This window comes from Marinifilum fragile (genome assembly GCF_963677365.1).
Classification (GTDB): Bacteria; Bacteroidota; Bacteroidia; order Bacteroidales; family Marinifilaceae; genus Marinifilum; species Marinifilum fragile.
Genome location: NZ_OY781962.1, coordinates 1845487 through 2768232, shown reverse-complemented (window position 1 = coordinate 2768232; position 922746 = coordinate 1845487). Strand labels below are relative to the sequence as shown.

The following is a 922746-nucleotide window of genomic DNA, read 5'->3' as shown; positions in this document are numbered from 1 at the left end:
TTCCAAATGCCTAACCAATTGTATATCGGTATTTCAATTTAATATTTCACAGTTTCGCTTAAGGCTTACTCTGAAATTTAAATGGTATAACAAGCTTGCGCAAGTAGGGAAGAGGTTTAAGAATCGTAAGCTTAAATTATTTTATAGTATCCGTTTCCATAGAGACGTTATCAGAAAAATAGAATTTGATTTTCAGTTTACCATCTTCCTTTACCATATATGCACTCTCGAACCACTCATATTTGTGATGTACTTTAGTAGTATCAAATTGCATAATAAAATTTCCGGTGTTGAATAAACTGATATGGGCAGAATTGATATCCGTTGAAATTTTAAGGTCACTCATTTTCCAGTCACTTTCGATAATGGGGAATGAAGATACAAATTCCAGGAACTCATCTTTATTCATCTCTCTTTGTGCTTCATAGATTATAAAATCCTTGGTGATATAATCATCTAATAATTCAGTGGTGTTGTTTTCTTTTTCAAAAGCTTCAAAAAAGCCTTCAATGGTTTTCATTACTTCCGATTCTGAGATTTTTTCTGGTTGAGGAGCACAACTCACCGCGATAACAATTAGTATAAACATTAGTTTTTTCATGGTGGATTTTCTTTGGTGATATACTAATTTAGTAAATTTTTAGATGATATAAAACTCTTAAAATCTATATGTTAACAAGGTGTAATATATCATAATAATATATGAAGATTGATATGTTCTGAATTATTTGCTCGAGTAGATTCATGCTTTCAAGCTTTTCATTTACACAGGCAAGGGATGGGGTGTTGTAATTCAGCTTATTACTTATTTTGCTCTTCGCTTTGATCCGTTTTCTTGAACCAATTCTTAGGATTGAAGTAGGATTTGTATTTCTTAAAGAGCTCTTTACCCACCAATATTCCACCAGACCAAAACAGCACTTCCCCAATAATCAGTGATACTGTGGAAAGGGTAATCTTGGTTTTGGCTTCCAGCTCCATAAAAGGGAATACAGGTATTATCAGAAAGAATGGGATGCAGAGAATGATCAGAATGATTCCCAATTTGATTTGCCAGTTCTTCTTTTTCATGTGATATGTGTTTGCTAATGACTTGAGTATTGGTATTCAATATTGTATTTATCGAACATTTTGGTCAAGTACAAAGTGCTTCCTATCACTCCTGCATTTCCTTCCTGTCCCGAAACAATTCCCACTAAGTAGCCATTTTTATCAATTACGGGAGATCCGCTTGTTCCATAAGGTTTTGTATTGGTTTGCAAGGATTTGGTATAAAAATAATCTCCCAAATTCTTAATGCATTGTAGTTTTATGAATGTAGGCTTATGATTATCTGTTTGATTCATACTCCAACCAATTGCATATACAATCTCATTGGTTTTTACTTGTGAGTACCTGATCTTTAATGGAAACAGTTTATTATTTTGTTCTTCTAATTCAAATAGAATCCAATCTCGAACTTTTAATGTATTGTACTGATCGATTGCTTCGTTTGAGTCTTTGTTAATTAATTGTTTTAGTTTGACTGTTTTTGTTTTGTCATTCTTTGGGTACATATTCCAATACTTAAACTTATTTCCCAAGTCGATAGTTTTTAACCCAAGCTGTTTCTCAAAAACCATAAACAGATGTTTACATGATACTGCAAGTGTATCAGAACCAGTATTCACTAAAAATGAATTTGCAATATCGTAATAGATAGTATCAGAAAAGCCAATTTCGTTGGTTAAAGCAAAATCTGGCCATGATTCAAGGGGCAGATCTGCCCATGATTCTTTTTCAATTTTGGATGAATTTTGGCAGCTGAATATCAGTAATATAATTGCTGCCAGTAAGCTTGATTTATTCATTATGCTTTAATTAGGGGTACCTTCAACAATAGAATCTTTTTTAAGCAACAAAACTTAGACTTTCTCCAACACTAAAGCAATTCCCTGTCCAACGCCAATACACATGGTGCAAAGGGCATACCTGGCATCGGAATGGATCAATTGGTAATAGGCCGATGTGGTGATACGGGCTCCGCTCATTCCCAGTGGATGACCTAAGGCGATGGCTCCACCCAAAGGATTAATGCGTGGGTCATCATCTGCCAAACCCAGTTCGCGAGTGCAACCAAGCGATTGGGCAGCGAAAGCCTCGTTCAATTCAATAATATCCATATCATCCAAATGCAGTCCGGTAAGTTGAAGCACTTTTCTGGTAGCAGGAACGGGGGCCATGCCCATAATTCTTGGCAGAACACCTGCGGTGGCCATGCCCAATATTTTCACTTTAGGAGTGAGATGGTATTTTTTTACTGCCTGTTCGGAAGCCAGTAGCATGGCTGCAGCTCCATCGTTTACTCCCGAAGCATTGCCTGCAGTAATGCATCCGTTGGGTCCTGAAATGGATTTTAAACTTGCCAGTTTTTCCAATGAGGAAAGTCTTGGATGTTCGTCGGTAGAGAAGAGGATGGGATCTGCTTTTCGCTGTGGGATTTCAACAGGAACGATCTCGTGAGCCAAACTTCCATTTTCCTGTGCATTGCGTGCTTTTTCCTGGCTCCATCGTGCAAACTTGTCCTGATCTTCACGGCTGATTGAAAAATCATCGGCAATGTTTTGTGCCGTTTGAATCATGCCTTCGGTACCATACATCTGGTCTAGTTTTTTATTCACAAATCGCCAGCCGATGGTGGTATCTTCCAGTTTGTGGGTACGACCAAATGCGGTCTCTGCTTTTCCCATTACAAATGGTGCTCTCGACATGCTCTCCACGCCTCCGGCCATCATCAAATTTGCTTCCCCGGCTTTTATGGCCCTGGCTGCACTTCCAATGGCATCCATTCCCGATCCGCACAGGCGGTTGATGGTAGCTGCAGGAACCGTTTCGGGGAAACCAGCCAAAAGAGTAGCCATGCGGGCTACGTTTCGGTTGTCTTCTCCTGCCTGATTGGCACAACCCATAAATACGTCATCAATGGCAGCCCAATCCATTTCCGGATTTCTATTCATTAAGGCTTTTAGGGGAATGGCTGCTAAATCATCGGTTCGAACGGAAGCCAGTGTTCCAGCATATTTTCCTACAGGAGTTCTTATGGCATCGCAGATATAAACATTTGTCATCATTAGGCTGTTTTTGTGGGTTGGTTAGCTATCAGAAAACGATTTTGGTTATTTGGCAAACTGATGAATCTCAGCTTTGTATTTCTTAAATCCATTGTATAATGACTGAGAGAGACGATCTACTTCTACCTGTGTGATTGTGGTGGCAAGCATGCAAGCGAAGGTGTTGATCAGAATCAGGTTTTCGTGAAGGAAAAGATAGTCGAGAAGGTCTACAATTACTTTTCTTTCTTCCGGTGCCTGATAGGTTTCACGGTAATTGCGTGGCTGTTCTTGGCGAAAATGTAAACGGAACATTGATCCCGCTCCCGTGATCGCGACAGGAACATCGGCCAATTGAATGGCTTCATGAATTTGTTTTTTTGCAATCTCTGCCATTTTATTGATATTTTCCACTGCCTGCCTGTCGTATAGCTGCATGGCTGTTTTTCCTGCAATCATGGTAACAGGGTTGGCCGAGAATGTGCCTGAATGAGGCTGTTTAATTACTTTTCTCGTGGGATCGAACACCGACATGATTTTTGCGCTACCAGCAATGGCGCCAACAGGAAATCCACCTCCTATGATTTTTCCGAGGGCAGTCATATCGGGCTTTACAGGATACAAATTCTGAGCTCCACTATAGGTTACTCGATAGGTTACCACTTCGTCGAAGACCAGAAGCACCTTGTTTTTTCTGGTCCAATTGTATATTTCCAGCAAAAATTTTTCCTCAATTGGATACATTCCAACCCGATGAGAAATAGGGTCAATCAATACGCAAGCCAGTTCACTTTTATTGGCTTCCAGTAAATTAATCGTTCGTTCAATATCGTTGTAAGGGAATACAACCACATCTTTTTTTACACTTTCGGGTGTGCCATAGGTTACCGGAACCGAATTGGGCTTGTCGATATCCCCCCAATTGTGAGGTTCTGCAATCTGGCTAATTTCCGCAAAATCGTAAGTGCCGTGGTAGGCTCCTTCAGCCTTGGCGATTTTAGGTCGGCCTGTATAAGCCCGAGCTGCTTTTATCATAGACATTACTGCCTCGGTACCTGAGTTCACAAATCGAATTCTTTCGAACTCTTTGTTTCTTTCCACCAATAACTCACCAAACTCTACTTCCACCTCACTTCCCAACGTATAGGCAGTTCCGTTTTGCATTTGTTCTGTTACGGCATCCACAATCACAGGATGAGAGTGCCCATGAATCAAAGATGCCATATTGTTGGCGAAATCTATCCTGGTATTGCCATCGATATCGGTTACATAGCTGCCTTTGGCCTGAGCAACATAAAAAGGATGAGGACGGCGGAAAATGGTATTTCTGCTTACACCACCGGTTATCACTTTTTTTGCTCTTTTGTAGAGCTTTAGGCTTGATTTATAATTTACATTATCAGCATTTTCCATGATGATTTCAGAGTTTAGTTTATTGAAATAGTTTGGCTTCGGTATGTTTCTGTAAATATTCAAAATCAACATTGGGTCCTAGTTTTCTAACAAAAAGGCCTTCTTTTTTTACATCGATTATGGCCAGATTTGTATAAATGCTTTCCACAACGCCTTTTCCGGTTAATGGATAGCTGCATTGATTCAGGATTTTGGGTTTGCCATCTTTGGTGTTGTGTTGTGTAATTACCAGTATTCTTTTTACTCCAGCCACCAAATCCATTGCTCCCCCAACTGCAGGTATGGCATTGGCAGCACCTGTTGACCAGTTGGCCAAATCCCCATTTTTAGAGATTTGCATGGCGCCCAAAACGCATACATCAATATGGCCGCCTCTAATCATGGTAAAGCTATCGGCATGATGGAAAAAACAAGCACCGGGTATGGTAGTCACAGGTTTTTTTCCAGCATTTATCAATTCAGGGTCTTCTTGTCCGGCCATTGGTACAGCTCCCATTCCCAGCAATCCATTTTCGGTCTGGTAGATCAGTTCACGACCACTGGGAACAAAGTCAGCAACCATTTCGGGCATGCCTATTCCGAGGTTCACATAGGAGCCATCGGGAATGTCCATCGCTACATTTTGAGCCATTTCCGTTTTGCTCCAGCCAATTTTTAATTGTTTTTCTACCATGGGTACGTAAGTTTTTGTGCTACCAAATCAGATTCATGGGCAGGATTGGAAACTTCGATAATATGATTCACAAAAATTCCTGGTGTTACCACGATTTCGGGATCTATGATACCTGCCTCAACTACTTTTTTCGCCTGAACAATGCTTGTAGTGGCGGCAGTACACATGATGGGGCCAAAATTGCGTGCGGTGGCATGATAGGTTAAATTGCCATAACGATCGGCCAGTTCGCATTTTACCAGAGAGAAATCGGCTTTAATGCCTCTTTCCAACACATATTCTATTCCGTCAAATACTCTGCATTCCTTGCCTTCTGCCAAAGGAGTATTTACCGAGGCAGGAGTGTAGAAAGCTGGAATTCCAGCTCCACCGGCTCTAATTCTTTCCGCTAAGGTGCCTTGTGGTACGAGTTCCAATTCTATTTCTCCGGCATTGTAGAGTTCTGGAAATACAGTGGAGTTGGCAGTCCTGGGAAAAGAACAGATCATTTTTTTCACTCTTCGTTGTTCAATTAAGGCAGCCAGTCCCACATTTCCACTTCCGGTATTATTGCTCACCACGGTCAAATCTTTTGCTCCCTGATCGATCAAGGCATGAATCAATTCAATGGGGCTGCCGGCTTCACCAAAGCCACTAATCATAATGGTAGCTCCATCGTGAATGTCTTGTACGGCTTCGGCTAACGATTGTACTGTTTTGTTAATCATAGAACAGAAATGGTATGGTTTGAACGATATTCTATTTTCTCTCTAATTGTTTTTCGATGGCCTCTAACTCATCAGTATAGAAATATTTGTCACCTTCAAATGGTTTCAGTTTTTCAATGGTGTTCTGCTGTTCGTCGTAATCTGCCAAATACACCCTGTCCATCCATTCCATGTTCCTGGCTTCGTTGAATTTAAGTGCAAATGCTGTTTTTCCATTCACCTCTACAGTACCCAACATTGAGGCTTTCCCAGCTGATGAGGTCATCGAGATATATCTGGAAGGTCGGCCAACTGATGGAAGACTTCTGTATATTTGGCTAAATACCTTATTGATATCGGCCAATGGTGCAGTGAAGTAGTGGTGTTCTCCCGTTGGTCGCGCATAGTACATGGAATGGAAACCAATGCCCAGCATCATGAGTACATGTCCAAGGTCTATCCAGTTTTGAGCCGATTTATTGATATCAATTCCTCCATTTTCATCAGGGAACAAGCTGATATGTTTCATGATTGGGCTTTGACTTTTAACTGTTATTCCGGCGGCTCGTAATCGTCGAACAGCCGCAATGGTGGTCAGATTCATTAATTCTTTCGGACCAGAGAAATGTCCCATCCAAATTACTTGAATGCCATGGTTGATCAAATCTTTATAGAGTGTCAGAATATCATCAAAGCTCGGCTGGATTATTATTTGAGGATCGTAGGTTAAGCTCCTGGAAGCCATGCGTATGTTTCTGATGTGTGACAATTCGGGATCGGTGATCAATGGCAATAGATATTCCTTTAACCGGGAATAAGGCATTAAGCCTCCATCACCGCCAGTAAGCAAAATATCGGTTACTTCTTTGTGCTTCCGTAGATAATGATGAACCTGATCAATATCCTCCTGTATGAACATGTCTTCATCGCCTCTTACCTGGGCATGGCGGAAACAATAATTGCAGAAAGCAAAACAGCTTTGTGTACTTTTATCAAAAACAAGAAAACATTGCGGATACTTGTGTTGGCTGCCATCCAGAATTTCAAAATCGCCATTCTCATTTTCGAAACAGGCCTTGTTCAACAATTGTTTGCCATCGTGAGGATTGGTATCGTGTATATAATCCTTACAAATTTGTTGCTTTTCCTCTTCCGATTTGGCATTCCTGTATCTTTCCAGTAGTTCAGCTTTCATCATTCCAGGCTGAGGAAATACCAATTGAAATACCAAATCATTTTCGTAGTTCTTCCAGTTTATGGTGTTGAGAACATGCTTGGTTGCCATAAATCGATACACATTAATGAAAAGCTCTCGCTCTTCGATGTAGCCAATATCAATACCATTAGCATTTAGTATAGATATGATTTCTCTGAAACCATCAATGCTTGTATAGCGATTTTTGTTAGAGGTAAACATCGGTGCACTTTCCTCTTTTAAAATAGAGTATTGCGGAAAGCAATGATGCAATTTGTTGATGAGGCTTGCAGGCAATAGCTTTTCTTTCTCGATGATTTGGGCTGCATTTTCATCAATTCCGTGATGAGCAAATTGTTTGGTAAGGTCAATTTTTTCTGAATGTAACATGTAAAACTATTTTAGGATTAATAGTCTGATTTAACTGTAAGAGTATGAACTCCTATACCTATTTCGACCCATCGTTTATTGGCTTTATCGGTATTTGTAATACAAAACAATTTAGATTACAAAGTTTACTGATTTATATAGCAATATAATGGGTTACATGTAATCAAGTTACAACAAAAACTGATATTATTTAAATGCATTTTTTGCAAATAAAAAACCTTCTCTGTGAAACAGAGAAGGTTCAAATTATATTGATGTCAATAACTTACATGAAAGCGCCAATTCCACCTGCAATTGACATGATCAGAAATGCCAAAACGTAGAAGGATAGAATTATAATGCTTAAAATACCAATAAACTTGTAGTGCTTTTTTAAAAATTTAAATGCCAGGCTTAATTGTTCACTGTCTTCACTGTAAATGGCAGTTTTTGAGTGTTTCGAGAATTTGTATAGGTAAAAAATTGGGAAGAAGTACAATGCACCTAATAGTAAATAGAACACTCCAATTATTATTCCACTTCCCATAAAAGGTAAGTTATCTCCGGCCATAGCACCAAACATAGTTGCCATAAAAATTGCGGCAATTATAAGTATTCCCAGAAAAACAAATCCAAGTATGGAAAAAAACATGGTCCATTTGCGGGTTTCGTTGAGGTAAATTACCGATTGTGCCGTTAGCTCGATTGGCTTGGCTTCTCTTCCTTCGTTATTTTGCATGTTTAAAGGGTTTTGTTAATTTTTTTTATCAGCTTAAAATAATTATTTCTTTTTTATTTTCGATGATAATTGGGGGATGTTTCAGTAAAATTGCTATCATTTTAAAATGCTTTGGATAAAATGACTAAGTAGTGTAAATAAATGCTTACCTTGCAGAACCTTTTTGTCTTGAGCGAAGTAGGCCAAACTATTATCTGAATCGATTCATTAAGGTTTTATTAATCATTAATGTATCACTAAAAATTTTATGGGAAGATCGCAAGAGACGTATAACAAAAAAGAGAAAGAGAAAAGAAAACTGCAGAAAAGAAAAGAGAAAGAAGCTCGAAAAGAGGCTCGTAAAGAAGCAGGTGGAAAAAGTAGCTTGGATGACATGATCGCTTATGTAGATGAGTTTGGAAACATCACATCAACACCACCAGATCCTGCCAAGAAAAAGGAAGAGATTAATGCGGAAGACATTGTACTAGGAGCCAGAAATAGTGGTGACTTTGAAGAAGAGGAAGGAAAGAAACAAGGTGTTGTGAGTTTCTTCAACGAATCAAAAGGTTTCGGTTTTATTAAAGATTCAAATACGGGTGAGAGTATTTTTGTACACGTAAATGGATTGGTAGATACCATTAAGGAGAACGATAAGGTAGAGTTTGATACCGAGCGTGGACCTAAAGGAATGAATGCCGTTAATGTTACTCTAAAAAAGTAACTTTCAAATTATATTTCATATCAGTACACTAGTACCTGATATAAGATTTAGACAATAAAAAAAGCACCTCTAGGGGTGCTTTTTCAATTTCTTATAAAGGTGTAGCGATTATTCAATCACTCTTACATTTACTGCGTTTAAACCTTTTCTTCCATTTTCAACATCGTATTCAACTTTGTCGTTTTCTCTGATTTCATCAACAAGACCTGATACGTGTACGAAAACATCATCACTTTGATCAGCTGGTTTGATAAAACCGAAACCTTTTGATTCGTTAAAGAATTTTACTGTTCCTTCCATTGTAATTAAATTAAAATAATAATTTGAAATAAGTCTTTCTTAATAACTCCCGTATGATCCTGTTAATTTAAATTCCGGGAATGGAATGAATAGTAACAAATAATATTGAAATTAAAAGAGTCGATCATCAACCGACCTATGACTTAATATCCTGCCAAAGGTAGGTAAAAAAATGATACTTGAAAGAAAAAAAAAATAATTTGACGAATTTATAAAGATTAGATAATGAGTAGGTTGAAAAACTAAGTGGCTGTAGTTGCCCATTCTTTGCCTAAAATGGCATAAATTACATCATCCACCCACTGTCCATTTATTAAAATACTTTCCTTAAAATGAGCTTCTTTCCTAAAACCAAGTTTTTCTATTAATAGGATTGAGGGAGTGTTTAGTGGATCAACCGATGCGATAATTCTGTGCTTTTTAAGATTACAAAATAAATGGGTTATTATCGCACTAGCAGCTTCTTTTGCATAACCTTTGCGATGATGTTTTTTGTTAATGGTACATCCAATTTCTACCTGATGCTCGTCGCCATCCAGAAAATGAACCCCAAAATCACCAATCATTTCATTCGAATCTTGCAGTATTATTGCAAATTGGTACCATGTTCCGGGTTCGTTAAATTCTTTGGCAATCCTATTTTTTATAAAGTGCTGGCAATCTTCCAATGCGTACGGAATCCAACCTTGGTATTTGTTGGTTTCCACATCCGATCGGTAGGAGTAGAAAGCTTTGTCATGCTTCATCTCCAATTTTTCAAGCACCAGGCGTTTTGTTTCAAGTTTCATTTCTGATAACTGTTTACTGATCATCGTTCACTTTTATTTGTCTAACTCTCCAAATACTCTTTTTAGAATATTGCTGACACGCTTTAAAGGATCTTTTCGGATTTGCTTTTCTTCTTCTGCCACTTTTAAAAACAAGGCATCCAAAGCTTTTTGAGTAACATAGTCGTCCAGTTTTGTATTTACAGGTTCAAGATTGGCCAGTTTTCCGGCAAAACTGCCTGCTACCTTATTGTAATTGTTGGTAAGCAAATCCCATGATTCGTTGGTAGAGATGTTCGCAACCAGTTTTTTATCAAGCGATGCTTTTACTTTAGGCATAAATAAATCCTTTAGCTTGTCGGATGTTTTGCCTTTTAGATATTGGGTTGCGGCATCATTATTTCCTTTCAGGATGCCAAAAGCATCTGCAATGGTCATTTCTGAAATTGCAGATGCAAAAATAGGAACAGCTTCTTTTACCGCATCTTCAGCAGCTCGGTTCAATCTGATTTCTACCTTTTCGATTAAATCCTTTCCGCCAGGTATCATGCTGATATTCTTGGATATTTTTTGAGCTTCGGGAGGAAGAAGAATTTTTACCAATTCATCTTTGTAAAAGCCATCTTCTACCGATAGAATATTGGCTGCATTAACACTTCCTACTTTCAGGGCTTCTTTCAATCCTGCAGAAACTTCACTATCGGTTAGAGGTTTGTATTGTTCCAAATTGTATTGATCCATTACGGCTTGCATTTCGGCACAAGACCAAAACATTGTAGAGATTATTATGAAATAAAGGTACTTTTTCATTCTGAAATTAAATTTTGGTATGTAGTAATAATTGAAGTTCGAAGGTATCAAAAATTGAAACAATAAAAAATCCCTTGAGTTAGCAAGGGATTTAAATCTACAGGGGATAGATTTATGAACAGGGGATTATTTAGTTAGTGCTTCCATAAAATCTTCTACATCACCAGGAGTACTCATTATTTTCATAAAAGTACCCATGGTAAGTTCTGGCCAGTACAAAGCAAAACGGTATTTTCCATGTAGCATGGTAACTTCTTTGTCCTGAAGGATGATTTCATATGGCATAGCAGCAATGTGGTCTTCACCAATAATCGGTAGGAAATGTTTTTCACCATTTTCCTGATCAAGCAATCCTACACCGAATACAGCAATTTTTTCATTTTTAAATACTTGTTCGTAAATCAACTTGGTATTTTCTTTTCCAGTATTTAGGTTGTTACGTATTTTCTCCACTCCAGCTTCAAAACTTTCAAACTCGCAAAGTTCTACCGGATCTTTAAAATAAGGCATCATTATTTTATAGTGATACTTCTTTAACGAAGCAGCTTTAATTTCTCCACCAAAAGCTGTGAATTCACTTCCGAAATTTCCAAGAGCACTTTTTACATCTGCAGTAATTTTAGTATAGGTATTCTTGTCAGTTTCGTAATTGCTTAAGTAAGCACAAAACATATATTCAGGATTCAGCATGCTTATTGCAGTTTGTTGTCCTTTTTTTACCAAGCCAACTTTTAATACGCTTGCCAATGCACCTCTGTCTGTTGATTGTAAGCATAGATTCTGTAAATCATTTCTTGTAAAGCAAATAACATGCAAGTTGTTGTTTGATTCGGGAGCATATTCACCAACAATTTTAAAATCATTAGCCTGAAGTTGGGTTTTGATTTCTTCAGATAATGCAGATATCGATTCATCGGATGTTCCAATCTTAAAGAATGGAGAAAGTTCAAATTCTTGAGCAATACTAGCCTGATTAATAACAAATAAAGCTAGTAATAATAGTAAGTTCCTCATTTGATTAGTTTTTTGTAATTATAAAGATGTTTAGAGATCACAATATATAAATATGAAAACATATAGAAGGTGTTATGTCGTATTTTTACTATGATTAGCGATTGTATTGAATTTAATTTGTGACAGATGTGCCTTAAATATTAGGATGTAGAGCTATTTGAATTAAAATTAAATTGTGTTGTGAATACTTTGTGGCTTCATCTATTTTTCGGAAATTTAATCTTCCAAACCAAAAGAAATAGGTAAATGAAATGGTTACTACTAATAACTAGCCGAATTAAGGAGGATAAGAAGAGGTTTTTGAACAGCCAGGAATCTCTTCATGAGCTATGGAATTGGATTTCTCATTTGGCAGGAGTTTTCTTTGTAATTCCTGCTGGAACCTGGTTGATGTATCAGGCATGGGAAACTCAAAACTGGAAAGGACTATTGGCTGTTTTTATTTTTCTTCTAGGGTTTCTGTTGCTTTATTTTTCTTCTGCATTGTATCATTATATGGTGGATCATCCCAAAAGGAGCATGTTTAGAAAAATTGATCACATTAGCATATTTGTGATGATTGCCGGAACATATACACCCTTTCTGGTAATTTACCTGGATGATATGGTAGGGAAAATCTACTTGGTAATTTTATGGGTTTTGGTAGGGTTTGGCATCGTGTACAAACTGTTTTTATTGGGGAGATATAAATGGATTTCTCTGCTGATGTATTTGTTTATGGGCTATATCCTTGTTTTTAACTTTGATGCATTTAGTGCGGTTCTGCCTACCTTAAGTTTGCAGTGGATTATCATTGGCGGTGTGTTTTACACCCTTGGCGTAATATTTTACGTTTGGAAAAAATTGCCTTTTAATCATTTTATTTGGCACTTGTTTGTGTTTGGGGGAAGTTTATCGCATTTTGTCGCGGTTTATTATGCAATTCAGTAAGACTTTGGGAGTTGATTTGATGGAAAAATTAAAAAGACCTTCCCGTAGGAAAGTCTTTTCAATTGTTAGTTTTTGGGCAGTTAGCAGATTCTACAATTTTTAACATACCAAGATACTGGGTGTTCTCTCTTTTCAACCAATTCCTGAATAATTTTTCGATTATCCCATACGGCACAGCACGAAGTGGTTTGATTTAAAGCTTTGATCAGTCTCGACCAATTATCCATGATTTCCATAGTCAATAGGCTTTCATACTCTTTGAAAACACTAATGGCAGATGATCCACAGAAATGTAATCTTTCTTCAATAGATTTTAATTTGTCATTTTTTGTGAAGATGTGATCACCAACTTTAAAATAATCCTCTTCGTTTAGTTGTAAAGTTACTTTAAGATCAATTGTAGTCATAGTTCGTTAATTTAGGTTAGAATTTGCTTCTTTTTTTCTGTATTTAAAATAGGGTTTGTGCTCTTATTTTACTGATATAATGATCTTTTCTAAAATTAAGCAATTTTGCAATACTGAAAAAATAAAAATTATTAAAGAACAATTTCATTATTTGAAAGCATAAAAAAAGCCCCCCGAAGGGAGCCTTGATCATATGTAGTTGTGATTTTGTACTACTCTTCAATCTTTTCCAACTGTACAGTAAAATGTCTCATAATTGGAGCTTCATCAACAATTTTGAAACCATGTTTGATTTCGTGTCTGCGATCGTAAACATTTTTAAGAGCTGCTGCAATAACATCCATATGGTTGTTGGTGTAGGTTCTTCTTGGTATAGCTAAACGCAACAATTCCAAATTTGGATAACGATTTTCTCTGGTTTCAGGATCTCTATCTGCTAAGATGGTTCCAATTTCAACACCGCGAATACCAGCTTCCAAATACAATTCACATCCTAAAGTTTGTGCTTGGAATTCTTCTTTCGGAATGTGAGATAAAATTTTCTTAGCATCTACGAAAATAGCGTGACCACCTATTGGTTTCTGGAATGGAATTCCATACTCTTCCAATTTGCCACCAAGGTATTCTACCTGCTTGATACGAGTTTCCAAATAGTCAAACTCGGTACCTTCATCTAAACCTTGAGCCAATGCATTCATGTCACGACCTGACATACCTCCATAAGTAACATATCCTTCGAACATGATATTATAAGTAGATGCTTTTTTCCAAAGTTCTTCGCTCTTCATACCAATGAAACCACCCATGTTCACAATTGCATCTTTTTTAGAACTCATAGTTGCCATATCAGCATAAGAATACATTTCCAGTACAATTTCTTTGATTGTTTTGTCAGCATAACCTTCTTCACGAGTTTTGATGAAGTAAGCATTCTCAGCAAAACGAGCAGAGTCGAAACATACAGGAACTTCATATTTATCTGCTAATTCTTTAACAGCCTTAATGTTTGCCATAGAAACAGGCTGACCTCCAGATGTGTTACATGTAACCGTAACAATGATCATAGGAATTTGTTCTTTTGGATAAGTTGAAAGAACAGACTCTAATTTTACAAGGTCAAGATTTCCTTTAAATGGGTGATCAATTTCAGTATCGAAAGCTTCGTCAATGGTACAATCGATAGCTTTTGCTTTTCTAAACTCGATATGGCCTTTGGTAGTGTCGAAATGAGAGTTTCCTGGTACAACATCGCCATCTTTTACCAAAACAGAGAACAATACATTCTCAGCAGCACGTCCTTGGTGAGTAGGCAAGAAGTGATCAAAACCCAAGATGTTTTTTAATGCTTCTTTCATGTTGTAGTATGAACGAGCACCTGCATAACTTTCGTCACCCAACATCATTGCCGACCATTGTTTGTCACTCATTGCTCCTGTACCTGAGTCGGTCAATAAGTCAATAAAAACGTGGTCGCTTTTAAGGTTAAATAAGTTGTAGTTGGCATCTTTTAACCATTGTTCTCTTTCTTCACGAGTACTTCTTCTGATGGTTTCAACCATCTTAATTTTGTATGATTCTGCAAATGGAATTTCCATGATATTTTTTATTTAATTGCTTAATATTTTGTTCGTTACTGGTATTGGCTTTTGTACGATTTATGATGCCTCAAAATACTTGTAGGTATTACAAATCAATCAATTACATTGTTGTGATATTGAGTTAGCCAAATAATGAAATACAGATATGCAATAAGAACTGACCTGATGTAGTAATCTGATCAAAGAATCGTTATTAAATATTGTATTGAAAAAATGGGACAAGGAATGCCCTGAGACGGATTAGAAGTGAAACTCGTCTCTGTTTTTGATGTTAAGGTAGACTTTGTGTGTCAGTTTAGGAAGTTGATATTTAATTTCCATGCTTTCTGATTTTTCTACTGTTGGCAAAATTATAACTTTTTAACTTGAAACAAAAATTAAGGGCTAAAAATATGCAAACGATTGAATTGTGAAACCTTCAAACAAATCCCATTTCGGTCTGTTTTTTGAGTAGATTGCCAGCATAAATGCTTTTAAGAACAAAATAAAATTGACATTTTTGCACAAACCAAATATCATAGGATTGTATTTGGTTAGTGTATGTTCCAAAAGCCCGTATTATTAATCCGAACAGAGCTACGCCCAATGATTCGATTTTTTCTTGTATTGCTGATTGTTATTCAGCCATTTGTTTTGTTGTCTCAAAATAAGACACAGTTGCAGAAAGACTCTTTGCTTCTGGATACCATTCGATTAGAAGAGTCGGCTTATAAGATAAGACACAATGCAGCCGATTCGATGAAGCACTTTATGCACGATACCGTTTTGCATCCCATAAAAGATCCTTTGAATCACATTGAAAATGTTGGATTCAGGTTTATTGTACGTGAACTTGCAGCTGACTATGCGCCAAAACAGTATCAAACCGATTCTGTTCGAGATGCGGTAAATACACTTCTTCAGTATGTGGGGAATGATAGCATTCGTAATATGGTTTTTTACCTAAAAGATTATATCGAAAAGAGAAAAACAGAGGAAGCTTTAAAGGAAGTTAAAAAGCAAATTGAGCTTGAGAAAGTCTTAAGTTACCAGCCAGATTTGCCTGAGATTAAGGAAGCGGTTAGGTCTGAAACCTGGAAGACTGAAGCTTTGAATGAACTTTATAATTACGTGGAGCATGATCCGGTGCATCAATGGATTAGAGAAATTAGTCGAGATTCTGTGTTTCTTGGGGTTCGTAACTTTATGAATGATTCTATAAAGTTTTGGATTAACAATGGAAAACAAGATTATAAGAGATTTTGGCTGAAAAAGAACAAACGTGATTCTATTGGTATCTGGATACAGAATACATCAGATCGATCGGTGAGAATCTTGGTTGATGATGATGTTTACCAGCAATCGGTGCAACGTTCAAAAGTACGAGGGACAAGGGTATTGTTAGAGAAAAAGGAACGTGCTGATCAATATGCATTGGCTAAACTGGGTAAATACAAACGCTATTCTCAAATTTGGAAAGCAGGGGCGACAATTGGTATGGCTTTTAATCAAGGTCATGTAAGTGATAGTTGGTCTAGAGGAGGAGAGAGTTCCATGGCGACTAGTTCAACACTTGAGGCATTTGCAAATTTCAAAAAGGGAAATCATACATGGGACAACAGTCTGAAAGTAAAATATGGATTGTTAAAATCAGGTGAGGATGGATTTAGAAAGAACGAAGATAGAGTTGAGTTAAATACCAAGTACGGACAAAAAGCGGTGAAGAATTGGTACTATTCTGCTCAGTTCAATTTAAAAACGCAAATGGTAAAAGGCTACTCTTATCCAAATGATAGTCCACGTGTGTTGAAATCAAACTTTTTTGCTCCAGCTTACATTATTGCTTCTGTCGGTATGGATTACAAACCCAATAAGAATTTTTCGGTTCTGCTTTCGCCACTTTCAGCCAAATACACAATCGTTAAGGATACCGCAAATATCGATCAAACAGCTTTTGGTGTTGACAAAGACAAGAAAATTAAAAAAGAGGTGGGTTCGTATGTGAACCTTTCTCATAAATTGAAATTTTGGGAAGATTTAGAATTGATCAATAAGCTTACGCTTTATTCAAATTATAGCGAAAAGCCTAAGAATGTAGATGTAGATTGGGAAGTGAGTCTAACCATGCCAATAAATCAGTATCTGCTATCGAAATTCTCAACCCATTTAATTTCTGACGATGATACGGGATCTAAAGTGCAGTTTAAAGAGAACTTTTCTATTGGGATTAGTTACCGATTTTAAATCAATTTAAAAATGGTAGAAATACCCATTTTTGTATTGAGGAGAGGTAATTTGTTGTGTTTTTAAACCTATGAAAATTGTTTAAAATACACTATTTTGTGGTTGAAATTAAAACATTAATCTATGAGTTTAAATTATGCGGTTCCGGGTGTTGGAACGATTACTATCGATACCTTGGTGGTAGATTCGAATGGAACATTAACCGTTAAAGGAGAAATGGTTCCAGGTGTGGTGGAAAGAATTCATCGTTTACAAATGTTGGGAGTTAACGTGGTAATGATTTCATCAGACCAACGTGGAAATGCAAAAGATTTGGCACTATCGAGTGGGATATCTTATTATGAAGCGAGTAACTCCAGAGAAAAAGAAGATGTTTTACTTTCGCTGGGAAGTAAAAATGTTGCAGCTATTGGTAATGCTCGTATAGATATTGGGTTGTTTGTTCAATCAATAATTTCAGTAGCTACGCTTCAGGCAGAAGGAATTCATAAAGATATTATTGACCATGTTGATGTAATTTTGCCATCAATCAATGATGCACTTGACTTTTTTCTTGATAGCGATACCTTTATTGCTACAATGAAAAGATAACTGTAACCGAAGCATACTTATAAAACAGAATAAAATTAAAATCTCCTTCAAGGAGATTTTTTTGCAAATTAGCTTAGAACAGACTATTTTTCCCGTATTGATTTACTACCTATGAATTGGATTTTACTTGTTGTTTCGGCTATTGCTGTTGGATTTGGTGTGTATTGGTATTTTATACATGTACCAAATTACTATGCATATGTATCTTCCGAAGGGGAGAGTTTGAAAAAATTCCTGAATCCTGATATTCTGCTAAAGCTTACTCAAGAACAGCAAGATGATATTTGGATTTTGGATGTAAGGGAAGAGGAATACTTCCTAATGGGACACATTCCTGATGCCAAGAGTTTCCCGCATCATGATGTTGAAAAATGGTACCACCAAATTCCTAAAGATAAGGCATTGATATTGTATTGTGATTTAACCATTAAAACTCAAAATGTAATTATTTTTTTGGAAGAGAAAGGTTATACCAAAATGCTAAATTGGGGTAAATACAAACGCTGGAATCATAGAGAAACAGTAGAAGAAAGCATTTCCATTTAAAGCAATTTATTGTATAACTTTAAGTTTTCATCATCAAATACGCAAAATACTACCTCTTTTAAGTGCTTGCATTTTTCCAATTGTTTTCGAACAGTTTTAATGGCAATCTTGGCAGCTTTTTCTTTTGGAAAGCGATAAACACCTGTACTGATATTTGGGAAAGCAATGCTTTGTAATTTGTACTTCTCTGCAAGTTTTATGCTCTCTTTATAGCAGCTTTTCAGCAATTGATCTTCGTTATATTTGCCACCACTCCAAACAGGACCAACGGTATGTATTACCTTTTTGCTGGGTAGTTTATAAGCATTTGTAATTTTAGCCTCGCCAGTTGAACATCCATTAAGTGTGCGACACTCTTCCAACAAGTCAGGACCAGCAGCTCTGTGTATTGCTCCATCAACTCCGCCGCCACCAAGCAAACTTCTGTTGGCAGCATTTACTATTGCATCGGTTTTCAGTTTGGTAATATCTCCCTTAAAAATTTCAATTTTCATGACTGCTAGTTTAATTTTACTTTTCTTTCCTTCGGAATTATCCTAAATTGTATGGTGATCTTTCACCTCAGAGCCAAATGATTATTTCATTTTACTCTTTACACAGATATTTAATTTATACTAAATATCAATCTTGTGTTTTTTAAAATTAATAATTCAAATTCATTATAAAAAACAATTCCGAAATCGATTGCAATTCACTGACAGTGAAATTGTTTGTTTCGGTTTGGAAAAATATTTTTATTTTAGCCGCGCTAGCCAAGCAAATTGATTGAAATATTAAATTGACAATTATGAAAAGAGTATTAGTTGCAACCGGAGGTGGTGATTGCCCTGGTTTGAATGCTGTGATTCGCGCCGTTGTGAAACGTGCAGCTCAAGAAAAAGATTGGGAAGTTGTGGGAAGTATTCAGTCGTTCGACGGAATTTTAAAGGAACCGACTGAAATTAAGATATTAGATGATGCTGCGGTTAAAGGTATTCACTATCAAGGTGGTACAATTATCGGAACAACTACAAAAGGTGGTCCTTTTGCTTGGCCAGTAAAAAACAAGGATGGTTCTTGGGGATCTGCTGACCGTTCTGATGAAATGATTCGCAAATTACAATACCTGGGAATCGATGCTGTAATTAGCATTGGTGGTGATGGTTCTCAGAAAATTTCACAAGCTCTTTACGAAAAAGGATTAAACATTATTGGTGTACCTAAAACTATCGATAATGACCTTTCGGCTACCGATTTTACTTTCGGTTACCAAACTGCTGTTCAAATTTGTACCGAAGCTGTTGATAAGTTGAAAACAACTGCTGCTTCTCACAATCGTGTTTTCATTTTGGAAGCTATGGGACGTGATGCAGGTTGGATTGCATTGAGTGCTGCTATTGCAGGTGGTGCTGAAGCTTGTTTGATTCCTGAGATTCCTTATGATATCAAGAAAGTAAAAGAGAAATTGGATACTCGTTTCTTGAAAGGTAAAGGTTTTGGTATTATTGTGGTTGCTGAAGGAGCTATGCCTAAAGGTGGATCTGCTTTAGCTGAGGTAAGTACTGAAGTTGGAAACCCTAACTTGAAGTTAAGTGGTGCTGCTGATCGTTTGGCTGCTGAATTGAAAGAAGCAGGTGTAGAAGCAGATATCCGTACTACTGTTTTAGGTCACCTACAGCGTGGTGGTATTCCAGTAGCTTACGATCGTGTATTGGCAACTCAGTTTGGTGTTAAGGCATTCGAAATGGTATTGGAAGGTAAGTTTGGTCATATGGTTGCTTACCGTCATCCAGAGGTTGTTGCTGTTCCTCTTCCAGAGGCTATTGGTCAGCAAAACTTGGTTGATCCAAAATCAAACCTTGTTGCTACTGCAAAAGGTGTTGGTATTGCATTTGGAGACTAATTTAAGTCAAAAGATATTACAAGCCGGAGTTCGCAAGGATTCCGGCTTTTTTGTGATTTTTACTCTAAGGGTTTATTCATGAAACCTTTCTCTCCATTCAGGTTTGGGAACTATGCATTGATTCTTTTTGCCAAACCAGGAGTACCTGTTTTTTGCGATTAGATCGTATATCCAATTGGTGATGGCTTGAGGAATGAACTTGAAATAGTAAAAAGCTTTCCAGGGATAAATTAAATGCTTGCTAATTTGAAAAGCTGCAGAGCTTTTGGTGTAAGCCTTGTTGTTTTCGATGAAAACAACGGTGTTCATATCATCGAAAGATAGTTTGTGTTGAGCAAGCAACTGTTTGGCAAAATCGGATTGAAGCGGAGAGAAATGAATGTTTTCTGCCCGATTGTAAGCAAGCACAAAACGAACTGTAGTATTGCAAAAATTACAAACCCCATCGAAAAGTACGATAGGGTTTGAATTACTAATATTTTTTGAATGACTGTGCATTGTGTTTTTATCTAATACTTTACCCTAGTAGATAAAGTTAAAAATAAATCCAACGCAAAGAATACCTGCAGCTACAATTCCAACAAAGGCTAGAATCAAAGGCATTTTAAGCACTTTTTTGAGGATGATCACTTCAGGCAATGATAAGCCAATTACCGACATCATAAAGGCCAGTGCCGTTCCCAGCGATGCACCTTTCTCTATCAATACACTCACAATAGGGATAATACCTGCAGCATTTGAGTACATTGGAATACCAATAACAATTGACAAAGGAACCGAATACCAAGCCGATTTACCCATTAGACTGGCCATGAAATCTTCTGGTACATATCCATGAGCGCCAGCTCCAATGGCTACTCCAATTACAATGTACAACCAAATTTTGCCAACAATTTCTTTTACAGAATCGATACCCGATTTAATTCTATCCGAGAATGGAATTTTGGTTGCATCTTGATCGGTTTGACCGGTTTTAACTTCGAAAACCCAATCTTGCACGTATTTCTCCAATTTTAAAACTCCAATTAACCAACCAGAAAATATTGCAATTAATAATCCGGTAAGGGTATAAATGATTGCAGTTTGCCAACCAAACAATCCCACCAGCATGATTAGGGCAATTTCGTTTACCATTGGTGCTGCAATCAGGAAACTGAAAGTTACTCCCAGAGGTACACCTGCTTCAACAAACCCTAAGAACAAAGGAATGGCGGAACATGAACAGAATGGCGTAACAACTCCTAGCAAGGCCGCCATTACGTTTCCTAAAAAAGTTGACTTGCCAGCCAAAGCTTTTCTGGTTTTCTCAGGTGAGAAATAGCTACGAACGATTCCAACTCCAAAAATGATTAGCACAAGCAGTAGCAGAACTTTAGGAACTTCGAAAATAAAGAAACGAATGGTTTCGGTAAGGTGAGTTCCTGCTTTCATTCCAAAAACAGTATCGATAAAAAAATCGGAAATGTTTTGAAGGTTTACATAGAGAATGTACCAAATTGGCAATGATAGCAAAACCAATAAGAGCTGTTTTCTATTGGTGATTTGAATAGATTTGATCATGATATTCTAAAAACTGATATCGATTATTGGATGAAAAAAATGTATGTAAAATACAGTCCTGCCGCAATAAAAATTACAGCTGCTACTTTTCTAAACCAGTATTCGAAACTTTTAATTTTGTTGTAAAAATTACCAACACCCGATAGGGTAAATGCTAGTAAATAGGCAATAATAATAACGGGTAAACCGGTAGCAATGGCGAAAACAATTGGCAAAAGTAAACCATCAGTCTGCGAAACTGTAAGTGGAATTAACATTCCGAAATACAATACGCCACTGTAAGGGCAAAAAGCCAGAGCGAAAATCATTCCCATTAACAAGGCACCCCAATATTTTCCTCTCATTTTCTCCCCATTCAACTTATCGGTAAGGGAGCTAACACCCGGAAAATTAATGGAAATAATATCGAGCATAAAGACTCCGATAATGATTAGCAATGGTCCCAATAGCCTTTCGCCATAGCTGTTAAAGAAGCTCGAAATATCGAATTTACTTGCACCGAAAAACAGAATTACTCCTAAGGCAGTGTAGCTTATTGCTCTTCCAAGTGTGTAAACCAATCCGTTTAAAAAGATTCTCTTTTTATCGCTAAGGTTTTTACTGATATAGGCTGTGGCAGTGATGTTTGTTGCCAGCGGGCAAGGGCTAATCGCTGTCATGATTCCCAGTAAAAATGCCGATAATATTGGAAAGCTACTTTGCGATAATAGTTGATCTAAATATTCCATTATAATCTTATTGTAGCTCGGCTTTGATTACAGTTTCCAGTTTTTCGATGTATGCAGGAGTATCGTTAATGGCATTACGGAACGCAAATGTTGTTAAGTCCTGAATTTCTCCTGTTTTAGCACTTTTAATGTATAAACCAGAACTACTTGCCTGGAAAGTTTTAGCCAAGTCTTTGTTTTCTTCCTGATCGAAATTGATATCGAAGAAGTTTGCATTTAAGCTTGCTGCCACTTCTTTGGCTTTTGCACCTACAACCTTGCAAGTTTTGCATTTTCTGTCGCCATGAAAATAATATACCCCGGCTTCAGCTTTGTTTTCTGCCACTTTGTGCTCTGCTGATTTATCACATTTTGTGCAGTCACCTTTGCATGCTGTTTCTTGTTCTGCTTTTGCAGTTTCTTTTTTCGTGTTCGATTGGCAAGCGCCAAAACTTAATCCTATTGCCAGAATAGCAAGTGTTATGGTTTTCTTCATTTTGTTTGTGTTTTAGTGTTCATGTATTGGGTTAAAAGCTGTCGACAAAATGCCAACAGCTATAGAGTTTTTAGGCTTTTTGGATGAATTCCTTGATTTCTGATACCGAAGGAACTTTACCGCTAACAACAACTTTTTCGTTGATCACCAAAGCAGGGGTTGACATTACACCATACGATAGGATTTTAACCATATCGTCGATTTTCTCAACTTTAGCATCGATAGCTAATTCTTCAACAGCTTTGTTTGCAGCTTCTGCCAATGTTCCACATTTTTTACAACCTGGTCCTAATACTTTAATATCCATGATAGTGTTTTTTATGATTTGAAAAATTCATTAAACAATTTTCGGGCAAGTGCCCAATTCTCTTTATTTAAGCAGTATTTAATTTTAGGAGGATTGATCTCTCCCTGAATTAAACCTGAGTTTTTTAATTCTTTTAAATGTTGCGATAGGGTTGATCGGGCAATGGGAACCTCTTCGGCCAAGTCGCCGCTGTAACAGCAGCTTTGCTTCGAGAGCAAATCGCATATGTATACCCTAACCGGGTGCGACAATGCTTTGGCAAACCTTGCCATTTGCTGTTCCTCTTGTGTATACAATTTTGTTTCTTCCATGTATTCTATCTTAGATGTTTCGCATTTCGTAAAAATACGAAACGAAGTTGTAGACTTTTTTTTATTTCTCCAAATAAATGTTCAGTTTTTAGTTGGTGCTGAAAAATACCCAGTGATGTTTATACGTTTTTTGGATACTTGACTGGTTCATATCTTTGCCTGATTGATAGGTCTCTCTTTTTTCAAGTATATTTATTAGTAGAGGTCAATAAATTAAACGTATAATGAATTATTGTTTTGTATTTTCATTAAATTGGTTCTCGCTAAATGTTTTAATCAGAGAAAAATAAATCAAAACAATAAACTCAATTTGTATGGATGATATCATTACTACCCTTTTTAATGGACTCACCTATGGTGGAGATGTAAAGCTTTCTGTTCTCAATTATTTCTTGTTGGCTGTGGCCATGATGCCTTTTTTTCTTCAAGCTATGAAGTCAATTTCGAAAGGCTGGGCGATTGTTTTTACAATTGTATTTCTAATTCAATCATTGTTCTGGTTTGTATTAAAGGCTCAAGGAATTTCTATTGTTTGGAATGCCCTTGCTGGGGTGTTGGCGGTTGTGTTATTCAGATACAGATTGTCTATGTTGATGAAAACAAAATGGATGATTCTGGCTTCAATAACAGTAGTGATGCTGGCAGATGTTTATTTTGGATTGATGTTTCCGCCTATTACCTCAATAGCCCATGTGGCAGCCTTTCTTTTGGGGGTAATATTGTACTTGCTTGTAGGAATTAAAAAGAATAGAAAATTGTTGTTAAGTTCTTGATGTGACTTGTAATTAAAACTATTTTCAAAGAGAATATTTTCTGTGTTCCAAGCGCTTTGGGTATTTTGTTATTATCAGATAAGCCCATAGAAATAAAAATGGTCCGATGCGCATGTGTTGTCCTTGATAGTTTGAATTTATGTCCTGAATTATTGATGAACACTCAATGTAAATTGCGCATGTTGTAAGCAATATGAATCCACAAAGTAAAGGAAATAGCAGCCTGTCTCCTTTGGTAAATTTAAGCAATAGTATACCTGTAAAAAAGTAAAAGATGTAGCCTACAAATGTTGTTGTAAGGTGAGTTTCGTTTGAGCTGCCTGCATAATCAAAGAAAGGAAGAGGTATTGCTTTTAACCAGAAGTCTACAAATTCAAAATCGGGTGTTGCGTTAAATGTAATTCTTAGCATGCTGCTAAAAACTAATCCTAATATTGATAGGCTTACAAAGAATTTTTGTTGTGTGTTCAATGTTTTAAGATTTTAGAATCGTAAAAAACACCCACACAATCTTTCGATAGTGCAGGTGTTCCAACTAAAATATACGAGAAAAATTGTTTACGACATCTTATTCTATTTCGATGATTTTCCTGTCTACGACTTCTATCACCGTAGTTTGTCCTCCTTTGATTTGGAATAAAATATATCCTTGGTTGGTATTGTCTTTGGATCTAACCTTTAAATAGTAAGTGCCATAGTTTAAATTGTAAATGTTTGTTTCTTTACTTAAAGTACCGTCTTTTAAGGAAGCTGGCCAAAATTCAGCGCTCGAAGAAATGGCTGTTATTCCTGCCAATTCGGTGTAGATGTCATAGGTTCCAGAAAGGTAATTGTCCATATTGACTTTGATTTTCAGATTACCGGTAAGATCCATATCGTCATCGCTACAAGATGTTAGTGTAACTGATGCCAAAAGCATCATCAATAGAATTGTTTTAAATGTTTTCATTGTTAAAGGTTTTTATTAATAATTCCCTATTATTTAATTTATTCTTCGGTTTGTTCTTCTGGGTTTTCGATTTCTTCGATCTTTTTGCGGGTAGCAGGATCAATAATCATTCTGGCTGATTTGTAAGACAGGTAGAATTCCTTGTCATCCACAAAAAGTTCCATCATCGGGTCGATTTGATTACTGATTAAGCTCTGAATCTGATCGATATTATCTTCGATTAATTCGTTGGTAGTTTTGCGCTCGTTAATCAGTTGGCGAGGTTCGGTTAACACCTTTTCGTAGTCGGTAATCTTAGTGCTCAGTTCAGTAATCATCTCTTCATTTAAGCCATAATCGGCAAGTTCGGTTTTAAGAGGTGTAATTCTTTCGAGCAAGTTTTTACAAAAACTTAAAAGTTCCTTTTCTCTCAACTTCGTAAGGAAGGAATTGTTAATGCGATCTACAAAATTGCTCAGGTTTTCTTCTTTACTGATAAAAGAATAGACCTTAAGGATATTGCTTGCTTTTAAAGCTACAGAGCTTAAAGCAGAACGAACCAAGTTTTTGTTACCCGAAGTTTTACTTGGAATGTTTTCAGCTTTGTCGATTAGTTCGTTGGTTTCACCAATTAGGCTAGTAAGGCTAGTGAACATTTTTCCCATTGCCGGGATGTGAGCAAACTTTGCTTGATTGTTGCTTAAGTTGATTTGCACTTGCTGGAAAGCATTGCTTCTTGCTGTAATTGATTTGTCCATTTTTTGGGGTTAAAATTGTTTTTGTTATGATTGGTTAGTTAAGTGGGTGATTCGAAATTAAAAATAATTTTTTAATTAACCGTAAAAATTATTGAAAAATAATCATAAGAGTATTGTGTTCACAATCGTTATTGTTGGTTGAGAATTGTTCATGTTCAAAAGCTAGTAATTTGTATGTGTTTACGTGGTGTGTAAATCTAATTTTCTGTTTGTATAATAATAGTAAGTGGTCAAAATGCAAGGGGTGGATTCCTGTTTTCTGATTAGAATGTTTTGTGAATGAAAGTGTGTTTATTGGAATGTAAATCCTATCGATTAAAACTATATGTTTACAGATTGAATCGTAAGGTGTATTTCTCGAAACAGAGAAGCCACTTCTCTAAGTGGAGAGACCATTTCTTGATGCTTAAGCCCTAATGATTGAGATGGAAAGTACAATTCTCGAAGTCGAAAGTGTAAAGATTAAAGCTGGAATGCTATTTCTTGAAGATGAGCATCAGTTTCTTAAAGGTGGAAGTCTATAGATCAAAACTTGAAGTCAATTTCTTAAGGCCGAAAGTCAACCGCATGAGCCGCGAACCCCATTTCTTAGAGTTGGGAGTCTATTTCTCGGTATGGGAAGCCTACTTCTCGAAGCTGAGAGGCTGTTTCTTGTAAATGCCTGCCGATTTCTTTAAGCTTACTCTTTGTTGCTTGCATTTTTCAGACAACATTATCCTTTGTTTCGTTAATCTATAATGCAGTGTAAAATATTTATTGCTTTGCTTTGTTGAGGGATTATTGTTTTGTATTTTCAGTGGCGAAAAACAAAGTAGTGCATTTTATACCTCTGATATGGTGTTGTAAAGTGCATTGATGCACTTTATTTACAAGTTGTACAGCATTAGAAGGTTCGTTGCCTACAACGATTAAATGGCTTTTATTTTTATGAAATGATTAATAGAATTTGATGAGAAATAACTTTATAATACTAGTGCTCAACTTAATCTGTGTATTGATTGTTTTGCAAATACAGTTTGAATTTATTTTCATTAATCTTTTTGATTTCACTCCAGATACCAATAAAAAGATAAATCAGTTATTATTCATTTTTTCCACTGGTTTTATTTTGAGTTCAATTTTCCACTTAATTGTTAATGTGCTTCCTAACCATCGTCGAAAAAAAACAACTGAGTCAATAATTGATAATAAAATAAGAAGGATAGGTAGTGATATGAATTTTTTGCTAGCCTATATAATGGAAAGCAATCAAATTAAGTTAAAAGATGTTGCATCAGTTACAAATATGTCATTAGACTTTCTTTTTGATCGAACTGTAACTTTTAAACATACTTCTTTCACTAATAATGGTTTACCCCTAAGTATTGATTATACCCCCACTAAGGAGAAAGAATTATTAAAAACATTCAGGTCTCGAATAATTGAAAACTGCGACTATATTTTAAATCTTCCATTTATTGATACAATTGATTTTTCTTTAATAAACCTAATATCTTCAATTAGAGACTCAGGATACTTTTATGATATCGAAGTAATGGCGAGAGAGGAAAATTTTGTAATACCCAGATATGCCGAAGATTTTAAAACTTTTTTTAAATACTATAGAAGATTAGAGAAGAAAAAGAATTTCAGCAAAAATGAGATAAAAAATATAATAGAAAAAGAATAAAAACGCTGTACAACAGTGGGGCATAGCGTATGCCGCAGTTCGGCTCGTCTGGATACAGAATTGAGAATTTAACGATAGAACTTTAAACAAGCTTAATACGGAATTGGCGACACGACACTACGCCTGAGAAACGTTACAAAAGAATTTTAATAACAAAATAAATTGGAGAGATAATTATTCATGAAACAATCAATAATACATATAGCATTAGTTGTAAGAGATTATGATGAAGCAATCGATTTTTACACTAAAAAGTTGAATTTCGAACTAATTGAAGATACCTATCAGCCAGAGCAGGATAAACGTTGGGTTGTGGTTTCACCCCCAGGCTCATCTGGCACCACGATACTTCTAGCTAGAGCATCTAAGCCAATACAAAAAGAATTTATTGGAAATCAGGCGGGCGGAAGAGTGTTTCTGTTTTTGAATTCAGATGATTTTTGGAGAGATTATAATGACATGACTTCGAAAGGGATTGAATTTGTTAGAGAGCCTAAAGAAGCAGATTATGGAACCGTAGCAGTATTTAAGGATTTGTATGGAAACCTTTGGGACTTATTGGAATTGAAAGCAGATCATCCGTTAGCAAAGAGAAATAACTAATCGGGAGTAAGAAATTATACGGAGACAATGAAAATAGTAGATTTATCAAAACCCATACGATACAATAAGTCCGACCCTTGGTTTATGAAGGTTAAGATTAAACACAAGGCACATAAAAAGGCAGGTTTGTTATTGCGTTTTTTGGGCTTACCAAAGCGCTTGTTCCCTAAAGGATTTAAGGGTTGGGCAGATGATACCATCAAGCATATGGGGGTGCATTCGACAACACATATTGATGCCCCCTGGCATTATACACCTACCGTAAATGGAGAGCGTGCAAAGACTGTAGATGAGATACCTTTGGAATGGTGTTATGGCGATGGTATTGTGATTGATATGAGCCATAAGGAAGATTTTGATGCGATAAGTGTGGAGGATATTCAAGATTTTCTTGAAAAAGAAAAGCTATCGATAAGGGAAGGTATGATCGTTTTGATTTATACCGGCAGAGACATTTATAATGGCACAAAAGATTTCCCGGATAAAGGAACGGGTATGAGTGCAGACGCTACCGAATGGTTAATTGATCAGGGAATAAAAGTGATGGGGATTGACTCCTGGGGTTGGGATTTGCCGTTGAAACATTTGATAAAGAAGGCAAAAGAAACCAAGAATTCGGAGTTGTTTTGGGAAGCTCATGTAGTTGGACAAAGGAAAGAGTATTGTCATATGGAACAACTTGTAAATTTGGGAAGCCTTCCATACACGGGTTTTAAAGTTGCCGTTTTCCCACTTAAAATTGAAGGGGCATCAGCTGCACCAGCTAGGGTTGTTGCAATTTTTGAATAAGAGTGAGGAGTTCCTATTGCTTGAGCAAATGAACATGTCTAGTTGCTAAGCAATGTAATTAATGATACAAACACAATTAAATGAATATTTATTCGGAAGAAATAAAGTATAAGAAGAAACTTTCTGAGGTAATGGTCTTTCCTGTTTTGCTTGTATTTGCATGTACTCCACTTTTTTCAGACCATGGATATATAGAAGTTCTTTTTGGGATATTTGGAGGGATATTTGCGAGCATATATTTCTTTCCATGGCTGAACAAGCTAATGGGAAACAAAAGAATCATGATTGATTCTAATCATTTATCTGTGGTTTCGCACCTGTTTATTGATTTCAAATGTGAACAATACGAATTGAGTAAGATAAGCAATCCTAAAAGCATGAAAAATGAAAAGTCCGAAACTTATCGAGCATCTGGAGAGGTGTCAGTTTTGGGTATCAAACATCATCCGGAAAAACTGAGAGAATATGATTTGAATCCTGTAACGGTTCATTTTGATTATGGAAAAAGGCACATTAAAATTGGAGAAGGAATGGAAGCTTTTAATGGTAAAGAAATTATCAGTTCTATAAAATCAGCTAAGAAAAATAGGAGACAGTAGCTCAACGAGATTGCAGCTCTGCAAGCTTATTTTAAATTATATCGCTGGAGTTACAAGTTTTGGTTGATTCTAATTACCTGTATCTAAATATCGATTTGTTATTCAATTCGGTCATTTTCCCATTGGTTTTGTACATCAGGTAAATGAGGAATGGGAAAAACAGGAATAATACCCAGTTGATTTGTACCATGAGAATAAAGTCGTAGATGCCATGCACCAGGAATGGAATTAAGAATGCCATTACAAAGAGAGGAAGTCTGCTGCCTTTTGAAAATTTAGCCAATCCCAGATAATATCCCATCATGATACCAAACATGGCATGGGCGGGAACGGCGGTAAAAGCTCTTGCGATTCCGGTGCTCATTCCGTTCGAAAATACATACATGATGTTTTCTACCAAGGCAAATCCCAGCGATACGAAAACGGCATATACAATTCCATCGAATCGTTCGTTAAAGTTTGGGTTTTTCCATACTAAAATGTAAACCGCCAATAGTTTAAAGGCTTCTTCGCAAAGGGCCGCCACTAAAAAGGCATCGCCAAAGGCATAACCAATTTTTTCGTGGAAAATATGAGGAAGAAAAGATGAGACAGCTTGCTCGGCAAATATAATTGGTATGGTAATGATCATACCGGCCAGTAGTCCTTTTCCCAATAGAGAAATTGGTTCTTTCTCGTATTTGTCGCGATAGTAAATGTAGAACAGAATAATGGCAATGGGAGCTACAGAGATTAGTAGAAGGTTCATGTGTGTATATTGATGTGATATGAAGTCATCAAATTTAGAAAAAGTATTTTGTTAAACCAATAAGAATAATAAAAATGCTTTCCGCACTGGTTAAATGAGATAGCAGGCATACAATTTCCTCGTAGCCTGCTATGCTTGTATGTTTTATGTGAGAATGCTTATTTATTCGGAATCCTCCATGTCTGCAATTCTGCAGTAGCAGGATCGATCTACTTTTACATCAGCACGTGCGCTGGCAATCTCGAACTGTGAGTGATATTTTTTTGCTTCCTCTTCCTTGCCCTGTTTTTCTAAAGATTCGGTAAGCCCGTGCAATGCCCAAAGATTTTTGGGATGACGTTTCAAATCATTGCGATAGACTGATTCTGCTTCTTCAAATCGCTCTTGTTCCATTAGTAAGGCACCAAGCGCATGTCGGGCAGGTTGCATCCATCCCCAAGGCTCGTCGTAGTTTAAGGCATCATCAAGCAGAACTGCCTGTCGCAATTGCTCGAAAGAAAATTCATAATCTCCTTTTCGATAGGAAACCTCACCAGCCATCATTTTATTGGCAACTCCTAAAATATCACGAGAAGTGTTGTTGAATAGTATACTTGTTTTAGGAACCTTGGCCAGGGCTTGTTGGAAAGCTGCCTGTTCCTCTTCGGCTTGTTTTACCATACCTTTTGTGGCGTATGCAAGTGCCCGGGCATAATGCCATATGCTGCGCGACACTGGCAGGTATTCCGCAGGTTCGGGTTCTTCTAAAATCTCATCCCAACGGCCAAATCTTACCAGTACGTGCATTGGTATTGGCATGAAAGCATCTAAAAAATCAGCCCATTCCTTCAAGAAATCCTCCGGAACCTGTTTTGGAATCTCCCTCGCAGTCTTTAGGGCCAATTCGCTTTGTCCGTCGAACATGGCTCCGTAAACCAGGAAGTGATAGTTGTGTATGCGATACAATGTGTAAAAATTATAAGCTCCCTCTTTCTTTAAGTATTCTTTATCGGCTGCTATTGCTCTCAGGTTGGCTTTGTTGGCAGCTTCGTAATCTCCAACCAATACGTCAATATGAGAGGGCATATGTACAAGATGTCCTGCACCAGGCATTGCATCGCGCAGTGCATTGGCTGCAGGTAAAGCCTTTTCTGGGGTAGGTGAGGCTTCCATTACATGAATGTAAAAGTGACATAGTGCAGGATTACTTGGAGACTGTTTGAGACCCTCTTCTAAAACCGCAACGATTTCAGGAGTTTCTGCGGCAGGGGTGCCGTCGGGAGTCCAATGGTTCCAAGGGCGAAGGTTCATAAGCGATTCGGCAAAGAGTGCAGTGACCAATGCATCTTTGGGATATTTTTTGTGAAGTTCTCGCATTGCGTTGGCGTATGCCTTGTTGAGTGGGTACCTGTCATCAGGAACAGGTGTGGCATATCGAAGTGCGAGTGTTGCAATCAAATCCTTTTCTATCGGGCTGGCATTTTTCGCATGCAAATTGGCCAGGTGCAGGCAATGAGCTGCCTGTGCTATCTGATGCGCTTCAATTTCCAGATTGTTAATGTTAGGTCCCCATGCATATGCAATGCCCCAAAGAGCCATTGGCATGGCCGGATCTTCTTGGAATGCACTTTCAAAGCAGCGAACAGCTTCTTCATGGTTGAAGGCATGACATAAAGCTAAGCCTCTGTCGAACCAGATTTGCGCCTGATTTGATTTGGTTGAGACTTTGTAATGAAAATCCCCCAAGTCGTAATAGGAATCTTCATGCTTTGTATCGTGATTGGATAATTCATTACCTTTTTTTGAGTGAAAATCACAGCCTGCACTAAAGGTTAAAAGCAGGATCATAATAATGGTATTTACTTTCTTCATGGCGTCTCCTTTCTCTACATCTCTCATTCCCTTCTGACGACGTATTTTTGTGTAAATCAAATTTGATATGCAATTTACGAAATATAGATCTGGAAGTCAATGGCATAGGTTTGAGGAGCTCAGTAGTAGATACCATATGTTATGGTGTTTAAGGTGTGATGTAATGATGAAAAAAAAGCCGACTCCCAAAGGAATCGGCTTCTCAGTTTTATTTGATAACAATTAACGCAATTCAGCGCCTATTTGTTTTTCGTAGCTCTTAATTAGCTTTTGCATGATCTTGTCAATCTGCTTGTCGTTCAAAGTTTTTTCAGTATCCTGAAGAATGAAACTTACTGCATATGATTTTTTATCCGCACCTAGTTTTTCGCCTTCGTAAACGTCGAACAATGAAACTGATTTCAATAATTTCTTCTCACAGTTGAAAGCAATGGTTTTGATTTCAGCAAAGCTTACCGATTTGTTGATTAACAAGGCAAGGTCACGTTTTACAGCTGGATACTTTGGCAATTCGGTATAAGAAACCTTATTTTTCATGGCTTCTTTAATTAAAGTAGCCCAATCGAAATCAGCGTAGTAAACCTGAGTGTCAATATCCATTGCTTTCAAGATTTTTCCGCTCACCATACCCATTTCAACCAAAACGGTTTTCTTAACGCCATAGCTTAATCCTTCGGTAAACTGATCGTTTTCAGTTTCCTTGATTTTTAGCTTCTCAATATCGAAACCTAAACGCTTCAAAATATTCTCTACATAAGCTTTCATGTGGAAGAAGCTTGTTGGCTCTTCTTTTAAGTTCCAGCTAGCAGCAGTTTTGTTACCACACATGAAAACACCCAAACGTTCTTTTTCAAAATAGTTGTCAACTGGGTTTTCGTTTTCAGGATTTACAAAGTGCTGGTATGATTTACCAAACTCGTAGAATTTCAAATCAGAATTTCTGCGGTTGATATTGTAAGCCACACACTCTAAACCACCAAACAACAATCCTTGACGCATTGCGTTCAAATCAGAACTCAATGGGTTGAAGATACGAACCGTGTTTTCTTGTTTAAAGCTTTCCAATCCTTCGTAGTATGAAGCTTTGGTCAACGAGTTGTTCATGATTTCGTTGAAACCAGCAGCTGTCAACATATCAGCAATGGTATTTCTTAGCTTGTGCTCGTCAATTTTTGGAGCATAGCTTAATGAAGCATTCACTTTTGAAGCTACTTCAATATTGTTGAAACCATAAATACGCAATACTTCCTCAACGATATCAGCTTCACGTTTCACATCCACTCTGTAAGGAGGAACCAATAGATTCAAGGTGTCACCATCTTCTTTTTCAACTTTAATTTCTAATGCTGAAAGAATGTTTTTGATGGTTTCTTTTCCAATCTCTTTTCCGATTAAGCTTTCGATACGCTCAACGCTTACCTCTACTTTGAAATCTTCAACAGGATTTGGATAAATATCGATAACCTCTGATGCAATTTCACCACCTGCAATTTCTTTGATTAAAAGAGCAGCACGTTTCATTGCATAGATGGTGTTGTTAGGATCGGTTCCACGTTCGAAACGGAAAGAAGCATCGGTATTTAAACCGTGACGACGTGCAGTTTTACGAACAAATACTGAATCGAAATAGGCACTTTCCAAGAAAATGTCGGTAGTGGTTTCGCTTACCCCTGATTCAATTCCACCGAATACACCAGCAATACACATTGGGGCTTCGTCGTTGCAGATCATCAAATCTTTCTCGTTCAATTCTCTTTCAACTTCATCCAATGTTTTGAATAAGGTACCATCAGCAAGGGTTTTTACAAGCACTTTGCCATTTGTTTTTGCATAGTCGAAGGCATGCAATGGCTGACCAGTTTCAAACAATACATAGTTGGTAATATCCACTACATTGTTGATTGGGTTTAAGCCAATTGCTTTCAAACGATTTTGCAACCATTCTGGAGATTCAGCAATTTTAACACCGCTGATACAAACCCCTGAATAACGATGGCAAGCCTCGTTATTTTCTACCTTCACATCAATAGGCAAGTTGTTGTTGTCAACCTTGAAATCTTCAACTGAAGGAATTTTGTAATCAATCTCTTTTTGTTGTTTTAGGTATGCCGCCATATCGCGAGCCACACCAATGTGCGATGCACCGTCAATACGGTTAGGAGTCAAATCAATCTCAATGGTCAAGTCATCCTCAATGTTGAAGTATTCTGCAGCAGGAGTTCCCACAACAGCATCTTCAGGTAGAACCATAATTCCATCGTGACCTTGTCCAAGACCAATTTCGTCCTCAGCACAAATCATACCCATTGAAAGCTCACCTCTAATTTTTGATTTTTTAATGGTAAAGCTATCATCGCCATCGTACAAAACAGTTCCAACTGTGGCAACCACTACTTTTTGTCCTGCAGCCACATTAGGTGCACCGCAAACAATAGGTAAAAGTTCGTCGCCGTTAACATCAACGCTTGTAATGCTCAAATGATCTGAGTTGGCATGAGGTTCGCAAGTCTTTACTTCACCAATTACCAATCCTTCTAAACCTCCTTTAATTGATTGGAACTTTTCAATTCCGCCAACTTCCAATCCAATTTGAGTTAGAATCTCATCCATTTCTGCAGGAGAAAGATCAATGTCAATATAATCTTTCAGCCATTTGTACGATACCTTCATTTGTATGTATATTTTATCAGATAATTATCAAATTATACTTGCAAACAGATGCAGTTTGTCTACTGTTTACAAGCTTACAAAAGTAGAAATTTTAGGCTCAAGTACCAAAGAACATCTAAGGATAAAGTGTTTAAGTTTTTGTGATTTTACCACCAAGACATTCGTTTTACTCATTTAAGGCAAAGTACATCACAAAGTAGCACGAAGTTTATGGTATTTTTCTCAAGCTTATTTCAAAAGAAATGTTAGGAATTAATGAGAATCAAATGAAATTGAAGAAATTATTCTTTGTGCTACTTAGAGATTACCTTAGTTGTACTTTGTGGTTAAATTTAATATTGCGTATTGACCTAAATTCGGATATATTTGTACAGTTATCAAAATTGAGATATGAGCGATAAACCAATAATACTTGTTACTAACGATGATGGATTAAATGCCAAAGGAATTAAAGCTTTGGTGGCAATGGTTAAAGGATTTGGCGACATCTACGTGGTTGCCCCAAACCGTTCTAATTCAGGAAAATCAAATTCTATAACTGTAGAGGTTCCTATTCGAATTAAAAAAGTTCGCGATGAGGAAAATCTGCACATTTATTCTTGCAAGGGAACTCCGGTAGATTGTGTAAAATTGGCTTTGAACAAGATTTTACCCCGTACTCCTGATTTTCTGGTTTCAGGTATTAACCACGGCGCAAATACATCGGTTAGTGTTTTGTACTCGGGAACCATGGGGGCTACTATCGAGGGTTGTTTGAATGGAATTCCTTCTATTGGGTATTCGCTTAACGACTTTAGTGCAGATGCTGATTTTTCTCAAAGCATTAAATATGGTCGAAAGATTTTCGCCAATTTAATTGAAAAAGGATTGGAAAGAAGCGTTTGTTTGAATGTAAATTTCCCTAAAGGCGATATAAATGGCATTCGAGTTTGTCGTCAGGCAGATGGACGTTGGAAAGAGGAGTTTGATCACAGACAAGATCCTTTCGGGGGAGATTATTATTGGTTGACAGGCTACTTTAAGAATGCAGAACCAAATGCTGAAGAAACAGATGAATGGGCAATTAATAATGGCTTTGCATCTGTTGTTCCTACAAAAATTGATATGACAGCTCATCAATTGGTAGAAGACCTAAAAAACTGGGATTATGAAGTCGAAGATTAATTCTACCATTTTAGGACTAATTATTGGTTTGCTTGTACCAGTACTATCAATTTTGTTGGCTTATGTAGTGCGTTTTCAGGATGAATTAACCATTAAGGAGTTTATCGACAGTTTGCTAATCTACAGGGTGTATACCAAGGTAATGGCTTTGGGAGTATACTTTGGTAATATAGTTTTCTTTTTTCTGTTTATTAAAACCGATTTGTTGAAAGCGGCAAGGGGCGTGCTTTTGGCTACCATATTGTATTCTTTTGCCATAATGGTTTTCCGATTTGGATTTTAGACGCTGATTAGGAATAAAATAAGATTTGGTGATTGAACCAAATCCACAAATAAGTATTGAATTGTGAGGATTTAATTCTCAACTCATTCCCGATAACTATTGGGATCATATTCAGAATTCCATGAGATATTATATTATAGCAGGAGAGGCATCAGGAGATCTTCATGCTTCGAACTTGATGAAAGAAATTAAAAATGAGGATTCGGCAGCCGAATTTCGATTCTGGGGTGGCGACCTTATGCAGGCACAAGGTGGTGAATTGGTAAAGCATTATCGAGAAACTGCTTTTATGGGATTCTTAACTGTGCTAAAGAATTTGGGAAAGATTCGAGCGAACTTTTCATTGTGCGAGAAGGATCTTCTGGAATACAAGCCTGATGTTTTGATTCTTGTGGATTATCCTGGATTTAATTTGCGAATGGCAAAATTTGCCAAGGAGCATGGAATACGTGTTCATTATTATATTTCACCTAAAATTTGGGCCTGGAAGGAGGGGAGGGTGAAGAAGATTAAAACTTATGTGGATCGCATGTTCACTATTTTTCCTTTCGAAACAGAATTCTACAAAAAGCACAATTATGAAGTGAGTTTTGGAGGAAACCCCTTGTTGGATGCCATTGAAAATCGTCTCAATAAAGATGAATCATTTGAAGATTTTACCACTAAAAATAACCTGCCAAACAAACCAATTGTAGCCTTGTTGGCAGGAAGTAGAAAGCAGGAAATAGAAAGAATACTCCCTGTAATGTTAGATGTTGTTGGTGATTTTCCAGATCATCAGTTTGTGGTGGCTGCAGCTCCTTCTATCACAAAGGAATTTTACGCACAAGTAGTTGGCGATAGAGATGTGAAATTTGTTTACGGACAAACCTACGATTTATTGCAGCAGTCGAAAGCGGCATTGGTAACTTCGGGAACTGCTACTTTGGAAACAGCTCTTTTAAGAATCCCTCAGGTGGTTTGCTATATCACAGGTGGTGGCAAAATTCTTTTTGCAATTGGCAAGCGGTTGCTAAAGGTAAAATACATTTCCTTGGTTAATTTGGTGATGGATAAATTGATTGTGAAAGAATTGATTCAACATTTCTGCAATAAAGAAAATATTGCCAGCGAGTTAAAGAACATTTTGGAGGAAGGAAGCTACCGTTCCAAAATGCTTTCGAATTATCAACTACTAAACGAAAAATTGGGAGGAGCAGGTGCTTCGTCTCGATTTGCCAAAATGATTGTTGAGGATTTGAAAACTATTCATTAATCAAGGGAAGAAATTTATTCTTTTCATAAGGGGTTGATTTGGGAAACAAATTTTTTCAACGAAAATAATTTTGCAAATTTGTGGTAGTATAGTAAAATAATACACATTTTATGCTAGCACTTCTAACAAAGGAGTTCCGAACCTTTTTCAGTTCTCTTACTGGTTACCTGATTTTATCAGTTTATTTAATAGCTACAGGAATATTCGTATGGGTATTTCCAGGATCTACAAATCCATTGGATACAGGATATGCAAATCTTGATGTTTTGTTCGAGATGTCTCCCTGGATCTATCTGTTTTTGATTCCTGCAGTTTGTATGCGATTGTTTGCAGATGAGAAAAAACAAGGTACCATAGAGTTGGTATATACACGTCCTTTAAAGGAGCTGGAAATTGTACTCGCAAAATATTTTGCTGCCCTTTTGGTTATTTCTGTTTCTCTTTTATTCTGTCTAATTTATTATTTCTCCATTTATTATTTGGGAAATCCTGTTGGGAGCATTGATTCAGGAGCTTTCTGGGGATCGTTTATTGGACTGTTTCTACTCGCTGCAGTATATGTTGTCATTGGTGTTTTTTCCAGTTCTGTAACTGATAATCAAATTGTAGCATTCCTACTTGCCTTGGTTCTGTGCTTTTTATTTTATAGCGGTTTCGATTACTTAGCTGACTTGAATATTTTCCGGAATGTGCAATCGGACATTTACAATTTAGGAATTCAAGAGCACTATAAATCAATTTCTCGAGGAGTGGTAGACTCCAGAGATTTGGTATATTTTATGGGTGTAATTGTGGCTTTTTTGTTGATTACAAAAACAGTTTTAAGGAGTAGAAAATGGTAAAAGAAAAAGCTATGATTAAAAACAGAAGGAAGCAAGATATTCTTAATTTGTTGATTTCTTTAATTGCATTAGGAGTTCTGGTTCTTATTCTTCAAGTGTATTTTTTTCGCATTGATTTTACAGCCGAAAAAAGATATACATTATCAGATAATACCAAGCAATTGGTAGGTTCTTTAGATAAGGATCTGTACTTTGAAATTTACCTTGCGGGAGATTTGCCACACGGGTTTAAAAAGCTTCAGAAAGCAAGTATTGAAATGCTTGACGAATTGGAAGCTTATGCAAATGTGAATATCAATTATGCCTTAATTAATATCAGTGATATTCCTAATCCCAAGAAAAGGAACGAAATGTTCGAACAGTTGGCTGCACGAGGATTAAAACCAACCAGTGTGCAAGAAAGAACTACCGATGGAAGTTTAAAACAAAAGATTATTGTTCCGGGAATAATAGTGCATGATACAGAGAAGGAAACCTCGGTTCACTTGTTGAAAAATGTGGCTGGTTTATCCGCCGAAGAAAATCTGAATCACTCTATTGAAACCATAGAGTTTGAGCTAACAAAAGCCATTCGAATGTTGCAAAGTAAGCAACCAAAGAATATCGCTTTCCTAACGGGACAAGGAGAATTAAGCGAATTTGAAGTTGCCGATTTTACAGCTTCTGTACTTCAAAAATATGAGGTGGATAGGATATCTGCCCAAAAATTGAATCAATCTAAAAAGAAATATTCGGCGTTGGTAATTGCACAGCCAAGAAATGAATTTTCCAAAGAGGCCAAATATCAGATTGATCAATACTTGATGAATGGTGGACGAATTCTGTGGCTAGTAGATGAGGTGTCGGCAAGTATGGATAGCTTACAGGTAAAAGAAAGTACAGTGGCTTTTTATAACCCATTAAATATAGAAGATCAGTTATTTACTTATGGGGTTAGGATTAATCCTGATTTGGTGATGGATATTCAAGGGCAGTTGATTCCAGTTCAAACCGCACTTCCTGGGGAGAAGCCAAAGTTTACGCCTGTACCATGGTATTATTCTCCTTTATTGAATGCGCCAGATCATCATCCGATTACGCGAAAATTGAATGTGGTAAAAGCTGAATTTGCCAATTCGATTGATTGGGTGGGAGAGAATGCTAATGTGAAAAAAACGACTCTGCTTACAAGTTCTGATTATACGCGATTGGAAAAGGTGCCAAGTATTGTGAGTCTAGAAATTGTGAATCAAAAGCCTAAACCGGAAGATTTTGTGGCAGGTAGAAAGAAAATTGCTGTTTTGCTGGAAGGCAAATTTCAATCGGCATTTAAGAATAGAGCTTGGAAAGGAATCGATCGCGAATCATTTAAATCGGAAAGTGACCTAAGTAAAATGATTGTGATTTCTGATGGAGATATTATTAAAAACAGAGTTCGTGGAGTCGGAAAAAACAGACAGATTGAAGCTTTGGGATATGATAGATATTCTAGAAAAACATATGGGAATCGAAATTTTCTTCTAAACTGCATTGATTATTTGTGTGATAACGAAGGTTGGATGGAATTAAGGGCACGAGAAGTAAAGCTCAGGATGCTTGATAAAACTAAAATCAGATCGGAAAGATTATTTTGGCAAGTGGTGAATGTGATTTTGCCCTTGTTATTACTTTTGATATTGGGAGTGTTAAGATATTTTATGAGAAAAAGAAAATTTGCAAGATCATAAATATGAGAGAGATATTTATGATCTCAAAGATTGCTGTGGATCTTAATATTATTGGTAATATCCGCTGTTTGAATAAAATTCTGATTTTATTTAGTAAGGTGGCAAATCTTTTTTGTCTTAAGGATATCGTCAATCCTTAATAAATTTGTATATTCACCACTTAATACTGTGCTAAAATAAGATTCGGTTTTGAACTTGTTTAAGCGTTGAAATATAGAATTTTAGGTTAACTTTTAAATATTATGCAAATGAAATTTGTAGTATCAAGTACAGAATTGTTAAGTCATTTACAGGCCATCAGTAGAGTTATCAGTAGTAAAAACACTTTACCAATTTTGGATAACTTCCTTTTTGAGCTTAAAGATGGTGAATTGATAGCAACTGCATCTGATTTGGAATCTACTTTAATTACCACTATTCCTCTTGAAACTTCGGAAGGCGAAGGGGTAATTGCTTTTCCTGCTAAAATTTTGACTGATACTTTAAAAGAATTTCCAGAACAACCTCTAACTTTCGATATCGACAGTACTTCTTTGGCTGTAAGAATTACATCTGAAAATGGTGTGTTTAGTATCGTTGGACAGAATGGTGAAGATTTTCCAAAACTTCCAGAAAAAGAGGAAAGTAATTTGGTGAACATTACCGTTGAGAGCAATGTTCTTTTAACAGGTGTAAACAAAACTTTATTCGCAACTGCTGATGATGAACTTCGTCCGGTTATGAATGGTATTTTCGTTGAGTTGGGTAATAATGATTTAACTTTTGTAGCATCCGATGCTCACAAGTTGGTTCGTTACAAACGTCTAGATGGAAGATCAGATGTGGAGTCATCTTTCATTTTGCCTAAGAAACCAGCTTCTTTATTACGCAATATCTTGCCAAAAGAAGAAAATCCTGTAAAAGTGGAATTCGATGAAAGGAATGCATTCTTCACATTATCAAATTACAAGTTGATTTGTCGTTTGGTTGAAGGAAACTATCCAAGTTATAACTCGGTGATTCCAAAGAATAATCCTAATGTTCTTACCATAGATAGAGTAGAGCTGTACAACACATTAAAACGTGTATCTGTATTCTCAAATCCTGCAAGTAACTTGATTAAGTTTGAATTGAAAGCGAACGAATTGGTAGTTTCTGCTCAGGATATCGACTTCTCAATTTCAGCAAGAGAAAGATTGCTTTGTCAGTACGAAGGACAAGAATTGGAAATTGGATTTAAATCAGTATTCTTATTGGAAATCCTTGCAAATATTTCATCATCGAATGTGATGATTGAATTATCTGATCCAACAAGAGCAGGTATTTTCTTACCATACGATAATGAAAATGCAGATGAAGATGTATTGATGCTGTTAATGCCAATGATGATTAATGCATAAACAGTATTAATTCCAAATAATGATATTAAAAACCTAACAGAGAGCATATTTCTGTTAGGTTTTATATTTTTATACCGTATAAAAAATTACAAGAAAAATAAATGAATCTTAATTTAAAGAATCCAATAGCGTTTATCGATTTAGAAACAACAGGTATTAATGTTGCAAAAGATCGTATTGTTGAAATCTGTATTGTAAAAGTTAGTCCCAATGGCGATGAAGAGGTGAAAACATATCGTGTTAATCCTGAAATGCATATTCCAGCCCATGCGTCAGCAGTTCATGGCATAAAGGATGAGGATGTAAAGGATGAGCCAACGTTTAAAGAGTTAGGAAAAAACATTGCTAAATATTTAGAAGGATGTGATTTGGCAGGTTACAATTCGAATCGATTTGATTTTCCGTTATTAGCTGAGGAATTTTTGCGTGCTGATATTGATTTTGATATGCGCAAAAGAAAGTTTATTGATGTACAGACCATTTTTCACAAAATGGAACAGCGAACATTGAGTGCAGCTTATCGTTTTTATTGTAATAAGGAATTGGAAGGAGCTCATGGTGCTGAAGCAGATACCAAAGCAACTTACGAAGTGCTTAAATCACAATTGGATAAATACGATTCTTTAGAGAATGATATCGAATTTTTGGCAAAATTCTCAACTCAGAATAAAAATGCTGATTTTGCAGGTTTTATTATCATTGATGAAAAAGGTGTAGAGAGATTCAATTTTGGTAAGAACAAAGGAAAAACTGTTGAGGAAGTATTGGAGCAACAGCCAGGCTATTATGGTTGGGTTATGAATAGCGATTTTCCATTGTACACGAAAAAAATCCTTACCGAAATTAAACTTCGAGGATTTAATAAATAGTTCATTGTTTAACCGATCATATTTAATGAAATGAAGATATTAGCCATTGGAAGAAATTACGTAAACCATGCCAAGGAGCTAAATAATCCAGTGCCTAAGGAACCTGTTGTGTTCTCTATGCCTGATTCGGCTTTGCTAAAGAATAATAATGATTTTTATTATCCTGATTTTTCCAAGGATATTCACCATGAGTTGGAAGTAGTGGTGAAAATTAATAGAGTAGGCAAGAATATTCCTATTGAATTTGCTCATCGTTATTATGAAGAGATTGGTTTAGGAATTGATTTTACGGCTCGAGATATTCAGGCTGAGTGCAAGAAAAAGGGACTGCCTTGGGAAAAGGCCAAAGCTTTTGATGGTGCAGCTCCAATTAGTAAGTTTATTCCAAAGAACAGATTTAAATCAGTTGATAATTTAAATTTTAATTTGGATATCAATGGGGAGAGAGTACAGGCTGGAAATACAGCAAATATGATTTTCTCAATTGATTACTTGATTTCTTATTTATCACAGTTTTTTACATTGAAAATTGGTGATATGATTTATACTGGAACGCCAGAGGGAGTTGGTCCTGTAAAGATTGGAGATCATTTGGTTGCAGATTTAGAAGGTGAGAAATTATTGGATTTTCATGTGAGATAAGGCATAATACAGCATAATTTCTGTATTTAAGATATCTACAACGACCATTAACTTATGTTGATGGTCGTTTTTTGTGTAAAATGTTGAAGTGTAGCTTACTTATCGAATTTTAAAAATTGTATTATGATGTGAATTGATAATATTTGACGAGATTATAACTCATTACAATTCAATGAAAATATTTTAAATCGGGTAAACATGATTATATTTGTATCGATTTACAACTAAAATACTTTTATGGAGTATCAACATTGGGGCAAGTTGATTCGTGACAGAATTGAAAAATTCGGCGATCGAATCGCAATGCGCTATAAGGATGAAGAGAGCAATAAGTGGATTGGTGTAAGCTGGAATGAATTTGGTTTGCAAATTCGACAAGTATCAAAGGCTCTTATGAAATTGGGTGTTAAGGAGAAGCAATCTGTTGCAATTTTCTCTCAAAACATGCCTGAATGGATTACCGCAGACTTAGCTATTATGAGTGTTCGCGGCATTTCTGTTCCAATATATCCTACAAACTCAACAAACGAAGCAAAATACATAGTTCAAGATTCTGAAGTTCAGGTTATTTTTGTTGGAGAACAAGAACAGTACGATCGTACCATGGAATTGATTAAAGAGGTTCCACACGTGAAAATGGTTGTTGTTTTTGATAAAAAGACAGAGCTTACGGATCATGATAAATCTATGTATTGGGATGAGTTCATCATTAGTGGACAAAACTCAGGTTTAGGAAAAGAATTTGATGAACGCTTTTACAGCGGTGAGTTCGATGATCTGGCTACCTTGATTTACACATCAGGAACCACTGGTGAACCCAAAGGAGTAATGATTGATCACAAGAACATTTCGAGTGTATTGGTTTCTCATGATAAGGAGTTAAATGTTTCAGAAGATGACATTTCTCTTAGTTTCTTGCCGTTAAGTCATGTTTACGAACGTGGATGGTGTTTCTTCTGTTTCCATCGTGGGATTGAGGTTTACTTTAACCGTGATCCGAAGAAGATAGCGGAAACAATGAAAGAGGTAAAACCAACATTAATGTGTACGGTTCCTCGTTTGTATGAAAAGATATATTCGGGCATTAAGGATAAAACCGAAGAAGCTTCGGCAAGCAAACGTGCTTTGTTAAATTGGTCGGTAAAAGTTGGCGAAAAATATTACAATCAATATCAGATGTTTGAGAAAAAAGTTCCTCTGGGATTAAAGCTTAAACATAGAATTGCCGACAAGTTAGTTTTAAGCAAACTACGCGGAATTATGGGAGGTAGAATCAACTTTACACCTTGTGGTGGAGCTCCTGTTTCTAGAGAAATATTAGAGTTTTTTCATTCTTTAGGGATTAATGTAAAAGTTGGTTATGGTCTTACCGAAACCATGGCTACTGTTAGTTTGTATGGCGATAAGAATATCGATTTTAGAACAGCCGGAAATACCATTGTTGGAACCGAAATTAAAATTGGTGAAAATGATGAGATCATGGTGAAAGGCCCGGGTGTAATGCGTGGTTATTACAAAAAGCCTGAAGCTACAGCAGAAGTGATGAAAGATGGCTGGTTCTGTACCGGTGATGCAGGTAGAATTGACGAAAATGGTTGCCTGATTATAACCGATAGAATTAAAGATCTGATGAAGACTTCTGGAGGAAAATATGTAGCTCCACAGAAAATTGAAACTACCTTGGTTAACGATCAATTTATTGAGCAAATTGCTGTAATAGGGGATTGTAGAAATTATGTGACTGCACTGGCAGTACCAGCATTTGGTCCCTTGCAGGCTTATGCAATTCAGCAAAATATTGTATTCAATTCAATTGAGGAGCTTTTAGCAAATTCACAAATTATTGAGTTTTTTGAAAAGCGATTTGAAGAATTGCAGAAGGAGCTTTCAAGGTTTGAGAAGGTGAAGAAATTTACCCTTCTTCCTAAAGAATTTACAATTGAAGCAGGAGAAATTACCTCTACTCTTAAATTGAAAAGAAAGGTAATTCAGGAAAAATACAAGCATCTTATCGAAAAGATGTATAAGGAATAAAACGACAGTTTAACCGTTAATAGAAACCCGAGAAATTAAATTTTTCGGGTTTTTATTTTGTGATTAGAATCACGCGAACAACTTGGCGACTATGGGCGCGAACTATATGCGCGGTATAGCGCAAGAAACATGCGTGCAAGGTCGCGAACAGTTTGCGGGGATAAGCGCAAACACCTTGCGCCTATGGGCGCAAGTTTATAATAGAGTAAAAGGAATTTTTCCAAGCTATTACAAGAAGCTTTTTAGCTTACTTCTGAACAATCATACCAATCCATGGACTACCCTCTTCATATGGTTTTCCTCTTAAATTAGCCCAGTAATCCTTAACTGTAAATCCATGTTCTTCGGCCATTGCAATGGCTCGCTTTACCGAAAAATAATGTTTCCAAATGTGATGAGTTCTCATCTCACCATCATTAAAAACTAAGGTGTATTTGTCGAGACGAACCTTATCCTTTTTGTATTTGTAATGCGATTGTAAAAGTAAATGTTCTTTCTCGCTCCAGAAACCGTCTTCATTGCTAATGTACCAAGATTGATCTGGCTCCCTTGTTTCAAAATAATATTTGGTAAATACATCAAATATCAGGAATCCGCCAGGTTTAAGGGCTTTATAAACTTTCTTAAGAAGCTTGTCGCGATCTTGATGCGACAGTACACACAAATCCCCGTAGATTAAACTTACAACATCAAATTCATTTTCGTAATCAATCTGAAGATAATCCTTACACAGGTATTGAATTGGATAGCCGAATTCTGCTGCCTGTTCCTTTGCATAGTTAATAGAGTTCTCTGAAAAGTCGATTCCTGTTACATCGAATCCCTGCCCAAAGAAATTTTCGCTGTACAAACCCGGGCCACAACCAAGATCAAGATATTTACTTTCTTCAGGTAATTTCATGTAAGAACTAAGCCAGTGAACTGCCTGAATAATATTTTCGTACTTTCTTGATCCTTGATCTGAATCATCATCAAGGTGAGCATAAAGAAGATGTTCTGATATATATGGATCTTGCCAAAAATTACCATCATCCTTGGCAAATAATTTAGGTTTCTTTGTGATCTTTTCCAGATCATTGAAGTTAAGAAGACCTTTTGCAGTTAGTAAGTTCATAAAACTAGACATTTGAATTGAGCATCGGTGATGCTTAAAGAATTTGTTGCAATTTTACTCTTTTTATTCCTGGAATACTACCCAATTCAGAGGTTAGTTTATTTAGTTTAACTCTTTCCGAAATTTGAACAGTAAGGTAGTAACTAATTCTATTTTCGTCGTAATGCTGTTCCACATCAATGGTTCGAATGGCAATCTGATGTTTTTTCAGGATATGTTTAAAATCATCAGGAGATACTTCTTTACTTTTAACATGGATATGAAGACGTTTGATGAATTTTCCTGGGAATAATTTCTTTTCAATAGCATCCATTGCAATTAAAGAGATCAGTAAAATGGTAGCTCCAATGATAGCTCCCATATACATTCCAGCTCCAATTGTTAAACCAAGTGCAGCGATTACCCAAATCGAAGCAGCGGTAGTTAATCCTTTTACATTAACACCAAATTTCATTATGGCTCCTGCTCCTAAAAAACCTATTCCCGATACTACCTGGGCGGCAATTCTACCTGGATCTCCATTTTGAAAATTTTGAAATGTTTGGGGAATATAAATCGACAACAACATGATTAAGCTGGCTCCCATACATATTAAAATATGAGTACGTAATCCGGCAGGTTGTCTATGAGCTTCACGTTCGAGCCCAATTATGGCTCCAATAAAAAAACTAAACAACAATCGCCAAAAGATGGTTTCAGTTGTTATTTCGGTGGTTGATATGAGTTGATTGATATAATCCATTTATCGATTTTAGTGTTTGCGCTTGATCATTACATCGTATCTGTCAAGATATTGGAAGCCTAAATTTTTGTAAAGTTTAATGGCATGTTTATTTGTTTCATGAACTTCAAGCTTAATTTGCATGTTTAATTTTTTTGCAAACAGAAGAGCTTTTTCACTTAATAATCTTCCGTAGCCTCTCTGCTGATAGTTTGGGTGAACGCCCAAGTGATGCAGGTACAATCTGCGTGAATCATTGGTAAGCCAAATTGTGCCAATGCACTCGCTAGTGGTCAAATCTTCAAGAATCCAGAACTTACCTCCAAATTTTAAGCTCTTTTCTATCGTGAGAGCTGTATCAGCACGTTTTTCGTCAGCTAAACCAGTTAATTCCCATAAACCAAGCACAGCAGCGAAGTCATGAGCCTCATATTCTCTAATCTCTATTTTATTCATCATCCTCTTTCTTTATCACATAAACTTGACCTGTTTCGAATCGAATTACCTCTACTTCGGTCTCTTTATCGATAAAACCATCTTCCGATTTGGCATCGTAGATTTGATTGTCGATAATCACTTTTCCGGATGGGCGAAGTACACTCATTGCAACACCAATTTTACCAACCATGCTTTTTGCCCTCATGTCAACGCCAACGTAACCTTCTTCAGCATTTTCGACGGTACTTAGAGCCAAATGACCAAGGAATGAGTTGGCAGAAAATAGTTTCTTACTCAGGTAAATGGAACCCACAATGGCTACAAGCATTGAAAAAATCACCAAAAGCAATGAAGCTACAATGGTTTTGATATGTCGGGGTTCAAATTCAAAAGCAACATTATCAACTAAACTTAAGGTCAAGCCAGTAATGATGAAAATGATTCCGGAAACTCCTGCAACCCCAAAGCCAGGGATTACAAATATTTCCACGGCGAGCAGTATCACTCCGACACCAAAAAGAATAATCTCCCAATTTTCAGCCATTCCTTCCAGATAAAGAGGAGAGAAGTACAATACTGCTGCAATTGCAGAAGCAAGAATTGGAAATCCGATTCCGGGAGTTTGCAATTCAAAATAAATTCCTCCTATAATGATCATGATTAGAATTCCTTGTAAAACTGGATTTATCATGAAATCAACCACTTTTTCTATTCCAGATGGTTCGTAGGATTTTATGGTATATTCTTTCACTCCTGCTTTTTCTAAAACTTCAGAAACGCTGTTGGCAATTCCTTCGCAGTATCCATTTTTAATGGCTTCATCCGGAGTAAAGGTCAATACTTTTCCTGTATCAATTACATTTTCGATATAGGTTCTTGGATCAACCATTGCTTCAGCAATTAATGGGTCGCGCTTCCACTTGTAAATGGTATCACCAGCTTGAACAATTGTGTCTTTTCCATGTGCTTCAGCAGTAGCACGCATGGTTGATCTCATGTAGGATTGGTATTTATCAGGCATGGCCTGCCCGGTTTGATTTACCACGGTAGCAGCGCCAATATTGGCTCCAGATCTCATGTAAATGCTGTCGCAAGCAATTGAAATTAATGCTCCTGCCGAAGCTGCATTGTTGTCGATAAATACATAAACGGGTTTTTTGTTATTTAATATCGCAGTACGAATCGAATCTGCGTGAATTACCATACCACCGTAAGTATTCATGTGAATTAAAATCAAATCGGCATTTAATTTATCAGCTTCCCGAAAGGCATCTTTGGTTTGACGCCAGGCTGCAGGGCCAATTTCTCTTTTGATATCAAATTTGTATACAAGTTTTTCAGTCGATTCAACTAAGGAATCAGAGGCAAGTTTTGCTTCAGCGGATAAACCGATAAGCATTACTAGCAAAGAGAGAATAATATTTCTGAAAAGATCCATATAAGTACTTTTAGTTGTTTATTGTATATAAGATAACAATTAACTCGCAAATATTCTTTTGAAAAAGCTTAAGATTTAGTGCTTCTCTTTTTCCCAAATTTCATTAACAGCTAATGTGCCGGCTACAACCGATACAATTGCTGCAAAGCTTGAGAAAGAAACACCACAGAAAGGAACAATCAAGCATAGCGAAAACACAAAACCATTTGCAATTACAATTCCCTTGTTTTCTCTCATGAATTGCACACTTTCCTTAATGCTTAGTCTTTTTCTTTCAATGGCATAATCTAAAAATGAAAATCCATAAAAGTAAGCCGAAATGAAAAACAGAATTATGGCTGAAGCCCAACCAATAATTGGGATAAAACTTAGAATAAACATTAATGCGGTTAATAGCAACTCTATGCAAAGGTTTCTAAGGGCAATAAATACTCCGCGAATAATATCTTTAACCAGTTGTCTGAATTCAAAAGGATAATCGTTACCAGTTTTAATTTTCTCGGTTCGCTCTGATAGGTAAGAGAACACTGGAGACATGATAATGATGATGATATAACCCCCGAAGTATGCAAAAATTAGGAAAAAGAGAACTTTGAACACAATCCAGATAAATCCACCAATTGTAGCCTTTAGAAATCCAGAACCCCAAAAATCAGCATTTTCAAGATCTAACCAATTTTGCAGGTAGGTTTGAGTTTGGTCCGATAACGAGCCAATATAATCCCATCCAACCCAGAATAGAAGAATATTCAGCAATAAAGGAAAAATAAAGAACCAAGCCAGTCTTTTTCTAAATATATAATTTAAGGCTTCCGAATAAGTGCGTAAACCAAATCCAAAATCTTTAATCAGTTTCATGTTTTTATAGATGTAAGATGACAATTGTGCTTTAACAAAAATAAGATTAAATGTGTAATACCAAAAGAACCTGAATCCAAAATCTTTAATCGAACTCAGGTTAATATATTGCGTCAGACTTCTTACATTTCATAGCTTTTAATTACCTTTGTGACTCTAAATAACCATTATTGATATTTAATATTTTAGAAATGCAAAGTTTGATAGCAATTTCGCCGGTTGACGGGCGTTACCGTGACAAAGTAGACGTATTGGGTGAGTATTTTTCAGAGTACGCTTTGGTACGGTACAGAGTGTTGGTTGAAGTAGAATATTTTATTGCTCTTTGCGAGGTTCCTCTTCCACAGTTGAAAGATTTTAGCAAAGATTTATATACTGATTTGCGTAGCATTTACCTTGATTTTACCGTTGAGGATGCGCAAAAAGTAAAGGATATTGAGAGTGTAACCAACCACGATGTAAAGGCAGTTGAGTATTTTATTAAAGAAAAGTTCGATGCTTTAAAATTAGAGAAATACAAAGAATTCATCCACTTTGGATTGACATCTCAGGATATTAACAATACTGCAACTCCATATTCTTTGCGTGATGCTGTTTACGATGTATATTACCCATTGTTGGATCAGTTGATTGCGAAATTGGAAAGTCTTTCTGAAGATTGGAAAGAAATTGCAATGTTGGCTCGTACTCATGGTCAGCCAGCTTCTCCAACTCGTTTGGGAAAAGAAATTCAAGTGTACGTTTACCGATTGAAAAGACAATTGGATTTGTTAAAGAGCGTTCCTTGTTCTGCTAAATTTGGTGGTGCAACAGGTAACTTCAATGCTCATCATGTTGCCTATCCTGAAGTGGATTGGAAAGAATTTGGGAATCACTTTGTAAATGATATTTTAAAACTAGAGAGAGAAGAGTTAACAACTCAGATTTCGAACTACGATAATATGGGTGCGATTTTCGATAACTTGAAACGCATCAATACCATTTTGGTTGACTTGAACCGTGACTTCTGGACTTACATTTCCATGAACTATTTCAAGCAGAAAATCAAGGAAGGTGAAGTTGGTTCTTCAGCAATGCCACACAAGGTGAATCCTATCGATTTTGAAAATTCAGAAGGTAACCTAGGATTGGCGAATGCTACTTTCGAACACTTGGCTACTAAGTTGCCAGTTTCTCGTTTGCAGCGTGACCTAACGGATTCAACTGTACTAAGAAACATCGGCGTTCCTTTTGCACATACCATCATTGCTTTTAAATCTTTATTAAAAGGTTTAGACAAACTATTGATTTCAAAAGAAGCTTTTGAAGCTGATTTGGAAGCAAACTGGGCAGTGGTTGCAGAAGCTGTTCAAACCATTTTGCGTCGCGAAGGATATCCAAATCCTTATGAGGCATTAAAAGCTTTGACTAGAACCAATACTCATGTTACTCGAGAAAGTATTGCTGAATTTATCGATACACTAGAGATTGGTGATGATTTGAAAGCTCAATTGAAAACAATTAGTCCTGATAATTATACAGGAATCTAGAAAATATTAATATTTGTTAATACTTTGTTTTTAGGCTGTAAGAGTTGTACTTTTACAGCCTATTTTTATTGGGCAAATTCTTAAGTTCCCAATATTCTTATTTAACTATTTATACTTTTAATGAAAGATTTTATTAAGGTTCTTAAGCGATTCCTCCCTCCCTATCAGATGGACCTAGGGATGATGTTTTTATATAATTTATTGGGTGCTTTATTTGGAGCGGTTTCTTTTGGGGTTATGGTACCAGTACTAAATACCATATTTGGCCTTAACTCTGAAGTGGTAACTGAGAAATTACCATTTGAATTTTCAGCAGAGGTATTAAAAAATAATTTTTACTACTACTCAAATTTATTAACAGAAGAATATGGAGCTGTAGTTGCCCTTATTTATGTTGGAGCGATTCTGTTGGGAGTTGTTTTCTTTAAAGTTTTATTCACTTTCTTAGGATCTTATCATTCGGTTAGTATTCGAAATGGGGTGGTTCGCGATATGCGACAAATTATATATAACAAGATTGTAAGTTTACCCTTGCCTTTCTTTACTGAGGAGAAAAAAGGAGATATTATTTCAAGATCAACAGGCGATGTGCAAGAGGTTGAAAACTCGGTAATGAGTTCGGTAGACATGATCTTTAAGAACCCTATTATAATTGTTGTTTATCTGTTTGGAATGATACTTATGAGTGCCCAACTAACTTTATTTGTTTTCTTACTTTTACCAATTGCAGGTTATATTATTGGTAAAGTTGGGAAGTCTTTAAAGAAAACATCTAGAGCTGGGCAGGATAAGATGGGAGATATTTTGAGTACAATAGAGGAAACCTTGTCTGGACTTCGTATCATTAAAGCATTTAATGCAGAAGAGAAAATGAATGATAGATTTGGTGTTCAGAGTAATGAATATCGAAGAATCATGAATAGTATGATGAGACGTTATGTTTTGGCTCATCCAATGAGTGAATTGATGGGAACCATTGTGATTATTATTATACTGTGTTATGGTGGTAAGTTGATTTTGGAAGGAAGTGGAAATATGAGTGCTTCTGCTTTTATTGCTTATTTAGGAATGTTTTATTCTATTATTAACCCTGCGAAACACTTTTCAAAGGCTATGTATAGTGTTCATAAAGGGTTGGCAGCAATGGATCGTATTGATCAATTACTTGATGTTGAATCTAGTATTGTGGATAAAGATAATGCCAAACCAGTAGAAACTTTTGGAGAGTCAATAGAATATAAGAATGTTGCTTTTTCTTACAATGGAGAAAGGAATGTGTTGAAGAATGTAAATTTGGAGATCCCGAAAGGAAAAACTGTTGCATTAGTTGGTCAATCAGGTTCTGGAAAAACTACTTTTGTTGATTTATTGCCAAGATTTTATGATGTAAATGAAGGTAGTATTAATGTGGATGGGGTAGACATTCGTGACTACAAAATGAAAGACTTGCGCAATCTGATGGGGAATGTGAATCAGGAGTCAATTCTTTTTAATGATACTATTTTTAACAACATAGCTTTTGGGGTTGAGAACGCAACAATGGAAGATGTAATTGCCGCCGCAAAAATTGCCAATGCTCATGACTTTATCAGTGCAACAGAGAATGGTTACGATACCAATATTGGTGATCGTGGTAGTAAACTATCAGGAGGACAGCGTCAGCGATTGAGTATTGCACGTGCAGTTCTTAAAAACCCACCAATTATGATTTTGGATGAGGCTACCTCAGCTTTGGATACGGAGTCAGAAAGATTGGTGCAGGATGCATTGGATAAATTAATGGAGAACAGAACCTCATTGGTGATTGCACACCGACTATCAACAGTGAAGAATGCAGACCTAATTTGTGTTTTCCATGAAGGAGAAATTGTAGAACGAGGCAAACACGATGAATTAATCGAGAAAGATGGAGCCTACAAGAAACTGTATGATATGCAGCTATTGTAGTATTTAAAAGAATAATAGCTAGAGAAAGATGGATCATTTTATTGGTCCATCTTTTTTTTGATCATTATAGAAAATGATAAGGATTGTGAATTAAAAATGTAACGCTACAAAACCTTTTCTCGTACAAATATCTGACAATATGATTTTTGAAGAACTAAAATTTTGATGTTATGTCTAAAACTTTTAGAGCTGAACAGACCAGAGAAAAGAGAAGACGACCTCAATCGAAGAAATCAAAGAGAGGATTTAAAAACATAATAAACCGAGAAAATCATCAGGAAATAGCAGACAATTATTTATTGAAAGAGCGTGTGTGAAATCACCGATAGGTGACTCTTCATACCAGAGTGAAATAATATTAGTATTGGAACAATTAAAAACAGAGAACCGCCTTCGGGCGGTTTTGTTTTATATAGAAACAAAAAAACCTTCCAAAAAATGGAAGGTCTTGCACGGGAGGAGAGACTCGAACTCCCGACACCTGGTTTTGGAGACCAGTGCTCTACCAACTGAGCTACACCCGTGTGTTTTTGTAGACTTTAGGACTATCGTTTCTCAAAAGTCTGCGACAAAAGTAGAACATTTTTTTAGATCTGCAAGAGCTTTTTCATGCTAAAATTAGGAATTTAATCAGCTTAACTTTGCTTGTTATTGCAGGAGATTCAGGATGAGGGAATTGTCATAAGAACTTTTTTTAGGCTTTTAAATAAAAATCTGCAATTTTTTTAAAAATGTGGTAAATTAAAAGGTGACAATCTAACATCAAAATAAGAAATCATGAAGAATACAAAAAAGGAATATTCAAACGGAGAGGTTACTGTGGTTTATGATTCGGCTATTTGTATTCATGCCGGAATCTGTTTTAAAGGTTTGCCAACAGTTTTTCAACCAGGAACACGTCCATGGATCAAAATGCAAGGATCGGATACGGAATCAATTATTAAGCAGGTGCAAAAATGTCCATCTCGTGCTTTATCCTTTTACATGAATTCTCCTGAGGAGGATGAGGCTGATAAGGGGCCAATTAAAGCTTTGGAAACTGGTAAAAAAGTTGAAGTTATGACCAACGGGCCATTGATGGTTGAAGGGCCAATTACACTTGTTAGATCGGATGGAAAGCGGGAATCTATGGAAGATACTTGTTATTTTTGTAGGTGTGGAGCTTCGAAAAATAAACCATTCTGTGATGGTTCGCATCAGGATATTGGTTTTAAGGAATAAAAAAGAGCACTTAATCCAGTGCTCTTTTTACTTATAAAATCATTTAAATATCAAATATCTGTCTGCATTACTTGTCTCGATGAACAATAGTGGTTCGAGTAATAGAGTAGACAGCAAAAAATCCAATGGCCCCATTAGAAATATTTGAAGTAATATTTCCAGGAGGTCCTGAAAACATATTTTGGCCTTCATCCAATTCTTGAAGTTGGCTCACAAAGTCGTAATATTCTTCACTGATTGCATAGGTTTCCAGAGTAATTATATCATTGTCTTTTAGTATTTCATCTGTTTTTTCCTGGTTAAACTCACCAACATCAACACCTTTTGAGGTTTCACCATTAAAGTAGGTGTCCTTTTGAACCAGTATTTCTGTAATTGTATCTTGTATCAGCACATCATTTATTCTGCAGGCAAAACCATAATAATCTTCTGTTTTAATATCATCTTTCATATAAAGAGAAACTAACCAGAATGGTCCTTTATCAACATCTTCGTCATAGGATTCGTAATCAGGATCAAAATGCATTTTTATAGAATCTATGACGTAATTTGATTTCATTATTGAACTGGCCAAATATTCTTCTAATGTTCCGTCCTTATTTACATCTACATTTGTAATTGACAAAGAATATGTGTTACCTGGTTGACCAGCAAATGCCTCTTCGCTTTCGTAGTATCCTGGTTTAGTTTCTTGATAGTTATAGGTGGTTTTGCCGTCAGTAACGGTAATTTTAGCACTGCGAACGGGTATGGCATCCTGGTTGAAAAAGACATCACTTGTTTCTTTCAGGATTACATGGTGTTTTGTTAAATCAGATGTAACAGCAGCTTCAACTGATAAGCGGGTTTCTCCACTATCAACATCAACATTAATCTCTTCGGTACATGATGAAAAAATCATTGTAAACATCAACAAACAAATGCACTTCAACTGTTTGTTTGCAAATGACGAAAATGGAATTAATATTTTAGTTTGCATCATTCTAAAATTTAAAGTTATAAGTGATTGAAGGAACAAAGGTAAATAGGTAGGTTTTTTCAGCTTTCATTACCTTAGGATTGTCATCATCCTGCTTGAAACTAACGTACCATGGATTTTTTCTGCCATAAGCATTGTACAATGAGAAATTCCATTCGCCTTCCCATTTACGGCCAGGTTTCTTTTTGCCTTTTAAAGTTAATGCCAAATCTAAGCGATGATTATCGGGCATTCTATAGGAGTTTCTACCCGAATAGATTTTTATCAATGCGCCTTGGTATTCTGCTCTTCCTACAGGGTAGGTAACCGGAGATCCGGTAGAATAGGTAAAATTGGCCGAAATGCTTGTTCTTTTTGTCAAGTTATAGCTCAATGCAGCTTTGATATTGTGCGGAACATCGTAAGGTGAACGATATGACTTTCCATCGTTAATGCCTTCAATTGTTCGTTTTGTTCTGGAATATGTGTATCCAATCCAACCTTGTAGGCTGTTGAAAGTTAAATTGGTTGTTAATTCAAAACCATAAGCTTCTGCCGATCCTGTTCGCAATTCTCCCTCTAAATGCTTGTTTAGTAGTAATTCTGCAAAGTCTTTAAAATCGATAGAGTTATTCATTTTTTTATAATATCCTTCCAAAGACATTTCAATGGTATTGTCCCTAAAATTTCTGAAATATCCCAAAGCGAATTGGTCAGAAGTTTGAGGTTTTACATTTGGAGAGGCTGGAAACCAAATATCTAAAGGTAAGCCACCTGTAGAGTTTTGAGTCAGCTGCATGTATTGAGTGGTTCTTGAATAACTTGCCTTTACCGAAGAAGTAGGAGTAAGCATGTATTTAAGACCGAACCTAGGCTCCAAATTAGTATATGTATTAAAAATATCACCATTCTTATAAGTTGTTGAATCAACAACATTGTAATTTTCATCAAAATCATAAACGGTTCCTTTACCTATATTATTGAACATGCTAAAGCGCAATCCATATTTTAAGGTCAGGCGATCGCCAATTTTTTGTTCATTGGAAATGTATAATGCTTCTTCTAATCCATTTGACTCATTTACGCGATAGTCTGAAAGAAAAGATTGCTCTCCTAAGCCAAACGCATGACCTGGCTCAAATTTGTGATAAGTAATAATTCCACCAAATTTGATGTTGTTATTGGCATTTAAGAAGTAATTGAAATCAAGTTTTGCCGAATAATCTTCCATATTCGATTTCCACTTAAAAGCATCGGCTCCTAATTTATTTGATAATTCGTAATCGTATTTACTATATAGGAAAGTAGCATTGGAAAACAATTTGTTTGAGAACAGATGGTTCCAACGCAAACTAACCGTACGATTTCCATAGTTCAACTCGTTTTCGTTGCTTTTAAAAACATCCTTACCCAAATAGGTTGATATAAAAAGACGGTTTTTATCATTAAAGCGATGGTTGATTTTTGCATTTACATCGTAAAAGTAAACGACATTGTCTTTCACATCTTCGTCGGAAGATAACTTCAGGAACAAATCGGCGTAACTTCTTCTTCCCGATAGCATGAAAGAGGTCTTTTCGTTTTTGCCTATTGGACCTTCAAGAGTTAACCTTGATGAAACAGTACCAATACCACCATTTCCACTAAACTTTTTGCTGTTTCCGTTTTTCATTCTGATGTCCAGAAAAGAAGAAAGACGTCCACCTACAGCAGCAGGAATATCTCCTTTGTAAAGCTTCATATCGCTTAAAGCATCGTTGTTAAAAATAGAGAAAAAGCCAAGCAAGTGAGAAGCATTATACACAGGAGCTTCATCGAGAAGCAGCAAGTTTTGGTCTGGATTACCTCCTCGAACACTAAAACCACTCGAACCTTCGGCAGCAGGTTTTACACCAGGAAGCATTTGTACCGCCTTAATTAGATCGACCTCACCCATTAAGGCAGGCAGCTTTTTTATGGTTGTTGCCGGCATTTTTACCACACTCATTTCAGCTCGTTCAACATTGCTGGCTGCAGCATCTCCTCTTACGATAACTTCTTTTATTTGGAGGTTATCCGAAGACAAATCGATATTTAAATTCAGGTTATCAGTAACTTCCAAAACTTTTGATTGAGTTTTTGTACCCAAAAAAGAATAGCTAAGCGTGTAAAAACCAGCAGGAACACTTAAGGAGTAAAAACCATATGGATTGGTAATGGTCCCTTTTTTTAGCTCTTTGATATAAAAGGCAGCACCAATTAAGTCTTCACCATTGTTTGCATCTTTTATATATCCACTAATGGTAACTTTTTTAGCTGGGTACTTTTTAAAAGCAATCTGATTTCCAATGATTTTGTATTTTAATTGTAGCTGCAAACAAACCTTATCCAGCAATATTCTTAGTTGGTAAGATTTTTTGCCCAGATAAATTTTCTTCTCCCCAAGTTCTGCACTAGGGTAGGTACAATTCAATTTTGTTTGGTTTTTAATCAAATCCATTAAATCCACAAAGGAATAAGCTTCTTGATTGGTTTTAATGGTTTGGGTGTCTTTCGATTGAGACATTACCGTATTCATCCCCAACAGCATGAATATTGCTGTTAGAAAAAGAAATATATTTCTCATGTACAAATTATTTTAGTAGGATGTACGAATTGTTTTTTTCGATATCAAGATCTAAGGTAAATGAGATGGTTTCCAGGATGTTTTCAAGATTTTGATTTTCAAATACTGCTGTCAACCTGAGTTGTGGAACTGCTTCTCCTTCCAATCTGATATCTACATTAAATAGTTCATTTAAATCACTACATATCGACTTTAAACTTTTGTTCTGATATGCTAAATACTGAATTTTTATTTCTGAATGATGAGAGTCATTTGTGCTTTTAAGAATTACATGTTGCTCGGTAATAAACTTCGCTTTATCACCTCTCACCAGCCGTACCTTATTTGTTGGTTCATTTTTTCCCCTAAACTCAACGATTCCCGATTCTACCTCGATAAAGGTATTGCCAATAGCTTCCGAAATTCGAAATGATGTTCCAACAACCTTTGTTTGGGTTTGACTGGTGGTGATGATAAATGGTCTGTTTTTGTCCTTTGCTACATTAAAAAAAGCTTCCCCTGTAAGCTCAATTGCTCTCACTTTTTCTGAAAAGTGTTTCGAATGCTTAATGCTACTTCCCTGGGCCAACAGAATCGTACTTCCATCAGGCAGATTCAACAACTTTTCATTTGCAATATTATTTACAACCAATGTTTGATCCGAACTGGTATTCATATATAAATATGATGTGATTCCACTTACCATTAGTATTGCAATTGCTGCCGCATACTGCAGGTAACGGCGAATTTTAATACGCTTTTGTAAGTTTTTCTTTTGTAATAATTTACTGTAAGCTTTTTTCGAATCAAATTCAATTTTCTTTGCGGATGAGAATTTGCATTCCCAATAAAACCTTAACTCGTCAAAGTATTTTTGGTTAGCAGGATCTTCCTCCATCCAATTTTCCACTGCCTGTTTTGTTTTATTATCACATAGCTCGTTTAAATAATCAGTTAATATTTCTGTGTTAATTTTCATGGCCCTGAAATCTTAATACATGTATAAATAAATTGCAATTCTATAGGTAAGACAACTAAACCTGATTTACCCCTATAGAATTCTCATTTTTTTTTACAAAAAGGTGAAAGTAGTGTATCATTGGCAGTGTTTTTCATCGATTCAAAGAATTCCTCAATAGATAATAATTAATTGAACCTTACATTTCCATTTCAATTTTTCCCTTTTAGGGAAAATGTCGACAGGCAAAAGGGTGCAATAATGAGAAACTTAATTAAACACACCCCTCTCCCTGTCGGGATCTCCCCTGAAAAGGGAGAATTCCGAAATTAAAGGCTCTTCATCTAATTAAATGTTTTCATTAAATTCAAGTAGACTCTAGAAAGGTCGCGAATGTGATGAGATGATTGTTCGTTGAATGGAAATGTTTGTATGAATTCTAAAACTGTAATCTTTTTGTTCACTGATCACTGTTACTCTTTCACCATCATCAAGAAATAAATCAGCAAGTCATTTTTATCCAATTGAGCTCTTAATTTTTTAATTGCCGTATTCATCTGGTTTTCGATGGTTTTTTTAGAAATGTTGAGGTGTTCAGAGATCTCAAGATAGGACATCTGCATATTTCTGCGCATGATGAATACCTCTTTGCATTTGGGGGGTAAATTCTCAACGGCAAGTTCCACTTTCGATCTTATCCTGGCAAGATTCTCCTCTCGATTGATCTCAAAAGGAGTATCGATAGGATCTTCTACTTCCTCGATAGGAAGAATACTTTGCTGTACATTTTTTTTCATTTGACTGATGCAAGCATTCTTAACCGCCCTATACAAATAAGAGGAGATGGATGTATTGATATTAGGAGGAGAATCCCAAATTTTAAGAAAAATGTCCTGTACCAAATCTTCGCACTGATCTGGATCAGTTAGAAATGAATAGGCATAATTGCACAAAGGAGAATAATACTCTTTGAAACAACTATTAAAATCAATTTTGAGGGTAGAGTGGGACAATTGTATTTCAATTTTCGTTCGCTGCGATCAAAAATAGAAATATTATCCTATTAAATTGTTAAAATAAATGTGAAGAAAAGTTAACGAAAGTGTTGGAGGGATGTAAAATAAAAAAAAACGGAGCTCATTAGCTCCGTTTCTGTTCGAGGATTATCTCTTTTCTTTATATCGTAGAATTTGGCTTCGAAGTGCATCTGCTACCAAATCTGTTGCTTCTTCAAATGTTTTGCTTTGTTTTTTGGCAAATAGTTCCGATCCTGGAACCTGCATTTTCACCTCAACAACCTTATTTTCCTTATTACTCGCTTTGTCAACATTTAATATTACATCATAAGCTGTAATATTGTTTTCCAACTTCTCAAGCTTTTTAAGTTTTTGGTTAATAAAAGCTTCTAATTTGCTATCTGCTTTAAAACCTACGGATTGCATTTTCATGTTCATCACAATTCCTCCTATATTTAATATCCACAAGTGGATAAGTTAATATTCTGATAAGTGTAAACCGGTTTTTTTCTGCGCATATGTTCGGCTTCGTTAAGCCTTTTTGATTAATCTTTCTACCCTGAAATTAAGCAAAAATTTTAAGCTTACGAAACGAAAAATGCGTTTTTATTGAAGTTTAACAAATGTTAATTTTCAAAGTGTTCAAAATAAGCAAACTAAAAAAATAAATTTTTAAATGTTAAAAATAATTTGCTGGAGCCTGATATTTATCTGGAAAAAATGCTATATGGATTTTTGATAAAAATCAATTAGATTGCATCTTCTTTCCAATACCAAATAGATGATGGAGATACAGGAGTTACAAAATGCGAATCGCGATCATTTGTCTTTTCAAATGATGGAAATAGATCACAAACCTGTGTATGATTTTACAAGGATTCACAGGCACGATTATTTTGAGATCTTCTTGTTTGAGAATGGTGGGATAGGATCACAATTGATTGATTTTAAAGAATATCATATTACTGGTAAATCATTGTATGTGGTAATGCCCAAGCAAGTGCATTTACTGAAGCGCAAGAAGGAAGAGAATGGCATCATCATTCAGTTTACCAAAGAATTTTTGCAAGCCAGTTTGTTGCCCGTTCAAAGCGATTTTATGAAGATACTTCGAAAGAATCCTTATACTCAGCTCAATTCGGAGAATTTCGATTTGCTTTATAATGGCTTTACACAATTAAAGGAGCTGTATTTTTCCCAAGGAGAGTACAAAATGCATCAAATCAAGCATCTGTTCGCTTATGTGTTTTTTCAAATTTTGGACATCCTTCCGCAAAAGGCTGAAAGTTCGAAACATGATGCTTTGGTACATCGCTTTATCGATTTGGCAGAGAGCAATTTTAAGCAAATTCGACTGGTTGCCGATTATGCAAAAATGTTAAATGTTTCGCTGAGCAAACTGAATAGCGAGTTGAAAGCAAAAACAGGAAAAACACCTTTGCAAATCATACATGAGTTGCTGGTATTGGAAATCAAAAGTATGCTTTTGGCCGAAGACTTGACTCATAAGGAAATCAGTTACCAATTGAATTTCGACAGTCAGAGTTCCTACAGTCGATTTGTTCAGAAACATTTGGGATGTAAGCCTTCCGATTTAAAAGAACAATTGCTAAACATTCTTCCATAAGTATAGGGCCAAAATGCAAATGGCACAATTTGATGTGAAAATTGCCAAGTCCATTTTGCTCCATTTCCATTTAATTTGCTTGCGATACTAACGAAAGAATTGTGTAGAATGGAATTAGAGATGATACTTTCTTTTTTAACGGCATCGGTGGTGTTATCAATCATGCCTGGTCCCGATAATATTTTTGTGTTGACCGAGAGTGTAAGTAGCGGACAGCGCACAGGCCTGGCCATTTCCCTGGGATTATCGCTTGGCGTTTTGGTGCATACCTCGGCAGCCGCTTTGGGTTTGTCCATTATCATACAGCAATCGGCCCTGGTTTTTTCTGTAATTAAATACCTGGGTGCTGCCTATTTGTTCTATTTGGCCATTTCGGCCTTAAGAAGTAAAGGCGAAGGAGATCAAAATGAATCGATAAAGCAAAAAGTGCCAATGGGGGCATTCAAGCTGGTTCGAAAAGGTTTCTTGATGAATGTGCTAAACCCTAAGGTTTCCTTGTTTTTTATTGCCTTTTTGCCTCAGTTCATCAGCAAATCTGATATAAGCATTAGTGTTCAGATGATTGTTTTGGGGATTATTTTCATGATACAGGCCTGGCTTGTGTTTAGCTTGATTGCGATCTTATCCGGACGATTAAATCGCTATTTGAACAGTCAGAAATTTTGGAAGATCACCCAATGGAGCAAGTTTGGTGTTTTGTCGGTTTTGGCCAGTTTGCTTCTGCTATCTGAAAATTAATCTACTTACATACAATTTCATAATCCTGAAGGATCAAACAAGAAAGGCGCCATTAGCGCCTTTTTCTGAATTATCTAGTACGTGTATCATCATTTGCGTTTGTCTTTTGAGTATAGATAAAACAAATTACAAATGTAAAATTACAGTGAGCTTGAAAAATAGAAGCTGTAATCTTTTAACAATTAGCACAATGAAGGGATTAATTTCAAAATCTATTTTACTGTTTTTTTTAGGTTTAAGTGTTGTATCATGTAGCAAAGATGATGTAGATTACTCGCTACAGTCTAAGTTTGATATTTTTGAGGTGCAAGCTGATAACAAAACTGTTTTGATGAAAGGTGAGATAAAATCGAGCACGCTTAGCGATTTTAAACACATGTTGGAAGGTCACCCAAATGTTAAATTAATAAAGACGGTAGAGGTTCCTGGCTCAAATGACGATGAAACGAATTTTAAAGTTGGTAAACTTTTGAGAGAGAAAGGAATTAATACACATATTGTAGACAAAGGAATGATAGCATCGGGGGGAGTTGATTTCTTTTTGGCTGGTGTAAAACGTACAAAAGAAGGTGTAGCTGCGGTAGGTGTGCACTCTTGGTCTGATAGTGATGGAAAACAAGCAATCGATTTTCCTGAAAGTAGTTCAGAGCATAGACCCAATATTCAATACTACGAAGATTTAGGGTATTCTAAAGAGTGGTCAAGAGATTTTTATTTTTTCACAATTAAAGCTGCTAAAGCCGAAGATGTGCACTGGATGACTAAAGAAGAAATCGAAAAATATAAAATATTTACGGAATAATATTTTAGGATGTATCCGTTTTAGTTTTGCCAGTTAATGCTGTGTAAAGAACCCGTTGATTGAATTCAACGGGTTTTTTAATGCAAGCTTGAAGCTAAGTTTTAAAAAAGCTCATGCTGACAAAAACAGAATCTTAATTCCGCAAACGATATAAGTGCTATCCCTTTAAAAATGGGGCTTCTAAGAGGAGATGTATTGGTAGGAATTCTGTATCTTTAACAATTGAAAAGCACACCTACTCATTAATTACAAGAAGTCTGGCGAATGATAAATGAAGTTGTAAAAGTACACGATAAGTTTTCTGTAGAGATAAAAATGGGCTACGAACCCAGCAAGGAAAGAAAGGTAAACGAGTTTTCGATTAAAACCTGGTTGTTCGTTCCAAGCAGTTTGGATATCAATCCATCCACCTACAAGAAGGAAGACTTTTACAACGATTTTAATTCCAATATCCGTTTGATTACCCCGCCTTACCTGCTAAGGGAAATTGCTGTGGGCGATCAATCTGTGTTCAAGTACCTGGAGGACTCCTTTCAGAAAGTGGCCAATTATCCCACTGCCAAGAATGAAGCGAACTATGAGTATCACATCCGTATGTTTCATACCATTCTTCGTTCGGCTCTTCGCCGAGAGATTCAGCATATCCTTAGAAATGAACAGGCCGAAGATCGCCAATATCTCATTAAGGATTACCTGAGCAATGTTCGAAGAATTGGGGAGCGATACCGGGAGCTGAGAAGAATTGTTAATGTTCCTACGGTTCGGAAGGAGATGTTCGATTACTTTTTGTTTGGGGATGAGTTCATGAGCAATCAATTCGATGAGCACTCCTACTATTTGCACCGAGGTTTGCGCAAAGTGAATGATCCGGAGATTGAAAAACGCAAGCAGGAAATTCTAAACCTGGTGCGCGATGAGGTAGCCTACAAGAAAAGCAAAAACTACCTGGTGATAGAGGAGAAGCCTACCGACAAAAACCGATGGTTTGTGCACCGCAGGGGAGCCTTTAAGAAGTATTTCGAAGGACAGCTATTGCTTTCGGTCCGCAAGAAAAAAGAAGGGGTATTCATGATTCAGATTCTGTACAGCATTGCCGCAGGATTGGCCATGATTATTGGTGCAGCTCTTACCTTTGTGTTTCAGCAGAGCCTGGGAAGTTTTACCATTCCTTTGTTTGTTGCTTTGGTAATTATCTATATGCTCAAGGATCGGATCAAAGACCTTAGCCGCCATTATTTGGTGGGGAAAATCAACAAGCGATTTTTCGATCATAAGAGTATCATCCGCGTAAAGGGAGATGAGAAAATTGGTTGGTGTAAGGAGAGTTTCGACTTTGTTCACGAAGATACGGTTCCACTTCGTGTGATGAAACACAGAAACCGATCGAGAATTGTGGATGTGGAAAGCCGTGGAGTGGGAGAGAAAATCATTTTTTACAGAAAGCTGCTTCGCCTGGATCAAAAGGCTTTGGACAATTCCTATGGCAACTACAACATTACAGGGGTTGTGGATATCATTCGTTTTAATGTATCCCGATTTATCCAGAAAATGGACAATCCTGAAATCCCACTTTACTACCTACAGGATGACCAGTTTGAAAAGACATTGGGCGAAAAAGTCTATTTCATGAACATGGTGATTCGTTTCAAACTGGATGATCAAACCAGTTATCGTCGCTATCGAATCATTTTTAACCGAAGAGGCATTAAGAAGGTAGAGAAGGTGTAAGCTTAATCCCATTTTACAAAATGAGAATTAATATTTGTAATTTATGACAAATATCAGTTTTTGCAGCTTTAAGAATTATTAAATTGATACTGATATTATTAGTATTAATCTAAAACTAAAGTTCATGCAAAAGAATTTGTTTGATTTGGTTTTAACAGCTGAGGAGCAAACTCAGATCGATACTGCTCTGCAAACCTTAAATGATGTTTTGTTGGCTAAATTGAAAGTTCTTCCGAAAGAAGAGAAGAAGGACATTTTAATTATGGGCGACAAATCAGTGGCTTTTGTAGACAAGTCGCACGAAATAGCTAAACAGGAAACTGCGATGCTAGGCGGATTTGTCGATTTTAATGCATTTGATCACGACGTTGAGGCGATTGGAACATTGCGTTCTATTGACTACAAGTTGTCTGAGATTGTTTCGGCTGTTAAGGATTCTTACGCATTGGCAGGTAGCGAAGCTTACCGAACTTCACTTATGGTGTATAGTTTGATGAAGAATGCTGCCAAAATGGGACATCCGGGAGCTCAGGATAAATTGGATGAGTTGTCGAAACGTTTTCCAGGCCGAGGTGTGAAGAAAACCGAAGAACAAACAGACGAGTAAGACTCGCCTGTTTGATGGATTCAAAAGGAAAGGGTACCACGGCACGGTATCCTTTCTCAGTTTACAAGATCTTTATATAAACTAATAAATGCAATAGTAGGTGGAAACTTCCCCTTCATATTTTGATGAAAGGGAAAAATTGCTCGATCTTTCTCTTGCCAGGCTCGCAATTGTCTTCTTGCAGCTCCATTTTGGCTTAAATTTGTTCAAGCATAAGAGATCAACCTACCACTTTTCTATCCAGAGGCTCATCATTGCCCTTTTCAACATCTATTTTCCTATCCGAAGGCTCGACATTGGGGTCGGGAAGTACAAAATTGAGGTACAGGATAGCAAATTGCTACCATTTTTCAGGCGAGTTCTTTTTTTTAGATAGCAATGTTGAGCCTTCCAATAGAAAGGCCGAGCTAAAATAGGGCAATGCCGACCAAATTTAGGGAAAACTTGAGCCTCAGATGAGATTGATTGATGCATGCCTACATCTTTGTCGAGGGATTTTTGCCCTAAGCTGAGCCTTTAAAGGGAAAGCTTGCGGGGTGCAAGACCAAGATTGCTATTGCCGACAGCAATTTTCCTATCCCAGACCCCAAATTTGGGGTCGCCGATAGCAATTTTGAGCTGTATCTGTTTTCTTTTTGTATTCTTATGCCCTTGCTAGCCTTCACTGAGAGCATCAATGTGAGTGATACCCTCAGCCATATGGATTTGATGCTCTCACTGGAGTGAGGGTATCAATAAGAATAAGGCATGGGTAGATCTTCTAGCCTTTAGGCAGGCTTACTTGAGAAACTTTACCTCGCGGGCGATGTCTCTGGTGAGTTTAGCTAGGGGGCGCTTGCCGAGGTCTTCTTCATTTGTATAATTGCATGTAATTAAGCGTGTGGCTACCTCTTCATTTTCTATTAGATCAGGAAAAGATTCAACTAAGCTATCAATGTATTCTTTTGAGTAGATTTCCCCTTTTAGGAGTAGTTCTTTCACTATATCTTCATGATTTTGATATAGATCTTTTAGACCAAATACATCAATGTTAGATTGCATTTGTCCATTTACCTTGGTGTTAGGAGTAGGCGTAATTAAGATATTTCCTTTAGGATAAACAAAAGAAGAATCTTTGGGTTTCCATTCAAATGTTATCACATCGTCAGCACGTTTAATTTCGTATGGGGATAAGCCAATTTCTTGTTCTTTTTTGATGTGGTTACAAGCAGAACAAGATGGGATTAGGTTATAAAAGCATAAAGCCAAATATGGATATCGACTTTTCGGAAAAAAGTGATCCAATTGATCTGTTCGTTTGATTTCCCCATTTTTCTTCTTTGTGGATATAATGAAAGTACGATTGCAATAAGGACAAACTTTAATACCTAAATTATCTGCCAGATCTGATGGTCGATACAAATGGTCTCTGCTAGTAAAAGATTTATACTTGGTTTTAATGAATCCCAAATTAAAATTCTGAGCATCCTTTGTGTTTAAAACGCCTCCAACTTTATTTACAATTTGCCTTAACAAAGATGGAGTTGCAAGTATTAGGTTTTTAATTTGCTTGTTTACTTCACTTCCTAGTAAAGTTTCTAATTCATTTCTTTTAACCCACTTGAGTATACCTTGTTTATTAGCTTTTGAGAATAATGATTCTACACCAGTCCAATGAACATTTAGGGATTTTTGAGTATCTGGAATTATAATTGGAATCATTGTTTATTACTTTTTAGTTCAGCAAGTTTTGCTTCAAGTATTTCAATTTCATCATTTAATTCAAACTCATAATGGTCGAACATTTCCTGAAGTTTATTTTTTAATAATGGTTCTCCAATTTGTTGAATTACAAATAGCATGTCACCAGGACTCATCTTGTCCTCTTCATTTTGAAGTTCATTGTTAAGATTTCGAATGACTTGATCAATCTTGCCCTTCGCAAACTCACCCATTAAGCCATTCTCTAAAAAGAAAGAGTTGCGGTAAAGAGAATGTATGTTAGCACCGAAGGTGTAATCAGGTAGTTCATCTTTTTCACAAACTTTACACATTCCATCATCTTTTTTATTTAAAAAGATGATATTGTCTTTTGGGAGATCGGAAACTAGGAATGGGGAGTGTGAAGTAAAGATAATTTGGTAACTTCTTTGATTATTAATTTTAGGTATGGTTTCTAAAAACAACTTGATATATCCTTTTTGCCATTCAGGATGGAATCCAATTTCACCTTCATCAATAAGTAATAGAATATCTTTTTTAGTACTTGATGATTTAAGAGTGTTGTTTAACCTCATTAATAAAGTGAAAAATGCAAACTCGCCAGCACTTAAATTTCCTTGTTCATTGTTTTTGAATAAATAGGAGAACTCAATTAGAGAACTGAAATGGTACCAGAATAGATTATTATTTGAAAATTTGTCTAAATAACGAAATAGTTTCTTTAAGTCATCCATATCTCTCAGATTATCAAAGGATATTCTGAGAATGAAATAATCCTTATTTCTGTTAACTCTATTTTCAAGAAATCTAGCAAACTGGTATGCTTCTTCTAATAATGATTTTAGATAAGAGTTCGAAATATATTCTTCAAATTTAGATCTAGCAACCTCTATGGTAGGGTTGGAATCTATTAATTGTTGGATTTTAGCAAATGGTATTTTCTTTTGATTTGAGAATTCTATTTCTGTATGAATAATTAATTTTAATAAAGAAATAAAAATATCAGTTGATACTGATTTTACGCTATTTTTCCAATTTCTAATTGAGACACTTAAATCAGCCAAAGTATCAATATGCTCACCCTCATTAACTTCAAAATCCAAATCGAATTCTTTCAAATTAAATACAATTGCTTTCGGAGTTTTTATCTTGGATGATATATTTCTGTGATCATTCCAGAATTTTATTAACTCGTATAAATTTTTTCTTTTATAGGAGTCGAAATATTGATCTATCTGTAAAATAAAGTTGCTTGATATATTCATGTATTCATTTCCTTGATATGCAGTGTTAATTATATTGAAATCAAGAAAGTTAGAATAATATATAAATGTTGTATTCATAAAACCGATGCTGTTCGAATCCAATTCAAAATACAATGGTTCAATCTTAATATCCATCGGTAGTTCAATTGTACCGAATTGAGAACTTGTTCTTATAAAGAATTGATCTTCTTCATTCTTTACATTATTTTTTGAGATGTGTTTTTTCTTAAATACAGCAATAAAATTGTATTTTTTAGAACCTTTTGCTCCTATAGTAATACCAATATTTTGAACAATAGTATCGAGTAAATTAGTCTTTCCACTCCCATTCTTACCCACAATAGCAGTTACATTACTAATGTTCTCACCAAAGAACTTTTTTGGATAGTTTGTATTTCTCTCTTTGTGATGTAGGGTTCCACCAATCACTTTACCATCTTCTTCTTCGTATTCAAAATCGAATCGATGCTTTGGCGAAAAGTTAAAGCCTTGTTTTTTAATGTTTTTATAGTCTTCAATCCAAACGTATAGCAATTCCATAGTATCAGGTGTTTTGTGTTAGACGCTGTCAGCAGCTTCGCAGTCTGACAGGTCGGAAAAACCTGACAGCATCCAGAGGATCTGTCAGCGTTCATTCTCTTTTATAGTTTTTAAATGTAAGAAATTCATCTCATAATCTGCTGTAAAAAAGTATATAATGTTTAATAATGGATGGAATTATTTATTAAATTATAGGGGAACTTATGAAAAGAAGACTTTTGTTATGGCTAAGAAGAGGAAATCAGGAAAAAAGGAAATAAGAAGTAAACCACTAAGGAGAAAGGACGGGATTAGGATTGTAGTTCGAGAGATACAATTGTTTATGAAAGAAATTACCCGGCAAGATACCGAAATGCGATTTAATAAATTGGAAGAGCAACTTCTGTACAGTTATTACTTTAGGTTGTCGAATCCGGTAGCCGAGGAAGGGCAGTTTATTCCAAGAAAAGAATTGAAAAATATGGGCCAGCTTCTGCACAAGCGATTACATGAACCCATAATAAAGCATAACAACAGATGGTTTTCCATAAGAGAATTGGATATGCTGTTTTGTTATCATAGAGTGATGAACAGATGGGAAATTTCTCCTGAAAGAAGGTTTGAGTTGTGGAGATACTTGGGAGATATTGCCAAATTTGAATTAAATTCTGAGGAGTTTGTTGACAATGTTTTTCTTCATTTTTATAAAGCAATTTCGGTTTGCACCGATGTGCGCAATAAAGTGTATACCCTTGCTTTAACCCATACGTTCTTAGAGACAAAAGATCCGATTTTGCATTTTAACTCTCGTATGGGAATATATCATGCGGTTAAAAAAAGTATTAAAATTCATGGGAAAAATCGTTTGGCTTATCGGGTGATTTTACCCAGACTAAATGCCCCACGTTATTTGAATTATAACATTAAAGGTTTTAAAGAATTTCATGATGCAGATAAGGATGAAATTCCTGTGTATATTCAATCGCATGCCCTAAAAAGAATGAAGGAGCGCTTGGATTTGTTGGATGATGAGGCGCTGAATTATAATTTATTCGAAAATTTGGTGCATTTTAAGCATTTCTATGATGTGCGCTCCTATATTTTAATTCCATATCATTTGTACGATGTGAAGGTGGGCTATTTCTTTTGCCAGATTTTTGACAATTGCTTCGTGATTCGCACTTTTTTGTTTATCACCCACTTCTCAACGCCTGAGGGTAGTGATCTGAAAGACATCTGTGGTTTGGGCAAAAACGATGTGCCTTACTGGAAGATTGATCGCCTGAGTACCTTTATGAATGTTGATGCAGAACAGTATCCTAAACTATCGGCCATGTTCGAAGAGGCAGGATGTGGCGATTTGTTTAAACTCCACAACGAAGAGTTCTCGGTTGAAGCCATGCAGACCGCTAATTTAGATGGATTGCGCGAGTATGTGTTAAAAGGACGAATGGAAGTGGAGGAGCCTGTAGAAGAGTTTGAGTAAAGAGTTGTTGTAATTAGGTAAACTTTCAATTCTGAGATAGAAATCAGTACAAACAAAAAAGGGTAGCAAATTGCTACCCTTTCGTGATCCAGCCAGGATTCGAACCTGGGACCCACAGCTTAGAAGGCTGTTGCTCTAATCCAACTGAGCTACTGGACCGGCCTTATAGAAACATTAAATTTTTAAACTTTTAAGAAAGTTTTTGTGATCCAGCCAGGATTCGAACCTGGGACCCACAGCTTAGAAGGCTGTTGCTCTAATCCAACTGAGCTACTGGACCATCCTTAAAAGGCGATGCAAATATAGGGATTAATTGCGCTTTTAAGCAAATGTTTTTATGATTTTTTTTTCAGATATATGGCTAAAAGGCACTAAATACTTAGGTTTCAGAAAGAATAATTTTTGAAAATATTTTCATGCGGCAATGATATTTTAGCTGGTAGGGCGGGAATAGGGCAGATGCTTCGGATAGAGCCTATCATTCATGGGTGAAAATCTTCTTTTTTTCATCCAATTCTGGAATAATTTGTCCTTAATCGAAGCTCTTGTGTCAATATATTTTAAGATTTGACCAGAGAAATTATCTTTGCATTTCAAATTGTAAAAATGTCAAGAACTTACGCAGGAAATATTCCCAAACTGTATGCTATTAAAATAGCCAAGTGGTTCATGTTAACCATGCCGATCATTGTTCTGTTTTACCAAGAAAATGGTTTGAGCATGCAAGATGTACTTACCCTAAAAGGGATTTATTCTGTTGCAGTGGTAGTTCTTGAAATTCCTTCGGGATATCTGGCCGATGTTTGGGGACGCAAGAAATCATTGATTCTTGGTGCAATATTGGGATGCTTAGGATTTGTTGTTTACTCGTTCAGTTATGGATTTACTGGTTTTCTGGCTGCTGAATTAATTCTTGGAATAGGGAGCAGTTTTATTTCGGGTTCCGATTCGGCAATGCTTTACGATAGTCTTTTAAAAATGAATCGCGAAAAAGAATATCTAAAGCAGGAGAGTAGGGTAATGTCTGTTGGAAATTTTGCGGAAGCAATTGCCGGAATCGCGGGGGGTAGTTTGGCTCTAATTAGTTTGCGAACCCCTTTTGTACTGCAATCATTTATCGCCTTTATAGCAATACCAGCAGCATTTTTACTTTTGGACCCCAATCAGGATTCCCAAAAATCGAAAGCTGGTTTCAAACACATCTTAAACATTGTGAAGTTCTCCCTTTGGGATAGTGCAAAGCTTCGTTGGAACATTGTGCTTTCATCGGTGATTGGTTGTGCTACGCTAACTTTGGCCTGGTTCATACAGCCGTATTTAAAGGATTTAGATATGGAAGTGAGCACCATTGGTGTGATTTGGACCCTATTGAATTTAACGGTTGGTTTTGTGGCTTTGTTGGCTCACCGAGTTGAGGGTTACCTGGGGAAAATTGGAACTTCAACTTTTATAGTAATTGGTATTTCAAGCGGCTTTATTTTAAGTGGTTGGTTTCACTCCTTAATTGGGGTTGGCGTTTTCTTCTTTTTCTATTTTGTGCGAGGAATTGCTACGCCGGTACTGAAGGACTATATCAATAGAATTACCGAATCGGATATGCGAGCCACGGTTTTATCGGTGCGTAACTTTATCATCAGGATTTGTTTTGCTGTGATTGGACCATTCCTGGGATGGTACACCGACCATTACAGTATTTCATCAGCCTTGATGCTGGCCGGAAGCATTTTTCTTGTTCTTGGTGGAGTGAGTGTGATTTTTATGAGAAAAGTGGAGAGGTAATTGATTTTTCTCTCAAATACCCCATATATACAATTCTACTTTTCGACGGTTAGACTTCAATCGTAAGTTCATCGTAAGCCAAATAAACATTCTCAGGAAGTTCTGCCTGAACTTCATCATGGAATCCCATTTGGTGACTGATATGAGTAAAGTAGGCCTTTTCTGGGTTCAATTCGTTCACCAAATCAATAGCTTCTGATAGGTTGTAATGCGAAATGTGTTTTTCTTTTCTAAGAGCATTCACCACCAATACCTTGATGCCTTTTAGTTTCTCCATCTCTTCGGGAGAGATATAGTTTGCATCTGTAATGTAAGCCAAATCACCTATTCGATATCCGTAAACCGGTAGTTTTAAGTGCATGGCTCTGATGGGTTGAATTGTAGTTCCATTTATTCGGAAAGGTTCGTTGTTCACCTCAATCAAATTCATTTGAGGAATGCCAGGATATTTAAACTCAGCAAAAACGTAGGCAAATTCTTTTTTAAGAGATTCTTGAACACGCTTTTCTGCATAAATATTTACGGCAGTTTTGTTTACCCAGTTGAATGCTCTTATATCGTCCAAACCTGCAGTGTGATCCTTGTGTTCATGAGTAAATAGAATAGCGGATATATTTTCAACACCGGCACGTAGCATTTGGTATCTGAAATCAGGACCACTATCAATTACAATATTTTGATTGTCAACAGTAATCAATACAGAGGTTCGCAATCGCTTGTCTTTTTTATTATCAGATAAGCAAACAGGGCATTTGCATGCAATAATTGGCACGCCTTGAGAAGTTCCAGTTCCAAGAAAAGTTAGTTTTACCATACTTTGTTCTAATCAGAATTCAACCCTTCGGTTAATTTGATTTTTTTGAATCTTTGAGTTCTTTTCGGATGGATAGAAATAGTAGATAAGCCAATACAAATACTGCTAAAACAGCAGATGGAATTGCAGCTTTTTCACCGAACAATGTTAATGCTGTAACCACAGCAAAACCAGAGCTTTTTACCGTTACCAATAAATTTTGAGTCATAGCAACTGGAGCAGGAACTCCAATTTTTTTGCTTATTTTCTCAAAAGTCCATCCTAAACCGAAAATCCCCAGAAATAAAACCAAAGAAACCAGTAAGAGTATTTCAAAATTAGAAAAAAATACCTGTCGGTTTAACCCTACAGCAGTAAAAATTATGAGTGCAAATCCCCAATCAACAATTCTACCTCTCACTTTTTCGATTGTTGGTTTTATTGGTTTCCACAATAAAAGTCGAGAAATCAGTAAAGGGATTATTACCAGCTGAACCATTGCAATGAACAAGTCTACAGGATTTATGCCTCCGTCAACATTGGAGAATAATCCAACGATTAAAGGAGCAAAAAACAATGAAGATATGAATGCACCCAACGTTCCTACAATGGCATATTTTAAGTCACCATCTAAAATGTGAGAAAATGGAATAACCGCAACGCCTGGTGGTGTTGAGGCTATTACAACAAATCCTAAAAACAATTCGGGGGTAGGCATTAAGAAATAGGAAAGAGAAATCACTACTGCGCCAAAAACCACATAATTTAGAAGGGAGCCCATAATCATTGGTTTGATCATTTTCTTTAATGGAAACATGGCTTTTGTCGATATTCCGGTTGTAGAGAAGGTCATAACCACTGCCAGTACGTAAAAAGTGTAATTCTTAAACAGGGAAGCATGTTGACCAATGACTAAGCCGAGTATTACTGCCAATACCAAGATGAAGTTTCTATTTAATATGATTTTTGTAGCAAACTCTTTCATTCTGTAATGATAAATGATAATTTAGATGTAAAGATGAAACTTTTTTAAATGGTTTCAAAATTATTTAGAATTATTCCAGATAGAAAACAAGGCTGAATCGTGTAAAGGCGGAAAAGCAAAAATAGAGGAGATTTGGAATCTTTTTGGGTATACCGATTTACAAAACGATAAATCAAAATCGATACAAAATCAATAATACAAGTAATTTCGTACATTTGCCGAAAATTAAATCATCATGAAAGGCAAGTTATATTTGATCCCAACAACTTTGGGTGATACATCCATTAATCAAGTAATTCCTCAGGATATTCAAGAGCTGATTCCAACCATTAAGCATTTTATTGTGGAAAATATAAGAACAGCACGCAGGTATCTTAAAAAGGTGAATTCTGCCATTAATATAGATGAACTTCGCTTTTATGAATTAAATAAACACAGTTCGCCTAACGAAATTTCAGGATATTTGAATGCGATTAAAGATTTTGATATTGGGATCATTTCCGAAGCAGGTTGTCCAGGTGTTGCCGATCCGGGAGCTGATGTTGTAAAATTGGCTCACGAAAAGAACATACAAGTAGTGCCATTGGTGGGTCCATCTTCAATTTTAATGTCGCTGATGGCATCAGGTTTTAACGGACAAAACTTTGCCTTTAATGGATATTTGCCAATAAAAGCAAATGAACGAGCAAAAAAAATAAAGGAGTTGGATTCAAGATCATTGAGTGAAAATCAAACGCAAATCTTTATTGAGGCTCCTTATCGTAACAACAAATTGGTTGAAGATTTAATTGCTAATTGTAGCGGAGCCACTAAGTTGTGTATTGCAGTTGATATTACCATGGAAAGCGAATTTATTAAAACTCTTCCTGTAAAAGCATGGAAAGGAATGGATATTGATTTGCACAAGAAACCAGCAATTTTCCTATTGCACAGAGAAAAATAATATCAAAAAAACAGCGCAGATTGTAAAAACCTGCGCTGCGAACATTATAGTTAAAAATTTAGGCATAATCCCGACCGCCTAAAACCGGGATTACTTCTTGACTTCGTCTTTTTATCCCTAAAATTTACAAAACCACTATTTAAGACAAGACTTTAGTCGGCTTATATAGGGCAAATATCATACCATCAAGTCTTTTTTATTGTCTAAATTAGAGGTCAAGACTCTTATAAAATGCAGGTATTACAGCTTTAAATTTGTCAATGGCATCTTTCAGATTATCTGTGGTTCTTCCTCCAGCGGCGTTCATGTGACCTCCACCATTAAAATGTGTTGAAGCCACAGCATTTATAGGTACATTGCCTTTTGATCGGAAAGAGATTTTTACCATATCTTCTTTCTCAATAAATATTACCGATACCAGCATTCCTTGTATGGATAGAGGGTAATTTACAAAACCTTCCGTATCGCCATCTTTGTAATTGAATCGTAGTAAATCGTCTTTAGTTAAAGTGATAATTGCGGTTTGGTATTCGCTTAAAACCTCAAGTCCTTGATCTAAACAGTGGCCCAACAATTTCATTCTGTCGGTAGAGAAATTATCGTATACATTTGAATGGATCTTACTCTTATCGATTCCTCTTGCCAATAAATCTCCAACAATTTGATAGGTTCTTGGGTTGGATGAATTATAGCTTAATCCGCCAGTATCTGTAACGATTCCTGTATACAAGCATTCTGCAATGTGGGTGTCGATTAAGTTTTCATCGCCAAGAGCCTCAATAAACTCATACATGAACTCACAAGTGGCACACATTGCTGTATCCGAAAACATCAAGTCAACAATTTGTTCAGGTTCCGGATGGTGATCAATCATGATCTTCTTTGCAGGTAAATCTTTAAGGATTGTTTCCAAATCTCCCGATCTTTTAAAAGAGTTGTGATCGACAATAAATACCAGGTCTGATGATTTTAAATAATCCTCGGCTTCTTTTTTGCCATTTGTATAGATCATCACCTCCGAATTTTGCGGTAACCAATTCAAAAATACAGGATACGCACTCGGACTGATAATTTTAGGTGTTTTACCTTTTTTCTTTAAATACTGGTACAATGCTAAGGATGAACCTATGGCATCGCCATCGGGACCAGAGTGGGGGATTATTGCTATTTGTTTTGATTCCTCCAACAGAATTTCTGCCTTCTTAATCAAATCACTATCGATTCTATTCTTTATATTATTCATTCTCTTTAGAGTAAAGATGATTCAAAATTAGTGGGTAAAGATAGAAATTGATAGGCAGAATTCATCATTTTAAAATGATTTGCCCGGTGAAACGGGATTCAGTGCAATTAGCTAATTAGAATTATTCCAAATAAATTAGTGGGATTTTATTGCATGCCTAAACAGAAATATTATTTTTGTATACCTAGGTTAAACTTATACACACATATTAATGAGAAGCGATAGAACTTTTACAATGATTAAGCCTGATGCAGTTGCAGCGGGTCATATAGGAGCAATTCTTGCAAAAATTAACGAAGCAGGATTTAGAATTGCAGCCATGAAATACACTCAAATTACCAAGGAACAAGCTAAGAAGTTTTATGAAGTTCATAAGGATCGTCCGTTTTACGATGAATTGACTGATTTTATGAGTTCTGGTCCGATTGTAGCGGCAATTTTGGAAAAAGAAGATGCTGTAGTGGCTTTCAGAAAGTTGATTGGAGCAACCAATCCTGCCGAAGCAGAAGAAGGTACAATTCGTAAAGAGTTCGCAGAATCGATGTCGAAAAATGCAGTACACGGTTCAGATAGCGATGAAAATGCTTGTATCGAAGGAGCATTTTATTTCTCGGCAACAGAAGTGATTTAAATAATATCAAATATTCCGAAAGCACATTGATAACTTATTGATGTGCTTTTTTTATCTCACCACAATATCATCAATAATATTAGCTTGAACTTCACGGTTCAAAGCTTTTACCAATCCATCACGAATAATCATGAGTTCGTTTCGGATTACCGATGAGCGAACCGCAACAAACAATCTTCGATTACGAATGTAGATATCGGTAGTTGCATTGGCTACTGTTTTGCCAATAACTTTTTCCCACGAGTTCACCAACTCATATTCTTTCAGTTTCACATCAAGTTTCGATTCTTTCAGAACTTCCTTGATCAATTCATCTATTTTTTGAGTGTTGCTTCTTCTCATGATTCCGAATTTACAATAGCACCATTATCAATTACAAACAGCTGATACTCCAAAGCTGATCCAGATAAGATTTCATCCAAATGATCACGATTGGTATCAGAAATGAAAATCTGACCAAATCGTTCTTCTGAAACCAAACGAACAATTTGCTCAACACGATTCGAATCTAGCTTGTCGAAAATGTCATCTAGCAAAAGAATAGGCGTAAAACTCGCAATTTGTTTTATGAATTCAAACTGAGCCAGTTTTAGCGCAATTAGATAAGTCTTCTTTTGTCCCTGAGAACCCATTTTTTTAATCGGATATTTTCCCAGGTTTAAAATCAAATCATCCTTGTGAATCCCTACGGTTGTGTATTGCATCACCTGATCTTTCCAGCGTGCATTGTCCAATAAGTCACGCATTCCATGTTCATGCAGTTGCGATTTATACTCCAAACTAACAATTTCGTTTCCCTGAGATATAACAGAATAGTATTCCTGGAAAACAGGCATTAGTTTGTGCAGAAAATCTTTCCTTTTCTTATAAATGTCCGCACTTAAATGTACCAATTGCTCATCCCAAATGCTTAAGGTATCTTCATCGTATTTGGTTCCGGCAGCAAAATCTTTTAGTAATTTATTGCGTTGCAGAATTACCCGATTGTAACGAATTAAATCATCCAGATATTTTCTGTCGTACTGCGATATCACACTATCCATGTACTTTCTGCGTTCCTCGCTGCCATCGGTAATTAGTCGGCCATCGGCAGGAGAGACCATAACTATAGGAAGTAATCCAATATGCTCAGATAATTTTTTGTATTCTTTTTTGTTTCGCTTGAAATTTTTCTTTTGTCCACGTTTTACACCACAATAAACTACTTCCTCCAATTCCTTACGCTGATATTTTCCTTCTAAAACCATGAATTGTGCATCGTGATTGATGTTGTGCTGATCGGTAGATGAAAAGAAACTTTTACAAAAGCTTAAGTAGTAAACTGCATCGAGAAGATTGGTTTTTCCCATTCCATTATTGCCGATAAAACAATTGATTTTTGGAGAAAAATTTAATTCTAACTCAAGTATGTTCTTGTAGTTAATAAGAGATAGCTTTTCAAGATGCATGTGCAAAACTTTAAGGTAATGCTGCAAAATTAAGAAATAAAATCAAATCAAATTAGGGAAAGCTTGGCAATAATTAAGTTCTAATTTATTCTCATTTTTTATATTAATCATGCTTAATATTTGGCAAAAAAAATTACATTTGCGTTAGAAAAAATAAACCTATTAATTATTTGAGTATGTCGAAGAACAAAAACAATCCGGAAACTGCGGATAATTTCGAGAATCTAGAAGATGCGTTAAGTAAGACTGAACAATATATAGAGAAGAACCAAAAGAAATTGACTAGTATTGCTTTTGCTGTTATTGTGGTGGCTGTGGCAATTTTTGCTTATCAAAAGTATTACAAAACTCCTCTTGAAGAAAAGGCTCAGAAGCAATTGTTTCAGGCTCAAAGATATTTCGAACAAGATTCATTTAAATTGGCTTTAAATGGTGACGAAAACTATCCTGGATTTTTGGAAATTGTTGACGAATTTGGTTCAACTGCAGCTGGTAATCTTTCTAAGTACTATGCTGGTATTTCATACTTAAGAATTGGTGAGTATCAAAATGCGATTGATAAGCTTACTTCTTTCAGTTCAGATGATTTTCTTTTAAGTTCTTTAGCTAAGGCTGCTGCCGGTGATGCTTATATGGAATTAGGAGAAAATGCTAAAGCTGCATCGAACTATATGGATGCAAGCGCAATTAACGCAAATGATTTTACAACTCCTATTTACTTACAAAAAGCTGGTTTGGCTTATGAAATGATGGGAGAATACAAAAAAGCATTGACTGCTTACGAAAAAATTGAGAAAGATTTTTCTAAATCAGCAGAGGCTCGTGATATCGAAAAGTATATTACAAGAGCGAAAGCAATGATGAAGTAATCATCTTTATAAGATATTGAAAAACGGAAATCTTTATTGGTTTCCGTTTTTTTGTGTCAACAAATTACGCGCAGAGCCTTCTCTTCAACGGTTACGGTAAATTTTGTTCCTACTGTTGCAGGTTCTCCATCTAAGTGGGCAAAATCATTCTCCTGGGTGATATCAAAAGCTTTGCCTTTTATTCGGTAATACAGCGAGTGACTTTCTACGGTTCCTGTTAGGATTTTATAGGCAAACAAAGGAATTTGTATAAAGGATGGCTTTTTAACCAATACCAGATCTATAATTCCATCTGAAACATCTGCACCCGGGGCAATGTAGGCATTATTGCCAAACTGACTTGCATTGGCAAAACACAGCATAAAGCCATTTAATAGATGCTCCTTTTGTTTGGTTTGTACAATGAAGTTTTGGTTTTTACTTCGATTAAAGCAGCGTAAACAGGCTATAATATATGAGAAAAGTCCTCTGGCTTCCATTTTTTGGAACATTCGGCTGACTTGAGCATCGAAACCTATGCCTACAACACAAAAAGAATACATGTTGTTCATTCTTATAGCATCCATTTGCAGGGTTTGCATTTTATTAATGAGTTCCACAGCTCCTTTAACAGATAAGGGAATTTTAAGATGCCTGGCCAGACCATTTCCTGATCCTGATGGAATGATTCCCATAGGGATGTTAGAATGAACCAAAACCCTTGCCGTTTCATTTACCGTGCCATCTCCACCAACAGCAATAATTGCTTTGTATTTTTCCTTTAATGCTTGTTTTGCCATCTCCGAAATATGTCCTGGATATTCCGAATATTTAAAATAAGGTTTAAAAATATCAGTATCCAGATATCGAATAATCTTCTGATGGATATTTATTCCTGATTTTTTGCCTGCAATTGGATTGATAATAAAAAGAATTTTCTCCATGATATTACTAATATTTCGAAAATGTAATTTAAAATCAATTTCAAGATTGTCTTAAAAAACGATTCCTAAGTACATCATCGAATATAATCAATAAAAGAACGCTAAATGTTCCAAAGCTTAGCATTCAATACTTTAGAATATTACTTGTTTAAAGGAAATGTTAAAAATAGTATTGTAAGTTGCTGATATTGTGTAATTAAGGTGTTGTGAGGAACGTGTAATATTCACATGAAAAAAGTATTGAAAAAAAATGACAAAAATATTCGCTAGGAAATCAAACACTTACATAAAAAACTTAATTTTTTTTCAAAAAAAAGCTTGGTAGCCCTTGTATATTCTACCAAAGCCCCTATATTTGCAACCGCAATCGAGAAACAAACAACAGTTCTTTTACATACCGATTGCTTTTGGGGAGATACCAAAGTGGCCAACTGGGGCGGACTGTAACTCCGCTGACTTTCGTCTTCGTAGGTTCGAATCCTGCTCTCCCCACAAAACAGATTGAAAACGTTCAATTTGTGAAAAACATTCTTGCGGGAATAGCTCAGTTGATAGAGCATCAGCCTTCCAAGCTGAGGGTCGCGGGTTTGAGTCCCGTTTCCCGCTCAAACGTACTGAAAAACATTGGGGAGATACCAAAGTGGCCAACTGGGGCGGACTGTAACTCCGCTGACTTTCGTCTTCGTAGGTTCGAATCCTGCTCTCCCCACAAATAAGATTGAAAACGTTCAATCTTTGAAAAATAATTCTTGCGGGAATAGCTCAGTTGATAGAGCATCAGCCTTCCAAGCTGAGGGTCGCGGGTTTGAGTCCCGTTTCCCGCTCAAAATTTTGGAGAGATGGCAGAGTGGTCGAATGCGGTGGTCTTGAAAACCATTGTACGGCAACGTACCGGGGGTTCGAATCCCTCTCTCTCCGCCTTCGCCCGCCATAGCAATTTTTTGCGATGGCGGGTTTTTTGTTTTTATAAACTTGAGCTATATTATTGGATTTATTAGATTGGCTACGGCGGATGAAATCCGCTTCTTTAAGATAAAGCTCATTGTTTCCCTAAGTTTCCCCGTAGGTTTTTCAATAATTATAGACCTATTATTTTAAAATCCTCACTTTTGATAATTTAAATAGATGCAGTAAATTAATGATCAATTAATTTACGAATATGTATTACGTCTATATTTTGCATTGTTCAAACGATAAACTTTATACAGGCTGCACTTCTAATTTGAAGGAACGTCTGGAAAGACATCAAAATGGTTATGCTCCTGCAACAAAGAATATTCGTCCTGTAAAATTGATAAGCTATATTACGTTTTCAGATAAATACAAGGCTTTTGAATTTGAGAAATATTTAAAATCAGGATCTGGAAGAGCTTTTGTAAAAAGGCACTTGGTATAAATTTTAAAACTTCCGTTCTAAACCGTCAATTCACCAATAATCCCTCTGCTACGTAGTTTTAGTATACTCTATATTAAATATACTTACCTGTTGTACCACTTTGATTATACAGTTATCACTTGGTATAATGCAAATCTTCCATTTGTATTTAAAGGTTCTCATTGAGCTAAACTAAATTTTATAGCTGAAACCGTACATTAATTTGTCCGATATCGAACATGAAAATAAATTCATTGTAATGTTAGTTGTTGAAATAGTGTTGGTTGTAATTTTTGGCACTATCTCTGATAGTATCGTGGAGAATGTCTAAAAAGGGTGTTCGTATTTACTAACTGACTACGCGTTTTAATACAAATATCGAAACAAGATTGGGGTAAATAACGAGTAGATGTGATGATTGATTTGATGTAGTCTAATTTTTAAACCCACTAACAAATTAAAAAGTATTATGAGAGAAAAACTACTAATAGTTGTTTTGTTGTTGTTGAGCTTTACAGTTTTTGCAGAAACTGAAATCACAACTGCAGTAAAAAGCGGTTCATTAACGGGTGTAATATTAGATCAGAAAACTAAAGAACCACTGCCATATGTAAATGTAGTGATACGTGATGCCAATGAAAAAATTCTTACCGGAGGGATTACTGATATTGAGGGAAAGTTCATTATTAAGAAAATCCCTGAAGGGAAAAATGTGGTTGAAATACAATTTATGGGATACAAACCCTATAAAAGGCAATTGGATTTTTCTAAAACAAAGGTGCACAAATTGGGTACTGTTCATTTGGAAGAAGACACAGAGATGTTGGGAGAGGTGACGGTTAGAGCTGAATTGTCTACCATTACTCAGAAAATCGACCGTAAGGTGGTAAATGTAGGGAAAGATCTTACTGCTGCTGGAGCAACTGCTTCTGAGGTGTTGGATAATGTGCAATCGGTAAGTGTGAATAGTCAGACTGGTGCGGTTAGCCTAAGAGGTAACGAAAATGTAAGAATTTTGGTTGATGGTAAACCTACCAATATCAGTCCTGCTCAGTTGTTGCAGCAGATTCCTTCAACATCTATTAAAAGTATCGAGTTAATTACCAATCCTTCGGCAAAGTACAATCCTGAAGGGATGAGTGGAATTATTAATATCGTTCTGAATAAGAATGCCAATATTGGTTTTAATGCCAATGTGAATATGGGTGTAACACGTGGAAAAAACACACGTGCCAATGGTTCGTTCGATATGAATTACAAGCAAGGAAAAATGAACTTTTTCCTAAACTATGGAGCAAATGGAGGTAAAAGAAATAACTATGGAGACGTTTTAAGAAGCTCGTTGGATGAGAATGGACAGACAATCTTAGCAGATGATCTTCTGCAGAAATTTGAATTCGATAGCGAAAACTATTCTCATTTATTAAAGGTAGGTGCCGATATTTATTTGAATGAAAAGAATACACTTTCTTTTTATACGACTCAAAACTTTCGTGATGGTGATTTTGATGGAACAACCAAGATTTTTAGAGGCAATAGTTTGGACTTCCACAATCTGATGAAATCGAAAACAGATAATTCAACTGGAACCTATAACGTTAATTATAAGATCGATTTTGAGAAAGAAGGGCACAACCTGGAGTTTGAAGCTACCTATAGTGAGAGTGATGATCCTGAAGATGCAACTTATAGAGAATTACTAAATCCTGATGATCGTAATTCAAATTACTCCGATAATATTGAAAATGAATACACCAACACGCTTCTGAATTTGGATTACACAAATCCTTTATCAGAAAATACAAAGCTGGAAATGGGATTGGAGTTAAGATTGAATGATACGGAAAATTCACGTGTAACCGACCAATATGATTTTACCAATACTAAAGTTGATAATTCGGCATTTAGCTACGACAGAAGTATCTACTCGGGATATGTGAATTTGAATCACAAGATCGATAAATTTTCGATGCAAGTTGGTGCCAGATTGGAGCAATATGAAGTAGATGGAGATTTTATGAAAGGTGACGAAAAAGCAAAATATACCGATAGTAGATTTACGGTTTATCCTTCGGTATTCTTTACCTATAATTCTAACGAAAAAAATCAATTTCAGTTGAGCTACAGTCGAAGAGTCGATCGACCTTCAATAAGACAGGTAAACCCAATTCGAGAGTGGAGTACGCCTTTGATTAGCTCTTTTGGGAATCCAGAATTGGATCCTCAGTTTACCAACTCGTTTGAGTTCAATTACACAAAGGGATTAAAGAAAGGATCGACTACCATCGGAGTATTCTACCGAAGAGTAAGTGGAAATATCTCTAGGGTATTGAATAAAGATCCGCAAGATATTGAAAAGGTAGAAATGTCGTACTATAACACCAATGACAACGATCGTTATGGAGTGGAGCTATCGGCAAATTACAGATTCTTCAAATGGTGGTCGATGAATGCAAGTTCCGATTTGTATATCCAGAAAGAAACAGGTGTTTCGAATGGTGAGAATTTAGAGATTACCAACAATTCATTCAATGTGCGTGTTGCAAATAGCTTTACTGCAACCAAAAAGTTGAGATTCCAGTTGTTTGCCATGTATCGTGGTGGCGGAAAAGACTTGCAGTTCGAAGTTGATCCGATGTGGATGATTAATACAGGTGCAAGCTACAGCGTAATGAAAGGGAAAGGTACCATTACCTTTAGAGTGAATGACATTTTCGAAGGAATGAAGTTTAAGTTCGATTCGGAGGTTCCATACAGACAGAATGGTGAATTTCATTGGGAAAGCAGAACCGCTTACTTAGGATTCTCTTATCGATTTGGTAGTGGTAAAAACAAAGCCAAACAACGCAAGCGCAGAGACAATCGTGAAACGCAAGGTGGCGGTGGATTCATGTAATAGGAATCTTTCAACAACTACATACAATTAGTTTAATTGCAATCTCCCTGTTCAGTAATGAGTAGGGAGATTTTTTTATTGTACATCTTCTACCTGTAATTTAAATGTATTGTGTTTTAGCTGATTCTGTTAAGTGTTTAATTTAGATGGTCATATGCGTCAAAATGATTATATTTATTATTCTGGAGAGATGAAAATGGAAGAATGCTTGAGGATCAAACATGAGAGATCATTATTAACCTTAAATAATATATCATGAAAAAACTAGTAGCAGAGTTTATTGGAACCCTTTGGTTGGTATTGGGAGGATGTGGTAGTGCCGTATTGGCAGCAGCTTATCCCGAATTGGGAATTGGCTTTGTAGGTGTTGCCATTGCTTTTGGGTTAACAGTACTTACCATGGTTTATGCAATTGGACATATTTCTGGTTGTCATCTAAATCCTGCAGTATCAATTGGTTTATGGGCAGGAGGTCGATTTGATGGAAGGGAATTAATACCTTATATTATTGCACAGGTGTTGGGGGGAATTGCTGGAGCTGGTATTCTGTATATGATTGCAAGTGGAAAACCAGGATTTGATCTGGGTGGATTTGCTGCAAACGGATTTGGAGAACATTCGCCTGGTGGTTATGGAATGCTTTCGGCATTAGTATGCGAGGTGGTGATGACTTTTATGTTCTTGCTTATCATACTTGGGGCAACTCATTCAAAAGCTCCTGCTGGTTTTGCTGGTATCGCAATAGGTTTAGGATTAACATTGATTCATTTGATTAGTATACCAGTTACCAATACATCGGTTAATCCGGCCCGAAGCTCCAGCCAGGCATTATTTGTTGGTGATTGGGCAATGGATCAATTATGGTTGTTTTGGTTGGCACCAATTGTAGGGGCTATTCTAGCAGGTTTGGCCTATAAGTTTATGTCGCCAGAGAAAGGGTAATTCTAAAATATAATATATGTAAGAGAGTGTACCTTTGGTGCACTCTTTTTTGTATTGGTTTGGAATGGTTGTTGTAAAAGCATTAAGATATTATTAATTGGTAAATAATGAGAAGATTATTTTTGACATTCATCTGTAGTGTCTTTTTTATTTTTGGACACGCTCAAAGTTTTTATGATCAGTTAGTGGTTGCTGCAAAAGAACTCACCAAGCAGCATGTGGTTTACGATCCATCTTATTTTGCAATTGATTACCCGAATGGTGATGTTCCCGCAGATCGGGGAGTATGCACTGATGTCGTAATTCGTGCTTATCGCTTGTTGGGAATCGATTTGCAAAAAGAGGTGCATGAGGATATGAAAGCCAATTTTACATTGTACCCCAAAAATTGGGGACTGAAAACTACCGATAAAAACATCGATCACAGAAGAGTGCCCAATTTGATGACTTTTTTCGAACGTAAAGGGATGATCAAAGCCAAAACCAGAAACCCAAAGGATTATTTGCCGGGTGATATCGTTTGTTGGGATCTGGGTGGAGGTATCACTCATATTGGAATTGTAATTGATCAGATGTCTCGCGATGGGAAAAGACCATTATTTGTTCACAATATCGGAGCAGGGCAGGTGGTTGAAGATTTGCTGAATAAGTATACCATCATTGGTCATTATACTTACCAGAAATAAAAGTTTTCTCCTATTAGGATAAAACAAGGCTAAATTCAATTCTAAATTGTTGTCAGATATTGATTTTCGCAATAATCTTCTGTATTTTCAGTAGACTTTAAAATTAGTAAAAACCTTAATGCACAAATTATGACAACACTTAATGTTTATCTTGCTTTTAATGGAAATTGCGAAGAGGCTTTTGATTTTTACAAGTCGGTTTTGGGAGGAGAGTTTAGCCATGTGGCTCGATTTGGAGAAATGCCTCCTTCGGACACTTGTCCGCCAGTTGCAGAAAAAGATAAGAATTTGATTATGCATGTTTCTTTGCCAATCAGTAAGGAAACAGTGCTAATGGGTAGTGATTCTTCAGAGGCATTTGGACCACTTCCAACGCAGGGGAATAACTTTTCCTTATCACTAAATACAGATTCAAAGGAAGAAGCCGATCGCATTTTTGTGGGGCTATCTTCAGGTGGAAAAGTAATCATGCCAATGGATAAAACATTTTGGGGATCGTATTTTGGAATGTTTACCGATAAATTTGGGATTCAGTGGATGGTGAGCTTTGAATTGGAACCGCATTGATCTGAAAATATAAAGTATAAAGTATAAAGTAGAGCTGCAAGGAATTGCGGCTTTTCTATTTATAATGGTTTGATATAGAAATGATTTTGTATAAATGTTATTAATCCAAACTATTAAACTACCTTTGCCGCTCATTTTTATAAGCATATGACATTTGATAAATTAGATATTGTAGAACCCATATTAAAAGCGATAGAGGCGAAAGGTTATACAAATCCCACTCCCATACAGGCGGAGGCAATTCCAGTTTTATTACAAAAAAGAGATCTTTTAGGTTGTGCCCAAACAGGAACCGGGAAAACTGCAGCCTTTGCCATTCCAATACTTCAGAATTTATTGGAAGATGGTCACGGAAAGGTAAAGCGAAAAATTAAGGCTTTGGTAGTTACGCCAACAAGAGAGCTGGCCATACAAATTGGCGATAGTTTTACTGAATACGGTCAGCATACAGGGATTAAAAACACTGTAATTTTTGGTGGAGTAAAGCAAGGAGCGCAAACCGATGCGTTAGCCACGGGAGTTGATGTTTTAGTGGCTACACCTGGTAGATTGTTAGACTTGATCAATCAGGGATTTATCTCTTTACGAGATATCAGGTATTTTGTATTGGATGAGGCAGATCAGATGTTGGATATGGGATTCATTTACGATATCCGAAGAATTATAGATCAATTGCCAAAGCGTCGACAATCACTGTTCTTTTCGGCTACTATGCCCCCTAAAATTGTAAGCCTTTCGAAGCAGATTTTGGGAAATCCTGAGAAGATTACCATTCAGCCACAGCAAACTACAGCTGAAAGGGTTGAACAGTCTATCTATTTTACCAGCAAGAGTAAGAAGTCGAAACTTTTAACACACTTGCTAAAATCAAGAGAGTTAGGATCTACCTTGGTATTCTCGAGAACCAAGTATGGTGCCGATAAAATTGCACGAATTCTAAGAAAAGCCGATATCAATACAGAGGCCATTCATGGTAATAAAACCCAGAATTCTAGACAGAATGCTCTAAATAATTTTAAAGAGGGAACTACTAAAGTATTGGTTGCAACGGATATTGCAGCACGTGGAATTGATGTGGCTGGTTTGGCTTTGGTAGTGAATTATGATTTACCAAATATTCCGGAATCATATGTGCACCGAATTGGTAGAACGGGTAGAGCAAGTGCAAGTGGTGTGGCCATATCTTTTTGTAGTCAGGATGAATTACCATATTTAAAGGATATTCAACGTTTAATTAAGCAGACTATTCCGGTAATTAAGGATCATCCTTTTCAGGCTGAGGAAATGCCAGAATTGCCAAAGGAGGAAAAGAATACAGAAAAGAAAACTGAGAAGAAAAAGCCACGATCGCGTTCGGGTAAATCAAATGGTTCTGGCAATAAGGATTGGAGAAGAAGGTCTAATTCAAAAGGTAGGTCTGGTTCTCAAAACAGATCAGGATCACAGAAAAGGTCGGGTAAGAAAAGATAATTTAATACCGATTAGTATTTAAAGCAATCGATAACTTCACTTTGTTTGTTAGCGATTTTTAAATATCTATCGGCATTATACCTCAATGATCTTTGATAAATAAATGGTATAAAAAGATAAGCTATGGATCAGAAAGATTTCGACAAAATCAGAAAGATTAAAAAGGAACACAAAGAGGCTTGTAATCCTTGGAACCGAGAAGATGATGACGAATTGATCAACCTGTTTTTTGATGGAGTACCCGTTGGCGAAATGGCCATTAAGCTAAAAAGAACAAAAGGAGCTGTTCGTGCTCGCATTCGCAAAATGGAACTTACGAAGATCAAAAAGAAATAATTTAAAGTAAATTTAGCAATTGCTAAGTTGCATATAATAAGGCCGAATAGAGAAATCTGTTCGGCCTATTTTTATAATATGTATTTTAAGAACAATAAGATTGTCTTTTTGTTTGATTAATCATTTTCAATTGCTAATATTATGCTGAATTATCAAATCCAATTATTTATAAAATGAGAAAATTTTTCTGCTTTCTAATTTTGCCGTTAATTCTCTTAATGGCAGTCAATTCTTGTAAAAATAAAAAAGTAACCAAACGAAAAGTCGATCCTGGATTTGGACAATATATTGCTGCATTTACCTCGGGTGTGGTGTCTGCGGAATCGATAATTGAAGTTCGATTGGTGGATGATTATAAGAATCCAATTGAGCCAGGACAAGAATTAGAGGCGGGAATCTTTACGCTTACTCCAAAGTTGAGTGGTAAAGCTTACTGGAAAGATCCAAGAACCATTGAGTTTAGATCCGATTCGAGAATGAAATCGGGTGGTGTTTACAATGTAAATGTAAAAATTGGAAAGTTGATGGAAGTACCTGAAAAGTATAACAATTTGAAGTTTAACTTTCAGGTAATCAAGCAAAGTTTCAGCTTTACCGGAGAGGGTTTACAATCCTATGACAAAAGCGATATGAAATCGCAGAAATACAAAGGCTACCTTACCACTGCAGATATTATTAACGATGATGAAATAGAATCTGTTTTAACGGCAAGTATAGATGGAAAAGAGAAGCCAATTAGCTGGACCCATACAGGTGATGGTAAAATTCATCATTTTGTAGTGGATAGTTTGTTAAGAACCGAAGATAAACGAGAGTTGGTGGTTCGATGGGATGGAAATAGAATTGGCGTTGATGAAAATGGCAAAAAGGAAGTGGAAATTCCTGCTCTGAATGTATTTAAATTGATGAGTGCAACGGTAATTCAACAGCCAGAACAATATGTTTCTCTTCGTTTTTCTGATCCTTTAAAGAAAGATCAAAATCTGAAAGGTTTAATTCGTATTAATGCTCAATCCACTTTCAGATTTATTATTGATGGAAATGAAGTAAGAGCATATCCGCAATACAGATTGGCAGGACGCAGAACCATTGAAATTGAAGAAGGAATCAAGAATGCTTTGGATTACTCTTTAAAAAAGAGCAAGAAGTTAGAGTTGGTTTTTGAAAATATTAAACCTGCAGTTCGCTTGTTGGGCAAAGGTGTTATTTCTCCTTCATCGCAGGGATTGATTTTGCCTTTTGAGGCCGTTAGCTTAAAGGCTGTAGATTTGCGCGTAATCGAAATATTCGAAAACAATGTTCATCAGTTCTTGCAGGATAATAGAATGGGTGGACAAGAAAGGTTGAGAAGAGTTGGGCGTTTGATTTTACAAAAGCGTGTTGATTTAGGGAAAAATGAAGCCATAGACTTAAGAAAATGGAATGCTCATACCATTGATGTTGCAAGTTTTATTGATGTAAATCCAGGAGCAATCTACCGATTGGAACTTCGATTCAGAAAAGAATATTCATTGTACGGCTGCGAGGACGAGAAAGGAAAAGATAGCAATTTGGCATCGGTGGATGAAATGATTGCTGAACAGGAGTTGGAAAATGAAATGAAGGAATGGGACAAACCAGGTTGGTATGATGATTACTATTATCCAAATGGATACAACTGGAACGAAAGAGAGAACCCTTGTCATGTTTCTTATTATCGATCAGGAAGATTTATAAATCGTAATATTTTCGCTTCAGACTTGGGCTTAATTGCTAAAGCAGGAAACGATAAATCAATCACTTTTGCAGTTACAAATCTGTTAACAGCACAACCAGAAAATGGTGTTGAACTGGAGGTCTACAATTACCAAAAGCAATTAATGGCCAGGTTGAAAACAGATAATCAGGGATTCGCGACTGTGCAGTTGGATAGAAAGCCTTTCCTTTTGGTAGCCAAGAAAGGAAGCCAAAGAGGATACCTTCGTCTTGATGATGGTTCGTCATTGTCCTTAAGTAATTTTGATGTTGGTGGAGCACAAATTCAGAAGGGAATTAAAGGGTTTATTTATGGAGAGCGTGGAGTTTGGAGACCTGGAGATAAACTGTTCCTTACTTTTGTTTTGGAAGATGCAGGAAAAACTTTACCAGAGAATCATCCTGTAATCTTTGAATTGTTGAATCCGGAAGGACAAACAGTTGTGCATAAAGTAAGCACAAGTGGTATAAATGGATTTTATTCGTTCAATTGTGAAACAGATTCTGAAGCCCCAACAGGAAACTGGATGGCAAGAGTAAAAGTTGGAGGAGCAAGCTTTACCAAAGTGGTTAAAATTGAGACGGTAAAACCAAATCGTTTGAAAATTAATTTGGATTTCGGAACTGAGGTTTTGAAGTCAAAAGCTTCTGGTCAAAATCTTGATATGGAAGTGAAATGGTTACATGGTGCTACAGCACGCAATTTAAAGTCAAATGTTAGCCTTAAATTTTCGCCAACCAAAACATCATTTCAAAAGTACAAATCATACATTTTCGATGATCCGGCCAAAGAGTTTGAAGCGGATGAACAAGTAGTGTTCGATGGTAAGGTTGACCAGAATGGAAAGGCTGTTGTTCCGCTTAATTTGAAAGGAAACAAATCGGCTCCGGGAATGTTGAATGCGAATTTTGTTACCCGAGTGTTTGAAGAAGGTGGCGATTTTAGTATCGACATGCAGAGAGTGAAATTTGCACCATACAATTCCTTCGTTGGAATGAAAATGCCAGAATCGAAAAGAGGCTGGTATCTGACAGATACAGATCATGAGCTTAAAATTGCTACAGTTGATGCAGAAGGAAATCCTGTGGACAGGAAGAAAATTGTGGTGAAGGTTTACAAGATTGACTGGCGCTGGTGGTGGGATTCGAGCGAAGAAAATTTGGCATCCTATATCAGAAGATCATCAACTCGAATTGTTGATTATAAAACCATTTCGACAAAAAATGGGCAAGCAACTTACAAGTTGAATATTGAATACAATGACTGGACGGATTATGGACGTTATTTGATTCAGGTATTTGATCAGGAGAGTGGTCACTCGGCTGGAACTACGGCTTATTTCTCTGAATATTATGGAAGATCACCGGAAGGAATGCCAGGCAATGCAAATATGCTTTCGTTTGTTTCAGATAAAGACAAATATGAAGTTGGAGAGGAAGCAACAATTACAATTCCTTCATCGAAAACAGGAAAAGCATTGGTAAGTATTGAAACGGGTGCTAAAGTTTTGGATGCTTTTTGGGTTGAAACTGATTCTCGAGAGTCGAAGTTCAGTTTTAATATTACTCCTGATATGGCACCAAATGCCTATGTGCATGTGAGCTTAATTCAACCACATGCCAATGTTGAGAATGATTTACCGATCAGAATGTATGGTGTAATTCCTATCATGGTGGAAGATCCTGCTACACGATTGAATCCGCAAATTGATATGCCAGAGGTACTGGAACCTGAGAAGGAATTTGTGGTGAATGTATCAGAAAAAGATGGCAAACCAATGACTTATACCATTGCTGTTGTTGATGATGGATTGTTGGATTTAACCCGATTCAAAACTCCTAACCCTTGGTATACATTTTATGCTCGTGAGGCGCTTGGAGTTAAGACTTGGGATATGTTCGACTTGGTAATGGGAGCATTCGGAGCTCGTTTGGAGAATGCATTTGCCATTGGTGGAGATGAGGATTTGAAAGGCAAGAAACAGGCAAAGGCCAATAGATTTAAGCCTGTGGTAATGTTTTACGGTCCTTTTACTTTACACTCGGGAGATTCTAAAAAGCACAGAATTGAAATGCCAAACTATGTGGGATCTGTAAGAACCATGGTTGTGGCTGGAAACAAGGGAGCTTATGGGAATGCTCAGAAAACCTCGAAGGTTCGCAAACCATTAATGGTATTGGCAACCTTACCAAGAGTGGTTGGTCCGGATGAAACAGTGAAATTACCGGTAACTGTTTTTGCTATGGATCCAAAGGTGAAAGATGTAAAAGTTAGGATTCAGCCTAATGAATACTTGATTCCTCAGGATGGTAAAGAGAAAGCCATTGTGTTTGAAAAAACAGGCGAGCAAGTGGTTAATTTTGATTTAAAAGTTGCAGCTAAGCTTGGTATTGCTAGAGTAAAGGTGATCGCCGAAAGTGGTAATTTAAAAGCTACATATGACATAGAGTTGGATGTTCGTAATCCGAATCCAAGAGTTGTTAATGTTACTGATACGTTATTGACCAATGGAAAAACATTTGAAATGGCGGTTGATTTGCCGGGAATGGAAGGAACCAACAAGGCCGTTTTAGAACTTTCAAATATTCCTCCTATCGATTTTGGTCGTAGATTAGAATACTTGATTGATTATCCTCATGGATGTATTGAACAAACTACTTCTTCGGTATTCCCTCAAATGTATTTGAATGGTGTTGTTGAATTAACAGCAGACCAAAAAGTAAGAATTGAAGAGAATATTCGTGCTGGTTTAACTCGATTACTGAAATTTCAATTGGCGAATGGCGGTTTTAGTTATTGGCCGGGAGGAAACTATGCAAGTTCTTGGGGAACAAGTTATGCAGGCCACTTTATGCTTATGGCTGAAGAGAAAGGATATACTCTTCCTATTGGATTAAAATCATCATGGTTGAAGTATCAAAAATCCGCTGCAAAATCTTGGAAAAAATCTACTTACGAAGGTTATTCTTACCAAAGAAATGATCTGCTTCAGGCATATAGATTATATACTCTGGCCTTGGCAGATGAGCCGGATTTGGCATCGATGAATAGGTTAAGAGAGCAAAGCAATTTATCAAATGATGCAAGATGGAGGTTGGCTGCAACCTATAGAATTATAGGCAAAAAAGAAGTTGCAGAAGAGTTAATTTCAGGATTGAGTACCGAAGTAAAATCGTACCGAGAGCACTCAGGTAGTTTTGGATCTTCATTGCGTGATAAAGCTATGATTTTGGAAACTTTAAGTCTTTTGGACCAAAGGACAACAGCTTTCCCATTGGTTCAGGAAATATCTAAAAAGTTATCCAGCGATTTATGGATGAGTACCCAAACTACAGCATACTGTTTGGTGGCTATGGCTGAATTTGCAGGTGGTGAAAATCCAGGACAAATGTCATTCTCTTATACCCTAAATGGTAAAACTGAGGAGATAATAAGTAACAGTCCTGTAAAGCAGATTCCAATAGACGTGAAATCTGGCAAACCAAATGTGAAGATTGAGAACTTGTCGGATGCAGTTCTTTATACTAGAGTAATCGCCAGTGGAATTCCTGTTGCAGGCGATAGTACTGCGGTTGAGAAGAATCTAAAATTGAGAATCGTTTACAAGGATATGCAAGGCAATGTTATTGATGTAAGTAAGTTGCAGCAAGGAACAGATTTTAAAGCAGAGGTAACAATCGAAAATCCAAGCGTAAACAAATATGAGCAAATGGCCCTGACACAAATCTTCCCATCGGGTTGGGAAATTCTGAATACTCGATTTGGAGAGGTGGATCAGGTAAGTGAAAACGATATGCCGGATTATCAGGATATCAGAGATGATCGTGTTTACTCTTATTTCGAATTGGACAGATACAAGGATAAAACATTTACCATTGCTTTAACTGCAGCTTATGTAGGTAAATATTATTTGCCAACCATTTCTTGTGAAGCAATGTATGATAATAACATTAATGCCCGCAAACCGGGTCAATGGGTTGAAGTTGTAAAATAAATTACACAAATAATTGATGTTCTGGCTCATAGTGCTAAATCTTTAAATGTGATTAGCTTGATATTTGTAACAGAGTTAGAACACTTCTCAAAAACTTAGTATACTAAGTCTTCAAAAGATAGTATACTAAGTTTTCAAGAGGAAGCATACTTAGTTTCGGAAAGATAGTATACTAAGTTTTGGACATTGAGTCTACTGAAATTTGATGTCGCTTATGGAGCATTTTAAATGCAATTGGTATAATAGCCAAAAAAAGAAGGATTGGTACAGTTTGTAAATTTCCTTTCTGTCAGCTTATCAAGCTGTAGTGATGTCTTTTCGTTTTAGTGTTGAAGAAATGAATTTTTCAGAAATAAAATATTGCCAATCTCGAAAATGCCGCATTTTATTGTTGGCATTTTTTCTGTTATTGATTTTGTTTTGGTTTTCATTGCCAAAGCAGCTTTTTCATGATCCGTACTCAACGATTTTGTATTCGAAGGAAAACAAATTGTTGGGAGCTAGAATTGCAGATGATGGTCAGTGGAGGTTTCCTCAAATAAAAGAAGTGCCAAAGAAATTCGAAAAATCATTATTGGCTTTCGAGGATCAATACTTTTATTCTCATCCTGGAGTGAATCCAGTTTCGATGGGAAGAGCGCTAATTCAGAATCTTAAGGCTGGAAGAGTTGTGAGTGGAGGAAGTACCATCAGTATGCAGTTGATTAGGATTTCCCAAAAAGGCAAATCGAGAACGGTATATCGTAAGATTCTTGAAATGATTCTGGCTTTCCGATTGGAGATTCGATATTCTAAAGAAGAAATTTTGGCTTTATACTCTTCTCATGCTCCTTTTGGAGGAAATGTGGTTGGATTGGAAGCTGCATCCTGGCGATTTTTTGGACGCACTCCCGATGAATTATCTTGGGCAGAAGCTGCAACTTTAGCTGTTTTGCCAAATGCTCCATCTTTAATTTATCCGGGAAAGAATAGCAAGACATTGCTAAGGAAACGAAATGGATTATTGGATAAATTGTACAGGATTGGTGAAATTGATTCAACAACTTGTGAGTTGGCAAAACTAGAGGATGTTCCTCGTCAGATTCATCATTTGCCAAGAGTTGCGCCTCATTTGTTGGATCAAGTGCATAAGAAGAATAAAGGGGAGAGAGTTGTCTCCTCCATCAATTTTGGTTTGCAGAACAAGGTAAACGAAATTGTGAGAAGACATCAGACGAATCTAGAAGCGAATCAAATATACAATATGGCTGTTTTGGTAGTTGATACTAAAAGCAGAAATACTTTGGTTTATGTTGGAAATACGGAGAATAATGGTAAAAACTTACATGGCAATCAGGTTGATATTATTCATTCCCTAAGAAGTACCGGGAGCCTTTTAAAACCATTTTTGTTTGCCAGTATGCTAAATGAAGGTGAAATTTTACCCAATACTTTGGTTGCAGATATCCCTACTCAAATTGCCGGTTATTCACCCAAGAATTTTGATTTAAAATATAATGGAGCAGTTCCTGCACAAAAAGCTTTAGCAAGATCATTAAATGTTCCTGCAGTAAGAATGCTTCGTGACTATGGTGTTGAGCGTTTTCATTTCTTCCTGAAAAAGATGGGGATGTCTAGCTTGAACAGGCCGGCTGGTCATTATGGACTGTCGTTAATACTCGGAGGTGCAGAGGGGAGTCTTTGGGATATGTGTGGTATGTATGCCAGCATGGCTGGAATTTTGAATCATTACAATTCAAATGATGGAGTGTACTATTCAAACGAATTTCAAACTCTAAAATATACCAGGGATTCAATTCAATGGAAAAATCCAGAATCTCAAGCATTTTTAAAAGCTTCATCGGTTTATCAAACATTTGAAGCATTGTTGGAAGTAAATCGCCCTGATGGTGAAAGTGGTTGGAGGTCTTTTTCATCATCGCAAAAAATTGCCTGGAAAACAGGGACTAGTTTTGGATTTAGAGATGCGTGGGCAATTGGTGTAACATCGGATTATGTGGTTGGAGTATGGGCCGGAAATGCTGATGGAGAAGGCAGACCTGGTTTAACTGGAGTTGGTGCTGCTGCGCCAATCATGTTTGATGTGTTTGATTTGTTACCGAAAAGTGAATGGTTCCAACAACCTGTTGAAGAGATGGAATTGGTTCCCATATGTAGAAACAGCGGACACCGAGCAGGAAGGTGGTGCGATCAGGTTGATACCCTTTGGATAGGAAGATCTGGCTTGGAAACAAATGTGTGTCCTTATCACAAACAAGTGCATTTGGATGCAACAAAAAGATATCGGGTAAATTCGCATTGTGAAAATGTGGATAATATGGTACACAAATCCTGGTTTGTTTTGCCTCCTGCCGTGGAATGGTATTACAAAAAAAGAAATCCTTTGTACAGACCCTTACCACCATATAGAGATGATTGTGTTGGAGTTGCAGAATATCAAGCAATGGAGTTGATTTACCCAAAATCGAATGACAGGATATTTGTACCAATTGGTTTGGATGGTAAGCGTGAGAAGGTCGTATTTGAAATTGCCCATCATGATCCCGATGCAAATGTTTACTGGCATTTGGATGGGGAGTTTATTGGAACAACTTGTGGAAATCATCAGTTAGAAATTGCTCCTGGAGTAGGGAAGCATGATGTAACGTTTGTTGATGAAGAAGGAAACGTACTGTCAAAGCGCTTTGAAATTGTTGGGAAACAAGAACATCAACTTAATTATTAAAATTAGGGATTACGCTTATCAAAAATCAGTAAAAAGAAGTATTTTGGGACAAAATAACTTGTAACAAAAAAAATAACATGTTTCTTCTGTTTTTTTACCTCTTTTTGGCTTTGTTTGTTTCTTTTTTGTGTTCAGTAATGGAATCAGTACTTCTGTCTACTCCACTATCTTTTTTGAATGTAAAAAAGGAAAATGGAGTAAAATCTGCCAACACTTTTATCAAGCTAAAAGAAAATATTGAGAGGCCATTATCAGCAATTCTTTCTCTAAATACAATAGCTCATACAATTGGAGCGGCTGGAGTTGGTGCTGAGGCTACAAAACTTTTTGGAGAGGTTTATTTTGGTGTGATATCGGCTGTGCTAACTTTTCTAATTTTGATATTCTCCGAAATTATACCAAAAACCATTGGAGCATTATATTGGAGAAATTTGGCTATGGTTTCGGGTTTAATTATTAATGCAATGGTTTTTCTAACCTATCCATTGGTAATTTTAACTGGCTATATCTCAAAAATATTTTCACGTGGTGAGGATGAGGTTTCTGTGAGTCGTGAAGAGATTTCGGCAATGGCAAAGATTGGAACAGAAGAAGGTGTGTTTGAGGAAAAAGAGAACAGAATCATCCAGAACTTGATTAAATTAAAGAGCTTAAATGTTACTCAGATAATGACCCCAAGAGTTGTGGTTGCTGTGGCAAATGAAAATATGCTTTTAAAGGATTTTTTGACTGACAAAAGATATTTGTACTATTCTAGAATACCTGTTTACAAGGAAAATAAAGATAATATAACAGGCTATGTGTTTAGACAAAGTGCTTTTGAAAAGATGTCAGATTCTGGAGAAAATTTGATCCTAAAGGATGTTATTCGACCGATTGTAGTGGTTTCAGAATTTCAGACTTTACTGAATGCTTGGGATAAATTACTCAAAGAGAAAGAGCATATTGCATTGATAGTTGATGAGTATGGAGGTATGGATGGTATTGTAACCATGGAAGATATAATTGAAACATTGCTTGGTTTGGAAATTATTGATGAGCGTGACAAGATTGTAGATATGCAGCAATACGCTAAGGAAAGATGGAAGGAAAGAAAAGCCAAGTACAATATATTTGAAGATTAAATCAGATCAATAGTGTGTCAAATGAATTATAATGAGGTTTTTTGTGAGGTTAATAAGTTATTAAAATCTCATGTAGACAATGGTACTGTGGCATCCTACATACCAGAATTGCAAAAAGTGTCTCCTGATAAGTTTGGCGTGCATTTATGTACTGTGGATGGAGGAAATTTTGCTTTTGGTGATTCGGAGGAAAAATTTTCTATCCAAAGTATTTCTAAGGTTTTGTCATTAACCATGGCTTTTGAAATAGAGGAGGATAAACTTTGGAAAAGAGTTGGTGTTGAACCTTCAGGAAATCCGTTTAATTCATTGGTTCAGTTGGAATATGATGAGGGAATTCCTCGAAATCCATTTATTAATGCTGGAGCCATTGTAATTGCCGATGTGTTAGTGAGTAAATTGAAAAAACCTAAGGAAGATTTTATCGAATTTGTTCGACAACTGTCAGGAAATGATCAAATAGATTATTGTGATCGTGTTGCACAATCTGAGAAATCGAAAGGACATAGAAATGCTGCATTGTGTAACCTGATGAAATCTTTCGGGAATATTGAGAATGACATTGATGAAGTAATTGATTTTTACTTTGATTTGTGTTCTATAGAGATGACCTGTAGTGAGTTGGCGCGAACGTTCTTATTCTTGGCTAATTATGGTAAAGATCCTGTAAGCGGTGATAAAATAATTAGTTCTAGCAAGTCGAAGCGAATTAATGCCGTAATGCAGCTATGTGGTTTGTACGATGAGGCAGGTGAATTTTCCTTCAAAGTAGGATTGCCTGGAAAAAGTGGTGTTGGTGGTGGAATTGCCGTTGTACACCCTGGCAAATACAGTATGGTAGTTTGGAGTCCTCGTTTAAATAAAAAAGGCAACTCAAATAAAGGCGTGAGGTTTTTAGAAGAGTTCACCAGCTATACTGAATCATCAATATTTTAATTTTTGGGGATATTTGCAAAAGAGATTCAATTGGCTATCTTTAGAATTATTCTAAACATTAACTATTGTCAAAATTACCATGAATCAACTTATCGAAATTAATTCTTCGGAAGATATTCTTTCGGCTTATCAGAATACACCCATTTCTTTATTGATAGAATATCATAATCTAAACAAAACTTTTGACGATTATACAGAAGCTGAACTGCTTGTAGGAATGTGTATGGATCATAGAAAACATTTACATATTCCTGATAATTTTTCCTACATCATTCGTACAGGTGGAGCCAATCTTCGATATAGTGAATTTAAAGTGTCATATGCTATTTCGGTAGGTGGAATTAAGCACATTGCACTTATTGGACACAATAACTGTGGAATGGTTAATTTGGTTTCGAAGAAAGGACAATTTATAGATGGATTGGTAAATAATGGTGGATGGAGCAAAGAAAGAGCAGAAGAACATTTTAACAATTTTGCTCCAATGTTTGAAATTGGAAATGCTGCTGAATTTGTAACCATGGAAGCAAATAGATTGCGCAATAAGTATCCTAACGTTGTTGTAGCGCCACTTTTTTACAATGTTGATAACAACAAATTGTATATGATTGAGGAGTGATGGAAAGAAATATTCCATTACTTTTGTCAACCTTTAAATATTAATAACAGGCGATTTAAGGAATGGAATATACCCGATTAAATAAGGCAATTGCAGAAACAGGATATTGTTCACGTAGAGAAGCGGATAAGCTGATTGAAACGGGCAAGGTGAAAGTGAATGGCAAAGTAGCCGAAATGGGGTTAAAGGTTACAAAGTCTGATGAAATTTCGGTTAAAGGTCAGGTTGTAACTAAAACTGTTCGAAATATTTACCTTGCATTTCACAAGCCTGTAGGAATAACATGTACTACTGACCTTCGAATTAAGGGTAATATTGTTTCGTACATAAATTATCCGGAAAGAATATTTCCAATTGGTAGATTGGATAAACCGAGTGAAGGATTGATTTTTATGACTAACGATGGTGATATCGTGAATAAAATTCTTCGTTCAAGAAATAATCATGAAAAAGAATATATTGTTCGTGTAAATAAAAAAATTACCAATGACTTTATTCGTAGAATGAGTAATGGGATTCCAATTTTGGATACAGTTACCAAAAAGTGTAAAGTTTCGAAGGTTAACAATTCCACATTCAAAATCATACTTACCCAAGGGTTGAATCGCCAGATTCGTAGAATGTGTGAATATTTAGGTTATGAAGTTACCATGTTAAAACGTCTTAGAATCATGAATATTGAGCTGGGAACCTTAAAGCCTGGTAAGTATCGTTCTTTTACTAAAAAAGAACTCCACGATTTGTTGAATTTATGTGAAGATTCTCACAAGACACATGATGAATTATAGCCTCAATTATTTCTTGTTTTAAATATTATCATTCATTGTTAGAATTCCTGTTGTGGTATTCTTCATGAGTTTTATGTGAAAATTATCTTTTTAATAGTTACGGCTTGCCATTTAATGTGATTTCGATGTAAAGTTCGACCAGATTTTGATCTGGTTTTAAATAGGAGTTTTCACAAATTAGGGCAGAAATATCTGGATCTTTTAAATAAATTTTTGGGACCTTAGGACAGAAGAAGACAAATCGATACAGAAGATTCTATTTTAAGAGATCTTCTCATAAAAAATTCCTTAAAATGCCCTTCTTTTATAATGTAAATCTAACTTTCTGGAGATAGAATTTTACGTCAAACTCACCTTATTTAATTTCAATTTGAATAAAATAATATTACTGAGCAAAATGTCTCATTATCAGCGATATGATTTCTTGTTTAAGAAAACTTAGCTTTTAATTGAGGTTTTTACGAACTTTAATCATTAAATTTACGTAGTTAAAGAAGTAAAAATAATCATTCGTCAAAAATGAATTGTTGTGAGAGAATAATGAGCCTAAGTAAAAAGAGGAGGGAAAATGAATAAACTTTTACGACTGTTTTGTTCTACGTACTTTTTAATGTTTGGTTATCATTTAGGGACAGCGCAAATTGTAAGTCCAAAAAATGATACCATTATTTGTGCCGGAGAATCTGTTACGCTTCAAGCGGCACCAGGCTCTTATATGTACAATTGGAATACCGGTGATTTGGAAAAAAATATCACTGTATCACCGATTACATCTACGACTTATTCTCTTAGAGTTTTTATTCCTGATAGGGGAACGGAATTAATTGCGAATGGTGATTTTGATTCTGGGAATACTGGTTTTTATAGTGAGTATGTTTATTGCCCGGATCCTGTGTTGTCTTCATCAAATCATTCTGATTGGCAATCTCTATGGGAAGAGGGTCGATATACTGTTGATGATAATCCTAGCGAGTACCATTCAAACTTTGCAAATTGTACAGGTCATACAGGTAATTCTCCTGATAATTATCTGATTGTGAATGGATCACCTGATGAAAATGTTGTAATCTGGAGTCAAACGATCACTGTAAATCCAAATCAATATTATGCATTTTCAACATGGGCTTGTAATGTTCATCCTACAAATCCTGCTCGTCTGGAGTTCATGATTGATGGAGTGCTCATGGGAGACTATATTGAACCAAGTTCTGGTTCCACTTGTAATTGGGAAGAATTTTATTCATTATGGTATTCTGGTTCGAAAACATCCATTGAAATTTCCATTGTAAATAAGAATTTAATTCGAAGTGGTAACGATTATGCCTTGGATGGAATTTCATTTAATCCGTTAATAGAAGTTCCTGACTCAAGAGTAGTGAATGTTGTGGAACCAGCTGTTGTAAATGCTGGTCCTGATCAAACAATTTGTGCCAATACTCGTGCATCGCTTTCCGCATCTGCTACCAATTACACTGGATTTTCTTGGGCAAGCTCAGGAGATGGAACATTTACAAGACCTAATAGTTTTAATTCTAAATATATACCAGGAGATAGTGATATTGCTACAGGAACAGTGGTTTTGACTGCACTTGCAAATGCAAACTCACCTTGTGGTGTAGTAACCGATAATTTGACATTAACAATAAATCCTGCTCCTAATCCTAATTTAGGAGACCTACAGATTTCTTGTAATGGAAGTCCCGTAATTCTTGATGCTGGTGAAGGTGGTGTTTTTTATCAGTGGAGTACAGGAGAAAGATCATCGAAAATTGATGTTACTACATCAGGAAATTATTCAGTTATTGTCGCTAATAGTTATGGTTGCATAGAAACAGATGACGTTTATGTTGATTTCGTACCAAGTTTAAATATCGATTTGGGGCCTGATATTACTGTATGTGAAGGAGAAGCCGTGGTTTTAGATGCAGGTATATCTAATGCTAATTATTTATGGAGTACTGGAGATACAACGCAGCAAATTGTGGTGTATTCGGCTGGAAACTATTCAGTAACGGTTTCAAATGATTATGGTTGTAACGATACGGATGATATAAATGTTAGTCTTAATCCACTTCCTGTGGTTGACTTAGGTCCAGATCAGGAATTAACGGAAGGTGATGTGATTCGCCTGGATGCCGGAGTACATGCACAGTATATATGGGATAATGGACATACTGGCCGATACCTGGATGTTGATATACCTGGTCTTTATGCAGTTCGAGTTTATGATTCGAATGGGTGTTCGGCTATGGATATGGTAAATATTTCAGGAGGAACAGGTTCGGTGCCTGATATTAACTTAAATGATACCATAATCTGTAGGGGAGAATCAGTGGAACTTTTTGCAGGTGAAGGGTTTCTATTTAATTGGGATGTTGATGGTTTATCTAGCCGAGTTGTGGTTAGTCCCGACTCTACCCAAACATACCATTTAAGAGCATTTTATATTGATGAGACCATTGAAATGATACAAAACGGAAATTTTAATCTGGGAAATGTTGGGTTTACCAGTGATTACTATTTCTGTTCTGATCCTATTGCAAAAGATTGTAAAGATCAAAAAAGTAAGTATACCATTAATAGTAATACTACTATTTTAGGAGGCGGCTTTCATGATTGTGTTGGTGTTACAGGTAATTCACCAGATAATGTAATGGTGGTAAAAGGTGCTGAAGCGAACTATACAGTTTGGGAACAAACCATTGATGTAGATCCAGATAGCTACTATGTGTTTTCGGTGAATATTACAAATTTACATTCAAATAGTTACGATGAGTTTGAAGTTTTGGTAAATGGTGTTAGAGTGGATCATTTTTATACTGATGAGCCTTGTGATTGGGATTTATTTAAGAGTTTAATTTATACCGATGGATTAACACAATTGACAATTTCAATTGATAATGTGAGTACATCTGGTGTTGGAAATGGTTATGCTCTTGATGAGATCAGTATGTTTAAATTAGCAGAATTGCCTTTAGATGTTACAGTAACTGTAGTTCAGAATGTTGATGCAGACGCAGGGAGTGATTTATCAATTTGTGAGTCTGAAACAGTTTCATTAAATGGTACAGTTCAAAATGAATCTTCTTTTGAATGGAGAACATTAGGAGATGGGACTTTTGATGACAACAACAATTTAATCACAAATTATACTCCTGGTTTAAATGATATAGCTAATGGGTACGTAGATCTTGAGTTAAGTGCTCAACCAGTTGCTCCTTGTACAGTTCCTGACTTGGATACGCTTCGTGTGGATATTAATTCAAACTTATCCATTGATTTAGGTTTGGATAGAGATCTTTGTCAGGGAGACTCGATTACACTCACGGCCAATTTTGCAGGTGGAACTTATTTATGGAATACAGGAGAAACAAGTCAGTCGATCGTTGTGAAAACAGCAGGGAATTACTCTGTTGTAGTTGCTGATATTAATGGTTGTACAGGAACTGATGATGTTGAAGTGAGAGTGCATTCCAATCCGGTTATTGACTTGGGGCCAGATCAGGTAACTTGCGATGGTGTTGCAGTTATGCTGGATGCGGGTGATTCTGGCTCATCATATATATGGAGCAATGGAGAAACAAATCAAACCATATCAACTTCAATTGGCGGCAATTATAACGTAGTTGTAACTGATGCCAATGGTTGTGTTGGAATGGATGATGTTAATATCATAGTGAATATGCCACCGACAGTAAATCTTGGTCCAGACCGGGAAACTTGTGCTGGTGGCACGGTTACATTAGATGCCGGTAATGCAGGATCAAGCTACCTATGGTCCAATGGCGCAACCACTCAAACTATTACAGTATCAACTTCAGGAAACTATTCAGTAGTGGTGACAGACGCCAATGGTTGTTCAGCTACAAATGATGTGAATGTAACCGTTCATCCAAATCCGGTTGTAGACCTTGGATTAGATCAGGAAACCTGTTCCGGAGGAACAATCACATTAGATGCCGGTAATCCTGGATCAAGCTACCTGTGGTCCAATGGCGCAACGACTCAAACTATTATCGTTTCAAGTTCAGGAAACTATTCAGTAGTGGTAACGGATGCCAATGGTTGCTCAGCAACGGATGATGTGAATGTAACGATTCATCCAAATCCAATCGTTGATTTGGGTCCGGATCAAGAAACCTGTGCCGGAAGTACATTTATTTTGGATGCCGGTAATCCGGGATCAAGCTACCTATGGTCCAACGGCGCAACGACTCAGACTATAACAGTAAGTGCAAGTGGAAACTATTCAGTAGTGGTGACAGACGCCAATGGTTGTTCAGCAACGGATGATGTGAATGTAACGGTTCATCCAAATCCGTTTGTAGACCTTGGTTTAGATCAGGAAACTTGTGCTGGTGGTACAGTTACCTTGGATGCTGGTAATGCAGGATCAAGCTACCTATGGTCAAATGGTGCAACCACTCAAACTATTACAGTATCAACTTCAGGAAATTATTCAGTAGTGGTAACCGATGCCAATGGTTGTTCGGCAACGGATGATGTGAATGTAACGATTCATCCAAATCCAATCGTTGATTTGGGTCCGGATCAGGAAACCTGTGCCGGAGGTACATTTACTTTGGATGCCGGTAATGTGGGATCAACCTACTTATGGTCCAATGGAGCAACGACTCAGACTATAACAGTAAATGCAAGTGGAAACTATTCAGTAATAGTAACCGATGCAAATGGATGTTCGGCAACTGATAATGTGAATGTAACGATTCATCCAAATCCAATCGTTGATTTGGGTCCGGATCAGGAAACCTGTGCCGGAGGTACATTTACTTTGGATGCCGGTAATGCAGGATCAAGCTATCTATGGTCAAATGGCGCAACCACTCAAACTATTACGGTATCAACTTCAGGAAACTATTCAGTTGTTGTGACAGACGCAAATGGTTGTTCAGCTACGGATGATGTGAATGTTACTGTTCATCCAAATCCAGTTGTAGACCTTGGTTTAGATCAGGAAACCTGTGCTGGAGGCACCATAACCTTGGATGCAGGCAATGCAGGATCAGCCTACCTGTGGTCAAATGGCGCAACCACTCAAACTATTACAGTATCAACTTCAGGAAACTATTCAGCAGTGGTAACCGATGCCAATGGTTGTTCAGCTTCGGATGATGTGAATGTAACTATTCATCCAAATCCAATCGTTGATTTGGGTCCGGATCAGGAAACCTGTGCCGGAAGTACATTTATTTTGGATGCCGGAAATCTTGGATCAAGCTACCTGTGGTCAAATGGCGCAACCACTCAAACTATTACAGTATCAACTTCAGGAAACTATTCAGCAGTGGTAACCGATGCCAATGGTTGTTCAGCTTCGGATGATGTGAATGTAACTATTCATCCAAATCCAATCGTTGATTTGGGTCCGGATCAGGAAACCTGTGCCGGAAGTACATTTATTTTGGATGCCGGAAATCTTGGATCAAGCTACCTGTGGTCAAATGGAGCAACCACACAAAGCATTACAGTTTCAACTTCAGGAAACTATTCAGTAGTGGTAACCGATGCCAATGGTTGCTCAGCAATGGATGATGTGAATGTAACCGTTCATTCAAATCCGGTTGTAGACCTTGGTTTAGATCAGGAAACTTGCGTAGGAGGTACATTTACCTTGGATGCTGGTAATCCTGGATCAAGCTACCTATGGTCAAATGGAGCAACCACTCAAACTATTACAGTATCAACTTCAGGAAACTATTCAGTAGTGGTAACAGACGCCAATGGTTGTTCAGCTACAGATGATGTGAATGTAACCGTTCATCCAAATCCAATCGTTGATTTAGGTCCGGATCAGCAAACCTGTGCTGGAGGCACATTTACTTTGGATGCCGGTAATCCGGGATCAAGCTACCTGTGGTCCAACGGAGCAACGACTCGAACTATCACAGTAAATACAAGTGGAAATTATTCAGTTGTTGTTACAGATATAAATGGTTGTTCATCTACGGATGATGTGAATGTAACCATTCATCCAAATCCAATTGTTGATTTAGGTCCGGATCAGCAAACCTGTGCCGGAGGTACATTTACTTTGGATGCCGGTAATCCTGGATCAAGCTATCTGTGGTCCAATGGCGCAACCACTCAAACTATTACAGTATCAACTTCAGGAAACTATTCAGTAGTGGTGACAGACGCCAATGGTTGTTCAGCTACAGATGATGTGAATGTAACCGTTCATCCAAATCCGGTTGTAGACCTTGGTTTAGATCAGGAAACCTGTTACGGAGGAACAATCACATTAGATGCCGGTAATCCTGGATCAAGCTATCTATGGTCCAATGGCGCAACGACTCAAACTATTATCGTTTCAAGTTCAGGAAACTATTCAGTAGTGGTAACCGATGCCAATGGTTGTTCAGCAACGGATGATGTGAATGTAACCGTTCATTCAAATCCGGTTGTAGACCTTGGTTTAGATCAGGAAACCTGTTCCGGAGGAACAATCACATTAGATGCCGGTAATCCTGGATCAAGCTATCTATGGTCCAATGGCGCAACGACTCAAACTATTATCGTTTCAAGTTCAGGAAACTATTCAGTAGTGGTAACCGATGCCAATGGTTGTTCAGCAACGGATGATGTGAATGTAACCGTTCATTCAAATCCGGTTGTAGACCTTGGTTTAGATCAGGAAACCTGTTCCGGAGGAACAATCACATTAGATGCCGGCAATGCAGGATCAAGCTACCTATGGTCCAATGGCGCAACCACTCAAACTATTATCGTTTCAAGTTCAGGAAACTATTCAGTAGTGGTAACCGATGCCAATGGTTGTTCAGCAACGGATGATGTGAATGTAACCGTTCATTCAAATCCGGTTGTAGACCTTGGTTTAGATCAGGAAACCTGTTACGGAGGAACAATCACATTAGGTATCAACTTCAGGAAACTATTCAGTTGTTGTGACAGACGCAAATGGTTGTTCAGCTACGGATGATGTGAATGTTACTGTTCATCCAAATCCAGTTGTAGACCTTGGTTTAGATCAGGAAACCTGTGCTGGAGGTACATTTACTTTGGATGTCGGTAATCCTGGATCAAGCTACCTGTGGTCAAATGGTGCAACCACACAAAGCATTACAGTTTCAAGTTCAGGAAACTATTCAGTAGTGGTAACCGATGCTAATGGATGTTCGGCTTCGGATGATGTGAATGTAACGATTCATCCAAATCCAATCGTTGATTTGGGTCCGGATCAAGAAACCTGTGCCGGAAGTACATTTATTTTGGATGCCGGTAATCCGGGATCAAGCTACCTATGGTCCAACGGCGCAACGACTCAGACTATAACAGTAAGTGCAAGTGGAAACTATTCAGTAGTGGTGACAGACGCCAATGGTTGTTCAGCAACGGATGATGTGAATGTAACGGTTCATCCAAATCCGTTTGTAGACCTTGGTTTAGATCAGGAAACTTGTGCTGGTGGTACAGTTACCTTGGATGCTGGTAATGCAGGATCAAGCTACCTGTGGTCCAATGGAGCAACGACTCAGACTATAACAGTAAGTGCAAGTGGAAACTATTCAGTAGTGGTAACCGATGCCAATGGTTGTTCGGCAACGGATGATGTGAATGTAACGATTTATCCAAATCCAATCGTTGATTTGGGGCCGGATCAGGAAACCTGTGCCGGAGGTACATTTACTTTGGATGCCGGTAATGTGGGTTCAACCTACCTATGGTCCAATGGAGCAACGACTCAGACTATAACAGTAAATGCAAGTGGAAACTATTCAGTAATAGTAACCGATGCCAATGGTTGCTCAGCAACGGATGATGTGAATGTAACGATTCATCCAAATCCAATCGTTGATTTGGGTCCGGATCAGGAAACCTGTGCCGGAGGTACATTTACTTTGGATGCCGGTAATGTGGGATCAATCTACCTATGGTCAAATGGTGCAACCACTCAAACTATTACAGTATCAGCTTCAGGAAACTATTCAGTAGTGGTGACCGACGCCAATGGTTGTTCAGCAACGGATGATGTGAATGTAAATATTTTGCCAGCTTTTGAGTTTGATTTGACTTACACGACCAATTTAGTTTGTCATGGAGATTCTACCTATATAGAAGGACCAAGTGTTACAGGTTATAGATATCAATGGAGTAAAGATGGAGTTGATATTACTGGCGCAAATGACTATTCAATTACCATTGGAGAATCTGGTAGATACAATCTACAAATAGAAAATCTTGAAGGATGTATTGCCGAAGATGGGGTAGATGTGGAAATCATTCAATTGCCAAATTCACCATTACCAGATCGAGTGGATATGTGTTATGGAGAAACTGTAAAATTAGATATTGGTGAAGGAGTTGACTTTTTATGGAGTGATGGAGTTACAACACAGACTAGAGAAGTTTCTGAAGCAGGAATTTACCATGTGAGGGTGCAGGATATCAACGGTTGTATAGGTAACGATTCAGTTGAAGTTGTAGTACATGATTTACCAATTGTTGACCTTGGACCTGATTTGTATATCTGTGAAGGAGAAGAATTAATTTTAGAAGCTCCAGATGGGTATTATACAGAATGGGTTCCAGGTGGAGAAACAAGAGCAATTTATGTGTATGAGGAAGGCAATTTTATTCTTAAGACAACAGATGAGTTTGGTTGTACAGGAGAGGATGATATCAACATATTTGTTCATAAAAATCCAGAAGTTTACTTGGGACGAGATACTGTGATTGCTGAAGGAACATCTATTATTCTTGATGCAGGAAGCGGATATGTTGAATACGAATGGAGTAATCAGGAAGATTCACAATATCTAAAAGTAGAAAAGGACGGAGAATATGCAGTAAATGTTGTAGATGTTAATGGCTGTAGGGGAAATGGAAAAGTTAAAGTAGCTGTTAATCCAAGACCATCAATTAATTTAGGAGGAAGTGCTGGTATTTGCGAAGGAACTTCATTGATGTTGGATGCAGGAAATTGGGAAAGGTACTTATGGAATACTGGAGATACAACAAGAACAATTACTGTAAACAAAACTGGTGATTATACCGTACAAGTTTGGGATGTTTATGGAATTATGGGAACTGATATTATTCACGTTGAAGTATATCCATTACCAGAGGTTAATGTTGCTTCTGATACATTGAGTATGTACAAAGGTCAGACTTTGACTTTAGATATTGGATCTGGTTATTCTTCTTATTACTGGAATACAGGATCTGATTGGAGAAGTATAGAAGTGGATGATGCAGGCGATTATAGTGTACAGGTTAAGAATGAATTTGGTTGTATCGCTCAAGCTTCAATTGCGGTTAAATTATTGGAACCTAAAATGGTTGTACCAAATGTATTTACCCCAAATGGTAAAGGTCCGAATGAGATATTTTATCCAGTTTTTAAAGGAATTGTAACCGATTTTGAAATGTATATCTATACTCGTTGGGGGGAACAAGTATTTAAACTTGAAAAGGATATGGTTGCCAATAATGAGTTGAAATATGAAGGGTGGAATGGTATCTATAAAGGTAAAGATGCAGAAATTGGAGTATACGTTTGGATCATTTTTTATGGAGGAAAAGAAAGAGGACACGGAACAGTAACGCTGTTTAGATAATGATTGGAAAAGGACTGAAAATATTAGGAGGTGCATTAATCCTCATGATGAGTACTCTCAACATTTATTCACAAGATGTTGAGTTCTCACAGTTCTATGCAAATAAGGTTTATTTAAATCCTGCATTTGCAGGTTCTGATTTTGATGCTCGTATTTCTATGAATTACAGAAATCAATGGCCAGAAATCAGCTCTGCATATGTGACTTACAGTGTTGCTTACGATCAGTATGTAAATCCAATTGGAGGAGGAGTGGGATTGCAGGTGATGCAAGATGAACAAGGTGATGGAACAATTAGTACCACAACAATAAGTGGAATGTATGCCTATACCTTGAGAATTTCAAGAAGTTTGGCAATTAAAGCAGGTTTTCAAACCTCTTTTATTCAAAGGAGATTGAATGATTCAAACTTTACCTTTCCTGATCAAACCGATGAGTTTTATATTAATGGTTTAATAAGTCCATTTACTGGTGAAAGTGCAATTGATCACCTTAGCCGTAATTATATTGATTTTTCATCTGGTTTAATAGCATCTTATAAAAACTGGTTTATCGGTTTTGCCGCTCATCATTTAACGGAACCTGATGAAGCTTATAAGGAGGAGAGTGATTATTCTAAGCTGCCAAGAAAATATACTCTTCATTGTGGAGTAAATGTACCTGTTTTTAGAAGAGGTTTACATCAGACTGATATTGGTTTAGCACCCAATTTTCTTTATCAGCAGCAGGGAACAAATAAGCAATTAAATTATGGATTATACCTGTCAAAAGGATCTTTTATTGTAGGTATGTGGTATCGTGATAATCTGGAATTGGAATATGATGCAGTTATTTTACAATTAGGAGTAATGAGGGATTGGTGGCAAGTGGCTTATAGTTACGATAAGACCATTTCAAAATTAATCCACACAAATACAGGAGCTCACGAGATCTCATTTTTAATGAGGTTTAAAAATAATAGAAGAAACAAAAATAGTTGTAGGGAAATTGCTTTAAGAAGAAAAAGACAGGTTGGAAGAATTAAATGTCCTCATTTTTAAATCATTTCGTTTATTAAACTCAGTAAATTTTTCTTGATAATGGGTTTGGCAATATAGCCATCAAATCCAGAGTTCATTATCTGTTCTTTCTCGTTTGCCAATGCATAGGCAGTTTGCGCCACAATTTTAATTTCTGGATTGTTCTTTTTGATCAATTTTAAAGTATCATATCCATTCAAGTCTGGCATTTGCAGATCCAATAAAACCAAATCAAAATGTGAAGAACCACATTCTTCAATTGCAGTACGTCCATTATCTGTCGATGACATGCTTACTCCGGTAGATTGCAGCATTTGTTTTATCAATGTAATATTAACATTATAATCATCAACAATCAGTATTTTTTTCCCAGTTAAATCTTTGCTTACACCATTTTTGTGTATTTTCTTGATAGGAGCCGTGTTTGAGTTATCATCAATTAAATAAGGTATGCTAACAAAGAAACTACTTCCAATATTTTCTGTTGATTCTACCCACATGTCTCCATTTAGCAGTTCTGCTAATTTTTTAGAAATTGATAGTCCTAATCCAGTTCCTCCATATCTTCTGGCGTGAGAGTCATCTGCTTGACGGAATCTACTAAAAATTATTTTCTGTTTTTCTGGAGAGATTCCAATTCCCGTATCTTCAACTGCAAAAATAAGCTTGTTTTCATTCAATTGATAGGAGACGTGAATACTTCCTTTCTCAGTAAATTTTAAAGCATTCTCAACCAGGTTTGTGATAATTTGCTTCAGTCGTAAAGGGTCGGTGTAAATAACAGATTCCGATTCCTTTAAGCCTTTAGTGAATTTGAGTTCAATATGATCTTTTCCTTTGCTGCTTTTTATCTTTTGAAAAGCGTGATAAAGTTCGTCAAATAGCTGATTAAGACTATAATAGGTTTTGGAAATTTTAAGTTTACCCGATTCAATTTTAGAGAAATCTATAATATCATTAATAAGATTCAAAAGTGAATTTCCGCTGTTTCTAATATGAGTAAAAAACTGTTGTCGAGTTTCAAATGGCAAATCATCTTCCTGCAATAATTCTGAAAATCCAATAATTGCATTCATTGGAGTACGAATTTCGTGAGACATATTAGCCAAAAAGGATGATTTTAATCGATCAGATTCTTCTGCTTTTTCACGTGCTATTTGAAGTTCTTTTTCTTTCTGGGTTCTTATGTCAATCATGCGATTAATAGTTGTTCCCATATCTTGAAATTCAGAAAAATAAAGTTCATCGACATCAACTTGATGCAATTCCGTTGAAATTTTTCTAAAGAAGTTGTTGATGGAAGTGAAATTCTGCTTCATTTTTACAGAAATGGTCTTCGATGTAATGTAAATAATCACAATTGCGATTACAATTAACAACACAATCTGTAGAATGTATTTTTGAACATTACCTCTTAACTCAGCTCTGGCAATTTCAATATTTTTATCCAGCTCATCTGTGTATAGGCCTGCTCCAATAATCCAATCCCATTTCTTAATGAGCTTTATATATGAAATTTTTTCAGCATCTTCCTTACTTGGATCTTTGTAACTTATAAAACCCGATTCTTCAAGTTGGGCTGCATTGATTAATTGTTTTACATTTTCGCGACGTGTCTTATTGCTGTAATCTTTAAAATTTTTTCCTATGCTGGCCGAATCAGCATGAAGTAGGCAAGTACCATCTTTTTTATAAACAAAAAAGTAGTTGTCTTGATTCATGTTAATTTGACTTATACGAATAAGAGCTTCCTTTTGGATTTCTGGCTGAATATCATCCAAATAGGCAAAGCTACCAAAATACCAGTTGTAGGGTGTAAACTTCTTGATATAAGAAATTTTGGTATATGCATTAAATTTATTTTTTACCTTTTTGTTGTTCACATATTTTGTAAAGCCACTGTCCTTATACTTCATCAATTCCACCTCGTTTTTAACAATGTAATTGTCATTGATATCTTTGAAATTGATTAAACTCTTGTTTTCATTTTCTTTTGATGATGGATACAGAATACCTTTACCACTTAAGGTGTTGATAAAAATATAGCCTCTGTCATTGGTAAAGCGCAAAGGTGAAATAGCTTCTTTAATGCGTCTTTTTATTTCAATATCGCTTAGTTTTCCTTTGTTTTGTTCGTAAATGTAAACGGCAATTAAGTGAGCCTGATTTACAAAGTATTGAAGTCTATTTTTTAATCTTGATTCAGCTCTTGTATTCTGGTAATTAATGAAATCTATACATTCATGAGTCTTGCTTACCAAAATATCTTTTTGTTCTTCAATGTAATCTTTCTTAAGATTATTTGATTCAGTATTGAATTCGTTAAACTTGGTATATATCCAAATTCCGCCAAAACTCACTAAAAATGTAATGGTTAGGACTAAGAATAGCATAAAATAGGCTCTACTTATGCTTGTTTTGGTTTTGATAGTTTTGTTAGGGGTTGAATTCATATTGCTTTACGAAATCAAATTTGGAATTGGCTAAGTATCTGATTAAAAATAGGATTAAAAAATTGAAATCCAAGATCAATTTCATTCTTTATATTGTCATCTACAGGTAATCCGTCAAAATCAGTATTGTTCTGTATTTTATTGAGAATTCCCGTATTGTATCTCTTTACTTTTTGGTTGATAATAAAATGAGGAATTGTGTGATATTCTGCTTTTAATTTGAACTGATTTTCCTTTATTATATCATTTGACAATAAGAAATTGTACAAGTCGAGAAAATGAATTGATGATTTTGCAAGAAATACACGCAATTCAAAATTAACTAAAAGAGGAATTTCGTAATAGAATGAAAAATCTTCACTTTTACTTTGTCGATATTCAATGACAACTCTGTTTTTATTGACATTAACATGATCAAATTCAAATTTCCAATCCAATTCAGGAATGTGCTTAAACTCTTTTTTTATGGCATAAAGAGTTTTTAATCTCGGATAGGCTGTGTATGTGAAATTTTGATTTTGTGCAAACAAATTAATGGCTTTTTCGATATTCACTTTTTCTAAGTCCAATAGCATTTTTAATACTGTTTAAGTTATCAGATAGGCAAAGTTAGCTTATTGTTTAAATCTATTATTCTTGTTTTCCTCATTTTTGTAATGTAATAATAAATCTTTTTACGACGCATATGTTAATTTGTTTGTTTATGCGTTGATAGATAGTGTTTTCTGCTAAAATCTTTGAAGGCTGGTTATGTGCCAATGTAACTTGACACATTTGACACCTAAATTTTCTTAGTATAATTAGTATAATTGTATTATGAACCTAATAATCAAAACACAACTAACCATTCTATTTGTTTTTTTAGCCGCTTTAAGTGGAGTTGCGGCTTATAGTCAAACAGATGATTTTACGCAATTGGATGGATTGCCATGCAATAGTGTGAATCATATTTTTGAAGATTCCAGAGGGCTGATTTGGTTAGCAACAGATGCTGGATTATGTGAGTTTAGTGGGTTTAAGGTAAAATATAGAAAGGAATTGAATAGATTACAGGGAGAAAAAGTTACCTGTGTTACAGAGAATTTAAATGGTAATTTAATAATTGCTGCAAGGGGAGTTGGAGTATGTGAATTTGATGGTGAGCATTTAGAGGTCATTGCTAGTACGGAGAATACTGATTTAAATGATGTTTATTCGGTAAAAGTGTTTGCCAATAAATTAATGGTTGGTACTTCAAATGGAATTTACTTGTCCAATAATTTAGATACACTTGATGAATTTTCAATGGTTGAAGGGACGAAAGAAGTGAATGTTCTAGAGGTCATATCAAGTAAGAGTGAAGTGGTAATTTTTCCTAAATTAGAACTGGGTGCTTATAAGTTTATATCTGGTAATTTTTCAAAAATAGATAATACAACATCTGAAGTCCTTGAGTTAGGTAAAGGTTTTTACGGAGAAATTGAAGTAGGGCAACAAATATTGCTAGATGTAGATACTAAAAAAGTTCAATGTGATGTATTATCTGCCTTGTCTCATCAGAGCGAGAGTATTTATTTACTTCGATTCTTTAAGAATGGATTGGAATATAGAAAGTTAATTTCGGTAAGAAATAATATATGTGTAGATCTTCTTCAAGAGAACGATTTGGAGGATGTCTTTGTCCAATGCATGTTTAAGCATAGTCTTATGGGTGATATTTGGTTAGGGACTAAAAATCACGGACTAATTAGTTTGAAACAATCACTATTTACACTTTATACTGTATCATCCTTAGTACCCAACTGTAATGAGATTACAGATTTGCTTTCTGGGGCTGATGGCTCCTTAATTATAGCAGGAAGAAATATTGTTGCGAAAGTTAAGAATGAAAAAATAATAAAATCCATTAGCGAGAAAGAGTTTATTAGATTACTTCCAAAGTCGAAGAAGAAAATAGACCTTGTTGTTAATGATATTGAATTAATGGGTAATTCAATTTGGATTGCTACGAATTACGGGTTTTATACCTTGCACTGCAATTCTTTTCTGCTTAACTACAAAAACATAGCAGTAGCTACAAAGTTCACAATTACCTCAAACGGAGATTTGTTTTGTTATGATGGCAAGCAGTTTTTTACCTGTGGGATAAAGAATAATTCTGTAGATATAAAATGGAACTTACCAAATGAAGAAGAAGTTGAGATTACCAAGATAATTGAGTTTGATTCTTACATTTGGGTAGCCACAGAGACTCATGGAATTTATCGATTTGGAGAGAACGAGGTGAAAAAATTTGGAAGGAATAATATTGGAATTCACAATGTTGTTAATGATATGCTTGTTCTGCCTGATTCAAGTATAATTGCAGGAGGGAATAATGGAATTGTTTACAGGTTAAAAAGCGAAGGAGATGAATTGATCATTATTGATTCTCTTGATCATAGCGATGGTTTGGAGGGCATTTCTGTACATGGTTTTCAATATCATAAAGATGGTTCAATTTGGTGTGGAACCAATTTAGGAGTTCATAGATTTGAATATGAAACATGGCATCCGGATTCGTCAGTGAAGTATAGATTTTGGAATGCAAGTAAAAAAGTGGAGTTTAGAGGGAAAGAGTCTGTTGTTGATAAGTATAATAACATATGGGTTAAGTCAAATTATGCTTTAATGAAAATTCAGGCCAATGATTTTACTGATGACAATACTGTTTATAAGCCAAACTTATTAGAGGTGAAGGTAAAAGATAACAACTGGAGGTTAAAAAAATCGGAATTTGATAAATGGACAAAAACACCAAATAATCCTATCCATTTAAAATATTATGAGAATTATGTGAGACTTCGGTATGGTATGTTGTATTGTGATGATTTGGAAAACATCAGGTATCGATATCGCTTGGTAGGTCTGGATAATCATTGGTCGGATTGGGTAAAGTCGAATGAAGTGGTTTATTCGAATTTAAGTGGAGGAGAATATACTTTTGAGCTTGAAGCCAGAAAATTAAGTTCTGGAAAGATTGGGAAATATTCTATTGATATTATGCTTGCCACAGCTTGGTGGCAAACAGTTTGGTTTTGGTTTATTGTTGTTAGTATTCTTGGAGTACTAACCTATTATGCCATTAATCATTTTAAATCAAGAATTAAATTTGAGGAGAAGCAAAGAACAAAACAATTTAATCGAGTAATTGGATTAAAAATTCGAGCACTTCAACACCAGCTTGATCCTCATTTTGTTTTTAACTCACTCAACTCTATTCAGAGTTATATTTTAGAGGATGACGAAGATAGAGCTTTAGAATACTTATCAGATTTTTCTATGGTTTTAAGAAATAACATTAACAATGCCAATAAAAACCTAATATCGTTAAGTGAAGAAGTAGCTTATTTAAAATTGTACCTGAAACTGGAGCAAATGAGATTTGAGGAGAAATTTACTTTTCAAATTAACTTGGATGACAAAATAAATTCATTAGATATTAAGGTTCCCCCCATGTTAATTCAGCCATTTTTAGAGCATGCCATAAGAAATGGAATCAGTAAGCTTGATAGATTAGGTAAGATAGTAATTCATTTTATTTTGGAAGATGATGGGTATTTAAAGTGTGAAATTGTAGACAATGGATTAGGCAATAGAAAAATCGATCTGACAAATAGTGAATCAGAATTGGTAAAAGGCAACTCTTTGCAGATAACTTGCGATAGAATGAAATTGCTAAACAAGGTTCTAAATAATGGAAGAATATACTCTTATCAGATCAGTGAGTGTGTTGATTCAAAAACAAATTTTTCCGGGGTGAAAACAGTATTGGGATTCCCGAAGTTGAAATTGTAATACTGTCTTAACTATTTTTAATTAAGTTTTCCTGAACCATTTTGCCATAAGCATCAAAAATATCGAAAAGCAGTTGGTGATCTACAGAGAAACTTATAGAATTAATCCTGCTTATTGGTAAAACCATAGGCGAAGTACCTGTTAAAAAGGCAGCTTCGTATTGAGGGATTTCATCATATGAAATCGATCTGTAATGAACTGGAATGCCAAGCTGATCCGCAATTTTTAAAACCTTACTCCTAACAATGCCATTTAGGACTTCATTGTCTGGCGAAGTATACAAGGCATTATCTTTGATAAAAAACAAATTGGAACGACTTCCTTCCGTAATATTCCCAAGTTTGTTTAGAAGAATTACCTCAAAAATACCCGCTTCAGCAATAAGATTATTGGTTTTTGAACGTAATTTATGATTGTAAACTTTAGCTGTTGGTGTTGGCCTTTCTGCCTGATGAATTAGAGTTCTTACTCCATTTTTGTATTGAGATGCAGTTGGGTAGTAGTGTTGAACAAAATAGGCATAGAAATTCTTATCCTTACCATCAAAATTAAAAACCAACTTAATGTTTCCTTCTTTACAGTCGTTTTTTTCTACCAAGGTTTTTATACAGCCGTGCAATTGTTCAAAGTTGTACATGATTTCCAAACCTACCTTTTTTGCTGATTTTGTAAGGCGTGAATAATGTTCGCAAAGAAAAACAGCTTTCCCGGATATTATTCTTATCACTTCATACAAGGAAGTTCCTCTTAACAGGTAAGTATCTTTAAAGCTTTCTGATGCTTTAAGTTTATCGTTGTGTAAGTATAGATATCTAAAACATTCGCTCATAATAGTATCGCCTCTAATCATATCAGTAATATTGCAAAATAAGTGTTATTTGCCAGTTTATCCAATTCCAAACAAATTATTTAAACAAAACGATAGCGTAGTAATTTGTTAGGTTTTATTTGTATTTTAGCATACATCAAATAAAAAATACCACATATGGCAAGTAAAAAGGAGTTCAAAAAAGATGTGAATTTTCTTACTAATGAAATAGTAATGAGAGGAATGATTCATCTTGAATTTTTTGGAAACAAAAATTCTGATCAGATATTTGAAATAATGAATGGCGCGGTAAATTCAAGAAATGATTATATCGCCAGAATTAATGATAGGTTGACAGGAAAAAATGCAAAGGAAATTAAGTCACATTTTAAATCGATTTATGATGATTTGTTGAAATCAACACACGATTTATTGGAAAAAATTGATGGACTTGATATCCAGGTAAAATAAAAACAAAAAGGAGTTTCAATATTGAAACTCCTTTTTGTTTTAACCCATATTTGAATTTAAGGTTTTCTAAAAGTTCCTACACCGGTAAGAATGGCTTTGGCCATTTGTTCCTCTTCTCCTCCATCACTTTGCGATAAATGCCACATGGTATGAATTACAGGTCCCATTTCATCAAGTTCAAATCGTCCGGTCCAACAAGCTAATGATCCATACTTTCCAAAATCTACCATAAAAGCAATTACATTATTATTGATTTTACCGCTAATTTCAAATTTTTCTTCAAAACTAGGTTGGCCAATAGCAGTTTGAAAGGTTCCGCTAACACGATTATCAACCACAGCTAAATCCATTTCAGAATTGTACTGATTTCTCCATTTTCCGTTCAAATTAATTGTCATGTTGTTAAGGTTTAAAGGTGACTTTTCTTTTGTATACTGAAGGTAGTTCGAAATAATTAATCATCAAAATTAAATGAACTACTTGTACATATATTTTTCCTTAACACCAGCAGAATTTACATAGCCTCTGTACATTCCTGAAGTATTCATTTTCATGGCTGGATTACCATATTTATCTAATGCAACAAAACCACCTAAGCCATCAATTTGATTTAACTTGTTCAAGACGATATCTGTTGCATCATTCAAACTTAAGTTTTGATATTCCATTAATGAAGAAATATCTCTGGCAATTCCTAATCTAATAAAGTATTCTCCATGACCAGTACAGGATACAGCGCAAGTTTTATTATTTGCGTATGTACCAGCTCCAATTATCGGAGAATCACCGATTCGTCCAAATCGCTTATTGGTCATTCCTCCGGTTGAAGTTCCAGCTGCTAAATTTCCCTCTTTGTCTAAAGCTACGCAACCAACAGTACCATGTCTGTCGGTTCTTTTCATTTCGCGTTCTTTCTTTAAAATTTGTTGCAAATAATTCCATCTATCTTCCGTAAAAAAATATGAACTATCTACTATTGTAAGTCCTTCTTGTTCGGCAAACATCGAAGCTCCTTTGCCGCTTAACATTACATGTTCAGAGTTTTCCATCACTTTTCGGGCAGCACTAATTGGATTTTTAATATTACCAACTCCGGCAACAGCCCCTGCATTTAAGTCTTTGCCCCACATTATCGAGGCATCAAGTTCATTTTTACCAGAATGGGTAAATACAGAACCTTTACCAGCATTAAAAAGTGGGGAATTTTCAAGCACATGTATGGTAAGCTCTACGGCATCAAGCGCAGATCCTCCATTTTTCAATACAGAATCTCCTACGGTTAAGGCTTCGTCCAATTTGTCAAAATATTCTTTTTCCTTTTCGGGACTCATATTTTTCTTAAGAATAGTGCCAGCACCACCATGAATGCACAATGCATATTCCAATTTCTCAGGTTTTTGATTTGAGTTATTACATGAAACGATTAAGAGTAAAAGCAGTGATGATAACAGCAAGTTTAAGTTTTTCATGATTGGTTTTTTTGTAAAAAAAATAGTGTCAAAAAAGCATTGACACTAAATTAGTTTTTTGAGTGGGATTATCTGTTTATATCTGAAAAAACTTAGTTCTTCTGAGACAGATTCTTTTTGAGAATAGCCAACAACTCTTCCTCAGTATATGGTTTGGAAATAAAGGCATCACAACCCGCTTCGGCCATTTTATCACTTTCATCACGAAAAGCGTATGCAGATTGAGCTACAACAGGAACTGATGGATTTTTCTTTTTGATTTCTCTTGTAGCTTGATATCCATTGATCTTAGGTAATTGGATATCCATAAGGACCAAATCGAAATGCTTATCCTGAAATTTTTCAACGGCTTCTATACCATCTTGCGACCACGTAACATTCGCATTTACTTTTTTAAGAACCTCATTGATGTATAAGAAATTTGATTCAATGTCTTCGGCGACGAGAATATTTTTTCCTGAAAAATCAAGAGGATTATTTTCGTAACTTATGATTTTGTTTTGAATAATGGTTTCGTCATCAATTACAAATTCAACAAAGAATTTACTTCCTTTATCAGGATCCGAAGTAAACCATATTTTGCCTCCAAGCAATTCTGTTAGGCTTTTCGATATGGTTAAACCTAAACCTGTTCCACCATGTTCAACACCATTATTGCTTGCTTGTCTGAATCGATCATATATTAAAGCTTGATCTTTGTAAGGAATTCCAATGCCCGTATCTATTACAAAAAATCTCAAATGATTTTTAATAACTTCTATACCGAAATCAATTCTTCCTATTTCAGTAAATTTTATAGCATTACGAAGCAAGTTAATCAGAATTTGTTTTAATCTTATTTGATCAGAGTGAATCGAAATATTCTCGATTCTTTCAGGAATGTGCAAATTGATTTTTACATCGGTTTTTCCATTTTTTATTTTTTGTTCTTCGAATATTTGTCGCAGTTCTTCAAGAACAGGGTACACATAGAAATTGGACTTCTTAATTTTAAGCTGTTTCGATTCGATCATAGAAATATCAATGATATCATTTACCAGGGTAAGCAGAAGTTGTCCATTCTCATTGATAATATTCGTATAATACTGGTGTTTCTCTTTTGAGTTTGTAAAAGCCATCAATTTCGAGAAACCAATAATTGCATTCATTGGAGTTCGAATTTCGTGCGACATATTAGCCAAAAACGAGGTTTTTAATCTATCAGCTTGCTCAGCCTTTTCTTTAGCTTTTAGCAATTCAAGAGTTCGAATTTTAACTAAACTTTCAAGATTTCTTTGATGATCAGCTAATAGAGATTCTGCTTTTTTACGTTCCTCTATTTCAAGGTTTAAATTTTTGTTCGATTTTTTAGCAATGACATAAAATCGGTAAACAATTCCCGAAAAAAGAATAATCAAGCCAACAATAACAATGAGAAATGTATTGGTGAGTCTTTCTTTTTTTAGTTTTTCTTCCTTTAAAAATTGCTCTTTGGTGTGCAGCTGTATAAGATTTTCTCGCTTTTCCTTTTCATTTTGCATTTGAATCCAACCAATTCTGTTTTCAGCCTGAGCGTTGTACAATTGGTTGTAAACATTCACATATTCTTTATAATATTTGAGCGACAGCTTGTAATCTTTCTTTTCTTCAAAGATGTTAGATAGGTTTCTAAAGTTCTCAGCGATCAATGTTTTACGATTCGCTTTTTTTGCCAGATCCAAGCTGTTCTTTAAATAATGAATGGCTTGATTGATATCTTTTTTTTCTCGGTAAAGAGCGGCTAGGTTATTGTAAACAGAACCTAAACCTCCTAAATTGCCTCTACTTTTATTTATATCAACTGATAAGTTTAAATACTCTTCAGCTTTTTTAAAATTACGTTTCTTGATATAAATGAGTCCAATATTGGTGTAACAGGAAGCTATGCCTTTTATGTTATCAATTGATTTTTGAATCTGAAGTGATCTTTCGTAATTGGAAAGAGCCAGATCAAAATCTTTTAGTTGAAGATGTGCATTTCCAATTAGTCGAAATACGTTAGCCGTTCCCTTGGCAAAACCTATTTGATTATTTATGGCAATGGCCTGATTATAGTTTTCTATGGCAAGTTTGTAATCACGCATAGAATAGGAAATCAAACCTAAATTTTCATAGCATTTGGCGATGTTTTTCTTTGACTCTAATTCTTTAAAAAGTTTTAAAGCTTTGTGTTGATACTCAATTGCCTTGTCATTTTGGTCCATCGATTGGAATACTTCTCCCATTCCCATGTACGAACTTGCCATTCCATTTTTTGATTCAAGTTCAAAACTTAAATTCAACGATTTGGTAAATAATTCAATAGCTGTATTTCTATTGCCCAAAGTATTCTGTAATGCGCCAAGTTGATTTAAACTGTATGCAATATTTTTAATCAAATTGTTTTCTTCGCCAAGTTGCAAAGCCTTATTAAAATATTCTATGGCTAAATCTGTTTTGTTGATTTCCTTGTAGGCAGTTCCAAGCGCATTTAGAGAGTAGCAAATTCCTGAGGTGTTTTTGTATTTTTTATTTAAGTTGAGTGCTTTAAGGTAGAATGTCAAAGCCTCGGTATAATGGCAGGTTTCCAATTGCAGATTTCCCAGGGCATTATAACTGTAAGCATAGGATAGAGTATCGCGATGTTTCTTTTTTAATTCTAAACTTTTATTGTAAAAACTATCAGCTTTAGCATAGTTACATTTTCTAAGATTTAACTCCCCATAATAGCTGTATAGGAAACTGATTCTAGTTGTATCGCTTACACTCTCCCAATAATCAAATGATGCGTCAAAGCAATTTTGTGCTTTTTCCATATCCCCACGGTAAAGATAAATACGCCCCATTAACTCATTTGCAAATGCAAATTTGTCCATTTGTTCTGCTTTCAGAGATTTATCCGCCAATAGTTTTGCTGTTGCTAATGCTTTGGGATTACTTTTGTGATAGTAGGATTCGGCCTCAAAATACAATTTATTTAAATCCGATATTACTGCTTTTTTGCGAAAAGGTTCAGAGTCGGGGGAAGAATAGCTGTGTGTTGCAATAACAACGCATACAAGCAATAATAGTAAGTTCTTCATTCGTCGGGGCATAAGAATGTTTAGATACTTTAAGATTAATTATCAGATATAGTGTTTCAGAGAGTTAGGGCTCAATTTTCTCATGCAAATTAAACGTAATAATCGATTAATTATTGCAACATGTCAAAGGTAAAGAATGCCTGGCAGATTGATGTTAAATAACGTGTTGTTTTTGAGAGATAGAATAATGTTAGGCATGAATGACTTTTTTTACATTACGGATAGCAATTCATTTTATTCCTATTATCTTTGCGGATTCAGATTGAGGGACTTAATTTGATTTTGTTTGATAAAGACCAAATGAATGGCAAGTCCTGTTTTAAGGATGAAATTTAAGTAGAATTCGAAATACAGAATTTCCAAATGAGTATTGAAAATATTATTAAAAGCAAAGTAGTTGAGGCCGTAAATTCATGTTACGGACAAGGTATTGAGGAGAAAATCGTTCAGATTCAGAAAACCCGACGAGAGTTCGAAGGTGATTTAACTGTTGTTGTTTTTCCATTCCTGCGCTTTTCTAAAAAGTCACCGGAGGAAACAGCAAATGATCTTGGACAGTTTTTAACTGAAAATATTGAGGCGGTATCAGCATTTAATGTTGTGAAAGGGTTCTTGAATTTGGTAATTGATAATTCATACTGGATTTCTGTACTGAACGAAGCTGTTAAAACAGAAAACTATGGATTTACTCCATTGGCAGAAGGAGCTAAAAAGGTGATGATTGAATATTCATCCCCAAATACAAATAAGCCACTTCACTTGGGACACATTCGTAACAACCTGTTAGGTTATTCTGTTGCTCAGATTCTAAAAGCTAATGGTTACGAGGTAATCAAGGTTAATTTGGTAAACGACCGTGGTATCCATATTTGTAAGTCGATGTTAGCTTGGTTGCGTTTTGGCGAAGGAGAAACTCCAGAGTCAACAGGTATTAAAGGTGACCACTTGGTTGGTAAGTACTACGTAAAATTCGACCAGGAATACAAGAAAGAAATTGAAGCTCTAGTGGCAGAAGGAATGGAAGCTGATGAAGCTAAAAAGCAAGCTCCATTGTTGTTAGAAGCTCAGGAAATGTTGCGTAAATGGGAAGCGGGAGATGAAGAAACTGTTGCTCTTTGGCGCAAGATGAACGACTGGGTTTTGGATGGTTTCGATATCACATATAAGAAAATGGGTGTTGATTTCGATAAGGTTTATTTCGAATCAGATACTTATAAGAAAGGGAAAGCAATTGTTGAAAAAGGATTGGCAGACGGCGTATTGTATCAAAAAGATACAGGTTCAGTTTGGGCCAACCTTGAAGCAGATGGTTTAGATCATAAATTATTGCTTCGTGATGATGGAACATCAGTATACATGACTCAGGATATTGGAACAGCTTTCGAGCGTTTCAACGAATTCCATATCGACGAGCATGTGTATGTTGTTGGTAACGAGCAAAACTACCACTTCCAGGTATTGTCATTAATTCTTGGGAAACTAGGATATGAGTGGCACGACAAAATTCAGCACTTATCTTACGGTATGGTTGAATTGCCAGAAGGTAAAATGAAATCGCGTGAAGGTACTGTGGTTGATGCCGACGATTTGATGGAAGAAATGGTAAATACTGCACGCGAAACTTCTAAAGAACTTGGTAAGTTGGAAGGATACTCTGAAGAAGAAGCTGAAGATGTATACGAAAAAGTGGCAATGGGTGCATTAAAGTACTTTATCCTTAAAGTTGATCCTAAGAAAAACATGATGTTTAATCCTAAGGAATCTATCGACTTTAATGGTAATACAGGTCCATTCATCCAGTACACTTATGCTCGTATTCAATCGGTGGTGAAAAAAGCAATTGACGCAGGATTTGAAATTCCTGAGGCAGCTTCATCTAATTTGAATATCTCTGAAAAGGAATCATTCCTAATTCAGATGCTTGCAAATTATCCAACAGTTATTAAGGAAGCTGGAAAAGAAACCAGCCCTGCTCAAATCTCGAACTATGTATACGACTTAGTGAAAGAGTACAACCAATTCTATCACGATCATCCAATCGCGAAAGAGGAGAATACAGATCTAAGAGCTTTCCGTTTAGTACTTTCTAAGCAAATCGGAGAGATCATCAAATCAAGTATGAGCCTGTTAGGAATTGGTGTTCCAGAAAGAATGTAATACAATTTTAATAATTAAATGACACATGTATTATGCCGATGGATTTCTAAAGGAGAATTGTAAGTGAAATGTAACAATGCGACATTTTAGAAACAAATCGGTGTAACTTTTAAAATACATGATATTGCAAAGCAGATCTTCAATTTGAGGATCTGCTTTGTTAATTTGTATGTGGTACTTGTTAATATAATTATATGTAGATCCAAGCAATTATTAGAATAGTAAAAGGCATAAAGTGAAATTTCCAATCCAGAAACATCAAATTAGCACATTAAATTACAATCATATAATCAATGCTTTTTACAATTCGAGCGTTTTACTTTTCTACTATTCAACTTTTCTACTTTTTTCTTCCTGATTCACTTTAGCTATACGCATATTTTTTTATTTTTGCAGGGAAATATAAATACGTAGAATAATGTTTGAAAATCTTAACGAAAGACTTGAGCGATCGTTCCAGATATTAAAGGGACAGGGTAAAATTACTGAAATCAATGTGGCCGAAACATTGAAGGATGTAAGACGCGCTTTATTGGATGCCGATGTTAACTTTAAAATTGCCAAGTCGTTTACTAGTACAGTAAAAGAAAAAGCATTAGGACAAAACGTACTTACTGCCTTGAAACCAAACCAGGTGATGGTGAAAATTGTTCACGATGAGCTGGCTGAGTTAATGGGTGGAACTCATGTTGATATCAACACTCAGGGAAAACCTGCCGTAATATTAATTGCCGGATTGCAAGGTTCTGGTAAAACCACATTCTCAGGAAAATTAGCGAATTTGTTAAAAACAAAACGTTCAATGAATCCTTTGTTGGTTGCCTGTGATGTTTATCGTCCTGCTGCGATTGATCAGTTGCATGTATTGGGAGAGCAAATTGGTGTTCCAGTATACTCTGATAAAGAAAATAAGAACCCGGTAAAAATTGCTCAAGCTGCGATTAAAGAAGCTAAAGCAAATGGTAACGATCTTGTAATTGTCGATACTGCTGGTCGTTTGGCTATCGATGAGGATATGATGAATGAGATCGAGGCTGTTAAAAAGTCTATCAATCCAAGCGAAACTCTTTTCGTAGTTGACTCGATGACTGGTCAGGATGCTGTGAACACAGCGAAAGAGTTTAACGACAGATTGGATTTCGATGGTGTTGTTCTTACCAAGTTAGATGGTGATACTCGAGGTGGTGCTGCTTTATCAATTCGCTCGGTAGTTAACAAGCCAATTAAGTTTGTTGGTACAGGTGAAAAAATGGAAGCACTTGATGTTTTCCACCCTGAACGTATGGCCGATCGTATTTTGGGTATGGGTGATATCGTATCACTTGTAGAACGTGCTCAGGAACAATTCGATGCTGAAGAAGCGAAGAAACTTCAGAAGAAGATTGCCAAGAACCAATTCAACTTTAACGATTTCTTGTCTCAGATCTCTCAGATCAAGAAAATGGGTAACCTGAAAGATTTGGCTTCTATGATTCCTGGTGTAGGAAAAGCATTGAAGAATATCGATATCGATGATGATGCCTTTAAAGGTGTTGAAGCGATTATCTTCTCAATGACTCCTGCAGAACGTGAAGATCCAAAATTGATTAATGGTTCGAGAAGAAAAAGGATTGCCGATGGTTCTGGTTCTACCATTCAGGATGTGAACAGGCTGATTAAGCAATTCGACGAGACCAGGAAGTTAATGAAAATGATGTCGAAAGGCGGAAACATGTCCAGAATGATGGGTAACATGGGACGCAGAAAATAATAAAACCATATACGAAATGCTTGACTCTGCGGTCAGGCATTTTTTTTAAATAACAAAGCTAACAAACCATGGAATTAATCGACGGAAAAAAGATTTCTAACGAGGTAAAGCAGGAAATTGCTGCCGAAGTTGAACAAATTAAAAAAGCAGGTGGAAAAACTCCACATCTTGCTGCTATGATTGTTGGACACGATGGTGCCAGCGAAACTTATGTTGCTGCTAAAGTGAAAGCTTGTCATGCTGTAGGTTTTGAGTCTTCAGAATTTCGTTTCGAAGATGACATTACAGAAGAGCAACTTTTGGCAGAAATCCGTAAGGTAAACGAGAACGATGACATCGACGGATTGATTGTTCAGTTGCCACTTCCTAAGCACATTTCTGAGACCAAGGTAATCGAAACCATTCGTCCGGAAAAAGATGTTGATGGATTCCACCCAATGAACGTAGGTAAAATGGTTGCAAGTTTGCCAACTTACCTTCCTGCAACTCCAGCTGGTATTGTTGAGTTGTTAAAGCGTTACAATATCGAAACATCAGGTAAAAACTGTGTGGTAATTGGTCGTTCAAACATCGTTGGTACGCCAATGAGTGTTTTAATGTCGCGTAAGGCTGCTTATGGCGATTGTACCGTTACATTGTGTCACAGTAGAACCAAAAACATTGCAGAAATTACCCGTCAGGCGGATATCGTAATCGTAGCATTGGGAATGCAAGAATTCCTTACTGGCGATATGGTGAAAGAAGGAGCTGTAATTATTGATGTAGGTATTCACCGTGTAAAATCTGACAAAACCAAGTCGGGATGGAAATTACTTGGAGATGTGAAATTCGATGAGGTTGCACCTAAAGCATCATTCATTACTCCGGTTCCAGGTGGTGTTGGGCCAATGACTATCGTTTCATTGCTTCAAAACACACTATTGGCAAGTAAAAAAGAGATCTATAAATAGATTTCTGAATCAAAATATTCAAGCAGGCTTCTAATTTTAGGAGCCTGTTTTTTTATGGAATTTACGAATACTTGTTTGGGTAAAGACAGCATAAATGCATACTCTAGCAAGTCCAAATAATTCTTTGTGGTAAATACAAGGCATTATCAATTTTAAGGTGACACAGTTTATTGAATAGACCCGCCATCAGCATCATTCGGGTTATCATCAGAACCGTTCGACCTCCCGTTGGAGCCGTTCGTTCTACCAATGGACTCGTTCTACCTGCCATCTGCATCGTTCCGATCACTATCTGCACCGTTCGTCCTGCCATTGGAGCCGTTCGACCAGCCAATGTTTCCCTCTTTGTTAATAAATGCACCGTACGTCCTGCCAACCGCACGCTCCTACCTGCCATCTGCACCGTGAGACCTGCCAACTGCACGCTCCCACCTGCCATCTGCATCGTGAGACCTGCCAACTGCAAGCTCCTACCTGCCATCTGCACCCTCAATGTTGATATCTGCACGCTCATTGTTAATAAGTGCAATGCAATTGGTAGGTGTAAGGCTGTATTTATCAGGTCTCTCGATGCAGATGATAGGAAAGAGGCTCACATTGGCAGGTAGGAGCATTCAGATGCCAACTCGCAGTGTACCAATGATAGAATTGACTTTGTCATTGGGGATTAGGAGCTGACCAATATTAACTATGAGTATGACATTGCTAATGACTAAGGGAATATTTTCAATAATACATGCTGTAGAGACGCAGCACTACTCTGTCTTTGCAAATCATATAGTGTAGATTTTGAAAATCATTTCTCTCTGATTAGATTTGCATCATTCAAAACAACAATTATGACACAAGATTTTAAGGACTTAGTCGATTTTTATCACGCAAAGAAGATTGAGGGGATGGATTTCTCTCAAATAAGAAAAGAATTGAAAGACAAAGGTATTGATGAGAATACCGTTAAAAGTGTTGTTAGAGAAATTGACAATAAAATTCTTGCAGGAGATGTAAAGAAGCCTGGAAAACTTGATGCAAGACAGTTAAGAATGATAGGTTGGGCACTAATGATAATTGGAGGTATCGCTACTTTGGGCTTGTATCTAAAGTGGTTCGATCTTAAAGGTTATCAATTCTTAGCATACGGACCGGTTATTGCTGGATATTTAATGATTGTTGCAGCAAGAAGAGCACAGAAAAAAATCTCATAATTCGCATCAGCTAGTTATGAGAATTAGTCTTGAATTGATGATTTTTTGATCATGATTTGAAGCCATTTAATCCACAAAAAACACAGGCAATTTTAGGGCAAATTTACGTTTGTCAATAAAATCATAACATTCCTAAATTTCAGAGGCATTTATAAAACAAATTTGCCTCTTTTTTTGTAACTTATATAGAACGAATCTTAATAAGGAAAGTCTTTCTTATTGTCGTTAATGTTCTTGTTGTTTCTTTTAAAATTGGGGTGTTATGAGGAGATTGTATTTGTGGACGGAAATGTTATTCATGTTTATTGGCTTGCCAATGCTATATTATTATGAGATGATTCCAGTTCATAAAGCCATTCCGCTTGTTTTGGTCTTTTTATACTGCCTTTTCATTGTTATTAAAGACAAGAATTTTGATCGTGAAATATTTAGAATTAAACGGGACTATCCTTGGCAGGATTTTTTACTGAAAGGATCGATTCTTTTAATCCTTACCTCCATTTGGGTATATATATTCAGGGCCGATGTATTTTTTCATTTGCCACGAAATAACTTCTGGATTTGGCTAGCTGTAATTGTGAGTTATCCGGTATGGTCGGCTTACACACAGGAGTTTATTTTTCGAGCTTTCTATTATCATCGATATAAGATATTATTTACCAATCCTGTTGTAATGCTATTGGTAAATGCGATTTGTTTTTCAATGGCTCACATCATATTTCGCAATTGGATGGCATTAATTTTTACTTTTATTGGCAGTATCATATTCTCTTATACATATTTGCGTAATAAATCGCTAAATGCTGTATTTCTTGAGCATTCTCTTTATGGGAATATTTTATTTACCAATGGCTTGGGCATTTATTTTTACTTGCCATCGTAAATTCCAGTAGTGAGGAAATTTTAAAAGTACATGTAGTCGTGAAACTAAGCGTGCTTTGTTTGGATTTGCATTCGGCTATTCAATCGTAAAATTCCCAGACAAGCCATTACTACCAATGAGGATCCAATGATTTCCTGTGTGGTAAATACCTCATTGAAAACCAACACTCCTATTATCACATTTACAATTGGAATGAGCATGTGAAACGGTGAGCCGGTGGCAATGGAAACATGTCGGTAGCCTTCGGTGTTCAACAATTGCGCACATGCAGATGCCAGGCCTATAAATATTAATATATAGCTACTGGTAACCGGACCGGTTAGTTCGGGCAGATTGGCCGGAACCAGAAATATCCAGAACCCAACAATGGATTGGGCAAAAAAGATGGCGTAAGAATTATCAGTGCCATGCAATTTCTTCACAATTAAAATGGATACTGCATTGGTTATGGCGCTGAGCATGGCTAGAAAATCAAACCATCCAAAACTCCATGATTTGCCAGATTCGGTAAACTGAAATGAAACCATAACAATGCCAATTAGTGCCAATAGCATCATCAACCATTTTGCGGTCTGAATTTTTTCTTTCAGGACTATGGCACTTAGCAAGGAAGCAAACAAAGGATAGGAGTAAGAGTAAACCGAGGCTTTTCCCATTCCTATTTTTATGATGGCCAAATAGAACAAGGCAACCGATGCTGTACCGGTAATTCCTCGTAAAAGGAGTAATGGACTGCGAACAAACTTAAGATCTATTTTTCGCATCATGGCTAGTATTCCAATAACGCCTACACCAATGGCAAATCGTACAAAAACTGTTATGTAAGTACTTACATGAGACATGCTTCGCACCAGTGTAGTCATAATGCCAAAGGCAATTACCGACAATATCATCAGGAAAATACCATAAGAACTTCCTTCACGTTTCATTTAATATGTTGTGTTAAATTCGAGACAAAGGTAGATGCTTTTATGGCGGATACTAGCAAAATGTTTAAAAATATTATTTTAATTGATCCTTGATATCTTTTGTGATATCAGATTTAACATCACCTGTGTGAGCCGTAGATTTGTTTTCAATTAACATGATTTTGCATTCAGATGAAGATGAAACTCGATGTTGGAGTCCTTTTTTAACAATAAACAATTCACCTTCATTCATAACAAAAGGTTCTGCTCCTTCTACTTCCATTAGCAGGCTGCCTTCAATAATTAAAAACATTTCATCTTCATTTTTGTGGTCGTGCCATGGCAGTTCGTCACCTTTAATTTTGGCAATTTTTACATATACATCGTTTACTTCGCCAAGCACTTTGGGTGAAAAATAATCCTTAATATTTTCAAAATTCTCTTTTAAATTGATCTTCATGCTATCGGGTTTAAATATTGGAACCTAAGATAATTAAAGATTGGTGATTGCTTTAGCTTTTTTAGGAGATTCGAAAAAGGATTTGTTCCCTAAGTCATCAATATTAAAAGATTAGAGATCTTTTGTAACTTTAGTCTATGCCTAATCTAATTCATATCGTATATGTAAGCTTTTCAAGGAACCAGCTTTCGGAGTTGGAACTGGATGAGTTATTGTCTGAAATTAGACCGAAGAACTTGGCAAAGGGGGTAACCGGTTTACTTCTTTACAATGATGAGATTTTTATTCAGGTGATAGAGGGGGAATCGGATACGATTCATGACCTTTACAATCGCTTGCAGAAAGATAAGCGCCACACCAATATTGTGAAAATATTAGAGGAGAGAATTGATCAAAGATCTTTCCCGAATTGGAGTATGGGATATCAGAAACTGAGCAAGGAAGATTCGAAAGACTTACCAGGTTTTACCGATGTAATGTCTTCCAATGACATTAGAGAAAGATTAAAGCAAAGTTCACAAGCCATTGTTGATTTAATTGTGAAGTTTATGAAGTATACCTGAGGCTTACTTCAAAGCAATCCATTTAATTTTCAACTGAAACTCTTCAGCTTTTTTATTGCCGATTAAAAAAGCTACCTCCGACAATTGGTCGGCATTAAAATTCGGATAACTCAAGCGTCTGCCACGAAAACTGGCATAGAAATCTTTGAACGGAATCTCAATAACTTGCCAATCACCTGTGGTTGTAAAGTAATTAATGTGTGAATGAGCTTGGGAAGCCTGTGATTTTAATCGGATTTGATATCGCTTGCCATCGCCCTTAATCTTCATCACTATTTTGGAATGAGAATCAATTTTAATGGGATCAAAAACATGCTTTACCATGGCAAAACCGCCATTGTTTTCAAGGGAAACATAACCCTTAAACACGGCACAATCGTTACGGTTCAGGAAAATTCCCGAATCCGATCTACCACCCATAACCACATCATTTACAATGTACCAATCCGATAGGTTCGAACCGTTGGTGAAATCGGACAAAACTTTTGTATCTACATTCGTTAACATTTGTAATAAAATGAATAGTGTTTTCATGCACTAAAAACAAGTATGGTGCCGAAATGTTTTGGAGAAGTATAGTTTGTGGGAAAAATTACTCTTCTAATTCATCTTCATATATTATATCCAGAATTTCTTTCGATAATATTGGAGATGGAGGAGGGGAAGGATGAGGAGGTATAGGTAAGGCTAGCCAATCTAAATTTGTAGGGTTTGGATAGAACCATATATTAATAGGGTAAAGCTGTGATATTGATTTTTTTTGTTTAAAGTTTAACTCATTGTAATTTCGATTCCAATATGATACCGCAGCATTATTTTTAACCAGTTTATATGCTGAAAGTATAGATGATATCGATCTTTTCACAATTAGCCAATCAGTTCGTTGCTTTAGAGAATCTGGTTGAGATTGAGAAATTAAAGTAAAATATGCTTTTGAAATTTGAATTGTATCTAATAATTCAACAACTGCAATTCTTTTTTCAGGTAAGTTATCGTCATCATTATCATTTTTAATAAAAAATATCATGTCATCTATTATTGAGTCACAATTACTTATTTTTTCTCTTTTTGCATGAATTACATTTTTTTTATCTATGTGAATTAAAAAAAGATTGCGCATTTTAATTTTATAATCTTCATTATAGTCGTAATCCTCTTCTGCTAGTTTAAACGTGAAAACAACCTCTTGTTTCAAGGAGTCTATTCTTTCGCTAGGATAAAAAAATCTAAAGGGATATTTAACGAGAGAATCATCTAATAGATGTTCTACTTTTTCTAAATCAGAACTATCCTGAGTTGTTAAGAAGTAATTAAAAAGCTGCTCAAAGCTCATTTTGGTATAATGAACTTGTTCTTTCTGTTCTGTGCATCTCAAGAATAAAAAGAAGGCAACAATTACAAGGAGAAAAAGCTGGCGTGATTTCATATTTTATCAGGAGTAGATTAAAAGCAATTGTAAGTTAATGAAAAAGCATTGATATGTAAGGCCGTGTCATGTATTTGTTAAGATCATTTATAGATAACAAGAATTTCACAGAGCTTTGGTATCTTCGATAATAATATTTCGTAAATTTGGTTCAGTCAAAAGATGTTGATATGTACGTGAACCATACTTTAACATACAGTTACCGCAGACTTTTTAGTTGTTTAATGATCTATTCTTAAACAATTGTCCTTCCAATGGCAAGGTGTTATTGCACTTTGCTGTCACAAACTATATTTTATTTTAAGTACTGAAATTCCTATTGTGGAATGCATATGCAGTACCCAAAAACATCGTTTCGAATAGATTAATTGAAAAATAATGACAATAGATAAAACCATTCCGCAAAGAGAAGCAAAGTCGGGAAGTAACTTCGATAAAAACAACGGACAAGGTCCGGGCATGAATGAAAGAATTAAGCAGCTTAGAAAAGTGAGTGTTGAGACTGAACCATCACTTTCCATTGAGCGTGCCTTAATTGAAACTGAATTTTATAAAGAAAATTACGGCAAATACTCAATACCAGTATTGCGTGCTAAAACTTTCTACGAAATATGTAAGCACAAAACCATTTACATTGGCGATGGAGAATTGATTGTAGGGGAACGTGGGCCTTCACCAAAATCGGTTCCAACTTTTCCTGAGTTAACCTGCCATAGTGTTGATGACTTAAATGTTTTAAACACTCGTGAATTGCAGCGATACACCATTTCGCAGGAAGAGATTGATACTTATGCCAGGGAAGTAATTCCTTATTGGGAAGGTCGTACCCAAAGAGAAAGAATTTTTAATCATGTACCAGAGGAGTGGAAGGCCGCTTACGAGGCAGGTTTGTTCACAGAATTTATGGAACAGCGTGCACCAGGCCACACTACTTTAGATGGTAAGATTTACAAGAAAGGTCTGCTGGAATTTAAGAAAGACATTCAGGATCATATCGATCGTTTGGATTACATGAACGATGATGAGGCTACCGATAAATTAGAGGAGCTACAGGCAATGGCCATCTCTTGTGATGCGGCAATTCTGTTATCGGAGCGTCATGCAGATATGGCTGAAGAATTAGCAGCAAAGGAAAAGGATGAAAGCAGAAAAGCGGAATTACTGAAAATTGCAGAGGTTTGTCGTTGGGTTCCTGCCAATGCACCAAGAACATTCTGGGAAGCCATTCAGATGTACTGGTGGATGCACTTGGGAACCATTACGGAATTGAATGGTTGGGATGCCATGAATCCAGGTCACTTTGATCAACACCTTGAACCTTTTTACAATAAAGAATCGGCTGATGGAAAATTAAGCAGAGATGAGGCCAAAGAATTGCTTTCTTGTTTCTGGATTAAGGTGAATAATCAGCCGGCACCTCCAAAGGTTGGAATCACAGCTCGCGAAAGTGGAACTTACAACGACTTTACCAACATTAACATTGGAGGTGTAAGAAAAGATGGATCTGACGGGGTAAGCGAGGTTTCCTATATTATGCTTGACATTATTGAAGACCTGCACATTTTACAGCCTGGAAGTTCCATTCACATTAGTTCGCGAACTCCTGAAAGATTCTTAAAAGCAGGATGTAATGTAATCCGACTGGGACATGGTTATCCTTCGGTATTTAATCCGGATGTTTACATCATGGAGATGTTGGGACATGGAAAAAGCATTGAAGATGCTCGCGAAGGAGGATGCAGTGGATGTATTGAGGTTGGAGCCTTTGGTAAGGAAGCTTACGTGTTGACTGGATATTTGAATGTTCCAAAAATTCTTGAAGTAACCTTAAACAACGGAATCGATCCGGTAACTGGGAAGAAAGCGGGTATCGAAACAGGAGACCCAAGAACATTTGCTTCTTACGATGAGTTGTACGAGGCATTTTTGAAGCAAGTGAACTTTGTTGTCGATCAAAAAATAAGAGTAAGCAATTACATTGATAGAATGTTTGCCAAATATGCACCAGCTCCTTTGTTATCAGTATTAACGGATGATTGTATTGCTCGAGGAAGGGATTATTACAATGCTGGTCCGCGTTACAATACCAACTACATTCAGTGTACTGGATTGGGAACGGTAACTGATAGTTTATCCACTTTAAAGAAACATGTTTTTGAGGATAAGAATTTTAGTATTGATACCATCTTGGATGCTGTAGCAACCAATTTTGAGGGAGAGGAAGTATTGCGTCAAACCATTTTGAACAATACACCATTCTTTGGAAATGATGATGATTATGCTGATGACATAGCGGTAAAAGTGTACAATGATTTATTGGCGGCTATCGATGGAAAACCAAATACCAAAGGAGAGACTTTCCATCTGAATATGCTTTCAACTACTTGTCATGTTTACTTTGGCAAAGTAATGGGAGCCACTCCAAATGGTCGTTTGGCAGGAAAATCCATTTCCGATGGAACTTCGCCATCGCATGGATGCGATACGCACGGACCATCAGCGGTAATCCGATCGCTTACCAAATTGGATCATACCAAATCAGGAGGAACATTGTTGAATCAGCGTTTCTTACCAAGTTTGTTAAAGCGTGATGAAGATATTGCCAAATTATCGAAATTGATCAGATCCTACTTCTCATTGGGAGGACACCACATTCAGTTTAATATTGTGGATACAGCAACTTTGTTGGCTGCACAAAAAACACCTGAAGATTATAAGGATTTATTGGTAAGAATGGCAGGGTATAGCGATTACTTCAATGATATGAATGCAGATTTGCAGCAGGAAGTAATCGATAGAACAGAAAATGAATCGTTTTAATGAGTAAAGCATTAATTTTTGATATCAAAAGATATGCAATCAATGACGGGCCGGGAATTAGAGTGACAATCTTTTATAAAGGTTGTCCTTTGTCCTGCGTCTGGTGTCATAATCCTGAAAGCATATCGCCCTATGCACAAAAAATGTATACCGAATCGAAATGCATTGGCTCGGTAAAGTGTGTTGAAATTTGTCCGGAATCGGCATTGGAATTAACGAAGCAAGGCATTGTAACCGATGTTGAAAAGTGTACTTTGTGCGGTAAATGTGCCATGGTTTGTCCTACCAAGGCCATTGAGATGTCTGGGAAGGTATACTCGAGCGATGAGTTGATGAAGATCATTGAAAGGGAAACCATATTTTTTGATCATTCGGAAGGTGGCGTAACTTTCTCGGGAGGCGAACCTTTAATGCATCACAAGAGCTTGATTGAAATTTTGGACAAATGTGCAGAAAAAGATATTCACCGGGTTGTGGATACCACTTTGTTTGCCAAATCAGAAGTTGTGTTGGAAGTGGCCAAACGAACCAATTTATTCCTTGTCGATTTTAAAGCTTTCGAGTCGGAAGTACACAGGAAATATACAGGAGTAAATAATGAATTGATATTAAAAAATATCCAATTGTTGGCTGAAAACAATTTTGACTTTATTATTCGCGTTCCCTTTATTAAAGGCATTAATGCTGATGAGGAAACAGTTGAAAGAATGGCTGACTTCTTGTCTACAATTCCCTGGAAGCGTAAGGAAGTAAATTTGCTGCCTTATCATGATGTGGGAAAACACAAACATACAAAATTGGGATCGGAGTATTTGGTGGAAAATATGGACGTTCCAAGTGAAGATGAATTGACAAGAGCACAAGAAATATTTGCTGAATATGGAATTTCAGCAAGTGTTGGAGGCTAAGAGGTAATAAAATAATATTGGTTTGGAGAGCAGTGGTACAATTATGGTATTGCTGCTTTTTTTATTTAGAATCATTTAAAATAAATTCTATCTTTAATGAATGTTACACCTTAATGAGAGATATAGGTTCATGGTAGCACTGATCATACTGATTGGCATATTTCCAGTTGAATCTTGCTCTCAGAATAATAAGAAAGCAATGAAAGTTCAATATACAAACCGATTGGCACAGGAGAATAGTCCTTACTTGTTACAACATGCACATAATCCAGTTGATTGGTATCCATGGGGAGAAGAAGCCTTGCAAAAGGCAAAAGATGAGAATAAAGTAATACTGGTTAGTATTGGTTATGCAGCTTGCCATTGGTGTCATGTAATGGAACGCGAGAGTTTCGAAAATGAAGAGATTGCTAAAATTATGAATGAATTTTTCATTTGTATAAAAGTAGATAGAGAGGAACGACCTGATATCGATAAGATTTACATGGATGCTGTACAATTGATGACAGGTAGTGGTGGTTGGCCACTCAATTGCTTTGCCATGCCCGATGGAAGACCATTTTTTGGAGGAACCTATTTTCGACCTAATGATTGGGTAGGAGTTTTGCGGGGAATTCAAAATGCTTGGCTAAGCGAGAAAAATAAAGTTGAAAATGTGGCTGCTCAGATTTCAGAAGGAGTGAGGAGTAATGAGTTAATTGAAGTAAAATCGGACCCAAAACTATTTGATGTTGATGATTTGAAATCGGGTTGTGAAAATTGGCAAAAAGAGTTTGATAAACTGGAAGGTGGCAATAATCATGCACCTAAATTTCCATTGCCAGGCTCTCTTCAGTTTTTACTTCGATATTATCATGCCAGCAAAGATCAATCGGCTTTGGATCATGTGGTACTTACGCTTGATAAAATGGCGGCAGGAGGAATCTACGATCAGATAGGTGGAGGTTTTTCCAGGTATTCGGTGGATAAAATCTGGAAAGTTCCACATTTTGAAAAGATGCTATACGATAATGCTCAATTGGTAAGTTTGTATGCAGAGGCTTATAGTCTGACGAAAATTCCAGATTACAAAAGAGTAATTGAAGAAACTTTGGCTTTTGTTGATCGGGAATTGAGTTTACCCAAAGGAGGGTTTTATTCTTCTTTGGATGCCGATAGCGAAGGTGTTGAAGGTAAATTCTATGTTTGGGAAAAATCAGAAATAGAAAGTGTTTTAAAAGAAGATGCCGAATGGTTTTGCGAGTATTTTGGTGTTAGCGAAAAAGCGAATTGGGAAGAAGGTAACATTTTAATGATTTCGGCCAATAAAAATGAACTTGCTACAAAATTGGGAATTAGCACAGAACAATTTGATGAGGAAATAAAGAAAGCTTCGGATAAATTACTGTTGAAGCGTGAAGAAAGAATCCGCCCTGGTTTGGATGATAAAACTTTAACCAGTTGGAATGCTTTAATGATTAAAGGATTTGTGGATGCCTACAAGGCTCTGGGGAAACAAGAATATCTGGAAAGAGCTGAGAAAGCAATGCATTTTATTGAGACAAATTTAGTGATAGGAGAAAGCCATTTGCATCGAAATTATAAGAATGGAGTTTCGAAAATCAACGCTTTTCTAGACGATTATTCTTTTACCATAGAAGCCTATATTTCCTTGTATCAGGCCAGTTTTAAAGAAGATTATTTAATTAAAGCTGATCGATTGATTAAAGTGGTAATGGAACATTTTTCAGATGAGAAATCGGGGATGTTTTTTTATACATCCGATGAGGATCCTGATTTGATAGCAAGGAAAATGGAATTGCTGGATAATGTAATTCCATCATCAAATTCTTCGATAGCAAAATCTCTTTTTACGTTGGGAACTTACCTGGAGAAGGAAACTTACCTTGAAAGATCGAAACAAATGTTAGCCAATGTTTTTGAACGAATTTTAAAAGTTCCATCCTATCATTTTAATTGGGGACAATTGTTTTTTTGCTTGGCTAATTCTACCTACGAATTGGTAATAATAGGTGATTTAGCCGTAAGTGAGAAACAAAATATAGAATCACTTTTTTTGCCTAATGTACTTATTGCAGGAAGTTTAACGGAGAGTGATTTGCCCTTGTTGAAAAATCGTTATGTTCCAAATCAAACAAGTTTTTATCTTTGTAAAGATAGAAGCTGTAAAATTCCTGTTACAAGTGTAGAGGAATTATTGGATCAGTTAGAAGAAGAAATTTCAGAATAAACCAAAAACCAAATAATAATGACAAGCAAAACAATTCGTAATGTACTATTAGCAGGCTTGGTATTTGTATTGGCAGCCTGTGCTACCGTGCCAATTACTGGACGTAAACAAATGAACCTTTTGCCTGAGAATGAAATGATTGCTACAAGTCTTACGCAATATGATGCCTTTTTGAAGGAAAATAAACTTTCAAAAGATAAAGCAAAGGTAGACATGGTAAAATCATGTGGAAATCGAATAGCAAAGGCCGTTGAAGAATTTATGAATGCCAATGGAATGGGAGAAAGAGTTGCTAATTTTCAATGGGAATTTAATCTGGTAGAAGATGATACGCCAAATGCCTGGTGTATGCCTGGAGGAAAAGTAGTTTTCTATACTGGAATTTTACCATATACTCAAACTGAAACCGGATTGGCAGTTGTTATGGGACATGAAATTGCGCATGCAGTGGCACGTCACGGTAATGAACGTATGAGCCAGCAAATGGGAATTCAAGCTTTAGGACAAGGTTTGGCGATTGCTTTAAATGAAAAACCTGCTGAAACACAAAAGATTTGGATGACAGCATTTGGTGTTGGTGCCAATGTTGGTGTAATGCTGCCTTTCTCTCGTTCACACGAAAATGAGGCTGATAAAATGGGATTGATTTTTATGGCAATGGCAGGTTATAATCCATCGGAAGCAGTTGAATTCTGGAAAAGAATGGGCGAAAGTGGTGGACAAAAGCCACCTGAGTTCCTTTCTACTCACCCGGCAGATGATACTCGAGTAAAGAATCTGCAGGAGTTTCTTCCAGAGGCAATGAAATATTATAAAAAGAGATAATTTTTATGTGTCTCTAAAAGGACATAAAGATGTTTAGTGAATAAACGCAGAGGATTAAATGCCTTTGCGTTTTTTATTTTCTAAACTTTCTTTGAGTGTACTTGGAATCTTTGTTGTAGATCGGAATGATTAATTTAGAATCACTTACGTAATTCTTCCTTGTTTTCCAGGTGTTCGGAATTCCAAATTTCTTCTGGAATACTTTCGTCATCTTCAGGAATAATATTTCGGGGTTTTTGTGGACCTTTATTGCGATAAGCCAAAGCATAAGTTAATCCGGAAATGGCTCCAAATAGATGTCCTTCCCATGATACATCATTCAATATGGGAAATACTCCCCAAAACAGGCCGCCATATAAAAACACGACAACAAAGGAAATGGCTATTAATCTATAGTAATTGCGGAAAATACCACTAAAAAAAAGGAAAGAAGCGAATGAATACACCAATCCACTGGCTCCAATATGATAGGCCTCCCGGGCTCCTATCCAAACCAGAATGTTGGTAGTTAGGTAACAAAGAATAAAAATTTGGTATGACAGAGGTCGATAGAAATAAAAGATTCCCCAACTCAACACAAGAAAAGGTACTGAGTTGGCCATAAGGTGTCGAAAATCTCCATGAATTAAAGGACTTGTTACAATTCCCAATAATCCTTTTACATGTAATGGAAAAACTCCCAGGTGTGTAAAGTTTAAACCCAATCCCCATTCAAAAATTTTAATCGCCCAGATTAGAATCAAAAAAGCGAGTGGAAAAATTAAACTGTGTTTCAGTTTTAATTGTTCAAATTCTTTGTTGTATGGTTCAGATTTTCTCAAATAGATTACTGGTTGATTTCACTTTCATTGTTTGCAATTTCCGGAATAAATTCAGGAGCTGATTTGTCCACCAGTTTGCCATCGATACACTCCACGGTTCTGGCAGGGAATTTTTTTAGCAAATCATGTTGGTGTGTGGCCATGATTACAGTTCGGCCGTTTTTACTAATGTCCATCATTAATTGAGCCAGTTCATCCGAAGTTTCCGGATCTAAATTACCTGTAGGCTCATCTGCAAGAATAATATCAGGAGAATTTAGTAGAGCACGAGCAATTACAACACGCTGTTGTTCACCACCTGATAGTTCGTGTGGCATTTTGTAACCTTTGTTGCCCATGTGCACTTTTTCAAGAACCTCTACAATTCTGTTTTCAATTTCTTTTTTGTTTTTCCAACCAGTCGCCTTTAATACAAACTCCAGATTTTCTTTCACCGATCGGTCGGTTAGCAATTGAAAATCCTGAAAGACAATTCCAATTTTTCTACGTAAGAATGGAACCTGCTTGCGTTTGATAATAGGAAGATAGTATCCAGCTACCGATCCACCACCTTCAGTTAGAGGTAAATCTGCATATAAAGTTTTCAGTAGACTCGATTTTCCACTTCCCACTTTACCAATTAAATAGACAAATTCGTTCTTTTCGATTTTCAGATTTACATCGGTAAGAATAATGTTATCCGCTTGACGGATAGTAGCATTTTTTAATTCTATTATTGCAGATTCTGACATGTGCGTTCGTTTTGCGAGTTGTAATAAATACGTCGAAATACAAATCTAAAAAATTATTTCTCGTAACACTTTTTTCTTCATCATTAATTCTTAACAAAAGAGACAATTTTTCTGAAGAAGCTTCGTTTGAAAGTACTGTAAAGAAGTATATTATTTTTACCTTTAAGGCTGGTTTTAAAAATTACGAAATACTACAAGTTTAGTACTTTCGGAATCATTAATTCACTCAATAATACCTACACACAATAGCATGAGAAGCAGATATTTATTATGGATATTTTTGTCACTACTTTTGATAAGTACCGGCAATCTAACGCAAGCTCAAAAATCTTTAAACCATTATTCCGATTCTCAAATTTGGCAATCGGCGAATGAAAAGTTTCAAAATAAGAATTTTGGAGCTGCTCGTAAAGAATTCCAAGAGTTTGTAAATAGAAATAGCACCGAGTTTTCCGATAAAAAATCTCAGGCAGAGTTTTATATGGCATTTTGCTCGATAGAATTATTTCGTCCTGGTGCCGAAGAGGAGATGAAAGCATTCATCAGGAATTACCCTGAAAGCAATAAAATTCAATCTGCATATTTTCAATTGGGACGCCAACAATATCGAAATAAAAAATATAAAGCAGCTTTGTTGTGGTTCAAGCAGGTTGATCCTTATTTGTTAAATGATGATGATTTAACGGAATATCGATTTAAGATCGCTTACTCATATTTTCAACAAGAGGATTATGAGAATGCAAGAAAGAATTTTTACGAGATTATTGAAGTTGCAGGAGATTACAATGCTCCGGCAAATTACTACTACTCGCACATTGCCTATTTAAATCAGAATTACCAAACCGCTTTAAGCGGATTTGAAAAATTGGAGTCCAATAAAACTTTTGCTCCAATTGTACCTTATTACATTTGCCAGATTTACTTTTTGCAGGAGCGATATCAGGATCTTTTAAACTATGCGCCTAAATATTTGGAAGATGCTAGTGTGAAGCGTCAGGATGAAATTGCCAAGATGATTGGTTTGGCTTATTATCAGGAAAAGGAATATGCCAAAGCCATACCATATCTTGAAAAAGGGAAGAAGAGTTTGGTTCGCGAAGAAAAATTTGCTTATGGATATTGTCTTTACAAGCAGAAGAGATATGAAGAGGCCATTCCACAGTTCGAAAAAGTGGGAGGCGAAGATGATGAAATGCTTCAGGTGACTACTTTTTGTTTGGCAGATTCTTATCTAAAATCTGGAAATAAAAATGGAGCCAAGGCGGCATTTGCTAGTGCTGCAAGAATGGATTTCGATAAGAATATGCAGCAAGATGCCTTGTTCAATTATGCCAAACTAACTTACGAGTTGTCTTATTCTCCTTTTAACGAAACCATTAAGGCCTTCGATGAATATTTGCAAAAATATCCTGATTCGGACCGAAATGATGAGGCTTACGATTATTTGGTGAAGGTGTATATGACCACCAAAAATTATTCGGATGCCATTGCTTCGATGGATAAAATCAGGAATAAAACGCCTGAGATTGAGAAGGCATATCAGCGTGTATCTTTCCTTCGTGGTTTGGAGTTAATGAAGCAATTAAAGTATGAAGAAGCCATTCAAGCTTTCGATTTGTCCTGGAAATATCGCATGTACAATTCAAATATCTCAGCAGAGAGATTATACTGGAAGGCAGAAGCGAATTATCGTTTGGGCAATTTGAAAGAGGCAATTACGCAGTTCAAAACTTTCTTGGTTTCGCCAGGATCGGGAACTTCTGAATATTTTGGACAAGCTTATTACAATATTGCATATGCCAATTTCGATTTGAATCAATATGATGAAGCATCGGATTGGTTTAGAAAGTTTGTAAATCAGGCCAACGAAAAGAACGAGTTTGTTTCGGATGCATACAATCGTATTGGTGATTGTTTCTTTTTGAATAGAGAATACAATAAAGCAGCTGAATTTTATGCAAAAGCAGCTGCTACAACAGGTTGGGATGCAGATTATGCCTTGTATCAACAAGCTTTTTGTATGGGATTATTAAATCAACCGAACGAAAAAGCCAGATTGCTTGAGCAGGTGAAAATGAAATTCCCAAAATCTCAATATTCTGATGATGCTTTGTTTGAATTGGCTAAAGCCAAAGTTAAAATGAATCGCCAGCGCGAAGCAGCTGCTCTGTATAAAGAGTTAGCAGAGAATCATCCGGAAAGTAGTTATGCTTCAAAGTCTTTGGTTCAGTTAGGATTGATGAATTACAACCTGAAAGAATACGATGATGCCATTCGTTACTACAAACAAGTAATTACAAAATATCCGCAAAGTGCAGAGAAGCAAAGTGCGTTTATTGGATTGAAAAATGTGTATGTAGATTTAAATAAAGTGAATGAATATTTTGCATTTGCAGAATCAGTTGGAAACGGTTCGGCTGTAAGAAGTTCAGAAAAAGATTCGTTGACTTACATTTCAGCAGAGAGATTGTACATGTCGGGAAAAACAGAGCAAGGAATAAAAGCCTTGGAGAATTACTTGTCTGATTATCCATCGGGAATGTTCCGTCTGAATGCACAATATTATAAGGCCGATGCTGCATTGAATCAACAAAAGTATGAGGAGGCATTGGAAGGTTTTGAGCAGGTAGTGAATCAGCCAGATAACCTGTTCATAGAAAAAGCTTTGTTGGCGGCTTCTCAATTAAATTTTAGAAATCAGAACTATTCGAAAAGTAAAAATCAGTATCAAAGATTGATTAATATTGCAGAGATTCCAGAAAATGTAAATGTTGCCAAGGTTGGCTATTTGCGATCGGTATATGGTTTGAGTGAATTTGATCAAGTGATTTTGGCTGCTAAAGATGTTCTTGAAATGCCAAAAGTGCAAGAGGAAATGATTCGCGAGGCTACATTTAAAAGAGCAAAAGCCTATTTGAGTTTAGATAAGAAAACCGAAGCTTTAAGGGATTTGAAGATATTATCAAAGGAAGTTCAAAGTGTGGAAGGCGCCGAGGCTAAATTCAGAATTGCTGAAATATATTATGCGCAAAATAAATGGGATGAAGCCGAGAAAGAGATTAACAACTTTATTGAAATGAACTCGCCGCATCATTATTGGTTGGCGGAAAGTTTTTTGTTGCTTTCGGATGTGTTCCTAAAAAAGAATGATGAATTCCAGGCCAAATATACACTGCAAAGTATTGTTGACAATTACGGCTCGAAAGAGGATGGTATTTTTGAACGGGCTGAGAAGAAACTGAATGTTTTATTGGAAGCTGAGCAGCAGAAAGAGAAGGAAGTTGCCAGCAAATCGGTAGAACTTCAGTTTGAAGGAACAGATAGCATTCAGAATAAAAAACTATTCGAAGAAAAGTCTGCAAAAAGAGATTCTTTAGGATTGGATGAAGAGCGATTGATGTTGAAAGAAATGTTAGAAGAAGAAAAAGAAATTGAGTAGCATGATAATTAGAGAAACAATGTTGAAAAAGATTTTATTAGCAATGGTAGTTTTCGGTTTTTCCTACTCAATTGCCTTGTCACAAGAACAAAGAGAATTAGATAAAGAGGTAAAAGTTAGAACTACTTACCAGCCCAAAATAAATAAGGCTTTGAGATTAGGGAAACTTCCTGTAATTAAGGATACAAGCACATTTACACCAAGTTTCGATTATTTTATTCAGGCAAAACCTTTAAATGTAGGCTTTTCGCCTGCCGAGATTCCAGCCGCTAAAATTGTAGGAGAACCACTAAAAAAATTGAATTCCCACACTTTAACTTTGGCAGGAGGAAATTATTCTACTCTTTTGGGAGATTATCGATTTAACAATCAACGATCGAAAACTGCAGACATAGGAGTTCATTTAAGACATTACTCGAGCAATGGAAAATTGAAACTGGAGGATGATGATAAAGTTAAACCTGATTATACTGAACAGTTGGCCGAAGTATATGGAACCGCATACCTTGATGAAGGAAAGCTGTCGGGAAAATTATTTTACAAGCATTCAGGATTCAATTATTTTGGTTTTCCGCAATTGGGAGATATTGAGGGAACCACTACCAATTTATTCCCATACGATAAGCAGAAACTAAACAATTTTGGTTTGAATGCTTTGTATCAATCTAACTTTAAAGATGAAGAGCAATTGAATTTCGGATTGGGATTACAGTATGAACACTTTTCTGATGATATTGATGCAAAAGAAAATGATATTTTAATCTCAGGAAATGCCAGAATTAGAAGAGGAGATGCTTTTTGGAGCTTAAGGTCAGAGTTGGATTATTTTGCCACTGATGGCTTAAACCATTGGGAAGATTCAAACTGGGTTTCCGAAAGAAAGACTTTAAAGTGGAGGTTAAATCCTCAATATCTGTTGCAAACCGGGAACTTTAACCTTCAATTGGGAGTGAATGCAGTTTTAGCAACAGGAGATGATTCAGAAACCAAACTATATCCGGATGTAAAAGTAGATTTTGAAGCAATTGATGGAATAATGAGTTTGTTTGCAGGTCTGAATGGAGATTTAAAAATGAATCGTTACAAAGATATTGTAGAAGAAAATAGATTCATTTATTCAGGATTGAATGTATTGCCGAGCAATGTAAAGTATAAATTATTTGGAGGAATTAGAGGAAGTATGTCTTCCAACTCATCGTTTACCTTAAAAGCAGAGTATTCAGCTATCGAGAATCAATATTTCTTCATTCAAAATAATATCTTAATCCCTCAGGGAATGACCATTTCTGGTGTGCCATATTCAAATAAATTTGGTGTTGTTTATGATGATGTCAATGTATTGCGTTTGGGAGCAGAATTAACGATTGGATGGACTGAGAAATTAGAATTAAACTCATCTGTTTGGTACAATAACTATTCAATGGATGAATTAGGAGAAGCATGGCATATGCCAGAATTTGAAATGCAAGTCAATGCAGTATATTCTTTTACTGATGATTTAACATTTAACGCAGGTGTTAATATGATTGGAGAGCGCTCTACTCTTCTTGTAAGATATGATTTAACCAAAGTAGAAAAATTAGAAGCGGTTTATGATTTAAACATAGGTGCCAACTATAGTGTAAACGAGCATTTTTCTGTCTTTGCTCAAGTTAATAACCTATTTGCCGATAAGTATTACCAGTGGGATGGATATCCTTCACAAGGCCTTAATTTCTTGCTTGGAATAAGAGTTAACTTATAAGAATTAAAAAAAGGAAATATATTGGGGATGTCATACCAGGCATCCCCTTTGTCATTACTTACGATAATATATTGTAGATTGAATAGTTTTTACTAGCTTTATTTTGATAAAACATTCTTAACCACATGAATTTGAACTGTACTTCACGATATTGGAACCCTATTACCGTATTTGTTATATTGTTATTGATATCGGGTTCGGTATTTGCTCAGAAGACTGAACGCTGGAAATTGTCTGTTAACAATGACCGGAAACCTTTAGAGATTTTAATGGATATTGGGGAAGATGATCTTGGAATTACCTACTTGTTTGATATCACAAGGGATACTTTAAACATGTCGTTTGCAGCAGAAGAAGCACTTGTTTGGAAGCATCATGGTGTAAGTGTATATGCTATGCCCAAAGGCAAAGAAGTTTTAAAATTAAAGTTGGATGATGCAGACCTGGAAAATGTTCAGGTAGTGTTTTATAGAATGTGGAAGGCCATGCCTAAAGGATTTAAAAACGTAACAACCCTTTTTGAATTGCGTGAATATGGCGTTACCGAATCAGGTAGAAAAGTTGATAATTTCATTATTAAATTTAAAATGAAACGTCCGAGAAGCGGACAATCAATATCCTTTTAAAGTAGTGATTTTCAAATAAACATAAACTCATTTCGAGTTTTGCGAAATTTTGTGTTTAAATTGCCTTCGTCAAAAACCTCGATTGTGCATTATTTTTAATGATTTTCCTGCCTTTAAATTCATCATTTTTATTATCTTTGTTTAACTTTTGTTTCTTGGCTTTAGATGATTGGTAATGTGTTGATATTTAAGAGTTTTGAGCTTGTGTGTTAACGATTCATTTTCCAATTTTTAAGAATTAAAATCCAAGCCATTAGACTTTCTGAAATTTGCACAAAAAATATTAGAATTTGGCATCGATAATCAGAGCCTGTTTTTGATTGTCATCTAAATTCTATTTCGAAAAACTAAAGATCTGTTAGATGAGTGATTTAGAGAATAAACCAAATGGAAATTCTGAATATTCTGCGGATAGTATTCAGGTATTAGAAGGTTTGGAAGCGGTTCGTAAACGCCCTTCCATGTACATTGGAGATGTTAATGTTAAAGGTTTACACCATTTGGTGTATGAGGTGGTAGATAACTCTATTGATGAGGCTCTTGCAGGTTACTGTAAGAATATTGAAGTTTTTATCAACGAGGACAATTCTATTACAGTTAAGGATGATGGACGTGGTATTCCAACTGAAATTCATCAGAAAGAGAAAAAATCAGCACTTGAGGTAGTAATGACAGTACTGCATGCCGGTGGTAAGTTTAACAAAGATTCATACAAAGTTTCTGGTGGTTTGCATGGTGTTGGTGTTTCTTGTGTAAATGCCTTGTCAACTCATTTGCGTGCTGAAATTCATCGTGAAGGTAAGGTGTTTTTGCAAGAGTATTCGCAAGGTAAACCTTACGATGATATTAAGGTTATTGGAGAAACAGATGTTACAGGAACTACTATATCGTTCAAGCCCGACGATTCAATTTTCTTAACCACAGAATACAAGTATGATATTCTAGCGGCAAGAATGAGAGAATTGGCTTTCTTGAATAAAAATATTTGTTTGAACATAACCGACAAGCGAGAAAAGAATGAAGAAGGAGAATACCGTCATGATACTTTCTATTCTGAAGAAGGTTTGAAAGAATTTGTTGAATATCTTGATACAACTCGTGAGCGTTTAATTGAAGATACAATTCACGTATCAACAGAAAGAAATGATGTTCCTGTTGAGATTGCACTTCAATACAATACTTCTTTCTCTGAAAACATTCACTCGTACGTTAATAATATTAACACCATAGAAGGTGGTACTCACCTAACTGGTTTCCGCAGAGGTTTAACACGTACATTAAAGAACTTTGCGGAAAAGTCAGGAATGTTGGCTAAGCTGAAATTCGATATTAGTGGTGATGACTTCCGTGAAGGTTTAACTGCGGTTGTTTCTGTAAAAGTTGCAGAGCCTCAATTCGAAGGACAAACAAAGACCAAATTAGGAAACTCTGAAGTTTCTGCGGCAGTTGATCAAGCTGTTAGTGCTTCTCTTTCGAACTATTTGGAAGAACATCCTAAAGATGCAAAAACCATTGTTCAGAAGGTGATTATGGCAGCAACGGCTCGTCACGCAGCTCGTAAAGCAAGAGAGTTGGTACAAAGAAAAACAGTTCTTGGAGGCTCAGGTCTTCCTGGTAAATTATCAGACTGTTCTGATAAGGATCCAGCAAATTGTGAGATCTTCCTTGTCGAGGGAGATTCGGCAGGTGGTACTGCAAAACAAGGTCGTGATCGTAAATTCCAGGCAATTCTTCCTTTGAAGGGTAAGATTTTGAATGTTGAAAAAGCGATGCAGCATAAGGTATTCGAAAGTGATGAGATTAAAAATATCTTTACAGCTTTAGGAATTACTTTTGGTACCGAAGATGATAGCAAGGCTGTTAATATGGAAAAGTTACGTTATCACAAGATTGTAATCATGTGTGATGCCGACGTCGACGGTAGCCACATTGCAACTTTGATTATGACATTCTTCTTCCGTTATATGAAGCCGCTTATCGAGAATGGATACTTATACATTGCAACGCCTCCATTGTATTTGGTGAAAAAAGGAAAGAATGCACAGTATTGCTGGAATGAGGATCAAAGACTTCGCTTGATTGAAGAGTGGGGTGGAGGAAAAGAAAGTTCTATGCACATTCAGCGATACAAAGGTCTTGGTGAGATGAGTGCGGAGCAATTGTGGGAAACAACTATGAATCCTGAATACCGAACACTTCGTCAGGTAACCATTGAAAACGCAGCTGAAGCTGATCATGTATTCTCAATGTTGATGGGAGATGAGGTTCCACCACGTAGAGAGTTTATCGAGAAAAATGCAACTTACGCAAATATTGATGCATAAGTTTTAAATACAAAACAGAAGCCCTTGAGAAATTCTCAGGGGCTTTTTTGAATAATATTATTGTCTTACTTAAATTAAGAGTAATGAATATCTGCGTATTTTGTTCTTCAAGCAATTCATTGGATAAAGCGTATTTTAACGAAGCTACTGAACTAGGAAGATTAATAGGTACAAATCACCATGGATTGGTTTATGGAGGAACCAATGTCGGTTTAATGAATGAGGTAGCTCAATCCGTGAAAACATCTGGAGGAAAAGTACTGGGTGTAATTCCAAAGTTGATTAATGATTATGGAATTTCTGCTGACTTTTTGGATGAATTAATTATTACGCCAGATATGGCTGAAAGGAAAAAATTATTACGAGATAAATCGGATGCTTTTATTGCTCTTCCTGGTGGTTTTGGAACATTAGAGGAAATATTAGAGGTAATTACATTAAAGCAACTGGGTTATCACAACAAACCTATTGTATTTATCAATACTAATGACTTTTACGGGAATTTAAAAGTTCAATTCGAACGATCTTATCAAGAAAAGTTTGCCAAACCTGAATACAGCAAATTATTCTATTTTGCCACTAACTACAAAGATGCAATATCCTATATCGAGAACTACAAGCAAGAAGTTAGGGATACAAAATGGGATTAATTAATTGAGAATTGCTTATTGATTGAATCCAATAAAGTCTTTGTTTTAACTGGTTTCACAATGTAATCATCGCAACCGGCAGCAATAGCTTTGGTTTTGTTATCTTTTTCAACAAATGCTGTCTGTCCAATGATTGGAATTCTTGCATTTCGATGTTTTATTCTTTTGGTAGCCTCGTATCCATTCATAACTGGCATTTGAATGTCCATTAAAACGATGTCAACTTTAACCGATTCGCACAATGAAATAGCTTCAATGCCATTTTTAGCCCAAAATATTTGAGCGTGAGTGTGCTCTAGCGCTGTTCTAAAATAAGTGAAGTTATTTCTTTGATCATCCACAATCAGAATTTTTTTTCCGCTCCAATTGTAAAGGTTTTCCTTGTATAATTTATCTTCGTTTTCCAAATTAAAAGGGAATTGAATATAGAAGCAAGTTCCTTCATTTTCCTTTGATTCGACTCTTATTTTACCACCAAGAACCTCTGTTAGTCTGTGGGTAATTGTAAGTCCTAATCCGGTTCCACCATACTGCCTGGTGTCCGATCCATCAATTTGTCTGAACGACATAAAGATATCCTTTAATGCACTTTCAGGAATGCCAATACCAGTATCTTTTACATATATTTCAATTGCTGATTCATTTTCAATGGTCTGATATCCAAATTCTACTGAACCTTCATTTGTAAATTTTATTGCATTATCGAGTACATTGGATAAAAGTTGTTCTAATCGTTTTGCATCGGTAAACAAAAGAGCATCTTTATCGCTTAAAGCTTTTTGCACCTGCAATGTAATATGAGATTTATTGATATTGTTTTTTAGGTCGTAAAACTTTTCGAATAGAACGGTCAGAATACCATTTAAATTGTAATTTGCCCAGTTCAATTTAATTTGTCTCGATTCAATTTTTGACAAATCGATAATGTTATTGATTAGTTGTAGTAGGTTGTTACTACTTTGTTTTATTAGTTCTCCATACTCAAGTCTTTCATTTTCATTGATATTTTGAGATGTCATAATATCGGTAAATCCGATAATATGATTCATTGGAGTTCGAATTTCATGAGACATGTTTGCCAAAAATGCTGACTTTAAAAGGTCTGATTCTTCGGCTTTGTTTTTGGCTTCGGTTAAGTGTTGCTCATATAGTTTTCGTTGTGTGATATCACGGTAAATTCCGAAAATTGCGATAGGTTTATCATCAATTATTATTGGATTTCCTACAATAGATACATCAATCAGTTCTCCAGTTTTACATTTTCGTTTTGTTTCTATTTCAACAAGCTGCCCATTGGCAGTTAAGGTGTTTAATTTATTTGCTTCTCCTTGTCTTTCTTCATCGGCAAGTAAATTGTCAATACCTACTCCTTTTATATCTTCCAAAGTGTAGCCAAAAAGTTCAGTAAATTTTTTATTGATTTTAATTCCCTTGCTTTCATTGTCAGTAATGGCAATTGCTTCTGGTGAATTTTCAAATAGTTGTTCAAAATATGCAGTTTCGATATTTAACTGCCGCTCGATCTTGTCGCGTTTTGAAATCATTTGATTTGCTAGCTCACCCAATTCCTTGTATTCCTTGAATTGTAATGATGAGATGTTTATTCTTAGCGATTCGGATGCTGCTTTTTCAAAAAATCGAGTGAATACATATAGGCCAGTTTTTGTAATTCGAACCACATATCTAGAGAAAATGACAATACAAAAGACAACCAGAATTACAAGAATTACTCCATTAAAAATATAGTTGTTTACATTTGCTTGCAATTCATCATTTCTATTTTTAATGGTTTGGTTCAATTCGTCTAAATGAATGCCAGAACCTATAATCCATTGCCAGTCTTTGTATGATTTTGCATAAGTTAATTTTGGTAAGGGGCGTTCATTTGAGTTTGCAAAAGGATCAAGATATTCTATAAATCCACCTTCAGAATCAGTTCCTCTCGAAATGAATTCTTTTACAATCTTGTTTCCATTTTCATCAGCGATGTTCCATAAATTTCTTCCAACCAATGTTTTATTTGTGTGGGCAAGACATGTTCCATCAAAGCTTATGACTGTAATAGTGAAATTATCATCAAATCGTAAATCGGTAATTTTTTCTAATATTTTCTCTTGAATTTCGAGTTTATAATTGTTTACATATTGGGTGCAGCCAATATACCAATCGAACTCTTTAAATATTTTAACAAAAGAAATCTTTGGATGAATTTTCTGACTGTTTTCTGCCTGCCAGGAATAGTCTGTATAACCTTCTCCTACTGATTTTACAGTTTCAATTTCATTTTGGATAATCGGAACACCATAAACATCTTTTACCTGAAGTTTGTTTCGTCCAATCCATTTAGGATTTTCAGGATCCATAACCACGGTTCCATTCAACTTATTGATGTAGAAATAACCTTTGCCATTATTAAAACGAACAGAATTTAAAGCATTGATTATTAATTCTTGAAGCTCTTTTTTGTTTAGCTTGTCTTTGTAGCTTTTATATAGGTTGGTGGCGATACTATGTGCTTCGTAAACAGTAGTACTTATATCTTTTTTTAAAAGATTTCTAGTTTGAAGTCTTTCATTCTCAATGTAATTGATGAGAGTTTGCGTTTCCTGTTGTAAGGTTTTCTTCTGGTTTTTTAAGAAATCTTGCCTTATTTGAAGCGACTCACGTTGAAACTTTTGTTTTTCTTGATGAATGACAAACAAACCAAACACTAGAATTAATCCTATTGAAATGGAAAGTAATGAAAATAGAAAAACTTTCGAAATGCTTTTGTTGTTAAAGAGTTTAGCGAGAATGAACTTCATACAATCGAAACAGCGATTTTAAATATTTACAGTGCCTGAAAATACTTTTGTTGCAGGCCCAATCAGCCAAACATTACTAATATTTTGTGTGTCTAATTTTTCAAATCGAACTTCCAGCTTTCCGCCTTTAGTTGTTATTTTGAAATGCTCCTTGTTTTTTTCAAATCCAGAACCAATTGCAGATGCAACTACACCAGTGCCACAAGAATAGGTTTCATCTTCTACTCCTCGTTCGTAAGTGCTTACCTGTATTCCTTCATCATTGAAAGAAACAAAATTTACATTTGTTCCTTCTTTTTCAAATCTTTCATTGTATCGAATGGCTTTTCCATTTTTGTAGGTGTCAAAGTTTACATGGGAATCGATGAATTGAACGTAATGCGGTGAGCCAGTATTCATATAGTAATGATTTTCTCCCTTTTCGATACCAGACACATTGATCATTTTTAGACTAACCTGCACGAAATCTTTTTCATCTTTTACCAAGGCCTCATGTTCTCCATCTACGGCAATAAATAATGTCTTATCCTTGATAATCCCCAGATGATATGCAAACGCAACAATGCATCTGCCACCATTTCCGCACATGCTAGCTTCTCCACCATCCGAATTAAAGTATCTCATTCGAAAATCGTAACCTTTAGCATTTTCCAGTAACATTAAACCATCAGCACCAATTCCAAATCTTCTATGGCATAAGTGCTCAATCAACTTTTTGTTATTTGGAGATATAATATTATTGCGGTTATCTATTAAAACAAAATCATTTCCAGTACCCTGATATTTCCAAAATTTAATCTGCATTCTTGTGTAATCCTGTTAATAAGTGTTAAATACGTTAAAATTCAAAACACTTCTAAACTTATATCGTTAAAATTGTAGCATAAAAGTACGAATCTTATTGGTTTTACCCTTATTTCCAAAAGTGAAAAGTGCAAGAATTTGATGAATGTTAATTCAATGATAAATAACTATTGATTATATGAATCTGTTTTCGTAACTTTTTATGTTCGAAACAGGATGTGTAAATTGCCGATGAGATGGATCCTAAGTTTCACTCTTAAAATTTTTATTGCATTATGAAAGCTAAAATATTTTTTGGAAGAGTTTTAACTGCAGTATTTGGTGGGGGTATTGCCATTATTTTATTTGTGTTATTTTTTGATAAAGAACAGAAAATTATCACTGTAAAGGAGCCAAATGCGATACAATTAACAAGTCTTCCGCAAAATGTAACGGGGCAGGTGGATTTAACACTGGCCGCAGAATCATCGGTAAAATCGGTAGTACATGTAAAAACTTTATATACGAACGAAGAGTATCAGTCCAATCCATTCTATGATTTTCTTTTTGGTAATAGTAGAAGAGATTATCAACCGCAACCAAGTTTAGGATCTGGGTCTGGTGTAATTATTTCAGAAGATGGTTACATCGTGACAAACAATCATGTAGTGAAAGGTTCTAATTTAATAAATGTAGTTCTACAAGATAAAAGATCCTATGAGGCGAAGTTGGTTGGTCAAGATCCATACACAGACTTGGCATTGATTAAAATTGAGGAAGAAGATTTACCTGCCATGAGTTTTGGTAATTCTGATGAATTAAAACTAGGAGAGTGGGTATTGGCAGTAGGAAATCCTTTTAATCTAACTTCTACGGTTACGGCTGGTATTATTAGTGCTAAAGCCAGAAATCTGGGAATAATGCGCGATCGTAGTTTGAGTATTGAATCATTTTTGCAAACAGATGCTGCTGTAAATCCTGGAAATAGTGGTGGAGCTTTGGTTGACACAAAGGGAAGGTTAGTAGGTATCAATACAGCAATTGAATCAAGAACAGGCTCATACTCAGGATATTCATTTGCTATACCAGTTACGATTGTGAAGAAGGTAATCGCTGATTTAAAAGAATTTGGTAAGGTACAAAGAGCTATTATTGGAGTTTCCATTCAAACAGTAGATGCTGCATTGGCTGAAGCTTATGGGTTGGAAAAAATTGAAGGTGTTTATGTTGCAGACCTAACAGAAGAGGGTGCTGCAGGTGAAGTAGGGATCAAAAAAGGAGATGTTATACTCGAGATTAATGGTATAACGGTAAATTCAAGTTCAGAGTTGCAAGAGCAGGTGGGCAAGTATCGTCCTGGTGATGAGATAGAAGTTTTAGTAAAAAGAGATGGTAAAAAGAAACAATTTGATGTTGTTTTACGTAACAGGTTAGGAAATACCGAGGTGATAAAATCGAGTGGTTTAGCTTTCCTGGGTGCTGAATTCGAGCCAATTTCTGCTAAAGAGAAGTACCGACTTCAAATCAATAGGGGAGTTAAAGTGAAGAATCTGCGTAGTGGGAAATTAAGAGAGGAGAATATTAAAGAAGGTTTTATCATCTACAAGATTAACAATACACCAATTTATAGAGTAAATGATATTGAAGAGGCGTTACAGAGCGTTAAGGATGGAGGAGTATTTATTTCTGGTATCTATCCTAATGGCAGTGTAAAATATTATGCCTTTTCTCTTAAGAATGATGAATAGAAATCAAACGAGAAAAATATAAATATTCGAATAAAATGGCAATTAATTTTGACTTTTTTTATTAAAAAGTCTAATTTTGCGAAATATTTTCGATGAAAAGGGACTATGAGACAATTAAAGATAACTAAATCAATTACCAATCGTGAGAGTGCATCGTTAGATAAGTACTTGCAAGAGATTGGTAAAGAAGATCTTATTACAGTTGAGGAAGAGGTTGAATTGGCGCAGCGAATCAAAAAAGGCGACCAAAGAGCTTTGGAAAAGTTAACCAGAGCAAATTTGCGTTTCGTTGTTTCTGTAGCTAAGCAATACCAGAATCAAGGGTTAAGTCTACCTGACTTGATCAATGAAGGAAACTTGGGATTGATTAAAGCAGCAGAAAAGTTTGATGAAACACGTGGATTTAAATTCATTTCTTATGCTGTATGGTGGATTCGTCAGTCTATCCTTCAGGCTTTGGCAGAGCAGTCTCGAATCGTTCGATTACCATTGAACCAGGTTGGTTCGTTGAACAAGATCAACAAAGCATTTTCGAAATTCGAGCAAGAACATGAAAGAAAGCCATCTCCTGAAGAATTAGCAGAGTCCTTGGAGTTACCTGCAGATAAAGTTGCAGATACCCTACGTGTTTCAGGTCGTCACATTTCTGTCGATGCTCCGTTTGTTGACGGAGAGGACAACAGTTTGTTGGATGTATTGGTGAATGATGATTCTCCAATCGCAGACAGAAGTCTCTTGAATGAGTCCTTAACCAGAGAAATTGATAGAGCTTTAGCTACTCTAACCGAGAGAGAAAGCGATATTATTAAGTTATTCTTCGGTATTGGAATTCAAGAAATGACCTTGGAAGAAATTGGCGAAAAATTTGGATTGACACGTGAACGTGTTCGTCAGATTAAAGAAAAAGCGATTCGTCGTTTGCGTCATACTTCCCGAAGCAAATTATTGAAATCATATTTGGGATAACAGTTCCCGTGAGATAACTAAAGCAGTTTCGAAAGAAACTGCTTTTTTATTTTCCTTACTTTGAGTTTTTCTCTTTTAATTGTTCGTGCAATTTGTACATCTCATCTCGATATTGAGCAGCTTGTAGGAAATCCATATCTTTTGCAGCTTTTTGCATTAATTTCTTCGTTTTCTCAATACTCTTTTCCAAACTTTCTTTGCTCATGTATTGTACCACAGGATCTGCTGCAATTTCGACCGTTTCAGGCCCTGCATATGCATTTGGTTCGGCTTTTTGAGTTTGTTCGATAATGCTTTTCTTTGATTTCACAATCTGCTGTGGAGTAATGCCATGTTTCTGATTGTAGGCCAATTGTTTCTCACGACGATGATTGGTAGAATCAATTGTCTCTTTCATCGATTTGGTAATCTTATCGGCATACATGATTACCTTACCATTTACATTACGTGCTGCTCTACCTGAAGTCTGAATCAATGATCGGGTAGAGCGCAGGAAACCTTCCTTATCGGCATCAAGAATTGCAACCAACGATACTTCTGGCAAATCCAAACCTTCACGAAGTAAGTTAACACCAATCAAAACATCGAACTCACCATTTCTAAGATCTTCCATTATTTTTATGCGATCCAATGTATCCACATCAGAGTGAATGTAACGACATCGTATGCTTAAATTGGCAAAGTATTCCGATAATTCTTCTGCCATTCGTTTGGTAAGAGTGGTGACTAGTGTTCGTTCATCTTTTTCAGTTCGTTCATTGATTTCTGCAATTAAATCATCAATCTGATTTAAACTTGGGCGAACATCAATTTGAGGATCTAGCAGTCCTGTAGGGCGAATTACCTGTTCAACTACAACTCCTTCACTCTTTTCCAGTTCGTAATCAGCAGGAGTAGCACTAACATATATGGTTTGATTGGTTACTTCCTCGAATTCTTCAAATTTTAAAGGTCTGTTATCTAGTGCAGCAGGCAAACGGAATCCATATTCTACCAAATTAATTTTCCTGGAATGATCGCCACCATACATGGCTCGAATTTGTGGTATGGTAACATGACTTTCATCGATTACCATTAGGAAATCATCCGGGAAATAGTCGATTAAGCAGAAAGGACGTGTTCCTGCAGGTCTTCCATCAAAATATCTTGAATAATTCTCGATACCAGAACAGTGACCAAGTTCTCTGATCATTTCCAAATCGAAACTTACTTTTTCTTCCAATCGTTTTGCTTCCAAATGTTTCCCGATTTCTTTTAAGAAAGCAACATGAGCAACCATATCATCTTGTATTTGATGAATGGCCGATTTAACTCGATCTTTACTGGTAACAAATATATTGGCTGGATAAATGGTAATTCGATCGTAATCTTCAATTTTTAACCCATTGATTGGATCGAAAGAATAGATCTCATCAATTTCATCATCCCAGAAAATAATTCTGTAGGCAAAATCAGCGTAAGCGGGATAGATATCCACAGTGTCACCTTTTACACGGAAATGTCCCCGTTCAAATTCAACTTCATTTCTGGAATATAGAGCATCAACAAATGCAAACAGAAGCTTATTACGTGAAATAACCTGACCTTTTTCCAAAACCGTTACGTTATTGTGGAAATCTTCTGGATTACCAATACCGTACAAGCATGAAACTGATGAAACTACAATGACATCTTTTCTTCCGGAAAGTAGGGCTGAAGTTGCGCTAAGTCTTAACTTTTCAATCTCATCATTAATGGAAAGATCTTTCTCGATATATGTATCGGTTACTGGAAGATAGGCTTCTGGTTGATAATAATCGTAATACGAAACAAAATATTCAACAGCATTATTTGGAAAGAAATTTTTGAACTCGCCATAAAGCTGTGCAGCAAGGGTTTTGTTATGACTTAAAACCAAAGTCGGTCTTTGAACTTCTTGAATTACATTCGCTACAGTAAATGTTTTACCCGAACCAGTAACCCCAAGAAGAGTTTGAAATGGGGAACCATCATTCAATCCATTACAAAGTTCTTCAATCGCCTCAGGCTGATCGCCTGTTGGTTTAAATTTCGATACAATTTTAAAATCCATAACCCTCTTTTTCTATCCTACAAAGCAATGCTAAAATATAGAAACATTGTGAAACGAGCATGATTTAAATAATTATTAAATACAAAATGTTATAATTATTTAAATCTTTCGGCTTCCTCCCGATAATTATCGGGATGGCAAAATCATGTAAAATATTAACAGATGAACTTGAAAATGTTTTTGGCACAAAAAATGCCGACTATTTTAAATAGCCGGCAACGCTTTATGTTGTGTAAACTTACTTGGAAATTTTAAAGTAAACCGGAAAATGATCACTGTATCCTCCGTAGTAATTTGGCCCACCATAGGTTCTGCTAGGAACAAGAACACCTTGCTTGTTTTTGTAACAAATCCACTCTTTCTTAAATATCTTACCTGCATCGTAAGAAGTATGAAGACCGTTTTTCTCATTCAACAATGAGTTTGAAACAATCAAATTATCAAGCATGTTCCAATCGCCTCGATAGTTGTAAGTTCCTTGTCCTTCGGCATCCATATTATAAACAAGGTTGTACAAATATGAAGGATTTGATGAATTTTGATCATTCCCTGCATTTAATGTTTGGCTAACCGATTTGTTGTTTGGTTCATCGTTAAAATCTCCCATTATGATGATGTTTGCAGCAGGATTTTTAGTTTGAATCCCATCAACAGCACTTTTCAATTGTTCCGCAACAAATACTCTGTTCTTTTCTGATTTTTCCAAACCGCCACGTCTCGAAGGCCAATGGTTAACAAAAACATGAACCGTATCTGTGCCAATGATACCTTCTACATATAAAATATCACGAGTTTTGTAATTCGGTTCCCAAGGAAATTGAATGCCAATTGCTTCATGCTTTAGGTATTTAAAATCCTCCTTTTTGTAGATTAGAGCACAATCAATACCTCTTTTATCTGGACTTTCACTATGCGCAATTCCATAATTTCCTTTAATTAAAGTCTCTTGTCTGCAAAGATCTTCAATTACTTTTTGGTTTTCAATCTCACACAAACCGATAATGCTAGGTAAACTTAATGTGTCAATTGAAGAAAGAACTTGAGCTAATTTTTCCAGTTTATTCTCATATCGTTCACTATTGAACTTTAATTTGCCTTCAGGAGTGAAATCATCATCCCATTTTTCTGGGAGATTAATCGTGTCGAATAAATTTTCGACATTATAGAATGCAATAGTATATTCCCTTGTTTGCTTGCTACAAGATGCTATTACGAGTGCAATGGAAATTAGTAAAAGTAATTTTTTTAACATGATATGTTCTTATTGATTTAGTAATATGGAGTAACATCAGTAACCATCATACCTGCTTTTTCTGCTGCTTGTATTCCTAACAGTCCATCTTCAAATACCTGGCAGAATTGAGGTTCTATTCCCATCAACTCGGCACATTTCAAAAAGGTTTCTGGCTCTGGCTTGTGATTCTTTACATCATCAGCACTCACCAAAATTGGAATGTATTTATCCAGGCCAAGAATCTCCATAGTTTCTTGAGCAATATCCCTCTTACCTCCTGTGCCTACTGCCATTGGAATCTGGTTGTGGTATTTATAAACCAAGTCAGTTACAGGTTTAATTTCAGTTATCTTATGCATCTCCTTTGCAAAAAATTCTTCTTTAATAGTGGAGAATTCCTGCGGATCAATAGAATGGTTGTATTCTCTATTTAGTTTTTCAATAATTTTAGATGATGGCATTCCTGCACAAGCAGATAACCACTCAAAAGAGTATTCTACTCCCATTATTTCTGCGGCCTTTTTCCAAGCTTCAAAATGCAATGGCATTGTATCCGCTAAGGTTCCATCTAAATCAAAAATTAAGGCTTTTGTATCGGCATGTATATTTATCGATTTCATATTCATTCTCTTAATAGTTTCAACTTCACAAGTTATTCGATTTATTATATCTTCTGATTTTAATGATTAACAATATTTGTTCAGATCCGATATAAAAGAAAGCGCAAATTATGAATTATTTCTTAATTAATGGTATGCTTAACTTTATAAGTTATAGATGTTCTATAGAATTTCATGTGGCTTGATCAAAAAGCGAATAATATTGATTATCTGTTTGTTGAATTCTTTATTTTTTTATATTTTTCTATCGATTTGTAAAACATTTTTCAAAGGCATACGTTGGAAGTAGTGTGTATATTTTAGAATTAAAAGAGAGGTTTATGAAGTTTGTACAGAGAAGTTTGATTCTATTATTTGTTCTATTTAGCGTTTCAGTAAGCGCAAAAAAAATGTCGGAAGCGGAAAAGCGAGCTGATGTTATTACCAAGTGGATGACCAAAAAACTGGAATTAAGTTCCGATCAGGTATTAAAAATTCAGGTTTTAAATTTGGAATGTGAGAAGGAAATAGATCGTCTTACTAACGAAAAGGATGGTTTTTCCTGTATGCAAGCTGTGCGTGATAGTTTGCTTCAAAAAGAAGTTAATTTCAAAGAGATTTTAACAGTTACCCAACTAGCCAGTTATAAGAAATCGAAGTGCGAGCTAAAAGAGAAGCTCAAAAAAATGTTTAAAAGACTTTAATGTATATATAATATACTCCCAATCCCAATCGAATTTCGGTTGGGTTTTTTTGGCTCAAAACTCATGTAAGAGAAAAAAAGATAAAAAAATCTGAAATATTTTAGTGTTTGTAACATCCGTTACACTTTTTACATACTCAAAGTCGGATATTTGTAATGTCAAAAGGCGATAGGGCATGGCGAAAATAAATTCTATCACTTCCTTTTGATTTTGTAAATTGAATAAACCGAAAATAAATAACACTAAAAAATACTATTATGAGCATGTTTTGTTATCAATGTCAGGAAGCAGCTAAAGGGACTGGTTGTACAATTAAAGGAGTTTGTGGTAAGACCGATGAGGTTGCAAACATTCAGGATCTACTAATGTATGTAATGAAAGGAATTTCATTGTACAGTGTAAAAGCTCGCGAAGCTGGTGTTGAAAATGAGAAAGTAAACAATTTCATTATGACTGGATTGTTTATGACGATCACTAACGCAAACTTCGATAAAGTAAAATTCGTTGAAGCAATTCGCGAAGGATTAAAATTAAGAGAAGAAATTAAAAAGCAAGCTGAAGAAGCTGGTGTTTCTTTCGGCGATCTTCATCACTCTGCAACTTGGTTTGCTGATACAGAAAATGATTTTGATGCAAAAGCTCGTGTAGTTGGTATTCTGGCTACAGAAAACGAAGATGTACGTTCATTGCGTGAGTTGTTAACTTATGGATTGAAAGGTTTGGCAGCTTACACAGAGCACGCTTACAACTTAGGCTTCGAAAAAGCTGAATTGTATGCTTTCATGCAAGAAGCTTTGGTAGCAACGACTGATGATACTCTTTCTGCAGATGATTTGGTAGCTATGGTAATGAAGTGTGGTGCTAATGGTGTAACTGCAATGGCTACTTTGGATGAAGCAAATACATCAGCTTACGGTAATCCAGAAGTAACAGAGGTTAACATTGGGGTTAGCGATAAGCCAGGTATCCTGATTTCAGGTCACGACTTGAAAGATATGGAAGAGTTGTTGAAGCAAACTGAAGGAACAGGTGTTGATGTTTACACTCACTCTGAAATGTTACCAGCAAACTACTACCCAGCATTTAAAAAGTACGAACACTTTGTAGGTAACTACGGTAATGCATGGTGGAAGCAGAACGAAGAGTTCGAAACTTTCAACGGACCAATCTTGTTCACTACCAACTGTATTGTTCCTCCTAAAGCAACTTCAACTTACAAGGATAAAGTATACACTACTGGTGCATCAGGTTTCCCAGGATTTAGGCACATTGCTGCTGACGAAAATGGAAAGAAAGATTTCTCAGAAATTATTGAATTAGCGAAGACTTGTGCTGCTCCAACTGAAATTGAAAAAGGTAAAATTGTTGGTGGATTTGCTCACAACCAGGTAATGCAAGTTGCTGATAAAGTTGTTGACGCTGTAAAATCAGGTGCCATTCGTAAGTTCTTCGTAATGGCTGGTTGCGACGGTAGAATGAAAGGTCGTGATTACTACACAGAGTTTGCTGCTAAGTTGCCACAAGATACTGTAATCTTAACTGCAGGTTGTGCCAAGTATCGTTACAACAAATTGGAGTTAGGTGATATCGGAGGTATTCCACGTGTATTGGATGCTGGTCAGTGTAACGACTCTTACTCATTGGCAGTAATTGCATTAAAATTGAAAGAAGTATTTGAATTGAACGATATCAACGACCTTCCAATTGCTTACAACATTGCATGGTATGAACAAAAAGCGGTTATCGTATTGCTAGCGCTTCTTCACCTAGGTGTTAAAAACATCCACTTGGGACCTACATTGCCAGCATTCCTATCTCCAAACGTAGCAAACGTGTTGGTAGAAACATTCGGAATTGGCGGAATTGGTACTGTAGACGAAGACATGAAAATGTTCTTGAACTAGTATATAGTTTGAATTATTAAAATTGCGCCCTGATTGAAGTATGATGAGAGGGAGTTTGTACAGGGCGCAATTTCACTTAGGTATAAAGGTTTAGTTTAATTTTAGGTTAAAAGAAAAACAACTGTCTGATAGAAACACTTGCCGTTCTTTCAGGCAGTTTTTTTATGATGTTATCTTTACGATATGGCTAAAAGCAAAACAATACAGTTTCTAAAAAAATACCACAAGTGGCCATCATTGCTGCTTACTCTGTTTATTATCCTGTTTTCCATCTCAGGGATTATCATGAACCACCGTGCTTTGTTTTCTTCTTGCGATGTAAACCGCAAGTATTTGGGTTCGGAATATCAGTATAATAACTGGAACAAAGCGGCTGTAAAATCAGCAATGCATTTAAACGATGAGTCATCCTTGATATATGGAAATATTGGTGTTTGGAAAAGTTCTGACAATTTTAAATCCTTCTCTGATTTTAATTCTGGTTTTCCGAAAGGGATTGACAATTGGAAGGTTGAGAAAGTTATCCAAACAAAGTCAGGAGAACTGTTGGCAGGAACGCTTTTTGGCCTTTATCAACACAAGGATAATGAATGGAATAAACTTGAACTTCCGGTGAAGGAGGAGAGAGTGGTTGATTTTATGGAAATTGGAGAAGATCTCTACATTTTAACCAGAAGTAATCTGCTTAGGAAAGTTGATGATACTTTCGAAATTGTAAATATTCCAGCCAGTAAGGATTACGATGGTAAAACAAGCCTGTTCAAAACCCTTTGGGAAATTCATAGTGGCGAGGCTTTTGGCATATTCGGGAAGTTGTTTGTGGATTTTGTTGGCTTGATATTTCTCTTCTTGTGCTTTAGTGGTTTGATTTACTTCTTTTTTCCTGATTGGATCAAAAGAATCAAGAAAAGAGGAGGAATTACCAAAAGGAAAATCGGCTTTCTAAAATTCAACTTAAAGTGGCACAACCATTTTGGGAATTGGTTAATTGTATTTCTCATTTTAACTACCATTACCGGAATGTTTCTTCGACCTCCATTGTTAATTGCCATTGCCCATAGTCGTGTAGATAAGATCCCTTTTACTCACCTCGATAATCCAAACCCCTGGTATGATCAGTTACGAAGAGTTCTTTACGATGAGGACTTGAACAGAGTTGTTCTGGCAACCAACGAGGGCCTTTATTATAGCGATAACCTGTTCGAAACTGCTCCCGAAAGGTTTGAGCATCAACCTCCGGTTTCAGTAATGGGAGTTAATGTACTCGAAAAGGCAGGTGAAGATCAGTATTTGGTAGGTTCGTTTAGTGGTATTTTTTATTGGATGCCCGAAAGAAATTTGATCTTCGATTACATTACCAAACGACCACATGTGCCAGTTCGCAGAATGGGACCCCCCATTGCCGCACATCCTATCGCAGGTTATTTAAAAGATAAAGAAGGAAGAGAGATTCTTTTCGATTACAATTTGGGAGCAGGAAATATAAGTGACGATACGGGATTTACCAGTATGCCAGCGGAAATTCAGGATAGCCCCATGTCCTTGTGGAATCTTTGCTTGGAGGTACATACCGGCCGCATCTATCAATACATTTTTGGGAAAATGTACATCCTTTTTATCCCAATTGCAGGACTTACAATTTTGTGGATTCTAATTGTGGGATACTTGTTGTACAGAAAGCAAAGAAAAGTACAAACTTCCATAAATAAATAGACTTTAAGTGCTTGATAATTTAATTATTAATAATAAAAGTGGTTCGGTATGGTTTATAGTGGGGTAAGCTTTTAATATTACCTCTACTTTGTTCGAGCGGCCATAGTGGGCATTGGAAGATCAAGCTGCTTATACACAGAAAACTTTTTAGTAAGATGGGGAAGCTGAGAACTTGTTCGAAGATCACCTCGCCGCACTTAAAGTTTTCAAGTAGAAGTGGTTTGGGCTTACACGCCCTAGATTTTTTGCATCCTTTTTCATCAATGGAAAAAGGATGAGCCATGCGGCTTGAGCTAATGTAAAGAATTATAGTATTATTCATTTTATTTGTAATTGCCTTAATAACCCACTCTATTATATAAAGAACCATAAAAGTATTGTATAATTCACTTGCCTGTTGTATTGATTTATCGATTATCTCATCTTTTATAAACAACATATAAAGTGTAAAAAATCAATTTCATCGCAATAAAAAGGTCTTTGTCGAATTTTTATGAATCATTAGATAGAAGAAGATTGATCTCGCTTAACATTATATATATTTGTCTTTACTCAAATGATATCATAATACAATTACTTAAATTTTAATGAATGGAATTAATAATTGAGAATTTAACAAAGACTTACAACAATGGTGTTAAGGCATTAAATGATGTTAATATTAAAATAGGGGCTGGAATGTTCGGTCTACTAGGACCAAACGGAGCGGGAAAGTCAACATTGATGCGTACAATTGCAACTCTGCAAGAAGGTGATAGCGGTCGTATTGTGTTTGATGGTACGGATATCATGGAAAACAAAATGGCCTTGCGTAATTCACTGGGATATTTGCCACAAAGTTTTGGCGTTTATCCTAAAATGTCAGCCGAAGATTTATTGATGCACTTTGCTGAATTAAAAGGGATTTCAAACAAGCAGGAGCGCAAAGAAATTGTTGATGCTGTGCTTGAACAAACCAATTTGACAGAAGCAAGAAAGAAAAATGTTGCTGGTTATTCAGGAGGTATGAAACAACGTTTTGGTATTGCTCAACTTTTGCTGAATAACCCAAAACTGATTATTGTAGATGAGCCAACAGCTGGATTGGACCCGGCTGAGCGCAGTCGATTCTTGAATGTATTGCGTGAGATTGGTACCAACCATATTGTTATTTTTTCAACCCATATTGTAGAGGATGTAAAGGAATTATGTACCGACATGGCCATAATGAATGGCGGAAGCATTCTAACCCATAAAACTCCAAAGCAATCGGTAGAGGAGTTGCGAGGTAAAATGTGGACCAAATGTATCGAGCGTTCTGCTTTAAACGAGCACAAGGAGAAATATGATATTCTTTCCAGTCGATTCAACGATGACAATAGTATGAATATAAATGTATATTCAGAAACGCAGCCCGACGAATTGTTTACACCAAAGGAAGCGGATCTTGAAGATGTATATTTTGTTACACTTAAAGCATCGAATTAATCATGGGCAAGTTTAATACATTATTTAAGTTTGAGCTAAAATACTGGCTCAAAAACCCAGCTACATACATCTATTCAGCAGTACTTTTGGTGATATCAACTTTGATTATGGCTGGTAGCTTAGGAGTGTTCGACTCAGGTACAGCTACTGTTGCATCAGTTCGATTGGCCAATTCACCTATTGCTTTATTCAATAGTTTTGGCATCCTGACTTTGGGATATTTTCTATTGCCTTCCATTGTTGGAGGTTCTGTGAATAGGGATTTCAGTTCTGAAATGCACTCTATTTTATATTCCTATCCATTTAAGAAATCGGAATACATTCCTGCCAAGTTTCTAAGTTCTATTGTAGTTACTTTGGCCATATTCTTAATATTTGGCTTGGGTTTTATTATAGCACCTTTACTGCCAGGGGTTAATCCGGAATTACTTGGACCATTCAGACCATTGGCATTTTTACAGATATATGGTATGGTAATCTTGCCTAACATACTTCTGTTTGGAGCCATCGTATTCAGTGTAATTACTTTCACAAGAAACTTAGGGGCAGGTTTCATTACCATGATTGTACTATTTTTTATACAGGGAATTTCAGACAATTACATGAGCCAGTTGGATAGTAAAGCATTGGCTGCACTTCTGGATCCTTTCGGAGCATCGGCCATTCAGAATGCAACTGAATATTGGAATGTAGCAGAGCGTAACACCAACCTGCTACCCATGGATGGTTTGGTTCTGATCAACAGAATCATTTGGATTTCGGTATCATTATTGATTTTCTCGCTTACCTACTACAAGTTTCAGTTTACTCAGAATGCCTTGAGTTTCCGTTGGTTCTCTAAAAAGAGTACGGTAGTTACAAAAGATAATTTCAACAATCTAAGGGATATCAATCTTCCTAAGGTAAACATTGACAATAGTTTCAATTGGAACATCAAGCTGATGTGGAGCATTTCGAAATTGAATTTTAAATTCATCATTAAATCGGTTCCATTTATGGTTATGGTGGCAGTAGGAGTACTGTTTATGGTAATAGGTCACAATACCACCATGAATCTATTCGGTACAACCACCTATTCTACCACCTGGAAAATGTTGATGATTCCAAGCTCAATGTTCAAATTGTTTATTCTATTGATTACCTTTTTGTATTCAGGAATGTTGGTGCAGCGCGAGCGCAGAGCAAAAATGTTTGAACTGGTGGATGTTACGCATACACCAAACTGGGTTCAGTATTTCTCTAAGTTCATTGCCTTAATCAAGATGCAGGTGGTACTACTATTCGTAGTGATGGCAACATGTATTGTAATTCAGCTTTCTGAGGGATACTATGACATCGAGCCGATACATTATCTTACTGAGCTCTTCCTGTTTATGCTTCCATCTTACATTGTTTGGGCAGGATTATCCTTATTTGTTCAGTCTCTGTTTGCAAACTTTTACATTGGCTTTTTTATTCTATTCATCTTTTCGATTATCAGTCCTTTTGCTTCGAAAATTGGAATTGAGCAAAACATATTCAAATTCAATGCAGGACCAGCAATCCAATATTCTGATATGGATGGATATGGCAGGGGAGTAGCGGCCTTTATGTTTTATCGACTTTACTGGCTATTGTTCTCTTCATCTTTATTGATTTTAGGTTTGGCCATTTGGCGAAGAGGTGTTAGAGAAACCGTTAAGATTCGTTTCCGAAGAGCTAAGGAAAACTTAAGTCGTGCGCTGTATGTCTCACTGGCAGTTTGTCTGATCGGATTTATCGCCGTTGGGTCATACATTTACTGGTTCGATAATGTTTTAAACGAATACAAATCGGCCAAACAAAGCGAGTTGGATAGAGTAGAGTTTGAGAAAACTTATTCGAAATACTATAATATTCCTCAGCCTCGTATTGTGGATGCCAAGATTGATGTTGATATCTTTCCTGAAACCAGCGATTTAAAAGTGAAGGGGGATTATATTGTGAAGAATAAGAGCAATGAGCCTATTGACTCTGTTCATATCAATTACCGATACAAGAATACTGCAGTTAACTTTTCAAGAAAGGCAGAATTGGTGAGTAATGATACCGTATTCCAATACAATATCTACAAGTTAGAGAAGCCATTAATGCCAGGAGATTCTATGCAAATGCACTTTACATTGAGCAATCAGAAGAATCATTTCTTACAATACAATTCTCCTGTGATAGCCAATGGAAGCTTCTTTAATAATGGTGGTCTTCCAAGTTTTGGTTATTCACGTTCAGGAGAGTTAATTGATAATACTGTACGAAAGCAATATGGTTTGCCAAAACGTGATAGAATGGCAGCTCCTACCGATACTACCGCATTAGGAAACACTTATATTTCGGAATGTGCCGATTGGGTAAATTTTGAAACCACAGTAAGCACCTCTGCGGATCAGATTGCGATTGCGCCAGGATATTTGCAAGAGAAAAGAGTGGAAGGCGATAGAGCTTATTACCATTACAAAATGGATGCTCCAATTCTGAATTTCTACTCATGGGTATCAGGAAAATATGAGGTTTATACCGATAAGTATGAGGATATCAATATTGAAATCTATTATCACAAAGGCCACGATTACAATATTGCCGATATGGTTGAAGCGGTGAAAGCTTCGCTTAAATATTATGGCGATAACTATTCTCCTTACCAGCACAAACAGGTGCGTATTATCGAATTTCCAAGAACTTACGGAACATTTGCTCAGTCGTTCCCAAATACAATTCCATTCTCTGAAGCCATTGGTTTTATTGCAAAAGAGGATAAGTCGAAAGAGGGAGCCGTGAACTATGCATACCATGTTACCGCTCACGAAATGGCACATCAGTGGTGGGCACACCAGGTTATTGGAGCGAATGTTAAGGGAGCAACTTTAATGTCTGAAAGTTTGTCTGAATACTCGGCAATTAAGGTGTTAGAGAAGAAATATCCTAAGAATAAAATCCGCAAGTTCATGAAAGAGGAACTGAATGGTTATTTAAGAGGAAGAGGTTCTGAGCAGGTGAAAGAGCAGCCTTTAATGTATAACGAAAATCAACAATACATTCACTACAATAAGGGTGCAATTGCCATGTATGCCATTGCCGATTATATGGGAGAGAACAACTTGAATCAAGCCCTTAGCGAGTATGTTAGCGATGTTGCTTTCCAGGAGCCTCCATACACCACATCTTTAGAGTTTGTTGATTTAATGAAGCAACACATGCCTGATAGTATGGACTATGTGATTACCGATATGCTTGAAACAATCACCCTTTTCGATAATAAGGTGGATAGTGCTTACGTATCGAAAACCGAAGATGGCAAGTATAAGGTTGATTTTGTTGTTGAGGCTCAGAAGTACAGGGTGATCAATACCAAGAATGAAGAAAACAAAGAGCTTTCGAGTGACGATTCTTCGGTTACCATCTCGGTAAATCTGAAAGAAAAAGAGGATGATAAGCAATACATCGATATGAATGATTGGATCGATCTTGCCATTTTTGTTGAAGATGAAAACAAGGAAGAACAAGAGATTCTATTCAAGAAAGTTCACATTACAGCGAAAGAAAATAAGTTCTCGTTTATTGTGGATAAAAAGCCACATAGTGTTGGTATTGATCCTTATCACAAATTAATCGACAGAAAAACAGCAGATAATACGGAGAAGCTTAAGGAGAAGAAAGAGAATTCAACTACCAAAGACAAGTCGGTATCATAGGCTGTAAAAAATAAAGCGTTCAAAAGCTATTCCGTAAAGGGATAGCTTTTTTTTTGAAAGTCATTTAAGTGTAACAAAAGTAGGTAACGGTACTCTGTACCTTTACGTTCGTTAGATCAATTGGCCTACAGATATTGTGGTGCTCCGCACCATAAGTAATGGTGAATTTTGATGCATGAATAAGGCAGCAGAGCTGCTTAATATTTATAGTTTTATCATGTAAGTGAATACACAGGTGCAGAGCACCGTAATTCTCATTTTGTTGGCAATTTACGGGGCGTTATAGCTAGAATTGATTCTAGGAATCAATTTCTAAAGGCTCTGCTTTAAGAAAACATTCAATATTTAACGAAAGTGCGTATCTTTGTCAGGTTCTTAAAATAGTACCATATGTTTAATTTTGAAGAGATAAATCTGGACCGCATTGTAGTGCACAATGTTGGAAATAAACACCTTGAGGAGGATCTAAAGCTTTCTAAATCGGAAATCGTAATTGAGGATGATGATGTTAGAGATGTACTGCTAAAGTATTTTCTTACAGCCTTTAACAAGGAGGAATTCTACCATTTCCAAAATGAGGCCGGTATAAACATGAACGAAGTATACTGCTATGCTTCTGAATTTTTTGAGAACAACGAAAGCTTTTACGATCAATCCACCAATATTGCGGTTCATTTGTACGAAAAATCGAACCACCCAAATATTAAAGGAGGTGAGTTTTACCTGGTTGCCTTTTCGGGATGTGTGGTGGATGGTGAGGTCTGCAATGCATTGGGGATTTTCAAATCGGAAAACAAAGACACTTTCCTAAAGGTATATCAGAAACAGGAGAATTTTGAGTTGGGCTGCGAGAGTGGAATCAATATCAAGAAATTGGATAAAGGTTGCCTGATTTTTAATACCGAAAAGGAAAAAGGCTTTAAGGTTTGTATTGTCGATAAGACCAACCCGAACAAAGATGCTTTGTACTGGAAGGAAGATTTTCTGGATTTGAAACTTCGTGAGGATAACTTTTATCATACTCAGAATTACCTTGATATGTGTAAGGGCTTTATTGGCGAAGTGTACAACGATGAGAATGAGGTTGCCAAGGCCGATCAGATTGATTTGATGAACAAGTCGATCAACTTTTTTAAGGACAAGAAAGAGTTTAACGAAGACCTGTTTAAGCAAGAAGTAATCGAAGAACCTGAGGTAGCTTCTGCTTTCGATGAATACAAGGAATATTATCAGAACGAGCGTGGAACTACTGTTGAATCGGAATTTGACATTAGCAACGATGCCGTAAAAGGAGAACAGCGCTACTTTAAACATGTACTAAAGCTGGACAAGAACTTCCATGTTTACATCCACGGACAGCGCAAGTTTATTGAGAAAGGTTACGATGCAGCTCGCGATTTGAGCTACTATAAACTGTTCTTCCGCGAAGAAAACTAAGTAAAGACGCAAATTCCAATTTTCAAACCTCATTTTTTAGAATTCTCCCCTTTAGGGGAGATGCCGACAGGCAGAGGGGTGTTCGGAGTACTTAGAAAATGAAATAACAATTTAATTAGATAAATTAGAAGCTTTCTCCTACGGGGGAAAGCTTTTTTCTTTCCATATGAAATAAAACACCTAATCGGATAGATAAGGGTATGCTGTACCTCTACATTTTTGTCATTATCAAAGAACCTAGAAATATTACGGTACTCCGTACCTTTGTAATGTCTAATTCTATTTATGGGTAAAACAGCAGAGCTGCTTAAGCTTTGTAGGTTGATTGTTTAAAAGACTTGGGAGGTGCTGAGCATCCTAACTTTTGCATTTGTTGTTGGAATTCTAAAGTTCGTCGATCTAAGTTTTTGATCTTATCGAACTCCTTTACCTATTGTAACTGTAGATTTAAGCTATGTTGTTGCTATTTTATAGCATTCCAATGGCGCGCAACCATAAAGGAATGCCGACAAGTCATGGGGAAGCGGCGACAAGCCTTTGGCTAAGGCCGACAAGTCATTGGCTAAAGCCGACAAGTCATTGGCTAAAGCCGGCAAGTTATTGGCTAAGGCCGGCAAGTGATTGGCTAAGGCCGGAATGACATTGGCTAAGGTCGGAATGACATTGGCTAAAGCCGACAAGTTATTGGCTAAGGGCAACAAGAGATAGAAAACGGAATATTCACTTCACATTTACTTGGTATCCAAGTGCTGGCACTTCATTAAAATAGATTATCAACTCATCTCTTCCTTTTACATTCGGAAAAATGGTAAAGCCAAGCATATCTCCTTTAGAATATGACTGTACTTTTTGTCCGAACTTCTCTTTCTTAAAATGATAGGCCACTTCGGTATTGGGCGGTACATTTTGCAAAAGAAATTGAAACCCAGAAGATTTTCCAATGTATACAATACCGTTTTGTGGAGCAATCAGCTTTATATTTTTGCCCAAAAAGGCTTTAAAAGGCATGGGCTGAGCTGCAAAGTCTGCGTTGTCCTTAATTTTACTGGCAAGAAGCCATTTTTTATCGTCAGGCAAATGTTTCATGGCAAACTCGTCGGGATCAGAAGCAAAGTAAGCCGATGAAAATTCCTTGTTAAATTTCATTTTTGAATAATCCACCCATCCTGCAGCCCAGGTTACATCGATCAATTGCCAGGAACCATTTATTTTCACCGCATTCCAGGCGTGATTCGACGGCAAGTTTTCTTGACCTATCTCGGAAATCATTCTACGAGCAGTACCCGAAACGATTTCACATTCGATATTCATTTGGTGGCACAAGTCCTGCAATAGGGTAGAGTAGCCCTCGCACAAAGCCTTGCGTTTGCTTAATGTTTTTAGGGCCAAATTCTTTCGGAACTGTCTCTTTTTGGCTTCCAACTCTGCTTGTGATCGATAGGAAAAGCGCACTCTTTGAGACTTTCCCAAAGCTTTGGTATCATAAGCAACATGTAATGCAATCCAGGTGTAGGCAGCTCTTACTTTCTCCAAATCCGTTGAAAAATCACGAGTGATTTTAAGAGCAAGCTCTTTGGTGGAAGAAAAGTTGGCAGGATATCCTCCAACAAGCTGATCGACTCTGCTTAAGTCTTTCGCATTTGCCGAAGCAAGGGAAAAGAATAGGAATAAGCTTAGTATGTATTTGTATGATCTCATATTTTTCTGCTTTCTGTTTAAAAATATGAAAAAAGTTTACAAGAATCGGGCCTGAAGACATGAAGGTGTTAATCTTTTATTTCAGTACGATATATATCCTAAATCTCAAATGAAATCAAACAGATATTCTTCTTTAAATGGAACATTAAATTTCCTCAATATCTCCAAATACTCCTCCTTAAAGGACTTTTTCATATGATGTTCTTTTTGATTTAACACATATTTGGCAACGGAATCAATTTGAGAATGTGCATAAGAGAATGCACCATATCCTTTTTGCCAATTAAATTTAGAGGGGGTAAATCTTTTTTCTTTAATCCAACCATTGCTTGATGTCTTTACGATTTCCACCAAATCCGGAATTTTCTGATTAAGATTGTATCCTATAAAAATATGAATGTGATCTGGCATTGATCCAATGGCAATAAGTTTGTGGCCATGATTTTGAATGATCCCTGTAATATATTTCTCAAGTTCTTGCTTCCAGTCTTTATGTATGAGTGTCATTCTATTTTGAACAGCAAAAATCAAATGGAAATAAGATTGTGAGTATGTATTGCCCATAATGAATTAATATTGATTGTATTGAAATTATTGATCATTGATTTAAAATCAAAATAATAAGAGACAAAATTATATAACGGTGCGCTGCACCTTAGGAGGAACAAACAATATCATTCTATAAATATTCAGGTACTCCGTACCATATTCATGTAATCATGTAAATCAAGCAACAGAGTTGCGTAATATTTATAGAAAAAAATGTTTATAAGAAATTAGGTGCAGCGCACCGAAATATACCAAAGCTCGTTATCCCAAAACAAATCATAGGTGGAACAAGAAATACCATTCTGATTTTTTTTGAAAAGTTAAAAATATCAATTGCTATTTATGATAATAGATGATGGAATTATTAAATTTAGGATTCTTTTACAAGTAAAAATGATAGCAACATTTAGGATTCTCCAAGATTTTACATGGTTTGTCTCAATATCGTATTTATAAATTAATGTATGGTTAAAAACTATAGAGAAGGTGTAATGCCAAATAGATTTCTAATCCTATTTCAGGTGATTTTTACAATTTTGATAGCATACATTATTGATCACTATTGGATTTTAGCATTTGTTGTGTTGTTTTTTTTCTCACCAAGAAAGATTGATTTAATTAAATTAGAAAACGAGAAAAAAGTGATTGTTCATTACATTTTTAGATGGATGAAAAAAAGAGAAGTTTCTAGATCAAATGTACCAATTGACACTAAAAACATTCTTGTAATATCTTATTATTCAAATATTCGCTATTACCCTGATGCGAGAAATCCTCAACCTTATTATAAAAGCATAGTATCATATTGCAAGATTTACTTTTTTATGAAGGACAAAACAATAGTTGAGACAAACATCGAAAAAATTAAAAAATACGAAGATGCAATCCTGATAGCTCAATATCTATCTGATGAGTTGAAATTGCCATTGTATGAAAAAGAAGAAGAACACATAGATCTGTATAAAATTGATAAGGAGATTTATGAAAAAACAGGAAAAGATGCTTGGAATAGATTGAATTTTTGAAAATTCATGAAACCAAAATTATTTCTCTAGACATGTGTCAACGTATGCCACAACCTCACAAAATAATAGAAATAAAAAGCCCACGCTCACGGAAGCTTGAGTATGGGCCTTTCGAGTAATATACTTAGAAGTATAATCTTTAATATCTTATCTTAAGTGATCTACTACCTTCATAATTGGCTGAAGAACTGATTCTCCTAGTAAAATACTACGGTCTGGTGACCAACCACATTCAGGTTCTGGTAAATCATTATTGTCCTTAAATGGCATTTCGATTGTCAAAGATAAACATTTAAATCGTTCCCCAATGTGTTTTGAGCAGATTGCCAGGTTTCCTTTGCCAGGTTCGTTTTTCGGATAGCCGTGAGTGTCTTGAAAATCAGGACATGTAGCGATCCAGGTATTAATGAAATTTTCTGTTAAATTTTTTAATCTTTCATCGAATGATGGAATTCCTTCAATACCAGAAATAAAGTTGTAAGGCAATGCTTCATCGCCATGGATATCCAGGTTCAAATCACAACCATACTCATCCATCAAGTTGCGAACGTGGAATACTTCAGGACTGTTTTCTTCGCTAGGTTCTGCCCACTCGCGGTTGTAGTTGAATCCTTTGGTGTTTACGCGAAGGTTACCCGCAATACTACCGTCGATATTCATGTTCGGAACAATGTAGAAAACCGCTTTGCTTAGCAATGTTCTGGCAACAGGATCGTCTTCATCCAACAATTTGCCCAATAAGCCTTGCATGAACCATTCTGCCATACTTTCACCAGGATGCTGACGAGCAATGACCCAAATTTTCTTTTTGTTCTCATCTGGCTCACCAACAATTAGCATATCGATGTCTTTGCCTTCAACGGTTTTACCAATTGATACCAATTCACATTCCTGCGACATTTGTGCATTGTGAACCAAATCCAAATGTTGCTCATAAGTGTAAGGAGCGAAGTAAGCATAGTAAACCGAGTTGAATTCTGGTGTATGCTCAATGCTTAATTCTTTGCCATCGAAAAAGGTTGGAACTCTAAACCAGTATTCACGATCGTAAGAAGCCACTGCATAATATTCCTGGTATCCTTCAGGATAAGAAGCTTCGCTTGCATTCTGAATGGTCATTTTTACAGCTTGTTCCTGCATTCCTGTTAAGCGGAAATGGAACCACTGGAAATGTTCTGAGTTTGTATCGTTTGGAATTCGCAATTGAATATTTTGTGGATCAAGAGCTTCAATTACCTCTATTTTACCACTATCGAAATTCGATGAAATGTTCATGTGTGTAAGTTTAAAATTGTGTGATTCAAATATAACAAATATCAGTTAGCAGAGAACAGTTATCGGTTAACAATGAACAGTAATCCCTGAACAATTAACAATGAGCAGTTAACAGTTATCAGTAAAAAGTTGTTGGAATCATACATTCTCCTAATTGGGCATTTTAGGTGTGAAATGCAGATCCAAGGCATTGCGTGGGATCTACCAATTGTATGTAATTGATATAGAGACAGCATTAATGCTGTCTTTACGAAATGGAATATGAGTCTGGTAAAAACAAAAGAGATTTCTGTAGACTGAGAGTATCAATAATACTGAATATTAATTTAGAAATATCAATTTGTTAATTTTACCCCAAACCCCTAAAGGGGCTTGTCATGTGTGCAGGTCCCTTTAGGGAATGGAAGGGTGAGCGAGGGGAAGACTGCTGACTTAAAGCTATTGTCGCATGGAGAGATATCTAGAAATAGTAGAGTGTCCATAATAGAAACTATTACAAATGATTTATTTTTCTTTTATTTTTGCGAACTTAGCATGTATAATCAAACCCTAAGCAATGATAAACTTTTTGCGATTAAAAAACATTCGTTCTAAAACATTAAGAATATTCCTGATTTCTGTGATGTTGATCTTGATTGTAGCAGGAGTCATTCTCTTTAATCTTTACACCAGAATTTTCTCTTCAAATATTGACTTAAAAGGAGAGCCCACTGCATATTTGTATATCCCTAGTTCTGCAAACCAGGAAGAGGTAATTGCATTATTGGAAGGACAGGAATGGTTGAAAAATTCTAAGTCTTTAGAGTGGGTGATGAACAAAAAGAATTTCTCAAATCACATTTATGCAGGTCGCTATTTGATTAAGGATGGCATGAACAATAACGACCTGGTAAATTTGTTAAGATCGGGTGTACAGAGTCCGATTCAACTGACCTTTAACAACACCAGAACCCTTGAGGATTTTGCCGGGAAAATTGCCAAGCAAATAGAAGCGGATTCCATTAGCTTGTTGACTGCTTTGCGCGATGAGAAACTGATTGCAAAATATGGTTTTAAGCCAGAAACCGTGATTGGCATGTTTATACCAAATACCTATCAACTGTATTGGAACACCAATACGAATGAATTTATGGATAGGATGTATAAAGAGTATTCAAGATTTTGGGATGCCGATAGAATGAGGAAGGCTGAGAAGATTGGATTGTCACCTGTTGAAGTTAGCACTTTGGCTTCCATTGTTGATGAGGAAACCATTAAGAACGATGAAAAGGCTCGCGTTGCAGGTGTTTACATGAACCGATTGAATCGTAAAATAAAACTGGATGCTGATCCGACTTTAAAATTTGCTTTGGGCGATTTTAGCATCACAAGAGTACTGAACAAGCACAAAAAAATAGATTCTCCATACAATACCTACAAGTATCGCGGTTTGCCTCCAGGGCCAATCCGTCAAGCTTCCATTTCGGGATTAAATGCTGTGTTGGACTACGAAAAACACAAGTATATTTATTTCTGTGCTAACCCGGATTTTTCGGGATATCACATCTTTGCACGTACACTTCGCGAACACAATCGCAACGCCCGAAAATATCAGAATGAGTTGAATCGAAGAAGGATTATGAAGTAGAAGAAACACCTATTACGTTTCACGCAGAGTACGCAGAGAAAGAATAAATAAAAAACGCAAAGGACTAATGATGTAGTACTTTGCGTTCTTGTTATAAAATATCTTAGCGATCTTTGCGTGAACCCTTTATATCGCATTCACTTCCATTTCCAACTTCACACCAAATTTAAACATCACCGATTTGCGAATGTCATTGGCTAGTTTCAAAATGTCGTTGCCATTGGCGTTGCCATAGTTTACCAATACCAATGCCTGATCTTTATGCACTCCAGCATCGCCAAAGCGTTTGCCTTTCCAATCGCATTGTTCAATTAACCAACCGGCAGCCAGTTTGGTTTCCATATCATTAACGGCATAGGTAGGTAAGTTTTCGTATTGTGCTTTTAGTTTGTCGGCTTTCTCCTTATCCACAATTGGATTTTTGAAGAAACTACCCGCATTCCCCAACTCCTCAGGATCGGGCAATTTGCTTTCGCGGATTTTAATGATTGCCTTGCGAATGTTCTTCAGGTTGATTTCATCATATGCTTCCAGCTCTTTACTGATAGCACCGTATTGAAGTTTAAGCTCAGCCTTCTTTTTCAATCGAAACTGTACATGAGTAATGATGAAAAGGTTCTTGTATTCTTTCTTGAAAACTGAATTTCGGTAAGCGAATTCACAGTGCATGTTGCTAAAAATAACCTCCTCTTTGGTTTCGATTGAAATGGCTTCCACATTCTCGATTACTTCTCTTACCTCAACACCATAAGCTCCGATGTTTTGTACCGGAGAAGCACCAACTGTACCTGGAATCAAGGAGAGATTTTCGATACCATAAAGGTCATTCTCAACTGCCCATTCAACAAATTCATCCCACTCTTCGTTGCAACCAACGCGTAATAGCACAGATTCTTCATCTTCATCAAGAAGCTCAATGCCTTTGATATTGGGATGAAGCACCAGACCATCAAAATCTTCGGTAAAGAGAAGGTTGCTACCACCTCCTAAAATGATGTATTGGGTATCAATGAGGTTATTCTTCTTCAGGAAATCATGTATTTCTTCTTCAGTATCGAACTCAAAGAAATATTTGGCTTTGGCCTCAATGCCGAATGTATTGTGTTTTTTTAGAGAGTAATTTTCTAATAGTTGTGCCATTTAAAAGCAATTAATAATTAGTAAGTAATAATTAACAATGGGCAGAATTGTAAATTATATTATCGCTTGATGTTTTTTTGGTAAGAATGGCTTATGCCAATTCTTTTTTCAAAAGATCCACAAAGCCTAGAATGTCTTCTTTGGTAGTATCGAATGAACATAGCCAACGAACTTCCCCTGCATGTTCATCCCAAATCCAGAAGAAATATTCTTCCTGTAGCTTTTCAATTTTATCCTTAGGAATCAATGCCCAAATTCCATTGGCCTGTACTTCTTGCGTGATGGTAATCTGTGGGATTTTTTCCACTTCATCTTTAAGAAGTTTAGCCATTGCATTGGCATGACGAGCTGTTTTTAACCAAAGCTCATTGGTAAGCATTGCATCAAACTGCGCTCCAATGTATCTCATTTTTGAGCAAAGCTGCATGCTCTGTTTGCGAATGTATTTGGCATTCTTCGATAATTCAGGATTGAAGAAAATCACAGCTTCACCAAGCATCATTCCGTTTTTGGTTCCTCCAAAACTTAAAACATCAATTCCAGCATTGGTTGTAAATTCTTTAACATCAACATCAAGACTAACCACGGCATTTGCCAATCGAGCTCCATCCATATGTACATACATGTCGTGCTCGTGGGCCAAATCGCAAATTGCTTTAACCTCTTCAGGCGTGTACACAGTTCCCAACTCGGTACATTGAGTAATTGAAATTACTTTTGGTTGAGAATGGTGTTCAAAACCAAAACCATGCAATTGAGGTTTGATTAATTCCGGAGTAAGTTTTCCGTTTGGAGTATCGATAGGAATTACTTTACAACCTGTGAATTTATCAGGAGCACCGCATTCATCAACTTGAATATGCGCAGTTGCCGGACAAAGAATAGAGTGGTAGGATTGCGTTAAAACAGATAAGCCAATTACATTGGCTCCGGTACCATTAAATGCAAAATAAACATCAATATTCTCACCAAATAAGTGTTTGAATTTCTCAATGGCCGAAGCAGTATAGTGGTCGCCACCATATGCCATTACATGTCCTTGGTTCGCTTCGTTTATCGCTTCTAAAACTTCAGGTAGAACACCAGAAAAGTTATCGCTTGCAAATCCTCTCTTGTTCATTTTGTTTGTCTTTTGATTGAAAACGTAAAAGTAAGTTTTCTTATCAGAAACATCATTCAAAAAAGATAAAAAGTGGAACTAATTATTCAGTAGTGTTTTAATTTTATCGATGAGCAACATGCTCTTGTGAGATTGACTTTCTCCCTGATCTATAAATTGGATATTGCCTTCCTTGTCTAACAAGAAAACGTAGCATAAACTTTTGTCTTCTACTCCAAAATAGGTGTAATAATCGGAAAGAGAACCGTAGTAAGTCATCACATTTTTATGCATGGATGGAACAATTCCTTTTCTCATGCCATTGTCAATGTAATTGGATATCCAGGAATAAAAGTTGCTAATCATTGGGATTTCAATGAATCGGAATTCATCGTACATGCTGAACTCCTTTAGAACTGGTTTGGTCCAACTGTCAATTTGCGGTTGGGTGCCTCGTTTAAAAGCAACAATTAGTAAAGAAACTTTTCCCCTGCAATGGTCTGGCAAAGAGATTTCTTTATGCGAAAGCAATTCGCCATGTATGGTTGGAAATTGATCCCCAATTTCAAGTTTCTTTACGGTTTGAGCACTCAAGTTTGAGCAAAAAATAGAAATGAAAAATAAAGTTGATAATGTAAATTTCAGCATAAAATCGTGTTAGCTATAATAATCTTGCAATAGTTTCATGGTGTTTTTAAAGCTCTTATCATGATCAATTTTAGGATCATCTTTTAAATAAGCTTTAACGGCTTTAACAAGATCTATTATTAATTCATATTCCTTACTTTTCTTCATAAAGTTCTCAGATTTACCAATGTAATTCCCTGGACTTTCTTCTACAATAGGAGCAATGTTGGCCCATTTTTTAGTAATTGTAAAAGTAACTTTTGCTTTTGGCTCGATATCAGAACTACCAAGAACAACATCTCCATCACGATTTAGTCCCCAAAAGTAATCTTTGGTATTTTTAAGTAATTTTTCAAGCATAAATAAAAGTTTTAAGAGATTCTACATAAAAATAGTTGAGACTTTTTTAAATTATAAAAATTATAGAACTTTTGCCCCTCAATTGATATTTAATTTTTCTATAAATGATTAGAGATATTTCTTCCGGTAAACTTATGATTGTATCTGATTTGCATGGCAATGGCTTCGATTTCAGACAGATTTTGAAGGTATACGGGCAACAAAAGGAGAGGGGGGGAGCTGACTATTTGGTTTTTCTGGGCGATTTAATTCATGCTTACCCCGGGAAGATGAAAGATGAATCCCGCGATATGGTGATGCAGCTGATGGAGATGGGGGCCAACCAGCCCGATTCAGATATCATCTGTTTGCTGGGCAATCATGAGTTCGTGCATATTTATCACATTCCTCTGCAAAAAGGACCATTGGAATTTACTTCCTGGTTTGAAAACAGAATCAGAAAAAATAGGGAGGAAATCATCCGCTTTTTCATGAATATGCCTTTCATGATTCGCACCCAGGGAGGTGTCTTGATCACTCATACAGGAGCTTCTGATCGCTATGGGGAAAACGAGAAGTTTGATTTGCAATGGTTAAAGAATTATCAGCATCAGCCTGAGTTTAGGGATCACATCAAAAACATAGGAAAGTACGATCCTTATGTAGGGGCGGATTTTATGCATACCCATGAGGGAGATTTTTTGTGGGATATTTTAATGAATGGAAACGAGAAACAGTACAAAGAGGAGTATGAGGGGATGGTGTCTCAAATGCTCCATCGACTGAGCGAGGATAGAAAAGAGAATCCATTGAGAACCCTAGTGTCGGGCCATATCGGTGTTGATTATGGGGCTGAAATGGTAGGGGAGAAACAGTTGAGGATTTGTTCCAGTGCCGGTTGCCTGCGCGATTTGGAAAAGAAATTCCTATTGATTTCAGCAGATAAGGAGTATGCCGATTCGGAAGCGCTTTTGAATCGATGCTTCGATTTGTTTTAAAAGAAAATCCCCATCTCAAAAGAGGCGGGGATTTCAGTGGTGAGTTGTCTACCTTTCGATTTGGTATTATTCACCTTTTGCAATAAAGTGGATTGCAAGTCCTCCACCTGCTGCTAGCCAAGCAGTTAATATATCTTCACTTGTAACTTCTTTTTCAGATATTTTTATGGAGTAAGGATTTGTTTTCCAATCGGCATTTTTTCCATCCTGGTAACTCACTGCCAGGTATGTTTTACCTGCTTCCAGAAAGCTTAGCGGAATGGATACCTTTCTTGCGTTTTCATTGCTGATGCTGCCCAAAAACCAATCGCTGCTATGTCTGTCCTTGCGTGCTATGGAAATAAATTCGCCAGGATCTCCCTCCAAAGCAATAGATTTTTCCCAGTCTACAGGAACGTCTTTTATGAATTGAAATGCAGGTTGATTTTTGTAATTCTCTACCAAATCTGCAGCCATTTGCACCGGGCTGTAGATTACCACATACAAGGCCAACTGTTTGGACAGAGTAGTATTTACCCTTTTGTCTCTAATGCCATACTTCTCGTAGGTTAGGCCGAAAATTCCCGGGGTAAAGTCCATGGGACCGGCCAGCAATCGGGTAAAAGGGAGTATGGTAGTGTGTGCCGGACTGTTGTTTACCGCTGACCATGGAGCATTGAACTCTTGTCCCAGGGCGCCCTCTCTCGATAAAAAGTTTGGATAGGTACGGCGCAAACCTGTTGGTTTCACTGGCTCGTGAGCGATGATGCAGATCTCATGTTCGGCAGCTTTTTCCACTACTTTCTGGTAGTGGTTCACCATCCATTGTCCCTGGTGATACTGCCCATTTTTAATTGGGCCTACATAACCGGTTTTGATATTTTTGACATTGTACTTGCTGTAGAAATGCAAAGCAGAATCGAGTTGAGATTCGTAGTTTTCCACATGTCCCGAGGTTTCGTGGTGGCCAATGATCTGTACCTTTTTCGATTTCCCATATTGAGAAAGCTGTGGCAGATCAAAATCGGGATATGTTTGGGTATAGGTCCACTCCCCAAATTTTTTCCAATCAGGATTCCAGCCTTCCACCAATATTCCTTCGAACTGGTTGGCCGCAGCAAAGTCGATAAGTTCTTTGGTGTTTTGGGTGGTGGCTCCATGTTTCGGACCGGTGAACCAGGTTTGCTGGCCCAGGTGCATGCCCCACCAGATGCCCATGTATTTCATGGGTTTGATCCAGCTTGTATTTTCTAATTTGTTGGGTTCATTCAGGTTGACAATGAGGTGTGAATTGATCAGGTCTACTGCCTTTTCTCCAACCTGAATGCTTCGCCAAGGCGATTGTAATGTTTTGTTGGCTTTTACTTTTATGCCGTCGGGCCAGGGAACCAAATTACACTCCAGTGAGAGCGTTTTGTCTTCCCTGCGTTTTAAAGTCATGGATGCATAGTCAATTAAGCCTGCTTCATGGATGCTCAGGTAGTATCCCTTGTCTGTTTTCATGGTGAAAGGGGTCTGTACCGAGTCCACTTCACTAACTTGTGAAGTTTGGTAAGCTTTCTCGTAGCTGTCGTAATCCACCGGAGTCCACCAGGATTGATTGTTACTGGTAAGGTTGAACTCTGTAATTTCATCTACAAGCAAAAGGCTGTCTATTCCCTCCTGAGGAGGAATTTGATAGCGGAATCCCAGGCCATCATCAAACAAACGGAATTGGATTTTCATTTGCAGATGAGGAGGCTGAGTTTGTCGAAAGCTCAGACTCACATTGTTTGATTGCTCCTTAATGAATTGATCTTCTCCCCACACTGTTTCCCAGTGGGTGTCTGTCGTACTGGTTTCAACAGCTTCAAGGGTGTAGTTGTTGGTTTGCTTGAGAATGTTTTGAAAGATCAGTCCCAGGTGGGAGTTGCGAATCAAAGTATCGCCACTGACAATTAGGTTGTAGAAGGGCTGGCCTTCGTGCTGCCCTGCACTTACAATTAGTTTCTGATTAGGTGAAGTGAGGAGTACTTCCTGTTTGGGATGACATCCATATCCTAGAAATGCAAGTAAGATCAGGGAGGTGAGTAGGTGTTGTATCTTCGGGCTTTTCATGAACGATTCTGTTTGAAATAAAACAGGGGGAATTGCTTCCCCCTTTATCGATATTTATTTCTCCGCGATGGGAGCAGTTTGGGTTAATGTGAATTGTGATTCTTGTACCTCTTGAGAGCTGGTCCCAATGAATACTTTAAAATCGCCTTTTTCTACCCCATAGGACATGTCTTTTCTGTAGAAAGCCAGATCTTCAGCAGTAATGGTGAACTCCACTTCTACACTTTCTCCTTTCGGGATAAACACTTTTTTGAATCCTTTCAATTCTTTCACAGGGCGAGTTACACTACCAACCAAATCCTGTATGTATAGCTGAACAACCTCTTCACCGTCATATTTACCAGTGTTGCTTACCTTCACTTTGGCAATAATCTGATCGTTGGCTCCCATTGTTGTTTTGTCAAGCTCCACAGCTGAATAGTCAAATGTGGTATAACTCAATCCGAATCCAAATGGATAAAGAGGAGTGTTCGGACAATCAAGATATTTGGAAGTAAACTTCTGGTTAGGATCCATAGGACGACCAGTGTGCTTCATATTGTAATAGATTGGAATCTGACCCACGTTTCTTGGGAAAGTAACCGTTAATTTTGCTGAAGGATTGTAATCTCCGAACAAAACATCAGCAACAGCAGGACCAGCCTGAACACCAAGATGCCAAGCTTCCACAATTGCCGGAACGTTGGCAGCTTCCCAGTCGATGGTTAAAGGACGACCATTCATCATCACCATCACAACAGGTTTACCAGTTTTCACGATTTCCTTTACCAATTCAGGTTGAACACCAGGTAATTCAAGGTCGGTACGACTGGCAGCTTCACCACTCCAATCATGAGGTTCACCTACCATAAGAACAACAGCATCAGCTTCTTTGGCAGTAGCTACCGCATTGTCAAATCCGCTGTGGTCGTCACCAAATAGCTTACATCCTTCGGCATATAGAATCTCAGTTTTTCTGGAAACCGCTTTTTCAACACCTTCCATTACAGTAACCGCTTTTTCCCATTTTCCTGCACCTGACCAGGTTCCTACCAAATCACGTCTGTTCTTAACGTATGGTCCAATAAGAGCCAGTTTCTTGATGTTCTTGTCAAGTGGAAGAATTTGATCTTCGTTTTTCAACAGAACGATACTTCTCTTTGCCAATTCACGAGATGCCTTAATGAATTCAGGTTTCATTAAGGTTTTTTTCGCTCTTTTTACATCGCTGTACTTGTAAGGATCTTCGAATAATCCCAGGCGATATTTCATTTTCAGGATCTGACGAACCGCCTCGTCGATACGAGAAGTCAGAACTTTACCCTCTTCAACTGAAGTTGGCAGGAAGTCGTTGAAAATACCACTTTGCATATCCATATCAACACCAGCATTAATGGCTACTTCACCAGCTTCTTTTTCATCTTTTACATTACCATGTTCTGTCATTTCCATGATAGATGTGTAATCGGTTACCACGAATCCGTCGAAATGCCACTTCTTTCTTAATACATCATCAAGAAGGTATTCGTTACCCGTACAAGGAGTTCCATCCAACTCATTGAAAGAGGTCATGAAAGTGGCTACACCAGCATTCAAAGCGGCCTTGAACGGAGGCATGTAAGTGCTCCAAAGCTCACGGTTTGAAATGTCCACAGTGTGATAGTCGCGTCCTGCCTGCGCTACACCATAAGCAGCATAATGCTTGGCACAGGCCAGCATGGTGTTGGTTTTGCTCAGGTCATCGCCCTGGAAACCGTGAACACGTGCTTTGGCAATTTCACATCCCAGGAAGATATCTTCCCCTGCACCTTCAGCAATTCGTCCCCAACGAGGGTCGCGTGCGATGTCCACCATTGGAGCAAAAGTCCAGTGTAAACCTTCCGAAGTTGCCTCGATCGCTGCAATACGAGCACTTTTTTCAATCCATTCAAGATCCCATGAACAGGCTTCAGCCAATGGGATAGGAAAGGTTGTCCAGTGACCGTGAATCACGTCGTATCCGAAAAGCAAAGGAATACTCAAGCGGGTATTCTCCATGTTTTCCTTTTGCAAACGGTAGGTAAAGTCTGCGCTATAGGCATTAAAAATGGCACCTACTTTTCCTTTTTTCACATCTTCAACGTAATTGTTGTTGGTGATTGGTCCTGTAATATCCCAGCTACTTGAGAACAGGGTAAGCTGTCCCAGTTTTTCCTCTAGTGTCATCTTTTGTAAAAGAGAATCCACAAAGGCTTCCATTTTAGTCTCTCTCTCCCAGGGAGCCGGTTTTTTGTTGACCTTCGCTGAAAGGGTCAAGGCTCCACTCATCACTAATCCTACTAGAAGTAATAAAGATTTTAGTCGCATTTAATTAATAGTTTTATAAAAATTATTTCATGTTTGAATAAGCGGGGCAAACCGCCCCGTTTACTCTGTTTTAAAGTTGTTTGTCTTGTTGTTATTCCCAACGGATGTTATCCAGGTAATACTTGTCTGTAGCACCTCCGTCATTTTTTCCTGCATTGAAGAAGAGAACCACTTTATTATGGTTTTCATTTGCCTGGGAGCTAAAATCAACGGTATACTCAACCCATTCTCCTGTTTTGGTGATATCCATCCAGATTTCATGGGCAGCAGAGGTTCCACCTTCCAGTTTGGCAAGGAATTGAACTGCCTTGTCGGAGTGAATCATCAGTTTCAATTTGTTCTTGGTAGAAAGGTCAATGGCTTTTCCATAGTCAACCAAAAGGAAATCCCAGGCATTTGTTCCGTCATCGGTAAACTCACCAATTTTCTCGCTTTGGTTGATTCCTGCCTTGTATAGATTGTCTATTCCAGCCTCCAATTTTCCTGTAAACGCGTAGTTGTGCTGACATTCAAAATCAGAAATGATGCTCATGTCTTTTTCTACACCTTCACATGGGTCCACAACTATAGGGAAGTCATTTTCAACAAATCGAATGTCATCAATCAGGTAGATTTCTTCGCTGGCACCATTATCAGCGCCAGCGTTAAAGAAAAGAACCAGTTTGGTGTTGCCCATGTCAATGGCTTCTCTAAAGTTAAAGGAACACTCTACCCACTCATTGATTTTTTCAATTTGAAAGTCTTGTTCTACAGCAGAACTACCGCCTTCCAATTTGGCAATCAGGTTTCCTGCTTTGGGAGCAAAAACTTTTATTTTAAGTTGACTTCGATCTGTAAGGTTGTATGCAGAACCAAAGTCTACCATGAGGTTGTCCCATGCCTGGCTTCCATCATCAATGAATTTACCCACCTTATCAGAATTGTTGATGCCAGATTTGTTGGTGTTGTCAATAGCAGGAGCCTGAGTCTCCTTTGTAGCATCTACACCTATAAAAAAGTTTTGCTGACATTCAAAATCAGAAATTATACTGTTGTCTTTTACTACATCTGCACAAGGGTCAACAGGTTCAATTATTTCCTCTTCATCAGAAGAACTGCATGCTATTGTAAATGTGGAAAATATTGCAATAATTAAGCTTAATTGTCTTGTTTTTAAAATCATAAGTCAAAATTTTAGGTTTTGAATTGGGTTAGGGAATCCCTGGACAAGAGCATTAAGCTCTTGTCCTAAGGAATTACTAACTAATTGAATTGTGTTATTTTGTCAGGCTAAGGCCTGCTTTATCCAAGGCTACACCTATTTCGGGGGTTTTCATAAAAGTATCCCATAAGATACCGGAACGGTAATTTTCTATCATTACAACAATTGGTCCCTGATCAATGGCCAGGTATGATTTGGCCACCCATCCTTTACTGATGTTGAATGCATCTTTGAAACCATACTGACCAAAAAGATTGTATTCATCCATTTTTTCATAGAAGAACCTCATGGCATCCAGAGAATATTCAGGTGTATAAACAATAGATGAGATGGCTGCAGTAGGGGTGATGGTTCCATTATCATTATTTGGAGCATGTGCCATATAACCACCCGGAGTGTCACTTGCGGTTAATCCCCAGCAATTCTCTCCATAATAACTGTAAGTGCTGTGATTGCTGATGCACCACTGACGGTTCAAAAGTGTCTGCTTTTTATTTCTGTCGAAATAAGATGAATAACCAGCAAGTGCCATGTGTTGATCTGTAATGTGAGGAGTTAATCCCAAATACGAATAATGTGTAAAGAATAGAGGTCCTCCATAATCATTACGTTTTGTTGGATCTAATTCTCTAAGGTAGTTGTTTCCAATCCATCCTTTTTCATAAACACTTTTGTCTATTGGATGAGTAGGTGATGCCAAAGCCAGAATATAAGCAATCTGTGTTTCATTAAATGAACGCAGAGGCAGGTTCATTTCAAAATGATAGTTAGGAGACCAATGCCATAGCAGGTATTCTCCCGATTGGGCAAACCAGTCCCACTCAACCCCTTCCCACAGTCGGGTAATGGTTGCTCTAAGCTTTTGTTCCTTTTCGGTTTCTGCATCAAAATACTCTCTGGCAGTCAACATTCCTTGTACCAGGAAGGCTGTTTCTACAAGATCGGCACCATTATCTCTTGCTGAGAATGGGATGGTCTCTCCTGTTGTACCACTTAACCAATGAGACCAAGCTCCATGATAACGAGTCGCTTTATTCTCCAGGAAATCTGTCATTTTGATTAGGCGATCTACAGCTTGCTGACGGGTGATATAGTTGCGTTCTACACCTGCAACGATAGCCATGATCCCGAAACCGCTTCCTCCGCTTGTTACCGTGTCAGGTTTTTCGTTACTACGCTCACGAGCCAATCCGGAAATCGGGTGTCCGAAATCCCAAAAGTAGGCAAAGGTTTTCTCTTGAACGATGTCGATAAGTTCTTCATCGGTAAGCTTAGCTTCTGGCTCAACTTCCTTATCAGGATAAATTTCATCAGAGCTACTGCTCGAACAGCCAATGATCAGGCAAAGAGAGAGTAATAGGTATATTTTGATTAAATGTGACATTGCTTATTTGTTTTAATAGGTAGTTGTCTGCAGGAGCTTTAAGGCTCCCGCAGAATTTGACCATGAAATTTAGTAACCGTTGTTTTGCTTTAGCATTCCTTCACTTAATTCTATCTGACGTTGAGGAATTGGGAACACTTCGTGCTTTCCATCTACAAAGTTTTTACCGTGAGCACGCAGGACTTCACCAGCTCTTCCCTGGCGAACCAAATCGAAGAAACGATCGTGTTCCATCCCTAATTCCACTCTTCGCTCGTGCCAGATTTTATTTTTTAGATCATCACCAGTTGCATTAGGTAATCCTACTCTTGAACGAACCTTGTTCAATGATTCTAAAGCTTGACTTGTTTGCCCCAATTCATTGGCGGCTTCAGCATTAATTAACAGGACTTCTGCGTAACGGAAAATTCTAAGGTTTTTACTGGTTTCCCAGTCATTCCCATTGAATGTTTCCTGAGTTTTACTGAAGTAAGCTTTCTCGTTATAGCGAGGATTTGGAGTTTCTGAGTTGATAACAACTCCGTCCCACATGGTTTCAGCAGGGAAAATGATGGTTGCCTCTTTTCTTGGATCTCCGTCTTCATATGCTTTTTCCAGTGATTCAGAAGGAGTGTTGAATCCCCATCCTAATTGACCACGAACACCCTGGCAAACAGCATAACCTTGAATCCCTTTGTTTGGGGTTACACCAGAAGCCTGCACTTCAAAAATTGACTCTGAACTGTTTTCACCAGACTCTCTCCAGATGGTTGCATAATCGCTTACCAAAGCATATTCTCCTGATTGCATCACTTCATTGGTTAAGCGTAATGCTTCGCTCCAGTTTTTCTGATACATGTATACTTTTGCAAGGAAGGTTTTTGCAGCTCCTTTGGTAGCACGTCCTAAATCGTCCATGCTCATTTGGCTTCTTTCCTGAAGATGTGTTAGCCCAAATTGCAAATCGGAAATAATCAGCTCATAAATTTCTTCTTTGCTTGCTCTGGTTCTTCCGTTAGCAAGATCCTCTGGATTACCAGCATCAGGTAGCTTGTCAATTTTAGGAACACCACCAAAACATCTTACAAGTGTCCAGTAATAGTAAGCTCTTAAAAATTTTGCTTCACCTTCCAGGCGATTTCTTAGGCTTTCATCTATTTCCAGGTTTGGGATTACATTAAGCGCTTGATTTGCAAAAGAAATACCTCTGTAATTAGATCCCCAAATTTCATTAAATGAGATACTGGAAGCTGTGAAATTAAAATTGTCCAATTCATGTTTGTCTGCACCGGTATCGCCAGGATCACTTCCTTTATCGGCATCATCAGAGGTAATACTTGATACTCCAATCCATGAAAATGTGTGTTGGTCCCAATTCTGTAAATTGCTGTATACGGCATTTACAAGTTCGGTAGCTGTATTTTCTGAACTTGAGAAATAATCTTCAGGAGTTTGATTTACCTGTGGATCTATCTCAAGAAATTCATCGCTGCATGCTGCGGTCATTAGTAACAAAATGCTCAGTAGGCATGCAATGGTTATATCTAAAATTTTGTTGTTCATTTTTTTTAGTTTTTCAATGGTTTGACCTTTGTGTCGCATTAAAATGTAACATTAACTCCAAACAGATAAGTAGCTGCAGTTGGATAAGCATTTAACTCGATACCAGCATCAAGTGCTCCTCCTGGCAATTCAGGAGTATAACCACTGTATTTCTGCCAGATTACCGGATTTGTTGCACTCATGTAACATCTTACATTTTTAATTCCTACCGAGTTAAGCCATGATTTAGGTAAGGTGTAGCCTAGTGTGATATTGTTGATTTTGAAATATGAACCAGACTCAACATAGTAAGATGAGGCAATAGGAACTCCATTGGAAGCTCTTGGTGTTGTGTTGGATGGATTATCAATAGTCCATCTGTCAGCTAAGGATGCTTCTATATTTTCGTTCCCCCATCTTTGGGCTTTTTTTCCGTTGTAAACCTTGTTTCCTGAATTTCCATAGAAATCGATTTGGAAATCAAAGTTCTTGTAATTGACCCCGGCATTGAAACCATAATATAGTTTAGGCTGATATGACCCCATGTAAACACGGTCATCATCATTTAAAACACCGTCGTTGTTAGTGTCTTTGTATCTGAAATCACCTGGTTTTGCATCAGGTTGAATTTTACCACCATCTTTGTTTACGTATGAATCAACATCGCTTTGCGAGTGGAAGATTCCATCGGTTTGGTACACCCAGAAACTACCAATTTCTTCACCTTCTTCGGTTCTGGTTGTTACCTGTCCGTTTCCTAAGCCTCCGGCAACAATAGGAAGACCGCTGGCAACATTTTCAATGGTATTTTTGTTGTGTGTTAGGTTTACTCCGAATGTGAAAGTAAGATCTTCATTTACTTTTTCTCTCCAGTTTACTGATAATTCGAAACCTTCGTTACGGATGTCAGCCATATTGGTCAAGTAGCTGTTAGCTCCGAAAATCTGATCCAAAGGAGCATCGATTAAAGCATCCGAAGTTAATTTGTTGTAGTAATCCAACTCACCGGTAATCTTATTGAAGAATGAAAACTCTAATCCAAGGTCGTATTCAGTGGTAAGCTCCCATTTTAATCCAAGGTCTTTGATTCCTTCAATTGTTGTTCCGTTAACTACGGTTTGAGTTTCTCCGAAAACATATTGCTTGGTAGCCATTGTATAAAGAAATGCATTGGATCCAATGTTGTCATTTCCAAGCTTACCCCAGCTGGCTCTTAGCTTTAAATTGTCCAGCCAGGTAATGTCCTGCATAAAATTCTCTTCTGAAATTCTCCAACCTAAACCTACTGAAGGAGAATTTCCCCAACGTTGATTTTTAGAGATTTTTGAAGATCCATCACGACGCATGGTAGCAGTCAACAAATACTTATTGTCATAGGCATAGTTGAAACGACCGATATAGGAGTTTCTGGTATACTTGTCACCTCCGTTTCCGTTGGTTGCAGAGGTAACATCTCCTGCATCCAGATACCAGTATTGAGATTGTTCCGGAATACCTTGTCTTGATCCGCCTAACCAACTTGTTTCTGTTTTCTCAGCAGTGGTTCCTGCCATCAGTTTGAAATCGTGCTTGTCACCCAACTTGAATTGATAGGTTAGAATATTATCCCAAATCCATGTTGAATATTCTCCTCGACCAGCAGAAAGTGATGAATGCTCACTTTTTTGGTTAGGAGATACTTCGTATTTAGGAGTATAGCTTCTATCCTTTGAGTAAGATGCATCAACACTAAATGTAGATTTGAAGCTTAAGTTTTTCATCAATTCCAGCTCGGCGAACAAGGATCCTTGAATACGGGTTCCCCAGTTGCGGCTATTGTTGTAATGCAGGGTGGCTGCAGGATTGGCTACATTGTTTTTGATGGTGTATCCAAAGTCGCCATTTTCATCTTTAACAGGAACTGTTGGTGACTGACGATAAGCATCGGTAAATGTTCCAAAAGGAGCATTGTTTGATTTGTATCGGCTAATGCTAAGGTTGTTTCCCAGTTTGATTTTATCGGTAAGCTGGTAAGTATTGTTCAATCGCATTGATAGCCTGCTGTAATCATTGGTTTTCAGGATTCCCTGATCCTCCATATATCCCAAAGAGAAGAAGTAAGTGTTTTTTTCACCACCTCCGTTAACCGACAGGTTGTGCTCTTGAGTGAATGCCTCGCGAGTGATGGCATCCAACCAGTTTGTGTTGTATTTGATTTTCGATAAATCGTAAGGAGCTTCCTGGTTATCGTAAGCTGCTGCTTCGTTTGAATATTCCGCGAACAGTTTGCTGTCAGCCATTTCAACTTCGTTAATGATTTTGTGTACCCCAACTTTAGAGCTAAAGTTCACTTCCATTTTACCTTTAGAACCAGATTTTGTAGTGATAAGAATTACACCATTTGCGGCCCTAACACCATAAATAGCAGCAGAAGAAGCATCTTTAAGGATATCTACCGAAACAATATCTTCCTGATTAATGTTTCGCACATCACCGGTTACAATTCCGTCGACCACGTATAATGGATCTACACCGGCCTTCATACTACCAATTCCTCGGATACGAACCATTGGAGCTGAACCAGGAGCACTTGAGTTGACAATTTGTACCCCGGCTAATTTTCCCTGAATCGATTGCATTGGAGAAAGAGAGCTAACATTTTTTAGTTCATCTCCTTTTACTCCAACGATAGATCCGGTGATGTCCTTTTTGGTTTGTACCCCGTAACCAACAACCATGACTTCTTCAAGTCCTGTTGTGGAAGCTTCCAATATCACGTCGAGCTTAGTCTGGTTGTTTACAGCGACCTCTTTGCTGATCATACCAACGAAGCTGAAAATTAAGTTTGCATTAGGAGCAACAGTAATGGTGTAGTTTCCATCAATATCGGTTGTTGTTCCTGTGGTAGTTCCTTTTACGACAATACTTACACCAGGTATTCCCATTTCATAATCCTGGGATGTTACTTTTCCTGTTACTGTAAGGTTTTGTGCCCAAATGGCGCTGGAAAACAGCGTCATAAGGATAATGAGAAGATTTTTTTTCATTAGGAAATGTTATTTAGTTTGGTTATACTATAACTGATTCGTTTTTGTTTTAAATGTATAGGGTAATTGGGCTTTCAACTTGAGCGGCCACATCAATCACATTCACATCCAACTTGGTTTTGGTTATATCCATTTTGATTTCGAAAGTGTATTTATGATTGGCTGTCAGTTCAGCGGTTGTAAAAGTTTTATTAATTGTAGGGAGTACTCCTTCTGCATCAACTAAATTTACAACAACCGTGTAAGTGTCAGTTCCATAATCATCTATAGTGGTTGCGGGAGGAGTAGTCATTTTCAGATCAGCAATAAAATGTCCTGTACGGGTTTCTGCTGGAGTATATTTCAAGTGTTTGTCAGCCCATGATGCTGTTACTTCAGCTTCAATTGTTTCATAACCTGCAGGAATTCCGGCATCACCTGATTGAATAAAATCAACGTCAATCAATACAGTTGTCTGAAGAATAGCAAAAGATAGAGTTGTTACACTGTTTTGTGTAACTGAGAAAGGATTGTAAACACCTTTATAGAAGGGAGTATCCCATCCGGCACCTCTGTAGTCCGAGTTTCCTTCTCCATCGATTACACCAATCCAACCAGAGTCAATGGTAAGATTAAAGTTGTCTCCCGCTGGCATTAAAATTCCTTCAGCAGGAAAAGTTCCTAGTTTATACGAGCTGTTGTTGTAGTCAGTACCTGTAATAAAGACTCCAAAATCATTGGTTTCCATTCCATACACAGTACTAGCTTTTGTAGCATTAGATTCTGGAATAACATCTATGGAAATTTGAGGAGTAATTTGTAATGTTCCTGTTTCACTTTCTTCTGTGATGTCATGCTCCGAGCAAGACGAGAATAATAAAATAGAAGCTGTAAAAAGACTTGCTATTAATAAACGGGTTTGCGGTAAGGTTTGCATAAATGAAAAATTTTAGTTGAAATGAATAATGGGTTAATTCGATTCGTTTCTTTGTTTTTACCGCAACAAATATTGGAGGAATAGAAGGTGAAAAAAAAAAAAAGACCCAAACTTGAGCCAAACAACTTTTAAGTGGGGTATGTTGTGGTTGTTAAGTGTTAGTTAATCAGTGTTGTTGAGTGTTGGGACGGATTTTTAAAAAAGCATTTGAAATCATTAGTGTTGTGGTAATGTTGTAGTGTATTTTTGCGATTGAAAACCTTTTCAGAGTATATTTGACAGTGATAAAAAGGAGAAACTGGATATTCAGTTTACGAAGAAAGATATATCAATATTAAAAGTGATAATGAAAAAACACATGAGTTACTCTTAGTTCTCCAACTTAAGCATATGTATATGAAAATTCGCACTCATCAAATTATTATATCATTACTATTTTTTACATGTTTTTTTTGTGTACACAATGGGCAAGCAAGAACCAAGCAATTGCTTATGCCTTTTGTGAAGAATTTCTCCAAATTAGAATATCATGGAGCCAATCAGAATTGGGATGTTTGCCAAGGAGTTAATGGAGTAATGTATTTTGCCAATTCAGATGGATTGTTAGAGTATGATGGTGCAAGCTGGAAGTTATATCCTTTACCCGCAGAGCAAATTGTCAGATCTGTTGCAGTAGACACTGCCGGACGAGTTTATGTTGGAGCGCATGAAGAGTTTGGGTATTGGGAGAAAAACAAAAAAGGACAGCTTGAGTATTTTTCTTTAATTGAGTTAGTGGAGGGGCATCGAATTAAAAATCAGGATATTTGGAAGATATGTGTTTGGAATGGCAAGGTGTATTTTCAATCATTTGCTGAAATATTTGTTTACGATGGTGAAAAAATAACCTCCATTCATACTCCTGCTAATGTCTTTTCGCTTTTTAAAATTAGGGATCGTTTATTGGTTAGTATCCAGCATATGGGCTTATATGAATTTCAGCAAGATTCATTGGTTGCCTTAAATGGAACAAATCAGTTAGCACCTAAAACAATTAATATTGCTATCCCATATGGAGAAAAAGGAATTCTTTTGGGGACTGAGCTTGGCGGTCTGTATAAATACGAAGATGAACACATAACCCCATGGCAAAATGATGCAGATGAATTCTTGAAGAATTTTCAACTCAATAAAGCCGCAACGGTTTCTATAAATAATAAGGAGTATTATCTATTGGGGACCATAACTCAGGGCTTGGTTGTTCTTGATAAGAATGGTAGAATTTATAGTCATATCACTAAAGGGAATGGCTTGCAGAATAATACAATTCTTGGAATTAAGGTAGACCAGTATAATAATTTATGGCTGAGTTTAGATAATGGAATAGATTTTATCAACTTGAATTCTTCTTTTCGTTACTACCAAGATAGAAGCGGAGAGTTAGGTACCGTGTATAGTGCAGCTATATTTAATGGGAAATTGTATTTGGGGACAAATCATGGTTTATATAGTGCCGTATGGGATACAAATTCATTGCAACTAAAGACAGACTTTACTCTTGTTAGGAATACACAAGGACAGGTTTGGAATTTGAAAGTAGTAGATGATGTACTTTTTTGTGGTCACAATAATGGAACATTTCTAATTTCTGCAAAAGGCATCGAACGCATTTCAAATGTTTCGGGAGGTTGGATTCTGAAAGAAGTTCCAGGAAATCCAAAAATGTTAATTCAGGGAACGTATATAGGTTTGGTTATTTATAAGAAGAGTGAAGGGCAATGGAGAATGTCTCATATGGTAAGAAGCTATCATGAGCCAACTGAGTTTCTTGAGTTTGATTATAAGGGAAATCTTTGGACCAGTCACGCTTATAGAGGATTGTATAAACTGAAATTGAATTCAGATTTTAGTTCGGTATTAAAAAGTGAGTTCTATACCAAAGAGAATGGGCTTCCCGATGATTCAAATGTAAATGTTTTTAAAGTTGATCAGCAAGTGGTTTTTACTACAAAGGAGGGATTGTTTTCTTATGACTATAATCAAGAAAGCCTGGCACCATTTAAGAAGTTAAACACCGGACTGAAAGATTTTAAAGATGCTTATAAAATTATCTCTATTGATAGTGGAAATTATTGGTTTTTTAAAAAAGGTAAGTGTGCTCGTGTCTTAATGAATCATGGAGAGATAGAAAGTATAGATGCCTTGTCTTTTCAGTTGCTAAGAGGAAGTACTCTCGATGGGTATGAAAATATTATAGCTTTGGGAAGGGGGAACTACTTGATCTGCCAGGATGCAGGTTTCTCTATTTTCTCATCGCATCAAATCGACAATTCATTATCGCTACATAATCATCAAGTGATTTTACGTGAAATTTCTTGTAATTCGCAAATCTCCAAATTGCATCAAGCATTACATTTGGAAAATTCTGGAGAGATAGCAAATGTAAAAAATAACATGAACTTTGAATTTTCTCTTCCGGTGTACCGTTTTGGGAAATTAAAATACCAATGGAAACTGGAAGGTTATGATGTGTTCTGGTCTGATCCTTCTGATCGAAATCGAGTAAACTACTCAAAATTACCTCATGGTGATTATACATTTAAGGTGAGAGCGACAGATAATTATGGAAGTTTGTCGAAAATTGCCTCCTATTCTTTCACAATATTGCCCCCATGGTATTTATCCAGATTGGCTAAAACAATATATTGGATTTTGTTTTTTGTTCTTATTGGAGTATTTCGTGTGGTTTATCACTATAAACTTGATAGGCAAAAAAGAAAGTACTATTTAAAACTTCAGGAAGAGAATGAAGAGAAAATTATTAAACTGAAGAATGAGCATTTAAGAGAGGAAATTGAGAATAAATCGAAAGAGTTGGCCAATTATACCATGATGGTTACTAAAAAGAATGATCTATTAAACCAACTTAAAGAACAGCTAGAGAAGTTAGAAATACATGTAATTGCTGCAACAGCCAAGAAGAGATTGAAAGAAATAAATAAATTGATTCAATCGGGAATTAGCAATGAAGAAGACTGGAAGCTGTTTAATGAAAATTTTGATAAGGCCAACGAAACATTTCTACAGAATTTAAGAAAGAGATATATCGATTTAACACCGAACGATCTTCGTTTTTGTGCTCTTTTACGCATGAATATGACTTCAAAAGAAATTGCATCATTGCTTAATATTTCACCTCGTAGTGTGGAGGTGAAGCGATACCGTCTTCGAAAAAAATTAAATTTGGAGCATGAGAAGAATCTAGTGGAGTTTTTAATGGAAGTAAATGAGCAAAATTGATTTATGCAATTGATTACCTATTCGTAAATAATTCGAAATTTCTTTTTAATTGGGTATTAGTATGAATTTTCCTTTTTCTGCAAAGGAGTTTTACCTGTATTTGCCTTAAACTGCTTATTAAAATAAGATGGACTGTTAAATCCACATTCATAGGCAATTTGTGCTACTGTAAGCTTGCCTTCAGCAAGAAGCTTTTGTGCATAATTGATACGCATCTCATTCAGAAATTCAGAGAATGTTTTTTGTGTTTTGCTCTTAAAAAACCTGCAAAAGGCTGTTTTACTCATATTCGCAACTTTTGCTGCTTCATCTAGGTCAATCTTTTGTTGAAAGTTCTCACTAACGTATTCGTATATTTTATATAGCTTTTGATTGCTACTTTGTCTAAATGATTCAACAAAACTATCGGATGCCAGGTATTCCAAATCTTCAGATTGGGCAATAAGTTGCAAGATTTGTAATAGTACAATTATCCTTTGCGAGTAATCCGAAGAATGAAGATTCTTTAAATGTTGAATAATTTTGTATTTGGTACTTCCTTCAATTCTAATTCCCTTAAATGAGTTAATCAACATTTCTTTGATTCTTCTCATTTCAGGCAATTGAAAGAATTCTTTGCCAAAGCTATCTTCTTTGAAATGAACCACCCATGCTATTACTCTTTCTTCTGATTCTTTGCTATAAAACAAATCATCATTTTTCATGATATGGGGAGTATTGGGACCAATAAAGATCATATCACCATCTTTGAAATGATCAATACAATCGCCGACCACTAGGGTTCCATGGCTTTTTTCAATAAAGATCAGCTCATATTCTGGATGGTGATGCCATGGTACCTCTATGTGTGGTAGGACATCAATTTTTGACCGGAATGAATGTTCCCTTTTGACCGAAATTTCTTCTAAAACCAATGACATACTTGTATTATTTTATCAGTTGTGGATAAATCTTCTTCTAAAATCTGCTAATATAGTTTCAATTAGACTGTTTAATTCCCAATTGATACTTATTTTCTCAATGATAGTAATGTATTAGCTTATGATGTAGTGTAGTATAGTAGCAATGCAAATATAGTACAATTAAATGATAAAATAGTAAAATGGCTTTACTGGAAAATCAAAGAGATTTGTCTTCCAATAACTCAAACGATTGAAATAATAAGATATGGTATCAATAAGTACAAATATTAGCGCGGAAAGTACCGGAGCTAAAGACGGAATGAATTATAAAGGTGCATTGGCATTATTAACTTCATTATTTTTCATGTGGGGATTTTTAACCTGTATGAACGATATTTTAATTCCTCACCTAAAAGGATTATTTGATTTATCGATTACGCAGGCAATGCTTGTACAATTTACATTTTTTGGTGCCTATTTTTTAATGTCGTTACCAGCAGGTTGGATCATTGGAAAGATTGGCTACAAAATGGGAATTGTAACAGGATTAACAATAGCAGGTATTGGTGCAGCAATGTTTTTCCCTGCGGCCAATTTCTTATCCTACGGATTCTTTTTGTTTGCATTATTTGTTCTAGCATCAGGAATTGTTGTATTGCAGGTAGCTGCAAATCCGTATGTAGCAGAATTGGGTACGCCTGAAACTGCATCAAGTAGATTGAATCTTACTCAGGGATTTAACTCGCTGGGAACAACTGTAGCTCCAATTTTTGGTGCATGGCTAATTCTTGATAACACTGCAACCGACAATGTTGGAAAGGCCGAAGCAGTTCAGATGCCTTATGCAGGCTTGGCATTGGCTTTAGTCTTAATTGCAGTAATTTTTGCATTTGTAAAGCTTCCTAGAATTCAGGATGCGGAAGAAGAAAAAGCTGAAGGATCAGCTTGGAAGTTTCGCCATTTGGTTCTGGGAGCAATAGGAATATTCACATATGTTGGAGCCGAGGTTGCAATCGGTAGTGCTTTGGTGATGTACTTTGGTGATGAGGGCTTACATTTATTTGGTGAAGCCGAAGCAGCAACATATGTTTCCGTATTTTGGGGAGGTGCCATGGTGGGCCGATTTATTGGTTCAGCAGTAATGCAAAAAATATCAGCAGCCAAAGTGTTGGCATTTAATTCAGTTATGGTTGTTGCTTTAATTTTAATTAGTATGATGACAAGTGGATATGTTGCACTATGGAGTATTGTATTGGTTGGATTATTTAACTCAATCATGTTCCCAACCATATTTACCCTAGCAATTGACGGACTAGGAAAACATACCAGTCAGGGATCAGGGATTTTGTGTCTTGCTATAGTAGGTGGAGCAGTTGTTCCAATGATTATGGGTATGTTGGCTGATAGCTTTGGTCTAGCTAATTCTTTTGTAGTAGCAATTTTGTGCTATGCTTATATTTTATATTACGCGTTAAAAGGACACAAACATTAGGATATTTATTAATAGAAGAGGAGTATTGAAATGAAGGAAGTTGCTTTAGGTATAGATATAGGAGGAACCAATACTGTTTTTGGTTGTATTGATAGTGAAGGGAATTGTCTGGTTTCAGGTAGTATACCAACACAAAAGCATGATGATATTCATAAATACCTTGATGATTTATTTGAGCTTGTTCAGATAAAGTTGAAGGAGTACGAGGGAGTTTTAAATATTATTGGGGTTGGAATTGGTGCTCCTAATGCAAGCTATTATACAGGTACGATTGAAAATGCTCCAAATTTAAAGTGGAAGGGAAGTGTTCCTTTGGTTGAATTGGTTAAAGAACGATTGAATGTTCCGGTAATGATTACCAATGATGCCAATGCTGCCGCAATGGGCGAAAAAGTATTTGGTGCAGCAAAAGACATGAACAACTTCATGGTAATAACACTTGGTACCGGATTGGGAAGTGGTATTGTGGTAAATGGAGATTTGCTATACGGACATGATGGTTTCGCAGGAGAAGTTGGTCATATGATTGTTCGCAAGAGTGGACGTGAGTGTGGATGCGGAAGAAAGGGGTGCTTGGAAACCTATGTTTCGGCTACAGGCGTAAAACGAACTGTTTACAAATTATTAGCAAGACATTTAGGGGATAGTGAGCTTAGAGATATTCCTTTTAGTGAATTAACTGCCAAAATGGTTGCTGAATCAGCCGGTAGAGGTGATCTTGTAGCAAACGAAACTTTTGCATATACTGCTCAAATGCTGGGTGAGGTTTTGGCGAATGTGGTAGCGGTTACCAGTCCAAAAGCAATCTTCTTATTTGGTGGTCTTGCCAAAGCTGGAGATATCTTGTTTGAACCAGTAAGAGAAACTCTAGAGAATAATTTAATGCCTATATATAAAGGAAAAATTCAAGTTCTGCCTTCAGGAATTAAGGATAATGCTGCCGTATTGGGAGCTGCTGCCTTAATATGGAATAAGAATTAAAAGATAATCGATTGCCTTCGGAGTTTTTCGAAGGTACACCCTCCAGCCTGCCTTGTGCAGGCTTTTTTTGTAGAATCCATTTCTACAAAGTGTGGAATCTTTACCACAGATTTTTGTGCATACCATCTTCAATATTTTGATGTGCCAAAAAATAAAAAATAGCTAAAGGTTCATATTATCAGTGTTTAAGTGATTTTCAAATTTTTCTTTTGGCATGAAAAATATTTACGGCACAGTATTCTCATATAGTATTTGTGAATTTGAATTGATGTAAACCTGTTTAAAAAATTAAGAATTATGAGAAAGTTAGTATTTGCATTATTAGTGTTACCATTTTTTACAGCTTGTAACCAAAAAGAATTAAAACAACTTCGTGAGCAGAATCAGCAGTTGACTGCAATGGCACAAGAGAAAGATTCTACTATCGATGAGTTTGTTGAGTCGTTTGATGTTATTGCAGCAAACCTGAATATCATTAAGGAAAAAGAACAGATCATTTCTGTTAATGCCAATGAGAATCCTTCAGTTGGACAGAAAGAGCAAATGGTAAATGATTTGAACTTGGTTCGTGAGTTGTTGGAAGAAAACAGAGCCAAAATTGAAAGCTTGGACAAGAAGTTGAAGAACAGCTGGTACCAAAACTCAAAACTAAAGAAATTAGTTGCCGGTTTAAAATCACAAGTTGAAGAGAAAGATGCTTCAATTGCTGCATTATCTGATCAAGTTGCTCAATTGAACGTTGAAGTTGAAAACTTGAATGGACAAGTAACTGAATTGAACGGTACTGTTGTAGCATTGAACACCGAGAACGAAAACAAGGCAAAAATTATTGAAGAGCAAACTACTGACTTGAATACAGCACACTATGTGATTGGCGATATCAAGGAGTTGAAAATGAAACAAGTGGTTACTAGCGAAGGCGGATTATTGGGAATTGGTGCTACAAACAAATTGAACCAAAAAATCAATCCAGAAAACTTTAATGAAATTGATATTACAAAGACTACAACCATTCCAGTATCAGGTAAAAAAGTTAGCCTGGTAACTTCACACCCAAGTGATTCTTACAGACTAGAAGGAACAGATAAAGAGATTGAAGCAATTACAATCTTAAATCCTGAAGAATTCTGGAAAGCTTCAAAATACTTAGTTGTTGCAGTGAAATAATATATACAAACAGAGCTTGTATTCAAAAGCATCCCAATTAGGGATGCTTTTTTGTTATGCATAGTTTTGTGCTATACTCCTCAAGTTATATTGGAAATACTGGTCCAATAGCTTGAGCAGTACTTCCCAAGTTGTTTGAGTAAGCTGCTCAAAGTGTTTGAGTAATGCTGCTCAATGTGTTTGAGTAACACTGCTCAATGTGTTTGAGCAAATGCTTTAGAGAAATACTTTTTCATCTTATATTCTTTGGTTCCTGTGAATTTGTAATTCATAAGTTTGCAGTATAGGATTTATAATCCGATTTACTTGAATTGAAAATCACTTATTAAAATGGTAAAAGAGTAAACTTACCGAGATTTATTTTTGGTAGATATATCCTATTTGATGACAAGCAAGTGAGCTATTTAATAGCGAATCTGTCTGATTTTTCGTAAATTAAAGAGACTCCCTTTATCTATTAAAAATGCAGTAATGCATACTTCTGTTTTGGATTTTGTTACGGTTTAAAGTTGTTGGATATGTCCATTTTAAGAAATGAAATTAAGAATAACCTCACTCAATTAAAGGATGAAATAGATCAGATTTTTGCAGGAGGAAGAGATACTGTACTTTCCGAAGTTACGGTAGGACAAGTGTATGGTGGAATGAGAGGATTAACAGCATTGGTTTGCAATACTTCCTTTGTTGATCCTTACTCAGGTCTTCATATTGGTAAATATACGGTTGAGGAACTTGCCGATAAGTTTCCTGAAGAGATATTCTTTTTGTTGTGTACAGGAAAATTACCTGGACCAGATTTTTTATCGGAATTTCGAAAGGAATTGAATGAAAGATCAGGTGTCCCTCAATATACCTGGGACATGTTAAGAGTACTGCCTAAGGATACTCATCCCATGAGTATGCTAAGTTTGGGGATTTTATCGATGGAACAGGAATCGATTTTCAAAAAGAACTATTTAAAAGGCATTGCTAAGTCAGATTATTGGAAATTTACTTTAGAGGATGCTTTAAATGTAATTGCCAAATTACCCGAATTGGCAGCAGGAATTTATAGAATTAGGTTTTGCGATGGAAAACTGATTGAACGAAATCCAGAATTGGATTGGGCTGCGAATTTGGCATTGATGCTAGGTCTACCGGATTCGGGTAAAGAGTTTGCGAATTTGATGAGACTCTATTTGGTTTTGCATTGCGATCATGAAGGTGGTAATGTGAGTGCTTTTACGTCAAGAGTTGTGAATTCGGCACTCTCTGATTTATACTATGCGATTTCCGCTGGTTTAAATGGCTTGGCAGGACCATTACATGGCTTGGCCAATCAGGAATGCTTAAGATTCATATTAGAAATAAAAGAAAAGTATGGCAATGATGTTGATGAAAATCAGGTAAAACAATTCGTGTTGGATACTTTGGATGGAGGAAAGGTAATTCCTGGTTATGGTCATGCAGTTTTGAGGGTAACCGATCCTAGATTTAAGGAGTTCATGAGTTTTGGAAAGCAGTATTGTGCAGATGATGTTTGTTACCAAATAGCAGAAAAATTGTTCCTTGTAGTTCCTGATATTTTAAAGACCTACAAAGGAGGAAAGGTTGCTAATCCTTGGCCAAATGTGGATGCAGCTTCTGGATCACTACTTTATAAATATGGACTAAACCAGTTTGATTATTACACTGTTTTGTTTGGTGTTTCGAGAGTTTTAGGTTTTTGTGCACAGAATATTCTGGCCCAAGGTCTGGGACAACCCATCATTCGTCCTAAAAGTGTTACCAACAAATGGGTGGCTGAAAAACTAATGGAAAATAAGGTGAATACTTGATTTTGGTTTATTGATTTGAGCAGGAGCATGCTTCTACAGAGAGCAGGGGTGTGCTCTTATCGAGAGCATGAGCATGCTCAAATTGATGATGTTTTGATATGTAAATGGTATAATTATCTTTGCGGGCTAGAAATAGTTTCTATAATTAAACCGAAAAGATGATTACTGTAGATTCAATAGCTGTTGAGTTTGGCGGAACAAGCTTGTTCAAAGATATTTCATTTGTAATTAATGAGAAGGATAGAATTGCTCTTATGGGAAAAAACGGGGCAGGAAAATCTACTCTTCTTAAAATTATTGCAGGAGTTGATACACCAACTCGTGGTCGTATTTCAACACCAAAAGATAAGACCATTGCTTACCTTCCTCAGCACTTAATGACATCGAATACCAGAACTGTTTTTGAAGAAACAGCTCAGGCTTTTGCTCACATTTTCGAAATGGAGAAGCAAATTGAGGCGATGAATACGGAGCTGGCTTCAAGAACCGATTTCGAATCGGAGAGTTATTACAAGCTGATTGAAGATGTATCTACTTTAAGTGAGAAATTCTATTCCATTGAGGAAACCAATTTTGACTCGGAGGTAGAAAAAACACTTATCGGATTAGGTTTTGAAAGAGAGGATTTTACTCGTCCAACCAGTGAGTTTAGTGGCGGTTGGAGAATGAGAATTGAATTGGCAAAGATTCTTTTGCAAAAGCCTGATTTAATTCTTTTGGATGAGCCTACCAACCACCTGGATATTGAATCGATTCAATGGTTGGAAGATTTTCTGATTAATTCGGGAAAAGCGGTTATGGTAATTTCTCACGACCGTGCTTTTGTTGATCGAATTACATCCAGAACCATTGAAATTACAATGGGCCGCATTTATGATTACAAGGCATCTTATTCGGAGTACCTGGAATTGAGAAAGGACAGAAGAGCACATCAACAAAAGGCTTACGATGAGCAACAGAAAATGATTGCTGAGAACAAAGCTTTTATTGAACGATTTAAGGGAACTTATTCTAAAACCCTGCAGGTGCAATCGCGAGTTAAAATGTTGGAAAAGCTTGAGATTGTAGAAGTGGATGAGGAAGATACTTCTGCCTTGAGATTGAAATTTCCACCTTCGCCTCGTTCAGGAAACTATCCGGTAATTATGGAAGAGGTGAGCAAAGCCTACGATGAGCATTTGGTGTTTGAGAATGTGAATTTTACATTGGAAAGAGGTGAGAAGGTTGCTTTTGTAGGTAGAAATGGTGAAGGGAAATCAACTCTGGTTAAAGCCATTATGCAGGAGATTGATCATGGTGGAACTCTAACACTGGGGCACAATGCCATGATCGGTTACTTTGCACAAAATCAGGCTTCTCTTATGGATGAGGAGTTGACCGTATTTCAGACCATCGATCATGTTGCAAAGGGTGATATCAGAACCAAAATCAAAGATATTTTGGGAGCTTTCATGTTTGGAGGCGATAATTCAACCAAAAAGGTAAAAGTACTTTCGGGAGGAGAAAAAACTCGTCTGGCAATGATTAAATTGTTGCTTGAACCAGTGAACCTATTAATTCTAGATGAGCCTACCAACCATTTGGATATGAAGACCAAAGATATTCTAAAATCAGCATTGAAAGATTTTGATGGAACTTTAATTGTAGTGTCTCACGATCGTGATTTCCTTGATGGTTTGGTGGATAAGGTATATGAATTTGGAAACCAAAGAGTGAAAGAACATTTGGGAGATATCAACTCCTATCTATCGGCAAAGAAAATGGAGAATTTAAGAGAGTTGGAGCGTAAGAATTAATTCAATTCCCTTGATAGGGATTATTGACTTCAAGGTAAGGCGTGTTGGTTGATAGTTGCAGATCTTCAGTTTTCGGTGTATCAGCAAACCCATAATTGTCTCCTTCTTCATAAGTGAATACAATAAAATAATTTAAAAGCAAAGGCCTTGATAGATTACTATCAAGGCCTTTGTTCTTTTTAATGATGGGGAAACTTAAAATTTTTCATCATATTTGGTCCAAAGTCCATCACCAATTTCCCAAGCTTTCTCTACCACTTCGTTGCCCAATTGAATAGTTCTCTTGGTTAACAATTCTGTGCGTTTCTTCTGGCTCATTTTAGATGCCTCTTGATCGATGGCAGCTTGTTCGTCGAAATATTGTTTCTGCAAAGGAACAAAAACAGCATCCACATCATGTCGCATATCTCCCCAACGTTGTGCGGTTAAGGTACCTAAGCGATTGAATGCCCACCATGCAGATTTACGAGTGTAACCAGTTCTACGTGCTTTTACTTTGTAGGATTCGGCCAAATCGGTAGTTCCAGCATAAACTGGGATATAAATGGATGTTGCAACATTGTCTTGTGCCAGCCAAACAATTCCACCTACTTCATCAGGTAACCAATCTCTACACTGAATAATAGTAGCATACATGGTGTACCAACGAGCAATAGTTCTTTCTCCAAGTTCGCCCCAACCACCGTTAACTCTGAACAAACGGTTCATATCATAAGGCATAAAAGGATTCGCAAATGGAGAAAGTTCTTCTTTACCATCCTTATCTGCTTGTTTAATGTTTTTAACGAAGTTATATGGAGTTCCCTCATAGTAATCTTTAAAGATTTCAACCAACTTGTCCATTGTGATTTTTTCATCAGGTTGAACCGAGAATGGATAATCTTTATCGTTGGCATCTAGTTTTAAAGAAGGAGCAGCCATTGAAAGAACTCTCCACTCTCTTCTGCGAGAAGCCAATGATAGTCTGCTTTTAGGAGCATAAGCGTAGTTCCACTTAAAAACTTCACCTTCTTTCCACCAGCCATTTTCTTTGGCAACCGAATAAATGTTTTTCGATGCCATAAAGTGCTCTTTATCTTTTAGGTTGATTTCTTTAATGGTACTTGCATTTGCATTAACCGAAATGTGATTGTCTGGAACACGCTGGGCAACCCAAACCGCACCAACTTTTCCTTTTCCAGGACCAACAACTTCAAAATGCCAAACTTCTTTTTTATCAGCAATGGTCAAACATTCTCCAAAATCTCTCCAACCATATTTCATTAAAAGTTCATCAGCCAATTGAATTGCTTCTCTTGCAGTTGTACATCTCTCTAGCATCAATTGTTGTAAGCGTTGACAATCGATTAAACACTCTTTCGAGAACAATTCTTCACGACCTCCAAAGGTAGATTCCCCAATGGCCAGCTGCTTTTCGTTCATACAAGGGTAAGCTGTATTTACGTACTGGAATGTATTAGCAACCTGATCAATTTCTCCAATTTTCACATGCTGATAAGTGGGCATGCTAAGGCTGTCGTAAGCTGATCTTTCATATAAGGAGAACTTGCTGCCTTTATTGTGTTTCTTAGAAGGTGTAACATCCATCCATGCACGTGTTCTGTGACTGTCATCAGTGTGTGAAGTGATAACTGATCCGTCAATTGTAGCCAGTTTTCCTACAGTTATTGTTGTACATCCTTCTGGCACTCCATTTTGCCAATCCGATTTGTCTTGTGCATTTGCACTACCCATTATAAGAACGCAAAGTCCGAATAAGTAATAATTTAAAAATCTGTTCATGTTTAAGTATTTGTGTTGGTTAGTTGAATATTTTGGATAACCCATTACTGAACCAAATAAATTCCAGTATCCTCAATGGTAATTAATTTTTGTTTGTAAAGAAGACCAATTGCTTTCTTAAAGTTTTTCTTACTCATTTTAAGAGTATAATAAATGTCTTCAGGTGAGCTTTTATCATTCAAAGGAAGGAATCCTTCTTCTTCTTTTAATAAATCAAGTATTTGCTGTCCTGATTTTGGAACCTCGTTAACATATCCTTGTTGTTGAAGGCTAACGTCAATTTTTCCATCACGACGTACTTTTTTTATGTATGCTTTTCTTTTATCTCCGATTTTTAGGTGCCCAAAAACTTCGTTCTTGTATATCATACCTAAGGCATCATCATTAATCAATACCTGAAAACCCAATTCACTTCTCTTTCCAACTAAAATGTCTACTTCATCTCCTTCATTGTAGGGGACTTCATTGTCTCGTAGAATTCTTTCGATTTTAGCTGTAGCCACAATTCTTCCTGTAGCATTATCCAAATAGATGTATACCAGGTATGAAAGATCTACTTGCATTTTATCCCTTTGTTCGCTAAACGGAACAAGCAAATCTTTAGCCAAACCCCAATCTAAAAATGCGCCTACATTGGTTACCGATTTTACTTTAAGAACAGCAAACTCCCCAACAATTGCTTTTGGTTTTAGAGTAGTGGCTATAATTCGGTCTTCCGAATCTCTATATATAAATACTTTAATTTTGTCGTCAAGTTGTGTTTTTGGCGGAACATATTGATTCGGTAGCAAGATCAAAGCTTCATCTTCACCCTCTAAAAACACTCCAAAGTCAACCAATTTGGCAACTTTTAATTCTGCATATTGTCCAATAATACTCACGAGGTATATTTTTAATTGATTCCAAGCTATAATAGAATCATGGATTGATAATTAACAGCGTAAAAGTAAGCAACTTTTTATGAATTTACCGTGACAATATTGAAAAGAGAAGATTGACCGAAATTTAAAAATGCCATGCTTGGTTTGAACTGGATGTAATTCTTGTTTTTAATTCAAATTCAAAGATTATTCATGTTGTAGAGCATGTTTGTTAAAACTCATAAAATGAGAGTGGGTGTTTTTCTACCTAATTTAATTAACAGTAAATGTAAGTAGTTAAATGGATATGTCTAGTGCTTGAATTTCCTGTGAAATGCATTTTTATTGAGTTTTATCAAAAGTGAAAAGTCAAGATTGTAATTTTCGTTATCGATTTCGAATTTTCGCTGATATTATTAAGGAAAATTATCCGTATTAAACATGAGTGTTTACACCCATAAAATCTGATATTGTAGAACATACCCTATGCAATAGAGAAAAATTTCCCTATTTAAGATTAGTTTTTATTTTTGATGCAGAGATCAAGAAATCATGGATTTTGAGATTAGTAAATAACTCTCTCTCGAGTTAATTTGATATAAAAATTCAATAAGTCAGGGTATGAACAAGAGGAAATTATTGGTTAGAGATCTAACGTTAAGAGATGGTCAGCAATCTCTTTTTGCGACCAGAATGCCACAGGCAGAGATAGAAAAAGTTTTGCACTTGTATAAGAAGGCAAACTTTTATGCGATGGAAGTATGGGGTGGAGCAGTTCCTGATTCCGTGATGCGTTATTTGAATGAGGATCCTTGGTATCGCTTAGAGTCCATTAAAAAAGAGATTGGAGATGTTTCCAAACTTACAGCCTTATCTCGTGGACGTAATCTTTTCGGATATAGCCCTTATCCTGAATCGGTAATTGAAAAGTTTAATACACAAGCTGTAAAATCAGGTTTAGGTATTATGCGTATTTTCGATTGTTTGAACGATATCGAGAATATGAAGTCGACCATTAAGTATGTGAAAGCCGCTGGTGGTATGGCCGATTGTGCAGTGTGCTATACTGTAGATTCTAAGTTTCCTGAGAAAGAAGAAGACCGCAAGCGACTAAGTGTAAAGAACCTTCCTGATCAGATTTTCGACTTGGATTACTTTGTGAATCTGGCTAAGAAATTGGAAGCTCTGGGAGCTGATATGATTTCCTTGAAGGATATGGCTGGTTTGGCTTCACCTTCTCGTGCAGGTCAAATTATTCGTCGATTTAAAGAAGAGTTAAGTATTCCTGTTGATTTTCACTCACACTCAACACCTGGCTATGGTTTGGCTTCGGCTTTAACTGCCATTATTAATGGTGTGGATATTATCGATACCAATATCATGAACTTTGCGGGTGGATCCGCAGCTCCTGCATATGAGTTGATTTACCTGTTCTGTCAGAAGTTGGGCATTGAATTGGATGGAAATCCTGAGGTAGTGGTTGAAATCAACAAAATTTTGAAAGAGATTCGTGCGAATGCTTTGGCTGAAGTGGATAGCTACAAGCAATTCCCGATTGAATTTGATATTACGAAAGATAAGCTTCCTGCTGAAATCGATAAATTATTTGATGAGGCAATAGAATACGCTAAAGCTGACAAAGAGGCTGAGTTGCTGGATGCTTGTCATGCAATTGAAAAATATTTTAATTTCCCGGCTCCTAACGAAATGGTTAAGAAGGCGGAAATTCCTGGTGGTATGTACACAAACATGCTAAACCAGTTGAAGGCTTTAGGTTTGGAAACCCTGCTTGAGAGAGTGTTGGAAGTGGTGCCAGTGGTTCGTTTGGATGCAGGTTGTCCGCCATTGGTAACCCCTTCTTCACAAATTGTAGGGGTACAGGCGGTAAATTGTGTTATCGATGAAAACTCAGGTCGTCCGTTCTATACAAATGTATCCAACCAGTTTTTTAGCTTGGTAAAAGGAGAGTACGGTACTACTCCAATTGAAATTGCTCCTGAATTCCGTGAGAAAATCACTGGTAAGCCAGAAAGAGAAGATTATGATGTGAGCAATTACCAGGCACCGGAAAATCCAAATCTGCCACAATACGGAAATGTAAAGTTAGCTGTAGACGATAAAGAATACATGCTTTTGGAACTGTTCCCATTGGTAGCAAAAGGATATTTAGAAGGAAAGCGTAAGGCTGAATTCGAAACCAAAAGAGTAGAAAATCGTAAGAAAATTGCTGCGGAAAGAGCTGCAATCAAAAGAACTCGAAAACTGAAGATTCGTGACTTAACTTTACGTGATGGTCAGCAATCGCTGTTCGCAACTCGTGTGCCACAACACGAAATTGAAAAGGTTCTGCCTTTCTATAAAGATGCAAACTTCTACGCATTAGAGGTTTGGGGCGGTGCAATTCCCGATTCGGTAATGCGTTACCTGAACGAAGATCCATGGCATCGATTGGAATCGATTAAAGAAGTGATTGGTGATGTTTCACACCTAACTGCATTATCACGTGGTAGAAACTTGTTTGGTTACTCGCCTTATCCAGAGTCGGTAATCGAAGGTTTCAACAAAAATGCTGTGAAATCAGGATTAGGTATCATGCGTATCTTCGACTGTCTGAATGATGTGAAGAACATGGAAACTACCATCAAGTATATGAAAGAGGCAGGAGGGATTGCCGACTGTGCGGTTTGTTATACGGTAGATCCAAAATTCACCAGAAAACAAAGATGGAATGCGCTTTTATCTGGTAAGAAATTACCTAAAAAGATTTTCGATGTAGATTATTTCGTGAACAAGGCCAAGCAAATGGAATCGCTTGGTGCTGATATGATTACTGTGAAGGATATGGCAGGATTGATTCCTCCATCATTATCGGGTAAGATTGTGAAGCGATTGAAACAAGAACTTAAAGTTCCGATTGATTTCCATACGCACTGTACTCCAGGTTATGGTTTGGGAGCTGTGTTAATGGCCATTGTAAATGGTGTAGATGTGGTGGATACCTGTATGCTGAACTTTGCAGGAGGTCCTGCTGCTCCATCATTCGAAATTATTCAGCTTTTCGCGGATAAATTAGGTTTGGATACGGGAGTGAATTTGGATTCTGTTGTTGCCATTAACAAGGAATTGAAGGGAATCCGTGAAAGAATTGCTGAGTTCGATTCTTATAAAATGTTCCCATTAGAGTTTGATATTACTGCTGATTATCTTCCTAAAGAGATTGATGCATTATTCGATAGAGCAATTGAATTGGCTAAAGCCGATAAAGAAGAAGAGTTGTTGGCAACCTGTCACGCAATCGAGAAGTATTTTAACTTCCCTGAACCAAACGAGAAGGTGAAAGCTGCTGAGATTCCAGGAGGTATGTATACCAACATGCTGGCTCAGTTAAAAGCACTAGGTTTGGAAGATTTATTGCCAACCGTATTGGAGAAAGTTCCAGAGGTTCGTGTGGCAGCAGGTTGTCCTCCGTTGGTAACCCCATCTTCACAAATTGTGGGTGTACAGGCAGTAAACTACGTATTGGATGTGAATAGCGGTAAAGCTCCATATACAAACGTAAATAACCAATTTTTTAATCTGGTAAAAGGAGAGTATGGCGAAACGCCAATTGATATCGATCCTGAATTCAGAATGAAAATCTGTGGACAGATGGAAGCTACTGATTATGATGTAAACAAGTATCAGGCTCCAGAGAATCCGGTATTGGATGAGTTTGGCGGTGTGAAGCTTGCCGAAAATGAGAAAGAAATGTTGCTGTTGGAATTGTTCCCAACTGTAGCGACTCCATTCCTGAAAAACAGAAAAGCGGATGCCTACTACGAAAAAGTAGCTGCAGAAGAGAATGAAAAGCAAAGAATCATTGAGGAGAAGAAAGCTGCTTATGCTGCAATTCCATTAGAAGAGAAATATAAAATGTTACTTCGTGGATTGTACAGCTTGGCAGGTGATTCCGAACAGGCTACTGGTGATATCACTCAGCCAGAAGAGAAAGAATCCAAGCTTGACCTGAAAACAATTAAGATGCTTCAAGAACAAAAGCCGAAGAGAAAGTTAGGATAAAGTTCTTTCTAATATATTTTTAACACACAAACTAAAAGTGCTATTCCGAATGGGGTAGCACTTTTTGAATTTTAGTAGGTGTATAGTCTAAATGATAGCTAAATTGTTATCACCCTTGTTGTTTCGGTATTATGTGGACATTAGCCTAATGCAATTCGAACAATACTTCTAAGGGGTTATACCGTTTCAAGCACTTGATACGATGCGTTTCATAGGCTTGATACGAACCGGATCAAGTACTTCATACGGTGTGTTTCATAGGCTTGATACGATACGGATCAAGTGCTTGAAACGCTAAAGACTCTTATAAGGAAGGTGAAAGATGTAGCCTGCTATGTCTTGAATGATGATTAGGCTGCGCTTATCTCACATCTTATAATGAGTTAGAAAACGAAAAAAGACTGCACCTTGTTTGGATACAGTCTTTTGTAATATAATCAAGTTTGTATTGTTTGGCTATTCATATTTCAATGCATAAACAGGATCTTTCCTGGCGGCATTGTAGGTTTGCCAGCTAACGGTGATGATTGCAATAATGATAGCAATTACACCAGCTAAGGCAAATATCCACCAGCTTAGATCAATTCGATAAGCAAAACTTTTTAACCAATCATCGGCAGCATAAAAAGCAATTGGGGATGCAATAACGAAAGCCAAAGCCACCCATATAACATATTCGGAGATTAGTTGCAGCATAATTTCCAAGGAACTTGCTCCATTGGCTTTTCGAATTCCTATTTCTTTTGTTTTGTGTTGAATACTGTAGGAAGACAAAGCATACATTCCAAGTATTGATAATAGGATGGAAAGAATGGCAAACAAGGTCAATGCTTTCATTTCATTGTACTGGTTTCGGTAAATTTTGAAATAACTATCACTCAGAAATTCATATTTCATGGGTTGATCTGGAAACAATTGACTCCATGTTTCTTGCAAATTCTGAAGCGCCTTAGAGGTGTTGTTTTTGTCAATTTTTACTAGAAAAGTACTGTTGAAAATTCGTTTTAGACCGATAACTTCAGCTTTTTCTTCTGAGAACATGTCTGCATAATGCAAGTCCTTGATTACGGCAACAATCTCACCTTGTTTAAAATAGGTTGGAGATATGAAATTGTACTTGAATTGTTTCCCTATCGCATCTTGAGGATTTTTAAACCCCAGTTTTTTGGAGGCGGATTCATTTAAAATGTATTGTTCCTTAAAATTACGATAGGATGGATCAAGATTATTGATGTTTTTGGTAGCAGATTCTTCATTGGGTGAAATGGCCGCACTTTCCCACATGTAGCTTGATCCGCTTTTTAGATTTAAATCGCCCGCCAATGCTTTAATATCAAACAACTTAAAAAACTCATGATCGATAGAATTAATTGAGATGGTATTGTTTTCACTTTTATCCATTCCTTCCATTTCAAATGGGTAAACAAAATCAGGGGTTGTACCCGGAGGCATCATGGTTGATGAAATTATTTGTATTTCAGGATACTTTAAAGCTTTCTCTTTGAAAAGATCAAATTTACTGATGGCTGCATAAGGGAATTCAGTAATTGTAATAATGGATTCTTTATCTTTTCCAGGGTGAAAATTCTGGATCTTTGAAATTTGTTGATGTAAAACAATGGTCAAAACCAAAGCTACGATGGATAGCGTGAATTGGCAAACCAAAGAGATGATGAATTTTTTAGAACCTTCTTCTTTCTGATTGCTTAAATTTGAAGAAATCTTCTTGGTTTGTAGAGGAAGCAGTGAAATTGCTCCAAACAAAACAATAAAGAACAAAACAAGAAAAATAAACAATACTCCTTCATTTTTAATCATAAAGTTAAACTCTATAAAGCGATCAAAGATAAAAGTGAGTATGGTTCCTATGATAATGGATAGTGAAATCTGGATGGATGATTTCTTCATTTGCGAAAGGGAAAGATCTAACAGGTTTGCACCGTTGATAATTTTAATTTTGAGATTGTTTAAGTCACTATCCAATTGAACTGTGTTCAGATTAAAATAGTTAATCATTGCAATTAAAAGAATTATAATAGCACCTGACATTATTACCCAAATGGTTTTTATGGTACCATTTGATCCTAGCTCATCCTTTTTATGACTTTTTAGATGAATTTCCCGAAGATTCATTAATTTAAAAGTCGGAGATACCTCTGCTTCAGCAACATTTTCTTTCCAATGTTTATTTAAAGAAACCTCCAATTGATCTGGTTTTACATCAGGGTGTAATAACAAGTATGTGAAGGCATGTCCATAGGGATTGCGGAGTGTTTCCAGATTGCTTGAGAGCAATACATCTGGTTTCATGTGCGAATTGGATGGAAATTCATCAAATACACCTTTAACTGTATAAATTGTTCCTCCATTACTATCAAATTCTCCTTTAAGAGTTAATTCTTTTCCTATTACATCAGTGCTGCCAAAATATTTTAATGCAGATTCTTTGCTGATTACGACTTCATATAGTTGTTGAAATAGACCTTCCTTATTGCCTTGTATCAGTTTAAAATCAAACAATGTAAAGAAGGAATGATCGGTGTAGTATGCATTTTCCAATGAATATATCTGATCTTTTATTTTTAGGGTATAATTGAACGGTTTTACCATTAAAACTATCTGCTCTATTCCAGGGAATTTATCGTATAAGTCCTTTATGTAATGGGCATTTAAACTAGCAGTGTTTACATTGTCAGTAGTTTGCATAAAGCCAACTTTACCAGGCTTGTCTATGTTAAGGCGGTAAACCTGATCTGCTTTTGTATGAAACTTATCGAACGACAACTCATGTTTTATATAGGATGAAGCAAAAAATACACTAGCAAAAGCAATTGCAATTCCAATGATATTAATTGCAGCCCATTTGTTTTTTCTTGACAAAATATTCATAGCTTCCTTATTAATATTCAATTTGTGCAAACTCTTTCTTTGTATTTTCTATAGTAACTTCACCATCAAATAATCTGATTACGCGATGTGCGAACTCAGCATCTCGCTCCGAGTGAGTTACCATTACAATGGTGGTGCCTTCTGCGTTCAACTCACTTAATAAATTCATTACTTCAAGGCCGGTTTTTGAATCCAAATTACCTGTTGGCTCATCGGCAAGTAAAAGTTTTGGGTTGGGTGCTATGGCACGTGCAATGGCAACTCTTTGCTGTTGTCCACCCGATAATTGTTGCGGATAATGGTTTTTTCTATGGCCTATCTTCATCCTGTCAAGCATTTCCAGAACACGCTTTTTCTTCTTGCCAAAATCGTATCGTAAATACTTTAATGGCAATTCTACATTTTTGTATACACTTAATTCATCAATCAAGTTGAATGATTGAAAAACAAAATTGATATTCCCTTTGCGAAATTTATTGCGCTGCTTTTCTTTAAGTTTACTAACCTCATTATTGTAGAAATGATACTTGCCACTGGTAGGACTATCTAACATGCCTAGAATATTTAATAGGGTAGATTTTCCACAACCCGAAGGGCCCATAATGGCTACAAATTCTCCTTCTTTTATTTCCAGGTTAACTTTATTTAAGGCAGTGGTTTCAACCTCTTCGGTTCGAAATACTTTGCTTAGGTTTTCTATTTTGATCATTTTGTTTTATTAAAGATTCGTAAGTTATATAATTATTATTGTCATGCATAAAAGAATAGTAGTTCTTCATACTGTAACAGTATTACTATAGTTGTGCCATTGATTCTAATTGCTGTGTTTAGAGGTAGTTGTGTTATAATAGTGGTTTGAGTAGGATATTCTAGTTGTAAAAATTCTTTATTCTTACTGTATAGTTTCTTTACATTCTGTTGAGTTGTTGATTCCATTTCTCTACATTTGGAAGACCTAATCCGAGAAAATATGTCAATGGGAAATATTTTAATTGTAGACGATCATAAACGCGTAAGAATTTCTCTTCAAATGTTATTACAAGATGAGTTCGATACGGTTAATGTACTTTCAAATCCCAAAAGTTTACTTCGCGAGTTGCAGGTGAATTCTTATGACATTGTTCTTTTGGATATGAACTTTTCTGCAGGGGTGAATACAGGAAACGAAGGCTTGTTTTGGATGAATGAAATCCTAAAATATGATCCTGAATTGGCAGTTGTATTACTAACCGCCTACGGAGATGTAGAATTGGCAGTAAAAGCCGTTAAAAAGGGAGCCACTGATTTTGTGTTGAAGCCATGGGACAACAACAAGTTGATCTCTACTTTGAAATCGGCTTTAAGCTTGAGACTATCGAAAAAGAAGATACAAAAGCTGGAAACCGATAAACAAGACTTAACCCGAGAGTTGAATCAGAACAAGTCCGAAATGATTGGTCGATCAACTGCGATGATGAATCTGCGAAAGCTGATGCAAAAAGTAGCGGTTACCGATGCAAATGTTTTGGTTTTGGGTGAGCATGGTACAGGAAAGGAGTTGATTGCACGAGAAATACATCAGCAATCCCAAAGAAGCATGAAACCTATGGTTTCGGTTGATATGGGAGCCATGAGCGAATCGCTTTTCGAAAGTGAATTGTTTGGTCATGCAAAAGGAGCCTTTACCGATGCCAAGGAAGACAGGCAGGGAAGGTTTGAGTTGGCTTCGGGTGGTACCATCTTTCTGGATGAGATTGGAAACCTATCATTGGCCATGCAGGCCAAATTGTTGTCCGTACTACAAAATAGGCAGGTAATTCGCCTTGGCGATCATCAAACCAGGAGCATTGATATTCGTTTGGTATGTGCTACCAATAAAAACCTTCAGGAAATGGTTGCCGAAGGAACATTTCGTGAAGATTTACTTTATCGCATCAACACCATTCAAATAGAGGTACCTTCTTTGCGTGATCGCGTTAGCGATGTTGCACTGTTGGCAGAGTATTTCCTAATGAAATATGCAACGAAATACGATAAAAGAAGGTTGACTTATACTGATGAGGCTATTGATAAGCTGCAGAATTACCCATGGCCGGGAAATGTTCGCGAGTTGCAACACGCTGTCGAAAAGGCGGTAATACTCTCGGAAGGAGATAAAATTACATGTGAAGATTTTCTATTAAAGCAGAATGGAGTCAGAGCAAGCAATTTGCCACCTCAAAGCTTTGTGGATATGGAAAAACAAATGATTCTTACTGCTATGGAACGTCACGAAGGAAATCTAACACATATGGCTCGAGAGCTTGGCGTTACCCGCCCAACTCTTTATCACAAAATCAGGAAGTATGATTTATAAAAGCCTTTTTATTCAGGTTCTAATTCGCCTCAGTAGTATTCTGTTGTTGAGTTTTCTTATGGGATGGATCTTTTGGGCTACGGCTTATCCTTATATGGCTTTATTGGTGTTAATGCTCATTCTTTGGTTAAGTTATCATTTGATTCATTATTTGAATACAACCAATCGTTTGTTATCGCAATTTTTTCTATCGGTTAAGAATGAGGATTCAGCATTAAGTTTTCCTAAAAATATATCTGGTAAATCCTTTGATGAGTTGCGCAAGGGAATGCAGGAGGTGAACCATACCATTAGAGATTTACGCTTAAAAGCACAGAAAACTGAGATGATAAGTGATGCCATTATTGAGCATGCAGCAGTAGGCTTGCTTTCCTTTAATGAGAATGGGGTAGTGGAGTGCATAAACCATAAGGGGCGTGAACTATTGGATGTGCATAATCTTTATAACATTAAGGCTTTGCAAAAAAACGATGCAGACTTGTTTGATCTGTTTGAGAAAATGAAGGCTGGAGATACCCGTGTCTTTCATTTAAATGTAAAGAACTTAAGTAGATATCTGCTAATTTCTTGCACTACTATTAAACAGGAAAACAAGGAATTAAAGCTGTTATCCTTTACGGATATTAAAAATGAGATGGATGCGCAGGAGTTGGAATCCTGGCAGAAGTTGATTAATGTGCTTACCCATGAAATTATGAACTCAGTTTCTCCGCTAACCTGTTTGTCGGAAAAATTAGAGAACAACTATCAGCAAATAGAAGTGGGAACTGTTCTTACCGAATCGGTTCTTACAAAAACACGCAACGGACTTCAGGTGATAAAGGAGCAAGGGCAGGGACTCATGTATTTTGTAGAGGCTTATCGTGAACTCTCGAGAATACCAAAGCCTAATCGGCAAGCCATTGTTGTATCTCAACTGTTTGTCCATCTGCAAGATTTGTTGCACATGTATTCCAACGAGCAAGTACAATATCATTTCAGTATTCGTCCAAAAGACTTACATTTCTATGCCGATGAGGCTCTTGTGAAACAGGTTTTAATTAATCTGGTGAAGAATGCTCGTCAGGCCATTTACGGCAAAGGAGAAATACACTTGAAAGCAGAGGGAAAACATGAGGCTTGTGTCGAAATCAGTATTACTGATAATGGTTGTGGAATTTCTGCCGAGGATATGAAAAATATATTTATCCCATTTTTTACTACCAAGGAGGAAGGATCCGGTATTGGCTTGAGCCTCACACGCCAGATTATGCGTCTACACAACGGGCACGTTTCGATAGAATCGGAGGAAGGGGAAGGTACAAAGGTCAAATTGGTTTTTCCAATAAAGTAGTTGAGATAAAAGGAAAAAAGAAGGAAAACTTACAAGCTATCGGTATGCCCTTTTAGAATTAAGATCCATTAAGGATTTTTAACCAATTTTATACTTTATTTCGTCAAACTATTGGTTTGAAACTAAAACATATACGCTATTTAAACCGTATTTAAATAGACAGCAATTCCTTTTATTCAGCTTTAAACCAAATACCATGTTATACAAAAAAATGAAATGTATTATTGGTAGGTGTTATTTGATACTTGCCATATTGGTTGGCACGGCCACATTTACAAGTGCACAGGAACAATTTATACAAGATTCTATCCCATATGATGATGTACGTGCTGATGAATCAGATCAAATTCAGAATCAAGAAAAACAGAATAAGGACGGCATTCCCATTGGCTTATTTGCCTACAACAAATGGGTGGATTTAAACGAAAATGAAATCGTTGAGAAGAATGAGTTTTTTGGACTCGGGAAACAATCTTATGCCAAGGGGGAGTCTATTAGTGCTTCTTTGTACGATCCGGCAATAAAAGAAGGGACGAACTTGAAGCTTAGAATTTGGGATACGAGTGGTAACCTAATTCGAACAGTACGTAAAAACTATACCTCAAAACCTTTATTTACCTACTCAAACTTCGATGCTTTTTTGCCAGTGGGAGAGTATATCTTGACAATCAATCCGGCAGAATCGGGGAAAACATATCAGATTAACTTTTTAATAAAGGAACCTAATGGCAATGCTTTCGCAAAAATCAGGAAGAAACTGCTTCCCGAGAGTTTTCACCTGTTTAAGGAATGGATTGATGAGGATGGAGATATGAAAATGGATAGTGCAGAGGTAATTGGTTTGAATCAGAGGCAGTTTGCGCTTGGAAAAGTTGATTTTCAAGTTGGACTTAACCTTCCAATGAATAATAAGCAAGTGGTTTATCAGATTTGGAATTCTACCTATGATATGATTGCAATGAATATTTCCAGCTTGGATAGTTTGCAACACTATACCATGAAAGAAGACACGATTCATCCTGGCAATCAATTCTTACGGGTTTTAAAAAATGTACCTGAGGGAGAGTATATGATTACGGCCTCTTTGGATATGAAGGACCCAATACAATATCGAATATTAGTACAAATTGGCGATTCTACTGCCAATATTGTTAAAACCGATGAGGCTGTGACAGCTCAAACTGATGAAACACCAGAATTGGAAGAGGTAACCGAAAAGATTCCAGAAACTCCTGTTATGGCAATGAATATTAGTGAGAATGTTGAGAATTTGGCTCCAGAGTTCACCAAAGGTCAGGAAGGATTCTTCTTTTTTACTGGTTTTATTGATTTGAATGAAAACAATAAGCAGGAGAGAGAAGAGTTTATGGGAGCTGATCAAGAGCATTATTATTCAGAGTCGGAGAATATATTTGTCCAGTTTCATTTAAAGCAATTTGTCAATAGTGAATTGAATCTGAAAATATTTAATGCAGAAGATCAAATGGTTCGTGAACAGATTGGGTATTATACTGATTCTCCTTTTGTGTTTAAAGTGTCTATGCCAGATGAACCATTAATTCCTGGCGAATACAAGTTAATTGTGCAACCAGGTGATTCGGAAATAAAATATCGATTGGAGTTGACGATTAAATAAGGTCACAATCTTATTATATAAAAACTCCCGCTTGGCACTGTAGCAAAGCGGGAGTTTTACTTGATCTATAAACTATAAAGAAAACTTGTTTTATTTTAATTCTGCTATTGCGTTGGTATTAATTATTGTTTCATCACTTTTTTTGTCAGTTTCGATCCATCTTCCATTTCGAAAATGAATAAATACATGCCACTTGCTAGCTTGCTAAGATTTACTTCTTCCGAATTATTTGGACTACCAATTGTTCTTACCATGCGACCACTTAAACCATAAATCTTAATCTGATTAACGCCTTTTAAGTTAGATAGGTGTAGAATATCTTTAACAGGATTAGGATACATTTTAAGCTCTTTTTCCAATATGTCATCTATTCCTGTCGTAAAAGCTATGATATCAGTATAATTGCTATATGCCTTATTTCCTGTAAGTAGTTCTCCTGTTTCGGCAACAGGTGTAACTGAAAATCGGATGTATTTTCCACCATCAGCATTAAGCAAGGTGTAATTTAAGCTTGTTGCACCCGAAATCTCACTTTCATTCGTACCTTGTTTATTATCTGACCTGTACCACTGGAAAATTGAAGAGCCTTCAGCATCATTTTCAGGGTCGCTATATACATAACTTGCAGTTAGAGTTTCACCTTCTGTAAGAGTTCCAGTAATTTCAACATTGCTTGCTACAGGAGCATTTACCAATGATACCACCTGTTCTGTATAAGTAGAATAAACTGTTTTACCCTCAAGTAGTTCACCGGTTTGCGCAACAGGAGTCACTGAGAATCGAATGTATTTGTTGCGATCGTCGCCAGTAAGCTGATAAGTTGTACTTGTGGCACCACTTATACTCATTTCATTCCTACCATTGGTATCTTCAGCTCTGTACCATCTGTAAACAGAAGCTCCTTCTGTATCTCCATTTACATCAGCGTAGGAATAAGATGCAGTAAGAGTTTCGTCTTCTTTAGCTGTTCCTGCAATGCTAACATTACTAGCAACAGGTGCTGCGATAACATTCGGCTGAGTCAATTGTTTTGTGGTGTAGATATGATATTCTCCTGGTTGAAGTGTAATGCTAGCATCGATAGCAGTTACATTAACTTCTTGCCCAGAGAAATAATCGTACCATGTTCCTGTTTTGCTAAAATTAGCAGATATACTACCTTCCTTGATATCAAAATTACCAATGATACGAACATCCATATCAGCATGATTGATTTCGATACGCTTTAAGGCCTGTGAAGTGATTAAATTAAAATTGTCTGATTCAAAAGCAGGCTCTTCCTTTTTAATCTTTGCCAAGGCAGAAAATACCTGATATACTTTTTTACGATAAGGATCATCCTGATATTCCCATTTTACTGGTTTTTTCCCAGTTCTATCATTGTAATTGATAGAGATATCATAGCCTAGTTCGCCAAATTGCCAGATCATTTTTGGTCCGGGAATGGTTAGGAAGAAGGCTGCCGCAGTTTCTATTCTTGAAAGGCCGGTATTCAAACTTCTTACATTGTAACCATCTAAAGATTTACCTTCAGTAAGATTACTATACATCATTCGTTCTTCATCGTGACTTTCCATATAACTTACAAGCTTAGGACCATCCCAATCTCTATTTTTCCATGAAGTCCAATTAAAATCAGAGCTATTACCAATAGTGGCTGCACGATAGTCATAATTAGCATTGCCCCAAAGAAGGATATCGTGAGCAGCAAGTTCTTTTTCTTCTTGATTATCGGATAGATGCTCGAAGATTACTACAGCATCAGATTTTACATTCCAGATTTCTGTTGCCATTCGCTTTAGGTTGGCAATCCTGGCTGCATCGTACTGACTACCCCATGGGTCAGAAGAAGCACTATGAGTTGTGTTCGAGAATCCTTTGGTAAAATCGAAACGGAAACCATCAATGTGGTATTCTTCCATCCAGTATGAGTTGATTCTATCTACCAAATCTTTTGTTGCTTGACTCTCGTGGTTCAAATCATAGCCCCAATGTGCATCGGGGTTCTCGAAATTATGCTCTTGATTGTACCAAGGATTTTCAGCGCTTGGCTTACTGCCATCGAAATACATTCGCAAGAATGGTGATTGTCCGTAGGTGTGATTCAATACCATATCCATTAATACGGCAATTCCTCTTTTGTGGCATTCATTGATAAAAGTTTTGTAATCATCTTTTGTTCCATAAGCTTTGTCGGGCGCAAAATAGAACGATGGATTGTAACCCCATGAATCATTTCCTTCAAATTCGTTGAATGGCATTAACTCAATTGCATTAACACCTAATCTTTCCAAATAATCCAGAGTATCTGTTACTGTTTTGATATTACCAGCAGCAGTGAAATCTCTAACATGAAGTTCATAAACAACCAAATCTTCCTTTTTAGGCATGGTAAATCCATTATCGGTCCAGCTAAATGCAGTTTGTGCTGTTTGGAATACACTGGCTATTTCTGTTGTTTTTCCTTCCGGATAATCAATCAGATTTAGATAGGTTTCATCAGTAATATACTTGTCATTCCAAGGATCTGATATTTTATCGGCATATGGATCTGCAATTTTTATGTCTCCATCAATAAGATATTGGAAAATGTACTCTTTGCCAGCTTGAAGATTGTTAATGGTCACCCAAAAGTTGTCACCATCCTTCTTCATTTGGTACATGTTATCGAGTTTCCAATCCGAAAAATCTCCAATAACATATACATATTCCTTGTTGGGAGCATACAGAACAAGTGTTACTGAAGTAGCATCAATATAATTGATACCAGCAACAACATTGGCTGGCATACTTTCATTCACAACATCTTCGCGAACGAAGAAATTAACTGTATCTCTCACCTCTTCTGAACCATCTGAGGCAACAGCTACCAATTCATGATTACCAGCAATATCAGTATTTATGATTTTACTAATTTCAGCTGCTGTGGTAGTTTCATTTTCAACTCCATCAAGATATAGTGTTAGACTTGTGCTCGCATTTGATTGTATTGTAACCTGTAAATCCTCATTTTTTTGAATGACTTTGTTGTTAATAGGGGCTGAGAAGCTAACATTTAAGCCACCTTCACTTACATCTGCAAAAATGTCTTTGCCACCATCGTCTTTCCCTTCTTTTGAATTGTCAGAAGAACGGAATACGAAAGCCATTTTTAATATTTTTTCTCCATCTACAACACCGTAGTATTCACGAATGCTTGGAGTAATCTTCAATTCCCACTTGTTGTTTCCAAGTGAGGTCAATTTGTACTTGGCACTATTATCACCCCAGGTAGGAGCATATTTCCAGTCGGTATCTGATGTACTTTTATCAGTGATTACACCTGTGTGAGCATAAACATCTCCGGTGTAATCCTTTAATCCTCCAGTTCCCAAAGTAGCGTCAAAAGTAATGGTCACTTCATCACTTTCGGTAGGAAAGGCAGGGGAGGTAGTTATGATTTGTGCCTGACTAATGAATGACATTAGCAGGAATATAAAGGTAAGATATGTGTAAAGTTTCTTCATAATCAGAACTTTCTATTGATTGAATTCCGTTTGGTTTCAGTATAAAAAAATGCAATCAGCAACCAGAATAGTTACCAATTGCATTTAATTATTTGAAGCAGGGTAGCCTCATGACTACCCTACGTGCTTATAGTTTTATTAAGGAGTTGTGATTGAACCAGCTCCAGTTAAGAAGTTAAGAGAGATATTGTCACCTGCAGTAACATTTACTCTTTCCTGGTCACCACCTGTTCCTCTGAATTCAATTTTGTCATTAAGAACGATGAATTCAGCTTGCCACCAATCACAGTTCAATGTTGGTGCATCAACATACATTCTTAATTCTCCATCATTAGGAACCCCATCAAATTTAATTACTTTATTGGTATTGTCAACAGTGAAAAGATCGGCAGGATCTCCACCTTCCCATCCACCAAATACATTACCCATACCGTAAACCTTAGGCTCTGCAATTTCGATAGTGTTATTTGCTAAGTCAACAACAACCATATAATATCCAGCTGTTGCAGGAACAGGAATGTCAGTACCACCTTTGGCGTAAACACCATCGGTTGCATCACCCTCTCTACCAAAGTCTCCACCTGCCCATGCAGCTTGAGGAGCACACTTAAAGTTTCCTGAACCTTTCATCCAAACAATTTTCCAGAACAATTCAGGATGACTGTGAACAGGAACAAATTGAAGTTCGTTTTTCCAATTCCAGTCTTCATCATCCGGACCAACACCATTACCTGTCATGTATAATTCGGTTGGATATACAGGCTTAGCAACAATTGCGAAAGTACCTGCGTTTAGATCTACTGTAATGTCATATTCAGCATCACCACCATCGAAAGTAATGTTACCATTAGCAGTTTTTGGACCTAAGATACCAGTGTTGCCATTTTCTTGAATGTTACCCCAATCAAGGTCACCCCAGCTTTGCTGACCGATAAATTTGAACTGAGCACCATCTTTCAATACTTTCTCAATAGTATAAACACCTTCGCTTACTTTAGTAAATGCAACAGCATTTCCAGCATCCCAGGTAGGATCAGTAGCATTGTAGTCACCAACAAGGTAAAGATTGTCGTAATCAAAACCATAAGTAGCTGAACCTACTACATGAGAAGTAATGTTTAGTGAGCTTGATACAAAGTCAGCTTCAACTTTATACCATCCAGTTTCACCAGTGAATTTGAAGTTTCCAGCATTGTCTCCAGCAGCTTCGATATTATCAGATTTTGTTGCGAATTTACCAAAGTTGTAATCATATCCATCGCTAGCTTGTTTTTCAGCAAATTTGAATAAACCATCTTTAGTAAGCTTCAAGTATTTGGTGTAAATGTCATTAGCACCATAAGCTTTTAAAGCTTTTGTTACATCTGATTCAGAAGTAGCTGTTCCATAGATGTAGAATTCTGATGGAATTGGTACATCAAGGTATGGAGTTACTTTCATAGAAACTGCATTCGAATACAAGCTATTTAGATCTTCATTTGCAAAAGCTCTAATTCTTGCTTCCAACTCTACTTTCTTTGCAGGAGGATATCTTCCTGAAATCAACTCATTAAGAGCTCCTACTTTAATTGCAGTTGTTGTTTCTGCAATTCTATCAAATTCCAAAGGATTGGCAAATTCATTACCTACAGTATCAATCTGAACGTAATATCTCACTCCAATAGGATCTGCGAAAGTAGATTCAGACCAGGTAAGTTCAACAATGGTTTCACCTTCGTTCTTTTTCATAAGAACCAGGTCAATCTCTTCTGCTAGTTCATTAAGTACCGGTGCGGTACCTTGAACTGGTTCTGTTACATTTGGCGTGTCAAAATCATCGTCGCAGGCAACGAATAGAACCGCCAAAAGTGATATAAATAAATATTTTATATTTTTCATGTTTATTTGATTTTACCAGTTTGATTAATAAAGTCAAGCTCTATGGTCTGTTCTCCTCCGTTAACATTAACTCTTTCCTGATCATCACCAGCTTCTCTGTAAACAATCTTACCATCAAAGAATAAGAATTCAGCATGCCACCAGTCTCCAATATATGGGTGGGTAACGTGTAATCTAAGTTCTCCAGCTTGTAAAGATTTTGTCAAGAACATTTTCTTGTTCTCAGCATCTAACTTAAACTTGTTATCATCTACAACAGAACTAGTAGGCCATACATTACCAATGGTAGGACCTGTAATGTATATGTTAGCAGGTTCTATTAGTAATTTGTTTGTTGCTAAATTAACACCAACGGTATAATAGCCAGCAGTTCCCGGAACAGGAATATCTTCACCTCTATTGTCAGTAGTACCTAATGTGTACTCTCCAGTAGCTGGGTCAGCATCTCCAATTTTACCGATTACTCCTTTGTAGTTTTCATCAGAGCAAAGTTTGAATGTACCATTAGCTTCCATCCAAACAATAGTCCAAGAATCATCTGGTTCACTATGAACTTTATTGAATTTAAGCTTGTTGTTTTGTGCAACACGTCCAACACCATCACCAAATAGATAGAATGTTTCAGGAGCAAAAAGAATATCCAAATATGGAGTAGTTGCAAAACTAACTGGTTCAGAATAAAGAGTATCAACTCCTGATAGTGAATAAGTCATAACTCTTGCAGAAACATTTGCTTCTACATCTACTGGTAATAAAAGAGATTCTGTAAGAAGCTCATTTAATGCACCTACTGTGAAAGTAAAAGAATCGTCTGCAGCGTCAATATCAAAAGTAACAGGGTTTGCAAAATCGCTTGATGCAGCAAATTGAAGCTGATGAGTTGTAACAATATCCACACCATATGAGGCAGGAGTATATGTTATTTTAATTGATTCAGCTTTAATAGCCTTAGAAATGTTCAAAGTTGAACCGAAACCTGTAATGTTACTAGCAGGCTCATAATTTGAATCATTTAATTTGGTAATATCATCGTCATCGCAAGAAAAAAAGCTTACTGCGAGAAGTAATATTAGTATGTATTTTATATTCTTCATAACGTATTTTTAAATCTATTAATAACCTGAGATATTTGACAGATTTGGATTCGCGTTGATATCTGACGATGGAATTGGAAATACATTATATTTTGCATCAGTTGATTTTCCTTCTGCAACAGCACCTTTCCATGGCCAATTGTATGTTCCGCCTGTTAGTTTTCCAAATCGAATAAGGTCAGTTCTTCGGTGACACTCCCAATAAAGCTCACGAGCTCTTTCATCAAGAATAAAATCTAATGTAAGATCAGCTTCTGTAATATTTGCTGAGGTATTACCATATGCTCTTACTCTAAGTTCGTTGATATAATCTACTGCAGCAGTTTTAGTACCACCCGTACCTCCAAGAAGTACAGCTTCAGCATATACCAGATAGAAGTCTGCCAGTCGGTACAATGGGAAGTCGGTATCAGGGAATGATAAATTTGAACCTACAGCACCAGTTGATGTAACGTTTTTAAATTTACGTAATGCATACCCATCTCTAAAGTTGAAAATATCAGCAATTTCAAGGTTTTGACCTTCTGTCCAAATTAAACCTCTTTTATCTGTTCCATCAACATCAGGGAAAAGGCTAACGAAAGATGATGTAGTTCGGTTACCACCCCAACCACCATCGATACCAGACTCACTTGCAGGCATATCGCCTCCAACGGTAGAGTGGATGATGAAAGTCATACCTCCCCAAGTTTGAGTGCTATTACCATCTGATGTAATAGGGAAAATGATTTCATTGGTTCTTAGGTGATTATCAGCTAAGAATAAATTCTCATAATCAGCTTCTAATGAATAGCTATCTATAATTTTATTACTATAGGTAATTGCTTCAGTATACTTAGGAGTATTAATGTAAACTTCTGCATTCAAATACATTTTTGCTAGAATTGCCCACGCTAAACCTTTATCCGCTCTACCATACTCATTGGTTCCTGGATCCATTAGGTCATTTTCAATAGTAGTAAGTTCAGTTTCTACATAATCAAAAAGTTGTTTTTGCGTTGCCATTTCCGGGAAGAAAAACGAACCCACTTCATCTTCTTCTGTTACGAACGGCCCACGACCAAACATGTCCAACATGTGATAGTAACTTAGAGCTCTTAATACTCTTGCTTCATTTCTAAAATCAGCATATTCAGGTTTGTCTGTAGTAAGTTTAATTAAGTTGTTACAGTATGCAATTTGTAGGTTAATACGATAGTACATTGCTGTCACAAACTCATTTGAACTGTTCCAATCTTGATCATGAAGGTCTCTTAAATTACCGTCATTCCAAGCACAGATTGCTTCATCAGTTGGAAGCTCCTGGTGATTCCATAGTAATCTTAAATACGATGAAAAACCACCATTGATACTACTGATATCCTGATCGCTATCAACTGCTGTTTGACCTCCCAATATAAGCCCAGCATAGCATTTTGCTAACAGTTGCTTATATGATTCAGCATCAGTTAAAACATTATCACCAGTTTTAATATCCTCATCAAGAGGTGTCGTGTCCAAATCATCCGTACATGATACCAATGCAAATATTAATGCAAATGCTATCAGGATGTAATTTGTTTTATAATATTTCTTATTCATTGTCAATGTTATTTGCTAATTAAAACTTAACATTTAATCCAAACAAGAATGTTCTTGGTCTTGGATATACATCATTATCGATTCCTCCGTTAACTTCAGGATCTAAACCGCTATAATCTGTTATCACGAATGCATTTTGTACAGAAGCATATGCTCTTGCATTAAAATCAAAACCTAATAGAGGTTTTAACAATTTAGTGAAGTTATAGCCAAGAGTGATATTATCAATTCTTAAGAAAGAAGCATCTTCAAGGAAATAGTCAGAATATTGCTGCGCTGTTTCGAATTGAGACTTGTTAATCTCAGAAGGCATATTGGTTAAATACTCATTTACTGTCATCTCTTGGTATCTACCACCTACGATAACATTGTTGTAAATTTGTCCCCCAAGTCCAATTCTACCGTTAAATCCAAAATCAAAATCTTTATATTTCAAATAAGATGAGAATCCCATATTAACATCCTGAGCAGGATCATCTGCATAATATCTATCTGCAGTTGTAATTTGACCATCTTTATTTCGGTCTACATAAAGTCCTTCAATTGGCTTTCCGTTTGCATCATAAACTTGCTCGTATACATAGAAAGTATTTAGGGCATGACCTACAGAGTGAATTTGAATAGTATTACCAACACCAACGCCACTAATACCTCCAACTTCAACTCCTCGGTAATTAGGATCGTCATAGTTAGTCAAACGAGTAACTTCATTCTTATTGTAAGAAAGGTTAAATCCAACTTCCCAGAACAAATCTTCTTTATCTATTGCGATAGCATTAATCGAGAATTCGAAACCATTATTTTCAAGATCACCTACATTCGTAAGAAGTCTATCGGTGAAGTTGGTTCCAGCTGGAACTGGAATTGTATTTAATAGGTCTTCGGTTTTACGCTTGTAAACATCGATTGTACCATTAAGTCTGTTGTTGAAGAATCCAAAATCGATACCTGCGTTGTAAGTTGTAGTCTTTTCCCATTGCAAGCCTTCGTCATAACCGTCAGGTCTGATTAAGGTGTAGTAATTACCACCAAATTGATATCTTGTTCTGGTGTCACTTAATCGATAAGTACCTAAATATGGGTAGTCACCACTATTCAATTCTTGCTGACCTGTCACACCATATCCTAAACGAACTTTAACACTACTAATGGCATCAATACTTTTCATGAATTCTTCTTCACTCATTCTCCAAGCAAATGCAGCAGAAGGGAATGTACCCCAACGGTTGTCTTTGTGAAATCTTGAAGAGCCATCTCTACGAAGAGTAGCAGTTAAGATATACTTATCTTTAAATGTATAGTTGGCACGACCGAAGAAAGAAACTAAATAGTTCTCGGTTTCATTTCTTGAATCTTCAATGGTTGCATTGTTTCTGTCCACTTCGAAAGCTGAAGATTTAGACCAGAAGTGTTGCCACTCGTAACCTCCCATAACGCTAATTTTACTATCCAAAGATGGTAGATCTTTATCGTATGTAAGGAAGAAATCTAATAATTCGTTCTTTTTTTCCTGAGTATAATCTCTTTTTACGCCAGTAGATGAAGCTCTTACCCATGATGCATCCAAATCAGTAATGATATCTCCATCACTATCAGAATAATCATATCCAAGTTTAACACTAGCTTTTAAATCAGGGAAGAAGTGTAATTTATAATCAGCTTGAAAATCAGCAATAACTCTCGACACTTCTGACTTATCTGCTTTTTGTTGTAATTGAGCAACAGGGTTACGTGTTCCGTTTACGTTTCTAGAACCATCGCTCATCAACCAAGTTGTATATCCTCCATAAATACCTGTTTTATTGAAAACAGATTGAGTTGGATCATAACGTAATGCACTTCCGATAGCACCTTTGTCTGCAAACTGATTTTCAATCATCATATACTTAAGACCCATATTAAGTTTTAAATGATCATCGAAGAAGCTTGGGTTTACATTTAAAGTTCCTGTAGTTCTTTGCATTTCTGAAGTCTGCAAAATACCTTTTTGATCAGTGTAACCAATAGATGCACGGTAAGGAATGTTTTTAATAGCTCCTGTAATACCTACATTGTGCTCATGACCAGAAGCATCACGATAAATTTCGTCTTGCCAATCTGTTGAAGCGTTACCAAGTAAATTAGGATTTACAGAAGAATTTGTCTTCGCTCTTTCATTTACTAAAGCTCTAAATTCATCAGCACTTAAAACATCAATTGTTTCTTTAATCTTACCAAAAGAAAATTTCGCATCGTAAGTTACTTGAATATCTTGTCCGGCTTTTCCTTTTTTGGTAGTGATAAGGATTACACCATTGGATGCTCTGGAACCGTAAATTGCTGTAGCAGAAGCATCTTTTAAAACTGTAAATGTTTCAATATCATTTGGGTTTAATGAACTTAAAACATTGCTCATACCATCAATAGCTCTGTTGTCCAAAGGAATACCATCAATTACAATTAACGGATCGTTACTAGCAGACATGGAAGAACCCCCACGAATACGAATTGTAGAAGCAGAACCGGGAGCACCTCCATCACTTACAATTTGCACACCAGCAACTTTACCTACGATTAAGTCTTGTGGAGAACTTGTTGAACCTTGATTAAAATCATCAGAGTTTACTGAAAAAACAGCCCCTGTTGCATCATCTTTTCTAACCTGACCATAACCAATAACAACAACTTCGGAAAGGTTTTCGGTTTCAACACTTAAAATAACATTTATTTGAGTTTGATCACCGACCAAAATCTCTTGTGTTTTGTATCCTACAAATGAAAATACAAGTGTAGAATTAGCATCAACTTTCAGCGTATAATTTCCGTCGATGTCTGTAGTTGTACCAATGGTGGTACCTTTTACTACAACGGAAACACCAGGTATACCCATGCCATCGTTTGCATCGGTAACAGTACCACTAACTGCCTTTTCTTGTGCCTGCAATACGGTAAATGAAAAAACCGTAACAAGCATGAGAAGCAGTTTTCTTAGCATACTAATGTTAAGTTCCATAAATAGAAATTTAAGATAAATTAGAATTTAGTTAATAGATTAGACATGTTTTAAATACTAAAAGAAATATGAACTCAAGTTTCCGACTCTTTAGCTTCCTCTTTTAGCATTCAAAATTATCTAAATCTTAAGTTAGTCTTAATTTTTTCTATTACCAAAGATACGAAATGACAAAATCAAGTTTTTAAACCATTGATATTTAAGTGTGAATAAATCATCGCAATCGTTACCGCAAACGTTTGATATGTAATTATGTCGATATGTGAATTCGGAAGCGGAATTATAAGAAATAAGTCAATTGATTTGTTTAAAATTTCCTATATTTACAGATGCTACAGCAATTTTGATTGGAGTGATTCTAATGCTTTGATAATATTAGGGTTGTGCAATCAATTTGATTTATTAAATCTCTATTAAATATCAATGAGAAGCGGACAAGTAACGATTAAAGATATTGCAAAGGAATTAGGCATTTCAGCCTCTACTGTATCACGAGCCTTAAAAGATCATCCGGATATCAGTGCAAAAACCAAGGAAGCTGTAAATGAATTGGCGAAGAAATGGCATTATAAACCCAATGCAGTTGCTCTTAGTTTAAGACATAGTAAATCGAATGTTATTGGAGTCATTATTCCGGAGATTGTTCATCATTTCTTTTCATCTGTAATTAGTGGGATTGAAAAAATTGCATATGAAGCAGGGTATAATGTTATGATGTTTCAATCGAATGAATCTTACGAGCGAGAACTGGCCAATGTACAAGCCTTGTTATCGAGTAGAGTGGATGGAGTGTTGGTGTCGATGTCTAAGGAAACAAGAGATTTTAGTCATTTTAAGGAGTTAAGGGATAATGGCATACCTGTTGTTTTTTTCGATAGAGTTTGCAATGAGCTTTCTTCTGACAACGTAATCGTTGATGACTTTGCGGGTGCTTTTACAGCTGTTGAACATCTAATAAATTCGGGTTGTAAAAGAATCGCTCATTTATCTGCGCCACAACACATGCTTTTGGGGCAAAATCGCCAGAAAGGATATAGACAAGCCCTGTTGAAACATAAGCTTCCAATTGATGAAGAATTAATTATTAAATGCGACAGCTTTGAGGAGGCATTAGATAAAACTCCGGATTTGTTGAGCCTTCCACAACCACCTGATGCTATATTTGCTGTTAATGAACTTACAGCAGCAGGTGCATTATCGGTTGTTAAAAAAGCGGGGTTTAAAGTTCCTGAAGATATCTCTATTATAGGATTCACAGATGGGGTTGTTTCACGAACTTCAGATCCGGCTTTAACTACTTTAGAACAACACGGGTATGAGGTTGGCTTAAGAGCCAGCGAGTTGCTTGTTGGAAGAATTAAGGAAGGAAATATGGATTATGAGCCTGTAACCAAGGTTGTAAAGACCAATTTGATTGTTAGGGGATCTACTAGAAATTGATAATCGATGTTATAATATTACAAGGAGTTGAGAAAGTTCAACTCTTTTTTTGTTTTTAAAAGTTAGAATATTGACTTAGAAATAAAAAAAATAAAATTTGTTGCAATCGTTTGAAATGGGTTTTCAGGCCTGTTTTTACTGGCTTACAGGCAGGTTGAGGCGCAAAACTTTTTGACAGATTGCTTACTTTTCCTTACTTTTGCCCCAGAGGGAAACCTCTTTTCCGACTTTATAAAATATACTTCCTTATAATATGATCTCATTTCTGGATAATCGAAGGAAATGAATAGGATCAAAATCCATTTTTTCTATTTGTGATGTAAAAGTTAGTTGGTCTTAAGCTGTATTGTGTTTTCAATATCGTGGATCATGATTAATTCCTTTTGTTTCTTTTATCCTAGTGTTGTGATATAAACTGTTACTTTAAAGGCAGTTTAAATTGAAATCAAACTTCTAAAAAGTAAGAAGAATTAATATCGATCAAATGAAGAAACAACCTCGTTTAAGCTTTTGGCAAATCTGGAACCTGAGCTTTGGATTTTTAGGTGTTCAGTTTGGTTTTGCATTACAAAATGCAAATGCCAGTAGAATATTAACAAGTTTAGGAGCAGATCCACATGAATTGTCATTTTTCTGGTTGGTGGCTCCAATTATGGGCTTGATAGTTCAGCCGGTTGTTGGTGCTGCAAGTGATAAAACGTGGAACCGATTGGGAAGAAGATCTCCTTATATTTTGTTCGGTGCAATCGTTTCTATGCTGGCAATGTTCTTAATGCCTAACGCTCCAATGTTTGTAAAAGCGGGTGGAGCTTTGGTTTTTGGCGTTGTAATGCTTGCATTAATGGATGGATCTTTCAATGTTACTTTCCAGCCATTTAGAGCATTGGTAGCTGATATGACTCCAGAAGAGCAACGAAATGTTGGTTATTCAGTGCAAAGCTTTTTAATTAACGTAGGTGCTGTAATTGGTTCTGCATTGCCTTTTATTATGACAGCTGCTGGAATTTCCAATGAGTCAGCAGGAGGTAATGTTGCTCCTTCGGTAATTTGGTCATTTTATATTGGAGGTTCCCTTCTTTTAATTAGTGTGCTGGTTACAGTATTTAAAACAAAGGAATATCCACCAGAAGAATTTGAGGCTTATAATAACATTACAGAAGAAGATAAGGAAACGAAAGAAAGTTTTTGGAATTTGTTGATGAATATGCCAAAAACCATGAAGCAATTATCTATTGTGCAATTGTTTTCATGGTTTCCACTATTTCTTTTATGGGTTTACTCTACAACTGCAATTTCTCAACATTATTTCGGCGTACCTATCGATTTTAATGCAAAAACAGAAACCAATAAGCAAATTTTAGATGCTTTTAACGAAGCTGGTAATTGGGTAGGTATTTGTTTCGCAGTTTACAGTTTGGTAGCGGCATTGTTTTCTATTCTAATGCCTAAGCTAATTAGCTTGACCAGCAGAAAAACAGTTTATGCAGGATCTTTAGTTATGGGAGGTATCGGCTTTATTTCTACCATGATGTTTAGCAACCATTACTTGCTATTGATTTCTATGGTAGGTGTAGGTATTGCATGGGCAGGTATTTTGGCTATGCCTTATACCATTTTATCAGGAGCACTTCCAGCGAAAAGGATGGGAGTTTATATGGGACTGTTCAACCTTACAGTAGTTGTACCTCAAATTTTAAGTGGTGTATTTGGTGGACCAATACTTCGTACTTTTTTTGGCGGCGATGGAATTTACATTCTAGTTCTAGCCGGTATTATCATGATTTTAGGAGCGATATCTGTATTCTTTGTGAAAGAATCAGATAAATAACAAAAACAATTTATAAAAACTGATGGGAAAGATTAGTGCATGCATCTTCGATTTAGATGGTGTGGTTGTTGATACCGCAAAGTATCATTACATCGCATGGAAGAGTTTAGCAAATGAATTGGGATTCGACTTTACCGAGGAGGATAATGAAAGATTAAAGGGCGTGAGCCGTATGAGATCATTAGATATCCTTTTGGAAATTGGAGGAGTTGAATTGGATGAAAAGACAAAACTGGAACTGGCTGATAAGAAAAACAAAAACTACGTGGAGTACATTTTAAAAATGACTCCAGATGAAATACTTCCTGGTGTAAAAGATTTCTTTAACGAACTTAAAGCTAAGGGAATTAAAATTGCTTTAGGCTCAGCCAGTAAAAACGCTATGACCATTTTGAATCAGTTAGAACTTGCTGATTATTTCGATGCTGTTGTTGATGGAACACATGTTAGCAATGCGAAACCAGATCCTGAAGTATTCTTAAAGGGTGCTGAGTTGTTGGGTGTTTCTCCATCAGAATGTATTGTTTTTGAAGATGCTGAAGCTGGTGTTGAGGCAGCTATAAATGGTAATATGAAATGTGTCGGTATCGGATCGCCTGATGTATTGGGAAAAGCAAATATTGTTGTTCCTGGATTTGTGGGTTTTTCAATGACTCAATTTAACTTTTAACGGTAAACAATTAACGTTAGCAGTAATTGTTTAAAAAGTTAACTGCTAATAGCTAATTAAAAGAAAATCAAACATGAATGAGTATTTAAAGCATGATGAGTGGTGTATAATTGAGGAAGGCTTTAATCCTGAAAACCACCGTGCATCAGAAAGTATATTTAGTTTGGGTAATGGTAACATGGGACAAAGAGCCATGTTCGAAGAGCATTATTCAGGCGAAACTTTACAAGGAACTTACGTAGCTGGAGTTTACTATCCGGATAAAACCAGAGTAGGATGGTGGAAAAACGGTTATCCTGAATATTTTGCAAAGGTATTGAATGCGCCAAACTGGATTGGTATTGACGTGAAAATTAATGGCGAAATGCTTGACCTTGCCAAATGTGAAGTGAGTGATTTTGTGCGCACTTTGAACATGAAAGAAGGAGTTTTAGAGCGTAGTTTTGTAGCTACACTTTCTAACGGAAACAAGGTGAAAGTTGAAGCCAAAAGATTTCTAAGTATCGTAACTTCTGAAGTTGGTGCCATTCGTTACTCTGTAACGCCATTAAATTTTGATGGTAAGATTGGATTCACACCTTATGTAGATGCAGATGTTACAAACGAAGATTCAAACTACGACGAACAATTTTGGAATGTTCTACAGACTAAGTCAATGAAAGGTGAGGCATACATTACTGCTGCAACTAAAAAACTTGACTTTCATGTTTGTATGAGCATGAAATATGAGGTGTTAAAGGATGGTCAGAAAGTTGATTTAAATCTTTCTTTAACTGAGAATGCCAAATATGTTGCCAATACAGTAGAAGTTGATGCCGAGCAAGATCAAGAGATTTCAATTTATAAATATGCAGCTGTATTAAGCTCACTAAATCACAGCAAAACTGATATTGCATCAGATGCACTTTCTGTAGTAGAGGCTGCTCAAGCTAAAGGCTATGGTGCTTTATTGGAAGAACATGTTAATGCATGGGCTGATAAATGGGATCATAGTGATATTGTTATTGAAGGTGATATTGCTGCTCAGCAAGCTATTCGATTCAATATTTTCCAAATGAATCAAACTTATACAGGTGAAGATGAAAGACTAAATATCGGTCCTAAAGGTTTCACCGGTGAAAAATATGGTGGATCTACCTACTGGGATACTGAAGCTTACTGTGTTCCTTTCTATTTGAGTACTTCTAAACCTGAAGTAACTCGAAATCTATTGATCTATCGTCATAAGCAATTACAAAAAGCCATTGAAAATGCAAAGAAACTTGGTTTCACAAACGGTGCTGCACTGTACCCAATGGTAACAATGAATGGTGAAGAGTGTCACAATGAGTGGGAGATTACTTTCGAAGAAATCCACCGTAATGGAGCAATTGCTTTTGCCATTTATAACTATATCCGCCACACAGGCGATAAAAAATATTTAGAAGAATATGGATTAGATGTGTTGATCGGAATTTCAAGATTCTGGAGCCAGCGTGTATCCTATTCTCAAGCGAAAAAGAAATACGTAATGTTAGGAGTTACAGGTCCTAACGAATACGAAAATAATATCAACAACAACTGGTATACAAGTACTATTGCAAACTGGTGTATGAAATATACACAAGAGGCAATGGCTCATGTGAAAGAAACCAATTCTGCTCGTTTCGAAGAAATCATGAAGAATTTAAACTTTGATTTTGAGACTGAAACTGCAAAGTGGAATGATATTATTGAAAATATGTACTATCCTGTTGATGAAGAAACTGGTGTTTTCTTACAGCAAGATGGGTATATGGACAAAGAGCAGATTTTAGCTGCAGATCTAGATCCAGCAATTCGTCCGATTAACCAACACTGGTCTTGGGATAGAATTTTACGTTCTTGTTTCATTAAACAAGCAGATGTATTGCAAGGAATCTACTTGTTCGAAGATCAATATGATTTGGAAACAATTCGTAAAAACTACGATTTCTATGAGCCAAGAACAGTTCATGAATCATCATTGTCGCCATGTATTCACTCTATTTTGGCAGCAAAAATTGGTGATGAAGAAAGAGCTTACAATTTGTACTTAAGAACTTCTCGTTTGGATTTGGATGATTACAACAAAGAGGTACACGAAGGACTTCACATTACAAGTATGGCAGGAACATGGATGTCTGTTGTAGAAGGTTTCGGTGGTATGAGAGTTGTAAATGGAAGTTTGGTATTTAACCCAATGCTTCCTAAAGTTTGGAAATCTTACTCATTTAAAGTGCGTTTTAGAGGTAACTTGTTAAATGTAAGAGTTTCGGAAGAGGGAGTAGGAGTTATTAATGAAGAAGGAGAAGCTATCAATATCTTCATTAAAGATGATGAATACAAAGTTGAAAAAGAAAGCAGTCTAGTAGTAGAGAACGCTTAATTAATAGTTATGGCAATTCAGGATAGTAGTTGATCTACTGTCCTGAATTTTAATATTAGTAATTCTTATGATGAGCATTGTAAAAAGAATACTTTTCCCAATTTTATTTTTTTCTTTTTTGAGTCTGACCTCTTTAGCAGCGAAAACAAAAATCGAAAGGCTTGAACCAGAATTCTGGTGGATTGGCATGGAGAATCCCAATCTTCAATTGTTAATTTATGGTCAAGAAATTGGAGATTACAAGGCAACATTGGATTATCCCGGTGTTACTATACAATCGGTGCAAAATGTTGAGAATGTGAATTACCTTTTTGTTAATTTGCAAATTGACAAATCTGCGAAAGCAGGAAAATTTAATATTACATTAACCAATTCCAAAGGAAAGGAACTAAAATATCAATATGAACTGAAGGAGAGAAGAAAGAATTCTTCAAACCGCAAAGGTTTTAATTCTTCGGATGTAATTTATTTATTGATGCCAGATCGTTTTGCCAATGGAAATCCCGAAAACGATTCAGTTGATGGATTGACCGAAAAGGCAGATCGAGCCAATTTTGATGGCCGCCATGGTGGTGATATTCAAGGGATCATTAATAAACTTGACTATTTACAAGATTTGGGAATTACTACATTGTGGAGTACTCCTTTATTGGAAGATAATGAAAAAAGAGGCTCATACCATAGCTATGCAATTTCCGATTACTACAATATTGATGCGAGATACGGAGGTAAAGAGGCTTATCTTAAATTGTCGAAAGAGTGCAAGAAAAGGGGGTTTAAGCTAATCAAAGACATGGTTTTTAATCACTGTGCAAGTGCTCACTGGTGGATGAAAGATCTTCCCCAGAAAGATTGGGTTCATCTTCATGATGAATACACAAACTCCAATCACCGTAAATCAACCTTATTGGATCCACATGCTTCTCAAGTGGATAAAATCAAATTTTCGGATGGCTGGTTCGATAAAAGCATGCCGGATTTAAATCAACAGAATGAACTGTTGATGACCTACTTGATTCAGAATAGTATTTGGTGGGTGGAATATGCCGATTTGGATGGAATTAGAATGGACACGCATCCGTACAACGATCCACAGGAAATGTCCAAATGGGGAAAGGCTCTATTGAAAGAGTATCCTCATTTGAATATAGTCGGTGAGACTTGGTACAAGAATGCGGCGGACATAGCCTATTGGCAAAAAGATGCATTAAATGCGGATGGTTACAATTCTTATTTGCCATGTGTTATGGATTTTCAATTGTTTTTCGCAATGGAAAAGGCATTTTTGGAATCTCAGCAATGGGAAAATGGAGTGGTTCGATTGTATAATAGCCTTGCAGCAGATTATCTATACAAGGATTTGAACAATATTCTGATTTTTTCAGAAAATCATGATACCGACAGAATTATGTCTACATTAGATGGTGATCTTGATAAGTTTAAACTGATGAACACTTTTTTGATGACTACTAGGGGAATTCCTCAAATTTATGCTGGAATTGAAATTTTGATGGAAGGAAAGAAGAGTGATGGAGATGGGAAAATGAGAATCGATTTTCCTGGTGGTTGGGAAGGAGATGGAAGAAATGCTTTTACAACCGATGGAAGAACCAATAAGGAAAATGATGCATTCAATTTTTTACAAAAACTGCTTCAATGGAGAAAAGTTAATCCTGTAGTTCACACTGGCAAACTCAAACATTATATTCCTGAAAATGATGTGTATGTCTATTTTCGATTTAATAATGAGAAAACTGTTATGATAGTGCTAAATAATGGTAGTGAAAAACAGGAATTGAGTTTGGATCGTTTTTCAGAGAATATAAAAGACTTTACAAAAGGATATGATATTTTGAGTGAACAAACCATTCAATTTTCAAATGGAAAATTAAGATTGAACGGCAACACATCAATGGTATTGGAATTAAAATAGAGAAAATAGCTTGAGGGCATTTTGAGAAAGAGTATGAGATTATTACAAGGTTTAAGATTGAGATTATTCGTTTTTATTGCATTAATTGCAATATCAACAACTGTTTTTGCGCAAAATAGTGCGAGAGAATTTCTTTCATCTCAATTAAGGGGAAAGGTTTTAGAAATAAAAACCAATGATGGTAGATATGAAATTCAATTTTACAATGAGAACATTGTAGAAACTGCATTTATACCGAGTGGTGAAAAGAAAGGTATTTCACATGCTGTTGTGATGAATCCTAAAGTGGATGATCTAAGCCTTGTACAGAAAAATGGGATTATTGCATACATGTCAAAAGGACTTGTGGTGGAGGTATCAAAGTCACCATTTTCAATTCAATATTTGTATAAAGGGAAGAATCTGATATCGGAAAAAGAAGGATATACCAAAACTGACAGTACCGAAAATATTGACTTTAATCTAGAAAAAGAGGAAGTTTTGTTTGGAGGTGGAGCTCGTGTTTTGGGTATGAACCGTAGAGGAAATCGTCTTCAGTTATACAACCGAGCGCATTATGGATATGGTACGCATTCAGAATTGATGAATTATACCATGCCAGTGGTTATTTCATCCAAGAAATATGCAATACATTTCGACAATGCTCCAATTGGATTTTTGGATTTGGATAGTCAAAAGAACAATACACTTCGTTACGAAACCATTAGCGGTAGAAAGGTATATCAAGTTGTTGCTACTGATACCTGGGAAGATTTTACTTACCAGTTCACAGAACTTACCTGTCGTCAGCCAATGTTGCCACGTTGGGCATTTGGGAACTTTTCGAGTCGATTTGGATATCACTCACAAAGAGAAACAGTGGAAACCATTGATCATTTCTTGAAAGATTCGATTCCGGTTGATGCCATTATTTTGGATTTGTATTGGTTTGGAAAAACCGTTAAGGATGAGATGGGAAATCTTGCATTTGATAGAGATTCATTTCCAAACCCTGAGAAAATGATTTCTGATTTGAATGACAGAGGTGTTAAAACAATTCTGATTACAGAGCCATTTATTTTGACTTCTTCGGATCGTTGGGACGAGGCAGTTCGTGAAGGAGTTTTAGGTTTGGATTCATTGGGAAATCCATATAGATATGATTTCTTCTTTGGAAATACAGGCTTGGTGGATGTATTTAAACCCAAAGCAATTGATTGGTTCTGGGATATCTACAAAGGATTGGCCAATAAAGGTGTTGCCGGTTGGTGGGGAGATCTTGGGGAACCTGAAGTCCATCCATCAGAATTGTTGCATGTAAATGGTACAGCTGATGAGGTTCACAATATCTATGGACATTATTGGGCCAAATTGGTTTACGAAGGATATAAAAAAGATTTTCCGGAGCAGAGACCATTCATTTTAATGCGTGCCGGTGCGGTAGGTTCTCAGCGATATGGTATGGTACCATGGACTGGTGATGTTAGCAGAAGCTGGGATGGCTTAAAACCACAAACCGAAATTTCGTTACAAATGGGCTTGCAGGGTATTTCATACATGCACTCTGATTTGGGAGGATTTGCAGGAGCTAATCTTGATGATGAATTGTACACCCGTTGGTTGCAATATGGTGTGTTTCAGCCAATATTCCGTCCACATGCTCAGGAGGATGTAGCTTCGGAACCAGTATTTAGAGAGCCAACGACCAAAGCTTTGGCGAAAAAATCGATTGAGTTAAGATATAAATTGATGCCATACATTTATACCATGGCTTTTGAAAACCATCGAACAGGTTTGCCATTAATGCGACCATTGTTCTTCGAGGAAGAAGACAATCAGGATTTGCTACACATTTCGGATACCTATTTGTGGGGTGATGCATTTTTGGTATCAACAGTAACAGATCCTGGACTGAAAAATAAAGAGGTGTATATGCCTAAAAATTCGGTTTGGTTCGATTTTGTTACCGATAAAAAGTACGATGGAGGTAAAGCTTATACCATCAAAACCCAAAAAGAAAGCATTCCTGTTTTTGTTCGTGGAGGATCATTTGTTCCTATGGTTCAAGGCATGAAGAATACCATTGGCTACTCTCTTAAAAATATGGATTTGCACTATTATCACGCTGCATCGGTTAATGAAAGTGAAGGCAAATTATACAACGATGATGGAGAAACTCCAGCTGCTTACGAAAAAGGTGAATATGAAATGTTAAGATTTAATTCAACTTACAAATCGGGCAAACTAAGCATTAATTTGATTAGTGAAACAGGAGATCATTATAAAGCCATTGATAAAAAGATTTCTCATATCATTCACAATATTGAGAAACAACCGAAGAAAGTAAGCATTAATGGCAAAAGAGTTGATTTCACTTGGGATGAGAAATCAAATACACTTGGCTTTTCAGGAGTGCTTAAAGCAGAAAAAAATCAAACCATTACAATAAAATTAGCTAAATAATGAAGATGAAACTATTCAGCATTTTTGCAAGTGTGCTAGTATTGTTATCAGCCTGTGCTAAAGTTGATAAGAAAGTAGAAAAGAAAGATACACCATTTGTATGGGAGGGAGCTAATCTTTATTTCTTGTTGACCGATCGTTTTAACAATGGAACTACAGAGAACGATGTGAATTTTGAAAGAAATTTGCCAACTGGAAAACTACGTGGCTTTGAAGGTGGTGACCTTAAGGGAATCACTCAAAAAATTAAAGAAGGATATTTTACCGATTTAGGAATCAACGCCATTTGGTTTACTCCGGTAACTGAGCAAATTCACGGAGCCGTTGATGAAGGAACAGGAAATACATATGGTTTTCATGGCTATTGGGCCAAAGACTGGACAGCTTTGGATCCAAACTTTGGAAATATGGAAGATCTAAAAGAATTGGTTGAAACGGCTCATGCCAATGGAATTCGCGTGGTTATGGATGCTGTGATCAATCATACAGGTCCAGTTACCGAGAAAGATCCTGTTTGGGAAAGCGATTGGGTAAGAACAAGTCCGCAATGTACTTACGATAGCTACAAAAATACCATTGAGTGTACATTGGTAAAAAATCTTCCTGATGTAAAAACGGAAAGTAATAAAGAAGTAGGCATTCCCGAAACTTTGGCTCAAAAATGGAAAGCTGAAGGAAGATATGAACAAGAAGTAAAGGAGTTGGATGAGTTTTTTGCTCGTACAGGATATCCGCGTACGCCAAAGAACTATATCATCAAATGGTTGTGCGATTACATCGTAGAATTTGGGATTGATGGTTATCGTGTGGATACAGTAAAACATACCGAAGAATCGGTTTGGGCTGATTTTCGCAAAGAGTGTGAATATGCATTCGAACTTTATAAGAAGAACAATCCTGACAAGGTGTTGGATGATAATGAATTCTATACAGTAGGAGAGGTTTACAATTACAACATCAGCAATAAGTTTGCTTTTGATTTTGGTGATAAGAAAGTGAACTATTTTGCCAATGGTTTTACCGATTTGATCAATTTTGAGTTCAAGTATAATGCTCAATCAACCTACGAAGAATTATTCTCCATGTATTCTGATATCCTTAATGGTGATTTAAAAGGATATGGTGTATTGAACTACTTGACATCTCATGATGATGGTTCTCCATTTGATCAGAAAAGAGAAAGAACTTTCGAATCTGCTACCAAGCTTTTGTTGTCACCAGGTACATCCCAGGTTTATTATGGTGATGAATCAGCCAGACCTTTGTTGGTTGAAGGAGCAGTGGGTGATGCCAATTTGAGATCGTTGATGAATTGGGATGAAATCGAAAATAATGCTGAAACGCAAGCGATTTTAAGTCACTGGCAAAAGCTGGGACAGTTCCGTGCGAATCATCCTGCTGTTGGAGCTGGTGTTCATAAAATGATTTCAGAAAACCCATATGTGTTCCGCAGATCATTCGAAAAAGGAGAATATCAAGATCAGGTGTTTGTTGCTTTGGATTTGGATAAGGGATTAAAAGAAATTTCGATTGCTGAATTGGAAGATGGAACAAAGTTAAGAGATGCATACTCTGGTAAGGAAACAGAGGTTAAGAATGGAAAAGTAAGCATTGATACTGAGTTTGATATTTTATTATTAGAGTTGATTTAGAAAAAACATCATACTAACTAATCAAATTATTGAAATGAGAAGAGTATTTCAAACAGTTTTAAGTCTATTGTTGGTTGCAGGAACTTTGGCTTCATGCCAGAATAAACCTGCATCAAATAAAGTAGCAGAGGAAAAGAAGGCGGAAAAGCCTGTAGAGTGGAGTAGAAATGCTAATATTTACGAGGTAAACATTCGTCAGTACACTCCAGAAGGAACCATTAATGCTTTTGCTGAGCACATGCCACGATTAAAAGAAATGGGCGTTGATATTCTTTGGTTAATGCCTGTTTATCCTATTTCAGAAAAGAATCGAAAGGGAAGTATGGGGAGCTATTATGCCGTGAAAGATTATCGTGCTGTTAATCCTGAGTTTGGTACAATGGAAGACCTACAGAACCTTGTGAAAAAAGCTCATGATATGGGAATGAAAGTAATTCTTGACTGGGTGGCAAATCATACTGGTTGGGACAATGTAATCATGGAAGAGCATAAAGATTGGTATACTCAGAATGAGAAAGGCGAAATTGTAATTCCTGAAGGAACAGATTGGAGCGATACTGCTGATTTGAACTACGATAATGAAGAAATGCGTAAGTACATGATCGGATCGTTGAAGTTTTGGATTGAAAAAGCAAATGTAGATGGGTTCCGTTGCGATGTTGCAGGTATGGTTCCAACTGAATTTTGGGAAAAAGCACGTGTTGAATTAGATGCTGTTAAGCCTGTGTTTATGCTGGCAGAAGATGGTGGACATGAGCTTTTAGAGAACGCATTTGATATGGGTTATGGATGGGAATTCCACCATATTATGAATGAAGTTGCCAAAGGTGAAAAGACTGCCAATGATATGGAAGCATACTTCCACAAAATTGATACTGTATTTCCTGCAGACTCTTATATCATGAACTTTACTACCAACCATGATGAAAACTCGTGGAATGGTACTACTGAAGAGAGAATGGGAGAAGGTGCTAAAACTTTTGCAGTTTTGACCTTTACAATGCCAGGTATGCCATTAATTTACAGTGGTCAGGAAGCTGGTTTGAACAAGCGATTGAAATTCTTCGAGAAAGATGAGATCGATTGGTCTAATCTTGAAATGACAGAATTCTACAAAGAATTAATTGCTTTAAAGAAAAACAATAAAGCACTTCAGAATGGAGTGAAAGGTGGCAAATTGGTGCGTATTCCATCGGATCAGAACGAGAAGATTTTTGCTTTCTCACGCGAAGCTGAAGGAAACAAAGTTGTTGTGATTTTGAACCTAAGCAAGGAAGCTACAAAAGCTACTCTTGAAATGGGCGAAAATGCTGGAAACTATGCTTCTAACAAGGATGGTAGCAAGCACGATTTGGCTGCTAAACTTGAGGTTGAATTGAAACCTTGGGAATACAAAGTATATGTGAAGTAAAATAGTTTTCCGAATTTCGGAAACCGATATCCCAATGATAGCCGCTCTTTTTAGGGCGGCTTTCTTTTTATAAAATTGATTTTTGTTCAAGTACACTAATTACCATGCTCTTGTAATTGCGACCAATTGGAATCAGTTTGTTGGCTATTTCGATGTTGCTGGAGGTGTAGCTTTGAATTTTATTTATTGAAGCGATAAATGAGCGGTGTATTCTTAGGAAGGATGATTCCGGAAGCTTTTCCTCGATATTGCTTATGGTATTTAGTGTTACAATTTCTTGTCCATTTTCCATGTAAATGGAAACATAGTTACGCAAACTTTCGATGTATTGTATTTCGTGCAAAAAGACTTTTACCATTCTCTTCTCAGATTTGACAAAAATAAATGGCTGTTCCGACGATATTTCTTCTTTTTTTTCTGGAATTTGAAACTGTGGTTGATTGATCTTAAAATATCGGTTTATGGCTTTAATAAAACGACCAAAAGGGATCGGTTTAATCAAATAATCCAGCGCTTCCAGCTCATAACTTTCCAATGCAAATTCCGAATAGGCAGTTGTGAAAATTACACTTGGAGGATTGGATAGGTTTCTTAACAATTGAATACCTGTTAAACCAGGCATTTGAATGTCTAGAAATAATAAGTCGATTTGTTTTGAATTTAAAATAGATAAAGCTTCTACCGCACTCTTACATTTTCCTTCCAATTGTAAATAATCTATTCTATTGATGTATTCTTCAATCACATCAATAGCCAAGTCTTCATCATCAACAATTAAACACTTTATCTTCATCGCAATTTTAAATTTAAGAGCACCGAATACGAATCTTCATTTGCTGTAATCTTCAAATCGTGATTCTCGGGATAGATTAAAGATAGCCTCCTTTTTACATTTTGCAAGCCAATTCCTCCAATTATAGATTCTTGGTCGGAGCCAGATTGAGGAATGCTATTTTCAATATTTAGTTTCAACTCATTGTTCTTTATTCCTAAATCTATGGTAATCCAAGCATTTCCATCGAAACCTTTTGTGCTGTGCTTAAAACTATTTTCAATAAATGGAAGGATAATCATTGGAGCAATTTGGTTTAAACCAATATCTCCCCAAATGTTAAAACTGAGATCAATTCTATCGCCATATCGTATTTTTTCAAGCTCTAGGTAACTTTTGATGCTGTCAACTTCTTTCTGAAGATCAACGCTTTTTGAGTTGGTCTCATACAGCATATATCGCAGCAGTTCCGATAGTTTTAGGATTACATCCAAAGATTGATCAGACTTCTTTAAAATTAAAGAATATAAGCTATTTAAAGTATTAAAAAGAAAATGGGGTTGAACCTGATTTTTCAGGAACACCAATTCTGCTTCAAGCTTTTCCCGTACAAGAAGCTGTTCGTTTTGCTGAACTTTATTAACATGATCTACCAGTTTTAGAATAAATGGAATGGCCATTACCGTTCCCAGGTTAATCGAGCTACGCATAATCTGTACATAGCTAAATATTGGCTGCACTTCAAACTCTTTCAAATAGTATTTCAGAATGATGTAGTTGTCTGTAAATCGCTGTGTAAACGAAACGATGATAAGGGAAATTCCAAATAGCAAGATGAACTTGCCAATTTTTCTTTTGTACAGAAATTTTGGGAACAGGAAATAAATCACCCAATACACCAATGCAATTTTTGCAGGAAGATTTATTAGTTCAACCATCATTGTTTTCTTGAAATTCATGTCGTAGCTTCCCCAGGTAACCGCGAAGAAGAGCAGGTAGAATATCCAGTAACTAATGTGTTGAACCCATTTGTTATTTAGGATTTTAGCAAAATTATTTTTCTCTGAACTTATGATTTGCATATTGAGTTTTTGCGTATGGATATCAATTCAATGCTATTTTACCGTATTTTTAATTACAAAGCAAGTTTGAATCTGTTTTGCTTGGTTTTTCTGGACTAAATACAATTTAAGAAGATGAAACAGTCGAAATTTCAGGACAAATTACAATCTGTTTCTATTTAGGCATTCCATCCATTTAGAAATGTATTCTGTTAAAATAAGTTGTTAAATTATAGATACTTCCATTACTTAGGGCTTGAGTTGGGAAAATACCAACAACTAAGTAATTCAAAACTTATAATATGAAACGTTTATTATTGGCATTAATTACGGTTTTGTTTTTAGGAAACATCACTGCCTCTGCAAAAAATAAGATTGATCATTTGGAACCTGCATTCTGGTGGGTTGGAATGAAAAATACTCACTTACAATTATTGGTGCATGGCGAGAACATCTCAGACTTAAAACCAGAATTGAATTATGATGGAGTAAGTATTGAAAAAGTAAGTCGAGTATCAAATCCAAATTATTTGTTTGTTGATTTATTAATTGATAAAAAGACAAAGGCTGGTGAATTTGATATTCTTTTTAAGAAAAGAAAGAAGACTGCAATTACATACAAGTATAAACTTTTAAAAAGAGAAGAGGGCTCAGCACAAAGAATTGGATTTACTCCAAAAGATGTGATGTACCTAATTACTCCGGATCGCTTTGTCAATGGTAATCCTGATAATGATAACGTGAAGGGCTTAAGTGAGCAAGCTGATAGAAGTAATTCCAATGGTCGCCATGGTGGTGATATTCAAGGAATGATCAATAGTCTTGATTATATATCAGATATGGGGTTTACTGCCATATGGGTGAATCCTTTGTTAGAAAATGACCAGGATAAATATTCCTACCATGGATATTCAACAACCGATTACTACAAAATTGATGGACGATATGGATCGAATGAGGAATATCAGAAGCTATCTCGTTTGGCCAAGGAAAAAGGCGTTGGCTTAATTATGGATGTGATACTAAACCATTGCGGATCGGAGCATTGGTGGATGAAAGATATGCCATCAGAAGATTGGATAAACAATAAGGGAGAGTTTATGCAGTGTACTCATAAGCGATCAACAATACAGGATACTTATGCATCTAAAGAGGATTTGAAACAATTTTCCGATGGTTGGTTTGTAAAAACAATGCCTGACTTGAATCAAAGAAATGAGTTCATGGCAACTTACCTAATCCAGAACGCAATTTGGTGGATAGAATATGCGGGCCTTTCGGGAATTCGTGTTGATACTTACCCATATTCAGATGCAGCATTTTTAGCAGAATGGACCGGAAGAGTAATGGAAGAATATCCTAATTTCAATATTGTTGGCGAGGAATGGAGTACGAACCCTGCGATTGTATCCTATTGGCAAAAGGGAAAAGTAAATCACGATGGTTATAGATCGAATTTACCAAGTTTAATGGACTTTCCTTTGCAAAATGCAATGGTAGAAGCATTGACCAAAGAAGAAACCTGGGGTACGGGTTGGATCAAGCTATATGAAATGTTGGCCAATGACTTCCTGTATGCTGATCCGGGTAATTTGGTGATTTTTCCGGATAATCATGATATGGCTCGAATTTTTGATCAAGTAGACAGAGATTACGATTTGTATAAAATGGCAATGGTATATACACTTACCATGCGTGGAATTCCTCAAATTTATTATGGAACGGAAATTTTAGCCAAGAGCGATGCAGGAGGTGATCACGGAAAGCTACGAACTGATTTTCCAGGTGGATGGAAAGGCGATAAAGTAAATGCATTTACTGGCGAAGGTTTGAGTGCTCAAGAGAAGGATGCGCAGAACTTCATGAGAAAACTGATGAATTGGAGAAAAACAAGTGATGTAATTCACAAGGGTAAATTAATGCACTATGCTCCAGATCTTGGCATTTACTCTTATTTCAGATTCACTGATGAGGGAAAAGTAATGGTGATTTTGAACAAGAACAAAGAAGCTGTTCAAATAGAAACAGACAGATATCATGAAATGTTGATTGGCAACGAAACAGGAAAAGATGTCATTTCCGGTAAAAGCTATCCTTTGAATGGAAGTATTGAGGTTCCGGCACGATCGGCCTTAATTTTAGAGATAAATTAGAAATAGAAGTTAGAATGGAAGAATCCCCTGGTAATTTTACCAGGGGATTCTCTCTTATGCCTTTATTTCTTATCCTTTTTACTTTTGTTTTTTTCCTCCTTCGAATCAATTTTTAGCTCTTTGGTATTCCTTGGCAATACCTCTTCAGGGAATGGGAACAGAATGGTTGAGTTTTTCTCGGATGCAATATTTGCCAAGGTTTGATACAACCTCAATTTAATGGCAGATGGTGATTTGTCAATCATTTTACCTGCAGATAGTAGGTTTGCTGCAGCTTCTTCTTCAGCCAAAGCAAGAATGACACGGGCACGGCGCGAACGTTCTGCTTCGGCCTGGTTGGCCATCATACGGCGCATGTTCTCCGGCAACTGAATGTCTTTAATTTTTACATCAATAATAACGATTCCCCATTCCTGGGTTTCCTTTTCAACAATGGTTTTGATGTTTTTACCCATCTCTTCCCGTTTCGAAAGAATGGTGTCTAGCTCAACTTTTCCGCAAACATCTCGCAAAGCAGCCTGAGCCAATTGCATAATGGCAAATTTGTATTCCTCCACTTCCAAAACTGCCTTCTCGGGATCATCAATTTTAAAGAAAACCACCCCATCAATGCTACAAGGAACGTTATCTTCTGTCATTACTTCTTGCGAATCGATATTAATGGTGATCACTCGAATGTCAACAATATTCACGGTTTCTACAATGGGAATAATCCAGCGGAATCCTGGATTTAGGATTTTAATGTACTTTCCGAATCGGAATTTTAAGGCTCTTTTGTATTCGAAAATAATTCTGATGCCTGCAAAAAAGAATACTACAACTGCCGAAAATAAAATAAGAAAGATATCCATGAGAAATGTTTTTAAAGTTGAAATGGGTGAGAAGAAGTAAGTTTCAGAAGTACTCTAAAGAATAGTATTATTCAATGATGATCGGCGTTTATTAAATTTACGAAATAATACTGATTAGCATTTAAGACTATTTATGATTTTTAGTGGATAGCTCTAAATTACCTATAGCTTGTAAGGTGAGTTATAAATGAAACCTACTTTGTTCGAGATGGCTTTGTGGGCATTGAAAGGTCAAGCTGCTTAAACACAGAAAACTTTCTAGTAAGACGGGGAAGCTTCGAAGAATTGAGAAGATCGCCTCGCCGCACTTAAAGGTTTCACGTATAAGTGGTTTGAGCTTACACGCCCTAGATTCTTGGCTTACTTTCTCATCGATGGAGAAAGTAAGAGCCATGCGGCTTGAGCAAAGCAAAAAGATAGGATGATTCTTGAAAATTACGTGGTATAACTTATTACGAAAGTTTAAGAGAATCATAAGTTACATTTGGTAAGCAGTTTTTTGTTTCGTAGATTCAACTTAAATTATTGTAATGCAGTACCATGAAAAACCTACAAAAAGTAATAGAAAATTACATTCAGGCCTATAATCAGTTCGATATTGAAGGAATGCTTACAGATTTGCACGAAGATGTAGTTTTTGAGAACATTTCAGAGGGGATTTTGACTTTGCGAACAGAAGGAATCGATGAATTTCACACTCAGGCTGAAGAAGCCATGAATTGTTTTAGCCAGCGAGAGCAAATTATCAGGAATTGGGACATTCAACTGGATAAAGTGGTAATAGATATTGATTATAAGGCCATTTTGGCCACCGATCTCCCCAGCGGAATGAAACAAGGTGATATCCTACAGATCTCAGGGCAATCTGAGTTTGTTTTTGAAGAGGATAAAATAATCCGGATTGTAGATAGAGCATAAAATGGCTCATGCTAATTAATAATCGGTGTTTTTCTTTTGTTATGGGTGTTTGTTTTGTAGATTTGATAGGCAAACAATTGTTATTGTTTTTATCACACCATATTGGAGGGATAAGAACAATATTGATGTTATACACAAGTTAGCTGTAACTGAATGACACATCCGTACAAATGACAAAACTGATTACAGTATATAGTTCAAATATCCCGATAGATTGTCATATCTTGAAAGGAAGGTTGGAAACGGAAGGAATTTCCAGCTATATCTATGATGAAAATTTGATATGGGTGCATCCATTTAAAGCAGTTGCAATTGGAGGAGTCAAACTAAAAGTGCCTTCAGATAAATTTTTACATTGCCAAAAGATTATTGACCTGACATCGCAAGGCAAACTATTTGATGATACTGGGGAATATCACATTGCAGAAATTCTAAACAATGAGATAAACAGACAAAATGAAATACTTTCGATTAAAAGCAAAATAAGGAATGATTCGTCATTGATAGATAAAATAACTTTTAATGACAGCAAATTAATAGAACAAATAGATACTCAGGAATTATTGAAAAATGAAAGAGATTTTCTGGAACTTTCAAATAAGAAATTTGAATTCACATGGAAACAATTCTTTTATGAACTGTTCGATTTCGACAGGAGTGTATTTAAATACTTCAGGACAAAGCCAGTAGAATACTATATTGAGAAAGAGATTGTTGAAAATTATATAAATCAAAAGGAATCTAAACGGATTGCAAATTGTCCAAATTGTGGTTCTGATAATACTTCATTTGGTCATGCTATTGATTTTAAATGGGATATTCTATATTTGATACTTTCTTTATTGATAGCACCATTATTTCCGATTAGGAAAAAAAATCATTGTTTTGATTGTGGTAATGATTTTAAGTGAAATAGAAAAACGGCAACAGCTAACAATGTATAAAATAATAGCCGATATAGTAGTAAAATCAAGAGTTGTAGCCCGCTTCAACTTTCTTGTAACTTGACAGGAAAGTACCTCGCAACCGGCTACTATTTTTATACTTACCGTTACATTTCACCAAAAACCAAACAATCATGAAACCATGCATCAAAATATTCGGAATCCTATTGATACTAGTAGGAATATTATTGCTTTTTACCCCTGAAATCATCTTTGGTTTTTTGGAGAGTAATAAGGGGACGTTTTGGGTTTATTGGCTTGCCATTTTGGTGCGCTTGGTGTTGGGAGCTATTTTAATTCTATCGGCCAAGGAATCAAAACATCCGCTTGCAGTTAAAATAATTGGTGGCATGTTTGTGCTTGCTGCACTCATCTTTTTGTTTATAGGACAGCAAAACTTTCAGGAGTTTATTGCTACTGTGCTTAGCGCATTTACTTCTTACGTTCCTCTTGTAGGATTGGTGAGCATTGCCTTTGGTAGCTTTTTTATTTATGCTTTTACTGGGCGAAGGGCCAAAGAATAATTAAATCCTGAATTTTATATATCAAAAAATACATTGCAGAACATTTCCAGATGTTAAGTGTTTATTTAATGTTACATTAAAATTAGAATCGATGAACACAGTATTGCACAAAGCCAACACAAGAGGACATGCCAACCATGGATGGTTGGATTCCTATCATACTTTTAGTTTTGCGAATTATTATAATCCCGATAGAATACAGTTTGGAGTTTTGCGAGTTATCAACGACGATACCGTTGATGCAGGGCAAGGATTTGGGACGCACCCTCATGAGAATATGGAGATCATTTCGATACCATTGGAGGGAGAGTTAGAGCACAAGGATAGCATGGGGAATGTTGCCAGAATTAAAGCAGGAGATATTCAGGTGATGAGTGCTGGTACTGGAGTTTACCATAGCGAATACAATAAAAATCAGGACAGAGAGGTTCAATTTCTACAGATTTGGGTGATTCCAAATCAACAACAGGTAGAGCCCCGCTACGATCAGATTTCTATAGCCGATATTTCGAAGGAGAATCAGTTCAATCAAATTCTATCTCCAAATGCCGATGACCAAGGGGTTTGGATTCATCAGAATGCTTGGTTCAATTTGGGACAGTTTACCGCAGCCACCGATAATCAATATCAATTGCATTCAAAAGATAATGGTGTATATGCTTTCGTGATTGAAGGAAATGCGATTATCGAAAATCAGGAATTACAGAAACGTGATGGCCTTGGAGTTTGGGGAACAGATTCCATTTCGATAAAAGCTGATAAAGATTCAAAAATTCTTTTGATGGAAGTCCCAATGAATCAATAATCGATTTAGAGCAACAACAGAGAATAGCTCGTAGAATTCACTATTTTTGCAACAAAATAAGAAGCTATGAGATATTTCCTGATGATTTTGATTTTGTTGGTGGGTTGCCTAATGCCAATACAAGCCAGTGTGAATGCCAAATTGGGTACTTTCCTGAAAGCGCCATTAATGGCTGCCCTGATAAATTTTATTGTAGGTGGAACTATTTTGCTTTTTGTAGTTCTTGGTATGCGAACTCCCAATAATTTGTTGCAAGCGGTTAAGGAAGCTCCTTTTCATGCCTGGATAGGTGGAGCAATAGGAGCTGTGTACGTGTCATCAGTAATCTTCTTGGTACCACGTTTGGGAGCAGCCTTAAGTTTTGCACTAATCGTATTGGGACAATTGGCTTTCTCTTTGGTAATCGATCATTTTGGTTTGTTTGGAGTCTCTGTTCAACCTGTGAATTGGGGAAGAACGATTGGTGTGTTGTTGATACTAGCAGGAGTTTTGGTGATACAGAAATTCTAGTCAATTACGATTTAATAATTAGGAATTACGATATCTCTGTTTATGGTTTCTGGTGCGATAAAAGGTTCTGGGATATGGGTAGCAATTTGGTAATCGATTTGAGTTCCTCAGTGACAAACTTCATGTTTCTTGCGCTTATAACAAAAATGACCCTCCCAAATTCGGAAGAGCCACCTTTTATACTTTCTCCTTTATACTTTTTTACTTCTTAAGTACTACATCGGAAGTTTGTAAAATTTTCAATTTTAAATTTTCGGGGTAATCAGGTCTTTCCTCTAAAAATTTGCGCGTGATATCGCCAGCTTCTTTGGATTGGAGACCGCTATAGCTAACACTTAACCAATTGTAAGGGAAGAAAATATCTCCGGTTACCTGAATTTCTTGTAACAACTCCAATGCTTGTGGCAAATAGCTCAATGCTTCTTGCTCTCTTAGTGGATGATTCAAATAACGCAAACCTTCCAAAGCCCAACGCTCAATTTGTCTGTTTTCTTCACTCTTTAAACTTTCAAAGAATTCTTTGCGAACTTCAGGATCTGAAGAAAGGGCAGGAGCAACAAATTGCATTTTCTTTTTGCGATCAGGATTTTGGATTCTTTCTGTTTGAGTTTTGATCAGTTCATCAGCTTTTTCAGGCATTTTAATTGCCAGATTACAAGCCAATGTAGTTGCTTTGGTTTCTGAAAGGCTAAAACCGCCAATGGCAATTTCCTCTTTCCATACTTTAAACAGCTGAGATAATCTTTCAGGAGTTTCAGCAATACTACTTAATGCAGAGTACAGACTCGATTTTTTACTCATGTCTTTTTCACTGCTTAGTCTGATCCAAAGACTTTCTTCCAATGTTTTACCGAGCAGTTTTCTTTCATTTGGACTTAGATCTAGCCAGTATGCTGATTTTAGATAGGAAAGCATACGTTCCAGAATTAAGCTGTTTTGTTCCCTTACAATTTGTTTTTCAATGGCTGAAACGAACTCTTTGCCACTAACAATTCCTTCGCGTAAATTTTCATACAGATTGATTAATGAGATACCTCTTGCCAAATCATCTTGAATGCTATCAAAGTCTTTTAGTAAATACGCTTTGCTACTGTCATCCAGTTTAAAGAATCCGTAAGCATCGCCTTTTGCATTGGGTATAATATAGTCGGGTGCAGCTAATCCATTTGCTTCTTCAACTTCAACTATAGACTTATCCATTGTGAACTGAATCAATTTGCTCGACTCTTTGTATCCTAGTAATAAGTTTAAATCTTGAGTCCAGTCGCCAGGATTTCCTTTAGCATCTGTTTGAGAAATGCTTAGCTTGCTGATTTTTCCATTTTCAGATTCAATATTGCACTCAATTGTAGGTCTTCCTGCTTTATCCACCCAAACCTTGCTCCAATGTTTCAAGTCGAATTCAGTCGTAGCATCAAGAATGGCAATCAAATCTTCCCAACTTGCATTTCCATATGCATAGTCTTTCATGTAAGTCTGCAGACCTTTCTTCAAGGCTTCTGCTCCGGTAATATTTTCAAGCATATTCATCACAATTGGGGATTTGTGATAGATAATTGCACCATAAACCGTTCCTGCATCTTTTAGGTTTGGTAAAACTTGATTTACCGGATTGGCACCAGAAGTTCTGTCTACGCTAAATGAGCTTGGAAAATGAGCCATTTGGAACTTTAGATCATGATTCATATCCGGAAAGCTTGGGTTTGTAATTTTATCTGCAAGGAAATTGGCAAATACTTCTTTTAGCCATACCTGATCGAACCATTTCATAGTTACCAAATCGCCAAACCACATATGAGCCGTTTCGTGTGCAATTAGGTTTGCTCGAGCCAATAAGCTGTTTTTTGTAGCATCCTTATCTAAAAACATTCTTGATGCATTGTATAGAGTAGCTCCAGTGTGCTCCATACCGCCATATTGGAAAGAAGGAATCACAACAATATCGTATTTTGCAAAAGGATAGGGAACATCCGTATATTCTTCAAGCCAGTCCAAGGATTCGAACAGGAGGCGGAAGATTTCATCGGTGTTATTGGCTAATTTTTCAGGATCTGTTTCACGATGGTACATGGTGTGTTCACGACCATTATGCTCTCGGGTAATGGTTTCAAATTTACCGGCTACAAACGAGAACAAATAGGTTGGTAGAGGTTTTGTTTTGGCAAACTCGTAGGTTGTTCTGTGACCGTCTTCCTTTACCTGACTTAACTTTCCATTACCCATGGCTTTCCAATGAGATGGAACGCTCAAGCTAAGTTCAAAATTTGCTTTAAGGTTGGGTTGATCGAAACAAGGAAATGCTGTTCTTGCGCGATCAGGTACGAACAATGTATATAAAAATTCATCATTTCGATTCAATGATGTATTGCCTGTAATAAATTCAAGCTCAATGCTATTTTGTCCTTTCTTTAGCTCTTTCTTTGGGATGATTACATGTTCTGATTCGAATCGGTAAGCGGATACTTTTCCGTTTGCCTTAACCGACTTGATCAAATTGGCACTCTCACGGAAATCGATTTGTAAATCTTGATCTGTACTCGCTAAATTGAAAATGATCTTGTTTTTTCCAGGGATCTCTGCTGATTTTCCTTCTGGGATGTCAAACTGAAGTTGATATTCCAAATTAGAAATGTTCGTTTTTCGATAATCAGCCAGAGTTTTTGCTACACCTGATTCAACAGGAAGAGTTTTTATGCTCTTATTGCAAGCTGATAATAACATGCAAATAAGAACCAAGAGTGTTAGTTGTTTGTTCATTTTTGGTGTGTTAGATTTTCAGCATAAAGATAATACTATCGAAATGCAAATGGAGTAACATTTGTTGGTTTGCACAAAAAAAGCAAAATCCAGTTCATGAATTTTGCTCTTTGAATGATATTTTATCTGATTATGCTTCTCTGTAGTTTGTGCTGTCGAAAATTTTATTGGCATTTGCAGCTATAAAGCCAGAAAATAGATTGCCAGACTCGTCGGGGTAGCGAATAGCAAATTCATAAAAGCAAGCAGGAATGTCGTAAGTACCTTCTTCAAATTTTACTTTAATAATATCCGATAAGGTTGAAGATTGCTGCAGATAAACCTCAGGAGAGCCTTTAATTTCACCTCCGGAGGTATTCATTGGATATCCATTATCTTTTAAAAACTGATTTACCTTCTCAATTGTATCAAACTTTTTTAAAGCATTAATACTAACCGTAAAATGATTTACTCTGAATCCATGGACATATAACCAGGCTGCATATTCTGATTCTTCTCTTAACCTTTGATAGGTTTCATATGAAGGTTTGCTCCAAACACTACCTTTATGGATAAGGTCAGGATCCGAATAATAAGCATTACCTACGGAATTAAGTCTGTTTTTAATAATCTTCTGAAACTCTTCTGAAAATTCAGATAGAATTAATTCAGATATAAAAACTCTTGGAGCTTCTTCGGATGGATGTTCCAAATGAACCGCATTTAAATGCTTATCGTCGAATTTATATTCGCCAGCATATTCGTATCCTGCTTTCAAAAATTTCTTAGCCAAGACATGTATGTTCATTCTTGGATCATCGAAAGTTCGAAATGCTACATGATCGTTGATGACCAATTCTCCTTCGTTTGAGAACAGATCATGAATTGCTTGCGCAGATGGATTTTGTGCAGTGTATCCTTTCCAAAGTTCGTTAAAAAGTTGTTGTTGCATAAGTGTGATTTTTATTTTGACTTAATTAAGATACGAATAAAAATCGATGCCGAACAAGATTTTTTAAGGCAATAAAAAAGCCTCCGACTCAAAAGAATCGAAGGCTTCAATTTTTCAGCGGTCCGGACGAGACTCGAACTCGCGACCCCATGCGTGACAGGCATGTATTCTAACCAACTGAACTACCGGACCAAAATATTATTAAAGAACGTTATCTTTTTTGGCGGTCTGGACGAGACTCGAACTCGCGACCCCATGCGTGACAGGCATGTATTCTAACCAACTGAACTACCAGACCAAAATATTTTAAAGAACTAACTTTGGCGGTCTGGACGAGACTCGAACTCGCGACCCCATGCGTGACAGGCATGTATTCTAACCAACTGAACTACCAGACCAAAATTTTTAAGAACAATCTTTAGCGGTCTGGACGAGACTCGAACTCGCGACCCCATGCGTGACAGGCATGTATTCTAACCAACTGAACTACCAGACCAGAATTTTTTAAGAACTAATGTTTGGCGGTCTGGACGAGACTCGAACTCGCGACCCCATGCGTGACAGGCATGTATTCTAACCAACTGAACTACCAGACCAAAAATGGTATTGTTCTTAAATAATCCTAACTTTTGATTATTCTTGTTTCAATATTTTAAAGAACGTTTTCTTCTTAGCGGTCTGGACGAGACTCGAACTCGCGACCCCATGCGTGACAGGCATGTATTCTAACCAACTGAACTACCAGACCGTTTTTTTTGATAGCGATGCAAAGATAACGCAAGTTTTTTTACTTGCAATATCTCTTTGCATTTTTTTTGTGATAATATCTAAGTAAACTCAGTAATATAGCGGTTTTGAGTATGTTACATTTTAAGAAAAATGTTCGTTTTTTATAGTTTAAGAATTCGATACTATTGCTTGTACTCAAAAAAACTAAAGTTTACACTTCCGTAGGTTCTTTTTTCTGTGAAATTTGGATGCGATGAGAAATCATTTTTAGATCCATGTTCAACAATTAAAGTGCCATTTTCATTCAATAATTCTTTTTCAAATATTAAATCAGGAATGGTATTTAAGGTTTTTAAATCAAATGGAGGATCGGCAAATATCATATCAAATTTTTGGCGACATGATTTTACAAAACGAAATACATCTGATTTTATTGGAAGAATTTGGTCCAATCCCAGTTCTTGAACTGTTTTTTGTATAAAAGCAAAATGACGATGATTTAGCTCAACGCAGATTACTTTCTCAGCTCCTCTTGAGGCAAATTCATAGCTAATACCGCCTGTACCTCCAAAAAGGTCAAGAACGCTTAGAGATTCGAAGTCTACAATGTTATTTAAAACATTAAACAGATTCTCTTTTGCAAAATCGGTTGTTGGGCGAGCTTTAAAGCTTTTATCTGGTGTTATTCTTCTTCCTTTGTGAGTTCCACTAACTATTCGCACTCGGTTAAATTTAAAAGATTAATGAATTGATTGTATTCCTTGTGTGGAATCTCATTTTTAATTCTAAGTTTAGCAGGTAAAAGTTTTACTTCTACATTAGCAAGGTATTTTTTTAGCAACTGAATAGATTTGCTTTCTTCTTGTACTAAACCATCAACTATCAGTTTACTTCTTTCGTTATTGAGTTTTTGCTGCTTGTACACATTTAAAATGTGATAGGCAAGGTCAGCATCCTCTTTGTAAGTGAAGCTATTTATAAAATGTTTGCCATTTCTATCAGGAATTATAATATGAAAATATTCCTTTTGCAAATTCACATAAACGTTGGGATGATTATCGGAAATCTCATCCTTAATGGCAGTTTTATAAAAAGGAGTAGAGTGGTGGAAGAACTCTATTTTCGAAAACTGTTTTACAAGAATCTCTTTAAAGGATAGAGGTACAGCAAAAACATTTTTCGAATTCAAATGTTCCAAATCATTCCAATGCAACTCTTCATCACGACTAAAATTATGACATAGTTGGTAACTTTCAAAAGCAAATTCTTCACTAAAAAATTCGTTCGGAATTATTATAGCTTGATTAGAAACCCAAAGAACAGCTACTGAATTGTATTCTAAATTTAGCAATTCATTATTTCTAATAAGTTCTTTAATAGAATTCAAAGTGTCAGCCTCAGTATTCTGATTAAATGCTTTAAATCGTTCAAGAGCTATACAGTGCTTGTTTGCATTGAGTATAGAAAAAGAAAATCCATCCGAGCTAACTCGGATGGATAATTTATATTCTTTCGATTTGTTTTTATCAAATGTTGAATCAACAAATACAAGGTCGTTCATAAACAGTTTGTTTACTCCCAGTTACCAGCGTTGTTGTTCGCTTCTTCAAGTGAACCAACCATCAAACCAGGATATTTGTTCAAACGAATACGGTTTCCGTTTTCTTCTTTAATTTCTTCACTGTACTCATCGTATACATCTTCGAAGATAACCATGTTAGAAACTTTAGCTTCGAAAACCTGAACTTTAACTTGAGAACCAGTAACGAAAACACCAGCCCCCATTTTAAATTGATGTTTACCTTGTGTAAAAGGAACATATCTTAGGTTCTCAATTGGATACTCTTTTCCAAAGATTGTATCAAGAGCTGAAATCATAATGGTATCACGAATGATGAAACCTTTTTTCACAGCTTCTTTTTCAGTCATACCTGATTCGTATTGCTCATCAGTTAGAGTACCTTCAGACTTTACCAATGGCATTGAGTCTGTCTTGATAAAATTGATCAAAGTATCGAAACTTCCTGTATACTTACCATTAACATCTTTATAAGCAACTTGCGCTTTACGAATATCTTTTAACTGATCGATAATTCTATCATAACGCTGCTTCTTAATTTTACCAAATTCAAGTGGTTTGTTAATGCTTTGGTAGCTTAAATAAGCTAGTGCAACAATTGCTATGGCAAGTAAGATTTGAAAGACTTTTTTCATTTTTATTCTTATTAGTTTGTGTAAGTTTGTCTGCAAATTTAAAAAAAAATTCTATTTGGCTATTTTTATATCCATAAAAATTAACGGAAATGCTAAAAAATCATGTGGCTGAGAAGATTACTGAACACCTTAAATTTGCTCCAACAAGCGATCAAACTAAGGCTATAGTTGGTTTAGCGGATTTTGTGACTCAAGTTCAAAATCAAAGAATATTTTTGTTAAAAGGATATGCCGGAACAGGAAAAACAACTTTGGTAAGTGCTCTAACTTCAACTTTAAGTGATTTTAAAATAAAATCGGTGTTGTTGGCACCTACTGGTCGAGCTGCAAAAGTGTTAAGTCAGTATGCTAAAAATCCAGCTTTCACCATTCATAAAAAAATATACCGACAAAAATCACTTGCAGATGCAGAAGCTGTATTTGTAAAAGATAGAAACTTAAATGTCAACACTGTATTTATTGTTGATGAGGCTTCGATGATTTCAAATTATTCTCCGGAAGCTTCTTACTTTGGCTCTGGTTGTTTGCTTGATGATTTGATTGAGTACGTTTACTCTGGGAAAAACTGCAGGTTGATTTTAATTGGGGATTCGGCGCAGTTGCCTCCTGTAGGTTTGGATATTAGTCCGGCACTCGATCCTGAAGAGTTACGTGCATGTTATCATCTTGAAATAGAGGAGATGATTTTAAGACAAGTGGTTAGGCAAAACGAGGAATCTGGAATTCTGATGAATGCCACCGAATTAAGAAACATGCTGCAAGATGGACGGGAAGGATTTCCTGTTTTAAGTACTCAGAATTATCCAGACATATATAAAATAGGGGGAGGTGAATTGATAGAAGAATTGTCTTCCGCTCATTATAAGTATGGTGTTGAGGATACAATTGTAATAAGTAGATCGAATAAAAGAGCAAATCGTTTTAACCAGGGGATTCGAAATACTGTAATGTATCGTGAAGAAGAAATATCTGCTGGCGATTTGTTAATGGTTGTGAAGAACAACTATTTCTGGGCTCACGATATCGAAAATATGGATTTTATTGCCAATGGTGATATTGTTGAGATTGTAAAGATCCGCAAACGTGTTGAATTGTATGGTTACCGATATGCAGAGGTTACAGTTCGTTTTCCTGATTACAATGATGTGGAGTTGGATACCATGATATTGTTGGATACTTTAGATATCGAAACAGCCTCGTTGGGATATGAGGAGACCAAACAACTTTTTTTTACCATTGCAGAAGATTATTCAGATATCAGAGCCAAGAAAAAACGTTACGAGAAAGTTAGAAACAATAAATTCTTTAATGCTCTGCAAGTTAAGTTTGCATATGCAGTCACTTGTCACAAAGCACAGGGAGGACAGTGGAAAGCTGTATTTGTTGATCAAGGTTACCTTACTGATGAATTGCTGAACAGAGAATATTACAGATGGCTGTATACAGCCTTAACACGTGCTACAGAGAAATTGTATCTTGTAAACTTTAAGAAGGAATTTTTTCCTAACGAACCAGAGTATTAAAGTTCGATTCCTATGACAAGGATATCATCGGTTTGTTCATAGTTACTTTTCCACTTCTCTAGCCAAGTGAATATATCTGATTTTTGAAGATTGATGGATTTGGTTTGGATTTCAAGCAACTTCTCAAAAAACTGTTTTCTTTTCAGTCTTTTTTGCTGATCGCCACCCAACTGATCGGTAATTCCATCGCTATATAAGAAAATTCTATCACCAGGTAAGAACTTTATTTTATTGACTGTAAATTCAACAAATTCAGATTCCTTTCCAATGGAATTTCTATCTCCGGCAATTTCAAATAAAGAGAATTGCTCGTTGCACAATTTGGCCTCTGTGTCTTCATTGTTTACAATTAGCTGAGAATTATTTTCTCTTATTAAAACCAATGATCTTTTGGCACCAACAAATTCAATTAATTGTTCTTGTGGATAGATTGAACAGAAAATACCATCCATTCCATCATATTGAGTGTAAGTATCTGCAGAAGTATTTAATAGTTTACTAAACTTCCTGCTTAATAAAGGGAAAATCTGCTCGGCTTGAATTTCGTTACCATTTTGAGATAAAGTATGCAATTCCATTTGTCCCATTACAGTTAGCATAGCTGCAGGAACACCATGGCCAGTACAATCGAAAACACCAATGCTATTTTTGTTGAAGTTTTGCTGAATCCAATAAAAATCTCCTCCTACTACATGTTTGGGTAAATTAATGATAAATGATTTTGGATATAATCTTCTAAAATGTTCTGCATCGGGAAGAATGGATCTTTGTATGCGTTGTGCATGGATCATTCCCTGATGAATGTCGTAATAGGATTTGTATTTAGAGATTTCCTGTTTTTGCTCATTAATTTGGAATGCAATCAGGACCTTTGTTTGTAATTCGGTAAAATCGATAGGTTTTTTAACGTAGTCTTGAGCACCAAGGTTTAGAGTAGCTTTAATGCTTTCCATCTCAGTTTTCGCCGTAACCATAATTACGGGAATTTCTTTAAGCCTATCGTTTGCCTGAATTCGTTCAAGAACTTCAATTCCATCCATGACGGGCATCATGATGTCCAGTAAAATCACATCAGGTATATTACCCTCTAACCAGGCAAGGGCTTGTTGGCCACTTTCCTTTGAAATTACTTCATAATCACGTCTAAAATATGCCTCAATCAACTTGTTGTTGATTGGTGAGTCGTCAACAGAAAGAATTGTTTTCTTGGTGTTCATAAATAAAATAAGTGTAGGGTAGCAGTAACGCTACCCTAAAAATATTAGTTTAAATTCAAAGAATCTATTATTCCTTCAATTTTTTTATTTGCTTTTTCTTCAGTAGCATAGAAATTTTCTAAAGAAGGCAGTTCTTCACGTACTTCGAAATAGTATTTAATTTTTGGTTCAGTACCAGAAGGACGAACGGAAATTTTAGATCCATCTTCTAAGTAAATTTGAAGAACATCTGCAGTTGTTTCAAAATCAAGATTCTTAGCTTCACCTGTAATTGGGTTTGTGGCTTTTCTTGTTGTATAATCCTTAACCAATACAACAGGCGATCCATTGATTTCTTTTGGAGTGTTGAATCTGTAGTCGTGCATCATCTGTGCGATTTCCTGAGATCCTTGCAAACCTTCACGGACGATGTAAATCATTTTTTCTTTAGAGAATCCATACTCTAAATAAATTTCTTTTAGAATATCAAACAGGTTTTTACCTTGATCTTTTGCCCATGCAGCGATTTCAGCCATAATACTACATGCCGATACCGCATCTTTGTCCCGAGTGAAATCTCCTGGCATGTAACCAAATGATTCCTCACCACCACCAACGTAATTCTTTTCAGGATTTTTACGCATTACATCTGCAATCCATTTAAATCCGGTGTATGCATCGAAACATTCTACATTGTTTTTTTCTGCTACATCCTTGAATAATTCAGTAGTTACAATGGTTTTTACAACGTAATCATTACCGGTAAGTAAACCTAACTCACGTCTTCTTTTAATCAAGTAATAGGTGAAGATTAAAGCGGTTTGATTACCGTTGATAATTTCCCATTCGCCTTTGTCATTTTTAACTGAAATTCCCAATCTGTCTCCATCAGGATCGCAAGCCATTACCAAATCAGCATCAACTTCATCAGCTTTATCAACGGCCATTTTTAATGCTTCTGGTTCTTCTGGATTTGCAGACCAAACGGTAGGGAAGTTTCCATCAACCACGTCTTGTTCCTGAATGTGAATTATATTTTCGAAACCATAATTTGCCAATGAATCAGGAACCAATTTTACAGTTGTTCCATGCAATGGTGTAAATACGATCTTTAAGTCTTTCTGGTTCTGAATGGCTTCAGGTGATAGACTTAGAGTTTTAACTGTATCAAGGTAAAGTTTGTCCATTTCGGCACCTAAAACTTCAATCAAATCAGGATTTCCTTCAAATTTGATGTCTTCAACCTTAACAGCTTTTACTTCGTTAATTACATTTTTATCGTGAGGAGGCACCAATTGAGATCCATCTTCCCAATATGCCTTGTATCCATTGTATTCTTTCGGGTTGTGTGATGCTGTGATGATAACACCCGACTGACATCCCAAATGACGAATGGCAAATGACATTTCTGGAGTAGGACGTAAGTCTTCGAAAATATAAGCTTTGATTCCGTTAGCCGAGAAGATATTTGCTACGGTATCAGAAAATAGTTTACTGTTATTACGACAATCATATCCAATACAAACAGAAATTTGCTCTTTGTCAGGAAATGATTTGTTTAAATAGTTTGCCAATCCTTGAGTTGCAGCTCCAACTGTATAAATATTCATACGGTTGGTTCCAGGTCCCATTTTACCTCTTAATCCACCTGTTCCGAACTCTAAATCCTTATAAAATGAATCTATTAAAGCCGTTTTATCTTCCTGATCAAGTAGTTCTTTTACAGCATCCTTTGTCTCTTGATCGTAATTCCCCTCTAGCCATTTGTTGGCCGTTTCAATTACACTTTCTAAAATTTCCGTTTTGTCCATTTTCGAAAAATTTCTTGGTTAACTTTTTATTCGATTGATACAATGCGATATCCTTCCCCTCCAGTGTGGAATATCAAGCTCAAAAATATGTTTAATTTTTGATTTATTCAAGACGCTATAGTGAGGTCTTTTTGCCAAAGTTTTAAAGCTCTCGCTGTCAGTGCTATTAATTTTACACTTGTTGTTAGCAACAATTTGTATTTCAGTTGCAAAATCGAACCAACTGCAAACGCCTTCGTTTGAGTAATGGTATATGCCAAAATCTTTGAAATGATTGTCTTTCTCTAATCTTTCGATGATATGCATTATGCACAAGGCTAGATCGTGTGCATAGGTTGGGGTGCCAACCTGGTCGACAACAACTTGTAATTCCTCTCTTTCCTTTCCCAGGTTCAACATGGTTTTCAAAAAGTTTTTTCCGAATGGAGAATACAGCCAGGAAGTTCTAATTGTGATATGATTTGGACAAATTTCTTGAAGGTAATTTTCACCTTTTAATTTGGTGTCTCCATAAACACTTTGCGGCTCGGTTTGTTCCTCTTCGTTGTATGGTTTGAATCCCTTGCCAGAAAATACATAGTCGGTTGAGATGTGAATTGGAATAATGTTATTTTGCTTTGAAATGGTAGCAAGATTCTTTACAGCTTCGGCATTTAATAGCTCTGCCATTTCTTTGTTTTCTTCCGCTCCATCTACATTAGTGTATGCCGCGCAATTTATCAGATAACTAAAATTTGCATCCGCAACGAAGTTTTCAATGTCGGCAAAAGAAGTGATATCCAGTTCTTCAATATCGGTAAAAACAAATTGGACATTTGGGTAATTCTTTGATAGTTCTTTGATCTCAGAACCCAATTGTCCATTGCTTCCTGTTATTAAAATATTTGTCATAGTCGACTTTTATTTTCCAAATTTGAAATTCCTTTCAGCTTCTTTAAAGTTTGGCAAGACCTTATCCTTTGGTGAGATGATTGCATTTTTAGGGTCTATTCTCCAATCAATATTTAAACTTGGATCGTTAAAATTAAGACCTCTTTCAGCTTCTGGATTATATAGGTTGTCGCACTTGTAAACAAAGGTCGCTGTTTCGCTTAGTACTGAGAATCCATGAGCAAAGCCTCTTGGTATAAGAAACTGTATTTTGTTTTCCGCTGATAATTCAATTCCTCTCCATTTTCCAAATGTAGGCGACCCTTCTCTTAAGTCAACGGCTACATCGAAAACTTTACCTTCGATTACACGAACCAGTTTTGTTTGAGAATATGGAGCAAGTTGATAGTGTAAACCTCTTATCACACCATATCCTGATTTAGATTCGTTATCTTGAATAAAATTCAAGTTAAGATTGTGTTTAAGGAACTCTTTCTCGTTATAGCTTTCGAAGAAATAACCTCTTTCATCTTCAAATACTCTTGGCTGTATGATTAATAAATCGGGAATTTCTGTTTTTATTATTTCCATGTCAATTTTCTAAACGAGTGATGGTTTCATTTGCAACATTTACCAAATACTCCCCATAAGTATTTTTAAGAAGTGGTTTGGCAAGTTCTAACAGTTGATCTTTCTTAATAAATCCATTTCTATAGGCAATTTCTTCTATACAAGCAACTTTTAAGCCTTGTCGTTGCTCAATGGTAGCAATAAAATTGGAGGCTTGCAACATGCTTTCATGTGTACCTGTATCCAGCCATGCTATGCCTCGACCAAGAACTCTTAGTTTTAATTTGCCTTCTTGTAAATAGATTTGATTAAGATCGGTAATTTCAAGTTCTCCGCGTTTCGAAGGTTTTAATGATTTTGCTTTCTCAACAACCGTGTTGTCGTAAAAATATAAACCTGTTACTGCATAGTTTGATTTTGGGTTTTTAGGTTTTTCTTCTATGCTTTTCACCAATCCGTTCTCGTCAAATTCTGCTACACCATATCTTTCAGGATCATTTACATGATATCCAAATACGTAAGCTCCAGATGTTAATTTTGCCGACTCTACCAGTTGTTTGCTAAATTCATATCCATAGTAAAGATTATCCCCAAGAATCATGCAGACAGGACTATCGCCAATAAACTCTTCACCAATAAGAAAAGCTTGTGCCAAACCATCAGGAGAAGGTTGTTCGGCATAAGAAATATCCAGACCATATTGACTGCCATTATCAAATAAATCCTTATAAAGAGGTAGATCCTTTGGAGTTGAAATGATAAGAATCTCTTTGATACCGGCTAGCATCAAAACCGATAATGGATAATAAATCATCGGTTTGTCGTAAATTGGTATAATTTGTTTTGAAATACTCTTGGTAATTGGATAAAGACGAGTGCCTGATCCCCCGGCTAATATAATTCCTTTCATATTTATTATAGTAAATTTTTGCGTAATTAATTTGACTTAAAATAAATGCTTAGGCATTCCTTATTTTTAGCCGTAATGTTTATGTCATTATGCTATTGATTTTTTAAAAGAGTATCAAAATAAGCAATGGTTTTTTGTAATCCTTCCCTTAATTGAATTTTTGGTTCCCAATTGTTCAGTTCTTTTTTGGCAAGGCTAATGTCCGGTTGTCTTTGCGTAGGATCGTCTTGAGGCAGAGGGAGATTGATGATTTTAGATTTTGAATTGGTTAATTCAATTACATTTTGAGCGAGTTCCAAAATGGTAAATTCATTTGGATTTCCTATGTTAATCGGTCCTGTAAAGTTGTGACGAGTTTGCATCATTCTCGACATGCCTTCTACCAAGTCATCAACATACTGAAAACTTCTGGTTTGAGATCCATCACCAAAAATGGTAATGTCCTCGTTTTGTAAAGCCTGCACAATAAAGTTCGATACAACACGTCCATCATCCGGATTCATGTTTGGGCCATAAGTGTTGAAAATACGTATGATTTTAATATCAACATTATTTTGGTTGTGATAATCCATAAATAGGGTTTCTGCACAACGTTTCCCTTCATCATAGCAAGAACGAACTCCAATTGGGTTTACATTTCCCCAATAATCTTCTGTTTGTGGATGAATTTCAGGATCACCATAAACTTCACTGGTGGAAGCTTGTAAGATTCTTGCTTTAACACGTTTGGCTAATCCTAACATGTTAATGGCACCCATTACCGAAGTTTTAATGGTTTTTATCGGATTGTATTGATAATGAATTGGCGATGCTGGACAAGCCAAGTTGTAAATTTCATCTACTTCGGCAAAATATGGCGTGGTAACATCATGGCGCACCAATTCAAAGAAATGATCATCAAGAAGATGAGCAATGTTTTTTTTCGAGCCAGTAAAATAGTTGTCAAGGCAAATTACATCATTCCCTTCTCTAAGAAGGCGCTCGCATAAGTGTGATCCAATGAACCCTGCACCTCCGGTAACAAGTACTCGTTTCATGTGTGTATGGTTAAATTCCTCCCAATATTGGGAGGAATTGATGTTGTAAGTTAATAATTTATTATTTAGCAATAGCTTTACTTTCTATGCCAATAACTTCTCTACCGATAGAGTAGTAGGTGTACTCATTGTCTCTCATTTCATCAATGTCGTAAATGTTACGTCCATCGAAAATGATTTTGTTTTTCAATAGTTTTTCCATTACTCGGAAGTTTGGAACTTTAAATTCGTTCCATTCGGTAATAATAATAAGAGCATCGGCATCGATTAATGCTTCGTACTGATCTTTTGCATATTGAATCGAATCACCAATTCTTCTTTTACACTCTTCCATTGCAACAGGATCGTAGGCAACCACTTCGGCACCTTCATTAAGCAGCTTGTCGATAACTACCAATGCCGGAGCTTCTCGCATATCATCGGTGTTTGGTTTAAAGGATAATCCCCAAATGCCAAATTTCTTCCCTTTAATATCTCCATCGAAATGAGACATTACCTTTTTGTAAAGCACACTTTTTTGTCGATTGTTTACCAATTCAACCGATTTAAGAATTTCAAGAGGGTGTCCTTTTTGTTCTGATGTTTTTACCAATGCCTGAACATCTTTAGGAAAACAAGACCCGCCGTAACCAGTTCCCGGGTAAATAAATTTATTTCCAATACGAGAATCCGATCCAATACCTTTGCGCACATTGTTCACATCTGCACCAACAATTTCGCATAGATTTGCGATATCGTTCATGAACGAAATTTTTGTAGCAAGCATTGAATTGGCCGCATATTTGGTCATCTCTGCAGATGGAATGTCCATGAAAATTACAGGATGATTGTTCATTAAGAATGGCTTGTACAATCTCTTCATTACCTTTTGCGCTTTCTCCGATTCTGTACCAATCACTACACGATCAGGTTTTAAAAAATCATCGATAGCTGCACCTTCTTTCAAAAATTCAGGGTTTGAAGCAACATCAAATGTCAAGTCCGAATTTCTTTTATCCAACTCATCTTGAATGGCAGCTTTAACTTGTTTAGCTGTTCCAATTGGTACAGTACTTTTTGTGACAACTACCATATAGTGTTGTGCATGTTTACCAATTTCGCGGGCAACACCAAGTACGTATTGTAAATCAGCGCTACCGTCTTCGTCAGGAGGAGTACCTACAGCAATAAATACGGCATCGGCTTCTGTTATACTATCTTTTAAACTGGTTGAGAATGATAAGCGGCCTTTTTCCATATTTCGCTTCACCATAGGAGTTAATCCTGGTTCGTATATGGGAATAATGCCTTTGTTTAGGTTGTCAATTTTTTTTTGATCAACATCAACACAAGTAACGGTAACGCCGGTTTCTGCAAAACAGGTTCCCGAAACAAGACCAACGTAACCTGTACCAACAATAGTAATGTTCATATAGATAGTTTTTTAAGTAATTGTTTACGGATTAAGTTTTCTACCTGTAAAATAAAACAAAATAAATTAAAGTAATAGTCTCTTAAAAGCAGCATTTTTACTTCTTTAGTGGTTCATGCAATTTTACTACGGAAGATCTAAAGAATGGTTGCTTGCAAGCAACTGGAATTTAAACTGTTGATTTTTTTGCTCTTATCGTGTTATTAGTGGTAGGATGGTTATATCTAATAAGTGTTTTTTAAAGAATTGAATTAAGATACAGAGTATGTAGAATAATATAAAAAAACAGGAACCCCAATCAGAGTTCCTGTTTTTTAATTAATCGCCAAAAGTAGATTATTACATTTTCTTCACATACTTGGTAAGAATGTAGATTTGTTGTCCTTCTACACGTCCTTCGATGTGAGTTGGATCATCGGCAACCAATGAGATACGGCGTACTGCAGTACCACGTTTTGCAGTAAATCCTGCACCCGAAACTTTAAGGTCTTTAATCAAAACCACGCTGTCTCCTGCTTGCAACTCAACACCATTGCTATCGATGTGTTTTACTTGATCTTCATCATCTTCACCTTCGCCTGTTGCTTGTGCCCAAGCCATGGTTTCTTCATCAAGATAAAGCATGTCCAATAAGTCTTGAGGCCAGCCTTCTGCTTTTAATCGATTAAGCATTCTCCATGCCATTACCTGTACTGCAGGAACTGTGCTCCACATGCTATCATTCAAACAACGCCAGTGATTGGCATCTATTTTATCCTTGTCTTCCATTTGCTCGTGGCAAGTTCCACAAACCAAAATGTGTTGGTCGGCCGATCCGTTCGATGGAGCAACTTCATAAGGTTTTAAACCTTCGCTGGCACCACACAACTCGCAAACCGAAGAGCGTGATTGTAATTCTTTTTCTAGACTCATTATTATTTAATTATTCTACGAAATTTGTTGCAAAGGTAAGGGAGAAATGAAATTATGCCAGTTTAAATCACAAAAAATGTTTTAATTAGGAATAGAAGGAAAAGATTGTGTTTGTATTAAAATACATAATTCATCATTTACAATTCTTAATTTAAATACGGCATTCTAAATAGTTAAAATCCCTTCTAAGTGTATGTTTTATTGCAAGATTTTGCGAAAAAAATGTCGTAACTTGTATATTCTTCCGGAATAATTTATACTTTTGCACGGAATTTTATATATAATGTCTAATTTATTAGTAAATCAGTAGTTTAACACATGGTTGAAGAAAACAAAAAAATTGACAATTCTGCACCAGACGCAGAATTTGATTGGGATGCATTCACTAATGACGAAGGTTTCGCAGGTGAAAAGAGAACCGAATTAGAAGCAATGTATGATAAAACTTTATCTACAGTTGCTGAAAAAGAAGTAATTGACGGTATCGTTATTTCTTTGAATAAAAGAGAAGTTGTAATCAATATTGGTTACAAATCAGATGGTATTGTAAGCTTAAACGAATTCCGTTACAACCCAGAATTAAAGGTTGGTGATACTGTTGAAGTTTACGTTGAGTCTCAAGAAGACAAAAAAGGACAGTTAGTTCTTTCACACAAAAAAGCTCGCGCTTTACGTTCATGGGATAGAGTTAATTCAGCTCTTGAAAATGACGAAATTATCAAAGGTTACATCAAATGTCGTACTAAAGGTGGTATGATCGTTGACGTATTTGGAATCGAGGCTTTCTTGCCAGGTTCTCAAATTGACGTTAAACCAATCCGTGACTACGATGTATACGTTGGTAAAACTATGGAGTTCAAAGTTGTTAAAATCAACCACGAATTCAAAAACGTTGTTGTTTCTCACAAAGCTCTTATCGAAGCTGAACTTGAACAACAGAAGAAAGAAATTATTGCTAAGCTTGAAAAAGGTCAGGTATTGGAAGGAACTGTTAAAAACATCACTTCATACGGTGTATTCATCGACTTGGGTGGAGTTGACGGTTTGATTCACATTACAGACTTATCTTGGGGTAGAGTAACTCACCCAAGCGAAATTGTTGAGCTTGATCAGAAATTGAACGTTGTAATCCTTGACTTCGATGACGATAAAAAACGTATCGCTCTAGGTCTTAAACAACTTACTCCACACCCATGGGATGCTCTAGATGCTGAGTTGAAAGTAGGTGATACTGTAAAAGGTAAAGTAGTTGTTATGGCTGATTACGGTGCATTCGTTGAAATCGCTACTGGTGTTGAAGGTTTGATTCACGTTTCTGAAATGTCTTGGTCACAGCACCTAAGATCTGCTCAGGATTTCATGAAAGTTGGAGACGAAGTAGAAGCTCAAATCTTAACTTTGGATCGCGAAGAGAGAAAAATGTCTCTTGGTATCAAGCAATTGAAAGCTGATCCATGGGCTGAGATTGACACTAAATATGCTGTTAACTCTAAGCACACAGCTAAAGTTCGTAACTTCACTAACTTCGGTGTATTTGTTGAAATCGAAGAAGGTGTTGACGGATTAATCCACATCTCAGATCTTTCTTGGACTAAGAAAGTGAAGCACCCAGCTGAATTCACTCAAATTGGAGCTGAAATCGAAGTTAAAGTTCTTGAAATCGACAAGGAAAACAGAAGATTAAGCTTAGGTCACAAGCAATTGGAAGAAAATCCATGGGATGTATTCGAAACAATCTTTACAACTGATTCTGTTCACGAAGGTACTATCGTAGAAGTATTCGAAAAAGGAGCTGTTATCGCTCTTCCTTACGGTGTTGAAGGATTCGCTACTCCACGTCACCTTGTGAAAGAAGATGGTTCTCAAGCTAAAGTTGAAGAGAAATTAGAATTCAAAGTAATCGAATTCTCAAAAGCTGCTAAGAGAATTATCCTTTCTCACTCAAGAACTTTCGAAGATGTGAAGAAGGCTGAAGAGACTGCTGCGAAAAAAGAAGCTGCTAAAACAACGAAAAAAGGTGTTAAAAAAGTGAAAGATTCACTAGAAAAGACTACCTTAGGTGATATATCAGAATTAGCTGCTCTTAAATCGCAATTAGAAGGCGACAAAGACGCTGAATAATTTTAAAATAAGGTACTATGGACTTCAAGATTGACAAGAAAGATGGATACACTCTAGTGCAGGTATTGAAAGACAAATTGGATACTCATATCGCTCCTGCTTTAAAATCAGAATTGGTTTTAATTTCTGGAAACGGTGAGAAAAATATTCTTTTGGATTTAACTCCATGTACATATTGTGATTCTTCTGGTCTTAGTGCAATTCTTGTAGCGAATAGGTTGTGTAAAAATGCAAACGGAACATTTGTTCTGTATGGCTTGCAGCCTGCTGTTGAAAGATTGGTTTCCATTTCACAGCTAGATTCAGTTCTAAATATTGCGTTCAATATGGATGAGGCTGTTTCTACTATGAAAGCTCAAATTGAATTAAACAAGTAATTGGTGAAATTTGAAGTAACAATCTTAGGCAGTAACTCTGCTTTACCAACAACCAAAAGATATCCAACCGCTCAAGTGCTCAATGTACTTGAGCGGTTCTTTTTAATTGACTGTGGTGAAGGTACGCAGATTCAAATGAAGCGATTTAGAGTTCCGATGAGTCGCATCAATCATATCTTTATATCGCATACTCATGGCGATCATATATTTGGCCTAATCGGATTGCTTTCTACATACGCACTTCAAGGGCGAAAATCCGATCTGCATATATATGGACATAGCAAATTAGAGAAGTTAATCACTTTTCAGTTGGAACTTCTTGAAACCAGAAAGCAATATGATATTTATTTCCACACTATTTTTGGAAAAGAAACACAAACGCTTTTCGAGGATGACAAAGTAATCGTTCAATCTTTCCCATTAAAACATGGAGCAATGCCTTGTGCTGGTTTTTTATTTAAAGAAAAAGAAAGACCTCGTTCCTTGAATGCCGATTTGTTAGATTTTTACAATGTTCCGATTCGTTGTCGCCACTCCTTAAAAATGGGAGAGGATTTTGTGACCGAAGAAGGAGAGGTTATTCCGAATAAAAAACTAACCCAAGATCCTTTACCAACCCGTTCGTATGCTTTTTGCACTGATACAGCTCCCTACAAGAAGATTCTTCCAATTATAGAAAATGTGGATTTACTGTATCACGAGGCAACTTTCCTAAAAACAGAAGTGAAGTTGGCAAAGGCTACTTATCATTCTACAGCGGAGCAGGCTGCAAAAGTTGCAAGTGAAGCCAATGCAAAAAAGTTGATCATTGGACATTTTTCTTCTCGGTTTAAAACGTTGGATGCTCACTTGAAAGAGGCAAAGCTCGTTTTCGAAAATACACATCTGGCTGAAGATGGTAGCAAGTTCACAATAGAACTTAATCGCTAAAGGAATCAGCAATCAACTTTTTTTATAAATTAGCATCTCGAAAGAATTATGTGGTTTCTAGAAAGAGAAATCCTTAAGTTCGATTGTTCAATTTGACACTAAAACCAACAAACATGAAAAAGATTTTAATCGTGCTTATGGCTGTTGCCTTAAGTTCATCTGTTTTTGCACAACAAAAACAAGACAAATCTAAATTTAAAGAGTACGAACCAGGTTATTATCAAAACTCTATCCTAAAGGATATTAGAATGGTTGATGCTCAATTGGAAAAGAATGCTGTTGATAAAAGATTCTTTATGGATCAAAGTTCGTACGATCTTCCAAATAAAATTGAATTGTACAAGGATAATACAGAATGGGCACGCCCAACAATTTCGCAAGGAAATACTGGAACATGCTGGTGTTTTTCTACTACTTCGTTTTACGAATCGGAAGTTTATCGTTTACACAAGAAGAAAGTGGATATTTCTGAGTTATACACAGTTTATTGTGAATACATTGAAAAAGCTCGTCGTTTTATTCAAGAAAGAGGAAATTCGGTTTTTGAACAAGGAGCAGAAGGTAACTCTGTGGCAAGAATGTGGAAGATTTATGGCGCTTGTCCTCAATCAGCTTATACAGGATTATTGAATGGAAGAAAATTTCATACACACGAAAAAATGTATGATGAAATGATGGCTTTCTTGAATGGTTTGAAAAAAAGCAATGCATGGAACGAAGAAGAGGCATTGGCTACAATCAAATCTATCATGAATCATTATATGGGAACTCCTCCAACAAAATTTACAGTAGAGGGTAAGGAGTATACACCTAAAACTTATTTGAAAGATTATTTAAAACTTAATCCTGATGATTATGTAGAAATTCTTTCTTATAAACAAGAGCCATATTGGAAGCAAGTTGAATACAAAGTACCTGATAATTGGTGGCATTCAGAAGAGTATTATAATGTTCCTCTTGATGAATATATGGAGTCAATTAAGAAAGCAATTCGTAAAGGATACACAATGAGTATTGGTGGAGATGTGTCGGAAGCAGGTTTCTTGAGAACAACAAATTGTGCGATGGTTCCTAGTTTTGATATTCCATCGGCATATATTAATGAAGATGCCCGTCAATTCCGCTTCTCTAATGGATCAACTACTGATGATCATGGTATGCACATGGTTGGTTACTATGTTGACAAGGAAGGAAAAGATTGGTATTTGATTAAGGATTCAAGTTCAGGATCTCGTAATATTGATGAAAACTCAGCTGAGTTTGGATACTACTTCTTCCATGAAGACTACGTGAAGCTGAAAATGATGGGATACACCATTCACAAAGACGCAGTAAAAGATTTGCTTAAAAAATTTAAATAATTAGCAGCCCCTGAGGAATTCCTCGGGGGTTCTTTTTTTATTATAGAGTTGTTTTTTGAATTCTTGATAAAGACGTTTTAAAGTCGCAAATTTGTGTATCTTTGTACGCCAAATAAGATTACTGAACAACCCTCAATTTGTAAGATTTATGCAGGAAAAAATTCTGATTTTAGATTTTGGCTCACAGTACACTCAGTTAATTGCAAGACGTGTTCGTGAATTAAATGTGTATTGTGAAATTCATCCTTATAATAATCCTCCAGCAATCGATGAGTCGATTAAGGGTGTGATTTTATCAGGAAGTCCGTTCTCAGTAAGAGACGAAAAAGCTCCAATTCCAGATTTATCAGAAATAAAAGGCAAATTACCACTTCTTGGAGTTTGTTATGGTGCCCAGCATTTGGCTCACTGCTTTGGTGGTGAAGTAATGGCATCAAACAAAAGAGAATATGGTCGTGCTAACTTAACTTCGGTTGATAATAGCTGTGCTCTTTTAAAAGGAATTAGCTTGAATTCTCAGGTTTGGATGTCTCATGGTGATACCATTGAAAGAATGCCTGCAAATTATAAAGTAACAGCAAGTACCACTGACGTGGAAAATGCTGCTTTTGCAATTGAAGGTGAAACAACTTATGGTATTCAATTCCATCCGGAGGTTTATCACAGTACTGAAGGTATTGTTTTATTGGAAAACTTTATTGTTGGCATCTGTGGATGTTCTCAGGATTGGACTCCAGATGCATTTGTTGAAACAACAGTAGCAGAGTTAAAAGCTCAATTGGGTGAGGAACGTGTAATTCTTGGATTATCAGGTGGTGTTGACTCAACTGTTGCAGCTATGTTATTGCATAAGGCAATTGGCAAAAACCTTTATTGTATTTTCGTTGACAATGGACTTTTGCGTAAGAATGAGTTTACCGATGTATTGAAGAAATACGAATCTCTAGGTTTAAATGTAACTGGTGTTGATGCAGGAGAGAAGTTTATTTCTGCCTTGGCAGGTGTTACTGATCCTGAAAAGAAACGTAAGATTATAGGTAATGCATTTGTCGAGGTATTCGATGAAGAATCTCATAAAGTAGAAAATGCAAAATGGTTAGGTCAAGGAACAATTTATCCTGATGTAATCGAATCAGTTTCAGTTACTGGAGGTCCTTCTCAAACCATTAAGTCACACCATAATGTAGGTGGTTTACCGGATTATATGAAGCTAAAAGTGGTAGAGCCACTAAAATTGCTTTTTAAAGATGAGGTGCGTCGTGTTGGACGAAGCATGGGATTAGAAGATAAATTTATAAGTCGTCATCCATTTCCAGGACCAGGATTAGGTATTCGTATTCTTGGTGATATTACTGCTGAAAAAGTTAGAATTCTTCAAGAAGTTGACGACATCTTCATTTCAGGTTTGAAAGAAGATGGATTGTATGATGATGTTTGGCAAGCTGGTGCTATGTTACTGCCTGTTCAATCGGTTGGAGTAATGGGAGATGAGCGTACTTATGAAAGTGTTGTAGCTCTTCGTGCTGTTGGTTCTACTGATGGTATGACAGCGGATTGGTCACACTTACCATATGAGTTTCTTGCTAAAACTTCTAACAAAATCATCAATAATGTAAAAGGTGTAAATAGAGTTGTTTACGACATAAGCTCTAAGCCACCAGCAACTATTGAGTGGGAATAAATTTGTGAAAAACAAGATATAGCGGTAGTACTTAAAAAGTGCTACCGTTTTTTTTATGTGGTTTCAAACTGATCTTGGTTTGACAGGTAGAATTCTTTTGCAAGATCAATCTTATCATTCAACTCCTTTAATTTGCTTAGCGATTTCACCATATCTTCAGAGAGTATAATTTGTTCCAATTCAATAATAGTTGCTTTTGCCTCAAGCATTGAGAAATTGGCTAAAACTCCTTTTAACTTGTGAGCAGAATCTTTAGCTTTTTTATAATCTCCACTTTCTAAAGGAACCAGAATTTCTGATATTCTAGATTCTTTAATGCTGAAAAATTTTTCAATAACCTCTTTAATAAAGGCTCTATTATTATCAACTCGGATAAAAAGCTCATTGAAATCGATAATGGCAAGATCTTTGTCTGTCTTTTGGGGTTCGCGAGGTAAATCAATTAATTTAAGAATTAACGATTTTAGGTTCATTTCCTCGGGGAAATACAAAAGTTTATTTACCTTACATATGTTATCCTCTTCTTCGGTTGAGGTTAAAACGAGTAATTTTAATGATTTTGAATCAGGGTAGTAAGTTTTTAAAGATTCTAAAGTTTGATTAACATCTAAGGCTGTTTTATCTCCAAATTTAAATTTAGAGATAATTAGATTGTATTCATTTGAGAGAAGCAATTCGGTTAACTCCTTAAAAGAATCGCATTTAGAAAAATTAATTCCAGGTAGAGATTCAATACTTAAAGAATAAGTAAATCCAATCAGTAATATATTGGCTTTATGTTTCATATTTGTTGAATTCAATGCCCGTATTTCTTAAAAAGATTGTATCTTTCGTCAAGTTCTGTAAAGTACAATCAATTTGCGCAAAATTTATTAAAAAGCATAATTTATATGAGTAGTTTGAAAAAATTTTTGAGGAATGGCTTTACACTTTTATTCTTAGGTGTTTTTGCAATTGGTGGAACGCTTAGTGCTCAATCGGTAAAACAACAGGCAATTAAATATCAAAATTTATTGGCTTTGGTGGATGCATTTTATGTTGATACTGTAAATGTTGAGAAGTTGACTGAAGATGCAATTATAAAAGTTCTGGCCGAGCTTGATCCTCACTCAATCTATATCAGCAAGGATGAGATTAAAGAGATGAATGAAGCCTTGCAAGGAAGTTTTAGTGGAATTGGAATTCAATTTAACTTGTTGCGTGATACTTTAATGGTGGTAGCCACAATTCCTGGGGGACCATCTGAAAAAGTTGGACTTCGTGCCGGCGATAGAATTCTGGAGATTGACAACGAAAATGTTGCAGCAATTGGTATGAAAAATACCGATGTGCATAAGCGTTTGCGAGGTGAAAAGGGAACCATTGTAAACTTGAAGGTAAAGAGAAAGAAAGAAAAGGAATTGTTAGAGTTTGTAATTACTCGCGATAAAATTCCAATTCATAGTTTGGATGCTGCATATATGATTAACAAGCAAATTGGTTACATGAAGTTAAATCGATTTGCCCTTACAACTTCCGATGAATTTTTAGAGGCTTTAACCAAGTTAAAAGATCAAAAAATGAAAGATCTGATTCTCGATTTGCGAGGTAATGGAGGAGGATTCATGACTGCTGCCATTGAAATGGTTGATCAATTTATGGATGCAGAAAAACTGATTGTATATACCAAAGGTTTATCAACTCCAAGAAGAGAAAACATTTCTACCGAGAAAGGAATTTTTAAAGATGGAAGGATTGTAATTCTTTTGGATGAAGGATCAGCTTCGGCTTCTGAAATCGTATCGGGAGCAGTTCAAGATTGGGATAGAGGTGTGATTATTGGTCGTAGAACATTTGGAAAAGGATTGGTTCAAAGACAATTCCCACTTTCAGACGGTTCTATGATTCGATTAACTACAGCACATTATTATACTCCTACAGGAAGATGTATTCAAAAATCATACGAAAATGGTTTGGAAGATTATCACTTGGATATTTTGAACCGTTACAAATCTGGAGAAATGATTAATGCCGATAGTATTCATTTTCCTGATTCATTAAAGTACAGTACTTTGGTGAATAAAAGAACTGTATATGGAGGTGGTGGAATTATGCCTGATATTTTTATTCCTATTGATACAACTGCAAACTATAAATATTTCAACTTATTGGTTCGCAAAAATGTGATTTATCCATATGTGGTGAACTATATGGATAAAAATCTGGAATCATTAAGAAAGAAGTATCCAAAATTCGACTCATTCTCGAAGAATTTCGAAGTAAGCGATGAAATGATGGCAGAAATTGTTGCTTTGGGAGAAAAAGAAGGGATTGAAAAGAATGAGGAGGATTATAATGCAGTAGTGGACGATATAAAATTGCATGTAAAAGCATTGCTGGCAAGAGATTTATGGGAAAGTACAGAGTATTATAAAATCGTGAATAGTGAGAACGAATTTGTACAAAAAGCCATAGAGGTGCTCATAAATCCTAAATTATACGATACTGAATTAATTAGTGATTAATTGCTGATTATGAGCCGAAAGCGATGCTTTCGGCTTTTTTTTTGAATATCTGATTAAAAGCCTATGTTTTTAGGTGTTAAAGATTAATTTTGTAGCCGAAATTCGAATCAAAGGCAAGTACTTTAAATTTGTTAAGAAAAGACGTTTTCGTTGATTTGAGAATTGAAATAGTTTAGATGTAGATTAAAAAAGATGGTTGTGAAAACAGACTCGGGTAAATTCAGATTAATTGCAAAAACCTTTCATGGTTTAGAGGAAGTATTGTCTAATGAATTAGAGCAATTAGGCGCAGAGGAGATTAGAATTTTAAAACGTGCAGTGAGCTTTGTGGGTGATAAAACTTTGCTATATAAAGCAAACTTGCATTTAAGAACAGCCACCCGAGTGATAATACCAATTCACAAATTTACAGCTCACGATACTGACGAGTTGTATAAAGGAATTCAGGAAATTGACTGGAGTGAGTACATCGGTAATAAAGATACTATTGCGATTGATAGTACAATTAGTTCGGAAGACTTTAAACACTCAAAATTTGTTACTTACCGTGTAAAAGATGCTATTGTAGATCAATTCTTTTATGCAACAGGCGATCGTCCTTCAGTAAGAATGATGAATCCTACTTTACGTATCAACATTCATATCGATAGAAATACCTGTACAGTTTCGCTAGATAGTTCTGGAGAATCGCTACACAAAAGAGGATATCGCGTTGGGGAAACTGCAGCTCCACTAAATGAAGTGTTGGCAGCAGGTTTAATTTTACTTTCTGGTTGGGATAAGAAATCTAATTTCATTGACCCAATGTGCGGATCAGGAACCATTTTGATAGAGGCTGCATTAATCGCTTATAATATTCCTCCTGGATTGTATCGTAAAGAGTTTGGATTCCAAAAATGGAAGGATTTTGATGAGGATTTGTGGGACGATATCTACAATGAAGAAACTGAGGTTGATTACGAAGGAAAAATTATTGGAGCTGATATCTCTGATAAAGCAATGGAAATTGCAGAAGAGAATATCCGTAATGCAGGCCTAAGAAGAAAAATTAGATTGAATGTAACTCCATTCCAACAGTTTGTTCCTCCGGTAGAAAAAGGACTTTTGATTACCAACCCACCTTATGGAGAACGTTTAAAACCTAAAGATTTAGAAGGATTGTATGCTATGATTGGGGAAAGATTAAAGCACAATTTTTCTGGTTATGATGCATGGATTTTAAGCTATGGTAAAGAGTGTTTTGATAGTGTTGGATTACGACCATCAAGAAAAATAACTCTTTATAATGGTGCATTGGAATGTAAGTTCCAAAAATACACCATGTTCGATGGTAAAAAGAAAGATAATTATAAGAAAGATAAATAAGAGCTGAATAGGAAATTTGATCAGGCTTAACTTTTAACTCTGAGATAATTTGCTAATTTTGTTATTGAGTAACCCTAATCCTAATATATATGAATTTTGACCTTGACCAATGGTATGAAGAAAAAATAGATGAAGATGCTATTTTTGATTACAAAGGCAGAATTGATGATGAGGATGTTACTCGAATTCTTAATTCAATTGAGAGGATTCTTAAGGCAAAGGACGAGTCTCCTAAAATGTTCAAGAAAATTTTTAATGTTTTAATAGAGTTGGTGCAGAATCTTCATCATCATGGAGAAGTACCATCCGATTTAAATGTAGATTACAACAAATTTGGAGTACTTATTTTAAGAGATGAAGGAATGCAGTACCGCATTAGTATTGGTAACTTTATAAAAATTGAAGGGCTAAAACTAATTCGTGATAGAATTGACCAGATTAATACTTTGTCTTTAGAGGAAACCCGAAATTTGTATAGAATTATATTAAATAATGAGCAATTCTCCGAAAAAGGAGGAGGTGGTTTAGGAATGGTAGAAATCGCCCGGAAAAGTGGCAATAATATGGAATATCAATTTATTGATTATAATGCGGACTATTTATTCCTTTCTATTGATGTTGTAATATAAAACTTAAAGTATAACTTCCATGAATTCACTAGTTTTAGAAGGTAGCCCAAAAACTCCAAGTATTAATTTTGATGGAGAAAAAGGAGCTTTTTTAATTGAAGGTCGTTCAATACCAGAAAACTCGCTTGATTTTTACAAGCCTGTTATGGAGTGGCTGGATTCGTATGTGAAAGAGCCAAAGGAAGAAACTAAAGTTTCTATTAGATTAGAGTATTTTAACACCAGTTCGTCGAAATGTATTTTGGACGTATTTAAGAAATTGGAAACCATTTTTAAAAGAGGAAATAAAGTGATCATCAACTGGCATTACGAAATGGATGATGAGGACATGTTGGAAGCTGGTGAAGACTATCAATCTATTGTAAAGATTCCTTTCAATATGATTGAGGATGATGAATAAATCGTAGTTCAATTAGATAATAAAAAAAACTGCAATCTGTTAGGTTGCAGTTTTTTTATTATCCAATTCAAGTAATTATGAATTGTAATTCCTTTTCCTGATTTTTTGTTCGAATATTCCCAAAGCTTTTTTAAGCAGGCCAAAATACAATACAATGTATAGGCAAATGCTCGAGCACCAAATAACCACAATATTCACCCAATAAGTGTCATAGTATTTACCAAACAGGCACTTTTGGGGAGCATAAAAATGTGCTTTTAGGAATTTGCATTCGGGATCTCGATAAATTGGATCAATCTTTTGATACAATCGATCCTTGTACTCTATAATTCGTTCAATATCATTGCTGTTACGTACAAATTCAGTTAACCTTTCATTTGAGTATTCCTTTTTCATGTTAACAAACTCCTGCTTGTTATCGTATTGTTTCTGTATTTCAACCAAATGTTCATCCTTTTTTCGGTTCGAGATATTATACAGATTAATGTAGTAGCGATTCAGTTTATCGAAATAGGTACGTAGATTTTTAATCGTTAAATCATCTAATTTTATAGGAGACAGGTAGTCCATTCTTTCAAAATGAAAGGCCAATTTATTCAAATCTTCCAGCGATAGTTCATTTCTCAATAAAACTAAATTAGATTCTAATTTTTTGAGCTTATCAGGTTGATTTAAATACCTTTCACTTTCGTTTAATTTGTTTTTAAGGATAGGAAGCCAATAATTTTTACGATAATCGGCTTTACTCATTAATTTTTCGTAGACGTAGAAATTTGCATTGAATTTATTATCCTTAAACTGTTTTACAGCTAATGCTTCGTAAGCCCATCGGGCTGTAATTATTTCTCCATACCAAGGAATAGAGTTCGGAGCAGAAATATTAGGATTTAATTTATCAAACTTTACTATTATACCACTAAGTATCAGCTGAGGAATCAGAATAAATGGGATTAAAATATAGATTGTAATAACAGTTTTAAAGCTATCAGATATAATCAATCCAAGCATGTTGGCAAAACACCAGGCGCTGAATAAGGCAAGCCAGTATTCAAAAAACATCCCTTTGATTTCCAGTATGGAATTGCCTATAATGGTGAATAGGAATGCCTGAAAAGCTGAAATTGTAAATAGAATAACAATTTTCGATATCAAATATCCAGATTTACTAAGGTTTAAAAAGCGTTCTCTCTTCAGTATTTTTCTATCCTTTATAATTTCTTCTGCACTTAATGTTAATCCAATAAATAGGGCTACAATAACTGCCATGAACAGATAAACTGGCATATTGCTATTGTTGCTAAATGTGTAACCAAGCTCATTTCCAGCATCTATATTATAATATTTTATAATGTATGATAGAATTAATGCCAATAGGGGCGTTTCGAACAGGTTGATGAACAAATACTGTCGATTAGCGAATTTTGAAATGACATCTCGATTGGTAAACACCCAAAATTGTTTCAGTGTTGAAGGTATTTTAAAGCTAACAGGCGGCAATTCTTTTGTGTCCTCAATGTCCTTGCCATTTTTGTTATGATCTTTAAATCTTTGATACCATTGAATAGGAGAAACTTTCCTTACTTGTGTAGGATTGCCATATTCATCGAGAACTTCCGATTCAACAATATTAAATATCTGATCTGCATCAACATTACCACAAAAATTACATTCACTCTCGGTATGATTTGCTCTTAAAGTTTGTGATTTAAAATAGGTAATAGCATCTAAAGGATTTCCATTAAAAATAAGGTATCCGCCAGTATCTAAAATCAATAAGCGATCGAACATTTTAAAAATATCCGAAGCTGGTTGATGAATTACAACAAAAATTAATTTGCCTTTTAAAGCCAGATTTTTCAGCAAATCCATAATTTTGGCTGAATCTCGTGATGATAATCCGGATGTTGGTTCATCAAGAAATAAAACCGATGGCTCGCGTATCAATTCCAGTGCAATATTCAATCTTTTGCGTTGTCCGCCACTAATTTTTTTATCTAAAGGATTTCCTACTTTCAGATTACGAGCCTCGTATAATCCCAAATCTTTTAAAAGCTTTAAGACCAGTCTGATTAATTGAAAACTACTGTGTTTGTCGAAGCAAAGTTTAGCATTATAATATAGATTTTCAAAAACGGTTAGCGATTCAATAAGCAAATCATCCTGCGATACATGCCCAATTACACCTTCAAGTTTCGATTTATCAAAAGTAATATCATAACCGTTAATTACAACATTTCCTTTGCTAGGCTCAGCAGATCCGTTTAAAACGTTTAATAAAGTGGTTTTACCTGCACCACTGGATCCAATGATTCCAACCATTCTACCAGACTCTTCCTTGAACGAAAGGTCATGTACACCAATGTTATCTTCTTTAAATCGATATTCGATATTTTGAGCTTCAAAAACAACTCTTTTCTGCTTATCATCTCGATAAAATGTACCTACAATATCGCTAAAGTATATGGGATCAATTTTAGGATTACGGATGGATGAACCTTGACTTAAAACATGAACTCGTTCTGGATTTAACGATTGTCCGTTCATGAATAATTCATCGATTCCTTTGAATCGCATCACAAACATATCTACAGTTTGCAATCTAAGAATCTTAATTTTACCAATTAGTCCAGGCGAGTAGTAATATTCACCAATTTCATGATCTGATTCAGAGTTACTTATCGTGAGTAATCTGCTGGATGGTTTAATTTCAGAAAAATCATTAAGAACAAAGTTTCGAAGTCTCTCATAACCTTCTTTAGCCAGATTAAAAGTATCAGCTACAGTTTCGACAAAGGCAAACTCTTGTTCACTAATTTCATCTTCCGAATTTAAAAATTCAAGAAGTTGGATGAGAACAACAACCTTTTGTCTGATAATAAGTTCTTCGTTAATTTCAGTACAAATTCGTAAAACCCGAACCGAGCTTGCCGAAGTATATTTTTTTATTTTTGATTTTCTGGTTGTTCTTCTTTGGTTCTCTTCGTAGTGCTGATCGTAAAGAACTAGGTACTCTTCTGCGGTTTCCTGATCAAGATGTTGCTTCAAATATTTAGATACCATTCTACGCCTCTCAATTGCAGAACTTTGTGGGTGTGCAATGATAGCAAAGAGTTGCATTAAAGCTTTTAGTATTCGTTCACTCATGGAATGGCAGGGTTTGTTGGTGGTCAACCTTATTAAGAGTAGTTGCTTTTACTATTGTTTGAATCCAATTAACATTAATACGAAACCTGAACTTACATTCTTTTGGTTCAATTTGGCTTCGATTGTACAATTCATTGAGTTTTCGAATTTAAAATCCCAGTAAGGAGAATTTTTATGATCTCGATTGGTAAAAATTAGATGATTTTCCTGATCGTAAAGTGAGAAAATTACATTGCCTTCATCTTTGCCTGTAGCACCAACAATTCGGTAATGATTGCCCGCATAAAATGTAGTATGAAATTCGGCAACTTCACCACCTGATAACAAAGCTTTGTATTGTTGACCATCCGAAATAAATTCAGTTCCAAGGTACTTGGTACAATTCTTATGAGTAACATCAGATTGTGCTTTTGCACTTAGTGAAAGAATTGATAATAAAGAAAATAGTATAATGGTATATTTAAGTCTCATAGTTAAAGATATTTTCAGTTTACTTAATAATGTGCTCACGGATTACAGAAACTTTTTCTGTGATTTTAGCGAATTGTTTCTTTTTCATGATCAATTCAGATTTGCTTTTCACAATGGTAAGTTTTTTATGCGAATCGGTAATTGGAGCTACATATTTGTATTGCTCTTCAATTTCATCAAATGTATAGGCAAGGTCAATAAGTTTATCTACCAAGAAATAATAATCCTTCGATTCGTTGGAGTAAGGAACAAGCAATTTAATAAGGTTTTCAAGCGGACGCTTCTGTTCTGAAATACGATCCATTAATTCCTTACTTGGTTTCTCCTTAATTTGCTGAGTTAACAAATAAACAGATTCAATCCATCCGCCTGCTAAGATTAGTGCACCTGTATTTTCGCGCTGATTTACTTTTAAGTAGTCATCTATTTTGCGATAAGTATTACTAACAATTACCAAAAGTGAATCCCTGTTTTCGATATTGTTTTCAATTCTTTCCACAGTTGGTTTATCCATGGCATTGTACAAACCAATATCTTGCGATAAAATTTTAAGAACTGCAAAATAACTTGCAGCATCCTGAGTTTGCTTGTAAATATTGATATAGCCTAAATCGGAACCATAAACACCAAAGTTGATTGCTTTGCTAAAATTATCAACGTAATCGCCTGATTTTTTAGTCGAATTCAGCAAGTCTTTGTTGTATGAAATTCCAGATTTTTCAAGCAATAACGAAATCTGATATGGAGATGGTAAACTAAACAAGATGTTGTTGTACTTAAAAATATTTCCTGTTTTTTCAGCATCAGCCATGATTTCAGCTTCCGTTTCCTGTTCGATAACTGCTTCTTTGTTTGTATTTTCAAAAGGCTGTAGTATTAAAAAAGTTGCAATTGCAGCAATTGCTATTAAAAATAGAAATTTAATACTGTTTGGGATTCTTTTCTTTGGCATTTTTTTTTTCTTTAACTAGTTGAACCAATTAAGAAGAAAAAACACGATTTACATAGCTGTTTTCGAACGGGTTGAAAACGATTAGTAATTTATTCGAGTAGTTTTTTCAACTTGATTTTGACCAATATCAAATCAATTGGTAGTCGTCCTGATTAATTTATTCTAACATTATTACTGTATTTATACTAAAAAGGATACATTTGAATGCAAAAAAAAATAAAAAGATATTTAACAACAAACTAAACAAGATGAAAAGAATATTCCTTTTAGTCTATTTATTAATTAATTGTGGAGTTTTCCTAAGTTTAGAGGCACAGACAAAAAAATTGTCTATGGAAGATGCTATTTTAGGGCAATGGAGACAATTTTATCCAGAAAGCTTGTCACAATTATCTTGGAGAGGAGATTTAAGTGAATACACTTATGTGAAAGAGAATGAAATTCTGTTTGCAAAACCAGGAGATGAACCAAAGGTATTATTAAGTTTGGAAGAACTGAATGCAGGTATAGAAGCTAATGAAATAAAAGCATTAAGAAGAATTCCTTATTTTTCATGGCAATCAAAAAATGTAATGGAATTTAATCAGCAAGGAGCTTTGATTCATTATGATTTCGTTGCAAAAAAAGTATTGCTTAATCTAAAGGTGGACTCAAAAGCAGAAAATCAAGATTTTTGTGATGCATCTAGTGCTGTAGCATATACTATTGAAAACAACTTATACATTGCCGGTAAAGATGGAAAAGAGTTTGCAGTTACTGCTGATACAGATAAGAATATTGTAAATGGTCAGGCTGTTAGCAGAAGCGAATACGGCATTAGCGGAGGAATTTTCTGGTCTCCTAACGGAAAGCAATTGGCATTTTACAGAAAAGATGAAACCAATGTAACTTCTTTCCCATTGGTAGATATCAACACGAGAGTAGGCGATTTAAGAGAGATTAAATATCCTATGGCAGGAATGGGTAGTGAAGTGGTTAGCTTAGGTGTTTACAATTTGGATACCAAGAAGACTTCATGGATTAAGCCAGATGATTTTGGATCAGATCAGTATTTAACCAACATTTCTTGGGGAGCTGATAACAAATACATCTACATTCAGGTATTGAATCGTGCTTCGAATCATGCAAAATTAAACAAATACGAGGCTGAAACTGGTAAGTTCGTAGCAACTTTGTTTGAAGAGAAAGATGATCGTTGGGTTGAGCCATCGCATAAATTGGTATTCCTGAAGAACAAGCCAAATCAGTTCATCTATCAAACCAACAATCGTCATGGCTTTAATCATGCCTATTTGTACAATACCGAAGGAAAGTTGATTAAACAATTGACTTCTGGTGATTGGGAAATTACCGAAATATTAGGTTTTGATAAAGAAGAAAAGTACATGTTCTATGTATCTACCGAAGTAAGTCCGATAGATAGACATGCTTACAAGTTGAATTTGAAAACTGGTAAGAGATATAGATTAACCAAAGATGAAGGATATCACAGTGTACAGGTGAGTGCCGATGGAAAATACATCTTGGATAATTACAGTAGCCTAAATGTACCAAGAATAATAAATGTGGCTGATACCAGAGGGAAATTCGTAAAAGAATTGGTGAAAGCAGGAAACAAATTGAAGGATTACAATTTGGGCGAAATTTCATTGGGAACAATTAAATCGGCTGATGGTGTTACCGATTTGCATTACCGCATGGTTAAACCAGCTGATTTCGATCCGAGCAAAAAATATCCAGTTTTGGTATATGTTTATGGAGGTCCGCATGCACAGTTGGTAACCAACAGATATTTGGGAGGTGCTCGTTTGTGGGAGCAGTATATGGCTCAAAACGGATACTTGCTTTATATATTGGATAACAGAGGTTCTTCAAACAGAGGTAAAGAATTTGAGGCTGTAATTCACCGTCAGTGTGGACAACCTGAAATGGCTGATCAACTTAAAGGCGTTGAGTTTTTAAAATCATTACCATATGTGGATGCCGATAAAATTGGAGTGCATGGATGGAGTTATGGTGGTTTCATGACCATTTCATTGATTACGAATTATCCAGACGTATTTAAAGTTGCTGTTGCTGGAGGACCAGTAATCGACTGGAAATGGTACGAGGTGATGTATGGCGAGCGCTATATGGATACTCCTGAAGAAAATCCGGAAGGATATGCGAAAACATCATTAATCGCGAAAGCAAAAGATTTAAAAGGAAAACTTTTAATTTGCCAGGGAGCTATTGATCCGACCGTCTTATGGCAGCACAGCTTGAATTTCATTCGCGAATGTATCAAGAATAATGTTCAGGTTGATTACTTCCCATATCCAAGAGCAGAGCACAATGTTAGAGGTCGAGATCGAATTCACTTAAAACAGAAAGTCAGCAATTATTTTGATGATTATCTGAAATAAAAGAACTAATTTTCGCCGGCTTCAATTTAAGGAGCCGGCTTTTTATTTTATAGAACTTTAGCGTGAAAATACAAACTGATTATAGAAACATTTGGAAGATTGCCTATCCCATTATTTTGGGTAGTGTGGCGCAGAATATCATTGCCTTAACAGATACCGCTTTTTTGGGACACCTAAGTGAAGTAGCATTAGGAGCTGCAGCCATTGCCACAATCTTTTATTTTGCTGTGGTTATGCTTGGTTGGGGATTCGGATTAGGGACCCAAATTGTAATTGCGCGTCGATTTGGTGAAGGCAACTATGAAAGAGTTGGAAAAACCTTTGATCATGCCTTGTATTTTCTATTGATTCTGGCCGTACTTTTATTAGGTTTTATGCAGATTCAAGCTCCTCCAATTCTAAAGGGGATTGTTCAATCGGATGCCATATTTCAAGCAAGTACTGATTATATTTCTGTACGTGCCTGGGGAATTTTATTCGCCTGCGTGAACCTGTTGTTCAGGGCATTTTATATAGGAATTGCCAAAACCAAAGTAATAAGTTGGAGTACAGCCTTTATGGCAATCGTTAATATCTTTTTAGATTATGCTTTAATATTTGGTGAGTTTGGTTTGCCAGAGATGGGCATTAAAGGTGCTGCCTTGGCATCGGTAATTGCAGAAGCGTGTGTATTGGTATTTTTTCTGGTATATACTTTTAGAAAAACTCCGGTTAAAAAGTACCAGCTGTTTGCTTTTCCAAAGGTGGATAGAGAATTGTATTCGCGATTGCTAAAAGTATCTTTTCCAATGATGATACAAAACTTTCTGGCACTTTCATGCTGGTTTGTATTTTTCTTATTCGTTGAGAAAATGGGAGAGAGGGAATTGGCCATATCCAATATTATCAGAAGTATTTATGTATTGATAATGGTTCCGGTATGGGCATTTGCTTCAGCAGCAAATACTTTGGTTAGTCAAGTGTTAGGTGAAGGAGAACCTAAGGAGGTGATGCCTGTTATCTTTAGGACCGTAAAGCTATCGTTTTTAGCCGTTTTGGCTTTGGTTGGCATTAGTTTAATAAGCCCGGAATTGGTGATATCCATTTACACGGAAGAGCCTAGTTTGATTTTAGAAACCAAGCCTGTACTATATGTGATTTTTGGTGCCGCTTTATTATTTCCTATTGCCATCACATTGTTTCAGGGAGTTTCAGGAACAGGCAATACTTTTCATGCCATGCTCATTGAAATTGTAGTGCTGACATGTTACCTGGGAGGTGTTTATTTACTGATCGAAGTATTCAAACTATCTATTTCAGGCGTTTGGGTATCGGAGTATTTTTATGCTGCCTTTTTAGCTTTTGGATCTTGGTTGTATTTAAGATTTGTCAATTGGAAAGAGAGCAAGATTTAGGTTTGTACAATCTATTCATAAGGGACCACCTCAGGTTGTCCCACTTTAAAATCATTAAATCGAGGACGTTCTTCTCCTGATAAACGGAAGGCTGTAGACTGAAAATCACTTGGAGCTTTTGGATAAAATGCCAAGCGTAACTGTATGGTTTTGAACACAAGGTTTTCGTTGTGTAATCGTGCACCAAAACCTAATCCGTAGTAATAATCACCTTTAAAAATGTGTTTCTGATTACTGCCAATAATTCCAAGATCTCCAAAAGTATAAAAGGCAAATTTAAAGCCACCTATCATGTATGGAGTAAAGACTACGGTTTCGAGATTTAGATTGAGTTTTTGATTTCCCATCACCTCTTCGCTTTTAAATCCACGAATGCCATTTTTGTTATTAATGGTGATAAATTCTTCTGGAAATCTTCGGATACCCAGTGTGTATTTTAAATCTCCAAAATTACGGAATCTTAATGCTCCCAATTTTCGAATTCGACTGAAGAATTTCGATTGGGCAATTAAGCTTCCTTGTTCAAACCTTTTTGAATCGAAAAATCCGCCTATGGCTATGCGATTAAAAAAATAACTTCTTGTTTTTCGAACATAGCTTGCATTCTGAAAATCAAATCCCAAATACAGTCGATGTGAGTATTCCCGATCTTCATAACCAAAATTCATTTGAGCTAAAAATCCATAAGGAATATCCTCAGTTCTACCGAAATTGTAGATCAGGTTACTTTTGTAAAATTGTGTCTGACTAAGGCTGATCCCTCCAAGATACAGGATGTTGTTGTGGAAGAATTGATTTAAATCAGGACCAGTTTCCGGCCTTTCAAAAAATTTTGTACTGGCTATTCTTCCCGTAAAGTACATCTTTCGTCTGGCAAATAAATTTTTAGAGTCTAGCTTTATCGAAGTTCCATACCAAAGGTTCCCATAATTAAAATCCAGAGGGATTTCGTTACGAATTGGATCATCGTCCATGATTTTATTTGAACGCATCGTTTTCGATAAGCTAAGCCCACCAGCTCTCTTGGTGTTGTAGGTTTCAAAATCTCTTTCAAAATCAATTCCAATTACCGATTTTTCATACGTATTTTCATAAATTAAGCTAGCGTCAATAAAACTTCTTCTGATGTTACGAACCGTATATCTACCAGAGTATCCAAATTTTTGATCTTCATCGCTATCGTAATGAAACTTATTGCTGAACTCATGACCAATGCCGTAAAGATTTCGACTGTAAATTCCGAATTCAGTGGATAAGTTTGAACCAAGATCTATGTCAATCCCCCAGGAAAACTGATCTTTCACCCATAGTTGCAAATCAACAAATTTATTAGAACCTCTTACTGGTATAACTCTAAAAAAAGCATCCTTAATATAGTTAAGCTGTCTAATTAATCTTTCATTGTCAGCTAGCGTGTATGCATCTAGTTTATCTCCTTCCTTAAGACGTAGCATTTTTCTTAGGTGCCCTCGTTTACTGGTGTGATGAAGGTCGTTACCTGCTCTTTCAATCCAGCTGTTAGCAACTTTAGTAGTATCATGAAGACTAGAACCAAAGGGTTCAATTACTCTTATTTCAATGTTTCTGATTGTTTTTCCCTGATAAATGACAAAGGCGGTTTCACTACGTTCTGTTTTTATGGTATCGGTAGGTGAAATTTTATCAGGGGCTACAAAAAATAACTTGTATAGTTCTTTGGTAAATTTACGTTTATAAGCTCCACGTTGTATTGCATGGTAGAATTTGCTTCCACTCTTATTTGAATCCTTTTTTCGTTCTCTTACAGTATCCAATAAAAATACGATAGTGTCACGTGAAATGATTATCGTACTATCAGGTAGATCTATATTTTTAGTGGGTTTTAAAAGGCTGTCTTTTTGGGTGTTCTGCTGCGCATTTGCAGAAGAAAAATAGCTCAAAAGTACGGCTATTAATAAACAATATGTTGCTGAGCTTCGAATAGGACCTTATTTTCAATGGTTATACACTATTATCAAAGATAAATAAATTGAGATTCTCTCGAAGGATCTATCAAGAATTATACCTTAAAAGAAATTAATCCTAGTTTAAATTCTGAATTGTTGATAATTTATCGCAGATGACATTCGTTTTATCCTCAGGCCAACTCCATTTTCCATCTTTTCGGAGTTCAGCAGACAGCATTTTACCTTTAAATATTTCTAGGGTTTGAGTTGCAGCACCAAAACCAAATCGTTTCATGCTCAATTTATAATTTAGTTTGGAGTAGGGGATCCTTTCTTTTCCTTTAATAAAGATGAAATAGTAATAGTATATATTGAGTTCTTGTTTTTGATCATCAAAGGATATGGATGTAACAATTCGATTGCGTTTGAGCAGTAACAATAGGGAATACATTACAATTACGGCAGTAAAGTATACAACTTTAAATCCTACAAAAAATAGAAGTATAGCCACAAGTAGAATCAAGAGCGACAATTCTTTTCTGATTCGATCCCAAAGGGTGTATGATTCTTTAGATAATTCAAAAGTTTCCATGCTCAATTTTTTTGCATAGTTAGCAAAATAGCTTGCATTTATCAATACTGCAGTTTAAAAATAAGTTCATCTACTAAATTTTTAGTAAATAAATTTGTCTACTAAAAAATTAGTACTAAATTTGTAGTAGATTAATCTAAAAGTAAATGTTAAGATGAATGAGTTGACCAAAGCTGAAGAGCAAGTGATGCAGATATTATGGGAATTAAAAGAAGCCAATGTAAGAGAGGTGGTTTCACACTTTCCAGATCCAAAACCAGCATATACAACTGTTGCAACAGTGATGAATGCATTAGAGAAGAAGGGATTTGCAGATAAAATTCCAGCTGGGAAATCCCATTTGTTTGCGGTTAAAATTTCGAAAGAAGATTATTCAGGTTTTAAAGCAGGGGCTTTGGTGAAAAATTATTTTAATGGCTCATTTTCTCGAATGGCATCCTTTTTTGCAAAGGATAACAAGCTAAGCATTCAGGAGTTGGAAGAGATGATAAAGATCGCAAAAGAACAAATTGAGAAGGAGAAATAGATATGAATGAATTCTTCCATTATTTAATGCAGTCCTCAGGAATTCTGGCAGTTTTTTATGTCTTGTATTTCCTGTTTTTAAGAAACGAAAGGTTTTTTATCGAAATCAGGTGGTTTCTAATGCTGAGTATAGTTCTTGCAGTTTTTCTTCCTCTTGTAAAAATTCCTTATACAGTGCTTGTTGAAGCATCATCAGTAAATATTTTAAATGACTTATCTGTTGATAAATGGATAACTGGAACAATACCAGAAGGAATATCAGAAAATAGAACGAGTTACGATATTCCTCAGCTTTTAATGAGAATATATTTAAGCATTTCTCTGGTGCTGTTGATAAGAAGCAGCATAAAGGTTTGGCAGATATGGAGTATGATTAAAGGAAAGGAGTTTATTGTGAAAGATAACTGTAAAGTAATACTCCTTGATGAGAAAATACCCGCTTTTAGCTTTTTTGGCTATGTTGTGATCAGCAGAGAAGAGTTCGAAAATGAAGCATTGAGAAACATATTTATACACGAAAAAGTTCATGCACTTCAAAAGCACTGGATCGATCTGCTTTTGGTTGAAATTTTAAGCATTATATTTTGGGTTAACCCATTTGTATGGCTTTTTCAAATCGCAATAAAACAAACGCATGAATTATTGGCTGATGACGGGGTAATAGCGCGCGGTTTCGGCATCGGACAGTATCAGGCAATTTTGATTAACCAATTAATGGGAGTCGAAGTGGTTGGTTTAGCAAACAACTTCAATCACTCCATAAACAAAAAAAGAATGATTATGATGTCAAAAGAAAAAGGTCCAAAAATAAGGCGCTATAAATTGCTACTTATGATTCCAGTTGTAGCTGTTGTATTGTTTTTTAATATGAAAGCTATTAAAGTACAAGCTCAAGATATTGAAATAGTGGAGGTTCAAAATAACGAAACGGTTAAAATATCAGGTTTAATTTTGAAAGAAAACAACAAACCTGCAGCTGGTGTTACTATAATAGTTGAGAATAGTACAATAGGAACCATAAGTGATTCTGAGGGTAAGTTTGAACTTGATGTTGTCAAAGATGCCAATATTATTATATCTTTTGTTGGTTTTCAGGTCAAAAAGATGGCAGTCGAAGATTTTATTTTAAATGGGAATAAGGAGAATAATTACTTTTTAAAAATTAAGATAAAGTCTCAAAAAGGTGAAATATTACCAGCAGAAGGGAATGATTGGAGTTCTAAAGGAGCAACAAAAAATAAAAAGATTGATCCAAACGAAGTTTTTGTGATTGTTGAAAAAATGCCTCAGTTTCCTGGAGGACAAACAGCTTTAAAGAAATTCATAAAGGAATCAACAGTATATCCTAAGGCTGCGAAAGAAAATGGAATTAAAGGCCGTGTTTTTGTCACAACGATTATTACCAAGGAGGGAAAAATTGGCAAGACCAGAGTAGTTCGTGGAGTAGACTCATCATTGGATAAAGAGGCTATAAGGGTAATAAAATCCATGCCAGATTGGACTCCTGGAATGCAAAATGGAATAGCGGTAAATGTTTCTTATACCATTCCTGTCAATTTTGGTGCAGGAAAAGAAAAAACAGAAACCTTGAAAATTAAAAAGAAAGATGGAGAAACCTTTATTAATGGTAAGAAAGCTTTTACATTAGTTGATGATATGCCTAAGTTTCCGGGTGGTACTTCAGAATTGCAAAAATTTATTAGTAGATCTATCATCTATCCTAAAGCGGCTCAAGAAAAAGGAATACAAGGAAGAGTATTTGTTTCCTTTGTTATCGATAAAGAAGGAACTGTGAGCGATTCTAGAGTGGTAAGAGGTGTTGCACCTTCGCTTGATAAAGAAGCAATGCGAGTTGTGAATTTAATGCCTCAGTGGAAACCTGGGAAAAAAGATGGTAAACCTGTTAATGTGGTGTATACAGTTCCAATCATTTTTAATCTAGGTAAAAACTAAAAATCTTTAATCTATGTTAGAGTGAAAAGAGTGAATAGCATATCAAACTCAGGTTTGAATCTTTAATTCAGCATTGAATGCCTTTGTAAAATCAAAGGCATTTTTATTTCACATGGTATCTAAAACAATCGGTTGTATGATCATTAACCATGCCAGTTGCCTGCATAAAAGCATAGCAAATGGTTGGCCCAACAAAATTAAAGCCTCGCTTCTTTAAATCTTTACTCATGGCAGTAGCTTCATTGGTAAGTGCAGGTACTTCTGACAAGTTTTTCCATGCATTTTTAATGGTTTTACCACCTGTAAAGCTCCAAATGTACTTGTTGAAACTGCCGAACTCTGCTTGAACCTTAAGAAAAGCCTTGGCATTTTTAATGGCTGAATTTACTTTCAATTTATTCCTGATGATGCCTTCATTTAGCAGCAGCTCATCCACCTTTTTTTGATCGTATTTGGCTACGATATTCGGATCGAAATTATCAAAAGCCTTTCGGTAGTTTTCACGTTTTCTAAGTACTGTGATCCAACTTAAACCCGCCTGAGCTCCTTCTAAAATCAGGAATTCAAATAGCATTTGATCATCATGGAGTGGCACGCCCCATTCATTATCGTGATAGTCGCAATATAATGGATCGTTGCCTGCCCACTTGCATCTTATTTTTCCCATTTCTGTTAATTTTGAGATTCAGCTAAAGATAGAAAGAGATTTTAAGGATTAAATCAGGCGAAAGGAAAAATTGACAATCTTTAGGGAATATTCAACAATGAACAAAGCATAAAGTTTTGGCATATTTGTAAGCCAGATTAATGGATTTGAAACATTTAACCTAGAATAATGAAAGAAATAGAAAACGCAAAGGAATTAGAGAATCTATTGAAGAAAGAACATGCCATCTTAATAGATTTTTACGCCGAGACTTGTCCACCATGTCAGACATTAATGCCAATTGTAGAAAAACTAGCAGGGGATTATGAAGGGAAAGTAGAGTTCCAAAAAGTGGATGTGCATAAATTCCCCGATTTAAGAACCAAGTACCAGGTGGGAAGTATTCCAACATTGTTTTTTGTAAAGAAATCTGAAATTGTGGACAAATCAGTAGGAGTGGTGCCTGGATCAGTATTGGTAGAGAAGTTAGAGAGTTTGATAAAGGCCTAATAAAGACGAATGTCAAATCGAAAAATATAAAAAGTGCTGTTAACACTAGTTTAGTAGTGTATAACAGCACTTTTTTAGAATAATATCGAAATCGTTTTTGGTTTAGAACTCTAGTTCCATTGCAAAATCAACAGGTACTTTTTTGCCTCGCTGAGAACCTGGTTTCCAAGCCTCCATTTTCGAAGCAATAATTTGTGCAGCTTCGGCTGCTACCTCATTCGATTTTTTAAGGATTTGAATATTGCTTACTTCTCCTTTAGGGTTTACAGTAAAACCAATAGTAGCATTTCCTTTTAACGTTTTACCTTCGAAGAAGAAACTCTCCTTGATTTTGGCAGATTGTTTTTTTACATGTTGTGCCAGTCCATAAAATCCTTGTGGATATTGCGGCATGTCTTCAACTATTACAAAAACAGGTTCATCCGACTTTTCCATTTGTGGAGCTGGTGGTGGTGGCGGAGGAGGAATATCTCCTGCGTTCTTTAAATCCTTTGATGAGATTTTAATTACCTCACGTTTTAACACAAATTCAAACTTAAGATCGGTTTTATCACCTTTAAGTTCAACCTTATTACTAATAGTTCTATAGCCTACAAATGATACTATGAGACCCCAATCTTTATTGGTTGGAATTTCCAATTTAAAAGTTCCATCCCTATCAGCAACTGTTCCTAAAGTTGTTCCCTGTACAATAATAGCAGCTCCAGGCATTGGGTTTCCTGCTTCATCTACAACAGTTCCATATGCTTTAAACACTTTTTGCTTGTATTTTTTATCATCGGAATTAACCGCTTCCATGATAAAATCTAACTTTAAATAATCAGGACTTGTTTCAATGAATAAAGTGTTAGATTTTTGTTCATATCCAGGATGTACGGCAATTAGACCATTATTTTCACTTGCAGACATTTCGAATTCATAATTTCCTTCAGAATCGGTAATGCTTCCCTCTTTACTTCCTTTTAGAATAACTGAGGCACCCTGAATAGGATTTCCCTTTTCATCCTTTACTGTACCTTTAATTCTAGCAGGAACTTTTTTGCTTGTTTTAGGCTTTTCAACATTAGAAAGTGTATTGATATTTCCTTTCTTGTTTTTCACTTTAAAAGGAACCTTAGAATCGCTTACATCAAAGTTTGTTTTATCATCCTTTGTTACCTCTTCTTTGTTCTTTGTAGATTTTACAGGATAAGTAAGAGTGGTTCCTCCGTTAATGGTAACAACTGTACCATCTGCTAAAGTGTGTTCCAACTCCTTGTTTTCAGGAATGGTAACAGTTTTGGTTTCTTTCTTTTCTTGTGCCTGCACCTTATACACAGGCTGAGCAAAAGAGTACATCAATACTGCCAATACAGGCAGCAGCCAAATCATACGATACAATTTTCGTTTTGAACATTTTTCTTTCGTCATCATTTTAAATCGGGTTGGGCCGAGGGCAAAATTCAGATGATTGGCCATGCCAATAACTTTTGTGCCCATTAGCTGGTTAATTAATAAAGCCTGATACCTGACTGGTGATTGGCCCCGGGATAATACACCTTTGTCGGCCAGGTATTCGTGGTTTTGTTTAATAGCACGTTCAAACAGCCAAATAAATGGGTTGAACCAAAAAAACACTGTTAACAGCTCTATAATGAACAAATCGATCCAATGACGCTCTTGAATGTGCACTTTTTCATGAGTTAAAATGTCATTTATCTCGTTTTGTTTAAAATATTCGGGATGAATTAAAATCCTGTTAAAGAATGAGAATGGCATTTTATAAACCGTATTCTCATGCAACAGGTAATCGTCGATTTTTTTCGGATTGGTTCGCAAAATAATTTGTACAGGTTTCCACGATTGAACAATCAGGCGAAGCAAGACCATAACAAAACCGATTAAGTATGCGCCCAATAGAAACTCCCAAATTCCAAATGGGAAGCTTTCCTCTTGTACAATTGTGGTATTGCTGATTTTGCGTTGAAATTGATCTGCAAATTCAGAACTTTGCATTACCTGCAGTGGTGCCGACATTAATACTTCATACCGAACAGGAAATGCGGCACAGATTACTGCCAGAATCACGCTTGCCAGCAGAAAATATCGGTTGGCCTTAAAGTGGGTTAAATTGCGTAACAACAACCAGTACAGAACATACATGATGCCTATGCTGACCGATGCTTTTATCAGAAAGTCAAAATAAACATTCATATTATTCATTTTTATCGTGATTTTGTTTCATTTCCTCTTCGGCTTGCTTCATGATATTTTCCAGGTCGGAGATATCCAAATCGTTTTCGCGGGCAAAAAAACTTGCCATTTTCGGAAACGAACCATTAAAGTAATTTCGTAGGAGCGACGAGAATTGTACTTTGGTATAATCAGTTTTACTTACCATAGGAGTAAACACTTTTGTGTTTCCCACCTTACGATGTTCTACAAATCCTTTCTTTTCCAACACGCTTAAAACGGTTGCTACAGTAGTGTAAGCAGGTTTAGAATCTTTAAAATTTTCGATTACTTCTTTTACAGTTCCATCTTGTAACTGCCATAAAATCTGCATGATTTGCTCTTCTGCTTTGGTAAGTGATTTGATATCCATATACAATTTCGATTATAATTCTACTACAAATATAGTAGAATGATTTATAAATCCTACTATTTTTATAGTAAAAGTTCTATTTTAATAGTAAAAGAATGTCCAACAGTTGAATAGTCGAACAGTCAAACCGTCCAATTAAGCACTTTCTTTTCCTTTGTCACTTGAAAGGTGGAAAAGTAGAATGGTAGAATAGTGCAAAAGTCTAATAGTGGAATATGATATGAATTTTCATGATGGGAGGGGTGCTCTGTAGGAGCAAAATATTAGTTGCAATAATCTTTACCTCAACCCCTAGCCCCTTCTCCTCAAAGAGCTACTCTTTATACACATTTATTTTCCTGAATTTAATTCTACGGAGAATTAGATGGGTAATCGTTTAATTTTAAGTTCTCCCCTTTTAGGGGAGATCCCGACAGGGAGAAGGGTGCATTTTGGGTGAAATTATTTTTTCTCACCCTTTAGTCTGTCGACAGTTTCCCTAAAAGGGAAACACTCAACATGCAAATACTATAAATGATTCATCATTATCTAATCAAAATAGTTATTCCTAATTTGTGTATAAAGAGTAGCTTTTCAAATAGAATAAGTTTGTGCTTACACGCCCTAGATTTTTTGCTTCCTTTCTCATCAATAGAACCGAGCTATGTGAGAATATGAATGCCCGTGAAATTATGAATGAATAAAAAGGAAGAACTATCCGGCTAGAGAATAAAGTCGAATATGAAAAGAATTTTAATTACACATTGCGAATTATTAATTGAAAAAGGGACACCAATCGGCATCCCTTCCATCAACATCTTATATTTTATCGAATTACTTCTTCGTTTCCTTTTCAACCACTTCAACCAGGTTGATATCGAAAATCAAAGTTTCGTTCGGACCAATTTTTTTGTTTCCATTTTCACCGTAAGCCAGGTTAGCAGGTACGAACAATTTCCATTCCGATCCTTCAGGCATTAATTGTAGCGCTTCGGTCCAACCTTTAATTACACGATTTACACCAAAAGCAGTAGTGTCGCCACGTTCTTTCGAGCTATCGAAAACCGTACCATCAATTAAAGTTCCGTGGTAAACACATTTTACTCGATCGTTAAACGTGGCAATTTTACCAGTACCTTCTTTAATAATTTCGTATTGTAAGCCACTTTCGGTTTCGATTACACCTTTGCGAGCTTTATTTTCTTCTAAAAACTTTTTCCCTTTGGCCAGGTTGGCTAATCCTTCCTCTTTTTTAAGAGAATCTTTTTTGGCTTTATTCTGTTCAAAAATCTTTCTTAAATAGATATCGGCACTCATTTTTGTAAAATACGATTTGCCATATGCCAACTCGTTCAGAAATCCTTTGTAAAAAATATCCTCGTTTAAGTCTTCGAACTGATTCTTTCTGAACTCAACATATCTTTCTGATAGTTTTGTTTTGGCAACAGCTTTGGCAAACTCAACCATAGCGGCAGTATCCATTTGGAAAGGCACGCGATCGAAACTTTTCTTGTAGTTATCCGCTTCTATATAACCCAATGCATAGCTTACACTATCAATACTGTTCTTAAACTTTAATTTACCCGATCGAGGTACTTTATTACATGCACTAAAAATTACAATAACAGCTAAAAAAGCAAGAATGATACTACTCCTTTTCATGTGTTTAAATTTTATTTAGGGATTAAAACTTGAATTTTTATTCGCCGTTTTTTTCGAGGGAATCAAGGTGATGCTTCTCTTTTTAACAGCGTAGCGAATTTACAATTTTGAGCGAAAATTTAAAAATTCACATGCAATGCTCTTTGGGTATGAGTTATATTTTAAGATTTTTTAACATTATGGTGTTAATTAAAATGTTTAGCTTTAACTATACTATTGTAAAGTAAGGAGTATCAATAAAATTCTTTATTCGATAGTACCAAGCGCACAAACAATATTGCCTGCGGACAATGTTGTATACAAACCACCCTCTCATTACTTCTTTATACAGAAGTTACTACAACAAACATTTATAAAACTAAAACTTGTTAAAAATGAGTAATACTGATCATTTAACAGCTTTAAAAGAAAAGATTCAGGCTGTGGAAGATGGAAGTATAGTGGCAATTACAATGCCCGTAAATATTTATTTGCAGGAAGCAGAAGATATGGCTCGATGTGCCAGAATCGATATTGCAGAACTTGCCACAATAAATGTTACCGAAGTACAAATTGACGATTTGCAGGCCAGAATTGGTGCATGTCGCGAAGTGCAGTCATTATGGGTAGAGGACCAGCACAAGGCCAATCAGGCCGAGGATTCGTGGGCCGATATTCAGGAGAAAGCCAATGAATTGAAATCGGAACTGATTCATACCTTTCGATATGCATATCGTAAGGATGAGAATTTAATGTCTGCAATTGCCGATATTGCCGAAGGTAGTACAAACTCTGATACCATACAGGATCTGAATGACCTTTCGGTATTAGGAAAAGGCAATACAGATGCCTTAACTGCCATTAATTTCGATTTAACCAAGCTCGATACAGCTGCCGATATTGCTGTAAATGGTGCCGATGCATTGGCTGTAGCCAACGGTAGTCGCCAACGTGGTAGCGATACCAAAGTATTGCGCGACAAAGCCTATACTTACTTAAAAGAATCTGTTGATGATATTCGAGCAGCAGGTAAATTTATATTCCGCAACGAACCCAAAAAGTTAAAAGGATATACGAGTAAGTATTGGAAGAAGAGAAATCAATCGGTTAAAAAAGAGAGTGATGTTGAATCGGAAGTATAATGTTTCGAGAACATTTATTAAAGGAACTCCGCTTAGGCGGAGTTTTTTATGCAATATATAGTTAAGCAATATCATTGCTCAGACCAGTAAATACCGATCGGAGTAGGGATATACCTCTTCGGAGTAAGCCAAAATGGCATTGGAGTAAGGTATAGACCCATCGGAGTAGGCCAGAATGGCATAAGAGTAGCCTAAATACCTATCGGAGTAAGTAAAAATGCAAGCAGAGTTTACCTTGAATGTAAAATCCATTAACTCAGTTTGTGATTTGGCAAAATTTGTTGGCAAATCTGTTTAATTCAATCACTTTAATTTCTATTTGTAATTGGTTTATTTATAATAATTCTAACAAAAGTTTCATAAAATGATGAGGATAGGATAAATGGGATTTGGTAAATTTAGTTCTTGGATATTGAGGTAAAAGAAAAATATGATGAGGCTAACTTCTAACTACCGCAAGTCACAGATTTGCGGTAGTTCAAAGGTATTTAGTACCTAATGTTAACTGTAATAAATTTAGTGAATATGAGAAAATTAGTTGAGAGTATCCAAATAATGACAAAGTTTGCACGAGAGATGGGGAATCGTAATAAACTTCTTGTGGATTTTGGATTTCCTCAAAAAAAATCTTGCTCAATTAAAGGAAAAGAAATGACATTGTTAAATTCACTGTTTTATATGACAGTAATAGATTCAGTCTCTTTTCTAGATGAGTATCAGCAAGTTTTTGGTGTAAAAACAGAAAAGAATTATAAAAATAGGATCATAGTAACTAAATCAATAAACAAGCCGTTAATTTCTAAGGTTTTAGATTGGAAAGATTTACGTGAATTTAGGAATAACTTGCTAGCTCATAATATGAGGAAAGGTAAGAATGGAGATTTTGTTTTCAGTATTTCTAATTTGGATTATAATGCCCCCAGAAACCTCAATGATTTATTTCTATTGTCAAATTTAGTGCAGTTTTCTACAGCTACAATTCACTCAGAATTTAGAGACGAAATTGAAGCATTTGATTCAAAAACAATGAAGGAAATAAAACCTAATGAAAGATTACTATCAAAAGAAGATGTAAGTGATATAACAGTAAAATTGTTGAATGAAGCGAATAAAATTAAAGTACGAAATAATAGGACTTATGACTTTAAACTAGAAGAATCTATAGATTGGAATAAAATATAATGATTACAGGAATTAACATTTCTCTGTCTATCACTAACTTCCGCAAGTCTGTGGCTAGTGGCTGTAAAAGAGGACTCCACTTTTAATTGGAGTTTTTCTGATTATGAATAATCGCAAGAAGAATAAAATAAATAACTACGAATAAATGAGAAACCTATTACTACTAATTGCCCTATTAACCTCATACAATCTCTTTGCTCAGAATAAACAAGCTACACTATATCTTAGAAATGGTGAAGTATTGAAAGGTTTGGCCAGAATGAAGGCAGATCAAACCGTAAAGTTCAGAAAGGATAAGGAAAGCGAACCAGTGATTTATAATTTTCGAACTCTGAAGGGCTTGAAAATAAATACTACTCTGACCAAAAGGGAGGATGTAATTTTACTTGGGAGTTTTACCACTTATAACAAGGATTTTTACACTTTTCAATACAAGATGATTAAAAAGAAAAGATATACGACAAAGCCCAAGTTGTTGCGATTACTTGTTGATGGCAAAATGGCATTGTTTAGCGAAGTTTCCGCGGGTGCGCCACGAATGAACTCATCAGGAACAGCTATGGGTGGAACTGCAGGCGCACCGGTAGAACGATTTTACATCTGCAATGAGGACAAAGACTTTGTTACTTATTTTTTGACTGATGGTGGAGGAATTGAAAAAAGCTTTAAGAAGGCAGCTTTGGTTGTATTTAAAGATTATCCGAAAATAGCTGATCGGATTAAAGACAAAACCTACAAGAGACGCGATATTGTTGAAATGTTTGAGGATTTTAATAGAATTTATGGAAACAGTAAATAAAAGTACTTATAACCTCCTAATTGCTGCCAGTCTGTAACTTATGCTTATAACGAAATGGATAGAACAAAAATTATAGAAAATTTAATTGTTGCCCTTGTATTAATTTTAATGTTAATGAAATTGGGAGTGGGAATTTACGAACAGGTAAATTATGTGCGAGCTTTTTATTCTGTGAAAGAGCTATTTGCAAACCCTATGATCATCTTGAGATCAAACTTACTTTTCGATCCCATTATTTGCATGCTTGCCATAACAGGTGTATTCATACGCAAACCTATTGGTTTTGTATTGATGCTAATACTGCCATCGTTGATATTGTTTTATAGAATAATCCCGATTTTATCTCCCAATTCTCAGTTTAGTTTTTGGGTATTGGTACTGCCTGTAATACTATTTGTGTTGATCAATTTAGGTGTAATGCAAAAAAGATATCATATAGCATCCACAACCAAACAAGTGAAGCTGAATGGAATTGCTTTGACTATTGGTTTCTCCATTGCCTTGTTGATGTTCTATTTTAAGGGGAATTTAATGTGGATGATTGAGAATATTTTAAACTAAAAACAGAACTAATAAATTAAATGCAAAAAACTTTTAACAATTGAAAGCCTTGTTGAAAGATCAGAGTTTTGAATCGGCACAGAAAATTTATCCAAACCTGAAGACCTTATTGGCAGAGTTCGAAGAGTTGCTTGTGAGTAAGGTGTGAAAATTAAAATAACCCGTGAATAAAAACCATAAAAAATGATAAAAAAACAAGTGAAATTATCTAAAGAGTTTAAATCTCAAACAACCAAAGCAATTCTTTCAATTGCCTTTTTTACAATTACCTACTTCATATTATTAATGCTTGCTTTGGGCATTACTGCTTTGTGTGTTTTTGGCGGTGTAATGTTAATTATTACAATACCAAAGTTTATCACACTGGCTTTAGGCGTAGGATTGGCCAGTTTAGGTTTTTTGATTCTGATTTTTCTTTTAAAATTCATGTTTAAGTCACACAAGGTTGACATGACTCATTTGAATGAAATCAAGAAAAGTGATGAACCGGAATTATTTAATTTGATTGAGGAAATAGTTAGAGAGGTAGATACAAAATTTCCCAAGAAAGTGTTTTTATCTGCAGATGTAAATGCATCAGTATTTTATAATTCAAGTTTTTGGAGCATGTTTTTACCAGTCCGAAAGAATTTACAAATTGGGATGGGTTTAATGAATACTGTGACAAGGCAAGAATTAAAGGCAATTCTTTCACATGAGTTTGGCCATTTTTCTCAGAGAACCATGAAGGTTGGGAGCTATGTTTACAATGTGAACCAGGTTATTTTTAATATGTTGTTCGATAATGAATCGTATGATCGATTAATTGAAACCTGGGCCAATGTAAGTGGTTATTTTTCCGTTTTTGTAGTAATAGCTGCCACAATAAATCGAGGGATTCAATGGGTGCTTAGAAAGCTATACAATGTGGTTAATAAAAGTTATATGGGACTTTCGAGGGAAATGGAGTTTCATGCCGATGAAATTGCTGCAAATATTACTGGTTATGAACCGTTAAAAAGTTCTTTGTTGCGCTTTTCTCTTGCCGATCATTCTTTAAATGTAGTAATGAATTTCTATCAGCAAAAATATGATGAGAATTTAAGGAGTCTGAATATTTTTAAGGAACAGTTTTTTGTAATGAATTTTATTGCAAAAGATGATAATATTAAGATTATTGAAGAGTTCCCAGAGATTGAAGTAGAAGATTTAAATAAATTCAATAAATCGAAATTGGTAATAAAGGACCAATGGGCTTCTCATCCTAGTGTGGAAGATAGGGTTGAACGCTTAAGACTTGCTAAGCTTAGTATGAAAGATCCAGATAGAACTCCGGCTGTTGATATTTTACAAGATTACGAAAATACACAAAGAGCCATAACAGAAAAGATATTCTCGGAGATACAATTTAAAGATACTCCTACTGCATTATCGCTTTCCGATTTTAGTGATGCATTCGTAGAAGGTTTTTCTAAAAATATTTTTGCTGAGATGTACAATGGATACTATGACTCTAAAAATCCTGAATGTTTCGATATAGAATCCATTGAAGGGAAAGAGGATGTTTTGTTCGAAGAGCTGTTTAATGCTGAAAAACGAGATTTAATTTATAGGTTTTATGCTCTTGAAAATGATATAGAAGTGATTAAGCAAATCATAAATAAAACCATTCCTAATAAATCATTCGATTATGATGGCATAAAGTATACTCGTAAAAAAGGGAAGGAATTAGTTGAAAAGCTAGAGCTGGAAAAACAAGATTTGCACAAACAAATAAAAGCAAACGATATTGAAATTTATAAATACTTCTTCAATCTGGAGAAATCCTTGGATCTTCCAAGTGCAATTAGAAATCTTTATATCAATTATTTTAAGTTTGATAAAGAACATGATAGGAAGTATGATGTATATGCCAGAATAACAGAAGCAGTCCAATTTATGAATGTTGTAACCCCTTTCGATCAGATAAGGGAGAATTTTAGAAGAATGCACAGGTTAGAGCTTGATTTTAAGGCTGAAATTCAAGATTTACTTAATGATCCATTATACAAGGAAGAAATAAACTCAGAAATGAGGACAAATTTTGAAAGGTATATTTCAAAGGATTGGCAGTATTTTAGAGAAGAGAATTATATAGATGACAATTTGGATATGCTCTTTAATGCAATTCATACTTATGTGTATTTGATTACCAGAGGATATTTTTTAACAAAGAAAGAACTACTTGATCACCAGGCAAATTTATTGCAAGTGAGTGGAGTTGTGCAAAAAGAAATCTATTGAAAAATCGAATCTGTTTTAGAATTAACAAAAGCTCTTTTTTGTAGTGTAGATTTTCCTAAATGAAATAGACATCCCAATAGCGCGATTTTGTAATTCGTGCCTTAACAATGTAAAAGAGCTTTGTGTTACCATACTACAAGACAGAATAAAATGAAAAAACATATACTTATAATAGGATTGTTCTTATTGTCCTCTTGTAGAAATAATGACTGTTACATTGAAGAATCTTTGGTATTTCTAAATCAAATAGAAAGAGAATTTAATGATAAATCTGGTCTGTTTTTAATCCATTCATATGGGGCATATCTTCCACCAATTATCACAAGTCAGGATTTGGAATCAGAGTTAGCCATGTATTTGGGAAAAGATGTTCGGAAAATAATAAAAGAGCAGAAAAAATTGAGTGAGAATTTTGAAAATCAAATGCTAATCGCAGAAAACCAAATTCCAATAAAAGAGTTTCATTTTTTTATAGAGGAGATGAAAAGTAAAAATCTTCCCTTTTGGGAGAATTTGGTTGAAAAGTATAATTGTGTTTCCGGTATTTCTATCCCGATTTTTTCAGAGGATTACAAATATGCCTTTGTGTATGAATATTCGATGTATGGTAGATTAAATGGCGGAGGTTCATGTCGACTATACAGGAGAGAAGGTAATAAATGGTTGTTGGAAAAAACTTTTAATGAATGGATAAGTTAAATTCCTTAACTACTGCAAGCCTCTAACTGCCGCAAGTCTGTGACCCCCAGATGGCGCGAGTTTATGCTAACCGCACAGATGGTAGATGCTTTTAAGTCTCAATTTGTTAATACAAATGTTGAGAAAGCTATGGGGTGGTCTGCAGGAAGTGCTTCAAAATCGATTTTTTACTCAATTTATGAATATATGAGGGGAGATGGAAAGAAATAAAAAACTACATTTTATAGGTATTGGAATTTCTATTGGAATTTCTATAATGGCAATATTATTCCAGTATACAAGAGAGAAAGATGAAGCTCAGAATGGTTACTACGTTGCTGTAGCAAAGGTGTTGGAGTATAGGAAAAATAGACCTAAAGGTACAACAACCAGAAAGCATGTTTTAAAATTTAAGTATTGGAATGGCGAAAAATTTATTATCAAGATAAGAAATATAGAAATTGGAACTTATTATACTGATGATATTGTCCCTGGTGATTTGTTTATACTAAAGGTTTCTAAAACGAATCCCGATCTATATGACATTTTCTTTAATATAAAAGTTGATCCAGAATATGGTGTAAAAATACCTTAATTTAATGACATTGCGCTCGCGCTAGCTTTCGGACATTATAAACCTGGACTATCCGGGAGTAATGCAAAAAAGATATCATCCACAACCCAACAGATGAAAATGAATGGAATTGCTTTAGCTATTGGTTTCTCCATTGCCTTGTTGATGTTCTATTTTAAGGGGAATTTAATGTGGTTTTTAGAGAATGCTTTAAATAAATAAAATTCAAAATGTCAGGTTTAAAAGAACTAGATGGTTTAAATTAGTAGAATCAACAAAATTCATTAGCATGATACCAAAAGCAATTACCCCAAAAAACCAAATTACCTACCTGATAACCTTAATCGGTATCGTATACCTATCCATGGCCTGTACCGATGAAAAATTGGTGTACAATGCCTTGGATGAGGCCTACAAATCGCTGCAGGGAGAGTGGCAGTGGATAAAAACCAATAGTCCACGCACGCGAAGCGAGTTTACGCCCGCATCAGAAGGATACCAGGAAAAGATTGTATTCAAAACCAACGATACGGTGGAGTATTACAGAGATGAGGTGTTGAGTCACAAGTATCCATACCAACTAAAGTACAGAATCGATAACTCGCTTGATGCCAATAGCGATTCTACATTGGTTTTGGTCATAAATAAGGGAACGGAGTCCTACTTTTCTACAGAAAATGATACCTTAATCATCAACCAATCCTATGTAGATGGACCTGTTACTTATTATCGAAAGAGAAACTAGAAAAAAGAGGAATACATGAGAAAAATTGATGCGGTGCTTTGGGATTACGACGGAACTTTAGTGAATTCAGTTCCCAAAAATATTGATACGACCATTCAAATTTTATCGGTTGTTGCTCCTCGATTGACCAATGGAAATTTACCTGATTGTTTAAAAACCGAAGAAGCTTACCATATTGCAAATCATCAGGCAAAAAACTGGCAGGATTTGTATGTGAATTACTACGGCATGACCGAAGAAGAAATGTTGGAAGCAGGCCCACTTTGGACAGAGTTTCAATTGAAAAATACTACTCCGGTTGATTTGTTTTCGGAAATAGTACAAACGATAAAAGCCATTGATTTGCCACAAGGTATTTGCTCGCAAAATTCATCAGAGAATATTATGGGAGTCTTGAATAAGTACCAAATATCATCGAAGATGAATGCTGTAATTGGCTACGATGATGTTCCCAATAATATGCAGAAACCTTTTCCTTATGGCGGAATTAAATGTTTAGAGCAAATATATGATAGATTGGAAAAAAAGACCATTATATATGTTGGCGATCATGAAGGAGATGTGGAGTTTGCCAGAAATATTGAAAGGGAGTTGTGCGAGAATAGCAAGGTGATAGCAGTAACAGCAATGTATAGTGGAGCCAACACAAAGGAGTGGAAATATCAACCCGATTTTGAGATTAAGACACCAAGCGAACTGCTTGAAATAATAAATACATTAAACTCAAACCTATGACGGACATTAGCATTTTCCCCGACAAAGCCATAAAGCCCACATTAAATGATGTAGGAGATCAATTAGGCGATTTGTATCCCTTGTGGGAACGCATTTACAATTTGGTATACGAGAAATATCCCAATGCGACAGAAGAATGGAACTATCCTGGTAAAAACTATGGATGGAGCTTTCGCATAAAAGATAAGAAAAGAGCCATTCTCTACTTTTTACCAAGAGAGAATCGCTTTTTGGTGGCTTTTGTGTTTGGTCAAAAAGCCTATGATGAAATTATGCAGACAGATATTGCTGAAAGCATTAAAACAGACCTTTCGAATGCGAAGAAATATGCCGAAGGCAGAGGTGTAAGAATTGAAATTACCGATGAATCTCAACTAAGGGATATTGAGAAGTTGATCGAGATTAAGTTGAAGTATTGAATAAGCTTTCTTTAGCTATTAAGAATAAAGGAGCAAATAAAAATTTGCATATGACGAATAAGGATAACACTCCAATAATTACAGAACAAAGCTTCACCAAAAGCAAAGAACAAGTTTGGAAGGCCATTACCGATGCCAATGAAATGCGAAAATGGTTCTTCGCTGAGATGCCAGATCACAAGGCAGAAGTTGGTTTTACTACTCAGTTTAATGTTGATGCTGGTGAAAGGGAGTTTATGCACTTGTGGAATATTACCGAAGTGGTTCCAAAAGAGAAATTGGTTTGCCAGTGGGAATATGAAGGATATGATGGGCTTGCCGTGGTAACTTATGAACTATTTGAAGAAAATGAAGGTTGCAAAATTAGAGTAACAGCCACCGGAATAGAAACTTTCCCTAGTGATGTTCCCGAGTTCAGACGTGAGAGTTGCGAAGGTGGTTGGAAGTATTTTATCAACCAGAGATTAAAGGAGTATTTGGAGAAATGATGAAGCTGGTAAAATATTTGAGTCGATTTATAATATTCGTTCTTCTAACCATTCTAACGCAGATAGGCGGATTGATCTACTTAATTAGTGTCGTTATAAACAATAAGATTAGGCTAGCTTTTTGGGGTAAAAGGCTGGTGGTTTTTATAGTTTTATATGTCACAGCAAGCTTTCTGATTGTTCCATTTGTTGCTCCATGGTTTGGAAGAGAAAAGATTAGAAATAATGATAATTTGCAAGCAGCAACTTTTGCAACCGTTTTATTGAATCGAAACTATGTTACCACTGAAACCCATGATTTTTTGCAAAATATTTCCCAAAACCTAGCTGAAAATAATCCAGAAGTAAAAGCCCGGTACTTAGATGCTTGTTTCCCCTTTTTTGATGGTTTTCCTTTGTTGCCTCACTTGAGTCATAATGATGGTTGTAAGGTTGATTTTAGTTTGGTGTATGAAGATATCAATGGACAAATCGTAAACAAAAGTAAGTCTATAAGTGGATATGGCGTGTTTGAAAATCCACTAAGGAATGAGGTGGATCAGTGTAAAGATTGTATGCAAAAAGGATATTTTCAGTATGATTATCCAAAATATATGACCCTTGGAAGGATTAATGATGATATAAAGTTTTCTAAAAGTGGAACCAATGCTTTAATCGATGCTATTTTAAGTCAAAGAAAACTCACAAAGATGTTTATTGAGCCGCATTTGAAGCAGAGGCTAAAATTAGAGGATAAAAGAGTTAGGTTTCAAGGTTGCAGATCGGTGAGGCATGATGATCATATTCATGTTCAGATAAATTAATAAAAAAATCCGGGTCCCCACCCGGATTTTGAATCTAACCACTAAATGTAACCCAAATCACTAATCTATGAAAAAAACTTCGCGTTTTTTACAGTACAAATGTATGCTTGCTTACAGTGAATTGTTTTAAGCTGATGTTAAGTAATTATAATTTTATTGCTTGATACCATTGTATAAAAGAAAAATCCCAGACCAACTAGTCTGGGATTTTCTCTAACCACTAATTACTAACCTAAAATCTAACCTATGAAAAAACTTCTCTGTTTTGTATGATTCAAATGTAATTGATTAAAGCGTTAAGCGAACTGAACAAATGTTAAAGAAATTTAATACCATTTAAATTTCAGTGTGAGCTGTAGGAGAAAACTTGAATTGAAATGTCGTGATTTAATCAGTCAGCCATTGGGAGTCAAAAGGACTGATAACTTTAATGGATTAATAATAGGTTTAAATCTGACTCTTGGAAGGATTTGTTGGTGGATATACAAAAGAAAAATCCCGAACGGGCGTCCGGGATTCTCTCTAACCACTAATTACTAACCTAAATCTTTATTCTATGAAAATACTATCTTTTATAGTACATTACAAAGGTATGGCAAGAATTGGTTAAGACCTGAGAATAAGTGTTAAAAAACCTTAAAGAAGTTTGATCTTCAGAGAGATGGCAACTTAATAGAGAGCTATAGGTCTTTATTTGTGCGGGATTCAATGAATTTAAGGATAAAAAATTTTTTCAGTTGAAACTTAGAGCTTTAAATGATTTCTTTAGATAATGGTAAATATCTCTTTAAAACAGGAGTTTCCATAGCTCATTTTATTTATCTAAATTAGGCCTTGTTAAAACCAAAATCAATTCCAAACCTAGACTATGAATGAATCGTTACTGAAAGCCTTAATGAGACTTTTTGCCATCATTGTTGATGAGCAAAAGCTGGGATTCGAAACAGCAGCACGTGATGTTGTTGAAGGGTGGCTTCAGAAACAATTTAGCAAGGAGTGGACCGAAAAGTATCTACAGGATTTTGAGCGATATTTAAAGGATTCTCATTGCGATGAAACAGGAGAGGTTTGTTTTATAAACAAGCATCCACAAGTGAAAGATGTTTGTGAAAAATTGGTGGAGGAAGTAGAGCAGGAGCAGAAAGTTTGGATCATGCTTCAATTGCTCGAATTTATCGATGAAACGGAATATACTGGTTACGATGAATTAGATTTGGTAAAAACGGTTTCAAAAACCTTTAATATTCCCAAAAAAGAGTTCGAATTAAGTCGACAATTTTTGATTGGAGATGAACTGTCTATTCCTTTTAACGAACATCTGCTTTTAATTGACAATAGCGAGGATTGGTCGCATGAGGTGGTGAAACATATTCGGAGTGAGAAGCTTCGGGGAAGAATTTTTGTGCTGCATTTAGAAAGTACGAATACCTTCTTGATGAAATATTTTGGAGAGTATAACCTTTTCTTGAACGGACACAATATAAAAGTAGATAGAGCTTATCTTTTATCCTATGGTTCGGTTATTCGAAGTCATAGAATTGATCCGATTTATTACTCCCAGATTGCTTCCATTTATATTGAGAAGAAAAATCTCACTGATCTTCGGTTTATTGCAAAAAATATAGAATTCAAGTTCCCGGGTTCCAATAATGGAATTTATCCGGTTAGTTTGGAAATGAACTCTGGACAATTGGTTGGAGTGATGGGCGGTAGTGGTACCGGAAAATCTACTTTGCTAAATGTGTTAAATGGGAATTTATCCCTGCGTCAGGGAAATATCTATATCAATGGCTATGACCTTCATTTGGATAAAGATAAACTTGAAGGGGTTATTGGATATGTCCCGCAAGATGACTTGTTGGTTGAAGAACTAACGGTTTACGAGAACCTGTATTTTAATGCCAAACTTTGTTTTGATGGTACTTCGGATAAGAAAATAGAGGAAATCATAAACAAAACCATTGAGGATTTTGACTTGGTAGAAGCCAGGAATTTAAAGGTTGGTGATCCGATTAATAAAGTGCTGAGTGGAGGACAAAGAAAGCGATTAAATATTGCATTGGAGTTAATGCGCGAACCTTCGGTTCTCCTGGTTGATGAACCCACCTCAGGCTTATCCAGTATGGATTCTGAAAAGGTAATGATTCTTCTAAAACGTCAGGTTTTGAAAGGAAAATTGGTGATTTGTAACATTCATCAACCTTCGTCTGATATTTTTAAGCTTTTGGATAAGCTAATCATGATGGATCAAGGAGGCAAGGTAATCTACTTTGGGAATCCGATTGATGCTGTTGTTTATTTTAAAACCCAATCGCATTACGTAAAGGCCAACGAAAGTGAGTGTTTAACTTGTGGTAACGTTAACTCCGAACAGATTTTGCGAATTGTTGAGGCCAGAATGATGAACGAATATGGTAAGCAAATTCGTAAGCGCAAAAGAAGTTCTGATGATTGGTACGAACTTTATAAAGAGAATATTGAGAAGAAGAACAAGGTACATGGTTCTGGCAGAAAAAAATTGATTCCCAAGAACTTTTTTAGCATCCCAAAGCGTTGGGAGCAATTGAAAATTTATCTTACCAGAGACTTTAAAGCCAAACTGAGTAACAGGCAGTACATGCTGATTACCTTGTTGGAGGCACCACTTTTAGCCATTATTTTGGGATATTTTACCAAATACATTAGTGGTTCTGAATCCGATCATTTGGACTATGTATTTGCGAAGAATGAAAATATTCCCTCTTTTATTTTCATGGCAGTTGTTGTTGCCTTATTTCTGGGTTTGATTATTTCTGCAGAAGAAATTCTTCACGACCGAAGAATGATGAAGCGCGAGAAATTCCTGAATTTGAGTCGATGGAGTTATTTAAACTCCAAAGTCATCATCATGTTGATCATTTCGGCAATACAGAGTTTTTTATTTGTTGTTTTAGCTACCTACATTTTGGAAATTAAAGGCCTAACCTGGGAGTATTGGTTAATCCTGTATACGGCTTCGTCATGTGCCAATTTAATTGGCTTAAACCTGTCTGCTGGATTGAATTCTGTGGTAGCTGTTTATGTATCCATACCATTTATTTTGGTCCCGCAATTGCTGTTCTCAGGAGTCATTGTGAACTTTAACAAATTGCATCCTGCCATTACAACAAAAAAGTATGTTCCAATCGTTGGAGATTTAATGACTTCACGATGGGCTTACGAGGCTTTGGTGGTTGAGCAATTTAAGAACAATCAATTTGAGAAACAGTTTTTTCCATATGAGAAAGCGATGAGTGAATCGTCTTTTCGTTCATCCTTCCTGATTCCGGCCATGCAGCAAAGCTATAAATCATGGTTAAAGGAAAATAACGACAAACACTATAGAGTTTTTAAAAACGAACTGTTAAAGCTTTCCGATATTTATGCCTTTCCAACAGACTTGGAAGTAACTAAACGAGTTTTGCGAGATTCTTCGGCAAGAGTGCAAACCTGGCTCGAGCATGTTAAGCAAGCAGGCTGGAAAGAATATAAAGAACAATCAAATCATAGAGATCAGGTTTACGAAGAGATTATTGATGAACTTGGCGACAGAAAGAAAATTATTGAATACAAAAATACCCATCACAACGAGGCTATTGAGCAAATCGTAACCAACAGAAGAGAAATTAATAAGTTGATAAGGTATAAGGATGAATTTATTCAACTAAAAGATCCTGTTTTTCAGACTCCAACTAGTCAAAATGGGCGAGCTCAGCTATTTGCCTCACAAAAGCGACTTGGCAATTATTTAATTGATACATTTTGGTTCAATGTTACAATTATTTGGTTAACAACAATCATTTTTTATTTCTCCTTGTACTTTGATGTACTGCGCAGATTTCTATTACTAATTGAAATTTTATGGGTGACCATATTGCCTGAAGGTGATATCAGAATTAGACGAAAACGTCAGAAATAATAAAATATACCAGGGATTAATCATGAATTAATCAAAATCTTAACCATTGGGGATTTTATTTGCAGGATATATGCAGAGATGTAGTATCCTAAAGCAATTTATTCATGAAAAAATTAATTACAATATTCCTTTTGTTGTTTATCACATCTAGCCTTTTTGCGGATAAAAAGCAACTAATACAGTATGTCGATCCCATGATCGGAACCGATGGTCATGCCCACACATTTCCAGGGGCAACTTTACCTTTTGGTATGGTGCAGTTGAGTCCCAGTAATGATTTTAAAGCTTGGGATTGGTGTTCGGGTTATCACTATAGCGATTCTATATTAAAAGGGTTTGCACATACACATATTAGTGGAGCTGGTTTGGCTGGATTGGGTGATATTTTGTTGATGCCAACTTTAGGTGAAACAAAGATACAAGCGGGTTCAGAAGAAGATCCGGATAGTGGATTTCGCTCAAGATTTTCTCATGAAAAAGAGAAAGCATCTGCAGGATATTATGCAGTTGTTTTGGATGATTACGATGTAAAAGTTGAATTGACTTGTACGCCCAGAGTTGGGTTTCATAGATATACTTTCAATACTGCCGGGCAAGGAAATGTAATTCTTGATCCTACTCACAATATCATGGAAAATGTTCAGGCAACGGAAATTGAGATCTTATCGGATACGGAAATTAGAGGTTGGAAACACTGCAATGGTGAAGGAGGAGATAGAAAAGTGTATTTCTATGCAAATTTTTCAAAAGCATTCGAACAAAGTGGTGTTGCCATTGATGATCAAATTCAAACAGGTACAAAGAAAGCAACCGCCAAAAGAGTGAAAGGTTTCGTTAGTTTTGATGTGAATTCAGGAGAAAGCGTTGAAGTTAAGGTTGCACTTTCACACGTGAGTTATGAAGGAGCCAAAGCCAATTTCGATATTGAAGCAGAAGATATTTCATTTGATCAGACACTAAGCAAAGCTCAGAAACTTTGGGAAGATAAAATGAACAAGTTTCATATCGAAACGGATAAATTATCAGACAAGAGAAACTTCTACACTGCTCTTTATCATTCCATGATATCACCAAACTTGATTTCGGATGTTACCGGAGAATATATGGTGGAAGGAAAAAAATACCATTCTGATTTCGATCAATACAGCAACTTTTCTACTTGGGATACCTACCGTGCTGTTCATCCTTTAATGGCAATTGTGGAGCAAAAGAAAACCGTTGATTTTGTGAATTCGCTCTCATCAAGATACACCGATTCAAAAGTTGGTTTGCCAGTATGGGAATGCCTTGGGCACGATAATGTTTGTATGATAGGATACAGCACCGTTTCGGTTATGTCTGATGCCATATTGAAAGATATTGAGGGAATCGACAATCAGGCTGCCTATGATGCGATGAAAGCAGCAGCTTTTAATCTGGAAAAGCATAGTAATAGTTACGATGTAAATGGAATGAACTTTTATATCGATATGGATTTTGTTCCGGGTGAAATTGGAAGTTCTGTTTCGAAAACAACTGAATACAATTACTATGATTGGTGTTTGAGTCAGGTGGCTCATAAACTAGGAAAGAGGGATGATGCCTACCTATTCCAGCAAAGATCGAAAGGATATCGTAATTTATTTGATGAAAAATCAGGCTACCTTTTGCCTAAACTGCAGAATGGTAAATTGGTGAATGTGGACAAAAGCAAGTGGGATGGATTGGTGAAGAACTATGTGTCGGGTAACATTTGGGGATACTCTTCTTATGTACCTCACGATATGGCTTACTTAATGCAATTGCACGGAGGCAAGGGGAAGTTTGCATCCTGGCTGGATGAAATCTTTGCTGATGATTCTGAAATTGGAGGCTCACAGCATGTAGATATTTCTGGTTTTATTGGGAAATATGGTCATGGAGATGAACCATCTCATCAGATGCCTTACTTGTATGTTTATGCTGGTCAGCCATGGAAAACTCAGAAGTTGGTAAGAGAAATTCTTCCTCGCTTCTATCATGATCATCCTGCAGGCCTGGATAATAATGATGATTTGGGTCAAATGTCATCCTGGTATATTTTTGGATCTTTGGGATTTTATCCTGTTTGTCCGGGTAGTAACCAGTATCAAATTGGTTCTCCAGCCTATCAAAAGGCAAGCATTAATCTTGAGAATGGTAAGGTATTTACCGTTGTTGCCTATAACAATTCAGAAAAGAATATTTTCATCCAATCGGCAAAACTAAATGGAAAAGAATTTACCAAACCATTTATTACTTACGATCAAATTAAAAATGGAGGTGAGCTGGTTTTCGAAATGGGCAGTAAACCGAATAAATCATGGGGGAATTCAAAAGCTGATTTGAATGAACTAAATGGTATGAAAACCTCAAAGGAGTACAAGTTGCTCGAAGAGAAACAGGTTCTAATGCCTTACGTTAATGATATTGCTTTTAGTTTTGAGAAGAGTAAAATGGTAGAATTGCTTTGTGGTACAAATGGGGCCGAAATCAGATATACAATGGATGGTTCTGAACCTAATACGAATTCAGAAAAATATAAGAATCCAATAGTGATCAATGAGGATGCAACCATTAATGCTAAGGCATTCAAAGCTGGGCTAAAGGAGAGTGGAAGTTTACAGTTGCATTACCTAAAAGGAATTCCATTTAACTCCCAAACAGGCTATCCAAAAGTTAAGGTTGAAGGCAAAGATATTGGTTATGGTGAAAAATCAGGAGCTCAACTCATAGATGGCGGCTTTGGCTCAACAACCTTTAATGATGGATTTTGGACAGGTATAGACTTGAAAGATCTAGATGTTGATATTGATCTGGGGGAATCCAGAACCATTTGTGAAGTAAAACCTGGAATTCTAATTTATCCAGGAGCATGGATCTTTAATCCGGATGAAATCGAAGTATATGTTTCAAATGATCAAAAGAACTACCGACTGGTAAAAAATATAAACTTGGAATCTCCAAAAGATGAGCGCAGATATGTAACAAGACCTGCGATTGAATTTCCATCGATTAATTGCCGTTACTTAAGAATAACATTTAAAAACGGACCAATACCAGATTGGCACATGGCAGGAGGCAGGAAGCACTGGATTTTTGTTGACGAAATTCTAATCAATTAATCTTTTTTACATGGATTAATCAGATTTTTAGTGAATTAATCATGAATTAAATAAGATTTAATCGATTGACTTTACTTTGTGATTTCATTAAGCAAATGAGATTTAAATCCTCAGAACAAAGAAAACCTGTATATCATGAAAAAACGAAGTTGTTTGTTGCTTGGTTTGATTATAGTTCTTGCTGCATGTCAGCCCAAGCAAAGCAAAAAGGCGCCAGTGAAAATTAGTCCTTTGGCCGAGGAAGTGAAAAAAGAATTTGTACGTACCTGGGATGCTTATAAAAAGTATGCATGGGGGCATGATGTGTTGTTGCCATTGTCTAAATCATATCAGGATTGGTATGAAGAATCATTGCATATTTCCCCAATTGATGCCTATAGTACCATGAAGGTAATGGGGCTTGATGAACAAGCAAAAGAGGTTGAAAATTATGTGATTGACGTTATTAATTGGGATAAGGATTTGTTTGTAAAAACCTTTGAGGTGAACATTAGAATCATGGGAGGATTGCTTGCCATGTATGAGTACACTTACGATCCTAAAATTTTGTTGAAAGCAGAGGATTTTGGGAAAAGAATGTTGAAAGCATTTGATTCACCAACCGGTTTGCCTTACTATTGGGTAAATCTGAAAACCGGCGAAACCAAAGGAACTAAAATCAATTTGGCCGAAGCTGCTTCGTATATGTTCGAGTTGGGAATTTTGAGTTATTATACTGGTAATCCTGTTTACTATCAAACTGCAAAGAAGGCTAATATGGCCATCTGGGAAAGAAGATCAAAGCTTAATTTGGTTGCTGATTTAATTGATGTTGAAACAGGAGAATGGTTGAACGATCATTCGCACATTTGTGCAGGAGCTGATTCATACTATGAGTACTTGTATAAAAGTATGTTATTGTTTGGCGACAAGGATTCACAGAAAATGTGGGATGTAAGCATTGAAGCCATTAACAAATATGTTGCAGAAGAAGATGAGAAGAGTTTATGGTATGGTCGTGTGAATATGCATACTGCCGAGCGTGATTGTATCGATCCACATTCAGGTCGTCAGTTTGCTAGTGTAGTAACTCTTTACGATGCATTCTTCCAATCGATTCTTGCATTGGATGGGGATTTAAGAAGAGCTGAAAAAACTCAGGATACATGGAACAACCTATGGAATAAGTATGGATTGGAGCCAATGATTTACGATTATAAAGATAGTGAGCCAACCTATCCTGTATATGATTTGAATCCTGAAATTATCGAATCGGCTTATTACTTGTTCCACATTACCGGGAAGCAAAAATATTACGATATGGCGGAGAAGTATTGGTCAGATATTAAAAAATACTGTAGAACTGAGATTGCATTCTCGTCGGTTGAAGATGTTAGAACCATGAAGAAAAAAGATTACATGCCAACATTCTTTTTTGCAGAAACATTTAAATATCTGTATCTAACATTTACCAAAGAAACAGGAGAGTTTAATTTGGATAACTATGTTTTTAATACTGAAGCGCATCCATTTCCAAAAAAATCATTTGAACCAGAGAAGGTGAAGAAGAACCTGGGATTGGAATAAAACTTTGAAATTAGATTTTAATTTGGGGCTGTATAGATATGCAGCCCCATTCTTTTTACAAATGCTGCAATATATCTTTAGCATTTGATCTTTTTTTGTAATCAGGATCATATTGAACATACTTCACCTTACCATCTTTTCCTATGATATAGGTTGCCGGTACAGGCAATAATTGGTCACTATTACCATTCGAAACGCTTAGATCTACACCATAGTTTTTGTATTTTTTTTGCAAGTCCTCAGGTAACATGAATTCAACACCAAATTTCTTCATGATTTTGCTGTTTTCATCATACAATACTGGATATTCTGCATTTGTTTTTTCAATGGTTTTATCCACATTAATAGGAATTTCAGGCGAAACTGCTACCAACTGAGCACCAGCTTTTTTGAATTTATCAACATTTTCCTGTAAGTGTGAAAGGTGTTTGTTACAGTATGGACACCATTCTCCACGATAAAATACTACGATTAATTGTTCTTTTTTTAGGATATCAGAACTTTTAACGAGATTTCCATTTTGATCTTTGGCTTCAAACATAGGTGCTTTATCGCCAACTTTAATGGTACTTGTTTCTCTTTGTGCATAGCCGTTAAGACTAACCAGTAATATTAATAATCCTAATATTCTTTTCATGATATAAAACTTTAAAAATAAAACACAAAATAGTCTTTTATTTTTACTCTTTTTTAATGTCATTGATCATGAAAGAGTTAAAGATTTGTTAATGGCTTGATTTTAGAAATGAGAATAAGCTTATTTTGTTCCGATAATTAATAATCGGTATTAATTTATGCAATAAAAAAATCCCTTACCAAAGGCAAGGGATACAAATATTGTGGTACAGACTGTGCTTATGCGTTCTGCATTTTTTCAATCTTATAAGTAGTGTTTACACCAGCTTGGTGGAATAGTACTCCTACAGGACACATTTTCAAGGTCTGCTGAAGACATTTTTCAATTTTCTCGTCGCTAGCTTCAGAATCAATTTTTAACTCAACTTCAACATCTGTAAAAGTTGGAGCTCCATCTTTTTGAGATCCGATCGTGTCTACAACCAATGCTTCGAATTCAATGCGCATTTTCTTCGCTACAAGGTTAAAGATTGTGTTCACACAACCAGAATAGCTCATTAAACATACTTCGAATGCTGTTGCACCAAGATCTTCTCCACCTTTTGCTTCTGGTAAATCAATTGTGATTTCATGACCTCTGTTGTCTGTAATTACCGATGACATTCCTTTTGTCCAGGTAGTTGTTGCTTTCATATGATAATATTTTCTAATGTTTTTTGAATTTAGTTGGCAAATATATATAAATATCCATATATATTAGGTTTAGATCATGTTAAATTGAGTTAATCGGAAAATGTTTCAGAAAAAATTTTAACAATATGTCAAATTGACTGAAAGATTGTGTCTTATTCAGACATTATTTCAGATTTTGAGAAATGGCAAATAATTTGAAATCTCTTGGGTGGTTTTGAAACAAAGAAAAAGAATAAATAACACAGAATATGAACTTTAATAATTTCACAATTAAATCGCAGCAGGCAATCGAGAAAGCATTTCAGATTGCTCAAGGAAATCAGCAGCAGGCTATCGAAACAGCTCACTTGTTGAAAGGGATTTTTTCGGAGGGAGAGAATGTTGCTGGTTTCTTGATGAATAAACTTGGAGTGAATGTCCAAAACTTTAATATGGTATTGGATAAGATTCTGGAATCATTGCCTAAGGTTAGTGGTGGAGAGCCATATTTATCGAGAGAAGCAAGTGCTGTTTTACAGGAAGCTGTTGGTGTATCAAGCAAAATGGGCGACCAGTTTGTTAGCATCGAACATATTTTATTGGCACTTGTAAAAGGGAGAGATCAAATTGCACAACTATTTAAGGATAATGGAGTGTCGGAGAAGGAACTTACTGCCGCCATTAAAGATTTGAGAAAAGGAGCTAAGGTTGATTCACAAACGGCTGAAGATACTTTTAATTCCTTGAGTCGATTTGCCGTTGATTTGAATGATAGGGCAAGAAATGGAAAACTCGATCCGGTAATTGGGAGAGATGAGGAGATTAGAAGAATTCTTCAAATTCTTTCGCGAAGAACCAAGAATAATCCAATTCTGATTGGGGAACCAGGAGTTGGTAAGACTGCCATTGCTGAAGGTTTGGCACATAGAATTATAAAGGGTGATGTGCCGGATAATTTGAAAAGTAAAAAGATCTTTTCGCTTGATATGGGGGCTTTGATAGCTGGTGCCAAATACAAAGGTGAATTCGAGGAGCGACTAAAATCAGTAGTGAAAGAGGTGGTAGAATCGGATGGTGAAATTGTACTCTTTATAGATGAAATTCATACTTTGGTGGGAGCAGGAAAAAGCGAAGGAGCAATGGATGCTGCCAACATCTTAAAACCAGCATTGGCTCGTGGCGATTTGCGTGCCATTGGCGCAACTACTTTAAACGAATACCAAAAATATTTCGAGAAAGACAAGGCTTTAGAGCGTAGGTTTCAGAAAGTGATGGTTGATGAGCCTGATACACTTAGCGCGATTTCTATCCTTCGCGGATTGAAGGAACGTTACGAAAATCACCATAAGGTTCAAATTCGCGATGAGGCTATTATTGCGGCTGTTGAGCTATCGCAACGATACATTTCGGATCGTTTCCTTCCGGATAAAGCAATTGACTTGATAGATGAAGCAGCTGCCAAACTTCGTCTGGAAATGAATTCATTACCAGAGGAACTCGATGAGATTGAAAGAAAGATCAAGCAGTTGGAAATTGAAAAGTTAGCTATTCAACGAGAAGGTGATTCGAAAAAGCAGGATGAATTGGCGCGTGAAATTGCTGAGCTAAATGATGAAAGATTGAAGTATCGTGCTAAGTGGGAAGCAGAGCGTGAGGTGATTGATGGTATTCAGAAGAATAAGGAGTTGTTGGAATCTTTGAAGTATGATGCTGAAAAAGCAGAGCGTGAAGGTGATTATGGAAGAGTCGCAGAAATCCGCTACGGAAAGCTTAAAGAGGTTGAAGAAGAAATTGAAGCTCTGAACGAAAAGTTAAAACAAAACCAGAACTCTGATGCCTTAATCAAAGAAGAAGTGATGAATGATGATATTGCTGAGGTGGTATCACGTTGGACTGGTATTCCTGTAAATAGAATGCTGAAAAGTGAACGCCAAAAGTTAATGTCGCTAGAAGAGGAATTGCACAAACGAGTTGTTGGACAAGATGAAGGAATTTCGGCAGTAGCCGATGCAGTAAGGAGAAGTCGTGCAGGTTTGCAGGATGCAAAAAGACCGATTGGTTCGTTTATTTTCTTGGGTACAACTGGTGTTGGTAAAACAGAGTTGGCTAAGGCTTTGGCTGAATTTCTTTTTGATGATGAAAATCAGATGACACGTATTGATATGTCTGAGTATCAGGAAAGGCATTCTGTTTCAAGGTTAATTGGTGCACCTCCAGGATATGTTGGTTACGATGAGGGTGGCCAGCTGACAGAAGCTGTTCGCAGAAAACCATACTCAGTTGTTCTTTTAGATGAAATTGAAAAAGCTCATCCTGATGTTTTCAATATCCTGCTTCAGGTATTGGATGATGGCAGGTTAACTGACAATAAAGGAAGAGTAGTCGATTTTAAGAATACCATTGTAATCATGACCTCTAATGTTGGGTCACATCTGATTCAGGAAAAAATCGAAAAGATGAATGAGAGCAATAAAGGAGAAATGCTATGGCAAGCTAGGAATGAAGTCTTAGAGCTTTTGAAAAAGAGTATTCGACCTGAGTTTTTAAATAGAATTGATGAAACGATAGTATTTACTCCTTTAGATAGAGAGGAAGTAAAGCGAATTGTAGGCTTGCAGTTTAAGTCAGTTCAGCAGATGCTTTCCAAGAATGATATTAGCATTGATTTAAGTGAATCGGCTGTGGAATATCTTGGGAATTTGGGCTTTGATCCACAATTTGGAGCTAGACCAATTAAGCGAGTATTGCAAAAGCAAGTATTAAATGAACTGTCAAAACAGATACTGTCCGAAAACATTACAGCCAACCAAAAAATATTGGTGGATGTACAAGATGGAAGCCTTGTATTTAGGAATGTTTAGCAATTTCATTGAATAAAAAAACTTTAATTAATGGAAAGCTCATCTACAAGGTGAGCTTTTTTGTTTAAGAAATATCATGTAAAAAAACAGGTTTCACGGTGTAGAAATCGCCTTAGTCGAAAACGAACATAAAAATAATAACGCTTTCAATTTTAAATTATACTTTGGTCCTTGAATTAGAAAATCAATTAAACCAAATTAATTTATGATTGTATTAGGAGTTATTATTGTATTAGCAGGATTGGCAATGCTATTATTAAAACCATTGTTGATTAGTAAGTCACAAGCATTTTCGAGACTTACTTCCAGGTTTTCCCTTGGCGTAATTGGGTCGGGAGTTGTTATGATTATTTTACCATTTATGTTTTTCTGGGCGGAGCCAGGGTATCAGTATTTTGTTGTTTATCCTAATGGAGGAAAGGATGCTGTAATGACAGAAGGAATTAAATGGAGAGGTTTTGCAAAAATTATTCCTTGGCAGAAATATATTGATGTTAAGGTTGTGAGCAAGGGAGAGAAGAGTGATGATATCGAAGGAGTGATGAATCCAATTCCAATTCGTTTCATCGATCAGGTAACAGCTTCGGCAAAATTGTCTACTCGTTTCCAATTGCCTACGGATAAAGAATCATTTATAGAAATGGCAATTGAGTTTAGGTCACTTCAAAACTTAGCGCAAAATACTTTGATTCCAACAGTACGTGAGGTTGTATCAAATACAGGTTATATGTTTGCAGCACAAGATTATATTTCAGGATCTGCATCGGACTTTAGGGTAGCTATTGAGGATCAGTTGAAGGATGGAGCTTATAGTGTTGAAAAATTGGAGTATCGCGACACTATAGTTTCTTCGATTGAGGATAGTGATCGTGAAATTAAAGAAATTCAAACACGTTATGAGGTGAAAAAAAGAAAAGACGAAAATGGAAAATTCATTCGTATTCCTCATGATATTAATGAGAATAACATTATTGTAGCTCAGGTTATTGTTGATGATGTTATACTTGAAGCAGTATTTAAAAAACGATTGGAAGCGCAGCGTGATGAATCGGCTAAAAGACAATTAGAGCAACAAAAAATTAAGACTGCGAAAGATGCCCAGGCGCGTATTGTTGCTGAAGGGGAAAGAGATAAAGCCGCAGAACGTGTTGCCCAGGAAAAAGAGCAGGTAAAAGCCTTAATTTCCATTGAAACCAAGTTGAAGCAAGAGGAAACAAACAAACGACTTGCTGCGATTGCACTTGAGACAGAGAAGCTTAAATCAGCTGCTAAAAAAGTAGCTGCAGATGCAGAATCTTATCAAAATGCAAAGTTAGTTTCGGCTGGTTTAACACCTCAGGAGAGAGCTCAAATCGAAAAAGAAATTGCAATTGGTGTTGCTAAAGAGATTGCCAAAATTAAATTCCCAGATGTAATGATTACTGGCAATGATGGCAAAAACGGTAAAACACCACTTGAATCATTAATTGGTGCAGCTATGGCAAATCAGTTAATGGATACGAAATTGAAAAAATAGTCCTTTTAATTTTCGAAATTCAGTTATGGCCTTCGCAAGTAAATTGCGAGGGCTTTTTTTTATGTGTTTACTGCAAACCGTTGCGGTAAAAAATTGAACGAAAATCACTTCGACATTAAATTTTTGATCAATAATTGCATTAATTTGCTAGTTAAACTTGTGATTTTAACTGAATAATAAAATAAAACATCTCAAATGTCAAAAAGTGAATTAAAAGCTGTCTGGCTTAAGAATTATAGTACAGCCCCTGAGCAATTAGAGAAAATGGGAGAGATTAAAGGTTTAATAAGTGCCTTTAATGCAAATGTTGATGCTGTAATTAAGGTAAGTGGAAAAGATGTAGAGAAGTTGGTTGAAAACAATAAGCTTGATACAAATTTAATTATATCTGAAGAAGAGAAAGCAATTAGAAAAAATGAAGATGCAATACGAGGTATTCTTCACTGCTTTAAAGGTGGTATTGCTGAGGAATGGTTAATTGAAGATGTTGAAGTGTTTTATTGGTTGAATAAGAATGTTGGGTATGATAAATTGCAAATGGGAGGCCAGGGAGGAATCGTTGCAAATGCAATGGCTGTGTGCGGTGTGCAAAATGTTTATGTGCATTGTGCATCTGCTCCTAAAGAGCAATCTCAATTGTTTCTGGACTTACCAAACTTATTAACCACTGATGAGAATGGAGAGCTAAAACAAGCCTTTAATGTTGATCGTAAAGATGATAATGCATTAATTCACTGGATTATCGAATTTGACAGGGGAGATACTTTAACCATTGGAGGAGAAACTTACACTTGCCCTAAAGCAAATCGCTTTATTGCTACTTATGATCCTTTGAATTTTAAGCTTCATATTGATGATAACTTTAATAAAAGAATGGCGAAGGATGATGTAAATCCAGAGTATATCATTTTATCTGGTTATCAGATGTTGCATGAAACTTTAGCTGATGGAACTAAAGGTGCTGACAGAATTGAGCTATCAAAAAAGATGATTGCCGAATGGAGAAAATCCTGTCCGGATAATCTTCTTCACCTTGAGGTGGCATCAACTCAGGATAAAGTGGTCAGAAAACATTTAATTGATAGTCTTGTTCAGGATGTTGATAGTCTCGGATTTAATGAGCGAGAATTGATTGATATTCTTGAAGTTATTGGAGAAGAAGAATTGGCACAAGAGTGTGATCAGAATACCGATGCAGCAAATCTATTTAAAGGGATGTTAAAGGTATATGATTATACCAAGTGTCCGAGAATGCAGTTGCATATGTTTGGTTTGTATGTAACTCTTCAGCGAAAAGGATTTAAGGTAACTCCATTACAAAACAGAAATGGAATGCAGTTAGCAGCAACGGTTGCGGCAGCTAAAGCTGGAACTGGTGCAATTAATAGTAAAGATGTTTTAATGTGGGCCAAAGATCATAAAGTATCGGATGTTGGTTTGAACGAACTTGAAGGGCTAAGCAATACGGTTAATGGTATTTTTGGTGAAAATGAAATGTTGGTTTCAGGTATTTATTCCAATGAAGAAATTGAAGTAATTGCTGTTCCAACAATTTTAATTGAAAAACCTGTTACCCTGGTAGGAATGGGTGATACCATTTCATCGGTATCATTGGTTGGCGCTGTTTAAATAAAAATATAATTGTCAATGAAGAGGAGTTTTTGGGATTATACCTAATTGCTCCTTTTTTTGGAAATAAAAATAGCCCATGTTGTGGTACAGGGCTATTTTCGCTTCATTCGAAACTGTTTGTGTGGAACAGTTCATGCTAACTCTAACTTTACTAAACTAATCTATAATAAGTCAATTTATTCTTTAACAATGCGAAATTAGGTTGAGTCCCTTAATTTTTAGCTTAATTGTCGATTAATGATGAGGTAAAAGAATTAATCATCTATTAAATTTTAAGAATTGGATGAGAAATAAGCAGTGCAATTTTTTTTATGAAAATGTTAGAGCTGTAATGTTAACAGAAATATTTCTTTAATAGACACTTAAAAACTGATAGTGAATTTTTAGAGTTAAAGAATAAATAAAAATAAAAAAGACAATGAATAATTTTTCAGAAAACGTTTGCGTAAATAGAAAAAATACACTTATATTGTGGCGTATTTAAAAAGTAAGCACAATTACCATTTGTAACTTTACTAATCACACAATTGATTTTCTTGTTGTTAAACAAGTAAAATCTAACCACTAACTAATCGCTAACAATTGAAGGCTTCGCATTTGCGAGGCCTTTATTGTTTCTTATGTGGTGTATATTTTCTGTTTAAAATGATATCTAATATGCATATGTAAAGGATAAATACTGATTTTTTATATTTAATTGCAAAAATATTTACCAGCTTAATTATGCGAATAGTAAGAAATGTAAATACTTACAAAAATAGTCTGTTAATAACAGGCTGATATGCAATCGTTTCCTAGGGGTGTTTTATAACAGTACGTAATTAACTACAAAAATCTTTAAAAGTGCTTTGATTTCTATAGAAAGACATTAAAATTTGCAAAATCAATTATTAAAATTCTTACGGAATAATTAAACTAATATCATTAACAATGACACCTAAGTTTAAAGCGCAAGCCGGAACTTTCGAATCAAGCGATATCATGGTCTTGATCGAACCTGTATCAGAGGAAACCGGTCGCCAAATTGATATCTCATCTACTGTGATGTTGCAGTTCGAGGAAGATATCAAAAATACAATTAATCAGGTTTTGGATGATTTGGACATCCAGAATGTACACTTGATTGCAAAAGATAAGGGAGCTCTTACGCCAACAATTAAGGCTAGAGTTGAAGCTGCTGTTAAACGTTCTTTAGGTATTCAGGAGGGTACAATGTAATGGCTAGAAAGAAAAGAAGATCAATGTTGTACATTCCGGGAAATAATCCTGCAATGATTCAACAAGCCGGAGTTTACGGTTGTGATGCTGTATTGTTAGATTTGGAAGATGCTGTGGCATTGAACCAAAAAGATGCAGCAAGAATCTTGGTTCGTAACATGTTACAAAGCGTTGAATTTTACGATACAGAAGTTTGTGTACGTGTAAATAATATGCATACTCCATTTGGATTGGCAGACTTGGAAGAAATTGTGCCTTTGCAGCCTGATAATATCAGATTTCCAAAAACGGAGTCTGTTCAGGATGTGAAAGATTTCATGAAAGAGGTTCGTAGAATCGAAAAGGAACATGGAATTAAGAAGCCAACCATGACGATTCATGTAATGATCGAAACAGCTAAAGGTGTTGCAAATGTATACGAAATTGCAGGTGCAGATCCACGAATTGATGCAATTACAATTGGTGGTCAGGATTTAACTGCAGATATGGGTATCGTAAAAACTCCTGATGGAGTAGGTATTGATTATGCTCGTAAGCGCATTGTAATGGCAGGTAAAGCACACGGTTTAGATGTTCTTGATACCGTATTTGCTGACATTAATGATGAGGAAGGTCTTCGTGAAGAAACCGAGTACATTAAAAAGATTGGTTTTGCTGGAAAAGCATTAATCAATCCTCGTCAGGTAGATGGTGTTCACGAAGTGTTCAACCCAACCGAAAATGAGGTAAGAAAAGCTTACCGTGTTTATTCAGAATTTATTCGAAATAAAAATGCTGGTATTGGTGTGTTTGCAATTGACGGCAAAATGGTTGATGCTCCTGTAGTTCAGAGAGCAATTACCGTTCTGGAATATGCCAATATCGATTTAAAAGAAATCGAAGAGTCGGTTGCAAGTTAACAGTTATTCCTGTTTACAAAATTGATACTAATAAAGAAACAAAATGAAGAACGCATTAGGAATTGAAATTCCTGAATATATAGAAGGTCTTGGTGAGTTGAAACCTTTCCAGGGCGTATGGGAAAGCATTATTGGTGATGAGATTCCATCAACTAATATTGTTCGAACATTAAAGGCAAAGAAAGCTCATACTTCAAAATTGTGTGGCAATTTAAAAGAGGCAATTAAAAAATGTAAGCCTTTCGATGGAATGACTGTTACATTTCATCACCACCTGCGTGGGGGAGATGGAGTTTTGATGCAAACCATCGAAATTTTAGATGAAATGGGAATCAAAGATATTACTTTGGCTTCTTCTTCATTAACATCTGCGCATGATGGATTGGTTCCATATGTTGAGAATGGTATGATTACCAGAATTTTCTCTTCAGGTATTCGTGGTCGTTTGGGTGAAATTATCTCGATGGGTAAATTAAAGTATCCTGCAATTATTCACTCTCATGGTGGTCGTGTTAGAGACATTTTGACTGGACGCATTAAACCAGATTTATCTGTTTTGGCTGCTTCAGCCGCTGATGAGGAAGGTAATGCAACTGGAGCTCATGGACCATCTGCTTTTGGTTCTATGGGATATGCTGATATTGATGCGCGTTACTCAAAAAATGTAATTATTGTAACAGATAATCTTGTAGATTATCCATGTGTTCCTGGTTCAATTCGTCAACACTTTGTTGACTACGTTGTAAAGGTTGACAGCATTGGAGATGCTACCAAGATTGCATCTGGTACTACTCGTATCACAAAATCCCCAATGGATTTACGTATTGCTCGTATTGCAGCAACGGTTATCGAGCATTCGGGCTTGTTCAAAGATGGTATGTCGTTCCAGGTAGGAGCTGGAGGTGCTTCTTTAGCTGTAGCTAAATTCCTTCGCGAGGATATGAAACGCAAAGACATTAAAGGTAGCTTCATGATTGGTGGTGTTACGTCTTACGGTGTTGACATGCTAAACGAAGGATTGTTTCAGGCAATTTTTGATGTACAGTCTTTTGATGCAGCAGTAAGTACTTCTGTATTGAATAATCCACAGCATATCGAAATTACATGTGATCAATATGCGAACCCTAACAACTGTGGTGCAATGACTAACAAATTGGATGTAGTTGTGCTAGGTGCTTTGGAAGTGGATGTTGACTTTAATGTAAATGTAATTACTGGTTCATCAGGTGAGATTCGTGGTGCTTCTGGAGGTCACTCTGATACTGCTTCAGGTGCAAATTTAAGTGTGATTGTTTGTCCTTCTTTCCGTGGTCGTTTGCCAATCGTGAAAGATCGTGTTCACACAATTGTTACTCCAGGTGAAAGTGTTGATGTAATTGTTACAGAACGTGGAGTATGTGTAAATCCTTCTAAACCAAATCTTGCAGCAGCATTGAAGAAAGCAGGTGTAAAAGTTGTCGACATTAATGATTTGAAGAAAGAAGTAGATGCAATGACTGGTGTTCCAGCAGAAAAACAATTGGGTGATAAAATTGTTGCCTTGGTTGAATATCGTGATGGAACCATTATTGATGTGATTCGCAATGTTGAAAATCTATCTTAACAGATAGTTGATATAAAGAAAAATACACCCTAATTGTAATTTTACTTTTAGGGTGTAATTTTATAAGTCTTTAAATAGATTTGCAGGAATGAGTGATGTGTTAGGGAAAATATTAAAGGCAAGAGATCAAAGATCTGATTTGCGAAAAGAAATTTCTGAGTTTAGACAAGCATCTTTAAGCTTGAACCTGAATATTCCAGGATTTCCAAAGTCTGATGATAAAATTCATTCTTGTTTTCGGCAGATGTTGGTTGAATTAAAGCGCCATTTGTTATCACATAGAATCTTGATTGATTCACTAAAAGAACATTGTGCTGTTGATGCGGCTGGTGATTTCTACTTGGTTCCTCTTCTTGAGAATACCTATTCAATCAATGAAATAAAGCAAATCACTGAAAAGTTTGAAGAAACACATTCTTTGGGTCGTCTACTGGATGTGGACATAACCAATCCTGAGGGAGGTCCTGTCTCTTCAGGAAAGGCAAAATTGTGTTACTTCTGTAACGAAAAGCCCGCTTTGGTGTGTATGCGGGAACAGAATCATTCTTACCCTGACATTCGTCAAAAGATTGATGAAGATATCGATCAGTATCTAAACCAAATAAGAAAGGATGAGGTTTGCAAAAGTCTAGCATCAAATGCTTTGAAATCTTTATTGCACGAGGTTGCATTGTCACCCAAACCAGGTTTGGTCGATCGGAATTCGAATGGTTCGCATGATGACATGGACTTTTCTACCTTTATTGATTCCGCATCGGTATTATCGGTTTACTTTAAGGAGATTGCTGAATATGGTTTTTCCTATACAAATAAGGATTTAAAAGAAGCTCTTCCTGAATTGCGCCGAATTGGTTTGCTGATGGAGGAAGATATGTTTCGCGAAACAAATGGGATAAATACGCACAAAGGAGCAATCTTTTTGTTGGGATTTTCTTTGTTTGTGAGTGCTTATCTAATAGCAAAAGGAAGTTTTTCCTATCAAGCTTTTGTTGATTTGATCAAAGATTTAAACGGCAATTTGGTAGAGCGAGAATTGGGCAGAAAATTGTACGATGGAAACCTCACGCATGGTGAAGTTTGTTTCGAGAAATATGGAAATAAAGGACAAGGCATTCGTGGTGAAATACAGGCTGGTTTACCAAGTGTATTTCAGCATGCAATTCCGGTTTTGGAATACCATTTGCAAAATAAGCAGCGCACCGATGATAAAATTCTACACAAATCTTTAACTCATGCCTTGTTGGCTCTGATTGCCAACAACGACGACAGTAATATTCTGTATCGAAAAGGAGTTGAGGTTCTGGATGGATTAAAGCAGAAGGCCAACGAAGCCTTTTTGAATTTCGAGAATGATAAACTTGAAGTTTTATACAATGATTTGATTCATTACTGTGAAAAGAATCACATATCTCCGGGAGGTTCGGCTGATTTATTAGCGGTTTCTTATTTTATTTTTACTACAAATAAACAACATGCATAATTTTGATTTATAACAAAACATCAAGATAAAACAAATAACATATATCATGATTTTGGATTCTTCCTATATCTCTGAAACATATCGAAAAGGCATTGATATTTGACAAAATCCAATAATATTGACTGTTGATTTAAAAACTATCACACACCTAACAAAACAAAACTAAACTAACGGAAAAAATGGGAGTTGAAAATACTGATTACAGAGAAGAGTCTTTGGATCTGAGGAACCCCTTCGATATAAAACTGGTTTCTGAATTTTTAGAGCCTTTGGGATTTGATTTCAATCAGAATGACGTTGATTATACCATGATTCTGTATAATCTAAACGATGAGGTTATTGGAACAGGATCGTATAAGGGGAGAGTTTTAAAGTATGTTGCTGTAGCACCAAAATTTAGAGAAGGAGCTGCTTTTGCACAAATTGTAACTCATCTTATCGATATTGTAATTCAAGAACACAAACATATTTTTGTATACACAAAACCTAGAAACCTTGAGGTTTTTAAAGGGCTTGGTTTTACTGAGATTGCAACTGCAGAACCATTGTTTTCTGTTTTGGAATTTGGTTACGAAAACATCAAAACTTATCAGGATTATTTGCGTTCCGTAAAAAAGGATGTGAGCGTTGGGAATATTGCAGCTGTTGTTGTGAACTGTAATCCATTTACCAATGGGCACAAGTATTTAATCGAGAAAGCATGCAAAGAGAATAGGTTGGTTTATCTTTTTGTTGTTGAGGAAGATAGGTCTTCGTTTACTTTCGATATTAGATGGAGGTTAATAAAAGAAGAATTGGGACATATCGATAATCTTGTAATGGTAAAAGGTGGGAATTATGTGGTTTCAGGTACAATTTTCCCTTGTTACTTCCTAAAGCAAGAAAAGGAATGTGATATTGCAGCAAAGCAAGCTGAGTTAGACGTAATCACTTTCTTGCGCTATATCGTTCCGATTTTGAATATCAACAAACGTTATGTAGGAACCGAGATGTATTCTCCAGTAACTGCTGCTTATAACGAAGCAATGATTAAGTATCTTCCATCCAATGGGGTTGATCTATTGGAAATACCAAGAATTACTTGTGGAGGAGAAGATAATTATATCTCAGCATCGAAGGTGAGACAGGCAATACGAGAAGATAGATTGGAGGATGCTTTGGAATTCCTTCCTGATTCTACAAAGAACTTTCTGCTTTCTGATGAGTCATTAGAAATAAGAACAAAAATTAAAAATACAGTTTCAAGGCATTAAGAACGCTATCTTTGAGAGGTGAAAAATATGGAAGAGTTGTAATGATTGAGTTTTAGAATTCAATTAATTACAGCTCTTTTTTTAAGAAAAGCTGGAAAAGTATAACCGTACTGTAATAGCCACCAAAATAGATTTTCACACTAGTTTGGGCAATTATTTTCTAATTTTTTGAAAGAGTGATGCCAAGCCTGTAGGTTTACTGTTGTATGTATATTTGGCATATATCAGATAAAATAACAACACTAGGTTGAATAAATAGTTAAAATAAAGAGGAATGTGGTAGTTTTTACTAGCAATATCATCAACTAAAATATAGGTAAGAGTAAACACCTCACCCCAAAACCAGAGCCATAAAAATATCTCACTTAGATCATCCGTTTTCCTGGTTTTAAAAGTGTGTATTACTTGTGGCAAAGCACATATGGCAAATAATAAGCTTCCAATCCAACCAATTGCTTCGTTCATTTTTATACCATTTTAGATGTTAATTTACTTATCGGTATTATCCCTATTTATATTAGGGCAAATGTGCTAAAAAAAACTTGAATTTAATACAGGAAAACTAATTTCTTTGGACTAATAGAAGAGTGCGGTCATCGTCAAATTTTGAGACATTGTAAGCTTTGGTAAGTTCCTCTTCTATGCTTTGAGGTTGTAGGTCGCTATCCAGTTTAAACTTATTTAATGAATGGAACAAAGCATCATCACCAATCATTTCATTGTTTTTGTCGTTAATTGCTTCGGTATAGCCATCCGTGTAGAATAAAACCTTATCTCCTTTGTTAAAATCATGGACCAGGCTCTGGTATTTAGTTGTTTTAATAACGCCTAGCAAAGTTCCAACAATGTTTAATTGCGATATGGTATCTTCTGATTTATTGTAGTAATATGGCCTTAAGGCACCTGCAGATGCAACACTGATTTTGTTTTGTTTGGTACAGATTGAAATCACACTTAAGGTGGTAAATACCTCTGTGAGCTGCATGTCTTTAAATATGTACTGATTAATGATATCCAAAAATTTTCCTGGCGATTCTACAAAATCAAATTCCTGACGATTCAGGAAAAAGTTGATTGTACTTCTGATATATGCAATATATGCAGGTACGAAGAACCAAGCATCCCATTTTTTTCCCATTACATCGCCCAGTACTAAAATCTTACGATATTCGTCCACATTGATGATCTCATAATAATCACCCCCGGGCAATTTGTCATATGGCTCATGTAATATGCGGATTTGAAAATCATTTAATTGATCTGAAAATTCATTTTCAAACCTGATTGGTGATCTTTTTGCTGCAGTGTTTAACGCATTAAGGTATTTGTTCTTAAGCTCATGTTCTCTTTGAATATTCGAGTTGATTTGATGAACTATTAACTTAGGGTCCAGATTTTTATACAAAAAGGTACTGATATTTAACTTTAAAAACTGGTCCATCTTTTCAGAATTTTCTGGATCAGTAATAAGCAAACTTAAAGGTACGTGAGCCGATGTGATTTCAATAATTTTTTCAAGAATAGACATTGCCCATGTGGCTGCATCGTCAATAATAATACCCCAATTATTGGCTCCTTGTAGAGCCATGAAAAAATCGGAATCGGTATATACAACCTTAATGTTGGTTTTTACAAGTTTGTGAGGAATTGGAAATGGTCTGGTTCTGTTGGCGCAATATATTATTGTGCCTTTTTCGTAGCTAATGTCCGACTTTTCTTTTCCTGCAATAATTTCCTTTCTGAGGAATGCCTTTTTTAGGTGGGAATTGATTTTTGAAATAAATACCTTTTGCTTGATAGGTTTTGTTATAAAATCATCAGCACCATCATTTAAATTTTTAATCCAGGTTTCTTCTTCGTTGTTGCCGGATAGAAATATAAAAGGAGTGTGTTTATATTCGGGAGTGTTCCTAAAATGACGTACCAATTCATTACCATCCATAAGAGGCATGTAAAGGTCTGAAATTATTAGATCAAAATGTTCGGTTTTAGCTTTGTCAATGGCCTCAATGCCATTCTTAGCCAATGTTGTTTTGTAGCTTAAGCCTTTTAATGTAAACTCTATAAACTTAAGCACAACAACATCGTCATCTACAACGAGTATATGCGGTGAGGCCTTCGCCATATTGGCTTATTATTCTGCCGAGAAGCTATTTACACAAGCGGTAGGATCCTGTAAAATTTCAAAAATAGAATCCAATTGCATTAATTCAATCAATTCCATTACATCTTTATTGATATTACAAAGCTTGATTTTGCTTTGATGTTCCTTAGATGTTTTTAGTGCAGAAATAAGTGCTCCAAAACCAGAACTATCAATAAAATTAATGTCTTCAAAATCAACAACAAGCCTTGATTGTGGTTGAGTTAAAACCTCGTTCATCTTATCTTTAGCAATATTTGCATTTAAAGCATACAAACGATTGGTTTCGCAAAGTTTCATTATTGTAACGGAATCAATGTTTTTGGTTTCAATATTCATGGCTAAAAGAATGGTTTAAAGTTTTTTAAGGTTTGATTTAAGTTCGTCAACGGCTAGTGGACATTTTGAAAGAAAACATTCAACCAAATCGGGAATATGCCTCATTTCAACATCATTAGTCGTTTCGTGCATCACGTTATTCCAATTCTTTTCATCTTCAGGACTTAACTCAATACCATTTTCTTTTTTTATCTGTAACTCAAATTTAAGATTTCCTTTTGAAAAATGCTCTAATTGTTCCAAACAATCTCCAATACTATCCATTCCCATGGTTCGAACCGATGATTTTGCTTTGTGAGCAACAGCTCCTAGTCCTTCCCAGTTTTGTATTTCAAAATAATTAGAAACTTCTTCTGTAAATTCTGGAATCTGCTCGATAAATATTTCGATCATTTCTTCGATAATGCTAATGTCGTTTCCAGACATTTCCTTTAAATAGGATAAATCGGTGAGTTGTTCTCCTTGAGTCATTCTGCAGAATAAAATAATAATCACAAATTAGCAGGAGTGTTTTAAAAGCCCTGTAAATCTGTATGGTTTTCACTTCATATAATATTGCAATGATACTAATTTATTTTCAAATTACCTATCTGTTTTAGGTTTCAGTAGTGGCATAAAATTCTGTAGTTTAATGTGTGTTTTGCTAGACTTTTCTCTTTTAAGGAAACATTTTATTTTATTATCAGTATTAGTGTAAAGGAAATTTAAATCGGAACCTGTTATCTATAAAAAACGAATCGTTAACAAACTACTTTTCTATATGAATTGGAAATTTATTATCCTATCTGTTTTTTTATTTACTTTTTATAGCTCTGTTCATGCTCAATATTTCTTAGATGTTAAAAAATCGGAATATCTTGAAGGGGATAAGGAGAGAAAATCTGTCTACAAGAAAATTCTGCAGGCAATTGAACTTGGTCATAAAGGTGAAGGTATGGTTAATCAAGCTATTCCATTGCTGAAAGAGGCGTATCAATTAAATCCTAAAAACGCTGAATTGAATTATAATTTAGGTGTTTGTTATTTGATTTCAGGACCAAGAAATGAGGCTTTGCCATATTTAAAATCTGCACAAAAATTAAATGCCGATATAAGCGAGGATATTCACTTTTTACTGGGGATGGCACATCAGTATCGTAATGATTTTGATGACGCGATTGTACAGTTTAAAATCAATATTGAATTGATTCGACAGAATAATTATAAAGACAAAAAAGAGTTAATAGAATTAAGCGAAAAGCGAATTGGAGAGTGTAAAAATGGGAAACGGCTTTTGAATAGTAAGCCTGATGCGGAAATAGAGTTGATGAAAGATGTGAATTCCGTATATGATGAGTTCAATCCTGTATGGGCTGAGAAGGAATTCTATTTTAGTTCAAGAAGAGGAGGTGAGAAGGACTCTAGATCATTGGAAGACCACAATTTTTATGAGAAAATTTTCGGTAAAGATGCTTCTGGGGATATAAATGGTATTTCAGTGAATAAGTCGGGTAAATCCAATTTTGCTTTAATGTCTTTTAGTGATTATACTCCGATTATTTACTTTGGTGGAGAAGGAAATGGTGATGTATATTTTGCCAAATCATTAAAAGATAAATGGGGGAAAGGCAAAGCTTTAAAGTTTATTAATGAGAGTAACTCTAGAGAAAGTTCGGTTTGTTTATGCAGTAATGGCAATGAAATTTATTTTGTAAGTGATAGAAAAGGTGGATTTGGTAGCTGTGATATTTATTATTGTTTAAAAGATGAGAGTGGGAAATGGTCAAATCCAGTAAATATTGGAGGCGATATTAATACAGAGTTCGATGAAGGTGATGTTTTTGTTACTAAGGATGGGAGAGGCTTGTATTTCAGTTTAAAAGGTCATAATTCTATTGGAGGTTATGACATTTTCAAGTGTGAGAGAAAAGAATCTGGAGAATGGGGACTACCTCGAAACTTAGGATATCCTATAAACAGTACCGATAATGATATTACCTATTTTGAAGATGAAACTGGACGATTCTATTTTGCTTCGGAAAGATCAGGTGGAGTAGGAGGTTTTGATATCTATAGGGAAAAGGAAATCATAGAAAAAATTGAAGAGCCAGATATTCTTGTAAAGCAAGCAAGAATTCAAAAAGTTCCCAATGAGTTAGAGAACGAAAAAATGCTTGTTCCTGTAGTGGCTAAAACTGTAGTTGTTCCAGATATTCCTACAAAGCAACAATCTGGGGTTATTGAGGAGATAAAAATGAAAGAGGAACTGGTGCAAGAAGATTTTGTTTATAGAGTTCAAATTGCTGCCTGTAAAAGAGAAATGGGCCCAACAGATTTATTTGAGAGATATAAAGGTGGAGATGTTATAGAACACCTATATGTTGAAGGTTGGCACAAATATACAATTGGTGGTTTTCCAACTTTCAAAGAAGCTGCTAAATATCGCGATACTTGTGGGGTTCAGGATGCTTTTGTTGTGATTTTTAAAGGAGGTTATCGATTGGGAATTGCAAAGAAAACTGGAGGAGTAAAGTAATTTAAGGATTGGGTCTTTATCTGAGAAAATTTTCTACATTTGCACTAACAATAACGCAAACATAATTCACTAAGTTTTTTCTTAGGCAAATATTTAAGGGATTGATTTTTGTCAATTGCTTGATATTGTCTTAAATACAAAATACAATGAAAAGAACAGCTTTCACTAGTTTTCATGAAGAACTAGGTGCAAGAATGGCACCATTTGCAGGCTATAACATGCCAATTGAATACACTGGAGTTAAAGATGAGCACATTTGTGTTCGCGAGAAACTTGGTGTTTTTGATGTATCTCACATGGGAGAGTTTTGGGTAAAAGGACCAAAAGCTTTCAGTTTTGTTCAAAAGCTTACAACAAATGATGTTGCTGCTTTATCTGATGGAAAAGTACAGTATAGCTGTTTTCCAAATGGAGAAGGTGGTATCGTAGATGATTTGTTGGTATACAGAATTGATGAAGAAACTTATCTATTGGTAGTTAATGCTGCAAATATCGAGAAAGATTGGAACTGGTGTTGTAAGAATGCAGAAGAAATGGGCTTAGAAGTTGGCAAGGAATTGTACAATGCTTCAGATGAAATTTGTCAGCTAGCGATTCAAGGACCATTGGCTCTTAAAGCAATGCAGAAAATTGTAGATGTTCCTGTTGAAGACATGGAATATTACACTTTCAAGAAAGCTACTGTAGCAGGAATTGAAAATGCTATTTTCTCTACAACTGGTTATACAGGTTCTGGAGGATGTGAAATCTACGTAGCAAACGAAGATGGCGAGAAACTTTGGAACGCTGTAATGGAAGCTGGAAAAGAATTCGGTATTCAGCCAATTGGTTTAGCTGCTCGCGATACTTTAAGACTTGAAGTTGGTTTCTGTTTATATGGAAATGATATTGATGACAATCACACTCCAATTGAAGCAGGTTTAGGTTGGATTACCAAATTTGTTGATGGAAACGATTTTATTGATCGTGAATTCTTCGAAAAACAAAAAGAAGAAAAACCTAAGCGTAGATTAAAAGGTTTTGAAATGATTGACAGAGGTATTCCTCGTCATGGATATAAGATTGAAGATGCTGAAGGAAACGAAATTGGAGAAGTTACCTCTGGTACAATGGCTCCAATGGTTAACAAAGCAATTGGTATGGGATATGTAAAAGAAGGATTTTACAAGGCAGATACTGAAATCTTCATCCGTGTTCGTAAAAAAGCACTAAAAGCAAAAATTGTTAAAATCCCTTTCTATAAAGGATAATTTTCAATTTCGAGATACTATGAGGCAGATACTTTTAAAAGTATCTGCCTTTTTTGTGAAAATAGAAAGGGAGTTATAACATAAATTCTTACATTTGTGTGTCTCTTTTGAGCATGTGCAGAGGTAAAAATGACAGTTTATGAACTTTCTATGGATGATAAATCTCATGTTGTCCTTTCAGAAAGCATCCAGAATTCGAAATATTACCATCAACTTGACAAAAAAGAGAATAAAATCAAAATATTTCTTGTGGGTTAAATTGCTGTTTTTTAGACTGTAAATATTAATCTATATGAAGGGGGTGGAAATGATTATTTTTTTGTTGAAAAACATAGAAATTAAGAACTAAAATCATTTCTAAATAAATTTTTATTTGCAAATTTGCCTCAGGATATGGAATAATACAAAAATTTAAAACGTTTGAAAAAATGAAAGTACACAACTTTTCTGCAGGCCCTTCAATCCTTCCAGATTTTACAGTAGAAAAAACTGCTGAAGCTATCAAAAATTTTGCTGGTACAGGTCTTTCTGTTATGGAAGTATCTCACCGTAGCAAAGAATTTGTTGCTGTTATGGACGAGGCTGTTGCTTTGTTTAAAGAATTGTTGAACATCCCAGAGGGATATTCAGTTTTATTTGTAGGTGGTGGTGCATCAACTCAGTTTTGCATGATTCCTTACAACTTGTTAGGCAAAAAAGCTGCTTACCTTAACACAGGTGCATGGGCTAACAAAGCTCAAAAAGAAGCTAAATTGTTTGGTGAAGTAGTTGAAGTTGCTTCTTCTAAAGATGCAGTTTACAACTTCATCCCAAAAAATTACGAAATTCCTGCTGATGCAGATTATTTCCACATTACTACTAACAATACCATTTACGGTACTGAGATTAAAGAGGACATGGATGTAAACGTTCCTTTGGTAGCTGATATGTCATCAGATATCTTTTCTCGTCCGGTTGATGTATCTAAATATGCATTGATTTATGGTGGTGCTCAAAAGAATCTTGCTCCAGCAGGTGTTACTTTTGTAATTGTTAAAGATGAGATCTTAGGAAAAGTAGATCGTGAGATCCCTACTATGCTTGACTACAGAACTCACATCAAAGGTGAGTCAATGTTCAACACTCCTCCAGTAGTTCCAGTATTTGCTGCTCTTCAAACTTTGAAGTGGATCAAGGAAATGGGTGGCGTAGCTGCAATGCAGAAAATGAACGAAGAAAAAGCTGCTGTTCTTTACAACGAGATCGATCGTAACCCAATGTTCAAAGGTACTGTTGTTAACGAAGAAGATCGTTCATTAATGAACATTTGTTTTGTAATGGCTGATGAGTACAAAGAATTGGAGAAAGAATTCTTCACATTCGCTACTGAAAGAGGTATGTCTGGTATTAAAGGACACCGTTCGGTAGGTGGATTCCGTGCTTCTACTTACAATGCATTGCCAAAAGCAAGTGTACAAGCTTTGGTTGATTGCATGAAAGAATTCGAAGCAATTCACGTAAAATAATTTGAAAAAATTGATGAGCAGGGGAGGAAACTCATCCTGCTTTTCGTCATTCAGATGCATGAGGAACGACTAAAGTAGCTCTAAAGAGTTACTTCGATTTGGCTGGCAATGACATTTTATTTTCTAATTTAAAATTTCAAATAAAATGACTAAAGTATTAATTGCAACCGAAAAGCCTTTTGCTCCTGCCGCCGTTAATGGTATCAGAGAAGTTGTGGAAGGCGCAGGTTACGAGTTGGCTTTGTTGGAATCTTATACTGATAAGGCTGATCTATTGGCTGCAGTAGCTGACGTTGATGCAATGATTATCCGAAGTGATAAAGCTACACGTGAAGTTATTGAAGCTGCTAAAAATCTTAAAGTTATCGTTCGTGCTGGTGCAGGGTACGATAATATTGACCTAGAAGCTTGTACTGAAAACGGAGTTGTAGCTATGAATACTCCAGGACAGAATTCAAACGCTGTTGCTGAGTTGGTGTTGGGAATGATGGTATTCTTAGCAAGAAATGGTTACAACGGAAAAGCTGGTGTTGAGCTTAGAGGTAAGAAAATTGGTATCCATGCTTATGGTAACGTTGGTCGTTACGTTGGCGAAATTGCTAAAGGTTTTGGAATGGAAGTATATGCTTTCGATCCTTTTGTAGCTAAAGAAGCAATTGAAGCTGATGATGTTAAGGTGGTTGAATCTGTAGAAGAATTGTATAGCACTTGTAATTATATTTCTTTGCATATTCCTGCTAATGACAAGACTAAAAAATCAATTAACTACGACTTGTTGAACAAGATGCCAGAAGGGGGAATCTTGGTAAATACTGCTCGTAAAGAAGTAATTGATGAAGAAGGATTAATGAAATTGATGGAAGATCGTAAAGATTTTGCATACATTTCTGATATCGCTCCTGATTGTAAAGATGAGATTGCTGCTAAATTTGAAGGTCGCTTCTTCTTTACTCCTAAGAAGATGGGTGCACAAACTGCTGAAGCAAATATCAATGCAGGTATTGCTGGTGCAAATCAGATTGTGAACTGTATCGAAAAAGGAGATACTACTTTTAAAGTAAACTAGATAATATATTGAAGGAAACAAGAGACTAGAAAAGTTTATCTTGTTTCCTTTTTTATGAAATTGTAAGCAAACGATTTCATTAAGATAATTAACAACGCAACAAAAACATATTAACGATGGCTATAGTAAAACCATTCAGAGGCTTGCGCCCTACACAAGATATTGCTAAAGATTTAGCATGTCTTCCATATGACGTAATGAATTCAGAAGAGGCTGCTCAAATGGCTGAAGGTAAAGAATGTTCTTTACTACACATTACAAGAGCAGAGATTGATTGTCCTGCAGGAACTGATGTTCACTCTGAAGAAGTATATGAAAAATCAGTATCTAACTTTAACTTGTGGCAAGAAAAAGGTTGGTTAAAACAAGATGAAGAAGCTAAATTCTATATCTATGCTCAAACAATGGACGGACGTACTCAGTACGGTATCGTTGCTAATGCTGCTTGTGAAGATTATAGAACTGGTGTAATTAAAAAACACGAGTTAACTCGTCCGGATAAAGAGGAAGATCGTATGATTCTTACTCGTTACACTAAGGCGAACTTAGAGCCTGTATTTTTCTCATACAAAGCTGTACCAGAAATCGATGCTATCGTAGAAAATATCGTTAAAAACGAAGAGGCTACGTACGATTTCGTTGCAGAAGATGGCTTCGGTCACCATTTCTGGCCAGTAAACGATCCTTCTACTAACAAGGAGTTGGAAGAGTTGTTCGCAACTAAAGTTCCTGCAACTTACGTGGCAGATGGTCACCACAGAACAGCTGCTGCTGCTCGTATTGGTGAAGAGTTTGCTGCTAAAAACCCAAATCACACAGGTGATGAGGAGTATAACTATTTCATGGCAGTACACTTCCCAGATAACCAATTGAAGATTATTGACTACAACCGCGTAGTTAAGGATCTAAATGGTATGACTGCAGAAGAGTTCTTGACTAAATTGGAAGCTACTTTCGAAGTAGAGTGCATGGGTGAAGAAATCTACAAGCCAGCTAAATTACACGAATTCTCTATGTATTTAGAAGGTAAGTGGTACAAAATGAATGCTAAGGAAGGTACTTATGATGATAAGGATCCTATTGGTGTTCTTGATGTGACTATTTTATCTAACCACGTTCTTGATAATCTTCTTGATATCAAAGATCTTCGTACTACTACACGTGCTGAATTCGTTGGTGGTATTCGTGGATTAGGAGAGTTGAAGAAGCGTGTTGATAGTGGTGATATGAAAGCTGCTTTCGCATTGTATGCAGTATCTATGCAACAATTAATTGATATTGCTGATACTGGTAATATCATGCCTCCTAAAACAACTTGGTTCGAGCCTAAGCTTCGTTCAGGTTTGTTGATTCACAAATTGGACTAATTTGAATCACAATATATTAAAAGAAGGAATGCAATTGTATTCCTTCTTTTTTTGTCCATAATCGAAAATTAAATGTGCGTAGGCGAACACTTTCTAGATTGAGTATTGGTTGATATTGGTCAGTAAATGAATATATTGACTGGAGTGGCATATTGATTGATAAACCAAAGGCATTACCTTAATCTATGTGTGATGATTTTGAATTTTTTTAAGGTTGCATTTCGCAATATGAAAAAGTATAAGGGGTATTCCTTTATAAATGTTGTTGGTTTAGCTATTGGACTGGCTTGTGTGTTTTTAATTTACCTATTTGTTCAGGATGAGTTGAGTTATGATAATTTTTATTCTCAATCGGAGAATATTTATCGTGTTGCAACCAGAGCTAAAATGGGAGAGAGAAAATCAGATTATAACTCCATATGTGCTCCTTTTTCACCTGCGGCACAGGCCGACTTTCCAGAAGTAAAGTATGCGGTTAGAACTCACTTTTGGAGTAATGTTCTTTTCACATATGAAGATAAGCAGTTTGTAGAAAATAAATTGTTGAGGACAGATTCTACCTTTTTTGAAGTGTTTGATCGACCGTTTATTTATGGTGATCCGAAGACAGCATTGCATGGTTCTGGGAATATTGTTATTACAGAAACTACATCGAAAAAATATTTCGGCAATTCCAATCCGCTTGGTAAGGTTATTAGAATGGGTGAAAAGACCCTTTACACGGTAACAGGTGTAGTAGAGGATGTGCCCGAAAATTCTCACTTTCATTACAATTTGGTTTGTAATTTGAAATTAAGTGCTGAAGAAGCGGATAATTGGTTTAGTGATTATATGCAAGCCTATTTTTTACTGGAACCAGGAACAAATTACAAAGAACTTGAAGCAAAATTTAGAGATTTTACTTTGAAATATATGGGCCCAAGACTTAAGAGCGTACTTGGTATTGATGTTTATGAATGGGAAAAATCAGGAAATGAATTTAAATATTACCTGGAACCTCTTGAAAAGATTTACCTCCATTCTACTACAGATGGTCAAATAGAGCCAATTAGTGATATCAAATACATTTATATCTTCTCGGCAATTGCATTTTTTATATTGCTATTGGCATGTGTAAACTTTTTAAATTTAACTACAGCTCGATCATTTACACGGGCCAATGAAGTTGGTGTTCGAAAGGTATTTGGTAGTAGTAGAGAGATGTTGATGTTGCAGTTTTATGCTGAAACATTGATTATGACTGTGTTTGCAGGGATATTATCTTATTTTCTAATTGAATTGATGTTGCCATCTTTTAATATGATTGCCAAAAAAAATATTTCCTCTTCCTTATTGTGGCAATCGGATTACTTGTTGTTTGTGTTAGGGGTAATCATATTTGTTGTTCTGTTTGCTGGAACCTATACGGCGCTTTCCTTATCAGGATTTAGAGTGATGAGTGTGTTGAGAGGAGAAGTCAGAAAAGGAAAGACTGGGAAGAGGATTAGATCTTCATTGGTAGTGTTCCAATTTACAGTTGCCATTGGAATATTAATTTCTGCCTTTGTGATGAAAGAGCAGGTTGATTTCATGCAAAATAAGAAGTTGGGTTTTGAGAAGGAAAGAATCTTAGTGGTTGATCGGGCATATACTTTTGATCCGGAAGAGAAGCAATCCATCAAAGAAATGCTTTTTAAGTATTCTGGAGTTGAAAATGTTTCATTTTCAGGGATGGTTCCTGGTCGTGGAACAAATGGTTGGGGGATGTATAGAGAAGGAGCCAGCAATGAGGATATGATCAATTTCCGTTTGATGCATGTAGATGAAAACTTTGTTGATTTGTTGGATTTAAAAATGAAGGACGGAAGAAAATTTGATAAAGACAGGTTGGCGGACACTTCTGTTTTTATTGCCAATGAGGCAGCAATACATGCTTTGGGTTATACAGATTGCCCTGTAGGAAGAAATGTATATCGTCCTAACTTCTCAGATACTGGCCGTACACCAATCGAAATAATTGGAGTGGTGAAAAATTTCCACTTTGAATCAATGAGAGATAAGATTCTGCCCATGTTTTTGGCTTATACGCCTCAATATCATCAAAGATACATGTTGGTGAAACTAAAGCCGGATAATGTTATGGAAGGTATGAAAATGGTGAAGAAAGTCTGGATGAAAATGACCAAAGGAGAACCATTTGAGTATTTCTTTTTAGATGCTGATTTCAATACGCTGTTCAAAGGAGAGATTAGGGTTGCTAATATTTTAACATCCTTTACCATTTTAGCGTTCATCATTGCCTTACTAGGTTTGTTGGGATTGGTTTCTTTCGAAATGCAGCAACGAGTAAAGGAAATTGGGATTAGGAAAGTGCTCGGTAGTACAGAGATGAATCTAATTGTATTGTTGAGTAAGAATTTATGCGTAAGTGTAATCGTTGCGAATGTGATTGCTTGGCCATTAAGTTTTTATGCAATGCAAAAGTGGTTGTCGAACTTTGTGTATAGAATAGATTTTCCTTGGTACTATTTCCTAATTGCACTGGTTGTTTCCTTGCTATTGGCAATAGTAACTGTAAGTGGACATTCGGTAAAAGTTGCCAATGCAAATCCTATTAAATCGCTTCGATACGAATAATATGGAACCATAATTGAGAAGGGACTCTGATAGATAGAGTCCCTTTTTTTAACCGTTTGGTTAAAAAAAGATGAAAATTGTTTTGAACTGAATTTAAATACTCTATATTTGCATTAACCATTTAGTTAAACTAAGTGGTTAATTTTAGAGTATAGTATTAACCAAATGGTTAAAAAGATATATAGATGAAAGAAAAGTCGGAAGAAACACAAAAGCAGATTTTAGATGCAGCAAAGAAAATATTTGCAGCAAAAGGCTTGACAGGGGCCAGAATGCAGGAAATTGCTGACGAAGCAGGAATCAATAAAGCACTCTTGCATTATTATTATCGAAACAAGGAAAAATTGTTTGAACAGGTTTTTGAAGAAGCAACTATAAAACTATTAGGTCCGGTAGCTTCATTTTTAGCAGATGACTCGGAACTTTTTACAAAAATCAGGAACCTGTGTCACCATTATTATTCAGTATTAATTGAATATCCATTTATTCCCAATTTTGTTTTAAATGAGGCAAGTGTTAATCCTGAGCGCTTCTTTCGTTTAATTCGTTTTGAAGGAGTAATAGAGGCAAAAGAAAAAACAAAACAGCAAGTAGAGCAATGTATAAAAGATGGTATTATCCGGCCGATTGATCCCCGCGAATTAATTTGGAATATTTTGAGCTTATGCATCTTTCCAATCATAAGCCGTCCGGTTGCTGGTAAACTTTTGTATGCGAATGAGAATGTGCAGGAAATATTAGAACAAAGGGCCGATAAGGTTGCCGATTTTGTGATACAGTCAATTAAAAAATAAGATTATGAGTGGAGCGCTGATTAGAAATACCTGTATGCTATTGCTGATTTTTGTTAGTGTGGTGCATACAAGCTTCGGACAGGAAGCGGTGCTGAGTTTAGAGCAAATTCAGATGGAAGTGCAAAAAAACTATCCTTTGATAAAGGGGAAAGAACTTTTGCAGAGGCAAAACGATTTAAGTCTTGAGAATATAAGAGTCAATTATCTGCCACAACTGTATGCAAACGGTAAAATGAGTTACCAATCTGATGTAACAAGCAGTCCATTATCGGGAACAAATTCATTCGGAGCACCGAAAGATCAATATTCCCTAAATCTGGATGTTGAGCAATTAATTTATAATGGAGGAAGAACAAAAAGTCAAATGAAGCTCAATGAAATTTCTACAGAAATTGATATTCAGAATGTTGAGGTTAAGATGTTTGCATTAAGAGAACGAGTGAATGATGCCTTTTTTAGTATTCTATTGTTGCGACAGAGCAAGTCAATTTTAAAAGAGAAGAAAAAAACAGTTTTGGCTAGTTTGCATCAGGTTTCTTCAGCGGTGAAAAGTGGAATGATGGCTGTAGCCAATCAAAAAGTTCTGGAATCTGAGGTTTTGCTAATAAATCAGCAAATGGAAGAGCTTGATGCAGCAGAAAAATCAGCTATTGAAAGCTTAGCTGAATTAATGAATCGTGAGACTAATTTTGATATCCAAAATTTAAGTGGTGAAGTATTTGGTGAGAAGGTGTTATTAAAAAGTGATGATTTGAATGATAGGCCTGAATATAAATTGTATTCGGATCAAAGACTTTTGTTGGATGAAAAAATCGAGCTTGAAAAGAAGAACAGAATGCCAATCATAACTGCATTCGGACAATTTGGGTACGGTCAGCCTGGCTACAACCAGCTTAGCGACGAGTTTGATTCTTATTATATGTTAGGCGCAAGACTTAGCTGGAATATTTTTGATTGGAAAGCAAGTAGACGGAATCAACGTAAATTCAATATTCAAAAAGAAATAATTGATACCCAAGAATCTAGCTTTAAGAAAAATCAACTTGTTGATTTGAAAAAGGAACTCAATAATATTTCAAAATTTGAGATTCTGATTAGTAAGGATGATGCCATTGTGGAATTAAAAGAAGAGGTGGTAAGAAGTTCAGAGTCACAATTGGAAAATGGCATCATCACATCAAGCGATTATTTGGAAGAATTAAATAAAGAAGTGCAGGCGAAATTGAATAGGGAGTATCATCAAATTCAACTAAGCCAGTCCATTGCTGAATACAAAAGAATATTAGGAAAAACAGAAATAAGATAGAAATGAAACAAATGAAATTATATATCGGATTGATGCTTGCCGTGTTGGCGAGTGCTTGTAACAATGGAGATCAGCTATCGGATGCATATGGTAATTTTGAAGCTGTAGATTATACTATTTCTTCAGAGAATTCAGGGAAAATAATGGCTTTGCATCTTAAAGAAGGAGATGTGTTTCAGAAAGCGAGTTTGGTTGGATACATTGATACTACTCAACTGTATCTAAAAAAAGAGCAACTTAAAGCACAGCGTAAGTCGATAGCCGCTGGAATTCAAAATATCATATCTAGAATTGATGTTTATAAGGAACAGTTGGTTTTATTGCAAAAAGACAAGCAACGAATTGATAAAATGTTTGCCGACAAGGCCGTTTCGATTAAAGAAGTAGATGATATCAACGGTAATATTCAGGTTGTTGAAAAGCAAATAAAATCGGTGCAAACTGAGAATGCTAAGGTGTTGGGAAGTATTGAAAGTCTGGATAAACAAGTAGAGTCGATTAATGATTTGATTGAGAAGAGTAAAATAATGGTGCCGAAGGCTGCTACAGTACTTGAGAAATATAAGGAACCATTCGAAATGGTAAATACTGGAACTCCACTGTTCAAGTTGGCAGATTTAAGATCCTTGGATTTGAGAGTTTACATTTCAGGAGATCAGCTTCCCAGCGTAAGGATTGGTCAAAAAGTGAAGGTGATAATTGATAAAAATGCCGAAGAAAATGAAAGTCTGGAGGGGGAAATAACCTGGATATCATCTCAATCAGAATTCACACCAAAAATTATTCAAACTAAAAAAGAGAGGGTAAAATTGGTTTATGCTTTAAAAGTAAGAGTTGTAAACGATGGCCGACTGAAGATTGGTATGCCCGGAGAAATTAGATTCTAATTGATTATGAATGCAGGTATTAGCATAGAAAACCTATCCAAAACATACGGAAATGTTCAAGCGCTTAAGAACATTAATTTGGATATAAATTCGGGGGAACTATTTGGACTAATTGGACCTGATGGCGCCGGGAAAACCACTCTTTTTAGATTGCTTGCAACACTATTGTTGCCAGATGTTGGAAGTGCACAAATGTGCGATATTGATATAGTGGGAGGCTACAAACAAATAAGAAACTTACTGGGATATATGCCTGGAAAATTCTCTTTGTATCAGGATTTAAGTGTAATTGAAAATCTTGAGTTTTTTGCCACGGTTTTTGATACGCGAATCGAAGACAATATGGATATGATTCATGATATCTGGGTGCAAATAGAACCATTCAAAAATCGCTTGGCAGGTAATCTTTCGGGAGGAATGAAACAGAAACTGGCACTGTGTTGTGCACTAATTCATCAACCCAAGGTGCTTTTGCTGGATGAGCCAACCACTGGAGTTGATGCAGTCTCGAGAAGTGAATTTTGGCAGATGCTAAAGAGTTTAAAATCAAAAGGAATTACCATTGTAGTTGCAACGCCTTATATGGATGAAGCAAACTTGTGTGAAAGAGTCGCCTTGATTAAAGATGGTGAAATTTTGCAAGTGAATACACCACAGGAAATTGTTGGACAGTTCGAGAGAAATTTATATGCCATAAAAAGTGATGACAATTACCAAAGTTTACTTGATTTAAGGGAGTTTGAATTTACAAACTCGGTATTTCTATTCGGTCAAAGCTTGCATTACACCGATGTACGAAAAGAATTTTCATTGGAAGAAGTCAATTCTTATCTCAAAGATAAAGGCCGATTACATTTGGAAATAGAGCAAATAAAGCCGGGAATAGAAGATTGTTTTATGGCATTAAGCACAAAAAACGATGGACATGAATAGCGACGTTAAGGTGATAAAGGTTAAAAATCTTTGTAAGAAATTTGGCGATTTTACTGCAAATGACAATTTGTCTTTCGAGGTTTCTAAAGGTGAGATTTTTGGTTTTTTAGGAGCAAATGGTGCGGGTAAAACTACAGCCATTAAAATATTATGCGGATTGTCTTATCCTAGCTCAGGAGAAATTAGCGTTGCTGGTTTTGATGTGTACAAACAACGCGAGCAATTGAAGAGAAACATTGGTTACATGAGCCAAAAGTTTTCGCTTTACGAAGACTTAACCGTTTTCGAAAATATCAGATTTTATGGAGGGATTTATGGTTTATCAAAGGAAGTAATTCATAGCAAAGCTGATGATTTGTTGAAGAAATTGGATTTGCAGCATGCACGAAATAAGCGCATCAGTTCATTGCCTCTTGGATGGAAGCAAAAGTTGGCATTTTCAGTTGCTATTTTTCACGATCCCGAAATTGTATTTCTGGATGAACCAACAGGAGGAGTTGATCCTGTTACAAGAAGGCAGTTTTGGGATCTAATTTATGAGGCTTCGCGACAGGGAATTACAATTTTTGTAACTACCCATTATATGGATGAAGCTGAATATTGCGATAGGGTATCGATAATGGTGGATGGAAAAATAGAAGCATTGGACACGCCAGCCAAATTGAAGGAAGATTTTAATGCTGAGGATATGGATCAAGTGTTTTTGGCTTTGGCTCGAAAGGCTACAAACATAGAGTAGATTAAAAACTAGAGGTGATAAAACCGCAAGAAAATTAGTAACAGATGAATCGATTTTTCGGATTTTTAAAAAAAGAGTTCTATCATATTTTCCGCGATAAGCGGTCTATGCTTATTCTGTTTGGAATGCCTATTGTGCAAATCATGCTTTTCGGATATGTAATTAATACAGACTTAAAGGATGTGAAAATGGCCGTTCTCGATCATTCCAAGGATGAATATACAACTGAAATGATCAACAAAATTACATCTTCGGGCTATTTTCAATTAATAGATAATTTGAAATCTATTGATGAGGCAGACGCTGTTTTCAGAAAGGGAGATGTGAAATTAATTTTAGTATTTGAACCAGATTTTGGGAAGAAATTAATTAAAGACTCGAAAGGGAGCATTCAAATTTTAACTGATGCTTCTGATCCCAATATGGCTAATTTGGAGGTTAGCTATTTGCAAGGAATTCTGCAGAATTACAATATTGAAATTAATAAAGAAAAGCAGATGGGCACTGCCATTCAGGCAAAATCAAGAATGTATTTTAATTCGAACTTGGAAAGTGTTTTTATGTTTGTACCAGGAATTATGGCTACCATATTAATGTTGGTTTCAGCCATGATGACTTCTATTTCCATTGCTCGAGAGAAAGAATTGGGTACCATGGAAATATTGCTGGTCTCGCCCTTAAATCCGTTGCAAATTATACTCGGAAAAGTAGCCCCTTATCTGGCCTTGTCATTTATTAACGCATTGGTAATTGTTGGTATGGGTTACTTTGTGTTTGGGGTACCGGTTTTAGGAAGTTTTGTTCTTTTGATGGCAGAAAGCATCTTGTTTATTTTCTTGGCACTTTCCATAGGGATTTTTATTTCTACGGTAGCCAAAAGTCAGCAGGTTGCAATGATGCTCTCTATGTTTGTACTCATGTTACCAACCATAATTCTTTCTGGTTTTATATTCCCTATTAGAAATATGCCGTTACCATTACAAGTCATCAGCAATATTATACCACCCAAATGGTTTATTGTGATTCTTAAAAATATTATGCTTAAAGGCGTTGGGTTTGAATATGTATGGAAGGAAACACTGATTTTATTAGCAATGACAATGGGATTTATTGGATTAAGTCTTAAGAAATTTAAAATCAGATTACAGTAATGACGAAATAAGAAGTTATGCGAATATTAAAATATCTATTACAGAAAGAGTTTTTGCAGATTTTTCGCAACAAGAGCATGTTGCCAATCATCTTTGCAATGCCAATTTTACAACTTTGTGTTTTGTCTTTTGCTGCAACATACGATATGAAGAACACGAATCTTTATATTGTGGACAAAGATCTTTCAAGTCATTCCCGAGAGTTGATATCCAAGTTTAACGGATCACCTTTTTTTACGGTAAAGGAAATAGGATTTTCGGTGGAAGAAGCCGAGAAGGAGATCTACAAAGATAAGATTGACGCTATTCTTGTATTTAATGATGATTTTGGAAAATCCGTTGATTTGAAAAACGGAGCTTCGATACAGGTGTTGATAAATGCAATTAATGCAAGTTCGGCGGGTTTGTATAATGCCTATATCTCCTCAGTAATTCAGGACTATAATCGTAATGTAAGTGCAAGTATCAAAGAAGTAAACACCGGAACACCTGTTCATATTGTGGAGTCAAGCTATTTACACCAGTTTAATCCTGAAATGAAGTACATACCATATATGTTACCAGGCTTGCTAGTGCTTTTGGTTACGGTTATTGGCTTGTTTCTATCGGCAATGAATGTGGTAAGGGAAAAGGAAATTGGCACCATAGAACAGATCAATGTAACACCAATTAAGAAATATCAGTTTTTACTCGCCAAATTGATACCATTTTTGCTAATTGGTTTTATTGAGCTTGGTATTGGATTGCTAATTGCAGCATTTTTATTTAAGATTCCATTTTTAGGATCGGTATGGCTCATTTATTTGGTGGCTTTTGTTTACCTGATTGGCATCTTGGGGTTTGGACTTTTGATTTCTACTCAAACCAATACACAACAACAGGCTATGTTTATTGCGTGGTTCTTTATGGTTATATTTTTATTGATGAGTGGTTTGTTTACTCCAGTTGAGAGTATGCCTGATTGGGGCCAGAAACTCAATTATTTTAACCCGATTGCATATTTTATTAAAATTATTCGAATGATATTATTGAAAGGATCAGGTTTTATGGATATTGTAAAAGAAGTTTTAATATTGGGAATATTTGCAATTGTATCGGTTAGTATTGCTGTTAACAGGTACAGAAAGGTTGCCTAGTTTCTATTGAAACTAAAAGCAGTTTACCGATAAATATAGAGCTTTTGTCTATTTTTATTGGAGCAATCGATAAGATTCAATTTATTTTGAAGAACTCTAATCCAAATGTCTGTGAACTACTTTAAGTCAATTTATAATTCTGCTTGGAGAATCTTAATCATTGTGGCCGTTCTGCTGCAAGTGAGTTTAATGCCCTTGGACTTCCTCTTTAATTTGAGGGGACTCGAATGGTATAAAACGCTCGATCTAATTATATCCTTGCTCTATTTTCTTGACTTGGTTGTTAGCATTCTGCGATATCGAGGAATTAAAAATCATACCTTTTTAAAAGATGTTTATTGGGATACCTATTCATCAAGTAAATTCTTCATCACTGATTTATTGGCAATATTGCCTTATGCAGTGATGTTTTCGAATCCAGTATTTCAATTATTCAGATTATTCAAATGGGTAAGGGTGATTAGAACGGCTCGCTATTTTCAAATCAGAAACCTTCGATTTTCATCACGTATTTCTTTTGGCTTTCTAATATTAGGATTCTTTCTTTTTACACATTGGTTGTCCTGTATTTGGATATCCATTCACGGATTTGAATCGCATATGTCCTTTGTTGACAATTATGTGCAGTCCTTGTATTGGGTGGTAACAACGCTTACTTCAGTTGGTTATGGTGATATTGTGCCGCATGGGAATGTAGAGATGTTGTTTACCATTTTGTTGCAAATTATGGGTGTTGGTGTTCTGGCCATTTTTGTTGGATCAGTGGTGGGAATCTTCACGAAAAGGAACCCTGCCGAGCAACGTTTTCTTAATAATATTGAAAAACTCCGTGCATTAATTCACTACCATCAGATATCAAAAGAGTTAGAGAATAGAATTAGGGATTACTTTACTTATGAGTGGAGGCAAAAGTTAGGGTACGATGAATCGGATTTAATGGATGCTTTGCCATATGGCTTAAAGAGTGAACTGCAATTTGAGTTTAAAAAGAATATAATTTGTGATATCCCATTATTTGACTGTGTGGATGATCATTTTATAAGAGATATTGCACAGTATCTAACTCCTATGATACTTACTCCTGGTGATTATTTGTTTCGGACGGGAGATTCTGCAAATTCGATGTTCTTTGTACAAAAAGGAAGCTTGAAAGTATTGTCGGCGGATGAATCAAGACAGTTAACACTTTTAAAGAAAGGTGATTTTATGGGAGAAATAGCCTTATTCAAAAAGACAACCAGAACTGCAAGCGTGAAATCGGTAGGATATTCTGATTTGTATGAACTTCAAAAGAAAGAGTTCGATATGGTGTTAAAAAAATACCCTGAAATCGCTGAAAAAATAAGACTGAAATCAAAGTCAAGAGAAGAGAGGTATATGTAAATAGTAAATAAATTATAGAACCATGTTTCATCGTCATGATCATTTTAATGAGTTGTTGCATCCCGAATTTTTAAGGATAGAGCGAAAAAGAGTGGGAATCATTTTAGGGCTTTTTATTATTGGGTCTCTGATTCTTCCAGTTCTTCATTTTTTGGTTCCGAATCTGTTGCGAAACTTCTTAAATCAGGATCAATTCATTGGAAACTTGTTGTTTTGGTGGGTGTTGTTTTGTGTATTCGAACTAAGCGTTTATTTTCGATTGGGGCATGCGATTAAGAATAATATTCAGATACCTAAAAAAATTCTGCTTCTAAATATATTGGTGGAATTTGGGCTGCCTGCCATTGTGCTATATCATACAATAAAATTCGATTACTCTCTATTAATATTGGAATATGATGGACTGATGTTTTATTTTTTGTTGCTTATGCTTTCGGCAATGCACCTGGATTTTAAAATTTCTTTAGGAGCTGGTGTTTTGGCGGGTCTGGGATATTTTTTAGTTGCATTTTGGGGGATTGAATATCTTCAACCCGAACAAGATGTGATTCAATTGCAAGAGATTTACACCATGCGAAGCATTGGACTGGTAATAGGAGGTTTGGTGGCAGGAATCGTGGCATTGGAAATTAAAAAGCGGGTCAATAGTTACCTCAACAGCATAGAAGAACAGAAGGAGATTGAATCATTGCTAGGGCAGCAGTTATCAAAAGGAGTTGCCAATGAATTGATGGTTAAGAGAAATGAAGTTGTCGGACACAAGGTGGTTGGATCAATCATGTTTCTGGATATTCGAAATTTTACCGTTATGGCAGATCATCAAAGTCCGGAAGAAACCATTGAATTTCAGAATGCCATATTCGATCCTTTAATCCGAATTATAGAAAAGCACAATGGCATTATTCACCAGATTCTGGGTGATGGATTTATGGCTTCATTTGGTATCGCAGTTAAAAATGAAAATCACGCCAAAGATTCTTTAAATGCAGGTTTGGAAATTATGGAAGCCATTAATCACCTTAGGACAGACCAGAATGGCAACAACACCAGAGTTGGAATTGGCTTGCATTCTGGTGAAGTAATTACGGGAAATATTGGCAATGAAATCAGAAAACAGTTTTCCATCGCTGGTAAAAATGTAATCTTGGCTTCCCGAATTGAGCAGCTCAACAAAAGATTTAAAACTCAGTTTTTGGTGAGTGAGCAATTTGTTGAAACGCTTAATTGTAAAGGCTGTTTTGATGATTTGGGAGAAGTACAGGTTAAAGGATTTGATGAAAATGTACGAATTTATAAAGTTGGCGAAAACTGTTCCTGTTCTGAAAACTAAAAAATAAGCATTATCTGCAAAATATTCTAGAATTACAGGCGTTATTAAGTCTTTATTGTTTGAATTGAGAACTTGCACTAAAAACAAATAACTGTTGATATTGGATCTAAATTAGATTATTGACCTTGTGTGGAAGTGGTGAGATTTTACATTTTAGTGATAAAGTCAATTCTTTTTGTGATAAATGAATAAATTATTGCTATTTTTAAAATGGTTCTAATTTAGAATTGAATTTCAAAAAAATATAAACATTTTTGTAGCGAATTGAGTAGAAAAGAACATGTTAACTTGTTGTTGGAATGAGTTGTGATGTTGGAAGTGCATGTTTAACGAATATTTATTGAATGGTAATAAGAAGAATATTTTCTTTCCTTATAGTATTGTTTCTGGTCTTTTGCGACCGGAATTTTAGTTTCTCAAAACAAGGAACTAATGTGCTGGCCTTTGATAGTAGCATCGAGGCGGTATCTCACAGAATATCAAATAATCTATCAGAAAGTGTAGAAACAGCTCGAGCTGATCGCTTAATTAAGCGATTCCTAAACAAATGGGAGGTGGCTGGAGCAACGGTAGCAGTGGTTAAAGACCAAAAACTTTTGTTTGCCAAAGGCTATGGATATGCTGATGTGGAAAAAGAAATAGAAGTGGAACCTTCTCACATTTTTAGAATTGCCAGTGTTTCAAAATTGATTACTGCCACGGCAATTATGAAACTGCAAGAAGAGGGAAAGCTTAATTTGGATGATTGTGTTTTTGGAGAATATGGAATTTTAAATGACTCCATCTATTCCAATATTAAAGACAAGAGAACCAAGAAAATTACTGTAGAGCATTTGTTAAGACATTCGGCAGGTTATTCAAGCAAGTATGGCGATCCGATGTTCTTGCCTTTGTCAATTGCTAAAAAAATGAAGGTGAAACCGCCTATCTCGGCAGAAACAACCATTCAATTTGCTTTATCAAGACGATTGCATTTTACTCCAGGAAGTAGAGGCGGTTATTCCAACTTGGGATATGTAATGCTTGAAAAGGTAATCGAAAAAGCCTCTGGAGAAAACTACGAAGACTATGTAAAAGCTCATGTATTGAATCCTGCTGGTGTGTTTGATATGCATTTGGGAAAAAATCTTGAGAAGGATCATTATCCGAATGAGGTGAAATATTACGAACAATCCAATGCCATTAAAATTTCAGCATTCGATGGATCTGGAAAAACAGTTTTCCGATCGAATGGTGGAAACAATATTGAAGAATTGGGTGGAGCAGGCGGTTGGGTTGCTTCGGCGGCAGAACTAATGAAGTTTTTATTGGCTATCGATGGAGATGATACTCATCCAGATATTTTATCGGCCAAAAGCATTGCTTACATGACCAAACCAAGCAAGAAAGGACTCAGTCCGATTGGTTGGAAGGGAACAAGAACCAACACTTGGTGGAGAACGGGTACTTTGGCAGGCTCTTCAGCATTAATGAAACATCAGGTTGGAGGATATAGCTTTGTGATCGTTACCAACTCATCTACTTGGCGTGGATCTGACTTTACCAGGGATTTGAGTGTTCTGATGAGTAGAGTATTAAGATCAGTGAAAGAATGGCCAGATAGAGATTTGTTCAATCACTTTGAGGCACGACCAGAACGCATGGCATTAGATGACTTACCAAAATATCAAGAGTGGAGCTGATTTTTTAATCAGCTTTTTTTGTCCTGTCTTTCTTCAAATGTTCAGTATTTACAGGGAAATGATTTTAAATTGTAACTTAAAATCAATTTTAATTGTAAATTTGCATGTAAATACTGTGTAAAACCTATTAAATTCTAATTTGGTTTAATATTTTTGCACTCAATAATCACAACTTAAACACAAACATACTTTTATAACTAATGGAAACTCGTAGAATCTTAGCAATTAATCCCGGATCAACATCTACTAAAATTGCTGTATTTCAAGGTGATAAATCAGTTTTCTTGAAAAATATCAAGCATACCGCGGAAGAATTGGCAGAATTCAATCAAATAACAGAGCAATTCGAATTTCGTAAGAATATCATCATGAAAGAAATGGTTGATGCAGAAATTCAAATTGACCTAATTGAAGCTGTAGTTGGTCGTGGAGGATTGGTTAAGCCAATCGAATCTGGAATTTATGAAGTGAACGATCGTTTGAAGGAAGACCTAAGAGTGGGTATTCTTGGAGAACACGCTAGTAATTTGGGTGGATTGATTGCAGACAATATTGCAAAATCATTGCCAAATGCAAAAGCTTACATCGCCGATCCAGTAGTGGTTGATGAAATGATTGATGTAGCTAGAGTGTCAGGTCATCCTGAATTCCAAAGAGTATCTATTTTCCATGCTTTGAATCAAAAAGCAATTGGACGTGCATTTGCACAATCTATCGATAAAAAATACGAAGACATCAACGTAATTGTAGCACACTTGGGTGGTGGTATTTCGGTTGGTGCTCACCTTAAAGGTAAAGTAGTTGACGTAAACAACGCATTGGACGGAGAAGGACCTTTTTCACCAGAGCGCTCAGGTTCATTGCCAACAGGAGCTTTGGCCAAGATGTGTTTTAGCGGAAAATACACCCTTGATGAGATCAAGAAGATGATCAAAGGAGAAGGTGGATTGGTAGCTCATTTGGGAACCAACGATGCTTACGAGGTAGAGTTGAAAGCCAAAGATGGTGATGCAAAAGCTAAATTGATTCAGGATGCAATGTCGTACCAGGTAGCTAAAGCAATTGGTGAAATGGCTGCTGTATTGAAAGGTGAAGTAGAAGGAATTCTATTAACAGGTGGTATTGCTCATAACCCTGATTTGGTGAACTACATCAAAGATATGGTTTCATTTATTGCACCAGTGGTGGTTTATCCTGGCGAGGATGAAATGAAAGCTCTTGCAATGAATGGTTACATGGTTCTTAGAAACGAAATTGAGCCTAAAGAATACTTATAATTGTAAAAAAACACCTACATATGGAAAGCCTTCGGTAATTGCCGAGGGCTTTTTTTTGTGTTTCATTAAAAAGGTAAACCAAGGGATTTTACAAAGCTCCTCCTTCGCTAAAGCTATGGCGGACTAAGGAAAAGGAGGAGCCTGTAGGGCTCAAATCATTATAGCCTGGGGCAGCGCCCCAGGTATGGTTGGGTACAACAATTCGTCGCAACTGCAATCTTGATTAGGAATGCTTGGTTGATTTGCGACGGAATCTACTGTTCTGAGGATGGCTTGACAAATAACAAACACAGACTTTATTTCATATGCAGACTACTTCCTCTCCTCAAGGAGAGGATTGAGGTGAGGTTATTTCAAATATCTCATTCAATCAGTCTTCCCGTTAAATCAGGACAAGCTCTTAGAGAGAAAGAATCTTCACAAATTCTAAGAATGTATGGTATACAGGCTAGAAGCGTGGTATAGACTATTCGAATTGACACGGGATATTATTATAAATTCTGGCAAAGAAGAGATAAAGAAGGTAATGCAACACAAGTTATGACACTTTTAGAGGATATTCAAAGAATCTATTTGGATTATGCAAGTGTAAGAGAATATCCTTTAAGCTTTGAAAATGATACAATTAAAAAGCTTTTACAGCTTGACGTGGAATTGCAGCAATACAGCACAATTCCACCAAAAAATTTATGATCAGGTATTTTAACTACTTGACCAATATTGGACTGAATCATTCGCATATAGTTGGATGATTGAACAATATCCGAATCAGCTTGACAAAGATTCGATTAGTAGTATGTTAAAACTTGATTCTATTTCAGAATCAGAATACTGGCACGTACCCAATAAATAAAAGTTATTATGAGTGTGAGTTGATTCGATAGATTCTCTATCTTTAGAAAGAATTGGTTCGGGTAGGGGGCTTTTAATTTGAATTCCTAACGCCTTTTATTCGGGCCGTTAACAACAATAAAATGAAGTTTATAAAATTTACTACAATACTATTCCTTTGTTTCATAACATTTACTTGTTATTCTCAAAATAGAGAGGAAAATTTAAATACTCCTGTAACGATGTTCAAAAATTGGTTGTCTGGGATCAAAAATCAAAGTTTTGAAAAATTTAAAGATGGGTATCTTCAAGATGATTGGGATAAAATGACAAAAGAGAAAAAAAATCAATTATTGAATAGATACTCTAAAATATTTGATTCTGAATTCGGAGATTACAAAATTGAAGATTTTAACGTATCATTTCAAGGAAATGAAAATGAAGGGAAATTGATTATTTTTTTTAAAGAGAAAAGCTTACCTAATTTAATGGTGAAAAAAGTGAATAACGATTGGGTATTAGCTGAAAAATAAAGTTGCTAATCGAGTACCATCCTTGCTTGCAAACACTAGCAGGGAGAGCTCTCATAACACCCTACATGGGGATTTTATATAAGGTGGTTGGCCACTCAGCCTAAAGCACTTTTTACCTTTAGACCTTTGCTATAGTTTAAGATAGGGCTGGAAAACTTGAAGTCTAAACCTTATCGAATTTTGAGCAACGCATCGTTCAGCCCTTCAGCTTATCGGTGAGACCTCCGCCTTTTTGTGAAAATGACAGCGAAATAGAGACCGCTGCTAGAAAAATCATTGCTATGGACTTTTATTCCATTGCCCAAGCATACTCATTTAGTAAGGCTGGCATTGAAGAATTAATTGCAAGAAGAGAGGTGATTAGAAAAAGAAAAACCACAAAGGAAAATAAAGGGATTCTACAAAGCTCCTCCTTCGCTAAAGCTATGGCGGACTAAGGAAAAGGAAGAGCCTGTAGGGCTCAAATCATTATAGCCTGGGGCAGCGCCCCGGGTATGGTTGGGTACAACAATTCGTCGTAACTACAATGCAGATAAGGAATGGTTCGTTGATTTGCGACGAAATCTGTTTCCTTTCCTCAAAAGAGGGCCAAGGTGAAGTGGTCAAGTGTGATATATTTCACACCGACATTCTATTTAATTTTAATTAAACTATTGGTTCATTTGAATAAAGTACATAAATTAGTACTTGTTCAATAGAGAAGGTGAAGATCGAAAGAGGAGCAGAGCATAAGGCTTGAACACTGAACTAAAATTCCTTCTAATGAAAACCAAACAAAAACTACAGAAAACCGCTGACCACGGTGTCTTGAAAATTTCAATCATCCCAATATGCGCACCCCTTCTGGTGCGTAGGTGAGCCAATTCCTATACCGCGGAATTAGACTCACAATCTTCCAAAATATCGTTTCAGGTCCCAAAATCACTCCTTAAAGCAGATTACCAATGTTCGTGTACCATGTGCATTTGGGTTGCAAGCATAAGGAAACGATTCAGAAGCACCCAATTCTCTTCCAGGAACTCCCGAAATCAATCAATACTACAAAACAAATAGGGAGAAGCATTACAGAAGTTGCTGAACAGAGCTGAAAATAGAGTGGGCTTACCACCCACAAAGAAGTTTAACCACCATCACAATTGGCTTAAGAAGGTGTGGAAATCGACTTGAGGGGTAGTGGAAATTGAGTTAAGGGAGTATGTAAATCGACTTGAGGGGTAGTGGAAATTGAGTTAAGGGAGTATGTAAATCGACTTGAGGGGTAGTGGAAATTGAGTTAAGGGAGTATGTAAATCGACTTGAGGGGTAGTGGAAATTGAGTTAAGGGGGTATGGAAATCGACTTAAGGGGTAGTGGAAATTGAGTTAAGGGGGTATGGAAATCGACTTGAGGGGTAGTGGAAATTGAGTTAAGGGAGTATGTAAATCGACTTGAGGGGTAGTGGAAATTGAGTTAAGGGGGTATTGAAATCGACTTGAGGGGTAGTGGAAATTGAGTTAAGGGGGTATGGAAATCGACTTAAGGGGTAGTGGAAATTGAGTTAAGAGGGTATGGAAATCGACCTAAGAGGTAGTGGAAATTGAGTTAAGGGGGTATGGAAATCGACTTAAGAGCTAATGGAAGTAATTAATAATAAACAAATAACAATTGGTGATGCCCGATGTTGGGCTCGCTTAAAAAAAGGAGAGCATTATGAATAACAATGAAAAAGCAATTTTTGAGCAATTGATCAGACTCATTGCATTCAAAAATGAAAATGAAGAAGAATTGAAGTTAGTTCCGCTTTTGTGGGCAATGTTGGAAGATGCCGTGGCATATCACACAGGTATTGCAGCGAAAGTAAAGGAAGAGGAAAAAAACAGCAAGGTATTAACCCAGAACAAGGAGGATATCTTTGACGATTTAATTGCTGATGCGGCCAATATAGAAGGCATGTTGAGCAGTTATGGAAACTACAAGAAATTTGTTCCTTTTCAGAAAATTGAAGACTGTAAAAAATCTGATTTGACTAAAGCTCGTGATGAGAAAGTGATTTCCAGTGTGGAAAAAATGATTACGGTAATGAAGGATGCTCCAGCCGAAAGGGCTGAAGCGGGAATTACCGATGAGCGCCTGGCTGCTTTGGAAGCAAAGCATGCCGCGGCATTGGATATTTTGTTTGGCCCTGAAGAATTTAGGTTGCGACAGAAGGATCTAAATAAAGAGATTGAAGCAGAACTGAAGGCATTTAAGCGTTTATTATGCGATTCTATTAAGCCAAATATGCGTTCGAATTTTGCCGATACCAATCCTGACTTGTACAAGGCTTTCCTAAATTCTATACACACCGATGCCTTGCCAAAGAAAACCAAGGTGATTACAGGCAGCTTTAAAAATGAAAAAGGCGAACCAGTAAGCGATGTATGGATACAGTTGGATGAAGAGAAACCAGTAAAGAAAGGTGGCAAAAAAGGACAGTTCTATTTCTACAATGTGGCAGCCGGACAGCATAGCCTTGTGTTCACCAAAGAGTCCTACAAGCAAGAGAAAAGAGTGTTCATGTTAGAAGCCGACCACTGCATGCATTTCGACATTACCTTCATATTGGAAGAACTGCATGTGGAAAGCGAAACGGAAGTTTGAATCACTCAATTCTAATCTCTCTGAAAGCCCCAGTAAATGGGGCTTTTTTTATATGTACAACTGTAATTGAATAATAGATTTTAAAAAGTTAAATAAATTTAGATTCATTCTAAGTGGATAAAGTTAGAGTATGGAAATAAGTTTAAAGGGATTAGTTTTAATTTTAGGATGAAAATTGAAACAAAATTACATCTATGAATAAACTTATACTCCTGACATTATTGTGTTTATTATCAACCTTGACTATGGGTCAAAAAGAAGCCAATATCATGGCTTTTGATAATTATCAATTGGACTTTTCGAATGGATTACCTTCTGTGAGATTTAATTTTGCACAGCACTTGAATCGAGGAATGGCTGTTATGAGTGATTCCAATGGTTCTTTGTTGTTTTATTCTGACGGATATTCTGTTTGGAACCGAAATCACTCTTTAATGACAAATGGTGAAGATTTGATACCAACTCATAGCCAGAATAGTACGCAGGAATCAATTGCCATTCCTAAGCCTGGTACAGATGATCAATTTTATATTTTTACCACCGATCCATGGAATGGACAAGAAACTTCAGGTCTTTATTTAACAGAGTTGGATTTATCACTTGAAGGCGGTTTGGGAAAGGTGGTAAATAAAAGCACCAGGTTAATTGATAGCACAACAAATATGATTTGTGCAACAATGCATGAAAATGGTAGAGATATATGGTTGTTAACAAGCAAACGATACGATAACATATATTACTCCTTTTTAATAACAGAAAATGGAGTTTCCCAAGATCCCATAGTCAATCAGATTGGCATTAATGATGGATATTGGTCCGGACAAATGAAATTTTCACCTGATGGAAAATTCGTTGCCAGTTGCAGTGATGGCATGGCTTCGGAAGAGCTAATTTTTACATTATTGGATTTTAACAAGTCCAGTGGATTATTAATGAATCCGAAGTATATTAGACATGAGGACCAAACAGGATCTGTGGGAATAGAATTCTCTCCGGATGGAAGAAAAGTTTATGTAGTATTAGGAGGTGGACTTAGTCAATATGATATAAGTAATCCAATAACAGATTCAATTGTAAACTCCAGGCATTCTCTTCCCGGAGGAACCTATAACATGTTTAGCCAAATACAATTGGCTCCTGATGGCAACCTGTATATTACCAAAGGTGGAGGTGGTGGAGGAACAGAACATCTGGGAGTGGTTTCCAATGCCAATGCTAATGGTAGTGAGGTGATTGTGGAACAAAATGGACTTTACTTACAGGGAGGTAGTTCTTTTGTGAATTTCACCCCTAATTTTATTTCCAACTACTTTTTCAAAACAAGTTTTACCTATCAAAACACCTGTCAGAAGTCACCTACTCATTTTAAAGTTACCAACGACTATGAATTGGAATCTGTTGAATGGCTATTTGGGGAAGGGAGTAGTTCAACGGAACTAAACCCGGAATTTACCTATGATGAAGCCGGTACTTATCAGGTGCAATTAATTGCTCATTACAAGAACAAAACGGATAAAATTACTCGCGAAATTGTTATCAATCCCTTACCAGAATTGGTAATGGAAAATGACACAACGGTATGTTGGGGCGCAGAAATAAAAGTAGATGACATCCATTCATCATATCTATGGAGTACGGGAGATACCATCAACTATACCTTTTTAGAAAAAGAGGGCTGGTGTAAACTTGAAGTAGAAAATGAATTTGCCTGTTCGTTATCTGATTCAACTTTCGTGAATATTGTTGAATTGCCAGTGATTGCAATAGCAGATACAGTTCTGATCGAATCTGGAGGGGCTGTTCAGGTTGAAGCTGGTGAGTTCAAATCATATGAATGGAGCACCGGAGAAACCACGTCATCAATTGAAGTATCCGAAGAGGGATGGCATTCTGTTCAGGTTAAAAATGAATTTGGATGTGAATCAGAAAAATCCTTTTATGCAACTTATAATGAAGAACCAACGCCAGAAGCTGAGGACGATTGGATAAGACTTAGTCCGAAACCTTCGGGATATGCAGGAGTAGACATACACTTTGTGAATCGTAACATTGGTTTTGTCGTGAATGACAAGGAATTGTTACAAACAAAAGATGGAGGTCTTAGCTGGGAAATTAAAATGAAGATTTCCAATGGTTACAGGATGGCTTTTTATGATTCGTTTGGATACATTATAGGAAAGTCTGGAGCTATTTATAAATCCACACACAATGGAGGAGGCTGGAATCAATTGGAAACTAATTTAAAGGGGCAGCTCAATTCAATTAATCTTATTCATCGTGATTCCATTTTTATTACCAGTAAGGATAAACTTTACAAGAGTTATAATGGGGGAGCCGATTGGGAAATATTGAATATTGATGGGGGTAATGTTGAAGATGCATATTTTACCAGCTCAAAAGTTGGGCATGTAGCTTGCTCAGGTGGTACGATATTAAAAACCATCGATGGAGGTGAAAGCTGGTACGTAACGGAGAGTACGAATACCTTTCCTTCTGATTTCTTCAGAATTACATTTGTAAATGAAGATATTGGATATGCCAGCCAGGAGCATAACGACATCCTTAAAACCACTGATGGAGGTGAAACATGGAATAAAATTTCTAGTCCATCGGACGCTGCATACTCTTTGCATTTTCTTAATGAAAACATTGGCTTTATGGCCTGTGATCATGGGGCTATGCACAAAACACTAGATGGAGGAAAAACCTGGGAATGGATGGGTCCCAATGGTAGAAAGTATGCCAATGATCTCTATGGTATCTTTTTTATCAATGAGAAAATAGGATATGCAACTGGTTTAAAAGGTAGAATATTAAAGACAATAGATGGAGGAGTAAACTGGGAAGACTATTCTGATTTCTATAATAGAGTTGATGATCTGCAAATGGTATCTAATGAACTTGGATTTATTGAAGTTGGAAGTGATACTTACAAGACAACTGATGGAGGTAACAATTGGGAGTGGATCGGATCACCTTCTCATTATGAATGGGCTAATGGTCTATGTTTTATCAATGAAAATATTGGCTATTCAATTGGAGGAGGAAGTTATTCACCTAGTGGCTCAGTATTTAAAACAATTGATGGAGGGAAAAAATGGGTTAAAATGAATAAGGGTGATGCGGTTATTAGAGATGGCCTAAGAGGAATTCAATTTTTTAATCAAGATACTGGATTTGTATGGGGAGCTGGTAGCTTTGATTCTGGCTTGATGAAAACAGTTGATGGTGGAGAGAGTTGGAAAAAATTATCGTCTATTCGTTTTGGAGAAGTTCAGTTTGTGAACGATCAGGTTGCTTATGCCAGAAATCTTGGCAATTATTACAACAGAATTTATAAGACCACAGATGCTGGTGAAACATGGAATATTGTTTTTGAAATTACAGAGGATATTAAATCATTTCATTTTTTGAATGAATCGGTTGGCTATTTTGTAGGAGATAATTCATTGATATATAAAACAACAACAGGTGGTTCTACATGGGAAAAGCTTGATATTCCATACGAATATTACGAATATGTAAGGTTTTACTCTAACAATGTAGGTTACATATTAGATGAAGAAGGCCAATTGTATCAAACTACAGATGGCGGAAGCAGTTGGAAGAATGTTTATCGCTTGTATGGAATTAATGCAATAGAAATTAATGATTTGGATATTTATTTGTACGGTGATAATGGTTCCATTATCAAATCAAAAGTTCCATATGATGAACTTCTTCGTATTAATAGTTTTCAAGCCAACCCTACTGATACCACGGCAACTTTAACAGCTCAAATCGTCTCAAAATTAGATTCTATTGATCTCTACCTGGATTATGGCCTTGAAAGTGGTACTTACAACAATTCAGTAAAGCTAAAATCATATACTGGAATTGTATCAGAACGAGTTAATTATCAATTGAGTAATTTGAAATCTGAGACCACCTATTATTGCCAATTGAGAGTGGTTGATAGTGAAAAAATTACCTTAAGTTCTGAACTATCATTTACTACGGAATCAATTATTATTACAGGCATTGATGATCAGCTTGAAGAACAGCAAATTAGAATTTACCCTAATCCTGTGAAAGATTTTGTGAACATTGAATTTGCAAAACAGGAGAATTGGTCAAGCTATGCAATTTACGATTTGAGTGGAAAGGTTCTGATGCAGGGAGAATTAAATGGGAATACAGTTTTAGATATGTCAGGATGTACTCCCGGTATGTATATACTAAAATTGATTGTCTGGAATGGAGAATATAGTACTCATAAGCTTATAAGAATTAATTAGCTATGTTTTACCTATACTGCTAATCTTTTTTAAAGATTTTACAGAAGAAATAGAAGTGTATGCATTCATTGCTAAAACTCTCTGAAAGCCCCAATAAATGGGGCTTTTTTTATATGTATAACTGTAATTGAATAATAGATTTCAAAAGGTTAAATAAATTTAGATTGATTCTAAGGGAAATAAGCTAGAATATGTAAATAAACTTTGGGGGAATAGTTTTACTTTTATTTTACGAAAAGAAGTTTCTTTAACGTGTTATACCTTAAGTGTATAATTAGGATGAATTAAGGAAGCTTGATTGATTAATTTTATAAAAATTATCAGTTAATGGATACAATTATACCAATATTAAAAAGTGATAAACCACTTACTCCGTATCGGTTTTATACTGATTTTTTACAGAGTGTTGCCACTTCATATAAAGATCCAACGAATAAAGTTGTCTTTAAAATGTTTGAAAATGGAGATGAAAAGGAGTTTGATTCTACATATAGAATAGATCCAATATCAATACCATTGTTACTAAGTTTAATGGAACAGTTGTGTAAATACCATAAAGAGCCATTGAAATTACTTTTATTTAATAATAGTGCGACAAAATCTGTTTTAGAATTTCTTTATAGAGCTGATTTTTTTAATGTTGCAGGAAATAATAATAATCCAATATTTCCTTTTGGAAGGAACGTTGTTGAATTTAATGATAACTATTTAGGAGCATTCTTAGGAAAAACACAAAGAAGCGAACATAGAGTAAGAGCTTATTCTTTACATGAGGATGGATTAAAGGAGCAACTGTTACGATTTGAGAGAGATGAAGAAAAAAGAGATTACTTAAATTCTCATTTTACTTATAAAGTAAAAGAGCATTTTGGAGATTTGTTATTCGAAAATGAATATACTAGTCAACAGCACAATTCATTCATAGATATTCTTTCTGAGTTAATAACAAATGGAGTTATGCACTCTAATTCGGAGACTTATGCATTGATGTTTTCAGATAGGTTTGCGACTAAGTTTTCTATATCGGATAATGGAATTGGTCTATCTAATTCCATGCTAGAAAAAGAAAATACCTTTTACTATACTTCAAATTCATTAAAAAAGGAAATATCAAAAATTAAAAGTTTTGATGTTAAAAATGAGAGAGTATTGGAGAATTTATATGTGATTTTTGAAGTGTTATATTATTCATCTTTAAAAGATAGGGAGGGATTGTTTGATCTGATTGTTAATGTAGTATTGCTAGGTAAAGGATATTTTAGAATACACACAGATAATTGTCAGGTTGTTATTTCGAATAGAATGATGAATGAGTTAATAGTACTTAATAACTTGAGGAAAGAGATTGTTAAGCTGCATTCAGATATGCTATTAGGATTATTGAGTCAAGAAAAATTTAAGGAAAATCTAACTGAACGGACAAGAAATGTGAAACAAGCATTTATACAATTTTACATAAAAGCATTAGAAAAATTTTCCCACGATATTAAGTATTCATCCATAAGGTTTTATGGTGTGAGATATAGAGGGGTTCATATCGAAGTAGAAATTCCAAATGCATAATGTATGATTATTTCAAAAATTAAAACAGAAAGATATATCTACTTCAATATGCATGCAGAGGAGGTAGTTACTTCTAATTTCATAAAAGATGATAATGCTGGGATTTATTGTGATAGATTACAAATAGAAACAGTTCAAAGAATTATTGATTCATTAGAAGGTGAAAGTAACAAGACAGTCGTTTTTGATTTTAGTGATATAGTAGATTGTCAGGCGAATTTGCAGAAAAGACTGATTAGTTTAAAGAATGATGAATATAAAATACTTTTGCTTAATCTAAATAAGAACTTGTGTTCTGAATTATCACTTGACTCAATAAAGAATTTGAAAAATTCAGAAGATGAGGATTGCTATTTGAAGTTTTTTATGTTTGAGGATGATGGGGATGTTACTACAGAGTTAGAAATTAATACTCCTAAATTGTTTGAGAATGAATTCAAAAATAGAATCAAAAATTATATAGTCAAAGAACATAATGAGCCACATACTTCATCTTTTGTATATCTAATCGGCTTTGTTGATATGAAAAGATTCATCAGCTATGAGAAGGCATTTATGATGTACTCTTTATATAAATTAGCACTAAAGATAAAGAAGGAGTTGAAAGATCAATTGAATGAGAAACCAATACTTGTATGTCAAAGTCTGAATAGTGCTTACTTAGTTTCTATTTTATCGACACTCTTGGGACTGGATATAATAATATTTGACAAAATAGGACCCGTCAATAAGCTATACAATAGGTTGGATAGTAGGATATTAGATAAACGTAAATATATAGTAGTCTCTGATCTGGTATGCTTAGGCACAGAGGTGAAAATTGTAAAAAATTTAATTCACTTTATTGGAGGTAAATGCTTGGGTAATATATCACTTATTAAAACAGAAACTTTAAGTAAAGCACATATAAAAAAGGTAAATGCAACAATAGCAATTTTTTCGATCAAAAAAGAAAATAATAAAGAGCTAGGGTATACAATTACAACTGATTTAGAGCCGGTATCATGAATAATATAATAATACATATTTCTGATTTACATATAACTGATAAATCGGAGCGATATGAAGAAAAGAATAAATATACTTATTTAGTTAATGATGAAGAGGTATGTTATTCATTTTTTGATTCTTTAATAAATTCAATAAAGAAATACAATTGTAAAGAAAGATACTTAATTATAACAGGTGACATAACAAATATTGCAGAGAAGGTTGAGTTTGAACAGGCATTAATTTCAATAAAACAACTCATTGAAGGCTTAAAGATTAAGAAGCAGAATATACTTTTAATACCAGGTGATCATGAAGTACACAGACGTTCAATTTTAAATGCACTTGACTTACCTGAAAATGATGGAAAACAAGGGTTTAGTCTTAATGAAGTAAAATACAAAAACTTTCAAACACTTTATAAGGATATAAAAGGAGTAGATTTTGATTATGAGAGGATAATTTTTGATAGTATTCAGGTAGGAAAATTGTTAATTCTCGGGGTTAATTCAAATGACAAAGTTGGTCAAAAAGGAGCAAATGGTTTTATTCAATTACAAAAGTTTGACAAAGAAATACAATTGATTATTGATAAACATCCAGATAAGGAAGTGTTGTTGGCCTTTCATCACAATATATCAGGAACTTATGAAGATAAGAGAACGGGTCAATGGGATAAAAACAATAGGAAGGATTTATTTCCTTACTTGTTAAAGCATAATGTGAAATGTGTTTTTCATGGTAATGAACATACACCAAAATCTGAGTTGGATTCATCTGGAATTTATTTAAGTGATTCTGGTGCATTAGCTGGGATAGACCCGCCAGGGAGCTATAAGATTTACGAAGTTGAATTAGAGAATGATTCAATTATATTGAGGAATAAAATTTTCCAATTAAGAAAGATAAATGGTATCCCTGAATCTAATTTTGGCGATTGGATAACAATTCTTCCCAAGGAAATCAGTGTTGAGTTGGATTACTTTGAAATTTATAAAGCAAGGACTAACACAGCGGAAGAAACTATTGATTTACCATTAAGTATAGATGGAGATACTGAAGTAATAGAAGAAATAAAGAATGAAAGTAATCCTGTTTTTTATGCCAAGGAAAGTATTCAAAATAAGCTTTACGATATTATACGGGATAAAAAGCTTTATTATTCTGGTCATTTCCATTGGAGTGAATCATCAAGATCTCATAATTGGATTGATATAGCTAAACTTTTAGAGTGTAAAGATGATTTGTATTTTGCAAAAAGTGTTATTGTAGATGTTATTGAAACATTTTCACTAAATAAAGACTGTGACTTAATTATTGGTCTTGGTGCAGAAGGAAATATTCTAGCCACTAAAGCTTCAATAAAATTTCCAATACCTTATACTTCATTACCTTACTCATATCGATATGGAGAGTCACATACATATGAAACGAAGTTGAACTTCAATAATGATAAAGGTGATTTTAAGACGGTTATAATTATTACAGATGTAGTAAATGATGGAAAAACTATCAGGCGATTAATAGCAGATAATGAAAAAGATTTCTTTCAAAAAGTTGACAAGGTTATAGTCATCTCTCTTTTTTATACAGGACATGAAAATATTAATATTGATATCTTAAACCATAAGAAACTCCCAGAAACTCATGATAGAAAAAATGACTTTAAAGTAGATATTATTGAATTCTATGCAGTTAAATCATTAAGAGTTGAGAAGTGTCCATATGGAAGTAATTATAAAGAAGAATGTTTTATTTATAAGGATGATTTGAGTTGTGTTAATTTATTCTACGATGAAGGTGTATAAAGTAATACCAAAACTCGTACTTTGAGAAACTTGAAAACAAGTTATACTAATTTAACGCAAACTTCCTTTGCAGACTACTAAGGCTATTTTGTGAGAAAAAAAGAATGTATTAACCTAATAACACCAAGTGACGTTTAAAGCAACAATTAATATTAGGAAGACCACAAAACAGATCATAGTCATTCGACTATTGAGTTTTACTTTGTTGGTTGGTGCTTTGTGTGCTGTGTTTTTTAGTCCCTTAATTCTTAGGAATGTTTTTCAAACATTTGATCTTGTTATCATCTACCTCTTTATTATGGGGATGCTATACTTGCTTTTTAAAAAGGATTATTTTAAATCAACGGTGAAGAATGGCATTGTCGAGCTAAATGCCTTGCAATTCATGGTAAAGCAGGAAAAGGAAAATGCGATCTATTTGCTATCCGAAATAACTGATTTAAGAATTTATTTTAATAGTTATAAAGATATGCAAAATGGTAAAGCTAGATTTGATGGGGATGATAACACAATCTCTTTTCGATATAATGGGGTGAAAAATGAATTTCAATTCGATGTTGACTCTTTACAACATCAGGAAGAGTTAAAAGTGTTACTTGGAACGTTTTACGAAAAAGGAATAAAGTTTAAAGAATACTTTAGGGGGCAACGTTCTTTTATGCATCGCACGAATTTATCATTTAAGGAAGTTCAGGAATTCAAAGCAAAATACAATGCCGAATGGGTGTGAAGCTGATATCTAAGCACAAGAGTTTTGAACTTGAATAATAGGATAAAGAAATATACCGCTATAAAATAGGAAATCATTCTGGAGCAGTGTTCATGCATGAATCAAATCCAAGAAAAAACATATTGAATTCTGCAGAATAAATTAGAATCAAGTTGTAGAAGCTAAAAACTTAAAGTGTTCATAGAGAAAGCCTTCGAATAATTACTGAAGGTTTTCTTTATGACTTTTGTCATGTTTATGATAGTTTAAAAGGAGTCTAAATACAAATTACGCATGTTTTTCGACACTTTATGTTGAACGTATTGAAAAATTATTATAAGCATCAGATTTCCAGAGGCCTTTTGTTTGTTGATGTTGGGGAGATGTTGATTTCTTAAGTTAAGCTTTATTATTGTTTGTTTTGGTAATGGATTGACTGTTAAGGTTTTTTAAATAAATAGAGAAAAAATTCTTTAATTTTTCTATATTCATAGTGTTATGCCATTTATACTAAGAAGTTGGTGGTGGTATAATGCCGATATATTAAAGAATGGCTTTTAGGAGTTGGTGAACCAAAAGCCAAAGTCATTAAATAATCGGTATAACTCTATTAATATTAACCCTAAAACCTACAGTGTATGGATTTTCAAGAAAAATTAGTGCATGATTTAGTTGTCAAGTATGGTACTGATCGCGAAAATTTGCTTCCAATTCTTCAGGGAGTGATTGATCAGGAAAGATACCTTTCGGAAGAGGCAATTTTGAAGATTGCCAAAGAGATGAGCATACCTGCTGCTGATGTTTACGGAACGGCTACCTTCTATTCCTTCCTCGACACAGAACCTAGAGGCAAGTATGTAATTCGAGTATGCAAAACAATTACTTGTGCGATGAAAGGCAAAAACCAAATCATCCAGGCAATTGAGAGCTTCTTAAAGATTAAGGTTGGTGAAACTACGGTAGATAAAAAGTTTACCATTCTTCAGACCAACTGTTTGGGATGGTGTCATAAGGCGCCTGCCATGCTGGTGAACGACGATGTTTATACGGAGCTTACGCCAGATTCAGTGGTGGATATTTTAAGAGAATATCGCGAAGAAAACTAAGCTATAGATAAAGCAAAACTAACAATCTAAATACCCTTTGGTATGACAACAACTAAAAAACAACTTCATAGAATCGACCTTATCTTTAAAAATGAGCAAGATTGTAAAGAGATTCTTAGAAATGCATTGGCAAGGTCCAATCAGGAAGTAATTAATGAGATGGTGAATTCCGGTCTCAAGGGTAGAGGGGGAGCAGGATTTCCAACCGGATTGAAATGGAAATTGACTGCTGAGCAAAAAGTAGATGAAAAATTTGTGATTTGTAATGCCGACGAAGGCGAACCTGGAACTTTTAAGGACAGGGAAATATTAACCCGAGTGCCTCATAAAGTTCTATCCGGTATGGCGGTTTGTGCTAAAATTATTGGTGCAAGAAAAGGCTACATTTATTTAAGAGGAGAATATAAATTCTTGGTTCCAAATCTGAAAAAGGAATTGAGAAGATTTCACGATATATTAGACGAATTGGGATTGGATTTCCGTGTTGAAATTTTCATGGGAAGTGGAGCATACATCTGTGGTGAGGAGAGTGCTCTGTTTGAATCGATGGAAGGCAAGCGTGGGGAGCCTAGGAATAAGCCTCCTTTCCCAACCGAGATTGGTTATTTGAACAAACCAACGGTAATCAACAATGTGGAGACATTGGCACACTCCTATACCATTTTAAAGTATGGAGCGAAGAAATTCCGCGAACTGGGTGTAAAAGATTCTCGCGGATCGAAGGTATTCTCGGTTTCGGGTGATACGCCAATTCCAGGCATTTATGAATTGGAGCTGGGGATGTCGGTTCAGGATTTCGTTGACGATTTTGGTGATGGTGACACCAAGGCCGTTCAGGTGGGTGGAGCTTCCGGTTTCCTTGTTCCACGTAAACGATTCGGAAAGACTTCAATTGGATATCAAGGAAAATTAACGGGTATTTCCTTGCCAACAGGAGGATCGATGATGATCTTCAATTCTTCTCGTTCCATGTACAATGTATTGAACAACTATCTGGATTTCTTCGAGGAGGAATCATGCGGACAATGTACTCCATGCAGAGTGGGCTGTCAGCAACTATTGAAAGGCATTAAAGCCGTGAAGCGCGGCGAGAAGCCAGCCTCTTATTTGGATAAATTGCTTAAGCTTACCGATACGATGAAGTTGACGGCTAAATGTGGTTTGGGCCAGTCTGTGGCCAATTCATTCTCTTCTATTGTAGAAAATTTCCGTGAGGAAATGATTTACTAAGAAAGAGCTAATTCCAATTTATTTTAAACCATTAAAAAGAAATTTGATATGTCAAACATGGTAAATTTAACAATCAATGGAATAGCTGTAAGTGTAGAAGAGGGAAAAACCATTCTCGAAGCAGCTGAAAAACTCCATATCAAAATACCAACTTTATGCTATCACAAAGACCTTTGCGTTGCAGGTAATTGTCGTGTTTGTGTGGTAGAACAGGTTGGAAATAATAAACTTGTAGCTTCATGTGCCATGCCTGTTTCAGAAGGTATGGAAATCAACACCAATACTTTAAAAGTTCGCAATTGTCGCAAACACATCATCGAATTGTTGCTTACCGAGCACAACGAGGAATGTACCAAGTGTTATCGCAATGGGCATTGTGAATTGCAGGAATTGGCGGCTGAATACCAGATTACCAATCAGGATTTTATCGATTTGGTTCCGGATAAGAGCTATACGGTTGACAGAATCTCTCCTGCCATTGAAAAGGATGATTCGAAATGTATTCGTTGTCAGCGCTGCGTTCGTACCTGTGCCGAAATTCAGAGTGTTGGTGCCATTGCTGTAGCTCATAAAGGTTCTGAGATGAAGATCTCAACTGTATTTGATCGTGCATTGGATGAGGTGGTTTGTACCAACTGTGGTCAGTGTATCGTACATTGTCCTACGGGTGCTTTAACCGAAAAATCCTATGTTGAGAAAGTTTGGGATGCCATTGCTGATCCAGAAACTCATGTAGTTGTGCAAACGGCTCCTGCTGTGCGTATCGGTTTGGGTGAGGAATTAGGCTTTGATCCGGGTACTCGCGTTACGGGTAAGATGGTCTCTGCTCTTCGTCGTTTGGGCTTCGATTCAGTTTTGGATACTGATTTTACTGCCGACTTAACGATTATGGAGGAAGGAACGGAGTTGTTGACCCGACTGAAGCGAGCATTGGTTGAGGATGATCCTGATGTTGCATTGCCTATGGCAACTTCTTGTTCGCCAGGATGGGTGAAGTATATCGAGCACAAATATCCGGAATATCTTCCTAACCTGTCGACCTGTAAATCGCCTCAGCAAATGTTTGGAGCTTTGGCAAAGACCTACTATGCAAAGAAGATTAAAGTAGATCCTCAAAATATTGTTTCTGTTTCGATCATGCCTTGTACGGCGAAGAAATATGAGGCCAATCGTCCAGAAATGAAGGATAGTGGCTACAAGGATGTTGATTTTGTATTGACTACCCGAGAACTTGCTGTGATGATTCGTCAAGCAGGTATTGAGTTTGAAAAACTAAACGATGAATCCTTTGATTCCATGATGGGAACAGGTTCTGGTGCTGCAGTTATATTCGGTGCAACAGGAGGTGTAATGGAAGCAGCTCTTCGTACAGCCTACGAAATTGTAACCGGACGTGAGGTACCATTCGTGAATCTTGAAATTCTTCCTGTTCGGGGTCTGAATGGAGTGAAGGAGGTGAGCATTAAGATTGAAGGAACGCTTGATGATTGGAAGTTCCTTGAAGGTGTTGAACTGAAGTGCGCAATTACCAATGGTCTTGAAAACGCACATCAATTAATGGATAACATCAAGAATGGAGATAGATTCTATCACTTCATAGAAATTATGGCATGTCCTGGTGGTTGCCTGGGAGGTGGCGGACAACCTTATCCGGTAGATAATGACGTTCGTTTAAAGAGAATGCAAGCGATTTATAATGAGGATAGTGATCTTGCAATCAGAAAGTCACACGAAAATCCTGAAATTGTTCAGATTTATAAGGATTTCCTGGAAGAACCTCTAAGCCATAAATCTCATAAATTACTTCACACCACATATGTGAAGCGTGAACAGTATTAGTAGTTGTTAATTTTGTGTAAAAAGGAAAGATCCGGTTGAGGCCGGATCTTTTGTTTTGTATGTTTTCTGTGTTAGAATGTATTTTGATGCTCTCTCTTAAGATCTTCTATTTATGTGTAAATATGAAATAACGTTATTGATTAAATGCATATGAATATTAGAGAACATTTTCATTTTGAGCTTTTCCCTTTTAGGGAAAATACCGACAGGGAAAAGGGTGAGATAAGAGATTCAATTAAAAATACACCCCTCTGGCTGTCGCCATCTCCCCTAGAAGGGGAGAATTTAGAATTAAAAGATTGTATATATAATTCTCTTTCGAATTACATTTTTGAAAATAGGTGTGTATAAAGAAAAGATCTCAAGATAGGGGGTATCAATCATTTCTAAAAGTAAATTTAGTATAAAACAAATGAGAGCACCACTTGGAGTGATACTCTCAGAACCCAATGGGAATTTTTTATATAAATTCGATATTAGAATTGATTGATCGTTTTTCTGATTGCAACCAATTTGGTTAGCAAGTCTTCCAAATAATCAAGCTGTAACATGTTTGCACCATCCGATTTTGCATTTGCAGGATCAGGATGCGTTTCGATGAAGATGCCATCAACACCAACTGCGATACCAGCTTTGGCAACTGTTTCGATTAATTCAGGACGTCCACCGGTTACACCACCAGCTTGATTTGGTTGTTGTAATGAGTGAGTAATATCCAATACCACAGGACAGTTGTTTTCTTGCATTACCGGAATTCCTCTGTAATCTACAATCATATCCTGGTATCCAAACATGTTTCCTCTATCGGTAAGTATCACTTGATCGTTACCAGATTCACGAACTTTGTTTACCGCAAACTTCATGGATTCAGCAGCCAAAAATTGTCCTTTTTTGATGTTGACAACTTTACCTGTTTTTGCAGCAGCGACCAAAAGATCAGTTTGACGACAAAGGAATGCTGGAATTTGCAATACATCTACATATTCAGCAGCTATGGCAGCTTCTTCCGGATTGTGGATGTCTGTAACGGTTGGAACTCCGAAAGTATCGCTTACTTTCTTAAGGATTTTTAGTGCTTTTTCGTCACCAATGCCCGCAAAGGAATCCAATCTTGAACGGTTGGCTTTGCGATATGATCCTTTAAAGATGTATGGAATTTCAAGTTTGTTGGTAATTTCAACAATTCTTTCGGCAATTCTCATGGCAATTTCTTCGCCTTCAATTGCACAAGGACCAGCTAAAAGAAAGAAGTTACCACTATCGGTATGTTTAATATTTGGAATGTTTTCAATCATGATTTTCGGTTTTATTCATGGCAAAAGTAAACAATTTTAGAATCGATTCTTCCACCAATTTTTTAATCTCTCCCAAATTTTTGCTTCTTGAGCATTTTGCTGTGGGATATACAAGCGTTGATTTTTAATTTCTTTTGGTAAATAATCTTGTTCTACAAAGTTGCCCGGATAATCGTGCGAGTATTTGTAGTTCTTGCCGTAATCCAAATTCTTCATCAATTTGGTAGGAGCATTTCTCAAATGCAGCGGCACAGCCAAATTTCCAGTTTCCCTCACCAATGCTTGCGCCTTGCCTATGGCAAGATAGGAAGCATTACTTTTTGGGGATGTAGCAAGGTAAATGGCAGTTTCCGACAAAATAATTCTGGATTCGGGCATTCCAACCAGGTTAACGGCCTGAAAGCATGCATTGGCAAGCAGTAAAGCATTGGGATTGGCCAATCCAATATCTTCGCTGGAAGAAATTACCAGTCGACGTGCGATAAATTTTGGATCTTCACCGCCTTCCAGCATTCGGGCCAACCAATATACAGCAGCATCCGGATCGCTCCCCCTGATGGATTTGATCATTGCTGAAGCTATATCGTAATGCTGCTCACCATCTTTGTCATACATCGATGGATTCTCCTGTAGCTCCTTGGTCACCAACTCATTTGTGATGATGATTTCATCGCTGGTTTGTGAGTTGATTACCAGCTCAAGGATATTTAGGAGCTTTCTTGCATCACCACCTGAAAACTTCAGAAGGGCATCCTTTTCCTTGATGTTGATATTCCTTTCCTTTAGATAGCTGTCATTCTGAATGGCATGATCGATCAGGTGCTCCAATTCTTCTTTTTCTTGTGCTTTAAGCACATAAACCTGGCATCTTGAAAGAAGCGGAGAAATGACCTCAAATGAAGGATTTTCAGTAGTAGCACCAATTAAAGTCACGGTTCCATTCTCAACAGCTCCTAACAATGAATCTTGCTGAGATTTGCTAAATCGGTGAATCTCATCGATAAACAGAATAGGGTTTGGAGCAGAGAAAAACCTTTGACTTTCGGCTTTGGCAATTACTTCTCGAACATCCTTAACACCAGAGTTAACCGCCGATAAAGTATAAAACGGACGATTCAGCTGATTTGCAATGATTTTTGCCAGAGTTGTTTTACCAACTCCAGGAGGTCCCCACAAAATGAACGAGGAAATGTTTCCTGATTCTATCATTTTGCGCAGTACGGCTTTTTTGCCAACCAAATGTTTTTGTCCAAGATAATTGCTTAAATCTTTGGGACGCAGGCGTTCAGCTAAAGGTTGATTTGGTGTCATTTATTTAATCATTCCATCCTGATATCAGGACAATTTTTAATAGGAGACTTTGAATAACCCAAAATATGTGCCGAGTTCAAGGCTAGATAAAATTTAAACCCGGAGCAACCTTTTGGTTGTGAGGACTTAAAATTTTGATAACGAAGAAATCGTCCATAGTTTGGGGGTTTTAACTAAAATCACAAAATTAAAATACTTATTCAAAGTCTTCTAATCTTGTTTGTTACAATATCGCTTGATCACATTATATGCATCAATTAATCCAAGCTCACCAGCCTTACTCAAATCTTCGTATGCCAATGTTTTATCATTTAAAAACAGATAAATTAGCCCACGATTGTAATATGCTTCTTTAAAGTTAGGATCCAATTGTAGAGCCCAGTCATAATCGGCAATGGCTTTCTTGAATTGTTTTGACTTGGCATAGGCATTAGCCCTGTTGAAAATTGCAAAACCAAAGGATGGATCCAATTGAATAACCTTGGTGTAATCTTTAATTGCACTGGAGTAATCAACAATCACCTCGTTTGTATCCTTTTTATCATCAGGTCTTAAGCTTACTACAGATTCATTTCCTGTTCCAATAGATTGTATGTAGTCCGTCATGGCTACCAATGCGTTGGCGCGATTGAAATATGCAAAAATCTGGTTTTTATCTTTCTCAATAGCCTTGTTAAAATCATCAATGGCATTGTTGTATTTCTTATCCATTAACTGATAGGTTCCCCTATGGAAATAACCTCTGGCCGGATTGGATTGAATTTGTTTCTGAGCAATGGAAATCTGTTCTTCAACCAATGACTTTGGATATCTTCTTTTGTGATTGGAAATGGTAAAGGCTGGATTGTAATTTTGTTGCTGGTTGTACTTCATGATCGTTTGATCGTAATATTGAATCTTTCCAGCACGCAAACTATCCATGCTTAAGTGTGTAATGTGAAAGTTATCTTCCAATTCAATGCTTACACGTTTATCCTGTACGCGTCCTTTAATAATCTCTTCTGTAAATGATTCTCTCGAATTCAAATCAATTAAACGCTGAAAGTTTTCGGTGGTATCAACAAATGCAGACATTTTGCCATTGTTTTTCATTTTCTTGTACCTATCGATAATCTGTAAAGCCTGATATCTATCTTTCATAGCGCCTTTCTCATCATTTAAATCGCGCTTTACGGATGCCCTTGCCAAATAGGCTTTGGCAAAATCAGGATAGATTCGAATGGCAGTGCTAAAATCGGCCATTGCACCATACAAGTCTCCAATGTCGGTTTTTACAAATCCTCTGTTGAAATAAATTAACATGTTGTCGGGATTCATCTCCAATACATTGTTGAAATCCTCAATTGCTGAGTTGTAGTCTCCAATCTCTGATTTTAACAAGGCTCTGTTGTAGTAACAGTGAGCATTATTTGGATCAATTTCAAGCACTTTGTTGTAGTCATCCATGGTTCCCTTTAAATCTTTTAAACGGTAATTCGCAAAAGCTCTTGCCATAAGAACCCTCGTATTTTCCGGTTCAAGTTTTAAAGCTCGATTGTAATCTTTTATGGCTTCTTCGTAGTCTTCTTTTTTAAATTTTAGGTAACCTCTGTTTCCGAAGGCATCGGCCGAGAAGTTATTTAGTTGAATGGCTTTGTTACAATCCTTTATGGCACCATCAATGTCATCCAGGTTTTCGCGTGCGATGGATCGATTTAAATAAACGCCCAATATTTCCGGATCAATTTGGATTGCTTTGGAATAATTTTCTTCTGCACTTTTGTATTGTTTTAAGGATAGCAAGCTATTACCCTTGCTAAAATAGATATCTGCCATATTGGGTTTTAGCAACATGGCCTTGTCGAAATCCATGATCGCATCCTGGAATCGTTTAAGTGCATTTTTTGCAATTCCCCTGTACAGAAAAGCAAAAGTGTAATTGGGGTTCAGTTCAATGGCTTTGGTATAATCTACAATTGCCCCGTTGTAATCCTCAAGATGAGATTTTGCCAATCCTCGAAAGAAATAGGGCTCAGGCAAATATGGTTTTACCCGGATAATATCATTGAATTTGTTGATTGCCTCGGTGTAATCATCAAAATAAATAGCACTTCTGCCTTTATCGAAAATATTGTTGGTGTTTAATTGTGCCTTTAAGACTATAGGACAGGATGATATAATAAGAGCGATTATTAGCTGAACAAATCTATTGCGCATTGTATTCTTTTTTGGTGAGCTTGAGTAATGAATTACAAATTTATAAAATTAAAGAAATCTTCTTTTAAATAATCACTCTATATAACAAGAACCAAGCCAATTCATTTTTATATGTTCTTAAAATATCTTAAATTATAAAGAGATAAACTAACTAATTTGGAGGTGGATATGGACAATATTTTGTTAAAATACATGGAAAAAAGGTTTGAATCCAAAATTATCGATCCTAAAAAGGAAATGTTTTGTGAAGGACCTGTTGTTACCATCTCTCGTGAGTGCGGATGCACGGCAATTAATATTGCAAATAGCTTAGCTGCAAGGCTAAGTGTGAAAACCGGAAAGAGATGGACTGTTTTGACCAAGGAAATTCTTGAGCGATCGGCAAAAGAATTAAACTTGGATCCCGCTAAAATTGAATATGTTTTTAATTCTATGGAAAAATCAACTTGGGATGAGATTTTGGCAGCTCTGTCGAGTAAGTATTATCAAAGTGATAGAAAAATTAAAAAGACAATTGCAGAAGTGGTAAGGTCGTTTGCATGCAAAGGCAACTGTATTATTATTGGTAGAGGAGGCGTGGTATTGACCAATGATATAGAAAGATCATTTCATGTAAAATTGCATGCACCATTGGAATGGAGAGCTTCTCAACTGCAGAAAATTTATAGGTTAAGCATGGAGGAGATGCATAAGTATGCAGAAGAAATTGATAAGAAAAGAGAAATTTTGAGAAATTACTTTAACAAAGAGCCATTGTCGGCAACTGTTTTTGATGTAATATACAATTCAAAAACTTTGCGAGAAGAGGATATTGTAAATTCCTGTTTGGACCTAATGGAAAAAAAAGGAGTTTTGGGCAAGCAAATTGTAATGGGTTAAATTAGCTCACAATAATATTATATCGAGCAATAAAATGAGGGTACTGTTTACGCATACTCTCATTTTTTATTGAAAAAATCAGAAAAATATAGGATTAATCTAAAACATGTGTTAAACTGACAATAGTTCTTGTTTAAGGATTTGCTTTTGCTAATTTTGCAAGCGTTTGAATACATTATAACAAAATACATAAATGTTCATTGTCAATTGATCAGTAGTATGATAGGGGGTTAATTGATGTTGGAATCTAATTCCAAACGAACACTAAATTATTAACAAATGAAATTAAAATTCTTAAGCGTTGGACTTTTAGCAGCAGGGTTGGCATTTTCGGCTTCTGCTGGCGTGAAAAAAGATGAGAAGAAAAAAGAAGCTTATCAGTTTTCTGATATCAAAAGATTACCTGCAACATCTGTAAAAGATCAGCACAGATCGGGAACATGTTGGTCATTCTCTGGATTGTCATTCATCGAATCAGAAATGATTCGAATGGGAAAACCAGAAGTGGATTTGTCTGAAATGTTCGTGGTATACAACTGTTATTCAGATAAAGCGAAAAGACATGTTAGAATGCATGGTAATTTCAACTTTGGTGGCGGTGGAGCATTCCACGATGTGACTTATGTGTTGAAAAACTATGGTATTGTTCCTGAGGGAGTTTACGAAGGATTAAACTATGGTGAAGAAGGACATACTCATGGTGAATTGGATGCTGTTTTGAATGATTACGTTACAGCTGTAATCAAGAACAAGAATAAAAAATTAACTCCGGTTTGGCACAAAGGTTTCGATGGCATTCTAGATTCTTATTTAGGAGAGAAGCCAGAGAAATTTGAGTACGAAGGAAAAGAATATACTCCAAAGTCATTTGCTAAGGATTTTGTTGGTGTTAATGCTGATGATTATATCGAAATTTCATCATACACACATCACCCATTCTATGAAAAATTTATTATCGAAGTTCCAGACAACTGGTTGTGGGATGAAGTTTACAACGTACCATTGAATGAGATGATGGAGATGATGGAGAAAGCAATTATGGATGGTTATACCATTGGTTGGGCTTCTGATGTAAGTGAAAAAGGTTTCATGTACAGAAAGGGTATTGCTATTGTTCCTGAAACTGAAACTAAAAACATGACAGATTCTGAAATTTCAAAATGGGAATCTCTTTCAAAAACTGAGAAAGCTGCTAAATTAAGTGGTGATGCAGGTCCGGTTAAAGAGAAAGAAATTACTCAGGAAATGCGTCAGGTTGCATTTGATAACTACACAACTACTGATGATCACGGTATGCACATTGTAGGTATTGCAAAAGATCAAAAAGACAACAAATACTTTATTGTGAAGAACTCATGGGCTGATGATAGCAACAAGTACAATGGATACTTTTATGCATCATTCCCATTTGTAGCATACAAAACCATGTCTTTCATGATTCACAAAGATGCATTGTCGAAAGAAATGAAAAAGAAATTGGGATTGTAATCCTATCATAACAAAAAATAACCCGGCTTTGAGTCGGGTTTTTTTGTGCCTATTCGGTTTGTTAAAGTAGTGAATGTTATATTTTATAACATTAATAATTTTAAATTAATGACTAATGTTAAAAAAACTCTTAAATTAGTGTTTCTAAAAATTGAAAATAATTTAACTATGAAGAAATTAATCTTATCTGCAGTGATCTGTTTATTCAGTTCTGCATTATTCGCACAATTGTCGTCTCCTGTAAATTTAGGTTTTCATGCAGGTTTGGTAAGTACTAAAGCTGATACTGATTTTGGAGGATTATCTGGAATTAAAGAAAAAGCTGATAATGGAATGATGATAGGTGCCTTTTTAAGAGTAAACTTGAATAAATGGTACTTGCAACCAGAATTAAATTATGTGACAAGAAAATCTTCTGTTGAAGTAATGGGTGATTCGTATGACTTTAAAACCAAAAGTTTGGATGTGCCTATTTTACTAGGTTATAAAATTGTAAAATTACCAGCGTTCAAATTAAGAGCTTTTGCTGGTCCTGTAGCTTCTTTTACAGTTGATGATAATGTTAAGAGTACAGTAGAAGGTGCTATTGATAGTGATTTCAAGGGAGCTGTTTGGAACGGTAAATTTGGAGCTGGTATTGATGTTTGGAAATTAACTTTAGATGTGGATTATGAAGTAGGATTTTCTGATGTTGCTGAACAATTAAAACAAAATATGGTAAATGTTACTGTAGGATTTAAATTGTTTTAATCAGATCGTATAAAGTGTTGAAACTGCTGAAATTATCAGCAGTTTTTTTTGTCTTTATTTTTTAGATTTTATTTATTTGGACAATAAAGAGATAAATTTGTAGTCGACTAAATTACGACCTAAAATGATGTTACCTTCTGATACCAAAATTTCATTGTTAAAGAAATTAGATTTTCTTGCCGATCAGGATGAGAAAGTCTTTACTTACCTTTCTGAAATTGTCGAAACGAAGAATGTTCCTGCAGGAGAATGCATTTTTACCATAGGAGATCCAGGAGGAGCAGTATATGTAATCGCCAAAGGATGTGTACAAATTCATGATGAGGATCACATATTTATTGAATTAAACGCGGAAAGAAGTTTTGGAGAGTACGCATTAATTGATACCGATACTCGTTCGGCTTCGGCTAAAGCTAAGGTCGATACTGTTTTATTGCAATGTACACAGACGAACCTGAAAGAAGTTGAACTTAAATTCAATATTAAAATTATTGATACAGTTCTGATTCCTTTGCAGAATATAAGAAAGCGCATGATGGTGAAGGATCAGTTGGAGGAAGAATTGACTCGCCAAAAAGTGATGATTGAAAAGCAAAGAAAAGAGCTGGAAAGATTAAATGCAACTAAAGATAAATTCTTTTCCATTATTGCACATGATTTAAAAAACCCTTTTGCATCATTAATTGGTGCTTCGGATTTTCTGGTAAATAGTTCAGAAGAACTTAGCAAAGAGCAACTTCATAATTTTCATGAAATCATTAATCAATCGGCCAGGAGAGGGTACAAATTGTTGGAAAACCTTTTGGAATGGGCCCGAATGCAAACTGGTAATATCAAATTTAAACCTAAACAGGTTGATTTATGGAATTTGGTAAATGAAGTGGTCAATTTATTAACCGGAAGTGCAGAGCACAAAGAAATTAGTTTATCAGCAGAGATTGATGAAAACCTTATGGCTTTTGTTGATGAAAACATGATTGATACGGTAGTACGAAATTTGGTGAGCAATGCTATTAAATTTACTCCTCGGGGGGGCGTGATTAAAGTTAGCTCGCAGGTTGTAGGTCAATTTATCGAAATAACAGTAGCTGATAATGGAATAGGAATTACACCAGAAAACATTAGCAAATTGTTTAAGATAGACGAGAAAGTAACTCAAAATGGAACGGAAAATGAAACAGGAACCGGTTTGGGGTTAATCCTTTGTAAAGAGTTTGTTGAAAGACATGGTGGCGAGATGAGAGTTGAAAGCGAATTGGGCAAGGGAAGTAAATTTATTTTTACGATTGCTGTTTGACAACCTCTTTAAAACTTCTGCGTAACATCTTAGGACGTGCCTAAATTGTTGATATTTCCCTTATATTGGGCATGTATTTCTTATCAATTCTAATATGATATGAGGTGTTTACGCAATTTATTAATCTTTTTTTTTCTGTTTAGTTCAATTATTGCTTATTCCAACAGCAGAAAAAAAATACTTGTTCTTCATTCCTATCATCAAGGTTTACGTTGGACAGATAATGTAAACCTAGGTATTCAGGCTGTTATGGATTCCGTTGGGAATAAATACGAGATTGATTACGAATACCTTGATACCAAAAGAAATCCATCCCCCGAATACCTCGAGAAGCTAATAGAATTGTATGATTTGAAGCTGATGAAGGAAAATTACGATGCCATTATTGTATCTGACAATAATGCACTCTCTTTTGTCCGCAATCATAGGGATAAATTCTTTAAGAATACTCCAATCGTTTTTTGTGGAATCAATCATTTTAAAGATGAAATGATTGAAGGAATGAAAAATATTACTGGTGTAGCCGAAGAGGTTGACTGGGACGGAGTAATTGACCTAATTCTTAAAACAAGACCCAATACCAAACAACTTGTTGTAATCAACGATAATGTTACTACAACGGGTAAGCTCAACAAGTTATCCATGATTGATATACAAAACAAGTATAAAGATCAATTGGAGTTTATCTATTATGAAGATAAAACCATGGATGAATTGGTGACTGATGTTAAAAAAGTCAAAGGTGATACATCTATTTTATTACTTACTTTTAATAAGGATAGACAGGGGAAGTTTATAAGTTTTCAGGATAATTTGGATCTTTTGATTCCTGCTAGTAAAGTTCCTGTTTATATTGTCTGGTCATTCTATGTAAGTGATGGTGTAATTGGAGGGAAAATTGTAAAAGGAAGTTTTCATGGTGAGATGGCTGCAAAAATGGTAGATGACATTCTAAATGGCACTCCTATTGATTCAATTCCCATTTACAGAGAACCTTTGGATCAATATGTTGTAAATTATAATGAAATAAAACGGTTTAATATTGATTATGGCGTTTTGCCCAAGGGAACATTTCTTCGAAATTCTCCACGATCATTTTATAGTGAACACAAAGAGTGGATACATATTATTCTGGGGATTTTATCCATTTCTACCGTTATTATTTTGGTTCTTTCGAGAGCCATCATAAGAAGGATAAGGGCGGAACGAGCTTTAATCAAAGAGAAAGAAAGGTTAAAAATATCAGTAAAACATGAGCGACTACTTGGTATAATTGGCCGTTTACTGAATGCTTCTGCCGATTTTAAACATGTTTTAGATGATGTTTTAAAATTGATGACCGAGGAATTGAATGTAGCTCGCATAAGTCTTTTTTCGATTCAGTCATCCGATGATTCTGCGGTGAAAATTAAAAGTAGGGTATCTACCAAAGGGAAAAATATAAAAGACGTAGATCAGTTTTATTTTTCGGAATTGGAGGATGTTATTGCGCGTTTACAAAAAAATAGGAGTATTGTTTCCAATGATCTTTCCAATTTAGGAGGCAAGGAGAGAGAATATTATCGCAAGAGAAATATCAAATCAGTGGTAATCCTGCCCGTAGTTGTTGAGAAAAAGGTGGTTGGTTTAATGGGATTTTCTCAAAACCAACAATACAAATGGTCAAGAGATGAAATTTCCATCTTCTTTAGTACTGTTAATATGATTGCCAATGCATGGGAACGAAATTCGTTGATGGAAGCAAGAATCGAGGCAGAACAAAAAAATATGGAGGCCATTCGTTTATTGGAAGAGTCTTCTCGATTGACTTCCATTGGAGTTATGGCAGCAGGAATTACTCATGAAATCAATCAACCATTAAATGCCATAAAAATTACTGCAGATAGTGTATTGTTTTGGCAAAAAAGAAACCCGGGACAGTTGCCTGAGATGTTTACTCGAAAAATCAAAACAATATCAGAAGGAACTGAGCGAATTGATTCCATTATTAAACACATGCGTAAGTTTTGGGAAAAACCTAGAGATGTTGAAAGCGAGATGGTTGACATGTTAAGTGCAGTTAAAAGTGCTTTATCTTTGGTGAAAAGACAAGTTTATGATCATAGTATTGAGTTGCAAAGTAATTTGCCTTCGGAAAAGATTTTAGTGCATTCCAATTTTATCCAGTTTGAGCAAATTGTTGTTAATTTGGTTGTAAATTCGATTCATTCGCTTGATAAGGTGAAAAAGGAAACCAAACGAATTTTAATCAGGCTAAGCAAGGACAAAGAGTATGGAATTTTTGAAATCCATGACAATGGAACAGGAATAGATGAAGAAATTCAGGAAAAAATATATGATCCATTGTTTACAACCAAGGGGCCTGAATCTGGAAGTGGGTTAGGAATGGCCATTGTAAAATCTTTTGTTGATCGATTTCAAGGAGACATTTCCAACTATAACAATGCTGACGGAGGTGCAAGCTTTATCGTTAAATTTAAATTACAAAAGTAAGTTTTCTATATAAAAACTATTAATCATGAGGATATTAATTGTTGATGATGATATTTCCAGTGGTACTGCAGTTGCCGAATTCATTGAGGAGCAATTGGGACATCAGATTAGTTTATGCCATAATGGAGAGGAAGCATTAAGATTAATGCAAACGGAAGATTATCGAATGGTAATATCCGACATGAGAATGCCTGGTATTTCGGGCTTGGAATTATTGAAGAGAATTAAAAGCACCGAAGAAGGTAAAGCTATAGAAGTTGTGATTATGACTGGCTTTGGTGATATGGAAACCTCTATTGAAGCCTTACGAGGAGGTGCTTATGATTATCTTCTAAAACCTGTTAATATTGAAGAATTGGCAATACTAATTGAACGGGTTGCTGAGAATATTAGACTAAAAACTGAGAATCGGGATTTAAAGGAAAATTTCGAAAGAGAAATAAGTTCCGTTAAAAAGGATGAGGCAGAAAGAATCCATTATTACGAGACCACCATTCGGGAAATTACGTCGGTTGGTAAAATAGGTGTGTTTTCGGATGCTATGCGTGGAGTAGTTCGAATGGCAGAACAATTTCATGAAGATCGATCGGTTCCAGTATTGATTGAAGGTGAAACAGGCACAGGTAAGGAGGTTATGGCAAGGTTGGTTCATTTCGGTCACGAATCGGATACCATGAAACCTTTCATTTCGATAAACTGTTCGGCTATTTCTCCAACTTTGTTCGAAAGTGAGTTGTTTGGTTATGCAGATGGAGCTTTTACAGGTGCGAAAAAGGAAGGTAAACCTGGTAAATTAGAGTTGGCACAAGGCGGAACATTATTCCTCGATGAAATTGGAGAAATGCCTCTGGATATGCAACCAAAACTTTTGAGAGTATTGCAGCAAAAAGAGATGTACCGCGTTGGTGGTAGTCACGCTATTGATTTGGATGTGCGAATTATTTGTGCGACCAATCGGAATTTAAAGGAAATGGTTTCAGAAAAAACCTTCCGAAGCGATTTGTATTACCGATTGAATACTGGTCGTTTATATATTCCATCTCTGAAAGAAAGAAAAGAAGCTATTCTATCATTTTCACAGATTTTTTTAGATCAATATGCCAAAAAGCGAGGTCGAAAATTTAAGTTTATAAGTAAGGAAGCTCAATCGATACTTAAGGATTACAATTGGCCAGGAAATATTCGTGAATTAAAAAACACCATTGAAAGAGCGACACTCTTGTATAATGATATCGAACTAAAACTTGAGCACATTAGATTTCTTCAGGCAGAAGATGAAGAGATCGCAGCAGGCGATCAGCCACTTATTCCAGGGCGAATTGTACTGCCTGAAAATGAACTTCATATTGAGCAATTGGAATTGGAAATAGTTAGAAAGGCATTAAAAAAGTTCGATAACAACAAATCCAAAACTGCAGAATATTTGGGAATAACCAGAAGTGCACTTCGTAGCAGAATGAATAAATTGTAGCGTTTTTAAACTTTCTTAAAATGTGAAAAAAATCCACAGTCGGGGAGAATATTCACACTTTTTAATCAGCATTAAATGTGCGATTTGGCCCAATTGGGCGAATTTGCCACAATCTTAGAATTATGTGTGCAGAATTGAGCACTTTTGATGTGAAAAAACAGACTTAGCGTTAGCTATTAATCAGCAGTATATCAGTAATTTAACGAAAGTTGAATTTTCTTAACTTTTATAATCATTCTTTGGCATTCCTTTTGCCTTTTAGATGGTAGTTTTAATTAAAATCTAAAAGGTATGGAAGTCAGAACATTTACACAGCAACAAAATTTATTTTCGACAGAAAACAGGAGAGACCTTTTGGATTCATTTTTAGCGAATTCAAACCAATTGGGGAATGACTCTCTTAAAGTAGATCAGGAATTATTTATTGAAGCAGCAAGCAAGGAAAACGTTCAGTTTGAATTTATTCGCTTGAATAGTATTGACCTGCACAAAAAATCATGTGAGATTAGTAATGCTAAAAATGCAATAATTGAGGCGGAATATGCAATTGCTGATTCAGGAAAATTGATCATTGATACTCAGGATTCAGATCAATTTCTGACCATATTTTTGGCAGAAACCCTACACATTATTGTTCCTTCAAGTAAAATATTACACTCGATGGATGATTTGGAATTGATTAAAGGGAAAAAAGCCATTGACGTGGGCAGAGGCATTGCCAGTGTAACAAGTTCTGGGAGCAATAAAGGCTTGAGTTTTTCATCTAAAACAATTAAGACTTTGGTTTATGTAATTGAAGATTTATAAAATATGGGGCGAATGATTATTCGTCCTTTTTTAATTTTCAACTTTAATCTTCTCTTTCTCCATTTGGGCACGGCCCCAGGCACCAATATGTTCTATAAATGGGATCAATTCTTTCCCAGTTTCGGTAAGTGAGTATTCTACTTTGGGCGGAACAACAGGATAAACTTTGCGATTAAGCAAATTATCTTCCTCCAATTCGCGTAAAGTTTGGGTTAACATCTTTGATGTAATATTCTGAACCATTTTTTTAAGTTCCCCATATCTTAACACATTATTTTGCTGATAGATGTACCAAAGAATACGAGCTTTGTGTTTCCCACCTATTCTTCTAAACGCATAATCTAAAGCACAAATTGGAGCATCTGAATTTTTTTTAGTCATATTTAATTTTTTTCTGCGATATAATATATTGATATTCAGTTTTAGTATCTAAAAAGATACTATATATGAAAAAAGTATGTACTTGTTGCAAAGATAGATATACGATATTTTTGATGCAAGAAAAAAATAAAATCGTATGAAAGAAAGAAAAGAAGAAATATTAAAAGCGCATGCATATCGTCGTGCAATAAAAGTTTTTGAAGCGGATCAGAAGATTTCTGATGAGGATTTCGAGTTTATTCTAGAGGTTGGAAGACGTTCTCCAAGTTCATTTGGATGGGAGCCTTGGAAATTTATAGTAGTGCAAAATAAAGACTTACGTGAGAAATTGTCAGAACCAAGTTGGGGAGCACAAAAGCAATTGGCTTCGGCAAGTCACTTTGTAATTTTTTTGGCTCGTAAAGGTGATGAAATGCGCGTTGGATCGGAATATCTAAAATACAAATCGCAAGAAGTTGATAAACTTCCAGCTGATATTGAAGAGATGAAGTTAAAATTCTTTGGCAACTTTATGGATAATGAGTTCGATTTAACGGATGATCGTAAAATTTTTGACTGGGCTTGTAAGCAGGTTTATTTGCCATTTGCAAATATGATGACGGCAGCGGCTCAAATTGGAATTGATTCATGCCCAATTGAAGGATTCGATAGGAGCAAGGTTGAAGAAATATTGAGTGATGAAGGAATTGTTGATACCACTAGGCTTGGTGTTGCAGCAATGGTGGCCTTCGGCTATAGAAAGGAGGACTCACCGTTCCCTCAATCACGTTTTCCTATGGAAGAAATTGTTGAGTGGGTGAAATAAATTATTAAAAGGGAGATGTTTTAACATCTCCCTTTTATAACTATATTTCATTTCTCGTGGATTATAGGTTCCAGCTTTGAATTATCTGATCAATTTTTTGTTTTGCATTAGTGAATTCTGATTCGTAGGTATCAGGATTTCCACTACTGGCATGAACAAAGTCATAATCCGTAATGCCCATAAAGTCGATCTCAATTTTTAGAAGTGTTTTTACATTATCTAGAAATTCATAATCACCCAGGTATTTACCTGCACTGGTATAAAGTGTTACAAACTTCATTTTATTCATTAATCCAACGGGAGCTCCATTTTCATATTTGAATACTTTACCGCTTTGCATGATCGCATCTAAATATACTTTTACCATTCCCGGTAATGAAAAATTGTGCATAGGAAGAGCCAGTAATACCAAGTCAGCATTGATAAATTGTTCATTTAGGGCATCTATTGGCTTTATGGCTTCTGATTCTATTGAATCAAGCTGCATTCCACCAAAGTTTCTTTTGGTATATGCTCCTAATGTAAGTTCATCGAAATATTTTGGAGGAGATTTAACCAGGTCAACTTCCGTAATATTGTGTGTTGTACTTAAATTTTCTAGAAAGTGGTTTAACAAACCAAGAGTATTAGATTTACTACCTGATGGTAGGTATTTTACAATTAAAATATTCATGATCTTCTTGCTTTTTAATGGATAGCATGGGAGGTGTCCCATGCTAAACTTGATGAGGAATTAGATGATAAGTGTAATATCAAGAGTGAAAATATCTCCAATGGCTTTATCACCTAAATTGTCAAAAAATGAGTTTGAACCATAACGAACATCAAATTTGGATCGGTCAACCTTAAGTTGTGCGGTGTAAGTATTTCCATCTTTAAAAACATCAAAGCTTAAGTTTTCAGTTTTACCTTTGATCGTTATTTGTCCGGTAACTGTAGCCTTACCATTAGCAAATTCTGTTGCTTTGCTTATCACAAACTTTGAGTTTGAATACTTTTCTACTCCAAAGAAATCATCGGATTTTAAATGGCCAACTAATTTTAGATTGTATCCTTCGTCTTCAATATCGGCAACGGTAATGCTGTTCATGTCCATTACGATTTCGCCGCCAACAATTTTATCACTCTTTAAAGAAAGGAATCCATGTTCAATTTTGATTTCCCCATTATGAGATCCACCTATTTTTGTTCCAGTCCATTTAACTTGAGATTCATTAACCTTAACTTCATTTTTTTGTGCAAATACTGATATACCAATTACAAACAATAGCACTAATAATAAACTTACTTTTTTCATGATTTATAATTTACTTGTTGTATTAAAATTGTATTCTTCTGATTTGAATTTCTTTTAATACAAATGTAAAAGCATGAAAACTTGAAGTACTTGACCTGTGTTAAGAAATAAAATTGATCTAAGTCAAGTGAAGTTTGAAAAAAATAGATAATAGAGTTGGAGGAGAAATATAAAATCAGAATTTCTAACGATTATTTTTCTTTCTGATTCTACTAAGACTTTCCGGTGTTATTCCAAGATAAGAGGCAATATATGTAAGTGGAACTCTCTGAAACATATCCGGATGTTCCTTTAGCATATCGTTGTATCTGTCAATGGCAGGTTCCCACATATTCGCATTTAATCGCTTTAGCGTGTTAACATAGGCCTTTTGAAAAAGGATTCTAAAGTAACGATCAAAAGCAGGAACTTCATCATATAACTGATCTAATCGATCTTTCGAAATGCGAATGTATTGAGTGTCCTCGAGTGCTTCGATGTAGTACTTCGATGGTTTTTGACTGAAAAAACTTTCAAGATCACCAATCCAATTATTATCAAACCTAAGATGATAAATGTGCTCAACTCCTTTATCATCTATATAATAAGTGCGCATGCATCCTTTTACAATGAAATAATTGTACTTGCAAATTTCTCCTGGTACCAGGAGATCTTTTTTCTTTCTAATCGTAGCTTGTTCAAATGCGGATAAAATCGCTGATTCATCATTCTTGGTGATGTTCACCCATTTTTTTACGTAATAGATAAGTTTGTTTTCTTCAGGAGTAGTCATTGCAATTGATTTCTTTCTTGAACTCTAAAAATAGATGTGAGAGTTGAATTATGCAAGAAGGCAACTTCCATAATTGGAAATTGCCTTCTTATTTATTCTTTTATTTGGAGTTTACTCTTTGTTCTCGAAAACATGTTTGGCATAATTCAAATCCAATTCATCGTACTTTTTTCTAAAGGTGGATAATCTCATTTTAAAATCATCCCAGTTTTTTAATTTTTTCTGCGACCACAATGATTCCGAAAGAGCTGTTAATCTTGGTAATAGCATGTATTCGGCATATTCTTCAGATCCGATGTATTCTGTCCATAAATTTGCTTGTCCACCTAAAATGTATTTGTGTTTGCTTGATTCCAATTCATCTGGAGTAGGATCGAAAGAATAAACCTTTTCTACAGGAAGAAAACCGCCAATTGCAATAGGTTCATTGGTTCTGTCTTTGGCTTGATAATGATCAAAGTAGCAATGAGAATTTGGCGACATGATTACGTTGTGATCAGCATTGGCAGCGTCAATACCACCTTTATTGCCTCTCCACGACATCACGGTAGCATTTGGAGCCAAACCTCCTTCCAGAATTTCATCCCATCCAATGATGTTTCTTCCTTTGCTGTTTACAAACTTCTCTATTCTTTGGATAAAGTAGCTTTGTAGTTCATGCTCGTCTTTTAAGCCGAGCTCTTTTTTTCTTTTCTGACAATGTGGACATCTTTTCCAGTTTCCTTTCGGACACTCATCGCCTCCAATGTGGATGTATTTCGATGGGAACAATTCAATTACTTCGCTTAGGATATTTTCCAGTACCTCAAATGTTTTTTCCTTTCCAGCGCAATAAACATCATCATATACTCCCCATGATTCCTGGACAATTTTAGGTGTTCCATTTTTTTGCACTTCTTTTGATCCTTTGGAAATCATATTCTTTGGAACAATGCTATTTTCTTTCGGAAAACAACTTAAGAAAGGGTAGGCGGCAATAGCAGCACTACTGTGTCCAGGAAGTTCAATCTCCGGAATTACAGTGATATGATTTTTAGCTGCATAAGTAATAACTTCTTTTACCTCTTCCTGAGTATAAAAACCACCATATTTTAGGTTGTCATTTTCACTCCCAGGGAAATTGCCTACAATGGTTCCATTTCTCCATGCACCTACTTCGGTTAGTTTTGGATATTTTTTGATTTCGATTCGCCAGCCTTGATCTTCAGTCAAATGCCAATGAAATGAATTCATTTTGTGCATTGCCAAAATATCAATGTATCGTTTGATAAAATCTACTGAAAAGAAATGTCGGGCTACATCCAAATGCATGCCTCTGTACGCATATCTTGGGGCATCATTGATAAGAGTAGCAGGAATACTGGCAATCGCAGCAGATTCATTTCCCAAAAGGTCTTTCTTTTGAATTAGTTGACGTAGACTTTGTATACCATAGAATACACCTTTGGCGGTTTTACCACTAATTTTAACCTCATTGTAATCAACGTGTAAAGTGTAAGCTTCGTCGGATTCCAACGAAGAATCTATAGTCAAATTGATATTGCCTTTATTTTCATCTGAAAATACGATTTCTTTACCCGCTGAAAGTGATAAAATCTCTGCAAGATAATGACCTTCGGCTTCCAGGTTTTTGTCACCTGTTACTTTAGTATTTTGATCGATAATAAACCGACCATTTTTAACTTGTAAATCAACTGGTTTAGGTATGATGGCATAATCCTGATCAGAATTGACGTAATTCTTCATTTTATTATTACAGGAGGCAAGAGTTAAAATGCATGCCAATGTTAATAGTAGATTCTTCATTATTATCTGAACGATTTAGTAAAATATTATCCTTTTAAAATTTCTTTCCAAAAATGGTAACAGCACCACCCATACCAATATTCATTAATCTTTTGCCGGCATGACCTAGAACAATACCACAGATTAGGGCGATAGTTCCGCAAATCAATAACAGAATCTTCGATTGTAAATCATCAATTCCTTTCCATGCCAAAAATGGTGTAAAAAAGGATGCAACAAGCATTATGCTGCTGTATATGATTTTCTTTTTAAGAATAGGAGTAGTTACCGATTTAAAACGCAATTTTCCATCGATCATTCCACTTAAAAAAGCACCAAAAACAGTAAATGGAAAGATTACTGCCGAGAATTTTGCTGTGCCCAATAAAATTTCAGGATAGAAATTTGGAAAGAATAGATTGATCAACAATGCCTGCAAAGCAAAAACCAAAGTGGTTTGAGGGAAGTGAACTGCAATAGGATGCAAATCCAAATGTAAAATTCTACTACGCCCAGGAGACATTCTTTCTTTGTATTGTTCAAATACTTTCTTAGGTAAACCACAAGCGGGGCATACATCCTGTAGCTCACTTTCTTTCATTACATATCCACAAGGCTTACAGATATACAATTTTTCTTCTTGTTTTTCCTTCATAATTGGTTAATTTTTTAGGTCATAGAACGCATAAAAATACCAAATCAAACAAAACAATATGTCAAAACATATATTGGACTAAATTTAAATTAAGAATCTACAAAGTATACCTTTTTATTTATGCACTGTAAAAATGTTAGTATTCAAGGTGATTTGACTTAGAAATGAATGCATGGGATGATATATTTGTTAAATTTTTGATTCTCGAATCTATCGAATCAAAATTTCATTTTCTTTTTTAATATTTTCTTCGGTTTTGGTGAAAATTCGAACTATTTGAATGTTTCCTATTTGATTGTCGATTGCCTCAACTTCCAGTTCTTGAACGTATTTTTCATCTATTACAAAATCACTATAATCTGACTTTATAAAATCATCGTTTAGCATGAAAATAGTTGGAATATTACAACTTTTAATGTACTTCTTCTTTAAGTCAGTTAATGATATCCATTTAGGAGAATATCCTTTTTTTAGAAAGATATTTATTTGTCCATAGTATGATTTCATTTCGGTTGTGAATTCTTTCTTAACCACTTTTATATTATCAATATTATTTGGATCAATTGTGGCAAGATTAAAGTCTTTAATATGTTTGCCATTTATAAAATAGGCAGGATCTTCTTTTTGTGAAATCTCGTTTTTATAAACAACATTAAGAATGGTATCATTTTTATGATTAAGATCAGAGTTTTTAGATTGAGCAGTACATACAAAATAGGCTATACAAAATGCCAGAGTAACAAATATCTTCATTATGGGCTATTTATTTAGATTTTACTAAATCTTCTCTCAACTTGTTGTCCCAGAAAATAGGCTGCTAAAATTGGAATTAAAGCATAGCCGATATTTTTCTCCAATAATTCAAAGTAATCCAATCCTGTTAAAATGACTGCTGTCAGAACAACAAATAGCACATCAATTATTATCTTATTTCTCCTCATGTTTCTATGATTTAAATTTGCAAACTTAATTGCTTTTTGGTTTTACTTATCCCGTATGTGATAAATCCAAGCCCAACAATAATGTATGGTATACTCAGCAATTGCCCCATGTTGAATTGCATACCTGATTCAAATGCTACCTGATTTTCTTTAATAAACTCAATAAAAAAGCGAGCTGTAAATATGAGAAGCAGCACAGTTCCAAAGTATACTCCATTTTTTAGTTGCGCTCTCTTGGTTTTATACAAAAACAGCATAAAAGCAAAAATCAAGAAGTAACAGATTGCTTCGTACAATTGAGCTGGATGACGAGGAATGGTATCGATTCTCTCGAAAACAAAAGCCCATGGTTTTGTACTAGGCATACCAACAATCTCCGAGTTCATTAAATTGGCCAAACGGATAAAACCAGCACCCAATCCAGTAACAACGGCAATTAAATCGATGGTATCGAGCATGGCATGTTTGGTCTTGCGTGAATATATAAACAAGGCAATGATTAAACCCAAAGCACCACCATGACTGGCCAATCCTCTATAGCCTGTAAACTCAAATCCACCACTGCTTGTAAACTGAATTGGCAATATTATTTCCAAGGGATGATTAAAGTAATAAGAAGGTTCATAAAACAAACAATGGCCTAGTCGGGCACCAAGCAGAATGCCTATTACTCCATACATTGATAGCTTTTCTAAGTTGGCTTCTGGTAGTTTTTCCTGTTTAAAAATCCATTTCAAAACAGTAATCGACAATAGGATGCCACTTAGAAATAGTAAACTGTAATATCGTATGGATATGCCTAAAATATTGATGATTTCCGGATCTGGATTCCAATTTATTTGGGTTAAAATCATTTTTCTTTAAATGTTATTCATGTATTTATTTATCGGCAGACTTTTGAAATCAAATTTTTAAAAATTTCAAATATAATTTCAAATTCTTTAGCGTCATCTATATGGCGATCTCCTAATATAAAAAGTTCACCATTAGCCAGATGAAAGTTGGAAACATTATTCTTTAGTAAAAGGTTTTTCAAATCGCTATCAGACAATATATTCTTCATCTTTCTCTCATTGTTTGTAGTAATCAGATATTTGTCATCAAATTCTTTGTCGCCAATTTCAATTTCCTGGTTATAAAACGATTTTATAATCTTTTCAATTACATCTTCGAATGTGATATAGAAGCGAAAATCTTTTATTCCTAAATTGCAGGTAATTTTTAAGAGGTTAATATCTGATTCCTCAAACCGAACCATGTAATTTTTGATAGGAACCTCCATGATCAAACGACTAAAAGTGTTGCTACCAGTTCTTTTTATTTGCAGTGTTCCATTGTTTTTATCGGAAAACTTTTCCCAAGTTTTGAGTTTTTTCTCAACATCTATATATGGTGTTGCGGCAGGAATAAAAGCACGCATCACTTTTTCTATTTTCTTGATCAAATCAGGCATATCTATGTTTAGTTTTTTAATTTTCTAAATTACAAATTCAACTAAACATTAAAAATAACTTGGTAAAATTATTTATAGACAAAATCCCCCTTGATAACACCAATTATAATTCGGTGTTAGTAAGGGGGCATATTTAATTTACTGAATTCAAGTAAAATCACTTTCTGCTATCATACATATAGAAGCCAACCACATTTTTGTCCTTGTCAATTCTGAGTCTTTTGTATACTCTCTGAAAATGATGCTCAGAAGTCAAAGCTGCTGATGGAATGGTATTTTTATTGGTATCCTTAACCAAATAGGATACTACAATTTCCCAAATGTCTTCCTCTTTTAGCATTTCTGCTTGCTCCAAACGGAAATCAGGAGTATCCAGATCGGTTAAATCCTGGAGTTGTAATTTTGCGATGTCGAATAATTCTTTTAGTGTCATCTTGAGGTGCTTTATGAGGGTTAAATGATGAATTGTACAGTTAGTTTCAGTAAGTTACAAGGTACTCAAAAAAGATAACAATCAGGATATATATGTTTTGATATGGTATTACGCTTTTTTATTCCCCAGTCGTAAAATCCAATTCAAAACTTTCAAGTAAAGGAAAGCCTTCTTTGTCCTCGTTAAAAACAGAACGAAAATCGAGTAAATACTTGGTGTTAGGTTCTAGTTCAACACGAATACACAGAATGGTTCTTTCTTTGTTTTGCCATTCCAAATCCATTTTAGGCTGTTTGCCTTTATCACTTATTCCGTAGCTGGCCATCGGTTTATCGTACTCTACAATAATCTCTTTTAAAGAAGTGCTTACATTGTTGGTTCCCTGTTTCAGCGATGTACGAATAATCTTTGGGCAATTGCTTTTAAACTCGCTTAACAATTCATCTGCTGATAGTTTGTTCTGAATCCTTACAATTTCCGGCATAAAATCATTCAGTGTAGGGTATTTTGACCTGTTTGATGAATATCGCTCCAAAGCTTTATACAGTTCATCTATCCAAAGATTACTTGGCAATTCTCTCTTGCTTTTTTTCGGATTTGTCGATTTTGCTCACTTTTCAAAATAGTATGAAAATTAGTGTTCAAAATGGCACAATTGTTCAGAATGGCACATCCTACAAATATCTATTGTTCAAAATTGCACACTTTCGAAATCGATTGAAATGTAGCTATTGAAAACCTTTTCGAACGTCTAAAATTCAGTAAATCAAGAATAAATATTTTGAATGATTCTGAATAGTCTTGTGCAGTTTTTTTTGGCATTAGGCTTGGTTAGAGAGTGGGCAACAATAATTCGATCCTAACGATTTATTCAAACAATAACTTAATCCGATGAATGATTTAGAAAGATTTATAGAAAAGTCAGAACTAGTAGGTAGTGAGAATTTGGTTCTATCTAACGATGAATTTTCGATGCTACTTAAGAAAGAAAGATTTGACTACGTTGATGTACCAAGTTTTAATCTTAAAAAAGACATTAGAGCTGGTGAGGAAGGAATTGGAACTGCACTGGTAGAAGTTGATTATGGTATAGCAGAAACGGGTACGGTTGTGCTTGATAGTTGCGAAGAAAATAAAAGGTTGGCTACCTGTCTTGCCGAAAAACTTTTGGTGGTAATGCCACTAAGCAAATTGGTAAGCACATTAAACCATGTGGCCGATTTTCTTGAAGAAAGAACAGCAGATATGGGCGGATATGTTGCATTCATTACCGGAGCAAGTAGAACAGCCGATATTGAGCGTGTACTAACAGTGGGAGTGCACGGACCTAAGGAGATGACAGTATACATTTTGAATGATTTATAAGAAGCAGCTATGAAGATACACGATCAGATAAACGAGAAATTGCAAGATGAGGTTTTATATAAAAACCTAAAGAACTTTGCTACTGCTTATAAAGCATCAAAAGAAAATGCATATAAAGGACTGGATTTTGAATCGCTAAGAACTCGCGTTCACGATTTAAAAGACAGAGATTTAAATAAAGTAATGCAGCAATTTAATCAGTTTCGCGAAAATGTAGAGAAACATGGTTGTAAGGTATTTCAGGCAAAAACTGGCGAGGACGCTTGCAAATACATTGCTGATGTAATGAAAAAACACAATGCCAAATACATGGTGAAGTCAAAATCGATGACTTCGGAAGAGATTTTATTGAACCATTATTTGGAAAAAGAAGGATTGCAGCCAATCGAGACTGATTTGGGAGAGTGGATTCTGCAGTTGGCCAACGAGCATCCTTCGCATATGGTAATGCCTGCCATTCACAAAACTCGTCAGCAAGTGGCTAAAATCTTTGCCGATTACACAGGCGAAGAGGTTGATCCGGATGATATTAAAGCAATGGTTGAAATCGCTCGTCGTTTTCTGCGTGAATCGTATTTCAAATCAGGTGTTGGTATGACTGGAGCTAATGTTGCTGTAGCCAGTACCGGAACCATTGGTTTGGTAACCAACGAGGGTAACGCACGCTTGTCATCAACTGTTCCTCCGGTGCATATTGTATTGGTGGGTTACGAAAAATTGTGTGATGATTTTAACCAGGCATTGGATATCGTTCGTGTATTGCCAAAGAGTGCAACCGGGCAAACCATTACCTCATATACTACATGGATTAAAGGACGTACTCCATCCTATAAAAACGAAGAAGGGATCAAGGAAACGCACTATGTATTCTTAGATAATGGACGTTTGGCATTTTTCGAGCATCCAAAATTTAAAGAAGCATTAAAGTGTGTACGTTGTGGTAGTTGTGCCAACATCTGTCCGGCCTACGAAATGGTTGGTGGTCATGTTTATGGCGATCGTTATATCGGTTCTATTGGTTTGATTTTAACGGCTCTTTACCAGGGCGACGAAGCGGCAAAAGATATTCTGAAGATGTGTATTGGTTGTAGAGCTTGTTCTTTTAACTGTCCATCAGGTATCGATTTACAAAGTTTGATTTCTGATTTGAAATTGGTAGTTGGGAAGAAGTATGGAATCAATCCTATAAAGAAGAAGGTATTTAAGAACTTGGTAGCAAAGCCGGATAGAATGAAATCGGTTCTTTCAATGGGGGCAAATTTCCAATTTCCATTAACAAAGACTTGCAAAACCAATGATGAAAAAATTATTGGTACTGTGCCAATGTTACCGAAGGAAATGGATTTCAGAAAATTCCCGGCTTTGGCTTCTAAAACATTCAGCAAGCGATTCTACAAAGATGGTTTCGATCAATTTATTTCAGACCGAAAAGTATTCTTTTACCCAGGTTGTGCGGTAGAGTATTTCTATCCTGAAATGGGATTGGCCATGGTAAAACTATTGCAGAAGAGCGGTATTCAGGTTGATATTCCTAAAAAAGCAGCTTGTTGTGGTATTCCTGCAATTGCTTCGGGCGATCCTGATAATGCCAAAACCATGATTTTTAATACGCTTGATAACCTGCAAGAACCTAAGGATTATGAAGCATTGCTAGTGTTGTGTCCTACTTGTGGTGGCGCTATTAAGCATGAGTTTTTAGATTTCACAAAAGAAGACCCAAATAGATATAAGAAAGCTTCGATGTTAGGCGATATGGTAACTCCAATTGGTAAATTTTTGGAGGAAAATAACATCAAGTTCAAAGTGAAAGGAAACAAGAAGGTGACTTACCATACACCTTGTCACGATTCTCGTTCATTAGGCTATTCGGCAGAATCATTCCTTTCTAATTTAATAGGAAAACAATTTGTTCCACTTACCGATAGCAATGTGTGTTGTGGATTTGGTGGTACTTACTCTCTTGATTTTGCAAGCATTTCCAACGGAATATTAAACAAGAAAATTGAGAACATTGAGGCTAGCCAGGCTGAATTATTGGTTACCGATTGTCCGGGTTGTGTGATGCAAATTAATGGTGGTTTGATGCACAAGAAAGTGCCTGTAAAAGTACTTCACCTGACAGAGTTTATCGAGAACTACCTGGAAAGTGTTTAAATGTTAAAATATTCGAATTATGGATTTAAAAAACAATAGAATACAACTAGAGGAGAGTTTAAAAGACTTGAAACAAAAGTTAGTGGCTCTTGACATGTTAATGCACAATACCACTATTGTAGGAGATCCGCTTCGAAATAGCAATTCAATATTAAAAAACTATAGTAAATCTAACCCATTTGCTACAGATAATAAATCTAGTACAAACTAATGTCTCAGAGAAGATTATCATTTGTATAACCCCTTTGTTAGCAGTTATTGACATAACTATTGAGTTTTAAAAGGAGCCTGCTTTGGGCAGGCCCTTTTTTAAATACAATGCGAAAAAGGAATTACTGGAATTTTCTTATCAAGGCAAACTAAAACCTAAATTATTTTATTATGAATGCATTATTAGCTTTTTCGCCAATTCTTTTAACCATAGTGTTAATGGTTGGCTTTAACTGGGGAGCCAAGAAGGCTTTGCCGCTTTCGTTATTAGTGGCAATAGCAGTGGCGTTTGGAGTATGGAAAATTGATATTCACCACATTCTTGGATATTCGGTATTTGGCTTCCTAAAAGCTTTCGATATCCTGATTATTATTTTCGGAGCGATTTTAATTTTAAATACCATGAAACTGTCAGGTGCAATGACCACCATCAACAACGGTTTTAATGGAATCACCAACGATAGACGTATACAAGCAATTATTATTGGTTTCATGTTCGGTGCTTTTATCGAAGGTGCTGCCGGTTTTGGTACTCCGGCTGCTTTGGCAGGACCACTTTTGGTGGGTTTAGGATTCCCTCCTTTGGCCGCTGCTATGGTTGCTCTTATTTTTAACTCGGTTCCTGTTCCTTATGGTGCGGTTGGTACGCCTATTAGTGGTGGTGCTATGGTTACCTTGGAACAAAATCTTGCCGATGTAGCAGCTAATCCTGAGGTATTTAAATTGGCTTTAACCAAATGGATTGCTATTCCTAATGCTTTGGTTGGTATTTTTGTTCCTCTTTTGGGTATCATGATCATGACCAAGTTCTTTGGCAAAGAAAGATCGATTAAACCAGCTTTGGCTGCAGCTCCTTTCGCAATTTTTGCAGGTTTGGCGTTTGGCATTCCTTACGTATTGATTGCATCTACTTTAGGTCCTGACCTACCTTCTTTACTTGGAGCATTTATCGGATTAGGTATTGTTATTTTTGCTGCTAAGCGTGGATTTTTAGTTCCTAAAAAGACTTGGGATTTCCCTCCAAAATCAGAATGGGAAGCAAATTGGAAATCGAATGATAACGGTGGTGATACCGGCGAGGCAAAAATGGGCTTGGTAAAAGCTTGGATGCCATATGTACTAATTGCTGTTATTTTAGTTGTGACTCGTATTCCATCTCTTGGATTAAAAGGATGGTTAGCAGCGCAAACGATTACTTTATCAAACGTATTGGGTATCGAAGGCTTAACCTACGTATTAAAGTGGGCTTATCTCCCTGGTACCATTCCATTCATATTGGTTGCATTAATTACGAATGTAATGCACGGAATGAGCAAGAAGCAAGTTGTAACATCTTGGAAAACCACTTTCAAGCAAATAAATGGTGCTGCTATCGCTTTGTTAGCGGGTGTTGCAATGGTTCAATTAATGTTAAAGTCGGGTACAAACGGAGCAGGTTTAGACAGTATGCTAACTACCATGGCAACTGCCGTTGCCGATTTATCCGGTAATGCATATCCGGTTATTTCACCAATTGTTGGGGTATTGGGTTCTTTTATGTCAGGTTCAGCTACTGTATCTAATTTATTGTTTGCTTCTCTGCAATTCGAAACAGCTACTATTTTGGGAATTCCTCAGGTATTGATTGTAGCAGTTCAAACGATTGGTGCGGCATTGGGTAATATGATTTGTGTAAATAATGTTGTGGCAGTTTGTGCCACCGTAGGATGTATAGGTGCAGAAGGAACAATTATCAGACGTAACGCAATTCCTGCATTTGTATATTATTTAATGGTAATGATTGTAGTGGTAGTACTAATTTCTACAGGATTTAATCCATTGCCATTGTAGTAATTTAGAGCTTATCCGGAAAGTAATCTTAGGGTGTGATTATCGCGTTGCAGAAGCCTTGAAGTGTTTGTTGTTTTGTGGTTAGGGTTCAAAAGGTTTCACCAGCAAGAGTTGAGAGGAAGATCAAACTTTTTGGATAAGCTCAATTATTAAATTAAGAAAAAACGTACATTTGTCATACAAGTTACCAATTGTGTTTGTGTGACAAAATCAAAAACAAAAGATAAATGTTAACAGGAGAATATAAAACGCTATACGATAGATTAGTAAGAAGTATTGATAAGAAACGCATGTTTCATGATCCATTGCATACCTTAGCATGGGGAACTGACGCTAGTTTTTACCGTTTGATTCCTAAATTGGTAATCAAATCGAAAAATGAGGAAGAGGTAAGTTTGATTATGCGCGAGTGTAACGATTTGGATATTCCGGTCACTTATCGTGCAGCTGGTACAAGTTTATCAGGTCAGGCAATTAGTGATTCGGTATTGGTTGTTGCAGGAGATCATTGGAAAAAGCATAGCATTTTAAAGGATGGTGCTGCCATTCGCTTACAGCCTGGTATTACTGGTGGTAGAGCCAATGCCATTCTTGCACCTTATGGCAAGAAAATTGGTCCGGATCCTGCTTCTATTAATGCTGCGATGATTGGTGGTATTGCTGCCAATAATGCATCGGGTATGTGTTGTGGTACCTCCGAAAATTCATACAAAACATTAGATTCTATTCGTGTTGTTTTACACGATGGAACCATTCTGGATACATCAAATGAGGAAAGTAAGGCTTCATTTAAAAAGACTCATGCCAAGCTATTAAGCGATTTGGAGAAGCTTGCGAAAGATGTTAAAGCTAATGAGACTTTACACAATCGTATCCGCGATAAGTTCAAAATGAAGAACACCACCGGCTACAGTTTGAATGCCTTAATCGATTATACTGATCCATTTGATATTTTGGCTCACATCATGATTGGTTCTGAAGGTACGCTTGGATTTATTTCTGAGTTGGTATATAAAACCGTTGTTGAGCACAAACACAAGGCATCTGCATTAATGATTTTCCCTGATATTGAGAAAGCATGTCGTGCAGTATCAACTCTTAAATCGGAGCCGGTTGCAGCAGTAGAACTTATGGACCGCGCAGCTCTTCGTTCAGTTGAGAATGACGAGGGAGTTCCAACTTACCTAAAGGGATTATCGGAAGGGGCATCGGCAGTATTGGTTGAAACCAGGGCCGAAAGCAATGATGTATTGTACAAGCAAATTGATATTATCAAAAAATCTATCAAAGAGATTCCTGTTGAGATTCCAATTGAATTTACAGATGTTCCAGCCGAGTTTGCGATGCTTTGGAAAATCCGTAAAGGTTTATTGCCAACAGTTGGGGGGATGCGTAAAACGGGTACTACTGTAATTATCGAGGACGTTTGTTTCCCTGTGCCAAAATTGGCCGAAGCAACTCTTGATCTTCAAGATTTGTTTAAGAAGTATGGTTACTCTGAGGCTGTGATTTTTGGTCATGCATTGGAAGGTAATCTTCACTTCGTATTTACTCAGGATTTTGGTACCCAGGAAGAGATTGATCGTTATGCTGAGTTCATGGACAAATTGGCTGTATTGGTTGTAGAGCGTTACGATGGTGCACTAAAAGCAGAGCATGGAACAGGTCGTAACATGGCTCCATATGTTGAAATGGAGTGGGGAACCGATGCTTATAAGTTAATGAAGCAAATCAAGGAGATTTTTGATCCAAGATATTTGATTAACCCTGGTGTGATTTTAAATGCGGATAAGCAGGCCCACCTGAAGGATTTAAAACCTCTTCCACCAGCGCACGAAAAAGTAGACAAATGTATGGAGTGTGGTTTCTGTGAGCCATCATGTGTATCGCATAACTTGACATTAAGTCCTCGCCAGAGAATTGCAACTTACCGTGAAATTAGCAGACTAAAAGCAAGTGGTGAAAAACCGCACGAATTGGCTACTCTCATCAAGAACTTTGATTATGAAGCAATGCAGCTTTGTGCTACCGATAGTTTATGTGCTCTTGCTTGTCCTGTAAAAATTGACACTGGTAAATTGGTAAAAGAACTTCGTGCAGATGAAGCTTCACCTAAGGCTAAGAAAATTGCCATGTGGTGTGCGGACAATATGGACAAGGTTCAATCGTACGCCAAAACAGGTTTAAATACAGTAAGCTTTTTCCACTCGATATTAGGCTCAGGTTTAATGGGGGGTATAGCAGGTGGTATGAGAGCCGTTTCGGGAAATGCAATACCTCGTTGGAACAAGGCATTTCCTAAGGGAGCACCAAAAATAGTTCCTCCAACTGTGGATAAATCAAATCCTAAAAAGGTGGTTTATTTCCCATCATGTATCAATCGTAGTATGGGAACATCGAAGGATTACGATGAGAAGGTTGCTTTGACCAAGAAAACTGAAGAGCTAATTAAAAAAGCTGGTTATGAAATCATTTACCCAGAAGATTTAAATAACCATTGTTGTGGTATGGCATTCTTAAGTAAAGGTTTCAAGGAAGCAGGTATGAAGAAGTCTAATGCTCTGGAATCAGCTCTTCTGAAGGCTAGTGAGAATGGAAAGTATCCCGTTCTTTGTGATATGAGTCCTTGCTTGTATACCATGAAAGAAAACATGGAACCTAAATTGAAATTATACGAACCTATTGAATTTATTACTGATTATTTAGCTGATCATTTGAATTTCACTCCTGTTGACGAAACAGTTTCAGTATTTGCAGTTTGTTCTGCGAAAAAGCTGGGTGTGGATGGTAAGTTGGTTGAATTGGCACAAAAATGTGCTAAGACTGTAGTAAAACCAGATACAAACTGTTGTGGTTTTGCTGGTGACCGTGGATTTACTCATCCTGAATTGAATGATCATGGATTGCGTGATTTGAAAATTCAGTATCCTGCAGATGTGAAGCACGGATATTCAACAAGTAGAACATGTGAGATTGGACTGACAATGAATAGTGGGGTTTCCTACCAATCTATTATCTACTTGGTTGATCGTGTAACCACAGCTAAACAATAAAACCTATTTGATTGATTTTAAGATTGAAACAGGCGTATTCTGTAAAGATATTTACTTGCATGCCGAATCGGGGTACGTCCTGTTTCAAGCTTTAACCCATAAAACAGCATGGATCGAACATGTAAAATTTAATCTTGAAGATTAAAATTTTCTGTGAGTTCATGTGACCTTAATATGAAAATCTAAACATATGAAAAATTTATTTGCAATAGCATTGAGCTTGTTGCCATTAGTAAGCATTGCTCAGAAAAAAGAAGATATAAAAGTTAAACTTGGTGGATTTGTTTCTGCAGAAGCGATTTTTGATACAAGAAAAACAGTAAATGCTCGTGAAGGTGATGTTATTCTTTATCCAGCAGCCAAATCTTACGATATCAATGGAGAAGATTTAAATGATCGTTCTGAATTGTTCATGACTTCAATTCATTCTAGATTAAATGTTGGTATAACAGGTTTTCAGGCATTTGGAGCCAAAGGTTCTGCCACCATTCAAGGAGATTTTGTAGGAACATCAAACGATAAATCAGGTTTATTTCGTTTAAGACATGCATTTATTAAACTTGATTGGGGAAAAGATGAATTATTGGCAGGTAAGTATTGGCATCCAATGTTTGTTACTTCTTGTTTCCCTAATGTACTGCATTGGGGTGGAGGTCTTCCATTTAATGTATTGGGAAGAGCTCCTCAGTTCCGTTACACTCGTAAATTCGATAAGGGGTATGCATTTATTGCTGCCTTGTCTGAATTGGATTTTAAATCTACTGGACCTGATGGTGCAAATGTAAAATATGTGCAGCAGGCAAGCATTCCTGAACTATCGGCTCAGGTAAAATACGATTTTGCCAAAGGATTTACTTTAGGTGCAACTGCAGGAGTTAAATTTTTAAAACCAATGATTGAAAATCCATTGGGAGCAAAAACGGATGAAATGTTATCAAGCGTTCAAATGAATGCATGGATGACTGTGAAATCTGATAAGGTGGTTTGGAACCTTCATACCATTTATGGTCAAAACATGTACAACTTTGTGATGTTAGGTGGTTATGGTGTGAAGAACGTAAAAGCAAATGGAGATTACGAATATACAAATATTACCACACAATCTATTTGGTCTGATATTTACACAACTACAGGTAATGTTCGTTACGGATTATTTGCAGGATATACTAAGAATCTTGGTGCAAGAGATGATTTGGCTACAGATGCCAATGGTTTTGTGGGATTGTATAGCCGTGGTTCCAATATCGATTACGTATATCAATTTGGTCCAAGAGTAGAGTGGTATTCGGGTAAGTTCATGATTGGTACACAAGCTTTATATACTGCAGCTGCTTACGGAACAACTCAATTAAATGGTAAGGTTACAGATTCCTCAGAAGTAGGAAGTGCTCGTTTCATGGTACACTTAAAATACTCTTTTTAACAAAAATATAAGACTAAGAAAGCCTGTTTTCAATTTTTGTACGTTTAGCTAGTATAAATATATACTGGTGTTTTTTACAAAGCCTCAAGTTTAATGCTTGGGGCTTTTGTTGTGACTGTTCTTATAATAGTCTAAAAGAGAGTTTATAATAAACAACTGGATTGTACTAATTTGTTATATGGAGTTGTTAGATACAATCAATTTATTAATTATGGTTTATATAGAATAAATATAAAAGTTTAAATAATTGTTTAAAAATGTTAAAATTTGAAAAAATCTTTTATCTTTAAAGTCTAATTCCTACCGAAAGGTAGTAATGAGTTAAAGGTTCAACCGTAAGGTTGGTTAGTAGGTTAATTAACCCTTTAGAATTGTTGCCCGTGATTCCCCTATGTCACGGGCTATTTTCTTTTTTATAGTCCCATATTATTCTGCAAAAATAAATAACAGTTAAAAAATTTATTTTTAGTTACTAAATGCTAATTGTAATTAAAAATAAAAGGGCAACCCATATGGAAATGAGTTACCCCTTTGTTTATTATCGAAGGTTTAATTATTCAGCTTTTCTGAACAAAGGATCAGCACCAATTGTACCTACTAAACTTTCAAGGTATTTAGCGGATTTAACGTGTTCTAGATCCTTCTTGGCTTTTGCATATCTATCGGCAAGACTTAGATCTTCGCTCCATTCAGCATTCAATCTCTCGGTCATGAATGATTCAATGTATGCAATTTGCTTTTCGTAGAATTCAATATCGATTTGTTGCTTGCGTTTCAATCTTTCTTTGTACCAATCAGAATTGATTACTACATCACGATCGAATTGTTTACGCAATTCAGGATCAGAAATCTCTTTTCCTTCGTATTCGCCGTAAGCCATAATGCTTAATAGAATCTTCAATGGAGGAATCGCAGCATCAACACTATTATCCTTAAAGTAGTTTATTGCAACTTTTTCTTGAGCTTCGCAAATGTTTTTAATACCATCTACATATGACTCCATATCTTGAATCTCTGGCTTCAACATTCTTTCGTTGAAAACATTTTGAGGCTCATCGAAGATACGATTCATATAACGGAACAAGAACTCTTCAGTAATACGATATCCTAATCGAGAAGCATAGATTTTTTCTCCATTGTATTCGAAATCATTTAATTTTTCCAATGAGCCTTCATTGATTAACAATTTAGGATCACGATTTTCTTCTTTCAAACGACACCACAATTCAGGAATCAACAATGAAACATCATGGTCGAATCTGTTCTCGATTCCTACATGACCTGCTGCCGATGAGAATCCTTGATACCCGGTAAGGATATAAGAAAGTAAGGCATTGTTCAGGTCGGTAGTTGGCGACAACATATTAAAAGGACCTTTTGTTAATGCTCCCTCGGTACCCGCTCCGGTTGTTGATGGAGATTTACCAGTTAAACTACAGATGAAGTCCATGAACAATTCAGGCAATTCCTGGTAGTGGATTGGATTGTAAACACTCAATGCACGAATTCCAGATTCTTTTTCTGGCGGATTGTTTCTTCTTCCTGGAAGAACTGCATTAACTGGATGATATACCGCTTGATCCAATGGAATTCTTCTTGCAAGACGAATTCCTACCTCAGCCAAACGATCATCAATTGGGTTTACCAAATCAGGTCTGATCTGAAGGTATCTAGGATTTTTAGATGGTGCACCATCTACAATTCTAGGGTGTGAAGGAGAAATAAAATAGTTAGACTTTTTACTATCAGCTCCACGTTTGATCACCTCTTGAATTGGTTTGGTATACATGTCAAAACCAATCGCATCAGCAATTAACTCCTTACCATCTTCAGTAGTCAATGGTTCGTAGTTTGATGTAAAGTTATTTCTCATCGACAGGTCTGCCTCAGCTTCTTTATCGTATCCTCTGTGAATTGCTTCGTCAGGACGCTGGAAGAATCTCTTCTCACAATTGGTTGTAATCTTAACACTCTTGTTACTGTATACTTCGTTAAGATTTTTCAACTGATTTGCAGGAAGTACTACAGAAGCAGTAATATCATCTTCCATTTGTATTTTAGCTGCAGCAATAAAGTCTTGACGCAATTTGTTCAAATACCATGAGTTGTCATTAGCGAATCCTACTCGTAAGTAGCTGGCAACAATCTTGCGGTTGTTGAATAACAATTCGTGACCTTTTCTCCCGTTGATTACGTCAACCGAGAAGTAATCTCTCCAGTTGCTGTCGGTACGTTCCGGACGATAGAATCTCTTAACGAATAACACCAATGCCTTAACGTGATCTGGAATTGTATTAAGGAATTCATTGTACTCTTTGGTATAATATTTTGAAGGAGTTAATAATTTCACCACAGATCCTAAAGAACGATTAGAACTTAATAAAGATCTTGATGGTTCTGTTCTATCTGGATGATCTTTCCAACGTTTTGTATAATCATGATTAATTACTTCATCAGCTAGGTTAAAGTCTTTCTCCATGTCTTGTACATAGAACGAACTATAAATAATAGCATTCAGAAGTGATTTAGAAATTTCCGACTTTCCTCCACCTGACACAGTACATGGCTTATGACAGAAAGTACCTTCAGAAGCAGTACTTACCAATCTCCAAGATGGAGCAGTTGGATGTTTCTCCATGTGCATTTTATATCCAGATGGATGTACATAGTAATGATCTGGCAGTAATCGAATGCTTTCTTCTTTTTCATCTTTTTCCCAGCTTACTTTACTTTGGTAAAGATCGATGTTTGCATTTTCATTGATATAATAAATGTTTGGATACTCCTTATCAGTAGCAAATCCTTCAGGATATACATCCATGGTTGCACCAAATTCTTTTACTACTTCATCGTAGCTGTATTGCTTTTTCAAAACGTTCTTCATGAACAATGATCCGCTAAAGCTGTCTCCTAAATTCTTTCTTGGGAAGGCGATAGCTCCACCAGCATGCTCTTCTTCAGCTAAACCATATAAGTTAGCAGAGAAACTGATTTGTGTTTTGATCTCTTTTTTCGAGTATCCGAAATAGTTATCAGCAATTAAAGTAATTACAACACCATTTTCACTGCGGCAGGTTAATTTAAAGGCAGTACCGTTGTTGTAAAGTTCGTCTTCTTTGATCCAGCAAACCCCATCTCTTTTCTGACGCTCTGTAGCATCATCGTAATGAGGTAAGCCTAACTCTTTCTTTGTAAGTTTAGTTAATTGAGGAGCCAAAATAATACATCCGGTATGTCCTGTCCAGTGTTCAATATCCAAACCAGCATCGTTAGCAGGGATGTTTGGATCACCAGCGTTACCGAAGATTGATTCTACAAAGTCCAAGTTGCTTACAAGGCTACCAGGAGCAAAGAATCTTACTTCCATAGATTTTTGGCTAATCACATCTTTTACTTCAGGACAAACAATTGGGCGAAGTAAAAGAGATACCATCAATTCAGCTTTATCTTCTTGTGCAGAAGTAAAAGGCAATTGCTTGGTTTCGGCAGAAGGAGTAAGTGCTGCTTTTAAGAATTTTGAAAATGCTATTTTAGGTACTTCGATTTTATCCAAAGGTACAGGAAGACTGCCCTCTACAATATGGAATGATCCTTTGGTAGTTCTTCTGTCGTGTTTTGGGTTATGAAGTACACCTTGTTTTATTCTATAAGAACTTAAAAGTTCTGTAATGTGTTCATCCTTGTTTGGAGGCAAACTTAATTCTCTTGCAATTCCAGGTTGGTCAAGAATAAATGTATTAGTAGGAAGTTGAGCAACTTCATCGTCTACATCTTTTAAATAATCATTCAGAAAGTTCTGTATACGTTGGTCGGCAGGGCAAAGATGATCCGCTAATAAACGTGATTTAGCTCTGTAGTTTTGAATTAAGCTTTCAGTCAGTTCAATAAATTTCGGATCAGATAATTGCTTTTTCCCCTCTTGGGAATCTCCTTTGTAAATAGGTTGCCCCATAGAAGCCAATTGAAGGTTGATATAACGGATTAAGTCTTTTTGACTACCCTTAACCTTCTTATTAATTTCGCTTGGTTTTTTACTTTGCATATGTCTCCAATTTTTGTTTGCTTAGGGAATGACGGAATCAAAAATACTTTATTTTTTCACTTGGCAAAAATTCCTGCATTCCACACTATAGACACAATCCCTTCAATTTAACCTTGCTATTTTTAGTTAGATAAAATTGCATGAATCGAAAACGATTTAATCTTGATTGTTTGCGATTAGTTTAGACTCAATCTAAATTGTGAGATTTTCAGAGATTTATTAAAAATAGGCTTGCGAGAGTCGACTTTTTACAAAATTAGGTCATTTTTTTCACATTCCTTTAGCAAAAAAAGAGTCTAATTTGATGATTTTATTATTTCATTGGTCATTTTCTATAATTTTGAAATGTTGAGTTTATTTAAATATGTAATGAGAAAAGTATATACCATTGGAGATTGTGTTCTGGATCTGTTTTTTGAAGATGATAAACCTATAGAGGCAAGACCTGGAGGTTCATTTTTAAATTCATCGGTTAGCTTAGGACGATTGGGTATTGATGTATCCTTAATTAGTGAATTGGGAGAGGATCGTGTAGGAATGCAGATTATCAAGTTTCTTAAGCAAAATGACGTTGATACTCAGAAGATATCGCGTTTTAATGATACAAACTCAAATTTGGCCTTGGCTTTTCTAGATGATCAACGAAATGCAGACTATGCTTTTTATAAAACCCGGGCAGGAAAGAAATCCTGTATTGAGTTCCCTGATGACGTAAAAAAGGATGATGTAATACTTTTTGGTTCTTTTTTGGCAATAAAGCAAGAGCTAAGATTTGAGTTGGTAAAGTTTTTAAAATCCTGTAAAGAGAAAGGTGCTATAATTATTTACGATCCTAATTTTAGAGCGCAGCACCTGCCTTTGTTGGAAGACGTGCTTCCATACATTAAGGAAAATATGGAATTAGCCGATATTGTAAAGGCTTCGAACGAAGATTTTGAGTTGATTGGTGGAGTAAAATCGGTAAAGGAGGCAAAGGATTGGCTGAAGAGTTTTTCAACAGCTTTGTTGATTTATACGGCAAATAAAAATGGAGTATTTGTATATACAGACAAATTGCATTCATTTTCGGTACCGCAGATAAAACCCGTAAGTACGGTAGGAGCGGGAGATACCTTTAATGCTTCCATAGCTTACACTATTGTTACTGCCAATATTGGCAAAAAGGATATTGTGTTTCTAGGAAAAGAACAAATACAGGAAATGGTAGAGTTTGCTGTTTGCTGTTCTCAACATGTATGTATGAGCTATGATAATTTTGTTTCGCTTGAGTTTGCTCATAAAATCAAGAAATAAAAACACCCTTCCTGGACTGGGAAGGGTGAATTAACTACATACAATTTACTGAGTGAGAAGAATACTTTTAGCCAATTCATCTCATAACTATATTCTTGAGATAAGTAAAAGGTAACCCTGGGAAATTCGCTTTTCTTGGTTTATTATATCAACGTATAAATAATGGTGACGAAGATTACTTTTTAAGGGGCAAGTCTTCGATGAATCCACGAGTTTTTCTCAATTTTGTATTCAATTCTGTCATTTAATCGATTTTCTCTTCCTTGCCAGAATTCAAATAAATCAGGAACCAATTTGTATCCTCCCCAGAAATCTGGCCTTGCGAAATTTTCTCCATGTTTTTCAATAAATTTCATAACCATCTTATCCAATTCGTCACGGTTAGCAATTACTTTACTTTGTGGAGATATAGCAGCAGCAGTTCTGCTACCCACTGGTCTTTCGTTAAAATAAGTGTCAGATTTTTTAGCGTTTAGCATTTCAATTTTCCCCTCAATTCTAATCTGGCGCTCTAATTCAGGCCAAAAGAAAACCAAGCTTGCAAAAGGGTTGTTCTCAAGTTCTTTGCCTTTTTTGCTATTGTAGTTTGTAAAAAAGCAAAATCCATTTTCATCAAATTCTTTCAATAATAATATTCTTGATGATGGTCTGCCATTACTCGATACTGTGGACAAACACATTGCATTAACATCAGGTAGGTTCTGTTCTACCGCTTCAGAAAACCAAATTTTAAACTGTTCGAATGGATTCGAATTGATATCTGATTCTAGCAATTCTTTTTTTCCATATTCATGCCTAATGCGTTTAAATTCTTCTTTCATTGTCATAATCCCGATCTTAGTTATTGGTTGGGTCAAGCAAGATATTTGGTTCTATTGTCAGTCCTGTGTAATTAATATAATACTGACCATCTTTTTCAGGGAATTGCATTCCTGATTCATCTTTAGCATCAGCATTTGCTACACCAACGTGAGCAAATAGAATCTTAGCTTTGTGTTTATCTGCATGCTTAATAATTTCTTCGGCAGCAACTGAAGTTAAAGATCCAACATCAGGATATGTGCTAGTCTTTACTACAATAAAATGCATTTCATCGTCTTTTCTTGCTAGAATTTGTGGATTCTTGTCAAATTCAATATTTACAGATAGGATTTCAAACTCATTTTTGATGTGCTTGTAAACCCACTTGATTCCCAATTCATGAAGTTCTTCACCTGTCAATCTTCTCTTACTCATATTTCGATTTGTTCTTTACTGCGAATATCCTCTTTAATTAAAACAAATCCAAATAGTTTTCTTAAAGTAAAAAGTTTATAAGACATACTCTAGTCAATATAAATATGATTATTTTGGAGTTATTTATTAAAAGGATCGGTTTTATAATATGTCTGATGTGTATAGAAAATTTTGTTTTACTGTTCTAATTGTTTTCTTGGGTTTTAATTGCGATTTGAAAGCGCAGGTTGAACTCAAATCTAGTTATGAGTTACTTGACGAGAGTCAAGAGAAAGATGCTCTTATTGAATACTGGAAAACTACAATCACTTTTGAAAGGTCTAAAAGTGGGGGGATGCCGGTTGTGAAAGAGACAGATTTGTGTCGTATTGTTCCTTTGCAAAATAACTTGGTAATGAGACACTATTTTGTTAGTTCTCATAAGCAAATTACAGATTACAAATTCTATGCTGGTGGCTCAGGACGAAAAAGCATAAAGCCAGTGATAGGAGATAGTAATACACCAGGGATTTTTCAGAGCGATAGCAAATATTATTACTTCTCAAGAAATATCAAACCAAGTGACCAGTATGGGAAATTTGAAGTGAAAAGTACTACCGACGACTTACGTTTTTATACCAGAGCCTACATGGCAGACATGAAATTGTTCACGGCGAAAAGAGAAGTTGAAGTATTGGTTCCGGCCTGGTTGGATATGAGGGTGGAATTGTATAATTCTGATCATGTAGATCTAACATGTGAAGTAGATTCACTACCTGATGGAGATGTTCTTTATCGTTATACTGGCAGAAATTTAAACGCTCCTTTTCAATCTGATTATTTTCCAGGTTATGCAAATGTGCATCCGCATCTTCTGTTTTTATACAATAGGTATAGAACAGTGGATGGAGAGTGGAAGCCTATTTTGGAAAATGTAGACCAGTTGTATAAATGGTATAAGGAAATGAGAGGGCCAGAGCAATACGATTTGGAAAAGTTTAAAGCGATTAGCTCGGATGTGGTTTCTGGAGCTTCTAATCAACTTGATAGTATCAAAAAGGTTTTTTACTGGGTTCAGGATAAGATAAGATACATTGCTTTTGAACAAGGAATAGATGGTTTTTGTCCGCAAAATGCCTTATCCGTTTATGAGAACAAATATGGCGATTGCAAAGGGATGTCGAATTTGTTGAAAGCCATGCTTACTAGCCTTGGATATGATGCGCGCCTGGCATGGTTAGGCACCCAGGATTTGCCCTATACATATAAAGAGCCTTCCATTGCAGTTGATAACCATATGATTTGTGTGCTTTATCAGGGCAAAAGAAAATATTATCTGGATGCCACTGAAAAGTATTTGAAGTTGGGTGAAACGGCCAGCAGGATTAATGGCAAGGAAATTCTCATAGAAAATGGAAACTCTTTTGTAATTGATACGGTGAGAAGGAGTGCAGAGGATATTTCCAGCGAAACATACCACTATCAACTAAAATTGAAGGGAAATAATTTGAGTGGTAAGCTGAAATTTCAGCTGCAAGGGGAAGCAAAAAGGCATTTCTATATGAGTTTATCACAATTATCAAGATCGGAGCAGGAGAAGAATATTAGTGAACTAATGTGCAAGGAAGATAATTTACTTTTGGATTCCCTTAGTGCATTGCCCGCGACTTTTGACAGAGATTCAAATTTGAGTTTAACAGGAATCATATTAAAAAACAATGCTTTAAGACAAATTGCAGATGAGCGATATATTGGAATTGCCAATTTAATGCCTGAAATCAATTTTGATAAAGATACTTCTAAAAGCAGGCATATAAGGTTTTCTCAAGTCATAAACCAATTGAATGAGACGACCTTGGAAATTCCGGAATCTATGGAGTTGTGCTATTTACCAAAGCCATTAGTTTTTGAATTTGACGATGCTTTTTACAGGATGGAATATTTGTTGGATGGCAATTTGGTAAAATTTAAATCGCATTTGTATATTCCTTATAAAATCTACAAACAGGAACAAATAAAAGACCTTGCAAAATTGTTCGATTACCAGCATAAATCAAGAAAGCAGAAAATTATCTTGAAGGAAAAAAATAGATGAAGCGAACATGATTAAATAATTATAAAACTCATGAGGGAATACTTGTTTATCTATTGTAAATTAGATGTTAATATGGCCTTAGAATAAAAAAATAAATACATAAAATGAAGAATATTATACTATTTGGATTAGCATTTATTTCGATGCTTGGAATGTCATACGGACAAACCGACTCGTTGCGTGCGGAGCAATTAAGAAATCAATTCTGGGAGAACAGATCGGAGCAGTGGACGAAAATCGACATCCCTGAAAAATGGAAGGATGAATCAGCTGTTATTCTGAACAAGGAAACTTACTACTGGGTGAAGAAAATACCTCTTTTATCGTTTTTGGAAGAGCGGTATCATACCCATAAAAGAATAAAAGTAATAGATGATAAGGCCATTAAAAGTTATTCTGAGTTTTCATTTGCTGAAAGTCAAAAATACTACAGCCTCTTCTGGGGATCTTCCAATCTTCATTATTATTATGGTATTAAGGTGATTAAATCTGACGGGAGTGAGCAAATAGTGGGAGAGTCTGATAAGATTCATACAGAGGTAAAGCACCGAAATAGGAAGGTAGGCTATCAAAAAATAGCCATACCTAATCTGGAGAAGGGCGATGTGATTGACTATTATTACTGTATGGAACGAAGGTTTCCAATGGATCAATTCTATATGTTTGATCCGGTACGATATTTTCTAAATGATAATCATCCCATTGTAAGGCAAGAGTTGACTTTGGAAATCGCTCGGAAATGCTACCTGAATTGCAGATCGGTTAATGATGCTCCTTTGATGAAAGAAATAGATACGGATGTATCAAAGGCAGTTAAATATCATTTGATTGATGAAGGGAGAGAGAAGTTTGAGAATGAAATTTTGGCTTTTCCTTATTCTGAGCTTCCATGCATAAAATTTCAAGCTTTTTTCCCTGGTGGGACTTTTGCATACCCAGTGCCATATGCTGAATTTTTAGGGGAGAGATTAAAAATGAAAAATACTGCCTATCCTCAAGGCTTGGCAAAACTGGCAAAATCTGTAAATACAGCTGGAGTGGGTACTTTTTATCCTGTATTGAAGAAATATATTATCTCAAAGTATGGAAAAGAAAGACCTGAGAATGTAGAAAAACTCGTTCATGATATCTATTTCTTTTTGCGTGAATATTGGTGTCAGCAGCAGTTTTTTGTGAAGAATCAGAGAACTAATTATTACAATTGGTTTACCATGTATAGCACAGTTGGTGGTATTAGTAGAATTTTAAAAATGTATGAGATAAAACACGACTTGCTGTACATTATGCCCAAGTATATTGGAGAATTGGATGATTTACTTTTTCTGGATGAGTTGAATTTAGGTTTACATGTGAAGGGAGAGGAGCACCCTATCCTAATTACAAAGATAAATCCGTACAGACTGCCATCAGAAATACCTGACTTGCTAAGTGAGATAAAAGCATATGCAGTGCCATCCATAGGGGAAAATCCAGTTGTGTCAATATATACTTTTCCAGAATTAAAGATTGAGAATGAAGAAAATATTGTATCTAAACTAAAATTCGATCCGGAAAATGAAACTTTAAGAATTGAGTCGGAATTTACAATTACTGGTTCTTCGAAATTAGAATGGGATACACTGGTGATGACCAATAAGGTATTTTTCGATGAGTTTAAAACTGATCAGTATGGTAAATTTATTAACGATAGGGATAAGAGAAGAAAACCAGAACAATTAAGGGCTTTTAATGAAAAGCTGGGAGTAAGGTTTGCTGATGAACAGAAGAAGAGAACAGAAAGTCTTGAAAAATATTTACAAGAGTTTTATGGAATTCAAAACTGTAATGTGGTTGATTTCAAGTTGATTTCATCGGGGCGCTGGACTGACTCTTCATCGCTTATCTTTAAGGTTATCTGGGAGAGCTCTTCCTATGTTTCGAAGTTTGGAGAAAGAAGTTTGCTGAGTGTAGGCAGATTCATGAAAAAACCATTGGGGGAAGAATTTTTACAAAAGGATCGCATGCTCGATATCCATTTCCAAAATAAGGAGGAGATGTCGTATGAGCTGGAACTAGAGTTACCCGAAGGTTTTGATGCGAAAGGAATCAAGGAACTGCAAGACAATTGGGAGGATGATTATTTTTATATCAGGTCAAATAGTGAGAAACAGGCCAATAAGGTGATTATACAATTTGAAGTAGGTATCAAAAATAGTCATTTGCCTGTGGAAGAATGGGATAAAGTCCGCAACTTTTTTGCAAAGATCTCAAATCTGTGCGAAAAGCAAATCGTCATTCAACATAGGCAGGATAATATAGTTACCCAAGAATAAGAAAACAGAGCCAACAATTGCGTTGGCTCTGTTAGTTTTAGTCTATTTTGTAATTACAGGACAATATTAGATATTTTTTTAAGGATATAAATAAGCATGACATTCAGTGCAATTGTAATCCTTCCAGTCAGTTCCAATATCAACCGGATGTTTAAATTCCAAACTTTTTCCAGAAATAGCAAACTGTAATGAATCTACTTTTCCTTGTGAAGTTATGGTATGACAGAGATTACAATCTTTTGAAATGATACGTCCTTCTTCTGTTGCATGCATGTTATCGTGACAACGAAAGCATCCTTGCGATTCCATGTGGCTTTTATGATCGGGGTAAACATCCCAGCGCACTTTCATGGCAGGAAAATTATTCTTGTGATAAGCCATTTTAATTCCCTCAATAGCTTGACTAATATCTTCTTTAAAAGTGGAAGAAAGTTTAGGGTATTTTTCCTTATAGAAATCTAATACTGTCTGTTCTATAATCAGATTGGCACTATCTTTCGTACTGTAAGGTGATTTTAAAGCTTCCATTGCAGCCATTTTTATGAAAGGAATTTTATTATTAATACTGCTATCAGCTAAAGCTATATCGATGAAATCAGGAGGAGATAGATATACGTGTGAAGGGCGGTTGTGGCAATCCATGCAATCCATGGTATGAAGTTTTGCATCGGCATAAAATGCAGAGTCTGGTTCCATCATTTGGTCTTTGTAGATGTGCTCTTCTCCTGTTTTTAAGTTGGTATACTTCACCCATTGTATGAACTCATTTTTCTCATCAGTTGTCATGAATTCTATTTTGATATTAGGGTTGATATGCCAGTGAATTCCTTCAGAAAGTTGTTGAGTATGGTGATCAGGACCTGTTTTCATTAGAAGCTGAATGTTCCATTCAGTATTCAGACTGTCAGCAAGGAAATTTCGTTGTTTTTTAAAGCGTTTAGGGTAGAATTTTTCCGGCCAGTGACAGTGTTCACAGGTTTCCTGGGCAGGTCGTAAGTTGGCAATTGGTGTGGGAACGGGACGTGGAAAATTGTCAGAGATAACGGCATAAACCTGATACAATCCACTTAGTTTTGAACGAACAAACCAATCAGCTCCTTCTCCTACATGGCATTCAACACAGGCAACTCTGGCATGTGCAGACTGCTGGTAAGTTACATATTCCGGTTCCATAACTTCGTGACAAAGCGTGCCGCAAAATGCTACAGATTCGCTGTAAACAAAGGCTTCGTAGCTACCAATGGATGAAAGAAAAAGAAAAATAAAGCTGATGATGACAAAAAGCGAAAATGCATTTCGATGTTTCTGATCGTTTAAATCAACTCTGGGCCATCTTTGTGTTCCTGTAATAAATTCTAGCTTGCTGCGTTTGCGAATTTGCATTATCATACCGATTGGAATCAATATCATTCCAATAACCATGATAACTGGAAGCACTATATAAATGATTAACCCCATATAGGAACTTCCCTGATCGAAGATTACAGAGATTACAAAAAAGAATACGATAAGAAAAAAGGCAATTGTCGCAATACTTGCTCCCAGAACCGAGGTCCAATTGTAAAAAGATTTAGGTAGTTTCATTTTGAAGAGATTAGTTTACTGTAATTTATTTAAATCCGTGAGATTATGCAATTTATAGGGCTAGTTTAAATTTAATATTGGTAAAAATAAGCCGCTAAAAGGAAGATGAACTCCATGGTACTTAAATTCATTTAAGATGCTTTGTTTCCATCTTTTGGACTGTTTTCGGAACTGTCTTTGTGTTTTTTGATTCTCTTGGTATAGTACAGTGAAACTCCTAAAGAAATACTTGCCAAGAAGAAAAAGGCGATTACCCGATACCCCAGCTCCAAATGCGCCAGATCAACGAATAAAAGATATACAACGGTTATAAATAGAGTGCAGATTGCCAACCATCGGTATTTGAAGTTTTTAAGTAATATGCTTGTCAAAAAGAACAATCCTGCAGTAGCTGTCCAGGAAAGAGTAATGTATTCTTGGGGGATAGTATGGTATAGGCCATAAAGCATCATCATTAAGAGTGCTCCCAGGTACATGTTACGCATAAGATCTGTTTGTAAGCTTAAACGTTCCTTCTTCCAGTTGAGGATGCGAGCGGAACCAAATGAAACCAGTGCAAAGGTAAAACAGATCATTCCAGTAGGTTTATTATAAGCTAAATAACTTATTAGAATCCCCAGGAATAATATTGTATTGACAATGGTAATTAATCTGGATTTAAACCAAAGTGCCATCGAAACCACCAGCAAACTTTGCAAGGCAAGCCATAAAAAAGTGTTGGGGAGTTGAGAATAACCATAAACGGAGACACTTAATGCCATGAAACCAAAACAAGCATAGAAGGACATTTCAAATTGACTACTCTCCATGGATTTCAGGATAACAGAAAAGATTAGAGATAGGAGTGCGAGTATTCCAAAAATTCCAATATAATTATCCTGATAAAAGAAGATTACATTCATCACCAGCATAACAGTGAAGCATATTCCATTCCAGATCAGAAGAAGAATAAAAAGATTGTCTGAGATGGATAGTTTTCTTCTTAGTGGAGCAATTAATGAATAGACTCCAAAATAGCACAATAAATAAAGGAGATTAAACCCATGACTGCTTATCTGTCTTATAGAATGTTCCATTATTGGATTCCCCAACAAAAAAGACAAATGGAAAAAATAAACCAGGAATAGAAAGAGTAAAAAAATGTGCCACCAGGAATATCGAAGCAGAAAAAATAATGTGATACACGAAGTGAAAAGCAGTAAAGAGAACTGTAGCTGCAATGACTCAGAGAAGACTGCAGTTAAAAGACATAGAAGTATGCCCATACCACCGTAAAGTTTTGACTGTTTTTTTACGGCAAGGTAAATCTGAATTCCTGATATAATCAGAAGTAGTGAGATAACAATCCAAGACTGTGAGATAACTGGTTTGGGAGTAAAAAAATGCAATAATAAACTTACATAGTACAGAAGCAGGTGTGCACTAAGCTGAAGCATGAAAGACAAATGAGAGAAGTTCTTTCTGAGCACATGAGATAAGGCGAACACACACAGAACAGAAAAATATCCAATTAGGCTTGAAACAATAGGATGACCTATGTCTTTTGAATAGTTCATTAAAAAGATAATCCCTATTAAAAGAACAATACTTCCCAACCAGGCCAAGCCAAATTCCCCAACCTTGAATTCAATACCATTCTCAGTTTGTTCAATTCCTGAGGGAGATGCTTTTTTCTCGGGAAAATCAGGTGAAGAAGATAATACTCCTTTCCTAAACTGTAAGTTTCCCAGGTATTCTTCAATTCTTGAAATCCGTTGTTCTAACAATTGTATTCTCTTTAGCAATGAATCATTGTCAGAACGATTAGTTTGATTCGATTGAGTCATAATTCGATCCCTCCAAGCTTGAATGTAATTCTATGTTATCTGCTTTGGCAAAGTAGGATGATAAGTTGATGTGTTACGCCTGATATCTGCTATATCATTGCATTAGGAATGAAGAAAAAGTTCCTCATTCCTTTTTTAATGTTCGCATATAATTGACCAATTGCCAACGATCCTCCTCCTTTGGGATTTTTTTCTCAAAATTGGGCATTTCATCTCTTCCTATGAAAGATTTAAAATAAAGTTCCCCGTCCTTTTGCTTCTGAAAATCCTGAAGAGAAAAATTAGGTACGGCAGACTTAAGTCGTTTAGCTTTAACTCCGTCACCCAGACCTTGTTTGCCGTGACATGAACTGCAGTGGACTTTGTATAATGTTTTTCCTACAAATTTCGCGTCTGTTTTATTGACATAAGGATTCTTGAGATTTACATACTTGTCTGGCACCTTCCACGGTTTAGCCTGATATTCAATCCACGCAAGTGACAATGCTGAAAGCAGAAGAATTAATAATACATTGATTGGATTTTTCATGATGTTGATTCTTTTAAATTGTGAAAAATTTTAGCTTCGAATTTATTTGTTGTCGGAACTTTTATCATGCCCGACTTTTTTAACAGAGGCAGATTCCTCTTTGTAAATCATATATAGTTGAAAGAGAATGTAACCAATTATTCCCCATACAACCAATAGAATAGAGTTTACCAGCAAGATAAGGCTCATTGGCGCATTTGCCCTTGCAGCCCACAAGCTTCTTTTATTTTGCTGTTCATCAATTACCAGGGGTATTCCCCATGAGATGGTTTCTTGTATTGTGGTATCCCGGTAGGGTGGAGTATCTTCAATTTTTACCAATAGTATGACATTTCCCTTAGTGTCGCCAGGAAGATCTGAGGGGAATTCAATTTCCACTTTCCCCGATTCATCCGTTGTGTTGAACACACTTCCAATAGGTAGAAGACTAAAGCTTCTTTGTACGTAAAAGTATAGATCGATTCCTGCTACAGGAGCGCCCATACCCTGAGAGTGTTGTTCCCGTACTATTGCAGTAATTAGCTTCACTGAATCCGTATCGGAGAAGTGAAGCTCAATTTTAGTTCCTCTTTCCTGTGCGAATACTTCAGTAACGAAACCCAAAAAGAAAATTACAATAACAAGTCTTTTGGTTTGATACAGTACACCTTTAATAGGAAAGAGATTATTTTTTTGATGTATCATTGTCTGCAATTTTGGATGATCGATTATTTATGGATTCTGTAATAGGTATGACAGGAAAAATTTTCATCATCAAACTTACCATAAGTATTACTCCAGCAAATGTGGCAAAAGTGATCGCCCATTCTTCCCATGTGGGATAATAATGGAGGTAGGATTCGTCCACATCCTGAATTGGTAAGTAGGGGTGTTGTAAAGATGGAATTACAATTAAGAATCTCTTAAGCCATGCACCCAAGATTACAAGGAAAGAAACCAGTAACATGATAAGTGGTCTTCTTCCTCGTCGGAAAAGTAGGATGATGATGGGTAGAATTAGACCTATAATCTGAACAAACCAGTACATGGCAGAATATTTCCCTGAGAAAAGTTCAGTAATATGCTCTCCTTCGACCCCTACCATTTTAAAAGCGGGTCCCAGATATTCATTAATGTTAAAGTACAAATAGACAAGAGATAACAATACAAGGATTTTTCCCATTTTGTCAAAATGTTCGTGTGTTAGATAGTTCTGAAGGTTGAAATTCCTTCGAACAAAGTACATTGCAATAACAATAACTGCCGCTCCAAGCATAAAAGCCCCGGAAACAAAATAGGGCCCCAGATTGGTGCTGTCCCAACCAGGGCGCCATGTAGTAGCAAATAACCATGACGTTATAGTGTGTATGGCAAAAGCTACTGGAATGACCATTATTTCCAGAATAGAGGAGGCCCGGTTTAACCTTTTTTGTTGAATAGGACTGCCTTTCCAATTCAATGAAATAACCTTATAAAGTCTTTTTTTCCATTGAGGGATTCCATTTAGCTGATCCCTGCAAATGGCCAAATCGGGAAGAAGAGGCAGTAACAATAAAAGCATACTAATTACTAGATAGGTAATGATGACAATAACATCCCAGATGATGGGGGATTGAATGCGGCCATTTGTAATAACATGAAAAAAACGATCGGGGCGTCCCATGTCCACAATAATTATAATACTAGCACAAATAATAGAGGCTACTGCCACCATTTCAGCAATCCGTGTTAAAGGGTACGACCATTTTGCATTGGCAAGCTTGAGAATGGAACTGATTAAAGAGCCAACCAAACTTACAGCTACAAAAAATACAAAGTTGGATATGTATATTCCCCAAGAAGTATAATCACGCATTGCAGTAACAATTAAGCCATGTTTAAGTTGTTTGTAGTATGCGAAAATTCCTAACGCAATAACTATCGATAATACCAGCATAAGAAATTTGAAATTTCGTCCTGACTTGAGAACAGGAGTTGTCAAATCATTCAAAATTTGTTGGTTTTCTTTGGTTTTAAGAATTGATTCCATGTTGTTTGGGAGAATTTTTGATCTACAATTTGTTATTATTCTTTAAATGGGAAAAGTCGATCAACCGGAGGGAGATAGTAAACATTTGGCTCAGTACCGAGCTCTTCCAGATATCGGTAACCTGCTTTGTCTTTTAAGAGTTTACTCAAACGAACTGTATCAACACCATTGGTAACAGCATCTTCATTGGCATCTCCAAAGTATAAAACCCCGTTCGGACATGCTGTAATACATGGTGGAAGTTTCCCTTCCCGCAGATGATCTGGGCAGAAATCACATTTTTCAACTGTTCCGACCTGGCTTGGTGTACTTGTTTCGGGAGAATAATGGGCATGCTTACTATTGCCAATAGGCTTTGGTTTTCCCCAATTAAAAACCCTGGCAGAGTAAGGACAGGCTGCCATGCAGAATCGGCAACCAATACACAGCTGATTATCGATAAGAACAATACCATCAGATCGTTTGAAAGTAGCACCAACCGGACAAACCTTAACACAGGGAGGGTTGTCACATTGAAAACATTTCTTTGGCATCCAGTAGGGAGATGAATGTGGATTATCTTGTATTTTTAGTACTTTGATAAATGGGCGATCAGGTGGCAAATTATGATGTGCTTCACAGGCTTTTACACATTCTCTTGCGTTTTTACATTTTGCCAGATCAACTACCATAACAAATTTTTTTCCAGGAATTCCCTTACGCGATTCTTTGTTTGAAACAGGTTTGTGGTGGTGAATTTCTTGCAGTTGATCGGCTTCAACTTCCATAAGCTTTCCTTCAGGAGTGAGTACTTTAATGGTTTGAGATGATTCCTTTTTTTTTGAGCAGGAGGAAAGAGGGAATGCTTGTACTCCAAGAAGTGTACTTACTCCAATTATTCCACTTGACTGTAAGAATTTTCGACGGCTTTTGTTCCTTTTGTTTTGCATTTTCATATGTAAATGATTCAAAGTGTAGGAAAAAAAAGATTGTATTGGGTTGGATATCTTTAATATAAGAAAATTAGTCTTTGAGGAAAAATTTTTTTTGATCTTCATATGAAGATCAAAAAGGTGATTGGGATTTATGGTGACTTCTGAATTTTGTTAAAAAATATCTGTTTCTTGAATTTTAGGTGCGGAAATGCTATTTTAATAGTTGTTTTTAGGAAAGTTCATTAATTCAAATGCTTACCAATATGATAAATATTGCTTTATTCGGTCCTCCTGGTGCAGGAAAAGGGACACAGTCTGAATTCTTGATTAAGAAATACAATCTGTTTTACATTTCTACGGGAGATCTTTTGAGAAAAGAAATAAAGGAAAGGAGTAAATTAGGATTGGAAGCCCAAAGTATAATTGCGTCTGGAGGCTTAGTTTCCGATGAGATTATTGTACAGATTATTGAAAAAACCATTACCGAGAATCCGGATGCAAATGGATTTTTGTTTGATGGATTTCCCAGAACTTATATTCAGACCTATATTCTGGAAGGTTTGATGATAAAACTAAATACTTCCTTAAATTGCTTGATAAGTTTGGAAGTAGAAGAAGAAATATCGGTTTCAAGATTATTGAACAGAGGTAAAACTTCAGGAAGATCAGATGACAATGAAGCTGTTGTAAGAAACAGGTTGAGAGAGTATAGGGATAAGACATTACCAGTTCTTCAATTTTACAAAGACAAAGGAATTTATTATGGGATTAATGGAAATCAATCCATTGATAAGGTAAATCTGGAAATCCAGAAAGTAATTAATGAAGAACTTGCCAAGAGCTTGTACAATGTTGTATTGTTTGGATATCCAGGATCAGGAAGAGGATCGCAAGGGATAGCCTTGGCCAAAGAGTTTGGTTTGGAATATGTTGCTACGGGACAAATGTTGGATCATGAAATTAAAAGTGGTTCTGAAATAGGTAAACATATTATTAAATTGTATGAGAATGGAGAGTTGGTGCCAGACGAGATTGTTGTTCAGTTGATTGAAAAGAAGATAGAAAGCTCCAATGGTGTGAAAGGATTTATTTTCAAAGGCTTTCCAAGAACTCTGGTGCAATCCTATATTTTGGATGGTTTATTAAAAAAACACAATTCGTCGATTAGTAAGATTATAGAAATTGAGGTGCCTACGCTTGAATTAATTAACAGGTTAGATGCTAGAAGTAAAACTAATAGATGTATGCCTTACGATACCGAAACTTCAAAAATTGTGAAGCGATTGCAGGAGCATGAGCACAAAACGGTTCCTGTGATTGAAAAATACAATCAACTTCATGGGGTAATGAAGGTTGATGGAGTAGGAGAGTTTGATGAGGTTTTTGATCGGATTGCAAATGAAATTAAGGATGATATTCAATAACTCTAATAATCCTGAATGATGAGTGATAAAAAATGCGATTGCGAAAAAAAGAGTCCAAAAGTTGTATTTGCCTGTTCTGGAGCTGCAGACGTTGGTGAATTAACCGATTTGGTTGCCAGGAAGATGAACAAGAACAAACTTGCACAAATGAAATGTTTGGCTTTTGTTGGTGCAGGAATCCCTCAAATGATTGATTCGGTTAAGAATTCAGACTGTTTGGTAATTGATGGTTGTAATTTGGATTGTGGTAAATTAACAATGGAGCGCAATAATTTGGAAAACTTTACGCATTTGCGCTTGAGTGATTTAGGTTATGTGAAGGGAAGTTCACCTGCCGAAGAACACCGAATTAATGCCATTTATAAAGTTGCCAGTGATCTGTTATAAGATAAAAACTCCCGAAAAAATAAGATCCTCGGGAGTTTTTATTTTGAAGTAACTATTCGTATCGTAATGCCTCTACAGGATCTTTCCTTGTAGCCAACCATGCCTGCCAACTGATGGTTGCCATTGCTAGTATCATGGCAGTTGTACCGGAAATAATAAAAATATACCATTCTATTGTTGTGCGATATGCAAAGGCTTCTAGCCAGTTGTGCATGATATACCATGCAATTGGACTGGCAATAACAATGGCAAATAGCATCCATTTTAAAATGTCCTTGTTTAGCATGTGTAGAATGCTAAAATCGCTTGCGCCCAAAACTTTTCTTATGCCAATCTCTTTGGTTCTCTGCTCAGTTGTAAATGAGCTCAATCCCAATAAGCCCAAACATGTAATCAGAATGGATAGAATGGAAAATATGGAGAAAAGCTGCATGGTATTGTTCTCGTTTTTATGGAGACTGGCAAATTGATCTCCCATAAAAAAGTAATCTAAAGGAGATACTGATGCCTGTTGGCTCCAGTTGTATTTTAACAGGTTAAGCACCTCTTTCTTCTGACCTTTTCGGTATTTAATTGCAAGATATGATTGCGGTAATCCTTCGGGATGTAAAAATACCAAGGGCCCAATTTTCATGTGCAGAGATACATAATGGAAGTCCTTTACCACACCAATAATGGTTTTGTTTCCCATATGTGTTTTAACAACTGTTCCAACAGGATTGCTTAAGTTCATATCTTTCACCAGGGCTTCATTTACCACCAAACCATCTTTGTCAGAAGAATGATCTTTAGAGAAATATCTCCCAACGGTCATCTTCATGCCCATTGTTTTTGCAAAATCAAAATCTGCTGTCGTATATCTGGTTGAATATGGATTTTGATCATCACCAGTTGTTTTCCACATGGAGAAACCATCGTAAAAACCTCCCGGAATATTGTTGGTTAAAGAGGCATCAACCACATTGCTGTTTTTAAGAAATGCTTCTTTGAAGGCTTCCTTTGCACTCAGGCTTTGTACATTTCTAACGATTAAAAGATCTTCTTTATCGAATCCCAAATCCTTTTGTTTGATGAAGTCCATTTGTTGGTAGGCAATTAAGGTACTAACAAATAGAAATATGGTGATACAGAACTGGAAACTTACGAGGCTTTGACGAAGAGGTGATTTACCCTTACCCGATTTCAATTCCCCTTTTAATACTTTGGCAGGATCGAATTTTGATAGGTAAAAAGCAGAATAACTACCTGCAAATAATCCTGTAAACATTGCAATCCCAAGGAAAAGTAGAATCAGTTCAGGAGTTGAGTAATAGAGTTTTCCTAACTGTTTGTCAAGTAGTGAGTTTATCACTGGAATCATTAGTTCCACCAGTAAAAGTGCAACCAGTAAGGCTACAAAGCTTAAAAGTATCGATTCAGACAAGAATTGCAGGATCAATCTTTTTCTGGTTGATCCTAAACTTTTTCGAACGCCAATTTCCTTTGCTCTTTGTGCTGATTTTGCCGTACTCAGGTTGGTGAAATTGATGCAGGCAATCAATAATATCAGAATTGAACTGAACAGAAATATGTACACATTATTGACATCTCCATTTTTTTCCAATTCATATATGGAAGTGGAGTGCAGATGGATATCAGCTAAAGGCATGGCAAACATTCGGTAATAATCGCCATTGGATTCCAACTCTTTTAGACTCATGTTTCTGATACTCTTTAATGCCGGTTCAATATACTTTTTTACCAAGCCCGGTACTTTTTTCATAAATGCTTCTCCGTTTGCCTTTTTATCTAAAAGAACATAGGTGTAGGCTCCATCGTTATAATGACTGGTTACTTCGTTTTTAAAACTGGTTTTGAAAGAGGTTAAAAAATGGAAATGAAAGTGTGAATTGTAAGGCAAATCTTTTGCTACAGCCGATATTGTGTAAGCCTGATCTTTACCGAAATCTTCCATTTTAACCTGTTTGCCAATTACATCAATTGTCCCAAAATATTTTAAAGCGGTCTTTTCAGAAATGATTGCCTGATAAGGATTTGCAAGTGTTTGTTCTCCATTTCCTTTCAGGATTTGGAGGTCAAAAATTTTGATGATGGAAGGATCGGTCCAATAAAAATTCTTCTCCGTAAAACCTTTCTCTTCTGATTTAATGACAGTTGGTTCAAAGAGCTCAACAATTCTACAAGCATCAATTACTTCCGGAAAATCCTCTATTAAGGTTGCAGCCAAAACCGGTGATGAAGTTGGATGAGTCAATTCGAATTCATTCATTTTAATTGAGGTGTTCATCCTGTAAATTCGACTGTGATTTTTGTTGTGCTTGTCGTAACTGTATTCGTCTATAACATATAAGGATAGTACAATGCAACCAGCTAAACCAATGGCCAGTCCAAAAAGATTTATAAAGGAGTATATTTTATTTCGCCAAAGATTTCTAAAGGCAATTTTAAGATTATTCCAAATCATATTTATAGTTGTCAGAGGTTAGTAATTAGTTTGATTTTGCAAATCAATGTTTATTCGTAGCGTAATGATTCAACAGGATTTTGATTCGCAGCTTTCCAGGTTTGTCTTCCTACGGTTAGCAAGGCAAAAAGACCTGTTACAAAACCGGCAATTACAAAAGGAAGAATTCCGATATCTATACGATATGCAAACTGTTCCAGCCAATTTTTCATTATAAAATATGATATTGGAACTGCAATCAGGAATGCAATGCCTAACCATCTTGAGAAAATAGAAAATAACATAGAGGTGATTTGCCATTCGGTAGCACCATTAACTTTTCGGATTCCAATCTCTTTGGTGCGTTTTTGTACCATGAAAAGGGATAGAGCGTAAAGTCCAAGCAATGCCAATACCAATGATATGATGGATGAATAACTCATAAACGTCATTGACCTTTCTTCAGCACCATATTTATCTCGGTTATATTTCTCAATGATTGTGTAATCCAATACATATCCCGGATCGAATTTGCGAATTATATTGGTCACCTCTTCCAATACTTGTTGAAGGTCATCTCCTTGGTAACGAATCAAAATGTCACTAATCATGTTAAAGCTATTGTGTGTAAACATCAATGGTTTTACTTGAGTACGTAGCGATTGAAAATGGAAATCTTTTACTACACCTATGATTTCCTGGACCTGTCCTTTGTATTCAACGTTTAAACCTATTACATCATCTTGATTCAATAATTTTGCTCCTGTTTCATTAATAATGATGCCTTTTTCATGCATTTTACCTGTCTCCTTAAAGGCACGTCCCTGGCTAAGTTCAATTCCTGTAGTCTTGAAATAATCTGGTTGTATTCTGTATGAATTGAAAGATTTTTGTTTGTTTTCTTCTTCTCCCATAACAGTAAATCCTTGTCCACTGGTTCCACCTCCTGGAATATGATCTGAAGCTGATACAAACCTGATTAAAGGTAGTTTAAGTAACTCTTCCTTTATAGAGAAATATGACTGGTTAATTTTTGCATTCATGTTCTCAATGGCCAGTACTTTTTCAGGTTTGAAACCTAAATCTGCATTTTTCAAATAGTTTATCTGTTTGTTCAGAACAAATAGAGATGCAATTAAAGTAATTGAAACCGTGAACTGAAAGATGACCAATACTTTGGTGAGTATGTTTTTCCCATTCATCTTTAAACCACCACCTTGCAATGCTACAGAAGGAGAAGGGCGTGAGATAAATATTGCTGGGTAAACACCTGATAAAACACCAACTGCCAATGCCAATGCCGGTAAGCCAATGCTTAAAAGTAAGTTCGACGAGTAGGCAAGTGTAAGATCCCTGTACACCAATTGATTAAAATGTGGAAGGAATATTTCTGCTAAAATTATTCCCAAAACCAAAGCAATAAAGGTGAGAAGTATGGATTTACCCACAAATAACTTGATTAACTGCCATCGGGTTGCACCTATGGTTTTTCTCATGCCAATTTCCTTGATTTTGCCTTCATACTGTACAGTCATGATGTTGATGAAGTTTATGATGGCAATGGAAAGAATTAAATTGGCCAGAAAAATGTAGGTCAATACTATATTGATATCTCCTTTTGGTCCAATACTATGCAAGTGTGCAGAATGCAGGTGGACGTCACTTAGTTTTTGAAAATAGGCTCCTGTTTTGTATCCATATTGTTGAAATCCATCAATACTTTTACGGTATTCCTTTAATACGCTATTTAAACAAGCTTCCTGATCTGCACCTTCTTTTACCAATGCATAGGTGAAAAATTCTAGGCCCGATTTTGAATTGATAGGATAGATGTATTCCAAAGGAGCCAGTACTTCAAAATTGTAGTGTGAGTTTTTAGGTAGGTTTTTGGTAACTCCGGAAACGGTACAGTCAACTCCGTTAAGGTTTATTAAGGAGCCAAGCACATCAGTCCTGCCAAAAATAGTTTTAGCTGCTTTTTCAGACAGAACAACACTTTTAGTGTCTTCCAATGCCGTCTCGGGATTGCCATGAAGGAAATCGATATCAAAAACCTTAGTGAAATTGTCATCTACAAAATGAAATTTGAAGCCAAAGAACCTTTTATCTTCATGGTGAATTTCACATTCCCATCCTCTGTACAATTGGGTTATTTCTTCTAGTCCTGGGATATTTCCCTTGTATTCCTCGTGGTTTATTCTTCGACAAATGGCATGGTCATTTGCTGTTTCTTTCCCCAATTGAGAAATCAAACGGTAAATTCTGTCATATTTGGAGTTGAATTTATCGTAGCTCAACTCGTATTGAATGAATATGGAAATTAGTATGACTGCAGCCATACCAACTGCAAGACCAAAAATATTGATAAAAGAGTTAAGCTTGCCTTTGGCAAGACTTCTTATGGCAAGTTTAAGCTTGTAGAAAAACATATTGTAAAGTTTGTTTGGATTAAAAGTAAGAATTATAATTCTTCTTTGATAAGTTCTTTCGTATTCTGCTTTTGTTTGTTTTCTGACACCACTTTTCCATCAAACAAATGAATTACCCTATCAGCATATTCCGAATCTCTTACCGAGTGAGTTACCATAACAATAGTAGTTCCTGATTGATTTAGTTCCCTTAGCAATTCCATTACTTCAGTACCATTGCTCGAATCAAGGTTACCAGTAGGCTCATCGGCCAATATTAGTTTGGGATTAGTCACTACAGCCCTTGCGATGGCAACACGTTGTTGCTGTCCGCCCGATAATTGCTGAGGGTAGTGTTTTGCTCTATGTGAAATATTCATTCTCTCAAGAACTTCGTTTACTTTGGCTTTTCTTTTTGATGTAGCCAATCCCATATAGATTAAAGGAAGCTCAACATTTTCAAAAACTGTCAATTCATCAATTAGGTTGAAACTCTGAAAAATAAAACCAATATTTCCTTTTCTAAAATGAGTTCTTTGCTTCTCCGATTTTTCAGTTACATCAGTGTTGTTAAAAATGTAGTTTCCATTGCTGGGATTATCTAATAATCCGATAATATTTAAAAGGGTTGATTTGCCACATCCTGATGGTCCCATAATAGCTGCAAATTCTCCTCTTTGAATATGAAGATTAACATCACGTAACGCTGATGTTTCTACTTCTTCCGTTCTAAAAACTTTGCAAAGGTCTTTTGTAATTATCATTATTTTCAATTTATAGGTTCGCTTTTCTAATGCCAATTGGCGTGCCAAATAAAATAATACCAGAAAATCAAAAAGTTAGAGTTTTGTTGAAATGTTTTGTGTTGGAATTTCCAACACCTCATGTTGTGAATTACAACAATCTGTTAACTTTGAAAATGAAACTAATCGATACATCTTTTTATGTCACAAAAAGGAAGACTTCTAATCGTAGATGATAATGAAGAATTGTTATTTGCTTTTCAATTATTTTTAAAATCACACTTTGAATTGATTGATACCATTAAGAATCCTAATGTTCTTGCATCAAAACTAAGAGAGAAGGAATATGATGTTATCCTGCTGGATATGAATTTTAAAGCAGGTATTAATTCCGGAAATGAAGGACTTTATTGGTTAAAGCAAATACTGGATTTCGATAAAAATGCTTGTGTAGTATTTATTACTGCATACGGTGATATCGAGTTGGCAGTGAGAGCTATGAAGGAGGGAGCTGTTGATTTTGTGCAAAAATCCTGGGATGAAAAGCATATTCTATCAACTCTATTGGCGGCTTATCAACTTCGTTGTTCTAAAATGGAGATAAAGAGTTTGAAGTCGAAGCAGAAGAGATTAAATCAGGAAATCAATAAAAACAAAAGCTTTGTAATCGGAAGATCTGCTAAAATGCAAGAGGTTTTTCATACGGTGGATAAAGTTGCCGCCACCGATGCCAATATTCTAATTACAGGAGAGAATGGAACAGGGAAAGAGGTGATTGCACGAGAAGTGCATTTGCGTTCTACGAGAAATGATCAGGTGTTTGTTCATGTTGATTTGGGTGCAATTTCAGAATCTTTGTTCGAGAGTGAATTGTTTGGACACAGGCAAGGGGCTTTTACGGATGCTAAAGAAGACCGGATGGGTAGATTTGAGTTGGCATCGGGAGGAACTTTGTTTTTAGATGAAATTGGAAATGTTCCCTTGCATTTACAAACAAAGTTGTTGACTGTGATTCAACGAAAGGAAGTAATTCCTGTAGGCGGTAGTACTCCTATACAGATTGATGTTAGAATTATTGCAGCAACAAATTGCAATTTGCATAAAATGGTTGCTGATGGATTGTTTCGAGAGGATTTGTTGTATCGTATTAATACCATATCACTAGAATTGCCATCCTTAAAAGAGCGATCAGAAGATATTGCAGAGATATCGCAATTTTATCTGGAAAAATTTACAAAGCAATATGCTAAGGAAAGCATGCAGATGAATAAATCTGCCATAGTGAAGCTGGAGAAGCATGTGTGGCCAGGAAATATCAGAGAATTGCAACATATCATCGAGAAGACGGTAATCTTAAATGATTCGACTAAACTGAATGCTGAGGATATTATCATTGGGGAATCACTAAAAAAAGCTGAAGTAATGCCTGATAGTTTTAATTTAATAGAAAATGAACGGGTATTGATTAAAAAAGCCATTCAGTTTACGGGAGGAAATATGAGCATGGCAGCAAAAGAGTTAGGAATTAATCGTTCAACCTTGTACGATAAAATCAAAAAGTATGATTTATAGACGATTCTATATTGGAATAATAATACAGGTGATTTTCATATCGCTTACCCCTGTATTGTTTCTATATGTTCAATCGAGAGAATATATGGTGGTTACAACCTATAGCTTGGCTGTGTTCTGGGTGTTGCAAATTGTTTATTTATTGCACTATGTGAATAAAACCAATAGAGATTTGTCTCGTTTTTTTGATGCTTTTCAATATCAGGATTCAACTTTGGTGTTTAATGAGCAAAAAAAAGACAAAGCTTTTAAGAATTTGCATCAAAGTTTTAACCACATCATTAATGCTTTTGGCAAAGTTAAAATAGAGAAGGAAAAGGATTTTATATTTTTTCAACATACTCTTGAATTGGTGGGGATTGGACTTCTGGCTTTTGATAAAAAGGGGAATGTAAAATTGTGTAATTCTGCTTTTAAGGATTTGTTTTTGGTGGAGGATTTTTTGAACGTGTCCGAATTGGAATGTATCGATAAGGAGTTTCCTGATTTTTTGAAAAGAACAAAATCGGGTAAGCAAGAGTTGAGAAACTATCTGGTTAAAAACAGGATTTTAAAATTAGCGGTTAAAGCTACGAGTTTTAGATTAGAGGATGAGCAATTGAAAGTGGTTGCTTTCCAGGATATCAAGAATGCAGTTGACGAAGGAGAAATGGATGCCATGCACAAGTTGATTCGCGTTTTTGCACATGAAATTACCAATTCGGTAAGTCCAATTTCTATGTTATCAGGTAGTTTGATTGAGTTGTATCAGAACAACGAGGGAAAATCAAAAGAAGGTTGGAATGAGGAAGAAACGGCTTCCAATACCTTAATGGGTTTGACAACCATACGTAAACGAAGTAAAGGACTTTTGGCTTTTGTTGATGAATATAAAAACCTAACTCATTTGCCTAAACCACACTTCGAATTGATTCCGATACAGAAACTTTTCATGCAAATTGAAACGCTTTTTAAAGAGGAATTTAAAGCGGAGCAAATAGAATTTAAATATCATTTCCAAGATAAGGATCAGGAATTGATTGCCGATGAAAAATTGATTACGCAAGTATTAATAAATTTGGTCAGAAACTCAATTGATGCATTGAAAGAAACGGAAAATAAAACTTTGTCCATTTCCACAGGAGAAGTGAATCCAGTTAATTTTATCATTATTCGAGATAACGGAGTCGGTATTTCAGAAGATGTAATTGACAATGTTTTCACACCTTTTTTTACCACAAAAGAAAAAGGTTCTGGTATTGGATTAAACTTATCGAGACAAATTATGAGACTGCACAGTGGAACCATTGCTGTGCGTTCCAAGCCCAGTTGTCTTACTGAATTTACCCTACAGTTTTGATCGAACTTGCTTAATGAGAACAGTGGAAGAATAGACTCTACATCCTTATGCTAATACAGTATCTATCCTTAAGCTAATGTACAATCCATTGTTAGGCTGATAGAGTGTGAAGTATTGTAATACCCCGCAATACAGTATTCCATTGTCTGCAGATATTCGTAACTTGAGGATATATGATGCAGATCAAATCCCCATTCGAGATAACCAAATTATTGCTTTCTACAGATCCGATAGAAAGAGAGAGAGGTTACAATGCCTTTCTGGGGAGAACGCATTGGGTAAAAGGGAATACAACCGCAAACTTGTGCAAGTTGGCAAGCATTCAATTTCAATTGAATCCTGATCACATTAAAGTTTTGCCTCCAAAAATAATGAACCCAAAAGTGTTATGGGCGAGCCAGGTTCGCTTAGAACAAGAAAAACTGCAAATGGTAGATGCGGCTCATGATTACATTTTGGAACAAGGAAAGGAGTTTCCGCCTATTATTGTTTGGGATTTGTATCAGGAAAAAAGAATACGTTACATTGTTCACGATGGGCATCATCGTTCGTGGTATTTCAATAATAAAAATCAGAATGTGGAGGCCGTAATTCTGCAACCAATGGAGAATTATAGATCTGTTGAGAAATGTCTTATTCATGCTTTTAATATTCGCAGACTGGCCATTAACCTGCCAATATTCTAATTGAACTCAGGTAAAAAAGCTGGAATCATCCAGCTCTTTAATTTTGTCTTATGTCATCTAAATTAATCCGGGTTATTTTTTTATCCAGTGTGTGATGTAACTCTACTAATTTGTCACAAGGATATTCATTACATTCAGCACAGGTGTCAAGCAGTTTTTGCCTGGCACATTCTCTTACGGCACACTCGGCACAATGGCGAAATTTTTTGCCCCAAGGTTCATGACATCCTTTACAAGTGATTTCGCAGGCTTCGTATTTATGATCTTCATCAGACCACAATTTAGCAATTCGAATCCTCACCTTCTCCTGCTGCCTTTGGGTAGCAACATATGCCGGACATGTTGAGCAATTAACTCCACAATAAGCAATTCGATCTTCGTCTTGAATTCTGTTCATTGGTCGTTTGGTTTTATTTAATGATACGAAAGCATGCCGTTATGATTGCTGTAATGCATCATGGAATGTTTAAATATAACCAAGAAAATCAGAGTTTTCAAGATGTTTTATAATACAAAAAAATCCTCGAGAAAAGAGCTTCGAGGATCATTTTTGGCACGAATTTTTTTATTCTTTTTCTGGCTTGACCTTGCAAGTGTTAATTCCCAATAATGTATATGGCGGACAATTACCAATTACACTTGTAAGAAACATTACACAGGCAAAAATGAATACAATTAAGCCAATGGTTCCGGTAATGATATCTGTAAAATAAAGAATTGCAAGAGTTATTGATACAATTACTCGTAAGATGCGATCTAAAGTTCCCATATTTTTTTTCATGGCAGTTTATTTTTCGATGTAAGTTTTAAATTTTGCCAGCCCTTTTTCAAAATCAGGACCAATGGCTTTATCCAAATCCATAAAAACCATCATAACTGTGCTAGGGAAAGTGTTTTCCCCTTTGAATCCCCAAGTTATTTCGGTTCCTTCGGCAATAGGTTTAATTTCAAAAAAGCCAGTACTTGTAGATTTCCATGGCTTTAAAAATCTCAGTTCGGTTTCGATGTAAGAATTTGGTTCAATCTTCGTAACTTCTTGTTCGCCTTCACCTACATCTTCATTTCCTATCCAATGGGTGAAAGAACCAATGGAACCATCAGTTCCATTATAGGTTATTTTCATCTCAGGATCTTTTTCGGCCCAAGGAGACCAAATTTGTTGCTCTTTTAGCGAGCATAGACTTTTGAAAACTGTGTCAACCTCTTTTGAAACAATAATTTTTCTATCTACCTGATATGTTTTTGGAGCGATAAGATGGAGAATCCCGATAATAAGAGCAAGAGCTCCAATAATGTAAAGTAAGATTTTCATAGGGGGTATTTTAATGATTAAGTTTAAATATAGGCAGAAAGAAATAATTAGAAAAATAAAAAATGAGATTAAGGTTCAAATTATCAATGTGTTATATTTTATGTTGTAATATTTTTGAAAAAAAAAATCTTTTTGAGGGTTACCTTTTTGGAAAAAGCAGAATATATAGGTGTATATCAAATTTACAATGCATTTGACAATGTAAAACTATCGTTTTGTGTAAATGTATTGTAACTAACCATTTAATCACTAACTAAATTAAATTTTATTTTTATGAAGAATTTTTTAAATTCTATGAAAGCCATGCTTTTACTAGCACTAATGGGTGCTGTAGTAACATCCTGTGACAATTCTCTAGAGGATGAAATGTTGAACGAAACTCCTGAAGTAACTTCAATGGTAAAATCAGAATTATCTGACATTAAAGGTGGAAAGAGTACCTACGTTGTTCAGTTTAATGAAGATGTTGTGTTGAAGAGTGAATTAAAAGGATTAAAAGGCTACGAAAAGAAAGCGATTCGTATGAAGTCTCATGTAGCTAAATTCCTTAAAGGTAATGGAATCTCAGAAGAAAATGTTGAACATACTTACAGTACTGCAATTCAGGGTTTCTCAGTAAAGCTAAATGAAAATCAGGTAGCAAAATTGTTGCTTGATCCAAAAGTGAAGCGTGTTGAGAAGGATATTCAGATTTCATTAGGAAAACCAGGCGGAGGATCTACTCAGCCAGCACAAGAAACCCCATGGGGAATTACTCGCATTGGTGGTGCTGGTGATGGTACCGGAAAAACTGCTTGGATTATTGATTCCGGTATTGACTTGGATCACCCAGATTTGAATGTTGATGTTGCAAGAAGTAAGACTTTCATTACTCAAGGTAAAACTACTCCAGACGATGAGCATGGACATGGAACTCATGTAGCAGGAACGATTGCTGCTTTGAATAATACTATTGGTGTAATTGGAGTTGCTCCTAATGCTAAAGTTGTTTCTTGTCGAGTTTTAGACAGAAGAGGAAATGGTAATATGTCTTGGTCGATGGCTGCATTGGATTATATTGCTGCTGAAGGTCAGCCTGGTGATGCTGTTAATATGAGTTTAGGACCAAAAACTCGTTATACTTACGATGCTTACGATGAGACCGTAAAGTCTGTTGCTGATTTGGGAATTTTGATTTCAATTGCTGCAGGAAACTCTTCTGATGATGCATTGTATTATTCTCCAGCTAGAGCTAATCATCCAAATGTATATACTGTATCAGCTTCTGATATCAATGATAATTTCGCTTCATTCTCAAATTATGGAACACCGGTTGATGTTTGTGCTCCAGGTGTAAATATTAAGTCATGCTATTTGAATGGAGGATATACAACTATGAGTGGAACTTCAATGGCTGCGCCTCACGTTTGTGGTTTATTGTTATTAGGTCCTATCCATACCGATGGATATGTGAACAATGATCCTGATGGAGATGCAGATCCTATCGCCCACAGATAGATTTTTTTCATAAATTTTAAGAGGCTGTCATTTGGACAGCCTCTTTTTTTTGTAGGGGGACTACAGTCATTATACCGATTATTAATTAGTTTAAGCCATTTGTTCGTATTACTCCAAATGCCTCACTAATTATATATCGGCATTTCAATTTAATATTTCACAGTATTGCTTAGGATTACTATGAAATTTAAATGGTTTACAAGAATATAATTCCTGCTTTTTTACAAGTATCTCTCAGCTCATCTGGCCAGATACTTGATTGAACTTCTCCGATATGAGCTTTACGAAGTAAAAACATGCACAATCTTGATTGACCAATTCCTCCTCCTACTGAGTAAGGCAATTCTCCAGACAATAATTTCTTGTGGAACATTAACTCTTTTCGTTTTTCTTCTCCTTTAATTTCAAGCTGTTCCAGTAATGCTTTTTCATCTACTCGAATTCCCATTGATGATATCTCAAAAGCTTGTTCAAGAACAGGATTCCAAAGAATAATATCACCGTTTAAACCTTTGTATCCGTTAACCGATGGAGTAGTCCAATCATCATAGTCAGGAGCACGGCCATCATGCGGTTCTCCGTTTTTCAATTCACCTCCGATACCAATAATAAAGATTGCTCCAAACTCCTTTACAGCTTCAGTTTCTCTTTCTTTTGGACTTAAATCAGGATACTTTTCCAATAATTCTTCCGAGTGAATAAAAGTGATTTCTTCAGGCAATTGAGGACTTAAAGCTGGGTAATATTCACTTAAAATGTATTCAGTTCTCTTAATGGATGCATAAACCTGTTTTACGGTTCTAATTAGAAGCTCAATGCTTCGTTCTTCCTTGCTAATTGATTTTTCCCAATCCCACTGATCTACATAAATGGAGTGAAGGTTGGTAAAGTCTTCATCAGGACGAAGAGCATTCATATCGGTATAAAGACCTTTACCAGCTGGAATTTGAAGTTCGCCAAGCATGTATCTTTTCCATTTTGCCAATGAGTGAACTACTTCTGCAGTTTGTTCTGCCAGGCCTTTAATTGGAAAAGCTACAGGTCGCTCAATGCCATTTAAATCATCGTTCAAACCTGTACCTTTCAATACAATCATAGGCGCAGTTACTCTGCGAAGTTTTAGTTCAGAAGAGAGCTGAAGTTGAAACTGATCCTTGATAAATTTGATTGCTTTTTCAGTAGCATCAGGGCATAAGATGCTTTTGTAAGCCTTAGGAATAATTAAGTTTTTCATGATTTTAAAATTTTTAGTTAATAGAAATAAGTTGATAAAAAAAGCCTTTCTCATTTGGTGAGAAAGGCTTGTAATATGGTATAACAATGCTACTTCCTCACCCTGGGGGAGAATTATTATTGTTATTATTATTGTTGAAAAATTGTATCATTTGTTGCAAATAAAAAAGCCTTCCCAAATTGGGAAGGCTCATGTAAATATTCGTTCGATAACAACTATAGCCTTCCCGTTTTCGATGAATTATTCATCAAATTATTGAAAAGGTTATTATTGTTGTTAAATTGTCTCATTTATTTGTTCTTCTTGCCTACAAATGTAGGATTAATATTTAAACTGCCAAAAGTCATTTTTACAGATTTTGTTCTTCTGTTCATCAAATTGGCCAGATTGATTGAAGAATATTGTTAGTATTGTGTTGAATATCAGATGTTGTATGCTTGATGGTGATTCTTGGTCAATAAAATTGAAAATAATCAGATATTTGTTTAGTTATTAAATCAATTTACGTACATTTACTACGTAATAATTTTAAATTTTTTAAGTAATGCCTACAGGTACAGTAAAATTCTTTAATGAAACTAAAGGTTTTGGTTTTATTAAAAACAGTGAAACACAAGAAGACATTTTCGTTCATGTTACAGGTTTGATCGACAAAATCGACCAAGGAGATAACGTAACTTACGATGTTGTTGAAGGAAAAAAAGGATTAAATGCAGTTAATGTAAAAATTGACTAATTTATATTAAGATATTTTTCCTAGTTAAAGCTCAATTCAATTGAGCTTTTTTTGGCTCTATGAGTAAGCAATAGGGGAAGTCTTAACGAAAACATTATTTTTGTAGAATGATTAAAAATACCGAGGCATTAGAAAGTTTAAATAAGATGTGCTCCGAAACCTTAATGGAGCATTTAGGAATTATATATACAGAAGTAGGTGAAGATTATTTGGTGGCAGAAATGGAGGTGACATCGAACCATTGGCAACCTATGAAAATACTTCATGGAGGAGCCACTTTGGCACTGGCAGAGTCAGTTGGGAGCGCACTTTCTGTAATTCATACTGATTTAGCAGCTTATGATGTGAAAGGTATGGAGATTAATGCCAATCATATCAGAAGCTTGAGAAAAGGAAAGATTACCGCCAAGGCCAAGTTTGTTCATAGAGGCAAAATGACTCATATCGTTGAGGTGAATGTGCTAAATGAACAAGAGAAACTTGTATCAATTTGCAGAATTACCAATGTGATCATCAAAAAATAGAGAATGAGCCAATTGGAGGACAAAGAAAAATCAATACAATATTTTCTAGAGCAATGCATACAAAAACGACTTTCGTTTTATGCTTATTCCTTGCCAGGAGATCAAGAAATTAAGATCGGTACTCAAACCAGTCCATCTAAGTTTTCCAATTTACTGGATCTGAAAGGGAAGGATGGGTTTTTATTTGCACCTTTTGATGTGGAGGGAGAACAAGATGCCTACTTTATAGATCCAGAATTTGAGTTCAGCTCAAATTCAACACAATTTGTAGATTTTTCAGGCTTACCTAATCAGCTTGATGAGGATTCGGACGTTTATGAAAGTTCGATGGAGGATTACTTTGAGCAAATCAATCAAATGCTTGCTGATTTAAAGAATAAAAAGCTTGATAAAGTTATTCTTTCCAGAATACATGTGTTGAATGGTAAGGGACGTAAGAATGCAGCATCCATTTTTCTTCGATTGAACGAAACATATCCCAATGCTTTTGTTTCCATGGTAGACATACCAGGTGAGGGATTGTGGATTGGTGCCAGTCCGGAGAGGTTTTTAAATTCGGATGGAAAAACCATAGAAACAGTGGCTTTAGCAGGAACGCAGAAGTTAGGAGAAAGAGCAGTTCAATCTGTTGAATGGGAGAAAAAAGAGATAGAGGAGCAAGCCTATGTGAGTGAATATATCGAAGAACTGTTTTCTACCTATCAGATTGAGGATTATCAAAAGCAAGGTCCTTTTACAGCACAAGCAGGTAATGTTGTTCATCTAAAAACTACCTATAAAGCAAACACGGCATTAAGTTTCGATCAGGTCTCTAGTTTTGCTCAGTCATTACATCCTACACCTGCGGTTTGTGGTTTGCCTAAAAAAAAGGGGATGGAATTAATCCGAAAAGTAGAGAAGCACAGAAGAGAGTTTTATGCTGGGTTTCTAGGACCAATTCATGCTGATGGCAGTTTGGCTTTGTTTGTGAATCTGAGAAGTATGAAGGTGCTGCAAGAGAGTATGGCACTATTTGTTGGTGGAGGAATAACAGCTGAGTCTGATCCTGAAAAAGAATGGATGGAAACCTGTTTTAAAGCGCAAACTTTGCTTAAAGTGATTAAATAAGCGAATTTGTTTTAAATTTGAGTTGCGAAAGGTAGAAGGGGAAAGTGCAAAGTGTCAAGTACAAAGTGTCAAGTACAAAGTGTCAAGTACAAAGCATTTTACCTATAAGGTCAATAAAAAGCGAATGAATTCAGAAAGTACCACAACAATAAAAGAAAATACAAAATACATGGAGCGCAATTATTCAGATATCAAAGGTGTGAAAGAACTGATTGATATTTGTTGGGCCAAGGGAATGGAATATGTAATTGTTTCGCCGGGTTCCAGGAATGCTCCACTTAGCATATCTTTTGCAAAAGATCAGCGAATTAAAAGTTTGGTGATTGTGGATGAACGCAGTGCCGCTTATTTTGCTTTGGGGATTGCACAGCAAACCAGAAAACCTGTTGGTTTGGTTTGTACATCGGGAACGGCGCTGTTGAATTACGGACCTGCTGTTGCCGAGGCTTTCTATCAGCGATTGCCATTGGTGGTAATTTCTGCAGATCGTCCTACCGAATGGATTGGTCAGGATGACAGCCAGGCAATTCCTCAACCTGATGTTTTCAGAGGATTTGTAAAAGCAAGCTATCAATTGCCATTGGATGCCAACAATCCTGATGATTGCTGGTATCTGAACAGAATGGCTAATGAAGCCTTAACGAAAGCGCAAACCGGACGCATTGGACCGGTTCATATCAATTTCCCTCTGCGAGAGCCTTTGTATGGGGTAAAACAATATCCCGATACCGATGAAAGGGTAATTCGCAAAGTGTGTTCGATAGATGAATTGAGCAAGGAAAGTTTGGAAGATTTGGCTCAGGCCTTCAATTCGAACAAAAAGATTTTGATATTGGCAGGATTGCTTCATCAACAGCCAGAACTGAATGAGGAGTTGAAACAATTGGCCCAAAAGCCAAATGTAGCGGTAATGACCGAATCGGTTGCCAATCTGCATGGAGACGAATTTTTGCCTTGTATCGACAGGGTAATCTGCTCGGTAAAAGAGGAAGAGAAAAAGGAGTTTCAACCTGATTTGTTGATCAATTTTGGAGGGCCATTGGTGTCGAAAATGATCAAATCTTTCTTGCGTGATTATCGTCCAAAGGAGCATTGGTTTGTGGGGAAAGAGGATCATTTTATTGATACTTTCAAGAATTTGACTTCCCACATTGATGTGTCTCCACTGGCATTTTTCCGCCAGTTGTTGCCAGCATTGAATCATACACAAAGCGGATACGCTAATCTCTGGAAAGAGAGGGATGCAATAGTAGGCAAAATTCATGATGCTTATCTGGATAAGCTGCAATGGAGCGATATGAAAGCTTTCGAGAAAATCTTACAGGCCATTCCTGAAGGGGGAAATCTACAACTGGCAAACTCGTCGGTGGTGCGATATGCGCAATTGTTCAAAACATCCGATCAAATTACATATAACTCAAATCGTGGAACCAGTGGGATAGATGGTTGTACATCAACGGCAGCAGGGGCTGCCATGGTGAATGGCAAGACCACCACTCTGATTACCGGTGATATCAGCTTTTTCTACGATTCAAACGGATTGTGGAACAAATACCTGCAGCCAAATCTGAAAATTATTCTCATCAACAATGGAGGAGGGGGAATTTTTAGATTCATATCTGGCCCATCGGGAGTGGATGAGTTGGAAGAGTATTTTGAGACGGTACAGGAATACCGTGCAGATAAGCTAGCAGAAACCTACGGATTGGATTATTTTTACGCAGAAAATGAAACAGAGGTAGAAAACATTCTGCCTGAATTCTATGCAGCAAACGAAAGAGCTGCCGTTCTGGAGATAAAAACGCCAAGAACGATAAACGATCAAGTGCTAATAAATTATTTTAAAACTATAAAAGAGAAGGTATGACAACTAGAAACTGGACTACCATTAAGGAATACGAAGATATTAAATTCGAATTTTTCGAAGGAATCGCGAAAATCACCATTAATCGTCCTGAGGTGTACAATGCATTCCGTCCGCAAACCAACTTCGATATGTTGGATGCTATGGATATCTGCCGCGAGCGCAGCGATATTGGTGTAATTGTGTTGACCGGAACTGGCGATAAGGCTTTCTGTTCAGGTGGTGATCAGAATGTAAAAGGTGTTGGTGGATACATCGATGAGCACGGTGTGCCTCGTTTGAATGTATTGGATTTGCACAAGGCTATCCGTTCTATGCCGAAGCCTGTAATTGCCATGGTTAACGGTTATGCAATTGGTGGCGGACACGTACTTCACGTGGTTTGTGACTTGACCATTGCTTCTGAAAATGCAAAATTCGGTCAGACTGGCCCTAAGGTGGGTAGTTTCGATGCTGGTTTTGGTTCGAACTATTTGGCTCGCCACGTAGGCCAGAAAAAAGCTCGTGAGATCTGGTTCCTTTGCAAGCAGTACACTGCCAAAGAAGCGGAAGACATGGGTATGGTAAACACTGTGGTACCATTGGAAAGATTGGAAGACGAAACTGTTGAGTGGTGTAAAACCATCATGATGCGTAGCCCTATGGCCATTCGTATGATTAAGCGTGGATTGAACGCGGAATTGGACGGACAGCGCGGATTAATGGAATTTGCAGGTGATGCAACCATGATGTATTACCTAATGGAAGAAGCGCAGGAAGGAAAGAATGCATTCCTTGAAAAGCGTGATCCTGAATTCCAGAAGTTCCCTAAATTCCCAGGATAAATGATATATTGTAGGGACACGCCATGGCGTGTCCTTGCTATTTATTAAGACCTTCCTATTTATTGAGGCGCTTCTTATTTATTAAGACGCTTCCTATTTATTAAGGCATGTTCTTATTATTATCATGCGTCTCTTTGTTATTTATTATGGCCTGTCTTGTTTTGTATTTCGGACATGACATGTCATGTCCCTACAACAATACCCAAAATGAATATCAGACCAGCCACCCCAACCGACCTACCAGCCATAAACGAGATTTACAACCAAGCCGTGCGCAAGCGTTTTTGCACTGCCGATTTGGAAGAAGTCTCCATGCAGGAACGTGAAAAATGGTTCGTCTCTCACAATCCTGATACTCATCCAGTATTTGTGGTAGAAGAGAATAATGAAATCATTGGCTGGATGTGTTACTCGCCCTACCGACAGGGAAGAAGAGCCCTGCAAACCGCTGTGGAGGTGAGCTATTACCTGCACAATGATCACCAAGGCAAAGGCATTGGCAGCCAGCTATTGAATTTTGCCATCAAACAAGCTCCTCAATACCATATCAAACACCTATTTGCCATTCTGCTGGAACCCAACACTGCAAGCATTAAACTATTGGAAAAGTTCGGCTTCGAACGCTGGGCATGTTTGCCGAATATTGCGAATATTGATGGGGAGTGGTGTAGTCATGTGTACTACGGACGAGAAGTCAATTAACAATTAGTAATTAAGAATTATCAATTGATTTTGTAAGAAGATTCTATATGAAATGTACAATTAATGAAAGGGGTGAAAAGAGTTTGTATCGAATGACAAAACACCAGATAATGAATTTTATTGGTGCACTCTTGATAAACTCAATATTTTTGAAATTAGTTTCAATAAGATTTGCTGAGGATCATGGTATTATAATGTTCTTTTCCATCTTCTTTACTGCATTGTTTGTTTTTATGGGTTTAGCGATTCCTATCAGAACAATATTATTTTTGGGAAAGACAATAGAATCATTGGAATTGTCAGGTAATGAAATTCATCTATCAACCCCACAAGTTTTATGGGTGAAATCAAAAAGCATTGTGTTGTCCTTAGGTCAGGTTCGTCATACAAAACAAAAATTCCCAATTTATGAGAATAAACAATTGGCAGGGATTGTTTTGCAAGATAGATCTACAAATAAGAGATATCATTTGGTTGAGGTTTTTGTTGATGATTTTGATGAGGTGTTAAGCGAGTTGCAAGGAGCTAATTTTAAATAGAATCATACTTACAGTTTCGGAACCCAATGTGGGTGGAGTAAAGGCCTACCAAAGAGCTGGTTTTAAATTGGAAGGTAGGTTGCGCCAAGCCTGTTATCGCAATGGAGAATTTCACGATAAATTGGTGATGTCGGTTTTGAAAGAGGAGTTAGGCTAAATAAATTTGATGCTCTCACTTTTGGTGAGGGTATCAATGATAATGAACAAACACTCCCCTTTATCCCCTCTCAAGAGGGGAATCTTGGCAAGATCCAAATTCCCTCTTTCAAGGGAGATTAAGGGGGATGTTCTGAACTCAAGAAGTTTGAAGATAAAAAAGAGACAAGACCTCTCAGCCTTGTCTCTACCTAAAAAAATGTCTATGACTTATTCCACCTCGCTACTTACCTCTTCTTCGGCAGTAGCTCGGCTTCTACGAGTCCTGATTTTTTGATTGATTAAATCGATGTAATGTGTGATTTTTGCGTATGTATCAGCATAAGTTTCAGGCTGATTGTCTGCTAAAATTCCCAGGTAAGGAAGCAGCTTCTCATTAATCACTTCCACTACTTCTTTCTTTAGTATGCTTGAAGGAATGATCTGCTTTTTTAATGCTTTTACTTCTTGCCCCTTGCGATACATGTTTTGTAGATTAGTGTAAGCTGTTTTTGTTAACTCGTAACTCTCTTTTACACCAAAAAGATCAGCCATTATGCTCTGATACTCCTCCTGATCCAATTCGGTAAACAAAGACAAAGCATTGGTCATTTGTTCTTCATACCCTAATTTGTACATGAAAGGATTGTTGGCTTCTATTTTAGCCCAAACTTTATTGGCCTTGCTTGCTTTATCAGAATTGTCGAGATGCATATTCGAGTCGACAAACATTTTAAAGCAGATTAATCTGGAATCGAAACTAGAATCTAGTTTTGAAGTCTCAATGGTAAATTCCGATTTGGTTTCAATTCCAATTGAATTGAGAAGGTTTGCTTCTGTCGATTCAAGCTTTGTAACAATTGCAGTTAGGTTGATGTCTGTGCTAAAATCGATTTTTGAAAGTACAGAACGGGTATTACTACTAGCATCGTGAGCCTCGCCTCCTGTACAGCTGCTTAATAATTTTGTATCCATTAAAGATAAATTTAAATTAAAAGATGTCGTTGGGCGATATGAACTTAATAAAATTGATTTTGTTTAAAAAAGAAAAAACTATAAAATATTTAGAAATGTAAACTTTTGTTTTTCAGTGTATGTTATTTAATAAATAATGGTTAAATTGATTGGTTTTTGAATTAACAAAATGGAAATTCACTGAGAAATGAAAAGAAGAGAAAATCAGATTGAAAAAAGGAGTGCGAAACTCAGATTTTAGAAAAATCAAGGAATTTTCTTCTCAGAAAGCCAGATCAAGAAATTTTCGATTGAATTTGTAGTGAGAAATCCAGAGAAACGAAAATTTTCTTGAAAATGGTAGTGCGAAATTCAGATTTTAAAAATTACAAGACAAAATGCTTTCAGAAATCCAGAGAAATCCATTTTGCAATAAAATTTGCTTTGAGAAACTCAGATTTTTCAAAAATGTCTTGTAAATCGCCTCAGAAACTCAGATTTCGAAAAAATCAAGGAAAATTTCGCTCAGAAATCGGGAGAACTACCATTTTCAGGTTTTGAAGCTCTCAGAAATCCAGATTTGGTGAAAAACAAGATTTGATTTTAATTTATACCGATCATTGTGCACTGATCACAAAAAGGATTAGATCCCTCGCTTCCTCGGGATGACTTCCAACACGGAATAAAAACTATTCCTTTGTGTCCTTTGTGAATCCCCTTTGTGCTCTTTGTGCTTAGTTTATTTGTGTTGATTAGCGCAATTTGTGGACACTTTTTTCTTCGTGGTTAGATATCAATTGTGATTTTGTTTTTATTGAGAGCCTCACTTTGGAGTGAGACCCTCAAGGGATTTCCAATTCTTGTTCAGATCAAAAGCTTTGTGGACTTAGTGAAACACCTTCGTGCTCTTTGTGGTTAAATAAATTTGTGCATAAAAAATCCCGGCAACCGAAGTTACCAGGATCCATTATTTCGTCGAATGAGCTATATCTTCTATTTATAGGCCTTCACATTTTCTTTAAGCGAGGTAGAAATCAGATTTTTCAAACGTAAGGTTTGTTGCTCTAATTTTCCCTGCTTTTCAGGATTGTAAAGATGTTTGTACTGACATGGTACCAGCTTGTAATCCAAATCCTCAAGGGTACCGCTTACATTCAATCCCAATCGAACTGGCAAAGGAGTATCGGTTACCGAAATGTGATAATTAAAATGATTATCCAGGTTGTGACGTCCCGATAGCACCGCCTTGTAATTGTCCATTTCAATCAAGAAAGGGTAGAGGTCTATTTCATCCTTGTAAAGCGTCATCTCTACACTTAAGCGATCGATCACATTCTCTGTTTTTTTCTTAAACATTAGTTTGCTGGCAATCATGTCGAAGGTTTCGCTATCCATTAATGTTAGCTCCTCACCCTGAAATGCTGCTGCACCTCTAATGGTTGAATTTTTAAGAGAGTAATCACTTTTTAGGTAGGTTTCTCCTGCCAAGTGAAATTCGCCTTTACCCTTAAAGGATTTAAGCATCGGAATCATGGTATCAACCGTAGGAATCAAATCAATTAACTCAGCGATATCAATATCCAAAAGATGAAAATCGATACCGGTAAACAGATGGTTCCTTCTATCCGAACGATAAATTGCCGTTAGCTGCATATTGGCCGCCTTGCTGGTAAAACCCATCTGATCCAGAACCAAGGTACCATCCTTTACGGTTAGCCCTCCTTTGATATTTTCAATCACATTGTCGCTTACTATGGTCTTGTCAATATTGGTATTCAATCGAATCTCTACGCCTTTGGGTACCATGAAAGGATCGTCTTCCGATTTCACAGCTTCATTATCAGAGGCAGTTTCTTCGCTTCCCATGCCATTGAAAATATCCATCAGCTGGTAAACGTCGGTATTTTTCGAAGTCAGGTTAAATTTCCCTTTCAGCAAAGCTTCTTCGTTCAGATATTTGTTGATATCGGTAAGTTCACCATCAAGGCTAAAGTCGGAATCTCCTAAAATTAAACTCGCCTTCTCAATTTTCATGTGATCCTGATTAAGGGCAAAGGAAATACTCGGAATTTGTCCCTTCAGCTTTTCATTCAAATTGAAAATTGCCTGAGAGAAACGAATGTCCATTTCGGGCTGCCATTTTAGCATCACATTTTCCTGCGATTCGTCGTACTTCAGATTGGTTTTGGCATATAGCGCTTTGGTATCAAAAAGAACAGTATCCTTGCCCGAAACAGCTAGCCTTTCACTATTCATTGTTGAATTGATAAGGGCAATCTCCTGTTTTCCTTTCAAAGTTGGTATGTAGGCAAGTTCCCCTTTGGCATTGCTGGCGTTAACCGATAAGGTATCGCTTTTAGCACGCAGGCTGGCAAATGCAAAGGAACATGAGCTGATTGGTGCCGATAAGCCTTTTGCAGGATTGTTTACCTTCACAGAAAGCTGCAAATCTTCAGTAGCCGCACTCATATCGGGGGACAATTTCACATCCATATTTGCTGCATCAAGTTCAATGTTTGCAAACAAAAGATCCTTGTCGGCCCTGCTGTGTCCCGGCAATTTCAGCTTAATATTGGCAGCGTCCAGATTCAGGTTTATGCTGTCATTATAGATGGTATGAAAATCTTTGGCCTTAAAATCACTGCTTAATTTAATTCGATGATACTTCTCTTTTAGTACATCGTCCTGAGAAAATTGAGCATGGGCATTTCCCTGAAGCGATCCCTGAAGAACTACATTCTGATCTTTTGGAATGAAGGGTTTCAAATCTGCCAAAGTAAAATCTCCTTTGGCATACAAATCATACACCGGGCTTTCCAGTATATCCGAAATGTTTCCTTTTACAGAAACAGAGCTGTTCGCTATACGAGCATAGCTGTTGCTGATACTGATATCGGAAGGCTGCTTTCCATTTAAATCCACATTGGTGATCATGGAGCATTGAAGATCTTTCACTGTAGGATAACCCGTGTATTTCACCTCTCCTTTGCTGTAGTCGATCTTCGCTTTTACCAGTGGCATGCTGGTGTCAGATAGCTGTCCTTTTACCGAACCTGATATCTGAGCAAGACCTTTTGCTTTGATGTCTTTTAAGGGTTCGGCATATGCTTTGGGAACCAGGGTCAACACCTTTTCAACATCCAATTCATTGGTAGCATATTGCAGATCTGCTTCCAGCGATTCATCTTTCAGCATGCTAACCGTACCGCTGCAAGTGATTTCCTGCTCATCCTTAATGGTGAGTTTTGCCTTTTGTAAATCGCAAGAATTTTTCGAAAGGTTCAAATCAAAAGGCAGGCGGGTGTCGATTTTCATCTGCGATAAAAGTTCATCACCAGCCATGGCAAGAGAAATTTCCTTGCACGCAAGTTTGATATCGGAATGGTACAGGTTTTTGTCCTTACCATTCGATTTGATTTTTAGATCGCAGCTTTGTGCATCCACATGAAGAGCCATGGAGTCGGCTGTTTCAAATAGCAAGCTTTTTGCTTGCATGTCCAAATCGACCAACTGTTTATTTTCGGAGTATTTCAATGACAGGCTGGCATCCAAATTCTGAACTTTAGCCTTTCTCTTTGCCAAATCATCGCTAAAGGTGACATTGAAACTCTTCACTTTCACATTGCTGATATCGATATCTCCAAGCGACATAGGTTCGGAATCCGTTTCTTCAGAATCAGCGCTGCCTTTATACACATCCAAATTCATTCGTCCCTTAGCATCAATTCTCACATTCACATTACCTTCAGCCATAAGAAATGGGTTCAGAATGATCTTGTCGTCGAACAGGTAGGACATGACATCTACCGAGGCAAAGCATTTGGAGGAATAGAAGAGGGTATCCTTGGAACTCTCACTCAAACAAAGATTTGTAAGCTCGAGTCCAAAAAACGGATAGGTACTAAAAAAAGTTGGCTCAACTTTTTCGATAGTAGTAGTACACGTCAAATAATTTTTAGCCTGCTTATTAACCAATGGAGTTATTTTTTCTGGTGTAAAAAGATACCACAGCGATATAGCTGTAGCTATTGTCAATACAACAAGCAAAACCAGAAAAGCCAGTCCAACTTTTTTCAATACTCGCATTGTATTATATTTTGCTGAATGATTTTGATTTTCCGTAAGCATCTTCGTACTCCAAAGTAGTTGCCGTTAGATTGGTAATGGTGTATACTTTTGGAACTTTTCCACCATTTTCGATGATGTGAATTTGTTCCAACTGATCTTTGGTAATTGTCCAGGTAAAATTCTGTGCTTCCGCCTCTGTTACATCATCGGCAGTATCCCAGGTGGCTCCTGAATAATCAAGGTCGTATCTTTCATACAGTGTACCACTTTTCCACTTTCCAATAATTAAGCTTTCGTCAAAATTTGGATTAACATCATCGTCATCACTAGAACATGAAGTCATGGATAGTACGGTTGCAGCAATGCTTACAAAAATAAGTGCAAATTTTTTCATCTGTTTAATTTCTTTCTATTTGTCATATGGAAACCGCAAGATTAAAAGAATCATGCTTGTTTCATATGTTTCATTTGTATTTGAGAATTGTTTGATTTTTGATGTCAAAATCAGTGCAAAAATAGTAGTATTTCCCATCAAATTGTTGACAAAAGTCAAAAACTATTGATAAATTGTATGGGGCGTTTATGTTTGGACTGTCAGAAGGCTGTAAATTGGAGATTTAAGAAAGGGAGTTACAGATTTTGCGTAATGGATTTATGATGTGTGGTTTCTAACTTTGTGTTCTTCGTGAAAAACCTTCGTGTCCTTTGTGGTTAGAAAAAATTACAAATTCCCCTTCAACTCCAACTCTTCCGCTACCTCTTTCATGGCCTCAATGCAATCGTGAATCAAATCAGGAATTTCCATGCCCAGCATTTCGGCACCACGTTCAATCACGGTGCGGTCTACTCCGGCAGCAAAGCGTTTGTTTTTCCAGTTGCGCTTTACCGATTTCACCTTCACATCCAATACCGATTTCGATGGGCGAATTAAAGCTGTGGTACGAATCAGTCCTGTTAATTCATCTACTGCATAAATGGTTTTTTCCATTAAGGTTTCAGGAACCACATCGGTACAAGTAAGGTAAGCATGAGCTTCAACTGCACGAATGTATTCCTCGGGCCAATTGGCTGCTTCAAGTATCTCACGGGTCTTTTGGCAATGTTGATCGGGGAACTGTTCCCAATCCATATCATGAACCAATCCAATAATTCCCCATTTTTCTTCGTCCTCGCCATGTTTACGGGCGTAGTATCGCATACAAGCCTCAACAGCCTTGGCGTGGATAATTAAACTTGGGTTTTTGGTGTATGTGGTAAGCAGTTCCAGTGCTTCTTCTCTTGTAGGAATATGTGACATGAATTACGAATTATTAATTACGAATTCCAAATTTATAAAAAATAGATCCACAAATAGACGCAATTGGGCACAAATTAAAACAACGAAGTATGTGTTCGTTAAAATATTTGAGTGTATTTGTGTGCATTCGTGGATAACAAAATTAAGCTGTATCATACATTCATCATAGAAATCCGCGTCTGACTATTGTTTAAACTGAATTTAAATAGTAGTTTTAAGACCCGAAAGTCTTTTATTGTTTTCTTAAGGTTTGCAGCTTGTGACTTGAGGCTTTTTAAGAGAGTGGTAACAAGATATACTTGGAATTAAAATTACACTTATGAGCAATCAGAATAATACAAACAGAAGAGGTTTTTTACAGAAATTAGGATTAACGGTTGGAGCTGCAGCTTTTATTGATACTGAGGTGTTAGCTGATGTTAATCTGAATAAATATTCGAATGTTGAAGATCGTGAAGCCTTCCTTAACCGATATGAGAAATGGGTAGATCAGTACATTGATGTAGTTGAGGAGGAGAAGAAAAACAAAGAGAATATTGCCAACAAGAAAAGAATAATGGAGCTATCGGAAGAGGCCAACGGATGGCAAGAGCAGATTAAAGAATACATCAAGCATGATGATTTTAAATCCAAATATATTGAAGTATCGAAAAGATTTGCCAACTCCATAACTCCCGAATTAGAAGCATAACCTTTCATATCAATTATTTATTGACGTAGCATGCTGCGTCTGTACTTATAAGAAGCGGTGCATTGCATCGCTTTTTTGTTTTTATACTTCAAGGGCACAGTAATGCCTTGTCTTTGCAAAATTATTAAATTTACAGCCTGATCAATTTTAAAACACCGATGAGTAAGACAAAAGCATGGATTCATGCATTTAGACTAAGGACTTTGCCTTTAGCACTTTCTAATATTTTTCTTGGCAGTTTGCTGGCTGCATCCGATCACAAGTTTAGCCTTAAAATATTTTTGCTGGCGACCTTAACCACCTTGTTTTTACAGATATTATCGAACTTGGCTAATGATTTGGGAGATTCTATTTCGGGTGCTGATAATGAGAATAGAGTTGGTCCGGAAAGAGCTGTTCAAAGTGGTGTGATTACCAAAAAGGAGATGACCAGAATGGTGATTGTATTTGTTTTGTTATCGCTGGTATCAGGACTTTGGTTGTTGTGGGAAGCATTGCAATTGTTGAATTATACTCAGGCATTAATCATGCTGGGAGTTGGATTGTTGGCCATAGGAGCAGCCATAAATTATACGGTGGGAAAGAATCCTTACGGATATAGTGGATTTGGAGATTTGTTTGTATTCCTCTTTTTTGGCTTGGCTGGAGTTATGGGGACCTATTTTTTGCATACCGGCGATTTAAACTGGACCATTTTCTTGCCAGCAACATCGGTTGGTTTGCTAAGTGTGGGGGTTTTGAATTTGAACAACATGCGCGATATCGAAAATGATTCTCATAGCGGGAAAAGAACTTTGGTAGTGAAAATTGGTTCTGAAACTGCTAAAAAGTACCATTTGTTCTTGATTGGCTTTGCAGTGCTTTCGGCTTGTGCATACGTATTTATTCATTGGAATTCGTTTTATCAGCTGCTATTTGTGATTAGTTTACCCTTGCTGATCAAACATACAGCAGTTGTAATAAAAAACAAGGTAGCAAGAGAATTAGATCCAGAATTGAAAAAACTGGCCTTGTCAACCCTTTTGTTTAGTTTGAGTTTTGGAATAGGCTTATTACTTTAGTATTTTATGTTTTTGGTTCTTCACCCTTTTGCCTGTCGGTATTTTCCCTTAAAAGGGAAAAACTGAGCTTGAAAATGTTATAATCTTATTGGTATGGTAATTTTAGATTATTGTATCTACACTAGATGAATAAGGAATTGATTACTATTTACTGATAACTGAAAAAGATGCTTAAAGCAGATTACATACATTATCCTCTAAATTTTAAACGTCCGAGTGGGACCTCTCGTGGAGTTTTAACTGAAAAAGATTCCTGGTTTATTCGTTTGTGGGACGATAATCAACCTGAGGTAATCGGGCTAGGAGAGTGCTCAATTATAAAAGGCTTAAGTCCTGATGATCGAGAAGGATATGAAGAAAAACTGCAAGAGCTTTGCGATCAGATAGCCGATTACTGGTACTATTTGGAAGGTGGTTTGAGAGAATGGCCATCTATTTATTTTGGTTTGGAAACTGCATTCCTGGATTTTAAGGCAAAAGGTTCCAAAATCCTGTTTTCTTCTGATTTTAGCAATGGTACCGATAGAATTCCTATTAATGGATTGATTTGGATGGGCGATCCTGTTTTTATGAAAGAACAGATCGAACAAAAATTAGAGATGGGATTTGATTGTATCAAAATGAAAATTGGGGCCATTGATTTTATGGAAGAATTAAGCTTGTTGGAATCTATCCGCAAAGACTTCGATAAAGATAAAATTGAATTGCGTGTGGATGCCAATGGTGCTTTTTCTCCCGATTCTGCCTTGGAAAAATTGAAGGCTTTGGCGCAATTTGATCTACATTCTATTGAGCAACCCATAAAGCAAGGCCAGTTAAAAGAAATGGCTAATCTGTGTGCCAATACACCTCTGCCAATTGCTTTGGATGAGGAATTAATTGGAGTTTACGATGCACCTACTAAGGCAGAATTGTTGGATAAAATAGCTCCGCAGTACATCATTTTAAAACCTAGTTTGGTTGGTGGAATTAAAGGATCTCAAGAGTGGATTGATGTGGCCAATGATAGAAATATTCCTTGGTGGATTACCTCAGCATTGGAATCGAATATTGGGCTGAATGCAATAGCCCAGTGGACATATACTTTGAATAATCCTATGCCTCAGGGCTTGGGGACGGGACAACTTTATACCAACAACATTGCTTCTCCATTGATTATCGATAATGGGTTTTTAAAATACGATACGAATTTAGGCTGGGATAAAATATAATGAACAGAGGACTTACAATAAACGGTAAAAACTACAAAGAAATAGAGCTTTTAAGCTATTGTAGGGATATTATTTCAAATTCGGATTACGAATGGGAAAAAGACTATTGTAAGTTTATTTTGGAGTGGTTGGCTGATGCTGATCAGGTAAAAGCCAAAACTTCGGGCTCTACTGGCGTGCCAAAGGCAATGTACTTATCAAAGCAAAAAATGAGAAATTCGGCCAAACTCACGGGGGAGTTTTTCAACTTTAAAGCAGGACAGAATGCTCTCTTTTGTTTGTCTGCCAATTTTATTGCTGGCAAAATGATGATTGTGCGTGCTTTTGAGTGGCAATTGAATTTGATACCGGTTGCTCCTGATGGACATCCTCTGGAAAATATCAGTTCGGATATTGATTTTGCAGCCATGATTCCTTTGCAGGTAAAGAACAGTTTGAAATTAGGGAAAGGCATTGAACAAATCAAGAAGTTGTTGATAGGAGGTGGGGCAGTAGATCAAGTTCTGGAGAATGATTTACAGGATTTAATTACTGAATGTTTTATTGGCTATGGAATGACCGAAACTGTTTCGCATGTTGCCATTCGAGCATTAAATGGGAAAAATAGATCTCAAGCCTACCAGGCGATGGGGAATGCGACCTTCTCAATAGATGAAAGAAGTTGTTTAAAAATTAATGCGCCAGTAATTTTAGAAGAACCTTTGCTTACCAATGATGTTGTTGAATTGATTGATAAATCCAAGTTCGAGTGGAAAGGGAGATTCGATAATGTGATTAATTCTGGTGGTATAAAATTGTTTCCAGAACAAATAGAGAAGAAGCTTGAAACAATAATCAATCAGCCTTTTTTCGTTGCTGGACTAACGGATGAGCATTTGGGACAAAAAGTGGTTCTTCTGATTGAATGGAAGGACGGTGATGAAAATCAGAAAAAGGAATTGAAAAATAAAATCAAAAGCCTGCTCGGTAAGTTCGAACAGGCTCGTGAAATATTTTATATCTCTGAATTTCAAAGAACATCAACCAATAAAATTCAGCGGGAAGCTACGTTGTTGGCAGCAAGTTCTTCCAAATAATTTACCAGCTGAACCAGTGCCTTTGAATCATTCCACTTATAATTGTTACTCTTCATAAACAAATTTGCAGAGCTTGTTTGATTCTTATAAATTTTTAGTAGTTCTAACCTTAAAGAATGCACTTTTTGAGGTAATCCACCATCTTTTTCTATAAAGAACATACTTCTTATATCACATTTCGCATCCGAACTTTTAGATTTCTGTATAAAATATCTTACATATAGGTTCTGTTGACCTGTGTAAATTTTTTGAAGATACCCTTGAATGGAATCACCATGTTGTAGATATTTCTTGTAAACGTAGTGAGTACCGTTAATTTCTACTTCGTTAATTTTATTTGGAGATGAAATTCTACAGTATTGCTTATTGATTTGACATTCAATTGCATCTTCAGCAATATTATATCGCATTCCGTTTAGGGAGATGATATTTTTATTGTGAGTTACTATTTTTCCAGGTAGGAAATAATCATTGGCATATAACAATTCGTTTGTATTATTTACACTCGGCGAAGGAACAAAATAATGCAAAATGCCATAATTTGGGAATTGTTGGGTTTGAACAGAATTATCAGAGCAAAATCCCGAAGGAATGTTAATTATCAAAATTAACAATAGGGGTAAAAATTTTTTCATAGAGGTTATTTTAGTTGTCTATTCTAAAAATAGAAACAAAAACTAAAAGAGCTATTGCTTAATGTATTAAGGATTTGTAGGATTTGATTGATGATTAATTTTTAGGTTTCGCACACGTTTGCAGGCCTTGGGAATAAAAAAATGATATTATATCATAAGTCAGATTAACTCCTGAGAATTGAATATTTATAAGAAGTATCGAGTAATTATAATAATAAAAAAGGGCTGAATCATCTATTTGAAACAGCCCCATTGTATTATTTTAGTTTGTCTTTAAATACTTTTTTAAACTTTTCCATCTTTGGTTTGATCACAAAGCTGCAGTACGGCTGGTTGGAATTATTGTTGAAATAATCCTGATGATAGTTTTCTGCAATATAAAATTTTGAAGCAGGAGTGATTTCTGTAACGATAGGATCATCCCAGGCTCCTGACTTATTTAGCTTTTCTTTATACTCAAGAGCAAGTCGTTTTTGTTCTTCAGAATGATAAAACACTGCCGATCTGTATTGGGTTCCAACATCCGCTCCTTGCCTGTTTAATGTTGTTGGATTATGTGTTTGCCAAAATACTTCAAGAAGTTCTTCAAAGCTAATTAAATTGGCATCATAGGTGATTTGGCAAATTTCGGCATGTCCAGTTTCTCCGCTACAAACCTCTTTATAATTAGGGTTTTTTGTTTCTCCACCCATATATCCCGATTCCACTTTTTCAACGCCATTAAGTTCTTGAAATATTGCTTCTACACACCAGAAACATCCCGCACCAAAGCTTGCAACTTCCATTTTTTTTGATTGATTTTCCGTATTCATACTTGTTTTACCGAATATTACTCCGGAAATGAAAAGAGCAGCTATCAATATTAACTTTTTCATACTATCCGGTTTAGTTATTTATAATGATTCTAAAGATAGCGTTTGAATATATGATATCAAAGTTAAAAGATCTTAAAGTAGAGTATTTGAGTTAATGATTCTTATTTATATTTGAATATGATTCAAAACAAGAATATTGCTGGAATAGTACTTTCCGGGGGGAAAAGCTCCAGGATGGGAACAGAGAAAGGATTGGTAAAATGGAATGGTAAACCATTAATTGAGTATTCAATTCATTGTTTACAAGAAATTTGTGATCAAATTGTGATCAGTTCCAATAAAGATTGCTACAACGAATATGGACTTCAGGTGATTGAAGATGAGATAAAAGACTGTGGTCCTATTGGTGGTATCTATTCCGTTATGAAGGCCATAAGTGCTGATTATTATGTGGTAATATCATGCGATGTACCTAAGGTTCCTTCCCAATTATTTGTTGATTTACTCGAAAATATTGCTGATGCGGATATGATATATGCTGTTGATGAAAGTGGAAAGAAACAGCCATTGGTTGCCATTTACAAATCTTCTTGTCTGGATATCATTGGAGAGGAATTGCGCAATGGAAAATATAAAATGATGAAATTGTTACAATTGTTTTGTAGCAAGGGTTTCCTCATCTCAAAGGGATTGAATTATTATTCAGCCGATATGCTTTCAAATGTAAATTCACCAGGTGAATTGAATCAGCTGTAATTACACTTTATAAAGAATTTGTTCGCCATTATCTAATCGTGTATCTTGTGATTATCTATTCAAACTACCTGATAATAAAGGATGTTTTTGTCTGTTATTAAAGAAAAATAGATTCAAATGTAATTTAGTAGAAATCTAAATAGTTGCATATGTGTTTAAATCAGAGGATTTGGACAAATTAACTTGTTTAGATTAATTACAAATCCAAAAAACATGTTGTAGAGCATGTATCGTGATCTTCATTTAATATATGTTTACATGCATAGATATAGTTTTCTAGATGTGTATATGTGTTTCGAAAAAAAAGATTTCACAAAATGAAGAGCAGAAGACAATTCATTAAAATTAGTTCCCTTAGTGCCGCTGGGTTAATATTTGGAGGAGGCTTGCTTGAGAGCTTTGCAAATAATCTGGTAAAGGAGAATAAATCCTATTTTAAAGGACCATTTGATTTCAAGCGAACCCCTACCTACTGTGAGGTGTGTTTCTGGAAATGTGCAGGATGGGTTTATAAGGATGACAATGGAAGAATTAAAAAGATCGTAGGAAATGATCTCGATCCTAATTGTAATGGTAGATTTTGTCCACGGGGAACTGGTGGAGTCGGAATGTATTACGATGAGGACCGCCTAAAAACTCCTTTGATTCGAACCGAAGAAAGAGGTAAGCAAACTTATCGTGAGGCCAGTTGGGATGAGGCTTTCGAATACATTGCCTCAAAAATGAAGCAGATTAAAAAAGAGTACGGACCTGAAAGTACGGCCTTGTTTACTCATGGATCTGGAGGTAAGTATTTTGGTACATTATTGAAAGCTTTTGGCTCAAATAATATTGCTGCCCCTTCTTATGCTCAATGTCGCGGTCCAAGAGAAGTTGCTTTTATTTCCACTTTTGGACAAGGAATCAATTCCCCAGAGAACACAGATATTAGAGACACCAAATGTCTGGTATTAATTGGATCGCATCTTGGTGAAAACATGCACAATGGACAAGTGCAAGAAATGTCTGATGCAATAGATAAAGGCGCAACAATTATTACTGTTGATCCTCGATTTTCAACGGTTGCAGGTAAATCAAAACATTGGTTGCCAATTAAACCAGCTACTGACAATGCACTTTTGCTTGCGTGGATGAATGTTCTTATCAACGAAGAGTTGTACGATAAAGAATACGTTGAAAAATACACATTTGGATTCGAGCAGTTAAAGGATCATGTTCAAAGATATACACCTGAGTGGGCTTATGGTGTAACAACGATTAGGCCACAACAGATCAGGGAAACAGCCAGAGAAATGGCCAATGCTGCTCCTGCAGTAATTGTTCATCCAGGTCGTCATGTTACTTGGTATGGAGATGATACCCAGCGTTTAAGAGCTGTTGCTATTTTGAACGCCTTATTAGGTAGTTGGGGAAGAAGAGGTGGATTCTACAATCCTGAAAAGGCAGAAGTGCCACATCATAAAATTCCCGCATTTCCAAGACCAAAGAAAAATTGGCGTGATGCAATGGGTGGTAAATACAACTTGGCTGATTTAGCATTAGCATCTGGTGTTTGTGATGCATCTATTCCAAGTCCTGATATGGATTATGCGGTTAAAGCCTGGATCGTTAATGGGACAAATCTCATTAATACACTTCCAGATCAGCAGAAAACGATAAAGGCAATTCAAGCATTGGATTTAATAGTTGTGGTTGATACTATGCCAATGGAAATTACGGGCTATGCAGATGTTGTATTGCCAGAATGTACTTACCTGGAAAGATATGATGCATTAAGAATATCGCAAGGAAGAGTACCAAGTATTGCCTTGAGAATGCCAGCAGTTGATCCGCTGTATAATACAAAACCAGCTTACTGGATGGCTAAAGAATTGGCCAAGAAATTAGATCTTCAAGATTATTTCCCGTTTGAAACCATTGAAGAGGAATTAGATTGGGAATTGAAGCAGGTTGGTACTTCACTGGAAGAGATGCAGAGAATTGGTGTAAAGCGTTTGGAACGAGAATTCGATGATTTGTATTTTGCTGATGGTGAAAATGTTGAATTCAATACAAATACAGGAAAAATTGAATTGTACTCAACTGCACTGGAGGAGGAAGGCTTTGATCCGATGCCAGTATATACACCGCATCCAGAACCAGCTGAAGGTTTTTATAGGTTGATTTATGGAAGAGCTCCAATGCATACTTTTAGTCGTACCGCCAATAATCCTAACTTAACCGATTTAATGGATGAGAATAGCTGTTGGGTTAACCCTAAGGTTGCTAAAGAATGGGATTTAAGTAACGGACAGTATGTTCACCTCGAAAATCAGGACGGAGTTATTTCTGAATTCCCAATAAAGGTAAGAGTAACCGAAAGAATTCGATTCGATTCAATATATATGGTACATGGTTTTGGTCATGCTGATAAGAGAATGAAGCGATGCTTTGGTAAAGGAGTTAGCGATACTCAAATGATTACCAATGTGATGACTGATCCTATAATGGGAGGTACCGGAATGAGAGGAAACTTTGTAACATTTAGAACGGATATAAAAAAATCGGAGGTGTAAGCTATGAGATATGCAATGGCTATTGATACTAAAAAGTGTGTAGGTTGCAGCGACTGTGTAGTAGCTTGCCAAACCGAAAACGATGTGCCAATCGGGTATTGCCGCGATTGGGTTGTTGAAGTAATGGATGGTACTTATCCTCAATTGGAAATGGAACTGCGTTCAGAGCGATGTAATCACTGTGAGAATTCGCCTTGCGTTCGTTGTTGCCCAACAGGAGCAAGCCATTACTCAGAAGGAGGTGCTGTTTTAGTCACTAAAAATGAATGTATTGGATGTAGTGCTTGTATTACGTCATGTCCTTATGATGCACGTTTTGTTCATCCAGAAGGATATGTTGATAAATGTACCTTCTGTTTACACAGGGTGAAGAACGGTATGCAACCAGCTTGTGTGGCAGTATGTCCAACAAAGTGTATGTATTTTGGTGATCTGGATGATCCAAGAAGTGAAGTTTCACAAGTTCTGAAAAAAAGAAAATATAAAACCTTAATACCCGAGGCAGGAACGAAACCTCACTTGTATTTCCTAATCTAAAACCGTGATAAAATGAGAGAAGAAATAATTGTAAGCGGCAGAAATAACCCATTAATCGATCCTCAATTACATGTTTGGCATTGGGAGATTCCAACTTACCTGTTTTTGGGAGGTTTGGCTGCAGGATTGATGTTTTTTGCTGCTCTTTATACGATTCGAAATAAAGAAAATGAATACAAAACAGCAGTTCGAATTGCTCCCATGCTGGCTCCAATAGCATTGGTACTAGGATTGATTGCTTTGTTTTTAGATTTGCATCACAAATTGTATTTCTGGAGGTTATATACAACCATTCGACTGGAGTCACCTATGTCTTGGGGAGCTTGGACCCTCATGGTTGTAACGCCGATTTCGATCATCTGGACTGCAATGCATATCAAAGACTTATTTCCTAAATGGAACTGGAAATTTGATGTGATCGAGGAGTTGATGGAATTTTTCCACAAACAAAAAAGAACACTAGCATGGATCATGCTGATTTCATCAGCTATACTAGGGATTTATACTGGGATTCTATTCTCGGCATTTAATGCTCGTCCACTTTGGAATACGTCTATTCTTGGTCCATTGTTCCTGGCATCTGGATTGTCGGCTGGAGCCGCAGTTGTTATTTGGATGTCAAAGAACCATTCAGAACGAAAGAGGTTTGCGCAACTGGATCTCATGATTATAGGAATTGAACTTTTCCTTATTATCCACATGTTTATGGGATTTTTGGCAAGTACTCAAGTTCAGATAGATGCTGCAAATCTATTTTTAGGTGGAGAATATACTGCACCATTCTGGATTTTCGTTGTATTTCTGGGGATGATTGTTCCTGCTATTCTTGAAGGAATGGAATTGAAAGGATTTAAGATACCTGTTGCAATTCCGGTAGTTCTAGTACTTTTTGGAAGTGTGATGCTTCGATTTCTTATAGCCAATGCAGGCCAGGCTAGTAGATGGCTTTACTAATCTATATTTTGAAAAAACTTAAAACATTATAAAATGAGCGAAGTGAAAAAAACGAAATACTTTAATCCGTACATCGGTGGAGTATTGTTGGGACTTGTGCTTTTGGCAGCAAATTTTGTTTCTGGTCGTGGATTAGGAGCAAGTGGAGCTATTAAAAGTGTCGTGGTATCTACAGTAAATACTGTTGCTCCGAGTCATGCTGAAAATTCAGCTTTCTATAAAAACTATAATGAAACCCATGAAAATCCAATGAAATCATGGTTGGTATTTCAAATGATGGGTGTTCTTGTTGGGGGATTTTTATCCGGAGCATTTGCTAAACGTTTGAAGTTTAAAGTAGAACACTCTCCAAAAATCTCATCCAAACGAAGAATAATTTTTGCCATTTTAGGAGGAATGTTCTTTGGTTTTGGTTCCCAGTTGGGACGTGGCTGTACCAGTGGATCTGCTTTAAGCGGAATGGCAGTACTTTCAGTTGGAGGCTTTTTAACAATGGCTGCAATATTTGGTACAGCTTTTATGTTGGCTTACTTCTTCAGAAAAAATTGGATTTAATTATAAATGAATAAACAAATAGATTATGGCACCATTAATTGTTAATGAAATAATTTCACCGGATACCAATTTGTTCATTGCGTTTTTAATTGGAATCGGATTTGGATTTGTGTTGGAAGGAAGTGGATTCTCGTCAAGTAGAAAATTGGCTGGAATGTTCTATGGATACGACACAACTGTTTTAAAAGTATTTTTTACAGCTGCCATTACTGCAATGGTAGGAATGTTATTCTTTAGTCTTTTTGGTTGGATCGATTTGGATTTTGTCTACATCAACCCAACTTATGTAACTTCCGCTTTGATTGGTGGAGTTGTAATGGGGATTGGATTCATTATGGGAGGATTTTGCCCGGGAACTGCATTCTGTGCATTTTCTATTGGTAAGCTTGATGCCCTTGCATTTATTGGAGGATTAATTTTAGGTATTGTTTTCTTTACTGAAGGTTATCCTTTGTTCGAAGAGATGTATAGAGCGAATTATCTAGGAACGCCTACAATGAATGAATTGTTGGATATTCCGAGAGGAGTATTTGCACTTGGTCTTATTCTTATGGCATTTGCCATGTTTTGGGTTGGTGAATGGGCAGAAAAGAAGTTCCCACGCGAAGAGTACTAGATGTAAACTTTTAAAAATCACTGAAATGAAAATGAGATTAATATTAGCTTCTGTATTTATTCCTTTAGGGATAATTATTGCAGCGATACCCGAAAATACTACGAAACAATTTAAATTAACTGCAGAAGAGTTGCTAGGTGAAGTGAAAGATGGAACTCAATTTGTTAGTACTGATGAGATTGCAGATATGTTGGTTCAAAAAGATCCAAGTCTTCAGCTAATTGATGTTCGCAGCCAGGCTGAATTTGAAAAATATAGCTTACCCGGAGCCATTAATATCCCTTTAACCCAGATTCTTTCTAATGAATATGAAGGATATATCAATCAAGGAGTAAAGATGAATGTTTTCTATTCAAATGGAAATCTTAAGGCAAATGAAGCTTGGATGTTGGCAAGACAACTAGGATACGAAAACAATTTTGTAATGCAAGGAGGTTTGAACTATTGGGCAGAAACCATTTTAAATCCAGAGGCACCAAAATCGGTTATGGCAGATGATGAAATTGCAAAATATGATTTTAGAAAAGGAGCAAGTGCTGCCTTAGGGGGTGGTAATGCTATGGTGACAAATACTAATACTGAGAAAAATCCAAAACCTACCATTAAAAAACGCAAGAAGAAAAAGCGTGCTGCAGGAGGTTGTTAGTATAAGGATTAATAAAAATAGAAGCCTTTTCGATGAATTTCGAAAAGGTTTTTTTATGACCGTTGTGAATTGAATAGATAAAAGTCGGATGTATCGATGAGAAATCTCTATCTGATTTAATAATTATGTAAGTTATTGATACTCTGCTTATTTACATTGAATAAAAATTAAGGAAATCTTTAAAAATTATTAAAATTAAACTATTGAAATCTAGATAGTTAAAAATATGGTAGGTTCGATATGTAGATATATGATATACAACATATATAGATGTGGAAAGAGTTGGTATTTTGTTTTCAAATCCTAATTATCAAACTAATTCATTACAGAAGATGAAAAAAACTTTTAAAATTATTTTTGCGGCATTCATCGTATTTGCAGGAATGTTGGCATCTAACCAGGTGATGGCAACCGACGGTTATTTTAGTTGTGGGTACGGTACTCAAAGTAAAGGTATGGGTGGTGTTGGTATCGCATGGTATAAAAATTCTTTAATCAATGGAAACCCAGCAGGTTTGGTTTCTTTAGGAAAGCAATACTCTATTAGTGTTGGATTGTTTAATCCGAATAGAGAATATACTGTTACAGGTAATCCTTCTATGATGCCTGGTACTTTTGGTTTACTTCCGGGAACTGTTAAAAGTGATAGCAAGATGTTTGTTATTCCTTCAATTGGTGCAAACTGGATGCTAAATGATAAAAGTAGTTTCTCTATCGCTTTATTTGGAAATGGTGGAATGAACACGGATTATCCACCTACAACTTTCCCAGATGGAAGTAAGATGGGAACTTTTGGTAGTAATGGGGATACTGGAGTAAATCTAATGCAGATGTTTCTTGGAGTATCTTATTCAAGAAATATTGCTAAAAACCATAGCCTTGGTATAACAGGTTTAATTGCATACCAAATGTTTGAAGCTAAAGGTTTGGGAGCTTTTGCACCATTTTCAAGTGCTCCTGATAAGTTAACTGATAATGGTATGGATAAAGCTACTGGTTTTGGATTCAAACTTGGTTATATGGGTAAATTGGCCAAAGGTCTAACTCTTGGAGCTAGTTATCAGACCATGTTATATATGAGCGAATTTGATGATTATGCAGGATTGTTTGCTGAGCAAGGTGACTTCAATATTCCTTCAACTTGGACCATTGGTTTGGCTTATGAAATTAATGAAGACTGGGCTGTAATGGCAGATTTCAAGAGAATTAATTATACTGACGTTGCTTCTGTTTCAAATCCGATGGATCCAATGGCATTTGCAACAGCTCCTTTAGGAACTGATGACGGAGCTGGTTTTGGTTGGGAAGATATCAATATTTTGAAATTTGGTATGGAATATTCAGGTATTAAAGACTGGACATTACGCACAGGATATTCTCATGCCGAACAACCAATTCAAAGCTCAGAAGTATTGTTTAATATTCTTGCTCCTGGTGTGATTGAAGATCATGTTTCGTTTGGATTTAGTAAGAATATTGGAGATTCTGGAAAAGCAGTACATGTAGCATTCTGTTATGCATTACCAGCATCAGTTAAAGGATATAATCCAATGGATTATGAGTTTGATACTAATACTGGTATGCCAATCGGTCATAATCAAACCGTTAAACTGGAAATGAATCAGTTAGAAATTGATATCGCATTTACATTTTAATAGAACTTTATAATAAAAAAGAGAGGATTTCATTAATAAATCCTCTCTTTTTTTATGATTTCTTGATAAAAGTACGCTTGTACAAAGCTCCCATAATATCCTTAAAGGTATTGGGCTTTACACCTAATTTTCTATTCTCCATGCTGATTTCATATACCAATCTCATGTGTTGAATAATCACTTTATAAGCCTTTAGTAAAGGAAAATCAGGATCGTAAATGTGAGCTGGTTCAGAATTGGTGCCATTTAATTCAATAATTTTGATATTTTTCCCTTCGTATAAATCTTCTAGGCTATTTACTTTCATATCAAAACGTCCGTAATAATATCCATCTAAAGGTTTTGATATTTCTCGAAAAACAGATACCAGTTTTTCATTGATCAGATCATTCCCGTCTAAGAATTTAGTTCCTCTGTTGTGATTTCCAATCGGTTCTAGTTTGTAACTAATGCCAGAGGGAATTATTTGATTCCATTTAGACTTGTATTTATTTTTTAAGTAGGATATTCTGCTGCTAGCCCTAATATTTGTTTTTACCAATTCAGAAAATTTTAATTTTCCATTACCTGTGATGGTTAAAAACTCTTTTCGTACAATTGATGTGATTCCATCTTTTTTGGAAATTGGGAAACGATGATAGAATATGCCCAATTCAATAGGAAAATCGATAAATTCCTGAAAAAGGATGTCTTCATGTTTTTCTTTCATAAAGGAAAGAAGGTCAAATTCTGAATCTACTTTTTCAACCCCAACACCTCTTTCACCAACATTCGGTTTGCACACAATGGGAAAGTCCATATCATGATCCAGCATGAGTTGTTTTACATCAGATAATTCAATCTCAGAATGCGCTACAAACCCTTTGGGAATATATTGTTTGTCAATATTGCTTAGAATGTTCATTTTATCCATGCCAAATGCTCCCCCAAACCTCATTGCAGGATTGGCTGGTGTGAAGTAAGCGAATGCTCTTGCTTTAATAGCAAGGTAAATACCATAAAAAAACATTGGGATGTAGAAAAACCAGAATGGCCAGAATTCGAAATGAAACCACTTAGAAATGATGAACGGGATTTTTATTTTTCTACTCATAGTTTTTCTGTGTAAATATTAAAATGATTTTTCAAGGTAGTAATTTCTGTTTTTATTAAAAGTTGATTTGAATAAAATCATATAGGTATTGGTTAAAATTACTTAAGGCTATGATATATATTGACAATTTGATATCTTGTACTTATAACCATTTGTACCATATCTATGCAGAATCATATTTTTATAGCTAATAGAGAAATCTTAAGTCAACTTATCCATTTGTGTGAAAATATAACTCCTTTGCAATATTGTGAAGCTTTAAACCTATTGTCTCAAAATACCATAGGCAAGCATATGCGTCATATTATTGAATTTTATGACATTTTAATTGAAGCTTATGAAGAGAATAAACCAATAAGCTATGATGATAGAGTGCATTGCATCGAAACCGAAACCAGTTTAGTGTTGGCTTCTCAAAGGTTAAGCAAAGCCCTTAATTGGGTTGAAAATGCACAAACTGATAAAAAATTAATGTTGATTGTTAGTTATGATAGTGAAGGGAAAAATAGTATTTCAATTCCGTCAAGTTTAGAACGAGAATTGGTATACAATATTGAACATGCAATTCATCATATGGCAATTATTCGTATTGCGATTGAAAAAGAGTTTCCAGATATCGAATTGCATAAAAATTTTGGGATAGCTTACTCAACAATAAGGTATAGAGACGATTTATGTGCACATTAACATATATACCTATAGATAATAAGAATTTCATTTTTACCACAAATAGAGATGAAGATCCTAATAGAATAGCTTTGCCTCCAGATAAGTATATCAATAATAATATTGAAAGCTTGTATCCAAAAGATCCAGAAGGAAATGGAACTTGGATGTTGTGTAATAAATATTTCAGTGTTTGTTTATTAAATGGGGCTTTCGTAAAGCATAAACATGAACCACCTTATAAAAAGAGTAGAGGACTTGTTGTTTTAGAGTATGAAAAATTCAAAAATACAATTGAGTTTGTATTGAATTTTGATTTTGTGGGAATAGAACCATTTACAATGGTTGTAGTAAGATATAATTCGGAAATTTTAATGGAGGAAGTGAGGTGGGATGGTAGCTCGGTTCATTATAAGAAACTTGATCCGAAAAGAGCTGAAATTTGGTCATCATCAACTTTGTATGATGAAACAGCAAAAAAAATGAGAAAGGCTTGGTTTGTAGATTGGAAAATGATGGATGATATATCATACTCTAAAGTGCTTGATTTTCACAAAAATGCTGGTTGTAACGATTTGTTTAATGGATTGGTCATGAATAGAAAGGAACTGGTTAAAACTACCAGTATTACCCAAATAATACATGACAAATTAGGAATAAGAATGAGGTATGAAGATCTTCGTACAAAAGAAGTAACAGAGAAATATATGACAAAAGAAAAGAGTCTCAATTGAGACTCTTTTTTATTAGAAATAAAATAACAAGTAGAGTAATTATTTTCCAGGACATTGAGAAATGATATCCTGTGAAATATCTTGTTTTCCATATGATTTATCAAATTCACAAGAGAATTTCTCAGCTAACTTTTCAGCTGTTTTTTTGTAATCTTCCTTGTTTTCCCAAGTATTAATTGGATTTAAGATTTCAGTTGGAACATTTTCACAAGAAGTAGGAATATTTACATGGAACAATTGGTCTTCAGTATATTCTACATCATTTAATTTTCCACTTAAAGCTGCGTCAACCATTGCTCTTGTATATTTTAACTTGATACGAGAACCTGTTCCGTATGAACCACCACTCCAGCCAGTGTTAATTAAGAAAACATTGGTATTGTGTTTTTCCATTTTCTCACCAAGCATCTCAGCGTAGATATTTGGATTACAAGGCATAAATGGTTGTCCAAAGAAACGTGAGAAAGTTGCCTGTGGCTCTGTTACTCCGGTTTCAGTTCCAGCTAATTTCGATGTATATCCCATAAGGAACCAAAGCATTGCTTGCTCTTTAGTCAGTTTTGAGATTGGAGGCAATACACCGTATGCATCGGCTGTAAGGAATAAAATTGTATTTGGATTCCCCGAAGTTGAACTCTCCTTAATGTTTTTCAAGAAACGAAGTGGATAACTTGCTCTTGAGTTTGGAGTAAATCGATCATCAAAGAAATCTAACTCTCCGTTTGGATAAATCATTGCATTTTCAATAATTGCACCATGTTTGGTATAATCATCTTCGTGCATAACAGCGTCATAAATTTCAGGCTCATTTTCAGGCTTGATATCAATCATTTTAGCATAACAGCCATTTTCAAAATTGAAAATACCATCGTTACTCCATCCATGTTCATCATCTCCTAAAAGAGCTCTGTTAGGATCAGCTGATAAAGTGGTTTTACCAGTTCCCGAAAGACCTAGAAGAAGGGCAGAATCACCATTTTTGCCTTCGTTTGCTGAACAGTGCAAAGGAAGAACACCTTTAAATGGCAAATAGTAATTCATTACAGTGAACATCAATTTTTTCATTGCTCCCATGTAAGAAGAACCAATAACGATCCCTATTTTCTGATCGAAATCAACAACTACGCAAATGTCAGATGTTTCTCCATTGGGAAGTTCTCTTACCAGACCTTTGTAACGATCTTTATTTAATTTGTTGTTTGGTAAAGCAATCAAATGAAATTCATCATTTGCAAAAATCGATTTGTCAAGGTCATTAGGTACTGGTCTAAACATGTTGTCGATAAAAACCTGACTTAAACTTTTATCAGTAATGGTTTTTACTGGCAATGCATATTTTGAATCTGCACCAATTACTCTATCGGTGATATAAACTGTTTCTTTTTCATCAATCATCTTTAAAGCGTCTTCAAAAATCATCGAAAACGTTTGCGGATTCATAGCGATATTATTGGCTGATGACCAGTCTATATTTAATTCACTTTCAGGATTTCTTACAATATAAGTATCCTTAGGACTTCTACCTGTAGAATGAGGAGGTGTCCAAGTTGCAAGTGAGCCGTTCTTTGTTAAAACTGCTTCTTTATTTTCTACTGCTTGAGTAATTAGAGATTCTCTTGAAAGATTCTCTTGAATGTTGGAATGCTTTTTTAATGATTCTTGTAATTCTGCAATCATATTAACTTCAATAGCGTTCATGTGACATTTAATATTTGGTTTGGAGCTTCAAAAGTATGACTATATATGAATAAATCCTACTATGTACATATTTTTTTGTAATTTTTAATGTATTATTTCTCAGTAAGTTTTACTACTTTTACCATGGGAAAAATTGATCTAGGGACGTTAAAATCGTTTCTTTTTTTCAGTTTTCCCCTCTTTTTTTGTTTAAAATAATTTCATCTTTTCTTTGAGCTACAAACGTTTGCGTAAAAATCATTAATTCTAAATAATTTAAAATTATGATTAAGAGTGTCGGATGCCTGAGATATAGACTAGCAGGAAGATTTCTTACTAAAAGTTATAAAAAAACCTCCAAAGCAACTGCCTTGGAGGTATTAAAAATGACATTTATTTCAGATTCCATTAAAAAATGGAAAGAAAATTTAATTAGTCTTTAGATCTTGGATGGAAATTCTTGATTGTTTCTTTCAAATATTCTCTATCCAAATGTGTGTAAATTTCAGTTGTTAAAATTGACTCGTGACCTAACATTTCTTGTACGGCTCTCAAATCAGCACCACCTTCTACAAGGTGAGATGCAAAAGAGTGACGGAAAGTGTGAGGAGAAACATTTTTCTTCAAACCAACTTTCTTAGATAAGTTCTTAATAATGGTAAAGATCATTACACGTGATAACTTACGACCTCTTCTGTTCAAGAATAAGATATCTTCACTATCCTTATCGATATTTAATTTACCGCGATAGTTTTTAAGATACAATTTGATTTCTTTTTTAGCTTTCTTTCCAATTGGAATTAAACGTTCTTTGTTTCCTTTTCCATGAATTTTAATAAATCCCATACGGAAATGAAGGTTAGAAACTCTTAAGTCGATTAATTCTGATACTCTCAATCCACAAGAATATAAAGTTTCAAGAATTGCACGGTTTCTTTGTCCTTCTGACTTGTTCATGTCAACAGCTTTTACCAAAACGTCAATTTCGTCTGTAGTTAAAGTGTCAGGAAGTTTACGTCCAATTTTTGGAGCTTCTAATAAAGCAGTTGGATTTTTTTCGATAATTTCTTCTAATAATAAATACTTAAAGAAAGCTTTAATACCAGAAATTACACGTGCTTGTGTGCGAGGGCTAGTACCTGCATCGTTAATCCAAGCTACAAAATCCTTCAAATGTTGAAGTACTACTTCTTCAGGAGTTACCTCGATATTCTTTTCTCTAAAGAAAGTAGTTAATTTAGTAATGTCATTAATGTAAGCGTCTACCGAGTTCTTAGAGAGAGACTTCTCTAAGGTGAGGTAGGTCTTAAAATTTTCAATTGTTGTTGTCCATTTCATTTTATCCAGTTTTTAGTATGTAGTTATAGTTGTAAATAATTTGCTTTATAATTTGTAGTTTTACTCAAGCATTTAAATATACGAATTGTTTATGATAATTCCTGAGTGCAATTTAAAAAAATATTACGTAAGCTGACAAAAATTTCATATACTATTTATGTTTAACCTTAAAAATTTTTGATAAGATGAATTTTTTGATAATAAATGGACCTAACCTAAATCTACTTGGAGTGCGCGAAAAATCTATATATGGAGAAGTTTCGTTTGAAACTTATTTTGAGGAGTTAAAGAAGATCTACGGAAAAATTCAACTTGAATATTATCAATCTAATATAGAGGGCGAATTGATTGATGAAATACATCGTATAGGTTTCGATTATGATGGTATTATTCTAAATGCCGGGGCTTATACTCATACTTCTGTAGCGCTTGGAGATGCGATTGCAGCTGTAAATACGCCTGTTATTGAGGTGCATATATCTAATGTGCATAAGCGAGAGCCCTTCCGAAGTAAAACCATGATTGGAAAGGATTGTATTGGCACAATTGCTGGGTTTGGATTGGATTCTTATCGTTTGGCGATAGAAGCTCTTTTATCCCGTTTGGACTAAAGTTATTTTTTTTGTGACAAAAGTTTTTTTTACATCGTTTGCAATTTATGCTATAAAATATGTACCTATAAGCTTGTAGTATTATTGACTATCTTTGTATTGCCAAAACTAATAATGAAAGAGTTTTTCTATGAAGAAGCATACGAAAATTATTGCAACGATTTCTGACAAGAGGTGCGATGTAGAATTTCTTACACAACTTTTTGAAGAGGGCATGAATGTTGTAAGGCTTAATACAGCACATCAAACACATGCCGATGCACAAAAAGTAATTGATAATGTCAGAGCTGTTTCAGACAAGATCGCATTACTTGTGGATACAAAAGGTCCTGAGATCAGAACGGTAGATGTTGAGGATGATTTATTCCTTAAAAGTGGTGATAGGATAAAAATTAAAGGAAAAAAAGAAGATGAAGAGGTAGATGACTGTCTGTTGGTTAGCTACGAAGATTTTGTTATTGATGTAGAAGTTGGTAAAAGGATCTTAATTGATGATGGAGAGCTGGAATTATTAGTTGTTGAGAAGCACGATGACTTCTTAGTAGTTGAAGCTAAAAATGAGGGCCCGATTAAAAATCGAAAGAGCGTAAACGTACCGGGTGTTTCTATTAAATTACCTTCACTTACTAAAAAAGACAGAACTTTTATCGATTTTGCCATTGAACAGGATATTGATTTTATAGCACATTCATTTGTTAGAAATAAAGAGGATGTTCTGGAAATTCAAAAAATACTGGATAAATATGATTCCAAAGTAAAAATCATTGCAAAAATCGAAAATCAGGAAGGTGTTGATAATATTGACGAAATTCTTGATCATGCATATGGAGTGATGGTTGCAAGAGGTGATTTGGCAATTGAAATCCCGGCGCAAAAATTACCTGTAATTCAAAGAAAAATAATTAGAAAGTGTATGGAGCGTAAAAAACCTGTGATTATTGCAACACAGATGCTTCATTCAATGATTAAAAATCCTAGACCAACACGTGCGGAAGTTAGTGATATTGCGAATGCAATATACAACAGAACGGATGCAATCATGCTAAGTGGAGAAACGGCTTATGGAGATTACCCGGTTGAGTCGGTTCGTACCATGAAAGAAGTTGCGATTGAGGTAGAGAAAGAATTATATCCTGATACAAGAAAGAATTTTGTTCCTAGTAACCAGGAATTAACGGCAATTTTGGCTCGTTCTGCAGTAAAATCATCTCAATTGCTTCCAGTAAAAGCAATTGTTACCGATACCTTAACAGGAAGAACAGGTCGTTATTTATCAGCCTACAGAGGAACTTCTCCTGTTTATGCTTTGTGTTATTCAAAAAGAGTTATGCGCGAATTGGCTCTTTCGTATGGTGTAGAAGCAGGCTATAGAAAATTATTGGCCAGTAGAGATGAGTACGTGAAGCAATCGATGTATACTTTAATGGAAAAGAAATACTTTACAGAAGATGATATGGTGATAATCATCGGTGGAAGTTTTGGTCCATCTAAAGGAGTTTCATTTATGGAAATCAGTAAAGTAGATCAGTTGACACATAAGGTGTAACAAAATAATATTGAAGCAAAAAAAATGCGAATCATCTCGATTCGCATTTTTTTTAACCTGTATTATTGAGGCTTAGTATCTCAAATATATCAGAACTAAGGCTATCCCAATGCCAATTCCCGAAATGGAAAGGTTGAAACTTTTTCTGTCGGTTTTAAATACTGCAATGGTTAAAGCAGAAATCAACAAACCTGCTAGTATAACTATTAAATATGCAGCCAATACTCCCAGACTGTATCCTGATAGGTGAATGAATTTTAAGTTGCTGCCAAATGCTTTCAGGTAATGAAAGCTAATGCTGGTGCCAACTACCAATCCGATTAATGCGAAAAAATTGTATCGAATGGCATTTGCCGATAAGTTGTTTGAAATCATATGATGAACTCCGACCACCAATAATGAAATTGCTGTTGCCAACCTGATGGTTGAATAGGAGAAGTGTGTGATTTTAAAACATGCTAATAGCAATCCCACGAGAGATCCAATGCCAAGGGCAAGGAAAAGTGAAAATAGATTTTTCCAATCTTTTAGCTGAAAAACGATGCCAAAAAGCAATAGAATTAAAAAATGATCAAAAAGAGAGAATGAGATTAGGTATGAAAAAGCGGATTCGAACCCTGATAAAAATTGTTGCATATTGTTCTTAAATTATTTCCATTTAATAATAGACCTGCAATTTTCTACATTGCTTTTGTTGTTTCGAATCACAAAGTGAGATTCGCGGTCGTTATTACTACTGCAATTATTGTGAATGCTTAATTGATCGTTGTACTTGGCTTCGTGCAGGAAATTAATTTCCAATTCGTCAATCAAGCCAGAGCTTAATTTCTCAATCGGGCAAGAATCTACAATCCATTTGATGTATTTCACATTATTAACATGCTGGTTAATGTCAATATCACTGAAATGCACATCAATAGTTAGGTTTGGATTTTCATCGACATTAGTATTTAATTTTTGCAATGAAGTTTCAAATACCTTTTCAGCATTTTCATATTTGGCACCATCGATAATGGAGTGGGGGCGAGTTGGTCTTTTATTCTTGATATTAATGATTAACCATGATGAACTTGCCAGGATAATAGCATTGCCTTCTCTATCGAGAATTCTAAAATCTCTGTTCCCAAACAAACCTTCAATTCCTGTAGGCCAGGTTTCAACAGTTATTTCATCGGTCCATTTTGGATAATCAATCACTTTAACTTTTAGTCGTGTCAGCACCCACGATAAATCTTGTTGCATTAATTTATCAATTCCCCAGTTTAAAGCATCTGCATGCATGCCAGCAATTTCTTGCAGGTAATTGCATATGGATGTCAGTTTTACTCTTCCATTAAAATCAGTATCGAAAGAGCCAATTCTGAATGTCTTTGTGAATTTTGTTTGATTAATTTCTAGAGTATCCATTAAATCAACTTGATTTTTAATTTTTTAACGATATAGATTGATCGTACGAATAATAAAGCCACAATCGGTAAAATCTCATTTGGTAATGATTGTGGAATGATAGACCATGCGGCCAAAATAATCAGCAATAGTACCGAGCTCGCAAAGAAGAAAAAGTATGATGCTTTATTTTTCATGCTCAGCAAGATGTTTGCCACTGGAAAATAAAATGGTAAGGCCCAAAGAATATTCCAGTTTGGTCCGGTTGCCTGATGATCGGTAAAAAACCAAAGGAAAATAATTACCCAACCAACTAAACCAGTTGCTCCGAATAAAACATGATCGATAATAAAATAATTGCGTTTGCTTTTTAAAGTGCGAATGCTTACCCATAAAACGATTAGTGAAAGTATTCCGAATATAAAACCTGGGCGTTTGTACCATTCCGTCATTTTGTAATTCAAAGCTGGTTTTAATACTTCGTTGGTATTACTAACCAGCGGAACTCTTTCTCCGTTATTCAATACTGTAGCATCGCCAAAAGCATACATCATGTTGTCAGGTAAAAACATATACTGGTATGGTGTGGCTTCAACATCACATGGTGAACCTAGAATTAAATGGATGCCAAGGTAAATCCATCGACTTCGTTCCATAAAATGATCCAATAAGTTCCAGAAGTTTTTTGGCTCAGCATTATTTTCTTTATAGATGATTTTACCATCTACATTGGCTTCTATGATATCTCGTATTCGCGTAGAACAATTATCAAAGAGAAAATCGTAATGATAATATCTATTTTCAGGTTTGTAATTTTCGATTACCGCTGCAAATAGTTTTCTTTTTGTTTCGAGATCTAAATTCAATTTCTGTTCTGTAACTCCTTGTCCGGATCTCATGTATTCAGGCAAAAAATCGCGGTAAGGAGCAAATGCTAAACGATACATTAATTTGCCTCTGGCAAATTTCATGTAAAAGTTTGGGGTGTTAAAATTGAATGTTCCATAATTAAAAACAAGGTCAATTTGGTTTAAAGGATCGTGAAAACGCAATGCAGAGTGACCAAAATGAGAATACAACTCATCACCTGGCGAACAGGTTAGAAGACTTACTTCTGATTGTTCTGAAAGTTGCTTTGCATATGTGTTAGAGAATGATATAAGGCCAATTACTAATAGGCCTATAAAGAATTTAAATCTTTTCATAAGTATGAATATTTATCTGATCGAAGATATACAAAATACCATTATTTCGTATGGTGTTGATCTTATAAAACGCTCATGTTGCATATATATTGAAGGAAATCATGGGATTACTGAAAAAAGGGTCGTTCTCTTTTAATTTGTTTGCTTTGGAAGATGGAAAAATCACTTCGGGCCAAAATTTCATTCTATTTCTTCTTGCAAATGGTCGACTTTTTCAAAAAAAATGTTTTTCGTAGGGCACAATTCTACTTCTTTTCAAAAAGTTGGGTTTTGGCAGTAGGAAAAATCACTTCGGGCCAAAATTTCATTCTATTTCTTCTTGCAAATGGTCAACTTTTTCAAAAAAAGTTTTTCGTAGTGCACAATTCTACTTTTTTTCAAAAAGTTGGGTGTTAGCAGTAGGAAAAATTACTTCGGACCAAAATTTCATTCTTTTTCCTCTTGAAATCGGTTGACTTTTTAAAATGAAGTATTTTATGGTGTGCAATTCTGCAATTTCTTTGTTGCATAAAAAATCCCCTGTGAAAACAGAGGATTGGAATATAGATTAAAACAATCTTATCTCATATCATTTACTTCTACATCAGGATTTGCAGCAGTATCGAATACAAAATCCTTATCGGTTAATGTAACATTAGGAGTTAACTTTTTAAGAACAATGCTTACATCGTTTCCATCTTTACCAACTGATTTAAGAGCACTGATTTGGTTTGTAGCCTGATCGATTTTTAGTCGAATGTGAGTGAAACCACGTTCATTATCGGTTGGAAACAAATCTATAACATGAAGTTTTTTTCCATTTTCAGTTACTTCGTTTACATATTTATAAGTAAACCCAGTTTCGTAAATCGAAAAGATCTTAGCAGGATTTAATGCTTCATCTTCGTCTACACCAGGCTCTTTAATACTTACCTCTTCTGCATCAATAATATGAGTATATTGTGTTTTGCCATCAAAGTAAATGTCGGTTCCCATTAAGTTTAATTTATACTTGTTGTCTTTTAGTACAATACTTCCGTCAGATACTTCGTGGATATCCTCTTCATCATTATCCATTGAGTAAGTGAATTCAGCCTTTAGGCTTTTATATTCTTTATTGATCTCTGATACTTTATCTAAAATAGCTTTTGCTTTGGCATCTTGTGCTGATACATTAAGGCTGATAAGTCCAAGTAAGAGGAAACAAAAAAAGTTTTTCATGTGTTTAATTTTATTTTAATTGATACATGTAACACTCAATTTACATGTTCGGTTCATTTTTCTTGATTTGTATTTAATTCAATTAGATATTCAATTATTGTGCCAGACCTAATTTGCAATGTTGTTTAATAGTTGTTCAAGTGAATATTCGTCTTGTATAAGCACCTGACGAGCTTTACTTCCTTCAAAAGGCCCTACAATTCCTGCAGCTTCCAATTGGTCAACAATTCTCCCGGCTCGGTTGTATCCAATAGAGAATCGGCGTTGAATTCCCGAAGTTGACCCTTGTTGTGAAGTCACCACCAAGCGAGCAGCTTCTTCGAACAATGCGTCGCGTTTCTGAAGATCGATATCTCCAGCGCCACTCTCCGATGATTCTCCAACATATTCAGGCAGCATCAAGGCAGAAGGGTAGGATTGTTGATTATTAATAAATTCGGTAATTGCTTCCACTTCCGGGGTGTCAACAAAGGCACATTGTACACGCACCAAACTGCTACTGATTGATACCAACATATCACCTCGCCCGATTAATTGGTTGGCCCCAGGACTGTCCAGAATGGTTCTGGAGTCAATCATAGAGGCTACTTTAAATGCAATTCTGGCAGGGAAGTTTGCCTTAATCACACCCGTAATGATATTTGTAGAAGGTCTTTGTGTTGCAATAATCATATGAATACCAATTGCACGAGCCAATTGGGCAATTCTGGCAATCGGAGCTTCAACCTCCTTGCCGGCTGTCATAATCAAATCAGCAAACTCATCAATAATTACCACAATGTATGGCAAGTACCTGTGACCATTCTCCGGATTTAATTTTCGTTTTATAAACTTGGCATTGTATTCTTTGATATTTCTTGCATGCGCTTTTTTCAGCAAATCGTAACGAGAGTCCATTTCGATACACAAGGAATTCAATGTAGAAATTACCTTATGGATATCTGTAATGATTGGCTCTTCTTCTTCAGGAAGTTTTGCTAAAAAGTGCTTTTCTATGGTTGAATAAATACTTAATTCAACCTTTTTAGGATCGATTAAAACAAATTTTAGTTGCGATGGATGCTTCTTATACAAAAGAGATGTAATAATGGCATTCAACCCAACCGACTTACCTTGACCAGTAGCACCTGCCACCAAAAGGTGAGGCATTTTGGTCAGATCAAGGGTGTATGTTTCATTGGAAATGGTTCTACCCAATGCAACAGGTAAAGCAAATTTTGATTCCTGAAACTTCTTGGATGCAATGATGTTCTTCATCGAAACAATTTCAGGGGTACGATTAGGAACCTCAATACCAATTGTACCTTTTCCAGGAATAGGAGCAATGATACGAATTCCGAGAGCTGACAAACTTAATGCAATGTCATCTTCCAGATTTTTAATCTTAGAAATTCGAACTCCCGGTGCAGGAACAATTTCGTAAAGAGTAACCGTAGGTCCAATGGTTGCTTTGATTTGTACAATTTCAATTTTGTAATGACGAAGCGTTTCAACAATCTTATTCTTATTGCTCTCAAGTTCCTCTTTGCTAACAACCGAATTGTTTATCTGGTGATCTTCCAATAAATCGATAGTTGGAAATCTATATCTGGATAAATCCAAAGTTGGATCGAAATCTTCTAAAGGCTCTTGATTAAGAGGAACTGTTTCTTCCTGTTCTCTTACTGTCTCTATTTTCAACTCTACACCATCTTCACTTTCAGTTTCGTTTAATGCAGTTTCGTTGGTAGCATCAACAGGTATTTCCGGTTCTTCTGTTAATAGAATTTCAGATTCGAAATTTGGAGTCTCAAGCTCTATTTCTTCAGTGATTTCTGGTTGTTCTCTAATTTCGTCAGCTATCTCTTCTTCTAAATCTTCATTTTCAGTGATGGTTCCTGAAGTTTTTTCTTTCTTCTTAACCAATTTTTTAAAGAAACCTACAGTATTTTGAAAACCGAATGTTAATAGGCAAAGGAGACTTAATATTAATAGGAATAAAGTTCCAACATTACCTATAGTGGAAACCAGCCATTCACTAATGAAAAAGCCATGAATGCCACCAAGAAACAGGAATGAATCGCTTGTGGAATCCACAAAAACAAAAGCCATTCCTATTGAAAACCAAATGCTAAAAAGTAGGGTGTAAAGAATACTTTTCTTGATGGATTGAATCTTTAGCCCCCAGGAACGTAGGGATAGAACTACCATTACATATAGAAAGGAAAATGAAGCAATTCCAAACCCTTTGTTGATGAATAAGTTTGAGAGATATGCTCCAGTTTTACCCGTCCAGTTTTCTACTCTTATTTCAGAATCCGTAATTAATTCGAGCCATTTAATATCTAGTTTACTTTGATCTGCACCTCCTGTGAAAAAGAAAGATACAAATGCCAGACTTGTATATATGGTAAAAAGTGAAAGAGTAACTCCCAAAATGAAACGAGTTCTTTCATCACTTAAAAATTTTGGTTTTGAGAATATCTTTCTTCGGGATTTAGGTTTTGATTTCTTTTTTGTAGCCATTCGTTTATTTTTCAGTGTGTTGCTGATGTCACGCTGTTGCGAAATTTATGTAAAAGTAATAAAAATGGCTTGGAAATCCACAGTTTTAATTGTGTGCAAAAGATTAATTTTTGGATAAAATCTTTAACTAGTTGAAATCTACAATATATTTTTTCAAAGTTGCTTTGTCTGAAAGAACGTATTCTGCAGGAACATTAAATTCTTCTGAAGCTATTTTTTCTAAACTTACGCTTTGAGCAGTAAACTTCGTTTTTATCTTATTCATTGTAGTTTCAAACTCCATAAGAACACCTTCTATTTCATTTAAAGGTGTATTTCTGTTCGGATTCTCAAGGCCAATTTCTTCTGTATACGCAACTTTAATAGGATTTATTGTTTCATCTTCGAAAAAAAGTTCGGCAACTTTACATTTGTATCCAGCTATTGTCTTAATCTCATCCAAATGTTTTATTCTGCTAGGAGGTAGTTGATTGTAAATAAAAGCAACTTCTTCTTTGGGAAATTCGTAGTTAAACTTGTTGTTCAGGACTTTAAGAAGAATATGACTTTTATCACAATCGAAATTTGAAATAAACTTTGTGCTAAAAAAACCAAGATATCCTTCAGAAGTTAAACTGATGTTATTTTTTTTAAACCGTAATTCTACTTTATTTGGAAGTAATGCTACAATAGGATTTTCTTTCTCCGAAGCGTAATAACTAACATCGTAAATAATAAGTCCTTCGTCAGCTTTGGTCTTATTTCCTGATTTACTATTACAAGAACTTAAGATTATTGCAAATAAAAAAAGGAAAATGGGTAGCCTCATAAAATTTGAGTTAGTTGGTATAGATTGTCCGGTAAAGTTGTTTTGAAATACTTCCTAAATGTATAAAACATCCTAAAATAAACGATAAAACTAATCTTCTTTCTTAAAGAATTTAAAGTTTCTACGATTAATTTATTTTTTGGTTTTAATTTATGCTAAAATGTGGACTGAAATTGATTTGCTTGTAAAATCTGATAATGTAAACATAACTGCATTTTTTAATTCGGGTTGTGCAAACGAGTGATATCAAGTTTTCAGTTTGCTTTGAATTTCATTATTTTACATGTGTAACTACTAAACAGTAAAAATCATTCCTCTGTAATGTGTTGAAAAACAGGGTTCGAAAAAGTTTTTAAAAAAAAGCAAAATTTCTTGTTTTGTAATTAATTTTTTTAGTTTTGCAAAACTAACAAGAAAAACATAAAGCGAAAAGTAATGAATAAATTAGCAGTTGTAGCCTTAGGAGGTAATGCGTTGCTTCGAGGCAATCAGAAAGGTACTGTTGAAGAGCAAAATGCAAATACAACAGACACTCTTGAAAATTTGATTTTCCTTATTAAAGAAGGATATGATATTGTATTAGCTCATGGTAATGGTCCACAAGTTGGAAACATTTTGATGAGAAATGATGCAGGTGAGCAATTGTATAATATTCCTCAAATGCCATTAGATATTGATGTTGCCGATTCTCAAGGAGGTATTGGTTACATGATCGAGCGTAACTTAAGAAATGTTCTAAAGAAGCATGGCATCAAGAAAGATGTTATTACTTTGGTTACTCAGGTTGTTGTGGATAAAGATGATCCAGCATTTGAGAATCCAACAAAACGTGTAGGTAAGATCTATACAAAAGAAGAAGCTGATGCATTGGCTGCTGATAAAGGATGGATTTTTAAAGAAGAGGTAAAAGCTGATGGTGGATGGAGAAGAGTAGTACCTTCGCCAAGACCAATGAGAGTAATGAACGAAGAAATCGTTTCAAAGTTAGCTCGCGAAGGAAATATCGTGATCACCGTTGGTGGTGGTGGAGTTCCTGTTTACGAGGATGCTGATGGTCAGATTTGCCCAGTGGAAGGTGTTATTGACAAAGATTTAGCTTCTGCATTAATTGGTGCAAGAATCAAAGCTGATGAATTCTATATCTTAACTGATGTTCCATACATTTACAAGAACTTTAAACAACCAAACGAAGAAATTTTGGAATTCTTGGATTATAAGGATACTATGGAATTGATGAAAGATGGTCAGTTTGCAGAAGGTAGTATGGCTCCAAAAATTAGAGCTTGTTTGGAGTTTATTCAGAATGGAGGTAAGAAATCGGTAATTACCGAAGCTACTAAGCTTGAGGACAAAAAGTATGGTAGTAAAATTACTATGGAATACGAGAACTAAAATTAAATAAGAATCTTGTGCCTTTGCTTTGTTATGTTGGTACAAGACTCTATTTTTGACAAATATTTGTTTATCCTATTAAAATTATAACAATGGCTTTCAATCTTAGAAACAGAAGTTTTTTGAAGCTTTTGGATTTTTCTCCAAAAGAAATTCAGTACATGTTAGATCTTGCAAGAGATTTAAAAAGAGCTAAATATGCTGGTAACGAGGTTCAAACTCTAAAGGGTAAGAACATCGCTTTAATTTTCGAGAAGTCTTCTACTCGTACGCGTTGTGCTTTTGAAACAGCTGCTTACGATCAGGGAGCTCACGTAACTTATTTGGGACCTTCAGGATCTCAGATTGGTGTTAAGGAATCTATGGCTGATACTGCACGCGTACTAGGTCGTATGTATGATGGTATTGAGTACCGTGGTTTCGGTCAGACTGTTGTTGAGGAATTGGCTAAGCACGCTGGAGTACCAGTTTGGAATGGTTTAACTGATGAATTCCACCCAACTCAAATTTTGGCTGATTTCCTTACTATGATGGAGCACTGTGATAAGCCATTACACCAAGTTTCTTTTGCTTACTTAGGTGATGCAAGAAACAACATGGCTAACTCATTAATGGTAGGTGCTGCTAAAATGGGTATGGATGTAAGAATCGTTGGTCCTAAGAATCTTCAACCAGAGGAAGAATTGGTGGCTCAATGTCTTGAAATCGCTAAAGAAACAGGTGCTAAGGTAACTGTTACTGATAACACTGAAGAAGGTGTTAAAGGTTGTGATTTCCTTTATACTGACGTTTGGGTATCAATGGGTGAGCCAGATGAGGTTTGGAAAGAAAGAATCGAATTGTTGAAGCCTTTCCAGGTGAACAAAGAGACTATGGCTATGACTGGCAACGAAAAGTGTAAATTTATGCACTGTCTTCCTGCTTACCACAATAGAGAAACTAAGGTAGGTGAAGAAGTTTACCAGAAGTTTGGTTTAGATGGAATCGAAGTTACTGAAGAAGTATTCGAATCTCCAGCATCTATCGTATTTGATGAAGCTGAAAACCGTCTTCACACTATTAAAGCTGTAATGGTTGCTACTTTAGGAGCATAATTAAGCTTTAATTACAAGATAAATGAAAAGGGATAACAATTGGTATCCCTTTTTTATTTTTTGTTATGATTAGATAATCACGCCTAATTTACTTGTTAATAGGTTTGTGTAATTTTATTAGTTTTTAAGATATGTAAACTTGTTGTTCTTGTCAATTGAAATTGCATGAATTCCTTTATTTTTTAATTCATTTTTGAAATCACAACCACTACATCCGCCACCACAAGCAGATTCTTTTTGTTTTTTTATCATTTGAACCAATTGGTAGAATGTATATCCAACGGCATAAATGATGATCAGGTATGTTAGTATAAGTTGAATGCTCATGATTTAAACTATTAAGTTTCCGACTTGGTATACAATAAATGAGACTAACCAGGCAAGTCCGGTTGTATAAAATACAACAAATGCAGCCCATTTCCAATTTGCCTCTTTAACTAATGCAGCGACTACAGCTACACAAGGAAAATATATCAAGGTAAAAATCAAAAATGATAGGGCAGTTAAAGCACTAAAAACCTTTTCGCCAGTTCGGTAGTCTCCTGTGAATTCTTGTTCTCTTAACTTGTTTCTTAAACTCTCGCTTGATTCGTCACTATCTTCACCTTCCTGGTATAAAACTCCCATTGTACTTACAACCACTTCTTTTGCTGCAATACCTGTAAGGATACTAACCGACATTTTCCAATCAAAACCCAAAGGATGCATGGCAGGAGCTATAAAATGCCCGATTCTGCCTATGTATGAATTTTCCTGTTTTTCTTCGAGCATATCATTGCGTAAACTCGCTATTTCAACATCGCTTTGTTCTTGAATGAAAACTTTCTCAGATTCATTTGCATTTTCCAGCTTTTCTTTAGTATTGACTTCATTTTGTGCGATTAAGCTATTGTAATCTTTGGAGTAATCTACTTCCAATGGGAAATATCCCAATGCCCAGATTATTATTGAGGCCACAAGAATAACACCACCCATTTTCTTTAAATACTGTACTCCCTTGCTCCACATGTGTCTAGTAGTTGCCTTTAGAGTCGGTATTCGATAGGGTGGTAATTCCATTACAAATGGTGCGTCTTTTGATTTAAAGAAGCTGGCTTTAAAAATCTTGGCAAATAAAACTGCTAGTACAATTCCTAACATGTAAATACCGAAAAGCATTACACTTGCGTTTTCAGGGAAAAAAGTACCAATGATTAGAATGTATACTGGCAATCGAGCACTACATGACATGAATGGAATAATCATCATTGTGAGGATTCTGTCACTTCTATTTTCAAGTGTTCTGGTAGCCATCATTGCAGGTACATTACATCCAAATCCCATAACCAAAGGAATGAATGATTTTCCATGCAGCCCTATTTTGTGCATCAATTTATCCATGATGAAAGCAGCACGTGCCATGTAACCCGTATCCTCCATAAATGAAATAAAAAAGAATAGGATAAGAATGTTAGGAAGAAAAACAATTACTCCTCCGACACCTCCAATAATTCCATCAATCAGCAGATCTTTTAGTGGACCTTCTGCCATAAAATTATCCAGTAGGTTACTTAATCCTTCTACACCTATTTCTATCCAACTCATAGGGTATTCTCCTAAGTTGAAAGTAGCATAGAATGTTAAAAACATAAAGCTTAGGAAGATTGGAAATCCAAATAACTTATGAGTGATAAATGTATCAATCAATGTGGTATTTCTTCTTCTCTTGATAGGACTTTCCTTGTAGGTCTCTTTCAATGCTCCATCAATAAAGCCATATTTAGAATCTGTTATAACTGTTTCACAGACCTCACCAAATTCTTTTTCAATTTTTGCAATTTGTTCTTTGGCTACCGCTTTTATCTCAAAATGAAGATCACTTTCATGAATAATATGACGAGCACTTTCATCATTTTCTAAAAGTTTTATCGAAAGATATCTAGGCGACATGCTGGAAGATAACTTTCGATCTTTCTTGATTACAGTTTGTATTTTTAAAATTGCACTTTCTACAATTTTACCGTAATTGATATGAATGTGTCGAACAATTGGATCTCTGTCTTCATATACTTCAATCGCTTTGTCGAATAATTCTTTTACTCCTTTACCTTTTGAACTTACAGTTGGGACAATAGGAATTCCCAACATTTTTGAAAGTTCCTTGTAATTGAAAGTAGCCCCTTTTTTTTCCAGTTCATCATACATGTTTAAGGCCAATATGACCTTAATATCCATGTCGATAAGTTGAGTCGTTAGATATAGGTTTCTTTCCAGATTTGAAGCATCTACAACATTGATCACAACATCAGGACTTTCATTCATGATGTATTTTCTAACGAATAATTCTTCCGGAGTATATGCAGTAAGAGAATAGGTTCCAGGTAAATCTGTCACATCAAATAGATAGCCATTTTGCTTTACTTGAGCTTGTTTTGAGTCAACGGTAACCCCACTATAGTTTCCTACATGTTCTTTGGATCCGGAAGCAAAGTTGAATAATGTTGTTTTTCCAGCATTAGGGTTTCCAACTAAAGCTACATTTATTTTTTTGCCTTTTTCTTTTGCTGAGGTTTTTAGAATTTCATCACTAATTGTTCCTTCAAAATCGGATATTTTTATGTGATTTGCTTCTTTCTGGGTAATTACTTCAATTAATGCAGCTTCGCTTCTGCGCAGAGAAACTTCATACCCCATAATTTCATACTCTACAGGATCTTTTAGGGGGGCATTTTTTATAACAGTAACTTTTTTCCCCTTAACAAAGCCCATTTCGGTAATTCTTTTTCGAAATGCACCATGTCCTAATACTTTGGTAATTATTCCTTTTTGATTATCTGTTAACTCAGATAGTTTCATTCGTTCTTAAATTTCCGTGTTGTTCATTGTTCCCTGATTCGTCAGGTAATTTAGTATTCATCTGGTGATGTTTTTTCTATTTATATGCATCACAAATTTTCCTAAATGTTGGTCAAACGTATAGGAAATTTTCAATAATTACAATCCCTATTAATAGGGATTTTTATTAATCATTTAATAGTTTTGGGCTATATATTTGGACTTAATAAAAATATGACGGTGCAAATGTAACAGTTTTGAGATATTTTTGAATGCTAGTGTGCACCAAACAAAAAAAGCTGCTCGATAAAAGCAGCTTTAAGTTTTATAAAATGATATTTATTCCGATAAATCTTCAAATTCAACGTTTGAATAGGCCTCTGCTTCTAATCCTTCAATTAGTTCTGAGCGTTTATTTTGTTCTTCGGTTACGAACAATTCTTCTACTTCGTTGGTTTCCATATTTGATGATTTGATAAAATCCAAAGCCTCTAACAATCCTTCAGAAAATTTGTCAAAATCTTCTTTATATAAAAATACTTTGTGTTTCTCGAAAGAATAGTTTCCTTCTTTGTCGTAGCGCTTTTTACTTTCTGTAATTGTTAGATAGTAGTCGTCTTTTCTTGTTGCTTTTACATCAAAAAAGTACGTCCTTTTTCCTGCCCTAACCGCATTCGAAAAAATTTCATCGCGATTCTTTTTTTCATATCCATCTTTATTGTCGTAACCTTCCATTTCAAATAAATTTTAATTTATTCTGTTTATTGTCTTCAAAAATAAAAAAATCTGCGTACTAATTGCTATGTGTTAGTAATTTATTATCGTAAAAAAGTAATTTAAATTCAGTATGCAAACCTTTTCAATTGGCTTTTATAGACTTACAGGATTTTGTTATATGTAAAGTAAAGGATAGTCTGATCTTTAATTCTTTTTACTGTTTTTTTTAAAATTACTTGTTGAGTTATAAAAAAAGTCTAATTTTGCAGCCACAATGACAAATTTGTAAAAGTTCTTTAAGGATATGATTAGTAGAAGATTACTTCGAGTGAAAGTATTGCAATTATTGTATGCGTACTATAAAAACCAAGATCGCACAATTGCAAAAGCTGAAAAGGAATTGTTTTTCAGCATTGGAAAAGCTTACGATTTATACCATTATTTGCTTCTGCTGATTGTAGAGCTGGCTTTTGTTTCAGAAAAAAAGATTGATACTGCAAAAGCTAAAATTATCCCTACTCACGAGGATCTTAATCCTAACACCAGGTTCATAGACAACAAAGTAATTAAGCAATTGGCTGAAAACATTCAGTTGAATAGCTATGCTGAATCCAATACAATTACTTGGACGGATCAGGAGGACTATATTCGATTGTTATTTGATAAGTTGGTGAAATCAGATTTGTATATTAATTATATGAATGCTGAGAAAAATTCTTATCAAGACGATAAAAAGTTTGTAGAGAAATTTTTCTTGACTTTAGTTGCGGCTGATGATGACTTTTATTCTTTAATGGAAGAAAAAAGTATTTATTGGAACGATGAGATTGAGTTTATCATTAGCATGGTGATTAAAACCATCAAAGGATTAAATGAGAATGATGATCAGTACACTTCGCTTATGTCTTTGTTTAAGGATGCTGAAGATGAAGATTACGTGAAAACATTGTTCCGCAAAGCAGTAGTGAATCACACTGAACATGTGGAAATGATTCAGAAAAATACCAAGAACTGGGATTTGGAACGAATAGCCTTTATGGATATTCTAATTATGGAGTTGGCTCTTACAGAGTTAAAGGAATTTCCGAATGTGCCGGTAAAGGTAAGTTTTAATGAGTATCTTGAAATTGCGAAATTTTATAGTACTTCAAATTCAAGCAACTTTATTAATGGTATACTTGATAAGTTGGTTAAGGAATTAAAAGAAAATGGAAAAGTTAAGAAAGTTGGTAGAGGATTAGTTGGAGAAGTATAATCTTAACTTTTAACAGATAATTAAAATGCGCTAATCAATGGATTATGCGCATTTTTGTTTTATATGAACTGATGTGAATAGATTCATTGAAATTTTTGTACTTTCGAAATCCGAAAATTAAAGTATGAATGCATTAAAATTTAGAAATAGGAAGTGGGTGGTTTTAGCACAACTGTTGATTTTTGTGTTTGTTTTAGGCTGTGCAGGTGGTTCATCTAAAGAAAATAAACCTGTTGGTGTGGACTCTGTAGAATCGGTGAAATCAGGTAAGTATCCTAAGTTTGAGTTTAGTAAAGAAATACATAAATTTGGGGAGATTTCGGAAGGAGAAATTGGGGTTTGTGATTTCTATTTTAAAAATATCGGCGAAAGCAACCTAATCATTAAAAGTATAGAAAGTGATTGTGGATGTGCCAATTTTAAATGGACAAAGAAACCTATTAAGGTTGGAGAAGAATCTAAAATAACCATTGAGTTCAATTCTAAAGGGCGCCATGGTAAGCAATACAAAGTAATTACAATTTACAGTAATACTTTACAGAAAAAGAAAAAGCTGATTCTTACAGCTAATGTGGAATAGTTATTAAATGATTTGTAATTTTATAATAAATCGGTCGAAAGACCATTAAATTTGGATTGAAATGAATATGCTAAACATCTTATTGATGGCTCAGCCTGCAGAAGGTCAGGGAAGTTTAACTTCTTTTATTCCTTTGATTTTAATTGTCGTAGTATTCTATTTCTTCATGATTCGTCCTCAGATGAAAAAGCAGAAGGAATTAAGAAAATTCCGTGATGAATTAAAGAAAGGTGATAAAATTGTTACTACTGGCGGTATTTATGGAAAAGTACTGGAAATTCAGGAGCGTGCAATTATTATGGAAGTAGAAGGACAAAACCGTTTGAAAGTTGATAAAGCTGCGGTTGTTAAAGACATGAGTGACGTTGCTCAAAAATAATTTATCAGGCTGTGCCGATTAAGGCACAGCTTTTCTAAATACTAAGTACCTTGAATAATCTCGATTTTCAGAAACTAAAAGGATATTTTAACAAAGAAAAAATAACATCGAATAAAAAACTATTGGTTTATTTATTCTTTGTTGGTTTATCAACAATTTTCTGGTTTTTGAATGCACTGAGTAAAGAATATACAACGAGTATCAATTACCCTGTATATTATATCAACTTTCCGGAAAATAAGGTACTTACCAATGATCTTCCAAAGAAGCTAAGCTTGCGTGTAAATGCTTATGGTTTCGACTTGCTTCGTTACAAGTTAAGTACAGCTTTTTTATCCAATCCTTTCGATGTGAATAAATATACAAACAAAAGAATTGAGGGAAGTTCGCTGAATAATTACACTTTGCTTACCTCAAATATAAAAGAGAGGATTGAGAAGGAATTGTCGACAGGTATTCGTTTGGAAGCTATTAGTCCAGACACCATTCGTTTTCAATTTTCACCAATTTTAGAGAAGAAAGTACCAGTCGTATTGGATTTGAAACTGAATTATGAACAACAGTTTATGAAAGGAGGAGCGATTCTTCCAGAATTCGACAGTATATTGGTAAAAGGACCTCAATCTTTAATTGACTCGATACATATTGCTAAAACAGAACTGTTAGAGTTATCAGGTTTGAAGAAAGATACGAAGAAGGAGGTTGATTTTGAGAAAATTGAAGGTGTTAGTTTCTCACCTAAAAAGCTAACGGTTAATATTCCCGTTGAACGATTTACTGAGGCTAACAAAAATGTTTCAATAAAGGTTGATAATTTGCCTGATTCGGTTTTGTTGCGTTTATTCCCTGGAGATGTGAAACTATCGTATTTTGTAGGAATGAATAAATACGAAAATATTACTGAAGATCATTTTGATGTGAGGGTCGATTATTTAGAAGCCATACAAGGTGATGGAAACAAGTTGAAGGTTGAGTTAAAACGCAGTCCTGATTTTGTTTCAAATGTTCGTTTTTATCCTCAAACCGTTACTTTCCTAATTGAGAAACGTAAGTCGGTTCAATAACAATGTGTAATGCTGAAAATTGGATTAACAGGAGGAATTGGTACTGGGAAATCTATTGTAGCCGAGGTATTTAAATTATTGGGAATTCCGGTGTATGTTTCCGATAAGGAGGCCAAGCGTTTAATGATAGAAAGCGATGAAATCAAGACCAAGTTAATTGAAAGATTTGGACCCGATGTATATACTAAGGATCACTTTCTTAATCGAAAATATCTTGCCGATATTATTTTTAACAATCCTAAGGCATTACAGGATGTAAATGCTATAGTTCATCCTGTTGTTCGAAATGATTTTCAAAGCTGGAGCGAGAAACAGCAATCGCCATATGTAATACAAGAATCTGCAATATTGTTTGATACCGGTTTGTACAAGAATTTTGATAAGATTATTTGTGTGACAGCAGATGAAGAACTAAGAGTTAAGCGAGTAATGGATAGAGATGGAGTTGATGCAAATGCGGTTAAGGAACGCATGAAAAATCAGTTAGCCGAAAGTGTGAAAATAGAGAAATCAGATTTTGTGATTTATAACAATTTAGATTTAATTCTACCTCAAATCATGGAAATACATAAGGAACTTATGCGTGTTAAACTTTGTTAAGGTTTTGCTATAGATCTAAGAAAAAAGCTGAATTATGCTATCTTTAAAGCTTTCTGGTTTTTTTCGTCCAGATATTTATAATACAATAAAAATTGATTGCCATTTATGGGTAAATATGGAAAATGGATAGCCGGAGGGTTAGGTTGGGCTTTTCTGGGACCAATTGGAGGTATTTTGGGATATCTTGTTGGTTCTGCTTTTGATACAATTGAAATAGAAGGAGGTAAGGTAGCAGGTCAAACTCGTCAGGGAGATTTCGTTATGAGCCTACTAGTACTTGTTGCCGCAGTAATGAAAGCTGACGGTAAGGTGCTTCGATCAGAATTGGATTACGTAAAAGCCAATTTGGTAAAAAGCTTTGGTGTTGGGCGTGCAACAGAAGCAATTGGAATGCTTAAGGATATCTTAAAACAGAACATTCCGGTTGAAGAAGTTTGCAGACAAGTTCAGGCTCATCTTGATTATTCCTCAAGATTACAGTTGATGCATTTCTTGTTTGGAATTGCACAGGCTGATGGATCGATCTCAAGTTCAGAACAGGCAATTATTGATAAGATATCATACTATTTGGGAATTCAGGGAAATGATTATTCTTCTATCAAGTCCATGTTTGTGCAGGATACTGATTCGAGTTATAAGATTCTTGGATTAAACAAAGATGCCACTGATGAAGAAGTGAAAAAGGCCTACAAAAAAATGGCTGTAAAATATCATCCCGATAAGGTGAGTTATCTTGGAGAAGATGTTCAAGAGGCTGCTAAAGAGAAGTTTCAGAAAGTGAATGAAGCATTTGAGAAAATTAAGAAAGAGCGAGGATTTGCATAAAACGAAAGCTTTTAAACTATTTTTGGCCAAATAGTTTTGTATAATACTATGGAATTATAAATTTGTGCTTCCAAAATTAAAATTTGAAAATATGTTGAAAGGAATATTAGCTATATCAGGACATTCGGGTCTTTTTAAAATGGTATCGAATGCAAAAAATGCTTTGATTGTTGAGTCGTTGGTTGATAAAAAAAGGATGCCAGCTTATGCAACTTCAAAAATTAGTGCTTTGGAAGATATCGCAATTTTTACAGATGAAGGAGATGTGCCATTGGCCAACGTTTTCAAAAACATTAAAGAGAAAGAAAACGGAGGAAAAGCAGTTAGCCATAAAGCTTCAGGAAATGAATTGAAAGAATACATGGCAGAAATTTTGCCTAACTACGACGAAGATCGTGTGTATGTATCGGATATGAAGAAAATATTCCAGTGGTATAATTTGCTACAAGAGAACAATCTTCTTGAAGATCTTGACAAAGAAGAAGAGGTTGAAAATACAGAAGAGTAATTTTCAAATCTAAATAATTTGTAAACCGTCTTAATTATAAGGCGGTTTTTTTATGTCTGAAAATTGCGTTGCATCAATATTTTCAAGAACTTGTTAGGTAGTTGTTGTAGGGTTTTCAATTTTAAATGTAGTTTCATGGAATCAGTAAAGATAGGTGTACAAAATGTTGTATTAAGAAAATGGCAAAAAGGAGATGAAGATAATTTGGTAAAATATGCTGATAATCCTGCCGTTGCTAAGTTTTTGAAGGATAGCTTTCCAAAACCATACACTTACTCTGATGCCGTTAATTGGGTGCGTTTTGCTAATAGAACCATTGATTCATATAATCTGGCAATAACTCTTAATAATCAAGTGATTGGTGCAATTGGGATTGAAAGACAAAAGGATGTTTATAGAAAATCAGCTGAACTGGGTTATTGGTTGGGTGAGGAATATTGGAACAGGGGAATAATGACCAATGTGGTGAAGGAAATGGTCGAACTGGCATTTCAAAACTTTCCTATTGTTAGACTCTATGCTTATGTTTTTTCGGATAATAAAGCTTCATCTATAGTGCTGGGAAAAGCAGGTTTTGAATTGGAATCAATACAAAAATCAGCAATTTATAAGAATGGGCAATTTATGGATCAATTGGTTTATGTCATTGTAAGAATATGACCCTGTAGAGACGTAGCATTGCTACGTCTTTGCACTGCTGCGCCTTTGTCACGTATTTCATGCTAGAATAAAAAAAAAAGAGGCTTTCGCCTCTTTCTTTATTCTCCATCAAAAATAATATTATAAGATTCCCAAAAATTCTTGTCGTAAGGCATATCTTCGTAATATGCTCTTTTTTCAATTATTTCTGGATTTTCGGTGTTAATCTTTGTGATTAGCATTTCAGTATTGATATCAAGTGATTTTGGAATACCAGTTTCTTTTTCTTTCAATTCGTGATGACGCTTGTAATTTACATAGCTTAAGTAATATCTACCAGAGTGTTGTTTGTAAGTCACACTAAAATCATATTCGATTTTTAAAGGTTCCCACTTCTGTCTGTTCTCATTTACGTAAAAGCTTCTTCCTTGTGGAGAATAATTTGTAGCAACAACATGCGTTTCGTTCTTAATTACTGCGTAATCTTTGGCTTTAATGTACAATTTACCCGAATAACTTTTCGCATAGTAATCTCCTGTATTACTTAGCATCGGGCGTTTGCTTTTATAACTAATTACCCAAATTGAATCATTCTCATACTCTGTAATCTGATCTAATTTTAAATCGTAAAAACTAATGTGATTTCCATTTAAAACATTACCACGACTTCTTACGATATCCATTTCAAGCAACTCGTCTAAAAAGGTCGATCCATCAGCCAAAGAAGCTGGTTCGAAGTTTTTGCGTACCTGCAGAAATTTGTATCCACGCTCTTTGAAAACTTGGTATGCGTCAGCACGCTGATATCCTTTATCGTCATAAATTCTAACCGCAGCTTCACGGAGTCTGTTCAGTTCTTCGTTCTCAAGCTTTTCCGATCGGTAATAAACATCGTAGTTGAAAGGAGTTTGAAGGTAGTTTTCAGGAATTTTTTCAAGTGCAGTTTTAATTCTTTTTTGCAAAACCAGCGATTCTGCCATTACTTCAACTTCACCAATATTGTAGTTTTTTGGTGTTAATACAATCTCAAGGGTATCTACTTGAGAACATTCAGAGACCTTTGCTGTAAAAGTAGAAAAACCAACTGCAGAAGCTTGAATCATTTGTTCGTTATATTTCCCAGGAATTTTAAACTCAAAAATTCCATCCAAGTTAGATGCAGCGCCAATATACGATCCAATTACACCAACATTGGCAAATGGTATTGGTTGGTTATTTTGTTTGTTGGTTAGTTTACCAACAATTCTAATAATACCAGAATTATCTTCTTTGCTTTCGTTTTCCTGCGAAAAACCTGTTAGCGAGAATGCACATAGCATTACAAGCAATAATTTAAATTTTTGCATGATATGTAGGATTGTTTCTTTTCTGTTTTTCAAATTCTTTGCCAAAATGTATTTGGTAATCATGATACACAAAGATATGTTAATATAAGAGCAAGAAAAGCGATTCTGACGAGAATACTTTTAAAAAATGTTAATTTTGGTCAGAAATATTTATTTTTTGTTGAATAAAAAATATCTTCGCTTGTATTTCAGTTATAGATAATCAACTACGAAATTAAAATATAAGTCCTATGAGAAGTAAATTGCTTGTTCTGTCTTTGGCATCCTTAATGCTAACATCTTGCGTTGTTTCAAAGAAAAAATACGAAGAGCTTGAATATGCAAAGCGTAGAAGCGATGCAAAAGTATCTGCCTTAGATAAGGAGAACTCAAAAAAGAAACAGCAAATCACTCAGTTAAATTCTAAGCTGGACAAAACATTGGCCGAGTTTAACGAGATGAAAAACAGTATGGCTGAAAGCAATGCTAAAAAGAATACCGAAATCGATGAGTTAAGTACTGAATTGATGGGATTGGCATCGGATACAACTGCTTTAAAATCAAGATTGGAGGAAACACTTTCAAAATATAACAATCTGATTAATCAGAATAGCAGTAACGAAGGAGCAATATCTGATTTGAAGAAACAAATTGAAACTTTAAAATCTGATTCTACCAAGTTGGCACAAGATTTAAAAGCAGCTGGAGTTGAGGCAGAATGGGACAAAAAGAAACTTGAAACTGAAAAGAAAAAGTCCAGCGAAGCTGTTGCGCGGAAAGAAAGTGAAGTTTCAGCTTTAATGGAACAGATAAAAGAAAAAGATGACAAGTTAGGTTGGCTTAGAAAAGAGAAAAAGAGATTAGAGGAAGAACTAGAGTTCATGACCAATCAAAGAAATCTTTTCAAAAAACAATACGAAAAGGCTACGGGAAAGCAATAAACTGTAAAACCGCAAAAATACAAACCATGAATCACCGGATATGATCTTGTGATTCATGGTTTTGTTATATGTGCGAACGAGAAAGAAAAACTTTGTATTAAAAAGTATATCTAGATATCTTGATTTAATAGATCTTAATTTTTAGTTTTGCAAGCATGGAAGTTTTATTGATATCGCTTGTAGTGATTGCCGCAATTGCATTCCTTTCTACCTGGATTGGACAAAAGCTAAGAGCGCATAAGGGGGAGATTGAAGAAGAGCCAGTGGCAGAGCCAATGGAAGAGTGTTGTGGTGCACATGAAATTTGTGAAACCGACCTTTTGAATAAAATGTCTGAAGAGATCATTTATTATGAAGATGAGGAACTAGATGCTTACAAAAACTTCGAAGAAAACGACTACAACGATGATCAGATCGATGAATTTAGAGAAGTGCTATATAGCTTGAAGGAAAAGGAAATCGCAGGCTGGATGAGAAGTTTGGAACTTCGTAAAATTGAATTGCCATCAGTAATAAAATCCGAAGTTGTTTTTATGCTGGTAAAATAAAGAAATCAACAAAACTATATACAAACCGTTTCGCATTGCGAGGCGGTTTTTTTGTATAATTTCATCTCCCGACAATATGTAAACTCTATTTTTTGATATTGAAATGAGGTAATGAAATATTATATTATTTCAAGAATTACCTCGATTATAATATATCATATTAATTAAAGAAGAAATAGAGTAATTGATGGATAAAAGATCTTATTCTTTCTATTTAAAAATCAGAAAATTAACTAAAGAAATTTAATTTATATCATTCTATTCAAAATAGGCTTTACTTCCTATTTTAATTGCTACCTTTGCGGCTCATAAAAATTATAGAATGAATTCATTTGAAAATCTTGGTCTATCAAAGGCCATACTAGAAGCTATTTCCGAATTAGGCTTCGAAACCCCAACTCCTATCCAAGAACAAGCAATCCCGGTTCTTCTCGACGGAAGATCTGACTTTGTGGGATTAGCTCAGACCGGAACAGGGAAAACGGCGGCTTTCGGTTTACCTTTGCTTGAGCTTATCGAGCCACAGGTGAAAATACCGCAAGCTTTGATTCTATCTCCAACAAGAGAATTGGGAATCCAAATTGCAGACGATCTTAAGACATTCTCGAAGAATATCTTAAACTTGAACGTTGTGAATGTGTACGGGGGTGCAAGTATCGAAGAGCAAATTCGAAAACTGAAAAGAGGAGCACACGTAATTGTGGCTACCCCAGGGCGTCTTCTTGATTTAATTAGAAGGAAGGCTGTTAATTTATCTGCTGTTGAATATTTAATTCTTGATGAGGCAGATGAAATGTTGAACATGGGCTTTAAGGAAGACATTGATGCAATCTTGTCTTCTACATCCGAAGAAAAAGTGACTTGGTTGTTTTCAGCAACTATGCCACCAGAAGTTCGACGAATCTCTAAAAATTACATGACAGATCCTACTGAGGTAACTGTAGGAAAAGCAAATACAACCAACAAGAATATTTCTCATCAATATTACATGTTGAACAATCGCGACCGTTACAATGTTTTGAAACGTGTTGTAGATTTTTTTCCAGACATTTACGGTATTATTTTTTGTAGAACCAGAAAGGAAACTCAGGAAGTTGCCGAATTGTTAATGAAAGATGGTTACAATGCTGATGCTTTACATGGAGATTTAACTCAGGTACAGCGCGACAGAGTAATGCGAAACTTTAAAAATCGTTCATTGCAATTATTGGTAGCTACCGATGTTGCAGCTCGTGGTATTGATGTAGATGATCTTTCTCACGTAATTCATTACAACTTGCCTGATGAGTTGGAGTTCTATACTCACCGAAGCGGTCGTACTGCTCGTGCAGGAAAGAAAGGAATCTCGATTGCTTTGGTTACGCCAAGGGAGGAGCGTAAAGTAAAAGATCTTTCTAGAAAATTAAAAACCGATTTCGAGCAGGTGAAAATTCCTGTAGGAAAAGAGGTTTGCGAAAGACAGTTGATGAACTTTATGCAACGTGTAAACCAAGTTGAGGTTGAAGAGGAAGAAATTGAACCATTTATTGATGGAATTAACGAAGAGCTGGAAGCCTTAAGTCGTGAAGATTTAATCAAGCGTTTTGTTTCCTTGGAATTCAACCGTTTTTGGGAATATTACAAGAATGCAGATGATTTGAATCTAAAATCAACTACTCAACGCAGAAACAAAAAAGAAGACAACAAAGGCGAAGACCGCATGTTTATCAATATTGGTAAGAAAGACGGCATTGATGTACCTCGCTTGTTAAACCTGATTCACAAACAATGTGGAGTTCGAGGTAAAAATGTTGGTAGAGTTGATTTGAAAGGTGTTTTCTCATTCTTTGATGTTGATAAAGGATTTACCGATGATATTATTAAAGGTTTTGCTGGCGCTGTAATTGGTGGCAGAAAAATCAGAATCGAAGTGTCAGGTGATAGACCAACTTCAGATGGAGGTCCTCGAAAAGGACGTTCGAGAGGCGATCGTGATAGAGGAGATCGCAGAGATAGAGGATACGGCAGGAGAGATTCTTCCAAAGATCGCAGAGGAAAAAGCGATGGAAAAAGATATTCTGACAGAAGAAGAAAAGAGGCGTAAGCCTCTTTTTTTTGTGTGCGTATTTTTTTAATCTTCAAGTGTAAAATCATAAACAAACATTCTGTTTCTATAGGAAATTACCTCATTAATTATGAATGTGTTATGTTGTTAATTGCTTTTTTGCTTTATATTGTTTAAGAAAAGCTAAATAAAACTTACATTTATTTTCAAACAATTCACAATAAATTAAAGATGTATAGGTTTTAATTTACGCTAATTTTTATTTAAATTTAATCTATGAAATTCCATTTGGGATTTTTTTTATGCTTAAACTTTACAGTTTGACCAACTAATATGAGATTATTTATATAAAACCTATTAATTATGGATTTGAATAAGATGTTTGAGAAATCGGACCAGTTGTGGACTATGGCTTTGGAATATGCACCTAAACTTTTGTTGGCTGTTATTACCCTTATAATCGGTCTTTGGATTATTAAGGTAATTACCAAAGGGATTGGAAAAATAATGGATAAGAATGAATTGGATCCTACTTTAAAGCCATTCATTGTTAGTATACTATCTATTATGCTGAAGATTATGCTTTTCATTGCTGTTGTAGGCATGATTGGTGTGCAAATGACTTCATTTATAGCAATATTGGGTGCTGCGGGTTTGGCAATTGGTATGGCTTTGTCTGGAACTTTGCAGAACTTTGCTGGTGGAGTAATAATTCTAATTTTCAAACCATTTAAGGTTGGCGATTTGTTAGAGGCTCAAGGTTACCTTGGAGTAGTTAAGGAAATTCAGCTATTCAATACCATTCTACTTTCGCCTGATAACAAGACCATTATTATTCCTAATGGTGGTTTATCTACTGGATCAATGATAAATTATTCAACTCAACCTAATCGAAGAGTTGATATGAAATTTGGAATTGGTTATTCTGATGATATAGATAAAGCAAAAGGAATTTTGGAAGGATTATTAGCAAATCATCCAAAGGTGCTAAAAGATCCTGCTCATTTTATTGCAGTATCAGAATTGGCTGATAGTTCGGTGAACTTTGCAGTTCGTGCTTGGGTTAATGCAGCTGATTACTGGGAAGTATTCTTTTACATGCAAGAAACAGTGAAAAAGGAATTTGATAAGAACGATGTTGGAATTCCGTTCCCACAAAGAGATATTCATGTTTATAATCATTAATAATTTGGGGTTAAAATCAGGAGGAGGCGAGAGCCTCCTTTTTTTATAAAATTTTATAGGAAGTATAATAAATCATAAACTATTGCTAGTTTTGATTTATCAATTTAAATAAGAAGTATGAAACGTCCATGAGTAAATAATTATTACGTCTATTGTGTTGGTACACATGTGGGTATGATTATTTAGGAATGGGAAGTTCCATCTGACAATTGAAATAATAGTATAAATAGATGAAAAGATTATCCAGAAAAAAGATCATATTACTGTCAATTCTGACAATAATAGTGTTGTTATTCTTTTTCCTATCAACAATAGTAAAAAACTACCTTGTTAATCATTCGGAAGAGCTTATCGGCAGAAAACTTGAAATTTCAGAATTGCACTTTAATTACGCAAAAGTATCAGTTCGAGTAAATGGTTTTCGCTTGTATGAAAGCAATAATACAGATCAGTTTGTGTCATTCAATGAGTTGTATGTTAATGTCTCCCCATGGAAGTTGATTTCCGGAGAATATTCGGTATCACAAATTTATTTGGATGGATTAAATATATCTGTTATTCAGGATAGTGTTGGATTTAACTTTGATGATTTATTGGTGAGCGAAGAGGAAACAACTGACAGCGTTCAGATGAATCAAGAGAGTAAAACCACTAAATTTTCTATTTATGATATTGAGATAAAAAATGGCTACATTGGATACTTTGATAAGCAGAAAGATAATTTGCTTGATTTAAAAAATATTAATCTGAACTTGCCATTGATTGCTTGGGACAATCAAAAATCGGAAATGGGAGTAGATTTTTCCATTGGAGGAGAGGGTAATGTTGGTATCAATGCAAATGTAGATCATGCCAAGCAAAGATATGTGATTGATTTAAAGGTTAATGATATTAATATTGAACCTTTTATGGCTTATGCCAAGGATTATATGAAGATTTCGAGCATGGAAGGGAAGATAAATACATCTCTAAAAATCAATGGAAGTATGACGGATTTTATGGATGTATTTGTTAAAGGAAATACCAGTTTGAAGAATTTCTCATTAAATGACTTGGAAGGGAATCGCTTTCTTGCAGCAAAATCTACAAGTGTAAATCTAGATTCTTTAAATATTGGTACATCTCATTACCAAATAGGGAAGGTTGTCATAAATGCTCCTGAAATATATGCTACTGTGTTTAAAGAGAATACTAATATTGAAAGGGTATTTGAACCCATAATGACCGTTGATACTAATGAATTATCAGAAGTTAAGCAGGATTCGTTAAAACAGGATCAATCGTTGTTTTACTCTGTTGATAGTGTGGTTGTTAAAGGTGGCTTGTTGCAATTTTCCGATAAAACTTTAAATCGCGATTTTGTTTATGATATTAAAGATATTGCACTGAATATTGGTAAAATAACAGAAACAGCAAATAATGTACCTTTGGATTACTCAATGCACTTAAATGGAGAAGGAGAGTTGAAGGGAAACTTAAATTTCAATTTGCAGGAAGTTTACGATTTTAATTTGAAAACTAAAGTTACTGGATTGGAATTGATGAGTTTCTCACCATACACAGAGTTTTATATTGCAAGACCGATAACTCAAGGTACCTTAAACTACGATTGTAAGATCGATATTAGTCCTAATCATTTGGACAATCAAAACAATATTAAAATTTCAGAGTTTGACTTTGGGAATAAAACAAAGGATCCAAATACCATAAAGGCTCCAGTTAGATTGGCTTTGTACCTGCTAAAAGATCAAAATGATATCATCCAATTTGATTTGCCAGTATCGGGTAACCCAAATGAGCCAGATTTTAAGCTGGGCAAGATTATCTGGAAAACATTAATGAATTTCTTGGTAAAGACTGCTGCTAAACCATTTGGTATTCTTGGAAACATTACGGGTACAAACCCTGAAAATATTGAAATAATTCAGTTAAACTATTCGAGTGTTTCGCTAGGCAATAAAGAAAAATCAACTTTAAAGGATATTTCAGAGATCTTAAAGAAGAAGAATGAATTGGTCTTCTCCTTTACTCAAGAAACGGATATAAACCAAGAAAGAAATTATTTGATTCTTGAAGATTGTGTGAATGATTATTTCAAATATAAGTCTGAAGAAGTTCCAAATCTGAAAAGTAAGAAATTAGAAAATTGGGCGAATCAATCTCTGGAGTTTAGAAGTTATTTGGTTAAGGATAGTGCTGAAATTTCAAAAAACTTAGAAGAGCTTTGTTTTGAAAAGGTTGGAAATGTAAAAGCTAATCAAATGCTTGATTCGTTGATTGATAAGAGAAACAAAGAAATAACGAGTTACCTATTGGATAGCTTGAATGTCCCACAGGATAACTTTATTGTGAAAACAGCGGATTTAAGAAATCTTTCAGATCAACAAAAAAAGCCAAAATTCAGAGTAGAGGTATCTATTAAGTAGTTAGTATATATCTTGGAATACTAGTATGCATTTTAAGACTATACTCTTGCAAGATATCTTGTAAAACTATGTATTTTTTTATATGTTTGTTACACCATGAATCACGAAATCAACGAATACTTTATAACAAAATGGAAGTCTCAATTTAAAAAGGGACTGTTGGAATACATTATTCTCCTATTGTTAAGGTCGAAACCATGTTATGGTTACGAATTAATTAGTGAAATGAATCAATTTACTTCCCTGGAAATTGCAGAGGGTACAATTTACCCACTTTTAAACCGACTCAAAAAAGAGAAGTTGGTTACTTCGGAATGGGCGGAAATGGATACTGGTATTCCAAGAAAATACTACAAACTTACCAATGAAGGTGCTTCGCATTTGGAAGTAATGAGAGAGTATGTTGATTCCTTAAATCTATCTATTACAAGGATAAAGGAGAACGCGTAAAACTGTTAAATGCAATTAATTACCAGAGGAATGAGAGATTATATTTTATCCTTAGATCAGGGGACGTCAATTTCAAAAGCAATTTTATTTAATAAAAAAGGCGAAATAGTTGCGCAAGTTCAGAAGGAATATGAGCAATATTATCCTAAGCCAGGATGGATTGAGCAAGATGCCAAGGAAATTTGGTATTCGCAAGCATCAGTTGCTGAGGAAGTATTGTCAAAAACTGGACTAACAGGAAAAGATATTGCAGGAATTGGAATCACCAATCAAAGAGAAACAACAATTATTTGGGATAGAGAAACTGGTGAACCAATTAATAATGCAATAGTTTGGCAGGATAGAAGAACATCACACCTTTGTGATAAATTAAAAGAGAAGGGATATTCACAAAAGATCAAAGATAAGACAGGACTAATTTTAGATGCTTTCTTTTCTGCCACCAAAATACAGTGGTTGCTAAATAACATTGAAGGAGCCAGAGAAAAGGCAGAAAATGGAAAACTCGCCTTTGGAACAGTGGATAGCTGGTTAATTTGGAAATTAACCAAAGGGGAACTTCACATTACAGATGTATCGAATGCTAGTCGTACAATGCTTTACAATATCCATGATTTGTGTTGGGATAAGGAGTTATTGGAGCTGCTTGATATTCCAGAATCCCTACTTCCAAAAGTTTGTTCATCTAGTGAGGTTTACGGGCATACTCGAAGATCAATGTTTGGTGAGGAGATTCCTATTTCTGGAATTTGCGGTGATCAGCAGGCAGCGCTTTTTGGACAAGCTTGTTTTGAGAAGGGAATGGTGAAGAATACCTACAATACAGGTTGTTTTATGTTGATGAATACCGGCAATGAGCCTGTAGAATCAAAAAATGATTTGATTACGACAATAGCTTGGGGAATTGGAGATAAACCTACTTATGCTTTGGAAGGAAGTGTTTTTATTGGCGGTGCTGTTGTGCAATGGTTGCGTGATAGCTTGAACCTAATACATTCCATTGAGGAGATTGAATTACTTGCATTAACCGAAGAAGATAATGGAGGTGTTTATATTGTTCCTGCTTTTACAGGATTAGGTGCACCTTATTGGGATCAATATGCCCGAGGAACATTTTGGGGATTAAACATGGGAACTAGTATTGGTCATATTGCTCGTGCTTCCTTAGAATGTATTGCTCATCGTTCATCAGATGTTTTGAAAACAATGGAAGCGGATTCAGGCATAAAAGTGGAGCAATTAAGAGGTGGTGGATTAATGGCAAATGATACTTTGCTTCAGTATCAAGCTGATTTTTTAGGTTTGCCAATTGTAAGACCAGAAATTAAAGAAATTACAGCAGTTGGAGCAGCTTATTTGGCTGGTTTAGGTGTGGGATTTTGGAATAGTGTAGAAGAGATTCAAGATTATTGGAAGTTGGACAAAGAGTTTGAGGTGAAGATGGATGAAGAAATAGTGAAGCATCATAAAAAATATTGGGAGAAGGCTGTTAGTAGATCTCAAAATTGGATAGATGCAGATGAATAAAAGTACTAATAAATAAAAAAGGGGTTATTTCAAATTTGAAATAACCCCTTTTTTATTTTCAGTAATCTATATATAAGCACTATAAGTGTTTTGATAAAGAGAGTTTTTTGGAATAATTATAAATAATATCTTTTTTAACTATGCACCTTGTATTACTAAGTATTTTATTTAGCTTTGTCGCGTTCACTTAACGTTAAATTAACATACGAGTGATGTTGACTTAACACATAGAATTGAGATGGACATTTTTTTTATCCTACATACATAGTTAAACAATGTGCTATGTATTAGGATTTATTATTCAATACCACTATTAGAGATATCAAATTTGATGAACAATTAGGGAGTCGTTTATATACTTTTTTCTGAGATGATTGATTCAAATAGGAGTGTATTAATGAAACAGAATAATGTTGTTTATGGAGTATTTGGGATTTTTGAAAGTGCGAGTTGTAAATAATGCTCATGTGAAAATTAATAATATTCAAAATTACAATAACCATTAATTTATTTTAAAATGATTGGATTTTTAAAGCCAGCTGCTCATAAAGAGTTGTTGCCTGTGGACAAAATTGACCCGGTTTACAAACGATTGCGTCTGCAAGTGTTTGTTGGGATTTTCTTGGGATATGCAGGTTATTACCTTGTGAGAAAGGTATTCTCATTGGCAATGCCAGATTTAGTGAATTTAGGATATTCTAAAACTGAATTAGGATTTGCATTGTCTGGAGTATCAATTGCATATGGATTGAGCAAGTTCATTATGGGTAATGTTTCAGACAGAAGTAATGCTCGTCGTTTCTTAACTCTTGGATTAGTACTGTCAGCAGTTACAATGATCGCTATGGGGATATTACCTGTTGCGACATCGTCAATAGCCATCATGTTTGTTCTTTTATTGTTGAATGGATGGTTTCAGGGAATGGGATGGCCTCCTTGTGGTCGTGTTATGGTGCACTGGTTTTCTATTCGCGAACGTGGAACTAAAATGTCGATTTGGAATGTAGCTCATAATGTTGGAGGAGGAATCATAGGACCTTTGGCGATTTTAGGTGTGGCAATTTTTGTTGATTGGCAGGCCAAACTGTATTTTCCTGGCATTGTTGCATTATTTGTTGCATTTATTGCTTGGTTATTAATAAGAGACACGCCTCAATCATGTGGTTTACCAAACATCGAAAAATATAAAAATGATTATCCCGATTCATACTCAGAGAAGTTTGAAGAAGAAATGTCTGCAAAGCAAATTTTTCTAGAGTATATCATTAAGAACCGACTTTTGTGGATGATTGCTATAGCGAATGCTTTTGTTTATTTGGTGCGCTACGGGGTGTTAGATTGGGCTCCATTATATCTGGAAGAGGCTAAAGGTTTTTCAATTGAAGAAACAGGTTGGGCATATTTTGCTTACGAATGGGCTGGAATACCAGGGACTCTTTTGTGTGGATATTTAAGTGATAGTGTATTTAAAGGGAAACGTGCTCCAGTAAGTATTATTTATATGGTATTTGTTACCATTTCAGTTTTCATGTACTGGACAAGTGACTCTATAGTAGCAAATTCAATCGCATTGGTTTGTATAGGTTTTTTAATCTATGGTCCAGTTATGCTTATTGGTGTTCATGCTCTTGATTTGGTGCCTAAAAAAGCTGCAGGTACAGCAGCTGGTTTAACAGGATTGTTTGGATATATGGGCGGTGCTCTTTTTGCCAATATTGCAATGGGTGCAGTTGTTGATAAATGGAGTTGGACAGGTGGATTTATAGTTCTTCTTGGAGCTTGTGTATTATCTATTCTTTTTATTGCCATTTCGTGGATACAAGAAATAAGAGGACACAACGGAATACATCATTAAAATTCGGAAGTAAAGATTTAATCACAAATAGAAATTAACCTTCAAAATTTAAATAATATGGAAAAATTTAATCTTAAGAACCTAATATTAGGTGCGATGGCCTTATGTTCTATAGGCTTAGCAGGGTGTGAAGATGATACACCAGATTACAATGAATTTAACTACTACAAAACTTATCCATTAAAGGAGCTAAGTGCTGAAGCTAAAGTAGTAAGAGATTACGTTAAGAATGATATTGTAATTGCACATAGAGGTTCAACTTTTTGGGCTCCTGAAGAGACAGAAGCTGCTTTCCGTTGGGCAAGAAATATGGGGGCTGACTATCTTGAAATTGACTTACAAAGAACAAAAGATGGTGTATTGTTAGCTCTTCATGATGATAACTTAAGAAGAACATCAAATATTGAGAGTGTTTTCCCAGGTAAAGAAGATTATCCTGTAAGCTACTTTACTTTGGCTGAGTTGAGAAAACTTGATGCAGGTGCTTGGTTTAATGTTGCGGTACCTGAAAATGCAAGAGAATCATTTGTTGGAGAGAAAATTTCTACTCTAGAAGAAGTAATGAAAATTGCAGAAGGATACAGAATTAAAAGAGATGTGAATGGAGAGCCAGTGAAAGATATGACCAGACTTACTGAAGCTGGCGAGTGGGCAGGATATTATGAATTCGAGGCTGATCCGCAGGACAATGGTAACCGCCCAGGTGTATATGCTGAGACTAAAGAGCCTTACCTATTCTCAGGTATGGAAGCTGATTTGGCAAAATTCTTAACTACAGAAGGATGGAATGTAACTGCTTCTCCTAAAACTATTCCTACAACACCTGGAAAAGTTGACGTAGCGAACACAAATGGACGATTCATTTTACAGTCTTTTTCAAGACAATCAATTGTTAATCTTGAAAGAGAATTACCAGGGGTACCAAAATGTATGTTATTATGGGAAGATGAAAGTGCTTCATATGTAAGACCATCTAATACAATTGAGTCTTTAGCTGAATTCATCAACTTTTCGGTAGAATACAATTGTCATATTGTCGGTCCTTCAATCGAAGGTAAGCCTAATGGATACCCAGATCTTACTGAACCTTGGATGTGTGAAATGTATCACAGAGCAGGAATGCTTATTCATGCATACTCATTCGATACTGAAGATCAGTTAAGAAAATATAATGGAGATTACTTCTACGGTGGTGTTTCACGTTTCGAAGATCCAAATAGAACTGTACAAGGAAACTTTAATTACGATGTAAATTCAAATATGTTTATCGATGGTGGATTTACTAACCTAACAGACCTTTCAATGAATTACCAGAAGCGTGAAGTAATTGGTACTGCTCAAGAGGTATTAGACGCTTTAGGATACTAATCAATTTCTATTTACAAATTATTAAGCAAAAGTAATATGTTTAAAAAATTATATATAGCTGCCTTATTAACGGGAGTGTTAGCTTCTGGAGCAAATGCTCAGGAAAATAAAATCTCAGTAGAAAATCCGAATGGAGGAATTAAATTGACTTCTGCAGATAAAGAATACCAGGTAAGTATTAATGGTAGAATTTATATGGATGGTGTTCACTATTTTGATGATGTTACTGATTTAAGTTCTGATGTGTCAATTAATGATATTCGATTTGGAACAAGTGTAAGATGGGGAAAATGGAGTGCTAAGATTAATGTTGGTTTTGGTAATGATGAGGTGAAAATTAAAGATGCATTCTTAAGATATCACCACAAAAAGAACAGTACTTTTACTGTGGGTAACTTCTTTGAGCCATTTGGAATTGAAGCTGCAGAATCAAGTAAAAACCTAAGATTTATTGGTGCTTCTAATACAACTCAAGCAATGGGTATTGGTCGTGGAGTTGGTTTGGGATATACTTATTATACTCAAAAATTCTATGGAGCAACTGGTATTTTTGCAGGTACAGTTGATAACAACAATAAAGGTGATCAAGGGTTTTCTACCACTTCTAAAGTTGCTTATACTCCAATTCAAAACGATGATTTCGTATTCCAGTTGGGAGGATCTTTTACCTACAGAAAGCCTGAAGCTAATGGTTTTAGCGAAAGCTTCAACGATGATGATTACAACCGTGTAGTTGAGTTTGCAGCTGGTCCTGAGCACAAGTTTTTAAATGCTACAATGAATGGAGCACAGTCTGATATGAGATTTAATTTCCAAACTTTAGCATTGAATGGTCCTTTTATGTTTCAGGCTGAATATACTCAGGCTAAAGTTACTCGTGATGATGATTATGTGTCAAAACTAATGAAAGATGGCCCATTGTATTACGTTACTTATGCATGGCCGGTAAAACCTCAGGATTATCCTGATTGGTATGGTGAGCTTCGTGATATCGAAACTAAGGCTTACTATGTACAAGCTGGATTTTTGTTAGGAGATAACTATAAGTATAATTCATCAACAGCATACATTAAGAGACCTAAAGCTGGTGCTTTCGAATTTCTTGTACGTTACGATCATACAGATTTGAATGATATTGATGGAACTTATTTTAACGGAGCTTATGGCCCTGCAGATTTAAATGCTGCTTTAGGTGGAGCTGGTAACATGAGTATTCAGGGTGGAAAAGCTGATACTTATAGCTTAGCTGTAAATTACTACTTAAGTTCTAATGTAATGTTCCGCTTGAACTATGACTATATGGATGTTGATAATCAGAAGCACCCATTAGATAAAAACATTGGAGTTCTTAAAGGAAGAATTCAAGTTAATTTTTAAGAGATTGCTTTTATATAAGCGAAACTTGCTTAGCTAGAAGCAAGCAAGTTTCCCTTTATCAAATTTAAATTCAAAGGCAATATCAGACCTGTTTAAATAGATTTTTTTAAGGAAAAGAGACCCTTTCTAAATGGAATAGGTCTCTTTTTTATTTTTTTACACTTGTCGTTTAAAAAAAATAAAATGCGCCTTCGGCAGTGAATATGGGGTTTGTGAGATGGTTTTGTATTTTAGACTAAATTAAAACAGACTATTTCTTTGCAAAGCACCTTGCATAACTAAGTATTTTATTTAGCTTTGTAAGTGTCAAGTTCGAATAGGAATATCCTTTTTTAAGCTTGCTTAAATGAATAGGAAGAATGCTTCCGTTTTTTTTGACAAGAGTACATAGTAAAACAATGTACTATGTATTCGGATTTATATTTTAATACTACTATGGAAGAAGTAAGATTTGATATGAAAATGGGGGATCGCCTTTATTCTTTTTTCTTAGATATTTTGTCTGGACAAAAAGAACAGGTTACTCAGGATGAAGAAGAAGCGAAAGGAAGTATTTGGGAATATTGGGAAAAGGAATTGTAGAAGAATCAATAGGTTGTACAGTCATGGATAGAGGAAAGATGTTAAGAGAAGTAAAGAGTGCAAATCAGAAATGGGATGTGATCATTGTTGGTGGAGGAGCATCTGGTTTGGGTGCAGCCATTGAGTCTTCGACACGTGGTTACAAAACCTTACTTCTTGAGCAAGATGATTTCGCTAAAGGTACTTCAAGCAGAAGTACAAAATTGGTTCATGGTGGCGTAAGATATCTTGCTCAAGGAAATATTTCTTTGGTTCTTGAAGCTTTACGTGAGAGAGGGCTATTAAAGAAAAATGCTCCTCACTTGGTAAAAGATCAATCTTTTATCATTCCAAATTATACTTGGTGGGGAACTCCATATTATACTTTAGGCTTAACGCTCTATGATTTAATGGCTGGAAAGTTAGGTTATGGAAGATCTTTACCATTTTCAAAGAAAAGAACGCTTAAGTACATACCAACTCTTAAAAGTGAAAAGCTTAGCGGTGGAGTAGTTTATCATGATGGGCAGTTTGATGATTCCAGATTGGCAATAAACATGTGCCAAACATTTGTGGAGAATGGAGGAGTGGCTATCAACTATATGAAAGTTACCGGAGTGGTGAAAAACAATGGTAAAATTACAGCAGTAAAGGCTACAGACCTGGAAAGTAATGAGACTTACACAATAGAAGGGAAGGCTATTTTAAATGCCACAGGAGTCTTTGTTGATAAAATTATTAAAATGGACGAACCCAAAGCGAAAGATATCGTAAAGGTGAGTCAAGGTGTTCACTTGGTATTAGATAAGGAATTTGTTCCAGGCGATTATGCTGTGATGATTCCAAAAACAAGTGACGGACGTGTATTATTTGCAGTACCATGGCACAACAAAGTAGTGGTTGGTACAACTGATGTGCACAAGGATAAAGCAGAATTGGAACCGAAGGCGTTGGAAGAGGAAGTTGATTTTATATTGGAAACTGCAGGCAGATTCCTGGAAAAACCACCTAAAAGATCAGATGTAAGAAGTGTATTTGCTGGCTTGAGACCATTGGCTGCACCAACCCAAGAAGGTGCAAAAACCAAAGAGATTTCAAGAGGACATAAGATTGTTGTGTCTGAATCAGGCATGGTAACTTTAACTGGTGGGAAATGGACAACTTATCGCCAAATGGCTGAAGATGTAATGAATACTGTTGCTAAAACAGCTGGTTTAGAGCAGAAAAAATCAGTAACAAGAAATTTACGAATTCACGGATATAAAGAAAATCCAGATTTAAGCAATCCGATGTATTTCTATGGCTCGGATGAGGAGAAGATTTTGGATTTGGCAAATCAAGAAGATGGCCTGAATGAATATTTAAGCAAAGAGCTTGAAGTATTGAATGTACAAGTTGTTTGGGCGGCAAGGTATGAAATGGCCAGAACAGTAGAAGATGTTTTATCTCGCAGAACTCGTGCTTTACTTCTTGATGCAAAAGAAAGTGTTAGAATGGCTCCAAAAGTTGCGGAGTTAATGGCAAAAGAACTTGGATACGATAAACAATGGGAGGATGATCAGATAAAGAAATTTAATGATTTGGCAGCCCAGTACATATTGAAATGAAAAAAATGTAGGACAAATTGAGCAAGGGTTTTATTAAAGGTAGTTCTTAGTCTGTTATTTATAACTACTGATTTTATTAATTGTTACAATATTATTAATCAATTTGTTAGTTTTGGCACGATATTGCCTTGCTCTCATAGTCCTACATTTTCTATTGAATGTGATGTGTTACATATTACCTAAAACCCTAATCAAATCTGTATAAATATGGATTTGTGCGTTTAATCCGAAGGATTAAAAATTTTTATCATGAAATTGCAATCGTTTACAATTTGTAAGCTATTGGAATTGAGTACTCGGAAAGACACATATTTTTATAACACAATAACCCAAATTAATTGAATTATGGAAGACAAGTTTATTTTAGCTTTAGACCAAGGAACTACAAGTTCCAGAGCAATCGTTTTCAATAAAAAAGGCGAGATGGTGAGCGTGGCACAGAAGGAATTTACCCAAATATTCCCTCAGCCAGGATGGGTAGAGCATGATGCGAACGAGATTTGGTCTACACAAGCAGGTGTAGCAGCTGAAGCAATTACCCAGGCTGGAGCTAACGGCAAAAACATTGCGGGGATTGGTATCACTAACCAGAGAGAGACAACAGTTGTTTGGGATCGCGAAACCAGTGAACCAATTTACAACGCAATCGTTTGGCAAGATCGCCGTACATCTAAATACTGTGATGAATTAAGGGCACAAGGTCATGCCGATATGATTCAGGATAAAACAGGTTTGATTATTGATTCTTACTTCTCAGGAACTAAAGTAAAGTGGATTCTTGATAATGTTGAAGGAGCTCGCGAAAAAGCGGAAGCTGGTAAATTGGCATTTGGTACTATCGATAGCTGGTTAATCTGGAAATTGACTCAAGGGGAAGTGCATGTAACAGATGTAACCAACGCAAGTAGAACTTTACTTTATAACATCAAAACTTTGGAGTGGGATAAGGACATGTTGGAACTTCTAGACATTCCTGCCAGCATTCTTCCAGAAGTTAAATCTTCTTCAGAAGTATACGGACATACAGTAACTACTCTTTTCGCACATGAGGTACCTATTTCTGGTATTGCAGGTGACCAGCAAGCTGCTACTTTCGGTCAGATGTGTATTAAACCAGGATCTGTGAAGAATACCTATGGAACAGGATGTTTCATGCTTTGCAATACCGGAACTACTCCAGTAAAATCAAACAACAACTTATTAACTACCATTGGATGGCAAATTAATGGTGAAACTACTTACTGTTTGGAAGGAAGTATTTTCATGGGAGGAGCTATCGTACAATGGCTACGCGATGGATTAGGAATTATCAAATCGTCTCCAGAAGTGGAACAATTGGCTGGTTCAGTAGAAGATAATGGTGGTGTATTTCTTGTTCCTGCTCTTACAGGTTTAGGAGCTCCTCATTGGGATCAGTACGCCAGAGGTACAATTGTTGGATTAACAAGAGGATCTACTTCTGCTCACATCGCAAGAGCTGCTTTAGAAGGTATCGCATTCCAAACCAGAGACGTATTGAAAGCTATGGAAGCTGATGCTGGAATAGAAATTAAGGAATTACGTGTTGATGGTGGTGCTGCAATTAACAACTTATTAATGCAATTCCAGTCGGATGTATTAGACGCACCAGTTTACCGCCCGAAAACTCTTGAAACTACTGCACTAGGTGCTGCATACTTGGCAGGTTTAGCAGTTGGATATTGGGATAGTGTTGATGAAATTAAGAGCCAGTGGGCAATGGATCGCAAGTTCGAGCCTGAAATGCCTAAGGACAAATCTGAGAACTTGATTAAAGGCTGGGATAAAGCCCTTAGTCGTTCGAAAAATTGGGATACAGAAGCTTAATTTTCAACATCTAATAACCTGATATTGGTTGATAGGATTGATCTCAGGTTAAATATTTTTAAACCAATGCCGGAAAAGAGAAGGAAGAACTGAAGGAGAGTGAGTTCCGGCATTCTTTACATTAACAATTACTAAATAAACCATAAAGTCATGAGTGAATTTATTGCAGAATTTATAGGAACAATGTTGCTGATATTATTAGGTAACGGTGTAGTAGCAAATGTTGTATTAAATAATACCAAAGGAAATAACAGTGGTTGGATCGTAATCACAATGGGATGGGGATTAGCAGTATTTACTGCAGTAGCTGTTGCAGGTCCGATTTCCGGAGCACATATTAACCCAGCTGTAACAGTAGGTTTGGCTGTAGCAGGTATGTTTGCTTGGTCAAAGGTAGGTCTTTTTATCGTTGCACAAATGGCAGGTGCGGCATTCGGAGCATTCCTTGTTTGGCTAATGTATCGTGACCACTTTAACTCAACTGAAGATGGTGGAGCTAAGTTAGCTTGTTTCTCAACTGGTCCTGCTATTCGTAACTTCGGTAGTAATGCGATAAGCGAAATTATCGGAACATTTGTATTGATGTTTGTAATCTTCTATTTGGCAGGTCCTTCTTTCGAAGCTGCTGGTGTTGAGGGAGCTAAGGTTGGATTGGGTACTTTAGGTGCTTTGCCTGTTGCTCTTTTAGTAGTTGCTATTGGACTTTCTTTAGGTGGAACTACTGGTTATGCAATTAACCCTGCAAGAGATCTTGGTCCTAGAATCATGCATGCTATTCTTCCTATGAATAACAAAGGTGGTAGCGACTGGGGATATTCTTTGGTTCCAGTTATTGCACCAATCGTAGGAGCGGCAGTAGCAGCATTCTTATTCATGAGCTTGTAAGTCAGTTATTAGTTATCAGTTATCTGCGGAGACTTGATTTCAAAGCTAGGTAAATGTAAAATTTTAGGATAATTGATACAATCATAACACTCAGAATTAAATAACACTACTACATTTTTAACCCTGTGGAGATCTTGAAATCGAGACCTTCTGGATCTCTACAGCCCATAAAATATTAATCTAATGAAAAAATCAGTTTTAAAACTATCAGTATTATTTACTCTTATAATACTATTTGCGTCTAATATGAACGTAAATGCACAAGGAAAAGTAACAGTTAGTCCATCGGTAACTACCCGTCATTACTGGAGAGGTATCATGGTAAGTAATACAGCCAATTTCGAAATGGATCTTGCATATACCAACAACAACTTCACTTTTGGAGCATGGGGTGGATATGGATTTGATAATACCTACTCAGAGTTCGATTTTCACGTAGGATATAAGTTTAACGATCATTTTAACATTGCAGTTTGGGATTTATTTGCAAACCGCGATAGAGCTTCTATTGATGATTACAACTATCTTGATTTGGATAGAGCTACAACAAACCACCTGATTGATGCAAGTTTTAACTTCTATTTTACTGAGAAATTTCCTTTAAGTCTTTCGGTAAGTACTATGCTTTATGGTCGCGATTTAGATGAGAATGGTGACCAAAACTATTCAACTTACGTTGAGTTTGGATATCCAGTAACCATTGGAGGTGAAAAGATTTCGTTATTTGCAGGTTTAAATGCTTTCGAAGATCAGGTTTATGGCGAGAGTTTTGGTTTTGTAAATATCGGAGCTACAGCTACCAGAAAAATTAAAATTACAGAGAGTTTTTCATTAAATGCCTGGGCTAAAGTTGCTATTAATCCACAAGCAGAGACTGCAAACCTAATTTTAGGTATCGGCTTTTAATCATCAAGTTTGATTAAGCCTTGTATTAATTTCCATAAAAACCGAACATCTGGTTCAATTATTAGCGATTAAAATAAAACTCGCTCTTCGAAAGGAGAGCGAGTTTTTTCGTTGAAAATTATTTTGGAGCATACAGCTCACAGCATTGATTATGTGATTATTTAATCATTTAAGTATTCTTGAGAGTTTGCTGCTTGTCGCTTATACCTTTAACATTTCTGAATTTCCAGAATGGCAAAGTAAATTGCTTGCACAAGCATCAAGAATTTTCAATTACCATTCAATCTCACGGTATTCAACCGATTCACAATTGATATCATAGCCTGATGCCGCAGAAGGAAGTTCGAATTTGTAGGCATAAACCCCAACTACATAGGTTGCACCTTCTTCAGTAGTGAAATCAGACCAGTTGTTAGTACCATCTGCAGTTACTCTATGATTTGATGCTAGCAATCGATCTGAAACATAAATGATTTCTCCATCCATTTGATTATGAATTTTAACTACATAAACATCTCTGTCCTCTACATCATCCCAGTCAATCTGGATAGAATGTAATGTTTTGTCGTAGTTAAACTCAGTAATTTTAACTGGTTCAAGTCTATCTTCAAGTAATTTATCGCTAATGGTATAGGTTTCAAGATCTTCAGCGGTAATGTCAAACTGATAAATTCCATTCTCCACATCATCGGTTGTAAAATCATTTTCTGTAGGAACCGCTCTAAAAGCCATTTTGTTATTGTATTGGCTTAAATTTTTCTCAATATTGCTATCCGTTGGACCTTCTACATCAACTTCATTCATCGAGAAATTTGAATAGGTGTAAAATACCGGTGCATACACTGTGTCATCACCACTTTTTTTAACTCTTACATACACATCACCAATTGCCTGTAAATTTGGTGTGTTGTCGAAATCATTACTGTCACATGCAACAATACTTACTGCTAAAATTAGCAATGCCCCTATGGTTTTTAAATTATTCATTTGTTTTAATTTTTTATCAGTAATCCTGATTTTTCTGATTTAATAAATTGTTGAGACAAAACTCCCGGGTATGTCTCTTTAAAAGCTTTTACACTTGCATGATGAAGGAACATTAAAATGGTTGCTTTAATTTTTTCATTTTTAAAATTTGATTGTTCTATTTGCTTTAAATTCAGTGGATTTTAAATGTCAGATAAAAAAGTTGTAATTTTAGCGCAACCTTATCGCACTTTACACAACTATTTAATGAATCAGGATCGCAAAAGACGTTAACCACTTTGGAAAACCGAGAATTAGAACAAATAGTAAAAGAATGCTCGAAAGGTAAATCTAAAGCGCAAGAATTGCTTTATCGGGCGTTTGCACCCAAAATGTTGGGTGTGTGTTTGCGGTATTCCAATGATTTGAGTGAAGCCGAGGATACTTTGCAAGATGGATTTATTAAAGTCTTTCAAAATATTAAATCTTATCAATTTAAAGGATCTTTTGAAGGTTGGATTCGCAGAATAATGGTTAATACAGCTTTGGAAAAGTTCCGCAAATCGAAAAATATGCAAGTGGTTGATGAGGTTTGGGAACCCGATCCCGATTCGGAAGCTGAAGAATCAATTCAAAACACGAACATTCCATTGGAAGTTCTTTTACAGATGGTTCAGGGCTTGCCTGATAGGTACCAAATGGTGTTTAGTTTATATGTTTTAGATGGATACACCCACAACGAGATTTCTGAGGTAATGAATATTACTGTAGGGACTTCGAAATCGAACCTGGCTCGGGGAAGAGCAATTTTAAAGCAAAAAGTGAATGATTATTTAAGTGAAAAAGAGAACAAGCTGAAAATATGCTAGACGAGAACAAACATATCGATAGTCTGTTTGCCGATGGATTGAAAGGAATGAGCGTTGAACCAAATCCTGAAGTCTGGAATGCAATTGGTGAGAAGATGGCAGCTGCTCGAAGAAAAAGGAGAGGGGTAATCCTTTTTATTTCTACTGCTTTGGCAGCTTCTGTTCTGTTGTTTTTTGGAATTGCAAATCGTGACTTGTTTATTTCTGAACCGGGAGGTTTTCCTATCGAGCAATTGAGTGATAATTCTTCATCATCAAATCCATTAAATCAGCCAGAAACATCGGGTGAGACAAGTGAAAAGAATGAGGCAAAGGGTGAAGAGAAAGGAAATGGTGTATTTATTGCTGAAAACGCATCGAATTTTGCAAAGCATATCGTTCAACCAGAATTATCAAGTAAAGAGAACCAGTTTGAGAAAGAATCTTTATTAAATAGCATTCCTTTAGGGATTAAACAATTGCTCAATGCATCTAACCAAATTCCTGAGAGTTTGCAATATCAGAATGCTAAAAAAACGGAAGCCATACAATTAAGTGCAGAAGACTTGATTGTTATGAATAACCTTTTGGCAATGGAGCAATCCAAGAAGGATGAATTAAGAAAGAATCGCTGGGCCATTATTGGACAAATTTCTTCGGCATACTCTAACGAAGAATCAGCTACAAGTGCAAATAGCGGGATTGTTAGTTTTGGTGGAGGAGTTAAAGTGAACTATGCTTTAGGTGAGAAGCTGGCTTTACAAACTGGTTTCATGTACAATCGTGTTGGTCAGGACATGGGAGGTTCCAGAATGAACATGGCATTTGCAGATCCAATTGCTGAAGGAGAAGCGAATGAAATTAACAGACAGGAGAGAAGCTTTCTGCCATCGCATACAACTGCCGGGAAAATCAATTATACAGGCGGAAGTGTAGAGGATAGAACCAATGCTGAATATTTGGCAGCTTCTACTTATAGTTCGTCGGATGATTTGATGCAAAGCTTCGAAACCATAGAGGTGCCAATTTTGATACGATACAATTTAACTCAAAAGAGATTGGGCGTTTATTTAAGTGGAGGTTTTGGTGCCAACTGGATTGTTGAGAATGGTGTTTACCAGACTTCAGGATCGAAACGAAAGATTGGTGAAATAGAGAATTTAAGAACTACCAATTTCAGCTCCTTATTTGGTTTGGGATTTGAGTATCAGTTAAGTCCTAAAGTTAGAATTGGTCTTGAACCTAGTTTTAAGTACTACCTGAACTCAATTAACAAGAGTAGCCAATTTGATTACAAACCATACTCAATTGGTGTACAAACAGGGATTCGCTATAATTTTTAAGCACATATTCGAAATGTATCAATGTAAATCCAAGGCATGGTCTTGGATTTTTGGCGCTGTTTGACTAAGCTACGATCCAACTAAAACGAGCAGTCCCACTTGTGCTTATTAGCCACTGTTGGTAAAAGTTTTTTCTAAAAGTCAATTCCATGCTTAGTGCAGTACCATTGAGGATCACAATCTGTTACGATACAACTACCAAGCTTTATTTTTCCTTTTTTAGCTTTTCTTAATAACCTGTTTGTCGGATAACCATAAAGTATTGGAATTATATGGTCTTTGTGTCCTTTAGGACATATTTTCTTTGATGTTATACATGGATCGGGAAAAATAAAGTTTCCTTTTTTAAGTCCTTCTTTTATTTGGAAATCCTTAATGACTTTATCTCTAAAGCCAAGTTGACTAATTTTAAGTTCATAGTTTCCTAATGGAACTTCAGTTATAATATAATTACCAAGTGAATCTGTAACTGCTTCAGTGATTATATTTCCATCCTTTATTAAGACAATTATTAAACTTGCGAAATCACTACCATCTTCAAGATATGAAATATGTCCTTTAAGTGATCCTGTTTGAGCAAAACAAGGAATTGATATAATAAGCCAAAATATAATCAGAATATGTTTCATGTATAATTCTCGGTGTATTGATTTTTAATGTTTGCCGACGTTGAGTATATGGCAAGTAAGGCGTTTCGGAGCACAATTCTATCAAGTTTGCACTGAGACGAAGCTTTTGTTTTGGCACCGCTGAAACATTTTTATTGTAGCCGAAGCAAAAGCTTCGGCGGTGTTCCATCGAAGCACCAACCTTATGTAACCCACTATCTGCCTTATTTGCTATATACATTGTTGCCAGTACGTGCTTTATTTATTTCGTTTCATAATCAAATATAGTCCAGTCACTAAAATCCAAGAAATTACACAATCAAGTATCAAGTTATTAATATTCCATCCTGAATTTGGAATCGGACAGTCAACCATAAATTCATGATAATATTCAAATGGAAATCCAATCTTTAACTCATAGTAATCATTAATCCGATGCAATGGCGAATTTATTTGAGTCAAGACCGTTACAAATGAAATTGAGAAAAACACCAATACCGACAGTATTGTACCCACTATCAGTTTTCTATATGTCTCTCTCGTGTTAATTCTCATTTTTTACAATTGCCTTAACCATAAATCTTTTTTGTCCCTTATTCTCAAAGAATCCGTTAGTGTCTTTCGTAAACAGATTATTCAAAACGGTCATATCGCTTGCATTCATTCCGCCATTTCCATTCTTGTCCAAGTTGTCAATCACATTTAAGTTGCCAATCTTTTCAAAATTCTCACGAAATTTCATGAAGTCCTTTCTCCAAACTATCAAGCTGTATGAACCTAAAAAGTATGGTTTAATTTCTGGGTGAATTGACCAAATTTTTTCTAATTCGCTATCCAAGTATTTAAAGAAGTCATTCTTTGTATTTCCAACTCCATAGAATTCACTCTGCAAAACGTTCTCAATCTGAGGTCTATTTTCAGAGTCATAAGTCAAAGCTGTAAAAGTGAAATTATGTGGACTACTGTCCTTAAAAACACTGGTGCACATCAAAACCTTAAATCTATTATCAGATGCTTTAAATGTTAAAACATCTCCTTGTAATATGTCTTTTATTTTCTGCATTGTCGTTTCTTGGCATTACTGGCAACTTGTAAATAAAACAATTGTGTTTATTTCGATTATATCTTAATTAAAATGTGTGTTTGTATCCCATTATAGGTATGTTGCACAACGAATTTTGTTTCCGCTTGTCAATTTACAAAACAATAATCCCTTTACAAAGACTTTATATTGTTATTTAATAGTGATTAGGAGGATGGATGAATACCGATAGTCAATATGCTTAGTTTTTGTAGTAGGTTGGGGTAGTGTCTTGAGTAGGTCTACTAACCTATTTTAGGAGGTTGGGTAAGTGTCTTGAATAGGTTTACCAACCTATTTTAGGTGGTTGGGTAAGTGCCTTGAGTAGGTCTACTAACCTATTTTAGGAGGTTGGGTAAGTGTCTTGAGTAGGTTCACCAACCTATTTTACCTGGTTGGGTAACCAGGTAGATATTGTTAAGTTAAAGTTCTGAAGGTCAGTAAATGTGTGGGATTATTGCATAATGTGGTGTTAAAATAAAAAACAGGACCTCTATGAAGTCCTGTTTTTATTAATTTAAATTTTCTTGCAATTGTCGCATGTACGTTTGATTGTATTTCTATTTCAATAATTCCTCAATCTTCTTTACCAATTCGTTCAATTTTTCATTGCTGTAACCAACCGAGGAGTACACTACTTTCCCGTTTTGATCGACCAAAAAGTTACGAGGAATCAAGTTGGTAGCATAAAGCTTAAAGATTTCTTCTTTTGGATCTAATCCGGCATTGAACTCCACACCTCTGCTTTTTAGTTTATCCATTTTTTTACGAACTACATCAGGTTCTTCTCCACGAGAAATAGCAAGCAATACAAAATCCTTGTCAGCAAATGGTTCGATAATTCTTTCTGGAAATTCATAAAGTTCTTTCATACAAGGAGCACACCAAGTTGCCCAAAAGTTGATCAATACCACTTTTCCTTTAAGATCTGATAACTTAAACTTTGATCCATCAAGCATTTCGAGGGTGAAATCTTTGGCCATATCGCCGCTATTTACCAAGGTAGATTCTTTTATTTTTTTAGCACTCTCTTCGGCATTTTTGCGCCTTATTTCAGCAGTCTCTTCAGGTGTTATTGTTTTGGTGTTTTTGATTTCTTCCTCAGTTTTCATAACCAAAACAACAATCTGGTTATCTTCTAATGTTTTGCCAAACTTTTTTACGAGAGCTTCTTTTTCTTCACCCGATATGCTCATTTTCATTTTCTTAATGTGATTAGGGTTCAGTTTTTTCAAAAAGTCCGGGCTTACGATCTCGTTATCTACGATATAAATGGTTTCAGGCTTGATTACTTTTTTCTGTTGGGCAAAAGTTCCAAATACAGTTAGAAAGGAAAGGATTAGTAGGACTGTAATTTTAAATTTCATCTTTGTATTTTTTAAAGGTTCATTATTGGGTTGTTATGTTTTCAGGTTCTATAAAAAAATAGAGGTCTATCAAATATAGAAATTTTTTACTGTTAATTAAATAAAACAGGTGAGCGTTTATCAGTTTATACATAAAAAAACCATCCCAATTAGGATGGTTCTTGTAGAAATTATTATTTGTACTATTTATGATTCGAAGGAGTTATATTTTGATTTATCCTAAAAAGATTATCAGGATCCCATTTGTTTTTGCACTCCGTTAATCGATACCAAATAGGGGCGGTATAGGCATCTTTAACCCTGTCGGCACCTTCGTTACTTATGAAATTAACGTAAACTCCTTTGGCAAAAGCTTCGGTTGCTTTGTGAAAATCATTAACCCATTGTAAGCACTTTTCATCATCACTGCTATCTCTCCATCGGGTATGAATATTGAGAAGGAAAGGAGTTTTTCGATGAGGAAATGCTGTAGCAGCAGGATCTATTCTACTTGGTGCACCTTCCATATGTGGAATAAACATTTCACATTCCGTTGTAGGGAATTTTAATGCATATTCTATAATGGCATCGATGAAACCATCAGAAAGGTCGGTAATGTGGTGTGACTTCCAATAGTTGCGAGCGCCATGAGAGTTTAGTTCATCGAATGCGGTTTGCCAGCCAGCCCAAGGGTACATTCCCGATCCATCACCAATGGTTTCCGTACAATCACGTACATTTTGAATGATTCTTTGTCCTTCATCAGGATCTCCCAACCAAACAAAAGGTAGTAGCAAAACCAGTTTGCCATGATATTTTTCAGGGATGAAAGGGAGAGGAGGAGCGTGCCTTACAACCATATTAATGGTCATTTCGTCGGGTAATGTTCGTACAAATTCGCGATGGAATTGCATGTACTCCTTCAAATCATCGAAACTTTTTACTATGGGTCCTGAAAGGACTTCGGTGCCTATTTTAGCTGCCTTAAATACAAAAGAACTTATCACACCAAAATTTCCGCCACCCCCTCGAATGGCCCAAAATAAGTCGGGATTTTCGGAAGCACTGGCAGTCACAATTTCTCCTTTGGCAGTAATCACTTCAGCAGAAAGAAGATTGTCAATGGAAAAACCATGTTTTCTGCTAATCCAACCAAAACCACCCCCAAGAGTAAGCCCACCTACACCAGTATGAGAGATCATGCCTGAGGAAACTGCCAAACCATATTTTTGAGTAGCGGCATCTATGGTCGAAAGTAAACAACCTGCTTCTGCCTTAACAATGTTATTCTCTGCATCCACCTCAACATTTTGCATAGGTGACAAATCAATCATTAGGCCATTATCGCAAGATCCAGTTCCTGCTGAATTGTGCCCGCCACTTTTAACCGCTATCAATAAATTGTTGTCACGACCAAAATTTACTGCATGAGCGATGTCTTTTTTATTGCGACATCTGATAATTATTGCTGGCTTTTTATCGAACATTGCATTCCATAATTGCCTGGATTCTTCGTATTTGTCATTACCAGGAATTAAAACCTCTCCTTTTATGGCATTTTGTAACTCCTTTTTTTGACTATCACTAATTTTCATGTCTTAACTATTTTTGGTGAATAAATACACTTTATAAATTCAAATGCGAAATCACTTGTAAGTGGATTTAAGAATTACTGATGTTAAGATTTATTTATGCACAGAAAGTGAGCATAAATCATGGGGCAGTTATGCTAGAATAGAAAACCCAATTTACGACTATATCATGTGAATGTCCAGAGATTAAATGGAAAATAGTTTTGTAATTGCCTCAAGTTTAAGTTATATAAACATTGATGATGTAGGGGTGTAATTTTAGTTTAATAAATGATAAACTAAAATAATTGAGGTGTGTTTGTCTTTTTGTTAAAATAGACTTTAGTATACAATTTAGTGTAAATTGTAGGTTGCATGAAGCAAATTCCGGATATCACTTCCGGATTTCGCTATCATTAAAAAGTTAAGCTTAGCTACTTTTAAAAAAGGAAGTTAATTACTGGATAGCAAGTTATCATTAAGAAAAAATAGAAAGGAGAACTATGGAGAGGATGTTTGATAATGTTGAACACCCTCTCTGAGTTAATAATTGGTTTATGCCATTTCAAGCCAGGAACTTCCGTCCTGATAATCCTCAATGCTAGATACTCCTTTGTTGATTTGAAAGGAGTTGATTAAATTACTGATATCATGTTGTAAGGAGTTAATGCAGTTGCTAATTAAATCTTTTCTAAATCCTTTTTCTTCCAGATTTAGAACAAAACCAGCCGATACAATTCTGCTTAAAGCTTTTCCCAAATCCACTTGTTTGCGCTGTGGAAGGTTAAAATCAATTGAAAAGTTAATTTCCTTCTTGAAATATTCGGATGCTTTTTCTGTTAGATTAAAATCTTTCAAGAACTGGAAAAGATTGCTCTCTTTTTTCTTCTTCATTAACTTCAGAATCATATCCGAAATTTGAGTGTAGAGCATTTCATTTGCTCCTTCGAATATCTGGAATGGACGACTGTCGACAATTCCTCGTCCTCCAATATGACTTAATCGGTAACCTTTCGCTCCAGATAATTGCACCAAGGTTTGAGCTGATTCCTGCATTAAATCGGTAACCACGGTTTTTATGCTATTGGCCTCAACACCATCGCTTGCCAAATTGTTTTCCAATCCACTTTTATCGCTACTTCTTACGCAAAGGGCGGAACATATGGTGTAAGCACTTTGTATTTTTGAAATTTGATGTTGTACCTGGTCAAAAGAAAATAAACTTTTTCCTCCAACAATTCTGGTTTTACATTGATCAATTGCTTCATCCATTAATCGTTTGATAAAGCCCAATCCCATACCAGGGAATTGCATTCTACTACGGTGTAAAATGTCAAGCATCATTTTAACTCCGGTACTTTCTGGCGTTAATTTATATTCCTTTGGTATTTGAACATCAAGTTTGTTGGTGCCATAAGGAATCATGTATAGGCCTAGGTTGTCGAAATATTCTTCGACCACAACTTGTTGGTTTTTTTGAGTAACATCGCAGATAAAAAAATCGATATCACGATCCAATTTGCCCTGCTCATGTTTCTGCCTTGATGTGATCAGCCAAAAATCTGCCAATCCCGTTAAGCCTTGCCAATGCTTGGTCCCTTTAATGTGGTAAAGATCGTCTTTTTGGGTATAATGAGTTTGCATGTTTAAGGCATCGCTACCAAAATCAGGTTCGGTAATCATTAAACCACCCATTTGCTGTTTTTCCAAAAAGCGCTTAAAGATACCTCCCTTTACCGTGTTGTTGGCATATTTGGCTACAGGTTCAAGAAATAGTGCGATATTAATACCCAATGTTAATGCTAATGGCAATGATTCATAAGCAGCAGAAGAGAGTATGCCCAAGCATTCTTTCACTTTAGCACCTCTTCCTCCATAGTTTTCTGGAATGGCAACCGATAAAGGAGCACTGGCCATTATCTCACGCATTACCAATGGAGGGAAACCTCTATTCAAGCTGAATTTGTTAATGTCATCTCGTTCGTAAAATACTGATTTAAGAGTTTGTTCAAACTCTTTCAGGTACTCAGAAAAATTCTTAATCATCTTATTCAATCTTCTTTTTATGGGTCTAATTTAATTTAGACGTGATAAAAATAGTTTTTAAATAAGACAAATAAGTCTTTATTTGTGTTTTATTCCTTATTTAGAATGTGATTTATTAACAGTATGAGAGGTATTATTATACAAAAAAAGCCGCTGAATGTTCAGCGGCTTTACTTTTATCTTTATGGTTATTGCTTATTCAGCACATTCTTCCATTAAAGCTTTAACGGCAGCTTCTAACTGTTCGTCTTCACCCTTAGTAATGGTTTCAGGCATGTTTTTAACCTGAATATCAGGAACCGTTTGATTGTTTTCCAACCATTCTCCGGCTTTGTTTTTCGCACTTACAGGAATGGATCCCCAAAGTACGCGATCATTTTGAAGCATTTCCCAACCAGCGAAGCTACAAGTTCCAGGAACAGGCATACCAATTAGTTTACCAATGCCAAGGTCTTGGTAAGCGCATGAGAAACAGTGACCATCACTATAGTTTGACTCATTAATCATAGCTACAGATGGTTTGGTCCAACGGTAACCAGGTTCGTATCCAACTGTACGATCTTCAATTGCATATTCCATAAAGGTTTCGCCAGTTAAGAACATGGTAATGTCACCAACCAAGTCACCACCACCATTAAAACGAGTATCGATAATGATACCATCGCGATCGTAGTATTTACCCATTACTTTTTCGTAAGTGTTACGGTAAGCACCGTCGTTCATTCCTGGAATGTGAACATAGGCTAGTTTACCATTACTCAAACGGTCAACTTCCTCTTCATTCTTTTTAACCCAACGCTTGTAGATCAAGTCAGACTCGGTACCTAATGAAACAGGTTTTACCGTAATGTCCTGGTATTTTTTAGTAGAAGGATCGAAAATGTGAAGAGCAGTAAATTTACCAGCTTTACGATTTAAGAACTTGGCAAAATCAACATCTTTACCAATTTTAATTCCATCAATCTGCTCGATAATCATACCCGGTTTTACATTGAATTTTTTCTTATCCAATGGACCATCTTTCATGATTTCAGTAATTTTGATACCATCTCCTTTGTATTTGTAATCGATAAAGATTCCTAAAGAAGCAGTTTTGTCACCATTGTAAATGCCTCCGTAATAACGTGCACCTGAGTGTGAAACATTCAGTTCACCCAACATTTCAGAAAGCAATTGTGCAAATTCAAAATCGTTACTAAGCGATTTTAGTTTAGGCTCATAGTTATCTCTTAAAGCATCCCAATCAACTCCATGATAATCTGAAATGTAGAACATGCCTTTGTTTCGAGCATAAACATGATCGAACATTTGCTGACGTTCTGCAGCAACATCCAGAATCATCTCGCTATTTACTGAAATTGGTTTGGTTGACTTTCCTGCCAAATCAACTTTCGACATGGTTCCATCCGATAAAAGGAACAGGTTTTTCATTTCCTTGTCCCAAATCAGGCTACCTCCACTCGAACCGATCGGTATTAATTTCTTGGTTTCTTTAGTACGTAATACGGTACTCCAAATGCTGTATCCCTTATCGAATTTTGCAATGTAGTACAAAGTCTCACCATCTTTAGAAAGAATAGCATCGCTTAATTTAGAAGAGTGAATGGTTAATCTTTTCTTGCGATCTTTCATACCATCCCAATCAAAAGTTAACAAGCTGTCTTTTTTAACCTCTTCCTTTTTATCCTTGTCCTTTTTCGACTTTTTCTTGTCTTTCTTTTCTTCTTCTTTCTTAGCTTTTTCTTTCTCTTCTTTTTCCTTCTTTTCAATTTCTTTAAGAAGAGCATAGTCATCTTTGCTCATGTTGAAACGATCCCATGCATCTTTGGTAAAGAACATGGTATACACATCCATCTGGCGTGACCCACTGTTTGCATACGAACGCAACCCGTGACGATCGCTAAACCACAACATTTGTTTTCCTTTGTTCACCCATTTTGCATAGCTATCGCCATAACCACTCTCGGTAAGGTTAATCATTTTCTGTTTGCCATCTGCCGAAATGATTACAACTTCACCATTTGCTATAACAGGAGAGTAATCAACCAACAACCACTTGCTATCAGGACTCCAGGTAAAATACTGATCTCCTTCACCCATATAAAACAAGTGATCACCATTCATAATAGTGCGGATCCTTTTGCTTTTGATATTAAATACCTTCAATGAACTTCTGTTCTCAATAAAAGCAATTTCTTCGCCGTTAGGTGAGTATTTAGGCTGATAGTTGTCGTTGTCATTAACAATTACAGGTTCTTCTTTTATTAAAGTTGAAGCATAGAAGTAAGGTTCAGTATCGCTTACTTTTTTACTTGCGTAGATTCCCCATTTTGCATTTCTTTCGCTTGCATAAAGAATGCTTTTTCCGTCAGGAGAGAAGCTTACAAATCTTTCCTGAGCAGGAGTAGTTGTAATTCTTTTGGTCATTTTACCTTCAACCGACGAAACAAATACTTCGCCTCTAACAATATAGGCAACCTCTTTTCCGTCAGGTGAAATAGCCATTTCTTTTACATTGCCATTAACCGAAATAATTTGCTCGTTATTGGCTTTGTCCTCAGTACGAACATTTACATTTACTTTTTCTTGTTTGCCATTGGTCATGGTAAACAATTCACCATTATGAGTATAGCAAAGTGTTCCATTGTTAGCCATGCTTAGGTAACGAACAGGATGCATTTTGAAGGATGTAATCTGTGTGTTTTGCTCAGGCGTGGCAAGATCCATTTTGTGTACGTTATAACATCCGCTTTCTTCACTTAAGTAGTAAATGCTTTTTTCATCAGCACTGTATACAGGATTTCGGTCCTCACCATTAAAAGAGCTGATCATTTTGTGTTGGTCAGTTGCTACATCATAAGTCCAGATATCTCTGGTAACTGATGAAACATGATGCTTGCGAAATTCATCTTCGCCACCTTTTACATCATGGTAAATCATCTGCTTTCCATCTTTGCTGATTTTTACATCTTCAGCAGGAATTGTAAAAACTTGATCTACACGACCACCATTTGCTGGAACTTGATACAATTCGGTTTGTGAACGATGCGGATACTGTCTGTGATTTACATCATCCAAACGGATACCGCCAAATAAGATGTTTTTATTGTCGCGAGTAAAAGTATAAGGAACTTCGTTGTTCGAGTGATAAGTCAAACGTGTAGCTTCACCACCATTGGCATCCATAATGTACACATCAAAGTTTCCAAAACGGTTAGATGCAAATGCAATTTTGCTTCCGTCGTGGCTCCAAACAGGCATGTAGTCGTGTGCCTTATGGAAGGTTAATGGGCGAGCTTCGCCACCCTTACTCGATACCAGATACAAATCTCCTCGGTTGGTGAAAACAATTTTTTCCCCATCTGGCGAAATTGCTGCATAGCGAATCCATTCTGAATTGCCATTGGCAAATACATAGGTATTACATAATACAGCAAATAAGAAAATAAATAATCTCTTCATTAGTTAATGTACTTGTTGTTTAAAAAATGATGCAAAGACATCAGTATTGTTAAATTTTCTAGGGGTTGGTAAAAATAGGTAAAATATTAAACCCGAGAATTGATTTAATAGAAATATTAGAGGTTTTCTTTGGTGTAAAAGCTGTGCTGGTGTATGCACATCACAAACATAAGTAATATTGTTGATATTGAAAATAATTGTGAAATGAATGTGGATATGTTACGCAATATTTGTATTTAAATGATTTGGTACGGTTGTAAGGAAATCATGCGAAGTTTTTCTGATTCAAATAAAACTATTTATTTTAGGGCCGAATTCTTAACCCACAACCATTGACCGTACCCGATAAAATAAAACTTACCAAAGATAATTTTCGCAAAATATTCGATCAGTATTTTGCAAGTCTTGTTGGATTTGCCAATACTTTTGTGTCTGACGTTGAACTGAGTGAAGATTTGGTTCAGGAGGTGTTTGTTGGCCTGTGGGAAAAGCAGGATGAGTACCAGAATGAAGTTACCCTGAAGGTATATTTGTATCGTGCGGTTCGTAACAAATGTTTGAACAATATCAAACATGAACAGGTAAAGAACAAGTACATTGCTGAATCCTTACCGAGATTGGAAACCGAAGAATTTTTCCTGGATCAAGTTCTATCTGAAGAAGTATCTCGATTGCTATACAAATTCATTGGTGAATTGCCCAAACAACGCCAACAAATTATCCGATACAGTTTATTGGGATTAAAAAATCAGGAAATTGCTGATATCATGGGATTGACAGTTAATACAGTAAAATCTCACAAAATGCATGCGTATAAAGAACTTCGCGAAAAATTGGGCAAGTATGCATATTTGGTGGCAATTCTGCTTGAAATAAATTATTAAGCTTCGAGTTACACGTTCCAGTCCACAAGTATAAAGTGTTAGAATATTGTATTACTAATTTCACTTTTCCAGACTCCTTTCAACTTTTTCTGAAAAAATCAAAAAACAACTAACACTCTTTTGCAATTTGGTGGTCTCTTAATAAAATCAGGAGAAAGAACAGTATCTAAAAAAAAGATAAGTGCTTGATAAAAAGATTTTATAAAGATGGAATTGATCACTCTATCAGAAAAAGAAAATCGCACATAGCTATGAATGAGATATACGACATTGCAAAATTAATTTCCAAAGAAAAAGTGGGGGAATTGACCTTTGAAGAGCAGCAAAAACTTGCTGAATGGAAATTAAGAAACGAAAGAAGTTATATGCTGGCTTCTGATTCGAAGCAAATTCAGAAGAAGCATGAATTATATGATAAAATTAATCAGGAGAAGTCTTGGGAGAAGATTACCAAGAAAGTTCCTGAATTGAAAACGAAAGTAATTCGTTTGAGAACTATTTTGAAATGGGCTGCAGTAATCATGCTTCCGTTATTGGCTACTACCTATATGCTAAATGAAGTATATTGGTCTCAAAATCATGAGATCGTAAAAGCTGGTAGTTCCAGGGCAACACTTGAATTATCCAATGGAAAAACCATTTACCTGGAAGATTACCAGGGGAAGGATATCAAATCTGGGAAAGAAAAACTGGCGAGCAATACAAATAATGAGTTGGTGTATCAACAAGGAGAGATAGCTGATGAAGTGCTGAAATACAATACCATAAAAACTCCAATAAAAGGGGAGTATTTTATGCAATTGTCTGATGGGACCAAAATTTGGATGAATGCTCAAACAGAAATTAAATTTCCTGAAAAGTTTGGAAAAGGCAAACGTGAAGTAAAGTTGATAAGTGGAGAAGCCTATTTTGCAGTCGCCAAAGATAAAGAAAGACCATTTGATGTGTATTTGAATGACGGTTCGAAAGTAGAGGTACTGGGGACAGAGTTTAATGTGATGGCTTATCAGGATGAGGCCGAAATACAAACCACATTGGTTGAAGGTAGTGTTCAGTTTTCAAAAAAATCAAAAGAAGTAATTCTTGAACCAGGAGACCAGGTTGGATTGAATCTTGCTTCGAACGAAATGGAAGTGAGGGAGGTGAAAACGAGTATATACACGGCATGGAAAGATGGAAAGTTTGTTTTCAATCGTGAACCTATGGAGAGTGTATTAAGAAAAATGTCTCGTTGGTATGGAGTAAAAGTAATTTGTGATGACGAAGCCGTATTAAAAAGAAGAATATCAGGTGTAACAGACAGGTATGAGAATATCGATAAGTTAATTGGTTTGATTGAAGAAATTTCGCCAATAGAATTACACTTGGAAGATGATCACCTACTCGTTAGTAAAAAAGTGAAACAGTAGAATTGTAGGTACACAAGATCTTGTGTCCTAAATATAAACAAATGCAATGGCCATGGACTTTAGTCTGTGGATTAAATAAAAAACGGGGAACGGTCCAGGTTCCCCGAAAAATAGAGTCTAAGGACTCAATTGTGACAAGTTAAACTAAGTGTCTAACCCAATTTCAAATTTATGAAAAAAAATTGTGTTACCAGCAGTGGGGAGCGTGTATTCACTCCGCTGCGAAAAATACTCTTAACCATGAAACTAAGCGTATTTCTGTTTTTACTCGGAATTATAAGCGTGCAAGCCAATGAGTTGTTTTCTCAAACCTCATTGAGTATGCAAATGAAATCAGCTAGTGTTGAGAAAGTTTTGGAAGAAATCAAACAACAGTGTGATTATGATTTTATCTATGATTACGAGTATGTGAAGGAATTAGAGGATGTTACCATTGAATGTAAGGGAGCCTCTTTAGATGAAGTATTGTATGAACTACTAAAAAACACCAGCCTCGATTATCGCGTTGAGGACAAGATGATTGTATTGTACCCTCGTGAAGTGGTAAAACAAAAAGTTGATGAAAAAGTAGATACTTCCGTTCAGCAAGAAAAGAAAACCATTAAAGGAAAAGTAACTGACGATCAAGGAGTGCCTCTTCCAGGAGTTTCTGTTGTGATTAAAGGTACTTCAGTTGGTGTTGCTACAAATATTGATGGAAATTATACTTTGGAACTGGAATCAGATGAGGCAGTTTTAATTTTCTCATTTGTTGGAATGTTGCCTCAGGAAGTTTTTTACAATGGACAAAGTGTACAGAACATTACATTAACTTCGGATACAGAGCAGATGGCAGAGGTTGTTGTAACTGGTTACCAAACCATTTCGAAGGAGAGAGCAACAGGTTCGTTTAGTACCATTAAAAAGGAAGCCTTAGAAAGCAAATTAACTTCTGATTTAACACGGGTTATTGAAGGGATGACTACTGGATTGGTGACTGATAATGAAGGGAATATTACGATTCGTGGAGCTTCAACTTTTGAGGCAGAGGCTCAACCACTAATCGTGTTGGATGGCTTTCCGTACGATGGCAACCTGAATAGTATTAACTCGGATAATATTGAGAACATTACGATTTTGAAAGATGGTGTTGCAGCCTCTATTTATGGAGCGCGTTCTGCAAATGGGGTTATCGTGGTAACTACGAAGAAAGGTAGCAAGGGTGATTTTAAGGTTTCATATAAAGGGACGATTAGCACTACGCAAAAAACCAATCTAAATGACCTAAATCTTACAACAACTTCAGAGTATATAGATGCACAGATTGCAAAATTTGATAGTGCACCTTATTATTATTCTCCTGGTCCCAGTCGTATGTCTCATGTTGATTACCTATTGATGCAATCAAGTTATAATATCATTACAAGAGACGAGGCTATGTCTGAGATTGATAAGTTAAGAGGCAATAATCTTTATAAACAAATTGAAGAACATGCTTTAAGAAACAGATTTACACAACAGCATAATGTAAATGTTTCTGGTGGTGGTGAGAGAAATTTGTTTAATGCATCGATTAATTTCTTTGATGAAAAAGGAGAAGAGCTAATGTCAAAGAGTAGTCGTTTTATTTTTGATATCAAAAATACATGGAAGCCTAAAAAATATATTACTTTTTCAACTTCAGCCAATATTGTATATAGAAAGAGTAAAGCTTCCAAAACGAACATGTTGTATGGCAATAATATGCAACCATATGACAATATTGTAGACGAAAATGGTAACCCTGTTGATAATGTTCCTTTTTATGTAAGTCCGTCCAGAGAAAATGTGTACGCAAGTAAAGTAGGTATGAAATCTTGGGAATACAGTCCTTTGAAAGATATGCGTGAGGGTATCAATGAAAGTAATGATTTACAAGCAAGATTATCAGCGCAACTGAATCTTGAATTAATGGAAGGCCTAAATGTAGCTATTGGAGGAGCATGGACTCGAGGTAACAGTAATACAAGAGGGTATTACTCTGCTGATGCTCATGTAATGAGAATAGGTTACAATGATGCAACTTCTGCTACAGATCCTTCAAAACATTACTTGCCGGAAGGTGGTTTATTAGATGAAAGTAGGAATATTAATGAGAGCTATACTTTCCGATCTCAGATAAGTTTTAACCGTTCATTCAATGAAGGAATACACCGTGTAACGGCTATTGCAGGGAATGAAATTCGCCGAGATCAATTTGATAATGCAATACTCCCAACCAAGGTAGGGTACAATCCGATTTCTGGAGATTTTGTAACGGTAGATAATTCCGACATATATGCATATACAGGTTCGAATGGGGGAGATTACCTGATGGGTAGATACAATAGTATGTTACCTAGAATTTATGAAGGAGAATTAGATTATCGAGATAATCGTTTTGTTTCCTGGTATGGAAATGGTTCATATGAGTATGATAACCGTTTTTTACTAAGTGGTTCTATAAGATTAGATTTAACAAACTTCTTTGGAACTGATGATAAATACAGGTATAAGCCAACATGGTCAGCAGGAGGTACATATAAAATTTCGAATGAGAAGTGGTTTGATGTTGAATTTATCAGTCGTTTAAATTTGAGAGCATCTTATGGTATCAATGGAAATATCTCTATGACGGAAGGTCCTTTCATGATTCTGGAATCATATGGTTATAACCAAACAGCTCAGGGAATAGAGTATAGAATTAAGTCGCCGGCAAACAATCAATTGCGTTGGGAAAGAACCTCTACTTCCAATTTAGGCTTCGACATAACAATGTTTAATAACCGAATTAACTTATCGGTTGATGCATATAGAAAACATAGCACTGATTTGTTAGCTCCAGATGCCATTGATTCAACTACAGGAGTGCGATCCTTATCTAAAAATGCAGGAGAAATTACTAACAAAGGTTTGGAGATTTCTTTAAATGTGGATGTGATTAAGAGTAAAGACTTCCTATACAATACAATTGTAAATGCAAGTTATAACAAGAGCAAGGTGAATGAATACAATGTAAATCGACCTTATTCTACTTCTTATCTATGGCCATCTGGATATGGAGTTAATGAGGCAGGCTATGCAATGCAAGGATTGTGGGGATTTAAAGGCGCTCCTTTAAGTGATCAAGGTGAGGCTCAGGCCTATGATTCGGAAGGGAGTATTATTCATCCCAATAGCATTAAAAAAGATGACTTAGTTTACTTAGGCTCTTCTATTCCAAAATTCAATATTGCTTGGACTAACAGTTTTTCATATAAGAGTTTTGAGGTTTCCTGTATGTTTGTTGGAAGTTTTGGAGCTAAATTTTGGGGAGACGCTTTTACAGGAAATAATATCACGAACCGACATGCTGCAGAAGCATGGAAAAATCCAGGGGATGAGGCCAACACGATTTATCCAAAAGTGTCTTATTTTGGAGCCGGATGGTGGTATGATAAGGCTGATTTCTTTGTGTTAAATGCAAACTACGTTAAGCTGCGCGATGTCACTTTTTCATATAATGTACCCAAAAGTGTATTAAAACATGTAGGCTTTAATAAGGCTCGTGTATTTGTACAAGGAAGAAATCTAATGACACTTAGAGCAAGTGGTGTCGATATCGACCCTGAAACTCGTGGACTACCTTTAAAGAAAGAGTTTTATGCAGGTTTGTCATTTGAATTTTAATCGTTTAAAAGAATGAAAATGAAGAATTTATTATATATGTTAATAGTAACACTGGTTTTTACATCTTGCGATGAGTATCTTGATGTGAAACCTGTGGGGAAATTAATTCCATCAAAAATAGAAGAACTAGATCGACTGTTGAATAACTCCAGTGTTTATGCTTGGGATTATATGGATAATAACAATGGTTGTAGTATTGCCATGTTAGGAGATAATTATGAATACAGTGAGAATGTTTTCGCTTCAGAATTGGAGGTGAGTAATCCTAATGTTGATCGTTTAATGGCTTACAAATTTAATCGTCCTTATAATAACCCTATTAATCCTGATTATTTTTGGGATTGGGGTATCTATAAGGCTGCATATTATTACAACAATGTAATTGAAGGTGTTGAAGAGTTTCTAAGTCAGAATGAAGGGTATGGAAAAGAAGTTATTGCCCAAGCAAAGGCCGGACGTGCATTGAACTATTTAAATGCGTGTATGGTATATGGCCCTGCTTACAATCCGGGTTCTGCCAATGATACAAGAACAATACCATTTAGAACAACAGCTGATGCAACAGCTGTCAATCCTGACCTTTCTACTACTCAGGAAGTTTTCGATTTGGTAGAAGCCGATCTTCTTTCTGCCTTGGAAGATGTTCCTTCTTTTAGTACTTCAGTGCGTCATAATCAGGTTACAGTAAAGGCAACATTGGCATACTTTTACATGTTTAAAGGTGATTTTACCAAAATGTTAAATTATGCTGAAGGTGCCTGGGCTGATGCCTTATCTTCTAAAGGAGGTGAAGATGCTATGATTTATGATTATAATAAATTTGTTTATATCGATAATGGAATGACAGCACCTCCTGGTGTAGATTCTGAAACGGTGCTGGATCTTCAATATGATGGTGGTTCCGATCTTGATTTTAATAGATCGAATAGTAAAGAAGTTTTGTTGTATAGAAAAACACCTAGCCGACCTAGTAGATCGTATGCTTCCCAAGAATATCAAGCATTATTTTCTGATAATGATATGAGAAAGAAATTGTTCATGCTTTGGACCAAAGGATATGCTGATGAGTTTGGAGGTGATGATGGAATTGTAAAGCAGTATTACAGAGCTTCTAAAATAGGAGAAGGTTTAACTACGGGATTTTCTTATCCAGAGCTTTTACTTATGCGAGCCGAAGCGTATGCTCGAAATGGACAAGATGCAAATGCCTTAACCGATTTGAACAAATTACGAGAGTATCGTTACGAAACAGGAACACCTGCATTAACTAGCTTATCTGGAGACGCATTATTACATGAAATCCTAAATGAGCGAAGACGTGAATTGCCTAATCCATCATATAAGCGTTTTCTTGATTTAAAAAGATTTGACGCATATGATTCAGGCAAGCCATGGACTAAGACAACGATGACTCATCACTTGATGACATACACTGCAGTGCCTGTAGGCGAAACTCCTCTTGTGCCTGTTGAATCAGGAACTGTATTTACAGCTCCTATCAATTCAGAATATTATATGCTACCTATTTCAAATTCGGTATTGCGCCTTAATCCACAATGGGATATTCCACTGGCTCCTGAAGATTATAATCCTTCGTAAATAATTATTGAAGAGTTTAGAATAAAAAAGGGTACACATTAATTAGGAAATGTGTACCCTAATTTAATTTTAGATATATCAGAAATGTTCAATTAACCTAACAAATAAAATGGACTTGTCCTTCTGAGTATTTGAGTGCTATCCACCTTCGATTTTTAACTCACAATTTGTCCTTAGCCTAAGAAATAGACATAGTAGGTTCTGGTTTCCGATTTTAGATGGGCAATTCTGGCTTTTTCTGATTTACGAATTGTTGGTCTTTCTTTTATCCTTTTGGATAGTAGTTTGTATTCTAATTTTTTTACTAATTGATTTAACTGGCAAATTTGATTTGTTAGAATCAATTTCTATTTTTGAACCCGAAGAACCACGAACTATGACCACTACTCAACTTTTTAATCAAATCAAATTAGGAGATGTAAAAGCTTTTGAAGAGCTTTTTAATCAACTGTATCCTTCGATGTGTGTTGTAGCTCGAGAGTATGTAAAAGACAATGCGCTTGCCGAAGATATTGCCCAGGAAGCTTTCATTAAACTTTGGAATTCGCGAGAGAAATATGATACCATTTCTTCTTTGAAATCCTTCCTTTATGTGGTGGTAAAAAATCTAAGCTTAAATCATTTGAAAAGAGATAAGCTGGGTAATCAATACACTGATAGTTTAATCAAAGAGGATTTTCTAAACTTCAACAATCAGATTGTAGAAGAAGAGACCTACAGAATTCTTCAACAGGCAATAGAGGAATTGCCAAAGCAAAGTGCAAGAGTAATGATGTTAAGCCTTCAAGGTATACAAAATCAGGAAATTGCAGAAAGACTTGATGTTTCGGTTAATACCGTAAAAACATTAAAGTACAACTCCTTAAAAACCTTAAGAACTAAATTGAAAGACTATTTCTTTTTACTGCTTCTGTTGCTTGGAGAGGTGTAACAGTGATCAATGAACAGTTATCTGTTATCAGTTGGAAGGTTCAAGTATAAAGTATAAAGTATAAAGTATAAAGTAGAAAGTAGCGGAAGTGAAAAGAAGTTCCGAATTTTGCATACTCATTACTCATTACTTTCCACAGCCTCTGATTATCAATTAATCTCAATAAAATTGCAAGTGATTGTTAAAAAATGTAATTTTTTTTCATCTTGTGTTCATCTACTACATTTTTTTAATTGTTTTACTAATAGAAAACCAAAAATTCTAAATGGAAAATTTATATACCGGATATAAAATTGCTCAATTGATTTCGAGGGAATTCATTGGTGACTTGACACCTGATGAGATGCAAGTGTTGGAGAATTGGAAGAATAGTTCTGTCGATAATAAAAATTTGTACGAGCAAATAAAGCAAGGAGAGAAACGCAAAAGAAGAAATGCTTATGTGGAATCCTTGGATAAAAAATCGGCTTGGATAAAGATTCGAGAGGAGATAAAACCAGAAAGAAAAGTAATTCGTTTGAAAGAATGGAGTCTGAGAATTGCCGCGGTGTTGATCATTGGTGTTTTGATTGCAGGCCTGTACCATATTTCTACAAAGGATATTGAGATAGGACAGGAGTTGGCGGAAATGAAAATAGAGCCAGGTTCATCAAAAGCTGTACTTCAACTTCACAACGGAAGAACCATTCAATTGGAAAATGTGAAGAGCGATAGCATTTTAGAAAAGGATGGAACTATAATAAGCAACCAGAAAGGGAAATTGGCTTATGCTTCTGGTCAAGCAAGTTATGAGAAAATATTATACAATCAGGTAAAAGTTCCTGTAGGTGGTGAGTATCAACTAACTCTCGCTGATGGAACCAAGGTTTGGTTGAATTCTGATTCTGAGATTAAGTATCCTGTGCAGTTTAGTGAGGTGCAAAGAAAAGTTTGGATTGCTGGTGAAGTTTATTTCGATGTAGCTCATAACAAGCAAAAGCCTTTTATTGTAGATGTTAAAGATATAGAGATTGAAGTTTTGGGTACAGAATTCAATGTAGAAGCTTATCATGATCAAAATACAATAACTACAAGTTTGATTGAAGGTAGTGTGAAATTGAGAAAGAACAACGAAAGTGTAATTATCGCACCTGATCAGCAAGCCATTATTTCCAAAGATGAAAATCATTTTTTGGTTCGAGATGTTGATGCCAGTATGTATGCTTTATGGAAAGATGGTGTTTTCTATTTCAAAGAAGCCAGTTTGGGAACCATTATGGAAAAATTGGAGAGATGGTACAATGTAAAGGTTTTCTTTATGAATCAATCTGTTATCAATAAGAGATTCTCGGTTGAAGTAAAAAGATATGAAGACATTAATGAGATATTGGATATTATCTCGAAAACAGGGAAAGTGAATTTTGAAATTAAATCGAATATTATAACTGTAAAAAATTAAGCAAGAAAAAAGCAGAGTTTGCTGCAACAATCTCTGCTCCATGAATAAAAACCCAATTCCCTGCAAGGAATTGAATTGTTAAACCCTAAATACAAATTTATGCAAAAAAATGGAAACCGGAGTTTCTGTCGCAAGAAACTTTACAAACCTTTATTAGCTATGAAAATTACTTTTATGCTATTATTAGTAAGTGTTGTCCAGCTTTCAGCCAGTGTTTATTCGCAGAATGTGAGGTTTGATATGAAGCTGACAAATAAGACTTTAATAGAGGTTTTCGAGGAAATTCGAAACAATAGTGAATTCTCTTTTGTTTACGATTTGGATGATGTTGAGAGTATTACGGACATAAATGTGTCGGAAAAAGAGGCAAGCGTGGAAGAAATACTTAATTCATGTTTAGAAAATACAAATCTAACTTATGAAGTAATTGATAAGGTTGTAGTTGTAAAACAAAAGCCTTATGTTGCCCCAAAATCAGAGCAGCAAGAAAAGAAAACCATTAAAGGAAAAGTAACCGACGATCAGGGTGTACCACTACCTGGAGTTTCTGTTGTAATTAAAGGAACCAATATCGGTGTTGCTACTGATATTGATGGAAATTATAGTTTGGAGCTTGAATCTGGTAAGGCAGTTTTGATTTTCTCTTTTGTGGGGATGTTGCCTCAGGACGTGGTTTACTATGGACAAAGTGTACAAAATATTACATTAACTTCGGATACAGAACAGATGGCGGAGGTTGTGGTAACTGGATATGCTACTATATCAAGAGAAAGAGCAACAGGATCATATTCAAAAATAGCTACTGAAGATTTAGAAATTAGACCATCGGAAAGTATAGGAGAAGTAATAGGTAGTGCGGTTGCTGGGGTTCAACAAGGAGAAAATGGTGATATAGTCATCAGAGGTGTTGGGTCTTTTGAGGCAGAAACAGCTCCTCTTGTAGTGGTTGATGGTTTTGCAATATTAACACCAGACCCGTTTGAATCTGTAAATCCAACCGAAGTAGCAAGTGTTACCTTTCTAAAAGATGCTGCAGCAACTTCCATTTATGGAGCAAGAGCAGCAAATGGCGTTATTGTAATAACAACTAAAACGCCTGAAAAAGGTAAGTTTAATGTTGAAGTGAACTCATTTGTTAATGTATCTAAACGTATTGATCTGGATCATGCGTTAAATATGGCTGGCACTGAAGCTACCATAAAGTATATGGAAGATATTGAGAAATTTGTTCCAGCCCCTGGTCTTCCATACTATAAAGACCCATACACAAATCCTTCACAATATTCTTGGGATGTAGCTCCTCATGTTGCCATGATGTTCGAAAGAAGAAATGGTAATATCTCAAAGGAAGAATACGAAGCGCAAAAAGCAAAGTTGATTGCGCAGGATGGTATATGGAAAAAACAATATGAAGATCATTTACTAAGGAATAGAGTATATCAAAATCATAACCTTACAATTACAAGCGCAACAGATAAGAGCTCTTCGAAATTTAGTCTATCTTATGCCAAAGACTTAACGCACTATAAGTATAATAATTCAGATAGATATCAAGCCAATTTTACGAATGTCTACAATGTGAACCCTAATATTAAAGTTGGAATAACCTTTAATGGGATCTATGCTAAAAACCAAATGAATGGTACTAGTATGGCGGAAATAAGTAGTGTGACATCTCCATATACAAGATTACTTGAGGAAAATGGTGATTATGCATATATGGCTAAGGGTATATATTTGCCATATCTTGAAAATGGGACAGTTGATGAGTCAACATTTCCTTATTCTTGGAGGTATAATATTTTAGAAGAGGCAAGAGCTAGAGATAATAATAGTTCTAATTACAATCTGCGCTTCAATGGTTTTTTAGATGTTAAAATCATAAAAGGTTTATCTGCAAATTTCTCCTTGCAATACGAAATGGCTGGAAATAATACCAATAATTATTTAAGAGAAAACTCTTACTTTTATAGAAGTGCAGCGAATCGTTTTTCTGTTTTGGATCCGACTACAGGTTTACGAAATATTCCAAACGAATTTATAGAGGGAGATGTAATACAAACATCATCTAATAAAACAGAGGCATATAATTTTAGATCACAACTAAATTTCGATAGAGAATTTAATGGCAAACACAGGATTACTGCATTAGCAGGCTTTGAAGCCATTTCTACGGATGCTGAGGTGAATTCTACAACCACAAGACCAGGTTTTAATGAAAGAACTTACACAACAGATCGTTATGTGAATTATGAATTAAGACTCCCAACTTTTGAAGGTAGTAATGGATATATGCCATGGTCTTTGGGTGGGTATTCGGCCAACTTCGATAGATATGTATCGGGTTATTTCAATATGTCCTATACGTTTGATAGTAAATATACCCTAACAAGTAGTGCTCGTATCGATGGATCAAACTTTGTTGCGGATGATGTAAATAGTAAAATCTCACCGTTTTGGTCTATGGGTGCTTTATGGAACCTAAACAAGGAAGACTTTATTAAAGATAACTTAAGCTTTATTGATCTTTTGCGATTAAAAGTTAGCTACGGTGTTGGTGGTATAGCTGCAGGTAAAAGAAGTGTTTCAACTGTATCAACACTTTCAACATATCAGTTAAATCAATTTGTGGGAGCAGGAGCAACTGCTTCATATATCTATAATCGTGCTATTGCTGATTTAACGTGGGAAAAAGCCTACACATTAAATATTTCTACTGATTTTTCGATGTTTGAAGGAAAATTATATGGTTCCTTAGGGTATTACAATAAAGATTCTCGTGATGTATTAATGAGTACCCCGGTGTCCTATGTAATTGGAGGAACCAACTCACTAACCTTAAATAGTGGAAACATAAACAATAAAGGTGTTGAAATTGAGTTAGGATCTCGATTAAGTATAACCAAAGACATTTCGTGGACAGGTAATTTGAATTTTACCTATAATAAAAATACAGTTGTGAAATGGGATTTGGATAGACCATATGTAAGTACATATGTAGGAGGAGGATACCCTGTGAAAGGACAGGCGCTAAATACTGTTTATGCTTTTAAACTTAAAGGATACTCTGATGAAGGTTTAGCAATTGTTCAGTTAAATGATGGTACTGAAGTTGTAGCCGATTCAAGAAATAATACCATGTTTTACTCAAGGTTTGATGAAGCAAAGGGTGAAAGCATTACAAATAATAACAACTATTCAAAAAAGATAGGAACATTAACGGCACCTATGTTTGGCGGTTTTAGAAGTAGCTTTAAAGCGTATGGTTTTACCTTGTCAGCAATGTTATCTGGTGAATTCGGTCATATTTTTGCAAGAAATGATGATTATGGATATTCCGCGACAGCAAGTAAATACCCAAAATCCTTGGAGAATGCATGGCATTTAGGGGATAATGCTTCGAAATTTACTAGCAGACCCTATCCTAATGCTACGAATGCTCCTTATTTAAATTCAGGGTATACAAATTTGTATTACTCCAATATAATTAATGCGGCAGAATCAAATTATGAAAATGCTTCGCATATCAGGTTAAAAGAGGTTTATCTTGGCTATGAAATTCCTATGAAAAAAATAGCAGGTGAAAATTCGAAAATAACTAGAGCAAATGTTTATTTCCAAGTGAAAAATCTGGGAGTAGTTTGGACAGCAAATGATAAAGGATTGGATCCTTATTATCTACCTGGGACAATGAAAACTCCAACACAATTTACTTTCGGTTTAAAATTGAATTTATAGAATTATGAAAATAAAAAACATTATAATGCTTATATGTGTGCCTGCAATGCTATTCTCGTGTGCTGATTTTCTTGATGAGAATCCAAACAGAGCAGGTAATGATCCAATTGAGGATTTAGAGCAATTGGATAATATGATGAATGAAATGGCATACCAGACCAAAGGATCTACCTGGGGGCCTGGTGCTACAATTAATTTTGTCAATGCTATCGCCAGTGATGATTATGAGTTGCATCCTGAAATTCAGCAAAAAATTGGGGCTCAGGATGTAGGTTTAATTTCCATTCTAGATAGGGAATATCTTACTTATCAGTTCTCAAATTCTTATGAAATGGGAAAATTGTTTAACTCTATATATCATCTGAATACAGTTTTGGTTAATATTGATGATGTAGATGGTAATGATGAGACTTTAAGGAAAAAGATAAAAGCTGAAGCATTAAGCTATCGTGCTTATTATCACTTCAATTTAATAGTAAATTATTCTTTACATCCTGCACTTAATGGAGGAAATAGTTTAGGAATGGGATACAGAACGGATATTAGTTTTGACTCAGAAGGAATCTCATCTAGAAATACTGTTTCGTATACCATGGGTAAAATTTATGAGGATATTTCGGAGGCTCAGGTTTTATTTGAGGAAATTGGTGCTGACGATTTTGAGGTGGAATATAACTGGAGGTTAAACAAGGTAAGCTTAATGGCAATAAAAGCTCGTATTGATTTATATAACGGAAATTATAGCGAAGCATTGGCAGCGGCTAATTACGTATTGTCAAAATACAATTATCTTGAAGACTTGAATAATGATGCCAATCCTGGTGACCCATATTATATATATACTTCGCAGCATTCATATACGCCTAAAGATGGATCTGTAGAACAGATTTTGGATGTTCATTATACTGAAATGAACAAACAGGTGGAACTTCAAATGAATAATCCGGAAATGATTGTGCCTGTAATAATTTCTAGTCCATTCGGTGGAAATTTCCCAATGTCAGAATCCTTATATGCTTCATTTGATATTAAATCTGATTTAAGACTTGTTAAGTTTTTTACTAATAATGCTTATTTAAAGAATGCCGGTGCTTCAAACTTTACGGTAGATGAAATTAGTGCTTTAAGCGCTGAGAAAAGTCATAATTTTCAAGGTGTAAGTAATAGTACATCTAGTATATCTCTTTTACAAGGACCTAATGTTCCTGAGATGATGCTGATTAAGGCTGAATGTTTAGCTAGAGGTGAGGATGGAATTACTAAAGATGAAGCTGCAGCTCAGTCAATTCTACAATCATTAAGAGCTAAAAGATTTGAATTGACAAGTGATGCTAATAATATCTCCGGCAATCTTCAAGATGTACTTACTGAAAGAAGAAGAGAAAGACCTTATGTGATTAGATGGTATGATATTAAACGACTTAATGCTTTGGATAATGCAGGTATAGTATTATCTAAAAAATATTTTACCGATCGTAATAATTCCAATTCAGGAATTAGTGTTTATTCTATTCAACCAAATGCAAATGCTTTTGCATTACCGATTCCTGATGAGGAATTAAGCTTGTTGAATGGGTGGGAACAAAATCCGGAGTAGTTTAGACTAAAAGGGGTCTCACTATACTGTAAAAAAGTAAGAAATAGATTTGTTTTATAAGTTTGGCCTGCTTCAGCATGTATGTAATTACTTCTTGGAAGCAGGCCTTCTTTATAAGCAACACAATAGGCTAGTAAAGCTAAATATTCCCACAGGAACTCCCCCAATAGCGAGCATAAAAGCACGCAACACTTATTATGATAAAAGTATGGTGATTTTTATCAAAAGCAAAGATAAAAAGTAGCCCTACTAATCGATAATACAGAAAACAAACAAAACACTAGTTTAATTTAATTTTAACAACGAGATGATTAAAATTGTAAAGAAAGTTGTACAGCTATTAATGCTTTGTACATTCGGGTTATTTGCAACGCAAAGTCAGGCAACAAGCCGGAAAACTCAAAACCACGAAAAAGAGTTTACAATAAAAGGAAAGATAAAGGGGTTAACGAACGAAGAGGGAGGATACGCTTTGTTTGGCGATCAGTATCCTAATGGATATAAGAGAGTAAAAGTTAACATGAATAAAGGAAAACTTTCTTATAAAGGAACAACAGAAACACCAACCGTTATAAAATTAAGTTTTAGAAATAAGAACCTTTCAAAAACAACAACAGGTGGCGGATACATACCAACCAACGCAACAACATTAATGTGTGTAATTTACCCGGGAGCCCAAATTAAGGTATCAGGTAAAATCACCGACTTTATAGATGCATACCCTATCGATGGAGGAGAAAACGATATCCTTAAAGAGCTAAACAGTAAATTGCATCCGGTCTTAAATAAATCAGTAAATATTAGTTTAGAAATAGATAAGAATAAAGAATTAACAGCAAAAGAGGTCGCTACTCTCAAAAAAACACAAGAAGAATTAGGAACGCAGGCACAAAACATTAGAGTAGAGTTTTTAAAAAAACATGCATCATCGGTAGCAGGTTTGTGGTTAATGGAAGATATGCTTGTGCGTTCGCAAATTAAAATAGAAGAAGTAGAAGTATATCTAAAAGGAGTAGATGCAAAAAAATACGGAGAGTTATCTTACTATAAAGCGCTAAAAGATAGAGTGAAAGGATACAATTCAACCAAGATTGGAAATGTACTTAACTTTAAAACAAAAGCAACTCTTAGTGGCGAAACTTTCGATATAAAAGATCTAAGGGGTAAGTATGTCATTCTTGATTTTTGGGGAACATGGTGCGGAGCATGTGTAAAAGGAATGCCTGGATTAATGGAGTTTAGAAATGCACACAAAGATAAAGTAGAAGTAATAGCAGTAAACTGTGGCGATAGCGATGAGAGATGGAGAAAATCTAAATTTACCACAGATTATAATTGGATACATGTAAAATCGGACAAGGGTGATAATAACTTGGCAAATAAGTTTAATGTACAAGGATATCCAACAAAAATAATAGTAGATCCAAACGGAAAAATTATTAAAAGACATGTAGGCGAAACACCAGGCTTTTACGAAGAGTTAATGGAACTTATGGGTTTAGAAACTGCTGCAAAAGGCGAAAAGTTTACAATTAAAGCAACAATCGAAGGATTAAACTCTACAGAAGGATCGTACTATTTCGAACAAAAAGGAAAGGAAAGAGGAAATTGGGTTAAATTTCCAATGCAAGGAAATAAAGTAGAATATACAGGAGAGGTAAGCGAACCAACCCTAATCTATCTAAACTTTACCGATAATCGAGTTAAAAAATACTCTAATCCATACAAAACAGGCTACTTTATGTCTCAAGTATCCTTACTAGGATTTGTAGCCATGCCAAATAAAACGATTACAGCAAACGGAAATGCAACCGATTATATCGAGGCATATCCAGCAGGCGACAGAGAAAATGATTTATTGGCTGAGTTAAATAAACAAGTTCACCCTTTACTTAATAAGGTAATGAACCATTCATGTAAGCTTGGTGATAGATCATTAAGCGACGAGGATAAAAAGAAGATTGGAAAAGAAATTAACGCATTAAATGCAAAAATTTCCGAAATAAAATTGCAATTCGTAAAGGAAAATATCTCGTCGATAATCGGATTATATACAGCAACAGGACTTTTAGATAATAAGATCACAATAGACGAAGCACCAAGCTATTTTAATAAAATCTCTTCAGAGTATAAAAACTCAATGTACTATACAAAGTTGATGAAGAGATACAATCAATTATTGGAAGAAAAGAAAAATCAAGCCAATACAGCCGAGGGGAAAGATGCTCCGGAGATTGTAACAAGCGAAACCTACTCAGGAAATGAGTTCACACTAAGAAGTTTACGAGGGAAATATGTACTAATCGATTTTTGGGGAACATGGTGTGGTGCTTGTATTAAGGGAATGCCAGAGATGAAAGCATTTCACGAAAAGCATGCCAATAAATTAGAGCTTTTAGGTATTGCTGCTGAAAAAGGAGGTACTGATCGTTGGAAGTCAATGATTAAGAATAGAGGCTTTAATTGGCATCAAATTCTTAATGGGAAAGATGATAAAGACTTTGTTAAAAAGTTTGGAGTTAGTGCATTTCCAACAAAAATACTGGTGTCACCTGAAGGGAAAATTGTATTAAGATATGTAGGAGAAGATGCAGAGTTTTATAAGAAACTGTACACTCTTTTGAAATAATAATTTTAAAATAAATAAAATATCACAAGTTGATGAACTTAAAAGCAATTCTAATAGTAATTTCATTGCTGGTTCTTAGCGTTCTGGTAGGATGTGAACCTTCAAAAGAAAAAGAGTCAAAATTTGTATTAACCGGAAAAATAGAAGGGGTATCAAATAGTAAGGCATTTTTGACTAGTCATTTTGAAACTGGAGTAGTTCAAGATACCGTAGAAGTTAGCGATGGCAAATTTATATTCATAGGGAATTATGCAGAACCAACTCATGCATATTTGTCAATTGAAGGTGTTGACAATTTATTATCTTTATATGTAGAAAATGGAAATATGACAGTAACTGGAGTTGCGAAGGATTTTCGAAATGCAACAGTTACTGGAGGCAAAACCCAAGATGATATTAATGCCTATAATGCGCAAAAAAAAGCAGTTGTAGAAAAGTACAAGCCTATAGTTGCTGAGTATTATAATAAAGAGACTACAAAAGAGAGAAAGGAAGAATTAGAAGAAAAATTGGAAAGTAGAAACGCTGAATTGGGAGGGGTCGATTCAAAATTTATTAAAGAAAATCCTACATCCAATTATTCTGCTTTATTGATAAGTAACGAGATTTCAGGTAAGAGTGCGGTAGAGGCTGACAAAATATTAAATAGCTTAGACCCACAATTACAGAAAAATCCACTAATCGTTAAGCTAAAAGCGAAAAACGATAAAATGAAGTCGTTGGAAGTGGGAATGGATAAATTAATGGCGAATGCCAGCAATGTATCTTACAAGGTCGATACCAAATTTAAGGGAGCTGACTACGGAGATGTTGTTTATTTAGGTGTGTTTACAAACAATAACATTTGTGTCTTGCAAAAAGATGGAACCATTAAAATAGTAAAGCCAAATGGTAACGAAGTAAAAAGCTTGAAACCTGAATTCGAAGGCGCTGCTTCAGCTATAGCAATAGGTAAGTCAAATACCATTTATTTGTTGGCTACACTACAGAAAAAGGTTCGTAAAAAATACAGAGGAAAGTCATACGATAGAATGGTTGCCGTTGGAGTGGAATGTACTGTATTAAGCGAAAAAGGCGGACAGATTAATAAATATCGTTTACCAGAACTTAAAACAGCTACCGGAGCAAGAGTTTGCGATGGTACTCTAATGGTTGCTGACTATCAAAATAAAAACATTGTAATGTTCAATGCAAAAAGTGGAAAGAAAACGGCTTCGCTTGAAAGGTTGAGAACATGCTGTGGAATTTTGGATTTTTCGGTAAATGAGAAAAAAGAAATAATGGTTGCAAATCTGGGAGCATTTAGAGTGGAAGGATTTAACTTTGAAGGCAAACAATTATTGGCATTTGGCCAAAGAGGAAAAGAGCTAAACGATTTTCATGGATGTTGTAACCCAGTAAGTGTAAATAGCCTTTCGAACGGCGCTATTGTAACTGTGGAGAAGGATCCTACAAGAATAAAAATCTATAGTAAAGAAGGAGCGAAACAAATCGAGGGTATAGAAGAGTTGGTAACAGGATGTACATACATTCCTATGACTGTTGATGCAAATGACAACCTGTATTTGGCATCACAGGAGAAAGGAATTATAAAGTGTATATCAGTAAAATCTTAATAATTTATTAGTTTTTGATTGGAAGGAGTAGACCGATTGGGTTTGCTCCTTTTTATTTTACAGGACAATAGAATGCCATCGAATACCTATTGAGTGTATTTGATTTGAGGAGCTTCAAACAATATGCTTACCTGTATTTTGGATGCAGAATTCCTGTCGTTTCCATCTACAGTACATCATATCGGACGTCTAAAATAGCATATCCTAGTTGAAGATATATGTTACTAGGATTTGTTGACTCTAAAATGGATGAATTTGTAAATCCCCTAAAAAAACACCTATATTTGAGGCAGAAATGAACCTAAGCACTGACCATATTATAAAATTGACTCAAGGAGATGAGAGTGTATTCAATGAAATATACGATGGTATGTTTCATTCGCTTTGTTTGTTTGGTTACAAAATGATTTCTCAGGAAGATGTGGTGAGTGATGTCGTGCAGGAAGTTTTTGTAGAATTGTGGAAAAAGAGAGAACAGTTTACTACCCCTATTAAGACTAGAGCATACCTGTATACAGCGGTTCGCAATAAAATTCTTAACCATATTCGCAATAAAAGAACCGTTTCACTCGAAGGAACTCCTCGAGATGAAGAAGATGTGAATAACTACATTACGGCGGAAGAAACCTATCGATTAATCAGTGAAGCCGTTAAACACCTTCCCGAACAAACTGGCAGAGTAATCGAACTGGCTCTTAATGGTTATGGCAATCCTGAAATAGCAGAGAATCTAAATGTTTCCATTAACACAGTTAAAACCCTAAAAAAAAATGGTTACGCCAAATTAAGAGTATTACTAAAAGACCAGGTATTTGTGCTGATGATTCTTGCTGAAATATTTAAGTAGGAAAAGTAACAGTTCCCAATCTTCAAGTTCCAAGACACAAGTTCCAAGGAAGAAAGTATAAAGTGAGAAAACCTTCAGTATTTAGCTGTTGGCAATCAGATTTTATAGTCCTTCCACAAAATTGAACAAATCCTTCACTTTGTTCTTACGTTCAGGATGTCTAGTCAATTCTGTATATTGGTAGCTGATCATTCTACTGGTGCTTGAATAAGTAGCTTTCTCATTGCTTTTCTGTATTTTAGTTAGGTAATAAAACTTTTTTCAAAAAAAAATCAAACCTGAATCACCCTGTTTTTAATCTCATGAGTTATATGGGTGCAATTAAAGAAAAAGATGAAAGAATCTACCGAGAAATATATCAAGAAAGCTGAAAAGTGGTCGAAAATCATTTTAACTGATGAGGGAGAAGTAAACGATCAGGATCAGGAAGTTTTCGAATCTCTGAAAAGTGGAGCGTATGCCAATTGGAGAAAGCAGCACATACACCGTTTCGATAAAGACCATGTAAAATCGAGAGTGGATGCTGAATTGCAAATCAATAAAACAAGAAAAATTGGAATACCACAATGGTTACAGTCAGTGGCTGCAGTTTTGGTAATTGCTATGTTGGCGGCTGGCGGATATTGGATTTATTCTGATATGCAAACATTGAAAGAGAATCATTTGTTACCAGGATCTTCTATGGCCTATTTGGAGATAGACAATCAGGAAAAAATAGAACTTACCGGTAAGGATACTTTGTTGCTCTTTAAAGAGTCGAAAGCAGAGCTGGATTCGGGAAGAATTGTATATTCTTCTTCCGAAGCTCAAAACCAGAAAGTAGAATATCACAGAATAAACGTACCTCGTAATGGAGAGTTCTTTGTGGTACTATCAGATGGAACAAAGGTTTGGATAAACTCTGGTTCTCAGTTGGGATTCCATTCCAAATTTACAGGTAAACAAAGAATTGTGCATTTAGAAGGGGAAGCTTACTTTGAGGTATCCAAGAATCCTGAGCAACCATTTGTTGTGAGAACGAACAATATGGATGTAAGGGTTTTGGGAACACACTTTAATGTGAAGGCATACGAAGATGATGAATTCACCTATGCAACTCTGAATGAAGGGAAGGTGCAAGTGTTTAAGGATGAGATGAACGAAGTTCTTCAACCTGATGAACAGTTGGTTTTGAATAATAATACCAAGGCTTTCAAGAAACAGATAGTAGATGCTTCCATCTATTCTGCCTGGGTAAAAGGCAAAATGATGTTTAAGGATGAACGCTTGGAGGATATTATGAATTCCCTGTCAAGATGGTACGATGTTTCTGTTTTCTATCAAAATGAAGAATTGAAAGACAGAAGGTTCTCTATCAGCACAAATCGCTACGGCGATATACAAACTTTGTTGAATCAAATGGAATTAACGAATCGTATTCGATTTGAAATCAATAAAAATGCAATTGTAGTAAAACAGTAGGGACATGAAATAAATTACATGCTAACATAAGGCATGTCAGATTATAAATAAAAAATGGGAAAATGATACTGGAACTATCATTTCCCCTATTAGTTAAATTATATGTGTAACACAATCTAACCAGTACAAATTTATGGAAAAAAAACCAGAATGCTTCTGTTCAATAAAGCAGAAGTGGATTAAAATGTTTCGAGCTATGAAACTGACCCTAATGTTCCTTTTGGTAGGAGTTTTACAATTAAGTGCCAGTGTGCATGCCCAAAATGGTAAGCTGAATGTTCAGGTGGAGAATATGCAACTGTCTGAATTGTTATGGCAATTGCAAGAAGAATCTGGTGTGGTATTCATTTATCAGACCGATGATGTTAAAAATGTGAAAGACATATCAGTTGATATGTCGGCAGCAAGCATTACCAATATTCTGGATGAAATTCTGAAAGATACCGATCTTGATTACATTGTTGATGATGAGGTAGTCGTGATTAAAAAGAAGGAAATTGTTCCTTTGCCTGCTTTTGAGGTGAAAGAGCAGGAAAAGAAAACCATCAAAGGTAAGGTTACCGATAAAGATGGGATTCCTCTTCCAGGAGTTTCTGTTGTGATTAAAGGGAGCAATATCGGTGTTGCTACTGATATTAATGGAGAGTATTCTTTAGTTATAGACGGAGGTGAGGAAACATTGATATTTTCTTTTGTTGGTATGGAACCGCAGGAAATAAAATACAAAGGTCAATCCCAACTAGATGTTGTGCTTTTTGAAGATACAGCAACCTTAAATGAGGTTGTAATTACTGGTTATCAAACAATATCGAAAGAAAGAGCAACGGGAAGCTTTAATATTATCTCTAAGCAACAGATTGAAAAGCCTGTAACGAATATTGGAAGCAGCTTAGTAGGAAATGTTTCAGGAGTGCAGGCCACATTGGATGAAGAAGGAAATCCAACTTTTGAGATCAGAGGTAAAAGTAGCTTGTTTGCAAATGCTAATCCATTGATTGTTGTAGATGGATTCGCTATAGAAGGAGATTTCTCATCAATAAATCCAAATGATGTTGAGAGCATAACAGTTCTTAAAGATGCTGCCGCTGCATCCATTTGGGGAGCCAGATCAGCCAATGGTGTAATCGTTATTGCAACAAAAAGCGGGAAAAGTCTTAAAAAAGGGGATTTAAAAGTATCGATTAATTCATTCATCAAATATTCGCCCAAACCTGATTTAGATTATTTCCTTGATAGAGCTTCATCAGCTGATATGATAGAATATGAGAAGAGTGCCTTTGGCAAGCGTTGGATGGGTGGACAAATCTCGGATAGAGAATTATCCATTATGTCTTCAGGACAAACTCTTGGTCGAAATGCGTTAAATGAATACCGACTAGGATACTTGACGGAAGCAGATAAGGATGCACTTCTAAGTAAGTATGCTTCACAAAATAACCAAGATCAAATAAAGGATCATTTGATGAAAAATCCTTTTACTCATCAGCATAATTTGAACATTGCGTCAGCATCTGAACGATTTACTAACAGTCTTTCTTTAATGTTTGAGGAAAATCAAACCTATTTAAAGGGAAATGACAGACAAAAGATCATGGTGAATTACCGAACATCTGCCAAAGTTTTTGATTGGATGGATTTCAATTTTAATGGAATGTATTCACATAAGTCCTCTTCGAATGATGCTTCGCTATCAGAGATAAAAAAACTTGCCCCATATGATATGTTATTTGATGCAAATGGGAAAAGATCCTCGGTTGTTAATACAATTTATCAGCCAAATTTAGACAGATATTGGCCTATGGATAAATTCCCATACCCAGATTTGTCTTACAATCCGATAACAGAGATGGAAAATCGTGACTATAAATCAAAACAGACACATTCCAGATTTCAACTTGATTTGGTATTAAAACCTATTGATGGATTGAAAATCAATACTCAGGCACAGTATGAAGGCTTTAACAATTCTAATAAGAATATTCAAGGTGAAGAAACGTATGCTACCAGATATCAGATTGACTATTATACGTACTGGGATAGGGATAATGACTCATTCACAATGAATATTCCAAAAGGGGATATTTTGGATCAGAATAGATCAGAAATTCAGAGTTTTACATTAAGAAATCAAATTAACTTTGATAAGGAATTTGGAAAGCATGCGGTGAATGTTATTGCTGGTATGGAGATAAACAAAAGGGTAACCAAAAATTTCCAAGAGCCAAGAGTTTACGGTTATAATGATGATCAGCTAACAGTAGGTAATTTACCAAATGGATACGGTAGCTATACGAATCCTAACTTGTATATCTATGGTTGGACTGGATATAGAACAACAATCTATACAAATGATTTGCATGAATTTAAACATTTAACAGATAAGTATGTTTCGGCCTATTTTAATGGAGCTTATACCTATAATGATAAGTATACTTTATCTGCCAGTGCTAGAACCGATGCCTCAAATTTAATCACAGATGATCCTGATTACAGATTCTCTCCTTTCTGGTCAGTAGGAGCTGGTTGGCAAATCAACAAAGAAGGATTTATGAAAAAATTGAATTGGATAGATCGATTAAGTTTGCGTGCAACCTTTGGATATAATGGAAACGTCGACCGATCCACATCCTTTCTTCCTTTAATAAGTATGTATCCAACAAATAATCAATATACAGATGAACCTTATGCTAGCATATCAAGTTACGGGAATCCAACTTTGAGATGGGAAAAGACAGGAACCTTAGATATTGGTATTGATTATTCTCTTTTTAAAGGAAAGGTGTTTGGTAAGCTTGATTATTACCATAAAAAATCGGAAGATTTAATTGCCAGTGTATCTATTCCGAAAGTAAATGGAGTTTCATCTCAAAAAATGAATGTTGCCAATATGGTGAACAAAGGTATTGAGCTGGAAGTTGGAACCAAGTTTCCAATTCAGACTAATAAAATTAGTTTTTATGGGAATTTTAATATTGCTTACAACCTTAATAAAATTACCAAGCTTTATAAATCGAATTTTACTCATAGCGACTTATTGCCTTGGAATTCTTATAGTGGCCCTTTGCAAACAACTTATGTTGAGGGAAAAAATGCACATACGATTTATGGGTCAAAATATGCCGGACTTCATAATGATGGAACTGAATCGAATCCGAACATGCAGCCTAAAATTGTTGGTAAGGATGGAACTTTGTATGGATTTTCAACATGGCCGGCTGATAATGTTTTGAATTATGCCTATGAGCAGGGAACAACTGTAGCTCCTTGGGTAGCTGGTCTTTCGTTTGGTTTTAAAATTCATGATTTCGATATTTCATGTATCATGACAGGAAAGTTTGGGCATGTCTTTAGAAGAACTTCCTATAACTACAATGCAACGATACCCAATTCTAAACTAAGCGAGGTGCTTAATGCAGATCCAGACAAAACTTTACCTCTGCCTCAAAATGACAATGAGAGTAGATATTATTTCTGGGACAGATTCTGGAAATCATTCTCTTATTTAACCGAAAAGGCTGACCATGTTAGAATGCAGGAAATAAATTTAACTTATAACGTGCCATCTAAGCTGTTAAAGAAAACAGGATTAGAAAGAGTTAAGGTTTATACTCAGGTAAATAATGTATTTTCGATTTATGCCAATAAATTTAACGAAGATCCTGAGTTTCCGTTAGGAACATATAGGCCTTCACCAGTTTATACTTTTGGTATTAATGTTGGATTTTAATTTTAAAAAGTTGTAAAATGAAACGATATATTATCATATTAATTATAAGTGTTTTGGCCTTCGGATGTGAATCCTATCTGGATGAGGTCCCGTCAAAATCATCAAATTTACCTTTGGAGACCATTGAGCAATTGGATGCTCTATTAGGGAACTATTCTTATTTCTATCAGGAAAGAAGTAGAACAGCAGTTTTATGTACTGAGGATTGGGAAACGTCAGATGAATTATATAATGGTTTTCATGGGAGTACATTTAATTCTATGGAAATTATTCAGAATTCTACCTGGGATGTAGAATACACCCCATACGATGGCAAGTCAACTTTGTGGGGAGGAGAATATAATAAAATATTCTATGCCAATATGGTTTTGTATTACCTGGATAATGTTTCTGGTTCAGATAAAGAAAAGGCAGAGTTAAGAGCTGAAGCAAATTTAATTAAGGCCTATAGTTATTGGTTGCTTGCCAATACATTTTGTTTGCCATATAACGATAGTAATAAAAATGAGTTGGGTTTGACCTTGAAATCTTCTGTTTCTTTTGAGGAGTCTACATCAAGAAGCTCATTGCAAGAAACTTATGAGGAGATGGAGTCCTGTTTGAATGAAGCTCTAAAGGCTGAAAATACAATGACAGAAGGTGGTAAATTCAGACCATGGAGAGGAAGTATTTCTGCAGCCAGGGCTTTTGCAGCAAGATATTATTTAAGTATTGGGGATTATTCAAAAGCTTTGAATTATGCCAACGCGGCTTTAAACGATTATTCAGAATTGTTTGATTATAATACTGAGATGGAGTATTTTGAATCATCAGTTGTGGTAGATGATCAGCGTGTTACCATAAACTATCCTGAGACTTATCGTTATACAACGGCTGATATTTTGTCCTATAAAGAGTTTTATTATTCCAGAGTTTCTTATTTTCCTTATGCTTGGTATGCTCCAAGTCAAGAGTTAATGAGCTTGTATAATCAAGAATCAGATTTAAGATACAAGTACAATTTTGTAGAAGACTATTCTTATACCTTGGATAATACAGGTATTGGTTATCCTGGAGTGATGTACTTGTCAACCTATAATATACCATCAGGACCGACTACCTCGGAAATGATTTTGGTAAAGGCGGAAGCTCAGGCTCGTACAGGGGATTGGCAAGAGGCTATGAATACTTTGGAACAACTTCGTGTTAAGAGAATTGATGCCAATGTGTATGCTTCGTTAGTTGCGAATTCACAGGTGGAAGCTGTGAAATTAATCATTAAAGAAAGACGAATTGAGAGACCATTTGTATTTACATGGTATGACTATCGACGTTATAATAATAATGAAGTAGCATATGATGATGTGAATTTATCAAGAATCTTCTACCCTTATAATAGTTCAACAGTATTGAATGGGGAAGAACAGATTGAATACAAGTTGGAAAAAGGGGATAGAAGATGGGCTCGTCCGATTCCAAATACAGAAATTGAATCAAGTAATGGTGTAATTCTGCAAAATACTTATTAAATATTAACATAAAGAGCCTCTATGCTTTAATAGGGGCTCTTTAACTTGAATGACGGAGAATTTCTGTAATAAGTGTTTTGTTGCACTTAATCTTAGATGATATTGACTTTATAGCTACTAACACAAGCTTTTGATTTATAAACTAATATCATGAAAGATTCATGATTAATAATTATTACTATTCATAAACAAGAACTGAGTTTTCGATCTCTGCGGAAGTAATGATTATTTACTATAGTAGGCTCCATATCGCCTTAAAATGATAAAAAGACATGAAGATTAACAATTATTTCATATTAGCAGTTGCATTAACCGTGTTTTTAATTTCTTGCAAAAAAGAAAACAATGAAGTACACATATTTGGATCATTAAAAGGATTTAATAGTACTGTTAAAATGCAATCATATGATCCTCTCGAACATATCAAAGGAGAGGGGATAACAATCACAACAGATTCCAAGGGGTATTTTGATATCACATTTGACCTTCAATATCCAAAATATTTTCGATTGGGACGCAACCATCTCTATCTGTCTCCAGGAGATGATGTTGAAATGCATTTAGATAAAGGATATCCAGAGAAAGCTAAATTTAAAGGTACAGGATCACAGGCTTGTGATTATTTAAAATTTAAGCCATTTCCTAAAGGAGGAAGTTATCTTGAGGCTGGACGTATGTTCCAAACAACAGGGCTTGACTTTGATAAAATTAAATCTCAAATAGAAAAATGTTCAGCGGAAGATGTAAAGCGATTGTCAACTTATTCAAGTTTAAGTGAACAATTTATTGCATTGGAAAAAGTTCGTATTGACTTAAATAGTGCTAATAGTTTTAAAAGCTTACTAACTTATGCTGGAGTTTATCAACGGAAATATAAAGTAACTGATTTATCAGAATTAGAGACTAAGTCTAATTTGGAAACTAAGAAATATCTGGATGAGATTAGTTTAAATTCTCAGTTTTTACAATTAGAAGAGTTTACTGGTTTTATACGAAATTTAAAAGAACTATATGGAGAGGATAATGTTCCGCAAGAAATAAAAGATTTTTCAACAGCTTATAGTTTGGTACGATACCTTTCATCAGTAGGCCCCACACAAAAGTTTTTAGATTACAAGAATGAAAATTATCCCAAATTAAGAGTTGGAAAGTATATTGACTTGGTCGATAGCTCTATGGAGGAATTTAAAAACTTATTACCAGGAAATAAAGCTCCAAAATTAATCTTTGAGAATAAACAAGGTGAGAAGAAAGATTTATCCGATTTTAAGGGAAAACCATTGGTGATTGATATTTGGGCTACTTGGTGTGGTCCATGTATTGGTGAGACTCCGCACTTTGAGAAACTCAATGAAAAATATGGTAATAAGATTCAATTTATAAGCATCAGTATTGATGATAACAAAAAGAAATGGGAAAACTATTTGAATAAGCATGAGCATAAAATTCCTCAATTCTTAAGTATGCGTGCCAACTTTGAGGAGTATAGATTAAGTGGAGTACCTCGTTTTATTGTTCTTGATAAAGACGGAAATATTATTGATGCGTGGGCAGCTAAACCATCAACAGGAGAACTTGAAAAGTTAATTAATAAGCACATTTAAATATTTGGGGATATAGTAGTTGTAGAGTACAATTTTTTAGTGTGCTCTAAATTATTACACTTGGAATTAACTAAAAATAAATCAATTGAAAATGCATCATATCATTAAAGTATTAATCCCAGTAGTTTTCCTACTTGTTTGTATAAGCTCTTGTAAGCAGCAAGAAAAACGAGAAAAACAATTTGAATTATATGGTACCATCAAGGGACTAAATGAAGGAAAGGTAATACTGTGTGCTGTGGATAGAGGAATTTATATCAGAGATACTTTTCCAATTGTGAATGAACAATTCACAATTAAGCGAACAATACCTAAAAAAATAACCTCATATCTCGAAGTATTGGGACATAGACCTGCAGTTGAACTGTATCTGGAAAATGACTCGATTACTTTACAGGCGCAGATCCTCAATCTACAAGATGCGAAGATTTCTGGTTCAAAATTGCAGGAAGAGTACAATTGTTATAAGGTGTTATTACGCCCTTTAAAGCAAAAACAAAGAAAAACGAGATGGATTTTTAATGGATTGGAAATTAAAACAGACAAAGATCGAGCGAAATTTGAGGAGGACATGAAATTGATTAACTCTGAAATTAATCATGCTCACTCACAGTATATAATGAAATATCCAGGCTCTTATCACTCAACTGTTTTGCTCAAGAAGAAGTTTTTTGGAGCTAGTGCAAAGCAAATGCAGGCCTGTTTAGATACATTACCAGAATTGTTAACGAAGCAGCCAGAGGTGCAGGAAATACAAAAGAAGGTAGAGCAAATGTTAACAGTTGAAAAAGGTGTTAAAGAAATCATATCGGAAGCAAGTAATGTTATTTATAAGGTGGATCAGTCTTATAAGGGAAGCGATTTAAAAGATATTATCTATTTGGCTGCTTATAAGAATAATGATTTGTGTGCGTTGCGCAAAAATGGGCAAATTCAAATCATCGCCTCTGATGGAAAGATCAAAAAGGCTTTTAAACCTGAGATTAAGGGAAGGCCATCTTCTTTAGCTGTTGACGAATTAGGTAACATCTACATGTGCTCTGCTCAAATTAAGAAAGTAAAAAAGAAGATTAGAGGTAAGGTCATAGAAAGAGAAACTACCGAAGGTGTTGTTTGTACAGTATTTGATATTGCAGGAAAAACCATCAATGAGTTTTCTTTTCCGGAGATGAATGCAGCTTCAGGGATAAGAGTTTTTAAGAATCAAATAATTATCTCTGATTGCATGAAGGCGAAAATTACAATGTTTGATAAGAAAACTGGAAGTAAATTATCTGAAATGGAAAATATGCGTCCTTGTTGTGGTATTCTTGACTTTAGCATTACGGCTAAAAATCAGATTATAGTTGCCAATTTGGGAGCTTTTCGTGTTCAGGGCTACGATATGTCAGGTAAGAGCATATTGGCGTTCGGACAAAGAGGAAAATCTCTAAATGATTTTCATGGATGTTGTAATCCGGTAAGTGTTGCCTCCTTATCAAACGGAGCAATAGTAACTGTAGAGAAAGATCCAACAAGAATTAAAATTTATAGTAAGGATGGGGCCAAACAAATTGAAGGAATAGAAGAATTGGTGAAAGGTTGCTCTTATATTCCTATGATTGTTGATTCGAAAGACAACCTGTATTTGGCATCGCAGGAGAAAGGAATTATAAAGTGTATATCAGTAAAGTCTTAAGAGTTTATTAGTTTTTGATTGGGAGGAGCAGACCGATTGTGTTTGCTCCTTTTTTATTGCCATTACATTTTTATCTATTTTCTCTTGGACAATAAAAACAACAGCAAGAGCTCTTCCTTGTCTTTTAGTTCTTCCCGCAGTTTTAGTATTCCTCGTTTTAGTTGAGTTTTAATGGTATTAATCGAAACATTAAGTTCTTCTGCAGCCTCTTTGTATTTCATATCCTGAATTACAATGCATTCCACAACATTTCTGGTTCCTTCAGGTAGATTTTGAATGGCTTGCTTTATTTTTATGATTGCCTCTTCGCTTAAATTTTGAGCTGTATTTTCTGCCACATCGGCCTCCAATAAATCATCCGATTCCATTAAAATATCGGTTTTGCGCACTTTGTTAAGACTTGCATTTTTAACCATTGTAAATAGGTAATTCTTTAATGCAGCATAGGATTTAACCTGATTGAATAGTTTTTTATCCCAGAACTTGATAAACTGCTCTTGCACTGTATCTTCTGCCGAATGTTCATTTTTTAGATACATCTCAGCCAGTATCACCAAAGGCTTGTAGTAGCAATCAAAAAGAAGCATGAGTCCTTTTTGTTTGTTGGTTTGAAGCAAGTCTAATATTTTTTTATCTTCTAAAGGCATTTAGTGTTTTGCAATTCAGGTTAAAATGAGATTTTGAAAAGTTTGCTTGTATCATGGGAATTATTTGTTTCCGAGGCCTAAAGTAATCACATAAAAATAAATCTTCAAAATCTAATGGGGAAGGTTAGTTGTATTGCTTTCGTAAGTAGATAAGAGATGTGTTGTTTGTTAGTTTTTGAATCACAGTCAATTGTGTGGTGTTGTTTGGGTGCTGTGTTTTTTTTGAAAAAAAATGAAATGGCGTCACCCTTTTTTTAAAAACATGTGTTAATAGGGCAAATGGCCAAAGTATGAGTAAGAACAAAGATATCATTCAGAACCTGATTGACTACATCCGAAAAGAAGCGGATGCAAGTCAAAAAGAAACGGTAGAAAAATGGATTGCCGAAGATGAAGCAAACAGAAAAGAGTATCGCCAGATGGTGAAAACTTTTTACAAGCTTAGCGCTTCTGGCAAATGGGATCGGATCAATCATGACAAAGGGAAAAATATTATTCAGAATCACCTGAAGAAACAGAGAAAGCTACAAATATTCAGGTATTCTTCAGTGGCGGCTTCAATAGTCATGCTGATTTCCTTTGCGTTGGTGTTCTATATAAATAATATAGGTAAAGAGATGAAACAAATGCCTTTGTCGGAGCTGTCATCCCCTGGAGAGTTTAGAGCAAGTTTGACCTTAAGTACTGGTGAAACAGTTTTATTGTCGGAGCATAGGCGTGACTCAATAAAGGATGCAGGGCGAGTAATTGAGCATGAAATAGATGAGGGGATTAATTATCAACACAATGCAAGCGCAAGTTTAGACTCTTTGGTGTATAATACCTTAAGAGTTGCGCGAGGCGAGGAGTACAGAGTGGTCTTGGCAGATGGCTCTACTGTGTGGTTGAACTCTGAATCGGAATTAAAATATCCAGTAGCTTTTGTTGGTAATAAAAGGGAAGTATATGTAAAAGGAGAGGCTTTTTTCAAAGTGACCTCCAACAAAGAGAAAGCGTTTATAGTACATGCAGCCGATGTACAAACCAAAGTGCTGGGAACGGAATTTAATGTGATGGCCTACGATACCGAAGAGAATATTGAAGTGACTCTGGTGGAAGGAAAGGTTAATGTAGCGGCAGGATCTGAAAATAAAAACATATTGCCAGGAAAGCAAATAGCAGTAAGTAAGAGCAGTTTAGAAATGCAGGAAAAAACGGTAGATACAAGACTGTATTCCTCATGGAAAGATGGAATCATCTATTTCGATGAGATGAGCATGGAGAAACTTTGCGAGAAACTGACACGTTGGTACAATATCGATTTTGTTTTTGAAGAAGAACGATTAAAGCATTATGCTTTTACAGGAGCTGTTAAAAAGAGATTGCCAATAGAGTTTACTCTCGATTTTTTAAGAACAACATCAAGCCTGAAGTTTACGGTTGAAGGAGATAAAATTGTGGTGTTTGAAGTGAAAAAGTAAGAATAAAAAATACCGAATCGTGCTCGCAACACGACCCGGTAGTCGATTATTAATAAATAATAACCCAGATTAATTACAAAAGTATGAAAAAAAAGCTTAGCAAGTGGCTCATGAATGCAAAGAGTGAGTTTGCGTTGAAATGTAAAAGTCTTTGCCTGATAGGATTAATCCTATTGGGAACAGGATTTCAGACAAGGGCAGCAAATCCTCAACAGGGAAAGCTGAATTTAAATGCTTCAGAAATAACCTACAAGGAAATCTTTAAAGAGATTCAAAAGCAGACAGGTTATGTGGTGATGTACAACAATGCCGACCTGAACAAAAATGAAAGTATCGAAGTAGATTTTAATAATGTTGATCTTGATGAGGCCTTAAAGGAGATTCTTGATCAAAAAGGATTGACTTTTCAGGTTAAAGAGGATTTTATTATTCTGGAGAAGGATAGAAGTCCGAAGAAAATAGAAGGGCAACAACAAGAAAAGAAAGAAATCAAAGGAACTGTAACGGACAGTGAGGGAGTTCCATTACCTGGAGTGTCTGTCGTTATTAAAGGAACCAATATAGGTGTAGCTACTGATATTGACGGAAATTATAGTTTGGAACTGGAATCAGATAAGGAAATTTTAATTTTCTCTTTTGTGGGAATGTTGCCTCAAGAAAAAAACTATACTGGACAGTTAGTTCTTAATGTTGAACTTAGTCAGGATACTGAAGGCTTGGAAGAAGTAGTTGTAACAGGTTACCAGGTCATATCAAAAGAAAGAGCAACCGGCTCCTTTGATATAATAAATCAAGATATTTTGGAAAGTAAAATTACTAATAATATTATTGATAAGTTGAATGGTGTTGTTGCAGGTATGGAGGTTGATAATAGAGGGAAAATAACAATAAGAGGTTTAAGTACCTTACGGGCAAATACCCAGCCTCTCATTATTTTAGATGGCTACCCCTTAAATGCAGATATTTCAACAATAAACCCAAAGGATATTGAACAAGTTACTGTATTGAAAGACGCCGCTGCAGCTTCAATCTGGGGAGCAAGGGCATCAAATGGAGTTATCGTTATTACAACAAAAAAATCTAAGAAGGATAAAATATCATATGATTTCTCTGCATCCTTAACAACCAGAAAAAAGCAGGCTTTAAATACGCAGGATATCTTATCATCCAAAGAGTTGATTGAATTACAAAAAGAGGTTTTTGATTATTATCATGAAGCATGGGCATCAGTCGATAACTATGGTTTATACATTACTGATGCAGAAAAGATTTTTTATGATGTTGAACAAGGGAGAATTACAGATGCAGAAGGACAAAAGCAATTAAATGACCTTGGGCGTTTAGATAATTCGGAGCAAATAAAAGATTTGGCTTTACAAAATCCTTTTATAGGCAGATATGATCTTTCGATATCTGGGAGAGAAGATAAGCATAGTTTTCTAATATCTGGAAACTTTGTACACGAAAAGGGGGATGCAAAATACCAGAAAAATTCGTCTTATAATATCTTGTTCAAAGATGAATTTAAATATAGCGACAGATTAAAGTTCGATGTCGGTTTGAATTATTATCATTTCGAGGATAAGAGTAGCCCCGTTGATTATTCAAGTCTTTTGAAAAGTCCGCAATATCAGATGCTTGTTGACCAAAATGGAAATCATTTACCAACATACAAAGATTACCGATCAGAGAAAGTGATGGCACAGATGGTCGAGGATGGCCTGTTGGATGAAACTTTTTACCCACTTAAGGAAAGAGAACAGATCGATAATGAGAATGTACAGAATCATACACGTTTGCAGTTAGGGCTTGATTATAAAATTATAGAAGGCTTGAATTTTTCATTAAAATATCAATATGAAACAGGAAATTCATCTTTAAATAGGGTGTACGATAAAAATAGTCTAACTGCTAAGGAATTGTATAATAACTTTACAGGGCGTGGTGATGATGGCATGCTCTATCATTTGGTTCCTGAAGGAGGTATTATTGATTATACAAATAAACAGCTTAAAAGTTATAATTTAAGAACCCAATTAAATTTCAATAAGGTATTTCGTGAAAAGCATAGCTTAACAGCTTTGTTAGGAGCAGAAAAAAGCCAAACAGTTAACAAAACAAACAGAAATCGAGAGATTGGTATAGATGTAAATTCGTTGAATGATGTACTAATTAATGAAAAAGAAATCTCTTCTTTTTCAGAACCGATTGCTCCGAATACATATCCTCAGTATAATGCTAATGATTATGATGAAAAATTAGAGGTGGATGATAGGTTTGTATCTTTCTTTGGAAATTTTGGATACACCTTTGATGATAAATATTCTCTAACAGCAAGTGCCAGAATTGACCAGTCGAACCTATTTGGTACCGATAAGAAATACAGATACAAACCATTATGGTCTGTAGGTGGTAAATGGGTTATTAGTAATGAAGGATTCTTTAATTCAGAAGTTATTAATCATTTAAACCTGAGAGCTTCATATGGTTCTTCGGGTAATGTTGCAAAGCAGTATGGTCCTTATCTGATTTTTCTGTCGGACTATAACAGTTGGGCAGGTTTGACCTCTAATTTTGTATTTTCTGCTCCTAATGATAAACTTCGATGGGAGACCACTGAAACATTTAATATTGGTACAGAAATAGCTCTGTTAGATAATAGACTAAATGGAAAGATAGATTTATATAAAAAAAACAGCTATGATTTGCTCTCACCTAAAGTTATTGATCCGACACTTGGATTTGAACAAATAACATTGAATGTAGGTGAAATGCAGAATAAAGGAATTGAATTAACACTTAATTCTAAAAATATAAGTACCGCTAATTTTTCTTGGTTCACATCATTAAATTTTTCGTACAACAAAAATAATTTGGAAAAAATATATGATAAACCTGCCAGTGGGACAGAATATTTTTACACGTTTAATGTGGAAGGGAAGCCCTCAGGAGCATTGTATACTTATAAATGGGCAGGATTAAGTGAAGAAGGTGATCCTCAGATTTATGATTCTGAAGGTAATGCTACTCAAAGATATTTGTCCGATGTAGAGGATGTTTCGTATCAGGGCACCTATATACCACCTTATGCAGGGGGAATAACCAATAATTTTAATTACAAAAATTTCAATTTTTCATTTTTGATCGTATATAAGGGAGGGCATCATATGAAAGCTAATGTCCCTTCTTTAAACCGAGCTTCTGATCAACGAATGAGTGGAGTATACCGAAACAGGTGGCGTAAGCCTGGAGACGAAAAAATAACGGATATTCCTCGTTATACAGGGAAGTATAATTATATACGACAATATATTTGGGAAAAATCGGATATACATGTCATACCAGCAGACTATATTAAGCTTCAGTCGATAAACTTAAATTATAATTTTAATGATAATTTATGTAAAAAACTAAAGGTTGACCGAATGGTACTAGGCTTGCAAGTTGAAAATTTATATACCTGGGTTAAAAATGATTTGGGGCAGGATCCTAATGTAACTACTTTGGTGAATGGAAGTATGGGATATCCTCAACGTTTAAATTATACTTTGAATTTGAATATTAACTTTTAATATAAAAGAGATGAAATATATTCTATATATCCTAATCTGTTTTACATTGTTCTCCTGTGATGATTTTTTAGATGTAAAACCTAAAAACAAAACGATTCCTGTTTATACAACAGATTATGAACGGTTATTAAACTATATAAAAAATTGCAAAGGCAGCTCTGTTAAGCTGACTTACGCAACAGATGATGCCTATATTGATGATGCCTATTATAATAGTATTTATAGTGATGAAAATAAAGATGCTTATTTTTTTGATGGATGGCTATCATCACCTGATGATTATACTTGGAATGAATCTTATGCAAAAATCTTCACCTTTAATACCATTATAGAAGAAGTCTTAAATTCTGAGGATGGAAGCGAAGAATTAAAATATCAGGTATATGGTGAAGCGCTGATGTGCAGAGCTTTTGAATATTTCATGTTGGTGAATATATATGCTAAACATTATAATGAGCAAACATCTGATTCTGATCCGGGAGTTCCTTTGCTACTTCATAATGATATTAACAGAAAAAACTTTCCACGTAATACTGTAAAGGAAGTATATGAACAAATTGATAGAGATATCGATGAGGCAATAAAATATATTCCAGAAAAAATATTTAATAAATACAGGGGGTCTTATGTCGCGGCAATTGGTTTAAAAGCTAAAATTAGTCTTTATAAGGGAGATTACACAAACGCCTTAAAATATTCTGATGAATCTCTTTCAAAATATAATTATTTAGAGGATTATAATCAGTATGAGGTTATTGATGATTTAGCTAATTTCCGTAGAATTAATATTATTTCATCACAGGAATGTCAAGAGAATATTTTTACAAGATTTCATACATATGTTTACGGTTCTAGCGGATCTGTGCTAGCTTCAAATTCTTTGTCTGCATTATTTGATGATAATGATAAACGTTGGGAGTTATTTTATACTGATAATGATCCGAGGCATCCAGATGATAAGCCGGGTGGTTACAGATTATTTAAAAGGTATGATTATAGTCCAAATTTTGCATTAACAGTACCTATGTTATACTTGATAAGAGCTGAATGTTATGCCCGTAAAGGGGAGGTAGAAATTGCTATGAATGATATTAATCATTTAAGAAGATATAGAATTAAGACTGAATTGTATCAAGAATTGACTGCGAATGATGCAGGTGACGCACTGAGAATAGTATTAGAAGAAAGGAGAAGAGAGACGGCTTTTGATGGTAATCGTTGGTTTGATTTAAAAAGATTAAACAAGGAATCTGAGACTGCGACAACAATTACCCGAACCATTGGGGGAGAAACAAAAGTTTTAAACCCAGGAGATACATACTATATACATCCGATTTGTTCTAGTGTAAGGGCTCAGCATCCTGATTGGGAGTATTATTATTAATACAGGTTTGTAATAAAGTGGGATCATAAAGATCCCACTTGAATTATATAAAAATAACGACTAATATTTTTAAAATGAGAAGTATATTATTGTCAATTACTTTATTTATTATAAGTGTGAATTTTACTAATGCTCAAAAAGATAATTTTCACATTTCGATAAATATAAAAAATATTGCACAAGAAAATGAGGTGCATTCCGTAGGATATTATAATAGTGTTAAGAACAAATGGGACCGTCTTAGTGTAAAAGGTGAAAATTTTATTTTTTCTAAATATGTAGAGGAGCCAGAAGTAATTAAGTTTTTTTTCGAAAATAATGATGTCAAGAAAAATATTGAAAGTGGATATATTCCCTGCCTTTCTTCTAATTTGTATTTCATTGCAGTTCCCAATACTAAAGTAAAAGCAGAAGGTGAAGCTACTGATTGTGTAGAAGTAAATATTTCAGGGGAATATGAAAATAATATTTTAAATAAATATATAAATACAATTAGAGGGTTTAGTAATGAGATAGGAAATCTTTCAGTTAAGCTTTCAGACAAAGGTATTTCTGATTCTATGAAGCAGAGCCTTCAAGACAAGCGCGAAGTTTTAAAAGTAAAAGAGAGTAATATAAAGGTAGAGTTTCTTAATAAATATGCATCTTCTGTTACAGGATTATGGCTTTTAGATGATTTGATTTTGCGTAGACAAATAGATATTCCTACAGTAAAAAAATATTTCAAAAAGATTGATGAAAAATATAATAATGTCAGATACTATAAAAATCTAAAATCTAGAATTGATAGCTACTATAATGTCAAGATTGGCACTGAAATATTATTAGTCAATAATGATAAGCAATATGGAGAGATTTTCGATTTGAAGAAATATAGAGGGAACTATGTAATTATTGATTTTTGGGGTACTTGGTGTAGAAGCTGCATTGCTGGTTTTCCAAATTTAAATGAATTTAGTGAAAAACATGATATCACTGTTGTAGCTATTAATTGCGGTGATACTAAGGAAAGATGGGAAAAATCCAAATATCTTGAGAAGTATTGTAATTTTGTTCATATTAGATCGGATAAAAAGGATTTCGACTTAGTATCCAAATTTAATATTCAAGGGTATCCTACAAAGTTATTAATTGGTCCCAATGGAAAACTATTGTACAGATGTTTAGGAGAGAAGGAAGATCTTTATACGGAAATAGAGTCATTTATTGATTAGACACGGTCCCACAAAGTGTGTAAATGAAATTTAGAGGGGTAGAGGTTTAGTCTACCCCTTTCTTTAAATGTAATATTTAAACGAACATTTTGTTGCTCCAAATCTTTCAGGAGTTTTAGTTGAGATGCATCTAAACCTCCAAACCTGGCTTTCTAATTGTAAAAAAGTAGCATCACTAAATACAACACCCTCTGCAAATGTCTGATAATTCGGTTACAATATCCTACTGTCTCAATATAGGGATGATTTGATTTTTTGTAAGCCGTGTTTTTCTCATACAATTAAGTATTAATAATATTTGTGGAAGCTTACATAGCCTCATTTGGGAGTGGCTGCTTTTTTAAACATCAATTTATTATGCACCCTTACGCGCAAGCTATTTGTGCCTACTCCCGCGAACAGTTCGCGCCTATGCTCGCCTGTTTCTTGCGCTATACCACGCATATAGTTTGCGGCTATGGGCGCAAGTTGTTTGCGTAAAACAATTGGATATAAAAATGCCCGATTGCTACCGGGCATTGATAATGTTTGGATGATTTAAAAGATTTAAGAAGCAGGAACAAGATTGGTGTTTAGCTTCGCTTTTCTAATCTTTTTTGAATTGTGAAAAATGGTTCTTATTTCAAGCTGAAAACTTCCACTAGTTAAGCCATCAGGAACGAAGAACATCAATTCAGAAGGCTTGTTCTTCACAAAATCAGTTACTCTGGTTTCAGAATCATCACTTGCAATAAAGAATACACCTTGTTGAGTATCTTCTTCATCGAACTTAAGCAATGAACCTTTAATGGAAACAACCTGACCTGGAGTAAATGATTGATTTTCCGCTTTAGTCTTTAAATCCACGAATTTCTCAATCACAGGTTCAGCAGTGCTTAATGCCACTTTCTTCAACTCAATTTTTGAGATGATTTCCTGTAATCTCGGCCCTGCACTGATGTTCAGGTTAATGGTGTGACGAGAAGGATCGAAAGAATCATTCTCATCCTTAAAAACTCCGGAAATACTTGGACTAATCCTGAACAGATCAGTGGATACAATATTTCCATTTTTCACTTCCTCCACAACGGCATATTCAAATTCTTCAATAACCGATAAGCCTTCGGCTTTGGTTACGGTTGAACCTTTGCCAATCATACGTTCCATAATTTTTTGAACATTCGAAGTTGTACATTCTGTAACAACTGCTAAGTAATCATTTGGATCTTCAGTCAAATGATTCAAACCTAATCCATAACGTACTGTCATGATATTACATTTTTGTTATCGCAATTGTTTCTTAAATTAATTTGTGTTACAATTGCGATGGTTTAAAACTAGAGAATACCCTCGGAGCTTTTGCTCACAGGCTCAGCTCGCCAAAGTTTCACCTGTTTTTAAAAGATCCAGGGTATCTCGTTAACTAATAAAAAAAGACATTGTATGTCTTTTGTTCACAAAGAACAACCGAAGTTAAATAAATGTTATGACAATTTTTACCTGCTAAATGTGTTAAGCGTTTAAAATTCAATTTATTTAACGTTATTTAACAGTTTCGATTTTATTGGAGTGTAGAGTAATTGATCTGAATCATTCTTAGGTTACTTCTGTATTCAATGGCCTTTTGCATTTTCCGTAAGCTTTTTTACTTTTACCGCAGTAAATATGAAGCAACACGAACAAGATATCATTCAAAAATTTAAGAGTGGAGACCAAACAGGTCTTCGTATGTTGTTCGATTTGTACTACACCCCGCTTTGTGTATTTGCCTATAAATATTTCGATTCCTACGAGAAAGCAGAAGACATTGTACAGGAAGCTTTCATCAACTTATGGGAAAAGGAGAGGATGATAGAATTCACAGGTTCCATAAAGTCATACCTGTTCAGTATTGTTCGCAACAATTCCATTAATCAGATAAAAAAAGATCAAAAATTTCGATTCGAAGAAATAGAGAATAAGGCCTACGATATCATCGAAGACAAATACGAAATTCAGCAATTGGAAGAAAGAAAAGAAAACCTCTATAAAGAGATTGCTCTTTTACCTGCCCAATGTAAAGCCGTTTTCGAAGCCATAATTTTCGACAAAATGAAATATGCCGAAGTTGCTGATGAGATGGATATTTCCATCAATACAGTAAAAACACATTACAAGCGTGCTTTAAAGCAATTGCGTAGTAATTTGGATGTATTGGTGATGATTTTGATACCGTAAATTAGCTACAAGTGTAAAGCCAGCTATGCTGGTCCTGATCCTTCGAGATATAAAGTATAAAGTATAAAGTATAAAGTATAAAGTATAAAGTAGCGGAAGTGAAAAGCAGTTTCGAACTTTGCATACTCATTACTCATTACTCATTCAACTTTTCAGGACTCTTCCAGACTTTTTAAAACTTTTCAACTTTCCCATTATTCACTACCTTAAAAGATATTTTGGAAAAAAGTTGAAAAAACTTGTCACCCATTTCCAAAAAACATACTTATAGGTTTAAACAAAGGAGAAAATGCACATTTCGCAAGAACATATTATAGAGCTAATTCAAGAATATCAGCAAGGAAGTATTTCTGATTCGGGAGTTCAAAAGCTACAGGAATGGTTAAAAGAAGATGAAGCCAATACTGAGGAGTTTGCCAAATATTTAGCTCTTTTTAAAGAGAGTGGGGCTTTGAGTAACCTAGATCGTTTACAGAAAGAAAATGCATGGTTGAATATTAGCACATCATTATCGAAAACTAAGAAGAAATCCAAAGTAAGAAAATTACATACCTGGTTGCCTTATGCCGCAGCGGTTGTAGTTTTATTTACAGTTGGCTATTTCATGATTGAGCAAGTAAGAAATGATTATGACTTTGAAAAGGACTACAATTTTGCTGCAATATCAAGCATTGGTTCTAAAAAGGCAGTACTTACGCTTGAAAATGGACAAAAAGTGAATCTTGAGGAGAGTGACAAGGAATTGATTACGGAAGCGGATGGGACTTTGATTCAAAAAAATGCCGACAGCGAATTGATATATGATAATGCTTCTTCCGCTAAAGACAGAGTGATTTACAATCAAATTGAAATTCCAAGGGGAGGAGAGTATTCGTTGGTATTAGCCGATGGAACAAAGGTGTGGTTGAATTCAGAATCGAGTTTAAGATATCCTGTGCAGTTTGTTGGAAACAAAAGGAAAGTGGAATTAGCTGGAGAAGCTTATTTCGAAGTTACGCACAATCCGAGCAAACCATTTGTAATTGAGTCACACGATATGGAAATAAAGGTTCTGGGAACCAGTTTTAATGTGTCTTCATACGAGGATGGTGAATACATTGCCACTACTTTGGTTGAAGGAAGTGTTGAATTGAGCTGTTTGGGCAATAAGGAATTGTTGAAGCCCGGATTTCAGGCAACCGTAAAAAAAGGAGACAATAGATTCAAACTGGAGCAAGTAAATACTGCTTTGTATACCTCTTGGAAAGATGGAGTGTTCCGCTATAAAGATCAGTCTTTGGAAGAAATTTGTCATCAGTTAAGCAGATGGTACAATGTTGAATTCTTCTTTACCAATCACAAGTATCGTGAATACAGATTTACAGGTGCAGCCAAGAAAAACAAAAGCTTGAACTTTACCCTTGACATGATTGAAAAGATAGCCGATGTAAAGTTTGCTATTAAAGATGATAAAATAATTGTAGGGAAACCTGAATAAAGATATTGTGCTTTTGTGGCGGCCACCCATGAGCATATAAGAAAACAGGAAATGCGGCCACATTCCCTGTTTTAACAAATAACAAACCATTGATAATTGTGTCAATGGCAGTATTAATCTAGACCATAAAGTTATGAAAAAAAACCTTATGTGGAGGTGTATGTCACCTTCCATTCGAAAAACCCTGCTTGTTATGAAGCTAAGTTTTATTTTAATTCTTGTTGGCAGTTTGCAACTTTCAGCATCTGTTCTTCTCGGGCAACAAGTTAGTCTTCAGGTTAAATCATCATTGGTTGATGTGTTGGAAGATTTAAACCATCAAACAGGAACTTATTTCATGTACAATGTGCATGAAATAAATGATGAGATTGAAGTTCAGTTGGATATGAAAAATGCCAGTCTGGAAGAAGTGTTGAATGAAATTTGTCAGCAAGCACCGGTAAAGTACGAAATTGTTGAGGATTTTGTGATCATTACCAAAAAAGATCCTGTTCCCGTTATCAAGGAAGTGCAGGAAAAGAAAAAATTGAAAGGAAAAGTAACCGATAAATATGGGGAGCCTTTACCAGGTGTATCTGTTGTAATTAAGGGGAGCACTACAGGTGTTGCTACCGACATCAACGGGAACTATACTTTGGAATTGGAAAATCCAAATGCAGTATTGATTTTCTCTTTTGTTGGAATGTTGCCTCAGGAAGTTGTTTACAATGGACAGGAGGTAGAAAACATTACATTAACTTCGGATACAGAGCAAATGGCAGAGGTTGTTGTTGTTGGATATGGAACAACAGCGGTTAGAGATTTTACAGGTTCGGTAGCCCGTGTTTCTGAGAAGGAGTTGGAAATGAAAAACGTTCCATCCTCTATCTCATTGTTGCAGAATATGGCAGCAGGGGTAATGGTAAGTGGAAACACAGGTCGTCCGGGTGAAACGGTAAGAGTAAGAGTTCGTGGTGCTACTTCCCTTACTGGTAGTAATGAACCATTGTATGTGATTGATGGTGTGCCTACAGATGATGCGGAGATTTTAAATTCCATTCCACCTTCTGATATTGCTTCGGTTGATGTGTTGAAAGATGCTTCTGCCTCGGCCATTTATGGATCAAGGGCTGCAAATGGTGTGTTGATGATCACTACCAAAAGAGGTCGATTGAATGAGAAAGCTAAATTTTCTGTGGCCTACAATTACTCTACGGATTCTCAGATTAAAAATTTCTCAATGCTTAACGGAGATGAGTTCCGTTCTTTTTTAACTGATTTGGCCAACCAAACATTGGTAGTAGATCCGGGAAACAGAACTGCAGAGAACATTCTTGATCCGGATGGTGGATATGTTGGTGACGAGGACACCGATTGGTTTGATTTGGTAAAACAAACAGCAAACAGACAGAATGTAGACCTGTCAGTACGTGGAGGAAGTAAAGACATTTCTTATTTTATTTCCGGTTCCTTAATGGATCACAAGGGGATGGTTGTTCATGATGATTTGACAAGGTATTCAGGACGTGTGAATTTGGATATCAATATCAATCCTAAATTTAAGATCGGGACAAGAATCAATTTGTCTTACACAGATCAGAGCCAGTCAGGTACTTCAATGTTTTTAGCTCAGGGAGAACGTCCTGATTTACCAGTTTACAAAGAGGATGGTGTTACTTTTTATGAAGATAATCCAGTAGCAAATTCAACTAAGATCAATAACTCAGATGAATACAGGCTATCCGGTAACCTTTACGGAGAACTAACAGTATTGAAAGACCTGAAATTCAAAACCAGCTTTTCGGTAAATCAATACATGAATTACAATTATCAATTTTCACCAAGTTATTTGAGCTGGTACAATGAAGCATCGGCAAGTAAGGCTGAAAGTAGAGGTTACAATACGGTGCTTGATAATACCTTGAGCTATGTAAAAACATTTAATGAAGTTCATAATATTGACTTTGTAGGAGGTGTTTCTTACGAGGATTCTGAAAACCAGTCGGGGTATCTTTCAAAGAGTGGTTTCGCAATGGATGAGATCTACACGAATGTTTCTGCAGGAACTGATTTTGATCGTTCAGAAGATAGTAAGAGAGGGAGATCCCTTTTTTCTTCATTTGCTCGTTTAAATTACAAGTATAAGGATAAGTATCTTTTCACTGCTACTGCTCGTTACGATGGTTCTTCCATGTTTGGAAAGAACAATCGCTATGGATTCTTTCCATCGGGAGCAATTGCATGGAGAATCAATAAAGAGGACTTTTTAAGTGATGCTGACTTTATAAATGACCTAAAATTAAAAGTTTCAGCAGGTAAGACTGGTATTCAGAATTTAAATAGTTATTCGAACAGAGATTTGTACGGAGCTACCAAATATAATGATCAGTCAGGTATTGAGCATTCTCAGATAGGTAACAAAGACATCCAATGGGAGCTTTCAACCCAATATGATTTGGGATTGGATTTTGCATTGTTTAATTATCGATTGACAGGATCATTAGGCTATTACAGAAAAGATACAGATGACCTAATAAGACAATTCTCTTTTCCTTCAAGTATGGCTGTAGAGGCTATGTATTACAATGTTGGTAGCGTAAGAAACCAGGGATTTGAGTTCAATGTTAAAGCAAAGCTTATTGACAGAAAAGATTTTGTGCTTGATTTGGGACTAAACCTTGCTACCAATAAGAATGAGGTTCGAAAACTGGAAGAAGAGGGTGCTGTTGAGAATTCTAGTGGAACCATTGTTCAGGGAACAGGATCACAGGTATTGGCAGTTGGACATGCCATGGGATCATTCTTTGGTTATGAGTACAATGGCATCATTCAAAATCAGGATAGAATTGATGAGTTGAATGCAAATGCAGTGGACAATGGACACTCTTCTTACTACGGAACATTGTATCCTGGAAACCTTGAGTTTACTGATTTAAATGGTGATGGGAAAGTAGATACTAAAGACAAGACACTCATCGGAAATCCAGATCCGGATTTGTTTGGAGGAATGTATGCCAATATGAAATACAAGCGCTTCACCTTAACTGCCAATTTTGGATTCCAGATTGGAGGATTGAAGTACTATGGTAAAACATTACAGAATATACCAAGTCAATTGGTCGGTCTGGTTGATTACAATTTGTACAATCGTTGGTCTCCAGAGAATACCGATGCGAAGATTCCGGCAATTTACCTGGGACAGGGAGTTCCTGCATTGACTAAAATGAGTTTACATGACGCTTCTTATTTTAGATTACAGGACTTGAGGATTTCGTATGATATTCCAGAGATTAAAGGTTTACCTATAAGTGGACAAGTTTATGTGTCAGGAACGAATGTATTCACAATTACTTCCTATCCGGGAACCGATCCGGCAACAGTTAACGCTATGGGTAATTTTGGAGGTAACTACGAAACCAGTTATCCTGGAATTAGAACTTATTCAGTTGGATTGAAATTAAACTTATAAAAAGCAAATTCTATGAAACGATATATAAATATACTACTAATCAGTATTCTGCTGTTTAGTTGTTCAACAGATGATTTTTTAGAAAAATTACCTCATTATGAGGCTGATTTGGATGGAGCCATCACAAATGCTAAAACCGTTGAATTGGCATTAATTGGTGTATATGCAAATTTATCTGCAGATGCCTACGATTCAAGAGATATTATGGTTGAAGGTAGTTTTAAAGCAGGTACCATGAGAAAACCAGAATGGTGGACAAGAGGAAATGCCGTTTGGTATTACGAACGCTACTGGCCGGTATTGTCCAGCAATGGAAGTACTGAATGGTCATATGATTATGGATTAATAAAGAATGCCAACTTTTTGTTGTCTGCTATTGAAGGAATTGATGATTTTGAAGGAAACAGAAAAGAAGAAATTGTTGGAGAATTACATTTCTTAAAAGCCTTGGCCTATGAAAGATTAATGCTACGATTCACCCAGTATTGGGATATGGACAGTAAATTGGGCTTAATTATTCGTAACGAATTGCCGTCTATTGAGAATGTTAAGAAAGATAGATCCACAGTTGCTGATAGTTATGAAATGATTCTAGAAGAGTTGGAGATTGCAATAGATTATTGTCCTGACTATTCGGGATGTTCTCAAGCTTCAAAAGTGGCTGCCAAAGCTTTAAAAACAAGAGTGCTTTTTCAAATGGAAAGATATTCTGACTGTATAAGTATGGCAGATGAAGTACTGGCTCATGCTGAAAATGCCTTGGCACCTGATTACTCAACAATTTTCTCCGATTGGGAAAGTACCGGCGAAATTCTTTTTGGAAGAGTATTTGGAGACACTGAAGCATCCAGTCTTGAAACACGAATAACTTCTTTTAGTTCTGGAAAATGGGGCCCATCTTCTAACTACATCAATCTATTGGGAGATGATCCAAGATACAATGCAATTATTGGTGATACCGTTGTAGTTGATTATCGTTACGGAACAGCAGGAACGGTTTATACTAACCCAACGGTTAAAAAACTTGTTAATTCATCAAATAACTTACCATTAATGTATTTGCGTACAGCAGAAATTTATTTGTTGAAAGCAGAGGCTATATATCGTAGTGGTGGTACATATGAAAATGCATATGCTCCAATTGCAGCAATCAGAGCGCGTGCAGGAGCCAATCCTGTTCCTCATGCAACACAGGAGGAAATTGAAACTGCAATTTGTAACGAGTGGTTAATCGAGATGTCATTTGAAAACTGGCATGAATATTTTGCTTTAAGAAGATTTGGAGCAGAAAAATTGTTGGAGAGAAATGATATTCTTAGGGAAGCATTGGATAAAGCAATTGCCCAAGGAAGCGATGCTGAAGCACAATATCGTCAGCGAATCGAAAATTTCAGAATCTCTTCAGTTCCATCAAGTGAAACGAATGGAAATCCAGTGGATCAAAATCCTGGATATTAAAAAATCAAATTCTTATAAGGTATGCAGTATCAGCAGAATACTGCATATCTTATTCTTATTTTAGATTGAAGATGACTGTCTTTATCAGTTCATTTTTTAGTGGTGATATTGTTAAAAAAGTAGGGAGAGTTATCGCAATAAGAGAGATGTAATGATGAAACGAACATGAATTTTAATATTCTAAAATGCACACATGAGAACAGAGTTTGAGTGCTCACTGGAGGTAATGATTAAAATTCATCAGGAGTTCCATCTGACAATAGGAAATAAATTATAAACAGATGAAATTAAAAATATTGCAAATTTCATTGTTGCTTTTTCTTGGTAGCAGTGTGTTTGCGGAAAAAACAGAGGGAATTCAGTTTTTTCATGGCAATTGGAAAGAGGCTAAGATAAAGGCACAAAAAGAAGACAAGTTATTATTTATAGATTTTTACACGCAATGGTGTGGACCATGTCTAAATATGGCTAAAACAGTGTTTGTTTTGCCAGAGGTTGGGGAATTCTACAATAGTAAATTTGTTTGCCTTAAGGTAGATGCAGAAGCGGAAGAAGGTAAATTGTTGGCAAAGAAATATGCAGTAAAATCTTATCCAACTTATGCATTTATAAATCCGGAAAACGAAAAGATTGTACACAGAAGTGGAGGAAGAAAATCATCAGAAAAATTTATTGCCGTTGGGAAAGCAGCTTTGCAGCCTCAAACCACATCGGAATACATCCTTTCACAATATGATGAGGGGAATCGTGATCAGGATTTCATGATCAATTATGTGAGGTATATGTCATCAATTTACAAACGAGATGCTGTAAAGGCAGGCTTCGATGAAATCATTAAGAATGGAGGAAAATTAACTGAACCTGTCATATGGAAACTGTATAATGATTGCATTTCAGGATATGATAACCCATATTTGAAGGAGGTTTCCGATAATTACAGTAAGTTTGTTGAACTATTCGGGAAAGAAGAGGTGGATAAGAAATTGGCAAATGAAACACAGTATTGCAGTGCAGAAGTAATGACTACATTGTGTGATTTTGAAGGAAAAGAGTTTAATATTCGATTGAAGAAGATCTCTGATAACATTCATTTCAAAAAAGACTATACTCAGGCCATAAAATCGATTGATGCATTGTTAGCCGAATCCACCCTTAACAAACAAAAGGTGATTGATCGATTAAAGTTCATGGTAAGGCTTAACAAACGTTATGGAGCAGATTATCCTGATGAATGGTTTTACAAATGTGTAGAATATTTGCGTTATATCGCATACAATGATACAACAAGGGATGATGCAAGAATACATTACGATTATGCATTGGCCCTGGAAATGATGCTTGAGAGAAGCGCCAAAAATGGGGGAGAGATTCCTGAAAACTTCAAAGCAGCTCCTGAGCTTGGCAAAAAGGAATACTCAAGTCGTCCTGCTGAGTTAAAAATGAAGCCAAAGTATCGAAAAAAATAAATACATAACAAAAGAGGGTGTCCAAAAAGTTCAATATTATTGTCATTCTGATCCCGAAGCCTCGGGAGAAGAATCTGTCCCTTTGATTAACAGATGTTTCACTTCATTCAACATGACATTGTATTCGATTGAACTTACTTTTTGGACACCCTCTTTTTTATTTTGAAAGGATTTTAGATTCCTACAAATACTTTTTTACAATCTCATCCATCTTCTCCAATTCCGATTTTACCCATTTCGAAGGGAAGAAGGGCTTGCAAAGTTCTTTTAATTCTTCATTCAGCACTTTTATCTTATTCACATATTCTTCTTTGGGTGATTGTGCCTGAAGTTTGTCATACATTAGAATCATTTGACGTTTTGCCCAAAAATAATCTGAAGGAGTGTTGTGTGCTTTTTCAAGCATTTCCTGAATAGATTGTATTGCCTTCTCATAATCTTTAGATAGTCGGCTGATCGTAAATTGTGTCATATAGGCTGAGCCAAATGTTGGCATTTCAGCTATATATTTACTTGCATATTCATTAGCCTTTTCTTTATTCTCAAGATTTATATAGCATCTCGAAAGCAGATTGTATTTGTAAGCTGGCTGTAATTCCAATTGATTCACTTTTTCAATCATCTGAAGGTAATCTTCCTTCTCCAATTTCTTTTTTTCGGAACAATTTTCCCTATACCATTTTTTAAAGACCAATCTGTTTTTTAGGTAGTCTTCATCGGGTATAGTTTGTTTCTCTTTATAGACAGAAACATCTTGTGTTGCAATATCATATTCTAAAAATTGATTGCATCCGGCAAGCATTTCGCCATAGGCAAAATAGATTTTTTTGTTGGTGTTGTCCATGATGCAGGACTTTACAGTGATATCATTGTTTATGGAACATCCCCATGAAGTATCATGTGGCAATTCGTAGTAGGCAGTAGACGAAACCATTTGGTATGCCTTGTCTACCAAGTTTTCATCAGAGATGTTTTGGTAAAGCTCTTTAAGTTTGTCTTCTCGTGTGATATTGCTTTCTCCATGCATGTTAATCGGACTGTATTCATATCTTCCTTTTTCAGACACAGCAAGGTTGGTTACGCCAATATAATTATCCTGCATTTTATTTTTGATGCATTGTCCTCTGGTCAATTCATACATCGCACCAGATTGATCCTTATTGCTACCAACGGTGATAAACCAACCATGTGTACTGTAATTGTTAAAGATTTCATCAACCTCGCTAAGTTCATCTGCATTTTCCATTACATAGCGCAATTCAAAAGGCATTGGCATGCCAGTCACATAATCACTTTCTTCCTTGTCTTCGGGTATTGGGCAGCCATTCATATTAATCGACATGCTTAGCCCATTGTGATTCATACCCGTATAAGCACCGGGATAGCATACGAAACTCAGAATGGTAGTTGGAATTTTATCCTTTCGATGATAATTTACAATTAAAGGAAACTTGGTAAAAATTTCAATTCCTGGCCAGTCGAGGTTTCTGCCATGCACAATGCCATTCTCATTTTTTAAAACAAAGGAAGCACAGCTAATCTCAAAAAAGATTTGAGGAAAGTAAGCAATGGTTTTTACCTCTCGCAAGCTTAGGTCGCAACCTTCGGCCATTCCTTCCAATTCTTGTATAAATTCTTTAGGCATCCGCTTTTCTATTTTCCTGATTTTGGATTGCAATACCATATTGGCAATCCATTTTTTCAGGAACAACTTACCAACATATTTTTCCACTACGCTGTCAACTTTAACCTGCATTTCCATGATTTGATCATTCATTAGAACGCCATACTGTAGTCCCATTTCGTAGGAGTCACCTTTAACAGTAAGGAAAGGAACACCTTCTTTCACAAACAAGCTCCCTTGGTGGAAGGTTCTGATTCCATTTTTTTCATTGTATTGGTAATCTTTTGCGAAAAGTAGCAAAGAGGATAGAAAAAGAGTAGTTAAAATGCTCAGGTGTTTTAATTTCATAGCAATGATACTTAGCTTAACAATTAATTTAGGTTTTGTAAGTTATACAAACTTTTAACAATTTATTAATTGCCAGCCAAGTATTGTGCCAAATAATCATTTATAAGATTAACAGTAAGTTGTAGATTGTGAATTAAAACAATTGTTGGATTATCCAACAGTATATGTTCGATTACGATAAACGATCGTCATTTTAATTTCTGCTTACTGATAACTGTTCACTGTTAATATTTTACTCCGGTTATTACTTCCGACAAGTCCCATAATTTCTTAGCAATCTCTTCATCATGTGAAAGTTTATTCGATTTTACTTTAACCGGATATCCTTGCATTTCGAAGAATTTAGCAGGACCATAGTATTCGCCTGCTTTTGCATTGGGGTCGAATCCCGCACGAAGCGATGGTAAAATTCCCATAGCAGGAACTTGAGAGAAGAAATTGTTCAGAAATCGAATTCCACCTTTATGTCTTTGTAGTTCTGTTCTTGTCCACCCTGGATGAGCTACAGTTACCATGGGTGCATCAGCATCATTTTTGAATTTTCGTACCAGTTCATAGGCAAAATACAGGTTTGCTAATTTGCTGTCGCCATATGCCTTGTTGGTATTGTATTTTCTGTTTTCCCAATTCAGATCTGATAAATTAATATTTCCGAATTTGTGTGCAACACTTGAAGTAACTACGATTCTTGAATCCTTGGTCTTTTTAAGCAGAGGCATTAAAAGCCCTGTAAGAGCAAAATGTCCCAAATGATTGGTTCCCATTTGCACTTCAAAGCCATCTTCTGTTTTGCCAAAAGGACACATCATGATACCAGCATTGTTGATGAGAACATCCAGCTTGTTGAAATACTGGCTGAAGTTTTCCGCAAAATCTTTAATCGATTCCAAACTGGTCAAATCAAGTGGTATAACTTTAATAATGGCTTTCGGATTTGTATTTTGAATTTCAGCTGCAACCAAATCTCCTTTTTCAGTGTTTCGAACAGCCATAACCAGAGTAGCCTCCTTGTCGGAAAGAATTCTCACAGCTTCTTTTCCAATTCCACTTGTCGATCCTGTTACAACTATAACTTTTCCTTTTTGATTTGGAATATTGGATTCATCCCATTTCATTTTTGTCATACTTTTTCTTTTAAATTATCTTATTTTGTTGGTAATGACAAAATTAGATGAATCTAAATTCGAAAATGTATAGTAATTACTGAAGCTTGTATTCTTTTTACAGTTAACATGAGATTTTTGAAGCTTAAGTCTTTACTGTACCATCTTATTAAAAATAAGGTGAATGACTTATTGAAATTGATGATTTACTTGTTGTAAGTATATTATAATTCTTGAATCAGATCAAACTCTTTGGCGTTGGTAATTTGCATTAAATCCAGTGGATTTAGTTTTACTCTAAAATTCACTTTTCCACCGCTAACAATAATTTGCTCCATTGAAACAGAACTAAGCTCTAAAAAGGTTTTATATTGTTTCTTCATGCCAATCGGCGAGCATCCTCCTTTTATGTAACCAGTGTTTTGTAATAATTCCTTTTCTGGTAACATCAATATTTTCTTTTCACCTGCAGCTTTGGCAGCTTTTTTCAAATCCAATTCACTCGACAGTGGGATGATAAAAACATAGAGTTCGTTGCTAATGCTACGTGTAACAAGAGTTTTGTGAATAAGAGAAGCATCTAGATCACTCATATCTCTGGCTTTTAGATTGGTGGAATCTTTCGCCTCATAGTTTACTCTATGTTTATCAAGTAGTCGTAATGCGTTTGTTTTAATCGTTTTTGCCATAATGTTTAATTCTTAGAGGCGAAATTAAAAAAAATGGATTAGTCGGGTAGCAACTTTATTTTCATTTCTCTTCCATAGGAAAGTTTTGGTAGCAAAAGATGTACAGTAAACCAGTAAGAATTAGGGTACAAAAAAAGGACTCATCATTACTGATAAGTCCTGCAGTGAACACGGAGGGATTCGAACCCCCAACCTCTTGGGCCGTAACCAAGTGCACTATCCAGTTATGCTACGCGTCCGTTTCCTTTAAAAGGCGGTGCAAATATAGGGAAAATTACCTATTAATTGCAAGCCTACTCAGTAAAAAATACGAAAAAATATCTTTTTTGTTTTACAATCAAGTATTTAAATTTTTGTTTTTTTGTGTCTGATTCTAGCAAAGTTTATTGCATAAAAAAAGACTCATCTTTGTTTGATGAGTCTTTTCTGGTGAACACGGAGGGAGTCGAACCCCCAACCTCCACAGCCGTAATGTGGTGCACTATCCAGTTATGCTACGCGTCCGTCTTGCCTTAAAGGCGCTGCAAATATAGGGAAAATTAGAAATGTAATGCAAGTGTTTTTTATCTTTTTTTGTCGAAAAAACACCACCAGAATCTTTTATAAATCTTAAAAAACTATAAATCTTTTAGATAGGAGGGAAAGATCAATTGAAAAAAATTAAATTTACATTTAGTGGAATTTAAAATTATTAGTTGATGTAATTCTCTAAGTATTTTCTATTTTTGTTATGTAAAACCAATTTAACTTTTAGCAATGAAGAAGTTTCTTAAAATTTTTGGAGGAATCTTAGTTTTCCTTTTAGCGCTATTGATAATTCTGCCTTACTTTTTTAAAGATCAGATATTTGAAAGGGTAAAAGCTGAAATTGATAACACGGTTGATGCAAAAGTAGAAATTGGAGATCTTTCTCTATCTATGCTTAAAAATTTTCCCAACCTCTATATTGAATTACAAAATGTAAGTGTGGTAGGTAAAAATGAGTTTGCATCGGATACATTGGCTTTTGTGGGTAGACTTTATACTGCTGTAGATTTATCCTCAGCTTTATCCGGATCGCAGATCAAAGTTGGCGCTATTGTATTGGCAGACTCAAAAGTAAATGCGAAAGTTTTAGAAACAGGTAAGGCCAATTGGGACATAGTAAAGTCAACGGGAGAAGAAGTTGTTGTTGAAGAATCGGGTGAAGCTTCCGACTTTAAAGTGATTTTTGATGAGGTTAGAATTGATAATTTCGGATTGTTATATGATGATGTCACTTTGAAGGCTGTTTTTGCCGTGGAGGATTTGGATTTAAAATTAAGTGGTGATTTTTCGGCAAAGGAAACCAACCTAAATGTTGCAACCACTTTAACAGGTATTAGTTTTGATTATGAAGGAGCAAGATACTTGAACAATGCAAGCTTGAACTTAACTGCTGATCTTGCGGCTGATCTTGAAAATATGATTTTTAAATTTAGGGAAAACCAGTTGAGTATTAATGATCTGCATTTTGGTATTGATGGTCAGGTGGGAATGCTTGATAATGGATATAGCATGGATCTTAAATTAAATGCTGAGAAGACAGATTTTAAATCATTGTTAGCTATGGTGCCTGATGTATTCAAATCTGACTTGGAAGGTTTGGAAACTTCTGGACAATTTGAATTAAATGCATTTGCAAAAGGAGAATACAAAGAAGATTCTTACCCTGCTTTTGGCGCCAAATTGAAAGTGGGCAAAGCAAGTTTAAAATATGCTGACTTGCCAGAGTCAGTTCAGAATATTCAGATTGATGCTCAGGTGAATCACCCAGGAGGTGAATTGGATTTGCTCACAACAGATGTCAATAAATTCCATTTTGAGGTAGCTAAAAATCCTTTTGATGCTGAAATACATGTGAAAAATCCTATGACAGATCCATTGATAAGTGGATTCTTTAAAGGAATTGTTGACTTTGAAAAGGTTAGGCATGCAATTCCTATGGACAGCATAAAAATAGCTGGTATAGTTAATTCTGATGTGGTTTTTAAGGGACAATATTCGGTAATCGAAAACGAGGAGTTTGAGAAATTTATGGCGAAAGGAAGTGTTGTGTTGAATGATTTTGTATTTACGACACCAGATTTTCCGCAGGGAGTTAAGATTATAAAATCAGTTCTTGATTTTACTCCACGTTATATTAGCCTTAGCTCATTTGATTCTAGAATTGGAAAGTCAGATATTCAGCTGAAAGGAAAAATTGAGAATTACATTGCGTATGCCATGAAGGGGAAAGTTCTTAAAGGCAATTTTAACTTGACTTCAAAGATGATGGATCTGAACGAGTTCATGACAGAAGAGACTAAGGAAACTGAAAATTCGGCAGATACAGTTCCGTTATCGGTTATCGAGGTTCCTGCAAATCTGGATTTACGATTAAGCTCTAACTTTAATACCATTCGTTTTGATAAAATGGACATTGAAGATGTGAAAGGCTTAATAGTGGTAAAGAATGCATCTGCAAAGCTTACCAACCTTTCTATGACTATGCTTAAAGGGAATATGACCATGAATGGGATGTACAAAACCATTGATGTAACCAAGCCTGAGATTGATTTTGGTTTAGACATTAATGACTTTGACATCAATAATGCTTACCATTCGCTTAGTATGATTAAGAAGATGATACCAATAGCCATGAACTGTGAAGGAAAGGTTTCATCGGATATGAATATTACTGGTTTGCTTGATGCTGAAATGAATCCAATTCCTGCAAGCTTAAATGGTAAAGGAGCTTTACATTCCCGCAAAATCTTAATTAAGGAAAACAAAGCTTTTGATGCTTTGGCTGCAGCTTTAAAAAATGATAAGTACAAGAGAATTTCAGTTACTCAGCTCGATATGGAATTTGAAATCACAAATGGGAATGTGGTTGTGAAGCCATTTACGGCTAAAGTAGCAGGCAATCCGGCAACTATATATGGAACTCAATCTGTGGATGGTAAGCTTGACTTTACCATGGATATGAAATTGCCAAAAGAAGATTTGGGAGGTGATATCAACAAGCTCTTTACACAGGTTCCCGGTCTTGATAATGTACCAGCATTTGATGTAGCAGTTAAAATTACAGGAACAGTTGATAATCCAGTAGTAAAACCTGATTTAAGCAAAGCAATGAAGCAGGCTCAGAAAGCAATTGCAAAAGAACTGGAAAGAAAAACCAAAAAGGAATTAGAGAAAAAAGGAAAAGATCTGTTAAAGAAACTATTTAAGTAACTAATAGACGATAATATTGGAAGCGGATAATCAATTGGATTATTCGCTTTTTTTTGGCTTTTAGTTCAATAAAAAAGGACGGCAACCACTCCGTCCTTTTTTCATATTCACTTTAAAACCTGAACTTTCCATGGAAAATTCATAGGCAATATATGAATAAAATTAAAATGGAACAATAAAAAGATTAAAAATAATTAAACAAGTGTTGTCGAACAGATTAGATAACATATGAATAAGAGCTGTGAAAAAAGGAAATAATAGGAGAGATATAAAATACAAAAGAGGATGGTAACCACTCCATCCTCTTCTATCTATTCACTTTAAACCTTAAAAACGGAAATCGTTTTGAATGTTCTACGCCGTATGTTTTTAAAGGTTCTAAAAAAAGTGGTATTTTAACTGATTCTAAATAATATTAAAGACGAAATTTCAATAATTCTGACATGGTTTTGTAATATTCATGCTCAATTTCAAGATAAGTATCAACACTTTCGTAATAATAAATATTCTCTGTAAAGTACTCAATGCTTGATATTTCGCCAAGGGTTAAGGCTTTTTGAAGAAGTGTATCGTAATGCTTCTCTGTAAAAACTCCCTCATACTCTTTCATACTTTTTTCAAGGTTCAAAAAGTTTCGAAAAAGTTTCAGAAATTTATTTTCAAGTTCCATTTTTCCAATTATATATTCTTCTCTACTAAATTGTTCCAGCAACCTTGCTCTTTTAACTTTGTTCTTATTTTCCCATAATGGAATGCTAAGTCCAAGTTTTATTCCATTGGCTTGTTTCATGATATCCGAATTTAAATAGCGATATCCAATGCTAAACTTGGGTAACGAGTTTGTTTTTACAAGTGAAGTTTCTTTTGAAGAAATTTCCTCTTTAGTACTTAATAGCTTCAGTTGTGGATCTGCATTCAATGATTGAGTTAATAATTCCTTCATGTCCTGATCGATACTCATTAAAGGATATTCATGCAGGTTAAGATCAATTTGCTTACCTCCGTTTAGTTTAATAAGATCATCAGTAAGGTTAGAAACTTTACTCTCAATCATTTTTAATTGATTTGCGGTATTCAAACGAAGCATTTTAATTTTATTGGCTTCAAGAATTGTTGCATCTCCTTCTTCCAACCTTTTTTGAAACAAGTCATTTAACCTTTCTGCATTATTTAAACGATTACTCAACTCAGCTTTTTGCTTGTTGTAATAAATCAGTTTAATGCAAAGCAGTTTTGCTTCTAGCAATATTTCCTGTCTCGATTTTGCTTTGTAGTTTTCCGTATTGGCAATTTGTGCCTTTTTAAGCTGATTCTTATACAAGTAGCTTGTCGGAAAATCAAAACTTTGACTTACCAATATTTCATATGGTTTTCCTTCATCTGACGAAAAGCTTTTTTCCCATTCCAGTTCAGGATTGTCCAAATTGGTTTGCGCTTTGAATCCTAGATTCTGAGCTTCAAAAAACTGTTCATTTGCTTTCAACACAGGATTGTTTTTTTCAATTGCAGAAAGCACATCCTGAACAGTATTCTGAGCCTTTGCAGAAAGGCTCAGAATTGATATCATGATTACGAATACAATTTTATTCATCTTCTTGTTTTTTCTTGTTTAACACCAAATAAACGATCGGAATAACATAGATATTCAGGAGGGTAGAGGTAAGCAATCCACCCAATATTACAACTGCCATTGGACTCTGAATTTCATTACCAGGTTGATCGCTTGCCAAAGCCATTGGAATTAAGGCCAGTGCAGCCGTTAATGCCGTCATCAAAATAGGACTTAGTCGATTCACCGATCCATTTAAAATGATCTCTTTTAACTGTAAACCTTTTTCTTTTAGGCTCTGGTAGTTGGATATTAGCAAAATTCCATTTCTGGTAGCAATTCCAAATAAGGTAATGAAACCAATAATGGCAGGAATACTTAACATGCCTGAAGTGAAGAAAATGGTAAATACTCCCCCAATTAGAGCCAGAGGAAGGTTTAGCATGATAATTCCAGCCAATTGAGAACTTCTAAATTCCTGGAATAAAAGCAGAAAGATGATTAGTAAACTGAAAATCGAAGTGATCATTAAAACTTTTGATGCTTTTGCCTCACTTTCAAATTGTCCTCCATACTCGATGCGGTATCCTTCTGGCAGTATGATATTTTCATCTACACTTTTTTGAATGTCTGCTACAATACCACTTAAATCTCTATCGGCAACATTGGCCGAAACAACCAGTTTGCGTTGTACATTTTCCCTGTTTATGGTATTAGGTCCTGATAGAGATTGAATGTCCGCCACATAGCTAAATGGAATTTTTTTTCCATCCCAAGTATCGATTAGTGCATTTCTGATGGCTTCAATACTTCCGCGATTCTCTTCGTTGTATTTCACGATCAGATCAAAAGCTCTGATCCCTTCAAATACATCAGAAACCTTAGCACCACCAAATGCTACATGAATAAATTCCGAAAACTGGGTGATGGAGATGCCGTATTTTGCCAGCATATCTCTTCTGGGTGTAATTCTTATCTGAGGGATTTCTACCTGCTGTTCAACGTTCACATCCACAACACCTTCGATAGGTGAAATAGCTGTTTTAATTTGATTTGCAGTTTGAAACATGAGATTTAAATCGTCACCAAACATTTTGATTGCAATATTGGCTTTAGTACCAGACAGAATGTGGTCAATTCTATGACTTAAAGGCTGTCCAATGGCAAAGTTTACTCCTTGAATTTGATTTAACTTCTCACGTACCTCCTGTAGAAATTCTGATTTGCTACGATCGGTTAACGTAAATGGAACTTCAATTTCCGAAGTGTTTACACCAAAAGAGTGTTCATCCAATTCTGAACGACCTGTTCTTCTGGCTGTCAATCGAACTTCGGGAATGGTAAGAAGTGCTTCCTCAGCCAAGACTTTAACTTTATTGGATTCCTCTAATGCAATTCCAGGTTTGGTAATGGCGGTAATCGTTAAAGAGCCTTCGTTAAAATCAGGCAAAAAGTTGCGTCCAAGATTTGTTAAAGTAATAATGGATGCAATAAATAAAATACCAGCACCACTTAATATCAATTTTTTGTGATTTAATGCTTTTTGAAGCGAGGCTTCATATCCTTTGTTTAAACGAGATACCAACCAACTTTCTTTGCTCTTCTTATCAAGCATTTTATCGCTTGTAAGCATAAAACTACATAAAACAGGAGTCAGTGTAATGGCTACGATTAATGATGCAAACAAGGCAACGATAAATGCAATACCAAGAGGTTGCAGCATTCGCCCTTCCATCCCGCTAAGGAAGAAAAGAGGTAAAAATGCAGCAATAATAATAAAGGTTGCATTAATAATAGATGAACGAATCTCGCAAGAAGCATCGTAAACCACTTGCAAAGGTTTTTTACGTTCTTCTTTTGGCAGAAGATGATTTTGTCTTAAGTGTTTGTAAACATTTTCTACATCAATAATGGCATCATCTACCAAGTCACCAATGGCAATTGCCATACCTCCAAGTGTCATGGTATTAATGGTAATGCCTAAAAACTTAAGGGTAATTATTGTTACCAATAATGAAATAGGAATCGCCAGGAGTGAAATGGTTGTAGTTCTGTAATTCATTAAAAACAGAAACAGAATTACAATTACAAAAGCAGATCCTTCCAGTAAAGCTTTTTGTACATTGCCAATGGATGAATTAATAAAATCCGCTTGACGGAAGATGTGTGTATTTACGTTCACACCCTCGGGTAATGATTTTGATAGCTCTTCAATTGAAGCATCAAGCTTTTCGGTCAATTTTAGGGTGTTAACGCCAGGTTGTTTTTTAATGGTTAGTAAAACCGACTGTTTGGCGTTAATGGTTCCCAAACCAATTTTTGGAGCGGCAGCAGCTTTAACTTCAGCAATGTCGCTAATTCGGATCGGAACATTCTTATAGATTTTTACTACCGAATTGCCAAGCTCATCAAAGTCAGAAGTTCTGGCAATTCCTCTAATGTTGTATTGATTTCCATATTCGTTAATGAATCCACCAGCTGAGTTTTGATTCGTAGCTTCAGCCGCTTTCATCAACTCATCGATACTTACATTGTAGTATCGCATTTTTTGTGGATTGGCAAGAATCTGATATTGTTTGTACTCACCTCCAATAACAACAACTTGGGCAACACCATTAATGGCAAGCAAATGTGGCCTGATGGTCCAGTCGGCAATGGTTCTTAACTCCATTGGGTTAACATTGTCCGATTGAAGTCCAATCATTAATACCTCACCCATAATTGAGGATTGTGGAGCAAGAGTAGGGTTACCGGCACCTTCGGGTAACATTTCAGACAATGGCATTAGTTTCTCACTAACAATTTGTCTGGCTTTGTAAATGTCAGTTCCCCACTCAAACTCAATCCAAACAATCGAGAATCCTGCCGATGAGGATGAACGTAATCTTCTAACATCAGTGGCTCCATTTACGGCTGTTTCTATAGGGAAAGTAACAAGTTTTTCCACTTCTTCCGGCGCCATACCGTGAGCCTCGGTCATAACAACTACAGTTGGAGCTGTTAAATCCGGAAACACATCCACATCCATATTTAATGTAGTGTAGCTACCTCCAATAATTAGTAAGGCAGAAACAAACATTACAAGAATGCGGTTGTGTAACGCATATTGTATGATTTTATTTAGCACAATGTATCTTTTTAAATTCTTAAATCGGTTAATTGATCAAGGCTTCTAATGTTCGTGAGAATGAGCTGGCAATGATCCTGCAAGGGAAGCAAGTTTCACAAAATAAGCTCCTTCGGTAACAACCCTTTCTCCAGCTTGAAGTCCTTTAAGGATTTCAACTTCACGACCATTATCGGCACCTATTGTGATAAATCTTTTCTCAAAGCTTTCTCCTCCGGTTTGTACAAATACATATTTCAAACCTTGATCTTCAAGAACTGCCGATTTTTCGATGTGCAATACATTTTTGGTATGTTCAGATTTCAGATAAACCTCAACAAATGAACCTGAATATAGTTCTGGTGTTAAGTCCAATTCAAAAAACAATGGCGTAGTATAATCATCCTCATGAATGTCTTTTCCATAGGCAATCATTTTGCCATTTAATTCTTCGGTGCTAAATACCTTATTGCGATAAGGAAGTTTAAAATTTGCCGATTTAATATTAGGAAGTTCTTTTAAATGCTTTTGGTAAACATCCGCTTTCAGCATCAATTTTGAACCTTGATCTACTTTGGCAAGTACAGTACCTTTTTCAACATATTGGCCTTCGTTCACATAAACGTCACAAACAAATCCGTTTACCGGAGAAAGAATGGAAAGTCCACTATCATTATAGTTTTTGTTGATGCTGTTGAATTTAACTTGGGCATTTTCGTAAGCCGCTTTAGCTTCTAGAAATGTTTTTTCCGTTACAATTTTATCTTTTCGCAAAGTACTTGCTCTATCGAACTCAGCTTTGGCTTTTTCAAGTTCCAGTTTTGCTTCGGTATATAGGGTAGACAGGTTGTCACCAGCCAATCCTTTCCCTGTAATCATGAATAATGAAGTGTTCTTGTTAACTGTTTTACCTGCAACAATATCGGTAGAACTAAAATGAACTACACCACTGGTTTTGGCAACCACTTGCTTTTCCATATTAACTGCTGGTTGTAGTGTTCCGGTAGTTTTGATAATGTTTTGGAAGTTTGAATTTTTAACTTCGGCAGTTGCAAAATCAATTTTCCAGGCTTGTTCTTTTAAAAAGCTAATTTCATTATCACTTTCCTGATCAGCTGCATTATCTGCTTCTTCATGATCCTTATAAACAGGGATATTTTTAGCAACGAACTTTTCTTTGCCATACTTCGAATTTACCTCAAAAACCAATGTAGCTGAGCCAGCCTTTTTAGGCATTAATGAAGGCGTGAAAATGCCATCTCTGGCAGGCGAATTTACCGTGTTCGAATAACCTTTCCCTGCTACCATTAAAACGACTTTAACACTTCCTTCGGTGTAAGGTTTGTAGGTTTCCAGGTTGGTTAAATGTGTCGTAAAGTTCGAAACATGATCCAACATGAGTTTAGGAAACTCCACGAATAACTCTGTATTTTCATTGTACAGGGTTAAACTCATGGTCGAATGATCTTCTTCATCATGTGCAGCATGAGTATCGGTTTCATGTGAGTGTCCGCCATGATCGTGTCCATGCGAATTGGTATTTGGTTTACATGCTATTAATAATGATAAGGCTAAGCTTATCCAGATATATTGTTTCATCTGTATATAATTTTATTGTTTTAGATCAGATGGAACTTACCATAAATTAAATAATCATTCCCGTGTGTGAATTAATAATTATTTAATTATGGACGTTTCATTTTTTCTATTCTTGTATTTATAACTCAAAATTTCATAGGCTGATTCGGAGAAAGTTACCTCCGAATCAGCATTAATGCTTAATGATTGTGTTCGTGATCGTGGTCATGTCCATGCTCATGATCGTGTCCATCTTCGTGCTTGGTGCTATCAACATCAAATTCTTCTTGATCATGTGCATCGCTATCATGAGAGTGTGAATGTGCTCCATCACCATGGTCGTGATCGTGTCCTTCATGTGAATGGATTTCTTCTTTTTTCTCTGATTTTTTACCTGCATTACCACATGAGGTAAATACTAGTCCACAAATGGACAGAACAAATAATAATTTTTTCATTGGATTGAAATTTGAGTTAGGTTGTGGGTATCTCATGGCAATTCATTTAAGAATACCAAGTGAAACCTCTACAACTTTTGTTATAAATGATTTGAATACTTTGTGTATTTACGCGTGATTTTATTGTATTATAATATGTGAGGGTATTATACAATAATATCAACACAACTTTAATAAGTTGTTGAATTACAGTCTTAGGCGAAGAATAAATTGGGTGGACCTCTCCTGTGAGGGATGAGCCTGAGCGGTTCGTATGGAAGCCTGAAATCTACAATGTAATATTTACTTTTTTCAATATTTTCCCTATATCCATAATCGATATGGTCTGATTTCAGAAAAACTTGATATTTGATTTCTTTTTGTACCCTGTGATGAGTAAGGAAGCATGTGTTTTTTTCGTTTTGCCCATGTTTGTGTACAAAGAACAAGTCATCCACGTCCTTTTTTTCGGTGGTAAATTCAAGATGATGAGTATCTGAATCCTTGTGATGACAATTTGTGCCAGATTTATGGGAATGAGAATTTTGGTGATAATCCTGATTGCCATGTACATGCCCATGATCGCCATGGTGATGATGAGGAATGATATCATGAGCTAATAATACCAAAACAGGTATTATCAATGCTAAGAACATCAGATTATTTTTCAAACTCCTCATTTTCGAAAATGTTTGCGACAAATATAAATTTTCAAAAAAAGAAATCCAATACCTAAATCATATGATTATGATTTCTTAATAAAAAATCCATGAAAAATACTTCATGGATTTGATTGTAATAGAATTATTTAGCGACTAATATAGCTCGTGGCTGATTTTACCTTCAAGTTTTTTAGCAGGGTTTCCTACATAAACTCCCCATTCTTCAGTGTTTTGTTTTGTTAAACTTGCACCCATAGCAAGTAAAGTGCCTTTTGCCAAATGCGAATAATCTCTGATGGTAGCATTAACGCCCAAAAAACAATGCGATTCGATGGTGCAGTGTCCCGACATTACAACGTGCGATGTGAAAAATACATGATCTTTTATTTCGCCATGATGTCCAATGTGGTTACCGCTCCAAAGAACTACGTTATTGCCTATTTTTGTGAAAGGTTGTAATGTGTTATCCTCAAGAATAAAACAGTTTTCTCCTATTTCATTGTCACATATCGTTGCTTTTGAACTGATGTATGAAATGTATTCATAACCTTTTTCTTTTCCCGCCCGGTATATCTTCTCTCTTAACTGATTCATTTTTCTTCCGGTCATTGGTGCAAACAATTTGTATTGGCTTGGTGGATATTTATCTTCCAAACTTTCGAATGCAACCACTGGCAATCCTTTAAATGAGTCTTCTTTTATATATTCTTGGTTTACAGTGAAAGCAACTACTTCGTGCTCACTATCATTCTCAAGGTACCAATGAGCCAATTCGGCTGTATCCAATATTCCGAAAATAATAACTTTAGCCATGTTGAAATTTGTTTAAGGTGAATGATTAAGAAGTTTTTGTGATAACCTACAGTACTTGTGAATATTGCAGATTATTTTGTTATTCTATTTAAATTACTGAATATCACAATGCAAAACAAATTTGATTTTAAATGGATGATCGATAAATATAAAATGCATGTAACAAAAAAGGCCGCAGATTTTTCTGCGACCTTTTCTATATTCATGTATGTAAGCTTACGATTCCTTGCTACATTCTTTTTTGCAATCACTCTTGCAGTCTGTTGTTGCTTCTGCTTTGTGGTGGTCACATTCTCCTGAGCATTTCTTTTCTGCGGTTTCAGCAGTAGCTTCAGTTTTTGTGCCATGAGTACAACCAGCACATTCTCCTTTGCACTCGTCATTTTTCTCAGCAACTACTTCAGTTTTTTCTTTTGAGCAACAAGCTTTTTCTTCAGCATTAGCAGTTTTTGTTTTATTACCACAAGAGCTTAGTACGAATCCGCAGATTGCGATAGCAAATAATAGTTTTTTCATCTAATTAAAATTTAAATGGTACGTATTGTCTTTCTTTTTAAGCGAGCATGAAGATATTGTTTCTGATAAATAAATACAAATGGAGTGGAAAGCTTTTTGATATGAAATTGTGAAAATAATTGATCTAATAAGAACTTAAAAATTGGAAAATAAGATTCATTTATTTGCTAATGAAATCATGATGAGAGGCTGGTAGGTGTTGATAATGAAGAATAAAATCATGATTAACTAAGAAAAAATCCTTCAATATAATTTGACATATTCATGTAAACTATTAATTTAGTGAATGAAAAATAAGAAATCTATGGTTAAACTTTTAGAAGACTCTGCTTTTTTGGAATATAGTTCTCCAATATTTCAGGACAAGATTTCAAAATCTATATGAAAGAATCTACTCTTAAGCATTCGTGTGTAAGAAGAAGCGATTTATAAATTAATGAAGTGATAGAAAGAGAAAAAATAGAATAAAAAGCGGAAGAAAAGAATAAAAGCAAAAGTAGATAAAACAAAAAGTTAGAAAATAGTAAACCAGAAAAAGAAAAAAAGCAATCCGAGCTCCAAAAAAAAAGGAAGGGGGAAACAGAAAGTAGACAATCCGACCTTGAAAATAGATGGTGGAATGAAAAAGTAGATAAACCGACACCTAAAAAAGGCAGAGGAAACAGAAATTAAGCATTCCGATCTTGAAAGAGTAAATAAGAGAGAAAAAGTAAACAAACCGACCTTAAAAATGTGAGGGGGAATCAGAAAGAGGAAATCCCTACCCAAAAAAAGGAAGAAAAAAATAATTAAAAATAAGAAGATAGGAATAAACCAGAAGAAGGAAAATAGGAAGAGGGGATGGTTTAATAGAAGGTAAGCTTGAGTATTAAATATCAAATTTATTAATATTAACATTAAATCTTTTAAAAATGAGTGCTAAGTATTACAAGTTCAGACAAGAAGAATTACCAGTTGTAGGAAATTTCTTATTGAATCGTTTTAAGCGTGATCGTGTTCAGTTCGAAGATTTTTCACCTGAATACAATGATGACTATGAGGCCAACTGGCTAAGTCAAATTCAGAAAGTAGAACAGCTTAACTTGGCAAGTCATCTTACGGCAGATCTGAAACAGATAACTGATGAAATGTATCATCTTATGAGCGATATTGTTGATAAATTGGATTTTACATCCGCCTATGCACAACGTGCAAACAAAAGCCTGACTATTAAATTTTCTGATTTTGGTATTAAGGAAGCTAAAAAGGAATTGCGAAAGAAGAATGTTGAAGGTTATTTGCTTAGAATTAAACTTGTTCAACAGAATGTGATTAATAACCTGGAAGCTTTGAAAGTAAAAGGTTACAAAGAAGAGATAGGAAGCGAGATTGTAAGTATGACTCTAAAAGTGAAGGAGCTGAATGAGCAGCAGGATGAAAAAATGAGCGAAAGAAAACAATTGGTTGCAAGTAACAATGGTGAGTTCGACAAGTTATGGGCGATACTTAGTGATGTTTCACGAACTGGAAAGCTTTTGATGAAAAAAGACAAACTAAAAGCAGAAGAGTATATGTTCTCTCATATCCTAAAAAGGGTTCGCAAGTCAGTCCCTGTTGAAAAGAAGATAGAAAAAGAGGTGGCTTCACCAACAAATATTGAACAACAACCAGAGGTTGTGGAAGCTTAAATATTGCATGTTATTTCTTTAATAATATCAAAACATCCCTATTAGTAAGGGATGTTTTTTATGCAATTTTGAAAGCTGTAAATTTCTTAAAGCAATATATTAAATTTAAGTCCTGCGCCTTTCCTTACAATTATTGGCGATATACTAATATTTTTTTTCTTTAGTTTGTCGAAAGCCCAATAGGTGAGATCCACAGAAAGAATTCCTATTCCGGCACCAACTAAAATATCCGAAATCCAGTGTGCATTGTTCATTACTCTTGATACTCCAGTAAAGGTTGCTAGTACATAGCCTGTGTATTTAAGCCATGGATAGTTTGCGCCAAATTCTTTGTCCAGATATCTAGCTCCAATAAATGCTTGTGTGGTATGTCCTGAGGGAAAAGAGGTGATTGCAATTCCGTTGGGACGTCTTCTTTTGGTGGAAGTTTTTAGTTTTCCCATTACTGTAAGTCCAATAATTTCGGAAGTAAGCAGTCGGGAAATTTGTCCCATTCGTTTGTTGTTACCAGGTTTATTTAATGCAATTAAACCGAGCGATATACCCAATGGAGCAAATTGTGTGTAATCGTCAACAACAGTTGTATAATCGTGAATTTGTTTAAATACTTCATCTTGGAATGCGAATTTACTGGTGTACCAATGATCTTTATGTTTCGAAAACTCTAGGAAAACACCTGTGCCAATTATACCTGCAGCAGTTAAACTTCCCAGATCTAATAAATTATTTTTTTGAGGTTGATGTAAACTTAAACTATCGGTTTTTATTTTAAACTCATCAGCTGCTATTGCTTGATAATTAAATTGCAAAAACACTAAAATTATAAGTATAATTTGTGGAGAATTTTTCATATAATTTGTTTAATATGAATTAATAAATGAAAAACCATAAGCCAAACAACTATTGTGTTCGACCTATGGTTGAACTTACTACAGACTATAATTTTAATGACTGTGTTCTGCTTCGCCCTTTTTCATTTCGGCAAGCAAATAGTAGGCTGCATTTTGAGCTACCAGTGTTTCATTGTCTAATTTTTCCAAAGGTTTAATTTCTATAAAGCCACGATCTTTTACTCCGGTAACTATTTCTATCATTTTTAATGTGATTTTTGCACCTCCTTCATGTGCTTCATCACCATGTCCATGCTTATCTTCTTCCTTGTGTGTGTTGGCCTCTTCATTGTGTCCATGTTCGTCTTCTTCTTCGTGACTCACAATAAAGATGAATGATTTATCACCTTCGGTAACAACCGCAGCTTCCGGAACTGCAAGTACTTGGCTTTCTCCGGTCATGATTTTTCCTGTAATAAATATGCCTGGTAATAATCCGGTATTTTTTGTGCTTACTGTAGAGTGAACCATGACAGCTCTTGGATTTTCTTCGAAAGATTTACCTATGGTTGTTATTTTGGCTTTATAACTTTTTCCATTTTGATTGTTGATCTGGAAAACAACATCTTGTTCTTTCTTCACTTTTGTGATGTCACTTTCAAAAATTTTTAAATCGGCATGTAATTCATCCGTATTTAAAACTTCAAACAATTCTGTTTGAGGTTCGATGTATTTACCCAAATTTACTTCAACCTTGCTAATGGCTCCACTAATTGTTGACAATACCGGAACACTGTTGTTAATATTACCATTTCTTACCGAGGAAGGATTGATGTTTAATAATTGAAGTTTTGCCTCCAAGCCTTTGTTCTTAGCCTTTAAACTTAAATATTCCGATTTGACTTGTTGAAACTGTTTGCCCGATGCAACATTGTTTTTCAATAGCATTTCCTGTCTTTCGTAATCCTTTTTCAGGTACTCTAATTGGTTAATACTTTCTTGGTAATCAACTTGCAGTTGAATTAAAGCTGGATGAGTAAGGGTTGCTAAAACTTGTCCCTTTTGAACGATATCACCTTCGATTACATTAATAGATGCAACATTTGCTCCTATAGGCGAACTAATACTGGCTTGGTTTTGAGGTGGAACTTGGAGTTTGCCTGATGTGCTTACAAACTCACTCAAATTCATTTTTTTCAAATGTTCAAATTTTAATTGAAGCACTTCATCCTGTTCTTCACTAATTCGAACAATATTTTCATTGTGTCCTTCTTCTTTAGGTTCATTAACTTCAATAATTACTTTCTGAGATTTAGAATCACAGGAAACAAAAAATAATGAGTTCGAAAAAATAATTACTGGTATGATATATTTGTTAATCTTCATGATATTCTTATTTAATGATTAAAATTTACTGGATTATCAGGCTTTTTAGTAGCTGTTTGTAAGGTATTGAACTCTGTTTACAGATTCCAAATAACTCTCCAGTTTATTCAGGTAAGTTTGTTTTATGGCAATGGCTTCTTCCAGATTTTTCGAGAATTGTAAGTAATCCAATTCCCCTTTTTTATATGCCAATTGGGCACCTTTTATTTGTTCATTGGCAATGGGAAGTGCTTCTTTTTCAAAATAATCAATGCTGCGATAATATTGCTGATAGTTTTGATTTACTTGTTTCAATTCATTTAATAACAACATTTTTTGTTCTTCTTCTTGTAGACTGGCAATTTGTGCGTTTGTTTTAGCTGCCTTAATTCTTCCTTTTTGTGGGCGATTCCATAAGGGAATACTGATACCTGCCTGATAGGAATAATATCCGGTTTGATTTCCTATTTTTTGAATGTCATATTGTAGGTTTAATTTAGGTAGCAGTGCCCTTTGTTCCACTTTTACCAATGCTTGTTGAGCTTTGGTATTCTTGTTGGCCAGATCCATAAGAGGATGATTCTTCAAATTGGAATTGTTTAAATTCAACTCTTTGCTATCTTTTACAGATGAAGGAACGTCGAATTTGTAATCAGCTTTTAACCAGAAGTTCAATTCTGTGATACTATTCTGATATTGTGCTTCGCTTTCTTGCATTGCAATTCGAATTTGTTTTGCCTGATTGGTTGCCATTAGCCATTCCAGTTTTGAAGTTGCTTCTGCTTCGTATCGAAGTTTTGCAGCTCTTTCAAAACCAGTATAAATTGAATCTAATTCGTTGGCCAAGAGTAAACGTTTTTTCTTTATAACAGCTTGATTCCAACTCTTGCGTACAGCACTTTCAACATTCATTATCGTAAGGGATTTGTGAATATTGGCCAACTCAATCTGAGTTTCTTGATACTTGTTCTTGGCATTAGTTGAGAAGATATCAATATTCGATTGTTCAAAACCAATTGTTCTTGTAGATGTTTCACTTCCACCTTTACTGTCTTCTCCCCAGGATATAACTGTCTCACCCAAATCTAGACTTGTTTTTTTCAATTGCTTTTGTCTTTCAATTTCCAAACGTGCAGCTTCAATACTTGGATAATTGTTTTTTGCCAATTCAATTGCTTTGCTTAATGTAATTTCTTTTGAGATCGCTTCTTGGGCATTTACATTTCCGCTAAAGAAAAATAATAAAGCAACCGTCGCTACAGCAGGAATTACTTTTTTGGACAATCTTTTTTCGGAACGATTTTCTAACCATTGATAAAGAATTGGCAATACAATTAATGTCAATAGAGTAGAGGTTAAAAGTCCTCCAATAACTACCGTAGCCAATGGTCTTTGCACTTCTGCTCCTGCCGAGGTGGAAATTGCCATTGGTAAGAAACCCAATACATCTGTGGATGCTGTTAATAGAATCGGACGAATTCTTCTTCTTGTTCCTTGTAGAATTCTATCCTTTATATTTGTGATACCTTCTTCTTTTAATTCATTTAAGCTACTGATTAATACTAAGCCATTAAGAACTGCAACACCAAATAGTACGATGAATCCTACACCTGCCGAGATGCTGAAAGGCATGTCGCGTAACCAAAGAGAGTAGATGCCCCCAATGGCTGCAAAGGGAATTGCCATATAAATCATTACCGATTGCTTCATCGATTTGAGTGCGAAAAAGATCAATAGGAAAATTAAGCCCAGTGCAATTGGAATCACTACCTGTAATCTTTTCGATGCTCTTTCCAGGTTCTCAAATGCACCCCCGTAACGGATGTAATATCCTGCCGGAAGATCTAGGTTTTGATCTAATTTTTCCTGAATTTCTTCAACCAGAGATTTTATATCTCTGCCTCGAACGTTAATCCCAACATAGGTTCTTCTTGCAGTATTCTCTCTTGAAATTTGCATAGGACCACCTTCATAGTTAATGTCAGCAACTTCGCGCAGTGGAATTTGAGATCCGTTTGAAAGTGTTATATATAATTCACGAATATCATTAATGTTGGTTCTGTTTTTTTGATTTAAACGAACAACCAAATCAAATCTTTTTTCACCTTCGAAGATGATGCCTGCAGTCCCACCTGCAAAGGCCGAGGATACCAATTGATTTAATTGTACAACGCTCAATCCATAACGAGCTAACATATCACTCTTATAGTTTACAGTTATTTGCGGAAGACCAGCTGTAGCTTCAACCTTCATATCGGCCACTCCATCGGTACCTGCTATTATTTTTCCAATTTCTTCTGCTTTTGTGGCCAAAATATCTAAATCTTCACCAAATAATTTGATGGCAATATCCTCACGAACTCCTGTTAACAATTCGTTAAAACGCATTTCGATTGGTTGGGTAAATTCGTAGTTCACACCAGGAATGGTATGTACCGTTGCCTTCATTTTTTCGATCAGTTCATCTTTGTTTTCTGCTGAAGTCCATTCATCTTGTGGTTTTAAAAGAACAAATACATCAGCAATATCCATTGGCATCGGATCGGTTGGAACTTCAGCTACACCAATTCTACTGGCAATGGTTGTAATTTCAGGATAAGTTTCTTTTAAAAGTTTTTCAATTCTTGTTGTGGTAGCTACTGTTTCCGATAGGGAAGATCCTGGTTTTAAAATTGCATGAAAAGCCAGATCTCCTTCATCCAATTGAGGAATAAACTCTCCCCCCATTCGCGAAAATAAAACGATTGAAGAGATCAGTATGGCAATTGAACCTATCAGTACTATTTTGCCTCTGCGTAGTGCTGCAGCTAGAATTGGTTCAAAGAAATTTTCAATCCCTTTCACAATCTTATCACCAAACCCGGGTTTATCACTCTTCGATTTTTTAAGAAAAATTGAAGAAATCATTGGAACGTAAGTCAAACATAGAATCATAGCTCCAATTAATGCAAAAGCGAATGTTTGAGCCATAGGGCGGAACATCTTACCTTCCACACCCTCTAGAGCCAGGATAGGAATGAATACAATAAGGATAATGAATTGACCAAAGAATGCAGAGTTCATCATTTTCGATGAGGATTTTTGGGTCAGATCATTCATTTCATCAGATGAAGGTTTTTTGAGTTGTCTTGAGAGATAAAAGACGATACTTTCTACAATAATTACAGCACCATCTACAATAATACCAAAGTCAATTGCTCCTAAACTCATGAGGTTGGCCCAAACACCGAAGATATTCATCATGATAAAGGCAAACAGCAACGAGAGAGGGATGGTAGAAGCAACGATTAATCCACCTCTCCAGTTTCCAAGCAGAATTACTAGAATAAAAATTACAATCAATCCACCTTCAATAAGATTGCCTGAAACGGTTGAAGTTGTTTTTTCTATCAGTTTACTTCTATCCAAAAGGGGTTCTATGCTAACTCCTTCCGGAAGTGATTTTTGAATTTGAGCAATTCTCTCCTTTACATCGGTAATTACATCATTTGAATTTCCATCTTTAATCATCATGATGATACCTCCAACTGCTTCTTTGCCATTTTTTGTAAAAGCTCCGTAGCGAACTGCCGATCCGAAACGAACTTCAGCAATATCTTTTACTAAAATTGGAGTGTTGTTTTGTACTGAAACTACAATGTTTTCAATATCAGATTTGGTGCGTAGGATTCCTTCTCCGCGAATAAAGTTTGCCTTGTGATCTTTTTCGATATAAGCACCACCTGTATTTTCATTATTATCTTTTAGTGCATCGAAAACTTGAGCTAAACTAAGTTGGTTAGCAAGCAAGCGATTTGGATCTATGGCTACCTCATATTGTTTCTGATTACCCCCCATACTATTGATCTCTACTACACCTGGAACCATAGCCATTTGTCTACGAACAATCCAATCTTGAATGCTACGCAAATCAGTTGGAGAATATTTACTTTCAAATTTTGGATCTACTTCAAGTGTATATTGGTAGATTTCACCTAAACCTGTAGAGATTGGTCCCATAAAAGGCGTTCCAAATCCTTCTGGAATTTGCTCTGCCACTTCGCCTAATTTTTCGCTAACTACCTGGCGTGGAAGGTAAGTTCCTTTATCATCATCGAAAACTACAGTAACAACTGAGAGCCCAAATCTGGAAACTGAGCGAATTTCATTTACTCCTGGAAGGTTTGACATGGCAAGTTCAACAGGATAAGTTACGAATTGCTCAATATCCGTAGTGCCTAAATTAGGAGCAGTTGTAATTACTTGTACTTGATTATTTGTTATATCTGGTACTGCATCTAAAGGTACCTTTTTCATAGACCATAAACCTGCAGCAATTAGTGCAAGAGTAAAAAGTCCTATTATCAGTTTGTTCTGAATAGAATACGAAATTATTTTATCTATCATATTATTTTGTTTAAGTCGGACAATTAATTAAAGTCAGTTCAATTGTGAGTTAACCGAGATGTATAACATTGTGAAAGAATGTAAACTGTCAAGCTGCAGCAAGAGCAGGAGTACACTCGTCTAGTTCACAACATGAACTGACATAAAAGATTGATTCGAAAAATCGAAGTCAGACTTAAACAATAGGAGGGTGGAAACAATCAGGGTGATAGTTTTCCACAAAGTCTTTTTGGAAATTATATTGTTCGGATACTGTTTCCTGAGTAGAAAGGTCAATTGTTGTAAAGTTTACTTTGACCATTAATTGGCAGCAGGTACATGCGCAGAATGGGGAACAGGTATCAATATGATTTTCATTCATGTGATCACTTCCATCAACCAACTCATAGTTTGATTTGTCTTGAGTGAATGCATGGGCATCGTTACAAGGAACTACTGTTAGAAGCAGTGCATAAAGTGATAATATGAAGGTAAACCATTTCATGAGCTAACAAAAGTAGAAGAAAATTGTAAAGTTTTATGTCCTTGAATTTTTTTTAACAGTTTTTTAAGAAACCTTAACAGTTTTCTGTGTCTTAAGAAGAAAGTGAAATGATGGGTAAGAAGGAATGATGTTTTTTTGGGAGTAGCTTGCTTATCCGTTGATCAGTTATGTAATGGGATAGTTGGTTTTTCCGGAAGTGTAAACATCCTAAAATATTGGACAAAAAATAAGTGTATCTCTAACATGAATGGGATACACTTATTAAAAATTTGTGATTCATTGGAATCATCTGGTCACACAACCCACATTGGTCATTATTTTCTGAAGGCATAATTGTATTCTTTGTTGTTTGAAACTAAACGTACTTTGTACTCTCCTTCAGGTAATGCAGTAACATTAAACTTCTTTGAAAAAGTTGGAGCTGATGTATATGATTCTTCGAATACTTCATTTCCTAATTCATCAGTAATTGAAAGGTTGAAAGTCGTATTTTCAAAAGAAAGGTAGCTCACGAACAAGTCGTTGTCTTTAGATCTGAATAAAGTTTTTTCAGCAAGTTCTTTAGCGTCTGTAACTTTAAGTTTTTTTCCTTCAATAACGAACTCTTTTTCAACATTTTCATCTGCACCACTTAGTACAATTTTATAAATACCATCTTCCAAATAAGAAAAGTCAAATAGTTTCTGATCTGTAGTAGCGCTATTTACTTTTTTAGAGTAGTATAGGTTTCCTTCTCTATCGTAGATCTTCATTTTTAAAACCGATTCAGTAGGGTTGATGATAGAAACGATAGACAAATCTGTGTCCAAATACTGATTGATTTTGATGTTACCGGTGGCAAAAGCTGAACTTGCGCCTAAGAATAGTAATGCTCCCAAAACAATTCCTTTAAGATTTACATTTTTTGTTTTCATACAAATAAAATTTAATAATTAAATGTTAATAAAATCAGCTCTTGATATTTCTCTTATGCTGACATTGTAAATCTATGTATTATTCGTAGAAATGATCTAAATAAAATCCTCGAAAAGTGGAGAAATAACAAAAAAATGAACTTATAACGGTTGCGGAAACTCCCGAAATTGTTTGCGTTACACAGATTTAATAAAGAATTTTGTCATTATTAACATGATTTGACCATTTTGCATGTTTATGATAACGTTTACGGAATTTTCGAAAAAGAGGCAAAACGTCATTTTTTAGCTTGAGCTCATAAAAAAGTGATAGAAAAACCTGCTTCGAAAATGCTCATTTGAATCATTAAAATTGCAATCTCGATTCTTTTTGAAAAATTTTATTCTGTGCTAATATGCACTCACAGATTAATATATTTTACCAATCGTTTTGATTGCTTATTGGTATTGAACTATTTTTGGTGCAAAATTTTTAGACAATGAGCTACCAAAACTTAATTGACTTTTCAGTTCATCCTTCTGATGTGGATCGATTCGATAACAAATGGGAGGGATTAAAAGAATATATCAATACAAAAGAATTAGATGGTGTGGAGTTACTAATAGGGTACGATCATCCATCTGATGAAATCCCAAAGGAAGTAGTAAAATCAATTCATTTGCCGTTTTGGGTAACCTGGTTGGATGTTTGGCGAAAAGGAGAGGAAGCTGCAAAATATTATTTCCCGGATGTAAATAATGATTACTTGCAATTTTGTTGTGGAGGAAGAAATGCTTCCGAAATGGTGCAAACGCAAAAGAAGTTGTGGGAGAATGCTAGCCTGTTTAATCCGGCCCATGCAGTTATTCATGCTGCCCATGTTGAGTTGGATCATGCCTTTTCACGTGATTTTACTTATAAGAATACCGAAGTGAGTTCCAACTTGGCAGAGATGCTAAACCGTACGGCACAGGAATTCACCGATGGAGAACCTCCGGTTACTTTGGCTATAGAAAATTTGTGGTGGCCAGGTTTGGATCTGCTATTTCCAGCAGAGGTTGATGATTTTGCAGGAAGGTTAGAGTTCAGCAATTGGAATGTTTTGTTGGATACAGGGCATTTAATGAATACCAATCCCGCTCTGCGTTGTGAGGATGAGGCCATCGATTTTGTTTTGGATAGAATATCAAGATTGTCAAAAGATGTACAAGCCAAAATTAAAAGTTTGCACCTGAATTGCAGTTTGTCGGGAGAGTATCAGTTGAAACAGATACAAAATGGTTTTCCTCAGGATTGGGAAAAACTTACTCATCGCGAAAAATATTCGGCAGCTCGTAAGCATGTTTTGCAAATCGATCAGCATTTGCCTTTTCAATCAGAACGAGTAAAGGAAATCATTGCGGAAGTGCAACCGGAGATTGTAGTTCATGAATTCATTACAAAAGATATGGATGAATTTACAGAGAAACTAGAAGTGCAGCGAAATAATTTAATGTAGGGACACGCATTGCGTGTCCTTTTTTATATCATCTATTTTATACGTTTCCATGTATTATATATGCATCCCGAATAATCTTTTCCTGGAGCAGCCAATTCGAATCCTTCTTTAAATGTGTTTTCGTCCACGATCTCAAAAGTGATTCTTGCCCTAAATCCCTTTGGAACATTTTCTATGGCTTCTGTTTCAAAAACAAATACACCTTCTTTCGAATTATCTAACACAAATTGATTTACATAGCCTTCGATATTAAATTGTCGATAGATGATTTTCTTACGAAATCCATCGAAGCTGATGTATCCTTTATCGATATGTAACTCACCTTCAGGATATTTTTCGCTAGGGTCAAACTTGGTTTCTACATTTAATGTAATATATCGACCATTCATTTCTGTAGTAAAAGATTGCTTTCCAATTCCTTTTCCTGCTTTGCCGGTTGTCTCACTTTTCCAATTACCCATAAAATACTCCAGGCAAGAGAAATGTTCTGGTAGTTTTTGATCTTGTGCCATCCCAATAAGTGGGATGAAAAGCAATGCGAATAGTAGTTTTTTCATACTTGTTGATTTGTATAATTTAGAATGAGAAAGATACCATTTTATTTAATTTCGTTGAGCTATAGTTTGTTTAATTAATTGACATTGCTGGTAATTCTCCGTAAATTCTTGTTTATTTTAAAATAAGGAGGATTTAATAATGGAGTTATCACTTTACGAAAGATTAGGCGGAAGCGATGGGATTACAAAAATTGCTAGTGATACTGTTGACCTACATCTTAAAAATGCCGCAATTGCACCACGCTTTTCCAAGAGCGACATTCCAAGTTTAAAAAAAGGTGCGGCTAACTTTTTCATCATGGGAACAGGTGGCCCAAGTGTATATGAAGGAAAAGATATGTTATCAACTCACAAGGGAATGAATATTAGTGATGTTGAGTTTAATGCAGTTCTTGATGATATATTGCAGGCACTTGAAATGAATGATGTTGGGCAAAAGGAAAAAGAAGAAGTTCTTTTTGTTTTGTATGGTATGAAGAAAGATATTGTGGCAATGTAATACCATATTGAATGTGTTTTTATAAAGAGATTAGATCCGCCTTGGTTTGATCTCTTTTTTTATGAATTCAAGTAATTCCAATTGTTCTAAAACTTATTTTTATTTCCAAAATATTGCATAGCTTTGCAGCAATTGGGTTTCTTGTTTCAAGAATGAAAAGGGAATTTGGTGAAAATCCAAAGCTGTCCCCGCAGCCGTAATACTTTCCTAAGATAGTTAAGTCGGAATACCTGCCTAATTAATGAAACTATTTCGTGACTTCGGGGAACTGAGTAACGGGAGTATAATTTTAAGAATTGTATTTTCTTATCATCCTTCCCCACAATAATTTGTGGAAGAAATGAACTTATTAAAAACGATCGGCCTAAACTTGTTACTTCTGACTGTTTTAGGTTTTGTTGCATGTCAATCAGGAGAGCAAAAAAAGAAGACTTCACAGAATTCAGAATCAGATATTGCTGATAAGGCTTTTTATCATCAAACAAAACTGAAGTATGCAAAGGGATTCGAAATCAATATTCTTGATAATAATTTGAAGGAATTGATTGTTTGGGATCCTTGGAACGAAGGCAAGGTTTTTCAGAAGTATTACCTTAAAAATAGAGGAGATCAATTTGAAGGAAAACTTCCTGATGATGGTTTGATGGTAGAGGTTCCTGTTAAAAGTATTGCGGCACTTTCCAGCACACAAATCGGAATTTTGAAATTCTTGGGCGTAGAGGATAAAATTGTAGCCGTTTCTTTACGTGATAGAATCTACGATGAGGAAATAGACAAGAGAGCTAAGGCTGGTAAAATTCAGGCAGTAGGTCATTCTGAAAGCTTAAATTTCGAAAAGATTGTTGAAATTGATCCAGATTTGGTAATGGTGGCTGGGTTTATGAAGATTACCGATAGAGAAACTAAATTAATGCAAGCTGGATTGCCTGTTGCGTATAATATCGAATGGATGGAATCTTCGCCTTTGGCTCGTGCCGAATGGGCCAAGTTTATCGCTGCCTTTTTTAATAAAGAAGCTGAGGCAGAGAAACATTTCGATGAGGTTGAAAAAAGATACATTGATTTAAAATCAATTGTAACTACCGTTAAAAATAAGCCTACAATTCTTTCAGGATATAATTTTAAAGGCACATGGTATATGCCGGGAGGGCAATCTTATTTGGCTCAATTCCTTAGAGATGGGAAGGCAGATTATTGCTGGTTTTCGGATAGTACGAGCGGGAGTATGCCTTTAAGTTTTGAAACTGTGTTTGATAAACAACATGATGCCGATATTTGGTTTGGTCCTGGACAATGCAAAACAATAAAAGATCTGGAGAATCTGGATGATAGGTATACTTTGTTTGAGTCTTACAAAACAAAGCAAGTATACTGTTATACCAAAAGAATGAAGGAGAGTGGTGCTAATGACTGGTTTGAATCTGGAGTCATTCAGCCTGATGTGGTATTTAAGGACATTATTAAAATTTTACATCCAGACTTGTTGCCGGATTATGAATTGCATTTTTATCAGAAATTGAATTAACAGAACTATGGTTTCTCAGAAAGGTAAAATTGTATCTATTTTATTTGGCGGTTTAAGCCTTATCATCATCACTTTATTGTTGCTAGATCTAATTTTTGGATCGGTAAATATTCCTTTTGAAAAGGTGTTTGCGATATTGGCAGGAAATGAGGTGAAAACTTCGTGGAATTATATTGTTCTTAATTTTAGGTTACCCAAAGCATTAACAGCCATTTTTGTAGGTGCAGGATTATCGGTAACAGGATTAATGATGCAAACATTGTTTAGAAATCCATTAGCAGGCCCTTTTGTTCTGGGAATTAGTTCCGGTGCTAGCCTAGGTGTTGCTTTAATGGTAATGGCCTCGGCAATTGTTCCAGCCTTTTTTGGAGTTGTTTCCGCTTTTTTGGGAAACTGGGCTTTGGTGGTTGCTGCTGTTGCAGGTGCTTCACTTGTGTTTTTGCTGGTAGCGTTAGCCTCAATTCGAATTTCCGATAGTGTCTCATTATTGATTATAGGAATCATGTTCGGAAGTATTACCGGGGCAATCGTAAATATATTGCAATACTTTAGTGAACCTGAACAGATACAGAGTTTTATTGTTTGGACATTTGGTTCCTTGGCGGGTGTGACATGGGTTGAGATGCAGGTAATGGGACCAATTGTATTTGCAGGTTTAATTTTGGCATTTTTCCTGATAAAGCCTATGGATGCATTGCTGTTAGGAGAGAATTATGCTAGAGGAGTAGGAATATCGGTAAATAAAACCAGAATTGCGGTAATCATTAGCACGGCTTTAATCGCAGGAACATTAACTGCATTTACTGGACCGATTGCTTTTGTGGGGGTTGCGGTTCCACATATTGCTCGTTCCATTTTTAGAACAGCAAGTCATAAAGTGTTAATGCCAGCAGTAGTGCTAATTGGAGCTGCAATAATGCTAATTTGTGATATTTTTTCTCAATTGCCAGGCAATCAAAATACATTGCCTATTAATTCCGTGACAGCTTTATTTGGTGGGCCAGTAGTGATTTGGGTAATTATGAGGAGTAGAAATGTAAAAGCATCCTTTGGTGGATAATGGAACTATGAAAGAGGAGAGAGAGCATCAAAATATATTAGTTACCAAAGATCTTGCAATAGGTTACAAGCAATCGAAGAAAGATACTTTGTGTTTGCTATCTGATATTAACCTAACGATTCGGAAGGGAGAAATGGTTTGTTTGCTTGGCCCCAATGGAGCAGGTAAATCTACTTTAATGAGAACCATTGCCGGAATACAAGCCCCACTGGATGGTCGCACTTTGGTTGAAGGTATTCCCATTCGAGATAGAAACTTTAAAGAAATTGCACAACTTCTTAGTATTGTTCTTACAGAAAGGATTAATGTTGGCAATCTTACGGTATATCATATCGTTTCTTTGGGGCGTCATCCGTATACTTCCTGGATGGGAAAATTATCTGATGCTGATAATGATAAAATAAAATGGGCTCTCGAACAGGTTGGATTACTGCATTACGCGAATCACTATATCAATCAATTGAGTGATGGTGAGCGTCAGAGGGTAATGATTGCAAAAGCTTTGGCACAAGATACTCCATTAATCATGTTGGATGAACCTACAGCGCATCTCGATCTACCGAACCGTGTTGAAATTATGCGTTTGCTGCATCGTTTGGCAAGAGAAACCAATAAAGCCATTTTGATGTCTACTCATGAATTGGATTTGGCTTTACAAGCAGCCGATTTAATTTGGTTAATGGCAAGAAATCAACCAATAAAAGTGGGCGCTCCTGAAGATTTGGTATTGAATAGAAGCATTGAAGATACCTTTCAGAATAAATCTTTCAATTTCGATAGAAAGACAGGTAATTTTATTATGAATTACCAGAAAAAACAAACCATACAACTTTTGGGTAATGATGTGATGGGATTTTGGACGCAGCGAGCCTTGTCTCGAGAAGGATATCAGGTTACCTGTGAGCAAGTAGGAGACTGTTGTGTGAAATTACTGGAAGATACTATGAAATGGGAGATCCATCAGAATGAAAGTGTTACTTGTTGTAACAGTATTCAAGAGTTAATTGCCTACCTAAAAAAAACTTTACACACGAGTTAATTCAGATGTAAAAAGATGTTGAATAAACGATCTTTTTAGGAAAGTTGTAGAGAAAATTTGTATACATTTGCGCTGCATTTGGTTTTTTACTTCTCTATTATCAGAAGTAGAAATGAAAAGGGAATCCGGTGAAAATCCGGAACTATACCCGTAGCTGTAAGTTCTAATATAGCTTTTTGAAATACTCCTTGCCACTGTTCCATATTGTTTAGGAATGGGAAGGCCTCAAAAAGTAGAACAAGTCAGAAGACCTGCCACTGCAAACATTTAAGTCATTGCTTTCGGGAAAAAGAGCAAGCGAACGAAAAAGTAATCAATAACTAAATAGGGATTTTTCTGCCATAACTGGTCCTTTACGGTATATTGTGAAATTTCTTTTAAGCTCCCTGTCTGCATTGCATTAGTTAATCTTATTTTCATTTTATTCTTTAAAAACATGAAAAGAACATTTTTAACTGCTTTTGCATTGCTGTCATTATTTAACGCTGTAGTAAAAGCTGATGAAGTGCCAAATTCAACTGATGACAAAAAGGTTGTAAAGCATTTGAATTTAGAGGAAGTTGAAATTAATGCTTCCAGAGTGAATGCCAAACTTAAGGATTTACCGCAAAAAATTGAGGTGATTACTCAAAGAATGATTGAAGCCTCACCAGCCGTTGATGTGGCGGGTTTATTAAAACGATCAGCATCGATTGATATTTTGCAATACCCAGGTGTACAGGCAACGGTTAGTATGCGTGGTTTTACTCCTTCGCCAAGTGTAAAGTATACAGTGATTTTGGTAGATGGAAAACCAGCAGGTACTGAAAATATAGCAAGTATTAATTTGCAGAATGTAGAAAGAGTAGAAATATTGAAAGGTCCTTTTTCTGCCCAATATGGATCGGCAGCTATGGCTGGTGTTGTAAATATTGTGACCAAAAATAGTACCGGTGAGTTAGGCGGAAGAATTGATGCTGAATATGGAAGCTTTAAAACTTCTAAGTTAAATGCAGCATTAGGTGGTTCTGTTTCTGAAATGATAGATTTTGATTTGGGATTTTCATTCAATAATCAAGGGAAAGATTACAAAACGGGTAGTCACAACTTGTATGATGAGAAGTATGCAAAATCTATTTTGGATGAAAGTTCATATGGAGAAAGAATGGTGAATACACAATTCACTACCTATAATTTAAATACTCGATTAGGAATTACCCTCGCAGAGGATTGGAAGATTAACCTGAACGGCGGATACTACAGAGGTGATGACATTGAAACTCCTGGTAATTTCTGGCATACCGAAGGAATGGACTCTAAAGATATTGAACGCTTTACAACGGGTTTTGATGTAGTGGGGAAAATCAAAAATCATAACATCATGTTTTCACCATTCTATTCAAACGAGGAGAATAAAACGATTGATGTGGGTTCTGATGGATACGGTGATTTTGAAAGTGTTTATAAAAACTATGGATTCCAATTGACAGATTCCTACCAAATAGGAAAACACAACCTTGCCTTTGGTTTGGATAATAAAACCGAAAAATACGAAAGTACCAACTTCGATACCAGTGGAAATATTGAAGCTCCTTACCAACCAGATTATAAAAACATTGCTACAGGGCTCTATGCACAATTGCAATTCAAATTATTAAACGACAAGTTGAATTTGATGCTTGGAGCAAGAGGAGATCATATCAAGTTTAAACTGGAAGCTGATGATTTGTTAGGAAACACAAAGAAAAATGAGGACTACTCGGTTTTTACTAAAAATATTGGTGTAAAATATAATTTAATTGGTGACTTATCAGCACACGCAAGTTGGGGTGATGCTTTTTTGGCACCTAAGGCATATCAAGTAGCAGGGGAATACACCAGAGGTTCTTCAAAAACAGTAGGAAACCCGGATTTGGATCCTGAAAAATCAAATACAACAGACTTTGGTTTGGCTTATAATAATTACAGAAAAGGTGTCAATTTCGACCTTACTTATTTCAATACGCATCACAAAGATAAAATCATCAGAAGTTCCTTGCCTGATTACAGTACAACCTATATTAATGCGCAAAGTGCAGATATGGATGGATTGGAACTAAGCGCTTCTTATGATTTTGGTGCATTAAAAGACTATGATTATTCCTTGCGATTGTATTTAAATTATACTCATTTGATTGATGCAACAGTAAAGTATACTGATGCGCAAGGTAATCCGCTGGAAGGCGAAATGAGGTTTGTTCGAGATAACACCGCTTCATTTGGTGTTGAGTACGATAATCTTAAAGGATTTTCGACAAGATTGAATGGAAGATATATTGGTCACAGATACGAGAATAACTACATGTACTTGGCTGATTATTCCAATTGGCCAAATATTACCAAAGAGCCAATTGTTTTTAATGGGAAAGAGGTGCGTCCTGATTTAGTGAATGAAGAATTGTTGCGTCACCCGGTTTCTTATGTTTTTGATTATTCGGCCAGCTATTCTTTTAACGAGAACTATACTGTTGGATTTTCAATTTCAAATTTACTAGATGAAAATTATACTGAGAAAGATGGATATAATATGCCAGGTAGAGCATTTATGGCAAAATTCTCATATCAGTTTTAAGATTTAATATTTACGCCAAAACAAAGGGAGTCTATCTTAATAGATTCCCTTTTTAGTATAAGTGAATATTTTGTTAACGACTGATGGACAGCGTGATTTAAAATGGTTTGTGAATAGTGGATTTGTTAGTCTTTTTTTTATAGATTTGCAGCGCAATTGGTTCTCGTACATTTGTTTCTTAACAAATTGAGATGAAAAGGGAATCCGGTTCAAGTCCGGAGCTGTTCCCGTAGCTGTAAGTTCTAATAAAGCTTTTTGATTTACCCTTTGCCACTGTCCCGATAAATCGGGATGGGAAGGCCTCAAAAAGTAGAACAAGCCAGAAGACCTGCCAGTGCAAAAAAAAAGTCATTGCTTTCGGGACAAGAGTAATAAGGCAAAAGGATTCATTTTAAAGTCGATTTCGACTCAATCTCTTTTATCTACTCCCTGTTAGTTTTGCATTAGTGTAGTCAATTTTAATTTACATCAGTAATGAAAAAAAACATTGTAACAGCTTTTGCATTGCTTTCGATTTTCAATTTCTCGCTTAAGGCGGAAGAAAATCCAGAAAATGCTACCGACACAACATCAGTTCGACACCTAAACCTGTCTGAAGTAAAGGTTAATGCGTCGCGAGTAAATGCAAAAATGAAAGATCTGCCACAAAAGGTAGACGTTATTTCGAAAAGAGTTATTGAATCGTCGCCAGCAACAGATATTGCAGGATTGTTAAAGAGCAATGGAGCCATTGATATTCAGCAATACCCAGGGGTAAATGCAGGAATCGGTATTCGTGGATTTGCTGCTTCAACGTCAAGTAAGTATGCAGTTATTTTAGTGAATGGTAAGCCAGCTGGAACTGAAAATATTGCAAGTATAGATTTGAATAATGTTGAACGTGTTGAAATACTAAAAGGTCCTTTTTCATCTCAATATGGGTCAGATGCTATGGGTGGTGTTGTGAACATTGTAACCAAAGAGAGTGATGGTGAATTTAAAGGAAATGTAAGTTTCCAATATGGAAGCTTCGATACTTTTAAGGAAAACATTAGTATTGGTGGAGCTTTATCGGATGGATTAGATTTTGATTTGTCTTATGCCATTCATAATCAAGGAAAGGATTATAAGGTAGGAGATAATAATCTGTATGATGAGGGTTATGCAAAAATGATTTTGGACCCAACGACCTATGGGGAAAGGATAGAGAACTCTCAATTGCAAAAGCATACAGTAATTGCACGATTGGGAGTTAAACTTTCGGACAGTTGGAAATTAAATTTAAATGGTTCGTATTTTAAAGGTAAAAAAATTGAAACCCCAGGTACGTTCTGGCATATCTATGGAATGGATTCAAAGGATATGGAAAGATATACCACAGGTTTTGATCTTATCGGAAAACAAGGGAATCATAACATTACATTTTCGCCTTACTATTCGGAACAAGAAGAAGAGAATTTTGATATAGGAAATGATGGTTATGGAGATACCAAGTATACTTACAAAAATTATGGTTTCCAGTTGAATGATGCAATTCAATTGGATGATCATGTTTTGGCGATTGGAATCGATAATAATTCACAGAAATATGAAAGTTTGAATTATACAACAGCAGGTAGTTTAGAATCTCCATTTCAGCCAGATTACTATAACATTGCAACAGGAATCTATTCTCAGTTTCAGATGAAATTTTTGGAAGGAAAATTCAATGTTTCAGTAGGAGGAAGAGGTGACAATGTGAAATTCAAAACCAAAGCCAATTCGTTTTTGAATAATAATTCCAGTTCAGAAGATTATTGGGTTTTTACCAAGAATATTGGAGTAAAGTATGAAGTTCTTGAAGGCTTTTCAGTTCATTCGAGTTGGGGAGATGCATTCCTTGCTCCTAGTGCTTTTCAGGTAGCTGGAGAATATCAAACAGCTTTCGGAAAAACGATAGGAAAAGCCGATTTGGATCCTGAAAAATCAAATACATGGGATTTGGGTATCGGATTTAAGAATTTTGCAAAAGGAATCAATTTTGATATCACCTATTTCGATACACATCACAAGGATAAGATTGTTCAGGTTAGAGATGCCGATTTTAATTCAACATTCGATAATGCTGATAAAGCGGATATGAATGGATTGGAGATTCTGGCTTCATATGATTTTGGTGCGCTAAAAGATTACGAATACTCACTTCGTTTGTATTTGAATTATACACATATTTTCGACGCAACTGAAAAGGTTAAAGTAGGTGAAAGTTTTGTTGAGTCAAAAATGAAATATGTACGTGATAATAATGCATCTTTCGGAATTGAATTTGACAATTTAAAAGGATTTTCGACCAGATTGCATGGACGATATATTGGTCACAGATATGAAGACAATTACATGTATGCAGCGGATTATTCAAATTGGCCTAATGTAACCAGAGCTCCAATTAATTTTAATGGTGAAGAAGTACGAAAAGATTTGATCGATGAAGATGTATTGCGCCATCCGGTATACTATGTGTTTGATTATAGCGTGAATTATCAATTTCACAAACATTACTCAGCAGGTTTGACGGTTGCAAACCTTTTGGATGAAAATTATTCTGAAAAGGATGGATTTAATATGCCTGGAAGAAGTATAATGCTAAAAGTAGGGTACAGATTCTAAAAGGATTGTTCTAAAGTATAAGAAAAGCTTGACTCAGTATTGGGTCAAGCTTTTTATTTTGAACTATTTCTTACCAAAAGTATAGTCTATTTATGGGTACCTCCTGAATTGGTTCAGAAGCTCGTTTTCTCAAAAAAGTATTTCTTGAATTGGTTGAGGAACTCGTTTTCCAAAAAAAGTACTTCCTAAATTGGTTGAGGAGCTCGTTTTCCCAAAAAAGTACCTCCTCAATTGGCTGAGGATCTCGTTTTCTCAAAAAAGTACTTCCTCAATTGGTTGAGGAGCTTGTTTTCTCAAAAAAAGTACTTCTTGAATTGGTTGAGGAGTTCGTTTTCTCAAAAAAAGAAACTCCTCAATTGACTGAGGAGATTTCTGAATTAGTTTAAATTCTTTCGCATGATTGATTTGTTATCCTTACTGTCTGTTTCAAATCCCATTTTTTCCATGTATTTCAGCATTTGTGTAGAATAACAGTATACCGATTTGATATTGTGATCGCTTAAGGTTTGCTTTAAGCTTTTGTACAAATAGTCTCCAACTTTAAAATCTCTGTATTGAGGTAGCGCATAATCTAAGTCTATTCTTAGTTCGTTTTCTTCTTGTGTACCGATAAAAATTCCTGCCACGGCCATATTTCTCAATACGAAAATTCCCAGCTGTTTCTCTTTCTTTTCAAAATTAGGAAAGAAATGGCTTATGTCTTTTTTGTAGTAATCTAAAAAGTGCATAAGCAATTCATCGTTTTCTTTTATCTCAATTACTTTAAAATCCTCTTTGCGTACATACATCTTTTTCAGATTGTAAATGTTGGCACAAACAACTAAGAAATTCATGATTCCTACAGGTAATGATCCGATTAAAAATCCATAAGTTGAGAAGAGAATTGATCCTGCTAAATTGTACCATCGAAGTTTTATTATCGATGTCATTGTTAATGATACAAGTACAAGAACAGATGCAGCGTATCCAATCCATTCCAATACAGAAATGCCTAAAATGTTAAATTCTAACATAAGTGTTCGGTTTTAAATAAACAATAAATTAAATTGGGAATGGTTGTGAAAGTAGAAACCTTTCAACACAATGCTGAAAGGTTTCTCAAATGTACAAAATTATGCGGAATTACAAACCTGTCATTAAAAACAATGGCTGAAGTTCAAAACTGTTATATTTTGGTCTTAATCTGTCTGTATTATAATATCGATCCACATCTACCAATTTTTTCGAGCTGGTAACAATATCAATTGGTGCATTATCGTATCTGCCATTTCTCAAAGTGATTAAGCGTCCATGAATTCCTTTAATGATTAAATCTAAAGCCAAATTACCAAAGGCCATTGGAACAATTGAGTCAATTGCATCCGGATCACCACATCGTACCATGTAACCCAGCTTTTGATTGATTACATTAATTGGTTTGGAGTTATTGAATTTAGGAGATAAAATCTTCATCTGCTCAGAAACGCGATCACCAATTCCACCTAACTTTTTGTGTCCATAATCATCCATTGCATCATCCTGGAAAATCATTTCTTCGCCAGTAAAAGCAGCTCCTTCCGAAATCAGTACAACCGAGTATCTACTTGGGTTTGAAAATCGATCCTGAATCATTAGTTCAGTCAGACGTTCAATATCGAAATTGTATTCAGGAATTACACAACGGTTGGCTGCACCGGCTAAAGTAGGCAGAATCGCAGTAAATCCGGCATAACGACCAAATACTTCAAGAACCAATAAACGCTCGTGCGAACCTGCCGAAGTTCTTAAGCTGTGCGTAAGTGAAATGGTTCGGGTAATACAAGTACTAAATCCAATGCAGTAATCGGTTCCGGGAACATCATTGTCCATGGTTTTAGGAATGGCAATCACCTTAAAACCTTCCTGGTATAAGCGAACTCCATAACTTAATGTATCATCACCTCCGATTGGAATTAAATAATCAATATTCAAGAAATCAAGATTGGCCAGAACTTCTTTCGTTAAATCATTAATATCCTGATCATATTTGTCTTTTAAATGCGTAGGGACTCTTTCTCTGGGTGTTTTCGATGGGTTTACCCTGGAAGTATGTAGAAATGTTCCTCCTGTGCGTCCTACTTTATTTACTAACTCTTCGGTTAAAACTTCAAAGTTTTCACTATTATCGGCTTTTTCATCTCTTACGATATCAATCAGACCTCTCCAGCCTTTTCTAATACCGACTACTTTGTAGCCTTCTCTTAATGCTCTAATAGTAACGGCACGAATTGCAGGATTCAATCCGGGAACATCACCGCCACCTGTTAAGATGCCTATTATCCCTCTACAAGAATTATTATTTTTCATAGCAATAAACTTTAGTGATTGATATCAAATGTAATACCATATCAATTTTAAAATGACTTTGGTATAAAATCACTATAAGTTATCATTTTGTTAATGAAAATTCAAAATGAGTATGAAATATTAAGGTAGAATTGATAGGGAATCAGTTAATTAAGAATAAATCTAATTACTGAAAGCGAAAGAGATAATATTAGCGCCCATTTTTAAGGCTTGCAAATGTTTTTCTTCCGTATCATTATGAACCGAAGTATCTTCCCATCCATCGCCTAAATCGGTTTCGTATGTGTAAAAACAGACCAATCTTCCTTTGTAGAACAGACCAAAACCTTGAGGAGCTTTACCATCGTGTTCGTGGATCTTAGGCAATCCGGTTGGAAATTCATAGACCTGATGATATATGGGATGAGAAAATGGCAGTTCAACAAGCTCTTCGTTTGGAAATACTTTTTTTATTTCTCTTCTAAAATAGGCATTCAATCCGTAATTGTCATCAACGTGCAAGAATCCACCAGCCATTAAATATTTTCTAAGATTAATAACTTCCTGATTACTTAGCACAATATTACCATGTCCTGTTAAGTGGATAAAAGGCAAGGAAAATATTTCCGGGCTACCGACTTCAACCGTTATCGGTTCTGCCTGAATGTTTGCAATTTGATTTTTATTGCAAAACTGAATAAGGTTTGGCAATGAGCCCGGGTTTGCATACCAATCACCACCACCATTGTACTTAAGCAAACCAATACGTACCGTTGTATTTTGCGATTGCCCACAAAAGCCAAATAGCAAGAAAAATGTGAGGAGTATGTAGTGTTGAAATCTCATTTTAGTAATTAGCAAGACTTACGATATTGCAGGCAACAACTCCTGCAGTTTCGGTTCTTAAGCGACTTTCACCCAGAGAAATTTCCTGAAATCCATTTGCCTTAGCCAATTCAACCTCTTCAGGACTAAAGTCACCTTCAGGACCAATTAGTACCAAACATTTTGATTTGGGTTTGCATAGTTGCTTAAGGTGCGTCTTTTCTCCAGGATTACAATGTGCAATAAATTTATCACCATCGAAATCAGAAGTTACCAAATCAGCAAATTGGGTCAACTCGTTTAATTTTGGATGATAAGCTTTCAAAGATTGCTTCACTGCAGAAGTAATTACTTTAAAAAGTCTTTCGTGTTTTATCACTTTTCGTTCCGAGTGAGAGCTCAAAAGAGGCGTAAACTCACTTGTACCTATTTCAGTACATTTTTCAAGAAACCATTCTGTTCTGTCGATATTCTTTGTAGGAGCCAAAGCCAGATGCAGCTCATAATCCAACTTGCCAAATTCTTCTTTTTTCTCAACGCATTCAACAGTACATCGTTTAGGATGCGCATCGATTATTTTAGCCGTGAATAATGTTCCTTTTCCATCAATCAAATGAATTTCATCATCTTCTTTTAATCTTAAAACTCGAACACAATGCTTCGACTCAACTTCATCAAGTTGATAATACTGATCTTTTATATCTGGAGTGTAAAATAAATTCATAATAATCTGCGCTTATTAGTTGGGCTGCAAATTTAGGCTTTGTTCATTTATTTACCACATTAATGGCTGATAAATAGCAGCAAGAATAAATGCAATAACTGATAAAATTAATCCATACATGAAAATTGTATAGGAAATTCTTAAAAAGCGATACTTTTTACCCAGTACTTTTCCTAAATAGTATTGATCTTTAATCAAGCTATCATATAGTTCATCGTAATCGGTCATCATTCCTTTCAAGGCTCTCGAATAAATTCCTAAATCCATATCATGGAAGTTTCCAAAGAAAAGAAGATTCACTCTTTTTTGTTTTACATCCTCCTCGGAGAATTTACCATCTGTAACATTAGGACGTGTTGCCATAACCGAATAGGTGATGGTAACCAAACAGACGATCAGCAATATGATACAAGGAATAATGAAATGAGGAACATCCATTATGTTCTTAAAAATAAAGAAGATTGCCGATATAATGATTGAGTTAACAGAGATCATTAAATTGGCCTTACTGTCGGCAATCGAACTAAGATTAATTTGATTTCGGGCAGTAACCTTGAACATGGTTTCAATACCTCGCTGAGGCATTTTCAGTTTCATGTTCTGACTTTCTAATTTCTCAACTTTCTCATTTAATTTTCTCAGTTCTTTCTCGTGATATCCCTTGATTTTATCAACTACTTTTAGGTAGTTTTGTTCCTTCTTTTTTGCAAAAAGTTTTTTACCATACTTGGTTTTGTATTTGTGATTTTGCAAGAATATTAAGGTATTCTCCCAATATTCTTTTGGGGAAATTTCACGTTTGTATAGTGCTTGCTTTTCTTCGCGCAATTGCTCAGAGCTTTTCATGTAACTCTTCGAAGCCAAGTGATACAAATCAGCATCGCAGAGAGCATTACAAACCACATTTTCACATGGAGGATGAGGTATTTTTGTTTGAAGGATGGCCTGAGTAATCTGATCGATTTTTTCTTCCGGGTAATTTCTTGCTTCTAAAAAAACTCTGGCATTACGTGCACTAAGTTCTTCGTGATTTGCATAGTCTTCATAATATCCCGAATCGTGAAACCAAGCGGCTAATACGAGAATTTCTTTTTGCTCCTCGCTAAACTCTAATCCTTCACTAATTTTTAAGGAATGTTTAACTACATTCTGGGTATGCTCTAAATTGTGATAAGTATATATTGGTTTAATTGCATCTTCAATTAGCTTAGTAACGTATATTTCAGCCTCCTGGATTATATTCATAATTTGAATTTTTCAGTTTTTGAGATATTTTTTTTGATTGAATAAATATAATCATTAAACATGAAATCCTTCTGTTAAATGATTATAAATACCTCAATTGCCCTTTTTTTATTGGTATTTGAGGCTTATTTGTTAATTTTATGATTCCAATTATTTAAAGTTAGATTTTTCGTATGACAAAAATATTTCACACACTATTTTGCTTGCTGACTATTGTGTTTTTTCTTGAGGCATGTGCTAAAAAGAAAGATCAGAAAATGGTTTATTTATCGGAAAACTATGGAAATTTCCCTTATGATATTTATGAACCAGATGAAAAATATGAATTAAAAGACTATTTGAGAGAAATATCAGGTTTAAGTTATTTTACAGAGCATTCTCTTTTGTGTGTGAACGATGAGAAAGGAATTATCTATAAATTCAACCATAGGAAAAAAGAGGTAACAAAGAAATATGAATTTGATAAACCTGGAGATTATGAAGGTATTGAAATGGTGGATTCATTGGTGTATGTTTTGAGATCGGATGGGAGGATTTTTAAGGTAGATCACTTAAAGGATAACATTCATTCAGTAAAACGAACTACTCATTTGAATGCTGGAAATGATACCGAGGGTTTGGGATACGATCCTTCAACAAATTCATTGTTAATTGCCTGTAAAGGAAGTCCTGCACATTCTAATAAATACAAAGGAAAGAGAGCTATTTATGAATTCTCGATAGACAAGAACGAATTGTCGAAAACACCCAAGTACTTGATTGATCAAGATCAAATTCGGAAAATATTGGAATTTGATTCTTATTCGAGATTTTCGGTTAAGCTTTTGGAAAATATTAATCCTTCTCAGGGAGATCTCACATTTCAACCTTCAGCGATTGCAGTTCATCCCATTACCAAGAACTTGTATGTTCTAGGCTCTGTAGGTAAAATTTTGGTGGTGCTTAATTTCAAAGGTGATATCCAGGCAATTGTCAAGTTAAAACGTAAACTATTCCGTCAGCCTGAGGGAATTTGCTTCGCACCCGATGGAACCATGTTCATTTCAAATGAAGGGAAAGGAAGTAAAGGAAATATTTTAAAATATAGTTTCAAACAATAATTGAAATCCATTTTTCGTAATTGATTTTATAGAATCAAAAACTTATGAGAAAGATCAATCTACTTTTTAGCCTGTTATTTTTTGCAATTGCAGTTAGTGGGCAAAACAACGAAACTCCTAATGCAAATATATTAAAGCACTCTATCTTTTTTATTGGTGATGTTGGAGAAGCAAATATTGTAAATTCCAATATGCAAATGCTTAAATCACAATTAGCGGAGCAAAATAACAAGGCAACGCTTGTATTTCTGGGTAATAATATTTCTAAAGAATACGATAGGGAGGAAATTGAGGATATCCATTCAGGAGATCAAAATTTAATCAAGCTATTGGATTTGGCTAAGGAATTTAAAGGTGAAAGTATCTTTATTCCGGGAGAAAAGGAATGGGATCAAGGACGTAAGTATGGTTGGGATGCCGTTATGAATTTGGAAGCTTATATTGAGGATTATATTGGCAAAGGGGATGTGTTCTTACCATCGGGAGGATGTCCCGGACCTGTTGAAATAGAGATAGGAGAGGATATTGTTTTGCTTATAGTAGATTCACAATGGTGGCTTCATGCAGCAGATAAACCTGAGGCAGAATGTGGACTTGAGAACCCTTCCGATTTTTTGATTCTCTTGAGCGATGCTTTGAAAAGAAACAAAGACAAAAAAATTGTATTTGCTGCGCATCATCCAATTTATAGTGGAGGTAAGCATGCAGGAAACTTTCCTTTTGTAGGGCCAGTGGAATTGTACCGAAAACTTTTGGGAACATCCCAGGATTTTGCCTATCCATTCTACAAACAAATGAGATATATGGCCCGAAAGTTGGGAAGAGGGTATGAGAACGTGGTTACCGTGTCTGCCCATGATAATAGTTTGCAATTTACAGAAAAGGACAGTTCATTTTTTGTGGTTTCAGGTTCTGGAAGTGTGGCGGAATATGTATCTGAGAAGAAAATGGATGTTGCTTTGCGAGAAATTGGTTTTACCAGATTGAACTTCTATTCCAATGATGAAGTGTGGTTGGAAATGTGGTCGGTTGGAAAAAATGGAACCGATGAGCCACATCTTGCTTTCCAGCATAAATTATTCACCAAATCCACTCCAAGCAAGGAAGATTTGGCTGAAAAATACAAAGATCTAAACTTTGCAGATAGCACTATTACCATTGCAGCAAGTGATTTATATTCTACAGATAATAAGTCGAAAAGGAATTGGTTAGGGAACAACTATCGTAAGGAATGGGAAACACCTATTGAGGTTCCGGTTTTTGATATTGGAACGGAAAAAGGTGGGTTGAAAATCTTAAAGAGAGGTGGCGGACAGCAAACCCGCTCCTTAAGATTGGAGGCGAAAAATGGCAAACAATATGTGCTAAGGTCAGTTGAAAAATATACAGAGAAAGCAATCCCAGCTGCACTAAGGGGCACATTTGCCGCTCAAATTGTTCAGGATGGTATTTCAGAATCATATCCTTATGCAGCTATAGCAGTACCTAAACTGGCTGAAGTAGCAGGTGTTTACCACACCAATCCAAAAATTGTTTATGTGCCAGATGATCCACGTTTTGGGATCTACCAGGAAGATTTTAAGAATGAATTGTATTTGTTTGAAGAGCGCCCGAATGATGATATGTCGGATGCGGATAACTTTGGCAATACGAAGGATGTTATAGGAACGGATAAGCTTATTGAAAAAAGATTTAAGAATTCTGATCTGATAATTGATGAATCAGCTGTTTTACGTGCAAGATTGTTTGATATCTTCCTGAATGATTGGGACAGGCATGACGATCAGTGGCGTTGGGCTACTTTTAAGAAAGATGGTAAAACCATTGCAAGACCAATTCCACGCGATCGAGACCAGGTATTCTTCTACAGCGATGGAAAAATTCCTTGGTTGATCAGAAGAAAATGGGCAATGCCTAAATTCCAGGTTTTTGATTCAATACCGGAAAATGTGGTTGGTTTAGGTTTTAATGCTCGATATTTTGATCGAAATTTCCTTCAATCTAAAAACAAACAGGATTGGATTGAAATGGCTAATGAACTAAAGCAAAGCCTTACAGACGAAAGCATAGAAAACGCAATAAAGGATCTACCCAAAGAGGTTTATGCTATTTCAGCTGATGATATTGTGTCAAAATTGAAATCAAGAAGAGATCTTTTGCCAGAATTGGCTGTTGAATTTTACAACTATTTGGCGCAAAAGGTTGATGTTGTTGGATCAAATGAAACAGAGGACTTTGATGCAGAGTGGGATGAGGATGGGAACCTACATGTAAAAGTTTGCCGTTTGAGTAAAAAAGGAAATAAGAAAGAAAAACTTTACGATCGAAAATTCATGAAAGGCGAAACCAAAGAGGTGTGTATTTATGGATTAGGAGGTAAAGACGAATTTGATATCGACGGAAAATATTCGAAAGGTGTTAAGCTAAGAATTGTAGGAGGAACTGGAAAGGATAAGTTCAAAATTGATAGTACACGCAAATCCAATGTGGTAGTTTACGATAAGTCCAAAACCAAAGTTAAAGGAAATGGCAACTTTCAAAATCGTTTATCGAAAAATAAGAGCGTGAATGTTTACGACCGAAAATCATTTAAGTATGATATTGTAAGTCCGGCAGCCAATTTAAACTATGTAAGCGATGATGGGTTGATTCTAGGAGCAGGATTTAATGTTAAGAAGCAGAGTTTCAGAAAAGAGCCTTATGGTTCTTTCCATAAATTTTTGGTGAATTATGCATTCATGTATCCATCCGTAGAGGTAAAATATGATGGAGAAATTATTAATGTATTTAAAACTTTGGATTTGTTGCCCAAAATTCGTTATAATACCCCAAATTTTCAGGGATACTATTTCGGTCTAGGAAATGAAACAAATAATTTAGCTCAGGATGATGATTATAACAGGGTACGTGTTGGCAGAGTTGCACTTGCTTTGCAGTTGAGGAAAAAGATTCAGGTAAATCAGAGTGTTACTTTTGGCCCATTCTACGAACAGTTGGAATTAAAGGCTACTCCTAATCGATTCGTAACCGATTTTAGCAATCCGGATAATGATTTGGATCTGTCAACCGATTTTAATACGAGAAAATATTTGGGAATAAATATCACACATGAATGGGATACAAGAGACAGTAAAGTGATTCCTGTTCGGGGAATGTATTGGAAAAATTCATGGAGCTTTTTCAGAGGCTTAGGGAAAAATGATCATAACTTCCAAAAAATGGAAACAGATTTGCGATTCTATACAAGTTTGGGGAGGCCACAAAGAAGTATTTTGGCAGTTCGATTTGGAGCAGCTCACAATACAAGTGGATATTCTTTTTATCAGGCAAACAAACTGGGACTAAAATCAAACTTAAGAGGGTATCGACAAGGTCGATTTGCAGGTGACGATATGGTTTATCAAAATACTGATTTTAGATTCCGATTGGCAAAATTTAAATCCTACTTTATGGTTGGAGAGTTAGGCTTGTTGGCATTTAATGATTTTGGCAGGATTTGGCTTGATGGTGAGAGTTCTAGAAAATGGCATCATGGATATGGTGGAGGTTTTTGGATGTCGCCCTTTAAATTAATGGTATTAACTGCTAATTTTGGCATGTCGGAAGAAGAAAATATTTTCTCTCTAGAGTTTAAATATATGTTCTAATTACGAACTACTTTAATAAGAATATGAAACGAACATGTAAATTTTAATCTTTAAAAATTACACAAAAAGTAATGATTAAAATTTCATGAGAGTTACATGTGACACTGAAAAAAAATTAAACACATGAAAGTTTGTATTGCGGAGAAACCTAGTGTAGCGCGTGAAATTGCCTTAATTTTAGGGGCGAAATCAAAAAGGGATGGTTATTACGAAGGGAATGGCTATCAGATATCCTGGACTTTTGGGCATCTGTGTACTCTTAAAGAACCGCACGAATACGACTTGAATTGGAAATACTGGCACATGAACGATTTGCCTTTAATTCCTCCTCGTTTTGGAATTAGGGTAATTCCCGATACAGGCGTTCAAAAACAGTTCGACATTCTGGAGAAATTGATTGCCAATGCCGAAGAGGTAATCAATTGCGGTGATGCCGGCCAGGAAGGAGAGGTAATTCAGCGTTGGGTTTTGCACAAAGCAAAATGCAATGTTCCGGTCAAACGTTTATGGATTTCTTCGCTTACGGAAGAAGCCATTCGTGAGGGATTTGAGAACTTGAGAGAAGGGAGTGATTTTGATCGTTTGTATGCAGCGGGTTCTACAAGAGCCATTGGAGACTGGCTTTTGGGTATAAATGCTACCCGATTGTATACGTTGAAGTATGCTGGAGGAAAATCAGTTTTGTCAATTGGTAGGGTACAAACACCTACTTTGGCTTTGATTGTAAATCGTCAAAAGGAAATAGAAAATTTTGTACCGCAAACTTACTGGGAACTTAAAACGGTTTATCGTGAGGTGAGTTTTGCCGCTACCAGAGGACGATTTGATAATAAGGAAGAGGGTGTTGCATTTCTTGATCAGATTAAATCTGAACCATTTGAAATTGTTTCGGTGGAGAAAAAGAGTGGAAAGGAACAGCCACCACGTTTGTATGATTTGACTTCTTTGCAGGTAGATTGTAACCGAAAATTCAATTTGTCGGCCGAAGAAACCTTGAGAATCATTCAAACTTTGTATGAGAAAAAGCTGACCACCTATCCAAGGGTTGATACAACCTATCTTTCGGATGATATCTACAAAAAGATTCCTGATATTTTAAAGAAGTTAAAGCCTTATAAAGAATTTGTTGATCCTCTTTTGAAGGCAAAAATCAGGAAATCGAAAAAGGTATTCGATGATAAAAAAGTTACCGATCACCATGCGATTATTCCAACCGGGGTTATTCCTTCAGGTTTGCGATATGAAGAAAAGCAGGTGTATGATTTAGTTACAAAACGATTTATTTCGGTTTTTTATCCAGATTGTAAGGTGAGTAACACCACGGTAATGGGTAAGGTTACCAATATTGAATTTAAGGCAACAGGAAAACAGATTGTTGAACCTGGCTGGAGAGTTTTGTATGCCAAGGATAGTAATGTAGGAGAGGGTGTGATCTTGCCAGCTTTTGTGAAAGGGGAAACAGGAGAACATCAGCCTGATTTGGCTGAGAAACAGACTCAACCTCCGAAGTATTATTCCGAGGCAACCTTATTGCGTGCCATGGAAACAGCAGGAAAACAGGTTGATGATGATGAGCTGAGAGAGTTGATGAAAGAAAACGGTATTGGTCGTCCTTCAACTCGTGCGAACATTATTGAGACTCTTTTTAAACGCAGATACATTAAGAAAGAAAAAAAGAGATTGGTTGCTACCATTACTGGTGTGCAATTGATTGATACCATACAAAATGAGTTGCTGAAGTCGGCAGAACTTACTGGGCAGTGGGAGAAGAAACTTCGTGAAATTGAGTTGGGAAATTTTGAAGTCAACCAATTCATGGCAGAGCTGAAAAATATGGTTGTTGGTATTGTTTGGGATGTAAAATCCAGAAAGAATATCAATGCCATTGAAGTAATTGATGAGGCGAAAGAAAAAGAGGAAAAGAAAACCGAAGTCAAAAGTAAAAAAGAAGCTCCAGTTGATTTAACATGTCCTAAATGTAAAGAAGGTAAGATTATAAAAGGCAAATCGGTTTGGGGATGTACCAATTGGAAGAATGGTTGTGAGATTAGAATTCCATTCGAATTTGGTGGCAAGAAATTAACCGATAAGCAAGTTGAAGCATTGGTGCTAAAAGGTAAAACCCCTAAAATTAAGGGATTCGTTGTGGATGGCAACAAGATCAATGGAAACCTGGTTCTGGATCCTGATTTTAGCTTGAGTATTCTTGAAGAGGAAAAAGAAGTTCTGACTTGTCCTGTATGTAAATCGGGTACTTTGCTAAAAGGGAATGCAGCATTTGGTTGCTCCAACTACAAGAGCGGTTGCAAGTTTATTGTACCATTTGTATTTATGGAGAAAATTCTGAGCGAAGCACAGATAAAATCCTTGGTAAAGCAGCAGAAAACAGGCCTTATTAAAGGTTTTGTTGATCCACAAACACAAGAGAAAGTGAATGGAAAATTGATTTTGGATAACCAGGGAAAAATCATTTTCGGAAAACAGTAAGGACATGCCATGACATGTCCAACAATGTGGGATATAAGACACGCCATGGCGTGTCTCTACTTGTATTTTTTGGGGAATTCATACAAGCAAACTTTTCCAGATCTTGCTTCTATATCCTTCCAATCATCAACATCGAATTCAATGCCTATCACCGTACAGGTTGGAACATATTCATAAAATTCAACACTTAAGTTGAAAGCCAGGTATTCGATGCTTGGGTTGTGCCCAAAAATCATTGCCGATTCGTTCTCATTGCCATATTGGTCAAGCATTCCTAAAAATTCTTGAGTGGTAAATCCATCATACAGTTCATCCAACTGCACGATTGATTCTTGTTGATAATCCAAAATATCGGCAAACAATTGAGCGGTTTGAATGGCTCTGTTTGCCGTACTGGATATCATTAAATCGGGTTTTATTTTTTTTAGCAGTAACTTGTTGGCAATTAGGTTTGAATCGTTGATTCCTCTTTCTTTCAAATTTCTTTGAAAATCAGTGATGTCGTATCTAATTACTTCTGTTTTGGCATGTCGTACCAGAAATAAACGTTTCATAGTGTTGGGATTTTAGGTTACTGTGTTTTTGTTCTATTCTTTACCGATTCTTTTTCTTTAAGTGTCTTTTCCTTTTCTTTTAGGAATTCTGCAATGGCAATTTGGGATCTCACTTTGGGTTCTCCATCCAATCTTTCAACAGGAATATTATCCAAATTACAATTTAAATACCTGGCACTTACATTGTCTGCCAACTGCAGCTTTATAATGTGAATGATTTCTTTTTTAATATCTGCATTATGAATTGGGAATGCACATTCAATTCTGCGTTGCAGGTTACGATTCATCCAATCAGCCGAAGAAAGGTAAAGCAACTCCTTTCCATTGTTGTGGAAATAGAATACCCTTGCATGTTCTAAAAATTGATCGACAATTCGAATAATTCGGATGTTTTTAGAGTAAGACTGTTCTGGTTTTAGGCAACAGATCCCACGAAGTATCAGATCGATTTTTACACCTTTTTCGCTGGCTTCGTAAAGTTTATGAATCATTTCACGTTCTTGCAGACCATTCATTTTTAAAAGGATGTAGCCTTTTTTGCCGTTCTTTACATTTTCAATTTCCTGATCGATAAGTCGAATCAACTCTCGTTTTAAATTGAACTGCCCCACTAATAATTTGTTGAATGTGTAGCCAGGAGTTTTATTTTCCAAATAATCGAATAGCTGTTTCAACTCCTGAATCATAACCTTATCGGAAGTCATGAATCCATGATCGGCATATATTCTTGCAGTTTTCTCGTTGAAATTACCAGTACTTAAGAAGGCATAATCTCTCTTGTCATCCTTACGGATTACCAAGGCAATTTTCGCATGAACTTTAAGTCCTGGTATGCTGTAAATAATCTTGATGCCTGCTTTTCGCATTTCGCGTGCCGAACGTAGGTTGGCTTCCTCGTCGAAACGGGCTTTAACCTCAACAAAAACCGTTACTTTTTTGCCATTGTGTGCCGCATTAATCAGCGCATTCACCACAGCCGAATTATCGGCAACACGATATTGAGTTGCTTTAATTTCTTCCACCTTAGGATCTAAGGCTGCCTCGTTCAAGAAACGGATAACATACTTGTACGATTGATATGGAAAATGCAGAATTCGATCTTTCTTGCGAATGGTTCTAAAGATAGATTTGGTTTCTCCTTTTAATTCCTCAACATTTAGCGGATGATAGGGTTCCAATTCCAAATCAGGATACTTAGGGTTTGGAAAGCCAAAGAAATCCTGAAAGTTGTGATACCTTCCACCTTTTACCATATCGTTGGGTAGCAAGTCGAAGGAGCCTTTAAGAAATCTAAGAAATCCTTTTGGAATTGATTCATCGTATAGGAATCGGGAAGGAGAACCTGTTTCTCTTTTCTTCAGGCTTCGTTCAATCATATCAATTAAATCGCCCGAATATTCATCCTCAATCAATAAATCGGCATCGCGACTTAGTTTAAAACTAAAGCTTGAATCAATTTTATATCCTGGGAACAGCATCTTCATTCTTAGCTTTACGATATCATCCAGAAACATGATGTAATGCTTTCCATCTATTTCAGGTAACTCTATAAACCTCGGGAAATGATGACATGGGACTTTAATGATTGCATAACGAGCTCTGCGTTTTTTACTTGTGCCATCATCTTCCTCCTTTTTTTGTCCTCTTTTATACAGTTTAACTGCCAGGTAAATGGAGTTGTTCTGAAGAAAAGGTTTTACCTGCTGCTTTAACAGTAGCATTGGCTGTGCATGAGGTAAAAGGTTCTCCAAAAAGAAATCTTTTACAAACTGATGATGTTCTTCGCACAATATTTCGTCCTGTAACAGAATGATATTATTCTCGCGAAGCTCAGGGATGATATTGTCTCTAAATATCTTTCCAAACTCAATTTGCTGACGATCTACCTCGACATTAATTTTCTTGAGAATTGTATCCGGATTTTCTCTTAAGTTCTTTTTGTCCTCTGGAGGAAGTTCAGTAAACCTCTTGTAAGTTCCCACTCGCACACGGTAAAACTCATCGAGATTTGAAGAATAAATCGCTAGAAATTTAATTCTCTCGTATAATGGTAAGTCTGGATTTGTGGCAACTTCCAACACTCTTTTATTGAAAGATAACCAACTTAAATCACGGTTAAGGAATTGATATTTTGACATGTATTGAAATTGCTAATTGTAAAAATCTATGACATTAAAAATAATCAATTTTTGGTTCTTTTGATTAGGAATTGAGGAAGGATGTGGGGATTTTTTCCTTGTATGTTGAAATTAATTTTTAGCTAGAGACAAGGCATTGCCTTGTCTGTACTTTGGATAAACAGAACGAATAATAGGAGCTATTCGAAATATTTATCGTCCTTCCAGTTTTTTGGATTGAATTCAATATAATTGCGAATTCGTTGCAATTCCTTTTGATCTTTTATGATGTGGTCGTAAAATCGAGAATGCCATTCAAATTTGGGGTTGATTTTGTGGGCATCAAATGTAACGCGCCCCTTGTACCAACGAATTATTTTTGAAATATTATTCGATCTCATTGGATTTTTATCTGTAGAGAAAGGATTAAATTTATTGTTCTTCGAATAGACGGCATGAATGCCGTCTCTACCAATACCCTTCGCATACAAACCTTTATCGTTTGTTTGATCATTTTCCGTACAGACAGCATTTATGCTGTCTCTATCATGATTTTTCTTATTACAAACATTATACGGATCATCAATCACCAAAATACCATGAATATGATTGGGCATTACAATGAATTCATCAAGATGCACATATGGGAAGTGATTAGGGATTTCGTGCCAATAGTTATCAGCCAATTCGCCAATGGCATTCAAATGCATTTTTTCTTCAGTGATTTTTCCGAAGAAATGCTCATTTTCGCAGGTGCAAATTGTTATGAAATATTTGCCATTGCTACCATAATCCCAATTTTGCAATCGGGTAGAATCAATTCTGTATTTGTCTTGGAATTTGGTAGACATTCTAGCTTAAAGGTAGATCAAATGTACATCAACATCTTTTAAAGTTTGAACCAACTTGCCTGAATAACAATCTTTAGTGCAGCCAATTTTATGGATAGTATTGTTATTTAAGTGAATGCTGATTCTTAAAGAATCTTCCATTTCTCTAATGGCAACTTCCTTAATATCCTTTGGAGCAAACTCGATGAGGTTAATTTTTCGAGCTGCTAAATATTTGATCACGGAAAGTGTTCCAAGAAGAATTGCTATGCCTCCAATTATAATTGAAGCGATACTAATACTCGATTCTCCAGTAGTATCATAAATGTTGAAAGCACTACTTACTGTAACTAAGGCCATTGCAATTGTACTTAGTAATGCAGCCTTTGCATTGGTATGGAAAGTAATTTTTTCATGATCGAACAGCAAATCACAATCCATGATTCGCTGTCCGTAAATTTTTGTCATTAGCGAGTTCATTTTCTACTCGGTTTTGTTTGCAAGAAACTCCTCGATAATGGGTTTGGCTGTTTCCAGATCACCACTCGAAATGCAAAGCTTTACTGCACCAGCAGTACCTCCAGAATGGTGAGGAGCAATGATTCCTGTATAACCATCCTTAATAAAGCTATTGATTTTATGATCTTCCAAAATTGTCTTTAGCATTTCAACTTCCCATGAAAGACCTGTGTATACTTCTATCAATGTGTTTTCTGTATTGCTCATATATGTTTCATTTTTTATGTGGTCATATAAAGATAGTTTTATTGAAGGAAAATGCAAATGAATTGAACGTAAAGCATAGATAATTTGAGAGGGTATAGGTAGTTCATGTTTTCAAGTGTTTTAAAATATGGGTTTGTAGATAAGTTATTTGTGTTTTTTAAACTAATCGATATAAAATCAAGTGTTAATTAATGTTAAAAATAATGAAGCACATAATATTTGTCAAGTGTTTAGAGTTTATGTTTTGTAAGTTTATTGGTGGTAATCGATTGATGTAACTTAACTAATCAAAAAGAAAACAAAAATGGAAAACAAAGTTTCATTCGTGTTAAGCGAAGAAGAAAACACACAAATAATGGATGCATTAAATGTGTTGACTTCAGTTTTAGAACCTAAACTGACTCATTTATCGGCTACTGATAAAAAGGAGCTGCCGAAAATGGGTGATAAAACAGTAGCCTTTGTTGAAAAATCATTGGAGTATGCAGAACAGTATCCCAATTACATTCCAAGTTTTATTGATATCGACGAGGCTAAAATTGATTTGCAAAGTGTAAGAAAATTACGCCAACTGTTCCTGCCCCTGGAAAGAATTACCAATGGAGTTGATTCTACCATAACATTGGCAGGTAGCGAGGCGTTTAGTTCCTCTCTTTCTATTTATAAAGTGCTTAAAAATGCTGCGGTAATGGGACAATCCGGAGCAAGCGAAGCTGCTGCTGATTTGGGAAGTCGTTTTCCTGGTAAAAAGAAAACGAATGCCGAAACAGCAGAATAAGTAGATTTAATAATCCTTTTCGATTACCACAACTTTACGAACCCGGACCTTATGGTTCGGGTTTATTCGTTAATAAAGAGTTGTTATTCTGGTTTTGGAGCCAATGCCAACTGAACAGATAATTTTCCTATTCAAAGAAGGAAACATCCTTGTTTGAGAGGGATTCATCCTTCCTGAACAAGGCATGATGCTATAAAAGGAGGCAAGTGTGCTGGTTATTTTTGGGAACATGCTTCTCTGTCAAGCAAACTTCCTTTTCCAATAAGCAAACTTGTCTTTTTGAGATGCAGTAATGCCTATTTTGTAAGCATATCTCCCTGTTCTTCTTTCAGGCTTGCTATAAAAAGAAGGAATATGGCATTATCAATAGGCAATTTTTCCTGTACAACAAGCATTATCGCAATTTGAAATGGCATGTTTGCCTGTTTTAGAATGATGCTGCTTGTTTGGTTTTGGATAGATGCATGACACTGCCTTGGATATAGGGTTTAACAATAGAAATGCTAGGGTAGAGACGGCATTCATGCCGTCTTTACGATTTCCACCTATAAATGGTGTGTTTGGCTCTCAAAAAGAAACTTACTACACCACAATTAGCAAGAATAATGAGATCGTATTTGGTGTTAATAGCTCTCAAAAGGGAGCTTTCTAAACCATGTTTGTCAAAATGCTCCAGAGTTCTTCAGGTGTTTTTAGTTCTCAAAATGAAACTTACTACACCTGACCCTACTAATATTGCTAGAACTAATGTGGTGTTAATAGCTCTCAAAAAGAAACATATCACACCATTTTCGATGAGTTCCCAAAAACCATTGAAGGTGTTAATAGTTCTCAAAAAGAAACCTGCTACACCAAATGAATTGATCAATTATGGTTTTAATAAGGTGTTAATTGCTCTCAAAAAGAAGCCTATCACACCCACTCGAACCGCCTTAATTCCCTTTTTATAGGTGTTAATTGCTCTCAAAAAGAAGCCTATCACACCTTTTCCCTGATATATTTGGCGACCAGTGGCGGTGTTAATTGCTCTCAAAAAGAAGCATATCACACCTGATCACGAAAAGTTAACAGCAGGCAATGTAGGTGTTAATAGTTCTCAAAAAGAAACTTACTACACCATTGAACCCAAAGGAACGGCACGAGTGAAAGGTGTTTATAGCTTTCAAGAAGAAGCCTACTACACCTATTAATGCAGGTAGTGGTACTTTTAGTGGGGTGTTTCTAGCTCTCAAAAAGAAGCATATCACACCCATAGTAAGGAGGTAAATCATGAAAGGATGGTGTTAATAGTTTTCAAAAAGAAACTTACTACACCGGAGCTACTGAAAAAGCCAACCATCTCTCTGGTGTTAATAGTTTTCAAAAAGAAATATATCACACCTTAAAAGATCTTAAATAATGACACAAATCAGGTGTTAATAGTTCTCAAAAAGAAACCTGCTACACCAAATGAATTGATCAATTATGGTTTTAATAAGGTGTTAATAGTTTTCAAAAAGAAACCTATCACACCTCAAGAAAAATTAATTGGTTCAAAAAGAGTGGTGTTATTAGTTCTCAAAAAGAAACCTATCACACCAGTGGGTAAAGAAAACACGCGACGAACTTTGGTGTTATTAGTTCTCAAAAAGAAACCTATCACACCTGAGCAGATAAAATATCCTGTGACTTGGTTGGTGTTAATAGTTCTCAAAAAGAAACCTATCACACCAATAAAAAAGCCAACTCCATAAACATTGTTGGTGTTAATTGCTCTCAAAAAGAAGCCTATCACACCCGAAAGCAAAGCATCGGTAAAAGAAGGTGCGGTGTTAATTGCTCTCAAAAAGAAGCCTATCACACCGTAGCTTTTCTAAGAAGTTGCCTCAGAGGCCAAAGCCTCGTAATAGGCATCTTTTTTCTGGTATTTTTCGAGCATTTCATCTGTTATTTGTAGCATATTTTTAATTCTATCATCATTTAATTTTTCGTGGTAGCTAAAGTTCTCAGGAATTTTGGCATGCATGGCATGATTGCGTAGTGTGCACAATTCATTTTCATCGGCTTCTGGTAATTCTGCAGCTTTACAAACCTTCCTGAATGCCAAATATGCCTTTTTGTCTTTTTTCTTGCATTCTAACCTCAAACCTCCTTTATGCCCGTATGGCATGGCATCCACCACTTTTTTCTCCCATTGTAAAATAAAATCGGTACACATTAACGATTCATAGTAAACCCTGTCCATTTCCTGTTTTAGTAAGGAGTAATCGATTTGATAGTGTCCTTTTTTTTCTTCAATGCCTATTGCTGTCAATTGTTCCTTGCTTTGGTAACGTCGGAAGATTTGGCCAGCCAATTTCTCCAAAGGTTTGCCCGTTATCAGCATAAAATCGCCCAGTTGTTTGAATTTTACATTCACTTGGTAAGACTTTCCTTCGCTGGTTTTTCCTTCGTATACAGGAATTGTTGTGGTGTGCAGTTGATTCAGTTGGAAAGTGTCATCTGTCTTGTTTATTAAGAGTTCGTTAATCTCTTTCATAATGCCTGAACCTGAATTCTTCAAATAAACCTGGGCCATTTTCCAAACCAATGTATCTAAAGTTTTCAATTGGTTTACCTTGCCTACAATTTTATGCTGACAGGCTTTCCATTGTTTAATTTCTTGTTTTTCTGCATCGGTATACAAAGAGCTGAGGTAGTTTTCGAATTGGTAATTCTCTTCTATCAGTCCTTTGCTGTTATTGGCATCTTCTCTAAAATCGGAGAACAGGTGAGATACCTGAGGAAAGTTGAAAGCTTTCATAACCAAAACAGGATGCACCAATAATGGCAAGTGCTGCATCTGTGCCAAATTGTGCGCAATATTGGCTTCAGGAATTGGTGTCATTGGGGTTTTAATTCCAAGTTTATTCAGGCAAGCTTTTTTCACGTCTGGGTTCATGCTTGAAAAATCATCGCTCCACTTTTTAAGTTTGCCTATTGTGGCTTTTAAAACATCATGAAGTAGGCCATCTAAAGAAGTGTTGTCTTCAAGCATTGTATTCAAGTCGTTTGGCAAATGCGTACGAATATCGGTAAACAATTTTCGCCTTAGATCTTTTAAATAGGAAACTTTTAAAGCTGGTTTAGCCAATGTGTAGTGGTAGATACTCATGAGCTGATATTCGTTTTGTCGCAGAAACTTATATTCGTTGTTGTGCGGATATTTCCAGTCGAAATATTTGTAGCAACGAATCAGCTGAGTATTGATTTCCTTTTTGTTTAGCCTGACATCACCATTTGCAATACTTTCAAAATAAGTAAGCAATCTTTCAATTCTTTCACGAGCTTTTTGTGTAGCATGAGTTATGTTTTCCCTATCTAAAACCTCCTTGTCGCGCATCATTAACCTTAAATATCTTGGCATGGTTTTGTTGCACAACAATTTTAGACTCTCATAAGGAAGCTCCATTTGTTTTTGTCCTGCGGCTTGAATTTGGTTGATGTCTGTAATTATTCGTCCCAGAATATTCTCAATAGGCTTATCGTGTAAATGAGCAAAAATTAAATTGCGCATGGTAGTTTCTCCAATTCCAAATAAGCGATTGGGTTCATTTTTTAATCTCACCAACACTTGATTATCGCTTAGACTTAAACGATAGCCTTCAGGAATGCAATTGCTGTACGACTTTACTCTTTTAATTTGTGTTTTATCATTTTCACCGGATCTTACTTCTTCGGTTTCGAACTTTTCCATCAACCATTCCCATTCAGGAACAAGTTTGTGGTCTATCAAGTAATTTACAGCAAACTGCATGAATTGACTTTCCCTTCTTGGTTTTTGGTCTTTTTCGAAATAGAAGTTGTGATAGATAAGTTCGATGGCATCATCCTTAATCAACTGCAATAATTCGCTCTTGTCTTTGTAGCCAACTCTCTTGTTATTGCTTACTTTATCAATGATTTGCCATAGCTTACCTCTTGCTTTATCTCTAGCCTTTAGTTTAAAGGTGTAATACTCCTGCATTTCGTCTTCTTGTCCCAATCCGTTTATAAACTGGTCGAGCTTTTCAGGAAATTCATTTCTGAAATGTGAAAATGTTTCGAGGATGTTATAAATTTCTTTTTCACATTCTGGATTGCGAATTACATCTAATAGGAGTTTGTGTAGTGCGCTTACCCTAATTTCAAATTGGTACTCGCTGCCTGTATAATTAAACGCAACAGTGTTTTGAATGATATTACCATCTTTATTGCTCAATGTTCCAAATTCACAAAAGCTTAGCAATTCATGATGATATATGAATTCTATAATTTGTTCCGAATTTTTTACCTCTTCGCCATTCCAAAAGAGAGGGAATAGTTTGGTGTCAATCATTTCGACGGGTATATCGCGCAAATATGAAATCATTTTATAAAGCTGGCGAGCGTGAATAATTTCTGTTTGCGATTCCGAATTCAATTGAGAGAAGGCAGTATTCTCGATGCTGTAACGATTTTTGCTTGCACCATCGCGATGTGTGTAGTACCTGTAAAGCAAATGTTTCAGCTTAAATTCAGGTTTGTCATTTCTTTTACAACCAGTACGCTGTTGCATGAAACGTGAAATTTCGCCTCGTTTTAAAAAGAAACTTAAAAAGAAGTTTCTACCATCTTGCGAGATAAAACGTTTTCCATCGTGGTGATCAAATAAAGAATTAGATTTCCGTTTCTCTTTATACTTGTCTACTTCCTTAGGATATTCTTTTTGCAATTGGTCCAAAGCATAATCGTGCAGATAGTCTATCCAATTACAGAACTCTCTCTCGCATTCTAAATTTGAGTTTTCGTGCCAGTAGTGTGAATGGAAATTACGAATGTCAGATAACTTTTGAATCATCTGGTGTATCATTTTTTTGTCTTTCTCGCTTACATCAATATTTGTAGAGTTTTTGGCAAAAAGGTATCCTTTCCAAAGGTAATCTCGGAGCTTTAAATAATCTGCATCCGAAAGGGTGGGGGTAGCTTCTTCCGTTATGAACTTGTTTATGTATTTTGAATAATCATCGCTCTGGTTTTCGGATTGAGCATTTTTCATATAAGGAGCATATAATGACTTTAAAAAATCGCTAATCCACCAGTAAGCAATATTATAGAATACTGCATATTCAGGTGTTTTTGCTCCAGTGAACAAATCATCAATATTAATATCCTTCCTAATAGGTCTTCTTTTACGGTTGAATGTTCTTGTCATGTTGTTAAAGTATTATAGGATTTCGTTTTGAGTTATTTATTTTATTGCTTGCTATTCTTTGCTGGTATAAACCCAGAAAGTATGATATACAGTTTGCATGGCCATTTTTTTGCGTTGTTTCATCAATTTGGATGAAATAATTAGTGCAGCGAGAAAAGAAAAGATTAATGTCCAGTTCCAAAGCAGAGCTTTATTAAGTTCTGTAATGCCTAGTAAACTTAAAGCGAACAACACAATTTGAATGACTAATAGAGAAAGCCAGGTACCAGATGTATTTCTAAAGAATCCATATTGTGCCATTAGGGTTTTTATTTTGGAATCTTTTTCTTCCAGCTCTAAATAAGTATAAATGTTATCGTAGGCTTTTCCTGATTCTTTCTGGAGAATAACTCCTTCTTCGTTAATGAAACTTTTGCTCTTTAGTTTGTGAATTGATAATTCATTAATTTCTTTTGCCAATTCAGGATTAGATTTTAAATAGTCCATCCAAAAAGCATGTTTGTGAAAGTTTTCCCTTTCTACTTTTTGTCCTATTAAGCTGAAAAGATGTCCTAATAAATATGATATCACTAAAAAGGGAATGATGAACATTTCCTTCTGGTTAATAGTTGGATGAGGTATGCTTAAGCTGAAGTAAAGTACTCCAATGAATGTACCGCCAGGTAGAATGAATGATAAGAAATCATACAAAGTAAATCTTCCCATATTTTTTGTTTTAAGAATTATTCTGTTTGGTAAACACAAATGGAAAGTTAACTAAAAATATTTTTAATAGTCAGTTTGTTTAGCATATTTTGAGTGAAAGTGAAAATATTTTTCCGGATCCAAGGCATTGCTTTGGATTAGCATTTTGCTAAAAGTGTTCGTGGGGTAGAGACCGCATTAATGCGATCTTTACAGTTTGCATCAATTAATGGTACTCACACGAATATCAATTGCTACCAATATAATATGATAATCTCCCAAAATCGCATTACATTTGCAATAGGGACTATTAAAAAACCAAGATTATGAATGAAGGAAATAAAAGGGAGAATGTAAAACCTGGTTTAAAGGTTAAAATTGTTTTGAAAGAAGATCAGCGAAGTGGAAAATTAACAGAAGGCATTGTGAAAGATTTGCTGACCAATTCGGCTGTGCATCCACATGGCATTAAGGTACGCTTGGAGAATGGGCAAGTGGGACGTGTGCAGGAAATTGTGAAATAGCCTAACCACAAATTTTGACCGTAAAGTCTAACCACTAAGGCCACTAAGGTTTTTCACAAAGAAATGCAAGGTGAAAATAAAACTTAACCACAAAGGATGCTCTAAGGTATTCACCAAGTTTCACGAAGGATAAAAAGATTTAGATTAATAATGATTGATCTTAGAGCCAGCATTTATGCTGGCTTTTTGCATTCCCAGAATCAATGAATTATAGATAGATCCAAGGCATTGCCTTGGATTTACTATGTTGATATCACAAATAATAACGCCACATTCTAATAGAGTGTGGCGTTTTATTCTTTGTGTTTCTTTGTGAAACCACTTCGTTTACCTTCGTGGTTAAATTACTTGAAATTCATGCGCTTCAAGAACTTCGTCTTTTTAGAGCGTTGAGTAATGATGTAGGAATAAGGATTCTTTTTCAATGGATCTTTAAACTCACGTTTGTCTTCTTTGGTTTCGGTAACAATGGTGTTGAACTCATCATTCGAAGATCGCACAAACATTACCCCATGATGGTATTCGAAGAAATACCAGGTTGATTTATCGATTTCAAGATAAATGGTAAGTTTATTACCACTTCGTTTTTTGTCGAGCTCAACCTTTCCTTTTACACTCTTGTTAATTTGCTTGCCGTTGATGTTTCCAATTCCAATATCACCAATCGATTGGTAGGCTTTGGTTTCCTTGTCCCAAATAAAATCGAGGTTGTTGAAGTAAATGGTATGCTTCAATTCCTTAGGTAATTCTTTGTATAAGCCATTGGCATCGCGTGTAAACATTGCTTTTTCGGCTTTGGCTTTGCCCATGATTTCGGCAATTTTTTTGGTGTAATTCTGTTTGTTGAGTTTGCTGATTGGTAAACTCGCTTTTGCAAAATCATTTTCCATGATTTTCATGGCCTGATCGTTCATAAAGAAATCAACACCATAAATAAGATCCAGGGTAACGATATCGCTACTTAAATCGTGCTCGATATTACCCGAAGCCATTTGCTTAATTTGCCCCAATTCAGCACCCAGATCTACTTTGCCTTCTCCTTTGATATTGCAGTTGTTCTGATAGAATGAAATCATGCTACCTTGTACATTCGGATCTCTTAGCTTGTCTTTTTCTGCAATTTGGTAGGCCTGTAGCTTTTCGTTGTAGGTAAGATATCCCTTGGCATCAAGCAAAACATTATCGGTATAGAAAATTCTTCGCGACAGGAATGACGAATAGATGTGAATCGAATCGTTGGTCAGGAAGAATGAGTTGTACAGTTTTAGCCTGTCATCGTCTATTGCATGAAGATCGACAGGAATCAATATCTCATTTGGATCGATTTTCGATTTAAAATTCAACCAATTGTCTTCAATCTGTCCGCACTTGTTGTGTATGTGTGCCTGACCATCGAAGAACAGGGCAGAATCTCTGGCTTCCAGCTTCACTTTCCCTTTGTAATCAAAATAAGGACTTAGGGTAAAAGCTTTTTCTTCCGGGATATTTCCCAAGGCAATGGTCTGGCCCGTAGAGTCCACATCAATTACATCGAAAGTGAGCAATTGTTCTTTGTTATCCGCAGTTTTGTAGGTGTACGAACCTGATCCTGAATAGGAGTTTTTACCGTGTACATTAATGGTGGCATCGTAAATTCTGTGGAATTGGTTGATGGTATCGGCAATTACTTCTGCATTTCTGAAAGTTTCCATTCTACCGCCTTTTGCAATGTCCACATTCCCGCTATCCGGATAAAGTTTGGCATCGGCAACGTTTATGCTTTTTACGAACTTGGCCGAAATGGTATTGTCCATGGCATCGTACCTGGCAAGTGGAGTTACAAAGCTCAGCGAATCTTGTTTCGGATCGATGGAAACAAATGTATTGAGTGATTTTTCATCCAAATCACCAATTTTGCCTCCTTGCCAAAGTGCTGCAAGAGTAGTTTCATCTTCTTTTCCAAAATCGATAATTTGCTCGTCCATATACCATTTAAAACTGTTGATATAGCTTAAGTATCGATTATCGGGGAAGATACTTTTTTTGTCGGCTTTGGTGTTGTCAAAAGCTCCTGTTCGACTTACAAAATCGATGTTTGCATTTACCGATTCGGTTTCGAAAGAATATCCGGTTGAATCGGCATTTAAGATTTTAAAACTTGCCGAATCAGCCAAAATATTATTCCGATTGTAGGTGAAATAATCCGATTCAATTTCGGCATTTACCAGCTCCATATTTCCCATACCGGTGATGCCGTTTGGTGTAATTTTAAGCGTTCCCGATAAGGTTGCCAATTTTTGGTACATGTCGAGCGGCAAGGCGCTACTTTTCACATACATTTCATCTTTGTAAGGAAACCACTGAACGTATATCTGCTTCCCGTTTATTTCCGGGTTGTTCATTTTGGTATCGTGCTCCTTCAGTTCGAAACTCTTGGCATTGGTATGCATTTCTTCAGGTCTGAAGATAAAATCATTCGATTTGGTTTCGGATACCAAATAGTTTACCGTGCCGCTCCCTCTTAAACCTTGATTCGAAAGGAAGACCGTATCGGTAAAAACACCTTTGTTGTAGGCCGAAAATCCTTTTTCAGGCGTAATGTGTTCAAAACCCAGCGAGTTGTCTTCCCGAATGGTTAAAGGTTCTCTAAAAGTCGGGAAAATGCTATCGGAAACAAAGGTTCCCGCGAATTCAATATCAGAACGATCAAAATTGTTGATGTTTGTAATGGTGTAAGGATCCACCTTAAAGTAGAATTCATCCCGTTTGTAAACACCATCCTGAATGTGTGGTTTGTCGTAATAAACGTAACTGGAATCAACACTATTGAAAATCGGGTAGTCAGCAAAATTTTTGTTTCCTGATTTGTTGTTCGGATCGTCAATCAGTAGATCTCCGGATATGTTCTCCACTACACTCCCCAGCAAATTGGTGTATCGCTTCCCAAACTTACTTAAGGAATCGACTACCACATTCATTTGCAGTGAATCGATGGATTTTAGGTCAATCTTAAAGTTATCGTAGGAAAAATCGAAACCTTCACCATGAAGATCGATCAATCCTGCCATTAATTTGCCATCGAATTCAAAGTCACGATTCTTTTTCAGTACAATTCGGCGATGCTTCGGGAAAATCACCACGTTCTGCGAATCACTCACCGCAATTTGTCGCACGCCATTAATCTGTAGGTTCGAACTACCAATAAAATAAATGGCATCCGATTCTTTGTCCCCGGTTTGTGTGGCAAACTGAATCACATCATAATCCTGGCGTCCCATTCCACTCCTAATGTAGTCGTCCAGTCTTTTTTGCAGGCTCACTTCATCGGTACTCATGTTGTAGCTCACAAAGCCCTGGAACGATAAGGAAAAGAGTTGTTGTCGAACCTGGTTTAAAGGTTTTTTAATGTAATTGGCATATTCTTCAGCGGTGAAAGTTTCTGCATACATATAGTCAGCAAACTTTCTAAGCAGCACCAGAGGGTTTTGTTCATCCATTCCCTGTATTTTCATGAATCGGTTCATGCGAAAATAGTTAGTGGACTCGAAGTGTGCCTGACGTTTGGTAGCACCTTTCATGCTGGTAAAATGCATCATGTTTTCATCCAAGCGCCAAACCAGCAAACCAAAATCCATAATCAGGTTGTGGTAGTTGTTGAAATATGGACTTTTTGAAATGCCCTCTCGATCGCGGAACAGGTTTAATTCTTTCTTTTCTGGAAAATATTTAAACAATAAACCAGGATGATAGATTCTGCATGTATCAATTAAGATCTCGATTTTGGTATCCTTACCAGCAATTTGATTGTTTTGGAATGCAAAGTGTTCCGATTGAGCCACAAGGAATAGGGTGTCGTTTCTCGAGATTTGAATCTCAGAAGGGTGTTCAGAACTTCCTTTCCCGATAAATTTTGCTCCATGAATTGCAACTCCTCCTTTGTAGTTTACGTGTTCGTATATCTCGTCGATTTTAATTTCATGTTCGAAGGATTCAAATCGAGGATAAAGGGCTCCTTTCGGATCTTTGGTTTTGATTGCCTTCTCAATCAAACTCCCGTTAAGCGCATGGTCTGATAAATCAGGATTGAAATATTGAACTGTATCGATGGCAAATGTTGATTTTGAAGCATCGATATGGTAGGAATCGAAGATTGCGTATTCTGTATTGATGTCTTTACCGGCTCGTTCCCAACTAATTTTCCCTTTGCTTCCTTTCCAGATCTTTTCGAATGGGAAATAGGTTCCTTGGGTGTTGTAAATCGTTGAAGTATCTCTTTGTGCGATACAAAGCAAATCGGCTTTATCGAATTCAATACTTAATTTTTCATCAAATATGTATTTGAACTGAGCATTTTTTGCTTTCCACTCTACTGCATACGATTTGTTAATGATGCTGTCATTCAGCAGGTGTTGAGTTTGGATAAGAAAATCTTTGCTTTTGCTCAGTTTTACTTTTTTATTGCTTACATGTTGTAAAAAACCAGAATGCCAGTTGACGAAGTCACTTGCACTTCGGTTCTGCTGTTGAAACAGCATTAAAGTTTGAAAATAGTTGTAAAAGTCAGGAAAAGATCTTGCTCTTTTTTGTAAGAGAATATCACTAATTTGATAAATTTTTTGTCTTTCGACTGGTGTTAAATTAGGCGAGAACCAAAATGTTGGGAACTGCTCGGCAAATGCCTTACTTTCCTTTTTTTTACTTGGGTTATCCATAAATTTCAGGAACTCTTCCTGGAATTGAATGGAATCGTGAGGAAATGATTTTATAGACTGTCCAAATAAGTTGAACGAACAAAAAAAAGCAGTTATAAGTAGTAGAGAACGAAGATTTATAGTCATAGGTTTTTGTTTTTGCCAATCAGGAATTGTAATAAGGCAATTTAACAAATTTCTGGGAACAAATAATCAAACTCCAAATCCCAAAAACCAAATAGAATTTGAAGTTTGGAGCTTGGATTTTTTATGCTTGGGATTTGATATATTTCACCGCCACCCAATTCTTATCTACTTTGTGGCTAATGTATTTCAATCCATTGTTTTCAGCTTCGGCTTGAATGTGTGGCAAATCTTCAGTATAAAAACCACTCATAATCAACTCACCGTTTTCAGGCAAACAAGCTACGTAATGTTTCATGTCGTTCACCAAAATGTTTCGGTTGATGTTTGCTAACACCACATCGTAGGTTTTGCCTTCCAACAGAGCTGCATCACCTAGGAATACAGAAATGTTTTTGGCTTTGTTGTTCTTGATGTTTTCCAACGAGTTTTTGTATGGCCACTCATCAATGTCTATGGCATCAACTCTTACGGCATTTCTTTTCGATGCTAAAATGGCCAATAAGCTGGTTCCACATCCCATATCCAACACTCTTTTGCCTTCAATTTCTGTTTCCAGGATGGTCTGTACCATTAGTGAAGTTGTAGAGTGGTGACCAGTACCAAATGACATTTTAGGATCAATTACAATATCATATGGAACCTTAGGTGTATCGGTATGAAATGATGCACGAATAACAACCTGATCGGAGATGATTACCGGTTGAAAATTCGATTCCCAAACAGCATTCCAATCTTGCGATTCAATAACTTCATGCGAATAAGAGATGCTATGATTGGGAAGAAGGTTTACCGTTAATTCTTCCACTCTTTGCATGTCGAATAGAGGTGCCTGTATAAAAGCTTCAACCGTATCGTCGGTTTGTGTAAAGCTTTCGAAATCAATTTCTCCCAATTCTGCAATCAGAATGTCTGCAATGTCTTCGTCAAAGGGAGTTATCTGGCATTTTAGTTCTATATAGTCCATCTGTTTTATTAGTTTATTTGTTGTTGCAAGGTATGCTTTAAGTGTAGAAAAAACAAAAGCCGACACTCTTTGTATCGGCCTTTATTTTATATTATTCTGTTCTTAGAATGCAGTAATAATTCCCATGAAGTCTTCTGCGTTAAGAGAAGCACCACCAATTAAACCACCATCTACATCTTCATTTTCGAACAATTCCTTTGCATTAGAAGGCTTACAGCTACCACCGTAAAGAATAGAAGTGTTGTTTGCAACTTCTTCACCGTATTGTTCTACCAAAGTTTTGCGGATGAAAGCGTGCATTTCCTGAGCTTGATCAGAAGAAGCAGTTACACCTGTACCAATTGCCCAAACTGGTTCGTATGCCAATACAACTTTTCCGAATTCTTCAGCTGACAAGTGGAATAAACCTTCAGCGATTTGGCTCTTTACAACCTCGAAGTGCTTTTCAGCTTCGCGTTCTTCCAAAACCTCACCAATACAGAAAATTGGAGCTAGACCATTTTCAAGAGTTAGGTTTACTTTTTTCACCAAAATCTCATTGGTTTCACCGTAATATGTTCTTCTTTCCGAGTGACCAAGGATTACATATTTGCTACCAGTTGATTTGATCATAGAAGCTGAGATTTCACCAGTGTAAGCACCGCTTTTTTCGTCGGCACAGTTTTGTGCAGCAACAGCGATTTTTTCACTTACAACTTTATTCACTTCAGTAAGGTGAATAAAAGGAGTACCGATAACAACATCTACATCATTGATCTCTGTGTTTTCTACTAGATCATTGATTTGTCCAGCCAACTCAATACCTTCCTCAAGAGTATTGTTCATTTTCCAGTTTCCTGCAACAATTTTTCTTCTCATAATTGTAATCATTTTCTTGCTTTTGATTTTCTGCCAACTAATAAGAACAAGCAGATTAGCAACAGCAAAGTTGAAGTAATACTAATAAATACTAGTTTGATATTTAATTTTTGATGTTTCGTAATTGAATGTGCTGCCAAGTCACCTTTAAGTTCGTTAACAGCAGGGAAATCATTGTAATGCCATTTGTCCAGAATGGTTCCGTTTTTAATCAGAATTAATCCCGGATTTGATCTTACAATTGTTTTCAACTGAATTTCATCAGTATTGTAAAATTCAATTGGCAATTCATGACTTGTTTTAAATTCTGCACATTCCTGTGTGCCTGATGCAGTTAATGCAATGAAGGAGTAGCCTTTTTCCAAAGCTAACATCGCCAGCTCCTTTATTTTAGGAAGACTTTTTTCATTCAGCTTATCAATTTCTTTCGATACCAAAATGAAGGTGTAATTCTCATCATGCAATACCTGATCGGTAATATCTCCTTCAGTATCATTTGAAATCGAGAAATCGTGAATTGGAGGCGTGTAACCTTCCTTAATTTTGATCTGTTCCGAGTCAACAAACACCCAAGTGCTATCTTGCCAAGGATAATTGGTTTCATCAAACTCTTTCACAACACCATCTTTTTCATATTTCAGAATGCTCTGGTATTCGTCGGCAGGAGCTCCATCAGGTATAATCATACCATCACTGATGTTTGCACCAATGTGATAGGGTCTGAAATCAATAATTGGCAAATGTTTGTAGGAATAAAGTGAAATTCCGACTGAGAAAACAATCGAGAAAGCAACAAGTAAGTTTTGTTCCCATAAAGGATATGATTTCTCTTTTTGTTTTCTGCTAAAAAACAAAAGCAGTGTAAGAGCAAGAATAATTACATTCTTTCCAAAGGTTTCCCAGTTACTAAGAATTAAAGCATCACCAAAGCAACCACAATCTGTAACCGGGTTGGTTATTGCCAAAACCAAAGTTAGTGGTGTAAAAATGCCCATAAATATGATAGCACCCCAAGCAGAAAGTTGCTTTCTTGCATTGAAAACAAGAGCTAAACCAACGGCAAATTCCAATGTTGATAAAAGAATTGCCAAAGGGAATGCTAGCGAAGTAAGTGCATCCAATCCAAATGCAGTAAAATAATCGGTGAATTTATAGGTCGATCCCATTGGATCAACTGCTTTTACAAATCCGCTGAAAATGAAAATTAAGCCAACAATCAGACGGCTGAAAAATCGAATTAAACTCATTTGATTTTGGATTTATTAGGCGTTTTCAAATTCAATTTTAATCAGACCAAAAACCGAATAATTAATCATATCAAAATAATTGGCATCAATTCCTTCAGAAATAATGGTTTTTCCCTGATTGTCTTCAATTTGTTTTGTACGATTAATCTTCATTAAAATTAAATCGGTGAAAGAACTTACCCTCATACTTCTCCAAGCTTCATCGTAATCGTGGTTTTTGGCTTCCATTAACTCTTTTGCTTCCTTAAAGTATTTCTGATACAGTTCCAATGCTTTATCATGATCCATTTCTTCATCAGAAGTTCCTAGTTCCAACTGAATGATTCCCATGATTGCATAATTCACAATACCAATAAATTCTGAACGAATATCATCTTCTATTTTACTAGTTCCTTTTGTTTCAATGCTTCTAATACGCTGTGCCTTGATGTAGATTTGGTCAGTCATGGAACTTGGGCGAAGAATTCTCCAGGCTGTTCCATAGTCTTGCATTTTTTTTGTGAAGATATCCGTACAGATTTCAATAATATGATTGTACTGTTGGTCTGTGTTATTCATAGTTTATTTTAGAAATTTTCCCGTAAAAGTACTAAATAAGGCAAAGCCATGGTATTTTATTTTACTTTTGCTTGGGTATTTGATCACTCAAATTGCTTATGCAAAATTAAAAAACTAATTGTTTTAACAGCGATATTCCTATGATTAAGTGTGGTAATCATTCAATAAATTTTGAAACTCCTTTGGTAATGGGGATTCTAAATATTACTCCAGACTCATTTTATGATGGTGGAAGTTATACCAATGAGAAAACTATTTTAAACCGAGCAGAGAAGATTCTTTCGGAGGGTGCTGATATAATCGATATTGGAGCATTTTCTACACGACCAGGTGCTGAAGATGTTAGTGAAGCAGAAGAGTACAATAGAATGACTTTGGCTGTAAAGGCAATTAGAAATGAGTTCCCTCAGGCAATTCTATCTATTGATACTTTTAGGGCAAACATTGCAAAGAGCATTGTAAATGAATTTGGAGCTTGTTTAATCAATGATATCTCGGGAGGAACTATGGATGAGAATATGTTTGAAACCATTGGAGAACTTCAAGTTCCATACATCATGATGCATATTAAAGGAACCCCCCAAACAATGCAGAAGAATCCTTATTACAATGATTTAATTGGTGAGATTAAGACTTTTTTTGAGGAGAGAATTATGAAGCTTAATCATTATGGTGTAAAGGATGTGATTCTGGATCCTGGTTTTGGTTTTGGAAAAACATTGGAGCACAATTACGAAATTGTAGCACGATTAAATGATTTTTCTGATTTTAATTTGCCGATTTTAGCTGGTTTGTCAAGAAAATCTATGATTTACAAATACCTTGGAGGTACGCCTGATTCAAGCCTAAATGGAACTACTGCATTAAATATGATGTGTTTGGAGAATGGAGCAGATATTCTGCGTGTTCATGACGTGAAAGAGGCTGTAGAATGCGTAAAACTGCATAATATGATCAAATCACAATTGAAATAATAAATTTTCATATAAAATTGTAATTTTGTTAATAGACCGAATTTAAATATATAATGATCACTGCTTTTATCACTCTTGGACTTTTCGATATTCTGGATATTCTTTTGGTAGCATTTCTTTTGTATCAAGTTTACCTTCTGATTAGAGGAACAGTTGCCATCAATATTTTTGTGGGATTATTTCTATTCTACTTAACATGGATGTTCGTTCGTGCTCTTAATATGGAGTTGTTGAGTACCATTTTGGGGCAATTTATCGGAGTTGGTGTAATTGCTTTGATTATTGTTTTTCAGCCAGAAATAAGGAAGTTTTTACTCATTCTGGGTTCTAGGTACAATATTAATCAGAAGTTTAGTTTAGAGAATTGGTTTGGAAAAGACGAGGTTGGATTCGAAAAACAAGAAATTGCATCAATTGTTTCGGCATGTGAACACATGTCTAAATCGAAAACTGGAGCCTTAATTGTAATTGCAAAGAATTCCGATTTGCAGCCATATGCTGAAACAGGGAAGATTGTAAATTCAAGAGTTTCCGGAACCTTGTTGGAGTCAATATTCTTTAAAAATTCTCCTTTACATGATGGAGCAGTAATCATTGCCAATAATAGAATTCTTGCTGCTCGCTGTATTTTGCCGGTTACGGATAGTACTAATATTCCTGGAAGTTTGGGCTTACGACATCGTGCTGCCATTGGAATGAGCCAGGCAACAGATTCGCATGTGATAACAGTTTCTGAAGAAACGGGGAATATCTCTTACATTATGGGTGGAAATATTAAAGTACGAATTACTGGTGCCGATTTGAAGAAATTTTTAGCAGGAGATTACTCTGGATTTATCGTTTGAATTAATTCATCTAAATCCTGATGATTACCTGAACCATTTGGTAACAGAAAGAAAAATTCAAAGCAGATGAAAATTGCAATATCAGGAAGTAATGGATTGGTAGGTTCACATTTATGTGATTACTTACAAGCTGAACTTGGAGCCGAGATTTTAAAAATTACCAGGGAAAGATTGTATGGAGATGCAAAATCTTTGGCAACATTGCTTAACGGTGCAAATGTAATTATTCATCTTTCGGGAGCATCAATTCTTTCAAGGTGGACCAAAAGAAGAAAAAAAATACTTCGCGAAAGTCGTGTAGAAACGACTAAAAACCTATGTAAAGCAGTTGCTTTGCTTGAAAATAAGCCCAAACAATTTATTTGTACATCGGCTGCTGGAATATACAATTGCAGGGATCAGCATTCAGAGGAAAGTATAGCATATTCTTATGATTTTTTAGGTAGAATTTGCATTGAATGGGAACAGGCAGCAATGGAAATGCAAAAACTGGAAGTAGCAACGACAATATTTAGACTAGGAGTAGTTTTAAGTGAACAAGGAGGAATTGTTCAAAAATCATTGCCATTTTTCAAATTAGGCATTGGAGGTCGTTTGGGATCGGGCAAGCAAATGCTCCCATTTATCCATATTGATGATTTGATGAAGGCATATGGCTTTGTAATTAAAGCAAAATCTGAAGGAATTTACAATTTAGTTGCTCCGGAAAGTATCAATAATGGTGATTTCACGAAATTGATGGCAAAAACAGTAAAACGACCTGCATTTTGTCATGTACCAACATTCATTTTGAGGATATTACTTGGTGAGGCTTCTACTGTTCTGTTAAATGGGCAAACCGTTCTTCCGAATCGCCTGAAAAAAGAGGGATTTGAGTATAAATATTTAACACTTGATGAAGCTCTTCGTGCTCTTATTTAGAGTTTTAGTTTGAAAACTTGATAACCATTTTCGGATAGTTGACCAAGAATTTAGTACTTCTCAAGGAGTATTATGCATTGTTAATCACAATAGCATTGATTTTTAGACCTATTCGTTTTAATTTTGATTAAACAAGAATAATGGAATAAAAGAGAAACTCCCTATTTAGGGGATTTTTTTTCTATATATCGTTTTAGTTAAGATTAATCAGTAGCGTATGGGATTTAATTTTACTCCTGAAGTTTTGGTAGTGGATGATAGATTGGAGAATTTGGATCTAATTGGAGCTGTATTGGGAAAATTAGATGCAAAACTTGAGTTGATTCAATCGCCGTTGGATGCCATCCGAAAAATGGATGAGAAAGAATATGCCTTAATTCTTCTTGATATTCAAATGCCGCAAATGGATGGTTTTGCCTTAGCTGAAAAAATCCGATCCGGACAAAAGAATGCTACAACTCCTATCATTTATATTACTGCGTTTTATCTTGATAAAGAAAGTGAACAAAGAGGTTACGATTGTGGCTGTGTAGATTTCATCATGAAACCTTTTAACTCTACAATTCTAAAAAACAAGGTGAATATCTTTTTGGAGCTGTACAAAAGTAGAAAGCAGAAAGAGGAGCAAAATTTGAAGTTGAACCTTGCCTTAAGGGATAAAGAACTTTTTGAAAACAGGCTTAAAAATCTAGCGAGCAATTACCGAACTATTATAGAGGGGCAGAGTGAGTTGATTTTTAAAATTAATGATTCCTTAAAAATAGAGTTTGCCAATAAGGCATTTACTGATTTCTTTAATTATTCTTTAGATGGAGTTTCGGTGAATTCAGTTTCAGATATAAATAGTGAATTGTCTGATCAAATATCGGTAGCCATTAAGCAAATGAATGGTAAAAGCCAATCAATTATATTAGAAAAACCGATTAAAAATCACCAGAAGGAACAAAAATGGATAGAATGGACCGTTTTTAAGCAAATGGCATTTAATGAAATGTACTATCATATTGTTGGTAGAGATGTTTCAGATAAAAAACTCTTGAAGGATTCATTGATAAAGAAAGAATTGATGATCCGTAAAATTCAGAAACTTGCAAGAGTGGGAAGCTTTGAATGGGATTCTTATACAAAAATACTTCGAGGATCAACAGAATTTTATCGCATTTATGAGATCTCTGATAAGGAGATTGATAATGTATTGGAGTGCATTAAGGAGAAGTTTTACCCGGAAGATTTACTAGCATTTGATAATGTTCTTAATAGTAGTACAAAAGAAAATCAAAAACTTGAACTAAAGCATAGAATCATTACAAAGGATCAAAAGATAAGGCATATTCACCTTGAAATAAATGTGGAGTATAATTCGAAATTGGATGTACTCATTTATACCGGAGTGGCTTGGGATGTGACCGAAGATGTTGAAATGGAAACGACTCTTAAAAGTAGTCTAGGTTTTGAGAGAGAAGAGTATCATGATAGGGCCTTTGTTGAATTGAATGGAAATAATGAGATTGTTTTTGTAAATGATTTAGGGTGTAAGTTGCTGGAATGTAATGATCTGAAAAAAACAACAAGTTTAAGTTTCTTTAATTTTATTCCTCAGCTTTTTGTGGATAAAGTGGAAGATTTGTTGAATTTTAGAGCAAGAAAGAGAGAATTTGTTTTTGATGTTATTAATCTTCTATCTAAAAATGGGAATTTGAAAAAAGTAATATTAATTGCTTTTGCATATAATGAGCGAAGTACTCGTTTATTGATGAACGAATTACCTCAACCTAATGGTGAAGAAATTATAGAGAATAAATATCAATCTGTTATTTCAGATTTAAAAGTTCATGGAAAAGAGCTTGAGAGGAATGCAATTGAAATGCAGAATAAAATTGACCATGAACTATTGGTCAATGAGTATCAAAATCAATTGCTAACTCAAAAATCAGAGCTCGAATCTTTGGGAAAAATGACAAGCAGTGTGGTCAATGAAATCAATCAACCACTTTCTGGGATCTCGATGATTATAGATAACATTTTACTAAGATTGTCCAAAGATATCATTGACAAGAAATATATAGAAGAGAAGTGTCAACAGGTATTTAGAGATATTGATAGAATAAAAACTTACCTATCTCAAATTAGTATTTTCAACTCATCACAAAACGAAAGCTGTGATGCTTCGGTGAATGTAAATAATGTAGTTCAGGATGCTGTTAATTTAATGAAAAAGCAGTACAAAAACTCAAATGTTGATATTCAATTGAAAGCTGATCCTGATTCGCTTTATATATGTGGAAATAAGTATAAACTGCAGAAAGTTATTGTTGATATTCTGAATAATTCATACGAGTCAATCGGTGAAAAACTGAAAAGAAGTAATTCTAATGAGAGTATGGAAGATAAAATTCAGGTAAAGACAAAATTAGTAGGAAATGAGGTCGTTGTATCAATTAAAGATTTCGGAGAGGGAATAGATCCAAGGAATTTGAATTCCATTTTTGAGCCTTTTTATTCAACAAAGCAAGAAAAAACGAATTCAGGCTTGAGTTTGTATGTTAGCAAGAATATAGTACAAAAAATGAATGGAGAAATTAAAGTTCGAAGTAAGAAAAATCAGTACACAGAAATGAAATTAATTTTCCCATTTGAACAAATGATAGAGAAAAAATAGGTATATTTTAAGGAAAGTTAACACTATACAACCACTATGATTTCAGTAAGTGATCTAAGAATTTTGATTTTGGATGATGAACAACTGGTTCGTGACGAACTGAGTGAGTTCCTTATTGATCCAAATTTCCATATTTTCAAAGCCAGTACGCCTTCTGAAGCTTTTGAGATTATGGATCGTAATGAAGTTCATATTGCAATTGTTGATGTTAATTTGCCAGAAATGAGTGGATTGGATGTTCTTGAGAAGATAAAAAAAGAACATTCAGATATTGAAGTAATCATGATAAGTGGTTATAGTGAGATGGATTCGGTGATTCACTCAATGAGATTAGGAGCTTCCGATTTTTTCACAAAACCATTTCGATTGAGAGATGTTGAGCATTCAATTGAGCGAACAAAGAAATTTGTTAATCTGAACAAGAGTTTACAAGAAGTAAAACGAAACTATTCAATCATATCGAAAGAATTTTATGAGGCGATGGGCTACGAAATTGTTGGAGAAAGTCGCCACATGAAGAATCTTATAAATTTAATTGGGAAGGTTGCCAAAACAGAGAATACATCGGTTTTAATAACAGGAGAAAGTGGTACTGGTAAAGAATTGGTGGCTAGAGCAATTCATTATTTAAGCAGTAGAAAAGAAAATTGTTTCTATGCCGTAAATTGTAGTGCGATACCAGAAACCTTGTTCGAAAGTGAATTTTTTGGACATACCAAAGGTGCTTTTACAGGTGCTTCTGATACCAAAACAGGATGGTTTGAGGCTGCAAATAAGGGAACTCTCTTTTTAGATGAAATTGGTGATATGCAGTTAAATTTACAAACGAAGTTTCTGCGTGTTTTAGAAGATCGAAAGATTAGAAAGGTAGGTTCTAATATTGAAATTCCTTTCGATACAAGAATTATTGCTGCAACCAACCAAAATTTAGAAGAGCTAAGTACTGAAAAAGGATTTCGTTTAGATTTATATCACAGGATAAGTTCCTTTGTGATTCATCTGGAGCCGTTGCGAAAACGAAAGGAAGATATTCCTTTGCTATTGGATTATTTTGTGAAATATTTTAATAGGATAATGGCTAAAAACATAAATGAAGTAGACGAAGCGGTTGTAAGAAAGTTGTTGGCCTATGAATTTCCTGGAAATGTGAGAGAATTGAAAAATATGGTTGAACGAGCAGTAATTATTTGCGATACCAATAAATTGGGATTATCTCATTTTCAGTTAAACGAGGTTAAAGAAAACTATTCTGATCATTATCATTATCCTACCGAGGAGATTTTGGATTTGGAATTGGTGGAGAAGAATTGTATTCTCAAGGCTTTAGAGCGTTCAAACTATAATAAATCCAAAGCCGCAGACTTATTAAATATTACTTGGCAATCCTTAGATCGGCGAATCAAAAAGTACAAAATTGAAAAATGAAAATCTGGAATAATCCAGATTTTTTTTGCATCCACTTTCGGATATATCCACTTTTTAAATACAATTTTAAATTGTAAAATCAATAAAATCAGGCTGTTCTTAAAAGTACAATTATTAATCAAAATGTAATATCCGAAAGTGGATAAAATTACTAAAAAAACCGCATGTACTGGAATAGCAGGCTTTTAGTATTCTGTTTTAATATTCTTAAACTTATATATCCGTTTGTGGATATTTATCAAGTGAAAAAACAACTCAACAATTTAATTAATATGCAATAAATCAGAAGGTTATAAATCTTGGCACTTTGATTGAATAGTGAATTGCGTTCTAATATCTAAGTGTATGAGTGTTTTAATATTGGAAGGTAATAGTTTTAAAATTCTTCCTTCATCAGGAAAGACAATGAATATTTTATTTATAAAAGAGAATAGATCACTAATAGGTGAATTGAAAGAATATATTAACAGTTTGGATGCACAGGCTTTTTTTGCAGATGATCCAGTTGAAACTGAAATTATTCTTAATAAAACATCTATTGATCTGGTAATTATCCCTCTTAAAGCGCTTTCCAACTTAGATATGTTAAAATACATTAATGATCATTTTAAGAAAACAAAAGTTGTTATTACAGTTGATAGAGAAGAACAGACCTCAAAAATAGGAAACCGTAAAACTTTATATACAAATTACGATCTGTTGCAAAAGCAATTAAGATTGTTTGACCTTAAAAAAGCTATTGGTTCTGGATTGGATTATAGTCCGAACTAATTGTTCTATTCACTTTAAAACCTAACCATGAATTGGTTAAAATTTGCAGAAAATTAACTTGGTGAGGGAGTAGGCACAATGCTTACTTCCCATCTGGTTAAATGAAAGAAACAAACCTTATTATTCAATTCTATTCAATTTAAAACTACAGTTATGACACAAGAAGTTCAAGACGATTTGGTAAGAATAAAAGAGAGACTTAGAATTCTTGATGACAAGAAGAAAAAAGTAGCCAAAATTATTGGGATTACAGATGTTTATTTGTCTTATATTCTTAATGGAAAGAGACCTCTAACTGCTAATGTTAAATCAAAACTATTTGATTATTTGGGACTAAGCTAATTTTTTTGGCTGCAGTCGTTTAACTAATATTAAAAATCAGGAATAGCTTCGGAATATTGAAATTATTGCCTGATTTTTTTAGTTGCCTTTTGTTGTGTTATGATGACCATTATTTTGTAAATTGAGTGTAAGTAAAAGAAAATCAAAATTTAAGCAAAAGTAAACAAGCTTTTAAAATTGTTTTATGAGGCTAAAAGCATACATAGTATTTGTATTTATATTTCTTTCTTTTTTTTCGGAGATATTTGCTCAAAAACGTGCTGGGGTTTGGTATTTTGGCGAAAATGCCGGCTTAAATTTTAATGTAGATCCGGCAGTACCATTAATTGATGGAGCATTAAATACAGAAGAAGGATGTGCAACTGTTTGTAATGCTCAGGGTGATCTTTTGTTTTATACCGATGGAATTACGGTGTATAATAAGAATCATGCTCAAATGGCAAATGGAGATGGATTGGATGGAAATGTTTCGGCAACACAATCTTCAATCATTGTACAACAACCTGGAAGTAGTGTGTTGTATTATATTTTTACTGTTGATGCTCATCAAAATGCATTAAGAAATGGTTTGAGATATTCAATTGTGGATATGTCTATGAATGGTGGTTTAGGACAAGTTACTACCAAAAATGTTGTGGTGTATGGGAATGAAGTTTGCGAAAAGGTTACAGCTGTAAAACATGCAAATGGTACCGATTTTTGGGTACTGACTCATGAGTGGGGAAGTAGACAATTTCGGGCTTATCAATTAAGTGCAGCAGGCTTATCTGCTGCCGTTACCAGTTCCGTAGGAATCGTTCATAATTCTGACAGACGATCTTCAATTGGTTATATGAAAACTTCCCCAAATGGGAACAAGCTTGCAGTTGCGATATACACGGAAAATATGGTAGAATTATTTGATTTTAATACTTCTACTGGACAGGTTTCAAATCCGATTCAGATTAGCGGTTATATTTCTCCTTATGGTGTGGAATTTTCTCCTTCATCTGAATTTTTATATGTGAGTTTGTATACGCTAGGTGAAATGTACCAATTCAATATTTCATCGAATAACGAGGCTACCATAAATGCCTCTGTACAATTAATTGGAAGTGGTGCATGGTATTATGGTGCATTGCAGTTGGCGCCAGATAATAGAATTTATATGGCCAAAACAAATAATTCAGCAACAAGTGGTAGTTTAAATTTGGATGTGATTAACAACCCAGATGTTGCGGGAGCAGGAAGTAACTTTGCGGCAGATTCGAAAAATCTGTCGGGAAGAAGATGTTGGTTAGGACTACCCAATTTTGTCACCAGTATTTTTAGTCTCGAATTTGCTTACCTGTACGATTGTGAAGGTGATAATACAGAGTTTACCATTACTTCTGATTTAACCAATATTGCAAGTGCAACCTGGGATTTTGGAGATGGAACTTCACAAACAAGCAGTGTAAACCCATTTACAGTGACTCATGTTTTTCCGGCAGCAGGAACTTATGATGTTAATCTAGAGGTAAATTTAATTTCAGGAGGTACCGATAATGTAACACAGTCTGTTGTTATAAATACATTGCCAACTGCTAATGATCAAAATATTGCCGTATGGGAGGATGAGAGTGGTGGAGGTGTGGCTACTGGCATTGATCTAACGGCACTCGAAACTGTAATAAACGGAGAATCAGGCATTACTTATGTGTGGTATTCTGATGTAGGACTTACATCAGTAGTTCCTGACCCTACCAATGTGAGTGCCACGAATGGTCAGCAATTTTGGGTACAAATAGATGATGGAAATTGTTCTAATGTGGCGGTAGTAACTGTAACAGTAAATGCATTACCACAGGTGGTTGATCAAAACCCAGTGATTTGTGAAGACAATTATAATACAGGAATTGCTTCGAATATTGATTTGACTCAACTCGAAAATGCAATTACCAATGGAAATGCATTGCCAGTAACTTGGTTTCATGATGTTGGATTAACAAACCCAGTTACCAATCCAACCAATAGGACGGTTTCCAATGGGGAAGTGTTTTATGCGGAGGTTAATACTTCAACAGGATCAAGTGTTGCTACAGTAACGTATACCGTTGAAAGTCTACCAGAAGGCAATGATATTACAATTCAATTATGGGAAGATACTTTTGGTAGTGGAACGGCTTCAGGTGTGGACTTAACTTCTTATGATAATACTGTTTCTAATGGAAGCACAGTTGTTTGGTACGAAGATGCGGCATTTACAAATTTGGTTTCTGGTCCTGGAAATATAACAGTAAGTGATGGTGATATTTTCTATGCATTTATAGATAATGGCAGTTGTACAAATCGTGGAAGTGTTGAGTTTATTGTTCGATCATCACCTATTGCAAATGATCAGAATATTAATATTTGTGAGGATATTGCGGGTAGTGGAATCGCATCCAATATCGATTTAACGACTTTAAATGGAGTTATTAATGGCGGAACAACAAGTACGGTTACTTGGTATAATGATTCCGGTCTTACAAATTTGGTGAGTGATCCTACAAATGCAACAGTAAGTGATGGGCAACAATTTCATGTTTTGGTTGAGAGTGGAGGTGAGTCTAATACCGCGATTGTTACCTATTCGGTTTTGTCACTACCTATTGCAAACAACCAAACAATTACGGAATTTGAAGATGTTCCAGGATCAATGACAGCTACTGGTGTTGACTTAACAATTAATAATAATGCAATAACAGGAGGTCAAGCTGTAAGCGTAGAATGGTTCCTCGATTCTGATTTGAGTAATTTGGTTCCAAATCCAAGTTCGCAGGATGTGGTGGATGGTGATATCTTCTACGTTCTGGTTTCCAATGCGAGTTGTTCAAATGTTGCTACAGTTCAGTTTTTAGTTATAAATACGCCTGTTGCCAGAGATGTTTTTCCTGAGGTTTGTGAAGATGTTGCTGCAAGTGGTAGTGCAGTTGTAGATTTAAGCTTGCTTGAAAATCAAATTAATGAGGGGAATGGCGATACATTTGCATGGTTTTTTGATTGGCTGACTGAGCCCAATGGTTTACCAACAAATCCTATTCCTGATCCAACAAATGTGAATGCCACTAATGGTGTTAGATATTTTGCCACTGTTGATGACGGATTAAATACGAATGTTGCTGTTGTAACATATACTGTAAGAGGCTTACCAACAGCATTGAATATTGTTGTTGATGTATGGGAAGATAGTTTCGGAACGGGAGTGGCCACGGGAATAAATCTTCTAAACTATAACTCTGGAATAAATGGAGGAAGTGCTTCTTTAGTTACTTGGTTTAATGATACAGGACTAACGAGTGCAGTTTTGACACCCGATAATGTTAGTGTCTCTAATAATGATGCTTTTTATGCATTAGTGCAAGATACCTATTGCCAAAATGTTGGTAGTATTACTTTTAATGTTCGACAATTGCCTGAAGCTAATAATCTACAAATTCAACTTTGTGAGGATAATCAAGGATCAGGGGCAGTTTCAGACTATGATTTAACTCAATTAGAGCCTGCTGTAAATAATGATTCAGGAACCGTAAAAGAATGGTTTTTCGATTCAGACTTAAGTCTTCCTGTAACCAATCCATCAAATGTAGTAGTTAACGATGGAGACGATTTTTTTGTGAGAGTTAGCTTTGGAGTGGAAAGTAATGTTGGGGAAATCAATTTTACAATTAATTCACTTCCTCAGGCTCAGAATCACTCCGTAGTTCTTTGTGAAGGTAATTTTAATACAGGTCTTGTTAATGGTGAAGATTTAAGAATTTATGAAAGTAATATCAGTTCAAGCTCAGGTATATCTTTAGTATGGTATTCCGATGCCTCATATACAAATGCTATTGTGAACCCAGGCAATGTGCAGGTTTCCGATGGAGATATTTTCTATGCCCGTGTGTGGGATGGAAATTGTGAAAGTTTTGCAGAACTTGATTTTACAATTACAGCTTTGCCTGAAACCGCAACAGTAACAGAAAACCTATGTGAAGAAACATTTGGTAGTTCATCCATTGGCAATGTTAACCTTACTGATTTTGAAAGCTCATTAAGTCAGGACCCCAACGCTACAATTCAATGGTATGAGGACGATCGTTTAACTATACCTGTAAATGATCCAAGTAATCAAATGGTGAGTAATCAAAGTTCTTATTACGCATTGGTAACAAATAGCAATAGCTGTGAAAATATTGCGAGATTAAATTTTTTCGTAAATCCTTTGCCTGTAGCAACTGATCTGGTCATTGAATTGTGCGAAGATGAAGCTGGAGGAGGGGTAGTAAACAATTATAATTTGTCAAATTTAGATTTGAGGGTATCTGGTTCGGGTTCAATTATATCATGGTTTCAGGATGTAGATTTATCTGATGCTGTGAATAATCCTTTATCACATCAAATAAGTAATAATCTGGTTTTATATACTCAGGTTACTGATGGTATGTGTGAAAATACATCAAATGTTAATTTTATAGTTCATGATGTACCAACTTTTGATTTGGGTTCGGATACAACCATTTTTTATACAGAGAGCAAGGTGTTGACTCCGGCAATTGAGATAAAATTTTTACCTGGTACTTACTTGTGGCAAGATGGAGCTACGTCATCCACTTATACAGTAACTGAGGAAGGAAAATACACATTGGTATTTACTGATTTCAATGGATGTGTGGGAGAAGATGACATTATGGTATATGTAGATCGATATAGGATTTTTGTTCCCAACGCATTTACACCCAATGGCGATGGATTGAATGATACATTTGGTCCGGTAATTACTGGAGATATAGCAGGAGAAGAAATTGAAATGTATATCTATAACCGTTGGGGGGAAATGATTTATGAATTTACTGATCTAGGAGTAGGATGGGATGGTACCTATAAAGGGAAGCCTGTAAATACAGGAGTTTATGTATGGACTCTTATAATAAATGGGAAGTCAAAACAAGATGGCTCCGTATCTTTAATAAGGTAAGATGATAAAATGGAGAATTGTTCATATAATCATTTTGATTGTGCTTTCGCAGGTTGTCAAAGCACAGGATATTGAATTCTCTCAATTTTATGCCAATCGTTTGTACTTAAATCCGGCTTTAGCAGGATCAGAGTTTTCTCCTGTTGCATCATTATCATATCGGAATCAATGGCCGCAAAACAACAAACCTTTTGTAACCTATACAGTTTCTTTCGATCAGTATGTTGATATAATGCATGGGGGATTAGGACTTTTGCTGATTCAGGATAATCAAGGCGATGGTGCAATCAAAACCACAATGGCTTCTGGTATGTATTCCTACTCCCTTAATATTAATAGAAATTTTTCAGTGAATGCAGGCTTGAAAGCTACATATGTACAAAGAAAGTTAGATTGGGAATCTTTGGTTTTTTCAGATATGATTGATCCTTTGTATGGCGTTATATATCCAGGGAGAGAAATACAACCAGGGAGTTTATCACATTCTTATATTGATTTTTCGCTTGGGATGGTGGCAAATTATAAAAACTGTTATCTGGGAGTGGTTACTGATCATTTATCAGAACCCGATGAAGCATTTGATAGTGAGAATAATTCAGCTGCTTTGCCAAGGAAGTATACTGTTCATGCAGGCGCAGCAATTCCTGTTGGATACTCAAGAGGCTTAATGAAAAGTGATTTCATGATTTCGCCAAATATTTTGTATCAGAAGCAGCAAGATTTTGAGCAAATTAATTATGGATTGTATTTTTCTAGAACCAATTGGGTTGTTGGTACTTGGTTTAGACAAAATCTATCATTTGATTTTGATGCGTTTATTGTGCTCTTAGGATATCAAACGGATAGATTAAGAATAGGCTACTCCTATGACTATGTAGTATCAAAATTGGTTAAAACCAACTCAGGAGCTCATGAGATTTCGATAACATATTTATTAGGGAAAACTCGCACATCCTGTTCAGGATCACACTATTTTAGAAAGAAAAGAAGAATAAGAGCAATTAGATGTCCGAAATTTTAATGGATAAAAAATGGCCAATTGTCAAAGAATTATATTTATCTGTTTAAGTTTAATTAACTGGTTAACAAAAGTTAAGATTTCTTAAGAGTCGTCTTTTGTAGTGTAAAAGTTTATGAATTTAAAATTAGAAACGATATATTTATATATTGTGAAGAAGGCTGATTATATAGCATTTAGAATGATAGATTCGTTGCGAGCAATTACCTTATTGGTATTTGTTTCATATTTATTTTGTTGCTCGCATTCAGTTTATGCACAGCAATCTCAGAAAGAGAGAGACTCTTTGCGAACTTTGAAGATATTAAAGGACGCATTAAATAGTGCTGAGCAAGCTAATTCAAGTGCAGAGTCTGCTGAACTTGATATGGAAATTGATGGACTGATAATGGACGAGACCATATCAAAAGTAGGTCGGGACTTTTTTGATATGTTTTATGCAACTTGGAATGCTCCTAAAAATGCTAAAAACTTTACAATTACCATTAAAGAAATGGTTTTACCAGGTTTAGCAACCCAAATTACCATTTCGGTAAATGATAATGAAGTGTTTAAAGAACGTGTTCAGCCGCGGTATGATATCATGGAGCAAATGTCAAATTATGCGATATATAAGACAACTGGATATTTAAATAACTACGAAAGTATGAAATCTCAACTTGATGGAGATGATCAATCAGGTTCGGGTATTTTTTAACCTTAAAATAAATACACCATGAAATATTTAAAAGCAATAATCATAGTCGCTGTATTTTCTTTAGCCCAGCCTATTGGAGCAATGGCTCAGGATTTTGTTTATACTCCAATAAATTCAAATTTTGGTGGAAATCCATACAATTACAATTGGTTGATAAACTCAGCAAAACAGCAAGATAAAATAAAGGACCCTACCGCACAGGATAGTTATCAGACAGATCCACTTGATGATTTTGAAGATAATTTAAATCGTCAAATATTGAACCAGTTATCGAGTAGGCTGGTGAATCAGATTTTTGGAGAAGGAGGAGATTTAGAGACGGGAAGTTATAATTTGGGGAGTTATAAAGTAGATATAATGGAAGATGCGAGTGGTGTTACCGTTAATATTCAAGATATACGGAATGGGAACTACACCAATGTTATTATTCCAAGTTATTAAAATAGACTACTAATTACTATACCTCTTTAAATCTCTCAATATGAAAAGATTTATACCATTTTATTTGCTGGTAACTCTTATTTTCAGTGGATGTGTACCTTACTTTAATCAACCATTAACGGAACAGCGAGCAGAAATTGGAGCAGAAACTCCGGTTAGAAAGAATTTGATTGGACTACCAGAACCACGTGAGAAGATTGTTGCTGCAGTTTATAAGTTTCGGGATCAAACAGGACAGTATAAACCTTCTGAAACGGGAGCGAATTGGTCTACGGCTGTTACACAGGGTACAACCTCAATATTATTAAAGGCAATTGAAGAATCGGGCTGGTTTATACCTTTGGAGCGAGAAGGGCTTAATAACTTGTTGAATGAGAGAAAGATTATTCGATCGAGTAGAGCAAACTATGCTGATAAAGATGACCAATCTCAATTGTTACCTCCACTGTTGTTTGCAGGTATTGTTTTGGAAGGTGGCGTTATTAGTTATGATGCCAATGTAATTACAGGAGGGGCTGGTTTAATGTATTTTGCAGCTGGTGGATCAGGTCAGTATCGCCAGGATAGAGTTACGGTATATTTGCGCGCAATTTCTACTAGTAATGGTAGAATACTGAAAACAGTTTATACTTCTAAAATGATTTTGTCTCAAAAAGTTGATGCAAGTCTGTTTAGGTATGTGAAATTTAAGAGGCTTTTAGAAGCTGAAACTGGATTTACATACAATGAACCATCCGAAATGGCAGTGAAGGAAGCTATTGAAAAGGCTGTTGAATCTTTAATTATAGAAGGCGTTATAGAAGGCTTGTGGGATCTTAAAAATCCAGAAGAGGTTAATTCCGAAGTGATTACCAAATATGTAGAGGAGAAAGAAGAAAATCAGGAATCAGATTTTTTTGACCAATTGATAAGTAAGAGACGTCATAAATTTGGTTTAGGTATTGAAGGAGGATCATGGCTGTATATGGGAGATTATAGTCATACAGAAATGGAAGCCTGTGGAGGTTTATCTTTATTGTACGATACTCAATCTTTCATGCAGTTTAAAGCCAGTATTACAAGAGGCGATTTGGCTACTACCAAACATTTTCAAAAAACGTTTAATTCTCTTGATGTGACGGCAAAATATCGACTTTTGCCTTACAAGGAGTGGACGCCATATGTTGAGGGGGGATTTGGTTTGTTCTCCGAGCATGATAAATCAGCATTTACTTTTGATTTGTCAAACTCCATTCATGCTCAAGCAATCTATGGTGCTGGAGTTGAATTTTTACTCAATGACAGATTTGGATTAAACTTTTCCATTTTGAACCATTACATTTTTAATGATGAAGTAGATGGATTAAAGCAAGGGCATTACAATGATTATTTTTGGGAAGGTAAAATAGGTCTTAATTTTTATTTCGATAAGCTTTGGGATAAGAGCAAAAAGAAAAGAGTGAGAAAACAAAAGATACGCAAAAAACCTAAAGAGCAACCAAAGTCTGCTGAATAAAATATTAACAAGTTACTAACAGGTTAGATTAATTTCTAGCCTGTTTTTTTATGTCTTAAATTTTTTGGCAAAGATGGCTGTATGGTTGTTATTGCTTGATTTGTAGGGGTTTTGTTTAATTATAATTAACTATTTGAAGTGTATTTAAAAACTTTGTTTGATTTGATCAATATCTTTTAAATATTCATCATATAAATTTAATGATTGATGTAAACTAACATTTTATTTTCAATATTACTTTTTAATTTAGTTTTCGAATAGAAACATAAATCATCAAATCGTACTTTAAATAGTGCATTAAATTAATTAAAACAATTCACTCAGGGAAACCTGAATTTCACTTTAAACCTAAAATTTCAAACCATGAAAAAGTTTTTATTTGTCCTAGCGGCAGTTTTATTAACAGGAGCATATTCTTTTGCTCAGGTTAACGTTTCAAATGTTGAACAATATGGCTATGATAATACAGCTACAGTTCAGCAAGTTGGTGTTATAAATATTAGTGATGTTTTCCAGGGAGGAATGGATAATGTTGCAGATATTGATCAAAATGGATTTTTTAATATGTCATTTGCTACCCAACTGGGATTAGGAAATGAAGCATATGTGACTCAAGTTAAAACAAACTTCTCAAAAGTATTTCAGTTAGGTTGGTACAACAAAGCAACTGTAGATCAGAAGGGTTTCAACATTTCTACAGTAAATCAGTTCTTTTCGGCAAGAGGTATTGCAGATGTTAAGCAAAGAGGATTTTTAAACAAATCAGAAGTAAACCAGTGGTTTAGTTACGGTGAGTATGCAAAAGTAATGCAATTTGGTGCTTTTAACTTAGCTGATATTGACCAGGTATTTGGTAGAGGAGATAAAGCTACTATTAGTCAGTGGGGAATGTCTAACAAGGCATATATCAATCAATTTGGTACTTTTAAAAACACTGCTTTGGTTAAGCAACATGGTAAGAGTAATTTTGCTGTTGTAGATCAAAAAGGTGGATGGTTTAATAATGCAGAAGTTGAACAGCATGGAAAATATAACCGTGCATTTGTTGATCAAATTTGGGGTATTGGCAACGACGCTAATATTAATCAACATGGTCGCAGCAACTATGCTAGCTCATACCAAAAAGGTGGATTTATGAATGATGTTGAAATTGATCAGCATGGTAGAAGAAATAGCGCATATGCTAAGCAAGTTGGAGGATGGTTTAATGATTCTGAAATTGATCAGCATGGAAAGAATAATTATGCAAAGACTGTTCAAATTCGTGGTTCATTTAACGATGCAAGCGTAGACCAAAGAGGTAATTCAAATGATGCATTCATATTACAGAAGTTTGGTTCTAGAAATGATGCATATGCAATCCAAAGAGGTAAAGAAAACGAAACTGATATTAAGCAGATTAAAGGTTATAATAATACGGCTGTAACTTATCAGCATGGTAAATACAATGAAGCGGAAGTTACTCAAATTAAGGGTAGTAATAATTTGGCAGCTGTTGCACAGCTAGGAATGTCAAACGATGCTTACGTTAAGCAAGTTGGTGGTTCTCATACTTATGCGTTTGTTGCTCAAGTTGGTGATTATAACGAAGCTGATGTATACCAAAAAAATAATGTAGGAACTCTTGCTGCTGTTGCTCAGTTAGGCGATTCTAATTATGCTGGAATTTATCAGGAAGATAACTTCTTAACTGCAGCTGCTATCGCTCAGATAGGTACTTACAATGAAGCTTATATTTATCAGGCAAAATCTGATTTCTCTTTCGCTTCAATTCTACAGAATGGTAATGGAAACTTTGCTGCTATAGCTCAATATGATGTATCAGGTAGTTCTGCAGTAATTGAACAAGATGGTGATAATAACGTTGCTTTATCTACTCAGTTTATTGGTTCTAATAATCATGCAAATACAAATCAAGTTGGTGATTATAATTTCTCAGCTACATTCCAGCATGGAAATAATAACACGATTGACGTAGATCAGTATGGAAATGGACACATTTCATTTGTAACACAATTTGGAAATGGTAATACTGCAACTGTTAGCCAGTACAATGCAGGCATGACTCCAACTCCATAATTTTTATGAATTGATTTGATTGATTTATTATAAAAGTTACCGCCAAATTGCTGAAATAATGCAGTTTGGCGGTTTTTTTATATTGTCTATTTTAAAACATTTTAAACATTTGTTTAAGTTTTCTTATGCTTTTTTAGACTCTTTAAAAATTAGCATATGGAGAATAAGGTTTAATCAATAGTAATAATTCATTCATGTAAAAATAAAGGTGTTTGGAAAGGCTTTTTTTTAATTTAGATAAAAGATCTACTGAGACTATTAATGGTCTTAATTAGGTCTGATCAGAGCTCTTTATACTATACTAGATTTTATTTTAATTCACTTTAAAACCTTTAAAAAAATCAACCATGAAAAAATTATTATTTCTGGTAGTTGCTGTGGTTTTTGCAGTATCATCTGCTTTTGCACAGGTAAACTACTCTACAGTAGACCAATTGGGTTTCAGTAATAATGCCGGTGTAACCCAAGTGGGATGGTTCAACATGAGTGATGTTGACCAAGTTGGATTATGGAATATGGCAGACGTTGATCAAGACGGACTGTGGAATATTTCATATATTGATCAATTGGGAATGTTAAATTCTGCAGGCGTAACGCAAGCTGGAGTTTTAAATGTATCATATGTTGATCAAGTTTTATTCTTCAATAATGCGGTTGTAAATCAACTCGGGCTGCATAATATTTCAAGAATTATGCAATTTGGATTATTGAATAGTGCTGTTGTTGAGCAATTAGGATTTTTTAATATGTCTTACATTTCTCAATTAGGAGCATTCCATGATGCTATGGTATGGCAAATGGGTCTTTTAAATATGTCCTCCATTGCACAGTATGGACTTTCTAACTCTGCTTATGTTGCTCAGTTTGGATTAGCAAACAATTCTACTGTAACACAAGGATTTTTCGGTAACATGGCAGGAGTTTTGCAAGTTGGTATTGGAAATTCAAGTTCAGTACTTCAAATGGGTATGCTTAGTGATGCGCTTGTTAATCAATTTGGTTACATGAATAAGGCATCTATTTCGCAGTGGTATACTAAATTTGCACATGCTGAGATTATCCAGAGTGGTGTAATGAATATGGCGCAAACACTTCAGATGTTTGGTAAATTTAATTCGGCTCATATCGATCAAACAGGATGGTTTAATATGGCGAAATCTGAACAGTTTGGTGGCTATGCTAATGTTACAAACATTACGCAACATGGAGCATTTAACAAAGCTTTTGCTCTTCAAAAGAAAGGTGAAGGAAATAAAGCTTTTATCCATCAAAATGGTGTAGCAAATATGGCTTCTACTTTCCAGTATAAAGGAGTTAATAATACAGCAAAAATTAATCAAGATGGATGGTTTAATAAAGCAAGAACCGTTCAAATTGATGGTGCTAATAATTTAGCTACTACTACTCAAGATGGAGTTAAAAATTATGCCTTTGTAGAGCAAATTCATGAGTATGGTGGTGTTGTGAATGTATACCAAAAGGGATACAAGCATTTTGCTGATGTAACTCAGAAATATGGTGTTGGCGATAAAGCTAAAGTTGTTCAAAGAGGCGACCATCAAACAGCTTATATTTCTCAACTTTATGGTACAAAGAATAAGGCTAAGATTAAACAACTAGATCATGGAAATACTGCTATTATTGACCAGATCGGTGGTAAGAAGAATAGTGCAGATATCTTCCAAAAAGGTAAACACAACTTCTCATTTGTTGGTCAATTTGGTGGCAAAAAGTCAGACGCATTTGTTAACCAAAACGGTAATAACAACAGAGGTTGGGTATTCCAGTTCGATCAAGAAGAAAGTTTAGCAGACATTTTGCAAAATGGTGATCGTAACGTTGCAGTAATTGCACAAATGGACGGTATGAACAACAGTGCTACAATTGTACAAACAGGTGATGACAATACAGCATTAACTTACCAGTGGGGTGATAACAATACCTCATTCCTTGAGCAAATTGGTAATGATCACTTTGGTTTAGTAATTCAAAATGGTAACGAAAACTTCGCTGTTACTCAACAAGGTAATGCAGGAGTTGTATTCTCGCCATGATCCAATGAAATTATCATGTGAAATTCCCACTTTTGTGGGAATTTCCTGATTAAATTCTTCACTAAATCGCTTATGCTTTATTTTAAAAAATACATTTGGTGCGCTCTGTTCTTATGTTTTAGCAATCTTGTAATTGGGCAGAATTATAATCAGGAAGACCAACTTCTAAATCAATTGAATTATAGTCTTGCCAAAGCCATCGAAGGAGAAAATGTTATCTCCGCTATTCAATCTGGAAACGGGAATGATTTAATAATTTCTCAGTTCAGCAAAGAACAGGTGGCTATAATCCAACAGGTTGGTGTTGAGAACATACTAAAGGCAGTTCAGAAGGGAAATCGCCAAATTATTGAGATTTTTCAGCGAGGAGATTTAAATTTTGTGGAATCTGCCTTATATGGAAACAACATTTCCTCTAGCATTCACCAATATGGTGATAACAATTCATTGCAACAAGAAGTTATTGGGAATAATAAGAGCTTTGAAATTACACAAGTTGGAAACGACAATGAATTAATTCAAATAGATACCGGAAATACTATCAGAGGCTACAATGTTAGCCAGGTAGGAAATGGTATGACTGTTATAATACAAAGTGGTTTGTGAATACAGAGCAGGTTTAAATGGTTGGGGTATCCTTTGGGATACCCCTTCTTATTTTAAGATATTTTATGAAGATTAAATAATTTTTTTATCAAATTATAGTATTTTAACGCTTTCCTTATTGATTTTATATTAACTATTAGATATTTTTAATATTCGTAATCAACTACTATGAGATGATGCTAAGAACTTTTATGTTTGGAAGTTTATTGTTTTTGATAATTAACGTTACTGCTGCCCAATCTGAACAGGATGAAATGAAAGCTTGGATTGAAATAGAAGGTGAGATTAAGAATCTTACACTTAGTGCCAAATTCAAAAATGAAGGTAGCAAAACAATTGCCATCAACTACGTTCTGAAGACTAAAAAAGAAGGTCGATCAGGGAATTCAACTTCGATACAAAAGGGCAAATGTGTTTCTCCAATTAATAAGCAGCTAACATTATCCGAAGTAAGAATGAATTTATCCCAGAAGGATAATTTGTTCGTGAGTTTGTTCGTTTATCACAATAAGCAGTTAGTTGCTCAAGATTCGGTTGTTTTACATGGAGATAATGAGTAAATTAAGAAAAATTAAAATAGCTACCGGAATATGAAAAAATTCTACACACTCTTTGGACTATTTATTGTCTTTGGAATATTCATGTTTGTAACATCATGTAATGAAAGTACGGTGGAACCTGATCTGTATGGTTCAATCAGTGGAACAGTAAAGGCTTCGGCTAGTAATTTACCTATGGAAGGCGTAACCATTACCACTAATCCGGGTACTACTTCGGTAACAACAAATGCTGAAGGTGAATTTAGTATAGAGAAAGTGCTAATAGGCGATTATTCTGTTACAGCAACTAAAGAGGATTATTCTTCGCAAAGCATAAATATTAAAGTAACAGAAAGTCAAAATAACTCAATGAGTTTTATACTTACAGTTGCTCCTCTTGATAGTAAAATTCCAGATGATATAACTTATGTTTCTCCAGCTGACATAGAGGAGGATCAAAGCAAATTGCCTACAGAAGTCAAATTGACATGGAGAAACGGTGAAACGGAAAAAGGTGATACTTTACGTTTTGATGTGATTTTATATGAAGGCGCAGATGATGCCAAAGGAACAAAAGTTGTGTCGAATATTTTAGATACAACCTACACGGTAAATAACTTAAAATTTGAAACAACTTATCTTTGGAAAGTTGTGGCCAGAAATAAACAATTGGACGAAGTAGAAGGTAAGAAATGGAGATTTGCAACAGAAGACTTTCCTACAAATCCATATTTATTTGTGAAGGATACATTGGATTCACGTGATATTTATTCTTGGGATTTGAAAGAAAATCATCTGGTGCAATTAACTGATGGAGGAGGAGATGAATTGCATCCTAAAATTATGCCAGGACAACATTCAAGAATTGCATATTCGGCTATGAATAATGGAGTTTTCCATATTTATACAATGGATTTAAAAGGTAAGGATGTTTTTAAAGTAACAGGTGACCGCCCCGTTGTTGGTAATCACAATGATGGAGGAGGTTTTGTTTGGTCTCCTACAGGAGATCAGTTATTGTATGGATATTATAATGAGTTAATTGTCATTAATAGAGATGGCACAGGATGGAAAAAAATTGCAAACTCTCCGGTGAATAGAGAATTTACTCAAATGGACTGGACATATCAGTTTAATAACCACAGCGAGGAAAAAATTGTGGCTTTGGCACAAGGTGATAAACCTTACGATAACGAAATCTATCTGATGGATCCTGATGGTAGTAATATGACTTTGCTTGTGGATAATTTAGAAGGAACTCTATCTAATCCACAATTTTCATTTGGTGGAGATAAGGTTATTTTTTCTTTGGATTCTTTGTATGAGGATGATAGAGGAATTCAAAGAGATGCCAGAATTTATAGCATAAATATTGATGGTACTGGTTGGACGGATCTATCAGGAGATGATAAAACCGGTAATGATTTGCAAGCGAAATTCTCTGAGACAGGAGAGAAAATTATATTTATGAATGTATCAAATTCAGGAACAGAGAAAAAAACGATTTGGACAATGGATCCTGATGGCAGTAATAGAGAACAATTGATTTTTAATGGGGAAATGCCAGATTGGTATAATCCGTGATATTAGTCCTGTTTAAATAATTTGGCATCTGGGAAATTCTCAGGTGCTTTTTTGTGAATAAAAAAAGCCTTCCATTCGGAAGGCTTTTGTATTTTTTCGAAGTAAGATTAGAATCTTCTTTCTTTGATTCTTGCTTTCTTACCAGTAAGAGCACGAAGATAGTAGATACGAGCTCTTCTAACACGACCTCTTTTGTTTACTTCAATTTTTTCAATGAATGGAGAAGTGAAAGGAATGATTCTTTCTACACCTACGTTACCAGACATTTTTCTAATGGTAAAAGTTTTAGTAGATCCTGTTCCTTTAATTTGGATTACAACACCTCTAAATACCTGAGTTCTTTCTTTGTTTCCCTCTTTAATTTTGTAAGAAACGCTAATAGTATCACCTGCTTGGAATTCAGGAGTTTCAATACCACTTTTGAAAGCTTCTTCTGCAACTTTAATTAAATCCATTGTTTTAAATTTATTAAGGTTTAACGAGCGCAATATTCACAATTTAACTATAGATCTGCCAGAGATTACGCACGAATTCGCCGCAAAATTAATAAAAATATCTAAGCTGAAAAGATTTAAGTTTGTTTTTTTCTATTAGAGAAGCATATATTGCAATTTAAATTAATAGATAAATAAAAAAAGGAGCCCAATGGCTCCTTTAAATATTGCAATATAATTTTTTAGTGTGAAGCACCTGAAACTTTTAGTTTGTCTCCAGTTGTTTTCACAATTGTTTTATAAAATTCTTTGCTGTAACCAGGTTGCTTCATTTTAGGATTTTGGTTATTACCATCTTTTTCTTTGATGTTTCCGTCCATGAATTTAGCAAATAAGTAGCCATAGAATTCTCTCCATTCATTAGTTAGGTTATCACCTTGGTTACATGAGAAATCAGTTAAGAATTCAACAGCAGCAGCTTCGTCCGTTTTGAACATACCTTCTGCAGCAAGGTCGATAATCTTAGTAAATGAAAGATATTTGTTTTCAAGAGCTTTTTGCTTTTTAGCAATTTCAGGGTGGATTGCGTTATAGCGAGTATAAGCAAAGTTGGTTACCTGGTTGAATACCCAGAATGCAGACTTGTTCGTGAATTCCATCATTTTACCGTTACCAACAGCGAATGATTTAGGAACTCTAGTACTACCACAGTACATTGGGAAATATACTGATGAAGCAGCATCGTCTACTCCAAACCAGTTGATTCCACCTACTGCATCAGGTAACCAGTTTCTTGATTGAGCAACAAAAGAGAAACCAGTTTGCTGAGTTGCAGTTGCACGCTCGTTACAATATGTTACGCCATCAACTTTCCATGTTAAAGGTCTCCAACGGTAAGGATTTCCGTAAGGACCAGCGCCCATATCTTTAGCCATATCCAATTCAGTTCCTTCCAGGTGATTTCTCATGAAATCCATCATTTCAAGAACATTGATTTTGTTGTCTGGCTTAATCCACAATGGCATACGATTGGTTGCATAACCTTTTTCGTCATGTTCAACCTTACCTTTGCAGTAATCGAAATATTTATCCATTCCTTCTTTTACATCGTTAAAGAAAGACCAAACACGAATTTCACAGAATCTTGCAGCACCAAAATCAACTGGAGCGTAAGTATCAGAGAAGCTAAACTCTTTGTTTTTTCCATCTTTTGGATAAAAACCTTTTTCTTTTGCAAATGAGATAACATCTTTTGCATAAACGTTGGTTACTTCAGGATTGTAGATTTTATCCATTTTATCTGAAGAGATAGAATTTTTTCCTTCTAATGGGAAAGTGGTAATTCTAGCTTGGTTGGCGTGACCACTAACATATCCGTCAGGAATCATTCTTGCTACCCAAACAGCACCTTTTTCACCATTACCTTTACCAATCATCTCTAAGATCCAGATTTCATTTTTATCAGAAATAGAGAAAGATTCACCAGAACTGTAATAACCGTAATTTTCTACTAATTCTGTCATTACTTTGATAGCTTCACGAGCATTTTTTGCACGTTGCAATGTAAGGTAAATCAAACTACCGTAATCAATTAATGCTCCTTCTTGTGATCCTAATTCCGATCTACCACCGTAAGTGGTTTCTCCAATTGCCAACTGGAACTCGTTCATGTTTCCAACAACAGAGTAAGTATGTGGAACTTGTGGAATTTTACCAAGGTATTTACCTGTATCCCATTCGTAAACATCAATCATTGTGCCTTCAGCCCAGTCTGCAGCAGGACGGAAATAAAGTTCTCCGTACAATACATGCGAATCAGCAGCGTAAGTAATCATGTTAGAACCATCAGTACTTGCACCTCTTGTTACAAGATAGTTAGTACAAGCTTGCGAGGTTGTTGTCGAAAAGACGATAATTGCCAATAGAAGAGAGGCAATTGCATAAATCTTCTTCATGTTTAAATATTTAAGTGAATTTAATTGCGATAAAATTTTTCACGATTCTTACAAAAATAGAAAAAAAATACAAAGTTAAAGCTGATAAAAGTCTTTATCCGGAATGTCTCTCATTGTATTAATTTTAGGTGTTTTTTGGATTTGGTTACCAGAAAAAATCAGCTTGAAAATAGGCTTTGTTATTGAGTTTGTCAGTAACTTCTAGCTCTAACTTATGTTTGCGATTTGGTAATAATCTTTTCTTGTCGAATTTATAAAACAAGTGGTTGTTCTTAGCATCATACTCGAAAAGAACCCATTTTCCATCTATTGTTCCATTGTAACTTTTAATACCAGATAATTCATCTTCAATGGTAAAGGAAATTTTATCTTGAACTGATAAATTCTTTAATTTGAAGTTTGTTCTCGGCTTAATAGTTGGAGGAGTTGTATCCTGTACAATTGCAAAATCTCCAAAAACATTGGTTTTTGATTTTACCCATCCCTTAATGTAAGCACCACCAACATTTGAAATTTTATCAGGTTTCTCTATTGTAGCAATAAACAGCTTGTTTTCATTTTTGAATGTTCTGTTTGGTTTTATGGCAATGGTGTAATACTTGTGAACAGCTGTTGTTCTTTCATGTATTGAATGTATATCCGATAAGTAAGTAGAATCAGTTTTTTTGGAGTACGTAAATTTAACATCTGAATAAAACGAATTAGTTGGGAATTTTAGTTCCAACTCATCTTTTTTGAAAACATTTTCATTGGTACAAGATAATAACTGGTTGTAATCAGATTGTTTAAAAACTTGAGATGTTTCTTTCGCTTGTGCAAAAATTCTCAACTTAGCAAGGTTGTTTTTTGTATCATAAGCAAGAAAGTCAATTTTATATCTTGTTCCTGCTTTAAAATTATAAATTCCACTATTGCTAAAGTAATTGTACATGGAAAGTTTGTTGTTAGGTTCTTTAAAGCATTTATGAATTCTTCTTTTCTCCATAATGTTTAACGAATAGTCCATGTGAGAATTGATGTAACGTGACTCGTCGAATGAAAACTCTTTAAAAGAATAATCGGTTATTAAAGAATCATTAACCTTTACTTTCATTTTATAAATTCCGCATTTCCCCCAAGTATTGTCCAAATAGTCATTTACCTGAATTCCAAAGCCAATCTTTCCAGATAGAATAATTTTTGGATCTCCTTTTAGGTGATAAGCGTTGTTGTAATAAGTAACAGGAAATTTTTGTCGAGTATTTTTTCCATTTACACTACTTAAGGAATCAATTGGATACACATACAGGTTAAAAATTTTAGGAGGAGTAGTGTCTTTGATTTTAAATCCGAAAAGAAGTGGATTTAAAGGATGTTCAGATTTTGTATCTCTTATTTCGAAATGCAAATGAGGACCTGCCGAGGATCCCGTATTTCCAGAGATTGCAATTACTTCTCCTTTTTTTACCGGAAATCGATCTTTTTTTAAATTCAGGTCAAATTCAAAAGTGTTTTTACTGTATTGATGCGCCTTTACAAATTCATTAATGGTTTTATTAAAATCATCAAGGTGCCCATAAACAGAGGTGTAGCCATTTGGATGATCGATATAAATTGCCTTTCCATAACCTCCCGCAGAAATTTTGATTCTGCTTACAAAACCATCTGCGATCGCATACACTTTTTTGCCTGTTGTAAACGTTCGGATATCAATTCCAGAATGGAAATGGTTGTTTCGAAGTTCAGCAAAATTTCCTGATAGAGTAATGGTGAAATCTACAGGTGATCTAAAGTAATTTTTAGGATGATTTTTTTGCTGAGCAGAAAGTTGAACTGGAGAAAGAAAGGATAAGAATGATAAAAAGGTGATTATGTTTGTTTTAATATGCTTCATTTTCTTGTTGTGTTACTCTTGTGTTGTTCGTCAAAACTACAAAAAAAGCTTTTTTTTAGGAAGCTTAAGCCAAAATACAAACCAATAAATTTGATAATCTTCTCAGCAATGTTAATTTTGTAAAAGAAATTTAGAATGATGGATCAAGAATCAAACGAAATAATAATAAGTTTAAAACAACGTATTGACGAACTTATTTCGTTGTACAAGAAATCCAAGGAAGAAAAAGAGACTTTAATTCATGAGAAAATGGAACTTATGGAAAAAGTAGAAATTCTTTCGAGGGAAAAAAGTGAACTTGAACATCATTACGATACATTAAAGTTGGCCAAAACTCTATCTTCCAATAGTGAAGATTCGCATGAGGCTAAACTTAAAATAAACCGAATTGTGCGGGAGATTGATAAATGTATTGCTCTTTTGAACAGATAGAATTTGTTTATGGATAATAAACTTTCAATTAAAGTTAATGTTGCGGATAGAACTTATCCCTTGAATATTGATCGCAAACAAGAGGAGGTGATCAGAAAGGCCGCAAAAATGATTAACGAGAAAGTTATGCAGTACAAACAAAGATATAAAGATAAAGATACTCAGGATTTTCTGGCGATGGCTTCTTTGCAGTATGTGATTAAAGTGATTGAATTGGAAAATAAGGCAGATGTTGCACCAGTGTACAATGAATTGAAAGCAATGGAGCGCGAGCTGAGTGAATTTTTAGAAAAAGAGTAAAAACGTTCTTTAAATAGTAAAAGTAATAACCCGCATTATTTCTTGAACTTGTAACTTGTTAATATTATCAGATTCTCTTTTGATTTGGGGATCTTTTTAATATTATGAGTTTATTGGTTTAAGTGATGGTGCGGGTTATTTTTGTATATAAACTAGTATTGACTTAATATTCTATAATATGATTGAAATAATAATAGGAATTCTTGCCTTTGTTGTAGGTGGGATACTTGCATATTTTATATTGCAAAAAGCTCTTAAATCGAAGAGTGAAAAAATAATCCAGGAAGCTCAGGCAGAGGCTGAAGTGATTAAGAAGGACAAAATTCTTCAGGCTAAGGAGAAGTTTTTCCAATTAAAGACTGAGCATGAGAAGCAAATTAACTCTAAAAACAACAAGCTTTTAGCTGCCGAAAATAAAATCAAACAAAAGGAAAATACCTTAAATCAAAGAATTGATGATTTTCAGCGTAAGAAGAAAGAAACTGATGCGATTCGTGAGAATCTGAATCATCAAATTGATTTGGTTGAGAAAAAATCTGCAGAGCTTGAAAAAGCTAAAAAACAGCAAATTGAGCAACTGGAAGAGATTTCAGGAATGTCTGCAGAGGAAGCTAAAAACCAATTGATAGATTCGTTGAAAGAGGAGGCAAAGACTGAAGCGATGTCTTATGTGAATGAGATCATGGAAGAAGCGAAAATGTCTGCCAATATGGAAGCTAAAAAAGTTGTTGTAAAAACAATTCAAAGAGTAGCTACTGAAACTGCAATTGAAAATTCAGTGACTATTTTCCATATTGAATCTGATGAAATTAAAGGTAGAATTATTGGTCGTGAAGGTCGTAATATTCGCGCTCTTGAAGCAGCTACAGGTATTGAAATTATTGTAGATGATACGCCTGAAGCAATCGTTCTTTCTGGTTTCGATCCTGTTCGTAGAGAGATTGCAAGACTTGCATTGCACCAATTGGTAACCGATGGTCGTATTCACCCTGCAAGAATTGAGGAAGTTGTAAATAAAGTACGCAAACAAATCGAAGAAGAGATTATTGAGACAGGTAAACGTACTGCAATTGATTTGGGAATTCACGGATTACACCCAGAATTGATTCGTTTGGTTGGTAAAATGAAATATCGTTCATCTTACGGTCAGAACTTATTGCAGCATGCCAGAGAAACTGCAAACTTGTGTGCAATCATGGCAACAGAACTTGGATTAAATGCTAAACGAGCTAAAAGAGCTGGTTTGCTTCACGATATAGGTAAGGTACCAGATGATGAGCCAGAATTGCCACACGCAATTTTAGGTATGAAATTGGCTGAGAAATACAAAGAGAAACCAGATGTATGTAATGCGATTGGTGCTCACCACGATGAAATTGAGATGACATCAATGATTTCTCCAATTATTCAGGCTTGTGATGCGATTTCAGGTGCTCGTCCAGGAGCTCGTCGTGAGATTGTTGAATCTTACATCAAGCGTTTGAAAGATCTTGAGAACTTAGCATTATCACACCCGGGAGTACTTAAAACATATGCTATTCAGGCTGGTCGTGAGTTAAGAGTTATTGTTGGAAGTGATAAAGTATCAGATAAGGAAGCTGAAACATTATCATTGGATATTGCACAAAAAATTCAGGATGAAATGACTTATCCTGGTCAGGTTAAAATCACGGTAATTCGTGAAACACGTGCAATCAATTACGCTAAATAATAAAGCAAATAAATAGAAAAAGAAACCCGCTTCAAATTGAAGCGGGTTTTTTATTTATATGGATTTATATAGTTCTTTAAAGTTTGGTACGAGGGTAGTCAATTTAAGCTTTTTGTATACACTGATGTTGTGTTTTACCAGCCTTTTTATCAGACTTGAGTTATTGGTAGCTTTATAATACTTAGGCCGATTTACAATTTTCTTAGATTCGATAACGAACTGTAATTCTGCTCTGCCAAAAACTTTACCTCTGTCAATTGGGTTGATGTAGAAAAGAATCTCGTCTTTATTAGAGGCGTTTTTATCTACATAGCATAAAAGCACGCTGTCTGTAAGGTTTATTCCATAAACAGGAATTCCTAACTCTTGCGCAATACCTGCATAAATGATTGAAATAATAATATAATTGCCTTGTTTTTGCGACAGCACTGTACCGATGTCTCCATCCCAATTTGTAGGTTGATTGGGCGACAAAGCTTGGTAATTATAGATATTGTAGAAAAAATGATTGAGAATTTTAATTTTCTCCAGTGCTGTGAGATGGTCATTTAATTCCAACCACACATCCTTTTTAATTTTATCGATTTCCTTCCTAATTGAATCAGTAATTAGGTTGGGATTATAACTTTTGTTGACCAGAATGGCGCCTTCGATTAAATTCTGTGAATCGGTTTTACCCCAGGTGATTAATTCATTTTTTACATGAGTAAATTGAATTTTATTAATGACTTGTTCAAGTCTCTCCTGAAGCAAAGTACTTTTGGAATCCAACCAATAATCTTCGAGTTGAGGAATAGCAGAAACTGGCAAGTTAATCAACTCATTTTCGATTCTTTTATAGATTTCCGGTGTTGGATCATCCAATAAAGATAATAGAGCGGTGAGTTTATTCTCGTTCATAACTTAAGGTTTTGGCCCGAATAAATATAAGAAAACCCGTAAGTAAAAGCAATCTTACGGGTTATTTATTTGAAAATTAGGCCAAAACCAACTTAGCTCAGTCTGTCGAGAACAGTATTGATTAAGCGTTTTACTGTTGGCTTGTAATCTTTACTTGCATCTTTGGTTATTCGATTGGCAATAATAGCACAAACCGCAGCAGCATTGTGTCCCAGCATTTTCGACAATCCAAAAATAGCCGAACTTTCCATTTCATAATTGGTGATTTTTTGGCCTTTGAAATCGAACTTTTCAATCTTATCATTTAAATCAGGATCTAGAGTTTGTAAACGCAAAACTCTACCTTGGGGACCATAAAATCCATTTGCGGAGATGGTTACGCCTTGAATCATATCGTCTCCATCAAGCTGGTCGATAAGTTTTTTAGATGCAGGAACCACATAAGGAGAAGCCAATTTAGCATCCCAATTGACGAATTCTTTAAAAGATTTCTCGAAATCAAGATCTGAAACACTATCACGGTCAGCATAAAAATTTAGCATGCCGTCGAATCCAATGGATTTATTGGATAATAAGAATGAATCTACCGGTATGTTTCCTTGAAGCGCACCTGATGTTCCGATTCTTACCAAGTTAAGGCTTTTGTGTTCTGTTTTAGGTGTTCTGGTTTCCAAATCAATATTAACCAAAGCATCTAATTCGTTTACTACGATATCAATGTTATCGGTTCCAATACCGGTTGACAGTACAGAGAATCTTTTCCCTTTATAAGTTCCTGTTGTCGTAACAAATTCGCGATTAGAAATTGTGCATTCCACTTCATCAAAGAAGCTAGCAACCAATTCTACTCTTCCTGGGTCTCCCACTAAAATAACCGTATCGGCTAAATGTTCAGGACGAAGGTGTAAATGAAATACACTTCCGTCAGGATTAATAATTAGTTCTGATGATTTAATTTTTTCCATATTCAAAAAATTTGATAGCAAGGAGCCGAAACTATAGAAAATTTTTTAATCTACAAACTAACAAAATGTAATCTTTCGATTTCTTTGCTGTAAGTAGCAGCAACAAGTGTTTAAAATCAATTTTTATTATATTATTGTGCTATCTTTAAATGAAAATAGAATCATAAATAAAAATTATAAATACAAAATCATGAAGAAGCAACCCTATTTTTTAATTGTATTGGCATTTTTTGCTGTTATCCTAATTTTATCAGGATCCAGTATGTTTATTACTCTTCAGCCTGGTGAAAGAGGAGTGATTTTTAGAAAATTCTCTGGAGGATTGGATAAAGAAAATGTATTCATGCCTGGTTTTCATGTTATTGCTCCCTGGAACGATATACATGTTTACGATGTGAGAGAACAAAAAAGTGAAGAAACAATGGATGTTCTGGATAAGAATGGTTTATCGGTAAACATTGACGTTTCTGTTCGTTTTAATCCGGTTTATAATAAAATTGGCTATTTGCACGAGATCTTTGGTAAAGATTATATCAGCCAATTGGTAATTCCTGAGGTTCGTTCTTCGGTTCGACAAGTTGCAGGTAGATATACGGCAGAGGAGATTTATTCAACCAAAAGAAAAGAAGTTGAAGAAGCTATTATTTCTGAAACTTCTCAGGTTTTGAAGAATAATAATATTCAAATGAGAGCTCTTTTGATTCGTTCAATCAACTTACCAGAGAAAATTAAAGTTGCTATTGAGAGCAAATTGCAACAAGAGCAGGAAGCTTTGGCTTACCAGTTTAAATTAGAAAAGGAAAAAAGTGAAGCAGAAAGAAAAAGAATTGCTGCTGAAGGGGAAGCAAGAGCAAATAAGATCATCAACAGCAGTTTAACACCATCGCTTTTGAAAATGAGAGGTATTGAAGCAACCATTAAGTTGTCAGAATCTCCAAATTCTAAAGTGGTTGTTATTGGAAGTGGAAAAGAAGGAATGCCATTGATTTTAGGAAATAATTAACAGTTTTAGAAAAAAAGCTGAAAGCTATAATTGATAAATTTGAGTCGCTTGCGTTTGCAAGCGACTTTTTTTCGTTCGTACGCGTACAGCTATTGTCACGTGAGCGTTCACTTAAATTGTATAGAAAATAGTGCAAATTATTAATAATCAAAAAATAAAAAATGATGGCATGATAAGTGAAGTAACGCAAATGCTATTAAAACATTCAACCAACCATTAAAGAAAACTAAAATCAACCATGTTAAAACAAATTTTATCAACCTTATTAATTGTTATTCTGGTATTACCAAGTTTCGCCTTACAACCAAAGAAAGAAATTATGGCTATAAGAGTATCACAAAAACCTTTAATCGATGGAATCCTAGATGATTCTGTGTGGGAAGGTGTGCCTGTAGCTAAGAATTTTCGACAAATGGAACCTGATAACGGAGCAGCCTCAAATTACAAAACGGAAGTAAGATTTATTTATACCAACAATGCTATTATAGTTGGTGCTAAAATGTACGATCCAGAACCAGAGAAAATATTAAAAACACTAAGTAAAAGAGATGAAATAAATAATGCTGACTTTGTATCCTTAGTAGTGGATCCATTTAATTCGGGTTTAGATGCTTTTGAATTTATTGTTACAGCCTCAGGAGTTCAGTGGGATGCAAAGGTTGTAAAAAGTCGTGAGGATACCAGTTGGGATGCCGTTTGGAATAGTGCAACAAGCATTCATGAAGACGGATGGTCGGCAGAAATTGAAATTCCATATGCAGCTTTGCGATTCCCAAGTAAAGAAGTACAAGAGTGGGGCGTGAACTTTCTTCGAAATATTCAAAGAGATAGAGAAAAGACAAGTTGGAACTTTATTGACAAAGAAGAAGATGGATGGATCAATCAAAGCGGGATTCTTCGAGGAGTGAAAGATGTAGAACCTCCTGTCCGTTTGTCTTTTTCACCTTATTTTTCTGCTTACTACGATAAATTATCTGATGAATCGAAAGGGGAAACAAATTTTAGAGGAGGAATGGATTTAAAATATGGGATCAACGAAAGTTATACTTTGGATATGATGTTGATTCCGGATTTTGGCCAGGTACAATCGGATGATGAAGTATTGAATCTTTCACCTTTTGAGACAAAATTTTCAGAAAAGCGCCAGTTTTTTACCGAAGCAACTGAGCTTTTTAACAGAGGAGGTATTTTTTACTCCAGACGTATTGGAGGCAAACCTAAATATGCATATGATGTTTACGATAATCTGGGCGAGAATGAAATAGTTACCGATAATCCTGCAAAAGCAAAAATTATTAATGCTACAAAGGTTTCGGGCAGGAACGCAAAAGGATTGGGAATAGGTGTACTTAATGCGATGAATAGAAATACTTATGCCACAATTCAGGATACTGTTACAGGAGAATCGCGTAAGGAAAAAATTCAACCTTTTACCAATTACAATATGTTGGTGGTTGATAAGAGTATGAAAAATGAATCGTACGTAAGCTTATTCAATACCAATGTTCATATACCCGAAACGGATTATATTGCAAATGTTACTGGTACCGAATTCGATTTCCGAAATGAAGAAAGATCACACGATGTGAAAGGGAAGGTAATTGTTACTCAAAGATATCAGGATGAAGCCAATGATCAAATAGGATACATGCATGAGGTTCAGGTTGGGAAAATTCAAGGAAAATTTACCTGGAATTATTTTCACAGGCTAATGACCGATAAATACAATCCTAACGATTTGGGTTTCTTGTATCGTAACAATCAAATTAATAACAATTTGAATTTTTTCTACGATAATTTTGAGCCCAAAGGATCAGTTATTCAGCGCCATGCCAGGTTTCAAATTCATCATGAGGCCAGATATGAACCACGCAGATATGCAAGTATTTCGCTTTACTATAATGCCAGGCTAAAGTTTCACAATCATTTTGCGATGGGATTTTATGGAAATACTCGCCCAATGCACAGGTATGATTACGAGGAACCTCGTGTTTATGGAATGAAGTTGAGAAAAGGTTCATCAACTTCGGCTGGTTTTTGGATTTCAACAGATTATAGAAAAGCGCTTGCTTTGGATATAGATGCAAACTATGGTGTTCGTATGTCTACCGATGATCTTAAAACATTCAGATTAAAGGTTTCACCAAGATATCGTGTAAACGATAAACTGTTAATGGTTTATGAGACGGCTTGGAGTAGAAATTTGGATGAGCTTGGTTATGCAAGTTCAGAAACGAATATTAATGATTTTACCACTGTTTATATTGGAAATAGAAATACAGCCAGGTTAGAGAATAAATTCTCGGCCAATTATATTTTTAATAACAACACCTCTTTGAGTTTTAGAATGCGCCACTATTGGGCAAAAGCTGAATACAAGGATTTTTATACGCTAATGGACAATGGGAGAGTTGCCGACTCTGATTACAATGAAAACCACGATGTAAACTTCAACACATTTAATGTGGATATGGTGTACAATTGGCGATTTGCACCTGGTAGCGAGTTAGCCTTGGTTTGGAAGAGTTCCATACGTGATGCACAAGACGAAATCAGACATGGTTTCGTAGACAATTTGAAAGATACGTTTGACGCAACACAGCTTAATAGCTTTTCGGTCAAACTACTATATTATATCGACTACATGTCGTTAAAGAGAAAAGGTTAATGGTAAACCTGCTTAAATTTTACGGGCCTTAACTTTCCGTGAAAGCTTATGAGTTTAGTTTTGAAGGGTTTTAGGGGAACTTCTTCAAAAGCAATTTTTAAGTGTGATTAGTTAGTGTTAAGTAATGACGACAAAAGCAGCAAATGAAAGTTTGCTGCTTTTTAATTTAAAATTAAATTTGTACAAAAATTAAAAACTATGATACAAAGAATACAATCTTTATACCTGTTGGGGAGCTTTATTTTAATTGGGATCATGTTCTTTTTCCCGTTAGCTGAATTAATTGATACTGCAGGTCAAACTTATGAATTTTTGTACAGGGGAATTCCTGCGCTTACTGAAGGTGCTCCTGCAATATTTATTGCCTACCCGGTAGCAATTTTATTATCGGTGATTGCACTGGTAAGTTTAATTACCATTTTCTTGTTTAAAAAGCGAATGATTCAAATTCGCCTTACCATTTTTAATATGGTTTGTATGTTGGGTGCAATGGGATTAATTTACTACAGCATCAACAGCCAGGCAGGTGAATTAAATGCGATAGCAAGCTATAGCATTATCAATGCATTTCCTTTGGTAGCTTTAATCTTAAGTTACCTGGCATTAAGAGGAATTGGAAAAGATGAAGCAATGATTCGTTCAATGGATAGAATTAGATAATCCGAAACGATATAAACTGAAAATACCGGCTCTATAGGCCGGTATTTTTTTTGCACGCTTAGTGTGCGTAGCACCTTTTTAGTTTGCATTTTCAAGTTGAGTTTTTCCCTCTTAGGGAAAATGCCGATAGGCAAGAGGGTGATGAATAAAAGAAGACTTACCTTAAACACCCCTCTCCCTGTCGGGTCCCGATAGCTATCGCGGATCCCCTATAAAGGGAGAATTCTAAAATTAAACTTCTGAACTCAAAAATAAGTCTATAAATGCAGTCTTATTAGGAAAGGATATTATATGACTTTCTCCTTAGGCTTTCTTCACCTTCCCCTTTTTGCCTTTTATTTCTCTGGTCTTCTTTTTCATTACCGAGTGTCCGAATTGACCAATCAGTTTGCCCAGTTCAAAGTAATAACCATGCGAGTAGGCAATAGGACGAGCTTTGCTAAGCAAGAACTTTCCGTTTTTTTCATTGATGTATCTTTCATCAGCCTGTATGTTTACCACCTCGGCAATAAACATATCGTGAGAACCCAATTCTACAATGTTTTTCACCTTGCATTCAATACTCAATGGCGATTCTTCAATAATTGGTGCCGATATTTCTCTTGATGGAGCAGGAGTAAGCTTCATTTCTTCAAACTTATTGAAATCCTTTCCCGATTTAACCCCACACCAATCGGTAGCATATGCCAGGTCTTTGGTGGTTAAATTAATTACAAATTCTCCCGATTCCTTAATGATATTGTAGGAGTGTCTGTTCTTGCGTACCGAAATGTAACACATTGCAGGATCGCTGCAAATGGTTCCTGTCCAGGCAATGGTTATGATATTGTAATCTTCTGGTTTCGATCCACAACTAACCATTACAGCTGGTATAGGATAAACCATGGTTCCCGGTTTCCAATGTTGTTTTGCCATTATTGCTTTGCTTGATTTTAATAATATTTTAATTCGATATTGCCCTAATTATTATGCCGATTGATTTCTAAAGACGCAGTGAGAGAGTAACGAAGCAATGCGTTACTTTAGAAACAAATCGGTGTAGATTCGATGTACAAACTTACAAAATAGACACGACAGTACAATTTATGTACACACAGATGCAGTGATTCCAGGAGGAGTTTTTCTTGGAAAACAATGAAATGGAATGAATATTTTTTATTCTCAAAACTTTAAGGATGGGCAGAAGGCATTGAGAAAAAATAGATGACACAGTTTATTGAATAGACCCCACAGTTTATTGAAGGGAGCCTGAAGTGCTTCCGCACACTTAGGCAGCCTTCCGCACACCCAGGTACCCCTTCCGCACACAAGAAACTTGTTCCGCACACCCGGGTACCCCTTCCGCACGCTCGGGAAGAGCTTCCTCACGCAAAGGTACCCTCTCAGCACACTCAGGTACCCCTTCCGCACACCAAGAAATTTGTTCCGCACAGCCAGGCACCCCTTCCGCACACTTGGGAAGTGCTTCCGCACGCAGAGGTGGTCCTTCCGCACACATAAAGAGATATTGACATCCTGTGCGGAAGTACTCACATTGAGTGCGGAATGGATGAATTTGCGTGCATACAAGCAATGATTACTTTCGGAGGTTCTGAATTTTGTTGCAGAAGTACCTTTGCTGGTTGCCCATATAATGATGTTTAATAAACTGTGCTTACTTCTTGCTATATGCTTTGATTGGTGAAGGCTATTGCTTACATTTGCGCAATACTAAAGTAGATTTTATCAATCTGGAAAAGATAATTATGAGCACGGAAGTGGAAAAATTAATGGTGGAAGCTGCAGAATTGGCTAAAGCAGAAAAAATTGAAGCAGCAATAGAAAAATACAAATCTGTATTGGAGCTTGATGCGAAGAATATTGAAGCTCAGTTTCAAGTGGGTGAATTGTACCATCAAATTGGGAACCTACCAGAAGCATTAAGTGCCTACCTACATACTACCGATCTTGATTCTGAACACAAAAAAGCCAATGTTAAAATCGAGATGATCAAATCGATCATGGATTTCTTCAATCCGGATTTGTATAATCCTTGATTTTATAAAGAAAAAAGCTGTCCCAACAAGGAACAGCTTTAGTAAAATAGATTATTAGACTTTACTTACCTGCGATTTCTACCCACCATTCTGTAGATTGTGAAAAATCGTGTTGGTTCAGATTAATATTTTCTCCAATTCGGGGAGTTAGTATGCTAACCTCAAGTTCTTTGGCTTTTGCCTTAAATCGTTCCACAGGTTCTGTCCAGGCATGGTTTGCCAATCGGTACGAACCCCAATGGATTGGAATGACTCTTTTTGCCTTCACATCCAAACCAGCCTGAACCGATTCTTCGGGCATCATATGTACATCGGCCCAAAGTTTATTGTATTGTCCGCATTCCATCAAACCAATATCGAAAGGGCCATATTTTTCGCCAATCTCTTTAAAGTGTTCACCGTATCCGCCATCGCCACTAAAATAGATGCTCTTGTCTTTCCCTTTTAGCACCCACGAACCCCAGAGTGTTGACGATTGATCTGCCAACCCTCTGCCAGACATGTGGCGAGTTGGAGCAAAGGCAAATTGGATTTCATCAAAAGAACTTTCATCCCACCAATTGAATTCCTGAATCTTACTTTCATCAACTTTCCACGATTTTAGATGATTGCCAACACCAAGAGGAACGAAAAATCTATCAGTTTTGTCTTTTAGGTTCACAATGCTGTAATAATCCAAATGATCGTAATGATCATGAGAGATAAAAATTGCATCAACATGTGGAATGTCGATTAAATCGATTGGCATCTGGTTGTTGTATTTCTTTCTTCCAAAGAAGGAATGTGGACCGGTTTTTTCACTAAATACCGGGTCCAGCAAAATGGTTTTGCCATTTAGCCTGATCAGGAAAGAAGAGTGTCCCAACCAAATGACTTCGTTTATAGAATCTGCTTTTATCTCTAAATCATCAGACTTTAAACTGATAACCTCAACATTCGATTTTGGATTTACGTTAGGATCGGGACTTAGCATTTCGCGAAACATTTTAGAGAAAGAGCGCATGCTCATTTCCATTTCAATCTTCTCACGATTAATGAATTTCCCATCCTTATAGTTTGGCAGCAGAGCATAGGCTTTTTTCTGTGCAGCATTTGCTCTTCGCCCAAATTGTGGGCTTACATAAATAAATGAAACTCCAATAATACAGGTAATCAACAATAATATTCCTAATCCTATCCCCATCTTTTTCAATCTTTTCATTCTTATTTTCTTCGTGCAACTCTAATTCAAGTTGCGGTACTCTACCGGCGACAAACCAGTTTTCGATTTAAAAATTTTACTAAAATACTGTGGGTATTCAAAGCCTAGTTCATTGGCTATCTCGCTAATCGAGTTGGTAGTACTCAGTAATTTAGTTTTGGCTTTCTCGATTAATCGATAATGAATGTGTTCCTGAACGCTTTTGCCACTTTCTTTCTTAATTAGGTCGCTCAAATAATTCGGCGAGAAATTCAATTGTTCGGCACAATATTTAACCGTTGGAATGCCAAATTGTTCTGCCTTATCGGTATTAAAGTAATCTTTCAATAAGCTTTCCAGTTGGCTTAAAATGTCCTTATTATAAGAGCTTCTTGTAATAAACTGTCGGCCATAATATCTGTTGCAATAGTTTAAAAATAGTTCCAGGCTCGATAGAATTACATCATTGCTAAAATTATCAAGATTGGCACTGTATTCATCTTTAATTCTTTCTAACAGTTCCGAAAGGTTTTTCTTTTCCTGATCAGATAAGTGAAGTGCTTCGTTCACTTCGTAAGAGAAAAAAGTAAATTCCTGAATCTTTTTTGCAAGAGCGCTTTTGCGAATTAAATCAGGATGAAAGAACAATCCCCATCCCGAATATTCTTCAGACTCATCTACGCTCTCTTTGGTAATCACCTGGTCTGGTGCCATACAGAATAGCGTTCCTTCCTGAAAATCATATGTTTTTCGTCCATATCTTAAATGTCCACAATTGGCACTTTTCAGCATGACCGAATACAAGGAGGAAACCACTTTAACATTACTTCCTAAATTTATTGGTTCAACCTTCGAAAAATCTACAATAGAAATTAATGGGTGCTGAGGCTTCTCAAATCCCATTATATCATGAAGTTCCGATATGGTTTTGATATTTATAATATCGCTCATTTTATTAATGTTTTGTCTTAATATAGTCAGATAATTGGAAACTATTCCCCATCGAATTGTTAATTCTTACCGATAATCGATGGTGAATTTTACCCACTACAAAATTTGCTAATTATTGTAATTTCAAAGTTACGCATCGCAATGTTTGGAGATTTATACGAATTACTGAGGCTTGTATACAAATTACTGATTGTGTATAAATGTGAGAATCGATACATACAAAAAAAGAAATTTCCGGCAATAAGCTTTAAAACCTAAGCCAATAATTATTGAAGGAAAGGCACAATTTTGAGCAAAAATAAGGGGCGTTTACCTATGTGTATGCTATTAAGCTTTATGCTTGAATTTTAAATTGATTTCTGGATAAGCTAAAAAAAACAAAAAAAAATAATTCCATTTGTCACCCCATTTTTAAATAAAGTTGTTATAGGTATGATTAAAGAGAAAAATTGTTTATCCAGTTGGGCCACAGGCCTGTTTTTTCATAGATAAAAAACCTCGAGATGTAGAACTCGGGGTTTTTTGATTTCTGCTTTCATTGAAGAGTGAATTGTAATAGGAGATTTATTGTTGCAGTTTCCTTCACCATAAATGCAGTTCGAGACTCTATTTATTTTGCCTAAAATAATCGTAAAAAGCTTGAATTGGCAATTCAATCATTCGATATAAAATCAAGTGAAAAGTATCACGGGAAATTCATATCCGTTATTACCCCTCTTAAAGTATATTTGGAATAATAAAACTGAACAAAGGGTTTAGAGTTAAGAGGATAGATACAATGGGGTTTCTATTCGCATTTTTGTATCTTAGAACAGAAGATGTTAAAAATGGTTTAATTGTATTGCTGAATGACGCTTTTGTCTTTTACAGGGATTTAAAAAGAACTACTTTAGTAGTTTGAAAATCGGGGAAATATATAAAATATTATGAAACTGGATCGGTTAAAGCTTAACATAGAGGAAGTTCCGTTTAAGAAAACGCTGAGTTTTGTTCCATTAATTAACAAGTTAAAAGAACAAAAAAAAATAAATGGGAGTCTTGATATCCAAGGTGAGGCTATTCTAAAGTTAGTAGAGGAGAAGCCTGAATTGGCAAGGGCAGATTTTGATGTAAATGATGTTGAGAAATTTAAAGATGAGATTCATGTTTTAATGGGGTATTTCTTTACTCCGGTTCAATATCGTGAAGACATTGGGGTTGTTGCTACACCTTTTGATGATCAGAACTTTTATTTTACCCCTAAGTACCTGGAATTATATGGAAATGAGAACTTGATCGTTGAAATGGTTGAGCAAAAAGATCAGGACAAGTGTTTTAAGACATTTGGGATGCTGTTTTATGCTTATTCTATGATTCTAAAGCGATATTATAATTTCGAGTTGGGGCTTGGATATCTTTTCATGTATAAGGTGACGGATAAGCTCAACGATCTGGTAAAATATTATAAACTTGAGATTGAGAAGTCTTGTATTGATATTACCTATACTGGCAAACTACCTAAGCTTAGTGAAGAGCAGTTGCATAAAATGATTAATAATCCTTTGGATATGGATTTTTGGCTGGAAACTTTACCGTTGGATCAGTTTAAATTCTCAGGATTTTTACCATTTCGATATGTTGATATCAGTCAGATAGAAGTGATTTCGTCCCTTAAATCTCAATTGTTGGAGAAATCTTCAATTATCAACAGAAATAATTTTAATCAATTAGAACAAAATATCAGATCTCTTCTTGAATTGCCCAATCTTAAATTAGGGATCATTGCGTTTGGGATGAACCAAGGAAGTGTTGAAAATCCATCTGATTTTTGGCATGGATTTTTGAGTGCAGACCGTTTTAAATGCGAAGATTACAGGAAAACCATTTATGAACAAGCTGGGGAGCAAGGGAGTCCAATACTTATCAATGATCTTTCTAAAAGAGAGAATCCGAATGAGGTAGAGAAAGCCTTACTTGATGAGGGTATTAGAAACATAGCAGTTGTGCCTCTCTATAATGAAGATGAGATGGTTGGAGTAATGGAATTGGGCTCTAACAAGGCGTATGATATTACCTTTTCCAAGTTGCGTATTATTAAGGATATCATTCCTGTATTTTCGATTGCAATACAACGAACCAGTGAAGAATTGCAAAATAAGATAGAAGCTATAATTAAAGAAGAGTGTACTGCTTTACATCCAAGTGTGGAGTGGAGATTTACTCAGGCAGCTTCGAATATGTTGTTGAAGAAAGGGAAGGGGGAATCTGCTAAAATGGAAGAAATCGTTTTCCCAAATGTTTACCCTCTATATGGAGCGATTGATGTAAGACATTCATCAGTAATCCGAAATCAAACCATTCAGGATGATTTATTGGAGCAGTTGGAACTGATACGGAATGTCGTTTCAAGTGTGAATGCCATAAATAGTATGCCAATATACGATCAGTTAATTTATAAAATTGACTATTTCAAAGACGGCATTAAAAAGGGCTTATCATCAGGAGATGAAATGAATGTGTTGAATTTTATCAGATATGAGGTTGAGCCACTATTTCCTCATTTTAAGGAAAATGGAGAGGAAGTAATTCTTGCCATAGATAATTACAAGAAAAATATTAATCAGGGATTAAATCTGGTTTACAAAAGAAGGAAAGATTTTGAGGACAGTTTGGGTCTGATTAATGATTGTGTAACAAGTTATCTGGAACAGGAAGAAGAAAAAGCTCAGGCAATGTTTCCTCACTATTTTGAAAAATACAGAACGGATGGAGTTGAGCACAATATTTATATTGGGGAAAGTATAGCTAATAATTTAAATTTTGATAGAATTTATCTTAAGAATTTGAGATTGTGGCAACTTATTGTAAGTGCTGAACTGGCGAGAAAAACTGAAGCTTTAAAAAAATCTCTGCCAATACCAATGGATACAACAGGATTGATTTTGGTTCATAGTCAGCCTTTGGCAATACGTTTCCGTCAGGATGAGAAGAAATTTGATGTGGATGGCGCTTACAATATTCGTTATGAAATTGTGAAGAAGAGAATTGATAAGGCTAAAATTAAAGGAACCAATGAGCGATTAACCCAACCGGGGATGTTGGCTATAATTTTTAGTCAGGAAAAAGAAATAGCGGAATATCAGAGATATTTGGAGTATTTGATTTCAGCTGGCTATTTTGAAGACCAAATAGAGTATCATACCTTGGAAGATTTACAAGGTGTATATGGTTTAAGAGCAATTCGAGTTAAGGTGAAGAACGGGAAAGAGAAGGATGTATTGAAGCTTGCGGAAGATTTAAAAATTGAAAATTAAAATCAAATTGAACAAAATAACAGAATGAAACATTCATTACTATTAATCCTTTTTATATCTCTGAATTTTATATCATCAGCTAAATTTAAAACTGATACGCTCGAAAATAAAAAAAGACCAAAAATAGGTTTGGTACTAAGTGGTGGGGGGGCCAAAGGATTTGCTCATGTTGGTGTATTAAAAATTATCGATGAATTAGAAATCCCTATTGATTACATTGCGGGTACGAGTATGGGAAGTATTATTGGTGGTTTTTATGCAATAGGATACTCGGCCAACCAAATTGAAGAAATGATCATTAGTCAGAATTGGGATCAATTGCTTGCTGATGAAATTTCTCGTAAATATGTTCCATTTCACGAAAAACAGAACTATGAACGCCATGTTTTATCTTTTCCGATAAGACCCAAAGGGATAGAACTACCAAGTGGGATTGTAAAAGGCCAGAATGTTATTAATTTGTTTGAGAGACTATCGATTGACTATCATGATGTAACAGACTTTAAGAAGCTTCCAATCCCTTTTGTTTGTGTAGCAACTGATATTGAAACGGGAGAAGCCGTAACTCTTGATAAGGGTTATCTTCCAGAGGCCATGAGAGCTAGTATGGCCATACCAACAGTTTTTTCACCAATTGAAATTGATGGGCGATTATTGGTTGATGGTGGAATGGTTAATAATTTTCCGGTAAAGGAAGTAATTGATATGGGAGCCGATATTGTTATTGGCGTTGATGTGCAATCCGGACCAAAATCAAAGGAGGAATTGAAATCATTTCTTGATATTATCAATCAAACCGTGTCTTTAATGGCTTTGAATGAATTTAAAAAGAACATCGATTTTGTAGATGTTTATATTAAGCCTAACATTAACAATTATTCTGTTGGAAGTTTTAATGCAGCAGATTCTCTAATTCATAAGGGAGAGGAGGCAGGAAGGAAATTTTACTCTGAACTAAAAGAGTTAAAAGAAAAATATCAACTTAAAAAGAAAAAAATAAAGCAATATAAGCCACCTGCTGATTCCACAACTTACTATGTGAAAAATATTGAGTATGAGGGATTGAATGATGTAAGCAAGGCATTGTTATCAGGTAAGTTTAATTTGGATGTTCCTGGCGAGATAAGTTTAAGTCAGCTGAAGCAAGGCATTAATTGGGGGTATGGGAGTAAGTATTTTGACCAGGTAGATTTTAGGTTGCTTGGGAATAAGGCAAAAACTCTTCAGGTAAGAGTAAAAGAACGTACAACTAAAAGATTCAATGTAGGACTTAGGTATGATTCGGATAATCAAGCAGGAGTGCTTCTTAATACTACTTTTCGCAATAAACTAAGAAGCGGTTCTCATTTATCATTTGATTTGAAACTTTCAGAAACCCCAAGATTTGTAACTACTTATGCAATTGATAATGGGTTAAAACCGGGAATTACGCTGCAGGCTGAATACAATGACTGGAATGTAAATGCCTACGAAGATTGGGAACAGATTGGAAACTTTGATCTGGACTATGTGAAGTTAGACTTCAAAATTCATTCGATTTTAAGGGAATCCTATTCTGTTGGTATTGGGGCTAAAGTGGAATATTATAATGTGAAATCAACTTTCACATTGCCTGGATTAGAGAGTGGTAATGCTGAAGATTACTTCTTTTCCTATTATACCCTATTGAGATTAGACTCTCATGAAAAGGCATATTATCCGAAGAGAGGAATTAGTCTATATGGAGAATATAAACTGGTTACAAATAATGGAGCAAGTTTAGATGGAATGGAAAGACCAGCATCCATTGCTTATTTAAAAGTTCAGAAAGCAATTAGTATTACGGACAAATTTACGGTTTATCCAAAGTTTTATGGACGAGTGATTTGGGGTAAAAATATTCCTGACTTCTTTATGACATATACAGGAGGTATTGACCAAACAGATTATTTTGATATTCAAATGCCGTTTGTTGGTTTAGAAAGAATGGAAGTTGCATCTACAAATTCTTTTGTGTTTCGTGGCGATTTTCAATATGAGTTATTTAAAAATAACTATCTGATATTTAAAGCAAATGTTGGTAAAATTACCGAAGATGTAAATGAATCATTAAGTACAGGTGAATGGATTCGCGGACTTGGTGTAACCTATTCGTATAACAGTCTTATTGGGCCAATGGAATTTTCATTGATGTATTCCAATAAAAAGGATAAGGTGTTGAATTATGTGAGTCTTGGCTACTGGTTTTAATATTATGGGAATTACAACAAATCAATTATAATCGTGTTTTGAATCAAAGTGTTAGTTGTTTTTCATTAATGCATTAAGCAAAAAAAGATACACCTATGAGTTTGAGGAAACTAATTGTATTTCTATCATTAATAATTATGGGGAATTGTGTTTCTGCACAGTTGTATTCGGATTCAACCCATTATGACTGGAACCCTAGTGTTGTTGGTAGTGGACCTGTTCGAGGATTTGAGGCATCCTATACTGGAGTTACAGGCTTTGATGTGGGATCTAAATCAGAAATTTATGGTGATGGGAAGGCCAAAATTGATTACAATCGAATATTTAAAACCAAATTGCGTTTCCCGATTTTAATAAAAAAGAATCTGAAAATGGCTGGGAGTATTGAGTATAGCGATGAAGAAATTCATTTTCAAAATAGTGAAAATATAAGCTATCCATTTTATCGGAGCTTAAATGATAAAAACATGAAGAGCTTAGGAGGTAGTTTGTACCTTATGACTCAATGGAAAAGGAACAGGTATTTTATGCTTCGTTTTAATGCGAAGTTAAAAGGGGACTACTGGAAAGAACACATTGGAGAAGTTAGCAAATACACATTCTTAAAAATGGAAGTTTCTCCTGTGATTGGATGGAAGGTTAATAAGTATAAATCTTGGGGAGTGGGGCTTGCATTTTCATATACTTTTGGCGATCCTCTGGTTTTTCCAATTTTTGCTTACAATCATACTTTTGCTGATAAATGGGGAGTTGTAGCTTTTCTGCCTGCAAAGATTAAACTAAGATATCAGCCTTCGGAACTTTGTTTTATCAGTGCTAAAACTTACCTAAAAGGAGGAAGTTACAGTATGCATTTTGATAAACAAGCTCAAAGTGAGGAAATGTTGAACCCAGATAATCCTGCATTGAGTGATTTTAAAACCTTAGAATTTCGTAGATCGGATGTGAATTTTTCTCTTGAAATAGAAAAAGGAATTACGGATTGGCTATGGTTTTCTTTTGAAGGAGGATACAGAAGTAATATCAATTTCGATGTTACAAATAAGAATAGCACGCTTAGCTTTTCAGGAAGTAAATTCACCAATAAGGATAAAATCATTGATTCCTATGCCAAAGGAGGGATGTTTTACAATCTTACTTTGTTTATTGTTCCGTCAAAATCGCTGTTGAAAAAAATTGGGCTTGAATAAAGAAGGCAATACTCCGTAGAATATTGCCTTTGTATCCAAACTAATAATCACACTACAATTCGTTGGAGAAAACAGAATCTGCTATATCTCTAAGATTGTATCTGGAAGCCATTGCTTCGCCATATGCTCCTGCTGTTCGAAGAGCAATAATATCGTTTCGTTGTGTTAAAGGTAAACTAACTGCTTTGCCAAAGCAATCAGATGACTCGCAGATAGGACCAACCACATCATAAATTTCTTCTTCTCCATTCGAGCTGATGTTTTCTATTTTATGATAGGCCTGATAAAGAGCAGGACGCAACAGTTCTGTCATTCCAGCGTCGAGTATGGCAAACTTTGTGTTTACTCCATTTTTCACATACAAAACCTTGGAAATTAAGCTGCCACACTGAGCAACAACTGATCTTCCCAATTCGAAATGTAATTCCTGGTTGGGTTTAAGATTTAAAAACTCATTGAAGATTCCGAAAAAAGTAACAAAATCAGGAATTGGATTTTCGTCAGGACATTTGTAATCTACTCCAAATCCGCCTCCAACATTAATATGATTCACCAATATCTGACGTTCCTTAAACCATTCCTGAATCTCATTAATTCTAAGACAAAGACCTTTAAAAACACTTAAATCTGTAATTTGAGATCCAATATGAAAATGCAAACCAATTAATTCAATATTCTTTGCTTGGCTTAATGTTTCCAGAACCGATTCGAATTCCCAACGGTTAATTCCAAATTTGTTCTCTTCAATTCCGGTGGTGATGTAATGATGTGTATTGGCGTTAACATTTGGATTGATTCGAATTGCTATTCGAGCAGTTTTGTTTGATTGCTCTGCCAATTCATTGATTAATTCGATTTCCGGAATCGATTCACAATTGAAACAGAAAATACCAGCCTCAAGTGCCGTTAGAATCTCTCTATCTGATTTTCCTACACCCGCATAAACAATCTTATCTGCCGTATAACCAGTTTCCAGCGATCTTGTGATTTCATTTCCACTCACACAATCAGCCCCAAATCCATATGACTGAATTAACTTCATGATTTTAGGATTTGCATTGGCTTTAACTGCATAATGAATATGATATCCGTATTTAGAAGCTTCAGAATTAATAAGTTTTAAGGTACTTTCCAATAACTCCATATCGTAATAATAGAAAGGAGTGGGAATATTTTTGAATAGTTCTATTCTTGTACTGTTGAACATGATTCAATTAAATTTTGAATGTAAAAACCTAAAATAAATTGCTGCTTAATGCTTGTAATGCTGACACTTTATCTTCTTGATTTACAAGAACAGAAATGTTGTGCTTACTACCTCCATAAGAAATCATTCTGAGAGGGATATTTTCCAAGGCCTCCAGAACTTTTTTCGCACTTCCCGTCGATTCAGAAATAAAATCACCAACAATACAAATGATGGATTGGTTTTCATCGATTTCAACATTTCCGAATTTTACCAATTCTGATTCGATTTCTTTAAGTTTACTATTATCATCAATGGTTAAGGAAATTGCAACCTCTGAGGTTGTAATCATATCGATAGGTGTTTTATAGATTTCAAATATTTCAAACACCTTTCTTAGGAATCCATAAGCCAAAAGCATTCTGCCCGATTTGATTTTTAGTGCAGTAATTCCATCTTTTGCAGCTATAGCTTTAATTCCTTTCCCCGTTTCATCATCAGTAATTAATGTACCTTCGTCAGCAGGACTCAGTGTATTTTTTAGTCTTACCGGTACACTTTTTAGCTTGCAAGGCATAATGCTCGATGGGTGCATGATTTTTGCACCGAAATAAGCCAATTCCGCTGCTTCATCAAACGACAGCTGTTTTAAGGCAGAGGTGTTTTCAACATATCGTGGATCATTATTGTGGAAACCATCAATATCTGTCCATATTTGAACTTCATCAACTTGCAAAACAGAACCGATTAATGAGGCCGTATAATCACTGCCACCTCTTTTTAAATTATCGACTTCTCCGTATGCATTTCTGCAAATAAAGCCTTGAGTAATAAATAAGTTGTGTTCAGATTCATCTGCAAGAATTCGTTCTAAATTTTCTTGGATGTAGAAATAATCTGGCTCACCATCTTTATCAATTCTCATAAAATTTAAAGCAGGTAAAAATGCAGAATCAACACCAATTTCCGATAAATAATAATGGAACATGGCAGTAGAAATTAATTCACCTTGCGCCAAAATTGCTTTTTCCTGCAATGCAGTAAAACTTCTGTTTACAAAGTTTTTGATGTAATTAAAGTGCGAAGTAATTAACTCGTTTCCTTTGCTTCTGAAATCTTCTGTGGTAAATAATTCTTCAATTCGTTTTCGATACTGTTCCTCTAAGTCGTTGATTTTCTCACTCGCTTTTTTCATGTCCTTACGATAAAGGAGTTCAGTGATTTCAACCAGGGCATTTGTGGTTCCTGCCATAGCTGATAAAACGATGATAACTGGTTCGTCACATTGAACCAATTGAGCCAAATTCTGAATCCTTTCAGGAGATCCGACTGAAGTACCGCCAAACTTTAAAACTTTCATTGGTTAATAGTTTAATTTGTTATCCCAACTGAATGGGAGTTTATTTGTTTCGCTTCTATTTATATTTTTTAATTGAATTGACAAGTTTAAAAAAAGCCTGCAGAATTTCTGCAGGCTTCTATATTTTTAAGCTTTACATTATTCTACAACATTACACAAACAACAACTGTTTATTGCGTTTATTCTGCTTCTTGTATTTAAATGTAAATCTCATTTGTGCTGTCAATTTTTTATTTCGGATGTAAAGGTGTATAAAAATTTTATAAAAACAATAAAAATTTATCGAATTGTTAAAAAATTAACTGAGAATTTATTTTTACACGAATTAAATATTGAAATCTTAAAACAAAATACCATTCCATCCCCAAAAACCTCTGGGTACATCCATGAATTCAATGTAAACACGATCTTTTGGAATTTTAAGCTGTTCCTCAACCAGATTGGCAAATTTACCAGATAAATCTTTTGTTTTTGTATCTGGTAAACCAATGCTTTTTAACTGTAGAAATACAACGGGATCCTCTAAACCACCTAATGTCATTTCGATTTTAGGTTCGAAAGCTGTCATTACATATTTTTCAGGTTTTCCCAGTTCAAAGGAGATCAATGTGGAGCATTCTTTTAAAAAACTTTGTTGTTTCTTGTTAGAGAAACTCTCGTTGGTTTGAACTTTTAAATATGGCATAAGTAAAAGTTTTTAAGGTTACTGATAGAAAGAAAAAAGATGCATTTTGCATCCTATTTAATGATTATGCACCCCATAAGTTATTATTAAATCAGAAAAATACAAAATGCATTCTTTTACTATTTTTCTATTTGCCCAATGCTTTTTTTGCATTCTCAACTGTTTTTTTTGCATTGCCGACAAATATTGCTCCATCAATCAAAAGTACAGGGCGTTTTAAAAAAGTGTACTCTGATAAGATATAATCTCTATAATCATCTTCACTCAAAACCTTTTCTTTTAAGCCAAGTTCCTTATACTTTATGGCTCGTCTGCTGAACAAACTTTCATACGATCCACTCAGATTTTTCATTTCCTCTAGTTGATCTGCTGATATTTTTTGTGTTTTAATATCCTGTAATTCAAAATCTGAATCAATATCCAATTCTTTTATAATTCTTTGACAAGTTGTACAACTGCTTAAATGATAAATTTTCTTCATATTAATTTGATTTACATGTATTTCTATTGATAATGATTTCTATAATTTCTTCTACTTGTTTTAGGTTTTTGCTTTGTGTATTTATGGCAAAATACTTATTGTAGTATGTAGTTTGAACACCTTGCCAAACCTCAATGATTTCTTTTTCTTCCAGTAATTCTTGGCACAAACTTGAAGGCAATATGCAAATGCCCTTGTTCAATTGAATTGCTTGAAGCATCCCACTTAAATTTGGAATTACATAACGAGGTTTAAAATAAGGTTTTTTCTTAAAGTTTTGCATCCAAAAGGATTTAATGGTTTCCATTTTATAAGTGTAAGAATACCAATTTTGTTGACTTAGCCATTTTTCGGCTTCATCTATTTTTTTCTCGTAAATAAACCTGTTAAAAGGGATGGTATCCAAATGCTTATTGCTAACCAAGAGTAATGCCTCTTGGCAAAAATGTTTGTATTCAATATTCTGATAGTTGTGATGCAGTGTGGTAATGGTCAAATCCAATTTTTTCGCAAACAATTTGGCTTGAAGATCTTCATATTCTCCAAAGGTAAACTCCACATTCATTTCCAGATCGTCTAGAATATTGGCAAAAGCATGGTTAAACATTTCTATTGACATACCAACCTTGGCGGTAGGACGATTAATTAATGTTTTGCGTTTGAAATTCTCTTCTGTTTTCTCCAATTGTAATATGGCTTCTTCGACTTGGTTATAAAGTTGCATTCCATGCGGAGTTGGTAGCATTTTTCTAGGTTTTCGCTCGAAAAGCTTAACCCCCATATATGTTTCCAAGGCGGTGAGTTGTTGACTTACACCTGGTTGAGTGATGAGTAAAATTTCTGCAGCTCCGGTTAATGTTCCCTGTTCATATATTGCCTTAAATGTCCTGTACCACTCTAGGTTTACCATCTTTCTATAAATTAATTTATACAAATGTATAAAAAGAATAAGTTTATTAATATAAAATGAGAGCATATCTTTGCAGTGAAATAAATTAGAAATATGGCCAAAGTTTTATTTGCATTAACAAGTCATTTTAAGGATGAAAATGGATGGGAGTCGGGATGTTATGTGCTGGAGGTAGCTGTTCCATATTTCCATTTGATAAAAAATGGAATTGAAATTGATTTTGTATCTCCAAAAGGAGGTGAAGTTCCCGTGAAGCAATTGGATCTTGATGATTCGAAAGTAAAATCGTTTTTCAAAGATAAAGATGCCAAGCATAAATTCTTGAACACCTATCAGCCTAAGGATGTTCACGCAAAAAATTACGATGCAATTTATTTTCCTGGAGGACATGGGGCTGTATTCGACATTCCTTTTGATGAAGATATCGCAAAAATAGCTGCTGAAATTTATGAAAATGACGGAATAGTTTGTGCAGTCTGTCATGGGGGAGCTGGATTGTTAAATGTAAAACTTAGCAATGGAAGTTATTTGGTAAAAGGTAAACAACTTACTGCATTTAGCAATCAGGAAGAAGAGGCCATTGGAACCGATGATAAAGTACCTTACTTGTTGGAAAAGGCATTAACCGAAAAAGGTGCGATTTATTCTTGTAAAGCAAATTGGCAGGAATATGTGGTGATCGATGGAAGGTTAATCACCGGGCAAAATCCAGCTTCTGATTTATTAATGGCAAAAGAACTTGTAAAGGCATTGAAAAAGAAAATATAGAAATAGTAAATAATTAAACGTAATAAGATGGAAAATTTTGATTTTTTTAATCCAGTAAAAATTCTGTTTGGAAAAGGTAAAATTGCAGAACTTGGAAATCATATTCCTAAAGATGCAAAAATTCTAATGACCTATGGTGGTGGTAGTATCAAGAAGAATGGTGTTTACGACCAGGTTATGGAAGCTTTGAAAGATTATAACATCACAGAATTTGGTGGAATTGAGCCAAACCCACATTTCGAAACCTTAATGAAAGCGGTTGAAATTGTAAGAAGTGAAGGTATTAATTTTCTTTTGCCTGTCGGAGGTGGTTCTGTTCTTGACGGAACAAAATTTATTGCAGCAGCAGCTTACTATGAAGGAGAAGATGAGTGGGATATTTTGGCGAAAAGAGCTGAAATTACAAAAGCTGTTGATTTAGGAGCTGTTTTAACTTTGGCAGCTACAGGATCTGAAATGAATAGTGGTGGTGTTATTACCAAGGCTGCAACAAAAGAGAAGTTGGCTTTTGGAAATCCATTATTATTCCCAAAATTCTCAGTTCTTGATCCGGAAACAACCTATTCATTGCCAATGCGCCAGATCACAAATGGTATTGTTGATGCTTATGTGCATGTAATGGAGCAATACTTAACATACCCAGTGAATTCTCCGGTTCAGGATCGATTTGCAGAAGGATTATTGTTGACATTAATAGAAGAAGGACCGAAAGCAATGGCTAGCGAAACTCCTGACTATGAAAACAGAGCCAACTTAATGTGGGCAGCTACAATGGCCTTAAATGGATTGATTGGAATGGGTGTTAAAAGCGACTGGGCAACTCATATGATTGGTCATGAATTGACGGCTTTCCATGGTATTGATCATGGGGTAACTTTGGCAATTGTTCTTCCTGGACTATTGACCAAATTGAAAGAGCAACGTGGCGAGAAATTATTGCAGTATGCTGAACGAGTTTGGAATATCACAGAAGGTAGTGATGACGAAAGAAAAACATTGGCAATTCAGAAAACCGAAGAATTTTTCCAAAGTGTTGGTATTGCAACCCGTTTAGGAGAGCACAATGTGGGACAAGACAGCATCGATACCATTTCTCAAAGATTCCTTGAGCGTGGCTATGTTGGAATGTTACCTGATGTTGCAGCAGCAGATGTTGCAGAAATATTAGAGTCTAGATTGTAATCAATCAAGATAATTCACAAGAAAGGTCCTTCTTATTGCGAGAAGGGCCTTTCTTTTTGATGGTGGTTTTATACTGGAACCAATATTAACAAATTGTAAACTTTTAAAAATCTGTTTACAGTTTCAAATTAATGACGTATGTTTGCGACATTAGAAATAGGAAATGGAGAACTTATGAAGAAATTAGAGTTATTTGAAGAAAATCAGCAGGAAATTGCCTCCCTGGCAAAGGTGCTGTCGCATCCTGCAAGAATTGCAATACTGCAGTTTTTGGCTTCGACTCCAACCTGTATTTCGGGCGATATCTCTGATTATTTGCCTTTAAGCAGAACAACGGTTTCGCAGCATTTAAAAGAGTTAAAATCCATGGGATTAATTCAAGGGGATGTTGAAGGTTTAAAAATTAAATATTGCTTGAACAAAGAAGGGATAGAGAAATTGAAAAGCGTATTTGGAGTTTTGTTTGAAGAAATCACTCCATTAGAAAATAAAATTTGTTAATACTCACTCGGCTATTTTGCTGAAAAATTGAATAAAAGAAAGATGAAAGTATTGGTGTTGTGTACAGGAAACTCATGTAGAAGTCAAATGGGTGAAGCAATCTTAAGAGATATCAATCCAGATTTGGAAGTTGTATCGGCAGGAACAAAAATTGCAGATCAAGTACATCCTTTGGCGATTAAAGCGATGGCTGAAATTGGAATAGATATCAGTTCTCATCGTCCAAAAATGGTAGATGAATTCCTGGATGAGGGGGTTGATTTCCTGATATCTGTTTGTGGTGGTGCAAAAGATGCTTGTCCTGCATTCATTGGACCTGTAGGAACTCGTCTTCATATTGGTTTTGATGATCCAGCTTATGCCGAAGGAACAGAAGAAGAAATTTTCGATGTATTCCGTCGTGTTCGTGACGAGATCAGAAGAGATTTCGCAAAATTCAATGAAGAATACATTTTAAAGAAAGCATAAAACAATGGGGATTGAATAATTGGTTATTAATAATTATTCAATCCCGAAAGCTTTAAACTTTTTATTTACAAGCTTAAGTTTCAATATTGGAGGGAAGTGTAAAACAGGAATTTCCAGAGGGCAAAATCAGGTTTAGCTTTTCCTTTATACTTAAATATTATGGGATCATTAAATAAAAAATTGTCCTTTTTGGATAGATACCTAACCTTGTGGATTTTTGCTGCAATGGCAATAGGTGTGGGAGCAGGTTATTTTTTTCCTGCCATGGCTGGATTTTGGAATAAACTATCGGTGGGAACAACAAATGTTCCGATTGCCATTGGATTGGTAATCATGATGTATCCTCCATTGGCAAAGGTGAAATATGAAGAGTTAAAGGATGTGTTCAAAAACCGCAGGATACTAATCCTATCCTTGGTGCAGAACTGGTTATTAGGTCCAACTTTAATGTTTGCTTTGGCAATTGTTTTCTTGCAAGATTACCCTGAATACATGACCGGTTTAATTTTGATTGGCTTGGCAAGATGTATTGCCATGGTAATTGTGTGGAACGATTTGGCCAAAGGAGATCCGGAATATGCTGCAGGATTGGTTGCTTTTAACAGCATATTCCAGGTATTGTTTTTCTCGGTATATGCTTATGTGTTTATTACGGTATTGCCTGAGTATTTTGGTCTTCAAGGTTCGGTAGTGGATGTAACCATGGGTGATATTGCCGAGAGTGTGTTAATTTACCTTGGAATTCCATTCTTTGCAGGAATGCTAACTCGTTACTTCGGAATTAAGGCAAAAGGAAAAGACTGGTATCAGAAGAAATTCATTCCAAAAATTAGTCCGCTTACTTTGTTTGCATTGCTATTTACGATATTTGTAATGTTTTCCTTGAAAGGAGAATACATTGTACAATTGCCATTAGATGTGGTACGTATTGCCATTCCTTTGGTCATCTACTTTGTGGTAATGTTCTTGATCTCATTTTTTATGGGACACAAATTTAAGGCAGGATATTCGAAAACAGCAAGTTTGTCGTTTACTGCAGCCAGTAACAATTTTGAATTGGCCATTGCAGTAGCTATTGCGGTGTTTGGTATCAATTCAGGGGTAGCTTTTGCAGCGGTAATCGGACCATTGGTAGAAGTTCCAGTATTAATCGCATTGGTAAATGTAGCTTTACGATTCAAAAATAAATATTTTGGAGGCAAGGTGGACGTTGTTAAATGCGCAACGAATTCTGACAATTAAGCAAGACAATATTTTTAATCCAAATTGGGTTAATAAATTAAAGCCATGATTCATTTTGAGTCATGGCTTGTTTTTTCATAAAGTCTGGAAAAGTCGTCAAATTCTTTACTTAGCTCAAGCCGCATGACTTTTACTTTCTCCATTGATGAGAAAGTAAACAAAGAATCTAGGGCGTGTAAGCTCAAACTCCTTCTACTTGAAAACTTTAAGTGCGGCGGGGTGATCTTCGAACAAGTTCTCAGCTTCCCCGTCTTTCTAAAAGTTTTCTGTGCATCAGTAGCTTGACCTTCCAATGCCCACAAAGAAAACTCGAATAAGGTAGAGGTCAATAATAAGTTACCTAACTAACTATAAGTAATTTTAAGGGCTTACCACTAAATATTATACAGAGCGGATTGATTGATTAGGAGTAGGTTTTATGGGTGCAGAAAAGCTTCATCTATTTTATCGTCATCATTAATGCTTATATTTGGGTAAACAAAAGCTTTGCGAATGATAAAACCCGGATTGAAAATCGGTATTGTTTTAACCTTGATATTGGTTCTGCCATCATTGTTCTTTTCTGCCTACGAAATCAGTAATTTAAGTAAGAACGAAGCGGTAATTGATTCCATTTACACAGGGCAATTGGAGTCCATTTTATTTTCCTTAAACCAATATTCTGATGATGTGCTGAGTGGGTGGGCCAACCGTTTGGAGCGTGAAACTGAAGATGTGAATACTTTATTATCGAAAAATTATTCAATAGATGCGATAGGAATCAAAGATATTAATGATTTTAACTTATACGCAAAAGAGAAAATCCCAGAAGATAGTTTGGCAAATTTACATTCAACCCTTGAACTTGATTTTGCTGCGAACCTGAATAAGATTGAACTTTTACAGCGATATGTAAAAAGTGGCTATCGAAAAATTGAAGCTTTACCCAATTCATTGCCAGGCAAAAGTTTGTTTGCATTTGCATTGCAAAAGGATACTTTATTTGTGAAAACAGTGCTGCTACTGGTGGATACAGATAAGTTTATTAGTGAAAATATGGGGCCGAAGATTCAGGCAGTGGCTCAGGAACGTTTCTACATTTCTGTTTTCAAGAATGAATCAGAAGAAGTATATGCCAACCAGATTCAGTCCGGTGAAGATAAAAATATCACTCAGAAGAAAGATATTTGGTTGTTTCCTGCTTACCAGTTGGGCATTCAGATGCGAGGAAATACCATTGAAGATTTGGTTCGGGAAAGAACTCGCACCAATATCATTCTTTTGATTGTGATGGATATCATCTTGTTGCTGGGAGCCTGGTTTGTATACAAGAATGTAAGGAAACAGATTCGCTTGAATCAATTGAAAACCGATTTTATTTCCAATGTTTCTCATGAGATCAGAACTCCTTTGGCTTTGATTAACATGTATTCTGAAACGCTTGAAATGGGACGTATTCCGACTGAAGAGAAGAAGATGGAGTACTATAGGGTAATCAATACCGAAGCCAACCGTTTGTCGAGAATGGTGAATAAGATCTTAAATTTTAGTAGAATTGAACGAGGGAAAAGAGAATATCACTTTACCAATACGAATTTGAATGCCGAAATTGAGAACATCATGGCCAATTACCAACAACATTTCGATCAGAACGGTTTTGAGATTGAGCTACAATTGGCAGATCAGATACCTGATATCAAGCTGGACAAGGAGGCAGTTGCCGAAGCCATTATCAATTTAATTGACAATGGAATGAAGTACAGTGCAGATGTGAAAAAAATAGAGGTGAGTATCTGTTTGGATGGCGATTTTGTTCGTGTGGATGTGAAGGATTATGGCATTGGAATTGAGAAGAAAGATCAGCCATTGGTATTCGATAAATTTTACAGGGTAACAACCGGCAATTTGGCACACAAGGCTAAGGGGTCTGGTATTGGCTTAAGCATTGTAAAACACATTATGGAAGCACATCATGGCAAAGTTGAACTGGCAAGTGATTTTGGAAAAGGATCCTGCTTTAGTTTGTTGTTTCCGGTAAAATAATAGTTGAATAATTTCAAATCATATAGATAATGTATCCCATTTTAATAGTAGAAGACGAACCCAGCATGTTAATGGGTTTAAAGGACAATTTAGAATTTGAATCGTACGAGGTGGATACGGCTGAAGATGGCGAAATTGGCTTGAATAAAATTATGGAGAACCATTACAGCCTGGTATTGCTGGATGTAATGCTTCCTAAAATTTCAGGATTCGACATCTGTAAAAAAGCAAGAGCCAAAGGCATTCAAACGCCAATTATCCTGCTTACGGCAAAGGGAGAAGAGATTGATAAGGTATTGGGTTTGGAACTTGGCGCCGATGATTACATTACCAAACCATTTGGTTTGAGAGAGTTGTTGGCCAGAATCCGTGCGGTTTTACGCCGTACTCAGGATGTATCGGCGAGTAAAGAGATTGAAAAAATACAGCTTGGACGATTGAGTGTTGATTTTAAATCCTTCGAAGGCTTTGTTGAGGGAGAAGAGGTAAAAATGTCGCATAAGGAAGTGGAAATACTTCATTACCTGTGGAATCACAAGAATAAAACAGTTAGCAGAGATGATTTGTTGGATGAAGTTTGGGGAACCGAATATCAGCCTACCTCAAGAACCATTGACAATTTTATCTTGAAACTGAGACAAAAAATAGAAGATGATCCAAATCATGCCAAAATCATATTAACCGTGCATGGCGTAGGATATCGCTTAGTGTGCAATTAACAATGATTAATTAGTAATTTTATTTTATCATTTTTGAAATGAGTTTTTCCCTTTAAGGGAACCGTAGCGAAGCTCGTTAACGCATTAAAATAAAAGTTGTTTGTGAACCAAATCCCGAAAGGGAAAAGGGTGAATTAAAAAAAGTATGAAAAATGCACCCTTCTGGCTGTCGCCATCTCCCCTAAAAGGGGAGAAATTGAAATTTAGAGTATTTGATAAAAAATAGGCACATATAGTAAGTATTTAATTGTTAGTAGAATAAGTGTTAATTGATCATTGTTAATTGTACATTGTTTATTGTCTGTGACAACTTATGACAATTGCTGATTTTGCTGTGACACAAATGATGTAAAGTCGCCCTAATTTTACATTAGAAATTTAAGATTAGAAAAGAACGGAAGGCGCGCGATTCTGTTCCTCTAAAAATTTCTAACCGAAATGTAAAAACTAAAAAATAGGGTCATGAAAAGCTTAAAAATTACAATGATTGTTTTGGCATGTTTGCTAAGTGTGAATTTGGGAATGGCAAGTTCGCCTGAAACAAAAAATATAGAAAAAGAAAAAAGCGCAGTTTTAAAGAAAATACAGAAAGTTGCTAGTCAAATTAGTTTTACCAACTATGTAAGAAGTGGCGAATCGGAATTGATCGTATTGAGATGTACGGTAAATGAAAATAATGAAGTGGTGGTAAGCAAGGTGATTGGTTTTGATGAAGAGCTAAAGGCTGCAGTAAGAAAAAAAGTGGAAAGCAAGAAGATCAAAACTAGTGCAGCACTAAGCGGTGAAGAATTGGCATTGCGCTTAAAGTTTGCAATCCACAAAAAATAATAAAAGGAAAAGTGAATAGCAATATAAAAATATTGAGTTTGAATAAGATTCTTCTACTTGCCATTGTCATAGCATTCTCAGCGGGTAATGCACATGCCAAAGAATTGAAATCCTTGGTAAACCTGAAAGGATACTGGAAATTTACAATCGGGGATGATTCGGAGTGGGCCAGCCCCGATTACAACGATTCCAAATGGACAAAGGTGTTTGTGCCGGAATCGTGGGAACAGAATGGATTTCAGAATTACAATGGATATGCATGGTATCGAAAAAGTTTTACCATTGTGGCCCCCAAGTCGGCACAGTATGTATATTTGAACATGGGCTATATTGATGATGCCGACGAAGTGTATGTAAATGGAAAATTGGTAGGCGCATCCGGGCAAATGGGTCCTGCATCTCAAACGGCTGCCGCTATTCCAAGGATGTATCCTATCCCCAAGGACATTTTAAATAATGGAGGCTCGAACCTGATTGCAGTTCGGGTTTTCGACGATTACAATGATGGCGGCATAACAGGAGGCGATGTTAATATTTCTTTCGATTCCGATCAGTTTAAAATGAATGTAGACCTTTCGGGATATTGGGATTTTGAAAGCAGTAGGCAGGTAGATAAAAGCAATCGAAAAGTGATTACCTACCGCGAAGGAAAGATTTTTGTTCCCGGTTTTTGGGAAGCCAGGGGATACAATCAGCTTGACGGAAGAGCGATTTATACCAAAACTTTTACTTATCCTGCCAATTTAAACAGCAAAGATCAGGTCTTGTTTGCCGGGGTAATTGATGATGTGGACGAAGTATATTTGAATGGTGAAAAAATCGGGTCGTCCAGTCAGTTGAGAAGAAAGAACAGAAGGTATTCATACGTCTCTGATAATTACATACTCAGAGCTTACGATATTCCCGATCATTTATTGAACAGAGGAGGGGAGAATACCATAGAAATTATGGTGAGAGATCATACAGGACCAGGTGGAATTTATGATGGACCGATTGGAATTACGGATCGTGAAACGGCAAGTCCTATCATTAATAATTCAGTGAAAGACAATCGAAATTCATTCCAAAAGTTTCTGGATTACTGGTTCGATTGATAAAATAAAATACAAATGACACAAATTTCAAATTGCTGTGTCAATAAAGTTATCTGAATAATGATTCAAAATTCAAACATATCATATCAGCTAAGCAAGCTCAGCTTGATTCTGTTTCTTTTAGTGAGTTCTGTAAGCATCAGCTCTGCCCAGGATTTAAAAAAGGTAATGGATTTAAGCCATCGCTGGAAATTTTCCATTGGCGATAAGCAGGAGTGGGCCAATCCCGAATTTAACGATTCAGACTGGGAGTGGATCGATGTTCCATCGGCCTGGGAAAATCAAGGTTTTCATGGTTACGATGGTTTTGCATGGTATCGAACTACTTTTAGTGCCAGACAATTGCCCGACAAACAAGCTTTGTACTTGCAGTTGGGATACATTGATGATGTGCATGAGGTGTTTGTCAATGGGGTAAGAATCGGATTGTCAGGTAAATTTCCACCTCAATTCTCAACGGCATACAATGTTTTCAGAAGTTACAAACTGCCTCCGGATTTGTTACAAGAAAACAATACCATTGCGGTGCGTGTGTACGACGCTGGAGGAGAAGGTGGGATTGTTCATGGAAATATTGGCATCATGATGGATGTTGATGCAGTTCCATTAGATGTTGATTTGAGCGGAAGCTGGAAGTTTAAAATCGGCCAGTATGCACATGAAAACATTGACCAATTGGAAACTTGGGACAACATTATTGTTCCGGGAAACTGGGAAGATCAGGGCTATAAAAACTACGATGGCTATGCCTGTTATGCCTTGGAATTTAAGCTGGAAGAGAAGTTTGTAAATGACAGAATGGTACTGATTCTGGGAAAGATTGACGATATCGACCAGGTGTTTGTGAACGGCGTTTTGGTGGGCCAATCGGGTGAATTCAAACCGCAAACCGTTAACGAACGATCCAATTCGTGGCAACAATTAAGGGGATACTACCTGCCTCAAAACCTACTAAGTACCAGCCAAAAAAATACCATTGTAGTGCGTGTTTACGATGGATTGCAAGGCGGAGGAATCTACTCAGGTTCCATTGGTTTAATTTCTCAGGATCACTACATCCAATATTGGAACAAGAGAAGGAATAAATAATGTTGGTGTAAATATGTCTGGCATCTTGAAGATGCTTGACATGTAAGGCAATGATCAAAGCGTTAAATTTGAATCAATCCCCACGCTCACCCTTCACTTCCCTAAAGGGAACCGCGCTCAGGATAAGCCTCTTTAGAGCCTGTCCCGACTATCCGGAAGAAAGATAGAATGAGGTGTTTGTTATTCATCCCAAATCACCTCACCTTAATCCTCTGCTTGAGGATAAAAACAGCCCGTCTGGCTTGAAGACAAAGAAAACATTTCATTTTCGTCGCAGTAAACCATTCACTCCAATCAACAAAACCAGTTGCGACGAGTTATTGTAGAACCCAGTAACCCAAGGCGGCAGTCGCTTCGCTCCCTTCCCCTGGGCTAGTATGATCTTTGCCCTTCAGGCAAAATTTAGGAACAAACGAAGAATTAAATGATGTTGGTGTGAATATGTCTAGCATCTCGAAGATGCTTGACATGTAAAGGAGCGCATGCTTAAAATCGATTAACCCAGGGCGGCAGTCGTTTCCACACTTTTAACACTGAGCCATATGATCTTTGCCCTTCAGGCAAAATTTAGGAACAAACGAAGAATTAAATGATGTTGGTGTGAATATGTCTAGCATCTCGAAGATGCTTGACATGCAAAGGAGCGCATGCTCAAAATCGATTAACCCAAGGCGGCATTCGCTTCGCACCCTTCCCCTGGCTAGTATGATATTTGCCCTTCAGGCAAAATTTTGGAACAAACGAAGAATTAAATGATGTTGGTGTGAATATGTCTAACATCTCTAAGATGCTTGACATGTAAAGGAGCGCATGCTCAAAATCGATCAACCCAGGGCGGCAGTCGTTTCCACACCTTTCCCCTGGGCTAGTATGATATTTGCCCTTCAGGCAAAATTTTGAAACAAACGAAGAATTAAATGATGCTGGTGTGAATATGTCTAGCATCTCGAAGATGCTTGACATGTAAAGGAGCGCATGCTCAAAATCGATTAACCCAGGGCGGCAGTCGTTTCCACACCTTTAACCCTGAGCCATATGACTTTTGCTCTTCAGGCAAAATTTAGGAATAAGAGAAGGAATAAATGATGTTGGTGTGAATATGTCTAGCATCTCGAAGATGCTTGACATGTAAAGGAGCGCATGCTCAAAATCGATTAACCCAGGGCGGCAGTCGTTTCCACACCTTTCCCCTGGGCTATATGATATAAGCCCTTCAGGCAAAATTTAGGAACAAACGAAGAATTAAATGATGTTGGTGTGAATATTTCTAGCATCTCGAAGATGCATGACATGTAAAGGAGCGCATGCTCAAAATCGATCAACCCAGGGCGGCAATCGTTTCCACACCTTTAACCCTGAGCCATATGATCTTTGCCCTTCAGGCAAATGATAAAGAAAAGAATCTCAAAATGTTGGGACTAAAATGCCTGGTGCAAAATGTACTTAAAAACAAATAATCATAATACTTATGTGAAATCAAGTGATTTTCAAGATTTTTGATCTTGATTTAGCCCTCAAAATAAAAGCCTCCTTTTACTTTTTGTAATTGTTGAATAAAAGACCCAGATATCTCCATCTCGCTCAATACCAGTTACAGTGTGCTTTGACGTGATATTCAAGAATTGCAAGATGAGCTTATTCTTCGATTTTAATTAACAATAACTCGCGTGAGAGCTCGTCAAACGCGCGTTTGAGCATCTCTCCCGCGTGGTGGAGCATGATTTTCGCGCGAAAAAAGGGTCTATTCAATAAACTGTGTCACCTCTAAATTTTTCTTTTCTCAAGATCCTCTACCCATCTACAGGATTTTGGGAAAAGAAAAATTGTTCATTTCATCTCAATTCTTTCTTCATAAAGAATAGCCAATTGAGAATATGCAGCCTTCCAATTTCTGATTGGCATGCTCCATTTTTCTGTCACTTTCTTATTGATTAAATAGAGCAGCTTCAATAAGGCCTGATCATTTGAAAACACTCTTTTACTTTTTGTGATTTTTCTTAGCTGACTGTGATAACTCTCGATAATATTTGTTGTGTACATGATCTTTCTTAAATCCATCGGGTATTGGAAAAATGTACTTAATCCTATCCAGTTTGATTTCCATGAACGAATGATTGCAGGATATTTCTTCCCCCATTTTAAAGCCAGTTTATCCAAATTCTTTTCGGCCTCACCTATATTTAATGCTTGATAAACGGTTCTTAAATCTCCTAAAAATTCAGTCTTGTCATAGCGAACAAGATATTTAAATGCATTTCGTATTTGATGGATTACACAAAGTTGTACATCGGTTTTTGGAAAAATAGATTCAATAGCATCTTTGAATCCACTTAAATTATCTATACAGGCAATAAGAATATCCTTAACGCCCCGATTTTGCAGATCACTAAGTACTTGCAACCAAAATTTTGCTCCTTCTTTTTCTCCAATATACATGCCTAAAACCTCCTTCACTCCACTATGATTGACACCTAAAACATGATAGACTGCTTTGTTAACAATCCTTCCTTCCTGGCGTACTTTGTAGTGTATAGCATCCAACCAAACAATTGGGTAAATGGCATCTAAAGGGCGATTTTGCCATTGATAAACTTCAGGAATGATACGATCAGTTATGGCCGTCAAACTTGATGGAGATAAAGTGATCCCATACAATTCTTCAAGATGATCACATATGGCTTCATAACTCATTCCTTTGGCATATAAGGAAATGATTTTGTGATCAATTCCGTCGCCAAGAGTTAATTGTCGCTTCTTCACCAGTTCAGGTTCAAAACTACCATTACGATCTCTGGGAGGTGTTAGCTCAATTGTTCCAAAACCTGTTTTTACCTTTTTCTTGCCTCTGCCATTGCGACGATTGGGTTTTTTGGATTCTTTTAAGTGAGCATCCAACTCCCCATTTAAACTGGCATTTAACAAGCGCTGAAGTAAAGGGGCCAAAACATCATTTTTACCTTCCAGTTTTTTTCCTGATTTGAGACCTTCTAAAGCTTCCTTCTCAAATTCTTTGTAATTGAAATCTTTTCCATCCATACTGTCAAGTTATTAATTGTTTCTTAAACTTTTACTTGACACACTTTAATGAACAGACTCCGAAAAAAGTGCTCAACACAGCGAAATTTATCCATAAACGCACGAATATGATCAATTTTTTTGCGAATGAGGAGCTCCACCGCGCGAATGAGCATAATAAACGGGCGAAAAATGAGCGTAATCGCGAGAATTTTCTGAGCTTCCGAAAAGTAAACAATAAATAATTTGTTGAGATTTTACCGCTATGATCGAAAAAAATAAAGAGAGCAAGCCGAAAAAGCCTCATTTTTTTACCGAATGTGTGTTTGTCTTTAACAAAAGTTCAAGAATACCAATGAATTAAGGATAAATAGAATGTTTGTAATGATTTGTGCGATAATAAAAAAATATGTTTTAAATGCGAAAGAGGCCATTTTCGCGATGATGCAAAAATTACAATTGCCTAGTATTTACATTATGGAAGAGTGGTGAAATAAAATTAAATTTCTTAAAATTGAATAAACAGTCAGTAGATCAGCATTATAAAATTGAACAAAATGATGTAGGTTAAAAATATTCTATTTTACATGGGTTTTTAAGTTAGAGGTGTTAACTTAGATATTGTCTTTTAATATGTACAAATTGAAGTGTAATTAAATAGAGTTTAATGTTAATATTTAATTTGATTTTTAGCTCTTTGTTTTGACTTTATAGATGTCATATTAAAAGGGAAGTAATAAGGAATCAAATATGTTTAAATAAAATTTACAATTATGGTTTTAATAAAAAAACGTTATGACTTTATTAAAGGGAATGTAAAAGAGTTTAGACAAGCTTGTTTAAACTATATTGCGAAAATTCAGATTCATGGCCCAATACTGGGAATGACTGAGGAGGAGATTGCAGCAGAAATTGCACGCATTAACAAACTATTGGCTTTGATGGATGCCAGGGATCAGCTTGAAGTGCAATTGAAGGCTGCAGTGAAGGAAGTAAATGTTGAGAAAGATGATTTCGTGAAATACATTCGTACACGTAGAGATAAAGTTCGTGAAAATCCAGCTTGTACCGAAGCCATGTGGATTGATTTGGGTTTTAATACTACCTATGCAAACGAGGATTCAAGCAATTTGGTTCCTGAACTTAAGGCAAGTGTTGAAGCCGAATACCCTGTGTTAAAATGTCAAAAGCAATCTACCGATGGTTGGAAAGTATATTCACGTATTAACGGAAGCGGACAGTTTCAACTGCTTGGGGTATCAACCACAGGGAAGTATATTGATGCACGACCAAAGGCAGATCCCGAAAAAAGCGAAAGCCGCGAGTATTACCTCTTTTTTATGCTGAAAGACGAGGTGGTTGGTCAAAAATCCAATATTGTGGAATTGGTGCTGTAGCCCTTTGATGCATCCCTGCAAAGAAAGAGGGTGTCCAAAAAGTTCAATAGTATTGTCATTCTGAGTCAGCGAAGAATCTGTCCCTTTCATTAACAGGTGTTTCACTTCATTCAACATGACATTGTATTCGATTGAACTTACTTTTTGGACACCCTCTTTGTTTCGTTGTCCCCACAAACACCAGCACAGGAATAAAGGATGTGTATTTCCCTTAAAATTTATTAATGTAAAATGTTCCGATTGAAGATAATTGTTTATAAATTTAACGGGGTAATTAGTATGAGGTGCACAATACATACCATATGGGTCAGTATTGTGCACCTTTAAGATAAAATATAAGAAAAATATGTGCACCAGTGCATATTTTTGAAGTTGTGTACCATTTTCGCATTCCATTGCAGAGATGGCTATTTCACGATTAAAAGAATAATTTAAAATGAAAAAAAGACTATTTAAGCGAGGACAAAAATTCGGTAAGTGGACTCTTGAAATTTTTTTAGGTGGAGGCGGAAATGGTGAAGTTTGGAAATGTAAAGACGATAGTGGAAATATTGGAGCAATAAAACTATTAAAGACCGTAAAACCCAAGTCATACGCTAGGTTTGTTGATGAAACAACAGTAATTAAGAAAAATTCGGATATAAATGGAATAATTCCAATAATTGATGATTTTTTACCAACAAAATTAAATGGAGAAATTCCTTTTTATGTTATGCCAGTTGCAGCAAGTGCGGAAAAAGCACTTATTGGAAAGAGTATAGAAGAAAAAATAGACGCAATAATTGAAATATGCCAAACACTTAAAGATTTACACAAAAGAGGGATTTCTCATAGAGACATTAAACCTCCTAATTTTCTTGTGTATCAATCTCGTTTTTCAATTGCAGATTTTGGATTAGTTGATTACCCAGAAAAAAAAGACATTTCATTTAATAATGAAGAGATTGGTGCAAAATGGACAATGGCGCCAGAAATGAGAAGAGAATCATCAAGTGCATGTGGTCTGAAAGCAGATATTTATTCAATTGCCAAAACAATATGGATAATATTAACTGAAAACACAAAAGGTTTTGATGGTCAATATTCAACGGAGTCTGTTTTAGAGCTAAGGAGGTTCTATCCAAATAAATATACTACACCTATTGATTCACTATTAGCAGCCTGTACAGATAATGACCCAAATTCAAGACCTGATATAGAAAATGTAATATTGACTCTCGAAGATTGGAAAGTATTGAATGAAGATTTTCATGAGAGAAATCAAGAGCAATGGTTTGAAATTCAAAGAAAGCTATTCCCTACCGCATTTCCCCAAAGAGTGATTTGGGAAGATTTAAATGACATTGTTAATGTTCTTAAAGTATTATGCACATATGATAGTTTAAATCACATGTTTTACCCAGGTGGTGGCGGAATGGATTTGGAGGATGCTAGATTAGCAAATGAAAAAGGTTGCATAGAATTGGATTTTCAGGTAATTGAAATCGTAAAGCCCAAGAGGTTAATGTTTGAATCATTCGGTTTTGACCCCCAATGGAATTATTTCCGTTTAGAATTAGATGAGCTTGAACCAACCGGAATATATGAAACAGAAGAAGGAGAAGAACCATATGAAATAAAATATGATCACGAATCAGTTACTGAACTTTATCCTGGTCAGTATGGTAAATATGACATGGCTGAATATCGCAGCGAGTATATAGAAATGGGATATGATATACCTGAAAATGCAAGACAAGTTTCAAGATGGTTTAGAGGTAGTTTTGTAATTTTTAATAAACGCTCAATATACAATCTTACTCCGGACACATACGATGGGAGACATAATAAGGTGAATTCGGAGCAATTCAGGAAACATATTCAGAACACTGTTGATATGTTCAAAGAGCAGGATGCAAAAAAATCAATGCATGAAAAAATAATGGAACGAATAAATTCAAAAAGAAGAAAACAAACGGTACACAACAGCGGGTCATAGCGCATGCCGCGGTTCGGCTCGGCTGGATACAGATAAGAGAATTTGAACGATAAAACCATAAACAACAAACCTGCGGAAAAGGCGGCACGACGCCATACCCGCGGAACGTTGGCAACAATAAAAAAAATGGAAAGCCTATATCATTATTCTTCAATAAATAAATTAGCATTAATTCTTGAATCGAAAAAAATCCGATTTAACCGATTGGATTATGTAAACGACCCACATGAAGGAGTTTCCTGCGATTTCGGCTCAATGGCTATTTATATGTTTGTTTCATGTTGGACAAAAAATAAAGAGGAAAATTTTGCTCTTTGGAATATGTATACTGATAAAATGCGAGGTGTACGAATAGAAATTCCATTACCAATATTTAATTCATATAAAATTGGGAAGGTAGAATCTAATTTTTTCGTTTCAGAAGACGATTATTTAGATGATAACAATGGATTGTTCATATTATCGGCAAAAAATTATCCTATTAGTATTGATTACACGGACGATGAAAGTAAATTATTTCCTGAAATCCGAACTAAAATAGGTCTAAAAACTTCTTCTTTAGGCATAACTAAAAGAAAAATTTGGCAGATAGAAGATGAAGTAAGGTATAAGATGGAAATATATCCTTTTGATCCTAAGGTACCAAAAAATAATTTTCCCGAGGCATATGAGAAATTTATAGAAAAACGAATTCCTCCAAAAATTGACTACTATGACGTTTCTTTAAACAATGATTCGTTTGAAAAAATGAAAATTATAATAGGCCCCAAAATGGAACCAGGGGACAAACAGATTATTGAATCTTTAGTAGCAAGATATAACCCCAAAGCTCAAATTATAGAAAGTAGCTTAAAAGGAAACATAAGATAATTACTATTGCCAATAGCGGGTCATAGCGCATGCCGCGGTAAGTCTCGGCTGGATACAAAAGTAAGAATTTGAACAACATTAATATAAACAACGAACCTGTCCCGATGTATCGGGAGCAAGACGCATGCTCTCGAAACGCAACAAGTGTAAGGAATATCTCAATGAACTATGGTAAAAGATATACAACAGATAATACAGAATTTATTAAACTTTTATGACTTTCAAAATAAGACAGTGGTTTCAGTTGGAGCTGGTGGGGGTCAATTTATTGAATACGCGAGGGGCGCGAGGCATGTAATCGCAATCGACAATGACAAGAATGCATTAAACAAGCTTAAAGAAAATTTGTCTATGAATGGATTGTCTGAAAAGTTTACCTTAATCCATTCAGATTTTAAAAATACAAAAGTAAAAGGAGACGTTGTACTTTTTGAATTCTGTTTACATGAAATGAACGAGCCTCAGGAAATGTTGGAATATGCTCAAAAAATCGCGAATGATATTGTAATAGCAGATCATGGTGTCAATTCTGCGTGGGCTTACATTGCAGATGAAAAAGAAAAAGCTGAAAACAGCTGGGGACAGGTTTTAAAAAATCCGATACAAAAATTGATAACACATGAAGCAGAACAGTATTATGAAGATTATAATGAATTATATTTAAAGGTGAAGGTTCAAGGTGAAAATTCGATAGAAAGAATTAAAAAGTTCAAGATGTGTAAAAGATTTGTTATTCCTATGGAATACACATTTGCATTACTATAAGAACAATAATAATTAAGTGCAAGCTGCCAGCAACTAGTAGTAAAAAAATGCCTGGCGAATGATTACAAGCTTATACAGAAGATATAATCAATGATTCCATTGGTCTGATAATTAAGAACTCTTACATCGGCAACTTTTATACCTGCAGGACCTTTTATACCATTTAGTACAAATTATTATTCCAAACAAAATATAATAGAAATGGAAATAAAATCACTTGGAAAAATAGAGCTTGAAACTATTTTTAATGCTTTTAGTAAGGCATTTGCAGACTATGATATTCAAATAAACTTTACAGCATTCAGGGCAATGCTGAAAAGAAGAGGATTTAATCCTGAGTTGTCCTTTGCTGCATTTGAAGGAGACGATATTGTAGCATTTACCCTTAACGGAATAGGAAACTATAATGGAAAAAAAATGGCCTACGATACGGGAACAGGAACGCTGAAACAATACCGTGGGCAAGGTTTAGCAACCAAAATATTTGAATATTCAATACCATTTTTGAAAAAAGAGAATATCAATCATTATTTGTTAGAAGTATTGCAACACAATACAAAAGCCATTTCAGTATATAAAAATATTAATTTTAGTATAACTCGAGAGTTTAATTATTTCGTTTGGAAGAACGAAGAATTCAAAAATGAAATAGAAAAAGTTAGAACTCCTTTCAGAATAGAATCGATTGATATTGAAGAATATGAGATGCTTTCTGATTTTTGGGATTTCTACCCCTCATGGCAGAACAGTTTTGAATCCATCCAAAGAGTGAGAGAAGATTTTGTAATTTTAGGTGTATTCATAGACAAAAAGCTAATTGGATACTGCATTTTTGAACCTGAGTCGGGAGACATAACCCAAATAGCCGTTGACAAGGAACATAGAAGAAAAGGAGTTGCTTCTCAATTACTTGTTGAAGTTAGCAAACAAAACAAGTGTTCAACAACAAAAATTGTAAACACAGATATAAACTGTAATTCAATTGTAGATTTTCTTAAAGCAAAAAATGTTGAGCTAACAGGTAAACAGTTTGAGATGATTAAAGAAATATAAACGACTGACCCTGATAGCGCAGACTCGTGTTTTGTTATAATAAACCTCCTTGATGTATATTCTATCGCATTTATAATCACAGGAGAGGATTGATTTATTGAACTTCGTTTTGTACGGTTTAGGAGGATCTAATTTTCAAATTCTTACCCTTACAAATAATACCTGTTGAATAGCTATGAGAGACAAAAAGATAATTGATTGGAACAATAATCAGAAGTTGTTAAAATCATTAATCCTAAAGAAAGAACACTTTGATTTAGCAATTGAGTTATGCTTAAAGCAACATGCAATGGTTCATTCATCGAATGTAAGTAATAACAATTTTAATACAATTGAAGATGATTTATGGAACTGTCTTGATGATAGTACTTTTAGAGGATTTGTAAAGACAGACCATGGAACAATAGCAAGAAATATTTGGCATACAACACGAATAGAAGATTTAACCATGAATATTCTGGTTGCCGGAGAATCACAAATTTTAAATGAGAGTAACAGGATTGAAAAACTAAACAGCATAATTCAAGATACTGGAAATGCAATGACAGATTCCGAAGTGATAGAATTTAGCAAACACATAAACAAGGAAGAATTAATTAGGTACAGAGTTGCTGTCGGAATTAAAACTCAGGCTATATTAAAGACTTTGAAGTATGATGACTTAAAAGTTAAAATTAAAAAGTCTAGACTCCAGCAAGTTCTTGATGAAGGAGGAGTATTAAATATAGATGGAGCAAATTGGTTGATTGATTTCTGGGGAAGGAAGAATGTCGCAGGAATTCTTCTTATGCCAGCTACTCGACATAATTTAGTTCATATTAATCAATCGAAGAGAATAAAAGAAAAATTACAGAGGAAACAGAAAAGGTAAAAGACTACTGTTTACAAGCCTCTGCTGATGTACAATTCTATCGCTTTCCCTTACTAAAACTTAACCATATTAGGGGTGGTAGCAAGGATAATACAAAACCCGAAAGATAAGAAATGTGAAGTGCATTGAACTTTATGCATACGATTAATACAATAAAAAACACCCAATGAAAAAATTACAATTCATCGCTGTTGCAGTACTCTTTGCATTGCAATTGTCGGCACAACAAAAAGAAGAAATCTACAATTTACAAACGGAAACCGGAGAGCTTAAAGGCAGCTTGCTCTTGCCTGAAAGCGATCAAAAGCTTCCTGTGGTTTTAATGATTTCAGGTTCTGGTCCAACCGACAGGAATGGGAACAATGCCATGATGCAGAACAATTCACTAAAAATGTTGGCAGAAGGCTTGTGTAAGAATTCCATTGCCAGTCTGCGTTATGACAAAAGGGGAGTAGGCGAAAGCAAGGGAGTCATGGTAAGTGAGGCAGATCTGCGTTTTGAGCATTACATACAGGATGTGAAAGAGTGGATTACCAAATTGCAAAAGGATAGTAGGTTTTCAGAGGTGATTGTATTGGGGCATAGCGAAGGATCTACCATTGGTATGATCGCAATTCAGGATTTGAAGGTGGCAAAGTACATTTCCGTAGCGGGTCCGGGATTTGCTGCAGGCGATATCATCCGAAAACAATTAAAGGCACAACCACCATTTGTCCTGCAACAGGCAGAACCCATACTTACAAAATTGGAAAAAGGTGAAATGGTTGAGGATACGCCTGCCTTTTTAGCTGCCTTGTTCCGTGCAAGTGTTCAGCCTTATATGATATCCTGGATGAAGTACGATCCAAGTGTAGAAATCGCAAAATTATCTTGTCCTGTTTTATTGGTGCAGGGAACTACAGATCTTCAAGTAAAAGTGGAGGATGCTGAGGCGTTGGCAAAAGCAAATCCTAAAGCCAAAAAACTGATTGTTGAAGGAATGAATCATGTTTTAAAAGAAGCAGAAGCCGATAGAATGAAGAATTTTCAAACCTATAACAATCCTGAATTGCCATTGAAAGCTGGACTTTTAAAGGGAATTGTGGAGTTTGTGAAGGAGTAAGGCTTTTGGGTTTCGATTTTATCGTGTTCAATCAGTAAAATAGAAGCATCGGAATTGTTGGGAAATCTTCATTTGACCTTGGGTAAGTAAGTTTAAATAAATGAAAATATTTGGTATTATGTCTTGACTTTTGATCTGTTAATTGTTAAGTTTATAATGTTCAATTTTAATTTTGAGTAATATTAAAAGAACAAATGTTTAAATCATTCCATTTAGCATTTGGGTTATTGTGTTAAAAGGTCGCTGGGGAGTGACCTTTTGCTTTTTTAATACTAAGCCCTTGTTGGTTTGCTACAGAATAGCGTTCCATAATTAAAACTTCACCAAGTTGGATTCCCCGAATTTACAATAACAGATTAGCGATATTACATCATATTGATATTATTTAAACATTATGCTGGATTGCGTGTAACTGTATAGATGGTTCATGCGTCATAATATGGAACTTAAATAACAATAAATATGAGAAAAAAAGCATCTATTTTTCTATTTCTATTCTGTTTTATCTATTTGCATGGAAATGCTCAAACAGACTCTATTACAATTTCTGGAATGGTAAGCGATTTTGAAGGTCAACCTGTAGACAGTGCTCTTGTAGAAATCAAACACTCAAATTTTAAAACTGCCTATGAAACTTTAACTGATAGTAAAGGACACTACAGTTTAAAAGTTTCGAAAGGGAAGTACTTTGCTTTGGCTTCATTAAAAATGTCCGAGTATCCAGTTGCAGGATCAATTTTACCAAAAGACGAACAAAGATTAGAATTTTGGGCCTGGAATCTAATAGCTGAGGAAGATATGAATTTAAATATTAAATATCATAGACTTGAAGTTTATGGTGTAAATGTATTCAGAGTTCAAGGAGCGCATCCTGGCTATACCATTTACTGCAGGCCTATGAGTTTAACAAGAGGCTTTTCTGAACCAGATAAAAATTTGGACTTCATAGATCTTTGTCCACCTCCAGAGGAGCTTGAGGTAAGAGTTAAGATAAACGGACATCCTGTTAAAGTTAATATGAAAGAAAAAGTGAAAGAGTATGTTTCTAATGGAATTTGTTATGGCTATTTATTACATGTAGACCTGCCATCAGAACAGGCTAATAAGAATTATAACATCTTTCATATTGAGATGACCGATTTGAAAAATGGAGATCAAGGAGAAGCTGTATACTTTAAAAAGAAAGATGACTATGAATAAGTCATTATAAGATTTTATAAAGTAATGGCAGGAAATGATCATGCTCCCATTCGCTATTGAGGCTGTCATTACACAATCAATTTACCATTGAGCGCAAGCTAGGTGTTATTTTCTTTCCTTATTACCAATCTTGCGCTTGATTCTTCTTTTCTTCTTTGCCAGCATCAATATTCATCGCTTAGGAAGTATATCTTCGGCTCAAATCGTAGTCTTTTGCTCTTGTAGCTCCCTGATTAGGAGCACCTCCTGCTGCAATATTTTACTTCTACTAGAATTGTAATGCTGTGCATCTACAGTTTTTTGTCATCTTCTTTTTATGGCAATAAGGCAGTGGAAACAAATGATGACCCTTTTCATTTCGAATGAAGTCTTTTTCTCCTAAGAAAATTTAATGTTTTGAAAAAAGAAATTTGATATGGAAGGCATAATTTTTTAATTTTAATCATACTACATGTAAGTCTTTGGTGCAATCTTTCGAATTTGATGCAGGGAATGATAAAATTAGTTTCAACCTGTTTGTGGGGAGTGGAATAAGTGATTATATATTATAGGTAATTTTATTTCTTATATAATTTAAGAAAGAATCTGGTATTTATGGATTTAATAAAAAAACATACTTTTTGGAAGAGGATGCTTTTTATTAGTATCCTTATGATGAATTTAAGTTTTGTTGTTGCCCAATCGAAAGATAGTAGACTTAAATATTTGTCGCAGGAAGACGGACTGTCAAGTTCTGTAGTAGTAGATATCGTTCAAGATAATTATGGCTTTATTTGGTTTGCAACCAGAAATGGTTTAAACCGATATGATGGTTACTCATTTAAAACATTCACCAACGATCCTAACAATGTTAATAGTATACCTGTTGACAGACTTACCTGTTTATTAATTGATAAGAATGGAAATTTTTGGATTGGTTCTCTTGATGGTTTGGTTTACATGGATTATGATACGGAAACTTTTTCTTTAATTGAGTTTCCGGAGAATCTACCCAGTACGCAAAGGTATATTAATTGTTTGTGGCAAGACGGTAAGAATAACATTTGGATAGGGACAGATCGTGGCTTGTATGTAAAAAGGTCCAACTCAAAGGAGATAGAACTTCACACTTATGGTATTATAACAGATAATATAAAAATTCGTGATATCGTTGAAGATGATGAACAGTCTCTTTGGATTGCTTCAAATATTGGGTTGATTAAATATGAAACTGATAAATCACAGGTAAAGCTTTTTCAGCATAAAGAAAATGACACTAATGGTCTTGTCCAGTCTGACATTAGAAAATTATTATACGATAGTGATAATTCATTGTGGATTTGTTCGCAGGATTCTGGTGTTAGTCGATATTTAATAAGTGAAGGTAGATATATCAACTATGTGCATAGCCAAGAAAGATTTCCCCAATGCATTGTAAGTAATAGTATTTATGATATAATAGAAGATAGTGCTGGAAAGATATGGATGGCAAGTCAAGGAGGAGGGGTTAGTATATATGATAAAAAAAATAATACATTCAATTACTTTGCCTCAATACCAAATAATAATGAATCCCTGGCTTGGAACGTGGTTTTGTCTTTACTTGAAGATCAAACAGGTGGGATTTGGCTTGGCACTTTTGGAGCTGGAATTAACTATTGGCATCCATCTTTACAAAATTTTAAGTGTTATGGCAGTCAAATAAATAGTACAGGTATTAATGTAACTACGGTTTATTCTATTTTCGATGATGGAGATAAAGAATTATGGATTGCTGGTTTTGGGGAGAAATCATTGAATATTTATGACAAAAAAAATAAAGGGTTAATAAACTTAAAGGATGAAATTAGATCTAATATTGTTTGGATAAAGGCTGATATCTTTAAACCGGAAGAAATCGTTTGGATTGGTTTAGATCGGAGTATAGGTTTTGATCTTTATAAAATTGATAAAAATAAAAAGAAGGTATTAAAGAAATTTAAGCTTCCTGATGGACGTACCGTTGTAAATGATGCCTTGCAAGAGAATGACTATACATTTTGGATTGCTACTTCTGATGGATTGGTGAAGCTCAATGAAAAAACTGGATATACTCAACACTTCAGATATTCAAATTCGACCACATTATATGGAAAAATAAATTGTGTAGAAACTTTAAACGACACATTACTGGCCTTGGGAACTAATCGGAAAGGATTGTTTGTATTTAATAAGTTGAATGGCAGTAGTGTTAATTATAAATACACTAAGGGAGATTCATCAAGTATATGCGATAATACCATCAGAGACTTATATCATCAAGGTCAAAAACTCTGGATTGCTACTACAAATGGTTTAAATTCGTTTGACTATGCAAACAATAAACTCAGCTACTATTCGAAAAAAGATGGCTTTAACTCTGATTTTATGAGTGCAATTGAAGAAGATGATGATGGGAATTTATGGATTAGCAGTAGAAATGGAGTATCATGTTTTAATCTGAAAACAGGAGTCATTAATAATTACGATGGAAGAGATGGAATAAAGACCAAGGACTATATACTGGGGGCAAGCTATAAAAATAAAAAGGGTGAATTGTTTTTTGGAGGAAGCGGAGTTACAACTTTTGAGCCGCATCATCTAATTAAAAATCCAAAACCTGTTTCTGTTGTTTTTACCGATATGGAGGTTCTAAATAAACCGGTAAATACTTTTTCTGGTGGTGTTTTAAACAAAGTCCTTCATGCAACAGATACAATAAGTTTATCCTACAAAGATAAAGTGATCTCTTTCAACTTTGCGGCTTTGGAATTTGCTTTGCCGCAAAAAACCATCTATGCCTACAAGTTAATAGGGCTTGATACAAGTTGGCATGATATCGGAAATCGTCGTTTCGTTACATTTACTACGCTACCTCACGGCAATTATCAATTAAAAGTGAAAGCTAAGAATAATGCTGGAGTGTGGAGTAAAAATGAAGCAAATTTATACATTCATGTGATACCTCCTTTTTATAAGACAACTTGGTTTAAAATTACTTTGCTAAGTATTATACTCTCGTTATTTGGCTCTTTTTATTATTTAAGAGTTCGTTTTTTAAAGAAAAAAACAGAAAGGCTAAACTTAATTGTCAATGAGCGTACCTTGGAATTGCGGAACAAAAATGAAGAAATTATTTCGCAAAATAATCTTCTAGAAGATTTAAATAAGGAACTAAATAATCATAGAAACCATTTGGAAGAGTTAGTTGATGAGCGAACGGCAGAACTGCGTGAAGCAAAAGAAAAAGCTGAAGAAAGTGAAAGGCTCAAATCGTCATTTCTCGCGAATATGAGTCATGAGATTCGTACGCCTATGAACGCTATTCTTGGTTTTTCTTCTTTATTAAGTGAACGTGATTTATCGGCGGAAAAAAAGGACCAATTTATTGATATAATAAAATCGAATGGAGACTCTCTTTTGGGTTTAATTGATAATATTATGGATTTATCAAAAATGGAAGCTGGGCAAATTCAACTAGATATAGAGCAGTTTGACTTGAATTACTTGTTGAGTGAGATTTATAATATGTTCATTCCTGAATCAATAAAAGAAGAGAATAACGATATAGATTTTGAATTAATTTTTCCTGAAGAATGTTATCTGTTCGAATCGGATTCTGTTCGGTTAAAGCAAATAATAATTAATTTACTTGAAAATGCTTTCAAATACACAGATAGAGGGGAAATTAAACTTGGTTATGCAGTAAACGAATCGTTTTTAAGAATTTTTGTGAAAGATACTGGAATTGGTATTGCTAAGGATAATTTAGAATACATATTTGGTCGTTTTAAAAAGATAGAAGATAGAAAAGATAGACTTTATAGAGGAACAGGGCTTGGTCTTTCTATTGTAGATCATTTGGTGAATTTACTGGGTGCTAAAATAGAAGTTGAATCTACTTTAGGTGAAGGTTCTTGTTTTTATATAATTTTTGAGCTTGATCAGAACACTACACACAATATTACTCCTAATGTCTAATCAGGTGTAAAAATCTCATTTGTAACAGCTTGTTGAATTCGTAAAAATATGATCTAATAAAGGAATTAAAGTCAATCATACTTTGGCATTAACAGTTTAGGAATTTTTGTTTTTTCTGGCACAATATATGTTATGTAAGCATTGTTAAAAAATCAAAACACACATAAAATATAATGCCCATGAAAAGAGCTATTGTTATTCTAATTGCCATATTTATTGGCCTTAATTTAAGTGCGCAGGCCCAAAAGAATTTTATCGATCAGAACTTCATTGAGGTAAAAGGCGTAGCAGAATTGGAAGTTGTTCCCAATGAGATATTCGTAAATATTGTTTTGGATGAGAAGGATACCAAAAACAAAGAGAGCATTGAGCAGCTGGAACAGAAAATGTTTGTGGCCCTCGAAAAAGCAGGTGTAAACCTTGAGAAACAACTTTCCGTTTCAGATTTCAGCAGCAATTTAAAATTTCATTTTTTTAAAGGGGCAAATGTTCTTAAAGCAAAACAGTTTGAGCTTTTGCTTCACGATTCTCATACGCTTGCACAGGTTTATGTAGAATTGGAGAAGATTAAAATCTCTAATATCAATATTCTAAGAGTAGATCATTCTGAGATTGAAAAGTACCGTCAGCAAGTAAAAGTGAATGCCATAAAAGCCGGAAAAGAAAAGGCCGAAGCATTAACCGAAGCCATAGGACAGAAAGTGGGCAAGGCCATTTACATAAACGAAAATGCTTCTCAATACAGAAATGATTATGCGAATACAGCCATTCGAATTAGAGGAGCTTCCTCTTTGGCTAAAATGAAAACTCCTGATTTGGATTTCCAGAAGATAAAATTGGAATACTCGGTACAATTGCGCTTCGAGCTTTTGTAATAACTGATTTAGATTTTACATACCAGGATACTGACCATGGATTACACATAAAGTATGTAGAGGGTGGAGGACTCTGCATACTGTGTTTTCCATGGTAATTTGTTTGTGAAAGATCAAATTGAAGTTCGATTTCTTCAATAAATGATTTTTTTGTTCTTTTGTGGAGAATTTTAATCAACAAAGAACAATGGCCAAGATTTTATCATATATCCTAACTATAATATTCTACATCCTATTTTTCTTACTTCTTGTTATTTTTCATCCTATTCAGGTGATTAGTTTAAAGCTGTTTGGCTACCGAGCGCACAAGAATTCCGTTGATGTTCTCAATTTTTTTCTGATGCGATTGGTTGGGATTCTGGGAGTGAGAATTACCTACGAAGGAAGTGTAGATTTGCCTAATGATCGTCCCTTAATTATTGTATCAAACCACCAGGGAACTTATGACATTCCTCCAATTGTATGGATTTTTAGAAAATACCATCCCAAGTTTATTTCTAAAAAAGAGCTGGCTAAAAATATTCCTAGTGTATCCTATAATTTGCGTCATAGCGGTGCCGCTTTAATCGATAGAAGCAACAGGGCACAGGCAATTCCTGAAATTCACAAATTGGGAAAATTGATTGCCAAGAACAATTATGCAGCTTGTATTTTTCCGGAAGGAACCAGAAGCAAAACCGGGAAAATGAAAAAATTTAAATCGGGAGGTATTGAAACGCTTCTTGATGCAGCTCCTAATGCTTTGGTTGTGCCTTTTGCTGTTGATGGAAATTACAAGATCGAGCGCAAAGGGATGTTTCCTCTTTGCATTGGACAGAGGGTAAAATATAGCATTCTTGCTCCGATTGAAACGCAAGGGAAATCAGCTGTTGAGATTACCAGTGAAGCTGAAAAAGTAATTCGTGAAAAGTTAAATCAATTGTAGTATGACCACGAATTCCGGTAAAACAGCTTTGGTAGTTGAAGGAGGAGCCATGCGAGGCATTTTTGCCGCTGGAGTTTTGGATGCTTTCATGGAACAAGCTTTTCTTCCTTTTGATATGGTGATAGGTGTTTCAGCTGGTTCGATTAATGCTGCTGCTTATTTGGCAAATCAACATGGAAGAAATTATAAAGTTTTTACCGATTATTCGTTGCGACCTGAATACATCAGTTGGAAAAAATTCTTGTTGGGAGGTCATTTAATGGATTTGGACTGGTCGTGGGACATTACCGGAAGCGAATTACCAATTAATGTTGACCTGCTTTTTGAGAAGAATATTGATTTCGAAATAGGAATTACTCGTAATATCGATGGCAGCTCTAAGTTTATTCAAGCTACACCCGAGAATTTGAGCGATGTGATGAAGGCCAGTTGTTCTGTACCTTTATTCTATAGAAAATTTCTGAAAGTAGATGGTGAAATTGTTGCAGATGGAGGCGTGTCGGCACCCATTCCTGTTGAACGAGCCATTGAGAAAGGTGCTACTAAAATCATGGTAATCAGATCGAGAAAGAGAGATTATCGCATGAAGAATGGAAATGAAAATAAGTTGTCGAGATTACTTTTCAGAAAACATCCGGGTTTGGCAAAAGCCATTCAAAAACGTCCTGATATCTACAATCAAACCATTGAGTTGATCAATCATCCGCCTGCAGGAATAGAGATTATTGATATTTGTCCTGCGGATTCTTTTTCTACCAAACGATTCACACAAGACAAAGGGATTCTGGATAAAGATTACAAGCTTGGCAAAGAGCAAGGGGTTGAAGCCATTGAAAGATGGTAAGCATCAGTTATCAGTTATCAGTTATCAGTTATCAGTTATCAGTTATCAGTTAGCAGTTAGCAGTTGCGCTTAAATACAAGGCTTCTCTGTTATTATTCACTGTTCATTGTTAATTGATCATTGTTCATTTAAAAATATCTCATTTTTTTTTTAAGGTAGATTAAACCTTTTGATAGTTTGTGTGTCTATACTTCGACATAAAGTCGAAACAGACATTTGTTTTATCGGGTAAATGTTAATAAATATCTAAAAAACTAGATGAGTACATGTTTATCCAATAAGGAATTGTATGTTTGTTTGGACACAAAAAAAACTTAACCTACTAACATGAATAGATTATTACTATTGTTAAGCTTTGTTTGCTTGACAATGTTTTCAAAAGCAGTTGAACCTGCGGTAAAACCAGAGATTCAAGGAGGAATTATTAAAGGAGTTGTGAAAGATCAGGCATTGGAAACTCCTGTTGAATATGCAACCGTATCGATTTACTCCATGACAGATTCAACTTTAATTGATGGTACCATTACCGATGCAAATGGTGCTTTTTTCTTAAAGAAATTGAAACCAGGAAATTACTTTGTTGAAGTATCTTTTATTGGTTACAACAAAGCTGTGGTTAGAAATATTCCCATTAATAAAAAACGCAAAGAGATTGATCTAAAAACGGTTTCTCTGCGACAGTCCACCGAGGCTTTGGATGAAGTTACCGTTACTACTGAAAGAATTCCTGTTCAATATCAAATCGATAAGAAGGTAATTCCGGTGAGCCGACAAATTACAGCAGCAAGTGGTAATGCTGTAGATGTCTTGGAGAATGTTCCATCGGTTAGTGTAGATATTGAGGGAAATGTGAGCTTACGTGGAAGTTCAAATTTTACGGTATTGGTGGATGGCAAGCCTTCCATTTTAGAGGCTGCAGATATTTTAGAACAAATGCCAGCCAGCATGATTGAAAATATCGAGATCATTACCAATCCATCTGCCAAGTACGATCCTGAAGGAACTGCGGGTATTATCAATGTAATTACCAAGAAGAATAAAGATTCAGGTATAACCGGAGTGGTTAATGTAAATGTTGGAAGTCATGAAAACAACAGTGCCGATTTTCTTGTGAATTATCGCAAGAAGAAATGGAATTTCAACTTTGGACTGGATTACAGCAGAAGAGGTTTTGAAGGATCAAGCGAGTCTGAAAACAGAACAGAAGTGCAGGGAATTACAAACTATCTTCTTTCGAGTGGTGATACAGAACGACATCGTGATGGATATGGCTTTAAAACGGGAGTTGATTACGATATCAATGAGAAAAATCAGCTGTCGTTTGCATTTAGATATGGCACAAGAGATATGGAGCGTAAATCCTTCCTGGATTATTCAGAATATGCAGAAGGAGAGACTCCTGCTTTATATGACAGTAGAGACTTGTGGACTCGCGAAATGGATTTCATCAATTCCAGTTTGGCCTATACAAAAAAGTTCAAGGGAAAAGGTCATCAGTGGTTTACACAGGTTAGTATCTCGCGCAGAGGAAATGGTGATGAGGAGTCATTAAATGCAAGGTTTGATGCCAATGGTCAAGTTTCTGGTCAGCGTTCTACTGAAGATGGACCAGGACAAAGAATAGAGATTCGCTCCGATTACACACTTCCTTTGGGTAATGATAGAAAATTCGAGTTTGGATATCAGGGGCAAATCCGTTCTAGCGAGGCCGATACCAAAAGATTTGAATACAATACTGAAACCGATGATTATGATTTTCAACCAGAATATAGCAATGAAGTTGAGTACGACAGAAGTGTTCATGGCTTGTATACAACCTTTGCCGATAAAATGGGAATTTTGGGTTATCAGTTAGGATTCAGAACTGAGTTTACAGATCGCGAAGTAGATTATAGTGGTGAATTGGAAAAATTTAAGATTCAACAATGGGATTTCTTTCCTACAATTCATGCGCAATTGGATTTGGGTTCCAGAAATCAGTTGATGGCAAGTTATGCCAGAAGAATTGATCGACCAAGAGGTTATTATTTGGAACCATTCATTACCTGGACTGATGCCTATAATGTTCGTCAGGGAAATCCAGATTTGGATCCTGAATACATTGATTCTTATGAATTGGGATTCATGAAAAGATTTGGTGACCAGTCCGTGTCTATTGAATCATACTATAAAGTAACGCACAACAAAGTAGAACGAATTAGAACTCCTTACCAGGAAAATGTAATGTTGAGTAGCGTTGCCAATGTTGGGAAAGACTATTCTTTTGGTATTGAAGCTACATTAAACTTGACTTTTGCAAAATGGTTTAAGAATGATTTGATTGGTAATGTTTACCATTACAAGGAAGAAGGAAGTTTTGAGACGAAAAATGCCTTTGGCGAAAGCATAGTTCAAGATTTTTCTACTGAAAGTTTCAATTGGAGTTTGCGCAATAATTCAACATTCATATTGGATAAAAGAACAAGATTGCAAATGAATATCAATTACCAATCTCCTACAGATTGGGCTCAAGGTAAACGTGCTGGATTTCTGACGAGTTCATTGGCTTTAAGAAGAGACTTTTTCAATAGAAAATTGTCTGCAACTTTCCAGGTTCGCGATGTGTTGGGTACATTCAAGCATGAAACCGAGTACATGGGAGAAGGCTTCTACAACTTTAACAAGTTTGAAATGAATTCTCCAGTGTTTAGATTAAACTTGAGTTATAAGATTAACAATTACAAGCAAAACCGTGGAAGACGTTCGGAAAATGGTGTTGATGTAGAGGATTTTGAGATGTAGAACAAACTGATATAAAAAGAAACTCACGGATTAATTTTCGTGAGTTTTTTGTTTTATACCATTTTAATTTAAAATCATTGCGGTATAATGCCGATAGATATTTAAAGAACTATAGCAAATAAAATAAAGTTATAGATCATTTAAATACTAATCGGTATTATGCTATTTTGTGGTGATTTACGAATAAGAGAATGATGAAAGGGAAAGATATGAAATATATAGGAGCACATGTAAGTACAGCTGGAGGTGTTGAAAACGCACCCATAAACGCCAATAAAATAGGAGCTAAGGCATTTGCTTTGTTCACAAAGAATCAAAGACAGTGGAATGCGAAGCCTCTCACAGAGAAGAATATTCAAGAATTTAAAGCGAACTGTGAAAAGTATGGTTTTGGTCCTGAACAGATTCTTCCACATGACAGTTATCTTATTAATTTGGGGCATCCTGATCCTGCGGCCTTGGGAAAATCAAGAACTGCCTTTCTGGACGAAATGCAAAGATGTGAGCAATTGGGATTAAATCGCCTGAACTTTCATCCTGGAAGTCATTTAAAGAAAGTATCGGTTGAACAATGTTTGGCTACAATTGCAGAATCGATTAATATAAGTTTGAATCAGACAAAAGGTGTTTGTGCTGTAATTGAAAATACAGCAGGACAAGGAAGTAATTTGGGTTTTACCTTTGAGCAAATTGCAGAAATCATCCATCAGGTGGAAGACAAAGAAAGGGTAGGAGTATGTATTGATACATGTCATGCTTTCACTGCTGGCTATGATATTTCTTCGGCAGAAGGTTTTCAAAAAGTTTTTGATGATTTTGAGAGAATCATCGGCTTTAATTACTTAAAAGGGATGCACTTGAATGATTCTAAAAAGGAGCTGGCAACTCGAGTTGATCGTCACGAGGTGATTGGAAAAGGTTTTATTGGTTTGGAAGCATTTAAATGCTTAATGAATGATAGCCGATTTGATGGGATTCCAATGGTTCTGGAGACACCAGATTCAGATAATTGGGCAGAGGAAATAAAATTGCTTTACTCTCTTGTAAAATAGTTTGCCTGGATTCAATGAATCCAGACGGTATTTTGGATTGCTAATGGTGAATTAATGTTGATACAACAATAAATACTCCTGTAATGATATTGATTCCAATTACCATTTTACGAAATTTTTCAGGTTCTATTTTACCTGAGAATTTTGAACCCAAATGCGATCCAAAGAATAGAATCGGTAGACAGAACAGAGCAAGGTTTACCGATTCTGTTTCAATCATTCCTTTCATTACAAAAGCAGCGGTTGTAAAGAATGAAGAAAATGTGCTGAACCAGGCAAAAACGCCGCGGAAGTGATCTTTGGAATATCCCTTTCGATTCATGGCAATTACCAGTGGAGGACCACCAACCGAAATGCAAGAGCCAAGAATTCCACTTATGAAACCAGCGAAAACAATTGGATATCTGCGAAAGCGTTTGGCCAATCGTACCTTACCCAACATTCTAATTGAGAAAATAATGACCAAAATCCCGGTAATCAAACGTAAGTTTTCACTGCTTACAAATTCAAGGGCATAAACACCTAGAGGAATTCCACCCAAACTTGCAATAAACATAGGAATAAACAGTTTTGCCTTTATTTTTTCCTTTAGCTTGAATAGAATAACAAGACTTGTAATCAAATTGAACAGACTCATTGCTGGAACCAAAACTTGCATTGGAAATATCAATGAAAGAAAAGGAACAGCAAGCAGTGCAAATCCAAATCCAGTCATCCCTTTAATGAATGCTGCTGATAGAATTACAATGCTACACAGTATAATTTGAATAAGTGTTATGTCATGCATTATTTTGCAAGTTATTCAGTCAATATTATTTGTAAAGTTAGTAGAAGAACTGCATTAATGAAACTTATTTATGAATGTTGTATAGCTTCTTTTAAAAAAGGAAATAAAGTGTGAATTTGAGTGGCCACATTGCTCATGAAAAGTTTAACCGAAATGGCCAATAGGATAATTCCAAATACTTTACGAAGTATGTGAATTCCTCCATCACCAAGCACTCTTTCTACCAGATTGGTTGATTTTAATACAAGGTAAACAAATGCAAGGTTCAGAATAATAGCCGCAATAATATTTTCTACAGCATACTCAGCACGAAGGGCCAAAACCGTTGTGAATGATCCTGCACCTGCAACCAAAGGGAAAGCAATAGGAACAATTGAAACACCACTTGGACCATCGTATTTAATAATTTCAATTCCCATTACCATTTCAGCTCCCATAATAAACAGAATAATAGAACCTGCAATGGCAAAACTTGAAATATCCACTCCGAAAATTCCCAAAAGTTTTTCTCCAAGGAATGTAAAAATGATCAATACGGCTAAAGCTACCAAGCTTGCCTTTAGAGCATCAATTCTTCCACCTTTTTTCTTTAAATCTAATATAATTGGGATAGATCCGATAATATCGATAACTGCAAAAAGTACCATAGAGGCGGAAACGATCTCAAGAAAATTTAGATTCATCGCAATAGAGTTTTATTGGTTTATAGTAAAATGTTAACGGTAAACTTACAATATTTTTATTATCAATTTAGACTGATGAATATGAAATATGTACGAATATCGATCATTAAAAGTTAAGAATTTCACAAGTGTCAAATGTAAGTGTGAAATATTATAATATTTCGCGAAGATATGTTTTTTTTACAATTTTCAGATGCCAAAAAAAGAGTTTTCAGAAGAAAACTCTTTCGTTGTATTTGATTACTGTCTGTTATTTTTCTTTTAACTCCTCTTTGGGAATGAAATTCAAAGAGATGCTGTTTACACAATGGCGAGTATTCTTTTTTGTAAATCCTTCGTTAAGAAAAACATGTCCCAAATGACCGCCACAGTTGGCACAAACAATTTCAGTTCTTCTACCATCGGCATCAGGAATTCTTTTTACAGCACCTTCAATTTCATCATCGAAACTAGGCCAGCCACAATGCGACTCAAACTTATCTGACGAATTGTATAGTGCTGCATTGCATTGCTTACAGGTATATACACCTTCTGCCTTATTCTTTAAATATTTTCCAGTACCAGGATATTCTGTTCCTTTATTAATAATTACCCTTTTCTCTGCTTCGGTTAAGGTGTTGTATTTGTCCTTTGTCATTGCTTTTTGTGCGTTTACGTTATATGCGCTAAAAACGAATATACCTATTAATATTATTGCTTGTTTCATGTGTTTAAAATTTACATGTTCGTTTCTTATCTCTTCAATTAAATTACTGATTCACATTTTTAATGGATTCAATAATTAGATCGGGGCGTGACCAGGGAATGAAGTGATCCAAATCGTCCAATAAAATGGAATTGATATTACTTTGATAATTCTGATAATAATCTAAAGTTTTAAAAGGAACCAAAACGTCTTTCTTGCCCTGTATATAGGTAGTTGGCACATCAATCGCAGAAATACGAGGTTCATTTTTAATCAAGCATTCCGATAGAGCCATCATTTCCTTGTTGCTGTTTTTTAATTCGTGAGGCAATATTCTTTGAGGAATTCCTCCGGCAGCTAAGACATTATACCATTTGGCTTTTTGATATTCAGGTGATAGGCAGGGCGCAACATAAATGGCATGTTTTATTTTATCTGGATAATCAATTAAAACCTGTTCCAATACTGCACCTCCAAAAGAATGTCCCAAAACAATAATTTTCTCGTGTTTTTGAGTGTAATGTTCCATCACTTTAGCAGCAACTCTGGCTTGGTTTGACAAACTTGTCATGGCAGGAACGCTTGTTTTACTGTAGCCTGGGCGATCGTAAGATATTAGGCAGAATTGCTTTCTCAGTTCTACATCAGTAAATATCTTTTTAAAATCAAACCAATATCCAGGTGAGCCATGAATAAATAATACCTTTGGAAGTGATAAATCGCCAATATACTTGGTATGGATGGTGTAGTTTCCAAATTTTACAAATTCTGTATTTGGAACTACATTGTGAGTTAATAATTCGTCAATTGCATTTTGATCGTTAAAAGTAGATCTGATTTTTTGGAGAAGGAAAGTTGCTGAACCTGCAATAATTACAAATCCTAAAACTATGAATACGCTTTTAATCCTTCTTCTCATATCACTCCTGCTCCTTAAAATTCAGACAGTAATAAATAAAATACTTTTTTGTCTGAATTACAAGAGTAAGGATGTTATAAAATCTTAAATAATTGCAGTTTTTGGTTTTTACTGGAGATGTTTGTTAATCAATTTAATCAGGACATCTTTTTTGACTGGTTTTGCAACGTAATCATCGCAACCATTGTCTAATGATTTTTTTTTATCTCCCAACAAAGCGAATGCAGTTTGAGCAATAATTGGAAGATCTGGTCTTGTTTTTTTGATTGCTTTTGTTGCTTCGTAACCATTCATCAATGGCATTTTGATATCCATTAACACCAAATCAATCTTTGCATTTTTTTGACACAGTTCAATTGCCTCCATACCATTACTTGCAACAATAACCTTACAATTAATTTGATGCAGTAATTCTTCGAAGTAGATGCGGTTAAATTCTTCATCTTCTACAACCAAGATCGTTTTATTTTTGAGTTTACTCATATTGGAGTTATTGATTCACCCTCTAAAATAGTTTTTCTGATTGATGGAATGAAATATTAATAAAGAAATCTTTAAGAATTTGAACAGTTTCTGTTTTTGGGATTTAAAAGAGGTTTTATTCATGACCATTGGACTTTTTTAATCGACAAATAGCATTTTTTCATTTCATGAAAAGATAAGAATTTACTTCTTAAGTTTTCGGCTTATTAATATAGGATCATATTGGGAATTTCTCTATCTTAGAAAGAAACATAACAATTAAATTGTAGCATATGACTGATGGGAATAATTTAGTTTGCGTATTTACAGGATCATTGGTAGACGTAAAATATTATAAGGAAAGATTGGAGGAAGCTGGGATTCCTTCTTTATGGAAAGATGAGTTTAGTTCCGGTACATTGGTAGGAATGGGTGGAACACCTGACAATGTGGATCTTTTTGTGGATGAAGAGCATGAAGCAAAAGCTCGGAACTGCATTGCAAGTTTTCAGGAACAATAGATGTATGGCAAATTTGTAATTTTATTTTAATGAGAAAGCTTTTTGTATTGACATTATTCGTAATGTTTAGTGGGATTCTAATTGCCCAGAAAAAAGATCCTATGGTAACCGATAGGCCAGGAACGGCCGAATCGGCGAGTGTGATACCCATTAGAGGATTTCAAATAGAGTCGGGCTTCGCTTTCGAAAAAGTGAGTTCTGATTTTGATAATGTAACTTTTAACAGCACTTTGTTAAGATATGGGCTGGTTGAGAATATTGAATTAAGATTGGGACTTCAGTATTTGGGTTATTACCAATCCTTAGACGGAGGAGATATTGATGAAACAGGTTTTGGTCCCTTAACACTGGGTGCAAAGTTCCTGTTGCTTGAAGAGAGTGAGAGGAATCCTCAATTGGCACTTCTTTCTACTTTTTCAGTTCCTAAATCGGGAGCTTCGGCTTTCGAGAATGAAAACCTAGGGGCAGATATTCGATTAAATGCAGATTACACCGTAAATGATGCCATGTCTCTTGAAGGCAATCTTGGTGTATCATGGAGTGGAATAAAAGGACAAGATTATGCCGTTTGGATGTATGCTGCGGTTATTGGTTTGGCTTTATCAGATCAAATAGGTGCATATGCAGAATTATATGGTTATCTGCCTGGTGAAGGAAAGAATGATCACAGGTGGGATGGAGGACTTACTTATGCGGTTACAGAGGATCTACAATTGGATTTTTCGACAGGAATAGGATTAAGTAAGGTTTCCCCAGATTTTTTTATTAGTTTAGGCTTATCAATAAGAATGCCTTAACAGGTAGTTCATTACATCAATTCAAAATAAGGCTTGATCAGTTTACTGGTCAGGCTTTTTTTCTGCAAGTCTTGTAAAGTTAGAATAATGAATAAGTATAAAAGGTTTGAAATTTAAAGCTTAAAGTGTAGAGACAGCATGAATGCTGTCTTTACTAATGTGTTCTATTGATACCCCCTCAAAACTGGTCTATTTGTTATTCAGGTAAGGTTCGGGAAATTAAAAATTTGGAATCTTCTTCAGCTTTAAGGCCATGCATTTGTCCTTTCTCGAAAGAGACGAAGTCATCCTCTTCGATGGCGTAGATTGTTCCTTCAATATCGAAGCTTAGTTTTCCTTTAATCAGATACAGTACAGCATTTGCAGGAGCAGGTTGGGGAGGAATTTCCATTCCTTTTTCAACACTTACAATAAGACTTTCGAATTGTGAGTTCGAATAGATTTGTTCTTTCTGAATTTTAGATGTTTCGATTGTTGAGGATAGCTTTTTTACGAACATAGATTTTGAAATTGGGATTTATTGCTTGAAAATAAGTATTTTTCTTTATTGAATTAAAACCACTAAAATATGAAAATGTCGGTAGGAAAAGTATTATATCTTCTTTTAATTGGTGTATCGATAACAGCTTGTAATCCAAAAGTTGATGTGGAAGTATGCAAGCAGGAAATCCTTCAAGTGGATGAGGAATTCTCAGATTTTTCGGTAAAACATGGAATGAAAAAGGCCTTTTATGTTTTCGCAGATGATTCGGCAGTAATGTTGAGAGAAAATTCTTATCCCATTATGGGAAAAGAAGCAATAAAACAACTTTTCTCCAATACAAATGATTCTGGGTTTAGTTTGAGCTGGAAACCTTCATTTGCAGCTGTTGCCCAGTCGGGTGATTTGGGCTATACCTATGGCATCTATCATTACACCACTCCTGATACCATTACAAAAGGCACCTATGTATCCATTTGGAAAAAGGGATCTAATGGAAAATGGAAATATGTATTGGATTCAGGAAATCAGGGGCTTGGGAAAGATTAATTCGCTTCTTTCTTTTGTCTGGTTCCTTGTATCATTGAAATGGTATAAAGAACCAATGCAAACCAAATCAATGAAAATGCAATGATTTGCTCTTGTTTAAAGGCTTCATCGTATACAAATACTCCAATTAAAAGCATTAGTGTAGGGCCAATGTATTGCATAAAGCCAATGGCCGATAATGGGATTCGTTGTGCTCCTTTGGCAAACCAATACAATGGTAGAGTGGTAACAATACCGGTAAGCATTAAGTAAGCATCGGTAGAGATTTCGCCGGAGAACAAAGCTCCGCTATGATCGAAAAGTTTCCAAAAGATAAAGCCAGCGGCAAGGGGAGCCAAAATAAAAGTTTCGACAGTTAAGGCTGGGATGGCTTTGATGCCTGCAGTTTTTTTCACCAGACCGTAAAAGCCAAATGACAATGCCAAAATAATGGCAATCCAAGGAAAACGACCATAATCAATGGTAAGGTAGATTACTGAAATGGAGGCAATGATTAATGCAACTATTTTAAGTGTATTCAGGCGTTCTTTTAGGATGATCATTCCTAACAAAACGTTTACAATCGGGTTGATGTAATAACCCAAACTGGCTTCCACAATTTGATTGATGTTTACCGCATAGATGAACAATCCCCAGTTGCCGCCAATTAATAGGGAGGAGACAATCAGGCTGTTTCGTGTTTTCTTCTGCTTGAGCAACGCAATGATGTTCTTCTGTTTTTTAACCAGAATGAATAGCAAGAGGAAAACGAAGGACCAAAAAATTCGATGAGCCAATACTTCCATAGCGGGAATATCGCTCAATAGCTTCCAGAATAAAGGCAATATGCCCCAAGCAAAAAAGGCTTGCAATGCATAAATGTAACCTACCGTATTGTTCTTGTTGTTTTCCATACGAATTGACTTGAATTTGGATTGCGGCAAATGTAAGGAAATTATGCATTATTTTGTCTTTAAGCCAGACGGGCTCCTACTTTCTCCATTGATGAGAAAGTAGGCAAAGAATCTACGGCGCATCTACTCAGGGACCCATCACGGCTCAAAAGCGAATAGAAATAGATAATCTCACTCATTCTTCGTTCGACAGCATTTCTATTTGCCGCTTTCTCTGCCTATGGGGCCCCCACTTGCGTAGCTGATGCCGATCGCTACAAATATTGAGGGTGGGAGTTTTGCCTGAAAGGCAAATATCATTCTAGCCCAGGGGAAGGGAGCGAAGCGACTGTTGCCCTTGGTTAATGGGTTACAATAAATTGTCGCAACTGGGAGTGTTGATTTGTGAGGGGATGTTTATTACGACGGAAATGAATTGTTTGTTTTGTCTTCAAGTCAGACGGGCTGTTCTTTTATCATTGCTATAAAAGAACCAAAAGATCTAGACGCCAAAAATGTAGTTACCCATAACGATTTAAAGTCTAAACAGAATAATATTCACTCGTACCTCGTTCATGGAATTCTGTTCTTAACGACTTTTTCATCTATGGGGGCCAACAAATTTTTGGATGTCACACTTACTGCAACAAAAGGGGGGAGCAATAGAATTTGCCTGAAAGGCAAATATCATATAGCCCAGGGGAAGGGAGCGAAGCGACTGCCGCCCTGGGTTAATGGATTCTGCAATAAATCGTCGCAACTGGGTAAGTTGTTTTGTGAGGGGTGTTTATTGCGACGAAAAATGATGGTTATACCATAGAAAACTCTCACAAATATCCTACGCCTTCATATTCTTTGCACAACTTCCTCTCCTCAAGGAGAGGATTGAGGTGAGGTGATCTGAAATGGATTGTGCGGAATAGAAAATAGATCCTCCAGAAATGCAAATAGATCCTTCAGAAAAGGAAATAGACCGTACGAAAATGTAAATAGATAGAGCGGAAAAGAAAATAGATAGCACGGGAATGTAAATAAATCGATCCAGAATGAAGGAAAATCAATTCAGAATGGAAGAAAATTGATTCAGAATGAAGGAAAATTAATTCAGAATGGAAGAAAATCCATTGGGATTAGAAGAAAATCGAGAAATAATGTAGGTAAATTGAACCATGATGAAAGTAATTCCATTCAGTTTGTTCAAGTTCAAAAGAGGATTTCTAATACCAAGGAGGAATATAGAAATGTTTGAGGGAGGAGGAGTTATACTGGCGACAAGATGATGGGAATAGCTTTCGATTATACGGGAAATGTAAGGGAAAAGAGTGGGTGCTGTAATAGTTTTGGCATTGATTTAAAATAGGAACTTGTAAGGGAGCCTGTAATGGCTTAGTAAACCTCAGGTACCATACTTATTAATTGTATGAAGCTCCCAAGAAATTGGGGGCTTTTGTATTTTCAATCAATATGTAAATTGTATTGATAAATTCTATTGCAGTTTATTGGGATAAATATTTTGTTTGGTAATAATTGTTGTTAAATTCGAGATGGTGTTTTTATTACAAGAGATATGAACTTGTTTGGGTGAAAAATTTCTTGCAAAAATTAAAAGTCCTTTAGATATAATTACAAAGGATAAGCAACTAGTTACTAATTTAATAGAAAAATCAACGGATAAGGTAGGTAAAGTGCATTGCACTTTAGCCTTACGTTGTGGTTAATACAAAAAGAACGTTCATTGAAAATATTGTCTCAGTTTGAGATTAAGAATTTGGTACTCAAGGTTACTAAGTCTATTGATTTTACTATGCTCTTAATCAGAGTTTGGGTCGCTGTTAATCCATTAGTATTAATAAAAACTTTAAAGCGTACGATTATGATGAAAATAGATAAGATTAAACAAACTCCTGTAAAGGAAAAATTTATGAGATTTATTAAAAGTATAATTGTTGGATTTGCACTAGTGGAGAAAAGAGACGGTCTTATCCTCTGATTATAAAGTATAGATTTTTGATAGAAACTTGATAACTGAATACCAAGACGAAGTGCGCTGGGAGGTTCGAATCCTCCCTTCTCCACCACTTTCGGATAATGACTTAGAAAATTGAATAGAACTTTAAATGGCAATGACACATTGGAAAAGAATAGATTTAAGAATTGAAAGTTTACAGACTACTATTAAGGGACTTGAAAATTCAATTTCTGAATTAAGAAATAAAATTGATAAAATAGATTGGTATGATGGACTTTGGTTTATAGAAGAAGCTGAGCCAATATATGGATTAGCTTTTATTGCATTTCAGAATTATATAAATAGTTCAGTATTTGATAGGTTCGAGAGTTTATAAAAGCAATATCTAAAATATAAATTAGGTGAAAGATTAAATAAAACTAGCAGAACTGATATTGAATTGATTGTTTCTATTGCTAATTACTTTAAACATAGAGACCATCCACGTAATTTAATTGGAGAGACTCCAAAAATACTGAAAGATTTTAATCTTCAATTTGATAAAGATATAGATATTGAAAATTCACCAATTTTAAAAGGACTCGAAATGTTTTCTGAAAAAGGAGAATTAGAAACATTAATAAATGCTGTTAAAAATTGGAGAGAAAAAATTTGGACAGAGAAATAGAAAGTACTAACCACAACATTTTGTATAAGTAATGGCAGGGAAAGTGCTAAATATTAAGGTTTGTAGCCCGCTCAAACAGCGTAGCGGTTTGACAGGAAAATACCACGCAATCTGCCACTACTCATACAATTTACCGTTGTGCGTCATGCTGAAAAGAGAGAAGAACCTTGACAAAGAGTGAATCTGAAATAGAAAAAATATGGAGCAATTGGACAGACAAACAAACTGAAACGTGCTTCAATTATACGACTAAGAATCACAAGATTTTTATCTCCCCCGCTTCGCATTTTTTAAAATTTCTCTACCAGCGCACATTTGGCACATTTGCAAAGTCGCACAAAGCCACCCACGACCTAAACTTTGCAAAAGAGCCAAATCTCCCTAATACTACCAAGAATAAGTTTGATTATTTATCTTGTATTTTGAGATATAATTGTAATTTAGGCTTCAAAATTTAGAGCAATGAATCGAATAAAGGAAGTGCTTGAAGAGAAAGGAATTAAACAAACCTGGTTAGCTGAAAAACTTGGAAAGAGTTACAATATGGTGAACTCTTATGCTCAAAACAGGCAGCAACCAAGACTTGAAGTTCTGATGGAAATAGCAGAAATACTCGACATTGACGTGAAGGAATTAATAGTATCAAACAAGGAAACAAAGAAATAAATGGCAATAAAAAAATCAGAACTATATAGTTCGCTTTGGGCAAGTTGTGATGAACTAAGAGGCAGCATGGATGCAAGCCAGTACAAAGATTATGTATTGGTTATGTTGTTTATGAAATATGTATCAGACAGAAAAGACCCACTCATTGAAATTCCTGCTGGAACAAGTTTTTATGACATGCTCAAGCATCGTGGAAAATCTGATATTGGCGACCAAATCAATAAAATAATTGGAGAGTTTGCAAAAGTAAACGGACTTACAGGAATTATCACTGAAGCCGATTTTGACGACAGTGCTAAACTGGGTAGCGGAAAAGACAAAATTGATTTGCTGACAAACCTTCTAAACATCTTCAATAAACCGGAACTTGATTTTAGTAAAAACAGAGCAGAGGGCGATGACTTGCTCGGAGATGCCTACGAATATTTAATGCGTCATTTTGCAACTGAAAGCGGAAAAAGCAAAGGTCAATTTTATACACCGGCTGAGGTTTCAAGAATTATGGCTCAAGTTATTGGTATTAACAAATCAGTGAGCCAGGACCAAACTATTTATGACCCAACTTGCGGTTCGGGTTCTCTTTTACTAAAAGCTTCGGACTTGGCACCACACGGCATTACAATTTACGGACAGGAAAATGATAATGCCACACGAGCACTGGCTGTAATGAATATGTGGTTGCACAATTTTTCCGATGCCGATATTCAACAGGGAAACACAATGGCTTCGCCATTATTTACTGATGAAACAACAGGAGAACTTAAACAATTTGATTTTGCCGTTGCCAATCCACCTTTCAGCTATAAAAAATGGATGAACGGTTTAGACCCGCAAAACGATGTTTACAAACGATTTGAAGGTTACGATGCAATACCACCAAAAAAGAATGGAGATTTTGCTTTTCTGCTTCATCTCATAAAATCTCTGAAATCAAAGGGCAAGGCTTGCATAGTTTTACCGTTGGGGGTTTTATTCCGTGGAAACTCAGAAGGTGAAATCCGTAAAAAGATTTTACAAAAAGGATATATCAAAGGAATTATTGGTTTGCCCCCTAACTTGTTCTATGGAACCGGTATTGCAGCCAGTTTGATTGTAATTGACAAAGAAGGTGCTGATAAACGGGAAAGCATCTTTATGATTGATGCCAGTCGTGGATTTATTAAAGACGGAAACAAAAACCGTCTACGAGAACAGGACATTTATAAAATTGTAGATACATTCAACAACAAAATTACTGCCGACCCCAAATATGCCCGAGAGATTCCATTTCCTGAAATTTCAGGCAAAAAGAACGTTTTCAATTTAAACCTACCAAGATATATCGACAGCCAAGAAGCAGAAGATATTCAGGATATTGAAGCCCATCTTTTAGGAGGTATTCCAAAACGAGATATTGAAGCATTAAAAGAGTACTGGACAGTTTATCCATCGCTTAAAGAACACTTGTTTGAAGTAATTGCAGAACGACCGGAATACTACCAATTGAATATTGAAAATGAAGAAATAAAAAACGAAATATTCACTCATCCGGAGTTTACCGCTTTTAGCGAAGAAATGAATGAGGTTTTTGAAAAGTGGAAAATAGAAACGGTAACATACACCAAAGCATTTGAGCAAGGTATAAAGCCCAAAAAGGAAATACGAAAGATTTCAAAAAATTTGTTGGAATACTACAACAACAAACCGCTTACTGACAAATATACCATGTTCCAGCACCTTATGGATTATTGGGCTGAAACCATGCAGGATGATTTTTACGAATTGGCAGCAGATGGCTGGAAAGCAGGAAATGAAGTTATCCGTAAGGAAAAGAAAACAAAAAGAGCCGGAAAAGAAGTTTCAAAACCAATAGCCGGTATTGAAGGACTGGAAGGACGTTTGATTCCACCAACTCTAATCATCAGTGAATATTTTGCTTCTGACCAAAAAGCAATTGATGATTTAGAAGCAAAAGCTGAAACACTGAATGCAGAAATGGAAGAAATGCGTGAAGAAAACGGAGGCGAGGATGGATTGCTTACAAATGCTATGGACGACAAAGGAAAAATTAGCAAAGCGAATTTAACAAAAGCGATAAAAGAGTTGGGCAGACGAAACGAAGACAATGCGGAAGAATTTGATATTCTAAAATCCTACAAGAAATTAATGGATGAAGAAAAAGTCGTTAAGGATAAAATCAAAATTGCAAAAGAAAAATTGGAGAAAAAAGTAATCGCCCAATACCCCAAATTAAGCATTGTTGAAATAAAAGCATTGGTAGTGGATAAAAAATGGATGGCTGAAATGAAAAACCGTATTCGTACTGAAATGGACAACATCAGCCACCGATTAACACAACGCATAAAAGAATTGGCAGAACGCTACGAACTCCCTATGCCAAAACTAAGCAATGACGTTGACGATTTTACTACAAAAGTTGAAAACCACCTAAAAGAGATGAATTTTAAATGGTAGAGGAATTTAATAATACGGATATTGGATTGATACCAGAGGATTGGGAATTTGATTCCATTGGTAACAAAATTGATTTATTGACGGGTTTTCCTTTCCCAAGTAATAAGTATGTTGATAATGGTATAAAGCTTTTGAGAGGTTCAAATGTAAAACGAGGTGTAACAGACTGGAGCGAGGAAAACACAAAATTTTGGAGTGAAATAACTTTTGATTTAAAAAAGTATATTCTTGAGGAAGGCGACATTGTTATTGCGATGGATGGTTCTTTAGTTGGTAAAAGTTTTGCCAGACTTTCTAAATCAGATGTACCAGCTTTATTATTACAAAGGGTTGCAAGAATACGCTCTGAAGAAATCGACATGGGCTACTTAAAAGAATTTGTTTGCAGCACTTATTTTACAAAACATTGCGACAATGTTAAAACTGCTTCTGCAATTCCACATATTAGTCCAAAGGACATTAACAGTTTCGAAATCCCCCTCCCCCCCACCAAAGCAGAGCAAACAGCCATCGCCACTTCCTTAAACGATGCAGATAAACTTATTTCATCTTTAGAAAAACTAATTGCTAAAAAACGGGCAATTAAACAAGGAGCTATTCAGAAATTGCTGAAACCTAAAGATGGATGGGAGGAGAAAGATTTTCCTGACGTATGTTGGTTCCAAGAAGGACCTGGTTTGCGAAAATGGCAATTCACTAATTCTGGAATTAAAGTTATAAACGTTACAAATCTTGAAAATGGATTCCTAAACCTTGAAAGAACTGACAGATATATTTCGATTGAAGAATTTAATCGAATGTACAGACACTTTGAAATTGATGAAAAAGATATAGTTGTAGCCAGTTCTGGAAATAGTTATGGGAAAGTAGCCATTGTAAGAAAACAAGATTTACCATTGCTGATGAATACCAGTGTAATTCGGTTTAAACCTTTAAAGAATCTTGATTATAATTATCTATTGGTTTTTCTCAAGTCACATCTTTTTAAAGACCAAATTGACCTTATGATAACAGGTGGTGCTCAACCAAATTTTGGACCTGCACATTTAAAAAAGATTAAAATTAGTTTACCAAAAACCAAAGCTGAACAGTCTGAAATTTCAGGAATTATAACGGATATGGACAATGAAATATACGAGCTTGAAAAAAAACTGATTAAATACAAAATGCTTAAACAAGGCATGATGCAATCGCTATTAACCGGAAAAATCAGATTGGTATAAATGAAGAAAAAAGATTTGACATATTTTGAAGATTTGGAATCAACAGGAATAACTTGTCCGCATGAAGATGCTTTTCAAGCCAATGGTGACAAAACTTATTTCCGTGTTCTACAGGGTGTTGAAATAACATCAGAAAGTTTTTTACCAACTCCGGTTAAAAAAGACAGGCCTTTACCGCCACAATGCGATGCCTGCATTTTAAAATCAGTTTCAATCTATGACGATTTGGAAGGTTTGATAAATGGGTATTTCAGGTTGCCTTCAAACAAAGGCAAGAAGAAACGAATTGGTGTTTTAAAACTAAACTCACATGATGGCATGCTTAAACAAACTTTTGGAGCAAATCATCATTCATGGTGGCGTAGCACCGCTTTCGACCATACACAAGTAGAAATAAAAGAAATCACAATATGAAATTTCCCTATTTAAAATATCTCTATTTCTATGAGGTGCCGACTGTAATCTTTTGCCAGGACGAAAGGCAAAGCAATTACATTTTCATATTGCTTGATGAAGAAGATTTAAAATATATCGGAAAAAAAGTAAATGCCGAAGATGTAAGTCTTTTCCTTGAAGGACAAATGGATTTAAAACCCATATATGAAAACAGGGAAACAAATTTTTACATAGGAACTTTCACTGAAAACAGCGAATTTATTGCAGCACTTTATCAAGGCAAGTACAGCGAGGATTTATTGCCCGATGACGGACTTATGCTTGTTTCCAAGGAAATGGAATTAGCTGCAAATATTAAAAAGGAAATAATTAACAGAATGATTAACGGCTCATCAAAATCCAATGTGGGTAAACTCGAAAGAGAAACCCAAAACCGCATTGTTGAACTATTTCAAAGCGAACTAAAATATCGGTATCTTGGCAAATGGGAAGATAGAGATGAAAACAGCAATCTGGAAACGAGTATCTTAAAAAGTGGCTTTTAAAAAAACAAGGGTATAGTCAAAACTTAGTCGAGAAAGCCATTTATGAATTTAGTAAAGCAGTAATCGACCAGAGCCGTTCACTTTATGAAATTAACAAGCAGATTTATTCAATGCTTCGTTATGGTGTTAATGTTCAACCTGAAACAGGACGCAAAAAGAAAACTTTAATGCTTATTGACTGGGAGAATCCGCTTAACAACGATTTTGCCATTGCCGAAGAAGTTACCATTAAAGGTTTACATAAAAAACGCCCTGACATTGTGCTTTATGTTAATGGAATTGCTTTAGGTGTTTTGGAGCTAAAACGAAGTACGGTTTCTGTTTCAGAGGGCATACGTCAAAATCTCGATAACCAAAAACATATTTTTATAAAACCTTTCTTCAATACCATTCAATTTGTAATGGCTGGCAACGATATTGAAGGAATTGCCTACGGTGCCATCGACACCAAAGAAAAGTACTTTTTGAAGTGGAAAGAAGTAAGTGAGGAAATAAACAAAGACCATCAGTATCTTCTAAACCTTACTAAACCAATTCGCAACAGAGCAGCAAATTATCAATATCCGTTAGACAGGAATGTTGTTGAATTGCTAAACAAAGAACGATTTATTGAGCTACTGCATGATTTTATTGTTTTTGACAGAGGACAGAAGAAACTTTGTCGGCCAAACCAATATTTTGGAGTAAAAGCAGCACAGGATTTCATTAGAAGAAAAGAAGGCGGAATTATTTGGCATACTCAGGGAAGTGGGAAAAGTCTTACAATGGTTTGGCTCACCAAATGGATTCGTGAGTTTAATGATAATGCAAGGGTTCTAATTATCACAGACCGTGAGGAATTGGATGAACAAATTGAAAAGGTTTACAAAGGTGTTGATGAAGATATTTACCGTACCAAAAACGGTAAAGACTTACTGAACAAACTGAATGATACCACACCTTGGTTGATGTGTTCTCTTGTACACAAATTTGGTGGCAAAGAGGAGATAGACGACAAAGACATGGATACTTACCTGAATGATTTGCGCAGCAATATCCCAACCGATTATGAAGCTAAAGGTGATATTTATGTTTTTGTCGATGAATGTCATCGAACACAATCTGGTAAATTACATCAGGCTATGAAACAATTTCTGCCCGAAGCGCAGTTTATCGGTTTTACAGGAACACCGCTTTTGAAAACGGACAAACAAACCAGTCTTGAAGTTTTTGGCAGATACATTCACACATACAAATTTGATGAAGCTGTAAGCGATAAGGTAGTTCTTGATTTACGTTACGAAGCACGAGACATCGAACAAAATATAACATCAGAAGATAAAATTGATGAATGGTTTGAATTAAAAACCCGTGGACTTACGGATTTCGCCAAAGCAGAATTAAAGCAAAAATGGGGAACGCTAAAGAAAGTTTTCAGCTCAAAATCTCGTTTGGAAAAGGTTGTTCTCGATATCGTGATGGATATGGAGAAAAAAGAACGATTGCAAAATGGCAGAGGAAATGCACTTTTAGTTTCTGATAGTATTTACAACGCTTGCCGTTATTTCGACTTATTCCAAAATGCTGGATTGAAACATTGTGCAATTATTACTTCGTTTGTGCCAACCCATGCAGACATAAAACTTGAAGAATCGGGCGAAGGCTACACTGAAAAATTGCAACGTTTCGAGATTTACCGAAGAATGCTGGCAGCTTATTTCAATGAAGACCCTGATTCAGCAATTAAGAAAGTTGAGCAATTTGAAAAAGAAGTAAAGAAAAAGTTTGTTGAAGAACCTGCTCAAATGAAATTGCTGATTGTTGTAAACAAACTGCTTACCGGATTTGATGCACCACCAGCAACATTTCTGTACATCGACAAAAAACTTCGTGACCATGGTCTATTTCAAGCTGTTTGTAGAGTAAACCGATTAGATGGTGACGATAAAGAATATGGTTTTATCATCGACTATATGGATTTATTTAAAAGTCTTGAAAAAGCCTTTGGTGATTACACATCGGAAGTATTTAGCGGTTACGAAAAGTCAGATATTGACGGACTTTTGAAGGACAGACTGGAAAAAGGTAAAGAAAGATTAGAGGAAGCATTGGAAGCCATCAAAGCATTGGTTGAACCTGTTGACCCGCCAAAAGATACAATGGCTCATATTCGTTATTTCTGTGGCAAGGACACCGAAAATCCGGACGAACTAAAAGACACCGAACCAAGAAGAATTTCGTTGTATAAACTGACAATCTCATTGATGAGAGCCTATGCTAACATTGCAGATGAAATGAAAGAAGCAGGCTATTCAGACAAAGAGAGTGAAGAAATAAAAGCAGACATTAAACATTTTGAAAATCTTCGAAAAGAGATTCAACTTGCCAGTGGCGATTACATTGATTTGAAACAATATGAACCTGCCATGCGCCATTTAATTGATAGCTATATTGGAGCTGAAGAAAGTCGCATGCTTGCCAATTTTGATGATTTAAGTTTAGTTGAATTGCTTATTGAAAAAGGAAAAGATGCAATTGAAGATATTCCAAAAAATATTCGGGACGATAAAGACGCGATGGCAGAGGCTATTGAAAATAACTTACGCAGAGTGATTATTGAAGAAAGCCCTACCAACCCGATGTATTATGAAAAAATGTCTGTTTTATTGGACGAACTTATCAAACTAAGAAAAGAGCAGACACTTGAATATGAAAAATACCTGCAAAAAATAATTGAACTTTCCGGCAAGGTCAAAAAGCCTTCATCTACAAAAGAATATCCTGAATCAATTGACACAGATGCAAAACGAGCCTTATTCGATAACCTGGGGAAAAATGAATCTTTAGCAGTTGAATTAGATAACAACATCAAAACAACTAAAAAAGATGGATGGCGAGATAATATTCAAAAATCGAAAGCGGTAAGGATTGCAATTAGAAAAGCACTAAAGAATCATGGTATTACAGATGATGAAGAAGTACACAGAATATTTGACCTTGTAAAAAATCAAAGGGAGTATTAATGGAGCAGATTAAAGTGAGCGATATTACCATTGATGTTGTGCGTAAAGACATTAAGAACATCCACCTTGCAGTTTATCCACCAACAGGTCGGGTTCGTATTGCTGCCCCATTAAAAACCAATGACGATTCCATTCGTCTGTTTGCCATTTCAAAAATAGGTTGGATAAAAAGAAATCAAAGAAAGTTTAAAGGCCAGGAACGAATTTCACCACGTGAATATAAACAAAGGGAAGCACATTATTTTCAAGGTAAAAGATTTCTGCTTAATATCATTGAAACAGACACAAAACCAAAAGTTGAATTAAAAGGTAAAAAGCGAATTGACCTATATGTTCGCCCCAATTCTTCAATTGAAAAGAAACACGAAATATTAACAGAGTGGTATCGCAGTCAACTTAAAAATCAAATCCCGTCAATTATTGAAAAGTGGGAAAAAAGATTGGATTTGAAAGTAAATGAATGGCAAATAAAACTAATGAAAACCAAATGGGGTTCATGCAACATTGAAAAGAAAAAGATTTTAATAAACCTTGAATTGGCAAAAAAACCGGAAAGATGTTTGGAATACATCATTGTACATGAAATGATTCATTTCAAAGAAAGACTGCACAATGAAAGGTTTTTGTATTATATGGATACATATTTTCCGAATTGGAAGCAATTGAAAAAAGAATTAAACAATTTACCGGTAAGTCATGCGGATTGGAGTTATTAGTCAGCGCACACTTGTAAGCACATTTGCAGGTCGCACAATGCCAACTCACGACCAAAACCTGCAAAAGAGCTTCCAAGTCCCTGCCCGAAAAAAGAGAAATTTTAAAAAATGCCCCACCGCACAGGAGGACATTGAAAATGAAGACTAATACGAAAAGAAAAATAAAGCACGAACGCACAACAAAGTGTATAAATCATTGGGCGGCAAGTGGCTAATTTAAGCATGAGTACATTTAATAAACATATCAGCGGTTTGACAGTGAAGTGCTTCGAAATGCCCAACGCTTCATACACCAGCCGTTGACAAATGAAGCCAATGGAAACCAAATATTATACAAAAAGACAGGAATGATATTTGGTTGGAATATCCATTAAAAAAGACTGGTAAAGAACGAATTTTATACAATAATGCAGTTGAGAAGCTTTATGCTTTGGGTGGATTGACAGTTTGGTTAAATCCCTTGCTAAACCCAATACTCAACATTCTTTGTAAGCTAAAGAAAGGAAAGTGCCAAAATTGAAATATTCAGAGTAAAATATGACTAAACTTTTCATTAAAAATATGGTTTGCAACCGCTGTATTATGGTGGTTCGAAATGAATTGGAGAAACTTGGTATAAGTGTAAGGCACGTTGGGTTAGGAGAAGTATTACTTGAAAAAGAACTTTCACCCGAAGAAAAAGTCAACTTAGATAAAGTTTTAATTCCATTAGGTTTTGAGGTTATTGATGACAAGAAAAGTCGTGTTATCGAAAAGATAAAAAACATCATTATTGATCTTGTGCATCATCATGAGAATGATAGCAAAAACAAGCTTTCAGATGTATTGAGTAGCAAGCTGCACCATGATTATAGTTATTTGTCCAATTTATTTTCAGAGGTAGAAGGCACTACTATTGAAAAATACTTTATTGCCCAAAAAATAGAAAAGGTGAAGGAACTATTGGTCTATGATGAATTGTCTTTGAGTGAAATTGCCTTTCGTCTTAATTATTCAAGTGTAGCCTATTTAAGCAACCAATTCAAAAAAGTAACAGGACTTTCCCCTAGTCATTTTAAGCAGATTGGCAAGGATAGGAGAAAACCTTTGGATGAAGTATAAGTAAATCTTACAAACCATTTCCAAAATTCTACAATAATTACCAATCATATTATGGCCAATTTTGTATTGTAAACAGAAAACAATCGAGATATGGCAATAAATGACAAGAATACAATTACGCAGAATTTCCCTGTTTTGGGAATGACTTGTGCATCGTGTGCAAGCAATGCCGAAAGCATTGTGCAACACCAGGAGGGTGTGTTAAGTGCCAGTGTAAACTTCGCAACAGGCAATTTAACCGTTGAGTACCTGCTCAATATTACCGATGCAGTCAAATTGCAAAAAGCGGTGCAGTCTGTCGGTTATGATTTATTGGTTGAAGATGAAACCAAACAGCAGGAAACCATCGAAGCTATACACGAAAAGAAATTCAAACAATTAAAGACTAGAACCATTTGGGCAATTATTATGTCTTTGCCTGTAGTAATCTTAGGAATGTTTTTTATGAATATGCCGTATGCTAACCTGATTATGTGGGCATTTTCAACACCTGTAGTGCTTTGGTTGGGCAGGGGGTTCTTTTCGGGAGCCTGGAAACAAGCCAAACATGGTTCTGCCAATATGGATACGCTGGTAGCGTTGAGTACAGGCATTGCCTATCTTTTTAGTGTATTTAACATCTTATTTTCAGATTTTTGGGAGGCAAGAGGCTTGGAAGCACACGTGTATTTTGAAGCAGCAGCGGTTATTGTTGCATTCATTCTGTTAGGTAAATTGTTGGAAGAAAAAGCCAAGGGCAATACATCTTCTGCAATAAAGAAATTAATGGGCTTACAAGCTAAAACCGTTGTTGTGCTGCAATCAGGCGGAACTGAAAAACAGATCGCTATTGAAAATGTAAAGGTAGGCGATGTTATTCTTGTAAAGCCAGGTGAAAAAATTGCTGTTGATGGGATGGTTACTTCGGGAACTTCCTATGTGGATGAAAGTATGTTGAGTGGTGAGCCTGTACCTGTATTGAAAAAGGAAAACGAAAAAGTATTTGCAGGAACGATAAATCAAAAGGGAAGTTTCCAATTTAAAGCTGTTAAGATTGGAAAAGAAACCATGCTTGCTCAAATTATCAAAATGGTTCAGGACGCACAGGGAAGCAAAGCTCCCGTTCAAAAATTGGTGGATAAAATTGCAGGTATTTTTGTGCCAACCGTAATAGGTATCGCCACACTCACATTCATTTTGTGGTTTTTATTAGGTGGTGATAATGGTGTAGTACAGGGATTATTGGCAGCTGTAACGGTATTGGTTATCGCTTGTCCTTGTGCTTTGGGATTGGCTACTCCTACGGCAATAATGGTGGGTGTAGGGAAAGGTGCTGAAAATGGTATATTGATTAAAGATGCAGAAAGTTTAGAGTTTGCCAAGAAAATAAATGCCATCGTATTAGACAAAACTGGTACGATTACCGAGGGCAGGCCACAAGTGACAGATATGCAATGGTTGGATAATGATGATACTGCAAAGGACATTTTATTAAGTATCGAAAAACAGTCGGAACACCCATTGGCAGAAGCCGTAGTAAAACACTTTGTAGGAGTAAGTAACAAAGCTATATCGAATTTCTACAGCATTACAGGTAAGGGAGTAAAAGCCAACTACAATAACGAAACCTATTTTGTAGGGAATAAAAAACTGTTAGCTGAAAACAATATCAGTATTCCCAAACCATTGCTACAGCAAGCCGAAGAATGGAGCAAGTTATCCAAAACTGTTATTTGGTTTTCGAACAGTCATCAGGCACTTTGCGCAGTTGCTATTTCAGATAAAATCAAAGAATCATCAGTACAGGCAATCAAAGAAATGCAGAATATGGGAATTGACCTGTATATGCTTACAGGCGATAATGAAGCAACAGCCAAAGCAATTGCAGAGCAGACAGGTATCAAGTATTACGAAGCAGAAGTATTGCCACAACACAAAGCTGATTTTGTAAAAGAACTGCAAAAGCAGGGCAAAACCGTTGCGATGGTTGGAGACGGCATCAATGACAGTGCAGCTTTGGCAATAGCAGACGTAAGTATTGCAATGGGGAAAGGAAGTGATATTGCTATGGATGTAGCGAGAATGACCATTGTGTCATCGGACCTTTGCAAAGTACCACAGGCAATAAAATTGTCAAAACAGACCGTAGCTACCATTAAACAAAACCTGTTTTGGGCATTCATTTATAATTTAATAGGTATTCCAATCGCAGCAGGTGTTTTATATCCTGTAAATGGTTTCTTGCTTAACCCCATGATTGCAGGTGCAGCAATGGCAATGAGTAGTGTAAGTGTAGTGAGCAATAGTTTACGGTTGAAGTGGAAAAGGTAAAATAATAAATCTTGCAAACGGATTTAAAAAAACAGCAGAGAACATTTTATAGAGGCAATAAGGGTTTGAGTGTTGACTTAAACCCTTATTTGTTTAATGAAGTGCCTTAAAAACCTTAGTCTTGTATAAATGTTATTGTTATTGCCTTTTGGAAGAGATAAAATTCTTTTAACTTAATGGCATTGGTAGTACGAAACAAAGCAGGATGAAAACCACACTTTGTTTTGGCTGCGCAGGAACATTAACCCAATAGACAATAAACTAATCACAAAAAACCAAAACCATGAATCTATTTAAATCTACAACCATCTTATTCGCTTTTGAAGCCCCTGAAGGATCAAAAGTTGAAATAGCGGGCGATTTCACCAACTGGTTGGAAGCTCCATTGAAGCTCCATTATAAGGGAGATGGAGTTTATGAGCGGAAAATTAGCTTTAAACGATCGGGTACATTTCAGTACAAATATCGGATTAATGAAGAGTGGGTGGAAACAATGAAGGAGTTGCAACCTCAAAGCAATAGCATACCCAATGCTTTTGGTACAAGGAATTTTTTCATTGATATCGACCTGTCAAAGAAGGAAGGAGCTGAAATGCTTGCAGCAAAAAAAGATAAAATTGACGCTAAAGTAGATGAGAAAGCCTACAAACTGTTGATTGCTTGTAGTGATAAGGGGGATTTTGGTGATTGGGACCGATGGAGAGAGCAGAATGATTACGAGAGAATCTATTTACAGGGCGTTAATTTTAGCAGCAGGAATTTTGAAAAGGTGAACTTGAGTAATATAAATTTTCATTGTGCTGACTTTAGTTATGCTTTTCTTTCGCTGGTTAATTTTGATACTTGCGATTTGCGCGATACGGATTTTCGAAAGGCTTGGTTTAGCAATGGATCTGCAAAAAAGGCAAACTTTACCACTGCCGATATGAGAGGTGCCACCATTAATGGTACAGAATTTTTGAAAAGTCGCATGATTGGTACCGATTTGAGAGGTGCAAGTGCAAAATATGTACACATTGAGGGAACTGACCTGCATCACGCGAAAATTGAAAGTGCCAACTTTTCCTTTGCAATTGTTGATGGAGAAACCTTGATTGATACCATTGATGTGGACAAACGTACACTTTTTACAAGTGTAGGATTGAGCTCGGCACGATTAAGATCGGGGCTTATGGATACCTTAAATTATAACATCAGAAGAAACAGGTGGGAAGAGTGGTTTAAAACTGGCAGTTTCATGAATAGGTTGTATAAAAATATGTTTATCCATCTGTTTTGGAAGATTTCGGATTACGGACGCTCTACAAGGAGAATCTTGTACATTTTCACAACCCTGGCTTTGGTTTTTGGATTTATTTATTGGTTCAATCCTGAAATCATTACCAATATGAATAGCAGTGATACCATTATTAAAGCACTACATACCGTTTCGTTTTCGGTGGTAACCATGATTACCTTGGGCTTTGGATCGATGAATGCTGCTCCTGCCAGTTTATTGGGTCACATTACGGTTGCTTTGCAGATTATTGCAGGATATATGATATTAGCCGCATTGGTGTCTCGTATTGCCATCATGTTTGATTCCGAAGGTCCGGATGTAGAGCACAAACCGCTGTACAGGCCTTACAAGGATGATTCAAAGAAGTGATTGATTCTGTTTACTCACCTAAGGAAATACTTAATCATCAAAAAAAATCCCGATCTAATTAAAGACCGGGATTTATTATCGTTGAAACCAATATATTTTATTCTTGTATCACAATCTGAGTTGATTCCGATTGCTCAAGAGCTTCCTTTTTAATCCATTTTATCAAAACGGTGAAACTCAAACTGGCATCCGGATTCTCTTTTAAGAAAGGGCTGTAATCCAAAACCAAAGAATGATCACCACCAAGTTTAACAATCTTTGAAGGATCGATGTACTGTCCTCGCTCCATTTTAATACCATCAATAGTCCAATTGATACGGATTTCCTCCATTGAAGAAACTTCCCCCATTTTTGCCCAACGAGGACCAACCCGTTTTACATTTGTTTCGATAGCTGCCATAATATCAAAAGTCTCCTTGGCATCAACAGATGTTCTAAATTGTATGGTATTGCTTCGTCCTATTTTACCCAGAGGATCTTTGGCTTCGATATAAAAGCTATATTCCTTATTCGACTCCAAATGGGTTAATAAAATTGAATTATCATTTGTATTCACACCACTCTCAATCTGCCCGGTTCCTCTTGTATTTCCACCATAGTTGATGTTCGTTTTTAGAGCTGTACCATTAACGTAGTAGGTATAAATCAAATTAGAATCGTCTGTATCAGTGGCAAAATTATTCTCCAATTCTAAGAAACTAAAACCTGTTTGTTTTATTTTCAAATCTTTAGTCCAAACAGGAGCTTTATTGGCTGGGGTAGTAAAATCTGTGTTTTTTTCCAAGGCGATGGTTCCATCGGCATATTTTATTATCAGTTGAAAATCGTAATGTGTTAGCTCCTCCAAATTGGTTACAATTTTAGATGTGACATCTTTTCCCCAAGCTTTTTTTACCCCATTCAAATAGGCTTCGAAGGTCATATCACTGAAATCATCAAATCGATCTCTATTCTTCTCATGAAAATCATTTAAATCGACCTCAAGCTGATTGTATGACTTCGGATGAATCACCATATTGAAATCCAGAGCTTCAGGATAGGCTAAAGTTTTTACTTCAATTTCTTTCTGATAGGTTTTGCCTGCACGTTTTCCAAGAACTTTCAACTTATAGCTGGTGTTCGATTGCATATCGCTGAACGTATAGGTAAGAAAATACCCTGCCTTTATTGACTTGCCATCCAGAAAAAGTTCATAACTGTCGTAAGACGGACTTTCTGTGAGCATCCAGTTTAATTCAAAGGATCGAATCCCCACATTTGCAACACTAAGTTGTACTTCTGGAATTGCTTCCGCTTTTGTTGTAAAACCAATCGTCTGCTCATTGGTCGTATTGTTTTGAGATTTAGCCACAATTCTGGCAGTGTAATTGGTCTCGGCTTTCAAGTTCTTAAAAACAAATGCATTCCCACTTGCGTTGTAGGTGTAAGCAATGTCATTCAAATAAGCTTCGTAAGTAATATCACCTCCGGATGGTAATTCTGAATTGGTCCAGATCACTTTTGCCTGCGACGTGGTAATATCCTGAACCTTTAATTCAAACTCTCCAGGCACTTCATATGCCTTGGTTGTAAATGAGATTGTATGAGTACGTGGCAATAATACCTTCTCATTTCGGGCTTCAATCTTATAGGTATACTCTTTACCAGCACGGAGTTCACTGGCCTGGTACCGCCTTTCCTCCAATCCTCTTTTGGCAATCAATCCGTTTTCATAATATACATCATAAGTCACCTTACTGCCATCACTGGCCACACATTCGGTCCAAGTTAAAAGGGCCGAGGTTTGTTCTACATCCTGTGCACTGACTGTAAAATCGGATAAGCTTGCCGGCTCAAGAGTTGAGAATTCAGTGGTCTTTTCCAATGTCTTATTGTAGGCATTTCTCGCCTCTATCTTCAACTTATAAACTTTCCCGGCTTCCAATTGGTTTAATAAAAGCTGATTGTCGCTAAAAGCTTCGCCTTTAAAGAATCCATTGACAAATACCTTGTAACCGATCACTTCAGCTTTATCACCTGTGGTTTCCCAACGAATAAGAGCCGATTCCTGACTAATGTTTTCAATAAAAATCTTAAAATCTGCAGGACCTCCAGCTTCCAAAGTTGTAAATTCAATTTGCTTACTTTTGGTTTTACCATGCTCATTTGTAGCCACAACTGTTGCAATATATTGCGTATTATAAGTCAAAGATTTGAATTCAAATTCCAAAACTTTAAGATCTTTAGCATGTTCAACAGTATTCAAGAGAACTCGGTAAGTTAAGTTTTCAGATTCCGAAGATCCCCAAACTATTTTTGCTCCATTACCTGTCACACTTTCTACCGAAAGGGTAAAATCACTAGGATCTGCATAGTCATTTGTAGTAAGATCAAGCTTACTTTCAACTGTTTTATTAAACTCATTTTTTCCAACCAGTTTAATATGATACAACTTATTCCCTTCCAACTCGGAAAAGGTAAAAGTCGACACCGTTAAATTTTCGGCTTTTAGTACATCGTCCAAATAGATCGCATAAGACAAAGTTTGAGTTGGATCAGAGTTGGCCCATGAAACTTTTATTTGATCGGTGGATAATTCATCCATTTTCAGTGCTATTGCTCCTGGACTGGGAGTATCCTTGGTAGTTATGTCATAGGAAACAATAACTTGAGTGTCATAAGTACTTTTTGCAATTACCTCTAAATTGTATGTAGTTACAGCTTCCAACTCTTCAAATCGATAGCTTAAATTCTCCAAATTTTTAGCTTTTAGCTCATCATTCAGGTAAACATCGTACACAATTTTCGATTTGTCAGAAATCAACGAAGCTGTCCATTGAATTTCAGCAGAATTGTAAGTAAGTTCCTTCACTGAGATATTAAAGTTCGATGGATTTAATTTAATTTCTGCTTCAGGACCTGTCTCATCCTTGCTACAACTTACAACGAAACCCAAGGCCATTACCATTAGCCATACAAACATCAATTTTACTCGCATAATTCAATAATTTTAATTCTATAGTATACAGGACAAGTCAACTTGTACAAACACGTACTATCACATAAATTTTTTTAAAGCATCGCTTGATAAGATGACTTCTGTTTAACAATTCGTAAGAATTATATTTTTAAAAAAGGATGCAAAGAAAGGTAAATTTCAATTAAGAAGCAAGGTGCCAATTGTGGGATCATCTTCGTTTTTGATAAAAGCTAAAGTAGAATTAGTCTAAATAAAAGAGTTTTTTAATATATTTGAATCAATATTTAAGCGTGCTTAAATCTTTTATTCAAGTTTCGATCTTCATGGAGATCCTATTCCCAATGAACAATTAATAATTCGTTTTTAAACAATGTTCGAGTTGTGATTTTGCAGGAAGTAAATCAGAGGTGTCTCTCCTTTTTAAGGGGAGATGGCTATAGCCAGAGGGGTTCATTTTATGGTGATCGGTGAACAGTAATCAGTTAACAATGAACAGTTAATAATTAAAAATGAATAATAAATAAAACAATAATATAATAAAAATGATAAGACATTTATTTGTAGTCCTCTGTTTTTTGGGGATTAGTGAAACTCTTTTAGCGCAGAAAACGGATGCGAATGTTTTTGGAGATGTAAAGTCGGAACAAAGTGGTGAGCATATTCCTTTTGTGAGTATCTATTTGGAAGGTACAACATTGGGAATAACTACCGATCATACAGGTCACTATTTGTTGGTGAATTTGCCGGTAGGGGAGCATACCCTTGTAGCCAAATCAATTGGTTATGAGAATGCCAGTAAGAAAATTGTTGCGGAAGCAGGTAAAACCATAGAGGTAAACTTTGTTTTGAAAGAGAAGGTAATGGCTCTTGATGATGTTGTGGTTACCGGCACGAAAACCTTTAAGCGAAAGACTGAGTCGCCAGTAATTGTGAATGTATTGGAGAGCAAGGCCCTGGATCAGGTGCAGGCTTGCAATATTTCGGAAGGATTGCGTTTTCAGCCAGGTTTGCGAGTAGAAACCGATTGCCAAACATGTAATTACACACAACTTAGAATGAATGGCCTGGGTGGGGGCTACTCACAAATCTTGATCAATGGTCGCCCTATTTTTAGTCCATTGACAGGATTGTATGGAATGGAGCAGATTCCTGCCAATATGGTGGAAAGAATAGAGATAGTTCGAGGTGGAGGATCGGCCCTGTATGGCTCTAGTGCCATTGGTGGAACCGTGAATGTGATTACCAAGATTCCAAGTGAACCAAGCTATGATTTTGGTGTGACTACTCAGTTTATTGATGGAAAAGAATCGGATGTGATTATGAATGGGAACATTAGTATGCTGAATCAGAAACGAAATGCAGGTGCATCCATTTACGTGAATCGCAGAACGCGCAGTGCTTTCGATGCCAATGGTGATAATTATTCGGAACTGCCTGAATTGAAGAATAATTCCTTTGGTGCCAATTTATTTTATAAGCCTGGCGAGAATCAGAAGTTGGAATTGAGTTTTACCAGTTTGTATGAGTATCGATATGGGGGCGAAATGGTTGATAGAGCAGCTCATCTGGCGAAACAATCAGAGGAAAGAACGCATGATGTATTAATGGCTGGTTTGGATTATCAAATTAATTTTAACGAAGACAATTCTTCCTTTATTGCCTATGCGGCAGGCCAGTATACCGAAAGAGATCATTATACAGGTATATATCCTGATGATCAGGATGAGATTGATTTGCATTTGAGCAATCCTCCTTATGGAGATACAGAGAATACGACCTTACAGTTTGGAACTCAGATCAACCATAGATTGAATGATTTCTTTGGTGGCAAAAATGTATTGACCGTTGGAACTGAGTATGTGTATGATGATGTTTTGGATTCGATTCCTCGATACAGTTATGGCACAGATCAGACCACAAAAAACTTTGGTGGGTTTTTCCAGTCGGATTGGGAAGTGCGTAAAAATTTAAATTTCCTTGCTGGTTTGCGTGTAGATAAGCACAATTTGGTGGATAATGCCATTTTGAGCCCGCGTTTGTCATTGCTGTACAAGTACAAAACCAATACGCAGTTTCGATTGACATGGGGTACTGGCTTTAGAGCTCCTCAGGCTTTCGATTCGGATATGCATATTGCTTTTGCTGGGGGAGGCATTTCAAGAATAAAATTGGCTGATGATTTAAAGGAAGAAAGATCGAATTCCTTGAGTGGATCGATCAATTACGATAAGGCAACAGAAAAGTGGATTGCAGGATTTACTTTGGAAGGATTCTATACCAAGTTGGATGATGCTTTTTATTTGGAGCTATTGGCTGCGGATGAATTTGGCGAGAGATTTGAGAAGAGAAATGGATCGGGTGCAAAAGTACAAGGAGCTACTTTGGAGTTAAGAGCAAATTACAATAGAATAGCCCAGTTTGAAGCTGGTTTCACCTTACAGTCAAGCAAGTTTGATAAGGCTGTGGAGAACATCGAAGGTTTGGAAGCCAAACGTGAGTTTCTAAGAACTCCTGAAAAATATGGATATGCGAGCTTGTCGTTTACGCCATCTTCAAAATTCAATGCTACCATTAGTAGTGTTTATACAGGGCCTATGTTGTTGGCTCATTTTGGAGGTGCTCCGGAGCAATCCACTGATGAGTACAAAAAATCGGATTCGTTTACCGAATTGAACCTTAAGCTCTCATATGCCTTTAAGTTGAATCAGGTAGATTCAGGTTTGGAGCTATTTGGGGGAATTAAAAATATAACGGATGCATATCAAGATGATTTTGATAGTGGAAAGAATCGCGATAGCAACTATGTTTATGGTCCTGGATCTCCAAGAACATTTTATGTAGGAGTGAGGCTAAAAAGCTGGTAAGATTAGAAATTTATGGTTCTATATGGAACACAATAGGTAATTTACCCAATTACAAATAAAATGAATCATTTTATAATTTCTTACATTAGCTTTGTTATGCTCAAGCCGCAAGGCTCATCCTTTTCCCATCGATGGAAAAGGATGCAAAAAATCTAGGGCGTGTAAGCTCAAACCACTTATACTTGAAAACTTTAAGTGCGGCGGGGTGATCTTCGAACAAGTTCTCAGCTTCCCCGTCTTACTAGAAAGTTTTCTGTGTATAAGCCGCTTGATCTTCCAATGCCCGTTAAAATAGCTCAAATAAACTAAAGGTAATTATAAAAGAGTATCCACTATAAATCATACAGAGCTAAATTTATTAAGAGAAATGGCAATGATTCGCAATGTATTATTGCCATTACTTTTTTGTGAATTCTATGGTGGCAATTGTACAATTATTATTAATTTTGATTAAACCAATATGATTGAACCCCTATGAAATCGAAACTAGATCAACACATATTAGACGAAATGCATAAAGACCTTGGGAATTGGTATGGGCCATTTTATTGTAATCGAAAGGATCCTCGATTAATTGTTCCCAAATATGATCCGATGTTAGGATATACTTTCAACTTCGCCAGTAAGTATTCTCTACTGATGGTAGTATTTATAATACTGTTGATTATTGGATACCAATTTTTCTTATAGTAAAATCCTAGGATAAGGTACATCAAAGCTTGAATAAATATAGATTCAAGCTTTATTTTTGTATTACTTATCATTTATTGTGCTTTACTCAAATTAAATTCTTAACCGTTATGCCATGCTGAGTAGACGACTGATTGTCTTGTGCGTATTGTTCTTTTCAACCATCCTGATTTGTTTCAGTCAGTCAGATGGTAAAACTGTAGATCAGTTGTTCACCGAAAAGGGAGTTACGGAAGAAATACAACGGTTGACGAACGATTGTTGGCGATTGAGAGAGGTAAATTCTGATTCGGCACTTGTACTGGGAAAAAGAGCTTTGGATTTGGCCATTAAAAACAATATCCAAAATGAGTTACCGAAAATTTATGGCTTTCTGGGCGTAATTCAATTGCATTACCTATATCAAACCAAAGCATCCATTTCTAATCTTCAGAATGCATTGAAGTGTAGTTTGCAGCAAAAGGATTCCGTACAGTTGGCTTATTCCTACAACAACCTGGGGGATTTGTACCTTATGACTGGTAATGTGCCTTTGTCCTTGAGATATTCCGAATATTCGGTGGCCATGTTTGAAAAGTTAAATCATCCGACAGGGAAATCTTATTCATATGTCAATATTGGCTTGGTATATCGGGAGAAAAAAGAGTTTGATTTGGCTCTCAGCTATTTTAAAAAAGCGGCGGATTTGTGGGATGAATTGGGAGATCAGGTTGGTATTGGATCGGTTTATAGGGAAATTGCTCGTACCTATGCAATGAAAGGTGATTTGGATTCGGCAATGAATTATTATCAAAAATCGTATAGCATGGGCATTAAAGCAGAAAATGGCAGGTATGCTGCTTTTTGTTTGAATGGGATGGCCAATATTTATTATCAACGCAAAGAGTATGATAAAGCGAAGGAGTATTACACAAATGCAATTGAGCTGAATAAAAAGCAAAATCATGATTTTGGGCTTGTAGATAACTACACGGGAATTGCTTTGGTAAACGCTCGGAAAGGAAAGCAAAAGGAGGGAGAAGAATATCTTCAACTTGCAATGCATACAGCCCTTAAGCTAGGTGTGACCAAGCAAATTATTGAAGTTTCAAAAGTTTACATTGATTTTTATAAAGTACTTGGAAATTTTGAGTTGGCTACTTTAAGTTTCGAGAAGTTTCATGTTCTGTATGATTCAGTATTAACCGTTCAACAGTTTGAGATCATTAACGAAATGGAGAGGAGTTTTGAGGTTCAGTCCGATTTGACGGTTACGGAACAAGAGTTAAAAACCCAAAAGCTGTCGGAACAAAATCTGATGATTATCATTTTACTAATGATTGTGATTATAGCAGTAATGGTTTGGCGTTACAGATACAATCAAAAAATGAATCGGAAACTTGGGGAGATGAATCTAACCAAAGACAAATTGTTTTCGGTTATTTCACATGATTTAAGAAACCCATTTAATTCGTTAATCGGGTTCAGTGAACTTCTTATTACTGAGATAGAGCGAAAAGATTGTGAGAAGTCAAAAAAATATGCAAAATATATAAACCAAGCGGCTAATGAAGGATTGAAGTTGCTTACGAGTTTATTGTATTGGTCTATGTCACAGTCTGGAAAAATTCATTTTCACCCAGAAGATGTACAGTTTGAGGAAATTATCAGTGAACTAAAAGAATTCTACAATACGGATTTGAATAAAAATCAAATCGATTTGAAAGTAGAAAATGAAGTTGAGAAGGTTTTTATTGATCCAAATATTGTAAGGATTGTATTGATGAATCTGATTTCAAATGCATTGAAATATACTGAAGTCAACGGTACAATATCCCTGAGTGCCTTCCAAAATTCTTCCTCTATTCATATTAAAGTAGAAGATTCAGGAATAGGAATGTCCGAATCGTTAATCAATAAGCTGTTTAATGAGAAGAGCTTTTCACAAAGTAAGGCAGGATTGAGAGGAGAACAAGGAACGGGGCTTGGTCTGAGTGTGGTGCAAGAGTTGGTACAGATTCACAAAGGCAAGATTAAAGTGGAAAGCCAGGAAGGTCAGGGAACCACTTTTGAATTGGAGTTTCCCTGTATCCATCCTGGTGAATAGAATCTCTATTGCATAATTGTTGAATAAAATTCCGGAGCTCTTCTGTGCATGGTGTTTTGTTCATAGGAATATGCCAGTTGAATCAATTTTTCTTCGGAGAAGGCTTCTGCAAAAAAAGATATTCCAATTGGAAGACTGTGAACAAATCCGGCAGGAACAGTAATGTTTGGATAACCTGAAACCGCTGCAGGTTGACTGCTTCCTCCGCCGTAGTGGTCTCCATTCACAAGATCGATATTCCATGCAGGGCCATTGGTTGGAGCAATTAGCGCATCTACATTGTACTTTTTTAGTGTGTAATCAATGCCTAATTCGCCCGATAACTTTTTGCTCTTTGCTAATGCTTCCAAGTATTCTTTTTCATTCAAATCGCCCTTTTGATTGGCCATCTCTAATATTTCCTGACCAAACCAAGGCATTTCACGGTCCTTAAATTGCTCATTAAATTTGATAATATCATCAAGACTTTTCACAATAGGGAATTTACATTTATTCAGGTATTCGTTTAAATCATGTTTAAACTCGTAAAGTAATACTTCATACTCCTCATTGCCATATTGATTAATATTTTCAAGTTCAACATCGATTACTTCAGCTCCTGTCGCTTTAATATCTTCAATGGCTTGTTCAATGACTTTATCAACTTCTGAATGGAATCCCATCAGATCTCGAACAATTCCGATACGTTTTCCTTTTAAGGCATCCTTTTGAAGGTTGGTGCTGTAATTTATAGCCTGATTTTTATCATTTAGTGTAATTTTATCATTTTGATCTGCTCCGCTTATAACTTCCAATAAGATAGCAGCATCACGTACTGATTTGGCCATTGGTCCGGCAGTGTCTTGCGAATGAGCAATCGGAATAATACCGGTTCTGCTTACCATTCCCAAGGTAGGTTTGATGCCAACTATGCCATTGTGTCCAGATGGACAGATCACGGATCCATCGGTTTCTGTTCCTATGGCTGCAACGCATAAGTTAGCAGCAACTGCAACTCCCGACCCGGAACTTGAACCACAAGGTGATCGATCGATGACATAAGGATTGTGAGTTTGTCCTCCTCGGCCACTCCATCCACTCGATGAGCGCGTACTTCTAAAGTTGGCCCATTCACTTAAATTGGTTTTGCCCAATATTAAAGCACCCGACTTTCTTAGTTGTTTTACGATAAAAGCATCTTCTGAAGCAAAATTACCTTCCAGAGCATAAGAACCTGCAGTTGTCATCATTTTATCTGCTGTGTCGATATTATCTTTTAGTAGAATTGGAATTCCATGCAAAGCACCTCTTAAATGACCATGTTTTCTTTCTTCATCAAGCTGTCTGGCAAGTGGTAAAGCATCATGATTGATATCGATAATCGAGTTTAAACCAGGACCATTGTTATCAATTTTTTCAATTCTATCCAGATATTCTATCACCAATTCTTCACAAGTCAGTTGATCCTCAGCCATAAGCTGCTGAATTTCTGAGATGCTTTTCTCATTAAATTTAAAATCGTTAAAATTTGTGTGTTCTGTAACTTCTTTATCCAAAGTGCCGGACTTGCAGGAAGAAATTCCTAAGCTGGCCAACATTGGGGCGCCTAATGCTGATAGTGATATAAAGTGGCGACGTTTCATAGCTTAAATGGTTTTAGGTACTAACAGATAAAAAGAATCATCTATGGGAAAATGGATAGTTCTTTTTATTGCTCGCATAGAGTTTGTTTCTTGATTAGATCAATAAATGTATTAAAAAAAGAATAATTTCAAGATTTGTGAGATTAAAATATTTATGTAAGAAAATAAATCTTTGTCAAGATATTATTGCCCTATTATTAGGTGTTTAAGAAGATAAAATGATAAATAGAGAGAAAGGAAATATTATTCAAACAAGCGCTAAATGCCTAAAAAAGGTAGCTGATGAGATATTTTTTATAACTTGCAATGGAGCAAATCATTATTAAAGCCTATGCACAGTGCTTGAAATTGCTCAAACCTTAAGACCAGAAAAATGGAAAATAACAATAAATTTACATTTCCTTCTCTCTTTGAAAAATCAGTTCAAAAGTTTGGTAATTGCAATGCAATGGCTTTGGTTGGACAACAACCTTTCACCTATAAGGAGATTGATGCTACGATCAAATCGTTAATGGCATTTTACGAGAAACTTGGAATTGAACCAGGAGATAAAGTGGCACTGTTAAGTACCAACATGCCGAATTGGGGAATGGCCTATTATGCAACGGTTTTTATGGGAGCGGTTGTGGTGCCTATGTTGCCTGATTTTAGTGTTAGCGAAATTGAAAATATTCTTAAGCACTCAGAGGCAAAAGTCGTATTGGTTTCCAAAGGACTACTTCCAAAATTGGACAAAATAGAGGCAGAAAATCTACAATATAAAATTGCAATTGAGGATTACTCTATTATTGGGGAAGATGCAGCAGATTTTAAATTTGATGCTAACCTTCAAGCTGAAAAGAAATATGCAGTTGAGGAAAATGATTTGGCTGCTATTATTTATACTTCGGGAACAACAGGTAACTCAAAGGGGGTAATGTTATCGCACAAGAACATCTGTTCTAATGCCGTTCGATCTAAAACCATTCATCCAATTGATGAAACAGATCGATTTCTGTCAATACTTCCTTTATCGCATACCTACGAAAATACTTTGGGCTATGTAATTCCAATGATTGCTGGAGCATGTATCTATTATTTGGGAAAAACTCCGGTTCCTTCATTGTTAATTTCGGCATTTAAGGAGGTTAAACCTACTGTGATGTTTTCAGTCCCATTGATTATTGAGAAGATATACCAGGGGAAAGTGCTTCCATCCATCAATTCGAAAGCCATTACAAGAGTTTTGTATAAAGTGCCTTTCTTCAGAAAGAGATTAAATGCCATTGCAGGTAAAAAGCTAATGCAAACTTTTGGTGGAGAATTAACCTTCTTTGGAATTGGAGGAGCCAAGTTGAATTCGAATGTGGAAAGATTCTTGCGCGAGGCCAAATTTCCTTATGCAATTGGTTATGGATTAACGGAAACAGCTCCTTTATTGGCTGGGATTGGTCCATCGAAAACCAAATACCAATCTACGGGGCCTGCATTAATGGGGGTTGAGTTGAAAATTCACAATCCAGACCCTGTAACTCAAATTGGTGAAATTTGGGCCAAAGGAGATAACGTAATGATGGGATATTACAAAGAGCCTGAGAAAACCAAAGAGGTTTTGACCGAAGATGGTTGGTTTAAAACGGGTGATTTGGCCAAAATAGATAAGGATAACTACTTGTACATAGAAGGTAGATTGAAGAATATGATTGTTGGGGCAAGTGGGGAAAACATTTACCCGGAAGAGATTGAATCAGTAATTAACAACTTTAAGCATGTTGTTGAGTCGATTGTTGTTGAGAAAAAAGGCAAGTTGGTGGCAATGGTTCATTTTAACTATGAGGAACTTGAGCAACAATACAAACATTTGAAAAAAGAGGTGGAAAATTATGTAGATCAGACCGTTGATGAGCTGATACAAGAATTACAGGTTTATGTGAATTCTCGTGTCAACAAATTCTCACAGGTTCAGATGGTGATTGCACATGTTGATCCATTTCAAAAAACAGCAACGCATAAGATAAAACGATTTTTATATCATTAATTGGTTTCACGCTAAGGACGCTAAGAAATAATAAAAAAAGAACGCAAAGGGAGAATCGCTTTGCGTTCTTTTTTTATAGTATTACTATGGTGTAAAAGCTTTTTCTTGTTTTCCAATAGGAAGCTATAAATTAGTCATGTATCACAAGCTAATTTATTTTTAATTGATTGTAAATGTTTAGAAGGTTTTTTGTCTGATTTGCGATGTTGAACTCATTTTCTACACCATTTCTACAATCAACAGACAGTTGTTTCAATTGATCCTGATCTCTTAACAAACTTTTTAAAGCATCGCAAAGTTCTTCTTTGGTATTGTGCTCGTAAATGATTCCGCCCTTCGATTTATCAACAATTTCAGGAAATGCTCCCAACTTGGGTTGAATAACGGGTACACCTGAAGCCATACTTTCCAGGAGATACAAGCCAAAAGCCTCACCATTGCGTACAGGAACAGAAATCATTTGTACTTTGCTAAAGAAGTCATGACGTCCACTTCCATCGAAATCTTCATGGAATTCTACTTCATTCCAAAGCTTGGAATTTTTAAGCTTTTTTTCTGTTTCTTTCAATATACCTTTGTCATCACCAGTAGATCCTCCTGTAAGAACAAGTCTAACATCTTCGAATTCCTTGTCATGCTTCAAAAGGATAAATGCATCTATCATGATATCGAAGCCATTGGCTTCGCACATTCTTGAGATGTATCCGATGTTTCTTTCCTTTTCTGCAAATGCTTTTACTTTGTATTCGCTTGGTTCAACACCCAGGTGATTAATGAAGATTTTACTTTCTGGAATATCCATCTTCTCTAATGAAACTTTTGCATAAAAATCGGAAACCGCAATAAAACCATCAACCGCTTCAGCTTTCTTGCTCATTAATTTCCAGATTTTGTTTCTGAACGAATCGTTCATGGCATCCACCCAAACATCTTCATCTTGCAAGGAGCAAACAATAACAGCATCGGGAAATACTTCACGAAGCTTTGGAGCCAAACCTAATAACAAAGCATTCGATAAATGCAGTACGTCTGGTTGGAGGTGTTCTGCCATCCAACTTACCATTCGGTGTAGCTCTTCTTTCTGCTTGCCTTCTTCACCCATTAGCATGGATATGGTCATCTCTTCCAATCCTTTAGCACTGGTAGAGCCCGCCATACTCGCAGCCAATTTAAGCATGGGTTTCGAGTTAAGTAGTTTGTCTACCCAGGCAGGAGCTTTCTGGAAAATAGGGTAGAGCTGCTTCAAATAAATGCTGATGGCTCCATAAAAAACAGGAATTTCATTCAGATCATGTTCATCGGAAAACAGGGGAAGGTACATGGGCAATTTGGTTACCTGATGTCCTTGTTTTTTCATTGCCAGATAGAATTTGTCATCGCGCAAGCAATTGCCGCAATAAAAGCTGCCACCCGAGCCCGGTATGATTTGAAGAATGTTCATAGAGAAAGTTAAAAGTGTTTAAGTCTAAAGTTAAAGTTTTAAAACAAAAAATAGCGCTAAATTGTTAATTCAATTTAGCGCTGTTTTGCTTGTAGCTTGAATCTTGTAACTTGAAGCTCTTACTTATCAAATTGCTTTGCCTCTTCCCAAATTTCATCCATTTCTTCCAAATTCATCTCTTTTAGGTTTCGGCCCTGTTTTATCGTCTTACTTTCCAGGTAATTGAATCGTTTCATGAACTTCTGGTTGGTTCTTTCCAAAGCATTCTCAGGATTAACACCATACAAACGCGCAGCATTGATTAAAGAGAAGAACAGATCGCCAAATTCTTGCTCCATTTTATCCTGATCTTCCTTACGGATTTCACTTTCCACCTCACTAACTTCCTCTTTCACCTTTTCCCATACCTGTTCTTTTTCGTCCCAATCGAAACCAACACCTCGTACCTTATCCTGAATGCGGTTTGCTTTTACCAGAGCAGGTAATGACTGCGGAACTCCTTCAAGTACCGATTTGTTTCCATCTTTTTCCTTTAGCTTCAACTGTTCCCAGTTTTCTTCCACTTCTTTGGCATCGGCAACTTTGGTATCACTAAAAATGTGAGGGTGACGATAAATCAGCTTTTCGCTAATGCCATCGCAAACATCGGCAATGTCGAAATCGTTGGTTTCCGAACCAATTTTTGCGTAAAACACGATGTGAAGCAAAATATCGCCCAGTTCCTTTTTAATTTCTTGCTTGTCTCCTTTAAGAATGGAGTCTGCCAATTCGTAGGTTTCTTCAATGGTAAGGGTTCTAAGACTTTCGAATGTTTGTTTTTTATCCCAGGGACAACCTTCTCGAAGTTGATCCATTATATCCAATAAGCGCTCAAAGGCTTGTAGTTTTCTGTCCATACTTGAGTATTTGATAATCGAAATCAAAGGTAAAAAATATAAGTATTTTAAAGTAGATATTTTACCACGAAGTACACACTAAGGTTTTTCACAAAGTAACACAAAGCTGTTATCCTTAAATCCTCGGACTGAGTTTGTGTGATGATGTTAATTTCTAGTTTTATTCTCTTTGTGTGCCTTTGTGAAACTCCTTTGTTCTCCTTTGTGGTTAACCCTTCGGAAACTTCAATTCCAAACCCAATTCTGATGCAATTTCTTTTGCCATAGGTTCCAGTTTTTCCTGTGTGTCCGATAGCAGAACAATTCTTTCATGTGGCATCATAAGCAGAAGTTTTTGTACCACATTGGTTTCGTTTCGAGCTATGGAAAGTACTGCCATTCCTTTGGTTTCACGTGTGTGAATAATTTGCAAGTGTGTAGCTTTCGATAAATCAGTCCAGGAGCCCAAACGCAAACCCAACAAGCCTGTGTATTTCTGGAATCGCCTATTTTCAGCATCTATTAGTAAACCCGAATGGGTAAATAAGAAAGGAATGGAGAGAATAATAGCCGCGATTCCTTGGTAAGTTTCGCTAATGGTTAAGGCAATCCCGATTATAAGTAAGGTAATGCCCAGCATAAAAAAGTTAAGGGGAAGACGTTCGGTTTTATAGGTTAGTATCATTTGGGTAAGGGTTAGTTTAGTTGTACTAAGTTATAAAAAATATGATTAATAAGTACTCCCAAAGTTGGGGAGACTTGAAGTGAACTTATTGAAGCTTTCCTAAATGTAAATCTCTCACCATAATTTTATACTTATTTGTGCATTTACACTTCAAACGCTAATTCTTGTTGTTGGTCTTTTTCTGAATCAAGTTCCCTTGTGTATCTACTGAATGTTATTGGTGTCCTTCATACTCCATGCTTGGGGTTTGTTGGCAAACCATTGTTTTACCTGGCTCCAATTGCCACGAAAAAAATCGGATTCACGGTAAATGTTTAATGCCAATTCGGATTCCCAATGACTTACCGTAAAGAAGATGGAAGGGTTGTTTTGATCCTGTAAAACCTGAAGGTAGGAACATCCTTCGAAAGCCAAGATATCAGCTTTTTCGTTTTCGGTTAGCTCTTTAAAAGCGTTGATGTGTTTAGGAAGAATTTCAAGTTTCACAAAACGAATAATCATGGGAATTTTATTTGCTAAATTTTCACATATAATCGGTTCACAAATCAGAATTAATAACTAATTTGGGAGCTCAAATGTAATGAATATTGAAAGAACTATATGATAGAAAAGAGTATATCTTTAGGGGTAATTGACCCTCTTGAATTTTATGGAATTAACAATGCAAAATTTGAAGTTGTAAGAGAGATGTTTCCGAAGCTTAAAATTGTTGGCCGAGGAAATGAAATCATCGCAAGTGGAGAGGAAAAAATACTTGAAGTATTCGAGGAAAAAATCAATTTGTTGATTCAACATTACAATCAATACAATGTTCTTACTCTTTCTAATATCAAAAGAATAATTCTTGAAAATAATCCGGGAATTAAAGACCCTGATGATCCTGAAAGTGTAATTATTTTTGGGAATAACGGGAAAATTATTCGTGCTAAAACAACCAATCAGCGCAAGCTGGTAGAAAAAACAGCAAAAAACGATATGGTGTTTGCCGTAGGTCCTGCAGGATCGGGTAAAACTTATACAGCCATAGCCTTGGCGGTTAAAGCCCTGCGCAATCAAGAAGTAAAACGTATTATTCTGAGCCGTCCTGCGGTTGAGGCGGGAGAAAACCTTGGATTCCTTCCTGGCGATTTGAAGGAAAAGATTGATCCATATTTGCAACCACTTTACGATGCTTTGCTGGATATGATTCCACCTAGAAAACTAGCTGATTATTTGGAAGCTGAGGTCATTCAAATTGCTCCTTTGGCGTACATGCGTGGTAGAACCTTAAATGATGCTTTTGTGATATTGGATGAGGCTCAAAATACAACTACCAAGCAGCTTAAGATGTTCTTAACTCGTATGGGAACCAGTGGCAAATTTATGATTACAGGTGATATCACCCAGATTGATTTGCCGCGCAAGCAACAATCTGGTTTGATTCAGGCATTCAGAATTCTTCGGAAGATCAAAGGAATTGCAATGGTTGAGTTTGATAGCTCGGATATCATTCGCCACCGATTGGTAAAGGAAATTGTTGCCGCTTACGAGAAGGAGGATGAAAGACTAGAGCAAAAAATAAAAGAGAGAAAGCTGGAGGAGGAAAAAAAGGAAGAGTAGATAGTTGTTATCTATTCAGTTGCGCTCTGAAACTTGAGGCTTGTAGCATGTAACCGGATGCTTGTAAATGTTTGTTGTCTTTTAAAATTTGATGTTTGAAATTTGAAGCTTATTTTTCTGTAACAAATTCGACAAATGTTCTTTTATACAATTTTAGATTTCCATATATTCGCAACAAGTTAAAAATAACTATTGGCTAATGGCTGTTAGTTAAAATTAAACCGTTTTATAAATTATTTGAATTTTTTGGAGCAATGAAAGAAGCTATTGTTAAAACAGATTTTAATTTTCCGAATCAGAAAAATGTTTACAAGGGTAAGGTAAGAGACGTTTATAATATCAACGACGAATATCTTGCAATGGTTGTTTCGGATCGTATTTCAGCATTTGATGTTGTATTGCCTAAAGGAATTCCTTTTAAAGGTCAGGTTTTAAACCAAATTGCAGAACGCTTCTTAGATGCAACTGCAGATATTGTTCCAAACTGGAAAATTGCTACTCCAGACCCAATGGTAACTATTGGTCATTTGGCAGAGCCATTTATGGTTGAAATGGTAATTCGTGGTTACCTAACAGGACATGCTTGGAGAGAATACAAGGCTGGTAAAAGAACATTATGTGGTGTGCCACTTCCTGAAGGAATGGTTGAAAACCAAAAGTTCGAAAAGCCAATTATTACACCAACTACCAAAGCTTTAGAAGGTCACGATGAGGATATTTCAAGAGAAGAGATCTTGGAGAAGGGTATCGTAAGCAAAGAAGATTACGAAGCTCTTGAGAAGTACACAATGGCATTGTTCCAAAGGGGTACTGAGATTGCGGCTGAAAAAGGTTTGATTTTGGTGGATACCAAATATGAGTTTGGTAAGAAAGATGGTAAAATCTACTTGATTGACGAAATTCATACTCCTGATTCATCACGTTATTTCTATACAGAAGGTTACGAAGAGCGTTTGGCAAATGGCGAAGCTCAAAAGCAATTGTCAAAAGAGTTCGTTCGCGAGTGGTTAATGGAAAATGGATTCCAAGGTAAGGAAGGACAAGTAGTTCCTGAAATGGATGAAGAAAGAATTAATCAAATTTCGGAGCGTTACATTGAGTTGTACGAGCAAATTATTGGTGAGAAATTCGTTAAGGCTGAAGCAACAGGTGTTAAGGATAGAATTGAAAAGAATATCGCAGCTTGTTTGAAAGAAATTTAATACCATTTTGATGATAAAATGTCTTAGGTATTATGCCGATGGATTTCTAAAGGCGCAATGGGAGTGAAGCGAAGCAATGCGGCATTTTAGAAACAAATCGGTATAAGATTTGAAAAATAAGATAAGTAAACCCCGAAATCCTTGGATTTCGGGGTTTTTATTTTGTTGAGACGCACGGCCGTGCGTCTCTATAACAATCATTGAAATCATCCACCAACACGCTTTGCCTGGTAACCTTCTGATTTTAGGATATCCATAATCTTATCTCGGTGATCACCTTGAATCAAAATTTCTCCATCCTTAACGGAGCCACCAACACCACATTTCGATTTTAGCATTTTTCCCAATTCTTTTAGATCATCAGGATCTCCCACAAAACCTTCGACTAAAGTAACCGCTTTTCCTTTGCGTTGCTTTTTGTCAAGCATTACCTTTAATTTTTGCTGATTAGGAGGAAGCGTTTCCTCTACAAAATTTTCTTCATATTCATACTCATAATCAGGATTCGTGGAATACACGATATTTTTTTTCTTTTTAGCCATAACAAAAAAGGATAAAGTTTAAAGTAATAAGTATAAAGCTTGCGGGAGTTTCATTCATCTCCGAACTTTATAACTGCTAACTGCAAAGATACCTATTTTCTTTTTCGATGTTTTATACGGTCGTAAAAATAGATAATGGAGCCAATAATTGGAAGGAAGATTACCAGTAGAATCCAAATCAACTTGTCGATTCCCAATAATTTTCTTTTGAGAATATCTACTATTGCAACAATTGGCAGAAGAATGGCTACTATTTTAAGTAGTAGCCAAATATTAAATAGAACTGAGGTAATCATGCTTTATTTTCTAATCTTTTGTTTCAGTCCAAATATAAAATAAAGAATTGGACCAAAAAATGGGAATAGCAATACTACCAGAACCCAGATTAGTTTGTTCGAGTTTGTAAATTCATTTCTAACAATATCTATTAAAGCGATCAATGGCAAAAGGAAAATCAAAATCGAGAAAACGATCATGATGTTCATTCCAATTCCGGAAAAATAGCAACTGTCACACATTTTTAAAAAGTTTGAGTTAGATGAAAGATGTTATCACTATTAAAGTTAGGGAATAATTACCTGCTTGCACAGCGAACACACTTTTTACTTTCAGGTATAATCATGATTATACCAATTGGAATTTCAGAGCCCATCTAATGCAGATTGCAAATTTTGGACCATATAGATTTAGCACATTAATCTAAAAAGAAGTTTCTCATTTCAATAATGAAAAGGATAGCACATTTTCAAACAAACATTTCTTATAAGTGCATTCATTTTATTCTTCTTTTTCAGATTAAAGCAAATAAACTTTTTGATTAAAAATCTTTTCATAAAAAAAGTGATAAAGAAGATTTTTTTTCGTTTTCTAATCTCGACTTATTCTTGATTGGAGATAAGGAATGGAATTACTTCCGTATTTTTTGCATAAGTAGTTGTAATGCTATATTTTACAAATTGATTAAATGCAGGAAGAGGTGATAAATGAAAAGGCTGAGAATCTAAGGGTTTAATTACATTTATCCTAAAGTAAAAAACTGTTTAAAAATACTTTTTTAGTTTAGGTAGGTATGCCACTTCTTTTTACATTTGGAATAGAAATAAGTACTGATTATTAATGTTGGAAACGATTGCGAATAAGCGAGTTCCATTTATTAATAAATCAGTTTTTGTTTTGTTTTTTCATTCATTTATTAAAAAACGTAATGAACAAGATCGTTGAAAAAGAAGATTTTTCAGAAAAAGTAGTAAAACTTGTAGTTGAAGCTCCTTTAATTGCTAAAGCACGCAAACCAGGTAATTTTGTTATTGTAAGAGTTGGCGAAAAAGGAGAACGAATTCCTCTGACCATTGCAGGTGCAGATGTTAAGAAAGGAACCATTACCATGATTGTACAAAAAATGGGTGTTTCTTCTAAAAAGTTATGTGCTCTTGAAGTAGGTGACTACGTTACAGATTTAGTTGGTCCACTTGGTAAACCAACCGAGATTCACAATGTAGGCACTGTGCTTTGCTGCGGTGGTGGTGTAGGAGTTGCTCCACTATTACCAATTGTAGAAGGATATAAGAAAGCGGGAAATAAGGTAATAACTGTTCTTGCTGCGCGAAATAAAGATCTTCTGATTTTAGAAGATGAGATGCGCAAACATTCCGATGAGGTGATCATCATGACTGATGACGGATCATACGGAAACAAAGGTTTGATTACAGAAGGTATGGAAGAAGTAATACAACGTGAAAAAATTAACGAGTGTATTACCATTGGTCCAGCTATTATGATGAAATTCTGTTCGCTTCTTACCAAAAAGTATGAAATTCCAACTATGGCAAGTTTGAATAGTATTATGGTTGATGGTACTGGAATGTGCGGTGCATGTCGTGTTACTGTTGATGGTAAAACTAAATTTACTTGTGTAGATGGACCTGAATTCGATGCTCATAAAATCGATTTTGATGAAATGATGTCGAGACTTGGTGGATACAAGACTGAAGAGCAGGATAAAATGGATCATTTTCAGGAATAATCAAATAACAACAACAAAAACAGGACAATGGAAAGGTCTGAAGAGTATATAAAAAACGAGCGCAAAAAAGAGTGGAGAGTTGAACTCCAAAAGAAAACAAAAGCCAAAGATCGTATGGCTATTGAAAGGGTCAAAATGTCAGAGCAAGATCCTAACGAGCGTATTAAATCACAAAGAATTGAAGTAAATAAAGGACTAAGTGCGGAACAGGCAGTTCAAGAAGCTATGCGTTGTATGGACTGTGTGAATCCTACTTGTATGGAAGGATGTCCGGTAAGCATTAATATTCCTAAGTTCATTAAAAATATTGAAAGAGGTGAGTTTGGAAAAGCTGCTTCTGTATTAAAAGAAACTAGTGCATTGCCTGCAGTTTGTGGTCGTGTTTGTCCACAGGAAGTTCAGTGCGAGCAAAAGTGTTTCTATGTAGAGAAATTGAACCAACCATCGGTAGCTATTGGTTATTTGGAACGTTTTGCTGCTGACTGGGAGAGAGAATCTGGTGTAATTGCCGTGCCTGAATGTGCAGAATCAAATGGCATTAAAGTAGCTGTTATTGGTTCAGGTCCATCAGGATTGTCATTTGCTGGCGATATGGCAAAATTGGGATATGATGTAACTGTATTTGAAGCATTGCACGAAATCGGTGGTGTATTAAAATATGGTATTCCTGAATTCCGTTTGCCAAATGCAGTTGTTGATGTTGAAATTGACAACTTGCGTAATATGGGGGTTAAGTTTATCACCAACTACATTGTTGGACAAACAGCTACTCTTGAAGATTTAAAAGCGGAAGGTTTCAAAGCATTTTATGTTGGATCAGGAGCAGGTTTGCCAAGATTCATGAATATTCCGGGTGAAAATGCAAATGGTATCCTATCATCAAACGAATATCTTACTCGTGTAAACTTGATGGGTGCTGATTCTGAAGATTCAGATACTCCTGTACTTCGTGGTAAAAACGTAGTTGTAGTGGGTGGTGGTAACACTGCAATGGACTCGGTTCGTACTGCAAAACGTTTGGGTGCAGAAAATGCCATGATTGTTTACCGTCGTTCTGAAGAAGAAATGCCAGCGCGTGTTGAAGAGGTTCACCATGCAAAACAAGAAGGTGTTGAGTTCTTAACGCTTACAAACCCTATTGAATACATTGCTGACGAAAACGGTCGTGTAAAACAAGTTAAAGTTCAGAAAATGGAATTGGGAGAGCCTGATGCTTCAGGACGTAGAAGACCTATTCCAATGGAAGGTTCAGAATATACTATTGATGCAACTGTTGTGGTTGTGGCTGTTGGTGTATCTCCAAACCCATTGATTCCAAACTCTGTTGAAGGATTGGAAGTTTCTAAATGGGGAACTATTGAGGTGGTTAAGGATAAAATGCAATCGTCAATTCCAGAAGTGTTTGCAGGTGGTGATATTGTTCGTGGTGGAGCTACTGTAATTCTTGCTATGGGTGATGGTCGTAAGGCTGCTGCCAATATGGATACTTATTTAAAAGAGAAATATTTGTCTAAAAAAGTGGAACAATAAAGAATAGATCATTATGAAAGAATTTAATTCACTTGAGGATATTTTAGATTTTGCCATTAACGAAGAACAAATGGCAGCTGATTTTTATACTGCACTTGCAGAAAAAATGGAACATCAGGAAATGAAAGATACTTTCGAACAATATGCTTTGGAAGAAATCGGACATAGAGCTAAATTGGAAGCCATTAAAAATGGTAAAGAGTACAAAGTTTCTGAGGAGAAAGTTGCTGATTTAAAAATTGGTGATTACTTGGTAGATGTTGATACTGAAAAGACAAACATTACCTACCAGGAAGCTTTAACCATTGCAATGAAAAAGGAGAAAGCTGCTTTCAAATTATACAATGATTTGGCTGCTGCTGCTTCAGATTCTGCTTCACGCGATATGTTTTTAATGTTAGCTCAAGAAGAGGCAAAGCATAAGCTACGTTTCGAGGTTGAGTATGACAACAATATTCTTACTGAGAACTAGAATTTGATAAGATATAGAAGAAAGCCGTAGCAATAGCTACGGCTTTTTTATTGTATACTTCAGGATTGGTTTTATTCGAAAAGGAAAATTCAAGTTTGTTTCTTAATCAGCTTTAGTTTTTATGCTGATTTGTAATCACATCGTCAACCATTACTTCCATTACCTTTCCTTTAATATCAGGATCAGAAGTTAGTCATATTACGGGCAACATATAGATTTTTTAGCCGAGGGATAAGAGTGGAATTATATATCTTAGGATTATTGCATCTTAAAAGCAAACAATCTTTTTGACATCGAAACAATTATTTCGTAACTTATTGATTTAATACTTTTTAAAAAAAAATAAAGTGATTGGTTGAATTAATAGGGGTGTAAACATCAAAATAGTAGGTTAGATGAAGATTTTTAGAACTTTTGAGGAAATAATCGATTATGCGATTGATAGTGAAATGAACGAAATTGAGTTTTACTCGGATTTGGCTGAGCGAATGGATAGGAAGAATGTAAGGCAATTGTTTATGAATATTGCACTTGAAAAAACCGCAAGAATGTTAAGACTTGAAAAAATGAAGGATCTTAAGGTGGAGTTCGATGTGGATGAAGTGCAGGATATGAAAATTGCAGGATCGCTAGAGGATATTGATTGTAAAAAAAACGATCTATCATATCAGGAGGCATTGATTCTTGCTATGAAAAAGGAAAAAGATAAGTTCAAATTCTATTTGGAGATGTCAGAGGTTGCGGTAAATAAAGAATGTAGAGAAACATTTTTAGCATTGGCAAATGAGGAAGCGCGACAAAAATTGAAGTTTGAGATTGAATATGATGAATTTGTTCTTGTAGAAAACTAATTTACAGTCACTTTATGTTTTAAATTTATAATCGGAGTTGGTGTATTCAACTTCGATTTTATTTTTTCTGTGGCGCAATTCTTGTATATATTTTGTTTTCAAAGCATACTTTAGTATTTTTGTTTGCAATTTGAATGAACTATAAACGTTTGAAAAACAAATATTTAATGAATTGTTTTCTTCGCATCTTTTTCTTGATTGGTCTTTTTTTGGGGACTATTAATTTTACCTATTCACAGAATACTACTGTTGAAATATCTAAAAATAAGGTAGTTGTTGGTGGTAAAACTTATCTTTTGCATATTGTAAAAGAAAAACAAACTTTATTTTCTATTTCTAAAGCTTATGGTGTCGCGCTTAGTGAGCTTATGGAAGTTAATGGCAAAAGTCAGGCAACAGTAAGTATTAATGAAGTGCTGCGAATACCTTTTATTGAGGGAAAAAAGGCTATTATACCTATTATTGTTAAGAAAGAGGATGATAGATATATCTATCATGTTGTAAAGAAAGATGATACGGTTTATTCTCTTTCGAAAGAGTATCATGTGTCAATGTCTTCCATTGAGGATGAAAATCCAGGAAGTAAGCAGTCTTTACCGTTGAATTCTGTGGTAAAAATCCCCAAAAATCAACAACAAAGAGAAGTTAAGGAATCAAGCATTCCACAGCACGATAAAAAATATTACTATTACGTTATTAAACCAGGGGATACGCAGTTTTCTATTGCTAACGAGTTTAAGATGAAGCAAAAAAAACTTCGAAAATTGAATCCACAAGTAAAGAGCAAAATTTTACAACCTGGTGATTGGGTAAGAATTCCACGTTATTTGGTTCCACCTGAATATTTTGAGGTGAAAAAAACACCTAAGGATACAATTAAAGAGGAGTTGGTTGTTCTGGATACCATGCAGGTTGAGAAGGTGAAACAGGAAATTTCCAAAACAAAAGTAAGTGTTGGTTTGTTTTTGCCATTGTACCTTGAAGCCAATGATACAATAAACCAGATTATAACTTATAAAGATACCATAGAAATTGTTACGGAAAGAGAACCTCGCGTTATCTATCGCAATTCCCAAGAGTTTATTCGTTTCTATCAAGGAGTGTTACTGGCTGTAGATTCTTTGCAGAAGGAAGGTTTGTCCGTGGATTTGCATGTTTTCGATACGGAACGCGATCCTGAAAAATTAAAAAGAACTTTATCGCAAATTCAATTTATTGATTTTGATTATTGGATTGGTCCTGTGTATCCAAATACATTTGAAATAGCTGCTGATTTTGCAAGAGTAAAGAAAATACCTATCATTTCTCCTTTGTCTGCAAAAAATCCTCAAATCAATTCGAATCCTTTTGTGATACAATTAAATACTTCATTGAATTCAATATGTCGTCAAATTTCAAATTATGTTAGCGAGGATTTTGAGTACAAGAATATTGTTGTTGTACATCCCCAAAGATATAAGCATTTAAATGAAGCAAAGGTGATCAAGGATATTGAACATCAACTGTTCGAAAAAGGATTGTATTGGAAAACCGATGAAGTATCTTATAAGAAAATTTCATTTGATGAATATGGTCGATATGGTTTAGAGGCTACCCTGTGCGATTCTTGTGAAAATATTGTGGTTTTACCTTCGAATGATCAACCATGGGTAGAGAATATCATTACCAACTTAAATGTGTTGAGTCAAAGATATGCGATACGTTTGGTAGGATTCTCAAAATGGCAAAGGTATACAAGTCTTGAGGCTGACTATTTTTACAATTTAAATTTTTCATTACTCAGTCCTTATTTTGTTGATTATAAAGAAGCAAAAATCAATGATTTTGTAAGTAAATTTAGAAATAGGTTTATGAGTGAACCAAGTGATTTTAGTTTTAGAGCATATGATATTTGTAGATTCTTTTCGTTGGCAGCAAGTAGGTTTGGAACCGATTTCCCAGAAAATATGAATGAAATGGATGTGGAGATGCTACAATCTGCTTATCATTTTAAGAGAATATCAGCATTTGGAGGATTTGAGAATAGAGGAACTCTCCTGATTAATTACTCAAGAGATTTTAAAATTCGGCATCAGAAATATAAGCAAGAAGAGGACGAAATAGAAGAAAAAGATACAGAAGACTTGTTAGAAAAGTCATTTGGATTATAAAACTGAAAGCTGACCTTTAAGGTCAGCTTTTTTTATCCACAATCGGATAATTCTTCCATTAAAGGAATTTATTAAGAAATATTAAAAGAAAATAGGGAATTCAATACTTTCAGGATTAATGCATCCTATTTTCTCCAAAAACGTAGATGAATTCTATAAATGGGTAAAAACACTCAAGTGTCAATATAACAAGAATATAGGAGGTTTGGTATATGCTTTGGTCTACTCAAGCTGTTAGTTATCAAAAGTCCTATGCTATGAAAAAATATTTACTCCTGGGATACCTATGGGTATTTTCCACTGTTATTCTTTTCGCTCAAAGTACTCCTCCGGTTTTAACACCTGACTCAAATGCAACCGTTGATAATCCATTTGTTATTTCATATGGTGATGACGCAACTTGGGAGATTAGCATTGATTCTATGTTTTACAATAGCGTTAAACTAGATGAAGTAGGTGTTTATACGGTGGATGTCGATGCCAATACAATTACTTTCGATCCTTCTCTTCAGGCTATATTACAAACGCCTGTTACCGCAGATTTGATAATTTATGTAACGGGTTATAATGATGCAACCGTTTCACAGACCATTGGTCATGGAGTGGCAACAAAATTTACTATCACCACTCAGCCAACGGCGCCTGCTACAAATGGAGCATTATTGGCAACCCAGCCAACTCTTCAACTGAAAGATCAGTACGATAACAATTGCGATTCTGATGATGCAACACAAGTTGATGCATCTGCCACCGGAAACGGAACGTGGACTTTAGGTGGAAGTTTACCTCAAACCGCATCTGGTGGTGTGGTAAGCTACTCAGGTTTAACCGCAAGTAGTAACGAGGAAGTTACAGCAGCAAGCATTACTTTTGATTTGGGTGGCGGAAGTTTTACACTTGAATCCAACTCGTTTGTGTTAAGTCTGAATTCTGCACCATCGCTAATTGCTAACGGTTCTGCTACAGTTGATGCTAGTTTTACGGTATCCTTTGATGACAATTCGGACTGGGAATCCAATATCTCAGAAGTATCCTATAACAGTACAACACTAAGTTCAGGAACTGATTACGATATTGATGGATCCGCAAATACCATAACACTGAAGCCAGGTGGAGGAAATTCAGTTCTTCAAACAGCGGGAACTGCCGATTTGGTAGTAAAATCGGATACTTATGCTGATGCAACTGTTTCACAGACCATTGGTCATGGAGTGGCAACAAAATTTACCATCACCACTCAGCCAACGGCGCCTGCTACAAATGGAGCATTATTGGCAACTCAGCCAGCTCTTCAAATGAAAGATCAGTACGATAACAATTGTGATTCTGATGGTGCAACACAGGTAGATGCTTCTGCTACCGGAAACGGAACGTGGACTTTAGGTGGAAGTTTACCTCAAACTGCATCTGGTGGTGTGGTAAGCTACTCAGGTTTAACTGCAAGTAGTAACGTGGAAGTTACAGCAGCAAGCATTACTTTTGATTTGGGTGGCGGAAGTTTTACCCTTGAATCCAACTCGTTTGCGTTAAGTCTGAATTCTGCACCATCGCTACTTGCTAACGGTTCGGCTACCGTGGATGCCAACTTTACGGTTTCATTTGATGACAATTCGGATTGGGAATCCAACATATCAGAAGTATCTTATAATAGTACAGTCCTAAGTTCAGGAACTGATTACGATATTGATGGATCAGCAAATACCATAACACTGAAGCCAGGTGGAGGAAATTCAGTTCTTCAAACAGCTGGAACTGCCAATTTGGTGGTAAAATCAGATACTTATGCTGATGCTTCCGTTTCACAGACCATTGGGCATGGATCAGCTACACAAATTATCATGGTAACACAGCCTGCAGCACCTACAGTGAATGGAGGACAACTGGCTACTCAACCTTCCATCAAATTACAAGATCAATATGGTAATGATTGTACCAATGATAACTCAACCAATGTTTCAGTAGCCAAAGGAGATGCTGGAAATTGGAGTCTCGGAGGAGATCTAACTTCAAATGTTAGTTCTGGATCATTGTCATTTACCAACTTAACAGCAAGCAGTAATGAGGCAATTACTGGTGCTTACTTAAGCTTTAGTAGTGCTGGCTTGACTGGTGCAAATTCGGATACTTTTAATTTAGGATTGAATTCAACACCTTCAGATTTAACAGCTGCCAGCAATGCAGATGTTGATGGTAATTTTACCGTAACATTTACGGATGTTGATGGTTGGCAATCAAAAATATCAAGTATTACTTACAATGGAAATGGTGTTGATGCTGGAGCGTATGATAAAACCACTTCAGGACAGATAACCTTTAATCCTTCGTTGTCTACGTCTTTGCAAGTCGCAAGAACTGCTGATTTTGTATTTGTTTCAGATGGCTTTAATGATGCCAGCTTATCTCAAACCATTAATCATGGAGCAGCAAACAAGCTTTCCATTTCTACTCAGCCAGGAGCTCCAATATCTAATGGTGGGGATTTAAATCCACAACCTGCTATTGAGGTGTTAGATCAATATGATAATTTGTGCAGTACTGATGGCGCGAGAAACATTACTGTAACAAAAGGAGATACAGGAAATTGGACGTTAGGAGGAACTTTAGATCAAAGTGCGAATTCGGGTACACTTACTTTTGCTGGCTTGACAGCAAGTAGTAATGAGGAAATAACTGATGCTAATATTAGCTTTAGTTCTACAGGATTAACTGGTATTACATCGGCAAACTTTAACCTGGGATTAAATACGCCTCCAAATTTAACTGCAGCTTCCGGAGCTACGGTAGATGCTGTTTTTGAAATCTCGTATGTGGATAATGTAGATTGGGAATCAAATATCAGTTCAATAACTTTTGATGGAAATACTGTACCTGCAACTGCTTATACTGTGAATTCAACAACCAACAAAATTACTTTTGATCCTGCGGCAGATGCTGTATTGCAAACTGCAAAAACAGCTGATATTGTGATTTCTGTTGATGGGTATAGTCCTGCAACAGTGTCACAAACAATAGGTCATGGAGCTGAAACAAAATTGGTTGTGACAACTCAACCTGTTGCTCCTGCAAACAATGGTGATGTATTTCAAACTCAACCTGTTGTTGAAGTGCAAGATCAGTATGATAATGTCTGTACCAATAATGGCTCTTTGTCAATTACCGCAAGCGAGAATGATTCAGCAGCATGGAATTTACAAGGAACTGTAACGGGGACAGTATCTTCGGGAAGTTTAAGTTATACCGATTTAACTGCTTCAAGTACTGATGTTGTAACTGGGGCCTTTATTTCATTTTCAGCCTCAGGAGTTACAGGAGCTAATTCTACAACTTTTGATTTGGGACTGAATTCACCTCCTGATTTAACTGCAGCAAGCAATGCATCAGTAGATAACACTTTTGTAATCACTTTTACAGATTCTAATTCCTGGCAAAGTAAAATATCATCTATAACTTATAATGGGAATACAGTTGATGCTGCTGCATATGACAAAAGTGTTAGCGATCAGATTACATTTGATCCTTCTCAATCTTCAGTTCTTCAAACTGCTGGAACAGCAGATTTTGTCTTTTCTTCAGATGGTTTTAACGACAAAATATTATCACAAGAAATAGGGCATGGAGCTCCTGCTTCCATTTATATTGTAACACAGCCAAGTGCACCAACTCAAAATGGCGGCTTATTGGCCACACAACCAAAAGTAGGAAGCAAAGATCAGTATGGAAACAACTGCACAGGAGATAATGCCACTGCAATATCTGTTGCAAAAGGTGATGGTGGAAATTGGTCTTTGGGAGGCTCTCCAAATCAAACATTGGCTTCAGGAGAATTTACATACACCGATCTGACTGCTACAAGTGATGAAGCAGTAACAGGTGCATTCCTTACTTTTTCTTCTGGCAGTTTTGCTTCGGTTAATTCCAATACTTTTGATATTCCTGTAAATGCAACGCCTACTCTTTCTGCAGCGAATGAAGCAACGGTTGATAATGAATTTTTTATAAGTTTTACCGAAGATGAAAGTTGGAGAGGAAGCATTAGTTCAATTCAATATGGAGAAGAGACATTGCCGAGTGCTTCTTATAATACAAATGTGGCAGGAAGAATAACATTTACACCTTCTCAATCAACAATATTACAAACAGCAGGTACCAAAACGATTACCGTTATTGCAAGTGGTTATGCCAATGCTACTGTTGAGCAGGAAATAGGTCATGGTATTGCTAGTGTATTATTTATTTCAACACAGCCAGTTGGACCTGGATCAAATGGTGCAACTTTGGCTACTCAGCCTGTCGTTCAAATTCATGATCAATATGCAAATGTTGTCACATCTGATAATACAACAAATCTTAACGCTGCAGCTTCAGGTGGGGTATGGACTATAGGAGGAACATTGCAATTAACTGCAACCGTAGGTGAAATTACTTTTACTGATTTGACGGCAAGCAGCGACAATGAGGTAAGTAATGCGACTATTACTTTCTCATCATTTTCTTTGAGTGATGTGATTTCAGATGCTTTCACAGTTCCTGCTTTGGATGCTTCTCCAAGTTTGTTGGCTTCTTCAAATGCCACTGTGGATGATGTTTTTGAGATTTCTTTTGTTGCAAATCCAACTTGGCAATTGTCAATTGATTCTATCCATTATGGTGGAAATTTAATTTCAGAATCAGCATATGATAAAACGCAAGCAGAAAAAATTATTTTTGATCCCGCTAAGGATACAGATTTTCAGATAGCTGGAACAAAAGATATTGAGGTGTTTGCACAAGGATATGCAACAGCTACTGTTTCACAGGCGATAAAGCATGGTGCTGCTGCAGAGATGATTATTGCTCTTCAACCTGCTGCGCCAGCAGAGAATGGTGATGAATTGGCTACACAGCCAGGAATTACCTTGAGAGATCAATATGGTAATGATTGTACTAGTGAAAATTCTATTGAAATTACTGCAGCCAAAGGAGATGCCAATGATTGGACTCTTGGGGGAACCATAACCAAAACGACAGCAAATGGGTCAGTAAGTTATACGGACCTTACTGCATCAAGTCCAGGACCGGTAACAGGAGCTTTTATTAGCTTTTCTGCAACAGATTTAACAACTGTTAATTCCAATACATTTGACATACCTGATTTAAATGCGGGACCAGTATTAACCGCTGCTACGAATGCAACGGTTGATAATGATTTTGAAATTATTTTTACTGACAATGCTGATTGGAGAACAAATATTACAGAAATTAGATATGGCACAAATGTTCTCCCAGTTGCGGCTTACGATGCGAGTGTAGCAGGTATAATTACATTTAAGCCAGCTGAGTCGGCTAATTTACAGCAGGTAGCAAATGAATACATTTACATTACATCAACTTCTTACCTGTTGGATTCTGTTCAACAAGAAATTGGACATGGTGTAGCAACGGATATCCTAATCACCACTCAGCCTTTTGGCCCTGAGAATAATGGAGATTTATTAAGAACTCAGCCTGTAATAAAACTGCAGGATCAATATCAAAATGATTGTACAAATGATAATTCTACAACAGTAGAAGCAAATGCAAGTGGAGGAAGTTGGACTCTTGAAGGAACAGTTTCCCTTATGGTAACAAACGGTGTTGCATCTTATACCGATCTTACTGCCGGGAGTACCGATATGGTTAGTGATGCAACAATTACATTTTCCGGCACAGGACTAACAAACGCGGAATCTAATTCATTCTTTATTCCAGCTCCTCTGTTTGCACCTTCATTAATTGCTTCTACTACCGCTACGGTAGATTCTTTATTCGATGTTACCTTTGCTGAAAATCCGGAATGGCAAGGTAAGATCGATTCAATTTCATACGGTGGCACCATGTTGCCTGAAACGGCCTATAATAAGAGTCAGGCTGGTAAAATTGTATTCGATCCTTCGCAAGATGCAACTTTACAAGAGGCGGCAAGCAAACAAATGCTTGTATATTCAAGAGGATATCAAGATGCTTCTGTTGATCAGGAAATTAAACATGGCGTGCCTGATTCGTTAATTATAGAAACACAACCAACGGCTCCTTTGGTAAATGGTGGAGAATTGGATTTACAGCCTAAAATTTCTTTACTAGATCAATATAAAAATAGTTGTGATTCTGAAAATACTTATGAGGTACTGGCAAAACGAGGAGATGCCAATGATTGGACATTAGGAGGAGATACTTTGCAAGGGGTAAGTAATGGAGTGATCAATTATCGTGAATTAACGGCATCTAGTGCTAATGCTGTTACTGGTGCATATTTAACATTCTCAGGAAAAGGAATTACTTCGGTAGATTCAGATCCGTTTGATATTCCAGCATTAAAGAATCCACCAAATTTAAATGCTCAGTTTGATGCAACGGTTGATGCTGATTTTACAATTGACTTTTTTGATTTTGAAGATGATTGGAGATCAGAGATTACAGTGATTACTTATCAAGGAGAAACGTTGCCTACTTCGGCTTACACCATTAATGCTGATAATATTGTATTTCGGGTTTCAGAAGAGGAATTGCTTCAAAAGGCTGGTACTTTTGAAATAGTAGTTAAAGCTTTAGGATTTAGTGATGCAACAGTAGAACAGACTGTTGGACACGGAGTGGCAACAAGTATGCAAATAACGCAACAACCTTTGGCACCACCTTTAAACGGAGATATGTTGGAGCAACAGCCAATTTTAGAGTTCTATGACCAGTATTCAAACTTATGTGATTCCGATAATGATAGAATGATACAAGCATCAAGAAGCGATGATGGTGATTGGGATTTGGCAGGTACTATAGAAAAAACTGCTGAAAATGGAGTTGTAACTTATGATGACTTATCGGCTTATTCAACAGGGCCAATTGAGGGTGCCATCATTCAGTTTAGTTCAGAAGGACTTGATGCTGTTACTGCAGATCCATTTGATATTCCAGATGTTGCAACTCCACCAGTATTAACAGCTGCAGTTGATGCAAGTGTGGATAATCCGTTTAAAATTACCTTTATTGAGGATTCCGTTTGGAGAAATAGAATTAATGTAGTTACAGTTAATGACAGTGTGTTGGTAGCAGAGAGTTATAATTTTACTCAGCCTGGTGAATTGGAATTGATTCCATCAGTCTCAGAATTTCTACAGAAAAGTGGAAGTTTCCAAATCATAGTTCAATCCAGAGGTTTTGCACATGATACTGTACAGCAAAATATTCAACATGGTGTTGCCGATAGTATTTTAGTTCTTACGCAACCGATAGGACCAGATGTTAATGGTGAAATGCTTGTTCAACAACCAGAATTGAAATTAGCTGATCAATATTTGAATGATTGTACTACTGATAATTCTACACAAGTAAGCGTTGAGAAGTATGGCAACAAGGCTTGGGAACTTGGTGGAACACTAAATATACAAGCAATAGATGGACAAGTTTTATTTAACGATTTGATTGCAACAAGTGAAATAGCCATCGATTCTGCATACTTGCAATTTTCTTTTGCAGGAGACTCTATTGTATCTGATTTGTTTACAATTCCGGTACCAATCATAGAACTAATTGCCGCAGAAAACGCAACGGTTGACAATGAATTTGTAATTCAGGCAAGTGACAATGCAAGCTGGAGAGATTCCATCTCTTCTATAAGTTTTGCTGGAGAAACTTTGGTGGATACATCCTATTTAATTGAAGCTGGATCGATCACATTCTATCCTGAAAAAGACTCTACTTTGTACATTGCAAGAACTGATACCATTGTTGTAATTGCAAATGGTTATGCCGATGCTAAAGTCGAACAAAAAATCGGACATGGTGTAACAACCAAGATGTTGATGGTTGATCAGCCAATTGGTCCTGAAAATAATGGCGATACTTTGGTTCAACAGCCTAAAATTCAGTTGCGAGATCAGTATGAAAATAACTGTATAACAGATAATAGTACTGAAGTTTTGGTAGATAAATATGCCGATCCGGATAATGATAATTCAGGGTTATGGAATTTGGGAGGAATAAAAACAATTACAGCATCTGAAGGAGTGGTGCAATATATAAACTTAAGTGCTACCAGCGAGGATGAGGTGATTGGTGCAAGATTACTATTTACTTCTGATGGACTTCCAAATGTAGTTTCAGATAGCTTTGATATTGTAAGGCCGCCGGCACCGATAATTACACCTGCTGCCAATGCTAATGTTGATGAAATGTTTACAGTTACATTTATCGAGAATACAACTTGGCGCAAAAAGATATTTGACATTCGCTATGGTATTAGAAGTTTGGAAGGAAAATATGATATATCTGTTCCTGGACAAATTACTTTCGATCCAGAGGTAACTTCTGTTCTTCAGAAATACGGAGTTGATTCTATGTATGTATATTCTGGATTATACGATACAACCCGATTTGAGCAACCAATTCACCATGGTAAATCTAAATATCTGGTTATCGAGAAGGAACCATCAGCACCTGCAAATAATGGAGAACCATTAATCAGACAGCCTCAGTTAAATTTGCAAGATCAATATAGAAATATATGTGATACGGATAGTGAGACAATGATTACAGTGCGTAAAGCTGATACAGGAGATTGGACCCTTGGAGGTAATTTAACTCAGACATCAGTTGAAGGACTTGTAAAATTTACAGATTTAACAGCAAGCAGTGATATGGAAGTACAAGGTGCAAGATTGGAGTTTGAAGGTCCTGGTATTGTCTCGAAAATATCAAGTATGTTCACAATACCTGAACCCAAAACCAATAGAGCAGGGGAAGCAAGTGCCAATCCAGAACTGGTTTGCTATGGATCTAAATCCAATATCATTTTAACAGGATTTGATGGTAGCATTCAGTGGCAGGTTTACAATGAGCTAAATGATGCTTATGAAGATCTTGATGGCGAAAATGCAGAATTATTAGTAACTCCTGAGGTTGTCGAGAATAAAATATATCGTGCCAAGGTTTCCAAAGAAGGATTTTCAGATCAATATTCAAATACGGTATCGGTAAGCCCAATGGAACCTCCAGTAGCTGATTTTACTTTCGAAACAGATCGCAATGAGGTTCATTTTACCAATTTGAGCGAACATGTAACTTCCGTTTTATGGGATTTTGGAGATGGAATCATAAGTAGTGAATTCGAACCTTCGCATTCTTTCGTGTTGGATAATGCAAATGGATCTGGTTACGTAGTCACATTAACAGCATCAAACAAAGCTTGTGGCAATAGTCAAATATCACAGCAAGTATTTATTACCACTGGAGTTGATGATTTGATTGCTGATAAGGGAATCGTAGTATATCCTAATCCTAACAGAGGGCAGTTCTTTGTTGAACTTTCTGTGACAAATGATGATGGCTTGTTGAGGATATTCAACTCATCGGGAAGTATTGTTCTAAGCAAGGAAATTAAACGCAGTTTTAATGCAGACCGATTGGAATTCGACTTGAAGGATCTTTCAGGAGGTATCTATATCCTAGTCATTCAGTATCCTGATAAAGTGATTAGAACAAAACTTATTATTACAAAATAGATTGATCTAAAAATGAAAAAGGGTGATTCCGATTTGGAGTCACCCTTAATTATATTTTAAGGAGTTCTGTTTATTCGAACTCAGCCATTGTTTTCTTGATAATTTCAATAGCTTCACGCAATTGAGTTTCGTTAATTGTCAATGGAGGAGCAAAACGAATAATGTGACCATGAGTTGGCTTAGCCAATAATCCGTTGTCGCGTAAACGCATACAAACATCCCAAGCAGTTTTGCCGCCTTTAGGTTTAATTACAACTGCATTTAGAAGACCTTTACCACGAACCAATTCAATCATTTCAGATTTAACGGCTTTCAATTCTTCACGGAAAATCTTACCCATTGCTTCAGCATTTTCAGCAAGATTTTCATCTTTAATCACGTTAAGAGCAGCCATTGCAACTTCACAAGCAAGAGGATTACCACCAAAAGTAGAACCATGCTCACCTGGCTTAATGCAAAGCATTATTTCATCGTCAGCCAAAACTGCAGATACTGGTACAACACCACCAGATATTGCTTTACCAAGAATCAATACATCTGGACGAACACCTTCGTGATCAACAGCTAATAATTTACCAGTTCTTGCAATACCAGTTTGTACTTCATCTGCAACAAAAAGTACGTTATTTGCTTTACACAAATCGTAAGCTTTTTTCAAGAAACCATCTTCTGGAACGTAAACACCTGCTTCACCTTGAATTGGTTCAACCAAGAATGCACATACATTAGGATCTTTCAATTCTTTCTCTAAGGCCTCTGTGTCGTTGTAAGGAATTACAACAAAACCTGGAGTGTATGGTCCAAATCCTTTGTATGAATCCGGATCAGTAGACATAGAAATGATCGTAATTGTACGACCATGGAAGTTACCGTCGCAAACAATAATTTTTGCTTCGTTTTCTGGAATACCTTTCACATCGTAACCCCAACGACGAACCAATTTAAGTGCTGTTTCATCAGCTTCAGCACCAGTATTCATTGGTAATACTTTATCGTATCCAAAATAGTTGGTAACAAATTCTTCGTATTTACCCAAGTTATTGCTGTAGAAAGCACGTGAGGTTAGGGTTAGTTTTTGTGCTTGTTCTACTAATGCATTAATAATTTTTGGGTGACAGTGTCCTTGATTAACAGCAGAATAAGCTGATAGGAAATCAAAATATTGCTTTCCGTCAGTATCCCAAACATAAACGCCTTCTCCGCGCTCTAAAACTACTGGAAGTGGATGATAGTTGTGTGCTCCAAACTTAGATTCCTTATTCATATAGTCCTGAGCAGTCATTGTTGCTGTATTTGTCATAACTGGAATATTTATAAGATTTTTAAAATAGGATTAAATTCTGAAAATTCAGTATGCCAATTTTATAACTATTTTTTTGATTTTCCAATGCTTTTGGAAGAAAAAATACAGAAAAAAACGAAAAAAATATTAATCATGACTATTATCATAAATGCAATTGTTAGTTCCTGTTGAATTTATGATTATAGATAAGGTTCTATAAATTTGATGCTAACAAAGGATTTAAGGTAAATATTTGGACATGGAAAGTAGAAGGTCTGTTTTATTAAAAGGTTTTGATAAATGTTCAGAACAACCAGCCTTTAATGATTTTTCTCTGTCTCCATCCAATGCATATGCTGTTTGAGCTATAATTGCTAGGTCTGGCCTTTTTTTCTTGATCAATTTTGTAGCCTCAAGTCCATTGATATGAGGCATATTTATATCCATTAATATCAAATTTACCTCCGGATTTTGAAGACTTGCAGTCATGGCTTCTTTACCTGTTTTTGCCCAAATGATATTAATATTAGTTGGTTGTAGATAGGCTTCCAGTATTTTATAATTGGTAAATTGATCTTCGGCTATTACAACTGTGTAATTTTCCCAATTGTATAGGTTGACAGTAGAGTCTGTTTCGTTGATCAATTCTTGATCGATAACATTAGGAATACTAAATTTTACCGTTGTTCCAATTTTTTCTTCTGATGCAATCCATATTTTTCCTCCCAGAAGTTCAATTTCTAATCTGGAAATATATAAACCCAAACCTGTGCCACCAAAGTAGTTTAGGCCATTTTCATCTGCTTTTCTAAATCGTTGGAAAACATCAGATTGATATTTGATTGGAATGCCTTTTCCTGTGTCGTTTACTGAAAATTCAATGGTTTGATTAAGGAAGCGGTATGAGCATGTTATGCTTCCATTCTCGGTAAATTTAACAGCATTGTGCAGCAAGTTACTTAGTATTCCAATTATTTTATTTTGATCCGACTTGATTACATGGTTCGATTCAATATCTGGAAAATTTAATTGTAAATAATCCTTCTTGTTGTTAATTAAAAGCTTTTCTGTAAGGGATTTTACATCCTTCATCATGTTTTGAAGTTTGAAATTCCTTTTCACCGGTTTAGCAGTTCTACTTTCCAGCATTGATACTTTAAGAAGATCTTCAATAATCTTTAAAAGTTGAAGTCCGGAATCTTTAATGGAGCTGGCAAATTTTGGGATATTTTCTTTTATGTTTCCAGATTCAAGTAGTTCAGAAAAGCCTATGATTGAGTTAAGTGGAGTTCTTAATTCATGACTCATATTGGCCAAGAAAGCATTCTTTAGGTTTTCTGCTTCAAGAGCTTTGTTCCATGCTTTGGCAATTTCAAACTCTTTTATTTTGATATCAGTGATATCTTGGAAAAGAACTTCTTCCACAATATCTTCATCTCTGTATACTTCTCCTGTAATTTTCCCTAATCTTAATTCACCATTTTTATAGAAACGAAATTCTATTTCCATTGGCTGTAATTGCATTTGTTTTAAAGATTCTTCAAAAAAAACAAGATCTTCGGAATGAATGTGTTTTTTTAGAATTTCTCTTGTAGGGATTACATTTCCAGTTTGATAGCCCAGAATTTTGTAAGTCACTTCAGACCACCAAAAATCTTTAGTTGAATAATTGTATACCCAATAACCAATACCAGCAATGCTGTGTATTTTTTTCAATTGTCTAATTTCTGTTGTCGTATTTAATTTAATCATTTTGTTTTTGGGTATATGTTAATACGGCTAAATTTAATTGATTTTAATAGAGGTTATATGGTGAAATAATAAATGTTCGCTTATGTTTTTAATGTTTTGAGTATTCCTTCGATCAAAAAGAATGTTAAAGCCAACAAAATAAATATTCTCCAAAACTGTCTTCCTTCTCTTTTTTCGTTAATAAGCTCAGATAGTTTCATTTTTTCAGAAGAAATTACAGAATGGTTTTCATTCAAGGCCTTAATTTTATTTTCAATTTCTTGTTTTGCGTAATAAGAAAGTTGAGATTCATTTCTAGGATAATTGAAAGAGCAAGTTTGGATAATAGAGTCGTTTAGAGTGATTGTGTAATTTTCTGAAAGCCTTAATTGATCTGCAGTTTTAAGCTGTGTTGATTGGTTTGAGCTGTTTATGCTTAATGGAATAATATCAATGCCAATTCGCTCATTTTTAATATGAAACTGCTCTTCATTATTTGGGATAAAAGAGTTTGTTAAATCAATTGTATTATTTTTTCCAATTTGGTAATATATTTTGCTCCAGTTTGAGTTTGTTTTACTCAAATTGATTAAAGTAGGTACTAATATTGGGTGTGTTATTAGGTTTGTCCATTCACTTTTTAAATTCATACTGAATTGATAAAGTTGTCCTTTCCCATATTGAATTCTTGTAAATAATTTTTCAGAACCCGCAGTTAGCCAAATGGATTCTAATGTTGGATTATTTGGTGTTGATAGTTTGTAGAATTTATAGATGTCAGGTAGACGTGCGTTATCTTTTAAATCTTGAAAAACATCCTGGTAAAGATTTGCTTTGGTTTCAATTTTTGAAATTCGTTGTTGGGTAGAGTCGATTTCCAAATAGTTTGGAGCCAAAACATCTGATAAGAATAGGTTTACACTTGTTTTAATTTGCTTGCTTGGTATATAAAGCACATTTCCACCATTTTGCAGATACGTTTGTAAGCTTTGTTTGAAACCACTTTCAATATCTTCAATTTCATTTAAAATAATTAACTGAAATTTATTAAAGGTTTCATTGTGTAATTGGGGTTTGTTAATGTTCTTAATCTTAAAGTTTTTATCTGAACCAAATAGTCTGTTAATGTACTGATTTTCCAATTTCTGATTGACCGATAAAATATGATTTACTTTATTGGTTTTGTAGGAAAAGTACAAATTGTTATCGTAAGTAATTGGGTAATCCTCAATGCTTAGTTTGGCTTGTATTACGCTTAATTGTCTATCGCTATAGCGCAATTTAGTAATTTGAGATGAGCTTTTATTAACATCAATGCTTCCCACAGTTTTCAAACTATCATTTACTGTCAATTGAATCGGAATCTTTTTTAAATCTTTGTCTGAGTGGTTCGAAATTTTAACTGATAACTCTTTTTGAGGACCAGTAAAATGTAATGGTTTTTCGAACCAACAAGAGTCCAGGACCAGATTGTTTTTAGCTTGCAATTGGAAGAGAACAAAATTCACCGTTAAAAGACTGTCTTTTTGTAGTTTTTCGAAATCAGCTTGAGTTTTTTGAAAATCAGATAGTACATAAACTTCTAACTTCTCAAGTGGTGAATCCAGTCGGATATTATTTAGTGTTTTTGATAGTTTTATCGAATTGGAAGAGGGAATTATTTCCTGTATTCTCGCAATGGCTTGATTTTTATTTAAACTAGTAGAGTAGTGTTGTAAATCGTTGCTGTAGATTCTGATTTTAGCATAATCGGGCAATGATTTTACAAGTTCAAATGCACTATTTTTGGCAACTTCCAGAGCATTCCCTCTTTCAGTTTTACCATTCATACTAAACGAATTATCAATGTAAATATTAATTAATTCGTTGTTTTTATTCGATATTTTTTCACCAGAAATAGGAATGTAAGGTTGCGAGAATGCAATAATAATAGAAGCCAAAGCTAGTATTCGTAGCAACAGAACAAGCAGGTTTTTAAGCTTTGATTTTCTTTTGTTCTCGGTATTTAGGTTTTGTAGAAAACGAAGGTTACTAAAAAAGATTTTTTTGTAACGTTTAAAATTGAAAAGATGTATGATGATTGGAATCAATAATATAAAAAGAAACCAAAGGTAATTTGGATGCAAAAAATGTAGCGACATATTTCCTTAACTTAAAAGTATTGGCAAAATAGCTAAAAACTGGATTGAAATAAAGTATTTCTTTAGAATTTCGCACTCAGCTTTACATTCAATTTACGTCCTGTAAGATAATTTGGAATTGCATATTGATTGCCTGAAATATCATTGATCCAAAGGTATGAAACAGTGTTGTTGATATCTAAAACATTAAATACTTCCAAACCAATCCACATGGACTTAAAATGACGTAACAATCCTTTGTTTTTTGTTTTCTCATCTACCAGAATTTTGGAGAACCCCAAATCAATTCGTCTATAATTTGGCATTCTAAAGCTTCCACCATTTTTACCCCTTTTGGGAGTCCAAACAGGCAGTTTCCCAGCATAGAATAATGCAAGGTGCATTTTGTAAGAAGGATTGTTAGGTAAATAATCCTGGAAAAGCATTGAGAAATTAAATCTTTGATCTGTAGGGCGAGGTATAAAGGACTTCTCATCGCCTTTAATATCTTCTTCTGTTTTCATGATGGATAAACTGGCCCAGGATTCCGTTCCAGGAACAAATTCACCATTGATTCTCAAGTCCAATCCGGTTGTGTATCCTTCTGCCTCCTGATCACCATAATATCGTATACGAACATTTTCAATGTCATACGGAGTTACGGAAAGAAGATCCTTGTAGTACAATTCGCTTGAAAATTTAAAAGGACGATTCCATGCTTTAAAGTAATATTCTTGACCTAAAACATAATGGATTGCTTTTTGGATATTGACTTCAGGACTAATATTTCCGTTAATCATTAACATTTCGCGATAAGATGGAATTTGTTGATATAGACCTGCAGAGAGTTTAAATTTTACTTTGTTTTCCCAGTTTGGGATATAATGAATCGATCCTCTTGGTGAAAAATATCCTTTTTTATTGTAATCCCAATAATGGTAACGAAATCCTCCTGTAAGTTGCAGTTCTCCTTTTTTTGTTTCCAGAATTTGAGTTGCTTGCACAAATGATTTATAGTGCTTTGAGCTAATATTATTGTTTGCATTGCGATTGTATGCCAGCAAAACTTCACTGTCGGATACTGGAACAGAGTAGCCAGCAGAATCTTGGTATTGCCATTCATTAATTTTGTTGCTAATATCCTCCTTTTTAACTCCAACTCCCCATTGTAAAAATAAATCGTCCATAGAATGATCTCCTTTTACATCCAAATTATAAACCTCTTGATCGAGTTTGTTTCTGGCATGATCAATAAAAGTTCCGATTCCCAGATTTTCAACACTTTCAGACTGCGATCCTCCTTGAGATACAAATAAATCGCTCAAATAGTATTGTCCCATAATATCATACCTCTCTTCTTCTATGCTTTCGTATCTGCTTCCGATTAATCGGATAAAAGAATTTGAGTTGGGATGATACTTAAAAGTAACTGCCTGAATGTTCGAATTGAATTCATCTTTTTCATTCCCGTCAAAATAGATATCAAGATTCAATGCATTACTAATGGTTCCAAATGAAGTACTCCTGTTTTCAGGTTCAAAATTGTATTTGTTTTGACTAAAGCTAGTCCACAGGTGCATGCTACATACCGAATTGAATTTGTAGTTAACCAGTGCCTGAAAATCCGTGTAATTGGGTTCATATTCACCTTTTGTGTCCAAAGAATTTAACAAATAACGATTGGTTTTATATCTCAATCCAGCCATATAGGATATCTTCCCATTTTTTGACGCATTGGCAAAATGTGTAGATGCACCCATTAAGCTTAACTCGGCAGAAGCTTCAAAATTAGTTGGAGTTTTGTACTTAATATCAAGAACCGAAGATAGTTTGTCACCATATTTTGCATCAAACCCACCAGAAGAGAATTGAACCGAAGAAACCATGTCAGGATTAATAACACTTAAGCCTTCCTGTTGACCAGAACGAATTAAATTGGGTCTGTATATTTGGATTTCGTTGATATAAACAAGGTTTTCATCGAAATTACCACCTCGAACCGAATATTGTGAACTCAATTCGTTATTGGAACTTACTCCAGGTAAAGTTTTAATGACTTGTTCAACAGCTCCACTACTGCTAACTGGAATTTGTTTCAAATGCTTTTTATCAATTGAAATATTTTTATCCCTAATGATTTTATCTGTTTCAACAGTTACTTCAGATAATTCTTGTTCTTTTAATTTTAGCTTGATATTTAGGACTCTATTTTCCGATTTTTTAAGTCGAATTGGCAATTCATAATCCTGAAAAGAGATATGAGTTACCTTTAAAGTATAGTTTTTATCAAAATCAATTGCTAAATCAAAACTTCCATTGCTATTAGTGCTTGTTGCAATATTTGTTTCAATGATTTTTAAGTGAGCACCTTTAATGGGATTATTTTCGGTATCGGTAACTTTTCCGGATATTTTACTAGTGTTTTGGGCAATACTACAAAAAGGAATCAGTAGAATAAAGAAAACAACTGATCTATAAAGGGTTTGAAGCATGAGTTTTTTAGTTTAACAGGATTAAGATACCATATGAATCAGAAATCCGAATATACAAAAGGAAAGACAGAAATTGAAAGCTTTGCATAAAAATTAAATCATCTAATTAACACTTCAATAACTTACAGTTTTAAGTAAGTATCATATCTTTATATTTTCTAACCCCTAAAACTTTAAAAATCATGTTTGGTAAGAGTAACAAACTTTTGATTGTAAGTATGTTTCTGCTTTTTTGTTTTGCCTCTTGTAAAACTCAGGAAGAAAAAGCTGCTGAAATTCACAATCATGCTTTCACAATAGATACTCATGTTGATACACCATATCAATTGTTAAATAAAGATTTCAACATTAGTGAATATCATGCATACAAAAGAGGAGGAAGCTGTGTTGATTTTCCAAGGATGAAGAAAGGTGGTTTGGATGGAATCTTTTTTGCAGCTTTTACATCGCAAAGAGATAGATCTGCAGAAAACATTCAGTTTGCCAGAGAAAAAGCAGATGAATTGATTGATTCAATTTATGCTGCATGTGATAAATATTCAGAATTGGCTGAAGTTGCCCTTAATGTAGCTGATGGATATCGCCTGGAAAAGGAAGGGAAACGAGCCATTTACATTGGTTTGGAGAATGGGTTCCCAATTGGAACGGAGATTTCTGAAGTTGAAAGATATTTCAAGAAAGGAGTACGTTACATTACACTATGTCATACTTCGAATAATGATATATGTGATTCTTCGACAGATAGTCATGGTGCAGAATTTGATGGATTGAGTAAGTTTGGTGAAGAGGTAGTGAAGGAAATGAATCGATTGGGAATTTTAATAGACGTTTCTCACATCTCTGATAGCTCATTTTACGATGTAATAAAATTGACTACAAGCCCGGTAATTGCTTCACATTCGTGTGCAAGAGCAATTTGCGATAATCCCAGAAACTTAAGTGATGAAATGCTAAAAGCATTGGCCGAAAATGGAGGTGTTATTCAAATGTGCATATTAGATGATTACGTAAAAGCTCCGGATAAAAATAGTGAACGTTATGAAAAAGAAATGGAATTGCGTGAACGCTATCGTAAAATGGGGAAGGTGACCAAGGAAGAGGAGCAGAAAATATGGGCAGAATGGAAACAATTGCAAATAGATTATCCCAAGAACAAACCTACAGTTGCTGATGCGGTAGATCATATTGATCACATTGTGAAAGTAATTGGAATTGATTATGTGGGGATTGGAACAGACTTTGACGGTGGTGGCGGATTAAAAGATTGTGCGGATGTTAGCCAAATGATGAATATTACCATTGAATTGCTGAAACGTGGCTATTCTCGAGAGGATATTCATAAAATTTGGGGAGGAAACTTTATGAGGGTATTTAAGCAAGTTGAGAATTTGGCTGAGAAAGCAAAAGCTTAAATGTTTCAAAAAATTGACTGATTAATTTTTTACTTTTGCTCCAATTGATAAAATTAGAAAACTGTGAAAAAAGTTTTAGTAATAAGTGAGAAGAACGAAGCCCGTTCGCAAATGGCTGAAAAATGGCTGAATTACTATGGTAAAAAGCATCTAAAAGTTTGGAGTGCTGGATTAGAGAAGGGAATAATTAGTGTTTTGGCGCAGAAAGCAATGGCTGAAGCTGTTATGGATATTCCTGAATATAAATCGAAAGCTTTAACTGAAATTGAAGAGGAAAATTTCGACTACGTATTGTGTTTTGATAAAGAACTTTCTAATGGATTGCCAGAATTAAAGGGAAAGCCAGAAATAAAAGTGTTTGATGTACCAAATCCAGCTACAGTAGAAGGAGAAGAGAAGGTAAAGTTGCAAGCTTACAATGCTGTTTGTAATGCAATTGATGATGCGTGTTTTGTATTTGTGCAGGAACGCTTCCAAATTGTACCATAAATTAACAGATTTATTGATAATCGAAATTATTTACATAGCACTTTACTTTGATAAAGTATATCATATTTACATTAAAAAGAGATTCATTTATTGGATCTCTTTTTTTATGCTAGTAAGTCTAATTTTGGAAGATTTTATAGTTCTGATTTACCAATTTTATCAATAAAATCTAGTTTCAAATATTTCCAATTTTGTCACATTTATTATTGTCTGAATAAGCCTTGTTTTTTACCAACTTGCTTGACATGGCTGAGATTTATTCGTATTTTTAATATAGATCTGATTTGGCTTCTAATACATGTAAAATCAATATTTTATGACATTTGTGATTTTCCATATTAATTTAGACTTACTTCTGGAAACCTATCAGAGTAAACCTTATCGAAATCCTGAAAAGAATTAAGCATTTCAATTTATTTTTTTAGAATTTATTCATACAAAAGGAGGCGAAGATGAAAAAAAACATTGGAGTTTGGTTAGATACCGAAAAAGCCTACATTATTACACTTGAAAATGGCAATAGCCAGATTGAAACAATTGAATCGGAAGTTGAAACAAGAGTGCGTTTTAAAGGAGAAACAAAAGCTTATTCCCGAATGGGGAATCAGTTTATTAATCCAGCAAAGAGAATGACTCACCGACGTAGACATCAGTTCAAGCAATATTTTGAGAATATCACTTCTAAACTGGCGAACGCCGAGGAAATCTATTTGTTTGGACCTGCGGAAACAAAAGTACATTTGGCAAAGCATATTAATAAACAGACAAATCTTAATGATAAAGTGAGAAAAATTGAATCAGAGGATAACATGACAGAGAATCAAATGATTGCTCGTGTTAAAGAGATATTTAGTTCTGATCCTGTAAAGGTGAAAGCAAGGATCAGGCATTGAAATAAAGTAGATTAGCATATCAATAGGTAAGTAAGGCGGTTCCCGGTTTTGAATATTTTGCATGATTGCCATCAAAGCAGAATTAAAAGCCGGGAATTTCTTTTACATTTATCAATCGTTTTTTAATGATTATCTAATGTTGGTAAAAGCTTTGGTGTAGGGTATGGTTAATGCTCGGTGCTTGATAAAACTGGTACGAATTTCTAAATTAGCATACATATTTTAATATGAAAACTATAGACAGGCAATGATTCAACAAATAGAAATTACTTTACCTGCTTTTTCGCGGGGATATCATTTAATAGACTCGGAAATAAGAAGAAATTTACCTGATTTACCCGAAACAGGAATGTTGCACTTGTTTATCAAACATACATCCGCAGCATTAACTATTAATGAGAATGCGGACCCTTCGGTTCGTGATGACTTTGAGTCCATAATGAATCATCTGGTGCCAGAAAATGAACCTTATTATACGCATGTGTTAGAAGGGGCTGATGACATGCCCGCTCACGTAAAAGCTTCCATGATGGGGACAGAACTTACTATTCCCATTACAAACCACCAATTAAATATGGGAATTTGGCAGGGGATTTATTTGTGTGAATTTAGAAATAGAGGAGGACGCCGTAAAGTTGTTGTTACGATATATTCATAAAAAAACGCCTCTTTTGGAGGCGTTTTTTTTATATTGCTTGTGTTTTCTCTCGTAACCATGCTTTGTGTTTCTCATCCAAATCCAGTGATAGAATATCGTATACCTTTTGGTGATAATTGTTCAGCCAGTATCTTTCTTCCTGGGTTAATAATTCTATAATTATGCCTTTGGTTTCGAAATGACAAAGTGTGATGGTTTCAAATTCTAAATAATCGCCAAATTCTGACGATCCAGCATCTTTACAGAGAATTAAGTTTTCGTGTCGAATTCCATATTTACCTTCTCGGTACAATGCTGGCTCATTTGATGTAATCATTCCCTTTAAAATGGCTTGATCTTTTAGTTCCTGACGAATGCTTTGCGGACCTTCGTGTACATTCATAAAACAACCAACTCCATGACCCGTTCCATGACCATAATTGCGTAAGTTTTTCCACAAATCCATACGTGCTAAAGCATCAATATTGCAACCACGTGTTCCCACAGGGAAAACTGCCATTGACAATTGTATCATGCCTTTTAGCACCAGGGTATAATCTATCTTTTGCTCTTCACTTAAGCCTCCAAGAGGAATTGTTCTGGTGATATCTGTTGTTCCATCAAGATATTGTGCTCCTGAATCAATTAAAAGAATACCTTCTTTTTCAATCTGGATATTACTTTCTTCGGTTGTGTGGTAATGCGGCTGTGCTCCATGAGCTTTATAACCACAAATGGTACCAAAACTTTCACCAATAAAGCCTTCTTGCTGAGAACGAAACTCCTTTAATTTTTCCATTACCGCAAATTCGGTAATTTTTGTATTCTCAAGGTTTTCTTCCAACCAATAGTAGAAATGTGTTAAGGCAATACCATCTTTTCTCATGGCATTTTTCATTCCTTCAATTTCTACATCATTCTTAGTGCTTTTAAAAAGCTGCGTTGGATTTTCTCTTTCTATGATGTTTGCAGATATGGAATTGTAGATTTTTAAGTTGGTTCTGTTGATATCCAAAAGCACATTGGCAGAACCAGGAATTTCTTCTAAATCAATAAAAATTCTTCCATAGTCAGCAATCTCAATTTCATCTTCAAGTAAAGTTCTAACAAGATTATCTGGTACTTTTTCTTCGTTCAAATAAATGGTTGCCTTTTCTTTTTCGATAAGAGCATAAGCCAATGCCAGTGGGTTGTAATCAACATCGCTTCCACGTAAATTGAAAATCCAGGCAACATCATCCATACTTCCTACGAAATGATAGTTGCAATCCAATTCAGCCATCTTCTTGCGAATCTTGGTTAGCTTTGCAAATCTGGTTTTGCCTGAATATTTTAAATCATGTTCAAAGATCTCTCCATTAGGCAAAGCAGGACGGTCCTCCCAAATTTCATTGATTAAATCAAATTCTTCAACAATATGAACTCCCAAGTCGCCTAAGTTGTTTTTCAAATTGCGAGTTTCGGCTACTGAAAAGCAAGTTCCATCGAATCCGACATGAGCATTCACATCTAATTCAGAAGCTAACCATTGATATGGAGTTGGGGTATTTTCTGTTCCCATTTTGAACAGCTCAATACTACTGTCTGTCAATTCTTTTTCGGCTTGTACGAAATATCTTGAATCGGTCCAAAGCCCAGCTTTGTTTTCGGTGATGACAACAGTTCCGGCCGATCCGGTAAATCCTGAAATCCATTGACGACTTGTCCATCTGTCAGGAACATATTCGCTCATATGTGGGTCTGAGCTGGTAACGATGTAAGCGTTAATTTCTTTTTCATTCATTAGAAAACGCAATGCGTTTACTCTTTCGGCAATAGTCATTTTAAGGTTTGTTATTGTTTAGGCCATAAAATTACAATAATATGAAGGAATTGAGACGATTCCTTTCTTAAAAAATCAATGAAAATTTGATTTTATATAAAAAAACCTCTTTCTCATAAGAAAAAGAGGTTTCTTCGAATTTGTATTTTTTATCTTAAACTAACATTTCCATATTGACTGTTAATTTTTACTTTTCCCTTAGGATCAGTTGAATTTCCTACGATTACTTTCAAATAAGTCTCTGAGTTGTCAACTACCTTTTGAATTACTTGTGCATTGTCAGGATAATTGATGCCACAATACTTGGTTTCAGCTTCAAGTGAATATGAAGCTCCTTCTTCAATTGCAATCCTACTTGCTACGTATTGGTTGTTCACTTTAATCGATTCAAAATCTTTGGAAACATTATTGATTTTACAATTGCCATATTTGAGGTTCAATTCCAATTCTTTATTCACATTATCAACTTTAAAATCAGAATATTGTCCCATGTTAACTCTAAATGCATCTGTATTTAAGATGTTGAAAGCATCATATTTCGAATCGGCAATAACGGCTTCATTACTATCCAAATGTAACTTAGAATAACGACTCACAACAATTAGTGCCTTGCTTGTTCCAATATTCATTTTCGAATATTTTAAAGTAAGTTTGGTTCTGTTACATTCTTCTATGGTTGCTTTTGCATAAGCCAGGTTAATGGTGCTGACAGGTTTTTCTTCAGGATACAGAAGCTTTTCTGCTTTTAAATTTCCATAACTTAGGTTAATGTTTGCTTTCTCCTTAATCGATTGAATAAAGATATTCCCAAATTTGTTGACTACTTCAAGTTTAATATACTCTGGCATAAAAATTTTATAATCGATACTAAACTTCTTGCCAGTTTTAAACTTAGTCGACATTTTTGTTTCTGCTTTAATTACATCTCCAATTTTATCCATATTGATATCGATATTTGTGAAAAGTAATTTTGCCTTTTCCTCACTGGTGGTTTCGATTGTAATTAAAACTTTTACTGAAACTGAATCTTTTTCCCAATTATGAATGTCAATATCACCATATTTGTTGCTAAGGTTTAATTCAGTTCCTTGTTTGGCCGAGAATACTTCAATAATTTCTTTCTCGTATTCATCTGTAGCAAAGGAATTGAATCCAAATCCCATAACTAAAATCAGTAGTATAGCCGAAATTTTAAATGCTTTCATCGTTGTTCTATTTTATGCTTTTAAATTCTTGTTATTAGTGGTTGCCCTTTGAATTATGTCGAGACATTCAGGTATGTTTTTGTTTGTTTTCTTACCTGGTACAATTGCTCAATAATTCTGTTTAAAATACTGGTTTTTACCTGATAATATTCAATCATTGCCTGAATTACTCTGTCATCATCAGGATGTAATTTTAATTCCTGTTTTAGTTGACAGTAGCGTTTGTCCATCTCTTTCAATTCTTCTGATAAGATGTTCTGATGTTCTTTGTTATCAAAGCTTCCCATTCGCTCAATCATCCTCAACTGACTATCGATATTTGATGTGTAAAACAATTCAACTTCCTGATATTCTGGAGATATAGCTCCAAGCCCCAAATCCTCAGGAGATTGCATTTTACGAATCTGATATCCGGTAATCCCTGAAATGACCACAAAAATAGCTATTGTTGCCACTTTTAAAAGTCTTGACATCCCAAATAGAGAGTTCTTTTTTTGTTCATTGTTCAATTTTTCAAGAAAGTTTTCAAAATGATCACTCCCAGGATCATGATCATCGAATGCTTCCTTGTGTTCCCTAAGTACTTTTTCCAATTCTTTCATACAAACAAGTTTTATTCGAATTGTTGTACGTAACCTTCTTTTTTTAATGTTAATACTTCATGCTGGTGTAATTCATTTGGTATTAACGGAAATAAGAGAACGGTTTACAGCAATTTTTTGGTTTTCTCTTTTTCTAATATTTGAATCAGTTTCTTTTTGGCTCTCAAAAATTGTGATCGTGATGTTGAAGCATTTACATTTAAAACTTTTGCTATTTCTTCATGATCGTATCCTTCCAATAAGTACAGATTCAGTATAATACGGTAACCTGTTGGTAGCAGGTTTATAGCATGTTTAATTAAATCAATTTGTTCCTGGGTATCCTCAATCTCATAATTGCTATCCTCTTCTTTTAGCTTGTATAACTCATCTTCCAGCGGAAAGATTTCAAGCTTTTTCTTTTTTAAGCTATCCAATGAACGATTAATTACGATTCGTTTTAACCAGGCACCAAAGCTAACTTCACCTTTATACTTCCTGATATTTTTAAAAGCTGATAAAAACGCTTCCTGCATAATATCTTCGGCTTCCGATTCGTCTTTTACGATGCGCAAGGACGAATTATACATTGCCTTGTAGTATAATTTATAAATCTTAAATTGTGCTTTGGGGTTGTTTTTTCCGCAAAGCTCAATTAAATCCTGGTGAATGTTCTGGTACAATGAGCTCATTAATCAATTTCTATTCTAATGACGATTGCGGAAATCATGCGTTGCATGTCTTTTTAATTATTTACGAGAATAAATATAATTAAAAAGAAATATCAAGACAGTATTATGGTAATAATATTTTGTAAATAACAGATATTGATACAATTGATGATTAAAAAAGTGAACTTGCGCGTGAAAGAATATTTTTTGCAAATTCTTTTAATGATGATCTAAAAATTTTCAAACTACGTTTAAAATGATATTCAAGCTCATTTCTCTCCAACTTTTGTTCTTTGATATTTTCAATTTTGGAGATGAGAGCACTAGCCATATGTTCATATACTGACCTTTTGTAATGTCTGATACTATGATTGATGTCAGCTTCAGTAATAAATTCTCTCACATCAAGAATGTAGGTGTTAATGTGTGAGTTGCAGAATTGTTCCAAGGCTTTATTCATTTTCTCATGTCTTATTCTGGCTTTTCCATACTCTGATTTATTTGCAGCTGGTGTGTCAATTTCTGCACCATTTATAAAAATGATTGGCTTTTTGACTTTTTTTCGAATGATTTCAAGATTCTTGATTAGCTTATCCTCAGTAATCTGTCCAATAAAATCATATTCTGAAGTGAAAAAATCATAAAAGGCTTCATTCATATTTTGGAATTCATGCTTTTTGCATCGAGTAACAAATTCTGCTTTCGATTCATTTACAAAATCGGAATAGGATTCGTATGGGATTTTAATTTCAGAAGATTTTGACTGGTACAAATCCATTGTATAATCAACCAGGAGACTGTACACTAAAATATCGTAATTGTTGGAGAATACTTCCGTGTCGAAAACCTGTTGGTCGAGGAATGGAAAGGAAGCAATCAATTCACTTTTATTTTCTTCATCCAATCTTTCCGACTGAAGAAGAATTTCGGTATGTGCTTTCGGAATGGGGTGATTGTTTTGGTTTACATCATTGTATTCGGTCATCACTTCCAAATCTTTATACGATAAATAGTGTGCCATTTGTCTTAAATCGCAAGCACCCTTTAAAAGTATTCTTGTTGATAAAGAATCTGTGTTCTGATGATCTTCTGTCCAATCATTAGCCTCCTTGATCCAATGTGGCTGATCTTTTGAATTCAGTTCAACAGTTACATCACCAACTCTTTTTATTGCTGGGAAATTGAGTTTGGCATACATGTATTGCTCCACACCAATATTCATCGATCGGCAGGAAAAGAGAAAATGTTCCAGTTGATTTTTTGTCTTGTACAATGCATAGAATCCAACAATTCCATATTCTCCAAATCGATCTTTTACTTTTATCGCTTTGCATTCATAATCAGTATTTTTAAGTAATGCCACAAGCTCATTTTTATCAATTCTTTTCTTGGTGTAGTTGATTTGATTGGTTCGGTTAATGAGTTCATGAATTCTATCAATTATAGGTTCTAAATTTTCTATAATTGCCAAATGAATATCCGATGATTCCAGAAAATGGATATTGTCTGAAAAATGTTCTTTTTCCTTCTCTTTTTCTTCTAAGATTTTATATTGCTGCAATCTGGTAAGTGCAGTATCATCCTTTCCTATAAATGCTTTGTGTCTACTGATTTCAGGTATGAAATCAGGCTCTTTTGTAAAAATGCCTGGGTTGTAAAATTCTACTTCGGCCAGATTTAAATGGTTGTCGTCTAGAAATAATACATTAGCAGGACGAAGTTGCGCAGAACTAATGATTTCCTTGACGTTTTTTCCTTTGGGATTCCAGTTGATCTGTGGGAATATAAAATAATCCCAAATTCCTAATTCAAGTAGTTTGGCTTTTGCTGTTTCAAAATCATTTTTAGAAGCAATTGAATTGATAATTCCTCGTGAGCTTAGGTCTTTAATTAATTGAATGTTTTCATCAATAGAAATAATGCCTTCTTCCGATAAAGTTCCTTTCCAAAAGGTTTCATCCAAATCCCAAATTACCAGCTTAATTGACTCCATATTGAAAAGCTAATTGTTTCCTCTAAATTTATATAGAATAAATAAAAATAACAATCAATTAAAATGTTGTTCATGAGGAGAATAGGAGGGTTGATCAAAATAGATAAAAGTCTGTATAGAGGAATAAGAAATGATTTTGATCGTCATAGAGTCTTCATTATAATTAGGATTTTCAAGTATGATCTTTACAGAATTACATTTTCTATAAAAAATGATGGTTACGGTACGCTGTACCTTCATAATTGCTAATTATCTATCTACTACAAATATTTAAGGTGCTCCGCACCTAAGTAATGATTAATTTTTATTCATGAAAATGCAGCGGAACTGTGTATTCTTTGTAGTAAATTCATTATTAAGAGTCAAAATAGGTGCAGAGCACCGTAATATTTACTGATAAAATGAGAATCACCAACAGAAATGAAAGATTTTTGTGATTTTGCTATTGTGTGAATTTGGAATGGGAACTACTCAGCAGTACTTAAATTGAATTGGCTTTGGAGTTTTACAACTTTTCTACTATTCAAACATTTCTAGACTTTCAGAAAAAAGAGTTATCGAGAATATCGATAACTCTTTTTTCTTTAAGTGATCCCTCTGGGGCTCGAACCCAGGACCCCAACATTAAAAGTGTTGTGCTCTACCAGCTGAGCTAAGGAATCAGGATTTCTAAATTACTGAAAAAAAAGAATTTTTGAAAATAAATTCCTGGCAAATGAATTAATGGACATTTGCTTAGTGTTTGATTGTTTTATTGTTACAGTTTTACTTTGTTTTCATTGTTGATAAAAAAAATATAATTATGGTATTGCATAATTGGATTACGTACCTTTACGATTACTTACAATAGAAATTATAAATAATAAGCAATTTTGTTATATGTACAGAAAACTACTTACAATTCTGTTTTTTCTAATTTCGCTGGTAGCGATTGGGCAAGATAAAATGAGTTTGAAAGGTGAGATGTTGGATTATAAAGGTGAAAATTTCTTGCTTTTAAGCGGTGATGATGGAGGCGTTTTTGTAGTAGATAGTGCAAGGGTTGATTTTGATGGCGTGATTCAGTTTAATTGGGAAGGAACCCCTGGTTTTTATCGAATTGCCAATAAGAATAATAAGATTGATTTTAAAATTGATAGAAACGATTTTTGGTTCTCCTTATCAGGTTCTATGGAAGATGGAGAGCTGCAGTTTCCAGAAAATGATGAAAACTATCAATACCAATATTATTTATCCGAATTTTCGATCTTGAATGAATCGATAGAGGACTTGCGAGAAGATTTGCTGGATTTAAATGAGAAAGATTCTTTATTTAAAGAGAAGTATTCGGAATTTAAAAATCTCAAAAAATCGAAACGCAATTTGCTTAGGGATTTATGGGGATCGCATCTTGATTCATGGTCGGCGCGTGTTGCTTTGGCTCAGCAAGAATTGATTCCTGATGTAAAATTGAATGGGCAAAAAGCTAATGAATACTACCTGAAACACTTCTTTGATTATTTCGCCTTTTCGGATTCACTACTTACCGGAACGCCTGTGTATTACGATAAAGTATCTAAATACCTAAAGGCACATAAAATTAATGAGCTAATAAGTAGTGGCAATTATAAAGAAATTAAGGAGTTAATTGGCAATTTATTCTGGTTGACTGAACTCAATCCAGGATCGCAGAAATACATGGCCAACTACCTGATGAATCGTTTCCCGGCAGAAGAGTATTTTGAGGTTTACCACATTGTAAGTGATGCCTATCGCGTACTAAACACTTGTGAATATGTTTTGAATACCAAAACAATAAAGCGCAGAATCAATAATTTTAAAGCAATCACAAAAGGCTGGCAAGTGCCTGACATTCCTTTGTATCATACCAATAATGGAAGAGTGCAGAATTTAAGCAATGTGAATAGTGAGGTTACTTTACTAATTGTGTGGTCGGGGAGTTGTAAGCACAGTGTGAATATGCTTTCACAAATCTCAGAGATATACTATACTTATAAAGAACTGGGTTTAGAGGTTGTAGCGGTTTCTTTGGATAGCAATCTGAATTATTGGAAATCTGCGGTAATGAATGGAGCTTATCCGTGGATCAATTCCTGCGATACCGATGGATTACATGGAACAGTTGCCAGTCAGTTAAATACATTTGTTACGCCAAGCATGTTTTTAATCGATTCTTCGCTAAAGGTCATGGCATTGCCTCACACTTTTTTCCAATTGGAGCAGAAGTTGAATGAGATTTTTAATTGATAGGATTAAGCTTTACACATAAAGAAGGAATTGCTGGTTGAATATCTTTTTGTCGTGCAGTTTTAGGATGAATTATCGTAGAAATTTGTGTTTGTCGATTTTCTGATATTATACTTATCTTTATATACTGTAAAACTTAATAGTAATTCCAAATTATGAACTATCTTGCTTTAAATTGGTTCAAACAGAAATTTCCACAAAATTACATTCTACGCAAGCCTTTTATCGGAATTATAATCGTTGCTGTATTTTGTTACCTGTTTACCATTTTATACAAACCTCGGCACACCAACAGTTCAGATCCGTTTAGTTATGAAGTTACAATGGCAATATATCTAATTGCTCTAATGCCACCGCTCTATATCACAATTAGAGCATTAAAATTATTGCCGGTTTTTAAGAACAAGGAGAGTTGGACCCTATTAAAAGAACTTGGATTTCCTTTAATACTTTTTCTGATTTTAGGTGTATGGAATTACTTTTTTGGATTTATAATGGAAAATACTGAAGGAAGATGGAATATTTATACTTTTCTGGATTCAGTAAGAAGTACGCTCATTACAGGTACGCTACCATACTTTCTGTTTACCATTCAAAATAGCAGGTATTTACTTTCGGCAAATGCTTGTGATCCTAATGAGAACAATAGTATAAATGAGCAGAGTGAACTGATCCACATCAATTCAAAATTAAAAAAAGGAGATATTCGTTTCAATCCTGAATCATTTCTATATGCGGAGTCAAATGGAAATTATGTGATTTTCTATTTTCTTAAGAATGACAAGATCGAGAAAGAAATGGTTCGAAATTCGATAGGAGACATTGAGAATCAGTTGAGTGAAATGCCGTACCTAATGAGAACACACAGGGCATTTATTGTGAATTTAAAAAAGGTAGTTCTTAAAAAAGGAAACAGTTCCGGCTATCGTTTAAAGCTTGTGGGAACAGACGCCGAATTGCCTGTTTCACGACAAAATATTACCAACTTCGATAAGATTGAACAGGATTTACAAAAATCTCAGCTTGCCATTCCTACCAATTAATTGCCATTTGTAACAAGTTTAAAATTGAGTTCAGAGAGGCTTTGTTCTTTGTCACAAAATCCTGATGTCTGTACCACAATTTTGCCTCTTGAGCCTTTATTTGCTGACTTTGCAATGAATATCAATTGTAAAAATAAACCAGTCAGGAAATATGAATTGTTACCATCTAATGAATTTAAAAAGATTATTGTTGTTGGCTTTTATTCTTCTAGTATGTGAAGTATATGCTACAGAAAGAAAACAAAAAATGCATGGGGTAGTATGTGACCAGAAGGATAAAAGTCCGATTGCATTCGCTACCGTTTCCTTGCATCAACAGAGAGATACCTCTTTGATAACAGGAACTACAAGCAATCAAGATGGCTATTTTGAAATCGACCAGGTAAAAAATGGGAGTTACCTACTTCGTATTAGCTTTATAGGATACCAGACATACATGCTGCCCATCAGGCTAGATAAGAATCATAATTTCAATTTGGGAACAGTTTCTTTACACGAGGAAACCATCCATATGGCAGAGACTGTAGTGGTTGGTGAGCGAATTAAAGCAAAGACTATTGATAACGGAACCAGTTTCTTGATGAATCAAAAAATCTACAGCAACTCCAATTCGGGGGTTGATATCCTGAAACATGTTCTGGGAGTTCAGGTAGATTTGATGAAGAATATCAATTTGGAAGGCAGTTCGAACATTAAAATATTGGTGGATGGAAAGGAGCGTGATAAGCAATACCTGGAGCAATTGGATGCCAGGCAGATTGATAGAGTAGAAATCATTCGAACACCGGGAGCAAAATATGATGCGAGTATAACTGGTGTAATTCATGTCATTCTAAAAGAAAGAGAGGTTGGGATGAGTGGACATATTTTTTCTGAAATTCCTACCAATGCGCAGGAAATATTCCTGGATCCAACTTGTGGGTTGAACTACAACAATAGGAAATTGAATTTATACACTTCATACAACGGAAATCTACGTTATTTCGACAATACGGAAGAGAATACCAAAATACTAAATACTCAAAATGGATTGCATACTTTTTACTCAGCCTTGGATATGAGGCAAAAAAACTGGAAACACAACATCCATATAGGGGCCGATTACTATCTGGATTCGCAAAATCAGTTCAGTTTGTATGCCTTTCTTTGTCCGGAGAATCAGAGTTTTGAGGGGAAATCAGAAATGGAGGGAAGTACCAACGGGCAGATCAATTTGCAAGAGACAAGTGCCAGGCTAGAGAAAAACGATTACATTTTGTCGCATTATTCCATGTATTACAAACATCTGTTTCACAGGAAAGGAAGAGAGATTGCTTTCGATTTAAATTACTTTCGATTGCGAGGGGAGCATACAATCTGGTACGAAAATCAGGAAAACACGGAACTTAATGGAATAAAACCCCAGAATCAGTTTGTTGGCTTTCGTATGGATTACACTTCTCCTGTTGGATCGGATTTAAAAGTGGATGCAGGATGGAAGAGTCAGCTGCGAAAAATGGAAGATCGCAATTCCACAGAATTTAATTACCAGGAGGATATACATGCTGCATACATGGCATTATCAGGTAAAAAAAATAGAATAAAGGCCAGCATTGGATTACGAGGCGAGTATTCTTACACGGGTTTAAATGCGGGCGAGAAAAATGATGAAATTTCCTTCCTGCCTAACCTTCAATTGACTTGGCAAGTTTCCAAGAAGCAAAGTTTTCGATTCAATTATCGAAAAAGCATCACTCGCCCACATGTATACCAATTATCGCCTATTGCTACCCGAATCGATCCGGTAAGTATCAAACGAGGAAATCCCGATTTGATTCCAGCCACTCATCATCACATTGGTTTGAATTATTCCAGCGCTATAGCCAAGAGCTATGTTTCTGTTCAAATGTATCACAGCATTTCAAAGGATTTGATACAGAACCATGCCTTTGTCAATCAAGAACATTTGTTGGAGAATAACATTGCCAATTTAGCAGACAGAAAGGAATATGGATTAAAGTTGAGTGCAGCCCTCAGTTTAGATAAATCCATTGGAATTACTCCTTACCTAAAAATGTATCATCGGTCTGACCGTCCAAATACATTGGCGCGACAATTGAATATTTCAGCGAAAAACAGTTCCGGGTACGAATTTGGCTGTTCATCGCGAGTGAACCTGACCCATGAACTTTCTGCCTCGTGTACTTTTCAATACATTAGTCCCACATACGATTTGCAGAACCGACGCTACTACAATGCCATCTACATGTGTTCGCTCAATCAGTCCTTTAAAAGCGGTTTGAAACTTGGAATCTCATCAACCATTCCGTTGAAAAAAGATTTTACCTATTCGGCAATAAGAAGTTCAGGACCAGATTACCATTTCAATACAAAAGGACAGGTGCATGTGTCGACCTTCTTTGTTCGTCTTCAGGCCAGCTACCAGTTTAAATGGGGGAAGCAGAGAGCCAAAATTGAAAGACAAAATAGAGTGGAGGAGGGAAAGCAGGATAAGGGGTTTTAGTCAAGGTAGTAGCATTGCATCTGGGGCATTCGTAATTGTAGATGTCTTGTTGGGACGTAGCACTGCTACGTCCTTACAGTGTGATATCTAACTGACTGTCATTTTATTATTGTTTTTATTTCCCCCATCTCTTTGGATTCATTCGAATGTATTCTTCAATTCTATCAAATTCTGGTTGATCACGAATTATTCTATCATGGAAGCGAGGCAGCCAATCAAATAAAAAATATCCATTCTGTCTGCACCATTTGGTTAATGCCGATTTATAGGATCGGATCACCGTCGATAAACTACCCGGTTTGGGTGCTATGGAAGACATGTATTGGTTTTTGCTTGTGTCGTTGGGACGTTGCAGTGCAACGTCCTTGCAATCCCCCACAATACCAATTATACCATGTATATGATCGGGCATAATAACAAATTCGCCCAATTCTACATGTTTATTGTATATGGCAATATTTTTCCAAAACTGTTCAGCCTGTTTTCCTATGGCTGATAACTGCACCTTACCATCAACAATTTTTCCAAAGAAAGCTTCTTTATCTTTAGTGCTGATGGTAACAAAATACCATCCTGGTTCTGAGTAATCATGCTTAGGTTTGCGAATAGATTTGCGGTTTTTCATTCCAAATGGGATGTTGTAGATGTTTTGATGTATTTGGTGTAGGGACTGCCGTAGGGACGTAGCACTGCTACGTCCTTACTCTACCTGTATATTCGTTGGTTTAATCTTTTCGCTGTATTTTAAAAGTTTATTGTTTTTGTTACATTATCTTGTCGGGCGTCACCATCCTTAAGTTTTAACTTTTGTAGTGGGTAGTTATTTGTTAATTTCAGTAGGTTTAATTATTGGTTCATGTAATGAAAACACTGAAACACAATAATCGATTCCTTCAATAAGAAATTCTCTTAATTCAAACATTTCATCTGAGATTAATGAACGGGACTTTTCCTGATCTAACCACCCGCCTTCAGTTATTTCGAGAATCCAGTTGTCAGTTAAGGTCTTATAATTCCAATAGTCCATCATATCTCTTTCGTGTATACATTTAAAACCAAAGGGATTCTCAAAACGGATTAAATATTCATCTGCTTTATCTGCAGAGTATTTTATATCTAAATTATCAAGGTCATAATTAATTGCAAGAATTTCAGGAGTGATATACTTCTGAATAATTGTATGAAGTACTTTTGCTTTCAATTTGTTCCGTTTTTTTAGTTCAGTTTAATTACCCACTTCTTATTTGTGTATTGTATCAATCTTTAAAATTGACTTCTTGAATTTATAAAACAATAATTGCTAAACAAAATAAACAAATGGTAATCTTATTGTAAGGTTCAAAATCATATTAGGCATTTCTCAAAAAAGTACCTCCTGAATTGGTAGAGGAGCTCATTTTCCCAAAAAAGTACCTCCTCAATTGGCTGAGGAGCTTGTTTTCTCAAAAAAGTATCTCCTCAATTGACTGAGGAGCTTGTTTTCTCAAAAAAGTACCTCCTCAACTGGCAGAGGAGCTCGTTTTTCCAAAAATGTATCTCCTCAATTGGTTGAGGAGCTTGTTTTCTCAAAAAAGTACTTCCTCAATTGGTTGAGGAGCTCGTTTTCTCAAAAAAGTATTTCCTCAATTGGTTGAGGAATTCATCTTGCCAAAAAAACAATTTCTTCAATGAGGTGAAGAGCTTGTTGTCTCAAAAGCTTATTTCTTCGTTTTCTTTTAGCAAAGGAATGATTCAAAATTCCGGAGATTCTATTTTGTGAACTTGTAATTGTATTTTACGATAGGTAAGAGTGATGATGTTTTTAAGTAAATTAAATTTAGAGGTGTGAAATTATGAGAGTTTGTATTACTCCTTATATATAATAGGAATAGGTGCTTCGGTAAAAAATGTTAAAAAAGTTTTATTGCTTTACAAAATAAATTAAATTTATAATGGTTTTAATAATAATGCTGTTGGTTCACATCATAAAAAAATAGAATATGATAGAACAAATGAATTTTTCAAAGCTGCACTTAAATGAGTTTTTAAGTTACTGTGGCGAAATATCAACTTATCTAAAATCGATCGATAAGGAAGGATTACAAATTGTATCTGCTATTGATCAGTTTGCAGCCAGGTACGAGTTGGCTGTTGCGGTGTCGAACCGTGCTCGATCCAGTAAGTTTACGGATATGCTAAAAGCAAAAGACCATCGTCGTGATGAGTCTTACCTTGCATTTAGAAACTTGATTGAAGCATGCTCTCATCGAAAGAATGCAACAACTGCTGAGAAAGCAGAAAGTCTGTTGAGAATAATCAGGTCTCATGGATGGTCGTTACAAATTGAGAGTAGGGCAGATCAATCGGCTAAAATGACCAGTTTAATTAAAGAACTCAGCTCCGCTGAAAATACCAGTTTAATAGAAGGCTTGTCTGCTACCGATTGGTATCAGGATATGGTTGATGACAATGCAGAATATTTGAAACTGCAGGAAGATAAAACCATTGCTGAATCATCGGAAACGGAGTACGACACTTTAGAGGTGTACAAGAATTTAAGAGTGAGTTGTGAGCAACTTTTCGAGGGCATTGAGGTCTTGAATCGCATTGCTCCTAATGAAAAGTACGATCAGATGGAAGCTTTCATTAACGATTGTACACAGCGTTATCAAACCATAGTGAAAACACGCACTACCAAAAACGAAAACGCTAAAGAAGAACAAACTCAAGAACAGGAGGCATAAATAAAAAAAAGCAGAGGCTCCACAAATTCTCACGTAAACCCGCAAAAGTTTTAAAAGGGAATTAAGGGCCTCGGCTTATGGCAAAAATATAATCATTTTGTCAGTATTTATCTATCCTCTATAATTTTTATACCAACAGCATTTATCTTACGACGAAACCTCCTTTTTAACGAAAGGAGGTTTTTATTTTTTAGATGATTTAAAATTCGCTAATTCGGAATAGGAGAGAGAGCATAGACATCATATAAAGCTGTCTTTAAAATTTATAGCATAAAAAAGAGTCACCAATATTTTGGCAACTCTTCATTTCTTTAGTGATCCCTCTGGGGTTCGAACCCAGGACCCCAACATTAAAAGTGTTGTGCTCTACCAGCTGAGCTAAGGAATCATCCTGATTTTTTTATGAAAGACTTTGGTTGTCTTTAGTGATCCCTCTGGGGTTCGAACCCAGGACCCCAACATTAAAAGTGTTGTGCTCTACCAGCTGAGCTAAGGAATCATCCTGATTTTATTTGAAAGACTTTGGTTGTCTTTAAGTGATCCCTCTGGGGTTCGAACCCAGGACCCCAACATTAAAAGTGTTGTGCTCTACCAGCTGAGCTAAGGAATCATCCTGATTTTATTTGAAAGACTTTGGTTGTCTTTAAGTGATCCCTCTGGGGTTCGAACCCAGGACCCCAACATTAAAAGTGTTGTGCTCTACCAGCTGAGCTAAGGAATCATCCTGATTTTTTTATGAAAGACTTTGGTTGTCTTTAGTGATCCCTCTGGGGTTCGAACCCAGGACCCCAACATTAAAAGTGTTGTGCTCTACCAGCTGAGCTAAGGAATCATCCTGATTTTATTTGAAAGACTTTGGTTGTCTTTAAGTGATCCCTCTGGGGTTCGAACCCAGGACCCCAACATTAAAAGTGTTGTGCTCTACCAGCTGAGCTAAGGAATCATCCTGATTTTTTTATGAAAGACTTTGGTTGTCTTTAGTGATCCCTCTGGGGTTCGAACCCAGGACCCCAACATTAAAAGTGTTGTGCTCTACCAGCTGAGCTAAGGAATCATCCTGATTTTATTTGAAAGACTTTGGTTGTCTTTTAAGTGATCCCTCTGGGGTTCGAACCCAGGACCCCAACATTAAAAGTGTTGTGCTCTACCAGCTGAGCTAAGGAATCATTGTGTAGCCTTTGTTTTCAAAAGCGATGCAAATATAGAGTGATTAAATTTAAATCGCAAACTCAATTTTACGGAATTTGTAGGTTTTTAACCACAGAAACCAGCACGATTTAATTTATATCCTTGGTTCGTAAATTGATATAAAACCGAAAAGAAATTGAAAAAAAAATTCAAATTTTAAAAAACGGCTTTGTCTGCTTATGATAATGGCCTTTTTTGGTGAAAAAATGAGCAGAATTTGGTCTTCTTTTTAATTTCAAAAAATTGAAGAAGCTCCTAAAAAGCGTAAAAAATAATTCTAATTTTGTGATTCATTATCTAAGTTCATGCAAATGGACACAAAAATTGCAAAATAAATCTTCCTTATGAATGATAAAATCGTAGTGATTACCGGAGCATCATCTGGTATTGGAAAAGCATTGGCTTTCGAGTTTGCTTCTCGTGGATCAAAAATTGTGCTTGCAGCAAGAAATGTTGAAAAATTAAAAGAAGTAGAAGAGGAGATTCTTGCCAAAGGAAATGAAGTATTGTCGATAAAAACCGATGTTAGCATTGAGGAGGATTGTAAGAATTTAATTGTCAAAACCGTTGAAAGATTCGGCGCAATTGATGTATTGATTAACAATGCAGGAATTTCGATGAGAGCGATGTTTGCAGATTTGGAATTGTCGGTGATCAAACAATTGATGGATGTGAATTTTTGGGGTACTGTATATTGTACAAAGTATGCCATGCCTTATATTACCAAAGCAAAAGGTTCGATTGTGGGTGTAATTTCAATTGCAGGTTATATTGGCTTGCCAGCACGTACCGGATATTCGGCATCGAAATATGCAATTCGTGGATTCCTGGATACCTTAAGGGTTGAAAACCTAAAAACGGGAGTTCATGTTTTGGTGGCGGCTCCAGGTTTTACTGCATCTAATGTAAGAAATGTGGCATTAACCGCAGATGGTTCATCGCAGGGTGAGACTCCACGTGACGAAAGCAAGATGATGAGTGCCGAAGAATGTGCTCGTTTAATTGCCAATGCAGTTGTAAAGCGAAAAAGAGAGTTGATTATGACTTTTATGGAGGGTAAGCTAACAGTATGGTTGAAGAAATGGTTCCCGAGCTTGTTAGAGAAATTAACCTATAATCATATGGCCAAAGAACCTAATTCACCTTTGAAATAAAAAACGTAATTTGAAGCGAGTTTAAATACTCGCTTTTTTCTTGCATTTTGTAACATTTACAGGGCTTGCAAGTATAATTTACTTTTTGAAATCTGGTATTATTCGATACATCTACTACTACTTGACTAATGGATAAATCTCACTTCAATACTTTTATCTTTTCCAATGCGAACAAGATATATTACTATGTATTTTGTATTCTTAAGAATTATGAACAAACCATTCAAATTGTTGGGAAAACATTCGAGGAGTGCTGGCACAAAAGGAAAGTACTTTCTCATTCCGATTTGACTCCTGTTTTTAAAATTGCCAGAGATTTGGCAAAAAATGAAGTGAGTAGTAAAAGTGCATCAGGACGAGTTCCAAGTCAAAATGACGAAGTTGATCCAATGCTGATACGTTTTTGTAAGTTATTGGAAGAACTGGCTCCCATTCAAGCTGAGATCTTTTGTTTGCGTTCTTTGTTAAGAATGAGTATTGATGAAATATCAAAAATTGTGGGACTTGGAATAAATAATATACAATCCATGTTGGCCGAAGCTCGAAAATTAATTCGAGTAAAGGTTGATCCCGAAGGCATTCTAAAAGAATTTTCTTGTCATGAATTGCTAACCAAATACTATGCAGGAAGCACTAGCATAGAAGAAGAGGAGCAATTTCGTTTATATGTATCTCGAATGGATTTATCAGAAATTCCCGAAACAGATCGGGAATTGTTCGGCATGTTTTTAAAAATTGGAAATTCCGAAATTCCGATTTCTGATTCTGAGATTCTGTCGAATAAAATTAAAGAGCTACAAACTACCCAATGGGGTAAAATTGTAGCAAAATTTAAAAAGTAAGCTACTTTTTATACAGATTTATCATTTAGGGATTTGAACCCTTTCCCTAGAATCTCGTTGGTTTCCATTACGGTTACAAAGGCTTCAGGATCGATTGAGTGGATGTAATCCTGAAGCATCGATAGTTCACGGCGGTTAACCACCATGAAAATCATATTTTTTTCACTTCCGTCATACATTCCGGTTCCTTTTAAGAAGGTGCCACCTCTGTTCATATCTCCAATTACCTTGTTTTTGATCTCTTCGTATTTATCTGATACAATAAATAAAGCTTTTTCATAGGATGATCCTTGCAAGGTAATATCAGTAACTTTACCAATAATAAATAGTACTACCAGCGAATACAATGGAATTTGCCAATCGAGTTGGATGTATAAACAACTTAAAACGATTAGAAAATCGATATAGATAACGGTTTGTCCAAGAGGTGTTTTTGCAAATTTTGCAACCATCATTGCTAAAATATCCGAACCTGCCGAAGTAGCTCTGGCTTTTAAAATTAAACCCAAACCAAACCCTATAAAAATACCTCCGAAAATACAGGAAAGCAATACATCATCAACCAATGGGATTACGCCCCACCAAGCTGTAATTGTATCTAAAAACAAAGCACATAACACGAAAGACAGAATGGTTTTTACGCCAAACCGAGGTCCTAAAACTTTTATCCCAATAAGGCTTAAAGGAATATTTATTGCCAAACTTGCTATTCCAACTGGAATTCCTCCTCCAAACTTTCGAAACAAATCGTTTGAATAATCCATAAAGTGATATAGGATACTTGATATGAATCCGGTATAATCATCAGGATTTAATGTGCCAAATAACCCTTGAGGAAATAATCCTTGAGTCAATTTGTTGATTACGATACCGATTCCATAAATACTACCTGGAACCAAATCGTGAGGAACAATAAAAAATACAAAGCCAGCAGCCATGATAAATGCTCCGGCAATAACCAGTGAGTAATTATAAAACCATTTTCCTGAGAAAATTGCGTCTTTTTGTATAAAAGCCAAAGTGAATATGTTTTAGTGTGTAAGCTTTAATTTAATTGTAAGATTATGCAAAAATAAATAATTTTTAGGGGAATACTTTTCCCAATCTACGCTATTTTCAGAGATTTCTTTGAAGAAAGGTTGTTTTACAGACAAAGAATTGATTGCTTTGCATTAGATTCAATACAAAAATATGAGAGCAAGTATAAGTAGGCTGATCATGAGAATGTTCGGCTGGAAATATATTGGTGATATTCCAGAAGTAAAAAAAGCTGTAATTATTGCAGTTCCTCACACTTCCAATTGGGATTTTGTTTGGGGAAAGCTGGCTTTTCTGTCACACAATGTAAAAACTACGATTTTAATGAAGAAAGAACTCTATGTTTTTCCATTAAAATACCTTTTAAAGTCGTGGGGGGTAATTCCGGTTGATCGATCGAAAAAAGGGAATATGACAGATCAATTGGCCGAAGAGTTTTCGAAAAGGGAGTCCCTATATATTTCAATAGCACCAGAAGGTAGCAGGAGTTTGAGAACGGATTGGAAGAAAGGATTTTATTTTATCGCTTTAAAAGCAAATGTTCCAATTTATTTGGCAGAAATCAATTATGAGGATAAAACCTTAACTTGCGGAGAGCCTTTTTATCCAACAGGAAATGTTGAAGAGGATATGAAAATTATCAAGAGCAATTATATAAACTCAAAGCCAAAACATCCTGAAAGATTTTCTACTGGCTTGTAAATTTTGTTTGTTATGTCCGATCTGTTAAAAGTTAGCTTGGTTCAATCCGATTTGATTTGGGGAGATGTAGAAGCCAATTTGAATCATTTTTCTGAACTACTTGGAAAAATTGAAGAGGAAAATGATTTAATTGTCTTACCCGAGATGTTTACCTCTGGATTTTTAATGAAGGATAAAAATAAGGTAGCGCCATTTGCGGAGATAACAATTAATTGGATGCAGAAATGGGCTTCGCAGCTTCAGGCTGTAATACTGGGAAGCATTGTTGTTGAAGAAAATTCGGAATATTACAACAGGTTATATGTTGTAAATACTGAAGGAGTTTTAGCCCATTACGATAAAAGACATTTGTTTCGAATGGGAGAAGAACAAATGCATTTTAAGGCAGGAAATGAGCGTGTGATTTTTACGATTGGCAAATGGCGAATTTGTCCATTGGTTTGTTACGATTTGCGCTTTCCGGTTTGGAGTCGAGGAATTGATGAATATGATTTATTGCTGTATGTTGCCAACTGGCCTCAAGCCCGAAGAGAGGTTTGGAATACCCTGTTGAAAGCAAGAGCAATTGAAAATCAAAGTTATGTGATAGGTGTGAATCGGGTAGGAGAAGATGGTATGAATTTATCATACTCAGGAGATTCATCTCTTTTCGATGCCAAAGGAAAGCTTCTGGCAAAATGTGAAGATCATAAAACAATCATTCAAACTTACAACATAAGTTTGTGTCAATTGAATGATTTTAGGACCAAATTTCCTGTGCATCTTGATGCGGATTCATTTCAAATAAACAAGTAATAATATGATTACATCAAGCTATTCGGTAGCTTATTGATTTTATTGATGATTTTTATTCATCAAGATTGGAAAACTAAGAATATAGTTCTATATTTAAGTCAGAAGTCAAAAAATCAGATTTAACAAACAAAAACAAATTGTCCCACTTTAAATAATACAAATAATAATGAAAGAATTGACCAGGGCTGAAGAACAGGTGATGCAGATCCTTTGGGAACTTGAAAGTGCCTTTGTAAAGGAAGTAATTGAGCGCATTCCTGAGCCAAAACCAGCTTACAATACAGTTTCAACAATCGTTCGAATCCTTGAGAAAAAAGGATTTGTTGGGCATGTTGCATTCGGTAAAAGTCATAGATATCACCCATTAATTACCAAAAAAGAATACACTCGCAAATTCATGAAAGGATTTGTAAGAAATTATTTCTCGAATTCCTACCGAGATATGGTATCCTTCTTTGCAAAGGAAGAACAGGTAAGCTTATCGGAATTGGAAGAGGTTAAAAGAATGGTTGAAGAGCAAATTAAAAAGCAAAGCTCTTAAAATTTATCGGTGAATGGTAACAGGCGTAATTCTATATTTTTTACAATCAGCAATCTGCATGGCATTCTTTTATGCCTTGTATTGGTTGTTTCTGAAAAGGGATACCTTTTTCAGGATCAACCGTGTGTTCTTGATGCTGACTTTGGCCGCCTCGTTACTAATTCCATCTCTTAAAATACCTTTTCAGGTAGAAACAAATCCGGTGACATCTGATTATGCAATGCTTGATGCAGTAGTACTGACTTCTCAGCAATATTTGAGTGCAAATATGCTACAGGAAGTTGTGGTAACTGCTGATAATCATATTAATTGGTATCAATATATTGGATTTATTTACCTGATTGGATTATTACTACTGACGCTTCGCTTTGCCAAAAACCTAATTCAATTGTTTATTTGGACGAGAACGAATAATCGAATTCGTGAGAATGGAGTTCAGTTGGTAGTAATGAAGGATGATTATCCGCCATTCTCTTTCTTAAACGCCATTTTCATTAGCAATAAGGATTATAAAAAGCCAGGATTTGCATCAATATTGGCACATGAAAGAGTACATGTTGATCAGTTGCACACATTTGATCTTTTGGTACTGGAAGTGCTTACGGTGGTATTTTGGATTAATCCATTTGTTTGGATGTACAAAAGTTCTATTCAGGAAGTACACGAGTATTTGGCTGATGATAAGGTGGTAAATGGTTCGGTTAATCCGAATGAATACAAAATGCATATTGTCAATCAATTCGCAGGAGGCGATCTATTTCGATTGGCAAATAATTTTGGTCAATCAACATTGAAGAAAAGAATTTCGATGTTAGGCAAAATTAAAACTCCAAAGATTGCGTTGGTTAAACTTTTATTGTTGCTTCCAATTGTTTTGGTATTACTATCTGCCTTTGCTTTTACGATAGAAGAAAAGGAAAAACTTTCCCAAGATTTTTCATTTAATGAATTTATTCCTGATGGATTAAAGCAATTCTATTCTTTTTCAGACAGACAATATTCTACATACGATGAAGAATTGAAATTCGTTCATGGATCTGCTGTTAGCGGTATCTCAGCCTTAAAGTATAAGGAAGAAGTAAGTCCGAATCAAGTTTATAGAATTGCTGATGAAATGCCTGAATATCCTGGAGGTATAAATGTGCTGAAGAAGTATATCGCTAATGAAATGAGATATCCTAAGGCAGCAGAGAAGAATAAGATGGAAGGGAAAGTGTTTGTAAGTTTTGTTGTTGGAAAATCAGGGGAAGTTAAAAATGTATATGTAAATAAAGGAGTTTCCCCTGAGCTAGATAAGGAAGCGTTGAGAGTGGTAAAGGGATTGCCTAATTGGACACCAGGTAAGCACAAAGGCAACTTGGTGAATGTTGCTTATACATTACCAATTGATTTTAAATTGAAAGACTTTGCAGTTGAGCAACCAATAGTGATTAGAAAACCAGTTCTTGCGAGACTTAAAAATGCTTCGGATTATCATTCTGATAATTTAGCGAAATTGGAAAATTATAATCAGGAATATACCGTTGTTGAGAAAATGCCAGAATTCCCAGGCGGAAACGGAAGCTTAAGAAAGTGGGTTGCTAGAAATTTAAGATATCCGATCTTAGCTGCTGAGCAAGGTTACGAAGGGAAAGTATATGTGAAGTTCAATGTGAATAAAGATGGTAGTGTTTCGGATGCAAAAATTATTAAAGGCGCTAATGTGGAGTTAAATCAAGAGGCTCTTCGTGTTATAAATAGTATGCCTTATTGGATTCCTGGAGAGCAACAAGGAATAAAAGTTAAGGTGAGTTATACGATTCCTATTCGTTTTGCTTTGAAATAATAAAATTTTTTACGTATATTAACTAAGAAATTAGTTCTTATGACTAATTTCTTAGGAATAAAACCCAAAACCAATTTATTGTCTAACCAAAATTCAATGTTATGGAAGTAAAAAAAAATCCCCGCTACGATTTAGAAAAGAAAAGAGGAATGTTCTTGCAAATCGGTTTTTTACTGAGTTTTTTAATTGTTTTAGCTGCTTTTGAGTACAAAACACCAGTTACTAAAACCGAGGAATTGACCATGGATGTCCTTGAAGAAATGGACGAAATTATCCCAATTACTGTTCAGGATAAACCAAAACCCAAAGAGCAGCCAAAAGTAAAGCTGATGGAGTTAGCAGAACTTTTATTGGCAGATGATGACGAAGAAATTGAAGATCTTGAGATTGAAGATGCTGACTTATCAGAAGATGATGAATTTGCTATTGTTGCTGTAAATGAAGATGAAGAGGAAGTTGATGAAGATACGCCATTTGTGAAAGTAGAGCAGATGCCAGTTTTCAATCCCAAAAAGAACAAAACCTACGAACAGGGACAACGTGATTTGTTCATTACCATGCAAAAAATGGCTCGTTATCCTACAATTGCCCAGGAAAATGGAATACAAGGAAAAGTGTTTGTAAGATTTGTTGTTACCAAAACTGGTGAAATTGCTAACATTAAAGTGGTTCGTTCAGTTGATTCATCATTGGATGAAGAAGCCATTAGAGTGGTTAGTAACTTGCCTAAGTTTAAACCCGGTATGCAAAGAAATAAACCTGTAAGTGTTTGGTTTAGCGGATATATTTCGTTTGTGCTGCAATAATTTTTTTATAGATATTAACTAAGAAATTAGTTGTTATTGAACCTTTAATTCTAAGAGCTATGAAAGAGAAGAAGAATGCTAAATATAATTTGGAGAAGAAAAGAATCATGTTTTTGCAGTTTGGATTAATTTTCAGTTTTGCATTGGTTTTAACTGCTTTCGAATATGAGGTTCCATTTGAAGAACCTAAAGATGTTGTTCTCGAGGTATTGGATGATATGGATATGTTGATACCAATTACCTATCGTGAGCCTGAAAAACCTATTGAGCCGCCAAAAGTTAAAAAGATAGAATTGCTTGCGCCCTTATTGGTAGATAATGAAGAAGACGGAATTGATTTTGAGCCTGAGGATACATTTGGTGATCCTAATGATGAGGTACCATTAACAGTGATTGAGGAAGTTCCTGAAGAATTTGTTGAAGAAACTCCGTTTGCAGTTGTGGAACATATGCCAGTTTTTAATCCTGATAAAAATGAGAATTACAAAGAGGGTAATATGGATCTTTTTAAGACTTTGCAATCCTCCGTTAGATATCCCGTTGCTGCACAAGAATCATGTATTCAGGGAAGAGTATTTGTAAGATTTGTAGTGACCAAAACAGGTGAGATTTCTGATATTCAAATTACAAGATCAGTTGATCCATTGCTTGACAATGAGGTGATTAGAGTGTTAAAAAGCTTGCCAAAATTTAAACCTGGTATGCAACGATTAAAACCTGTTCCAGTTTATTATTCTGCTTTTGTGAATTTTAAATTACAATAAGCTGAAAATCAAAATGCAAACACCTGTATTGCCGAAACAATAAAGATTAAAATTCGTACTATATAATAAATAAAACGTTCTTTGAACTCATCCTCTCATGAGGTTAGTATTTTGGCATGATTCCAGTGGGAATCATGCTACAAATGCACCTGTTGTTGATTATAATTTGTTACCATAAAAATGAACAGCTATGATTCCTAAAAAGAATCCAAATGTTGATTTGGAAAAACGGAAATCCTTATTCTTTGAAATTGGGATGGTCGTGGCTCTGGCTGTAACCTTTGTTTCATTTGAATGGAGATCCAATGTAAAACAAGCTACCCAATTTACTTCGGAAGTCGAATTTACAGTTGATGAGGAAATGGTTCCGATTACCAGACAGGAAGAAATAAAGGCTCCACCCAAACTACCTCCTAAAATCAAAATTGCGGATGTTATTACCATTGTTGATGATGATGTTGAACTGGAAGAAGAATTAGAAATTGTCGAGGAAGAAATCAATCAGGAAACAGAAGTGGATATTCAGCCTATTAGAGAAGTTGTTGCGGAAGAAGAGGAAGAGGATGAAGCTCAGATTTTTGTGATTGTTGAAGAAATGCCAATCTTCCGCCCAGATATCTGTAAAACCCAAAAGGAGGGAGATGCAGAACTTTATCGACACATTTATAAGAGCCTAAGGTATCCTGTATTGGCTCAGGAAAATGGAATTACCGGTAGAGTATTTGTAAAATTTATAGTAGGTAAAGATGGAGGCATTTATGATGTGGAAGTATTGCGAGGTGTGGATCCTTCTTTAGATCAAGAGGCAATTCGGGTAATAAAGAATTTGCCAAAATTTTCACCTGGAAAACAGCGAGGTAAACCTGTAAACGTATCTTATACATCGGTAATTAAATTTGTATTACAATAAACTAACCTTAGTAAGAGGTGAAATTACTACACAGACTTGAAATGGAAGTCCGCATTTGATGTGCGGACTTTTTAATTTAGATGATTTGAGTTTCAATATTGTTTGCTTTTGCATGTTTTTGTAGTAATGAAACAGCAAAGTTCATTGCTTTTTGCAAATCAATATCTCCCTGAAAGCTTAAAATGATCATTAAAAATTGTGTACAGTTCTTGGTGATGGCTGTACGATTAGAATCGCTGGTAGGACTTCCAAAGGCTCCTAATTCATCTCTGAAAATGGGTAAGAATTCAATATTTAATTCTCCACGTCCTATTCCTTCATAGGGTTCATTTTTCTTGCCAATTCCTAACTGAACCTCACCATTTATTTTCTCTGCATTGTAACCACCAATAGAAAACCCACTGCTAATCGAAACTAGATTTAGAAGATCTACAACATTGTTAATTTTGTATAATCCTTTGCCACTTGCAACTCTTCTTAGTAAAGACTCGGCGGAAGGTCTATATCTGCTTGGATCTTTCCCAATTTTGCGATAACCTAATTTTGTGCTTTTTACACTAGGTAGCTGTCTTATTTTTTCAGGATCTAATTCTTTTTCCTTTCTCTCAATGAACTCATTGATTTCTTTCCAAAGTTCTGGACAATTTTCTAGTGTTTCAACATCACATTGAATAACTCCTAGTTTAAGATCAGGCCATATACTTTTAAGTTCCTCCTCAATTCTAATATTTATCATCTTTTACCTATTAAATTTCAGAATGGTTAAATCCAATGATCAAAAATAGGAATTATAAAATGATATTTTCTGTGAATCTTTAAATTATCTTATCATAAATTTCTTTAGCGATTGAATATTTTTTAATTTTAATGGAAAGCGATAAAAAACATCTGAAATGACAAAGAAAAATGTCCTAATAACCGGAGCAATAAAAAGAATAGGAAAAGAAGTGGCCGAACATTTGGCCGCTAAGGGATATAATATTGCATTGCACTACAACTCATCCAAAAAAGAAGCTCTTGAATTACAGGCAAAATTGATTAGTATTTATCCATTACAAAAATTCAAAATATTTCAATGTGACTTAAGCAATGAGGTTGAATTAGAACAATTGATTGATAGGGTGATGAAGCACTTCAAGCAATTGGATGTACTGGTAAATAATGCTTCGGTTTTTGATCCTGGTGTAATTCGCGAAACAGATGTAAACCTCTTTAACTTACAAATGGATGTGAATTTAAAAGCTCCATTCATTCTGTCGCGTGATTTTGTTTTAAATAACAATAAGGGATTAATTATTAATTTTTTAGATACTCGAATTTCAGGGTATTCAAATTCTCATGCCGCTTATTGCATTTCTAAAGTGGGATTAGCACATCTTACAAAAATGATGGCATTGGAATGTGGTCCAAGCATACGAGTAAATGGTATTGCTCCAGGTGCGACATTACCTCCTAAGGGAAAAGGAGAGGAATATTTAAAGAATTTGGCCAATAAAACTCCGATGAAAGTGCCGGGAGGTGTACAGCCAATTCTTCAATCGATAGATTACATTTTGGAAAACGAAAACTTAACCGGGCAGATATTGTACTGCGATGGTGGAGAACAACTCTTATAAAATTAGATTATGGCAATTATTCGCATTAAAAATTTACTGATTAGAACATACATTGGATTTAATCCTGAAGAACTAAGAAACAAACAGGATGTGGTAATTAACATGAGTATTAAAACAGATGTTAGTGAAGCCATTAGGAAAGATGATGTTGACAACTCGTACAATTATAAAGTGATTACGAAAAAGGTAATTGCTTTGGTACAGGAAGGCAAATTTAAAATGCTTGAAAACTTGACTCAGCAGGTTCTAGATTTGATCATGAAAAATCCCAATGTGGAGTGGGCAAAAGTTGAAGTGGATAAGCCACATGCGTTGCGATTTGCTGAATCTGTATCCATAGAACTTGAAGCGAACCGAATATCTAATTTATAAAAATATGAACTCGTGTATTATTGGAATAGGATCAAATATAAATCCTAATGAAAATATCAAAAGGATGTTATGTTTGCTCGCAAAAGATCATAGGGTGGGAAAGCACTCGTCTTGGATTAGAACTGCTCCAATTGGCATTACCGATCAGGATGATTTTATTAATGGAGCAGTTAAGATTGAAACACAACATGATATCGATGAGTTTCGAAATTACTTAAAACGACTTGAGGATAGGATGGGGCGCGATAGAAGTTTACCCAAATTTGGCCCAAGAGTAATTGACCTTGATATTGTAGTGTGGAATGGAGAAATTATAGATGAAGATTACCATACCAGAGATTTTTTGCGTGATTCAGTAAATCAATTGCTTGATTGAAAATGTTGAAGAAGTAAATCTACCAACTTGATATCGGCCGGAGCCCAATCTAGGTTTTCTAATTCATTGAAATGTACCCACTTGATATTTTGGTGTACTCTTTTTTGAAATTCGCCAGATACATGTTCAACAAAAAATGCTTTTAGGCAAACGATTTTACTGCCATAATTGTGAGTGTTCTCTCCCAGAAAGCCTGTTACTCTTGATTGAATGCCAAACTCTTCATGAAGTTCACGTACCATGCATGCTTCAGCAGTTTCGTTTGTTTCGATTTTTCCACCAGGAAATTCCCATTTCAATCCCAAATCATCGTGGTGATTTCTTTGTGCTACCAAAATAAAATCACCTTTTTGGATAATTGCTGCAGTTACCTGAATGGGTTTCATTCTGAATCCTTTTGTTCAGAATGAATTTCGTCCAGCAAATTGGCAGCCAGTTTTACCAGGTTTTTGCATGACATTGAGTAATTAAACCTGATATCGAAGCAAGTCAAATAATCTGATTTTTCTTGAAATCTTCTGGTGAACTCCTCTTTTAAATCAGGATTATCTTTAATCAGTTCCAAAGCAGCATAGTAGGCTCCACAGTATCCATTGGGTGCTTTACCATTACCATATTTGGCAAGCTCAACAATTTGATTGTTTGTGATTTGGTATTCCTCCTGAAATGCTTTAAATATTGCTTGTGCACAATTGTAATATCCCGGAGGTTTATGAAAATATTTTAAAGCGGTATCTGCTTTTGTTCTCTTATGGAAAAAACTCATTACAAAGGTTCAAGTTGGTTATCAACAAATGTAGCGGTTTCCAAAATGAAAGACCAAATAAATATGGTCTTTTACAACATGAACTTTGTCATGTTTAATATTTGCAACAATTAATTTTGTTTTCGATTATATTGATCTTATTTTCTAAACTTAAAGAGAACATTGTAGAATTTTCGGCTACAAAACGAAATATAATTAAAGATTTCTCATAATATTCGTTTGCAAGTGTTTTTTGTTCTTTAGCATTCTGTATTTCAGCTTCAGCATAAAATAATTCTGCTAACACCTGCAAATGTTCATCGGTATAGTTGTGTTCTTGCAATAAACTGTTGGTAAGTTTATCTTTTGGCAAACTCCTAAAGAAAGAAGCATCTTCTTTAAGAAAATCACGATATGCATTCTCAAGAATCTGAGATGCTTTTTTTGTGTTCTTTTTTTTCAATAAACCTAAAATTAGAGCGATCAATTCACCAATCATCTCAATCATTCTTAAAACATAGTCTCTTTGATACATTTTTCTTATTTAAATTTTAACCGATGAAGCCTAACCTGGATCAAAGTTCTTTTTTCCAAATTTACCAAAATACAAAATTACATCCTACTTATTGTTATGTGATAGTTTTAAAAAATATAATAGCATAATATGTTTGACTTTTAATTAATTCTATTGTTGAATATCAAATTTGTTTAGATGATATGATAAATGTATATTTAAGTCATAATAACTGATATGCATATGAAAACAACTGTTTGTTTATTGGCATTTGTACTAGTTTCTCTTTCTAGTTTTGCACAAGTATTAAATGATGAGGAATATCTGAGCAAATGGAAGGAATATAAGGAACAGAAAGCTCCTTTTAATTTTGATGTAAAAAAGGAAGAGATTATAATAGAGTGTTTTAAGGAGTTTGATAAGTCAAATTTGGGTAATTTAAACTACCAGAAAGAATCGTTTACAGTTGGACAGGAGATAATTGGAGTTACATTACATCTTACAGAAGCAATTTATGAAAGTGTTCGATATCACGAACGAATAGCCCAGGATCCAGCCAAATATTTTATTCCGGGTTATTATACAAATACAAGAGATTTCATGAAATAATTTTACCTTTGTCAACACGTTAGGGGTGCTTGAATCATTTATTCAGGCTGAGATTTTACCCTTTTACCTGATCTGCATAATAGTAGCGTAGGGAAACGATTTGTCTGATATAAATTATTACCATATAGATATAACCGTTTCACTTTCGTGGAGCGGTTTTTTTTTGTTTCCTACTGTTGTGCACAATACTTAAAACAAAAGCATAAAATGGGATCAAAATTTAATCAATATGCATCGGATTATGATGCATGGTTTTTGGAAAACGAAAATGTTCTTTATTCGGAAGTAAAATTAGTGGCACATTTCTTAGAAAATGCAGGAGATGTATTCTCGGTAGGATGTGGAAGTGGACTATTCGAAACCATTTTGGACAAAGAATTTGGCATAAGCATTAAAAATGGAATTGAACCATCAGAAGGAATGGCTGCTCTTGCCAAAGAGCGAGGCATAAATGTTGAAATTACGACTGCCGAGGAAATGGAATTGGGAGAGGAGAAATTCGATACGATTCTATTTAATGGTACACCAAGCTATATTACTGATTTACAAAAGGCTGTTGATAAAGCTTATGAAGCGTTACGTCCAGGAGGTAAAATTGTAATGATTGATGTACCCAAAGAAAGTTCGTATGGGGTTCTTTACAATTTGGCTAAATCAGTAGGTACTTGGGAACATGAATTATTAGGAGGAGTTCATCCCAGGGATCCATATCCAATAGAATTGGTAAAAGTTGCCAAGTGGAGAACGACTTTGGAGAAAATAGAAATGATTAAAAATGCTAACTTTAAGGATCTTCAATTTGCACAAACACTAACAAAGCATCCTCTGTATTCGAATCAAGTGGCCGAAGAACCAATTGAAGGATATGATTGTGGTGATTATGTGGCGATTTGTGCTGTTAAAAAATAGAAAGATGAAACGAGCATGATTAAAATAACTATTAAAGACTCACTACAATGATTATTTTAATCTTGAGACTTCTATCTAACCTAAAATTATTAAATAAATGAATCACAAAGTAATTGTAGAAAACCTGGAAGCAATCAGAAAAAGTTCTCCTTTGGTGCACAACATTACCAATTATGTGGTGATGAATAATACCGCAAATGCACTTCTTGCCATTGGGGCTTCGCCTGTGATGGCACATGCTCAGGAAGAAGTGAAGGACATGGTTGGCATTGCTTCGGCGTTGGTTCTAAACATGGGAACTTTATCAAAGGAATGGGTTGAATCAATGATTATTGCTGGATTGAGAGCTAATGAAAGTAAAATTCCAATTGTATTTGATCCTGTAGGTGCGGGCGCTACACCTTACCGCAATGAAATAGCCACGAGAATTATTAACAATTGCAATCCAGAAATTATCAGAGGAAATGCATCTGAAATAATGGCTTTGGTAAATCAGGAAATGAAAACCAAGGGGGTTGATAGTGTTGAATCTACGAGTTCAGCAATCGATTCTGCAAAATATTTGGCTCAATTGCACGAGTGTATTGTGGTAGTTAGTGGAGAAGTAGACTATATCACAGATGGTAATCGAGTTGAAAATGTTGCCTTTGGAACTTCGATGATGGAAAAGGTAACAGGAATGGGATGTACGGCAACTGCTCTATTGGGAGCTTTTGCTGCTACCAACGATAATTTATTTGAAGCAGCCGTTAATGGAATGACTGTAATGGGAATTACTGGAGAATTGGCAACAGCGAAATCTAATGGACCTGGAAGCTTGCAAATGAATTTCTTGGACTGTTTGTATAATCTAAGCAAAGTTGAAATTGAACAAGCATTTTGTACGGTAGAATGATAAGGGAAGATTTAAGTTTATATCTGGTAACAGATAAAGAACTGGCCAATGGGAAAGCCCTTGAAGATATTGTTGAAGAGGCAGTAAAAGGAGGTATTTCTATGGTTCAAATTCGCGATAAGAATTCTTCTACCAGAGAATTTTACAATCAGGCTTGTGCAATTAAGAAGATTCTGGAGCCATATAAAGTACCTCTAATTATAAATGATAGACTAGATATTGCCTTGGCAGTGGATGCAGATGGTTTGCACATTGGTCAGAGTGATTTACCTTTTGATGTAGCACGTCAGATTTTAGGGCCGAAAAAAATTATCGGACTATCGGTGGAGAATATTGAACAGGCAAAGCAAGCAAACCAACTAGATGTTGATTACATTGGTTTATCGCCAGTATTTTCTACTCAAACCAAAAATGATATTGCCAAGCCATTGGAACTAGGTGGAGTGGAGGAGATTATGAGTTTTTCCAAGCATCCAGCTGTGGCTATTGGTGGTATCAATTCGGCAAATACAGCAGATATTATTAAGGCTGGAGCCGATGGAATTGCTGTTGTTTCGGCGATTGTTTGTGCAGAAGATCCGCGCAATGCAGCAAAAGAACTGAAGGAAATCGTTAACAAGAGTTTATCACTAAAAGCAATTGATTCATGAAATGGTCAGAAGAAGCCTGGAGAAGAATTGAAGGAATTTATACACAAATACTAGAGCATCCTTTTATAATTGAACTGATGAGTGGTGAACTGGACAATGAAAAATTTAAATTTTATTTGACTCAGGATTCACTTTATTTGGCAGAGTTTGGTAAAGTGTTGGCTGGAATTGCTGTTAAACTGGAAGATTCTGAGCAAAGAAAAGACTTTTTAAACTTTGCCAGTGATACCGTTGCGGTTGAGCAAGCATTGCATCAGTTTTATTTAAAAGATAAAAGACAGAATGGTAGCGTATCACCTTCTTGTCTGCTTTACACCTCTTTTATTCATAAGCAATTGGCTACCGCCTCGGTTGAAGAAGCCGCAGCAGCTGTCTTGCCTTGTTTTTGGATTTACAAAAAAGTGGGAGATTATATTCTGAAAAATCAGGATCGAAAAGACAATCCATACCAAAATTGGATAGATACCTACGGAGGTGAAGAGTTTGCGATTGCGGTTGAAAAAGCAATAGAAATTTGTGATCATCTGGCTGTGCATACTTCCATAGAGAAGAGAAAGCGAATGTGGAATGCTTTTGTTAAAGCATCTAAAATGGAGTGGATGTTTTGGGATAGTGCTTATAAAAAGGAAACATGGCCTGTTTAAAATAAATGTTAAAAAATGAAATATAATAGAGTACTAAGCATTGCAGGAAGCGATTCTGGCGGTGGAGCAGGAATACAGGCTGATATCAAAGCCATTTCGGCATGTGGATCGTATGCAGCCACTGCTATCACTGCAATAACAGTACAAAATACTGTGGGCGTAAGCAATGTGCATGCAATTCCCAATCAGATATTAGCAGAGCAAATAGATGCGGTTTTGAGTGATATTGGTGCTGATGCCATAAAAATTGGAATGTTGCATTCTTCGGAAACCATTCATGTTGTAGCTGATGCTCTAAAAAAATATCAAATTAAAAATGTGGTTCTCGACCCCGTAATGGTGGCAACTTCGGGTGATAAGTTGTTGTTGGATGAGGCCATTACAACATTAAAAAAGGTGCTGATACCAATGGTGAAAGTGATCACGCCCAATATTCCTGAAGCAGAAATTCTTCTGGGAAGACAAATCCCAACACAGGAAGATGTGTTTGAATGTGCTGCTGAGTTGGCGAATCAATACAAAGTTTCGGTTTTGCTTAAGGCAGGACATTTGAATGAGGATGAGTTGATTGATGTGTTTTACGATTTTGAAAAGCAGGAAAGCGTAGAGATGAAATCTCTTCGCTTGACAACAAAAAATACTCATGGCACTGGGTGCACCATGTCATCGGCATTTGCTGCTTTCTTATCGCAAGGGTATGATCTTCAGGAATCTGCTAAAAGGGCAAAAGAATACATCAATAATGCTATTATTGCTGGATCAGATTACGAGATAGGAGAAGGGCACGGACCTGTAAATCATTTTTACCAACTTTTGGAAACATGCAAGCAGTAGGCATTTTTACAAAAGAACTTTGGAAAGCTGCTTTCTCCGTATATCAACAATTAATTTCCTGTTGCTTTGTGAACGAACTGGCGACAGGAACTTTAAGAAAAGAGAGTTTCTCACATTACCTGACTCAGGATATTCTATATTTGAAAAAGGATGCCGAAGCGCTTGGAATGGTAGCAGCAAGAAGTCAAAATGATACAAATAGAGATTTTTTTAAAAGGCTTGAAAAAGATGGATTAGAGGTTGAGTTTGTGTTAAGGGATGAATATTTAAAGCATTTCAACCTGCAAGAAGCTAAAGTGCAATCCAAGGCTTTCGCCGATTATTCCAATTTCCTGTTGGATCATGCAAAAAACTCACCTCTGGAAGTGGCTTATGCTGCCTTGCTTCCTTGTTTTTGGATTTATGGCGCTGTTGCTGATACCATTATTCAAAAGAACGTTAGCAATAATCCGTATCAGAAATTTATAGATACCTATGCAGGTGATGAATACGTTTATTACACACAACGATTCATCGAGATTGTTGAGAGTAATGCTGTTGAATCTGGATATAAAGAGCAAGTGAAAGAAGTTTTTATTGAAGCCTGTCAATATGAATTGGCTGTTTTCGAAGAATCTTACGATATTTAGGTTAAATATATTAAGAACATGAAAATAGACCATAAAACAGCATTGTTATTAATCGATCTTCAAAAAGGATTTGAAGATATTGAGTATTGGGGTGGAGGAAGAAACAATCCGGATGCAGAGCTGAATGCCTCAAAAATTCTAAAAGTCTGGCGCGATAAAGGCTTGCCTTTATATCATGTTCAGCACTGTTCCACTGCTAAGGGCTCACCTTTGGAACCCAATATGCCTGGCAACGGGTTCATGGAATTGACAAAACCGATTAAAAATGAACCCATCATTCAGAAGAATGTAAATTCTGCCTTCATTGGAACTGATTTGAAAGAGCAACTCGATGAAAAAAGGATCACAAAATTGGTGATTGTTGGTCTAACTACTGATCATTGTATTTCTACTACAACCAGAATGGCTGGGAACTTTGGCTTCGAAACCTATTTAATCGAAGATGCGCTTGCCACCTTCGATAAAATAGGGGTGAATGGTGAAAAATATCCTGCTCAGCTGATTCATGATACTGCTTTGGCTAGTTTACATGAAGAGTTTGCGATGGTAATTCAAACTTCAGATCTAATGAAATTGCTTTAAAATTTTTAGTATAAAAGCAACTACGTTTGCATAGATCATGTAACTACCTTTACTTAGACAATGTAATTACCTATACATGGTCAAGGGAACTACCTTTACAGGGGCATGTTATCGACTTATACAGGGTATTGTAAAATATCATCAACTTTTATTCTTTATATTCTAAATAGTCCTTTACAAAATACACCCAATCATCAAGTCTGTCAAATAATTGTAATGTTGGTTCCAATGGGATATGAATATCTGGTGCAATTCCAATATTATCAATTGGATGATCAGGTAATCTTCTTGAACGTGTAGCTGGCAACCATAGTTTGTATTTTCCTGAGGGTAATTCTTTTGGCGTTATATTGGAATAATCTAAAACTCCAGCTGTATTTTCATTTCCAAACAAAATGACTTTTGAACTGTTCTTGGCAGTTAAAAGAAATTGTTCTGCTGAGGATGCATTTCCGCTATTTATTATTATGCCTACATTTTTAGGATAACTATAAACCGTATCGCGTTCAATTTTAGTGTCACCTTCGTGAAAAGGATGGATTACAAATCCACCAACCTTTTCTTTCATTTTTTTTAGCAGAACATTAGCCCATTCCTCACCGCCTTTTTTTATATGACCTTTCTTTATTGCGTCTTCCCAATCTTCAATAATTCCTTTTGTGGAATACCATTCGACACCTTTACTTTCATATGGATTGGTGTAAATCAATTCTGCTAATTTTCTATAATAATTGTCTTGACCTCCACCATTGTTTCTAATATCAACGATTAAATTAGGTCTTTTAGTAATTTCATTCCAATGTTTTTCTACTAAATCATTGGCAGTATTCGTATAAAAACCAGGGACTCTCAAATAAAAAGTACTATCGTTTAGACTCAGAGCTACTGGATATGTATTTAAACCATTTGGATGTTTAGGAATGTATGATAGCAAAAAAGCCATATCGGCTTTCTTATTTGCAGTTTTTCTGACAAACCTGGTATCATTGTGAACTTCAAGAACCGAATTGTTTAATAATAAGGATGCTTCTTCTTGGCGAGGTTTAAAACCTCTGTTATTTCGGTATGTGGTTAAATCAAATTCGTTGTTCTTTTTTTCAATAGCCTCAAAAATAATTTGATTTTTCTCATAACCACGCAGATCTATTGAAATGGCAGTGTATTTATGAAGCTCTTTTTTTACAGCAAAACTTCCTCGATATCCAATCCAAATTCCTTCAATTGTTTTGGGTGTTTTCTGCAATGAATCCAAATTGAATTCTGCATATTTTCTATTGTAAGATTCTCTTTTACTTGAATTTCTAATTTTAGATACCCGTAAATGATAATCTTTAAACCAAGCCGTATAATCTTTCAAATATTTATAACAAGAATCAGGATATTGGATCATCATTTTCCTTGTTTTCTTTTCCAGTTTTTTTAATTCTTGAATATTCTCGTCATTTACTTTATCAGAATATCCAGGGTAGTCATTCTTAATTTTGTTGATAACGAAATCAAAATCGGATAGGTGGTTTTGATCTTGTGCTTGACAATAAATGAACCCAAGAAGAAGGGAGGTTGTTATTATGAATTGTTTCATATGTATTTATTTTATTGTTTATTCACTTTAGGCAAGGTGAATAAATTAGAAATTCATTAAACTCTTAATTTTATCGTGATAATTCTTTCCACTTGTGATTTTGGTTTGCCTTACATCATTAAGTTGAAGAATATATCGTCCTCCCAGGTATCGTTTTATTTCTTTTATATACATGGTATTTACGATACAGGATCTATGAACACGTAAAAAATTTTCATCTAACTTTTGTTCAAGGTAGTTCAAACTATGATCAATAATGAATTCCTTTCCTTCATTATTATTTATGCTGACATATTTATCTTCAGCTTTAAAATGAGTGATATCTTCAATGGCGACAAAAGCTACTCGATCTCCTAGCTTAACTGGAATTGAGCTCAACTCTTTTTTTGTAATTGTACTGAACTGTTTTGCAAGAATTTCTTCCAGTTTACTTAAATTATTTTCCCTTTCGATGAGCCCTAGTTTTGCAATGGTTTTTTCCAAACGTTCTTTTTTTATTGGCTTTAAAAGGTAGTCGATGCTTGCAGTTTCGAAAGCCAAAAGAGCATATTCATCGTGTGCAGTACAAAAAATCACCAGAGGTTGATGGAGCAATTCCTTAAGGATATCAAAGCCTGATTTTTCTGGCATTTGAATATCTAAAAAAATTAAATCAGGTTTCAAATGGTTAATCATTTCAATTGCCTGCTTGCCATTGTCTGCCTCTCCAATAATTTCAACTCTGTCATTATGTGGAGCTAATAAGTTGATCAAACGCAGTCTTGCCAGTTGTTCGTCATCAATTACGATTGATTTGTATTTAGTTTTCATGCGATAAAGGTTTTTGTGAAAGTGGCAGGCTTATGCAAATGTGTTTGTTGGGCTGGTTCTGCCATGTGATTCTTGCAGATTTTTCATAAATAATATCTAATTTCTCATACAGACTTCTAAGGCCATAACCAGAAATTGGAGTGTCAGGAAAGTCCGGACCATTATCATGAACTATAATCGTCAATTCATCAGCTTTCTTTTTGATTTCCAATTTAATTTTACCTGTATCCTGAATTTTCGAAATTCCATGTTTTATGGAGTTCTCAATAAGTGGTTGTATTAAGAAGCGTGGAACTATACTGGTTTCAATTTCTTCATCCATATCAATCTGAAAATCTAATTTTTCACCAAAACGGACTTTCTCTATTTGCAAATAGGTTCTAGTGATTTCAACCTCCTTTTTTATTTCAATCATATCCTGATTGTTGTGGTTTATTGCATATCTGAAAAAATCAGATAGCTCAAGAGCCATATCTTCGGTTTTTTCTGGGCTGATATGGGCAAGTGTTGCAATCGAGTTTAATGAATTGTATAAGAAATGCGGGTTAATTCTTGAATGTAATGATTGAAGTTCAGCCTTGGTTTTTAATAGCTTCAATTTTGACAACTCCATATCGTGAAGTCTGATTTCTTGTATGTTTTGAAAATTGGTGAAGTTAAAAATCAGCCTAAAGCAAACTACCATGATTACAATTGTCATTTGCTCAAAACTCAATTCCCAATTACAATAAGCTTTATACGATAAACTTAAAGGCAAAATATAAGAATATCCAATAAAGAAGAAATAGGTAAAAACGGATGTTGTCACCGATTGTTTGATGAGCTTGGTTGAGATCTTTTGAACTTTGAATCTTTTCTCGATTAGATAAATGAATAACAATTCAAAAAATAACAATACTTGTGTTAGCAAAACGATTTTTAGAATGTCTGGCAAGACAATGAATTTGTATGCAGTAAATCGTTGGGAAAGCAGATAAAAGAAAAGTATGCAATTGATGATCATAAAGCCTTGTTTTACAAACTCTTTCCAATTTTTTGATTCGGTTTTAATCAAATGGAATTTTAGCAGTAAGAGCAGAGAAACAAATCCTAGTATAATTGCGATTGCCTCACTGGCAAATCGAATTCTATCTCCAAACCGATAATAATAATAATCAATAAGCGAACCATTAAAATTGGATTTAAACTGACTGTAAAAATCTTTTGAATATAGTTTTTGTATCAAAAATTGATCTGCTTCGGTAAATTTAGTTTTGATGGGATCATCTTCATGAAAAATACTTTGCGTAATGCCTGTATCTCCAGTAGGATTGTGTTGCTTTGCAGTTAAACTACTAATCAAATAATATTCTAAATATGGTTTTCGTACAGTTTGTTCCATATCATCAAATGAGAATTGATGCTCTTGAGATGTAATGGTTCCATACTTTTGTTGGCCATAAAAATTATGGATTTTTCTAGCTCCAGTTCCACTTCTTATCCATAAAGTGATATTAGGGAGAGAATCATTGAATTCAATGTTTACAGTATTGATAAGAGGTTTTACTTTTTCGATTAATTGTTGAATACAAACAGAATCTTGTTTGTTAAAACCCCCTTTAAGATGAACGCGAATATCTTTTTCGAATCGATAAGCTTTGGCATTTGGTGGTAAAATTTTAGCACGGATAAAGTTCCAGTATGTTTGTTCCATATTTGGGTGAATTTTATTTGATTGCCCAAATAGTAAAACTGGAGCTAAGTTGCTTAATAAAAATAGAACTACTAATATTTGCCTCATAGTTTATTGTTTTAAAGATTTCAAGATTAAAGAAGCCTTTAGAAGCTTAAAACTACAAGATAAATCGGATAAAGTATGTTAATATTCCGATAAACAGATTATTTTTTGTTGTTAAATCATAACAAGTAAATAAGTACTTATTTTTTTAATGCCTCCCACAAAATCTCAACTGGATGCTGTGCTTCACGCTCAGTTTCATCTTTAATCTGATGACGACAGGAAGTGCCTGAAGCTGCAATTAAAACAGACTGTGGTGTTTTTCGAACTTCTGGGAGTAAAATTAACTCGCCTACCTTTTTACTTAAATCGTAATGTTCTTTTTCGTAGCCAAATGAGCCAGCCATACCACAACAACCTGATTTGATTTCCACAGCGGAATAGTTTACAGGAAAACTCAAAATCTCTTCAATTGGCAGGGAAGAAGCCAATGATTTTTGATAGCAGTGAGCATGAAATTTAATCTCTTTTGCTTCTGTGGTAAATTGATTTGGACTAATGTTTCCTTTCTGCATTTCATTGTGTAGAAATTCTTCAATCATGAATACATGATTTGCCAATTGTTTTGCCGATTCACGCATGTTTTCAGGTACCAAATCGATATATTCATCTCTGAATGTAAGAATCGCTGATGGTTCTATCCCAATTAGAGGAGTTTCTTCGCTAATGATATCTTGCAAGAGGTTTACATTTTTAATGGCAAGGAATTTGGCTTTTTTCACTAATCCTTTAGAAAGATAAGTTCTCCCACTTTCCTCATGTTTGGGTATAATTACATCATACCCAAGTTTTTGAAGCAACTCAATGGTTTTGATCCCAATGGGTGTATCATTGTAATCGGTAAATTCATCGGCAAACAGATAAATCTTTCTTTTTGATTCAATATTACCATTATTGGAATGCCATTTTTTGAGTGTTGTTTGATGCAGCTTCGGTATGCTTCTCTCTTCTGCAAATCCCAAATTTCGTTTTACCAACTTTCCGATTATTGGATGCTGATTCACAAAATTGAAAAGGGAAGGAGCATGGCTACCCAATTTATTTATCCTGCTGATATTTGCAATCAGTTTGCTTCGTAAAGGAACAGGATTCGAATCGTAATATTGTTGAAGAAATTCAGCTTTAAGCTTGGCCATGTCTACATTCGAAGGACATTCAGATTTACAGGCTTTGCAAGAAAGACACAAATCTAAAATGTCGTACAATTCTTTATGATCGAATGGATTCTTCTGTTCAGAATTGTTAATGAATTCTCTATAAAGATTTGCCCTGGCTCGGGTGCTTAGCTTTTCATCTAAACCGGCCTGGTAACTTGGACACAAAGCTTTCCCCGTTAAGTGAGTGTTTCTGCAATCTCCAGAACCATTGCAGCGCTCTGTTGCACGAACAATTCCCATATCGGACGAGAAATCAAAATAGGTATTTATTTCTTTGGTTTCCTGATTGGGTTCATAACGCAAATGTGTATTCATTTTCGGCGTATCAACTATCTTTCCAGGATTGAAAATATGGTTAGGATCCCAAGCGTTTTTGATATCCCGAAGAAGCTCATAATTCTTTTCACCAATCATTACAGGAATAAACTCTCCTCGCAAGCGTCCATCGCCATGCTCTCCACTTAAGGATCCTTTGTATTTCTTCACAAGCTTGGCAGAATCTAAGCCAATGGCATGGAACTTTTCCTGATCGCTTTGATCTTTTAGGTTTAATACTGGTCGCAAGTGAATTTCTCCACTACCAATATGAGCATGAAATACACAGCTGATATCGTGTTTTTTCATCAGCTCCTTAAATTCTGCAATGTAATCATACAATACCTCTGGCATAACCGATGTATCTTCGATAAGGGAAACAGGTTTGGCATCGCCAGGCATATTGGAAAGAACTCCTAAAGCCGATTTTCTCAAATCCCAAACTCTTGCAATGTTATCGGCTCCTGTAACCATGGGAAAATGATATCCTAAGGAACTGGCTTTGAATTCATCTTCCATTTTATTGGCAGTCTCTTCGATTTCAGTTGTTGTTTCTCGTGCGAATTCTATAATCAATAAAGCTCCGGGATTTCCTTTTAGGAAAAACCTGTTTTTTGCCTGTAGAATGTTTCCTTCTGTAAGTTTAAGGATTTGATCATCCATAAGTTCTACCGCACCAGGTTTGTATTTTAGGGCAATAAGATTACCTTGAATTGCTTCTTCAAGACTTTCGAAGTGTGCACATATTAATGCTTTTTCTTTTGGTGGAGCTGGAACCAGGTTTAGCTTTATTTCAGTTGTAAAAGCCAAAGTTCCCTCTGATCCGGCCAACAGTTTACTAAAATTAAACTTTTCGCCGCCGTCTGTATACAAATTAGATTCAAGTAAAAGATCAATTGCATAGCCTGTGTTACGCCTTTTAATATTTATATCAGGAAATTCCTGTCGAATCCCCTCCTGATTTTCCTTATTGGAAAGAATGGAGTGTATATTATTATATAGCTTAGACTCTAAATTGGAGCCTGCACACTTTTTTTCAAACTCATCTTTGTTAAGATCTCCAAAAACAGCTTTGCTTCCATCACTTAAAATAGCACTTACTTCTAAAGTATGATCTCTTGTACTTCCATATATAACAGAGTGGGAGCCGCAAGAGTTATTGCCTAGCATCCCGCCCATCATGCATCGTCCCGAGGTAGAAGTTTCCGGACCAAAAAACAAATTGTAATCTTTTAAATACAGATTCAGTTCATCCAAAATGACGCCTGGTTGAACTTTTACCCACTTTTCTTCAGTATTTAGTTCTAATATTTTAGTAAGATGTTTTGAGATATCAACTACGATTCCATTCCCAACAACTTGCCCAGCCAGGGATGTTCCTGCAGCTCTTGGGATTAATGATAATGATTCCTGATTGGCAAATTGAACCAATGTCTTGATATCCTCTTCATTTTTTGGATAAACAACTGCCAATGGCATTACTTTATATGCCGATGCATCTGTAGCATATAAAATTCGTGTTGTATTATCGGTAAAAACTTCTCCTGAAATTTGTTTTTGTAATTGGATAAATCGATTCGAATAATTATCGGTGTTCATAGTAAATAAGCCAGTTTTAAGCAATTCTAGTGCCTGTGTGATTCTCAAAAATTGAAGTTACATTTTTATTTTTGAACCGCGCCTTATCAAGAATGATTATTTATTAAAAAAATGAAGCCAAAACTGACAAAAATTATGAATTTAGAAATCTACAGTTTACTTTTTATTCCTAAATTTGCAATGTCGAGATTACAAAACTGATTAATATATTGATCTACAATGGACTTATTGCAAAAGATTAAAGAAAACGCCAAACTACACAACAAGAGAATTGTTCTTCCGGAAGGAACAGAGGAGAGAACTTTGCAAGCAACAGATATCTTATTGGAGGAAGGTATCGCACAAATTATTTTGATTGGTGCTCCTGAAGAAATAAAAGGAGAAGCTAATCGTTTAGGATTGAAAAATATTGATAAGGCAATTATCGTTGATCCTAAAAGTCATGAAAAAATGGAAGCTTACGCTGAAATTTTGGTTGAATTAAGAAAGAAGAAGGGGATGACCATGGAACAAGCTATGGAATTGGTTCAAGATCCTCTTTACTTGGCTACCTTAATGATTAAGGCTGGTGATGCTGACGGAGAAGTTGCAGGTGCATTAAATGCAACAGGAGATGTATTGCGTCCAGCTTTCCAAATTGTTAAAACCATGCCAGGTATTTCGGTTGTTTCTGGTGCTTTCATTATGATTTTGAAAGACAAAAACTACGGAGATGATGGTATGATGGTATTTGCTGATTGTGCTGTTCATCCAAACCCAACAGCTAGCGAATTGGCTGAAATTGCAGTTGCAACAGCGAAAACTACAAAAGCAATTGCTGAAATGGAACCTCGTGTTGCAATGTTGAGCTTCTCAACTATGGGATCAGCAAAACACGAAATGGTTGATAAAGTTGCAGAAGCAACTCGATTGGCAAAAGAAATGGCTCCGGAATTCCAGATTGATGGTGAAATGCAAGCTGATGCTGCAATCGTAGAAGCTATTGGTGCTAAAAAAGCTCCGGGTAGCAAGGTTGCTGGTAAGGCAAATGTATTGGTATTCCCAACTTTGGAAGTAGGAAACATTGGATACAAATTGGTACAACGTTTAGCAGGTGCTGAAGCAGTTGGTCCTGTTCTTCAAGGTATGGCAGCTCCTATTAATGACCTATCAAGAGGTTGTTCGGTAAGCGATATCGTAAATCTTGTTGCGATTACTGCAAATCAGGCAGCAGGAATGTAAATGAATATTAAGTAGTAAAATCCAAACTTAACAAATAAACATAAAAATCTAATGAACGTTTTAGTTTTTAATTGCGGTAGTTCTTCTTTGAAATATCAATTGCTAAACATGGGTGATGAGGCTACATTGTTAGCTAAAGGTCTAGTTGAAAGAATTGGTCTAAAAGAAGGAATATTAACTCACAAGCCAGAAGGAAAAGATAAATTTGAGTTGGTACAGGATATTCCAAATCATAGCGTAGGTATTGATTTGGTATTGAAGGCGTTGGTAAGTCCAGAGCATGGTGTAATTTCTGATTTGAAAGAAATTAACGCTGCGGGTCACCGTGTTGCACATGGTGGTGAGTTCTTTAAAGACAGTGCATTAATCGACGAAAAAGCTAAAGAAAACATAGCAGCTTGTTGTGAATTGGCTCCACTTCACAATCCAGCTAACCTTGAAGGAATTCTTTCAATGGAAAAATTACTTCCTGGTTTACCACAAGTTGCTGTATTCGATACATCATTCCACCAAACTCTTCCTGCTGAAGCATTTATGTATGGATTACCATACGAATGCTACGACAAGTACAGAGTTCGTAAGTATGGTTTCCACGGAACAAGTCACAAGTATGTTGCAAGCAAAGCTTGTGATATCTTAGGATGGAATATTGAAGATAAGAAGATTGTTAGTTGTCACTTAGGTAACGGTGCTTCTGTATGTGCCATTGATGGTGGTAAATCAGTTGAAACTTCAATGGGATTCACACCAAATGAAGGTCTTTTAATGGGTACTCGTACTGGTAACCTTGATTTAGGTGCGCTTCTTTATATTGCAGAGAAGAAAAATCTTTCTATCGAAGAAACTAATAAGTTAATTAACAAGCAGTCAGGTTTAGCTGGTGTTTCAGGAATTTCATCAGACATGAGAGACCTTGAAATTGCTGCTGAAGGTGGAAACGAAAGAGCTCAATTGGCTTTAGATATGTTCGCATATAGAGTGAAGAGATTTGTTGGTTCTTATTCTGCATCAATGGGTGGTGTTGATTTGGTTCTATTCACTGGTGGTATCGGTGAAAATGATTCTGTTTCTCGTGAGAAAATCATTAAAGATTTCGGTTACCTGGGATTGGAATTTGATGCTGAGAAGAACGATGGTCTTCGCGGAAAAGATGCTGTTATCTCTAAAGAAGGATCAAAAGTAAAAGCTATGGTTGTAACTACTAACGAAGAATTGGTAATTGCTTCTGATACTCAAAGAATATTGAACGGATTGAAATAAGATATCTTTAAGATATAATTTTTAAAGCCTGGCGAATAGTCAGGCTTTTTTTCTGAAAGTCTTGGATGGTTGAAATAGTAAAAGATTCTGAAATTCAAGACCAAATTAATTAATAACGATAAGGTAATTCTAAATCCGCATTCACACAATAATAAATAATGTAAAATTTTCATTGCTGCAGGTGATTCTAATTTATTCTGCTTTTTTTATGTTACTTTTTTTAAAAAAAATGGCTTGCAACTTTTGGAGCGGTATCTTGTAGTAAATATCAATGTATCAATCATTTTTAAGTGCATATAGAACGTCACGAAGTGTACGATTCATGATTAAAGGCATAAAATTACATGTGAAATTTGCATCTAATTTGATGAATAGTCGATTTTGCCGTATTTTACTGTAACAAATTAGGATGATTACCGTTTAGAGCATTGAAAACTCACTGAGTTTGCGTGAATTCTTTTAATAATGACTATATGACCAAGCTGCTACCTTTTTGTAAGCTTTTGATTACAATACTTCTGCTAATTGTGTCCTGTGAGATTCACGCTCAGAGAACAAACTTTCGATTTCATGAATACAATAAGCAGAATAAGTTAAACGAAGAGCTTGTTAAGTATACCGTTCAGGATTCACTTGGGATTTATTACTTTGCTACCGATGCAGGTGTATATTCATTGATTAATGATAATTTCTTTCTATACGAAGTTCCAAAAGGAAAATCACACTATTTTAAGGAGTTAATCAGGCTGAAAAGTGGTAATTTACTGGCTTTATCAGATGATGCAATTTACAAGATCAATCCTTCTTTTGAATCAAATGATTTGGAGTTGGTACTTGAATGTAACTTGGATCCGGTATCTCCAAAGTATCCAAAACATGTTTTTGAGGACAAGAAACAACAGGTTTGGATCTCAGATTACAATCATTTGTATCGATTAAATAATGGTACGGTTGAGAAGTATCATATGGATGAACAAAACCTAACCAGTTCTTATGCGAGGTCTTTCCAGTTTTTGGAGTGTGATAACGGCAATCTTATTGTAGTTTCTCAAAGGGGCTGGTTTTATAATTATAATCAGAAAAGTAATTCATTTGAAAAGTCATCCTACCAGCCAGGTTTTTTGGTTCATTCTTCCTTTAAAATTGGTTCCAATGAATTTTTATTGGGTACATCTCAGGGAATCATAAAAATAATTTTTGATTTTAAAGGCAGGGTCGTCATACTGAGACGATATCAAAGGATATAATTGCTTCCTGTTTTGAACAGATTGATCAGAACCGAATAATTGCAGGAACTTGGTTTCAGGGATTGGTTGAAATAGAATTGAATAAAAAGCACAAATTTTATCCTGTTGGAGGATTTTCATATTTCACAGTAAATGATATATACAAAGATGATTTTGGTAAGTTTTGGGTTTCTACAAATTCTGGAGTAATTGTTATGGAGAAGAAGTTCTTTACTTCTCAGTTTCTTACTGCAAATTCAGAATATATAGCCAATATAAAAAAATCGCCTGATGGCAAATTGATTTGTGCTGGCAGAAGTCATTTGTTTAAAGTTGTCGATGAACAACATATTGATAGGATTGATATAAAGTTTGAAGGATCTTTAAATGTATTTCAGCAATTTGAGGAATATACTTTAATAGGAACCGAACAAGGACAACTATTATTGTATTTAAGAAATGAATTGCTTAAAACCATACAAGTTAGTTCTCAAAGTATATCAGAAATCGAATTTGACAATGCTGATATTGCCTGGGTGGTTGCAGATAGAGAGTTGTTTCAGGTAAATTTAGATGATGGCACAATTAAAAGCTATTTCGAAGATTTTAATGAAAGAAGAATCGTTCAGGATCTATTTTTGAGTCCGACTAATTCATTATTTGTTGGTGGTGAATATCAGTACTCCTATTTGTATCAATACAACCGAAATAAAGATAAGTTTGAAAATATTAGTGTAGGTATACCTAATGTTGGTAATACGGATTTTTGGATTCGTGATATGTGGGCAGCAAAGGATACTTTATACCTTGGAAGTTCTTCTGGATTGTATAAATATTTCGACTCTGGCATTACGAAAGTCAATCTTGCCGAATACAGCGATAGCGAAATTAATGCGGTTGTGGTCGATCAGTTTAATGCATTGTGGGTCACAACCAGTCACGGAGTTATTCGAAAACGCAAAGATGAAGTCTCGTTATTTACTCCAGAGCAAGGATTACCATCAAAAACTTTTACCGTTGGAAACCTAATAATCGATGGTAAGGGATTTCTTTGGGTTGGCACATCTAATGGTTTGGCTTATGCCCGAATTACTGATATTATACCCAATACACCTAAACCAATTGTGCATATTGCTAAAGAAGAGTCTTGGTTTATTCAGCCGAATAGTTTTCTTGAAGTAACTTCAGGCTCAATGTTATTAATGGATGTAACCGCTATTATTTATCCTCAAAAGCAAAATCAGTTTCAATACTGTGTGATGAGGGGAGATGATAAAATAAAGGATTGGAAGGCCCTTTCGGATAAGAATCAGGTAATTGTATCAGATTTGGATCCGGGGAATTATGAAATTTGTATACGTTGCAAGCATGAAGGAAACTACTCTTGGAGTGAAAATAGGGTTATACCATTGCGAGTGAATCAGGTTTGGTATCTACGTTGGTACACCATTCTCACCGAAATGATTCTCATTCTATTGATTGTGTATTTATCAAGTCAATACAGTAAACGAAGAGCACGGCAGCAAATGATCGATCTGGAGAGAATTGTTTCCGAACGTACTGCTCAGCTTCAAGATGCCAACGAGAATTTGCTATTGGCCAATAAAGCAAAAGACCGATTCTTGTCAATTATAGCCCATGATTTAAGAAACCCATTTAATGCCATTCGTGGATTTTCAAAAATGCTGATACGCGATACTGATATGTTATCTGAAGAGGAGAAAAAGGAACTTACCGAGATGATATATAAAAGTTCGGATGATACCTTCAAGCTTTTGGAAAGTTTATTGGAATGGGCGAATGTTCAGAAAGGAAAATTTAAACTAAATAGGGTAGAATTCGATTTGGCTGAGGTCTTACAAACAAATCTGGAATTTCATAAAAGCATGGCTTCATTAAAGAATATTAATGTAAAGGGAGATTTTAAAAGTTTAAAAGTAAATGCCGACAAGTCAATGATTGATACTATTATCAGAAACCTGATGTCGAATGCAATTAAGTTTTCCTATGTCAATCAAACCGTTTTATTAAGTGCGATTGAAAAAGATAACTTTGCCATTGTTCAGGTGAAAGACGAAGGATTAGGAATGACAGAGACTCAAGTTAAAAATCTATTTAAAATAGATACTATAGTTGCCAGTGAAGGAACTGCGAACGAAACTGGAACTGGTTTCGGCCTGATGTTGAGTAAGGAATTTGTTCAAATGAATGGTGGACAAATTTGGGTAAAAAGTGCTAAAGGAAAAGGAACTTCGTTTTATTTTTCGATTCCACTATAGTATATACAAAGTCAGTTATAAGTCATGTTTGCATATTAAACTTTTCTAGCATTGTTTAATATTTCTAAAATATCACATTGTTATAATAATTCTGTTATTTATAATTAATCGTAAGTTTTATATGCAGTATTAGATGTGATTCGTAATTATTTCATATTTTTGCCTTACAACTAAATCAAGGGGAATTAATTCCTTAAACAACACTAAAACATATAAAGAAGATGATTACACGTTTGGAGCAAATCATTGACGTTCTGAAAAGTAACGAGAAAAAACGTTTGGTAGCAGCTTATGCTAACGATGCACATACAATTGAAGCTGTTAACAATGCTGTAGAAAAAGGGATTGTTGAAGCTACATTGGTAGGTGATGAAGAAACCATTAAGAAGACTTGTGCTGAGCACAATATTGATGTTACTAAATTCACTGTGGTGCATGAGCCAGTTGAAATAAAAGCTGCTCAAAAAGCAGTTGAGTTAATTCGCAATGGCGAAGGTGATATGATTATGAAAGGATTGGTTAGTACAGATAAGTACATGAAAGCAATCTTAAACAAGGAAACTGGATTAATGCCTCCAAAAGCTGTTTTGAGTCACGTTACAGTAATGGAGAATCCAAACTATCACAAGCTATTGGTATGTAGTGATGTTGCTGTTATTCCTCAGCCAGATCTTAATCAAAAAATTGCATTAACAAACTATGTAATCAATGTTGCAAGAGCTTTAGGTATCGAAACTCCAAAAGTTGCATTGGTTGCTGCTTCAGAGCAAGTTTTACCAAAAATGGAAGCTTGTGTTGATGCAACCATTATCTCAAAAATGGCTGATCGTGGTCAGATTAAAAATGCTTATGTTGACGGACCTTTGGCAATTGATGTTGCTATCGATAAGGAATCAGTGGAGATTAAGAAACTAGAATCAAAAGTTGCTGGCGATGCTGACTGTTTGGTATTCCCAAATATCGAGTCGGGTAATGTTTTCTACAAGACAAATACCAAATTAGCTAAAGCTGAACTTGGTGCATTTGTAGTTGGCGCAAAATGTCCAGCTATTCTTTCATCTCGTGGTGATAGTGTTCTTACAAAATTATATTCGATTGCTTTAGCAGCTTTAGTTGCTTCAAAATAATATATTTCATGTAGAGACGTACGGCCGTACGTCTCTAACTATTTAAATTAAAAATATATGTCCCCAATTCGTTCCCTTGACCAAATGGTCGACCATCTTCGCGAAAGCGGTAAGAAAAAGAAAATTGCTGTTGCATACGCACAGGATCCAAATACAATTGGTGCCATTGCAAAAGCCATAAATGAAGGCTTTGTTGAAGCTGTAATGATTGGTGATGAAAAGGAAATTCGTACAAAGGCTGAAGCGGAAGGAATCAATCCGGAAATCTTTACCATTGTTCACATTCCTAACGATGTTGAAGCAACAACAGAGGCTGTACGTATGGCTCGAGAAGATGAGGCAGATGTTGTGATGAAAGGTTTGGTAGGAACAGATAAATTCCTTAAAGCAGTTTTAAACAAAGAAAAGGGCTTGTTGCCTCCAAAAGCCGTAATGAGCTACGTTTGTGCTCTTGATTTACCAAAGTATGATAAGCTTCTGTTTGTATCTGATACTGCAGTTTTGCCTTATCCTGATTTGAATCAGAAGGTTGCCATGGTGAACTATTCGGTAAAGATGGCGAAGAGATTCGGAATTGAGAAGCCAAAAGTTGCTTTGATTTCAGCTACTGAAAAGCCAAATCCTGCGTTCCAGGGATCAGTGGATGATTCAATTATCTGTAAAATGGCCGATCGTGGTCAGATTAAAGATTGTATTGTTGATGGACCATTGGATGTATTTTTGGCATGTGATCCTGCATCGGTTGAAATTAAAGGAATTCCAACGCCAATTAATGGAGAAGCCGATTGTTTGATTTTCCCTTCTTTGGAAGCATGTAATTCATTCTACAAAGGATTGATGTTGTTTGGCGGTGGAGAACTTGGTGGATTAATTCAAGGAACAAGCAAACCAGTGGTAGTAATGTCGAGAAGTGAGAGTGAAAAATCGAAATTCTACTGCATCGCTTTATCTGTTTTAATGGCAGACTAATACAATTGAGAATTATCAATTTACAATATAGGAAGAGATGCGTTTTATAGCGTGTCTCTTTTTTAATTTAACCACAAAGGAAAGACTAAGGATTTCACTAAGTTGCACAAAAGGTTAAGGTTTAGTAGCTTGGCATCCGACAATGAGCTGGGACCCATAGGTGTAAATGGCGTAAAACAAAATTCCATGAGTAAAGAACGAACGAATATTATTTTGTTTGGTCATTGAATCGTAATGGGTAGTGAAGTGTTGGGGCTTATACTTTTTGATTCTTTTGTGGTAATGAAAAAAGAATAGCCTGTCCAGCTTGAGGACAGATATTAGAATCTTATTTTTGTACTATGAACAACCAAACACCATATTGCTTAATGCCTTGGATCCACTATCATGTGGGAAATTCAGGAAAAGTAAAGGCCTGTTGTGTGGCCAATATTCCTTACGGGGATTGCAATACACAAAACTTTAATGAAATTTGGAATGGAGAAGCAATTATTGCAGTTCGTGAGAAATTCATGAAAGGAGAATCGGATAACAGATGTGGTGTTTGTCAACGCTTAGAAGCAGCAGGAGGGAAGAGCATCCGACAGGAAACTCATGAGAAGTACGGAGAACTGTTTGAAAGGAATCATTCTCAATTTCCCATTTACTTCGACATTCGTTTTTCCAATGCTTGCAATTTTGCTTGCCGCACTTGCTGGCATGGAGCCAGCTCAGCATGGTTTCCAGAAGCCAAACAATTAAAGCGTAATCTGGGAGAAATGGCTTTGCTACAAAACATTACTGATTTCGAAAACTTTATTGCAGAAACCGGAGAGGCCTTGTTGCAAGCCAAAGAAATCTATTTTGCAGGAGGTGAGCCTTTGGTTACCAAAGAGCATTATCAATTGCTCGACTGGTTGGTAGAGAACAAGGCCACACAAATGAAATTGCGCTACAATACCAATTTTTCGGTTTTGAAGTTCGGTGAATATGATGTGCTTGATTATTGGAAGCACTTTCCTGAGGTGGAAATTCTTGCGAGCATTGATGCACATGGAAAATTAGGTGAATACATCCGTAAAGGTTTCAATTGGCCGCAGTTTCAGGAGAATAGAGAGGCAATTCGATCTTTGAAACACATTCGTTTTGTAATTGCTCCAACCATTTCAGTTTTATCCATTAAGAATTTACCAGAATTGTACCGTACATGTATAATGGAACAAATTATTGAACCCGATGCACTCTACATCAATATGCTAGACAGACCACTGTACTACAACACCAAAGTAATGCCTGAGGAATTAAAGCAAACTGTTGTTACAGAATATCAAAAGTTTTATGATTGGGCAGAAAAAAAACAAATTCCACAATCGGTAATCAGCCAACTAAAAGAATGTGAGGCATACATGCTAAGTGAAGACCTATCGAAACATTGGCCACAGTTTTTAAAAGAAACCAAATTGGTGGATGAGATGAGAGATGAGGCTTATTCTGAATTAGGAATTGTTAATTGAGACATAAATTAAACTATTGCTAATTCTTCCATCATTTTAAAAGCGTATCGTGCCGCTGGATAGGTAATGGATCCACCTCCAATTACACCCATTTTAATGGCTTCGATAATCTCTTCTTTGCTGGCCTTTTGTTCTAGGCAGCCTTGTAAGTGATACAATATGCATTCATTGCAATGCGATAATACAGAAATGGATAAACCTGTTAGTTCTTTGTATTTCTTCGGGATAGCTCCATCTGCATAAATACTGTCATCTAATGCTCCAAAAGTGGCGAAGAAATCATCATGTTTTGCCATCAATTGATTCAATTCCTTTCGGCTTTGGTTTTGTTTGGAGATGCTCATGATTAAAAGGATTTATATTTGTTCCTGAATTTTAATGATTGAATTTTAGATTTTATCATGATTGTGTTATTATTTTCTAGAATTTATAACATAAACCTACTTTAACTCCAGATACCATTAGATGTTCATGATATTTTTCATTAGAGAATGGTATAAGTGCATGAGACTTGAGATAGGGATTTACGAATAGGGATGCTCCACAGACAAAATCATATTTAGCACCTAAACCCACAATACCACCAATGCCTGATTGAGAATCGATGATGCTTGAGTCTTCGGTATCAATATCGATTGACAAGCCCCCATTCAGAAAGAAGTATTTTCCAAAATTTGCTCTCATTGTTAAGGGTATGCTTATTATTGAAAGGTCACTTTTCATTAGACTTGTTTCATATTCTGGAGGCAAATTCGGCTCAGCAACAATTGAAGAATGTAGATACTCAATGCCAGTTTCCAAATCTAACCAATTGTTAATCTCATGAAGGTAGGTAAGTCCAATAGCATAAAAGTTTTCACTATTGTAGCTTGCAGCACCAGTCAACGATTGAAAGTGAACTACATCGCTTTCTGCAACGGAATAGGTAACACCTATTTTGTTTTTGGAGTTTTTCGTAGATACTTCTTGGGCATTACTAATATTAAATGTAAGTAGTAAACTGGTTAGAATGGCTAATGTTTTCATTTATTTATCTGTCGGTTTTAAATGGGAATTCTTTATTTTAACAGCTTCAATATGTTTAAGCAATTTACTGTTATCAATTGTGTAAATCCAAACGGTATCTGTGTATTTGTAAGATTTTACGATGCTTTTTAAATCAGGAAAAATAGCTGGTCTTGAATACCCGTTCTTAGAATAGAATAATCCATCTTTGTAATAGATACCATGATTAATTCTGTCTTGCTCTTGTAAGGCTAATAATGCCTCCTTGGGCATATTGTGTTTGTTCTTTTTGAATTCTTTCCATGAAATTGCCTTACTTTCCAAATTGATAGCGTCCAATACAAGAAGGTAAGTTTTGGAGCCAATTAATGTTTCAGAATCAAAGTAAGGGTGCGGGTTAATATTGTTATTTTTGAAGAAATTTTCCAAGGCAAAAGAAAAACAGGTTTGTCCTTCGAATTTATGAGATCGAAAATAGCTTGCTGAATCAACTTCAACTTGTTGAAAATATTTTCTTTCCTTCAGTTTTTCCATATCTGCTTTATGCTCTTTAAAATCTTTTTCAAGATCTCTAATGAACTGATGAATTTCAAGTACGGTATCGAGAATGTGATAATTGAAGATGCTATCAGACTTTTTAACTTTTACAAGCTCTTTGTCTTTATTTTGCTTGAATTGGTATTGATACGAAATGTTTTTCCTTGTTAAATTATCCACATATTGAACCTGTGATTGCGAGGAACAAGCGAATACAAACAATGCAAGCGTTGTTTGTATGAATAGGTTTACATGCTTTCTCATTAATTGGTGTCTTAATTTGCTTATTAGTATATAGTTTATCTATTCCATCAACTTCAACCTTTCCTCTCGGCGGAATATGATCTTGGCAGAAGGAGTAAGGCCAATTTCCAATTCGATTTCCTCCAGATTCATGCTGTCAATCTTTACTTCCCCTTTTATTTCTACAGCTTTAAACAGGCCCATTAGTATAAAGTTTAGAAACTTGTTCTTTTTGGTTTTAGTTAGAATGGCTTCCTTCTCTTCGTTGCTAATTGGATGCACTTGCTTAAATCGTGCAAACAAACGGGGTAGAAGAGCAATGTCAACATCCAAACGAACCAAAACAAAACCTGCTTTCTCAATATCAGGCAGAGCATCATTTAACTTTTGTATGCCAATCTTAAGTTTATCCTTGCCCGAACTTTTAATATTGCTCCAAAGTTCAGAGCCTTTCTTTTTAGCATCGTCTAATAAGTCGTCCAGTCCGTTTGCCATGGTGTAACTATTTTAATGTTTGTGATTTAAATAAATATTGATGATAGAATTGTGCTGTCGTCTTATAAATTGACCAATATTGCAATAAAGGTTAGGACTCCAATAATTGTGGTAAATATTCCAGTTCTCCTTGATTTGGTCCAGCCAGAAAGAGCTATTAAAACAGAAAGAGCAATGATTCCCAATATAAATGCTATAAAACCAATGATCTTTGGAAGTGCAAGATCAGCATTCTCAACTTTGAAAGGGAAGCCATTGGTTGTCATCAATAGAATTTTAGTCATGGCAAACAAGGTGATTAAAAAGCAGGCTGCAGCAACGGTCGTAACTTTTAAAATATGATTTGATATTCTTTTTTCGGTATTACTAACCAAGATATTCGCCATTACTGCAATCGAAAAGCCGCTCAATAATGAACTAATTACAATTAACTGATTGGCAATTTTGTTTAAATACTCTGGTTCTAGTTCTAACATCTATTTTTGAGTTTATTTTGTATAAGTCTGGATACACTAATAGGAATAGCTCTTTCTATTTCATAATATCATTCACCTTTTTGATATTTCTTTTTAGCCTAAAAACATCAAAATTAATTCTGATTAAAAGATACAAGCTAATGCCAAATACAGCTACCGGAAATTTATTCCAGATTGGATTTAAGTCGAATACTTGAAAAAAGGCGGCTAGCATGATTACGATCAAAGGAATTCCAGTAATGTATATGTATTTCGTACGATCGTTCAGTTTAGAGATCATGAATTCTAAATCCATGTTTACTTTTTCATTAAAGCTGATGTTTGAACCTTTAATTTTCTTCGCATGCTTTTTTAGCAAAACTTCCAGGTAAGCAAAAGGAGCCTTAAATGCAAACAACATGGTAAACTGAACCAGCAATGCTGTATTATCCCACTTTTTTGATACAAAATCATACTCCAGGTAGGCAAACAAACTTGCATAAATTACCAGGCAGAGCAATATCATTACAAATCCATAATCAAGAAAAGCATACTGACTAAGTTTTTTATCTTTTTTCTCCTGGCTCTTGCCTTTCCATTGGTATGCAGGTTTGAACCCTTCGATAATTTTTATTCGTTTCTCTATTGATTGTGTCATCTTCAATCTTTTCTTTACTAATAATGCGAATCAAGAATTGATGATTTCAGAAGCACATGCCAGGCACCTCAACGATGCCAGACATGTTTAGATCTATTTAAAGTTTTAGCTTAACTTTCTGTCTCAACAGCAGCCTCAGGATTGAAATAACCTTCCAATTCACCCAGAGTATCATTTGAGGTTAGTAGGTCCTTAACCACTTCACCTTTTTCCAAAATTACGATGCGCTCACTTACTTCGGCAATATGATTTAAGTCGTGACTGGAGATGAGCATGGTCAAGTTCTTTTTCTGGTGTAGATCCTTCAACAACATCTTCAGACGTATCTGAGAAGAGGGATCTAGGTTGGCAAAAGGTTCATCCAGAATTAAAACCTCAGGTTGACTAATGATAGCACCAAAGATGCCAATCTTCTTTTGATTCCCTTTCGAGAAATCGCGAACATACTTGTTCTTATTCAGAATTTCATCACCAAAGAAATCAGCAAAATCATTGTAAAATACTTGCAGTTCCTCCTTGGTAACACCATTAATATCAGCAATAAACTTAAAGTACTCTTCAGGTTTTAAGAAGTCAATTAAAAAGCCTTCATCCAGGAACGAACCTGTATAGTTTTTCCACTGACTGTCAGCGTGTACAGCAATATTTTTACTCAATACCTGTCCTTTGTCTGCCTTAATCAAATCGAGTATCAGTCTAAATAATGTGGTTTTTCCTGCTCCATTATTCCCAACCAAACCAAACGATTCGCCTTGTTGAATTTGCAATTGTTCTATGTCTAAAACCTTAACGGCATTATATGCTTTGCTTAAATTTTCTATATGTATCATGATATTAATTTCTTTTTTAATTACTTATTTCTAAATCCTTCCGACATTTGGTATCGCTTCTCAATAAAACGTTGGGTAATGATATCCAGCAATTTTTCGCGGAACAATAAACCCGATACGCCTAGTATGCCGATAACAGCAAAACCCAAATTGGCTTGATCGAACAAACCAAAAGGCAGATAGATGAATATTGGAATCACCAACAGCGGAATCATTAAAACAAAATGTCTTCCGCCCACACCTTGATAATTAAATGCTGAACCTTTCGAAAGATCCATGTATTGGTTGTTGTTTGTTGCAAAGTAGAGAAGCAGCAGGCTATTAATGCCAATATTAAACAAGAAGCACATGCTGTTTATAATCAGGATATCGATACCATAATAAACATAGAATGTTGATAAAAGGAAAATTACCGTACTGGTCGACATCATCAAATAGTATTTGGCTTTGATGTAATCCTTATAAGTATTATTGGCGGTCAGCATCAAATCAAAATGTCCCGATTCCCAGGCAAAGAAGTACAAACCAAAGCTCATCATAAAACCACCTGATATGAATATGCCTATAAAAATCAAAAAGCCATTCATTTCATGATAATCAGGTTTGGTATAAAAAAACAATCCATACAGCAGGAACAAAGGCGCCATAAATAGCATGGTTCTGGTTCGCTTATTTCTTACGCACATTTTAAGTTCCAGTAGGGCAAAGGTTCCAATTTTTCCGAAACGATCCAGATAATTCAGATTCTCCAAACTGCTTCTCTGGTTGGTATCGCCCTTTCCAAAATCTTCCAACGAAAAATGATTATATAACAATTGGAAATTCAGGTAATAAGCCACAACAAAAAGCAGCAGTCCAAGCAGTAAGAACAATGGCTGTTCAATTACTTGCATAAACACAAGTGACGAAAAGGCCTGCAGATCGATAATACCAAACTGATCTAGGAAAAGCAAAGCACCAACACTGGCCAGGAACAGATAAAAGACATATTCATGCTTTATCTGCACTCTTTTGATGTAGATAGACAGGTAATTAACAAACAAATCTCCAACCATTACGCTGCCAACAATCACCCAAAAGCTATAAGTATCCATCTGCTTGTGTAAACCAAGGGTAATAGCCAAAACAAAACTAATCGGCAGGATGTTAAGACTGTTAAACAAAGGTTTGGTCAACATGAAATTAACCAATTTGCTTTTTCTTATAGGTAAAATCAAATAAGGCTTTACCATTAAAGTTGGCAGTTTCTGCAGCATGTAGCGGAACAGAAGAATAGCCAAAAAGAAATACAATCCATAGCGCAATAAATCGGCAATAGGATTCGCAGAGCTTTTGGCAAGTGTTGAACCCACGTAAAAGCCTCCTCCAAGTAATTCAAGGAATAAAATGAAAAAGATAAAGCCCATAAAGACTTTGATGCCAGTACTCTTGGAGACTGCCGCCGATCGGGTGGCTGCTTTCCATTGATGGCTCAATAATGTGAATTTTTGCATACCTGTTTTATAAAATGTTCTTGTTTTGATTCATGTTAAATTCTTTTTCTTGCAATAGCTATATGAATAAGCTTCACTCAAAAATTTTCTCTTCTTCTTTTCTAGACTCCACCTCTTTATGCACTAACTTCACCAAATCGATGCCTTTAAAGTCTGATGAGCATGCATTTTTAAATGACAATTTTAATCCAGCGTGTTTTGCCGCAATTAATCCATTAATAACATTTGCAGTATTTCCTCCAGCTAGGGCATGAGCTTCCAATTCAGTTCTATTAATTGGAATACCACCTTTGGTTGCTGTAATCAAGCCCATTACAATATCCTGAATAGGAGATTTTCTCAGTCGCATAAATATTAATTCTATTAATGTAAGCTTTACCCCTGATAGTAGTGCAGAAAACCAGAGTGCAACTGGGACTAAATAGAAAAATACTGGTATTCCGATTAATACCGATACGATTAATAGAATAATTGTGCTTATGTCGTTCATAGTGTTGTTTGATAAATTGTGGGTGTTCTTATATTTTACAAAGCATATTGTCATTAACGTTTAGTATATGAGCATGTGGCGAGCTTAATTGTGGTTTCGTATCAAGCTATAAAGTAGCCAAAGCTACACCTTTTAAATTAGTCAAATCGATAGATTTGGCGGAGGTGATTAGCGCTATTATCGCTCGAACACCTACATAAACCGCTATTGCATATATACAGTGTTGTGCTTAGTCATTATTTGCTTTCTTTTCTTCAGTCTTTCTTATTCCTGTATCCACTATTTCATTCAACATTTCTTCTCTTTCATATCGATTGATATACCAATCCTTTATCAGAATTTCAATCAACTTAATAAGTACTTGAGCTTCTTTCGGTTCAACATCAATTATTAAATTGATGTCTTTTTCCATATGTGCTCCAATATTTCCAATTTTTCGAGTAGCATCAATTGATTTCCATGTCAACGGATCAACTTTGTCCTTTATTTCCTCTATTTCTTTAAATAATGTTGAACTTTTAACATTCCAAAAATCTCTAATCATGCCTTGTAAACATCTTCTAGCTAAGGTAGCAGAGGCTTTTGGACTCTGGTCAATAATAGCACATGCTTCTTCGTAGTCTTGAATTATCGCTTTTGGAATATATCCAGGAAAAACTTTGGCAAATGAATTAGGTACTTGTCGCCAATGTTTAATTTCTTTTTGGTCATAATGTCTCCAACTTCCATTTCTAGCTTCATATACACTATCAAACAGAATAGACCCTAATACATATTTATTGCATTCAGCATTTGGGCATACAATGAAATATGAATAAAGTACTTTATATCCGTCAGCATTTTCAATCGATAATCCAAATTCTCTATCTACAAAATTCTTTTCAGTAATTGTTGTATGATGATTGCAATGTGGACATTGCCATTTAAATGGTTCCATTATTGTTTGTTTTTTAATTAAGCACAACTTGTATATAAACGCAACCAATTACGTTTATTTTTTTATAAAAGAATCATCTTATGCGTTTACACCTCTAATATTGGTTTGTAAACTCATAAAGCCAATTATAAGCCAACCAAATCTACTGTTTTTATTACACAATAACATTTATATGATACTAAAATGTATTGTGCTTATGTAATTTAATTCCATACTAAATAATAATGGTTCTGTATGATTCATAGTGGATAATTCTTTAGAATTATCATTACCGACCTTCACTTTACATCAGTGCCCACTATGGGCATTGGAAGGTCAAGCTGCTTAGACGTAGAAAAATTTTTAGTAAGACGGGGAAGCTAAGAACTTGTTCGAAGATCACCCCGCCGCACTTAAATTTTTCAAGTATAAGAAGTTTGATCTTACGCGCCCTAGATTTTTTGCTGACTTTTTGATCAATGCAAAAAGTCAGAGCCATGCGGCTTGAGCAAATTAAAGCTTAGTTAATAATAATATTCTAATTAAATGAATTTGCTATTCACGGTATTTCATATGGTATTATAATGCTAATGTCTTTATAAGTTTTGTGCTTTCACAGACATAGCGAGTTTTGAAGTGTAATTCGAAGTTCAGAATAGGAAAAACTGCATGTTAAGAGCTATTACAATCTGTTAATTAGAAAGATTAAGAAATTAGATAGGAGAGAAGTCCATTTAAAGACATGCCCAATAAAAATCATAGTTTTCCATGTATTGTCCATTCTGTTTTTGAGGCAAATAACTCACTGATAGAGCAAAACCCATCAATGAAAATTTTTTATGTAATCATTTATTCTTAAATTGATTGGGTGTTTGCTTCAACACTGAATCCAATCCAAGATCTTTGAAGCAGAACAGTTTATACGAGAGATTTTGAGGGGAGAGAGTTTATTCATCTTTTAAAGAATCGACGATGTCAGACCAACAAACTTTATTCGAATACCCGGTAGAAAGCACCGTACTACCCGAAATTACCGACGAACAGTTGTATGAACTCCTTAGCACCATTGCCTAATGAGCTTACAATTACTATTTGTAAGCTAAAACTACAAACCAAGGCATTTAAAGCTCTCTCGCAGCCATTTACAGTGAAGATCTTCAAATCAACACACTAGTTTTACCCAATGATATAGCTGTTTTATTGAAAGACATTAATGATTTATCAAACTACACAACTGATTTATAGAACGACATTTAAGATTTGGCCAGTGACATTAAAGATTTATAGAATGACATGCAGGTTATGATGAAAGACATTGCAGTTTTAAAGAAAGATACGGTAGATGGTTGGAACTACACAAGAGATTAGAAATGAAACACAGAAAACCATAAGACTATATTTAATGACTGGTCCATCAAATCAAATGCTACAACTACTCACTTAAAGAATCAATAAAACAAACACTTATGCACAAAAGAATTAGAGCCAAAATCGAAAGCTACATGTCTATCGAAGACATTTTAAACGAAAATCTGGAGGTTTTTGAATCGGATCCTTCAGCCAAAAATCAAATTCAAAGCTTTTTAGAGGATTGCAAAAAGCTCAAGAATATGCGCGTAAAATTAAATGAGTCTACCAAATGGATTACTTTGGAAAACAATAAGTTGTTTAAGCTGCTTGTAAAGAAAGCGCAAGTATTGGAGATTGCCATCAACCGTTTGGTAGCGGATACCAATGATTTGGAACTGCTAATCAATCTGAACAGACATCTTCGAAACATCAAACGTGGAATACATCTCCGAAGAATCAATTCAGGTTTCGCCCTGCACGATTTATGCAAAAAACACCAAAGTCAATTGGCTACTTACGGCACAAGTGAAGAACTTTTGCAGGGCTATCGCCAAATCCTCCTGAATATAGAAGGCAATATTCTGAAAAGAATACAAATAAAGGATCAGAACGATAAAGGCAGAAAGGAGTTCAACGAATTGGTTGCTAGTATCAATCAATTTCTAAAGCAAAAACTCGATTGGACCATCAATTCCTACCAGGAATCCCAAGCCGAATTGTACTTCAAGTATCATTCAGCCCGAAAACTGAAGAAATACCACACAAGGCATTACAGTGTACGTGGATTCATTGTCGACAAAGACACCGGCCAGCCCATCTCATATGGCATCGTTCGTGTTTTGGAAAACGATATGCAAACGAAAATTACCAAAAATGGCAACTTCAACTTCATGAACTTCCCAGAGGGCCAGTTCACACTCAAAGTAGAAAACCATGCCTACCACAGTTGCCAGCAAATCATAAGAAGATACAGCAACGAACACCTAAACCTCAAAATCGAATTGCAAGCACTTTCCGTTGTTCATCCTAGCTAATAAGACAACTAACACTATGTCGTAATTCCAAAAGAAACCCAAATCTTAATTATTGTGGAGATCGGCATCATCTACGCAAGTGGGGCCCCATAGGTAAAGAAAGCGGCAAATAGAAATGCTGTCGAACGAAGTATGAGTGAGACTATTTATTTCTATTCGCTTTTGAGCCGTCATGGGTCATTGAGTAGATGCGTCGTAGATTGTTTTTCGCGAAATATTATTTCGAGTGCTCATAGTCTCACGTCGTTCGGCAGCTTACTTTTTATCAATGGAAAAGTAAAGGAACATTTTGTTACAAAAAGCACACTACATCAAATATCCTCAGCAGTTGCGAAGATACCCCATAACAAAACCCACCAGGAATCACTCCTGGCAGGCTTCTATTCAGATAAGTTAAATCCTACTTAAAACCATAAGTAACACCATCAATGGTCGCACGTTGAATGGTATCACTTACTCCCCATGCATTCGAAAAGCTGTTGATTTCCCCTATACCAGCAGCAAATACGATGGTATGCTCTTCATCAACAATTAAAGTTGCATTGTAGAAGAATCTTTTGCAGTTTTCCAATTCGGTATCATCAAACTCGAAAGTAATTTCAGGAAGAACTGTCACTGTCCACTCATCATCTCTACCATTCGAGTTGTTAATGTATGTCCAGCTATCATCAGCGCATAAATTAAAATCAGCAAATAAATACTCTCCCGATTGATCACTGTTTAGTTGGTATACCTTATTGTCACCTGTGGTTCTAAAGTAGGTATTGTAGGTATAATATAAAGTATCAGCACGATAGGTTTCGTGCGTAATCACCCTGTATTCTTTGTTGTTAATTATTTCCGATCCGCTAACCTTTCGGATATGATCTTTATACTCCCAGGTATCGCCAATGTGTATAGGAAAATAATCTGTCGATTCAATTACTGGGATACTGGCATCATCATCACATGCAGTGAACAATGCAATGAGTGCCAATACGAATGGAACAAGTCTTTTGGCTTTCATGGAGCATCTGTTTTTGAATGGTTTCGATAAAACTTATATAAGTTAGATGCGGAAAATCCAATTGGTTGCGTGAGAATCTTATTCTTCAACTCATTTTGCAATATAAATGACTGCAAGCGAGTTGCTCTCATTTGATTGAAGAAGGTTTAAAATATCATATTTGTAGCAAAGGGGCAATACTTCAATTGAAGTATTGCCCCTCTGTTATTCTATATTATCTGTATAGATGTTTTTTTATTCTATTAAGGTAAAATTGCCCGAAGCTATATTCACTTTGTAAGTTCGTTCACCTTTGGTTCCATCTTTCTGAGTGTATTTAATATTGCAATTTACATACCCATCTTTTGGTTGACTAAAGACAACTTCATCCTTTCGAATGTCTGATGGCAAGTCGGAAAGAGGGTTGTTGGTTTCCCAAATGATTTTATTTGTTGGAATATTTTTGCGTTGAAATCCATCAACAAAACTGATACACTCTTCAAGACTAATTGGAGTATAGTAATCATCCAAGTTGTCTTTACTTATTTCATAATGCTTGATTCCATCCATTGTGTAACAGATGTATTTTTTTATCTGTGGATTAAAATCAGTACTCCATAGGACCATAAAGCTATCCTCAAACCAAGGGGTAATTTTATTGAAGAAGTATTCTGTTTGTGGCCTTGTAAAACTTTGTATTCTTTTGATTTGCTGATTCGAAATCGTATACAAGTCACTTGATATAGCATGTTTTTGTTGGAAATCATTGTAAGGAATCATTCCCCATAGTACGAATGCATAACTATTCTCAAACTCATGTACGCTTCTGATTGAAAAATCATCAATGGTGTAAGTTGTAGTTTTTCCATAGTCTTCATCAATATGTACAATGGTGTCTAATTGAATATATTCATTCGAGAAAAAGATTGACTTGTCTTTTTTGTCAAAGCCTTTAATGATAAGCTTGTCTTTTATACGACCATTAAAATAAATGGTGTTTGTATCTGAGCCAATTACAAAACTTTCATATTTTACACTTGTGTTAAACAAATTGTATTCAGCCAATAACTTTTCGAATTCATTGGATGGTTGCAATTCTTCTTCAATAATAGGAGAATCACTATCCGAACAAGAGAACATCATTAATACAATGGCTAATCCATAAAAGAACTTATTTGTTTTCATATTTAATTTGCTTGCTGATTGTATTTTAAAATAAGACAATCAATTGATTTGTAATTTATCTTAACAATTTGCTAAAGATAAAAAACAATAAGTCATAATCATCATTAAAGTCTAATAAATATCAATGCAAAATCATTAAATAAAACGAAATAATATAGTTAGGAAACAAGCAAAGCACTTTACTGATAACTGTTTACTGGTAACTGTTCACTGTAAACTGTTTTACCGCTTCATAAACCTCCTCAGCATTTCTGGTGTTCATCAAATCATTACGCAGGGACGATGCACCACGGAATTCATTGGTATAGATTTTAAAGAAACGACGCAGAATGGCAAAGTTTTTCGAATTGCCCCAAGTCTTGTCGAATAAATGCGTGTGCTTCAACATTAGATCAAGCTTTTCTTCCATTTCAATCTCTTCCTTTTCGGGATGAAAGAACCATGGATTCTTAAAAATACCTCTCCCTATCATCACGCCATCAACGCCATAAGTCTCACACTTGTCCAATCCTTCCTGGTACGATTCCACATCTCCATTGCCAATCAATTTGATGTGTGGAGCCAATTCATTACGCAATTGAACCGCTTTCGCGATTTCGTTCCAGTCGGCCGTGCCTTCCGACATTTGTTTCTGAATTCTACCATGAATGGTCAACGCATCAATAGGCGTTTGCAACAAATGTGAAACCCACGATTCGGTAACCACTTCCTTAAAACCGATTCTGGTTTTTACGCTTAAAGGCAAATTGGTAGCTTCCTTGGTTGCCAGAATAATCTCTTTGGCCAAATCTGGTTGCGCAATCAAGGCCGAGCAACAACCATTTTTCACCACATTCTTCACCGGGCAACCCATATTGATGTCTATGCCATCAAAATCGGTCTCGTTGGCAATGTATTTTGCCGTCTTGTAATACTTTTCAGGATCCTTTCCCCAGATCTGCGCAATCAGTTTTACATTCTTTTCTTTCAGCAATTTCTTTTCCGATGCATTAATCTGCAGGCGATGCTTTACCTTCTCGTGTCCAACCGGGTGACACATGCCTTCAACCGAGGTAAATTCTGAAAACAGAAGGTTCAGTTTGCCACTTGCTGCGCTTTGCAAAACAACCTCACGAAAAGATGTATCGGTAACATCTTCCATGGGAGCTAGCGAAAAGTTTGGTGTTTGTATGTTGTGCCAGAAATTCATTTTATTCAGTTATCAGTTAACAATGAGCAGTAAACAGTTATTAGTAATCAGATGATTTTTGATTCTTCCCCTTTTAGGGGATCCCGAAAGTTTTCGTGGAGCCGACAGGCGAAGGGGTGCTTATTATACTTTACCCTTATTACTTTGTACTTCTTTTTAGCTTTGGCCTAATCCTCTGTCTATAAATTTGACTCTTGCTATACTTATCGTGGAATTTTGAACGCAATTTGATTCTTTCTTCCTCTGGCAATTCAATGATTTCTTTGCACTCGTCGGTACAACATCCATTGTAATGCTCACGACATTCATCACACTGAATAAACAATAGATGACAATCGTCGTTGACACAATTGGTATGCGTATCACATGTTTTTCCACACTGGTGACATTTGGCTATCACCTCATTATTGATACTTTCGCCCAATCGTTCGTCGAAAACAAAGTTCTTTCCCCTGAATTTTGATTCCAACCCAAGCTGTTTAATCTCTTGTGCATAGGCAATAATACCACCGTGCAATTGGTTTACATCTTCAAATCCATGATGTTTTAAATATGCACTGGCTTTTTCACAGCGTACACCACCAGTGCAATACAATAAAAACTTCTTGTCCTTGTCCTTTGCAAAGTCACGAACTACCATGTCAATCTCTTCACGAAAAGTATCCACATCAGGACAAATAGCATTCTCGAAATGTCCCACTTCACTTTCATAGTGATTTCTCATATCGATAACAATGTTGTCGGGATTGCTTAGCTCCTCATGAAACTCAATAGGAGATAGATGTGTACCTACATTGGTGGTGTCGAATGTATTGTCATCCAAACCATCGGCAACAATTTTTGGTCGCACTTTAATGGTAAGTTTGTAAAATGATTTACCATCATCTTCAACAGCCCATTTAATTGGCATATCTACCAATTCTTTTCGGCTGTTCATATCTGTAAAAAAGGCATCCAAGTTATGCTCTGGCACACTCATTTGTGCATTAATTCCTTCCTTGGCAATATAGATTCTCCCTTTGCAGTTCAAAAGGAACCACTTCTTGAATAATTCGTCGCGGCATGCTTTCGGATCCTCAAAATTCACATATCGGTAAAACGAAATGGTTTTGCGCGCAAAATCTTCGGCTTCCATTTCCTTCACAAGTTCTTCTTTGCTCAGTTTATTATACAGTTGCATAATTTAAAATATCAAATATTCAATCTCCAAATTCTCAATTGTTATATGCTAGCATTTACAAATGTTTGGTGCTTATTTTTTGGAATTTGAAACTTTTGTTATCGCTATTTAGAATAAATAAATATTGCAAAAATAGTTCATTTGGATAAATCACAAAGCAATTGGTAATAAAAAAGGAGTTTTAACTCTTTATTTTAAGGAAAATGTTTAGGTTTACTTATGAAATTCTTAACTTTTATATAAGAAAGTACCAATTATCAATCTACAAAATCAAATGAACAAACAGTTTTTAATTGTCGGACAAGGTATTGCAGGCTCATTATTGGCTTATAACATGTACAAGGCCGGTTTAAGCTTTAAAATCGTATCGAGCCTTGAGCTTCGCAAAGCTTCGGATGTTGCTGCAGGTTTATTCAATCCGCTTGTGTTTAAACGACTAACCAAGAGTTGGATGGTTGATGACTGTTTGCCCATAATGTTTGAAACCTACCGTGAATTGGAAGATCTGTTGGGACACAAGTTTCTGTACGAGAAGGATATTTTAAAGCCATTATCAGAGCATGAAAGCTTGATGTGGAGGGAGAGAAGAGCTCAGGATAACTTTGGCGATTTTATTTCTGATATTGAAATTAATAATGTTGGCAAAGGCATCAAAGGGATGCATGCTTATGGGAAAGTAACCCAATCGGGCTATGTTGATTTGCCAAAAATGCTGAAAAAACTACGCAAGTTCTTTAAAAGCGAAGGACTAATTGTTGATTCGTATTTTGATTACAAGGATTTGGGCTTCATCGACAATCAAATCTCCTGGCATGGATTAATGGCCGAAACCATCGTCTTTTGTGAAGGGTATCGTGCAACTGAGAATCCATATTTTAGTAGTTTGGATTTTAGACCAACCAAGGGAGAGTTACTGGAAATTCATTGTGATGAATTGCAGGAGGACTATATCTTGAATAAGAAGTTGTTTGTGATGCCCGTTGGAAATCATCGTTTCAAGGTAGGAGCCACCTACGATTGGACTCAATTGGATGAAGAAACAACGGAAGAAGCAAAAATAGATATCCTATCCAGATTGGACGATTTAATTGATCTGCCTTATAAAGTGATTAATCAGTGGGCAGGAATCCGCCCAACAGTTTCTGATCGTCGTCCTATTTTGGGAATTCACCCATTGCATGAACATATTGCCATTTTTAATGGTTTAGGTACAAAAGGGGTAATGTTAGCACCTTATTTTGCTAGAGAAATGACACGTTTTCTTTCTGTAAGCGACTATCCTTTAGCACCTGAAATTGATATTCGAAGGTTTTTGAAGTAATTGACTTATATTGCTTTGGCTAAAGAAATAGAAATAGGTGTTTAATGCAAGAAGCATAAGAAAGTAGTATCCCATAAAGTGTGATTGAAAAGTTTGACTTTCAGCCTAAAGGTATTTCCAATTTTTCTTAAGCTCATTTATTGCCTCCGAAGAAATCAGAATAACTTTAGTTACACACTTTATGGGATACAACTAAGATGCACTTGCAGATCTTTTTTTACTCTTCTGTGTCCTCTTGCTCGGTTAGCTTTTTCGCTTTCTTAATTTTTTCTTCCAAAGTTTTTACACTTTTTTCTGCTTTTTCAATTTTTGCTTTCTTTTCATTGAACTCTTCCTCAGAGATTTCCCCTTTATCTTTTGAGGCCTTTAATTTTTCTTTCGACTTTTTAATTTTATCCTTTGCCTCTTTTATTTTTTCATCCTTACTTTTAATTGTTTTTCTTAAAGCCTTCGATCGTTCTTCACGAATCATTTTAGCCTGTCTTGCTCTTTCTTGACCAAACTCTTTTCCTTTTAATTCACCTTTGTTTTTGCCATAAGCATGCCCCTCTTTCTCCATTTCTTTTTTTGAAGAATCTTGTTTCTTTATAGCTTTCTCTTTTTGTCCTTTAAGCTTCTCTTTTACATTTTTTTCAAGGCTATCTTTTTTTGCTTTGTGAACTTTCTCAGTTTTATTTTTTCTTTTCCCTTTATTTTCATCTTTTCCTTTCTGAGCTAGAAGTTCTGTGTTTGCAGTCAGAATAAAGCAAAAGGACAATAGAATAATAATGTATTTTTTCATACAAATAGATTTTAAATTTCTTCTAGTAATTTATCAACTTCTTCTGAAGCCTTCTCGATATCTTCTTTTGTGTTTTCAAGTTCAATGGCTACAGAATCTACTTCCACTTTTTCTTGTTTAGGAGGAGGTGGTGGTGGTTGTTTGTCTTTTTGTTTTGAATCGCCACATGATTGAAGGACAATAAATGCGAAACCTAGCAGCATAATGATTTTCTTCATAATTATTTTGTTTTGATTAGGATTCTTTAAAATAAGAATTATTTATAAATAATCATCTGATTAAATAAGAATAAAAACTTTCATGAGGCAAGGAGAATCACCAACGAAAGTTTTTACGTTATAGTGATTTATGAATTACCTAATCACTCTTAACTTCTTCATATCAATTTGTAAAATTTAACTGAAAGTTATCATCTTTTTTGTGTTGTTGACTTATGCATTTGCGCTGAAGATTGAAAAAGAATTCCGATGTATAGAACTAAATGGATCATCAAGTCAATTTTACTTATTTATTTAAATAAGATGCAAGTATAATCACATAATGGGGTAATTGACTTCGAGAATGCAATGAACAAAATTATAATGTTAATAGAATATGCGGAAACTTTTGGTACATAGTCAAATATAAGTTTGAACGTAATCCAAGTCTAGACTAAATGCATAACTATTCAATTATTATTGGTTATGTATTACATTATTAGTTTGTAATTGTTGCTATAGATAAATGCCATTTTTATCAGGATAATCTGATTGTTAGTCAATGAAATTTGTATGACAACTTCTAAACAAAATTATTTTTTTAATTTCGCAGGCCTTGAGCTAATTAAGGGTGAGAACTATAAAATTATAAGATCTACAATTTAATTTATTTATGAAAAAACATCTACTCTTTTTGTTTCTTATTTTAATATCGTTGATAAACTTTTCATGTAAAACAAGTAAAAATCTAGTTTACTTAAACAATACTCAGGATGATGAATTACTTGTTGATATGCCTGAGAGTACTGACGAATACAAAATAAAGGTTAATGACAATTTATTTGTAGATATAAAATCGCTAAGCCCTGAGGTAAATGCAATTTTTAATCCAGCGCAAGGAGTAGGAACTCAAGGAGGAACTCAACAAAATTACGGACAGATTTCAGGTCAATACCTAAATGGTTTTTTAGTTGATTTAAGAGGAAATATCAATTTGCCTATCATTGGATTTGTAAATGTATTGGATAAAACTCTTGAAGAAGCCAGAGTAGAAATACAAAGCAAAGCTGATGAATATATTAAAGAAGCAACGGTAAAGGTAAAACTTTTAAGTTTTAAGATTACGGTGATGGGAGAGGTAAAGAATCCTGGTGTGTACTACAACTATTCCAATAGCTTAACGGTTCTTGAAGGGATAAGTATGGCGAATGGAGTAACTGATTATGCACGAATAAAAAAAGTGCTTGTGTTAAGACCAACTCCCAGGGGAAGTAAGACCCATAGGCTTGATTTAACAGATAAAAGTTTTCTTAATTCGAAAGCCTTCTTTCTACAGCCTAATGATGTAGTGTATGTGGAACCTGACAAATACAAAAATGTGAAGTTGAATTCTCCTATGTATTCACTGTTCTTGTCAACAATATCTACCTTAATATTGGTGTTCAACATACTTTAATCTCTCTGTTTTTTAATCTTATTATAATTGATGATGCAATCAAATAGTGTTCAGGATATATCTGTAAATGAAGATGAAATTGATTTAAAAGAACTTTTTTTCAGACTTCTTTCTAAATGGCATTGGTTTGTTGTTTTTGGATTTCTGGGTATTGTGTTAGGCTTCCTATTTAGTAGAGTCTCTCAACCAGTTTATGATGCTAAATCTGTAATCCTTGTGGATGAGAATAAAAAAGGAATGGGGGTTGAAAACCTGTTTGAGGGAATGGAACTTGGAAATGGTCCTAACATGCAGAATCATGTAGGTATTTTGAATTCTTATACTTTAAATCTGCAGGCACTTAATAATCTTAATTGGAGAACTACTTTCTACAAGAAAAACTTCATGAAAAAAACAGACTTGTATAAAACGAGTCCGTTTAAGATTTCTGAAAATGGAGGAGAAAACCTAACAGGGGTTGAATTGTTGATCACACCATTGGAAGGAAATCATTATTCTATTCGGGTTGATGATAAGTTTGTAGACGGAAATGTTGAATATGATGTGGCGTTTGAGGCCACAGGAGAGTTCGGTGTTCCATTTAAAAATCAATATTTTGATTTTACATTAGAAAAAATCGCAGATCTTCATGCTGAAGAATATTCCTTCTATTTTAATAATCTCGAAGTATTAGCACTTGATTATGTAGAGAAAGTAGGTGTTAATCTGGTAGATAAGAATTCGGAATTAATTCAATTGGGTTTACAGGGAAGTAATTCTCAAAGAATTGTGGATTATTTGAATGAGCTTAGTGATGTATATCTTCAGTTTGGTTTAAAGAAAAAGAATCAGATATCTTTAAATACGGTGATGTTTATCGATAATCAACTTGATGGAATAGTAGATTCGCTTAAAACAGCGGGTCAAGAGTTCTCAGATTTTAGATCAAAAAACAAATCGATTGATTTGAGTCATGAAGCTGAACTGGTATTGGATAAGGTTGCAGAAATCGAAAAAGAACAATCTGAAATTGATTTTAGAATTGATTACTTTCGAAATCTTTTGAATTATATGGGGAATGCAAAGCAAATGGAAAAAGTTGCTGCTCCATCTTTCGTAGGAATTGCTGATGCTGGATTGAATACTCAAGTAGTGAAACTAGCAGAACTTTACGGGGAACAAACCAAACTTTCATTTGTTGCAAAAGATAAGAATCCAACTTTGATCATTTTGAATAAGGAAATAAACAATGTGATCAAGTCTTTGGAAGAAAATGTTAGAAACCTGTTGACTCACGCAGAAACAGAAGCCAGGACTTTAAAGAAAAGGAAGGATAACATTACCATTAGATTAGCCGGACTTCCTGAAACGGAACAGGAAATGATTAATATCAAGAGAAGGTTTGATCTGAATAATGAAATTTACACTTTTTTATTAAAGAAGAGAGCTGAAGCTTCAATTCAAACTGCATCAAACATCTCAGATGTTCAGATTATTGATCCCGCAAGAGTTCGTACTGTAAAGAAAATAGGACCCAAAACAATGCTGCTAATGGTTATTGGTGGGTTTTTTGGAGGTCTATTGCCATTGATTATTATTCTGTTGAAAGACTTCTTCAATGACTCTGTTAAATCTAAAGAGGATTTGGAGAAGGGGACAACTTTGCCTATAATGGGTGAGATTGCACGTAACAATTACAAACAAGAAATGGCAATTGTTAGCCATCCAAGATCTGGTCTTGCAGAATCATACAGAGGACTTAGAACCAATTTACAATATAAGTTCAAAGGTGATTTGAAGAAGGTTATTGGAGTTCACTCTATGATTCCTGGAGAAGGAAAAACTTTTACTGCCTCTAATTTAGCTACTATCATTGCAATGGATAATAAAAAGGTTCTCCTTGTTGCTTGTGATTTAAGAAAACCACGATTGCATGATGTATTTGGTGTTCCTAATGGAGCAGGTTTATCAACCTATTTAATTGGACAAAGTTCATTCAAGGAGATTCTTAATCAGACTCAATTGGAATGCCTTCAATTTGTAAATTCAGGAGCAATTCCACCGAACCCTGCAGAGCTGCTTGGAGGAAAAGAATTTGAAGAATTTTTAACGGAAGCCAAAAATCAATACGACTATATTGTATTAGATAATGCTCCGGTTACTTTGGTAACGGATGGGGTATTAACAAGCAAATTTGCGGATTCTAATTTGTTTGTACTGAGACAAGGATACAGTAAGCAGAATCAGATAAAATTCATAAACCAACTGTCGAAAAAAGGAGATATGAATGAAGTTGGTATAGTTTTAAATGATACAGTTCATAAAGGATATGGTAACTCCTATGGCAGTTATGGATATGGAAATGGCTATTATGATGAAGACCATTCCCCAAGATCCTTTAAAGAGAAATTATTGGGAACTTTCTCCCGAAATTAAAATCTACTTATAACCAAAATTTAGAAAAATGATTATTGCAGTTGATTTTGACGGAACTATTGTTGAACAGAAATATCCAAAGTTAGGTAAGGAAATTCCATTCGCAACTCAAACTTTAAAGATGTTGCAAAACCAGGGACATCGTTTGATTTTGTGGACCTATCGATCAGGAAAAGAACTTAGTGATGCCATTGAATTTTGTAAATCAAAAGGAGTGGAGTTTTACGCAATCAATAAAAATTATCCGGAAGAGGTTTTTGATGGAAATATAAGTCGAAAAATAAAAGCGGATATGTATATTGACGATATGAATTTTGGAGGTTTACCTGATTGGGGGCAAATCTTTGATAGCATATGCAATGGTAACAGAACAGTGTATTCCAATAATAAGCGAAAAGGAATTTTGAGTAAAATTTTTGGCTAAATAAAATGATATTGCAAGGGCTTAGATTTAAAAACTAAGCCCTTTGTTTTTAATGATTATCGGTTTTTATATCCCGATTTTTTCATATTCTTAATGATTTTGGATAGTTTCTTTCCTTTTTGTTTTCTATCCTGTAAACTGCTTTCATAATGTTCCATTTCTCGGTTCAAACGCATAAAACTTTCGTATTCATCTTCTGAAATACCTCCAGTTTTAACGGCTTTTAAAATTTTACAGCCTTTTTCGTTGGTATGTGTACAGTTATGAAACTTACAGCCTTTAACGAGTTCGTCGATTCCATGAAAGCCAGATGATCCAGCTTCTGAACTTGGCGCTGTTAATCCAAATTCTCGAGTGCCAGGCGTGTCAATTACAACTCCACCACTCTTCAGAATATACAATTCTCTAGAAGTGGTAGTATGTGCTCCTTTCATGGTAGCTTGACTGATTTCTCCTGTTTTTATATTATTCTCTTCTTCCAGAGTATTTATTATTGAGGATTTCCCCACTCCCGATGCACCTATAAAAACATACGATTTACCTGTTAGAATCTGATCTTTGAGCAATTTCATATTGCTTCCATGATATGCGCTAATGGGAATTGCCTGATAAGCATCTATCATGAAATTCATTGTAATCTGTTGTTCATCACTGATGGGTAGATCTGTTTTGTTAATCAGAACAATGGACTCGATATTACAGTTTTGCAATTGAACTAGTGTGCGCTCCAATCGTCTTAGGTTTAATCCAATTTCAAGACATTGAACTATAACAGCATAATCGATATTTGCAGCTATAATTTGTTCTGCAATTTCTTTCCCTGATTTTTGTCTGGAAAGGCAATTGTATCGAGGTAAAACTTTCGATATTATACCTAAATCACCATAATCTACAAATAAGACCCAGTCTCCCGTTTTGGGTTTTTCATTTTCATCTAGTCCAAACATTAAATTGCCTGCAAGTTCACAGGCTTTAATGCCATTTTCATGAATCACAATATAATTCGTTTTATTCACAGTTGAAATGCGACCAATGGTCATACTTTGTTTTTCGTCTGGAGTAAGAGAGGTTTCAAAAAAATCAGACCATCCCAATTTATTTAATGTATTCATTACATTCGGTTTAGGTTTCAGCCATAGTAATTGTTAGCTGAAATTAATTCACTAAAATTTATTGTATAAAAAAGTAGGCATCAAGTAAAAATGATGCAAAAGTGAAATGTCGGCAAGTTGATTTGAGACAAATCAAAAGACTTGCCTATAATGCGGCCTCCGAATGATATGTAGAAGTTGTTCTTTTAATCATGAGCTGTAAAAATAGGAAAAATATTCTTTGGGAACTAATTTGCAAATTGTAATCGTTTGTGTAGAAAAAGTTTTCCAGATTAACCAATCTATGCCCTATATTTTTCATTCACTAAAAAATAACAACTAAATTCGGAGCGAATCAGAATACAGCTGTATTCATTAATTATATTGACCAAATTGAATGCCCCTATGGTAGATCCAAGAATTGAAAACTTAAATGTAAGTGTTGAACAAGCCATAATAACTCCCATAGCTTTAAAAGAGTTGTACCCTCTAACGGAAAAATGTATCAATACAGTTCACAAGGGGCAAAGTACCATAAAAAACATTTTAAGTGGGAGAGATAAAAGAATCTTGGCAATAGTTGGTCCTTGTTCCATTCATGATATTAAAGCCGCTAAAGAGTACGCTCGAAAAATGAAAGATTTGGCAGATGAATTGACAGATCAACTTTTTCTTGTAATGCGGGTTTACTTTGAGAAACCAAGAACTACTATAGGGTGGAAAGGTTTGATAAATGACCCTTTTATGGATAATACCTGCCAAATACAAGAGGGATTAAAACAGGCGAGGGAATTATTGGTATATATTGCAGAATTGGGATTGCCAGCAGCAGGTGAGGCGTTGGATATTGTTACACCTCAGTTTATACAGGATTTATTTTCATGGACGGCCATTGGTGCCAGGACTACAGAATCTCAAAGTCATAGAAATATGGCAAGTGGTTTATCCTCGGTTGTAGGTTTTAAAAATGGTACCGATGGGAATATTGATATTGCTTTAAATGCCATGCAGGCTGTTGCTGCACCGCAAAATTTTGTAAGTATCAATCCAGAAGGAAAAGTATCAGTTATTCGTACAAAGGGAAACCCAAATACTCACATTATATTGCGAGGAGGTAAAACTCCAAACTATGAAGCCAGGTATGTTAAGGAGATAGAAGATAAATTGAATGGATTTGGTATAACTCCAAAAATCATGATTGATTGTAGTCATGCCAACTCTGGAAAACAGGCAAGTAATCAAGAATTAGTACTTCAGGACATCGCAACTCAGTTGCAACATGGGAGTCAATCTATCAAGGGCTTTATGCTTGAGAGCAACCTTGAATTTGGAAAACAAGATATTCCCGCAAACAAATCCGATTTGAAATATGGAGTTTCTGTTACTGATGAATGCTTGGATTGGAAGTCTACGGCTCAGCTATTGAGATCTTTTAGTGAATCCATTAAATAATGTTTTGTTCCTTTTTTTTACAATAAAAATCAAATTGTAATCATTTCGAAACAAAACCCCATTCAAAATAAAAGCTCAAAAGAGTGATAAAAGAGCTCTTAAACAAAGTAAAATTTTGCTATTCTAAGATTCTTATTGATGTAAAATATGATAATTCAATAATGACATTCTCTTGTTTTAATTAATCAAAATGTTACTGTAGGATAAGCTTGTTTCTGTTGATGTTTAATTTTGAACAGTTGTATTGTGCATAAATACAGGTGATTGATGAGTAAATGTTAAAAAATGTGAAAAATAATTTTGGTTGGTTGTTGATTTTATTCTTAAATTGAGGAATCATTAACCATTTTAAACTAATTTTTTATGAAAAAGTTATTTTTCCCCTTACTTGTTTTAGGGCTATTTTTAGCTTCTTGTCAAAAAGAATCTAACGATCTAAAAGTTCAACAAGCAAATGACATTGCCGTAGACATGAGTGACTTTTATGTCTATACTGCTGAAACTGCTGATTCCCCTACAGATGTTAAAGCAGGTCATGAACACAGTGCTACTTGTCGATGTGGATCGATGAAAGTCCTAAACAAAAAATTAAAAGAAAATCCTGGTTTGGAGCAACGTATGTTTGACATTGAAAAGCATACAAGACAATTAATTGCTGCGAAAGCAGATAAGGCAGTTACAGGTAAAAAACCAGCTCCGGATCCAGATCCTGTTCCAACTATTTACGAAGGAGCGATTACAATTCCTGTAATTGTAAATATTTTGGAAGATCCTGCACATCCAATTACTCAGGCTCATATCGATTCTCAGATTGATATCTTGAATGAGGATTACAATGATTTAAACCCTAATACTGGTGGTGTACCTTCTGAATTTAACAATGCAGTTGCAGATTGTAACATTACTTTCGTTTTGGCAGGTGTAAATAGAAAGACTTCAACAAAAACTACTTGGGGAACAGACGATTCTATGAAACTTTCTAGCCAAGGTGGTATTGATGCTACTGATCCAACAAGTTTCTTAAACCTTTGGGTTTGTGAAATTGGTGGTGGTATTTTAGGATATGCTCAATTCCCAGGAGGTGCTCTTGCAACCGATGGCGTTGTTATTGGTAGCGATTTCTTCGGAGAAAATGAACGAGGAGGTGTTTATGGACACGGTCGTACAGCTACTCACGAAGTAGGTCACTGGTTGAATCTTCGCCACATTTGGGGTGACGGTAGATGTCGTCAAGATGATTTTGTTACTGATACGCCAAGTTCAGACCAACCTAATTATCAATGTCCTCCTTATCCAACAGTACATTGTCGTACAAACGATATGACTATGAATTATATGGATTACGTATATGACAACTGTATGTATATGTTTACCAATGGTCAGAATGACAGAATGAGAGCTTTATTCGCTGAAGGCGGAGCAAGAGAAGGTTTTGTTCAGTAATTTCAAACAGGATAAAATATTTAAGGCACCCAAGTGGTGCCTTTTTTTATTGTTTGGATTCTATAAGATGTTTTCCATTTTTTAGGAATGTTACCTTTGGAATTTGTCTTGTTTTATTGAATGAATCGTAGACACTTTTTAAATCTTTCCAAACGGTTATTTTGTCTTGATCCTCTTTGTGTTTGGAAACAAGCACATCAAAGTTTTTGTTTGAAAGTTTGGCAGGGAAGATGTGAACCGGAATTTTCTTCTGACCATTGTTTTTGGCTTCCACACAAAAAATGTATAACTCTTTGATTTGATCATCAGTAATGGGTAAACATCCTACGGTCACGCATGATCCGTGAATGAAAATATCTCCGCCAGGATTTGTTTTATCGGCCCAAAATAAATCTGATTGGTTTGGATAATTGATGCCCAAAGAAAGGTGAAAGTTGCTGGCAGGATTGAATCGGTCGATATAATAGAATCCTTCGGGAACTTGTAAGTCTCCTTGTTTTCTTTTGGGACCAAGCTTACCAGATTTTTTACAGACCTTATATTCTTTGATCAATTTGAACTTTTGATCTGATTTGTTTTTACCCCAGAGCTGAATTTTTTGTCCGAATTTAAAGGCACGCAAGTACACCTCTAATTCATCAATTTTGATACTCTTATTGTCGAGAAGTTTCAGGATGCCATTTTCCTTTTCAGCATATGCTTCTCTAACTCTTGAATATTTTAATTGTTGAGATTTAAAACTTGAAGACATTGAAATGGATTGAAGTACTAAAATGAAAGTGAGAACAAGTTTCATACATATAGTATTAATTGTATACTGCTTCTATTTCCTTTTTTAGAATTTCAAGTTCTTCAATTGGCACTTTTACAACTGTTTCAATACTTTGACTTTCTGAAATAAATTTAAATGTTGCTAACTTTTCATTTGTCATAACAGGATTCACTTCAACAGTTAGATCTTCATTACAGATTTCAACTTTATTTGATTTGAACATTTTGTAATCAGCCTCATAAGAAATTTTGCGATGTTCAAGGTGTAGAATTTCTTTTCCATGTTTATTCCATAAGAATAATCTTAAAAAGTAGTATCCACACAAACCAAAGATAATATAGAATATTACAATAGCAGGAGATACTTCACCAAGCAACACAGCTGTTGAAACTGTTGCAAAAATAGGGATTGCAAAAAACAGGATCATAAAGCTTTGTAAAATAATTCTGGAAAAACGTGAAGATCTGGGAGAATTAAACGTGATTTTGCTAAGAGGATCATCTTGTAACTCAACGGTGCTTTTCATTGGAATAATATGTATAGAATTTATTTGACCTTTAAATCTAGCAATAAATTCTTAACATCTGGTTATGAAACCAAAAAATCCCGATCTGCAGTGCAAACCGGGATGAATATTATCTGATAAAAGGATTACCAGGTTTTAGGCGTTTCATTTTGCATTTCAATGAAATCAGCTCCTTCGCGGTAATCACCCAATAGGTGCTTACAGAAATATTCACTTCTTAACCAGAAAGAGTATTCGCTCATGTTACCAAATCCATGTCGTTGACCAGGATAAATGAATAAATCGAATCTTTTGTTTGCCTTGATCAATGCATTTGCAACACGAATGGTATTTGCCGGATGTACATTGTTATCAATATCGCCAGTTACCAATAAAAGTTTACCCTTTAAATTCTTAGCCAAACTTGGGTTGGTTGCAATTTTGTACTGGAATGTAGTATCCTTTTCAGTAACAACTTCTTTTACTCCATGGTGAGTTTCACTCCACCAGCGGTTGTAAATGTTGTTATCGTGGTTACCAGCAGCTGATACTGCAACTTTAAAGAAATCAGGATATACAAGCATTGCAGCAGTAGACATGAATCCACCTCCTGAGTGACCGAAAATACCAACTCTGTTGATATCAATGAAATCATGGCGATTTGCCAAACGTTCCAATGCAACCTTCTTGTCAAGAAGAGGGTAGTCTCTCATGTTCTGATATCCGTAGTTGTGGTACCATTTTGAACGATCTGGGTGACCTCCTCTGTGTCCTACGGTAACAACGATGAAACCGAATTGTGCCATACGATCAGCACGATCCATGCGAGAAGAGAAGCTCTTGTAAACCGCTTCGGTTTGTGGACCAGGATATACGTAGGTTAAGATTGGATATTTCTTGTTCTCATCAAAATCGAATGGCTTGTACATTACACCGTATAGATCAGTTACTCCATCACCTGCTTTAACAGTAAAGATTTCAGGAAACTTGTAGCCAGCTTCGAATAGTAATGAAAGGTCAGCAGTTTCCAAATCCATAATCTTGTTACCACGTGTATCGTACAACTTCGACTCAGGAGTGGTGTTTACTCTTGACGAGTTGTTTACAAAGTAATGGTTTTGATCATTCAGACTTACTTCATGGTTGAAATCTCCTTTGTTTAGCAATTTTAAACCTGTGCCATCAAAGTTTACTCTATACAGGTGAGCATAGTAAGGATCTTCGCCTTTCTCATGACCATTGGCTGTGAAATAAAGCACTCTGTTCTTTTCATCAACACCTTGTACTTCGTCGGCATGCCAAGGACCTGATGTAATTTGGTTTTTCATGTTTCCTTCTGCATCGTAAAGGTAAAAGTGAGCCCAACCATCACGTTCCGACCAGTGAATGAATTCTTTGCCACCGTTAATGCTAACCAGGTTGCGTGTTTCGATATAAGTATTTAATCTTTCCTCGATAATTACTTTTACTTCACCTGTTGTGGTATTTGCCGAGCAGATGTCAACGCGTTTCATATCGCGACTTTGGCGTTGGAAATAAATTAGGTCGCTGTTTTTCGAAAGCCATTTTGAGAAAGTCAAATCGTCATCTGCATTCACCTTTTTGCGTGGAGCTCTTAAGATGCGAAGAGTTTGATCTTTCCATGCATCAGTTTTAACAACAACAGACTTTTTGCTTTCCCAGTCGAATATTTGCATTTCATATTGAGGAGCTTCTTTTTCTCCTGCCATATGATACTTGTAGGTTTCCAAAGTAGGACGACCTTGGGCAACTGAGTTCAAAACCCAAAGATCTTTCACTTTTCTTTCGTCTTCGCGAATAATTGCAAACTTTTTTGAATCGTGTGAGAAAGTTACGTAAGCAGCTTTTCGGTCATCTTTTTCTTTCTCTTTTTCCGTATTGGTTTTGCCATATCCGGTATCACCATATGCATAATCCTTAAGACCATCCGTTGTTAGTTGATGCTCTACAATGGTAGTGTCTTTCTCGTTTTTCTGAGCTTTTTTGTAATTCTCAGCATCCATCCAATACAGGTTGTGGTGTTTGGCAAAAATTACATATTCCTGGTTAGGAGCAACCGAAGCCCATTTCTTTTGTTCCAACGGCTTTTCAAAATTATCCAAAAGACGCAGTTTTCTGCTTGCCATTTCGTATTCGAAATGCCAAACTTTGGCAACCATTTTTTTCTTTTTGTCTTTCTTCTTGTCGTCTTTCTCTTCCTCCTGCTTGTCGCCGTTTTCTTCATCTTTTTCCTCTTCTTCGGCCAATTTACTTTTCACTTCGAACTGCAAAACTCTTTCGTTCTTAATGAATTTCATTTTTTGAATGTCCATGTGTTTTGCATCGAAAGGATCGCCGGTTAAGCGACTCATATCAGCAGCCATTTTTACAGGATCAAAAAGCTTGCTTTTCATGTTTCTTACAGGATCCACCAAGTAATAGTTCAATCCTTCGGAAGTTTGGTAGGCATACCAAAACTTTTCTCCATTTTTTAGCCAATGTGGACGAACTTTGGTTGAAAATACCATAGATCTCAACTTGGTAGGAGAGAATCTTGCAGGCAATTCATAATTTGCTTTTGTAACCGGTGTTTTCTGTGCAAAAACACCAATTCCTATTAAAAGAAATAGGAATGTTAATAAATTTTTTTTCATCTGGTTGAAATTTTTGTGTTTGTCAGATGGAACTCTCGATGAATTTTAATCATACTTTTTTGAAAAGTTTAGTATGCTAAAATTCATGTTCGTTTCATGATTGGTATTGTTGTTTGTATGCACTAATGCAATTAAGACATTAAAAATAGGGAAGTGAGTGACAAAAAAGGTGGAAATTTTCACAAATTCGATAAGGATGGGGATTTTCGCGATGTAAAATAAAGAGACACAATATAGAACTGACATTCGTCATATGAAAAAACGATACTAAGCCAGTTCTATTTGTCTTAAAAAGTAGGATTTTTAAGAATGTGCAGACAGTTATATTGTGTATATCTTAACTGAGAAGTTTTATTATTTGCTAAAATATCCTGTTGCATCTGATTTAAAGTGAACATCCATCTGTGGAAATGGAATGGAAATGTTGTTCTCGATAAATTTTTTATTTATCAGCATTCTGATATCTGATTTAAGATTTTCTATCCTGAAAATATTTCTGCTGAAAAACAACAATTCAAAATCAAGGGAAGAATTTCCAAAATTGGCAAATCTTACCAGAATGGATTCTTTATCGGTAATCTCTTTGCTTTCCAGTGCGCTTTCTTTTAATACTTTGGTAACCAATTCTACATCGCTTCCATATGCAACGCCAACACAAATTTTAAATCTTGTTTTTTCTGATTGATGACTCCAATTGATCACCTTATTGCTTGTAATTAGCGAATTGGGTATGATAATGACAATATCGTCGCGGTTTTGGGCAGATGAAGTTCTCAAGCCAATTCTCTCCATTTTAACAACATCTCCATCTATTTCCAAAATATCTCCAACCTTAATCGATCTCTCGAAAAGTAAAATGATTCCTGAAACAAAATTATTGAATGTAGTCTGTAAGCCCAATCCAACACCTACGAGTAAGGCAGCCGATCCGGCCAAAAGTACATTCAGTTTAAATCCCAATGTTTCCAGGATAATTAATATTGAAATGATCCAAACCAAGTATTTGATGATTTGAAACAGTGAATAAAGATTTCCTTTATCGATACTTAAAAATGATTTTTTTCGGAATAGAGCTTTCTTAATTAGCCAGAGTAAAAAAATGGTGATTAATACTGTGATAATTGTACTGGTTATTTTCCCAAATGTGAACGAAAAGTTTCCAATTTTAAATATCTCGTATTCTAAAAACTCAATTACTTTGTCCATAATCATCTTTTGTTTATTCAAGCATCTTACTTTATTTCTAATGGCCACATCTCTGTTTATGCCACTTTGAACTTGCAAAATAATAATCCTTTGTAAAAATTACAGCAAGTTTTTCTTTTTTTTATGAATGCAATTGGCCTGATGCCCATGATATTCTTCTTTTCTCGTTTTCCCTGATTTTTGTATTTTTAATCATCATGTTAAATCCACAATCAGAATTTATGGAAATACTTGGAATTGATATAGGAGGTTCGGGAATTAAAGGAGCACCGGTAAATGTTGAAACGGGAAAGCAGTTGGAGGAACGATTTCGAATCCCAACCCCCCAGCCATCTACACCGAAAGCCGTTGCTGATGTGATAAAGAAAATTGTTGAGCATTTCAATTGGGAAGGTCCTGTTGGTTGTGGTTTTCCAAGCATCATTTCTCACGGAAAAGCCATGGCCCATGGCAATATGGATAAGTCCTGGGTAGGTGTTCAGGTGGATGAACTTTTCAGTAAGAAAACGGGATTGGATGTTACTGTTGTGAATGATGCGGATGCAGCAGGATTGGCAGAAATGAAATATGGAGTGGGGAGAGGTAAATCTGGCCTAGTTGTCATGATCACCATAGGAACAGGAATTGGTTCTGGAGTTTTCTATAATGGACAATTGTTACCCAATTTTGAATTGGGCCAATTGAAATACAAGAATGGCAAGAAAATAGAAAAATATGCTGCCGATTCGGTTCGAAAAAAGCAAGACTTGAGTTTTACCGCCTGGGGAAAACGATTCAACGAATTTCTTCATCATGTGAATGTAATATGTGCCCCCGATTACTTTATTATTGGAGGAGGAGTAAGCAAGAAATTGGATAAGTTCGAAAGCGAAATAGATGTGGAGGTGCCCGTATTGCTTGCCGAGTTTCAAAATGGAGCGGGTATTATTGGGGCTGCTGTTAGTGCGAATGGAATAGCTTAAAATGTTCTTCTATTTATAAACAAAAGGATGGCAGAAATTAATCTGCCATCCTTTTGCTTTTCAGAAGTACTTGTAATTATACAGGTTCTTCCTCTGTTTTCTTGCTTACTTCATCGATTATGAATCCCCATGCACCCAGCTTTTTGATATCATTTGGGTAATGAGCTTTCAACAAATCACGAATTTGCTTGATATCATTAATGATTTCTTTAGCCATTTTCGTTTTTTGTTCATTCATTTCTTCTTTTAATCGATTTGCATCATCTGCTTTTTTCTGATAATCGATCATGTTGTTTACCTTTCCTTCAGTTGCGGTAAGGTCGATTACCGAATTTAATAAGCTAGCTTCACCATCTGCATCGTTTTTTCGTTTAATGTCAGCGAATAAACTAGCTAATGAATTGGCATTGCCTTTGATTTTTATGCGTGCCATCTTATAGGATTTAAAACTTAGATTTATTGTCAGTACAATTTAACAAAAATTAATATTCATAAATTATAATCATATTGTATTTATGGAATTTAAAATCGATTTAAATTAGTAAACTTATGAATATTTATATGCTGTTTGTGTTGTAATTGTGTCTGTATTGTAGGTCTGGTGGGAGCTTGCTATATTGTGTGGTTTGAAATTGCATAGCTAAAATTTAATTGAAATATGAGAAAAATGCAGGGTGAATGTTTAATGATTCGCGTTAAAAGCTGAAGATTTAACGTAAAAACATGAGCTTTCAACGTTAAAAGCTGAGGTTTTAAGGATGAAAACTCAAGTTTTAATGGTTTTGGTAGTTGTTTTTATGCCTAAGGGGTATGCTTTTTGATTGAAAAGTCAACTTTTAACGTTGAAAGCTGAACTTTTAATATTGAAACTTCAGCTTGCAATGTTGCAGACTCAGCTTTCAATATTGAAAACACAAGAATTAAGATTAAAAGAACAGGATTTAAGGTTAAAAGCTCAGGAAATAACACTAAAAATTCAGGTTTTTACGAAGAAAAACTATCCAAATAGAGTTAATTGTACAGGTTTCTTTGATAGCTTATCTTTCCACAATTCTAAATCTACCTCTGGGACGCCAATATTTAAGACTTTTCGTGGTCTAGTTAAAGCAACATATACTATTCTTAGTTCTTCTTGCTTGTTTGAATTTAATTGATTGTAATTTTCTTTGAATAAATTTCTATAAGTGCCAGAATTGCTAGCACGATCACTTAATAAAATTAAAACGGCTTCGAAGGTACATCCTTTAGCAGAATGTATTGTGCCATGATAATAGGGAAGAACATCCTTTTCTTGTATATCAAACAAGCTGCTAATGTGTACATATGCTTTTGTTTTGGTATAATCTATTTCTATTCTTTTTTCTTCTAAAGTTAATTTTGCTTGTTCCAGCCAATCATTAAGATTTTTGTTTGTATCAGGTAGTGAATCTATAAAATCGAATAACATTTTTCGATATGGTACAAACCCAATTTCATTGATAATCTTTTGAATCTGTTCTCTTTTTACATGAGAAATTTTCATTGTTCCTTTAAAATACCCTTGCTCAATCAATTTAAATCCATTTTTAAATTTTCCTTGCTCTAATAGATATTTTCCTTGAACGATATCTCTTAAATGAAAGGCGCCACTTTTCCATGGTTGATTATCAAATTCAATTTGCTCTTCTCCAAAATACCTTTTAAAACTTTTAGAGCGATAAAGAATAGCTACATTTTCATTTGAAATTTCAATTCCACGATCTTCACAGTCTCTTAAAAATTCATCAATAGTATTTTGGACTTCATCATCATTTTTAATTGACCTAACGATTGGTGTATAATCAAAATTTGTTATTTCTTCTCCTTCTATAGGGTTTGATACTTCATTGCCAATAAAAGCATTAGAGCAGTCACATATCTTTTTAGAACTTCTTCTGTTTTCATTTAGCGTTAATGGGGTCCAAGTCTGATATTTTTCTTCAAAAAGTAACGGATTAGCATTGTTCCATTCAAAAATGGCTTGATTAGGATCACCAATGAGCATTATTTCTTCTAAACCATTTTCAACTAGAATATTGATGATTTCCATTTGGATGTCATTGGTATCCTGAGCTTCGTCAATAATGAAGTGAGGGAATCGATTGACAATATTCTTAGCTATTTGTGGGTATTTCCTTAAAATTTGTAATGAGTAATAATTTGCATCTGATTGATTACAAAATCCTTTCTTAAGTATTTGGGCTTTTATTGAGTATACATCATTTGTACCACCCTTAATTCTATTTGGTATTCGACTGCCAATTTTATCATAAAAATCACCTTCTATATTAATTGATATTTTGTCAAAGAAAGAATCTTTATAATATTTTCCACTCCAATGTGAATGTGGTTCACCTACAAGATTTGGTCTTTGATTAGTTCCTAAGACTAAGTGTCCAAATGGTAAGAATATGTATTGATTAAGAAAACTATCGATAGTTCCAATAAAATGCGGGTATGGTAAGGGTGTATTAACATTAAAATCAGAGGTTAATTTTTCATTTATTTCTTTCCATGCAGTATTTGTAAACGAAATTGCTGCAATACCGTTGTGATGAAAATCTTTATTTTTTATAAAATGAGCTATTCTTGCAGCTACGGAGTAGGTTTTTCCACTACCTGGGCAAGCTTTTACAACAACTTTACCAGTTGCGTTTACTATATTTTGCTGTAATTCACTTAATGGCATTATTCTATTCCTTTCGTTACCCATTTTATACCTTCTTGAATATAATTTGGAATTACAAAACGCTTTCTCAAATGCTCGCATTCATCTAAAGTAACAGCAAGCCTATGAGCTAATTCTGATTTATCTTTATTCGAATATAATTTTTTCAAAATATGATATGATTGTTTCTCAATTGGTTCTTGCGATGAGATGTATTTTATTCTTGGGTGCATTGTTCTATAGATTGAGCGAATTAATCTAATGTTAAATGAACTGGCCTTCATTAATTCATATTCAAATGTAATTTCGGCAAACTTTGTTTTTAATACTCCTCCAGTAAATCCTTCAGCTATAACAGCTCTGTCAGATGGTTTGTCTATTAGTTCTCTAAGCTTAGTCTGTATTGATTCTGCAGAAATGTTATCTGGAAAATTTATGTCTGTTAGATCTTCAGTATGGATTCGATTCAGTTTATCTATGACATTATTTTCTTTTAAAATTTTGAACACAGCCTTTGACGAATCTTCATCAATTAATTCGTTATTGAATGCTTTATTTGTTATTTGTCCTTTATCATCATCTGTAAGTAATGTACATCTAGCCAATAATCTTCTTTCTTCAACATCTGAATTAAATAGCCTTGCAAAGTGCTTAAATGCTACACCATTTAGATTTACTATTTCGATACCATTCTTTTCCAAATCTTCGTTTATTATTTCGGAGAATACTTGCAAAAGAAGTGCTTCCGAAATCCCTTCAACTAATATAACTCCATTGGCAAAGAATAATTGGGATTTAGTTACATCAAGGAATTTCGATAGGTATTTTTTATTGTTCTGGTCAAGTTCAGAGTTATTTATTGAAAATGAAGAAATCTTATTTGAATCTCTTTGGAGAACAGTAATGTAATCTAAGTTGGCTTTAGCAGTAATTGTAGGAGAGTGGGAGGTAATAAAAATTTGAACTTCTAAGTTATTGAGAGAGCTTAAGTATTGAAAGAAGGTATTTTGTTTTTGAGGGTGCAAATGTGCCTCAGGCTCTTCTATTAATAATGCATTGTAATAACTATCTCTAACATTTCCTGTGGAACTATCTATTAAATCTCCAAGCACTGTACCTGCATATATAATATTGTTTTCTCCCAAACCATTTTGGCTAACCTTGAAATATTTTTGCTCGAGAATAGGTTCGCCATTTGGAATGTAAACAGGCTTTCTTGCTTCTATATTGTCGACGATTCCTTCGTAGGTGTATGGCAAAAAGCTAAATTCAACATTTGGTTCTTTTCCATTTATGGTAGAATGAGTAATGTGTTCGAGTACTTTTTTATTTCCTGTTTGAACAACTTTATTCCAATTTCCATTATCTACTTGATCCTTTAATTCCTGAGCAAGAGTTGACTTTTGTTCTTTTGTTAATGTTATTTGTATATCATTTTCGTCAGAATAATTTTTAAGATTTCGATAAAGGGTTGCAATCTTATTACCATATGAATGGGGTTTCAATTTTTCTGTTGCATTTCTTAATGCTCCTAAATAAGTACTATTTATTAATTGTAAGGCTTCAATTGGAACTTGCTGTCCTTCATTTTCTCCGCCCCATACTCTCCATCTTAAAATACTCTTATCACCTCTAATTTCTAGAAAGTATCGAAAGTGTAACTCGATTGTTTGAGCATTAGAATCGTTTGGCTCTTGCGTTATGAAATCTGTAAATATTGATCTTTCTAGTTGGTTTTCAGGTTGAAAAATTAGATCAAATTTAATTTCGTTGCTTTCGTGGTTTGGGATGTTGGAATTTATGAAGAAATCTTCATCTTTCTTAATGTAAACATCACGGCTTAAACTTCCATAGGATAAACAAATTCGCAATGCATCAATAATTGCAGTTTTTCCAGAGTTATTTTCACCTATGATAATGTTAACTCCTTTATTGAATTTTAGTTTTAATTTTTCAATTGATCTGAAATTTTCTATCAGAAATTCTTTTATATACATTCAATATCATTTAAAAATAATACTTAGAGCATCTTTAATTGAAACTTCTTATTTGATTAGAATCAAATTTATGAAAACAATTGAATAAGTTAGGTGTGAAAATAAATTAAAATGATTGAATTGTGTTAAATAGAAAGACTCTAGATATTATTCAGGTTATGGAAATTTTGAATTAGAAAATCTTAATAAGAATAATGTATGTAAAGAAGATCAAAAAAACGCAAGATAAAATTTCATCTTGCGTTTTTGTTTATAATGAATGTTTCTATTACTTCATCCTCACAAAATTGCCTTTGGCAAATCCGCTTCCTTGTACAATGGAACATTTGGAAGCTTTTCCATTTCCTACACTGGCATCGGTAATTTTGATTTCACCAATTTTGGTATCAACACTTCCCAGCGAAATGCCAGTGTCAGGATCAATAAGATCTTCACCTTTGCTATAAACAGCGAATACATCACCAACTTGCAAACCATCTGCTTCTCCTGAGTTGATAAACACAACCCCTCCTTTTTCGGTGATTACTTTGGCTTGCCAAGGTATGTTATTGGCGTTGTTATCTATCATGGCTACTACATCTTCAATGGCTTCCCGAGCTGCTTTTCCAACCAACGATTCGTCAAAATCCTTTTGGTCCTTAAAAGCGAGTTTATTGGTTCTTAGTTTAAGGCCTTTTGCCGATTTCTTTTTTCTGACATTCTCTGCAGTAATAATTTCTCCAGTATTTGTATTTACCATGCGAACATCCACACCCACTACAGCTTGCTGGTTCGATACACCAATTCCTAAGCCTTTAACAGCACCGCCGGTTTCTCCTTTTTTGTAACCAAATTCTGATACCGATCCGATTACAGCAATCTCAACTCCCAAAACCTGACCCATTTTTGCTGCACTTTGTTGGGTAACTCTACCAGACTGACCAAAATCTTGCTCATTCAGGATCCTATCAATTTCGGCACGTTCCATTACCCTGTAATTGCCTGATTTTACCAATGCCGTGGTCAGCATATCACTTACTCCATCGCCAACTCCTTTGTTGTTCCACCATCTCCAGCTTTTATCGGTTTTATCTTCAAACACAAAGACTGCAATTCGCTTTTTGATTTGTGGTTGTTGCGCTGATATTTTAAAAGCCATGAAAGAAAACAAGATCAGCAGAGCACCTATCTTGATTAGATTTCCGAATTTTTTCATTTTGGTTTAAGTTTAGTTAATATCTTAAAAATCAATAGATAAAGTAAGTTACGGAAATTTGAGGAGCTTGTAAAGGGGCTTCTTTTCGAATGTGGAATTGCCTATAGATATGAATGGCATTTTTGAAGCAGATGTTTCTTTGCCGGGTATGAGCCTAAAAAGTAGGGTAATCCCTATGTAAGGAATGGGGATGCCCCTGTTTTAAGGGCTTTCTTTTTCATATACTTTCATCAAGTCAAAAATTCAAAGGAATAAGAACAAAACTATTGATGTAAAAAAGATCTGTAAGTCTTGTATTTGCTGGCCTTTTCAAATGTTCTTGATAAGCAAGAAGATGTGTCTTGTTTTGGCTTCGGATAACTTGATCCTATAAATTTTATACAGAAAGAATATCTGTTGGTGAGTTTGATCTTGTCCGATAGTTAATGATGACAAGAAGTGTGCAACTATAAACTAATACATTATGAGTACAAACGATAAAATAAAGCAATTAACAGATAAGATTTATCTGGAAGGTATTGAAGAGGCGAAGAAAGAAGCGGAGGTAATTATCAGCAAAGCAAAAAAGGAAGCTGAGGAAATTATTGCATCTGCGAAAAAGATGGAAACAGAGCTTAGCAAGCAAATGCAAGAGAAAGCATCAGAAGTAAGAAAGAATACAGAATCGGAATTAAAATTAGCTGCTCGACAATTTACAAGCTCTTTAAAGCATCAAATCTCAAATGAAATTGTAAATGCCCAGGTTGAAACTACGGTACAGGAGGCGTTTAAGGATAAAGATTTTGTGCAAAATATGATTCTTAGCATGCTTAACAAATGGAATCCCGAAAGTGCAGAATCAATGAGTGTTAATCTATTGCTTTCTAAGGAGGATGAAGCCGAGTTGACTAAGTTTTTTAATGAGAAGGCAAAAGAGATATTAAATGCCGGTTTGGAAATCAACTTTATACCAACCATAAAAAATGGATTTAAGATTGCACCTAAAGACAGTAGTTACCACATTAACTTCACGGATGAGAGTTTTGAAAACTACTTTAAAAGCTATTTGAAAGACAAGACCAAGAAGTTGATTTTTGACTAATCTGTAGGAGTAGAATGTATATGGATTTTACATTATTTAAAAGAAGTTACTACTGCTTGATATCCGGACTTCCTGATTTGGTTCTTGAAAGAAAAAAGGCAGGGGATGGAGATTTAAGTCTGCAGTTTAAAAATGAAATTACAGAACAGCTTCATTCAAAGGATTATGATTTAGCGAAATTGTTGTACTTACAATACGACAATAAAAACTTCCAGAATCTGCTTTTTAATGAAGAAGATGAATTTGTTCCACTGGGGAATTATACCCAGGAATATTTAGAGCAGCAGATCAACGAGCCTACAAGTCTGCTTGAGTACATGCGTGATTTACTTAAGGAATTTAATAGGGAGATTGATCAGGAAAATGATTTGAATAAGCTACAGGAATTCTATTATGAGTATGTGCTGAAGACGAAGAACAAATTTCTGAAAGGGTGGTTTCTGTTTGATCTGAATATGAAGAATATTCTAACGGCTGTGAATTGTAAAAAGTACAATTACGAACTAAGGAAACATTTGATTTTCACTTCTCACAACCAATCATTGCTAAGCTATCTTTTGACAGATTATTCAAATTCGGAAGATTTATTGGAGCATGTTCCATATGCTGATGAAATCCTTCAGATTGCTGAATCTGATATGGATATCACCGCAAAGGAGAAGGAGCTGGATTTAATCAGATGGAAGTTTCTTGATGAGCAAACGCTGTTCAATTATTTTACGATTGAGAACATACTGGCCTATATCATCAAATGTGAGATGGTTGATCGTTGGATGAAAATTGATGACGAATCAGGCAAGGAGCTGTTTACCAAATTGATTCATAATCTTAAAAGTACTTATGAATTCTCCGAAGAGTTTAGCTTGAGAAATAGTAAAACAGCTGAGAATTAGAAAGGTTTAAAAAATACAACTTACAATGAATACAAAAGGAAAGGTGGTTGGAATTATTGCCAATCTTGTGACGGTTAAGGTTGATGGACCAGTTTCGCAAAACGAGATTTGCTATATCCACACAAACGAAGTAAAACTAATGGCAGAGGTCATTAGAATTAGTAAGGAAAATACATATATACAGGTTTTTGAAAGCACCAGGGGACTTAGACCTGGAACCGAAGTGGTTTTTACCGGCCATATGCTGGAAGCGACTCTAGGACCGGGAATCCTATCTAAAATATATGATGGATTGCAGCACGATTTGAATAAAATGGAAGGTGTGATGCTACAAAAGGGAGATTACACTGCTGCTTTGGATGATGATAAACTTTGGGAGTTTACTCCTATTGCAAAGGAAGGCGATGCTGTTGTGGCTGCTTCATGGTTGGGTGAAGTTAAGGAAAACTGGATGCCGCATAAAATAATGGTTCCTTTTAAGTTTGAAGGCACTTATACCGTAAAAAGCATTGTAGCGAAAGGGGAATATAAAATATATGATACCATTGCGGTATTGATAGATGCAGATGGGAAGGAGATTCCGATTTGTATGGTTCAGAAATGGCCTGTGAAACTGCCTATTAAATCTTATAGCGAGAAACCGCGTCCTTTCAAATTGATGGAAACCGGAGTTCGTGTAATCGACAGTTTAAATCCAATTGTAGAAGGTGGTACAGGTTTTATTCCAGGTCCCTTTGGAACAGGAAAAACTGTATTGCAGCATGCTCTTTCGAAACAAGCTGATGCTGATATGATTATTGTTGCAGCTTGTGGTGAACGTGCGAATGAGGTGGTAGAGATTTTTGCTGAATTCCCTGAATTAGAGGATCCAAGAACCGGAAGAAAGTTAATGGAGCGAACCACAATTATTGCAAATACTTCGAATATGCCTGTTGCTGCTCGTGAAGCTTCGGTTTATACGGCAATGACCATTGCAGAGTATTATCGTTCCATGGGTTTAAAAATACTTTTACTTGCTGATTCTACTTCTCGTTGGGCTCAGGCCTTACGTGAAATGTCGAACAGGATGGAAGAATTGCCTGGTCCGGATGCATTCCCTATGGATTTGCCAGCTATCATCTCTAATTTTTATGCACGTGCCGGTTTCGTGTTTTTAAATAATGGCAATTCGGGTTCGGTAACATTTGTAGGAACGGTTTCACCTGCCGGTGGTAACCTGAAAGAACCTGTGACTGAATCAACCAAAAAAGCAGCAAGATGTTTTTATGCCCTTTCACAGGAGAGAGCAGATCGAAAAAGATATCCGGCAATTGATGCTGTTGATAGTTACTCAAAATATATTGAATACCCGGAATTACAGGATTTTATAAAGGAAAATGTTTCTCCGGAGTGGGTTGATAATATACTTCAGGCGAAGAATATTTTGATTAAGGGAAGAGAAGCCTATGAGCAGATCAATATTCTTGGTGATGATGGTGTGCCGGTTGATTATCATGAGGAGTTCTGGAAATCCGAAGTTATCGATTTTGTAATTCTACAGCAAGATGCATTTGATAAGATTGATGCTTCTTCTTCAATAGAAAGACAGCAGTATATGATGAAGAAAGTTCTTGGAGTATACAACGCTAAATTCAATTTTGAGACTTTCGAAGAAGTTAATCCATACTTCAAAAGAATCATCAATGTTTGCAAACAGATGAACTACTCTGAATTTAAATCTGAGCCATTTCAGAATTTCGAAAAAGAACTTGATGGAATTATCAACGAGAAGATCATGATGAATTAATAAGTCTCGTGAATAAAGTAACAATAATACAAGAAAATGGGAACAACAGCATTTCAAAAAATACATACAAAAATTGAACACATCACGAAGGCAACTTGCTCCTTACGGGCAGAAGGTGTTGGGTACGAGGAAATGGCTTCGGTTGATGGTCGGTTGGCTCAGGTGGTTAAAATCGAAGGAGATTTAATAACACTACAGATATTTTCGGGAACGGAAGGAATTTCAACGGATGCAGAGGTTATATTTTTAGGGCATGCACCCAAATTAACCGTAGGAGAGGAATTGAGTGGACGATTCTTTAACGCATACGGAGAACCAATAGATGGCGGACCTGAAGTTGATGGGAAAGAAATTGAAATTGGAGGTCCTTCGGTTAATCCGGTTAGAAGAGAGCAACCTTCAGAATTGATTGCTACAGGAATTGCAGGTATCGACTTGAATAATACATTGGTAACAGGACAGAAGATTCCATTTTTTGCAGATCCGGATCAGCCCTTTAATCAAGTTATGGCAATGGTAGCTTTGCGTGCCAAAGCGGATAAGATTGTACTTGGAGGTATGGGGCTAACCAATGATGATTACCTGTTCTTCAAAAATGTTTTTGAAAATGCAGGAGCACTGGATCGAATCACAAGTTTTGTAAATACCACTGATGATCCACCTGTAGAACGTTTGTTGGTGCCGGATATGGCTTTAACTGCTGCTGAATATTTTGCAGTGGAAGAAAACAAGAATGTACTGGTGCTCTTAACAGATATGACACTTTATGCAGATGCTTTAAGTATTGTATCCAACCGAATGGACCAAATTCCATCCAAGGATAGTATGCCTGGCTCGCTTTATAGTGACTTGGCAAGATTATACGAGAAAGCAGTACAATTTCCTGAGGGAGGTTCCATTACCATTATTGCAGTTACTACCTTATCAGGCGGTGATATTACTCATGCAATTCCTGATAATACGGGATATATTACTGAAGGACAATTGTTCTTGAGAAGAGATACGGATATTGGAAAGGTAATCATTGATCCGTTCCGAAGCTTGTCAAGATTAAAGCAACTTGTTATTGGAAAAAAGACAAGAGAAGATCATCCTCAGGTAATGAATGCATCCATTCGTTTATATGCCGATGCCGCTAATGCAAAAACAAAGTTGGAAAATGGTTTTGATTTAACGGATTATGATGAGAGAACAATCAAGTTTGCAAAGAATTATTCAGAGAAACTCTTGGCTATAGATATTAACATTGATATAGACGAAATGACCAATACGGCATGGGATCTTTTAAACAGTCATTTTTCTGTTTCGGAGATTGGTATTAAAGCTGAGTTGGTAGAAAAATACGGAAATAGAAATGGCAATTAAATTTCAATACAATAAAACAGCTCTCCAAGGTCTTGATAAGCAGCTTAAAATGAGAGAGAAGGCTCTTCCTGTGATAAAAAATAAGGAAACAGCCTTGCGTATTGAGGTGAAAAGAGCAAAAGCAAAGGTTAAAGATTTGGATGAGCAACTGTTGCATAAAATGGACGCTTACTCCATATCTCCAGGAATTTGGAACGAGTTCAATTCCAATTTGATTTCGATTGCAGATATCAAAACAAGTACAAAAAAAATAGCTGGGGTTAAAACTCCTGTTCTAGAGAAGGTAGATTTTCATATCGAGGATTACAGCTTGTTTGAAAACCCAAAGTGGTATGCCGAAGGAATCTGTATCCTGAAGAAATTAGGTGAAATTGTCTTGGAACGCGAGTTTTATAATCGAAAAATGGAGTTGCTGAACTATGCCAGAAGAAAAACTACGCAGAAAGTTAATCTTTACGAAAAGGTTCAAATTCCTGGTTATAATGATGCAATCAGAAAGATAAAACGATTTTTGGAGGATGAGGAAAACCTTTCAAAATCTTCTCAGAAAATAGTTAAGAATCGTCAACAAAAACAGGAGGCTGAATCATGATTGTTCCAATGCAAAAATACTCATTCCTTATTTATCACAAGGAATACAAAGATTTCTTGAAGGAACTGCAGGAGCTTGGAGTACTGCATGTAGTTGAAAAGGATAATATTAAAAAGGCAGAAGACGATGTTAAGCATCAATTCGTATCTGATATTGATTCTTTGATTCAATTCCTGCAAAAAAGACAAATTGCTGAGGGAGTTGATTCCAACGATAAAGATGTACTTAAACTTGTTGAGGATGTAAAGCAGAAACAAAAGGATTTGGCTGCATTGCAACAAGAATTGGATGCTGCATATAAAGAGCTTGAAATTGCAAAACCATGGGGGGAATTTTCTATGGATAGCATTCAAAAACTTAAGGAGCAGGATATATACCTCAGATTTTTCATCGGATCCAAGAAGAAGTTCGAGGAGTTACTTCAAAGTAATCTTCCGGTAGAAATGATTTCTGAAAACAATGGTAAGGTTTACTTTATTCTTGTGCAGGAAGGAGTCGCGGAAATTACAATGGATGCTGAAGAGGTGAATATTCCTGGTTATGGGATGACTGAAATAGAGAATACCATTAAGGAATTGGAATGCAAAATTGATGAAATCAATGAAGCTTTTGATGCTTATGCAGCAAGTTCTATTCCTCTTCTCGAAAAGAGTAAACAGGAAAATCTTCAATTGTTAAAAATCAATGAAGTAGTAAGTAATACATCTTTCGAGCTTGAAGAAAAATTAATGGTGCTGGAAGGTTGGGTTCCGGAAACATGCAAGACCGAGGTTGATGAATTTATTAAGAGAACAAAGGTCTTGCATTATATAGATCAGGCAAGTTTAAAGGATAAAGTTCCAATATTATTAAAGAACAATCGCTTTAGTAAGTTATTTGAGCCAGTAGGTGCAATGTTTTCTTTGCCATCCTATTCAGAATTGGATTTAACTGTATTTTTTGCGCCATTCTTTATGTTGTTTTTTGGGTTTTGCCTGGGAGATGCAGGTTATGGACTTTTGTTTGTAATTGGTGCAGGATTATACAAGTTCAAAGCCAAGAAAGAGGTAAAACCATTTTTGTCTTTGATTCAGTTATTGGGTGTTGCTACAATTGTTTTTGGAACAATTTCAGGAACCTTATTTGGAGTCAACTTAATAGAAACAGAAATACCGGTAATTGCAGAATACAAATCATTATTTCTGAATCCTGATAAAATGTTTAATCTGGCACTCGTGTTGGGTGGAATACAAATCATTTACGGGTTGTTCATTAAAGCAGCAAATCAGATCAAACAATATGGATTTGTTTATTCTTTAGCAACTTTTGGATGGTTAATCACGATCCTGGGAGGACTTGCCTATGCAGTTTTAACAGGTACAGACATCATATCTGAGAATAGTGTGCTCTTGTACTCTATTTTATCGATAGGAGGCTTCTTTATCTTGTTTTTTAGTGATCCTGAAGTAAATGTTTTCTCAAGAATTGGAAAAGGAGTTTGGGATGTATACTCAACGGTAACAGGCATTTTTGGAGATCTTTTATCGTATATCAGGCTTTTTGCATTGGGATTGTCAAGTGCGATTCTTGGTTTTGTGATTAATGATATTGCGATGCAAATTTTAGGATCGTCTAAAATTTTGGGACCTGTGTTCTTTGTCATTTTCCTATTGATAGGACATACTTTAAACATACTGATTTCCTCGCTTGGATCATTTGTTCACCCAATGCGTTTAACATTTGTAGAATTCTATAAAAATGCAGGATTTCAGGGTGGTGGTGAAGGGTATAAACCCTTTTCAAATAAACTGTAACAATCAAAATTAAAACGAATAATAATTAATATTTAAAAAGGAGAGATTTATTATGACTACAGCAATTATTCTAGCGTATGTTGGATTAGCTATAATGCTTATTTTTTCAGGAGTAGGAAGCGCAATTGGTGTTTCAAAAGGGGGAAATGCAACGGTTGGAGCATTGAAGAAAAAACCGGAAGGTTTTGGTAGTTTCCTGCTTTTAAGTGCATTACCAGGTACTCAAGGCTTATACGGTTTTGCTGGTTTCTTTATCATTAATAGTTCAGGTGTAATTTCCGCTGACATGACAATGCTTCAAGCGGTTGCTATTTTAGCTGCGGGTTTAACTTTAGGCTTTGTAGGATTCTTTTCAGCTTTAAACCAAGGTGGTGTTACTTCTAATGGTATTGCAGGAATTGGATCAGGACATGATATTTTTGGTAAAACAATGGTATTGGCTGTATTCCCGGAATTGTATGCGATCATTGCATTTGCTGCAACATTCCTTATCAGTGCAGGATTGTAATCAAGTCTTACACAATAATATTCAGGCATTAATTTTTGGATCATTTAATTAACGCGCATATGCCTGTTGTGAGCCCGGACTATCATCCGGGCTCCTTAATTTTATAGAAACTGCTTGATTTCATGCTAAGGATACAAAAAAAGAGACACCCAATGGCATCTCTTTTCATTGATTGAAACATAGGTCTTAATATATAATACCGATTATTAATTTGTATGAGCCATTTGTTCATGCTACTCCAAATGACTAACAAATTATATATCGGCATTAACCATTGTAATAAGCAAAATGATTTTATCAATCATTTTGATATACAATTGGTATAACATGCAGTGACCTATTGTACCAACAATTATGTATCGGTATTATCTTCTAGCTTGATCTATTAGTTTTAAGTCTGCCAATGCAATGGCAGTAGCAGCTTCAATAATCACCGGGATGCGAAGTGCAATACAGGCATCGTGACGACCTTCAATCAGCAGTTCTTCTACCTTTCCTTTGGCAAAGTTCATGGTATTCTGAGTTTTCCCAATGGATGAGGTTGGCTTTATGGCTACTCGGAAAACCAATTCATTGCCATTGGTAATTCCACCATTGATACCACCCGCATGATTGGTTTCTGTTTTTCCAGTTTCATCGATAAAGTTATCGTTGTGCTCCGAGCCTTTCATTTTAGCCGCTTCGAAACCTGAACCAAACTCAATACCCTTAGTTGCAGGAATGGCAAAGATCAGGTGGGAAATCATTGATTCAACTGAATCGAAGAATGGTTCTCCATATCCAATTGGAAGATTGTTTGCCTTACACTCTACAATTCCTCCAATGGAATCATGCTCTAGCAGAGCTTCCTCAATGGCAGCATCGAAATCGGTTCTACCACCTATTTCGGTAAGTTTTGCATCAATACTAACATCTCCCAATATTTTTTTCGCTACCACACCAGCAGCTACAATTCCCAAAGTAATTCTACCTGAAAAGTGACCGCCCCCAGTGTAGTCGTTGTTCTTTCCAAATTTATGCTGCGCCACAAAATCGGCATGTCCAGGACGTGGACTATCCAATAAATTGCTGTAATCTTTTGATTGGGTATTCTTGTTTCTAAACAGGATGATTAAGGGAGCGCCTGTAGTTTTTCCCTCAAAAGTTCCACTTAAAATGGCTGGTAAATCTTTTTCAATTCTTGGAGTGGTTCCTCTTGCTCCAGATTTTCTGCGACCTAAATCATGCATTAAATCTTCTTCTGTAAGAGGAATTCCTGCCGGACAACCATCAATGGTTATGCCAACCCCTTTACCATGTGATTCACCAAATATGCTTAATCTGAATATTCTTCCGAAATTGTTCATGTTCTATGTTTCTTATGCTAAGTGTGCTCTAAATTAATGTTTTTGTCATGATAACATTGTCAATATATTCGCCATCATGTGTTTTTATGAATTTTTCTTGCCTGCCATTCTCTTCAAAACCAAATTTGCTGTACATGTGCAAGCCCGATAGGTTAGTTCCAAATACTTGTAGCCATAAAAGTTCAATTTCCTGATTTCTTTCGTAGCAATCAATCATTTTCTGAAACAGAAGAGAACCAACTCCCTTGTTTTGCCAATCTTCATGAACACCCATGCCAATATATCCCGTATGCTGGAGCATGCTTCTTCTGCTGGATATTACATCAATGTTGCCTATGATCTCACCTTCATACTCAGCAATAAGCAATAAACTATTTGGAGCAGCGTTTAGCTCATTGATCCAGTTTTCAATATCTTCATCAGACTTTTCAAACTCCTCTCTTGTAAAAGGAATGGTAACTCCATTGATATAGGAAAGAATACAATTTCTAAGTGAATGAGTATCCGAAATACTTGCCTCACGAAGTGTAATTTCTTTGCCAGATTTGCTTGTGTGTATAGAAGGCTCGACTTTCATCGTTAGTGTATTATTTTATTCTTTAAAATTCATTTCATTTTTGATTTGAACTCCTTGTTTCAACAATTGTTCTGCAGTTAGCCCATTTCCTTTGATTTTATTTCCTGTGAAACTGCCATCGTAAATCATTCCACATCCACAAGATGGACTATTGGCTTTTAAAATGGCTTGTTTGCATTCCAGAATTTTTGCAATTTCGGCTACCTTTTCAGCTCCCAGAAGGAATTGTGATGTGCAATCAACTCGATCCTTTGTCATCACCTTTAATTGATTGTCCTCTTTCACAATTTCGCAAGGAGTTCGTGGGGTAGACAAGCCTCCTAATTCTTCAGGACACAATGCGATGGCTTTTCCCGATAAAACCAGTTCTTTGATTTCAGGTACCAGATTGTCATTACCATCATACCTGCATTTTATACCTGCCAAACAGGAACTAACTATAATCATTGATATAGATTTTTATACGAATTGACTTTTGAAATAGAATTCTGCAACTCCACCACCAATCTTTCTCAAATCTTTGAAAAAATCAGGATAAGATTTTGCAACACAATCATGATCACCGATTTCGACAGGATATTTCGAATTTAATCCGGCTACAGCCAATGCCATTGTAATCCTGTGATCGTTATTACTGTTTGTGATGCCTCCAATTAATCTTCCTCCTGGAATTACCATTTCATCTCCTTCAATTCGAATTGGCACGGCCAGTTTTCCAAATTCCTTCTGCAGAACAATGCCTCGATTACTTTCTTTGTGCTCCAATCGATGTACTCCTTTAATCCTGGTATCACCATTACAGTGAACCGCTAAAGCTACCAAAGGAGGGAAAAGGTCAGGGCAGTGGGTAGCATCAAATTCAAATGCGTTTAATGCTTTCTTTTCCACAGTCAGACTGTTTTCTTTCCAGTGCAAACTTGCGCCACATTTTTTCAAGGCGTCAAGAATGGCAATGTCCGCTTGGTATGAATATGGATTCAAATTTTCCAGGCTAACTTTTCCTTTCAATGCACCAGCTACCAAAAGTGGTGCTACTGAACTCCAATCTGCTTCAATGGTGTATTCCGTGGCTTTGTATTGCTGATTGCCTTTGATGGTAAAGCGTTTGTAATTTTCGTGACTGATTTCAATCCCAAAATCCTTTAACAAATCAAGAGTCATATTGATATAAGGGATGCTTTTCAAATTGGTTACCTCCAGGATTGTATCTTCCTTCCTGCATGGCAAAGCCATTAAAAGTCCGGTTAGGAATTGAGAACCTAAAGCGCCATTAATTACTGCCTTGTTATTTTTATATCCGCCCTCCAATTGAAAAGGGAGTAAGCCTTTGCCAGGATTTTCACATGTAATCCCCAACTCTTCCAAGCCTTCCAGGATATTATGAACTGGGCGTTTTAATATACTTCCTCGACCATTAATCTCTACTTGTTCAGGATTTAATGCCAGAATGGGGGAAAACATTCTTAATGATAATCCTGATTCTCCAACCATTACTGATTCAGGCGCCTTTAATTCATTGCTTTTTACAATCAATTTATGTCCTAAATGTTTTACCTCAGCTCCCATTTTTTTTATGATACCAGTCGCTGCCGAGGCATCATCACATTTGCATGGATTGAGAATGATTGTTTCACCTTTTGCCAGAGCTGCTGCCGCCAATGCTCTTTGCATCATGCTTTTTGAGCTGGGAGGAGTTAAGCTCCCTTTTATATTTGAATTTTGAATTCGAACTCTCATTGTTTTGTGGTTATTGTATTGGTTTTGGGTCCTTGCAAAGCTGAATCACTTTGCTTTTTAAATCTTCAATTGGAATTGACTTGATGCATGCTTCTCCAATGCTGTTTAAGAGAATAAAGTCAATAGATGAACGATTCTTTTTCTTGTCTTTGATTAGAAAATCATTGATGGTTTCCGCTGAAACTTCATGAGTTACTGGTAGCTCAAATTTTCTAAGAAGAGAAAGAACTTCTGAGCTTTCCTCAGTATTCAATCCACACATTTCTTCTGATAATTTTGTAGCTAAAGCCATTCCAACTGATACAGCCTCACCATGTGTTAGATCAGAATTGTTTTCAATGGCATGACCAATGGTATGACCGAAATTCAATTTTTTGCGTTCGCCTTTCTCGAAAGGATCATTGTTTACAACATCAGTTTTGATAGAGACTGCTCTGTAAATCAAATCTTCCATCAGAGTAGAATCCAGATTCAGAAGTGCTTCCTGATGATTTTTCAAAAACTGAAAAAGTTCTTTATCCTTAATAAAAGCATGCTTAATCACCTCTCCAAAACCGCTTCTTACTTCGCGTTCAGGCAATGTTTTTAGCAGTTGCGGATCACAAATTACAAACTGGGGAGGATTGAAAACACCAATCATATTTTTGAGCTTGCCAAAATTGATTCCGTTTTTTCCGCCGACACTTGCATCTACTTGCGATAATAGGGAAGTAGAGATGAATCCAAACTCTAATCCTCGCATAAAGATAGAAGCAACAAAGCCTGTAACATCACAAACCAATCCGCCACCCATTCCCAATAGGTAACTGTTTCTATCGGCTCCAGATTCAAGCAATTTTTCTACAATCTTCTCTACCGATGACCAGGTTTTAATCCCTTCGCCACAGCCAATTATGATGTGATCAAAATCATCGATAAAACTTTTGTAATGAGCGTATATATTTTCATCGCAAATTAAAAAGCACTTCTTTTCAGGCAAGTATTTTTTAATGTTAAGATAGGATTCACCAATTAAGATTGTACTGTTCTGATTTTCGATGTGTATGCTTTTCATTTTTTAATAGATGTTAGATTTTAGAGGATAGATATGAGAATTAAATACCTTAACTCTCATATCTAAATTCTTTTATCTCAAGTTACGAATTCATGATGTCTTCCTGCTGGTTGATAGATTCCTGGTGAATTGCTTTGAACAAATTATTAATGAATTGTTCGCTGAATCCTTTTTTCTTACCGTTTTCAAGGCTCTTTTCAAGAATCTGTCCCCAACGTTTATTCTGTAATACTGTAATGTTATTCTCTTTTTTGTAATGTCCGATTGTTTTGGCTACTTGCATTCTATTTTCCAGTAGTTCCAGAAGTTTCTGGTCGAAATCATCAATCAGGTGTCTCAATTCTCCCAATGTATTATTGATTACTTCGTTGTTTGCTTCAGGATCACGAAGCACTAAGTTAGCTAAAAGTTCTTCAAGAGACTTAGGAGTTAACTGTTGTTTTGCATCACTCCATGCTTCTTCTGGTTTGCAGTGCGATTCAATAATCAATCCTTCGTAGTTCAAGTCCATCGATTTTTGAGTTACTTCTTCCAGGTAAGCTCTGTCACCGGTAATGTGACTAGGATCACAGAACATAGGTAAATTAGGCAATCTTCTTTTCATCTCAATTGGAATCTGCCATTGAGGATCATTTCGGTACTTTAACTTTTGGTACGTTGAGAATCCACGGTGAATAGCAGCCAATTTTGTAATTCCAACTGCACTAAGTCTTTCAATTGCACCAATCCATAATTCCAAATCAGGATTAATAGGGTTTTTTACCAAAACTGGAATGTCTTTTCCTCTTAATGCATCTGCAATTTCCTGCACGGCGAAAGGATTTACAGTGGTTCTTGCTCCAATCCAAAGAATATCTACTCCTGCACCAAGAGCCAATTCAACATGTTTTGCGTTGGCAACTTCAGTTGCAGTTAGCATTCCGGTTTCTGCTTTAACTTTTTGTAGCCAGATTAATCCTTGGGCGCCAATTCCTTCGAAACTGTTTGGACGAGTTCTTGGTTTCCAGATGCCTGCACGGAAGATTGGAATTCCTGCTGCCTTAATTCCTCTTGCTGTTTCTAGTACTTGTTCTTCTGTTTCAGCACTACATGGACCACCAATGATTAATGGTCTGTCAATATTTTCGATTGGCCAACTGCTTAGCTCTGCTATTTCAATTTTTTTGCTCATGCTACTTTGATATTTACTCTTTTTCCGAGTGATTAAAAATTTGGTTTATTTCTTGTTTTTAACTTATTCCTAATTACTTTATCCTTTTCAGGCTCTTCTTATTCTTTTTGCGTTCTTGATGGTTTCTGCTTCGGTTCTTTCTTTTTTATCTAAAACTCTGCGAATGTCATTGGCTTCGTTTATTAAATCATTAACTCCATCTAAATCATCATTCTCAATTCGATCTTTAAATTGCTGCAGAGTATCGATATATTTTTGAAGAACCTTTCCAATGTTCTTTTTGTTCTGATGAAAAATTGGAGTCCACATTGCAGCCGAACTTTTTGCCAAACGAACAGTGGAGTCGAAACCACCACTTGCCAATTCAAAGATGTGTTTGTCCTTCTTCTCCTTTTGCAAAACGGTAAGCGACAAGGCGAATGCACTGATGTGCGAAAGGTGGGAAACATAGGCAGTTTGTCTATCATGTACCTCTGCATCCATGTAAACACATCGCATTTGTAATGTGTGAAACATGTCGCTAATGATATTAACCGCTTTTTTATCCGAATCTTCAGGATTACAAATGATAGAGCATTTGCCATCGAACAATCCTGAGTGTGCAGCTTGTGGACCAGAGAATTCGGTACCTGCCATTGGATGTGCAGGAACATATTGCTTTCTCTTTGGATGATTTGTGATTGATTCAATCAATTGTTCTTTAGTCGATCCCAAATCGGTTACGATTTGCTGATCTACCATGTCCATTATTTGCGGAAGAGATTTAAGACATGCACTTACCGGAATAGCAAGGATCACCAAATGAGATGATTCAACCGCAGTTCTTAAATCCTGAATTTCATCTGCTATACCCAACTTTTTGGCTTGATGTGCATGCATAGGATTATTGTCCACTCCAATCACTTTGTCAGCAAATCCTCTTTGCTTCAAATCCAAAGCAATAGAGCCACCAATTAATCCTAATCCTATAACTGAAACTATCATTTTTTAGTTTTTTCTTGATTTTTCGATACGTTGAATTGCTTCATTGATTACAGATTCGCTGCTGCATAAAGAAATTCTGATGTATCTTTTTCCCTGTTCTCCAAAAATTCCTCCTGGAGTAATAAATACTTTAGCCTGTTTTAAAATCTCATCACTTAATTCGTAGCAATCCTTGTATTGATCAGGAATAGATGCCCAAACAAACATTCCACTTTGATCTTGGCTTGGCGTACAATTGATTAGTTTCATTAATGAAAAAACCAATTCTCTTCTGGTTCTGTATACCTGGTTAATAGATTCATACCAGCTGTTGTCATGACTTAGTGCTTTAATAGCAGCTTGTTGTACCGGATAGAACATTCCTGAGTCCATATTGGTTTTTACTTTTAAAACCGGTTCCAGAAGTTCTTTGCTTCCGCAGATCATTCCAACTCTCCAGCCTGGCATATTGTGCGATTTACTTAATGAATTCAACTCCAGACAACAATCTTTTGCACCTTCAATGTTCATAATGCTCATTGGTTGATCATTCAAGATAAAGCTGTAGGGATTATCATTCACAATCAATATTTTATGCTTTCTGCCAAATGTAACAATCTTCTTCAACAAATCTTTGCTTGCTCTTGCTCCTGTTGGCATGTGTGGATAATTGATCCACATGATTTTCACCTTTGATAAATCTCCTTTTTCCAGTTCATCAAGATCAGGCTGCCAATTTTGCTCTTCGCAAAGCGGATAAGAAATGATTTTACCTCCCAGTAAATTGGTTACCGACCTGTAAGTAGGATAGGATGGATCTGGAATTAAAACTTCGTCACCTTCATTTAAGTAAGCCAAAGAAGTTATCATGATGCCTTCCTTTGATCCCATTAGCGGAAGAACTTCATTATCAGGATTGATATCCACATCAAAATAGGTTTTGTACCAGTTTGAAAATCCTTGGCGCAAGGCAGGAATTCCTTGATAACTCTGATATCCATGACTTTTTGGATGTATACATGCTTCCTTAAGAGAGTTCCATGTGTCTTCGGAAGGAGTCATGTCCGGATCTCCAATCCCAAGGTTTAGAACTTTTACTTCACCCTCGTTCATGCGAGCAATCTCCTTCAGTTTTACTGAGAAGTAGTACTCCTTAATTACCTGGGTTCTGTTAGCTGGTTGAATCATTTCTATGTTTGTTAAAAATTGTGGTTTTGGTTTTGTTCAAAAAAAAATCCTGCTCTTTTCAGGCAGGATCGTTTATACTTTTTACTTGAGTTATGGTATAAGGCATCCCGCCCGATTTGTGTTAAACCAGAAATAATAAAAGTAAAATCGGTATGTAAATGCTCTGTTACTCATGCTTCAATTTATTCATAAAAAAAGGTCTTACCTGTTGGGCAAGACCTTTGATTTATATTCTTCGTATTACTACATATCAATTCTCGCCCTTATCTTGTTGGATAAAAGTAAAACCAGAAATAATAAAAGTTAGAAATGTATGTAGGTACTGTTTTCATCGCTGTTTTGTGCGTTAATTCTGTGTCAAATGTATGAATTAATTTTTTACTTGCAAATTTAAATTGCTTTACTTAATGAAATGTTAACGTTTGAGTAGGTAAAATTAGATCCCTCTTTTGCCAGTAAAATCAGGTTTTTCAGAGCTTTTTTAAGAAAATTAATTTTTCTGTTATTGTCATTAGATTATGAGGGTAAATTTTGAAAATAATCGCTTTTTTTAATATTACCCCTTTGTAAAAGGGTGTGTCAGAGATAATCGTTAGGATAAAATCAGGATTTTAAAAATTAATAAAAAATATACATTCGCTTTGAAGTGTAATGTTTATAAGGGATACAGAGCATTTAAGGGATGAAAAATTAAGAGGTATTGAAAAATTGTATTTGGAATTTGAAAAAATAATTCTTTAGATTTGTAGAGACAAAAAACGAAAAAAATGTTCGGATTGAATAGCAAATATTGGTGGTGGCACAACTGTAATCTCTCAAATACCATGAGCGGAAGTGTCCTCCCTATGTGCTAAAATCAGACGAAAGAAAAGATAAAGCAAGCGGCCTACTGAAACTCAGTAGGCCGTTTTTTTTTGTACCAAACTTGGAAAATAACTATTAGTCATGATAAAATTTAAATACCTGAAAAAAGAAATGCTTGCCGATGTGATTACACCAGTGAGTATGTACCTAAAACTTCGAGATCGATTCCCTGGTGCGATTCTATTGGAGAGTTCGGATTATCACAGTCCTGAAAATGCAAGTTCTTTTATAGCCTTGGAGCCAATTGCCAGTATTCAGTTAAAGGATGGTGATTTGATTGAGGAAGTTTTTGGAAACAAGCAACATATTGATGCAAGAGGAAAAGGCAAGAGATTTGTTTCGGATCGACTAAAAGCTTTTGTCAATCAATTCGATTTGGAGGACAAGGAGAATGTGACCAAGGCAAATGCTCTTTTTGGATATACAGCCTATGATGCTGTTCCTTTCTTCGAGGATTTAGAGTTTAATACAAACAAAAAACAGTCAGGAATTCCACAAATGCGCTATTCACTTTATCGCTTTATCATTGAGGTAAACCACTTCAACAATACCTTGAAGATAATTGAGTTGGTGGAGAATGGAAATGAATCCAGAATTCGTGAAGTGTCTGATTTGTTAAGAAACAGAACTTTGCCTGCTTTTAGCTTCTCACTGGAAGGACAAGAGCAATCCAATATGGATGATCAGACCTATATGGATATGGTACGCAAAGGAAAACAACATTGCAGGAGAGGAGATGTTTTCCAGATTGTATTGTCGAGACAATTTTCACATGATTATAAAGGTGATGATTTTAACTTGTATCGTGCTCTACGATCAATTAATCCATCGCCTTATTTATTCTATTTCGATTATGGATCGTACCGAATTATGGGCTCTTCACCTGAGGCTCAGATCGAAATCAAGAACAAGAAAGCATACATTCACCCAATTGCAGGAACTTTTAAACGAACAGGGAATGCTGTAAAAGATGCAGCATTAGCCGAGGAATTGCTAAAGGATGAAAAGGAGCAAAGCGAGCATGTAATGTTGGTGGATCTGGCAAGAAATGATTTGAGTCGTGATGCACGAAATATCAAAGTGGAAACTTTTCGTGAGGTACAATACTTCTCGCATGTGATTCATTTGGTGTCGAAAGTGTCAGGAGAATTGCCTGATGATTACAATCCATTCCAGCTGATGGGAGATACTTTCCCTGCAGGAACCTTATCGGGAGCACCAAAATACAGAGCCATGCAATTGATTGATGAATATGAACCAACTGCACGTGGTTTTTATGGTGGTTGCATTGGAGCTTTAGGTTTTAACGGTGAAGTAAACCAAGCCATCATGATTCGTAGTTTCCTGAGTAAGAACAATAGATTGTATTATCAGGCAGGAGCAGGAGTGGTAGAAAAATCGAGTGAAGAGAGTGAATTGAACGAGGTAAGTAACAAGCTGGCAGCTTTGCGTAAAGCAATGGAATTGGCACAAAATATTTAAACGATGAAAATTTTAGTATTAGATAATTACGATTCGTTCACCTATAATTTGGTTGAATATTTGCGAAAGCTGGGAGCCAATGATATTGATGTTTACAGAAACAGAGAAATTGAGCTGAAAGATGTAGCCAAATACGATAAGATCTTACTGTCGCCTGGCCCTGGAATTCCTGATGAGGCTGGAATTATAAAAGACTTGATTAAAGAATATGCAGCTACAAAATCAATCTTGGGTGTTTGTTTGGGAGAGCAGGCCATTGCAGAGGTTTTTGGTGGTAGCATCGAGAATTTGAATAAGGTATATCATGGTGTGGCGACTTCTATTTTTAGAACTGAATCTGATCAGGGAGTATTACATGGAATTGACCAGGAATTTCAGGCAGCAAGATACCATTCGTGGAATGTAGTTGAGCAGGATTTGCCTGATTGCCTCGAAATTACATGTCGTGATTCGGAAGGTGCAATTATGGGAATTCGCCACAAAGAGTATGATGTAGAAGGTGTTCAATTTCATCCTGAATCAGTTTTAACTCCTGAAGGAATGAAGATGATTGAGAATTGGTTGAAAGCTTAAAACCCAAAAACCAATTAAAATATCTCAATAGTAAAAATCAAAGATCAAGAAATAAAATGAAAAATATATTACAGCACCTATTCGAACACAAAAGCCTGAAACAAGAGGAAGCCAAGGAGGTTCTGATACAAATTACCAAAGGGGAATTCAATGAATTTCAAATTACCTCTTTTCTAACGGTTTTCATGATGCGTAGCATTACTGTTGAAGAGTTGACTGGTTTTCGTGAGGCATTACTGGAGCTTGGGATCTCTGTCGATTTATCGGAATACAATGGAGTTGATTTGTGTGGAACAGGTGGCGATGGCAAAAATACCTTTAACATATCAACCTTGGCATCCTTTGTTGTAGCCGGAGCAGGAGAAATGGTTACCAAACACGGAAACTATGGTGTTTCTTCATTAAGTGGTTCTTCAAATGTGATGGAAGAATTGGGTTACCAGTTTAAAAGCAAGGAAGAAGATTTGAAAAGAGATTTGGACAAAGCTGGAATCTGCTTTTTGCATGCGCCATTATTCAATCCTGCCATGAAGAATATCGCTCCAATTCGTCGTAACTTGGGAGTGCGAACTTTCTTTAACATGCTGGGTCCTTTGGTGAATCCTTCGAGACCAAAACATCAGATTGTTGGCGTGTTTGATTTGGAATTGGCACGATTGTATCAGTATTTGCTGCAGCAAACCGATTCAAAATATACCATTATTCATGGTGTTGATGGTTACGATGAGGTTTCATTAACCGATAAGGTAAAACTGATTGGAAATGGCATGGAAGAATTGTTGGAACCTGAAGAATTGGGGTATAGAAAACTAGATCCAAGCGAATTGTACGGTGGAGAAAGTGTAGCGCAGGCAGCTAAGATATTTACTGATATTCTAAAAGGAGAAGGAACTGATGCGCAAAATGCTGTGGTGACCAGAAATGCAGGATTGGCAATTCATTGTCTGCATCCTGAAATCAGCAGGGGTGATGCAATTGCAAGAGCGGTTGAGTCTTTAGAATCTGGAAAAGCATATGAGGTGTTGAAGAAATTAACGAACTAGAGGATGAGTGCAAAACCAAATATATTAGATCAGATCGTTCAGAAGAAGTTGTCTGAAGTTGCAATTCAGAAGATGAAGCAACCTATTTACCAGGTGATGAGTGAGGAGAATTTCAAGAGAAAGTGTTATTCTGCCAAGGAGTCGATCACAAAAACAGGTGCTTCTGGTGTGATTGCAGAATTCAAACGTCAATCTCCTTCTAAAGGTGTGATTAACGGCAATGCTACTCCGGACGAGGTGGTTGGAAAGTACCAGCAAGCAGGTGCATCAATGGTTTCGGTCTTGACAGATGAGAGCTTTTTTGGGGCAAAGGCTGAAGATTTTGATAAAGCAAGGAAAACATTGCAAATTCCACTTCTGCGCAAAGAATTCATTGTCGACCCTTACCAGATATACCAATCAAAAGCCATGGGAGCTGATGTAATTCTGCTGATTGCAGCAATTCTAACGCCACAACGATGCAAAGATTTTGCATTTCTGGCAAAGGAATTGGGTATGGAAGTACTTCTTGAACTGCACGATGAATCGGAACTTGAACATGTAAACAAGTTTGTGGATTTGGTGGGCATTAATAACCGAAACCTAAAGACTTTTTCGGTTGATACCGATAAATCGATTCAACTGGGCAGTAAGTTACCTGAAGATATGATTCGCGTGGCTGAAAGTGGTTTAAGCAGTTCAGGTATCGTGAAAGAAATGAGAGATAAAGGATTTCAGGCATTCCTGATGGGAGAGTGTTTTATGAAGCAAAGTTCTCCTGGTGATGCATGTAACGAGTTCATTAAAGAAATATCGTAGGGACACGACATGTCGTGTCCATTAATTAAGTGAGACCTTTCAAAACCCAAAACAATGAAAATCAAAGTTTGTGGATTAAAATATAGCAAGAACATCAAGGAGTTGTTACAGTTGCCAATTGACTATGCGGGATTTATTTTCTATCCAAAATCACCAAGATATGTAGGAGATGAGTTCGATACTGAGATTCCAGCCCTTTTACCCAAAAGAATACAAAAAGTTGGGGTTTTTGTGAATGAAGAATTGGATGTTTTATTGGCAAAAGGAGAGAAATACAAGCTGGATGCTATACAGTTGCATGGTGGCGAATCAGCAGAATACTGCCAAAAAGTAAAAGAAGCAGGTTTTGAGGTGATTAAAGCCTTTCAGATGAATGACAACTTTCAATTTGAGAGCTTGGAAGAATATGAGAATGTTTGTGATTTTTTCCTATTCGATACCAAAACTGAAAACTACGGGGGTAGTGGCAGAAAATTCAACTGGGAGCTATTGGAAAATTACAAAGGATCGACTCCCTTTTTTCTGAGCGGTGGAATTGGGGCTCAGGATGCAGAGCAGATTAAACAATTGTCACACGGTAAGCTCTATGCTCTGGATCTGAACTCAGGATTTGAATTGCAACCTGCCAAGAAAAATGCAGATCAATTAGAGATCTTCCTAAACAAATTAGAATTGAATACAATGAACAAAGATAAATATGCAGTTGACGAAAGAGGTTACTATGGAGAGTTCGGTGGGGCTTATATTCCTGAATTACTTCGTAAGAATGTTGATGAACTACAAGAGAATTACCTAAAAATATTGGCTTCAGAGCAATTCAAGAAAGATTATGCTCGTTTATTGGATAACTACGTAGGTCGTCCAACACCATTGACCAAAGCGGGGAATCTATCGAAGAGATATGGAACCAATATCTACCTGAAACGTGAGGATTTAACCCATACGGGAGCGCATAAAATCAACAATACCATAGGGCAAATTCTATTGGCCAAGTATATGGGCAAGAAGAGAATCATTGCCGAGACCGGAGCGGGTCAGCATGGTGTAGCAACTGCTACGGTTTGCGCCTTGTTTGGTTTGGAGTGTGTGGTGTATATGGGAGCATTAGATGTGGAACGACAAGCCCCCAATGTGGCTCGTATGAAAATGTTGGGTGCGAAGGTAGTTCCTGCAGTCTCTGGAAATCAAACCCTGAAAGATGCCACCAATGAAGCCATTCGCGATTGGATTGCAAATCCGGAATCATTTTACTTGATTGGATCGGTCGTTGGCCCACATCCTTATCCTGATTTGGTAACCCGCTTACAATCGATTATTTCAGAAGAAATTCGTGAGCAATTGGAAAAAGAGACAGGAAATCCAAATCCGAACTATGTAATTGCATGTGTAGGTGGAGGAAGTAATGCAGCTGGAGCATTTTACCATTATCTGAACGAGAAAGATGTGAATTTAGTAGCAGTTGAAGCCTCTGGTTTGGGTGTGGACAGTGGTGAAACTGCGGCAACCATTACCATTGGTGATATCGGTTTTATCCACGGAAGTAAAACCATGCTAATGCAGGATGAGGACGGGCAAATTACCGAACCTTATTCCATTTCGGCAGGTTTGGATTACCCTGGAGTTGGGCCATTGCATGCTCATTTGGCTGTTTCGGGAAGAGCGCAATTCCTGTCGGCTACCGATGAAGAGGCACTGAATGCGGCAAAAGTGCTGGCAGAATCAGAAGGCATTATTCCGGCACTTGAATCATCACATGCATTGGCTATTTTGGAAAAAATGCAGTTCAAGAAAGATGATGTAGTGGTGGTCAACCTATCAGGACGTGGCGATAAGGATATGGAAACCTACATGAAACACTTTGCTTAATAACGAATTGAATTTTGTACGGACTCAATACCGTTAAGTACAGACACATTGCTATGCATCTCTACAAAATGTACAGACGCACAGCCGTTTAACTCGGAAAAATGTACAGACGCACGGCAGTGCGTCTCTAATAAAACTAACAATGAACAGAATCGATCAATTATTTCAAAATAAACAAAAGGATATCTTATCCATTTACTTTCCTGCGGGATATCCTAAACTGGAAGATACGCTTCCAACCTTACAACTATTGCAGGACAAAGGTGTCGACCTGGTAGAAATTGGCATTCCTTTTTCTGATCCTTTGGCAGATGGACCAGTAATTCAATCCGCAGCCAAACAGGCTTTGGACAATGGCATGAGTTTGCAGCTTTTGTTTAATCAGCTAAAAGATGCACGAAAAACAATTAAAATGCCTTTGATTTTAATGGGCTACTGGAATACCGTTTACAAATTTGGGGTAGATGTTTTTCTTGCAGAATGCCAAAAGGTGGGAATTGATGGGGTGATCTTACCTGATTTGCCTTTGGAGGAGTACCAGGAAGAATACGAAGAAAAATTCGAGGCAGCAGGTGTGCACAATGTCTTGTTGGTAACACCGCAGACTACCGAAAAGCGTTTGACCATTATCGAGAAAGCTGCCAGTGGATTTTTATATATGGTTTCTACAGCTGCCACAACGGGTGGGGCATTGCAAGCCAGCAAAGAGCGTGAGGCTTACTTCAAGAAAATTGCAGGTCTTGATATTCCATCATTAATCGGCTTCGGAATACACGACAAAACTAGTTTCCAACATGCAGCCAGCTTTTCAAATGGTGCCATAATTGGAACTGCATTTATTAAGGCATTGGAAAAAGGAAATGCTGCAGAATTTCTGGAATCCTTACAATAAAGAATAACTCCCGTCAGCGTTTTCTACAGCCTGATGGAAGTTTCAAATAGCATTTAAAAATAAAGCCAAGGCAATCCCTTGACTCTAACTATCAACCATTTTATGAATTACCGCACGTATTTTCTCGTGCGGTAATTTTTTAGAGTAAGTTCCAATTCGTAACACCAACATTAAAGGGGGAATTCGATAGAATAGATGACTATTCAAAAACTTGTACTCCTCTGGTTGTGTACGAAAGACCTTGTTGACCAGAAGTAGAAATCATTACAGCTTCAAATAATGGGGGATTTTTATCATTGTTCATGGCCCAATCAAAAATAAAATTTGCACCTGAACCGCCCTCATTATCCTGTTCTTCAATTATAATTTCTAAGGTTTCGAGCGGTTTTAGATAAATGGGCTTTTTAATGTATTGCCTGATATTCTCACCAATTGTATTGTAATAATTTGCCTTCAAGAGAAAAACAGAATCACGTTCAGATACATTTCGGATGCTTACCGTAGTGGTAAGATCAAATGTTTTGTGTTCGTGATGATGATAGATATGAGAGTAAACAGGAAGGTAAGTTTTTCCATGAAAATACTTCTCATTGCTATCCATCGTAATTTGTTTGCTTTCCCAATTTGCCTGCTTTATAGGGTATTTATTTGAATCATCGTTGCAAGCCGTTACAATCAGGAGTAGAATCAGTATTTCAATTGCTTTTCTCATATTCACAATTATTTATTTTTGGTTAAGTAATTCCAATTTTGAAGATACTGATTTTTTTTAATCACTAAATAATTTATGAATGAAGTTGAAGGAGATAATTATTCTCTAATAAATTTTTGTGAGTATGAGTGTTAGTATTAAATGATTGATCTTGAGAAAAAATGTCTAAATAAGCCCAAAAGTAGAAGAGGAAAAAGTATCAATAATACCCAAGGGTTTATCTATATTAAAAGTCAATTAAGCTATGATTTTATGATCTTATTTGTGATTTTGCAATGTTTGTGATAATCTTATTTAGAATTGTTTAAGAAAACATAACAATTGATTGTTGGGTTGTTTTTGTATGCTAAATTCAGATTATACGAGGTGATTAAGTTTGAAATATCTATTTTAAGCTTTGTTATTATTTATTAAGGAGTTGTGTTCGTTTTGACTTTGTTTTATTTCTTCCGTAATTTTACATCAATTTTCTTCTGGAATAGTTTTAAAATGCTTTATGTGTTTAAGATATTATTTTGAAATTATTATCAATATATAATTGTTAGACAGAGAGTGGTTGGGGCTGATTTGCAAACAACTTTACTTGTCTTTTCTCTAAGAAAATAATTTGCAAGTAAAACAATTACTTGTCTTTTATTATGTATGAATAATCCCATAAGGACAGAAAGGAGGTATTTATGAGTTGGAATGAGCAAATATCAGTTTTACCGGGATCATTCTATTTCTACTTGTTTTTAATGATTAATAAGTGAAAGTCATGAAGAAATATTTAATTGTATTGGTTGGTGTGATTTGTATGAGTTTAATGAGTGTTGATACTAAGGCTCAGGCAACGGTTGTCGATCAGGATATAGATGTGGGAGTGTTCATTCATTGTTATAGCGAATGGGTTTTCGGAACAGTTCATTATCATGCTGTTTTTAATGATAATTTTGTGAAGGAAAGTTATATGGGTACTGTAGATGGTCAAATTACAGGAGATCCATATCATGTTAAAGTGAAGTTTTCAAGTAGGATAGATTTTGGGGAGCCAAAACTCAATTATATGTATACTTCAAAATGGGATTTGGTTAAAATAGGAGAAGGAAAAGTGGCAACTGTGCATGTTATCTACCATTATGTTGAAACTCCAGATGGAATAAAAGTGGTAGTTGATCAGTATAAGGCTGAGTGTAAATAGTTACATTTTTCGATTGTGAATAAATCAAATGGCAATCAAACTAGTATATCATATAGCTGAAAGATTCCCCTGTTAAATTAGTAAAGCCAAGGCATTGCCTTGGCTTTTTTTTGAGGTCTGTAGTATCAAAACCTTTCTTGAAGTTAAATTATTTACCTCCAAATTTGGTAGTAAAGTTCTTTTCAATGGATGCGATTACTTCTCTATATTTTGGATGGTAATTCACTTGAGCAAAAAGAGCTTGAAATAAGAATAAAATAAGTAGGGTGGGCTAGTGTGTTTCATATAAGGGTGTTAGTTGTTTCTTTCAATTTTTACTAGCAAAAGTCGTAATATGTCTAGCATCTTTGAGATGCTTGACATGTAAATGTTAAAGAACTGACTTGGCTCGCAATTAAAACTGATATCCAAATCGTAAAGCTGCCCAAGGATAAACTTCCCAATCTCTTTCGTCAAACAGGAGTGGAGTTAGTGCTACACCCCAATAATACTTATCTTTTAAGATGGAACGTTTGTAGCCTAATTGAGCAAATAACGCTAATGTAGGATCCTTCAACTTTTCGCTAAAACCAATATGTGGATTGTCCGAAAGATATGTGTAAAAGCCAAACCTGTTTCCCATGTATGCTTTTTAACTTTCTTGTAAACTTTTACTTGTATCGGGAATCTGGGGGAGGAATGACCACCAATTAATGATGGAGAAAATCCTATTCCCATCCTGATCCCAAAATTGTTTTGAATAGGTAGACTTTTGTCATAGTTAATGGAATAATGACCGGCCGCCCCAAGGAGTTCAATAAAAACACTATTGTTTTTTGTTCTTTGGTCTTGAGCTTTAGCTGAAAATAATGTCAGAATTAAAAGACATAAGTTTAGTATGTTTTTGATCATATATTTGTTGGTATTAAAAATCCCACTCCTTCTGAATATAGCTCAAACGAAGACGAAGCAATTCATTGTTTTTGGCACCCTCATGCATCAATTTGTTGATATGTTTTTTGTAGAAAAAAAAGCTGTATACAAGCATGCTAAGTCCAATGGTTAAAACAATTCCCATTGATTTCCAATCCTTATCTGCTTGTGCAAAATTATCAACTATTTCTATCGACAAGAATAGTAAGAACATAACCAACCAGCCTAACATCTTTCTAATAACCTTTTGCTTGCTCTTTTTAAGCAAAAGCCCAGGTGTTGCGCCTTCTTTTAAATCGGTTTGCAATTCTTCTATGTAAAGTTGCTTTTCTTCTTGCAGTATTTGTTTATTGAAACCTCTTTCTTTAAGTAGTGTTCCTGCAATTATTTTCTTCTCGAAATTGTAAGCACCATCGTGCTTAAAGTAAAAGAACAATTCATCTGTGCTTTCTTGTTCCAGTGATTTTTTTAGTGCTGTGTTCATGTGATTGGCTTTGTATGTTGATGATTTTCCAAAACGGGAGAGTAGAGGGCGTTTATTTTGTGACTATTTTATAATGCTTTGATTCTATCTGTTTGAGCGTATATATGGGTTCAACGATTTCATTCCCTTTTTTGTCAACAAATCCATAAGTGCCAACGACAGATTTGACCAAAGCTAACCCTCTTTCAATTTCATTGAATTTTCCAATTTTTGAATAATTCGCTGGGACCACTTCTTTGCCGTTTTTATCAATCAGTCCATATTCATCAGTAATAGATTTCACCAATGCTAGTCCTTTCCCAAATTCATTAAACTTTCCAATTTTTGAATATTTTGCTGGGATCACTTCTTTACCACTTTTATCGATCATTCCATATTCACCGGCAATCGATTTTACCAATGCCAAATTCCCATTATCTCTGGTGAATTTTTCTATTTTCTTGTAAATCGCAGGAACAATTTGTTTTCCACTTTTGTCAACAAATCCATAAGTGCCGGTAATCGATTTTACTTTTGCCCAATTCTCCTGGTATTCACCATACTCATATACTTTTCTATAGTCTACTTGAGAATAAACGGTAATTGAGCTTAGAACCAACAATATAAAATTTAATAATTTTTTCATAAATAGTATGTTTTAAGGTCATTTGTTAAAACTACCACACGAGAGGATGTGTTGTACACCTTTATATTTACTAGCTACCGAAATTACATATCTTACTCAATCATTCCAAGGAAACCATTATTGTTTAGTCTTTTTGAGGTACAATTTTGAAGCTTTATAAATTATGAATTATATATTGAGAGAGGATTTTGAATTGGGTGTGAGATCCTGTTTTTGATTGCCATTTGGAATGGAGTCAGAAAGCTTTGTTTTTGCTTTTTTAGGAATGGCAGAATATTATGAATTTACTTTCGTGTTTAGGGAGGTTTAAATGTTAATGTTTGTAAATATTAGAAAAATAGACATGTGGAAAAATAATTCTCAAAAATTAAACTTTGCATAAAAAATAAATTTTTTCGATTCTTCTTAAATATGCATGAACATTGGATTAGATGTGTAAATTGAACATAGAAAATGATTTTTAATAAATAAAAAATCAATGAAATGGTTTTTTTTAGAAATAAATTATTTATAGCTTAGTTGTTGTTATGGTAAAATTGAGACCTGACTCATCTCACTTACTTAAATTTATCTATTTGGGAACGGATTTGTGGAGAGGGATAATATTAATTTTTTAAAAAGTTTTATTATGTCAGATCAACAAGATTTATTAGATCACCTGGAAGAGATCAATGCAGTACCTGAAGAAAATATCAAGTATTGTGACATTCCGTACTGGATTTTTATTGGAGAGGTAGAATCCTTGCATTCTCGTGCCAAGCAAGATTTGCCTATGTTGCTGGCCTTTAATTTCGATGCCACCAAGCTCGATCGTATGCTAAGTCTTACGGGAGCCATGCGTACGGCACAGGCCAATTGGGAAACCAAGCAAACCCTGAAGCAAGTAGCTGTTGAAAATTGGAGAAAAGAGGCTCCGATCATGTATGAACTTCATGACGAACTGATCGATTTTATGGAGTTTGCCTTCCGAAATCATGAAGATTTGCTAAATCGCCTGTCGGCCATTAAAGAAGGTGATTCGAAAGCCGATACCATTCAGGATATGGCAAGTTTAGCAGTATTGGGAAAAGACAATGTTGAATTGCTAACAGCCGTTAATTTTGAAGTGGAAAAATTGGATACAGCAGCCGCAATTGCAGATAGAATGGGAACTCTATTGGGTGAGGTGAATGGTAAAATGTATTTCGAGGACGACATTAAATTAACCCGCGATAGGTGCTATACACTCTTGCGTGAGGTAGTAGATGAGGTTCGAAATTACGGGAAATTTGTATTCCGTAAAAATCATGAAAAGCGCCAGGGATACATCAGCAAATACAAGCGCCAGCGCATGACGGCTTATCGGAAGACCAAAACAGAAGAGGCCAGTCTGTAAACCACTTAAGTATGAAATAATTTTGTGATTTTTTTTATTAATAATTTGTAGTTATAGTTGTGATGGAGAGTAGTAGTACTCTCCATTTTTATGAGTCTGTTCATTAAAGTGTGTCAAGTTATTAATTGTTTCTTAAACTTTTACTTGACACACTTTAATGAACAGACTCCAAGTGATTTTGCATTCATGCTTACAATCTTTGCTTTCGGAAACTCCGAATTTGGTAGCCGAAAGTACTCCATATGATACGGAAAGACTTTACTAATCTTTGACATCAGTTCATTCCAAGCCTTTAGCATGTAAATACTCAATTTCAACTAATAGGTAATTCTAGCTCCAAATAAAACCATTAAATTAGGGTAAACATCAAAAAAGAAAGAAATATGATTTTAGGAGTATCAGAGTGGTTAAGCGAAAAATTAGGCTGGGATGTAACATTTATTAGAGTTGCCTTTGTAGTATCGGTATTGGTTTTCGGAGTGGGTATTGGTTTGTACCTGGTTTTGTGGCTGGTAAAAATGTTCTCGAATTAAGGAAAACGAATTTTCAATTCTGTATTATAGAAATACAAAAGACATTGTTTATCAGTGTCTTTTTTTTTGTGTAAAAGCGTTTGTGTATAGCATTGATCATCTTACTGTTTAAGAAAAATTAATCTATCAATAGATAATTTACAAATGAAATAACGTGCCTTTTGTCAGGTAAATTCATCATTTAATCGTATAATTGTATCGATTCATCAATTCTAAAGGGTTTTTTACTATTAACGTCAGAGGGTCATAAAATAAACATGAACAAGCTAAGTTTATGACTGAAGATATAGGAAAAAAGTATTGCTTGTGGAATGAAATTTTAGATAGAATTAAAATAGATGTAGGGGATAATATCATTTATTCGGTGTAGTAATGATGATTAAAAAAAATGATCAACTACACTCATGAAATTGAATTTTAGAAAAGATAAAAGCAATATACCATTACGAATAATTAAAAATTAAAAAGAACTATGAAGAAAAATGTATTATTGATTTTGGCAGCATTTGTATTTGGAGTGTTTGTTACAGCATGTGACGATTCTTCAAGCAAAGATGCTACAGGAAAATTGAAACTTGAGTTAACTGATGCTCCGTTTCCAACCGACTTGGTAGCCGAGGCAAATGTTACCATCAATAAAATTGAAATTCGCAAAAGTGGCGAGTCAGAAGAGAATCCATTTGTTCTTTTAAGCGAAGAAGTAAGAACATTCAACTTGCTTACTTTAAGCAATGGGGTAACAGCTAATTTGGTAGATTTGGATATTCCGGTTGGTTCTTATGATTTAATCAGATTGTATGTTGACCAAGCAGAAATAGTACTTAAAGATGGTACCAAGTATGACTTAAAAGTTCCAAGTGGTGCACAAACTGGTATTAAAATTTTCATTGATCCAGCGGTTGAGGTTGCTGGCGGTTTAACTGCCGAATTGTTATTGGATTTTAATGTTAGTAAGTCTTTTGTTGTACAGGGTAATATGGATACTCCTGCAGGAATTAAAGGATTCATTTTTAAGCCTACCATTAAAGCTTCTAACATGTCTACTGCAGGTAGATTGATTGGTACTGTATTCGATGCTGAGCAAGTAGGAATTGAAGGTGTTGAGGTAGCGATTATTGCTGCGGATACTGTTTATACTACTTCATTTACTGGTGAGAATGGCGAATACGCTGTTTTGGGTATTGATGCAGGTACTTATAATGTTGAGTATGCCAAAGAAGGTTTTGAGTCTGCTCTTGTAGAAGGTATTGCAATTACTGCTGCTAATCAAACAGTGCAGGATGTAACTTTACAAGCTGTAGTGGAAGACACCACAGGAGGTACCGAAGGTGAATAAAATTTAGGGTCGAATAATAAGTCAAAATCCCCGTCAGGAATTTCCTTTCCTGATGGGGATTTTTTTCTTTTATAAGTTTTTGAAATTTGGTAGAGCCAGCATTCATGCAGTCTTAAAAATTATAAAACTATATCCCTAGGGGATTATATACTAAAGCAATTGCAGAATGTATGGATATTGGAGAAGGTTTATATGTCAAGCATCTCAAAAATGCTTGACATGTTTTTAGAATTCGCTGGTTTTTACTCAATCACCAAATTGCGATATTTTGGATATTTCACAGAATACCTTAGCTCCACTTCCTTATTATTACTTGGATCCAAATCGAGCAGCCATTTTATTTCACCTGTTTCGCTATTGTGCTTGGCATTGCTCAGGTTTAAAATGTTAATTTCGATATCCGATATTGAGGAAACAGGAACCTGATCTATCAGCACCATCATAATTTTCTGATTTTTGTTGTTCTTTACAGTTGTTTTCCAGGCAATGGTTTCCTCTTTCTTTTTGGCAAATATTTTCTTTGATGAAAAATCTTTTACCTTTTCTCTGTTTACGTTCACTTGCTTGTCAATTCCTAATGATACTTGTAGAGTGTCATTTGCTTTGCTCAGATCTAAGAGACTTTTCCCGATGTAAGTATCTTCGAAAAATACATTGGCTTCACCATCGAGTAGGTTGTATTTTTCCCAATCCATGATGCTTGCCAAAAGGAATGCATTCTTGTCGATTTTAGGAATGCAATAGTATTCGTAAACGGCAGGAATTTCGTATTGTGCCATATTAATGGCAAAATTGGCATTACCCGATTTAATGGAATAGGTACGCTTGATCTGGAAACTAACAGAGGTTTTGTTCTCCACCTGATTAACCGAAATTGGAATGCTCTTCATCTCATGTTTTTTAACTATCGGAGCTCGCTGAATTGATACGCCTGCAACTTGTCCTTGTAAATCAGGAAAGTTGGGTTTGTCGTAGTCTTCCATTTCAAGTTCAGCATCAGCAGAATATCCCATTACAACCACTTCATCTAAACTTACAGATGATGATTCAAGTGATACGTTCATTGTAGATCCTGCAATTGGAAGAGTTTGGGTATTCATACCAACAAATGAATACTCCAAATGATTGGCGTTATTGGGTATGGTAATGGAGTAATTTCCATCGAAATCGGTACTTGTACCAATAGTAGTTCCTTTTACAATAACACTTACCCCAGTCATTCCCAAACCATCTTCTTGAGCAATTACCTTACCTGTTATAAGGTTTGAGCTAATGCTATACACAGGTGGTTTGCTGTAATAGTCCAGGTAATAGGTAATCAACTTAGGCGCAACACCCGAAGTGTTTGGGTCGGCAGAGGAGAAGGTCAACTTCACATTCTTCCAGTCAACGCGAGTATTTTGGGTTACATTGGCTTTGTATACCAACTCAATTGGTTCGTTGATTTTATTGGCTCGGATATCGTAAGTTGGGAACCATCCTGCATTGTTCACCAAATAGCTAAGTTCCATAGGAAATGACTTGGCTACCTTTGCATCTACTTTTACCAATACTTCGCCTGTTGGATATTCCTTTTCGCTGCTCAAATTGCGCATCTGATTTTCAATGTCGAGTTTCTTTTTGTGAAGATTACGCAAGGTATTTCTTCTTTCGATTTGCTTTAGTTTCAGTGAAGTAAGTTTCTTGCTGTAATAATCCGCTGTTTGTTGCAAATTGCTTAAGGATACTTGCTCATTCTTACCGCCGATTTCTCGATTGTCTTTTAAGAAGTCAAGTTCTTCACCAATTACTGATAAGTGCGCGTTCTCCAATTCAATCTTTGAACGTATTTGTTCCAGCTTTTCTTGCAAAGCCATCAGCTCTTCTGACTTTTGTGATTTGCTAAGGTGATTCAGTTGATGGTTTACCGATAAAACCGTTAACTCTCCTTTGGCTTTGAACTGGATGCTTTTGGCATCAATAAAAGGAGAGAGGTTCACAAATTTGATCAATGTTTTGCCTTTGGTAAGTTTAACATCCTTGTAACGATGAATCTGGGCACCATCGAGAAAAACGGTAGCTTCCTTTACTTCACTTGTTACTTCTTGTTCTGTGATTTCCTGAGCAAACAGATTGCTGAAAATCAAGCTAAAAATTAAAATGCTGATTGTTCTCATAATATAAGTTTTCTTGAAGGATGCAATCCGCTCAGAAATTCCATAAAAGAAAATTGACTTTTTTTTGATTTTATTTTAATTGGTGAGTATTAGGGGTAAATAAAAAGTCAGGCAAATTGCCTGACTTTATCACAATCTTTTTTTCATAGGTTTAACCTATTGTTTATAATTTATAAGCTTTCAAAACTTATCTTATCACCTTCCTCAATGCCAAACTTATCGCAAAATCCACCAATCACCTCAACTACATATTTTGCCTTTTTAACGGATGGGATGTTTTGTTCCGATAAAGGCACAGCATGCTCGTGAATTCTTACAATTTCAAAATTGCTGTTCACATAGATGATATCCAAAGAAATATAGGTTTCTTTCATCCAGAAATTCTGTGCTTCTTCATTGTCCATAATGAACAACATTCCTTGCTGATCGCTCATGGAGTAACGGTACATTAATCCTTGGGCTGTTTCGGCTAAACCTTCCGCAATTTCAAGATCTATGGTTCTGATTGTTGAATTGTCCTGCTTGCTAATAAAGGATAGTTCTCCTTCTTTTGTGAAAGGAATTTCTATTTTATTATTGTTTTGATCAGTAGATCGTTTAGAAAAGTTTGGTTGTACCGCCAGGAAAATTAAAGCGATTCCTATTGTAATAAGAGCAATAATTTGGAACAATGAAGTTCTTCTTTTTGATGATTTTCTTTTTCTATTCTTTTTGTTTGCTTGTTTCATAGTTTAAAATTCGTTATTTCTTCTCAAGCATTCCTGCTGTGTTAATAAAGTTCTCTGCTTTTTCTTGTTCCTTTTTAGTGACAAGGCTTACAATAATAAATATTAGGGCCGAACCAATCATTCCATACGCAGCCTGTTGCACTGAGGCAATTTCCCAGGCGGTTGGCAAGTCAACACCAAGCGCAACCAACAGATTGTATGTTGAAAATACCAATCCAAAGATAATGGAAAGGGTAGCGGCCATAGAATTTCCTTTTTTCCAGATAAAGGCCAATACCAATGGCACAAAAGCTCCTGTAGCCAGGAAATCGGAACCAATCCATGTGATTTTTAGGATAGAGCGAATTTCAATGGCAATTAGTAAGCCAAGCACAGCAATTACCAGTGTGGCAATTTTTCCAACCCATACCATTTC

724 protein-coding genes, 26 tRNA genes, 1 pseudogene and 4 riboswitches (1 of these 755 only partly in view) are annotated in these 922746 nt (G+C 35.7%); of the genes and pseudogenes, 427 read left to right on the top strand and 324 right to left on the bottom strand.

Annotated features, from left to right (window positions below; genetic code table 11):
- Positions 1-136: 136 nt before the first annotated feature.
- The 9 genes from ACKPCA_RS10980 to ACKPCA_RS10940 form a co-directional block, all read right to left on the bottom strand.
- Positions 137-601: a hypothetical protein gene (locus ACKPCA_RS10980; RefSeq protein WP_321279147.1), complete on the bottom strand. Its 465-nt coding sequence runs from the start codon at positions 599-601 to the stop codon at positions 137-139.
- A 200-nt stretch (positions 602-801) separates the two neighbouring features.
- Positions 802-1071, bottom strand: coding sequence for a transporter suffix domain-containing protein (locus ACKPCA_RS10975; protein ID WP_321279145.1), 270 nt, complete (start codon positions 1069-1071; stop codon positions 802-804).
- Between the two features lie 14 nt (positions 1072-1085).
- On the bottom strand, positions 1086-1850 hold the full coding sequence (locus ACKPCA_RS10970; protein WP_321279143.1) for a S1 family peptidase: 765 nt from the start codon (positions 1848-1850) through the stop codon (positions 1086-1088).
- Positions 1851-1904: 54 nt separating this feature from the next.
- Positions 1905-3110: a 3-oxoadipyl-CoA thiolase gene (gene pcaF, locus ACKPCA_RS10965; protein ID WP_321279142.1), complete on the bottom strand. Its 1206-nt coding sequence runs from the start codon at positions 3108-3110 to the stop codon at positions 1905-1907.
- A gap of 45 nt (positions 3111-3155) precedes the next feature.
- Positions 3156-4574, bottom strand: a complete 1419-nt coding sequence (locus ACKPCA_RS10960; protein ID WP_321279140.1) for an aspartate aminotransferase family protein — start codon at positions 4572-4574, stop codon at positions 3156-3158.
- Positions 4522-5175: a 3-oxoacid CoA-transferase subunit B gene (locus ACKPCA_RS10955; protein ID WP_321279139.1), complete on the bottom strand. Its 654-nt coding sequence runs from the start codon at positions 5173-5175 to the stop codon at positions 4522-4524. Before ACKPCA_RS10955 ends, ACKPCA_RS10960 begins: the two co-directional genes overlap by 53 nt.
- Positions 5169-5882 (bottom strand): 3-oxoacid CoA-transferase subunit A, encoded by a 714-nt coding sequence (locus ACKPCA_RS10950; RefSeq protein WP_321279138.1) that lies wholly within the window; start codon positions 5880-5882, stop codon positions 5169-5171. The genes ACKPCA_RS10955 and ACKPCA_RS10950 overlap by 7 nt, the downstream gene beginning before the upstream one ends.
- A gap of 31 nt (positions 5883-5913) precedes the next feature.
- A complete protein-coding gene (locus ACKPCA_RS10945; RefSeq protein WP_321279137.1) occupies positions 5914-7446 on the bottom strand; it encodes a hypothetical protein in 1533 nt (510 codons plus the stop codon).
- A 265-nt stretch (positions 7447-7711) separates the two neighbouring features.
- Positions 7712-8164 carry a DUF5362 family protein gene (locus ACKPCA_RS10940; protein WP_054722353.1) on the bottom strand — a complete coding sequence of 151 codons (453 nt, stop codon included), beginning with the start codon at positions 8162-8164 and terminating at the stop codon, positions 7712-7714.
- 247 nt (positions 8165-8411) lie between these two features.
- Here ACKPCA_RS10940 and ACKPCA_RS10935 point away from each other — a divergent pair, with 247 nt between their 5' ends.
- A complete protein-coding gene (locus tag ACKPCA_RS10935) occupies positions 8412-8867 on the top strand; it encodes a cold-shock protein (RefSeq protein ID WP_054722355.1) in 456 nt (151 codons plus the stop codon).
- Between the two features lie 108 nt (positions 8868-8975).
- On the opposite strand, the gene ACKPCA_RS10930 is transcribed toward ACKPCA_RS10935, so the two are convergent.
- The 4 genes from ACKPCA_RS10930 to ACKPCA_RS10915 form a co-directional block, all read right to left on the bottom strand.
- A complete protein-coding gene (locus tag ACKPCA_RS10930; protein WP_054722357.1) occupies positions 8976-9167 on the bottom strand; it encodes a cold-shock protein in 192 nt (63 codons plus the stop codon).
- Between the two features lie 242 nt (positions 9168-9409).
- Positions 9410-9955, bottom strand: a complete 546-nt coding sequence (locus ACKPCA_RS10925; RefSeq protein WP_321279136.1) for a GNAT family N-acetyltransferase — start codon at positions 9953-9955, stop codon at positions 9410-9412.
- 33 nt (positions 9956-9988) lie between these two features.
- Entirely contained in the window at positions 9989-10744 is a 756-nt protein-coding gene (locus tag ACKPCA_RS10920; RefSeq protein ID WP_321279134.1) for a DUF4197 domain-containing protein, read from the bottom strand.
- A gap of 126 nt (positions 10745-10870) precedes the next feature.
- Positions 10871-11758, bottom strand: coding sequence for a hypothetical protein (locus tag ACKPCA_RS10915; RefSeq protein ID WP_321279133.1), 888 nt, complete (start codon positions 11756-11758; stop codon positions 10871-10873).
- 246 nt (positions 11759-12004) lie between these two features.
- On the opposite strand from ACKPCA_RS10915, the gene trhA reads away from it, so the two are divergent.
- Positions 12005-12688, top strand: a complete 684-nt coding sequence (trhA, locus tag ACKPCA_RS10910) for a PAQR family membrane homeostasis protein TrhA (RefSeq protein WP_321279132.1) — start codon at positions 12005-12007, stop codon at positions 12686-12688.
- A gap of 80 nt (positions 12689-12768) precedes the next feature.
- Here the strand turns inward: trhA and ACKPCA_RS10905 are convergent, their stop codons facing one another.
- Both ACKPCA_RS10905 and ACKPCA_RS10900 read right to left on the bottom strand, forming a co-directional pair.
- Entirely contained in the window at positions 12769-13095 is a 327-nt protein-coding gene (locus tag ACKPCA_RS10905; RefSeq protein ID WP_054722366.1) for a hypothetical protein, read from the bottom strand.
- A 212-nt stretch (positions 13096-13307) separates the two neighbouring features.
- A complete protein-coding gene (locus ACKPCA_RS10900) occupies positions 13308-14690 on the bottom strand; it encodes a tryptophanase (protein ID WP_321279131.1) in 1383 nt (460 codons plus the stop codon).
- 588 nt (positions 14691-15278) lie between these two features.
- Between ACKPCA_RS10900 and ACKPCA_RS10895 the strand changes: the two genes are divergently transcribed.
- The 3 genes from ACKPCA_RS10895 (at position 15279) to ACKPCA_RS10885 (ending at position 18053) form a co-directional block, all read left to right on the top strand.
- Positions 15279-16916: a DUF3078 domain-containing protein gene (locus tag ACKPCA_RS10895; protein WP_321279129.1), complete on the top strand. Its 1638-nt coding sequence runs from the start codon at positions 15279-15281 to the stop codon at positions 16914-16916.
- Positions 16917-17039: 123 nt separating this feature from the next.
- Entirely contained in the window at positions 17040-17507 is a 468-nt protein-coding gene (locus ACKPCA_RS10890; protein ID WP_054722371.1) for an HAD family hydrolase, read from the top strand.
- A 111-nt stretch (positions 17508-17618) separates the two neighbouring features.
- Positions 17619-18053 carry a rhodanese-like domain-containing protein gene (locus tag ACKPCA_RS10885; protein ID WP_321279127.1) on the top strand — a complete coding sequence of 145 codons (435 nt, stop codon included), beginning with the start codon at positions 17619-17621 and terminating at the stop codon, positions 18051-18053.
- On the opposite strand, the gene ACKPCA_RS10880 is transcribed toward ACKPCA_RS10885, so the two are convergent.
- Positions 18050-18547, bottom strand: a complete 498-nt coding sequence (locus ACKPCA_RS10880; RefSeq protein WP_321279126.1) for an O-acetyl-ADP-ribose deacetylase — start codon at positions 18545-18547, stop codon at positions 18050-18052. The two genes, ACKPCA_RS10885 and ACKPCA_RS10880, sit on opposite strands and share 4 nt — an antisense overlap.
- Before the next feature lie 293 nt (positions 18548-18840).
- Between ACKPCA_RS10880 and ACKPCA_RS10875 the strand changes: the two genes are divergently transcribed.
- On the top strand, positions 18841-19935 hold the full coding sequence (locus ACKPCA_RS10875; RefSeq protein ID WP_054722377.1) for a 6-phosphofructokinase: 1095 nt from the start codon (positions 18841-18843) through the stop codon (positions 19933-19935).
- A gap of 72 nt (positions 19936-20007) precedes the next feature.
- Here the strand turns inward: ACKPCA_RS10875 and ACKPCA_RS10870 are convergent, their stop codons facing one another.
- The 6 genes from ACKPCA_RS10870 to ACKPCA_RS10845 all read right to left on the bottom strand — a co-directional run bounded on the left by ACKPCA_RS10870 (position 20008) and on the right by ACKPCA_RS10845 (position 23316).
- Positions 20008-20433, bottom strand: coding sequence for a thiol-disulfide oxidoreductase DCC family protein (locus ACKPCA_RS10870; RefSeq protein WP_321279125.1), 426 nt, complete (start codon positions 20431-20433; stop codon positions 20008-20010).
- Between the two features lie 24 nt (positions 20434-20457).
- On the bottom strand, positions 20458-21495 hold the full coding sequence (locus tag ACKPCA_RS10865; protein ID WP_054722381.1) for a permease: 1038 nt from the start codon (positions 21493-21495) through the stop codon (positions 20458-20460).
- 23 nt (positions 21496-21518) lie between these two features.
- Positions 21519-22223, bottom strand: a complete 705-nt coding sequence (locus ACKPCA_RS10860) for an aromatic aminobenezylarsenical efflux permease ArsG family transporter (protein ID WP_321279124.1) — start codon at positions 22221-22223, stop codon at positions 21519-21521.
- Between the two features lie 7 nt (positions 22224-22230).
- On the bottom strand, positions 22231-22698 hold the full coding sequence (locus tag ACKPCA_RS10855) for a nitrophenyl compound nitroreductase subunit ArsF family protein (protein ID WP_321279121.1): 468 nt from the start codon (positions 22696-22698) through the stop codon (positions 22231-22233).
- 70 nt (positions 22699-22768) lie between these two features.
- Positions 22769-23005: a thioredoxin family protein gene (locus ACKPCA_RS10850; protein WP_306740749.1), complete on the bottom strand. Its 237-nt coding sequence runs from the start codon at positions 23003-23005 to the stop codon at positions 22769-22771.
- A gap of 11 nt (positions 23006-23016) precedes the next feature.
- Positions 23017-23316, bottom strand: a complete 300-nt coding sequence (locus ACKPCA_RS10845) for an ArsR/SmtB family transcription factor (protein ID WP_054722389.1) — start codon at positions 23314-23316, stop codon at positions 23017-23019.
- Positions 23317-23630: 314 nt separating this feature from the next.
- Between ACKPCA_RS10845 and ACKPCA_RS10840 the strand changes: the two genes are divergently transcribed.
- On the top strand, positions 23631-24089 hold the full coding sequence (locus ACKPCA_RS10840) for a hypothetical protein (protein WP_321279118.1): 459 nt from the start codon (positions 23631-23633) through the stop codon (positions 24087-24089).
- Positions 24090-24113: 24 nt separating this feature from the next.
- Here ACKPCA_RS10840 and ACKPCA_RS10835 read toward each other — a convergent pair whose 3' ends face one another.
- From ACKPCA_RS10835 to ACKPCA_RS10825, 3 genes are all read right to left on the bottom strand, one after another.
- Positions 24114-24560 carry a hypothetical protein gene (locus tag ACKPCA_RS10835; protein ID WP_321279117.1) on the bottom strand — a complete coding sequence of 149 codons (447 nt, stop codon included), beginning with the start codon at positions 24558-24560 and terminating at the stop codon, positions 24114-24116.
- A gap of 97 nt (positions 24561-24657) precedes the next feature.
- Complete coding sequence (locus ACKPCA_RS10830; protein WP_321279115.1) at positions 24658-25038, bottom strand: hypothetical protein; 381 nt, start codon at positions 25036-25038, stop codon at positions 24658-24660.
- A gap of 38 nt (positions 25039-25076) precedes the next feature.
- Positions 25077-25775 (bottom strand): hypothetical protein, encoded by a 699-nt coding sequence (locus ACKPCA_RS10825; RefSeq protein WP_321279114.1) that lies wholly within the window; start codon positions 25773-25775, stop codon positions 25077-25079.
- Positions 25776-26724: 949 nt separating this feature from the next.
- Between ACKPCA_RS10825 and ACKPCA_RS10820 the strand changes: the two genes are divergently transcribed.
- The 4 genes from ACKPCA_RS10820 (at position 26725) to ACKPCA_RS10805 (ending at position 29435) form a co-directional block, all read left to right on the top strand.
- The gene (locus ACKPCA_RS10820) at positions 26725-27444 is read left to right on the top strand and encodes a hypothetical protein (protein WP_321279112.1); all 720 of its coding nucleotides are present in this window, start codon (positions 26725-26727) and stop codon (positions 27442-27444) included.
- 180 nt (positions 27445-27624) lie between these two features.
- The gene (locus ACKPCA_RS10815) at positions 27625-28047 is read left to right on the top strand and encodes a VOC family protein (RefSeq protein ID WP_321279110.1); all 423 of its coding nucleotides are present in this window, start codon (positions 27625-27627) and stop codon (positions 28045-28047) included.
- Between the two features lie 27 nt (positions 28048-28074).
- Positions 28075-28836, top strand: a complete 762-nt coding sequence (locus tag ACKPCA_RS10810) for a cyclase family protein (protein WP_321279108.1) — start codon at positions 28075-28077, stop codon at positions 28834-28836.
- Positions 28837-28916: 80 nt separating this feature from the next.
- Positions 28917-29435, top strand: a complete 519-nt coding sequence (locus tag ACKPCA_RS10805; RefSeq protein WP_321279107.1) for a hypothetical protein — start codon at positions 28917-28919, stop codon at positions 29433-29435.
- Positions 29436-29508: 73 nt separating this feature from the next.
- Here ACKPCA_RS10805 and ACKPCA_RS10800 read toward each other — a convergent pair whose 3' ends face one another.
- From ACKPCA_RS10800 to pheT, 3 genes are all read right to left on the bottom strand, one after another.
- The gene (locus ACKPCA_RS10800; RefSeq protein ID WP_321279106.1) at positions 29509-30183 is read right to left on the bottom strand and encodes a PrsW family glutamic-type intramembrane protease; all 675 of its coding nucleotides are present in this window, start codon (positions 30181-30183) and stop codon (positions 29509-29511) included.
- A gap of 162 nt (positions 30184-30345) precedes the next feature.
- Positions 30346-32094: a tetratricopeptide repeat protein gene (locus tag ACKPCA_RS10795; RefSeq protein ID WP_321279105.1), complete on the bottom strand. Its 1749-nt coding sequence runs from the start codon at positions 32092-32094 to the stop codon at positions 30346-30348.
- A gap of 162 nt (positions 32095-32256) precedes the next feature.
- Positions 32257-34704: a phenylalanine--tRNA ligase subunit beta gene (pheT, locus tag ACKPCA_RS10790; RefSeq protein ID WP_321279104.1), complete on the bottom strand. Its 2448-nt coding sequence runs from the start codon at positions 34702-34704 to the stop codon at positions 32257-32259.
- A gap of 390 nt (positions 34705-35094) precedes the next feature.
- Between pheT and surE the strand changes: the two genes are divergently transcribed.
- From surE to ACKPCA_RS10745, 9 genes are all read left to right on the top strand, one after another.
- Positions 35095-35868, top strand: a complete 774-nt coding sequence (surE, locus tag ACKPCA_RS10785) for a 5'/3'-nucleotidase SurE (protein ID WP_321279103.1) — start codon at positions 35095-35097, stop codon at positions 35866-35868.
- On the top strand, positions 35852-36151 hold the full coding sequence (locus ACKPCA_RS10780; RefSeq protein WP_120241486.1) for a hypothetical protein: 300 nt from the start codon (positions 35852-35854) through the stop codon (positions 36149-36151). The genes surE and ACKPCA_RS10780 overlap by 17 nt, the downstream gene beginning before the upstream one ends.
- Positions 36152-36272: 121 nt before the next feature.
- Entirely contained in the window at positions 36273-37406 is a 1134-nt protein-coding gene (lpxB, locus tag ACKPCA_RS10775; RefSeq protein ID WP_321279101.1) for a lipid-A-disaccharide synthase, read from the top strand.
- 110 nt (positions 37407-37516) lie between these two features.
- Complete coding sequence (gene gldF, locus ACKPCA_RS10770) at positions 37517-38248, top strand: gliding motility-associated ABC transporter permease subunit GldF (RefSeq protein WP_321279100.1); 732 nt, start codon at positions 37517-37519, stop codon at positions 38246-38248.
- An 11-nt stretch (positions 38249-38259) separates the two neighbouring features.
- A complete protein-coding gene (gldG, locus tag ACKPCA_RS10765) occupies positions 38260-39954 on the top strand; it encodes a gliding motility-associated ABC transporter substrate-binding protein GldG (RefSeq protein WP_321279098.1) in 1695 nt (564 codons plus the stop codon).
- Between the two features lie 248 nt (positions 39955-40202).
- Positions 40203-41333 carry a DNA polymerase III subunit beta gene (gene dnaN / locus ACKPCA_RS10760; RefSeq protein ID WP_321279097.1) on the top strand — a complete coding sequence of 377 codons (1131 nt, stop codon included), beginning with the start codon at positions 40203-40205 and terminating at the stop codon, positions 41331-41333.
- A 101-nt stretch (positions 41334-41434) separates the two neighbouring features.
- On the top strand, positions 41435-42202 hold the full coding sequence (locus tag ACKPCA_RS10755; RefSeq protein WP_321279096.1) for a 3'-5' exonuclease: 768 nt from the start codon (positions 41435-41437) through the stop codon (positions 42200-42202).
- Between the two features lie 30 nt (positions 42203-42232).
- A complete protein-coding gene (locus ACKPCA_RS10750) occupies positions 42233-42844 on the top strand; it encodes a fumarylacetoacetate hydrolase family protein (protein WP_321279095.1) in 612 nt (203 codons plus the stop codon).
- Positions 42845-43081: 237 nt separating this feature from the next.
- The gene (locus ACKPCA_RS10745; protein WP_321279094.1) at positions 43082-44878 is read left to right on the top strand and encodes an AMP-dependent synthetase/ligase; all 1797 of its coding nucleotides are present in this window, start codon (positions 43082-43084) and stop codon (positions 44876-44878) included.
- A gap of 247 nt (positions 44879-45125) precedes the next feature.
- Here the strand turns inward: ACKPCA_RS10745 and ACKPCA_RS10740 are convergent, their stop codons facing one another.
- The 5 genes from ACKPCA_RS10740 to ACKPCA_RS10720 all read right to left on the bottom strand — a co-directional run bounded on the left by ACKPCA_RS10740 (position 45126) and on the right by ACKPCA_RS10720 (position 49447).
- Positions 45126-45992 (bottom strand): class I SAM-dependent methyltransferase, encoded by an 867-nt coding sequence (locus tag ACKPCA_RS10740; RefSeq protein WP_321279092.1) that lies wholly within the window; start codon positions 45990-45992, stop codon positions 45126-45128.
- A gap of 34 nt (positions 45993-46026) precedes the next feature.
- On the bottom strand, positions 46027-46734 hold the full coding sequence (locus tag ACKPCA_RS10735; protein WP_321279091.1) for an MgtC/SapB family protein: 708 nt from the start codon (positions 46732-46734) through the stop codon (positions 46027-46029).
- Positions 46735-46743: 9 nt separating this feature from the next.
- Positions 46744-47169: a GNAT family N-acetyltransferase gene (locus ACKPCA_RS10730; RefSeq protein ID WP_321279090.1), complete on the bottom strand. Its 426-nt coding sequence runs from the start codon at positions 47167-47169 to the stop codon at positions 46744-46746.
- Positions 47162-48589 (bottom strand): NfeD family protein, encoded by a 1428-nt coding sequence (locus ACKPCA_RS10725; RefSeq protein ID WP_321279089.1) that lies wholly within the window; start codon positions 48587-48589, stop codon positions 47162-47164. Before ACKPCA_RS10725 ends, ACKPCA_RS10730 begins: the two co-directional genes overlap by 8 nt.
- Positions 48590-48664: 75 nt before the next feature.
- The gene (locus ACKPCA_RS10720) at positions 48665-49447 is read right to left on the bottom strand and encodes an EI24 domain-containing protein (RefSeq protein ID WP_054721066.1); all 783 of its coding nucleotides are present in this window, start codon (positions 49445-49447) and stop codon (positions 48665-48667) included.
- Positions 49448-49638: 191 nt separating this feature from the next.
- Between ACKPCA_RS10720 and purB the strand changes: the two genes are divergently transcribed.
- From purB to ACKPCA_RS10705, 3 genes are all read left to right on the top strand, one after another.
- Positions 49639-50976: an adenylosuccinate lyase gene (gene purB / locus ACKPCA_RS10715; protein WP_054721067.1), complete on the top strand. Its 1338-nt coding sequence runs from the start codon at positions 49639-49641 to the stop codon at positions 50974-50976.
- A gap of 120 nt (positions 50977-51096) precedes the next feature.
- Positions 51097-52923 (top strand): ABC transporter ATP-binding protein, encoded by a 1827-nt coding sequence (locus ACKPCA_RS10710; RefSeq protein WP_321279086.1) that lies wholly within the window; start codon positions 51097-51099, stop codon positions 52921-52923.
- 170 nt (positions 52924-53093) lie between these two features.
- Positions 53094-53240, top strand: coding sequence for a hypothetical protein (locus ACKPCA_RS10705; RefSeq protein ID WP_157471486.1), 147 nt, complete (start codon positions 53094-53096; stop codon positions 53238-53240).
- A 134-nt stretch (positions 53241-53374) separates the two neighbouring features.
- Here the strand turns inward: ACKPCA_RS10705 and ACKPCA_RS10700 are convergent.
- Positions 53375-53447, bottom strand: a tRNA-Trp gene (locus ACKPCA_RS10700).
- A gap of 253 nt (positions 53448-53700) precedes the next feature.
- Here ACKPCA_RS10700 and ACKPCA_RS10695 point away from each other — a divergent pair.
- Positions 53701-54144, top strand: a complete 444-nt coding sequence (locus tag ACKPCA_RS10695; RefSeq protein WP_054721069.1) for a (4Fe-4S)-binding protein — start codon at positions 53701-53703, stop codon at positions 54142-54144.
- Between the two features lie 67 nt (positions 54145-54211).
- Here ACKPCA_RS10695 and ACKPCA_RS10690 read toward each other — a convergent pair whose 3' ends face one another.
- The 5 genes from ACKPCA_RS10690 to hpf form a co-directional block, all read right to left on the bottom strand.
- Complete coding sequence (locus ACKPCA_RS10690; protein WP_321279084.1) at positions 54212-55123, bottom strand: DUF4249 domain-containing protein; 912 nt, start codon at positions 55121-55123, stop codon at positions 54212-54214.
- A gap of 4 nt (positions 55124-55127) precedes the next feature.
- Positions 55128-57707 (bottom strand): TonB-dependent receptor, encoded by a 2580-nt coding sequence (locus tag ACKPCA_RS10685; RefSeq protein WP_321279082.1) that lies wholly within the window; start codon positions 57705-57707, stop codon positions 55128-55130.
- Positions 57708-57714: 7 nt separating this feature from the next.
- Complete coding sequence (locus ACKPCA_RS10680) at positions 57715-58665, bottom strand: FecR family protein (protein ID WP_321279080.1); 951 nt, start codon at positions 58663-58665, stop codon at positions 57715-57717.
- Between the two features lie 452 nt (positions 58666-59117).
- Entirely contained in the window at positions 59118-59597 is a 480-nt protein-coding gene (locus tag ACKPCA_RS10675) for an RNA polymerase sigma-70 factor (RefSeq protein ID WP_321282602.1), read from the bottom strand.
- Between the two features lie 210 nt (positions 59598-59807).
- The gene (gene hpf / locus ACKPCA_RS10670) at positions 59808-60092 is read right to left on the bottom strand and encodes a ribosome hibernation-promoting factor, HPF/YfiA family (protein WP_321279078.1); all 285 of its coding nucleotides are present in this window, start codon (positions 60090-60092) and stop codon (positions 59808-59810) included.
- 349 nt (positions 60093-60441) lie between these two features.
- On the opposite strand from hpf, the gene ACKPCA_RS10665 reads away from it, so the two are divergent.
- The 5 genes from ACKPCA_RS10665 to ACKPCA_RS10645 all read left to right on the top strand — a co-directional run bounded on the left by ACKPCA_RS10665 (position 60442) and on the right by ACKPCA_RS10645 (position 65162).
- Complete coding sequence (locus tag ACKPCA_RS10665) at positions 60442-61287, top strand: helix-turn-helix domain-containing protein (protein ID WP_321279077.1); 846 nt, start codon at positions 60442-60444, stop codon at positions 61285-61287.
- A gap of 108 nt (positions 61288-61395) precedes the next feature.
- Positions 61396-62025 carry a LysE family translocator gene (locus ACKPCA_RS10660; protein ID WP_321279076.1) on the top strand — a complete coding sequence of 210 codons (630 nt, stop codon included), beginning with the start codon at positions 61396-61398 and terminating at the stop codon, positions 62023-62025.
- Between the two features lie 190 nt (positions 62026-62215).
- Entirely contained in the window at positions 62216-62827 is a 612-nt protein-coding gene (locus ACKPCA_RS10655; RefSeq protein ID WP_321279075.1) for a hypothetical protein, read from the top strand.
- Positions 62828-63091: 264 nt separating this feature from the next.
- On the top strand, positions 63092-64555 hold the full coding sequence (locus ACKPCA_RS10650) for a hypothetical protein (RefSeq protein WP_321279073.1): 1464 nt from the start codon (positions 63092-63094) through the stop codon (positions 64553-64555).
- Positions 64556-64679: 124 nt separating this feature from the next.
- Positions 64680-65162 (top strand): hypothetical protein, encoded by a 483-nt coding sequence (locus tag ACKPCA_RS10645; RefSeq protein ID WP_321279072.1) that lies wholly within the window; start codon positions 64680-64682, stop codon positions 65160-65162.
- 777 nt (positions 65163-65939) lie between these two features.
- Here the strand turns inward: ACKPCA_RS10645 and ACKPCA_RS10640 are convergent.
- Positions 65940-66863 carry an HNH endonuclease gene (locus ACKPCA_RS10640; protein WP_321279071.1) on the bottom strand — a complete coding sequence of 308 codons (924 nt, stop codon included), beginning with the start codon at positions 66861-66863 and terminating at the stop codon, positions 65940-65942.
- Positions 66860-68668: an AAA family ATPase gene (locus ACKPCA_RS10635; protein ID WP_321279069.1), complete on the bottom strand. Its 1809-nt coding sequence runs from the start codon at positions 68666-68668 to the stop codon at positions 66860-66862. The genes ACKPCA_RS10640 and ACKPCA_RS10635 overlap by 4 nt, the downstream gene beginning before the upstream one ends.
- 157 nt (positions 68669-68825) lie before the next feature.
- On the opposite strand from ACKPCA_RS10635, the gene ACKPCA_RS10630 reads away from it, so the two are divergent.
- Entirely contained in the window at positions 68826-70133 is a 1308-nt protein-coding gene (locus ACKPCA_RS10630) for a hypothetical protein (RefSeq protein ID WP_321279067.1), read from the top strand.
- 84 nt (positions 70134-70217) lie between these two features.
- Here ACKPCA_RS10630 and ACKPCA_RS10625 read toward each other — a convergent pair.
- Both ACKPCA_RS10625 and ACKPCA_RS10620 read right to left on the bottom strand, forming a co-directional pair.
- Positions 70218-70292 (bottom strand) — tRNA-Arg (locus tag ACKPCA_RS10625).
- A gap of 46 nt (positions 70293-70338) precedes the next feature.
- Positions 70339-70413 (bottom strand) — tRNA-Arg (locus ACKPCA_RS10620).
- A gap of 326 nt (positions 70414-70739) precedes the next feature.
- On the opposite strand from ACKPCA_RS10620, the gene ACKPCA_RS10615 reads away from it, so the two are divergent.
- Positions 70740-71912 carry an MFS transporter gene (locus tag ACKPCA_RS10615; protein WP_054721110.1) on the top strand — a complete coding sequence of 391 codons (1173 nt, stop codon included), beginning with the start codon at positions 70740-70742 and terminating at the stop codon, positions 71910-71912.
- A gap of 49 nt (positions 71913-71961) precedes the next feature.
- Here the strand turns inward: ACKPCA_RS10615 and ACKPCA_RS10610 are convergent, their stop codons facing one another.
- Together ACKPCA_RS10610 and ACKPCA_RS10605 are read right to left on the bottom strand one after the other, a co-directional pair.
- The gene (locus ACKPCA_RS10610; RefSeq protein WP_321279065.1) at positions 71962-72726 is read right to left on the bottom strand and encodes an MBL fold metallo-hydrolase; all 765 of its coding nucleotides are present in this window, start codon (positions 72724-72726) and stop codon (positions 71962-71964) included.
- 31 nt (positions 72727-72757) lie between these two features.
- Positions 72758-73690: a bile acid:sodium symporter family protein gene (locus ACKPCA_RS10605; RefSeq protein WP_321279063.1), complete on the bottom strand. Its 933-nt coding sequence runs from the start codon at positions 73688-73690 to the stop codon at positions 72758-72760.
- 235 nt (positions 73691-73925) lie between these two features.
- Between ACKPCA_RS10605 and ACKPCA_RS10600 the strand changes: the two genes are divergently transcribed.
- Positions 73926-74633, top strand: coding sequence for an SAM-dependent methyltransferase (locus tag ACKPCA_RS10600; RefSeq protein WP_321279061.1), 708 nt, complete (start codon positions 73926-73928; stop codon positions 74631-74633).
- Between the two features lie 208 nt (positions 74634-74841).
- On the opposite strand, the gene ACKPCA_RS10595 is transcribed toward ACKPCA_RS10600, so the two are convergent.
- On the bottom strand, positions 74842-75876 hold the full coding sequence (locus tag ACKPCA_RS10595) for a DHH family phosphoesterase (RefSeq protein ID WP_321279059.1): 1035 nt from the start codon (positions 75874-75876) through the stop codon (positions 74842-74844).
- 211 nt (positions 75877-76087) lie between these two features.
- Here ACKPCA_RS10595 and ACKPCA_RS10590 point away from each other — a divergent pair, with 211 nt between their 5' ends.
- Positions 76088-76507, top strand: coding sequence for a nucleoside-diphosphate kinase (locus ACKPCA_RS10590; RefSeq protein ID WP_321279057.1), 420 nt, complete (start codon positions 76088-76090; stop codon positions 76505-76507).
- 51 nt (positions 76508-76558) lie between these two features.
- Here the strand turns inward: ACKPCA_RS10590 and ACKPCA_RS10585 are convergent, their stop codons facing one another.
- A complete protein-coding gene (locus tag ACKPCA_RS10585; RefSeq protein WP_054721093.1) occupies positions 76559-76849 on the bottom strand; it encodes a DciA family protein in 291 nt (96 codons plus the stop codon).
- The gene (gene recF / locus ACKPCA_RS10580) at positions 76846-77955 is read right to left on the bottom strand and encodes a DNA replication/repair protein RecF (RefSeq protein WP_321279055.1); all 1110 of its coding nucleotides are present in this window, start codon (positions 77953-77955) and stop codon (positions 76846-76848) included. The genes ACKPCA_RS10585 and recF overlap by 4 nt, the downstream gene beginning before the upstream one ends.
- 176 nt (positions 77956-78131) lie before the next feature.
- On the opposite strand from recF, the gene ACKPCA_RS10575 reads away from it, so the two are divergent.
- The gene (locus ACKPCA_RS10575; RefSeq protein WP_321279053.1) at positions 78132-78824 is read left to right on the top strand and encodes a tetratricopeptide repeat protein; all 693 of its coding nucleotides are present in this window, start codon (positions 78132-78134) and stop codon (positions 78822-78824) included.
- Positions 78825-78880: 56 nt separating this feature from the next.
- Here the strand turns inward: ACKPCA_RS10575 and ACKPCA_RS10570 are convergent, their stop codons facing one another.
- Positions 78881-79747: a diacylglycerol/lipid kinase family protein gene (locus ACKPCA_RS10570; protein WP_321279052.1), complete on the bottom strand. Its 867-nt coding sequence runs from the start codon at positions 79745-79747 to the stop codon at positions 78881-78883.
- 409 nt (positions 79748-80156) lie between these two features.
- Between ACKPCA_RS10570 and ACKPCA_RS10565 the strand changes: the two genes are divergently transcribed.
- From ACKPCA_RS10565 to ACKPCA_RS10465, 21 genes are all read left to right on the top strand, one after another.
- Positions 80157-80239 (top strand) — tRNA-Tyr (locus ACKPCA_RS10565).
- 41 nt (positions 80240-80280) lie between these two features.
- Positions 80281-80353, top strand: a tRNA-Gly gene (locus ACKPCA_RS10560).
- A 20-nt stretch (positions 80354-80373) separates the two neighbouring features.
- Positions 80374-80456: transfer RNA gene (locus ACKPCA_RS10555), tRNA-Tyr, on the top strand.
- A 42-nt stretch (positions 80457-80498) separates the two neighbouring features.
- Positions 80499-80571 (top strand) — tRNA-Gly (locus tag ACKPCA_RS10550).
- Positions 80572-80580: 9 nt separating this feature from the next.
- Positions 80581-80665: transfer RNA gene (locus ACKPCA_RS10545), tRNA-Ser, on the top strand.
- 241 nt (positions 80666-80906) lie between these two features.
- Positions 80907-81143 (top strand): GIY-YIG nuclease family protein, encoded by a 237-nt coding sequence (locus ACKPCA_RS10540; protein ID WP_321279051.1) that lies wholly within the window; start codon positions 80907-80909, stop codon positions 81141-81143.
- A 448-nt stretch (positions 81144-81591) separates the two neighbouring features.
- Positions 81592-84018 carry a TonB-dependent receptor gene (locus tag ACKPCA_RS10535; protein ID WP_054721097.1) on the top strand — a complete coding sequence of 809 codons (2427 nt, stop codon included), beginning with the start codon at positions 81592-81594 and terminating at the stop codon, positions 84016-84018.
- Positions 84019-84273: 255 nt separating this feature from the next.
- The gene (aqpZ, locus tag ACKPCA_RS10530; protein WP_321279049.1) at positions 84274-84960 is read left to right on the top strand and encodes an aquaporin Z; all 687 of its coding nucleotides are present in this window, start codon (positions 84274-84276) and stop codon (positions 84958-84960) included.
- Positions 84961-85067: 107 nt separating this feature from the next.
- Complete coding sequence (locus tag ACKPCA_RS10525) at positions 85068-85646, top strand: DUF1287 domain-containing protein (protein ID WP_321279046.1); 579 nt, start codon at positions 85068-85070, stop codon at positions 85644-85646.
- A gap of 129 nt (positions 85647-85775) precedes the next feature.
- Positions 85776-86213 carry a VOC family protein gene (locus tag ACKPCA_RS10520; RefSeq protein WP_321279044.1) on the top strand — a complete coding sequence of 146 codons (438 nt, stop codon included), beginning with the start codon at positions 85776-85778 and terminating at the stop codon, positions 86211-86213.
- Positions 86214-86360: 147 nt separating this feature from the next.
- Positions 86361-87683, top strand: a complete 1323-nt coding sequence (locus ACKPCA_RS10515; RefSeq protein ID WP_321279043.1) for a DEAD/DEAH box helicase — start codon at positions 86361-86363, stop codon at positions 87681-87683.
- Between the two features lie 123 nt (positions 87684-87806).
- Positions 87807-88019 carry a hypothetical protein gene (locus tag ACKPCA_RS10510; protein WP_321279042.1) on the top strand — a complete coding sequence of 71 codons (213 nt, stop codon included), beginning with the start codon at positions 87807-87809 and terminating at the stop codon, positions 88017-88019.
- Between the two features lie 173 nt (positions 88020-88192).
- The gene (locus ACKPCA_RS10505; RefSeq protein WP_321279040.1) at positions 88193-93748 is read left to right on the top strand and encodes an alpha-2-macroglobulin family protein; all 5556 of its coding nucleotides are present in this window, start codon (positions 88193-88195) and stop codon (positions 93746-93748) included.
- A 469-nt stretch (positions 93749-94217) separates the two neighbouring features.
- Positions 94218-96473, top strand: coding sequence for a penicillin-binding protein 1C (pbpC, locus tag ACKPCA_RS10500; protein WP_321279038.1), 2256 nt, complete (start codon positions 94218-94220; stop codon positions 96471-96473).
- A gap of 77 nt (positions 96474-96550) precedes the next feature.
- A complete protein-coding gene (locus ACKPCA_RS10495; RefSeq protein ID WP_054721104.1) occupies positions 96551-97597 on the top strand; it encodes a CNNM domain-containing protein in 1047 nt (348 codons plus the stop codon).
- A gap of 21 nt (positions 97598-97618) precedes the next feature.
- Positions 97619-98533: a glutaminase gene (locus ACKPCA_RS10490; RefSeq protein WP_321279037.1), complete on the top strand. Its 915-nt coding sequence runs from the start codon at positions 97619-97621 to the stop codon at positions 98531-98533.
- Between the two features lie 79 nt (positions 98534-98612).
- Positions 98613-99152, top strand: coding sequence for a carbonic anhydrase (locus ACKPCA_RS10485; RefSeq protein ID WP_321279035.1), 540 nt, complete (start codon positions 98613-98615; stop codon positions 99150-99152).
- A gap of 62 nt (positions 99153-99214) precedes the next feature.
- Positions 99215-99940, top strand: coding sequence for a pseudouridine synthase (locus ACKPCA_RS10480; protein WP_054721107.1), 726 nt, complete (start codon positions 99215-99217; stop codon positions 99938-99940).
- 568 nt (positions 99941-100508) lie between these two features.
- Positions 100509-106901, top strand: coding sequence for a hypothetical protein (locus tag ACKPCA_RS10475; RefSeq protein ID WP_321279033.1), 6393 nt, complete (start codon positions 100509-100511; stop codon positions 106899-106901).
- Positions 106867-109539: a T9SS type B sorting domain-containing protein gene (locus tag ACKPCA_RS10470; protein WP_321279031.1), complete on the top strand. Its 2673-nt coding sequence runs from the start codon at positions 106867-106869 to the stop codon at positions 109537-109539. The genes ACKPCA_RS10475 and ACKPCA_RS10470 overlap by 35 nt, the downstream gene beginning before the upstream one ends.
- A complete protein-coding gene (locus ACKPCA_RS10465) occupies positions 109539-110579 on the top strand; it encodes a PorP/SprF family type IX secretion system membrane protein (protein WP_054722749.1) in 1041 nt (346 codons plus the stop codon). The genes ACKPCA_RS10470 and ACKPCA_RS10465 overlap by 1 nt, the downstream gene beginning before the upstream one ends.
- Here ACKPCA_RS10465 and ACKPCA_RS10460 read toward each other — a convergent pair.
- Both ACKPCA_RS10460 and ACKPCA_RS10455 read right to left on the bottom strand, forming a co-directional pair.
- Positions 110576-113011, bottom strand: coding sequence for a cache domain-containing protein (locus ACKPCA_RS10460; RefSeq protein ID WP_321279030.1), 2436 nt, complete (start codon positions 113009-113011; stop codon positions 110576-110578). The genes ACKPCA_RS10465 and ACKPCA_RS10460 overlap by 4 nt on opposite strands.
- A 14-nt stretch (positions 113012-113025) precedes the next feature.
- Positions 113026-113586 (bottom strand): hypothetical protein, encoded by a 561-nt coding sequence (locus ACKPCA_RS10455; protein WP_321279029.1) that lies wholly within the window; start codon positions 113584-113586, stop codon positions 113026-113028.
- Positions 113587-113827: 241 nt separating this feature from the next.
- Here ACKPCA_RS10455 and ACKPCA_RS10450 point away from each other — a divergent pair, with 241 nt between their 5' ends.
- A complete protein-coding gene (locus ACKPCA_RS10450) occupies positions 113828-116827 on the top strand; it encodes a sensor histidine kinase (RefSeq protein ID WP_321279027.1) in 3000 nt (999 codons plus the stop codon).
- Positions 116828-116834: 7 nt separating this feature from the next.
- Here the strand turns inward: ACKPCA_RS10450 and ACKPCA_RS10445 are convergent, their stop codons facing one another.
- On the bottom strand, positions 116835-117656 hold the full coding sequence (locus ACKPCA_RS10445) for an aminotransferase class IV (RefSeq protein WP_321279026.1): 822 nt from the start codon (positions 117654-117656) through the stop codon (positions 116835-116837).
- Between the two features lie 156 nt (positions 117657-117812).
- Between ACKPCA_RS10445 and ACKPCA_RS10440 the strand changes: the two genes are divergently transcribed.
- Positions 117813-118106 carry a hypothetical protein gene (locus tag ACKPCA_RS10440; protein ID WP_054722761.1) on the top strand — a complete coding sequence of 98 codons (294 nt, stop codon included), beginning with the start codon at positions 117813-117815 and terminating at the stop codon, positions 118104-118106.
- A 56-nt stretch (positions 118107-118162) separates the two neighbouring features.
- Here ACKPCA_RS10440 and ACKPCA_RS10435 read toward each other — a convergent pair whose 3' ends face one another.
- The 3 genes from ACKPCA_RS10435 to ACKPCA_RS10425 form a co-directional block, all read right to left on the bottom strand.
- Positions 118163-118504 (bottom strand): avidin/streptavidin family protein, encoded by a 342-nt coding sequence (locus ACKPCA_RS10435; RefSeq protein WP_054722763.1) that lies wholly within the window; start codon positions 118502-118504, stop codon positions 118163-118165.
- A gap of 78 nt (positions 118505-118582) precedes the next feature.
- The gene (locus ACKPCA_RS10430) at positions 118583-119575 is read right to left on the bottom strand and encodes an isoaspartyl peptidase/L-asparaginase family protein (RefSeq protein WP_321279023.1); all 993 of its coding nucleotides are present in this window, start codon (positions 119573-119575) and stop codon (positions 118583-118585) included.
- Between the two features lie 92 nt (positions 119576-119667).
- Positions 119668-122655, bottom strand: coding sequence for a tetratricopeptide repeat protein (locus ACKPCA_RS10425; RefSeq protein WP_321279021.1), 2988 nt, complete (start codon positions 122653-122655; stop codon positions 119668-119670).
- Positions 122656-123018: 363 nt separating this feature from the next.
- Between ACKPCA_RS10425 and argS the strand changes: the two genes are divergently transcribed.
- The 3 genes from argS (at position 123019) to folD (ending at position 127512) form a co-directional block, all read left to right on the top strand.
- On the top strand, positions 123019-124812 hold the full coding sequence (gene argS / locus ACKPCA_RS10420; protein ID WP_054722769.1) for an arginine--tRNA ligase: 1794 nt from the start codon (positions 123019-123021) through the stop codon (positions 124810-124812).
- A gap of 418 nt (positions 124813-125230) precedes the next feature.
- Positions 125231-126562 (top strand): signal recognition particle protein, encoded by a 1332-nt coding sequence (gene ffh, locus ACKPCA_RS10415; RefSeq protein WP_054722771.1) that lies wholly within the window; start codon positions 125231-125233, stop codon positions 126560-126562.
- Positions 126563-126630: 68 nt separating this feature from the next.
- Positions 126631-127512 carry a bifunctional methylenetetrahydrofolate dehydrogenase/methenyltetrahydrofolate cyclohydrolase FolD gene (gene folD, locus ACKPCA_RS10410; RefSeq protein ID WP_054722773.1) on the top strand — a complete coding sequence of 294 codons (882 nt, stop codon included), beginning with the start codon at positions 126631-126633 and terminating at the stop codon, positions 127510-127512.
- Positions 127513-127615: 103 nt separating this feature from the next.
- Here the strand turns inward: folD and ACKPCA_RS10405 are convergent, their stop codons facing one another.
- A complete protein-coding gene (locus ACKPCA_RS10405) occupies positions 127616-127846 on the bottom strand; it encodes a hypothetical protein (RefSeq protein WP_321279019.1) in 231 nt (76 codons plus the stop codon).
- Positions 127847-128351: 505 nt separating this feature from the next.
- On the opposite strand from ACKPCA_RS10405, the gene ACKPCA_RS10400 reads away from it, so the two are divergent.
- Both ACKPCA_RS10400 and ACKPCA_RS10395 read left to right on the top strand, forming a co-directional pair.
- Positions 128352-128714: a hypothetical protein gene (locus tag ACKPCA_RS10400; RefSeq protein WP_321279018.1), complete on the top strand. Its 363-nt coding sequence runs from the start codon at positions 128352-128354 to the stop codon at positions 128712-128714.
- Between the two features lie 262 nt (positions 128715-128976).
- A complete protein-coding gene (locus ACKPCA_RS10395; protein ID WP_054719649.1) occupies positions 128977-129597 on the top strand; it encodes a CPBP family intramembrane glutamic endopeptidase in 621 nt (206 codons plus the stop codon).
- 44 nt (positions 129598-129641) lie between these two features.
- Here the strand turns inward: ACKPCA_RS10395 and ACKPCA_RS10390 are convergent, their stop codons facing one another.
- Positions 129642-130526, bottom strand: a complete 885-nt coding sequence (locus tag ACKPCA_RS10390; RefSeq protein ID WP_321279017.1) for a DMT family transporter — start codon at positions 130524-130526, stop codon at positions 129642-129644.
- Between the two features lie 73 nt (positions 130527-130599).
- Positions 130600-130965 carry a cupin domain-containing protein gene (locus ACKPCA_RS10385; protein ID WP_321279016.1) on the bottom strand — a complete coding sequence of 122 codons (366 nt, stop codon included), beginning with the start codon at positions 130963-130965 and terminating at the stop codon, positions 130600-130602.
- Between the two features lie 137 nt (positions 130966-131102).
- On the opposite strand from ACKPCA_RS10385, the gene ACKPCA_RS10380 reads away from it, so the two are divergent.
- Positions 131103-131528 (top strand): BLUF domain-containing protein, encoded by a 426-nt coding sequence (locus ACKPCA_RS10380; RefSeq protein WP_321279015.1) that lies wholly within the window; start codon positions 131103-131105, stop codon positions 131526-131528.
- 3 nt (positions 131529-131531) lie between these two features.
- Here ACKPCA_RS10380 and ACKPCA_RS10375 read toward each other — a convergent pair whose 3' ends face one another.
- Both ACKPCA_RS10375 and ACKPCA_RS10370 read right to left on the bottom strand, forming a co-directional pair.
- On the bottom strand, positions 131532-132062 hold the full coding sequence (locus ACKPCA_RS10375) for a CIA30 family protein (protein ID WP_321279014.1): 531 nt from the start codon (positions 132060-132062) through the stop codon (positions 131532-131534).
- A 58-nt stretch (positions 132063-132120) separates the two neighbouring features.
- Positions 132121-132954, bottom strand: coding sequence for a hypothetical protein (locus ACKPCA_RS10370; RefSeq protein WP_321279013.1), 834 nt, complete (start codon positions 132952-132954; stop codon positions 132121-132123).
- A 378-nt stretch (positions 132955-133332) separates the two neighbouring features.
- Between ACKPCA_RS10370 and hypD the strand changes: the two genes are divergently transcribed.
- The 4 genes from hypD to ACKPCA_RS10350 all read left to right on the top strand — a co-directional run bounded on the left by hypD (position 133333) and on the right by ACKPCA_RS10350 (position 139737).
- Positions 133333-135774, top strand: a complete 2442-nt coding sequence (gene hypD / locus ACKPCA_RS10365; RefSeq protein ID WP_321279012.1) for a trans-4-hydroxy-L-proline dehydratase — start codon at positions 133333-133335, stop codon at positions 135772-135774.
- On the top strand, positions 135774-136682 hold the full coding sequence (locus tag ACKPCA_RS10360; protein ID WP_321279011.1) for a glycyl-radical enzyme activating protein: 909 nt from the start codon (positions 135774-135776) through the stop codon (positions 136680-136682). The genes hypD and ACKPCA_RS10360 overlap by 1 nt, the downstream gene beginning before the upstream one ends.
- 199 nt (positions 136683-136881) lie before the next feature.
- On the top strand, positions 136882-138912 hold the full coding sequence (locus ACKPCA_RS10355; RefSeq protein WP_321279010.1) for a thioredoxin domain-containing protein: 2031 nt from the start codon (positions 136882-136884) through the stop codon (positions 138910-138912).
- Positions 138913-138930: 18 nt separating this feature from the next.
- Entirely contained in the window at positions 138931-139737 is an 807-nt protein-coding gene (locus ACKPCA_RS10350; RefSeq protein ID WP_321279009.1) for a M48 family metallopeptidase, read from the top strand.
- A 140-nt stretch (positions 139738-139877) separates the two neighbouring features.
- Here ACKPCA_RS10350 and ACKPCA_RS10345 read toward each other — a convergent pair whose 3' ends face one another.
- On the bottom strand, positions 139878-140558 hold the full coding sequence (locus tag ACKPCA_RS10345) for a rhomboid family intramembrane serine protease (protein ID WP_321279008.1): 681 nt from the start codon (positions 140556-140558) through the stop codon (positions 139878-139880).
- Between the two features lie 5 nt (positions 140559-140563).
- Positions 140564-141289, bottom strand: a complete 726-nt coding sequence (locus ACKPCA_RS10340; RefSeq protein ID WP_054719664.1) for a cell division ATP-binding protein FtsE — start codon at positions 141287-141289, stop codon at positions 140564-140566.
- A 250-nt stretch (positions 141290-141539) separates the two neighbouring features.
- On the opposite strand from ACKPCA_RS10340, the gene ACKPCA_RS10335 reads away from it, so the two are divergent.
- The 5 genes from ACKPCA_RS10335 (at position 141540) to ACKPCA_RS10315 (ending at position 150072) form a co-directional block, all read left to right on the top strand.
- On the top strand, positions 141540-144728 hold the full coding sequence (locus ACKPCA_RS10335) for a tetratricopeptide repeat protein (protein WP_321279007.1): 3189 nt from the start codon (positions 141540-141542) through the stop codon (positions 144726-144728).
- Positions 144729-144747: 19 nt separating this feature from the next.
- Positions 144748-146472, top strand: coding sequence for a TonB-dependent receptor (locus tag ACKPCA_RS10330; protein ID WP_321279006.1), 1725 nt, complete (start codon positions 144748-144750; stop codon positions 146470-146472).
- 125 nt (positions 146473-146597) lie between these two features.
- Positions 146598-147098, top strand: coding sequence for a hypothetical protein (locus ACKPCA_RS10325; RefSeq protein ID WP_054719671.1), 501 nt, complete (start codon positions 146598-146600; stop codon positions 147096-147098).
- A gap of 362 nt (positions 147099-147460) precedes the next feature.
- Positions 147461-149422: a DNA topoisomerase (ATP-hydrolyzing) subunit B gene (gene gyrB, locus ACKPCA_RS10320; RefSeq protein WP_321279005.1), complete on the top strand. Its 1962-nt coding sequence runs from the start codon at positions 147461-147463 to the stop codon at positions 149420-149422.
- Between the two features lie 83 nt (positions 149423-149505).
- Positions 149506-150072, top strand: a complete 567-nt coding sequence (locus ACKPCA_RS10315; protein WP_321279004.1) for an LOG family protein — start codon at positions 149506-149508, stop codon at positions 150070-150072.
- On the opposite strand, the gene ACKPCA_RS10310 is transcribed toward ACKPCA_RS10315, so the two are convergent.
- Entirely contained in the window at positions 150069-152876 is a 2808-nt protein-coding gene (locus ACKPCA_RS10310; protein WP_321279003.1) for a cache domain-containing protein, read from the bottom strand. The genes ACKPCA_RS10315 and ACKPCA_RS10310 overlap by 4 nt on opposite strands.
- A gap of 18 nt (positions 152877-152894) precedes the next feature.
- Positions 152895-153680, bottom strand: a complete 786-nt coding sequence (dapF, locus tag ACKPCA_RS10305) for a diaminopimelate epimerase (protein WP_321279001.1) — start codon at positions 153678-153680, stop codon at positions 152895-152897.
- A gap of 275 nt (positions 153681-153955) precedes the next feature.
- On the opposite strand from dapF, the gene ACKPCA_RS10300 reads away from it, so the two are divergent.
- Both ACKPCA_RS10300 and ACKPCA_RS10295 read left to right on the top strand, forming a co-directional pair.
- The gene (locus ACKPCA_RS10300; protein ID WP_321279000.1) at positions 153956-155407 is read left to right on the top strand and encodes a S1C family serine protease; all 1452 of its coding nucleotides are present in this window, start codon (positions 153956-153958) and stop codon (positions 155405-155407) included.
- Between the two features lie 105 nt (positions 155408-155512).
- Positions 155513-156373 carry a sigma-70 family RNA polymerase sigma factor gene (locus tag ACKPCA_RS10295; RefSeq protein ID WP_054719691.1) on the top strand — a complete coding sequence of 287 codons (861 nt, stop codon included), beginning with the start codon at positions 155513-155515 and terminating at the stop codon, positions 156371-156373.
- A gap of 55 nt (positions 156374-156428) precedes the next feature.
- Here the strand turns inward: ACKPCA_RS10295 and uvrB are convergent, their stop codons facing one another.
- From uvrB to ACKPCA_RS10280, 3 genes are all read right to left on the bottom strand, one after another.
- Positions 156429-158444, bottom strand: a complete 2016-nt coding sequence (gene uvrB / locus ACKPCA_RS10290) for an excinuclease ABC subunit UvrB (RefSeq protein ID WP_321278997.1) — start codon at positions 158442-158444, stop codon at positions 156429-156431.
- Positions 158445-158682: 238 nt separating this feature from the next.
- Complete coding sequence (locus ACKPCA_RS10285; protein WP_321278996.1) at positions 158683-159696, bottom strand: endonuclease/exonuclease/phosphatase family protein; 1014 nt, start codon at positions 159694-159696, stop codon at positions 158683-158685.
- Positions 159697-159713: 17 nt separating this feature from the next.
- A complete protein-coding gene (locus ACKPCA_RS10280) occupies positions 159714-160298 on the bottom strand; it encodes an HAD family hydrolase (RefSeq protein ID WP_054719870.1) in 585 nt (194 codons plus the stop codon).
- A 320-nt stretch (positions 160299-160618) separates the two neighbouring features.
- On the opposite strand from ACKPCA_RS10280, the gene ACKPCA_RS10275 reads away from it, so the two are divergent.
- From ACKPCA_RS10275 to ACKPCA_RS10250, 6 genes are all read left to right on the top strand, one after another.
- Positions 160619-160981, top strand: a complete 363-nt coding sequence (locus ACKPCA_RS10275) for a hypothetical protein (protein WP_321278993.1) — start codon at positions 160619-160621, stop codon at positions 160979-160981.
- Between the two features lie 257 nt (positions 160982-161238).
- Entirely contained in the window at positions 161239-162885 is a 1647-nt protein-coding gene (gene hcp / locus ACKPCA_RS10270; RefSeq protein WP_321278991.1) for a hydroxylamine reductase, read from the top strand.
- Between the two features lie 183 nt (positions 162886-163068).
- Positions 163069-164598, top strand: coding sequence for a PepSY-associated TM helix domain-containing protein (locus ACKPCA_RS10265; protein WP_321278990.1), 1530 nt, complete (start codon positions 163069-163071; stop codon positions 164596-164598).
- A gap of 591 nt (positions 164599-165189) precedes the next feature.
- Positions 165190-166065: an ABC transporter ATP-binding protein gene (locus ACKPCA_RS10260; RefSeq protein WP_054719708.1), complete on the top strand. Its 876-nt coding sequence runs from the start codon at positions 165190-165192 to the stop codon at positions 166063-166065.
- A 2-nt stretch (positions 166066-166067) separates the two neighbouring features.
- Positions 166068-169772, top strand: coding sequence for an ABC transporter permease/M1 family aminopeptidase (locus ACKPCA_RS10255; RefSeq protein ID WP_321278988.1), 3705 nt, complete (start codon positions 166068-166070; stop codon positions 169770-169772).
- A 390-nt stretch (positions 169773-170162) separates the two neighbouring features.
- Positions 170163-171209 carry a nucleoid-associated protein gene (locus ACKPCA_RS10250; protein WP_054719714.1) on the top strand — a complete coding sequence of 349 codons (1047 nt, stop codon included), beginning with the start codon at positions 170163-170165 and terminating at the stop codon, positions 171207-171209.
- Between the two features lie 720 nt (positions 171210-171929).
- On the opposite strand, the gene ACKPCA_RS10245 is transcribed toward ACKPCA_RS10250, so the two are convergent.
- Both ACKPCA_RS10245 and ACKPCA_RS10240 read right to left on the bottom strand, forming a co-directional pair.
- Entirely contained in the window at positions 171930-172907 is a 978-nt protein-coding gene (locus tag ACKPCA_RS10245; RefSeq protein ID WP_321278987.1) for a transglutaminase domain-containing protein, read from the bottom strand.
- Positions 172908-173012: 105 nt separating this feature from the next.
- Positions 173013-173414 carry a transposase gene (locus tag ACKPCA_RS10240; protein ID WP_321278986.1) on the bottom strand — a complete coding sequence of 134 codons (402 nt, stop codon included), beginning with the start codon at positions 173412-173414 and terminating at the stop codon, positions 173013-173015.
- Positions 173415-173920: 506 nt separating this feature from the next.
- Between ACKPCA_RS10240 and ACKPCA_RS10235 the strand changes: the two genes are divergently transcribed.
- Positions 173921-174481 carry a hypothetical protein gene (locus ACKPCA_RS10235; protein WP_321278984.1) on the top strand — a complete coding sequence of 187 codons (561 nt, stop codon included), beginning with the start codon at positions 173921-173923 and terminating at the stop codon, positions 174479-174481.
- 147 nt (positions 174482-174628) lie between these two features.
- Here ACKPCA_RS10235 and ACKPCA_RS10230 read toward each other — a convergent pair whose 3' ends face one another.
- Positions 174629-175756 (bottom strand): M14 family metallopeptidase, encoded by a 1128-nt coding sequence (locus ACKPCA_RS10230; protein WP_321278983.1) that lies wholly within the window; start codon positions 175754-175756, stop codon positions 174629-174631.
- A gap of 556 nt (positions 175757-176312) precedes the next feature.
- Here ACKPCA_RS10230 and mltG point away from each other — a divergent pair.
- A complete protein-coding gene (mltG, locus tag ACKPCA_RS10225; RefSeq protein ID WP_321278982.1) occupies positions 176313-177383 on the top strand; it encodes an endolytic transglycosylase MltG in 1071 nt (356 codons plus the stop codon).
- Positions 177384-177509: 126 nt separating this feature from the next.
- On the opposite strand, the gene murB is transcribed toward mltG, so the two are convergent.
- From murB to ACKPCA_RS10205, 4 genes are all read right to left on the bottom strand, one after another.
- A complete protein-coding gene (gene murB, locus ACKPCA_RS10220; RefSeq protein WP_321278981.1) occupies positions 177510-178523 on the bottom strand; it encodes a UDP-N-acetylmuramate dehydrogenase in 1014 nt (337 codons plus the stop codon).
- A 91-nt stretch (positions 178524-178614) separates the two neighbouring features.
- On the bottom strand, positions 178615-179643 hold the full coding sequence (locus ACKPCA_RS10215) for a threonine aldolase family protein (protein ID WP_321278980.1): 1029 nt from the start codon (positions 179641-179643) through the stop codon (positions 178615-178617).
- A 78-nt stretch (positions 179644-179721) separates the two neighbouring features.
- Positions 179722-180270 carry a hypothetical protein gene (locus tag ACKPCA_RS10210; protein WP_321278979.1) on the bottom strand — a complete coding sequence of 183 codons (549 nt, stop codon included), beginning with the start codon at positions 180268-180270 and terminating at the stop codon, positions 179722-179724.
- Between the two features lie 9 nt (positions 180271-180279).
- A complete protein-coding gene (locus ACKPCA_RS10205; protein WP_321278978.1) occupies positions 180280-180609 on the bottom strand; it encodes a hypothetical protein in 330 nt (109 codons plus the stop codon).
- A 104-nt stretch (positions 180610-180713) separates the two neighbouring features.
- Between ACKPCA_RS10205 and ACKPCA_RS10200 the strand changes: the two genes are divergently transcribed.
- Positions 180714-181586, top strand: coding sequence for a metallophosphoesterase (locus ACKPCA_RS10200; RefSeq protein WP_321278977.1), 873 nt, complete (start codon positions 180714-180716; stop codon positions 181584-181586).
- Positions 181587-181652: 66 nt separating this feature from the next.
- Here ACKPCA_RS10200 and ACKPCA_RS10195 read toward each other — a convergent pair whose 3' ends face one another.
- The 7 genes from ACKPCA_RS10195 to ACKPCA_RS10165 all read right to left on the bottom strand — a co-directional run bounded on the left by ACKPCA_RS10195 (position 181653) and on the right by ACKPCA_RS10165 (position 194035).
- Positions 181653-183662 carry a glycoside hydrolase family 97 protein gene (locus ACKPCA_RS10195; RefSeq protein ID WP_321278975.1) on the bottom strand — a complete coding sequence of 670 codons (2010 nt, stop codon included), beginning with the start codon at positions 183660-183662 and terminating at the stop codon, positions 181653-181655.
- Between the two features lie 54 nt (positions 183663-183716).
- A complete protein-coding gene (bglX, locus tag ACKPCA_RS10190) occupies positions 183717-185987 on the bottom strand; it encodes a beta-glucosidase BglX (protein WP_321278974.1) in 2271 nt (756 codons plus the stop codon).
- Positions 185988-186078: 91 nt separating this feature from the next.
- Entirely contained in the window at positions 186079-187149 is a 1071-nt protein-coding gene (locus ACKPCA_RS10185) for a hypothetical protein (RefSeq protein WP_321278973.1), read from the bottom strand.
- 94 nt (positions 187150-187243) lie between these two features.
- Positions 187244-188572, bottom strand: a complete 1329-nt coding sequence (locus tag ACKPCA_RS10180) for a glucoamylase family protein (RefSeq protein ID WP_321278972.1) — start codon at positions 188570-188572, stop codon at positions 187244-187246.
- Positions 188573-188641: 69 nt separating this feature from the next.
- Positions 188642-190114, bottom strand: coding sequence for a RagB/SusD family nutrient uptake outer membrane protein (locus ACKPCA_RS10175; RefSeq protein WP_321278971.1), 1473 nt, complete (start codon positions 190112-190114; stop codon positions 188642-188644).
- A gap of 38 nt (positions 190115-190152) precedes the next feature.
- On the bottom strand, positions 190153-193119 hold the full coding sequence (locus ACKPCA_RS10170) for a SusC/RagA family TonB-linked outer membrane protein (RefSeq protein ID WP_321278970.1): 2967 nt from the start codon (positions 193117-193119) through the stop codon (positions 190153-190155).
- A gap of 49 nt (positions 193120-193168) precedes the next feature.
- Complete coding sequence (locus tag ACKPCA_RS10165) at positions 193169-194035, bottom strand: hypothetical protein (RefSeq protein WP_321278969.1); 867 nt, start codon at positions 194033-194035, stop codon at positions 193169-193171.
- Positions 194036-194431: 396 nt separating this feature from the next.
- Between ACKPCA_RS10165 and ACKPCA_RS10160 the strand changes: the two genes are divergently transcribed.
- Positions 194432-197314: a helix-turn-helix and ligand-binding sensor domain-containing protein gene (locus ACKPCA_RS10160; RefSeq protein WP_321278968.1), complete on the top strand. Its 2883-nt coding sequence runs from the start codon at positions 194432-194434 to the stop codon at positions 197312-197314.
- A gap of 56 nt (positions 197315-197370) precedes the next feature.
- Here the strand turns inward: ACKPCA_RS10160 and ACKPCA_RS10155 are convergent, their stop codons facing one another.
- A complete protein-coding gene (locus tag ACKPCA_RS10155; protein WP_054719755.1) occupies positions 197371-198234 on the bottom strand; it encodes an AraC family transcriptional regulator in 864 nt (287 codons plus the stop codon).
- Between the two features lie 247 nt (positions 198235-198481).
- Between ACKPCA_RS10155 and ACKPCA_RS10150 the strand changes: the two genes are divergently transcribed.
- The 5 genes from ACKPCA_RS10150 (at position 198482) to ACKPCA_RS10130 (ending at position 205469) form a co-directional block, all read left to right on the top strand.
- Positions 198482-199708 (top strand): sugar MFS transporter, encoded by a 1227-nt coding sequence (locus ACKPCA_RS10150; RefSeq protein WP_321278966.1) that lies wholly within the window; start codon positions 198482-198484, stop codon positions 199706-199708.
- A 30-nt stretch (positions 199709-199738) separates the two neighbouring features.
- Positions 199739-200689: an ROK family protein gene (locus ACKPCA_RS10145; protein WP_321278964.1), complete on the top strand. Its 951-nt coding sequence runs from the start codon at positions 199739-199741 to the stop codon at positions 200687-200689.
- Between the two features lie 297 nt (positions 200690-200986).
- Positions 200987-201856, top strand: a complete 870-nt coding sequence (locus ACKPCA_RS10140; protein ID WP_321278963.1) for a Cbp1 family collagen-binding glycoprotein adhesin — start codon at positions 200987-200989, stop codon at positions 201854-201856.
- A gap of 518 nt (positions 201857-202374) precedes the next feature.
- Entirely contained in the window at positions 202375-203673 is a 1299-nt protein-coding gene (locus ACKPCA_RS10135; protein WP_054719767.1) for a citrate (Si)-synthase, read from the top strand.
- Between the two features lie 158 nt (positions 203674-203831).
- On the top strand, positions 203832-205469 hold the full coding sequence (locus ACKPCA_RS10130) for an ABC-F family ATP-binding cassette domain-containing protein (RefSeq protein WP_321278959.1): 1638 nt from the start codon (positions 203832-203834) through the stop codon (positions 205467-205469).
- A gap of 195 nt (positions 205470-205664) precedes the next feature.
- Here the strand turns inward: ACKPCA_RS10130 and ACKPCA_RS10125 are convergent, their stop codons facing one another.
- On the bottom strand, positions 205665-207251 hold the full coding sequence (locus tag ACKPCA_RS10125; RefSeq protein ID WP_321278957.1) for a dipeptidase: 1587 nt from the start codon (positions 207249-207251) through the stop codon (positions 205665-205667).
- A 44-nt stretch (positions 207252-207295) separates the two neighbouring features.
- Positions 207296-208132, bottom strand: a complete 837-nt coding sequence (locus ACKPCA_RS10120; RefSeq protein WP_321278955.1) for a CvfB family protein — start codon at positions 208130-208132, stop codon at positions 207296-207298.
- 600 nt (positions 208133-208732) lie between these two features.
- On the opposite strand from ACKPCA_RS10120, the gene ACKPCA_RS10115 reads away from it, so the two are divergent.
- Positions 208733-212170 (top strand): hypothetical protein, encoded by a 3438-nt coding sequence (locus tag ACKPCA_RS10115; RefSeq protein ID WP_321278954.1) that lies wholly within the window; start codon positions 208733-208735, stop codon positions 212168-212170.
- A 456-nt stretch (positions 212171-212626) separates the two neighbouring features.
- On the opposite strand, the gene ACKPCA_RS10110 is transcribed toward ACKPCA_RS10115, so the two are convergent.
- Complete coding sequence (locus ACKPCA_RS10110) at positions 212627-215059, bottom strand: ABC transporter permease (protein WP_321278953.1); 2433 nt, start codon at positions 215057-215059, stop codon at positions 212627-212629.
- 10 nt (positions 215060-215069) lie between these two features.
- Positions 215070-215768: an ABC transporter ATP-binding protein gene (locus ACKPCA_RS10105; RefSeq protein WP_054719782.1), complete on the bottom strand. Its 699-nt coding sequence runs from the start codon at positions 215766-215768 to the stop codon at positions 215070-215072.
- Positions 215769-216035: 267 nt separating this feature from the next.
- On the opposite strand from ACKPCA_RS10105, the gene ACKPCA_RS10100 reads away from it, so the two are divergent.
- The 3 genes from ACKPCA_RS10100 to ACKPCA_RS10090 all read left to right on the top strand — a co-directional run bounded on the left by ACKPCA_RS10100 (position 216036) and on the right by ACKPCA_RS10090 (position 220363).
- Positions 216036-217394 carry a sigma-54-dependent transcriptional regulator gene (locus ACKPCA_RS10100; RefSeq protein WP_321278952.1) on the top strand — a complete coding sequence of 453 codons (1359 nt, stop codon included), beginning with the start codon at positions 216036-216038 and terminating at the stop codon, positions 217392-217394.
- Positions 217384-218727: a sensor histidine kinase gene (locus ACKPCA_RS10095; protein WP_321278950.1), complete on the top strand. Its 1344-nt coding sequence runs from the start codon at positions 217384-217386 to the stop codon at positions 218725-218727. Before ACKPCA_RS10100 ends, ACKPCA_RS10095 begins: the two co-directional genes overlap by 11 nt.
- 196 nt (positions 218728-218923) lie before the next feature.
- Positions 218924-220363 carry a hypothetical protein gene (locus ACKPCA_RS10090; protein ID WP_321278949.1) on the top strand — a complete coding sequence of 480 codons (1440 nt, stop codon included), beginning with the start codon at positions 218924-218926 and terminating at the stop codon, positions 220361-220363.
- A gap of 122 nt (positions 220364-220485) precedes the next feature.
- On the opposite strand, the gene ACKPCA_RS10085 is transcribed toward ACKPCA_RS10090, so the two are convergent.
- The 5 genes from ACKPCA_RS10085 to ACKPCA_RS10065 form a co-directional block, all read right to left on the bottom strand.
- Positions 220486-223869 carry an alpha-amylase family glycosyl hydrolase gene (locus ACKPCA_RS10085; RefSeq protein ID WP_321278948.1) on the bottom strand — a complete coding sequence of 1128 codons (3384 nt, stop codon included), beginning with the start codon at positions 223867-223869 and terminating at the stop codon, positions 220486-220488.
- 138 nt (positions 223870-224007) lie between these two features.
- Entirely contained in the window at positions 224008-225747 is a 1740-nt protein-coding gene (locus tag ACKPCA_RS10080) for a SusF/SusE family carbohydrate-binding protein (protein ID WP_321278947.1), read from the bottom strand.
- A gap of 2 nt (positions 225748-225749) precedes the next feature.
- Complete coding sequence (locus ACKPCA_RS10075) at positions 225750-226841, bottom strand: SusF/SusE family carbohydrate-binding protein (RefSeq protein WP_054719801.1); 1092 nt, start codon at positions 226839-226841, stop codon at positions 225750-225752.
- An 18-nt stretch (positions 226842-226859) separates the two neighbouring features.
- Positions 226860-228422 carry a RagB/SusD family nutrient uptake outer membrane protein gene (locus ACKPCA_RS10070; protein ID WP_321278944.1) on the bottom strand — a complete coding sequence of 521 codons (1563 nt, stop codon included), beginning with the start codon at positions 228420-228422 and terminating at the stop codon, positions 226860-226862.
- A gap of 19 nt (positions 228423-228441) precedes the next feature.
- Positions 228442-231414 (bottom strand): SusC/RagA family TonB-linked outer membrane protein, encoded by a 2973-nt coding sequence (locus ACKPCA_RS10065; RefSeq protein WP_321278943.1) that lies wholly within the window; start codon positions 231412-231414, stop codon positions 228442-228444.
- A 423-nt stretch (positions 231415-231837) separates the two neighbouring features.
- Between ACKPCA_RS10065 and ACKPCA_RS10060 the strand changes: the two genes are divergently transcribed.
- From ACKPCA_RS10060 to ACKPCA_RS10025, 8 genes are all read left to right on the top strand, one after another.
- Positions 231838-232854: a LacI family DNA-binding transcriptional regulator gene (locus ACKPCA_RS10060; protein WP_054719808.1), complete on the top strand. Its 1017-nt coding sequence runs from the start codon at positions 231838-231840 to the stop codon at positions 232852-232854.
- A gap of 484 nt (positions 232855-233338) precedes the next feature.
- Entirely contained in the window at positions 233339-234682 is a 1344-nt protein-coding gene (locus tag ACKPCA_RS10055; protein ID WP_321278942.1) for an MFS transporter, read from the top strand.
- A 22-nt stretch (positions 234683-234704) separates the two neighbouring features.
- Positions 234705-235352 carry a beta-phosphoglucomutase gene (gene pgmB / locus ACKPCA_RS10050; RefSeq protein ID WP_321278941.1) on the top strand — a complete coding sequence of 216 codons (648 nt, stop codon included), beginning with the start codon at positions 234705-234707 and terminating at the stop codon, positions 235350-235352.
- A 73-nt stretch (positions 235353-235425) separates the two neighbouring features.
- A complete protein-coding gene (locus tag ACKPCA_RS10045) occupies positions 235426-237738 on the top strand; it encodes a glycoside hydrolase family 65 protein (protein WP_321278939.1) in 2313 nt (770 codons plus the stop codon).
- A gap of 187 nt (positions 237739-237925) precedes the next feature.
- Complete coding sequence (locus ACKPCA_RS10040; RefSeq protein WP_321278937.1) at positions 237926-239671, top strand: glycoside hydrolase family 13 protein; 1746 nt, start codon at positions 237926-237928, stop codon at positions 239669-239671.
- A 33-nt stretch (positions 239672-239704) separates the two neighbouring features.
- Positions 239705-242113, top strand: coding sequence for a glycoside hydrolase family 31 protein (locus tag ACKPCA_RS10035; RefSeq protein ID WP_321278936.1), 2409 nt, complete (start codon positions 239705-239707; stop codon positions 242111-242113).
- A complete protein-coding gene (locus tag ACKPCA_RS10030; RefSeq protein ID WP_321278935.1) occupies positions 242113-243765 on the top strand; it encodes an alpha-amylase family glycosyl hydrolase in 1653 nt (550 codons plus the stop codon). Before ACKPCA_RS10035 ends, ACKPCA_RS10030 begins: the two co-directional genes overlap by 1 nt.
- Positions 243766-243799: 34 nt before the next feature.
- Positions 243800-245176, top strand: a complete 1377-nt coding sequence (locus ACKPCA_RS10025; RefSeq protein WP_321278933.1) for an alpha-amylase family glycosyl hydrolase — start codon at positions 243800-243802, stop codon at positions 245174-245176.
- Between the two features lie 67 nt (positions 245177-245243).
- On the opposite strand, the gene ACKPCA_RS10020 is transcribed toward ACKPCA_RS10025, so the two are convergent.
- Together ACKPCA_RS10020 and ACKPCA_RS10015 are read right to left on the bottom strand one after the other, a co-directional pair.
- Positions 245244-245969: a LytR/AlgR family response regulator transcription factor gene (locus ACKPCA_RS10020; protein WP_321278932.1), complete on the bottom strand. Its 726-nt coding sequence runs from the start codon at positions 245967-245969 to the stop codon at positions 245244-245246.
- Positions 245966-247030, bottom strand: coding sequence for a sensor histidine kinase (locus tag ACKPCA_RS10015; RefSeq protein WP_321278931.1), 1065 nt, complete (start codon positions 247028-247030; stop codon positions 245966-245968). Before ACKPCA_RS10015 ends, ACKPCA_RS10020 begins: the two co-directional genes overlap by 4 nt.
- A 281-nt stretch (positions 247031-247311) precedes the next feature.
- On the opposite strand from ACKPCA_RS10015, the gene ACKPCA_RS10010 reads away from it, so the two are divergent.
- The gene (locus ACKPCA_RS10010) at positions 247312-249162 is read left to right on the top strand and encodes a glycoside hydrolase family 13 protein (RefSeq protein WP_321278930.1); all 1851 of its coding nucleotides are present in this window, start codon (positions 247312-247314) and stop codon (positions 249160-249162) included.
- A 62-nt stretch (positions 249163-249224) separates the two neighbouring features.
- Here ACKPCA_RS10010 and ACKPCA_RS10005 read toward each other — a convergent pair whose 3' ends face one another.
- Entirely contained in the window at positions 249225-250013 is a 789-nt protein-coding gene (locus ACKPCA_RS10005) for an SPFH domain-containing protein (RefSeq protein ID WP_321278929.1), read from the bottom strand.
- 540 nt (positions 250014-250553) lie between these two features.
- On the opposite strand from ACKPCA_RS10005, the gene ACKPCA_RS10000 reads away from it, so the two are divergent.
- From ACKPCA_RS10000 to ACKPCA_RS09980, 5 genes are all read left to right on the top strand, one after another.
- The gene (locus ACKPCA_RS10000; protein ID WP_321278928.1) at positions 250554-250931 is read left to right on the top strand and encodes a nuclear transport factor 2 family protein; all 378 of its coding nucleotides are present in this window, start codon (positions 250554-250556) and stop codon (positions 250929-250931) included.
- Positions 250932-251101: 170 nt separating this feature from the next.
- Positions 251102-251842 (top strand): hypothetical protein, encoded by a 741-nt coding sequence (locus ACKPCA_RS09995; protein WP_321278927.1) that lies wholly within the window; start codon positions 251102-251104, stop codon positions 251840-251842.
- A 167-nt stretch (positions 251843-252009) separates the two neighbouring features.
- The gene (locus tag ACKPCA_RS09990) at positions 252010-252399 is read left to right on the top strand and encodes a hypothetical protein (protein ID WP_321278926.1); all 390 of its coding nucleotides are present in this window, start codon (positions 252010-252012) and stop codon (positions 252397-252399) included.
- A gap of 91 nt (positions 252400-252490) precedes the next feature.
- A complete protein-coding gene (locus tag ACKPCA_RS09985) occupies positions 252491-253204 on the top strand; it encodes a pirin family protein (RefSeq protein ID WP_321278925.1) in 714 nt (237 codons plus the stop codon).
- Positions 253205-253270: 66 nt separating this feature from the next.
- Positions 253271-253714: a DMT family transporter gene (locus ACKPCA_RS09980; protein WP_054719852.1), complete on the top strand. Its 444-nt coding sequence runs from the start codon at positions 253271-253273 to the stop codon at positions 253712-253714.
- Positions 253715-253915: 201 nt separating this feature from the next.
- Here ACKPCA_RS09980 and ACKPCA_RS09975 read toward each other — a convergent pair whose 3' ends face one another.
- From ACKPCA_RS09975 to ACKPCA_RS09925, 11 genes are all read right to left on the bottom strand, one after another.
- Positions 253916-256471: a M1 family metallopeptidase gene (locus ACKPCA_RS09975; protein WP_321278923.1), complete on the bottom strand. Its 2556-nt coding sequence runs from the start codon at positions 256469-256471 to the stop codon at positions 253916-253918.
- A 130-nt stretch (positions 256472-256601) separates the two neighbouring features.
- Positions 256602-257402: a DUF1338 domain-containing protein gene (locus ACKPCA_RS09970; RefSeq protein ID WP_321278922.1), complete on the bottom strand. Its 801-nt coding sequence runs from the start codon at positions 257400-257402 to the stop codon at positions 256602-256604.
- A 118-nt stretch (positions 257403-257520) separates the two neighbouring features.
- Positions 257521-257594 (bottom strand) — tRNA-Asp (locus ACKPCA_RS09965).
- A gap of 29 nt (positions 257595-257623) precedes the next feature.
- Positions 257624-257700: transfer RNA gene (locus tag ACKPCA_RS09960), tRNA-Asp, on the bottom strand.
- Between the two features lie 23 nt (positions 257701-257723).
- Positions 257724-257800, bottom strand: a tRNA-Asp gene (locus ACKPCA_RS09955).
- Positions 257801-257824: 24 nt separating this feature from the next.
- Positions 257825-257898: transfer RNA gene (locus ACKPCA_RS09950), tRNA-Asp, on the bottom strand.
- A gap of 23 nt (positions 257899-257921) precedes the next feature.
- A tRNA-Asp gene (locus ACKPCA_RS09945) sits at positions 257922-257998 on the bottom strand.
- Positions 257999-258076: 78 nt separating this feature from the next.
- Positions 258077-258150, bottom strand: a tRNA-Asp gene (locus tag ACKPCA_RS09940).
- A gap of 163 nt (positions 258151-258313) precedes the next feature.
- The gene (locus ACKPCA_RS09935; RefSeq protein ID WP_321278920.1) at positions 258314-258853 is read right to left on the bottom strand and encodes an RsmD family RNA methyltransferase; all 540 of its coding nucleotides are present in this window, start codon (positions 258851-258853) and stop codon (positions 258314-258316) included.
- Positions 258844-259692, bottom strand: a complete 849-nt coding sequence (locus ACKPCA_RS09930) for a DUF3822 family protein (RefSeq protein ID WP_054720431.1) — start codon at positions 259690-259692, stop codon at positions 258844-258846. The genes ACKPCA_RS09935 and ACKPCA_RS09930 overlap by 10 nt, the downstream gene beginning before the upstream one ends.
- 11 nt (positions 259693-259703) lie before the next feature.
- Entirely contained in the window at positions 259704-260345 is a 642-nt protein-coding gene (locus tag ACKPCA_RS09925; protein WP_054720433.1) for a hypothetical protein, read from the bottom strand.
- Positions 260346-260434: 89 nt separating this feature from the next.
- On the opposite strand from ACKPCA_RS09925, the gene ACKPCA_RS09920 reads away from it, so the two are divergent.
- Positions 260435-261868 carry an ATP-dependent DNA helicase gene (locus ACKPCA_RS09920; RefSeq protein ID WP_321278919.1) on the top strand — a complete coding sequence of 478 codons (1434 nt, stop codon included), beginning with the start codon at positions 260435-260437 and terminating at the stop codon, positions 261866-261868.
- Here the strand turns inward: ACKPCA_RS09920 and ACKPCA_RS09915 are convergent.
- The 8 genes from ACKPCA_RS09915 to ACKPCA_RS09880 form a co-directional block, all read right to left on the bottom strand.
- Positions 261865-263085: a response regulator gene (locus ACKPCA_RS09915; protein ID WP_321278918.1), complete on the bottom strand. Its 1221-nt coding sequence runs from the start codon at positions 263083-263085 to the stop codon at positions 261865-261867. The genes ACKPCA_RS09920 and ACKPCA_RS09915 overlap by 4 nt on opposite strands.
- 44 nt (positions 263086-263129) lie before the next feature.
- Entirely contained in the window at positions 263130-264875 is a 1746-nt protein-coding gene (locus ACKPCA_RS09910) for a phospho-sugar mutase (RefSeq protein WP_321278917.1), read from the bottom strand.
- Between the two features lie 18 nt (positions 264876-264893).
- Positions 264894-265766, bottom strand: a complete 873-nt coding sequence (rfbD, locus tag ACKPCA_RS09905) for a dTDP-4-dehydrorhamnose reductase (protein WP_321278916.1) — start codon at positions 265764-265766, stop codon at positions 264894-264896.
- Between the two features lie 9 nt (positions 265767-265775).
- Positions 265776-266336, bottom strand: coding sequence for a dTDP-4-dehydrorhamnose 3,5-epimerase (gene rfbC, locus ACKPCA_RS09900; protein WP_321278915.1), 561 nt, complete (start codon positions 266334-266336; stop codon positions 265776-265778).
- Between the two features lies 1 nt (position 266337).
- A complete protein-coding gene (gene rfbA / locus ACKPCA_RS09895) occupies positions 266338-267225 on the bottom strand; it encodes a glucose-1-phosphate thymidylyltransferase RfbA (RefSeq protein ID WP_407660154.1) in 888 nt (295 codons plus the stop codon).
- 92 nt (positions 267226-267317) lie between these two features.
- Positions 267318-268262: a UDP-glucuronic acid decarboxylase family protein gene (locus tag ACKPCA_RS09890; RefSeq protein WP_321278914.1), complete on the bottom strand. Its 945-nt coding sequence runs from the start codon at positions 268260-268262 to the stop codon at positions 267318-267320.
- A 61-nt stretch (positions 268263-268323) separates the two neighbouring features.
- Positions 268324-269673: a UDP-glucose dehydrogenase family protein gene (locus ACKPCA_RS09885; RefSeq protein WP_321278913.1), complete on the bottom strand. Its 1350-nt coding sequence runs from the start codon at positions 269671-269673 to the stop codon at positions 268324-268326.
- A 339-nt stretch (positions 269674-270012) separates the two neighbouring features.
- Positions 270013-270585, bottom strand: coding sequence for a PhnA domain-containing protein (locus ACKPCA_RS09880; protein ID WP_321278912.1), 573 nt, complete (start codon positions 270583-270585; stop codon positions 270013-270015).
- Positions 270586-270903: 318 nt separating this feature from the next.
- Here ACKPCA_RS09880 and rpsA point away from each other — a divergent pair, with 318 nt between their 5' ends.
- The 5 genes from rpsA (at position 270904) to guaA (ending at position 277055) form a co-directional block, all read left to right on the top strand.
- Positions 270904-272706 (top strand): 30S ribosomal protein S1, encoded by a 1803-nt coding sequence (gene rpsA, locus ACKPCA_RS09875; RefSeq protein ID WP_321278911.1) that lies wholly within the window; start codon positions 270904-270906, stop codon positions 272704-272706.
- A 17-nt stretch (positions 272707-272723) separates the two neighbouring features.
- Positions 272724-273083: an STAS domain-containing protein gene (locus ACKPCA_RS09870; protein WP_054720455.1), complete on the top strand. Its 360-nt coding sequence runs from the start codon at positions 272724-272726 to the stop codon at positions 273081-273083.
- A gap of 3 nt (positions 273084-273086) precedes the next feature.
- Positions 273087-274013, top strand: a complete 927-nt coding sequence (locus ACKPCA_RS09865) for a ribonuclease Z (protein ID WP_321278909.1) — start codon at positions 273087-273089, stop codon at positions 274011-274013.
- Between the two features lie 113 nt (positions 274014-274126).
- Positions 274127-275374 (top strand): C1 family peptidase, encoded by a 1248-nt coding sequence (locus tag ACKPCA_RS09860; RefSeq protein WP_321278908.1) that lies wholly within the window; start codon positions 274127-274129, stop codon positions 275372-275374.
- Positions 275375-275522: 148 nt separating this feature from the next.
- Positions 275523-277055, top strand: a complete 1533-nt coding sequence (gene guaA / locus ACKPCA_RS09855; protein ID WP_321278907.1) for a glutamine-hydrolyzing GMP synthase — start codon at positions 275523-275525, stop codon at positions 277053-277055.
- A 53-nt stretch (positions 277056-277108) separates the two neighbouring features.
- Here the strand turns inward: guaA and ACKPCA_RS09850 are convergent, their stop codons facing one another.
- Complete coding sequence (locus ACKPCA_RS09850) at positions 277109-277840, bottom strand: Hpt domain-containing protein (protein ID WP_321278906.1); 732 nt, start codon at positions 277838-277840, stop codon at positions 277109-277111.
- Between the two features lie 105 nt (positions 277841-277945).
- On the opposite strand from ACKPCA_RS09850, the gene ACKPCA_RS09845 reads away from it, so the two are divergent.
- From ACKPCA_RS09845 to ACKPCA_RS09830, 4 genes are all read left to right on the top strand, one after another.
- Positions 277946-279559 (top strand): S41 family peptidase, encoded by a 1614-nt coding sequence (locus tag ACKPCA_RS09845; protein ID WP_321278905.1) that lies wholly within the window; start codon positions 277946-277948, stop codon positions 279557-279559.
- 198 nt (positions 279560-279757) lie between these two features.
- Positions 279758-280924, top strand: a complete 1167-nt coding sequence (locus ACKPCA_RS09840) for a THUMP domain-containing class I SAM-dependent RNA methyltransferase (protein ID WP_321278904.1) — start codon at positions 279758-279760, stop codon at positions 280922-280924.
- Between the two features lie 89 nt (positions 280925-281013).
- Complete coding sequence (locus tag ACKPCA_RS09835) at positions 281014-281553, top strand: SiaB family protein kinase (RefSeq protein WP_054720477.1); 540 nt, start codon at positions 281014-281016, stop codon at positions 281551-281553.
- 19 nt (positions 281554-281572) lie between these two features.
- Positions 281573-281953: a DUF1987 domain-containing protein gene (locus ACKPCA_RS09830; RefSeq protein ID WP_054720478.1), complete on the top strand. Its 381-nt coding sequence runs from the start codon at positions 281573-281575 to the stop codon at positions 281951-281953.
- A gap of 75 nt (positions 281954-282028) precedes the next feature.
- On the opposite strand, the gene ACKPCA_RS09825 is transcribed toward ACKPCA_RS09830, so the two are convergent.
- Genes ACKPCA_RS09825 through ACKPCA_RS09815 form a run of 3 tightly spaced genes read right to left on the bottom strand, consistent with a single transcriptional unit; the run spans position 282029 to position 286520 of the window.
- Positions 282029-285097, bottom strand: coding sequence for an ATP-binding cassette domain-containing protein (locus tag ACKPCA_RS09825; protein WP_321278901.1), 3069 nt, complete (start codon positions 285095-285097; stop codon positions 282029-282031).
- 51 nt (positions 285098-285148) lie between these two features.
- Positions 285149-285568: a hypothetical protein gene (locus tag ACKPCA_RS09820; protein WP_054720480.1), complete on the bottom strand. Its 420-nt coding sequence runs from the start codon at positions 285566-285568 to the stop codon at positions 285149-285151.
- A gap of 19 nt (positions 285569-285587) precedes the next feature.
- Positions 285588-286520, bottom strand: coding sequence for a hypothetical protein (locus ACKPCA_RS09815; RefSeq protein ID WP_321278900.1), 933 nt, complete (start codon positions 286518-286520; stop codon positions 285588-285590).
- A gap of 248 nt (positions 286521-286768) precedes the next feature.
- Between ACKPCA_RS09815 and ACKPCA_RS09810 the strand changes: the two genes are divergently transcribed.
- Positions 286769-288925, top strand: a complete 2157-nt coding sequence (locus ACKPCA_RS09810; RefSeq protein WP_321278899.1) for a S9 family peptidase — start codon at positions 286769-286771, stop codon at positions 288923-288925.
- A 62-nt stretch (positions 288926-288987) separates the two neighbouring features.
- Positions 288988-290319, top strand: a complete 1332-nt coding sequence (locus tag ACKPCA_RS09805) for an MATE family efflux transporter (protein WP_321278898.1) — start codon at positions 288988-288990, stop codon at positions 290317-290319.
- Positions 290320-290330: 11 nt separating this feature from the next.
- Here ACKPCA_RS09805 and ACKPCA_RS09800 read toward each other — a convergent pair whose 3' ends face one another.
- Positions 290331-292238 (bottom strand): BamA/TamA family outer membrane protein, encoded by a 1908-nt coding sequence (locus ACKPCA_RS09800; protein WP_321278897.1) that lies wholly within the window; start codon positions 292236-292238, stop codon positions 290331-290333.
- A 142-nt stretch (positions 292239-292380) separates the two neighbouring features.
- Complete coding sequence (locus ACKPCA_RS09795) at positions 292381-292836, bottom strand: hypothetical protein (protein WP_321278895.1); 456 nt, start codon at positions 292834-292836, stop codon at positions 292381-292383.
- Between the two features lie 154 nt (positions 292837-292990).
- Here ACKPCA_RS09795 and ACKPCA_RS09790 point away from each other — a divergent pair, with 154 nt between their 5' ends.
- Positions 292991-293362 carry a BlaI/MecI/CopY family transcriptional regulator gene (locus ACKPCA_RS09790; protein WP_321278893.1) on the top strand — a complete coding sequence of 124 codons (372 nt, stop codon included), beginning with the start codon at positions 292991-292993 and terminating at the stop codon, positions 293360-293362.
- 2 nt (positions 293363-293364) lie between these two features.
- Positions 293365-295314 carry a TonB family protein gene (locus tag ACKPCA_RS09785; RefSeq protein WP_321278892.1) on the top strand — a complete coding sequence of 650 codons (1950 nt, stop codon included), beginning with the start codon at positions 293365-293367 and terminating at the stop codon, positions 295312-295314.
- 103 nt (positions 295315-295417) lie between these two features.
- On the opposite strand, the gene ACKPCA_RS09780 is transcribed toward ACKPCA_RS09785, so the two are convergent.
- Positions 295418-295981 carry a DNA-3-methyladenine glycosylase I gene (locus ACKPCA_RS09780; protein ID WP_321278891.1) on the bottom strand — a complete coding sequence of 188 codons (564 nt, stop codon included), beginning with the start codon at positions 295979-295981 and terminating at the stop codon, positions 295418-295420.
- A gap of 168 nt (positions 295982-296149) precedes the next feature.
- Between ACKPCA_RS09780 and ACKPCA_RS09775 the strand changes: the two genes are divergently transcribed.
- Complete coding sequence (locus tag ACKPCA_RS09775; protein ID WP_054720491.1) at positions 296150-296470, top strand: thioredoxin family protein; 321 nt, start codon at positions 296150-296152, stop codon at positions 296468-296470.
- A 102-nt stretch (positions 296471-296572) separates the two neighbouring features.
- On the opposite strand, the gene ACKPCA_RS09770 is transcribed toward ACKPCA_RS09775, so the two are convergent.
- From ACKPCA_RS09770 to ACKPCA_RS09760, 3 genes are all read right to left on the bottom strand, one after another.
- Positions 296573-298672 carry a carboxypeptidase-like regulatory domain-containing protein gene (locus tag ACKPCA_RS09770; protein WP_321278889.1) on the bottom strand — a complete coding sequence of 700 codons (2100 nt, stop codon included), beginning with the start codon at positions 298670-298672 and terminating at the stop codon, positions 296573-296575.
- Positions 298665-299054 carry a BlaI/MecI/CopY family transcriptional regulator gene (locus tag ACKPCA_RS09765; protein WP_321278888.1) on the bottom strand — a complete coding sequence of 130 codons (390 nt, stop codon included), beginning with the start codon at positions 299052-299054 and terminating at the stop codon, positions 298665-298667. The genes ACKPCA_RS09770 and ACKPCA_RS09765 overlap by 8 nt, the downstream gene beginning before the upstream one ends.
- 813 nt (positions 299055-299867) lie before the next feature.
- Positions 299868-300695, bottom strand: coding sequence for an FKBP-type peptidyl-prolyl cis-trans isomerase (locus ACKPCA_RS09760; RefSeq protein ID WP_054720497.1), 828 nt, complete (start codon positions 300693-300695; stop codon positions 299868-299870).
- 374 nt (positions 300696-301069) lie between these two features.
- Here ACKPCA_RS09760 and ACKPCA_RS09755 point away from each other — a divergent pair, with 374 nt between their 5' ends.
- Positions 301070-301816, top strand: a complete 747-nt coding sequence (locus ACKPCA_RS09755) for a hypothetical protein (RefSeq protein WP_321278886.1) — start codon at positions 301070-301072, stop codon at positions 301814-301816.
- Positions 301817-301894: 78 nt separating this feature from the next.
- On the opposite strand, the gene ACKPCA_RS09750 is transcribed toward ACKPCA_RS09755, so the two are convergent.
- A complete protein-coding gene (locus tag ACKPCA_RS09750; protein WP_321278885.1) occupies positions 301895-302068 on the bottom strand; it encodes a hypothetical protein in 174 nt (57 codons plus the stop codon).
- A gap of 273 nt (positions 302069-302341) precedes the next feature.
- On the opposite strand from ACKPCA_RS09750, the gene ACKPCA_RS09745 reads away from it, so the two are divergent.
- The 14 genes from ACKPCA_RS09745 (at position 302342) to ACKPCA_RS09680 (ending at position 319687) form a co-directional block, all read left to right on the top strand.
- Positions 302342-302998: a hypothetical protein gene (locus tag ACKPCA_RS09745; RefSeq protein WP_321278883.1), complete on the top strand. Its 657-nt coding sequence runs from the start codon at positions 302342-302344 to the stop codon at positions 302996-302998.
- Positions 302999-303143: 145 nt separating this feature from the next.
- Positions 303144-303797: a hypothetical protein gene (locus ACKPCA_RS09740; RefSeq protein WP_321278882.1), complete on the top strand. Its 654-nt coding sequence runs from the start codon at positions 303144-303146 to the stop codon at positions 303795-303797.
- A 54-nt stretch (positions 303798-303851) separates the two neighbouring features.
- Positions 303852-304358, top strand: coding sequence for a hypothetical protein (locus tag ACKPCA_RS09735; protein WP_321278880.1), 507 nt, complete (start codon positions 303852-303854; stop codon positions 304356-304358).
- 183 nt (positions 304359-304541) lie between these two features.
- The gene (locus tag ACKPCA_RS09730; protein WP_321278879.1) at positions 304542-306620 is read left to right on the top strand and encodes a M48 family metalloprotease; all 2079 of its coding nucleotides are present in this window, start codon (positions 304542-304544) and stop codon (positions 306618-306620) included.
- A 150-nt stretch (positions 306621-306770) separates the two neighbouring features.
- The gene (locus tag ACKPCA_RS09725; protein WP_321278878.1) at positions 306771-307319 is read left to right on the top strand and encodes a hypothetical protein; all 549 of its coding nucleotides are present in this window, start codon (positions 306771-306773) and stop codon (positions 307317-307319) included.
- 196 nt (positions 307320-307515) lie between these two features.
- Positions 307516-307893, top strand: a complete 378-nt coding sequence (locus ACKPCA_RS09720; protein ID WP_321278877.1) for a hypothetical protein — start codon at positions 307516-307518, stop codon at positions 307891-307893.
- A 268-nt stretch (positions 307894-308161) separates the two neighbouring features.
- Positions 308162-308617, top strand: coding sequence for a hypothetical protein (locus ACKPCA_RS09715; RefSeq protein ID WP_321278875.1), 456 nt, complete (start codon positions 308162-308164; stop codon positions 308615-308617).
- Positions 308618-308632: 15 nt separating this feature from the next.
- Positions 308633-309352 carry an HAD family hydrolase gene (locus tag ACKPCA_RS09710; RefSeq protein ID WP_321278873.1) on the top strand — a complete coding sequence of 240 codons (720 nt, stop codon included), beginning with the start codon at positions 308633-308635 and terminating at the stop codon, positions 309350-309352.
- Complete coding sequence (locus ACKPCA_RS09705; protein WP_321278872.1) at positions 309349-309771, top strand: DUF3788 domain-containing protein; 423 nt, start codon at positions 309349-309351, stop codon at positions 309769-309771. The genes ACKPCA_RS09710 and ACKPCA_RS09705 overlap by 4 nt, the downstream gene beginning before the upstream one ends.
- Positions 309772-309821: 50 nt before the next feature.
- Positions 309822-310259, top strand: coding sequence for an SRPBCC family protein (locus tag ACKPCA_RS09700; protein ID WP_321278870.1), 438 nt, complete (start codon positions 309822-309824; stop codon positions 310257-310259).
- A gap of 71 nt (positions 310260-310330) precedes the next feature.
- Entirely contained in the window at positions 310331-311062 is a 732-nt protein-coding gene (locus ACKPCA_RS09695; protein WP_321278869.1) for a hypothetical protein, read from the top strand.
- 868 nt (positions 311063-311930) lie between these two features.
- Positions 311931-314999 carry an ATP-binding cassette domain-containing protein gene (locus ACKPCA_RS09690; RefSeq protein ID WP_321278867.1) on the top strand — a complete coding sequence of 1023 codons (3069 nt, stop codon included), beginning with the start codon at positions 311931-311933 and terminating at the stop codon, positions 314997-314999.
- A gap of 104 nt (positions 315000-315103) precedes the next feature.
- Positions 315104-318121 carry a GH92 family glycosyl hydrolase gene (locus ACKPCA_RS09685; protein WP_321278865.1) on the top strand — a complete coding sequence of 1006 codons (3018 nt, stop codon included), beginning with the start codon at positions 315104-315106 and terminating at the stop codon, positions 318119-318121.
- A 135-nt stretch (positions 318122-318256) separates the two neighbouring features.
- Entirely contained in the window at positions 318257-319687 is a 1431-nt protein-coding gene (locus ACKPCA_RS09680) for a glycoside hydrolase family 47 protein (protein ID WP_321278864.1), read from the top strand.
- 55 nt (positions 319688-319742) lie between these two features.
- On the opposite strand, the gene ACKPCA_RS09675 is transcribed toward ACKPCA_RS09680, so the two are convergent.
- Positions 319743-320324 (bottom strand): peroxiredoxin-like family protein, encoded by a 582-nt coding sequence (locus tag ACKPCA_RS09675; RefSeq protein WP_321278862.1) that lies wholly within the window; start codon positions 320322-320324, stop codon positions 319743-319745.
- Positions 320325-320542: 218 nt separating this feature from the next.
- Positions 320543-320956 (bottom strand): OsmC family protein, encoded by a 414-nt coding sequence (locus tag ACKPCA_RS09670; RefSeq protein WP_306739787.1) that lies wholly within the window; start codon positions 320954-320956, stop codon positions 320543-320545.
- A 248-nt stretch (positions 320957-321204) separates the two neighbouring features.
- Between ACKPCA_RS09670 and clpB the strand changes: the two genes are divergently transcribed.
- The 8 genes from clpB to ACKPCA_RS09630 all read left to right on the top strand — a co-directional run bounded on the left by clpB (position 321205) and on the right by ACKPCA_RS09630 (position 333397).
- Complete coding sequence (clpB, locus tag ACKPCA_RS09665) at positions 321205-323796, top strand: ATP-dependent chaperone ClpB (RefSeq protein ID WP_321278861.1); 2592 nt, start codon at positions 321205-321207, stop codon at positions 323794-323796.
- A gap of 205 nt (positions 323797-324001) precedes the next feature.
- On the top strand, positions 324002-325312 hold the full coding sequence (locus ACKPCA_RS09660) for an SPFH domain-containing protein (RefSeq protein ID WP_321278860.1): 1311 nt from the start codon (positions 324002-324004) through the stop codon (positions 325310-325312).
- A gap of 195 nt (positions 325313-325507) precedes the next feature.
- Positions 325508-326941 carry an ADP-dependent glucokinase/phosphofructokinase gene (locus ACKPCA_RS09655; protein ID WP_321278859.1) on the top strand — a complete coding sequence of 478 codons (1434 nt, stop codon included), beginning with the start codon at positions 325508-325510 and terminating at the stop codon, positions 326939-326941.
- Positions 326942-327874: 933 nt separating this feature from the next.
- Entirely contained in the window at positions 327875-328162 is a 288-nt protein-coding gene (gene citD, locus ACKPCA_RS09650) for a citrate lyase acyl carrier protein (RefSeq protein ID WP_054720536.1), read from the top strand.
- The gene (locus tag ACKPCA_RS09645) at positions 328162-329061 is read left to right on the top strand and encodes an HpcH/HpaI aldolase/citrate lyase family protein (RefSeq protein WP_054720538.1); all 900 of its coding nucleotides are present in this window, start codon (positions 328162-328164) and stop codon (positions 329059-329061) included. Before citD ends, ACKPCA_RS09645 begins: the two co-directional genes overlap by 1 nt.
- A 43-nt stretch (positions 329062-329104) precedes the next feature.
- Positions 329105-330664 (top strand): citrate lyase subunit alpha, encoded by a 1560-nt coding sequence (citF, locus tag ACKPCA_RS09640; protein WP_321278858.1) that lies wholly within the window; start codon positions 329105-329107, stop codon positions 330662-330664.
- Between the two features lie 88 nt (positions 330665-330752).
- Positions 330753-332144, top strand: coding sequence for a triphosphoribosyl-dephospho-CoA synthase (locus tag ACKPCA_RS09635; RefSeq protein ID WP_321278857.1), 1392 nt, complete (start codon positions 330753-330755; stop codon positions 332142-332144).
- Between the two features lie 179 nt (positions 332145-332323).
- Positions 332324-333397, top strand: a complete 1074-nt coding sequence (locus tag ACKPCA_RS09630; protein ID WP_054720544.1) for a [citrate (pro-3S)-lyase] ligase — start codon at positions 332324-332326, stop codon at positions 333395-333397.
- A gap of 153 nt (positions 333398-333550) precedes the next feature.
- Here ACKPCA_RS09630 and ACKPCA_RS09625 read toward each other — a convergent pair whose 3' ends face one another.
- From ACKPCA_RS09625 to ACKPCA_RS09610, 4 genes are all read right to left on the bottom strand, one after another.
- The gene (locus ACKPCA_RS09625; protein WP_054720547.1) at positions 333551-333862 is read right to left on the bottom strand and encodes a PQ-loop repeat-containing protein; all 312 of its coding nucleotides are present in this window, start codon (positions 333860-333862) and stop codon (positions 333551-333553) included.
- Positions 333863-333959: 97 nt separating this feature from the next.
- A complete protein-coding gene (locus ACKPCA_RS09620) occupies positions 333960-335522 on the bottom strand; it encodes a response regulator (RefSeq protein ID WP_321278855.1) in 1563 nt (520 codons plus the stop codon).
- Positions 335523-335531: 9 nt separating this feature from the next.
- Entirely contained in the window at positions 335532-335879 is a 348-nt protein-coding gene (locus ACKPCA_RS09615) for an STAS domain-containing protein (protein ID WP_321278853.1), read from the bottom strand.
- 15 nt (positions 335880-335894) lie between these two features.
- Positions 335895-336374 carry an Hpt domain-containing protein gene (locus ACKPCA_RS09610; RefSeq protein ID WP_321278851.1) on the bottom strand — a complete coding sequence of 160 codons (480 nt, stop codon included), beginning with the start codon at positions 336372-336374 and terminating at the stop codon, positions 335895-335897.
- A 265-nt stretch (positions 336375-336639) separates the two neighbouring features.
- Here ACKPCA_RS09610 and ACKPCA_RS09605 point away from each other — a divergent pair, with 265 nt between their 5' ends.
- From ACKPCA_RS09605 to ACKPCA_RS09470, 28 genes are all read left to right on the top strand, one after another.
- Positions 336640-338394: a tetratricopeptide repeat protein gene (locus ACKPCA_RS09605; protein WP_321278850.1), complete on the top strand. Its 1755-nt coding sequence runs from the start codon at positions 336640-336642 to the stop codon at positions 338392-338394.
- A gap of 146 nt (positions 338395-338540) precedes the next feature.
- The gene (gene gcvT / locus ACKPCA_RS09600; RefSeq protein WP_321278849.1) at positions 338541-339644 is read left to right on the top strand and encodes a glycine cleavage system aminomethyltransferase GcvT; all 1104 of its coding nucleotides are present in this window, start codon (positions 338541-338543) and stop codon (positions 339642-339644) included.
- A gap of 428 nt (positions 339645-340072) precedes the next feature.
- Positions 340073-341149, top strand: coding sequence for a 3-phosphoserine/phosphohydroxythreonine transaminase (serC, locus tag ACKPCA_RS09595; protein ID WP_321278848.1), 1077 nt, complete (start codon positions 340073-340075; stop codon positions 341147-341149).
- Positions 341150-341294: 145 nt separating this feature from the next.
- Positions 341295-342215, top strand: coding sequence for a 3-phosphoglycerate dehydrogenase (locus ACKPCA_RS09590; protein ID WP_321278847.1), 921 nt, complete (start codon positions 341295-341297; stop codon positions 342213-342215).
- A gap of 116 nt (positions 342216-342331) precedes the next feature.
- Entirely contained in the window at positions 342332-343582 is a 1251-nt protein-coding gene (locus ACKPCA_RS09585; protein ID WP_321278845.1) for a DUF1015 domain-containing protein, read from the top strand.
- A 228-nt stretch (positions 343583-343810) separates the two neighbouring features.
- Positions 343811-346198, top strand: a complete 2388-nt coding sequence (locus ACKPCA_RS09580; RefSeq protein WP_321278842.1) for an ABC transporter permease — start codon at positions 343811-343813, stop codon at positions 346196-346198.
- A 185-nt stretch (positions 346199-346383) separates the two neighbouring features.
- The gene (locus ACKPCA_RS09575; RefSeq protein WP_054720567.1) at positions 346384-346992 is read left to right on the top strand and encodes a TetR family transcriptional regulator; all 609 of its coding nucleotides are present in this window, start codon (positions 346384-346386) and stop codon (positions 346990-346992) included.
- A 4-nt stretch (positions 346993-346996) separates the two neighbouring features.
- Positions 346997-348298 carry a TolC family protein gene (locus ACKPCA_RS09570; RefSeq protein ID WP_321278840.1) on the top strand — a complete coding sequence of 434 codons (1302 nt, stop codon included), beginning with the start codon at positions 346997-346999 and terminating at the stop codon, positions 348296-348298.
- An 11-nt stretch (positions 348299-348309) separates the two neighbouring features.
- Positions 348310-349185 carry an HlyD family secretion protein gene (locus ACKPCA_RS09565; RefSeq protein WP_321278837.1) on the top strand — a complete coding sequence of 292 codons (876 nt, stop codon included), beginning with the start codon at positions 348310-348312 and terminating at the stop codon, positions 349183-349185.
- A 6-nt stretch (positions 349186-349191) separates the two neighbouring features.
- Positions 349192-350118, top strand: a complete 927-nt coding sequence (locus tag ACKPCA_RS09560; protein WP_321278836.1) for an ABC transporter ATP-binding protein — start codon at positions 349192-349194, stop codon at positions 350116-350118.
- Positions 350111-350857 carry an ABC transporter ATP-binding protein gene (locus ACKPCA_RS09555; protein WP_321278835.1) on the top strand — a complete coding sequence of 249 codons (747 nt, stop codon included), beginning with the start codon at positions 350111-350113 and terminating at the stop codon, positions 350855-350857. The genes ACKPCA_RS09560 and ACKPCA_RS09555 overlap by 8 nt, the downstream gene beginning before the upstream one ends.
- Before the next feature lie 44 nt (positions 350858-350901).
- Entirely contained in the window at positions 350902-352008 is a 1107-nt protein-coding gene (locus ACKPCA_RS09550) for an ABC transporter permease (RefSeq protein ID WP_321278833.1), read from the top strand.
- Positions 352009-352025: 17 nt separating this feature from the next.
- Positions 352026-353144: an ABC transporter permease gene (locus ACKPCA_RS09545; RefSeq protein WP_321278830.1), complete on the top strand. Its 1119-nt coding sequence runs from the start codon at positions 352026-352028 to the stop codon at positions 353142-353144.
- A gap of 111 nt (positions 353145-353255) precedes the next feature.
- Positions 353256-354527 (top strand): cyclic nucleotide-gated ion channel, encoded by a 1272-nt coding sequence (locus ACKPCA_RS09540; RefSeq protein ID WP_321278828.1) that lies wholly within the window; start codon positions 353256-353258, stop codon positions 354525-354527.
- 22 nt (positions 354528-354549) lie between these two features.
- Positions 354550-355857: an adenylate/guanylate cyclase domain-containing protein gene (locus ACKPCA_RS09535; protein ID WP_321278826.1), complete on the top strand. Its 1308-nt coding sequence runs from the start codon at positions 354550-354552 to the stop codon at positions 355855-355857.
- A 344-nt stretch (positions 355858-356201) separates the two neighbouring features.
- Complete coding sequence (locus ACKPCA_RS09530) at positions 356202-357539, top strand: serine hydrolase domain-containing protein (RefSeq protein ID WP_321278825.1); 1338 nt, start codon at positions 356202-356204, stop codon at positions 357537-357539.
- Between the two features lie 200 nt (positions 357540-357739).
- Complete coding sequence (buk, locus tag ACKPCA_RS09525) at positions 357740-358816, top strand: butyrate kinase (protein ID WP_054720585.1); 1077 nt, start codon at positions 357740-357742, stop codon at positions 358814-358816.
- A gap of 974 nt (positions 358817-359790) precedes the next feature.
- On the top strand, positions 359791-360180 hold the full coding sequence (locus ACKPCA_RS09520; protein WP_157471456.1) for a hypothetical protein: 390 nt from the start codon (positions 359791-359793) through the stop codon (positions 360178-360180).
- 281 nt (positions 360181-360461) lie between these two features.
- The gene (locus ACKPCA_RS09515; RefSeq protein ID WP_321278824.1) at positions 360462-360617 is read left to right on the top strand and encodes a hypothetical protein; all 156 of its coding nucleotides are present in this window, start codon (positions 360462-360464) and stop codon (positions 360615-360617) included.
- Positions 360618-361869: 1252 nt separating this feature from the next.
- Positions 361870-362799, top strand: a complete 930-nt coding sequence (locus tag ACKPCA_RS09510; protein ID WP_321278823.1) for a hypothetical protein — start codon at positions 361870-361872, stop codon at positions 362797-362799.
- Positions 362800-362993: 194 nt separating this feature from the next.
- Positions 362994-367076, top strand: a complete 4083-nt coding sequence (locus ACKPCA_RS09505) for a YCF48-related protein (RefSeq protein ID WP_321278822.1) — start codon at positions 362994-362996, stop codon at positions 367074-367076.
- A gap of 327 nt (positions 367077-367403) precedes the next feature.
- A complete protein-coding gene (locus ACKPCA_RS09500; RefSeq protein WP_321278821.1) occupies positions 367404-368639 on the top strand; it encodes a hypothetical protein in 1236 nt (411 codons plus the stop codon).
- Between the two features lie 3 nt (positions 368640-368642).
- Positions 368643-369647 carry a hypothetical protein gene (locus ACKPCA_RS09495; RefSeq protein WP_321278820.1) on the top strand — a complete coding sequence of 335 codons (1005 nt, stop codon included), beginning with the start codon at positions 368643-368645 and terminating at the stop codon, positions 369645-369647.
- A complete protein-coding gene (locus ACKPCA_RS09490) occupies positions 369644-371437 on the top strand; it encodes a metallophosphoesterase (protein WP_321278819.1) in 1794 nt (597 codons plus the stop codon). The genes ACKPCA_RS09495 and ACKPCA_RS09490 overlap by 4 nt, the downstream gene beginning before the upstream one ends.
- Positions 371438-371735: 298 nt before the next feature.
- The gene (locus ACKPCA_RS09485) at positions 371736-372167 is read left to right on the top strand and encodes a hypothetical protein (RefSeq protein WP_321278818.1); all 432 of its coding nucleotides are present in this window, start codon (positions 371736-371738) and stop codon (positions 372165-372167) included.
- 617 nt (positions 372168-372784) lie between these two features.
- Positions 372785-373252, top strand: a complete 468-nt coding sequence (gene nuoE, locus ACKPCA_RS09480) for an NADH-quinone oxidoreductase subunit NuoE (protein WP_321278817.1) — start codon at positions 372785-372787, stop codon at positions 373250-373252.
- 42 nt (positions 373253-373294) lie between these two features.
- Entirely contained in the window at positions 373295-374482 is a 1188-nt protein-coding gene (locus ACKPCA_RS09475) for an NADH-ubiquinone oxidoreductase-F iron-sulfur binding region domain-containing protein (RefSeq protein ID WP_054722785.1), read from the top strand.
- A gap of 57 nt (positions 374483-374539) precedes the next feature.
- Positions 374540-376321 carry an NADH-dependent [FeFe] hydrogenase, group A6 gene (locus tag ACKPCA_RS09470; protein WP_321282597.1) on the top strand — a complete coding sequence of 594 codons (1782 nt, stop codon included), beginning with the start codon at positions 374540-374542 and terminating at the stop codon, positions 376319-376321.
- A 476-nt stretch (positions 376322-376797) separates the two neighbouring features.
- Here the strand turns inward: ACKPCA_RS09470 and kdsA are convergent, their stop codons facing one another.
- From kdsA to ACKPCA_RS09455, 3 genes are all read right to left on the bottom strand, one after another.
- Entirely contained in the window at positions 376798-377616 is an 819-nt protein-coding gene (kdsA, locus tag ACKPCA_RS09465) for a 3-deoxy-8-phosphooctulonate synthase (protein ID WP_054722789.1), read from the bottom strand.
- 36 nt (positions 377617-377652) lie between these two features.
- Complete coding sequence (locus ACKPCA_RS09460) at positions 377653-378927, bottom strand: replication-associated recombination protein A (RefSeq protein ID WP_321282596.1); 1275 nt, start codon at positions 378925-378927, stop codon at positions 377653-377655.
- A 210-nt stretch (positions 378928-379137) separates the two neighbouring features.
- Positions 379138-381123: a tetratricopeptide repeat protein gene (locus ACKPCA_RS09455; protein ID WP_321282595.1), complete on the bottom strand. Its 1986-nt coding sequence runs from the start codon at positions 381121-381123 to the stop codon at positions 379138-379140.
- 192 nt (positions 381124-381315) lie between these two features.
- On the opposite strand from ACKPCA_RS09455, the gene ACKPCA_RS09450 reads away from it, so the two are divergent.
- The 7 genes from ACKPCA_RS09450 to ACKPCA_RS09420 all read left to right on the top strand — a co-directional run bounded on the left by ACKPCA_RS09450 (position 381316) and on the right by ACKPCA_RS09420 (position 390308).
- Positions 381316-382002 (top strand): cytidylate kinase-like family protein, encoded by a 687-nt coding sequence (locus ACKPCA_RS09450; protein ID WP_321282594.1) that lies wholly within the window; start codon positions 381316-381318, stop codon positions 382000-382002.
- Between the two features lie 279 nt (positions 382003-382281).
- Positions 382282-383490: a C1 family peptidase gene (locus ACKPCA_RS09445; protein WP_321282593.1), complete on the top strand. Its 1209-nt coding sequence runs from the start codon at positions 382282-382284 to the stop codon at positions 383488-383490.
- A 168-nt stretch (positions 383491-383658) separates the two neighbouring features.
- A complete protein-coding gene (locus ACKPCA_RS09440) occupies positions 383659-384240 on the top strand; it encodes a porin family protein (RefSeq protein WP_321282592.1) in 582 nt (193 codons plus the stop codon).
- Between the two features lie 124 nt (positions 384241-384364).
- Positions 384365-385537: an ATP-binding protein gene (locus tag ACKPCA_RS09435; protein ID WP_321282591.1), complete on the top strand. Its 1173-nt coding sequence runs from the start codon at positions 384365-384367 to the stop codon at positions 385535-385537.
- A 99-nt stretch (positions 385538-385636) separates the two neighbouring features.
- Positions 385637-388030 (top strand): ABC transporter substrate binding protein, encoded by a 2394-nt coding sequence (locus tag ACKPCA_RS09430; protein ID WP_321282590.1) that lies wholly within the window; start codon positions 385637-385639, stop codon positions 388028-388030.
- Positions 388031-388055: 25 nt separating this feature from the next.
- A complete protein-coding gene (locus ACKPCA_RS09425; RefSeq protein ID WP_321282589.1) occupies positions 388056-389501 on the top strand; it encodes a sigma-54-dependent transcriptional regulator in 1446 nt (481 codons plus the stop codon).
- Positions 389502-389792: 291 nt separating this feature from the next.
- Positions 389793-390308, top strand: coding sequence for an LUD domain-containing protein (locus ACKPCA_RS09420; protein WP_054717109.1), 516 nt, complete (start codon positions 389793-389795; stop codon positions 390306-390308).
- A 30-nt stretch (positions 390309-390338) separates the two neighbouring features.
- On the opposite strand, the gene ACKPCA_RS09415 is transcribed toward ACKPCA_RS09420, so the two are convergent.
- Positions 390339-390689, bottom strand: a complete 351-nt coding sequence (locus ACKPCA_RS09415; protein ID WP_054717112.1) for a winged helix-turn-helix transcriptional regulator — start codon at positions 390687-390689, stop codon at positions 390339-390341.
- Between the two features lie 136 nt (positions 390690-390825).
- Between ACKPCA_RS09415 and ACKPCA_RS09410 the strand changes: the two genes are divergently transcribed.
- A complete protein-coding gene (locus ACKPCA_RS09410; RefSeq protein WP_321282588.1) occupies positions 390826-391494 on the top strand; it encodes an NAD(P)H-dependent oxidoreductase in 669 nt (222 codons plus the stop codon).
- Between the two features lie 61 nt (positions 391495-391555).
- Here the strand turns inward: ACKPCA_RS09410 and ACKPCA_RS09405 are convergent, their stop codons facing one another.
- The 11 genes from ACKPCA_RS09405 to ACKPCA_RS09355 all read right to left on the bottom strand — a co-directional run bounded on the left by ACKPCA_RS09405 (position 391556) and on the right by ACKPCA_RS09355 (position 399404).
- Positions 391556-392167, bottom strand: coding sequence for an FMN-dependent NADH-azoreductase (locus tag ACKPCA_RS09405; RefSeq protein ID WP_321282587.1), 612 nt, complete (start codon positions 392165-392167; stop codon positions 391556-391558).
- A 60-nt stretch (positions 392168-392227) separates the two neighbouring features.
- On the bottom strand, positions 392228-392791 hold the full coding sequence (locus tag ACKPCA_RS09400) for a YceI family protein (RefSeq protein WP_321282586.1): 564 nt from the start codon (positions 392789-392791) through the stop codon (positions 392228-392230).
- A gap of 184 nt (positions 392792-392975) precedes the next feature.
- Positions 392976-393563, bottom strand: a complete 588-nt coding sequence (locus tag ACKPCA_RS09395) for a Crp/Fnr family transcriptional regulator (protein ID WP_321282585.1) — start codon at positions 393561-393563, stop codon at positions 392976-392978.
- A gap of 111 nt (positions 393564-393674) precedes the next feature.
- Positions 393675-395369 (bottom strand): beta-N-acetylhexosaminidase, encoded by a 1695-nt coding sequence (locus ACKPCA_RS09390; protein ID WP_321282584.1) that lies wholly within the window; start codon positions 395367-395369, stop codon positions 393675-393677.
- 34 nt (positions 395370-395403) lie between these two features.
- On the bottom strand, positions 395404-396003 hold the full coding sequence (locus ACKPCA_RS09385) for a rubredoxin-like domain-containing protein (protein ID WP_321282583.1): 600 nt from the start codon (positions 396001-396003) through the stop codon (positions 395404-395406).
- A gap of 210 nt (positions 396004-396213) precedes the next feature.
- Positions 396214-396756, bottom strand: a complete 543-nt coding sequence (locus tag ACKPCA_RS09380) for a hypothetical protein (RefSeq protein ID WP_321282582.1) — start codon at positions 396754-396756, stop codon at positions 396214-396216.
- 14 nt (positions 396757-396770) lie between these two features.
- Positions 396771-396944, bottom strand: a complete 174-nt coding sequence (locus ACKPCA_RS09375; protein WP_321282581.1) for a hypothetical protein — start codon at positions 396942-396944, stop codon at positions 396771-396773.
- Positions 396945-396955: 11 nt separating this feature from the next.
- Positions 396956-397798, bottom strand: coding sequence for a prolipoprotein diacylglyceryl transferase (gene lgt, locus ACKPCA_RS09370; RefSeq protein ID WP_321282580.1), 843 nt, complete (start codon positions 397796-397798; stop codon positions 396956-396958).
- Between the two features lie 29 nt (positions 397799-397827).
- Positions 397828-398397, bottom strand: a complete 570-nt coding sequence (locus ACKPCA_RS09365; RefSeq protein WP_321282579.1) for a hypothetical protein — start codon at positions 398395-398397, stop codon at positions 397828-397830.
- A 157-nt stretch (positions 398398-398554) separates the two neighbouring features.
- Complete coding sequence (locus ACKPCA_RS09360; protein WP_321282578.1) at positions 398555-398830, bottom strand: hypothetical protein; 276 nt, start codon at positions 398828-398830, stop codon at positions 398555-398557.
- A gap of 118 nt (positions 398831-398948) precedes the next feature.
- Entirely contained in the window at positions 398949-399404 is a 456-nt protein-coding gene (locus tag ACKPCA_RS09355; RefSeq protein ID WP_321282577.1) for a hypothetical protein, read from the bottom strand.
- A gap of 317 nt (positions 399405-399721) precedes the next feature.
- Between ACKPCA_RS09355 and ACKPCA_RS09350 the strand changes: the two genes are divergently transcribed.
- The 6 genes from ACKPCA_RS09350 (at position 399722) to ACKPCA_RS09325 (ending at position 408865) form a co-directional block, all read left to right on the top strand.
- Positions 399722-400195, top strand: a complete 474-nt coding sequence (locus tag ACKPCA_RS09350) for a LutC/YkgG family protein (RefSeq protein WP_054717157.1) — start codon at positions 399722-399724, stop codon at positions 400193-400195.
- Between the two features lie 9 nt (positions 400196-400204).
- The gene (gene ldhH, locus ACKPCA_RS09345) at positions 400205-402349 is read left to right on the top strand and encodes an L-lactate dehydrogenase (quinone) large subunit LdhH (protein WP_321282576.1); all 2145 of its coding nucleotides are present in this window, start codon (positions 400205-400207) and stop codon (positions 402347-402349) included.
- A 19-nt stretch (positions 402350-402368) separates the two neighbouring features.
- Positions 402369-402560, top strand: a complete 192-nt coding sequence (locus tag ACKPCA_RS09340; RefSeq protein ID WP_054717163.1) for a hypothetical protein — start codon at positions 402369-402371, stop codon at positions 402558-402560.
- Positions 402561-402730: 170 nt separating this feature from the next.
- Positions 402731-404389 (top strand): L-lactate permease, encoded by a 1659-nt coding sequence (locus tag ACKPCA_RS09335; protein WP_321282575.1) that lies wholly within the window; start codon positions 402731-402733, stop codon positions 404387-404389.
- 227 nt (positions 404390-404616) lie between these two features.
- Positions 404617-407442, top strand: coding sequence for an FAD-binding and (Fe-S)-binding domain-containing protein (locus ACKPCA_RS09330; protein ID WP_321282574.1), 2826 nt, complete (start codon positions 404617-404619; stop codon positions 407440-407442).
- A 190-nt stretch (positions 407443-407632) separates the two neighbouring features.
- Positions 407633-408865, top strand: a complete 1233-nt coding sequence (locus ACKPCA_RS09325; RefSeq protein WP_321282573.1) for a hypothetical protein — start codon at positions 407633-407635, stop codon at positions 408863-408865.
- A gap of 553 nt (positions 408866-409418) precedes the next feature.
- On the opposite strand, the gene ACKPCA_RS09320 is transcribed toward ACKPCA_RS09325, so the two are convergent.
- Positions 409419-412907, bottom strand: a complete 3489-nt coding sequence (locus tag ACKPCA_RS09320; protein ID WP_321282572.1) for a hypothetical protein — start codon at positions 412905-412907, stop codon at positions 409419-409421.
- Positions 412908-413276: 369 nt separating this feature from the next.
- Between ACKPCA_RS09320 and ACKPCA_RS09315 the strand changes: the two genes are divergently transcribed.
- Positions 413277-414200, top strand: coding sequence for a PfkB family carbohydrate kinase (locus ACKPCA_RS09315; protein WP_321282571.1), 924 nt, complete (start codon positions 413277-413279; stop codon positions 414198-414200).
- Positions 414201-414382: 182 nt separating this feature from the next.
- Here the strand turns inward: ACKPCA_RS09315 and pdxH are convergent, their stop codons facing one another.
- Both pdxH and ACKPCA_RS09305 read right to left on the bottom strand, forming a co-directional pair.
- Positions 414383-415027: a pyridoxamine 5'-phosphate oxidase gene (gene pdxH, locus ACKPCA_RS09310; protein ID WP_321282570.1), complete on the bottom strand. Its 645-nt coding sequence runs from the start codon at positions 415025-415027 to the stop codon at positions 414383-414385.
- Positions 415028-415037: 10 nt separating this feature from the next.
- The gene (locus tag ACKPCA_RS09305; protein WP_054717180.1) at positions 415038-415436 is read right to left on the bottom strand and encodes a hypothetical protein; all 399 of its coding nucleotides are present in this window, start codon (positions 415434-415436) and stop codon (positions 415038-415040) included.
- A 157-nt stretch (positions 415437-415593) separates the two neighbouring features.
- Between ACKPCA_RS09305 and ACKPCA_RS09300 the strand changes: the two genes are divergently transcribed.
- Entirely contained in the window at positions 415594-417510 is a 1917-nt protein-coding gene (locus ACKPCA_RS09300) for a transglutaminase-like domain-containing protein (protein ID WP_321282569.1), read from the top strand.
- A 104-nt stretch (positions 417511-417614) separates the two neighbouring features.
- Positions 417615-419822: a hypothetical protein gene (locus ACKPCA_RS09295; RefSeq protein WP_321282568.1), complete on the top strand. Its 2208-nt coding sequence runs from the start codon at positions 417615-417617 to the stop codon at positions 419820-419822.
- Between the two features lie 78 nt (positions 419823-419900).
- On the opposite strand, the gene ACKPCA_RS09290 is transcribed toward ACKPCA_RS09295, so the two are convergent.
- The 6 genes from ACKPCA_RS09290 to ACKPCA_RS09265 form a co-directional block, all read right to left on the bottom strand.
- On the bottom strand, positions 419901-421406 hold the full coding sequence (locus ACKPCA_RS09290) for a cytochrome c3 family protein (RefSeq protein ID WP_321282567.1): 1506 nt from the start codon (positions 421404-421406) through the stop codon (positions 419901-419903).
- A 131-nt stretch (positions 421407-421537) separates the two neighbouring features.
- Positions 421538-423232: a hypothetical protein gene (locus tag ACKPCA_RS09285; protein ID WP_321282566.1), complete on the bottom strand. Its 1695-nt coding sequence runs from the start codon at positions 423230-423232 to the stop codon at positions 421538-421540.
- Between the two features lie 124 nt (positions 423233-423356).
- On the bottom strand, positions 423357-423761 hold the full coding sequence (locus ACKPCA_RS09280) for a c-type cytochrome (RefSeq protein WP_083464560.1): 405 nt from the start codon (positions 423759-423761) through the stop codon (positions 423357-423359).
- Positions 423762-423803: 42 nt separating this feature from the next.
- A complete protein-coding gene (locus ACKPCA_RS09275; RefSeq protein ID WP_321282565.1) occupies positions 423804-424445 on the bottom strand; it encodes a hypothetical protein in 642 nt (213 codons plus the stop codon).
- On the bottom strand, positions 424426-425769 hold the full coding sequence (gene nrfD / locus ACKPCA_RS09270; protein WP_321282564.1) for an NrfD/PsrC family molybdoenzyme membrane anchor subunit: 1344 nt from the start codon (positions 425767-425769) through the stop codon (positions 424426-424428). The genes ACKPCA_RS09275 and nrfD (ACKPCA_RS09270) overlap by 20 nt, the downstream gene beginning before the upstream one ends.
- A 35-nt stretch (positions 425770-425804) precedes the next feature.
- On the bottom strand, positions 425805-426704 hold the full coding sequence (locus tag ACKPCA_RS09265) for a 4Fe-4S dicluster domain-containing protein (RefSeq protein ID WP_321282563.1): 900 nt from the start codon (positions 426702-426704) through the stop codon (positions 425805-425807).
- Positions 426705-426946: 242 nt separating this feature from the next.
- Here ACKPCA_RS09265 and ACKPCA_RS09260 point away from each other — a divergent pair, with 242 nt between their 5' ends.
- Complete coding sequence (locus tag ACKPCA_RS09260) at positions 426947-428107, top strand: adenylate kinase (RefSeq protein ID WP_321282562.1); 1161 nt, start codon at positions 426947-426949, stop codon at positions 428105-428107.
- 18 nt (positions 428108-428125) lie between these two features.
- Positions 428126-428494, top strand: coding sequence for a putative zinc-binding protein (locus tag ACKPCA_RS09255; RefSeq protein WP_054717218.1), 369 nt, complete (start codon positions 428126-428128; stop codon positions 428492-428494).
- A gap of 52 nt (positions 428495-428546) precedes the next feature.
- On the opposite strand, the gene ACKPCA_RS09250 is transcribed toward ACKPCA_RS09255, so the two are convergent.
- From ACKPCA_RS09250 to ACKPCA_RS09240, 3 genes are read right to left on the bottom strand one after another with little or no spacing between them, the layout of a single operon-like run.
- Positions 428547-430958 (bottom strand): ABC transporter permease, encoded by a 2412-nt coding sequence (locus ACKPCA_RS09250; RefSeq protein WP_321282561.1) that lies wholly within the window; start codon positions 430956-430958, stop codon positions 428547-428549.
- A 50-nt stretch (positions 430959-431008) separates the two neighbouring features.
- Positions 431009-433366 carry an ABC transporter permease gene (locus tag ACKPCA_RS09245; RefSeq protein WP_321282560.1) on the bottom strand — a complete coding sequence of 786 codons (2358 nt, stop codon included), beginning with the start codon at positions 433364-433366 and terminating at the stop codon, positions 431009-431011.
- A gap of 32 nt (positions 433367-433398) precedes the next feature.
- The gene (locus ACKPCA_RS09240) at positions 433399-434109 is read right to left on the bottom strand and encodes an ABC transporter ATP-binding protein (protein ID WP_321282559.1); all 711 of its coding nucleotides are present in this window, start codon (positions 434107-434109) and stop codon (positions 433399-433401) included.
- 180 nt (positions 434110-434289) lie between these two features.
- Between ACKPCA_RS09240 and ACKPCA_RS09235 the strand changes: the two genes are divergently transcribed.
- The 3 genes from ACKPCA_RS09235 to ACKPCA_RS09225 all read left to right on the top strand — a co-directional run bounded on the left by ACKPCA_RS09235 (position 434290) and on the right by ACKPCA_RS09225 (position 437685).
- Positions 434290-435660, top strand: a complete 1371-nt coding sequence (locus tag ACKPCA_RS09235) for a sigma-54-dependent transcriptional regulator (protein ID WP_321282558.1) — start codon at positions 434290-434292, stop codon at positions 435658-435660.
- Positions 435650-436999, top strand: a complete 1350-nt coding sequence (locus ACKPCA_RS09230) for a sensor histidine kinase (RefSeq protein ID WP_321282557.1) — start codon at positions 435650-435652, stop codon at positions 436997-436999. The genes ACKPCA_RS09235 and ACKPCA_RS09230 overlap by 11 nt, the downstream gene beginning before the upstream one ends.
- Positions 437000-437172: 173 nt before the next feature.
- Positions 437173-437685, top strand: a complete 513-nt coding sequence (locus ACKPCA_RS09225; RefSeq protein WP_054717228.1) for a hypothetical protein — start codon at positions 437173-437175, stop codon at positions 437683-437685.
- A 37-nt stretch (positions 437686-437722) separates the two neighbouring features.
- On the opposite strand, the gene ACKPCA_RS09220 is transcribed toward ACKPCA_RS09225, so the two are convergent.
- The 3 genes from ACKPCA_RS09220 to ACKPCA_RS09210 all read right to left on the bottom strand — a co-directional run bounded on the left by ACKPCA_RS09220 (position 437723) and on the right by ACKPCA_RS09210 (position 438997).
- The gene (locus ACKPCA_RS09220) at positions 437723-438082 is read right to left on the bottom strand and encodes a DUF3795 domain-containing protein (RefSeq protein ID WP_321282556.1); all 360 of its coding nucleotides are present in this window, start codon (positions 438080-438082) and stop codon (positions 437723-437725) included.
- Positions 438083-438250: 168 nt separating this feature from the next.
- Positions 438251-438466 carry a YgaP family membrane protein gene (locus ACKPCA_RS09215; RefSeq protein ID WP_054717234.1) on the bottom strand — a complete coding sequence of 72 codons (216 nt, stop codon included), beginning with the start codon at positions 438464-438466 and terminating at the stop codon, positions 438251-438253.
- Between the two features lie 6 nt (positions 438467-438472).
- Complete coding sequence (locus tag ACKPCA_RS09210; protein WP_321282555.1) at positions 438473-438997, bottom strand: SRPBCC family protein; 525 nt, start codon at positions 438995-438997, stop codon at positions 438473-438475.
- Between the two features lie 273 nt (positions 438998-439270).
- On the opposite strand from ACKPCA_RS09210, the gene ACKPCA_RS09205 reads away from it, so the two are divergent.
- Positions 439271-440494, top strand: a complete 1224-nt coding sequence (locus ACKPCA_RS09205; RefSeq protein WP_321282554.1) for a S8 family serine peptidase — start codon at positions 439271-439273, stop codon at positions 440492-440494.
- Positions 440495-440690: 196 nt separating this feature from the next.
- Here ACKPCA_RS09205 and asnA read toward each other — a convergent pair whose 3' ends face one another.
- Positions 440691-441728 carry an aspartate--ammonia ligase gene (gene asnA / locus ACKPCA_RS09200; RefSeq protein WP_321282553.1) on the bottom strand — a complete coding sequence of 346 codons (1038 nt, stop codon included), beginning with the start codon at positions 441726-441728 and terminating at the stop codon, positions 440691-440693.
- 544 nt (positions 441729-442272) lie between these two features.
- Between asnA and ACKPCA_RS09195 the strand changes: the two genes are divergently transcribed.
- The 8 genes from ACKPCA_RS09195 to ACKPCA_RS09160 all read left to right on the top strand — a co-directional run bounded on the left by ACKPCA_RS09195 (position 442273) and on the right by ACKPCA_RS09160 (position 448181).
- On the top strand, positions 442273-442464 hold the full coding sequence (locus ACKPCA_RS09195) for a cold-shock protein (RefSeq protein ID WP_054717246.1): 192 nt from the start codon (positions 442273-442275) through the stop codon (positions 442462-442464).
- Between the two features lie 107 nt (positions 442465-442571).
- Positions 442572-442988: a PaaI family thioesterase gene (locus ACKPCA_RS09190; RefSeq protein WP_054717249.1), complete on the top strand. Its 417-nt coding sequence runs from the start codon at positions 442572-442574 to the stop codon at positions 442986-442988.
- A gap of 3 nt (positions 442989-442991) precedes the next feature.
- A complete protein-coding gene (locus ACKPCA_RS09185; RefSeq protein WP_321282552.1) occupies positions 442992-444095 on the top strand; it encodes an isochorismate synthase in 1104 nt (367 codons plus the stop codon).
- A gap of 124 nt (positions 444096-444219) precedes the next feature.
- Positions 444220-445962, top strand: coding sequence for a 2-succinyl-5-enolpyruvyl-6-hydroxy-3-cyclohexene-1-carboxylic-acid synthase (gene menD, locus ACKPCA_RS09180; RefSeq protein WP_321282551.1), 1743 nt, complete (start codon positions 444220-444222; stop codon positions 445960-445962).
- A complete protein-coding gene (gene menB / locus ACKPCA_RS09175) occupies positions 445959-446783 on the top strand; it encodes a 1,4-dihydroxy-2-naphthoyl-CoA synthase (protein WP_054717253.1) in 825 nt (274 codons plus the stop codon). The genes menD and menB overlap by 4 nt, the downstream gene beginning before the upstream one ends.
- 174 nt (positions 446784-446957) lie before the next feature.
- The gene (locus tag ACKPCA_RS09170; protein WP_321282550.1) at positions 446958-447485 is read left to right on the top strand and encodes a GNAT family N-acetyltransferase; all 528 of its coding nucleotides are present in this window, start codon (positions 446958-446960) and stop codon (positions 447483-447485) included.
- A 110-nt stretch (positions 447486-447595) separates the two neighbouring features.
- The gene (locus ACKPCA_RS09165; protein WP_321282549.1) at positions 447596-448024 is read left to right on the top strand and encodes a hypothetical protein; all 429 of its coding nucleotides are present in this window, start codon (positions 447596-447598) and stop codon (positions 448022-448024) included.
- Between the two features lie 28 nt (positions 448025-448052).
- Positions 448053-448181 carry a GNAT family N-acetyltransferase gene (locus ACKPCA_RS09160; protein WP_321282548.1) on the top strand — a complete coding sequence of 43 codons (129 nt, stop codon included), beginning with the start codon at positions 448053-448055 and terminating at the stop codon, positions 448179-448181.
- Between the two features lie 209 nt (positions 448182-448390).
- Here the strand turns inward: ACKPCA_RS09160 and ACKPCA_RS09155 are convergent, their stop codons facing one another.
- From ACKPCA_RS09155 to ACKPCA_RS09140, 4 genes are all read right to left on the bottom strand, one after another.
- Entirely contained in the window at positions 448391-449134 is a 744-nt protein-coding gene (locus ACKPCA_RS09155; RefSeq protein ID WP_321282547.1) for a hypothetical protein, read from the bottom strand.
- A gap of 972 nt (positions 449135-450106) precedes the next feature.
- On the bottom strand, positions 450107-453199 hold the full coding sequence (locus tag ACKPCA_RS09150; RefSeq protein WP_321282546.1) for an AsmA-like C-terminal region-containing protein: 3093 nt from the start codon (positions 453197-453199) through the stop codon (positions 450107-450109).
- 4 nt (positions 453200-453203) lie between these two features.
- The gene (locus tag ACKPCA_RS09145) at positions 453204-453575 is read right to left on the bottom strand and encodes a hypothetical protein (RefSeq protein WP_321282545.1); all 372 of its coding nucleotides are present in this window, start codon (positions 453573-453575) and stop codon (positions 453204-453206) included.
- A gap of 327 nt (positions 453576-453902) precedes the next feature.
- A complete protein-coding gene (locus tag ACKPCA_RS09140; RefSeq protein ID WP_321282544.1) occupies positions 453903-454478 on the bottom strand; it encodes an HD domain-containing protein in 576 nt (191 codons plus the stop codon).
- A 319-nt stretch (positions 454479-454797) separates the two neighbouring features.
- On the opposite strand from ACKPCA_RS09140, the gene ACKPCA_RS09135 reads away from it, so the two are divergent.
- The 4 genes from ACKPCA_RS09135 (at position 454798) to ACKPCA_RS09120 (ending at position 458517) form a co-directional block, all read left to right on the top strand.
- Entirely contained in the window at positions 454798-455169 is a 372-nt protein-coding gene (locus ACKPCA_RS09135; RefSeq protein ID WP_321282543.1) for a twin-arginine translocation signal domain-containing protein, read from the top strand.
- 158 nt (positions 455170-455327) lie between these two features.
- Entirely contained in the window at positions 455328-456230 is a 903-nt protein-coding gene (locus ACKPCA_RS09130) for a 1,4-dihydroxy-2-naphthoate polyprenyltransferase (RefSeq protein ID WP_321282542.1), read from the top strand.
- Between the two features lie 167 nt (positions 456231-456397).
- The gene (locus ACKPCA_RS09125; RefSeq protein ID WP_321282541.1) at positions 456398-457441 is read left to right on the top strand and encodes an o-succinylbenzoate synthase; all 1044 of its coding nucleotides are present in this window, start codon (positions 456398-456400) and stop codon (positions 457439-457441) included.
- A complete protein-coding gene (locus tag ACKPCA_RS09120) occupies positions 457441-458517 on the top strand; it encodes an AMP-binding protein (protein ID WP_321282540.1) in 1077 nt (358 codons plus the stop codon). Before ACKPCA_RS09125 ends, ACKPCA_RS09120 begins: the two co-directional genes overlap by 1 nt.
- Here the strand turns inward: ACKPCA_RS09120 and ACKPCA_RS09115 are convergent.
- Both ACKPCA_RS09115 and msrA read right to left on the bottom strand, forming a co-directional pair.
- The gene (locus ACKPCA_RS09115; protein WP_321282539.1) at positions 458475-459152 is read right to left on the bottom strand and encodes a hypothetical protein; all 678 of its coding nucleotides are present in this window, start codon (positions 459150-459152) and stop codon (positions 458475-458477) included. The genes ACKPCA_RS09120 and ACKPCA_RS09115 overlap by 43 nt on opposite strands.
- Before the next feature lie 257 nt (positions 459153-459409).
- Positions 459410-460027: a peptide-methionine (S)-S-oxide reductase MsrA gene (gene msrA, locus ACKPCA_RS09110; protein ID WP_321282538.1), complete on the bottom strand. Its 618-nt coding sequence runs from the start codon at positions 460025-460027 to the stop codon at positions 459410-459412.
- Between the two features lie 117 nt (positions 460028-460144).
- Between msrA and ACKPCA_RS09105 the strand changes: the two genes are divergently transcribed.
- The 8 genes from ACKPCA_RS09105 to ACKPCA_RS09070 all read left to right on the top strand — a co-directional run bounded on the left by ACKPCA_RS09105 (position 460145) and on the right by ACKPCA_RS09070 (position 468241).
- Entirely contained in the window at positions 460145-460723 is a 579-nt protein-coding gene (locus ACKPCA_RS09105) for a molybdenum cofactor guanylyltransferase (protein ID WP_321282537.1), read from the top strand.
- Between the two features lie 317 nt (positions 460724-461040).
- A complete protein-coding gene (locus ACKPCA_RS09100; RefSeq protein ID WP_321282536.1) occupies positions 461041-463278 on the top strand; it encodes a molybdopterin-containing oxidoreductase family protein in 2238 nt (745 codons plus the stop codon).
- A 3-nt stretch (positions 463279-463281) separates the two neighbouring features.
- The gene (locus tag ACKPCA_RS09095) at positions 463282-463815 is read left to right on the top strand and encodes a 4Fe-4S dicluster domain-containing protein (protein ID WP_054717313.1); all 534 of its coding nucleotides are present in this window, start codon (positions 463282-463284) and stop codon (positions 463813-463815) included.
- A gap of 12 nt (positions 463816-463827) precedes the next feature.
- A complete protein-coding gene (gene nrfD, locus ACKPCA_RS09090; RefSeq protein ID WP_054717316.1) occupies positions 463828-464769 on the top strand; it encodes an NrfD/PsrC family molybdoenzyme membrane anchor subunit in 942 nt (313 codons plus the stop codon).
- A 33-nt stretch (positions 464770-464802) separates the two neighbouring features.
- A complete protein-coding gene (locus ACKPCA_RS09085) occupies positions 464803-465324 on the top strand; it encodes a YeeE/YedE thiosulfate transporter family protein (protein WP_321282535.1) in 522 nt (173 codons plus the stop codon).
- A gap of 25 nt (positions 465325-465349) precedes the next feature.
- Complete coding sequence (locus ACKPCA_RS09080; RefSeq protein WP_321282534.1) at positions 465350-465940, top strand: YeeE/YedE thiosulfate transporter family protein; 591 nt, start codon at positions 465350-465352, stop codon at positions 465938-465940.
- Between the two features lie 31 nt (positions 465941-465971).
- Positions 465972-466586, top strand: coding sequence for a rhodanese-like domain-containing protein (locus ACKPCA_RS09075; protein WP_321282533.1), 615 nt, complete (start codon positions 465972-465974; stop codon positions 466584-466586).
- Between the two features lie 332 nt (positions 466587-466918).
- Positions 466919-468241, top strand: coding sequence for an OmpP1/FadL family transporter (locus ACKPCA_RS09070; RefSeq protein ID WP_321282532.1), 1323 nt, complete (start codon positions 466919-466921; stop codon positions 468239-468241).
- Positions 468242-468293: 52 nt separating this feature from the next.
- On the opposite strand, the gene ACKPCA_RS09065 is transcribed toward ACKPCA_RS09070, so the two are convergent.
- Positions 468294-469334, bottom strand: coding sequence for an ATP-grasp domain-containing protein (locus ACKPCA_RS09065; protein WP_321282531.1), 1041 nt, complete (start codon positions 469332-469334; stop codon positions 468294-468296).
- A 165-nt stretch (positions 469335-469499) separates the two neighbouring features.
- Here ACKPCA_RS09065 and ACKPCA_RS09060 point away from each other — a divergent pair, with 165 nt between their 5' ends.
- Together ACKPCA_RS09060 and ACKPCA_RS09055 are read left to right on the top strand one after the other, a co-directional pair.
- Positions 469500-470021, top strand: a complete 522-nt coding sequence (locus tag ACKPCA_RS09060) for a DinB family protein (protein WP_157471359.1) — start codon at positions 469500-469502, stop codon at positions 470019-470021.
- Complete coding sequence (locus ACKPCA_RS09055) at positions 470009-470734, top strand: NRDE family protein (RefSeq protein WP_054717342.1); 726 nt, start codon at positions 470009-470011, stop codon at positions 470732-470734. Before ACKPCA_RS09060 ends, ACKPCA_RS09055 begins: the two co-directional genes overlap by 13 nt.
- Positions 470735-470773: 39 nt before the next feature.
- Here ACKPCA_RS09055 and ACKPCA_RS09050 read toward each other — a convergent pair whose 3' ends face one another.
- Positions 470774-472432, bottom strand: a complete 1659-nt coding sequence (locus ACKPCA_RS09050) for a phosphoenolpyruvate carboxykinase (ATP) (RefSeq protein ID WP_321282530.1) — start codon at positions 472430-472432, stop codon at positions 470774-470776.
- Positions 472433-472843: 411 nt separating this feature from the next.
- Positions 472844-473749, bottom strand: coding sequence for a site-specific tyrosine recombinase XerD (gene xerD / locus ACKPCA_RS09045; protein WP_054717346.1), 906 nt, complete (start codon positions 473747-473749; stop codon positions 472844-472846).
- A gap of 185 nt (positions 473750-473934) precedes the next feature.
- Here xerD and aroQ point away from each other — a divergent pair, with 185 nt between their 5' ends.
- On the top strand, positions 473935-474360 hold the full coding sequence (gene aroQ, locus ACKPCA_RS09040) for a type II 3-dehydroquinate dehydratase (protein WP_054717349.1): 426 nt from the start codon (positions 473935-473937) through the stop codon (positions 474358-474360).
- 130 nt (positions 474361-474490) lie between these two features.
- Positions 474491-475906: a pyruvate kinase gene (gene pyk / locus ACKPCA_RS09035; RefSeq protein ID WP_054717352.1), complete on the top strand. Its 1416-nt coding sequence runs from the start codon at positions 474491-474493 to the stop codon at positions 475904-475906.
- Positions 475907-475978: 72 nt separating this feature from the next.
- Here the strand turns inward: pyk and ACKPCA_RS09030 are convergent, their stop codons facing one another.
- The 6 genes from ACKPCA_RS09030 to ACKPCA_RS09005 form a co-directional block, all read right to left on the bottom strand.
- A complete protein-coding gene (locus tag ACKPCA_RS09030; RefSeq protein WP_321282529.1) occupies positions 475979-476542 on the bottom strand; it encodes a HupE/UreJ family protein in 564 nt (187 codons plus the stop codon).
- 12 nt (positions 476543-476554) lie between these two features.
- Positions 476555-477313, bottom strand: coding sequence for an acyl-[acyl-carrier-protein] thioesterase (locus ACKPCA_RS09025; RefSeq protein WP_321282528.1), 759 nt, complete (start codon positions 477311-477313; stop codon positions 476555-476557).
- Positions 477313-478497 (bottom strand): Lnb N-terminal periplasmic domain-containing protein, encoded by a 1185-nt coding sequence (locus ACKPCA_RS09020; RefSeq protein ID WP_321282527.1) that lies wholly within the window; start codon positions 478495-478497, stop codon positions 477313-477315. Before ACKPCA_RS09020 ends, ACKPCA_RS09025 begins: the two co-directional genes overlap by 1 nt.
- A gap of 558 nt (positions 478498-479055) precedes the next feature.
- Positions 479056-479697, bottom strand: coding sequence for an outer membrane lipoprotein periplasmic chaperone LolA1 (gene lolA1, locus ACKPCA_RS09015; RefSeq protein WP_321282526.1), 642 nt, complete (start codon positions 479695-479697; stop codon positions 479056-479058).
- A 108-nt stretch (positions 479698-479805) separates the two neighbouring features.
- Positions 479806-482202, bottom strand: coding sequence for an FtsK/SpoIIIE family DNA translocase (locus tag ACKPCA_RS09010; protein WP_321282525.1), 2397 nt, complete (start codon positions 482200-482202; stop codon positions 479806-479808).
- 127 nt (positions 482203-482329) lie between these two features.
- Positions 482330-483010, bottom strand: coding sequence for a hypothetical protein (locus tag ACKPCA_RS09005; RefSeq protein ID WP_321282524.1), 681 nt, complete (start codon positions 483008-483010; stop codon positions 482330-482332).
- A gap of 435 nt (positions 483011-483445) precedes the next feature.
- On the opposite strand from ACKPCA_RS09005, the gene arcC reads away from it, so the two are divergent.
- Both arcC and ACKPCA_RS08995 read left to right on the top strand, forming a co-directional pair.
- Positions 483446-484402 carry a carbamate kinase gene (arcC, locus tag ACKPCA_RS09000; RefSeq protein WP_321282523.1) on the top strand — a complete coding sequence of 319 codons (957 nt, stop codon included), beginning with the start codon at positions 483446-483448 and terminating at the stop codon, positions 484400-484402.
- Between the two features lie 92 nt (positions 484403-484494).
- Positions 484495-485496, top strand: a complete 1002-nt coding sequence (locus ACKPCA_RS08995; RefSeq protein ID WP_321282522.1) for an ornithine carbamoyltransferase — start codon at positions 484495-484497, stop codon at positions 485494-485496.
- Between the two features lie 117 nt (positions 485497-485613).
- Here the strand turns inward: ACKPCA_RS08995 and ACKPCA_RS08990 are convergent, their stop codons facing one another.
- From ACKPCA_RS08990 to ACKPCA_RS08980, 3 genes are all read right to left on the bottom strand, one after another.
- The gene (locus ACKPCA_RS08990; RefSeq protein WP_054717381.1) at positions 485614-485823 is read right to left on the bottom strand and encodes a FeoB-associated Cys-rich membrane protein; all 210 of its coding nucleotides are present in this window, start codon (positions 485821-485823) and stop codon (positions 485614-485616) included.
- Between the two features lie 3 nt (positions 485824-485826).
- On the bottom strand, positions 485827-488331 hold the full coding sequence (gene feoB / locus ACKPCA_RS08985; protein ID WP_321282521.1) for a ferrous iron transport protein B: 2505 nt from the start codon (positions 488329-488331) through the stop codon (positions 485827-485829).
- A 318-nt stretch (positions 488332-488649) separates the two neighbouring features.
- Positions 488650-489045, bottom strand: a complete 396-nt coding sequence (locus ACKPCA_RS08980; protein WP_054717387.1) for a DUF3276 family protein — start codon at positions 489043-489045, stop codon at positions 488650-488652.
- A 286-nt stretch (positions 489046-489331) separates the two neighbouring features.
- On the opposite strand from ACKPCA_RS08980, the gene nusB reads away from it, so the two are divergent.
- From nusB to ACKPCA_RS08940, 8 genes are all read left to right on the top strand, one after another.
- Positions 489332-490282 carry a transcription antitermination factor NusB gene (gene nusB / locus ACKPCA_RS08975; protein ID WP_054717391.1) on the top strand — a complete coding sequence of 317 codons (951 nt, stop codon included), beginning with the start codon at positions 489332-489334 and terminating at the stop codon, positions 490280-490282.
- A gap of 124 nt (positions 490283-490406) precedes the next feature.
- Complete coding sequence (locus ACKPCA_RS08970; RefSeq protein ID WP_054717395.1) at positions 490407-490862, top strand: DUF1573 domain-containing protein; 456 nt, start codon at positions 490407-490409, stop codon at positions 490860-490862.
- 61 nt (positions 490863-490923) lie between these two features.
- Positions 490924-491241, top strand: a complete 318-nt coding sequence (gene yajC, locus ACKPCA_RS08965) for a preprotein translocase subunit YajC (protein ID WP_245625849.1) — start codon at positions 490924-490926, stop codon at positions 491239-491241.
- A gap of 50 nt (positions 491242-491291) precedes the next feature.
- Complete coding sequence (locus ACKPCA_RS08960; RefSeq protein WP_321282520.1) at positions 491292-492305, top strand: YbbR-like domain-containing protein; 1014 nt, start codon at positions 491292-491294, stop codon at positions 492303-492305.
- Positions 492306-492314: 9 nt separating this feature from the next.
- Positions 492315-492905 carry a dephospho-CoA kinase gene (gene coaE / locus ACKPCA_RS08955; protein WP_321282519.1) on the top strand — a complete coding sequence of 197 codons (591 nt, stop codon included), beginning with the start codon at positions 492315-492317 and terminating at the stop codon, positions 492903-492905.
- 105 nt (positions 492906-493010) lie between these two features.
- On the top strand, positions 493011-493730 hold the full coding sequence (locus tag ACKPCA_RS08950) for a TerB family tellurite resistance protein (RefSeq protein ID WP_321282518.1): 720 nt from the start codon (positions 493011-493013) through the stop codon (positions 493728-493730).
- Between the two features lie 91 nt (positions 493731-493821).
- On the top strand, positions 493822-494238 hold the full coding sequence (locus ACKPCA_RS08945) for a DUF5606 family protein (protein WP_321282517.1): 417 nt from the start codon (positions 493822-493824) through the stop codon (positions 494236-494238).
- Positions 494239-494373: 135 nt separating this feature from the next.
- Positions 494374-494898, top strand: coding sequence for a GNAT family N-acetyltransferase (locus tag ACKPCA_RS08940; protein ID WP_321282516.1), 525 nt, complete (start codon positions 494374-494376; stop codon positions 494896-494898).
- A 98-nt stretch (positions 494899-494996) separates the two neighbouring features.
- Here ACKPCA_RS08940 and ACKPCA_RS08935 read toward each other — a convergent pair whose 3' ends face one another.
- On the bottom strand, positions 494997-496223 hold the full coding sequence (locus tag ACKPCA_RS08935) for a carboxypeptidase-like regulatory domain-containing protein (RefSeq protein ID WP_321282515.1): 1227 nt from the start codon (positions 496221-496223) through the stop codon (positions 494997-494999).
- A gap of 230 nt (positions 496224-496453) precedes the next feature.
- Between ACKPCA_RS08935 and ACKPCA_RS08930 the strand changes: the two genes are divergently transcribed.
- From ACKPCA_RS08930 to ACKPCA_RS08860, 15 genes are all read left to right on the top strand, one after another.
- Positions 496454-497143: a hypothetical protein gene (locus ACKPCA_RS08930; protein ID WP_321282514.1), complete on the top strand. Its 690-nt coding sequence runs from the start codon at positions 496454-496456 to the stop codon at positions 497141-497143.
- A 155-nt stretch (positions 497144-497298) separates the two neighbouring features.
- Positions 497299-497691, top strand: coding sequence for a hypothetical protein (locus ACKPCA_RS08925; RefSeq protein WP_054717418.1), 393 nt, complete (start codon positions 497299-497301; stop codon positions 497689-497691).
- 322 nt (positions 497692-498013) lie between these two features.
- Positions 498014-499774, top strand: a complete 1761-nt coding sequence (locus ACKPCA_RS08920) for a DEAD/DEAH box helicase (protein WP_321282513.1) — start codon at positions 498014-498016, stop codon at positions 499772-499774.
- 324 nt (positions 499775-500098) lie between these two features.
- Complete coding sequence (locus ACKPCA_RS08915) at positions 500099-500920, top strand: mechanosensitive ion channel family protein (protein WP_054717424.1); 822 nt, start codon at positions 500099-500101, stop codon at positions 500918-500920.
- A 230-nt stretch (positions 500921-501150) separates the two neighbouring features.
- On the top strand, positions 501151-503346 hold the full coding sequence (locus tag ACKPCA_RS08910) for a DUF748 domain-containing protein (RefSeq protein WP_321282512.1): 2196 nt from the start codon (positions 501151-501153) through the stop codon (positions 503344-503346).
- A 96-nt stretch (positions 503347-503442) separates the two neighbouring features.
- Complete coding sequence (locus ACKPCA_RS08905) at positions 503443-503796, top strand: PadR family transcriptional regulator (RefSeq protein WP_218186081.1); 354 nt, start codon at positions 503443-503445, stop codon at positions 503794-503796.
- A 30-nt stretch (positions 503797-503826) separates the two neighbouring features.
- Complete coding sequence (gene glpK / locus ACKPCA_RS08900) at positions 503827-505323, top strand: glycerol kinase GlpK (RefSeq protein ID WP_054717611.1); 1497 nt, start codon at positions 503827-503829, stop codon at positions 505321-505323.
- A 517-nt stretch (positions 505324-505840) separates the two neighbouring features.
- Entirely contained in the window at positions 505841-507178 is a 1338-nt protein-coding gene (gene glpT, locus ACKPCA_RS08895) for a glycerol-3-phosphate transporter (RefSeq protein WP_321282511.1), read from the top strand.
- Between the two features lie 57 nt (positions 507179-507235).
- The gene (locus ACKPCA_RS08890) at positions 507236-508546 is read left to right on the top strand and encodes a glycerophosphodiester phosphodiesterase family protein (protein WP_321282510.1); all 1311 of its coding nucleotides are present in this window, start codon (positions 507236-507238) and stop codon (positions 508544-508546) included.
- A 36-nt stretch (positions 508547-508582) separates the two neighbouring features.
- The gene (locus ACKPCA_RS08885) at positions 508583-509923 is read left to right on the top strand and encodes an OprO/OprP family phosphate-selective porin (protein WP_321282509.1); all 1341 of its coding nucleotides are present in this window, start codon (positions 508583-508585) and stop codon (positions 509921-509923) included.
- 405 nt (positions 509924-510328) lie between these two features.
- Positions 510329-510505, top strand: a complete 177-nt coding sequence (locus tag ACKPCA_RS08880) for a hypothetical protein (protein WP_157471361.1) — start codon at positions 510329-510331, stop codon at positions 510503-510505.
- A 23-nt stretch (positions 510506-510528) separates the two neighbouring features.
- The gene (locus tag ACKPCA_RS08875; protein WP_321282508.1) at positions 510529-512091 is read left to right on the top strand and encodes a glycerol-3-phosphate dehydrogenase/oxidase; all 1563 of its coding nucleotides are present in this window, start codon (positions 510529-510531) and stop codon (positions 512089-512091) included.
- 345 nt (positions 512092-512436) lie between these two features.
- Entirely contained in the window at positions 512437-513936 is a 1500-nt protein-coding gene (glpK, locus tag ACKPCA_RS08870; RefSeq protein ID WP_321282507.1) for a glycerol kinase GlpK, read from the top strand.
- A gap of 150 nt (positions 513937-514086) precedes the next feature.
- Entirely contained in the window at positions 514087-514821 is a 735-nt protein-coding gene (locus ACKPCA_RS08865; protein WP_054717440.1) for an MIP/aquaporin family protein, read from the top strand.
- Between the two features lie 183 nt (positions 514822-515004).
- On the top strand, positions 515005-515727 hold the full coding sequence (locus ACKPCA_RS08860; RefSeq protein WP_157471363.1) for a TorF family putative porin: 723 nt from the start codon (positions 515005-515007) through the stop codon (positions 515725-515727).
- A 273-nt stretch (positions 515728-516000) separates the two neighbouring features.
- Here ACKPCA_RS08860 and ACKPCA_RS08855 read toward each other — a convergent pair whose 3' ends face one another.
- Positions 516001-516714: a hypothetical protein gene (locus ACKPCA_RS08855; protein ID WP_321282506.1), complete on the bottom strand. Its 714-nt coding sequence runs from the start codon at positions 516712-516714 to the stop codon at positions 516001-516003.
- 278 nt (positions 516715-516992) lie between these two features.
- Between ACKPCA_RS08855 and ACKPCA_RS08850 the strand changes: the two genes are divergently transcribed.
- Positions 516993-517562, top strand: coding sequence for an RNA polymerase sigma factor (locus ACKPCA_RS08850; protein ID WP_054717445.1), 570 nt, complete (start codon positions 516993-516995; stop codon positions 517560-517562).
- Positions 517556-518884, top strand: coding sequence for an outer membrane beta-barrel protein (locus ACKPCA_RS08845; RefSeq protein ID WP_321282505.1), 1329 nt, complete (start codon positions 517556-517558; stop codon positions 518882-518884). Before ACKPCA_RS08850 ends, ACKPCA_RS08845 begins: the two co-directional genes overlap by 7 nt.
- Positions 518885-519018: 134 nt before the next feature.
- Here the strand turns inward: ACKPCA_RS08845 and ACKPCA_RS08840 are convergent, their stop codons facing one another.
- The 6 genes from ACKPCA_RS08840 to ACKPCA_RS08815 all read right to left on the bottom strand — a co-directional run bounded on the left by ACKPCA_RS08840 (position 519019) and on the right by ACKPCA_RS08815 (position 528998).
- Entirely contained in the window at positions 519019-519513 is a 495-nt protein-coding gene (locus ACKPCA_RS08840) for a carboxypeptidase-like regulatory domain-containing protein (protein WP_321282504.1), read from the bottom strand.
- A 523-nt stretch (positions 519514-520036) separates the two neighbouring features.
- Positions 520037-520555: a hypothetical protein gene (locus tag ACKPCA_RS08835; RefSeq protein ID WP_321282503.1), complete on the bottom strand. Its 519-nt coding sequence runs from the start codon at positions 520553-520555 to the stop codon at positions 520037-520039.
- Between the two features lie 578 nt (positions 520556-521133).
- On the bottom strand, positions 521134-521940 hold the full coding sequence (locus ACKPCA_RS08830) for a TlpA family protein disulfide reductase (RefSeq protein WP_321282502.1): 807 nt from the start codon (positions 521938-521940) through the stop codon (positions 521134-521136).
- Positions 521941-522122: 182 nt separating this feature from the next.
- The gene (locus ACKPCA_RS08825; protein ID WP_321282501.1) at positions 522123-523514 is read right to left on the bottom strand and encodes an FAD-binding oxidoreductase; all 1392 of its coding nucleotides are present in this window, start codon (positions 523512-523514) and stop codon (positions 522123-522125) included.
- A 531-nt stretch (positions 523515-524045) separates the two neighbouring features.
- Positions 524046-525536 carry an acyl-CoA dehydrogenase family protein gene (locus ACKPCA_RS08820; protein WP_321282500.1) on the bottom strand — a complete coding sequence of 497 codons (1491 nt, stop codon included), beginning with the start codon at positions 525534-525536 and terminating at the stop codon, positions 524046-524048.
- Between the two features lie 195 nt (positions 525537-525731).
- Complete coding sequence (locus ACKPCA_RS08815; RefSeq protein ID WP_321282499.1) at positions 525732-528998, bottom strand: S41 family peptidase; 3267 nt, start codon at positions 528996-528998, stop codon at positions 525732-525734.
- A gap of 332 nt (positions 528999-529330) precedes the next feature.
- Here ACKPCA_RS08815 and ACKPCA_RS08810 point away from each other — a divergent pair, with 332 nt between their 5' ends.
- The 16 genes from ACKPCA_RS08810 (at position 529331) to ACKPCA_RS08735 (ending at position 559330) form a co-directional block, all read left to right on the top strand.
- The gene (locus ACKPCA_RS08810; protein ID WP_321282498.1) at positions 529331-529882 is read left to right on the top strand and encodes an RNA polymerase sigma-70 factor; all 552 of its coding nucleotides are present in this window, start codon (positions 529331-529333) and stop codon (positions 529880-529882) included.
- 251 nt (positions 529883-530133) lie between these two features.
- Positions 530134-531291: a FecR family protein gene (locus ACKPCA_RS08805; RefSeq protein ID WP_321282497.1), complete on the top strand. Its 1158-nt coding sequence runs from the start codon at positions 530134-530136 to the stop codon at positions 531289-531291.
- A 171-nt stretch (positions 531292-531462) separates the two neighbouring features.
- Positions 531463-534957, top strand: a complete 3495-nt coding sequence (locus tag ACKPCA_RS08800; protein WP_321282496.1) for a SusC/RagA family TonB-linked outer membrane protein — start codon at positions 531463-531465, stop codon at positions 534955-534957.
- An 18-nt stretch (positions 534958-534975) separates the two neighbouring features.
- Entirely contained in the window at positions 534976-536556 is a 1581-nt protein-coding gene (locus ACKPCA_RS08795) for a RagB/SusD family nutrient uptake outer membrane protein (RefSeq protein ID WP_321282495.1), read from the top strand.
- Positions 536557-536932: 376 nt separating this feature from the next.
- Positions 536933-537487: an RNA polymerase sigma factor gene (locus tag ACKPCA_RS08790; RefSeq protein WP_321282494.1), complete on the top strand. Its 555-nt coding sequence runs from the start codon at positions 536933-536935 to the stop codon at positions 537485-537487.
- Positions 537488-537752: 265 nt separating this feature from the next.
- Positions 537753-538925, top strand: a complete 1173-nt coding sequence (locus ACKPCA_RS08785) for a FecR family protein (protein WP_321282493.1) — start codon at positions 537753-537755, stop codon at positions 538923-538925.
- 159 nt (positions 538926-539084) lie between these two features.
- Positions 539085-542663, top strand: a complete 3579-nt coding sequence (locus ACKPCA_RS08780; RefSeq protein WP_321282492.1) for a SusC/RagA family TonB-linked outer membrane protein — start codon at positions 539085-539087, stop codon at positions 542661-542663.
- A gap of 4 nt (positions 542664-542667) precedes the next feature.
- Positions 542668-544260, top strand: coding sequence for a RagB/SusD family nutrient uptake outer membrane protein (locus tag ACKPCA_RS08775; protein WP_321282491.1), 1593 nt, complete (start codon positions 542668-542670; stop codon positions 544258-544260).
- 307 nt (positions 544261-544567) lie between these two features.
- Positions 544568-546889, top strand: coding sequence for a TlpA family protein disulfide reductase (locus ACKPCA_RS08770; RefSeq protein ID WP_321282490.1), 2322 nt, complete (start codon positions 544568-544570; stop codon positions 546887-546889).
- A gap of 32 nt (positions 546890-546921) precedes the next feature.
- A complete protein-coding gene (locus tag ACKPCA_RS08765; RefSeq protein ID WP_321282489.1) occupies positions 546922-548505 on the top strand; it encodes a DUF4369 domain-containing protein in 1584 nt (527 codons plus the stop codon).
- A 295-nt stretch (positions 548506-548800) separates the two neighbouring features.
- A complete protein-coding gene (locus ACKPCA_RS08760) occupies positions 548801-549352 on the top strand; it encodes an RNA polymerase sigma factor (RefSeq protein ID WP_054717496.1) in 552 nt (183 codons plus the stop codon).
- Positions 549353-549685: 333 nt separating this feature from the next.
- Positions 549686-550813, top strand: a complete 1128-nt coding sequence (locus ACKPCA_RS08755) for a FecR family protein (protein WP_321282488.1) — start codon at positions 549686-549688, stop codon at positions 550811-550813.
- Between the two features lie 196 nt (positions 550814-551009).
- Positions 551010-554540 carry a SusC/RagA family TonB-linked outer membrane protein gene (locus tag ACKPCA_RS08750; protein WP_321282487.1) on the top strand — a complete coding sequence of 1177 codons (3531 nt, stop codon included), beginning with the start codon at positions 551010-551012 and terminating at the stop codon, positions 554538-554540.
- A 17-nt stretch (positions 554541-554557) separates the two neighbouring features.
- On the top strand, positions 554558-556048 hold the full coding sequence (locus ACKPCA_RS08745) for a RagB/SusD family nutrient uptake outer membrane protein (RefSeq protein ID WP_321282486.1): 1491 nt from the start codon (positions 554558-554560) through the stop codon (positions 556046-556048).
- Between the two features lie 272 nt (positions 556049-556320).
- On the top strand, positions 556321-557652 hold the full coding sequence (locus tag ACKPCA_RS08740) for a TlpA family protein disulfide reductase (protein ID WP_321282485.1): 1332 nt from the start codon (positions 556321-556323) through the stop codon (positions 557650-557652).
- A 91-nt stretch (positions 557653-557743) separates the two neighbouring features.
- Positions 557744-559330, top strand: coding sequence for a DUF4369 domain-containing protein (locus tag ACKPCA_RS08735; protein WP_321282484.1), 1587 nt, complete (start codon positions 557744-557746; stop codon positions 559328-559330).
- Positions 559331-559404: 74 nt separating this feature from the next.
- Here the strand turns inward: ACKPCA_RS08735 and ACKPCA_RS08730 are convergent, their stop codons facing one another.
- Positions 559405-559977 carry an RNA polymerase sigma factor gene (locus ACKPCA_RS08730; protein WP_321282483.1) on the bottom strand — a complete coding sequence of 191 codons (573 nt, stop codon included), beginning with the start codon at positions 559975-559977 and terminating at the stop codon, positions 559405-559407.
- Positions 559978-560267: 290 nt separating this feature from the next.
- Between ACKPCA_RS08730 and ACKPCA_RS08725 the strand changes: the two genes are divergently transcribed.
- The 4 genes from ACKPCA_RS08725 to ACKPCA_RS08710 all read left to right on the top strand — a co-directional run bounded on the left by ACKPCA_RS08725 (position 560268) and on the right by ACKPCA_RS08710 (position 567607).
- A complete protein-coding gene (locus ACKPCA_RS08725) occupies positions 560268-561437 on the top strand; it encodes a FecR family protein (protein ID WP_321282482.1) in 1170 nt (389 codons plus the stop codon).
- A gap of 83 nt (positions 561438-561520) precedes the next feature.
- Positions 561521-565009: a SusC/RagA family TonB-linked outer membrane protein gene (locus ACKPCA_RS08720; protein WP_321282481.1), complete on the top strand. Its 3489-nt coding sequence runs from the start codon at positions 561521-561523 to the stop codon at positions 565007-565009.
- Between the two features lie 10 nt (positions 565010-565019).
- Complete coding sequence (locus tag ACKPCA_RS08715) at positions 565020-566393, top strand: RagB/SusD family nutrient uptake outer membrane protein (RefSeq protein WP_321282480.1); 1374 nt, start codon at positions 565020-565022, stop codon at positions 566391-566393.
- Between the two features lie 74 nt (positions 566394-566467).
- Positions 566468-567607, top strand: a complete 1140-nt coding sequence (locus ACKPCA_RS08710) for a TlpA family protein disulfide reductase (RefSeq protein ID WP_321282479.1) — start codon at positions 566468-566470, stop codon at positions 567605-567607.
- A 546-nt stretch (positions 567608-568153) separates the two neighbouring features.
- Here the strand turns inward: ACKPCA_RS08710 and ACKPCA_RS08705 are convergent.
- Positions 568154-568855: a DNA-binding domain-containing protein gene (locus ACKPCA_RS08705; RefSeq protein ID WP_321282478.1), complete on the bottom strand. Its 702-nt coding sequence runs from the start codon at positions 568853-568855 to the stop codon at positions 568154-568156.
- Between the two features lie 396 nt (positions 568856-569251).
- Between ACKPCA_RS08705 and ACKPCA_RS08700 the strand changes: the two genes are divergently transcribed.
- The 5 genes from ACKPCA_RS08700 to ACKPCA_RS08680 all read left to right on the top strand — a co-directional run bounded on the left by ACKPCA_RS08700 (position 569252) and on the right by ACKPCA_RS08680 (position 577652).
- Positions 569252-569803 carry an RNA polymerase sigma factor gene (locus tag ACKPCA_RS08700; protein WP_321282477.1) on the top strand — a complete coding sequence of 184 codons (552 nt, stop codon included), beginning with the start codon at positions 569252-569254 and terminating at the stop codon, positions 569801-569803.
- A 289-nt stretch (positions 569804-570092) separates the two neighbouring features.
- The gene (locus tag ACKPCA_RS08695; protein ID WP_321282476.1) at positions 570093-571280 is read left to right on the top strand and encodes a FecR family protein; all 1188 of its coding nucleotides are present in this window, start codon (positions 570093-570095) and stop codon (positions 571278-571280) included.
- A gap of 193 nt (positions 571281-571473) precedes the next feature.
- Positions 571474-574728: a SusC/RagA family TonB-linked outer membrane protein gene (locus tag ACKPCA_RS08690; RefSeq protein WP_321282475.1), complete on the top strand. Its 3255-nt coding sequence runs from the start codon at positions 571474-571476 to the stop codon at positions 574726-574728.
- A gap of 12 nt (positions 574729-574740) precedes the next feature.
- Entirely contained in the window at positions 574741-576186 is a 1446-nt protein-coding gene (locus ACKPCA_RS08685; RefSeq protein WP_321282474.1) for a RagB/SusD family nutrient uptake outer membrane protein, read from the top strand.
- A gap of 281 nt (positions 576187-576467) precedes the next feature.
- Entirely contained in the window at positions 576468-577652 is a 1185-nt protein-coding gene (locus ACKPCA_RS08680) for a thioredoxin family protein (protein WP_321282473.1), read from the top strand.
- Between the two features lie 181 nt (positions 577653-577833).
- On the opposite strand, the gene ACKPCA_RS08675 is transcribed toward ACKPCA_RS08680, so the two are convergent.
- The 5 genes from ACKPCA_RS08675 to ACKPCA_RS08655 form a co-directional block, all read right to left on the bottom strand.
- The gene (locus ACKPCA_RS08675) at positions 577834-579624 is read right to left on the bottom strand and encodes a C45 family peptidase (RefSeq protein WP_321282472.1); all 1791 of its coding nucleotides are present in this window, start codon (positions 579622-579624) and stop codon (positions 577834-577836) included.
- Positions 579625-579848: 224 nt separating this feature from the next.
- Positions 579849-580748, bottom strand: coding sequence for an oxidoreductase (locus ACKPCA_RS08670; protein WP_321282471.1), 900 nt, complete (start codon positions 580746-580748; stop codon positions 579849-579851).
- Positions 580749-580951: 203 nt separating this feature from the next.
- The gene (locus ACKPCA_RS08665; RefSeq protein WP_321282470.1) at positions 580952-581416 is read right to left on the bottom strand and encodes a YbaK/EbsC family protein; all 465 of its coding nucleotides are present in this window, start codon (positions 581414-581416) and stop codon (positions 580952-580954) included.
- A 165-nt stretch (positions 581417-581581) separates the two neighbouring features.
- Positions 581582-581655, bottom strand: a tRNA-Arg gene (locus tag ACKPCA_RS08660).
- A gap of 188 nt (positions 581656-581843) precedes the next feature.
- A tRNA-Arg gene (locus tag ACKPCA_RS08655) sits at positions 581844-581920 on the bottom strand.
- A gap of 252 nt (positions 581921-582172) precedes the next feature.
- On the opposite strand from ACKPCA_RS08655, the gene ACKPCA_RS08650 reads away from it, so the two are divergent.
- Positions 582173-584653: an AsmA-like C-terminal region-containing protein gene (locus tag ACKPCA_RS08650; protein WP_321282469.1), complete on the top strand. Its 2481-nt coding sequence runs from the start codon at positions 582173-582175 to the stop codon at positions 584651-584653.
- A gap of 415 nt (positions 584654-585068) precedes the next feature.
- Here ACKPCA_RS08650 and ACKPCA_RS08645 read toward each other — a convergent pair whose 3' ends face one another.
- From ACKPCA_RS08645 to ACKPCA_RS08615, 7 genes are all read right to left on the bottom strand, one after another.
- Positions 585069-586244 (bottom strand): TolC family protein, encoded by a 1176-nt coding sequence (locus ACKPCA_RS08645; RefSeq protein ID WP_321282468.1) that lies wholly within the window; start codon positions 586242-586244, stop codon positions 585069-585071.
- On the bottom strand, positions 586237-589329 hold the full coding sequence (locus ACKPCA_RS08640) for an efflux RND transporter permease subunit (protein ID WP_321282467.1): 3093 nt from the start codon (positions 589327-589329) through the stop codon (positions 586237-586239). The genes ACKPCA_RS08645 and ACKPCA_RS08640 overlap by 8 nt, the downstream gene beginning before the upstream one ends.
- 45 nt (positions 589330-589374) lie before the next feature.
- Positions 589375-590907, bottom strand: a complete 1533-nt coding sequence (locus tag ACKPCA_RS08635; protein WP_321282466.1) for an efflux RND transporter periplasmic adaptor subunit — start codon at positions 590905-590907, stop codon at positions 589375-589377.
- Between the two features lie 179 nt (positions 590908-591086).
- Positions 591087-591344, bottom strand: a complete 258-nt coding sequence (locus ACKPCA_RS08630; RefSeq protein ID WP_321282465.1) for a hypothetical protein — start codon at positions 591342-591344, stop codon at positions 591087-591089.
- Positions 591345-591538: 194 nt separating this feature from the next.
- Entirely contained in the window at positions 591539-592003 is a 465-nt protein-coding gene (locus tag ACKPCA_RS08625) for a hypothetical protein (protein WP_321282464.1), read from the bottom strand.
- A 135-nt stretch (positions 592004-592138) separates the two neighbouring features.
- Positions 592139-592798: an acetyltransferase gene (locus tag ACKPCA_RS08620; RefSeq protein ID WP_321282463.1), complete on the bottom strand. Its 660-nt coding sequence runs from the start codon at positions 592796-592798 to the stop codon at positions 592139-592141.
- Positions 592799-593014: 216 nt separating this feature from the next.
- On the bottom strand, positions 593015-593314 hold the full coding sequence (locus ACKPCA_RS08615; RefSeq protein WP_321282462.1) for a hypothetical protein: 300 nt from the start codon (positions 593312-593314) through the stop codon (positions 593015-593017).
- 911 nt (positions 593315-594225) lie between these two features.
- Here ACKPCA_RS08615 and ACKPCA_RS08610 point away from each other — a divergent pair.
- Positions 594226-594981 carry a hypothetical protein gene (locus ACKPCA_RS08610; RefSeq protein ID WP_321282461.1) on the top strand — a complete coding sequence of 252 codons (756 nt, stop codon included), beginning with the start codon at positions 594226-594228 and terminating at the stop codon, positions 594979-594981.
- A gap of 86 nt (positions 594982-595067) precedes the next feature.
- On the opposite strand, the gene ACKPCA_RS08605 is transcribed toward ACKPCA_RS08610, so the two are convergent.
- The 5 genes from ACKPCA_RS08605 to ACKPCA_RS08585 all read right to left on the bottom strand — a co-directional run bounded on the left by ACKPCA_RS08605 (position 595068) and on the right by ACKPCA_RS08585 (position 602960).
- Positions 595068-595832: a phosphatase PAP2 family protein gene (locus ACKPCA_RS08605; protein WP_321282460.1), complete on the bottom strand. Its 765-nt coding sequence runs from the start codon at positions 595830-595832 to the stop codon at positions 595068-595070.
- A gap of 93 nt (positions 595833-595925) precedes the next feature.
- Complete coding sequence (locus ACKPCA_RS08600; protein ID WP_321282459.1) at positions 595926-597197, bottom strand: efflux RND transporter periplasmic adaptor subunit; 1272 nt, start codon at positions 597195-597197, stop codon at positions 595926-595928.
- Between the two features lie 45 nt (positions 597198-597242).
- Positions 597243-601562, bottom strand: coding sequence for a CusA/CzcA family heavy metal efflux RND transporter (locus ACKPCA_RS08595; protein WP_321282458.1), 4320 nt, complete (start codon positions 601560-601562; stop codon positions 597243-597245).
- 175 nt (positions 601563-601737) lie between these two features.
- Complete coding sequence (locus ACKPCA_RS08590; RefSeq protein ID WP_321282457.1) at positions 601738-602046, bottom strand: DUF6660 family protein; 309 nt, start codon at positions 602044-602046, stop codon at positions 601738-601740.
- A gap of 314 nt (positions 602047-602360) precedes the next feature.
- Positions 602361-602960 carry a hypothetical protein gene (locus tag ACKPCA_RS08585; protein WP_321282456.1) on the bottom strand — a complete coding sequence of 200 codons (600 nt, stop codon included), beginning with the start codon at positions 602958-602960 and terminating at the stop codon, positions 602361-602363.
- Between the two features lie 479 nt (positions 602961-603439).
- On the opposite strand from ACKPCA_RS08585, the gene ACKPCA_RS08580 reads away from it, so the two are divergent.
- A complete protein-coding gene (locus tag ACKPCA_RS08580) occupies positions 603440-604438 on the top strand; it encodes an apurinic/apyrimidinic endonuclease family protein (RefSeq protein WP_321282455.1) in 999 nt (332 codons plus the stop codon).
- A gap of 32 nt (positions 604439-604470) precedes the next feature.
- Here ACKPCA_RS08580 and ACKPCA_RS08575 read toward each other — a convergent pair whose 3' ends face one another.
- Positions 604471-604995 carry a hypothetical protein gene (locus ACKPCA_RS08575; RefSeq protein WP_321282454.1) on the bottom strand — a complete coding sequence of 175 codons (525 nt, stop codon included), beginning with the start codon at positions 604993-604995 and terminating at the stop codon, positions 604471-604473.
- A 139-nt stretch (positions 604996-605134) separates the two neighbouring features.
- Between ACKPCA_RS08575 and ACKPCA_RS08570 the strand changes: the two genes are divergently transcribed.
- The 6 genes from ACKPCA_RS08570 (at position 605135) to ACKPCA_RS08545 (ending at position 614333) form a co-directional block, all read left to right on the top strand.
- Positions 605135-605494: a group I truncated hemoglobin gene (locus ACKPCA_RS08570; RefSeq protein WP_321282453.1), complete on the top strand. Its 360-nt coding sequence runs from the start codon at positions 605135-605137 to the stop codon at positions 605492-605494.
- A gap of 117 nt (positions 605495-605611) precedes the next feature.
- A riboswitch (cobalamin riboswitch) is annotated at positions 605612-605746 on the top strand.
- Positions 605747-605834: 88 nt separating this feature from the next.
- Entirely contained in the window at positions 605835-607019 is a 1185-nt protein-coding gene (locus ACKPCA_RS08565) for an ABC transporter substrate-binding protein (RefSeq protein WP_321282452.1), read from the top strand.
- Between the two features lie 7 nt (positions 607020-607026).
- The gene (locus ACKPCA_RS08560; protein ID WP_321282451.1) at positions 607027-608079 is read left to right on the top strand and encodes an iron ABC transporter permease; all 1053 of its coding nucleotides are present in this window, start codon (positions 607027-607029) and stop codon (positions 608077-608079) included.
- Positions 608072-609118 (top strand): ABC transporter ATP-binding protein, encoded by a 1047-nt coding sequence (locus ACKPCA_RS08555; RefSeq protein ID WP_321282450.1) that lies wholly within the window; start codon positions 608072-608074, stop codon positions 609116-609118. The genes ACKPCA_RS08560 and ACKPCA_RS08555 overlap by 8 nt, the downstream gene beginning before the upstream one ends.
- Before the next feature lie 62 nt (positions 609119-609180).
- Positions 609181-609391: riboswitch (cobalamin riboswitch) on the top strand.
- 163 nt (positions 609392-609554) lie between these two features.
- Positions 609555-611708 carry a TonB-dependent receptor plug domain-containing protein gene (locus ACKPCA_RS08550; protein ID WP_321282449.1) on the top strand — a complete coding sequence of 718 codons (2154 nt, stop codon included), beginning with the start codon at positions 609555-609557 and terminating at the stop codon, positions 611706-611708.
- Between the two features lie 154 nt (positions 611709-611862).
- A riboswitch (cobalamin riboswitch) is annotated at positions 611863-612058 on the top strand.
- Between the two features lie 124 nt (positions 612059-612182).
- Complete coding sequence (locus ACKPCA_RS08545; protein ID WP_321282448.1) at positions 612183-614333, top strand: TonB-dependent receptor plug domain-containing protein; 2151 nt, start codon at positions 612183-612185, stop codon at positions 614331-614333.
- A 377-nt stretch (positions 614334-614710) separates the two neighbouring features.
- Here ACKPCA_RS08545 and ACKPCA_RS08540 read toward each other — a convergent pair whose 3' ends face one another.
- The 5 genes from ACKPCA_RS08540 to ACKPCA_RS08520 all read right to left on the bottom strand — a co-directional run bounded on the left by ACKPCA_RS08540 (position 614711) and on the right by ACKPCA_RS08520 (position 619431).
- Positions 614711-615346: a hypothetical protein gene (locus tag ACKPCA_RS08540; protein WP_321282447.1), complete on the bottom strand. Its 636-nt coding sequence runs from the start codon at positions 615344-615346 to the stop codon at positions 614711-614713.
- Between the two features lie 109 nt (positions 615347-615455).
- Positions 615456-616658, bottom strand: coding sequence for a 6-phosphofructokinase (locus tag ACKPCA_RS08535; RefSeq protein WP_054720596.1), 1203 nt, complete (start codon positions 616656-616658; stop codon positions 615456-615458).
- Between the two features lie 162 nt (positions 616659-616820).
- On the bottom strand, positions 616821-617483 hold the full coding sequence (locus ACKPCA_RS08530) for a DUF4159 domain-containing protein (RefSeq protein ID WP_321282445.1): 663 nt from the start codon (positions 617481-617483) through the stop codon (positions 616821-616823).
- A gap of 1 nt (position 617484) precedes the next feature.
- Positions 617485-618186 carry a 16S rRNA (uracil(1498)-N(3))-methyltransferase gene (locus tag ACKPCA_RS08525; RefSeq protein ID WP_054720600.1) on the bottom strand — a complete coding sequence of 234 codons (702 nt, stop codon included), beginning with the start codon at positions 618184-618186 and terminating at the stop codon, positions 617485-617487.
- A 51-nt stretch (positions 618187-618237) separates the two neighbouring features.
- Positions 618238-619431 (bottom strand): Pycsar system effector family protein, encoded by a 1194-nt coding sequence (locus tag ACKPCA_RS08520; protein WP_054720603.1) that lies wholly within the window; start codon positions 619429-619431, stop codon positions 618238-618240.
- A gap of 173 nt (positions 619432-619604) precedes the next feature.
- Here ACKPCA_RS08520 and ACKPCA_RS08515 point away from each other — a divergent pair, with 173 nt between their 5' ends.
- The 3 genes from ACKPCA_RS08515 to ACKPCA_RS08505 all read left to right on the top strand — a co-directional run bounded on the left by ACKPCA_RS08515 (position 619605) and on the right by ACKPCA_RS08505 (position 626665).
- Positions 619605-620531 carry an SdiA-regulated domain-containing protein gene (locus tag ACKPCA_RS08515; RefSeq protein ID WP_321282444.1) on the top strand — a complete coding sequence of 309 codons (927 nt, stop codon included), beginning with the start codon at positions 619605-619607 and terminating at the stop codon, positions 620529-620531.
- Positions 620532-620575: 44 nt separating this feature from the next.
- Positions 620576-624178, top strand: coding sequence for a BamA/TamA family outer membrane protein (locus ACKPCA_RS08510; protein ID WP_321282442.1), 3603 nt, complete (start codon positions 620576-620578; stop codon positions 624176-624178).
- A gap of 123 nt (positions 624179-624301) precedes the next feature.
- Positions 624302-626665 (top strand): type IA DNA topoisomerase, encoded by a 2364-nt coding sequence (locus ACKPCA_RS08505; RefSeq protein ID WP_321282440.1) that lies wholly within the window; start codon positions 624302-624304, stop codon positions 626663-626665.
- A 56-nt stretch (positions 626666-626721) separates the two neighbouring features.
- Here ACKPCA_RS08505 and ACKPCA_RS08500 read toward each other — a convergent pair whose 3' ends face one another.
- The 5 genes from ACKPCA_RS08500 to ACKPCA_RS08480 form a co-directional block, all read right to left on the bottom strand.
- Positions 626722-627219 carry a SixA phosphatase family protein gene (locus ACKPCA_RS08500; protein WP_321282438.1) on the bottom strand — a complete coding sequence of 166 codons (498 nt, stop codon included), beginning with the start codon at positions 627217-627219 and terminating at the stop codon, positions 626722-626724.
- Between the two features lie 17 nt (positions 627220-627236).
- Positions 627237-629357, bottom strand: coding sequence for a polyphosphate kinase 1 (ppk1, locus tag ACKPCA_RS08495; RefSeq protein WP_321282437.1), 2121 nt, complete (start codon positions 629355-629357; stop codon positions 627237-627239).
- Between the two features lie 179 nt (positions 629358-629536).
- Positions 629537-630187, bottom strand: a complete 651-nt coding sequence (locus ACKPCA_RS08490; protein ID WP_321282436.1) for a transposase — start codon at positions 630185-630187, stop codon at positions 629537-629539.
- 6 nt (positions 630188-630193) lie between these two features.
- On the bottom strand, positions 630194-630646 hold the full coding sequence (locus ACKPCA_RS08485; protein WP_321282435.1) for a hypothetical protein: 453 nt from the start codon (positions 630644-630646) through the stop codon (positions 630194-630196).
- Positions 630647-630649: 3 nt separating this feature from the next.
- Positions 630650-630892 (bottom strand): putative signal transducing protein, encoded by a 243-nt coding sequence (locus tag ACKPCA_RS08480; protein WP_321282434.1) that lies wholly within the window; start codon positions 630890-630892, stop codon positions 630650-630652.
- A 304-nt stretch (positions 630893-631196) separates the two neighbouring features.
- Between ACKPCA_RS08480 and ACKPCA_RS08475 the strand changes: the two genes are divergently transcribed.
- From ACKPCA_RS08475 to ACKPCA_RS08465, 3 genes are all read left to right on the top strand, one after another.
- Positions 631197-631670, top strand: coding sequence for a hypothetical protein (locus ACKPCA_RS08475; RefSeq protein ID WP_054720616.1), 474 nt, complete (start codon positions 631197-631199; stop codon positions 631668-631670).
- Between the two features lie 1010 nt (positions 631671-632680).
- A complete protein-coding gene (locus tag ACKPCA_RS08470) occupies positions 632681-632860 on the top strand; it encodes a hypothetical protein (RefSeq protein ID WP_321282432.1) in 180 nt (59 codons plus the stop codon).
- A 222-nt stretch (positions 632861-633082) separates the two neighbouring features.
- On the top strand, positions 633083-633403 hold the full coding sequence (locus ACKPCA_RS08465; protein ID WP_321282430.1) for a hypothetical protein: 321 nt from the start codon (positions 633083-633085) through the stop codon (positions 633401-633403).
- A gap of 119 nt (positions 633404-633522) precedes the next feature.
- Here the strand turns inward: ACKPCA_RS08465 and ACKPCA_RS08460 are convergent, their stop codons facing one another.
- Both ACKPCA_RS08460 and csx27 read right to left on the bottom strand, forming a co-directional pair.
- Positions 633523-636861, bottom strand: coding sequence for a hypothetical protein (locus ACKPCA_RS08460; RefSeq protein WP_321282429.1), 3339 nt, complete (start codon positions 636859-636861; stop codon positions 633523-633525).
- A 51-nt stretch (positions 636862-636912) separates the two neighbouring features.
- Positions 636913-637566 carry a type VI-B CRISPR accessory protein Csx27 gene (gene csx27 / locus ACKPCA_RS08455; protein WP_321282427.1) on the bottom strand — a complete coding sequence of 218 codons (654 nt, stop codon included), beginning with the start codon at positions 637564-637566 and terminating at the stop codon, positions 636913-636915.
- A gap of 305 nt (positions 637567-637871) precedes the next feature.
- On the opposite strand from csx27, the gene ACKPCA_RS08450 reads away from it, so the two are divergent.
- Positions 637872-638069, top strand: a complete 198-nt coding sequence (locus tag ACKPCA_RS08450) for a YwbE family protein (RefSeq protein WP_321282426.1) — start codon at positions 637872-637874, stop codon at positions 638067-638069.
- A gap of 344 nt (positions 638070-638413) precedes the next feature.
- Here the strand turns inward: ACKPCA_RS08450 and ACKPCA_RS08445 are convergent, their stop codons facing one another.
- From ACKPCA_RS08445 to ACKPCA_RS08425, 5 genes are all read right to left on the bottom strand, one after another.
- A complete protein-coding gene (locus tag ACKPCA_RS08445) occupies positions 638414-642886 on the bottom strand; it encodes a hypothetical protein (RefSeq protein ID WP_321282424.1) in 4473 nt (1490 codons plus the stop codon).
- 121 nt (positions 642887-643007) lie between these two features.
- Complete coding sequence (prmA, locus tag ACKPCA_RS08440; protein WP_054720741.1) at positions 643008-643850, bottom strand: 50S ribosomal protein L11 methyltransferase; 843 nt, start codon at positions 643848-643850, stop codon at positions 643008-643010.
- 102 nt (positions 643851-643952) lie between these two features.
- On the bottom strand, positions 643953-644708 hold the full coding sequence (tpiA, locus tag ACKPCA_RS08435) for a triose-phosphate isomerase (RefSeq protein ID WP_054720743.1): 756 nt from the start codon (positions 644706-644708) through the stop codon (positions 643953-643955).
- A gap of 8 nt (positions 644709-644716) precedes the next feature.
- Entirely contained in the window at positions 644717-645955 is a 1239-nt protein-coding gene (locus tag ACKPCA_RS08430; protein WP_321282421.1) for a BT_3928 family protein, read from the bottom strand.
- Positions 645956-645970: 15 nt separating this feature from the next.
- Positions 645971-646513 carry a DUF1599 domain-containing protein gene (locus ACKPCA_RS08425; protein ID WP_054720629.1) on the bottom strand — a complete coding sequence of 181 codons (543 nt, stop codon included), beginning with the start codon at positions 646511-646513 and terminating at the stop codon, positions 645971-645973.
- Positions 646514-646653: 140 nt separating this feature from the next.
- Here ACKPCA_RS08425 and folP point away from each other — a divergent pair, with 140 nt between their 5' ends.
- The 17 genes from folP (at position 646654) to ACKPCA_RS08330 (ending at position 669923) form a co-directional block, all read left to right on the top strand.
- Complete coding sequence (gene folP / locus ACKPCA_RS08420; RefSeq protein ID WP_054720631.1) at positions 646654-647487, top strand: dihydropteroate synthase; 834 nt, start codon at positions 646654-646656, stop codon at positions 647485-647487.
- 53 nt (positions 647488-647540) lie between these two features.
- Positions 647541-648332 carry a diadenylate cyclase CdaA gene (cdaA, locus tag ACKPCA_RS08415; RefSeq protein WP_054720633.1) on the top strand — a complete coding sequence of 264 codons (792 nt, stop codon included), beginning with the start codon at positions 647541-647543 and terminating at the stop codon, positions 648330-648332.
- A gap of 66 nt (positions 648333-648398) precedes the next feature.
- Positions 648399-649253 (top strand): TIGR01777 family oxidoreductase, encoded by an 855-nt coding sequence (locus ACKPCA_RS08410; RefSeq protein WP_321282419.1) that lies wholly within the window; start codon positions 648399-648401, stop codon positions 649251-649253.
- A 217-nt stretch (positions 649254-649470) separates the two neighbouring features.
- Entirely contained in the window at positions 649471-651912 is a 2442-nt protein-coding gene (locus ACKPCA_RS08405) for a response regulator (protein WP_321282418.1), read from the top strand.
- Between the two features lie 36 nt (positions 651913-651948).
- Positions 651949-653337, top strand: coding sequence for a sigma-54-dependent transcriptional regulator (locus tag ACKPCA_RS08400; RefSeq protein ID WP_054720639.1), 1389 nt, complete (start codon positions 651949-651951; stop codon positions 653335-653337).
- A gap of 345 nt (positions 653338-653682) precedes the next feature.
- On the top strand, positions 653683-654108 hold the full coding sequence (locus ACKPCA_RS08395; RefSeq protein WP_054720641.1) for a hypothetical protein: 426 nt from the start codon (positions 653683-653685) through the stop codon (positions 654106-654108).
- A gap of 153 nt (positions 654109-654261) precedes the next feature.
- Complete coding sequence (locus tag ACKPCA_RS08390; protein WP_054720643.1) at positions 654262-654450, top strand: helix-turn-helix domain-containing protein; 189 nt, start codon at positions 654262-654264, stop codon at positions 654448-654450.
- Between the two features lie 184 nt (positions 654451-654634).
- Entirely contained in the window at positions 654635-659410 is a 4776-nt protein-coding gene (locus ACKPCA_RS08385) for a T9SS type B sorting domain-containing protein (RefSeq protein WP_321282414.1), read from the top strand.
- A gap of 1 nt (position 659411) precedes the next feature.
- The gene (locus ACKPCA_RS08380) at positions 659412-660431 is read left to right on the top strand and encodes a PorP/SprF family type IX secretion system membrane protein (protein WP_321282413.1); all 1020 of its coding nucleotides are present in this window, start codon (positions 659412-659414) and stop codon (positions 660429-660431) included.
- Between the two features lie 112 nt (positions 660432-660543).
- Complete coding sequence (locus ACKPCA_RS08375) at positions 660544-661125, top strand: CsgE family curli-type amyloid fiber assembly protein (protein WP_321282412.1); 582 nt, start codon at positions 660544-660546, stop codon at positions 661123-661125.
- Positions 661126-661143: 18 nt separating this feature from the next.
- Positions 661144-661566, top strand: a complete 423-nt coding sequence (locus ACKPCA_RS08370) for a curli production assembly/transport component CsgF (RefSeq protein ID WP_054720649.1) — start codon at positions 661144-661146, stop codon at positions 661564-661566.
- A gap of 40 nt (positions 661567-661606) precedes the next feature.
- Positions 661607-663061 (top strand): CsgG/HfaB family protein, encoded by a 1455-nt coding sequence (locus ACKPCA_RS08365; RefSeq protein ID WP_321282410.1) that lies wholly within the window; start codon positions 661607-661609, stop codon positions 663059-663061.
- Positions 663062-663424: 363 nt separating this feature from the next.
- The gene (locus ACKPCA_RS08360; RefSeq protein ID WP_321282408.1) at positions 663425-665140 is read left to right on the top strand and encodes a hypothetical protein; all 1716 of its coding nucleotides are present in this window, start codon (positions 663425-663427) and stop codon (positions 665138-665140) included.
- Between the two features lie 347 nt (positions 665141-665487).
- A complete protein-coding gene (locus tag ACKPCA_RS08345) occupies positions 665488-667194 on the top strand; it encodes a hypothetical protein (protein ID WP_321282406.1) in 1707 nt (568 codons plus the stop codon).
- A 72-nt stretch (positions 667195-667266) separates the two neighbouring features.
- Positions 667267-667800: a hypothetical protein gene (locus ACKPCA_RS08340; protein WP_321282405.1), complete on the top strand. Its 534-nt coding sequence runs from the start codon at positions 667267-667269 to the stop codon at positions 667798-667800.
- Positions 667801-667973: 173 nt separating this feature from the next.
- On the top strand, positions 667974-668360 hold the full coding sequence (locus ACKPCA_RS08335) for a hypothetical protein (protein WP_321282404.1): 387 nt from the start codon (positions 667974-667976) through the stop codon (positions 668358-668360).
- Positions 668361-668390: 30 nt separating this feature from the next.
- Positions 668391-669923 carry a carboxypeptidase regulatory-like domain-containing protein gene (locus tag ACKPCA_RS08330; protein WP_321282403.1) on the top strand — a complete coding sequence of 511 codons (1533 nt, stop codon included), beginning with the start codon at positions 668391-668393 and terminating at the stop codon, positions 669921-669923.
- 107 nt (positions 669924-670030) lie between these two features.
- On the opposite strand, the gene rplS is transcribed toward ACKPCA_RS08330, so the two are convergent.
- The 3 genes from rplS to ACKPCA_RS08315 all read right to left on the bottom strand — a co-directional run bounded on the left by rplS (position 670031) and on the right by ACKPCA_RS08315 (position 674185).
- Positions 670031-670378: a 50S ribosomal protein L19 gene (rplS, locus tag ACKPCA_RS08325; RefSeq protein ID WP_054720664.1), complete on the bottom strand. Its 348-nt coding sequence runs from the start codon at positions 670376-670378 to the stop codon at positions 670031-670033.
- A gap of 221 nt (positions 670379-670599) precedes the next feature.
- The gene (locus ACKPCA_RS08320) at positions 670600-672312 is read right to left on the bottom strand and encodes a dipeptidase (RefSeq protein ID WP_321282401.1); all 1713 of its coding nucleotides are present in this window, start codon (positions 672310-672312) and stop codon (positions 670600-670602) included.
- 145 nt (positions 672313-672457) lie between these two features.
- Entirely contained in the window at positions 672458-674185 is a 1728-nt protein-coding gene (locus ACKPCA_RS08315) for a M23 family metallopeptidase (RefSeq protein ID WP_321282400.1), read from the bottom strand.
- A 135-nt stretch (positions 674186-674320) separates the two neighbouring features.
- Here ACKPCA_RS08315 and ACKPCA_RS08310 point away from each other — a divergent pair, with 135 nt between their 5' ends.
- From ACKPCA_RS08310 to rny, 3 genes are all read left to right on the top strand, one after another.
- A complete protein-coding gene (locus ACKPCA_RS08310; protein ID WP_321282399.1) occupies positions 674321-674617 on the top strand; it encodes a hypothetical protein in 297 nt (98 codons plus the stop codon).
- 9 nt (positions 674618-674626) lie between these two features.
- Entirely contained in the window at positions 674627-674917 is a 291-nt protein-coding gene (locus ACKPCA_RS08305) for a cell division protein ZapA (protein WP_054720672.1), read from the top strand.
- Between the two features lie 178 nt (positions 674918-675095).
- Positions 675096-676628 carry a ribonuclease Y gene (rny, locus tag ACKPCA_RS08300; protein ID WP_054720674.1) on the top strand — a complete coding sequence of 511 codons (1533 nt, stop codon included), beginning with the start codon at positions 675096-675098 and terminating at the stop codon, positions 676626-676628.
- 54 nt (positions 676629-676682) lie between these two features.
- On the opposite strand, the gene ACKPCA_RS08295 is transcribed toward rny, so the two are convergent.
- Both ACKPCA_RS08295 and ACKPCA_RS08290 read right to left on the bottom strand, forming a co-directional pair.
- On the bottom strand, positions 676683-677528 hold the full coding sequence (locus ACKPCA_RS08295; protein ID WP_321282398.1) for a transglutaminase family protein: 846 nt from the start codon (positions 677526-677528) through the stop codon (positions 676683-676685).
- Positions 677529-677620: 92 nt separating this feature from the next.
- Entirely contained in the window at positions 677621-678493 is an 873-nt protein-coding gene (locus ACKPCA_RS08290; RefSeq protein ID WP_321282397.1) for a nucleoside phosphorylase, read from the bottom strand.
- A gap of 190 nt (positions 678494-678683) precedes the next feature.
- Here ACKPCA_RS08290 and ACKPCA_RS08285 point away from each other — a divergent pair, with 190 nt between their 5' ends.
- The 3 genes from ACKPCA_RS08285 to ACKPCA_RS08275 all read left to right on the top strand — a co-directional run bounded on the left by ACKPCA_RS08285 (position 678684) and on the right by ACKPCA_RS08275 (position 682824).
- Entirely contained in the window at positions 678684-679496 is an 813-nt protein-coding gene (locus ACKPCA_RS08285) for a prohibitin family protein (protein WP_054720745.1), read from the top strand.
- A 238-nt stretch (positions 679497-679734) separates the two neighbouring features.
- On the top strand, positions 679735-682164 hold the full coding sequence (locus ACKPCA_RS08280) for a DUF5916 domain-containing protein (RefSeq protein WP_321282396.1): 2430 nt from the start codon (positions 679735-679737) through the stop codon (positions 682162-682164).
- A 198-nt stretch (positions 682165-682362) separates the two neighbouring features.
- Positions 682363-682824 (top strand): DUF4293 domain-containing protein, encoded by a 462-nt coding sequence (locus ACKPCA_RS08275; protein ID WP_054720682.1) that lies wholly within the window; start codon positions 682363-682365, stop codon positions 682822-682824.
- Between the two features lie 303 nt (positions 682825-683127).
- On the opposite strand, the gene ACKPCA_RS08270 is transcribed toward ACKPCA_RS08275, so the two are convergent.
- On the bottom strand, positions 683128-683739 hold the full coding sequence (locus tag ACKPCA_RS08270; RefSeq protein WP_321282394.1) for a flavin reductase family protein: 612 nt from the start codon (positions 683737-683739) through the stop codon (positions 683128-683130).
- An 830-nt stretch (positions 683740-684569) separates the two neighbouring features.
- Here ACKPCA_RS08270 and ACKPCA_RS08265 point away from each other — a divergent pair.
- On the top strand, positions 684570-684860 hold the full coding sequence (locus ACKPCA_RS08265) for a tetratricopeptide repeat protein (protein ID WP_157471464.1): 291 nt from the start codon (positions 684570-684572) through the stop codon (positions 684858-684860).
- Positions 684861-684921: 61 nt separating this feature from the next.
- Here the strand turns inward: ACKPCA_RS08265 and ACKPCA_RS08260 are convergent, their stop codons facing one another.
- Together ACKPCA_RS08260 and ACKPCA_RS08255 are read right to left on the bottom strand one after the other, a co-directional pair.
- The gene (locus ACKPCA_RS08260; RefSeq protein WP_321282392.1) at positions 684922-686061 is read right to left on the bottom strand and encodes an MBL fold metallo-hydrolase; all 1140 of its coding nucleotides are present in this window, start codon (positions 686059-686061) and stop codon (positions 684922-684924) included.
- Between the two features lie 21 nt (positions 686062-686082).
- The gene (locus tag ACKPCA_RS08255; protein ID WP_321282391.1) at positions 686083-686991 is read right to left on the bottom strand and encodes a helix-turn-helix domain-containing protein; all 909 of its coding nucleotides are present in this window, start codon (positions 686989-686991) and stop codon (positions 686083-686085) included.
- A gap of 926 nt (positions 686992-687917) precedes the next feature.
- Here ACKPCA_RS08255 and ACKPCA_RS08250 point away from each other — a divergent pair.
- The 3 genes from ACKPCA_RS08250 (at position 687918) to ACKPCA_RS08240 (ending at position 693703) form a co-directional block, all read left to right on the top strand.
- On the top strand, positions 687918-690284 hold the full coding sequence (locus ACKPCA_RS08250) for a GAF domain-containing protein (RefSeq protein WP_321282390.1): 2367 nt from the start codon (positions 687918-687920) through the stop codon (positions 690282-690284).
- A gap of 24 nt (positions 690285-690308) precedes the next feature.
- A complete protein-coding gene (locus ACKPCA_RS08245; protein WP_321282389.1) occupies positions 690309-692513 on the top strand; it encodes a patatin-like phospholipase family protein in 2205 nt (734 codons plus the stop codon).
- Between the two features lie 95 nt (positions 692514-692608).
- The gene (locus ACKPCA_RS08240; protein WP_321282387.1) at positions 692609-693703 is read left to right on the top strand and encodes a DUF6268 family outer membrane beta-barrel protein; all 1095 of its coding nucleotides are present in this window, start codon (positions 692609-692611) and stop codon (positions 693701-693703) included.
- A 52-nt stretch (positions 693704-693755) separates the two neighbouring features.
- Here ACKPCA_RS08240 and lysA read toward each other — a convergent pair whose 3' ends face one another.
- From lysA to ACKPCA_RS08215, 5 genes are all read right to left on the bottom strand, one after another.
- Positions 693756-694910: a diaminopimelate decarboxylase gene (gene lysA / locus ACKPCA_RS08235; RefSeq protein ID WP_321282386.1), complete on the bottom strand. Its 1155-nt coding sequence runs from the start codon at positions 694908-694910 to the stop codon at positions 693756-693758.
- Between the two features lie 28 nt (positions 694911-694938).
- Positions 694939-696249, bottom strand: coding sequence for an aspartate kinase (locus ACKPCA_RS08230; RefSeq protein WP_321282384.1), 1311 nt, complete (start codon positions 696247-696249; stop codon positions 694939-694941).
- Positions 696250-696589: 340 nt separating this feature from the next.
- Positions 696590-696934 carry a phenylpyruvate tautomerase MIF-related protein gene (locus tag ACKPCA_RS08225; protein WP_321282383.1) on the bottom strand — a complete coding sequence of 115 codons (345 nt, stop codon included), beginning with the start codon at positions 696932-696934 and terminating at the stop codon, positions 696590-696592.
- 127 nt (positions 696935-697061) lie between these two features.
- The gene (locus tag ACKPCA_RS08220) at positions 697062-697415 is read right to left on the bottom strand and encodes an arsenate reductase family protein (protein WP_321282382.1); all 354 of its coding nucleotides are present in this window, start codon (positions 697413-697415) and stop codon (positions 697062-697064) included.
- 1 nt (position 697416) lies between these two features.
- Complete coding sequence (locus tag ACKPCA_RS08215) at positions 697417-698325, bottom strand: LysR family transcriptional regulator (protein ID WP_321282381.1); 909 nt, start codon at positions 698323-698325, stop codon at positions 697417-697419.
- Positions 698326-698418: 93 nt separating this feature from the next.
- Between ACKPCA_RS08215 and ACKPCA_RS08210 the strand changes: the two genes are divergently transcribed.
- From ACKPCA_RS08210 to ACKPCA_RS08165, 10 genes are all read left to right on the top strand, one after another.
- Positions 698419-699093, top strand: a complete 675-nt coding sequence (locus ACKPCA_RS08210) for a type 1 glutamine amidotransferase domain-containing protein (protein ID WP_321282380.1) — start codon at positions 698419-698421, stop codon at positions 699091-699093.
- Between the two features lie 27 nt (positions 699094-699120).
- On the top strand, positions 699121-700275 hold the full coding sequence (locus ACKPCA_RS08205) for an iron-containing alcohol dehydrogenase (protein ID WP_321282379.1): 1155 nt from the start codon (positions 699121-699123) through the stop codon (positions 700273-700275).
- Positions 700276-700413: 138 nt separating this feature from the next.
- On the top strand, positions 700414-700776 hold the full coding sequence (locus tag ACKPCA_RS08200; protein WP_321282378.1) for an ArsR/SmtB family transcription factor: 363 nt from the start codon (positions 700414-700416) through the stop codon (positions 700774-700776).
- Positions 700777-700803: 27 nt separating this feature from the next.
- Positions 700804-701244, top strand: a complete 441-nt coding sequence (locus tag ACKPCA_RS08195) for an arsenate reductase ArsC (RefSeq protein WP_321282376.1) — start codon at positions 700804-700806, stop codon at positions 701242-701244.
- A gap of 159 nt (positions 701245-701403) precedes the next feature.
- A complete protein-coding gene (gene arsB, locus ACKPCA_RS08190; RefSeq protein WP_321282374.1) occupies positions 701404-702486 on the top strand; it encodes an ACR3 family arsenite efflux transporter in 1083 nt (360 codons plus the stop codon).
- A gap of 492 nt (positions 702487-702978) precedes the next feature.
- Positions 702979-704508 carry a sensor histidine kinase gene (locus ACKPCA_RS08185; RefSeq protein ID WP_321282372.1) on the top strand — a complete coding sequence of 510 codons (1530 nt, stop codon included), beginning with the start codon at positions 702979-702981 and terminating at the stop codon, positions 704506-704508.
- Positions 704509-704537: 29 nt separating this feature from the next.
- Positions 704538-705227: a response regulator transcription factor gene (locus tag ACKPCA_RS08180; RefSeq protein ID WP_321282371.1), complete on the top strand. Its 690-nt coding sequence runs from the start codon at positions 704538-704540 to the stop codon at positions 705225-705227.
- A gap of 462 nt (positions 705228-705689) precedes the next feature.
- Positions 705690-706055, top strand: coding sequence for a hypothetical protein (locus tag ACKPCA_RS08175; RefSeq protein WP_321282370.1), 366 nt, complete (start codon positions 705690-705692; stop codon positions 706053-706055).
- A 38-nt stretch (positions 706056-706093) separates the two neighbouring features.
- Entirely contained in the window at positions 706094-707149 is a 1056-nt protein-coding gene (locus tag ACKPCA_RS08170) for a beta galactosidase jelly roll domain-containing protein (RefSeq protein WP_321282369.1), read from the top strand.
- A gap of 60 nt (positions 707150-707209) precedes the next feature.
- A complete protein-coding gene (locus ACKPCA_RS08165; protein ID WP_321282367.1) occupies positions 707210-708238 on the top strand; it encodes a beta galactosidase jelly roll domain-containing protein in 1029 nt (342 codons plus the stop codon).
- A gap of 1827 nt (positions 708239-710065) precedes the next feature.
- Here the strand turns inward: ACKPCA_RS08165 and ACKPCA_RS08160 are convergent.
- The gene (locus ACKPCA_RS08160) at positions 710066-711274 is read right to left on the bottom strand and encodes an IS256 family transposase (RefSeq protein WP_321282366.1); all 1209 of its coding nucleotides are present in this window, start codon (positions 711272-711274) and stop codon (positions 710066-710068) included.
- A gap of 752 nt (positions 711275-712026) precedes the next feature.
- On the opposite strand from ACKPCA_RS08160, the gene ACKPCA_RS08155 reads away from it, so the two are divergent.
- The 14 genes from ACKPCA_RS08155 to nfo all read left to right on the top strand — a co-directional run bounded on the left by ACKPCA_RS08155 (position 712027) and on the right by nfo (position 730944).
- Positions 712027-712650 carry a hypothetical protein gene (locus ACKPCA_RS08155; RefSeq protein ID WP_321282365.1) on the top strand — a complete coding sequence of 208 codons (624 nt, stop codon included), beginning with the start codon at positions 712027-712029 and terminating at the stop codon, positions 712648-712650.
- Positions 712651-713086: 436 nt separating this feature from the next.
- Positions 713087-714628, top strand: coding sequence for a protein kinase domain-containing protein (locus ACKPCA_RS08150; RefSeq protein ID WP_321282364.1), 1542 nt, complete (start codon positions 713087-713089; stop codon positions 714626-714628).
- A gap of 42 nt (positions 714629-714670) precedes the next feature.
- Positions 714671-715498, top strand: a complete 828-nt coding sequence (locus tag ACKPCA_RS08145) for a hypothetical protein (RefSeq protein WP_321282363.1) — start codon at positions 714671-714673, stop codon at positions 715496-715498.
- 168 nt (positions 715499-715666) lie between these two features.
- Positions 715667-716263 (top strand): methyltransferase domain-containing protein, encoded by a 597-nt coding sequence (locus tag ACKPCA_RS08140; RefSeq protein WP_321282362.1) that lies wholly within the window; start codon positions 715667-715669, stop codon positions 716261-716263.
- 201 nt (positions 716264-716464) lie between these two features.
- The gene (locus ACKPCA_RS08135; RefSeq protein ID WP_321282361.1) at positions 716465-717316 is read left to right on the top strand and encodes a GNAT family N-acetyltransferase; all 852 of its coding nucleotides are present in this window, start codon (positions 716465-716467) and stop codon (positions 717314-717316) included.
- Between the two features lie 175 nt (positions 717317-717491).
- Complete coding sequence (locus ACKPCA_RS08130) at positions 717492-718187, top strand: hypothetical protein (protein WP_321282360.1); 696 nt, start codon at positions 717492-717494, stop codon at positions 718185-718187.
- Positions 718188-718353: 166 nt separating this feature from the next.
- A complete protein-coding gene (locus ACKPCA_RS08125) occupies positions 718354-719289 on the top strand; it encodes an alpha/beta hydrolase (RefSeq protein WP_321282359.1) in 936 nt (311 codons plus the stop codon).
- A 462-nt stretch (positions 719290-719751) separates the two neighbouring features.
- On the top strand, positions 719752-720489 hold the full coding sequence (locus ACKPCA_RS08120; RefSeq protein WP_321282357.1) for a carboxypeptidase-like regulatory domain-containing protein: 738 nt from the start codon (positions 719752-719754) through the stop codon (positions 720487-720489).
- 594 nt (positions 720490-721083) lie between these two features.
- Positions 721084-724467, top strand: coding sequence for a two-component regulator propeller domain-containing protein (locus ACKPCA_RS08115; protein ID WP_321282355.1), 3384 nt, complete (start codon positions 721084-721086; stop codon positions 724465-724467).
- 179 nt (positions 724468-724646) lie between these two features.
- The gene (locus ACKPCA_RS08110) at positions 724647-725342 is read left to right on the top strand and encodes an SIMPL domain-containing protein (protein WP_321282353.1); all 696 of its coding nucleotides are present in this window, start codon (positions 724647-724649) and stop codon (positions 725340-725342) included.
- A 187-nt stretch (positions 725343-725529) separates the two neighbouring features.
- Positions 725530-726267: a lysophospholipid acyltransferase family protein gene (locus ACKPCA_RS08105; RefSeq protein ID WP_054722459.1), complete on the top strand. Its 738-nt coding sequence runs from the start codon at positions 725530-725532 to the stop codon at positions 726265-726267.
- Between the two features lies 1 nt (position 726268).
- Positions 726269-727111 (top strand): patatin-like phospholipase family protein, encoded by an 843-nt coding sequence (locus tag ACKPCA_RS08100; protein WP_321282352.1) that lies wholly within the window; start codon positions 726269-726271, stop codon positions 727109-727111.
- Between the two features lie 327 nt (positions 727112-727438).
- Positions 727439-729892 (top strand): TonB-dependent receptor, encoded by a 2454-nt coding sequence (locus tag ACKPCA_RS08095; protein WP_321282351.1) that lies wholly within the window; start codon positions 727439-727441, stop codon positions 729890-729892.
- A 209-nt stretch (positions 729893-730101) separates the two neighbouring features.
- Positions 730102-730944 carry a deoxyribonuclease IV gene (nfo, locus tag ACKPCA_RS08090; protein WP_321282350.1) on the top strand — a complete coding sequence of 281 codons (843 nt, stop codon included), beginning with the start codon at positions 730102-730104 and terminating at the stop codon, positions 730942-730944.
- Between the two features lie 40 nt (positions 730945-730984).
- On the opposite strand, the gene ACKPCA_RS08085 is transcribed toward nfo, so the two are convergent.
- From ACKPCA_RS08085 to ACKPCA_RS08065, 5 genes are all read right to left on the bottom strand, one after another.
- Entirely contained in the window at positions 730985-731731 is a 747-nt protein-coding gene (locus tag ACKPCA_RS08085; RefSeq protein ID WP_321282349.1) for a sulfite exporter TauE/SafE family protein, read from the bottom strand.
- Between the two features lie 68 nt (positions 731732-731799).
- Positions 731800-732414, bottom strand: a complete 615-nt coding sequence (locus ACKPCA_RS08080) for a MarC family protein (protein WP_321282348.1) — start codon at positions 732412-732414, stop codon at positions 731800-731802.
- A 250-nt stretch (positions 732415-732664) separates the two neighbouring features.
- Positions 732665-733120: a methionine-R-sulfoxide reductase gene (locus ACKPCA_RS08075; protein ID WP_321282347.1), complete on the bottom strand. Its 456-nt coding sequence runs from the start codon at positions 733118-733120 to the stop codon at positions 732665-732667.
- Positions 733121-733163: 43 nt separating this feature from the next.
- Positions 733164-734018 (bottom strand): alpha/beta fold hydrolase, encoded by an 855-nt coding sequence (locus tag ACKPCA_RS08070; protein WP_054722472.1) that lies wholly within the window; start codon positions 734016-734018, stop codon positions 733164-733166.
- 108 nt (positions 734019-734126) lie between these two features.
- Entirely contained in the window at positions 734127-734501 is a 375-nt protein-coding gene (locus ACKPCA_RS08065; RefSeq protein ID WP_083464761.1) for a response regulator, read from the bottom strand.
- 272 nt (positions 734502-734773) lie between these two features.
- Here ACKPCA_RS08065 and ACKPCA_RS08060 point away from each other — a divergent pair, with 272 nt between their 5' ends.
- Together ACKPCA_RS08060 and ACKPCA_RS08055 are read left to right on the top strand one after the other, a co-directional pair.
- Entirely contained in the window at positions 734774-735001 is a 228-nt protein-coding gene (locus ACKPCA_RS08060; protein WP_321282346.1) for a putative signal transducing protein, read from the top strand.
- Between the two features lie 29 nt (positions 735002-735030).
- Positions 735031-735798 (top strand): transporter, encoded by a 768-nt coding sequence (locus ACKPCA_RS08055; protein WP_321282345.1) that lies wholly within the window; start codon positions 735031-735033, stop codon positions 735796-735798.
- Positions 735799-735994: 196 nt separating this feature from the next.
- Here the strand turns inward: ACKPCA_RS08055 and ACKPCA_RS08050 are convergent, their stop codons facing one another.
- Positions 735995-736297 (bottom strand): cupin domain-containing protein, encoded by a 303-nt coding sequence (locus tag ACKPCA_RS08050; protein ID WP_054722480.1) that lies wholly within the window; start codon positions 736295-736297, stop codon positions 735995-735997.
- A 69-nt stretch (positions 736298-736366) separates the two neighbouring features.
- On the opposite strand from ACKPCA_RS08050, the gene ACKPCA_RS08045 reads away from it, so the two are divergent.
- On the top strand, positions 736367-736828 hold the full coding sequence (locus ACKPCA_RS08045) for a YybH family protein (RefSeq protein ID WP_321282344.1): 462 nt from the start codon (positions 736367-736369) through the stop codon (positions 736826-736828).
- Here ACKPCA_RS08045 and rarD read toward each other — a convergent pair.
- Positions 736825-737721, bottom strand: a complete 897-nt coding sequence (gene rarD / locus ACKPCA_RS08040; RefSeq protein WP_321282343.1) for an EamA family transporter RarD — start codon at positions 737719-737721, stop codon at positions 736825-736827. The two genes, ACKPCA_RS08045 and rarD, sit on opposite strands and share 4 nt — an antisense overlap.
- A gap of 1941 nt (positions 737722-739662) precedes the next feature.
- Between rarD and ACKPCA_RS08035 the strand changes: the two genes are divergently transcribed.
- The 13 genes from ACKPCA_RS08035 (at position 739663) to ACKPCA_RS07975 (ending at position 754397) form a co-directional block, all read left to right on the top strand.
- Positions 739663-739778 (top strand) — tRNA-OTHER (locus tag ACKPCA_RS08035).
- A gap of 45 nt (positions 739779-739823) precedes the next feature.
- Positions 739824-740045: a hypothetical protein gene (locus ACKPCA_RS08030; RefSeq protein ID WP_321282342.1), complete on the top strand. Its 222-nt coding sequence runs from the start codon at positions 739824-739826 to the stop codon at positions 740043-740045.
- Between the two features lie 63 nt (positions 740046-740108).
- Complete coding sequence (locus ACKPCA_RS08025; RefSeq protein WP_321282341.1) at positions 740109-740336, top strand: hypothetical protein; 228 nt, start codon at positions 740109-740111, stop codon at positions 740334-740336.
- 462 nt (positions 740337-740798) lie between these two features.
- Positions 740799-741002 (top strand): helix-turn-helix domain-containing protein, encoded by a 204-nt coding sequence (locus ACKPCA_RS08020; RefSeq protein WP_321282340.1) that lies wholly within the window; start codon positions 740799-740801, stop codon positions 741000-741002.
- Positions 741003-743456, top strand: coding sequence for a type I restriction-modification system subunit M (locus ACKPCA_RS08015; RefSeq protein WP_321282339.1), 2454 nt, complete (start codon positions 741003-741005; stop codon positions 743454-743456).
- Entirely contained in the window at positions 743450-744679 is a 1230-nt protein-coding gene (locus ACKPCA_RS08010; protein WP_321282338.1) for a restriction endonuclease subunit S, read from the top strand. The genes ACKPCA_RS08015 and ACKPCA_RS08010 overlap by 7 nt, the downstream gene beginning before the upstream one ends.
- Positions 744680-745093 (top strand): hypothetical protein, encoded by a 414-nt coding sequence (locus ACKPCA_RS08005; RefSeq protein WP_321282337.1) that lies wholly within the window; start codon positions 744680-744682, stop codon positions 745091-745093. It begins immediately after the preceding gene.
- An 89-nt stretch (positions 745094-745182) separates the two neighbouring features.
- The gene (locus ACKPCA_RS08000) at positions 745183-745620 is read left to right on the top strand and encodes a hypothetical protein (protein WP_321282336.1); all 438 of its coding nucleotides are present in this window, start codon (positions 745183-745185) and stop codon (positions 745618-745620) included.
- A gap of 38 nt (positions 745621-745658) precedes the next feature.
- Positions 745659-748622, top strand: coding sequence for a type I restriction endonuclease subunit R (locus tag ACKPCA_RS07995; protein ID WP_321282600.1), 2964 nt, complete (start codon positions 745659-745661; stop codon positions 748620-748622).
- Entirely contained in the window at positions 748622-749338 is a 717-nt protein-coding gene (locus tag ACKPCA_RS07990; protein ID WP_321282335.1) for a M48 family metallopeptidase, read from the top strand. Before ACKPCA_RS07995 ends, ACKPCA_RS07990 begins: the two co-directional genes overlap by 1 nt.
- A 537-nt stretch (positions 749339-749875) precedes the next feature.
- Positions 749876-750439: a helix-turn-helix domain-containing protein gene (locus ACKPCA_RS07985; protein ID WP_321282334.1), complete on the top strand. Its 564-nt coding sequence runs from the start codon at positions 749876-749878 to the stop codon at positions 750437-750439.
- Between the two features lie 90 nt (positions 750440-750529).
- Positions 750530-752749: a heavy metal translocating P-type ATPase gene (locus tag ACKPCA_RS07980; RefSeq protein ID WP_321282333.1), complete on the top strand. Its 2220-nt coding sequence runs from the start codon at positions 750530-750532 to the stop codon at positions 752747-752749.
- 283 nt (positions 752750-753032) lie between these two features.
- The gene (locus tag ACKPCA_RS07975) at positions 753033-754397 is read left to right on the top strand and encodes a pentapeptide repeat-containing protein (RefSeq protein ID WP_054722320.1); all 1365 of its coding nucleotides are present in this window, start codon (positions 753033-753035) and stop codon (positions 754395-754397) included.
- Between the two features lie 97 nt (positions 754398-754494).
- Here ACKPCA_RS07975 and ACKPCA_RS07970 read toward each other — a convergent pair whose 3' ends face one another.
- Complete coding sequence (locus tag ACKPCA_RS07970) at positions 754495-757374, bottom strand: fibronectin type III domain-containing protein (RefSeq protein WP_321282332.1); 2880 nt, start codon at positions 757372-757374, stop codon at positions 754495-754497.
- A gap of 524 nt (positions 757375-757898) precedes the next feature.
- Here ACKPCA_RS07970 and ACKPCA_RS07965 point away from each other — a divergent pair.
- The 3 genes from ACKPCA_RS07965 to ACKPCA_RS07955 all read left to right on the top strand — a co-directional run bounded on the left by ACKPCA_RS07965 (position 757899) and on the right by ACKPCA_RS07955 (position 762996).
- Positions 757899-760220, top strand: a complete 2322-nt coding sequence (locus ACKPCA_RS07965; RefSeq protein WP_321282331.1) for a TonB-dependent receptor — start codon at positions 757899-757901, stop codon at positions 760218-760220.
- Positions 760221-760694: 474 nt separating this feature from the next.
- Positions 760695-760910 carry a hypothetical protein gene (locus ACKPCA_RS07960; RefSeq protein ID WP_321282330.1) on the top strand — a complete coding sequence of 72 codons (216 nt, stop codon included), beginning with the start codon at positions 760695-760697 and terminating at the stop codon, positions 760908-760910.
- A 115-nt stretch (positions 760911-761025) separates the two neighbouring features.
- Positions 761026-762996, top strand: coding sequence for a tetratricopeptide repeat-containing sensor histidine kinase (locus tag ACKPCA_RS07955; protein WP_321282329.1), 1971 nt, complete (start codon positions 761026-761028; stop codon positions 762994-762996).
- Between the two features lie 5 nt (positions 762997-763001).
- On the opposite strand, the gene ACKPCA_RS07950 is transcribed toward ACKPCA_RS07955, so the two are convergent.
- The gene (locus ACKPCA_RS07950) at positions 763002-764618 is read right to left on the bottom strand and encodes an amidase (RefSeq protein WP_321282328.1); all 1617 of its coding nucleotides are present in this window, start codon (positions 764616-764618) and stop codon (positions 763002-763004) included.
- A 373-nt stretch (positions 764619-764991) separates the two neighbouring features.
- Between ACKPCA_RS07950 and ACKPCA_RS07945 the strand changes: the two genes are divergently transcribed.
- On the top strand, positions 764992-766635 hold the full coding sequence (locus ACKPCA_RS07945) for an AMP-binding protein (protein ID WP_321282327.1): 1644 nt from the start codon (positions 764992-764994) through the stop codon (positions 766633-766635).
- 148 nt (positions 766636-766783) lie between these two features.
- Here the strand turns inward: ACKPCA_RS07945 and ACKPCA_RS07940 are convergent, their stop codons facing one another.
- From ACKPCA_RS07940 to ACKPCA_RS07925, 4 genes are all read right to left on the bottom strand, one after another.
- Positions 766784-767992 carry a glycosyltransferase family 4 protein gene (locus ACKPCA_RS07940; RefSeq protein ID WP_321282326.1) on the bottom strand — a complete coding sequence of 403 codons (1209 nt, stop codon included), beginning with the start codon at positions 767990-767992 and terminating at the stop codon, positions 766784-766786.
- A gap of 203 nt (positions 767993-768195) precedes the next feature.
- Entirely contained in the window at positions 768196-768972 is a 777-nt protein-coding gene (gene mazG, locus ACKPCA_RS07935; protein WP_321282325.1) for a nucleoside triphosphate pyrophosphohydrolase, read from the bottom strand.
- A gap of 208 nt (positions 768973-769180) precedes the next feature.
- On the bottom strand, positions 769181-769636 hold the full coding sequence (locus ACKPCA_RS07930) for a hypothetical protein (RefSeq protein ID WP_321282324.1): 456 nt from the start codon (positions 769634-769636) through the stop codon (positions 769181-769183).
- 204 nt (positions 769637-769840) lie between these two features.
- Positions 769841-770137, bottom strand: a complete 297-nt coding sequence (locus tag ACKPCA_RS07925; protein WP_321282323.1) for a putative quinol monooxygenase — start codon at positions 770135-770137, stop codon at positions 769841-769843.
- 99 nt (positions 770138-770236) lie between these two features.
- Here ACKPCA_RS07925 and ACKPCA_RS07920 point away from each other — a divergent pair, with 99 nt between their 5' ends.
- Both ACKPCA_RS07920 and ACKPCA_RS07915 read left to right on the top strand, forming a co-directional pair.
- Positions 770237-771235, top strand: coding sequence for a PhoH family protein (locus tag ACKPCA_RS07920; RefSeq protein WP_321282322.1), 999 nt, complete (start codon positions 770237-770239; stop codon positions 771233-771235).
- 254 nt (positions 771236-771489) lie between these two features.
- A complete protein-coding gene (locus ACKPCA_RS07915) occupies positions 771490-772437 on the top strand; it encodes a phosphoribosylaminoimidazolesuccinocarboxamide synthase (protein WP_321282321.1) in 948 nt (315 codons plus the stop codon).
- A 206-nt stretch (positions 772438-772643) separates the two neighbouring features.
- On the opposite strand, the gene ACKPCA_RS07910 is transcribed toward ACKPCA_RS07915, so the two are convergent.
- The 3 genes from ACKPCA_RS07910 to ACKPCA_RS07900 all read right to left on the bottom strand — a co-directional run bounded on the left by ACKPCA_RS07910 (position 772644) and on the right by ACKPCA_RS07900 (position 773455).
- A complete protein-coding gene (locus tag ACKPCA_RS07910) occupies positions 772644-772979 on the bottom strand; it encodes a translation initiation factor (RefSeq protein ID WP_054722294.1) in 336 nt (111 codons plus the stop codon).
- A 92-nt stretch (positions 772980-773071) separates the two neighbouring features.
- The gene (locus ACKPCA_RS07905; protein WP_054722292.1) at positions 773072-773275 is read right to left on the bottom strand and encodes a PLDc N-terminal domain-containing protein; all 204 of its coding nucleotides are present in this window, start codon (positions 773273-773275) and stop codon (positions 773072-773074) included.
- A 3-nt stretch (positions 773276-773278) separates the two neighbouring features.
- Positions 773279-773455: a PLDc N-terminal domain-containing protein gene (locus ACKPCA_RS07900; protein WP_373280245.1), complete on the bottom strand. Its 177-nt coding sequence runs from the start codon at positions 773453-773455 to the stop codon at positions 773279-773281.
- Between the two features lie 728 nt (positions 773456-774183).
- Here ACKPCA_RS07900 and ACKPCA_RS07895 point away from each other — a divergent pair.
- The 6 genes from ACKPCA_RS07895 to ACKPCA_RS07870 all read left to right on the top strand — a co-directional run bounded on the left by ACKPCA_RS07895 (position 774184) and on the right by ACKPCA_RS07870 (position 789517).
- Positions 774184-775002 (top strand): sulfide/dihydroorotate dehydrogenase-like FAD/NAD-binding protein, encoded by an 819-nt coding sequence (locus ACKPCA_RS07895; RefSeq protein ID WP_321282320.1) that lies wholly within the window; start codon positions 774184-774186, stop codon positions 775000-775002.
- A 27-nt stretch (positions 775003-775029) separates the two neighbouring features.
- Positions 775030-776532 (top strand): NADPH-dependent glutamate synthase, encoded by a 1503-nt coding sequence (gene gltA, locus ACKPCA_RS07890; RefSeq protein ID WP_321282319.1) that lies wholly within the window; start codon positions 775030-775032, stop codon positions 776530-776532.
- A 13-nt stretch (positions 776533-776545) separates the two neighbouring features.
- Entirely contained in the window at positions 776546-777004 is a 459-nt protein-coding gene (locus ACKPCA_RS07885) for a ferritin family protein (RefSeq protein WP_054722284.1), read from the top strand.
- Between the two features lie 395 nt (positions 777005-777399).
- Positions 777400-777855, top strand: coding sequence for a ferritin family protein (locus ACKPCA_RS07880; RefSeq protein ID WP_054722282.1), 456 nt, complete (start codon positions 777400-777402; stop codon positions 777853-777855).
- A gap of 167 nt (positions 777856-778022) precedes the next feature.
- Entirely contained in the window at positions 778023-780005 is a 1983-nt protein-coding gene (locus tag ACKPCA_RS07875) for a LysM peptidoglycan-binding domain-containing protein (protein ID WP_321282318.1), read from the top strand.
- A gap of 257 nt (positions 780006-780262) precedes the next feature.
- A complete protein-coding gene (locus tag ACKPCA_RS07870; RefSeq protein ID WP_321282317.1) occupies positions 780263-789517 on the top strand; it encodes a hemoblobin-interacting domain-containing protein in 9255 nt (3084 codons plus the stop codon).
- Positions 789518-789587: 70 nt separating this feature from the next.
- Here the strand turns inward: ACKPCA_RS07870 and rocD are convergent, their stop codons facing one another.
- From rocD to ACKPCA_RS07845, 5 genes and pseudogenes are all read right to left on the bottom strand, one after another.
- A complete protein-coding gene (gene rocD, locus ACKPCA_RS07865; RefSeq protein ID WP_321282316.1) occupies positions 789588-790817 on the bottom strand; it encodes an ornithine--oxo-acid transaminase in 1230 nt (409 codons plus the stop codon).
- A 222-nt stretch (positions 790818-791039) separates the two neighbouring features.
- On the bottom strand, positions 791040-792515 hold the full coding sequence (locus ACKPCA_RS07860; protein ID WP_321282315.1) for a hybrid sensor histidine kinase/response regulator: 1476 nt from the start codon (positions 792513-792515) through the stop codon (positions 791040-791042).
- A 116-nt stretch (positions 792516-792631) separates the two neighbouring features.
- A complete protein-coding gene (locus tag ACKPCA_RS07855) occupies positions 792632-794488 on the bottom strand; it encodes a hypothetical protein (RefSeq protein WP_321282314.1) in 1857 nt (618 codons plus the stop codon).
- Positions 794489-794491: 3 nt separating this feature from the next.
- Positions 794492-794671: pseudogene (locus tag ACKPCA_RS07850) on the bottom strand (BatA domain-containing protein); the annotation flags it as partial.
- A 62-nt stretch (positions 794672-794733) separates the two neighbouring features.
- Positions 794734-797142, bottom strand: a complete 2409-nt coding sequence (locus tag ACKPCA_RS07845) for a TonB-dependent receptor (protein WP_321282313.1) — start codon at positions 797140-797142, stop codon at positions 794734-794736.
- 182 nt (positions 797143-797324) lie between these two features.
- Between ACKPCA_RS07845 and ACKPCA_RS07840 the strand changes: the two genes are divergently transcribed.
- The 4 genes from ACKPCA_RS07840 to ACKPCA_RS07825 all read left to right on the top strand — a co-directional run bounded on the left by ACKPCA_RS07840 (position 797325) and on the right by ACKPCA_RS07825 (position 800594).
- A complete protein-coding gene (locus ACKPCA_RS07840; RefSeq protein ID WP_321282312.1) occupies positions 797325-798554 on the top strand; it encodes a dipeptidase in 1230 nt (409 codons plus the stop codon).
- A gap of 63 nt (positions 798555-798617) precedes the next feature.
- On the top strand, positions 798618-799043 hold the full coding sequence (locus tag ACKPCA_RS07835) for an arsenate reductase/protein-tyrosine-phosphatase family protein (protein WP_321282311.1): 426 nt from the start codon (positions 798618-798620) through the stop codon (positions 799041-799043).
- A gap of 452 nt (positions 799044-799495) precedes the next feature.
- Positions 799496-799936 (top strand): hypothetical protein, encoded by a 441-nt coding sequence (locus ACKPCA_RS07830; RefSeq protein WP_054722251.1) that lies wholly within the window; start codon positions 799496-799498, stop codon positions 799934-799936.
- 247 nt (positions 799937-800183) lie between these two features.
- The gene (locus ACKPCA_RS07825; protein ID WP_321282309.1) at positions 800184-800594 is read left to right on the top strand and encodes a secondary thiamine-phosphate synthase enzyme YjbQ; all 411 of its coding nucleotides are present in this window, start codon (positions 800184-800186) and stop codon (positions 800592-800594) included.
- Between the two features lie 28 nt (positions 800595-800622).
- Here the strand turns inward: ACKPCA_RS07825 and ACKPCA_RS07820 are convergent, their stop codons facing one another.
- The 6 genes from ACKPCA_RS07820 to ACKPCA_RS07795 form a co-directional block, all read right to left on the bottom strand.
- Positions 800623-802395, bottom strand: coding sequence for an aminopeptidase P family protein (locus ACKPCA_RS07820; RefSeq protein ID WP_321282308.1), 1773 nt, complete (start codon positions 802393-802395; stop codon positions 800623-800625).
- A gap of 149 nt (positions 802396-802544) precedes the next feature.
- On the bottom strand, positions 802545-803600 hold the full coding sequence (locus ACKPCA_RS07815) for a hypothetical protein (protein WP_321282307.1): 1056 nt from the start codon (positions 803598-803600) through the stop codon (positions 802545-802547).
- 53 nt (positions 803601-803653) lie between these two features.
- On the bottom strand, positions 803654-804202 hold the full coding sequence (locus tag ACKPCA_RS07810) for a hypothetical protein (protein ID WP_321282306.1): 549 nt from the start codon (positions 804200-804202) through the stop codon (positions 803654-803656).
- Positions 804203-804306: 104 nt separating this feature from the next.
- Positions 804307-804873 (bottom strand): RNA polymerase sigma factor, encoded by a 567-nt coding sequence (locus ACKPCA_RS07805; RefSeq protein ID WP_321282305.1) that lies wholly within the window; start codon positions 804871-804873, stop codon positions 804307-804309.
- 151 nt (positions 804874-805024) lie between these two features.
- Complete coding sequence (locus ACKPCA_RS07800) at positions 805025-806845, bottom strand: HAD-IIIC family phosphatase (RefSeq protein WP_321282304.1); 1821 nt, start codon at positions 806843-806845, stop codon at positions 805025-805027.
- A gap of 589 nt (positions 806846-807434) precedes the next feature.
- A tRNA-Lys gene (locus tag ACKPCA_RS07795) sits at positions 807435-807507 on the bottom strand.
- A 217-nt stretch (positions 807508-807724) separates the two neighbouring features.
- Here ACKPCA_RS07795 and ACKPCA_RS07790 point away from each other — a divergent pair.
- The 3 genes from ACKPCA_RS07790 (at position 807725) to ACKPCA_RS07780 (ending at position 812638) form a co-directional block, all read left to right on the top strand.
- Positions 807725-809092: a TlpA family protein disulfide reductase gene (locus tag ACKPCA_RS07790; protein WP_321282303.1), complete on the top strand. Its 1368-nt coding sequence runs from the start codon at positions 807725-807727 to the stop codon at positions 809090-809092.
- 155 nt (positions 809093-809247) lie between these two features.
- Positions 809248-810135: a LytTR family DNA-binding domain-containing protein gene (locus ACKPCA_RS07785; RefSeq protein ID WP_321282302.1), complete on the top strand. Its 888-nt coding sequence runs from the start codon at positions 809248-809250 to the stop codon at positions 810133-810135.
- 169 nt (positions 810136-810304) lie between these two features.
- Positions 810305-812638, top strand: coding sequence for a TonB-dependent receptor domain-containing protein (locus tag ACKPCA_RS07780; RefSeq protein WP_321282301.1), 2334 nt, complete (start codon positions 810305-810307; stop codon positions 812636-812638).
- A gap of 115 nt (positions 812639-812753) precedes the next feature.
- Here the strand turns inward: ACKPCA_RS07780 and ACKPCA_RS07775 are convergent, their stop codons facing one another.
- Together ACKPCA_RS07775 and ACKPCA_RS07770 are read right to left on the bottom strand one after the other, a co-directional pair.
- Positions 812754-813263 carry a transposase gene (locus ACKPCA_RS07775; RefSeq protein WP_321282300.1) on the bottom strand — a complete coding sequence of 170 codons (510 nt, stop codon included), beginning with the start codon at positions 813261-813263 and terminating at the stop codon, positions 812754-812756.
- A gap of 195 nt (positions 813264-813458) precedes the next feature.
- Complete coding sequence (locus tag ACKPCA_RS07770) at positions 813459-813839, bottom strand: hypothetical protein (protein ID WP_306743032.1); 381 nt, start codon at positions 813837-813839, stop codon at positions 813459-813461.
- A 778-nt stretch (positions 813840-814617) separates the two neighbouring features.
- Between ACKPCA_RS07770 and ACKPCA_RS07765 the strand changes: the two genes are divergently transcribed.
- Positions 814618-815361: a DUF6261 family protein gene (locus ACKPCA_RS07765; RefSeq protein ID WP_321282299.1), complete on the top strand. Its 744-nt coding sequence runs from the start codon at positions 814618-814620 to the stop codon at positions 815359-815361.
- 315 nt (positions 815362-815676) lie between these two features.
- On the opposite strand, the gene ACKPCA_RS07760 is transcribed toward ACKPCA_RS07765, so the two are convergent.
- The 8 genes from ACKPCA_RS07760 to ACKPCA_RS07725 form a co-directional block, all read right to left on the bottom strand.
- Positions 815677-815749: transfer RNA gene (locus ACKPCA_RS07760), tRNA-Lys, on the bottom strand.
- A gap of 38 nt (positions 815750-815787) precedes the next feature.
- Positions 815788-815860 (bottom strand) — tRNA-Lys (locus ACKPCA_RS07755).
- A gap of 38 nt (positions 815861-815898) precedes the next feature.
- A tRNA-Lys gene (locus ACKPCA_RS07750) sits at positions 815899-815971 on the bottom strand.
- 38 nt (positions 815972-816009) lie between these two features.
- A tRNA-Lys gene (locus tag ACKPCA_RS07745) sits at positions 816010-816082 on the bottom strand.
- Between the two features lie 38 nt (positions 816083-816120).
- Positions 816121-816193: transfer RNA gene (locus ACKPCA_RS07740), tRNA-Lys, on the bottom strand.
- A gap of 38 nt (positions 816194-816231) precedes the next feature.
- Positions 816232-816304 (bottom strand) — tRNA-Lys (locus ACKPCA_RS07735).
- Positions 816305-816342: 38 nt separating this feature from the next.
- Positions 816343-816415, bottom strand: a tRNA-Lys gene (locus ACKPCA_RS07730).
- Between the two features lie 39 nt (positions 816416-816454).
- Positions 816455-816527: transfer RNA gene (locus ACKPCA_RS07725), tRNA-Lys, on the bottom strand.
- Positions 816528-816893: 366 nt separating this feature from the next.
- Between ACKPCA_RS07725 and ACKPCA_RS07720 the strand changes: the two genes are divergently transcribed.
- The gene (locus tag ACKPCA_RS07720; protein WP_321282298.1) at positions 816894-817703 is read left to right on the top strand and encodes an SDR family oxidoreductase; all 810 of its coding nucleotides are present in this window, start codon (positions 816894-816896) and stop codon (positions 817701-817703) included.
- 128 nt (positions 817704-817831) lie between these two features.
- The gene (locus ACKPCA_RS07715) at positions 817832-818545 is read left to right on the top strand and encodes an RNA polymerase sigma factor (protein WP_321282297.1); all 714 of its coding nucleotides are present in this window, start codon (positions 817832-817834) and stop codon (positions 818543-818545) included.
- An 8-nt stretch (positions 818546-818553) separates the two neighbouring features.
- Here the strand turns inward: ACKPCA_RS07715 and ACKPCA_RS07710 are convergent, their stop codons facing one another.
- Entirely contained in the window at positions 818554-819564 is a 1011-nt protein-coding gene (locus ACKPCA_RS07710) for a YitT family protein (protein ID WP_321282296.1), read from the bottom strand.
- A 172-nt stretch (positions 819565-819736) separates the two neighbouring features.
- On the opposite strand from ACKPCA_RS07710, the gene ACKPCA_RS07705 reads away from it, so the two are divergent.
- From ACKPCA_RS07705 to ACKPCA_RS07675, 7 genes are all read left to right on the top strand, one after another.
- A complete protein-coding gene (locus ACKPCA_RS07705) occupies positions 819737-820285 on the top strand; it encodes a 1-acyl-sn-glycerol-3-phosphate acyltransferase (RefSeq protein WP_054720401.1) in 549 nt (182 codons plus the stop codon).
- Between the two features lie 12 nt (positions 820286-820297).
- Positions 820298-821080 carry an amidohydrolase gene (locus tag ACKPCA_RS07700; protein ID WP_321282295.1) on the top strand — a complete coding sequence of 261 codons (783 nt, stop codon included), beginning with the start codon at positions 820298-820300 and terminating at the stop codon, positions 821078-821080.
- A 166-nt stretch (positions 821081-821246) separates the two neighbouring features.
- Entirely contained in the window at positions 821247-821621 is a 375-nt protein-coding gene (locus ACKPCA_RS07695; protein WP_054720396.1) for a BlaI/MecI/CopY family transcriptional regulator, read from the top strand.
- A 58-nt stretch (positions 821622-821679) separates the two neighbouring features.
- A complete protein-coding gene (locus ACKPCA_RS07690; protein ID WP_321282294.1) occupies positions 821680-823446 on the top strand; it encodes a M56 family metallopeptidase in 1767 nt (588 codons plus the stop codon).
- Positions 823447-823547: 101 nt separating this feature from the next.
- Entirely contained in the window at positions 823548-824252 is a 705-nt protein-coding gene (locus ACKPCA_RS07685) for an energy transducer TonB (protein WP_321282293.1), read from the top strand.
- A 59-nt stretch (positions 824253-824311) separates the two neighbouring features.
- Positions 824312-825016 carry an energy transducer TonB gene (locus ACKPCA_RS07680; RefSeq protein WP_321282292.1) on the top strand — a complete coding sequence of 235 codons (705 nt, stop codon included), beginning with the start codon at positions 824312-824314 and terminating at the stop codon, positions 825014-825016.
- A gap of 190 nt (positions 825017-825206) precedes the next feature.
- Entirely contained in the window at positions 825207-825926 is a 720-nt protein-coding gene (locus ACKPCA_RS07675) for an energy transducer TonB (RefSeq protein WP_054720388.1), read from the top strand.
- A 76-nt stretch (positions 825927-826002) separates the two neighbouring features.
- On the opposite strand, the gene ACKPCA_RS07670 is transcribed toward ACKPCA_RS07675, so the two are convergent.
- On the bottom strand, positions 826003-826662 hold the full coding sequence (locus ACKPCA_RS07670) for a B3/B4 domain-containing protein (protein ID WP_321282291.1): 660 nt from the start codon (positions 826660-826662) through the stop codon (positions 826003-826005).
- A 157-nt stretch (positions 826663-826819) separates the two neighbouring features.
- Here ACKPCA_RS07670 and ACKPCA_RS07665 point away from each other — a divergent pair, with 157 nt between their 5' ends.
- Genes ACKPCA_RS07665 through folK form a run of 3 tightly spaced genes read left to right on the top strand, consistent with a single transcriptional unit; the run spans position 826820 to position 828290 of the window.
- Positions 826820-827542 carry an SDR family oxidoreductase gene (locus tag ACKPCA_RS07665; protein ID WP_321282290.1) on the top strand — a complete coding sequence of 241 codons (723 nt, stop codon included), beginning with the start codon at positions 826820-826822 and terminating at the stop codon, positions 827540-827542.
- A 9-nt stretch (positions 827543-827551) separates the two neighbouring features.
- A complete protein-coding gene (gene folX / locus ACKPCA_RS07660) occupies positions 827552-827914 on the top strand; it encodes a dihydroneopterin triphosphate 2'-epimerase (protein ID WP_321282289.1) in 363 nt (120 codons plus the stop codon).
- 4 nt (positions 827915-827918) lie between these two features.
- Positions 827919-828290, top strand: a complete 372-nt coding sequence (gene folK, locus ACKPCA_RS07655; RefSeq protein ID WP_054720380.1) for a 2-amino-4-hydroxy-6-hydroxymethyldihydropteridine diphosphokinase — start codon at positions 827919-827921, stop codon at positions 828288-828290.
- Here folK and ACKPCA_RS07650 read toward each other — a convergent pair.
- From ACKPCA_RS07650 to ACKPCA_RS07640, 3 genes are all read right to left on the bottom strand, one after another.
- Complete coding sequence (locus tag ACKPCA_RS07650) at positions 828275-828676, bottom strand: (deoxy)nucleoside triphosphate pyrophosphohydrolase (RefSeq protein WP_321282288.1); 402 nt, start codon at positions 828674-828676, stop codon at positions 828275-828277. The genes folK and ACKPCA_RS07650 overlap by 16 nt on opposite strands.
- A complete protein-coding gene (locus ACKPCA_RS07645; RefSeq protein ID WP_321282287.1) occupies positions 828673-829056 on the bottom strand; it encodes a C-GCAxxG-C-C family (seleno)protein in 384 nt (127 codons plus the stop codon). The genes ACKPCA_RS07650 and ACKPCA_RS07645 overlap by 4 nt, the downstream gene beginning before the upstream one ends.
- Positions 829057-829150: 94 nt before the next feature.
- Positions 829151-829570, bottom strand: coding sequence for a hypothetical protein (locus ACKPCA_RS07640; protein ID WP_321282286.1), 420 nt, complete (start codon positions 829568-829570; stop codon positions 829151-829153).
- 222 nt (positions 829571-829792) lie between these two features.
- On the opposite strand from ACKPCA_RS07640, the gene ACKPCA_RS07635 reads away from it, so the two are divergent.
- The 8 genes from ACKPCA_RS07635 (at position 829793) to ACKPCA_RS07600 (ending at position 835301) form a co-directional block, all read left to right on the top strand.
- A complete protein-coding gene (locus ACKPCA_RS07635; RefSeq protein ID WP_321282285.1) occupies positions 829793-830158 on the top strand; it encodes a hypothetical protein in 366 nt (121 codons plus the stop codon).
- 11 nt (positions 830159-830169) lie between these two features.
- Positions 830170-830269, top strand: a riboswitch (TPP riboswitch).
- Between the two features lie 96 nt (positions 830270-830365).
- Positions 830366-831067 (top strand): methyltransferase domain-containing protein, encoded by a 702-nt coding sequence (locus ACKPCA_RS07630; protein ID WP_321282284.1) that lies wholly within the window; start codon positions 830366-830368, stop codon positions 831065-831067.
- A 97-nt stretch (positions 831068-831164) separates the two neighbouring features.
- The gene (thiM, locus tag ACKPCA_RS07625) at positions 831165-831962 is read left to right on the top strand and encodes a hydroxyethylthiazole kinase (RefSeq protein WP_321282283.1); all 798 of its coding nucleotides are present in this window, start codon (positions 831165-831167) and stop codon (positions 831960-831962) included.
- The gene (gene thiE / locus ACKPCA_RS07620) at positions 831959-832612 is read left to right on the top strand and encodes a thiamine phosphate synthase (protein WP_321282282.1); all 654 of its coding nucleotides are present in this window, start codon (positions 831959-831961) and stop codon (positions 832610-832612) included. The genes thiM and thiE overlap by 4 nt, the downstream gene beginning before the upstream one ends.
- Positions 832609-833256 carry a thiaminase II gene (gene tenA / locus ACKPCA_RS07615; RefSeq protein ID WP_321282281.1) on the top strand — a complete coding sequence of 216 codons (648 nt, stop codon included), beginning with the start codon at positions 832609-832611 and terminating at the stop codon, positions 833254-833256. The genes thiE and tenA overlap by 4 nt, the downstream gene beginning before the upstream one ends.
- 15 nt (positions 833257-833271) lie before the next feature.
- Positions 833272-834090: a bifunctional hydroxymethylpyrimidine kinase/phosphomethylpyrimidine kinase gene (thiD, locus tag ACKPCA_RS07610; RefSeq protein WP_321282280.1), complete on the top strand. Its 819-nt coding sequence runs from the start codon at positions 833272-833274 to the stop codon at positions 834088-834090.
- Entirely contained in the window at positions 834078-834719 is a 642-nt protein-coding gene (locus ACKPCA_RS07605; RefSeq protein WP_321282279.1) for a TenA family protein, read from the top strand. The genes thiD and ACKPCA_RS07605 overlap by 13 nt, the downstream gene beginning before the upstream one ends.
- An 18-nt stretch (positions 834720-834737) precedes the next feature.
- Complete coding sequence (locus ACKPCA_RS07600) at positions 834738-835301, top strand: cysteine hydrolase family protein (RefSeq protein ID WP_321282278.1); 564 nt, start codon at positions 834738-834740, stop codon at positions 835299-835301.
- 148 nt (positions 835302-835449) lie between these two features.
- Here the strand turns inward: ACKPCA_RS07600 and ACKPCA_RS07595 are convergent, their stop codons facing one another.
- The 4 genes from ACKPCA_RS07595 to ACKPCA_RS07580 all read right to left on the bottom strand — a co-directional run bounded on the left by ACKPCA_RS07595 (position 835450) and on the right by ACKPCA_RS07580 (position 842541).
- Positions 835450-836883 (bottom strand): S41 family peptidase, encoded by a 1434-nt coding sequence (locus ACKPCA_RS07595; RefSeq protein WP_321282277.1) that lies wholly within the window; start codon positions 836881-836883, stop codon positions 835450-835452.
- 45 nt (positions 836884-836928) lie between these two features.
- Positions 836929-837693, bottom strand: coding sequence for a LytR/AlgR family response regulator transcription factor (locus ACKPCA_RS07590; protein WP_321282276.1), 765 nt, complete (start codon positions 837691-837693; stop codon positions 836929-836931).
- Positions 837683-839473, bottom strand: coding sequence for a sensor histidine kinase (locus ACKPCA_RS07585; protein ID WP_321282275.1), 1791 nt, complete (start codon positions 839471-839473; stop codon positions 837683-837685). Before ACKPCA_RS07585 ends, ACKPCA_RS07590 begins: the two co-directional genes overlap by 11 nt.
- 137 nt (positions 839474-839610) lie before the next feature.
- Positions 839611-842541, bottom strand: coding sequence for an FAD-binding and (Fe-S)-binding domain-containing protein (locus ACKPCA_RS07580; protein ID WP_321282274.1), 2931 nt, complete (start codon positions 842539-842541; stop codon positions 839611-839613).
- A gap of 219 nt (positions 842542-842760) precedes the next feature.
- On the opposite strand from ACKPCA_RS07580, the gene pta reads away from it, so the two are divergent.
- The 7 genes from pta to ACKPCA_RS07545 all read left to right on the top strand — a co-directional run bounded on the left by pta (position 842761) and on the right by ACKPCA_RS07545 (position 852116).
- Positions 842761-843762, top strand: a complete 1002-nt coding sequence (gene pta, locus ACKPCA_RS07575; RefSeq protein WP_321282273.1) for a phosphate acetyltransferase — start codon at positions 842761-842763, stop codon at positions 843760-843762.
- A 51-nt stretch (positions 843763-843813) separates the two neighbouring features.
- Positions 843814-845022: an acetate/propionate family kinase gene (locus tag ACKPCA_RS07570; protein ID WP_321282272.1), complete on the top strand. Its 1209-nt coding sequence runs from the start codon at positions 843814-843816 to the stop codon at positions 845020-845022.
- 473 nt (positions 845023-845495) lie between these two features.
- Positions 845496-846269 carry a hypothetical protein gene (locus ACKPCA_RS07565; RefSeq protein WP_321282271.1) on the top strand — a complete coding sequence of 258 codons (774 nt, stop codon included), beginning with the start codon at positions 845496-845498 and terminating at the stop codon, positions 846267-846269.
- A 77-nt stretch (positions 846270-846346) separates the two neighbouring features.
- On the top strand, positions 846347-848527 hold the full coding sequence (locus ACKPCA_RS07560) for a sensor histidine kinase (protein WP_321282270.1): 2181 nt from the start codon (positions 846347-846349) through the stop codon (positions 848525-848527).
- 221 nt (positions 848528-848748) lie between these two features.
- A complete protein-coding gene (locus ACKPCA_RS07555) occupies positions 848749-849654 on the top strand; it encodes a bifunctional enoyl-CoA hydratase/phosphate acetyltransferase (RefSeq protein ID WP_321282269.1) in 906 nt (301 codons plus the stop codon).
- 57 nt (positions 849655-849711) lie between these two features.
- Positions 849712-850623 (top strand): phosphate acyltransferase, encoded by a 912-nt coding sequence (locus tag ACKPCA_RS07550; RefSeq protein WP_321282268.1) that lies wholly within the window; start codon positions 849712-849714, stop codon positions 850621-850623.
- Positions 850624-850991: 368 nt separating this feature from the next.
- Positions 850992-852116 carry a twitch domain-containing radical SAM protein gene (locus ACKPCA_RS07545; RefSeq protein ID WP_321282267.1) on the top strand — a complete coding sequence of 375 codons (1125 nt, stop codon included), beginning with the start codon at positions 850992-850994 and terminating at the stop codon, positions 852114-852116.
- Positions 852117-852124: 8 nt separating this feature from the next.
- Here the strand turns inward: ACKPCA_RS07545 and ACKPCA_RS07540 are convergent, their stop codons facing one another.
- The 10 genes from ACKPCA_RS07540 to ACKPCA_RS07495 all read right to left on the bottom strand — a co-directional run bounded on the left by ACKPCA_RS07540 (position 852125) and on the right by ACKPCA_RS07495 (position 859259).
- Complete coding sequence (locus ACKPCA_RS07540) at positions 852125-852460, bottom strand: carboxymuconolactone decarboxylase family protein (RefSeq protein ID WP_321282266.1); 336 nt, start codon at positions 852458-852460, stop codon at positions 852125-852127.
- 76 nt (positions 852461-852536) lie between these two features.
- Entirely contained in the window at positions 852537-853142 is a 606-nt protein-coding gene (locus ACKPCA_RS07535) for a hypothetical protein (RefSeq protein WP_321282265.1), read from the bottom strand.
- Positions 853143-853922 (bottom strand): hypothetical protein, encoded by a 780-nt coding sequence (locus tag ACKPCA_RS07530; RefSeq protein ID WP_321282264.1) that lies wholly within the window; start codon positions 853920-853922, stop codon positions 853143-853145.
- A gap of 39 nt (positions 853923-853961) precedes the next feature.
- On the bottom strand, positions 853962-854396 hold the full coding sequence (locus ACKPCA_RS07525; RefSeq protein ID WP_054720340.1) for a hypothetical protein: 435 nt from the start codon (positions 854394-854396) through the stop codon (positions 853962-853964).
- Positions 854397-854458: 62 nt separating this feature from the next.
- Positions 854459-854872 (bottom strand): hypothetical protein, encoded by a 414-nt coding sequence (locus ACKPCA_RS07520; RefSeq protein ID WP_321282263.1) that lies wholly within the window; start codon positions 854870-854872, stop codon positions 854459-854461.
- A gap of 55 nt (positions 854873-854927) precedes the next feature.
- Entirely contained in the window at positions 854928-855509 is a 582-nt protein-coding gene (locus tag ACKPCA_RS07515; protein ID WP_321282262.1) for a hypothetical protein, read from the bottom strand.
- A gap of 110 nt (positions 855510-855619) precedes the next feature.
- Positions 855620-856339 (bottom strand): ABC transporter ATP-binding protein, encoded by a 720-nt coding sequence (locus ACKPCA_RS07510; RefSeq protein WP_321282261.1) that lies wholly within the window; start codon positions 856337-856339, stop codon positions 855620-855622.
- A 20-nt stretch (positions 856340-856359) separates the two neighbouring features.
- Positions 856360-857832, bottom strand: coding sequence for a DUF5687 family protein (locus tag ACKPCA_RS07505; RefSeq protein ID WP_321282260.1), 1473 nt, complete (start codon positions 857830-857832; stop codon positions 856360-856362).
- 73 nt (positions 857833-857905) lie between these two features.
- Positions 857906-858322 (bottom strand): flotillin-like FloA family protein, encoded by a 417-nt coding sequence (locus ACKPCA_RS07500; RefSeq protein ID WP_321282259.1) that lies wholly within the window; start codon positions 858320-858322, stop codon positions 857906-857908.
- A 229-nt stretch (positions 858323-858551) separates the two neighbouring features.
- Positions 858552-859259 (bottom strand): DUF4145 domain-containing protein, encoded by a 708-nt coding sequence (locus ACKPCA_RS07495; RefSeq protein WP_321282258.1) that lies wholly within the window; start codon positions 859257-859259, stop codon positions 858552-858554.
- A 1445-nt stretch (positions 859260-860704) separates the two neighbouring features.
- Between ACKPCA_RS07495 and ACKPCA_RS07490 the strand changes: the two genes are divergently transcribed.
- On the top strand, positions 860705-861622 hold the full coding sequence (locus tag ACKPCA_RS07490) for a peptidase associated/transthyretin-like domain-containing protein (protein WP_321282257.1): 918 nt from the start codon (positions 860705-860707) through the stop codon (positions 861620-861622).
- A gap of 400 nt (positions 861623-862022) precedes the next feature.
- Here ACKPCA_RS07490 and ACKPCA_RS07485 read toward each other — a convergent pair whose 3' ends face one another.
- From ACKPCA_RS07485 to trhO, 4 genes are all read right to left on the bottom strand, one after another.
- A complete protein-coding gene (locus ACKPCA_RS07485) occupies positions 862023-862628 on the bottom strand; it encodes a hypothetical protein (RefSeq protein WP_321282256.1) in 606 nt (201 codons plus the stop codon).
- A gap of 234 nt (positions 862629-862862) precedes the next feature.
- Positions 862863-863792: a hypothetical protein gene (locus tag ACKPCA_RS07480; protein WP_321282255.1), complete on the bottom strand. Its 930-nt coding sequence runs from the start codon at positions 863790-863792 to the stop codon at positions 862863-862865.
- A gap of 193 nt (positions 863793-863985) precedes the next feature.
- The gene (locus ACKPCA_RS07475) at positions 863986-864981 is read right to left on the bottom strand and encodes a tRNA dihydrouridine synthase (RefSeq protein WP_321282254.1); all 996 of its coding nucleotides are present in this window, start codon (positions 864979-864981) and stop codon (positions 863986-863988) included.
- A 139-nt stretch (positions 864982-865120) separates the two neighbouring features.
- Entirely contained in the window at positions 865121-866161 is a 1041-nt protein-coding gene (gene trhO / locus ACKPCA_RS07470) for an oxygen-dependent tRNA uridine(34) hydroxylase TrhO (RefSeq protein WP_321282253.1), read from the bottom strand.
- Positions 866162-866435: 274 nt separating this feature from the next.
- Here trhO and ACKPCA_RS07465 point away from each other — a divergent pair, with 274 nt between their 5' ends.
- Positions 866436-867482 carry an NAD(P)/FAD-dependent oxidoreductase gene (locus tag ACKPCA_RS07465; RefSeq protein WP_321282252.1) on the top strand — a complete coding sequence of 349 codons (1047 nt, stop codon included), beginning with the start codon at positions 866436-866438 and terminating at the stop codon, positions 867480-867482.
- 217 nt (positions 867483-867699) lie between these two features.
- On the opposite strand, the gene ACKPCA_RS07460 is transcribed toward ACKPCA_RS07465, so the two are convergent.
- Together ACKPCA_RS07460 and ACKPCA_RS07455 are read right to left on the bottom strand one after the other, a co-directional pair.
- Entirely contained in the window at positions 867700-868263 is a 564-nt protein-coding gene (locus ACKPCA_RS07460) for an SHOCT domain-containing protein (protein ID WP_321282251.1), read from the bottom strand.
- Between the two features lie 11 nt (positions 868264-868274).
- The gene (locus ACKPCA_RS07455) at positions 868275-868481 is read right to left on the bottom strand and encodes a hypothetical protein (RefSeq protein ID WP_321282250.1); all 207 of its coding nucleotides are present in this window, start codon (positions 868479-868481) and stop codon (positions 868275-868277) included.
- A gap of 652 nt (positions 868482-869133) precedes the next feature.
- Between ACKPCA_RS07455 and ACKPCA_RS07450 the strand changes: the two genes are divergently transcribed.
- Genes ACKPCA_RS07450 through ACKPCA_RS07440 form a run of 3 tightly spaced genes read left to right on the top strand, consistent with a single transcriptional unit; the run spans position 869134 to position 872755 of the window.
- Positions 869134-869916: a polysaccharide biosynthesis/export family protein gene (locus ACKPCA_RS07450; protein WP_321282249.1), complete on the top strand. Its 783-nt coding sequence runs from the start codon at positions 869134-869136 to the stop codon at positions 869914-869916.
- Positions 869917-869946: 30 nt separating this feature from the next.
- The gene (locus ACKPCA_RS07445; RefSeq protein ID WP_321282248.1) at positions 869947-872331 is read left to right on the top strand and encodes a GumC family protein; all 2385 of its coding nucleotides are present in this window, start codon (positions 869947-869949) and stop codon (positions 872329-872331) included.
- A gap of 28 nt (positions 872332-872359) precedes the next feature.
- The gene (locus ACKPCA_RS07440) at positions 872360-872755 is read left to right on the top strand and encodes a BT0820 family HAD-type phosphatase (protein WP_321282247.1); all 396 of its coding nucleotides are present in this window, start codon (positions 872360-872362) and stop codon (positions 872753-872755) included.
- A gap of 56 nt (positions 872756-872811) precedes the next feature.
- Here ACKPCA_RS07440 and rsgA read toward each other — a convergent pair whose 3' ends face one another.
- Positions 872812-873867, bottom strand: a complete 1056-nt coding sequence (gene rsgA, locus ACKPCA_RS07435; protein WP_321282246.1) for a ribosome small subunit-dependent GTPase A — start codon at positions 873865-873867, stop codon at positions 872812-872814.
- Positions 873868-874251: 384 nt separating this feature from the next.
- Between rsgA and ACKPCA_RS07430 the strand changes: the two genes are divergently transcribed.
- Together ACKPCA_RS07430 and ACKPCA_RS07425 are read left to right on the top strand one after the other, a co-directional pair.
- Complete coding sequence (locus ACKPCA_RS07430) at positions 874252-875298, top strand: 3-deoxy-7-phosphoheptulonate synthase (protein ID WP_321282245.1); 1047 nt, start codon at positions 874252-874254, stop codon at positions 875296-875298.
- Between the two features lie 363 nt (positions 875299-875661).
- Positions 875662-876741 (top strand): zinc metalloprotease, encoded by a 1080-nt coding sequence (locus ACKPCA_RS07425; protein ID WP_321282244.1) that lies wholly within the window; start codon positions 875662-875664, stop codon positions 876739-876741.
- 46 nt (positions 876742-876787) lie between these two features.
- On the opposite strand, the gene ACKPCA_RS07420 is transcribed toward ACKPCA_RS07425, so the two are convergent.
- The 4 genes from ACKPCA_RS07420 to ACKPCA_RS07405 form a co-directional block, all read right to left on the bottom strand.
- Positions 876788-877537, bottom strand: coding sequence for a L,D-transpeptidase family protein (locus tag ACKPCA_RS07420; RefSeq protein WP_321282243.1), 750 nt, complete (start codon positions 877535-877537; stop codon positions 876788-876790).
- Positions 877538-877547: 10 nt separating this feature from the next.
- Entirely contained in the window at positions 877548-878039 is a 492-nt protein-coding gene (locus ACKPCA_RS07415; RefSeq protein ID WP_321282242.1) for a hypothetical protein, read from the bottom strand.
- 125 nt (positions 878040-878164) lie between these two features.
- Positions 878165-880672 carry a S9 family peptidase gene (locus tag ACKPCA_RS07410; protein WP_321282241.1) on the bottom strand — a complete coding sequence of 836 codons (2508 nt, stop codon included), beginning with the start codon at positions 880670-880672 and terminating at the stop codon, positions 878165-878167.
- Positions 880673-881026: 354 nt separating this feature from the next.
- Positions 881027-881878: a mechanosensitive ion channel family protein gene (locus ACKPCA_RS07405; RefSeq protein WP_321282240.1), complete on the bottom strand. Its 852-nt coding sequence runs from the start codon at positions 881876-881878 to the stop codon at positions 881027-881029.
- 221 nt (positions 881879-882099) lie between these two features.
- Here ACKPCA_RS07405 and ppgK point away from each other — a divergent pair, with 221 nt between their 5' ends.
- Entirely contained in the window at positions 882100-882840 is a 741-nt protein-coding gene (gene ppgK, locus ACKPCA_RS07400; RefSeq protein ID WP_321282239.1) for a polyphosphate--glucose phosphotransferase, read from the top strand.
- Positions 882841-882916: 76 nt separating this feature from the next.
- On the opposite strand, the gene ACKPCA_RS07395 is transcribed toward ppgK, so the two are convergent.
- From ACKPCA_RS07395 to ACKPCA_RS07380, 4 genes are all read right to left on the bottom strand, one after another.
- On the bottom strand, positions 882917-883273 hold the full coding sequence (locus ACKPCA_RS07395) for a hypothetical protein (protein WP_321282238.1): 357 nt from the start codon (positions 883271-883273) through the stop codon (positions 882917-882919).
- Between the two features lie 564 nt (positions 883274-883837).
- Positions 883838-885571, bottom strand: coding sequence for an ATP-dependent helicase (locus ACKPCA_RS07390; protein ID WP_321282237.1), 1734 nt, complete (start codon positions 885569-885571; stop codon positions 883838-883840).
- Positions 885547-887523, bottom strand: a complete 1977-nt coding sequence (locus ACKPCA_RS07385; RefSeq protein WP_321282236.1) for an ATP-dependent nuclease — start codon at positions 887521-887523, stop codon at positions 885547-885549. Before ACKPCA_RS07385 ends, ACKPCA_RS07390 begins: the two co-directional genes overlap by 25 nt.
- A 268-nt stretch (positions 887524-887791) precedes the next feature.
- Positions 887792-888718, bottom strand: a complete 927-nt coding sequence (locus ACKPCA_RS07380) for a CsgG/HfaB family protein (protein WP_054720270.1) — start codon at positions 888716-888718, stop codon at positions 887792-887794.
- 463 nt (positions 888719-889181) lie between these two features.
- Between ACKPCA_RS07380 and ACKPCA_RS07375 the strand changes: the two genes are divergently transcribed.
- Genes ACKPCA_RS07375 through ACKPCA_RS07345 form a run of 7 tightly spaced genes read left to right on the top strand, consistent with a single transcriptional unit; the run spans position 889182 to position 896736 of the window.
- A complete protein-coding gene (locus tag ACKPCA_RS07375; RefSeq protein WP_321282235.1) occupies positions 889182-889799 on the top strand; it encodes a hypothetical protein in 618 nt (205 codons plus the stop codon).
- 20 nt (positions 889800-889819) lie between these two features.
- The gene (locus tag ACKPCA_RS07370) at positions 889820-890692 is read left to right on the top strand and encodes a DUF2764 family protein (RefSeq protein ID WP_321282234.1); all 873 of its coding nucleotides are present in this window, start codon (positions 889820-889822) and stop codon (positions 890690-890692) included.
- A 25-nt stretch (positions 890693-890717) separates the two neighbouring features.
- Positions 890718-892478: a V-type ATP synthase subunit A gene (locus tag ACKPCA_RS07365; RefSeq protein WP_321282233.1), complete on the top strand. Its 1761-nt coding sequence runs from the start codon at positions 890718-890720 to the stop codon at positions 892476-892478.
- Between the two features lie 36 nt (positions 892479-892514).
- Positions 892515-893843 carry a V-type ATP synthase subunit B gene (locus ACKPCA_RS07360; RefSeq protein ID WP_321282232.1) on the top strand — a complete coding sequence of 443 codons (1329 nt, stop codon included), beginning with the start codon at positions 892515-892517 and terminating at the stop codon, positions 893841-893843.
- On the top strand, positions 893833-894435 hold the full coding sequence (locus ACKPCA_RS07355) for a V-type ATP synthase subunit D (RefSeq protein ID WP_054720262.1): 603 nt from the start codon (positions 893833-893835) through the stop codon (positions 894433-894435). The genes ACKPCA_RS07360 and ACKPCA_RS07355 overlap by 11 nt, the downstream gene beginning before the upstream one ends.
- A complete protein-coding gene (locus tag ACKPCA_RS07350) occupies positions 894432-896228 on the top strand; it encodes a V-type ATP synthase subunit I (RefSeq protein ID WP_321282231.1) in 1797 nt (598 codons plus the stop codon). Before ACKPCA_RS07355 ends, ACKPCA_RS07350 begins: the two co-directional genes overlap by 4 nt.
- Positions 896229-896280: 52 nt before the next feature.
- Complete coding sequence (locus ACKPCA_RS07345; RefSeq protein WP_054720257.1) at positions 896281-896736, top strand: ATP synthase subunit K; 456 nt, start codon at positions 896281-896283, stop codon at positions 896734-896736.
- Positions 896737-897101: 365 nt separating this feature from the next.
- Here the strand turns inward: ACKPCA_RS07345 and ACKPCA_RS07340 are convergent, their stop codons facing one another.
- From ACKPCA_RS07340 to ACKPCA_RS07305, 8 genes are all read right to left on the bottom strand, one after another.
- Complete coding sequence (locus ACKPCA_RS07340; RefSeq protein WP_321282230.1) at positions 897102-898082, bottom strand: chorismate synthase; 981 nt, start codon at positions 898080-898082, stop codon at positions 897102-897104.
- A 28-nt stretch (positions 898083-898110) separates the two neighbouring features.
- The gene (locus tag ACKPCA_RS07335; protein WP_321282229.1) at positions 898111-898659 is read right to left on the bottom strand and encodes a GNAT family N-acetyltransferase; all 549 of its coding nucleotides are present in this window, start codon (positions 898657-898659) and stop codon (positions 898111-898113) included.
- 15 nt (positions 898660-898674) lie between these two features.
- A complete protein-coding gene (locus ACKPCA_RS07330; protein WP_321282228.1) occupies positions 898675-899106 on the bottom strand; it encodes a 2-thiouracil desulfurase family protein in 432 nt (143 codons plus the stop codon).
- A gap of 12 nt (positions 899107-899118) precedes the next feature.
- Positions 899119-900396 (bottom strand): 3-phosphoshikimate 1-carboxyvinyltransferase, encoded by a 1278-nt coding sequence (aroA, locus tag ACKPCA_RS07325; RefSeq protein WP_321282227.1) that lies wholly within the window; start codon positions 900394-900396, stop codon positions 899119-899121.
- A gap of 10 nt (positions 900397-900406) precedes the next feature.
- The gene (gene aroB, locus ACKPCA_RS07320; protein WP_321282226.1) at positions 900407-901450 is read right to left on the bottom strand and encodes a 3-dehydroquinate synthase; all 1044 of its coding nucleotides are present in this window, start codon (positions 901448-901450) and stop codon (positions 900407-900409) included.
- A gap of 82 nt (positions 901451-901532) precedes the next feature.
- Positions 901533-902621, bottom strand: a complete 1089-nt coding sequence (locus ACKPCA_RS07315; RefSeq protein ID WP_054720246.1) for a bifunctional 3-deoxy-7-phosphoheptulonate synthase/chorismate mutase type II — start codon at positions 902619-902621, stop codon at positions 901533-901535.
- A gap of 87 nt (positions 902622-902708) precedes the next feature.
- Complete coding sequence (locus tag ACKPCA_RS07310) at positions 902709-903605, bottom strand: prephenate dehydrogenase (protein ID WP_321282225.1); 897 nt, start codon at positions 903603-903605, stop codon at positions 902709-902711.
- A gap of 3 nt (positions 903606-903608) precedes the next feature.
- Positions 903609-904772: a pyridoxal phosphate-dependent aminotransferase gene (locus ACKPCA_RS07305; protein WP_321282224.1), complete on the bottom strand. Its 1164-nt coding sequence runs from the start codon at positions 904770-904772 to the stop codon at positions 903609-903611.
- Between the two features lie 945 nt (positions 904773-905717).
- Here ACKPCA_RS07305 and ACKPCA_RS07300 point away from each other — a divergent pair.
- The 6 genes from ACKPCA_RS07300 to trpA all read left to right on the top strand — a co-directional run bounded on the left by ACKPCA_RS07300 (position 905718) and on the right by trpA (position 912290).
- Positions 905718-907118: an anthranilate synthase component I family protein gene (locus ACKPCA_RS07300; protein ID WP_321282223.1), complete on the top strand. Its 1401-nt coding sequence runs from the start codon at positions 905718-905720 to the stop codon at positions 907116-907118.
- Positions 907119-907121: 3 nt separating this feature from the next.
- The gene (locus tag ACKPCA_RS07295; RefSeq protein ID WP_321282222.1) at positions 907122-907691 is read left to right on the top strand and encodes an anthranilate synthase component II; all 570 of its coding nucleotides are present in this window, start codon (positions 907122-907124) and stop codon (positions 907689-907691) included.
- A gap of 56 nt (positions 907692-907747) precedes the next feature.
- Entirely contained in the window at positions 907748-908734 is a 987-nt protein-coding gene (trpD, locus tag ACKPCA_RS07290) for an anthranilate phosphoribosyltransferase (protein ID WP_321282221.1), read from the top strand.
- Between the two features lie 3 nt (positions 908735-908737).
- Positions 908738-909532: an indole-3-glycerol phosphate synthase TrpC gene (gene trpC / locus ACKPCA_RS07285; protein WP_321282220.1), complete on the top strand. Its 795-nt coding sequence runs from the start codon at positions 908738-908740 to the stop codon at positions 909530-909532.
- A 54-nt stretch (positions 909533-909586) separates the two neighbouring features.
- Complete coding sequence (locus tag ACKPCA_RS07280; protein WP_321282219.1) at positions 909587-911398, top strand: bifunctional phosphoribosylanthranilate isomerase/tryptophan synthase subunit beta; 1812 nt, start codon at positions 909587-909589, stop codon at positions 911396-911398.
- A gap of 142 nt (positions 911399-911540) precedes the next feature.
- Positions 911541-912290 (top strand): tryptophan synthase subunit alpha, encoded by a 750-nt coding sequence (trpA, locus tag ACKPCA_RS07275; protein ID WP_321282218.1) that lies wholly within the window; start codon positions 911541-911543, stop codon positions 912288-912290.
- Positions 912291-912489: 199 nt separating this feature from the next.
- On the opposite strand, the gene ACKPCA_RS07270 is transcribed toward trpA, so the two are convergent.
- A complete protein-coding gene (locus tag ACKPCA_RS07270) occupies positions 912490-913002 on the bottom strand; it encodes a DUF3124 domain-containing protein (RefSeq protein ID WP_054720231.1) in 513 nt (170 codons plus the stop codon).
- A 757-nt stretch (positions 913003-913759) separates the two neighbouring features.
- On the opposite strand from ACKPCA_RS07270, the gene ACKPCA_RS07265 reads away from it, so the two are divergent.
- Positions 913760-914182 (top strand): hypothetical protein, encoded by a 423-nt coding sequence (locus tag ACKPCA_RS07265; RefSeq protein ID WP_321282217.1) that lies wholly within the window; start codon positions 913760-913762, stop codon positions 914180-914182.
- A gap of 394 nt (positions 914183-914576) precedes the next feature.
- On the opposite strand, the gene ACKPCA_RS07260 is transcribed toward ACKPCA_RS07265, so the two are convergent.
- The 3 genes from ACKPCA_RS07260 to ACKPCA_RS07250 form a co-directional block, all read right to left on the bottom strand.
- Positions 914577-914804, bottom strand: coding sequence for a hypothetical protein (locus ACKPCA_RS07260; protein ID WP_321282216.1), 228 nt, complete (start codon positions 914802-914804; stop codon positions 914577-914579).
- 282 nt (positions 914805-915086) lie between these two features.
- Entirely contained in the window at positions 915087-915578 is a 492-nt protein-coding gene (locus tag ACKPCA_RS07255) for a hypothetical protein (RefSeq protein ID WP_321282215.1), read from the bottom strand.
- A 52-nt stretch (positions 915579-915630) separates the two neighbouring features.
- The gene (locus tag ACKPCA_RS07250; RefSeq protein ID WP_321282214.1) at positions 915631-916203 is read right to left on the bottom strand and encodes a WG repeat-containing protein; all 573 of its coding nucleotides are present in this window, start codon (positions 916201-916203) and stop codon (positions 915631-915633) included.
- Positions 916204-916831: 628 nt separating this feature from the next.
- Here ACKPCA_RS07250 and ACKPCA_RS07245 point away from each other — a divergent pair.
- The 3 genes from ACKPCA_RS07245 to ACKPCA_RS07235 all read left to right on the top strand — a co-directional run bounded on the left by ACKPCA_RS07245 (position 916832) and on the right by ACKPCA_RS07235 (position 919447).
- Positions 916832-917578, top strand: a complete 747-nt coding sequence (locus tag ACKPCA_RS07245; RefSeq protein ID WP_321282213.1) for a hypothetical protein — start codon at positions 916832-916834, stop codon at positions 917576-917578.
- A 383-nt stretch (positions 917579-917961) separates the two neighbouring features.
- Entirely contained in the window at positions 917962-918111 is a 150-nt protein-coding gene (locus ACKPCA_RS07240; protein ID WP_321282212.1) for a PspC domain-containing protein, read from the top strand.
- Between the two features lie 472 nt (positions 918112-918583).
- Positions 918584-919447, top strand: coding sequence for a DUF4382 domain-containing protein (locus tag ACKPCA_RS07235; RefSeq protein ID WP_321282211.1), 864 nt, complete (start codon positions 918584-918586; stop codon positions 919445-919447).
- A 242-nt stretch (positions 919448-919689) separates the two neighbouring features.
- Here ACKPCA_RS07235 and ACKPCA_RS07230 read toward each other — a convergent pair whose 3' ends face one another.
- The 3 genes from ACKPCA_RS07230 to ACKPCA_RS07220 form a co-directional block, all read right to left on the bottom strand.
- The gene (locus tag ACKPCA_RS07230; protein WP_321282210.1) at positions 919690-921603 is read right to left on the bottom strand and encodes a DUF4139 domain-containing protein; all 1914 of its coding nucleotides are present in this window, start codon (positions 921601-921603) and stop codon (positions 919690-919692) included.
- A 170-nt stretch (positions 921604-921773) separates the two neighbouring features.
- Positions 921774-922331, bottom strand: a complete 558-nt coding sequence (locus ACKPCA_RS07225; protein ID WP_321282209.1) for a DUF192 domain-containing protein — start codon at positions 922329-922331, stop codon at positions 921774-921776.
- 13 nt (positions 922332-922344) lie between these two features.
- On the bottom strand, positions 922345-922746 hold the 3' end of the coding sequence (locus ACKPCA_RS07220) for a sodium:solute symporter family protein (RefSeq protein WP_321282208.1). 1056 nt of this gene lie beyond the right edge of the window; 402 of the gene's 1458 nt are visible here — the last part of the coding sequence; its start codon lies off the right edge, out of view; it ends in the stop codon at positions 922345-922347.

What these genes read in the sequence shown, in the direction of transcription:
- ACKPCA_RS09680 (WP_321278864.1), top strand. Translation starts at nt 318,257, where the DNA reads ATGAAAAAACGAAGTTGTTTGTTGCTTGGTTTGATTATAGTTCTTGCT.
- ACKPCA_RS07605 (WP_321282279.1), top strand. Translation starts at nt 834,078, where the DNA reads ATGCAAGCAGTAGGCATTTTTACAAAAGAACTTTGGAAAGCTGCTTTC.
- aroQ (WP_054717349.1), top strand. Translation starts at nt 473,935, where the DNA reads ATGAATTTTTTGATAATAAATGGACCTAACCTAAATCTACTTGGAGTG.
- thiD (WP_321282280.1), top strand. Translation starts at nt 833,272, where the DNA reads ATGAAATATAATAGAGTACTAAGCATTGCAGGAAGCGATTCTGGCGGT.
- ACKPCA_RS07335 (WP_321282229.1), bottom strand. Translation starts at nt 898,659, where the DNA reads ATGAAAGTCGAGCCTTCTATACACACAAGCAAATCTGGCAAAGAAATT.
- ACKPCA_RS10705 (WP_157471486.1), top strand. Translation starts at nt 53,094, where the DNA reads ATGTCTAAAACTTTTAGAGCTGAACAGACCAGAGAAAAGAGAAGACGA.
- ACKPCA_RS09075 (WP_321282533.1), top strand. Translation starts at nt 465,972, where the DNA reads ATGAGATTAATATTAGCTTCTGTATTTATTCCTTTAGGGATAATTATT.
- ACKPCA_RS10960 (WP_321279140.1), bottom strand. Translation starts at nt 4,574, where the DNA reads ATGTTGATTTTGAATATTTACAGAAACATACCGAAGCCAAACTATTTC.
- ACKPCA_RS09030 (WP_321282529.1), bottom strand. Translation starts at nt 476,542, where the DNA reads ATGCAACAATTTTTATCAGGGTTCGAATCCGCTTTTTCATACCTAATC.
- ACKPCA_RS10140 (WP_321278963.1), top strand. Translation starts at nt 200,987, where the DNA reads ATGAGAAAGTTAGTATTTGCATTATTAGTGTTACCATTTTTTACAGCT.
- gltA (WP_321282319.1), top strand. Translation starts at nt 775,030, where the DNA reads ATGGAAAGGTCTGAAGAGTATATAAAAAACGAGCGCAAAAAAGAGTGG.
- ACKPCA_RS09740 (WP_321278882.1), top strand. Translation starts at nt 303,144, where the DNA reads ATGAGAAACCTATTACTACTAATTGCCCTATTAACCTCATACAATCTC.
- ACKPCA_RS07845 (WP_321282313.1), bottom strand. Translation starts at nt 797,142, where the DNA reads ATGCTTCAAACCCTTTATAGATCAGTTGTTTTCTTTATTCTACTGATT.
- ACKPCA_RS07365 (WP_321282233.1), top strand. Translation starts at nt 890,718, where the DNA reads ATGAATACAAAAGGAAAGGTGGTTGGAATTATTGCCAATCTTGTGACG.
- hcp (WP_321278991.1), top strand. Translation starts at nt 161,239, where the DNA reads ATGAGCATGTTTTGTTATCAATGTCAGGAAGCAGCTAAAGGGACTGGT.
- ACKPCA_RS07580 (WP_321282274.1), bottom strand. Translation starts at nt 842,541, where the DNA reads ATGAACACCGATAATTATTCGAATCGATTTATCCAATTACAAAAACAA.
- ACKPCA_RS08240 (WP_321282387.1), top strand. Translation starts at nt 692,609, where the DNA reads ATGAGTTTGAGGAAACTAATTGTATTTCTATCATTAATAATTATGGGG.
- ACKPCA_RS10340 (WP_054719664.1), bottom strand. Translation starts at nt 141,289, where the DNA reads ATGTCAGAATCTGCAATAATAGAATTAAAAAATGCTACTATCCGTCAA.
- ACKPCA_RS07905 (WP_054722292.1), bottom strand. Translation starts at nt 773,275, where the DNA reads ATGATTACCTCAGTTCTATTTAATATTTGGCTACTACTTAAAATAGTA.
- ACKPCA_RS08675 (WP_321282472.1), bottom strand. Translation starts at nt 579,624, where the DNA reads ATGAAATTAAAACACCTGAGCATTTTAACTACTCTTTTTCTATCCTCT.
- ACKPCA_RS08215 (WP_321282381.1), bottom strand. Translation starts at nt 698,325, where the DNA reads ATGGTAAACCTAGAGTGGTACAGGACATTTAAGGCAATATATGAACAG.
- ACKPCA_RS10905 (WP_054722366.1), bottom strand. Translation starts at nt 13,095, where the DNA reads ATGACTACAATTGATCTTAAAGTAACTTTACAACTAAACGAAGAGGAT.
- ACKPCA_RS07490 (WP_321282257.1), top strand. Translation starts at nt 860,705, where the DNA reads ATGCACAAAAGAATTAGAGCCAAAATCGAAAGCTACATGTCTATCGAA.
- ACKPCA_RS07525 (WP_054720340.1), bottom strand. Translation starts at nt 854,396, where the DNA reads ATGGCAAACGGACTGGACGACTTATTAGACGATGCTAAAAAGAAAGGC.
- buk (WP_054720585.1), top strand. Translation starts at nt 357,740, where the DNA reads ATGGAAACTCGTAGAATCTTAGCAATTAATCCCGGATCAACATCTACT.
- ACKPCA_RS10435 (WP_054722763.1), bottom strand. Translation starts at nt 118,504, where the DNA reads ATGACAATTAATTTGAACGGAAAATGGAGAAATCAGTACAATTCTGAA.
- ACKPCA_RS08375 (WP_321282412.1), top strand. Translation starts at nt 660,544, where the DNA reads ATGAATTTAAAATTAGAAACGATATATTTATATATTGTGAAGAAGGCT.
- ACKPCA_RS10395 (WP_054719649.1), top strand. Translation starts at nt 128,977, where the DNA reads ATGAGGAGATTGTATTTGTGGACGGAAATGTTATTCATGTTTATTGGC.
- ACKPCA_RS09630 (WP_054720544.1), top strand. Translation starts at nt 332,324, where the DNA reads ATGGGAGTTGAAAATACTGATTACAGAGAAGAGTCTTTGGATCTGAGG.
- xerD (WP_054717346.1), bottom strand. Translation starts at nt 473,749, where the DNA reads ATGAAATGGACAACAACAATTGAAAATTTTAAGACCTACCTCACCTTA.
- ACKPCA_RS10015 (WP_321278931.1), bottom strand. Translation starts at nt 247,030, where the DNA reads ATGCAAATCATAAGTTCAGAGAAAAATAATTTTGCTAAAATCCTAAAT.
- ACKPCA_RS09245 (WP_321282560.1), bottom strand. Translation starts at nt 433,366, where the DNA reads ATGTTTTTCTACAAGCTTAAACTTGCCATAAGAAGTCTTGCCAAAGGC.
- ACKPCA_RS08630 (WP_321282465.1), bottom strand. Translation starts at nt 591,344, where the DNA reads ATGAAAAAATTATTATTTGTTCTGTCCATTTGTGGACTAGTATTTACC.
- ACKPCA_RS08095 (WP_321282351.1), top strand. Translation starts at nt 727,439, where the DNA reads ATGAATAGATTATTACTATTGTTAAGCTTTGTTTGCTTGACAATGTTT.
- ACKPCA_RS10235 (WP_321278984.1), top strand. Translation starts at nt 173,921, where the DNA reads ATGGTTAAAAACTATAGAGAAGGTGTAATGCCAAATAGATTTCTAATC.
- ACKPCA_RS09700 (WP_321278870.1), top strand. Translation starts at nt 309,822, where the DNA reads ATGACGAATAAGGATAACACTCCAATAATTACAGAACAAAGCTTCACC.
- nuoE (WP_321278817.1), top strand. Translation starts at nt 372,785, where the DNA reads ATGGATTTTCAAGAAAAATTAGTGCATGATTTAGTTGTCAAGTATGGT.
- rarD (WP_321282343.1), bottom strand. Translation starts at nt 737,721, where the DNA reads ATGGAAAACAACAAGAACAATACGGTAGGTTACATTTATGCATTGCAA.
- ACKPCA_RS09280 (WP_083464560.1), bottom strand. Translation starts at nt 423,761, where the DNA reads ATGAAAAATCCAATCAATGTATTATTAATTCTTCTGCTTTCAGCATTG.
- ACKPCA_RS07225 (WP_321282209.1), bottom strand. Translation starts at nt 922,331, where the DNA reads ATGAAACAAGCAAACAAAAAGAATAGAAAAAGAAAATCATCAAAAAGA.
- ACKPCA_RS10805 (WP_321279107.1), top strand. Translation starts at nt 28,917, where the DNA reads ATGAATATTTATTCGGAAGAAATAAAGTATAAGAAGAAACTTTCTGAG.
- ACKPCA_RS10285 (WP_321278996.1), bottom strand. Translation starts at nt 159,696, where the DNA reads ATGTTAAAAAAATTACTTTTACTAATTTCCATTGCACTCGTAATAGCA.
- ACKPCA_RS07465 (WP_321282252.1), top strand. Translation starts at nt 866,436, where the DNA reads ATGAACAAACAGTTTTTAATTGTCGGACAAGGTATTGCAGGCTCATTA.
- ACKPCA_RS07885 (WP_054722284.1), top strand. Translation starts at nt 776,546, where the DNA reads ATGAAAGAATTTAATTCACTTGAGGATATTTTAGATTTTGCCATTAAC.
- ACKPCA_RS08460 (WP_321282429.1), bottom strand. Translation starts at nt 636,861, where the DNA reads ATGACAAGAACATTCAACCGTAAAAGAAGACCTATTAGGAAGGATATT.
- ACKPCA_RS10430 (WP_321279023.1), bottom strand. Translation starts at nt 119,575, where the DNA reads ATGAAAAACTTAAACTTGCTGTTATCATCACTGCTTTTACTCTTAATC.
- ACKPCA_RS07485 (WP_321282256.1), bottom strand. Translation starts at nt 862,628, where the DNA reads ATGAAAGCCAAAAGACTTGTTCCATTCGTATTGGCACTCATTGCATTG.
- ACKPCA_RS09915 (WP_321278918.1), bottom strand. Translation starts at nt 263,085, where the DNA reads ATGAACACCAAGAAAACAATTCTTTCTGTTGACGACTCACCAATCAAC.
- ACKPCA_RS07500 (WP_321282259.1), bottom strand. Translation starts at nt 858,322, where the DNA reads ATGAACGACATAAGCACAATTATTCTATTAATCGTATCGGTATTAATC.
- ACKPCA_RS08645 (WP_321282468.1), bottom strand. Translation starts at nt 586,244, where the DNA reads ATGAATAAAATTGTATTCGTAATCATGATATCAATTCTGAGCCTTTCT.
- pheT (WP_321279104.1), bottom strand. Translation starts at nt 34,704, where the DNA reads ATGAAGGTATCGTACAAATGGCTGAAAGATTATATTGACATTGATCTT.
- glpK (WP_054717611.1), top strand. Translation starts at nt 503,827, where the DNA reads ATGAGAGATTATATTTTATCCTTAGATCAGGGGACGTCAATTTCAAAA.
- ACKPCA_RS10860 (WP_321279124.1), bottom strand. Translation starts at nt 22,223, where the DNA reads ATGGAATATTTAGATCAACTATTATCGCAAAGTAGCTTTCCAATATTA.
- ACKPCA_RS07680 (WP_321282292.1), top strand. Translation starts at nt 824,312, where the DNA reads ATGAAAGAGAAGAAGAATGCTAAATATAATTTGGAGAAGAAAAGAATC.
- ACKPCA_RS08835 (WP_321282503.1), bottom strand. Translation starts at nt 520,555, where the DNA reads ATGCAGAAAATAAAAGACATATTACAAGGAGATGTTTTAACATTTAAA.
- ACKPCA_RS09760 (WP_054720497.1), bottom strand. Translation starts at nt 300,695, where the DNA reads ATGAAAAGGAGTAGTATCATTCTTGCTTTTTTAGCTGTTATTGTAATT.
- ACKPCA_RS10205 (WP_321278978.1), bottom strand. Translation starts at nt 180,609, where the DNA reads ATGCTTGAAAAATTACTTAAAAATACCAAAGATTACTTTTGGGGACTA.
- ACKPCA_RS10800 (WP_321279106.1), bottom strand. Translation starts at nt 30,183, where the DNA reads ATGAACCTTCTACTAATCTCTGTAGCTCCCATTGCCATTATTCTGTTC.
- ACKPCA_RS10295 (WP_054719691.1), top strand. Translation starts at nt 155,513, where the DNA reads ATGAGACAATTAAAGATAACTAAATCAATTACCAATCGTGAGAGTGCA.
- ACKPCA_RS08275 (WP_054720682.1), top strand. Translation starts at nt 682,363, where the DNA reads ATGATACAAAGAATACAATCTTTATACCTGTTGGGGAGCTTTATTTTA.
- ACKPCA_RS09510 (WP_321278823.1), top strand. Translation starts at nt 361,870, where the DNA reads ATGAATAACAATGAAAAAGCAATTTTTGAGCAATTGATCAGACTCATT.
- ppk1 (WP_321282437.1), bottom strand. Translation starts at nt 629,357, where the DNA reads ATGTCAAAATATCAATTCCTTAACCGTGATTTAAGTTGGTTATCTTTC.
- ACKPCA_RS07385 (WP_321282236.1), bottom strand. Translation starts at nt 887,523, where the DNA reads ATGTATATAAAAGAATTTCTGATAGAAAATTTCAGATCAATTGAAAAA.
- ACKPCA_RS08185 (WP_321282372.1), top strand. Translation starts at nt 702,979, where the DNA reads ATGATAAAACCCGGATTGAAAATCGGTATTGTTTTAACCTTGATATTG.
- ACKPCA_RS10780 (WP_120241486.1), top strand. Translation starts at nt 35,852, where the DNA reads ATGAAGTCGAAGATTAATTCTACCATTTTAGGACTAATTATTGGTTTG.
- ACKPCA_RS07840 (WP_321282312.1), top strand. Translation starts at nt 797,325, where the DNA reads ATGTTTGGTAAGAGTAACAAACTTTTGATTGTAAGTATGTTTCTGCTT.
- ACKPCA_RS08045 (WP_321282344.1), top strand. Translation starts at nt 736,367, where the DNA reads ATGAAAATGTCGGTAGGAAAAGTATTATATCTTCTTTTAATTGGTGTA.
- ACKPCA_RS09115 (WP_321282539.1), bottom strand. Translation starts at nt 459,152, where the DNA reads ATGAAAAAATTTTTACCCCTATTGTTAATTTTGATAATTAACATTCCT.
- ACKPCA_RS07705 (WP_054720401.1), top strand. Translation starts at nt 819,737, where the DNA reads ATGAGAGCAAGTATAAGTAGGCTGATCATGAGAATGTTCGGCTGGAAA.
- ACKPCA_RS10820 (WP_321279112.1), top strand. Translation starts at nt 26,725, where the DNA reads ATGAGAAATAACTTTATAATACTAGTGCTCAACTTAATCTGTGTATTG.
- ACKPCA_RS07460 (WP_321282251.1), bottom strand. Translation starts at nt 868,263, where the DNA reads ATGAAAAAATACATTATTATTCTATTGTCCTTTTGCTTTATTCTGACT.
- murB (WP_321278981.1), bottom strand. Translation starts at nt 178,523, where the DNA reads ATGGCACAACTATTAGAAAATTACTCTCTAAAAAAACACAATACATTC.
- ACKPCA_RS10100 (WP_321278952.1), top strand. Translation starts at nt 216,036, where the DNA reads ATGGGAAATATTTTAATTGTAGACGATCATAAACGCGTAAGAATTTCT.
- ACKPCA_RS10830 (WP_321279115.1), bottom strand. Translation starts at nt 25,038, where the DNA reads ATGAAAACATTTAAAACAATTCTATTGATGATGCTTTTGGCATCAGTT.
- ACKPCA_RS08130 (WP_321282360.1), top strand. Translation starts at nt 717,492, where the DNA reads ATGAGAGACAAAAAGATAATTGATTGGAACAATAATCAGAAGTTGTTA.
- ACKPCA_RS08255 (WP_321282391.1), bottom strand. Translation starts at nt 686,991, where the DNA reads ATGAGCGATATTATAAATATCAAAACCATATCGGAACTTCATGATATA.
- ACKPCA_RS10185 (WP_321278973.1), bottom strand. Translation starts at nt 187,149, where the DNA reads ATGATTTTAAAAACAAGACAATTAAGCTTAATTATTGCAATATTTTCC.
- ACKPCA_RS09005 (WP_321282524.1), bottom strand. Translation starts at nt 483,010, where the DNA reads ATGAGGCTACCCATTTTCCTTTTTTTATTTGCAATAATCTTAAGTTCT.
- ACKPCA_RS07640 (WP_321282286.1), bottom strand. Translation starts at nt 829,570, where the DNA reads ATGTATCAAAGAGACTATGTTTTAAGAATGATTGAGATGATTGGTGAA.
- ACKPCA_RS07545 (WP_321282267.1), top strand. Translation starts at nt 850,992, where the DNA reads ATGCCTTGGATCCACTATCATGTGGGAAATTCAGGAAAAGTAAAGGCC.
- pgmB (WP_321278941.1), top strand. Translation starts at nt 234,705, where the DNA reads ATGGGAAAGATTAGTGCATGCATCTTCGATTTAGATGGTGTGGTTGTT.
- ACKPCA_RS10255 (WP_321278988.1), top strand. Translation starts at nt 166,068, where the DNA reads ATGGGCAAGTTTAATACATTATTTAAGTTTGAGCTAAAATACTGGCTC.
- clpB (WP_321278861.1), top strand. Translation starts at nt 321,205, where the DNA reads ATGAACTTTAATAATTTCACAATTAAATCGCAGCAGGCAATCGAGAAA.
- ACKPCA_RS09185 (WP_321282552.1), top strand. Translation starts at nt 442,992, where the DNA reads ATGAGCCAATTGGAGGACAAAGAAAAATCAATACAATATTTTCTAGAG.
- ACKPCA_RS07825 (WP_321282309.1), top strand. Translation starts at nt 800,184, where the DNA reads ATGATTCAACAAATAGAAATTACTTTACCTGCTTTTTCGCGGGGATAT.
- ACKPCA_RS09010 (WP_321282525.1), bottom strand. Translation starts at nt 482,202, where the DNA reads ATGGCTACAAAAAAGAAATCAAAACCTAAATCCCGAAGAAAGATATTC.
- ACKPCA_RS08800 (WP_321282496.1), top strand. Translation starts at nt 531,463, where the DNA reads ATGAAAAAAAATTGTGTTACCAGCAGTGGGGAGCGTGTATTCACTCCG.
- ACKPCA_RS09360 (WP_321282578.1), bottom strand. Translation starts at nt 398,830, where the DNA reads ATGACACTAAAAGAATTATTCGACATCGCAAAATTACAACTCCAGGAT.
- ACKPCA_RS10325 (WP_054719671.1), top strand. Translation starts at nt 146,598, where the DNA reads ATGAATTTGAACTGTACTTCACGATATTGGAACCCTATTACCGTATTT.
- ACKPCA_RS07350 (WP_321282231.1), top strand. Translation starts at nt 894,432, where the DNA reads ATGATTGTTCCAATGCAAAAATACTCATTCCTTATTTATCACAAGGAA.
- ACKPCA_RS08160 (WP_321282366.1), bottom strand. Translation starts at nt 711,274, where the DNA reads ATGGATGGAAAAGATTTCAATTACAAAGAATTTGAGAAGGAAGCTTTA.
- ACKPCA_RS07235 (WP_321282211.1), top strand. Translation starts at nt 918,584, where the DNA reads ATGAAGAAAAATGTATTATTGATTTTGGCAGCATTTGTATTTGGAGTG.
- ACKPCA_RS10045 (WP_321278939.1), top strand. Translation starts at nt 235,426, where the DNA reads ATGAATGAGTATTTAAAGCATGATGAGTGGTGTATAATTGAGGAAGGC.
- ACKPCA_RS07940 (WP_321282326.1), bottom strand. Translation starts at nt 767,992, where the DNA reads ATGAAAAAACAAGGACATCAGGTAACCAAATTGCCCATGTACCTTCCC.
- ACKPCA_RS08515 (WP_321282444.1), top strand. Translation starts at nt 619,605, where the DNA reads ATGACAAAAATATTTCACACACTATTTTGCTTGCTGACTATTGTGTTT.
- ACKPCA_RS07910 (WP_054722294.1), bottom strand. Translation starts at nt 772,979, where the DNA reads ATGGCTAAAAAGAAAAAAAATATCGTGTATTCCACGAATCCTGATTAT.
- ACKPCA_RS10485 (WP_321279035.1), top strand. Translation starts at nt 98,613, where the DNA reads ATGAATCAACTTATCGAAATTAATTCTTCGGAAGATATTCTTTCGGCT.
- ACKPCA_RS09585 (WP_321278845.1), top strand. Translation starts at nt 342,332, where the DNA reads ATGGCTATAGTAAAACCATTCAGAGGCTTGCGCCCTACACAAGATATT.
- ACKPCA_RS08545 (WP_321282448.1), top strand. Translation starts at nt 612,183, where the DNA reads ATGAAAAAAAACATTGTAACAGCTTTTGCATTGCTTTCGATTTTCAAT.
- ACKPCA_RS10370 (WP_321279013.1), bottom strand. Translation starts at nt 132,954, where the DNA reads ATGAAATCACGCCAGCTTTTTCTCCTTGTAATTGTTGCCTTCTTTTTA.
- ACKPCA_RS07700 (WP_321282295.1), top strand. Translation starts at nt 820,298, where the DNA reads ATGTCCGATCTGTTAAAAGTTAGCTTGGTTCAATCCGATTTGATTTGG.
- ACKPCA_RS09335 (WP_321282575.1), top strand. Translation starts at nt 402,731, where the DNA reads ATGAATGCATTATTAGCTTTTTCGCCAATTCTTTTAACCATAGTGTTA.
- lpxB (WP_321279101.1), top strand. Translation starts at nt 36,273, where the DNA reads ATGAGATATTATATTATAGCAGGAGAGGCATCAGGAGATCTTCATGCT.
- ACKPCA_RS10075 (WP_054719801.1), bottom strand. Translation starts at nt 226,841, where the DNA reads ATGAAGAATATAAAATACATACTAATATTACTTCTCGCAGTAAGCTTT.
- ACKPCA_RS09405 (WP_321282587.1), bottom strand. Translation starts at nt 392,167, where the DNA reads ATGAATATTTTAATTGTAAAATACCTACCATCAGGTAGTAAATCTAAT.
- ACKPCA_RS07720 (WP_321282298.1), top strand. Translation starts at nt 816,894, where the DNA reads ATGAATGATAAAATCGTAGTGATTACCGGAGCATCATCTGGTATTGGA.
- ACKPCA_RS08270 (WP_321282394.1), bottom strand. Translation starts at nt 683,739, where the DNA reads ATGGCAAAACAACATTGGAAACCGGGAACCATGGTTTATCCTATACCA.
- glpT (WP_321282511.1), top strand. Translation starts at nt 505,841, where the DNA reads ATGATTGGATTTTTAAAGCCAGCTGCTCATAAAGAGTTGTTGCCTGTG.
- gldG (WP_321279098.1), top strand. Translation starts at nt 38,260, where the DNA reads ATGATTAAAAACAGAAGGAAGCAAGATATTCTTAATTTGTTGATTTCT.
- nrfD (WP_054717316.1), top strand. Translation starts at nt 463,828, where the DNA reads ATGAGAGAAGAAATAATTGTAAGCGGCAGAAATAACCCATTAATCGAT.
- ACKPCA_RS10745 (WP_321279094.1), top strand. Translation starts at nt 43,082, where the DNA reads ATGGAGTATCAACATTGGGGCAAGTTGATTCGTGACAGAATTGAAAAA.
- ACKPCA_RS10845 (WP_054722389.1), bottom strand. Translation starts at nt 23,316, where the DNA reads ATGGAAGAAACAAAATTGTATACACAAGAGGAACAGCAAATGGCAAGG.
- ACKPCA_RS07775 (WP_321282300.1), bottom strand. Translation starts at nt 813,263, where the DNA reads ATGAAAAACCGCAAATCTATTCGCAAACCTAAGCATGATTACTCAGAA.
- ACKPCA_RS09455 (WP_321282595.1), bottom strand. Translation starts at nt 381,123, where the DNA reads ATGCGCAATAGATTTGTTCAGCTAATAATCGCTCTTATTATATCATCC.
- ACKPCA_RS08410 (WP_321282419.1), top strand. Translation starts at nt 648,399, where the DNA reads ATGAAAATTGCAATATCAGGAAGTAATGGATTGGTAGGTTCACATTTA.
- ACKPCA_RS08590 (WP_321282457.1), bottom strand. Translation starts at nt 602,046, where the DNA reads ATGAAATGGTTTACCTTCATATTATCACTTTATGCACTGCTTCTAACA.
- ACKPCA_RS09430 (WP_321282590.1), top strand. Translation starts at nt 385,637, where the DNA reads ATGAGGTGTTTACGCAATTTATTAATCTTTTTTTTTCTGTTTAGTTCA.
- ACKPCA_RS08820 (WP_321282500.1), bottom strand. Translation starts at nt 525,536, where the DNA reads ATGATTAAGAATTTTTCTGAGTACCTGAAAGAGTTTGAACAAACTCTT.
- rfbD (WP_321278916.1), bottom strand. Translation starts at nt 265,766, where the DNA reads ATGACAAATATTTTAATAACAGGAAGCAATGGACAATTGGGTTCTGAG.
- ACKPCA_RS10510 (WP_321279042.1), top strand. Translation starts at nt 87,807, where the DNA reads ATGGATCAGAAAGATTTCGACAAAATCAGAAAGATTAAAAAGGAACAC.
- ACKPCA_RS09060 (WP_157471359.1), top strand. Translation starts at nt 469,500, where the DNA reads ATGCAGAATCATATTTTTATAGCTAATAGAGAAATCTTAAGTCAACTT.
- ACKPCA_RS07315 (WP_054720246.1), bottom strand. Translation starts at nt 902,621, where the DNA reads ATGAGCAAAAAAATTGAAATAGCAGAGCTAAGCAGTTGGCCAATCGAA.
- ACKPCA_RS08330 (WP_321282403.1), top strand. Translation starts at nt 668,391, where the DNA reads ATGAAAAAATTCTACACACTCTTTGGACTATTTATTGTCTTTGGAATA.
- ACKPCA_RS07330 (WP_321282228.1), bottom strand. Translation starts at nt 899,106, where the DNA reads ATGATTATAGTTAGTTCCTGTTTGGCAGGTATAAAATGCAGGTATGAT.
- ACKPCA_RS09255 (WP_054717218.1), top strand. Translation starts at nt 428,126, where the DNA reads ATGAGTGATAAAAAATGCGATTGCGAAAAAAAGAGTCCAAAAGTTGTA.
- ACKPCA_RS07270 (WP_054720231.1), bottom strand. Translation starts at nt 913,002, where the DNA reads ATGAGAAAAGCAATTGAAATACTGATTCTACTCCTGATTGTAACGGCT.
- ACKPCA_RS08175 (WP_321282370.1), top strand. Translation starts at nt 705,690, where the DNA reads ATGAAAAGCTTAAAAATTACAATGATTGTTTTGGCATGTTTGCTAAGT.
- ACKPCA_RS10720 (WP_054721066.1), bottom strand. Translation starts at nt 49,447, where the DNA reads ATGAAACTGATTAAAGATTTTGGATTTGGTTTACGCACTTATTCGGAA.
- ACKPCA_RS08890 (WP_321282510.1), top strand. Translation starts at nt 507,236, where the DNA reads ATGGAAAAATTTAATCTTAAGAACCTAATATTAGGTGCGATGGCCTTA.
- ACKPCA_RS10680 (WP_321279080.1), bottom strand. Translation starts at nt 58,665, where the DNA reads ATGAAAATTAACACAGAAATATTAACTGATTATTTAAACGAGCTATGT.
- ACKPCA_RS07875 (WP_321282318.1), top strand. Translation starts at nt 778,023, where the DNA reads ATGAATTGTTTTCTTCGCATCTTTTTCTTGATTGGTCTTTTTTTGGGG.
- ACKPCA_RS08725 (WP_321282482.1), top strand. Translation starts at nt 560,268, where the DNA reads ATGAGTAAGAACAAAGATATCATTCAGAACCTGATTGACTACATCCGA.
- tenA (WP_321282281.1), top strand. Translation starts at nt 832,609, where the DNA reads ATGAAATGGTCAGAAGAAGCCTGGAGAAGAATTGAAGGAATTTATACA.
- ACKPCA_RS09530 (WP_321278825.1), top strand. Translation starts at nt 356,202, where the DNA reads ATGGTAATAAGAAGAATATTTTCTTTCCTTATAGTATTGTTTCTGGTC.
- ACKPCA_RS07920 (WP_321282322.1), top strand. Translation starts at nt 770,237, where the DNA reads ATGATAGAAAAGAGTATATCTTTAGGGGTAATTGACCCTCTTGAATTT.
- ACKPCA_RS10060 (WP_054719808.1), top strand. Translation starts at nt 231,838, where the DNA reads ATGAGAAGCGGACAAGTAACGATTAAAGATATTGCAAAGGAATTAGGC.
- ACKPCA_RS10590 (WP_321279057.1), top strand. Translation starts at nt 76,088, where the DNA reads ATGAGAAGCGATAGAACTTTTACAATGATTAAGCCTGATGCAGTTGCA.
- ACKPCA_RS08880 (WP_157471361.1), top strand. Translation starts at nt 510,329, where the DNA reads ATGTATTCGGATTTATATTTTAATACTACTATGGAAGAAGTAAGATTT.
- ACKPCA_RS10280 (WP_054719870.1), bottom strand. Translation starts at nt 160,298, where the DNA reads ATGAAATCGATAAATATACATGCCGATACAAAAGCCTTAATTTTTGAT.
- ACKPCA_RS10020 (WP_321278932.1), bottom strand. Translation starts at nt 245,969, where the DNA reads ATGAAGATAAAGTGTTTAATTGTTGATGATGAAGACTTGGCTATTGAT.
- ACKPCA_RS07425 (WP_321282244.1), top strand. Translation starts at nt 875,662, where the DNA reads ATGAAAAAGTTATTTTTCCCCTTACTTGTTTTAGGGCTATTTTTAGCT.
- menD (WP_321282551.1), top strand. Translation starts at nt 444,220, where the DNA reads ATGAATTCAGAAAGTACCACAACAATAAAAGAAAATACAAAATACATG.
- ACKPCA_RS07650 (WP_321282288.1), bottom strand. Translation starts at nt 828,676, where the DNA reads ATGAAACCCATTCAGGTAACTGCAGCAATTATCCAAAAAGGTGATTTT.
- ACKPCA_RS10460 (WP_321279030.1), bottom strand. Translation starts at nt 113,011, where the DNA reads ATGAATTCAACCCCTAACAAAACTATCAAAACCAAAACAAGCATAAGT.
- ACKPCA_RS09655 (WP_321278859.1), top strand. Translation starts at nt 325,508, where the DNA reads ATGTCAAAAAGTGAATTAAAAGCTGTCTGGCTTAAGAATTATAGTACA.
- ACKPCA_RS08210 (WP_321282380.1), top strand. Translation starts at nt 698,419, where the DNA reads ATGGCCAAAGTTTTATTTGCATTAACAAGTCATTTTAAGGATGAAAAT.
- prmA (WP_054720741.1), bottom strand. Translation starts at nt 643,850, where the DNA reads ATGGACTATATAGAACTAAAATGCCAGATAACTCCCTTTGACGAAGAC.
- ACKPCA_RS07230 (WP_321282210.1), bottom strand. Translation starts at nt 921,603, where the DNA reads ATGAGAACAATCAGCATTTTAATTTTTAGCTTGATTTTCAGCAATCTG.
- pdxH (WP_321282570.1), bottom strand. Translation starts at nt 415,027, where the DNA reads ATGACAATGAAAGAAGAATTTAAACGCATTAGGCATGAATATGGAAAA.
- ACKPCA_RS07515 (WP_321282262.1), bottom strand. Translation starts at nt 855,509, where the DNA reads ATGACACAATCAATAGAGAAACGAATAAAAATTATCGAAGGGTTCAAA.
- ACKPCA_RS10055 (WP_321278942.1), top strand. Translation starts at nt 233,339, where the DNA reads ATGAAGAAACAACCTCGTTTAAGCTTTTGGCAAATCTGGAACCTGAGC.
- ACKPCA_RS07430 (WP_321282245.1), top strand. Translation starts at nt 874,252, where the DNA reads ATGGTAGATCCAAGAATTGAAAACTTAAATGTAAGTGTTGAACAAGCC.
- ACKPCA_RS08770 (WP_321282490.1), top strand. Translation starts at nt 544,568, where the DNA reads ATGATTAAAATTGTAAAGAAAGTTGTACAGCTATTAATGCTTTGTACA.
- ACKPCA_RS10890 (WP_054722371.1), top strand. Translation starts at nt 17,040, where the DNA reads ATGAGTTTAAATTATGCGGTTCCGGGTGTTGGAACGATTACTATCGAT.
- ACKPCA_RS08010 (WP_321282338.1), top strand. Translation starts at nt 743,450, where the DNA reads ATGGTAGAGGAATTTAATAATACGGATATTGGATTGATACCAGAGGAT.
- ACKPCA_RS08105 (WP_054722459.1), top strand. Translation starts at nt 725,530, where the DNA reads ATGGCCAAGATTTTATCATATATCCTAACTATAATATTCTACATCCTA.
- ACKPCA_RS10350 (WP_321279009.1), top strand. Translation starts at nt 138,931, where the DNA reads ATGACAAGCAAAACAATTCGTAATGTACTATTAGCAGGCTTGGTATTT.
- thiM (WP_321282283.1), top strand. Translation starts at nt 831,165, where the DNA reads ATGAATCACAAAGTAATTGTAGAAAACCTGGAAGCAATCAGAAAAAGT.
- ACKPCA_RS10570 (WP_321279052.1), bottom strand. Translation starts at nt 79,747, where the DNA reads ATGGAGAAAATTCTTTTTATTATCAATCCAATTGCAGGCAAAAAATCA.
- ACKPCA_RS09990 (WP_321278926.1), top strand. Translation starts at nt 252,010, where the DNA reads ATGAAACCATGCATCAAAATATTCGGAATCCTATTGATACTAGTAGGA.
- ACKPCA_RS10300 (WP_321279000.1), top strand. Translation starts at nt 153,956, where the DNA reads ATGAAAGCTAAAATATTTTTTGGAAGAGTTTTAACTGCAGTATTTGGT.
- ACKPCA_RS07530 (WP_321282264.1), bottom strand. Translation starts at nt 853,922, where the DNA reads ATGAGAAAGCATGTAAACCTATTCATACAAACAACGCTTGCATTGTTT.
- ACKPCA_RS09830 (WP_054720478.1), top strand. Translation starts at nt 281,573, where the DNA reads ATGAATTCACTAGTTTTAGAAGGTAGCCCAAAAACTCCAAGTATTAAT.
- ACKPCA_RS09570 (WP_321278840.1), top strand. Translation starts at nt 346,997, where the DNA reads ATGAGTGGAGCGCTGATTAGAAATACCTGTATGCTATTGCTGATTTTT.
- ACKPCA_RS10850 (WP_306740749.1), bottom strand. Translation starts at nt 23,005, where the DNA reads ATGGATATTAAAGTATTAGGACCAGGTTGTAAAAAATGTGGAACATTG.
- ACKPCA_RS10310 (WP_321279003.1), bottom strand. Translation starts at nt 152,876, where the DNA reads ATGAAGTTCATTCTCGCTAAACTCTTTAACAACAAAAGCATTTCGAAA.
- ACKPCA_RS09500 (WP_321278821.1), top strand. Translation starts at nt 367,404, where the DNA reads ATGGATACAATTATACCAATATTAAAAAGTGATAAACCACTTACTCCG.
- ACKPCA_RS10040 (WP_321278937.1), top strand. Translation starts at nt 237,926, where the DNA reads ATGGAGAATCCCAATCTTCAATTGTTAATTTATGGTCAAGAAATTGGA.
- ACKPCA_RS09730 (WP_321278879.1), top strand. Translation starts at nt 304,542, where the DNA reads ATGATAAAAAAACAAGTGAAATTATCTAAAGAGTTTAAATCTCAAACA.
- ACKPCA_RS08450 (WP_321282426.1), top strand. Translation starts at nt 637,872, where the DNA reads ATGAATGAAGGAAATAAAAGGGAGAATGTAAAACCTGGTTTAAAGGTT.
- ACKPCA_RS10085 (WP_321278948.1), bottom strand. Translation starts at nt 223,869, where the DNA reads ATGAAGAAACTTTACACATATCTTACCTTTATATTCCTGCTAATGTCA.
- ACKPCA_RS07965 (WP_321282331.1), top strand. Translation starts at nt 757,899, where the DNA reads ATGATAAGACATTTATTTGTAGTCCTCTGTTTTTTGGGGATTAGTGAA.
- ACKPCA_RS09210 (WP_321282555.1), bottom strand. Translation starts at nt 438,997, where the DNA reads ATGAAAATCTTACTTTACATTATTGGAGCTCTTGCTCTTATTATCGGG.
- coaE (WP_321282519.1), top strand. Translation starts at nt 492,315, where the DNA reads ATGCTGAAAATTGGATTAACAGGAGGAATTGGTACTGGGAAATCTATT.
- yajC (WP_245625849.1), top strand. Translation starts at nt 490,924, where the DNA reads ATGAATATGCTAAACATCTTATTGATGGCTCAGCCTGCAGAAGGTCAG.
- ACKPCA_RS08085 (WP_321282349.1), bottom strand. Translation starts at nt 731,731, where the DNA reads ATGCATGACATAACACTTATTCAAATTATACTGTGTAGCATTGTAATT.
- ACKPCA_RS09130 (WP_321282542.1), top strand. Translation starts at nt 455,328, where the DNA reads ATGAGTAAGACAAAAGCATGGATTCATGCATTTAGACTAAGGACTTTG.
- ACKPCA_RS09020 (WP_321282527.1), bottom strand. Translation starts at nt 478,497, where the DNA reads ATGAAAAGATTTAAATTCTTTATAGGCCTATTAGTAATTGGCCTTATA.
- ACKPCA_RS09970 (WP_321278922.1), bottom strand. Translation starts at nt 257,402, where the DNA reads ATGCAACAACAACTTTTTAACGAACTTTGGAAAGGATACACTGCACAA.
- ACKPCA_RS09085 (WP_321282535.1), top strand. Translation starts at nt 464,803, where the DNA reads ATGAGCGAAGTGAAAAAAACGAAATACTTTAATCCGTACATCGGTGGA.
- ACKPCA_RS10730 (WP_321279090.1), bottom strand. Translation starts at nt 47,169, where the DNA reads ATGAATAAAATAGAGATTAGAGAATATGAGGCTCATGACTTCGCTGCT.
- ACKPCA_RS08670 (WP_321282471.1), bottom strand. Translation starts at nt 580,748, where the DNA reads ATGACAAAAATGAAATGGGATGAATCCAATATTCCAAATCAAAAAGGA.
- ACKPCA_RS10230 (WP_321278983.1), bottom strand. Translation starts at nt 175,756, where the DNA reads ATGAACATTTCATCGAATTTCGATAGTGGTAAAATAGAGGTAATTGAA.
- ACKPCA_RS08245 (WP_321282389.1), top strand. Translation starts at nt 690,309, where the DNA reads ATGAAACATTCATTACTATTAATCCTTTTTATATCTCTGAATTTTATA.
- ACKPCA_RS09870 (WP_054720455.1), top strand. Translation starts at nt 272,724, where the DNA reads ATGGACTTCAAGATTGACAAGAAAGATGGATACACTCTAGTGCAGGTA.
- ACKPCA_RS09795 (WP_321278895.1), bottom strand. Translation starts at nt 292,836, where the DNA reads ATGGAAACTTTTGAATTATCTAAAGAATCATACACCCTTTGGGATCGA.
- ACKPCA_RS08755 (WP_321282488.1), top strand. Translation starts at nt 549,686, where the DNA reads ATGAAAGAATCTACCGAGAAATATATCAAGAAAGCTGAAAAGTGGTCG.
- ACKPCA_RS10940 (WP_054722353.1), bottom strand. Translation starts at nt 8,164, where the DNA reads ATGCAAAATAACGAAGGAAGAGAAGCCAAGCCAATCGAGCTAACGGCA.
- ACKPCA_RS09290 (WP_321282567.1), bottom strand. Translation starts at nt 421,406, where the DNA reads ATGAAACTACCTAAATCTTTTTACAATTGGACCTCGGTTCTGGGAGCA.
- rplS (WP_054720664.1), bottom strand. Translation starts at nt 670,378, where the DNA reads ATGGATTTAATTAAAGTTGCAGAAGAAGCTTTCAAAAGTGGTATTGAA.
- ACKPCA_RS08115 (WP_321282355.1), top strand. Translation starts at nt 721,084, where the DNA reads ATGGATTTAATAAAAAAACATACTTTTTGGAAGAGGATGCTTTTTATT.
- ACKPCA_RS08920 (WP_321282513.1), top strand. Translation starts at nt 498,014, where the DNA reads ATGAATTCATTTGAAAATCTTGGTCTATCAAAGGCCATACTAGAAGCT.
- ACKPCA_RS08785 (WP_321282493.1), top strand. Translation starts at nt 537,753, where the DNA reads ATGGAAAATTTATATACCGGATATAAAATTGCTCAATTGATTTCGAGG.
- ACKPCA_RS08840 (WP_321282504.1), bottom strand. Translation starts at nt 519,513, where the DNA reads ATGAAACATATTCTGATTATATTTTGGCTTATTATATCAATTCCTTGT.
- ACKPCA_RS08860 (WP_157471363.1), top strand. Translation starts at nt 515,005, where the DNA reads ATGAAAAAATCAGTTTTAAAACTATCAGTATTATTTACTCTTATAATA.
- ACKPCA_RS08065 (WP_083464761.1), bottom strand. Translation starts at nt 734,501, where the DNA reads ATGAGTAAACTCAAAAATAAAACGATCTTGGTTGTAGAAGATGAAGAA.
- ACKPCA_RS08110 (WP_321282353.1), top strand. Translation starts at nt 724,647, where the DNA reads ATGAAAAGAGCTATTGTTATTCTAATTGCCATATTTATTGGCCTTAAT.
- ACKPCA_RS09385 (WP_321282583.1), bottom strand. Translation starts at nt 396,003, where the DNA reads ATGAAGGAAAAACAAGAAGAAAAATTGTATATCTGTAAGCCTTGTGGA.
- ACKPCA_RS08700 (WP_321282477.1), top strand. Translation starts at nt 569,252, where the DNA reads ATGAAGCAACACGAACAAGATATCATTCAAAAATTTAAGAGTGGAGAC.
- ACKPCA_RS09660 (WP_321278860.1), top strand. Translation starts at nt 324,002, where the DNA reads ATGATTGTATTAGGAGTTATTATTGTATTAGCAGGATTGGCAATGCTA.
- ACKPCA_RS08945 (WP_321282517.1), top strand. Translation starts at nt 493,822, where the DNA reads ATGTTGAAAGGAATATTAGCTATATCAGGACATTCGGGTCTTTTTAAA.
- ACKPCA_RS10260 (WP_054719708.1), top strand. Translation starts at nt 165,190, where the DNA reads ATGGAATTAATAATTGAGAATTTAACAAAGACTTACAACAATGGTGTT.
- ACKPCA_RS10600 (WP_321279061.1), top strand. Translation starts at nt 73,926, where the DNA reads ATGAAAGGCAAGTTATATTTGATCCCAACAACTTTGGGTGATACATCC.
- ACKPCA_RS09925 (WP_054720433.1), bottom strand. Translation starts at nt 260,345, where the DNA reads ATGAAAAAAGTCTTTCAAATCTTACTTGCCATAGCAATTGTTGCACTA.
- ACKPCA_RS09285 (WP_321282566.1), bottom strand. Translation starts at nt 423,232, where the DNA reads ATGACTCAATCGAATCAAACTAATCGTTCTGACAATGATTCATTGCTA.
- ACKPCA_RS10265 (WP_321278990.1), top strand. Translation starts at nt 163,069, where the DNA reads ATGGCTAAAAGCAAAACAATACAGTTTCTAAAAAAATACCACAAGTGG.
- ACKPCA_RS09885 (WP_321278913.1), bottom strand. Translation starts at nt 269,673, where the DNA reads ATGAACATTACTATTGTTGGTACAGGTTACGTTGGTCTTGTTTCGGGA.
- ACKPCA_RS10935 (WP_054722355.1), top strand. Translation starts at nt 8,412, where the DNA reads ATGGGAAGATCGCAAGAGACGTATAACAAAAAAGAGAAAGAGAAAAGA.
- ACKPCA_RS07950 (WP_321282328.1), bottom strand. Translation starts at nt 764,618, where the DNA reads ATGAAACGTCGCCACTTTATATCACTATCAGCATTAGGCGCCCCAATG.
- ACKPCA_RS10520 (WP_321279044.1), top strand. Translation starts at nt 85,776, where the DNA reads ATGACAACACTTAATGTTTATCTTGCTTTTAATGGAAATTGCGAAGAG.
- ACKPCA_RS09515 (WP_321278824.1), top strand. Translation starts at nt 360,462, where the DNA reads ATGGACTTTTATTCCATTGCCCAAGCATACTCATTTAGTAAGGCTGGC.
- ACKPCA_RS10655 (WP_321279075.1), top strand. Translation starts at nt 62,216, where the DNA reads ATGAAGGGATTAATTTCAAAATCTATTTTACTGTTTTTTTTAGGTTTA.
- ACKPCA_RS07665 (WP_321282290.1), top strand. Translation starts at nt 826,820, where the DNA reads ATGACAAAGAAAAATGTCCTAATAACCGGAGCAATAAAAAGAATAGGA.
- ACKPCA_RS08910 (WP_321282512.1), top strand. Translation starts at nt 501,151, where the DNA reads ATGAAAAGATTATCCAGAAAAAAGATCATATTACTGTCAATTCTGACA.
- ACKPCA_RS10690 (WP_321279084.1), bottom strand. Translation starts at nt 55,123, where the DNA reads ATGCAAACTAAAATATTAATTCCATTTTCGTCATTTGCAAACAAACAG.
- ACKPCA_RS10035 (WP_321278936.1), top strand. Translation starts at nt 239,705, where the DNA reads ATGAGATTATTACAAGGTTTAAGATTGAGATTATTCGTTTTTATTGCA.
- ACKPCA_RS09835 (WP_054720477.1), top strand. Translation starts at nt 281,014, where the DNA reads ATGAATTTTGACCTTGACCAATGGTATGAAGAAAAAATAGATGAAGAT.
- ACKPCA_RS09890 (WP_321278914.1), bottom strand. Translation starts at nt 268,262, where the DNA reads ATGAAACGAGTACTTGTTACCGGAGGTGCAGGGTTCATTGGATCACAC.
- ACKPCA_RS09105 (WP_321282537.1), top strand. Translation starts at nt 460,145, where the DNA reads ATGATTCAAAACAAGAATATTGCTGGAATAGTACTTTCCGGGGGGAAA.
- ACKPCA_RS08745 (WP_321282486.1), top strand. Translation starts at nt 554,558, where the DNA reads ATGAAACGATATATTATCATATTAATTATAAGTGTTTTGGCCTTCGGA.
- ACKPCA_RS08540 (WP_321282447.1), bottom strand. Translation starts at nt 615,346, where the DNA reads ATGTTAGAATTTAACATTTTAGGCATTTCTGTATTGGAATGGATTGGA.
- glpK (WP_321282507.1), top strand. Translation starts at nt 512,437, where the DNA reads ATGGAAGACAAGTTTATTTTAGCTTTAGACCAAGGAACTACAAGTTCC.
- ACKPCA_RS08690 (WP_321282475.1), top strand. Translation starts at nt 571,474, where the DNA reads ATGAAGCTAAGTTTTATTTTAATTCTTGTTGGCAGTTTGCAACTTTCA.
- ACKPCA_RS08125 (WP_321282359.1), top strand. Translation starts at nt 718,354, where the DNA reads ATGAAAAAATTACAATTCATCGCTGTTGCAGTACTCTTTGCATTGCAA.
- citD (WP_054720536.1), top strand. Translation starts at nt 327,875, where the DNA reads ATGACACCTAAGTTTAAAGCGCAAGCCGGAACTTTCGAATCAAGCGAT.
- ACKPCA_RS10200 (WP_321278977.1), top strand. Translation starts at nt 180,714, where the DNA reads ATGATTAGAGATATTTCTTCCGGTAAACTTATGATTGTATCTGATTTG.
- ldhH (WP_321282576.1), top strand. Translation starts at nt 400,205, where the DNA reads ATGAAGATACACGATCAGATAAACGAGAAATTGCAAGATGAGGTTTTA.
- ACKPCA_RS09120 (WP_321282540.1), top strand. Translation starts at nt 457,441, where the DNA reads ATGAACAGAGGACTTACAATAAACGGTAAAAACTACAAAGAAATAGAG.
- ACKPCA_RS08735 (WP_321282484.1), top strand. Translation starts at nt 557,744, where the DNA reads ATGCATCATATCATTAAAGTATTAATCCCAGTAGTTTTCCTACTTGTT.
- dnaN (WP_321279097.1), top strand. Translation starts at nt 40,203, where the DNA reads ATGAAATTTGTAGTATCAAGTACAGAATTGTTAAGTCATTTACAGGCC.
- ACKPCA_RS09400 (WP_321282586.1), bottom strand. Translation starts at nt 392,791, where the DNA reads ATGAAAAAAGTAAGTTTATTATTAGTGCTATTGTTTGTAATTGGTATA.
- ACKPCA_RS08305 (WP_054720672.1), top strand. Translation starts at nt 674,627, where the DNA reads ATGGATAATAAACTTTCAATTAAAGTTAATGTTGCGGATAGAACTTAT.
- ACKPCA_RS07930 (WP_321282324.1), bottom strand. Translation starts at nt 769,636, where the DNA reads ATGATACTAACCTATAAAACCGAACGTCTTCCCCTTAACTTTTTTATG.
- ACKPCA_RS08875 (WP_321282508.1), top strand. Translation starts at nt 510,529, where the DNA reads ATGGATAGAGGAAAGATGTTAAGAGAAGTAAAGAGTGCAAATCAGAAA.
- ACKPCA_RS09580 (WP_321278842.1), top strand. Translation starts at nt 343,811, where the DNA reads ATGAAAAAGTATAAGGGGTATTCCTTTATAAATGTTGTTGGTTTAGCT.
- ACKPCA_RS08580 (WP_321282455.1), top strand. Translation starts at nt 603,440, where the DNA reads ATGAGCTACCAAAACTTAATTGACTTTTCAGTTCATCCTTCTGATGTG.
- ACKPCA_RS08885 (WP_321282509.1), top strand. Translation starts at nt 508,583, where the DNA reads ATGTTTAAAAAATTATATATAGCTGCCTTATTAACGGGAGTGTTAGCT.
- ACKPCA_RS07565 (WP_321282271.1), top strand. Translation starts at nt 845,496, where the DNA reads ATGACCAAGCTGCTACCTTTTTGTAAGCTTTTGATTACAATACTTCTG.
- ACKPCA_RS09490 (WP_321278819.1), top strand. Translation starts at nt 369,644, where the DNA reads ATGAATAATATAATAATACATATTTCTGATTTACATATAACTGATAAA.
- ACKPCA_RS08935 (WP_321282515.1), bottom strand. Translation starts at nt 496,223, where the DNA reads ATGCAAAAATTTAAATTATTGCTTGTAATGCTATGTGCATTCTCGCTA.
- hpf (WP_321279078.1), bottom strand. Translation starts at nt 60,092, where the DNA reads ATGAAAATGCAATCCGTAGGTTTTAAAGCAGATAGCAAATTAGAAGCT.
- ACKPCA_RS10885 (WP_321279127.1), top strand. Translation starts at nt 17,619, where the DNA reads ATGAATTGGATTTTACTTGTTGTTTCGGCTATTGCTGTTGGATTTGGT.
- mazG (WP_321282325.1), bottom strand. Translation starts at nt 768,972, where the DNA reads ATGGACAGAAAACTACAAGCCTTTGAGCGCTTATTGGATATAATGGAT.
- ACKPCA_RS09505 (WP_321278822.1), top strand. Translation starts at nt 362,994, where the DNA reads ATGAATAAACTTATACTCCTGACATTATTGTGTTTATTATCAACCTTG.
- ACKPCA_RS10080 (WP_321278947.1), bottom strand. Translation starts at nt 225,747, where the DNA reads ATGAAAAATATAAAATATTTATTTATATCACTTTTGGCGGTTCTATTC.
- ACKPCA_RS09165 (WP_321282549.1), top strand. Translation starts at nt 447,596, where the DNA reads ATGAATTTTATTGGTGCACTCTTGATAAACTCAATATTTTTGAAATTA.
- ACKPCA_RS08780 (WP_321282492.1), top strand. Translation starts at nt 539,085, where the DNA reads ATGAAAATTACTTTTATGCTATTATTAGTAAGTGTTGTCCAGCTTTCA.
- ACKPCA_RS09980 (WP_054719852.1), top strand. Translation starts at nt 253,271, where the DNA reads ATGAGATATTTCCTGATGATTTTGATTTTGTTGGTGGGTTGCCTAATG.
- ACKPCA_RS08030 (WP_321282342.1), top strand. Translation starts at nt 739,824, where the DNA reads ATGACACATTGGAAAAGAATAGATTTAAGAATTGAAAGTTTACAGACT.
- ACKPCA_RS09710 (WP_321278873.1), top strand. Translation starts at nt 308,633, where the DNA reads ATGAGAAAAATTGATGCGGTGCTTTGGGATTACGACGGAACTTTAGTG.
- lgt (WP_321282580.1), bottom strand. Translation starts at nt 397,798, where the DNA reads ATGATTTTAACCCAAATAAATTGGAATCCAGATCCGGAAATCATCAAT.
- ACKPCA_RS10945 (WP_321279137.1), bottom strand. Translation starts at nt 7,446, where the DNA reads ATGTTACATTCAGAAAAAATTGACCTTACCAAACAATTTGCTCATCAC.
- ACKPCA_RS08445 (WP_321282424.1), bottom strand. Translation starts at nt 642,886, where the DNA reads ATGACTATAAATCTTCGTTCTCTACTACTTATAACTGCTTTTTTTTGT.
- ACKPCA_RS10925 (WP_321279136.1), bottom strand. Translation starts at nt 9,955, where the DNA reads ATGAAACTTGAAACAAAACGCCTGGTGCTTGAAAAATTGGAGATGAAG.
- ACKPCA_RS07915 (WP_321282321.1), top strand. Translation starts at nt 771,490, where the DNA reads ATGAAAGAAGCTATTGTTAAAACAGATTTTAATTTTCCGAATCAGAAA.
- ACKPCA_RS09025 (WP_321282528.1), bottom strand. Translation starts at nt 477,313, where the DNA reads ATGGATACTCTAGAAATTAATCAAACAAAATTCACAAAGACATTCAGA.
- ACKPCA_RS09755 (WP_321278886.1), top strand. Translation starts at nt 301,070, where the DNA reads ATGAGTAATACTGATCATTTAACAGCTTTAAAAGAAAAGATTCAGGCT.
- ACKPCA_RS09475 (WP_054722785.1), top strand. Translation starts at nt 373,295, where the DNA reads ATGACAACAACTAAAAAACAACTTCATAGAATCGACCTTATCTTTAAA.
- ACKPCA_RS09720 (WP_321278877.1), top strand. Translation starts at nt 307,516, where the DNA reads ATGGAAAGAAATAAAAAACTACATTTTATAGGTATTGGAATTTCTATT.
- ACKPCA_RS08260 (WP_321282392.1), bottom strand. Translation starts at nt 686,061, where the DNA reads ATGAAAAGATTGAAAAAGATGGGGATAGGATTAGGAATATTATTGTTG.
- ACKPCA_RS08695 (WP_321282476.1), top strand. Translation starts at nt 570,093, where the DNA reads ATGCACATTTCGCAAGAACATATTATAGAGCTAATTCAAGAATATCAG.
- ACKPCA_RS08180 (WP_321282371.1), top strand. Translation starts at nt 704,538, where the DNA reads ATGTATCCCATTTTAATAGTAGAAGACGAACCCAGCATGTTAATGGGT.
- ACKPCA_RS08585 (WP_321282456.1), bottom strand. Translation starts at nt 602,960, where the DNA reads ATGAAAACAAAAAATGTAAATCTTAAAGGAATTGTTTTGGGAGCATTA.
- ACKPCA_RS09765 (WP_321278888.1), bottom strand. Translation starts at nt 299,054, where the DNA reads ATGGATATCAAATCACTTACCAAAGCAGAAGAGCAAATCATGCAGATT.
- ACKPCA_RS08295 (WP_321282398.1), bottom strand. Translation starts at nt 677,528, where the DNA reads ATGAACGAGAATAAACTCACCGCTCTATTATCTTTATTGGATGATCCA.
- ACKPCA_RS10355 (WP_321279010.1), top strand. Translation starts at nt 136,882, where the DNA reads ATGAAAGTTCAATATACAAACCGATTGGCACAGGAGAATAGTCCTTAC.
- ACKPCA_RS10090 (WP_321278949.1), top strand. Translation starts at nt 218,924, where the DNA reads ATGTTATACAAAAAAATGAAATGTATTATTGGTAGGTGTTATTTGATA.
- ACKPCA_RS08720 (WP_321282481.1), top strand. Translation starts at nt 561,521, where the DNA reads ATGAAAAAAAAGCTTAGCAAGTGGCTCATGAATGCAAAGAGTGAGTTT.
- menB (WP_054717253.1), top strand. Translation starts at nt 445,959, where the DNA reads ATGACAACTAGAAACTGGACTACCATTAAGGAATACGAAGATATTAAA.
- ACKPCA_RS10380 (WP_321279015.1), top strand. Translation starts at nt 131,103, where the DNA reads ATGCCTAATCTAATTCATATCGTATATGTAAGCTTTTCAAGGAACCAG.
- ACKPCA_RS07475 (WP_321282254.1), bottom strand. Translation starts at nt 864,981, where the DNA reads ATGAATTTCTGGCACAACATACAAACACCAAACTTTTCGCTAGCTCCC.
- ACKPCA_RS09390 (WP_321282584.1), bottom strand. Translation starts at nt 395,369, where the DNA reads ATGAAGAATCTACTATTAACATTGGCATGCATTTTAACTCTTGCCTCC.
- ACKPCA_RS09100 (WP_321282536.1), top strand. Translation starts at nt 461,041, where the DNA reads ATGAAGAGCAGAAGACAATTCATTAAAATTAGTTCCCTTAGTGCCGCT.
- ACKPCA_RS09275 (WP_321282565.1), bottom strand. Translation starts at nt 424,445, where the DNA reads ATGATACATCAAAAAAATAATCTCTTTCCTATTAAAGGTGTACTGTAT.
- ACKPCA_RS07595 (WP_321282277.1), bottom strand. Translation starts at nt 836,883, where the DNA reads ATGAAACAATTCATAATAACAACCTCCCTTCTTCTTGGGTTCATTTAT.
- ACKPCA_RS07960 (WP_321282330.1), top strand. Translation starts at nt 760,695, where the DNA reads ATGAAATCGAAACTAGATCAACACATATTAGACGAAATGCATAAAGAC.
- ACKPCA_RS10920 (WP_321279134.1), bottom strand. Translation starts at nt 10,744, where the DNA reads ATGAAAAAGTACCTTTATTTCATAATAATCTCTACAATGTTTTGGTCT.
- ACKPCA_RS10575 (WP_321279053.1), top strand. Translation starts at nt 78,132, where the DNA reads ATGTCGAAGAACAAAAACAATCCGGAAACTGCGGATAATTTCGAGAAT.
- ACKPCA_RS10755 (WP_321279096.1), top strand. Translation starts at nt 41,435, where the DNA reads ATGAATCTTAATTTAAAGAATCCAATAGCGTTTATCGATTTAGAAACA.
- ACKPCA_RS08060 (WP_321282346.1), top strand. Translation starts at nt 734,774, where the DNA reads ATGACTGATGGGAATAATTTAGTTTGCGTATTTACAGGATCATTGGTA.
- ACKPCA_RS10215 (WP_321278980.1), bottom strand. Translation starts at nt 179,643, where the DNA reads ATGAACAAGAGAGGATTTGCAAGCGATAACTTTTCTGGTGTTCTACCT.
- kdsA (WP_054722789.1), bottom strand. Translation starts at nt 377,616, where the DNA reads ATGATTGAAAACATTCCAAATATTAAACATACCGATAGTGGTAACTTC.
- ACKPCA_RS07990 (WP_321282335.1), top strand. Translation starts at nt 748,622, where the DNA reads ATGGAGCAGATTAAAGTGAGCGATATTACCATTGATGTTGTGCGTAAA.
- ACKPCA_RS09325 (WP_321282573.1), top strand. Translation starts at nt 407,633, where the DNA reads ATGAAAAATTTATTTGCAATAGCATTGAGCTTGTTGCCATTAGTAAGC.
- lysA (WP_321282386.1), bottom strand. Translation starts at nt 694,910, where the DNA reads ATGTTCAACAGTACAAGAATAGAACTATTCAAAAATATTCCCACTCCT.
- ACKPCA_RS09520 (WP_157471456.1), top strand. Translation starts at nt 359,791, where the DNA reads ATGAAGTTTATAAAATTTACTACAATACTATTCCTTTGTTTCATAACA.
- ACKPCA_RS08155 (WP_321282365.1), top strand. Translation starts at nt 712,027, where the DNA reads ATGGTTTTAATAAAAAAACGTTATGACTTTATTAAAGGGAATGTAAAA.
- ACKPCA_RS08505 (WP_321282440.1), top strand. Translation starts at nt 624,302, where the DNA reads ATGAAAGTTTGTATTGCGGAGAAACCTAGTGTAGCGCGTGAAATTGCC.
- ACKPCA_RS10695 (WP_054721069.1), top strand. Translation starts at nt 53,701, where the DNA reads ATGAAGAATACAAAAAAGGAATATTCAAACGGAGAGGTTACTGTGGTT.
- ACKPCA_RS09375 (WP_321282581.1), bottom strand. Translation starts at nt 396,944, where the DNA reads ATGAGGAGAAATAAGATAATAATTGATGTGCTATTTGTTGTTCTGACA.
- ACKPCA_RS08575 (WP_321282454.1), bottom strand. Translation starts at nt 604,995, where the DNA reads ATGAAAAAACTACTATTCGCATTGCTTTTCATCCCACTTATTGGGATG.
- ACKPCA_RS07945 (WP_321282327.1), top strand. Translation starts at nt 764,992, where the DNA reads ATGGAAAATAACAATAAATTTACATTTCCTTCTCTCTTTGAAAAATCA.
- purB (WP_054721067.1), top strand. Translation starts at nt 49,639, where the DNA reads ATGCAAAGTTTGATAGCAATTTCGCCGGTTGACGGGCGTTACCGTGAC.
- ACKPCA_RS09725 (WP_321278878.1), top strand. Translation starts at nt 306,771, where the DNA reads ATGAAAAAACATATACTTATAATAGGATTGTTCTTATTGTCCTCTTGT.
- ACKPCA_RS08845 (WP_321282505.1), top strand. Translation starts at nt 517,556, where the DNA reads ATGCTAGACGAGAACAAACATATCGATAGTCTGTTTGCCGATGGATTG.
- ACKPCA_RS08520 (WP_054720603.1), bottom strand. Translation starts at nt 619,431, where the DNA reads ATGAATATAATCCAGGAGGCTGAAATATACGTTACTAAGCTAATTGAA.
- ACKPCA_RS10740 (WP_321279092.1), bottom strand. Translation starts at nt 45,992, where the DNA reads ATGAACTTACTAACTGCAAAAGGTCTTCTTAACTTCAATGATCTGGAA.
- ACKPCA_RS07390 (WP_321282237.1), bottom strand. Translation starts at nt 885,571, where the DNA reads ATGGGTAACGAAAGGAATAGAATAATGCCATTAAGTGAATTACAGCAA.
- recF (WP_321279055.1), bottom strand. Translation starts at nt 77,955, where the DNA reads ATGCATCTTGAAAAGCTATCTCTTATTAACTACAAGAACATACTTGAG.
- ACKPCA_RS09705 (WP_321278872.1), top strand. Translation starts at nt 309,349, where the DNA reads ATGACGGACATTAGCATTTTCCCCGACAAAGCCATAAAGCCCACATTA.
- ACKPCA_RS09365 (WP_321282579.1), bottom strand. Translation starts at nt 398,397, where the DNA reads ATGCCTGATTTGATCAAGAAAATAGAAAAAGTGATGCGTGCTTTTATT.
- ACKPCA_RS08225 (WP_321282383.1), bottom strand. Translation starts at nt 696,934, where the DNA reads ATGCCATATTTAAAAGTTCAAACCAACGAGAGTTTCTCTAACAAGAAA.
- ACKPCA_RS10930 (WP_054722357.1), bottom strand. Translation starts at nt 9,167, where the DNA reads ATGGAAGGAACAGTAAAATTCTTTAACGAATCAAAAGGTTTCGGTTTT.
- ACKPCA_RS08140 (WP_321282362.1), top strand. Translation starts at nt 715,667, where the DNA reads ATGGTAAAAGATATACAACAGATAATACAGAATTTATTAAACTTTTAT.
- ACKPCA_RS08345 (WP_321282406.1), top strand. Translation starts at nt 665,488, where the DNA reads ATGAAAAAATTATTATTTCTGGTAGTTGCTGTGGTTTTTGCAGTATCA.
- ACKPCA_RS07280 (WP_321282219.1), top strand. Translation starts at nt 909,587, where the DNA reads ATGAAAATCAAAGTTTGTGGATTAAAATATAGCAAGAACATCAAGGAG.
- ACKPCA_RS10615 (WP_054721110.1), top strand. Translation starts at nt 70,740, where the DNA reads ATGTCAAGAACTTACGCAGGAAATATTCCCAAACTGTATGCTATTAAA.
- ACKPCA_RS09735 (WP_321278880.1), top strand. Translation starts at nt 303,852, where the DNA reads ATGGATAGAACAAAAATTATAGAAAATTTAATTGTTGCCCTTGTATTA.
- ACKPCA_RS10175 (WP_321278971.1), bottom strand. Translation starts at nt 190,114, where the DNA reads ATGAACAACAAAATTTTAGATATAACCATTGCATGCCTACTGAGCATT.
- ACKPCA_RS07310 (WP_321282225.1), bottom strand. Translation starts at nt 903,605, where the DNA reads ATGATAGTTTCAGTTATAGGATTAGGATTAATTGGTGGCTCTATTGCT.
- ACKPCA_RS10515 (WP_321279043.1), top strand. Translation starts at nt 86,361, where the DNA reads ATGACATTTGATAAATTAGATATTGTAGAACCCATATTAAAAGCGATA.
- ACKPCA_RS07780 (WP_321282301.1), top strand. Translation starts at nt 810,305, where the DNA reads ATGAATTTAAAAAGATTATTGTTGTTGGCTTTTATTCTTCTAGTATGT.
- ACKPCA_RS09095 (WP_054717313.1), top strand. Translation starts at nt 463,282, where the DNA reads ATGAGATATGCAATGGCTATTGATACTAAAAAGTGTGTAGGTTGCAGC.
- ACKPCA_RS09340 (WP_054717163.1), top strand. Translation starts at nt 402,369, where the DNA reads ATGGATTTAAAAAACAATAGAATACAACTAGAGGAGAGTTTAAAAGAC.
- ACKPCA_RS08620 (WP_321282463.1), bottom strand. Translation starts at nt 592,798, where the DNA reads ATGGCTAAAGTTATTATTTTCGGAATATTGGATACAGCCGAATTGGCT.
- ACKPCA_RS09155 (WP_321282547.1), bottom strand. Translation starts at nt 449,134, where the DNA reads ATGGATACAAAATTATTAAGCAGCTGTACAGGAGGCGAGGCTCACGAT.
- ACKPCA_RS07305 (WP_321282224.1), bottom strand. Translation starts at nt 904,772, where the DNA reads ATGATTCAACCAGCTAACAGAACCCAGGTAATTAAGGAGTACTACTTC.
- ACKPCA_RS08510 (WP_321282442.1), top strand. Translation starts at nt 620,576, where the DNA reads ATGAGAAAGATCAATCTACTTTTTAGCCTGTTATTTTTTGCAATTGCA.
- ppgK (WP_321282239.1), top strand. Translation starts at nt 882,100, where the DNA reads ATGGAAATACTTGGAATTGATATAGGAGGTTCGGGAATTAAAGGAGCA.
- ACKPCA_RS07805 (WP_321282305.1), bottom strand. Translation starts at nt 804,873, where the DNA reads ATGAGCTCATTGTACCAGAACATTCACCAGGATTTAATTGAGCTTTGC.
- ACKPCA_RS10155 (WP_054719755.1), bottom strand. Translation starts at nt 198,234, where the DNA reads ATGTCATTGGTTTTAGAAGAAATTTCGGTCAAAAGGGAACATTCATTC.
- ACKPCA_RS08565 (WP_321282452.1), top strand. Translation starts at nt 605,835, where the DNA reads ATGAACTTATTAAAAACGATCGGCCTAAACTTGTTACTTCTGACTGTT.
- ACKPCA_RS09470 (WP_321282597.1), top strand. Translation starts at nt 374,540, where the DNA reads ATGGTAAATTTAACAATCAATGGAATAGCTGTAAGTGTAGAAGAGGGA.
- ACKPCA_RS09820 (WP_054720480.1), bottom strand. Translation starts at nt 285,568, where the DNA reads ATGAGACTTAAATATACCATTATACTATTTTCTTTATTATCAATTCTT.
- ACKPCA_RS09825 (WP_321278901.1), bottom strand. Translation starts at nt 285,097, where the DNA reads ATGAGTGAACGAATACTAAAAGCTTTAATGCAACTCTTTGCTATCATT.
- ACKPCA_RS08310 (WP_321282399.1), top strand. Translation starts at nt 674,321, where the DNA reads ATGATGGATCAAGAATCAAACGAAATAATAATAAGTTTAAAACAACGT.
- ACKPCA_RS08865 (WP_054717440.1), top strand. Translation starts at nt 514,087, where the DNA reads ATGAGTGAATTTATTGCAGAATTTATAGGAACAATGTTGCTGATATTA.
- ACKPCA_RS09675 (WP_321278862.1), bottom strand. Translation starts at nt 320,324, where the DNA reads ATGAAAAGAATATTAGGATTATTAATATTACTGGTTAGTCTTAACGGC.
- ACKPCA_RS08315 (WP_321282400.1), bottom strand. Translation starts at nt 674,185, where the DNA reads ATGAAGCATATTAAAACAAACATAATCACCTTTTTATCATTCTTATCC.
- ACKPCA_RS10490 (WP_321279037.1), top strand. Translation starts at nt 97,619, where the DNA reads ATGAATTATAATGAGGTTTTTTGTGAGGTTAATAAGTTATTAAAATCT.
- ACKPCA_RS07360 (WP_321282232.1), top strand. Translation starts at nt 892,515, where the DNA reads ATGGGAACAACAGCATTTCAAAAAATACATACAAAAATTGAACACATC.
- ACKPCA_RS10970 (WP_321279143.1), bottom strand. Translation starts at nt 1,850, where the DNA reads ATGAATAAATCAAGCTTACTGGCAGCAATTATATTACTGATATTCAGC.
- folK (WP_054720380.1), top strand. Translation starts at nt 827,919, where the DNA reads ATGAACTCGTGTATTATTGGAATAGGATCAAATATAAATCCTAATGAA.
- ACKPCA_RS07765 (WP_321282299.1), top strand. Translation starts at nt 814,618, where the DNA reads ATGATAGAACAAATGAATTTTTCAAAGCTGCACTTAAATGAGTTTTTA.
- ACKPCA_RS09440 (WP_321282592.1), top strand. Translation starts at nt 383,659, where the DNA reads ATGAAGAAATTAATCTTATCTGCAGTGATCTGTTTATTCAGTTCTGCA.
- ACKPCA_RS10880 (WP_321279126.1), bottom strand. Translation starts at nt 18,547, where the DNA reads ATGAAAATTGAAATTTTTAAGGGAGATATTACCAAACTGAAAACCGAT.
- ACKPCA_RS10445 (WP_321279026.1), bottom strand. Translation starts at nt 117,656, where the DNA reads ATGAGCGAATGTTTTAGATATCTATACTTACACAACGATAAACTTAAA.
- ACKPCA_RS09625 (WP_054720547.1), bottom strand. Translation starts at nt 333,862, where the DNA reads ATGAACGAAGCAATTGGTTGGATTGGAAGCTTATTATTTGCCATATGT.
- ACKPCA_RS08825 (WP_321282501.1), bottom strand. Translation starts at nt 523,514, where the DNA reads ATGAAAATTAGTGATAGTCAAAAAAAGGAGTTACAAAATGCCATAAAA.
- ACKPCA_RS09450 (WP_321282594.1), top strand. Translation starts at nt 381,316, where the DNA reads ATGGAAAAAAGGTTTGAATCCAAAATTATCGATCCTAAAAAGGAAATG.
- ACKPCA_RS07690 (WP_321282294.1), top strand. Translation starts at nt 821,680, where the DNA reads ATGGCATTCTTTTATGCCTTGTATTGGTTGTTTCTGAAAAGGGATACC.
- ACKPCA_RS10505 (WP_321279040.1), top strand. Translation starts at nt 88,193, where the DNA reads ATGAGAAAATTTTTCTGCTTTCTAATTTTGCCGTTAATTCTCTTAATG.
- ACKPCA_RS10495 (WP_054721104.1), top strand. Translation starts at nt 96,551, where the DNA reads ATGTTTCTTCTGTTTTTTTACCTCTTTTTGGCTTTGTTTGTTTCTTTT.
- folD (WP_054722773.1), top strand. Translation starts at nt 126,631, where the DNA reads ATGGAATTAATCGACGGAAAAAAGATTTCTAACGAGGTAAAGCAGGAA.
- ACKPCA_RS08730 (WP_321282483.1), bottom strand. Translation starts at nt 559,977, where the DNA reads ATGCCTTTAGAAGATAAAAAAATATTAGACTTGCTTCAAACCAACAAA.
- ACKPCA_RS10210 (WP_321278979.1), bottom strand. Translation starts at nt 180,270, where the DNA reads ATGCTGAAATTTACATTATCAACTTTATTTTTCATTTCTATTTTTTGC.
- ACKPCA_RS09930 (WP_054720431.1), bottom strand. Translation starts at nt 259,692, where the DNA reads ATGAACGACCTTGTATTTGTTGATTCAACATTTGATAAAAACAAATCG.
- ACKPCA_RS07975 (WP_054722320.1), top strand. Translation starts at nt 753,033, where the DNA reads ATGAATCTATTTAAATCTACAACCATCTTATTCGCTTTTGAAGCCCCT.
- ACKPCA_RS09620 (WP_321278855.1), bottom strand. Translation starts at nt 335,522, where the DNA reads ATGGCGAAGGCCTCACCGCATATACTCGTTGTAGATGACGATGTTGTT.
- ACKPCA_RS09125 (WP_321282541.1), top strand. Translation starts at nt 456,398, where the DNA reads ATGCTTAAAGCAGATTACATACATTATCCTCTAAATTTTAAACGTCCG.
- ACKPCA_RS09575 (WP_054720567.1), top strand. Translation starts at nt 346,384, where the DNA reads ATGAAAGAAAAGTCGGAAGAAACACAAAAGCAGATTTTAGATGCAGCA.
- ACKPCA_RS08340 (WP_321282405.1), top strand. Translation starts at nt 667,267, where the DNA reads ATGCTTTATTTTAAAAAATACATTTGGTGCGCTCTGTTCTTATGTTTT.
- ACKPCA_RS08050 (WP_054722480.1), bottom strand. Translation starts at nt 736,297, where the DNA reads ATGTTCGTAAAAAAGCTATCCTCAACAATCGAAACATCTAAAATTCAG.
- ACKPCA_RS08425 (WP_054720629.1), bottom strand. Translation starts at nt 646,513, where the DNA reads ATGAATAACACAGACCAACAGTACAATCATATTATTGAAATCTGTACG.
- ACKPCA_RS09545 (WP_321278830.1), top strand. Translation starts at nt 352,026, where the DNA reads ATGCGAATATTAAAATATCTATTACAGAAAGAGTTTTTGCAGATTTTT.
- ACKPCA_RS10950 (WP_321279138.1), bottom strand. Translation starts at nt 5,882, where the DNA reads ATGATTAACAAAACAGTACAATCGTTAGCCGAAGCCGTACAAGACATT.
- ACKPCA_RS09485 (WP_321278818.1), top strand. Translation starts at nt 371,736, where the DNA reads ATGGGGATGCTATACTTGCTTTTTAAAAAGGATTATTTTAAATCAACG.
- ACKPCA_RS08100 (WP_321282352.1), top strand. Translation starts at nt 726,269, where the DNA reads ATGACCACGAATTCCGGTAAAACAGCTTTGGTAGTTGAAGGAGGAGCC.
- ACKPCA_RS07380 (WP_054720270.1), bottom strand. Translation starts at nt 888,718, where the DNA reads ATGAAAAAATTCGGAAATCTAATCAAGATAGGTGCTCTGCTGATCTTG.
- ACKPCA_RS08765 (WP_321282489.1), top strand. Translation starts at nt 546,922, where the DNA reads ATGAACTTAAAAGCAATTCTAATAGTAATTTCATTGCTGGTTCTTAGC.
- ACKPCA_RS10335 (WP_321279007.1), top strand. Translation starts at nt 141,540, where the DNA reads ATGAGAAGCAGATATTTATTATGGATATTTTTGTCACTACTTTTGATA.
- ACKPCA_RS07980 (WP_321282333.1), top strand. Translation starts at nt 750,530, where the DNA reads ATGGCAATAAATGACAAGAATACAATTACGCAGAATTTCCCTGTTTTG.
- ACKPCA_RS09590 (WP_321278847.1), top strand. Translation starts at nt 341,295, where the DNA reads ATGACTAAAGTATTAATTGCAACCGAAAAGCCTTTTGCTCCTGCCGCC.
- cdaA (WP_054720633.1), top strand. Translation starts at nt 647,541, where the DNA reads ATGATCACTGCTTTTATCACTCTTGGACTTTTCGATATTCTGGATATT.
- ACKPCA_RS07240 (WP_321282212.1), top strand. Translation starts at nt 917,962, where the DNA reads ATGATTTTAGGAGTATCAGAGTGGTTAAGCGAAAAATTAGGCTGGGAT.
- ACKPCA_RS09070 (WP_321282532.1), top strand. Translation starts at nt 466,919, where the DNA reads ATGAAAAAAACTTTTAAAATTATTTTTGCGGCATTCATCGTATTTGCA.
- ACKPCA_RS07900 (WP_373280245.1), bottom strand. Translation starts at nt 773,455, where the DNA reads ATGATCGTTTTCTCGATTTTGATTTTCCTTTTGCCATTGATCGCTTTA.
- ACKPCA_RS07695 (WP_054720396.1), top strand. Translation starts at nt 821,247, where the DNA reads ATGAAAGAATTGACCAGGGCTGAAGAACAGGTGATGCAGATCCTTTGG.
- ACKPCA_RS08220 (WP_321282382.1), bottom strand. Translation starts at nt 697,415, where the DNA reads ATGAAGAAAATTTATCATTTAAGCAGTTGTACAACTTGTCAAAGAATT.
- ACKPCA_RS07925 (WP_321282323.1), bottom strand. Translation starts at nt 770,137, where the DNA reads ATGATTATTCGTTTTGTGAAACTTGAAATTCTTCCTAAACACATCAAC.
- ACKPCA_RS09560 (WP_321278836.1), top strand. Translation starts at nt 349,192, where the DNA reads ATGAATGCAGGTATTAGCATAGAAAACCTATCCAAAACATACGGAAAT.
- ACKPCA_RS09850 (WP_321278906.1), bottom strand. Translation starts at nt 277,840, where the DNA reads ATGAAACATAAAGCCAATATATTACTGATTGGATTTACTTATTCTTTA.
- ACKPCA_RS07645 (WP_321282287.1), bottom strand. Translation starts at nt 829,056, where the DNA reads ATGAGTTTTTTCCATAAGAGAACAAAAGCAGATACCGCTTTAAAATAT.
- ACKPCA_RS09860 (WP_321278908.1), top strand. Translation starts at nt 274,127, where the DNA reads ATGAAAAAGATTTTAATCGTGCTTATGGCTGTTGCCTTAAGTTCATCT.
- ACKPCA_RS08610 (WP_321282461.1), top strand. Translation starts at nt 594,226, where the DNA reads ATGAGTGCTAAGTATTACAAGTTCAGACAAGAAGAATTACCAGTTGTA.
- ACKPCA_RS10245 (WP_321278987.1), bottom strand. Translation starts at nt 172,907, where the DNA reads ATGAGATCATACAAATACATACTAAGCTTATTCCTATTCTTTTCCCTT.
- ACKPCA_RS10465 (WP_054722749.1), top strand. Translation starts at nt 109,539, where the DNA reads ATGATTGGAAAAGGACTGAAAATATTAGGAGGTGCATTAATCCTCATG.
- ACKPCA_RS08995 (WP_321282522.1), top strand. Translation starts at nt 484,495, where the DNA reads ATGGCTTTCAATCTTAGAAACAGAAGTTTTTTGAAGCTTTTGGATTTT.
- ACKPCA_RS09770 (WP_321278889.1), bottom strand. Translation starts at nt 298,672, where the DNA reads ATGAATAATATGAATGTTTATTTTGACTTTCTGATAAAAGCATCGGTC.
- ACKPCA_RS08250 (WP_321282390.1), top strand. Translation starts at nt 687,918, where the DNA reads ATGAAACTGGATCGGTTAAAGCTTAACATAGAGGAAGTTCCGTTTAAG.
- ACKPCA_RS10865 (WP_054722381.1), bottom strand. Translation starts at nt 21,495, where the DNA reads ATGATCAAATCTATTCAAATCACCAATAGAAAACAGCTCTTATTGGTT.
- ACKPCA_RS09815 (WP_321278900.1), bottom strand. Translation starts at nt 286,520, where the DNA reads ATGCCAAAGAAAAGAATCCCAAACAGTATTAAATTTCTATTTTTAATA.
- ACKPCA_RS08135 (WP_321282361.1), top strand. Translation starts at nt 716,465, where the DNA reads ATGGAAATAAAATCACTTGGAAAAATAGAGCTTGAAACTATTTTTAAT.
- ACKPCA_RS10070 (WP_321278944.1), bottom strand. Translation starts at nt 228,422, where the DNA reads ATGAATAAGAAATATTATAAAACAAATTACATCCTGATAGCATTTGCA.
- thiE (WP_321282282.1), top strand. Translation starts at nt 831,959, where the DNA reads ATGATAAGGGAAGATTTAAGTTTATATCTGGTAACAGATAAAGAACTG.
- ACKPCA_RS09050 (WP_321282530.1), bottom strand. Translation starts at nt 472,432, where the DNA reads ATGAACGCTATTGAAGTTAATATGATTGCAGAATTACAAGAATCATTA.
- ACKPCA_RS07600 (WP_321282278.1), top strand. Translation starts at nt 834,738, where the DNA reads ATGAAAATAGACCATAAAACAGCATTGTTATTAATCGATCTTCAAAAA.
- ACKPCA_RS08485 (WP_321282435.1), bottom strand. Translation starts at nt 630,646, where the DNA reads ATGAACTCGCTAATGACAAAAATTTACGGACAGCGAATCATGGATTGT.
- ACKPCA_RS08360 (WP_321282408.1), top strand. Translation starts at nt 663,425, where the DNA reads ATGAAAAAGTTTTTATTTGTCCTAGCGGCAGTTTTATTAACAGGAGCA.
- ACKPCA_RS07590 (WP_321282276.1), bottom strand. Translation starts at nt 837,693, where the DNA reads ATGAAAACTAAATACAAATCAATCGTAATTGATGACGAACAACTGGCA.
- ACKPCA_RS08635 (WP_321282466.1), bottom strand. Translation starts at nt 590,907, where the DNA reads ATGAAACAATATATCTGGATAAGCTTAGCCTTATCATTATTAATAGCA.
- ACKPCA_RS09140 (WP_321282544.1), bottom strand. Translation starts at nt 454,478, where the DNA reads ATGTCACATATTCCTACAAGAGAAGAAGCACTGGAACTGCTTACCACA.
- ACKPCA_RS07985 (WP_321282334.1), top strand. Translation starts at nt 749,876, where the DNA reads ATGACTAAACTTTTCATTAAAAATATGGTTTGCAACCGCTGTATTATG.
- ACKPCA_RS07480 (WP_321282255.1), bottom strand. Translation starts at nt 863,792, where the DNA reads ATGAAAACAAATAAGTTCTTTTATGGATTAGCCATTGTATTAATGATG.
- ACKPCA_RS10710 (WP_321279086.1), top strand. Translation starts at nt 51,097, where the DNA reads ATGAAAGATTTTATTAAGGTTCTTAAGCGATTCCTCCCTCCCTATCAG.
- ACKPCA_RS08815 (WP_321282499.1), bottom strand. Translation starts at nt 528,998, where the DNA reads ATGAAGAGATTATTTATTTTCTTATTTGCTGTATTATGTAATACCTAT.
- ACKPCA_RS07340 (WP_321282230.1), bottom strand. Translation starts at nt 898,082, where the DNA reads ATGAACAATTTCGGAAGAATATTCAGATTAAGCATATTTGGTGAATCA.
- ACKPCA_RS07300 (WP_321282223.1), top strand. Translation starts at nt 905,718, where the DNA reads ATGATAAAATTTAAATACCTGAAAAAAGAAATGCTTGCCGATGTGATT.
- ACKPCA_RS09080 (WP_321282534.1), top strand. Translation starts at nt 465,350, where the DNA reads ATGGCACCATTAATTGTTAATGAAATAATTTCACCGGATACCAATTTG.
- ACKPCA_RS09410 (WP_321282588.1), top strand. Translation starts at nt 390,826, where the DNA reads ATGAAAGAAAGAAAAGAAGAAATATTAAAAGCGCATGCATATCGTCGT.
- ACKPCA_RS07540 (WP_321282266.1), bottom strand. Translation starts at nt 852,460, where the DNA reads ATGAGCATCTCCAAACAAAACCAAAGCCGAAAGGAATTGAATCAATTG.
- ACKPCA_RS09415 (WP_054717112.1), bottom strand. Translation starts at nt 390,689, where the DNA reads ATGACTAAAAAAAATTCAGATGCTCCAATTTGTGCTTTAGATTATGCG.
- ACKPCA_RS10475 (WP_321279033.1), top strand. Translation starts at nt 100,509, where the DNA reads ATGAATAAACTTTTACGACTGTTTTGTTCTACGTACTTTTTAATGTTT.
- ACKPCA_RS10640 (WP_321279071.1), bottom strand. Translation starts at nt 66,863, where the DNA reads ATGATTCCAATTATAATTCCAGATACTCAAAAATCCCTAAATGTTCAT.
- ACKPCA_RS10980 (WP_321279147.1), bottom strand. Translation starts at nt 601, where the DNA reads ATGAAAAAACTAATGTTTATACTAATTGTTATCGCGGTGAGTTGTGCT.
- ACKPCA_RS07455 (WP_321282250.1), bottom strand. Translation starts at nt 868,481, where the DNA reads ATGAAGAAAATCATTATGCTGCTAGGTTTCGCATTTATTGTCCTTCAA.
- ACKPCA_RS07505 (WP_321282260.1), bottom strand. Translation starts at nt 857,832, where the DNA reads ATGCAAAAATTCACATTATTGAGCCATCAATGGAAAGCAGCCACCCGA.
- ACKPCA_RS09260 (WP_321282562.1), top strand. Translation starts at nt 426,947, where the DNA reads ATGATAAATATTGCTTTATTCGGTCCTCCTGGTGCAGGAAAAGGGACA.
- ACKPCA_RS10895 (WP_321279129.1), top strand. Translation starts at nt 15,279, where the DNA reads ATGATTCGATTTTTTCTTGTATTGCTGATTGTTATTCAGCCATTTGTT.
- ACKPCA_RS10915 (WP_321279133.1), bottom strand. Translation starts at nt 11,758, where the DNA reads ATGAGGAACTTACTATTATTACTAGCTTTATTTGTTATTAATCAGGCT.
- ACKPCA_RS09685 (WP_321278865.1), top strand. Translation starts at nt 315,104, where the DNA reads ATGAAAAAATTAATTACAATATTCCTTTTGTTGTTTATCACATCTAGC.
- ACKPCA_RS07585 (WP_321282275.1), bottom strand. Translation starts at nt 839,473, where the DNA reads ATGAGGCAAATATTAGTAGTTCTATTTTTATTAAGCAACTTAGCTCCA.
- gcvT (WP_321278849.1), top strand. Translation starts at nt 338,541, where the DNA reads ATGAAAAGAACAGCTTTCACTAGTTTTCATGAAGAACTAGGTGCAAGA.
- ACKPCA_RS08990 (WP_054717381.1), bottom strand. Translation starts at nt 485,823, where the DNA reads ATGAGCATTCAACTTATACTAACATACCTGATCATCATTTATGCCGTT.
- ACKPCA_RS09810 (WP_321278899.1), top strand. Translation starts at nt 286,769, where the DNA reads ATGAAAAGAATATTCCTTTTAGTCTATTTATTAATTAATTGTGGAGTT.
- ACKPCA_RS08600 (WP_321282459.1), bottom strand. Translation starts at nt 597,197, where the DNA reads ATGAAGATTAACAAATATATCATACCAGTAATTATTTTTTCGAACTCA.
- ACKPCA_RS10585 (WP_054721093.1), bottom strand. Translation starts at nt 76,849, where the DNA reads ATGAGAAGAAGCAACACTCAAAAAATAGATGAATTGATCAAGGAAGTT.
- ACKPCA_RS09910 (WP_321278917.1), bottom strand. Translation starts at nt 264,875, where the DNA reads ATGGACAAAACGGAAATTTTAGAAAGTGTAATTGAAACGGCCAACAAA.
- ACKPCA_RS08775 (WP_321282491.1), top strand. Translation starts at nt 542,668, where the DNA reads ATGAAAATAAAAAACATTATAATGCTTATATGTGTGCCTGCAATGCTA.
- ACKPCA_RS08940 (WP_321282516.1), top strand. Translation starts at nt 494,374, where the DNA reads ATGGAATCAGTAAAGATAGGTGTACAAAATGTTGTATTAAGAAAATGG.
- ACKPCA_RS08980 (WP_054717387.1), bottom strand. Translation starts at nt 489,045, where the DNA reads ATGGAAGGTTACGACAATAAAGATGGATATGAAAAAAAGAATCGCGAT.
- ACKPCA_RS09135 (WP_321282543.1), top strand. Translation starts at nt 454,798, where the DNA reads ATGAGCAATCAGAATAATACAAACAGAAGAGGTTTTTTACAGAAATTA.
- ACKPCA_RS10975 (WP_321279145.1), bottom strand. Translation starts at nt 1,071, where the DNA reads ATGAAAAAGAAGAACTGGCAAATCAAATTGGGAATCATTCTGATCATT.
- pcaF (WP_321279142.1), bottom strand. Translation starts at nt 3,110, where the DNA reads ATGATGACAAATGTTTATATCTGCGATGCCATAAGAACTCCTGTAGGA.
- ACKPCA_RS10440 (WP_054722761.1), top strand. Translation starts at nt 117,813, where the DNA reads ATGGCAAGTAAAAAGGAGTTCAAAAAAGATGTGAATTTTCTTACTAAT.
- ACKPCA_RS09330 (WP_321282574.1), top strand. Translation starts at nt 404,617, where the DNA reads ATGTTAACAGGAGAATATAAAACGCTATACGATAGATTAGTAAGAAGT.
- ACKPCA_RS10390 (WP_321279017.1), bottom strand. Translation starts at nt 130,526, where the DNA reads ATGAAACGTGAAGGAAGTTCTTATGGTATTTTCCTGATGATATTGTCG.
- ACKPCA_RS07635 (WP_321282285.1), top strand. Translation starts at nt 829,793, where the DNA reads ATGAAAACAACTGTTTGTTTATTGGCATTTGTACTAGTTTCTCTTTCT.
- ACKPCA_RS07785 (WP_321282302.1), top strand. Translation starts at nt 809,248, where the DNA reads ATGAACTATCTTGCTTTAAATTGGTTCAAACAGAAATTTCCACAAAAT.
- ACKPCA_RS09445 (WP_321282593.1), top strand. Translation starts at nt 382,282, where the DNA reads ATGAAATTAAAATTCTTAAGCGTTGGACTTTTAGCAGCAGGGTTGGCA.
- ACKPCA_RS09230 (WP_321282557.1), top strand. Translation starts at nt 435,650, where the DNA reads ATGATTTATAGACGATTCTATATTGGAATAATAATACAGGTGATTTTC.
- ACKPCA_RS10170 (WP_321278970.1), bottom strand. Translation starts at nt 193,119, where the DNA reads ATGAAAAAAAATCTTCTCATTATCCTTATGACGCTGTTTTCCAGCGCC.
- ACKPCA_RS09425 (WP_321282589.1), top strand. Translation starts at nt 388,056, where the DNA reads ATGAGGATATTAATTGTTGATGATGATATTTCCAGTGGTACTGCAGTT.
- ACKPCA_RS09065 (WP_321282531.1), bottom strand. Translation starts at nt 469,334, where the DNA reads ATGAGTAGAAAAATAAAAATCCCGTTCATCATTTCTAAGTGGTTTCAT.
- ACKPCA_RS07870 (WP_321282317.1), top strand. Translation starts at nt 780,263, where the DNA reads ATGAAAAAATATTTACTCCTGGGATACCTATGGGTATTTTCCACTGTT.
- ACKPCA_RS10095 (WP_321278950.1), top strand. Translation starts at nt 217,384, where the DNA reads ATGATTTATAAAAGCCTTTTTATTCAGGTTCTAATTCGCCTCAGTAGT.
- ACKPCA_RS07800 (WP_321282304.1), bottom strand. Translation starts at nt 806,845, where the DNA reads ATGGAGTCAATTAAGCTGGTAATTTGGGATTTGGATGAAACCTTTTGG.
- ACKPCA_RS10065 (WP_321278943.1), bottom strand. Translation starts at nt 231,414, where the DNA reads ATGGAACTTAACATTAGTATGCTAAGAAAACTGCTTCTCATGCTTGTT.
- ACKPCA_RS07250 (WP_321282214.1), bottom strand. Translation starts at nt 916,203, where the DNA reads ATGAAAAAATTATTAAATTTTATATTGTTGGTTCTAAGCTCAATTACC.
- ACKPCA_RS10815 (WP_321279110.1), top strand. Translation starts at nt 27,625, where the DNA reads ATGAAACAATCAATAATACATATAGCATTAGTTGTAAGAGATTATGAT.
- guaA (WP_321278907.1), top strand. Translation starts at nt 275,523, where the DNA reads ATGCAGGAAAAAATTCTGATTTTAGATTTTGGCTCACAGTACACTCAG.
- ACKPCA_RS08665 (WP_321282470.1), bottom strand. Translation starts at nt 581,416, where the DNA reads ATGGCAAAAACGATTAAAACAAACGCATTACGACTACTTGATAAACAT.
- ACKPCA_RS07830 (WP_054722251.1), top strand. Translation starts at nt 799,496, where the DNA reads ATGAAAAAAAACATTGGAGTTTGGTTAGATACCGAAAAAGCCTACATT.
- csx27 (WP_321282427.1), bottom strand. Translation starts at nt 637,566, where the DNA reads ATGGGAAGATTTACTTTGTATGATTTCTTATCATTCATTCTACCTGGC.
- ACKPCA_RS07685 (WP_321282293.1), top strand. Translation starts at nt 823,548, where the DNA reads ATGGAAGTAAAAAAAAATCCCCGCTACGATTTAGAAAAGAAAAGAGGA.
- rpsA (WP_321278911.1), top strand. Translation starts at nt 270,904, where the DNA reads ATGGTTGAAGAAAACAAAAAAATTGACAATTCTGCACCAGACGCAGAA.
- ACKPCA_RS08535 (WP_054720596.1), bottom strand. Translation starts at nt 616,658, where the DNA reads ATGAAAAATAATAATTCTTGTAGAGGGATAATAGGCATCTTAACAGGT.
- ACKPCA_RS10195 (WP_321278975.1), bottom strand. Translation starts at nt 183,662, where the DNA reads ATGAAAAGCCCGAAGATACAACACCTACTCACCTCCCTGATCTTACTT.
- ACKPCA_RS09215 (WP_054717234.1), bottom strand. Translation starts at nt 438,466, where the DNA reads ATGAAAAAAAATATGGGAACTTTAGATCGCATCTTACGAGTAATTGTA.
- ACKPCA_RS10180 (WP_321278972.1), bottom strand. Translation starts at nt 188,572, where the DNA reads ATGTCACATTTAATCAAAATATACCTATTACTCTCTCTTTGCCTGATC.
- ACKPCA_RS09715 (WP_321278875.1), top strand. Translation starts at nt 308,162, where the DNA reads ATGATACCAAAAGCAATTACCCCAAAAAACCAAATTACCTACCTGATA.
- ACKPCA_RS07245 (WP_321282213.1), top strand. Translation starts at nt 916,832, where the DNA reads ATGTCAGATCAACAAGATTTATTAGATCACCTGGAAGAGATCAATGCA.
- ACKPCA_RS08605 (WP_321282460.1), bottom strand. Translation starts at nt 595,832, where the DNA reads ATGAAAAATTCTCCACAAATTATACTTATAATTTTAGTGTTTTTGCAA.
- ACKPCA_RS10125 (WP_321278957.1), bottom strand. Translation starts at nt 207,251, where the DNA reads ATGAACAGATTTTTAAATTATTACTTATTCGGACTTTGCGTTCTTATA.
- ACKPCA_RS07410 (WP_321282241.1), bottom strand. Translation starts at nt 880,672, where the DNA reads ATGAAAAAAAATTTATTAACATTCCTATTTCTTTTAATAGGAATTGGT.
- ACKPCA_RS09995 (WP_321278927.1), top strand. Translation starts at nt 251,102, where the DNA reads ATGACAAAACTGATTACAGTATATAGTTCAAATATCCCGATAGATTGT.
- ACKPCA_RS09845 (WP_321278905.1), top strand. Translation starts at nt 277,946, where the DNA reads ATGAGTAGTTTGAAAAAATTTTTGAGGAATGGCTTTACACTTTTATTC.
- ACKPCA_RS09420 (WP_054717109.1), top strand. Translation starts at nt 389,793, where the DNA reads ATGGAAGTCAGAACATTTACACAGCAACAAAATTTATTTTCGACAGAA.
- gyrB (WP_321279005.1), top strand. Translation starts at nt 147,461, where the DNA reads ATGAGTGATTTAGAGAATAAACCAAATGGAAATTCTGAATATTCTGCG.
- folX (WP_321282289.1), top strand. Translation starts at nt 827,552, where the DNA reads ATGGCAATTATTCGCATTAAAAATTTACTGATTAGAACATACATTGGA.
- ACKPCA_RS08285 (WP_054720745.1), top strand. Translation starts at nt 678,684, where the DNA reads ATGAAGAAGCAACCCTATTTTTTAATTGTATTGGCATTTTTTGCTGTT.
- ACKPCA_RS10375 (WP_321279014.1), bottom strand. Translation starts at nt 132,062, where the DNA reads ATGAAAACACTATTCATTTTATTACAAATGTTAACGAATGTAGATACA.
- ACKPCA_RS09235 (WP_321282558.1), top strand. Translation starts at nt 434,290, where the DNA reads ATGTCACAAAAAGGAAGACTTCTAATCGTAGATGATAATGAAGAATTG.
- ACKPCA_RS09605 (WP_321278850.1), top strand. Translation starts at nt 336,640, where the DNA reads ATGAATTGGAAATTTATTATCCTATCTGTTTTTTTATTTACTTTTTAT.
- ACKPCA_RS07820 (WP_321282308.1), bottom strand. Translation starts at nt 802,395, where the DNA reads ATGACTATTGCCGAAAGAGTAAACGCATTGCGTTTTCTAATGAATGAA.
- ACKPCA_RS10855 (WP_321279121.1), bottom strand. Translation starts at nt 22,698, where the DNA reads ATGAAGAAAACCATAACACTTGCTATTCTGGCAATAGGATTAAGTTTT.
- ACKPCA_RS08925 (WP_054717418.1), top strand. Translation starts at nt 497,299, where the DNA reads ATGGAAGTTTTATTGATATCGCTTGTAGTGATTGCCGCAATTGCATTC.
- ACKPCA_RS10000 (WP_321278928.1), top strand. Translation starts at nt 250,554, where the DNA reads ATGAAAAACCTACAAAAAGTAATAGAAAATTACATTCAGGCCTATAAT.
- nfo (WP_321282350.1), top strand. Translation starts at nt 730,102, where the DNA reads ATGAAATATATAGGAGCACATGTAAGTACAGCTGGAGGTGTTGAAAAC.
- ACKPCA_RS07810 (WP_321282306.1), bottom strand. Translation starts at nt 804,202, where the DNA reads ATGAAAGAATTGGAAAAAGTACTTAGGGAACACAAGGAAGCATTCGAT.
- ACKPCA_RS07535 (WP_321282265.1), bottom strand. Translation starts at nt 853,142, where the DNA reads ATGAAAACATTAGCCATTCTAACCAGTTTACTACTTACATTTAATATT.
- ACKPCA_RS10630 (WP_321279067.1), top strand. Translation starts at nt 68,826, where the DNA reads ATGTTTAATAATGGATGGAATTATTTATTAAATTATAGGGGAACTTAT.
- trhO (WP_321282253.1), bottom strand. Translation starts at nt 866,161, where the DNA reads ATGCAACTGTATAATAAACTGAGCAAAGAAGAACTTGTGAAGGAAATG.
- ACKPCA_RS10165 (WP_321278969.1), bottom strand. Translation starts at nt 194,035, where the DNA reads ATGCAAACCTTACCGCAAACCCGTTTATTAATAGCAAGTCTTTTTACA.
- ACKPCA_RS10735 (WP_321279091.1), bottom strand. Translation starts at nt 46,734, where the DNA reads ATGGATTATATCAATCAACTCATATCAACCACCGAAATAACAACTGAA.
- ACKPCA_RS08650 (WP_321282469.1), top strand. Translation starts at nt 582,173, where the DNA reads ATGAAGAAGTTTCTTAAAATTTTTGGAGGAATCTTAGTTTTCCTTTTA.
- ACKPCA_RS08070 (WP_054722472.1), bottom strand. Translation starts at nt 734,018, where the DNA reads ATGAGAAGAAGGATTAAAAGCGTATTCATAGTTTTAGGATTTGTAATT.
- ACKPCA_RS10315 (WP_321279004.1), top strand. Translation starts at nt 149,506, where the DNA reads ATGAATATCTGCGTATTTTGTTCTTCAAGCAATTCATTGGATAAAGCG.
- ACKPCA_RS07570 (WP_321282272.1), top strand. Translation starts at nt 843,814, where the DNA reads ATGAACGTTTTAGTTTTTAATTGCGGTAGTTCTTCTTTGAAATATCAA.
- ACKPCA_RS10115 (WP_321278954.1), top strand. Translation starts at nt 208,733, where the DNA reads ATGAACAAGAGGAAATTATTGGTTAGAGATCTAACGTTAAGAGATGGT.
- ACKPCA_RS10525 (WP_321279046.1), top strand. Translation starts at nt 85,068, where the DNA reads ATGAGAAGATTATTTTTGACATTCATCTGTAGTGTCTTTTTTATTTTT.
- ACKPCA_RS09555 (WP_321278835.1), top strand. Translation starts at nt 350,111, where the DNA reads ATGAATAGCGACGTTAAGGTGATAAAGGTTAAAAATCTTTGTAAGAAA.
- arcC (WP_321282523.1), top strand. Translation starts at nt 483,446, where the DNA reads ATGAATAAATTAGCAGTTGTAGCCTTAGGAGGTAATGCGTTGCTTCGA.
- ACKPCA_RS09780 (WP_321278891.1), bottom strand. Translation starts at nt 295,981, where the DNA reads ATGGGAAAAATAAGATGCAAGTGGGCAGGCAACGATCCATTATATTGC.
- ACKPCA_RS09550 (WP_321278833.1), top strand. Translation starts at nt 350,902, where the DNA reads ATGAATCGATTTTTCGGATTTTTAAAAAAAGAGTTCTATCATATTTTC.
- rocD (WP_321282316.1), bottom strand. Translation starts at nt 790,817, where the DNA reads ATGACAAATACAGCAACAATGACTGCTCAGGACTATATGAATAAGGAA.
- ACKPCA_RS09775 (WP_054720491.1), top strand. Translation starts at nt 296,150, where the DNA reads ATGAAAGAAATAGAAAACGCAAAGGAATTAGAGAATCTATTGAAGAAA.
- ACKPCA_RS09250 (WP_321282561.1), bottom strand. Translation starts at nt 430,958, where the DNA reads ATGATTTGGAATAATCTTAAAATTGCCTTTAGAAATCTTTGGCGAAAT.
- ACKPCA_RS08200 (WP_321282378.1), top strand. Translation starts at nt 700,414, where the DNA reads ATGTTTGCGACATTAGAAATAGGAAATGGAGAACTTATGAAGAAATTA.
- ACKPCA_RS10645 (WP_321279072.1), top strand. Translation starts at nt 64,680, where the DNA reads ATGCAAAAGAATTTGTTTGATTTGGTTTTAACAGCTGAGGAGCAAACT.
- ACKPCA_RS08790 (WP_321282494.1), top strand. Translation starts at nt 536,933, where the DNA reads ATGACCACTACTCAACTTTTTAATCAAATCAAATTAGGAGATGTAAAA.
- ACKPCA_RS07815 (WP_321282307.1), bottom strand. Translation starts at nt 803,600, where the DNA reads ATGAAAGCATTTAAAATTTCGGCTATACTACTGATTTTAGTTATGGGA.
- ACKPCA_RS08400 (WP_054720639.1), top strand. Translation starts at nt 651,949, where the DNA reads ATGATTTCAGTAAGTGATCTAAGAATTTTGATTTTGGATGATGAACAA.
- ACKPCA_RS10160 (WP_321278968.1), top strand. Translation starts at nt 194,432, where the DNA reads ATGAAAATTCGCACTCATCAAATTATTATATCATTACTATTTTTTACA.
- ACKPCA_RS09745 (WP_321278883.1), top strand. Translation starts at nt 302,342, where the DNA reads ATGAGAAAATTAGTTGAGAGTATCCAAATAATGACAAAGTTTGCACGA.
- ACKPCA_RS08680 (WP_321282473.1), top strand. Translation starts at nt 576,468, where the DNA reads ATGAAATTAAAAATATTGCAAATTTCATTGTTGCTTTTTCTTGGTAGC.
- trpA (WP_321282218.1), top strand. Translation starts at nt 911,541, where the DNA reads ATGAACAGAATCGATCAATTATTTCAAAATAAACAAAAGGATATCTTA.
- ACKPCA_RS09305 (WP_054717180.1), bottom strand. Translation starts at nt 415,436, where the DNA reads ATGAGTAAGAGAAGATTGACAGGTGAAGAACTTCATGAATTGGGAATC.
- ACKPCA_RS07495 (WP_321282258.1), bottom strand. Translation starts at nt 859,259, where the DNA reads ATGGAACCATTTAAATGGCAATGTCCACATTGCAATCATCATACAACA.
- ACKPCA_RS08855 (WP_321282506.1), bottom strand. Translation starts at nt 516,714, where the DNA reads ATGAATAATTTAAAAACCATAGGGGCATTGCTAATTTTAGCAGTAAGT.
- surE (WP_321279103.1), top strand. Translation starts at nt 35,095, where the DNA reads ATGAGCGATAAACCAATAATACTTGTTACTAACGATGATGGATTAAAT.
- ACKPCA_RS09220 (WP_321282556.1), bottom strand. Translation starts at nt 438,082, where the DNA reads ATGAACAGAATTCAAGACGAAGATCGAATTGCTTATTGTGGAGTTAAT.
- rfbC (WP_321278915.1), bottom strand. Translation starts at nt 266,336, where the DNA reads ATGGAAATAATAAAAACAGAAATTCCCGATTTATTAATCATACAGCCA.
- ACKPCA_RS07355 (WP_054720262.1), top strand. Translation starts at nt 893,833, where the DNA reads ATGGCAATTAAATTTCAATACAATAAAACAGCTCTCCAAGGTCTTGAT.
- ACKPCA_RS08280 (WP_321282396.1), top strand. Translation starts at nt 679,735, where the DNA reads ATGTTAAAACAAATTTTATCAACCTTATTAATTGTTATTCTGGTATTA.
- ACKPCA_RS08320 (WP_321282401.1), bottom strand. Translation starts at nt 672,312, where the DNA reads ATGAAGAAGATTTATGCAATTGCCTCTCTTCTATTGGCAATTATCGTC.
- ACKPCA_RS08380 (WP_321282413.1), top strand. Translation starts at nt 659,412, where the DNA reads ATGATAAAATGGAGAATTGTTCATATAATCATTTTGATTGTGCTTTCG.
- ACKPCA_RS10595 (WP_321279059.1), bottom strand. Translation starts at nt 75,876, where the DNA reads ATGAATAATATAAAGAATAGAATCGATAGTGATTTGATTAAGAAGGCA.
- ACKPCA_RS10360 (WP_321279011.1), top strand. Translation starts at nt 135,774, where the DNA reads ATGAGTAAAGCATTAATTTTTGATATCAAAAGATATGCAATCAATGAC.
- ACKPCA_RS08805 (WP_321282497.1), top strand. Translation starts at nt 530,134, where the DNA reads ATGAATGAGATATACGACATTGCAAAATTAATTTCCAAAGAAAAAGTG.
- ACKPCA_RS07405 (WP_321282240.1), bottom strand. Translation starts at nt 881,878, where the DNA reads ATGGACAAAGTAATTGAGTTTTTAGAATACGAGATATTTAAAATTGGA.
- uvrB (WP_321278997.1), bottom strand. Translation starts at nt 158,444, where the DNA reads ATGGATTTTAAAATTGTATCGAAATTTAAACCAACAGGCGATCAGCCT.
- ACKPCA_RS07550 (WP_321282268.1), top strand. Translation starts at nt 849,712, where the DNA reads ATGTCCCCAATTCGTTCCCTTGACCAAATGGTCGACCATCTTCGCGAA.
- ACKPCA_RS08335 (WP_321282404.1), top strand. Translation starts at nt 667,974, where the DNA reads ATGATGCTAAGAACTTTTATGTTTGGAAGTTTATTGTTTTTGATAATT.
- ACKPCA_RS07420 (WP_321282243.1), bottom strand. Translation starts at nt 877,537, where the DNA reads ATGAAACTTGTTCTCACTTTCATTTTAGTACTTCAATCCATTTCAATG.
- folP (WP_054720631.1), top strand. Translation starts at nt 646,654, where the DNA reads ATGATTAAGTGTGGTAATCATTCAATAAATTTTGAAACTCCTTTGGTA.
- ACKPCA_RS07670 (WP_321282291.1), bottom strand. Translation starts at nt 826,662, where the DNA reads ATGATAAATATTAGAATTGAGGAGGAACTTAAAAGTATATGGCCTGAT.
- ACKPCA_RS08405 (WP_321282418.1), top strand. Translation starts at nt 649,471, where the DNA reads ATGGGATTTAATTTTACTCCTGAAGTTTTGGTAGTGGATGATAGATTG.
- ACKPCA_RS09150 (WP_321282546.1), bottom strand. Translation starts at nt 453,199, where the DNA reads ATGCGAGTATTGAAAAAAGTTGGACTGGCTTTTCTGGTTTTGCTTGTT.
- ACKPCA_RS10240 (WP_321278986.1), bottom strand. Translation starts at nt 173,414, where the DNA reads ATGACACTCATACATAAAGACTGGAAGCAAGAACTTGAGAAATATATT.
- ACKPCA_RS10635 (WP_321279069.1), bottom strand. Translation starts at nt 68,668, where the DNA reads ATGGAATTGCTATACGTTTGGATTGAAGACTATAAAAACATTAAAAAA.
- ACKPCA_RS07970 (WP_321282332.1), bottom strand. Translation starts at nt 757,374, where the DNA reads ATGCGAGTAAAATTGATGTTTGTATGGCTAATGGTAATGGCCTTGGGT.
- ACKPCA_RS10450 (WP_321279027.1), top strand. Translation starts at nt 113,828, where the DNA reads ATGAACCTAATAATCAAAACACAACTAACCATTCTATTTGTTTTTTTA.
- ACKPCA_RS09225 (WP_054717228.1), top strand. Translation starts at nt 437,173, where the DNA reads ATGATGCAGATCAAATCCCCATTCGAGATAACCAAATTATTGCTTTCT.
- msrA (WP_321282538.1), bottom strand. Translation starts at nt 460,027, where the DNA reads ATGAAAAAGTTAATATTGATAGCTGCTCTTTTCATTTCCGGAGTAATA.
- ACKPCA_RS08930 (WP_321282514.1), top strand. Translation starts at nt 496,454, where the DNA reads ATGAGAAGTAAATTGCTTGTTCTGTCTTTGGCATCCTTAATGCTAACA.
- mltG (WP_321278982.1), top strand. Translation starts at nt 176,313, where the DNA reads ATGATAAACTTTTTGCGATTAAAAAACATTCGTTCTAAAACATTAAGA.
- ACKPCA_RS07895 (WP_321282320.1), top strand. Translation starts at nt 774,184, where the DNA reads ATGAACAAGATCGTTGAAAAAGAAGATTTTTCAGAAAAAGTAGTAAAA.
- gldF (WP_321279100.1), top strand. Translation starts at nt 37,517, where the DNA reads ATGCTAGCACTTCTAACAAAGGAGTTCCGAACCTTTTTCAGTTCTCTT.
- ACKPCA_RS10840 (WP_321279118.1), top strand. Translation starts at nt 23,631, where the DNA reads ATGGATGATATCATTACTACCCTTTTTAATGGACTCACCTATGGTGGA.
- ACKPCA_RS10385 (WP_321279016.1), bottom strand. Translation starts at nt 130,965, where the DNA reads ATGAAGATCAATTTAAAAGAGAATTTTGAAAATATTAAGGATTATTTT.
- ACKPCA_RS10010 (WP_321278930.1), top strand. Translation starts at nt 247,312, where the DNA reads ATGAAACGTTTATTATTGGCATTAATTACGGTTTTGTTTTTAGGAAAC.
- ACKPCA_RS09190 (WP_054717249.1), top strand. Translation starts at nt 442,572, where the DNA reads ATGATTAAAAATACCGAGGCATTAGAAAGTTTAAATAAGATGTGCTCC.
- aroA (WP_321282227.1), bottom strand. Translation starts at nt 900,396, where the DNA reads ATGAGAGTTCGAATTCAAAATTCAAATATAAAAGGGAGCTTAACTCCT.
- ACKPCA_RS07255 (WP_321282215.1), bottom strand. Translation starts at nt 915,578, where the DNA reads ATGAACACAGCACTAAAAAAATCACTGGAACAAGAAAGCACAGATGAA.
- ACKPCA_RS10480 (WP_054721107.1), top strand. Translation starts at nt 99,215, where the DNA reads ATGGAATATACCCGATTAAATAAGGCAATTGCAGAAACAGGATATTGT.
- ACKPCA_RS08570 (WP_321282453.1), top strand. Translation starts at nt 605,135, where the DNA reads ATGGAGTTATCACTTTACGAAAGATTAGGCGGAAGCGATGGGATTACA.
- ACKPCA_RS09565 (WP_321278837.1), top strand. Translation starts at nt 348,310, where the DNA reads ATGAAATTATATATCGGATTGATGCTTGCCGTGTTGGCGAGTGCTTGT.
- ACKPCA_RS09535 (WP_321278826.1), top strand. Translation starts at nt 354,550, where the DNA reads ATGTTTCATCGTCATGATCATTTTAATGAGTTGTTGCATCCCGAATTT.
- ACKPCA_RS09645 (WP_054720538.1), top strand. Translation starts at nt 328,162, where the DNA reads ATGGCTAGAAAGAAAAGAAGATCAATGTTGTACATTCCGGGAAATAAT.
- trhA (WP_321279132.1), top strand. Translation starts at nt 12,005, where the DNA reads ATGAAATGGTTACTACTAATAACTAGCCGAATTAAGGAGGATAAGAAG.
- ACKPCA_RS07415 (WP_321282242.1), bottom strand. Translation starts at nt 878,039, where the DNA reads ATGAAAAGCACCGTTGAGTTACAAGATGATCCTCTTAGCAAAATCACG.
- ACKPCA_RS10875 (WP_054722377.1), top strand. Translation starts at nt 18,841, where the DNA reads ATGAAAAGAGTATTAGTTGCAACCGGAGGTGGTGATTGCCCTGGTTTG.
- ACKPCA_RS07715 (WP_321282297.1), top strand. Translation starts at nt 817,832, where the DNA reads ATGGATAAATCTCACTTCAATACTTTTATCTTTTCCAATGCGAACAAG.
- ACKPCA_RS10110 (WP_321278953.1), bottom strand. Translation starts at nt 215,059, where the DNA reads ATGAATATTTTGTCAAGAAAAAACAAATGGGCTGCAATTAATATCATT.
- ACKPCA_RS09690 (WP_321278867.1), top strand. Translation starts at nt 311,931, where the DNA reads ATGAATGAATCGTTACTGAAAGCCTTAATGAGACTTTTTGCCATCATT.
- ACKPCA_RS09240 (WP_321282559.1), bottom strand. Translation starts at nt 434,109, where the DNA reads ATGATAATTACAAAAGACCTTTGCAAAGTTTTTAGAACGGAAGAAGTA.
- ACKPCA_RS09170 (WP_321282550.1), top strand. Translation starts at nt 446,958, where the DNA reads ATGACATGTCATGTCCCTACAACAATACCCAAAATGAATATCAGACCA.
- ACKPCA_RS07880 (WP_054722282.1), top strand. Translation starts at nt 777,400, where the DNA reads ATGAAGATTTTTAGAACTTTTGAGGAAATAATCGATTATGCGATTGAT.
- ACKPCA_RS10330 (WP_321279006.1), top strand. Translation starts at nt 144,748, where the DNA reads ATGTTGAAAAAGATTTTATTAGCAATGGTAGTTTTCGGTTTTTCCTAC.
- ACKPCA_RS10660 (WP_321279076.1), top strand. Translation starts at nt 61,396, where the DNA reads ATGGAATTAGAGATGATACTTTCTTTTTTAACGGCATCGGTGGTGTTA.
- ACKPCA_RS08550 (WP_321282449.1), top strand. Translation starts at nt 609,555, where the DNA reads ATGAAAAGAACATTTTTAACTGCTTTTGCATTGCTGTCATTATTTAAC.
- ACKPCA_RS08685 (WP_321282474.1), top strand. Translation starts at nt 574,741, where the DNA reads ATGAAACGATATATAAATATACTACTAATCAGTATTCTGCTGTTTAGT.
- ACKPCA_RS10900 (WP_321279131.1), bottom strand. Translation starts at nt 14,690, where the DNA reads ATGGAAATTCCATTTGCAGAATCATACAAAATTAAGATGGTTGAAACC.
- ACKPCA_RS08970 (WP_054717395.1), top strand. Translation starts at nt 490,407, where the DNA reads ATGAATGCATTAAAATTTAGAAATAGGAAGTGGGTGGTTTTAGCACAA.
- ACKPCA_RS09350 (WP_054717157.1), top strand. Translation starts at nt 399,722, where the DNA reads ATGAATGATTTAGAAAGATTTATAGAAAAGTCAGAACTAGTAGGTAGT.
- ACKPCA_RS09195 (WP_054717246.1), top strand. Translation starts at nt 442,273, where the DNA reads ATGCCTACAGGTACAGTAAAATTCTTTAATGAAACTAAAGGTTTTGGT.
- ACKPCA_RS10605 (WP_321279063.1), bottom strand. Translation starts at nt 73,690, where the DNA reads ATGAAAGAGTTTGCTACAAAAATCATATTAAATAGAAACTTCATCTTG.
- ACKPCA_RS09615 (WP_321278853.1), bottom strand. Translation starts at nt 335,879, where the DNA reads ATGAATATTGAAACCAAAAACATTGATTCCGTTACAATAATGAAACTT.
- ACKPCA_RS10145 (WP_321278964.1), top strand. Translation starts at nt 199,739, where the DNA reads ATGAAGGAAGTTGCTTTAGGTATAGATATAGGAGGAACCAATACTGTT.
- ACKPCA_RS08740 (WP_321282485.1), top strand. Translation starts at nt 556,321, where the DNA reads ATGAAGATTAACAATTATTTCATATTAGCAGTTGCATTAACCGTGTTT.
- ACKPCA_RS07440 (WP_321282247.1), top strand. Translation starts at nt 872,360, where the DNA reads ATGATTATTGCAGTTGATTTTGACGGAACTATTGTTGAACAGAAATAT.
- dapF (WP_321279001.1), bottom strand. Translation starts at nt 153,680, where the DNA reads ATGCAGATTAAATTTTGGAAATATCAGGGTACTGGAAATGATTTTGTT.
- ACKPCA_RS07555 (WP_321282269.1), top strand. Translation starts at nt 848,749, where the DNA reads ATGATTACACGTTTGGAGCAAATCATTGACGTTCTGAAAAGTAACGAG.
- ACKPCA_RS08230 (WP_321282384.1), bottom strand. Translation starts at nt 696,249, where the DNA reads ATGAAAGTTTTAAAGTTTGGCGGTACTTCAGTCGGATCTCCTGAAAGG.
- ACKPCA_RS09985 (WP_321278925.1), top strand. Translation starts at nt 252,491, where the DNA reads ATGAACACAGTATTGCACAAAGCCAACACAAGAGGACATGCCAACCAT.
- ACKPCA_RS10955 (WP_321279139.1), bottom strand. Translation starts at nt 5,175, where the DNA reads ATGGTAGAAAAACAATTAAAAATTGGCTGGAGCAAAACGGAAATGGCT.
- nrfD (WP_321282564.1), bottom strand. Translation starts at nt 425,769, where the DNA reads ATGGAATCAATTCTTAAAACCAAAGAAAACCAACAAATTTTGAATGAT.
- ACKPCA_RS10540 (WP_321279051.1), top strand. Translation starts at nt 80,907, where the DNA reads ATGTATTACGTCTATATTTTGCATTGTTCAAACGATAAACTTTATACA.
- ACKPCA_RS10150 (WP_321278966.1), top strand. Translation starts at nt 198,482, where the DNA reads ATGGTATCAATAAGTACAAATATTAGCGCGGAAAGTACCGGAGCTAAA.
- nusB (WP_054717391.1), top strand. Translation starts at nt 489,332, where the DNA reads ATGATTAGTAGAAGATTACTTCGAGTGAAAGTATTGCAATTATTGTAT.
- rfbA (WP_407660154.1), bottom strand. Translation starts at nt 267,225, where the DNA reads ATGAAAGGAATTATATTAGCCGGGGGATCAGGCACTCGTCTTTATCCA.
- ACKPCA_RS08525 (WP_054720600.1), bottom strand. Translation starts at nt 618,186, where the DNA reads ATGAATTTATTTTACACTCCAGATATAAAAGATCAGTATTATCAACTT.
- ACKPCA_RS08395 (WP_054720641.1), top strand. Translation starts at nt 653,683, where the DNA reads ATGAGTGTTTTAATATTGGAAGGTAATAGTTTTAAAATTCTTCCTTCA.
- rny (WP_054720674.1), top strand. Translation starts at nt 675,096, where the DNA reads ATGATTGAAATAATAATAGGAATTCTTGCCTTTGTTGTAGGTGGGATA.
- ACKPCA_RS10105 (WP_054719782.1), bottom strand. Translation starts at nt 215,768, where the DNA reads ATGATCAAAATAGAAAACCTAAGCAAAGTATTTCGAACCGAAGAGGTT.
- ACKPCA_RS08265 (WP_157471464.1), top strand. Translation starts at nt 684,570, where the DNA reads ATGAGCACGGAAGTGGAAAAATTAATGGTGGAAGCTGCAGAATTGGCT.
- ACKPCA_RS07295 (WP_321282222.1), top strand. Translation starts at nt 907,122, where the DNA reads ATGAAAATTTTAGTATTAGATAATTACGATTCGTTCACCTATAATTTG.
- ACKPCA_RS09380 (WP_321282582.1), bottom strand. Translation starts at nt 396,756, where the DNA reads ATGAAGATATTTGTTACTCTGGCATTTTGTATAGCCTATTTTGTATGT.
- ACKPCA_RS10455 (WP_321279029.1), bottom strand. Translation starts at nt 113,586, where the DNA reads ATGCTATTGGACTTAGAAAAAGTGAATATCGAAAAAGCCATTAATTTG.
- ACKPCA_RS10810 (WP_321279108.1), top strand. Translation starts at nt 28,075, where the DNA reads ATGAAAATAGTAGATTTATCAAAACCCATACGATACAATAAGTCCGAC.
- ACKPCA_RS09395 (WP_321282585.1), bottom strand. Translation starts at nt 393,563, where the DNA reads ATGACTACTCCTGAAGAAAACAAACTTATCTATTACGTAAAAAAATGG.
- aroB (WP_321282226.1), bottom strand. Translation starts at nt 901,450, where the DNA reads ATGAAAAGCATACACATCGAAAATCAGAACAGTACAATCTTAATTGGT.
- ACKPCA_RS09750 (WP_321278885.1), bottom strand. Translation starts at nt 302,068, where the DNA reads ATGGATTTTACATTCAAGGTAAACTCTGCTTGCATTTTTACTTACTCC.
- hypD (WP_321279012.1), top strand. Translation starts at nt 133,333, where the DNA reads ATGACAATAGATAAAACCATTCCGCAAAGAGAAGCAAAGTCGGGAAGT.
- ACKPCA_RS08370 (WP_054720649.1), top strand. Translation starts at nt 661,144, where the DNA reads ATGAAATATTTAAAAGCAATAATCATAGTCGCTGTATTTTCTTTAGCC.
- ACKPCA_RS09920 (WP_321278919.1), top strand. Translation starts at nt 260,435, where the DNA reads ATGCTAAAAAATCATGTGGCTGAGAAGATTACTGAACACCTTAAATTT.
- ACKPCA_RS08480 (WP_321282434.1), bottom strand. Translation starts at nt 630,892, where the DNA reads ATGAGCAATACAGAAAACACATTGATAGAAGTATACACAGGTCTTTCA.
- tpiA (WP_054720743.1), bottom strand. Translation starts at nt 644,708, where the DNA reads ATGAGAAGAAAAATTGTTGCAGGAAACTGGAAAATGAACAATACTCTT.
- asnA (WP_321282553.1), bottom strand. Translation starts at nt 441,728, where the DNA reads ATGAAAAACTTAATTATTCCTAAGGCTTACAAAAGCATCTTATGCCCT.
- ACKPCA_RS07370 (WP_321282234.1), top strand. Translation starts at nt 889,820, where the DNA reads ATGGATTTTACATTATTTAAAAGAAGTTACTACTGCTTGATATCCGGA.
- ACKPCA_RS08915 (WP_054717424.1), top strand. Translation starts at nt 500,099, where the DNA reads ATGGATTTGAATAAGATGTTTGAGAAATCGGACCAGTTGTGGACTATG.
- pta (WP_321282273.1), top strand. Translation starts at nt 842,761, where the DNA reads ATGGACTTATTGCAAAAGATTAAAGAAAACGCCAAACTACACAACAAG.
- ACKPCA_RS07395 (WP_321282238.1), bottom strand. Translation starts at nt 883,273, where the DNA reads ATGGCACGCATAAAAATCAAAGGCAATGCCAATTCATTAGCTAGTTTA.
- ACKPCA_RS08750 (WP_321282487.1), top strand. Translation starts at nt 551,010, where the DNA reads ATGAAACTGACCCTAATGTTCCTTTTGGTAGGAGTTTTACAATTAAGT.
- ACKPCA_RS08615 (WP_321282462.1), bottom strand. Translation starts at nt 593,314, where the DNA reads ATGAAAAAACTATTATTTGCTATCGCAATCTGCGGATTCGTACTAAGC.
- ACKPCA_RS08205 (WP_321282379.1), top strand. Translation starts at nt 699,121, where the DNA reads ATGGAAAATTTTGATTTTTTTAATCCAGTAAAAATTCTGTTTGGAAAA.
- ACKPCA_RS08055 (WP_321282345.1), top strand. Translation starts at nt 735,031, where the DNA reads ATGAGAAAGCTTTTTGTATTGACATTATTCGTAATGTTTAGTGGGATT.
- ACKPCA_RS10025 (WP_321278933.1), top strand. Translation starts at nt 243,800, where the DNA reads ATGAGAAGAGTATTTCAAACAGTTTTAAGTCTATTGTTGGTTGCAGGA.
- ACKPCA_RS09145 (WP_321282545.1), bottom strand. Translation starts at nt 453,575, where the DNA reads ATGAAAAAATTTGCACTTATTTTTGTAAGCATTGCTGCAACCGTACTA.
- citF (WP_321278858.1), top strand. Translation starts at nt 329,105, where the DNA reads ATGAAGAACGCATTAGGAATTGAAATTCCTGAATATATAGAAGGTCTT.
- ACKPCA_RS10610 (WP_321279065.1), bottom strand. Translation starts at nt 72,726, where the DNA reads ATGGTAAAACTAACTTTTCTTGGAACTGGAACTTCTCAAGGCGTGCCA.
- ACKPCA_RS10030 (WP_321278935.1), top strand. Translation starts at nt 242,113, where the DNA reads ATGAAGATGAAACTATTCAGCATTTTTGCAAGTGTGCTAGTATTGTTA.
- ACKPCA_RS10400 (WP_321279018.1), top strand. Translation starts at nt 128,352, where the DNA reads ATGACACAAGATTTTAAGGACTTAGTCGATTTTTATCACGCAAAGAAG.
- serC (WP_321278848.1), top strand. Translation starts at nt 340,073, where the DNA reads ATGAAAGTACACAACTTTTCTGCAGGCCCTTCAATCCTTCCAGATTTT.
- ACKPCA_RS07375 (WP_321282235.1), top strand. Translation starts at nt 889,182, where the DNA reads ATGAGTACAAACGATAAAATAAAGCAATTAACAGATAAGATTTATCTG.
- trpC (WP_321282220.1), top strand. Translation starts at nt 908,738, where the DNA reads ATGAGTGCAAAACCAAATATATTAGATCAGATCGTTCAGAAGAAGTTG.
- rsgA (WP_321282246.1), bottom strand. Translation starts at nt 873,867, where the DNA reads ATGAATACATTAAATAAATTGGGATGGTCTGATTTTTTTGAAACCTCT.
- ACKPCA_RS08385 (WP_321282414.1), top strand. Translation starts at nt 654,635, where the DNA reads ATGAGGCTAAAAGCATACATAGTATTTGTATTTATATTTCTTTCTTTT.
- ffh (WP_054722771.1), top strand. Translation starts at nt 125,231, where the DNA reads ATGTTTGAAAATCTTAACGAAAGACTTGAGCGATCGTTCCAGATATTA.
- ACKPCA_RS08530 (WP_321282445.1), bottom strand. Translation starts at nt 617,483, where the DNA reads ATGAGATTTCAACACTACATACTCCTCACATTTTTCTTGCTATTTGGC.
- pyk (WP_054717352.1), top strand. Translation starts at nt 474,491, where the DNA reads ATGAAGAAGCATACGAAAATTATTGCAACGATTTCTGACAAGAGGTGC.
- ACKPCA_RS10425 (WP_321279021.1), bottom strand. Translation starts at nt 122,655, where the DNA reads ATGAAGAACTTACTATTATTGCTTGTATGCGTTGTTATTGCAACACAC.
- ACKPCA_RS10650 (WP_321279073.1), top strand. Translation starts at nt 63,092, where the DNA reads ATGATAAATGAAGTTGTAAAAGTACACGATAAGTTTTCTGTAGAGATA.
- ACKPCA_RS08715 (WP_321282480.1), top strand. Translation starts at nt 565,020, where the DNA reads ATGAAATATATTCTATATATCCTAATCTGTTTTACATTGTTCTCCTGT.
- bglX (WP_321278974.1), bottom strand. Translation starts at nt 185,987, where the DNA reads ATGCGACTAAAATCTTTATTACTTCTAGTAGGATTAGTGATGAGTGGA.
- argS (WP_054722769.1), top strand. Translation starts at nt 123,019, where the DNA reads ATGAGTATTGAAAATATTATTAAAAGCAAAGTAGTTGAGGCCGTAAAT.
- ACKPCA_RS08705 (WP_321282478.1), bottom strand. Translation starts at nt 568,855, where the DNA reads ATGACAGTACGTTATGGATTAGGTTTGAATCATTTGACTGAAGATCCA.
- ACKPCA_RS08490 (WP_321282436.1), bottom strand. Translation starts at nt 630,187, where the DNA reads ATGTCTACCAAATTCCAAGACAAATACAGAATTGATTCTACCCGATTG.
- ACKPCA_RS08080 (WP_321282348.1), bottom strand. Translation starts at nt 732,414, where the DNA reads ATGAATCTAAATTTTCTTGAGATCGTTTCCGCCTCTATGGTACTTTTT.
- ACKPCA_RS10005 (WP_321278929.1), bottom strand. Translation starts at nt 250,013, where the DNA reads ATGGATATCTTTCTTATTTTATTTTCGGCAGTTGTAGTATTCTTTTTT.
- ACKPCA_RS10870 (WP_321279125.1), bottom strand. Translation starts at nt 20,433, where the DNA reads ATGCACAGTCATTCAAAAAATATTAGTAATTCAAACCCTATCGTACTT.
- ACKPCA_RS09635 (WP_321278857.1), top strand. Translation starts at nt 330,753, where the DNA reads ATGAGTGATGTGTTAGGGAAAATATTAAAGGCAAGAGATCAAAGATCT.
- ACKPCA_RS07260 (WP_321282216.1), bottom strand. Translation starts at nt 914,804, where the DNA reads ATGGGAAACAGGTTTGGCTTTTACACATATCTTTCGGACAATCCACAT.
- aqpZ (WP_321279049.1), top strand. Translation starts at nt 84,274, where the DNA reads ATGAAAAAACTAGTAGCAGAGTTTATTGGAACCCTTTGGTTGGTATTG.
- ACKPCA_RS09055 (WP_054717342.1), top strand. Translation starts at nt 470,009, where the DNA reads ATGTGCACATTAACATATATACCTATAGATAATAAGAATTTCATTTTT.
- ACKPCA_RS07345 (WP_054720257.1), top strand. Translation starts at nt 896,281, where the DNA reads ATGACTACAGCAATTATTCTAGCGTATGTTGGATTAGCTATAATGCTT.
- ACKPCA_RS08015 (WP_321282339.1), top strand. Translation starts at nt 741,003, where the DNA reads ATGGCAATAAAAAAATCAGAACTATATAGTTCGCTTTGGGCAAGTTGT.
- ACKPCA_RS08430 (WP_321282421.1), bottom strand. Translation starts at nt 645,955, where the DNA reads ATGAGTTTAATTCGATTTTTCAGCCGTCTGATTGTTGGCTTAATTTTC.
- ACKPCA_RS09670 (WP_306739787.1), bottom strand. Translation starts at nt 320,956, where the DNA reads ATGAAAGCAACAACTACCTGGACAAAAGGAATGTCATCGGTAATTACA.
- ACKPCA_RS10750 (WP_321279095.1), top strand. Translation starts at nt 42,233, where the DNA reads ATGAAGATATTAGCCATTGGAAGAAATTACGTAAACCATGCCAAGGAG.
- ACKPCA_RS10250 (WP_054719714.1), top strand. Translation starts at nt 170,163, where the DNA reads ATGTTTAATTTTGAAGAGATAAATCTGGACCGCATTGTAGTGCACAAT.
- ACKPCA_RS08500 (WP_321282438.1), bottom strand. Translation starts at nt 627,219, where the DNA reads ATGAAACGTTTATTTCTGGTACGACATGCCAAAACAGAAGTAATTAGA.
- ACKPCA_RS08710 (WP_321282479.1), top strand. Translation starts at nt 566,468, where the DNA reads ATGAGAAGTATATTATTGTCAATTACTTTATTTATTATAAGTGTGAAT.
- ACKPCA_RS08795 (WP_321282495.1), top strand. Translation starts at nt 534,976, where the DNA reads ATGAAGAATTTATTATATATGTTAATAGTAACACTGGTTTTTACATCT.
- feoB (WP_321282521.1), bottom strand. Translation starts at nt 488,331, where the DNA reads ATGAAACTATCTGAGTTAACAGATAATCAAAAAGGAATAATTACCAAA.
- ACKPCA_RS10685 (WP_321279082.1), bottom strand. Translation starts at nt 57,707, where the DNA reads ATGAGAAATATATTTCTTTTTCTAACAGCAATATTCATGCTGTTGGGG.
- ACKPCA_RS10135 (WP_054719767.1), top strand. Translation starts at nt 202,375, where the DNA reads ATGTCCATTTTAAGAAATGAAATTAAGAATAACCTCACTCAATTAAAG.
- ACKPCA_RS08120 (WP_321282357.1), top strand. Translation starts at nt 719,752, where the DNA reads ATGAGAAAAAAAGCATCTATTTTTCTATTTCTATTCTGTTTTATCTAT.
- ACKPCA_RS10665 (WP_321279077.1), top strand. Translation starts at nt 60,442, where the DNA reads ATGATGGAGATACAGGAGTTACAAAATGCGAATCGCGATCATTTGTCT.
- ACKPCA_RS10825 (WP_321279114.1), bottom strand. Translation starts at nt 25,775, where the DNA reads ATGGACAAATCAATTACAGCAAGAAGCAATGCTTTCCAGCAAGTGCAA.
- ACKPCA_RS08475 (WP_054720616.1), top strand. Translation starts at nt 631,197, where the DNA reads ATGGAAAACAAAGTTTCATTCGTGTTAAGCGAAGAAGAAAACACACAA.
- ACKPCA_RS08390 (WP_054720643.1), top strand. Translation starts at nt 654,262, where the DNA reads ATGACACAAGAAGTTCAAGACGATTTGGTAAGAATAAAAGAGAGACTT.
- ACKPCA_RS08365 (WP_321282410.1), top strand. Translation starts at nt 661,607, where the DNA reads ATGAAAAGATTTATACCATTTTATTTGCTGGTAACTCTTATTTTCAGT.
- ACKPCA_RS07450 (WP_321282249.1), top strand. Translation starts at nt 869,134, where the DNA reads ATGAAAAAACATCTACTCTTTTTGTTTCTTATTTTAATATCGTTGATA.
- ACKPCA_RS08560 (WP_321282451.1), top strand. Translation starts at nt 607,027, where the DNA reads ATGGTTTCTCAGAAAGGTAAAATTGTATCTATTTTATTTGGCGGTTTA.
- ACKPCA_RS09295 (WP_321282568.1), top strand. Translation starts at nt 417,615, where the DNA reads ATGAAGAATATTATACTATTTGGATTAGCATTTATTTCGATGCTTGGA.
- ACKPCA_RS07445 (WP_321282248.1), top strand. Translation starts at nt 869,947, where the DNA reads ATGATGCAATCAAATAGTGTTCAGGATATATCTGTAAATGAAGATGAA.
- ACKPCA_RS09265 (WP_321282563.1), bottom strand. Translation starts at nt 426,704, where the DNA reads ATGAAAATGCAAAACAAAAGGAACAAAAGCCGTCGAAAATTCTTACAG.
- ACKPCA_RS09785 (WP_321278892.1), top strand. Translation starts at nt 293,365, where the DNA reads ATGAATGAATTCTTCCATTATTTAATGCAGTCCTCAGGAATTCTGGCA.
- ACKPCA_RS10535 (WP_054721097.1), top strand. Translation starts at nt 81,592, where the DNA reads ATGAGAGAAAAACTACTAATAGTTGTTTTGTTGTTGTTGAGCTTTACA.
- ACKPCA_RS08290 (WP_321282397.1), bottom strand. Translation starts at nt 678,493, where the DNA reads ATGGAAAAAATTAAATCATCAGAACTAATTATTAATCCTGACGGAAGT.
- ACKPCA_RS07265 (WP_321282217.1), top strand. Translation starts at nt 913,760, where the DNA reads ATGAAGAAATATTTAATTGTATTGGTTGGTGTGATTTGTATGAGTTTA.
- ACKPCA_RS09435 (WP_321282591.1), top strand. Translation starts at nt 384,365, where the DNA reads ATGATGTTACCTTCTGATACCAAAATTTCATTGTTAAAGAAATTAGAT.
- ACKPCA_RS09790 (WP_321278893.1), top strand. Translation starts at nt 292,991, where the DNA reads ATGAATGAGTTGACCAAAGCTGAAGAGCAAGTGATGCAGATATTATGG.
- ACKPCA_RS07520 (WP_321282263.1), bottom strand. Translation starts at nt 854,872, where the DNA reads ATGTTAGAACTAGAACCAGAGTATTTAAACAAAATTGCCAATCAGTTA.
- ACKPCA_RS09880 (WP_321278912.1), bottom strand. Translation starts at nt 270,585, where the DNA reads ATGAGTCTAGAAAAAGAATTACAATCACGCTCTTCGGTTTGCGAGTTG.
- ACKPCA_RS08075 (WP_321282347.1), bottom strand. Translation starts at nt 733,120, where the DNA reads ATGAAACAAGCAATAATATTAATAGGTATATTCGTTTTTAGCGCATAT.
- ACKPCA_RS08005 (WP_321282337.1), top strand. Translation starts at nt 744,680, where the DNA reads ATGAAGAAAAAAGATTTGACATATTTTGAAGATTTGGAATCAACAGGA.
- ACKPCA_RS10130 (WP_321278959.1), top strand. Translation starts at nt 203,832, where the DNA reads ATGATTACTGTAGATTCAATAGCTGTTGAGTTTGGCGGAACAAGCTTG.
- ACKPCA_RS08165 (WP_321282367.1), top strand. Translation starts at nt 707,210, where the DNA reads ATGATTCAAAATTCAAACATATCATATCAGCTAAGCAAGCTCAGCTTG.
- ACKPCA_RS09315 (WP_321282571.1), top strand. Translation starts at nt 413,277, where the DNA reads ATGAGAAAAGTATATACCATTGGAGATTGTGTTCTGGATCTGTTTTTT.
- ACKPCA_RS09975 (WP_321278923.1), bottom strand. Translation starts at nt 256,471, where the DNA reads ATGAACAAACAACTAACACTCTTGGTTCTTATTTGCATGTTATTATCA.
- ACKPCA_RS08905 (WP_218186081.1), top strand. Translation starts at nt 503,443, where the DNA reads ATGAATCACGAAATCAACGAATACTTTATAACAAAATGGAAGTCTCAA.
- ACKPCA_RS07675 (WP_054720388.1), top strand. Translation starts at nt 825,207, where the DNA reads ATGATTCCTAAAAAGAATCCAAATGTTGATTTGGAAAAACGGAAATCC.
- ACKPCA_RS07630 (WP_321282284.1), top strand. Translation starts at nt 830,366, where the DNA reads ATGGGATCAAAATTTAATCAATATGCATCGGATTATGATGCATGGTTT.
- ACKPCA_RS07510 (WP_321282261.1), bottom strand. Translation starts at nt 856,339, where the DNA reads ATGATACATATAGAAAATTTAAGCAAAGCATATAATGCCGTTAAGGTT.
- ACKPCA_RS08595 (WP_321282458.1), bottom strand. Translation starts at nt 601,562, where the DNA reads ATGATAGATAAAATAATTTCGTATTCTATTCAGAACAAACTGATAATA.
- ACKPCA_RS09460 (WP_321282596.1), bottom strand. Translation starts at nt 378,927, where the DNA reads ATGACACCAAATCAACCTTTAGCTGAACGCCTGCGTCCCAAAGATTTA.
- trpD (WP_321282221.1), top strand. Translation starts at nt 907,748, where the DNA reads ATGAAAAATATATTACAGCACCTATTCGAACACAAAAGCCTGAAACAA.
- ACKPCA_RS08950 (WP_321282518.1), top strand. Translation starts at nt 493,011, where the DNA reads ATGGGTAAATATGGAAAATGGATAGCCGGAGGGTTAGGTTGGGCTTTT.
- ACKPCA_RS09205 (WP_321282554.1), top strand. Translation starts at nt 439,271, where the DNA reads ATGAAGAATTTTTTAAATTCTATGAAAGCCATGCTTTTACTAGCACTA.
- ACKPCA_RS08760 (WP_054717496.1), top strand. Translation starts at nt 548,801, where the DNA reads ATGAACCTAAGCACTGACCATATTATAAAATTGACTCAAGGAGATGAG.
- lolA1 (WP_321282526.1), bottom strand. Translation starts at nt 479,697, where the DNA reads ATGAAAAACTTTTTTTGTTTCCTCTTACTTGGACTTATCAGCCTTAAT.
- ACKPCA_RS08625 (WP_321282464.1), bottom strand. Translation starts at nt 592,003, where the DNA reads ATGAGGAGTTTGAAAAATAATCTGATGTTCTTAGCATTGATAATACCT.
- ACKPCA_RS08020 (WP_321282340.1), top strand. Translation starts at nt 740,799, where the DNA reads ATGAATCGAATAAAGGAAGTGCTTGAAGAGAAAGGAATTAAACAAACC.
- arsB (WP_321282374.1), top strand. Translation starts at nt 701,404, where the DNA reads ATGGGATCATTAAATAAAAAATTGTCCTTTTTGGATAGATACCTAACC.
- ACKPCA_RS07790 (WP_321282303.1), top strand. Translation starts at nt 807,725, where the DNA reads ATGTACAGAAAACTACTTACAATTCTGTTTTTTCTAATTTCGCTGGTA.
- ACKPCA_RS10725 (WP_321279089.1), bottom strand. Translation starts at nt 48,589, where the DNA reads ATGGATCTTTTCAGAAATATTATTCTCTCTTTGCTAGTAATGCTTATC.
- ACKPCA_RS07955 (WP_321282329.1), top strand. Translation starts at nt 761,026, where the DNA reads ATGCTGAGTAGACGACTGATTGTCTTGTGCGTATTGTTCTTTTCAACC.
- ACKPCA_RS09320 (WP_321282572.1), bottom strand. Translation starts at nt 412,907, where the DNA reads ATGCAAAGTAAAAAACCAAGCGAAATTAATAAGAAGGTTAAGGGTAGT.
- ACKPCA_RS10275 (WP_321278993.1), top strand. Translation starts at nt 160,619, where the DNA reads ATGAAGTTTGTACAGAGAAGTTTGATTCTATTATTTGTTCTATTTAGC.
- ACKPCA_RS08830 (WP_321282502.1), bottom strand. Translation starts at nt 521,940, where the DNA reads ATGAAATTTAAAATTACAGTCCTACTAATCCTTTCCTTTCTAACTGTA.
- ACKPCA_RS08150 (WP_321282364.1), top strand. Translation starts at nt 713,087, where the DNA reads ATGAAAAAAAGACTATTTAAGCGAGGACAAAAATTCGGTAAGTGGACT.
- ACKPCA_RS09495 (WP_321278820.1), top strand. Translation starts at nt 368,643, where the DNA reads ATGATTATTTCAAAAATTAAAACAGAAAGATATATCTACTTCAATATG.